The 911809-nt window shown below is 59.8% G+C and carries 793 protein-coding genes, 12 tRNA genes, 3 rRNA genes and 17 pseudogenes (2 of these 825 running past the window's edge); 450 read left to right on the top strand and 375 right to left on the bottom strand.

The annotated features are described in order from the left end of the window. The 3 genes from LRS06_RS11920 to LRS06_RS11910 all read right to left on the bottom strand — a co-directional run. Positions 1–270: the beginning of an ABC transporter permease gene (locus LRS06_RS11920; RefSeq protein WP_257871701.1), read on the bottom strand. It extends 786 nt beyond the left edge of the window; 270 of the gene's 1056 nt are visible here — the first part of the coding sequence; its start codon is at positions 268–270; the stop codon falls past the left edge of the window. A gap of 118 nt (positions 271–388) precedes the next feature. Then, entirely contained in the window at positions 389–1489 is a 1101-nt protein-coding gene (locus LRS06_RS11915; RefSeq protein WP_257871700.1) for a BT_3928 family protein, read from the bottom strand. Positions 1490–1778: 289 nt separating this feature from the next. Beyond that, on the bottom strand, positions 1779–2333 hold the full coding sequence (locus tag LRS06_RS11910) for a DUF1599 domain-containing protein (protein ID WP_257871699.1): 555 nt from the start codon (positions 2331–2333) through the stop codon (positions 1779–1781). A gap of 127 nt (positions 2334–2460) precedes the next feature. Between LRS06_RS11910 and folP the strand changes: the two genes are divergently transcribed. Continuing rightward, entirely contained in the window at positions 2461–3348 is an 888-nt protein-coding gene (folP, locus tag LRS06_RS11905; RefSeq protein ID WP_257871698.1) for a dihydropteroate synthase, read from the top strand. Then, positions 3345–4181: a diadenylate cyclase CdaA gene (gene cdaA, locus LRS06_RS11900; RefSeq protein WP_257871697.1), complete on the top strand. Its 837-nt coding sequence runs from the start codon at positions 3345–3347 to the stop codon at positions 4179–4181. Before folP ends, cdaA begins: the two co-directional genes overlap by 4 nt. Before the next feature lie 80 nt (positions 4182–4261). Here cdaA and kbl read toward each other — a convergent pair whose 3' ends face one another. After that, a complete protein-coding gene (kbl, locus tag LRS06_RS11895; protein WP_257871696.1) occupies positions 4262–5509 on the bottom strand; it encodes a glycine C-acetyltransferase in 1248 nt (415 codons plus the stop codon). 166 nt (positions 5510–5675) lie between these two features. On the opposite strand from kbl, the gene LRS06_RS11890 reads away from it, so the two are divergent. After that, positions 5676–6452 carry a DUF475 domain-containing protein gene (locus LRS06_RS11890; protein ID WP_257871695.1) on the top strand — a complete coding sequence of 259 codons (777 nt, stop codon included), beginning with the start codon at positions 5676–5678 and terminating at the stop codon, positions 6450–6452. A gap of 8 nt (positions 6453–6460) precedes the next feature. On the opposite strand, the gene LRS06_RS11885 is transcribed toward LRS06_RS11890, so the two are convergent. After that, complete coding sequence (locus tag LRS06_RS11885) at positions 6461–7600, bottom strand: patatin-like phospholipase family protein (protein WP_308239900.1); 1140 nt, start codon at positions 7598–7600, stop codon at positions 6461–6463. Between the two features lie 51 nt (positions 7601–7651). Here LRS06_RS11885 and LRS06_RS11880 point away from each other — a divergent pair, with 51 nt between their 5' ends. Next, positions 7652–8710, top strand: coding sequence for an NAD-dependent epimerase/dehydratase family protein (locus LRS06_RS11880; protein ID WP_257871694.1), 1059 nt, complete (start codon positions 7652–7654; stop codon positions 8708–8710). Between the two features lie 175 nt (positions 8711–8885). Beyond that, a complete protein-coding gene (locus LRS06_RS11875; RefSeq protein ID WP_257871693.1) occupies positions 8886–9617 on the top strand; it encodes a DUF3891 family protein in 732 nt (243 codons plus the stop codon). A gap of 82 nt (positions 9618–9699) precedes the next feature. On the opposite strand, the gene LRS06_RS11870 is transcribed toward LRS06_RS11875, so the two are convergent. After that, positions 9700–10518, bottom strand: coding sequence for a hypothetical protein (locus LRS06_RS11870; protein WP_257871692.1), 819 nt, complete (start codon positions 10516–10518; stop codon positions 9700–9702). 145 nt (positions 10519–10663) lie between these two features. Here LRS06_RS11870 and LRS06_RS11865 point away from each other — a divergent pair, with 145 nt between their 5' ends. Next, positions 10664–11632: a YihY/virulence factor BrkB family protein gene (locus tag LRS06_RS11865; RefSeq protein WP_257871691.1), complete on the top strand. Its 969-nt coding sequence runs from the start codon at positions 10664–10666 to the stop codon at positions 11630–11632. 180 nt (positions 11633–11812) lie between these two features. Next, a complete protein-coding gene (locus LRS06_RS11860) occupies positions 11813–13012 on the top strand; it encodes a hypothetical protein (RefSeq protein WP_257871690.1) in 1200 nt (399 codons plus the stop codon). A 74-nt stretch (positions 13013–13086) separates the two neighbouring features. Here LRS06_RS11860 and rlmN read toward each other — a convergent pair whose 3' ends face one another. From rlmN to LRS06_RS11845, 3 genes are all read right to left on the bottom strand, one after another. Continuing rightward, positions 13087–14157 (bottom strand): 23S rRNA (adenine(2503)-C(2))-methyltransferase RlmN, encoded by a 1071-nt coding sequence (gene rlmN, locus LRS06_RS11855; protein ID WP_257871689.1) that lies wholly within the window; start codon positions 14155–14157, stop codon positions 13087–13089. A gap of 172 nt (positions 14158–14329) precedes the next feature. Further along, positions 14330–14935: a hypothetical protein gene (locus LRS06_RS11850; protein ID WP_257871688.1), complete on the bottom strand. Its 606-nt coding sequence runs from the start codon at positions 14933–14935 to the stop codon at positions 14330–14332. 72 nt (positions 14936–15007) lie between these two features. Then, a complete protein-coding gene (locus tag LRS06_RS11845; protein ID WP_257871687.1) occupies positions 15008–15439 on the bottom strand; it encodes a thioesterase family protein in 432 nt (143 codons plus the stop codon). A 131-nt stretch (positions 15440–15570) separates the two neighbouring features. On the opposite strand from LRS06_RS11845, the gene mnmD reads away from it, so the two are divergent. The 5 genes from mnmD (at position 15571) to LRS06_RS11820 (ending at position 19558) form a co-directional block, all read left to right on the top strand. Further along, positions 15571–16248 carry a tRNA (5-methylaminomethyl-2-thiouridine)(34)-methyltransferase MnmD gene (gene mnmD, locus LRS06_RS11840; protein WP_257871686.1) on the top strand — a complete coding sequence of 226 codons (678 nt, stop codon included), beginning with the start codon at positions 15571–15573 and terminating at the stop codon, positions 16246–16248. A 177-nt stretch (positions 16249–16425) separates the two neighbouring features. Further along, complete coding sequence (locus LRS06_RS11835; RefSeq protein ID WP_257871685.1) at positions 16426–17100, top strand: hypothetical protein; 675 nt, start codon at positions 16426–16428, stop codon at positions 17098–17100. 168 nt (positions 17101–17268) lie between these two features. Next, positions 17269–18480, top strand: a complete 1212-nt coding sequence (locus LRS06_RS11830) for a DUF2157 domain-containing protein (RefSeq protein WP_257871684.1) — start codon at positions 17269–17271, stop codon at positions 18478–18480. A 6-nt stretch (positions 18481–18486) separates the two neighbouring features. Further along, on the top strand, positions 18487–19095 hold the full coding sequence (locus LRS06_RS11825; RefSeq protein WP_257871683.1) for a GDYXXLXY domain-containing protein: 609 nt from the start codon (positions 18487–18489) through the stop codon (positions 19093–19095). Continuing rightward, on the top strand, positions 19088–19558 hold the full coding sequence (locus LRS06_RS11820) for a hypothetical protein (RefSeq protein WP_257871682.1): 471 nt from the start codon (positions 19088–19090) through the stop codon (positions 19556–19558). Before LRS06_RS11825 ends, LRS06_RS11820 begins: the two co-directional genes overlap by 8 nt. Before the next feature lie 5 nt (positions 19559–19563). On the opposite strand, the gene LRS06_RS11815 is transcribed toward LRS06_RS11820, so the two are convergent. From LRS06_RS11815 to LRS06_RS11750, 14 genes are all read right to left on the bottom strand, one after another. Then, entirely contained in the window at positions 19564–20073 is a 510-nt protein-coding gene (locus LRS06_RS11815; protein WP_257871681.1) for a biopolymer transporter ExbD, read from the bottom strand. 75 nt (positions 20074–20148) lie between these two features. After that, positions 20149–20733, bottom strand: a complete 585-nt coding sequence (locus tag LRS06_RS11810; RefSeq protein WP_257871680.1) for a 5-formyltetrahydrofolate cyclo-ligase — start codon at positions 20731–20733, stop codon at positions 20149–20151. Further along, positions 20727–21677 carry a hypothetical protein gene (locus LRS06_RS11805; protein WP_257871679.1) on the bottom strand — a complete coding sequence of 317 codons (951 nt, stop codon included), beginning with the start codon at positions 21675–21677 and terminating at the stop codon, positions 20727–20729. Before LRS06_RS11805 ends, LRS06_RS11810 begins: the two co-directional genes overlap by 7 nt. A 103-nt stretch (positions 21678–21780) precedes the next feature. Beyond that, entirely contained in the window at positions 21781–22686 is a 906-nt protein-coding gene (locus tag LRS06_RS11800; RefSeq protein ID WP_257871678.1) for a carboxypeptidase-like regulatory domain-containing protein, read from the bottom strand. Positions 22687–22795: 109 nt separating this feature from the next. Then, positions 22796–24388: a bacillithiol biosynthesis cysteine-adding enzyme BshC gene (gene bshC / locus LRS06_RS11795; protein WP_257871677.1), complete on the bottom strand. Its 1593-nt coding sequence runs from the start codon at positions 24386–24388 to the stop codon at positions 22796–22798. Positions 24389–24603: 215 nt separating this feature from the next. Further along, the gene (gene rimO, locus LRS06_RS11790; protein WP_257871676.1) at positions 24604–25917 is read right to left on the bottom strand and encodes a 30S ribosomal protein S12 methylthiotransferase RimO; all 1314 of its coding nucleotides are present in this window, start codon (positions 25915–25917) and stop codon (positions 24604–24606) included. A gap of 165 nt (positions 25918–26082) precedes the next feature. Beyond that, the gene (locus tag LRS06_RS11785) at positions 26083–27234 is read right to left on the bottom strand and encodes an acyltransferase (RefSeq protein WP_257871675.1); all 1152 of its coding nucleotides are present in this window, start codon (positions 27232–27234) and stop codon (positions 26083–26085) included. Positions 27235–27377: 143 nt separating this feature from the next. Next, the gene (ftsY, locus tag LRS06_RS11780) at positions 27378–28355 is read right to left on the bottom strand and encodes a signal recognition particle-docking protein FtsY (RefSeq protein WP_257871674.1); all 978 of its coding nucleotides are present in this window, start codon (positions 28353–28355) and stop codon (positions 27378–27380) included. 42 nt (positions 28356–28397) lie between these two features. Then, entirely contained in the window at positions 28398–29234 is an 837-nt protein-coding gene (locus tag LRS06_RS11775) for a DMP19 family protein (protein WP_257871673.1), read from the bottom strand. A 185-nt stretch (positions 29235–29419) separates the two neighbouring features. Then, a complete protein-coding gene (locus tag LRS06_RS11770) occupies positions 29420–29581 on the bottom strand; it encodes a DUF4295 domain-containing protein (protein WP_149069607.1) in 162 nt (53 codons plus the stop codon). Positions 29582–29589: 8 nt separating this feature from the next. Next, positions 29590–29772, bottom strand: coding sequence for a 50S ribosomal protein L33 (rpmG, locus tag LRS06_RS11765; protein WP_019946888.1), 183 nt, complete (start codon positions 29770–29772; stop codon positions 29590–29592). A 198-nt stretch (positions 29773–29970) separates the two neighbouring features. Beyond that, entirely contained in the window at positions 29971–31680 is a 1710-nt protein-coding gene (locus LRS06_RS11760) for an aminopeptidase P family protein (RefSeq protein ID WP_257871672.1), read from the bottom strand. 205 nt (positions 31681–31885) lie between these two features. Then, the gene (rpmB, locus tag LRS06_RS11755) at positions 31886–32125 is read right to left on the bottom strand and encodes a 50S ribosomal protein L28 (RefSeq protein ID WP_044003635.1); all 240 of its coding nucleotides are present in this window, start codon (positions 32123–32125) and stop codon (positions 31886–31888) included. Positions 32126–32320: 195 nt separating this feature from the next. Beyond that, positions 32321–32485 (bottom strand): DUF5522 domain-containing protein, encoded by a 165-nt coding sequence (locus LRS06_RS11750; RefSeq protein WP_257871671.1) that lies wholly within the window; start codon positions 32483–32485, stop codon positions 32321–32323. 178 nt (positions 32486–32663) lie between these two features. Between LRS06_RS11750 and rocD the strand changes: the two genes are divergently transcribed. The 4 genes from rocD (at position 32664) to LRS06_RS11730 (ending at position 35582) form a co-directional block, all read left to right on the top strand. Continuing rightward, positions 32664–33908 carry an ornithine--oxo-acid transaminase gene (rocD, locus tag LRS06_RS11745; protein ID WP_257871670.1) on the top strand — a complete coding sequence of 415 codons (1245 nt, stop codon included), beginning with the start codon at positions 32664–32666 and terminating at the stop codon, positions 33906–33908. A gap of 227 nt (positions 33909–34135) precedes the next feature. Continuing rightward, positions 34136–34345 (top strand): hypothetical protein, encoded by a 210-nt coding sequence (locus tag LRS06_RS11740; protein ID WP_257871669.1) that lies wholly within the window; start codon positions 34136–34138, stop codon positions 34343–34345. 129 nt (positions 34346–34474) lie between these two features. Then, positions 34475–35023: a hypothetical protein gene (locus LRS06_RS11735; protein ID WP_257871668.1), complete on the top strand. Its 549-nt coding sequence runs from the start codon at positions 34475–34477 to the stop codon at positions 35021–35023. Between the two features lies 1 nt (position 35024). After that, positions 35025–35582, top strand: a complete 558-nt coding sequence (locus LRS06_RS11730) for a hypothetical protein (protein WP_257871667.1) — start codon at positions 35025–35027, stop codon at positions 35580–35582. A gap of 153 nt (positions 35583–35735) precedes the next feature. Here LRS06_RS11730 and LRS06_RS11725 read toward each other — a convergent pair whose 3' ends face one another. Further along, complete coding sequence (locus LRS06_RS11725) at positions 35736–36053, bottom strand: hypothetical protein (RefSeq protein WP_257871666.1); 318 nt, start codon at positions 36051–36053, stop codon at positions 35736–35738. Between the two features lie 291 nt (positions 36054–36344). Between LRS06_RS11725 and hemB the strand changes: the two genes are divergently transcribed. Beyond that, positions 36345–37337, top strand: a complete 993-nt coding sequence (gene hemB / locus LRS06_RS11720; protein WP_257871665.1) for a porphobilinogen synthase — start codon at positions 36345–36347, stop codon at positions 37335–37337. 255 nt (positions 37338–37592) lie between these two features. Here the strand turns inward: hemB and LRS06_RS11715 are convergent, their stop codons facing one another. Then, positions 37593–38042: a hypothetical protein gene (locus tag LRS06_RS11715; protein WP_257871664.1), complete on the bottom strand. Its 450-nt coding sequence runs from the start codon at positions 38040–38042 to the stop codon at positions 37593–37595. A 114-nt stretch (positions 38043–38156) separates the two neighbouring features. Continuing rightward, positions 38157–39551 (bottom strand): APC family permease, encoded by a 1395-nt coding sequence (locus LRS06_RS11710; RefSeq protein ID WP_257871663.1) that lies wholly within the window; start codon positions 39549–39551, stop codon positions 38157–38159. 169 nt (positions 39552–39720) lie between these two features. Here LRS06_RS11710 and LRS06_RS11705 point away from each other — a divergent pair, with 169 nt between their 5' ends. The 6 genes from LRS06_RS11705 (at position 39721) to LRS06_RS11680 (ending at position 44905) form a co-directional block, all read left to right on the top strand. Next, complete coding sequence (locus LRS06_RS11705) at positions 39721–40662, top strand: cation diffusion facilitator family transporter (protein WP_257871662.1); 942 nt, start codon at positions 39721–39723, stop codon at positions 40660–40662. Positions 40663–40771: 109 nt separating this feature from the next. Further along, positions 40772–41977: an amine oxidase gene (locus tag LRS06_RS11700; protein WP_257871661.1), complete on the top strand. Its 1206-nt coding sequence runs from the start codon at positions 40772–40774 to the stop codon at positions 41975–41977. An 11-nt stretch (positions 41978–41988) separates the two neighbouring features. Further along, the gene (locus LRS06_RS11695) at positions 41989–42714 is read left to right on the top strand and encodes a phospholipase D-like domain-containing protein (RefSeq protein ID WP_257871660.1); all 726 of its coding nucleotides are present in this window, start codon (positions 41989–41991) and stop codon (positions 42712–42714) included. Between the two features lie 50 nt (positions 42715–42764). Further along, the gene (locus LRS06_RS11690; protein WP_257871659.1) at positions 42765–43265 is read left to right on the top strand and encodes a methylated-DNA--[protein]-cysteine S-methyltransferase; all 501 of its coding nucleotides are present in this window, start codon (positions 42765–42767) and stop codon (positions 43263–43265) included. 101 nt (positions 43266–43366) lie between these two features. Beyond that, complete coding sequence (locus tag LRS06_RS11685) at positions 43367–44098, top strand: hypothetical protein (protein WP_257871658.1); 732 nt, start codon at positions 43367–43369, stop codon at positions 44096–44098. A gap of 75 nt (positions 44099–44173) precedes the next feature. Continuing rightward, the gene (locus tag LRS06_RS11680) at positions 44174–44905 is read left to right on the top strand and encodes a hypothetical protein (protein ID WP_257871657.1); all 732 of its coding nucleotides are present in this window, start codon (positions 44174–44176) and stop codon (positions 44903–44905) included. A gap of 77 nt (positions 44906–44982) precedes the next feature. On the opposite strand, the gene LRS06_RS11675 is transcribed toward LRS06_RS11680, so the two are convergent. Beyond that, positions 44983–47385, bottom strand: coding sequence for a M4 family metallopeptidase (locus LRS06_RS11675; protein WP_257871656.1), 2403 nt, complete (start codon positions 47383–47385; stop codon positions 44983–44985). Positions 47386–47663: 278 nt separating this feature from the next. On the opposite strand from LRS06_RS11675, the gene LRS06_RS11670 reads away from it, so the two are divergent. Then, positions 47664–48443: an SDR family oxidoreductase gene (locus LRS06_RS11670; RefSeq protein WP_257871655.1), complete on the top strand. Its 780-nt coding sequence runs from the start codon at positions 47664–47666 to the stop codon at positions 48441–48443. A gap of 204 nt (positions 48444–48647) precedes the next feature. Here LRS06_RS11670 and LRS06_RS11665 read toward each other — a convergent pair whose 3' ends face one another. Next, positions 48648–49526, bottom strand: a complete 879-nt coding sequence (locus LRS06_RS11665; RefSeq protein ID WP_257871654.1) for a RimK family alpha-L-glutamate ligase — start codon at positions 49524–49526, stop codon at positions 48648–48650. Positions 49527–49547: 21 nt separating this feature from the next. Continuing rightward, a complete protein-coding gene (locus tag LRS06_RS11660; protein ID WP_257871653.1) occupies positions 49548–50861 on the bottom strand; it encodes an amidohydrolase in 1314 nt (437 codons plus the stop codon). Between the two features lie 198 nt (positions 50862–51059). Between LRS06_RS11660 and LRS06_RS11655 the strand changes: the two genes are divergently transcribed. From LRS06_RS11655 to LRS06_RS11640, 4 genes are all read left to right on the top strand, one after another. Continuing rightward, the gene (locus LRS06_RS11655) at positions 51060–51809 is read left to right on the top strand and encodes a WG repeat-containing protein (RefSeq protein WP_257871652.1); all 750 of its coding nucleotides are present in this window, start codon (positions 51060–51062) and stop codon (positions 51807–51809) included. 84 nt (positions 51810–51893) lie between these two features. Then, positions 51894–52637 carry an energy transducer TonB gene (locus LRS06_RS11650; protein WP_257871651.1) on the top strand — a complete coding sequence of 248 codons (744 nt, stop codon included), beginning with the start codon at positions 51894–51896 and terminating at the stop codon, positions 52635–52637. Between the two features lie 65 nt (positions 52638–52702). Next, on the top strand, positions 52703–53428 hold the full coding sequence (locus tag LRS06_RS11645) for an energy transducer TonB (RefSeq protein ID WP_257871650.1): 726 nt from the start codon (positions 52703–52705) through the stop codon (positions 53426–53428). Positions 53429–53491: 63 nt separating this feature from the next. After that, positions 53492–55048 carry a hydroxymethylglutaryl-CoA reductase gene (locus LRS06_RS11640; protein WP_257871649.1) on the top strand — a complete coding sequence of 519 codons (1557 nt, stop codon included), beginning with the start codon at positions 53492–53494 and terminating at the stop codon, positions 55046–55048. A gap of 71 nt (positions 55049–55119) precedes the next feature. Here LRS06_RS11640 and LRS06_RS11635 read toward each other — a convergent pair whose 3' ends face one another. The 3 genes from LRS06_RS11635 to LRS06_RS11625 all read right to left on the bottom strand — a co-directional run bounded on the left by LRS06_RS11635 (position 55120) and on the right by LRS06_RS11625 (position 58801). Next, positions 55120–55659, bottom strand: coding sequence for a hypothetical protein (locus LRS06_RS11635; protein ID WP_257871648.1), 540 nt, complete (start codon positions 55657–55659; stop codon positions 55120–55122). Positions 55660–55733: 74 nt separating this feature from the next. Then, the gene (locus tag LRS06_RS11630; protein WP_257871647.1) at positions 55734–56942 is read right to left on the bottom strand and encodes a homogentisate 1,2-dioxygenase; all 1209 of its coding nucleotides are present in this window, start codon (positions 56940–56942) and stop codon (positions 55734–55736) included. A 167-nt stretch (positions 56943–57109) separates the two neighbouring features. Then, a complete protein-coding gene (locus LRS06_RS11625; RefSeq protein WP_257871646.1) occupies positions 57110–58801 on the bottom strand; it encodes a S41 family peptidase in 1692 nt (563 codons plus the stop codon). 362 nt (positions 58802–59163) lie between these two features. Between LRS06_RS11625 and ruvX the strand changes: the two genes are divergently transcribed. Then, positions 59164–59574 carry a Holliday junction resolvase RuvX gene (gene ruvX / locus LRS06_RS11620; protein ID WP_149069633.1) on the top strand — a complete coding sequence of 137 codons (411 nt, stop codon included), beginning with the start codon at positions 59164–59166 and terminating at the stop codon, positions 59572–59574. Further along, positions 59571–60170: a peptide deformylase gene (def, locus tag LRS06_RS11615; RefSeq protein WP_257871645.1), complete on the top strand. Its 600-nt coding sequence runs from the start codon at positions 59571–59573 to the stop codon at positions 60168–60170. Before ruvX ends, def begins: the two co-directional genes overlap by 4 nt. A gap of 82 nt (positions 60171–60252) precedes the next feature. Here the strand turns inward: def and LRS06_RS11610 are convergent, their stop codons facing one another. Further along, positions 60253–61368: a DUF5700 domain-containing putative Zn-dependent protease gene (locus LRS06_RS11610; protein WP_257871644.1), complete on the bottom strand. Its 1116-nt coding sequence runs from the start codon at positions 61366–61368 to the stop codon at positions 60253–60255. Between the two features lie 216 nt (positions 61369–61584). Here LRS06_RS11610 and LRS06_RS11605 point away from each other — a divergent pair, with 216 nt between their 5' ends. The 7 genes from LRS06_RS11605 (at position 61585) to LRS06_RS11575 (ending at position 68342) form a co-directional block, all read left to right on the top strand. Continuing rightward, positions 61585–62610 (top strand): sensor histidine kinase, encoded by a 1026-nt coding sequence (locus LRS06_RS11605; RefSeq protein ID WP_257871643.1) that lies wholly within the window; start codon positions 61585–61587, stop codon positions 62608–62610. A gap of 61 nt (positions 62611–62671) precedes the next feature. Next, positions 62672–63391, top strand: coding sequence for a LytTR family DNA-binding domain-containing protein (locus LRS06_RS11600; RefSeq protein WP_257871642.1), 720 nt, complete (start codon positions 62672–62674; stop codon positions 63389–63391). Positions 63392–63465: 74 nt separating this feature from the next. Beyond that, positions 63466–64440, top strand: a complete 975-nt coding sequence (locus LRS06_RS11595) for a zinc dependent phospholipase C family protein (RefSeq protein ID WP_257871641.1) — start codon at positions 63466–63468, stop codon at positions 64438–64440. 125 nt (positions 64441–64565) lie between these two features. Beyond that, a complete protein-coding gene (locus LRS06_RS11590) occupies positions 64566–64937 on the top strand; it encodes a DMT family protein (RefSeq protein ID WP_257871640.1) in 372 nt (123 codons plus the stop codon). 115 nt (positions 64938–65052) lie between these two features. Continuing rightward, positions 65053–65364: a CD225/dispanin family protein gene (locus LRS06_RS11585; RefSeq protein ID WP_257871639.1), complete on the top strand. Its 312-nt coding sequence runs from the start codon at positions 65053–65055 to the stop codon at positions 65362–65364. A gap of 13 nt (positions 65365–65377) precedes the next feature. Next, complete coding sequence (locus LRS06_RS11580; RefSeq protein ID WP_257871638.1) at positions 65378–65791, top strand: DUF2752 domain-containing protein; 414 nt, start codon at positions 65378–65380, stop codon at positions 65789–65791. Between the two features lie 214 nt (positions 65792–66005). Continuing rightward, a complete protein-coding gene (locus LRS06_RS11575) occupies positions 66006–68342 on the top strand; it encodes a patatin-like phospholipase family protein (RefSeq protein WP_257871637.1) in 2337 nt (778 codons plus the stop codon). 116 nt (positions 68343–68458) lie between these two features. On the opposite strand, the gene LRS06_RS11570 is transcribed toward LRS06_RS11575, so the two are convergent. The 6 genes from LRS06_RS11570 to LRS06_RS11545 form a co-directional block, all read right to left on the bottom strand. Beyond that, the gene (locus tag LRS06_RS11570) at positions 68459–69292 is read right to left on the bottom strand and encodes an MIP/aquaporin family protein (protein ID WP_257871636.1); all 834 of its coding nucleotides are present in this window, start codon (positions 69290–69292) and stop codon (positions 68459–68461) included. Positions 69293–69381: 89 nt separating this feature from the next. After that, positions 69382–70440 (bottom strand): alpha-1,6-glucosidase domain-containing protein, encoded by a 1059-nt coding sequence (locus tag LRS06_RS11565; protein WP_257871635.1) that lies wholly within the window; start codon positions 70438–70440, stop codon positions 69382–69384. After that, positions 70344–71390, bottom strand: coding sequence for an alpha-amylase family glycosyl hydrolase (locus LRS06_RS11560; RefSeq protein ID WP_257871634.1), 1047 nt, complete (start codon positions 71388–71390; stop codon positions 70344–70346). Before LRS06_RS11560 ends, LRS06_RS11565 begins: the two co-directional genes overlap by 97 nt. Positions 71391–71558: 168 nt before the next feature. Further along, on the bottom strand, positions 71559–72290 hold the full coding sequence (locus tag LRS06_RS11555) for an alpha/beta fold hydrolase (protein ID WP_257871633.1): 732 nt from the start codon (positions 72288–72290) through the stop codon (positions 71559–71561). 426 nt (positions 72291–72716) lie between these two features. Further along, positions 72717–74210 (bottom strand): pitrilysin family protein, encoded by a 1494-nt coding sequence (locus LRS06_RS11550; protein ID WP_257871632.1) that lies wholly within the window; start codon positions 74208–74210, stop codon positions 72717–72719. Positions 74211–74222: 12 nt separating this feature from the next. Further along, entirely contained in the window at positions 74223–75653 is a 1431-nt protein-coding gene (locus LRS06_RS11545) for a pitrilysin family protein (RefSeq protein WP_257871631.1), read from the bottom strand. 192 nt (positions 75654–75845) lie between these two features. Between LRS06_RS11545 and LRS06_RS11540 the strand changes: the two genes are divergently transcribed. After that, positions 75846–76565: a hypothetical protein gene (locus tag LRS06_RS11540; protein WP_257871630.1), complete on the top strand. Its 720-nt coding sequence runs from the start codon at positions 75846–75848 to the stop codon at positions 76563–76565. A 3-nt stretch (positions 76566–76568) separates the two neighbouring features. Here LRS06_RS11540 and LRS06_RS11535 read toward each other — a convergent pair whose 3' ends face one another. The 6 genes from LRS06_RS11535 to LRS06_RS11510 form a co-directional block, all read right to left on the bottom strand. Next, on the bottom strand, positions 76569–77903 hold the full coding sequence (locus LRS06_RS11535; protein WP_257871629.1) for a family 1 glycosylhydrolase: 1335 nt from the start codon (positions 77901–77903) through the stop codon (positions 76569–76571). Between the two features lie 14 nt (positions 77904–77917). Then, complete coding sequence (locus tag LRS06_RS11530) at positions 77918–79594, bottom strand: GMC family oxidoreductase (RefSeq protein ID WP_257871628.1); 1677 nt, start codon at positions 79592–79594, stop codon at positions 77918–77920. Positions 79595–79680: 86 nt separating this feature from the next. Beyond that, positions 79681–80280 carry a gluconate 2-dehydrogenase subunit 3 family protein gene (locus LRS06_RS11525; protein WP_257871627.1) on the bottom strand — a complete coding sequence of 200 codons (600 nt, stop codon included), beginning with the start codon at positions 80278–80280 and terminating at the stop codon, positions 79681–79683. 129 nt (positions 80281–80409) lie between these two features. Further along, on the bottom strand, positions 80410–81255 hold the full coding sequence (locus LRS06_RS11520) for an SDR family oxidoreductase (RefSeq protein WP_374679443.1): 846 nt from the start codon (positions 81253–81255) through the stop codon (positions 80410–80412). A gap of 462 nt (positions 81256–81717) precedes the next feature. Then, positions 81718–82848, bottom strand: coding sequence for an alkene reductase (locus tag LRS06_RS11515; RefSeq protein WP_257871625.1), 1131 nt, complete (start codon positions 82846–82848; stop codon positions 81718–81720). A 275-nt stretch (positions 82849–83123) separates the two neighbouring features. After that, a complete protein-coding gene (locus LRS06_RS11510; protein ID WP_257871624.1) occupies positions 83124–84002 on the bottom strand; it encodes a LexA family transcriptional regulator in 879 nt (292 codons plus the stop codon). A gap of 102 nt (positions 84003–84104) precedes the next feature. On the opposite strand from LRS06_RS11510, the gene LRS06_RS11505 reads away from it, so the two are divergent. From LRS06_RS11505 to LRS06_RS11470, 8 genes are all read left to right on the top strand, one after another. Further along, positions 84105–84368 carry a hypothetical protein gene (locus LRS06_RS11505; RefSeq protein WP_257871623.1) on the top strand — a complete coding sequence of 88 codons (264 nt, stop codon included), beginning with the start codon at positions 84105–84107 and terminating at the stop codon, positions 84366–84368. 2 nt (positions 84369–84370) lie between these two features. Continuing rightward, on the top strand, positions 84371–84658 hold the full coding sequence (locus LRS06_RS11500; protein WP_257871622.1) for a helix-turn-helix domain-containing protein: 288 nt from the start codon (positions 84371–84373) through the stop codon (positions 84656–84658). After that, positions 84655–85581 (top strand): DNA cytosine methyltransferase, encoded by a 927-nt coding sequence (locus LRS06_RS25545; protein ID WP_374679425.1) that lies wholly within the window; start codon positions 84655–84657, stop codon positions 85579–85581. Before LRS06_RS11500 ends, LRS06_RS25545 begins: the two co-directional genes overlap by 4 nt. A gap of 64 nt (positions 85582–85645) precedes the next feature. Continuing rightward, positions 85646–85957: a DNA-binding protein gene (locus LRS06_RS11490; RefSeq protein ID WP_257871620.1), complete on the top strand. Its 312-nt coding sequence runs from the start codon at positions 85646–85648 to the stop codon at positions 85955–85957. 9 nt (positions 85958–85966) lie between these two features. Beyond that, a complete protein-coding gene (locus tag LRS06_RS11485; RefSeq protein ID WP_257871619.1) occupies positions 85967–86548 on the top strand; it encodes a hypothetical protein in 582 nt (193 codons plus the stop codon). 12 nt (positions 86549–86560) lie between these two features. Continuing rightward, positions 86561–87187, top strand: coding sequence for a hypothetical protein (locus tag LRS06_RS11480; RefSeq protein WP_257871618.1), 627 nt, complete (start codon positions 86561–86563; stop codon positions 87185–87187). Between the two features lie 58 nt (positions 87188–87245). Next, positions 87246–87548: a hypothetical protein gene (locus LRS06_RS11475; protein WP_257871617.1), complete on the top strand. Its 303-nt coding sequence runs from the start codon at positions 87246–87248 to the stop codon at positions 87546–87548. Next, positions 87511–88272, top strand: a complete 762-nt coding sequence (locus tag LRS06_RS11470) for a hypothetical protein (RefSeq protein ID WP_257871616.1) — start codon at positions 87511–87513, stop codon at positions 88270–88272. Before LRS06_RS11475 ends, LRS06_RS11470 begins: the two co-directional genes overlap by 38 nt. A 99-nt stretch (positions 88273–88371) precedes the next feature. Here LRS06_RS11470 and LRS06_RS11465 read toward each other — a convergent pair whose 3' ends face one another. Further along, positions 88372–89460, bottom strand: coding sequence for a hypothetical protein (locus tag LRS06_RS11465; protein WP_257871615.1), 1089 nt, complete (start codon positions 89458–89460; stop codon positions 88372–88374). Positions 89461–89780: 320 nt separating this feature from the next. On the opposite strand from LRS06_RS11465, the gene LRS06_RS11460 reads away from it, so the two are divergent. Next, positions 89781–90509, top strand: a complete 729-nt coding sequence (locus LRS06_RS11460; protein ID WP_257871614.1) for a metallophosphoesterase — start codon at positions 89781–89783, stop codon at positions 90507–90509. Between the two features lie 26 nt (positions 90510–90535). Here the strand turns inward: LRS06_RS11460 and LRS06_RS11455 are convergent, their stop codons facing one another. Beyond that, entirely contained in the window at positions 90536–91504 is a 969-nt protein-coding gene (locus LRS06_RS11455; protein WP_257871613.1) for an HNH endonuclease, read from the bottom strand. Positions 91505–91574: 70 nt separating this feature from the next. Then, entirely contained in the window at positions 91575–92153 is a 579-nt protein-coding gene (locus LRS06_RS11450; RefSeq protein WP_257871612.1) for a hypothetical protein, read from the bottom strand. 541 nt (positions 92154–92694) lie between these two features. On the opposite strand from LRS06_RS11450, the gene LRS06_RS11445 reads away from it, so the two are divergent. The 3 genes from LRS06_RS11445 to LRS06_RS11435 are packed head-to-tail and all read left to right on the top strand — an operon-like array spanning position 92695 to position 95462. Further along, the gene (locus tag LRS06_RS11445) at positions 92695–93162 is read left to right on the top strand and encodes a LexA family transcriptional regulator (RefSeq protein ID WP_257871611.1); all 468 of its coding nucleotides are present in this window, start codon (positions 92695–92697) and stop codon (positions 93160–93162) included. A gap of 10 nt (positions 93163–93172) precedes the next feature. Then, positions 93173–94495, top strand: a complete 1323-nt coding sequence (locus LRS06_RS11440) for a Y-family DNA polymerase (protein WP_257871610.1) — start codon at positions 93173–93175, stop codon at positions 94493–94495. 46 nt (positions 94496–94541) lie between these two features. Beyond that, positions 94542–95462, top strand: a complete 921-nt coding sequence (locus LRS06_RS11435; protein ID WP_257871609.1) for a DNA/RNA non-specific endonuclease — start codon at positions 94542–94544, stop codon at positions 95460–95462. Between the two features lie 38 nt (positions 95463–95500). On the opposite strand, the gene LRS06_RS11430 is transcribed toward LRS06_RS11435, so the two are convergent. From LRS06_RS11430 to LRS06_RS11420, 3 genes are read right to left on the bottom strand one after another with little or no spacing between them, the layout of a single operon-like run. After that, entirely contained in the window at positions 95501–96163 is a 663-nt protein-coding gene (locus tag LRS06_RS11430; protein WP_257871608.1) for a hypothetical protein, read from the bottom strand. Between the two features lie 31 nt (positions 96164–96194). Further along, positions 96195–97073, bottom strand: coding sequence for a hypothetical protein (locus tag LRS06_RS11425; protein ID WP_257871607.1), 879 nt, complete (start codon positions 97071–97073; stop codon positions 96195–96197). A gap of 16 nt (positions 97074–97089) precedes the next feature. Beyond that, complete coding sequence (locus tag LRS06_RS11420; protein ID WP_257871606.1) at positions 97090–101829, bottom strand: hypothetical protein; 4740 nt, start codon at positions 101827–101829, stop codon at positions 97090–97092. A 275-nt stretch (positions 101830–102104) separates the two neighbouring features. Here LRS06_RS11420 and LRS06_RS11415 point away from each other — a divergent pair, with 275 nt between their 5' ends. From LRS06_RS11415 to LRS06_RS11370, 10 genes are all read left to right on the top strand, one after another. After that, on the top strand, positions 102105–105233 hold the full coding sequence (locus tag LRS06_RS11415) for a BPTD_3080 family restriction endonuclease (RefSeq protein ID WP_257871605.1): 3129 nt from the start codon (positions 102105–102107) through the stop codon (positions 105231–105233). A gap of 124 nt (positions 105234–105357) precedes the next feature. Further along, on the top strand, positions 105358–107943 hold the full coding sequence (locus LRS06_RS11410) for a site-specific DNA-methyltransferase (protein WP_257871604.1): 2586 nt from the start codon (positions 105358–105360) through the stop codon (positions 107941–107943). A gap of 18 nt (positions 107944–107961) precedes the next feature. Then, on the top strand, positions 107962–109485 hold the full coding sequence (locus LRS06_RS11405; RefSeq protein WP_257871603.1) for an ATP-binding protein: 1524 nt from the start codon (positions 107962–107964) through the stop codon (positions 109483–109485). Then, complete coding sequence (locus LRS06_RS11400) at positions 109486–110172, top strand: hypothetical protein (protein ID WP_257871602.1); 687 nt, start codon at positions 109486–109488, stop codon at positions 110170–110172. Positions 110173–110222: 50 nt separating this feature from the next. Then, positions 110223–112079: a DUF2075 domain-containing protein gene (locus tag LRS06_RS11395; RefSeq protein ID WP_257871601.1), complete on the top strand. Its 1857-nt coding sequence runs from the start codon at positions 110223–110225 to the stop codon at positions 112077–112079. A 14-nt stretch (positions 112080–112093) separates the two neighbouring features. Next, positions 112094–113989, top strand: coding sequence for a DUF2075 domain-containing protein (locus tag LRS06_RS11390; protein ID WP_257871600.1), 1896 nt, complete (start codon positions 112094–112096; stop codon positions 113987–113989). 43 nt (positions 113990–114032) lie between these two features. Continuing rightward, positions 114033–116315, top strand: a complete 2283-nt coding sequence (locus tag LRS06_RS11385; protein ID WP_257871599.1) for a DUF262 domain-containing protein — start codon at positions 114033–114035, stop codon at positions 116313–116315. 126 nt (positions 116316–116441) lie between these two features. Next, positions 116442–117356 (top strand): HNH endonuclease, encoded by a 915-nt coding sequence (locus LRS06_RS11380; RefSeq protein ID WP_257871598.1) that lies wholly within the window; start codon positions 116442–116444, stop codon positions 117354–117356. Between the two features lie 67 nt (positions 117357–117423). Continuing rightward, the gene (locus tag LRS06_RS11375; RefSeq protein WP_257871597.1) at positions 117424–119478 is read left to right on the top strand and encodes a tetratricopeptide repeat protein; all 2055 of its coding nucleotides are present in this window, start codon (positions 117424–117426) and stop codon (positions 119476–119478) included. Then, on the top strand, positions 119471–119773 hold the full coding sequence (locus LRS06_RS11370) for a nucleotide pyrophosphohydrolase (RefSeq protein ID WP_257871596.1): 303 nt from the start codon (positions 119471–119473) through the stop codon (positions 119771–119773). Before LRS06_RS11375 ends, LRS06_RS11370 begins: the two co-directional genes overlap by 8 nt. Positions 119774–119845: 72 nt before the next feature. Here the strand turns inward: LRS06_RS11370 and LRS06_RS11365 are convergent, their stop codons facing one another. Further along, positions 119846–121651, bottom strand: a complete 1806-nt coding sequence (locus LRS06_RS11365; protein ID WP_257871595.1) for an AAA family ATPase — start codon at positions 121649–121651, stop codon at positions 119846–119848. A gap of 694 nt (positions 121652–122345) precedes the next feature. On the opposite strand from LRS06_RS11365, the gene LRS06_RS11360 reads away from it, so the two are divergent. Together LRS06_RS11360 and LRS06_RS11355 are read left to right on the top strand one after the other, a co-directional pair. Continuing rightward, positions 122346–122894: a hypothetical protein gene (locus tag LRS06_RS11360; protein ID WP_257871594.1), complete on the top strand. Its 549-nt coding sequence runs from the start codon at positions 122346–122348 to the stop codon at positions 122892–122894. An 18-nt stretch (positions 122895–122912) separates the two neighbouring features. Beyond that, entirely contained in the window at positions 122913–123482 is a 570-nt protein-coding gene (locus LRS06_RS11355; RefSeq protein WP_257871593.1) for a hypothetical protein, read from the top strand. A gap of 81 nt (positions 123483–123563) precedes the next feature. On the opposite strand, the gene LRS06_RS11350 is transcribed toward LRS06_RS11355, so the two are convergent. From LRS06_RS11350 to LRS06_RS11335, 4 genes are all read right to left on the bottom strand, one after another. Then, positions 123564–123860, bottom strand: a complete 297-nt coding sequence (locus LRS06_RS11350; RefSeq protein WP_257871592.1) for a hypothetical protein — start codon at positions 123858–123860, stop codon at positions 123564–123566. Between the two features lie 173 nt (positions 123861–124033). Next, entirely contained in the window at positions 124034–124486 is a 453-nt protein-coding gene (locus tag LRS06_RS11345) for a hypothetical protein (RefSeq protein ID WP_257871591.1), read from the bottom strand. Continuing rightward, positions 124479–124976, bottom strand: coding sequence for a M15 family metallopeptidase (locus LRS06_RS11340; RefSeq protein ID WP_257871590.1), 498 nt, complete (start codon positions 124974–124976; stop codon positions 124479–124481). Before LRS06_RS11340 ends, LRS06_RS11345 begins: the two co-directional genes overlap by 8 nt. 949 nt (positions 124977–125925) lie before the next feature. Beyond that, positions 125926–126306, bottom strand: coding sequence for a DUF2493 domain-containing protein (locus LRS06_RS11335; RefSeq protein ID WP_257871589.1), 381 nt, complete (start codon positions 126304–126306; stop codon positions 125926–125928). A gap of 188 nt (positions 126307–126494) precedes the next feature. On the opposite strand from LRS06_RS11335, the gene LRS06_RS11330 reads away from it, so the two are divergent. The 9 genes from LRS06_RS11330 to LRS06_RS11290 all read left to right on the top strand — a co-directional run bounded on the left by LRS06_RS11330 (position 126495) and on the right by LRS06_RS11290 (position 130128). Next, positions 126495–126872, top strand: a complete 378-nt coding sequence (locus LRS06_RS11330) for a hypothetical protein (protein WP_257871588.1) — start codon at positions 126495–126497, stop codon at positions 126870–126872. 7 nt (positions 126873–126879) lie between these two features. Further along, positions 126880–127158 (top strand): hypothetical protein, encoded by a 279-nt coding sequence (locus tag LRS06_RS11325; protein ID WP_257871587.1) that lies wholly within the window; start codon positions 126880–126882, stop codon positions 127156–127158. A 15-nt stretch (positions 127159–127173) separates the two neighbouring features. Further along, complete coding sequence (locus LRS06_RS11320; RefSeq protein WP_257871586.1) at positions 127174–127482, top strand: hypothetical protein; 309 nt, start codon at positions 127174–127176, stop codon at positions 127480–127482. 2 nt (positions 127483–127484) lie between these two features. Then, a complete protein-coding gene (locus LRS06_RS11315; RefSeq protein WP_257871585.1) occupies positions 127485–127751 on the top strand; it encodes a hypothetical protein in 267 nt (88 codons plus the stop codon). A gap of 51 nt (positions 127752–127802) precedes the next feature. After that, positions 127803–128117 (top strand): hypothetical protein, encoded by a 315-nt coding sequence (locus LRS06_RS11310; protein ID WP_257871584.1) that lies wholly within the window; start codon positions 127803–127805, stop codon positions 128115–128117. A gap of 3 nt (positions 128118–128120) precedes the next feature. After that, the gene (locus LRS06_RS11305; protein ID WP_257871583.1) at positions 128121–128315 is read left to right on the top strand and encodes a hypothetical protein; all 195 of its coding nucleotides are present in this window, start codon (positions 128121–128123) and stop codon (positions 128313–128315) included. A 62-nt stretch (positions 128316–128377) separates the two neighbouring features. After that, the gene (locus LRS06_RS11300) at positions 128378–129073 is read left to right on the top strand and encodes a hypothetical protein (protein ID WP_257871582.1); all 696 of its coding nucleotides are present in this window, start codon (positions 128378–128380) and stop codon (positions 129071–129073) included. Between the two features lie 58 nt (positions 129074–129131). Next, entirely contained in the window at positions 129132–129377 is a 246-nt protein-coding gene (locus tag LRS06_RS11295; RefSeq protein WP_257871581.1) for a hypothetical protein, read from the top strand. 49 nt (positions 129378–129426) lie between these two features. Beyond that, positions 129427–130128 carry a PD-(D/E)XK nuclease-like domain-containing protein gene (locus LRS06_RS11290; protein WP_257871580.1) on the top strand — a complete coding sequence of 234 codons (702 nt, stop codon included), beginning with the start codon at positions 129427–129429 and terminating at the stop codon, positions 130126–130128. Positions 130129–130223: 95 nt separating this feature from the next. Here LRS06_RS11290 and LRS06_RS11285 read toward each other — a convergent pair whose 3' ends face one another. Next, positions 130224–130922 (bottom strand): vWA domain-containing protein, encoded by a 699-nt coding sequence (locus LRS06_RS11285; RefSeq protein WP_257871579.1) that lies wholly within the window; start codon positions 130920–130922, stop codon positions 130224–130226. 341 nt (positions 130923–131263) lie between these two features. Between LRS06_RS11285 and LRS06_RS11280 the strand changes: the two genes are divergently transcribed. The 3 genes from LRS06_RS11280 to LRS06_RS11270 all read left to right on the top strand — a co-directional run bounded on the left by LRS06_RS11280 (position 131264) and on the right by LRS06_RS11270 (position 134754). After that, positions 131264–132148, top strand: a complete 885-nt coding sequence (locus LRS06_RS11280; RefSeq protein ID WP_257871578.1) for an RNA ligase family protein — start codon at positions 131264–131266, stop codon at positions 132146–132148. 190 nt (positions 132149–132338) lie between these two features. Further along, positions 132339–132446, top strand: a tRNA-OTHER gene (locus LRS06_RS11275). Between the two features lie 73 nt (positions 132447–132519). After that, positions 132520–134754: a hypothetical protein gene (locus LRS06_RS11270; protein WP_257871577.1), complete on the top strand. Its 2235-nt coding sequence runs from the start codon at positions 132520–132522 to the stop codon at positions 134752–134754. 142 nt (positions 134755–134896) lie between these two features. On the opposite strand, the gene LRS06_RS11265 is transcribed toward LRS06_RS11270, so the two are convergent. Together LRS06_RS11265 and LRS06_RS11260 are read right to left on the bottom strand one after the other, a co-directional pair. Next, the gene (locus tag LRS06_RS11265; RefSeq protein ID WP_257871576.1) at positions 134897–135679 is read right to left on the bottom strand and encodes an HNH endonuclease; all 783 of its coding nucleotides are present in this window, start codon (positions 135677–135679) and stop codon (positions 134897–134899) included. A 38-nt stretch (positions 135680–135717) separates the two neighbouring features. Next, a complete protein-coding gene (locus LRS06_RS11260; RefSeq protein ID WP_257871575.1) occupies positions 135718–136692 on the bottom strand; it encodes a GIY-YIG nuclease family protein in 975 nt (324 codons plus the stop codon). A gap of 214 nt (positions 136693–136906) precedes the next feature. On the opposite strand from LRS06_RS11260, the gene LRS06_RS11255 reads away from it, so the two are divergent. Next, complete coding sequence (locus LRS06_RS11255; RefSeq protein ID WP_257871574.1) at positions 136907–137296, top strand: hypothetical protein; 390 nt, start codon at positions 136907–136909, stop codon at positions 137294–137296. Positions 137297–137732: 436 nt separating this feature from the next. Here the strand turns inward: LRS06_RS11255 and LRS06_RS11250 are convergent, their stop codons facing one another. From LRS06_RS11250 to mutS, 6 genes and pseudogenes are all read right to left on the bottom strand, one after another. Next, the gene (locus LRS06_RS11250) at positions 137733–138176 is read right to left on the bottom strand and encodes a hypothetical protein (RefSeq protein ID WP_257871573.1); all 444 of its coding nucleotides are present in this window, start codon (positions 138174–138176) and stop codon (positions 137733–137735) included. A 120-nt stretch (positions 138177–138296) separates the two neighbouring features. Then, entirely contained in the window at positions 138297–139037 is a 741-nt protein-coding gene (locus tag LRS06_RS11245) for a hypothetical protein (protein WP_257871572.1), read from the bottom strand. Positions 139038–139415: 378 nt separating this feature from the next. Further along, on the bottom strand, positions 139416–140726 hold the full coding sequence (locus LRS06_RS11240) for a site-specific integrase (protein ID WP_257871571.1): 1311 nt from the start codon (positions 140724–140726) through the stop codon (positions 139416–139418). 153 nt (positions 140727–140879) lie between these two features. Then, positions 140880–140962, bottom strand: a tRNA-Leu gene (locus LRS06_RS11235). Between the two features lie 58 nt (positions 140963–141020). Next, positions 141021–141096, bottom strand: a tRNA-Gly gene (locus LRS06_RS11230). 252 nt (positions 141097–141348) lie between these two features. Next, a pseudogene (mutS, locus tag LRS06_RS11225) lies at positions 141349–144055 on the bottom strand (DNA mismatch repair protein MutS). 223 nt (positions 144056–144278) lie between these two features. Here mutS and LRS06_RS11220 point away from each other — a divergent pair. Both LRS06_RS11220 and LRS06_RS11215 read left to right on the top strand, forming a co-directional pair. After that, the gene (locus tag LRS06_RS11220; RefSeq protein WP_257871570.1) at positions 144279–144833 is read left to right on the top strand and encodes an RNA methyltransferase; all 555 of its coding nucleotides are present in this window, start codon (positions 144279–144281) and stop codon (positions 144831–144833) included. Positions 144834–144920: 87 nt separating this feature from the next. Then, positions 144921–145763: a hypothetical protein gene (locus LRS06_RS11215; RefSeq protein ID WP_257871569.1), complete on the top strand. Its 843-nt coding sequence runs from the start codon at positions 144921–144923 to the stop codon at positions 145761–145763. Positions 145764–145843: 80 nt separating this feature from the next. Here the strand turns inward: LRS06_RS11215 and LRS06_RS11210 are convergent, their stop codons facing one another. Next, positions 145844–148345, bottom strand: coding sequence for a T9SS type A sorting domain-containing protein (locus tag LRS06_RS11210; protein ID WP_257871568.1), 2502 nt, complete (start codon positions 148343–148345; stop codon positions 145844–145846). A 205-nt stretch (positions 148346–148550) separates the two neighbouring features. Here LRS06_RS11210 and LRS06_RS11205 point away from each other — a divergent pair, with 205 nt between their 5' ends. Next, a complete protein-coding gene (locus LRS06_RS11205; protein WP_257871567.1) occupies positions 148551–151145 on the top strand; it encodes a M36 family metallopeptidase in 2595 nt (864 codons plus the stop codon). 66 nt (positions 151146–151211) lie between these two features. Next, a complete protein-coding gene (locus LRS06_RS11200) occupies positions 151212–152000 on the top strand; it encodes a J domain-containing protein (RefSeq protein WP_257871566.1) in 789 nt (262 codons plus the stop codon). A 57-nt stretch (positions 152001–152057) separates the two neighbouring features. Here LRS06_RS11200 and LRS06_RS11195 read toward each other — a convergent pair whose 3' ends face one another. Then, the gene (locus LRS06_RS11195) at positions 152058–152825 is read right to left on the bottom strand and encodes a TerC family protein (protein ID WP_257871565.1); all 768 of its coding nucleotides are present in this window, start codon (positions 152823–152825) and stop codon (positions 152058–152060) included. A gap of 111 nt (positions 152826–152936) precedes the next feature. After that, complete coding sequence (locus LRS06_RS11190) at positions 152937–153428, bottom strand: YajQ family cyclic di-GMP-binding protein (RefSeq protein WP_257871564.1); 492 nt, start codon at positions 153426–153428, stop codon at positions 152937–152939. A gap of 119 nt (positions 153429–153547) precedes the next feature. Between LRS06_RS11190 and LRS06_RS11185 the strand changes: the two genes are divergently transcribed. After that, the gene (locus LRS06_RS11185) at positions 153548–153985 is read left to right on the top strand and encodes a GNAT family N-acetyltransferase (RefSeq protein WP_257871563.1); all 438 of its coding nucleotides are present in this window, start codon (positions 153548–153550) and stop codon (positions 153983–153985) included. Here LRS06_RS11185 and LRS06_RS11180 read toward each other — a convergent pair. After that, positions 153982–154287, bottom strand: a complete 306-nt coding sequence (locus tag LRS06_RS11180; protein WP_257871562.1) for a DUF962 domain-containing protein — start codon at positions 154285–154287, stop codon at positions 153982–153984. The genes LRS06_RS11185 and LRS06_RS11180 overlap by 4 nt on opposite strands. 68 nt (positions 154288–154355) lie before the next feature. On the opposite strand from LRS06_RS11180, the gene LRS06_RS11175 reads away from it, so the two are divergent. Next, positions 154356–154820, top strand: a complete 465-nt coding sequence (locus tag LRS06_RS11175) for a PaaI family thioesterase (protein ID WP_257871561.1) — start codon at positions 154356–154358, stop codon at positions 154818–154820. 134 nt (positions 154821–154954) lie between these two features. On the opposite strand, the gene LRS06_RS11170 is transcribed toward LRS06_RS11175, so the two are convergent. From LRS06_RS11170 to LRS06_RS11160, 3 genes are all read right to left on the bottom strand, one after another. Continuing rightward, positions 154955–155947, bottom strand: a complete 993-nt coding sequence (locus LRS06_RS11170) for an NYN domain-containing protein (protein ID WP_308239899.1) — start codon at positions 155945–155947, stop codon at positions 154955–154957. A gap of 452 nt (positions 155948–156399) precedes the next feature. Then, entirely contained in the window at positions 156400–157140 is a 741-nt protein-coding gene (locus LRS06_RS11165; RefSeq protein WP_257871559.1) for a metal-dependent hydrolase, read from the bottom strand. A 49-nt stretch (positions 157141–157189) separates the two neighbouring features. Beyond that, entirely contained in the window at positions 157190–157390 is a 201-nt protein-coding gene (locus LRS06_RS11160) for a hypothetical protein (protein WP_257871558.1), read from the bottom strand. A gap of 208 nt (positions 157391–157598) precedes the next feature. Between LRS06_RS11160 and mfd the strand changes: the two genes are divergently transcribed. Next, positions 157599–161129 (top strand): transcription-repair coupling factor, encoded by a 3531-nt coding sequence (mfd, locus tag LRS06_RS11155; protein ID WP_257871557.1) that lies wholly within the window; start codon positions 157599–157601, stop codon positions 161127–161129. Positions 161130–161193: 64 nt separating this feature from the next. Here the strand turns inward: mfd and LRS06_RS25540 are convergent, their stop codons facing one another. Both LRS06_RS25540 and LRS06_RS11150 read right to left on the bottom strand, forming a co-directional pair. Continuing rightward, on the bottom strand, positions 161194–161409 hold the full coding sequence (locus tag LRS06_RS25540; RefSeq protein ID WP_374679424.1) for a DeoR family transcriptional regulator: 216 nt from the start codon (positions 161407–161409) through the stop codon (positions 161194–161196). 2 nt (positions 161410–161411) lie between these two features. Next, the gene (locus LRS06_RS11150) at positions 161412–162653 is read right to left on the bottom strand and encodes an RNA-binding domain-containing protein (protein WP_257871556.1); all 1242 of its coding nucleotides are present in this window, start codon (positions 162651–162653) and stop codon (positions 161412–161414) included. 67 nt (positions 162654–162720) lie between these two features. Between LRS06_RS11150 and LRS06_RS11145 the strand changes: the two are divergent. From LRS06_RS11145 to LRS06_RS11120, 6 genes and pseudogenes are all read left to right on the top strand, one after another. After that, a pseudogene (locus tag LRS06_RS11145) lies at positions 162721–163218 on the top strand (TRCF domain-containing protein); the annotation flags it as partial. A 3-nt stretch (positions 163219–163221) separates the two neighbouring features. After that, on the top strand, positions 163222–164466 hold the full coding sequence (locus tag LRS06_RS11140; protein ID WP_257871555.1) for a M50 family metallopeptidase: 1245 nt from the start codon (positions 163222–163224) through the stop codon (positions 164464–164466). Between the two features lie 5 nt (positions 164467–164471). Further along, positions 164472–164972 (top strand): hypothetical protein, encoded by a 501-nt coding sequence (locus LRS06_RS11135; protein ID WP_257871554.1) that lies wholly within the window; start codon positions 164472–164474, stop codon positions 164970–164972. A 698-nt stretch (positions 164973–165670) separates the two neighbouring features. Continuing rightward, positions 165671–166351, top strand: a complete 681-nt coding sequence (locus LRS06_RS11130; RefSeq protein WP_257871553.1) for a hypothetical protein — start codon at positions 165671–165673, stop codon at positions 166349–166351. Positions 166352–166610: 259 nt separating this feature from the next. Continuing rightward, a complete protein-coding gene (locus tag LRS06_RS11125; RefSeq protein WP_257871552.1) occupies positions 166611–166820 on the top strand; it encodes a GIY-YIG nuclease family protein in 210 nt (69 codons plus the stop codon). Between the two features lie 405 nt (positions 166821–167225). Further along, a complete protein-coding gene (locus tag LRS06_RS11120; protein WP_257871551.1) occupies positions 167226–168929 on the top strand; it encodes a tail fiber domain-containing protein in 1704 nt (567 codons plus the stop codon). On the opposite strand, the gene LRS06_RS11115 is transcribed toward LRS06_RS11120, so the two are convergent. Beyond that, the gene (locus LRS06_RS11115; RefSeq protein WP_257871550.1) at positions 168859–169689 is read right to left on the bottom strand and encodes an alpha/beta fold hydrolase; all 831 of its coding nucleotides are present in this window, start codon (positions 169687–169689) and stop codon (positions 168859–168861) included. The two genes, LRS06_RS11120 and LRS06_RS11115, sit on opposite strands and share 71 nt — an antisense overlap. Positions 169690–169812: 123 nt before the next feature. Then, entirely contained in the window at positions 169813–170715 is a 903-nt protein-coding gene (locus LRS06_RS11110) for an AraC family transcriptional regulator (RefSeq protein ID WP_257871549.1), read from the bottom strand. 267 nt (positions 170716–170982) lie between these two features. On the opposite strand from LRS06_RS11110, the gene LRS06_RS11105 reads away from it, so the two are divergent. Beyond that, a complete protein-coding gene (locus tag LRS06_RS11105) occupies positions 170983–171828 on the top strand; it encodes an NADP-dependent oxidoreductase (RefSeq protein WP_257871548.1) in 846 nt (281 codons plus the stop codon). 196 nt (positions 171829–172024) lie between these two features. Here the strand turns inward: LRS06_RS11105 and LRS06_RS11100 are convergent, their stop codons facing one another. Continuing rightward, positions 172025–172426 (bottom strand): DUF1801 domain-containing protein, encoded by a 402-nt coding sequence (locus LRS06_RS11100; protein ID WP_257871547.1) that lies wholly within the window; start codon positions 172424–172426, stop codon positions 172025–172027. 289 nt (positions 172427–172715) lie between these two features. On the opposite strand from LRS06_RS11100, the gene LRS06_RS11095 reads away from it, so the two are divergent. Further along, positions 172716–173282, top strand: a complete 567-nt coding sequence (locus LRS06_RS11095) for a hypothetical protein (RefSeq protein ID WP_257871546.1) — start codon at positions 172716–172718, stop codon at positions 173280–173282. Then, on the top strand, positions 173279–173905 hold the full coding sequence (locus tag LRS06_RS11090; protein ID WP_257871545.1) for an OmpA family protein: 627 nt from the start codon (positions 173279–173281) through the stop codon (positions 173903–173905). The genes LRS06_RS11095 and LRS06_RS11090 overlap by 4 nt, the downstream gene beginning before the upstream one ends. A 158-nt stretch (positions 173906–174063) precedes the next feature. On the opposite strand, the gene LRS06_RS11085 is transcribed toward LRS06_RS11090, so the two are convergent. Then, the gene (locus LRS06_RS11085; RefSeq protein WP_257871544.1) at positions 174064–174744 is read right to left on the bottom strand and encodes a GAF domain-containing protein; all 681 of its coding nucleotides are present in this window, start codon (positions 174742–174744) and stop codon (positions 174064–174066) included. A gap of 181 nt (positions 174745–174925) precedes the next feature. Between LRS06_RS11085 and LRS06_RS11080 the strand changes: the two genes are divergently transcribed. From LRS06_RS11080 to LRS06_RS11070, 3 genes are all read left to right on the top strand, one after another. Then, entirely contained in the window at positions 174926–176443 is a 1518-nt protein-coding gene (locus tag LRS06_RS11080) for a hypothetical protein (protein WP_257871543.1), read from the top strand. A gap of 75 nt (positions 176444–176518) precedes the next feature. Continuing rightward, entirely contained in the window at positions 176519–176713 is a 195-nt protein-coding gene (locus LRS06_RS11075; protein WP_257871542.1) for a hypothetical protein, read from the top strand. A 225-nt stretch (positions 176714–176938) separates the two neighbouring features. Next, a complete protein-coding gene (locus LRS06_RS11070) occupies positions 176939–177307 on the top strand; it encodes a hypothetical protein (protein ID WP_257871541.1) in 369 nt (122 codons plus the stop codon). An 88-nt stretch (positions 177308–177395) separates the two neighbouring features. Here LRS06_RS11070 and LRS06_RS11065 read toward each other — a convergent pair whose 3' ends face one another. Together LRS06_RS11065 and LRS06_RS11060 are read right to left on the bottom strand one after the other, a co-directional pair. Then, positions 177396–177668 carry a hypothetical protein gene (locus LRS06_RS11065; RefSeq protein ID WP_257871540.1) on the bottom strand — a complete coding sequence of 91 codons (273 nt, stop codon included), beginning with the start codon at positions 177666–177668 and terminating at the stop codon, positions 177396–177398. A 78-nt stretch (positions 177669–177746) separates the two neighbouring features. Continuing rightward, positions 177747–178823 (bottom strand): SDR family oxidoreductase, encoded by a 1077-nt coding sequence (locus LRS06_RS11060; protein WP_257871539.1) that lies wholly within the window; start codon positions 178821–178823, stop codon positions 177747–177749. 260 nt (positions 178824–179083) lie between these two features. Between LRS06_RS11060 and LRS06_RS11055 the strand changes: the two genes are divergently transcribed. Then, positions 179084–179584 carry a hypothetical protein gene (locus LRS06_RS11055; RefSeq protein ID WP_257871538.1) on the top strand — a complete coding sequence of 167 codons (501 nt, stop codon included), beginning with the start codon at positions 179084–179086 and terminating at the stop codon, positions 179582–179584. 24 nt (positions 179585–179608) lie between these two features. Further along, the gene (locus LRS06_RS11050; protein ID WP_257871537.1) at positions 179609–179815 is read left to right on the top strand and encodes a hypothetical protein; all 207 of its coding nucleotides are present in this window, start codon (positions 179609–179611) and stop codon (positions 179813–179815) included. A gap of 20 nt (positions 179816–179835) precedes the next feature. Here LRS06_RS11050 and LRS06_RS11045 read toward each other — a convergent pair whose 3' ends face one another. Continuing rightward, complete coding sequence (locus LRS06_RS11045) at positions 179836–181218, bottom strand: amidohydrolase (protein ID WP_257873405.1); 1383 nt, start codon at positions 181216–181218, stop codon at positions 179836–179838. A 341-nt stretch (positions 181219–181559) separates the two neighbouring features. Next, a complete protein-coding gene (locus LRS06_RS11040) occupies positions 181560–182540 on the bottom strand; it encodes a GlxA family transcriptional regulator (protein ID WP_257871536.1) in 981 nt (326 codons plus the stop codon). Positions 182541–182728: 188 nt separating this feature from the next. Here LRS06_RS11040 and LRS06_RS11035 point away from each other — a divergent pair, with 188 nt between their 5' ends. The 3 genes from LRS06_RS11035 to LRS06_RS11025 are packed head-to-tail and all read left to right on the top strand — an operon-like array spanning position 182729 to position 184140. Then, positions 182729–183148: a VOC family protein gene (locus LRS06_RS11035; RefSeq protein ID WP_257871535.1), complete on the top strand. Its 420-nt coding sequence runs from the start codon at positions 182729–182731 to the stop codon at positions 183146–183148. A 28-nt stretch (positions 183149–183176) separates the two neighbouring features. Next, positions 183177–183566 (top strand): DoxX family protein, encoded by a 390-nt coding sequence (locus LRS06_RS11030; protein ID WP_257871534.1) that lies wholly within the window; start codon positions 183177–183179, stop codon positions 183564–183566. A gap of 28 nt (positions 183567–183594) precedes the next feature. Continuing rightward, a complete protein-coding gene (locus tag LRS06_RS11025) occupies positions 183595–184140 on the top strand; it encodes a dihydrofolate reductase family protein (protein WP_257871533.1) in 546 nt (181 codons plus the stop codon). A 130-nt stretch (positions 184141–184270) separates the two neighbouring features. Here LRS06_RS11025 and LRS06_RS11020 read toward each other — a convergent pair whose 3' ends face one another. Continuing rightward, positions 184271–184981 carry a DsbA family oxidoreductase gene (locus LRS06_RS11020; RefSeq protein ID WP_257871532.1) on the bottom strand — a complete coding sequence of 237 codons (711 nt, stop codon included), beginning with the start codon at positions 184979–184981 and terminating at the stop codon, positions 184271–184273. Between the two features lie 148 nt (positions 184982–185129). Here LRS06_RS11020 and LRS06_RS11015 point away from each other — a divergent pair, with 148 nt between their 5' ends. From LRS06_RS11015 to LRS06_RS10990, 6 genes are all read left to right on the top strand, one after another. Continuing rightward, positions 185130–185684, top strand: a complete 555-nt coding sequence (locus LRS06_RS11015) for a hypothetical protein (RefSeq protein ID WP_257871531.1) — start codon at positions 185130–185132, stop codon at positions 185682–185684. A 12-nt stretch (positions 185685–185696) separates the two neighbouring features. Then, on the top strand, positions 185697–186182 hold the full coding sequence (locus LRS06_RS11010; RefSeq protein WP_257871530.1) for a YdeI/OmpD-associated family protein: 486 nt from the start codon (positions 185697–185699) through the stop codon (positions 186180–186182). Positions 186183–186269: 87 nt separating this feature from the next. After that, the gene (locus LRS06_RS11005) at positions 186270–186725 is read left to right on the top strand and encodes an META domain-containing protein (protein WP_257871529.1); all 456 of its coding nucleotides are present in this window, start codon (positions 186270–186272) and stop codon (positions 186723–186725) included. Positions 186726–186770: 45 nt separating this feature from the next. Continuing rightward, complete coding sequence (locus tag LRS06_RS11000) at positions 186771–187820, top strand: ferredoxin--NADP reductase (protein ID WP_257871528.1); 1050 nt, start codon at positions 186771–186773, stop codon at positions 187818–187820. A gap of 58 nt (positions 187821–187878) precedes the next feature. Further along, on the top strand, positions 187879–188535 hold the full coding sequence (msrA, locus tag LRS06_RS10995) for a peptide-methionine (S)-S-oxide reductase MsrA (protein WP_257871527.1): 657 nt from the start codon (positions 187879–187881) through the stop codon (positions 188533–188535). A 223-nt stretch (positions 188536–188758) separates the two neighbouring features. Beyond that, a complete protein-coding gene (locus LRS06_RS10990) occupies positions 188759–189244 on the top strand; it encodes an META domain-containing protein (protein ID WP_257871526.1) in 486 nt (161 codons plus the stop codon). A 76-nt stretch (positions 189245–189320) separates the two neighbouring features. Here the strand turns inward: LRS06_RS10990 and LRS06_RS10985 are convergent, their stop codons facing one another. Next, complete coding sequence (locus LRS06_RS10985; protein WP_257871525.1) at positions 189321–192239, bottom strand: hypothetical protein; 2919 nt, start codon at positions 192237–192239, stop codon at positions 189321–189323. 143 nt (positions 192240–192382) lie between these two features. Between LRS06_RS10985 and LRS06_RS10980 the strand changes: the two genes are divergently transcribed. Both LRS06_RS10980 and LRS06_RS10975 read left to right on the top strand, forming a co-directional pair. Beyond that, positions 192383–193540 carry a methionine aminotransferase gene (locus LRS06_RS10980; protein WP_257871524.1) on the top strand — a complete coding sequence of 386 codons (1158 nt, stop codon included), beginning with the start codon at positions 192383–192385 and terminating at the stop codon, positions 193538–193540. 292 nt (positions 193541–193832) lie between these two features. Next, positions 193833–194612 (top strand): amidohydrolase, encoded by a 780-nt coding sequence (locus LRS06_RS10975; RefSeq protein WP_257871523.1) that lies wholly within the window; start codon positions 193833–193835, stop codon positions 194610–194612. A 155-nt stretch (positions 194613–194767) separates the two neighbouring features. Here LRS06_RS10975 and LRS06_RS10970 read toward each other — a convergent pair whose 3' ends face one another. Continuing rightward, positions 194768–197026, bottom strand: coding sequence for a T9SS type A sorting domain-containing protein (locus LRS06_RS10970; RefSeq protein WP_257871522.1), 2259 nt, complete (start codon positions 197024–197026; stop codon positions 194768–194770). A gap of 61 nt (positions 197027–197087) precedes the next feature. On the opposite strand from LRS06_RS10970, the gene murF reads away from it, so the two are divergent. After that, positions 197088–198383: a UDP-N-acetylmuramoyl-tripeptide--D-alanyl-D-alanine ligase gene (gene murF / locus LRS06_RS10965; RefSeq protein ID WP_257871521.1), complete on the top strand. Its 1296-nt coding sequence runs from the start codon at positions 197088–197090 to the stop codon at positions 198381–198383. 201 nt (positions 198384–198584) lie between these two features. Here the strand turns inward: murF and rfbC are convergent, their stop codons facing one another. Next, on the bottom strand, positions 198585–199127 hold the full coding sequence (rfbC, locus tag LRS06_RS10960; RefSeq protein ID WP_257871520.1) for a dTDP-4-dehydrorhamnose 3,5-epimerase: 543 nt from the start codon (positions 199125–199127) through the stop codon (positions 198585–198587). Positions 199128–199169: 42 nt separating this feature from the next. Then, positions 199170–200288: a glycosyltransferase family 4 protein gene (locus LRS06_RS10955; RefSeq protein ID WP_257871519.1), complete on the bottom strand. Its 1119-nt coding sequence runs from the start codon at positions 200286–200288 to the stop codon at positions 199170–199172. Positions 200289–200395: 107 nt separating this feature from the next. Here LRS06_RS10955 and LRS06_RS10950 point away from each other — a divergent pair, with 107 nt between their 5' ends. The 4 genes and pseudogenes from LRS06_RS10950 to ppk1 all read left to right on the top strand — a co-directional run bounded on the left by LRS06_RS10950 (position 200396) and on the right by ppk1 (position 205081). After that, positions 200396–200755, top strand: a complete 360-nt coding sequence (locus LRS06_RS10950) for a cytochrome c (protein ID WP_257871518.1) — start codon at positions 200396–200398, stop codon at positions 200753–200755. A 129-nt stretch (positions 200756–200884) separates the two neighbouring features. After that, positions 200885–202224 (top strand): annotated as a pseudogene (gene hflX, locus LRS06_RS10945) (GTPase HflX). A 250-nt stretch (positions 202225–202474) separates the two neighbouring features. After that, positions 202475–202972, top strand: a complete 498-nt coding sequence (locus LRS06_RS10940; RefSeq protein WP_257871517.1) for a histidine phosphatase family protein — start codon at positions 202475–202477, stop codon at positions 202970–202972. Positions 202973–202996: 24 nt separating this feature from the next. Beyond that, positions 202997–205081, top strand: coding sequence for a polyphosphate kinase 1 (gene ppk1, locus LRS06_RS10935; protein ID WP_257871516.1), 2085 nt, complete (start codon positions 202997–202999; stop codon positions 205079–205081). A 145-nt stretch (positions 205082–205226) separates the two neighbouring features. On the opposite strand, the gene LRS06_RS10930 is transcribed toward ppk1, so the two are convergent. Both LRS06_RS10930 and LRS06_RS10925 read right to left on the bottom strand, forming a co-directional pair. Further along, positions 205227–206333 carry a DUF6268 family outer membrane beta-barrel protein gene (locus LRS06_RS10930; protein ID WP_257871515.1) on the bottom strand — a complete coding sequence of 369 codons (1107 nt, stop codon included), beginning with the start codon at positions 206331–206333 and terminating at the stop codon, positions 205227–205229. Positions 206334–206381: 48 nt separating this feature from the next. Continuing rightward, positions 206382–210266: a metallophosphoesterase gene (locus tag LRS06_RS10925; protein ID WP_257871514.1), complete on the bottom strand. Its 3885-nt coding sequence runs from the start codon at positions 210264–210266 to the stop codon at positions 206382–206384. Between the two features lie 248 nt (positions 210267–210514). On the opposite strand from LRS06_RS10925, the gene LRS06_RS10920 reads away from it, so the two are divergent. After that, a complete protein-coding gene (locus LRS06_RS10920) occupies positions 210515–211747 on the top strand; it encodes a Pycsar system effector family protein (RefSeq protein ID WP_257871513.1) in 1233 nt (410 codons plus the stop codon). Positions 211748–211852: 105 nt separating this feature from the next. On the opposite strand, the gene LRS06_RS10915 is transcribed toward LRS06_RS10920, so the two are convergent. Continuing rightward, positions 211853–213022, bottom strand: coding sequence for a DUF2652 domain-containing protein (locus LRS06_RS10915; protein ID WP_257871512.1), 1170 nt, complete (start codon positions 213020–213022; stop codon positions 211853–211855). A gap of 116 nt (positions 213023–213138) precedes the next feature. Between LRS06_RS10915 and LRS06_RS10910 the strand changes: the two genes are divergently transcribed. From LRS06_RS10910 to LRS06_RS10900, 3 genes and pseudogenes are all read left to right on the top strand, one after another. Further along, positions 213139–213210: transfer RNA gene (locus LRS06_RS10910), tRNA-Arg, on the top strand. A 69-nt stretch (positions 213211–213279) separates the two neighbouring features. Beyond that, complete coding sequence (locus LRS06_RS10905) at positions 213280–213921, top strand: response regulator transcription factor (RefSeq protein ID WP_257871511.1); 642 nt, start codon at positions 213280–213282, stop codon at positions 213919–213921. 494 nt (positions 213922–214415) lie between these two features. Beyond that, positions 214416–215902, top strand: a pseudogene (locus LRS06_RS10900) (nicotinate phosphoribosyltransferase). 121 nt (positions 215903–216023) lie between these two features. Here the strand turns inward: LRS06_RS10900 and LRS06_RS10895 are convergent. From LRS06_RS10895 to LRS06_RS10885, 3 genes are all read right to left on the bottom strand, one after another. Then, complete coding sequence (locus LRS06_RS10895) at positions 216024–217553, bottom strand: M56 family metallopeptidase (protein WP_257871510.1); 1530 nt, start codon at positions 217551–217553, stop codon at positions 216024–216026. Continuing rightward, positions 217550–217921 carry a BlaI/MecI/CopY family transcriptional regulator gene (locus LRS06_RS10890; protein ID WP_196956255.1) on the bottom strand — a complete coding sequence of 124 codons (372 nt, stop codon included), beginning with the start codon at positions 217919–217921 and terminating at the stop codon, positions 217550–217552. Before LRS06_RS10890 ends, LRS06_RS10895 begins: the two co-directional genes overlap by 4 nt. Positions 217922–218136: 215 nt before the next feature. Continuing rightward, positions 218137–219207 carry an NADH:flavin oxidoreductase/NADH oxidase gene (locus tag LRS06_RS10885; RefSeq protein WP_257871509.1) on the bottom strand — a complete coding sequence of 357 codons (1071 nt, stop codon included), beginning with the start codon at positions 219205–219207 and terminating at the stop codon, positions 218137–218139. Positions 219208–219340: 133 nt separating this feature from the next. Between LRS06_RS10885 and LRS06_RS10880 the strand changes: the two genes are divergently transcribed. Continuing rightward, on the top strand, positions 219341–220198 hold the full coding sequence (locus LRS06_RS10880; protein ID WP_257871508.1) for a pirin family protein: 858 nt from the start codon (positions 219341–219343) through the stop codon (positions 220196–220198). A gap of 19 nt (positions 220199–220217) precedes the next feature. Here the strand turns inward: LRS06_RS10880 and LRS06_RS10875 are convergent, their stop codons facing one another. After that, positions 220218–220724: a GNAT family N-acetyltransferase gene (locus tag LRS06_RS10875; protein ID WP_257871507.1), complete on the bottom strand. Its 507-nt coding sequence runs from the start codon at positions 220722–220724 to the stop codon at positions 220218–220220. Between the two features lie 18 nt (positions 220725–220742). Beyond that, a complete protein-coding gene (locus LRS06_RS10870) occupies positions 220743–221999 on the bottom strand; it encodes a TCR/Tet family MFS transporter (protein ID WP_257871506.1) in 1257 nt (418 codons plus the stop codon). Between the two features lie 301 nt (positions 222000–222300). On the opposite strand from LRS06_RS10870, the gene LRS06_RS10865 reads away from it, so the two are divergent. Continuing rightward, on the top strand, positions 222301–222723 hold the full coding sequence (locus LRS06_RS10865) for an Hsp20/alpha crystallin family protein (RefSeq protein WP_257871505.1): 423 nt from the start codon (positions 222301–222303) through the stop codon (positions 222721–222723). A 225-nt stretch (positions 222724–222948) separates the two neighbouring features. On the opposite strand, the gene LRS06_RS10860 is transcribed toward LRS06_RS10865, so the two are convergent. The 3 genes from LRS06_RS10860 to LRS06_RS10850 form a co-directional block, all read right to left on the bottom strand. Then, positions 222949–223272, bottom strand: a complete 324-nt coding sequence (locus LRS06_RS10860; RefSeq protein WP_257871504.1) for a hypothetical protein — start codon at positions 223270–223272, stop codon at positions 222949–222951. A 100-nt stretch (positions 223273–223372) separates the two neighbouring features. Continuing rightward, positions 223373–223744, bottom strand: a complete 372-nt coding sequence (locus LRS06_RS10855) for a hypothetical protein (protein ID WP_257871503.1) — start codon at positions 223742–223744, stop codon at positions 223373–223375. Positions 223745–223878: 134 nt separating this feature from the next. Beyond that, a complete protein-coding gene (locus LRS06_RS10850; RefSeq protein WP_196956263.1) occupies positions 223879–224151 on the bottom strand; it encodes a VF530 family DNA-binding protein in 273 nt (90 codons plus the stop codon). Between the two features lie 105 nt (positions 224152–224256). Here LRS06_RS10850 and LRS06_RS10845 point away from each other — a divergent pair, with 105 nt between their 5' ends. The 3 genes from LRS06_RS10845 to LRS06_RS10835 all read left to right on the top strand — a co-directional run bounded on the left by LRS06_RS10845 (position 224257) and on the right by LRS06_RS10835 (position 225779). Continuing rightward, the gene (locus LRS06_RS10845; RefSeq protein ID WP_257871502.1) at positions 224257–225099 is read left to right on the top strand and encodes a glycoside hydrolase family 25 protein; all 843 of its coding nucleotides are present in this window, start codon (positions 224257–224259) and stop codon (positions 225097–225099) included. 92 nt (positions 225100–225191) lie between these two features. Beyond that, positions 225192–225557 (top strand): septal ring lytic transglycosylase RlpA family protein, encoded by a 366-nt coding sequence (locus tag LRS06_RS10840; RefSeq protein ID WP_257871501.1) that lies wholly within the window; start codon positions 225192–225194, stop codon positions 225555–225557. A 15-nt stretch (positions 225558–225572) separates the two neighbouring features. Further along, positions 225573–225779, top strand: a complete 207-nt coding sequence (locus LRS06_RS10835; protein WP_257871500.1) for a hypothetical protein — start codon at positions 225573–225575, stop codon at positions 225777–225779. A 97-nt stretch (positions 225780–225876) separates the two neighbouring features. Here the strand turns inward: LRS06_RS10835 and LRS06_RS10830 are convergent, their stop codons facing one another. Next, complete coding sequence (locus LRS06_RS10830; protein ID WP_257871499.1) at positions 225877–226299, bottom strand: DUF6799 domain-containing protein; 423 nt, start codon at positions 226297–226299, stop codon at positions 225877–225879. A 181-nt stretch (positions 226300–226480) separates the two neighbouring features. Between LRS06_RS10830 and LRS06_RS10825 the strand changes: the two genes are divergently transcribed. Both LRS06_RS10825 and LRS06_RS10820 read left to right on the top strand, forming a co-directional pair. Continuing rightward, positions 226481–227404, top strand: coding sequence for a J domain-containing protein (locus LRS06_RS10825; protein ID WP_257871498.1), 924 nt, complete (start codon positions 226481–226483; stop codon positions 227402–227404). Positions 227405–227557: 153 nt separating this feature from the next. Then, entirely contained in the window at positions 227558–227881 is a 324-nt protein-coding gene (locus tag LRS06_RS10820) for a chaperone modulator CbpM (RefSeq protein ID WP_257871497.1), read from the top strand. A gap of 25 nt (positions 227882–227906) precedes the next feature. Here the strand turns inward: LRS06_RS10820 and LRS06_RS10815 are convergent, their stop codons facing one another. The 7 genes from LRS06_RS10815 to LRS06_RS10785 form a co-directional block, all read right to left on the bottom strand. Beyond that, a complete protein-coding gene (locus LRS06_RS10815; RefSeq protein ID WP_257871496.1) occupies positions 227907–228635 on the bottom strand; it encodes a ZIP family metal transporter in 729 nt (242 codons plus the stop codon). 182 nt (positions 228636–228817) lie between these two features. Beyond that, a complete protein-coding gene (locus tag LRS06_RS10810) occupies positions 228818–229564 on the bottom strand; it encodes a class I SAM-dependent methyltransferase (RefSeq protein WP_308239898.1) in 747 nt (248 codons plus the stop codon). A gap of 48 nt (positions 229565–229612) precedes the next feature. Next, positions 229613–229879 carry a heavy metal-binding domain-containing protein gene (locus LRS06_RS10805; protein WP_257871495.1) on the bottom strand — a complete coding sequence of 89 codons (267 nt, stop codon included), beginning with the start codon at positions 229877–229879 and terminating at the stop codon, positions 229613–229615. Positions 229880–229904: 25 nt separating this feature from the next. Next, positions 229905–230255 (bottom strand): hypothetical protein, encoded by a 351-nt coding sequence (locus LRS06_RS10800; protein WP_257871494.1) that lies wholly within the window; start codon positions 230253–230255, stop codon positions 229905–229907. A 122-nt stretch (positions 230256–230377) separates the two neighbouring features. Continuing rightward, entirely contained in the window at positions 230378–230998 is a 621-nt protein-coding gene (locus tag LRS06_RS10795) for a hypothetical protein (protein WP_257871493.1), read from the bottom strand. Positions 230999–231115: 117 nt separating this feature from the next. Further along, entirely contained in the window at positions 231116–231976 is an 861-nt protein-coding gene (gene nadC / locus LRS06_RS10790; RefSeq protein ID WP_257871492.1) for a carboxylating nicotinate-nucleotide diphosphorylase, read from the bottom strand. A 73-nt stretch (positions 231977–232049) separates the two neighbouring features. Continuing rightward, on the bottom strand, positions 232050–232451 hold the full coding sequence (locus LRS06_RS10785; protein ID WP_196956275.1) for a DUF4783 domain-containing protein: 402 nt from the start codon (positions 232449–232451) through the stop codon (positions 232050–232052). A gap of 138 nt (positions 232452–232589) precedes the next feature. On the opposite strand from LRS06_RS10785, the gene gpmI reads away from it, so the two are divergent. Both gpmI and LRS06_RS10775 read left to right on the top strand, forming a co-directional pair. After that, complete coding sequence (gpmI, locus tag LRS06_RS10780) at positions 232590–234137, top strand: 2,3-bisphosphoglycerate-independent phosphoglycerate mutase (RefSeq protein ID WP_257871491.1); 1548 nt, start codon at positions 232590–232592, stop codon at positions 234135–234137. Next, a complete protein-coding gene (locus tag LRS06_RS10775) occupies positions 234130–234696 on the top strand; it encodes a hypothetical protein (protein WP_257871490.1) in 567 nt (188 codons plus the stop codon). The genes gpmI and LRS06_RS10775 overlap by 8 nt, the downstream gene beginning before the upstream one ends. 8 nt (positions 234697–234704) lie before the next feature. Here LRS06_RS10775 and LRS06_RS10770 read toward each other — a convergent pair whose 3' ends face one another. The 4 genes from LRS06_RS10770 to prfA form a co-directional block, all read right to left on the bottom strand. Continuing rightward, the gene (locus LRS06_RS10770) at positions 234705–235286 is read right to left on the bottom strand and encodes a hypothetical protein (protein WP_257871489.1); all 582 of its coding nucleotides are present in this window, start codon (positions 235284–235286) and stop codon (positions 234705–234707) included. Between the two features lie 96 nt (positions 235287–235382). Then, positions 235383–235817, bottom strand: a complete 435-nt coding sequence (locus LRS06_RS10765; protein WP_257871488.1) for a secondary thiamine-phosphate synthase enzyme YjbQ — start codon at positions 235815–235817, stop codon at positions 235383–235385. Between the two features lie 5 nt (positions 235818–235822). Continuing rightward, positions 235823–237334, bottom strand: coding sequence for a right-handed parallel beta-helix repeat-containing protein (locus LRS06_RS10760; protein ID WP_257871487.1), 1512 nt, complete (start codon positions 237332–237334; stop codon positions 235823–235825). Between the two features lie 140 nt (positions 237335–237474). Continuing rightward, positions 237475–238545, bottom strand: coding sequence for a peptide chain release factor 1 (gene prfA / locus LRS06_RS10755; RefSeq protein WP_257871486.1), 1071 nt, complete (start codon positions 238543–238545; stop codon positions 237475–237477). A 556-nt stretch (positions 238546–239101) separates the two neighbouring features. Here prfA and thrA point away from each other — a divergent pair. The 8 genes and pseudogenes from thrA (at position 239102) to LRS06_RS10715 (ending at position 247465) form a co-directional block, all read left to right on the top strand. Continuing rightward, the gene (gene thrA / locus LRS06_RS10750; protein WP_257871485.1) at positions 239102–241561 is read left to right on the top strand and encodes a bifunctional aspartate kinase/homoserine dehydrogenase I; all 2460 of its coding nucleotides are present in this window, start codon (positions 239102–239104) and stop codon (positions 241559–241561) included. 159 nt (positions 241562–241720) lie between these two features. Next, a pseudogene (locus tag LRS06_RS10745) lies at positions 241721–242434 on the top strand (homoserine kinase); the annotation flags it as partial. Between the two features lie 91 nt (positions 242435–242525). Continuing rightward, complete coding sequence (locus LRS06_RS10740; protein ID WP_257873403.1) at positions 242526–242663, top strand: hypothetical protein; 138 nt, start codon at positions 242526–242528, stop codon at positions 242661–242663. Positions 242664–242853: 190 nt separating this feature from the next. Further along, positions 242854–244152 carry a threonine synthase gene (thrC, locus tag LRS06_RS10735; protein WP_257871484.1) on the top strand — a complete coding sequence of 433 codons (1299 nt, stop codon included), beginning with the start codon at positions 242854–242856 and terminating at the stop codon, positions 244150–244152. A 284-nt stretch (positions 244153–244436) separates the two neighbouring features. Next, the gene (locus LRS06_RS10730; protein ID WP_257871483.1) at positions 244437–245108 is read left to right on the top strand and encodes a DUF3365 domain-containing protein; all 672 of its coding nucleotides are present in this window, start codon (positions 244437–244439) and stop codon (positions 245106–245108) included. A 192-nt stretch (positions 245109–245300) separates the two neighbouring features. After that, on the top strand, positions 245301–245975 hold the full coding sequence (locus tag LRS06_RS10725; protein ID WP_257871482.1) for a phosphoribosylanthranilate isomerase: 675 nt from the start codon (positions 245301–245303) through the stop codon (positions 245973–245975). A gap of 217 nt (positions 245976–246192) precedes the next feature. Beyond that, a complete protein-coding gene (locus LRS06_RS10720; protein ID WP_257871481.1) occupies positions 246193–246336 on the top strand; it encodes an FAD-dependent oxidoreductase in 144 nt (47 codons plus the stop codon). After that, positions 246326–247465 (top strand): FAD-dependent oxidoreductase, encoded by a 1140-nt coding sequence (locus LRS06_RS10715; protein ID WP_257871480.1) that lies wholly within the window; start codon positions 246326–246328, stop codon positions 247463–247465. Before LRS06_RS10720 ends, LRS06_RS10715 begins: the two co-directional genes overlap by 11 nt. Before the next feature lie 66 nt (positions 247466–247531). Here LRS06_RS10715 and LRS06_RS10710 read toward each other — a convergent pair whose 3' ends face one another. From LRS06_RS10710 to LRS06_RS10695, 4 genes are all read right to left on the bottom strand, one after another. Next, positions 247532–248476, bottom strand: coding sequence for an HNH endonuclease (locus tag LRS06_RS10710; protein ID WP_257871479.1), 945 nt, complete (start codon positions 248474–248476; stop codon positions 247532–247534). A 100-nt stretch (positions 248477–248576) separates the two neighbouring features. Further along, positions 248577–248816, bottom strand: a complete 240-nt coding sequence (locus LRS06_RS10705; RefSeq protein WP_257871478.1) for a hypothetical protein — start codon at positions 248814–248816, stop codon at positions 248577–248579. A 14-nt stretch (positions 248817–248830) separates the two neighbouring features. Continuing rightward, on the bottom strand, positions 248831–249832 hold the full coding sequence (locus LRS06_RS10700; protein WP_257871477.1) for an SPFH domain-containing protein: 1002 nt from the start codon (positions 249830–249832) through the stop codon (positions 248831–248833). 2 nt (positions 249833–249834) lie between these two features. Continuing rightward, entirely contained in the window at positions 249835–251172 is a 1338-nt protein-coding gene (locus LRS06_RS10695; protein ID WP_257871476.1) for a transposase, read from the bottom strand. Positions 251173–251339: 167 nt separating this feature from the next. On the opposite strand from LRS06_RS10695, the gene LRS06_RS10690 reads away from it, so the two are divergent. Beyond that, complete coding sequence (locus LRS06_RS10690; RefSeq protein WP_257871475.1) at positions 251340–252014, top strand: hypothetical protein; 675 nt, start codon at positions 251340–251342, stop codon at positions 252012–252014. 117 nt (positions 252015–252131) lie between these two features. After that, the gene (locus tag LRS06_RS10685; RefSeq protein WP_257871474.1) at positions 252132–253754 is read left to right on the top strand and encodes a Na+/H+ antiporter; all 1623 of its coding nucleotides are present in this window, start codon (positions 252132–252134) and stop codon (positions 253752–253754) included. Positions 253755–253872: 118 nt separating this feature from the next. Here LRS06_RS10685 and LRS06_RS10680 read toward each other — a convergent pair whose 3' ends face one another. Next, entirely contained in the window at positions 253873–256920 is a 3048-nt protein-coding gene (locus LRS06_RS10680; RefSeq protein ID WP_257871473.1) for a pitrilysin family protein, read from the bottom strand. 295 nt (positions 256921–257215) lie between these two features. Between LRS06_RS10680 and LRS06_RS10675 the strand changes: the two genes are divergently transcribed. Continuing rightward, positions 257216–257635 carry a hypothetical protein gene (locus LRS06_RS10675; protein WP_257871472.1) on the top strand — a complete coding sequence of 140 codons (420 nt, stop codon included), beginning with the start codon at positions 257216–257218 and terminating at the stop codon, positions 257633–257635. A 76-nt stretch (positions 257636–257711) separates the two neighbouring features. Here LRS06_RS10675 and LRS06_RS10670 read toward each other — a convergent pair whose 3' ends face one another. The 7 genes from LRS06_RS10670 to LRS06_RS10640 all read right to left on the bottom strand — a co-directional run bounded on the left by LRS06_RS10670 (position 257712) and on the right by LRS06_RS10640 (position 269065). Next, entirely contained in the window at positions 257712–259334 is a 1623-nt protein-coding gene (locus LRS06_RS10670; RefSeq protein ID WP_257871471.1) for an MFS transporter, read from the bottom strand. A 52-nt stretch (positions 259335–259386) separates the two neighbouring features. Next, the gene (locus tag LRS06_RS10665) at positions 259387–261225 is read right to left on the bottom strand and encodes an alpha-amylase family glycosyl hydrolase (protein ID WP_257871470.1); all 1839 of its coding nucleotides are present in this window, start codon (positions 261223–261225) and stop codon (positions 259387–259389) included. A gap of 186 nt (positions 261226–261411) precedes the next feature. Continuing rightward, entirely contained in the window at positions 261412–262119 is a 708-nt protein-coding gene (locus LRS06_RS10660) for an SDR family oxidoreductase (protein WP_257871469.1), read from the bottom strand. A gap of 90 nt (positions 262120–262209) precedes the next feature. Beyond that, complete coding sequence (locus tag LRS06_RS10655; protein ID WP_257871468.1) at positions 262210–264513, bottom strand: glycoside hydrolase family 65 protein; 2304 nt, start codon at positions 264511–264513, stop codon at positions 262210–262212. Between the two features lie 207 nt (positions 264514–264720). Continuing rightward, positions 264721–265386, bottom strand: a complete 666-nt coding sequence (gene pgmB / locus LRS06_RS10650; RefSeq protein ID WP_257871467.1) for a beta-phosphoglucomutase — start codon at positions 265384–265386, stop codon at positions 264721–264723. An 83-nt stretch (positions 265387–265469) separates the two neighbouring features. Continuing rightward, on the bottom strand, positions 265470–267374 hold the full coding sequence (locus tag LRS06_RS10645) for a glycoside hydrolase family 13 protein (RefSeq protein WP_257871466.1): 1905 nt from the start codon (positions 267372–267374) through the stop codon (positions 265470–265472). A 263-nt stretch (positions 267375–267637) separates the two neighbouring features. Then, the gene (locus LRS06_RS10640) at positions 267638–269065 is read right to left on the bottom strand and encodes a hydrolase (protein WP_257871465.1); all 1428 of its coding nucleotides are present in this window, start codon (positions 269063–269065) and stop codon (positions 267638–267640) included. 265 nt (positions 269066–269330) lie between these two features. Between LRS06_RS10640 and glgP the strand changes: the two genes are divergently transcribed. Then, a complete protein-coding gene (gene glgP / locus LRS06_RS10635) occupies positions 269331–270980 on the top strand; it encodes an alpha-glucan family phosphorylase (RefSeq protein ID WP_257871464.1) in 1650 nt (549 codons plus the stop codon). A 215-nt stretch (positions 270981–271195) separates the two neighbouring features. On the opposite strand, the gene LRS06_RS10630 is transcribed toward glgP, so the two are convergent. The 3 genes from LRS06_RS10630 to LRS06_RS10620 all read right to left on the bottom strand — a co-directional run bounded on the left by LRS06_RS10630 (position 271196) and on the right by LRS06_RS10620 (position 275654). Next, positions 271196–272335: a PepSY domain-containing protein gene (locus LRS06_RS10630; protein WP_257871463.1), complete on the bottom strand. Its 1140-nt coding sequence runs from the start codon at positions 272333–272335 to the stop codon at positions 271196–271198. A 104-nt stretch (positions 272336–272439) separates the two neighbouring features. Next, positions 272440–274887: a TonB-dependent receptor gene (locus tag LRS06_RS10625; RefSeq protein WP_257871462.1), complete on the bottom strand. Its 2448-nt coding sequence runs from the start codon at positions 274885–274887 to the stop codon at positions 272440–272442. Positions 274888–275075: 188 nt separating this feature from the next. Beyond that, positions 275076–275654 (bottom strand): arylesterase, encoded by a 579-nt coding sequence (locus LRS06_RS10620; RefSeq protein WP_257871461.1) that lies wholly within the window; start codon positions 275652–275654, stop codon positions 275076–275078. Positions 275655–275842: 188 nt separating this feature from the next. Between LRS06_RS10620 and LRS06_RS10615 the strand changes: the two genes are divergently transcribed. Together LRS06_RS10615 and LRS06_RS10610 are read left to right on the top strand one after the other, a co-directional pair. Continuing rightward, the gene (locus LRS06_RS10615) at positions 275843–276160 is read left to right on the top strand and encodes a thioredoxin family protein (protein ID WP_257871460.1); all 318 of its coding nucleotides are present in this window, start codon (positions 275843–275845) and stop codon (positions 276158–276160) included. 7 nt (positions 276161–276167) lie between these two features. Next, positions 276168–276410 (top strand): hypothetical protein, encoded by a 243-nt coding sequence (locus tag LRS06_RS10610; protein ID WP_196957394.1) that lies wholly within the window; start codon positions 276168–276170, stop codon positions 276408–276410. Positions 276411–276506: 96 nt separating this feature from the next. Here the strand turns inward: LRS06_RS10610 and LRS06_RS10605 are convergent, their stop codons facing one another. The 3 genes from LRS06_RS10605 to crtD form a co-directional block, all read right to left on the bottom strand. After that, positions 276507–277121: a TetR/AcrR family transcriptional regulator gene (locus tag LRS06_RS10605; protein ID WP_257871459.1), complete on the bottom strand. Its 615-nt coding sequence runs from the start codon at positions 277119–277121 to the stop codon at positions 276507–276509. Positions 277122–277201: 80 nt separating this feature from the next. Beyond that, positions 277202–277891, bottom strand: a complete 690-nt coding sequence (locus LRS06_RS10600; protein ID WP_257871458.1) for a carotenoid biosynthesis protein — start codon at positions 277889–277891, stop codon at positions 277202–277204. A 6-nt stretch (positions 277892–277897) separates the two neighbouring features. Beyond that, positions 277898–279400, bottom strand: coding sequence for a 1-hydroxycarotenoid 3,4-desaturase CrtD (gene crtD / locus LRS06_RS10595; protein ID WP_257871457.1), 1503 nt, complete (start codon positions 279398–279400; stop codon positions 277898–277900). A gap of 181 nt (positions 279401–279581) precedes the next feature. On the opposite strand from crtD, the gene LRS06_RS10590 reads away from it, so the two are divergent. The 8 genes from LRS06_RS10590 to LRS06_RS10555 all read left to right on the top strand — a co-directional run bounded on the left by LRS06_RS10590 (position 279582) and on the right by LRS06_RS10555 (position 287523). Then, on the top strand, positions 279582–279836 hold the full coding sequence (locus LRS06_RS10590) for a hypothetical protein (RefSeq protein ID WP_257871456.1): 255 nt from the start codon (positions 279582–279584) through the stop codon (positions 279834–279836). Beyond that, the gene (locus LRS06_RS10585) at positions 279823–280710 is read left to right on the top strand and encodes a prohibitin family protein (RefSeq protein ID WP_257871455.1); all 888 of its coding nucleotides are present in this window, start codon (positions 279823–279825) and stop codon (positions 280708–280710) included. The genes LRS06_RS10590 and LRS06_RS10585 overlap by 14 nt, the downstream gene beginning before the upstream one ends. 470 nt (positions 280711–281180) lie before the next feature. Then, a complete protein-coding gene (locus tag LRS06_RS10580; protein WP_257871454.1) occupies positions 281181–283553 on the top strand; it encodes a ribonucleoside-diphosphate reductase subunit alpha in 2373 nt (790 codons plus the stop codon). 586 nt (positions 283554–284139) lie between these two features. Next, positions 284140–284727, top strand: coding sequence for a hypothetical protein (locus LRS06_RS10575; protein ID WP_257871453.1), 588 nt, complete (start codon positions 284140–284142; stop codon positions 284725–284727). Positions 284728–284913: 186 nt separating this feature from the next. Next, the gene (locus LRS06_RS10570) at positions 284914–285378 is read left to right on the top strand and encodes a hypothetical protein (protein WP_257871452.1); all 465 of its coding nucleotides are present in this window, start codon (positions 284914–284916) and stop codon (positions 285376–285378) included. Between the two features lie 243 nt (positions 285379–285621). Beyond that, the gene (locus LRS06_RS10565; protein WP_257871451.1) at positions 285622–285795 is read left to right on the top strand and encodes a hypothetical protein; all 174 of its coding nucleotides are present in this window, start codon (positions 285622–285624) and stop codon (positions 285793–285795) included. Between the two features lie 291 nt (positions 285796–286086). Beyond that, positions 286087–286785 carry a hypothetical protein gene (locus LRS06_RS10560; RefSeq protein WP_257871450.1) on the top strand — a complete coding sequence of 233 codons (699 nt, stop codon included), beginning with the start codon at positions 286087–286089 and terminating at the stop codon, positions 286783–286785. A gap of 177 nt (positions 286786–286962) precedes the next feature. Continuing rightward, positions 286963–287523, top strand: coding sequence for a hypothetical protein (locus LRS06_RS10555; protein WP_257871449.1), 561 nt, complete (start codon positions 286963–286965; stop codon positions 287521–287523). A gap of 68 nt (positions 287524–287591) precedes the next feature. Here LRS06_RS10555 and LRS06_RS10550 read toward each other — a convergent pair whose 3' ends face one another. Next, positions 287592–288017 carry a hypothetical protein gene (locus LRS06_RS10550; protein ID WP_257871448.1) on the bottom strand — a complete coding sequence of 142 codons (426 nt, stop codon included), beginning with the start codon at positions 288015–288017 and terminating at the stop codon, positions 287592–287594. A gap of 296 nt (positions 288018–288313) precedes the next feature. Next, the gene (locus LRS06_RS10545) at positions 288314–288724 is read right to left on the bottom strand and encodes an STAS/SEC14 domain-containing protein (RefSeq protein WP_257871447.1); all 411 of its coding nucleotides are present in this window, start codon (positions 288722–288724) and stop codon (positions 288314–288316) included. Positions 288725–289025: 301 nt separating this feature from the next. On the opposite strand from LRS06_RS10545, the gene LRS06_RS10540 reads away from it, so the two are divergent. Continuing rightward, on the top strand, positions 289026–289424 hold the full coding sequence (locus LRS06_RS10540) for a hypothetical protein (RefSeq protein WP_257871446.1): 399 nt from the start codon (positions 289026–289028) through the stop codon (positions 289422–289424). A 77-nt stretch (positions 289425–289501) separates the two neighbouring features. Here the strand turns inward: LRS06_RS10540 and LRS06_RS10535 are convergent, their stop codons facing one another. Next, positions 289502–289807 (bottom strand): hypothetical protein, encoded by a 306-nt coding sequence (locus LRS06_RS10535; protein WP_257871445.1) that lies wholly within the window; start codon positions 289805–289807, stop codon positions 289502–289504. Positions 289808–289978: 171 nt separating this feature from the next. Beyond that, positions 289979–291637: an MFS transporter gene (locus tag LRS06_RS10530; RefSeq protein ID WP_257871444.1), complete on the bottom strand. Its 1659-nt coding sequence runs from the start codon at positions 291635–291637 to the stop codon at positions 289979–289981. Positions 291638–291793: 156 nt separating this feature from the next. Between LRS06_RS10530 and LRS06_RS10525 the strand changes: the two genes are divergently transcribed. Both LRS06_RS10525 and LRS06_RS10520 read left to right on the top strand, forming a co-directional pair. After that, the gene (locus LRS06_RS10525; protein WP_257871443.1) at positions 291794–292153 is read left to right on the top strand and encodes a VOC family protein; all 360 of its coding nucleotides are present in this window, start codon (positions 291794–291796) and stop codon (positions 292151–292153) included. Positions 292154–292168: 15 nt separating this feature from the next. Next, positions 292169–292753 carry a DUF4269 domain-containing protein gene (locus tag LRS06_RS10520; RefSeq protein ID WP_257871442.1) on the top strand — a complete coding sequence of 195 codons (585 nt, stop codon included), beginning with the start codon at positions 292169–292171 and terminating at the stop codon, positions 292751–292753. Between the two features lie 14 nt (positions 292754–292767). Here LRS06_RS10520 and LRS06_RS10515 read toward each other — a convergent pair whose 3' ends face one another. Then, a complete protein-coding gene (locus tag LRS06_RS10515; protein WP_257871441.1) occupies positions 292768–293655 on the bottom strand; it encodes a hypothetical protein in 888 nt (295 codons plus the stop codon). A 159-nt stretch (positions 293656–293814) separates the two neighbouring features. Between LRS06_RS10515 and LRS06_RS10510 the strand changes: the two genes are divergently transcribed. Then, a complete protein-coding gene (locus tag LRS06_RS10510) occupies positions 293815–294786 on the top strand; it encodes a fasciclin domain-containing protein (RefSeq protein ID WP_257871440.1) in 972 nt (323 codons plus the stop codon). A 108-nt stretch (positions 294787–294894) separates the two neighbouring features. Then, positions 294895–296460 carry an alpha/beta hydrolase gene (locus tag LRS06_RS10505; protein WP_257871439.1) on the top strand — a complete coding sequence of 522 codons (1566 nt, stop codon included), beginning with the start codon at positions 294895–294897 and terminating at the stop codon, positions 296458–296460. 106 nt (positions 296461–296566) lie between these two features. Here the strand turns inward: LRS06_RS10505 and LRS06_RS10500 are convergent, their stop codons facing one another. Then, positions 296567–297529, bottom strand: a complete 963-nt coding sequence (locus tag LRS06_RS10500; RefSeq protein ID WP_257871438.1) for a ribonucleoside-diphosphate reductase small subunit — start codon at positions 297527–297529, stop codon at positions 296567–296569. A 428-nt stretch (positions 297530–297957) separates the two neighbouring features. Here LRS06_RS10500 and rplU point away from each other — a divergent pair, with 428 nt between their 5' ends. Both rplU and rpmA read left to right on the top strand, forming a co-directional pair. Then, positions 297958–298263, top strand: a complete 306-nt coding sequence (rplU, locus tag LRS06_RS10495; protein ID WP_196957421.1) for a 50S ribosomal protein L21 — start codon at positions 297958–297960, stop codon at positions 298261–298263. A gap of 105 nt (positions 298264–298368) precedes the next feature. Further along, positions 298369–298680: a 50S ribosomal protein L27 gene (gene rpmA / locus LRS06_RS10490; RefSeq protein ID WP_257871437.1), complete on the top strand. Its 312-nt coding sequence runs from the start codon at positions 298369–298371 to the stop codon at positions 298678–298680. 119 nt (positions 298681–298799) lie between these two features. Here the strand turns inward: rpmA and LRS06_RS10485 are convergent, their stop codons facing one another. From LRS06_RS10485 to hemW, 4 genes are all read right to left on the bottom strand, one after another. Next, positions 298800–299573: a cyclase family protein gene (locus LRS06_RS10485; RefSeq protein ID WP_257871436.1), complete on the bottom strand. Its 774-nt coding sequence runs from the start codon at positions 299571–299573 to the stop codon at positions 298800–298802. 50 nt (positions 299574–299623) lie between these two features. Then, the gene (locus tag LRS06_RS10480; protein WP_257871435.1) at positions 299624–300328 is read right to left on the bottom strand and encodes an alpha/beta hydrolase; all 705 of its coding nucleotides are present in this window, start codon (positions 300326–300328) and stop codon (positions 299624–299626) included. A 178-nt stretch (positions 300329–300506) separates the two neighbouring features. Further along, positions 300507–300983, bottom strand: coding sequence for a hypothetical protein (locus tag LRS06_RS10475; RefSeq protein WP_257871434.1), 477 nt, complete (start codon positions 300981–300983; stop codon positions 300507–300509). Between the two features lie 155 nt (positions 300984–301138). Further along, the gene (gene hemW, locus LRS06_RS10470; protein WP_257871433.1) at positions 301139–302278 is read right to left on the bottom strand and encodes a radical SAM family heme chaperone HemW; all 1140 of its coding nucleotides are present in this window, start codon (positions 302276–302278) and stop codon (positions 301139–301141) included. Positions 302279–302401: 123 nt separating this feature from the next. On the opposite strand from hemW, the gene LRS06_RS10465 reads away from it, so the two are divergent. Both LRS06_RS10465 and LRS06_RS10460 read left to right on the top strand, forming a co-directional pair. Continuing rightward, positions 302402–304270 (top strand): BamA/TamA family outer membrane protein, encoded by a 1869-nt coding sequence (locus tag LRS06_RS10465; protein WP_257871432.1) that lies wholly within the window; start codon positions 302402–302404, stop codon positions 304268–304270. 198 nt (positions 304271–304468) lie between these two features. Beyond that, a tRNA-Met gene (locus LRS06_RS10460) sits at positions 304469–304541 on the top strand. 68 nt (positions 304542–304609) lie between these two features. Here the strand turns inward: LRS06_RS10460 and LRS06_RS10455 are convergent. The 9 genes and pseudogenes from LRS06_RS10455 to LRS06_RS10415 all read right to left on the bottom strand — a co-directional run bounded on the left by LRS06_RS10455 (position 304610) and on the right by LRS06_RS10415 (position 327193). Beyond that, the gene (locus LRS06_RS10455) at positions 304610–305578 is read right to left on the bottom strand and encodes an NAD(P)/FAD-dependent oxidoreductase (protein ID WP_257871431.1); all 969 of its coding nucleotides are present in this window, start codon (positions 305576–305578) and stop codon (positions 304610–304612) included. A gap of 119 nt (positions 305579–305697) precedes the next feature. Beyond that, positions 305698–314715, bottom strand: a complete 9018-nt coding sequence (locus LRS06_RS10450) for a right-handed parallel beta-helix repeat-containing protein (RefSeq protein WP_257871430.1) — start codon at positions 314713–314715, stop codon at positions 305698–305700. 576 nt (positions 314716–315291) lie between these two features. After that, the gene (locus LRS06_RS10445) at positions 315292–320043 is read right to left on the bottom strand and encodes a T9SS type A sorting domain-containing protein (RefSeq protein WP_257871429.1); all 4752 of its coding nucleotides are present in this window, start codon (positions 320041–320043) and stop codon (positions 315292–315294) included. A gap of 578 nt (positions 320044–320621) precedes the next feature. Next, positions 320622–321597 (bottom strand): annotated as a pseudogene (locus LRS06_RS10440) (integrase core domain-containing protein). A 451-nt stretch (positions 321598–322048) separates the two neighbouring features. Continuing rightward, positions 322049–322160 (bottom strand): 5S ribosomal RNA (rrf, locus tag LRS06_RS10435). Positions 322161–322243: 83 nt separating this feature from the next. Then, a 23S ribosomal RNA gene (locus tag LRS06_RS10430) occupies positions 322244–325153 on the bottom strand. A gap of 197 nt (positions 325154–325350) precedes the next feature. Further along, positions 325351–325427 (bottom strand) — tRNA-Ala (locus tag LRS06_RS10425). A 39-nt stretch (positions 325428–325466) separates the two neighbouring features. Continuing rightward, positions 325467–325540: transfer RNA gene (locus tag LRS06_RS10420), tRNA-Ile, on the bottom strand. A 138-nt stretch (positions 325541–325678) separates the two neighbouring features. Then, positions 325679–327193: ribosomal RNA gene (locus tag LRS06_RS10415) — 16S ribosomal RNA — on the bottom strand. Together the 16S, 23S and 5S rRNA genes with 2 tRNA genes alongside form the textbook arrangement of a ribosomal RNA operon. A 729-nt stretch (positions 327194–327922) precedes the next feature. On the opposite strand from LRS06_RS10415, the gene LRS06_RS10410 reads away from it, so the two are divergent. Beyond that, positions 327923–328672 carry a hypothetical protein gene (locus tag LRS06_RS10410; RefSeq protein ID WP_257871428.1) on the top strand — a complete coding sequence of 250 codons (750 nt, stop codon included), beginning with the start codon at positions 327923–327925 and terminating at the stop codon, positions 328670–328672. A gap of 13 nt (positions 328673–328685) precedes the next feature. Here the strand turns inward: LRS06_RS10410 and LRS06_RS10405 are convergent, their stop codons facing one another. Further along, positions 328686–328832, bottom strand: coding sequence for a hypothetical protein (locus LRS06_RS10405; protein WP_257871427.1), 147 nt, complete (start codon positions 328830–328832; stop codon positions 328686–328688). Beyond that, positions 328829–329236, bottom strand: a complete 408-nt coding sequence (locus LRS06_RS10400) for a hypothetical protein (protein ID WP_257871426.1) — start codon at positions 329234–329236, stop codon at positions 328829–328831. Before LRS06_RS10400 ends, LRS06_RS10405 begins: the two co-directional genes overlap by 4 nt. Positions 329237–329795: 559 nt before the next feature. Here LRS06_RS10400 and LRS06_RS10395 point away from each other — a divergent pair. From LRS06_RS10395 to odhB, 3 genes and pseudogenes are all read left to right on the top strand, one after another. Beyond that, on the top strand, positions 329796–330842 hold the full coding sequence (locus LRS06_RS10395) for an SMP-30/gluconolactonase/LRE family protein (protein WP_257871425.1): 1047 nt from the start codon (positions 329796–329798) through the stop codon (positions 330840–330842). 204 nt (positions 330843–331046) lie between these two features. Continuing rightward, entirely contained in the window at positions 331047–333893 is a 2847-nt protein-coding gene (locus tag LRS06_RS10390; RefSeq protein WP_257871424.1) for a 2-oxoglutarate dehydrogenase E1 component, read from the top strand. A 58-nt stretch (positions 333894–333951) separates the two neighbouring features. After that, a pseudogene (odhB, locus tag LRS06_RS10385) lies at positions 333952–335668 on the top strand (2-oxoglutarate dehydrogenase complex dihydrolipoyllysine-residue succinyltransferase). 186 nt (positions 335669–335854) lie between these two features. On the opposite strand, the gene LRS06_RS10380 reads toward odhB, so the two are convergent. The 3 genes from LRS06_RS10380 to LRS06_RS10370 all read right to left on the bottom strand — a co-directional run bounded on the left by LRS06_RS10380 (position 335855) and on the right by LRS06_RS10370 (position 339672). After that, complete coding sequence (locus LRS06_RS10380) at positions 335855–336244, bottom strand: group III truncated hemoglobin (RefSeq protein ID WP_257871423.1); 390 nt, start codon at positions 336242–336244, stop codon at positions 335855–335857. A gap of 413 nt (positions 336245–336657) precedes the next feature. Continuing rightward, complete coding sequence (gene yedA / locus LRS06_RS10375) at positions 336658–337614, bottom strand: drug/metabolite exporter YedA (RefSeq protein WP_257871422.1); 957 nt, start codon at positions 337612–337614, stop codon at positions 336658–336660. Between the two features lie 84 nt (positions 337615–337698). Further along, positions 337699–339672, bottom strand: a complete 1974-nt coding sequence (locus LRS06_RS10370; RefSeq protein WP_257871421.1) for a sialate O-acetylesterase — start codon at positions 339670–339672, stop codon at positions 337699–337701. Between the two features lie 158 nt (positions 339673–339830). Here LRS06_RS10370 and LRS06_RS10365 point away from each other — a divergent pair, with 158 nt between their 5' ends. Next, positions 339831–341492, top strand: a complete 1662-nt coding sequence (locus LRS06_RS10365) for a M1 family metallopeptidase (RefSeq protein ID WP_257871420.1) — start codon at positions 339831–339833, stop codon at positions 341490–341492. A gap of 170 nt (positions 341493–341662) precedes the next feature. Next, a complete protein-coding gene (locus LRS06_RS10360; protein WP_257871419.1) occupies positions 341663–343075 on the top strand; it encodes a dienelactone hydrolase family protein in 1413 nt (470 codons plus the stop codon). A 255-nt stretch (positions 343076–343330) separates the two neighbouring features. Here LRS06_RS10360 and LRS06_RS10355 read toward each other — a convergent pair whose 3' ends face one another. Then, the gene (locus tag LRS06_RS10355; RefSeq protein ID WP_257871418.1) at positions 343331–343615 is read right to left on the bottom strand and encodes a GIY-YIG nuclease family protein; all 285 of its coding nucleotides are present in this window, start codon (positions 343613–343615) and stop codon (positions 343331–343333) included. A 185-nt stretch (positions 343616–343800) separates the two neighbouring features. Here LRS06_RS10355 and lpdA point away from each other — a divergent pair, with 185 nt between their 5' ends. Then, complete coding sequence (gene lpdA / locus LRS06_RS10350) at positions 343801–345207, top strand: dihydrolipoyl dehydrogenase (RefSeq protein WP_257873402.1); 1407 nt, start codon at positions 343801–343803, stop codon at positions 345205–345207. A gap of 223 nt (positions 345208–345430) precedes the next feature. Here the strand turns inward: lpdA and LRS06_RS10345 are convergent, their stop codons facing one another. The 3 genes from LRS06_RS10345 to LRS06_RS10335 all read right to left on the bottom strand — a co-directional run bounded on the left by LRS06_RS10345 (position 345431) and on the right by LRS06_RS10335 (position 349919). After that, positions 345431–346711: a hypothetical protein gene (locus LRS06_RS10345; RefSeq protein WP_257871417.1), complete on the bottom strand. Its 1281-nt coding sequence runs from the start codon at positions 346709–346711 to the stop codon at positions 345431–345433. 363 nt (positions 346712–347074) lie between these two features. Then, positions 347075–348775, bottom strand: coding sequence for a YgcG family protein (locus LRS06_RS10340; protein WP_257871416.1), 1701 nt, complete (start codon positions 348773–348775; stop codon positions 347075–347077). Between the two features lie 256 nt (positions 348776–349031). Beyond that, on the bottom strand, positions 349032–349919 hold the full coding sequence (locus LRS06_RS10335) for a hypothetical protein (protein WP_257871415.1): 888 nt from the start codon (positions 349917–349919) through the stop codon (positions 349032–349034). Between the two features lie 174 nt (positions 349920–350093). Between LRS06_RS10335 and LRS06_RS10330 the strand changes: the two genes are divergently transcribed. The 4 genes from LRS06_RS10330 to LRS06_RS10315 all read left to right on the top strand — a co-directional run bounded on the left by LRS06_RS10330 (position 350094) and on the right by LRS06_RS10315 (position 353367). After that, positions 350094–350492, top strand: a complete 399-nt coding sequence (locus LRS06_RS10330) for a hypothetical protein (RefSeq protein WP_257871414.1) — start codon at positions 350094–350096, stop codon at positions 350490–350492. Positions 350493–350533: 41 nt separating this feature from the next. Continuing rightward, complete coding sequence (locus LRS06_RS10325) at positions 350534–351121, top strand: YdeI family protein (protein ID WP_257871413.1); 588 nt, start codon at positions 350534–350536, stop codon at positions 351119–351121. Between the two features lie 308 nt (positions 351122–351429). Further along, positions 351430–352593 carry a signal peptidase I gene (gene lepB, locus LRS06_RS10320; protein ID WP_257871412.1) on the top strand — a complete coding sequence of 388 codons (1164 nt, stop codon included), beginning with the start codon at positions 351430–351432 and terminating at the stop codon, positions 352591–352593. A 72-nt stretch (positions 352594–352665) separates the two neighbouring features. Next, on the top strand, positions 352666–353367 hold the full coding sequence (locus LRS06_RS10315) for a formylglycine-generating enzyme family protein (protein WP_257871411.1): 702 nt from the start codon (positions 352666–352668) through the stop codon (positions 353365–353367). Between the two features lie 114 nt (positions 353368–353481). Here the strand turns inward: LRS06_RS10315 and LRS06_RS10310 are convergent, their stop codons facing one another. Beyond that, complete coding sequence (locus LRS06_RS10310; protein WP_257871410.1) at positions 353482–355140, bottom strand: hypothetical protein; 1659 nt, start codon at positions 355138–355140, stop codon at positions 353482–353484. 237 nt (positions 355141–355377) lie between these two features. Here LRS06_RS10310 and LRS06_RS10305 point away from each other — a divergent pair, with 237 nt between their 5' ends. Together LRS06_RS10305 and LRS06_RS10300 are read left to right on the top strand one after the other, a co-directional pair. After that, positions 355378–355785, top strand: coding sequence for a hypothetical protein (locus LRS06_RS10305; RefSeq protein WP_257871409.1), 408 nt, complete (start codon positions 355378–355380; stop codon positions 355783–355785). A gap of 135 nt (positions 355786–355920) precedes the next feature. Continuing rightward, positions 355921–356151 (top strand): hypothetical protein, encoded by a 231-nt coding sequence (locus tag LRS06_RS10300; RefSeq protein ID WP_257871408.1) that lies wholly within the window; start codon positions 355921–355923, stop codon positions 356149–356151. 88 nt (positions 356152–356239) lie between these two features. On the opposite strand, the gene LRS06_RS10295 is transcribed toward LRS06_RS10300, so the two are convergent. The 6 genes and pseudogenes from LRS06_RS10295 to LRS06_RS10275 all read right to left on the bottom strand — a co-directional run bounded on the left by LRS06_RS10295 (position 356240) and on the right by LRS06_RS10275 (position 360205). Next, complete coding sequence (locus LRS06_RS10295; RefSeq protein ID WP_257871407.1) at positions 356240–357226, bottom strand: DUF2156 domain-containing protein; 987 nt, start codon at positions 357224–357226, stop codon at positions 356240–356242. 136 nt (positions 357227–357362) lie between these two features. Further along, positions 357363–358229 (bottom strand): 23S rRNA (adenine(1618)-N(6))-methyltransferase RlmF, encoded by an 867-nt coding sequence (rlmF, locus tag LRS06_RS10290; protein ID WP_308239897.1) that lies wholly within the window; start codon positions 358227–358229, stop codon positions 357363–357365. Further along, positions 358220–358348 carry an RlmF-related methyltransferase gene (locus tag LRS06_RS25385; protein WP_308239896.1) on the bottom strand — a complete coding sequence of 43 codons (129 nt, stop codon included), beginning with the start codon at positions 358346–358348 and terminating at the stop codon, positions 358220–358222. Before LRS06_RS25385 ends, rlmF begins: the two co-directional genes overlap by 10 nt. A 194-nt stretch (positions 358349–358542) precedes the next feature. Further along, positions 358543–359000: pseudogene (locus LRS06_RS10285) on the bottom strand (cold-shock protein). A gap of 302 nt (positions 359001–359302) precedes the next feature. Then, positions 359303–359512, bottom strand: a complete 210-nt coding sequence (locus tag LRS06_RS10280) for a zinc ribbon domain-containing protein YjdM (RefSeq protein ID WP_257871406.1) — start codon at positions 359510–359512, stop codon at positions 359303–359305. An 84-nt stretch (positions 359513–359596) separates the two neighbouring features. Then, entirely contained in the window at positions 359597–360205 is a 609-nt protein-coding gene (locus tag LRS06_RS10275) for a pseudouridine synthase (RefSeq protein ID WP_257871405.1), read from the bottom strand. A 153-nt stretch (positions 360206–360358) separates the two neighbouring features. Between LRS06_RS10275 and LRS06_RS10270 the strand changes: the two are divergent. Together LRS06_RS10270 and LRS06_RS10265 are read left to right on the top strand one after the other, a co-directional pair. After that, positions 360359–360526: pseudogene (locus LRS06_RS10270) on the top strand (NAD(P)-dependent oxidoreductase); the annotation flags it as partial. Between the two features lie 311 nt (positions 360527–360837). Continuing rightward, positions 360838–361926, top strand: coding sequence for a M23 family metallopeptidase (locus LRS06_RS10265; protein WP_257871404.1), 1089 nt, complete (start codon positions 360838–360840; stop codon positions 361924–361926). A 75-nt stretch (positions 361927–362001) separates the two neighbouring features. On the opposite strand, the gene LRS06_RS10260 is transcribed toward LRS06_RS10265, so the two are convergent. The 6 genes from LRS06_RS10260 to LRS06_RS10235 all read right to left on the bottom strand — a co-directional run bounded on the left by LRS06_RS10260 (position 362002) and on the right by LRS06_RS10235 (position 368555). Further along, positions 362002–363327 carry a serine hydrolase gene (locus LRS06_RS10260; RefSeq protein WP_257871403.1) on the bottom strand — a complete coding sequence of 442 codons (1326 nt, stop codon included), beginning with the start codon at positions 363325–363327 and terminating at the stop codon, positions 362002–362004. A 33-nt stretch (positions 363328–363360) separates the two neighbouring features. Then, complete coding sequence (locus tag LRS06_RS10255) at positions 363361–364065, bottom strand: LytTR family DNA-binding domain-containing protein (RefSeq protein WP_257871402.1); 705 nt, start codon at positions 364063–364065, stop codon at positions 363361–363363. Between the two features lie 262 nt (positions 364066–364327). Next, complete coding sequence (locus LRS06_RS10250; RefSeq protein WP_257871401.1) at positions 364328–365437, bottom strand: bifunctional 3-deoxy-7-phosphoheptulonate synthase/chorismate mutase type II; 1110 nt, start codon at positions 365435–365437, stop codon at positions 364328–364330. A gap of 174 nt (positions 365438–365611) precedes the next feature. After that, a complete protein-coding gene (locus LRS06_RS10245; protein WP_257871400.1) occupies positions 365612–366457 on the bottom strand; it encodes a prephenate dehydrogenase in 846 nt (281 codons plus the stop codon). Continuing rightward, the gene (locus tag LRS06_RS10240) at positions 366454–367644 is read right to left on the bottom strand and encodes a pyridoxal phosphate-dependent aminotransferase (RefSeq protein ID WP_257871399.1); all 1191 of its coding nucleotides are present in this window, start codon (positions 367642–367644) and stop codon (positions 366454–366456) included. Before LRS06_RS10240 ends, LRS06_RS10245 begins: the two co-directional genes overlap by 4 nt. Positions 367645–367670: 26 nt before the next feature. Next, positions 367671–368555, bottom strand: a complete 885-nt coding sequence (locus LRS06_RS10235) for a prephenate dehydratase domain-containing protein (RefSeq protein ID WP_257871398.1) — start codon at positions 368553–368555, stop codon at positions 367671–367673. 590 nt (positions 368556–369145) lie between these two features. Here LRS06_RS10235 and LRS06_RS10230 point away from each other — a divergent pair. Then, on the top strand, positions 369146–370213 hold the full coding sequence (locus tag LRS06_RS10230) for a tetratricopeptide repeat protein (RefSeq protein WP_257871397.1): 1068 nt from the start codon (positions 369146–369148) through the stop codon (positions 370211–370213). A gap of 76 nt (positions 370214–370289) precedes the next feature. Here the strand turns inward: LRS06_RS10230 and LRS06_RS10225 are convergent, their stop codons facing one another. Beyond that, positions 370290–371897, bottom strand: a complete 1608-nt coding sequence (locus tag LRS06_RS10225; RefSeq protein WP_257871396.1) for a VWA domain-containing protein — start codon at positions 371895–371897, stop codon at positions 370290–370292. 422 nt (positions 371898–372319) lie between these two features. On the opposite strand from LRS06_RS10225, the gene LRS06_RS10220 reads away from it, so the two are divergent. Further along, positions 372320–373081, top strand: a complete 762-nt coding sequence (locus LRS06_RS10220; protein WP_257871395.1) for a porin family protein — start codon at positions 372320–372322, stop codon at positions 373079–373081. 501 nt (positions 373082–373582) lie between these two features. On the opposite strand, the gene LRS06_RS10215 is transcribed toward LRS06_RS10220, so the two are convergent. Further along, complete coding sequence (locus LRS06_RS10215; protein ID WP_257871394.1) at positions 373583–375523, bottom strand: von Willebrand factor type A domain-containing protein; 1941 nt, start codon at positions 375521–375523, stop codon at positions 373583–373585. A 190-nt stretch (positions 375524–375713) separates the two neighbouring features. Between LRS06_RS10215 and LRS06_RS10210 the strand changes: the two genes are divergently transcribed. Both LRS06_RS10210 and LRS06_RS10205 read left to right on the top strand, forming a co-directional pair. Next, positions 375714–376340, top strand: coding sequence for an RNA polymerase sigma factor (locus tag LRS06_RS10210; protein WP_257871393.1), 627 nt, complete (start codon positions 375714–375716; stop codon positions 376338–376340). Next, the gene (locus LRS06_RS10205) at positions 376327–377610 is read left to right on the top strand and encodes a TonB family protein (protein ID WP_257871392.1); all 1284 of its coding nucleotides are present in this window, start codon (positions 376327–376329) and stop codon (positions 377608–377610) included. The genes LRS06_RS10210 and LRS06_RS10205 overlap by 14 nt, the downstream gene beginning before the upstream one ends. An 83-nt stretch (positions 377611–377693) precedes the next feature. Here LRS06_RS10205 and LRS06_RS10200 read toward each other — a convergent pair whose 3' ends face one another. Beyond that, complete coding sequence (locus LRS06_RS10200) at positions 377694–377936, bottom strand: hypothetical protein (protein ID WP_257871391.1); 243 nt, start codon at positions 377934–377936, stop codon at positions 377694–377696. Positions 377937–378130: 194 nt separating this feature from the next. Here LRS06_RS10200 and fumC point away from each other — a divergent pair, with 194 nt between their 5' ends. From fumC to LRS06_RS10170, 6 genes are all read left to right on the top strand, one after another. Further along, complete coding sequence (gene fumC, locus LRS06_RS10195; RefSeq protein WP_257871390.1) at positions 378131–379537, top strand: class II fumarate hydratase; 1407 nt, start codon at positions 378131–378133, stop codon at positions 379535–379537. A gap of 105 nt (positions 379538–379642) precedes the next feature. After that, a complete protein-coding gene (locus LRS06_RS10190; protein WP_257871389.1) occupies positions 379643–380239 on the top strand; it encodes a GNAT family N-acetyltransferase in 597 nt (198 codons plus the stop codon). Then, entirely contained in the window at positions 380232–380630 is a 399-nt protein-coding gene (locus LRS06_RS10185) for a diacylglycerol kinase family protein (protein WP_257871388.1), read from the top strand. Before LRS06_RS10190 ends, LRS06_RS10185 begins: the two co-directional genes overlap by 8 nt. Positions 380631–380718: 88 nt before the next feature. Next, positions 380719–381189, top strand: a complete 471-nt coding sequence (locus LRS06_RS10180; RefSeq protein WP_257871387.1) for a hypothetical protein — start codon at positions 380719–380721, stop codon at positions 381187–381189. 103 nt (positions 381190–381292) lie between these two features. Next, positions 381293–381796, top strand: coding sequence for a DinB family protein (locus LRS06_RS10175; RefSeq protein ID WP_257871386.1), 504 nt, complete (start codon positions 381293–381295; stop codon positions 381794–381796). A gap of 105 nt (positions 381797–381901) precedes the next feature. Then, on the top strand, positions 381902–382510 hold the full coding sequence (locus LRS06_RS10170) for a thioredoxin family protein (protein ID WP_257871385.1): 609 nt from the start codon (positions 381902–381904) through the stop codon (positions 382508–382510). Between the two features lie 77 nt (positions 382511–382587). Here the strand turns inward: LRS06_RS10170 and LRS06_RS10165 are convergent, their stop codons facing one another. Together LRS06_RS10165 and LRS06_RS10160 are read right to left on the bottom strand one after the other, a co-directional pair. Next, complete coding sequence (locus tag LRS06_RS10165; RefSeq protein WP_257871384.1) at positions 382588–383382, bottom strand: DUF4382 domain-containing protein; 795 nt, start codon at positions 383380–383382, stop codon at positions 382588–382590. Between the two features lie 112 nt (positions 383383–383494). Beyond that, positions 383495–386542: an AsmA-like C-terminal region-containing protein gene (locus LRS06_RS10160; RefSeq protein WP_257871383.1), complete on the bottom strand. Its 3048-nt coding sequence runs from the start codon at positions 386540–386542 to the stop codon at positions 383495–383497. Positions 386543–386713: 171 nt separating this feature from the next. Here LRS06_RS10160 and LRS06_RS10155 point away from each other — a divergent pair, with 171 nt between their 5' ends. Further along, the gene (locus LRS06_RS10155; RefSeq protein WP_257871382.1) at positions 386714–387742 is read left to right on the top strand and encodes a PorP/SprF family type IX secretion system membrane protein; all 1029 of its coding nucleotides are present in this window, start codon (positions 386714–386716) and stop codon (positions 387740–387742) included. 205 nt (positions 387743–387947) lie between these two features. Then, positions 387948–389078: an SUMF1/EgtB/PvdO family nonheme iron enzyme gene (locus tag LRS06_RS10150; RefSeq protein ID WP_374679423.1), complete on the top strand. Its 1131-nt coding sequence runs from the start codon at positions 387948–387950 to the stop codon at positions 389076–389078. Between the two features lie 161 nt (positions 389079–389239). On the opposite strand, the gene LRS06_RS10145 is transcribed toward LRS06_RS10150, so the two are convergent. Next, complete coding sequence (locus tag LRS06_RS10145; protein WP_257871381.1) at positions 389240–389947, bottom strand: ComF family protein; 708 nt, start codon at positions 389945–389947, stop codon at positions 389240–389242. A gap of 175 nt (positions 389948–390122) precedes the next feature. Here LRS06_RS10145 and LRS06_RS10140 point away from each other — a divergent pair, with 175 nt between their 5' ends. The 17 genes from LRS06_RS10140 to LRS06_RS10060 all read left to right on the top strand — a co-directional run bounded on the left by LRS06_RS10140 (position 390123) and on the right by LRS06_RS10060 (position 406330). Beyond that, entirely contained in the window at positions 390123–390503 is a 381-nt protein-coding gene (locus tag LRS06_RS10140; protein ID WP_149070276.1) for a carboxymuconolactone decarboxylase family protein, read from the top strand. 3 nt (positions 390504–390506) lie between these two features. Next, positions 390507–390872: a hypothetical protein gene (locus tag LRS06_RS10135; RefSeq protein WP_196955574.1), complete on the top strand. Its 366-nt coding sequence runs from the start codon at positions 390507–390509 to the stop codon at positions 390870–390872. A gap of 97 nt (positions 390873–390969) precedes the next feature. Then, on the top strand, positions 390970–391746 hold the full coding sequence (locus LRS06_RS10130) for an exodeoxyribonuclease III (protein ID WP_257871380.1): 777 nt from the start codon (positions 390970–390972) through the stop codon (positions 391744–391746). Between the two features lie 133 nt (positions 391747–391879). Then, positions 391880–395296: a DUF4175 family protein gene (locus LRS06_RS10125; protein WP_257871379.1), complete on the top strand. Its 3417-nt coding sequence runs from the start codon at positions 391880–391882 to the stop codon at positions 395294–395296. Between the two features lie 42 nt (positions 395297–395338). Beyond that, positions 395339–395794: an ATP-binding protein gene (locus tag LRS06_RS10120; protein WP_196955571.1), complete on the top strand. Its 456-nt coding sequence runs from the start codon at positions 395339–395341 to the stop codon at positions 395792–395794. Beyond that, a complete protein-coding gene (gene ybeY, locus LRS06_RS10115) occupies positions 395791–396276 on the top strand; it encodes an rRNA maturation RNase YbeY (protein ID WP_257871378.1) in 486 nt (161 codons plus the stop codon). Before LRS06_RS10120 ends, ybeY begins: the two co-directional genes overlap by 4 nt. 153 nt (positions 396277–396429) lie before the next feature. Next, positions 396430–396747, top strand: coding sequence for a transposase (locus tag LRS06_RS10110; RefSeq protein ID WP_257869900.1), 318 nt, complete (start codon positions 396430–396432; stop codon positions 396745–396747). Next, the gene (locus tag LRS06_RS10105; protein WP_257869901.1) at positions 396744–397205 is read left to right on the top strand and encodes a transposase; all 462 of its coding nucleotides are present in this window, start codon (positions 396744–396746) and stop codon (positions 397203–397205) included. Before LRS06_RS10110 ends, LRS06_RS10105 begins: the two co-directional genes overlap by 4 nt. 81 nt (positions 397206–397286) lie before the next feature. Then, positions 397287–398015: a GNAT family N-acetyltransferase gene (locus LRS06_RS10100; protein ID WP_257871377.1), complete on the top strand. Its 729-nt coding sequence runs from the start codon at positions 397287–397289 to the stop codon at positions 398013–398015. 128 nt (positions 398016–398143) lie between these two features. Continuing rightward, positions 398144–398422 (top strand): hypothetical protein, encoded by a 279-nt coding sequence (locus LRS06_RS10095; protein ID WP_257871376.1) that lies wholly within the window; start codon positions 398144–398146, stop codon positions 398420–398422. A 60-nt stretch (positions 398423–398482) separates the two neighbouring features. Beyond that, positions 398483–400351, top strand: a complete 1869-nt coding sequence (mnmG, locus tag LRS06_RS10090) for a tRNA uridine-5-carboxymethylaminomethyl(34) synthesis enzyme MnmG (protein WP_257871375.1) — start codon at positions 398483–398485, stop codon at positions 400349–400351. Positions 400352–400633: 282 nt separating this feature from the next. Next, positions 400634–401593: a S41 family peptidase gene (locus LRS06_RS10085; protein WP_257871374.1), complete on the top strand. Its 960-nt coding sequence runs from the start codon at positions 400634–400636 to the stop codon at positions 401591–401593. A 263-nt stretch (positions 401594–401856) separates the two neighbouring features. Then, positions 401857–402609 carry a bifunctional 2-polyprenyl-6-hydroxyphenol methylase/3-demethylubiquinol 3-O-methyltransferase UbiG gene (locus LRS06_RS10080; protein WP_257871373.1) on the top strand — a complete coding sequence of 251 codons (753 nt, stop codon included), beginning with the start codon at positions 401857–401859 and terminating at the stop codon, positions 402607–402609. Further along, positions 402585–402770 (top strand): hypothetical protein, encoded by a 186-nt coding sequence (locus LRS06_RS10075; protein WP_257871372.1) that lies wholly within the window; start codon positions 402585–402587, stop codon positions 402768–402770. The genes LRS06_RS10080 and LRS06_RS10075 overlap by 25 nt, the downstream gene beginning before the upstream one ends. Before the next feature lie 121 nt (positions 402771–402891). Further along, entirely contained in the window at positions 402892–404505 is a 1614-nt protein-coding gene (locus tag LRS06_RS10070; RefSeq protein ID WP_257871371.1) for an Ig-like domain-containing protein, read from the top strand. A 726-nt stretch (positions 404506–405231) separates the two neighbouring features. Beyond that, entirely contained in the window at positions 405232–405723 is a 492-nt protein-coding gene (locus LRS06_RS10065) for a DUF4385 domain-containing protein (RefSeq protein ID WP_257871370.1), read from the top strand. Between the two features lie 133 nt (positions 405724–405856). Then, positions 405857–406330 (top strand): hypothetical protein, encoded by a 474-nt coding sequence (locus LRS06_RS10060; RefSeq protein ID WP_257871369.1) that lies wholly within the window; start codon positions 405857–405859, stop codon positions 406328–406330. A gap of 220 nt (positions 406331–406550) precedes the next feature. Here the strand turns inward: LRS06_RS10060 and LRS06_RS10055 are convergent, their stop codons facing one another. Continuing rightward, positions 406551–407951, bottom strand: coding sequence for an inorganic phosphate transporter (locus LRS06_RS10055; RefSeq protein WP_257871368.1), 1401 nt, complete (start codon positions 407949–407951; stop codon positions 406551–406553). Between the two features lie 303 nt (positions 407952–408254). On the opposite strand from LRS06_RS10055, the gene LRS06_RS10050 reads away from it, so the two are divergent. Beyond that, complete coding sequence (locus tag LRS06_RS10050; RefSeq protein WP_257871367.1) at positions 408255–409766, top strand: glycine--tRNA ligase; 1512 nt, start codon at positions 408255–408257, stop codon at positions 409764–409766. A gap of 75 nt (positions 409767–409841) precedes the next feature. On the opposite strand, the gene LRS06_RS10045 is transcribed toward LRS06_RS10050, so the two are convergent. Next, positions 409842–410240: a hypothetical protein gene (locus LRS06_RS10045; RefSeq protein WP_257871366.1), complete on the bottom strand. Its 399-nt coding sequence runs from the start codon at positions 410238–410240 to the stop codon at positions 409842–409844. Positions 410241–410474: 234 nt separating this feature from the next. On the opposite strand from LRS06_RS10045, the gene LRS06_RS10040 reads away from it, so the two are divergent. The 5 genes from LRS06_RS10040 to rnr all read left to right on the top strand — a co-directional run bounded on the left by LRS06_RS10040 (position 410475) and on the right by rnr (position 422637). Further along, positions 410475–412904: an RND family transporter gene (locus tag LRS06_RS10040; protein WP_257871365.1), complete on the top strand. Its 2430-nt coding sequence runs from the start codon at positions 410475–410477 to the stop codon at positions 412902–412904. Positions 412905–413057: 153 nt separating this feature from the next. Next, the gene (gene ileS, locus LRS06_RS10035; protein WP_257871364.1) at positions 413058–416525 is read left to right on the top strand and encodes an isoleucine--tRNA ligase; all 3468 of its coding nucleotides are present in this window, start codon (positions 413058–413060) and stop codon (positions 416523–416525) included. 263 nt (positions 416526–416788) lie between these two features. Then, complete coding sequence (locus tag LRS06_RS10030) at positions 416789–417445, top strand: lipoprotein signal peptidase (protein ID WP_257871363.1); 657 nt, start codon at positions 416789–416791, stop codon at positions 417443–417445. A gap of 187 nt (positions 417446–417632) precedes the next feature. Further along, a complete protein-coding gene (locus tag LRS06_RS10025; protein ID WP_257871362.1) occupies positions 417633–419636 on the top strand; it encodes an ABC transporter ATP-binding protein in 2004 nt (667 codons plus the stop codon). Positions 419637–420123: 487 nt separating this feature from the next. After that, entirely contained in the window at positions 420124–422637 is a 2514-nt protein-coding gene (rnr, locus tag LRS06_RS10020) for a ribonuclease R (RefSeq protein ID WP_257871361.1), read from the top strand. A gap of 163 nt (positions 422638–422800) precedes the next feature. Here rnr and LRS06_RS10015 read toward each other — a convergent pair whose 3' ends face one another. Next, entirely contained in the window at positions 422801–423292 is a 492-nt protein-coding gene (locus LRS06_RS10015) for an energy transducer TonB (protein WP_257871360.1), read from the bottom strand. 139 nt (positions 423293–423431) lie between these two features. On the opposite strand from LRS06_RS10015, the gene LRS06_RS10010 reads away from it, so the two are divergent. The 3 genes from LRS06_RS10010 (at position 423432) to LRS06_RS10000 (ending at position 425485) form a co-directional block, all read left to right on the top strand. Continuing rightward, on the top strand, positions 423432–424403 hold the full coding sequence (locus LRS06_RS10010; protein ID WP_257871359.1) for a polyprenyl synthetase family protein: 972 nt from the start codon (positions 423432–423434) through the stop codon (positions 424401–424403). Between the two features lie 42 nt (positions 424404–424445). Further along, the gene (locus tag LRS06_RS10005; protein WP_257871358.1) at positions 424446–425099 is read left to right on the top strand and encodes a rhomboid family intramembrane serine protease; all 654 of its coding nucleotides are present in this window, start codon (positions 424446–424448) and stop codon (positions 425097–425099) included. A 95-nt stretch (positions 425100–425194) separates the two neighbouring features. Continuing rightward, on the top strand, positions 425195–425485 hold the full coding sequence (locus LRS06_RS10000) for a PLDc N-terminal domain-containing protein (protein WP_257871357.1): 291 nt from the start codon (positions 425195–425197) through the stop codon (positions 425483–425485). A gap of 79 nt (positions 425486–425564) precedes the next feature. Here the strand turns inward: LRS06_RS10000 and LRS06_RS09995 are convergent, their stop codons facing one another. Next, positions 425565–426188, bottom strand: a complete 624-nt coding sequence (locus LRS06_RS09995; protein ID WP_257871356.1) for a DUF2939 domain-containing protein — start codon at positions 426186–426188, stop codon at positions 425565–425567. 99 nt (positions 426189–426287) lie between these two features. On the opposite strand from LRS06_RS09995, the gene LRS06_RS09990 reads away from it, so the two are divergent. From LRS06_RS09990 to LRS06_RS09980, 3 genes are all read left to right on the top strand, one after another. After that, the gene (locus tag LRS06_RS09990) at positions 426288–427121 is read left to right on the top strand and encodes a glycerophosphodiester phosphodiesterase family protein (RefSeq protein WP_257871355.1); all 834 of its coding nucleotides are present in this window, start codon (positions 426288–426290) and stop codon (positions 427119–427121) included. A 343-nt stretch (positions 427122–427464) separates the two neighbouring features. Then, entirely contained in the window at positions 427465–427863 is a 399-nt protein-coding gene (locus LRS06_RS09985; protein WP_257871354.1) for a helix-turn-helix domain-containing protein, read from the top strand. A gap of 176 nt (positions 427864–428039) precedes the next feature. After that, positions 428040–428612, top strand: a complete 573-nt coding sequence (locus LRS06_RS09980; RefSeq protein ID WP_257871353.1) for an acyl-CoA thioesterase — start codon at positions 428040–428042, stop codon at positions 428610–428612. 209 nt (positions 428613–428821) lie between these two features. Here the strand turns inward: LRS06_RS09980 and LRS06_RS09975 are convergent, their stop codons facing one another. Next, positions 428822–429145, bottom strand: coding sequence for a DUF721 domain-containing protein (locus tag LRS06_RS09975; protein WP_196955546.1), 324 nt, complete (start codon positions 429143–429145; stop codon positions 428822–428824). A 64-nt stretch (positions 429146–429209) separates the two neighbouring features. Further along, entirely contained in the window at positions 429210–430322 is a 1113-nt protein-coding gene (gene recF, locus LRS06_RS09970) for a DNA replication/repair protein RecF (protein WP_257871352.1), read from the bottom strand. Between the two features lie 67 nt (positions 430323–430389). Here recF and pdhA point away from each other — a divergent pair, with 67 nt between their 5' ends. From pdhA to LRS06_RS09885, 17 genes and pseudogenes are all read left to right on the top strand, one after another. Further along, on the top strand, positions 430390–431565 hold the full coding sequence (gene pdhA, locus LRS06_RS09965; RefSeq protein ID WP_257871351.1) for a pyruvate dehydrogenase (acetyl-transferring) E1 component subunit alpha: 1176 nt from the start codon (positions 430390–430392) through the stop codon (positions 431563–431565). Positions 431566–431619: 54 nt separating this feature from the next. Then, on the top strand, positions 431620–432396 hold the full coding sequence (locus LRS06_RS09960; RefSeq protein ID WP_257871350.1) for a tol-pal system YbgF family protein: 777 nt from the start codon (positions 431620–431622) through the stop codon (positions 432394–432396). Between the two features lie 141 nt (positions 432397–432537). Beyond that, the gene (gene ribH / locus LRS06_RS09955) at positions 432538–433014 is read left to right on the top strand and encodes a 6,7-dimethyl-8-ribityllumazine synthase (protein ID WP_257871349.1); all 477 of its coding nucleotides are present in this window, start codon (positions 432538–432540) and stop codon (positions 433012–433014) included. A gap of 209 nt (positions 433015–433223) precedes the next feature. Continuing rightward, positions 433224–433607, top strand: coding sequence for a TraR/DksA C4-type zinc finger protein (locus tag LRS06_RS09950; protein ID WP_196955541.1), 384 nt, complete (start codon positions 433224–433226; stop codon positions 433605–433607). Between the two features lie 167 nt (positions 433608–433774). Next, positions 433775–435574, top strand: coding sequence for a pseudouridine synthase (locus tag LRS06_RS09945; protein ID WP_257871348.1), 1800 nt, complete (start codon positions 433775–433777; stop codon positions 435572–435574). A 50-nt stretch (positions 435575–435624) separates the two neighbouring features. After that, positions 435625–436368, top strand: coding sequence for a type III pantothenate kinase (locus LRS06_RS09940; protein WP_257871347.1), 744 nt, complete (start codon positions 435625–435627; stop codon positions 436366–436368). After that, positions 436358–437683 (top strand): hypothetical protein, encoded by a 1326-nt coding sequence (locus LRS06_RS09935; protein WP_257871346.1) that lies wholly within the window; start codon positions 436358–436360, stop codon positions 437681–437683. Before LRS06_RS09940 ends, LRS06_RS09935 begins: the two co-directional genes overlap by 11 nt. 9 nt (positions 437684–437692) lie before the next feature. Further along, complete coding sequence (gene lptC / locus LRS06_RS09930) at positions 437693–438271, top strand: LPS export ABC transporter periplasmic protein LptC (RefSeq protein WP_257871345.1); 579 nt, start codon at positions 437693–437695, stop codon at positions 438269–438271. A gap of 51 nt (positions 438272–438322) precedes the next feature. Beyond that, positions 438323–438592, top strand: a complete 270-nt coding sequence (locus tag LRS06_RS09925) for a hypothetical protein (RefSeq protein WP_257871344.1) — start codon at positions 438323–438325, stop codon at positions 438590–438592. Positions 438593–438724: 132 nt separating this feature from the next. After that, positions 438725–440004 (top strand): annotated as a pseudogene (locus LRS06_RS25535) (peptidylprolyl isomerase); the annotation flags it as partial. A 129-nt stretch (positions 440005–440133) separates the two neighbouring features. Continuing rightward, positions 440134–440850 carry a peptidyl-prolyl cis-trans isomerase gene (locus tag LRS06_RS09915; protein WP_374679442.1) on the top strand — a complete coding sequence of 239 codons (717 nt, stop codon included), beginning with the start codon at positions 440134–440136 and terminating at the stop codon, positions 440848–440850. A 168-nt stretch (positions 440851–441018) separates the two neighbouring features. Continuing rightward, entirely contained in the window at positions 441019–442866 is a 1848-nt protein-coding gene (locus LRS06_RS09910) for a tetratricopeptide repeat protein (RefSeq protein ID WP_257871342.1), read from the top strand. 264 nt (positions 442867–443130) lie between these two features. Continuing rightward, a pseudogene (gene recJ, locus LRS06_RS09905) lies at positions 443131–444853 on the top strand (single-stranded-DNA-specific exonuclease RecJ). A 144-nt stretch (positions 444854–444997) separates the two neighbouring features. Beyond that, complete coding sequence (locus LRS06_RS09900; RefSeq protein WP_257871341.1) at positions 444998–446833, top strand: peptidase M61; 1836 nt, start codon at positions 444998–445000, stop codon at positions 446831–446833. Positions 446834–446938: 105 nt separating this feature from the next. After that, complete coding sequence (gene lptB, locus LRS06_RS09895) at positions 446939–447670, top strand: LPS export ABC transporter ATP-binding protein (protein WP_196955532.1); 732 nt, start codon at positions 446939–446941, stop codon at positions 447668–447670. Between the two features lie 120 nt (positions 447671–447790). Next, positions 447791–449314, top strand: coding sequence for a GH3 auxin-responsive promoter family protein (locus LRS06_RS09890; RefSeq protein ID WP_257871340.1), 1524 nt, complete (start codon positions 447791–447793; stop codon positions 449312–449314). A 34-nt stretch (positions 449315–449348) separates the two neighbouring features. Next, positions 449349–449894, top strand: a complete 546-nt coding sequence (locus LRS06_RS09885; RefSeq protein WP_257871339.1) for a toxin-antitoxin system YwqK family antitoxin — start codon at positions 449349–449351, stop codon at positions 449892–449894. Between the two features lie 388 nt (positions 449895–450282). On the opposite strand, the gene LRS06_RS09880 is transcribed toward LRS06_RS09885, so the two are convergent. The 6 genes from LRS06_RS09880 to LRS06_RS09855 form a co-directional block, all read right to left on the bottom strand. Continuing rightward, positions 450283–451065 (bottom strand): TIGR00266 family protein, encoded by a 783-nt coding sequence (locus LRS06_RS09880; RefSeq protein ID WP_257873401.1) that lies wholly within the window; start codon positions 451063–451065, stop codon positions 450283–450285. Between the two features lie 156 nt (positions 451066–451221). Then, positions 451222–451497: a hypothetical protein gene (locus LRS06_RS09875; RefSeq protein WP_257871338.1), complete on the bottom strand. Its 276-nt coding sequence runs from the start codon at positions 451495–451497 to the stop codon at positions 451222–451224. A 269-nt stretch (positions 451498–451766) separates the two neighbouring features. Further along, the gene (gltX, locus tag LRS06_RS09870) at positions 451767–453314 is read right to left on the bottom strand and encodes a glutamate--tRNA ligase (RefSeq protein WP_257871337.1); all 1548 of its coding nucleotides are present in this window, start codon (positions 453312–453314) and stop codon (positions 451767–451769) included. A gap of 132 nt (positions 453315–453446) precedes the next feature. Further along, positions 453447–453962, bottom strand: a complete 516-nt coding sequence (locus LRS06_RS09865) for a pentapeptide repeat-containing protein (RefSeq protein ID WP_257871336.1) — start codon at positions 453960–453962, stop codon at positions 453447–453449. Between the two features lie 94 nt (positions 453963–454056). Then, entirely contained in the window at positions 454057–454242 is a 186-nt protein-coding gene (locus LRS06_RS09860; protein WP_257871335.1) for a hypothetical protein, read from the bottom strand. A 109-nt stretch (positions 454243–454351) separates the two neighbouring features. Beyond that, positions 454352–454741: a RidA family protein gene (locus LRS06_RS09855; protein WP_257871334.1), complete on the bottom strand. Its 390-nt coding sequence runs from the start codon at positions 454739–454741 to the stop codon at positions 454352–454354. Positions 454742–454804: 63 nt separating this feature from the next. Between LRS06_RS09855 and LRS06_RS09850 the strand changes: the two genes are divergently transcribed. Continuing rightward, entirely contained in the window at positions 454805–455473 is a 669-nt protein-coding gene (locus tag LRS06_RS09850) for a 3-hydroxyacyl-CoA dehydrogenase family protein (protein ID WP_257871333.1), read from the top strand. Between the two features lie 70 nt (positions 455474–455543). Here LRS06_RS09850 and glmS read toward each other — a convergent pair whose 3' ends face one another. The 3 genes from glmS to LRS06_RS09835 form a co-directional block, all read right to left on the bottom strand. Beyond that, positions 455544–457379 (bottom strand): glutamine--fructose-6-phosphate transaminase (isomerizing), encoded by a 1836-nt coding sequence (gene glmS, locus LRS06_RS09845; protein ID WP_196955523.1) that lies wholly within the window; start codon positions 457377–457379, stop codon positions 455544–455546. A gap of 104 nt (positions 457380–457483) precedes the next feature. Continuing rightward, entirely contained in the window at positions 457484–459010 is a 1527-nt protein-coding gene (locus LRS06_RS09840) for a DUF4270 domain-containing protein (RefSeq protein ID WP_257871332.1), read from the bottom strand. Beyond that, positions 458994–459806, bottom strand: a complete 813-nt coding sequence (locus LRS06_RS09835) for a glycogen/starch synthase (RefSeq protein ID WP_196955521.1) — start codon at positions 459804–459806, stop codon at positions 458994–458996. The genes LRS06_RS09840 and LRS06_RS09835 overlap by 17 nt, the downstream gene beginning before the upstream one ends. A 128-nt stretch (positions 459807–459934) precedes the next feature. On the opposite strand from LRS06_RS09835, the gene panC reads away from it, so the two are divergent. The 7 genes from panC (at position 459935) to LRS06_RS09800 (ending at position 466140) form a co-directional block, all read left to right on the top strand. After that, on the top strand, positions 459935–460786 hold the full coding sequence (panC, locus tag LRS06_RS09830) for a pantoate--beta-alanine ligase (protein WP_257871331.1): 852 nt from the start codon (positions 459935–459937) through the stop codon (positions 460784–460786). A 114-nt stretch (positions 460787–460900) separates the two neighbouring features. Beyond that, positions 460901–461248, top strand: coding sequence for an aspartate 1-decarboxylase (gene panD / locus LRS06_RS09825; protein WP_257871330.1), 348 nt, complete (start codon positions 460901–460903; stop codon positions 461246–461248). Between the two features lie 122 nt (positions 461249–461370). Then, positions 461371–462405 (top strand): lysylphosphatidylglycerol synthase transmembrane domain-containing protein, encoded by a 1035-nt coding sequence (locus tag LRS06_RS09820; protein ID WP_257871329.1) that lies wholly within the window; start codon positions 461371–461373, stop codon positions 462403–462405. 68 nt (positions 462406–462473) lie between these two features. After that, the gene (gene rfaE2, locus LRS06_RS09815; RefSeq protein ID WP_257871328.1) at positions 462474–462956 is read left to right on the top strand and encodes a D-glycero-beta-D-manno-heptose 1-phosphate adenylyltransferase; all 483 of its coding nucleotides are present in this window, start codon (positions 462474–462476) and stop codon (positions 462954–462956) included. A gap of 60 nt (positions 462957–463016) precedes the next feature. Continuing rightward, positions 463017–463712 (top strand): zinc metallopeptidase, encoded by a 696-nt coding sequence (locus LRS06_RS09810; RefSeq protein WP_257871327.1) that lies wholly within the window; start codon positions 463017–463019, stop codon positions 463710–463712. A 205-nt stretch (positions 463713–463917) separates the two neighbouring features. Next, positions 463918–465057 carry an acyl-CoA dehydrogenase gene (locus tag LRS06_RS09805; protein ID WP_257871326.1) on the top strand — a complete coding sequence of 380 codons (1140 nt, stop codon included), beginning with the start codon at positions 463918–463920 and terminating at the stop codon, positions 465055–465057. Between the two features lie 156 nt (positions 465058–465213). Continuing rightward, positions 465214–466140: an AraC family transcriptional regulator gene (locus LRS06_RS09800; protein WP_257871325.1), complete on the top strand. Its 927-nt coding sequence runs from the start codon at positions 465214–465216 to the stop codon at positions 466138–466140. A gap of 150 nt (positions 466141–466290) precedes the next feature. Here LRS06_RS09800 and LRS06_RS09795 read toward each other — a convergent pair whose 3' ends face one another. Genes LRS06_RS09795 through LRS06_RS09785 form a run of 3 tightly spaced genes read right to left on the bottom strand, consistent with a single transcriptional unit; the run spans position 466291 to position 468169 of the window. Then, positions 466291–467052, bottom strand: coding sequence for a geranylgeranylglyceryl/heptaprenylglyceryl phosphate synthase (locus LRS06_RS09795; RefSeq protein WP_257871324.1), 762 nt, complete (start codon positions 467050–467052; stop codon positions 466291–466293). Further along, positions 467030–467782, bottom strand: coding sequence for a hypothetical protein (locus LRS06_RS09790; RefSeq protein ID WP_257871323.1), 753 nt, complete (start codon positions 467780–467782; stop codon positions 467030–467032). The genes LRS06_RS09795 and LRS06_RS09790 overlap by 23 nt, the downstream gene beginning before the upstream one ends. A 9-nt stretch (positions 467783–467791) precedes the next feature. Further along, positions 467792–468169: a phage holin family protein gene (locus LRS06_RS09785; protein WP_196955511.1), complete on the bottom strand. Its 378-nt coding sequence runs from the start codon at positions 468167–468169 to the stop codon at positions 467792–467794. A 156-nt stretch (positions 468170–468325) separates the two neighbouring features. On the opposite strand from LRS06_RS09785, the gene LRS06_RS09780 reads away from it, so the two are divergent. After that, positions 468326–469474, top strand: coding sequence for a DnaJ domain-containing protein (locus tag LRS06_RS09780; RefSeq protein WP_257871322.1), 1149 nt, complete (start codon positions 468326–468328; stop codon positions 469472–469474). Between the two features lie 8 nt (positions 469475–469482). On the opposite strand, the gene LRS06_RS09775 is transcribed toward LRS06_RS09780, so the two are convergent. The 3 genes from LRS06_RS09775 to LRS06_RS09765 all read right to left on the bottom strand — a co-directional run bounded on the left by LRS06_RS09775 (position 469483) and on the right by LRS06_RS09765 (position 472601). Then, the gene (locus LRS06_RS09775; RefSeq protein WP_257871321.1) at positions 469483–471039 is read right to left on the bottom strand and encodes an FAD-dependent oxidoreductase; all 1557 of its coding nucleotides are present in this window, start codon (positions 471037–471039) and stop codon (positions 469483–469485) included. 110 nt (positions 471040–471149) lie between these two features. Continuing rightward, complete coding sequence (locus LRS06_RS09770) at positions 471150–472262, bottom strand: acyl-CoA desaturase (protein ID WP_257871320.1); 1113 nt, start codon at positions 472260–472262, stop codon at positions 471150–471152. A gap of 266 nt (positions 472263–472528) precedes the next feature. Further along, a tRNA-Phe gene (locus LRS06_RS09765) sits at positions 472529–472601 on the bottom strand. A 166-nt stretch (positions 472602–472767) separates the two neighbouring features. On the opposite strand from LRS06_RS09765, the gene LRS06_RS09760 reads away from it, so the two are divergent. The 5 genes from LRS06_RS09760 (at position 472768) to LRS06_RS09740 (ending at position 479265) form a co-directional block, all read left to right on the top strand. Continuing rightward, positions 472768–474141, top strand: a complete 1374-nt coding sequence (locus tag LRS06_RS09760) for a (Fe-S)-binding protein (protein ID WP_257871319.1) — start codon at positions 472768–472770, stop codon at positions 474139–474141. A 161-nt stretch (positions 474142–474302) separates the two neighbouring features. Beyond that, entirely contained in the window at positions 474303–475157 is an 855-nt protein-coding gene (locus LRS06_RS09755) for a (Fe-S)-binding protein (RefSeq protein WP_185890103.1), read from the top strand. A 196-nt stretch (positions 475158–475353) separates the two neighbouring features. Beyond that, the gene (locus LRS06_RS09750; RefSeq protein ID WP_257871318.1) at positions 475354–475860 is read left to right on the top strand and encodes a hypothetical protein; all 507 of its coding nucleotides are present in this window, start codon (positions 475354–475356) and stop codon (positions 475858–475860) included. Positions 475861–475961: 101 nt separating this feature from the next. Continuing rightward, positions 475962–477905, top strand: a complete 1944-nt coding sequence (locus LRS06_RS09745; protein WP_257871317.1) for an OmpA family protein — start codon at positions 475962–475964, stop codon at positions 477903–477905. Positions 477906–478101: 196 nt separating this feature from the next. Then, on the top strand, positions 478102–479265 hold the full coding sequence (locus tag LRS06_RS09740) for a DUF4476 domain-containing protein (protein WP_257871316.1): 1164 nt from the start codon (positions 478102–478104) through the stop codon (positions 479263–479265). A gap of 70 nt (positions 479266–479335) precedes the next feature. Here the strand turns inward: LRS06_RS09740 and LRS06_RS09735 are convergent, their stop codons facing one another. Continuing rightward, the gene (locus tag LRS06_RS09735) at positions 479336–479803 is read right to left on the bottom strand and encodes a DUF4293 domain-containing protein (protein ID WP_257871315.1); all 468 of its coding nucleotides are present in this window, start codon (positions 479801–479803) and stop codon (positions 479336–479338) included. Positions 479804–479894: 91 nt separating this feature from the next. On the opposite strand from LRS06_RS09735, the gene LRS06_RS09730 reads away from it, so the two are divergent. The 4 genes from LRS06_RS09730 to LRS06_RS09715 all read left to right on the top strand — a co-directional run bounded on the left by LRS06_RS09730 (position 479895) and on the right by LRS06_RS09715 (position 484543). Next, positions 479895–481097 (top strand): acetyl-CoA C-acyltransferase, encoded by a 1203-nt coding sequence (locus tag LRS06_RS09730; RefSeq protein WP_257871314.1) that lies wholly within the window; start codon positions 479895–479897, stop codon positions 481095–481097. A 113-nt stretch (positions 481098–481210) separates the two neighbouring features. Further along, a complete protein-coding gene (gene truA, locus LRS06_RS09725; protein WP_257871313.1) occupies positions 481211–482002 on the top strand; it encodes a tRNA pseudouridine(38-40) synthase TruA in 792 nt (263 codons plus the stop codon). A gap of 224 nt (positions 482003–482226) precedes the next feature. Further along, positions 482227–483999: an ABC transporter ATP-binding protein gene (locus LRS06_RS09720; protein WP_257871312.1), complete on the top strand. Its 1773-nt coding sequence runs from the start codon at positions 482227–482229 to the stop codon at positions 483997–483999. A gap of 19 nt (positions 484000–484018) precedes the next feature. Beyond that, positions 484019–484543 (top strand): hypothetical protein, encoded by a 525-nt coding sequence (locus LRS06_RS09715; RefSeq protein ID WP_257871311.1) that lies wholly within the window; start codon positions 484019–484021, stop codon positions 484541–484543. Positions 484544–484609: 66 nt separating this feature from the next. On the opposite strand, the gene LRS06_RS09710 is transcribed toward LRS06_RS09715, so the two are convergent. The 3 genes from LRS06_RS09710 to LRS06_RS09700 all read right to left on the bottom strand — a co-directional run bounded on the left by LRS06_RS09710 (position 484610) and on the right by LRS06_RS09700 (position 485692). Beyond that, a complete protein-coding gene (locus LRS06_RS09710; protein WP_257871310.1) occupies positions 484610–485269 on the bottom strand; it encodes an outer membrane beta-barrel protein in 660 nt (219 codons plus the stop codon). A 186-nt stretch (positions 485270–485455) separates the two neighbouring features. Next, positions 485456–485529 (bottom strand) — tRNA-Pro (locus LRS06_RS09705). 89 nt (positions 485530–485618) lie between these two features. Next, positions 485619–485692: transfer RNA gene (locus LRS06_RS09700), tRNA-Pro, on the bottom strand. Positions 485693–485908: 216 nt separating this feature from the next. Between LRS06_RS09700 and LRS06_RS09695 the strand changes: the two genes are divergently transcribed. Both LRS06_RS09695 and LRS06_RS09690 read left to right on the top strand, forming a co-directional pair. Next, entirely contained in the window at positions 485909–486442 is a 534-nt protein-coding gene (locus LRS06_RS09695) for a T9SS type A sorting domain-containing protein (protein WP_257871309.1), read from the top strand. 79 nt (positions 486443–486521) lie between these two features. Continuing rightward, the gene (locus tag LRS06_RS09690) at positions 486522–487667 is read left to right on the top strand and encodes an FAD-binding oxidoreductase (RefSeq protein WP_257871308.1); all 1146 of its coding nucleotides are present in this window, start codon (positions 486522–486524) and stop codon (positions 487665–487667) included. 82 nt (positions 487668–487749) lie between these two features. Here LRS06_RS09690 and LRS06_RS09685 read toward each other — a convergent pair whose 3' ends face one another. Beyond that, positions 487750–489540 (bottom strand): ABC transporter ATP-binding protein, encoded by a 1791-nt coding sequence (locus LRS06_RS09685; protein WP_257871307.1) that lies wholly within the window; start codon positions 489538–489540, stop codon positions 487750–487752. Positions 489541–489849: 309 nt separating this feature from the next. Here LRS06_RS09685 and LRS06_RS09680 point away from each other — a divergent pair, with 309 nt between their 5' ends. The 8 genes from LRS06_RS09680 (at position 489850) to coaE (ending at position 496709) form a co-directional block, all read left to right on the top strand. Then, positions 489850–490941: a Glu/Leu/Phe/Val dehydrogenase dimerization domain-containing protein gene (locus LRS06_RS09680; RefSeq protein ID WP_257871306.1), complete on the top strand. Its 1092-nt coding sequence runs from the start codon at positions 489850–489852 to the stop codon at positions 490939–490941. A 117-nt stretch (positions 490942–491058) separates the two neighbouring features. Then, on the top strand, positions 491059–492243 hold the full coding sequence (gene nusB, locus LRS06_RS09675; RefSeq protein ID WP_257871305.1) for a transcription antitermination factor NusB: 1185 nt from the start codon (positions 491059–491061) through the stop codon (positions 492241–492243). Between the two features lie 130 nt (positions 492244–492373). After that, on the top strand, positions 492374–492688 hold the full coding sequence (locus LRS06_RS09670) for a YtxH domain-containing protein (RefSeq protein WP_196955492.1): 315 nt from the start codon (positions 492374–492376) through the stop codon (positions 492686–492688). Positions 492689–492808: 120 nt separating this feature from the next. Beyond that, a complete protein-coding gene (locus tag LRS06_RS09665; protein WP_257871304.1) occupies positions 492809–493813 on the top strand; it encodes an isocitrate/isopropylmalate dehydrogenase family protein in 1005 nt (334 codons plus the stop codon). 241 nt (positions 493814–494054) lie between these two features. Then, positions 494055–494582: a DUF1573 domain-containing protein gene (locus LRS06_RS09660; RefSeq protein ID WP_257871303.1), complete on the top strand. Its 528-nt coding sequence runs from the start codon at positions 494055–494057 to the stop codon at positions 494580–494582. A gap of 170 nt (positions 494583–494752) precedes the next feature. After that, on the top strand, positions 494753–495091 hold the full coding sequence (gene yajC, locus LRS06_RS09655; protein WP_257871302.1) for a preprotein translocase subunit YajC: 339 nt from the start codon (positions 494753–494755) through the stop codon (positions 495089–495091). Between the two features lie 21 nt (positions 495092–495112). Further along, complete coding sequence (locus LRS06_RS09650; RefSeq protein WP_257871301.1) at positions 495113–496090, top strand: hypothetical protein; 978 nt, start codon at positions 495113–495115, stop codon at positions 496088–496090. 10 nt (positions 496091–496100) lie between these two features. Then, complete coding sequence (gene coaE / locus LRS06_RS09645) at positions 496101–496709, top strand: dephospho-CoA kinase (protein ID WP_257871300.1); 609 nt, start codon at positions 496101–496103, stop codon at positions 496707–496709. Between the two features lie 64 nt (positions 496710–496773). On the opposite strand, the gene LRS06_RS09640 is transcribed toward coaE, so the two are convergent. The 3 genes from LRS06_RS09640 to LRS06_RS09630 form a co-directional block, all read right to left on the bottom strand. Beyond that, a complete protein-coding gene (locus LRS06_RS09640; RefSeq protein WP_257871299.1) occupies positions 496774–497946 on the bottom strand; it encodes a hypothetical protein in 1173 nt (390 codons plus the stop codon). 111 nt (positions 497947–498057) lie between these two features. Further along, complete coding sequence (locus LRS06_RS09635; protein ID WP_257871298.1) at positions 498058–498594, bottom strand: SgcJ/EcaC family oxidoreductase; 537 nt, start codon at positions 498592–498594, stop codon at positions 498058–498060. Between the two features lie 17 nt (positions 498595–498611). After that, entirely contained in the window at positions 498612–499211 is a 600-nt protein-coding gene (locus LRS06_RS09630; RefSeq protein WP_257871297.1) for a helix-turn-helix domain-containing protein, read from the bottom strand. A gap of 747 nt (positions 499212–499958) precedes the next feature. Between LRS06_RS09630 and LRS06_RS09625 the strand changes: the two genes are divergently transcribed. The 4 genes from LRS06_RS09625 to LRS06_RS09610 all read left to right on the top strand — a co-directional run bounded on the left by LRS06_RS09625 (position 499959) and on the right by LRS06_RS09610 (position 503775). Continuing rightward, complete coding sequence (locus tag LRS06_RS09625; RefSeq protein WP_257871296.1) at positions 499959–501203, top strand: site-specific integrase; 1245 nt, start codon at positions 499959–499961, stop codon at positions 501201–501203. A gap of 86 nt (positions 501204–501289) precedes the next feature. Beyond that, on the top strand, positions 501290–502204 hold the full coding sequence (locus LRS06_RS09620) for a hypothetical protein (RefSeq protein WP_257871295.1): 915 nt from the start codon (positions 501290–501292) through the stop codon (positions 502202–502204). Positions 502205–502266: 62 nt separating this feature from the next. Further along, positions 502267–502542, top strand: coding sequence for a helix-turn-helix domain-containing protein (locus tag LRS06_RS09615; protein WP_257871294.1), 276 nt, complete (start codon positions 502267–502269; stop codon positions 502540–502542). A gap of 312 nt (positions 502543–502854) precedes the next feature. Further along, a complete protein-coding gene (locus LRS06_RS09610; protein ID WP_257871293.1) occupies positions 502855–503775 on the top strand; it encodes a hypothetical protein in 921 nt (306 codons plus the stop codon). Between the two features lie 556 nt (positions 503776–504331). On the opposite strand, the gene LRS06_RS09605 is transcribed toward LRS06_RS09610, so the two are convergent. The 9 genes from LRS06_RS09605 to LRS06_RS09560 form a co-directional block, all read right to left on the bottom strand. Beyond that, positions 504332–505792 (bottom strand): class I SAM-dependent DNA methyltransferase, encoded by a 1461-nt coding sequence (locus LRS06_RS09605; RefSeq protein ID WP_257871292.1) that lies wholly within the window; start codon positions 505790–505792, stop codon positions 504332–504334. 120 nt (positions 505793–505912) lie between these two features. Beyond that, positions 505913–507565 (bottom strand): ATP-binding protein, encoded by a 1653-nt coding sequence (locus LRS06_RS09600; protein WP_257871291.1) that lies wholly within the window; start codon positions 507563–507565, stop codon positions 505913–505915. A gap of 13 nt (positions 507566–507578) precedes the next feature. After that, a complete protein-coding gene (locus LRS06_RS09595) occupies positions 507579–509141 on the bottom strand; it encodes a restriction endonuclease subunit S (RefSeq protein WP_257871290.1) in 1563 nt (520 codons plus the stop codon). Positions 509142–509158: 17 nt separating this feature from the next. Further along, positions 509159–512002, bottom strand: a complete 2844-nt coding sequence (locus tag LRS06_RS09590; RefSeq protein ID WP_257871289.1) for a DEAD/DEAH box helicase family protein — start codon at positions 512000–512002, stop codon at positions 509159–509161. 643 nt (positions 512003–512645) lie between these two features. Beyond that, positions 512646–512867, bottom strand: a complete 222-nt coding sequence (locus LRS06_RS25530; RefSeq protein WP_374679422.1) for a PID-CTERM protein-sorting domain-containing protein — start codon at positions 512865–512867, stop codon at positions 512646–512648. Positions 512868–512951: 84 nt separating this feature from the next. After that, positions 512952–515309 carry a T9SS type A sorting domain-containing protein gene (locus tag LRS06_RS09585; protein WP_257871288.1) on the bottom strand — a complete coding sequence of 786 codons (2358 nt, stop codon included), beginning with the start codon at positions 515307–515309 and terminating at the stop codon, positions 512952–512954. Then, entirely contained in the window at positions 515287–520527 is a 5241-nt protein-coding gene (locus LRS06_RS09570) for a PKD domain-containing protein (RefSeq protein ID WP_308239892.1), read from the bottom strand. The genes LRS06_RS09585 and LRS06_RS09570 overlap by 23 nt, the downstream gene beginning before the upstream one ends. Further along, positions 520496–521485, bottom strand: coding sequence for a hypothetical protein (locus LRS06_RS09565; protein ID WP_257871287.1), 990 nt, complete (start codon positions 521483–521485; stop codon positions 520496–520498). The genes LRS06_RS09570 and LRS06_RS09565 overlap by 32 nt, the downstream gene beginning before the upstream one ends. 495 nt (positions 521486–521980) lie before the next feature. Continuing rightward, positions 521981–522058, bottom strand: a tRNA-Val gene (locus LRS06_RS09560). A 404-nt stretch (positions 522059–522462) separates the two neighbouring features. Between LRS06_RS09560 and LRS06_RS25375 the strand changes: the two genes are divergently transcribed. Then, positions 522463–523371: a TerB family tellurite resistance protein gene (locus LRS06_RS25375; protein WP_308239891.1), complete on the top strand. Its 909-nt coding sequence runs from the start codon at positions 522463–522465 to the stop codon at positions 523369–523371. A gap of 80 nt (positions 523372–523451) precedes the next feature. Here LRS06_RS25375 and LRS06_RS09545 read toward each other — a convergent pair whose 3' ends face one another. Together LRS06_RS09545 and LRS06_RS09540 are read right to left on the bottom strand one after the other, a co-directional pair. Beyond that, on the bottom strand, positions 523452–524597 hold the full coding sequence (locus LRS06_RS09545; protein ID WP_257871286.1) for a mechanosensitive ion channel family protein: 1146 nt from the start codon (positions 524595–524597) through the stop codon (positions 523452–523454). 122 nt (positions 524598–524719) lie between these two features. Then, positions 524720–525946, bottom strand: a complete 1227-nt coding sequence (locus tag LRS06_RS09540) for a Glu/Leu/Phe/Val dehydrogenase dimerization domain-containing protein (protein WP_257871285.1) — start codon at positions 525944–525946, stop codon at positions 524720–524722. Between the two features lie 242 nt (positions 525947–526188). Here LRS06_RS09540 and LRS06_RS09535 point away from each other — a divergent pair, with 242 nt between their 5' ends. Next, positions 526189–526497 (top strand): helix-turn-helix transcriptional regulator, encoded by a 309-nt coding sequence (locus LRS06_RS09535; protein WP_196955482.1) that lies wholly within the window; start codon positions 526189–526191, stop codon positions 526495–526497. A 129-nt stretch (positions 526498–526626) separates the two neighbouring features. Here the strand turns inward: LRS06_RS09535 and hemA are convergent, their stop codons facing one another. After that, on the bottom strand, positions 526627–527904 hold the full coding sequence (hemA, locus tag LRS06_RS09530; RefSeq protein WP_257871284.1) for a glutamyl-tRNA reductase: 1278 nt from the start codon (positions 527902–527904) through the stop codon (positions 526627–526629). Positions 527905–528200: 296 nt separating this feature from the next. Between hemA and LRS06_RS09525 the strand changes: the two genes are divergently transcribed. Next, positions 528201–529385, top strand: coding sequence for a HAMP domain-containing sensor histidine kinase (locus LRS06_RS09525; RefSeq protein ID WP_308239890.1), 1185 nt, complete (start codon positions 528201–528203; stop codon positions 529383–529385). Positions 529386–529593: 208 nt separating this feature from the next. On the opposite strand, the gene LRS06_RS09520 is transcribed toward LRS06_RS09525, so the two are convergent. The 5 genes from LRS06_RS09520 to LRS06_RS09505 all read right to left on the bottom strand — a co-directional run bounded on the left by LRS06_RS09520 (position 529594) and on the right by LRS06_RS09505 (position 532964). Further along, complete coding sequence (locus LRS06_RS09520) at positions 529594–530679, bottom strand: lipocalin family protein (protein ID WP_257871283.1); 1086 nt, start codon at positions 530677–530679, stop codon at positions 529594–529596. 53 nt (positions 530680–530732) lie between these two features. Then, the gene (locus LRS06_RS09515) at positions 530733–531380 is read right to left on the bottom strand and encodes a carboxypeptidase-like regulatory domain-containing protein (protein WP_257871282.1); all 648 of its coding nucleotides are present in this window, start codon (positions 531378–531380) and stop codon (positions 530733–530735) included. An 81-nt stretch (positions 531381–531461) separates the two neighbouring features. After that, positions 531462–532178, bottom strand: a complete 717-nt coding sequence (locus LRS06_RS09510) for a carboxypeptidase-like regulatory domain-containing protein (RefSeq protein ID WP_257871281.1) — start codon at positions 532176–532178, stop codon at positions 531462–531464. Between the two features lie 7 nt (positions 532179–532185). Then, a complete protein-coding gene (locus LRS06_RS25525) occupies positions 532186–532548 on the bottom strand; it encodes a carboxypeptidase-like regulatory domain-containing protein (RefSeq protein WP_374679441.1) in 363 nt (120 codons plus the stop codon). An 8-nt stretch (positions 532549–532556) separates the two neighbouring features. Further along, on the bottom strand, positions 532557–532964 hold the full coding sequence (locus LRS06_RS09505) for a hypothetical protein (RefSeq protein WP_257871280.1): 408 nt from the start codon (positions 532962–532964) through the stop codon (positions 532557–532559). A gap of 187 nt (positions 532965–533151) precedes the next feature. Here LRS06_RS09505 and LRS06_RS09500 point away from each other — a divergent pair, with 187 nt between their 5' ends. The 5 genes from LRS06_RS09500 to LRS06_RS09480 all read left to right on the top strand — a co-directional run bounded on the left by LRS06_RS09500 (position 533152) and on the right by LRS06_RS09480 (position 541753). After that, positions 533152–534930, top strand: coding sequence for an amino acid permease (locus LRS06_RS09500; protein WP_374679421.1), 1779 nt, complete (start codon positions 533152–533154; stop codon positions 534928–534930). Positions 534931–535029: 99 nt separating this feature from the next. Then, positions 535030–535413 (top strand): DUF4011 domain-containing protein, encoded by a 384-nt coding sequence (locus LRS06_RS09495; RefSeq protein WP_257871279.1) that lies wholly within the window; start codon positions 535030–535032, stop codon positions 535411–535413. 37 nt (positions 535414–535450) lie between these two features. Next, positions 535451–539929 (top strand): DUF3320 domain-containing protein, encoded by a 4479-nt coding sequence (locus LRS06_RS09490; protein WP_257871278.1) that lies wholly within the window; start codon positions 535451–535453, stop codon positions 539927–539929. 211 nt (positions 539930–540140) lie between these two features. Next, a complete protein-coding gene (locus tag LRS06_RS09485; protein WP_257871277.1) occupies positions 540141–541133 on the top strand; it encodes a lipid A deacylase LpxR family protein in 993 nt (330 codons plus the stop codon). 47 nt (positions 541134–541180) lie between these two features. Beyond that, complete coding sequence (locus LRS06_RS09480) at positions 541181–541753, top strand: hypothetical protein (RefSeq protein WP_257871276.1); 573 nt, start codon at positions 541181–541183, stop codon at positions 541751–541753. Positions 541754–541760: 7 nt separating this feature from the next. On the opposite strand, the gene LRS06_RS09475 is transcribed toward LRS06_RS09480, so the two are convergent. Further along, positions 541761–542078, bottom strand: coding sequence for a DMT family transporter (locus LRS06_RS09475; protein ID WP_257871275.1), 318 nt, complete (start codon positions 542076–542078; stop codon positions 541761–541763). On the opposite strand from LRS06_RS09475, the gene LRS06_RS09470 reads away from it, so the two are divergent. Continuing rightward, complete coding sequence (locus LRS06_RS09470) at positions 542077–542319, top strand: hypothetical protein (protein ID WP_257871274.1); 243 nt, start codon at positions 542077–542079, stop codon at positions 542317–542319. The genes LRS06_RS09475 and LRS06_RS09470 overlap by 2 nt on opposite strands. Here LRS06_RS09470 and LRS06_RS09465 read toward each other — a convergent pair. Together LRS06_RS09465 and dusB are read right to left on the bottom strand one after the other, a co-directional pair. Beyond that, positions 542302–542580: pseudogene (locus LRS06_RS09465) on the bottom strand (EamA family transporter); the annotation flags it as partial. The gene LRS06_RS09470 and the pseudogene LRS06_RS09465 sit on opposite strands and share 18 nt — an antisense overlap. A gap of 311 nt (positions 542581–542891) precedes the next feature. Beyond that, entirely contained in the window at positions 542892–543881 is a 990-nt protein-coding gene (gene dusB / locus LRS06_RS09460) for a tRNA dihydrouridine synthase DusB (protein ID WP_257871273.1), read from the bottom strand. Positions 543882–544032: 151 nt separating this feature from the next. Between dusB and LRS06_RS09455 the strand changes: the two genes are divergently transcribed. From LRS06_RS09455 to LRS06_RS09440, 4 genes are all read left to right on the top strand, one after another. Continuing rightward, complete coding sequence (locus tag LRS06_RS09455; protein WP_257871272.1) at positions 544033–545079, top strand: CPBP family intramembrane glutamic endopeptidase; 1047 nt, start codon at positions 544033–544035, stop codon at positions 545077–545079. A 49-nt stretch (positions 545080–545128) separates the two neighbouring features. Continuing rightward, a complete protein-coding gene (locus LRS06_RS09450; RefSeq protein ID WP_257871271.1) occupies positions 545129–546079 on the top strand; it encodes a phosphatidate cytidylyltransferase in 951 nt (316 codons plus the stop codon). A 230-nt stretch (positions 546080–546309) separates the two neighbouring features. After that, positions 546310–547599: a Glu/Leu/Phe/Val dehydrogenase gene (locus tag LRS06_RS09445; protein ID WP_257871270.1), complete on the top strand. Its 1290-nt coding sequence runs from the start codon at positions 546310–546312 to the stop codon at positions 547597–547599. A 190-nt stretch (positions 547600–547789) separates the two neighbouring features. After that, the gene (locus LRS06_RS09440) at positions 547790–548470 is read left to right on the top strand and encodes a phosphatidylserine decarboxylase family protein (protein ID WP_257871269.1); all 681 of its coding nucleotides are present in this window, start codon (positions 547790–547792) and stop codon (positions 548468–548470) included. A gap of 272 nt (positions 548471–548742) precedes the next feature. Here the strand turns inward: LRS06_RS09440 and LRS06_RS09435 are convergent, their stop codons facing one another. The 5 genes from LRS06_RS09435 to ribD form a co-directional block, all read right to left on the bottom strand. Then, positions 548743–549930, bottom strand: a complete 1188-nt coding sequence (locus LRS06_RS09435) for a glutathionylspermidine synthase family protein (RefSeq protein WP_257871268.1) — start codon at positions 549928–549930, stop codon at positions 548743–548745. Then, entirely contained in the window at positions 549927–550418 is a 492-nt protein-coding gene (locus LRS06_RS09430; protein ID WP_257871267.1) for a hypothetical protein, read from the bottom strand. The genes LRS06_RS09435 and LRS06_RS09430 overlap by 4 nt, the downstream gene beginning before the upstream one ends. A 14-nt stretch (positions 550419–550432) precedes the next feature. After that, positions 550433–551116, bottom strand: coding sequence for a DUF1190 domain-containing protein (locus LRS06_RS09425; RefSeq protein WP_257871266.1), 684 nt, complete (start codon positions 551114–551116; stop codon positions 550433–550435). Positions 551117–551218: 102 nt separating this feature from the next. Continuing rightward, on the bottom strand, positions 551219–551701 hold the full coding sequence (locus tag LRS06_RS09420; protein WP_257871265.1) for a GAF domain-containing protein: 483 nt from the start codon (positions 551699–551701) through the stop codon (positions 551219–551221). A gap of 173 nt (positions 551702–551874) precedes the next feature. Then, entirely contained in the window at positions 551875–552915 is a 1041-nt protein-coding gene (gene ribD / locus LRS06_RS09415; protein ID WP_257871264.1) for a bifunctional diaminohydroxyphosphoribosylaminopyrimidine deaminase/5-amino-6-(5-phosphoribosylamino)uracil reductase RibD, read from the bottom strand. 69 nt (positions 552916–552984) lie between these two features. Here ribD and prmC point away from each other — a divergent pair, with 69 nt between their 5' ends. The 7 genes from prmC to rfbA all read left to right on the top strand — a co-directional run bounded on the left by prmC (position 552985) and on the right by rfbA (position 560287). Next, entirely contained in the window at positions 552985–553845 is an 861-nt protein-coding gene (gene prmC / locus LRS06_RS09410; protein ID WP_257871263.1) for a peptide chain release factor N(5)-glutamine methyltransferase, read from the top strand. Between the two features lie 149 nt (positions 553846–553994). Beyond that, the gene (locus tag LRS06_RS09405; RefSeq protein WP_257871262.1) at positions 553995–554588 is read left to right on the top strand and encodes an acyltransferase; all 594 of its coding nucleotides are present in this window, start codon (positions 553995–553997) and stop codon (positions 554586–554588) included. 56 nt (positions 554589–554644) lie between these two features. Then, positions 554645–555940 carry a nucleotide sugar dehydrogenase gene (locus LRS06_RS09400; protein ID WP_257871261.1) on the top strand — a complete coding sequence of 432 codons (1296 nt, stop codon included), beginning with the start codon at positions 554645–554647 and terminating at the stop codon, positions 555938–555940. 108 nt (positions 555941–556048) lie between these two features. Beyond that, positions 556049–557074, top strand: coding sequence for a UDP-glucose 4-epimerase GalE (gene galE, locus LRS06_RS09395; RefSeq protein ID WP_257871260.1), 1026 nt, complete (start codon positions 556049–556051; stop codon positions 557072–557074). Between the two features lie 82 nt (positions 557075–557156). After that, on the top strand, positions 557157–558209 hold the full coding sequence (gene rfbB / locus LRS06_RS09390) for a dTDP-glucose 4,6-dehydratase (protein ID WP_257871259.1): 1053 nt from the start codon (positions 557157–557159) through the stop codon (positions 558207–558209). Between the two features lie 99 nt (positions 558210–558308). Beyond that, entirely contained in the window at positions 558309–559316 is a 1008-nt protein-coding gene (locus LRS06_RS09385) for an SDR family oxidoreductase (protein WP_257871258.1), read from the top strand. Positions 559317–559408: 92 nt separating this feature from the next. Beyond that, on the top strand, positions 559409–560287 hold the full coding sequence (rfbA, locus tag LRS06_RS09380) for a glucose-1-phosphate thymidylyltransferase RfbA (protein WP_257871257.1): 879 nt from the start codon (positions 559409–559411) through the stop codon (positions 560285–560287). Positions 560288–560371: 84 nt separating this feature from the next. Here rfbA and chrA read toward each other — a convergent pair whose 3' ends face one another. Next, complete coding sequence (gene chrA, locus LRS06_RS09375; protein ID WP_257871256.1) at positions 560372–561592, bottom strand: chromate efflux transporter; 1221 nt, start codon at positions 561590–561592, stop codon at positions 560372–560374. A 139-nt stretch (positions 561593–561731) separates the two neighbouring features. Then, complete coding sequence (locus LRS06_RS09370) at positions 561732–562709, bottom strand: isopenicillin N synthase family oxygenase (protein ID WP_257871255.1); 978 nt, start codon at positions 562707–562709, stop codon at positions 561732–561734. A 144-nt stretch (positions 562710–562853) separates the two neighbouring features. Between LRS06_RS09370 and LRS06_RS09365 the strand changes: the two genes are divergently transcribed. Both LRS06_RS09365 and LRS06_RS09360 read left to right on the top strand, forming a co-directional pair. After that, the gene (locus tag LRS06_RS09365; protein ID WP_257871254.1) at positions 562854–563678 is read left to right on the top strand and encodes a hypothetical protein; all 825 of its coding nucleotides are present in this window, start codon (positions 562854–562856) and stop codon (positions 563676–563678) included. Positions 563679–563966: 288 nt separating this feature from the next. Beyond that, the gene (locus LRS06_RS09360; RefSeq protein ID WP_257871253.1) at positions 563967–566018 is read left to right on the top strand and encodes an OmpA family protein; all 2052 of its coding nucleotides are present in this window, start codon (positions 563967–563969) and stop codon (positions 566016–566018) included. 251 nt (positions 566019–566269) lie between these two features. Here the strand turns inward: LRS06_RS09360 and floA are convergent, their stop codons facing one another. Continuing rightward, a complete protein-coding gene (gene floA, locus LRS06_RS09355) occupies positions 566270–567271 on the bottom strand; it encodes a flotillin-like protein FloA (protein ID WP_196955453.1) in 1002 nt (333 codons plus the stop codon). Positions 567272–567359: 88 nt separating this feature from the next. Continuing rightward, positions 567360–567824, bottom strand: coding sequence for an NfeD family protein (locus LRS06_RS09350; RefSeq protein ID WP_257871252.1), 465 nt, complete (start codon positions 567822–567824; stop codon positions 567360–567362). A gap of 119 nt (positions 567825–567943) precedes the next feature. Here LRS06_RS09350 and LRS06_RS09345 point away from each other — a divergent pair, with 119 nt between their 5' ends. Beyond that, positions 567944–568540: a Crp/Fnr family transcriptional regulator gene (locus tag LRS06_RS09345; protein WP_257871251.1), complete on the top strand. Its 597-nt coding sequence runs from the start codon at positions 567944–567946 to the stop codon at positions 568538–568540. An 85-nt stretch (positions 568541–568625) separates the two neighbouring features. Beyond that, positions 568626–569207, top strand: a complete 582-nt coding sequence (locus tag LRS06_RS09340) for a DinB family protein (RefSeq protein WP_257871250.1) — start codon at positions 568626–568628, stop codon at positions 569205–569207. Positions 569208–569321: 114 nt separating this feature from the next. Here LRS06_RS09340 and proS read toward each other — a convergent pair whose 3' ends face one another. Then, the gene (gene proS / locus LRS06_RS09335; protein WP_196955449.1) at positions 569322–570797 is read right to left on the bottom strand and encodes a proline--tRNA ligase; all 1476 of its coding nucleotides are present in this window, start codon (positions 570795–570797) and stop codon (positions 569322–569324) included. A 196-nt stretch (positions 570798–570993) separates the two neighbouring features. Between proS and LRS06_RS09330 the strand changes: the two genes are divergently transcribed. Both LRS06_RS09330 and LRS06_RS09325 read left to right on the top strand, forming a co-directional pair. Then, positions 570994–572226, top strand: coding sequence for a hypothetical protein (locus LRS06_RS09330; RefSeq protein ID WP_257871249.1), 1233 nt, complete (start codon positions 570994–570996; stop codon positions 572224–572226). Between the two features lie 54 nt (positions 572227–572280). Continuing rightward, positions 572281–573804 (top strand): OmpP1/FadL family transporter, encoded by a 1524-nt coding sequence (locus LRS06_RS09325; RefSeq protein WP_257871248.1) that lies wholly within the window; start codon positions 572281–572283, stop codon positions 573802–573804. A gap of 85 nt (positions 573805–573889) precedes the next feature. Here LRS06_RS09325 and LRS06_RS09320 read toward each other — a convergent pair whose 3' ends face one another. Beyond that, positions 573890–574819, bottom strand: coding sequence for a hypothetical protein (locus LRS06_RS09320; protein WP_257871247.1), 930 nt, complete (start codon positions 574817–574819; stop codon positions 573890–573892). A 142-nt stretch (positions 574820–574961) separates the two neighbouring features. On the opposite strand from LRS06_RS09320, the gene LRS06_RS09315 reads away from it, so the two are divergent. Next, entirely contained in the window at positions 574962–577253 is a 2292-nt protein-coding gene (locus tag LRS06_RS09315; RefSeq protein ID WP_257871246.1) for a S9 family peptidase, read from the top strand. Positions 577254–577341: 88 nt separating this feature from the next. Then, positions 577342–578844, top strand: a complete 1503-nt coding sequence (locus LRS06_RS09310) for a glycosyltransferase family 39 protein (RefSeq protein WP_257871245.1) — start codon at positions 577342–577344, stop codon at positions 578842–578844. A gap of 8 nt (positions 578845–578852) precedes the next feature. On the opposite strand, the gene LRS06_RS09305 is transcribed toward LRS06_RS09310, so the two are convergent. Beyond that, entirely contained in the window at positions 578853–580295 is a 1443-nt protein-coding gene (locus LRS06_RS09305; protein ID WP_257871244.1) for an aldehyde dehydrogenase, read from the bottom strand. 106 nt (positions 580296–580401) lie between these two features. Between LRS06_RS09305 and LRS06_RS09300 the strand changes: the two genes are divergently transcribed. Continuing rightward, positions 580402–582153 (top strand): hypothetical protein, encoded by a 1752-nt coding sequence (locus LRS06_RS09300; RefSeq protein WP_257871243.1) that lies wholly within the window; start codon positions 580402–580404, stop codon positions 582151–582153. Positions 582154–582218: 65 nt separating this feature from the next. Here LRS06_RS09300 and LRS06_RS09295 read toward each other — a convergent pair whose 3' ends face one another. The 4 genes from LRS06_RS09295 to LRS06_RS09280 all read right to left on the bottom strand — a co-directional run bounded on the left by LRS06_RS09295 (position 582219) and on the right by LRS06_RS09280 (position 588033). Further along, complete coding sequence (locus LRS06_RS09295) at positions 582219–583190, bottom strand: glycosyltransferase family 2 protein (RefSeq protein WP_257871242.1); 972 nt, start codon at positions 583188–583190, stop codon at positions 582219–582221. Beyond that, positions 583190–586318 carry a class I SAM-dependent methyltransferase gene (locus tag LRS06_RS09290; RefSeq protein ID WP_257871241.1) on the bottom strand — a complete coding sequence of 1043 codons (3129 nt, stop codon included), beginning with the start codon at positions 586316–586318 and terminating at the stop codon, positions 583190–583192. The genes LRS06_RS09295 and LRS06_RS09290 overlap by 1 nt, the downstream gene beginning before the upstream one ends. A 31-nt stretch (positions 586319–586349) precedes the next feature. Beyond that, the gene (locus LRS06_RS09285) at positions 586350–587075 is read right to left on the bottom strand and encodes a glycosyltransferase family 2 protein (protein WP_257871240.1); all 726 of its coding nucleotides are present in this window, start codon (positions 587073–587075) and stop codon (positions 586350–586352) included. A 166-nt stretch (positions 587076–587241) separates the two neighbouring features. Then, a complete protein-coding gene (locus tag LRS06_RS09280; protein ID WP_257871239.1) occupies positions 587242–588033 on the bottom strand; it encodes an SDR family oxidoreductase in 792 nt (263 codons plus the stop codon). A 132-nt stretch (positions 588034–588165) separates the two neighbouring features. On the opposite strand from LRS06_RS09280, the gene LRS06_RS09275 reads away from it, so the two are divergent. The 9 genes from LRS06_RS09275 to LRS06_RS09235 all read left to right on the top strand — a co-directional run bounded on the left by LRS06_RS09275 (position 588166) and on the right by LRS06_RS09235 (position 596426). After that, positions 588166–588702: a 3-hydroxyanthranilate 3,4-dioxygenase gene (locus tag LRS06_RS09275; RefSeq protein ID WP_257871238.1), complete on the top strand. Its 537-nt coding sequence runs from the start codon at positions 588166–588168 to the stop codon at positions 588700–588702. 21 nt (positions 588703–588723) lie between these two features. Further along, positions 588724–589800, top strand: a complete 1077-nt coding sequence (locus LRS06_RS09270) for an amidohydrolase family protein (RefSeq protein ID WP_257871237.1) — start codon at positions 588724–588726, stop codon at positions 589798–589800. Positions 589801–589914: 114 nt separating this feature from the next. After that, positions 589915–590454: a hypothetical protein gene (locus tag LRS06_RS09265; protein ID WP_257871236.1), complete on the top strand. Its 540-nt coding sequence runs from the start codon at positions 589915–589917 to the stop codon at positions 590452–590454. 39 nt (positions 590455–590493) lie between these two features. Beyond that, positions 590494–591798 (top strand): hypothetical protein, encoded by a 1305-nt coding sequence (locus tag LRS06_RS09260; protein ID WP_257871235.1) that lies wholly within the window; start codon positions 590494–590496, stop codon positions 591796–591798. 132 nt (positions 591799–591930) lie between these two features. After that, positions 591931–592407, top strand: a complete 477-nt coding sequence (locus tag LRS06_RS09255; RefSeq protein ID WP_257871234.1) for a hypothetical protein — start codon at positions 591931–591933, stop codon at positions 592405–592407. Beyond that, complete coding sequence (locus LRS06_RS09250; protein ID WP_257871233.1) at positions 592391–593746, top strand: hypothetical protein; 1356 nt, start codon at positions 592391–592393, stop codon at positions 593744–593746. Before LRS06_RS09255 ends, LRS06_RS09250 begins: the two co-directional genes overlap by 17 nt. 42 nt (positions 593747–593788) lie before the next feature. Beyond that, entirely contained in the window at positions 593789–595072 is a 1284-nt protein-coding gene (gene kynU, locus LRS06_RS09245) for a kynureninase (RefSeq protein WP_257871232.1), read from the top strand. Between the two features lie 113 nt (positions 595073–595185). Then, on the top strand, positions 595186–595824 hold the full coding sequence (locus tag LRS06_RS09240; protein WP_257871231.1) for a hypothetical protein: 639 nt from the start codon (positions 595186–595188) through the stop codon (positions 595822–595824). A gap of 2 nt (positions 595825–595826) precedes the next feature. Continuing rightward, positions 595827–596426 carry an alpha-ketoglutarate-dependent dioxygenase AlkB gene (locus LRS06_RS09235; RefSeq protein WP_257871230.1) on the top strand — a complete coding sequence of 200 codons (600 nt, stop codon included), beginning with the start codon at positions 595827–595829 and terminating at the stop codon, positions 596424–596426. An 89-nt stretch (positions 596427–596515) separates the two neighbouring features. Here the strand turns inward: LRS06_RS09235 and LRS06_RS09230 are convergent, their stop codons facing one another. Beyond that, entirely contained in the window at positions 596516–599221 is a 2706-nt protein-coding gene (locus LRS06_RS09230) for a TonB-dependent receptor (protein ID WP_257871229.1), read from the bottom strand. Between the two features lie 394 nt (positions 599222–599615). On the opposite strand from LRS06_RS09230, the gene LRS06_RS09225 reads away from it, so the two are divergent. After that, positions 599616–600989, top strand: coding sequence for an NAD(P)/FAD-dependent oxidoreductase (locus LRS06_RS09225; RefSeq protein ID WP_257871228.1), 1374 nt, complete (start codon positions 599616–599618; stop codon positions 600987–600989). A 66-nt stretch (positions 600990–601055) separates the two neighbouring features. Here the strand turns inward: LRS06_RS09225 and LRS06_RS09220 are convergent, their stop codons facing one another. From LRS06_RS09220 to rpoN, 3 genes are all read right to left on the bottom strand, one after another. Continuing rightward, positions 601056–601454: a hypothetical protein gene (locus LRS06_RS09220; protein ID WP_257871227.1), complete on the bottom strand. Its 399-nt coding sequence runs from the start codon at positions 601452–601454 to the stop codon at positions 601056–601058. Positions 601455–601607: 153 nt separating this feature from the next. Then, on the bottom strand, positions 601608–602144 hold the full coding sequence (locus LRS06_RS09215) for a hypothetical protein (RefSeq protein WP_257871226.1): 537 nt from the start codon (positions 602142–602144) through the stop codon (positions 601608–601610). Positions 602145–602286: 142 nt separating this feature from the next. Continuing rightward, on the bottom strand, positions 602287–603867 hold the full coding sequence (rpoN, locus tag LRS06_RS09210) for an RNA polymerase factor sigma-54 (RefSeq protein ID WP_257871225.1): 1581 nt from the start codon (positions 603865–603867) through the stop codon (positions 602287–602289). Between the two features lie 253 nt (positions 603868–604120). Between rpoN and LRS06_RS09205 the strand changes: the two genes are divergently transcribed. Continuing rightward, positions 604121–605155, top strand: coding sequence for a hypothetical protein (locus LRS06_RS09205; RefSeq protein WP_257871224.1), 1035 nt, complete (start codon positions 604121–604123; stop codon positions 605153–605155). Positions 605156–605229: 74 nt separating this feature from the next. Then, entirely contained in the window at positions 605230–606633 is a 1404-nt protein-coding gene (gene asnS, locus LRS06_RS09200; protein WP_257871223.1) for an asparagine--tRNA ligase, read from the top strand. A 91-nt stretch (positions 606634–606724) separates the two neighbouring features. Here asnS and LRS06_RS09195 read toward each other — a convergent pair whose 3' ends face one another. From LRS06_RS09195 to LRS06_RS09180, 4 genes are all read right to left on the bottom strand, one after another. Beyond that, positions 606725–606976 carry a hypothetical protein gene (locus tag LRS06_RS09195; RefSeq protein ID WP_257871222.1) on the bottom strand — a complete coding sequence of 84 codons (252 nt, stop codon included), beginning with the start codon at positions 606974–606976 and terminating at the stop codon, positions 606725–606727. A gap of 55 nt (positions 606977–607031) precedes the next feature. Continuing rightward, positions 607032–607274 (bottom strand): hypothetical protein, encoded by a 243-nt coding sequence (locus LRS06_RS09190; protein ID WP_257871221.1) that lies wholly within the window; start codon positions 607272–607274, stop codon positions 607032–607034. Positions 607275–607499: 225 nt separating this feature from the next. Further along, the gene (locus LRS06_RS09185) at positions 607500–607940 is read right to left on the bottom strand and encodes a hypothetical protein (RefSeq protein ID WP_257871220.1); all 441 of its coding nucleotides are present in this window, start codon (positions 607938–607940) and stop codon (positions 607500–607502) included. A 209-nt stretch (positions 607941–608149) separates the two neighbouring features. Next, positions 608150–608959, bottom strand: coding sequence for a hypothetical protein (locus LRS06_RS09180; protein ID WP_257871219.1), 810 nt, complete (start codon positions 608957–608959; stop codon positions 608150–608152). A 272-nt stretch (positions 608960–609231) separates the two neighbouring features. Here LRS06_RS09180 and uvrA point away from each other — a divergent pair, with 272 nt between their 5' ends. Next, positions 609232–612354, top strand: a complete 3123-nt coding sequence (gene uvrA / locus LRS06_RS09175; protein ID WP_257871218.1) for an excinuclease ABC subunit UvrA — start codon at positions 609232–609234, stop codon at positions 612352–612354. A 78-nt stretch (positions 612355–612432) separates the two neighbouring features. Here the strand turns inward: uvrA and LRS06_RS09170 are convergent, their stop codons facing one another. Further along, a complete protein-coding gene (locus LRS06_RS09170; RefSeq protein ID WP_257871217.1) occupies positions 612433–613092 on the bottom strand; it encodes a DUF4142 domain-containing protein in 660 nt (219 codons plus the stop codon). Between the two features lie 48 nt (positions 613093–613140). Next, complete coding sequence (locus tag LRS06_RS09165) at positions 613141–613752, bottom strand: DUF4142 domain-containing protein (RefSeq protein WP_257871216.1); 612 nt, start codon at positions 613750–613752, stop codon at positions 613141–613143. A gap of 148 nt (positions 613753–613900) precedes the next feature. On the opposite strand from LRS06_RS09165, the gene LRS06_RS09160 reads away from it, so the two are divergent. Continuing rightward, complete coding sequence (locus LRS06_RS09160) at positions 613901–614746, top strand: hypothetical protein (RefSeq protein ID WP_257871215.1); 846 nt, start codon at positions 613901–613903, stop codon at positions 614744–614746. 98 nt (positions 614747–614844) lie between these two features. On the opposite strand, the gene LRS06_RS09155 is transcribed toward LRS06_RS09160, so the two are convergent. The 3 genes from LRS06_RS09155 to queA all read right to left on the bottom strand — a co-directional run bounded on the left by LRS06_RS09155 (position 614845) and on the right by queA (position 617634). After that, on the bottom strand, positions 614845–615645 hold the full coding sequence (locus LRS06_RS09155; RefSeq protein ID WP_257871214.1) for an enoyl-CoA hydratase-related protein: 801 nt from the start codon (positions 615643–615645) through the stop codon (positions 614845–614847). 54 nt (positions 615646–615699) lie between these two features. Further along, a complete protein-coding gene (locus LRS06_RS09150) occupies positions 615700–616422 on the bottom strand; it encodes a 2-C-methyl-D-erythritol 4-phosphate cytidylyltransferase (RefSeq protein ID WP_257871213.1) in 723 nt (240 codons plus the stop codon). Positions 616423–616584: 162 nt separating this feature from the next. Then, positions 616585–617634, bottom strand: a complete 1050-nt coding sequence (queA, locus tag LRS06_RS09145) for a tRNA preQ1(34) S-adenosylmethionine ribosyltransferase-isomerase QueA (RefSeq protein WP_196955409.1) — start codon at positions 617632–617634, stop codon at positions 616585–616587. 194 nt (positions 617635–617828) lie between these two features. On the opposite strand from queA, the gene LRS06_RS09140 reads away from it, so the two are divergent. The 4 genes from LRS06_RS09140 (at position 617829) to LRS06_RS09125 (ending at position 621713) form a co-directional block, all read left to right on the top strand. Further along, a complete protein-coding gene (locus tag LRS06_RS09140; RefSeq protein WP_257871212.1) occupies positions 617829–619091 on the top strand; it encodes an ABC transporter permease in 1263 nt (420 codons plus the stop codon). Positions 619092–619356: 265 nt separating this feature from the next. Beyond that, positions 619357–620220, top strand: a complete 864-nt coding sequence (locus LRS06_RS09135; RefSeq protein WP_196955407.1) for a TIGR00730 family Rossman fold protein — start codon at positions 619357–619359, stop codon at positions 620218–620220. A gap of 264 nt (positions 620221–620484) precedes the next feature. Then, a complete protein-coding gene (locus tag LRS06_RS09130) occupies positions 620485–620970 on the top strand; it encodes an FAD-dependent oxidoreductase (RefSeq protein WP_257871211.1) in 486 nt (161 codons plus the stop codon). Then, positions 620967–621713 carry a lycopene cyclase family protein gene (locus LRS06_RS09125; protein WP_257871210.1) on the top strand — a complete coding sequence of 249 codons (747 nt, stop codon included), beginning with the start codon at positions 620967–620969 and terminating at the stop codon, positions 621711–621713. Before LRS06_RS09130 ends, LRS06_RS09125 begins: the two co-directional genes overlap by 4 nt. A 47-nt stretch (positions 621714–621760) precedes the next feature. Here LRS06_RS09125 and LRS06_RS09120 read toward each other — a convergent pair whose 3' ends face one another. The 3 genes from LRS06_RS09120 to LRS06_RS09110 form a co-directional block, all read right to left on the bottom strand. Continuing rightward, positions 621761–622519, bottom strand: coding sequence for an ABC transporter ATP-binding protein (locus LRS06_RS09120; RefSeq protein ID WP_257871209.1), 759 nt, complete (start codon positions 622517–622519; stop codon positions 621761–621763). 81 nt (positions 622520–622600) lie between these two features. Then, entirely contained in the window at positions 622601–622822 is a 222-nt protein-coding gene (locus tag LRS06_RS09115; RefSeq protein ID WP_019948259.1) for a DUF2795 domain-containing protein, read from the bottom strand. A gap of 119 nt (positions 622823–622941) precedes the next feature. After that, a complete protein-coding gene (locus LRS06_RS09110; protein WP_257871208.1) occupies positions 622942–624261 on the bottom strand; it encodes a DUF349 domain-containing protein in 1320 nt (439 codons plus the stop codon). A 353-nt stretch (positions 624262–624614) separates the two neighbouring features. Between LRS06_RS09110 and ettA the strand changes: the two genes are divergently transcribed. Together ettA and LRS06_RS09100 are read left to right on the top strand one after the other, a co-directional pair. Then, positions 624615–626282: an energy-dependent translational throttle protein EttA gene (gene ettA, locus LRS06_RS09105; protein ID WP_257871207.1), complete on the top strand. Its 1668-nt coding sequence runs from the start codon at positions 624615–624617 to the stop codon at positions 626280–626282. An 84-nt stretch (positions 626283–626366) separates the two neighbouring features. After that, positions 626367–626579: a hypothetical protein gene (locus LRS06_RS09100; protein ID WP_257871206.1), complete on the top strand. Its 213-nt coding sequence runs from the start codon at positions 626367–626369 to the stop codon at positions 626577–626579. Positions 626580–626658: 79 nt separating this feature from the next. Here LRS06_RS09100 and LRS06_RS09095 read toward each other — a convergent pair whose 3' ends face one another. The 4 genes from LRS06_RS09095 to LRS06_RS09080 all read right to left on the bottom strand — a co-directional run bounded on the left by LRS06_RS09095 (position 626659) and on the right by LRS06_RS09080 (position 630806). Then, positions 626659–627564 carry a hypothetical protein gene (locus tag LRS06_RS09095; RefSeq protein ID WP_257871205.1) on the bottom strand — a complete coding sequence of 302 codons (906 nt, stop codon included), beginning with the start codon at positions 627562–627564 and terminating at the stop codon, positions 626659–626661. A 272-nt stretch (positions 627565–627836) separates the two neighbouring features. Then, the gene (locus tag LRS06_RS09090; protein WP_257871204.1) at positions 627837–628541 is read right to left on the bottom strand and encodes a DNA-binding domain-containing protein; all 705 of its coding nucleotides are present in this window, start codon (positions 628539–628541) and stop codon (positions 627837–627839) included. 252 nt (positions 628542–628793) lie between these two features. Then, the gene (locus LRS06_RS09085; protein ID WP_257871203.1) at positions 628794–629432 is read right to left on the bottom strand and encodes a response regulator transcription factor; all 639 of its coding nucleotides are present in this window, start codon (positions 629430–629432) and stop codon (positions 628794–628796) included. 450 nt (positions 629433–629882) lie between these two features. Next, positions 629883–630806, bottom strand: a complete 924-nt coding sequence (locus tag LRS06_RS09080) for an SMP-30/gluconolactonase/LRE family protein (protein ID WP_257871202.1) — start codon at positions 630804–630806, stop codon at positions 629883–629885. A gap of 444 nt (positions 630807–631250) precedes the next feature. On the opposite strand from LRS06_RS09080, the gene LRS06_RS09075 reads away from it, so the two are divergent. Both LRS06_RS09075 and LRS06_RS09070 read left to right on the top strand, forming a co-directional pair. Beyond that, positions 631251–631520, top strand: coding sequence for a carboxypeptidase-like regulatory domain-containing protein (locus LRS06_RS09075; RefSeq protein WP_257871201.1), 270 nt, complete (start codon positions 631251–631253; stop codon positions 631518–631520). Between the two features lie 397 nt (positions 631521–631917). Further along, positions 631918–633348: a CehA/McbA family metallohydrolase gene (locus LRS06_RS09070; RefSeq protein WP_257871200.1), complete on the top strand. Its 1431-nt coding sequence runs from the start codon at positions 631918–631920 to the stop codon at positions 633346–633348. Between the two features lie 220 nt (positions 633349–633568). Here the strand turns inward: LRS06_RS09070 and LRS06_RS09065 are convergent, their stop codons facing one another. The 4 genes from LRS06_RS09065 to LRS06_RS09050 all read right to left on the bottom strand — a co-directional run bounded on the left by LRS06_RS09065 (position 633569) and on the right by LRS06_RS09050 (position 636305). Further along, positions 633569–633793, bottom strand: coding sequence for a hypothetical protein (locus LRS06_RS09065; RefSeq protein WP_257871199.1), 225 nt, complete (start codon positions 633791–633793; stop codon positions 633569–633571). A 293-nt stretch (positions 633794–634086) separates the two neighbouring features. Continuing rightward, entirely contained in the window at positions 634087–634365 is a 279-nt protein-coding gene (locus tag LRS06_RS09060; protein ID WP_257871198.1) for a hypothetical protein, read from the bottom strand. A gap of 150 nt (positions 634366–634515) precedes the next feature. Next, entirely contained in the window at positions 634516–635667 is a 1152-nt protein-coding gene (locus tag LRS06_RS09055; protein ID WP_257871197.1) for a trypsin-like peptidase domain-containing protein, read from the bottom strand. A 50-nt stretch (positions 635668–635717) separates the two neighbouring features. After that, positions 635718–636305, bottom strand: coding sequence for an RNA polymerase sigma factor (locus LRS06_RS09050; RefSeq protein ID WP_257871196.1), 588 nt, complete (start codon positions 636303–636305; stop codon positions 635718–635720). A 137-nt stretch (positions 636306–636442) separates the two neighbouring features. Here LRS06_RS09050 and LRS06_RS09045 point away from each other — a divergent pair, with 137 nt between their 5' ends. Next, complete coding sequence (locus LRS06_RS09045) at positions 636443–636670, top strand: hypothetical protein (protein ID WP_257871195.1); 228 nt, start codon at positions 636443–636445, stop codon at positions 636668–636670. Between the two features lie 129 nt (positions 636671–636799). On the opposite strand, the gene LRS06_RS09040 is transcribed toward LRS06_RS09045, so the two are convergent. From LRS06_RS09040 to LRS06_RS09020, 5 genes are all read right to left on the bottom strand, one after another. Continuing rightward, positions 636800–638596, bottom strand: a complete 1797-nt coding sequence (locus tag LRS06_RS09040; RefSeq protein ID WP_257871194.1) for a hypothetical protein — start codon at positions 638594–638596, stop codon at positions 636800–636802. A gap of 8 nt (positions 638597–638604) precedes the next feature. After that, a complete protein-coding gene (locus LRS06_RS09035; RefSeq protein ID WP_257871193.1) occupies positions 638605–640839 on the bottom strand; it encodes a DUF4175 domain-containing protein in 2235 nt (744 codons plus the stop codon). Beyond that, on the bottom strand, positions 640836–642374 hold the full coding sequence (locus tag LRS06_RS09030; RefSeq protein WP_257871192.1) for a BatA domain-containing protein: 1539 nt from the start codon (positions 642372–642374) through the stop codon (positions 640836–640838). Before LRS06_RS09030 ends, LRS06_RS09035 begins: the two co-directional genes overlap by 4 nt. A 52-nt stretch (positions 642375–642426) precedes the next feature. After that, positions 642427–643302: a DUF58 domain-containing protein gene (locus tag LRS06_RS09025; protein WP_257871191.1), complete on the bottom strand. Its 876-nt coding sequence runs from the start codon at positions 643300–643302 to the stop codon at positions 642427–642429. 187 nt (positions 643303–643489) lie between these two features. Beyond that, the gene (locus LRS06_RS09020; RefSeq protein WP_257871190.1) at positions 643490–644467 is read right to left on the bottom strand and encodes a MoxR family ATPase; all 978 of its coding nucleotides are present in this window, start codon (positions 644465–644467) and stop codon (positions 643490–643492) included. Between the two features lie 172 nt (positions 644468–644639). Between LRS06_RS09020 and LRS06_RS09015 the strand changes: the two genes are divergently transcribed. Beyond that, positions 644640–645302, top strand: a complete 663-nt coding sequence (locus LRS06_RS09015; protein WP_257871189.1) for a hypothetical protein — start codon at positions 644640–644642, stop codon at positions 645300–645302. A 10-nt stretch (positions 645303–645312) separates the two neighbouring features. Here the strand turns inward: LRS06_RS09015 and LRS06_RS09010 are convergent, their stop codons facing one another. Continuing rightward, on the bottom strand, positions 645313–645939 hold the full coding sequence (locus LRS06_RS09010; RefSeq protein ID WP_257871188.1) for a DUF4159 domain-containing protein: 627 nt from the start codon (positions 645937–645939) through the stop codon (positions 645313–645315). A 202-nt stretch (positions 645940–646141) separates the two neighbouring features. On the opposite strand from LRS06_RS09010, the gene LRS06_RS09005 reads away from it, so the two are divergent. Beyond that, complete coding sequence (locus LRS06_RS09005) at positions 646142–646771, top strand: porin family protein (RefSeq protein WP_257871187.1); 630 nt, start codon at positions 646142–646144, stop codon at positions 646769–646771. 135 nt (positions 646772–646906) lie between these two features. Beyond that, positions 646907–647461, top strand: coding sequence for a DUF6252 family protein (locus tag LRS06_RS09000; RefSeq protein ID WP_257871186.1), 555 nt, complete (start codon positions 646907–646909; stop codon positions 647459–647461). Between the two features lie 329 nt (positions 647462–647790). Here LRS06_RS09000 and LRS06_RS08995 read toward each other — a convergent pair whose 3' ends face one another. The 3 genes from LRS06_RS08995 to LRS06_RS08985 form a co-directional block, all read right to left on the bottom strand. Then, the gene (locus LRS06_RS08995; RefSeq protein ID WP_257871185.1) at positions 647791–649116 is read right to left on the bottom strand and encodes a TldD/PmbA family protein; all 1326 of its coding nucleotides are present in this window, start codon (positions 649114–649116) and stop codon (positions 647791–647793) included. Positions 649117–649277: 161 nt separating this feature from the next. Beyond that, entirely contained in the window at positions 649278–649460 is a 183-nt protein-coding gene (locus tag LRS06_RS08990; protein WP_257871184.1) for a four helix bundle protein, read from the bottom strand. A 224-nt stretch (positions 649461–649684) separates the two neighbouring features. Further along, a complete protein-coding gene (locus LRS06_RS08985; protein WP_257871183.1) occupies positions 649685–651331 on the bottom strand; it encodes a TldD/PmbA family protein in 1647 nt (548 codons plus the stop codon). Between the two features lie 142 nt (positions 651332–651473). Here LRS06_RS08985 and LRS06_RS08980 point away from each other — a divergent pair, with 142 nt between their 5' ends. Then, positions 651474–651785 (top strand): GIY-YIG nuclease family protein, encoded by a 312-nt coding sequence (locus tag LRS06_RS08980; protein WP_374679420.1) that lies wholly within the window; start codon positions 651474–651476, stop codon positions 651783–651785. 81 nt (positions 651786–651866) lie between these two features. Here LRS06_RS08980 and LRS06_RS08975 read toward each other — a convergent pair whose 3' ends face one another. The 4 genes from LRS06_RS08975 to LRS06_RS08960 all read right to left on the bottom strand — a co-directional run bounded on the left by LRS06_RS08975 (position 651867) and on the right by LRS06_RS08960 (position 657305). Further along, positions 651867–653201 carry a TldD/PmbA family protein gene (locus tag LRS06_RS08975; RefSeq protein ID WP_257871182.1) on the bottom strand — a complete coding sequence of 445 codons (1335 nt, stop codon included), beginning with the start codon at positions 653199–653201 and terminating at the stop codon, positions 651867–651869. A 140-nt stretch (positions 653202–653341) separates the two neighbouring features. Beyond that, positions 653342–654988: a TldD/PmbA family protein gene (locus LRS06_RS08970; protein ID WP_257871181.1), complete on the bottom strand. Its 1647-nt coding sequence runs from the start codon at positions 654986–654988 to the stop codon at positions 653342–653344. Between the two features lie 109 nt (positions 654989–655097). Continuing rightward, a complete protein-coding gene (locus tag LRS06_RS08965) occupies positions 655098–656129 on the bottom strand; it encodes a hypothetical protein (protein WP_257871180.1) in 1032 nt (343 codons plus the stop codon). Between the two features lie 87 nt (positions 656130–656216). Beyond that, entirely contained in the window at positions 656217–657305 is a 1089-nt protein-coding gene (locus LRS06_RS08960; protein WP_257871179.1) for an McrB family protein, read from the bottom strand. Between the two features lie 26 nt (positions 657306–657331). Between LRS06_RS08960 and LRS06_RS08955 the strand changes: the two genes are divergently transcribed. Beyond that, on the top strand, positions 657332–657472 hold the full coding sequence (locus tag LRS06_RS08955; protein ID WP_257871178.1) for a hypothetical protein: 141 nt from the start codon (positions 657332–657334) through the stop codon (positions 657470–657472). A gap of 329 nt (positions 657473–657801) precedes the next feature. Further along, complete coding sequence (locus LRS06_RS08950) at positions 657802–660282, top strand: M1 family aminopeptidase (RefSeq protein WP_257871177.1); 2481 nt, start codon at positions 657802–657804, stop codon at positions 660280–660282. A gap of 75 nt (positions 660283–660357) precedes the next feature. Here the strand turns inward: LRS06_RS08950 and LRS06_RS08945 are convergent, their stop codons facing one another. The 3 genes from LRS06_RS08945 to LRS06_RS25370 form a co-directional block, all read right to left on the bottom strand. Beyond that, the gene (locus LRS06_RS08945) at positions 660358–660501 is read right to left on the bottom strand and encodes a hypothetical protein (protein ID WP_257871176.1); all 144 of its coding nucleotides are present in this window, start codon (positions 660499–660501) and stop codon (positions 660358–660360) included. A gap of 89 nt (positions 660502–660590) precedes the next feature. Next, entirely contained in the window at positions 660591–660785 is a 195-nt protein-coding gene (locus tag LRS06_RS08940; protein ID WP_257873397.1) for a helix-turn-helix domain-containing protein, read from the bottom strand. Then, entirely contained in the window at positions 660748–662691 is a 1944-nt protein-coding gene (locus LRS06_RS25370; RefSeq protein WP_308239889.1) for a sigma 54-interacting transcriptional regulator, read from the bottom strand. Before LRS06_RS25370 ends, LRS06_RS08940 begins: the two co-directional genes overlap by 38 nt. Before the next feature lie 236 nt (positions 662692–662927). On the opposite strand from LRS06_RS25370, the gene LRS06_RS08925 reads away from it, so the two are divergent. From LRS06_RS08925 to LRS06_RS08915, 3 genes are all read left to right on the top strand, one after another. Further along, positions 662928–664229: a TolC family protein gene (locus LRS06_RS08925; RefSeq protein WP_257871175.1), complete on the top strand. Its 1302-nt coding sequence runs from the start codon at positions 662928–662930 to the stop codon at positions 664227–664229. An 89-nt stretch (positions 664230–664318) separates the two neighbouring features. After that, complete coding sequence (locus LRS06_RS08920; protein WP_257871174.1) at positions 664319–664759, top strand: universal stress protein; 441 nt, start codon at positions 664319–664321, stop codon at positions 664757–664759. Between the two features lie 125 nt (positions 664760–664884). Beyond that, a complete protein-coding gene (locus LRS06_RS08915; RefSeq protein WP_257871173.1) occupies positions 664885–666000 on the top strand; it encodes an HlyD family secretion protein in 1116 nt (371 codons plus the stop codon). A 66-nt stretch (positions 666001–666066) separates the two neighbouring features. Here the strand turns inward: LRS06_RS08915 and LRS06_RS08910 are convergent, their stop codons facing one another. After that, positions 666067–666450 (bottom strand): four helix bundle protein, encoded by a 384-nt coding sequence (locus LRS06_RS08910; RefSeq protein WP_257871172.1) that lies wholly within the window; start codon positions 666448–666450, stop codon positions 666067–666069. A gap of 12 nt (positions 666451–666462) precedes the next feature. On the opposite strand from LRS06_RS08910, the gene LRS06_RS08905 reads away from it, so the two are divergent. Beyond that, a complete protein-coding gene (locus LRS06_RS08905) occupies positions 666463–668106 on the top strand; it encodes a DHA2 family efflux MFS transporter permease subunit (RefSeq protein ID WP_257871171.1) in 1644 nt (547 codons plus the stop codon). A gap of 79 nt (positions 668107–668185) precedes the next feature. Here LRS06_RS08905 and LRS06_RS08900 read toward each other — a convergent pair whose 3' ends face one another. Together LRS06_RS08900 and LRS06_RS08895 are read right to left on the bottom strand one after the other, a co-directional pair. Further along, the gene (locus tag LRS06_RS08900) at positions 668186–668503 is read right to left on the bottom strand and encodes a hypothetical protein (RefSeq protein WP_257871170.1); all 318 of its coding nucleotides are present in this window, start codon (positions 668501–668503) and stop codon (positions 668186–668188) included. 29 nt (positions 668504–668532) lie between these two features. Beyond that, the gene (locus tag LRS06_RS08895; protein WP_257871169.1) at positions 668533–668829 is read right to left on the bottom strand and encodes a hypothetical protein; all 297 of its coding nucleotides are present in this window, start codon (positions 668827–668829) and stop codon (positions 668533–668535) included. Positions 668830–669299: 470 nt separating this feature from the next. On the opposite strand from LRS06_RS08895, the gene LRS06_RS08890 reads away from it, so the two are divergent. Next, entirely contained in the window at positions 669300–669941 is a 642-nt protein-coding gene (locus tag LRS06_RS08890) for a hypothetical protein (RefSeq protein WP_257871168.1), read from the top strand. Between the two features lie 164 nt (positions 669942–670105). On the opposite strand, the gene LRS06_RS08885 is transcribed toward LRS06_RS08890, so the two are convergent. Next, positions 670106–672817, bottom strand: a complete 2712-nt coding sequence (locus LRS06_RS08885; protein ID WP_257871167.1) for a PAS domain S-box protein — start codon at positions 672815–672817, stop codon at positions 670106–670108. 84 nt (positions 672818–672901) lie between these two features. After that, complete coding sequence (locus LRS06_RS08880) at positions 672902–675940, bottom strand: CheR family methyltransferase (RefSeq protein WP_257871166.1); 3039 nt, start codon at positions 675938–675940, stop codon at positions 672902–672904. Between the two features lie 205 nt (positions 675941–676145). Here LRS06_RS08880 and LRS06_RS08875 point away from each other — a divergent pair, with 205 nt between their 5' ends. Next, positions 676146–677150: a chemotaxis protein CheB gene (locus tag LRS06_RS08875; RefSeq protein WP_257871165.1), complete on the top strand. Its 1005-nt coding sequence runs from the start codon at positions 676146–676148 to the stop codon at positions 677148–677150. A gap of 16 nt (positions 677151–677166) precedes the next feature. On the opposite strand, the gene LRS06_RS08870 is transcribed toward LRS06_RS08875, so the two are convergent. The 5 genes from LRS06_RS08870 to LRS06_RS08850 form a co-directional block, all read right to left on the bottom strand. Further along, positions 677167–677814 (bottom strand): response regulator transcription factor, encoded by a 648-nt coding sequence (locus LRS06_RS08870; protein ID WP_257871164.1) that lies wholly within the window; start codon positions 677812–677814, stop codon positions 677167–677169. A gap of 184 nt (positions 677815–677998) precedes the next feature. Continuing rightward, positions 677999–678994 (bottom strand): hypothetical protein, encoded by a 996-nt coding sequence (locus tag LRS06_RS08865; protein WP_257871163.1) that lies wholly within the window; start codon positions 678992–678994, stop codon positions 677999–678001. 287 nt (positions 678995–679281) lie between these two features. After that, a complete protein-coding gene (locus LRS06_RS08860) occupies positions 679282–679695 on the bottom strand; it encodes an energy transducer TonB (RefSeq protein ID WP_257871162.1) in 414 nt (137 codons plus the stop codon). Next, positions 679646–680731 (bottom strand): hypothetical protein, encoded by a 1086-nt coding sequence (locus LRS06_RS08855; protein WP_257871161.1) that lies wholly within the window; start codon positions 680729–680731, stop codon positions 679646–679648. Before LRS06_RS08855 ends, LRS06_RS08860 begins: the two co-directional genes overlap by 50 nt. Beyond that, positions 680688–681101, bottom strand: a complete 414-nt coding sequence (locus LRS06_RS08850; RefSeq protein ID WP_257871160.1) for a BlaI/MecI/CopY family transcriptional regulator — start codon at positions 681099–681101, stop codon at positions 680688–680690. Before LRS06_RS08850 ends, LRS06_RS08855 begins: the two co-directional genes overlap by 44 nt. 341 nt (positions 681102–681442) lie before the next feature. Between LRS06_RS08850 and LRS06_RS08845 the strand changes: the two genes are divergently transcribed. Continuing rightward, entirely contained in the window at positions 681443–682660 is a 1218-nt protein-coding gene (locus tag LRS06_RS08845) for a S9 family peptidase (RefSeq protein ID WP_257871159.1), read from the top strand. Positions 682661–682749: 89 nt separating this feature from the next. On the opposite strand, the gene LRS06_RS08840 is transcribed toward LRS06_RS08845, so the two are convergent. The 3 genes from LRS06_RS08840 to LRS06_RS08830 all read right to left on the bottom strand — a co-directional run bounded on the left by LRS06_RS08840 (position 682750) and on the right by LRS06_RS08830 (position 686676). Further along, positions 682750–683136 (bottom strand): hypothetical protein, encoded by a 387-nt coding sequence (locus LRS06_RS08840; protein WP_257871158.1) that lies wholly within the window; start codon positions 683134–683136, stop codon positions 682750–682752. A gap of 91 nt (positions 683137–683227) precedes the next feature. After that, the gene (locus tag LRS06_RS08835; protein WP_257871157.1) at positions 683228–685660 is read right to left on the bottom strand and encodes a penicillin acylase family protein; all 2433 of its coding nucleotides are present in this window, start codon (positions 685658–685660) and stop codon (positions 683228–683230) included. A gap of 206 nt (positions 685661–685866) precedes the next feature. Continuing rightward, complete coding sequence (locus LRS06_RS08830) at positions 685867–686676, bottom strand: septal ring lytic transglycosylase RlpA family protein (RefSeq protein ID WP_257871156.1); 810 nt, start codon at positions 686674–686676, stop codon at positions 685867–685869. Positions 686677–687028: 352 nt separating this feature from the next. Between LRS06_RS08830 and LRS06_RS08825 the strand changes: the two genes are divergently transcribed. Next, positions 687029–687937 carry a DUF72 domain-containing protein gene (locus LRS06_RS08825; RefSeq protein ID WP_257871155.1) on the top strand — a complete coding sequence of 303 codons (909 nt, stop codon included), beginning with the start codon at positions 687029–687031 and terminating at the stop codon, positions 687935–687937. Between the two features lie 90 nt (positions 687938–688027). Beyond that, positions 688028–690139 (top strand): matrixin family metalloprotease, encoded by a 2112-nt coding sequence (locus LRS06_RS08820; RefSeq protein ID WP_257871154.1) that lies wholly within the window; start codon positions 688028–688030, stop codon positions 690137–690139. Positions 690140–690142: 3 nt separating this feature from the next. On the opposite strand, the gene LRS06_RS08815 is transcribed toward LRS06_RS08820, so the two are convergent. Beyond that, complete coding sequence (locus LRS06_RS08815) at positions 690143–691090, bottom strand: 3-oxoacyl-ACP synthase III family protein (RefSeq protein ID WP_257871153.1); 948 nt, start codon at positions 691088–691090, stop codon at positions 690143–690145. A gap of 155 nt (positions 691091–691245) precedes the next feature. On the opposite strand from LRS06_RS08815, the gene LRS06_RS08810 reads away from it, so the two are divergent. Next, positions 691246–691809: a hypothetical protein gene (locus LRS06_RS08810; protein ID WP_257871152.1), complete on the top strand. Its 564-nt coding sequence runs from the start codon at positions 691246–691248 to the stop codon at positions 691807–691809. A 96-nt stretch (positions 691810–691905) separates the two neighbouring features. Here LRS06_RS08810 and LRS06_RS08805 read toward each other — a convergent pair whose 3' ends face one another. The 4 genes from LRS06_RS08805 to LRS06_RS08790 form a co-directional block, all read right to left on the bottom strand. Continuing rightward, positions 691906–692619, bottom strand: a complete 714-nt coding sequence (locus tag LRS06_RS08805) for a hypothetical protein (RefSeq protein WP_257871151.1) — start codon at positions 692617–692619, stop codon at positions 691906–691908. Beyond that, positions 692607–692957 carry a DUF3667 domain-containing protein gene (locus LRS06_RS08800; protein WP_257871150.1) on the bottom strand — a complete coding sequence of 117 codons (351 nt, stop codon included), beginning with the start codon at positions 692955–692957 and terminating at the stop codon, positions 692607–692609. The genes LRS06_RS08805 and LRS06_RS08800 overlap by 13 nt, the downstream gene beginning before the upstream one ends. Positions 692958–693097: 140 nt before the next feature. Next, a complete protein-coding gene (locus LRS06_RS08795) occupies positions 693098–693850 on the bottom strand; it encodes a head GIN domain-containing protein (RefSeq protein ID WP_257871149.1) in 753 nt (250 codons plus the stop codon). Between the two features lie 187 nt (positions 693851–694037). Next, positions 694038–696095: a M13 family metallopeptidase gene (locus LRS06_RS08790; protein ID WP_257871148.1), complete on the bottom strand. Its 2058-nt coding sequence runs from the start codon at positions 696093–696095 to the stop codon at positions 694038–694040. Between the two features lie 154 nt (positions 696096–696249). Here LRS06_RS08790 and arfB point away from each other — a divergent pair, with 154 nt between their 5' ends. Both arfB and LRS06_RS08780 read left to right on the top strand, forming a co-directional pair. After that, the gene (arfB, locus tag LRS06_RS08785; protein WP_257871147.1) at positions 696250–696657 is read left to right on the top strand and encodes an alternative ribosome rescue aminoacyl-tRNA hydrolase ArfB; all 408 of its coding nucleotides are present in this window, start codon (positions 696250–696252) and stop codon (positions 696655–696657) included. Positions 696658–696763: 106 nt separating this feature from the next. After that, a complete protein-coding gene (locus LRS06_RS08780; RefSeq protein WP_257871146.1) occupies positions 696764–697177 on the top strand; it encodes a hypothetical protein in 414 nt (137 codons plus the stop codon). 80 nt (positions 697178–697257) lie between these two features. Here the strand turns inward: LRS06_RS08780 and mgtE are convergent, their stop codons facing one another. Next, the gene (mgtE, locus tag LRS06_RS08775; protein ID WP_257871145.1) at positions 697258–698643 is read right to left on the bottom strand and encodes a magnesium transporter; all 1386 of its coding nucleotides are present in this window, start codon (positions 698641–698643) and stop codon (positions 697258–697260) included. 244 nt (positions 698644–698887) lie between these two features. Between mgtE and LRS06_RS08770 the strand changes: the two genes are divergently transcribed. The 4 genes from LRS06_RS08770 to LRS06_RS08755 all read left to right on the top strand — a co-directional run bounded on the left by LRS06_RS08770 (position 698888) and on the right by LRS06_RS08755 (position 703268). Beyond that, the gene (locus tag LRS06_RS08770) at positions 698888–699730 is read left to right on the top strand and encodes a cyanophycinase (protein WP_257871144.1); all 843 of its coding nucleotides are present in this window, start codon (positions 698888–698890) and stop codon (positions 699728–699730) included. 80 nt (positions 699731–699810) lie between these two features. Then, positions 699811–701076, top strand: coding sequence for an OmpP1/FadL family transporter (locus tag LRS06_RS08765; RefSeq protein WP_257871143.1), 1266 nt, complete (start codon positions 699811–699813; stop codon positions 701074–701076). 20 nt (positions 701077–701096) lie between these two features. Then, positions 701097–702536 (top strand): SGNH/GDSL hydrolase family protein, encoded by a 1440-nt coding sequence (locus LRS06_RS08760; protein WP_257871142.1) that lies wholly within the window; start codon positions 701097–701099, stop codon positions 702534–702536. Positions 702537–702788: 252 nt separating this feature from the next. Next, complete coding sequence (locus LRS06_RS08755; RefSeq protein ID WP_257871141.1) at positions 702789–703268, top strand: hypothetical protein; 480 nt, start codon at positions 702789–702791, stop codon at positions 703266–703268. A gap of 67 nt (positions 703269–703335) precedes the next feature. Here the strand turns inward: LRS06_RS08755 and LRS06_RS08750 are convergent, their stop codons facing one another. The 4 genes from LRS06_RS08750 to polA form a co-directional block, all read right to left on the bottom strand. Further along, positions 703336–704349, bottom strand: coding sequence for a YpdA family putative bacillithiol disulfide reductase (locus tag LRS06_RS08750; protein WP_257871140.1), 1014 nt, complete (start codon positions 704347–704349; stop codon positions 703336–703338). 42 nt (positions 704350–704391) lie between these two features. Then, positions 704392–704829, bottom strand: coding sequence for a hypothetical protein (locus LRS06_RS08745; RefSeq protein WP_257871139.1), 438 nt, complete (start codon positions 704827–704829; stop codon positions 704392–704394). Positions 704830–704968: 139 nt separating this feature from the next. Next, the gene (locus LRS06_RS08740) at positions 704969–705451 is read right to left on the bottom strand and encodes a DinB family protein (protein WP_257871138.1); all 483 of its coding nucleotides are present in this window, start codon (positions 705449–705451) and stop codon (positions 704969–704971) included. A gap of 15 nt (positions 705452–705466) precedes the next feature. After that, positions 705467–708349 carry a DNA polymerase I gene (gene polA, locus LRS06_RS08735; protein WP_257871137.1) on the bottom strand — a complete coding sequence of 961 codons (2883 nt, stop codon included), beginning with the start codon at positions 708347–708349 and terminating at the stop codon, positions 705467–705469. Positions 708350–708424: 75 nt separating this feature from the next. Between polA and LRS06_RS08730 the strand changes: the two genes are divergently transcribed. Then, positions 708425–709066 (top strand): DUF1684 domain-containing protein, encoded by a 642-nt coding sequence (locus tag LRS06_RS08730; protein WP_257871136.1) that lies wholly within the window; start codon positions 708425–708427, stop codon positions 709064–709066. A 78-nt stretch (positions 709067–709144) separates the two neighbouring features. Here LRS06_RS08730 and LRS06_RS08725 read toward each other — a convergent pair whose 3' ends face one another. The 4 genes from LRS06_RS08725 to LRS06_RS08715 all read right to left on the bottom strand — a co-directional run bounded on the left by LRS06_RS08725 (position 709145) and on the right by LRS06_RS08715 (position 715360). Continuing rightward, a complete protein-coding gene (locus LRS06_RS08725; RefSeq protein ID WP_257871135.1) occupies positions 709145–711559 on the bottom strand; it encodes an MG2 domain-containing protein in 2415 nt (804 codons plus the stop codon). 172 nt (positions 711560–711731) lie between these two features. Continuing rightward, complete coding sequence (locus tag LRS06_RS08720) at positions 711732–713729, bottom strand: TonB-dependent receptor domain-containing protein (RefSeq protein ID WP_308239888.1); 1998 nt, start codon at positions 713727–713729, stop codon at positions 711732–711734. A 28-nt stretch (positions 713730–713757) separates the two neighbouring features. Further along, the gene (locus LRS06_RS25365) at positions 713758–714501 is read right to left on the bottom strand and encodes a carboxypeptidase-like regulatory domain-containing protein (RefSeq protein WP_308239887.1); all 744 of its coding nucleotides are present in this window, start codon (positions 714499–714501) and stop codon (positions 713758–713760) included. A 55-nt stretch (positions 714502–714556) separates the two neighbouring features. Then, positions 714557–715360: a hypothetical protein gene (locus tag LRS06_RS08715; protein ID WP_257871134.1), complete on the bottom strand. Its 804-nt coding sequence runs from the start codon at positions 715358–715360 to the stop codon at positions 714557–714559. A gap of 347 nt (positions 715361–715707) precedes the next feature. On the opposite strand from LRS06_RS08715, the gene LRS06_RS08710 reads away from it, so the two are divergent. Continuing rightward, the gene (locus LRS06_RS08710; protein ID WP_257871133.1) at positions 715708–716304 is read left to right on the top strand and encodes an exonuclease domain-containing protein; all 597 of its coding nucleotides are present in this window, start codon (positions 715708–715710) and stop codon (positions 716302–716304) included. Between the two features lie 95 nt (positions 716305–716399). Here LRS06_RS08710 and LRS06_RS08705 read toward each other — a convergent pair whose 3' ends face one another. The 3 genes from LRS06_RS08705 to LRS06_RS08695 all read right to left on the bottom strand — a co-directional run bounded on the left by LRS06_RS08705 (position 716400) and on the right by LRS06_RS08695 (position 718366). Next, the gene (locus tag LRS06_RS08705) at positions 716400–717227 is read right to left on the bottom strand and encodes a YgcG family protein (protein ID WP_257871132.1); all 828 of its coding nucleotides are present in this window, start codon (positions 717225–717227) and stop codon (positions 716400–716402) included. After that, the gene (locus LRS06_RS08700; RefSeq protein WP_257871131.1) at positions 717224–717676 is read right to left on the bottom strand and encodes a TPM domain-containing protein; all 453 of its coding nucleotides are present in this window, start codon (positions 717674–717676) and stop codon (positions 717224–717226) included. The genes LRS06_RS08705 and LRS06_RS08700 overlap by 4 nt, the downstream gene beginning before the upstream one ends. Positions 717677–717787: 111 nt before the next feature. Continuing rightward, the gene (locus LRS06_RS08695; protein ID WP_257871130.1) at positions 717788–718366 is read right to left on the bottom strand and encodes a LemA family protein; all 579 of its coding nucleotides are present in this window, start codon (positions 718364–718366) and stop codon (positions 717788–717790) included. A 225-nt stretch (positions 718367–718591) separates the two neighbouring features. On the opposite strand from LRS06_RS08695, the gene LRS06_RS08690 reads away from it, so the two are divergent. From LRS06_RS08690 to LRS06_RS08615, 16 genes are all read left to right on the top strand, one after another. Next, positions 718592–719590, top strand: a complete 999-nt coding sequence (locus LRS06_RS08690; protein WP_257871129.1) for a sugar phosphate nucleotidyltransferase — start codon at positions 718592–718594, stop codon at positions 719588–719590. Positions 719591–719611: 21 nt separating this feature from the next. Beyond that, positions 719612–720253, top strand: a complete 642-nt coding sequence (locus LRS06_RS08685) for a DUF4272 domain-containing protein (protein ID WP_257871128.1) — start codon at positions 719612–719614, stop codon at positions 720251–720253. Positions 720254–720376: 123 nt separating this feature from the next. Then, positions 720377–721747 (top strand): hypothetical protein, encoded by a 1371-nt coding sequence (locus LRS06_RS08680; protein ID WP_257871127.1) that lies wholly within the window; start codon positions 720377–720379, stop codon positions 721745–721747. A 105-nt stretch (positions 721748–721852) separates the two neighbouring features. After that, positions 721853–722245, top strand: coding sequence for a hypothetical protein (locus LRS06_RS08675; RefSeq protein WP_149069572.1), 393 nt, complete (start codon positions 721853–721855; stop codon positions 722243–722245). A gap of 110 nt (positions 722246–722355) precedes the next feature. Further along, a complete protein-coding gene (locus LRS06_RS08670; RefSeq protein ID WP_257871126.1) occupies positions 722356–723603 on the top strand; it encodes a hypothetical protein in 1248 nt (415 codons plus the stop codon). Beyond that, positions 723590–723805, top strand: a complete 216-nt coding sequence (locus LRS06_RS08665) for a hypothetical protein (protein ID WP_257871125.1) — start codon at positions 723590–723592, stop codon at positions 723803–723805. Before LRS06_RS08670 ends, LRS06_RS08665 begins: the two co-directional genes overlap by 14 nt. A gap of 256 nt (positions 723806–724061) precedes the next feature. Next, complete coding sequence (locus LRS06_RS08660) at positions 724062–727529, top strand: hypothetical protein (RefSeq protein ID WP_257871124.1); 3468 nt, start codon at positions 724062–724064, stop codon at positions 727527–727529. A gap of 78 nt (positions 727530–727607) precedes the next feature. Then, entirely contained in the window at positions 727608–727928 is a 321-nt protein-coding gene (locus LRS06_RS08655) for a hypothetical protein (RefSeq protein WP_257871123.1), read from the top strand. Positions 727929–728042: 114 nt separating this feature from the next. Continuing rightward, entirely contained in the window at positions 728043–729554 is a 1512-nt protein-coding gene (locus LRS06_RS08650) for a hypothetical protein (protein WP_257871122.1), read from the top strand. A 19-nt stretch (positions 729555–729573) separates the two neighbouring features. After that, positions 729574–729975, top strand: coding sequence for a DUF6188 family protein (locus LRS06_RS08645; protein ID WP_257871121.1), 402 nt, complete (start codon positions 729574–729576; stop codon positions 729973–729975). A 56-nt stretch (positions 729976–730031) separates the two neighbouring features. Next, positions 730032–731492 carry a hypothetical protein gene (locus LRS06_RS08640; RefSeq protein WP_257871120.1) on the top strand — a complete coding sequence of 487 codons (1461 nt, stop codon included), beginning with the start codon at positions 730032–730034 and terminating at the stop codon, positions 731490–731492. A 149-nt stretch (positions 731493–731641) separates the two neighbouring features. Next, on the top strand, positions 731642–732139 hold the full coding sequence (locus LRS06_RS08635) for a hypothetical protein (protein ID WP_257871119.1): 498 nt from the start codon (positions 731642–731644) through the stop codon (positions 732137–732139). A gap of 17 nt (positions 732140–732156) precedes the next feature. Next, positions 732157–732849, top strand: a complete 693-nt coding sequence (locus LRS06_RS08630; RefSeq protein ID WP_257871118.1) for a hypothetical protein — start codon at positions 732157–732159, stop codon at positions 732847–732849. Between the two features lie 93 nt (positions 732850–732942). Continuing rightward, on the top strand, positions 732943–735147 hold the full coding sequence (locus LRS06_RS08625; protein ID WP_257871117.1) for a prolyl oligopeptidase family protein: 2205 nt from the start codon (positions 732943–732945) through the stop codon (positions 735145–735147). Positions 735148–735243: 96 nt separating this feature from the next. Then, positions 735244–735480, top strand: a complete 237-nt coding sequence (locus LRS06_RS08620) for a hypothetical protein (RefSeq protein ID WP_257871116.1) — start codon at positions 735244–735246, stop codon at positions 735478–735480. A gap of 144 nt (positions 735481–735624) precedes the next feature. Further along, on the top strand, positions 735625–736125 hold the full coding sequence (locus LRS06_RS08615) for a GNAT family N-acetyltransferase (RefSeq protein WP_257871115.1): 501 nt from the start codon (positions 735625–735627) through the stop codon (positions 736123–736125). Between the two features lie 103 nt (positions 736126–736228). On the opposite strand, the pseudogene LRS06_RS08610 reads toward LRS06_RS08615, so the two are convergent. The 4 genes and pseudogenes from LRS06_RS08610 to LRS06_RS08595 all read right to left on the bottom strand — a co-directional run bounded on the left by LRS06_RS08610 (position 736229) and on the right by LRS06_RS08595 (position 738972). Further along, positions 736229–736530, bottom strand: a pseudogene (locus LRS06_RS08610) (DUF4286 family protein). A 134-nt stretch (positions 736531–736664) separates the two neighbouring features. Further along, positions 736665–737120, bottom strand: a complete 456-nt coding sequence (locus LRS06_RS08605; RefSeq protein WP_196954213.1) for a DUF6526 family protein — start codon at positions 737118–737120, stop codon at positions 736665–736667. Between the two features lie 108 nt (positions 737121–737228). Then, positions 737229–737630, bottom strand: coding sequence for a hypothetical protein (locus tag LRS06_RS08600; protein ID WP_257871114.1), 402 nt, complete (start codon positions 737628–737630; stop codon positions 737229–737231). Positions 737631–737718: 88 nt separating this feature from the next. Then, positions 737719–738972, bottom strand: a complete 1254-nt coding sequence (locus LRS06_RS08595) for an MFS transporter (RefSeq protein ID WP_257871113.1) — start codon at positions 738970–738972, stop codon at positions 737719–737721. Between the two features lie 303 nt (positions 738973–739275). Here LRS06_RS08595 and LRS06_RS08590 point away from each other — a divergent pair, with 303 nt between their 5' ends. Further along, entirely contained in the window at positions 739276–739713 is a 438-nt protein-coding gene (locus tag LRS06_RS08590; RefSeq protein ID WP_257871112.1) for a hypothetical protein, read from the top strand. Positions 739714–739898: 185 nt separating this feature from the next. On the opposite strand, the gene LRS06_RS08585 is transcribed toward LRS06_RS08590, so the two are convergent. Both LRS06_RS08585 and LRS06_RS08580 read right to left on the bottom strand, forming a co-directional pair. Then, entirely contained in the window at positions 739899–742334 is a 2436-nt protein-coding gene (locus LRS06_RS08585; RefSeq protein ID WP_257871111.1) for a TonB-dependent receptor, read from the bottom strand. Between the two features lie 287 nt (positions 742335–742621). Continuing rightward, complete coding sequence (locus LRS06_RS08580) at positions 742622–742954, bottom strand: hypothetical protein (RefSeq protein ID WP_257871110.1); 333 nt, start codon at positions 742952–742954, stop codon at positions 742622–742624. A gap of 673 nt (positions 742955–743627) precedes the next feature. Here LRS06_RS08580 and LRS06_RS08575 point away from each other — a divergent pair. Next, a complete protein-coding gene (locus LRS06_RS08575; protein WP_257871109.1) occupies positions 743628–744128 on the top strand; it encodes a hypothetical protein in 501 nt (166 codons plus the stop codon). Here LRS06_RS08575 and LRS06_RS08570 read toward each other — a convergent pair. After that, the gene (locus LRS06_RS08570) at positions 744068–744352 is read right to left on the bottom strand and encodes a YidH family protein (RefSeq protein ID WP_257871108.1); all 285 of its coding nucleotides are present in this window, start codon (positions 744350–744352) and stop codon (positions 744068–744070) included. The two genes, LRS06_RS08575 and LRS06_RS08570, sit on opposite strands and share 61 nt — an antisense overlap. 239 nt (positions 744353–744591) lie before the next feature. On the opposite strand from LRS06_RS08570, the gene htpG reads away from it, so the two are divergent. Both htpG and LRS06_RS08560 read left to right on the top strand, forming a co-directional pair. Then, on the top strand, positions 744592–746424 hold the full coding sequence (gene htpG, locus LRS06_RS08565; protein ID WP_257871107.1) for a molecular chaperone HtpG: 1833 nt from the start codon (positions 744592–744594) through the stop codon (positions 746422–746424). Positions 746425–746583: 159 nt separating this feature from the next. Continuing rightward, complete coding sequence (locus LRS06_RS08560) at positions 746584–747540, top strand: toxin-antitoxin system YwqK family antitoxin (RefSeq protein WP_257871106.1); 957 nt, start codon at positions 746584–746586, stop codon at positions 747538–747540. Positions 747541–747619: 79 nt separating this feature from the next. On the opposite strand, the gene LRS06_RS08555 is transcribed toward LRS06_RS08560, so the two are convergent. Continuing rightward, positions 747620–747979, bottom strand: a complete 360-nt coding sequence (locus LRS06_RS08555; protein WP_257871105.1) for a YraN family protein — start codon at positions 747977–747979, stop codon at positions 747620–747622. A gap of 193 nt (positions 747980–748172) precedes the next feature. Between LRS06_RS08555 and lipB the strand changes: the two genes are divergently transcribed. The 11 genes from lipB to gldN all read left to right on the top strand — a co-directional run bounded on the left by lipB (position 748173) and on the right by gldN (position 758444). After that, positions 748173–748976, top strand: coding sequence for a lipoyl(octanoyl) transferase LipB (gene lipB / locus LRS06_RS08550; protein ID WP_257871104.1), 804 nt, complete (start codon positions 748173–748175; stop codon positions 748974–748976). A gap of 6 nt (positions 748977–748982) precedes the next feature. After that, on the top strand, positions 748983–749399 hold the full coding sequence (locus LRS06_RS08545) for a hypothetical protein (protein WP_257871103.1): 417 nt from the start codon (positions 748983–748985) through the stop codon (positions 749397–749399). A gap of 252 nt (positions 749400–749651) precedes the next feature. Continuing rightward, complete coding sequence (locus tag LRS06_RS08540; protein ID WP_257871102.1) at positions 749652–750524, top strand: MraY family glycosyltransferase; 873 nt, start codon at positions 749652–749654, stop codon at positions 750522–750524. A 19-nt stretch (positions 750525–750543) separates the two neighbouring features. After that, positions 750544–751695, top strand: a complete 1152-nt coding sequence (locus tag LRS06_RS08535) for a DUF4271 domain-containing protein (protein ID WP_257871101.1) — start codon at positions 750544–750546, stop codon at positions 751693–751695. Between the two features lie 99 nt (positions 751696–751794). After that, the gene (locus LRS06_RS08530) at positions 751795–752613 is read left to right on the top strand and encodes a uroporphyrinogen-III synthase (protein WP_257871100.1); all 819 of its coding nucleotides are present in this window, start codon (positions 751795–751797) and stop codon (positions 752611–752613) included. Between the two features lie 131 nt (positions 752614–752744). Next, positions 752745–753740 (top strand): type IX secretion system membrane protein PorP/SprF, encoded by a 996-nt coding sequence (locus LRS06_RS08525; RefSeq protein ID WP_257871099.1) that lies wholly within the window; start codon positions 752745–752747, stop codon positions 753738–753740. Between the two features lie 236 nt (positions 753741–753976). After that, positions 753977–754996, top strand: a complete 1020-nt coding sequence (locus LRS06_RS08520) for an SUMF1/EgtB/PvdO family nonheme iron enzyme (protein ID WP_196954229.1) — start codon at positions 753977–753979, stop codon at positions 754994–754996. A 98-nt stretch (positions 754997–755094) separates the two neighbouring features. Next, the gene (gldL, locus tag LRS06_RS08515) at positions 755095–755862 is read left to right on the top strand and encodes a gliding motility protein GldL (RefSeq protein WP_257871098.1); all 768 of its coding nucleotides are present in this window, start codon (positions 755095–755097) and stop codon (positions 755860–755862) included. Between the two features lie 57 nt (positions 755863–755919). Next, entirely contained in the window at positions 755920–757497 is a 1578-nt protein-coding gene (gene gldM, locus LRS06_RS08510; RefSeq protein ID WP_257871097.1) for a gliding motility protein GldM, read from the top strand. Positions 757498–757546: 49 nt separating this feature from the next. Next, positions 757547–757978 (top strand): hypothetical protein, encoded by a 432-nt coding sequence (locus LRS06_RS08505; RefSeq protein ID WP_257871096.1) that lies wholly within the window; start codon positions 757547–757549, stop codon positions 757976–757978. A gap of 91 nt (positions 757979–758069) precedes the next feature. Further along, positions 758070–758444: a gliding motility protein GldN gene (gene gldN / locus LRS06_RS08500; protein WP_257871095.1), complete on the top strand. Its 375-nt coding sequence runs from the start codon at positions 758070–758072 to the stop codon at positions 758442–758444. 104 nt (positions 758445–758548) lie between these two features. Here gldN and uvrC read toward each other — a convergent pair whose 3' ends face one another. The 3 genes from uvrC to LRS06_RS08485 all read right to left on the bottom strand — a co-directional run bounded on the left by uvrC (position 758549) and on the right by LRS06_RS08485 (position 765927). Then, entirely contained in the window at positions 758549–760360 is a 1812-nt protein-coding gene (gene uvrC / locus LRS06_RS08495) for an excinuclease ABC subunit UvrC (RefSeq protein WP_257871094.1), read from the bottom strand. 209 nt (positions 760361–760569) lie between these two features. After that, complete coding sequence (locus tag LRS06_RS08490) at positions 760570–762906, bottom strand: penicillin-binding protein 1A (RefSeq protein WP_257871093.1); 2337 nt, start codon at positions 762904–762906, stop codon at positions 760570–760572. A gap of 75 nt (positions 762907–762981) precedes the next feature. Further along, a complete protein-coding gene (locus tag LRS06_RS08485; RefSeq protein ID WP_257871092.1) occupies positions 762982–765927 on the bottom strand; it encodes a tetratricopeptide repeat protein in 2946 nt (981 codons plus the stop codon). 209 nt (positions 765928–766136) lie between these two features. Here LRS06_RS08485 and LRS06_RS08480 point away from each other — a divergent pair, with 209 nt between their 5' ends. The 8 genes from LRS06_RS08480 to atpG all read left to right on the top strand — a co-directional run bounded on the left by LRS06_RS08480 (position 766137) and on the right by atpG (position 772264). Then, positions 766137–766364, top strand: a complete 228-nt coding sequence (locus tag LRS06_RS08480) for an AtpZ/AtpI family protein (protein ID WP_257871091.1) — start codon at positions 766137–766139, stop codon at positions 766362–766364. Positions 766365–766568: 204 nt separating this feature from the next. Then, complete coding sequence (locus LRS06_RS08475) at positions 766569–766946, top strand: hypothetical protein (RefSeq protein WP_257871090.1); 378 nt, start codon at positions 766569–766571, stop codon at positions 766944–766946. Positions 766947–766979: 33 nt separating this feature from the next. Then, positions 766980–768059 carry a F0F1 ATP synthase subunit A gene (gene atpB, locus LRS06_RS08470; RefSeq protein WP_257871089.1) on the top strand — a complete coding sequence of 360 codons (1080 nt, stop codon included), beginning with the start codon at positions 766980–766982 and terminating at the stop codon, positions 768057–768059. Positions 768060–768121: 62 nt separating this feature from the next. Then, the gene (gene atpE, locus LRS06_RS08465; RefSeq protein ID WP_044511419.1) at positions 768122–768382 is read left to right on the top strand and encodes an ATP synthase F0 subunit C; all 261 of its coding nucleotides are present in this window, start codon (positions 768122–768124) and stop codon (positions 768380–768382) included. Positions 768383–768535: 153 nt separating this feature from the next. Next, complete coding sequence (locus LRS06_RS08460; RefSeq protein ID WP_196954239.1) at positions 768536–769027, top strand: F0F1 ATP synthase subunit B; 492 nt, start codon at positions 768536–768538, stop codon at positions 769025–769027. Positions 769028–769117: 90 nt separating this feature from the next. After that, entirely contained in the window at positions 769118–769678 is a 561-nt protein-coding gene (gene atpH / locus LRS06_RS08455) for an ATP synthase F1 subunit delta (RefSeq protein WP_257871088.1), read from the top strand. Positions 769679–769684: 6 nt separating this feature from the next. Continuing rightward, positions 769685–771268 carry a F0F1 ATP synthase subunit alpha gene (atpA, locus tag LRS06_RS08450; protein WP_257871087.1) on the top strand — a complete coding sequence of 528 codons (1584 nt, stop codon included), beginning with the start codon at positions 769685–769687 and terminating at the stop codon, positions 771266–771268. 105 nt (positions 771269–771373) lie between these two features. After that, positions 771374–772264, top strand: coding sequence for an ATP synthase F1 subunit gamma (atpG, locus tag LRS06_RS08445; protein ID WP_257871086.1), 891 nt, complete (start codon positions 771374–771376; stop codon positions 772262–772264). A 161-nt stretch (positions 772265–772425) separates the two neighbouring features. Here the strand turns inward: atpG and LRS06_RS08440 are convergent, their stop codons facing one another. Further along, positions 772426–773055, bottom strand: a complete 630-nt coding sequence (locus LRS06_RS08440) for a hypothetical protein (protein ID WP_257871085.1) — start codon at positions 773053–773055, stop codon at positions 772426–772428. 553 nt (positions 773056–773608) lie between these two features. Between LRS06_RS08440 and LRS06_RS08435 the strand changes: the two genes are divergently transcribed. From LRS06_RS08435 to LRS06_RS08420, 4 genes are all read left to right on the top strand, one after another. Beyond that, a complete protein-coding gene (locus LRS06_RS08435) occupies positions 773609–774754 on the top strand; it encodes a tetratricopeptide repeat protein (protein WP_257871084.1) in 1146 nt (381 codons plus the stop codon). Continuing rightward, entirely contained in the window at positions 774703–777036 is a 2334-nt protein-coding gene (locus LRS06_RS08430) for an ATP-binding protein (protein ID WP_257871083.1), read from the top strand. Before LRS06_RS08435 ends, LRS06_RS08430 begins: the two co-directional genes overlap by 52 nt. 317 nt (positions 777037–777353) lie before the next feature. Continuing rightward, positions 777354–780971 (top strand): FG-GAP-like repeat-containing protein, encoded by a 3618-nt coding sequence (locus LRS06_RS08425; protein ID WP_257871082.1) that lies wholly within the window; start codon positions 777354–777356, stop codon positions 780969–780971. After that, entirely contained in the window at positions 780968–783976 is a 3009-nt protein-coding gene (locus tag LRS06_RS08420) for an FG-GAP-like repeat-containing protein (RefSeq protein WP_257871081.1), read from the top strand. The genes LRS06_RS08425 and LRS06_RS08420 overlap by 4 nt, the downstream gene beginning before the upstream one ends. Positions 783977–784084: 108 nt before the next feature. Here the strand turns inward: LRS06_RS08420 and LRS06_RS08415 are convergent, their stop codons facing one another. Next, entirely contained in the window at positions 784085–784810 is a 726-nt protein-coding gene (locus LRS06_RS08415) for an HAD family phosphatase (protein WP_257871080.1), read from the bottom strand. Between the two features lie 132 nt (positions 784811–784942). On the opposite strand from LRS06_RS08415, the gene pafA reads away from it, so the two are divergent. From pafA to LRS06_RS08395, 4 genes are all read left to right on the top strand, one after another. Beyond that, a complete protein-coding gene (pafA, locus tag LRS06_RS08410) occupies positions 784943–786655 on the top strand; it encodes an alkaline phosphatase PafA (RefSeq protein ID WP_308239886.1) in 1713 nt (570 codons plus the stop codon). A gap of 135 nt (positions 786656–786790) precedes the next feature. Then, positions 786791–787369, top strand: coding sequence for an inorganic diphosphatase (locus LRS06_RS08405; protein WP_257871079.1), 579 nt, complete (start codon positions 786791–786793; stop codon positions 787367–787369). 113 nt (positions 787370–787482) lie between these two features. Then, complete coding sequence (locus LRS06_RS08400) at positions 787483–788166, top strand: DUF6766 family protein (protein WP_257871078.1); 684 nt, start codon at positions 787483–787485, stop codon at positions 788164–788166. 60 nt (positions 788167–788226) lie between these two features. Beyond that, positions 788227–789132, top strand: a complete 906-nt coding sequence (locus LRS06_RS08395) for a hypothetical protein (protein WP_257871077.1) — start codon at positions 788227–788229, stop codon at positions 789130–789132. Positions 789133–789140: 8 nt separating this feature from the next. On the opposite strand, the gene LRS06_RS08390 is transcribed toward LRS06_RS08395, so the two are convergent. Continuing rightward, positions 789141–790649, bottom strand: a complete 1509-nt coding sequence (locus LRS06_RS08390; protein WP_257871076.1) for an NAD(P)H-hydrate dehydratase — start codon at positions 790647–790649, stop codon at positions 789141–789143. 46 nt (positions 790650–790695) lie between these two features. On the opposite strand from LRS06_RS08390, the gene LRS06_RS08385 reads away from it, so the two are divergent. The 3 genes from LRS06_RS08385 (at position 790696) to sdaAA (ending at position 793268) form a co-directional block, all read left to right on the top strand. Continuing rightward, the gene (locus tag LRS06_RS08385) at positions 790696–791634 is read left to right on the top strand and encodes a M949_RS01915 family surface polysaccharide biosynthesis protein (protein ID WP_374679419.1); all 939 of its coding nucleotides are present in this window, start codon (positions 790696–790698) and stop codon (positions 791632–791634) included. Between the two features lie 63 nt (positions 791635–791697). Next, positions 791698–792165 (top strand): peptide-methionine (R)-S-oxide reductase MsrB, encoded by a 468-nt coding sequence (gene msrB, locus LRS06_RS08380; RefSeq protein ID WP_257871074.1) that lies wholly within the window; start codon positions 791698–791700, stop codon positions 792163–792165. Positions 792166–792362: 197 nt separating this feature from the next. Then, positions 792363–793268 carry an L-serine ammonia-lyase, iron-sulfur-dependent, subunit alpha gene (sdaAA, locus tag LRS06_RS08375; protein ID WP_257871073.1) on the top strand — a complete coding sequence of 302 codons (906 nt, stop codon included), beginning with the start codon at positions 792363–792365 and terminating at the stop codon, positions 793266–793268. Between the two features lie 14 nt (positions 793269–793282). On the opposite strand, the gene LRS06_RS08370 is transcribed toward sdaAA, so the two are convergent. Next, positions 793283–794329, bottom strand: a complete 1047-nt coding sequence (locus tag LRS06_RS08370; protein ID WP_257871072.1) for a hypothetical protein — start codon at positions 794327–794329, stop codon at positions 793283–793285. A gap of 119 nt (positions 794330–794448) precedes the next feature. Between LRS06_RS08370 and LRS06_RS08365 the strand changes: the two genes are divergently transcribed. Then, positions 794449–795192: a hypothetical protein gene (locus LRS06_RS08365; protein WP_257871071.1), complete on the top strand. Its 744-nt coding sequence runs from the start codon at positions 794449–794451 to the stop codon at positions 795190–795192. 7 nt (positions 795193–795199) lie between these two features. Here the strand turns inward: LRS06_RS08365 and LRS06_RS08360 are convergent, their stop codons facing one another. Continuing rightward, positions 795200–796582: a LutB/LldF family L-lactate oxidation iron-sulfur protein gene (locus tag LRS06_RS08360; protein WP_257871070.1), complete on the bottom strand. Its 1383-nt coding sequence runs from the start codon at positions 796580–796582 to the stop codon at positions 795200–795202. 44 nt (positions 796583–796626) lie between these two features. On the opposite strand from LRS06_RS08360, the gene LRS06_RS08355 reads away from it, so the two are divergent. Then, the gene (locus tag LRS06_RS08355; RefSeq protein WP_257871069.1) at positions 796627–797013 is read left to right on the top strand and encodes a hypothetical protein; all 387 of its coding nucleotides are present in this window, start codon (positions 796627–796629) and stop codon (positions 797011–797013) included. Between the two features lie 9 nt (positions 797014–797022). Here LRS06_RS08355 and LRS06_RS08350 read toward each other — a convergent pair whose 3' ends face one another. From LRS06_RS08350 to ispF, 4 genes are all read right to left on the bottom strand, one after another. Next, positions 797023–798222 (bottom strand): M28 family peptidase, encoded by a 1200-nt coding sequence (locus tag LRS06_RS08350; protein ID WP_308239885.1) that lies wholly within the window; start codon positions 798220–798222, stop codon positions 797023–797025. Next, entirely contained in the window at positions 798173–798682 is a 510-nt protein-coding gene (locus LRS06_RS25360) for a hypothetical protein (RefSeq protein ID WP_308239884.1), read from the bottom strand. Before LRS06_RS25360 ends, LRS06_RS08350 begins: the two co-directional genes overlap by 50 nt. Before the next feature lie 171 nt (positions 798683–798853). Further along, positions 798854–800539: a M28 family peptidase gene (locus LRS06_RS08345; protein ID WP_257871068.1), complete on the bottom strand. Its 1686-nt coding sequence runs from the start codon at positions 800537–800539 to the stop codon at positions 798854–798856. Between the two features lie 144 nt (positions 800540–800683). After that, the gene (gene ispF, locus LRS06_RS08340) at positions 800684–801163 is read right to left on the bottom strand and encodes a 2-C-methyl-D-erythritol 2,4-cyclodiphosphate synthase (protein ID WP_257871067.1); all 480 of its coding nucleotides are present in this window, start codon (positions 801161–801163) and stop codon (positions 800684–800686) included. A 302-nt stretch (positions 801164–801465) separates the two neighbouring features. On the opposite strand from ispF, the gene LRS06_RS08335 reads away from it, so the two are divergent. The 6 genes from LRS06_RS08335 to LRS06_RS08310 all read left to right on the top strand — a co-directional run bounded on the left by LRS06_RS08335 (position 801466) and on the right by LRS06_RS08310 (position 808877). Then, positions 801466–802080: a TetR/AcrR family transcriptional regulator gene (locus LRS06_RS08335; RefSeq protein WP_257871066.1), complete on the top strand. Its 615-nt coding sequence runs from the start codon at positions 801466–801468 to the stop codon at positions 802078–802080. 33 nt (positions 802081–802113) lie between these two features. Beyond that, complete coding sequence (locus tag LRS06_RS08330) at positions 802114–802560, top strand: hypothetical protein (RefSeq protein WP_257871065.1); 447 nt, start codon at positions 802114–802116, stop codon at positions 802558–802560. Next, entirely contained in the window at positions 802496–803776 is a 1281-nt protein-coding gene (locus LRS06_RS08325) for a TolC family protein (protein ID WP_257871064.1), read from the top strand. Before LRS06_RS08330 ends, LRS06_RS08325 begins: the two co-directional genes overlap by 65 nt. Positions 803777–804027: 251 nt before the next feature. Further along, positions 804028–804978 carry an efflux RND transporter periplasmic adaptor subunit gene (locus LRS06_RS08320; protein ID WP_257871063.1) on the top strand — a complete coding sequence of 317 codons (951 nt, stop codon included), beginning with the start codon at positions 804028–804030 and terminating at the stop codon, positions 804976–804978. A gap of 81 nt (positions 804979–805059) precedes the next feature. Beyond that, complete coding sequence (locus tag LRS06_RS08315; RefSeq protein WP_257871062.1) at positions 805060–808572, top strand: efflux RND transporter permease subunit; 3513 nt, start codon at positions 805060–805062, stop codon at positions 808570–808572. Positions 808573–808604: 32 nt separating this feature from the next. After that, positions 808605–808877: an acyl carrier protein gene (locus LRS06_RS08310; RefSeq protein ID WP_196954261.1), complete on the top strand. Its 273-nt coding sequence runs from the start codon at positions 808605–808607 to the stop codon at positions 808875–808877. Between the two features lie 392 nt (positions 808878–809269). Here the strand turns inward: LRS06_RS08310 and LRS06_RS08305 are convergent. Both LRS06_RS08305 and LRS06_RS08300 read right to left on the bottom strand, forming a co-directional pair. Beyond that, positions 809270–809440, bottom strand: a pseudogene (locus LRS06_RS08305) (YkvA family protein); the annotation flags it as partial. A gap of 334 nt (positions 809441–809774) precedes the next feature. Then, a complete protein-coding gene (locus tag LRS06_RS08300) occupies positions 809775–810383 on the bottom strand; it encodes a C40 family peptidase (protein ID WP_257871061.1) in 609 nt (202 codons plus the stop codon). 315 nt (positions 810384–810698) lie between these two features. On the opposite strand from LRS06_RS08300, the gene LRS06_RS08295 reads away from it, so the two are divergent. Together LRS06_RS08295 and LRS06_RS08290 are read left to right on the top strand one after the other, a co-directional pair. Next, entirely contained in the window at positions 810699–811061 is a 363-nt protein-coding gene (locus tag LRS06_RS08295; RefSeq protein WP_257871060.1) for a hypothetical protein, read from the top strand. 526 nt (positions 811062–811587) lie between these two features. Beyond that, complete coding sequence (locus LRS06_RS08290) at positions 811588–812079, top strand: hypothetical protein (RefSeq protein ID WP_257871059.1); 492 nt, start codon at positions 811588–811590, stop codon at positions 812077–812079. A 77-nt stretch (positions 812080–812156) separates the two neighbouring features. Here LRS06_RS08290 and LRS06_RS08285 read toward each other — a convergent pair. Next, positions 812157–812229: transfer RNA gene (locus LRS06_RS08285), tRNA-Thr, on the bottom strand. 136 nt (positions 812230–812365) lie between these two features. Between LRS06_RS08285 and LRS06_RS08280 the strand changes: the two genes are divergently transcribed. The 6 genes from LRS06_RS08280 (at position 812366) to LRS06_RS08255 (ending at position 818592) form a co-directional block, all read left to right on the top strand. Next, a complete protein-coding gene (locus LRS06_RS08280; RefSeq protein WP_257871058.1) occupies positions 812366–812833 on the top strand; it encodes a hypothetical protein in 468 nt (155 codons plus the stop codon). Positions 812834–812878: 45 nt separating this feature from the next. Then, positions 812879–813688 (top strand): hypothetical protein, encoded by an 810-nt coding sequence (locus LRS06_RS08275; protein WP_257871057.1) that lies wholly within the window; start codon positions 812879–812881, stop codon positions 813686–813688. A gap of 16 nt (positions 813689–813704) precedes the next feature. Further along, positions 813705–814463, top strand: a complete 759-nt coding sequence (locus LRS06_RS08270) for an FkbM family methyltransferase (protein ID WP_257871056.1) — start codon at positions 813705–813707, stop codon at positions 814461–814463. 12 nt (positions 814464–814475) lie between these two features. Further along, on the top strand, positions 814476–814748 hold the full coding sequence (locus LRS06_RS08265; RefSeq protein WP_257871055.1) for a DUF4834 family protein: 273 nt from the start codon (positions 814476–814478) through the stop codon (positions 814746–814748). Positions 814749–814963: 215 nt separating this feature from the next. Beyond that, positions 814964–817522, top strand: coding sequence for a YfhO family protein (locus LRS06_RS08260; RefSeq protein ID WP_257871054.1), 2559 nt, complete (start codon positions 814964–814966; stop codon positions 817520–817522). A gap of 119 nt (positions 817523–817641) precedes the next feature. Continuing rightward, positions 817642–818592 carry a pyridoxal-phosphate dependent enzyme gene (locus tag LRS06_RS08255; protein ID WP_308239883.1) on the top strand — a complete coding sequence of 317 codons (951 nt, stop codon included), beginning with the start codon at positions 817642–817644 and terminating at the stop codon, positions 818590–818592. Here LRS06_RS08255 and LRS06_RS08250 read toward each other — a convergent pair. Continuing rightward, entirely contained in the window at positions 818518–819744 is a 1227-nt protein-coding gene (locus LRS06_RS08250; RefSeq protein WP_257871053.1) for a hypothetical protein, read from the bottom strand. The genes LRS06_RS08255 and LRS06_RS08250 overlap by 75 nt on opposite strands. An 87-nt stretch (positions 819745–819831) precedes the next feature. Between LRS06_RS08250 and LRS06_RS08245 the strand changes: the two genes are divergently transcribed. Further along, a complete protein-coding gene (locus tag LRS06_RS08245) occupies positions 819832–820464 on the top strand; it encodes a DUF4230 domain-containing protein (RefSeq protein ID WP_257871052.1) in 633 nt (210 codons plus the stop codon). Between the two features lie 26 nt (positions 820465–820490). Continuing rightward, complete coding sequence (locus LRS06_RS08240) at positions 820491–821078, top strand: GNAT family N-acetyltransferase (RefSeq protein WP_257871051.1); 588 nt, start codon at positions 820491–820493, stop codon at positions 821076–821078. 288 nt (positions 821079–821366) lie between these two features. Here LRS06_RS08240 and LRS06_RS08235 read toward each other — a convergent pair whose 3' ends face one another. Then, positions 821367–821870, bottom strand: a complete 504-nt coding sequence (locus LRS06_RS08235; RefSeq protein WP_257871050.1) for a regulatory protein RecX — start codon at positions 821868–821870, stop codon at positions 821367–821369. 179 nt (positions 821871–822049) lie between these two features. Here LRS06_RS08235 and LRS06_RS08230 point away from each other — a divergent pair, with 179 nt between their 5' ends. Continuing rightward, positions 822050–824632 carry a DUF5686 and carboxypeptidase regulatory-like domain-containing protein gene (locus LRS06_RS08230; protein WP_257871049.1) on the top strand — a complete coding sequence of 861 codons (2583 nt, stop codon included), beginning with the start codon at positions 822050–822052 and terminating at the stop codon, positions 824630–824632. Positions 824633–824833: 201 nt separating this feature from the next. On the opposite strand, the gene LRS06_RS08225 is transcribed toward LRS06_RS08230, so the two are convergent. Continuing rightward, on the bottom strand, positions 824834–825709 hold the full coding sequence (locus tag LRS06_RS08225; protein ID WP_257871048.1) for an EamA family transporter: 876 nt from the start codon (positions 825707–825709) through the stop codon (positions 824834–824836). 103 nt (positions 825710–825812) lie between these two features. Between LRS06_RS08225 and LRS06_RS08220 the strand changes: the two genes are divergently transcribed. Next, positions 825813–828311: a bifunctional UDP-N-acetylmuramoyl-tripeptide:D-alanyl-D-alanine ligase/alanine racemase gene (locus LRS06_RS08220; RefSeq protein WP_257871047.1), complete on the top strand. Its 2499-nt coding sequence runs from the start codon at positions 825813–825815 to the stop codon at positions 828309–828311. Between the two features lie 186 nt (positions 828312–828497). Here the strand turns inward: LRS06_RS08220 and LRS06_RS08215 are convergent, their stop codons facing one another. Both LRS06_RS08215 and LRS06_RS08210 read right to left on the bottom strand, forming a co-directional pair. Next, complete coding sequence (locus LRS06_RS08215) at positions 828498–829397, bottom strand: carboxypeptidase-like regulatory domain-containing protein (protein ID WP_257871046.1); 900 nt, start codon at positions 829395–829397, stop codon at positions 828498–828500. Between the two features lie 185 nt (positions 829398–829582). Further along, entirely contained in the window at positions 829583–830485 is a 903-nt protein-coding gene (locus tag LRS06_RS08210) for a carboxypeptidase-like regulatory domain-containing protein (protein WP_257871045.1), read from the bottom strand. Between the two features lie 267 nt (positions 830486–830752). On the opposite strand from LRS06_RS08210, the pseudogene LRS06_RS08205 reads away from it, so the two are divergent. Continuing rightward, a pseudogene (locus tag LRS06_RS08205) lies at positions 830753–830890 on the top strand (ferrous iron transport protein A); the annotation flags it as partial. Positions 830891–830968: 78 nt separating this feature from the next. Further along, on the top strand, positions 830969–833152 hold the full coding sequence (gene feoB, locus LRS06_RS08200) for a ferrous iron transport protein B (RefSeq protein WP_257871044.1): 2184 nt from the start codon (positions 830969–830971) through the stop codon (positions 833150–833152). A gap of 129 nt (positions 833153–833281) precedes the next feature. Here feoB and LRS06_RS08195 read toward each other — a convergent pair whose 3' ends face one another. From LRS06_RS08195 to LRS06_RS08165, 7 genes are all read right to left on the bottom strand, one after another. After that, entirely contained in the window at positions 833282–833992 is a 711-nt protein-coding gene (locus LRS06_RS08195; protein WP_257871043.1) for an SAM-dependent methyltransferase, read from the bottom strand. 40 nt (positions 833993–834032) lie between these two features. Further along, entirely contained in the window at positions 834033–834812 is a 780-nt protein-coding gene (locus LRS06_RS08190; RefSeq protein ID WP_257871042.1) for an alpha/beta fold hydrolase, read from the bottom strand. Positions 834813–834845: 33 nt separating this feature from the next. Continuing rightward, positions 834846–836807, bottom strand: a complete 1962-nt coding sequence (locus tag LRS06_RS08185) for an ATP-binding protein (protein WP_257871041.1) — start codon at positions 836805–836807, stop codon at positions 834846–834848. After that, a complete protein-coding gene (locus tag LRS06_RS08180; RefSeq protein WP_257871040.1) occupies positions 836808–837401 on the bottom strand; it encodes a hypothetical protein in 594 nt (197 codons plus the stop codon). A gap of 3 nt (positions 837402–837404) precedes the next feature. Further along, complete coding sequence (selD, locus tag LRS06_RS08175) at positions 837405–838463, bottom strand: selenide, water dikinase SelD (RefSeq protein WP_257871039.1); 1059 nt, start codon at positions 838461–838463, stop codon at positions 837405–837407. Positions 838464–838502: 39 nt separating this feature from the next. Next, on the bottom strand, positions 838503–839549 hold the full coding sequence (gene mnmH / locus LRS06_RS08170) for a tRNA 2-selenouridine(34) synthase MnmH (RefSeq protein ID WP_257871038.1): 1047 nt from the start codon (positions 839547–839549) through the stop codon (positions 838503–838505). 105 nt (positions 839550–839654) lie between these two features. Beyond that, positions 839655–840371 carry a pyridoxine 5'-phosphate synthase gene (locus LRS06_RS08165; RefSeq protein WP_257871037.1) on the bottom strand — a complete coding sequence of 239 codons (717 nt, stop codon included), beginning with the start codon at positions 840369–840371 and terminating at the stop codon, positions 839655–839657. Positions 840372–840585: 214 nt separating this feature from the next. Between LRS06_RS08165 and LRS06_RS08160 the strand changes: the two genes are divergently transcribed. The 14 genes and pseudogenes from LRS06_RS08160 to LRS06_RS08095 all read left to right on the top strand — a co-directional run bounded on the left by LRS06_RS08160 (position 840586) and on the right by LRS06_RS08095 (position 854218). Continuing rightward, on the top strand, positions 840586–841050 hold the full coding sequence (locus LRS06_RS08160; RefSeq protein WP_257871036.1) for a GatB/YqeY domain-containing protein: 465 nt from the start codon (positions 840586–840588) through the stop codon (positions 841048–841050). A 142-nt stretch (positions 841051–841192) separates the two neighbouring features. Next, positions 841193–841714, top strand: a complete 522-nt coding sequence (locus tag LRS06_RS08155) for a CvpA family protein (protein ID WP_257871035.1) — start codon at positions 841193–841195, stop codon at positions 841712–841714. Positions 841715–841824: 110 nt separating this feature from the next. Beyond that, positions 841825–842456, top strand: a pseudogene (locus LRS06_RS25520) (aminodeoxychorismate/anthranilate synthase component II). After that, positions 842440–843222 carry an alpha/beta fold hydrolase gene (locus LRS06_RS08145; RefSeq protein WP_257871034.1) on the top strand — a complete coding sequence of 261 codons (783 nt, stop codon included), beginning with the start codon at positions 842440–842442 and terminating at the stop codon, positions 843220–843222. The pseudogene LRS06_RS25520 and the gene LRS06_RS08145 overlap by 17 nt, the downstream one beginning before the upstream one ends. A 100-nt stretch (positions 843223–843322) precedes the next feature. Then, positions 843323–844000, top strand: coding sequence for a CBS domain-containing protein (locus LRS06_RS08140; RefSeq protein ID WP_257871033.1), 678 nt, complete (start codon positions 843323–843325; stop codon positions 843998–844000). A gap of 11 nt (positions 844001–844011) precedes the next feature. Then, positions 844012–845439 carry a BamA/TamA family outer membrane protein gene (locus LRS06_RS08135; protein WP_257871032.1) on the top strand — a complete coding sequence of 476 codons (1428 nt, stop codon included), beginning with the start codon at positions 844012–844014 and terminating at the stop codon, positions 845437–845439. 26 nt (positions 845440–845465) lie between these two features. After that, on the top strand, positions 845466–846362 hold the full coding sequence (locus LRS06_RS08130) for an NAD kinase (RefSeq protein ID WP_257871031.1): 897 nt from the start codon (positions 845466–845468) through the stop codon (positions 846360–846362). Positions 846363–846490: 128 nt separating this feature from the next. Next, positions 846491–847411 carry a DUF6089 family protein gene (locus LRS06_RS08125; protein WP_257871030.1) on the top strand — a complete coding sequence of 307 codons (921 nt, stop codon included), beginning with the start codon at positions 846491–846493 and terminating at the stop codon, positions 847409–847411. A 39-nt stretch (positions 847412–847450) separates the two neighbouring features. Next, a complete protein-coding gene (locus LRS06_RS08120; protein WP_257871029.1) occupies positions 847451–848200 on the top strand; it encodes a DUF6089 family protein in 750 nt (249 codons plus the stop codon). A gap of 61 nt (positions 848201–848261) precedes the next feature. Continuing rightward, a complete protein-coding gene (locus LRS06_RS08115) occupies positions 848262–849008 on the top strand; it encodes an isoprenyl transferase (RefSeq protein ID WP_257871028.1) in 747 nt (248 codons plus the stop codon). Positions 849009–849018: 10 nt separating this feature from the next. Then, a complete protein-coding gene (gene bamA / locus LRS06_RS08110) occupies positions 849019–851613 on the top strand; it encodes an outer membrane protein assembly factor BamA (protein ID WP_257871027.1) in 2595 nt (864 codons plus the stop codon). Between the two features lie 36 nt (positions 851614–851649). Beyond that, the gene (locus LRS06_RS08105) at positions 851650–852333 is read left to right on the top strand and encodes an OmpH family outer membrane protein (RefSeq protein WP_257871026.1); all 684 of its coding nucleotides are present in this window, start codon (positions 851650–851652) and stop codon (positions 852331–852333) included. Between the two features lie 38 nt (positions 852334–852371). Further along, on the top strand, positions 852372–853019 hold the full coding sequence (locus LRS06_RS08100) for an OmpH family outer membrane protein (protein WP_257871025.1): 648 nt from the start codon (positions 852372–852374) through the stop codon (positions 853017–853019). 83 nt (positions 853020–853102) lie between these two features. Beyond that, complete coding sequence (locus LRS06_RS08095) at positions 853103–854218, top strand: RluA family pseudouridine synthase (protein ID WP_257871024.1); 1116 nt, start codon at positions 853103–853105, stop codon at positions 854216–854218. 33 nt (positions 854219–854251) lie between these two features. Here LRS06_RS08095 and LRS06_RS08090 read toward each other — a convergent pair whose 3' ends face one another. The 9 genes from LRS06_RS08090 to mazG all read right to left on the bottom strand — a co-directional run bounded on the left by LRS06_RS08090 (position 854252) and on the right by mazG (position 862310). Continuing rightward, positions 854252–855853, bottom strand: a complete 1602-nt coding sequence (locus LRS06_RS08090; protein ID WP_257871023.1) for a lipopolysaccharide assembly protein LapB — start codon at positions 855851–855853, stop codon at positions 854252–854254. A 51-nt stretch (positions 855854–855904) separates the two neighbouring features. After that, on the bottom strand, positions 855905–856870 hold the full coding sequence (locus LRS06_RS08085) for a PstS family phosphate ABC transporter substrate-binding protein (protein WP_257871022.1): 966 nt from the start codon (positions 856868–856870) through the stop codon (positions 855905–855907). Beyond that, positions 856860–857108 carry a hypothetical protein gene (locus LRS06_RS08080; RefSeq protein WP_257871021.1) on the bottom strand — a complete coding sequence of 83 codons (249 nt, stop codon included), beginning with the start codon at positions 857106–857108 and terminating at the stop codon, positions 856860–856862. The genes LRS06_RS08085 and LRS06_RS08080 overlap by 11 nt, the downstream gene beginning before the upstream one ends. Before the next feature lie 164 nt (positions 857109–857272). Further along, the gene (locus LRS06_RS08075) at positions 857273–858100 is read right to left on the bottom strand and encodes an energy transducer TonB (protein WP_257871020.1); all 828 of its coding nucleotides are present in this window, start codon (positions 858098–858100) and stop codon (positions 857273–857275) included. A gap of 218 nt (positions 858101–858318) precedes the next feature. Continuing rightward, positions 858319–859146: an energy transducer TonB gene (locus tag LRS06_RS08070; protein WP_257871019.1), complete on the bottom strand. Its 828-nt coding sequence runs from the start codon at positions 859144–859146 to the stop codon at positions 858319–858321. Then, positions 859143–859604: a biopolymer transporter ExbD gene (locus LRS06_RS08065; RefSeq protein ID WP_308239880.1), complete on the bottom strand. Its 462-nt coding sequence runs from the start codon at positions 859602–859604 to the stop codon at positions 859143–859145. Before LRS06_RS08065 ends, LRS06_RS08070 begins: the two co-directional genes overlap by 4 nt. A 68-nt stretch (positions 859605–859672) precedes the next feature. Continuing rightward, a complete protein-coding gene (locus LRS06_RS08060; RefSeq protein ID WP_257871017.1) occupies positions 859673–860296 on the bottom strand; it encodes a biopolymer transporter ExbD in 624 nt (207 codons plus the stop codon). A gap of 60 nt (positions 860297–860356) precedes the next feature. Continuing rightward, complete coding sequence (locus LRS06_RS08055; RefSeq protein WP_257871016.1) at positions 860357–861229, bottom strand: MotA/TolQ/ExbB proton channel family protein; 873 nt, start codon at positions 861227–861229, stop codon at positions 860357–860359. A 253-nt stretch (positions 861230–861482) separates the two neighbouring features. Further along, complete coding sequence (gene mazG, locus LRS06_RS08050) at positions 861483–862310, bottom strand: nucleoside triphosphate pyrophosphohydrolase (RefSeq protein WP_257871015.1); 828 nt, start codon at positions 862308–862310, stop codon at positions 861483–861485. A 167-nt stretch (positions 862311–862477) separates the two neighbouring features. Between mazG and glmM the strand changes: the two genes are divergently transcribed. After that, on the top strand, positions 862478–863866 hold the full coding sequence (glmM, locus tag LRS06_RS08045; RefSeq protein WP_257871014.1) for a phosphoglucosamine mutase: 1389 nt from the start codon (positions 862478–862480) through the stop codon (positions 863864–863866). Between the two features lie 132 nt (positions 863867–863998). Then, positions 863999–865147 (top strand): cysteine desulfurase family protein, encoded by a 1149-nt coding sequence (locus LRS06_RS08040; RefSeq protein WP_257871013.1) that lies wholly within the window; start codon positions 863999–864001, stop codon positions 865145–865147. A 57-nt stretch (positions 865148–865204) separates the two neighbouring features. On the opposite strand, the gene LRS06_RS08035 is transcribed toward LRS06_RS08040, so the two are convergent. Together LRS06_RS08035 and LRS06_RS08030 are read right to left on the bottom strand one after the other, a co-directional pair. Continuing rightward, positions 865205–866404, bottom strand: coding sequence for a hypothetical protein (locus LRS06_RS08035; RefSeq protein ID WP_257871012.1), 1200 nt, complete (start codon positions 866402–866404; stop codon positions 865205–865207). Continuing rightward, on the bottom strand, positions 866401–867390 hold the full coding sequence (locus LRS06_RS08030; protein WP_257871011.1) for a DUF2157 domain-containing protein: 990 nt from the start codon (positions 867388–867390) through the stop codon (positions 866401–866403). The genes LRS06_RS08035 and LRS06_RS08030 overlap by 4 nt, the downstream gene beginning before the upstream one ends. 174 nt (positions 867391–867564) lie before the next feature. On the opposite strand from LRS06_RS08030, the gene LRS06_RS08025 reads away from it, so the two are divergent. The 3 genes from LRS06_RS08025 (at position 867565) to LRS06_RS08015 (ending at position 870240) form a co-directional block, all read left to right on the top strand. Next, entirely contained in the window at positions 867565–868995 is a 1431-nt protein-coding gene (locus LRS06_RS08025; protein WP_257871010.1) for a radical SAM protein, read from the top strand. Between the two features lie 75 nt (positions 868996–869070). Next, a complete protein-coding gene (locus tag LRS06_RS08020; RefSeq protein WP_257871009.1) occupies positions 869071–869724 on the top strand; it encodes a hypothetical protein in 654 nt (217 codons plus the stop codon). A 33-nt stretch (positions 869725–869757) separates the two neighbouring features. Next, the gene (locus LRS06_RS08015; protein ID WP_257871008.1) at positions 869758–870240 is read left to right on the top strand and encodes a PRC-barrel domain-containing protein; all 483 of its coding nucleotides are present in this window, start codon (positions 869758–869760) and stop codon (positions 870238–870240) included. Between the two features lie 78 nt (positions 870241–870318). Here the strand turns inward: LRS06_RS08015 and hemH are convergent, their stop codons facing one another. Beyond that, the gene (hemH, locus tag LRS06_RS08010; protein WP_257871007.1) at positions 870319–871359 is read right to left on the bottom strand and encodes a ferrochelatase; all 1041 of its coding nucleotides are present in this window, start codon (positions 871357–871359) and stop codon (positions 870319–870321) included. Between the two features lie 212 nt (positions 871360–871571). Between hemH and era the strand changes: the two genes are divergently transcribed. The 3 genes from era (at position 871572) to LRS06_RS07995 (ending at position 874359) form a co-directional block, all read left to right on the top strand. Continuing rightward, positions 871572–872468 (top strand): GTPase Era, encoded by an 897-nt coding sequence (era, locus tag LRS06_RS08005; RefSeq protein WP_257871006.1) that lies wholly within the window; start codon positions 871572–871574, stop codon positions 872466–872468. A gap of 209 nt (positions 872469–872677) precedes the next feature. Then, positions 872678–874000, top strand: coding sequence for a ribosome biogenesis GTPase Der (gene der, locus LRS06_RS08000; RefSeq protein ID WP_196954318.1), 1323 nt, complete (start codon positions 872678–872680; stop codon positions 873998–874000). A 119-nt stretch (positions 874001–874119) separates the two neighbouring features. Further along, the gene (locus LRS06_RS07995; RefSeq protein ID WP_257871005.1) at positions 874120–874359 is read left to right on the top strand and encodes a hypothetical protein; all 240 of its coding nucleotides are present in this window, start codon (positions 874120–874122) and stop codon (positions 874357–874359) included. A gap of 228 nt (positions 874360–874587) precedes the next feature. On the opposite strand, the gene LRS06_RS07990 is transcribed toward LRS06_RS07995, so the two are convergent. Then, positions 874588–875154 carry a hypothetical protein gene (locus LRS06_RS07990; RefSeq protein WP_196954320.1) on the bottom strand — a complete coding sequence of 189 codons (567 nt, stop codon included), beginning with the start codon at positions 875152–875154 and terminating at the stop codon, positions 874588–874590. 454 nt (positions 875155–875608) lie between these two features. On the opposite strand from LRS06_RS07990, the gene LRS06_RS07985 reads away from it, so the two are divergent. After that, complete coding sequence (locus LRS06_RS07985) at positions 875609–876328, top strand: hypothetical protein (protein ID WP_257871004.1); 720 nt, start codon at positions 875609–875611, stop codon at positions 876326–876328. Positions 876329–876704: 376 nt separating this feature from the next. Here the strand turns inward: LRS06_RS07985 and LRS06_RS07980 are convergent, their stop codons facing one another. The 5 genes from LRS06_RS07980 to LRS06_RS07960 form a co-directional block, all read right to left on the bottom strand. Further along, positions 876705–877202: an outer membrane protein assembly factor BamE gene (locus LRS06_RS07980; protein WP_257871003.1), complete on the bottom strand. Its 498-nt coding sequence runs from the start codon at positions 877200–877202 to the stop codon at positions 876705–876707. 353 nt (positions 877203–877555) lie between these two features. Further along, on the bottom strand, positions 877556–878353 hold the full coding sequence (gene murQ, locus LRS06_RS07975) for an N-acetylmuramic acid 6-phosphate etherase (protein WP_257871002.1): 798 nt from the start codon (positions 878351–878353) through the stop codon (positions 877556–877558). A 247-nt stretch (positions 878354–878600) separates the two neighbouring features. After that, positions 878601–878852, bottom strand: a complete 252-nt coding sequence (locus LRS06_RS07970; protein WP_257873394.1) for a cytochrome b5 domain-containing protein — start codon at positions 878850–878852, stop codon at positions 878601–878603. A gap of 152 nt (positions 878853–879004) precedes the next feature. Continuing rightward, a complete protein-coding gene (locus LRS06_RS07965) occupies positions 879005–879517 on the bottom strand; it encodes a hypothetical protein (RefSeq protein ID WP_257871001.1) in 513 nt (170 codons plus the stop codon). A 13-nt stretch (positions 879518–879530) separates the two neighbouring features. Further along, positions 879531–880154 carry an arginase family protein gene (locus LRS06_RS07960; RefSeq protein WP_257871000.1) on the bottom strand — a complete coding sequence of 208 codons (624 nt, stop codon included), beginning with the start codon at positions 880152–880154 and terminating at the stop codon, positions 879531–879533. A 206-nt stretch (positions 880155–880360) separates the two neighbouring features. Here LRS06_RS07960 and LRS06_RS07955 point away from each other — a divergent pair, with 206 nt between their 5' ends. The 7 genes and pseudogenes from LRS06_RS07955 to LRS06_RS07925 all read left to right on the top strand — a co-directional run bounded on the left by LRS06_RS07955 (position 880361) and on the right by LRS06_RS07925 (position 888940). Further along, positions 880361–880852 carry an AMP-binding protein gene (locus LRS06_RS07955; RefSeq protein ID WP_257870999.1) on the top strand — a complete coding sequence of 164 codons (492 nt, stop codon included), beginning with the start codon at positions 880361–880363 and terminating at the stop codon, positions 880850–880852. Further along, entirely contained in the window at positions 880840–882141 is a 1302-nt protein-coding gene (locus tag LRS06_RS07950) for an AMP-dependent synthetase/ligase (RefSeq protein ID WP_308239927.1), read from the top strand. The genes LRS06_RS07955 and LRS06_RS07950 overlap by 13 nt, the downstream gene beginning before the upstream one ends. Before the next feature lie 127 nt (positions 882142–882268). Continuing rightward, positions 882269–882748, top strand: a complete 480-nt coding sequence (locus LRS06_RS07945) for a MarR family winged helix-turn-helix transcriptional regulator (protein WP_257870998.1) — start codon at positions 882269–882271, stop codon at positions 882746–882748. A 167-nt stretch (positions 882749–882915) separates the two neighbouring features. Next, a pseudogene (locus LRS06_RS07940) lies at positions 882916–885325 on the top strand (3-hydroxyacyl-CoA dehydrogenase NAD-binding domain-containing protein). A gap of 39 nt (positions 885326–885364) precedes the next feature. Beyond that, complete coding sequence (locus LRS06_RS07935) at positions 885365–885733, top strand: four helix bundle protein (RefSeq protein ID WP_257870997.1); 369 nt, start codon at positions 885365–885367, stop codon at positions 885731–885733. Positions 885734–885779: 46 nt separating this feature from the next. Further along, positions 885780–886958, top strand: a complete 1179-nt coding sequence (locus tag LRS06_RS07930; RefSeq protein WP_257870996.1) for an acetyl-CoA C-acyltransferase — start codon at positions 885780–885782, stop codon at positions 886956–886958. Positions 886959–887152: 194 nt separating this feature from the next. After that, entirely contained in the window at positions 887153–888940 is a 1788-nt protein-coding gene (locus LRS06_RS07925; RefSeq protein WP_257870995.1) for an acyl-CoA dehydrogenase family protein, read from the top strand. 143 nt (positions 888941–889083) lie between these two features. Here the strand turns inward: LRS06_RS07925 and LRS06_RS07920 are convergent, their stop codons facing one another. From LRS06_RS07920 to mutY, 5 genes are all read right to left on the bottom strand, one after another. Next, complete coding sequence (locus tag LRS06_RS07920) at positions 889084–890538, bottom strand: hypothetical protein (protein WP_257870994.1); 1455 nt, start codon at positions 890536–890538, stop codon at positions 889084–889086. 648 nt (positions 890539–891186) lie between these two features. Further along, positions 891187–893286 carry an ATP-dependent DNA helicase RecG gene (gene recG / locus LRS06_RS07915; protein ID WP_257870993.1) on the bottom strand — a complete coding sequence of 700 codons (2100 nt, stop codon included), beginning with the start codon at positions 893284–893286 and terminating at the stop codon, positions 891187–891189. A gap of 91 nt (positions 893287–893377) precedes the next feature. Continuing rightward, complete coding sequence (gldD, locus tag LRS06_RS07910) at positions 893378–893971, bottom strand: gliding motility lipoprotein GldD (protein ID WP_257870992.1); 594 nt, start codon at positions 893969–893971, stop codon at positions 893378–893380. Between the two features lie 110 nt (positions 893972–894081). Then, complete coding sequence (locus tag LRS06_RS07905; RefSeq protein ID WP_257870991.1) at positions 894082–894510, bottom strand: single-stranded DNA-binding protein; 429 nt, start codon at positions 894508–894510, stop codon at positions 894082–894084. Positions 894511–894611: 101 nt separating this feature from the next. Next, positions 894612–895691, bottom strand: coding sequence for an A/G-specific adenine glycosylase (gene mutY / locus LRS06_RS07900; RefSeq protein WP_257870990.1), 1080 nt, complete (start codon positions 895689–895691; stop codon positions 894612–894614). A 192-nt stretch (positions 895692–895883) separates the two neighbouring features. Here mutY and LRS06_RS07895 point away from each other — a divergent pair, with 192 nt between their 5' ends. From LRS06_RS07895 to LRS06_RS07885, 3 genes are all read left to right on the top strand, one after another. Continuing rightward, positions 895884–896189 (top strand): HU family DNA-binding protein, encoded by a 306-nt coding sequence (locus tag LRS06_RS07895; protein ID WP_196954337.1) that lies wholly within the window; start codon positions 895884–895886, stop codon positions 896187–896189. A gap of 75 nt (positions 896190–896264) precedes the next feature. Further along, complete coding sequence (locus tag LRS06_RS07890) at positions 896265–897152, top strand: tetratricopeptide repeat protein (protein WP_257870989.1); 888 nt, start codon at positions 896265–896267, stop codon at positions 897150–897152. A 332-nt stretch (positions 897153–897484) separates the two neighbouring features. Further along, entirely contained in the window at positions 897485–899089 is a 1605-nt protein-coding gene (locus tag LRS06_RS07885; RefSeq protein WP_257870988.1) for an Rne/Rng family ribonuclease, read from the top strand. Positions 899090–899265: 176 nt separating this feature from the next. Here the strand turns inward: LRS06_RS07885 and LRS06_RS07880 are convergent, their stop codons facing one another. Beyond that, complete coding sequence (locus LRS06_RS07880; RefSeq protein ID WP_257870987.1) at positions 899266–899943, bottom strand: porin family protein; 678 nt, start codon at positions 899941–899943, stop codon at positions 899266–899268. Positions 899944–900049: 106 nt separating this feature from the next. Here LRS06_RS07880 and LRS06_RS07875 point away from each other — a divergent pair, with 106 nt between their 5' ends. Both LRS06_RS07875 and LRS06_RS07870 read left to right on the top strand, forming a co-directional pair. Further along, a complete protein-coding gene (locus tag LRS06_RS07875) occupies positions 900050–901057 on the top strand; it encodes a gliding motility lipoprotein GldB (protein WP_257870986.1) in 1008 nt (335 codons plus the stop codon). A 71-nt stretch (positions 901058–901128) separates the two neighbouring features. Beyond that, positions 901129–902331, top strand: coding sequence for a glycosyltransferase family 4 protein (locus LRS06_RS07870; RefSeq protein WP_257870985.1), 1203 nt, complete (start codon positions 901129–901131; stop codon positions 902329–902331). Positions 902332–902389: 58 nt separating this feature from the next. Here the strand turns inward: LRS06_RS07870 and nth are convergent, their stop codons facing one another. From nth to LRS06_RS07850, 4 genes are all read right to left on the bottom strand, one after another. Next, positions 902390–903091, bottom strand: coding sequence for an endonuclease III (gene nth, locus LRS06_RS07865; RefSeq protein WP_257870984.1), 702 nt, complete (start codon positions 903089–903091; stop codon positions 902390–902392). 117 nt (positions 903092–903208) lie between these two features. Beyond that, positions 903209–903439, bottom strand: a complete 231-nt coding sequence (locus LRS06_RS07860) for a hypothetical protein (RefSeq protein WP_257870983.1) — start codon at positions 903437–903439, stop codon at positions 903209–903211. Next, a complete protein-coding gene (locus LRS06_RS07855) occupies positions 903378–904013 on the bottom strand; it encodes an RNA polymerase sigma factor (protein ID WP_257870982.1) in 636 nt (211 codons plus the stop codon). Before LRS06_RS07855 ends, LRS06_RS07860 begins: the two co-directional genes overlap by 62 nt. Positions 904014–904275: 262 nt before the next feature. Then, positions 904276–904833, bottom strand: a complete 558-nt coding sequence (locus LRS06_RS07850; RefSeq protein WP_257870981.1) for a DUF6799 domain-containing protein — start codon at positions 904831–904833, stop codon at positions 904276–904278. A 143-nt stretch (positions 904834–904976) separates the two neighbouring features. Between LRS06_RS07850 and LRS06_RS07845 the strand changes: the two genes are divergently transcribed. Together LRS06_RS07845 and LRS06_RS07840 are read left to right on the top strand one after the other, a co-directional pair. Continuing rightward, positions 904977–905780 (top strand): MFS transporter, encoded by an 804-nt coding sequence (locus LRS06_RS07845; protein WP_257870980.1) that lies wholly within the window; start codon positions 904977–904979, stop codon positions 905778–905780. Then, on the top strand, positions 905744–906277 hold the full coding sequence (locus LRS06_RS07840; protein ID WP_257870979.1) for an MFS transporter: 534 nt from the start codon (positions 905744–905746) through the stop codon (positions 906275–906277). The genes LRS06_RS07845 and LRS06_RS07840 overlap by 37 nt, the downstream gene beginning before the upstream one ends. Here LRS06_RS07840 and LRS06_RS07835 read toward each other — a convergent pair whose 3' ends face one another. Continuing rightward, a complete protein-coding gene (locus LRS06_RS07835) occupies positions 906278–906712 on the bottom strand; it encodes a copper resistance protein NlpE (RefSeq protein ID WP_257870978.1) in 435 nt (144 codons plus the stop codon). A 115-nt stretch (positions 906713–906827) separates the two neighbouring features. Here LRS06_RS07835 and LRS06_RS07830 point away from each other — a divergent pair, with 115 nt between their 5' ends. Continuing rightward, positions 906828–907409: an RNA polymerase sigma-70 factor gene (locus tag LRS06_RS07830; RefSeq protein ID WP_257870977.1), complete on the top strand. Its 582-nt coding sequence runs from the start codon at positions 906828–906830 to the stop codon at positions 907407–907409. Between the two features lie 97 nt (positions 907410–907506). On the opposite strand, the gene LRS06_RS07825 is transcribed toward LRS06_RS07830, so the two are convergent. Further along, positions 907507–908958: a T9SS type A sorting domain-containing protein gene (locus LRS06_RS07825; RefSeq protein WP_257870976.1), complete on the bottom strand. Its 1452-nt coding sequence runs from the start codon at positions 908956–908958 to the stop codon at positions 907507–907509. Positions 908959–909436: 478 nt separating this feature from the next. Between LRS06_RS07825 and LRS06_RS07820 the strand changes: the two genes are divergently transcribed. The 3 genes from LRS06_RS07820 to LRS06_RS07810 form a co-directional block, all read left to right on the top strand. Then, on the top strand, positions 909437–910162 hold the full coding sequence (locus LRS06_RS07820) for a head GIN domain-containing protein (protein ID WP_257870975.1): 726 nt from the start codon (positions 909437–909439) through the stop codon (positions 910160–910162). Positions 910163–910317: 155 nt separating this feature from the next. After that, complete coding sequence (locus LRS06_RS07815) at positions 910318–911394, top strand: FecR family protein (protein WP_257870974.1); 1077 nt, start codon at positions 910318–910320, stop codon at positions 911392–911394. A 70-nt stretch (positions 911395–911464) separates the two neighbouring features. After that, positions 911465–911809: the 5' portion of a hypothetical protein gene (locus LRS06_RS07810; protein WP_257870973.1), read on the top strand. It continues 1554 nt past the right edge of the window; only the first 345 of its 1899 coding nucleotides appear in the window; the start codon lies at positions 911465–911467; the stop codon falls past the right edge of the window.

Here is a 911809-nt window from a genome sequence, read left to right as displayed (position 1 = left end):
GCCGCCGTACTTGGCCACGCCCGCCGAGTCGCGCGGGTGCAGCCCCAGCGGCGACACGTCGTTGAGGTAGCCGGCCAGTTGCAGGGGTAGCGGCTGGTCGAGGCCCAGGTCGGCGGCAATGGCGGCGCGGGTAGCGGCATCGGAGCGTTGACCGGCCAGCAAGGCTACCGGGTCGCCGGGCAGCACGTTAAACAGGAAAAACACCGTGAGGGCCACGCCCACCAGCACCAGCGCCCCCTGCCACACCCGCCGAAAAAGAAATCCAATCATGGTTTCAAGATTGGGGACTTGGGGACTGAGGGACTTGGGGTCTTGGTTTGACGTTCAACGAAGCGTGCTTGTTAGAACAGAAACCAAGACCCTAAGTCCCCAAGACCCCAAGACCCTTTTACAACAACTCCTCTACTTTGGCGCGGCTGGGGATGTCGTGGTAGTGGAACTTGCCTTTCACCACGCCGTCCTTGAGCAGGATAAAGCCCGGGTTGGAGCGAATCATGGTTTTGAGCACGGTCGCGTCGGCGTAGTAGAACGGGGCGGCCAGGTTTACCTCGTGGCGGAAGGCATCGAACTCAGCCGGGCTGCTGCTGGTGACCACCAGAAATTCGGTTTTCTTGCGCGAGGAGTCTACCGACTGCACCAGCTGGTTGATGACGACGAACCGGTCCCGGTCGGCTTTATCGGTGTTCTGCACAATGAGCAGCAGCTTGTTGCCCTTCAGAATCTGCGGAGTGAAGTCGCCCTCGTCGTTCCACACCCGGAAATCCGTGATTTTGGGCGCGGCCTCCGGGTTCAGCGTCACCATCTGCTTGAACTTCCAGGTGGTATCGGTGGGGTACTCGGTAAACTCCTGGCTCTGGCCCCCGCGCTCCATGATGTACTTGTAGCGCAGCGGCGCCGAGGGCTTCATGAGCTTGCCGATGTCGTTGCCGACTTTATAGGGCAGGAAATCAAAGTATGGCAGGTGGCCCAGCGCGTACACGCCAATACCAATGGCTACCGACGCCGTCACGGTGATATAGACTACGCCCAGCGTGCCCTTGGCAAACACGCGCCGCAGGTGCTTCTGGTTGAAGAACACCACGGCCCACAGCACCAGCAGCAGCACATCCTTGCTGAACGACTGCCAGGGCGTGAGCTTGATGAAGTCGCCAAAGCAGCCGCAGTCGGTTACCTTGTTGAACGCGGCCGAGTAGAACGTCAGGAAAGTGAAGAACACCAGCAGCACCAGCAGCGTCCAGAGGGTTTTGCGCAGGTGCCAGCGCAGCAACAAAGCCACCCCCAGAATAACTTCCAGGGAGCTAAGCACGAGCGAAATCAAGCGGGCATGCGGCTTGAAGGCCAGGAAGAACTGCCCGAAATCCACCGCAAATACCTCGAAGTACTCTTCCAGCTTGATGGCCGTGCCCACGGGGTCGTTGAGCTTGATCAGCCCCGAAAAAATAAACAGCACCCCCAGCAGCAGCCAGCAAATGCGCGTGAGTTGTCTCATGGTTAAGATCTTGGGGTCTTAGGGTCTTGGGTTGGGCAGCAGCCCGATGCGCATACTACTCACACGCGGTATGTGTTCCAGGGCATCCCCAATAAAAGGCAAAATTTCCGGGGCAAAGTACGCCAAAACATCCACCAAGCCCATACTTCAGGAGCCTATACTCAGTGGAGAAGGAAACGCTGTAGGGTGCGGGGCTTACTCCGCACGACGTTGAAATATTCCTCCATCTATCGTTCAACGACGGGCGGGGGCAAGCCCCGCACCCTACACCAGCACAAAAACCAAGACCCTAAGACCCCAAGCCCCCAAGACCCATTTTTATCAAACAGAATACGGCGTAGTTGAGCATGTCGCGGTAATTGGCCTCCACCCCTTCCGACACACGCGTGCGGCCCTGCAAATCTTCAATCTGCTTGGTGCGGTGCAGCTTCATCAGGATGATGTCGGTAATGCTTTCGATGCGCATCTGGCGCCAGGCCTCGCCGTAGTCGTGGTTTTTGGCAAACAGCAGCTGGCGTGTGAGGTCTACCTCGTGGTCGTAGGCGGCCGTCACGTCGTTAGGGTCCAGCTCCAGGGGCGCGTCGGCGGGCAGGCGCAGCTGCATCAGCGCAATCAGGCAGTAGTTCACAATGGCCACGAACTCGCCTTCGATGCCTTCGTCGACCAGCTGGGTGCCTTTTTCCTGGATGGAGCGGATGCGCTGGGCCTTGATGTAGAGCTGGTCGGTGACGGAAGGCAGGCGCAGAATACGCCAGGCCGTGCCGTAGTCGTGCGTCTTGGCCAGAAACAGCGCGCGGCACTGGCTGATTACCTGGTCGTACTCGTGCTGGGTTTGGTTGTGCAAGATTTTCAGGCTAGATTTAAAAACTTCGGACCATTCCGGGCGTTGCCGGCGGCGTCGTTTCGGGCGAATACCTCACCTTTGCGGCAGGCCGCCTGCGCGGCGGCCCGGCTCACACTTTCGTGCTCTCATGACCCTCACAGCTGCGCAAGATACGTGCTTTTCGGCCAGGCAAACCCTGCGTTGCCCCCGCGGCCGCGTGCTCGATTTGCGCCGCCCCCAGGTGATGGGCATCCTCAACCTCACCCCCGACTCCTTCTACCAGGGTAGCCGCTTACAAGCCACCGACGAGCTGCTGCGCCGGGCCGAAACCATGCTGCAGGCCGGAGCCACCATTCTCGACCTGGGCGGCTACAGCACCCGCCCCGGTGCTCCCGAGGTACCCGAAGACGAGGAAAAGCGCCGCGTGCTGCCCGCCCTTCAGGCCGTGCGTGCGGCCTTTCCCGAGGCGTTTCTGTCTGTAGACACCTTCCGGGCCGGGGTAGCCACCGAGGCCGTAGCGCTGGGCGCCGACATTCTCAACGACATCAGCGCGGGCACCCTGGACGAGGAGCTGCTGGCGACGGCCGGCCGGCTGGGCGTGCCCTACGTGCTGATGCACCTGCGCGGCACCCCCCAAACCATGACCCAGCACACGCACTACGCCCACGACTTGGTGCTGGAGATAGTGCGCTTTTTCCGGGGCCGGCTGGCGGCGCTGCGGGCTGCCGGCGTAGTGGACGTGCTGCTGGACCCTGGCTTCGGCTTTGCCAAAACCCCGCAGCAAGGCTACGAGCTGCTGCGGCGCCTGCCCGAGCTACAGCTGCTGGGCCTTCCGCTGCTGGTGGGCGTCTCGCGCAAATCGATGGTGTACAAGCCCCTCGGCCTTACCCCCGATGCAGCCCTCACCGGTACTATTGCCGTCCATACCATGGCCCTGCTCAACGGCGCCCGGGTGCTACGCGTACACGACGTAGCCGAAGCCGTGCAGACCATACAGCTCGTGCGCAACTCCTACCCTGTTCCCGTTTCCCCATGATTGGCTCGTTTACCCTCGGCTTCCTGCGCATCGGCTGGCTGGACGTGGTAGACGTGCTGCTGGTGACGGTGCTCTTCTACCAGCTCTACAAGCTGCTCACGGGCAGCGTGGCCCTCAAGGTTTTTCTGGGGCTGATGTCCATCTACCTGCTGTACCTAGTGGTGCGGGCGGCGGGCATGGAGCTGCTTACTTCCATTCTAGGGCAGTTTATGAGCGTGGGCGTGCTGGCCAGCATTATCCTGTTTCAGCAGGAAATCCGGCGGTTTCTGCTCAATATCGGCAAGGCTACCACCTTTGAGCGGATGCGCATGTTTGCTTGGCGCCGCGACACCACGGCCGAGAAAATGAACATCACGCCTTTTGTGGAGGCCGCCAAAAGCCTGGCGGGCAAAAACACCGGCGCCCTCATTGCCTTCACCCAGGGCTCCGACCTGCAGTTCTTTGCCGACTCCGGCGACCTGATTGACGCCGCCATCAGCAAGCGGCTGCTGATGAGCATTTTCAATAAGACTTCGCCCCTGCACGACGGGGCCGTTATCATCACCCGCAACCGGCTACAGGCGGCCCGCTGCATTCTGCCCGTAAGCGAAAACCCCGATGTTCCGGCCTCTATGGGTCTGCGCCACCGCGCCGCCATCGGGCTGAGCGAGGTGACGGACGCCGTGGTGCTGGTGGTGAGCGAGGAAACCGGCCAGATTTCCTTGGTACGCGGCGGGGAAGTGTTCCGCAACCTGGCCCCCGCCGACCTGCGCGCCCGCCTCAACGAGTTCCTGTTCGATGGTGCCCCCCGCCCCGCCGCTCCCGCTTCCCCGGCTGCGGAGGTTGCCGCGTAGTAGTTCGGTAGTAGCAGCCATATAACCAGAAAGGCCCGTCAGTTTCCTGACGGGCCTTTCTGCTGGCTCCATAGAACCGCCTAGGGCGTGTTCGTTACTACCTGGCCGCCTTCCGGCTGCTGGGCGCTACGGTCTTTTAGGGTACCCAGCTCCCGGCCTACCTCGATAAATGCGGCAACAGCTTTTTCTAGGTGGGCGCGGGTGTGGGCGGCGGAAAGCTGCACCCGGATGCGGGCTTGGCCCTTCGGTACTACCGGGAAGTAGAAGCCCACCACGTAAATGCCTTTTTCGAGCATTTTGGCCGCAAACTCCTGGGCCAGCTTGGCGTCGTAGAGCATGACGGGCACGATAGGGTGCTCACCGGGCTTGATGTCGAAGCCGGCTTTGGTCATTTCCGCGCGGAAGTACTTGGTGTTTTCTTCGAGCTGGTCGCGAAGCTGGGTGCTTTCGGTAAGCAGTTCCAGCACGCGCAGGCTGGCGCCTACAATGGCGGGCGCGAGGGTGTTGCTGAACAGGTAAGGGCGGCTGCGCTGGCGCAGCATGTCGATGATTTCCTTGCGGCCGCTTGTGAAGCCGCCCATAGCCCCGCCCAGGGCCTTGCCCAGCGTGCCGGTGATGATGTCGACGCGGCCCATGGCGTTGTGGTACTCGTGGGTGCCGCGGCCGGTTTTGCCCAGGAAACCCATCGAGTGGCACTCGTCAATCATTACCAGGGCCTGGTACTTGTCGGCCAGGTCGCAGATTTTGTCGAGTTGGGCGATGGTGCCATCCATGGAAAACGAGCCGTCGGTGACGATGATGCGGTGGCGGGTGCCTTTGGCTTGGGCATCTTGGAGCTGGACTTCCAGGTCCTGCATGTCGTTGTGGGCGTAGCGGTAGCGCTGGGCCTTGCACAGGCGCACCCCGTCGATGATGGAGGCGTGGTTCAGCGCGTCACTGATAATAGCGTCCTGCTCGTTGAAAAGGGGCTCGAACACGCCCCCATTGGCGTCGAAGGCGGCGGCGTAGAGAATGGTGTCTTCGGTGCCCAGGAACTCGGCCAGCTTCTTTTCCAGCTCTTTGTGAATGTCCTGGGTGCCGCAGATAAAGCGCACCGACGACATGCCGTAGCCGTGGGTGTCAATGGCCTGCTTGGCGGCTTTTATCACCTCGGGGTGGGAACTCAGCCCCAGGTAGTTGTTGGCGCAGAAGTTCAGCACTTCCCCGGCTTCCTGGGTTTCGATTTCGGCGCCCTGGGGCGAGGTAATGATGCGCTCCTGCTTGTAGAGGCCGGCATCTTTGATTTCCTGGAGCTGCTGCTGGAGGTCGGGCTGGAGGGTGGTGTACATGCGGTAAGGAAGCGAATAAGTGAATGAGTGGGCGGCTCTGCGAAAGTACGCAGGGTTTCTGTACGGCATTGCGGCGGCGAAGTGTAGGTTTGCAGTTGGCCGGCTTGTCAGCCTTTCTGCAGCCTCATCCGTATCAAGCGTCCGCTTCTCCCTGCTGGCATTCTGCATGAACGTACACATCCAACAAATTCTGGACAACCCGCTGGCGGCGCTGGCCATTGTGGGCAACCTCATCATCATCGAAAGCCTGCTGAGCGTGGACAACGCGGCGGTGCTGGCCACCATGGTGGGCGACCTGCCCAAGGAGCAGCGCCAGAAAGCTTTGCGCTACGGCATTATCGGGGCCTACGTGTTCCGGGGGCTGTGCATTCTGTTTGCCTCGTTTCTGATTGAGTTCTGGTTTCTGAAGCCCCTCGGCGGCCTTTACCTGCTGTACCTGGCCTACGCCCAGTTCAAACCCAGAAACCACGGCGGCTCCGACGATGACCAGGGCCCCGACAAGCAGAAAAGCTGGGTGTACCGCCATACGCTGGGCTTGTTCGGGCAGTTCTGGGCCACGGTGGCCCTGATTGAGCTGATGGACCTGGCCTTTTCCATCGACAACGTGTTTGCCGTGGTGGCCTTCACCGACAACCTGATTCTCATCTGCCTGGGCGTGTTCATCGGGATTCTGGCCATGCGGCTGGTGGCCCAGGCCTTTGTGCTGCTCATGGCCAAGTACCCGTTTCTCGAAACCTCGGCGTTTCTGGTCATCGGCATTCTGGGGCTGAAGCTGATGCTCTCGTTGGTGGAGCATTACCAGCCCGATTCAGCCTTCAGCCGCTTCCTGGGTGGCCACGTCGCCGACGCGGGCCTGACCGTACTGACGGTGGCCATCTTCCTGATTCCGCTGCTCACCTCCTACTTTTTCAACGTACCCAAGCACCGCCGGTTTTCGCGGTAACTAGGTTGCTACCGTCTCACGGCGCCGGCCCGGTCGAAAAACGCTTGCACGCCCTGTCGGCCGCTGTCCATCAGCTCCTGCTTTTGCGGGGTGGATAGCCGCTTGATTTTGGGGTTGAAGCCGCGCGTGTCAATGCTGATGGTGCGAGGCCAGTCTTCGGGCCGGGGTGCGTTCAGGTTTTCAATGGCTACTGTGTACAGTGCCCCGATGTAGGAGCGAAAATCCTGCACCGCGTAGGGTGCCAACTGCTGCCGGCCGCCGGGGCGCGTGTCGTAGGCCACCTGCTCGGCGCGGTCGAGGCGCAGCCCCAGCGTTTCGGGATTGATGAACGTTGTGACATCTGTTGCCGTGACAACATTCTTTGTCACAACAGAACTTGTCACAGTCAGTAGCCCGGCCAGGGCGCCGGGGCGGTAGCGGGGGTGGTCAAACAAATCCAGCGGGTAGTTGGCCAGCAGTCCGCCATCTACCACCACTTCCACCGGCTGGTCTTTGGCAGGATGCTGCACTACGTGGCCGGCGGTGTCCAGCAGCACGGCCCGGAAGTACAGCGGAATGCTCATACTGATGCGCACGGCATCGGCTACGCGCATATCGGGGTGGGTTTCGTAGCTGAACGTCTGGCGGCACTGACGGGTGAGGTTGGTGCCGGTGGTGTACAGGTCGCGGTAGCGGGCCGGCTCCTGCTGGGCTAGGGCATGCAGCTCGGCCAGGGTGAGGTTGGGGCGCTGGGTTTTGCGGGCCACCAGCTCGGTGAGGTAGCGGGTCAGCTGGTCGCCGCGGTACCAGCCGTACTGCCGGATCAGGCGGGTGCTGCCCCCGAAAAACAACCCACGCCCGTCGTTCAGGCGCTGCACGGGCGTTTGGTTTACGACGTCGATGATTTCCTGGGGCGAGTAGCCTACCGCCAGCAAGGCCGCCTGAATGGCCCCGGCCGAGGTGCCGCCCACCCGCTGGATTCCGGCCAGTACGCCTTGGTTTTCCAGCTCCTGCAGCGCGCCCCCATAGGCAATGCCCCGAATACCGCCGCCCTCCATCACCAGGTTGCGGTACACCGGGCGGGCGGCAGACTCCGGGCTTTGCGCTGATGCGGGAGCCGGGAGCTGGAGCGCAAGCAGCAACACCAGAAACAAAGAGAGGTAGCGCATAAGCAGGTCGGGAAGCTACGGGAAGGAGCCGGTCCTTACCCGGATGGTTGTATGTGCCGTAGAAAGACGCAACCCACCCGCGTCCGTATCTTTGCCCTCCACCCATTCCCCTGTTACCTGCATGCCTACTTCTTCCTCCGCCCCCCACCCCCCGGCGACACTATTCTCGTTATCGGCGCGGGCGGGCAGCTCGGCCTGGAGCTCACCCAGGAGCTGCGCCAGCGCTACGGCGCTTCCCACGTGGTAGCCGCCGACGTGCGCGCCCCCAAAGACCTCGAAATTCAACAGGCCGGCCCATTTGAGCTGCTGGACGTGCTCGACAAAAACCGGCTGACGGAAGTTATCCAACAGTACAAGCCCAAGCAGGTGTACCACCTGGCCGCGCTGCTCTCGGCCACAGCCGAGAAGAACCCCAAGTTTGGCTGGCAGCTGAATATGGATGGCCTGTTTCACGTGCTCGACGCGGCCGTGGACCTGGGCGTGCAGCAGGTGTACTGGCCCAGCTCCATTGCCGTGTTCGGGCCCGATACGCCCCGCCAGAACACACCCCAGCTCACCATCATGAACCCCAACACGGTGTACGGCATCAGCAAGCTGGCCGGGGAGCAGTGGTGCGAGTGGTACTTCCGCAAGCACGGCCTGGATGTGCGCAGCCTGCGCTACCCCGGCCTTATCGGCTACAAGAGCCTGCCCGGCGGCGGCACCACCGACTACGCCGTGGACATCTACCACAAAGCCGTGGCCGGCGAGGCGTATGAGTGCTTCCTTTCCGAGGACACCTACCTGCCCATGATGTACATGCCCGACGCGCTGAAGGCCACCCTCGACCTGATGCACGCCCCCGCCGACAGCCTCACGGTGCGCAGCTCCTATAACCTGGGCGCCATGAGCTTCAGCCCCCGGGAAATTACGGCCAGCATTCAGCGCCACTTTCCCGATTTTCGGGTGACGTACCGCCCCGACCAGCGCCAGCAGATTGCCGACTCCTGGCCCGCCAGCATCGATGACACCCAGGCCCGCCATGACTGGAACTGGCTTCCCCAGTACGACCTCGACAAGATGACCGACGACATGCTGCTGCACCTGAAAGAAGCCGTGGTGCTGAAGTAGAATTGTCTGGTTTGTTACTGTGACGCCTCACCCATTCGGTGAGGCGTTTTTATTGCTACTGAACCCAAAACCTCTGCTTGACCGCCGCGTTCCTGGTATCACGTTATCAGGTAGGCTTATCCATGCCATAAGCTGCAGCGCGAAAACCAAGTCCCTAAGCCCCCAATTTCAGTCCATGATTGTGAACCACACGCCCGCCGGCTGGCAGATCATCTACCAGCAGGCCCACGCCCTGCTGGCGGCCCAGCTGCTGCACCAGTGGCCTGCCTTTCTGCCCTATGACCAGTGGGTGGGTTTGCTGGCCGCCGCCGCCCAGCACGACGATGAGCAGCAACAGTGGAATGGGCACTACGGCCTCACGTCCGCCGGCGCACCCGCCGACTTCACCATGAAGGAGTTTTCGCTGGAGCAGGCCACCCGGCTGATGCGTACCGCGCGCTTTCAGGGTCGGTGGCGCAGCCTGCTAACGAGCATGCACCTGAGCACCCTCTATGAAAGCCTGCGCGGCCAGAATCAGAAAACGGATGCCTTCCTGGACGAGCAGCTCACCCACCAAAAAACGTGGCGGCGGGAGTTGAAAATCCGCAAAGCCGAGGCGGAACGCGCCTACGCCCTGCTGCACTGGTGCGACCGGCTCAGCCTGATTTTGTGCCGCCACGAGCTGCCGGAAATGGGCCGGGCCCTGGAAATCTATACCGGCCCCGACGGTCACCGCCACGAGGTGCTGCGCCCGGCCGCCGATGGTCCGGTGATGGTGCAGCCCTGGCCCTTTCGTGAGGCCCGATTCACGGTGAGCGTAGAAGCCACCGTGCTGCGCCAGCTGCAGTTTGCCGACGATGCCGAGCTGGCCGCCGCTCTGCGCTCCGGCCCCATCGAAACCCTGCGCTGGGAGCTGCGGAAGCTGTAGTTGTCATTCCGAGCGCAGCGAGGAATCTGAGGAAACCGTCAGAGGGGCTTACCCAGATTCCTCGCTGTGTTCGGAATGACAACTACAGCTTTGCCACCGGCTTGGGGTTCTGCATGAGGCCGGCGGGTACTTGCTGGGTTACGGAAACGTGGCCCAGGGCGCGGCTGTCTTTGCCATCAGTGCGGTCGGTGGCCAGCAGGAGCTGGCCATAACGCTGGTAGCCGGCCCAGCGGCGGCGGAAAGCGGGCTGGGCATCGGTAGCTTTCGGAAAAAAGGCCCACTCCTCTACCAGGTTGGTTTTGGGGTTGATGAGCACTTCGTACTTGTTGTCGGGCGTCACGCCCACGTTCTTAAAGGTCATGTGCAGGACCTCGGCGAGGGTGCCGTCCATGAGCTTGCCCACGCCATGGTAAGTGAGCGTCACGCCGGAGTCCTTGAGCTTGAAGGGCATCAGCAGCCACCAGGAGTTATTTACCCAGATGGGGTACATATCGGCCAGCAGCTTCTGCCCCTCGGGCGTGGCCGAAACGTCCTGACCAGCGCGGTAGACCTTGCCCTGCCTGGTGCTGAGGTTGCAGAGGGCCACGAGGCTGTCCTTCTGCCAACGGAAGTTGCCGGTTTGTTTGTCCCAGAGCTGGTAGGAGCCATCCAGGAAGCCCCAGCCAAACAGGCGAGCCTGCTGCCAGGCGCGGTAGCCGCCCATGGCCTGCATTACCTTGTCGGCCAGGCGCAGGGCGCGCGGGTCGGAGCCTTTCTCGTCGAAGCCGGGAGCAGCCGGGTACGCGGCGGTATCCGGGGCGGTAGCAGTAGCCGCCGCGGTAGTTGCGGGCTGCTCGTTGGGGCCCGACTGGCAGGCACCCAGCCCGGCCAGCAGCAGAAAAGCAAAGAAAGAAGTGCGCATAAAAAACAGACCAGAGCGTGACACAAACCGGCGTCGTGCCGGCCCGGCATCATACGCAAATATGCCCAAACCGGCGCAGCCGCCCGAACGCCCGGCGCAATCTGCCCGTACTACCGCCAGCCTCACGATCTGATGTCTCTGCCTTATGGCCACACACTACCGCTTTTCCGATATCCTCAACATTCTCAAGACCACCGCCAGCGAGTTCATGGTGAACAACTCGTTCCGGCACGCGGCGGCCTTGTCGTACTACACCGTTTTCTCGCTGCCGCCCCTGCTACTCATCGTCATCACCATTGCCAGCTCCATCTACGGGGCCGAGGCCGTAACGGGCCAGGTGTACGGGCAGCTGCGCGGGTTCCTGGGCGCCGACTCGGCCAAGTTTCTGCAGGATTCTATTGCCGAGTTTACCAAGCAGCAGAAGGGCGGCCTGGCTACGGTCATCGGCATCGGCACGCTCATTTTCGCGGCTACTACCTTTTTCGTCACCCTGCAGGAAAGCATCAACGACATCTGGAACCTGCGCGTGAAGCCCCGCAACGGCATCTGGCAGTTTGTGCGCGACCGGCTTCTCTCCTTCGGTCTGATCTTGAGCGTAGCCCTGCTGCTGCTCATTTCCTTTGTCGTCAGCGCCGTGCTCAGCGCCTTCACCGGCAAGCTGCAGCAGTGGTTTCCCGAGGTCGGAGTGGTCGTCATCAAGCTGGTCGACTTCTTTTTGTCGCTGGGCGTCACCTCGCTGCTGTTTGCGCTTATCTACCGCTTCCTGCCCGATGCCGTTATCCGCTGGCGCGACGTGGGTATTGGCGCGGTCATCACGGCCTCGCTGTTCGTGCTGGGCAAGTTTCTGATTGCCTTCTACATTGCCCAAGCCGACCCCGGCTCGGCCTTCGGGGCGGCTGGCTCGGCAATCGTGCTGCTACTGTGGGTCAACTACTCGGCCCTCATCATCTTTTTCGGGGCGGAGTTCACCCAGGAGTTTGCCGACGCCTTTGGTCAGAAGGTACAGCCCAAGGCCCACGCCGTGCGCATAGAAACCCGTGAAGTGCCCGAGGGCGAAACCAAGGAAGAAATTACCACCGGCCGCCCCCGCTCCACCGGCCGCTGGAAAGCGTGAAAAGTCTAAAGAAGGCGCAAATTCGGGGCATAAGACAGGTTCCTGAATGCCGCAATCAGCGTTTTGCGGCGACCGGAGCCGACTTGCGGATACCCAGCTAAAGTCAGGATGTACATGATTATGTGATTTGCAGCGTGCAGCAGAATGGTAGGTTTGGGAAATCTTTACCTACTTTCTCCCATGCGCTACTTTTTCCTTCTGGTTTTCATCTGTGCCTGCCTCACCCAGGCCCGGGCTCAGCAGCCCGCGACACGCCTGCGGGTTATGAGTCCCGTCGTAGGCACCAGCATCGACAGCCAGGAAAAAGTCACCTACGAGCTGTTCCCGGAGTATTCGGCCAAGGAATTCAGCGAGGCCCGCTTCGAGCAGAGCTTAGCCCCCGACAGCGCCCTTATCCAGCGCATCACCCTTACCGACGGCCGCACGCTGCTCAGCCCCATATCCCCGCTGGACTTCGTGAATATGCGCCTGAAAATCGAGGAGAAGGCACGCCGCCTTAGCCCGACGGCCGGCCCGGCCCTTACCGACTCGGTGGGGCGCGTGTACCGCGTGGTGCTTCGCTCAGGCACCACCTTCGCTGGTACGCTGCGCGCCGTACGGCCGCAGGAACTGGAGTTCACCACCGATAAGCCGGGTGCCGTACTTATTGCCCGCAGCCAGATTGTGAGTATGCAGCTGGTGCCCGCCGTGGAGGCCATTGATGCCCAGCGCCACCCCGGCTGGGGCTACGTGGGCAATGGGACCCGCGTGTTCTTCGCGCCCACGGCCCGGGGCCTGCGCGCGGGCGAAGGCTACGCTCAGACGATTGACGTGCTGCTGCTGGGCGCCAACTACGGCATCACCGACAATTTCTCCTTTGGGGTATTGTTTTCGGCTTTGCCTGGAATAGGGCTTGGCAACCAGCTGTTTGCTATAACCCCAAAAATCAGCGTGCCTATCCAGCAGGATCTGCATGTAGGCGCAGGTGTGCTGTATATGCGGGTGCCCAATTTCGATTACAGCAATAGTACGAGCTACGGTGCCGGCATTGCCTATGGCCTGAGCACCTATGGCAGCGCCGACAACAATCTGACGCTGGGCCTGGGCTACGGCTTCTCGGGCGGCGGCAACGACCAGGGCTTTGGCAAGTCGCCGGTGGTGGTGCTGAGCGGGGCCACCCGCGTGAGCAAGCGCCTGTCGCTGATGTCGGAAAACTACCTGATTACATCCGGCAGTGGGGGGCTTGGCGGGCTGTACGGCGTGCGCCTGAACTGGCCCCGCACCACGCTTGGCATCGGCTCGTTCTACATAGCCCCGTTCGATAGCGAAGGAGCTTTCGGTTACCTCTACCCCGTGTACCTGGATTTGTCGTTGCGCTTCGGAAAAACGGCGCAGAAGTAGCCGACGCACTTCTCATCCCACAAAAAAGCCCGACTGAACTATATCAGTCGGGCTTTTTCCTGCCAATTGAAGCCTTAAGCAGCCACATCCGATTTTTGCTTCACGGCCAGCTGCCCGCAAGCGGCGTCGATGTCCTTGCCGCGGGAGCGGCGCACGTTGGTCTGTACGCCCCGGTCGGCCAGATACTTGTGGAAAGCCACCAGCTTGTCGTCGGCGGTATTCACGTAGCTGGCGTTTTCGATGGGGTTGTACTCGATGAGGTTCACTTTGCAGGGAATCCACTTCGAAATCTGGAAAAGCTCCTCCGCATCCTGCAGCGTGTCGTTAAAGCTCTCGAACACGATGTACTCGTAGGTTACCTTGCGGCCCGTGACCTGGTGGTAGTGCTGCAGCGCGTCCTTGAGCGAGGCCAGGGAGTTGGCCTCGTTGATGGGCATGATTTCGTTGCGCTTGGCGTCGTTGGGCGCGTGCAGGCTTAGCGCGAGGTTGGCTTTCACCCCATCATCGGCCAGCTTCTTGATCATCTTGGCTATGCCGGCGGTGCTCACGGTGATGCGGCGCGGGGCCATGTTCAGGCCGTCGGGCGCGGTGATGCGCTCAATGCTTTTCACCACGTTGGCGTAGTTGAGCAGCGGCTCGCCCATGCCCATGTACACAATGTTGGTGAGTGGGGTGCCGTATTGGGCCTCGCACTGCTCCCGAATGCGCACTACCTGGTCGTATATCTCAGCCGCGTCGAGGTTGCGCTTGCGCTCCATGTAGCCGGTGGCGCAGAACTTGCACGTGAGTGAGCAGCCTACCTGGGAGGAAATGCAGGCCGTCATACGCGTATCGTGCGGGATAAGCACGCCCTCCACGATGTTGCCGTCGTGCAGCCGAAATGCCGATTTGATGGTACCGTCGTTGGAGAGCTGGGAGTTCTGCACCTGTACGCCATTGATGACGAAGTGCCGGGCCAGCAGCTCCCGCGTAGCCAGGGAAATGTTGTTCATCTCCTCAAACGAGCCCGCCGTGTTTTTCCACAGCCACTCCAGCACCTGCTTGGCGCGGAAGGGCTTTTCGCCGTGCTCCACCATAAAGGCTTTGAGCTCGTCGGGGGTGAGTTTGCGAATGTCGCGCTTGGTCAGTACGGGCAGGTCAATCATGGGGGCAAAGATACGACGAAGTAAGAGGAAGCCCTACGTCGTCGGCGTAGAACGTTACCCAACTCCCTGACCCTGAAAAAAGTGCCCGAACCGCGGGTGAATAGGTAGTGCGGCCAAAAGTCTCTCAGGCTTGGCTCTTCATGATGCCCTTCCAGTACCGCCCCTCAACTACCTAGCAGCAGGTGTAGTACACCACCGCCCGGCCCTGCTTGGGCGAGAAGCCAATCATCTGCCCGTTTTCTTCGCCCAGGCTGTAGGCAAAGCGCGGCAGGCCGGTGGGCTGCACTTCGGCCCAGGCGGTGCGGATCAGCTGCTTGTCGGAGGCGTTGCGGGGCACCTCGGCCCGCACGGAAAAGGCTTCATCCCCGAAGAACTCGGCGGCCCGCTTGCGGATGTAGTGGGCCTGCTGGGCCGGCGTGGGCGACTCGCCGTACTTGCGGATGCCGTAGTCGATAAGGGCCGTGGCCGGAAATTTCTCGCTCCAGAGCGTGTCGCCGGCCACCGATACAATGGAAAACCGCGCGGCCGCCGTGAGGGCCGAGTCGCCCAGCAGCACCAGGCGGAACTGGTCAGGCTGCCCGGCGCTAGAGAAACGGTGCGTGGTGCGCACATCAACGAGTACGCCGGTCTGGGACTGGGGCGCGGCAGGTCCCTCCGGGGCTGGAGTGCCCGCCGTAGCTGGCGGCGTGGGCGTGGCGGGTGCGGTAGCCGTATCGGAAGAGGAAGGCGAGGAACAGGCCGCGGCCGTGAGCAGGGAGGCCAGCAAAAGAATGCGCATAAACGTCAGTATAGATGAAGTGCCTTGTACGCAAGCTCAGCCGCTGGGTGACGGCCGGGGCAGCCGGCTCTCTTACCCCTCACCACGCAGGCGCCGGGCGTAGTCGGCGGGCAGCGGGAGCAGCTTGCGGGTAGCATAGTCGAAGCACAGCATGCCGGTTTTGGCGCGGGCCACCTCTTTTCCATCCTGGTTGCGCACCCAGTATACCACGTCGAAGCCGTACTTGCTTATGTCGGTGGCGGCTAGCTGGATGTGCAGCGTGTCGCCGTAGAAGGCCTCGCCTTTGTACTCAATGGCCACGTCGGCCATGATGTGGCCGGTCTGAGTGGCGGGGTCGAATTCGGCGCGGCCCAGGTGGCGCAGCAGCTGTACGCGGGCTTCGTGCAGGATGCTGAGCAGGGCGTCGTTGCCGAGGTGGGCGCCGTAGTTGAGGTCGGTGATGCGCACGGGAATTTCCACCGTGAGCAGGAAGGTATCGGGCAGCGCTACTTTTACGCGGGGCATGGAAAGAGTTTCTAGTTGCTGGTTTATAGTTACTGGTTTTGGGTTGTTCGTGGCCGGAAGCCGAAATTGCCGCTAGTATTCAACCTTCCCTCCGAGCACCAGAAACCAGTAACAAGAAACCATAAACTTACATGGAAGTAGAAGTGCGCCGCACCGCCGATGGGTCGAGCACCTTGTACGTGCCCGCGCTGAATGAGCATTACCACAGCACCCATGGCGCCGTGCAGGAAGCCCAACACGTATACCTGGGGGCCGGCCTGGAACCGGTGCTGGCTGCCGCTACGGCGCCGGTGCGAGTACTCGAAATTGGGTTCGGCACCGGCCTCAACGCCCTGCTCACGCTGCAGCGCAGCCTTGCCGCGCCCGTCAGCATTGAGTACGACACGCTGGAGAAGTTTCCGCTGCCGCCGGCCGTTATCCAGGCGCTGGGCGTGGAGCGCTACATCCTGAACCCCGAGCTGCAGGAGCTGCACCAGCGCCTGCACACCACGCCCTGGAACGAGGCCGTGCCCCTGGCCACGCGCTTTCTGCTCCGGAAAACCGACCAGGCTCTTCAGGACACGGCCCTCGATCCTGCCCATTATGACGTCGTTTACTTCGATGCCTTTGCCCCCGACAAGCAGCCCGATATGTGGACGGATGCCGTGTTTGAGCAGCTCTACGCGGCCACGGCGCTGGGCGGCTGCCTGGTAAGCTACTGCGCCAAGGGCTCCTTCCGGCGCAGCCTGCGGGCGGCGGGCTGGGACACGGAGAAGATTCCCGGCCCGCCCGGCAAGCGCGAGATGACGCGGGCCTGGAAACGCGCTTAGCGAAGTTGCCCAGGCTGTGTATGGGTTAAGCGGAGTTTGTCGTTAAGAATAGAGCGAAGTGGCTACTGCGGCTGCCCAAACCTTACCGTTTCTATCAACTGCGCTATGTCACGCCTGGTATTCCTCTTTGCACTACTTATGGCCGCCGGCTGCAATAGTCAAAACCGTAACGTGACTATGCAGACGCATCACCAAACAACCATTGTTGATTCTGCGGCCCAGACCCGCTACTTCTATCCGTACTCGCGCGACGGCCGAGTCGGCTATTATCCGGTGTACTACATCGGGCCGCGGCAGGATACGCTGTATCTCGGCGCCTCCAAGATTTACGGCTATCAGTACGGGCAGAAGGATTACGACCGGGAGCGTAAACGATTCACCTGGGTTGACAGCCTGAGCATGAAGATAGTGGTAGACACGGCCTTTCACCTGACTTACGCTGAGCTCCACTACATCCACAATAAGCATAATCACAAGGATGTTATAAGCTACGTCAGTTACCATAAAGCCTTTCCGGTTTACGTCTACAATCTCACTGACTCCCTGATTTGGCTGGGAAAATTCAGTGAGCTAGGCTCGACGGTGCGTCAAGCCAAAGACAGCCAGGGAAAGTGGGTAGACATCGAGAAACCGATACGCTATTATTGTGGCACGGGCGCCCGCGAAATTGTGCTGGAGCCGCGCCAGTGTCTCGTGGCCAAGCTGCTGCGCTACAAAGGCAGCTACAAAACGGCTTGCCGCCTGCGGTATACCAACGCCCACCGGACGGTTTATTCCAACACCTTCACCGATTACATCGACCCTCGTCAACTCACCGACAAACTGGAGCTAGAAGATCTGGCGTTACGGTAGACCACTACTGCTTCAGAAGGTTCAGCTTGATGTAGCAGCGCCTACCTTGCGGCCCGCCGGCCGCGGTGCTCAGGGGTTGTTCCAGCATGAAACGCCACTATGCGTCTCTATATCGGTTTGCCTGCTCAGGCAGCGCTTTACCGGCTTTCTGCGTAGGTTGTGGCTGTTATGAGTCGTAAGCTACTGGAAACCGACGGGCAGGATTGGGTGGAGAAGGGCATCATCTCGCCGGAACAACATGCCCGGCTGTTGGCCCTCTACCCCGAGGACGCCCACGCCGTGGGGCTGCTCCCGCTGCTGGGCTCCCTGCTGGTTGGCCTCAGCGCCCTCTCCTTGGTGGCCGCCAACTGGCAAGGGCTGCCGGAGCTGGTGCGCCTGGGTTTGCTGCTGGGCTCCATGATGGCCGCCTACGCTGCCGGTGAGTACTTCTACCGGCGCGGCAACGACCAGCTGGGTCTGGGCCTGATGGCACTGGGGCTGATTCTCTTCGGGGCCGGCATTATTCTCACCAGCCAGCTCTACCAGCTTATCGGCTACGACCTCACGGGGCTGCTGGCCTGGGCCGTGGCCGGTATGGGCCTCACGTGGGTGTACCGCAGCCGGCTGCTATTTCTGCTCACGGCCATCATCAGCGGGGTGGTGCAGGGCTACAACACCGGGCAGTTGGGCGCCTTCAGCTACCTCACGGCTGCTTTCACGGCCCTGGGGCTGGGCTACTACTGGTGGCGCCGTCCCGATTCACTCACCGGAGCCGTACTGGCCTCAGGCCTGCTCTGGCAGGCAGCTTTGCTGATCAGCTACCTGCACATCAAGCTCACCTGGTTTTTCGTGCCCGCCATGCTTGTGTATGCCCTCGGCGACTGGCAGCCGCACCGGCCTGCGGCCCGGGCCGTGCAGGGCCCGCCCCTAGTGGCCGCCTTCCTGTTCACGCTGGGGCTGGCCTTGTTTGGCGAGGCCGACTCCTACACCGATGAGCTGCGCCCCCCGTTCCTAGCTTACTTGGCCGCTCTGGGCGCGGTACTGGCGTTGTCGCTCTGGGGCAAGGCGCGGCGCGGGCGCCTGAGCAGCACCACCGACTGGCTGCTGCTGCTGCCGGGGTTCTACTTTCGGGGCGGGCTGGCGCTGGCCGTGGCTACGCTGGTAGTGCTCTACGCCTACTCCGGAGCAGTGCTGGCTCGTGCCCAGCAGGAGCATAACCCCGACCGGGTAACGCTGGGCACCGTGCTGTTCGTCGTGACAACTGCCGTGGCTTACTTCAAGCTTACCTGGGGTTTCCTCGATAAGTCGTTGTTCTTCCTGGTGGGCGGGCTGCTGCTGCTAGGGCTGTGGTGGTACCTGCGCCGCACGGCCACCCGGGAAACCACACCGCCTTCTTCCTAACCTGCTATGAGCTCCTCGCTGCCTTCTGCGGCTCCGGCCGGCTTCCTGAACTCTCCTGACCTGCCTATGCCCGCGGCCTTGCCCGACCTGCCGGAGCCCAATCGGCGCCGGTGGCTGCCCTGGCTGGTACTGGCCCAGGTCCTGTTTGTGCTGGGCGTGGCGGCCTCGGGCTACGCTACCGGGGCCTGGGGCCGCACCATCTGGCTGCGCACCACCCCCGTAGACCCGCGCGACCTGCTCTACGGCGACTACGTAACCCTGGGCTACACCATCAGCCAGGTGCCGGGCCACCTGTGGCGCGGCGCGCAGCCAGCCCGGCGCAACCAGGCCGCTTACGTACTCCTGCAGCCCGGCCCCGATGGCACCTACTCGGCCGTGGGCATTTACCCCGACAAACCCGCTCCCACCCCCACCCAGGCCGTGCTGCGCGGCTCGGTGCAGCAGGTGTGGCGGCGCAGCCTCACGCTCCGCTACGGCCTGGAGCGCTACTACGTGCCCGAGGGCAGCGGCAAGAAGCTGGAGCGCCACCCGCGGCTGCGAGTGCAGGTGCGCATTGCGCCCTGGGGGCAGGCCCGCATCACGCAGGTAGTGCCTGATTCCGCTTCCCATGAATAGCACCCCGCCCCGGCTGCCCTGGTGGAGCGTGGCCTTGGCCGCGCTTACAGTATCCATTCTGCTTGTGGGCGCCCTGCTGGGCTTCGGGCAGCTGCTGCAGCCGGTGGTGGACGTGCAGATGCACAACACGTATTTCGTTTTCCCGCCTTATGGGCTGGTGCTGGCGGTTTTTGTGCCACTGGCGCTGCTGGCCGGGCTGGTGGTGCGGCTGAGCCGCCACTCCCTGGCGGGGCTCATACTGATGCTGGCACTGCACGTGGCAGGTATCAGCCTGTGTAGCTGGCTGCTGTTACGGATAGCGCAGTTCAATGCCGTAACTGTGAGCTGGCCGGCGCCGCAAGCAGCAGCTACTTGGATGCAGACGGAAATCATCCTAGTGCATGGGCTGCAAATGCTGCTCGTGGCCTCGGCGCTAGTGCTTGTTTACCGCCGCGGACGACGGGCGGGCCATCCTCCACGGTAGCGCGCCTACAGACCGTTGCGGGCCAGCAGGTCTTTATCGGCTTGGCTGATATCAACCATGGCATATTTCTGCTGCTCGGTGATATTCATTTCATCGAGTGCATCCACCATGTTCTGATACTTGGAGTCGGGCGTGGTTTTGATCAGGACCACAGTGTTACGGTTGCGCTGCCGCTGCTTGAACAGCACCTGCCGCAGTCCGTCGGCGCTGAAGCTGGTGGTCTGCAGCTCCGGGGTTGTATCAGCCCTGTTCAGGCCGAAGAAATAATGCACCTGGCTGTTTTTGCCCAGAATCAGCGTCAGCGCATTTTTATCACTCACATCGGTTGACGCTGGTCCTTTCACCGGCATCGTCAGCTGCATCACCGTGGGCTTGTTAAAGGTGGTGGTGAGCATGAAAAAGGTGAGCAGCAGAAAAGCCAGGTCCACCATCGGCGTCATATCGAGGCGGAAGGCGTGTTTTTTGGCGCGGGGTTTTCCGGCGCGGGCGGCGGGAGCAGCTTGGATTTCAGCCATGACGGTGAGTTGGTTAGTGTTTCTCCTCAACGGCTCAGGCTTGCGGCTTATTGTTTTTGCCAGGTTCCCGGCTTTTCACGAACCGTCTGCGAACCACCACACCCGCTCCGGCGTGAGGCAGGCGTGCAGGCGCACGTCGCCGGGCCAGGAGTCCTCAATGCGGGGCACCGGCGGCTCCGGACTCAGACCGAGACGAAGCACGTCGGGGCGGCACTGCTGCAGAAAACGGTCGTAGAAGCCTTTGCCGTAGCCCACGCGCTGCCCCTGCTCATCGAAAGCCAGCAGAGGAATGAGTACCGCGTCGAGGAGGGCAGGCTGCACCTCGGCCGCCCCCACGGGCTCGGGAATACCCCAGCGGTTGGTAGCTAGCGGAGTTTGCGGAGTGAGATGAAAGTGGCGGAGCGTCTGGCCGTCGGGCTGGACTACGGGCACTGCTACCTGCACGGTGGGCAGCTCCTGCCAGAGGCGGCGCAGCAGCGGCCAGGTGTCGGGCTCATGCTGGTGCGGAATGGGCAGAAACACGTGCAGCCACCGCCACTCCGCCACTGGCAGGTACCTAAACAGCTGCTCCGTAAGCAACTGGCTGCGGCGGGCCACCTCGGCCTCGGGCAAAGCGCGGCGGGCAGCCAAGGCAGCGCGGCGCAGGTCAGCTTTCAGCATGGGCGAGGCCGGGCTGCTGATAAGCGAAAGGCACGCATGGACACCTTGCTACCAGCCTCCACGCCAAAATATGCCCAGGGATAAGGAGGAAGACAGCCATTTAAGGCAACCAGTACGGCATTGCGCTTTTCTCTTTCGCCAATCAAATGGTATAAATACGCCAGATTGTTGTTGGCATAAATAGAAACTAACGTGTTGTTAACTGGCAACTGTGGTTGTGCCAACACCTCTTTGCTCATCTCACCGTAAGTAGTATACCAGCGTTCCAGCGCGGTAGCCTTTCCTTCTGTTTCTGCGTCGCTGTACATCTCCACCAGAAACATTAGCCATAAGGTGTGGCGTATTGCCCTCTCCTCCACCGACTTTATATACTCTACCAATTTATCTTCGCTACCTAACCATTTGGGTGAAGCCAGCTTGAACACGTGATGGTAAGCCCAAAACTTCTGCGTATCAATGGCAAGGCTCTGGTGGAAGGCTGTCATAGCGCGGTCAGGCTCGTTCAGGCCCATTTCCACCCGTACCAAACGGGCTCGAGCCTCGCACAGAAAGGCCGATGTGGAGAATGAGCCTCCCAACAGCAATCGGGCAAGCAATAAGTAGTGAGTGAAGCCTTCTATTTGCGACTTCGATAGGTTTTCGGCCCACTGGCCAGAGCGGGCCTGCCAAGCTTGGTAGAGGTACCATGCACCCAGCACTAACCGGGCAAACTCGCGGTTTTCCTGTCGGCCAAACGCTCGAATCTGCTGATTAAATTTAGCAGTTAGGCAGATACCGTCCAGCAGCCGGGAAAGCTCATCCGATTCCAGGCCCAACGCCAATTGCTCCACTTGGTCCCATTTTTCCATTTGCACCAAAGGAACCACATTCCGCGCCTCTAGCAGCCCGAAAGACAAGTCATTCGTAACAGACGAGGAAAACAGGGAGAAAATACGGGAGAGCATAAAGAAATAAAAGGTGTTACAAAGGCTGATACCAGCAACTATATTGGGCGTAATTGTGCAACACCGCCCGGATATTGGATATCAATGGCTTCTATCCCGCAAGTTAGTCCTGAACCGTGACGTAGAAACTGATACGGGGCTGCAGACCGGCCAGCACGGCTCCGACTGAAGCCCGCTCCCACTCGGCCTGGCTGGTGTCGCGCAGGTACAGGTCGTTGTTGGTGTAGCCAAGGCTGGCGGAAAAGGCCAGCTTGCTGCTCACGTTCTTGGCATCGGCGCCACCAATCCACTCCAGCGTCAGAAAGAAGTCTTCGTCGAGCACCAGCTGGTCCGGGGTCAGATCTACGGTGATAGGGCCCTTGGCCACGCTCGTCGTCACGATGATGTCGCGCTGCACCAGTTTTACATTGGAGGGCTTGCCGTTGGGGAGCAGGCGGTAGAGGTTCACCCGGAACATGAGGGAGCCCGCCCGGTTGTAGGCCACGTTGAAGTTGGCGTTGAGTACCTTGGTGGGCTTGTGCTTAAGGCTGATAACCGTCCCGATTTCGGCGCCGAGGTCGTGGGCTTCCAGGGTCAGGGTGGAGTTTTCGGAGTTGCCAGTGTTGCCCAGGGTTCGGGTGCGCTTGTAAAGTCCTTTCGCTTTCACCTGCACCCCGCGCAGGGTCACAGCCTCGGCCACCAGCCGCACGGTAGGGCGGGCCACCAGGTCGCGCAGTAGGATCCGCTGGGCCCGGTAGCCGATACTGGAAATGCGCACCGTATCAAGCAGATTGGCGGAGGTGTAGGTTAGCCGGAACACGCCGTTGTCGTCGGCCACCGTGCCAATACCTTTGCCGATGATACCCACGTTGGCGTAGGGCACACCCGCCGCCGAGCTGGCTTCCGTGACAGTACCCGAAAGAACCTGTGCCCGGGCGGTGGAAGCCAGCAGCAAGAGCAGAAACAGCAAGCTCAGGCGGAAGGGAAACGCAAAGGAAGGCACGCGGGGCGGAAAGGCAGCTGACTGCATAAAGAAGTAGCGGGTTGAAGAGAGTACCGGAAGTTTTTGCCTAGAGCCAATTGGCAGCTGGGTGGTTGCCCCGCCCCGGCAACAAAAATACCGCCGCGGGCCGCCCGTCCTACTCCTCTTCCAGCACCGTAAACTCCAAGGCCAGCGGGTCGAAGGCTTCCAGCAACTGGTTGATGAACCCGGGGTTATTGATGAGAATGTTGAGGACGTTGTCCTGGCGCTCCTGCAGGTGGCCGCCGGGCATGAGCTTGTCTTTAAGGACCGTGAGCTGACCGTAGGCGGTTTCGTGCTTGGCTTCGGCGGCCTTGCTCAGGCGCTTTTCCAGCCCGGCTACAATGCCCGTTACCTTCTGTTGCTCGGCGGCTACGGTACGCACCAGGGTGGGGTCGAGACGCTGGGCCAGGTCGCTTATCTGCCGGAAGGCGGCGGCCAGCTGCTCCTGCTGCTCCTGCAGACTCACTTCCTCCTGGCCCAGGCTGGCACCCACCTGCTTTTTCAGCTCGGGCAGCGGCCGGAAGATGTCGAGGGCCGTCAGGCCCAGCTTGCGCAGCTTGCCCGCGCTGGCCTTGCCAATGTACTGGGCCGAGTTGCGGGGCAGCAGAATAGGAAAGGGCACGCCGTTTTCCTCGAATACGCCTTTCAGCTGGAACCAGTACGCCACCTCGGCCCCGCCCCCAATGTAGCAAAGGTTGGGTAGCAGCAGTTCCTGGTACAAGGGCCGCAGCACTACGTTGGGGCTGAAAAACTCGGGGTGCTCCTGGGCCAGCGCCAGCAGTTCCTGTTGGGAGTGGCAGCGGCCGGTGTTGCGCACGGTTATCTGCACGCAGTCCTGGGCCGCGTCGTACTCCAGCCGCTCCCGCTTGCCGGCGTCGGTGAGGAAGAACAGGTTGAGGGGGCGCGAGTACACCTGGGGCTTGTAGCCAGCGGCTTCCAGCTGGGCGTTGGCCTGCTGCACCGCGCGGTTGGAAGCCTGCTCCTTGATTTCTTTTTCCAGCACTGGCACCAAGGCCTGTTTGAGCGCGGGCACGTCAGCATCGAGGCTCACCAGCCCCAGCTCCCCGAACAAAGCGTGGGTAAGGCGGCGGGTAGCCTCGCTTAGCGTCCCCGACTGCTCGTAGGCCTCGCGGAACGCGGCGGGCACGTCGGCAGGCAGCTGGTCGAGCAGCTCTTCGCGCAGACCCGTTAGGGGCAGGCGGCCTACCGGACCACCGGTTTCGGGGGCGTTCCACTCGTATTGCTTGCCAAACAGGCTGAAGTGGTTGATTTCGGCGAAGTCGTGGTCTTCGGTGGCCATCCAGTACACCGGCACAAAATCGTACTGCGGATAGTGGGCTTTGAGCTGGCGGGCCAGCTTCACGGCCGTCACAATTTTATAGATGAAGTACAGCGGCCCGGTGAGCAGGTTGAGCTGGTGCCCGGTGGTGATGGTGAACGTGGTGTCCTTTTCGAGCAGCGCGAGGTTGGCCTGCACAGCCGGGTGCACCTCGGGCAGGGTGGCGTACTGCTCCCGCAGCGCGGCTACCAGCCGTTGCCGGGCTTCGGGCGCATACGCGGTTTGCTTTTCCTCTAGCTGAGCGGCAAACGCTTCCAGCGTAGGAAAGCGGTGATAGAAGGGCGTGAGGGCTTCGTGACGGGCCAGGTAATCGGTGAGCAGCGGGGAAAACGCGCCGGTAGCGGCGTAGCTCAAAGTCGAAACAGACATACGGTAGGAAAGATATTCGGCTATAACCGGCCAGCCGCCACAAAGTAACTGGGTATTTTTAGTTGTCCGTTGTCCGTTGTCCGTTGCCAGCTACTAATCAGGCCATTAAAAGCAGAAGCTCCCGGCACTTGAAGCACCGGGAGCTACCATAAAAGTCGTTGAGCAATACTACCTCAACAAAACAGCCCGAAAACCGACAATGAATAACTACTACCCTATACCAGCTTGCCGTACAGGTCGAAGTCGGAAGCCTCAGTGATTTGCACCTGGGCAAAGTCGCCGAGGCGCACGTAGGTGCCTTTGGTGGCGGGTACCAGCACTTCGTTGTCTACCTCCGGCGAGTCAAACTGGGTGCGGCCCACGAAGTAGCCACTTTCCTTGCGGTCGAAGAGCACCTTATAGGTCTGGCCTACTTTCTCCTCGTTCAGCTCCATCGAAATGCCCTGCTGCAGCTCCATGATCTGGTCGGCGCGGTCCTGCTTCACGTCGGCCGGCACATCGTCGGGCAGGGAGAAGGAGTGCGTGTTGTCCTCGTGGGAGTACGTGAAGATGCCCAGCCGGTCGAAGCGGGTTTCTTCCACGAAGTTGTACAGGTCCTCAAAATCCTGCTGCGTCTCGCCGGGGTGGCCGGCAATAAGCGTAGTGCGCAGGGCAATGTTGGGCACGCGCTGACGGATGGTATCCACCAGCTCCACGGTGCGCCGCTTGCTGATGCCCCGGCGCATGGTTTTCAGCATGTTGTCGGAAATGTGCTGCAGGGGCATATCCAGGTACTTGCAGATGTTTTCCCGCTCATTCATCACGTCCAGCGCATCCATCGGAAACTGCGAGGGGTAGGCGTACTGCAGCCGGATCCAGTCGATGCCGTTCACATCGGATAAGTTGCGGAGCAGGTCGGCCAGCTTCCGCTCGCCGTAGTGCTGCAGGCCGTAGTAGGTCAGGTCCTGGGCAATCAGAATCAGCTCTTTGGTACCCATGCTGGCCAGGCGCTTGGCTTCCTTCACCAGATCTTCGATGGGCCTATCGACGTGCTTGCCGCGCATGAGCGGGATGGCGCAGAACGAGCAGGGCCGGTTGCAGCCCTCGGCAATCTTGAAGTAGGCGTAGTGCGCGGGCGTGGTCAGCAGCCGCTCGCCTACCAGCTCGTGCATGTAGTCGGCCTCCAGCTTCTTCATCAGCTGAGGCAGCTCCAGCGTACCAAAAAAGGCATCTACCTGCGGAATTTCCACCTCCAGGTCGTCTTTGTAGCGCTGTGACAGGCAGCCCGTCACGTAGAGCTTCTCCAGCTTACCGGCTTCTTTTTCGTCGGCGTAGCGCAGGATGGTGTCGATGCTTTCCTGCTTGGCGTTATCGATAAAGCCGCAGGTGTTGATGATGACGATGTTGGCGTCGCTCGTAGCGGCTTCGTGGGTAACGTCGAAGTTATTGGCGCGCAACTGTCCCATCAGCACCTCCGAGTCGACGAGGTTCTTGGAGCAGCCCAGGGTGATGACGTTGACTTTATTGGCCTGCTGGCTTCTTACTTTCATGCTGCGTGAGTTGGCGGGCGGCCGGACAATTTCTTAGAAGTGAGAAACTTGCCCGCCTGAGGCCCGCGGCGAATTGAGGACCGCAAAGGTACGAACCCGGCAACGCCTTTTCCTACTCCGAACGTTCCTTTCGCTATGCGCAGCCGGCGTAGCGCTCCTCAGGCTTTATAGTCCCCGCCCGCCTGTGAGCACGCTATAAACACCCGGCACCAAGCGCCGCAACGCTGCCCCCAACAGCACCGCCAGGGCCACAATGGCCAAAGGCAGCAGCAGGAACACCAGCAGGTTCTGGCTAGGCCAGGCGCGTAGGGCCGTCTCGGTGACGTAATTGGCCAGCGGCACGTGCAGCACATAAATCATAAAGGAGAAGCCTGTAAGCCAGTTAAACCAGCGCTGGCTCATAGCCACCCGCACCAGGCCGTCGGTGCCAAACCACATGACCAGCACGCCCAGGGCCTCCGCCGTTTTGTGCAGAAACAGCATCAGCAGAAAGGGCGGGTGCTCGAAGCAAAAGGCCAGCCAGGTTTTCAGGGCTAGCAGCCCCACCCACACCGCCGCAAACAGCCCCAGCCGAAACCAGCGCGGGGGCGCCAGCACATTGAACTCCGTTTTGCGAAGCCACACGCCCAGGGCAAAAAACACCAGCCCCGTGCCTTCAAAAAGGGGCGGGATGCCAAACTCAGTAAACCACAGCAGGCCCGCAACGGAGAAATAAACCCAGGGCCCGCGCTCCACCGCCGTGCGAATCCACGGGTAAGCCAGGTTGTACACCAGCAGACTCCGCAGAAACCACAGCTGAAAGGGCACCGGAAACAGCAGCCACCGCAGCAGCAGCTGGCCGGGGCTGTAGCCGCTCACCAAGGCATTATCGGGGCCAAAAATGCTTAGCCCGGCATTCAGCACCAGCTGCCGGGTAGCGGGATACTGTTCCAGCGCCCAGGTGAAGGCCAAGCCAAAAGCGCTCCACAGCAGATAGGGCACCAGCAGCGTACGCAGGCGTCGCCTTACCCGCTCTTTGTGTGGGGCCCTGGTATCGTGATAGGCGAACAGGTAGCCGGAAATGGCGAACAGGATAGGGATGCGGAAACGCAGCAGCCCATTGGCCAGAAAATATTGGAGCCACGAGCCCACCGTCAGCGGCTCGTCTACGGCCGTCCAGGGTTGCAGATAACGCGGGTGCAGGTTGTAAGCGTGCACGTATACCAGCAGCACCATGGCCACCAAGGACCAGAACCGGAGCTTCTGACTCAGGAATGAGGGCAAGCGGACAACAGACGTTTCGGAAGTAGTAGGCGGGAGCGTAGAGACAGGCTGCATACCCGACAGATAGCTTACGCAGGTTGAAGCGTTGCCTGTCTGCTCAATAATTTACCTCACCTTTCACCCCTTGGGTTAAACACAATGGGGCGCCTCCCCATTCAATATGCGGAGGCGCCATTGTGACCAATGATGTCGTGCTGCTACTTCTTGAACAGCGAGTTCACGAACGTGTGCCGGTCGAAAAGCTGCAGGTCGGTCATTTTTTCGCCCACTCCGATGTAGCGCACCGGCACCTGGAGCTGGTCGCTGATGCCGATAACCACGCCGCCCTTGGCCGTACCGTCGAGCTTGGTGATAGCCAGGGCTGTTACCTCGGTGGCTTTGGTGAACTCCTTGGCCTGCAGGAAAGCATTCTGGCCGGTGCTGCCATCGAGCACCAACAATACCTCGTGGGGCGCATCGGGAATCACCTTCTGCATCACGCGCTTGATCTTACTGAGCTCGTTCATCAGGTTCACCTTGTTGTGCAGGCGGCCGGCCGTGTCGATGATGACCACGTCGGCGCCCAGCTCTACGCCTTTTTGCACCGCATCGAAGGCTACGGCGGCCGGGTCGGTGTTCATGCCGTGCGAAATCACGGGCACGCCCACGCGCTGCCCCCAGATGATGAGCTGGTCTACGGCAGCGGCCCGGAAGGTATCGGCGGCACCCAGCACCACTTTCTTGCCGGCGCTGTGAAAGCGGTGAGCCAGCTTGCCGATAGTAGTGGTTTTGCCTACGCCATTCACGCCTACCACCATAATCACGAAAGGCTGCCCGGTATTGTCGGGGCGGTCGAGGATGGCGCGGGAGCCGGTAGCGCCGCTGTTGCGGTCTAGCAGCTCCACTATTTCCTCACGCAGGATGCGGTCCAGCTCCGAGGTGCTCACGTACTTGTCGCGGGCCACGCGCTTTTCGATGCGGTCGATGACCTTCACCGTGGTATCGATGCCCACATCGGCGTGCACGAGCAGGGTTTCGAGGTCGTCGAGCACGGCCTCGTCCACGGTGCTTTTGCCCACCACGGCCTTGCTAAGCTGGTCGAAGAAGTTGGTTTTGGTTTTCTGCAGGCCCTCATCAAGCGCCTGCTGTTGCTCCTTGCTTTCCTTGTCCTTCTTGAAAAAATCGAAAAGTCCCATAATTAGGGTCTTGGGGGCGTTGAATCCTGAAAGGGGTGTAGGCTAGTCGGTTAGGCTGGCAGTGATATCCAGCTCCGTAACCAGCCGACCCTTGGTATTGAGAAGGAAAGCTCGGCCATTTTCTTCAAACCAGTAGTGGTGGCCCTGATTGGTACTGATGTGGGTAGCCTGGACCTTACGGCCCTGGTAGCGTGCTCCATCAAACGCATTCACGCTCACCAGCTCCTGGCCAGCCTGCTTGCACAAGGCGCGGGACACTTTGTAATAGCGCGGCTCATTGGCTCGCGCCTGGGCTTCCCGGAAGGCAAAGTCAGGCAGGGCCGCTATCCGCCGGTCTACTTCCGCTTCCATTTGCGGAATGGTTAGCACGCGCAGGTTAGGCAGGCCTCGAAGCCAGCGGGCATTCAGGTCAACCAAATCTTCCTGCTCGGAAAGTTGGAAGAACTCATCCCCGATGCTGTTGAGTTCGTCACGCGTGTCGTTGTCGCCCCAATAGTCATCCTCCAGATATGCCTGCAGGCCGGCGGCTCCAAGCCCATCAATCAGCTGAGCCCCGCGCTCAAACAAAGCCAGATGTTGCCGGGCTTCCATGGATGCCAACCCCTCCCGAACAGTACGCACCATATCCGCGTCCCAGCCCGAGTTATAGACAAACTGCGAGAAGCCACCATTATTTACCTGAGCCAGGTAATAGTCCACGTAGTAGCTGCGCAGGGCATCGGGAGCCAACTCCTGATTGGTGAAGTAGCTGCTACGCAACGCATTCACAAACGTGATGTTGGAATACACCACTGCGTAGGCATCCGGGTTATCGAAGCTGTCCTTGGATACAATAACCGACGAGTCAACCGGCCCGGTGGAGGAGGGTACTGAAGTCACAAGTGGAAGTTTAGGAAAATAACGACAAGGTACTGCAACCAATTGGCAACAAAACGAAAAACAAGCCCCCTATCCGCTGGGCCGAAGACTACAATAGTCTGGCACTGGATGAGTGGCTTGTTTCCTGATGTCTTGTCTGGGTAGCCGGGGGCATATGCCCAGGCTGGGCCGACACAGAGCCCGAATTACTTAACGCCGGTGGCGAGGTAATCCTGCACTTTATCAACGGGCACCATTTCCTCGCGGAAAGTATAGGCACCAGTTTTCTCCGATTTCACGGCGCGAATCACCTTCGCCCAGTCTTTGCCGGTAGCCGTCTTCAGGGTTGCTACTACTTTCTTAGCCATTGCTCAGGTTACTTAATTTCCTTGTGAACGGTCATCTTCCGGAGCACGTTGTTGAATTTCTTCAATTCAATACGCTCAGGCGTGTTCTTACGGTTCTTGGTGGTGATGTAGCGCGAGGTGCCCGGCTGCCCCGAGTTCTTATGCTCAGTGCATTCAAGGATTACCTGCACCCGGTTGCCTTTCTTAGCCATCTCGACGGGGTTTTTGGATTAAGGACTGCAAAGGTAAGAGGCTTTTCGGAAATGTCAAACAGTTGATAGTTAAATGGCTGAATTGTTAGCGTATTAAATGGCTGAATGGTTATCTGGCTGAATGGCTGCATGCTTGAATGGCCGACTGGTTTTCTGGCTGAACGGCTCGTCAGCGTGAGCCGCGCGAATCCGGCCATATTAGCTTGTTGCGCCACTCGGAGAGGATGGCTTCGCCCGCAAGCCATTCAGCCAGATACTATTCAGGCTACAGCTTGGGCAGCTTGAAGTCGTCCAGCGCGCTTTTTTGGCCATCAGCTTCTCGATGTCCGCCACGGTGCGCGGCGCCTCGGCCGACATGTTTTCCCAGCCGGTAGGGGTAATCAGTATGTCGTCTTCGATGCGCACACCGATATTCCACCACTTCTGGTCGCAGGGGCTGCCCTCGGGGATATAAATACCGGGCTCCACGGTAATAACCTGGTTGGCCGCCAGCGGGCCGTACGTGCCCCGGTCGTGCACGTCGAGGCCCAGGTAGTGCGAGGTGCCGTGCGGGAAATAGCGACGGGCCTCTTCCGGCTTCTGAATAATGCCCAGCTTAATCAGGCCGTCGGCAATGACCTGCTCAGCTGCTTTGTGCGGAGCCCGGAACTCGGCCCCGGGCTTGCAGGCCTGAAAAGCGGCCTCCTGAGCTGCCAGCACCAGCTCGTAAATCTGCCGCTGGGCCGGGCTGAACTTGCCGGAAGGTGGCACCGTGCGCGTCACGTCGGCGGTGTAGCCGTGGTACTCGGCGCCGCAGTCCATCAGCAGCAGGTCGTTTTTCACCTGGGGCTTGTCGTTGGTGATGTAGTGCAGCACGCAGCCGTTGGCGCCGGCACCCACAATGCTGGGGTAGCCTTCAAACTCGGCACCATACTTCTTGTACACGTATTCGTGCAGGCCCTGAATTTCCATTTCGCCCATATCCGGGCGCACGGCTTTCATTACCTCCTGCTGGCCCACGGTGCTGATGCGAATAGCTTTCCGCAGGTGCTGGAGCTCCTCCGGAGTTTTGACCTGGCGCAGCACGTCCAGCGCGTCGTTGAGGGAGGCATTATCGTAGCGGCTGGCGGGGCGGGCGGCCAGGGCTTTTTCCCGCTCGGCATCGGTGGTGGCTTTCAGGTAGCTCTGCACGTAGGCATCCTGGGCCAGCGCGGGTATTTCCTTGCTCAGGTTTTCGAGGTAGCCTTTGATGTTGGCCGCGTTGCTCACGCCGTAGCGCTGCATGGTGCGGTACAGCTCCACCTGCTTGGGGTTGAAATCGGTGGGAATACCGGCCTGCTGCCGGAACGTGGCCACGAGGCTGAACAGGTCGGCGGGGTCGGTGGAGTCGTCGCGCACGTCGGCGGGCAGCTCCGTAAACAGCACCGTGCCGAAGTCGGCCCACCGGATGCCGGCAGCGGCAAAGGTCTTATTATCGGCCGTGTACTGCAGCTTGAGCTGCTCTTTGACCCCGGTGGCACCCAGGCGGCGGCCGGTCCACTGCTCGCGCTGGGGGTTGCGGGGCTGCACAAACAAGGCCTCGGTGATGCCCGCCTGTCCGCCTATCGTCTGCGGCTCTTTGAACAGTACCAGCATGGCCTCCGGCTCGTCGTAGCCGGTCAGGTAAAACAGGTCGGGACTCTGGTGGTACTGAAAGTCAACGTCGTTGGCGCGGTTGCGCACCGGCGCTGCAAACAGCACGGCCACCGACCGGGCCGGCATGGCCTGGCGCAGCAATTCGCGCCGCTGCTTATGAAAAGCCGGGTCCAGAAAATCGGCGGGACGGTCGGGGCCGGCGGCGCGCTGGGCGGAAGCTACCGGCGCCGCGGCAGCAAAAAGGCTGGCGGCCAGCAGCAGCCGCACCGACGTAGTGAGTAGAGAGTGAGCCATAGTGAGGGCAAGGACAACTAACGGCCCCCCGGCGTTGCGCGGAGGCGGGTTGCCCGGGCGTAAGATGGCAAAAAATACTCCCCGCCGGATGCGGCCGGTCACAACAACGCGAAGCACCCGCAGAGTAAATTCCTTTACCAGGAAAAACTCCGCGGGTGCTTCGCGCTTGCTTGACTTGCTTTATTTCTGCCGAAGGCAGAAGAAGCTAGTAAACGATGAAGCCCTGCTCTTTGGCTTTCTTCAGCACCGACATGATGCCGTTCTTGTTGATGGTGCGGATGGTGCTGGTAGCCACCTTCAGCGTCACCCAGGCGTCCTGCTCGGGGATGTAGAAACGCTTCTTCTGCAGGTTCGGGTAGAACTTGCGCTTGGTTTTGTTGTTGGCGTGCGAAACGTTGTTGCCTACGCGGGTACGCTTGCCGGTCAGATCACAAACTCGGGCCATGATATCTAGGAACTTGAAGGTGTCAATACTGGAAAAGGGACGCAAATATCGGCATATCTTCGACAGTAACAAACCCACGGGCTGAAAAATAGCAGGTTAGCCGTTGAAGTGACACGTGATGAGGTGACAAGTGACAGGTAAAAATCGACAGGCAACACCTTCTCAACGGCTTTTTTACGTGTTCCGTGTCACCTGTTACTTGTCACGTGTCACCTTCTTTCGCCACGGGCAGTGCCGGCAGCCGCTGCCGCAGCAGGAGCCGCGCCGCCGGTGGTACTGCTCGGTAAAGACCAGGTAGCCTTCGGGCGTGTAGTAAAAGTCGCCGGGCTGCAGGGGTTGGGGCTGGGGAGGCTGAGGCACGAAAGCAGAAGGGTTTAGGCAAAGATACGACGCGGCGCGGGCCGGCCTTTTTGCGTAGTTTTGACCTGTACCGAGTTTCCAGTTGCCTGTTCCCAGTTGTCAGTCGGTTATTTATTGATCTATACCTGGCAACGGGCAACTGGAAACTGAAAACTGACCACCCCAAACCCACCCAACAATGGAAGCTACCGCCACTACCGCCGCCCGCAGCCAGGAGCTGATGGCCCTCGAAGACCGTTATGGTGCCCACAACTACCACCCGCTGCCCGTGGTGCTCAGCCGGGGCGAAGGCGCGTTTCTGTGGGACGTGGAGGGCAAGCGCTACTACGATTTTCTCTCCGCCTACTCGGCCGTAAACCAGGGCCACTGCCACCCGCGCATCATCGGGGCCCTCACCGAGCAGGCCCAGAAGCTCACCCTCACGTCCCGCGCCTTCTTCAACGACCAGCTGGGCGCGGCCGAAAAGCAGCTGTGTGAGCTGTTCAACTACGACAAGGCCCTGCTGATGAACTCGGGCGCTGAAGCCGTAGAAACCGCCCTGAAGCTGGCCCGCAAGTGGGGCTACCAGGAAAAAGGCATTGCCCCCAACCAGGCGCGCATCATCGTGGCCGAGCACAACTTCCACGGGCGCACCACCGGCATCATCTCCTTCAGCACCGACCCCGACTCCACCGGCGGCTTCGGCCCCTATGTGCCCGGCTATCAGGTGGTGCCCTACGACGACCTAGCCGCGCTGGAAGAAGCCGTGCAGGACCCGCACGTGTGCGGCTTCCTGGTGGAGCCTATTCAGGGTGAGGCCGGCGTGATGGTGCCGTCGGATGGCTACCTGGCCAAAGCGGCCGCCATCTGCAAAGCCCACAACGTGCTGTTCATTGCCGATGAAATCCAGACTGGCCTGGGCCGCACCGGCGAGCTGCTGGCTGTTTGCTACGAAGGTGTGCACGCCGATATCCTCATCCTGGGCAAGGCCCTGAGCGGGGGTGTGCTGCCGGTGTCGGCAGTGCTGGCCCGCAACGAAATCATGCTTACCATCCAGCCCGGACAGCACGGCTCCACCTTCGGCGGCAACCCGCTGGCCTCGGTGGTGCTGCGCGCGGCCCTGGATGTGCTGCTGGACGAGAAGCTGACCGAAAATGCCCGCGCCCTGGGGGAAGTGTTCCGGGAGCGGATGCGCCGCGTGCAAGCCAAGCGCCCCGAAGTGGTGGAGCTGGTGCGCGGCAAGGGCCTGCTGAACGCCGTCATCATCAAGCCCCACGCCGACGGCCGCACGGCCTGGGACGTGTGCGTGACGCTGATGGAGCGCGGCCTGCTGGCCAAGCCCACCCACGGCGACATCATCCGCTTTGCCCCACCCCTGGTCATCACCGAGGAGCAGCTGCACGCCGCCTGCGACATTATCGAGGAAGTCATTCTGGCATTCTAAGGGTTCAGCTGTCAGTTCCCAGTTGCGTGTTGTCCGTGTTTGTATAAGAACTGCCTGACAGCACGCAACTGGAAATTAAATAACTGAGTAGTTTCCCGGGCTGGATATGGATTTAACTCAGGAAGTCAACTAGTTCACCGGGTAGCGGAACGGTTTGGACGAAAAGGGTAGTTAGACAGCCGCAAAGCTGCGTAGCTTTGTAAGGTCTTCACTGCTTTTCACTGGCTATGTCAACTCGTTACTCGCTGCTTTTGTGTGCCTCCATCCTGACGCTGGGCAGCTGCCAGAGCGCCAAAAACGCTTTTCAGCGGCCCTCAGGCCAGGCAGTGGCTAGTACTACGTCCGTGGTGATGATGCACGACTCGCAAGGACCCGAGCCTACCCGCGTGCTGCTTTCCCCTGAACCCGCTCCGGCCGCCAAGCAGCTCGACAAGTAGCGTTTTAACTCAATTTACTGAAGCGCGCCGCGTTGGACTTTTTCGGGTCCGGCGCGGCGCGCCGGCGTTCGGCCCAACGAGGCGCGGGCGGGTTGCGTACCTTGGCGCCGTACTCTTCTTCCGTATTCTATGCCTTGTACAGGTACTCGCCGGGTGTGGCAGCGCGCCGGTTTCTTTTTCCTGGCTGCGTGGCTGCTGATGGGCTGCCACAGCCAGCAGGCAGCTTTTTCGTTCAGGCCCGCACCTATACCTCTAGTAGCCGCGGCGCCTGCTGGTACGCCGGATAGCCAGCCGGCCGCGCCGCTGCTGGAAGCTTCCGTGGCGCCGGCGGCTGTGCCTACCGTACGGCATTCCTTGCCCGCCCGCCCGGCGTTGCCGCGCCGCGTGCTGGCCGCCCGGCCCGCTACTCCGGCCGTGCAGGCCGCTACCGCCACGGCCCGGCCGCAAAAAGCGCCGCACCCCAGGCTGGCACCCACCGACCGGGAACACGATACGCTGCATCTGGTGCTGGGCGGTTTGCTAGTTATCGGTGGGGTGCTGACGGGGCTGCTGCTCGGCGGCTGGCTGGGCTTGGGCGTAGGCGCGCTGATTGTGGTGCTGGGCTACTACTTCCTGGTGATGGGCATCGGGGGCAGCCACGCCTGGCAGGAAATCTTCCAGGAGTTCTTTAATATGTAGAATGGAAAAGCAGACGCTCTGGTGGGCATGGATAATTTTCGGGCTGTTGGCTGGTTGCCGGAGCGAGCGGGTGACGTTTCGGTTTCAACCTCGCTCTGAGGCAGTGGTAGCGTACAGTTCGTGCGATAAAAACACAAGTATTTTACAGCCGGCTGACAAAAGGAAGTTGCAAGTTGCCGTGCCCACTACTACTCCGCAACGGCTGGCAGCAACCGTGCACGTTACTTCAGCAGCGGCCAAGCGAAATCAGCGCCTGACGGTAGTTGCACGGCAGCGGCGGCAACTAACTCCTGCTTCACCGTCGCTGCTTCGAGAGACAAGGCTTAAAAAAACTCACAGTATTGCAGCAAGGCTGCAACGACCTCTTAAGAAGTTTGAATCCTCGTCTTTATTAGAACCTTCTACTTTATACATAGTGGGAGGTTTTACACTCGTGGTATTTCTAGTTGCAAAATTCCCACTAGTCTCTCTCATAGTACTGGGCACAATTGTACTGGTGGGCATTGGGTTTTTACTTTCATTCGCTTTAAGTTTTAAAGGCGACTGGCCTTACGGGTAACTCCTCACAAGCGCGGTTTTCCTCTTCTGTTGAGCATTATCTTAGAGTGACCCTAGCGCAAAACGCTGTATACAGCTGCAAAAAACAACAGAGGCCCCGCGCTGCCGAGTGGCAAGGCGGGGCCTCCGTGTTTATTTCTGATTATCAGTTGGCCTAGGAAGTAGGGCGGCCGGCGTGGGAGGTGCTGTCGTTGGGCTGGTTGTTGCGAAACTCCTTATCGGAGCTGTCGGCGCCCCGCTCGTCGGAGGGAGCAGCGTGGGAACCCTGGGGGCTATGGGTCTCCGGGTCGAACTTGCCTTTCTTGGCGCCGCCGCTGTGGCCTTCCCGGCTCGGCACGTTTTCGCCGCGGGTGTTGGTAGCGTCGCCGGCCACGGGGCCTTCGTGCGGGCCCGAGGGCTGGCCGCTTACGCCGGGTGCTTGCTTGCCGGTTTCGGCACTGTTGGGCGAGTTATCCGTTTTCTTATTTTCCATGGTTGTGGTAGGTTAGGTTGAGAGCCTATCCGAAACGACTGTTGCGGTAAGCTGCCCTATTGTACGGCCGGTACGTTCCGCGGGATAAGGCCCAGCTTAGGCGGGAACAGGAAAAGAAGCCGTATCTGCTGGCGCTGAGGTATAAAAACACTGTCAGGAATCTTGCCGTTGGCCTGCCGGGGTCGTAGGCAATGCTGCCGCTGCACTGCTCCCCGCTGGCAGTTATAACTCCCGCCCGCAACCTTACCTTCGCCTTGGTTGTTCTCTCCCGTCTTACCAATTGTAACGTCCATGCCGAATCTGCCAACGCACCGGCCCCGCCGCAACCGCAAGTCCGAGGTTATCCGGGATATGGTGCAGGAAACCCGCCTCACCACCCACGACTTTATTTACCCCGTTTTTCTGATTGAAGGCCAGAACCAGGAGCTGCCCATCCACTCCATGCCGGGCATCAGCCGCTTCACCGCCGACCGCCTCATCGATGAAATCGGGCGGTGCGTGGAGCTGGGCGTGAAGGCCTTTGCGCCGTTCCCGAGCATCAACGACGCGCTGAAGGACCGGCTGGCCCGCGAATCGGCCAACCCCGAGGGGCTGTACCTGAAGACCGTAGCCGACATCAAGCGCCAGTTCCCCGATGTGGTGCTGATGACCGACGTAGCCATGGACCCCTACTCTTCCGACGGGCACGACGGCGTGGTAGATGCCGAATCGGGCGAAATCTTGAACGATGCCACCCTGGAAGTGCTCGGCCAGATGGCCCTGGCCCAGGCCCGCGCCGGCGCCGACATCATCGGGCCCTCCGACATGATGGATGGGCGCGTAGCCTGGATCCGGGAAGTGCTGGACCAGAACGCCTTCTCCCACGTGAGCATCATGAGCTACACAGCCAAGTACGCCTCGGCGTTCTACGGTCCCTTCCGCGACGCCCTGGACTCGGCCCCCAAACGCGGCGACAAGAAAAGCTACCAGATGAACCCGGCCAACCGCCGCGAGGCCCTGCGCGAGCTGGCCCTCGACGAAGCCGAAGGCGCCGACATGGTGATGGTGAAGCCCGCCCTGAGCTACCTCGACGTGATTCACGACGTGAAAACACACACCAACCTACCCGTTACGGCCTACAACGTGTCGGGCGAGTATGCCATGGTGAAGGCCGCCGCCCAGAATGGCTGGCTCGACGGAGAGCGGACGATGATGGAAGTGCTGACCAGCATCAAGCGCGCCGGCGCCGACGCTATCCTGACGTACTTCGCCAAGGAAGCCGCCGCCGTGCTGCGGCGGGGGTAGGCATCTTAGATTCATAATACTTTGTACTGAAAACAGGTGGCCGGCACAAAGCAGGGTTCAGTCGTTTTCGATATAGGCACTATCCAGGCACTCCTTATCCACCCTAGCAGATGCTGCTGGGTTCATGCCTGGGTAAATCCAATTTTCTGGATAATTGAAAAAGCCCGTCGGCATTGCGTCGGCGGGCTTTTCGTCGTCCAATAGCAATAGGCACTAAGCCCCAGAATCGTCTAAAACATGTAGAATTCCTGCTTATCAGGAGTCTGCCGCTGCCCGAAGACGTCTGTGCCCAATTCGGTGGTTAAAACCTATGAGCAACCCAATGAGTGGAGCCACATAGACTGCATAATCGAGAAAGGCATTCCAAGACTGCAACTCTTCTATCTTCAGACATAAAAGCAGTACTGCAAGTCCAGCAATGAACCCGAATACTCCTTGCAAGAAGTGCTTCAAAAGTAAATTTTCTCTTTTATCCTCTTTGAGGTATTTGTAGCCAGTTGACAGAATACCTATGAGAAAGGCCACACCGCCAATGATTGTTGCAGCCAGACCGGACTCAACTAGCCCAACCTGCTTGCCAATAAGCACACTTAATAAACCAACGCATAGAGCCGTTGCAACCACTCCTGCAAATCCGTATGCCAAGGCAACAAGAGTTTCCTCAAATGCCAAAAGCAGTACATTGACCTTCTCCGATTTCGCCATGTTTTCTGAACCTATAGATAGGCCAATATACGCGAATGGCTGAGTCAAACACTAGTCGTTGCTAGCATCGGATTCAGTAGTCACTATACTTCATAACAGAAATGAAAGTGGCTGCTACTTTGCAAACGGCCACCGACCCAGCTTCCGGCTCCAGAGCAGGAACACCACGGTGCCCAGCCCCATCATGAGCACGGCCCCCAGCTGGAAGGGCAGCACCCGGCCCGGCAACCCGGCCCAGCCCAGCGAAATGCCATCCTGAATGCTGTAGAACATCCAGAGCCACACGGCCACGGCCACGACGACGGGCAGCGGGTAGAGCGGCATCCGAAACGGCAGGCCCGCGGTGCCCCGACGCCGGCGTAACAGCATCAGCCCCACGGCCTGACCCACAAACTGCACCAGGATGCGCATGGCCAGAATGGCGCTGATGACCTCGCCCAGCTTAAAGAGCAAGCTGAACACGAACCCCAGCCCGCCCAGCAGCAGCAGCGACACGTGCGGGAACTGCTTGGTGGGGTGGGTACGGGCGAAAACCGGCAGAAACTCCCCATCGGCGGCGGCGGCATAGGGAATGCGCGAGTAGCCCAGCAGCACGGCAAACAGGGAGGCAAATGCCACCCACAGCACCAGGGCCGTAGCGGCTTTAGCAGCCGCGGCGCCGTAGAGCTTCTCCACGAACGTACTCACGATGAACTCGGAGTGCCGGGCCTCCTGCCAGGGAATGACCGAGCCCACGCTCCAGTTGAGTAGCAGGTACAAAGCCATGATGCCCAGAATGCTCAGGAAGATGCTGCGCGGAATGAGCTTGTGCGGCTCCTTTACCTCGGCGCCCAGGTGGCACACGTTGTAGTAGCCCAGGTAGCTGTAGATGGTCTTGACCGCCGCTTGCCCCATAGCGGCGGAAAGCAGGATACCCGGCAAGGCTGAAAACCCGCCTTCGGGCAGCCAGGCCACCGCATGCTCGGCGTGGGTGACGCCCCCAAAGATCAGCCAACCCATGAGACCCAGCACGCCCACCCAGAGCATGACGCCCAGCTTGCCAATGGCCTCGATGCGGCGGTAGAGCAAGGCAATGAGCAGCAGTACCACTACCCCCGACACCAGCTTGGGCTGCCACCACTCCGTGAGCGGCACGAGGTAGCCGAAGTACTGCGCGAAGCCGATAGCGCCCGACGCCACCACCAGTGGGGCCTGAATCAGCGTTTGCCATACGTAGAGGAAGGATAGCAGCCGGCCCCAGGTATGCTCGCCATAAGCCAGCTTGAGGAAGCGGTAGGAGCCGCCAGCTTCGGGGTAGGCCGCGCCCAGCTCACTCCAGATCAGCCCATCCACCAAACTCAGACCCGCGCCCACCAGCCAGGCCAGCAGGAAGTTTGGCCCCATAAAACCCATCACCAGCGGCAGCGTGACAAATGGCCCGATGCCCACCATATCAATCATGTTGAGGGCGGTAGCTTGCAGCAAACCAAGGCGGCGGTGGAGGGGTGCAGAGGTAGCGGTTTGGTTCATAGGGCAGACGCCATACGGAAAAGAAAGCGGGACGAGAGGACGTGGGCGTAAAAGCCAGGGAAAGGTAAAAGGTTTGCATCCGGCGGCCTACCTCCTGGGGGAATACGTGCGCCCGCCTTCATCCTTTAGGAGTTGGCCCGCGTATCCTTCGGCTGACGTTATTTTCTCTATGGCAAACCCCAACTCCTCAAAATCCGCGCTCTACGGCGGTCTGGTGGCCAACATTGGCATTGCGCTCAGCAAGTTTGTAGCCGCCTATTTCACCCGCAGCTCGGCTATGCTCTCGGAAGGCATTCACTCCCTCGTGGATAGCGGCAACGCTATTCTGCTGCTCTACGGGGTAAGCCAGAGCCAGAAGCCCGCCGACGCCCGCCATCCTTTTGGCCGTTCCAAGGAGCTGTATTTCTGGGGCCTGATAGTGGCCGTGCTGATTTTTGCCATTGGCGGCGGCATGTCGTTCTACGAAGGCATAAAGCATATTGAGCACCCCGAGCCCCTCACCGACGCCCTCTGGAACTACGTGGTACTGGGCATTGCTATCGGCTTTGAGGGTTGGGCCTGCTGGCTGGCGGTGAAGGCCCTCATGCAGCAGAATACGCACGCTCAAGCCGGCTTCTGGACCATTCTGCGCCAAAGCAAGGACCCGGCGGTGTTTGCCTCCGTGCTCGAAAACCTGGCGGCGCTGCTCGGCCTGGCCATTGCCCTGCTGGGCGTGTATTTCGGCCATGCGTTCAACAATCCTTACCTCGATGGAGCCGCTTCTATTGCCATTGGCTTGCTGCTGATGCTGGTGGCGGTGTTTCTGGTGAGCCGCACCAAGGGCCTGCTGGTGGGCGAAGGCGTGGATGAGGAAACTCTGGCCGGGCTGCAGGAAATTGCCCGCAGTCAGCCCGAGGTAGAGCACATTTCGCCGCCCCTCACCATGTACCTGGGTCCGCAGGACGTGATGATGGCCCTGGATGTGGAGTTCCGCAACGAGCTGACGGCCGTGCAGGTAGAGCACGCCATCGACCGGCTACAGGACGCCATCAAAGCCAGGTATCCGTACGTGCGCCGCATTTTCGTGGAAGCCAAAGCAGTGTCGGCGCGGCAGCGGCAAAGCCAGCCGTAGCCCGGTCATGAACTCCGGCACCTTAACCTTAGGAGCCTTTTTGGGGTACACGTCAGCGGAAACCCGCGCCGGGCTGGGGCGGGTAGCATCATTCACCTAATCCGTGACTATGTCGGTTGCTACGCTTACTCACAACCCCTTTCGCTCGTTTTGGATGGCCGGCTACGAATGTACCGACCAGCAGAACTGCTTTGGCCACCGCGTCGATTTTCTGCCGCTGACGGGTCATTTGCAGCTTATCGAGCAGGATTACCAGGATCTGCAGTCGTTTGGCCTGGGCACCGTGCGCGAGGGAATCCGCTGGAGCCAGGTGGAGAAAACCCCCTACCAGTACGACTGGAGCACCGTGGCCGATATGCTGGCGGCCGGCCAGCGCAACGGCATTCAGCAGGTCTGGGACCTGTGCCACTTCGGCTACCCTGATGACCTGACGCCCCTGCACCCCATGTTTGCGCGGCGCTTCGCGGCTTTGTGCCGGGCCTTTGTGGCTTTCTACCGCAGCCTGCGGCCCGACGACGAGCTGATTGTGACACCCATCAACGAAGTGAGCTTTATGAGCTGGCTGGGCGGCGACGCCCGGGGCACCGTTCCCTACTGTGTGGGCCAGGGCTGGGAAGTGAAGTACGGGCTGATGCGTGCCTACATCGAAGGGGTGGTGGCCCTGCGCGAGGCCGACCCCACCGTGCGCATCATGACCACCGAGCCGCTCATCCATATTGTGCCGCCCCTGAACGCCAGCCGCGCCGAAAAGCAGCGGGCCAAGGAATTTACGGAACACCAGTTTCAGGCCGTGGATATGCTCTGCGGCCGCATGTGTCCCGAGCTGGGCGGTCGGCCTGAGTACCTGGATATTCTGGGCTTCAACTACTACTACAACAACCAGTGGGAAATTCACACCCACCACCGCCTCAACTGGGTGAATGAGCCCTACGACCCGCGCTGGAAGCCCATGAGTGCCCTGCTGCGGATGGCCTACAAGCGCTACCGCAAGCCCATTGTGCTCAGCGAAACCAGCCACCCCGGCATGGACCGCCCTTCCTGGATGCAGATGGTGGGCGAAGAGTGTGCCGAAGTTCTGCGCCAGGGCATTCCGCTCTGGGGCGTGTGCCTCTACCCCATCCTCGACCGGCCCGACTGGGACCACCTCGACCGGGACTGGCACCGTTCCGGCCTCTGGGATGCCGTGCTGCGCCCCGATGGGCCGCCCGTGCGGGTGCTGCACGAGCCCTACGCCGAGGCCCTACGCGACGCCCAGGCTTTGGTAGAGCCCCTGCTGGCTACCTCCACTGAAGCCTTCACCTTTTCGGCCCTGTAATCCGTCGTCGTATGGCTGACTCTTCCCACCCGTTGCTCGCGCTGTTCCGCCAGTCGTTTGCCGATAACACCCTGTCGCAGGAGGAAGCCAGCCGGCTGCGGGCCCAGCTGGCGGCCCACGGACAGCACGGCAATGCGCTGGACGAGCTGCGCCACCAGCTGTTTGCCGTAGTGCGGGAGCGGTTCAACACCCTGCCCGATAAAGCGGCCATCGACTGGCTGGAGGCGGCCGGCGCCCTGCTGATGCCCTCGGCCGGGGCGTCGGCGACGCACACCGAAGTGTATTTCAGCCCGCTGGACAACTGCGCCGATGCCATTCGGCGCTTCATCCAGCGGGCCGCGCACTCGCTTGATGTGTGCGTGTTTACCATTTCCGATGACCGGATTACGGATGCCCTGCTGGCCGCGCACCGCCGGGGCGTGCACCTGCGCCTGCTCACCGACAACGAGAAGCTCTACGACAAAGGCTCCGACATCCGCCAGCTGCACGCGGCCGGTATTCCCGTGCACGTCGATACCACGGACAACCACATGCACCATAAGTTTGCCGTAGCCGATGGCCGCTCCGTGCTGACGGGCAGCTACAACTGGACCCGTTCGGCCTCGCTCTACAACCACGAGAACCTGCTCATCGCCGACGACCCAAAGGTTATTCGCAGCTACCAGCTGGAGTTTGAGCGCCTCTGGGCCGAGCTGCCGCTGATGCCGCCCCTAGCAGGTAAAAACCTGGCAGAATAACCGCAAAAGCGCGAACTTCGGCCGGCTGCTTGCCTGTAGTGCGCTTTTATATGACGACTATTGCCTGTGCTTCGCTGGTTTCGCCGGCTGGCTTGCTGGAGCTGCGCGGCTCCGATGCGGGCCTGCGGGCCGTAGAGTTTGCGCGGCTGCCCGCCGAGCCGGCAGCTTCTACCCCACCCGGTGCGGTGCCCAGCTGCCTGAAACCGGCCTATGAGCAGCTGCGGGCCTACTTCGGCCGTGAGCTGCGCGACTTTCAGCTGACCTATGACCCAAGCCTGGGCACGGAGTTTCAGCGGCAGGTGTGGCAGCAGCTTACCTATATTCCCTACGGCCAGACGGTGTCGTACCTCACCGTGGCTCACCGGCTGGGCAACCCGCTGGCGGTGCGGGCCGTGGGCGCGGCCAACGGGCAGAATCCGCTGGCTATTGTAGTGCCCTGCCACCGTGTCATCGGGGCCAATGGTCGCCTGACGGGCTATGCCGGGGGCCTAGGGCGCAAAAAGTGGCTGCTGGACTTCGAGCAGCCGCCCCGCCAGACCACACTGTTTTAGGTTGTTGCAGTGCGCCGGTTTGCTCTTTTTTCAGGTAGTATATTTGTCGGAACACCCTGGGAGCTTGCAACCTCCCGGCCGGTTTCCTGACCTATATTCTCATGAAAAACTATTTGTTGGGCGGCATGCTGTTGCTGGCCGCTTTGCTGCCCCTCACGCCGGCCTCGGCCCAGAAAGTTAAGATCAAGCAAAAAGCCGGGGCTACCTCCCTGCCCGACGCTGCCCGGCGCATGCTGCCTTTGTACGGCGGCGTATCAGCTGCCGAAGCCGAACGGCTGGCGGGGCCGGCTGTGCTGGCCGATGCCACCCGCAGCTTCGCGTCGCGGGCCGAGGCCAGCCGCTTCTTCTCGGATAAGGGCTTTGAGTACCTGCAGGAAAACCAGCCCGACACGGCCATGTACCGCTTCAACCTGGCTTGGGCCCTGGACCCGCGCAACCCCGATGCATTCCGCGGGCAGGCCGTGGTACTCAGCCAGCGCGAGGCCGCGCCAACCGAAATTCTGCCACTTCTGCAGCAAGGCCTGGTCCTTGCGCCCGACAACGCCGCGCTGCTGGGCGACCTGGGCACGCTGCAGCTGCTGCAATACACCACCAGCAAAAAGAAGCGCGACCTGACCGATGCCGTCACCACGCTGGAGCGCGCCGTGCAGTTCCAGCCGGCTAATGCCAGTGCCTGGAGCCAGCTGGCCCGAGCCTACTACCTCCAGGAAAAATATCCTCAGGCCTGGGAAGCCGTGCATACCACCCAGAAGTACAACATGGCGCTGCTGGATTTCGGCTTAATCAGTGAGCTGCTCGCCAAGCAGCCCGACCCTCAGGGCAAGTTCAAATAAAAGCTCCAGGCCGGCGTTGCGCAACGACGAAGGCCCGGCCGGCGTATGCCGGGCCATTACCATGCGTTCCTGCCTGTGAATCTCCGTTTTCTTCTGGCCGCTTCGTTGGCCGCCGTTGTCTGCACCCCTTCCAGGGTTCAGGCTCAAAGCGCCTCGCGCGGTAAGCGCTACTACAGCCACCAGGCCCGGCCTTACTACCGGGGACCGGTACGGCTTACCTTCGGGGGCGGTATTTCCTACTATAACGGTGACCTGACCGGCTCCCTGGGCGAAAACTTTATCGGGCCGGCCATCAGCGTGGGTGCCCTCTACAAGCTGTATCCGGGCCTGCAGGTAGGCGGCGAGTTTACGTATTTCCAGGTGGGAGCCAAAGACCGGCTGGCCTCGCGCGGCCTCGCGTTTCGGGGGCGCAATGCTTCCCTTATTGCCCAGGGACGCCTGACGGTGCCCGGTCCCGGCGACTTTGCCGATGGCCCCGGTGGGCCGGCCACGCTTAAACCGTATCTGCGGTTTGGCGTGGGCGCCTTGCTGTACAGCCCTGAGTCGTACCACGGCACCGAGCGGCCCACCAACGACACGCAGTTTGACTCGCCGGAGCGCAACGACTACCCCGCCACGGCCCTGATTGCGCCGGTAGGACTGGGACTGACGGTGCGCGCGTCCCGCCGCGTGGGCATCACGGCCGAGGGCACCTACTTCTTCACTACCACCGACCACCTTGACGACGTGAGCCGACGGGCCAACCCCGACCGCAACGACGGCTACGGCCTGCTGGAGCTGAAAGTGGAGTATGCGCTCCTGCCCTAAGGGTATTCAGCAAATACACAAAAAGGCCCGTCGCGCAGTGCGACGGGCCTTTTTCAATGAGAAGCTAGCCTACTCGACTATTGCTTCACGAAGCGCGTGTGGAAGGTTTTCTGTCCGTCGCTTACCGACAGCATATACACCCCTTTAGCCAGGCCGCTTACGTTCAGCGTGCCGTTGTCGTTGTAGCGAGCACCGCCTACGGAAGCACCGCGCAGGTCAACCACCTTCACGCTGGCCACCTTGGCGCCACCGGGCAGGGAGATGCGCACTACATCGGAAGCCGGGTTAGGATACAGCTCCAGACCGCGGCTGTCTTCTTTGCCGATAATCTGATTGGCCGAAGAACCCGTGCTGGCAGCCGCAATGGCGGCACCGCCCGTGATGTTCACGGTGTAGTCTTCGGTTTCGCCGTAGCTGTAGCTGTTGCAGCTGGTCGTACCCGAGCCGTCGCTCATCACGATGCGCAGGCGGGCAGCGCCGGTCCTAGCCGTGAGGGGCACCGTAAACGTGCTGGTGAGCGTGGCGCTGCTGGCCGAGGAGCGCGAAGCTACCAACTCGCCGCTGTCCGTGAAGTCACCATCGCGGTTGTAGTCGATGTAGATTTTCCAGTACTCGGTGTAAGCCGTGGAGGTGTAGCCAGCGCTGTAGCTGATGGTCTGCGAAGAACCGGCGGCCAGGGACGTGCTGGTAGCGGTGCCGTTGTAGTAACCGGCATCCTTGCTGGAAGTACGGGCAATAGAGCCCAGGCCTACGTAGTCAATCCACTCATACGATACGTTGGTGCCTTTCGAAGCGCAATACGTAACGGTGGTGGGAGGAGGCGTGGTGCCCCCGCCATAGGCAGCGCCTACGCCTACTGCATACCAGGCGTTGGTTACGGCCTGCTCTTCGGCCGAGCCAGCCCCGTATAGGTCTTTGGCAGCCTGAATGGAGCCTGTGCGCGCGGCGGCGTAGTTGGAGGAGGAAGTCAGGTAAACGGTTTCGGTACGGTAGGCAATGCGGGCGGCTTTATCAATGCCAATGCCCGCTACGCTGAAGGCGCTGCCAATATCATTCGTGCCGCTGCCACCTACCGACAGACGGTAGAACCAATGGTTGAGTACGCCGGAGTTGTAGTGTACACCGCCGTTGTCGCCGCTGCCGCTGTACCAGTTCGTGCCCTTGTAGGTATCGGGCTGGCCTTCGGCGTTGGGGTTGCTCATGGAGCGCAGGGAAGGACGCTGCTTGTCGATGTCTTCGCCGATAAGCCAGGTGCTCTTCGTGGGGTCTTTGTAGTACTCCACGCAGGCGCCCCAGATATCGGAGAAGCCTTCGTTGAGGGCGCCCGACTCGTAGGAGTACGTCAGATTAGCCGAGTAGGTGCACACGGCGTGGCCGATTTCGTGGGCGGCCACGTCGAGCGAGGTCAGGGGCTGGAAGCGGCTAGCGCCATCACCGTATGTCATGCGGGTGCCGTCCCAGTACGCATTTTCGAAACCTACTCCGTCGCCGGGGGTGTCGTCGAAGTGCACGTAGCTTTTAATAGCCGCGCCAGCGTTGTTGTAGGAGTTGCGGGCGTGAATGTTCTTGAAGTAGTCGTACGTGCTCTGGGCACCGTAGTGGGCGTCGAGGGCAGCGTTGTCGAAGTTGGCGTTGTTGTACTCCGTCCAGCTGTTGTCAGCGTCGGTGAAATCAACGGCGGCGGTGTAGCTGCTGCCTTTTTTGCAGTTATAGGTCTGAATACCGCTGCCGCGCGTTACATCGCGCAGCCGGTACGTTCCGTTGTAGCTGTCGGTAGTGGCCGTTTCGGTGCCACTGTAGCGGGTAGCAAACGTGCCGGTAGCAGCGGCGTGCTTGATGATGTCGTTCTTGAACACGACGTCGCCGGAGCGGGCATCTACGTAGATGTAGGCCCGGCTAACGGGCGCTTGAGCGTAGATGTTGAACTTGTAGGCCAGCGTAGGCTTGCCGGCGGCAGCGCCTTTGCCCAGCTCGTTGCGCACAATCACCAGCTCGCCCTTCGGGGCAAAGCTCTGGTCTTCCTGCCACATGTACTTTTTGGCGCCTACAAAGGAAACGGCGCGGGCCAGGGCCTGGGCTTCGCTCAGGGCAGGCGTGGTGTTCACGCGTTCCATCCCGCGCTCCAGCCGGCCGTTGATCAGCTGTACTTCGCCCTGGCGGGCATGCAGCAGATAGTCGCCGTGTTCAACTTTGTAGCCTTTGTAGTACTGCTGGTACCGCTCGTTCACGAAGCCCAGCTCGTCCTTTTCGGTCTGGCGGCGTACCAGTGTCTCGTCCTTCAGCAGGCCCAGCTGCTCACGAAACATCCTGTCGGCTTCGGCGGCTTTGTAGCCTTTGCCTTCGGCGAAGCTGATCATTTCGGGCTGACCATCTGCCGAGGCAATACGCTGTTTTACTTGCACGCCATTCTGGGCTTGAGCTGGAGCGAACATGGCGCTGCCAAGCACCAGCAGTGCTACTGCCGGGTAATTCTTTTGCATAATGGGGTTGATTGGGGTGGTGTGAAAATGATTTCAGCCAAGTGCCTGAAGCGAGAGAGGGCGCTTTTAACAGATTGGCGACCCAAACTATCAATAATTGGAATAACTTGTATCTAAAGGTTAAAATTTTGTTAAAATTTTATTTATTCTCTCTCCTACTAGAAAGTTGATAATTGCTTTGATTCCGTGTTAAATCTGTATTTTGTTCTAAAACAAACGGACGTAAGCCTCGCTTTAATACAAATTTTTTCTTTTGATATTGCCTCACAAATTTTTCGATGATCAGTCCTATCAATTCGCGTTGGAGCCTTGCCGGTAAGCTCACCCTTGTTACCGGCGCCTCTAAAGGCATAGGGGCCGCAGTGGCGCAGGAACTGCTACAGTTGGGCGCTACCGTGCTGGCTGTAGCCCGGCAGCCCGAGGCCTTGCAGCAGCAGGTAGAGCACTGGCAGCAGCAGGGCCTGCCCGCTCACGCCATTGCCGCCGACGTCAGCCAGGCTGCGGGCCGGGCCACCGTGCTGGAAGCCACCGGAAAGCTTGGGCAGCAGCTGCACATTCTGGTCAATAATGTGGGCACCAACATCCGCAAGCCCACCACCGCGTATTCCCCGGCCGAATACCAGCAGCTGATGGCTACCAACCTGGAATCGGTGTTTGGGCTGTGCCAGGGCGCGCACCCGCTGCTGAAGGCCGCCAGAGGAGCCAGCATCGTAAATGTGGCCTCGGTGGCCGGGCTGACTGCCCTTCGCACCGGCTCCATCTACGGCATGACGAAAGCCGCTATGACCCAACTGGGCCGCAACCTGGCCGTGGAGTGGGCCGCCGACGGCATCCGGGTGAATACGGTGGCGCCATGGTACATCCGTACGCCCCTGGCCGAAACCGTACTACAAAACCCTGATTACCTGACCGAAGTAGTGGCCCGCACGCCCATGCGACGGATAGGTGAGCCGGAGGAAGTAAGCGCCGCCGTGGCATTTCTGTGTATGCCGGCGGCCAGCTACATCACGGGCCAGTGCCTGAGCGTGGATGGCGGCTTCTTGGTAAACGGGTTCTGAAAGATTGAACGGTTTTCCGGGTGCGGGGCGGTGTGCTGGTCATGGCGAGGAGGCATGCCATTTCGCGCATCAAGCGGTGTGCCTCCGTCCTGGGCAAATTAGAAGCCCCTGACGTTCACGCTGACGTCAGGGGCTTTGTGGTAGAAGGACGGGGCTGGTTTTGTTCAGGATAGATTGCTTCGCGCCGCTCGCCATGACAACCATTCAACCCTGCATCAGCGCCTGCTCGTAGCGGGGCCACGAGGCGGCGTCCGTTTCCAGATACAGGAAGGGCTCAATCAGCTCCAATTCCATCAACAGAAACTGCCCGTCTACTTCCACTCCATCCACGCGGGCGTAGAGGCAGCCGGGCGCGAACCGGCGCACGATGTCGTCGGCGACCGGGCGGATATGGGCGGGCGCGGGGTGCGGCTCGATGCCGCCGCCGAGGTAATGCTGCACCCGGAAGTCGCCCGCCTTGGGGGTTTTCAGCACGCAATGGCTGAACTGTCCACCCAGGTACACCAACGACCATTCGCCCTGCGTCTGAATCTGGGGCAGGAAAGGCTGAGCCAGAAAGTCCTCTTCGGCTAGCAGTTCCTGCAGGAAATCAGCCTGTGCCGTGGCCTCGGCAGCGGTAAGGGCAAAGGTGTTTTTGGCCCCTCCGCTCACCGCCGGCTTGATGATGAGCTGCCCGGGCTGGCCCAATGCCGCAAACAACGCGTCCACATGCAGCTTACTGCCCCGCGCCAGCCATTGCGAAGGCACTACGGGCACACCGGCTTCGGCCATTTCCAGCAGGTAACGCTTGTCGGCGTTCCAGCGCACCACGGAAATAGGATTCAGCAGCTGTACGCCCCAACTCTCCAAGCGCGTGAGCCAGGCGTAAAACTCGGCTATGCGGTCGAAATAGTCCCAGGGCGACTTAAGGACTACTGCTTCGTACTGCGCCCAGCGCACAGCCACATCCGACCAGATTTCGATGGTCACCTGATGGCCGCGGCTAGTTAAATAGTTTGCCAGCAGCGTGTCTTCATCCGCTACCGTATCGGCCGCGTATTGGGAGCTTAAGCGGCCTTCGTAGGAAACCAGGGCAATATTCACAGAGAAGAAAGGTAAGCGGCGCTAGTGTTTGGCCGACAGGTAATCGACGGCTAAGGTAGTGAGGGTACGCACACCTAGGGTGAGGCCGCTTTCATCAATGAAAAAGCCGGCCGTGTGGTGCGGAGCCGTGTCGGCGGCGTTTTTACCCTTGGGCATGCCTCCCACGAACACGAACAGGCCGGGCACTTTTTCCTGGAAGAAAGCAAAGTCTTCGGCCCCGGTCACGGCTTTTTGCAGCACCACCGGGCCCACGCCGGCTGCCCGGCGCAGGCTGGGCATCATCTGTGCCGTCAGGCGCGGGTCGTTGTAGGTTACGGGCGCGTAGTTCTCGATGCTCACTTCAGCGGTGGCCCCGCTGCTGGCAGCAATGCTGGTGGCGGTACGGCGCACGGCTTCCCAGATTTTCTGCTGCATTTCCTTGCTGAAGGTGCGGATGGTGCCCGTCAGCTCCACCTGCTCGGGAATGATGTTGTTGCGCACCCCGCCATGAATCATCCCTACCGTCAGCACGGCTGCATCCTCGGTGAGCTGGGTCTGGCGGCTGATGATGGTTTGCAGGCCCATCACAATCTGCGCGGCCGCTACGACCGGGTCTACGCTCAGCCAGGGGTAGGCCCCATGCGCCGACTTGCCCTTCACCACAATCTTAAACACGTCGGAAGCAGCCATTTCGCCCTCGGGACGGTACTTGAGCGTGCCCACTTCCGTCTGGGCGTTGATGTGCACCCCGAAGATGGCGTCTACTTTCGGATTTTCGAGCACGCCTTCCTTCACCATGAGGCGGGCCCCGCCTTCCTCTCCCGGCAGGGAGCCTTCCTCGGCCGGCTGGAAGATAAACTTCACGGTGCCGCGCAGGTCTTTGCGCAGGTCGGTGAGCACACGGGCGGCGCCCAGCAGCATGGCCACGTGGGTGTCGTGCCCGCAGGCGTGCATCACGCCCACTGCCTGGCCGTTGTAGGTGGCAGTGGCCTTGGAAGCGAAGGGCAGGCTGGTGTTTTCCGTCACGGGCAGGGCATCCATATCGGCGCGCAAAGCCACCACGGGGCCGGGCCGGCCGCCGCGCAGCAGCGCCACCACGCCGGTGCGGGCCACCCCGGTTTGTACTTCCAGGCCCAGGCGGCGCAGCTCGGCGGCCACCAGCGCGGCGGTGCGCGTTTCCTGGTTGCCCAGCTCGGGGTGCTCGTGCAGGTCGCGGCGCCAGGCTATTACCTGCTGCTCCTGTTGGGCGGCTAGCCGGGCAATGCGGGCATCCAGGGCCGTAGCCTTTTGGGCTACTACGCCGGGCGCACTGCCCAGCAATAAACTCAGCATCAGTAGTCCGACTCGGGTTTGCATAGCCTTTTCGGGAGAGAGTGAGGCAGGAAGGTACAAGGCAACACCCCTTCGGCCAAACCAGCCCGGCCCTCATTTCCCGCTTTCAGGCCTGAACTCTTCCGGGTTTGCGCGCCGTTTGTTCATAACTAGTATATTTAGAGGCACACGATACGGCTGACGGGTAATTCGCGCATGAAAAGGCAGTGGCAGTTTCTAGGAATGGGCATACTCGCGCTGGCGCTTACCGCCGCGCAGGACCTGGTGAGCGGCCGGCTGGTGCCCTTTCGGCGGGGCGACAAGTGGGGCTATGCCGACCACAGCCGCCGCGTGGTGCTGCCGCTGCAGTATGAGGAGGCCGGGCCGTTTGTGGAAGAAGTGGCCTGGGTGCGCCAGAACGGGCTGTATGGCTACATCGACGGCGGCGGCAACCCCATCACGCCCGTGCACTTCTCCAAAGCCGCCACGTTTTACAAAGGCCGCGCTACCGTCACGCTCCGGGGCGAAACCTTCGATATAGATGCTACCGGCAGCCGCCTGACTTCCCCGCCCGAGGCCGCGCCGGAGGAAGACTACCTTTCCCTGGGCGACGTGGTGCGGCGTCAGGGCAAGCTGGGTTTCCGCTTTACGGTGGGCTCGGCGGTGGTGCCGGCCGAGTACGACGAAATCCGGGAAGACTACCGCCAGCTGCTGTTTGTGCGGCAGGGCAACAAGTGGGGCGTGCTCAACCGCAAGGGCAAAATCACCCTCCCCCTGGAGCTGGACACCATCGTGGCTTCTCCACAAAACGACTTCCGCTTTCCCATTGCCCGGCAGCAGGGCCGCTACGGCTACCTCAACGCCGAGGGCCGCTGGCTGGTGGCGCCCAAATACCGCCTGGCCGAGCCCTTCATCGGCGACGTAGCCCGCGTGGAAACCCCCGACGGCCGCATGGGCTACATCGACAGCAGCGGCAAGGAGTTTTTCGAGTAAGCTCCGGCTTTCCTGCTACTTATATACTGCCCGGTTGCCGGTACGCGTTACCCTCCGGCAACCGGGCTTTTTAGTTATTCAACTATGCTGGAGTTACCTATTTTGAATGTACAGCTACGCGCCTGCTCCGAAGACTGGCAACAGATAACGCCTACCGCCCAGGGCCGACACTGCGTAGGCTACAACCGCGAGGTGGTCAACGTTACGAGTAGCACCCAAGTCGACCTACTAATGGCCCATACCGTCTCCCCCGATGGCCGCGTGTGTGGCCGGCTCCGGGCAGAGCAACTGGCCGCACCGCCGAAATTGCGCCTCCGATTGCGACAGTTTGTAGTTGCGTTGGTGCTGGTGTGCGCGTCAGGGCTGTCGGCGCGAGAAGCGGTGGGGCAGTTCCTGCCCCGCGCAGAACCGGCCATAACCGGAATTAGGACTATTAATGATGTTTCAGCGGCTGCGCTGAGTTTAAAAATTGCACCATCCGCTTCGCAGAGGCAGGCGAAACTGTTGGTTAGCTGCATTCTTGAGCCCATGCCATCGTTTCCAGGCGGGCAAGATTCTTTGGTGGCTTATCTGAGAAGGAATCTGCATTACTCCGCTTCTAATACAGCCGAAGGCACAGTATTCATTGGCTTCGTTATCACAAAAACCGGAAACCTCACGCAGGCCAAGGTGTTGAAAGGAGTCAGCCCTGCTCTGGACGGTGAAGCGCTGCGTGTGGTGCGGAAAATGCCCCGCTGGGTGCAGCCGCCACGGCCTACTCCGATAGAGGTAAGGTACACGCTGCCCATCACCTTCGCCTCAACTCAACAAGCTCCCGAAAAGCGTTAACATCTATGCTGGACCTACCTATTCTGAATGTTCATCTACGCGCTTGTCACGCAGACTGGCAGCAGATGACACCCACGGAACAGGGCCGCCACTGCTCCGTGTGCCAGCGCACGGTTATCGACTTCACCAATGCTACCCAAGCTGACTTAGATGCCGCCCGTGTCGCCGCACCCCATGGCCGCCTGTGCGGCCGGTTCCGGGCCGGGCAGTTGGCCGCACCACTGAAGCTACAGCCCCGACTGCGGCGGTTTCTAGTGGCGCTGGTATTAGTGTGCGGGATGGGACTCTCGGCGCGGGAAGCGGTAGCGCAGGTGAAGCCGGTGCTGCGGGATAATGCGGCTATGAATGCTACAATGGACGAGGTATGGCTAGCTCCGTTAGTCCAAGCGGATGAGCTAAGTCAGGCAGCGAATAAGCCAGCCGAGCAGGCGTTTCTGGGGTATGTAGAGCAAATGCCTGTCTTTAGAGGAGGACAGGAACGGCTGCTAGCAATTATCCGCCAGAACAACCAGTGGCCGGATGGTATTGATCAGGTAAAAGGCAAGGTGTTCATTACGTTCTCCATCAACGAACAAGGCCGCGTCGTTAAGCCGACAATAACCAAGGGCCTGCATCCTAAATTAGACGCTGAAGCGTTGCGGCTGGTGCAGCTGCTGGATGGAGAATGGTCGGCGGGCAGCCAGAACGGCCGGCCGGTTCCGGTGCAGTTTACTGTGCGCATCACTTTCGAACCCACGCCAGAAAACCCTGCACTCCCCGGAAAGAAATCAGCTAAACGCGCCCGACGGTAGCCTTCTACCCAAAACCTTTCTATTTTACCCGCCCTATCAGTCATCTAACCTCCGCGCCCGCCCATGACTTTCACGCCCAGCCCCATGCTGCTCAAGCTGCTCTATACCCGCGGCAGCCTCCACAACACCCCCGAAGGTGTGGCCTTCAGCATCAAGAACCGCCTCGATACGGTGCGCATCACCCGCATCGACCATGTGCAGATTGACGGCGTAAAGATTGGAGTAGAGCAGATTGCGCTGGACCTTGGCGAGGGCGACGTGCGGCCCGCCACCACCTTCAACGCCGACAGCACCGGCTACACGCTGCCGGTGGGCCAGGCTGCCACGTTCCATCTGGCTACCGAGCACCTCAAGGAAGGCATTCACACGGTGCGGGTGCAGTTTTCCGCCGACCCATTCGGCGACCTGAACGTGGAGGTCGAAGACGCCATTGCCCAGCAGCACGAAAACAAAACCCGCATTCCGCGCCAGGACCAAGACGACTACTCGGAGGCGGCCATTCAGGCCCGGCAGCGCTTCGCCGAGGAGTTTTCGGGCCAGGAGTTCAAGCACCTCAAGCATTACTCCTTCGACGCTCACGATTTGCAGGGCAACTGCGAGCATTTCACGGGCGTGGCCCAGATTCCGGTAGGACTGGCCGGCCCGCTGCGCGTAAACGGGGAGCACGCCCAGGGCGACTTCCTCATCCCCATGGCTACCACCGAGGGTACCCTGGTAGCCAGCTACAACCGTGGCATGCAGGTGCTCAACCTCTGCGGCGGCGTCAAGTGCACTGTGGTCGGCGACGCCATGCAGCGCGCCCCGGTGTTCGTGTTCGATGATGCCCGCGGCGCCCGGGACTTTGGTAAGTGGGTGGAGGAAGAAATCGACAAGATCCGGCCCGAGGCCGAAAGCACCTCCCGCATAGCCAAGCTCCAGTACATCGACACCTATCTGAGCAACAAGTTCGCCTACCTGCGCTTCAACTTCTCTACGGGCGACGCCGCCGGCCAGAACATGGTAGGCCGCGCCACGTTTGCCGCCTGCTCCTGGATTCTGGAAAACTACAAGGGCGCGCCCATCCGCCACTTCTACCTCGAATCAAACTTCGCCACCGACAAAAAAGCCTCGCAGATCAACGTAATGCGCACCCGGGGCAAGCGTGTGGTAGCTGAGGCTATAGTGAAGCGCGACGTGCTGCAGCAGCGCATGCGCGTGACGCCCGAGCAGCTAGCCTACCACGGGCAGGTAAGCAACGTGGGTGCATTTATTTCGGGTGCAAACAACAACGGCGCCCACTCCGCCAATGGCATCACGGCCATGTTCATTGCTACCGGCCAGGACGTGGCTAACGTGTCAGAGTCGTCGGCGGGCATTCTGTACTCCGAAATCACGCCCGAGGGCGACCTGTACATCAGCATCACCATTCCTTCGCTCATTGTGGCTACCCACGGCGGGGGCACGGGCCTGGCTACCCAAAACGAGTGCCTGCGCATGCTGGGCTGCGTGGGCCGGGGCACCGTCAACAAGTTCGCCGAAATAGTGGCCGGCGTGGTGCTGGCCGGGGAGCTCAGCTTGGGCTCCGCCATCAGCTCCTCCGATTGGGTGAGCAGCCACGAACAGTACGGCCGGAACCGCTAAGTCGGCTAAACGCAAAAGCCCCGCTTCACTCAGTATGAAGCGGGGCTTTTGCGTTTCCTGTACCTGTTAGGCTACAGCGGGTCAGCGGTTACCTTGAAGCGGCTTTCCTCCTTTACCGTGATTTCGCGGGTGGTAGCCTGGCGCACGGAGGCTTCGGTGTAGAGCGTATAGTTCGGGGCCTTGATGTACTTATCCAGCTTGGCGTTGGTCGACTTCAGCTCGATGGTCGTGACGCCGCGCGGTACGTCGTCCAGCTGTGCCATCACCACTTTGTCGTTCTGGTCGGTCCCGATGGAGATTTTGATGCTTTTCAGAAAGTCGAAGTTCTCGGTGTCCGGGTCGGTGATGGTGAGCGTGAGCTTGCTCAGCGTTACGTCCTTCACCAGGTCGGCTTTCGTGTTGTTGTTGCTGAAGGTTTCTGAGGCTTTGTTGGTTACAGGTACGGGCAACGTCAGCGTCACGGGCAGACCGCCGGCCAGCGGCGTAGCCGGAATCTTGAAGTCCTGCGTGTCGGAAATTTCGAACGTAAGCAGGTCGTTGATTTTGTCACAGCTGAATGTGACGAGGGCCAGCACCATCAGCAAGGCGGCCGAAAGGAAGGATTTCTTCATGAGGAAAGGCAGGTAAGGAGAAGCCAGTAAACGTGACTGCCACGGATTTGGTGCAGACAGCTCGGTAAAATCTCTTAATCCATCATATCGGCCGCGCGGGGCGCCTCGTGCACGAAGCCGGGGTTCCAGCTCATGGGGTACTTTTCGTCGAGGTAAGGCAAAGCCGTTTCGGTGAGGTAGAGCGGGCGGAAGGTGTCCACCATCACGGCCAGCTCGTGGGTTTCCTTTTTGCCGATGCTGGCTTCCACGGTGCCGGGGTGCGGGCCGTGGGGCAGGCCGCTGGGGTGCACCGTAAACGAGGCCAGGTCCACGCCCTTGCGCGACATGAAATTGCCGGCCACGTAGTACAGCACCTCGTCGGAGTCTACATTGGAGTGGTTGTAGGGCGCCGGAATGCTGAGCGGGTGGTAGTCGAACAAGCGCGGCACAAAGGAGCAGATGACGAAGTTGTGCGCTTCGAAATGCTGATGCACGGGTGGAGGCTGGTGGATGCGGCCCGTAATCGGCTCGAAGTCGTGGATGCTGGTAGCGTAAGGAAAGAAGTACCCGTCCCAGCCTACCACGTCGAAGGGCGAGTGGGCGTACACCAGCTCGTGCAGGAAGCCTTCCTTCTTCACCTTCACCACGTACTCGCCCGACTCGCGCGCCGTGTCCTGCACCAGCGCGTGGGGCGGCCGGATGTCCCGCTCGCAGTAGGGCGAGTGTTCCAGCAGCTGCCCGAAGTGGTTGCGGTAGCGGCGGCACGTTTCGATGGGGCTGAACGACTCGATAACGAGCAGGCGCACCGGGCCTTCCTCAAAATGAAACTGGTGAATGATGGTGCGCGGAATCACCACGTAGTCACCGGGCTCAAAGGCCACGATGCCCAGCTGGCTCCACAGCTCGCCCCGGCCCTCGTGCACGAAAATCACCTCATCGGCCAGCGCGTTTTTGTAGTAGTAGTCCATGCGCCGCTCCGTGGGGCTGCAGATGCTCAGCATCACATCGGCATTGCCGAGCATGGTCTGGCGGGCCTGCAGGTAGTCGCCGCCGGTGCTGGTCTGGGCCAGGGTACGCAGGTGGCTGGGCTGCAGGGCCCGGTCTTTCAGCAGCTTGGGGGCGTAGGGTTGCGGCTCGCCTACGCGCCGGATTTCGGTGGGCGCGTGCTGATGGTAGAGAAGCGACGAAACACCCGAAAAGCCCAGGGTACCGACCAGTTGCTCGTGGTAGAGGGTTCCATCGGGCTGGCGGAACTGGGTGTGGCGCTTGCGCGGAATCTGGCCAAGGCGGTGATAGTAAGGCATAGCGGGCGGGTGGGATGGGTGCAAAAATCAGTGCCTAAATATACGGGCCTGCCCGCATCCCGGCGGCCCTCACCGCTTGCTCCTCCAGGTCGACGCTGAATACCTCAGCAAAAAGCCTCATCCGCCGAACGCAGGATGAGGCTTCTGAAGCAAACAAAAAGCCGCCGCTAGTTTCCCGACAGATCCTGGGCCAGGAGGGCGCGGCCATCGGCTACGGCTTTCAGGGCCGCCTGCAGCTCGGCGTCGCGGCTATTGAGCACCTGGTAGTAGGCAGTTTTGCCGTAGGCGCTGCGGGCAATGTGGGCTTTCAGCTGGTTGCTCAGTAGCGGGGCGCACTGTCGCAGGGCTGTTTCGTCCAGCGCAATACCATCCTGCTCGGCCCGGTCGGCAAGCTCGGCCAGCTGCGCCGGGCTGATCTGAAACGACTCCTGAAATTGCTCGAAGCGGAGGGCCTCCAGCTCGGCCTTGTGGCTTTGAAAGAACTGCAGGGCGTACTCGCGCACCAGATTCTGGCTTTGCAGCCGGGCGTAGTACGGGGACAGCGTGGCCTGGTCACGGGCCACAAATACGTCGGGGGAAATGCCGCCGCCGCCGTACACCACGCGGCCGTGGGCAGTGCGGTAGCGCAGGGCGTCATCCACGTGGATGCTGTCGGCGTGCTGCAGCTCGCCCTGGCGCTGGCGGTTGCGCAGCTCCTGGGAGTAGGCCGCCGCGCCCTCGGCGTACGACTTCTGTATGCAGCGGCCCGAGGGCGTGTAGTAGCGCGCAATGGTCAGCCGCAGTTCCGAGCCGTCGTTGAGCACCACGGGCTGCTGCACCAGGCCTTTGCCAAAGGTGCGGCGGCCCACCAACAGAGCCCGGTCGTGGTCCTGTAGGGCACCGGCAACCACTTCGGCCGCCGAGGCGCTGCCTTCATCAATGAGCACCACCAGCTGGCCTTCCTCAAACTCGCCGTTCACCCGCGAAAACGTCTGGGTATCAAACTGGTCGTCCTTGCCCTCGGTGTACACCAGCTTGCGGGTACCAGCTATAAACTCGTCGGCGAGCTTGGTGGCCCGGTCAAGGTAGCCGCCGGGGTTGCCGCGCAGGTCCAGCACCAGCTTGGTCATGCCCTGGCGGTTCAGGTCGCCGAGGGCTTGCTTGAACTCGTCGTAGGTGCCGCTGGCAAAGCGGCTGATTTTGATGTAGCCGGTGGTTTCGCTCAGCAGGTACGCCGCTTCCACCGAGGTGTTGGGAATGCGCTGGCGGGGCACACTCAGCAGCAGCGGCTTGCTGCCCGGCCGTCGCAGCACCTGCAGCTGCACCCGGCTGCCGGCTGGGCCGCGCAGCTTGCCAAACATCTGCGTCATGGTAATGTGGCGCCCCGAAACCGGCTGGTTGTTGACGGCCAGGATACGGTCGCCGGGCTGCAGGCCGGCCTGCTCGGCGGGGCCGCCACCCAGGGGCGCTATTACCGTCACGGTGTCGCGAAACAGGTTGAACTCTACCCCGATACCGTCGTAGTCGCTCTGCAGAAAGGCGGCAGACTGCTCCCGCTCCCGGGCCGGAATAAAGGTGGAGTGCGGATCGAGGCGCTCCAGCATGCGCGCAATGGCGTAGTCCGACAGCGCCTCTACGTCCACGGAGTCCACGTACTCCTCGTCTACGTGGCTGAGCACCTCCTTGAAGCGCAGGTAGCCCCGGAGCGTGCCCTCAGGGTTCTGGCGGGAAGCCTGAAACCGCCCGGCCCCCAGCAGCACCCCACACACCAGCGTGGCACCCAGCAGCAGCGGCTGCCGCCACCGCCCGAAAGCAGCCGATGCCGGTTTTGCAGGCCCAGGAAAAACTACGTGAGTTAAACGAGTAAAAAGTCCTGCCATGTAAGCCGGGTGTGGGAAACGGATAAGACTCAAAGCTACTGAAACTTTTCCGGGATTTGACACTTATATACGCCTTTCTGTATTTGTCATTCAATTAATACTATTCCATATCCTTTTCGCGCAAACATCCTTACACATAACTGTTACCTTCAGCTGCTTAGCCTTATTTCCAAGTCAAAATTACTACTCAGTAAATTGCAACCAATATGACTATTCCTATCATTCAACATATAAAATCCGCCAGCCTGCTGGTCTGGCGCGGGCTCAGGGGCATTGGGCGCAGTTCGGGGGTGTATCGTATCTTTGAGCTGAATTTCCGGTGGTAATGCTGCCGCTTCTCCTTTCCTTCCGCCGTTTTGCCCATGGGCCGCATTCTTGCTATTGACTATGGCCACAAACGCGTAGGGTTGGCCGTAACGGACCCGCTGCAGATCATAGCCACGCCCCTGGAAACGGTGCATAGTCAGGATTTGCTGGCCTACGTAAAGGCCTACCACCAGCGCGAGCCGCTGGCGGCGCTGGTAGTGGGTATGCCCCGCACGCTCAGCAACGAGGCCACGGATGCCACCAGCGCGGCCGTGGGCCTGGTGCGCACGCTCCGCCGCGAATTGCCGGAAGTGCCCGTGCACGAAATCGACGAGCGGTTTACGTCCCGGATGGCCCACGCGGCCATGCTGGCAGGTGGCCTCTCCAAGAAAGACCGGCGCGACAAAGCCACCGTTGATAGGGTGTCGGCCACGCTCATTTTGCAATCTTTTCTGAATTCCCGATGATTTACCCTATTGTAGCCTTTGGCGACCCGGTACTGAAAGCCCGCGCCAAGGATATTCCCGCTGACTTTTCAGCTGAAGAGCTGAAAAAGCTCATTGGCGACATGTACGACACCATGTACTACGCCCACGGCGTAGGCCTGGCCGCCCCCCAGATTGGCCGGAGCGTGCGCCTGTTCGTTATCGACTCGGCCCCCATGGTGGATGACGAGGACGAGGAAACCGGCGAGCCACGGCCAGGGGCCGAAGCCGGCATCAAGCGCGCCTTCCTCAACCCGAAGATGGTAAACGAAACCGGCGAGGAATGGGGCTTTGAGGAAGGCTGCCTGAGCATTCCGGGCGTGCGCGAAATGGTGTACCGCCACCCCACCATTGTGCTGCGCTACGAGGATGAAAGCCGCCAGGTGCACGAGGAAACCTTCACGGGCATGACGGCCCGCGTGATTCAGCACGAGTACGACCACCTCGAAGGCGTGCTGTTCACCGACTACGTATCGGGGCTGAAAAAGCAGCTGCTGAAGGGCAAGCTCGCCCGCATCAGCAAAGGCGACGTGAAGGCCGACTACCGGATGAAGTTTGCCGGCCAGGGCGGGCGGTAGCTACTTATATATCCCCGCAAACAAGCCACGCCGGCCGCCAGGCACTACCTGATGGCCGGCGTGGCTTGTTTGCGGGGCTTCATTAATGAGCAGCCTCGGACGCATTTTTAGCTGACGCACGGGCCGCAGCCACGTAACGCTTCTCCAGCTGCTTCAGGTAGCGAACGGCCGCGGCGGAGAACTGCGGAGGATGCGTTTTGTCTTTTTGGGCGGCTTTCTGGTAGAGCTGAAAAAAAGCCATAGGGTTGTCGACGTTGGCCAGCATGGGGCGGACGTAGCCGTTGCGCTCAATGATGCGGGACATATAGAAGCCCGGCAGGTGGCCGGTGCTGCCTTTATAGAGGCGGCGGTAGTAGCTGATGGCCGGCAGCGGGCCAGTTGCCCGGGCACCAACCTGCAGAACCGAGTCCAGCTTGTGAATGACGCCCGGGGCGCCGGCGAGCAGCCATCGATGGATTTCAGCGGAGTCGGCCGGGGAAGCCAGCTGCGCTTTCTTGTCAATCAGATCGGCTACACCTTCGTTCAGGACCACGTTCAGGGCCCAGAGCAAGGCCTGATCGGACTCCGGCGCAAAGCTGAAGTCGAGGCCGGGGCGCAGCTGGTGGTGCATTTCGTGGGCTTCGAGAATACCGTTCTTGGGCTTGTTCCAGTCGACGGCCGACTTCAGGCTGAACACCAGCCCGGCCTGCTCGGAAATAGCGTCGTTGCCGATAGCCACGTAAGCCAGCTGCAGGTTCTGCACTGTAGTATGGGCGCGCTGAGGCAGGTATTCGTAGGCGTAGCGGTACATCAGGTCGAGGTAAGCCGGTTGGCGGGCAGTTTCCGTCAGATACTGGCGGTATTCCGGTTCCCGCTGCTTGTAGTCGTTCACCAGCACGTAGTACCATTTCTTGGCCGCCAGCTTGGCCTGGCGCAGGGAGTCGAGGCTGGGTCGGTACACCACCTCGATGGCCCGACGGTAGCTGTTCAGGTCAGCAAGGTTGCTGCCAAACACGCTTTTCACGTAGCGGTTGTTGGCGGGCACCGCCAGAAACGACTCCCACATGGCATCGGTGAGAGGCTGATCCTGCCGCAGGGCGTCCGTCATTTCCCAGTAGCGCAGGGCCGCGTCGATGTTCACGGTTTGAGCGGAGGCAGTCTGGGAGTGCGGACCCAGCAAAAGCAGCAAAGCGAGCAGCCAGAAGGTAAAGCGTTTCATACAGCCGGAGAGTAAGGGTTGCGAAAAGAATAAGCCAAAGGTGCGGGCCCGGGCCGGCGCCCGAAACTTTATTATAGCAACCAACTCAAACCTGATGTAAACCCGTGGGCCGGGCTACCGGCCAGGTTATCCGCCCAACGCGGGGGTTGGCATCGGCTACGGGGGCGCTGGCATAAAACCTGAGCAGATGCGGCCTCCGTGGCCTAGCTTTAAGCCATGAACCGCCAAACACTGCTTTTTCATCTGCTGGGCTGGGGGCTGCTTATCGCCTATGATGCCGTGGGCATCGTGAGCGGACACCCCGCCAACCTGGGGCCGCTGCTGTTGCTGCAGTTTACGTTCCGGCTCAGCATGATGAGCGTGTTTTACTACTGCTTTCTGCTGATATACCCGCGCTTTGTGCGCAAAAACCGGATTCCGCAGCTGCTGCTGGGCATTCTGCTGGCGCCCGTCGTTTTCACGACCACGCGCTATGCGCTGGAGCAGGTGCTGATGCCGCTGCTGTTTGGGTTCAGCAACTATACCGGCGAGGTACGCCTGCTGGCTTATCTGCGCGACAACCTGACCCAGGGCCTGCCCATGGTGATGGTGGCCGCGGCCGCCTGGGGCGTGAAGGACGCCTTTGAGCGCGAAAAGCAGCGTGAAACCCAACTCCTGCTGCAGGAAAAAACCCAGGCAGAGCTGGCCTTCCTGAAAACGCAGATCAACCCCCACTTTCTTTACAACACCCTCAACTACCTCTACGCCGAAGCCTACCTCGTCTCGGAGCCGCTGGCCGAGGCAGTGCTGCGCCTTTCCGACCTGATGCGCTACATGCTGCACGACAGCCCCGACGGCCATGCGGAGCTGCGCCGGGAAGTGGACTACCTGGAAAACTACCTGGCGCTGCACCGTCTCCGGTTCGAAAAGAAGTTTTATGTTGACTTCCGGCAGCAGGGCCTCATCAACGGGCAGCGGGTGCCTTCGCTGCTGCTGGTTCCCTTCGTCGAAAATGCCCTCAAGCACGGCATCGTGCACCTAGCCGAGTGCCCCGTCGAAATCGAGCTGAGCTTGCCTTCGCCCACCCAGCTGCGCTTTTCGGTGCGCAACCGCATCAGCCACCACCAGAAAGACAGTACCACCGGCATCGGGCTGACCAACGTGCGCCGGCGGCTGGAGCTGCTTTATCCCGGCCGTCACCAGCTGCACGTGCATACCGACGGCACCACGTACGCCACCGAGCTGCAGCTTACCCTGGCCTGAACCCACCCGAAAAGCAAACCTCAGCCGCCGGCCTCCCGGCATTATATCAGCTTCGCCCCCGATGATTCGTTGTATTGCCGTTGATGATGAAGCCTACGCGGGCCGCCTGCTGGCCGCCTACATCGAGAAAATTCCGTTTCTGACCTTGGCCGGGCTGACTACCAACCCCATCGAAGCGCTGCAGTGGGTGCAGGAAGGCCGGGCCGATCTGGTGTTTCTTGATATTCAGATGCCGGAGCTGACGGGCCTGCAGTTTCTAAAAATCTGCGGGCACCGCTGCAAGGTCATTCTCACCACGGCCTACCCCGAGTACGCGCTGGAAGGCTACGAGCACGATGTGGTGGACTACCTGCTGAAGCCCGTTTCCTTCGACCGGTTTTTGCGGGCCGTGCAGAAAGCCCAGGCTCTGCTGGCGCCGGCCACGCCAGCGCCGCCGGTCGCTTCCCCCGCGGCTCCCGCCCCGGCAGGCGGCTACCTGTTTGTGAAAGGCGACAGCAAAAACAAGTTCATGCGCGTCAGCCACGCCGATATTCTGTATGCCGAGGCGCTGGGCAACTACCTGGCCCTGCACACGGCCAACCAGCGACTGGTTACCTATCAAACCCTGAAGGAGCTGGCCGACCAGCTGCCCCAGCCCGCTTTTCTGCGCATTCATAAGTCGTACCTGGTGGCCGTGGATAAGATCAGTATGATTGATGGCAACATTTTGTATATCGGGCAGCAGGAGCTGCCCATCGGCGAAACGTACCGGGAAAGCCTTTACCGCCTGGTGCGGGAGTAGCGCTTAGAATCAGGCGTTTGGTCTTACCGAAAAGCCTGAGTATCTTTCTCCTGCTCGTATCTGACTATTCCTTTATGACCCGTGTAGCGGCTGCTTTTCTCGTCGTTGTCTTGACGCTCTGGCCCCAGCGGCCGCAGGCCTGGGGTTTTTTCGGGCACCGCACCATCAACCGGCTGGCCGTGTACACGCTGCCGCCCGAGCTGCTGGGCTTCTATAAGAGCAACATCGACTACCTCACCGAAAACGCCACCCGCCCCGACTCGCGCCGCTCCGTAGTACCCGAGGAGGCCCCGCGCCACTACATCGACCTGGACGTGTATGGCGACAGCGCCGCTTACAAGCTGCCACGCAACTACGCCGACGCCGTGGCCCGCTACAGCCTCGATACGCTCCAGCGCCACGGCATTGTGCCCTGGCACGTGGTGGTGATGAAAAATCGCCTGACCGAAGCCTTCCGCAGCCGCAACGCCGACCGGATTCTGAGCGTGTCGGCCGACCTGGGGCACTACGTGGCCGATGCCTGCGTGCCCCTGCACACCACCCATAACTACAACGGGCAGCTCACGGGGCAGCGCGGCATTCATGGGCTTTGGGAAAGCCGCCTGCCGGAGCTGCTGGCCTCGGGCTACGACTTTTTCACGGGTCCGGCCCCCTATATCGAACGGCCCACGGCTGCTATCTGGGCCACCGTCACGCGCTCCAGCAACGCCGTCGACTCTGTGCTGCGCTTTGAGAAGGAGCTGACGACCAAATTCCCGGACGACAAGAAATACACCTTTGAGCAGCGAGGCAATGCCACCGTGCGCACCTACTCCCGCGAGTTCAGCCGCGAGTACCACCAGCGCCTCAGCGGGCAGGTAGAGCGGCAGATGCGCCTGGCCGTGCGGCTGGTGGGCGCGTTCTGGTACACCGCCTGGGTGGATGCCGGCCAGCCCGACCTGCGCAACATGCCCCGCACCGTCTCGGCCGAGGAGCAGCAGCGCCTGGCCCGCGAAACCGAGCAGCTCCAGCAGGCTCCGGTTACCAACGCCCCCGGCCACGCGGACTAAAGCGGTGAAATAGTAAGCTGGTGAAATGGTGAGTTGACGTTCTAACTGCGCAATTTGCTTCAACAGGCGGGTTTAGCGCCAGTACAACATCCAAACTCACGATTTCACTCCTCACCATTCACCTTATGAAAGGCTTGCTTACGCTGGTGCTGCTCTCGGTTTCCAACCTGTTTATGACGTTTGCCTGGTATGGGCACCTGCAGTTTAAAAAGCTGCCGTGGTTCAGCAAGCTGGGGCTGGTGGGCATTGTACTGGTAAGCTGGGGCTTAGCCTTCTTCGAGTACGTGTTTCAGGTGCCGGCCAACCGCATCGGCTTCGAGGAAAATGGCGGCCCCTTCAGCCTGTTTCAGCTCAAAGTCATTCAGGAAGTGGTGTCCCTGACGGTGTTTACGCTGTGCGCGGTGTACGTCTTCAAAACCGAAAAGCTAGGCTGGAACCACCTGCTGGGCTTTGGGCTGCTGGTGGCCGCAGTGTATGTGATATTCCGGAAGTGGTGAGAACCAACTCAACTATTATCTGACCTTACGGCGGAAAAATACTGGTTTTGCATAGATAATTTCTATGTTTAACCCCGTCAATCAACCTTCTCCCTCTTTTTTCTATTCTCTTTGCATGGAGCAGACCTACAATTCCACCATGAATACTCCGCCCGCGGGCGGCCCGCCACCCAAAAACTGGCTGGTAGAATCTATCCTGGTCACCATCTTCTGCTGCCTTCCCTTCGGGATTGTAGGCATCATCAACGCCGCCAATGTAAACTCCAGCATAGCCCGGGGTGACTACGCCGGGGCACTGGACGCTTCCCAGAAAGCCGGCAAATGGACGAAAATCGGGTTTTTCGTTGGCCTGGGAGGCATTGTACTGTACATCCTTTTCATGTTCGTGTTCGGTGGCCTGGCTATGATGAACGCCGCCTCCCAATAATCCGCTTTTCAGCGTGCCATTAGTTTCCGTCAGCAGGGCCAGCGTACTGGGCCTCGGCATACTCGCCGGGCTTACGCTGGCCCTGTTGTATTTCCGCCTCGACCCGGCCCACTACCCTTTTCCCCGCTGCCCGATCAACTGGCTGACCGGCTGGCACTGCCCGGGCTGCGGCACGCAGCGGGCCTTGCACGCTTTGCTGCGCGGGCAGCTGGCGCGGGCCGCCGGCCTCAACCTGCTGGCCGTAGCGTGCGTGCCGCTGCTGCTGCTGGGTGGCCTGCTCGAAGTCGGGGCCTTTCTGCGGCCGCAAAACCGGCGTCTTTCCTGGCTTTACCAACCCTGGCTGGGCTGGACGGTAGTTGGCAGCACCCTGCTATTTACGGCCCTGCGAAACACGCCCACCACACTGGGAGTTTGGCTGGCGCCTTAGCGCCTGCACAAGGGCATAAAGACGCGCAGCCAACGCGAAACCAACATTTTGAGCTTACAGACAGGGACGGGTAAGCTCGTCTTTAAGTTCGCCCTGCCTCCTTCTGAGTCTCATCCGGACGTGCTGGTTGCGGCTGATACGGCTGACCTCTTCAACCTCTTGCAGGCGCTTGCGTAGGAAACGCGCTGCCCACCCCGGGCGGATTCCCTTTCCTATGCCACAAAAACTCTACTCCTGGCTGAGCGGCTTGCTCGTGCTGCTCAGCATTTCTACCACCCACGCGCAGAAAGTGGGCCTGGTGCTCAGCGGCGGCGGGGCCAAAGGGCTGGCCCACGTGGGCGTGCTGAAGGTGCTGGAGAAAAACCGCATCCCCATCGACTACATTGTGGGCACCAGCATGGGCGCTATTGTAGGCGCTATGTACGCTGCCGGCTACTCCCCCGACGAAATTGAGAAGATCGTGCTCAGCCAGGCGTTTCAGGACTGGGTGGCCAACCGCCCCCTCAACGGCAAGGTGTACAACTACTTTGAAACCGACGACAACCCCGCCGCCCTGCACCTGGGTCTGGCCATCGACAGCAAGTTCAAGACGCGCATCACGCCGCGCCTGATCAACGACGCCACCCTCAACTACCAGCTGGCCACCATGCTGGCTCCCGCCGGCGCCATCTCCGACTACGACTTCGACCGGCTGCTGGTGCCCTACCGGGCCGTGGCTTCCGAGGTATTCACGCGCAAGCGCGTGGTGCAACGCAGCGGGTCCCTGGCCGATGCCGTGCGCAACTCCATGGCTTTTCCACTGGCGTTCCGCCCCATCCGGCAGGCCGATGGCCGCTACCTTTTCGACGGGGCCGTGGTAGATAACTTTCCCACGGGCGTGATGAAGGAAGAGTTCAAGCCCGATATTATGATTGGGGTGAACGTGGGCGACGTGGCCTACAAGCAGTACCCCAAGGATAAGGATGACCAGCTGCTGACCGGCACGCTCGTTTTCCTGGGCTCCAACGTGGCCGATACGCTGTCGGTAGGGCCCAACGGTATCTTCATTCAGCCTGACTTGGAAGGCTACGGCGCCGGCGACTTCAACCGCGCCAAGAAGCTGGTGAACCTGGGCGAAACTGCTGCCGAGGCCAAGCTGGCGTTGATGCTGCGCCGCATTCCGCGCCGCGAGGATACGCTGGCTTTGCAGCAGCGCCGCCGGGCTTTCCAGGAGCGCGCGCCCCGCCCCGATTTCAAGCAGGTGAACGTGCAGGGCCTGCCCACAGAGCAGCAGGCCTTTGTGCGGCGCTTTTTCCGGCGCACCGGCACCAGCTACACGCCCTCTGATATCGAGGAAGGCTATTTCACGCTGGTAGACAACGACTTCTTCTCCAACGTGTACCCGCGGGTGATGTATGATAAGCAGAAGCAGGGATACGTACTGAGCGTGGATGCCCGCCAGGCCAACAACCTCACCGCCGACCTGGGCGTGCTGCTGTCTACGCGCTCCATGAGCAACTTTTACCTGGGCGGCTCCTTCCGCTACCTCAACCGCTACCTCTACACCGTGCAGGCCAACGCCACCGTGGGCCGTTTCTACAATGGGGTGCATGCGGCATTCCGCGTCAGTGTGCCGGGCCGGTTTCCGCTTTACATCCAGCCCCAGCTTACGTTCAACAACTTCAACTATCAGGACACCGGGGGCCTGCTGGGGACCAACACCGAAACCACCCAGATTCAGCAGCGCGACCTGATAACCAACGTGCAGATTGGCATCAGCCCCAACTACCGCAGCCGCTACATCCTCACGGCCGGGGCCTTTACCAACCGTGACCGATTTGCCAATACCGATTCGCTGAACAGCCAGGACAACCTCGACCAAAGTAGCCTCAGCGGTTTCACGGCAGCGCTGCGTTTCGAGCGCAACTCCCAGAACCGGCGCCAGTATGCTACCCTGGGCCGCCGCGTGGAGTTTGGCTTCCGGGCCGTGTCGGGGGTAGAGAACTACGACCCCGGCAGCACGGCCCTTGAGCTGGAGGGCCGCAAGAAAAACCACCAGTGGCTCCGGGCCAGCGCGTTTATCGAGCAGTTTTTCTCGCTGAATAAGGTTGACAGTGTAGGAGTGCGCACGAAATCCTGGGGCTTCACCACCGACTTAGTGGCTACTACGCAGGGAAGGTTTGCCACCTACCGTTCCTCGCTCACCGCCTCCCCCGCTTTCCTGCCCCTGCCCGACTCCCGCACCCTGTTCCTGGACCGCTACCGGGGCACAGCCTATGCTGCCGGCGGGCTGCACTACGTGCAGGCGCTGTTTGGGCCCGTGGAGTGGCGTACTTCCGTATACGCGCACGTGCTGGTGCGTCCCTGGGGCCGCGACCCCAACAACACTTTGCTCGCCAAACGCGAGAATACCGTTTCTCGGCCCTACCTCACGGCCATGACGGGGCTTACCTACCAGACGCCCGTAGGGCCGGCGTCGCTGCAGTTCATCACCTACGATGAGCGGGAGCACCGCTTCGGCGTGTTTGCCCACATCGGCTACGTGCTATTCCGCGACCGGTCTCTGGATTAGGTTGTTTCGGGTTGGTTGTTCGTTGTTTGCTGTTACCTTATTCAGTATGAAGCTGGCCGTCATTGCCATCTGAAAACGAACAACTGCAAACAAACAACGAACTATGGGCTACTCAACTACTCCGGCTGCTGCGTAGGATAGTGCGGTGGTTCCTCCCCCGCTGTGTGGGGCGAGGCGGGACCAGGGCCGCAGCCGGCCAGCACGGCGCATTCCAGGTCTTCACCGTGGTGCAGGTAACGAAACAGCACCGTAGCCAGCCACGTGGCCAGCGGCGGCGCCACCCAATACAGCCACAGCCCTTGGTAGCTACCGGCGGCCAGCGCCGTGCCCAGGGAGCGGGCCGGGTTCAGGCTCATGCCAGAATAGGGCGTTTCGAACACAATGTACACGGCCAGCAGCAGCCCCAGTACCACGCCCGTCCAGCGCTTCAGCCGGCCCGAATGCAGGGCCACAAGCAGCACTATCATCAGCAGAAAGGAAATACCAAACTCCGCCCAAAACGCTACCAAAGGCCCCTGTGGCCCCGGCTCAGTAACGGTGAAGTTTACGGCGGGGTGGGCATACCAGCGGCCCAGACTCCCGCGTAGCAGCTGTGCGGCTCCCACAGCTCCGGCCAGCTGGGCCAGCACGTACCATACGGCATCGGGGGTGCGCAGCTTGCCCAGCTGCCAGAACGCCAGCGTCACGGCGGGGTTGATATGGGCCCCGGACCGCTTGCCCCAGGGACTATACACGATGCTCACAATCACCAGCGCCATGCCCAGGCCCATCAGGGCGCGGCGTGCCACCGGCTGCATGGGCAGCCACGGCGCCAGCGGCGACGCGGGATGCTCCAGCAGCACCGTCAGCAAACCCGCGCATAGCACGAAGAAGGCCAATCCGGCTGCCTCAGCCAGGTAATAGGGCCAGTGACGACGAAAAGCAACGCGCAGATGGGCAGCAAATGGCATAAACACCTGATTCGGGAAAGCTGCCTTCTACAACGCGCCGCCGGATGGCCGGTTGCTACGGTTGAGCTACCTACCCGGCCCGAGAGCCGCTACGGCTGCACCAGAATCAGGGCTGAGGAAGCGGGCACTTCCACCGTTGCACTCACCCCGGCAACTTCCAGCGGCCGGATACCTTTGGGGTTGATTTCTTTGCCGGCCAGCACCACAGAGTACTTGCCACCGGGCACGGTCAGCGAAGCGGGCTGGCGGTTGCCATTGAAAAGCACCGTAATCGTGTTCCACTCGTCGCCGCCGGCGTGGTCTTTCAGGCGGTAGCCGATGGTATTGGCCGGCACGTTGGGCAAAAACTCCAGGTGCTCTTGAATGGCAGCCTGCGAAGGCAGACGAAAGGCTGGGTGGGCACGGCGCAGGGCAATCAGCTGGCGGTAGAACTCGAACACCCGCGCGTATTGAGCTTTGCGGCCCCAATCCAGTTGATTCACGGCGTCGGGCTGATTATAGGAGTTATGCGAGCCGCCCTTGGTGCGCAGAAACTCGTCGCCGATGGGCAAGAACGGCACGCCCTGCGACGTAAACACGATGACGTTGCTAAGCAAATCCATCTTCACGCGCTCTGCCTCCGGCACGCCGGGGTTGGCGGCGGCCAGCTTGTCCCAGAGCACCATATCGTCGTGGCAGGCCACGTAGTTGATGGTCTGAGCCGGGGAGTTGGCCCAGGGCGCTTTGGAGTAGTTCACCTTGGTATAGTCGAGCTGGGGGTGCTGAGTGGCGGCCACAATGCCGAACTTCACGCTTTCCTCCAGGCCCGGCTGGCCGCTGGCAAAGCCCGGCTCGGTCTGGCGGGCAAAGTGACCTTTCACACCGTCGCGCAGCTCATCGGAGAAGGCAGCTATGCGGTCCAGCTTGCCCACGTTGGCTTTCAGAGCCCGCTCGGCGTCGGGCACGGGCGAGCTGCCGGCCGTCCATCCTTCTCCGTACACAAAGATGGAGTGGTCGATTTCATCCAGGGCCACCCGTACGGACCGCATGGTGCGCAAATCCAGCACGCCCATCAGGTCAAACCGAAACCCATCCACGTGGTAGTGCCGCGCCCAGTACGCCACCGACTCCACGATGAGCTTGCGCACCATGGGCCGCTCGGAGGCCACTCGTTGCCGCAGGCCGCTGCGTCGGACAAAGAGCCATCGGCGCGGTGGCGGTAGTAGTAGCCGGGCACCAGCTGCTCGAAGGATGAGCGGGCGGCATCGGCGGTGTGGTTATACACCACGTCCAGCACCAGGCGCAGGCCGCGGCGGTGCAGCTTCTGCACCACTTGCTTCAGCTCCAGAATGCGGGCAACGGGGTCGGCGGGGTCGGAGGAGTACGAGCCTTCGGGCACGGTGTAGTGCAGCGGGTCGTAGCCCCAGTTAAAGCGGTTGGCCGCCAGCTGGCTTTCGTCGATGGAAGCAAAGTCGTTGGTGGGCAGCAGGTGCAGGTGGGTGATACCCAGCTCCGAAAGGTGGTCGAGGCCGGTTTTCACCCCTCCGGGCCCGGTGGTGCCCAGCTCCGCCAGCGCCAAGTATTTGCCCTTGTTGCGCAGGCCCGACTCCGGGTGCATGGATACGTCGCGCACGTGCATTTCCCCAATCACCACGTCGGTAGGCTGGCGCAGCTTGGGACGCAGGTCGTCTTCCCACTCGGCGGGGCTCACGGTGGCAGGGTCGAGCAGGGCGCCGCGCTGCCCGTTCAGGCCCACGGCGTGCACGTAGGGGTCGGGCACCTCGGCCAGCTGACGACCCTGAATGGTGGCCTGTACCACGTAGAAACGACCGGGCGGCTGCGCGGGCAGCGTGTACGTCCAGGTGCCGCCGGCCGCTTTCTGCATGGGGTACTCAGCCACCGGCGCGCCACCGGTGCCCTCGGCGTAGAGCTTGAGCTGGAGCTTTTCGGCGGTGGGTGCCCACACCCGCAGGCGGGCCTGCCCGCGTACGAAGGTCAAACCCAGGTCGGGGCCGTCGTAAGTGGGCAGAGCGGCGTAGGTATCGGTGGGCAGGGCGGTGCGGCAGGTGCTGAGCGACCCAAGCGTGAGCAGGGCCGCGCAGAAAAGTGGAAGCTTCATGGGAAAGGAAATAGGCTACGAAGTTCGACTTTTCCCGCTGCTATTTCACCTATATAGCTGGTCTTTCATGCACCTCGAATTAACGGACACTTACGTGGCTTGTGCCTTTAAACAACGCTGCCTGCGCGGGCCGATGAACTTCCTTGGCCGCGCTGCAGGGCTATATATTCACAGCCGAAGAGCAAAGCTGCGCAGCAGCTGGGCTATTTCCTGCGGGGCCTCATAAGGCAGCAGGTGACCCGCCCCGCCGATAATTTCCAGCGGCGTGCCTTCGGGCAGCAGCGGCAGGGTTTCGAGGCCGTGCACGGAGGGCGACATTACGGCGTCCTGGTCGCCGGCCAGGATGGTGCAGGCCACCGCTATAGCACACACCCGGTCAGTTAGGTTTTCCCGGCTGCCGTGCAGCAGCCACGCGTCCCAGGCAGCCCGGCTGCTGCGCAGGTTGTCGGCCACAATCTGCTGATGCCAGTGCCGGGGCAGCGCCCGGACGGTGATGCGGCGCAGAGTGCTTTCGGCCTCCGCCAGCTTGCCCCAGGCCCGCAGGCTGGCGGCGCGGTCTTCATCCGTCATGGGCTCGGGGGTGGGTGGCGAAGGGCTAAGCAACGCCACGCCGGCCAGCCCGGGAGGCTGCCGGGCCGCCAGTGCCAGCGCAATCTTGCCGCCCATGCTGTGGCCTACTAACACGTAGCGCGAAAGGCCGTGCTTCTGGATGAAGGCCGCTACCTCATCGGCGTAGGCATCCACGGAAAAGCCACCGGCCGACATGGGTGCTTCCCCAAAGCCACCGAGGTCGGGCGCCAGAAATGCGTAGTCAGGAGCCAGCAAATCGGCTACGGGTTGGAAGGCGCGGCCAGAACCGGCCCAGTAATGCAGGCCAACAAACGTAAGAGAATCAGGCATAGGAAGCTTGTACGCTCGGGAGTAAGCTTCGGGTACGCAAGCCGGACGCCCCCTCCCAGGCAGATATATCATTGCTTTGCCGTCGAAATGTCGTTGGCAGACATGCCTATTATCCTTGCCAGACATTTCGAATGACGTTGGCAGACATGGCGAATGTCGTTGGCAGACATGGCGCATGTCTTTACCAGACATTCTGCTGACAAAGACATGCTCTGCTTCTCGCGTGGGGAAGCGGGGCTGTTGACGGGGCAGAGTGCATGGCCGCTGGCGCGGCCGTCACCCGGGAGACTGACTTCTACCCGTCGGCGGGCAGACGCGCCAATTTTGCTGGCTAAGTCTGCCACCTGGGCTGGGGCACTTCGGGCTAAAAAACAAGCCCGCACTGATAGCTCAGTGCGGGCTTTTCTATTGACATCAACTAACCGGTTACAGCGCCTTCTTGCGGGAAGCCTGGAACTTCTTGATCTGCGGGTCGATGATTTTCTTATCACCTACCACCACAATGGTCATGGCCTCGGGACGCACGTACTTGCGGGCGGTTTCGCTCACTTGCTGGGGCGTCACGGCGTTGATGTTCTTCACCTGCTCGGTGAGGTAAGAATCGGGCAGGCCGTGCAGCTCCAGGGTGTTGAGCTGGCCGATGATGCCGCCGGGCGTGGAGTTGCGCAGCACAAACATGCCCGACTCGTAGTTCTGGATGCCTTTCAGCTCCTCGGTTGTGGGTGGAGTTTTCTGCAGGCGCTCAATCTCATACACGATTTCCTTGAGCGAGTTGCCGGTTTCCTGGGTGGTCACGTCGGCGTTCTGGCTCCAGTTGCCGGTGCGGTAGTGGGTTTCGAGGTAGCTGTAGGGCGAGTAGGTGTAGCCCTTGTCTTCCCGGATGTTGCGCGTGATGCGCGAGCCAAAGGAGCCGCCCAGCAGGGAGTTCATCACCCGCACCTTGGTATAGTCGGGATGCGAGGGGTCAACCACGGGCAGACCGATGACGATGGTCGACTGCGGGGCGTTGGGCCGGTCTAGGGTGGTGATGTCGGGACGGGTCTGGGACTTGGCAATTTCGATGTGCGGGGCCGGGCCTTTGGGCATGCTCACCCAGGCCTTGGTAATGGCCTCGCGCACGGCGGCGTTGTCGAACTTGCCGGCCACGAACACGGCCGTGCGCTGGGCGCCGTACTGCGTCTGGTAGAAGGTTTTCACCTGCGCCAGCGTGAGGGCGTCAATTTCGGCGTCGGAAGGAATGGGCCGGCCGTAGGGGTGGGTGCCGTAGAGGGCAGCCGTGAACTTTTGGCGGGCCTGGGTGCCGGGCTGGGCACGGGCCAGGGACATCTGACGCTTAAAGTCGGCTTTCACGCGGGCAAACTCGCTTTCCGGCAGCGTGGGGTGCAGCACCACATCGGCCAGCACCGCCGACAGCTCGGGGGCAAACTCACTCAGGCAGGAAGCATAAATCTGGGTCTGGTCCATGCCCACCGACACGCTTAGGTCGCCACCCATGCGGGCTACCTTGTCGGCCAGTTGCTGGGCCGAAAGCGTGGCGGTGCCTTCGCTGAGCAGCTTGCCCAGCAGATCAGCCACGCCTACCTGCCCGGCCTCCTCGTGCACGTTGCCGGCCTGAATGGCCACCATCATCGTCACTTTGGGCACCTGGCCGTAAGGCACCAGCTTCGCCTTCAGCCCATTGGAAAGCGTGAATTCTTCCTTGGCCGGCAGCGTGAAGTCGCGCGGGGTGCCACCGGCGGGCGGAGTTTCGCGGGGCGTGGTGGGTACTGCCGCAGCCGCGGGAGTTGCGGCAGCGGCCGGTTTGGCGGGAGCCGCGCCCGTGGTTTTGGTTTTCACCTTGACTTTCGTCTGGGCCAGGGCGGCCGGAGCGGCGGCCGAAGCCAGGGCCACGCAGAGCAGCCCGTTTACTAGGATTTTCATGGCGTGGTTAGGTTAGCTTTTGGCCAGCGGGTTGACGATGAGCAGGGTGCGGTTGGTAGGCCGCAGGTACTCCTGCACGGTGCGCTGCATGATGGCGGGCGTTACTTTGCGGAACTCCGCTTCCAGCTCGTTGATGCGGGCGGGGTTGTTGTCGAACAAGGCAAACGAGGCCAGCATATCGGCCCGGCCAAAGCCGGCAAGCTGGTCATATAGGTTGGAGCGCAGCTTCACTACGGCCAGGTCCAAGGTATTCTGGTCGATGCCGCCCTTGGCCAGGCGGTCAATTTCCTGGTCGAGCACGCTTACCACGGAGTCGGATTTCACGGTGTTGTCGTACACCAGGTCACCCATCCAAAGCATAGGACCGGAGTAGTTGAAGGCGTTGCCGAGGTAGTTGATGCCCCCGCTCACGTTGTCGGTGAGGCCGCGCTTCTGCACCATGGCCTGGTAGAGGCGCGAGTCCTTGCCCTGTAGCATAATCTGGTCGAGCAGGATGAGGGCGTAGTACTCCGGCGTGTTGCGGTCGGGCATGTGGTAGGCAAAGGCCAGGGCCGGCTTGGTGGCCAGCTTGTCGTCCTTGGTAAAGCGCTGCTCTTTTTCCTGGCGGGGCTCCGTGATGTCGGGCTTGGGTGGTTGGGTAGCGGCCGGAATGTTGGCGAAGTACTTCTCTATCCAGGCTTTGGCTTCGGTGGGCTCAAAGTCGCCCGTAATGGCCAGGGCCGCGTTGTTGGGCGCGTAGTAGGTTTTGAAGAAGGCCTGCGCGTCGGGCAGGGTAGCCGCGTCCAGGTCCTTCAGGTCGCCGTAGAAGTTGTGGGCGTTGTTCCAGTTTTTGTTGGCGTACTGGGGCATATCCAGCCACGGAAAGCCGCCGTAGGGCTGGTTGAGCACGTTCACCCGCACCTCGTTTTTCACTACGCCCTGCTGGTTGGTCAGGCTGGCCTGGTTGATGGCAAGGCCGCGCATCCGGTCGGCTTCGGCCCAGAGCATGGTTTCGAGCTTATGCGCGGGCACTATCTCGAAGTAGTTGGTGAAGTCGAAGCGGGTAGAGCCGTTGAGCGTGCCGCCGTTCTTCTGCACCAGCTGGATGAACTCCATCTTGCCCAGGTTCTGGGAACCCTGGAACATGAGGTGCTCAAACAAGTGCGCGTAGCCGGTCCGGTCGCGGGGCTCGTTGCGGAAGCCTACGTTATAGTAGGCCGCCACGGTAGCCGTGGGCGCGGTGTGGTCGGGCGAGAGGACTACCTTCAGGCCGTTGGGCAGGGTGTAGTACTCCACCGGAATCTGGAACGAAGATGCCGCCGGGGCCGCTGGAGCAGCGGCTGCTACCGGCGTTGGAGCGGGGGTGTTCACAACGGATGCGGCCTTGGGGCTGCACCCGCCGAGCACCGCCAGTAAGGCTGCCGTGCTCCATACCGACCCACGGTCGGATATGCGTGTTTTCATAGAAGAGAGGTTAGGATGAAGAGAACTGAAATGAGCCTTCAACCTACGCAATCTTCCTTGAATCAACAGCAATAGGCAGCAGGCGGCAGTACCAAATGCGTCAACCGGTACTATACGCCTCATAAAGCAGCCCGAGCCGTTGGCGTTGCGAAGGCGAAATACTACCTTGACGTATTGTTAGCCACTGTTCTTATGAATTTACTATACCATTGCCTAGCAGCGTTGCCCCTGGGCATCATCTTGCTCAGTGGGTGCAAAAAGGAGGATGTAGCCAGTCGATGCCAGACCGGCTGCACCACGGTGCAGGGCCGCTTCATGACCGGTAACGGGACCGAGCCACTACGCGGGCTACCTATCAAAGTGGTCTGGTTCAGGGATTATGGCTTTTTTGGCCGGACGGGCTTGCGCACCAAGGCCACCACTACCACCGACGCGGATGGCAACTACACGCTGCGCTACGCCCTGACGGAGGAAGAGCTGACAACGGGCTACCTGGACGCGGACATCGAAATCGTCAACCAGCCTGCTTACTACGGTATACAAGGCGCGCACGTGCCCACCGTGCAGCAGCGCGACACGCTACTGGTAGCGCCCACGTACTGGCTGCCCCGGCCCGCCAGTCTGGTGTGCAAGCTCCTCAACCCCGCCGATATGCAGACCAATGACCGAATCAGTCTCGATATTACCTTCAAGCCAGGGCCGGGACGGAATGGCTACGGCGGCACTGTTGCGGGCTTTGCCAGTCCGGCTATAACCGGTAGTAGCACCACCACTTCCTTTGACGTGCCCGCCGAGCAGCTGCTGCGAATCAAGGTGCTTCGGTACCGCAACTCCGACACGCCACTCACCGTCACGCGCGACTCGCTGTTGCTGGGTCGAAACGAGGAGCGCACCTACGAAGTGCGGTTTTAAGGCCTACTTCTCCACTTTAAGCGTCGCGGGCCGGGAAGTCAGCTCGAACATTTCGCCGTGGGGCACCATGGTTATCTGCCCAAACTCCCGGATCATCATTTTATAGCTCTCTCCTACCGGCCGGATTTTGCGGTCGAGGTCGTAAAGGCCGCAGGCATTCACGGAAAGGCGCTTCTCGGCCAGGCTGATGTCCCAGTCGAGCTGGTCCAGCAGGCTATACCACGTGAAGCCTACCACCGGCACACCGTCCTGGCGGATGCGCTGCACGTTCACCCACTGCTTCCAGAGCCAGCACTCGGCATCTTTGGCGTTGAAGGTGTTGGTTTCGGTGTGCATCACAGGCTTGCGGTACCGCTCGTAGTACTGGCGCGTCATAGTGTACCAGCCCAGCACGTCCTCGGCCGCGCACCAGTTGCCATCGGGCTTGATGATTCGCTCGTTGCGGCCGTAGTAGTCGTTGCCCATGATCTGGTAGCCGGGCGGCTCGCCAGCCATAAACCACTCCAGCTCGTCGCGCGTGAGGCCGTTATCCAGGCAGTAGAGCAGCACTTCCGAGTCGATAGTGTGGGCGTAGAGCAGGTCGAGGGAGAGAAACCGGAGCTTGTTCTGCAGCCGGATTTCGGGGCTTTGCACGGCGCGCATCTCGTGGATGTACTCTGCCGACTCACTTTGCACAATCACGCAGTCGGGCCGGTACTTGGCTATCTGCTGGTTGCCCATGATGCTGGCCGCCGTAATGTGCTTCATGGCCGTGATAAAGGCGCGGTCGTCCTTCAGCTGCTCATTCCAGATGCCGTCCTTGGCGGAGGCCCGGGCCGTCACGTAGATTTCGTTGACGGGCGTGTAGAACCGTACCCAGGGGTAGCGCCGGGCCACGGCCCCGCAGTATTCCGCAAAGTGCACGGGCAGCTCGGGGTTCTGGAAGTTGCCCACCCAGTCAGGCACGCCAAAGTGCATCAAATCCAGAATGGGTGTGATGCCCAGGCGCTTGATTTCGGCCATGGCCTTGTCGGCAAACTCCCAGTCGAACTGGCCGGGGGCTTTGTGGATGAGGTAGTACGGCAGGTTGTAGCGCAACACCTTCAGGCCCAGCTCCCGCACCAGCGCCAGGTCTTCCTGGTAGCGGTTGTAGTGGTCGGTTTCGGCCAGCAGGTCGCGCCGGATGGTGCCGTTGGCAATGGTGGGATACGAACACTCAATGCCGGTGGCAAACATGAAGTTACCGGGCAGGTTGGTGGGCAGGCCGGATCCGTCGTGGCCGGCAGCCCCGCCGTACTGGTCGCCCTGGTAGCTGCCGTCGCCGAAGTGTTTCTTGATATGCGTGAGAAAGGATTTCATACGTGAGCTGTTAGCTACCGCAGGCTGGCCAGAAACTTATCGGCGGTGCGCAGGCTGAGGGCCATGATGGTAAGGGCGGGGTTGACGCTGAGGGCGCTGGGAAACACGGAGTTGTCGCAGATGTAGAGGTTGGGCACGTCGAAGGCCCGGCCCTCGGGGTTTACTACCGCGTCGTCGCCGCTTAGGCCCATGCGCGCCGTGCCTATCACGTGGGCGTACCGCTCGAAAGCCCAGATGTCGCGGGCACCGGCGGCTTCCCAGATCTGGCGCATCAGCTTTTCGGCGTGGCGGTTCATGCGCTGCTCGTTTTCCTGGGCCGTGAAGTGCAGGCGGGGCTTGGGCAGCCCCCGCGCATCTTTCTCTTCGGCCAGCTCCAGGAAGTTCGCCGCGTGCGGCAGGCAGTCACCCAGAATGTTGATGCCGGCCATGTGGTTGTAGCTGCGCATGTAGTCGCGCAGGGCCTGGCCCCAGAGCTTGCGCTGGCGCACCATCTGGGTGGCAAAGGTCACGGGCATCACCCCAATGCTCTGCAACAGGTAGCCCCCCGCGAAATCGGCATTCTTGGGCCGGTGCGTGTCCTCGGAAATCAGCCCGCCCGGAATGCCTTTGTAGGGCCGGATGTCCTCCGGAAATGTACCCCACACCTGCATGCCCGGGTGAGCCATGAAGTTCTTGCCCACGTGGCCGCTGCTGAGGGCCAGCTCGTTGAGCATGAGCAAGCGGGGCGTTTCCACCGCTCCGGCGCACAAAAACAGGTGGCGGCAACGCTGGCGCACTGTCTGTCCATACTGCTCGTACACCACACCCGTCACCCGGCCTTGCTCGTCGCGCTCAATTTCCGTCACAAAGGCATCGGCCCTGATTTCGGCCCCGTAGCTTTCGGCCAAGGGCAGGAAGGTGACGTCCATGCTGGCTTTGGCCCCGCGGTTACAGCCGGCCTGGCAGAAGCCCCGGTTGGTGCAGGCCTCGCGCCACCCAATGCCCTCTTGGTAGTAGCGCGCCGACAGCGCCGCGTTGGCCGCCGGTGAGGTTTGAATCCCCAGTTGAGCACAGGCGCGCTGCATGAGCTGGGCTGCGCCGTTCAGGGGCAGCGGGGCCAGCGGGTAGCCTTTGCGGCGGCTCGGGTTCCAGGGGTAAGGCGTAGGCCCGCTGACCCCCAGAAAGTGCTCCAGCTCCTCGTAGTACGGCTCCAACTCTTCGATACCAAACGGCCAGTCGACGCCCTGGCCGAAGTCGCGGTGCAGGGTGAGGTCGTTGGCGTGGGCGCGGGGGGTGTAGGCGGTGTAGTGCAAAGTGGAGCCGCCCACGCCGGTGCCCGAGTTGTTTTTGCCGAACGCCACCGGGCTCTGGCCTGCCGACAGCCGCTCGTCGTTCCAGAACAGGAAGCTCTGGGCTTTTTCGTCGGTTGCGTAGTCGCGGGCCGGGTTGCGGCGGGGACCGGCTTCCAGGGCCACTACTTTCAGACCGGCCATAGCCAAGCGCGCCAGCAACGGTGCCCCGCCCGCACCGGTTCCAATCACCACGCAGTCAACCTCCTCCACGGGGTTGGGCAGAAGATCCGGTAGTTCCTGCTCGGTCGGGGCAGCGTCAAGGGCGGCACTTTCGGCCAAAAGGGCTTGCAGCAGCGGATCCTGGATTTCCGGTTTCACCGGGTTCAGCACACTTTCTTCCAGTACTTCTTCCTCGGGCATAAGGTGAGATGGTGAAACAGTGAGGTGGTGAAATGTGCTAAGCGGCAATGCGCAAATGGCGTAAGTCGAACATCAAACTCACCACTTCACAACTTCACCTCCGTAGGCTCCCGGTCTTCGGTTTCGTTGAGGCCTAGGCGCTGCCAGCCGGGCACATCGGCCATGCCCACGTAGCCGATTTCCTCCTGAGCCAGGGGATGAGCGTAGTAGATTTCGGTCAGCTCAGCCAGCAGGTCCTCAAAAAAGCGGCTTTGCGGAAGCTGCTGCCAATTCTCACCAGCGGCATTACCAGCCGCCAGCTGCTCCAGCACCGCATCTTGCCGGGCTTCATCCAAGGCAGTAAACACCTGCTGAAATTGCGCCTGCGCCGCCTGATTGATACCGCCCAGCCCCAGCCGGAAGGCTTCCCGGTCGGGGGGCATAGCATCGTAGCGCCAGCCGTCGGCGGTGCCAGCCAACAGGCGCTGGTCGATGGCAGGGGTCAGGGCAATGGGTGTTTCACGATCAGGCTGCGGGAAAATGCGGGCCGCCACAGCTTCCAACAAGGCATAGGTGGCAGGGTCAAAAAACTGGGGCTCGTAGCCAGCGGCCGAAACCAGCCGGGCTTCCAAGGCCGCACGGGTTGCCGGCGTTACGAGGTCGGTGGAGAGTAAAGCGCGAACGGTGCCTGCGGGGTACTGCGGCATAAGAGAAGAGTCAGCGTTAATGACGAGCTTCTACAGTACCACTACGCTGGTTCAAAAGTTATTATTCAAACAAAAGAAGTGCTTCTCCGAGTGGAGAAGCACTTCTTTTGGGGCGAGGCAGTAGCTCAACTACTGGTCGCTGCTCAGCTTGCCGCCCGTCACGTGCACGAGGGAGCCGGTCATGAACGAGCCATCCTGGGAAGCCAGCAGCACGTAGGCCGGGGCCAGCTCCTCGGGCTGACCGGGGCGGGCCAGGGCCACCTCGTAGCCAAACTTCTCGATTTCCTCCTGGGGCATGGTGCCGGGGATGTTGGGCGTCCAGACCGGGCCGGGCACCACGCAGTTCACCCGGATGCCCCGCTCACCCAGGTGCGTAGCCAGGCTTTTGGTGAAGGCGTGAATGGCCGACTTGGTGGCGGTGTAGTCGATGAGCAGCGGGTTGCCAGTCAGGCCCACAATGCTGCCGGTGTTGATGATGCAGTCATCCTTGGTGAAGTGCGGCACGGCGGCCTGCGCCATCCAGATGTAGCCTAGGATATTGGTATCGAAGGTGCGGCGAATCTGCTCTTCGGGAATGTCCTCGAACTTTTCCTGCGCCATCTGAAAGGCGGCGTTGTTGACGAGAATATTCAGCCCGCCCAGCTCGGCGCGGGTGCGGCGCACGGCCTGCCGGCACTGCTCCGGGTCGCGCACGTCCAGCTGCAGCAGCAGGCAGCGGCGCTGCTGGGCTTCTACCAGGCGCTTGGTTTCCTCGGCATCCGCCAGGTTTTCGTTGAAGAGCACGGCCACGTGGGCACCTTCCATAGCAAAAGCCACCGCCACGGCCCGGCCAATCCCAGAGTCGGCACCCGTGATAAGGGCGATTTTGTCCTGCAGCTTGCCGGCCGCGCGGTAAGTGCTGAAGTTCATGCCCGGCTGCAGCTTCATATCGGCTTGTTTGGCCGGGTAAGGCAGCTTCTGAGCATGCTGCTTCATGTCCTTGGCCGTCGGGCGCGTCACCGGCTTGGGAGCTTCCGCCGAAGCCTTGGCGGCTTTTTTAGCGGCGGGTGTAGCGGCCGATTTGGCCGGAGTGGACGACGCGGCCGAAGTCTTTTTTGCGGGTTTGTTGGCAGCCATTGGAGCGCAGTCAGAATGTGTAGCTCAACCATACGCAGAAACCGGGCGGGCAGTCGGGTGGGGAAAGGCAGAAAGCCCGCATTTTTTCAGGAGCGCATAGGCCTCGGCCCAAAGACAAACGCGGGGCGCTCCTACCCCTGCGCTTCTGAACCCCAGTCAAGCCTACGGCGAAACGACATAGGCTTGGCCGGGTGCGTAAAGAGAACTGCGGGCGCATAGTACCCCCGTACTCCTCAGTGGCTGGCAGCCAGTTATATCAGAAAAAGGCCCCTCCTGCCGGAGCAGAAAGGGCCTTTTGCCGTTGCTTGACCAGTGCAACAGCTAGTTGCTGTACACATCATTGGCCTGCGAGACTTTCGCCTCTGCCAACGAAGGATAGTCGATGTAGCCTTTGTCGCCGGGCACGTAGAAGGTGCTGTAATCGGGTGTGTTCAGGGCAGCTCCCTGCTGGAAGCGCTCCACCAGATCGGGGTTGGCAATGAAGGGCACCCCGAAGGCAATCAGGTCGGCCTCGTTGCCGGCCAGGGCTTCTTCGGCTGTTTCCTGGGTGTAGCCACCATTCAGGATAAAGGTGCCCTGAAAGATTTTGCGCAGGTGCGCCGCCACGGCAGGTACGCCCGGCGCGGCGGCCATTGGGTGACCGGGGCGGGCTTCCACCACGTGCAGATACGCCAGCTTGAAGCGGTTGAGCTGCTCAGTCACGTAGCTGAAAGTAGCTACCGGGTCGGAGTCCTTGATGCTGCTGCTGCCCTGAGGCGCGAAGCGGATGCCTACGCGGTCGGCCCCAAGCTCATCTACCACGGCCTGCACCACTTCCAGCACGAAACGGGCGCGGTTTGCTACGCTGCCGCCATACTCGTCGGTGCGCTGGTTGGCACCGTCCTGCAGAAACTGGTCGAGCAGATAGCCGTTGGCGCCGTGGATTTCCGCTCCATCGAAGCCGGCGCGCTTGGCATTGCGGGCCGCCTGGCGAAACTGGTCCACTACGCCCGCAATTTCATTTAGATCCAGCGCCCGGGGCGTGGGCACTTCCTCGAACCCCTGGCCAGTAAATGCTTTTGCGCCTTCGGGCTTGATGGCCGAAGGAGCCACCGGCAGCTCGCCACCGTGGAAAGCAGGGTGCGAAACGCGGCCCACGTGCCAGAGCTGAATAAAAATGCGCCCACCCGCCGCATGTACGGCGTCGGTTACTTTTTTCCAGGCCGCTACCTGGGCTTCGGTATGAATACCGGGCGTGTTGATGTAGCCCACACCCTGGGCAGATACCTGGGCCCCTTCCGTGATGATGAGGCCCGCAGTAGCGCGCTGCACGTAGTACTGCACCGTCGAGTCGGTAGGCACGTTTTCGGGGTTGGTCGCCCGGCTGCGCGTCATCGGGGCCATTACGAGGCGGTTGGGCAGCTCAATGGCACCGAGCTGGAAGGGCGTAAATAATTGGGTTGTCTGGGTCATGAGAAAAGTAGCGTGTAGCAAGCCGGAGCGTGCCAGCTTGTTGGTTGGAAAGTCAGTTGCCAGTAACCCGTGTAGCTACACGAATGTTTTCAGGTCAACCGCTTTCTTTTCACTACGACTTCTACCTCGGGTAGCCCCACCAACAAAAAAAGCCCTGTATTGCAGCAATACAGGGCTTTTTTTGTACCAGAGACGGTGACAGAACCTACAACTCAGAAGACTCAGTAACTATTTATTCATCAGTCGCTTGCGTGACACGCAGCAACTGTTCGTTTTCAATGGGGGGCGTCAGAGGGGGCGTCTTCCATCATAAACCGCTTCACCTCGCTCTTATCGTGCCCCAGCAGCTCAATTACTTCCCACAACCGTTCCGTCGTTACGTCGGGGGCGCTGGGAATAAAGCTTGACACGCAGCCCCGCACCCGCCACAGCTGTTGAATGTCGCGGGCTTCCAGTGGGTAGGGCTTGCGGTGCGGGTTGTCCGAGTACAACAGCACCTCCATATCGGGCGAGGTAATCTGCTGGCGGATGCGCTTGAGCATGACACTCTCGCTGGTTACCACTACATAGACCTCCCCCGGCTCCAGCAGCCGCCGGTCATCCACGAGGGACGTTACCACCACGTCGTGGTGATTAAAGATGGGAATCATGCTGTCCCCCGCCACCTCGAAGGCGCGGTACGACCCGTGTTCAAAGCCCGGTATTTTGTAGTGGCGCAGGTCGCGCAGGTACACGGCCTCGTTGTGCTGCAAGGAGTAGCCAGCTTGGGCATGCACCGGCACCAGAACTGTGGTTTCTTCTCCATCCTTGTCTACCGTTACCGTCAGCACCTGCAGACTGCTGCTCTGATGCGGCGCCGTAGCTTTCACGACAGGGGCGCTACCGCCTACTTCCATCGGGCCCCGACCCAGCATCAGCCAATCCGCTGAGACGTTCGGAAAGCAGGCAAAGATGTCAAACAGCGTTTCGAAAGAAGGCTTCACTTCGCCGCTGAGCGTCTTGTAGAGCTTGCTTGACTTCCCATAGCCCAGCTTCACGCTGGCCTCATACGTGGTCAGGTTGTGCTGCTTAAACAGCTCCTTGATACGACTACCTACTTCAGCATCCAGGGTGTTGGGCAAAGAATTATTGCCCTGTGGCTCAACTTGTTGCATTATTAGGCGTGTTTTGGTTTTCTTTTATGCGAAAAGCATAGTAATATGTGTACTGTTTTGTAGCAGGTACAAAACAAATATACATTCTTTTCGCATAATAACATGAAACAACCGCGTAATAACGGCAAAGCCTCCACCCTCCATGAACTGGTCCGGCAGTTAGGGGCCCGGACCACTATTGTGCAGAATACGCTGGAAAAGCTTACGCAGCAGGGACATAGCTTCACCCGTAGCACGCTGCATAGCGTCATTCGGCGTGGTTATGGTACTCCGGTAATTATTAATGCACTACTGGAGACTATCGAGCAGGAGAAAGCCGCGCAGCGCATCATCCAGCAGCGCATTGCCCAGCTAACCGAGCAGTAGCCATGCAGACCGTCGTACTCATTCCTGAGCCTGAGTGGAAGCAGATTCTGGGGCGTCTGGAGAAACTGGAAACGGCCGAGCAGCACCGCGCCAGCGCAGCAGAAGCTCCCCCGGATGAGGTGCTGCCAACTGAGCAGGCCGCTGCCTACATCGGCCTCTGCGCCGAGGCTCTGCGGCGGGCGCGCCGTCTGGGCCGCATTCCCGGTGTGCGCCTCAACGACAAGGACTGGGGCTTTCGTCGCTCTGCCCTTGATGCCTACCCGCGCCGCTACCACCGCCCGGCCGCATGAGCCGGCAGCTCACCCACGGGGCATTGTTCAACGGCATCGGCGGTTTTCCGCTGGCGGCCAGTCAGGCGGGTATTCTTACCACCTGGACAGTCGAAAAAGACCCGTTCTGCAACGCCGTCAGCCGCCGGCATTTTCCTCACGCCCATCAGTACCTCGACATTCACGATGTCTACGCCCCCACGCCAGTTGACATTATTTCCGGTGGCTACCCCTGCCAGCCCTACAGCGCCGCCGGGAAGCGCCGCGGCGCGACGGATGACCGTGCGCTCTGGCCGCAGATGCTCCGCCTTGTTGACGCATTGCGGCCCGGCTGGGTCCTTGGTGAAAATGTTGCTCACCACGTCCGCCTGGGCCTCGCCGCTGTGCTCACTGACCTGGAAGCTGCAGGTTATGAAGTCTGGCCGCTGCTTATTCCGGCTTGCGGTGTCGGTGCCCCGCACCAGCGGGAGCGAGTCTGGATTCTGGCCCACACCCACGACCGTGGACGCCGGGACCGGCCGCATCAACCGCAGCCCGTCACCGGGGGCGGCGGAACGTCCTACACTGGCGCTGCTGGTGAAGATGCTGCCCACGCCCATAGCCAACGATGCCCAGAATCCCCAGGCCTACCCCAGCCGCCTGAACCGCTTACGACCAAGCGCCTACCGGGGCCTGGCCGTGGCCCTGATGCGGGAGCAGCCGGTACCGGTTCCTGGCCTCTCACTCAACCCCCGCTTCGTGCTCGAGCTGATGGGGTTTCCTCCCAACTGGTGCGACCTGACGGAGGCACAGATGCAGCAGGTGCGCCAGCAGATGCGCCGGAGCCGAAAGGCTGGGCCCGCCACGCCATAAAAGCCGCCGGGAATGCGCTGGTACCTCAGATTCCTACCCGGTTCTTTCAGTTCATTGCCGACTACGAAGACGGCCTCTCCGCCGCGCCCTGACACTGCCTACCAACGGCCGGTCTGCCTGTTAATGGGGTATTGTTTCACCCTTTACCCTACTGTCATGCAAGCTGTTATCCTGGTTTCCGAGGCTGAGTGGAACGGCCTCCTCAACGAAGTTGCCCGTCTCCGCAAGGAGGTGAAAAAACTGAGCCCCCCGGCCGCCCCGCCCACCCCGCCCGACCGCATCCTCAACGTGCGCGAGGCGGCCCAGTACCTCCGGCTCAAGCCTGAGGGTGTCCGCAATGCCCGCCGCCAGGGCCGCCTGCAGGGCCTGCGCCTTAACGAAAAGGAGTGGGGGTTCCGCCTCTCGGAGCTTACCTGCTACCTCACCCGCTACAACCGCCGCCCGCTGGACGGCCCCTTACCCGACTAACCCTAGCCTATGACCACCCAGCTTGCCCCCATCGTCGGCCCCGACGCGCCGGCCACGCCGTCCGTCATCCGTATCCAGAAAGCCAAAGTCAAAAACCAGCAGCTCGTCTGCGAATTCACGGAGCAGCGCACCGACGAGGCCCCGCCCCGGGCCTTCACGCTCACCGCGCACGAGCTGGTTCACCCCGACCTGCTGCACGCCTTCAGCCGCCTAGTGCCACATCTATGTCTGCTGACTGAGCAGCTGACGGAAACACCCACCTACTGGCCCGAAGACCCGGCCGAAGCTTTGCCCTCTCACTTCGACCAATTCACCGTCACCGGCCTGAGTGTAGGTCAGGGCGGCGGCGGGGTGACGCTCATTGGCCAACGCATGCTCAGTGGCGGCAAGATTCTCAACCTCACCAGCCCCTACGTCGCCTACGACGATGAAACCAGCCAGGCATACAACTATGCGGGTCTGCTCGACACGGCCGTCCTTGACGCCTTAACTGAAGTGGAGGCGGCTCTCCGGGGCAAGTGCACCGAGTACCGGCAGCTTAATCTGTTCGATTCGCCCACCGCCGCGCCGCAGTCGGGAGTCGGCGCCTAACGCCGCCGGCCTGTGAATTACATCCGCCACACCCGTGCCATCCATGAGCAACTAAGCCGTCAGCCCGCCGCTACTCCCCACCATATCAGTCTCTACTGGGCTCTGTTCTACCAGTGGAACGCCAGCCATTTCTCCCCCGGCATCGACCTCCTCCACCAGACCATCATGCAGGCAGCCCACATTGGTAACGAGCGTACCTACCGCGCTGCGCTGCGCGACCTGGAAACCTGGGGCCTGCTCACCTACCAGCCCAGTACCTCCCGGCACCAGCCCAGCCGCTGTTTCCTGACGGACGCATCGGGGGCAGAAGTGCCCGAAGTAAACAGTCCTGCCAGAGGCGAACCTGCCCCCGGTAAAACCCGCACTACCACAGGCGAAAATGCCTCCGATACCACCCTGTTATCAGGGGCAAAAGTGGCCCCGGTAAAAGGCTCATCAGGTGCAGAAGTGCCCCCGGTACTCCTTATAGGGAATAAAACAGATTGTAGTAGTAAACATCTACATCAAAACAGCAGCGGCGGACCGAAAAAAAAGAGGAGCAGATTTGGCCGGACGAAGAGCTTTCAAGTGATGACGATTCATCAACTCCAACAAGCCATGCTAACGGCACAGGCGAAGCCCCCAAGACGCCGCGAATAAAGCGGGGTGCTGCGCAAAAAAGAAGGGGGTAGGCTCCAGTCACCCACGCCGTCCCGAGGTGCCATTCGCGGAATCTGAGTTAGCCAGCTACGACGATTTCGCCAACGCTTTTGCCGGCACCGACTACGCGCTGGCTGACTTACGCTACTACCACGCCCGCATCAGTGCCTGGCGGCAAAAGGGCCACCCGCCCCGCCGCCGCGACTGGCATGCCACCGCCATTCAATTCTTCCTCAACGATGCTCACGATAACCGCCTCAAACTGGCCCCCGGCGTCAGTGCCTACCAGCCCGGCGCTGCGTCCACCGACGCCGGAACACTCTTTGCTCGCACTGGCTACCGCTCCAAGTACGATTCGTGAGCTGGCCGGCACGCCCAACCCCGAGGCCCGCGCCCTGCTGGCCGAGCTGTCGGTAGGCCTCACGCCCCTCCAGGCTGCGCAGGCCCCCAAGCTGTTTCAGCTTCGCCGCCAGTTAGGGGAGGCCGTGCTGATCAAGCTGCTGGTCATCATCCTGCGGGCATTCCTGGACTCGCTGCGTGTCCCCGACAAGCCCGAGGCGGCTGACATCCTGGAGCTGGCCGATACACTCGCCTATACCTACACCCACGACAGCCTCAAAGACATCATCCTGGCCCTGAAGGAAGCCCGCACCCGTGGGAGCAAGTTCTATCAATCCCTTGACCCGTCCCGCATCTATGCGCTGCTGCAGGAGTATTTCAACCGCAAGGCCGAACGCCTCGAACAGCTGCACCTCGACCAGAAGGCCCAACAGGCCAGCAACCAGCAGCAGGAGCTGGCCCAACTGCAGCAGGCCGCTCCCCAGCTCACCCAGGGCCTGGCCCGCCGCATCCCCGTCGACCACCCCAACGCCGGGCACATTCGCCAGCGCCTCACCATCATCAGCCAGAAGGAAAAGCGTGGCCTCCTGACTCCAGAACAGGCCGAACAGCTGCGCGCCGAAACCACTGCCGCTACCCACCGAAACCCACGACCCGATTGGCAGCCTTCTGAGGTTGCTAGAACAGCCATTAGCCGCCGCCATCAGCAGACTTACCAACGATTTGTCGAGAGTAATAAGCTATAGAAAGTTGTTATGCTGATTGACTTCAATATAAATAAGTGCCACCCCAAGCAGACTACGAGTCCGCATGGGGGTGTCTAACTAATCATATTCGATACTCAGCTATTCCACTGCTTTGCTTGCCTCCACATCCTTCGTGAGCTTGCCGTTGAAAGACTTCCATTCACCCATAAGTTCTGTCGGCGCAGCATTGGCCATCGGCGCGGTCAACGTAAGGGTGAATGAGCCGTCCCATTTATCAGACCCGGGCTCATTAAGTATCAACTCGTATTTTACATTGCTGCCTTGCTCTGTAAATTCTTTGACAGACCCTGTCACAGGACGTTTGTTATTACCTGTCTTGTTCCAGCCAGTCAGTTTTCCTCCGATTGTTTCATCGACGTGTAGCACGAAAGGTTTATCCCCCAGTGTACCGATCCATGTACCTACGATATCCGCATTTTGCTCATTCGAAATAGGTGCTTCTTCGGAAGCAATAACTGCTTGCTCAGTTGTTGAGCTAGTTATTAGGTTCTGTTCAACACTATCGGAAGCGAGAGCAGGTTGTTTCTGTGTTGAAACTAATTGTCTTTGATCCTGCTGATAAGCGTCTATTCGAAATGTGTCGGTTTGTGCTACTGGCTGATCCTGCGATGCGTAGTAGCCGTCAGCAGATGTGGAGTCTGAACCCAAAGATTCAGCATGTGATTTGGGTGACAAAAAGTAAGTGATGCCGATCAGAACAACTGAACAGCACGTAGCTATTACCATTTTAGTCGGAGTGAACGGATTCTCAGCAGCATTATAGTCGATGGAACTTGTTCCACCGTGCATAAATGAGGTGAGGTCATTCTGAATAGCTTGCTCATCGTAGATAGTAAGGCCGCTTCCATCAGCTCCTGTCAGTCCCTTCCTTTTAATTGAGTAGTAGCGACGGCCAGCTTCGAGCGCTTGCACAGCATCGCCTGAAGCCAGATTATTCAGATAAACCTGAAGTGCTTTCAGTGATACTCCTAATTTTAGCAACACGTACACATAAGCTCCGACTCCAAAAAGGGTCAGTAATCCAAAAATTTGAAGCCCGCTTCCTTTACCATCCTTAAATACACCAAACGCCGCAGCAGCGAGTAAGCTTACAAGAAACAGAACCCAGAAATAGACTTTAAAAAATGAGAATACTGATTTGTTAGTAGCGTATTCGTTTTCAAGCATATTATTTTTGTTACAGCGTTGTATGATTATTTATGAAAGCAATATAGCCGAGTGCTCCTTTGCGAACCAAGATAGGTTATGAGCATAGACGTCAACCGATAGCGGTTTCGTGAACATTGCACCCATTTTCATGCAGTCAACAAGTTGATAATCAGATGTATTTAAGGCCAAAAGAGTGCACCAAAAGCAAAACCGCTATAGTTATAAGTGCATTCTAATTAGCTTATTAAAATAATTGCTTGTGATCCTAACCATAGTAAGTTAACGCATTTATGCAGCAGAAATAGCCAGGAAGCTTGCACCGCGTCTTACTTCAACTCATGCGCATCCTTATCGTCCCCGACTTGCACGGCCGCGCCAACTGGCACCAGTCGGTAACCGACTTCCTGACGGCCGCTACCCCGGCTGACCGGGTGGTATTCCTCGGCGACTACCTCGACAGCTTCACCGTCGCTGACCAGCCCATGCTCGACAACTTCATCGACGTGCTGCTGCTCCGCGAGCGGGAGCCCGAGCGGGTTGTTCTGCTGCTGGGCAACCATTGCTTCCCTTACCTGTTTTACCCCACTTTCCAGTGCTCCGGTTTCCGCCCCCAGTTGGCCCCGGCTCTGCACATCTTATTCAAAACGCACCAGGCCCTGTTCCAGGTGGCCTGGCAAATTGGGCCTTACTTATTCACCCACGCCGGCGTCTCCGATATGTGGATGGTGGCCAACCGGCTGGCCATTCGTCTGTTGCTGGGCCACCATGCCCGTCCCGACAACCTGGCCGACACGCTTAACCACCTGCTGGCGTCAGAGCAGGGCCGGCAGCTGCTCTGGCAGGTGTCCGGCTACAATGGTGGGCGCAACCGGGTAGACGGTCCCCTGTGGGTGCGCCCGGTACACCTGAGCCGGGGCCTGCTGCCCGGCCTGATCCAGGTAGTGGGCCACACGCCCCAACCGCACATCCACTCCGACATCAACGAAGCCACCCAAACTGGTTTCATCGTCGCCGACTGCCACGACCACAGCCCGGACGAGTTCCTGACGTTGCAGCTCCCACAGTAATCTGCTGGCCAGGGTCATTGCCCATCCTACCAAGTGGAGGCTTCCCGCTGTGCCACCAGATTCTCCACCTGCGGCCACCACTTCCGTACTTTCGGCAACTGCAGCTGCTTGCCATGAAACTGCTGCACGCCGTACGCATGCCCGCCCAGCTCCCCGAAGCCCTCCGCAATGCGCACCCGGTAGTCGGCGTCAATCCAGAACAGATGCCGGTCAAACGCGCGGTGCAGGTTTGGGCACAGCGCCAAGCCGTTGCCGATGGTGTCGTCGTGGCTCACCGACCAGGGCACGATGTGGCAGGCATCAAGCAGGGGCGCCGATCCGGTCGTACTCAGCAGCTGCAGACCCGACACGGCACAGGTTGAACTGTACGCCCGCAGCACCTCCCGCCCAAACACCGCACTACGCACCAGAACTTCTGTCTCGTCGGTCATGTCCACCTCCCGCCGGTATTCAGCAGCCGGCTCTTCCAGCATCTGCCGTCCCAGTTCGTCCAGCTTTTCCTGCCCGGCCTGGGGCCGGAAGTACTGCCGCGTCAGGGGAAAATAGCGTACCAGCAGCGCCTGCCGTATTTCTTCCCGTGCCAGCGGCTGCAGCACCAGCTCCCACAATGGTGCATCCAGGTAGGCATACGCCGTGACATCCCGCAAGTGTCCGAAGCTGCGTGGTGAACGCGCCGAGGTCAACACCAACTCCTGCCCCGGCCGGCTCTGCAGGTGCCAGAAGCCACTGCTTTGCAAGTGGAAAAAGGGCATGTGAAACGGGCAGGCCGAGTACTCCGGCCCTGGGCTCAACAGGTGGCAGAAAGCCTTGAAGGCAGCAATTAGCTCAGGCGTAATCCGGATTTGATTGTCACTGATGCTACCTTCTTCTATGCCTTCCAGCACAGCCAGCAGCAGCGCAGGCTTGTAGGGCGCCTCCAGCTTTATCCCCCCGATGTTGGAGGAAGCCAGCTTTAGCCGGGTCAGCTTATCCGTATAGCGCGTCAGATCAGTCACGGGTAGACAAGTTGGTTTGCCTTAAAAGTAAGGACGTCGGCCGCAATGCCGTTACCGCATTACCGCTCCGTTATTTCGCCCAGGCTCCGCACAGCGTGCTGACCACAAAATCCTGGGCAACCACGTAGTTCGTCCCCACCAGTAGCAAGACGTACGGCTCGGGCCGGGGTGCCAGGCGGCCACTGACTTGTGGGAACAGATAGGTTGCCACACCGTGCCGGGCGCACACACGGGCTGCAGCGTCAGCCGCAAATACGGGCACCGTGTCCAGCAACAGCCCCTGCCCACCCGCCAGATTGTGGGCCACAATGCGCCGCCACCACGGATGCCAGGAGCCCCGCACCCGGTCCTGCCATTCCCCGGCTAGGCCATTCAGTTCCTGCTTCAGCTCGACCAGCAATGCCCCCACGTCTGCCTGCATCGGCCGGGCGTTCATGTAGAGGCTGGTATGCGGGGCGTTGAACCCCCAAAGCAGTGGGTGTTCGGTATGGTAGGCCAGCTGCCCGCCCGTTCCACGTTTGAGTCCCCAGCTGTACTTGCCCACCAGATCTATCCGGTGCACCTCCGTCGCCGTTTCCAGCTCCAGAAAAGAAGTCTGCGTGTAGCGGATGCGGCCGGTTGAATACTGGGCCACGAATTGCAAGATCATACCGCCAAACTACACATACCCCTTCAAACGCCGCCCGCCAACTGCTGTTTCCAACTCCCACAGCATAGACTGCTAAATCTGCCGGAGCCTTCCAGGTCTCCTCGGCATCGCATCCCGCACACGCTATAGCTAGGCTTGAGCATCATCCGGCGGCTGTATCCCCTCCGGCATGAGTGCCAAGAACGGTAACATATTGCTTCTCACGGCAAACAGTGCTTTCAAAACATACCCCAAGGAATAGCCGGTTTCATCCGCAGGTCTTCGTTCATATAAGGGCATAATAATGCCTCTAACGATTCCTAAAGCTGGAAAGAAATACGTCATACAGCTTTTGCTATTTACTTTAGCATAATTTCTTGAGCATCTATTTTGAACGTTAAACTACCCTCCTTATGTGCATTATTCGCACAATAACACGTTTTTAATACTTATTATATTGTCTATTTTGCGTCATACACACTCACTTGCGCACATCATTATGCGAACAATCTACTAACTATTTTAGTATACTTGTCGCACCCAATCCGTTACCCTTGCCCCTATGACGTCCATCGAACTTATCGAAGTTGGCGCCCCCACCACCACGCTGTGGCTACCCTTGTTTGCCACCCTGGTGCCCGCTGGCTTCCCGTCGCCTGCCTCCGATGAGCTGGAGGAGCTGTTCGACCTCAACCGCATCCTGTTTCGTCACCCCGAAGCCACCTACCTCATCCGGGTAGCCGGCGAGAGCATGAAGAATGCAGAAATCCACGCCGGCGACCTGTTGGCTGTCGACAAGCACCTTGAAGCCGACCACAACCATATTGTGGTGGCCGTGGTAGATGGAGGTTGCACCGTGAAGCGCCTGGTTCGTCGCGGCACCAGTTGGTGGCTGCAGGCCGAAAACCCTGACTACCAGGACTACGAAATCACCGAGCCGGATAATCTGCGCATATGGGGCGTCGTCACCCATGTAGTCCATGAGCTGATACCTGGTAAACTCACGGCGCTGCTACGCAGCCGCGACTAAGGCAGGAGCCATGTACGGGTTAGTCGACGGCAATAATTTCTACGTCAGCTGCGAGCGGGTTTTTCAGCCCCGGCTCGAAGGCCGCCCCGTGGTGGTGCTCAGCAACAATGACGGGGCAGTAGTGAGCCGGTCGGCCGAGGCCAAGCAGCTCGGCATTCCCATGGGCGCACCCTTCTTCAAAGTGCGCGAGTTGTTGCGTCAACACCAGGGCCATGCCCTCAGCTCCAACTACGTCCTCTATGGCGACATGAGCCGCCGCGTCATGGCTCGCCTGGCTGACCATGTGCCCGCAGTGGAAGTGTACAGCATCGACGAGGCCTTCCTCGACTTGCACGGCCTCACCACCTACTGCGGCACGCTCGACGCCCGCGTCCACTCTATCCGTCGCGACGTGCTGGCCTGCACCGGCATTCCCACCTGCGTGGGCGTAGCGCCCACCAAAACGCTGGCCAAGGTCGCCAACCGCCTGGCCAAGAAACACCCCGAGCTCGGCGGCATCCTGCGCCTCGATACGCCCAGCCGGCGCGAGCGGGCGCTGCGCGCCCTGCCCGTTGCCGACGTCTGGGGCATCGGCTACCAGTATGCCGGCAAGCTCGCCACCCACGGCATCCGCACGGCCTGGGAGCTGAGCCAGGTATCCGAGGCCTGGGCCCGCAAGCACCTCGGTGGGGTGGTCGGCTGGCGGCTGGTGCAGGAGCTGCTGGGCCAGCCCTGCCACGGCCTGCTGCCCTCCGAAGATGGTACCCTCGCCCGACAAAGCATTAGCTGCTCCCGCTCCTTCGGCCAGCGCCTGGCCACCTTCGACGACCTGTGGGGCGCCGTTACCACCTACCTCAGCCGCGCCGCCGAGAAGCTGCGCGCCCAGGGCGACCAGGCCCACATCCTCACCATCTACATCAGCCAGGACCGCTACGATTCCCGCGTACAGCCGCCCTATACCCGCTCTGCTACGCTCACGCTGCCCGGCGGCCCCACCAGCAACACCCTCCAGCTGCTGGCTTATGCCCGCCGCTTACTGGAAAGGCTTTACGAGCCCGGCTGCCTCTACGCAAAAGCCGGCGTGGTGCTCGATGGGCTGGAGCCCCCCGGCCGTGGCCAGCAGTTGAGTTTGTTTACCCCGGCTGCCGAAGCGCTGGTGACCGCTCCCGACACTGGCCGCACCCAGCAGCTCATGCACACCCTCGACACGCTCAACCGCCGCTTCGGCCGCGGTACCGTGCGGCCAGCCGCTACCGTAGTAGCGGCTGGCCAGTCCGCCCCCTGGCAGGGTAAAGCGCAGCATAAAAGCCAGGCTTTCACTACCCGACTGGAGGATTTAATGCTGGTTGATTAGCTCCAGTAGTTGACATTACTACCTGAGCAGATACTATCTTTCAAATATGAAAGTCCTTCGCCTGCCTGCTGCCCTGCTTATCCTCAATCTTGTAGCTGCCTGCTCAACTACCCAGGACCCTGCCCCTACCACGCCCACCCAGCCGACCTCACCGCCCACTCCTACCACACCCACCCAGCCGACCACGCCTACCACGCCCACGCAGCCGCTTCCCGAGCACCTGACACTGGGCAACCCCAGCGGGGCTACCGTCGACATCAACCAGCCCACCAACTACCTGCTCAGCAAGTCGCAGTACGCCCTGAGCTACCACCGGGACCGGGGCATCCCCAACTGGGTGAGCTGGCACCTCGACGCCACCTGGCGCGGCTCTGCCGCCCGCCAGGACGATTTCCGGGCCGACAACACCCTGCCCGCCGGCTGGTACCAGGTGCAGGCCACCAGCTACTCCGGCTCTGGCTTCGACCGCGGCCACATGTGCCCTAGCGCCGACCGCACCAACACCGTAGCCGACAACTCGGCCACGTTCCTGATGACCAATATGGTCCCGCAGGCTCCGCGCAACAACCAGCAAACCTGGGCCAACCTGGAAGACTACACCCGCTCGTTCCTGGCCACCAACAATGAGGTCTACATCATCTGCGGCTCTTACGGCCGCGGCGGCACCGGCTCCAATGGCGGCGTCACCCAAACCCTCGATAACGGCCGCGTAACCGTTCCCAACCGTCTCTGGAAGGTCGTAGTCATCCTGCCCACCGGCACCGACGACGCCACCCGCGTTAGCACCAGCACCCGCGTCATCGCCATCGACACGCCCAACGAAAACACTATCAGTACAAATTGGGGCCAGTACCGCGTCAGTGTTGATGCCATCGAAGCCGCCACCGGCCTCGACCTGCTTTCCGCCGTTCCTTCAGCCGTGCAGCAGGTACTGGAAACTCAGGTAGATAATGGCCCCACTAATTAGGTCATTTAGAAAAAACGATCAGCTGTGGAGAATGGTCGTTAAGTAAGAGTTGCCTCGTTCTCCGGCCAACTCAGTACCCGCGGCTGGGCGTTGGCCCGCGAGTTGATGACAATGCTCACGTTATCCGCCAACCGGCCGTATCCCGGCCACAGCACATGGTCCCGGTTGAGAATCTGCAAGGCCCCATGGAAGAACTGCTCCAGAGAAGCCATGTTCTTCTTGTACTCTAACTTAGCTTCCGCCACGGCATTCAGCAGTGCCAGCTCAATTACCATACTGTCAAACCAGCCAACCGGGCATTTGTAGCCGATAGCCCAGCGGATGCTGGTGTCTTTCACCAGCCTCACCAGATCCTGTGGGTCTTTGCACACGTCACACGAGCTGATGATGACACCCTCCAATCGGTCCGTACGCCCCTGAATGGTCTTGCGCAGGTCTGCAAGTCGAACGTTGTTAAGCATCCGGCCGCTACCATGCGACCCTACATACAGCACCTGACGCGGTTCCCTGGCCAGACGCAGGTCATAGTCCAGCGCACTTCGCAAGCCGTCCAGGTCGTGAAAAGTGGAGTGATACACAGCCAGATGATCATGAATACGCTCCAGCCCCTCAAAGAAGGGCTGCACTGACAGCCGACGGGTGCCTTTTCTGGGCTCATCCCATGGATTTTCCAGTACCAGGAGGGCAATTTCTGCAGTCATTGCTATAATGAAATACTATCAAGCCAGCTCCTTATTCGCCTAGGAAAGCTATAACCAATCCGGCCAGCGCTGCCAGCAGCGTAACCAGCCCTATTACCTGCTGCCGTTTCAGCAGGCCCTGCTGCACCGCTACGGTCTGCTGCAACTCATCCACCTTCCGGCGAAGTTCGTGGTCCGGGGCGAGAGTAAGCTGCGCTTTCGGCTTCATCAGCGGTGCCAAAGCTTGCTGCAACTGGTTTTGCCACTCAGCCGGCATTCTGTGCTGCTGCGCGACCTGCTCCGAGAACTGTTGGCCCACTGTCTGCACTGCCTTCCGCAACTCCTCCAATTGCCGGCTCTGCCCGGGCCAGCCGGCCGACAAGGTCTCCAGCTGCAAAGAGACCTTGTGCTGCTGCTCCCGAATGGCGTGCGTATGCTGCTGTAGCTGCCCCAGCACCTGACCGTATTGCTGCGCCGCGCCAACGTCCTGAACCGTTTGCTGTCGCAGGCCCTCCAGCTCCTGCGACAGATGGTGCGCCACGCCCTGCATGAGCTGCTGCTCAACCTTCGTCAGCATCTGCGCCAGTTGCCCTTGGTGCTCTTCCAACCTGGCCAGTACACGTTGGTAGTGCTCCTCGTTTCCCTGGCTATTATGCGACTCCGCATGGCTTGCTACCAGCCGATCCACTACCTGCGTGGCCGTTTCGGAAGTCCGTGGTTGCGGCAGTCTGCTCACGTAGTCCGACAGCTGCCGGCTCAGCTGAGCCTGCCGTTCCACCACCTGCTCCGCGGCGGTAATGGCCTGCGTGGCGGCCGACTCCGACAGGGTCAGATGGCTCACGGCCGACTTAAGCCGCCGCAATTCCTGTCCCAGCTCTTCAAATACAGTTTCAGTAAAAGAGGAGTCGGTTAAAGGTTGTTCCTGTGACATAGTATGCGAATGACTGTTAAGAAGGGTAGCCCGCCAGAAACAGGCTGTTGAGGTGTTGCAGTTGCCGGAGCATCCGTTGTGCGGTGGCCTGCCGGTCATCTGGCGTGGGGTTGACTGAAGTTGATGTGTAGGCGGGAGGCACAGGCGCAGCATCTGCATCAACCTCTAATTCCCATGGCGCAAAATCACTATCCGGGTTGTAAGGGTGCTGCCGGGAAGGGCCCGCTGCAACAGCGGCATCAAACCGCTTCTGCCACCCCTCAAATGCCTGGGTATGGCCGCGCTGCCCCCGAATGTTGCGCACGTAGCCGAGATGACAGCGGAGCCGATGCGACACCAGCCCGGGTGCCAGCAGTGCCGACCGGATGCCGCCCACATTCTGCAGCAAGTCAGTCAGCCGCTCCAGGGCCTGCTCCTGATGTAGGAGAGGTGCCCGAAATATGTAAACGGCGCGATTAGAATGGGCAAACCGCGCAGCCCAGATGAACACCATATCATGCTCTTCGGCTTTAGCATGGAGCTCCATTTGTTGGGGCTGGTAAGCTAGTCCCATGGCCAACTCCTCCTCAGCCCAACTATTGGCTGTTTGCTTTATCAAAGCAGCTGGTTCATCCTCAGTACTGATGGTTGCTGCAACTGATGATCTTTGTCGCGGGGCTTTCTTTTCCGTTAGAATTACAGGATTTAATCCAGTGCCAGCGGTTAATTCCAGTAGATAACTACTGAATTCATCATGTAGCCCCTCATCCTCCCAGTAGCTTGCCGGGTTGTCAATGGTGCCTTGCTCTTTGCGCTTTCGCTGAAATACATACTGGTCTCTGGGCTGCTGATCAGTGGGATACTGATTCAGGGCGGCTTCAAGGCCCTGAATCCGGAGCAGTTCCAGCGTCTGGTCATCCACATGGGCTAGCACCGGACAGCCGGCATACGGCTCCCGCAGAAACTTATCGTTCCAGTTGTCCTCCGCGCCCGGATAGGCGCAGGGACGGGTGTGGGCTTTGTCGGCTAGCTCCACCTCCAACAGGCCCTCGCCGGGACAGTAGCAGTGTGCCAGACACACTCGGTACACGCTCACCCCATCCTGTTGTCTCACCAGCCGCCGCCGGCGCAGGTGTAAAGCACCCTTCATGTCCTGCTCGGTTTTTCCGGCCTGTTTCAGGTACGGTAGCCCCATACGCAGAAATTCCCGCTGCTCCGCCACGCGCAGCCGGCTATAGCCCCGCCGGAACGTGTAGTAGTTGAAGGTGCGCTGCTGGCTCTCCGGGGGCAGCGTCAGCCATAAGCGCACCTTCACCACGCCTGCGCAGCGGCTCAGGAACTCGCGTTCCAGCTCTTCCCAGGCCGGCAGCGCCACCACTTCCAGCGCGTGGTAGTCGCGCAGCAGGGTCAACATCTGGCCAGCCAGTTGCTGGTCTTCCTCCTGCCAGTATTGCTCTGACAGCCATTCCTCAACCTCTTCTGCGGTAGGCATCAACCATGATGTAGATTCTACGTTTTTGCCCAGCGAGCGGAGTCTGATAACCCCTTGCATCCGTTCCACTATTGTCCACCTCCCACCTTCACCCGGTGGCTCGATTGGGTAGCCATAGAGCCAGAGGGTCGCCTTTTGGAGATGGGTCAGTTTCGCGTCCAGGTAAGGCCCCACCGCTTGCAAAAGATCAGCGTGATGGGCTGCCGCCGGAAGCCAGACCTTCATTGCCGGAAACTGCTGCTCAAAATGGGCGGCCCGCAGGTTGCCCAAGCCTTGCCACCCCCGCACCACGGCCTCCGGAATAGCGTATGCTGTGGCAACGCGGCCGGCAAAGGATTCCGGCATGTTCCGCCCCACAAATTCCACCAGAACCGCCTGCTCAACTGCTGGGTGGTTTGCCACCAGCCCTGCGCCCCACCATCGCAGTTGCTCCATCTCATCCAGATGAGTAAAGACCCGCTCGGATATCAACAATCGGATACGAGCGCGCCCCAGATCTTCAACTGCGGAATACCGTGAGTTTGCCCATCCAACGTTTGGCGGCTGACACTGCTGCAAGATGCTTTGTAGCCAAGGCAGGATCAATGCGGGCTCATGCGCCAATTTTTCCGTTACTACTTCAGCAAACTTAACCAGAGAAGGCACCCGTAAGCTGGCATACTGCCCCCTAAGAATTCTTTGCTCACAAAGCAGACCTGCTACCACACCCAACAGCATCCTGCTTGCCGCTGGCAGGTAAGCCAATAGCTCGTTCAGTCGTTCACGGGCTACTTTCTCCACTATTGCCAGCCATGCCGGTTGTTCTTTCGCCGCCAAGGCCTGAGCAACAACCTCCCAACTTGGGGAAGCCTCCTTCAGGCCTTCCAGCCACCACCCCAATTGCTGCTCATCCGAAAGCCCAGCCAGTAACTTATCGCGCACATTCACAGCGCTAGTATCGTAACTGGTTCGGCTGCCCAGTGCCTTCAACATAGCTTTAGCCTGCTCATCTTTCCGATCAGCAGTAGCTAGTTCCGTCGTCAAGTACTGCTGTAACAGCTCCACCGGACACCTCTGAAAAAGCAGGGGCCAGTCGGTTTCGGGTACGTCCCGTACAATAGTACAGAGCCGCTCAACGGGCGGCGGCGGCAACAATTGCCGCTGCCAGTAGTCGTAATACTGAACCGGCTCTAGTTCGTTTACCAACAGATTGACCAGCCTGTTGTACCGGTACCTCATGCCAGGTTCTGTGGGGGCATGCTGCTTGGCTATTTCCAGGGCCAGTTCCATTGCCGACGACGTACCGGTTGGACGACCTGCCAGGTATTGATCGAACAATTCTGGTAAGGTGCTGGTCGTGGCGCGCGTGAACATTTCCCGCGCTTGATCTACTGATGCCTCAGCAAGTACGGATTGCAATATGGCGCTGCTGGGCTGTGCGCTGCCTCCCAGCACCCACAGTTCCACCTGTGCTGCCGCTGGCCAACTCGTTTCAATCAGGGCTAGCACCCGCTGCCGCAACGCTAGCAGGTGCGGCTGCACCATCCAGGCCTTTTGGGCCTGATATATCCAGGCTATGGGCTGCGTCTGCTCCACCCATTTCAGCAAGGGCCCTTCCAGTGCTGCCGCTCCAGCCGCGCTCAACTTCACCCATCCAGCCACCGGAGCAGGGTCTGCGCTGCCCAGAAAATACGGGAGCAGTATGTCATCTGCCGGCTCAGGCAACAAATCCGCTAGCCACCATTCCAGCTGCGTCGCCCCCGACAGATCGGTCACCTTCTGCTGCAGTGCCTGCAATGCCTCTTTTGCCCAGGCAGCGGGTAGCCCGCTGGTTGGCTTCTGTAGCTCCCAGGAGTAGTGTGGCGCCGGCGCAGATGCAGCCTTGTGCAAAACCTGCAGCACCTCCTTTATGGCATTACCCCGCTCGCCTTCCCACGGCCCTTGCCCACCGGCCTGCGCGAGGGCCGCAATAGCATCTGGCAGCCTGGCCAGACGTTGCAACACGGCCGGTACCGCCGCGGATACCTGATTAAATAGCTGCGTAGTGATGAGCTCTGTTGGTAGCCAAAACAACTTGTTTTGTTCCCAGGCCGTGTATAAGTCATCATCGTTCACATGGCCAATAAGGCACTCCCGTACCCACTTTTCCCCGGTTGCTTCGTCTACCATCGGCAGGAGGCCGCGTAGCGCCGTGAGTCGGGCAGTCCCCGGTATGGCAAGGAGCATTTCCTGACCAACCTGCTTCAGGCATTTATCCCGACGGCAGGCATCCACCAAACGGCGCAAAGGCTCCTGAGCCTTGGAGTCCGTCAGCGCCAAATCCAGCCGACGGCTCATTTCGGCAGTCAGCACGCTCTGCGCCGGCATCGGTACCAGCCCTTGCTCCCACCAGTGGACTCGCACTGTTTCCGGTAATGGTAGTAGGCCTAGTGCTGGAGGCTGCAGCATAGGTTCTGCTTGCACTAGATCAGGCGCTGCCTTCAGCAATTGGCTTATCAGCCGGTAATCCTGTAGCAGTGTCTCGGCCGAAAGTAGGGCCAGACGTTCCATCACGATATGCTTAAGCGTTGCTGCCGGCAGCTGGCGCAGCGCACTTAGTAATGGCGCCAGATCAGTTGCTTGGTCTAGCATCCCCAGCAATGTTGCTTCGTTCAAGCAGTGAGCATACCCATCCGCTGCCAGTCTTTGCCCTGCATCCGCCTGCATAGTTACCCGAAAGGGCACAGGCTCAGCAGCCAAAGCATCCCAGTGCAGCAACAGATCTTTCAAGTGCTTATAGTCCTCATCCGTCCTAACTTCCCCTAACTCTTCTAACAGCTTCAGCAACGCTGCTTTTTCCATTGCCACCTTCTTTTCATCGGCAAAAAGTGCTGCAGCCAATGCCTGCTGCTGTTCGCTGCCTTTTTGTATGATGGTGACATCTTTAGCCGTGGCCATTATGTTGCCCACAGCCTCATAGCGCACTAATAGTATGCTTCCCGGCACCACGTTATGTTGGGCTCGCAGCAGTGGGCTCAGCTCAATACCGGCTGCAAAGCGGCTAACGGCCACTCCCCAGCCCACGTAGCGGGCCGGGACCATTCGAGGTGGATGATGCGCTTTCAAATACCCTGGCGGTAGTTGCCTTACTGAGCGTACCGCCGAGGACTGACCGTCCTGTAGCTTTACGATGACAGCCTCTTTTACTTTAGGCCGCCAGCTCCCGGGTGATTTGACCTGTTTGTCAGTGAATGAATATTGCAGACCTGTATTCGTTCGGACCTGCCAACGTTCATCAGTATAGCTAATAATAATCCCAGTAAGCATAAAGTAAGACTCTAAAAAGAAAGTATGCTTGCGCTTACGCGGTAAGAACGAATGTTAAATTACCTATTAGCTATGCAATAGCCAATCTACTAGTTCGCACAACATAGTACAAATTTCCAATCGTCGCACTACATTCATGAAACAGACTTAATCCCCACGAAATTAGAAAGCATATAATGCAGGCTATATGAAAATTGTACAGTTTGTGCCTGTACTGGCTTGCCCTGTAGGGCCCGATCTGCTACCTTACTACCCCTTTTTCGCTATGCTTCCCTATGTCCGTCGAATCCTCCGCTACCCCACCCGCCGATAACCCCATCCTCAACAACCCCTACGACGAGCCCCGCAAAGCCTACCAGATGGCGCCCGACGGCAGCCTCGACTACAGCGTCATCAAGTCTGGCCGCCGCCCCTACTCCCCCGACGCCCAGGTGCTGCCCAAAAAGGTCGGCAAGCAGAAGGAGCTCTACGACGTCGCCGACCTGCCCGCCGTCCAGGACCACCTCATCAACCGTCTCCGCAAGGAAGTCGGCCAGTGGCGTGCCGACGGCTACCCCAACACCACTCGCGTCACCCGCGAGCTGCTTTTGTTCTGGTTCGAGAACAAGGAGCGCCTTGTTACCCAGCGCCTGTTCTTCGCCCAGCGTGAGGCCCTCGAAACGGCCGTCTGGCTCAACGAGGTAGCCCCCGCCCGCGCCGAGAACCGCGGCACCAGCATCCTGGCCGAGCTGGCTGCCGCCTGGCAGGTCAGCGACGATGCCGACTTCAACCTGCCCCGCCTGGCCTTCAAGATGGCCACCGGCACCGGCAAGACGGTCGTCATGGCCATGCTCACGCTCTACCACTACTTCAACCGCCAGGAGTACCGCCAGGACACCCGCTTCGCCGACTACTTCCTTTTCGTCACCCCCGGCGTCACCATCCGCGACCGGCTCGGGGTGCTCTACGTTGACACCCAGGCCCACACCGCCACCGACGCCAAGGACTACTACCGCCAGCGCGGCCTCGTGCCGCCCCACCTGCACCAGCGCCTCGCCGGCCTCAACGCCCGCCTCGTCCTCACCAACTACCACGCCTTTGAGCCCAAGCAGCTCCAGGGCAACAAGCGCAGCCCCTTCGACGGCAAAAAAGACCCCGTCACCGGCCTCAAGGTCGAAGCCAAGGAAGACTTCGGCCAGGTCATCCGCCGCCTGCTCGGCTCCTTCCGCGCCGGCAGCCGCCTGCTCGTGCTCAACGACGAAGCCCACCACTGCTACCTGCCCAAGGCCAAGAAAGCCGCCAAGGCGGAAGACGGCACCGACATCAAAGAGGAAAACGAGCGGGCTGCCGTCTGGTACCGCGGCCTCGTCGAAATCGGCCGCCGCTTCAAGCTTCAGCAGGTCTACGACCTGTCCGCCACGCCCTATTACCTCAGCGGCTCGGGCTACACACCCTACAGCCTCTTCAGCTGGGTCTGCTCCGACTTCGGCCTCATTGAGGCCATCGAGAGCGGCCTCGTCAAGATTCCCTACCTGCCCGAAGGCGACGACACCCAGGACCTGCAGGAAGCCAAGCTGCGCGACATCTACGCCCACGTCAAGCACGAGCTGCCCAAGCGCGGCTCCCGCACCCAGAAGCTGGAAGGCAAGCCCGAGCTGCCCACCCTGGTCAAAACGGCCCTCCACCAGTTCTACGAGCACTACGAAAAGGAATTCCACCGTCTCGGCGGCCTCTTCTCCACGCCCCCGGTGCTCATCCTGGTCTGCAACAACACCAACGTCTCCTCCGAGGTGTTCAAGTACATTGCCGGCTACGAAACCGCCACGGCCGACGGCGAGCCGCTCATCATGCCGGGCCAGTTCGAGCTGCTCACCAACTTCGACCGCCACACCCGCCTGCCCCGCCAGAAGCCGCCCACCCTCATCATCGACTCCAGCGCCCTCGACAACTCCGACCAGGTCGACGAGCAGTTTAAGCGCGTGTTCGGCCCCGAGATTGAGCGCTTCAAGCAGGACTACCGCATCATGCACCCCGGCCGCTCCGTCGAAAACCTCACCGACGGCGACCTGCTGCGCGAAGTAGTCAACACCGTCGGCAAAACCGGTTCCCTGGGCTCCCACGTCCGGTGCGTAGTCAGCGTGAGCATGCTCACCGAGGGCTGGGACGCCAACACCGTCACCCACATCATGGGCCTGCGTGCTTTCGGCTCCCAGCTGCTCTGCGAGCAGGTAGCCGGCCGCGCCCTGCGCCGCCAGTCCTACAACCTCGTCGGCTACGACAAGGAGGGCCAGCCCACCAAAGACAAGCGCCGCATCGTCGAATACAAGTTCCCGCCCGAGTACGCCCACATCATCGGCGTGCCGTTCAAGCTGTTCCGCAAAGGCGCCATCACGCCCCCCGAGCCGCCCAAGCCCCTCACCCAGGTGCACGCGCTGCCCGACCGCCGGGCCGAGCTGGAGATTCTCTTCCCCATGGTGGAGGGCTACCGCCTCGAAACCGGCGGCGACGTGCTGCGCGTTGACTTTTCGGCCGTCGAGCCCTTCATCATCGAGGGCCACAAGCTGCCCACCCGCACCCGCATGAGTTCGGCCTTCTCCGAGCACGAGCAGGAGCTCAACCTCGACAACGTCCGCCAGGTGCGCCTCCAGCAGCTCGAGTACTACTATGCCAAGCTGCTCCTCTCCGACAAGCTCGCCGATTCCAACAGCAAGCCCCGTACCTACTGGTTCGGCCCCGTGCGCCAGGCCGTCGGCGAGTGGCTCCGCACCCGCGTCAGCTACCTCGGCGGCGCCTTCCCCGGCATGATCTTCTTCTACGACGACAAGGCCGTCGTCGAGCACATCGGCCGCGGCATCTGGACCGAGCCCCGCTCCACCGACCAGATCCGCCCCGTCTTCTCCCACTATAACGACAAGGTGGGCACCACCTCCCGGGTGCGCGGCGCCACCAGCCGCGAAGTGTACCCCACCACCAAAAGCCACGTCAACTACGTGGTCATGGACAGCGAGTGGGAAGGCATTGCCGCCAAGGAGCTCGAACGACTGGAGGAGATGACCGAGGTGGAAGCCTACGTCAAAAACGACTTCCTGGGCTTCAGCATCCCCTACGTCAGCCAGGCCAAGGAACGCCGCTACTTCCCCGACTTCATCGTGCGCTGCCGCCTCTCCACCGGCCAGCGGGTCAACGTCGTCCTCGAAATCAGCGGCATGGCCGAAGCCAAAACCGACAAGCGCTGGTACGTCACCGAGCGCTGGCTCCCGGCCGTCAACAACGTCGCCCCCCAGCTCGGCCTCGACCCCTGGCACTTCCTCGAAATCGCCAACGACATCCGCAACATCCGCCCCCAGCTCCAGGCCTTCCTCCAGGACCTGGAAGTCCAGTACGCGGCCAACCCGGTCCCCGTCGTCGCCCAACCCGTCAGCTAATCCATTCCTCCCAGTTCACTATCACCATCCCCCCGTCCCAGCCTACGTCGCGGCTCCCAGCCGCGAGTCGTCAGGCTCCCCCTCACCCCCCGGAGAGGGGGCCGGGGGGGTGAGGCAACCTACCATGTCCGACAATCTATTCATCCGCTCCACCACCCACTCCGATACCCGCGCCCACATTCCCTCCCAGGAAGAAGCCGGCTACGAGAAGGGCAATGCCAAGGTCCAGCCCAACCAGCAGACCGACCTGCCCCTCAACCCCGTCACCACCCGGGGCCAGGACCCCGAGCTGTTCTGGCTCAACAAATATGGCAAGGACGGCCGCCAGGAGCGCCTCTCTATCGATATCCGCTCCCTCTACCGCCACGAGCACATCGTGCCCGAGAACCTCATCAAAGGGCTCTACCGCACCGCCGCGCCCGCCTCGGGCCAGCTCAGCCTCAACGACCTCTTCGGCAACGCCCTGGAACGCGACGAGCTCAACAAAACCAGCGAGTACTACCAGCATCCGCCCGATGGGTGGACCAACCGCCTCATCCAGGGCGACTCCGAGCTGGTCATGGCTTCCCTGCTGGAGCGGGAAGGCATGGCCGGTACCGTGCAGTGCGTCTACTTCGATCCGCCTTACGGTATCAAGTACGGTTCCAACTGGCAGATGCGGCTCAACAACCGGGATGTGAAGGATGGTCGAGACGAGTCCCTTAGTGGGGAACCTGAGCAGATCAAAGCCTTCCGCGATACATGGGAGCTAGGTATCCACAGCTACCTTACCTATCTCCGTGAGCGGCTGCTATTGGCCAAGGAGCTAATGACTGAGAGCGGGTCATGCTTTGTGCAGATTTCGGACGAGAACGTGCACCTCGTGCGCAATCTGATGGATGAGGTATTTGGTAGTGAGAATTTTGTAAGTGTAATTACTTTCAGGACTAAAATTCCTCTAGGTGTAAAATACCTTGCCAACACTCATGATTACATAGTGTGGTATGCTAAGAAGATAGATGTGATGAAATTTAACAAAATATATGTTGATAGGCAGTCTGGCGATGATAGTCAATTTCAAAATCTAGAACTAGCGGACGGGTCACGAAGGAAAATGACAGTAGAGGAAAAACTTGACGCTAAAAAAATACCTAAAGGAGCAAGAGCTTACAGACTAACAGATTTGGTTTCGGCAGGTCGAACAGAGAGCTGTGTCTTTGAATTTGAATTCAATGGGAAAAAGTTCTTTCCATCTAGTGGAAAAAGCTGGAAAACAAATCCTAAAGGCATAGAAGTTTTAATCAAGAAAAATAGAATACACGCTTCTGGAAAAGTTCCAGCATATATATTCTTTCATGACGATTATCCAGTTCAAGAATTATCAAACGTTTGGACAGACACACAGGGAGCATCAGATAAAAGGTATGTAGTCCAAACGACTGAAAAAGCTATACAAAGGTGTATAATAATGACTACCGAGCCAGGAGATTTGGTAATAGATCCAACATGTGGTTCGGGAACAACTGCGTATGTAGCTGAACAATGGGGGCGTCGTTGGGTCACAATAGACACTTCACGCATTGCTATAAATATTACAAAGGCTAGATTAATGACTGCTGTGCTCCCAGCTTATCGTCGAGCCAGTGAATCTGATATTAGGCATGGGTTTATTTATAAGTCAGTACCTCATGTTACGCTTGGTAGCATAGCAAATAATGAACCTTCTGACTCGATTACTCTTTACGACCAGCCCGAAATAGATAAGTCGAAAGTCCGCGTAGCTGGTCCCTTCACTGTTGAAACCCTCCAAGGTCTTGATCCAATAGCGCCAGCCGCGGCTAACACGGCCGCCGCCGCTACGGATTCCGAGGACCGGTTCGAGGAGCGCATCTACGACCACCTCCGCTCCGCCGGCATCAAGAACGGCGACGCCACCGAGCGGGCCGTCTTCCGCCGCGTCGAGGCCATTGCCTCCAGTGGCTACCTCCACGCTGAGGGCTTCTACGAGGCCGAAGGCGGCGAGAAGAAGGCCTACCTCCACATCGGTCCCAAGTTCGGTGCCGTCAGCCGCCAGGCCCTCAACGGCGCCATCAAGGAGTGCCGCCAGCGCGGTGATGCCGACTGGCTCGTCATCCTCGGCTTCCAGTTCGATACCGATGTCCAGGGTGGCCAGCAGTCCACCAGCATGGGCGCCTTCCGCGTCGACATCGTCCGCATGCACGACGACCTCATGCAGGCAGGCCTCATTAAAAACGATAAAAAAGCTGCCTCCTTCGTCACCATCGGTGAGCCCGACATTGCCCTCATCGACGCCACCGGCCATAAAGTCGCCAAGCCCCAGCCCGGCCAGGAAGTCCGCGTCGAAGTCCGCGGCATGGACCTCTACGACCCCATCCGCGACGAAGTAAAAGCCCGCAACATCAACGACATTGCCTACTGGATGGTCGACGACGACTATGACGGCTCTAACTTCGTCGTCCAGCAGGTCTTCTTCTGCGGCGGCGACCAGGACGAGTTCAGCAAATGGAAACGCGGCCTCTCCGACCTGGCCAAGCTCAGCACCAAAAAGAGGGCCGAGCACACCCTCCGCATCGAGCTGAACGAAGAAGCCTTCGACGAGCTCTACGGCTTCCAGTCCCGCCCTATCAAACTCACCCGTAAAGGCCAGCAAATCGCCGTCCGCGTCATCAGCCAGTTCGGCGAAGAATCCACGCAAGTGGTGAAGGTCTAAAAAAGAAAGGTTAGAATAATGACAAAGGCATTTAGGTTGGAATACATTCTGTTCAAAGACTCAGAAGAGTTTGAACGGCAATTTTATAATTTTTCTCTTGAAGAGAATATTCACTCAAAACAAGCTTACACAACAATAATCATTGGCTCGAACGGGACTGGAAAAAGTCGTTTATTGAGATCAATAGTAGATATATTTAACGATTTAAATAATATAAAGTATAACTCGAACTTACACACAAAGCTAATTGCAACATTTGCGTATGAAGTTCAATATCACATTGGAAATAATAAATATTTGATAAACTTTGATACATATAAACACGAAGTATTGATGAATGATGAATTTTATGATATTAGTAAAATAGAATTGCCTGATAGCTGCATTGCTGCTGCATATACTTTGCACGAAAAATTTATAATGAATAACGATGGCCCTAGTAGAATGAATAGATATAGCGAAAAATACAAACCTGATTTTTATAATTATTTAGGTATTAAGACCCAAAACAATTATGCGTTTTCATCGGCAAATATTAACAAAGCATTGGACCTAATTACTGAGGCTATTTCAGTAGAGGGCTTTAATAAGGATATAGAAAATGTGTTTAAATTTTTGAAATTCAACCCTGCCATTACAATAACATACGATGTAAGAAAACACAAGCAATTGTTTAGCGAATTTCAAACTGTAGAAAGCTTGAGAAACACGGAAAGAATAACAATGTCCCGATCTAGCTTTTCGTATAATGCGGTAAAAAATATAAGCATTATAAACGATGAAAGTATCTTACAAAGAATTGCTGACGCAATCAATGCAATTAGTAAATCATATAAAAATGACAGGAAGTTTTCCATAAACATTGCATTTACAGAGGAGTATGATAACAGTGAAATTGTGGGTGCATATAAACACATTTCACTTCTCAGGAAATATAATCTTATAAATTATGAAACGACATTTATTTATAAGATTGACAGGAATACCCTATTTAGCAAGAAGTTAGAATTAAAATCTTTGAGCTCTGGAGAGATTCATATTTTAACTTCACTATTATCATTAGCTTCTGCTGTTAAGGAAAATTCCTTAGTCCTTATTGATGAGCCAGAACTGAGTTTGCATCCAAATTGGCAAATTAAATACATGGATTTGATAAATAAAATATTTAAAAAATCAGGAGATTGTCATTTTATAATTGCAACTCATTCTCACTTTCTTGCTTCAGGTTTGACTCCTAATTCATCTGCAATTCTTTCGCTATCAATGGGCGACAATGAAAGAGTAAGACCCAAAATACTTCCGTCTGTCTACGGCTGGTCTGCTGAAAATATTCTTTATAACATATTCGGTGTTGCTACAACGAGAAACTACTACTTTGAAATGGACGTAAAGCAACTGTTATCACTGCTTGAAAATGAAAGCACAGATAGGGCACAAATCCATTTGCTGATTGAGAAGTTTGAGAGTTTCAAGCTGACATCGACTGACCCCCTTTTTGTGCTTATTGAAGAAGCCAAGGAATACATTTCAAGTTTGCAGTAGATGAAAATTATCAGATTTCGTCAATTAAAAAGGGCCATTCGGTTCACCAAAAGTGAGGAAGACTTTATTGCCCTCATTCCTAAAAATTATAATGACGCTTGGGATGGAAGCCTTGCTGATTTGAAAAAAAATGGAACATTAAAAAGAGGCGCAGTTGGAATACGTGACAATATCAAAAGCGCCATAAAAAAGAGACTTAAAACAATACAAGGCAATAACTGTATATATTGTGGCTTGCATTTTAAAATAGTAGGAACATCACAGCGAGAGCATATTGCAGATAAGGCTAATTATCCTGAGTTTGTATTTGAAAGGTATAATATAGCGCTTGCCTGCAGTTATTGCAATGGATTTGATAAGAAAGGCGTTATTAATACAATAAATAAACATGATTATGATTATAGCAAATGTGAATTCAATATTATTCATCCGTATTTCGATAACATTGATGACCATATTGATTTTCTATTCACTAATACTAAAGTTGTGATAAAGCCAAAGATAGACTCAATAACAAAAGCACAATCAATCAAAGCAGTCAATACCATATCGATGTTTGAACTCGCTGGCAGTGTACAATCTTTGCTTAGGGGTTCTTTATACAAAGCCAAAAAAATCAATTCAACTCTATCAAACTCGGCTCAACGTAGAGCAGAGTTGATAACATCTGGCAATCACATTTCTTGAAAGTGTGATAGTTTGTTTAGTGCTAACATGAACCAGATCAATTTCATCGTATGATTGTCTACCAAAAAACCAAATCTAAATTTCTGGAAGATGTACTCAATAACAACGTTGAAGAGGTCATCCAGGACTTGGTCCTGAAGAAGCTGGGCCGCAAAACCGGCCAACCCGAAATCAACTCCTGGCGCAACTCCATGATGTACATGGACAAAGTGCTCAGCGACGCCCAGATTCCCGACGACAGCGGCGTAAGCATTGAGTACCAGCTGCCCCACGCCGGCATGCGTATCGACTTCGTACTCACCGGCCAGGACGAGCACGGCACCGACAAGGCCATCATCATCGAGCTCAAGCAGTGGTCCGAGTCCACCGCCACCGACAAGGACGGCGTCGTCTCCACCCACTTGGGCAAAGGGCTGCAGGAAGTCAACCACCCGTCCTACCAGGCCTGGTCCTACGCCGCCTACCTCGACGGCTTCAACGAGACGGTTTACACCGACGGCATCAAGCTGCTGCCCTGCGCCTACCTCCACAACCACCCCGACAACGGCGTGCTCACCACCGGCCACTACGCCGACTACGTTGCCAAAGCCCCGCTCTTCCTCAAGAGTGACGCCCTGAAGCTGCGCGAGTTCATCCGCCAGCACGTCCGGCACGGCGATAAGTCGGGTATCATGTACCGCATCGACGGCGGCCGCATCCGTCCCTCCAAGCAGCTCGCCGATTCCCTCGCCTCCATGATGAAGGGCAACCAGGAGTTCATCCTCCTCGACGAGCAGAAGGTGGTCTACGAAACGGCCCGCAAGCTGGCCTCCAAGTCCCGCGACGAGAAAAAGCACGTGCTCATCGTCCACGGCGGCCCCGGTACCGGCAAAACCGTGGTGGCCATTAACCTGTTGGTCAACCTCACCAAGCAGGGCCTCGTGGCCAAGTACGTGAGCAAGAATTCGGCCCCCCGCGCCGTGTATAAAAGCCGGCTCACCGGCTCCATGCGCCGCACCGTGTTCGACTCCCTGTTCGTCGGCTCCGGCGTGTTCACCCAGACGCCCGAAAACACTTTCGACGCCCTCATCGTCGACGAAGCCCACCGCCTCAACGAGAAGTCCGGTCTGTTCAGCAACCTCGGCCTCAGCCAGCCCCTGGAAGTCATCCGCTCCAGCCGCTTCAGCGTGTTCTTCCTCGACGAGGACCAGCGCATCGCTGTCCAGGACGTGGGCAGCGAGGACGAAATCCGCAAGTGGGCCGACCAGGAAGGCGCCGAAGTCCACGTCCTCAACCTCGTCTCCCAGTTTCGCTGCAACGGCTCCGACGCCTACATGGCCTGGCTCGACAACGTGCTCGACATCCGTGAAACCGCCAACCCCACCCTCGACGCCACCGACTACGACTTCCAGGTCGTCGACACCCCCGATGAGCTGCAGCAGCTCATCTACGAAAAGAACCAGGAGCGCAACCGTGCCCGCATGGTGGCCGGCTACTGCTGGGACTGGGCCAGCAAGAAGGACGCCAAGGCCTTCGACTTCAACCTGAGTCCCACCTTCAAGCACAAGTGGAACCTGGCCGACGACGGCGGCCTCTGGATGATGAAGCCCGACTCCGTCACCGAAATCGGCTGCATCCACACCAGCCAGGGCCTCGAGCTGGACTACATCGGCGTCATCGTCGGCCCCGACCTGCTCGTGCGCGACGGCAAAGTCGTCACCAACGCCCTGGCCCGCGCCAGCGCCGACAAAACCGTCCAGAAAAAGAAGGAGCTGCTAAAATCGGAGGCAGGAAAGGCCCAGCTCGACCTCATCATCAAGAACACCTACCGCACCCTCATGACCCGCGCCATGAAGGGCTGCTACGTCTACTGCACCGACCCTGAAACCGCCGCCTACCTGCGCCACCGCATCAGCAACCCCGCTTAACCTCCCGGCTCCTCATGCGTCTCTACGCCGGCTCCTCCACCGACTTCATCACGGCCACCGCCCACAATGCCATTGTCGGCCAGCTCCAGTCGGCTTTCTTCGACTACTACCGCACCGAGCCCCAGCCCAACGAAGTCACTTCCTGGCACAACTCCCTGCGTAGCGTCAGCCAGGTATTCCAACAGGCTGGCCTGCTCGACCATGGCGTCCTGCTCGAGTACCAGCTCCCGCTAACCTCCAAGCGTCTCGACTGCCTCATCTGTGGCCACGATGCCGAGCAGCAAAAGCAGGCTGTAATCATCGAGCTAAAGCAGTGGTCCGAGGCCCAGCCTTCCGCCGGCCCCCACGAGGTAATTACCTGGCTTGGCGGCCAGCTCTCCGACGTGCTGCACCCCTCGGCCCAGGTCGGCCAGTACCGCCAATACCTCGCCGACGTCCACACGGCCTTCAACGCCACCGAGGAGGTCGAGGCCATCCAGCTGCACGCCTGCGCCTACCTGCACAACTACACTTTCACCGCTACCGACGCCCTGCTCGAGCCCAAGTTCACCGAGCTGGTCCAGGAAAGTCCCATCTACGGCCAGCAGCAGGCCGCTGAGCTGGGCGCCTACCTGCAGCAACGCCTTTCCGGGGGCAACGGCCAGCCCGTGCTGCAGCGCATCGACGCCGGCCGCTACCAGCCCAGCAAAAAGCTGCTCGAGCACGTTGGCGACATCATGCGCCGCAAAAGCCGCTACACCCTGCTCGACGACCAGCTCCTGGTCTACGACCGGGTGCTCACGGCCGTCTTAGTGGCCCAGCAGCACCACACCAAAACGGCCGTATTGGTCAAAGGTGGCCCCGGCACTGGCAAGTCAGTCATTGCGCTCCACCTGCTCCACGACTTGCTCCGCCGCGAGGTAAAGGCCCACTACGCCACTGGTTCCAAGGCCTTCACCGAGAACCTGCGCGACCAGTTTGGCTACCGCAGCAACAGCTTCTTCACCTACTTCAACGCCTACGGCCGCGCCACTCCCAACTCCCTCGACGTAGTCATCTGCGACGAGGCCCACCGCATCCGCAGCTCCAGCAACACGCGCTTCACCAAGACCGAGCACCAGAGCAATCTGCCCCAGGCCGAAGAACTGCTCCAGGTCGCCAAGGTCTCAGTCTTCTTTATCGACGATCATCAGCGCGTCCGCCCCGGCGAAATTGGTTCCTACGACACTCTCAAACAGGCGGCCCAACGCCTCGGCGTCACCATTGCCGAGTTCAGACTCGAAGCCCAATTTCGCTGCAGCGGCTCCGCTGGCTTCATCAACTGGCTCGACAACACGCTCGGTATCCAGCGCACCGCCAACGTCCTCTGGAACGCCCAGCAGGGCTACGACTTCCAGATTGTTGACTCCCCGATAGTGCTGGAAGAAATGCTGGAGCAGCAGCGTCAGCAAGGTCACACGGCCCGCACCGTAGCCGGCTTCTGCTGGCCCTGGTCCGATCCGCTGCCCGACGGTCAACTAGTCGACAACATCATCATCGAAACCGACCAGTTCAGCTACCACCGTCCCTGGAATGCTAAAGACAACGCCGGACGCCTGGCTCCCGGCGTCCCCAAGACTTCCCTCTGGGCCACCGCCCCCGGCGGCGTCAACCAGGTCGGCTGCATCTACACGGCCCAGGGCTTCGAATTCGACTACGTGGGCGTCATCGTCGGCCCCGACCTGCGCTACCGTCAGGCCCAGGGTGGCTGGGTAGCCAATCAAAGCGGTTCTTCCGATACCGCCATCAACAACCGCCGCATCTCCCCGGCCGAGGCCCTCGAGTACCTGCGCAACACCTACAAAGTCCTCATGACCCGCGGCATCCAGGGCTGCTACGTCTACTTCACTGATGAGGAGACCCGTAGCTTCTTCCAAAGCCGAATGGAGTAGGGTAAGCCCTGCTCCATTCTCTTATCTCAACCAATTCATTTTTGTGACCGATCTGTTTACCCAGCAGGATGTTGCCACCGTCCCGCTCACTGAGTACGTCTCCTGGTTTCTCGACCCCGCCAGTCTGCACTACAGCCAGGTACAGCTGCCACCCATCCAGCGCAACTCTGTCTGGAACATCGCGCAGGTTGAGCGGCTCTGGGATTCGCTGCTGCGGGGTTTCCCCATCGGCAGCCTGCTCTTGGCCCCCCGCGCCGCCGAGCAGGCTGCCCGTCCCCTAACCTCCGACCAGCAATCCACTGGCTCCGATGCTGGCTACTTTCTACTCGACGGCCAGCAACGTACCCGCACCCTGCTACTAGGCTTTCAGCCCAGCGCCACCAGTCGCCTCTGGGTCGACCTCGATCCTGCACTTCGCTTCGACAACGCCGACCACAACGACCGGAAGTTCCTGCTCCGTTTGCTCACAGGGCATCAGCCTTGGGGCACTCGCCGGCAAAATCCCAACGAAGGGTTTCACGAACAAGAGAAGCATGAGGCCCGCAAGCAACTTGGGGATACACGCCGTTATGATTACCTGATTTTTCCGGTTGAGCAGCCCGGCAAGACCATGGCCACTTCTTGGCCGTTGGATGCTAGAGCCCCTGTACCGCTCGATGAATTGATAAAACGCTGTGGCGGCTGGCAAGGGCCGTTTACTTATCCTACCTGGGAGCAGCTTCGCTCGCTCATCCCCGGGTGGTTCTCGGCGCCTGAAGCCGCTCCTGCTCATCTGGTCGACCTACTCAGCGCACTCGAAAATCTGCTTGCCCCCCAACCCAAATCCGGCCGGCCTCAGCGGAGTGTGCCTTTGCTGCTCCACCCCGAAACCATTACTGAGACTGCATCAACTGCGGCCGAGAACGAGCTTGCTCCCGACCCCATGGAAGTGCTGTTTCGTCGCGTGAATGCTGGTGGAACGGTACTGGAAGGCGATGAAATGACTTACTCCCTACTCAAGTCCAGTTGGGATCAGGCCTACGACTTGGTTTCGGAGGTTATCAACCACGATAAGGTCGGTTACCTATTTCCCGCCACCGGCGTCGTCATGGCGGCTACCCGCCTGGCGCGTCGGCAGCAGGGCCACTCATCCGACCTAACTCCATCGGTGTCTCAGTTCCGCCGCTGGCTGGGCCGCTCCGCCGCAGCCGGAGCCGGAGCCGACAGTGAGTTTCTGAGTGAAATGATAAGGCTGCTGAAGCCAGCTCATGGGCAGCAACAGGGAATCTTTACCCAAATTCTGGAGGAATTTTGTCAACTGTCGCTGTTCAATCCCGAAGCAGTACCTGTCGATGTCGGCATTCCGCGCAAGCTCTTGTTGGAACTCAATCCAGTGTTGTTGCATCCCGTCCTGAGTTGGATACACGATAATCTGGAGACTCCCACTCGACTTGAAGACAATCGGCTGCCCATACTTCGGTATCTGATGTATCTGCTTATCGTTCGGCCCGATGCGCAGAAATATGCTCGTCTTGCGGTCAAGGTGCTGTCCGAGCAGCCGGCGCAGTCCGATTTCCCTGATCAAGCCATCTATTGCGCTTGGTTGAAAAAAGCGGACGCCTGCGCCTTACCTGACCGCTCTCAACTGACCAACCAGCTGCCCGCTCACTTGGCCAATGGCTGGTTGAATTACCACGATGAATTGTTCGGACTATCCGAAGAACGGGATGGTCAGGCCGCCGACCCCTACCACTATTTCCGGTCGAAATTTTGGCATCGCCGCTACCTTCTACTCTGGTTTCAGCGCGCCTACCTTGACCGATGGTTCCAGGGGTATAATCCCATGCGCCAAGACGCTAATGATACGCCTTACGACTACGACCACATCGTGCCCTACTCCCATGCAGTGTGCTCCGGGCGTCGAACCTTGGAGTTGGAAGAATCGGGCGAAGGTGCTAAGCGGTTTACTCCACAACGATACCTGTATCTGAACTCCTTAGGCAATTACCGCGCTTGGCCCGCCTGGGCAAACCGTGCCGATAGCAACAAATGTCATACGCAGAAACTACGCTATAATACGCCGGAACCCTTGACCTGTGAGATGTCGCAGGAGCTGAAACTGACTTCCTCCACGGACTTCTTGTTGGCGTCTGCTATTCCACCGGTTGATGCGAACCTGTGGTTGAATGCTGGAGGCCGGCCCAGTCACTGGCCACTCGCCCGCCGGCAAGCGTGGATGCAGGCCGTAGAGCAGAGAGCCAACCGCCTCTACGATGACCTTTTTTCTACCTTGAATTTCGAAAGATGGTTTAGAGCTGCCTGCCAGCCTGCCGAACAAGCAGTTTGAATTTTTACAGGTCAAAAAACACAAACAGACCTAAGCGAACTTGGTCGCAAGCCCAATGGGCTTTGAGTTGATGCAAATAAGCTTGCTGACAAATAAGTTGTTACACCACCTAGACTGGTAGTTTGGATGAATGACTTCTCTCAAGTCGCTGATAAGTCCGCAAACTTCAGCAGCGCATACATCGCTGAACTAGGGGAGGACCTATACAGTCGCTGGGCCGAATTCGGAGCACGGGGATACCTCGACTTTAAAGCCATCAGCGGGTGCGACCAGCCCAACGCTGTAGATCGGCTGGCGCAGCGTTTTCTGTTACCAGGCAACGTCATCATCCCCTTTCACAGCAATACCGTGATGGGGGTAGGTATCGTGGCTGATAATCCCCACGAGATTCATAACTCTACTGAGTCTTTCCTACGGTTCAAGATCGAGTGGGTGGTGTTGGAGCAACTGTCTTTATCTGTCATGCCCCAATGCTTTCAATGGCCGTTTCGCTCGTTTTCGCTGTGGGGTAAATTGACGGAGTGGTACCTAGGCCAACACCCTGAGCTGCTAAGTGAGCTGCGCAGATTGTCAGATATCCTAGCGGAAGACATTTCGATGCCGTTATCCTTGTCCGCGCCTAGTAGTTACCAGTTGCCCTTGCCGGGGCGTAGTACTATCTGGGCGGAACATCCAAAGCTTTCAGGGCTGGATTCTACTGAATGGGAAACATACGTTGAAGATGGAACCGGCCGATTCGAGTATGGCCCCCGCTACGAACGCAACCGGAAGCTTCGCGGCAGGGCAGTGGAAATTCATGGTCTGACTTGTCGGGCCTGTGGCTTCAATTTTGAGCAGACTTACGGGGTATTGGGCCGAGGTTTTATCCACGTCCACCACTTGAAACCTATATCACAAACGGGCGGCCCGACCGAAGTGAATCCGCACACCGACATGGTGGTGCTATGCGCCAACTGCCACGCCATGGTGCATCGACAAGCGGGTGAGCTGCTCTCGGTGGAAAAGCTGCGAGAACTGATATCCGCTAACCGGCGCCCCTAGCCTGTGTAACTTTGTTCTTCCAACGCACAAAATTCTTTTCTTGACGCAAAGCAGTATCCCATAATTCATGACCATCCACCACCCCCTCAACGACTTCCTCTACAGCCTCTTCCCGGAAGCTCAGGCCTTTGGCCAGAACCCCGAGCAGCTCGTTGACCACCTGACCGACTTCTACACCTTTGGCCCCTACCGGCCCCGGGTTACCATCAAAGGCGACGTGGTGGAGGTGAAGATCGATACCAAAGCTATCCAGGCCCAGCAGGCCGAATACCAAAAGGTGCTGCACCTCTGTGAGGCTGGCCAGTTCAGGCAGGCTCTGCCGCGCCTGCAGCAGCTCATCGGGCAGAACCCAACCGTTTCCGAGTACCACCGCGTCCTGGGCCAGGTTCTGTCCGAGCTGGGTCAGCCCGACGATGCCCTCGACGCCCTCATCGACGCCCTGCGCTGGGACCCACGCAACGGCTACGCCCTCATCATGGCCGGCAACATCTACGCCCGCCAGAAGGAAGACCTCAAGTCGGCCAAGACCTTCTACGACCAGGCCCTGGCCCTCAACCCCCGCGACTTCATTGCCATCAATAACATCGGCGGCAACCTCATGCAGATGGGCCGGGCGCAGGAAGCAGAGCGGTACTTTGAAATTGCCCACGAAATAGAGCCCGACTACCCCAACACACTCTACGCCCTGGCCATGGTGCGCCAGCAGCGCCGCGACTACGAAGGTGCCTTCGAATTCGCCACCCGCGCCCTGCGCAACGCCCGTCCCGGCGACCCCATCCTGCGGGCCAGCTTGGCCCTGGCCACCGAAACGGCTACTAGGTACCTGCATAGCACGAACACCTTCTCCATTGCCAACGAGTACCAGCTACGGGTGCAGGAGCAGGCCGGCAAGGAGATCCACGTTGATGAGGACCCGCTCATCCCCACGGCCGCCAAGCTCGAAATAGCCGAGAACTACGGCCGCGCCTACCACCAGGTGAAGTTCAAGCCCGACTACCCGGCCGTCGAGCACCTGATCATGCACGAAATCGTCCACCTCGACTTCGTGCTCCAGGCCCGCGAGATTAATGTTAATCAGCTATTCACCACCTCGGGCAGGGGGAAAGAGAAATTCATCCGGGCCGCCGAGCCCCAGCTGAAAAAGCTGCAGAAGGCCGGTTTCAAGGAGCAGAACATTACCGGCTTTATCGACGGGCTGTTCGAGGGCATGATGCGCCAGATCTACAACCAGCCCATCGACCTGTTCATCGAGGACTTTCTCTACCAGGGGTACCCCGAGGCCCGGCCATTTCAGTTCCTGTCCCTGCTCAAGCTGTTGCAGGAATCCATCGAGGCCATCCGCAACAAGCAGGCCGCCGAGTACTCGCCCCCGGCCGTGCACAAGGCCAGCACCATTCTCAACCTGGTCATGGCCCTGCAGTTCCGCGACCTGTTCGGCTACAACGCCGTGCCCGACTTCAAGGCCCCCGCGCTGCAGGTGAAAGAGGCCGAGCGTCTCTGGGCCGAGTACCTGGAGTACCGCACCGACCGCCAGCCCGGCGAGGAGTACGAGCTGCTCCAGCACTGGGGCGAAGATCTGGGACTGGCGCCCTACTTCGAGCTGCAGGACGAGCAGACCCTGCGTCAGCAGCAGGCGGCCGTCCCCTCCAACGCCCGCCCCGAGGCTGCTCCCGCCCCAGCGCCCACCGACGAGCCCGCCGGCCAGGAGTCCCCCGAAGACCTGCTGGCCCGCATCGAGCGCGACCCGCTCAACCTCGAAGGTCCCGAACCTGCCGACGCTCACCAGGGCCGCATGTCCTTCGCCGACAGCCCCGCCGGCGGTATGGCCGTCATGTTCTACTGCCTCGACTGGCTGAAGCTGTTTGATGGCAAGTCTCACCAGCAGGTGCAGGATGTCACGTTCGAAATTGCCATGCTCGGCCGCTCCGGCCTCGACCCCAAAGACTCGTCTCAGAAGTACAGCTTGGCCTCCGTACCCGGCAAGAAATTCTCGGCTCTGCATCTGCTGGCTGGCATGTACACCGGCTTCCAGGAATTGGACCCCAGCCTCGACACCGGCCTTGACTTCGCCAGCGAGCTGGAAATGGCCCGCGCCATGCACAAGGGCAAATCCAATGAGTAATCCCATCGACGACCTGCTCCAGCAGCTGCGCCGGTTCCGCGACGAGCGGGACTGGGCGCAGTTCCACAACCCCAAGGATCTGGCCCTGGCCCTGAGCATCGAGGCCGCCGAGCTCAACGAGGTTTTCCTCTGGAAGAAGCCCGAAGACGCCGACCCCGCCCGGGTGCGCGAGGAGCTGGCCGATGTGTTGCTCTACGCTTTCCAGCTGGCCGACAAGTACAATTGGGACATCCCGGAGCTTATGCGGGAGAAGATAGCGCGCAACGCGGATAAGTATCCGGCAGCTAATCCCTGAGTTTTATCAGCCCGCCAGGGCCATCTTACTGCTCCCAAGCAATTGTAGGTCATACCCTAGGAAAGGTATCAATCAACTTTTGCGGCCGTTTACTGCGCCTTCAAAAAAGTCGTGGTATTTACGGTCGCCTACATTGATAATATTGAGTTGATGACGCGCCCTGGACAGCCCCGTGTAAACCAGTTGCCAGCTTAGCTCCGCTTTTGCCTTCTGAGGAGCGCCGGAATCTTCCAGGCCCTGCTCCTCCGACTTATCCAGCAGCAGGTATACCGTGTGCATCTCCCAGCCCTTAAAGCTGTGCACCGACGAGAACTTCATCAACCCGGTCTTCAGGTCAAATTTCCGGAGTTTGTACCCGCGTCTCAGATCCCGCAGTTGCATTCGGTAGTCGAATGGCTTTTCAGGAAGGTGTCGCTTGGCAATGACAGCATGCTCCTCCTCCGATTCAAACATTCGGGTGGTATTCTCCCCTTTCTGCGTTCGGAACAGATGCTCAATGACCCGGAGCTTTTCAATGGATGTGCTCAGAACTGCAATGTCATCCGGGCTGGTGTCGGTCGTGCTGATGTGGTTTCGGATGTGCTCGTATAAATCAGCCGCCGCCGCATCAGCCGGGAAATAGGAATAGGTTATCCCTCCTTTGTATTCATTGTATTCAAAACTGGTTTGCTCAGGTAGCACTTCTATGTCTCCCCCATCCTCTTCTTCGTCAGCCCGGTAAGCTGCCAAAAACTTGTTACACAGTTCGGAGATACTCGTTGACAGCCGATAGGACTTCCTCATCTCGTGCGGCCGTCCGGGTAAGGGAAATGTATTCGCTGACTTGCGCTCGTATATATCCTGGTTTACATCGAAAAACACAGCCAACTCCCCCGCCGGCTGCAGGAAATATTTCTTTAGGATAACCACCCACTCGCGTTGATAATCCTGGGCCTCATCTACAATGATAGTAGCGTACTTCGGCAGCCGATAAGCTATACGATCAAAGTAGGTCTCATCTTCCCATGCCCCAATCTGAGGTTTGGTGTGCATGAATTCGAGGGCCTGGTGCCTGAAGAAGTCGTGGTAGTGGGTGAGGTGGAAGTCACTGCGGATGAAGTTGGCCATGACACCCTCAATCTTACTGCGGATGTAGTGCTGGATAGTGATATTGAAGCACACAATCAACACCTCCGACTTATGACGCAGATTGGCATTCACCGCCTTGTGCGCCAGCGTAGAGGTCTTGCCTGAGCCCGCTACACCCTTCACGCGCTGGGGTCCTGGCTGGCTCACCATCAATTCCTTTTGCTTGGCATTCGGCGTGAATGGCTTACCTTCTTCCAACCGGTGTAGTGATGGTTTCAGATACCGTCTGATTTCCTGCAGGATGTGCACAATGAAAAAGGCCGTATCGTAGCGAATCTTGGTCGAGTGCAGCAGTTGGCCGAGCGTTTCACCCCGAAACAAGTCTTCGTACGCTACGACGCTGTAGTAACTGACATCTTTATACTGAGTACTTACTTCCTGAGTAGAAGCATCGACCAGACATACCCCATTGATGGCCTTGCTCAGCGAACGATCATGTGTCAGCTGATCTTTGGCAGTTGCGGTGAGCTTGATCAGCTCATACTTTTGGGTGGTGAACTTAACCTTTGGATTGGTTTTCTTTAAATATTCCGTCCGGTCAAACAGGTCGAAGATCAATACTCCGGCTTCGGGCCGGTAGAGCACCAACGACGGGCGCAACCCATTGAGGAAAGGCCTGAAAAACACCTCATATTCGTCCCCGATACTTGATTCCAGAAATTGCATGACGCGCAACTCCTCGGCGTTGGGCCGCAGTCGAAAGCAAGCCTCCGACGTCAGAAAAGCAATAGGAGGAAATATCTTAGCCATAACAGCAATTAGACAGATAGAAAGTAGGATATTAAGCAATATGCGCTAATTAAGCTACAATGTAGCCGCGTGCCCCAGAGAAGTTTGAACACGATGAAAAGGCAAAATAGCCACAACCATTGCCCATTACACTCGAACAGAAGTACAAAACACCTACTGTACACAACCTCTGCCGAATGTCAATGCCCCCTGTTGTTGACCTTTGTAAGACTTGGCCATACAGAGGTTTGGAAAACAGTGTAGCCAGCAGACGTGGTAGAAACGCTAAATTCCACATCCTGTATTAGAATCACAGCCGCCTAATAGTGCATTTAAGGGGACCCAATATGTTGCGCCTCGACTACCTGGGTTTGTCGTTCACGAAGCTACCTTAGTTACGCTAGTGACCTGCGCCTGAGTTCGCCAGCGTTTTATCAAGTGGCATTCATATTTATTTATTCCTCAATGCGTAGCCATCTTCATTAAGAAGCACTAAATTGTAACTACCCATACTTCCATAGAGGCATTCTACCACGTTAGATTCATGAAGAAATTCTTTGGCTTACTTCTGATCGTAGTTGCTATAATATCCATATTTCGCTACCCTAACCTTGGCCGAAATGTGGCAGAGACAGCGGGGGCTATGTTAGTGTTTGCCCTGCTTATTTTTTTGGATACCGATTAATGAAAAGCAAATCGGCTTAACAGATTAGCCATGAAAGGACAATTACTATTGCTTGCAGCTCTTTTGTCTGGAGCAGCCAACCCCTCTTTTGCCCAAACGGTGCAATCTTTTCCTAAGGACAAGTTCATGGTTGCTTGCGACTGTAAGCTGTATCCCGATCAGGTACACATGAAAATGGTGCGAGAGAGCGGAAGCAACGTGCCCGTTTCAGCCTATGTGTGCGCTGCCAACAAGGATAGTTACGAGCGGGGTTCTATCACCAACATCACCATTCAGGACAATTCAGCTAATTACAAATCCTATAAGTCTATGTCGCCGGCCCAGTCAGCGGCGCTATTTGAAGCGGGTTTGCTAAAGCAGTACTATAGCAACCTGCAGGCTAATGGCATACGCGCTGAATACACCACCTACCGGGGCGTTAAGGCAATTCGGTACTCGTTCAACATGATGGAAACCATGCCGGCCGAAGCCATTTTCTTCCTGAAGAACCGGAAAGCCTATTTACTCCAGGTAGCTTCGCGCACGGATGTAGCTTCTAAATTTCAAACCCTCGCCGGCACCTTCCACTTCCAGCAATAACCCTTATCCCACACGCATATGCTTGACAGTCTCATCGTCGGAGCCCTTAATGGATTGCTGACCCAGGGTGGCCTATCATTAGCTGATAAGTTCAAGAAGATGAAGCTCAAGGGTAAAGTTGAACAAGGTTCAGCCACCGATAACGAGCTATTCAAGTACAATGAGCTGCTCGGCAGCTCGTTGGCAGACTACGTAGAGAGTTCCAGATTGATGCACGCATTCCTGGTCAGGAACCCCAACCATCTGTTCCCCAACATTACACTAGGAGTCAACGGCATTGCCATGATCATTCAGCGGAAACAGCGCATCGCATTTCCCGACATGAAGCAATTGCCAGAATTTGATGAGGTACGACAGCATATTGGGAAGGCATATGAATTGGTACATACAACTCAAGACAGCTGGCTTAAAGGACTGAAGAACGCGGATGAGCTGTTTCTCCTGTATGTGTTCAAAGTGGCCCAGGCTTATTATTTCAAAGGCTTCATCGAACACCTTGATGGGAACACGCAGGAAGCAAAACAGCTGAAGTCGGAGGGAGTGAAACTCGACAAAAGAGTCCTGAAAATGTTACCCTACGGTAATTAATTCACTCCGACGAGCATCTGATAAGTAAAAACAGCCCCGACCAATCTACGTCGGGGCTGTTTGCTTTGCGCTTAATAGTTCTCACAGAGAAGCCGCGTCCCGGCGCTCCGCCAGGTCATGCACCTCGGCTGTCGTCCGCCCATCAGCCCGCACCGGCGGCGCGTCCGGCTCCACCGCCACCGACGACACGGCCGCCGCCACCGAGCCAGCCAGCATCAGGTAACCGCCCAGCGTCACTATGGCCGCCGGCAGCGCCACCGGCGCGGTAGCCAGTACACCACCCACCGCCGCCAGCGCGGCCCCGATGGTGCGTACTTTCCGAAAGAACCGGGGCGTGGGCAACGTCACCCGGTCTAGAACTGTGAGTTTCTTGTCCATATATTCTTGTGTTTGAGAAGGTTGAAACCATTGACCACTCTGCCAATTGTGCAACAGCCTGTTGCAAATAGCCACTGCCTGATGCTCCTGGAATTTTGCAGCAGGCTGCTGCAGCATTGACCGGCGCTGCCTCCCGCCAGTTGTGCAGCAACCTGCTGCACAACTGGCTCCTGCTATTCATCCGGCCCGTCGCGGCCCCGGGCCCACAACGCCCGGTCCACCCGCTCATTGCGGGCTTCCTGCCGCCGCGAGGCGTCCAGCAGCTGGTTCTGCCGTTCCACCATCACCGTCAGCAGCTTGTCCAGGGCATCCACTTTCTCGTTGAGGCGCAGCACCGCGTCGGCGCCTTCCTTACGCACCACGCCCAGCTCCCGCAGCACTTCCGAGCGGTGCTCCTGCAGCTTCAGCTCGTAGGCCTGTTGGTGCCTGGCCTCCCGCGCCACGGCTGCCGTATGGTAGCTGTCCACTTTCTCCGCCAGCACCGAGGTCTGCGTTTCCTGCTTGCGGCGGTGCTCTTTCAGCTCCTCCACGTCCCGCCAGTTCTTCACGAAGTACAGCAGCACGGCCACTCCGCCGCCCACCACCGACGTCACCACGCCCCAGTGGTCCAGCAGCGGACTAGCCACGTTTCTCACCTCCTTTCCGCTCCCTGGTCGGCACCTCGAAATGCGGCCGGTCCTTAAATGTCACCCAGTCACCGCCCCATACCACCCGCGCATCAGCGGCTTTCATCAGCCGCGCAAACTTGCTCAGCAATAGCCCCGACCAGGAAACCGACGCATCTGCCAGCAGAAAGGCTACATCCAGCGCCGGTGTCGGCGGCCCCAGGTTGTGGTTCGATTGCCCACCCCGCTTGTAAGTCACGATGACACCTGGCTTGCTACGCCCCTGCGCGTACAGCTGATTCTGTCGCTCCGGGCTCCGGTAGCACTCCGTAATAATAGGCCACCCGGCCAGCCGTAGCACCGGGTCCCCCAACCAGCGCGCCAACGCTTCCTTGTAGGCGGCGGCCAGACAGGGTACTGCCTGGGCCAGACGAGCGGCTTGTATTTTCTGCTGCGTGGCATTGAGCTGAGGAGCCAGCCGAACTGCTTTCCGCGAATGAACTGTCGTCATAAAGAGTGAATCTAATTGCCACACGATATTATATAAAAGTGCAACTATTTCCTAGCCACTACCACGTGCAGAATGCCGAATCAATTCGCTCATAATTGTACTTATCTGGGCGTGCCCCTCCGGGTCAGGCTGTCCAGGGCTCCGCTTCGCTGCGGTGCTGACGCACTGGCTCCTGCGTCGCCACCCTTACCATCCTTCACGCACTGCTCCTGAATTAACGGCCTCAACTGATCCAGGTCGTGCCACGCCCCCAGCCCAGGCCCTGAAAAACGGGCCCCGGCTGCCGGCTGCCGCCCCCAAGCAGGCCAGCAGGCCGCGCCCCCGAAAAAGCGCCGCCTGCTGGCCTGCTTCCCGCTCGTTCCACGCTCCGGCTCACTGCCATTATCACCCCACAAACCCTCCCCACTGGCAACCAGCCTCCGCTACCGTAGGCCTCCGCCCGGCCAGCCTCACTGCGCGCCCTGCGCCCACGCTGCGCGCCGTTCCATCGTCGCTTCGTGCCTGCGCTCCTCCTTCACTATGCTCCGCCGGGCTTCAGTTGCTTTGTTCAGCCCGCCTCCGTCCGCGCGCCTTCTGCTGATTCAGCTGTAACTGCCGACCGCCCCACGCTCCAGCCCGCTGCTCTCCCCTGGCCCACATCCTTCCCCCGGCAGCCGGCTTCCGCTACCAGCTGCCTCGCCCCGGTCGGCCTCCCGCTGGTCGCCCCACCTCCGCCTCCCCACGATTTGGTGCCTGCGGCGCTTGTCTGTTGGGGAGGCCCCCAAACCCCCGCCTCATGCTCCGCTCCGCTCTGCATTGCCTCGGCTACCGCAGCCCGAAAAAGGCTGCTACCGCCTCACAAGGAGCCCTTCGGGCGGGTCTATTGGGGCCCTCGGGCCGCCCCCAAGCCCCCGGCCGAGGCATCCAGGGGTGTTGTGGCGGCGGCCTCAGCGGGGTGGCCTGCCCCCGGCTACAGCCCCAGGCTGGTAGCCAGGGGCGGGGCGGCCAGCCACTCGCAGCGCCGGCCCAGGCGGGCGGCAGCTCTGGCGGCACTCAGCGTGCCCTTGCTCCGGCCGTCCCAGCACACCAGCACTAGGCTGGCCCGGCGCACTATTTCGGCATTGCGCACATGGGGGGCAGCGGGGCCGTGGGCGGCGTAGTCCGGGCGCAGCTCCAGCAGCGGCACCCCGTGGGCGCGGCACCATTTGGCCGCTAGGCTGTCCGCGCCGGCCGCGCCTCCACTCACCACCTGGTCCAGCTGCCCCAGGGCCCGCAGCTCAGTCAGCCGGGCCACCAGTGCGGGCAGGTGTGTCAGCCCCCGGCTGCCCACCACTGCTACTACTTTTTGCATATTTCCCATATATAAATATACGCAATTTTTTACCTCTTTTTATGCACAATAGTGAAAATATATACTATCTTAATGTGCACTATTGTAGAAATAATTCGTATATTTAGATAGTAGTTCGGGAGAGGCCCGGACGTTTCGCGCCCGCCAAAGGCCACGGCAGCGCACCACACGGCTAACATCTACAGCCCATGTTCACCGCTTTGCAGTTTTCGCAGCTTGTTGCTGCCGCCTGGTCAGGCCCTGCCGTTTGCCACTTTGCCACCATCAGCCACTACGTAGCCCCAGATGGCTACGCCGCCACCCGCTACAGCGCTTCTTACCACGTTGGGGCGGCCTGCCACCTCGGGGAGGGGCCGTGTCCATTTGAGGCCATTGCCCGCGCCGTGGACGCTTTTGCGGCCTCCCGGCCCATGCCCAGCCTGCTGGCCGCCGTGGCCGTGGCCCACGCCGCACAGGTGCTCAGCGCCGCCGCCAGCCAGTTGGCCGGGGCTCCGCTGCGCCGGCCCGGCTTTGCCGTTCGCTGCCGTCGTCATCGTGCCACCCAGCTGCTGCTGCGCCGTGCATAGCGCGGCCGTGCTTCTGCCAGCCGCCCCCGCAGCGGGGGCGGCCCCGGCGTCCGTGCTGGAAGTGCGCCGCCAACTGGCCCGCACGCAGTCGGTCATGTTTGATGCCCGCGCGGACCTGCACGCCATGCGCGACGAGTATCCCCGCCAGCCGGCCCGCTTCGCCCGCATCCGGGCCGCCATTGTACGCCTGCGGGAAGCCCGCGCCGCTTACAAGGCCGCCGCCGAAGCATTCCACGCCAGTCCGGCCGGTGAGCAGCTCCAGCGGCTTCGTGCCACCTACCGCTAATCCTTCCCCTACACTATGTCAGTCATCTACAGCCTAGCCCTAATCAAAGCCGCTAATCACAACCACGGCGGCTATTTCTTCAGCCCGGACAGCATGCGCTTTTTCCACTCCCGTGTGAGCGAGAAAGTCCATCAGGGCCCCGGCGGTATCTACTTCGTCACCTCGGAGCAGTTTGATGACTGCAGCCCCCGCCTCTACACCGTGCGCCGCTTCAATCCCACCAGCCGGGGCATTGATACCGCCGGCGAGTTCCAGGCGCACACCACCAGCCGGCAGGCCCACGCCGAGGCCGCCCAGCTGGCGGTACAGGTGCCCCAGCCGTGAGCATGGCATCCGCTCCGCAGGCAGGCCGTTGGTATGCGGCCTGCCTGTATGCCAGCGGCCCCGGCTGGGCCGTGGTGCGCGACGTGGCCCAACCGGGCGCCCCCGGCCTCTACCAGCAGCAGCCCGCCCCTGGCCGCTACGCCACGCAGGAAGCCGCCACAGCCGCCGCCACCCGCTTCAATGCTCCCCGCCTTAGGCCCGCCGACCACTATGGCCTGCTCCCCATGCCGGCCGATGACTACCATCCGCATCCGTGGGATCTGAAATAAGCTATTCACCGGCCCGCGCCGCCTAGGCGTGGGCCACTACTCTCCAGCATCATGCCCGCAACGACTACCCATTACCAGCCCCATCTGCTCGACCCCCACAGCGCCGACCCGCAGCCGGTCAGCCCCCGCAACGGTCACTGCTTCAAGCTGCCCGAACTATACGAGCTGCTCAACTGCCAGACGGTGGATGTGGTGCGCCTCTCAGATGACCTGATCCTCATAATCGACGGCGAGAGCAAGCTCCGCCAGCCCTGCTACCTCAACCTACTGGCCACCTACCTCTGGTATCAGTACCAGCCCGCCGCCCGTGGCCAGGACAGCATCGTCGGCCGCGTGATTCTGTGCCACGACCAGCAGTTTCGCTAGGCCATGAGCAAGCAGCTGGCCCCCGATTTCCGCGCCTACGTCTGCCGGCAGCCCGCCCCGTGGTGGCGCTGGGATTGGCAGACCCGCGTGCCGCATGTACCGCACCGCTCCAACCCGCACATGGGCGAAAGCCTGAGCCGCTTTCTGGCTATGCAGAGCGCCATCCGAAACGCTGCCTTCTGGCAACCCCAACTCTAATTCGGCGAAGGGCCCGGCCGCCGACTGGCCCATTTTTTTTCACCTCATACCCCACCTTTATTATGGCTACTGCCACCAAAACTCCTAAAGCCCCGGTTGTAGAAGCGCCTGCAGCCCCTGCCGTTTCCGAGGCTATGGCTCTTGCCGCCGCCCCGGCCTACCTCCTCGATAAAGTAGACGAGGCCACCGGCGAAGTCACCCAGGTGCCGCGCTTCCGCTACCTGCCCGGTCACCCCCGTCAGGTGCGTTTCGATGCCAAGGCTGGGCAGTTCAACATCAGCGGTATCACCCCACTGGGCAGCTCCCTGAGCTTCATCCCGCTGGCCTGGCGCGTGTTCCAGGACGATATTCTGAACATGGGCCGCAAGCTCTGGGCCGAACTGTTTTTTGCCGACGACAAAGGCGCTGTTTGTGCCGTTCTCTTTCACGGCTACAGCGTCGAAAACCTCTATCGGCTGATTGAGCCCCTGTTTTATGACGACCTCACGCTGGCTGACGTGGTAGTGAAAGTGCAGGCCGAGAAGAAGGAGACGACCAAGGACGGCAAAAAGGCCACCTACTACATTGCTCAGTTCAGCTACGAGCCCGCCGACCCGGCCGAGGTGGCCGCCCGGCGCGACTTCGCCCGCGACTTTGCCATCTGGCGTCAGGAAACCTGCACCAGCACCGCCGACCTGCGCATCAGCCACGGCTACACGGTGCCCGCCCCGGAACTGCCCGCCGAGGCTCTCGAATCAGAAACTCAACAAGCTGCCTGAGCCCACCGGCCCCCGCCCATGAGGGTAGGGGGCCACCCGGCCACTTACTGCCTGCCCTATGGCTTCCGCCCTTGAGATTCCGCAGCTGGTTGTGCCCCAGCCCGCCCGCGACGAAGCCGAAGCCGCCCAACTCGCCCGCCTGGCCCAACTCATCGAAGCTGTCAATCCCTTGCCTGACTTGCGCGGCCTGGCCCCAGCCGTGCGCGAACTGTTCCCGCTCCCGGCCTACAAAGTCGGTTGCGGCGGGGCCCACATCTGGCTGCACCGCGCCGGCGAAGAACAACGCTTGGCCCTCGTCTGCTGAAAGCCCGCCGCACCAGCCCGTCAACAGATACCCCAAGACCCTAAGACCTATGTTCCACAACGTCCAAACCTTCCCCCACCTGACCCAGGCCCAGCACCGCGAGTTGCCCCACGTCAGCAACACGGACCTTTCCAACCTCAAAGCCCAGGTACTCGGTCAGCTGCGCACTCCCAGCCCCGCCGCTCTGATCTACGGTACCGCTTTCCACGCCGCCACCCTGGAGCCCGCCACCTACGCCCGCACCGCCGACAAGTGCCCCTGGGAGCAGCTGGAGCAGTTGGCCCGCCTCGTGCGCCGCAACCGCTACTGCCGCGACCTGCTATATCGGGGCCAGGCCGAGCTGACCCACACCGCCGTGCACACCGCCACCAGTGTGCCGGTGAAGGTGCGCCCCGATCTGCTCGTGCGCAGCCCCGCAGGCCGCCGCCTCACGCTCATCGACTTCAAAACTACCAGCTGCCGCGACCTGTCTCACTTCCTGACCACTATCGAGCAGTACGACTACGACCGCCAGGCCGCTTTCTACCTCGATGCGCTGGGCGCCACCCGTTTCCTCATCATCGGCGTGCAAAAGAAGCCCCCGCACCAAGTATGGCGCGTGGAGCTGACTACCATTCCCAGCCTTATCGAGCAGGGCCGCAAAAAGTACACCCGTCTGTTGCGGGCGCATGCCGAGCAATACACCGCCCGTGAATGGTGTCCCCAAAGCAAGCTGCTCTGCCACCAGCCCTTGTCCGGCATTGCTGCCTGACGGGCTGATAAACAGAACCGCCCCTGTCGCATTCGCCTTTGTTAGGGGCAATGCGACAGGGGCGGTTAGCAATTCCTTTAATCTGTTGCTGCCGGTTACGTCCGGGGCTCATCGGCGGCAGGCGTGGGGCGGGCCGGCTCATCATCATCGAAGTAGTCCGCCTTAAACCGACCCGCTAGTAGCTCATCTTTCGACTTCAGGTTGTAGCTGCGGCGAGCCACCCGCTCCCGGGCAAACATTACCTCCATGGCGGCCTCGTTCTGGTTAAAGGAGAGCTTGTTGTCAATAGCCAGGGCCCCGGCGGCTTGCTCCACGTCGTGGTTGGCCCCAATGTAGGTGAACGTCCAGCCCTGGTCCTTAAGCTGCTCAATCAGCTGGCGGATAACTGGCCGGGTAAACTCCTTCGAGGCATTTTCTTCCCCGTCCGTGAGCACGGTTACCAACACCTGGTAGTCCGTCGCCCCGGTCGTAGTCAAGACATTGCGCAGCTTGGTTACGCTTTGGCCAATGGCATCGTGTAACGGGGTCATCGAGTCCGGGCGGTAGTCGGCCAGCGTAAGCGGGTGGAGTGCGCTGGCCTCCTGCAGAAACAGCTTCTCGCGGATGCCAGCCCCGTTAAACGTCGTCAGGTTCACCACCTGCTTTTTGTCGGGCAGCTCCCGGGCCAGCCCCTGCACCGACTGCACCAGTTCATTAAAGCCCCGGATGGTGGCCTCGCGCACGACTTCCATCGAGCCGCTTTCGTCCAGGATCAGCAAATTGTACACGGTAGATAAGGGCGTCTGTTGGGACATGCAAGCAGGGTTTAGGGTAAGAAAATACGACCATTTTACCAGGCCGCTACATGCTATAATTTACGCATTTATGGCCGCATAGCCTAGGGATTGAGTTGGTTGTGAGGTGTTATTTTGCGCTGATTATCAAGGGTATAAAAGTATGCTCGCAAAAAATAGGCCCCAGGTAGGAAGCGGCTTTTTCGGGCTGCATCCAATTGCCTGACGCAAAGCTTAAATACCCCTGCGCCAGTACGCCTTGACGCTCGCAGTCAATCAACTCCGCTGCCTCTTTGAGCGCCTACCGCACCAGCTGGCCGGTGTCTTTTTTCAGTAGCTTCACCCCGTTAATCCATACACCTATGCTACACTCCACCGAAAGCCACGCCCGCACTGCGGCGGCCCGCTCCCTGGCCCAGCTGAATACGCTTACCAAGTATCCTTCTATTCTCACGCTCCATGCCCTGGGCGACCGGGGCCGCCTCACCGCCGACTTCACTACCCCGGCCCTGTTCAGCCAGTCCCTGACCGCTACTGAGAAGATCGACGGCACCAGCGCCCGTCTGCTGGTCTTCGCCGATGGTTCGTACGTGGTCGGCTCCCGCGAAAACCTGCTTACCGTCAGCGGCGACCTGCTGTTTGACCCCGCCGTGGGCATCGTGGAAGGCTTGAGCCGCCTGGTTTTCCCGCACTACGCCAACGAGCAGGGCCACTTGCCCCGCCTGGCACACGGTGCCGCGGCTGGGCAGCCGGCGCCGCTGACGGTCCTATTCGGCGAGTTCTACGGGGGCAAGGTCACGGGCAATTCCAAACAGTACGGCCCACCCGACCAGGTCGGGTTTCGCGTCTTCGACGTGGCCGTGTTTACCGACGCCACCGTCCTAGCCACCCAGCTGCAGGCCGATGTGCGGGACCTGTCCACCTGGCGCGAGTACGAAACCCCGACCGGCATGCGCTACGGCCAGCCCTTCCTCGCCGAAACGGCGTTGGCCGCTTACCTGGACCAGGTAGGCTTGCCCGCCGTCCCTCCGCTGCCCACCTACACCGCTTCGGCCGCTGCGTCCACCCACGAGAGCGTGCTGGCCTGGTTGCGGGAGCATATTCCCCATACCCAGGCCGCCCTGCCGGGCCAGTCCGCGCTCGGCCGCGCCGAAGGGGCCATCCTGCGCTCCGCCGACCGCTCCACTATCGTCAAAGTCCGCTTCGAGGACTACGAGCGCACCCTCAACCAGCGCAGTAAAGCGTAGTTCGGGGCGCGGCCGTTCCGGCGGTGGAATATGCTGCAAAACACGCCTATCTTGCCGACCTATTCACCGAAACGGACACAGCCTAGAAAAAACCAGGTCAAGAGTTGCTTACTTCTCTTCCTGTCCCGAATCAGCAGCTCAATTACCTGGTTTTTTCCGGTGTTCCTTTCAAGTTGAATTAGGTCCTTCCGAAGCAGTAGCTCAGGGGTAGAGCATAAAACAGCCTTGGAATTACCTCTCCGGGTCAACCAATGCTTACTTCATCTTAGGGTCGCTGGTTCGAATCCAGCCTGCTTCACTATCCTCCTCAATCGCGGGCTGACAACCATAGGTTGGACCGTGCATCAATACCTATACTTCTTATCTGCCGCATGAACGAGTCATTAATCAAGGTGGGGCTGCGGCAGAAGGCAGTGTACGTACCCTCTTTTCCGGCAGAGTCTACTACGGCTGCCCCGGCAGCCGATACGGTTCTACTGGTAGCCAACCTGGCGAAGCTGGGGTATGCCACGGCCGAGCCCTTGCGGCAAGCCCTGGCGAATACGACGTCCGCGTTTCAGGCCCGGCTGCTAGCCGTACTGCGCGAGGTAACCGGCACGGAAAAGAACTGGACGCCTTTGGTGAAGGGCTGGGATAAACCCACGGGCGAAGGCCCCCTCGACCACTTGGTAACCTGGCTGACCAATGTGTTTCAAGGCAAGGGCACCCGCCTGCCCTGCGGCCACCTTATTCCGCCCAATACCTTCTCGCTGGAACGCTATAACGGCTGCCCCTTCTGCGGAACACCTTTCGAACAGGCCCCCATTGAACACACCGGGCAGGGAAGTAAGCTGAAAGAGCTGGGCTTGTGGACCGATATTGAGGTGGCCGGCTACCTGCGCGACCTGCTGGAGTCGAAAACAGCCCTCGATGCCACCCAGCAGGACAGCCTGCAACGCTTGTTGGCAGTCCTGCCCTTGCCGGCCGATGTGGTCATAGCCATGAAGGAAACCCGCCTGGCTGTCATCGACGCCTATGTCCAGCTGGGGCAGCCTGACAAAGCCCGGGCTTTCTTCACTTCGCCTACCGACATCCTGCGCTATCTGTGGTTCAAGAAAACCGGCTTTTTGCAGCTCGTTGAGCCCAAAACCATTATCCGCAAGCAGCAGCGCAACGGTGCCCACGTCTATGCCCCGCTCGACCGCAGCGCCCAGGCCAAAATGCAGGCCACGGCCGACCTGAAGCTCAAATACAGCCGTCCGGAAGCCGCCATGGTGGCCGACTGGCTTAATGCTTTACCCCAGACCCCGGCGCAGCTCTGCGAAATCATGCACCCCAAGCGGGGCATGTGGGTGCGCTTTATCCGGGCCCTGCGCCTGGCCGAGTACAGCAAGAAGGCCGGCCGCGCCAAGCTGCGCGAAACGCTGGACCTGTTCTACAACCAGACCTATGAGGTGTGGCAGGGCCGCGTCAATCATTTTCGACTGCGTGTGGATGCGCCCCAAACCTTTGCCCTGCTCCAGCAGCGGCCGGGGCTGTTCGCCCGGTCCCTGTTTGCCAACATGATTTGGTTTGGGGCCGAGCCCGCCGTCGCCGCATTTGCCGAAGTGATTGACCAGGTACCCGCCCGGCTGGTGTTCACTCTCAACATGTACGCCGACACCTACTTTATCAAGGATGGGAAGCGCGCGGTCAAACCGTTGGGCGGCGCCAGCAAGCAGATTCCCACCAATCATCTGCTCGACATGTACGACGAGCGTGAGCTGGAAGCCATGCAGGCGGCCGTTGCCAGCCTATGTCTGCTGGCCATGGAGCGACGGTTTGCCGCTCAGCCCACCACGCACCGCACCATCTACATCGACCCGGCCCTCTACAAAATTCCCGTCGCCATTGGCGACCGTAGCGAAACGGTGCAGGACCTGCCCGCGGCCCTGATGGGCACCCGCTTCCCCGTCGAGGGTGATTCCGTGCGCCTGTTTATGCAATGGGGTGTGGGCCTGCCCGCCCAGCACCTGGACATGGATTTGAGCTGTACGGTGTCGTACGTAGGTAGCACGGAAAGCTGCTCGTTCTCGCAGCTGGTCGCCACGGGCTGCAAGCACAGCGGCGACATCCAGTCTATTCCAAACCAGGTGGGTACGGCCGAATATATTGGGCTGGATCTGCCAGCCCTGCAGCAGGCGCAGGCCCAGTATGTCACTTTCACCTCCAACGCTTATAGCTACGGGGCCCTTTCGCCCAACCTGGTGGTGGGATGGATGAGCAGCCAGCACCCGATGCGTATCTCCAGCAGCGGCGTCGCCTACGACCCCTCCTGCGTGCAGCACCAGGTGCGGATAACCAAAAGCCTGTCCAAGGGCCTCGTTTTCGGGGTGCTGGATGTAGCCCAGCGCGAGATTGTGTGGTTGGAAATGTCGTTCCAGGGCCAGTTGGTGCAAAATCTCAACGTGCGCGGGGTGCAGACCTTGCTGCGAAAGCTGGAAAGCAAGTTGAGCATCGGCCAGCTGCTGGCAATCAAGGCCCGGGCCCAGAACCTGCAGATGGTGGAAACCGCCGAGGCGGATGAAGTGTACTCCACCACTTGGGCGATGAACACGGCGGCCGTCACCCAATTGCTGGTCGATTAAGCTGTCTGTGGAGGCAGGGCGGAGGAAGATTAGCATCAGGGCCCCGCTTGTCTCCCTGAGTAGCCACCGCCAGTAGTTTCGGAACGCAAGCTGCTGCGCGTGTGCGCGCAGCAGGAAATCCCCCGTGTGGCCAGTGGCGAGCCTACCCGCAAGCCCACTTCGATCGGTGCCAGTCCAGAAACGCCGGATCCGGCAGAAACCGCCGCCGCGCCGGCAGCCGCAACGCTTGACCATGGTACTGACCCAGCAAAGCCCCAGCCACCTGCGCGTCCGGCCGGTTGCTTGCCCGAACGGCCGGTGCCACCTCAATTACATAATCCTCGGGCCGAATCGTGAACAACCCCAACTCAAATGCCCGGTCGTGCAGAGCATTCAGTGCCAGTCCGTTCCGCGGGTTGAGGCGGTTGCCCTCATCCACCGCCCAAGGCCGAATGTGGCCCGCAACCAGCAGGGCCGGCTGCCGCAGCCCCGTTACGCAGCAGGTGTTGTCGTAGGCCGCTAGCACCGTGCGCCGGAAAAACTGCTGATTCACCCGCACCTGCACCAGCTGCTCCCGAACCCGGCCCACCGGCACCGGCGGCAGGGGTTCGTATTCGGCTGCCACGTCCTCCAGGGTCAGGTGCTGCGCTTCGGCCAGCCGCTGCTCGCTTTCCAGCGCCCGCCCCGCCCAGTCGGCGTAAAACTCCGCCCACACCTGCCGGTCCAGATGGCTGGCATTGCTCATGCCCGCCCGGTCCAGGCTGGGGTCGAGGCTGGCGAAGTTCACCAGCTTCAGCGCCACCGAGCTGGGCGTGCGCCCCAGCAGCCCAGCTAGCTGAATAATGGCTGGGTTGCCTTTGTGCAGCTGCCCGAACGGCAGCTTGCAGTACAGGTTGATGGCCAGCAGCAGTTCATCCCGGGTCCAGAGGCGTTGCCCTTGTTTCATACCTGCGAAACTACACGCTTCCCGTTTCCTGCCCAATGTCAGCCTAACACGTCCTGCACCAGATCAAAGCAATGGTAGGGTGCATAGATAGTCCCGCCCTTACGCATCAGCCGCAAGCTCATTTCTCGGATGCTGCGCCGAAATTCCGGCTCCTGCTGCAGCGCAAGCAGCAGATAGGACATGCTTTTAAAATCCACCCGATATTGATCCGCCCCAGCCGCCTGGTAAGCTGAAGGCACGATAGAATAGGCGTATGAACGCAGGAAACGGGCTTTCTCCGCAGGATCGGCACAAAAGCTACCTGTAACGACAGCAAAGACAAAAGGGTAGTTCGTTGACCTTTCAGTTCCAGCCACTAGCACTTCCATCCCATTCATGTTCAGGGCGAAGTACCGTGGGTACTTGCCCTTGTTCGTGGAGGGTAGGCAACTCAGCGCCCAGAACGACTGCTCAGTTTTCTTGAACGCGGGAATACCCTGGGTGATGTATGCCTGTAGCAACTCCTTTATCCCCTTGTAGGCGGGTAGCTGTTGTAGCTGCTGAGAGTTCTGTCGGTATCGGGCCCTCATCCGTTCCTCGACTGCCAAGCCCAGATCCACCCCCTCATTATCCAGGGGCATGCCATTGATCAGCCATGCTTCCTGGTCGGCCGCCGAGACCAGTAGATCTAGGTCGGTTTCGCCTATTACGTTGGTCACGAAGGTTTTATTGGTAAGCAGCAGCCCAGCCTGTTCACCTTGCCGGATAAGGCGCTGCTCGGTTTCATCCAGGTGCTGCTTCGCCACCGCCTGAAACCAATACCCCTCAATCGTGTCGTAGTTCTTGCGGTGCTGCGCAAAGCGCCGGACTGCGTCCACTGCCTGGCCAATATAAAAGGTGCCGTCCCTGAATTGCAGTAAATAGATGCCGCACCGCTTCCTGGATTTGGGAAACAGATCTGCAATGGAGACGCGCCCCGTGACCATAGTGCCTGCTGCGCTAAAGCCCAACGTTTCGATAATCTGGCTAGTCATGCAGGAAATATTCAATGAATAGGGCCGGTGGATAGACGGCTAAATATAGCCGCATAGTAAAAAGCCGCGGGTATAGCATTTCGCTAAGCATCCCTGCCCAATAAGTTGTTGGTAGCTCTATCTGCCACCGTTCTAGATGCTTAATATACAAACAGCTGAAAGTCAATCGTTATAACAGTCGGGAAATTCTGCCGTCCACTCAATCCGTTCTGCCATGATACCCGAAATAACCCTCACCTTCTCTGACGAGCAAAAGGCCCAGCTCGAGCAAGCCATTCAGCGCGAAATAGCGCACCAGGTAGCCACCATCCTCTCTCGCCTGCCTCTGCCTGAAGTCATGTTCACCTTCCCGCAAGCCGCCAAACTGCTGCAGCTATACGTGGGAACCGTGCGCGCCTACACCCAGCTTCCCCTCGGTCACCCCCGCCGCATGCGCTATATTGACTGCACCGGCAGCTCCCGCGGCCAGCGCATCACGGCGGCTGAACTGCTGGACTGGCAGCGGCGCAACCACGCCGATACTCTGCAGGAATCCGTTTTTATGAAAATAGCTGAGCGCCGTGCCCGGGCGGCCAGCCGTCGGCACCGGTCGACGACAGCTTAGCGCTGCTCCGTAATTCAACCCTGCGTACCGTCCTGGCAATCCGTGCCAACGCTCCCTCACGCTTCATCCATCCAACGGGCCCGATCTACCGGCACAGATGCCAGCGCGTGCCCGAACAGAGCCAACACCCAGTTGACTTCATCCAGATACAGCGTTGCCCTGCTCCAACTCTCGCACGAAACGTACCCCACCCGGCCTTGGCAGCCATATCCTGCTGCGTCAGACTTAGTGCCTTCCACCGCTGCTTCACAAATTGTGCAGTCAAATCAGCCATGGCTACAGGTAAACTGGGAGCAGGAGAGGCAGTGTATTTATACCCGAACGGGTGTATGTGTAGTAGATAGCTGGTTATATGCACCCGTACGGGTATAAAAAAGCCGACTGACCTCGAACTAAGGCCAGCCGGCTTATCACATTGGGCGGCAGTATACCGCTATTACTGGGCCTGGTCCAGACCCTCGTTCCCTTTCGGCACCGGGTCCAACACTATTTGCTGCCCCTGCGCCGCCACTATGGGTGGTGTAGCCACCAGTTCACCAAAAAGTGGATTAGCTGGCAGCGGCTGCCCGCCGTTACCGTTAGGAACCTGGTTGAAAATCACCAACTCTTCGCCCGGCGCGCTCTGCGCCAGATGGTCGAGCAGCACTTCCTGCCCGCTATTCGCGTGCAGCGCCTGCGTGAGCAGCGTATAGGTACTTACGTCCACGTTGTAGAGCTGATTCAGCTCGTTCATCTGGGTGGCCGCGTCCTCGGCGGCTCCGATAGCATCCGCCAGCTTCTGGGTGTAGCGCCTGGCTTTGGCGTCGGCTGAGGCCCGCAGCCGGATAACCCGCTTCATGCGGGTGCGAAACTGGCGCTGGTAGGGAGTGAGAGTTGCCATATTGTGGTAGGGAGATGTGAGTACTAAGACAAGGGCCGAAAAAAGCAGTGAGTAGCCAGTAGGAGCAGGGCACGTTGGAACGATACGCACTACTCAATACTAGCTACTCACGACTATCTGTTAGCCAATAGCCACCACGCTCAGTGCGTTGTAGGCATTGGCGTTGAGCGGGTAGAACTTGCCGTTCAACTGCTGGAAAAAGTCCACCCCCACCGCTACAATCAGTGACTCATCCGCGGCCGCGGCCCGCACCAGCTGCAGGCTTTCAGCCGGACGTACCGCGTTGCTCAGCGGCAGCTCCGCCGTGCTGGCTTCGGTGCTGGTGGCCGTGCCAGATTCGAAGTTGACGGCGCCCACGGCCGCCGTGATGCGGTAGTGCGTAGCCCCCTGTGGGGCTGCCACGTCGCGGGAAGGGTTCAGCTCCAGCAAGCTCACCGAGTGGTTACCGGTAGCCCGGTCCAGCTCTGTTTCGATGCCCCCGTAATAGGTGCCCGAGAAAGCGGAGCCTGCGTTGAAGTCGAAGCCCACCAGCGCGGAGAGGTTTTCCGGCAAAATCTGTCGGCCCCCACGGTCATTGTCCTCATCCAGGTTGAGGATTTCCTTCATCTTTTGCGCTAGGCGCGATACCATGAGCCGGTCAGATGCCAACGACACAACCCGGCGCAAGGAGTCGCGCACCAGTTTGCCGGCCTTAGCCGCCGTACTGAACTCTGAGGCATTTTCCCGCACGCGCTGCATAGAGGCGGAGGAGTTGAATTGGCTCTTGTTGGAGCCCTGTTTTTGGCGCACCGTGCCGTCCTTCGCGAAAACGACGCCGCCCACGGTGCCACTGATCTGGATTACGCCGGTCTGACGTGCCATAGTGGTAAGGGTAAGAGTGGAAAAATGGATTCGCGGCTGCTTTCACTACCGACCACTACCGGGTGCAGCCCCCCGGTAACGCCGCTCGATTTTTCTCTGTTGAAGCTTCTCAGGCTAATGATTGCCAATGCAAATAGCACATAAAGAAACTAATAGTTTCACAAATATGAGAAAATTATCTTTTAGTGATTAATCCTGTTAGTACGCAACCCAGATTTGACAGAATGTGGAGTCCGATTTGCTCTGGTAGCGGTAGGGTTCAGGTATGACTGAAGCATGGCTTAGGTATGAGACAGGTATGGCTGCCCTCATTTTGCCGCGTAAAAAGGCCCGCCGGAAAGGGCGGGCCTTGCAGTGAATCAGGATGAAAATAGCCAATCAGGCTGCCAACGGCTCTGCCGCGCAGATCTGTGTGGCTCTTGTTGCCCCACTATCAGCCGCCACGCTCTTTTTCTCCCAGATGCGCCGCATCGTCTGGTGCTGCAGCTCTTCCACTACCTTGGCATACACCAGCGTCGTTTGGATCTTGGCGTGCCCCATCACCTTTTGCAGCACCTCCACCGGCATCCCCCGCAACAGGCTCTGGGTGGCAAATGTGTGCCGGGCGGTATGGCTGGTCAGCAACTCATACCGCGGCACCGACTTTTTCAGCACTTCGCCCCCCACCACCGTCGTCACCACCACGTCATCCACGAGCCCGGCAGCTTTCCCGACGCGCTTCAGGTAGCGGTTCATCACCTGATTGGCCAGCACCGGCAGCAGCCGCACCCGCTCCGTATCCGCGTACCTGTCCAGAATGGCCCGCGCCGCCTCTGTCAGATAAATGCTGACCCCCGTGCGGGTCTTGGTCTGTACCAGCCGCAGGATGATGCCGCCGTCCCATTCGTGCAGGTTGCCGCGCTGCAGTGCTAGTACGTCTGAGTAGCGTAGCCCCGTGTAGCAGCAAAACAAGAGCACGTCCCGCACCCGCGTCAGGTATTCCGGCAGTTCCGCCGCCGCCAGGGCCGTGAGGTTGTCCGCCGTCAGCCACATCTTCAGTACGTCCGCGTGCCGCCCCTGCAGCTTGCGCAGTTCCACCGGCACTGGTATCCCGCGCTCCTCCCGGCACCATCGTAGAAACACCTTCAGCCCCCGCACGAACGAAGCCACCGTGTTCTGCGCCAGATTGCGCTGAAAGCGCAGGTAGCCCAGCACCCGGTCATGCGTCGCCAGATCATAGGTGGACGGATTCAGCATCTCACCCTTGTCCTGCTCGTAGGCGCACAGCCAGGAGCCCAGCATCCGGCGCTGCCGCAACGTGTGGTGTGCATAGCCCCGCGCCTGCAATGAAGCCCAGTGCTCCGCGAAAATCACCGATACGGAGAGAGGCTTCTCTTTCTGCTCCACAATTGCTTCCACCGGCCGCAAGGCAGCCTTCAGGCCTTCTATGGTAGGCGTCTCACCGGACGCCCGCAGCTTGCGCCACCAGGCCAGTGCATCGGTGGTCAGGCGAGCGAGATAAAGATTGGCTTCTTCCGCCAGCGGGTAAGCCGAGCGAAATTTCTGCTTGTCCGCGTTCCACTCCGTGGGCTTACACTTCTCGCCCGTGGCATATTTGAGCCGCAGACTGTTGAAGTAAGCAATGAAGTGTACCGGGCAGCGGCCGGCGCTGTCCTTCTTGTCTTTGCGAAGAATGAATTGCGTGTTCATCCGGAATAGGGGGCGTAAAAGGGGGCGTGACTCCCGTGGCACAGTCCATATTTCGCGTCGTAGAGTCCCATGTGGGCTAGACGCAAAAAACCCGGAAAACCCCTTCTGCGACGTGAGAAGGCATTTTCCGGGTCTTCCGGTTGTAAGCAATTGTACCAGAGACGGGACTCGAACCCGTACGTCCGTGAAGACAAGGGATTTTAAGTCCCTCGTGGCTACCATTACACCACTCTGGCCTGAACAGCGGCGCTGCACAAAAATAAAAAAGGACGCTGCGTGGGCAACGTCCTTTTTTGGAGCGGGAGACGAGGTTCGAACTCGCGACCTCGACCTTGGCAAGGTCGCGCTCTACCAACTGAGCTACTCTCGCTTGTTATCTAGGCGCCGTAGTGGCGTTTTGATGTGACAAAGGTACAACGCCTTTTCTTTCTGTCAAGCCCACGCCCCGAAAAAAGTACTGATTTCCCGTTGTGGCCGGCGTTTTTTGCTCATTTTCAGGGAGAAAATTTTTCATCCCCTTTAGCCTCCCATAGGCTGACAGCACCCAAGTGAGGCCGCAGAGCAGCAGCTGCTGGCTGCGCCACCGACCTTTTCGCAGCCAGCTACCCATACAGAGCACCGACTACTTTCCGCCGGCAGCCAGCTTTAGCTCGTTGAGCTTTAGCAAGGCCTCAATAGGGGTGAGCGTGTTCACATCCAGCTTCTGCAACAGCTCCCGTACGCGCTCCAGGGCCGGGTCGGCGGGCTCGAACATGCTGAGCTGCAAACTCGGGCGCGGGGCGTTGTGGACCGCCGCCGCGGGCTGGGCCTTGGGGCCGCGGTGAGTGGGCTCCGGGGCCGCGTGGCCGTTCAGCGGCACTACTTTGCCCGTGGGCTCATCATCCAGACCAGCCAGCACTTCGTCGAACTCCGTGGGCTCGTCGGTATCCAGGCCCGTAGAGGTGCGCTCCTGCTCCAGGTGGTGCATGATTTCGTTGGCGCGCAGCACCACGGAGGTAGGCATGCCGGCCATGCGGGCCACGTGAATGCCGAAGCTGTGCTCCGACCCCCCCTTCGCGCAGCTTGCGCAAAAACAGAATGCGGCCATCGGCTTCCTTCACGGCCACGTTGTAGTTGCGCACCCGCGGACAGTCGTCGGCCAGCTGGTTGAGCTCGTGGTAATGAGTGGCAAAAAGCGTTTTGGCGCGGGCCTTGGGCGAGTTGTGCAGGTGCTCCACAATAGCCCAGGCGATGCTGATGCCGTCGTAGGTGCTGGTGCCGCGCCCGATTTCGTCCATCAGCACCAGGCTGCGGTCGGAGAGGTTGTTGAGGATGCTGGCCGTTTCCGTCATTTCCACCATAAAGGTGCTTTCGCCCTTGCTCAGGTTGTCGGAGGCACCCACACGGGTGAATATTTTGTCGATAACCCCCACGTGAGCGGCGTCGGCAGGCACAAAGGAGCCGATCTGGGCCAGGAGCACAATCAGGGCCGTCTGACGTAGCAGGGCCGATTTGCCGGCCATGTTGGGGCCGGTAATCACCACAATCTGTTGGTCTTCCTGGTCCAGGCGGATGTCGTTGGGAATGTACTGCTCGCCGGGGGGCAGCTGGCGCTCAATCACGGGGTGGCGGCCGGCGGTGATGTCGAGAGTCGTGCTGTCGTCCACTACCGGCTTCACGTAGCGGTGCTGGCGGGCCGTAGCCGCAAAGGAGGCCAGGCAGTCGGCCACCCCGATGGCGCGGGCGTTCTGCTGAATCTGGGCCACGTACTCGGCCGCAAACAGCACCAGGTCGTTGTAGATGTTCTGCTCGATGACGAACAGGCGTTCCTCGGCGTGCAGAATTTTCTCCTCGTAGGTTTTAAGCTCCTCGGTGATGTAACGCTCGGCATTCACCAGCGTCTGCTTCCGAATCCAGGACGCGGGCACCTTGTCCTTGTGGGCATTCGTGACTTCCAGGTAGTAGCCGAACACTTTGTTGTAGGCCACTTTCAGCGACGAAATACCGGTTTCCTGCACGGCCCGCTGCTGGAGCTGAAACAGGTAGTCCTTGCCCGAAAACGCCATGGCCCGTAGCTCATCCAGCTCCTTGTCCACGCCGTCGTTGAGCACGCCGCCCTGGTTCGTAAGGATGGGGGCATCGGGCCGGATCTTGGCCTGGATTTCGTCGCGCAGGGCGGCGCAGGGGTTGAGCTGATCGGCCAGCTTCTGCAGAGCGCGGATGCCCGAAGCGGCCAGCTCCGCCCGAATGGGTCCGATGGCGTCGAGGGCGCGGGCCAGCTGCGTAAGCTCGCGCGGATTGATGCGGCGCACGGCTACCTTGGAAATAAGCCGCTCCAGGTCGCCGATCTGGCGCAGGTGCTGGAGCAGGTTTTCAAGCAGCTCGGGCGTCTGCAGCAGGGCTTCCACCGTATCAAGGCGGCGCTGAATCTGGGCGGGTTCCTTGAGAGGCAGTACTACCCACTTGCGCAGTAGGCGCGCGCCCATCGGCGTCACGGTCTGGTCGAGGATGTCGATGAGGGGTACGCCTCCGGGGTGCTGAGCCTGCACCAGCTCCAGGTTGCGCACCGTGAACCGGTCGAGCCATACGTACTTATCCTCCTCCAAGCGCCCGATGCTGCCGATGTGGCCCACGTCGGTGTGCTTGGTTTCGGCCAGGTAGTGCAGAATGCAGCCGGCGGCCGTGATGCCCTCACGCAGCCCGTCGATACCGAAGCCTTTAAGGGAGGTAGTGTTGAAGTGGCGCGTGAGCTGGTCGTGGCCGTAGTCGAAGCCGAACACCCACTCATCCAGCGCGAAATGGCAGAAGTCGGGGCCGAAGTTTTCCTCGAACTCGCGGCGGCTTTTCTTGCAGAAGAGTACCTCGGCGGGCTGGAAGTTCTGCAGCAGCTTGCCCAGGTAGTCGATGGTGCCCTGGGCCACCAGAAACTCACCGGTGCTGATATCCAGAAAGCTTATGCCGGCTTCCTGCTTGCCGAAATGCACGGCGCAGAGGTAGTTGTTGCTTTTGCGTTCCAGCACGTTGTCGTGCAGGCTCACCCCGGGCGTAACCAGTTCCGTAATCCCGCGCTTAACGAGGCCTTTAGCCAGCTTGGGGTCTTCGAGCTGGTCGCAGATGGCTACGCGCTGGCCGGCGCGCACCAGCTTGGGCAGGTAGTTGTCGAGGGCGTGGTGGGGAAAGCCGGCCAGCGGGGTTTCGGAGGCCGTGCCCGCGCCGCGCTTGGTGAGCGTGATATCGAGAATGCGCGAAGCCGTAACGGCATCCTCACCGAAGGTTTCGTAGAAGTCGCCCACCCGGAACAGCAGCACCGCGCCGGGGTGCGTCTGCTTGAGCTGATAGTATTGCTTCATCAGCGGCGTGTCGGACACGGGGGCGGGCCCCAGGGTGCCGTGCGTGCGGATGGGCTTTTTGTTGGGGTCGGCGGATTTGGTTTTCACTGGGAGCAGAAATACGGAAATGAGGGGCAGTACCGGCCCCGGCCTGTCATCGTGGGCGAAGAGAAAGACAACAGGCGAGGGCAGCCGCACAGGCCAAACAGCTGCCACCCGGCCCGGCGTTCCTACCTTTGCGGTCATGCGCAAACTCTCGATGGAGGAGCTGAACCGGCTGACGGTGGCAGACTTCAAAAATACGCGAAAATTCCCCCTCGCCCTAGTACTCGACAACGTGCGCAGCCTGCACAACGTGGGCGCAGCCTTCCGCACGGCCGACGCGTTTGCCATCGAAAAAATCTGGCTCTGCGGCATCACCGGCCGCCCGCCGCACCGTGAAATCACCAAAACGGCCCTGGGCTCTACCGACTCGGTGGTGTGGGAATACGCCCCCACCACGCTGGAGGCCCTGCAGCAGCTGAAGGCCGCCGGCTACGCGCTGGTGGCCGTGGAGCAAACCACCGGCAGCCAGCCCCTACCCGCGTTTGCGGTGGAGCCGGGCCGCCCCTATGCCCTGGTGATGGGCAACGAAGTATTCGGGGTGGAAGACGACGTGCTGGCTTTTTGCGACGCGGCGGTGGAGATTCCGCAGTTCGGCACCAAGCACAGCCTTAACGTGAGCGTAGCGGCCGGCGTGGTACTCTGGGATTTTATCAGCAAGATAAGCAAGATAAAAGAGAGGTTAGATGGAAATTAAATATAATTTTTTCGTTTTAAATTAAAATTATTAGGTTATAAAAAAATGCTTCCTGTTATTTGCTTAAACAAATAAACATAATTTTACATGAAAAAAGTCTTATTCCTCGCCCTTGTAATACCATTCCTAGACAGTTGCGACAGTCAAAAGGAAGTGGCTACCCCTGCAAAAGAAACCAAGGGCTCGAGTAAAGATCGTCTAATTGATGGCGAAGAACCGCTCTGCTCTATGTGTGTCGAGTATGCTGATTTTCACGTAATAGGGGGCAATCCTATCCCTCTTAAGCAAGGAAAGAAGGCTGATTTCACCTGGTGGAATAGTCATGACTTTGATGGTGACCAGCTCTCATTGCAAGGAAATAACATCAGGTATTATTTGGGAACCTCATACTCGGATTCTCCTGGTAGCACAGAGTATGCTGCTCTACAAATACCAAGAGAAATACCTGACGGAAACTATGTAGTGGATATAAGCAGTAAGACTAATCCAAGTATTGGAGCATCCGATTATATTACTGTAGCTGGCGCATATAGTATTGGATATTCTTCAGCAACTCTCTCTGAGACAACATACTCATCCACAACAAAAAAGTATACCTTCTTTAAATCTTTAACTGTCAATTGGGATAGAAGCCTAATTGCATCAAGAAACGTTACTATTTCAATAAGAAAGGAAAATGCTTCGGGGATAAGCCAAGGCTATTATATGAACAAAGGGAGTCTTCCCATACTTGATGGCAATGAGATACCTGATGCTATATATCTTTTTCCTAACAGCGGAAGTCAACAATTGTGGTTAGGTAATGATATGTATGGTAAAAGTTCCATAGACGGTTTTAGTGTAAGAACTGGTGACGTCATTTCAGTGATTATAACAAATCCTGTTGACGGGACTCGTATTTCACATAAGGTAAAGGTAACATCTCTATAAAAATAAACAGCAAGGGCTCTAAGCAGAACGGGCTGCTTCTCATATGAGAAGCAGCCCGTTCTGCTTAGAGCCCTTGCTGTTTATTTCTGCACCATCACGCGCTTGGTCAGCGCATCGGCACCGGTGCCCAGGCTTACCAGGTACAGGCCGTTGGCGAGGCCGCCCAGGTCGATGGTCTCGTGGAGCTGGCCGGGCGTTTCGCGCACGGCCTTGCGCAGCACTTCCTGGCCCAGCACGTTGCGCACCACTACCTGCAGGCCCGGGGTGGCTTTGGCCAGGCGGGCCTGCACCGTGAAGCGGCCGGAAGTGGGGTTCGGGAAGATACTGAAGCCTCCGGTTGCCTGGAGCTCGTCGGCCACGCCAGTCACGGCATCCTGAATGCGCACGTTATCGATGGCCCAGCCCCAGCCGTGAGCAGCCTGGTCGGCGAAGAGGCGGAAGCGCAGCTGCACCACATCGCCACCGGCAAACCTGTCGCGCAGGTTGAGGGTACGGCCCCGGAACAGTGAGGGAGTGCCTACTGCCGTAGAATTGTTATCGTCGTCCATTGCACTTAGGTACGTACTCAGCCACAGTTCATTGGCGCGGGCATCGTAGCCGTCGGCCAGCGGAATCCACGTGGTGCCCCCGTCCTTGCTGCCTTCCACTACCACGTAATCGAAAAACTCAGCGTCTCCGAAAACGGCATCTTCTTCGCCGGGCTCCACCAGCACAATCTCATCAAACTTCACCGTGGCCTCGGCGCGGCTTTCCCGCACCCGGATGGGCACCAGCAGCTGATAGATGTAGTTGCTCTCGTCGTTCTCATCGGTCCCGTCGGGATAAGGATGCGTAGAGTGAATAGCCGAGTTGCTGAAGCCCGTGGGCGTGGTAATGGAGAAGCCGTTGCCCACGAAATCCAGCGGGGCAGTGCTGTTCAGCTCGTTAACGTACGTTACCTGCGCCGCCTTCAGCGACACCACGTTCACCGTGTACAGACCGGTATCGGGGTTGGTGGTTTTGTTCTGGGCCGCCGATACATCCTGTACTACCACGCGGTAGGTGATAACGTCGCTATCCTTGATACCAGCTGGGTTAAGCAAGCCGGTGTAGGTATACTCGTCGGTTTTAGTGAGCGGAATAGGTGTTTGGGCTACTCCATTCACACTGTATTCCACCGTTACGCTGGCTACGCCCACGTTGTCGTCGGCCAGCACCACCAGCTGGAAGGGAAACTGGTTCAGGAACAAGAAGCCCGGCGCCTCGTGCACCACTTCGGGCGCGGTTACGTCGGCACCGACCTTAAAGGTGTACCGCTCCTGAGCCGTCACACCGGGAGCCGGCTTGCCGGGCGCATTGTAGGTACGGCTGGTTTCGTTGTCGCTGGCCGTGAGGTAGTAGCGCACGGTATGGCCCAGGCCCGGGTTGGGAATGGTGGCCGTGTACTCGTTGCCCTGGCCGGTGGCCGTGAGGTTCACCGTCACATCGGCCGCATTGTCGATGGAGTACACCAGCTTGGTGCTGCCAGCTTTCACTGTGCCGTCGCTTTCGATGGTAGCGCGTATCACGAAGTCCTGAGCCGTTTCGGTGTCGCGCAGGGGTGTGTGGCGGATAGCGGTGTTAAACCAGCCCATATCATCAAACATCCGCAGCATGATGGGGCCGGGAGCATGAATGGCTTCCGCCGCGCCAATCTGCGGCGTCATCAGGGAGTTCTGGTCGCCCTCTAGGTAAGTACCCTCGTCGAGGTGGGCAATGCTGGAACCCGGCTCGAAGGTGCGGGGCGCGTAGAGGGCCGGGCGGGTGTTATTATTCACCGCCACAGCGCGGGGGCTATTGAAGTACAGCCCTCGGACGCTGGTGATCTGGCTGCCCAGCGCCGTGGAGGGGTTTGGGAAGATGGCAGTATTGGTAAGGCGCTGGCCAGTGGCATTTTCCACGAACGTGTCGTAGACGACCGGCAGCCCGCTAAACCCCTGGCTACCCGTTGAGCCGGTTTTGTTCATTGCATCTACGAAGCCCAGGCCATGGCCCAGCTCGTGCAGCACTACCGACACCAGATCGTGCTTGCCGGCAGGGGTCTTGCCATCGGTACGCAGGTACCAGTTGAACGTGCTATTGAAGCTGGCTTCAATATCCGCCTCGGTTGGCCCGTTCAGTTCCTCTCCGGCAAGCTTTTCGGCCAGTGCAATAGGATACCAGACGTTTGCTTGCGGGGCGCCGCTCACATTCCGGTAAAAGGTGGATGGGCGAGCAGAGCCCAACACGCCGGAGCCCAGCCTGGTCCAGGTGGCACTGATGTGGATGGGCACCTCGCTTTTCAGCTGCGAGGCCCAGATGTCAACCGCAAACTGGAAAGCGGCTTTGGCATCAGCCGGGAAGCCATTGTAGGTGACGATGATGTTGGCCGCCGCCGGAGCCCGCTTTTTCAGGGCCTGGTCGCGCAGAAACTTTTCGGGGGGCGCAATATGGGTGAAGGCATTCTTGCTCGAAGCGTAGCACACGGTGGTACGCCCGGGCGCTGCCTGGGGCTTGATGGCCTGGGCATGGCTTAGCTGCACGCCACTCAGGGCCAGTGCAGCAAGTAGTATACGTTTTTTCATTTACTCAGCAACTAAAGACCATCAGATCTATGAAACGCACTTTCACTAGCTTCAAATGTACTGAACTTCGTTGGCACCCACCACACCGCCCCGCCAGAATCTGGTTGTTAACAAAGCCTGATACAAGCAGTTGCCAGAGGCTGATGCTTCTTTAAACTCTTGTATATTTACTTTTCTAACCTGTTGCCAACTTTCATTTGTTTCCGTGAAAACACTTTTTACCAGCCTTTGCGCAGCCACGCTTCTGGGCCTGGCAACCCCCGTAGCGCTGTACGCCCAAGCGCCGGCCGCCAAAGCCCAGCAGTACCTCACGGCGCATTATACTCAACTGGGCCTACAGCCCGCCGACGTGCAGGACCCGGCCGTGACGGATGCCTATACAGACGAAGCCACCGGCCTGACCCACGTGTACCTGCGTCAGCAGCACCAGGGCCTGCCGGTGCTGGGCACCGAAATGGGCCTGCATTTCGATGTGCAGGGCAACCTGCTAACCCGAACTGGCCGCTTCGTGGCCGACCTGGCCCATAAGGCTCCGACAGCCACGGCCAGTCTTTCGGGAATAGAAGCCACCCTGGCGGCAGCTCAAAATCTGCACCTTACCCCTGCGACCCTGAAGGCAGTTTCCACCGCTCAGAGCCGCTCGGCCCGCCTCACGCTCCGGGACGAAGCCTTGTCAAAGGAAGCTATTCCCGTGGCTCTGATGTACTCGCTCGGCGACGACAACCAGGTGCACCTGCTCTGGGAAGTAACCCTGCACCCGCCGCGCAGCAAGCAGCAGTGGCACATGCTGGTGGATGCCACTACGGGCCGCGTTGTACAGCAGCACGACCGGAACAAGCACGAGAAGCTGCTGCCGCCAGCCCCTTCCGCCATCGACCAGCTGGCTACCCCGCAGCCAACCCGCAGCAACCGTCCCAGCGCCGACAATGCCAGCTACACGGTATTTGCCATTCCCACCGAAGGGCCGTCGTTTGGAGGGCGCACAACCGTGCGTAACCCCGCTGATGTGCAAGCCTCGCCCTACGGCTGGCACGATACCAATGGCACCGCCGGAGCGGAGTTTACCACCACGCGGGGTAACAATGTGCAGGCGTACGTGCTCGATGCCAATAGCCGCCCGGCCTATTTCAGTGGTGGTACCAGTCTGGCATTCAACCCGGCTTACGACATGCAGAAGTCACTTGCCGATAACCGGGATGCGGCCGTGGTGAACCTGTTTTATATGAACAACATCATGCACGATGTTTTCTACCACTATGGGTTCCGGGAGGAAAGCGGCAACTTCCAGGTCAAAAACTACACGGGCAAAGGCCGAAGCAACGATGCCATCCGGGCAGTAGCGCAGGATCCGGAGGATGTTTACAATGCCTATTTCGTGCCCAGCGTAGATGGCACCTCCCCACAGATGCACATGTTCATGTGGCCGGCTCCCAACCCGACTACCATGAAGGTGACCAGCCCGGCTTCCATTGCCGATACGTACCCGGCTGCTACCAGCGCTATTGGTCCGGCCCTGCCGCCGACCACGCCCTTAACGGGCAAAGTAGTATTGGTAAACGATGGCAGCTCCACTCCTACGCTGGCCTGCAGCGGTATGCTCACCAATGCCAGCGCCGTGAAAGGCAACATTGCCCTGCTGGACCGCGGCGACTGTGAGTTTATTGAAAAGGTGCGGACGGCTCAGAATGCCGGTGCTATTGCCGTTATCGTTATCAACAACGTACCCGATGAGCTCATCACCATGAGCGGAGATGAGCAATTCGACGTTCCCAGCCTGAACATCACGCTGGCCGCCGGCGAGCTACTGAAGGCGCGCCTGAAAGCCGGTGAAACCGTTACGGTAGAGCTGCTCAGCCCGCCCAAAAAATACGTAGACCGGGACGGCTCCTTCGACAACGCTATTGTTTCTCATGAGTACACCCACGGCATCACCACCCGGCTTACCGGTGGCCCGTCTACCGCTGGTTGCCTGGAAAATGATGAGAACATGGGCGAGGGCTGGAGCGACTTTGTTGCCCTGTGGCTTACTACCCGCCCCGGCGACAAGGCCACTACCCCGCGGAGCGTAGGAACTTACGCGGTAGGGGAAGCTACCGATGGCGAGGGGATTCGCCTCAAGCTCTACACCACCGATATCACCGTCAACGACTATACCTATGCCATCATTGGCAAGCCCTACACTGAAACGCACGATATCGGCGAGGTGTGGGCCACGGTTCTGTGGGATTTGAACTGGGCCATGATTGAGCGCTACGGCTACGATGCCGACGTATACCGGGGCACCGGCGGCAACAACAAAGCCATGCAGCTGGTGATGGAAGCCCTGAAGCTCCAGCCCTGCAGCCCCGGCTTCCTGGATGGCCGCGACGCCATTCTGGCCGCCGACAAAGCCCTTTATAAATCGGCCAACGAGGACCTGATCTGGCGCGTGTTTGCCCGCCGCGGCATGGGTACCGATGCCGTACAGGGCAGCAGCAAGTCGGTGAAGGACAACAAGGCGGGCTTTGCGGTGCCAGCCGCACTGGCCACCAAAGCCACCCTGAGTGCCGCCTCGGTGGAAGTGTATCCCAACCCGGCCAATGACGTGCTCACGGTCCGGACGTTTGGCTTGAGTGCCGCCCCGGTGCAGGTAGAGGTGCTGTCGGTGGTAGGCTCCCTGCTGCGCACTGTTTCCGTTTCGGCGGCCCAGGCGCAGGTCGGCACTACCCTCGACCTGAGCCAGCTGGCCAATGGCGTGTATATGGTGCGCGTTACCACGCCTCAGGGCACACTCACCAAAAAGGTGATGGTGCGCCATTAATCTGTTCATTAGTATTTTCAAAAACCCGCCTGACTGACTGTCGGGCGGGTTTTTCTATGAATCAGTATGACAACGCATTACACTGTACTAGAGGTCGGGGAGCAGGCATCGGCAACTGAAATCCGGCGGGCCTACCTGCGGCTGGTGCAGCTTACCCACCCCGACCGTACCCCGGACCCCGCCGCCCATCAGCGCTATCTGGCCGTCAACGAAGCCTACGAAACGCTTTCGGACCCTGCTCGCCGGCAGCGCTACGATCTGACCTTACAGCGGGCCCGACAGCCAACAGTTGCGACTCCGCCTCCGGCTGCTGCTTCCGAGCCGCCGCCCAAGCGGGCTCCGCCCCCGGTAGCATTTGGGCGCCGGACCAGAATCCGCATTCGTCAGGCATTCGATTATAGTGCCTATGCCGGCCGTGCCCGGCGCTGGTGCCAGCTACTGCTGCTGCTACCGGGCCTTATCCTGGCCGATTACTTTCTGCTCCGCAGAGACGTGCAGGCAGCCTTCCTTTCGCTCGACGACCGCACCGCTCAGGAGTATGTCGAGCCGGGCAGCCACCTGGTAGGCACCTCCCACGGGCGCTTCATCACCCCGACCGACATTCCCCTCACCACTGCGTACCTGCAGCTGCGAATTTCACCGCTTTGCCGTTTTGTGTTTGCGGCGCGGCTGCCCGACGGCACGCCCGTGCCGGTACGCGGCGGGCCCAGCGTTCTGGTTTTTTTCAGCGGGCTGCTGGTGCTGCTGGCCGCTGCCGGCTGGGCCGTCCGCAGCCCGATGGCGTGCGTGAATCTGGCTATTATTGCTTCGATGGTAGCGCTGCTGGTAGTGTTGATGCTGCTCAAACACCTATAAAAAAGGCCCGCAACAACATGTTGCGGGCCTTTTCTTTGCTGAGTTTATTAGCTGCTGCTAGTCGAAGCGGGAGTCGCGCAGGTGCACGGGGTCAGCTTTCTTGCGCAGACGCATATTAAGAACTTCCACCATCAGGGAGAAGAACATAGCAAAGTAGATGTAGCCTTTCTCGATTTCCTTGTGGAAGGCTTCCATCACCAGCATCACCCCAATCATAATCAGGAACGAGAGGGCCAGCATCTTGATGGTGGGGTTGCGGTTCACGAAATCGGCCACAACGCCCGAGAAAACCAGCATTACGCCCATCGACAGCACCACGGCCAGCACCATGATCATCACGTTGTCGACCAAGCCCACGGCCGTCAGGATGGAATCGAAGCTGAATACGATGTCGATGAGCACAATCTGCACGATGATGCCGCCCATGGACTTGTAAACGGCGCCGCCGGCTTCATTTTCCTCCTCACCCTGCAGCTTGGTGTGGATTTCGGTGGTGCTTTTGGCAATCAGGAACAAGCCCCCAATCAGCAGGATAATATCCCGGCCCGTCACGCCAAAGTCGTGGTCGGCCCACGGCACGTCGAGGTGAAACAGCGGCGCCTTCAGCCCCACAATCCAGGAAATGCTCATCAGCAGCAGGATGCGGATAACCAGCGCCAACACCAGCCCGATGGTGCGCCCCCGCTTTTGCTGAGACGGGTCGAGGCGGTTGACGATGATGGAAATGAAGATGATATTGTCGATGCCGAGCACGATTTCCATGAACGTGAGCGTAAGCAGGCTCACCCAGGTTTGCGTCTCGGAAAAAACAGAAAGGTCGAACATGGTGTTTAATGTGCGAAAGTGGAAAATGTGCTGATGTGCTGATGAAGAGGAATGTGCCGCCATGCTGCTGCCAGAAAAAGCCTCAGCACATTTCCGCATTAGCGCATTGAATTAGCTCTTCATATTCACGAACTGCAGGGGCTGGCCTACCTCGGCACGGCGGACGGCGGCAATAGCGGCCTGCAGGTCGTCGATTTTCTTGGCCGTCACGCGCACCTGGTCGTCCTGCATCTGCGCTTCCACCTTCACCTTGGCATCCTTGATGGCCTTGATGATTTTACGCCCCACTTCCTTGTCGACCCCGGCGCGCACTTTCACGGTTTTCTTCACCAGCGCGCCGCTGGGCAGCTCCTCTTCCGAAAAGTCGAGCACGGTGCCATCAATGCCCTGCTTCACAATGCGCGTCAGCAGAATATGCTCCAGGGCCTGAATGCGCATGGAGTTTTCGGAGGAAAGCAGAATGGTGTTGGCCTTCTTATCCAGCTCGATGCCGCCTTTGGTGTCGCGCAGGTCGTAGCGGGTCTGGAGCTCTTTTTTGGCCGTGTTCACGGCATTTTCCAGGGTTTGCGGATCAACTTTGCTGACGATATCGAAGGAGGCCATGGGCAGAAACGGAGAAGGGAAAGAATATCTTGCGGCAGTGAAGCGCCAAAGGTAGGAGTTTGACCGCATGCGCGGCCGGGCTCCGGCGCGCTGTTCTCCCTTCAACGTGAAGTACCCCTATGCGCGTTACTACGCCCCAGCTTTCCACTGAGTGGGCCGCCTACTACCAGCTTCGCTACCTGGTGCTGCGCCAGCCCTGGCAGCAGCCCCCCGGCTCGGAGCGCGCCCCCGACGACGATGCGCCCGGCACCGTGCACGCCGTGGCGCTGGCCGATGACGGCTCGGTCATCGGCGTGGGCCGGCTGCACGCCGCTACGGCCACGCAGGCGCAGGTGCGCTTTATGGCCGTGCACCCGGCCTGGCAGGGAAAAGGCGTGGGCGGGGTGGTGTTGACGTATCTGGAAAAAGAAGCCCGGCAGCGGGGCCTGACGGAATGCGTGCTGCAGGCCCGGGCCGCGGCGGTGCCGTTCTATGAGCGCGCTGGCTACGTGGTGGTAGTGCCTTCGCACATGCTGTTCGGCAGCGTGCCGCACTTTCTCATGCGCAAGGAGCTTTAGAACCGCTCCCGCCCGCGCCACAGGTCGAAGTATAGCCTGAAGTCGCCGCGCAGGGAAAACCATGGGTGCTGGAAGGTGGCGGGCCGGTTGTGCTCCACAAAAAAGTGCCCGACCCAGGCCAGCCCGTAGGCCGCTGCCACGCCCCATAGCAGCAGGATGGGCTTTAGCAGCACCAGCGCCGCCACGGCACCCACCAGAAACAGCGACGTACCCACAAAGTGCAGCACGCGGGTGCCCCGCTGCTGGTGGTCACGCAGATAGCGCGGGTAAAACTCGGCGAAGGTGAGAGGCAGGGCGGACATGGCAGAAGTCTTTACCCAAAGAAGCCTAACTTTTCGGTCAAAGTCCAATCTTCTTGCTTCTGCCCTCCATGGAATCCCTGCCCGACGTGGCCACGCTGGTGGCCATCTACAACCAAATGAACCAGTATGGCCGCACCAACGGCATGACCCTGCACCTGCTCAGTCCCGGCCAGGTGGAATATACCATGACGGTGCTGCCCGAGCACCTGTCTTCGCCCGGCACCTGCCACGGCGGCGTGCTGGCTGGCCTGATGGATGCCGCCCTGGGCGCGGCGGCCCTTTCCCTGGCCTTCACGGAAGGTGAGCTGGTTTCTACCGTCGAGTTCAAAATCAATTACCTGCACCCCGTGCGGCTGCACGACCAGCTGGTGGGCCGCGCCCACGTAGTACACAGCGGCAAAAGCCTGGTAGTAACCGATGGCGACATCTTCTGCGCCACCCGGGAGGTGGTGGTTGCCCGCGGGCTGGGCACCTTCAACCGCTACCCCGCCACCAAGCGCGACTTCCACGACCTGCTTTTTCCCAGTGAGTGATTTGGTGAATAAGTGCGTCTGTTCAGCGCTTCACTTTCTCAACACCATTCACTCAATAAAAAAACGCCGGCTTGCCTGGTAAACAGGCAGCCAGCGTTTTTTCAGGGCCGAACTACAGAAAAGAGAGCAGAAACTTAGTAGCGCGAATCAGCCGACTCGTGCGTTTCTTCTTCGGAAGAATTCTCTTCCTCTTCGTCATCAAACTGCGGGGCTTCCACTTTGCGCACGTTGCGGGCACAGTCTTCGTCACGATGGTTGCGGCCTACCGTAAACTCCACCCAGTCGCCTTCGTGCAGGTCGTTGAAATCACCTTCCGCCATATCGGCGTAGCTGAAGAACAGGTTGTTGGGGGGCATCACCACGAAACCGAAGCCGTTCTTCAGGTTTTTGATGGTGCTGATGCCTACCGTACCTACCGGGCCAGCGGCCGTGGGGCCCGTGGGGCGCACCGGCTTGGTGGGCGTGTAGGGTGCCGGCTCGGGCGTGCTCACGAACATGTCCTCGATCAGCGGGTCGTTTTTGGCCAGACGCTCGTCGATTACTTCGTGCATGAGCACGGGGTAGGTGGCGTGGTCGAGCAGCTGCTGCGAGGGGCGCGTTACGCGACTTTCGCCTTTGAAATCGGTGTACTTGAAGTCCCAGCTCAGCAGCATCACGCGGGTACCCACGGTGTTGAGCTTCTTTACTAGCGGCAGGTAGTCCGAGTCGCCGGCGATGAGCACAATTACGTCGAAGCTCTTGTGCAGGGCCAGCTCCAGGGCTTCCAGCGACAGCCATACGTCAATCCCTTTTTCCTGCAGACGACCGTCGCGGGTTTTCAGGGCCATGTAGTGCGTGGTAACACCCAGGTTCATCAGGATGTCGTCCAGGAGCCGGTCATGGAACAGGCGGTCCTTGTCGCGGGCCTCCGTGGCGCTCAGGCGCCCCCGGAAGAAGTGGGCATCCGTAATCTGACAGAGGCGCACGTCGGTATCTTCGTCTTCAGCAACCTGATGGCGGATAAACTCGTGCAGCCCTTCCAGGCTGATACGGGCTTTCCGGTCGTGTTGGAAGTAGTAGTAATCACTGATCTTCAGGAAATAATTGCCGTCGTAGAAGACGCCTATCCGGATCAGTGGGCTATTCATCTGATTCATAAACAAGGAACGCGGGTTAGAGTGAGCGGAAAATGATCAACAAACAGGTGTGTGAGAAAGGGTTGGAGAGCAGAAGGGCGGTAGTTCGGAGCTTCCCGAAGAGGCAGGAGGCGGTCAAAGGTACGAAGGAAGCATAAAATACATAATATAAATTTAATATGATAACTAATTGACTATATGAGTAATTACCAAAAAGACTTTTCCTGTATAATCCTATTTCGATACGTTGAAGGGGGTTAATTGGAGTGGCCGGCTGCTGTTGTACTTGAAAGTGTAGGCCGTTAAGCAAAAGTAAATAACCCCGGTTTTATTCGCCCACCGTGTCCGACCTAGCCCGCACGTCACCCTCCCAACTAAAGACAAAGCAGCCACCCAACCAGTTGCATCCCGCCACCAGCACAAAGGTAGGTTTACTGACCCCAAGTCACCCAACAGCATTTTGGTTAAAAGCCCATTTTCCCGACTACCAGACCCAGCACCAACAACCCATACCCCGCGCAGATAGCCACCTCCAGAAAATTACCGCTTTTGGAGCCCGTCCGGATCAGCGGAATTTTCAGGCTAACGTTAAGAAGCGGCATAAAGTATTTCACGCCGGCCTTAGTGAGCGTATCGGCCAGCAGGTGCGAGAGGTAGCCGCCGCCCGCAAACAGCGCCACGCCGTGCCAGCCCAGGCTTTGGTTGGCCAGGTGCCCGATGTACGTCCAGAGCGCCGCCGCCCAGATGGTGTGCGTCCAGGTGCGGTGCGAGGTGTAGGGTGCCACCGCCACAAAGCAGCCCAGCATGCTCAGCCACACATACTCGGTGTAGAGGCCCGCCACTACCGTACACAGCCCGGTGAAGAGCAGCGCCAGCTTGCGCGTGGCGTCGCCCTGCATGGCCGCCCCAATCAGGCCAAACGCCAGGGCAGCCGTGAAGCCCATGCGCCGGTCGGGGCCGGGCGGCAGCAGAAAGTGCGTGTACGCCGCCAGCGCCGCGGCTACCAGCACAAATGCCCAGCGCACATAGTTCTGCGCAAAGCCCAGCCGTTTGCTGAGCCGGGAGCCAGGGTGGTCGAGGTCGGGTGCCAGGGACGAAAAGCCAGCCAGGGCAATACCCGCCGGGGAGAATGGCACGCCCGGCACTAGGCCCGCAATGGCCACGCCGGTTATCAGGCCAATGGCCAAATGAGAAGATCCGCGCACGAAGAATACCTAAGCAACCAGGGAAACCACGAAGGTACACTCCCGCCGGCTATGGTTGCGCCGCCGCGCCACGCAGGGTGCAGGCCGCCCAGGGTCGGGCGCTGCCGCGGGTATAGGGCCGGGGCTTTTGCACGTCGGCCAGGCAGCGCCGCTGGTAAACAGCCAGCCAGGCATGATGGGTCTGCTGGCGCATTTCCCAGGCGTTGATGTCGAATTCGGGGTCCTCGGCCGGGTTACGGGTGGGGTCCATGGGGTGTGGGAATTAAGGGGTAGGTAGGCAGAGCAGGCTATGTGGCACCTAATATAGGAATTTAGGAATAAGCTCCACCATATCCGCCACCCTTGGGCTTCGCGGAAACTTTCGGAGCTTGCCGGCGGTATTGTTGCTGCCCAGTGCCCGACCGGCTTTCCGCCCGGCCGGGCTTCTGTTATTTCCGTCTCCGCTAGCTTTTTGTGCTTTGAAGGTCTCCGATTTTCTGAAGTTATACGCCCTCGACTCCACTACCCTCACGGTGGGCGCCCGCCTGAACCCGGCCACGCGCAATACCCTGCGCGGGGCCGTCAAGGCCGAGGCCAGCGCCACCCGTCTGCACTTGCGCGGCCTCATCGGCTCCCAGGATGCCGTGCTGGCCGCCGCCCTGCACCAGGAGTTCCCCGATCAGCACCATCTGTTCATCCTCCACGACCGGGATGAGGCCGCTTACTTCCTGGCTGACCTCCAGCACCTGGTGCCCAACGAGGAGCCCCTGCTGTTCCCCACCTCCTACAAGCGCCCCTACTCCTTCGACGAGACGGAAAACGCCAACGTGCTGATGCGGGCCGAGGTACTCAACAAGCTCAATAGCCACCGCGGACCCAAAACCAGCGCCGAGCAGGCCTCCGAGGATGCCGAGGATGCCCTGCCCGAAGGCTCAGAAAAAAGCCAGAAGGGCAAGAAAATCAGCATCAAGGACACGGCCGGGGCGCTTATTGTCACTTACCCGGAGGCTTTGTTCGAGAAGGTTATCAACAAGAAAAGCCTGGTGGCCAACACCTTTCTGGTGAAGGTGGGCGACAAGCTGGACGTGAATTTCGTGAGTGAGATGCTGGCGGAGTACGACTTCGAGCGGAGCGACTTTGTGTACGAGGCCGGCCAATTTGCCGTGCGCGGGGGCATCGTGGACATCTTCTCCTACGCCAACGAGTTGCCCTACCGCATCGAGCTGTTCGGGGACGAGGTGGAAACCATTCGCACCTTCGACCCCGAAAGCCAGCTGTCGGTGGAGAAGCGCCAGCAGGTGAGCATCATCCCCAACGTGCAAACCAAGCTGCTCCAGGAAACCCGGGAGGCCTTCCTCGACTTCATTCCGCCCAACACCACCATCTGGGCCAAGGACGTGCGCCAGACCCTGGACGTGGTAGACGAGTACTTCGACAAGGCCGAGCACGGCTTCAAGGAGCTGCTGGCCGCTTCGGGCGGCACCCAGGTGGTGAGCAAGCCCGACGACCTGTTTGAGACGGGCAAGTCCCTGAAGAAGCTGCTCGACGGGTTTGCGGTGGTGGAGTTCGGCAAACGGTTTCACTACAAGGCCGGGGCCGAGGAGTTCCAGTTCAGCGCCAAGCCTCAGCCCAGCTTCGGCAAGGACTTCAACCGCATCGTCAAAAACCTGCACGACAACCAGAAGAAGGGCTACACCAACATCATGGCCGCCGAGCAGGTGCGCCAGGCCGACCGCCTCCGCACCATCTTCGACGAGCTGGACAACAACGTGCAGTTCCAGCACCTGCTGCTGGGCCTGCGCGAGGGGTTCATCGACGAGACGCTGAAGCTGGTCGTGTACACCGACCACCAGCTGTTTGAGCGCTACTACCGGGCCCAGGAAACCCGCAAGTTCTCCAAGAAAAAGGCCCTTACCCTCAAAGAACTGCGCACCCTCGTGCCTGGCGACTACGTGGTGCACCAGGACTACGGCATTGCCCGCTTTGCCGGCCTTACGCAGGTCGAAATCAACGACCGGCTCCAGGAAGCCATCCGGCTGGTGTACCGCGACGACGACGTGCTGACCGTGAGCATCCACGCCCTGCACAAGATTGCCAAGTACTCGGGGGCCGAGGGCGCCCCGCCCACCATGAGCAAGCTGGGCTCCCCGGAGTGGGAAAACAAGAAGAAGTCCGTCAAGAAAAAGGTCAAGGACATTGCGGCCGAGCTCATCCGGCTCTACGCCAAGCGCAAAACCGCGCCCGGCCACGCCTTCGCCCAGGACTCCTTTATGCAGGCCGAGCTGGAATCGAGCTTTATCTACGAGGACACCCCCGACCAGGCCAAGGCTACCGAGGACGTGAAGCGCGACATGGAAGTGCCCCACCCCATGGACCGCCTCGTGTGCGGCGACGTGGGCTTCGGCAAAACCGAAGTAGCCATCCGGGCCGCCTTCAAGGCCGTGGCCGATGGCAAGCAGGTAGCCATGCTGGTGCCCACCACCATCTTGGCCATGCAACACTACAAAACCTTCCGCGAGCGGCTCGGCAACCTGCCCGTGACGGTGGAGTACGTCAACCGCTTCAAGACCTCCAAGCAAATCAAGGAAACCCTGGGCCGGGTGGCCGACGGCAAAACCGACATCCTCATCGGCACCCACCGCCTCACCAACAAGGATGTGCAGTTCAAGGACCTGGGTTTGCTGGTGATTGACGAGGAGCAGAAGTTCGGGGTGAAAACCAAGGACAAGCTCAAGGAAATCAAGGTGAACGTGGACACGCTCACCCTCTCGGCTACGCCCATTCCGCGCACGTTGCACTTCTCATTGATGGGCGCCCGCGACCTATCGGTTATTGCCACGCCCCCGCCCAACCGCCAGCCGGTGCAGACGGAACTGCACGTATTCGATGAGCTGCTGATCCGCGACGCCATTTCGCGGGAGTTGAAGCGGGGCGGGCAGGTATTCTTCGTGCACAACCGCGTGAAGGACATCGAGGAGCAGGCCAGCCTGATTCTGCGCCTCGTGCCCGACGCCCGCGTGACCTACGTGCACGGCCAGATGGACGGCGACCTGCTGGAAAAGCGCATGATGAAGTTCGTGGACGGGGACTACGACGTGCTGGTGGCCACCACCCTCATCGAGTCGGGCCTCGATATTGCCAACGCCAACACCATCCTCATCAACCGCGCCCACATGCACGGCCTCTCCGACCTGCACCAGATGCGGGGCCGCGTGGGCCGCTCCAACAAAAAGGCCTACTGCTACCTGCTCACGCCCCCGGTGGCCGGCCTGCCCTCCGACGCCCGCAAGCGCCTGAGCACCCTCGAAGAATTCTCCGACCTGGGCGCGGGCTTCAACGTGGCCATGCGCGACCTCGACATCCGGGGCGCGGGCAACCTGCTCGGCGGCGAGCAGTCGGGCTTCATCAACGACCTGGGCTTCGAAACCTACCACCAGATCCTCGACGAAGCCGTGCAGGAGCTCAAGGAAACCGAGTTCCGCGACCTGTTCCTCGGCGACCCTACCCAGCGCCTGCAGGAAGCCGCCGGCACCGGCCGCCCCAAGGAGTGCAACATCGAAACCGACCTGCAAATCCTCATCCCTGACCACTACGTGACCAGCGTCTCGGAGCGCCTGCAGCTGTACAGCAAGCTCGATCGGGCCAAAAACCCCGAGGAGCTGCGCAAGGTGCTCACCGGCATGATAGACCGCTTCGGCCCCCTCCCCGCCGAGGTAGAGCAGCTCGCCGACATCGTGCGCCTGCGCTGGCAGGCCTGCCAGGTGGGCTTCGAGAAGCTCACCCTCAAGAAGAACCTGCTCAAAGGCTACATCCCGGCCACGGGCAACGAGGCCTACTTCCAGGGCGACACCTTCGGTAATATCCTCTCCTACGTGCAAACCCACACCCGCTCGGCCTCCATGAAGGAGCGCAAGGAACAGCTCATCCTCAGCATCGAAGACGTGAAGAACGTGCAAGCCGCCAAGCGCATCCTCAGTGAGTTAGGCAGTGAGGAGGCGGTGGGGATGTAACGCAGGGTCACGGGCGGACATGAAACGGACACGGGCGGACATCAGATGTCCGCCCGTGTCCGTTTCATGTCCCTACGTCCAGTTGTTCCCACGCTTCATGCAACTCATATGCATTACCGTTGAGCACGACTAACTCTTGCTCCCGCAGGATAGCCATGTCTCGCCGAATTGTTCTGGCGGTAACATTCACTAATGTGGCTAGTTGGGAGGATGTCTGCAAACCTCTTATCCTTAAAATCTCTAACTCAATAGCTAGTCTGCTTTGAACTGCAGAAGGCAAACCTAAGCCGGATAAAGCACTAGCAACTTCACGAGAAAAACAAAACCCAAAGGGTCACTGACTGTCGAAGTAGGGATTGGTATTATCGTTCTGAATACGTCTTCCTCAATAAACCCCGCTTGCTTGCCTGGTGCATACTCCCTTAACCCAATGGTGACGTTGCGAATACCAGATCCTAATTCATCTACCCGGCCCAGTTGCCCGAAAAAGTTGGCAATAGTAGGATTTTTCGGAAACGGAGCGAACTGCTCCGGATTGATAGGGCCATAATGGGTGGGCTTGTTCGCATTGCGTACTTCTACCCGGTCAGCATAGATAATAAAACTGGCGGGCGTAGGATTGATGTACTCCCGATGCACAATGAGGTTGCCAACTACCTCCCGGAAAATAAAATCTCGCAGGCTGCTGCGCAGGCCATTCTGCAGAAAGAACTTGTCCGGCAGATGACGAGTCGTGAAATTCATTAGCTGGTCGTAGGCATCGAGCAGATTTGTCCGAATATCCACCCGGTCATCATACCGGTCCATATCCTGCCGGCGCACTAGCGCATCAATCCGGTAATGGGGCAATACATTCTGGATTACCTCGTCCCGTCCCAGCAGTAAAGCCGCCGCCAGCGTGAATCCCTCTTGTCCAGTCTGATAGTCCCGTTTCCATAGTCCCGACTGCCGCATAAACTCCAGATCATCCAGCGCCAGCCACGGATGATTCGCGCGGTTGTTTCGGATAAGCGTACGGACCCGAGGCAACAATTCCGGCCTCAAATCTTCCATGCGCAGAAACTGATAAATCCGTCCTTCGGTGTAGAAGCTACTTTTGCGAACGTATAGTTGACTAATATCGGTGTCGCTTGTAACGCGAAAATCTCCTTCGTGGCCTCTATCAAACACCACGTTGTCGCACCGATGTACTTGTGAGCTTTGCGGCACATATACGTACAATAGTTGTTGGCCATCCAGAGATATTTCGGTTAGCTCCAACAGCATCGCCGGGTGCAGCTTGTTCGGGTTATTGCTGAGCGTGGTGAAGTCCCGTTTTAGTTGCTCCACCAAACCTGCAGCTACTCCTTGTACCTGTCCATCATCCCGCACGCCGAGTATGAGATAACCACCCTGGCGGTTCAGGAAGGCACAAACCGTTTCGAAAGCATCACGCGGTATGCCCTTGCGTGCCTGCTTAAACTCTACTGAAATACCTTCTCCCTGCGCAAGTATCTGTTGCAGTTCCTGTGCCGCTAACGCCATACGAAAGTCGAAACGATGAGACGCAAAGGTAACTGCCCACGCAGACTCATACACTCAGGCCTCGGAGCGCCTGCAGCTGTACAGCAAGCTCGATCGGGCCAAAAACCCCGAGGAGCTGCGCAAGGTGCTCACCGGCATGATAGACCGCTTCGGCCCCCTCCCCGCCGAGGTAGAGCAGCTCGCCGACATCGTGCGCCTGCGCTGGCAGGCCTGCCAGGTGGGCTTCGAGAAGCTCACCCTCAAGAAGAACCTGCTCAAAGGCTACATCCCGGCCACGGGCAACGAGGCCTACTTCCAGGGCGACACCTTCGGTAATATCCTCTCCTACGTGCAAACCCACACCCGCTCGGCCTCCATGAAGGAGCGCAAGGAACAGCTCATCCTCAGCATCGAAGACGTGAAGAACGTGCAAGCCGCCAAGCGTATTCTCAACAAGTTAGGGCGTGAGGAAACGTGGGGTTTAAATAGCAATTCCCCTTTAGATAGGCGCTGTTTCTTCGGGAATAGCGCCTATTTTTATTACCCCCAATTTATCCTTAAGCACTGTACTACCTTCGGTAATTAATTTATGCTCGACTTCTCAAAGCCTGATACGCCTGAATCTTCACTTACTCCTGAGCAACTGAAGCAAAAGAAGAGACGGCAAGGGATATTCAATCTAGCCTTTTTGCTGGGCCCGCTGCTGTGGCTAAAAGGCGCTGACTGGTTTACCAGCATCTCCTCCCAGGCCGAAGCCTTACACTTGCCCTGGCCTGTTTTGCTATTGTTTTGGCTGATTGCGCTTGTGCTTGCCAATTTCCTGGTCGTCATTATCCATGAGCTAGGCCATGTAGCAGGGGCACTATCAGCAGGCTTTACAGTAGTATCTTTTACCGCCGGCATTTTACATCTGGAGCGAAAGGCAACTGGCTGGCAAGCTCGCCTGCAGAGGCTTGTGGCTAAAGTGGGCGGTATGGTTCAGGTGTACACCACTCACTACGACCACTTACGCCGCCGGTATATGCTGGTAGTAGCCGCTGGTCCGGCAGCTAACCTGCTCAGTGGTAGCTTGGCCTTACTACTCTTAGCAGCTTTACCCGAGTCGTTTGGTAGCACCCCAGAGAATAGACTACCTGAGTATCTGTTCTCCACACTCCTTTCTATTTTCGGTTGGATATCCATCGTGCAAGGAGTCCTGGGGTTCGTGCCTGTGAGAACTACTACCGGCTATATTCAGGATAGCCTCATGCTGTCGCATATGCTCCGACGGGATAAAGCCATGTATCAGCAGCTGTTCCTGCTGCAGCTCTCGGGGTCATCTTACCAAGGCACTCGGCCGCGTCTGTGGAATACCGAATGGGTACAAGGCCTTCTAGCGCATAGCAGCGAAACCATCGGTGAGAATGTGCTGGACTGTTATGCCCATTCCTGGGCCTATATCTATTTCGATGATTGCCAGGACTTGGATAGCGCCCGGCGGCACCTGAATGAGGCGCTGGATCGGAAGCACCTTGCCTCAGCCGAGGTGCAACAGTATCTGTTCTGTGAAGCGGCTTACGTAGCGGCCCTGCGTACCCACGATGTAGAGCAGGCGCGTCATTGGCTGAACCGTGCCCAACAAGTGAAGCCTTTCACGGCGCAGGAGGGGCTTTTTGCCCAAGCAGCCGTGTTGTGGGCCGAAGGAAACACTCCCCAGGCAGAAGCCTTTCTTCAGGCTGCGCACAAGCAGCTGCAGGATGCTATAGATACAGGCTCAAAGCTTCAGTCAACAGACCGAATGCAGGAGCTACAATCACGCCTTCAGCAGACAACTTCCGCAACGGTATCAGCCTAGTGAATATGCCTATCCGCCTCAAACCCATCAACTGGCGCTTGCTGGCCCTGCACCTGCTGGGTATCCCGTTTCTGGTGCTGGGTGCGCGACAAGTAGCCACAATTCCCTATACAGAGATAATAGAGCTATATAGAATGGGAGGCATGAAGGCTATTTTCGATGCACCTCTTTCCCATCTAGCAGAAGAGATAAATGGATTGTTGGTGAGCCAGGTATATTCTTGGTTCTTAGCTATTTTGGCGAGCTGTGTTTTTTCAGCACTAGTGGTATGGCATAGGCGCGAAAGCAAGCTACTGCCCGTTGCGCTGTTTGGACTCGCCATACTCACTTCCTGGACGCACTACGACGAAAGCATGGCTGTCAAGAGGGGCTTAGCCTTTCTGCAGTGGCCATTTGAAGCGTGGCCGCTGGCTACTCGGCTGGGGATTGTAGGCTCAGCGTTACTGATGCTGGGATTTTTGCCATTTCTGTTCACGTGGCAGCGTCCGGTACAAGAGCGAAACTGATCTAAGTAACTCAGCCGCACCCGCGTCAAAGGCACTCCCACCCCATCTGGCGCGAGCTTGTAGCTCGTGCCCACAATGACGATGAGGTTGTACCTCATCTGCCGCCGGGCAGCAATTCGGCCTTGCGCTAGTCGTTCCAACAGGTGAGGCCAAGCCTAACGTCAAGTAAGGCACGAGCTACAAGCTCGCGCCAGGAGTGCAGCATGCTATACAATGCTCCCACCCCGCTTCTCCTGTAGCCTGAAGCTGCCGCAGCAACGCGGCCAAGCTCGTCGCACCCGTGACAGAGCCTGCCGCGCCTCCGCCACTCCCTTCCGCACCCGGTATAGCCAGTCGCGCCACTGATATGGCCTCTCGCATGGCCGACAAAGCGCCTCGCACGGCCGCCACTGCCTATCGCACGCCGGTCAGCGGCCATCGCACGGCCGCCACTGCCAATCGCACGCCAGTCAGCACCCATCGCAAGGCGGTCAGCGGCCATCGCACGACGGTCAGCACCTATCGCAGAGGCGCCACGGCCTGTCGCACGCTGGTCAGCGGCCATCGCATGAGCGACAGTGCCCTTCGCACGCCCGCCACCGGCCTTCGCAGCCCGGTCAGCGCCCGGCGCGGGGTAGCGCAACATATTTCCGCCGCCGCCTTCACAACCAGTTGTCTATATTCCTATATTCCCCTTACACTTTAACCCTCATCCTCTTATGACCGACAAGCAACGGGCCCGGCTGGCAATGCTGCAAGCCACCCTGGGCGTCCTCACCGACCACACCCCCCTCTACCTCACCAACAAGGCCCTCACCGCCGCCCGCCTTTCCCTGGCCGCGCTGGTCGCCGGCCTCGACCCCACCGCCGCCACCCAGCAGGCCGCCGGCGCCGCTCCCAAGCCCGGGGCCGTCAAGCAGAAAACCAAAGCCCGGCTGGCCAGCCTCACCGCCGAAACCGCCGCGGCCCTCCTCGCCTACGCCGACGAAATCCAGGACATCAGCCTCCACACCGACGCCGACTATACCGAAAAAGGCCTCCTGCGCGCCACCGACAACGACCTGCCGCGCATCGCCAAAAACATTCACACCCGCGCCAACGAGCTGCTCACGCCTCTCAAGGAGCAGGGCGTCACCCAGCAGGAGCTCACCGATCTGGCTGCCGCCCTGGCCGCCTTCAAGGCCGAGCAAGCCGCCCCCCGCGTCAGCACCGCCGATACCAAGGCCCAGAACGCCGCCCTGGCCGCCGATCTGCGCACGGCCACCGCCCTGCTGCGCAACCGCGTCGATAAGTACCTGGTGCGCTACCGGCGGCCCCAGCCCGGGTTTCACACCGCCTACCAGTCGGCCCGCCAGATCATCAACACCGCCGCCAGCAAGGAAAAGCCCACCCCTGCCTAGCCCCCGTGGCCCGGTTGCACAGCTGGGCAGTTGCGCAGTTCGGAAGATGCACAGTAAACAAAGCAACCACCGCAACCAAATACACCGTCATGCTGAGCGAAGCGCAGCGTAGTCGAAGCATCTCTACCGCTTCGTTGCATTGCTATATGATTAGCCAGAGGTAGAGATGCTTCGACTTCGCTGCGCTTCGCTCAGCATGACAAGAGGCTTAGGAGGGCGAGCCGCTCAGCATGACGTTCTAAATGTCTTCGTATCGTCTATGTACGTCTACATCCTGACCAACCCGACCCAAACCGTACTTTACATTGGCGTGACGAATGGCCTCAAGCGTCGCCTGTATGAGCACAGCCAGGGCCGCGGCGATGCAGGCAAGTTCACCGGGCGGTACCAATCGGATTTGCTGGTGTACTACGAGCAGTGCCCCGACGCAACGCAGGCCATTGCCCGGGAAAAGCAGTTGAAAGGCTGAACCCGACAAAAGAAAGACGCTCTGATTGCGGCGTTCAACCCCAGTTGGCAACCCATAGACCTGGAGACTTGGGAAGGCTGACCCCAACGAAGCGGTAGAGAGACTTCGACTCCGCAGACGCCAGATCAAGCATGACGTTCTGGAAAGCATTACGTCCTTTTTGCTGTCCAAAGAAGTAGCCCCCGCGTTTCCTTATTGCCTGTCGCCCCCTATCCTTTCGCACTATCTATTGCAGCAGCCGCGCCCGGCTTCCCACCAGGGAGGTCGGGCGTTGTGCTGCCCCTCGCACCGGTCCCGACAAACCAGGAATGGTCATCTACTGGTACTTTGCAGTTGTTTACTACCATATCCCGGCGGCATCCAGGCCCGGGCGCTAATTTGCCCCTCCACTGCCACCTTACTTCTATGAAACACGGCTACCTTTTCCTGACCGGCCTCTGTGCCCTGCTCGCCACCACTGCCCGGGCCCAAACCGGCGGGGTTCGCATCGGCACCGCCGGCACGCCCGATGCCAAAGCGGTGCTCGACCTCTCCGCCACCGACAAGGGCCTGCTCATTCCCCGCCTCGACTCGGTCCAGCGCGTCGGTATCACCTCCCCCACCGATGGGCTAATGGTATTCCAGACCGATGGCCGCACCGGCTTTTGGTACGCCATGAGCGGCAGCTGGAACTTCATCCCCAACAAAACCCGCTCGGGCGACAACCTCGGTAACCACGTCGCCACCCAAAACATTGTACTGAACGGTAAGCGCCTGGTGGGCGGCACGGCGGCCACGCCCGGCACCGTGGGCCTGAGCGTAGATGCCAACGGCCTGGCACGCCTGGGCAACGGCTACATCCGCCCTGTCAATAACTACAGCAACGGTATAGGCCTGCATATATCCAACGCCGATGCCGGCCTACTGATGCGCACGAGCATCGGCATGGGACCCCAGGATCCACCCTTCTCCGGACAGGGCGACCGGCTGATGTGGACCAGCTTCTACGGGGCCTTCCGCGCCGGGGGCGTCGGCGGGGACCAGTGGGACGGGGCGAATGCCGGCTTCTACTCCGCCGCCCTGGGATATGACAACGTTGCCGCTGGCTTCTATTCCTTCGCGGCAGGGTACGACAATGAGGTGCGCGGCCACTACAGCACGGCTCTGGGCCGCAGCAACGCCGTATCGTCGCTATCTGATGCCGGGCTGGTCTTTGGCCGCAGCTGCCGCGTCTCTGACAGCTACAGCGTGGCCGGGGGTTATTTCAACAAAGCCCAGGGCGAGTCGGCGGTGGCGCTGGGGCAGCGGTGCACCGCCAACGCCGACTACGCTATTGTCATGGGCCGCTACGCTTCAGCCGGCACCCGCAGCGGCACCTTCACCATTGCCGATGGCTCGATCAACGACTCGCTCAAAGCCTCGGTCAACAACCAGTTTTCGGCCCGCTACGCCGGGGGCTACCGCCTGTTTCCCAACAGCAACATGAGCTTGGGTGTATCCCTGGCCGCGAACGGCAATTCCTGGCAAATCACCTCCGACTCCACCAAAAAGGAGCTAGTGCGCCTGGCCGACGGCAACCGGTTTCTGGAGCAGATCAACCGGATGCGCCTGGGCTCGTGGAACTACAAGGAGCAGGACCCGCGCACCATGCGCCACTATGGCCCCATGGCCCAGGATTTCTACGCCGCCTTCGGCCACGACGCCCTCGGCACCATCGGCAACGACTCCACCATCAACCAGGCCGACTTCGACGGGGTGAACCTGATTGCCATCCAGGCCCTGTACCGGCAGGTACTGGAGTTAAAAGCCGACAACGCCCGCCTGCGCCAGCAGGGTGCAGCAGATGGGCCAGCAGCAGAACCTGCCGGCCCCGGCTACTACGGCAGCCCTGGAGGAGCGCCTGCGCCGCCTCGAAGCCCAGCTTGGCGCCCAGGCCCAGCGCTAGAGCCCGCTCTACAACCACCCCATCCTGACGCGGGCCACACCCGGCCCAAAACCACAACGCCCCCAACCAGGCGGCTGGGGGCGTCAATCGAAGCAGCCTACTTAGCCGCCAAAGCTACCCCGCCGCCGTACGGGCCGAAGGTACGTTTGCGGCCACTGCCTGCTTGCCCGTCACCGACAAAATAAGCTGCACGGTTTCGGCAGGCTGGTCCCAGTGGGGGAAGTGCCCGCACTGGTCAAACCAGTACAGCGTCGCATCCGGAAAGGCTTCCACCGCCCGCCCCGCCTGGCTGGGAAAGCACACCCTATCCTGCCGCCCCCACCCAATCACCAGCGGCTGACGCAGGCTGCCCGCGGGCAGGCCCTGCTGCCTGGGCCCGTACACTAGGTCGCGGAGCACTTCGTCGTACACGGAAGTGCGCGCAATGCTGCGCAGCTCCCGCAGCGCCCGGTGAGCCGGTACCGCCCAGGGCCGCACCGAGAACTGCGCCAGCAGCACCGTCCGCCCCAAGGTATAGCTGGTGATAGTAGGCAGCACGGGGTCCAGGGTGCGCAGCAGGCGTACCGAGGCCGCGCCAGAGTAGTAGAAGAAAGGCGTCTGCCAGCCCTCCCAGAAGCCCCCAGGGTCCAGCGACACCACCGCCCCCACCACCCCACGCCGGGCCAGCTCCAGCACCACCCGCGCCCCCATCGAGGAGCCCACGCAGTCGATGCCCTCCAGTTGCTCGTCACGCAACCAGTCCGCCACGGCATCAGTCAGGCCCAGAAAGGTATTGGTGCCCGGTAGTGCGGGCGTTTGCCCGTGCCCGGGCAGGTCTATAGCTACCACCTCGCGGTGCGCGGCCAGCTCATCGAGAATGGGCTCCCAGGAGTGCCAGGTACTCCCAATGCCATGAATGAGCAGCAGAGGCTTGCCGGTGCCGCGGCGGATATGATGCAGTTCCATACGTAGGATCAATGAAGGGTTCAGCAATGCCAGCCCCTGCGCGTGCTGTTTCGCCCGAGGCCAAGGCAGCACGCGCAGGGGCCGGGAACCTAGTACGCAGCCCACCGCCGAAAGGTCAAGCCCCTATGTACGCCAAGCCACGGTGCTGCAGGTGGGCGCGCCGGCCGTGAGCAAGTCGAAGGCTCCGCGCTGCTTGAAGGCCTGAATGGTGTAGCCGTGGTACTTCTTAAACAAACGCGAAAGGTGGCTGGCGTCGCTGAAGCCCAGCTCGTAGGCAATTTCCTTGACCGAGTTGCCCGAGTACAGCAGCCGCGCCTCCGCCACCTTCAACCGCGACTTCAGCACGTACTCCTGCAGCGACTCCCCCGCGTTGCGCCGGAAATACTCCCCAAAGTACGTGGCCGACACGTTGAACTCTTCGGCCAGCCGGGCCACGCGCAGCTGCTCGTTGTCGAAGAGGTGGTGCTGCACGTGGTTGAGCACCTGCTGAAAGCGCGGGGCCGCTGCGCTGCCTCCGGCCGCCATAAATGCTCCCTCAATGTTGCGGGCCAGGATGTTGAGAATCGTCACCAGGCAGCTCTGAATCATGCCCGCCGAGAACTTGTCGCGCCGGGCGTGCTCGTGGCGCACCAGTTGCAGCAAGTGTATCAGGTGCTCTTTGTCGCACCCAGAGCGGATGATGTCGCCCGGCACCCGGTTGTAGTTCACCAGGATGTAGGACATCTTCCGAAACCAATCCTCGAAGTCCACTTCCCCCGGCCGGCTCTTATCAAACACCTGGTTGGTGAAGCGCACGAACAAAAAGCGCGTGGGCGTGAGCACCTCAAAGGAATGGCAGTTGAGCGGGGGCAGCAGAAAGATGCTGTGCTGATGGTAGGGCACGTACTGGTAGTTGATGCACTGCCGTCCCTGCCCTTCTTCCACCAGCACCAGCTCGAAGAAGTTGTGCTTCTCCGGCCGCTTGCGCCACTCCGTCACGTCCTCTACCAGAATCTCAAACGGCGCGTGGGAAAGCTCTACTTGCATGATTCAGGGAAAAATAGGCCATCAACAGAGCAATAGTAGCAGAAGTAGCCCATTTTTTGATTAATGCTCCCCGTATATAGCGTTTCCATTCCGCATTATCCCCGAATCATACCACAGACCTAACCCATCCGGTCCCCACCTTTGCCGTGTTCTTCAACCACACCCTTTCTCCTATGAAAGCCTACATCCTCGCCGAGCCTACCGGCCCCCGCGCCCTGCAGCTAACCGACCTGCCCACGCCCATACCCGCCCCCCACCGAAGTACTGGTGCGCGTGCAGGCCTTGAGCGTCAACCCCGTCGATGCAAAGTCCACCGAGGGCAAGGGCATCTACGGCCGCATCAAAGACCAGCAGCCCCTCATCCTGGGCTGGGACGTAGCGGGCACCGTAGAAGCCGTGGGCGCCGAGGTAACCACCCTCCAGCTTGGCGACGAAGTGTTCGGCATGATCAACTTCCCCGGCCACGCCCGCGCCTACGCCGAGTACGTGGCTGCCCCCGCCACCCATCTGGTGCGCAAGCCCGCCACTACCAGCCCCGCCGATGCCGCTGCCGCTACTCTGGCTGCCCTCACCGCCTGGCAGGCCCTCGTCACGCAAGCCAACGTGCAGGCGGGGCAGCGCGTGCTGGTGCATGCCGCTGCGGGCGGGGTGGGCCACTACGCCGTGCAGCTAGCCAAGCACCTGGGCGCCTACGTCATCGGCACCGCCTCCGCCACCAAGCGCGACTTCGTGCTCAGCCTCGGCGCCGATGAGGTAATCGACTACCAGCAGCAGGCCTTTGAGCACGCCATAGCTCCGGTGGATGTTGTGCTTGACTCCGTAGCCGGCGAAACCCAGCTCCGCTCCCTCGACGTGCTCAAACCCGGCGGCACCCTGGTCAGCATCCTGGGCCTCACCCCCGACACTCCCGCACGCGCCGAGCAGCGCCAGGTGCAAGCCCGCGCTATGCTCGTGGACTCCAACGAGCCCGGCATGCAGCAAGTAGCCGACCTGCTCGCCAGCGGCGCGCTCCGCTCCCACGTCTCCCTCACGGTCCCCTTCGCCGAGCTGCCCCAGGCCCTGGACCAAATCCTCACCGGCCGGACCCAGGGCAAGGTGGTTGTCACGCTGTAAACTGCGGCTGCTGTCATAAAAAGTGCAGTCGGCAGTCTAAAAAACAAACTCGGTTCGTCCTGCTGAGCTTGTCGAAGCATCTCTACCGCTTCGTTGTAGTCGTAATCCAACGAAGCGGTAGAGATGCTTCGACAAGCTCAGCAGGACGTTCTAAAGGTGTAAATATCTCCTTGGCAGTTACTGTCCCCACAGCCTACTAGGCTGGCTCTACCCGCTCCAGCCAGGCCCGCACCACCTGTTGCAGCGTCGCCGCTTTGGCCTGGGCATCGGCCAGGTCACGGATGGGCACCAGGCGGCGGCCGTCGGCATAAGTTCCTTCCAGCAGCCCGGTCGGATCGGGAATGGTGGCGCCCGTGGGAAACACCAGCAGCGGGTGGCTCCGGTGCAGATTCAGCACCACGATGTCGCGCCGGTACTCCTTCGGGTCGAAGGGCGCCATCGGGCCGGTGTAGTAGAAGCTCGGCGAGTTCCACTTGATCTGCTCCCCCACGGCCGGGTCGGCGGCCAGCAGGGTTTGCCGCAAGCTCTCCACTACCGCCCGCAGCGGCGCATCAAGCTGGCGCAGAAATTCCTCAACGGTAGCGGCGGGTTTGGGCATAAGATACTGGAACTAAGCAGCCGGTAAAAGTACTCCCCTGCCTAACCTCCCGCAGGGGTTGCCACGACAATTCGCGGGCCCTTTGCGACACCCAAGAAACGAATTGTAAACCTATATGATACTGGTTTGGCAGCGCCGTGCGCAAAGGCACTCTACAGCTCGTTTCACCCGTGCAGCCGGGGTATTGGCTTTCCTCCTCTAAGCCCGGCCTGCCGCACCGTTATCAGCAGACACCTAACCTCCAACGCATTGACTGCGTACCGGTAGGCTCAACCATACGCCCTATTCCATGCAAAAGCATCTTGTAGTAGTCAGCGCCCTTGCTCTGAGTCTGGCCGCCTGCAGCCAGGAGAAAGCCACCGAAACCACCACCGCTCCGGTTGCCGCCGAGGCCCCCGCTGCTGCCCCTGCTGCCCCCGCCGCCGGCGTAGAGCGCGCCGAAACTGCTGCCCCCGCTGCCCCCGCCACGGCCGCCCTGGCCACCCAGCCTGGCCCCAAAGGCACTCAGGTAGCCCTCACCAAAGCGCGGGTCATCGGGGATATTCTCACCGTGGAACTTCAGGCCTCCCTGCCCGCCAACGCGGATTCCAACGTTGAAACCGTCCGGGCCGACATCGACCAGGTATCCTACATCGACGATGCCACCTCGCGCAAGTACAACGTGCTCAAAGACCAGTCAGGTCTGTACATGGCCCTGCCCCTAGACTACAGCAAGAAAAGTGTGGCCGCCGACGCCCGCAAGTCCGGTCCGGGCATCATGAGCTTCAGGTTTCCGGCCCCGCCCGCTACCAGCACCACCATCTCGCTGAGCTTGCCGGGCGTGGGTTCCTTCGACGGCGTCGCCATCCAACGATGAGCCGCCGCCTCCGCTTGGCCGGGCCGCTGCTGCTGGCCCTGCTCACTGCCGCCTGCTCCGATAAACAGCCAGCTGCCACTGCTGCCTCCGAAGCCGGCCAGCCCCTGACGGGCACTGCCGATGCTCCCTTTGGTGCCTCCCCTCCCACCACGGCCAGTCCCGCCGCCGCCCCCCGCCCCGACCAGGGCCAGAAGCTTACCGGCCAGGTCAGCGACTTGTCGGGCGCGGCCAGTGAGCTGGGCGGCCAGATGACCGATATGGGCCTGGTCATCAACTTCGATACCGACGTGCTCTTCGACTTCGACAAAGCCGACATCAAGCCCGGGGCCACGCCCACCCTGGAGAAACTGGCCGAAGTGGTCAAGCAGTACACCAAAAGTCGCGTCGTTATCAGCGGCTACACCGACGCTAAGGGCGACGACGCCTACAACCGCACCCTTTCCCAGCGCCGCGCCCAGGCCATTGCCGACTGGCTTACCCAGCACCAGGCAGGTGCCGCCGGGCAGTTTCAGGTGCAGGGCCTCGGCGAAGCCAACCCCGTAGCGCCCAACACCAAGCCCGACGGCTCCGACAACCCCGAAGGCCGCCAGCAAAACCGCCGGGTAGAGGTGGTCATTTCCTGAAGAACTTTAAAAACAGGCAGCCATTTACCTGAAGGTTTCAGAACGTGCGCTGACAACTTATACGCGCACGGTTCTTCGGCCAGCTGGCATTGGGTCACTACCCGCTAAGCTAGCTGGCCGCTTCAGCTCAGCCTGACCACCTTTTTCTTCTTATCTGATTATCTAGCTGAGAGCATTCCTCCTTTTAGCACCAGGGCTACTTCCTCTAGCCGCTTGGCAATAGGGTTTAGCAGCTCAGCGGGTACTGGCACGAGGCCTTCGCTACGGGCTTTGAGGTAGCGCACCACCGCCATCTGGTTGTGTAGCGTGTCCTCAGCCTCTTCGCGTAGCTGCTGCCACGCCTCGGTCTGGTGCCGGGTTAGCAGCTGGCGGCGAGCTTCCAGGGACAGCATCACCAGGTCGGCCAGCTGCGTGAGCAGGTCCTGCTCGGGCGCGGTCAGCTCGCGGGGCTCGTACCCGGCCAGGCACACCGTCCCAATCTTGAAGCCCCTGGGCGTACGCACCGGCACCCCGGCATAAAACCGGATGTGTCGCTCCTGAGCCGTAGCCGTGCCCTGCGCGGGCTCTACGGCCAGATCGGCGTACACCAGCACCGGCTCGTCGGCCACGATGGCGCGGGTACAGAGGGTTTGCTCCAGCGTCAGGGCCTCCTGAGCCGGCATGCCTACGCTGGCTTTGTGCCACACTTCCCGCTCGTGCACGAAGGCAATGCGCGCTACCGGCACGCTGAAGATGTAAGCCGCCAGCTCCACGAGGTTGTCGAACAGCTTTTCCTGCGCCGAATAAAGAATATCATACGACGCAAGCTCCGCCAGGCGGGCACGTTCATCGGTAGTCATAAGGCATACGTCACATATAGGCACGAAAGGCAGGAACCCAGGCAAGCTACGCATCGGCAGGCACATATGCAGTAGGCGGGGCGCAATAGAATTCCGCCCCAGGTTTTCACATCATCATGTGAAAAACCCTGACTGTCAGCCCACCTATCTTTGGCTGCCGGCTTCTCCGTGCCCGTTACCCATGAAACTGCTGCTGTTTTTCTGCTGCCTGCTGCCTTTGCTGGCCGGGGCCCAACCCCGCATCGGGTATGAGGTGCACTACGCCCCGCACCTGAGCACCGAAGGCCTGCGCGTGCAGGTGCAGGTGCGCACCCCACAGGCCGAGGACTCTACCTACTTCCACTTCGCCAACGAGGTGTGGGGCGAGCCGGACCTGCTGCGCTGCCTCGGTGGCTTCGCGGGCGAGGGCGCCGGCTACCGATTCCGGGTGGTGCCCGACAGCAACCGCGTGGTAGTGTACCACCCGCGCACCCGCACCGTGCGCTTTTCCTACCGCGTGAAGCAGGATGCCGCCGACTACACCCGCGACCAGGTAAACCGCCCCCGGGTGACGGACGCCTACTTTCACGTGCTGGGCGAGTCGCTGTTTATGGTGCCCGATTTTATTGCCAGCTCCCCGGTGGAGCCCCGCCTCACGGCTACCATTCGGTGGGTGGGCTTCCCGCCGGGCTACGTGCTGCACAATACGTTTGCCTCGCAAGTCACAGAGCAAACCTTTCGGGGCAAGCTATGGACGGAGTTCTACCGCTCCCTTTACGTGGGCGGCGACTACCGCCTGCACCAGTTTCGGTACCAGAACCGCCCGGTGTACGTGGCCCTGCGCGGGCAGTGGCACCACTACGACGAGCCGGGCTTTCTCCGTTCCCTGCAGCAGGCCCTTACTGCCCAGCGCGACTTTTGGCACGACGCCGGCCCCGCCCGCTACACCGTATTCATGAGCCCGACCATCACCACCGCCGACACCACCTGGCGCGGGCAGAGCATGCGGGGCGAGGGACTATACCAGGGCTTCAAGCTGCAATCGACCAACAACCCCTTCAACAGCTGGGACCTGCTGCGCTACATGTTCAACCACGAGATGCTGCACGACTGGATTGGCGGGCAGATCCGGGGTGCCCACGGGGAACTCAACAACTGGTTTACGGAGGGCTTCACGGATTACTACGCCTACAAAAACCGCCTCCGCAGCGGCGACCTGACCCTGGAAGCGTGGGTGAAGGCCTTTAATGAGGATGTTATTCAGCAGCTCTACAAAAACCCGGAGCGCAACCAGCCCAACTACCTCATCAAGGACAACTACTGGAAAAGCCGCGCCTTTGGCAAGCTGCCCTACCGGCGCGGGGCCCTGTTCGCCTTCTGGCTCGACAACCAAATTCTGAAACGCTCCGGCAACACCCGCTCCCTCGACGACCTGATGCGGGAGCTGCGCCAGGCCTGCCTGCCCCCCGGCCAGACTTTCACCGATGAGCGTTTCCTGGCTTTGGCCCAAGCCTATCTGCACGAGGACATCAGCTACGAGTTTCAGAAATACATCCTCCACGGCGCCGACATTCCCTGGACCACCCCCGAGCTGATCGAGGGCTTTTCGATGGACGCTACCCAGCCCATACCCGTGCTGAAAGCCGCCGGCCCCGCCTCCGCCCTGCGCGAGCGGTACCTGAACACCAAGGTCAGCACCAAACCCGTAGCCCGGCAGTAGCTTTTGGCCACCTAATCAGCTGAACCCCAGATTTGGTATAAGCGTATTTCCGGGCTCACCATCCCAGCTAATCTCATGAAGACGTCCTTTGTAATGGCGGTCATTTTCGCCTTGAGTTTAACCTCCTGCGGCGAGCATAAAACCGAAGACGCCGATACCACTACTACCACCTCGGATACGCCCGGTGCCGCTCCCATTGCCCCGGAAGATGCCTACGCCGGCGTAGACACCACCGCTGCCTCCGCTGCTGATACGGCCGCAGCCCAGTAAAACGAGGGCCGCCGCGCACAAGCCCGGCACCCGGACCGCAACTGCCGGCAAAGTTTCGGATAATGGCCGGCCCGCTACGTGAACTGGCCTTGGTTCTGCCGATTCAGCGCCGGATTACCGTAGAGAAGGCGCCGAAAACTCGACCTTATCCTTTTGGCGTTTCGGCCCGTTGCATAGGTCAGGGCTGTCGGTTGGCAGCCGTTTTCCCATGTAGCCTACTTCGTTATGCAACAGCCCATCTCCCGCCGTCAGCACGTCATTGCCGATTACTCCTTTGTAACTGCGGCCGCCGCCGCTCCTTCGGCCGCCGGCTTTGCGCAGGACGCTACTCCTACCACCCTTTCCTACGTTCTCAGCGGCACGGCCCTGGCCTCGAGCCTGCTTACCCGGGCCGAGTGGGGCGCCGTACGGGTAATGCCCTATAAGATGCATCTGGCGCTTGATGCCGTCAGCAGCCTCACCGCGTTGTCGGCTCCCTGGGTGTTTGGCTTTGCCCGCAACACCCGCGCCCGCAATGCCTTTCTGGCCATGGGCGTGTTTGGCCTGATAGCCACGGTACTTTCCCGCCCCGAGGAAATGCCTAAGTACCGCTGAGTACTACTTACATCCACAGAAAAGGCAGCCTGAAGAGGCTGCCTTTTCTGTAATGCTGCAGGTGCAAGAAGCTTTCCAGCTCTCAAGGTTACACGTGGGGCCGCCGGGCAATCCACTCGGCGGCTTCCCGCCCAACCAGCGCCCGGAAGGCGTCCATATCGGCGGGCTTTAGCTTCTCGCCCGACGACTTTTCGTAGGTTTCGCGGATTTTGTCGGCCAAGTGCTTGGTTTTTTTCGGGAGGTCTTTCTCCTGGATATTTTCCTCGTCCAGCACGCGGAAAAGTTCTTCTTTGGGAATGGGCGAAAGGCCGCCGGGCGCTACCCAGCCAGCAGCGGGGGCATTGTTGGAAGATGAAGCCATGATCTAGGTTGGTTACTGTAAACGGAACAATGCACTTCCTACGCAGGAAGAAAAGGGCTTGTTGACGCTCATACCGCATCATTTTCCTACGCACGAGCTTGCCAGGGCCCTTTCCTGACAATCAGTCAAGCTAATCTGAGCAGAAACCACTTCTTTACTTTTTTGCTGGCGCCGCTGGTGGTTTTCCTGCTTTATGCGCTGGCGCACCCCGTCATCCACACCCCGGCCTGAAGGCGTGGGCTCATACACCGCGCCTGTAGTAGCCGGGGCCGGAGGAGCGGTCTGAATCTGGTAGCGGTGCACAATGTTGGCCGATAACCGCTCCGTAAAGTGGGGAAACAGCCTGTGCGAGAAGAATGCCCCGCGGGCCTTCCAGCCTACCGGCAGCTCCTGCCGGGGCCGCACCGAAGCACGCACCATGGCATTAACCACTTTGGAAGGCGGGTCCATAGCGGCCATGCGCGGGGTGCCGCCGCTGTAATTGGCCGCGTGGCCCCAAAAAGGCGTGTCCACCGCCCAGGGCTCTATCGTCACCACCTCAATATGCTTGTATCCATTCAGGCGCAGCTCCTGGTTGAGGGCCTGGCCGAGGTTGCGGATGGCGCCCTTGGTAGCGGCATATACGGCATGGTAGGCCAGGGGCACCTCGCTTTCCACGGAGCCCAGGTTCATGAGCACGCCCCGGCCCTGCGTCTGAAACAGCTTTATAGCTATTTGGCTGCCATAAACGATGCCTTTGAGGTTGACGTCAATCAGCCGGGAGTAATCGGCATGGGGAATTTCCCAGAACCGGCCAATGCCGCCTACGCCTACGTCGTTTACCCAAACATCTACCTTCCCGTACTGCTTCACGGCGGCATCGGCCAGGCGCTGTACCTGTTCCGGCTGGCTGATATCGGTGGTTACGACCAGCGCCGAGCCGCCCGCAGCCCGCACCTGGGCGGCTACTTCTTCCAGTACTTCGGTACGGCGGGCCGCCAGTACCACGTTGGCTTTGCAGGCGCCCAGCTGCTCGGCCATGCCGCGGCCAAACCCGCTGGAGGCGCCAATGATTACGTAGGTCTTGCCCTGCACTTTTTGGCGGGTGGCCGAGCCAACCTTCGCGGTGCTACAGCCACTCAGCCCCAGCCCCAGCACAAGGAGTAGCAACAGCATGCGGGATCCTGACTTAGGGTAATCAGCCAGGAAACGTAACCTCGGAAACAGAGTAGCAGGCATAGGAGTAGAAACCAGGAGCAGGAGTCAGGTCGAAAAATCGTACGAGACAGTTTAACGCCTGGATATTGCCCAGTTTACTGTAAATGGCCTTTTCAATGGATTTTATGGGCTCACGCAGCCGATAAAGGCGAAAAAAATTTGGGGGTGAGGCTGCCGCCAGGAAAGCAGTGCGTGGCCCCGTTGCTACCTTGCCTGCTATGAAGCTCAACTGCGGTATTCTTTGTCTGCTGTCGGTGCTGGTGGCTTTTTCGGCTGCCTGCCAGTCCCCAATGGCTACCAAGCCCAAACACAACCTGGCGCTGAAGCAGGAGCTGGATCAGCTGGAAGCCGTAGATCAGCAGTATCGCCGGCTTTTCGGGGCCGGGCCGGGCATGGAAGCTAGGTTTGACTCGGTGGCTAAGGCGGCGGGCATTCCGCCGGAGCAGGTGGGCCCTTACCTCAGCCAGCGCATGGTGGCGCAGGATTCCATCAACATCCAGCGCGTGGGCCAGATCATCCAGCGGTATGGCTACCCCGGCAAAACGCTGGTGGGGGAGCCTACGAATGAGGTAGCGTTGCTCGTGATTCAGCACTCCACCCGCATTCCGCGCTACCTGAAGCTGGTTGAACAGGAGGCCGCGAAAGGCGAAGTACCGTTCTACCTCTACGCCCGCATGCTCGACCGGCACCTCATGTACCAGGACAAGGCCCAGATCTAAGGTACCCAGGGCTGCAGCTACAGCGTGCCCAGCCCCGCCACCGGCCAGCGCGAAACGGTGTCCTTCATCTGGCCCATCGAAGACGCGGCCCGCGTGAATGAGCGGCGCAAAAAAGCCGGCTTCGACTCTACGGTGGAAGAAAACTCCCTGCGCCTGGGTATTCCCTACAAGCCCCTGACGCTGGCCGAAGCCCTGCAGATCAAACAGGCCTCCCAAGCCGGTTCCCGCTAGCCTGGCGGCGCCCGTTTACCTTATTTCAGCACGCCGGCATCAAACACTACCTGCCCGCTTACCAGGGTGAGGACGCTGCTCGTCCTGGGCAGCTCAGGGGGCGCCACCGCAAAAATATCCTGCGACAGCACGGCTATATCCGCCAGCTGCCCCACGGCAAGGCGACCTTTGTCGGCCTCGGCAAATTCGGCGAAGGCCGAGCCGTAAGTATAGGCCTGCACCGCCTGCTCCCGCGTTATGGCTTCTGCCGGGTTGGCAGGCGCGAGGCTGGCCATCATGATATTCAGAAACGGGTTCAGCGGCCCGTCGGAGCCCAGCGCCAGCGGTACGCCCGCCGTCAGCAGGGAGCGGAGGGGCTGCATGGCCGTACCCCAGCGCTGCTGAAACAGCCGGGGCTCGGAGAAGTGTATAGGGTTTTGGACCACTACCACGCCCAGCTTGCTGGCCCGGGGCAGCAAATCGGCTACCACGCCGTCGCCGTGCTCGATGCGTACGCGCCGGGCAGGCCAGGCCGCGGCGGGCCCGTTGTTTTCCAGGGCCTGCAGCACCACGGCGGCACTTTGGTCGCCGGCGCAGTGCAAAAGCAGTTGCTGGCGCAGGTCCACCGACTCCTGTACCATGCGGGCTACCTCGGCTTCGCTGAAGTTGAGCTTGCCCTTCCAGCCGGGGCGGTCCTGGTAGGGCTGGCGCAGGGCCGCGCCCCGCTCGTAGGGCGTGCCATCGAGCACCCACTGATGCCGCTGGCCTTTACTTTCGGGTTGGCAGAGGAAAGTCAGCTGGCGGGCCTCGCTCAGGTCGCGCCCCTGAGGTGTGGTCACGGCAAAGGGAATAGCCCGCACCCGCACGGGCAGCCGGGCCTCATTGAGCAGGCGCGTAAACCGCTCGATAGGCATCGTCGACATAAGCTGCAGGGAGGTAATGCCGAAGTGCGCCGCCGCGCCACCCAACGCCCGCAGCTGCCGCACCACCGCCGAATCGGGCACCTGCGCAGCCAACTCCCGGTAGGGCTGCCACTGCGCATACTCCCAGAAGCGGCCGTTGAGCTGGCGCTTGGGGCCGGTTCGCTCGAAATAGCCTCCCAGCGGATCAGGCTGGTTTTCCTTTATTCCCAGCTTTTGCAAACCCAGAGAGTTGGCCACGTAGCCGTGCCCGTAGTGGGCATGCAGCAGCACCGGGTGCCGGGGGGCCAGCTGGTCGAGGGTGGCGCGGTTTACTTGCTCATTCAGCACCACGGTAGCGCCCACGGTTCCAAAAATCCAGGTACCGGCCGGGGCCTGCTGCACGGCGGCGCTAAGGGCCTGGGTGGCTTCCGGCCAGCTCGGCTCCAGGCTGGTGAAGGCCAGCGTGGTGCCGCGTGGCTCGGGGCTGAAGTGGTTGTGGGCATCGTTGAAGCCCGGCGTGATAGTGCGCCCCCCACGTCAATGCGGCGCGTGTGGGCGCCGGCCAGTCGGGTTATTTCGGCCGTAGTGCTCACCGCCACTATTCGCTCCCCGCGGATAGCCAGGGCTTCGGCAGTCGGGTGGGTGGCATCGGCCGTGAACACCCGGCCATTCAGCAGCACTACATCGGCGGGGGCTTGCGCCCAAGCGGTAGCAGCCCCCAGCCAGCCAACCCAAATCATCAGGCACTTTTTCATACGATGGACGCCTATAAGCCCGCCTAAATATCGGCGTTCATAAATATACTATAAAGCGAGTGGGTTTGAATATACCCGACTCGCAGGCGTCCTCGTCCTAACGGGCCGCTACCCCGCGGTCAGTGCCCGGCTGTACTTGGCGCGGTACTGCTTGGGCGAGAGGCCGGTGATGCGCCGGAAGGCCACCCGGAAGGCTTTGGGGTCGGAATAGCCTACGCGGTACATTACCTCGTTCACGTTGTCGCGCGAGGATTCCAGGCTGTTTTTGGCCGCTTCAATCTTCACCCGCTGAATATACTCGACCACGGAGTTGGTGGTGGCTTTCTTGAAGCGCCGCTCTAGGTTGCGGCGGCCCAGGGCCAGCATATCAGCCAGCTGCTCCACGGTTATCTTGTCCTGGTAGTTTTCCTCGATGTAGTCCTGGGCTTTGCGGATGGGCTCGTCGTCGTGCGCTTTCTGGCCATTGAACACGATAAATGCCGACTGGCTCACGCGCTCCATATCAATCTGAAACACCTTGGCGCAAAGCACGGCCATATCGTGGCCGGCGTACTTCTCAATCAGATACAGCACCAGGTTGAGGTAGGAAAACGCCCCACCACTGGAATACAGGCCCCGCTCATCGGTGATAAGCTTGTGCTCAATGAGCTCCACGGCCGGGAACATGCGGCGGAAATCCTGGGCGGCGGCCCAGTGGGTAGTGCACTGGCGGCCGTCGAGCAGGCCGGTAGCGGCCAGCAGAAACGCCCCCACGCACAGGCTGGCTACCTCGGCGCCTTGTTGGTACTGCCGCACAATCCAGGGCAGGAACGCGTGGTTGGCTTCCAGCGCCGCCCCCAGGTCGCCATCCATGGCCGGAATGATGACCAGGTCGGTGGTGGGCACATCGGCCAGCAAAAGCGGGGTAGCAATGGTGTAAAGCCCCCCGCACACGGGCGTTTCGGGTGTGAGCCCCACTAGCTGCATGGCAAACAGCGGCGGCTGGCCCAGCCGGGCCAGCAGGGCATTCACCTCCGAGAAAACCAGGCGCGGGCCCTCGATACTGCCCAGAATAGCGCCCTGCGGCACCAGGATGGATATACGTTTCATGGCAAAAAAGCTACGCGGAACAGATGTCGGAATCAACCCCAAATTAGTCGGCATTGCCCCGTTTCAGGGACGAGGCTCTTGCTAATTTTGTTGGCTTTCAAAGATTAAATGTAGCAAATATTACTACATTACTTAGCAAGCAGCGCATCTGATCTTTCTTTTCTTTCACCTCACAACCCTAAACTACTATGAACACGCCCCGCCTCACTCCTTACCTCACCTTCAATGGTAACTGCTGTCAGGCCATGACCTTCTATCAGCAGTGCCTGGGCGGTGAGCTGATGGTGCAGCCGTTTGAAGGTACGCCCGCCGCCGAGCACGTAGCGCCCGAAGCCCTGCAGAACGTGCTGCACTCCTCCCTGACCACGGCCGATATGGTACTAATGGCTTCCGACTCCGGTATGGGGCCCGTGTCCAAGGGCGACATGGTTTCGTTGTCCGTCAACTGCCAGAGCCTGGAGGAAATCCAGCGCCTGTTCGACCTGCTTTCCGTGGGTGGCGCCGTCACGATGCCGCTGCAAGACACGTTCTGGGGCGCCACATTCGGCATGTTCGCCGACCAATTCGGCATCGACTGGATGCTCAACTATGACAAGCCTCAGCAGTAAGCCTGCTCACTTCTAACGCACTTCTGCCATGAACAAGCTTAACCTGCTGTACTGGATTTTTACGGGGCTGCTGGCCCTGCTGATGACGCTGTCATCCGTGCCCAACGTGCTAAGCTCCCCGGAGTCGGTGGATTTTTTCCGGCACCTGGGCTACCCCGCCTACCTCGTGCCTTTTCTGGGCGTAGCCAAGCTGCTGGGGGTGCTGGCCATTCTGGTACCCGGCTTTCCACGCCTGCGGGAGTGGGCCTACGCCGGCTTTGTGTTTGATCTGACTGGGGCGCTATATTCCTTTATCTCCGTGGGCGACCCACCGGGCATGTGGTTTCCGCTTCTTATTGGCTTGGCTTTGATTGCGGCCTCGCACTACCTCAACCACCGCCGCCAGCAGGCCACCGCACCTGCACTCAGCGTGGCCTAGCGCTTTCTTTCCGCCTGAAAAAATACCGATGAGAAAAGTAGTGGTATCTGAATTTGTGTCGCTGGACGGGGTGATGGAAAAGCCGGAGCGGCTGATGCCCTTTTTCGGCGAAGAGCAGAAACGCTACAAGCTTGAGGAGCTGCTGAACGCCGACACGCTGCTGCTGGGCCGTGTGACCTACGAGGGCTTCGCCGCCGTGTGGCCCACGCAAACCGACGAGCAGGGCTTTGCCAGCCGGATGAACTGCTTGCCCAAATACGTGGCCTCCGGCACGCTACAAACCGCCAGCTGGCACAATACCACCATCATCGGGGGCAACTTGGTGGCGGAAGTACGGCGCCTGAAAGCGCAGCGCGGCGAGGATATTCTGGTATACGGCAGTGGCCAATTGGTGCAGGCACTGCTACGGCACCACCTCGTGGACGAATACCGGCTGATGACGTTTCCGATGATGCTGGGCGGCGGCAAGCGGTTTTTCCCGGAAGACGGCCTGCCCGCCACGCTGAAACTGGTGGACACCACGCTGTTTTCTACCGGCGCTATTCTGCTGGTCTACCATCCCGTTCAAAGCTAGGCTAACTCAGCAGCTATCAAAAAGCCCCGGCTGCAACGCGGCAGCCGGGGCTTCGGAGTGTAGGCTCGTAGTTGGTTGTTTTCAGGCTACTGATACGAACTACGCATGACAAACAACGAGCAAATCAAGCTTAGCAGGTACCGCTTTCCAGGTCGCAGGCAGCCCCGGCGGAGCCGGCCAGCTGCACGGGCTGCGGGCGGGCTTCTTCCCACACTTTCTGCAGAACCTCTTCAAACAGCTCGGCCGGCTGCGCGCCCGATACGGCGTACTTGTCGTCGAACACGAAGTAAGGCACCCCGCGCACGCCAATCTGGTGGGCCTGGTACTCGTCGTGGCGCACTTCGTCGGTAAAATCGTCGGAAGCCAGCAGGTGGGTTACCTCGGCGGCAGGCAGTTCCAGGTCGGCGCCCAGGCGGGTGAGCGTGGCCGGGTCATTTACATCCAGGCCTTCTTCGAGGTAGGCTTTGAACAGCCGCTCCTTGGCCGCATCCTGCTTGCTGTGCCGGGCCGCCAAGTGCACTAGGCGGTGCGCCCGCAGGGAGTTGGCGGGCACCAGTCGGTCGAAGTCGAAGGCCAGGCCTTCCTGGGCAGCCATCTGCGTCATGTTGGCGCTCATTTCGCGGGCCCAAGCTTCGGGCTTGCCGTATTTGGCGGCCAGGCGCACGTACTGGTTTACGCCCGGCTCGGGGTTGGCCTGCGGGTCCAGCTCGAAGCTGCGCCACTGCACGTCTATCTGGTCGGCGTGGGGAAAGCGGGCCAGGGCCGTTTCCAGGCGCCGCTTGCCGATGTAGCAAAAGGGGCATAGGATATCGGACCAGATTTCAACTTGTATCTTTTTCATGGCAGGAAAAGTCGGTTTTGGGATGCTGTATAAGCCAGCCGGCCGCCAAAAGGTTTCCCGCAAGCACCCGGGCGGCTGGTGGGCCGCGCCGGAATTATGCGTATTCTTACAGGCTGAGTCCAGTGTTCCTTTTTCTCTGCTTTCTTCGATGAAACGCCTTTTCCTGCCCGTGCTGGCGGCCGTAGTGCTGGCCGGCTGCAACCAAACCAGCCAGCCGGCCGAGCAGCCCGCAGCTACCACCACCGACCAGACTGCCCTGGATACCGCCGCGGCCGACGGCACGGCCACCGCGCCCGCCACCAAGGAGGCACCCCAGCTGAAAACCGCGCCCGGCCCCGAAGCCCTGACGGTGTCGTTGCGCTTCAAGCCCGTAGCCGGGGCCCTGCGCACGGAGGCGTTCCTGAAGCTGGTTGGCAAGGAAACCAAGGAAATCAACCTTGGCTCCTTTCCTGGCAAGCCCGACGTGGTAGACGCCGCCAAGGCCGAGCGCGCGGGCTACCCCCAGGGCTGGATAGTAGGCTTCCGCAGCTACGAGCCCGGCTCCGGCACCGGCGCCGACGTGGCCGTGCTGCCCGGCGACGACCTTTCGCACCTGCGCATCATGCAGCGCCGCATCGATGAGTCGGCCTCCGAGCCCTTCACGTTCCAGATTGCCCGCGAGCTGGCGTTGGCCGGCCCCAGCAAGCTCACGCCAGCCAAGTAGTTTCGGTTAAGGATGGCGGCAGTGCAGGTGTTTGAGGCGCGGCTGGAGCACGGCGGCCCCAGCTTTATGCCCACCCAGATTGTGGTAGTGCCTCCGCTGGTGCTGGCAGCGCTGGGCCAGCCCCTGCCCCGCCGGGTGGTGGGCACGCTCAACGGCTGCGCCATCCGGCGGGGGCTGCTGCCGCTGCCGGGTGGGGGCCGCTACCTCATGCTCAACAAAGACATGTGCCGGGAGGCCGGGGTGCAGGTAGGCCAGCTGGTTTCGCTTACGCTGGCCCCCGACCCCGAGCCGGACCGCGTGGACTTGCCTGAGGAGCTGGCCGAGGCGTTTGAGGCCTGGCCCGAAGCGTTAGCAGGCTTTCAGAAAATCAGCGGCAGCATGCAGCGGGCCATTGCCGGGCACGTAGCCACGGCCAAGCAGCCCGAAACCCGCGCCCGCCGGGCCGTAGAGTTTACCGAGCGGCTGGCCCGGGGTGCCCACCCGTTTCGTAAGCTGTAAAACGCAGAAAGGCTTGGCAGAGGCTGGCATGCAACTTTTCGAGCCGGGCAAGTATCCTAATCAGGCTTGATTTAACGCTGCTGTAGTATGCGCCTTACTTTTTATTCTGCCGCCCTGTGCCTGCTAGCCGCCAGCCTCCTGCCGGGCTGCATTCACCCGGTGGAAGATGAGCCCCGGCCCGCTGAGCCGCTCCTGCTGGATACCCGCTGGCAACTGACGATTCTGGGCACGACGCCCGTGAGCGAAATCCCCAACTTTTTTGCGAAGCCCGATCTTCAGCTTTCCGCCGGCACCGGGCGGCTGGCCGCCCACGCGTACTGCAACGGCATGGGTGGCACCTTCATCACCGCCGCCGGAAACCAGCTCAGCTTCGATCAGCTGACCGTTACGCTGGCTACGTGCGAGGATGATGCTACCGGCTTCGAGAACCGCTATTTTACCGCCCTGCGCGCCACCCGGCGCTACGTGGTGCTCGACAGTACCCTCCGCCTGTTCGACGACACCAACCCCGAGCCGGTAGCTTATTTCCGGGTGGGCCGGTAACGGCTGGTTTGAATCCTGCGCCCGGGCGCGTACGTTGCGAGTGCTATGGCTGAGCTGCTTTCTGCTGTTATTTCCCTGCGTATTGAGGCTATCCGGGATGAAGTGCCCGGGGTGAAAAGCTTTGTGCTGGCGCCCGTGGCTCCGGCCCCGCTGCCCTACCAAGCCGGGCAGTACCTCACCCTCCAGTTGCGGCGGTACGGCCGTGAGGTGCGCCGCTCCTACTCCATCAGCTCGGCCCCAGCCCTGGGCGAGCCGCTGACCATTACCGTCAAGCGCATCGATAACGGGCTGATTTCGCGGTGGCTGGTAGATGATGCCCGCCTCGGCGACCAGCTTCAGACCATTGGCGCGGCCGGATTCTTTACCTTGCCCGAGGAGCCGGACGCCTTCCGGCAACTGGTGCTGGTAGCGGCTGGCAGCGGCATCGCGCCCATTCTGGGGCTGCTGAAAACGGCGTTGCACACGCACCCCACTGCCCGCGTCCTGCTGGTGTACAGCAACCGCACGCCAAGCCGCACGTTGTTTCGGGAGGAGCTGCTGGCCCTGCAGGCTCGGTCTCCTCAGCGGCTGCACCTGGAGCTGCTTTATAGCGTGGACGCCAACCTGGAGCGGGCCCGTCTGCACAAGCCGCTGCTGGAAGACCTGGTGCGCCGCTTCAGCCCCGGCCCGCTGGCTGGCACGCGGGCCTACGTATGCGGCCCGCTCGACTTTATGCGCATGGCTACCTACGCCCTGCACGCGGCGGGGCTGCCGTTGGCCGATATCCGCCGGGAGTTGTTTACCCCCATTGCCGTACCTGCCACGCGCGTGCCGCCTGATACGGCTGCTTACCCGGTCAATATCCGCTGGCGCGGGCAGGAACACGTAGTGCTGGTGCAGTACCCGAGTACTATTCTACAGGCGGCCCGGCAGCAGGGGCTGGCGCTGCCCTACAGCTGCGAGGCCGGCCAGTGCGGCAACTGCGTGGCCCGCTGCACCGCTGGCCGCGTGTGGATGAGCCTGAACGAAGTCCTGACCGATAAGGAAACCGAGCGGAGCCTGGTGCTCACCTGTACCGGCTACCCTATCGACGGCCCCGTGCGTCTGGAATTGTGAAGGTGTGTTGTCTGGCTACGACCGAACTCCCGGGCGGCTGCGTATGTTGAGCATGCACATGAAAAAACTTCTATTTCTCCTGCTGGCCGTGCTGGGCACGGCCAGCTGCGAGGCCGCCCCCGGCAGCCAGCCCACCCAGGACGACCACCGCTTTGCCGAGCTGCCCAAGCCCCAGGCGGGCGAGGCGGTGGCCACGTTTGCCAGCGGCTGCTACTGGTGCGCCGAGCACGTGTTTGAAAGCCTGAAAGGGGTGCGTACCGTTATTTCGGGGCACTCGGGCGGCACTACGGTTTCGCCTACCTACGAGCAGGTAGGCCGGGGCGGCACCGGCCACGCCGAGGCCATTCAGGTGTATTACGACCCCAAAGTCATCAGCTTTGAAACCCTGCTGAAGGTGTTTTTCGTGCAGCACGACCCTACCACTCTCAACCGCCAGGGCCCTGATGCAGGCGAGGAGTACCGCTCCATTGCCTTCTACCGCACGCCCCAGGAAAAAGCGCAGATTGAGGCCGAGATAAAGCGGGTAAACGCCTCCAGGCGCTACTCCAGCCCCATCGTGACGCAGGTAGTGCCGTTCAAGGTCTTTTACCCAGCGGAGCGCTACCACCAGGATTACTTCGTGCACCACCCTGAAAACCCGTACATCCAGACGGTATCTACCCCGCGCTACCAGCACTTTGCCCGGGAGTTCCCGCAGCTGCTGCAAACCAAGTAGCCATATCCGCCGCAACCTGGGAGCCAGCCCCTGCCCGCTAACCGCCGGGTAGGGGCTGATTTTTTTGGATACATGACCATCTGCGTAGCTTATTGCGCCCTTCCGGCTTGTCCAACTATCGTTAAAGTTTCTGCGCTCATGCAACCTTTGGGCCCGGCAATAGGGTCTTATCCCAGCAGATTCATCGAATATTCCCGCAAGCTCAACTGCCCGCCTGCTTTTTATGACTACGCGCCACGCTATATTATTCAGTGGGTTAGCTGCCGGCTTACTGGCAGCCAGCATTGCGTATGCCCTGCCCACGTCTGCGGGCTCCCCGCCCTGGCTTTTGTGTTCCCTCGACGGCAAAAAGCTTCCAACAACTCACACCACCCGTCCTTCCGACGCCGGATTTTCCTCGGCGGCGGCTTGGTCGCTAAGTGCGCTGCCGCAGCCACTGGCGGGTAGCGGTACCTTTTCCTGCCCGCTGTCGTTGCGGGTGCGCTCCTGGGTGCACGTCATTGCCACCATGCTGCACTGCGATGATGCCACCGCGAAGTTTGAGCTGCGCTACCTGAACCTGCTCGGTCAGGTTTCCTACTACGAAACCAGCGGCCGCCGCCTTTACCTCTACGATGACGCGCACCAGCAGCCCCGTTTGGCTTTTGAGCTGCAGCCCAGCCACGCGCCGCTGGCCGCGTCGGTAGCCCCGGCCCCCCCTTCGCTTTAGGGTAGTTGCTGTTGTTTATTATTAGTCGTCCGTATTCTGACACCGACGAACAACTCCTAACAAACAACCTACAATATTAAAAGCCGATATCCAGCACCAGCGGCTGCACCAGCCACTCGCCCGAGCGCACGTTATAGATGGTGCGCACACCCAGCTCAAACGGGGTGCGCAGCCGCAGGGCATTGAACACGAACGACACGTCTGCGCCGATGGTGTGGTAGTTTTCCCGCACGATATCGAGGCGCCCATCGTCGGTGCGGGTAGGCAGGTCGCCTAGAGCAGCATCGTAGAATACGCCCCCCACAATGCGCTGCACGTACAGCCAGCGGCCCAGCGTCCAATCGGGGTCGGCCAGGGGCAGACGGTACTCGGCACTACCCGTCAGTAGCTGGGTGAAGTTGTAGTAGCTCTGCCCGCGCGGAAAGAATACGGCCCCGGAAAGGGGAAAAGCATCTACCTTCTGCCGCTGGAAGCCGGCCCGCACCCGCACCGAATGGTGGCGCCCGAGGCCCGGAAAATACCCGTTGCCCTGCGCCGCCAGCTGCCAGGTGGAAAGCCCGAGGCCAAATGGCGTAGTGCGGGCTGAGAGCAACAGCGTCTGGCCCCAGCGCGGCGCCACGTCCCGCTGGCTTTGCTTGAGCAGGCGGTAGTACGACAGGGACGTAGACAGCAGATGCAGGGAGTTGCGGCCCACTTGGTTCAGGGAACGGTAAGGCAAATCGTAACCCTGGCTTTGCTGGGCGGTGTAGTAAGCGCCTACCGTGAGGGCCTGCCGGAAGCGGTTGTGGGTGAGCTGCAGCGGCACCCGGCCGCCCACCGTCAGGCTGGTGTACTGCCACTGGTCGCGGCGCAGGCTGTCCAGCGTCTCATCTTGATCAATAAATAGCGCAGTACGGCGCTGGCCTCGTTCTAGAGTAGCATCGAGCACCGGAAAAAGGCCCTGGTAGCTGGCCGTGGCAAATACGCGGCCGGTGCGCTCCGTCTGATCGTAGCCCACGCCGGCCACCGTCTGCAAGGTACTCAGCACATCCTGCGTCCTGACGCCCAAGCTCAGCCCGCTACCCGAAGGCGACTGAATAAGTCCCCAACTGAACACGTTGAACAGGTGCGCGCCTGGGCGGTAGCGCCGCACGCTTAGCGGCTGGTCCGGGGCGGCTACCGAGGAGTCGCCGGGCAGTACGGGGCCTACCTGCCGGGCGCCGGCATCGGTGCGCACCACGGGCTCGATGTAGGCGGCTGGGTCGTGGCCGGGGGCAGCGGGCGTCCAGAGTGCGGGGTTCAGCGGCAGCTCGGCCACCCAGCTGCCGGTGCTCCGGAATACGTGAAACGCCAGGCGCTGCCCGTCTGGTGATACGGCCCCGTGGTAGGCCCCCAGGGAGTCGTGAGTGACTTGCAGGCGCTGGCCGGTGCCGGTATGCACGGCGTACACCTGGTCCTGGCCCGACTGCGGAGAGTTGAACAGCACGTAGTCTCCCCAGGGCTGGGGGTGGCTGATGTTGAGCGCCGCGGCCGGCAGCAGCTCCCTGCCCTGGCCCGTCGTCAGGGCAATTTCTTCCAACGCCTTGCCAGCGGGCTTGAGCGTAATTACCACAGCCCGGCGCTGGTCGGCGCTCCAACGAGGCTGCTGCAGCTGGTGGTTGTCGGGGTTGGGCAGCACCTGCAGCTCCTGGCCGGTGCGGGCATCCAGCACCACCAGCTCGGTGCGGTAGGTGGCATCGGTGCGCACGGCCAGCAGGCGCGTACCGTCCGGCGAAAGCGCGGCGGCGGTGTAGCGGCCCCGGGGGGTGAGGCGCGTAACTTTGCCGGAGGCCACATCCAGCACCCGCAGCTCGGAATACACGCGCTGCAGCCAGCGGGCATCGTAGCGGTACTCGGGCCAGCACACTTTACCGCCGCCTGCCGACAGCATTTCGGGCAGGTTGAGCAGGCCCGGCATGTGCAGCGGCTGCTCCCGGCCACTGCGGTGCAGCAACACCAGCTGGGCCGCGTCGCCGAGGCCGCTTTTCAGGGCTACCACGGTGCTGTCGTTGAGGTACTGCGGGTATTGGTACTGGGTGAAAACGCGGCGCTCCGGCTGGGTGGCAAAGTACGCGGGGGCCACACCGGCCGGCGCAGGCACCGCGGCCGCGGCCTGACGGCGCCAGGTGGAGTCCAGCTCGGCGAGGGTGCGGCGGTACAAGTCTTCTACCCGCAGGCCGGTGGTGCGGCGCAAGCTGCGGGAAAACGAAAACGGGTAAGCCGGAAACCGATAGTAGCGGTCCAGCACGGGCCCCCAGACGTCGGGTCCGTAGCGGCGCTTGGCGTAGGAAGTCAGAAAATAGCCCAGCACGTAGTGGTTGGGCACGTTGTCGCGGTAGGAGCCGGCCACCGCTTTGGCGTAGGTGTAGCGCCGCGCCGCCAGCAGGTTGGCCCGCAGGTCCACGTCGAAAGCCGGAATGCGGCCCCGGCCGCTGCGCGTGAGGATGGTTTCGGTGCCTACAGCGTCGCCCTCAGCAAACCAGTCGGGCACGCCGATGGTGGTGGTGCCCAGCCCGCCGTAGCCAAACAGCCAGTACGCCAGCCGCGACGCGCCCTGCCGGGGCTTTTCGTACTGCACCACGTGGCGGTACTCGTGGATGGCCAGCTGGTCGAGCCAGTCGATGGTGCCCGACAAGAACGGGTCCTGGGGCGGCGTGGTAAAGAACTCAGAGCGGCGCGGCAGCACCGTCACGAAGCCGTTGCCGATGGTATTCTGGGTTTGCAGCACCACCGTCACGGGCCGGGGCCGCACACCGAGCGAGGCACCCACCGGCTCGTACACCTGCTCCAGCCGCCGGGCCGTTCGCTGGGCGCGCTGCTCGAAGCCGGCCGGATACAGCACCCGGAAGTGAGCCGTGCGCACCTCAAACCACCGCAACGACGGCGGATTTTGATTGAGCACCGGAAACTGCTGAGCCACGGCCGGAGCCGCCACCAGCACACCACTAAGGAAAGCAAGCCAGAACCACACGCGCATAGCCGGCAAGGTAACGCGTTGGCCGCATTTTCGGCTATGCCAGCCCAAGGTTTTGACTTTGTAGCGCGGGCGTTTTCAGGACGCGCCGGGGTAAATTCTTCGGCGTAGATTACGCCCTCTATCCGACCTTCTTTCCAGCCTGCATGCCCACCCCTGCCCTTCTCTCCAAGCTGCCCGACGTAGGCACCAGCATTTTCTCCGTGATGTCGCAGCTGGCCCAGGAGCACGGCGCCATCAACTTGGCCCAGGGCTTCCCCGACTACGACCCGCCGCAGGAGCTGCTGGAGGCCCTGGCCCGGCACGCCACCACGCCCGGCCACCAGCAGTACGCGCCTATGCCCGGCCTACCCCGTCTGCGCGAGGCTATCAGCCATAAAACGGCCCTGCTCTACGGCGTGCCCGCCCCCGACCCAGCCACCGAAATTACCATCACGAGCGGGGCCACCGAGGCCCTGTACGCGGTGCTGGCAGCGGTAGTGCATCCGGGCGACGAAGTGCTGGTGCTGGAGCCCGCCTACGATTTGTACGGTCCTGCCATCCGGCTGCAGGGCGGGCGGCCCGTGTACGTGCCCCTGCGCCCCACCGATTTCCGGCCCGACTGGAACCAGGTAGCGGCCGCTCTCACGCCCCGCACCCGGCTCATCATGCTCAACACCCCGCACAACCCCAGCGGGGCGGTGCTCACGGCCGAGGACTGGAACACGCTGGCTTCCCTGCTCGAAAACACGGATACACTAGTGCTGTCGGATGAGGTGTATGAGCACATGGTATTTGATGGGCAGCCGCACCGCAGCGCCCTGCAACACCCACAGCTGGCCGAGCGGAGCTTCGTGCTGTCGTCGTTTGGCAAAACCTACCACGCTACCGGCTGGAAGGTGGGCTACTGCGTGGCCCCGCCTGCCCTCACGGCCGAGGTGCGGCGGGTACACCAGTTTCTCACATTTGCCGTGCACACACCCACCCAGCACGCCCTGGCCGATGTGCTTTCCCACGCCGACCACTTCCGGGAGCTGCCCGTCTTCTACCAGCAGAAGCGCGACCTGTTTGCCGGGCTGCTGACCGATACGGGCTTCGAGCTGCTGCCGGTGGCCGGCGCCTACTTTCAGCTGGCCCGCTACCGGCAGCTTTCGAGCTTGCCCGACGTGGAGTTTGCCTCTCGCCTCACCACCGAAACCGGGGTGGCGGTAGTGCCGGTGTCGGCCTTCTACCACGATGGGCACGACGACGGCCTGATACGATTCTGCTTCGCTAAACGCGACGAAACCCTGCAAGCAGCAGCCGAACGACTAAGCCAGTTGTGATTTGCCTGTTGCTGGTTGTTAGTTGCCTGTTGTTGGAGCAGTTTCATGGGCACTGCACAGCTCCACGTCCGGCTCCCCGGCTCCTTTTCGGAGAGGAAGCTGGGGCTTGGGTCGGCTACTGTCAACCGGAAACTGACAACAAGCAACTGCTTTGTTATCTTCTGAATCGCACGTACCTTAATCCAAAAATTCCGCACTTATCTCCTATTGCATTGCCTGCTGGCTTTTCAGGTCATCAGTAAGTTGCCCGCCCGTTTCCTCTCCATATTCGTCTCTGCTCAACCTCCCTACCGTGTCGGATTTAACCGTTTCTTTCGTGCAGGCTGCCCTGCAATGGCATCAGCCTGAGGCCAACCGCACCGAGCTTACCCGGCTGCTTAGCCAGCTGTCGTTTTCCTCGGACATTATCGTGCTGCCCGAAATGTTCAGCACGGGCTTCAGCATGGAAGCCGAGGCGCTGGCCGAGCCGGTGGAAGGCCCCAGCCTGGCCTGGTTGCGGGAGGTAGCTGCCCGACATGACTCGGTAGTAACGGGCAGCCTGATGGTGCGGGACGACGGACGCTTCTACAACCGCCTGTTCTGGGTGCGCCCCGACGGCACGTACAGCCACTACGACAAGCATCACCTGTTTACTTTCGCCCGGGAGCAGGACACCTACACGCCCGGCACCACCCTACTGCTGGAGGAGTGGCGTGGCTGGCGCATCCGGCCCCTCATCTGCTACGATCTGCGCTTCCCGGTATGGAGCCGCAACTCGGCCGAGCAACCCTATGACCTGCTGATTTACATGGCCAACTGGCCGGCCATTCGCCGCACCGCCTGGATGACGCTGCTCCGCGCCCGCGCCATAGAAAACCTGGCGTACACGCTCGGCGTCAACTGCGTGGGCATGGACATCCACGGCCAGCACTATGCCGGCGACTCGGCTCTGCTGGACATGAAGGGTGAGTATCTGGTGGAAGTCGGCAACCACGAAACCAGCATCACGCGCACTTTGCGCCGCAACGAGCTGGACGCCTACCGTCGGCGCTTCCCCGCCCTGCAGGACGCCGACCCCTTTACCCTGCGTTGAGTGAGGACTTGTTACCACTCCTCAAAGCTCCATAGACCGTCATGCTGAGCGAAGCCGAAGCATCTCCACTGCATTAATTTACAATGACTTTGGCGTAGAGATGCTTCGGCTTCGCTCAGCATGACGTCCTTTATAATCTCTCCCCCTCATAGCCCTCACCGCACTACCAGGCGGCGGGTGGCCAGCTGCCCATTGGCAGCTTCGGCGCGTACCACGTATACGCCCCGGGCCAGCCCCTGAAGCTGAAGCTGATGCACGCGCCGCAGATCCGCTACGGTGCGCACCACGCGCCCAGTCAGGTCCAGCACGGTCAGGCGGGTGGGCACAGGCGTTTCCACGGTGGCCTGATTGGTGGCGGGCACGGGGTACACCTGAAAGCTGAAGGTTGTTTTGGCTGGTCGCGTAGCTGTTTCCACGTCGCGGCGGAGGCGGAAGCTTTGCAGGCCGCCTTCTTCCAGCCCAATCAGCAGCTCCGGCTGCTGGTCGCCGGTGAGGTCGGCGGCGGCCAGGCCGAGGCGCAGGCTGGTGGAGCTACCCAGGCGGGCCGAGCCATACTGCCCGGTGAGAGGCTGGTAAAACAAATCCGTGCGCCCGGTGAAGGCGCCGGTCTGGGCGGCCACATCGGCGAAAAAGCGGACAGCACCCGAGTTGTCGGAAGTCAGCAAGTCCATCTTACCGTCGCCATCCAGATCGACCAGCAGCGGCTGCAGGTTCGTGGGCACATAGTCATCGGCGGTGCGCACCTGCCCAAAATCGTCCATCACTAATGTGAACTGTAGCTCGGCACCAGGCACCTGCCGGTAGTAGCGCAAGGCGCCGGCACCGCTGGTTTCGTTGGTACCCACCACCAGGTCGGGGTACTGGTCGCCGTCGAGGTCGGCGAAAGCAGGCGCGAGGCTGATGAGGTTACCAAGACCAGCCGCTTCCTTGAGCTGGGTGAGCTCGAAACGGGCGGGCTGGCCGGCCGCGGCCTGGTTAAGCAGATACCACAGGCGGAAGGCGCCGTTCAGCGAAGCCCCAAAGGCCAAATCCAAGGCGCCGTCTTTATTGAGGTCGGCAAAAGTCGGTTTCAGGTTGGTGAAGCCCTTGGCCGCCAGCCCAAGGTAGTCTTCCGAAACGCGCTTGAAGGCTGGTTGCTGCGCGCTGCCTTCGTTGCGGTAGTAGTGCAGGGCGGCGCGGTAGGTGCCGCCGGTGGACACGTCGCCGGCGCTGGCCACCAGCAAATCCAGCAGTCCGTTTCCGTCAATATCGGCCAGGGCGGGCGTAGCGGCCTCGCTCACGTCCACCATTTGCCCCTGCAGAAAATCGGGCTGGCGGTAGGTGAAAGCGGGCGCCGCACCCGTGCCGGTGTTGGCATAAAGCCACGTATTCTGGCGCAGGGCCACTTGGTCGGCATTGTTGATGAGCGTGGGCGCCACCAGCAAATCGGGGCGGCCATCGAAGGTCACATCGGCGAAGTAGGCACCGGGAAAGTTAGGCAGCAGCACGGGCGTAGTGCCCGCCGGGAACTGGGCGTTCTGGCCGGCGCTTTTCATCAAAGCCTGCGCGGGCGTGCCGTCGTTGTGGAGGCTTACCAACTCGGGGCACTGGTCGCGGCCCGTGAGCAGGTCCCGGTCACCGTCCCCGTCCAGGTCGAAAGAAGTCAGCATGAAGCCGCCGGTGTGCTGGGGCGCGGCGGCGCGGCAGCTGGCATCAAACACGAAGCTGGTGCAGGAAGAGAAGCAGGAGTTGAACCGGCCCCAGTAGTTGGTTTCGAGCCGGAAGCTGAGGCCGCCGCAGGCCGGGCTCACGTTGCGGTACCAGCTCACCGTGGAGGCCGACACGAAGTCCATCAGCAGCAAATCGAGCTTGCCGTCCCCGTCCACGTCATCAATGGAAGGTACGTCGTAGGCGCCGGCAAAGATGTTGCCGCTGTTGGTAGCCGAGTTGAAGAACTGCAGCTGGCTGCTGACCAGGGTGAATTTCAGCTGGCCCTGCGCATCCACGTCCTGGCGGTACACCCGAATATCCCCCCCATTGGCGTGGGTAAACAGGTCGGGGCGCCCGTCGCAGTCGTAGTCGCGCAACAGGGCCCAGTTGCGCATTTCAGTTGGAAACAGGGCCTCATACTGCGGGGCGTACTGCCAGCTATGCTGGCCGGCCGCGTCGGTTACGTTCAGGTAGGTGGTGGCCCGGTTGCTCATGCGGTCGAAGGCAAACAGGTCACTCCAGCCGTCCTGGTTGAGGTCGATGGAGGAGAACTGTGGGGCGTTGAAGCCGCCGGCCCAAGCCAGGGGCAGCGTCTCGGAGCCGTGTGCTACTTTTGCCAGCGGCTGGTACTCCAGGCCCCAGCTAACTGCCTGCTGCGCCTGCGCCCCGAGTGGGCCGGCGGCCAGCAGCCCGATAAGTAGTCCTAGTCTTACGCGTCGAATCATTCGGAAGGCGGTTTTAGCAGCCAACACCGCTGCCCCGCCGGAAGTTACACCCTTGCTTTTTATGGCCGCGCCTTCTGCTCTCTATTCCCGCTTCCTGGCTTGCTCCGGCGTCAGCACCGATTCGCGCCAACCCCAGAATGGCACCCTGTTCGTGGCCCTGAACGGCCCCAGCTTCCGGGGTCGCGACTTCGCCCCGCAGGCTCTAACCCAGGGGGCGCGGTTTGCAGTGGTAGACGATGCCGAGCTGGCCGCCCAGGACCCGGACCGCTACACCTACGCCCCCGATCCGCTGGTGGCTTTGCAGGAGCTGGCGCGGGAGCACCGCCGCCAGTTTACCGGCCCCATGCTGGCCGTGACGGGCTCCAACGGTAAAACTACTACCAAGGAGTTGCTGCACGCCGTGCTCAGCCGGCGCTACCGGGTGCAGTACACGCGCGGCAACCTCAACAACCACATTGGCGTGCCGCTCACGCTGCTCAGCATCCGGCCCCAGGAGCACGAGGTGGCCATTGTAGAAATGGGAGCCAATCACCAAGGCGAAATTGAGCTGCTCTGCGGCATTGCCGAGCCTACGCACGGCCTCATCACCAACATCGGCAAGGCCCACCTCGAAGGATTTGGGGGCACCGAGGGCGTGGCGCGGGGCAAAGGCGAGCTGTGGCACTACTTGGCTGCGCACGAAGGCACGGCCTTCGTAAACACCGCCGATGCGCAGGTGACGGAGCGCGCCCAGGTTGTGGCGCAGCAGATTACCTACCCCGGACCGGCCGACACCTATCCCGCCGAGCTGCTTAGTGCGGCGCCACACGTAGTGCTGCGCCTGTTTGACGGCACGCCGGTAGAGGCCCAGATAAACGGGGGCTATAACTTCCTGAACCTGGCCGCCGTCGCCGCCGTGGGCGCCCATTTCGGCGTATCGGCGGACGATATTGCCGCCGCGCTGGCCGGCTACGCCCCCACCAACAACCGCTCCCAGCTGGTGCGCACGGAGCACAACGAGCTGGTGCTGGATGCCTACAACGCCAACCCCAGCAGCATGGCGGCGGCCCTGGCCAGCTTTGCCAGCCGCCCCGGCGCTCTCAGCAGCAAAATGGTGATACTGGGTGACATGTTTGAGCTGGGCCCGGAAAGTGCGGCCGAGCACCACGCGCTGGGTGAGCAGCTGGCCAGCTACGGGTTTGGCTCGGTGGTGCTGTGTGGCGCCGAAATGGCCGCCGCCCGTCGCCCCGGCTTCCACCACTTCCCTACCAAAGCCGAAGCCGCCGCCTGGCTAACCCACAACACGCCTCAGGGTCAGCAAATCCTGGTGAAAGGCTCCCGCGGCATGGGCCTGGAAACGCTGGTGGAGCTGCTGTAACGGTGAGTTAGTGAGTTGTCATTGCGAGGACGCAGGACGAAGCAATCCGTCCTGCGCAATGCCCCAAGCCCTGAGACGTGACAAGCCCTTACTCATACGCGACGAGTAAGGGCTTTCTGGTAGAAGGACGCGTCTGATTTTGTACAGGACGGATTGCTTCGGCTCTGCCTCGCAATGACAGTTTCGTCTTGCAAAGACAGCTTAAAATGGGCTATCCAGATCTGCCAGCAGGGGAAGCACCTGGTCTTTGGCGGAGACAGTAGGGCTTTCTACGCCCCATTGGATGCCCAGCGCTGGGTCGTTCCAAAGCAGGCCGCCTTCGGCCTGGGGGGCGTAGTAGTTGGTGCACTTGTAGAGGAAGAGCGTGTTGTCTTCCAGGGCCGTGAAGCCGTGGGCGAAGCCGACGGGCACATACAGCATATTGTAGCGGGTGGCATCCAGCTCCACGGCCACGTGCTGCCCGTAGGTGGGCGAGTCGCGGCGAATGTCCACAATAACGTCGAGGGCGCGGCCAGCGGCTACGCGCACCAGCTTGGCCTGAGCGTGGGGCGGCTCCTGAAAGTGCAGGCCCCGCACCACACCCCGGTCGGAGCGCGACTGGTTGTCCTGCACCCACTCGCCCACAATGCCGGCCTCGCGCATGCGCTGCTCACTGAACGACTCGAAGAAGGCCCCGCGGGCGTCGCCGAACACGCGCGGCAGCACTTCGACCACGCCGGGAATATCAAAATACCGAAACTCCATACCAGCCAGTAAGAGAAAACTATAAAACAGAAAAGTTAAAAATCAGCGGCGCCGGCCTACTTCCTGCACCACGCGCAGGTACTTATCGAGCACAATCTGCTCGTCGAATTTCTCCACTGCCAGTTGGCGGCTGGCGCGGCCCATTTCGGCCAGCCCGGTTTCCGGGAGGCGCTGTACCTGCAGCATTTTTTCGGCCAGGTCGGGGCCGCTGCGCACCTGGCAAAGCAGGCCGTTTACGCCGTTTATTACGGTTTCGCGGCAGCCGGGCACGTCCGTCGTCACAATGGGTTTGCCCATGGCGGCAGCTTCCAGCAGGGTTTTGGGCGTGCCTTCGCGGTAGCTGGGCAGCACCACGCAGTCGGCCTGGGCAATGTGGGCAGCTACGTTGTCGGAAGTGCCGAGGTATTCTACGTGACCGGCCTGCAGCCACTGCTCAAACACGGCCCGCTTCACGCCCACGCCCCCGCTTTCATCAATACCGCCCAGCAGCTGAATCCGGGTGCCGGGCAAGGCTTCGCGCACCAGACGGGCAGCTTCAAAGTATTCTTCCACACCTTTTTCGTAGAGCACTCGCGCAATCATCAGGAAGGTGAAGGGCTGGTGGCGCTGGAAGGTGGTGGCGGGCTGAAAGGCAGTAGTGTCGATGCCGGAACCGGGCAGCAGGTCGGTAATGCTTTTCTGCACCAGGCCATGATCGAGAAACAGCTGCCGGTCGTCGTCGTTCTGGAAAAATACGCGCCGCGGAAACTTGAACGCGAAGCGGTACAACCCAAGGGCGACCTTGCTCACCAGATTTTTGACGATGAACACCGTGCCCAGGCCCGACACGTTGTTGACGCTGGGAATACCGGCCAGTTTGGCGGCCAGCGTGCCATAAATGTTGGGCTTGATGGTGTACTGCAGCACCACATCCGGCCGCTCGCGCCGGTAGATCTGGTAGAAGCGGCGCGTGAGTAGGGCGTCCTTGGCCGGGTTGGTGCCCTTGTTTTCCATCAGGACGGGCACGTAGCGGCAGCCCAGCTCGGTTTCCAGCCGCGCGGAGTAGGCATCGGGTGGCGCTATGGCCAGCACTTCGTGGCCGGCGGCCTGCAGAGCTTTCACCAGGCTGCGGCGGAAGTTCCAGATGTTCCAGGAGGTATTGATGACGATGGCGACGCGCATGCAGCAGAGAGAGTTCGAGGCGCAAAGGTAGGCGTTGCGGGCGGCTCGGCCGGCCTTGCGGCGTAGTTTCGGTTATTTTGCGCCGCGTTACGTTGTTTGCTGCCAATATGATGTCTTCTCCGCGTACTCTCCGCTCTTTTCTGCTCACTGGCCTGCTCGGCGCGGCTTTGCTGACGGCCTGCCAGGGCCAGGAGCCCGGCCGGCAGCCCGATGCCACGGTGGCTGCTGGCCAGGTGCTGGCGCCCGGCCAGGCTCTGTATGAGCAAAACTGCACGCCCTGCCACGGCTCCGACGGCAAGCGCGGCCTCAACGGCGCCCACGACCTCACCAAGAGCAACCTCAACCAGGCCGGCCGGGTGTACATGGTTACAAATGGCCTGGGCAACATGCCCGGCTTCAAAAACCAGCTCAGTTCCGAGCAGATTGAGTTGGTAGCCGCCTACTCGCTCACGCTGCAGCAGCCCTGATGAGGTAACCGTTTGCACGAGACAGGAGTAGATTGTCAGTTACCTGTTCTCTTACCTACCTCTTGGCTGTTTTCATCGTAAGAGGGCAGCCGCCCTAGCAGGCTTCTTTTCTTTTTTCCGCTTCTCGCCATGGCCAACAAACCCGCCTCCAAAGGCCGCCAACCCAACAACAGCACCCGCCACCCCGGCGCCGTGGACAGCGCCAAGGGCCGCGCCGGCCGTATTCTGGCCCAGGGCAACAAAGACGCTACCTACGAAACCGCGCAGCAGCAGGAAACGGCCGTGTTGGTGGCCGTGCCCGACAAGCGCCAGGCTGATGCCCTCACCCAGGAATACCTCGATGAGCTGGCCTTTCTCACCGAAACCGCCGGCGCCGTAGTAACGCGTCGCTTTGTGCAGCGCCTCGAAAAGCCCGATATCCGCACGTTTGTGGGAGAGGGCAAGCTCGAAGAAATCAAGGCCTACGTGCAGCACAGCGGCACGAGCATGGTCATTTTCGATGATGACCTCTCGCCCTCCCAGCTGCGCAACCTGGAAGCTGAGCTGCAGGTGAAAATCGTGGACCGCTCCCTGCTTATCATCGATATTTTCGCCAGCCGGGCCAAGTCGGCCACGGCCCGCACGCAGGTGGAACTGGCCCAGTACCAATACCTGCTGCCCCGCCTCACCGGCCTCTGGACTCACCTGGACAAGCAGCGGGGGGCGGTGTAAGCCAGCGCGGACCGGGTGAAACCGAAATCGAAACCGACCGCCGCGTAGTGCGGGAGCGAATTGACTTCCTGAAGGAACGCCTAAAGGAGCTGGACAAGCAAAGCCACACCCAGCGCAAGTCGCGCACGGGCATTATGCGGGTCGCGCTGGTTGGCTATACTAACGTGGGCAAAAGCACCATCATGAACCTGCTAAGCCGGGCCGACGTGTTTGCTGAAAACAAGCTCTTCGCCACCGTCGACTCCACGGTGCGCAAGGTAGTGCTGGAGAATACCCCTTTCCTGCTTTCCGATACCGTTGGGTTTATCCGCAAGCTGCCCACGCGCCTGATTGAGAGCTTTAAAAGCACCTTGGATGAAATCCGGGAGGCCGATCTGCTGGTGCACGTGGTAGACATTGCCCACCCCGCCTTCGAAGACCACATTGCGGTGGTGAACGACACGCTCAAGGACATTGGGGCGGCCGACAAGCCCATGTTGCTCGTCTTCAACAAGATTGACCAGTACGGTGCCGCCGCGGCCGACACACCCCAAGATTTCGAAGGCATGAACCCCGACGAAGACCATGTGCCCCGGCCCACCCTGGAGCAGCTGCAGGCTACCTACATGGCCAAGCTCCACGACCCAGTAATCTTCATTTCGGCCACGGAGCGCACCAACATCGACGAGTTGCGGGCGCTGCTGGTGCGGCATGTTTCGGCTTTGCATGCGCAGCGCTTCCCCAACCAGAGCGCCGAAGGCTGGGACGAAGCGCAATAGTTAACCTACCGTTGCGGGCCGAGCCGCGCTTTTTCCCGCTACGCTGTGGTGGAATCACCAATTAATTGCGTTCTTAGCGCCCCCGTTGTTGCAGCACGGGAATGCCCCCTCCCTATTCCACAGCTCACTCACCCAGAAAAGGCCCGCTCCGCAGCGGGCCTTTTTATTTACAGGTTAATCTTGAGCTGATACAGAACCATTTGCCAAGGTCGGCAGTAAAGAAGCGCGCTACGCTTTCCCGCCCCTGCTTATGAAGACCCTGTACCTGATGCGCCACGCCAAATCCAGCTGGAGCTTCGAAGACCTTTCCGACCACGACCGGCCCCTCAACGACCGGGGCCGCGACGATGCCCCCGCTATGGGCCGGGCCCTGGCCGGTCGCCAGATCAAGCTGGATTTGCTGGTGAGCAGTACCGCCGTGCGCGCCCTCAGCACGGCGGCGCTGGTAGCCAAGGAACTGCACTACCCGCACGAGCAGATCAAAGTAGAGGAGCGCATTTACCGCGCCGACCCGCTGGAGCTGCTGGCCGTGGTGCGCGAGCTACCCGACGAGGCCGACGCGGTGCTGCTCATCGGCCACAACAACACCATCACCGACTTTGCCAACCTGCTTTCGCCCAGCGCCATTCCCGAAATGCCCACGGCCGCGGTGGTGTGCCTGAAGTTCAACATTGAACGCTGGCAGGACCTGGACCGCACCAACGCCGAATACTACTTCTTCGACGCGCCCAAGCACCACCGAAGCTAACTGACCACCCTTTCCCCTTGCTTCATGAGTCATCAGCCTACCCCCACCTTGCCCCGGTTTCAGGACCGGGAGCTGAGCTGGCTTTCCTTCAACCACCGCGTGCTGCAGGAAGCGCAGTGCCCCCAGGTGCCTTTGCTGGAGCGGCTGAAGTTTCTGGCTATCTTTTCTTCCAACCTCGACGAGTACTTCAAGGTGCGGGTGGCCACCATTCGCCGCCTGCTCAAGCTCAAGAAGAAAACCCTGGCCAAGCTGGGCGAAGATCCGGCCCGGCAGCTCGACGACGTGCTACGTGAAGTGGGTCGCCAGCAGCAGGAATTCGGCGACACGTTCCGCAACCAGATTCTGCCCGAGCTGCACGCCCAGCACATTCACCTCATCAACGAGCACGACCTCACCGACGAGCAGCGCCAGTGGGTGCAGCAGTATTTCCGGGACCGGGTGCAGGATCTGCTTTCGCCCGTTATCCTGGACGACACTCTGCACCACCTGTTTCTGAAGGATCAGACCGTGTACCTCACCTTCTTCCTGACGCAGCCCTTGCAAAAGAAAAAAGGCGAGGAGGACGAGCGAGTGCTGGTGATGGAGCTGCCCACCAAGCGCCACGGCGGCCGCTTTGTGCGCCTGCCCGACCAGGGTGAGGAGCGCTACGTCATGTTCCTGGACGACGTGATTCGGTGCTGCGCTCAGGAGCTGTTTCCCCGGTTCGGGCGGGTGCAGGTGCACGCCATCAAGATTTCGCGGGATGCCGAGCTGGACATTCAGGAGGAGGTTTCAGGCAACTTGCTGGCCAAAATTAAGAGCAGCCTGCAGAAGCGCGAAACCGGCTACCCTGCCCGCCTGCTCTACGACCCGGCCATGCCCCGGGAGGTGCTACGCGCCGTGCAGCAGAAAACCAACATCGACAAAAGTGAACTGGTAGAAGGCAGCCGCTACCACAACTTCCGGGACTTTTTCGGATTCCCGGACCTAGGCTTGCCACAGCTCAAGTACCCGGATCAGCCCGCACTCAAGCATCCCACGTTGCTGCGTACCGGCTCCTTCCTGGATGCCATTGCCCGGCAGGACCACCTGCTGCACTTCCCCTACCAGAGCTACGATCTGGTACTGCGCCTGCTGCGCGAAGCCGCCCAGGATGCGGCCGTATCGGCCATCAGCATCACGCTGTACCGGGTAGCCGACAAAAGCGAAGTAGCCAAAGCCCTGCTGAAAGCCGTGAAAAACGGCAAGCAGGTGACGGTAGTGGTAGAGCTGAAAGCCCGCTTCGACGAGGAATCCAACATCAAGTGGGCCGAGAAGCTGCAGCGGGCCGGGGCCAACGTCATCTACGGCGTGCCGGAGCTGAAGGTGCACAGCAAGCTGGTGCTCATCACCCGCGTCGAAAACGACCGTTCGCGCCAGTACGCCATGCTCAGCACCGGTAACTTCAACGAGGTTACCAGCGAAATCTACGCCGACCACGCCCTGCTCACGGCCGACGAGCGGCTGACCCATGAGGTGGGACGCGTGTTTCGCTTTTTCCTGGACCGGGTGCCGCAAACCGGTTTCGAGCACCTGCTGGTGGCTCCGTTTGAGCTGCGCGAAAAGCTTATTGCCCTCATCGACGAAGAAATCCGCCAGGCTCAGGCCGGAAACGACGCCTACATCATTCTCAAGCTGAACGCCCTGCAGGACGAGAGCATGATTCAGCGTCTCTACGACGCCAGCCAGGCTGGCGTGCGGGTGGAGCTGCTGATTCGGGGAATTTCGTGCGCCGTGCCGCAGGTGCCCGGGCAGAGCGAAAACCTGCAGCAGCGCGGCCTTGTGGACCGCTACCTGGAGCATGCGCGGGTGTACGTGTTCGGGAACGGCGGCGAGGAGAAAGTGTACGTGGCCTCCGCCGACTGGATGGTGCGCAACCTCGACCGGCGCGTGGAAGTAGCCTTCCCACTCTACGACCCGGCGGTGCGCCAGGAAGTGCGCGACCTGCTGGATTTGCAGCGTCAGGACAACGTGAAGTCCCGCGACTTCCACAACCACTTTATCGGCCACGAGGATACCGACACGCCCCGCATACAGGCGCAAACGGCTACCTACGCCTACCTCAAAAAGCGCAGCACGCGCCGGCGGTAAGGCTACACTTACCTGGCCCGGTGCTATTTGATGTAAGCCAAGCCACCGGAACTCTGAACGCGCGGCAGCAAATTGCACGCATTTAAAAAGGCCCGAAGACTAGTTCTTCGGGCCTTTTTTGTTGCTTTTCCTTGAGGCAAACAGCTTATTTCTTTAGGGTCTTGTTCAGGAACTTGCGCGGGGGCACAATGAAAAGCTCCAGGCTGGCGTAGGGGGCACTGGCCAGTTTGGAGTCGATGATTTTGCGCCGGTCGTTGTTGCTGCGGTCGAAGGCATCGAAGGCGTAGTTGTAGCGGTAGCCACCTTCCACCCCAAACCAGAGGAAGTCGTAGATTTCCCGCTCCCAGCGCAGGCGGCCACGTACCTCGGTTTCGCGCAGCTCCAGGGTGCGCAGCTGCCGGCCCTCGTCGTTGGTGATTGGCTCACGCAGCTTGATGTTGTAGCTGAGGCCATCGACAGAGTAGCCGGCAAAAAGCAGGGACCGGTCGGAGAGGTTGCGGCGCACCGTCACGCGGGCCGGGAACAGGGCCTCCACGCCCCACTTGTCGTTGAAGGTGCGGTTGTAAAGCAGCGCCGGATAAATGCTCTGCCGCCCGAAGGTGTAGCCCAGCTGCAAACCCAGGCCCCAGGAAAACTGCGGGCTGCGCTTCCAGCCGTACACAAACTCCGAGGACACTTTCAAGTAGTCCTTGATGGCTAGCTCCGAGGACGTGTAGTCGCCGTTCAGCTCACCTTTCACCCGAAACAAGTACCAGTTCACGGTATTCACGGGGCGGATAACGGCCAGCTGGGCGCCTAGTACCTTCAGGCCCTTGTCTTCGATGTTCTGGTAGAGCTGGTAGTTGGCCGGGGGTGCAAACTGAAACTCCTCCCGCTCATAGTTGATGCCCATCACCACCTTCAGGTGCGGGCGGTTGAGAAACGGAATGTAGCCTTTAATGATGAGGCGGGCATTTTTGGTGGCCTCGCCCTTGTAGTCGGTCACGGTGCCCACCTTGCTGTCGGAGGCTACGTTGAAGCGCGGCATCCGCTCGTAGTGAAACACGAGGCCCTTGCTGGGCCCCATGCCCACCACCGAGGGCGTGGCAAACTCCTGGTCACGGCCCACCTGGTCGGCCGCCATGGTATCGGTGGCCGGCGGAGCGGGAGGCGGGTACACCTGCGCCACCGCCAGCGGCCCGGCCGTCAGCAGACCAGCCGTGAGGAGGGCAGAAAAGCGCGGGCGACTTCGCGTGGCAACTGTAAACTTCATGGCTGGCAAGCAAAATAACGAGGCCGGCCAAGTAGCCGGCCCCATGCGTTAGAAAAGGAAATCGAAGCCCACAAAGACGAGGTTTTCCTCGCCCACGGAGTAGGTAGCGTTGATGACGGCCTGCTTGAGCACATCCACCCACACGCCACCGCCCACCGCCGTGTGGAAGGCCTTTAGGCCGGTGCGCTCGTCCTGGGAGCTGTATACGCGGGCAGCGTCAGCCAGGCCCAGGATACCGAACTTACCGGGCACCAGGTAGGCATTGAAGGTAAATAGCTGCACGCGCACTTCCCCGTTGGCATACACCGAGGAGCGGCCGGCGAAGCGGGTACGGCGGTAGCCGCGCAGGTTGGTGGTGCCGCCCAGCGTGTTGGCCTGGTAGAAGCGGTAGTCGCCTAGGTTGCGGTTGGCCCCGATGCGGCCGGCCCAGGTAAGCTGGAAGGGGAAGTTGGGCGAGAGGTAGAAGCGCACTTCCGAGGCCAGGCGACCATACTGCAGCTTTTCACCGTTGAGCTGGCGGTTGTACTCAGCCGAGTTGTACCAGCGCAGGCCAATGCGCGGGTTCTTGGGCGAGGAGCTGGCATCGAGGTTCATGTACACCTTGCCGCCGAGGTAGCGGTTCACCTGGAAGTCGGAAGGCCGGATGCCGGAGGCAGCACCAATGTAGCCTGCGTCGATGCCGTTCTGAATCTGCTGACCCAGGTCTTCCTGGCTGATGCGCCACTGGTCGTACTGCGGACCAAAGCCGAACTTCAGGAAGCTGAATACGTCTTTTTCGAGCGTGGGCGCAAACGTGAAGCGCGAAAAGCGGATGCGGTAGGTTTCGTTAATGTCGCGGTTGGTGATGCGCTCATCGTCAGAATCCAAAAGCACATTCCGCGTGTCGTTGCCTTTGCCAAAGTAGTTATAGAGCAGCTGCGGGCCGTAGAGCTGGCTGGCAATATTCAGGTTCAGGTCGCCAATGACGTCGGTGAAGGTGCCGGTGTAGCGCACGTTGTAGGCCTTGCGGCTGGGCGCGTAGTTGGCGGCCAGCGTCTGCTCGGTGGCAAATGGCTCCCGCCGGAAGCCGTAGGTGCGGTAGGTGGCGCCGCCGCCCACAAACAGACCGTCGTCGATGTTGTAGCCGAAGTACAAAGCCGGGCCAAAGTAGGGCAGTTTGTAGTCCTTGCGGTCGGCGCGGCTGGGGTGGTCGTAGCGGCTCACCTCGGTGCCGGGCTCCAGGCGCAGGCGGGCTTCCCTGCCCACGTTGATGACGTTGCTGGTGTCGGCGTCGTAGATCTGGGTTTTGTGGCGCAGGCCGCCCACCCGGGAGTTGTCGGTGATGGAGTCGCGCTCAATGCCGCCGATGATGCGCACCACCGGCCCGCTTTTCGACTCCCCCGTAACGCGGTACACGTCGTTGCCGGCAAAGCCATAGATACGGATATCCTTGGTCACGTCGCCGTCGAAGGTCTTGTCAAACAGCTGCTTGCTCCGCTCCCCTTCCTTATTGATTTTGGTAACAACGACGCGGGTTTTGTTGCCGGGCAGGCGCTGCACCTCAAACTGCTCGCGCTTGTCAGAGCCTTTCACTTCCACAATTTTGTCGAGCACCTCGTAGTAGTCGGCGGCCAGCTGGGGCAGCAGGTCGCGGCGACTCTTGAGCTTGGCGGCAATTTCGGGGCCGTGCAGGCGGTAGATCTGGGGCGCCCAGTTGTCGCGCAGGGCCGAGTCGATGATGGCGTCAGTGAGGCTGGCTTTCATTTCCTGGGCAATCTTCACCCAGTCGTCCTTGCTTACCGAGCCCAGGAAGGTCCGGTCGTTGGCCAGGGCTGTGAGGTTAAGGCCTTTGTAGTCGGCGTAGTCCTTGCCGAAGTTCTGGAAGTTGCGGATGGCCCACTTGCGCGAAGCCAGGTACGGCAGAATCCCGTCGCCTTTGAAGAACGCCACGTCGCGGTCCTCGGGTACAGCCGTAAACTTCCGGTCGCCGTCCTTGTCCTTGCGCTCGGCCCAGCGCCACTGGTCTTCGTGCCGGTCCCAGTCGCCTATCCACATATCGAAGAGGCGGGAGCGGGCAAAGGCCTTTTCGTTGACGCGGTTGTCGTTGTCGTCACGCAGGCGCTCCAGCACTTTGTCGGTGCCTACCAGATTGGTGGCGTTGCCCAGGCTTTCCACGTTGCTTTGGTCGTCCTTGGCATCTTCCTCAATGGCGGCCGGAATGTCGGCAAAGCGGTCCACGTACGGCCCCAGGAGCGGGTCGCGGGGAATGTAGACGGGTGTGGGGTTGGTGTGCAGGATGCCGGCGGCCGTAGCCAGCGGCGGAATCACAAAGGAAGCATACGGGTGCTGGGCCGAAATCTGGTCCTGCAGAATGTCCTTGGCAGCCGTTTCGCGCAGGGCCTCAGGCAGCACGGCGGCGGGGTCTTTGTTGAGGCTGCGCAGGGTGTAGAGGCGGCCTTCTTCGTTGCGCACCTTCAGCGAAGCCGTTTGCTTACCCCCGCCGGTTTTGTAGGGCGTAAGGCCACCCCGTTCCGTGGCCAGGTCCAGTACCGGAAACTCCACGGGCGTGGCCCACTCCTCGCGGTAATGCTCCCCGAACAGGGTTTTATGGAAGCCGCCGCGCTTGCTGTAGCGCGGGTTCACGGCCAGGGTTTTGGTGCTGTCGGCAAAGGCCGGGCGGTTTACCTTGCCCGCACTGGCCAGGCTGTCGACCACGGCCGTTTGCTGGGCGTACATGGGCGTGCGGAACACTAGGCGGCCTTTTTCGCCCTTGTCTTCGGGCACGTAGTACTCTACCCACACCTCGCCGTTGTTGTAGTAGTTCACGCGGGCAAAGCCTTTTTCCTTGTCCGAGAACAGGGCGTCGCCCCCGTCGCCGGGCTTCACGTGCTGGGTTTTGCAGCCCGAGCCGCTCACGATATGGCTCAGGTTGCCTTCCTTATGGTACTGGATGTTGTGCTCGTGCCCGGCAGCGTACACCACGTTGGGGTACTTGGCGAATATGTCGAGCAGACCCTTCTTATACTGCTGATAGAGCGGGTGCGGAATATCCTGGCTGACCCCGCCATACTTGCGGGCGAAGGGGTAGATGCTGCCAATGACGGGCAGCGGAATAAAGGCATACTTATAAACGATGCTGAGCGGGAAGAAGTGGTCGGCCAGGGTGAAGTAGCCACCGTGGATACCGTCGGAGTACAGGGGGTGGTGGGCCACCACCATGATGTTCTTGCCCGCGTTGCGCCGAATCACATCTTCGAGCTGGGAGAAGAAGTCGGTTTCGTCTTCTACGCCGCAGCCGCTGTTGCTGCCATAGGGCCGCTCGTTGGTTTGCAGAAACCACTGCGAGTTGATGGCAATCATCACGATGTCGTCCTGCAGGCGCACCTCAAACGGGCCGGGACAGGCGTCGCGCGGAATGAAAAAGTCGCCGGTGTAGGCAAAGGCGGCCGAGTCCTTCTGCATGAAGTCCTCCACGAACTGCTGCTCGCGGTTCACCTGTTCCACGCTGCCTTTCAGGCCCTGCTTCCAGTCGTGGTTGCCGGGTATCATGTACTTCTCGCCGGTGTAGTTGCGCATGCTGTTGAGTTGCGCGATGATGCGCTTCTCCGACGTTTTGCGGTCCAGGGCCTTGGTTTCGGGCATCCCGTACTCGTAGATGTTGTCGCCCAGGAAGATGGTAGTGCTGCGTGAGCCGGCCTGCAGAATCTGGCGCCGCAGAAAGTTCAGCGACGGTTCGCCCACCGAGTCGAGGGCGGGGGCGCCCACGTCGCCAATCAGAAACACCGAGTAGCGGATGCGCGAGGTGTCGGGCGGGGTTTGCTGCTCCCAGTTTTTGGCCACGCCCCGGTAGTTGGGACGCGTAGGGTGCGGCGTTTGGGTTTTCTGAGCCCAGGCGGGCGCCGCGCTGCCCGCAAGCAGCAGGGCCAGACCCCAAAAGGCGGAAAATATCTTCATAGACAAAGGGTGATACGGCGGGCGGGAGCAACCCGGCGCGAAGGGAAGGCAACCAACGGGGCCTGTTCTGACAGGATACGGCCCCGGCAGCGCCTGCGTTGATGCTTGTGCGCTGCCGTACGCAAAGCAGCGCGGTACGGTTGGGCCATCGGGCTTACAACCCGCCTGCCTGATTCGCGTTGTAGGCGGAAAGAACAGCTCCGCAGTGGGCCGCCGCTGCCCGCTGTTTTCTCCCCGCCGCCTCACTCATGGAAGCACCCGATACTCTCCCCGTCAAAAAACCCAAGTCGGAAATCGTTAAGCAGGCCAAGGCCTACGTGGAAACGCTGTTCGAAGAAAAGCTCCCGAAACAACTGGTGTACCACTCGCCGCGCCACACGCGCACGGTAGCCAAAGAGGCTACGGCCCTGGGCGAGGCGGCGGGCCTGTCGGCCGAGGACACAGAGGTGCTACAGCTGGCCGCCTGGTTTCACGATACGGGCTACATTGAGGTGTACGAAGGCCACGAGTTCCGCAGCATGGAGCTGGCGGCCCAGTGGCTGCAGCAGCAGCAGTACCCCGCCGAGCGTATTGCGCTGGTGCAGGAGCTCATCAAAGCCACGCACCGCGACGAAACGCCTACCACCGAGCTGCAACAGCTCATGGTAGATGCCGACATGAGCAGCATGGGCCGGGAAGAGTTTTTCAGCAATGCCGAGCTGCTGCGCACCGAGTGGGAAGCCACCCAGGGCAAAACCTACTCCAACCCCGACTGGGCCGAGTACCAGCTGGATTTTCTGTCGTCGGCGCATTTCTATTCCGATGCAGGCAAGGAGCGGTACCGGGCGCAGTTCAAGGCCAACATCAAGGAGCAGCGCGAACGGCTCAAAAAGCTGGAGAAGAAGGCCAAGAAAAAAGAGGAAGAGCAGGTCGAGAACTTCGCCGAGGGCAAGCGGGGCGTGGAAACCATGTTCCGCTCTACCTACGGGCAGCACATCCAGCTCTCCGGCATGGCCGATCAGAAGGCCAACATGATGATCAGCCTGAACACGGTGATGTTGTCGGTTATCATTACATACCTGGGGGCCAAAACCTCCCAGGTGGGCCCGGCCTTCACCAAAAACCCCATTCTGGCCATACCCATGGGGCTGCTGGTAGCCACGGCCCTGGGCTCGGTGGTTACGGCCATCCTGTCGGCCCAGCCCGACGTGACCAGCTTTAAGTGGCTTCGCCGCTCCCCGCAGATTGCCACCAACCGCCGCGTGAACCTGCTGTTTTTCGGCAACTTCACCACCCTCTCGCTCGACAACTTCCAGTCGGGCATGCACGAGCTGATGCGCAACAAGGACCTGCTTTATACCAATATGATTACCGACATCTACTATCTGGGTGAGGTCCTCTCGCGCAAGTACCGGCTGCTGCGCATCAGCTACACCATCTTCATGGTTGGCCTGATCCTGACGGCTATTTCCTTCGGCATCGTGCTGCTGTACAAGATGTAAGCCTGAATAATTGAAGGACTGTCTTGTTGAGTAATTTCTCTGGTTGGATGCAGTAGGACTGGTCGCATCTCACTTGCCATGACAGCCATTCAACCAGAAAACCCCTCAGCCATTACTGCCCTTTCTCAATCGACGACAGAGGCCGGCCAGGGTGCGGGCCGAGGAACCCAGTAGCCGGTGCAGGCGCCGCAGCTGCCCAAAGCGCACCAGCCGGCTGGCGGCGGCCACATGCCCGTAGCGAAACTCCAGGGTGAGGAGGCAGGCGTGGTCGGATATTTCTTCCAGAAAAAAGAACAGCAAGGAGTTCGGGAACATGCGGAAGTGCGCAATCTTCTCCACGTATTCCAGCCGCTCGACTCCCACAAAGTGCTGTACCGCCTGAAAATCGACCTGCCCGCGGTTGAGGCCCACTTTGTAAGTGCTGCCCAGGCGGTTGCTTTTCGTTACGTCGTACTGCACGCCGTGGGCGCCCGTGAGCCAGTGCGGCCGCAGGCGCAGGTTGCTCACCACGCGCAGCGCGTACGCCGCCGCCACGGGCAGCACGCGCCGCACCTGCACGGCGTTGGAGCTGCCCTGGCCGCCTAAGTCGGCGCCCTGCACCAGCAGGCGGAGCGGGGTGAGGTGGGCGTAGCGGTACGGAATGTCGCCCAGGTAAGCGTAAGAACTCACGCCGGCCAGCAGGCGCGTCCAGGTAAAGGCCGCGCGCACGGCCGCTACCGACTGCGTGGCCAGGTACTGCTGGGAAAGCAGCACGTACTCATCGCCCACCACTTTGTTTTTCAGGAGCCGATGCACGATGATGACGTCGCGGCCCATGAGCTTGGTGTGCTCCCGAATGCGGGCCACGTGCACCGGCCCGTAATGCACAATCATTTTGAGCGTGAGGGCGTGCTCGCGCACCACGGCCGCCAGCTGCGAGTCGGTGTCGCGCTCAATCAGCCGCAGGTAGTTCTGAAAATCCAGAAACACCCGCCGACATTGCTGCACCAGCTCGGCAATGGAAGGCGGCGGCCCCAGCCGATAGAACAGGATGGCGTCGCCCTGGATTTCGTTGACCTGCATGTTCAGCAGGTTGGCTTCGATGAGAATTTCCAGCAGATCGGCAATGAGCCAAGGGCCCCGGTCGTTGCCGGATTCTTCGATAAAGCGCGTGAAGCCGCTGATATCGGGAATAAACAACAGGGCCGGCTGGGCTGCCGCTTCCGGAGCGTCGGCCTGGGCGTGGCGCTGGCCCGCTACTTTGCGGGCCGTCTGGAGTTCATCGAGCAGCCCCATACCAGTGGCAGCCGGCCGCAGCCGAAGAAAGAAATACGGCCCGGCACGATGGGCGGGCGGAGGCTGGTTTGGGTTCCATGGTTCTTTCCGGTTACTTTGCAGCAGCTGCGTTGTCTGGCCCCGTAGTTCAACGGATAGAATAGAAGTTTCCTAAACTTTTGATGTGGGTTCGATTCCCGCCGGGGCCACAATTTTATCGATATTATCCCCGTTATGCTATTTTTTACCACTTCAACGGCTGTTTCTATAGACCCTGCATGATACGAATCATTCTGACGGATGACCATACGTTGCTGCGCAACGGCCTGCGGGCCCTGCTGGCCCGGGTGGAAGAAGTGGAAGTAGTGGGGGAGGCTGCCAACGGGCAGGAATTACTGGATATGCTGAGCACTACCCCGGCCGATGTGGTGCTGATGGATGTGGGAATGCCCGTGCTCGATGGGCTGGCCACGCTGCCGTTTCTGCGCCAGCGTTTTCCGGAAGTGAAAGTGCTGGCCTTGTCGATGCTCGACCAGGAGGAGGACGTAAGCCAGATGCTGGCGGCCGGGGCCGTGGGCTACGCCCTTAAAACCGCCGACGCCGACGAGCTGGCCTACGCCATCCGCACGGTAGCGGCGGGCAAGCCCTTTCTGAGCTCCGCCATTGGCCTTGATGCCCTGGCTCGGCTGCGCGTCATGGCCCCGCGCAAACCTGCACCCTACCTTCCCGAGCTTTCGGCGCGCGAGCTGGAAATTCTCGAGCTTATTGGAGAGGGCCTGACCAGCGGGGAAATTGCCGATCAGCTGTTCACCAGCAAGCGCACCGTCGAAACCCACCGGCTGAACATTCTGGACAAGCTACAAGTGAAAAACACGGCGGCCCTCATCAAGTACGCCGTGCGCCAGGGCCTGATTGTGTAAGCCGCCGCCAGCCTGACGCTGACAAGCACAAAAAAGGCTGGCAGAAACTGCCAGCCCTTTTCGTTCCTTGTGCACATAAACCAAGTACCTAGGATGATGGGGTTAAGAATATGATACTTATAAAACGTCCGATACCTTTTACAGAGCAGTAGTTGAACCAGATGATACGCTTTTGACTGGCGTATTTGATACTGCATAGTTCCGCAAAAGGCGCCGTCATTTCGTCAGCATTCCTACGTATTCGCAGCAGGTATTTGTACGTATTTTTCTACTTACCCCTCCGATACCCGCCCCTACTAGGCTGCTGTAAGGCTACCAATGCACGGGGGCTCCAGGCTCATCCAGAAACCGGACGATAAAGCCTAATCAAACATAAATAGCTGTTATCAAGTATTTTGCAGCATTTTTAACAGGATATTACCGCTGATTGGTTCGCCCGCCCACCGACTTCCCGCCAGCTTTTGCGTAAGCTCGCACAGCCATTCCGCACGTCTATGAACTCAGCTCCCCTCTCCGGCCTCTATGCCTCCTCGCTCAGCCTTCTCACCGACCTGTACCAGGTAACCATGGCCTACGGCTACTGGAAGCAGGGCCTGCAGGACCGCGAAGCTGTGTTTCACCTGTACTTCCGCAAGGCGCCGTTCGGGGGGGCTATGCCGTGGCGGCCGGCCTGGCCTACGTCGTCGATTTTCTCTCTACCCTTCGTTTCTCAGATGATGACCTGGCCTACCTCGGCAGCCTGCAAAGCGCCAAGGGTGCCCCTATGTTCCCACAGGAATTTCTGACTTACCTGCGGGAGCTGAAGTTCACCTGCGACGTGGACGCCATTGCCGAGGGCACCGTGGTGTTCGGCAACGAGCCGCTGATTCGGGTGCAGGGGCCGCTGCTGCAGGCGCAGCTGGTAGAAACCGCCTTGCTTACCCTGGTCAATTTTCAGACGCTTATTGCCACCAAAGCCGCCCGCATCCGTGAGGCTGCCGGCCAGGACACCGTGCTGGAATTTGGGTTGCGCCGTGCCCAGGGCCCCGATGGAGGCCTGAGCGCCAGCCGCGCCGCCTATCTGGGCGGGGCCGATGCTACCTCCAACGTGCTGGCCGGACAGCGCTTCGGAATTCCGGTGAAAGGCACGCACGCCCACAGCTGGGTTATGGCTTTCGAAGATGAGCCCACTGCCTTTGCCGCCTACGCCGAGGCCTTCCCCGATGACTCGGTATTTCTGGTAGACACCTACGACACGCTGGAGGGCGTGCGCCACGCCATTAAAGTAGCCCGCGACATGCGTGCCAATGGCCACGAGCTGGGCGGCATCCGCCTCGACTCGGGCGACCTAGCCTACCTTAGCCGCGAAGCCCGGGCCTTGCTCAATGAAGCGGGTTTCGAGAACGTACGCATCGTGGCCAGCAATGACCTTGAGGAAAACCTCATTACCAGCCTCAAGCAGCAGGGCGCCCGCATCGACACCTGGGGCATCGGTACCCAGCTCGTGACGGCCTACGACCAGCCGGCCCTGGGAGGCGTGTACAAGCTGGCCGCCCTGCGCAAACCCGACGATTCCGGCTGGGACTTCACCATCAAGCTCTCCGAGCAGCTGGCCAAAACCAGTATTCCCGGCATTCTGCAGGTGCGACGCTACGAAACCGAGAAGGGCCAGCCCCGCGCCGACATGCTCTACAACGCCGCTGAGCCCCTCCCCGACCAGCTCACTCTCGTCGACCCGCTGGATGCTACCCGCCGCCGCCCCGTACGCCCCGACGCGCAGTACCGGGAGCTGCTGGCGCCCATTTTCCGGCGCGGCGAGCTGGTGCATCAACTGCCCACGCTGCCGGATAGCCGCGCCCACGCCCAGCGCGAGGTACAAAGCCTCGACCCCAGCATCCGCCGCTTCCTCAACCCGCACGTGTACCCCGTGGGACTGGAAGAGTCGCTCAACACCTTCCGCACGAACCTGATTCTGGCGAAGCGGCCGCAACGACCAGCCTAGGAGTAGGAGTTTGCCTTATAGCGAAGGCTGAGCAGCTTGCAGAGCAGAAAGCTCACAACATCAAAAGTCCCGCTACCGAAATGGCAGCGGGACTTTTGCCTTGAGTTAACCACAGAAATGGTTATTTGGTCGTGACGATGACGACGCCTTTGCTGCCTTTGGCTCCGTACTGCTTCTCGGCGTCGGCACCCTGCAGGATGCGCATCTCTTTAATGGTTGATTCCGGGATTTTCCGCAGCTCCGCTTCAGTGGTTTCCTGGCCATTCACCAGAATAAGCGCTTCTTTGAGGTCCACTTTCTGCTTCGGTGCCACGGCGGCTATGCGCTGGTTCAGCTCCCGCACGGCTGCGGAACCACTATTGGCCTTGGTGGTGATGACTACCACGCCATCCGTGGCTTTGTCGCCGAATAATGCACGGGCCGGCTCTCCCTTAAATACCTGTATATCCGCGAAATCCTTCGAGTTCAGCTTATCGGCCGCGCTTTTGGTGGTAGCTTTTCCATCCACGTAATACAGTGGCTCTACTTCTACCGCAGCCACTGGTTCGCCTTTCTCCGTGAACAGCACCTTTTCGGGGCGGCGGCCAATGGCAATTTCGGCCAAGTAGCGCAGGTTGGAGCCGTCCGCCGCCCGCACTTCCGATACGCCAATGAGCCGGTAGCCGGGGTACTGCTTCACAATATGGGCCAGCGCGGCCGGCGGCAGCGCACTGATGGTCGTGGGCGTCGTGACATCGGGGGCCGAGGACGCAGTTTTGGTAACGGGTGCAAGAATAGCCGAGGCCGTCTCGGGCGCGGAGAAGCTCAGCAGGCCCAGGGCCAGGGGCAGCACCAGCAGGTAGCGGGCCGCCTGCCGATGGGAAGATTTTTGGGCATTCATCATCTGGATACGGGTTTTAAGCGTGAGAAAAGAGAAAGGCGTTACCAGCGCCGGGCCCGGCGCCAGGGTGCTGAGCCGCACGAGGCTGTACTGGTACTGCTTGGCATCCACCTGCCCGGCCCGCAGCACGGCCTCGTCGGTGATGAACTCCAGGTTTTCCTGCATGGCCCGTAGCAGCAGCCAGGGGCCGGGCCCAAACCAACCCACAATCCGCAGCCCGTGGCCCAAGAGTACATCCAGCGTGTGCCACTGCCGCACGTGTATCTGCTCGTGCAGCAGTATGGCCGGCAGTTCCGCGGGACCGTGCTGGGTGGGGTTCAGGTAAATCGTTTGCCAAAAGGAAAATGGATTGACATCGGCGGCTACCTCCCGGAAGGGCACACCCGCCGCGGCCGCCGGCCGCGAGGCCCGGTGCACACCCGCCAGCGAGGCGCCCTGCAGCAACAGCCGTAGCGTAAGCAGCCCTACCCCGGCCCAATACCCTCCCAGCAGCCAGAACTCGTAATTCGGGCCGGCAGCAGGCGCGGCGGCTACTGCGTTGCCCGGCAGCGCCCAGACCGGAAAAACCACTTGCCGAAACACCGCCTGCTGTGGCAGCAGCACCGCCACGTCGAGCAGCGGATACACCATGGAGAAGCCGCCGGCAATCAGCAGATACGCCCGGTTAAGCTGGTGAAACGTGAGGCGGCGCAGCAGAGCGTAGTACAAACCCAGCAGCAGCAGCAAGGCCACATTGGCTTTGAGCAAATACAGCAGCAGGTCCGGTATCATTTCTGGGGCGGCTTCTGGCGCTCAATCAATTCAATGATTTCCTGCAGCTCCTGGGCGCTGATTTTCTGATCCTGCGCGAAAAAGGAAACCAGCTCCTTGTAGGAGTTCCTGAAATAGTCGCCCACGAAGGTGCCCAGGAACCGCTTGCGGTACTCTTCAGCCGGTATCAGGGGCGTGAAGCGGAAGGTATTGCCAAGCTTTTCGCCGCGCAGATACCCTTTGCGCTCCAGGTTGCGCACCGTGGAAGCCAGCGTGGTGTAGGGCGGCCGGGGCTCGGGGAGCTGCTCCAGCACCTCCTTGATGAAGCCGCCGTTCAGTTGCCAGAAAACCCGCATGGCGTCTTCTTCGGGTTGGGTAAGTCGTTCCATTATGTCTTTTACGATTATTTCGTAATACTACGAACAATTCGTAAAAACAGGTATAAACCTGCCAGATATTTTTGTGCTGACCAAGAAAAAGGCCCGCTGCAACCTGCAGCGGGCCTTTTCTTTCCGGGCGTATTACGCAAGTTTTGCCGAAGCGAGTCTATCGGCCTTTCATGCCCGGTAAACGTCCGGCATAAGCCGACGCGTTTCCCGGCTTTCTACCGCCGTGGCCTGGCTCGCAGGTACTGGTCGGGCCAAGCTACCTCGGCACCCAGCTCGTGGGCCGCGTGCAGCGGGAAGTACGGGTCGCGCAGCAACTCGCGGGCCAGCAGTACCAAGTCAGCCTGCCCGGTAGCAATGATGGTTTCGGCTTCGGCTGCCGAGGTAATAAGGCCCACGGCGCCGGTTGGCAGGCCGGTTTCGCGCCGGATGCGTTCGGCAAACTGAACCTGGTAGAGCGGGCCCACCGGAATAGCGGCCTGCGGTACGTTGCCGCCGGTGGAGCAGTCTATCAGATCCACGCCTTTGGTTTTAAGTTGGGCGGCCAGGGCTACGGAGTCCTCATCGGTCCAGCCACCGGGCGTCCAGTCGGTAGCGGAAATGCGCACTAGCAGCGGCAACTCCTCTGGCCACACGGCGCGGGTGGCCGCCACCACTTCCAGCAGCAGCCGGATGCGGTTATTAAAGGAGCCGCCGTAGTCATCGGTGCGCTGGTTGCTGAGCGGCGACAGAAACTCGTGCAGCAGGTAGCCGTGAGCCGCGTGCAGCTCAATCAGCTGGTATCCCGCCAACAGCGCCCGACCAGCGGCTGCCCGAAAATCGTCAATCAGCCACTGGATTTCGGCTAGGGAAAGTGCCTGGGGTGCGGGCTCATCGTCAGTGAAAGGCAAAGCGCTGGGCGCCACGGTCGTCCACCCCCCATTTTCCTCGGGCACCACGGCCCCACCCTGCCAGGGGCTGGCATGGCTGGCTTTGCGGCCGGCGTGGGCCAGCTGAATACCAGCTACGGCCCCCTGAGCTTTGATGAAATCGGTGATACGGCGCAGGAAGGGCACATGCTCATCCTGCCAGATCCCCAGGTCGGCGGGAGTGATGCGGCCTTCCGGCGCCACGGCCGTGGCTTCCTGAACGACCAGCCCGGCCCCGCCCACCGCCCGGCTGCCCAGATGCACCAGGTGCCAGTCGTTGGCGAAGCCGTCGGTAGCGCTGTACATGCACATGGGCGATACCGCAAGGCGGTTTTTCAGGGTAAGGCCGCGCAGGGTGAGCGGCGTAAATAAAGCAGCCATAAGAGGAAAAAGTCTACGGAGTGAAGTCCGTTTAAACCCTCGAAGGAGCCACCAGGTTTTACCGGCTGACTTAAAACCATCTGGCCCGGTAACGGGTATGCACAAAGCTGCCCCCTCAGGCTGGCTCCCTTGTATGCGCACGATCAAACAACTGCACCGCGCCCAGAGCGCGCCCATTGCCGACCTGGTAACGTACCGCGCCCTGCCTACGCGGGCCGTGGAGCACCTCGACCCCTTTCTGTTTCTGAATCATCATGGCCCGCAGGTGTACCGGCCCCAAAACCAGGGTTTACCGTTCGGGCCGCACCCGCACCGGGGCTTCGAGACGGTGACATTTATTCTGGAAGGCGACATCATGCACCAGGACAGCGGCGGGCACCAGAGCGTGATTGAAGCCGGCGGCATTCAGTGGATGACGGCGGGCCGGGGGTTAATTCACTCCGAAATTTCCTCCGACGCCTTCAAGAAAACCGGCGGGCCGCTGGAAATTCTGCAGCTGTGGGTGAACCTGCCCGCCAAAGACAAAATGGTGGAGCCGAAGTACCTCGGCCTGCAACGGGCGCAGATTCCGGCTGTTTTACTGGATGAAGGCCGGTTGCAGCTGCACGCTGTTTCGGGCAGCTGGAGCGGAACGGCGGGCGCCGTCAGCTCGCCCGCGGGCATCAGCCTGGCTACGGTGAATTTCCGGCAGGGCGGCAAGCTGGACCTATCCGTTCCCGCCGAGCACACCGTTTTCTTCTACGTTATTCGGGGGAAGCTGCGCGTGAACGGGCAGGAGGCCGAAGCCCGCCAGCTGGTGGAGTTCAACTACGACGGCGACGACCTGACCGTGGAGGCCCTGACGGATGACACGGTGCTGCTGCTGGGCCACGCCCGCCCGTTTGGGGAGCCGATTGTAGCCTACGGGCCCTTTGTGATGAACTCCGAAGTTGAAATCCGCCAGGCCTACGCCGATTACCAGGCCGGCAAGTTCGGTACCTGGCACGAGTAGCCGGCTGCCACAGGAGACGTTAGTCAAGCCGCTTTTCGTAGCAGAAAAAGCGCAGCCCCGGGCGAAACGCCAGCGTGATTTCGCCCGCAAACCGGTAGCCCAGCTTGGGGAACAGCCGCTGCGTGGCCTGATTTTCGGAGTTGGTATCTACGCGCAGGCTGCGAAGGCCGCGCTGGCGGGCCAGCTCCTCGGCTTGCCCCAGCAGCGCGGCTGCCATCCCCAGGCCCTGGGCGGCCGGGTCCACAGCCAGCCGGTGCGTGACGATGGCCGGCTCCGCCGCGTCCCAATCGGCCTGGGCATATTCAGGGTCCTGGTCGGTGGTGAGGGCCGCTATGGCTCTTACCTGACCGGCGTGTTCCGCCACCCACAACTGCTGCCGGCTGATATCCTCCCTGAATACGGCCTCGTTCGGGTAGGAAGCAGCCCACTGAAAGTTGCCGGCCGCGTGCATCAGCGGCACCACACGCTGCACCAGCTGTATAATGGCGGACAGATCGGCTTCGGTGGCTAAGCGAATAATGGGCATCCTGATGCTGGCAATAGGTTAGTGAATGGGCAGAACGTCGGGGCTGGCCTCGGACGTATCGGCGGGCTGGCGGTAGTGGGCCAGGGAGCGGAGCGAGAACAGCAGCCCGGCCAGCGCCAGCACCGAGCCCAGCACGAACGGCGCCCCCGGGAAGTGTACGGGCGCCGTGGGCCGGGTGAAGTACGCAAACAGGTTGGTCATTACCAGCGGGCCGATAATGGACGTGAGGCTGATGAGGCTGGTGAGGCCGCCCTGCAGCTCGCCCTGCTCGTTGGCTGGTACCTGGCTGGAAATGATGCCCTGCAGCGCCGGCCCCGTGATGCCACCCAGGCAGTAGGGCACCAAAAACAGGAACATCTGCCAGCCCTGCCCCGCCACCGCAAACAGTCCCAGCCCAATGGCATACAGCAGCAGCCCCAGGAACACGGCGTTGCGCTGACCCAGCCGCGGCAGCAGCACCCGAATAAGGCCGCCCTGCACCAGCGCCGTGAGCAGCCCTACGAAGCTAAGGGAGTAGCCCACCCAGTCCTCTGACCACTTAAATTTGAACATGGTGTAAAACGTCCACGTCGACTGCACGGAGTGGGCCCCGATGTACACCAGCACCAGCGTGACGACCAGCCCGGCTATTACGGGGTAGCGGCGTAGCTGCAGCAAGGAGCCGACGGGGTTGGCCCGCTTCCACTCAAAAGGCCGGCGGTTGGCTGCCGACAATGACTCGGGCAGCACGAAGTAGCCGTAGAGAAAGTTAAGCAAACTGAGGCCAGCCGCCACGATAAACGGCACCCGCGGCCCCCAGTGGCTGAACAGACCGCCCAGCGCCGGCCCCACAATAAACCCCAGCCCAAACGCGGCGCCGACCATGCCGAAGTTCTGGGCGCGCTTTTCGGGCGTGCTGATGTCGGCAATGTAGGCGGTGGCAGTGGTGAAGCTGGCTCCGGCCACGCCCGCAATCAGCCGGCCCAGAAACAGCCAGCCGATGCTGGGCGCCAGGGCCAGAAAAATGTAGTCGACACCCAGGCCCAGCAGGGAAAAGAGCAGCACGGGCCGCCGGCCGAATCGGTCGCTGAGGCCGCCCAGCACCGGCGAGCACAGAAACTGCATGGCCGCATAGGCAAACGTGAGCCAGCCCGCGTACTGCGAGGCCTGGCTAAGGCCGCCGCCTGTCAGCTCTTCAATAAGGCGGGGCAGCACCGGAATGATGATGCCCAGCCCGATAACATCGACCAGAATGGTAATGAAGATAAAGCTCAGCGCGGCTTGTCCTTTGGCCATAGCAGCAGGGTCGAAAATCAATGTATATACAACGGCCGGCGCAGTGCCTGCCAGGGCATGCGTTGCGCCAGCTTCGGCTATTCCGGTTAGCTGCGGAGAAGGCAGTCCGGGCAAAGGCACCCGCTTTGCGCAGGAATAACAGCAGGCTTTGCTGTGAAGGACAGCACAGTTACCCGCTGCATCTGCCAGTTGCGCACTTACTATTCAGATTAGCGCCATTCTGTCCGGACGACGGGGCTGGCCGTAGCTGCGTCACCGTCATTGTGGCTGGATTTCAGCCCGAAAGCTGTTGGTACATGGTTTGCATACTCCTTTTCGAATCAAGAAAGGAACCAACCCCATGAAGCTCATCAGCCAGGAATTTATTCGCAACCTTGTCCCGCAACTCGACCTCCTCAACACGCTGGGTGGGGGCATTGCGCAGGCCACGATGCGGATAGATAAGCGCGAGAAGGGCGTTGTTATCCGGGTAGCGGCCCCATCGGTGCAGCCCGATAATTTCCACGTTGTTCTCAACAATCAGCACCTCACTGTGTACAGCGAATACCGCCACGAGCCGGAAGCCCAGCTGGCGGCTCCCCTGTTCATCCGCTCCCTCGACCTGCCCGATACGCTGGACCTCACGCGCATCGACGCCGTGCACGAAGGCCGCGAGCTGCTCGTGCGCATTCCGTATAAGGACTCCACCAGCCACCCGCGCGAAATCAACATCCGCCACCGGTAACCCGCCGCGCTTCAGCGGCTTTCTATACCGCCGGCACCAACCGGCCCCTTGGTTTCATCAGCCACTGCCCCAGGCAGTGGCTTTTTCATGCCCGGGAGGTTCTATTGCCTGTTATCCGTTACCGGTTGTCAGGTTTTGTCATGCTGACCCCGACACTGCGGTAGAGATGCTTCGGCTTCGCTCAGCATGACGTTGTTTTATCAACAGGCAACTGGCAACTGAAACCTACCCGAACAACGGAATGAGCAGCACAAAGCCCGTGACCAGAGCCAGGTAAAACCAGCCCATAACCTGGCCGCGGTAGCGCCGGGGCAGGCGGTTGCTGAGCATCAGCATGGCCACGATGAGCAGCGTGAGGTGCAGCAGCAGAAAAACCACCGTTTTCACCCAGTTGCTGACGATGGTATTTTCGGGCTGCAGCTGGTCTGTTTCGCCCAGGCTGGCGGTCAGCAGGCGCAACAGGTAGTAGGCTCCGGTTTCGAACGCCAGAAACCCCAGCAACCCAAGTGCCAGCGCCCCCCAACCCGATTTTTCGGTAACATCTTTCATAGCAATACCCCAACGGCTCCGCGAAAGAACAAAAAAGCCAGCCGCTTTCCGCGACCAGCTTTTTGCTAGTGTCTAATAGTGCGAAGCTTAAAACGGGTTGTTATTTGAACTTGGGGTTGGCTTTGTACTGCAGCGTGAGGGAGGCCTTGCCATCGGCCGTGATGACGGCGTGGGTGGTGAAGGACAGGCTGCGCTCCTGCCAGGTAGCATCTTTGATGATGGTTTTGGCCGGCCGCTGCCCGGTAGGCACGGTGCCCTTCCACACGGCGGTTTCGTTGCCGGACGGGGCTTTAAGGTACTGGGTCTGCTGCATATCCACGCAGGCACTCAGGCCCGTCAGCTCGGCCGGTACGCACACGGCCTGGGTGCTCTTCTGAGCCAGCACCGCCGAGCTTTGGGCGGTGGCCAGATAGCCGAAGCTGCAGCAGGCAGCCGTAAGCAGCGCCCGGCGGGTCAGGAAAAAGTGGTTCATATCGAAGGAGGGGAAACGCACGGAAGAAAGCAGGACGGCCACCGGCTGAGCCCAACAACTTCTTAACCAAGAAGCAAGCCTCTGTACGCAGGCGGCGGCCCCACGTTATGGGCTCCGCGCTATATAGCGGGCCGCTATGGCCGAGGCTTTCCCAGCACCTCGGCCGTGCGGGCCTGCACGTATAGCGCCTCCACCTTGGCGCGGGCCCAGGGCGTACGCCGCAGAAAGGTGAGGCTGGATTTGACGCTGGGATTCACGGCAAAGCAGTTGATGCGGATGCGGCGGTCCAGTTCCTCCCAGCCGTAGTGCAGCACCAGATACTCCAGAATCTGCGCCAGCGTGATGCCGTGCAGCTCGCGGATAAGGTGCCCGTTCTCGTCGCGGGCGTCGGGGGTGGCAGAGGTCATAGCAGTAGCTTTTTCTGGCCCGAAAGTACGGTATTTGGCTTCGGCAACGGGCACTTTGGCGGGGCTGAGGGCACCAGAATCGGTGCTTCCTGCGTTACTTTGACTATGCAACCAGCCAGCCGCCGTCCTCATCGCCCAGTCGTGCGCCGCCGCTTTCCGCGGCCGGGGAAGTGGCTGCTTGGAGCTGCGGTGCTGCTTTTGCTGGGCGGGCTGGCGTTTTACTACGTGTATCAGCGGCAGCTGCACCGCTACATGCGGCGCACTTACGCCAGCTTTTTCAGCCACCGGCTCACGGGGCGGGAGCACACGCCCCTGCTCACGGGCTACACCGTGCATGGCATTGATGTATCGGCCTACCAGGGTTCTATCGACTGGCAAAAGGTGGCAAAGAATCAGGTGCGCTTTGCCTTCATCAAAGCCACGGAGGGTGTAACGCTACGCGACGCCCGCTTCGGGCGCAACCTGCGCGGGGCGCGCCGGGCCGGCATTTACTGTGGGGCCTACCACTACTTCCAGCCCAACTACGACGGCCGCCAGCAGGCCGAGCTATTCGTGCGAACGGCCAACCTGCAGCCCGGCGACCTGCCCCCGGTGCTGGACGTGGAGGCCCAGGAGTTTCATGATGTGGCCCAGATGCGGCGCGGCATTGCCACCTGGCTGCGGCTGGTGGAGCGGCACTACGGCGTGCGGCCCATTCTGTACTCCAACTACAGCTTTTACCAGCGCTACCTGGCCGGGCACTTCGATAAATACCCGCTTTGGCTGGCCCATTATGAGGTTCAGCAGCCCACCCTGGCCCGCGAAAAGTGGATTATCTGGCAGCACTCCGACGAATCCTACATTCCCGGCATTCGGGGCACGGTTGATTTCAACGTGCTGCAGGGCAACTTCCAGAACCTGCTGGCCCTACGCATTCCGCCGCGCCGGACCAGCGCTGCCACCAACTAACTTCTCAGTATTCAGTTGTGAGTTGATAAGTATGGGTTGCATATTCTTACCAGACTCACAACAGGCAACTGATAACGAACAACTGACCTTCTATGCGCCTTCTGATAATGGGTTTGCTGGCAAGCTTGCTAAGCAGCTGCGGCGGCTCGAAAGCCTTTACCCAAAGTGGGCAGGCCTCCTATTACGCCGACAAGTTTAATGGCCGCAAAACGGCCAGCGGCACCGTATACCGGGCCAGCAAGCGGACGGCCGCACACAATACGCTGCCCTTCGGCACGGTAGTGCGCGTGACCAACCCGCGCAACCACCGCTCCGTGAAAGTCACTATTACCGACCGGGGTCCGCACGCTAAAGGCCGTATTATTGACCTTTCGCGCAAAGCCGCTCGTAAAATCGGTATCGTAGACGCCGGTGTGGCCCCGGTGCAACTGAAAGTAGTGAAGGCCGCTCACCGCTAACGTTTTTCTACCCGCATGCGAATCCGCAAGAAAGTTCAGTGGAGCCCCTCTCCCACCGCCAGCCGGTTTGTGGCCCTCGGTGCCTTCGTGAAAGCTGCCGAAGCCCAGCAGTGGACGGAAGCCGAAATTCAGTTTGTAATGAACGAAGTGGTGGAAGCGGCAAACGATGCCGAGGCCCACGAGATTCTGCGCGACTATACTTTGGTCAGTCGGCAACCGTAATGTCTTGGTGTCCTATCATCGACTTTCAATAAAAAAGAGGAGGCCGTTGGCGTAACCCAGCAGCTTCCTCTTTTTTACTTTCGCTAAAAGCTTGCTCTTATCGGCCTTTTCGCTTGGACTTGAGCTTCATTTTGGTGTTTTCTTTTACCACGTTCATGAGGCTATCCTGCTCAGCCTGCATAGCTTTGGTGGTGAGGCGGCCGCTCAACGACAGCTCGTCGCCCTCCTTCATCATCACATGCGTGCTGTCGCGCAGAATCACGGTGCCATCGGACTTGATGGTCGTGCCGTTGACGAGCTTTTCGGGTTGCGCCACGGTGGAGGTAAGGCCATTGCGGGTCACCAGCACTTTCCCCTCTTTCACGGTAAAGCCTTCTTTCATTGTCACGCCCTTGGGGGCGGTGGCTTTGGCCTTGGGTGCCACCGTGCGGCGGGGCGGAAGTTTGGTCTGGGCCTGAGCGGAGGACCAGCAGCTGGCAGCCAGCAGCAACGTAGCCGTGGCAAGTACAATGCGCTTCATATCAGGGATGGTAAGGGTGGAAAACAACGTTGGAGGCAAGTAAATTACGTCTTTGGCGCGAAGACAAAAACTGGGCCAGTAGCGGGTGGGCAACCTCCGCGCGGGGCCCTGCGTTTGCCGGAATGAGGCTACTGGGGCCGCCCAGGTTTCATTCCTATCACTCTACGGCTCATTTTCTTACGTGGACTACAAAGACTACTACAAAGTGCTGGGCGTGGAAAAAAACGCCACCGCCGACCAGATCAAGAAGGCTTACCGCAAACTGGCCCGCCAGCATCACCCCGATGTGAACCCCAACAACCCGGAGGCCGAACAGCGCTTCAAGGAAGTGAACGAGGCCAACGAGGTACTCAGCGACCCGGAAAAGCGCCAGAAGTACGACCAGCTGGGCGCCGACTGGCAACGCTACCAGCAGGCCGGCAGCCGCGGAGGCGGCGGGGGCTTCGACTGGTCGCAGTACTCCCAATACGGGCAACCGGGCGGCGGTGGTTTCGGCGGCAACAGTCCTTTCGGCGACGAAGCCGATTTTTCGGACTTTTTCAGCTCTATTTTCGGCAATATGGGGGGTGGCCGTACAAGTGGCGGCCGCGCCGGAGCCGGGCAGGACTACCAAGCGGAGTTAGAGCTTTCCCTGGAAGAAGCCTACCACGGCGGGCCGCGCACGCTCATCGTCAACGGCAAAAACCTGCGCCTCACCATCCAGCCCGGCGTGGAAGACGGGCAAACCATCCGCCTGCGCGACCAGGGCGCCCCCGGCCGCAACGGAGGCCCCAGCGGCTCCCTCTTTATTACCTTCCGCCTGCGCCCCGATGCGCGCTATACCCGCTCCGGTGCCGACCTGACAATGGATGTGCCCGTGAGCATTTACACGGCGCTGCTGGGCGGCGAGCAGCAGGTCGATACGCTGGCAGGCCCGGTCAAAATAACCATCAAGCCCGAAACGCCCAATGGCACCCGCCTGCGCCTGCGCGGCAAAGGCTTCCCGGTGTACCGCCAGCCCGGCCAGTTTGGCGACCTGTACCTGCGCCTCACGCTCACGCTTCCTAGCAACCTCACCGACCAGGAAAAAGACCTGCTCCGTCAGCTTGCCGCCCTGCGGAAGTAGTGGCTTAAGGGTATTCTGGCTGAGTGGCTGGATGGTTTTCTGCCTGGCCCAGGCCGCAGCAGCGCTTCCAATAAGTCACTACTATACGTTGAAGAACAGCAGCTCCCCAACAACTATCAACCATTCAGCCATCAACCATAGAACCACTCCCCTATGGAAACTCATTTCATCACCATCACTTACCACGACTGCGCTTCGACGTACGGGTTGAGCGAGGCAGTTGTGCGCGAATTTGTGGATCTGGGGCTGTTGCGCATGGCCGAAGCGCCCAACACGCTCGAGGAAGAGCCCACCCACCTGGCCCGCCTCGCCCGCCTGCACCACGACCTGGGCCTGAGTTCCGAAAGCATAGACGTGGTGCTGCTAATGCGCCGACGGTTGCTGCAGCTGCAGCAGGAGCTGCGCCGCCAGCAGGCCCGCGCCGCTCAGTTGGAGCGTTTTCTACTCGGCGGTGCCCCCACGCTCGATATTGGCTAACGCTAAGCCTAGCCGCTAGCGTAGCCTACGCGACCAGCAGGGCCAGCGCGGTACCTGCAATGGTGGCTACCAGCTTGGGCCAGGGCAGCCGGTGCTCGGGGCTGGTTTCGAAGAGAATAGTGGTAGACACGTGCAGGAAGTTGCCGGCTACCAGGCCCAGCAGGGCCGCGTACCAGCCGCCCGTCAGCAGCTCATCCAGCACTACGTAGTTGCTTACCAGCACGCCCGCCGGCGAGGCCAGCGCGAACAGCACCAGAAACGGCAGTGCCCGCCGGAAGCTGCCCAGCCGCAACAGCAAGGTAGCCATCAGGGCAAAGGCCGCCGGAATGTGGTGGAGGGCCACCCCGGCCATAATCAGATAGTAATTTTGGCCAACCTCACCGGTAGCGGAGCCGGGCACCATAATGCTGCCTTCCAGAAACGAGTGCACCACCAGCGCGCCCAGTAGCAGAAACGGCACCCGCCCCACGTGGGAGGTGTGGTGGTGCATGTGTCCGTGCTCTACGCCCTGCGAAAAGACCTCCAGCACCAACTGCCCGAAAAAGCCCGCCAGCACGAAGTAGCCCACCCGGGGAGAGTCGGGTATCATCTGCAGTGCTTCTGGCAGCAGGTGCGTGATGGTAAGCGTAAACAGATACGCCCCGCTGAAGGCCAGCAGCGGCTTCATCCAGGTGGTGTGGGCCGTAGGCACGAAGCGCGTGAGCCAGCCGGCACCCAGCACGGCGGCAAACAGCACAAACAAGGCAATCCACATGGGGTGGGTAAGTAAGTGGTAAGTCAATAGCTGTCCGTTGCGTGCATGGGCATCCACTGCCCGGCCGGCAGCCGACAGCCCGTTCACGTTGGAACGACCATGTAAAATCCTGACAGCAGGCGAATAGCTATAAGCTCCGGCAAGCCACCGGGGTTTTGGCGCCCGGGCTATACCCCTCAAAGTCAGGCGTATTTTTTCAGGATGAAGATCATGCGCGGCGATGTGGCCTGCTCAAACGGCTCCAGCCGGTAGTTGCCCAGGACTTCAGCCAGCCGCAGCCCGGCCATAGCGAAATACTCCTCAAACGACTCCCGACTAAGCGCCCGCACCCGCTCTTGGTGGTGCTGATCCTGCCCCTGTCTGTCCGCAAAGCGAATGTCCTTCACGATGAAGCCACTGTCGAGGTGGCGGCTGATGCGGAAGGTGATGCCGTCCACCGTTTTTTCTTCGTAGGCCACCAGCTCCCGCACCGTACGCTCGGTGTTCAGAAAGTCGATGACGAGCTTGCCACCGGGGCGCAGGGCTTGAGTCGCCGAGCGGAGGGCCACCACATTTTCCGTTTCGTGCTGAAAGTAGCCAAAGCTCGTGAACAGATTGAAAATGAAATCGAAGGGGCCGTAGGGCAGCGGGTCGCGCATGTCGTGCACGTGAAAGTGCAGGCAGGTATGGGCAAACTGCCGGGCGTGCGCAATGCTCTTCGGCGAAAGGTCTACGCCCGTCACGTCGAGGCCCTGCTCGCTCAGGTAAATGGCGTGGCGGCCTTTGCCGCAGGCCAAGTCCAGCAGGCGGTAGGAGGGCTTGGGGTGCAGGTAAGCCAGCAGCTGATCAATAAAGCGCCGGGCCTCTTGCTCGTCCCGGTCACGGTAGAGCAGGTGGTAGTACGGCGAATCGAACCACGTGCTAAACCACTCCGGGCCGGGCTGCATCATGCGGGAAAATCACTGAAATCAACAAAGAACCAGCCTCATTGCGCTGGTTTACAGCGAATCGGGCGCGGCAGGAGCGGCTTTTACGGCCGGGTTCGGCTCCAGGTCCATGCCGCACACCGGGCACTTGCCGGGCTGTTGGCTGGCACTGCCCTCGCAGGCCATGGGGCAGAGGTAGGCCGCCGTTTGGGCGGTGGGCGCTTCGGTGGCTGCCGGGCTATCGGCGGTAGTGGCCGCCGGCTCGCTCTGGCAACCGGCCAAAGCAATAGCTGCGACCAGCCCGAGGCCAGCCGCAGCTTTCTTACTTACATGTAGCATCAACGAAGGAGCGTAGCGCCGAAAACTAGTGCTTGTCGCCGTCCTGCGTGAGGGCGGCATCCGGGTCTTCTTCCACGTTTTTCGTGGCTTCTACTTGCGCACCTTTGGCCGTGGTGGAGTGCTCGGCCGTGGGCTTGGCATCCTTGTCCAGGGCCTCGGCGTGTGAGCTGATGGGGCGCTCCACGATGCCGCCGTTATCGTGCTTTTTTTCTTCGGCGTGCTCTTCCAAGATGTCGAAGTTTTGGCTGGAGCGGGTGCCGGGGGCTACCATATCCAACGATACTTTCTGGCCGGGACGAAAGTCAGATGGTTCGCTGCTGCACGAGGCGAGGGCCAGGCCACCAGCCAGGCAGAAAAGCAGATGTTTTGCGTTCATAAGGGTAAGCAACAAAAGTCGTTTAGGCAAAGGTACGAGGCGCGGACGGCTCAGGGTTAAGACGGGCAAGCTATTAACCGGAAGCTCCTGGCTATTGGCTTGCGTAACCGGCTGCTTATCAGTTAGGCAGCGGCGGCGGGAGCGGCTTTAACTTCGGCCGGCAGCAGATTTTTGCGGCGCAGCATTGATTCAAACAGCTTCAGGTCGTTGGGCGAGTTGAAGATGCGCGTGGGCAGGTACAGAAACATAGGCACCTGGAACGTGCGGGCCACCCAGCCGCGCCAGCCGGTAGGCATTTCCACGTTTTCGGGCGTTTTCAGGTAGAGCTGGTAAGCGCCATCCTTGTAGTGCACGCGGTCAATCATTTCCCAGGGAATGTTCATACCCTGCTTGTCATTGAGCTTCATGAGCACGTGGCGCTGGTCGATTTCAAAGTTCACGCGCTCAAAGAGGGCTTTGCTTTGCTCGTGCTGGGCCAGGGCCTGCACCTGGGCCGAGCGCAGCACCACGAACAGCACCGTCACGAGTACGGCCGCGGCTACCAGCCACCACGAAAACACGAAGATGGCCGGCAGCAGCAGGACCACGAGCGGAATAAGGGCGTACCACCACTCGCGCTTCCACACTTCCGTGAGGGCCATGCGCACGTAGGTTTCGGAGCTGAGCTGGTTTTTCTTGGTGCGGATGGCGAGCGGCGAAGGGCCTTGCGCCTGCCGGAATCCACGTTGATTGGGTTGTTGCATTGGGTAAGGAATGTGCTAATGTGATGAATGTGCTAATGTGCTGATGGATGTGCTCAGAGCCAGTGAATTGTGCTGCCTGAGCACATGAGCACATTCCCTCACATTCTTCACATTAAACTAAAACGCTTTCAAACTCATGTCCAGGCTATCGGCCGAATGCGTGAGGGCACCCACGGAAATGTAGTCGACGCCGGTGGCGGCTACCTCGGCAATGGTTTGCTCGGTGATGCCGCCGCTGGCTTCGAGCGGAAACCGGTCGGCCACCAGGGCTACGGCTTCCTGCATCTGGGCCGGGCTCATGTTGTCGAGCATGATCCGGTCGATGCCGCCTACTTCCAGGGCCTGCTGAACTTCGGCCAGCGTACGGGTTTCCACCTCAATGGGCAGCTGGCGGCCTAGCTCGCGCAGGTACGTGTGGGTAGCTTCGATGGCCTGCCGGATACCGCCCGCGTAGTCCACGTGGTTGTCCTTTAGCATAATCATGTCGAAGAGGCCGTAGCGGTGGTTGGTACCGCCCCCGATGAGCACCGCCCACTTCTCGCACAGGCGGAAGTTGGGCGTGGTTTTGCGGGTATCGAGCAGGCGGGCGCGGGTGCCGGCCAGCTTCTGCTGCAGGTTTGCCGTGTAGGTGGCAATGCCGCTCATGCGCTGCATGCAGTTGAGCACCAGCCGCTCGGCCGTGAGGATGCTGCGCGCCGGCCCTTCTACCACAAAAGCGACGTCGCCGTGCTGCACGCGGGCTCCATCGTTCAGGCGCACTTCCACCTGCAGCGCCGCGTCCACCTCCGCGAAGATGAGCTGGGCCAGCTCTACGCCGGCCAGCACACCTTCGCCTTTTACCAGCAGATGCGCCCGGTTGCGGGCCGTAGCCGGAATAGCTGCCCGCGACGAATGGTCGCCGTCGCCGACGTCTTCGGCCAGGGCAGTGCGGATAAACGTGGTCAGAGCTTCGGGGGTGAGGTAGGAGGCGGTTTGCACGGTGCAAAAATAGAAAAGAAAAGGCCCCGACTTGCATCGGGGCCTGCGCAACTAAAAAGCCGACAGCGCTTTTTTATTCTTTCGTGAAGTCAATCGTGTCAATCAACTGCTTGCCCTGGGCGGGTTTTATCTTGATAAACACCCGGTACGTACCGCTTTTCCCCACATATTTGCCGATGGCGTACTGAATGCCGCCCTCCGAGGAACCCTGGTGAATGAACTCGAAGCTCGTGGGCGCGTTCTTGGCGAAGAAGTCTTTGAGCACGAACTCGGCCTGGGTGGCGCTGTAGCTTTGCTTGTCGCCATCGAAGCCCAGCTCTACGCTGGAGCCGAAGTGCTGCGCCACCCCACGCGAGGAACCGCTACGGATGGCCCCGCGCACGGCCCCGAAGGCGTCGCCCTGGGCCTGGGCGCCTACCACGGCGGCCAGCAACAGGCCAACCAGCAATAGCGTACGGAAAAAGGAAGTTTTCATATCTAACAGTGGAATGCCCGGCCGTAGGCCAAAATTATGCCAACCCCCTACAAGGAAGCAAATAATACCCGGCATTCTTCTTCACAGACAATACTAACAAAATCCCGGCGGTTCAGCACGTCCCACTATCTTTGCACCATGAATAAACAGGTACTGTTGGTAATTCTGGACGGGTGGGGCCTGGGCACTAACCCGGAAGTTTCGGCCATTGCAAAAGCACGCACGCCGTACGTTGATTCGTTGTTTCAGCGGTTTCCGCACAGTAAGCTCCAGGCCTCGGGCGAAGCAGTAGGCCTGCCGGATGGGCAGATGGGCAATTCCGAGGTGGGCCACATGAACATTGGAGCCGGCCGCGTGGTATACCAGGATCTGGTGCGCATCAACAAATCCATCCGGGAGCGGAAGCTGGGCTCCATGCCGGCTCTCACCAAAGCATTCGACTACGCTCGCACCAACGGTAAAAACGTGCACTACATCGGGCTGCTGTCGGATGGGGGCGTGCACTCCCATATAGAGCACCTGAAAGCCCTCTGCACCCTGGCCCACGACGCCGACGTGCACAACGTCTTTATCCACGCCTTCACCGACGGCCGCGACACCGACCCCAAGGGCGGCGTGAGCTACGTGAACGACCTGGAGCAGCACCTGCAGCGCGGGGCCAGCGGCAAAATTGCGTCCATTGTGGGGCGCTACTACGCCATGGACCGCGACAACCGCTGGGAGCGGGTAAAAGAAGCCTACGACTTGCTGGTGAACGGCAAGGGCACGCCTTCCCAGAACCTGATTCAGAGCATGCTCGACTCCTACAAGGCGGGCCTGACCGACGAATTCCTGAAGCCTATTGTGAAGGTGGGCGCCGATGGGCTGCCGCTGGCCACCATTCAGGAAGGCGACGTGGTGCTGTGCTTTAACTTCCGCACCGACCGGGGGCGCGAAATCACGCAGGCCCTCACCCAGCAGGATTTTCACGCCTTCAACATGCACCGGCTGAACCTGCACTACCTCACCATGACGAACTACGACGCCACATTTGTGGGCGTCACGCCGATTTTCGAGAAGGACAACCTCGACCAGACCCTGGGCGAAGTGCTGGCTGCCAACGGCAAAAAGCAGATTCGCATGGCTGAGACGGAAAAGTACCCGCACGTCACGTTCTTCTTCTCGGGTGGCCGTGAGGTAGAGTTTGCCGGCGAAACCCGCATCATGCGCGCCTCGCCCAAAGTGGCCACCTACGATCTGCAGCCTGAAATGAGTGCCTACGAGCTGCGCGACGCCCTGGTGCCAGAGCTGCAGGCCAGATCGGCCGACTTCATTGTGCTTAACTTCGCCAACCCCGACATGGTAGGCCACACCGGTGTGTTTGAGGCTGCCGTGAAGGCCGTGGAAACCGTGGACACCTGCACCCACGACGTAATTGAGGCCGCCCTGGCCAGCAACTACGCCTGCATCATCATTGCCGACCACGGTAACGCCGACATGATGGTGAACCCCGACGGCACACCCAACACGGCCCACACCACCAACCTGGTACCCTGCATCCTGGCCGACAACGACTACCGCGGCGCGCTGAACAATGGCAAGCTCGGCGACATCGCGCCCACGGTATTGCAGCTGATGGGCCTGCCGCAGCCGGAGGAAATGAGTGGCGTAAGCCTGCTCCAACCCCAAACCAGCCCGAATGCGTAAGACGTGGCTGCTGGGCTTGGCGTGGCTGGCCGCGGCGTGCAGCTCCGATACCGGAACTACGCCCGGCCAGCCCGCGCCCCGCTCCCGCTATTTTGCGCTGAACGCGTTTCTGGAAGACCAGGCCAAACAGCTCAACCAGCGGCAGCCCGGCGTTACCAAACAGGTGCGTCTGCGCACGGGCGGCGAGGAAACCACCCAGGTAAACCACTTGGACTGGAGCAAGGAGCTGCAGATTTTCCAGCAGGCCGATATCACCAAACCGGCGTTGCGCGGCGCGTATACCGTTGATTCTACCGTGGAAAACGGTCTGTTACGTCGCCGCTACCAGCGTCGGCCGGGCATTGAGCACCCAGTACGACAGCTCACCGTGTTGACCAGCGGCCCGCAGGTGGTAGCCGTGGAAGCCGTTATTACCCAGGACAACCCGCTGGTGTACTCTAGCAAAAAGCTGGAGCTGCACTGCCAGCAGGGCCAAGTGGCCAGCTACCGGGTAGATGGGGTGCAAAAGCTAGTCTTGTTCGACTCAGTACGGTACGCGGTGAGCAGCCGAGTGCAGTAGCTTCGTACTTAATCCACGTACGGCTCCACGTGTACCGCACTCAGGCGGCCCTGCTGGAACGTCACCGATACGTAGTTGGCCCGCTCGGTGTCCCCGATTCGGACCTTATCAATGGACTGGCGGCTGGCGCGGTGGGCCTTTTGCAGACGGCGCTTCAGGCGCTGGCCGTAGGCGGGCTGAAAGTTGGTAACGCTGGCATCCTGCAGCAGGTCTTTCTCCGGCGTGCGGTAAAACGCAAATACGTTTCCCTGGTGGCGCAGCACCACAATCGTATCGGTTTGCCCGGGCACGTGGCGGTTCTGGAAAGGCTTGCGGGCAGCTACGCGGGCCCCGGCTGCTACCAGTTGCTCCACCGTCAGCTCCTGCCCGAACGGGTCACCGGCCAGCGTATCGTTGGTGATGCGCAGGGTGCGGGTAGGCAGCGCCGTTGGGCCAGCATACACCTCCCGCCGGGCAACTGCTCGCTTGCTCCTGACTTCCTTGGCAACATCTTCCTCGGCCGGAGCTGCGCTGCACGCACTCAACAGCAACGCCGCGTAAAGGGCAGCGCTGAAAGCAGCTTTAGCAGACGAAAACAGAGCAGCAAACATGAGGCAAACCAGCAGATGGTTGTCTCTATACGCAAAACCGCTGCAGGCGGCCCACTGGAAACAAAGCATTTAGCCGCACCAGAGCCTTCAGCGGCGCTATGTCCGAGCTATTTCTCCCATCAAGGTAGCCACCAGCCAGCGGCGGCCGCCGTGGTTGCGGTGCTCCCCCAGGTAAATGCCCTGCCAGGTGCCTAGCGCCAACTCGCCCCGGCTGATGGGTACGCTCACGGCATGGCCCAACAGGCTGGCTTTGAGGTGGGCCGGCATATCATCGGGGCCTTCCTGGGTGTGCTGGAAGTACGGCGCGTTTTCGGGCACCACGCGGTTGAAGAAAGCCTCGAAGTCGTGACGCACGGTGGGGTCGGCGTTTTCGTTGATGCTCAGGCTGGCGGAGGTATGCTGGATAAAGAAGTGCGCGGTGCCCACCTGCAGCTGTTCCAGCTCGGGTAGCTCGGCCACCAGCAGATCGGTAATCAGATGAAAGCCCCGGCGCACGGCCGGCAGGCGCAGGCGTTTCTGAATGAACACCATCGGGCTTACGGGTTTTTCCGCTCGTAGGCCCCCAGGTCGGGCGTGGCCGGGTCACGGGTCAGGCGGAGCAGGTCGTATTCCAGGCCGGGCAGCGGCACGGCTTTGTTGCCGGCCGGGGAAAGCGTGTCGAGGCGGAAATCGAACTTATCGGCCGTGCTGTTCAGGTACGTTTTCCTGAACTTGGGGTCCTGATTAAGGACGTTGCCGCCGTTGCCGAAGCCGGGCTTGGTGGCGCTGCTGGCCGTTGCAGTGTACTCCTTGGTGCGCAGCAGGCTGTTCGTAACGCTGATATTGCCCAGGTACCGCTCGGCATTTTCGAAGTATAGCTCATCCTCGAACGAGCCCCACACAATGCTGTTGCGCACCGTTACCTCAGGGCTCACGCGGCGCGGCGGCGCCTTCACCGGCAGCTCATCGGAGAAAGTGAGCGAGGAAGTTTCGCGGCGATTGAACTGGGGCGTATAGTTGGCCACGGTGCAATAGTTAAGCACGTAGCGCCCGCCCTGGAAGCCCGCTACCGCAAACTCCCCGCAGTTGGTAAATAGAGAGTTGTTCACCGTCACGTCGCCGGAAAAGCTGAGGATGCCGCCGCCGAACGGGGCCGTGGTGCTGCCAAACTGCAAAGCCGCCGCCGAAATGTTCTTAATGATGCTGTTTTCGACCAGCACTGCCGGGCGCGGCGCCACGTTGTCGAGGTTCAGGACCACCAGCCCGAAAGCGGCGTTCTTGATTTCGGCGTAGCGCACTACGTTGTCGTGGCTGCTGGCGTCGAGCTGAATGCCGGCCCACTGGCCCGGAATGTCGTTGTAGAACGGCTCCAGACGGTCGGCCTGAAAGCGCACGAACCGTGGGTCGTCGGGCTTCATTTCGGCCGAAGGCTGCAAATCGGGGTTGATGCGCAGCTGCCCGCGCACTACCAGGGCCGCGCCGGCGTGGCTGTACACGCGCGTGCCGGTTTCAATGGTCAGGCGGCAGTTCTTGTCTACCAGCGCGTAGCCGTAGATGACGTGGGGCTTGTCGTTGCGCCACACCTCGTCGCACTTCAGGGTTTCTTCGGCGTGGAAGTAGGCGTTCTGCCCGTAGGCTACCAACTTTACCTGCTGCTCGTTGCCATTGGTAAGAAACTGCAGCTCGTCTTCCACCAGAAAGGGCTTGTCCTTGGCTACCTGGCCCAGCACGGCTTTCACCAGGATCTGCACGCTGTCTTTCCCCTTGATTTCCAATCCGTCTGCCGTTGGCTGGTCGTCGCCGTTGATGATGAGCGAGTAGGTGCCGGGGGCTTTGCCGGCCAGCCGCAGCTGCTCCACCCGCACGGCCCGGGCATTGCGGTTATACACCCACAGCCGCTTGGATACGGTGCCCACCTGCGTGAATACGGTGTCAAACAGCACCGTATCCGTCGAAAACTCCAGCTTGGCGTTGCGGTCCGTAGTCAGCAGATCCTCCTTGGGCTCACAGCCGGGCAGCAGCGTGGCCGCCGCCGAGAAAATCAGGAGAAGAGGCAGGAGAAAGCGCATAAAAGAAACCCGTATAAAAAACGTCATGCTGAGCGTAGCCGAAGCATCTTGCTAGTTTAGTAACTCATATTTACCACACTAGCGAGATGCTTCGGCTACGCTCAGCATGACCAACGTGCCGAAGCTAATAGTTAGTGCGACTAGCCTACACCTTCCTGCAGACGCTCGGCGCTTTCGGCCAGGCGCAGCTGCTCCACAAACTCGTCGATGTTGCCTTCCATCACGCTGGCCAGGTTGTACACCGTGAAGCCGATGCGGTGGTCGGTTACGCGGCCCTGGGGGTAGTTGTAGGTGCGGATTTTGTCGGACCGGTCGCCGCCGCCAATCATGCTCTTGCGCTGGGCGCCTTCAGCTTCGTTTTTCTTGGCCAGCTCAATCTCATAAATCCGCGAGCGAAGCACCTGTAGGGCCTTGTCGAAGTTTTTAAGCTGGGACTTCTGGTCCTGGCACTGGGCCACCAGGCCGGTGGGCAAGTGGGTGAGGCGCACGGCCGAGTACGTGGTGTTTACCGACTGCCCGCCGGGGCCCGACGACATAAACAGGTCCTTGCGCACGTCGTTCATGTCGATCTGCACGTCCAGCTCCTCGGCTTCCGGCATCACCACGATGGAGGCTACCGAAGTGTGGATGCGGCCCTGGGTTTCGGTGGCCGGCACACGCTGCACGCGGTGCACGCCCGACTCAAACTTGAGCTTGCCGTACACGTCCTCGCCCTTCACGGCCAGGATAATTTCCTTGTAGCCCCCGCTGGTGCCTTCGGTGGCGTCAATCAAGTCCATTTTCAGGCCGTTGCGCTCGGCGTAGCGCATGTACATGCGCTGCAGGTCGCCGGCGAAGATGGCGGCCTCGTCGCCCCCGGCCCCGGCCCGGATTTCCATGATGACGTCCTTGCTGTCGTTGGGGTCTTTGGGAATCAGCAGCTCCTTGATGTAGGTTTCCAGGCGTTCCTGCTCGGGGTAGAGCGTTTCCAGCTCGTCCTTGGCCATCTGGCGAAAGTCCTCGTCCTTTTCGGTGGAAATGACCTCCTTGGCGTTGTCGATGTTGGCCAGCACGTTCTGGTAGGCCTTGTACTCGGTCACGATTTTGCCCAGGTCCTTGTATTCTTTATTGAGGGCCTTGAAGCGCTTCATGTCGCTCATGGCGTCGGGCTGGGTGAGCTGCTCGCTCACGTCCTCAAAGCGCCGTTGAATGGCCTCCAGTTTATCTAGCATCTCTCTTCTGAAAATGTATTGGGAGTGCAAAGGTACGCAAACGCCGCCGACGATATATACTCCGAAAAACCTGAGCGCTAAGCCGCTGCCCGTTGCCCGATGTGGACCTTGCCAGCCAAAAAAATCTACTGTTGTCTTCTAGCCATAGTAATCCGGGCTGCGGGGTTGTTCCAGGCGGACGAACCCGGTTAGTTTGCCGAATAGCTGATAATCAGCTGAAACACCAAAAAAGCTATGCAGATAAAATCCGCTTCAGGCCACTAATTGACGCCAGAAACCAGGCGGTAGAAATCGTAGATAATTTTATACGAAAGCCTTTGCGGTGTAGAAAAGGTTTCTACTTTGCGGCCATCAACCCCGCATTCATGGCCCCGCTTCGTGCTATTCAGGCTTTCTTCCACGCACGGCCAATCTTCACGATTGGCACCGGGACAACTGTGATTACAACCCGCTAGCGGGCCGCGGAATCCTCTTTCACCCTTGATTCGCCGCCCGCCTCGCCGGTAAGCCCCGCCCCAGGAGCTGCCGCCGCGAAGCGGGTTTTTTCTTGTCCATTATGAAGCCAGAGGCTATGCAGGTTTTGAAATTCGGGGGCTCGTCGGTGGCGACGGCCGCCAACATCGGGCGGGTGCTGGACCTCGCCGAGGCCGCTGCCCGGCAGCAGCCCACGGTGGTAGTGGTATCGGCGCTGGGCGGCGTAACGGATGCCCTGATTGCGGCCGGCCGCCGCGCCGCCGCGGCCGATGCCGGCTACCGCGAGCAGCTGCAGGAGCTGGAGCAGCGCCACCTGGCCGTGGTGCGCGAACTGCTGCCCATCACGGGCCAAAGCGCCGTGCTCAGTGCCGTCAAAACCCACTGCAACGAGCTGGAAAGCATCTGCGACGGAATTTTTGCCCTGGGTGAGCTGTCCAACCGCAGCCTCGATAAGCTGGTGAGCTACGGGGAGCTGCTCTCCTCTAAGATAGTAGCGGCGGGCCTGGCAGCTCGGGGCGCGGCGCATCAGTGGCTCGACAGCCGGCAGCTTATCCGTACCGACACGAAATATGGCCACGCCACCGTGGACTTCGGTGCCACCAACGCCCGCATTCAGGCGGCCGTGCAGGAGGCCGGTGCGCCGCTGTATGTGGCGCCCGGCTTTGTGGCCTCAGCCCCCGATGGCAGCACCACCACCCTGGGCCGCGGCGGCTCCGACTATACCGCTGCCATTTTTGCCGGCGCACTGGACGCCACGCAGCTCGAAATCTGGACCGACGTGAGCGGCATGATGACAGCCGACCCGCGCCTGGTGCGCGCTGCCCGCACCATCCCGCGCATCTCCTACCAGGAGGCTATGGAACTCTCCCACTTCGGGGCCAAGGTGCTGTATCCGCCCACCATTCAGCCGGTGATGCGCTCGGGAATTCCGCTCTGGATCAAGAACACCTTCGCGCCCGAGGATGCGGGCACGCTGGTGGAAGTGGCCTCGCCGGCCAACCATGCCTTTGTGCGGGGCCTGTCGAGCATTGGGCCGGTGGCTTTGCTGCGGCTCGAAGGCAGCGGCATGGTGGGCATTCCGGGTTTTTCGCGGCGGCTGTTTGCGGCCCTGGCCCGGGAAGAAGTCAACGTTATTCTCATCACCCAAAGCTCCTCCGAGCACTCCATCTGCGTGGCCGTGAGTGCGCCCGAGGCGGCCCGTGCCCAGCAGGCAGCCAACGAGGAATTTGCCCCAGAAATCCAGGCCGGCCGCCTCGACCCGCTTGACCGGGAAGATGACTTGGCCATTGTGGCACTGGTGGGCGAGCAAATGAAAAACCACCCCGGCATCAGTGGGCGCATGTTTGGGGCGCTGGGCCAGAACGGGGTGAATATCCGGGCCATTGCCCAAGGCTCCTCGGAGAAGAACATTTCCACCGTAATTCGCCAGCAGGACGTGCGCAAGGCCATCAACGTGCTGCACGAAACCTTCTTTGAGGCCACCACGCGCCAAGTGAACGTGGTGGTGACGGGCGTGGGCAACGTGGGCCGCAAGCTGCTGGAGCAGCTCAGCCGGCAGCAAGCTTGGCTGCGCGAAAAGCTGCGCCTGAACCTGCGCGTAGTGGGTCTGGCTACCAGCAAGCAGTTTGTGCTCGACGAGGAAGGCATCGACCTCAGCAGCTGGCAGGCCGCCCTGGAAGCCGGGCAGCCGCTGGATCTGTCGAAGCTTACCGAGCAGTTGCTGGCCCTGAACCTGCGCAACACGGTGTTCGTGGACGTGACGGCCAGCGCCGACGTGGCCCAGGTGTACGCCGGGCTGCTGGCAAAAAGCGTGGCTGTGGTAGCCTGCAACAAGGTGGCAGCCTCCTCAGAGTACCAGAACTACGCCCGCCTGAAGTCCCTGGCCCAGGAGTTCAACACCCATTTCCTGTTTGAAACCAACGTGGGCGCGGGTTTGCCCATCATCGGCACCCTGGGCGACCTGCTGCGCAGCGGCGACGAGGTGCAGCGGATGCAGGCCGTGCTGTCAGGCACGCTCAACTTCGTGTTCAATAACTACGACGGCACGCGGCCCTTCGCTGAGGTAGTGCGCCAGGCCCAGGACGAAGGCTACACCGAGCCCGACCCGCGCCTCGACCTGACGGGCGTAGACGTGGCCCGCAAAATCCTGATTCTGGCCCGCGAGGCCGGCCACCCGCTGGAAATGAGCGACGTAGAAAATGAGTCTTTCCTGCCGGCTTCCTGCCTGGAAGGCGACGTGCCCGCGTTCTACGAGCAGCTGGCCGTGCACGAGCCCCACTTCCGGGGGCTGTACGACGCGGCGGCGGCCGAAGGCAAAAAGCTGCGTTTTGTAGCCAGCTTTGCCGATGGACAAGCCCGCGTGGGCCTCCAGGCAGTAGCGCCCAGCCACGATTTATACTCGCTCCAGGGCAAGGACAACGCCGTGCTTTTCTACACCAACCGCTACGTGGAGCAGCCCCTCGTCATCAAGGGTGCCGGCGCCGGTGCCGAAGTAACCGCTTCGGGCGTGTTTGCCGACGTACTACGGGCGGTGCAGAGCTAGAGCATGCTTGGGAATTGTCATGCTGAGCGAAGCCGAAGCATCTCTACCGCTTCGTTGAATTACTACCGCAACGAAGCGGTAGAGATGCTTCGGCTTCGCTCAGCATGACGAAAACGACATTTTTGTAAGCTCCCAAACACGCTGTTTCAGAGTTGCTATATGCCTTTCTCTCCTGATACCGTCTGCGTGCATGCTCCCGCCACTGTGGCCAACATGGTGTGCGGGTTCGATGTGCTGGGGTTTTCCCTGGCTGCCCCCAACGACGTGATGCACCTGCGCCTGCTGGAGGAGCCCGGCGTGGTCATCATCAACGAAGATGACTTCGGCTTGCCCACCGAGCCCACCCGCAACGTAGCGGGGGCCGCGCTGCTGGCTATGTTGCGGGCCGTACCGGAAGTGCCCGGCGTAGAAGTACGCATCCGCAAGGCCATCCGGCCGGGCAGTGGCATTGGCAGCAGCGCCGCCAGCGCGGCCGGGGCAGTGGTGGGCTTGAACCAGCTGTTGGGCAACCGGTTCAGCAAGCCGGAGCTGGTAGATTTTGCCATGTACGGGGAGGAAGTAGCTTCCGGCGTGCGCCACGCCGACAACATTGCGCCGGGCATCTACGGGGGCGTGACGCTGATCCGGGCCACCACGCCTACGCCCGACGTGGTACCGCTCGACGCCCCGCCGCTGTTCGTGACGGTAGTACACCCGCAGATTGAGGTGAAGACCTCCGACGCCCGCCAGATTCTCAAGCGGCAGGTGAGCCTGCAGGACGCCATCCGGCAGTGGGGCAACGTGGGCGGGCTGGTGGCCGGCCTGCTCAAGCACGACTACGCCCTTATCGGCCGCTCCCTCGAAGACGTGATTGTGGAGCCCGTGCGTAGCATCCTCATTCCGGGCTTCCGGGAAGTGAAAGACGGCGGCCGCGCCGTGGGGGCGCTGGGTGGGGGGTATTTCCGGCTCGGGCCCGTCTCTCTTTATGCTCAGCCAGGACGAAGCCACCGCCCGCGCCGTGGAAACTGTGATGCGCGAAACCTACCAGCGCCTGGGCTTGGAGCACCACGTCTACCTGACCACCATCAACCCACTGGGCTGCCAGGTGGTGGAGAATTCATGAACTCACTAATTCTTTCTCCTTCATCCTGAGCGGCACGCAGGACATTGTCACGGCAGAACAGCTCTGCGCAAACCTCTGTGTCTTCTGCGGGCTAAAGAAGGTGTCCGCCTGACATCGTTCAGTTGTCATAAGGTCCTTCGCGCTGCTCAGGATGAAGGAGAACAAACAAATAAAAACAACCTCAACCCGCATGCGCTACTACAGCCTCAACCGCCAGTCGGAAACCGTGGATTTCCGGGCGGCCACCATTGCCGGGCAGGCACCCGACGGCGGCCTGTACTTCCCCGAAACCATTCCGCGCTTCCCGGCCGGCTTCGTAGAGCAGCTTCCTAACCTGGAACCGGCCGAAGTAGCCTACATGGTGCTGGCTCCCTACGTAGGCGAGGCCATTCCGGAGGCGGAGCTGCGCCGCATCTGCGCCGAGACGGTGAACTTCCCGTTTCCGCTGGTGCCGGTGGCGGAGCGTATCAGCGCGCTGGAGCTATTCCATGGCCCTACGCTGGCATTCAAGGACGTGGGTGCCCGGTTTATGAGCCGCTGTCTGGGCTATTTTTCCCGCAATGAAACCCAGCCCGTAACGGTGCTGGTGGCTACTTCCGGCGACACGGGCGGGGCCGTAGCCAGCGGGTTTCTGGGGGTGCCGGGGGTGGAAGTCGTTATCCTTTACCCCTCGGGCCGCGTGAGCCCGGTGCAGGAGCAGCAGCTCACGGCCCTGGGCCAGAACGTAACGGCCCTGGAGGTGCGCGGCAACTTCGACGACTGCCAGCGCCTGGTGAAGCACGCCTTCCGCGACCAGGAGCTGATGAGCCAGCGCCGCTTCACCTCGGCCAATTCCATCAACGTGGCCCGCTGGCTGCCCCAGCAGGTGTACTACTGCTACGCGGTGGCCCAGGCGCTGGCCCAGACCAACGAGCCGCCCGTGGTGGCCGTACCGAGCGGCAACTTCGGCAACCTGTGTGCCGGCCTGCTGGCTTACGTGTCGGGGCTGCCGGTGGGGCACTTTGTGGCGGCCTGCAACGCCAACGCTGTAGTGCCGGCCTACCTCACCTCGGGCCAGTATGCGGCGCGGCCGGCCGTGGCTACGCTTTCCAACGCTATGGACGTGGGTGACCCCAGCAACTTCGGCCGTATTCTGGAAATGTTCCGCCACGAGTACCCAGCTATCCGGGAGTTGCTGAGCGGGTATTCGGTGACGGATCAGGAAACGACGGCCACCATCCGGCGGGTGCACCAGCAAACGGGCTACGTGCTCGACCCGCACGGGGCCGTGGCGTACTTTGCCCTGGAGCACTACCTGCGCCGCCACCCCGAAACCCACGGCCTGCTGCTGGAAACCGCCCACCCCGTCAAGTTTCCGGAAGCCGTGGAAGCAGCCACGGGCCAGACCGTGCCGGTGCCTGCCGAGTTGCAAAGCCTGATGCAGCAGCCCAAGCAAAGCATTCTGCTGGAACCTGAGTACGAGGCGCTGCGGGCATTTCTGGAAAGGTAGTTTCGTTTGTCATCCTGAGTGAAGCGAAGGAACTTCCTCTGCCTAAGTGATGAAGTCAAGGCTGCGGAGCAAATCTTGTTCTCCTGCAAGAGCCACTGGCATTTAATAAACTTTGCCGCTCATCAGAGGCAGTTCCTTCGCTTCACTCAGGATGACAGAAGGCAAGGCTGGTATGAGTTGTAAATGACCGCTAAAGCAAAGTAATAACCCTGCTTGTCGTCATTACCTTACCTTTGGGAAGACAGTCGGCCGCTTTCCGCCGCCGGCGCCTCACTTATCTGCCCATGCGTTTTATTTTCTGTGCGGCCCTGGCTATCAGCCTGCTTACGGGCTGCCGGCCCGACCAGATTGAGCACCTGCGCAACACCAAGGAGCTGGCCATTGAGGCCGAAAACTGGCAGGTGAAGCGCATTCTGCCCAAAGACCTGCTGCGCGCCACCCGCTGGGCTGGTGACTCGCTCACAAGCCATGCCGACCGGGAGCTGCGTCGCGTGCTGGCCGAAAAGCTGCAGGCGGGCGGCGTTGCGGCGGCCCTGCCCTACTGCCGCCCCGAAACCTACGCCTCCATCGATTCGCTGGCGCGGGTGCTGGAGGCCGCGCCGCGCCGCGTGAGCAGCCGCCCCCGCAACCCCGGCAACCGGGCTACCCTGTCCGCCGCTGAGCTCACTCCTGATACCCTGCGCACCGTGCGCCGCCCCTCGGCGGAAGTGTTTTTCTACCAGCGCCCCATTGTGCTCAGCGACGCCCAGTGCCTGCGCTGCCACGGCACCCCGGGCACTGATATAGCCGCCGCCGACTACGCCCTGCTCCAAAAGCAGTACCCCCAGGACCAGGCCACCGGCTACAAGCTGGGCCAGGTAATGGGCGCCTGGCAAGTGCAGTTTCGGCGGGCGGGTGTGGCTGAGTTCTACACCATGAAAACCCGCAAAATCATGAAGCGGCGCAAGCTGTTTTAGCGTGAGTGGGGAGTGAGCAAAAAGACCGTCATGCTTCATCTGGCGCCCGCGAAGTCGAAGCATCTCGCTAGTATGGTAAAATCATTTACCACTACAACATAAGCACGCAAGATGCCTCGGCTGCGCTCGGCATGACGTTCATATGTACCCTTCTGATATCTCCTTTCACCCCCGTCTCATCCAACCGCCCGCATGGCCCTGCCTACCTACCACCCGCGCATCAAAATCTGCTGTATCAGCACCCCGCAGGAGCTGGCGCTGGCCGTAGCCGCCGGGGCCGACGCGCTGGGGCTGGTGGCCCGCATGCCTTCCGGCCCCGGCATCCTGCCCGACGACCAGGTGCGCCGCCTGGCCGAGCTGACGCCGCCCGCGGTGGGTTCCTTTTTGCTTACCAGCGAAACCGATACCTCGGCCATCATTGCGCACCAGTGCCGCACGGGCACATCTACCTTGCAGATTGTAGACCGCCTCAGCACCGGCTCTTACCAGGATTTGCGCACTGCCCTGCCGGGCATTCAGCTGGTGCAGGTGATTCACGTGGTGGACGAGCGGGCCGAGGAGGAAGCGCACCGCGTAGCCCCGCACGTGAATGCCATTCTGCTGGACAGTGGCAACCCCGGCCTGGCCGTGAAAGAGCTGGGGGGCACCGGCCGCACCCACAACTGGGCTATTAGTCGCCGCATCCGCGACGGGCTAAATATGCCGGTGTTCCTGGCCGGTGGTCTCAACCCCGACAACGTGCAGGAGGCCCTGGCCACCGTGCGCCCCTTCGGCGTGGACGTGTGCAGTGGCATCCGCACCAACGGCCACCTCGACCCTGTCAAGCTTCGCCGCTTCGTACAAGCGGTGCGGTCGTTTGAAGGCTAGAAAACAATGACAAAGCTAAAACTCCCCTCCTTGATTTAAAGTAAGAGCCCCGAAGGGTGGGGTGGTAAATACTATCAGAACAATTACCAGGTCCAACGCTCTGGCTCTGGCCTGACCACCCCGGCCTGCGGCCACTACTCTAAGATAAGGAGGGGAACTGACCGGCTTGTGGCTATTGACGCCCAACCTTCCGCCGGGTTTCTCAGTTTGGGCAGGTATGACTGCTGCTTCCGAAAAACCCATCATCATTATTGGCGCCGGCATGGCAGGCCTTACTTGTGCCAACTACCTGCACCGCGCCGGCCGCCCCGTGCTGGTGCTGGAGGCCGCCGATGCCGTGGGGGGGCCGCGTGCGCACTGACGTAACACCCGAGGGATTCCGCCTCGACCGTGGCTTCCAGGTGCTGCTCACGCGCTACCCCGAGGTGCAGCGCCTGATGGATTATGGCGCCCTGAACCTGAAGCCCTTCCGGCAGGGCGCCATTATTCGCCTGCCCGATGGCGAACAGACTACCCTGCTAAACCCTTTGCGCCAGCCTGCGGCGGCTTTTACGGCCCTGGCCTCGGCAGTGGGTACGCTGCCCGATAAGCTGCGCATTGTAAGCCTGGCCCGGCACGTGACCCAGCATACCCCGCAGGAGCTGCTGAACCGGCCCGACCTCAACGCCACCGATACGCTGCGCTTCCTGCACCACTATGGCTGGAGCGAGCAGATGATTACCTCGTTTTTCCGGCCATTTTTCGGGGGCGTATTCCTGGACCGCGACCTGCGCACGGCAGCCAATTTCTTTGAGTTCGTGTTTCAGCAGTTTGCCGAGGGCGAGGCCGTGGTACCTGCTCTGGGAATGCAGCAGATTCCCGAGCAGCTGGCGGCCCGTCTGCCGGCCGGCACCGTGCGCCTGAACTCGCCCGTGGAAGCCATTGATGGCACCACCGTGCGCCTCTGGACCGACCAGACGCTGGAGGCTGCCGCTGTGGTAGTGGCCGTGGATGGGGAAGCCGCCCGCAAGCTGCTGCCCCGGCAGCCCGCCGCCGAAACCGGCTGGAACCAGACCACCTGCACCTATTTTGCCGCGCCCGCCGCGTTGCCCTCCCGCCACGACCGGCTGCTGCGCCTGAACGCCGCCCCCGACGCCCTGGCCCACAACGTAGCCTTTCCGGCCGAAGTAAGTGCCGACTATGCACCCACGGGCCAGCGGCTGGTATCGGTGAGCACGCATGGGCCGCACGGCCTGAGCGAGGCCGACCTCACGGCCCGGCTTCGCCCGGAGCTAACAGAGTGGTTTGGGCCCGACGCCACCCGCTGGCAGCATCTGCGCACCTACACGCTGCCGCAGGCCCTGCCCGCGTACCCGGCCGGCCAGCCCGCTCACCAGCCCCTGCGCCTTACCGACCACCTCTACCGCTGTGGCGACTACACCGCTTACCCCTCGCTGAACGCGGCCATGCAAACCGGCCGCGAGGTGGCGGAGCAGCTGTTAGCGAATTAATACCACCGAATGGTCTACTGGCTTTAACTGCTTAGGCCCCAAAGGCGGCACCTGCTGGCATCTTCTTTATCGAGCCACAAATTCCTCCCACCGGGGCCACCACTCCGGCCGCTCCGGCAGCCGCAGCTTCGCGCCCTCAAACTGCAGCAAGCCGTGCCCGGCGCCGCCCAGCTCCCGGAAGGACGAGGCGACCCGCACGCGGTAATCGTGGTCGATACGGAGGAGGTGGCGGTCGAAGGCGCGGTGCAGGGTGGGCGTGAGAGCCAGGCCGTTGCCGATGGTATCGTCGTGGCTCAAGGCCCAGGGCACGATGTGGCAGGCATCGAGCAAAGGCGCTAAGGCGCTGGTACCGGTGCTAATCAGCTGCAGGCCCGAAATGGCGCAGGTATAGTCGTACACGCGCAGCACTTCCCGCTTGAACACGGCACTGCGTACGGCCGCTTCTACTTCGTCGGCAAGGTTCAGGTGCGTTTGGTACACGGCGGCCGGCTCTTCCAGCATCTGGCGGCCCAGGTCTTGCAGGACCCTGGAACCGGCGCTGGGACGGTAGCGGAAGCGGGTTTGCGGAAAGTAGTGGTCCAGCAGGGCTTCGCGAAACAACTGGCGGTTAGCTGCATCCTGGAGCAGCAACCATAGGGGTAAGTCGAGGGCCGCGTAGGCTACCACCTGGCGCAAATGGCCCAGACTGCGCGGCGAGCCGGAAGCGGTGAGCTGTAGAGGCAGGCCCGCGTGGGTGCGCAGGTGCCAGAACGTCTCGCCCGTGAGGTGGTAGAACGGCAGGGCGAAGTTGTTGGCCTGAAACCGTCCGGAAACGCTCAGGTCGCGGCAGTTGCTCTGAAACGCGGCCAGCAGCTCCGGCGTGATAACAACCTGATTATCCTGCACCGCACCGTCTTCAATACCTTCGAGCATGGCCAGCAGCAGGGCTGGTTTATAGGGTGCTTCCTCCCCGCCCGAGCGGCTGGTGCGGAGCTTGCGGAAACGAAGAAGGTAGTGAGGCAGATCAGTCATGCGCAGACACAAGGTAAGCGCTGCTTTGATCTTGCCAACGGCCCGCTACTTCCATCTGCTGCCTGCGCTCTACCTGACTTGCCTACCCAATAGCCCGGCTTTACTGCCTGGGGTGGGCGCGGTTGCCCCGCTGCGCATCGTAGCCCGCGGCTGGGTCAGGAAAGAAGGCAAACCAGACAATGATCAGCACCAGAAGGGCGCCAGCCAGCACGCCCAGCGTGGCTCCGCTCCGCAGCAGCGTGTAGGAGCTGATCACTGAAACGCCCCAGATGCGCAGTACGCCCAGGGTAGCCAGGGCCAGGCAAAGCAGCACAATGGCCGCACCAATCAGCTTTTTCACGGGAAAAATCGGGGTTATAGCTGGTCGAGCCAGACTTTCTTTTTGGCGTCAAATTCGTCCTGGGTGATGATGCCCTCGGTGAGCAGCAGCTTAAGTTTCTGGAGCTGCTGCACCGGATCGGCGCCGGCCGGGGCGCTGGTGGCTTCCTGCTTTTCGGTGGCAAACACCCGGCCCAGCTCGGCCCCGGCCCCCAGCTGCAGGCCTGCCCCCGCCAGGCCGCTTTCGTTGCGGGCGGCATCGCGCAGGGCTTTCAGCTTTTCCAGCTCAGCATAGCCCAGGCCTCCGGCTGCAGCAGCCTGGGTGTCAGCCGTCACGTCGGAAATGCGGCCGATGCGCTGCTGGGTGGCTTTGTCGAACACGGTGCCGTTGATGCGGAAGTCCGTCAGCGCGCAGCCGAGGCGGGCAAACTCGGGAGCCAGCAGGTCGTGCAAAGCAGCCGACAGCGGCCCAAGTTGAGCGTCAATCTGCTGGTAGGAAAACTGCGCGCCGGCCAGCGTGGTAGCCAGCACCGGCGGAATCCGGCTTTGCAGCAGCGTCTTGGCCTGCTGCACGGTATAGTGGTTTTGCTGCCCGGCTATTCCGGCGAAGAACAGCGCGCCGTCGTCGAGGCGGAAAGAGAAAGTACCGTTGGCCCCCAGCTCCACCGGAATCTGGTACACCGGGTCAAGGTACTTAAGCGGCATAGCCGTACCCCAGCCCTGGCTCACGTTTTCGGCGCGACGGAAAAAGTACACCTTCACCTTATGCTCGCTCTCAAAGGCTGTGCGCAGCTTGGTGAGGGTGGTCAGGAAAGGCATATTCTCGGTATCCAGGTTGTAGATACCCTCAGTGGTGAGCACGTCGGCCACGCGGCCCTCGTACACCAGCAGGGCGCCCTGGCCGGGCCCGATGATAAGCTTGCTGGCGTTCTTGAGCTCATCGTGCTCCGAGGGAAATTTATGAATCAGTACGCCCGGCTCCGGGTTGGCCCACTGGATGACGGACGCCAGCTGGTTGCGAAAAAAGCTAAAAGCCATGATTACGGGAGTTCAGAGGGTTTGCTCAGCTGCCCGCTCAGGCTGATGGTATAGGTTTGGTCGCCGTCGTGCAGGGCAAAGCCGGCGGGGTAGCGGACGGCTTCTTCGGGACTGGCGCCCGCGGCCAGGGGCTGGGTGAAAATGATGGCACCCGTGCGGGCATTCAGACACTGGACCGATACCAGGGCACTGGGCGAGGCCGTGGGCTTAAACGCAATCAGCACGTACTCCTCATCCGAAGCCAGGTGCCGCGGCTCGAAGTACAGGCGGCCCGGGGTGAAGTCGGCGTAAGACAGGATACGGGCCTCCTTCAGCTCGTAGGGCGTGATAAGCCGCTTCACGTGGGGGTCGGCATCGGTGAAGATGCCCGAGCCGCCGTAGTCGTCGCTCCACTCGAAGTGGGGCAGGTCCCTGGCCCCGCCACCATTGTCGCGGTACTGGTACTTGATAAGCTGGATTTTGTCTTCGGGGTAGGTAGTGCTTTTGCGGCTGAAGATGAAGCCTGTCTTGATGGGGCTCTTCGGCCGGAGGGTATTGAAGCCGTGGCGGGCGTCGTAGAAGTCATCCTTGCTATAGACGGTCCGGATCAGCGGAAAGTACATCAGGTTGCGGCCGTCGTTGGTGAACAGGGTGAAGTAGTCGCCGTAGTCATCGTCGCCCCCTTCCACGGTGGCAATACCGCTGGCCAGCTCCTGCTGCCCCTGAAACAGCGCCTTGGTTACGTCCCGGATAGCGTAGGTGGCCTTATCCACCCGGAACACGGCCGTTTTGTTGGCCACGATGTACAGGTCGCCGTTGGAAAAGTGCTTGAGGTCGAAGTCGGGCGAAGACGTGCCGGGCGGAACCGGTAAGGCTACGCTCTTCAGCACCGCACCGGTAGTGGCGTCCACAAAGTTGGCGTAGCTGCTGTCGGGCGTTACGCGCTGGTAGCTGCGGGTACCTACCTGGAACAGCACCGGTTGTCGGGTAGGCGCTACATACAGGCGCGCCTCGCGGCTGCTGAAGGTGTACTTTTTGGTATCCTCCTCGTCGTCGGCGCCAGCTACCACCGAATAGTTGACCGTTACCGGCTGGGGCACATCGGCCCGAAACAGCTGTCGTACCCCCATTACCAGCAGCAGGGCTACCACGGCAATAATGCCTACCAGCACCCACGAGGGTGACTTGGGCGCGACCGGTGGCGGCGCGTGCTGGCGCACGGTGTAGTTCACGTTGATATCGTCGTTGTCGAGAAAGTATTCCGTGCTGCAGTTCTCGCACCGAAACACGTCGGGGCGCACGGCTACTTTTTGCGTGCTGCCGCACTTGGGGCACTCAATTGCTTTTATTGCTTTGGCCATATGTCAGGAGTGCGGAGCGGGACGCTGCCACCGGAGCAAGCCGGCTGGTAATAGTGTACGAGGCCTAAGCCCAACCGTTAGCAGATGGAAGCCCGGGAACTGCAATATCGTGCTTGGCAGACCTTGAGGGGTGGCATACCAGCCCCCAGCCCGTACTTTCGCAGGGTATGAGAGCCTTCGTGTTTGCGCTGCTGGCTGGCCTGGCTGCTTTTCCGGCTTATGCCCAGCGGCTCGCCCCCACCATTCCGGCTTCCGGCCGCACCGCAGCGGCTTTCGTTCCGGCCGGCTACGCCTTGCTGCCCGAGGGCCGCGCCACCGGCGACCTGAACCAGGACGGCCGCCCCGATGTGGCCCTGGTGCTGCGACCTTTAGCGGAAAACCGGCCTTACTACGATTCGGAAACCATGCCCGGACGAATCCTGCTGGTGTTGTTTGCGACGGCGCGGGGCTACATGCTGGCCGAGCAAGCCAACCAGGTAATGCTGTGCAAAAACTGTGGCGGCCAGTACGGCGACCCTTTCGCGGGCTTGACTATCCGAAAGGGCGTGCTTGTTGTAAACCACTACGGCGGCAGCAGCTGGCGCTGGGGCGTATCGAGCAAGTTTCGCTACCAGCAGCGAGGCTTTTACCTGATTGGCGAAACCACTACCCTCGGCCGCAGCTCCGGCGACTGCGAAAACGTGGCCGGTTCGCCCGGCGGTGAGTACCACGATATCAACTTTGTGACCGGGGCTTACGAGGTGCGCAAAATCTCGGAAACCTGCCAGGTACTCGTGCATCAGCGCGGAAAGCGGAAGCCCGCTCCGTTGCGCCGCCTGGCAAATTACACGCCCGAGACGTAGCCTGTGCCGGCGTTGAGCGTTCTACTACATGTCAATACCCCGTAGGCTTTCTACCGCCGAGCTACTACCTTCCGGCTTCGGGCTCCGGCCGCCCGACGCTGAAACGACTTCTTACCAATGCACGATACCGCGCTGCACGAAACGATACTGCTGGTGCTGGGTTTGCTGTTTGCCATGCTGCTGCTCGTGATGCTGAGCCAGAAGCTGCGCATCTCCTACCCCATCTTTCTGGTGCTGGCCGGGCTGGCACTCAGCTTTGTACCGGGGCTGCCCTCCATCACCATCAACCCCGACCTGATCTTCCTCATCTTTCTGCCGCCTTTGCTCTACCAGGCCGCCTGGGACACCTCCTGGCGGGACTTCTGGCGGTGGAAGCGGCCAATTGCCCTGCTGGCCTTCGGGCTGGTGTTTTTCACTTCCACCATCGTGGCCTACGTGACCCGGGCCATGATTCCGGGCTTCACGCTGGCGCTGGGGTTTCTGCTGGGCGGCATCATCTCCCCGCCCGATGCGGTGGCGGCCACCTCCGTGCTCAAGGGCATTAAGGTGCCGCGCCGGGTGACCAGCATTCTGGAGGGCGAAAGCCTCATCAACGATGCCAGCTCTCTGATTGTGTTCCGGTTTGCGCTGGCGGCCGTGGTGTCGGGCACGTTTGTGTGGCAGCAGGCAGCCACCTCGTTTCTGCTGGCCAGCGGCCTGGGCCTGGCCATCGGGCTGGCCGTGGGCTACGGCTTTTACCTCATTCACCGTTACCTGCCCACCACGCCCAGCATCAACACGCTGCTCACCTTTCTGGCGCCCTACGTGATGTATCTGCTGGCCGAGGCGTTCCACTTTTCGGGGGTGCTGGCCGTGGTGAGCGGGGGGCTGATGCTCTCCTACCACTCCCACCGCGTGTTCGATGCTGATACCCGCCTGCAGGCCAACAGCGTGTGGACGAGCGTAGGGTTTGCCCTCAACGGGCTGGTATTCATTCTCATTGGCTTGGAGCTGCCGGTGGCCGTGCATGGGCTGGGTTCCTACTCGCTCGGGCAGGCCATCAGCTATGGCCTCATCATCAGCGCCATCGTTATCCTGATTCGACTGCTGTGGATGTTTCCAGCGGCTTTTGTGCCGCGCTGGCTTTTTCGCAGCATCCGCACCCAAGAGCCCAGCCCCGGCTGGCAAGGCCCCGTCATTATTGGGTGGGCCGGCATGCGGGGCGTGGTGTCGCTGGCCTCGGCGCTGGCCGTGCCCCTGCTCCTGAGCAACGGGCAGGCATTTCCGCAGCGCAACCTGATTCTGTTCATCACCTTCGTGGTGATTCTGATTACGCTGGTGTTTCAGGGCCTCACGCTGCCAGCCATCATCCGCCTTACGGGCGTGGCCGAAATCGAGGACCGGATGCCCACCGACGAGCAGGAAGCCGGCATCCGGCTGCGGCTACGCCACGTGGCCCTGGCCCACCTGGCCCGGCACTACACCTCCGATATTCAGGCCAACGAAATGATAGCCGCCCTGCAGCAGCGCATGCAGGCCGAAGCCCAGCGCACCGGCAACCTGCTCGAAGCCCTCGACTACGACGACAACAAGCGCCAGGCCCTGCAGCGCTACCACCAGGTGCTGCTGGATGTGCTGCAGGTGCAGCGCGAGGAGCTGTTTGTGCTGCGGGCTGAGGATGTGTTTGAAGAGGAAATGCTCCGCCACCAGGAGGCCCAGCTGGACCTGGACGAAGCCAAGATCAGCCACATGCCGCATTAGATGCCCAAACGGCCCCGGCCAGGCTATAGCTTTTCCTCTCCCGGTTGCCCTCCACAAAAAAACCGCCCGGCTCCACTAGGGAACCGGGCGGTTTTTGCAGGTAGTCAGTCAAGCGCGGTTACTCGCCTTTCTCCTTTACTTTCTGGCTGTTCTCGTCGTTCTTTTCCTTGCGCTTTTTCTTGCCGTCTTCGCCTTTGGTTTTGCTTTTGGCTTTCTTAACGGTAGTAGCAGGGTCAGCAGCGGCGGGGGCGGCAGTTGGAGCAGCAGCTGGGGCCGGCGCGGCCGAAGCTACGGGGTTGCCTTCCAGGTCAAGCTCTACTACTTCATAGCCCAGCTCACTGAGGCCGGGGAAGGCTTTGGCCCGGTCGCCTACCACCACAATGTACATGTTGTCGGTGGGCAGGTACTTCTGGGCCAGGGCCTGCACGTCTTCCTTCTTCAGGTTGCGCAGGATGTCGCTCTGCTGCTGCACGTAGCCTTTATCGAGGTCGTACTCCACGATGCGGCCCAGGAACGCGGCTTTCTGACGGCCAGTCTCGTAGCGCAAGGCGTCGCTCTGGCCAATGGAAGCCTGCACGAACTGCAGTTCCTCATCGGAAATACCGTTGCGGTAGTTCTGCAGCTCCTTCATGAATTCCTTCACCGAAGCAGCGGTAGCATCGGCGCGCACCCCAGCCTGGGCTGTGAACGGTCCGGCGTACTTGCTGCCCCGGAAGCCCGAGCGGGCGCCGTAGGTGTAGCCTTTGTCTTCGCGCAGGTTCAGGTTGATGCGCGAGTTGAAGGCGCCACCAAGCAGGTAGTTGGCTAGGCCGGCGCGGTAGTATTCGCCGGTGGCATCGAAGGGCATGCCCAGGTAGCCAATGCGGATTTCTGACTGCGCGGCGCCGTCCTTGTTCACGAAGTAAACGCGGGTTTTCTCCGTGGGCATGGCGGCGGTAGCGGGAGCGGGCAGGGCCACGTCCTTCTTGGGCCAGGCTTGCAGGAACTTGAGCTTGGGCAGCAGCTGCGCCTCGGCCACATCACCTACTACCACCAGGTTGGAGATATTAGGCGCGTAGTTCTGCTGATAGAACTGCTTGACATCATCCAGCGTGAGGGTTTGTACAGAAGCGGTAGAGCCGATGGCCGGCACGCGCATAATGTCGCCGGAAGGGTAAATCAGCCGGGCAAACGTGTTGTTGGCAATGGCCACGGGCTGCACGTTCTGGCTGGCAATGTTTTCCAGGGTCTGCTTTTTCACCCGGGCAAAGTCCTGGGCGTCGAAGCGGGGGCGCAACAGGCTTTCTTCCAGCAGAGCCAGCGTAGCATCGAGGTTTTTGGTGAGCGACTCCACGTATATGGTCGTGTTGTCTTCGCCGGCTACCACGTCAATGGAGCTGCCCAGCTTTTCCAGCGCGGCGCTGAACTGCTCGGGCGTGTATTTCTGCGTGCCTTCGCTTAGCATAGCGGCGGTGAGGGCGGCGAGGCCGGCTTTACCGGGGGTCTGCTGGGCCAGGCGGTGGCCGCCGGGGATGGTGAGCTGCATCGTCACCTTCGGAATTTCGGCGTTGCGGGAACCGATTACCTTCAGGCCGTTGGGCATCGTCTGCTGCCAGAAGGCAGGCACCTGCACCACGGGGTTGGTGCCGGATTTGGGCTGCTGCTTGCGGTCGAAGGAGTCGGTAGCCTTCTTGTAGGTCAGGCCCGCGTACTCATCCTTGGGCATGGTGAAGCCCTCTTTGGACACGGTGTAGTTGTCGGCGCGGGCCACAAGGTTTTTACCACCTTTGGGCACCACACTCAGAATCACGGCTTTCTTGCCTTTGATGTACTGGTTGTACACGCGCAGCACATCGGCCTTGGTGAGGGCGCGCAGCTCCTTCAGGTCCTGGGTGATGCGGTTGGGCGAGCCGGTAAACGTCTGGGCCGAAGCCAGCTCCGACACCTTGCCGCTCACGCTGGCCAGCCCGTCGATGGTCTGGGCTTCGCGGGTGGCTTTAAAGCGCTGCAGGTCCTCGTCGGTTACGCCGCGTTTCTCAAACTCGGCCAACGACTTGCGCACCACCATTTCCAGGCTGTCGAGGCCTTTGCCGGGGAAGCCCACGGCCGTGAAGGTGAACTCGCCGGCCAGCTCGGCCGTAGGGTGACCCGCGTTGGCCTGAATGGCTTTCTGATTTTTTACCAGGTTTTTGTAGAGCAGGGAGTTGTTGCCGCCGCCCAGGATTTCGGCCAGCGCGTCGAGGGCCGGCTCATCGGGGTGGTAGCGAGGCACGGTAGGCAGCACCATGCGCAGCATGGGGAAGCGCACGTTGTCTTCGTAGCTTACGTAGCGGTCCTGGGTGAGCTTGGGCGCGGGCAGCTTCATGTTCTGCACGGCCGGCCCCCGGTTGATGGAGCCGAAGTACTTCTCGGCCAGCTTCACCACGTCGGCGGGCTTCACGTCGCCGCCCACCGTCAGGGTAGCGTTGTTGGGGCCGTACCAGCGCAGGAAGAAGTTCTTGAGGTCGTTTACGTCGGAGCGGTCCAGGTCTTCGAGGTAGCCGATGGTCATCCAGCTATAGGGATGCCCGTAGGGGTACAGGTTCTTCGACACCATCTCGCCGGCCAGGCCGTAAGGGCGGTTGTCATAGTTCTGGCCCCGCTCGTTTTTCACGGTGGAGCGCTGGTTTTCAAACTTGGGCTGCGTTACGGCGTCCAGCAGGAAGCCCATGCGGTCAGCTTCCAGCCAAAGGGCCGTCTCCAGCTGGTTGTTGGGCAGCGTCTCGAAATAGTTGGTCCGGTCGCGGTTGGTGGAGCCATTAAGCGTGCCCCCGGCGGCCGACACCAGCTTGAAGTGCTGCTCGTCGCCCACGTTGTCGGAGCCCTGGAACATCATGTGCTCGAAGAAGTGGGCAAAGCCCGACTTACCGATGGTTTCGCGGGCCGAGCCCACGTGGTAGGTCACGTCGACGTGCACAATGGGGTCGGAGTGGTCTTCGTGCACCACCAGCGTGAGGCCGTTGGGCAGCACGTACTTCTCGTAGGGAATCACCACCTCGCCGGGCTTGGCGGTTACTTTTTCAACCAGGCGCGTGCCGCCGGTGGCTTTGGTGGTAGTGGCTTTAGCAGCCGTTTTCTGCTGCGCCTGCGCGGCTGGCAGCGCCAGCACCACGCTCAGCCCCAGCAGGCCTAACTGTTTTAACTTCATAGGAAACAACGAGAGGAAAGAAAATGATGGGGTGAATGTAAGCAGAACAGACACACCGCGCGCGCCAAGGTTGGCTCCGCCCCGTGCATTCTCCTGGTTTTTCTGGAATTGGGCTGCCATTTTGCACTGAACTTGGTTATACAGCCGGGCTTTGTGGCAGAGTACACCGGGGCCGGGGCTTGGCTCTTCATCCCGAATACAGAATTTCAACTCTTTCTTTCTTGCCGGCCGGCGTAGCTCTCAGCCGGGCACACTCCTTGATAACGCGGCCCTGGCCCTTACGCCCCTTCCTTGCATGAGCAACCTTTCCACCGCGTACATGGACCTGGCTTACCGCCCCGACCTGCGCATACTGTTTCTGCGCTGGACGCGGCAAACCACTTCGCAGGAGCTGCGGGCAGCCTATGGTCAGGTGCTGGAGCTGGCCCGGCAGGAGCAGGCCGGCCGCTGGCTGATTGACCTGCGCCGCCGGGAGCTGGCCGACCCACCCGATTTTGCCTGGATTGTGCGCGAAGTGCGGGCCCAGCTGGCCCAGGATGTGGCCGAGGCGGGCAGGCGCATTGCCTACCTCGTCACGCCCAACAACGCCCCTACCATCCAGAGCCGTCTCACGGAGCTGGAGCTCACCACGCCCGCCGCCGTGCGCGAGGCGGTGGCGTTTCGCATCTTCACGGAGGAGCACATGGCCCTGGGGTGGCTGCAGGAAACCGAGTAAATCCTGGTTTCCAGCATGCAGAACGCCCCACCGGAGCAATTCCGGTGGGGCGTTCTATTGGGTTGGCAGTGTATTCTTAGGTACGTGGAATGACTACCGTGGGCGTGTCGTAGCCAGGGGCATCCGCAGGCTGCACCGCAGCCTGCGTACCACTGTCATCGTCCTGCACCCACAGCGTGAGCAAGCCGGCCAGGATCATGGAGCCGCCTCCCAGAGCTAGGGTATTGAGGGTGTTGCCGTGGAAGAAGTGCATGGTGCAGTACCCAAGAATGGTAGCAGCCACAATTTGGGGAATCACAATGAAGAAGTTAAACACGCCCATGTAGTACCCCATTTTATTGGCGGGCAGGGAGCCGGCCAGAATAGCATAGGGCATGGATAAGATGCTGGCCCAGGCCACGCCTACCATGGCCATGGAAACCATAATCAAGTCGGGGTTCTGAATAAACTTCAACGATAACAGCCCTACCCCACCCGTAAGCAGGCACAGCATATGCGTGCGGCGGCGGCTGGTGCGCATGGCAATCAGCGGAATAATGAAGGCAAAGATGGCCGCCACGCCGTTGCGCACCGACGAAGCCAGGCTCAGCCAGTCGGCGCCGTCGTTGTACTGCTGCTTTACCCGGTTCAGATCTGCTGCGTCGGCGCCCGTAGGCTTGGCGCTGTCGAGGTAGTAGTTGGCCAGGTTCAGGGTCAGGGTTTTGTCGCTGTTTCCAGCCTGAAACTGATTGATTTCATCAATGTCTTTCTGCAGCGAAGCCAGCGTTTTGCTCTTTTTCGCGTCTTTCTCCTGTTGCGCGGTCGTGCTGATGTAGGAGGTTATACGCTGATAGAGCGGCGTACTAACCCGCATATTGTAGATGTTGCTCGTGACGGCGTTGGTGGCATAAATCCACATAGAGAACAGCGCAAACCACGTAAAGAACTGCACCAGCGCCAACTGGCGCATGGCCACCGGCATGCGGAAGATGCCCATGAAGGATTCCTTCATGCCGTCCCAGATGCCAGCCTTGGCGTTTTCCTTGCGGAATTCCTCCATGTCTTCCGGGGGAAATTCCTTGGTGGTGAACACCGTGTACATTACCGCGGCCAGAAAGGCCAGCGCCCCCACGTAAAATGACCACTTCACCGAAGGCGGAATCTCTCCATTAGCCGCCGTATTGCTCAGGTGAAACCAGTTGGTGAACACCCAGGGCAGCAAGGCGGCAATAACCGAACCTACCCCGATAAAGAAGCTCTGCATGGCAAAGCCGCTCGTCCGCTGTTCGCTGGATAATTTGTCGCCCACGAAAGCCCGGAATGGCTCCATGGATATATTAATGCTGGCATCCAGAATCCAGAGCATGCCGCCAGCCATCCACAGCGCAGACGAGTTGGGCATGATGAATAGTGCCAGCGTAGCCAGAATAGCACCGATGAAGAAATACGGCCGCCGCCGCCCCCAGAATGGGTGCCAGGTGCGGTCGGAGAAATAGCCGATAATAGGCTGTACCAGCAAACCGGTAAGCGGAGCGGCAATCCACAGAATGGGAATATCGTCCTTGTTGGCGCCCAGCGTTTCAAAAATCCGGCTGACGTTGGAGTTTTGCAGCTCGAAGCCAAACTGGATACCGAGGAAGCCGAAGCTCATGTTCCAGATTTGCCAGAAGCTCAGCCGGGGTTTTTCGCGGGTGCTGGCGGGCACAACGGTAGTTGCCATTCGCGGAGGGAGTGGGAGTGAAAGGGGAAGTTCAGAGGAAGCTGATGGCCGGCTACTTGCGCGGCTGAATTTCGAAGACGAAGGCGCTGAGCGGGGGCAGCGTGAGCGAGAGGCTGTTCACGGCCGGGCTGCCGTTGAGCAGGTCGGCATAGGCGTATACGCGGTTGGGGTCAAGGCTCATGGCCTTCATAGCCTCCACCGGAATGCGGATGGTGGGATGCAGGGTTTTGTCGCGGGAGAAGTTTACCACGATGAGCAGCTTCTGCTTGTCGGTGTAGCGCAGGTAGCTGTACACCTGCTGCTGGTCGTACTCACGGCCCAGGTTGTTGGCGTCCTGCAGCTCGTAGAACTTGCCGCGCCGGATGGCGTCGGAAGAGCCGGCCAGGTTGAGCAGGCGGCTGTAGAACTCGCGAAGCTGCTGCTGGCCGCCGTCGAGCTTGCCCCCGTCGAACTTGCCGCCGTTCATCCAGCGCTGGTGGAAGGGCACGCCCCAATAGTCGAAGATGGTGGTGCGGCCGTCTTCGCCGGAGAAACCCTCGGTCCCGTGGGCCGGCTCGCCCACTTCCTGCCCGAAGTACACCATCACCGGCCCCGAGGCCAGCGTGGCCGACACCGTCATGGCCGGAATGGCCGCGCGCGGGTCGCCGGCAAAGTCCTTGGAGGCAATGCGCTGTTCGTCGTGGTTTTCGAGAAAGCGCAGCATATGGGAGCTAAAGCCCCGGCTTTCCTCGCGCCATACCTTGCTGATGTCCTCGGTGTTGCCTTCGCCCCGCATCAGGCGGCGCAGGCCGTCGTAGAGGCCTACCTTGTCGTAGAGGTAATCGAAGCGGCCCTGCTCGATGTAGGTTTTGTAGGCTTTGGGGTTGTAAATCTCGGCAATGAAGAGGATGTCGGGGTTCACCTTTTTCACCTCCGGAATGACGTAGGCCCAGAACTCCACTGGCACCATTTCGGCCATGTCGCAGCGGAAGGCGTCCACATCCTTCTTGGCCCAGAACACCAGGATGTCGCGCATTTTCACCCACGTATCTGGAATGGGCTCGAAGTGCAGCTGGCGGTGGTTCTGGTAGTCGACGCCGTAGTTGAGCTTCACCGTTTCAAACCAGTCGTCGATGCTGGGCTGGGCCGAAAACACGTCGTTGCCGGTGGCCTTGGCAGGCGTTTCCGAGAACCTGCCGTCTTCCTGCGGGCCCTTGCCGGCCCCCAGCGGGTTGTTGGTTTTCGGCACCGTCAGGTTCTGACCCGGCAGGTAGTAGAAGTTGTTGCCGGCCGCAAACGCCTTGCTTTTGTCGTCCCGCTCGCCCAGGTCCACCACGCCCGGGGGCTTAGCATCCGACTTATAGGTGCGGGCCACGTGATTCGGGATGAAGTCGATGATGACCTTCAGGCCGTTGGCGTGGGTACGCTTCACCAGCCCGTCGAACTCCAGCATCCGGTTTTTCACGTTCACCGCCAGGTCGGGGTTCACGTCGTAGTAGTCCTTGATGGCGTAGGGCGAGCCGGCGCGGCCTTTCACCACGTCGGCATCATCCAGCGGAATACCCTGCTTGGTGTAGTCCGTCATGGTGGCGTGCTCCAGCACCCCGGTGTACCACACGTGGGTGGCGCCCAGCTGCTTGATGGCCTGCAACGCCGTGCTGTTGATGTCGTTGAACTTGCCCACGCCATTCTCGCTGATGGTGCCGTAGGGCTTGTTGGTGGCCACCTTGTTGCCAAACAGGCGCGTCATCATCTGGTAGATGATGATCTTGTTGTCCTGCGGTACTTCGTCGGTGGTGTTGGGGTCAGAGGCGGAAACAGTAGACACAGTACGGGCCGGATCGGCCGGAGAAACAGATTGAAAAGAGGCCAAGGCCAGTAGAATACCGGCGGCCGGCAGAAACTTCTTCATAAGGTGGCCTAAGATAATCAGTTGTCAGGTGGGAGTTGCGAGTAAGAACGTCATTCCGAGCATGTGGCGCATCAAGCCAGTGACCGAGGAATCTCGCCAGGGTGGTAAAATCAATTACCACCACAACATCAGCACGCAAGATGCCTCGACTTCGCTCGGCATGAAATTCTTTCTAACAGCTAAATCCTACCATTCCTGCGTGAGCGGGTGCAGCATCAGCTCATCAACTACCACGTGGGGCGGGGCTTCCAGCACGTAGCGCACGGCCTGAGCCACGTCGGCGGGACGCAGGTGGGTGGCTTCGGCCTCCACGCTGCCGGGGCGGGAGTTGTTGAAGTAGGTATCGACCAGCCCCGGGTAAATGGTGCTGACTTTGACACCAAAGGGCCGTACTTCCTTGCGCAAAGAGCCCAGCAGGGCATCCTGAGCAAATTTGCTGGACCCGTAGGCCGTGCCGTGCTCAAAGGTACGGCGGGCCACATCGGAGGTGATGCCCACGATGTGGCCGCGCTTCTGGGCCTTGAAGTGGGGCACGGCGGCCTTGCAGAGCAGAAACGTGCCTTTCACGTTCACGTCGAACATCTGGTCCCAGTCGGCTGCTTCGATGTTTTCGAGCAGATTGAAGGAGCCCATGCCCGCGTTGCACACCAGCATATCGAGCCGACCGAAGTGCTGCAGCGCGGCATCCACGGCCTGGCGGGCATCGGCCTCACTGGTTACGTCGGCGGCCAGCGGCAGGATCTGGCCCGACTGGGCCACGTCGTCCAGCTCCTCGGCCTGGCGGGCCAGGGCCACCACACGCACCCCCTGCATGGCCAGCAGCAAGGTAATGGCCCGCCCGATTCCCCGGCTGGCCCCGGTCACAATAGCTACTTGGTCGGTCAGATCAGTCATGGCGTTGAGCGGTTAGCTGGTGGAAGTGAAGACGACGCGTACCTTTTTCAGCTGCTGACGGCCAACAGGTAACCGCCAGCCGCCGATACCCTAACTCACCAGCTCCGTCACGGAGTTCCGGCCTACTTCCACGGCTTCGTCGTTCACGAACACCGTCAGTGGCTTGTCGGACTGAATCTGCACGCCGTCGCGGCCCGCGTGCACCTTCACTACGGCGCCCCGGAAGCGGATGCGGAAGCTGAAGCCCGTCCACTTGGCCGGCAGCATGGGCCGGAAGTGAAGCTGCCCGTCGCGCACGCGCATGCCCCCAAAGCCCTGCACCACGGCCATCCAGGTGCCAGCCATGCTGGTGGTATGGCAGCCGTCCTCGGTGTCGTTGTTGTAGTCGTCGAGGTCGAGGCGGGCCGTACGCAGGTACATTTCGTAGGCCTTTTCCTCCAGGCCCAGGCGGGCGGCCAGCACGGCATGCACGCACGGCGAAAGCGACGACTCGTGCACCGTGCGCGGCTCGTAGAACTCGAAGTTGCGGCGGATGGTGTCGATGTCGAACTGGTCTTCGAGCAGGAACATGCCCTGAAGCACGTCGGCCTGCTTGATAAAGCAGGAGCGCAGAATCCGGTCCCAGCTCCATTTCTGGTTGAGGGGCCGCTCCGAGGCGGGCAGGTCCTTCACCAGAATCTGCTCCTTGTCCATGTAGCCTTCCTGCTGCAGCTTGATGCCGCGCTTGGGGTCTTCGGGCAGGAACATGTTGCCGATAATAGCGCGCCAGGTGCCAAACTCGCGGGCTTCATCCAATCCCAGCTCCATGTCCAGCACGGCATAGCGGGCCGGATTTTCGGCTTTGATTTTGGCCAGTACCTCCAGCGTATAGTTCAGCGTCCAGAGGGCAATGGTGCTGGTGTACCAGTTGTTGTTGATGTTGTTTTCGTACTCGTTGGGGCCGGTCACGCCCAGCATCACGTACTGGCCTTTCTCCTCGGAGAAGTTCACCCGCTGCGCCCAGAACCGCGAAATGGCCACCAGCACGTCCACGCCGTAGTCGGCCAGGTAGCTTTCGTCGCCGGTGTAGCGCACATAGTCGTAGATGGCGTGGGCAATGGCCCCGTTGCGGTGCACCTCCTCGAAGGTAATTTCCCACTCGTTGTGGCACTCCTCCCCGTTCATGGTCACCATCGGGTAGAGCGCGGCTCCGTCGGTAAAGCCCAGCTTCTGCGCGTTTTCAATGGCTTTACCCAGCTGCTTGTAGCGGTAAAGCAGCAGGTTGCGGCCCACCTGCGGGTCGGCGGTGGCCAGGTAGAAGGGCAGGCAGTACGCCTCGGTGTCCCAGTAGGTGCTGCCGCCGTATTTCTCGCCCGTGAAGCCTTTGGGGCCGATGTTCAGGCGCGGGTCTTCGCCGGTGTAGGTCTGGTTGAGTTGGAAGATGTTGAAGCGGATAGCCTGCTGAGCGGCTGCGTCGCCTTCGATGATGATGTCACTCTCGGCCCACTTGGCAGCCCAGGCCGCGGCCTGTTCCTCAGCCAGCTGGTCGAAGCCCTTGGCGCGGGCCTGCTGCACGGCGCGGCGGCACACGTCTTCTAGGATGGCGCGGTCGTGGTTTTCGGAGGAAATATTGGCCGCGAACTTGGTCAGTACGGTTTCCTCACCCTCCTGAATGCTGACGGTGAAGATGTGGGCCGTGTACTTCTCGCTCTCGATGGGAATGGTGCGGGGCGTAGCAGCCTGGCCAGCCTGGGTGAGCTGGAACGTCATGCCGGCGCACACGTCGAAGCCGGTTTTGCGGGTGCGGGCCGTCACGAAAGCACCCTGGCCTTCGATGCTGCGGCTTACCTCTTCCCAGAACTTCTCGTCGTAGTTGGCGTCCTGGTTTTTGACGTCGAAATCGATGTAGGGCGTGAGCGTAGCTTTACCCGAAAAGCCCAGCGGCGTAATAGCGTAGCGAATGGCGCCTACCTCGTCGTCCACAATGCTGCAGAAGCGCTTGGCCTCAATGCGCAGCTTGCGGCCTTCTTCCAGCACCACAGTGCAGGTGCGCAGCAGGTAACCCTCGCGCATGTTCAACTCGCGGCGGAAGTCTTCCACCGGCAGCTTGGCCAGGTCTATTTCCGTCCCGTCGATTTCCACCCCGATGCCAATCCAGTTGGCGGCGTTCAGCACCTTGGCAAAGTAATCGGGGTAGCCGTTTTTCCACCAGCCCACGCGGGTTTTATCGGGGTAGTACACGCCGGCCACGTAGCTGCCCTGCAGGGAGGGCCCGGAATACTGCTCCTCGAAGTTGGCGCGCTGACCCATACGGCCGTTGCCGAGGGAAAAAATGCTTTCCGATACTTTGTTGAGGTGCGGGTCGAAGCCTTCTTCGATGATCCGCCACTCATCAACTTTCAGGTAATCTTTCATTATAGCAAGGGGGAGTAAGGGGAGAGTTTTCTTTGGAGGAGTCAGGAGCTAGAAGCTACAAATTCCCCTCCTTATTCGAAGGAGGGGTGGCCGGAGGCCGGGGTGGTAAATCCGTCAGGACGATAACTAGATCTAACTTTTTAGCTCTAGCAAAACCACCCCGGCCTCCGGCCACCCCTCCTTGAAAATAAGGAGGGGAACTAACACTTAGCTCCCAGCTACGAATTCCTGCAGGCGGGCAACGGTCATATCGGCAAAGCCGGGAATCACGAAATCGGCTTCGGCTAAGATAGTTACATCCCCGACACCAATACAGCGCATGCCTCCATTGCGGGCGGCCTCAAGGCCGGCTACGGCATCCTCGAACACCACGCAGTCGGCGGGCGCTACGCCCAGGGCTTCGGCGCCTTTCAGGAACACTTCGGGGTCGGGCTTGGCGTTGGCCACGTCGGTACCGTCGATGATGGCATCGAAGAGCGGTAGCAGGTTTACCCGGTCGAGGATGAGGCGGGCATTCTTGGAGGCCGAGCCGAGGGCAGTTTTCAGGCCGGCGGCGCGGCACTCTTCCAGAAAGCGACGCACGCCCGGCAGCACGTCGGCCTCGGTCATGCGGTGCACGTCTTCCAGGTACGCTTCGTTTTTGCGCGTAGCCAGGGTCAGCTTCTCGTCTTCCGGCAACGTTTGCTGGCCGATTTCGAGAATAATTTCCAAGGACCGCATGCGGCTCACGCCCTTCAGCCGCTCGTTGTCGTGCTCCGTGAAATCGAAGCCGAGGCCGTGGGCCAGGGTTTTCCAGGCCTGGTAATGGAACTTGGCCGTATCCACAATCACCCCGTCGAGGTCGAAGATACAGGCGTGTATGGGCTGGTGCATTCGTTGTCGGTTGTTTGTTGTTCGTTGCTCATTGTCAGTGGGTTCGTTTCGAGCACTGACAACGAGCAACGAACAACTGATAACTACTTTTTCAGTTCTACCACCCAAGCGGTGCGGGCGGGGATTTTGAAGCTGCTGAGGCTGGAAAGGGTGGCGCCGGTGGTGATTTCGAGGCCCGAGCTAAAGCCGCCGGTACGCTCGGCGAAGCGGGTGCCATCCACAGTTTTCTCATCCTTGCTGCCGTTGAGCAGGATCATCACGGCCTCGCCCTGGTCGTTGTAGCGAAAGTAGGTGTACACGCCATCCTGGGGAATGAACTGCATGAGCTTGCCGGTAGCCAGCACCAAGTGGGTTTTGCGGTACTGGGCCAGCTTGCTCACGTAGTTGAAGGCCTCGCCGGCCTGGCCGGTGCGGCCGGCGGCCGTGAAGTAGCTTTGCTTGTCGGCGGGCCAGCCACCGGGAAAGTCTTCGCGCACTTTGCCGTCGGGGTTGGAGAAGTTCTTCATCAGCACCTCGGTACCATAGTAGAGCTGCGGAATGCCGCGGGAAGTGAGCAGCCAGGCAATGCCCATTTTGTAGCGGGCAAAGTCCTCCCCTATCACGGAGTAGAAGCGGCTCATGTCGTGGTTATCGAGGAAGGTCACGTTGCGGGTGGCATCCTCGTACATCCAGTCGCCCTGCAGGGCTTCGTAAAGCCGGTTCATGTTGCCATTGTCACCCCGCAGGGCGTCGTGAATGGCCCCCTGCGACTGGAAGTCAAACACCGATTCCAGGTTCGACTTAAATCCATCGACCGGCTGAAATACGTTGCGGGCAAAGAAGGCCTGCTGGGCCGTGCTGCCCACCCAGGCTTCGCCAAACTTGAACAGTTGGGGGAATTCCTCGTTGAGGGCCTGCCCCCACTGCATCAGGAATTTGGGGTCGGAGTACGGGTAGGTGTCGATGCGGTAGGCATCGAGTCCGGTGTACTCTACCCACCACAGGAAGTTCTGAATCAGGTACGTGGCCACCAGCGGGTTGCTCTGGTTCACGTCGGGCATGGTGGTATCAAACCAGCCTTTGTTGTACAGGTCCCGGTCGCGCTGGGAGCCGTAGGGGTCGTTGAGGGCCGAGGAATTGTAGTTGCTGCGCGTGAAGCCGGGCCACTGGTTAAACCAGTCCCGGGCGGGCTGGTCGAGGAACAGATAGTTCTTGGAACCCATGTGGTTGAGCACCACGTCGTGCACCACTTTCAGGCCGTTGCGGTGGGCATTGTCCACAAACTCCTTGTACTGTTCGGTGGTGCCGTAGCGGCGGTCCACGTTGTAGTAGTCGGTGAGGGCGTAGCCGTGGTAGCTGGCCTTGGGCATGTCGTTTTCCGTCACGGGCGTCATCCACACGGCAGTTGCACCCAGTTCTTTAAGGTAGTCGAAGTGGTTTTCGATGCCTTTCAGGTCGCCGCCGTGGCGGGCGTACATTGAGTCGCGGGCCACCTTGGGGGCACGCATGCCGGGGATGAAGTCGTTTTTCGGGTCGCCATTGGAGAAGCGGTCCGGCATCAGGAAGTAAATGAAATCCTGCTGCGTGAGGCCCTGCACTTTCTGCTTGTCGCCGGGCGTGGTACGGGCCCGCAACTCGTAGGCGTAGGTGGTTTTCTTCGCGCCCTTGAACTCCAGCTTGAGCTTGCCGGGCTTGGCCGTGGGGCTGATGGTGAGGTTGACGACCAGGTAGTTGGCGCTTTCCAGCTTCTGGAAGCCGTCGAGAGTCACGCCTTCATAGCTGGCCAGCTCCACCTGGCTGGCTGCAATGCCGGGACCGTGTACCAGCAGCTGCAGCTTAGGGTTCTTCATACCCACCCACCAGAACGTGGGGTCGATGCGGGTGATGGGAGCTACTTTGGCCGCCGGGGCTGCCTGCGGGGCCGGAGCCGGGCCGGGAGCTGCCGCCAGGGGTGCGGCGGCCAGCAAACCCAGGCACAAAGCCAGGGAAGTGAATCGAAAACGCGTCATGTAAGGGGAGTAGGTACGTGGGTGGTGCAGCAAGTTACCCGCTCCGCCGCCAGTATCCAAAATCCGCCGGGCATTTCCCAGAACCGCAAAAACGGCGAAATTTCGCTTCAAAGGGCTAAAACGGTCAAAATAAAACGCCCGCGCCACTTCTGAGGCGCGGGCGTTAGCCGGGGTTAAATCCTATTCGCTAAGAACTGCTCTTTCGCTGCGAAAGTGAGGGGTTACTTTCAGCGCCGCAGCGAATAGCTGGGTTCCAGACGCTCCTACATCTTAGCCAGCCACAAGGAGGCATTCAGGTGCAGGCGGGCGTGGCTTACGTTTTCGTTCCAGCCATCGTACACCGTGTTGCCGGGCGAGCCGGTGCCGTCGTCGGCCGGGGAAGAGTCGCCGATGATGACTACGCGGCCGGTACCGAAGGTACTGGAAGCGGCCATTACGCTGCTGTTGCCCTTGGCCACGCCCACGCGCCAGATCAGGCCCTGCACGGTGGAGTTGGCGGTCGGGTTCAGCGTCATGGTAGCACCGTTGTGAAAGGAAAGTTGCGACACGGTGCCCAGAGCGCCGTTCATAATGGGGTTGGTGCTGCTCACCAGGGCGTTGGAACTGTTTTCCACGATGTTATCGGAGTTTACCGCGAAGCCAAAAGGGTTGGCCTGCACCGAGTTGTTCTGCATCAGGTCGTTCCAGATTTCGGGGGAGTCCCAGCCGTCGTTGTTGCGGTCGGAGATGATGTGGTCGGAAATCATGAACAGGCCGCCCCCGTTCTGCACGTAGCGCAGGATGGCCGTTTTCTCAGCGGCGGTGAAGACCACGTTCGGCTCATCCACCACAAACACGTTGTACCTGCTCAAATCCTGGCTGTTGCTGGCGTCGCCGTAGGTGATGCGGCCCCCGGCGGGCAGCTGCTCCACCGTATGGCCGCGCTTTACCAGGGCCACGCCCCAGGCCGAAATAGCGCCCGTCCAGTAAGTTTCGGGGGTGGTGCTGGTAATGCCGCTCTGGGCCGGCGTAGGCAGGGCCGACGCCACCCCGCTGTTCACGTCCAGCACCCAGTCGGCATTGCCGGCCAGCTCCCCGTGCGAACCATCGAACAGAAACTTCTTGGCCGTGCCGGTGGGCGGCGTGGTACCCCCGCCGTATTGCTCAATAGTCACGTTATCAATATTGATGCGGTTGGTTCCGCCCGAGATTTTGCGAATCTGCAGGCGTACGGCGCCGCTCAGGTTCACCGTGAAGGAAGCCGTACTCAGGCTGGTGCTGCTGCTGGTGATAGTGCTGCCCACTTTGGCGTAGGAGGAGCTGCTGTTGCTGGAGGCCCACAGCTCCCAGGCAGAGCTGCCGTCGGTACCGTACACGGCGTGCTGCACCGTTACTACGCCCGCGCCGGACGGAGTGTTGAAGTTCATGCTCAGGGAGCCCACATTGCGCACCCGCACCGACTGCGTGCCCGTTTTATGGTCGGCGGTGGTGTTGCCGAGCAGGGCGTCGTTCAGCGTCCAGGAGCCCGAGCCGAGCGTAACGGAGCCGGTGGTGTAGGCGGTTTTGGTGCCGCTGTCGAAGGTTTCGGGGGAAGCCGGCGGCGCTGACGTTCTGCGAAGTGGCGGCCGCTGCCGGGGCCTGGGGCGCGGGGTCCTGAATGGACGTGCAGGCGAAGGCCACGCCGAGCAGGCTGGCCGTGAGCAAACGGGCAATGTGCATGAGAGAGAGGATTGGGGTGATGGAAGGAAGAGAGCAGGCAGAGCCGGTGGGGCGGAACCAGCTGATGCCATATGGCAATAGTATGGTATTGTTATAAAAAACCAAGGAAGCCACTGCAGCGTAGGCCTTTCCAGCGTACAGAAACGCCGCGTATCCCATCGAAATGCCGCTCACGATATAGCTTGTCCCCGGAATTTTGCACCTTCCCGGCTGCTTCGAGCTTTACGCTTTTCCTGCTTTTTTCCTTCTAACACTCTAATGGCTTTCACTTTCTCCTTCTACCAGCCTGCGGCCGAATACAGCACCGCCGCGGCTTACTTTTCCATGGAATTCGCGCTTGATCAGGCGCTGAAAACTTATTCAGGCGGCCTGGGCTTCTTGGCGGGCTCCCACATGCGCTCGGCCTACGAGCTGCGCCAGAATCTGGTGGGCATTGCCATTCTGTGGTCGGATGGCTACTACGACCAGACGCGCAACGAAGACCAGACCATGCGCGTGGACTACCGCCACAAGTCCTACTCCTTTCTGCAGGATACCGGGCTGGTGTTTCCCATCACCATTCACGGGGCGCAGGTGCACGTGAAAGCTATGTACCTGGCACCGGAGGTGTTTGGCACGGCGCCCATGTTCTTTCTTACCACTGATATTCCCGAAAACGACTACATCTCCCGCACCATCACCCACCACCTCTACGACCCCGATACGGCCGCCCGCGTGGCGCAGAGCATGGTACTGGGCATCGGGGGCGGCAAGCTGCTCGATTTGCTGAACCACCCGGTAGATGTGTACCACCTCAACGAGGGCCACGGTTTGCCCCTGGCGTTCTACCTCTACGAAAAGCACGGCCGCCAGCTGGCCGAGGTGCAGAAGCGGCTGGTGTTCACCACCCACACCCCCGAGCTGGCCGGCAACGAGGAACACCCCATGAAGCTGCTCGAGGAAATGACATTCTTCGGAGGTATTGCGGCCGATGAGGTGCGCCAGCTGGTGGGCGTGGAAAACGACCAGCTGAACTACACGCTGGCGGCCCTGCGCATGGCGCGCATTGCCAACGGCGTATCGAAGGTGCACGGCGTGGTAGCCAACCAGATGTGGGGCACCAACCCCGGCATCTGCCCCATCATCCACATCACCAACTCCCAGAACGGCACGTACTGGCGCGACGCCCAGCTGCACCAGGCCCTGGAAAGCAACGACGATGCGGCCCTGCGCCGGCGCAAGCTGGAGCTGAAAAAGCAGCTGTTCGACATCGTGGCCGACCAGACCGGCAACATCTTCGACCCCAATGTGCTGACTATCGTGTGGGCCCGGCGCTTTGCCGGCTACAAGCGCGCCGACCTTATTCTGCGTCACTTCCAGCGGTTTGTAAAGCTGGTGATGAATACCGAGCGGCCCGTGCAGATTATCTGGGCCGGCAAGCCTTACCCCAAAGACTACAGCGCCATTGGCACCTTCAATGACATCATTCAGAAAACCAAGCCGTTCAGGAACTGCGCCGTCCTCACGGGCTACGAGCTGGGCTTGTCGGCGGCCCTGAAAAAGGGCTCCGACATCTGGCTGAACACGCCCCGCTTCCCACGCGAAGCCTCCGGCACCAGCGGCATGACAGCGGCCATGAACGGCTGCATAAGCCTGAGCATTGCCGATGGCTGGATTCCGGAGTTTGTGCGCGAGGGCGAAAACGGCTTCCTGATTCCGCTGGCCAACATCCACGAGCCCGAGCCCGTGAAGGACGACTTGGAAGCCACCGGCATCCTGGACGTGCTGGAGCAGGAAATTCTGCCGCTGTACTACAACCAGCCCGACCGTTTCCTGGAAATTCAAAAAACCGCCATGCGCGAAGTAGAGCCCGAGTTTGAGTCGGGCCGCATGGCGCGGGAGTACTACGAGAAGATGTACAACGCGTAGCGTACTGCCTTCTAAACGGATGCGGCCCCAACCAGTCTGCTGGTTGGGGCCGCTTGTGTTTTAGTGCGTGTTTAGATTTCGTAGACTCCTTCTTTAGAACGTCATGCTGAGCTTGTCGAAGCATCTCTACTGCTTCGCCTGCATCATTCAACGAAGCGGTAGAGATGTTTCGACAAGCTCAGCATGACCCCAGAGCAAAATCCCAAACATGTGTTTTAAGCTGATACGAGCTTCCGGCTTTTCTTTTTCGTCTTGCTGCGGCGCCCCCACCACACAATGGTGCCCGTTACGGGCAGGCTGGCCGAAATGAGGCTGGCCAGGAATGCCACAATCTTGCCGCCTACGCCCAGCAACTGCCCGGTGTGCAGGTCGTAGTTCATGTCAGAGAACTTGGTGCCGGCGCTTTTGGCAGCGTGAAAACGCGTCTCCAGCAATTGGCCCGACACAGGGTGGAAGGCATATTCGTCGCGATGGTAATAGTGCAGGGCTTTCTGGTAGGTCCAGCAGTACGCGGACGTCTTGCCCGTGCCGGTGGGCCCAATAAGGACCATTTCGTTGGCGGGCGAAAGGCGGCGCACGTTGCGGTACACGATGTCGGAAAGGGGCTGAGTAGCAGCTGTTACGGTTTTCAAGGTATCAAGCTTGGTTTCCATCAGCTCCTGAGGAGCCGGCTTGCCCCCATCCACCACAAATACAATCGACTTGAGCATCCAAGGGAAGATCATGAACAAGCCGGACAAAGCCAGCACCAGCGCAATGCTGGCTACGTAGAAGCCCAACACGTTGTGCAGGTCGTAGTTGATACGCCGCCACCGGGCGCCCCACTTGATGGCAAAGCGCTGCTTGCGCTCCTGCTTGCGCTTGGGCCACCACAGCACCAGGCCCGACAGCAGCATCACCACAAAAATGGAAATGGAGCCGCCCACCACCCACTTGGCTACCGCCTCAGGCAGCAGCAGGTGCATGTGGATTTCCTGAATGATGGTAAAAAAGTGCGTGCGCAGGTCCATCCCGTGCAGCACCTGCCCGGTGTAGGGGTTCAGGTACACGAGCATTGGCGCCCCGGCTTTGTCGGTGAAGAACACCGTGGCCGAGCGGTCGGGCCCGAAGTACGTGGTCCAGCAGTCCTTGGCCGCCACGCCGGGGTGGCCGGCCAGCGCCGCGGCCTGCAGGCGCGAGGGCAGCACCGGCGCCGTCGCCTGCACGTCCACCTTACGCCAGGGCTCGGTCAGGTCCCGGATGTCGTCCTGAAACGTGAAGATGGCCCCGGTAATGCTCACGATAAATACCACCAGCCCGGACGCCAGCCCGAGCCAGAGGTGCAGCTTGCCAACGGCTTTCTTGAATGGGGTCATGGCTAGAGACAGGAAAAAGCTGTCATTCCAAGCAAAGCGAGGAATCTGGGGTTCCGGTTGACCAGTACGATTCCCCGCTTTGTTCGGAATGACAGTTTATAGCATTAAAACTTGTAGGCAATGCTGCCCACCACGCTGCGCAGCTTTTGCGCGTTCATGGTAGTGTAGCCCGTCCAGTATTGCTGGTCGGTAAGGTTGTCTACCTTGGCCGACAGGCGGTACTTGGGCTGGTCGTAGAAGATGCTGGCGTTGAGCAACGTGTAGCTCGGCAAGGTAAACACGTTGGTGCTCGTATTCAGCACGCGGTTTTCGCTGACGTAGTTTCCCCCGAAGCCCGCGCCCAGGCCGCGCAGCGCACCCTCGGGCTGACGGTAGCTTACCCACGCATTCGCCAGGTAGGGCGAAGAGGCTGTGTTGGGGCGGCGGCCGTTCACGTCTTCCGGCGAGTTCTCAAATTTCGAGTCGTTGTAGGAGAAGCCGCCGACTATGTTCAGACCGCTCACCGGATTGGCAATAACGCTGACTTCTACGCCCTTGCTGCGCTGGGTGGCATCCTGGGCATTGATGGCTTCAAACGTAGTAGGCGCGTAGCCCAGCAGCCGCAGCTGGTCCTGCACCCGAATGTTGTAGTAGCTCACCGTGGCGCTAAGGCGGCCGGCGGCGGCATCCAGCTTCACTCCACCCTCCCACTGGTTGGCGCGCTCCGGCCGGGCCAGCGGGCGGCTGCCGTCTTCGGCCAGGTAAATGCCCAGGTTGTTGAAGCTGTTCTGGTAGTTGGCAAATACGCTTACCCGGTCCTTCACCGGCTGATACACCACCCCGAATTTGGGCGACCAGGTGGTTTGCGTGTAGGCCGCCACGGGTGAGTAGTACAATCCGCCTTTGTTGTTGACGTGGTCTACGCGCAGGGCGGCCAGCACGCTCAGCTGCTCGGTCAGGTTCAGCACGTCCGACACGAAGGCGCTGTAGGTGTTGGACTTGGTGGTAACCAGGTAGCGGCCACCACCGCCGCGGGCGTACACGGCGTTCATGTTGGTTCCGTTGAACTGGTCCAGCACGGGCCGGGGCGAGGACAAGGCCACCGTATCGGCGTTGCCGCCTATGAAATTAATATCTGAGTCGATGCGCAGGAAATCCAGGCCCAGCACTACGCGGTTGCGCAGGCTGCCCACCTGAAAGTCGCCGTTGAACAGCTGCTGCGCTTCCCATAGCTGCCGCTGGCTGTTGTCCGTCGATTGGTCGGCCCGCACCAGGTAGTTGGCCGCTTCGGGCAGCTCGGGGTGGCGGAGGCGGAAGCCTGGGGTAGACGGCGTCAGGTAGAAGTACGCCGAGTTGCCATCCGAGTAGCTGTTGCTGCTGGTCAGGTAGGTGGTAGCCGTGAAGCTGGGCGAAATCTTGTAGCGTACCTGCCCAAACAGGTTGGTACTGCGCGAATTCTGAATCAGGCCCGGCCCCTGGTACGACTGGTGGTAATCAAACGGCGACTGGTCAGCCCGGTCGAAGCCCAGCGTAGCCGACGGGAAGTAGAAGAAGATAAACTGGTTGCCCGTGCCCCGGCCCTTGTAGATTTCCGCGTCGAGGTTGACGGTCAGCCGGTCCGAGGGGCGCCACTGCAGGCTGGGTGCCACGGCCAGATTCTTGTTGAAGCCCGTGTAGCCTTTATTCTGAAAGTTGTCTTCGTACGTGTACGCCGTGTTCAGGCGGAAGCCCAGCGTTTTGGGCTGATCGGCAGGGGTGTTTGGGTCCACCAGGTTCACGTCGGCACTCACGCGGTGGAAGCCGTAGGAACCGGCCGCTACGTTGATTTCGCCGCCGAAGGTTTCGGTAGGCTTTTTGGTGACGCGGTTCAGCAGGCCACCGTACGAGGTCAGTGCCGAGCCAAACAGCGTGGCCGACGGGCCTTTGATAACTTCCAGCTTTTCCAGGTTTACCGCGTCAATGTTGCCGGTCACGTTGCCGGCCACGCCGTTGCGCAGCTGGCTTTGCGTCACGAAGCCCCGCGCGGCGTAGAAGGCGCCGCCGTCGCCGCCGCGGCCGGTAGCGTCCCACATTTTCTGCAGGCCTGGGGCGTTGCGGGTGGCATCATCCACCGAAAACACCAGCTGCTCCGTCAGCAGCTCCTTGCCCACGGTGGCGTACACCTGCGGATTTTCCAGGTTATCGAGCGGCATCTTGTTCACGTCCACCGACTGCTTGCGGGTAAACTTGTTGGTGCGGTTGCCGCTCACTACTACTTCGCGCAGCTGCTGAGCACTCTCGGCCAGTACCACTTCGGGTACCCGGGTAGTTTCGCCGGCCCGTACTTCTACCGGCAGCCGCTTGGGCTCGTAGCCTACCAACGAAATCACCAACGTATAGCTGCCCGGCACCACGCTCCGCAGTACGTAAGCACCCTGGGCGTCGGTGGCGGTGCCGCGGGTGGTGCCTTCCAGTGCCACGTTTATTTGTTCGGCGGGCTGGGCATCGGCCGTGCGCACCGTACCCCGCAGGATGCCGTTGGTTTGAGCCAGCAGGGTGCCAGGCAGCAGCGCCGCCAGCAACAGGAGAAACAAAAGAGGAAGCTCCCGCTGGAGCGACGAAGGTTGACAGTGAAGGTGTGGTTCATGCTGATTGGCGCAAATTCCGGCCGGACAACTACCCGGCGTTTGTTTAGAAATAATCTAAACTGCGCCAAAAGTACTAGTCGAAACTACACGACACAACCTTATTTAGAAATTATCTTAATAAATAAAGAGGCTATCTAGTTGTTTAGCACACCCTCCAACACCGCCCACATATTGTCGGCCAGCAGCTTATGGCCAGCAGCGTTGGGGTGCACACCGTCGGGCAGGTTGAGGTGACGCTGACCCAGCACGCCCTGTAGCAGGAACGGCACGAACGGCAGGCTATTCTTCTCGGCCAGCGCCCGGAACAGTGCTTTAAACTCGGTGGCATATTGCCCGAACCGATGCCCGCCCAGCGGGCCCAGATCAAATGGAAACTCCAGGCCCACCAGCACGATGCGCGCCTGCGGGAATTTCTGCCGCACCTGGTTGATGATATCCTGCAGGTTCTGAACGGTTTCGCGTATGGGAATGCCGCGCAGGCCGTCGTTGGCGCCCAGAGCCAGCACAAACACCTCTACCTGGTGCCGGGCCAGCACGCTGGCTACGCGCTGGCGGCCGCCGGCGCTGGTTTCGCCGCTCACGCCGTAGTTGTAGGCTTTGTAGGGCAGGCCCAGGGCATCAATCCGGGTTTGGAGCAGGGCCGGGAAGGCCTCGGCGGCCCGCAGCTGATAGCCGGCTGTGAGCGAGTCGCCAAAGAAAATAAGGTCAGCCATAAGCGAAGTGCCCGGGGTTGACGGGCGTTTGGCAGCAAACGGCCAGCGGCGGGCGCAGGTTAGCAGCCGGGTGGTTTTCCGGGCAAGCGGCAACCATTTTGGCAAATACCGGGTTAAAGCGCGGCAGCCAGGTAAGAATCATTCTTCGCTGGCTGTATCTTTGCCCGCTCAACCTTCAGCTATTACCCATGCCCGTTACCAAAGCAACCGACGCGGATTTCCGCCAGCTGCTCGATTCGAACAAGAAAGTAGTAGTGAAATACTACGCCGACTGGTGCGGCAACTGCCGCCTGTTCTCGCCCAAATACAAACGCCTTTCGGACGCCGAGCAGAACCAGAGCATTGCCTTTCTGGACGTGAATGCCGAAACCAGCCCCGAGGCCCGCAAGCTGGCCGGTGTAAGCACGCTGCCCTTCTTCGCCATTTTCAAGGACGGAGAGCTGCTCGATACCGTATCGGCCAGCAAGGAAGAGGCCGTAGCCGACCTCATCAACCGCCTCAACTAAGTCGTCGATGAAGATTCCTGCCATCAAACACCTCGTGGAAACCCAGCCGCTGCAGGCGCTGGTAGCCGCCGAAGAAGCCATTCTGGAAGAGCAGACGCTCCCGTTTGCCGTGCCCGGCGAAGACGAAGGCGAGCAGCTCACGCACGTGCTGGCGGCCATTTTTATTCTGAACCACATGCAGGACCACCAGCTGGAGTTCAAGGAAGCCCTGCGCGAGTACACCAAGAAAGTACGCGTTTCCATCAGCTAACCCGCTGAGTAGGCTCCCTTACCGCACAACGCCCCGAACGCCGCTACTGGCAGTCGGGGCGTTGTGTTTTTAATAGGTCGGCTGAAAACGCGGGGTTTACAGCCGGGAAAAGTGCGCGGCAGCGGCCCGGATGCCTTCTTCCGTGCACAGGCCGCGCACGTAGTAGAGGTACACGCTGCGAAAAACCTCGGACAGGTTGTAGCGGCTTGGCGGAAACACCACGGGGTTGAGAATCAGGTTCAGCTGCTCCAGAATGATTTTGGTGACCAGCTCAATGTTGATGTCGCCCCGGAGCTCCTTTTGCAGAATTCCCTCGTTCAGCAGGCCATGAATCTGGGGGTAGGAATACGTGGTGAGATGGTCCATCAGCACCTCCCAGGTGGTCGGATGCTGCTCCTGAACCTCCACGTAATACGTGCCGGGTACCTTCTGCATCTCCCCGATACCATGCTGCAGGAGCATGAGAATGCGCTCCACCGGGCTGCTGGTTTGGGCAAACAAGGCGGCGTGTTCCTTTTTCTGGCGCTCCAGGTCGTAGCGGGCCACTTGCAGCACCAGGTCGTCCTTGTCGGCAAACATGCCCCGAAACGTGGCCGGGGAAATTTTCAGGTGCTGAATCAGGGCGTCCAGCGGCAGACCGCTGATGCCGTGCTGCAGAAACAGCTGCTGCGTTTCTTCCAGAATAGTTTGCTGCAGGGTAGAGGCAGGCATACGATACGACCTAAGAATGCAAATACAACCCGGCGCTAACCTTGCCGGGCCTGCAAGCTAGGCAATAGCCGCCCCGCAGGCTAGCTCAACAGGCCCAGTCCGAAAAAGAAAAGCAGCTGCACCAAGTACACAAACGGCACCAGCTCATTGCGTTTCAGAAACTGGCTGCGGATGAAGAATATCTGCAGGATAAAGGACACCGCCAGCCAGGCCTTGAAGTTCTGCAGGGGAATGACGTTGCCCATCCAGCTCCAGAAATCAAACTGCACGGCTACGGGCTCGATGCACACATCCATGCCCACCATCAGCACCGCGGCCACCACGGCCCGCAGGATATCGGGCAGGGGCAGGTAGCGGGCCAGCACTCCGGCCATGTACGTTAGCATCAGCCAGTTGAGCCCGATAACCAGCGGCACACCCAGCACCCCGAAGCCCAGCACGGGGCCATACACGTAGTTGCCGAAGATGATTTTATTCTGCACGCCCAGCACTTCCACCCCGAAGCCTACCAGCATCGTCATAAAGCAGAAAACGTAGAAGCTGACGGAGCGCTCCGCCTGAAACGCCAGAAGCAGCGCCGCCGTGAGCAGCAGGTTCAGGGGCACGAAGCGCAGGTAGAAGTCGGGGTCCTGCGAAAAGCCCAGCCCGATAAAGCCCGTGACGTGAAACAGCAGAATGATGCCCTGCGCTACGCGCAGGCGCTGGCGGCTGCCGGGCTGCGTGGTCGGGGGCGCCGCCGGGGGTTGGAGCGTAGAGTCGGTCGTAGGCATGCGGAATCAGGCAGATATAAGGTCGGCGACGATGGCGGCCGACAACAGGCACAACGGAATACCGCCGCCCGGATGGACGCTGCCTCCACAAAAGTACAAGCCAGGGAGTTTACGCGAAAAATTTGGATGCCGCAGAAAGGCCGCCAGCATATTATTGCTGGAGCTGCCGTACAGCGCCCCACCCACCGACGAGGTACGCCGGGCAATGCCCGGCGGGTCCCATACCTGCTCGGCCCGGATGTACGGGGCCATATCTACGCCCAACGCCCGGTGCAGGCGCTGCAGTACGGCGCGGCGCGTGTGCTCCACCAACGCCGGCCAGTCCTGGCCCTGGTCGTGGGGCACATTCACCATCACAAACCAGTTTTCGTGGCCGGTGGGAGCATCCGCAGTAGTTTTTTTGCTGGTGATGTTCACGTACACCGTCACGTCGTCGGCCACGGTTTTTTCCCGGAAGATGGCCTCGAACTCGCGGCGGTAGTCCTGGGAAAAGAAGATGTTGTGCACGCCCAGCTCGGCAAACTCCCGCCCAATGCCCCAGTAGAAAATCAGGGCGGAGGACGAGCGGGGCTGCTGCAAGGTTTTTTCGGGTGCGGGCTGTTGGGGCAGCAGGCGGCGGTAGGTGGGCACCACATCCATATTGCTTACCACCAATGGGAAATCGTACACGCCCCGCGAAGTGCGCACCCCCGAGACACGCCCGCCGGCCGTGAGGATTTCCTGCACCGGTTCCTGGTAGCGAAACTGCACGCCCAGCTCTTCAGCCAGCTTCACCAGACTGGCGGCAATGGCGTAGATGCCGCCCTCGGGATAATAGGCGCCCAGGCCGTGCTCCAGGTGCGGAATCAGGGAAAGCGTGGCGGGCGCCTGGTAGGGGTCCGAGCCGTTGTAGGTGGCAAACCGGTCGAAGAGCTGCACCAGGCGCGCGTCCTGCGGGAAAGCGGCGGAGTGGCGCTGGTGCATGGTACTGAGCAGACCCAGCTGGGGCAGCACGGCCATGGCCTTCAGCACCTCGGGGCGCAGGTACGTGCCGGCTTTGTGCAGGGAGTGGCGCAGAAACGTATCGGCGGTGCCCTCGTAGGCGCGGCCGCTTTGCCGGAGGAAGCTCAGTACGTCGGCGGCGGGCACACCCAGCTTCTGCTCGACTTCCTGCGCGAAGCGGGGCTCCTCGGCCCAGGCGGTGAGGCGGGTGCCATCGGCGAAGAAGTACTGCGTGATGGGGTCGAGCCGCTCGTAGCGAAAGTAGTCAGTGGGGGTGCGGCCGGCCAGCCGGAACAGCTCATCTACCAGCTGCGGCAGCGTGAACAGGGACGGCCCGCCGTCGAAGCGGTAGCCGCCGGGCAGCTCCAGCTGATGCATCTTCCCCCCAAACGACGCCTCGGCCTCAAACACCGTAACCGCATGCCCCTGGCAGGCCAGCCGCACAGCCGTGGCAATGCCGCCAATGCCGGCCCCGATAATGGCGGCGGGCGTTTTGACGGGGGCTGGGTGTGGCGAAGAGGGCGTCAAGAGAAAGGTAGAAAGAGCCTGAGGCGGCAGGCAGAAACCGGCCGCTGGTCAAAAGTACAACGCCCGGGCCGGCCATTTTCCTGTCGGCCCGGGTGGTCGGCGTTTTTGCCTTTCAGAAAACTGCCGGTGTGCGGTATAGTTCAGATATTGGGGCCGGCATCTGCTTTTTTGCTTCGTCTTCATGCCTGCGACACGTGTTTCCTACCGTTGGGCCTTGGGCTGGGTGCTGTTCTACGGCGGCCTGCTGCCCTACGCCCTGCCCCGCTGCCTCGACTGGATGAGCCGCCCCTCCAACTGGTGGCTGGGCTGCGGCGCGGCGGGCCTGCTGGTGCTACTGGGCGGTGTGGCCCTCTCGCTCTACCAGGCCGGGCACCGGCTTCTTCGCTCCGTTTCATCTTCCTCCTCTTTTTTCCCTCCTTCCGATGACACCACTTGACTCCCTGGCCAACCGCTCCTGGCGGAAGCCCCTTATTTTCCTGGGCTTGCTGCTCCTGGTCATCGTCGGTGGGTGCAGCCTTATCAAGGTAGAGCGCATTGATGCCGGCAACGTGGGCATCAAGGTGAACCTGGCCGGCACGGCGCGGGGCGTGGACGATATTACCTACGCCACGGGCTGGGTGTTCTACTCGCCCCTGAGCACGGCCGTGTACGAGTTTCCGGTGTACACCCAGCACAAGGAGTACGAAGAGTTTGAGGTCCAGAGCAAGGACGGCTCGGGCTTCGGGGTGGCACCCAGCCTCAACTACTTTGTGCAGTCCGACAAGGTTGACGACATCTTCCGCCAGTACCGCCGCCCGCTTACCGACATCGAAAACGGCTTTCTGAAAACGGCCGTGTACGAAGCCTACCGGGTGGCTACCAACCGCTACACCGCCGATTCGCTCATCAGCAACCGGGGCTCCTACGAGGCCCAGGTGAAGGCCAACCTCGTGCGCCAGCTCCAGGCCATGGGCTTCACGGTGCAGCAGATTACCACCAAGCTGGAGCCACCCGTCAGCCTCAAAGCCGCCATCGACGCTAAGAACACGGCCGTGCAGACCGGCCTGCAAACCGAAAACCGCATCCGTCAGGCTGAGGCGCAGGCCCGCATCAACATTGCCGAAGCCGAGGGCCGGGCCAAAGCCATCCGCATTGCCGCCGACGCCCAGGCCTACGCCAACCAGAAGCAGCAACAGTCGCTCACGCCGCTGCTGGTGCAGATGCGCTGGATTGAAGCCTGGGAAAAAGGCGGCAGCAGTGTACCCACCTACACCGGCGGCAGCGGCGGGCAGTTTCTGATGCAGATGCCCGCCCCGGGCGCGGCTAAGTAAGGTAGCGCAGCCCCGGCAGCACATCTAGGCTGTGTGGATAGTAAACGCGCAAGCGCTTAAGAACTATCTGAAACGTCATGCTGAGCGGAGCCGAAGCATCTCTACCGCTTCGTTGTAATGCCAAATAATTAGCCAGAGGTAGAGATGCTTCGGCTCCGCTCAGCATGACGTCATTTTTGCTTACTGCCTCTCACCTAGCCTACCAAATTCCCGGCACAACCACAACCCGATTTTGCCCCGGCGACGAACCTTTTTTACGCCATTTCGTCGCGGGCAAAATCGGCGAATTTGGGGCCACCAGGGCCATGTGGAAAACTTTCTGTTGGACTATAGCTTGAGGCATCTAACAAGGCTGGCTATATTCCGGTCAACATCGGCGCGGGCCCGGAACCCCGAGCGGGCTTGCTAGCCTGCTTAGCTGCCTCCGGGCCCGCGCCGCCGTATCCTTCACAACCTCACACACTTCGCCCATGCTGGTAATTAAGCGCGACGGTCGGCGCGAATCCGTCAAGTTCGATAAAGTCACGGCCCGCATCGAAAAGCTCTGTTACGGGCTCAACATGCTGTTCGTCTCCCCCATTGAAGTGGCCAAGAAGGTCATTGATGGCATTTACGACGGCGTGACGACCGTGGAGCTTGACAACCTGGCCGCCGAAACCGCCGCCTCGCTCACCACGCGTCACCCCGACTACGCTATCCTGGCCGCTCGCATTGCCGTGAGCAACCTGCACAAGGTGACCTCGAAGTCGTTTTCGAGCACCATGAAGCGCCTCTACACCTACGAGGACCCCAAGACCGGCGAAAACGCCTCCCTTATTGCCAAGGACGTGTGGGAAGTGGTGCATAAGCACGCCGCCCAGCTCGACTCGGCCATCATCTACGACCGGGACTACTCGTACGACTACTTCGGCTTCAAGACCCTGGAGCGGAGCTACCTGCTGCGCCTCGATGGCAAAGTGGTGGAGCGGCCCCAGCACATGCTCATGCGCGTGGCCATCGGCATTCACCGCGAAGACATCGATTCGGCCATCGAAACCTACGAGCTGATGTCGGAGCGGTGGTTTACGCACGCTACGCCTACCCTCTTCAACGCCGGCACGCCCAAGCCCCAGCTTTCCTCCTGCTTCCTGCTCACGATGAAGGACGACTCCATCGAGGGCATCTACGACACGCTCAAGAACTGCGCGCTGATTTCGCAGAGCGCCGGCGGCATCGGGCTGGCCGTGCACAATGTGCGCGCCACGGGCTCCTACATCAAGGGCACCAACGGCACCAGCAACGGCCTCACGCCCATGCTCAAGGTGTTCAACGACACGGCCCGCTACGTGGACCAGGGCGGCGGGAAGCGCAAAGGCGCCTTCGCCATTTACCTGGAGCCCTGGCACGCCGATATCTTCGACTTCCTGGACCTCAAGAAAAACCACGGCAAGGAGGAGATGCGCGCCCGCGACCTGTTCTACGCCCTCTGGACGCCCGACCTGTTTATGAAGCGCGTGGAAGCCAACGGCGACTGGACGCTGATGTGCCCCCACGAGTGCCCCGGCCTCGACACCACCTTCGGGGCGGAGTTCGAGAAGCTCTACCAGAAGTACGAGAAGGAAGGCCGTGGCCGCAAAACCATTAAGGCGCAGGAGCTGTGGTTTGCCATCCTGGAAAGCCAGACCGAGACCGGCACGCCCTACATGCTGTTCAAGGACGCCGCCAACAGCAAGAGCAACCAGCAGAACCTGGGCACCATCAAAAGCTCCAACCTCTGCACCGAGATTATGGAGTACACCGACGAGAACGAAATTGCCGTGTGCAACCTCGCCTCGCTGGCTTTGCCCCGCTTTGTGAAGGAAGAAAACGGCTCCCTGGTATTCGACCACCAGAAGCTGTACGACGTGACTTACCACGCCACGAAGAACCTGAACAAGGTAATCGACATCAACTACTACCCCGTGCCGGAGGCTGAGCGCAGCAACCGCCGCCACCGCCCCATCGGGCTGGGCGTGCAGGGCTTGGCCGATACCTTTATTGCCCTGCGCATGCCCTTCGAGAGCGACGAGGCAGCAGGCCTGAACAAGGACGTATTTGAAACCATCTACTTCGCGGCCATGACGGCCTCCAAGGATTTGGCCATCAAAGACGGGCACTACGAAACCTTCCCTGGCTCGCCCCTGAGCAAGGGCCAGTTCCAGTTCGACCTCTGGGGCGTGACGCCCAACTCGGGCCGCTGGGATTGGGAAAGCCTGCGCGCCGAGGTTATCAAGCATGGGGCCCGCAACTCCCTGTTGGTAGCGCCCATGCCTACGGCTTCCACGGCTCAGATTCTGGGCAACAACGAGTCGTTTGAGCCTTACACCTCCAACATCTACGTGCGGCGCGTGCTGAGCGGGGAGTTCATGGTGGTGAACAAGCACCTGCTGAAGGACCTGGTGAAGCTGGGCATCTGGAACGACCAGATGAAGCAGGCCATTATTGCCGCCAACGGCTCGGTGCAGGATATTCCCAGCATCCCGCAGCACATCAAAGACCTGTACAAGACGGTGTGGGAGATTTCGCAGCGCCGCATCATCGACATGTCGGCCGACCGCGGGGCGTTTATCTGCCAGAGCCAGAGCCTGAACCTGCACGTGCAGAACGTGAACTTCGGCAAGCTCACCAGCATGCACTTCCACTCCTGGAAGAAGGGCCTGAAAACCGGCATGTACTACCTGCGCACCAAAGCCGCCGCCGACGCCATCAAGTTCACGGTGCAGAAGCAAGCCGCCGAAACCCTGGAGCCCGTCTACACCGACCAGGCCGCCGCTATGGCCTGCTCCCTGGATAACCCGGATGCTTGCGAGGCCTGCGGGTCGTAATTGAAAGGGGATGACAAACGAAAGTTACCCGTCTGCTTATGAAAGCGGGCGGGTAACAATACAGGCCTTCTAGACACAAAATACCATTGCCTATGTAGAACTCTGGACCTTAGAATGTATTCGTCAACCGGATGGTTGGAGGCTACAGCCCATACTAAGGCCTTAAACGCAAAAAACGGAAGGCGGCAACCTTCCGTTTTTTAGCGAGGCTGTTTGCCTCACATACCCAACCGTAGTGGCACTATGAATTGGAGTACTTTTTTGCGCTACATGCGCCGAACTGCGACTTTTCTTTCTCGCCTCGCAACCATCGGCACAGCTGGTAAAAAGCTGTGGGATGCTGTAAGCTGGATGAAAACGTTTCTGTAAAGCGTTGAAAGAAGCAGGCTTCTAAATGAGTCTGAGGATCCTCGGCAACGGGCTACCCATTTGAGGGTGGCCCGTTTTCCTTTAAAACCTCAGTAAAAGTGAGAAAGTTTTCGCAAGTTTTCGCACTTTTTCTCAAGCCTTTTTAAAGGTTAATATGGAATCTGAGTATAAGTACACTTTGCCAAAACACCTACCATTCCGTTGATTACTAGCCGTTATGGCCATTTCAGAGGACATTTTAAGAGAAAATTACCGAAAGCTTTCGGATGCCAAGTTGCTGAGCATCGCCACCGATGATGCCGTAAAGCTCCGACCGGATGCTTTGGCGCTATTGAAAGCGGAACTACAAGCCCGAGGATTAGCTGAAGCAGCCCAATCCAGCATCGAAGCCCAGTTTAAGGTACTTGATGAAGCAGGCCTACATGCTTACTGCGCAATGATTCAGGAACAGCCATGTCCAATTTGCCAGTCTTCTAGTCAGCCGCTTAATGCTACTATTTCCTATCGAGTTGTGAGCTTTATAATCATGACTACTCGCAAGAAGGAGTTTGCCATAGCATGCCCACCTTGTCTGGACGCGCTTAATCGTCAGGCCACTATCTCATCAGCATTACTGGGATGGTGGGGTATTCCGTGGGGAATAATCCACACTATTCGGGCCCTCATTAAAAATAATGCAGCTTTTAAAAACAATCATTTGCCTCAACCGAATGACCTTCTCAAGGGCTTCGTAGCTGAGAATGTAGGGCGAATTGAAGCGGCTAAAGGCCGGCCTGATATGTTCCAACAATTACTCGGCATCTAACTTATAGTCATTAAGCAGCCCGTAATCTCATCTGGCGAGAGTTTAGCCCAGCGTAACTCGTGACCAGCCTTGACGTGGCGGTTATACCTCCACTGCCGCAGCAGCGGCAAGCCGGACCCGCACCGCCCGCAGTAGAGACGGAGCGAATTCTTTCTATTCCCCGCCTCTCCCGCAACCCCAGCAGCCATGGTTCCTGCCTCAGCCCCCAAGGCAGCGGCGGGAGCAGAGCTGAATCCGTCATCATCTTCATCTCCTGCTATGAGCACCGAGTGGCATTTCCCCTTTATGATTCTGGCGTCGCTGGTGGTCTTCTGGCTGATGGCTTGGGTGATTCTACCCCGGGAGGAGTTTCGGGCCCGGCAGCGCCAGATTGGGCTGCTGGCCCTGGTGGTCGTGGTATTCGGGATGCTGTTTGGGAAGTATGGGGCCACGTTGGGCCTGCCCTGGTGGGTGTATTACCCCATTCCCATGCTCATTACCGTGCTGCTGCCCCCGTTGGTCTGGCAGCTGGATAAGCGGCGCACGGCGGCCTACCTGGCGCTGAGCTTCTTGTCGGCACCCGTTATCCACGTGCTCTTTTCCTTCTTCCTCGGCTGGACGGAGTACATGCCGTTCTGGAAGATTCCTGCCCTCAGCAGCTACCTTGCGTAGCTCCTCTGCCTCTCCTGCACCTGCGGCAGCTATGTCACTTACCGAGCTATTTATCCACCAACCAGACCTGCTATGGGTGCCTTCAACACGCTGCACACGTCAATCCGGTGCCTCCAGTGCGGCCAAGTAACTCCTGCGCGCCTTCAGTTTAAGTTTGGCGACACATGGCAACTTGACTATAAACTAGGCGACACGCTGCTATGGGGTGGGAATGACAGAGGCATACCGGGCTTGCCTAGGGTCATGGTCTATGGAATATTAGAGGACGACGTGTGTCCGGCCTGCGGGGCGAAGCCCGCTGTTGAGGAATTCGATATCCATGTTGAAAATGATGTGCTGGTATCGGTAGCGCCTATGGTAAGTTATGAGCCTTACCTGCGCAGTGAGGCTGACGGGGGCGCATGGGCAGTGGTGTAGTATCGTTACAGCTGGTAGAGTAAGTAGTTTCCCCGCCTCTCCCGCACCGGCGGCAGCCCTGGTTTCCCGCGCCCCGGCTCTCCGACCATTGTCGGAGCGGTGGGGCGCATTTTCCCGGCCTTCCGACCATCGTCGGAAGCTTGGGGCGCAGTAAACCAGGGCTCCGACTATTGTCGGAAGACCGGGGCGCATTTTCCCGGCTCTCCGACAATGGTCGGAAAGCCGGGGGACTTGTTATTGCATAGGCGCTATTCTATATTCCGGTATCCAATTACTTAATCCCGTTGCGTTATGTCCATTACCCCCTTAGAGTCGGTGGCTACGGCCCCCGCGCCCCTTTCCAAACCCGTCCGCCGCGCCAAGCAGCTCCCCGCTGGGGCCCTGGCCCTGTCGACACTGGCGACTACCGCGGCCGGGGCCTGGCAGAGCGCCGAGCTGCCCGCCCTGCTCTGGCTCACCAAAGCCGATTTCGCGGCCCAGGCCACGGCCTTTGCCACCGCCTGCACCGCCGCCGATGCTGCTGCCGACACCCGCACCCCACAGGCCGCCCGCCTCAAAGCCCTCGATAAGCTCCTCGACCAAGGGCTGGGCTTCGTAAAAAACTACCTGGAGGAAGAATACGAGAATCCGAAGGCCTACTACCCCGAGTTCGGCATCGAGAAATTCAACAAAGGCTACCGCCTGCCCAAAGACCGCACCGAGCGGGCCGCGGCCCTCACCAAGCTGCTGGCGGCCCTCGTCAAGTATAAGTTCGATAAGAAGAAGTACGGCACCGCCTATTGGCAGCCCCTGGCTACCGAGTACGCCGCCCTGGTGAAAGCCAGCACCGATACCTCCGGGGCCCGCAGCGTGAAAGTAGACACCAAGGTGCAGGGGGAGGCCAAGCTGCGCAAAGCCCTGCGCGCCCTCATCCACCACCTCAAAGCCAACTACCCCGATTCCTTCGAAGCCAAGCTGCGCGAGTACGGCTTCCAGAAGGAAAGCTATTAACGAGCGGTACGTGTTTAGGAACGGTCATTCTCCATCTGGCGTCCGCGTAGTCGAAGCATCTCTACCGCTTCGTTGCAGTGGTATTCAGACAAAGCGGTAGAGATGCTTCGACTGCGCTCAGCATGACACGAATAATATGGCCCTCGCCCAAACCCAGGCGGCAGCGTACTTTGGGGAATGATACCCGCTAAGCACCCCGCGCAGCCCTCCCCTGCCCTGTTGGCGTTCTACAACGCTGTGCCCTCGGTGCTGTGGTCGGTGCTGAGTCTGGGGCCGCTGAGTTTCTTTTGCTACCAGTATGTGGCCCGGCCCTGGCTGTACGGGCTGCTGGCGCTCAGCTTGCTGGCGTATGCCGTACCCAAAGCGTGGTTTAGCTGGTGGCAGCTGAGCCGCGTACCCACTGCCTACCGGCGGCTGGGCGTGCCGCTGGTAAACCACCTGGCCCAGCATGGCGGCCTGGTAAACGGGCTGGTGCGGCGGCGCTACCCGCAGTACCGGCGGGTGCGGGGTCGGAGGTCGGCCGCCAGCCTGCGGGCCGAAAGCTACCACATGGAGCGGTTTCACATGGCGGCCGGGGTGTTTTTCCTGCTGATGAGCGGCTACGCCGCCGCGCAGGGCCGCTGGGGCTGGGCCGCACTGCTCGCCCTGCTCAATGTGGGCTACAACCTCTACCCCATCTGGCTGCAGCAGTACCTGCGCCTGCGCCTGGACCTGGGCAGCCGGGGTTTTCGGTGCTGAGGCAGGCAGGTCAGCGGGTTCGCGCCATTGGCTAGGCCGGCTCAAGCGGTGTGCCAGCCCACGGTCCGCTACTGCACCACCGAGGCCAGCATTTCTTTCGACGGGCGGGTTTTCACGGGGCGCACTACCAGCGGCAGGTTAGCCGTGGCAGGGGCCACCTGCACCGTATAGCGGTAGCAGTCCTCGCCCACACGCACGACCAGGGCGTAGCGCCCGGCAGCCAGGTTGCGGAAGTCGAATCGGTGCCCGTAGGCCGGCGCCGCATAGTTTTCTTTGAATAACAGCTGCCCGGTGCGCACGCTCACCACCTGCACCGAGCCGCGCTGTTGGGCCGGGTTCTGGATGCGCAGGCGCACGGTTTCGGCGGTGGGCGTTTCGAGGGTAACGGGGGTTGTCTGCTGCTGAGCCTGGGTGGAGTGCGGGAAGCACAGAGCCCCCAGGGCAAGTAGGTGGGGCAGGGCGTAGCGGGCGGCGGAAACGAAAAGCGTTTTCATAGCTAGGGCGGAAAGAGGGAAGTGGATGAAGGAAGGAAGCTCTGCGGGGCAGTACCAGTTGGTGTGCATTTCTGCACACATAGCCGGCCGGCCCCACCAGAAGAAGCCAAGCCACATGCCAAACCATCAAAGCACTCCGCCTCAAATACTTACGCCAAACCCCTAACTAATTCATCCATCATATTCTGTCCGCACCCGGGCGGTGCGTCCGGTTTCGTCTGGCCTGTAAGGGCAACAGCTAGTCCTAAGCCAGCAGTTGCCGGCTTAGGTGATGTGGTGACCGGGTACGTGAGCCGCTAGGGCGTCATTGGCTGCTGGAGCAGCCAGGCTATGGCGGCGCCTTCGGTTTCGAAGGAGCGGTAAACCAGCGGCAGGCCCTGCACCTGGGTGGTCACATAGGCCGTAGCCAGGCGCACCATCACATCGGTAGACACCAGCACGGCGCCGTGCCGGTAGCCCGCCTGCACGGCCTGTGGCAGCCAGTGCCGGGCCACCCAGGTTTGCTCCTGAGACGAGAAGGGCAGCATCTGGCGCTGATCAATGAAGATGCGACTCCAGCCGTGCCGTTGCAGGGCAGTCTGCATGTGCGTGAACAGGGCCTGCGCATCGTGGGGGCCGCGCGGGCGGCCGGTCCATACTACCCGCAGAAAGCCGGCCGGATCTTCCAGCAGCCGGCCGGCGGCATTTTCGAAATACAGCAGGGACAAAGGGCTTCTTGATAAGTGACGACGCTATAAGCCGCCGACCCGAACAAGTGTTTTGCCGGGGCCAGCGGGCGTACCAAGCCGGCGCATCGGCTGGAACCAAGCTGCCAGGGCTGCACAACCAACCCGCCCAGAGCTTCCGGCGCTAGTAACTAACTGAAAATTTGCGGCCTCACATCATTATGTCCATCAGCCCAGGCAACTGTTGGGAAGAGAAACGCCCTCTATAGAAGCAGAACCGGGCCAGGGCCTTCGGGTGCGGCCGGTTCTGCTCTAACCTCCAACCTTTTTTCTTCCTACCTCTATGAAAACGCTTCTGCAAACCTCCTCCCGTTTCGCCCTGCTGGCTGCCCTAATCGGCCTGGGCTTCTCTCATGCCGCCCAGGCGCAGGTAGTGGCCGCTTCGGCGCCCGCCTACGTCAGCAAGGTATCCGACAACGTGTACGTCCTCCGCATCAGCAACCCGGCTCAGCAGAAAGGCCAGGTACAGATTGTGCGCCTGCGCGACGGCGCCAAGCTGTACCAGCGCTTCAGCGCCGCGCCCTCGTTTGGCATGAAGCTGAATGTGCGCGACCTGGTAGGCGACCGGTACGAGTTTGTGGTAACGCTGGGCCAGAAAACCTACCGTTATCCGCTGAACCTGGCCCCGGAGGCCTATCAGCCCATTACGCCTGCCCTGGTTGCCTCAGCCCGGCCCAAGTAGCCGATACTGGCCATAACGCAATCAGCCGCAGACCCTATGCTGGATCTGCGGCTGATTGCGTTAGGAGGCGCGGCTTTTTAGGGCTGCGGTTTGGGGGGCATCTTCACGTCGGGCGCATCTACCCGAATGACGCCACGCCGAACCGGGGCTGCTTTCTGCTGGCGCTTGGCTTTCCGGCGGGCGGCCCAGCGCTTAAACAGGCCACGCTTGCGCTTTTTCTTGCTGCTGTTGCCTCGGTAGCGCTTGTAGTTGGGCCGGTGGATCTTAGGCGGACTAAGTACGGCCGCTTCGGCGGGGGCGCTGGCGGCCGGAGCCGCTGCTACGATGTCCGGGTCTACTACCATCAGCAGCGCCAACAGCAGCAAAAGCAAAAGTTTGGGCATAAGCCGGAAAGAATGGTGATGCAGCCCGGTACGCAGCCCGCATGCTACACGTTGTGTGGAAGACTTCACCGGCGGCAGGCGGGCTGCGGCCAGCCAAGCCGATGACCTGATTTTGCCCCGTGGCAGCAAATACAAGGCCGTATTTTACACTTTTCGTCGGTAGCCGCCGAACTACTGCTGGCCCTGCATGTTCTCAACGTTGGTGGCCACCTCAATATTGGCGGTTTTGGGGAAAGCCAGAAAGTGCGTGACGCGTGGCGGCTCGGGCCCAACGTGGAACTGGCGCACCTGCGCCCGCACCACGGCATCGTCGCGGGTGAAGCGCTGGTGCTGGCGTTCATGCTCGCCCCAGGTGGCCACGTAAAAGAACTCCGTAATACACTCGGGCCGGGTTAGATCGGTGAAGACCCCAGCCCGCATGGCGCCGTCGCGCAGGCGCAGACGGGTAAGCTGGGCCGCCGCCTGCCGGAAAGCGGGCTGGTCGGCCACGGCTACCTTATATTCCACCATCACCACCACCGGGCCATCATCGGGGTCGATATCGGCGTGGACGTTGGGCACGGGAAACGTGCCGGCAGGTGTGAAGTCGAGGTTTTCGGCGGGGCGCAGCGGAAAAGGCAAAGCCAGAACCATGCTTACCAGCATCCAGCCGGCCGCCCCCAGCAACGCCAGCGGCAGGCTTACCCGGTCGGCCAGCTCACCCCACACGATACTGCCCAGCGCCAGTCCCGCCTGAAACACCAGCATGTAGATGCTCACCACCCGGGCCTGCACCCACTTGGGCACGTGCAGCTGCACGGTGGTGCTGAAGCTCGTCATCACCATCAGCCAGGCAATGCCCGACAGCAGCATGAGCGGATACAGCCAGTACACCGACGGGATGAAGGCCAGCCCCAGGTTGGTGCCCACAAATACCAGCGTGCCCAGCAGCACCCGCTGGTTGAACGACAGCCGGTGGCCGGCGCGCCCCATCAGAAACGCCCCAGTGATGGCGCCCGCTCCCAGCCACGAGAGCAGCACCCCGTAGGAGCCCGAGCTGAGCATGAGCCGCCGCGCCGTAACCACCGAGAGCAGCGCCCACATGGCACTGGCCCCGAAGGAAAAGGCAAAGGTGCGCACCAGCACCGCATAGATGGCCGGCGAGTACTGCACATAGCGCAGGCCCGCGCGCAGGGCCCCGGTAAAGTTTTCGGCCGGGCCATTGGTGACGGTTTCGGCCCGCTTCCAGTTGTAGACCACCGCCCAGGTAGCCGCAAACGACAGCCCGTTGAGCAGAAACACGTAGCCCGGCGAGTAATAAGCAATGATGACTCCGCCAACAGCCGGCCCAATGGCCCGCGCAATGTTGTTGCTAACCCCGTTGAGCGTAATGGCGAAAGGCAGCACTGGCCGCGGCACCAACTCCGTAGTTACGGTTTGCCAGATGGGCGCATTCACCGCTGCCCCAATGCCGAGAATAAAGGTGAAGGCCAGCACGCCCAGTGCCGAAATTTCACCCAGCAGTGTGAGCGTACCCAGCAGCAGCGCCACGGCGCCCATAAAGCTTTGCGTAACCAGCAGCAGCTTGCGCCGGTCAATCAGGTCGCCGATGGCGCCGGCAGGCATACTCAGCAGAAACGAAGGCAGGCTGGTAGCCGTTTGCATCAGGGCGACCAGCAGGGCCGAGGTAGTGAGCGTGGTGACGAGCCAGACACCGGCCACGTTCTGCATCCAGGTGCCGATGTTCGATACCACGGAGGCAATCCAGATGGCCCGAAAAATGGCGTAGGTAAAGGGCGTGGTAAGGGAAAGTCGGGGCTCGGGGGAAGCGGCAGTAGCAGCAGCGGACATGGCAGCACGAAAAGAAAAACCGGCAGTGGGCGGAGTACCCCGGGCCGGCCTCCTGCCTACGGCGCGCGGCCGGCCCGGGGTTGCAAGCCGCTACGGATAGAACAACTCAGTTCTTAAATGCGCTATCTTGCCCGCCCATATCTTTCCCCGTTTTCTATGTTCCAAGGGCTGCGCACCGTGGTATACACCGCCGAAAACCTATCCGAAGCCGTGGCCTGGTACCGCTCCGTGCTGGGTGAGGAGCCCTACTTCAATGAGCCTTACTACGCCGGCTTCAACGTGGGCGGCTACGAGTTGGGGTTAGTGCCCGAGGGCGCTACCGGGCCCGGTGGGCAGGTGGCCTACTGGGGCGTGCCCGATGCCGAAGCCGCGTTTGCCCGCCTGCTGGCCCTGGGCGCTACCTCACACGAAGCGGTGCATGATGTGGGCGGCGGCATTCGGCTGGGCACGGTGCTCGACCCATTTGCCAATGTGCTGGGCATCATCCAGAACCCCCACTTCCAGTTACCCGCCTGAAACCCAAGCCAGCCAATGCGCAACTGGCACGACCTGGACTACCTGCGCGCCGGCACCGTGCGGCAGCAGCAAGCTTACACTGCCCTCCACAGCTCGGGCATCTGGCGCCTGCTCGCCGGCTTTACGCCGGTGCTGGCCGGCACCGTGCCGCTGGATGTGGACACGCCCGCCAGCGACCTGGACGTGCTGTGCGAAGTGCCGGCTACGGCTACGGAAGCGTTTCAGGCGCTGCTGCTGCAGCACTTCGGCGTCCAGCCAAGCTTTACACTCACGCAGCGGGTTATCAACGGGCTTGCTACCACTCTTTGCCGGTTTCAGCAGGATGGCTTTGCGATGGAAATCTTTGGGCAGGCCCGGCCGGTAGCAGCGCAGCAGGGCTTCCGGCACCTAGTAATAGAAGACCAGATACTGCGCCTGGGCGGCCCCGCGTGGCGGGCCGCGGTGCGCCAGCTCAAGCAGCAGGGACTGAAAACGGAACCCGCCTTTGCCCAGCTACTGAACCTGACCGGCAACCCCTACGACGCCTTACTGGAGTTGGAAACCTTGCCGGAACCGGAGCTCCAGGCCCTGATCACAGCCCGAACCCCGCACACCCATTAGCCGGAACCAGTAGGTTAAAAGTTGTAGGCAACGCCCGCCGACCCAGCCGTGGCCTTGCCAATGTTGCGGCCCGCCACGTAGGTGCTGGCGCCCAGCACTACCCCTATTCCCTTGGCTACAGGCCGGAATATGCTGCCCCCCAGGCGCACGTAATCGACGCGGGTGGCGGTGAAGTTGCCGTCGAAGCCCGGCTGCACAATGTCGGTGCCGGTGCTGGCCGACTTCTGGAAGGAGGCCCAGGCCTCGGCGTAGAACTTGATGCCGGCGTACCCGGCTTTGGTTTCGGCCACGAAGGCATTGGGCACCCGGCCGCTGCGCAGGCTGTAGCCTGCCTGCCCGGTCAGAAACACCCCACTGGGCGTTTTGATGTGCGCTACGCCCAGGGTAGTGAGCTTGGTGGCGCGGTTCCCAATGGCAATGATGTACTGCAGCCCGTCGGCTGATTTATAGTCGCTCAGCGGCGTGCTTACGCCCACCGAGCCCAGCAGATCCAGCTGGCTGCTGCCTATTTCCGTGGAGAAGCTCTTGAATTTCAGAAAGGCCGATAGGTCCTGAAAGCCCTGGCGCCGGTTTACGTAGCCCTGGTCCTTCAGCACATTATCGTCGGCCTGACCTTCGGATCGGATGTAGGGCAAACTCACCACCGCCTCAATCTTGTCCGTCAGGCCATAGTTGGCAAACAAACTGATGGACGACACATGGATTTTCTTGAAAATGGGCACGTCAACTCTTTCCGGCACCAGATACGCCGTAGTGTAGCGTTCCTGAGTGCCCGTTACGGCCACCGAGCCGTGGCCTTTGCCGGCCATAAAGCCGGTGATGATGCTTTGCGCCTGCGTACGCGGGGCAGCCGCCAGCAGGGCCAGGGCAGCCAGGCCGACAAAGGAGTAAGAGTGTTGCATGGAAGTGTGTAGAAAATCAGAGGCCGACGATGTACGCAGCCAGTTGAACAGCGGATTGTGTAGCTCAACAAATCCGCCCGTCCGGGACTTTCGTTTGTATGCCGCTGCTGCCTGGCCCGGCACGTCTGCTTCGCCTTCTTCTTTCTTACCTCCTATTGTATGGCTCACTTTTTACTCCGCCGGTTGGGCGGTCTGCTCTGTGGCGGTCTGCTGTTGCTGAGCTGCTCGTCGCCCGACACTGACCCCTCCATTGCCGCCCTGGCCGTAGCCAACCCCGACTTTCAGGTGCTGGAGGATGCTGCCGTGCGCGGGGGCGTGGTCGAGCTGCTGTCCAACAAAAACCCGGCCCCGCAGAGCAACGGGTATTTCACGGTATTCGCGCCTACCAATGCCGCCTTTGCCCGGCTGGGCCTGCGGCAGGCTTCCGATCTGCTGGCCCTGCAGCTGCCTTTCCTGCAAAGCACCCTCTACTACCACGTAGCCAACGGTAACCTGAACAGCAGCACCCTGCAGGCCGGAGCCTCGTCGAACTCGGCGCTGGGCGTGACGCGGCGCTACATCCAGCGTGGCAATGATTTGTACGTGAACGGCTCCCGAATCGTAGCCACGGATATTTTCACCGCCAACGGCACCGTGCACGCCGTAGACAAAGTGCTGCTGGCCACCGGGGCCGATATTGTGCAGTCAGCCATAGCCCTGAGCCAGAGCAAGGTGTTTGTGCAGCCCGAGCTGACGTACCTGGTAGAGGCCGTGCTGTACTGCGACCTGGCCAGCGCGCTTTCCGAAGGCAGCCCGGAGTACACCGTGTTTGCGCCCACTGATGCCGCCTTCCGGGAGCTGGGCGCCCTGCTGAACGTGCCGCTCAACAAGCCCGCCGACATCCGTAATCTGCCCAAAGATGTGGTAACGAAAGTACTGCTGAACCACGTGGTGCCCACAGCGCAGTTTACGCCGGAGCTGCCGGCCACGGCCACGGCCCTGAGCGGCAGCCAGCTCACGTTCGGCCCCTTCACGGACGGAGTGCTGACGGTCAGGGGCCCCGGCAACCAAACTGCCGCCAACATGGCTATTCCTGATGTGCAGTGCACCAACGGCGTGGTACACGTTATCGACCGGGTGCTGCTGCCGTAAGCCACCGAACCCGCCGGGCACAAGCAGTACTTTACGTAGGCAGGTTGTGAACCAGCCCGGCAGTGGCTACCTTACAGGTTGCTAGTACACCCTGCCTTTTTTGCCGGAATGAAATCCTTGTTTGCCTGCCTGTGCTGGGGCTGCCTGTTGAGCCTCCCGGCCCTGCAGTCGGCTTCGGCCCAAACTACACCTGCTGCCGTTTCTTCACCTGCCAAACGCCTGCCTCTGGAGGGCCAGTGGCAAGGCCCGCTGCCCGTGCCCGGCGGTAAGCTCGATGTGCGCATTGCCATTACGGAGCTGGCCAACAACGCCTACTTTGCCACGCTCGATGTGCCGCAGCAGCGCCTGAGCCGCGTGCCCATGGAAGTGCGGGTGCAGGGGGATACCGTTACGTTTTCCTCGGCGGAGGTGGGCTGCCGCTTTGTAAGCCGCCGCCAGCCCGAGGGCCCTAAGCTGGTAGGCCAGTGGGAGCAGCCGGGCTACAAAACGGCCCTCACGCTGCAGTACTCACCGCTACCGCCGCCTCCCAAAAACTTCAAGTTTCAGCCGCCCTACCGCATCGAGGAAGTTACCATCACGGTGCCGGCCGATGGAGTGCAGCTGAGCGGCACTCTTACTACACCCGCCGGGCAGGGACCTTTCCCGGCCGTGGTGCTGCTCTCGGACATGGGCCCGCAAAACCGCGACGCCGCTTTTGCCGACTACAATCTGTTCGGTAGCATTGCCGATTACTTGACACGCCACCGCGTGGCCGTGCTGCGCTTCGACGACCGGGGTGTGGGCCGCTCTACCGGCGACTCCCGCCTGATAACCACGCCGCTGCGGGTGCAGGATGCTCAGGCAGCCCTCAATTTCCTGCGGGCCCGCCCCCTGCTCGATGTAACCCGCCTGGGGCTGCTGGGCCATGGCGAAGGCGCCAACGTGGCCCTGCTGGCCGCTGCCCAGCCGCTGCCGCCGGCTTTTGTGGTGTCGTTGGCGGCAGCTGGTGTGCCGGGCCGCGAGCATCTGGCCTACCAGCAGGCTCTGGGTCGCGCCGATGGACAGCCCGATACCACGCAGGCCAATGAAATCCGCCGGCAGGAGCTGCAACTGCAGGATGTCCGGCGGCAGGCCGAAAAAATGCGCGCCTCCGGGGCCAACTCTGCCCAGGTGGAAACCTTTCTGGCCCAACAGCAGATGCGCCAGCGCAGCGCCCAGAAAAAGCTGATTGAAGCCAACCTGAAAAAGCAGCAGACCCTGATTGACGTGGTGCGCCAGACGCCCGACAACACCCAGGCCCGCGCTATTCTGGAAAATATGCTTCGGCAGTTCTACCCCACTATGGCAGCGGCCCAGGTACTGTCTACCGCTGAGTGGATGACCACTCCCTGGTACCGCTACTACCTCGATTTCAACCCGCTCCAGGGCTTGGCGGGCGTCCGTTGCCCGGTCCTGCTGCTCTACGGCAACGAGGATGTGCAAGTAAATCCCGTGGTTAACTTAGCACCGCTGGAAAAGAACCTGAAAGGCTCCATTAGCCTCACCGTAAAGCGCCTGGAAGGGCTCAACCACCAGTTTCAGCCGCCCATGGTCGATTGGCCCCTGGTGGGCGGTCAGTCGCAGCCCGTGTTTTCGCCGGTAGCCCTCGAAACCATTCACGACTGGATTCTGCCCACAACGCAGACAGCCAAGTGATGCCAGCTTCAGCTTAAAATAAAAAGCTCCTGACCGCAGTCAGGAGCTTTTTTGTTATCAGGATCAGTGGCCAAGCTACGGTCGAGTGCACAAGGCCTTACAGACCTTAAAAGTCCTCGTCGAGCGAGAAGGCGTTTTCGGTCCGCTCGCTCATCACGCCGGCTTTCTGGTACTCGGCCACGCGCTTCTCGAAGAAGTTGGTTTTGCCCTGCAGCGAAATCATTTCCATGAAGTCGAAGGGGTTGGAGGCGTTGTAGATCTTGCTGTAGCCTAAGCTCTGGAGCAGGCGGTCGGCCACAAACTCGATGTACTCGCTCATGCTCTTGGCATTCATCCCGATGAGGTTTACCGGCAGCGCGTCGGTCACAAACTCCTGCTCAATCTGCACCGCGTCGCGAATGATGGCGTGCACGCGGGCCTCCGGCAACTTGTTTTGCAGGTGCTGGTCATAGAGCAGGCAGGCGAAGTCGCAGTGCAGGCCCTCGTCGCGCGAAATCAGCTCGTTGGAGAACGTCAGGCCGGGCATCAGGCCACGCTTTTTCAGCCAGAAGATGGAGCAGAACGAGCCCGAGAAGAAGATTCCTTCCACGGCCGCAAAGGCAATAAGCCGCTCGGTGAAGTTTTCGGAGTTGATCCACTTAATGGCCCACTCGCCCTTTTTCTTCACGCACGGTACGGTTTCCAGCGCGTTGAACAGGCGGTCCTTTTCCTTGGGGTCTTTGATGTAGGTGTCAATCAGCAGGGAATAGGTTTCGGAGTGGATGTTTTCCATCATCACCTGAAAGCCGTAGAAGCAGCGCGCCTCGGCCATCTGCACTTCCTGCATGAAGTTCACGGCCAGGTTTTCGTTCACGATACCATCGGAGGCGGCGAAGAACGCCAGCACGTGCGAGATAAAGTGCCGCTCCCCATCGTTGAGGTTTTCCCAGTCTTTCTGGTCCTGGGAAAGGTCTATTTCCTCGGCCGTCCAGAAGGATGCTTCGGCCTTTTTGTACATCTGCCACACATCATTATGCTGGATGGGGAAGAGCACGAAACGGTTCGGGTTTTCGGTGAGCAGCGGTTCCATAGGCAAGCAAAACAGGAAGTAGAACGTAGAAAAATGACCCGCGCAGGTCGGGATGCCAACCCTGACCTGCGCGGGATTGTTTCGGGCAAAGGGCCCGGCGGGCACGAGGCGTCGAAAGCCAAAGATAAGCCGGTAGTTGGGGCGGGGCAGTGTTTTTTGTGTGTTAAATTTTGCGTATGCCTCTAAGCTGCTGCCTATTGCCGGGTGGCCGAAAAGGGGCCTGTTTGCTGAAAGTTGTCCACATTTTGAGTGTGGACAATGCAACTTATCCACAAAATTACTATTCGCGTACCTGCCGGCGCGTCCTTATCAGCGGTATCCGATGGGAGCCGGGAGCGGTGGGGTAATGATGATTAATGAGTTAGGTTTGGAAATGTGAAACCGTACTCGTACTTTTGCCTTCCATTTTCCAAACCGCGAAGACGCCGATGTACGCAATCGTCACCATAGCTGGCAAGCAGACCAAGGTCGAAGCCGATAAATTTGTTTACACCCATAAGCTGGCTGGCAACGTCGGCGACAAGGTAGAGTTGGGCAAGGCCCTGCTGACTGACAACAACGGCGAGCTGACCATCGGCGCGCCTTTGCTGGACGTAGCCGTAACCGGCACTATCCTGGCGCACGTGAAGGGCGACAAGGTGCTGGTGTTTCACAAGAAGCGCCGCAAAGGCCACCGCAAGCTGAACGGTCACCGTCAGCACTTCACCAAAGTAATGATTAACAGCATCGGCTAGTCCAGCGCTTGGTTGTTGGTGCCTGGTGGTTAGCTTTTTGGCTGGACCACGGGTGCTTACCATACAACCAAGCACCGAGAACTAGGCACTAAGCACTCAAATACCATGGCACACAAGAAAGGCGTCGGTAGCTCCAACAACGGCCGCGAATCGCATTCCAAGCGTCTCGGCGTGAAAATCTTCGGCGGGCAGGATATCATTGCCGGCAACATCATCGTGCGTCAGCGCGGCACCAAGCACCACCCAGGTCAGAACGTGGGTATCGGCAAGGACCACACGCTGTTCGCTATGATTGATGGCACCGTTCAGTTCCGCAAAGGCCGTAAAGACCGTTCGTTTGTATCGGTTGTACCGGTTGACGTAGACGCCGCAGAAGTACACACCTCGGCTACGGTTTCGGCCGAAGAAGGCAAGTAGTTTCTTTTCGACCCACCCAGCCTTTCCGGCTCACGCGGGTTCGATAGTTGACTTCAACTTGACAAGGGCGCTCCACACCGGAGCGCCCTTGCTGCGTTTGGCTTGGGTTTGTTCTGGAATCAGGCCGGCGTGAGGGCGTAGAGCACAGGCTTGCTGGGGCTGGCATCCAGCTCCAGGCTGATGACTTGCAGATTGAGCAGGTATAAGCCGTCGGCTACGGCATCGGGCACGAAGATGAGTTCGGTGATGGTAGCTTCCTGGCGCGTGGCGTGCGGGTATTGCCAGAAAGCATGGTGGGCCAGCAGGGCACCGCCGTCCTCCTCCCGGTCCACGCTGGGCAGATCAAGCAGCAGATGTTCGATGCCCTGATCGGCCAGCCAGTGCGCCAGGGCAGGCTCCAGGTAGGTGGGGTTGGTGCCCGAATACTGGCGGGTACGCTTGGCCTGGTGGTTGGGCAGGGTGCGCAGGATAAGGGCTTCGGGTTGCCCGGTCGTGGCCGATCCGCTAGGTAGCTCACGCTGCACATCGGCCAGCAGCACTACTAGGTCGCCGTTGGGCTGCGGGCGCGGCTCTACCGATACCAGCCGGGCCACGAACAGAAAGCAGCGCAGATGGTGGTTGAGCGTGGCAGTGGGGTCGGGGCTGATATGGCCATAGCACTCGGTGTGGGTGCCGTTGCCGTGGGGCGTGAGGTGTACGCGCTGGTAGTTGGTGCTGCCGCCCTGAGCCACGCTGCCCACGAAGGAGCCTACCCGAATAACATCGAACTGCACCGGCTCGGCCCAGAAGCAGTTCACCTGCTGCTCGCCCTGCGCCAGCGGCAGCGAAATATCCAGCGGCTGGCTGGGGTCGAAATGGTAGGCGCGGCCCTGATACGGATAGGTAGGAAGCATGTTCTTTCGTGAAGCGGTAACAGGGGTGACAAGGGACAGGTAACAAGCTGTCATGGCGAACCTGCTATCTGTCCCTTGTCACCTGTTACCGCTTCACGTGTCACCTGCTGTCCTTTCTCCACCAGCGTGTTCAGGATCCGGCTGATTTCGGGGGCGTGGGAAACAACCATGAAGTGGCCGCCGCCCCGAATCAGGTAATCGACGGGCGTGGGGCCGGGCGGGAACACCCGGTCGTGGGTGCCCAGGATCTGCAGGCTGTGGCCGCCGGTATCGGTGCTGTCCCAGCGCAGGAGCTGGTCGATGGCCCAGCGGGTGTACACGGGCTCCATATCCCGCAGAATCTGCTTGAAGAGGCGGTACTCCGGCCCGTTCCTCACTCCGAAATACCACTGGCCGGCCTGAGGAAACAGCTTCAGCCACTGCGGCGGGAACAGCTTGTACACCCCCGTCCGGCGAATCAGGCTGAGCAACGGCGGCAAACAGCCGGCATCGGGAATGCTGGATACGAGCACCACCCGCGCCAGCGGCCGGATCCGGCGCATTTCCAGCGCCACCACGCCCCCAAACGACACACCTACCAGAATGCACGGCTGGGTGGCGTCCACGCTTTCGGCCATGCGGGCTACATAGTGCGGCAGGGTTTCCCGGGGCGTGGGCGTAAGCCAGGGCAGCACCTGAGTTTCTCCGCGCAGCAGCGGCTGCAGGTTCTGAAATACCCGCTCATCGGCCCCCAAACCCGGCAGTAGATAGAACATGGCTAAATGGCTTTCTGATTTAGATGGCTTAAGGGTTAAAAATCAAGTTTTAAACTATTGACAATCAAATCAATATCGGCATCATTATCCCTTCAAATGCCGTTTCACTGTTTCACTAGCGGATAACTCAGCCAGGAAACCATTCAACAAGCTAACCATCCAACCATTCCCCTGTTCATCAGGGCTCGATGCGCAGGAATACGTCTTCCAGATAGAAGATATTGTGGGGCATAGAGGCTTCGTAGTCGGCATCCTCGTTATCATCTTCGGGTTCTTCGGGCTCGGCTTCCTCCCCATCATCCTCGAAAGGAGGCTCGGCCGGATACGTGCAGGACAGCTTCAGGGCCACGCCGTCGAGGTCGATGGGTGGCTTTTCTTCGCGGGTGTATTCCAGCAGGCAGGGCCATTCCGTCACGGTAGCCAGCGCCTCCGCTACTTCCTCCTGCAGGGCCTCGGCCCGGTCGCCGGCTAGGCGCAGCAGCAGGTCGAGCTGCTGGAACTGCAGGCCCAAATGAAAGAAGTGCAGCTCCTGATCGAAAAGTGTAGTGGCCCAAATAGTTACATCGTCGGTGTTATCGAACACTACGGCCGTCAGCTGCACGTGCTCCACGAAAAAATCCGCGTCATCAGCCAGGGCATCAATTAATCTTCTCATAAACCAGGGATTAAGATCCGGCAGCCGAACCGGTAACTGGCTTGGCTGCCCACCGTGCTGCCTTCCCCGTAGCACTACGGCCCGAAAGAAAAGGCAGGCATACAAAATAGAACTTCCGGCGCCGAAAACGCTATGTTCTGCCCGAAATAAGCGGATTATTTGGCGGCCTGAAACAGCTCCAGCGTGATGTGGTCGGCCAGCAGCTTGCCTTGGTCCGTGAGTGTCAGGAGATTATTCTGCAGGGTGGCCAGGCCATCGGTTTGCAGGCGCTGCAGGTAGGCGGCCCGCTCCGTGAGTAGATCCACGTGCAGGGCGTCGCGCAGGTAAGCCAGGTCGCAGCCGCGGGCGGTGCGCAGGCTGGTCATCAGGTACTCATTGGCGCGGTCGGTGGCCGAGAGCTGCTCCACGGTGGCCGGAACCTCGCCACGCTCCAGCACGGCCCGCACGTACTCGGGGTTGTTGGCCAGCGTGTACTGGCGCGAGTGGCCATCGAAGGAATGGGCGCTGGGGCCGATTCCCAGGTAAGGCACCCCGCGCCAGTAGGCCGAGTTGTGGCGCGACTCGCGGCCCGGCCGGCAGAAGTTCGACACCTCGTACTGCTCGTAGCCGTGGGCGCGCATCTGGGTTAACAGCAACTCGAACTGCTGCGCCACGAACTCATCGGGCGGGGCCCGGAACTTGCCTTTGGCCTGGCGGTGCCCGAATACGGTGCCCGGCTCGATGGTGAGGGCGTAGCAGGACAAGTGCGGGACTTCCAGCGCAAAAGCGGCGGCCATATCCTGCTCCCAGATGGCGTGGTCGGGCGCCGGAACGCCGTAAATCAGGTCGATACTGATGTTCTCGAAGCCGGCCTCCTGCGCCAGCCGCACCGCCGCGGCCGACTCCGTGGCCGAGTGGGCGCGGTTCATCAGACGCAGGTGGGGCTCATGAAAGCTCTGCAGCCCGATGCTAAGCCGGTTGATGGGTGAGGCCGCCAGCTCGCGCACTTTGGCGGGCGTAAAGTCGTCGGGGTTGGCTTCCAAGGTAATTTCCGCATCCGCCGCCACCCGAAAGTGCCGGTGAATTGCCTCAAACAGCTGATCCAGCTCGGCCGCCGTGAGCAGAGAAGGCGTGCCTCCTCCCAGATAGATGGTGTTGAGCGTTGGATTGCTGCCCAGGTAGCCCTGACGGAGCGCCAGCTCCTGCACCAGCGCATCTACCAGGCGACTTTTCAGGCTCATAGAGGTGCTGAAGTGAAAGTCGCAGTAGTGGCAGGCCTGCTTGCAGAAGGGAATGTGGAGGTAAAGACCGGACATGAATGATAAACCGCGTGCGCAGGAAAGCGGCTAGGCCGCGGGCACTAACCAGAAACAACGAAGGCGGACAAAGCATCCTACCTTCGGGAAATTAAACCTGCGCTCTTGCGTTTGTCTTCCCAAATGTACGCCCGCTTGCTTGCTTTCGGTCTGTGGTGCTGGCTGCTGTTAGGCGGCCCGGCGGGCGCGTGGGCCCAGATCAGCCCCGGCATGCCGGGCCAGCCCCCGCTGCAGAGCCCTCCGCTCCCCCCCGATTCGTCGGCCCGGCCCCGACCGACGCTGCCCGCCGTAGTCTCGCGGCCGTGGGTGCTGCGCCTGCAGACCGAAGCCGCCGATGCGCCGGCTCTCCGCCGCTACCGCCCGCGCACCGTGCTGCCCGACTCGTTGAGTGTGCTGCGCGAGGTGCGCAATCTGGTGCTGGCTCTGCAGAACGAAGCATACCTGCTGGCCTCCGCCGACCGCCTCACCTGGGAGAAAGATACCGTGCGGGTGCAGCTCTACGTGGGGGCACCCTTCCAGTGGGCTCGCCTGCACAACGGCAACCTTGGCGACGCCCTCCTCACGCGGGCCGGCTACCGGGAACGGCTGTTTTCGGGCCGCCCCTTTCTGCCCGCCGACTGGGCCCGCCTGCAGCAGCGTGTGCTGTCGGAAGCCGAAAACCAGGGCTACCCTTTTGCCACCGTGCGCCTAGACTCGGTGGTGCTCACGGACCGGCAGGTAAGCGGCCGGGTGGTGCTGGAGCGTGGCCCCGTGGTGTATTTCGATTCCCTGGAAATTGTGGGCGCTACCAAAACGCGCAAGGAGTTTTTGGCCCGCTACCTGCAGATTCTGCCCAACCAGCCCTACAGCCAGCAGCGGGTAGCCGCCGCTACCCGCCTTCTGCGCCAGCTGCCTTACCTGCGCGTGCGCGCCGAGCCCGAGGTGCGCTTTGCCCAGCATAAGGCCCGCGTATACCTGCTGCTGGAAGATCGGCCCGCCAACCAGTTCGACGCTATTGTGGGCATTCTGCCGAACACCGCCACCAACACGGGCCAGAAAAAGGTGCAGCTTACCGGCGACGTCACCATCAACCTGCGCAACATCCGGGGTGGCGGTAAGCAGCTGGGTTTGCAGTGGCGCAAGGTGGATGCGGCCTCCCAACTGCTCGATGCGCAGTATGTACACCCGGGCTTTTTCGGGACGCCGCTGGAAGTAAGCGGTTCCTTCAACCTCTACCGTCAGACGCAGCTTAACCCTTTCCAGACGCTGCGGCCCCGCCTGCAGGTTACGTATCCCACGCCCCGGGCCGGGCGGGTGGCGCTGTTTACGGAGTGGCGCAGCTCGCAACTGCTGTCCGACAGCACGTACAAGCTGCTTTCGGTACTGCCCTCCACCATCGATACGCGCTACGACTCCTACGGCCTCGACTATACCTGGAATGCGCTAGACGACCTGTATTTCCCGCGCCAAGGCATGCTGGCCGCCGCGCAGGCAGCGGTGGGCAATAAGCGCATCAGCAAAAACTCCGAGCTGAACGATACCCTCTATCAACGGGTGGCCCTGCGCACCACGCAGGTAACGCTGGGGCTGCGCCTGGAGCGTTATTTCCGGCTGGGACGCAATGGGGTGCTGCTTGCCCGCGTGCGAGGCGAAGCCCTGCTCAACCGCCGCCTGTTTCTGAACGACCTGTTCCGGCTGGGCGGCCTCAACACCTTGCGCGGCTTCAATGAGCTGAACTTCTATGCCAACCAGTATGCCGTGGGCACCGTGGAATTCCGGCAGTTTACGGGGCAGGATGCCTACGTATTTGTGTTTGCCGACCAGGCCTGGCTTCGGCAGGATATAGTGGCGCAGCCCTACTACGAAGATGCGCCTACCGGGCTTGGCGCGGGCCTGAGCTTCCGCACCGGTGCCGGCGTATTCCAGTTTGTGTACTCGCTGGGCCGCGCCGAACAGCAGAAGCTGGCGTTGAATGCCTCTAAAATCCACTTCGGCATCACCAATCGGTTTTAACGGTATCCTACTTGGGGTTCGTAAAGACAGCCATTACTACCACCTGTACTGTCGGTAGTGCGCAAGTACTAGCAAGAACAACGTGCGGAGCTAAAAATTTAAACCTGATAATCAGCGTGTAAAGTGCTTTGCAGGCTTATTTTAGTGGTTCAATAGCCCTTTATTGGAAAACCGCCGTACATTTGCAGAACCAAACAGTGCGGGGTGGAGCAGTTGGTAGCTCGTTGGGCTCATAACCCAAAGGTCACTGGTTCGAGTCCAGTCCCCGCTACCTACCTAAAAAGCCTGTAAGATTCGTCTTACAGGCTTTTTGTTTTTGGTCGAAGGGTGAATTCTGCTTTAGCCCCGGCAATCCTCGCGGGTAAGCGCCTCATTGAGGGCAATAGCGGCCAAGGAGCCCTCGGCAGCAGCAATAATGGCCTGTTGCGGAGCGGGTGTGGTGTCGCCGGCGGCGTAGATGCCTTTCTGGCTGGTCTGGCCCCGCTTATCCGTCCATACCGCCCCACTTTTCAAAATCCGGCAGTTGGTTTCCTGGGCCAGCAGACTCCGCTGGCGCTGTTCGGCGTGCAGAAATACCGCGTCGCGCTCCAGCGGCTCCCCGCTGGCAAACACGATATGCCGGAGCTGCCCGTCGCGTCGGCCTTCCAGCCGCACAATCTTTTCTTCGCGCACCGTAATGCCCAAGCGCCGGAGGCGCTGCCGTCCGTGCTCCGTAATGCCGGAAGGACCATCCGTGCACAGCACTACGTCGCGGCTCCAGCGGCTTACCAGCTGCACCAAGCCCCAGCCGGTTTTGCCCCGGCCATACACGGCCAGGCGCTGGCCCTGCACTTCCCAGCCGTGGCAGTACGGGCAGTGCAGCACGCCCCGGCCCCACAGCTCGCGCATCCCGTCGATGGGCGGCAGATCATCAGCCACACCGGTAGCCAGCAGCACCTTACGGGTCGTAGAAGTCAGCGGCGGGCCGCCCCGGTCGGGAGTCATCGTCAGGGTGAAGTATTGTTCCTCGGGTTCCCAGACGATGGCGGTTACCAACGCCTCCCGGAAGCTGACGGTAGGGTAAGCGGCTAGCTCCTCCCGGCCCAGGCGCAGCAGTTCAGCGGGCTTGGTACCGTCGCGGGTGAAAAAGCTATGTACGCCGGGCGAGGGCGCGTTGCGGGGCGGGCCGCTGCTGCACACCAGCACCCGGCGGCAGCAGCGGCCCAGGGTGAGGGCGGCGCTGAGGCCGGCACTGCCGCCACCTACAATCACGGCATCAAAGTCGGTGGCAGGAAGATGGCGGCGGCGGGTTGGGCGAATACGAGGCATAGATAGAAGAGCAAAGCAGGAATGTCTTAGCTACGCAAGCAGCCTGCTTTGGATATTGACGGGCATAAAAAAGGCTCTTCCCAAGTAGGAAGAGCCTTTTTGAAAAAGTGGGCGCGAGCTTAGTTACGCTTCACCAGCTTGAGGTTGTGAGTGGTGTTCTGGCCACGCACCAGCACCGTGTAGGTGCCTTCGGCGAGGTCACGCACTTCCAGCTTCGACTCCAGGCCGCCCTGTACCGACACCGTGCGAACGATGCGGCCAGCCATATCTACCAGCGTTACCTGGTAGCTGCCCTGCGGCAGGTTGCTCAGGTCCAGCGTCGACTGGGTGGTGGCGGGGTTGGGATAGAGCTGTACTGTGCCAGCTACAACCGGAGCCGAGAAGCGCACCGTGCGCGTTTCGCTGAGGCTGAACGTGCCATCCAGGTCTACCTGACGCAGGCGGTAGTAGACCAGACCGCTGTGCAGGCGGCCTACGCCTTTGTCGGTGAAGGCGTAATCGTGGGCCGTGGTAGTCGAACCATTACCTGCTTTCTGGCCGATGGCTGAGAACGTGCGGCCGTCGAAGCTGCGCTCTACCGTGAAGTAGGCGTTGTTCTTCTCCGACGCCGTGTGCCAGGCTAGCTGAGCATCCTGGGCTACGGCTTTGGCCGTGAACACCGTCAGCTCAACCGGCAGCGGACCAGCAGTCAGCATCAGGTTGCCCGAGAACTCCGAGGTACCATCGGCAACCGTAGTGGCCGTGGCCGTGATTTTAGCCTCCAGGGCCGTCAGCGCATTGCGCAGGGCCTCGGGCAGCGTGCTTAGGTCCAGCGAGAACTGGAACATGTTCTGGTTGGTTTCAGCACCTTGGTCCAGACCGTTCACCTGGCCGCTGTAGCTGGCCTGGCGTGTGTCTTTATCATCATTGCTGCCTTCTACAAAGCTGAATACGTAGGAGCCGCCTTCCCCGAAGTTTTCACCGCTTCCGGGGTTGGCCAGGTAGAGTTCTACCGTAGCGCCAGCCGATGCGTAGCCTTCGATTTTGAGGATGCCATTGTCGATAGTAGCCTGCTTGAATACCGGGAAGTTAGCCAGGTTGTTTGCCCCGGTGTCACCATCCTGATCATCGTTGATGCTTACGCCCGTGTTTGCTACACCGTCCGCAAGGTCAATGGACTGTTCCCCATTGCCAGCAAACTGGTTCTGCGAGAAGGTATTGGTAGTACCAGCCGTAGCCAGGATACCATCACCTACGTTGCCGGAGAAGGTGTTAAGCGAAACCAGGTTGCCAGCGCCAGCAGTCAGGATGGCTAGTCCAGCCCGTTGCGTGGTGGCTGTACCCGTACCGTTGCCTGATACCGTGTTGAGGCTAATCGTGTTGTTGGCAGGCTGCGTGTTGCCGGTTGCGCTGCTTACCAGCTGAATACCGTAGCCGGTGTTGCCGCTTACCGTGTTGCCGGTGAGCAAGGCTTGCGTAGCGCCCAGCAGCTCAATCCCAACGCCGTTGATGTTGGTGACTCCGCTGAGGGTACCCCCGTTGTTGAGCACCACGTTGTTGGTGATGGATACGTTCAGCGCTTCGTTGACCAGAATACCACCTTTCAGGTTGCCGTAGAGGGTGGTGTTGCTGATGCTGGCCCGGTCGCCGGTCGCCAGCACGTAGATACCCGAGCCGTTGACGCTGCTGGCATTGGTGAGGTTAGCGGCCGTACCGCGGGCCCCCGTAATGCCCAGGCCTTCGATGGTAACATCTGCGCCCCCGATTACCAGACCGGCAGCGTTGATGTTGGTCACGTTCAGGATTACTTCCGGGCCAGTCGTTACGCCTGCTACGGCAGCATTCGTGTCGCCGGTATAAGCCGTTTGCAGGCTACCACCAATCTTAGTGCGGGCACCTACGTTGGGCAGGTCACTCGTCAGGTTGATGACGAAGGTACCAGTAGCCGACAGCGCGGCGGCCGGAATCCGGAAGATAGCCGCTTCAATGCCGGGCATCTGGCCTTCCTGGTTCAGGTCATCATTGGTAGCACCATTAGTGTTGTTGTTGACCAGCGCATTGCTGTTCAGGATAAACTGACGGAGCGAGCCTTGGCCGGCATCGTTGGTGTTTACCACCACATCGAAGTTGAAGCCAAAGTCAACTGAGTTCAGCACTTGGCCAGCGCTTACCGTCACGGCGGCCAGTGACTGTACTACTCCAACCTGCGTCAGCGTCTGGCTGCCGGTGTTGGGCAAGGCATCAGCGGCAGCGGGCGTGGTGCCACCTACCTTCGTGCCGTCGCCATTCACGAACGTCTGCACTGCGAGCAGGCCGGCGGTGTTGCCCCCCTGGCGGCTGCTGGTTACGGTGCTGTTCACAACGCGCACCTGGTAAGACCCGGGCAGCAGGTTGCTGAAGTTGTAAGCGCCGGTCGAATTCGTAGTCGTCGACTGCACGAAGGTGCCGTCGGCCCGGTAGAGCTCTACCGTGGCGCCCGAGCGAACTGCTCCGCCGGAAGCCAGCAGGCTGCGGCCTTCGCCACCGCCATAGTTCACATCCTCAAACACAATACCGTTGAGCGTATTCGGTGCTTCCACCGGAATGCTGTAGGTAGCCGTGTTCGATACGCTGCCGTTGTTGTCGGTAGCCGTGTAGCTGAAGGTGGCCGTACCTACGAAGCCCGCCGCAGGGTCGAAGTACAGGTTGGCTGCCTGAGCCGGGGTGAGTACCAGACCCGAGAAGTTCGCATTCGTCAGCTCAGTGGTACCCACATACAGCACACCCTGGTTGTTGTTGGGCAAGCCGCTGAGTTTGTAGCTGCTGATGGTCCCATCGGCATCGGTAGCTACCAAGGGCAGAATAGCAGTGGCAGCAGCCGTGTTCACCATGTCGGGCGAGTTGGTCACGTTCTGAGCTACCGGGGCAGTGTTGGTCAGGGTAATGCTCACGCTCACCGTCGACTCGCCACCCTTCGCGTCTACCGTATTCACGGAAGCCGTGTAGGTGCCCGGAGTCACCGCGTTGTTGTTCACCGTGATGGTGCCCGTGGTCGGGTTCAGGGTCAGGAAGGCTGGCAGCGAGCTGCCAGCAGCCAGCGTGGCCGAGGTAATGGCGCCGTCGGCATCCGTTACAGTGGCTACTACTGAGCCGTCCGTCAGGCCACCCTGGGCGAAGATGTTGGGCGAAGAGTAAACGGCCTCCGTGTCATTTTCCCTTACCCGCACATTGTACACCACTGGGGTCGCCGCCAGAGCACCGTTGTTGTCGATGGCCGTGTAGTTGAAGGGGTCTACATCAGTGGTGTTATTGGCTACCGGGAAGTTACCAGCCGGGTCGTACTGCAGCGTAGCTGCCTGAGCCGGTGTCAGGCTCACGGGGTTGGAACCGCCCTGCAGGTTAGCGCTGGTAAAGTTCACATACGTGCCCGAGGTACCATTGGCGCCGGTGTTGTACGACAGTGTGCCGTGAGCTGGCAGGCTGGTCAGCAGGAAGGAGATGGTGCCATCAGCATCACTACCTATCAATGTTGGAATAAGCGTAGGACCGTTGGTGCTTGGAATAGCGGAAGCAGCCGGAATACCCGTAGCCGTAACTGTTGGAGCTACGTTGCCGAGGTTGATGGTATACGTGGCCGTGTTCGAAACACCACCCTGCACATCCGTCACGGTAAAGTTGAAAGCCACCGGGCCATTCACGCTGCCATTCGGGTCGAAACGCAGGTTCAGCGCCTGGTTGGCGGTAATCTGCAAATTGGGGAAGTTGGCCGTGTTGACTACTACGTCGGTCCCGTTCTCCCGCACGTACAGCGTGCCGGCCGCCGTAGGCAGGTTGCTGAGCGTGAACGTGGCCGTGGTTACACCGGCAGTGCCGTTATCGGCGTCGGTAGCTATCAGGTCGTTCAGGTTGGTAATCGGTGCACTGCTCAGCATCGTTGAGCTGCCATTGGATGCTACCGGTGCTACGTTGCCCAGCGTGATGGTATAGGTTGCGGGCGAGGCATCCGTTGCATTGTTGTTGTCGATGGCGGCTACGCTGAAGGTTACAACCCCGGTGTAGGTGCCGCTTGGATCAAACTCCAGAGTAGCAGCCTGTGCGCTCGTGAGCGTGATGTTGGCGCTGATGGGTGTGCGCGTACCGTTGAGCAGGTAAGACAGCGTGCCGCGGGTACCGATGTTTGCAATGTTAGTCAGCGAAAAATTCTCCACGGTGCCATCATCATCCGAGCCGGTCAGGGCCGGAATGGCTGTGGAAGCTGCTGCACTCGACATAGAGGCCGATTTAGAGGCCGTTTCGGGCGCTACGTTGCTCACGTTGATGGTGTAAGCGGCAGTAGTAGCTGAAACCAGCCCGTTGTTGTCAGTAGCCGTGAAGTTGAACACGTAGCTGCCGCTGCTGGTGCCGGTCGGGTCGAAGCGCAGGTTCTGCGCCTGAGCCAGCGTAAGCTCCAGGTTGGAGAAGTTTGCTGCCGTTACGGGCGTAGTACCTACGTAGAGCGTACCCAGCGTGAAGGCCGGCAGGTTCGAGAGCGTGTACTTGGCAATAGTACCATCGGCGTCATTTGCCGTGGGCACCGGAATAGCCGTTGATCCATTGCTGCTCGGCATCGTTGTCGAAGTGGCCGCTACCGTAGGAGCCTGGTTGGTAACCGGCACGGTGTAGGTAGCCGTGTTCGAGGTCAGGCCCTGAAGGTCGGTAACCCCGTACGTGAAGGTTGCATTCCCGCTAAAGGGAAGCGAAGGCGTAAAGCTGACGCTGTTGGCCTGGGCCGTGGTCAGGTTCAGCTGCGCGGAGCCACCCTGCAGGTTAGCGGCCGTAATGGGGGTTACGGTACCATTGAGCGTGTAGTAGAGCGTACCACTGGAAGGCAGGGAACGGATCTGGTACGTCAGATCGGTAGTTAAACCGTCGGGGTCAGTAGCCGAGAAGTCAACCAGATTGGTGCGCGCCGTGGAGGTGCTGGCAATGGCCGGCGAGTGCGTCACATTATTAGCCACCGGCGCCACATTGCTTAGAATAATGGTGTAGGTAGCCGGCGTAGCATCCTTTCCGCTGTTGTTGTCAATAGCAGCCACGTTGAAGGTGAGCGTGCCATTGCTAGTCCCGATGGGGTCGTACTGCAGAGTAGCGGCCTGGGCAGTCGTCAGCGTAATCGTGTTCACCCCAATGGTCGTGCGCGTGGTGCCCGTGCTGATGTAAGACAGCGTACCTGCACCGCGTACGGCCGACAGGTTGGTCAGCTCGAAGTTGTCAACCGTACCATCCGTATCGGTGCCGGTCAAGACCGGAATGGCCGTGGCATTAGCGCCGCTCGACATCGTAACTGACTTGTCCGCCGTTTCCGGCAGCACATTGCTCAGCTGAATCGTGAAGGTAGCCGGAGTCAGGTCAACAGCCCCTTGGTTATCAGTAGCCGTGTAAGTGAACGTCACATTGGTCAGGGTAGCGCCAGCCGCCGGGGTAAACCGGAGCGTTGCCGCCTGCTGAGCCGTCAGGTTCAGTGGAGAAGTACCACCGTAGAGGTTGGCCGCAAGTACTGCTGTTGGTGTGCCGGTTCCGTCTGCGTTAGGAGCATAGAACAGCGTGCCGCTGGTGGGCAGCGTCGAAATCTGGTAAGTGGCAATGAGCCCATCAGTATCCGTCGCCGACAGCGCCGACAACACAGCCTGAGTGCTACCACGTGGAATGGCAGGCGAGCTGGTTACGTTGGCAGCTACCGGCGCAAGGTTCACATCTACTACACCCGAGAATTCCGAGGTGCCATTTCCAGCACCCGTCAGGAAAGCCGTGGCGGTCAGCTCACTGCTGGTCGTCAGAGCTGCTGCCTGGGCGGCCGTCAGCGTTACCGTAAATTTGAAGCGGTTCTGCAGGGTCTCTGTACCCTGGTTGATGCCGTTGACTGTAGTACCAGTAGCTGTGGTACCATATGTGCCTGTAGTAGCGTCGCCGTCAGCAGTGCCTTCCTTTGCCGTGAACAGGTAGGACTGTCCTTCACCAAAGTTGGTACCGTCGCCATCTGATACAAAAAACTCTATAGTAGCGCCGGCTTTGGCAAAGCCGGTTACTTCCAAGGAGGTGCCGCTAAGCGTAGCTTTTTCGATTACCGGAAAGTTGATGAGGCCGTTAGCTCCACCATCACCGTCGCCGCTGTCGTTGAGCGTAACCGAGGCTCCTTGGTTGGTGTTGGCAGCACCGGCAATCTGCAGGTCAATGCCGATACCGGTATTGCTGTAAATGCTGTTTTCCGAAATCTTAGCCAGCGTAGCGGTAGGGCGTACCAGTACACCCGAGCCAGCATTGGCCGTAATTACGTTTTCGGTTATAGCCACGCCCGTACCATTCACCCGGATGCCGGGGTTCTGGGTTGCTCCGGTGCCGTTGCCCTGCACCGTATTGCCGCTGATAGCCGCAGTGCCCGTCGTAGCAGCATTGTCCAGATCAATACCGGCTCCCTGGTTGGCGGCAATCAGGTTGTTGCTGATTACTGCGCCATTGATGCCAACGTTGATACCGTTGCTGGTGCCACCCGCAATCCGACCATTGCCCCGGATTTCATTGTCCGTGATAACGAAAGCCGTGGCGCTCGACTGCAGGTCAATCCCGTCGGTCCGGTTATAGGCAATAATGTTGTTGGAGATGGTGCCGGTATACGCCGTGGTAGTGGTCGCATTCAGGAGCAGAATGCCATTGCCACCCACCGTAGCAGCAGGGCTGGTAAAAGTGGCCGAAGCCCCAATGATGTTACCAGTGATAAGCGTACCGGACGTGGCGTTGGTGCCGATCAGAATATTGGCGTCGGTAGCACCAGTAGTGCTGTTACCAAAACCGCGGATGATAATTCCCTTCACCGTTGTGTTGATGGCATTCAACTGCAGGCCGTAGTCACCCGTGTTGGCATCACCTACAATCTCAATGTTAGGGCGGTCTACTTTGCTCAGTGTTGCTGCTGCACCGCCGGTACCTACCGTCCCGCCTGCGCCCAGTTGGGCGGTATTGTTATCTACCTGCGTAGTGCCATCAATAGCGGTGTTCTTGTCCGTAATAGGAGGCAGCGAAGACGTTTGATTGATCGTAGCAACTGCACCGATGGTAGCCACCGGAATCATGAAGATGGACGTCTCCACGCCGGGGGTAAGGCCTTCCTGATACAGGTCGTTGCCGGTACTCAGATCAGTATTATCATTTAGCAGGGTGTTGCTGTTGGTGATGAACTGGCTGAGCGAACCTTGTCCCGAGGGGTTGGTATTAACGATAGTGCTGAAGTTGAAGCCGAAGTTGGCCTGAGTAGGTGTACCTACAGCAGCTGCCAGAACGAGCGTCGACTGTGAGCCAGTTGGTAGGCCGCCTGTGGTCCGGTTGCCCGGATCAACGCCGGCCGGGAAGTTGCCGCCTACTTTGCTGGCATTGGCGTATGTCTGCACAGGGAACGTAGTAGTGGCCGTAGAGCCACCATCCCGAGTACTTTTCACTGAAGTGTTTACAACCCGCACGGTGTAGTTCGTACCGTTGGTTAGACCACCAAACGAGTAAAAACCGTCGGCATCAGTAGTGGTAGAGGCAATGAAGGTTCCACCGGAGGCACTGTATAGCTCAACGCGCGCCCCACTTACACCTACCCCGCTACTGGCGGCCTGGGAGCGGCCGGCGCCCCCACCGTAGTTCACATCCTCGAATACTGTACCTGCGATACTAGCCGTAAAGTTTACCGGCGTTGGCGAAGGAGTATCTCCATTCGGCAGCAACGGCAGCGTCGTGCCATTGGTCGATTGGTCAGCTGCCAGCAGATCGATAGGCGGAATGTACGAGCCGGAAGTAGGATCCAGGCGGTAGCCCGGGTTGGCCACCGATGAACCGCTGGCAATAGCTGTATTTAGCTGGGCAGTGCTCGGCACAGGGCTTCCTCCCGTATAGCGTACGCGCACCGTGAAGGTGATGGTGATAGTGCGGCCCTGGTTCAGGGTCTGTCCCTGAGCCAGCAAGCCTGCGCGGGTAGTTGTTACCCCACCTGTGGTAGTAGTAGTGGTAGTACCATTGAAAGTATTGTTGAGCGTATAAGTGACGGATGGATCATCATCTGAAATGGCAAGATTCTGAATCTGCGAGGGGTTGGTGCCGGCTGTCGGCAAGTTGGCGGTGCCAAACGTAATGTTGGTCGCATTGTCGCCCGTAGCTGACCGAAACAGGAAGTCACTCACTTGAATGTTGGCAACGTTCACTCCTAGTTCCGTAGCCGTATTCTTCACCTTAATGGTATAAGGCACGGTGAATTCCGTTGTGCTCACCTGCGTAATGGCGCCTACACTCTTTACTACATCGAGCTTCTCTGATGGATAAATGCAGCTAGCCCCGTCGCTCTGGGTAGAGCGAGGGAGCGTAGTAATGAGCACGAAATCAGATGCTGTCTGGTTAGCATTGATATTAACCAGATAAAAGTTACCCGGGTCAGTCGTCGAACCGGTGGCCCCGTTAGAAGCGACCAGCAAAGTACCCGCCGCGTCGAAAAAGGCAGTACCTACTGGGTCATTAGTCGTTGGCGGGTTCGGATCTGATATATCTGCAACAGTTGCAGAGGTGCCAGCAGTATTAGGCACGATACGGAACAGGTCACCCTCTTGGAAGGTGCCATAGATTTCGTTATCCAGCGGGCTGATTGCCAGATCATAGAAGGTGTAGCTGGCACCTAGGCTTACTGTAGTAGCCCGGGGAGTGGGTGTCAGCGCGGTAATATTCTTTAAGTCAATACGGTACAAAGAGCTAGAACCAGCTTCCGTTGAGAAGTAGAAAATCCCATTCTGGTCAATGGCTCCCCCGGCATACCGTACTGCCGGAATGTTGGCAGTACCCGTCAGGCCCAACCTAACCAAGCCTAGGTCCTGCGCTCCGCCAGTCCCGATCTTGTACAGCCGCACGCTGGTGCCATCTGCATAGGTAAGGGCATACAGGTAGTTATCCTGCTGGTTGTAAGCCAAGGCATTTAGGTTTAGCCCCAGATCCTGCAGTTGTACTGTCGTGTACGGGCTTGTCGTCCGGTCTACCCGGAACAAGCGAGTGGTAGTACCTACCTGTCGGATTTGGTACAGTTTGCCGTCGCAGGGAATCTCTCCCCCTGGGGCCTGTGCCCAGGCTCCCAGCGGCACCAAGGCCAGCAGCAGGAGCCAGATTCGTAAGATTGCTTTCATGCAGTGAGTGATGGGTGAAGAATGCGGGTATGAAAATTCGAAGAGGCTACAACTCTCAACTGATGGTTACGTAGCGAATACAAAGGTAGCTTACTGCTTTATTAGACAGACTATTTTTCGATAAACCGTTGACTTCACACGATGGATAGTTGACCTGCCCGATGAGTGGAATCATAGTTAGTTACCAGAAAAATGCCCTAGAAAGACTGCGTGTCGATGTTCTGTAAGGCTTCACTCTATTTATAAGCTGGCTTCCAGCCAGCGCAGGTGCTTAGGCTATAAAAGCGCCTTGATACGCTAAAGCACGATGCATATTCCGCGCAAGAATATTTGCATTTAATAGATATCTACTATATATTAACAGGTTGTATTACTGCCAATTATGGCTGTACCGTCATCGGATATAGACAAGCACTTAGCTTAGTTACCAGGGCAGACGAAGACTCAGTTAATTAGAGGGCGAGGAAACAGGCTCAACTAATTGCTGGCTCATGCCGCATTTCCTGGATGAAGGTTATAGGCATAAAAAAAGGCTCTTCCTGTCTAGGAAGAGCCTTTTTTGTGTTGGTGAGCAGCTTAGTTTTTCTTCACCAGCTTCAGGTTCAGGTGCGTCTGATTTCCCCGGATCAGGACGGTATACGTCCCGGCCGGCATGCCCTGCAAGCCCAGGTCAGCCTGTGTGCCGCCTGCCACGGCCAGTGAGCGGAGCGTGCGACCGGTCATGTCCACTACCATTGCCTGATAAGCACCCGTGGGCAGATTGCGCAGATCGAGTGTAGTCGTCTGGGTAGTGCTGGGGTTCGGATAAAGCGTCACGCTGCCAGCCAGGCCCTGAGCACCCAAGCGGAGGGTTTGCACCTGCGAGCGGTGAAAGGTACCATCCGTATCCACTTGCTTGAGCCGGTAGTAAACGGAGCCGGCGTGCTGGCCCACGCCCCGATCGGTGTAGGAATAGCTATTGGCATTAAGGGTGCTGCCGTGGCCCGCTACCTGACCAAGGGCAGAGAAGTACTTCCCATCGTAGCTACGCTCTACCACAAAATGGTCATTGTTCTTTTCGGAGGCCGTGCGCCACTGCAGCTCAACATCCATGCCTACTGCCTTGGCCGTGAACGACGTTAGTTCTACTGGTAGCACAATGAAGGTACTGACCTTGTTTACGCCGGCCTCAGAGGTCCCGTAAGCGGGCAGGTAGGCGGTGGCAGTAATGTTGTCTCCCACCTGAATGTCGGCGGCCACGTTATCCAGCACCACATCAAATGTCCCGTTGGCTGCTGCCGTTAGCGTGCCAATGTAGGTCTGCGCTTCGCCGTGGGCCACGTTATCCGTGCCGTTAACAACGGTAGGTCCGTTCTGGTTGGCATCCACATTGTTGGCGCTATAGATTTCGATGGTGGCGCCCCCGAACAGCGACTGACCACTTGTCGAGCCTACATAGCCGGTTACCTGTAGCTTGCCGGCAGAGGTTTTGGCAATGTTGGTGATAACGGGGTAATCCATGCCCGCGTTGGGCTGGCCCGCGTACGTAGTCCCGTTCAGCGAGTTGATGAGGCCGTCGTTTGGCGTCACGCCATCCCCCTGCCCGTAGTCGGCTACCCCACCCACGTGGCGGTTCGCGGCGGTGAAGTCAATGCTGATAAGCCCCTTGGCGCCGGCGTCGGTGCGGCTACCATTGTCGTAGATGGCATTTTGCGAGATGCGCACCCTGGTTTGCCCGCGGTTGATAACGATACCGGAAGACTGGTTGCTGGTAATCAGGTTTTGCTCGATCAGGTCGCTGTTGGTGCTGGTCACCGTGGCGTTGCGGGCCAGGTAGTGAATGCCGGAGCCTTCCAGCCGGGAACTGCCACCCAGGCCCCCTTCACCGTTGTCGGCAATCGTATTGTCGCGCATGATGTTATCGCTTACACTGCCAATCTCAAACTGGATGCCGCTGCTATTCGACAGGCGGATCAGGTTTTCCGTGATAAGCAGAGGGCCAGCACCTGGAAAGGTACTTACGTCCCCAAAGCTCAGGGCATCCCCGCCGGCCGTAATGCGGCCATTCTCCACAAACTCATTTTGGGTAATGGTATAGCCGCTTCCCGGCAGGCCTCTGCCATTGGAGTACTTCAAGCCGGAGTTACCGGCATAGGCGATAATGCTGTTGCGCACCGTACCTGAGTTGTTCATCAGATACAGCGCGTCGGTGTTGGTAGGGTTGTTCGGGTTGGTGGGCGCCGCCAGCGTGAAGGCGTTAATACCAACCAGTAGGCCCTCGGCCAGGAAGCCATTTGTCGTGTTGCCGGTTGCTTCAATATTTCGGTCGCCGCCATGGATGGAGAAGCCGCGCAAGGTGTTGTTGCTGGCCGAAACCGTAAAGGTGGTAGCCCCAGCCAGGGTCTGCACAATCTCAATTTCCGGCCGCTCTACTTGTGCCAGCAGTTTTTCCTGCCGACCCACGGTGCCACCCGTGCCGATGAGGCCGGTATTGGAGTCGAGCAGGGTCGTTTGCGTGGTGCCATCCACGACCGTATTTGTGGTGCTAAGTGTAGGCAGCGCCGTGTCCACCGTAATAAGAGCCCGCCGGTCACCAGTAGTGGCCACATTGCCGACCGAATTTCGTAGTTGACTGGTCAGGCCGCTGCGCAGGCCAGGCCGGACGGTGCCGCCTGGAATCATGAAAATAGACGTTTCCTCACCAGCGGCGAAGTCCTGCCCCAGGGGCGTACCGTAGTTGTTGAACGGACGCTGGTCGAGATTGGTGTTAGCCAAGGCTACGGCGTTCGTCATAAACTGCCGCAACGAGCCATAACCGCTGTTGTTGTTGTTCACAATAACATCGAAGCTCAAGCCGAAGTCCACGCTGCTGGTAACACTGCCGCCTATTCCGGTCGTCAGCTGGTACTGCACCTGGGCATTGCTCAGGGCACTGAGGGCTAGGTTGGTTATGTTAGCATTCGCATCGGCCAGGGCGGGGTTATTGCCTCCTACCCGCTCCGTGGCCGTAGTACCGGCTCCTACATAGGTAGGTACTCCCAGCAAGCCCGTACCACCGCGCACGGAAGTAGTCGCGCTGTTGAGCACCATCCGCACGGTGTAGGAAGCGTTAGCTTCCAGGTTGGTGAAGCTGTATAATCCATTGATCGTAGCCCCGCTGACACCCACTGTCGAAGTCGTCGTGGCTTGGTCGAATACATACGATCCGCTACTGAGCCGGTATAGTTCTACCCGCACGCCTGCCCGGCCGATGCGGTCCGTAGCACCTGCGCCCGTCTGGGTCACGGCAAAGCCGGAGGCTGCTGCGCTGGCATTTGCCGTGGCGTAGTCTACCCCACTGCCGCCGCCATAGTTTACATCCTCAAACACCCGGCCGCTGAGCGTCACCGGCGCGGCCGAAACCGTAACGTTGTAAGCCACTGCCGCCGAGGTACTGGTGCCATCCGTGGCCGTATACGTCAGATTAAGGGTACCCGTATTGCCTGACCCGCTGGGCTCGAAGTAGAGCGTGTTTGCCTCCGTTGCGGTAAAGGTTTGCGGGCCCGTAAGAGCCGTAGTGCCCGTAGCTCCCCGGTAGAAAGTGCCGTAGCTGTTGGATGCAGGCAGGCTGATGGTGTAGCCAGTAACCGTACCATTGCCGTTCACATCGGTGGCCGAGAAAGCCTGCAGTTGCGTACGACCGGCATTGCTGAACAGCGTGCTGGTTTTAGCTGCCGCTACTGGGGCCTGATTAATGTTAATAGAATAGGTGGCATTGCCCGAGGTGGCAGCCGGGCTGCCGTTGTCGGTGGCCGTGTAGGTAAACGTAGTGACAGTGGCCGTCGCGTTTCCGGTAGCAGGCACGTAGTAAAGGGTGCCGTTGGCTGGCCGGTTCTGCACACTGCCAGCCGTCAGGGCAGAGCCGCCTGCAGCAACCGTGTAAAATCTGCCATTTGTGACGGCTGGCACGGTGAAGGTGTAGGTTGCTATAACATTGCCATCAGCATCCGTGGCCGAGAAGGCCGGCAGCAACTGCCGCGTACCATTGTTTACGACCGATGCCGTGACGGCAGCTGCGCTCGGCGCGCCGTTGCTGATGGTGAGGGTATATACTGCCGCAACGGAGGTCTGAGCTGGATTGCCATTATCCGTTGCAGTATAGTTGAAGGTAAAGGTGCCATTACCCGATCCATTCGGATCGAAGTACAGGGTGTTAGCCGACGTAAGCGCCTGGGTAGTGCCAGGCGTCAGGGCCGAGCCACCCGTGGCTGCCGTGTAGAAAGAGCCTAGCGTAGTAGTGGGCACCGTGAAGTTATAAGTAGCAATAGTACCAGCACCATCAGCGTCTGTAGCCGAGAAGGCGGTGAGTAGCGTACGTCCGGCGCTACTAGCCAGCGTACTGCTGGCGGCTGCTACTGTAGGGGCACTGTTCGTAAGACTTAAAACCAAGGTTGCCTGGTTGGAGGTCAGACCAGTGGCATCGGCTACTGTATAGGTAAGGGTGTTTATGTTGGTTCCTACCCGGTTGTTGGGGTTGCTGAAGGTAATAGTACCCGTGGTAGTGTTGGCCGTGTACACGATGCCCGTGCCAGCATCGGTGTAGGTGCTTTGAATACCGGCTACGCTTGGCTGCAAATCAACTTTCGAGTAGTCCAGAGGCTGATCTGGTAAGTCATTCGCGAGAATGTCGATGGCAGCCGTGGACTTATAGCTTACGCTGGCTGTGTTGTTGACAGCCGTGGGAGTGGTAGCGCAAAAGGTAATCTGCTGGATAGCAATAGCCTGCGCACTCGGGTTGGCAGAATTAGTAGCGTTGCCGTCGTATGTAAGGGTAAGCGTAGTAATGGGGCTGGCGTAGGTGGCCGTAACAATAGAGTTGAGTGCGGTGGCATTAGTGTTCACTCCCGTTGCCACGTTGGTATTCAGCGACACACTCGCTTGCCCTTGAGTAGTACCCGATTTAGCCAACGTAGGCGTAACGGCAGTACCGTTATTGGCTCCTGCGAAGGTAACCCGGTCAACAAAGCCACTGGTGTTGCCCGCATTCGCCCGGTCAATATCCGCCACGCTGATTCTGACGTTGGTAACCGGCCGGCTAAAGGTGAAGGTAATGGTCGAGATATTGGTCGAGGTATTGCTATAATCGGTATCCCAAGATAGCAAGTCCGAACCAAACGAATCATCCACGGCCAGGGAGGCGCTGCCATTGCCAGTGGCCAGCGCACCGGTGCTCACCGTTGTCCGCTCCGAAGTAACGGGCACGGCAGTAGCAGCCCGGTTCACCCAGTTGCCTGTGTAAGTAGCGGACGTAAAGTCCAGGTTGCTGGTATTGGTGCAGGTCGTCTGGGCACGAGCGTTTAGCCCCAGCATTAGCAAAAAGACCAGCGCAAATAGGCGCTGTACGCTATAAAAGCTGCCCTGCGGGTAGCCAGCCAGAAGTGCAGCAGGAGTATCACAGAGGGGTAGAGGATGTAAGCTTGTTTTCATGGAGAGCGAGAAATGATGGAAAGCAAAAAAGTGTGTACTGCAACTGGAGTAGAACTTTACTCGTAGGCTTCAGGATGTATTGAAGCGTCTATACAGATAGTGCCTAATGCAGATACCCTACTGCTACTCGCATACACTAGACCCGATTTTTGTTCTTAGAGCTAAGCCTGATGCTTTTCAGTAACTTCCATAAAGTGGCAGTTAGCTAGGATATATAATTCCTGCTTATTGAGAGAGGACGCACTAAGTCACTTGCAAGATAGTATTAATAGGTTAATTTTTAATAGATTACCTCTATAATATGGACAGCAATATGTGCTATCCCCATTACTGAACAGTTTACGTGGGGTAGTTTAAGTAAACTTACTGCGAGTTGAAGGTAGGGGACTCAAGCAAAGAATTGAGTAGGCGTCTGGCCTTTCAGAGCTTAGTAGGCACTGTAGCTTATAGTCGATAAAGTACTAGGTGTATAGTCCCAGCGTGAGGTGGTCGGGTTCTGAGTAAAGATAGTCGGGTTCTTTTGCCACTGGACACAGACGAATTCGGGCGGCGTCAGTCAGCGCAAGGTCTTTAAGCGTTTAGCGGGGTTGTATGCCAGCAAAAAAGCTTGTAAGTGTTGTTGAGTTCGTCAGCCGTCTGGTAATGATAGCGCTGTACGGTGGCTTCTTTGAGGATGCGGTTTAGGCGCTCGGCCTAACCGCTAGTCCACGGGTACTCCGGTTTGGTCAGGCGGTACTCCACGCCGAAGGCCCGGCTGATGCGGGCAAAACTGTTCCTGCCCGGAAACCACTGGTGGGGCTGCAAGGTGAACTGCACTCCGTTGTCGGTCAGTACAGTGTGAGCTTTGTAGGGCAGCTTTATCCAGCACCCGATGCAGAAAGTCCACCGCGACCATGCGCGTGGCCCGCGGGTATAACTCCGCAAACGTCACTTTGCTAGCGGAAGCCAATGACCACGAAAATGCGCATTAAGCATTTGGACGGTACTGGCGGCATTCTTCAGTGCGCACCTAAGCGAAATCGATGTGCAGGTAGGTGATGGGGCGTCCTCAAATTTCTTTTTCGTAGACTTTGCCCGTCTTCGTTCAGGGTAGGCGGCTGATACCGTGGCGTTAGAAAGTTGGAAACAGCAGTGCAACGCAGAGGGGGAAGGTGGGGAATCGTGGCCTGCAGCGCGTAGAGGCAGTCGTCCAGGGCCAGCAAGGTGTGCCAGCGAAAGGCCACAGCAATGGCCTCTTGTTCGGCCGTGAGGACCGTTGAGGCGGACCTAGAGCCCATCTGGCCGTCCTAGACCGCGGGGCGTTGGCGCCACTTGGCCACCGTTTTGGGATTGATATTGTAGCGGGTGGCTAAGCTTAGTAGGCTTTCCTGGCTGTGTTGGATAGCGCGTCGTACTACCGCCGCTCAAGCGGGCGCTGCCGTGGAGTACTTGTCCTATAAATGTGTGCGAAATTCCAGTCCGGAAAATACACCGTCACTACTTAGGGCCATACACCTAGGAAGTTGGTTACAGGTGTATACTATTGGTAGCAACGCTAAGGCAGACCCATTCTCACTTAACTAAGCACCAAAAGCGTTTCATGAGAATGGGTCTGCCTTAGCGTTGCTGATATGGTCGCGGCTTATTCAGTAATCAGAGACTTCAGATTTGAAGAGAGACTGCATTATCTAAACAAAACTCATCTCAGCACTTGGTTAATGCACGAGCATCGACCCAATACGTGCACTTGATGTAGGCAGCAACACACCATGATGTATTGATTTGGTAGCGAAGTGGGTCATGCAGGCCACAGATTATCCTCTCCTTGGCTTGCCCTAAACGCGACAGCGCCCCCGCATCGGCCTCCGGGTTGGGGAGGGGGTGACGCGGGGGCGCTGAGCAAAGATAGGGTTGGCGGCGACCGACTCTCCCACCGGTGAAGGCAGTACCATAGGCGCAACGGGGCTTAACGACTCTGTTCGGAATGGGAAGAGGTGAACACCCGTGCTAAAGCCACCATTCCTGGTGTGCAAGGCAGCACATGCCTTGCCAATATCGTTGACGCAGTGAACGGGTAAGAAAGCAGAAACGTAAGCTTCTTGACTACAGAAGCGTTCGAGTCATTAGTACACCTTGGCTGTGGTATTTCGACCTCTACACCTAGTGCCTATCAACGTGGTCATCTTCCACGACTCTTAATTATCGGATATCTCATCTTCAGGTGAGTTTCGCACTTAGATGCTTTCAGCGCTTATCTCATCCCAGCGTCGCTACCCGGCGCTGCAGCTGGCGCCACAACCGGTGCACGAGCGGCTGGTCCAACTCGGTCCTCTCGTACTAAAGTCAGGTCCTGTCAAATATCCAACGCCCACCACAGATAGGGACCGAACTGTCTCACGACGTTCTGAACCCAGCTCGCGTGCCACTTTAATCGGCGAACAGCCGAACCCTTGGGACCTTCTCCAGCCCCAGGACGTGACGAGCCGACATCGAGGTGCCAAACCTCCCCGTCGATATGAGCTCTTGGGGGAGATCAGCCTGTTATCCCCGGCGTACCTTTTATCCTTTGAGCGATGGCCCTTCCATGCGGAACCACCGGATCACTATATCCGTCTTTCGACCCTGCTCGGCTTGTAGGCCTCACAGTCAAGCCCGCTTCTGCTATTGCGCTCTGCGTACGGTTACCAAGCGTACTGAGCGGACCTTTGAAAGCCTCCGATACTTTTTTGGAGGCGACCACCCCAGTCAAACTACCCACCAGACACGGTCTCCGTTGCCGGATTAGGCGCCAAGCAACACAAGGGTGGTATTTCAACGTTGACTCCACGATACCTAGCGGCACCGCTTCACAGTCTCCCACCTATCCTACACATGTGTTACCCAGCGTCAATGTCAAGCTATAGTAAAGGTGCACGGGGTCTTTCCGTCCCGTGGCGGGTACTCGGCATCTTCACCGAGACTACAATTTCACCGAGCTCACGGCTGAGACAGCGCCCAGATCGTTACACCATTCGTGCAGGTCGGAACTTACCCGACAAGGAATTTCGCTACCTTAGGACCGTTATAGTTACGGCCGCCGTTTACCGGGGCTTCGATTCAAACCTTCGCCTTGCGACTAAGTTCCCCCTCTTAACCTTCCGGCACCGGGCAGGTGTCAGGCCTTATACGTCCGCTTGCGCGTTAGCAAAGCCATGTGTTTTTGTTAAACAGTCGCCTGGGCCTTTTCACTGCGGCTTCTCTACTTGCGCAGAGGAAGCGTCCCTTCTCCCGAAGTTACAGGACCATTTTGCCGAGTTCCTTGGCCGTGATTCACTCGAGCGCCTCAGGATACTCTCCTTGACTACCTGTGTCGGTTTGCGGTACGGGTTATCTAGCAGTAAACGCTTAGCAGGTTTTCTTGGCAGTCTGATTAGGTACACTATCCCCGTGGCCGAAGCCGTAGGGTACTATCACGTTTCAGCAAGATGGGCGTACTTAACTACCCTCCTTATACCTACACGCTTTAACGGGCACTTCCGTCCGCCCGCGGTACTTTCACTTCTGCGTCACTGCATCACTCCACTAGATAAGTGCTGGAATATCAACCAGCTGTCCATCGGGTCACGCCCTTCGGCTGCCCCTTAGGTCCCGACTAACCCTGCTCCGATTAGCGTTGAGCAGGAAACCTTAGTCTATCGGCGGGGGAGTTTCTCACTCCCCTTATCGTTACTCATGCCTACATTTGCTTTTCCAGCCGCTCCAGCACCCCTGACAGGATACCTTCACCGCTGCTGGAATGCTCCCCTACCACTCATACATCAGTATGAATCCATCGCTTCGGTACCGGACTTGATGCCCGCGTATTATCGATGCCCTGTCGCTCGACCAGTGAGCTGTTACGCACTCTTTAAATGCATGGCTGCTTCCAAGCCAACATCCTGGCTGTCAAGGCAACTGGACCTCCTTTGTTCAACTTAGTCCGAATTTAGGGACCTTAGCGGATGGTCTGGGTTCTTTCCCTCTCGGCCTGGGACCTTAGCACCCCAAGCCTCACTGCCGGCTATATTACGTGGCATTCGGAGTTCATCAGGATTCGGTAGGCTGTGACACCCCCTAGTCCTATTGGTAGCTCTACCTCCACGTAACTCTACGCCGACGCTGTACCTAAATACATTTCGGGGAGTACGAGCTATTTCTCAGTTTGATTGGCCTTTCACCCCTACCCTCAAGTCATCCAAATCCTTTTCAACGGAAACTGGTTCGGTCCTCCAGTTGGTGTTACCCAACCTTCAACCTGCTCAAGGGTAGATCACAAAGTTTCGCGTCTACCCCCTCTGACTCTGCGCCCTATTCAGACTCGCTTTCGCTGCGGCTCCGCGCTTCCAAGCGCTTAACCTTGCCAGAGAGGAGTAACTCGTAGGCTCATTATGCAAAAGGCACGCTATCAGGGCACTAAACCCCTCTAACTGCTTGTAAGCACACGGTTTCAGGTTCTTTTCACTCCGGTATTCCCGGTTCTTTTCACCTTTCCCTCACGGTACTAGTTCACTATCGGTCTCTCAGGAGTATGTAGCCTTAGCGGATGGTGCCGCTAGATTCAGACGGGGTTTCTCCGGCCCCGCCCTACTCAGGAATCCTCTACCGTGAATAATCAGTTCGCTTACCGGACTCTCACCGTCTCTGGTCGACTTTCCCACGTCGTTCAGCTAAGATTACTCAATCAGATGTTGAGGTCCTACAACCCCGGACTGGCCGTAACCAACCCGGTTTGGGCTCCTCCCCGTTCGCTCGCCACTACTGGGGGAATCATATGTTATTTTCTGTTCCTCCGGGTACTTAGATGTTTCAGTTCCCCGGGTTTGCCCTTGGTGACCAATGTCACGAAGTCTCTAGTCTTCAACTAAAGGGGTTGCCCCATTCGGAAATGCCAGGATCACCTTATATGTGCTAATCCCCTGGCCTTATCGCAGCTTATCACGTCCTTCATCGCCTCTGAGAGCCTAGGCATCCCCCGTGTGCCCTTGCTTACTTCTTGTAGCTCTCTATTGCTAGAGAGGGCTCGGGTGACTAACCGTAGGTTAATCACTCTTTGTTTTCTTTCTTACTCGTTACACTACGTCAAAGAACAGTTGATACCCTGTTGGTATCAATGCGGAAGGTAAAGGATGAGCTTCACACTCCTTAATACTATGTATTCTCACCAGATGCACCTCGTTAGGTAAGCATCGTTAATGGTGGAGAATAACGGATTCGAACCGTTGACCCCCTGCGTGCAAGGCAGGTGCTCTAGCCAGCTGAGCTAATCCCCCGTTCTGCTCTCGTCCAAACGGCAACCCCGCTGTGACCAGTGGGCCTGCCTGGACTCGAACCAGGGACCTCTACATTATCAGTGTAGCGCTCTAACCACCTGAGCTACAAGCCCGGGTCTTCGAGTGACACTGCCAGCGGTAGTGCCTCGAATCCGAATCAATATCTTGAACGAATGGATTGACAAATCTGGGTACAAAACCCTGTGTACTCTATAAGCGAACGTCCACGTCAACGAGTCGAACCGCTCCAGAAAGGAGGTGATCCAGCCGCACCTTCCGGTACGGCTACCTTGTTACGACTTAGCCCCAGTTACTTGTTCTACCCTAACTGGCTTCTGTGACGAGCACCAGCTTCAGGTCTACCAAACTTCCATGGCTTGACGGGCGGTGTGTACAAGGCCCGGGAACGTATTCACCGCGTCATTGCTGATACGCGATTACTAGTGATTCCAGCTTCACGGAGTCGAGTTGCAGACTCCGATCCGAACTGAGAACGGCTTTGTGAGATTGGCATCACTTCGCAGTGTAGCGACCCTCTGTACCGTCCATTGTAGCACGTGTGTAGCCCTAGGCGTAAGGGCCATGATGACCTGACGTCGTCCCCGCCTTCCTCACTGCTTGCGCAGGCAGTCTGTCTAGAGTCCCCGGCATGATCCGCTGGCAACTAAACATAGGGGTTGCGCTCGTTGCGGGACTTAACCCAACACCTCACGGCACGAGCTGACGACGGCCATGCAGCACCTTGCTTTGTGTCCCGAAGGAAAGGCTCATCTCTGAGCCGGTCACGCGCATTCTAGCCTAGGTAAGGTTCCTCGCGTATCATCGAATTAAACCACATGCTCCACCACTTGTGCGGGCCCCCGTCAATTCCTTTGAGTTTCACTCTTGCGAGCGTACTCCCCAGGTGGGATACTTACCGCTTTCGCTAAGCCAGCAACAGTGTATCGCTGCCAGCGAGTATCCATCGTTTACGGCGTGGACTACCAGGGTATCTAATCCTGTTCGCTCCCCACGCTTTCGTGCCTCAGTGTCAGTACCAGCCTAGTCAGCTGCCTACGCAATCGGGGTTCTAGAAGGTATCTATGCATTTCACCGCTACACCTTCTATTCCGCCAACCTCGTCTGGACTCAAGCCCGCCAGTATCCAGGGCAGTTCTCTTGTTGAGCAAGAGGCTTTCACCCCGGACTTAACGGGCCACCTACGCACCCTTTAAACCCAATAAATCCGGACAACGCTTGCACCCTCCGTATTACCGCGGCTGCTGGCACGGAGTTAGCCGGTGCTTATTCCTCAGGTACCGTCAGTTTAGGACGCATCCTCTTTTTCTTCCCTGAGAAAAGCCGTTTACAACCCAGAAGGCCTTCATCCGGCACGCGGCATGGCTGGGTCAGGCTCTCGCCCATTGCCCAATATTCCCTACTGCTGCCTCCCGTAGGAGTCTGGCCCGTATCTCAGTGCCAGTGTGGGGGATCACCCTCTCAGGTCCCCTAAGCATCGTCGCCTTGGTGGGCCGTTACCCCGCCAACTAGCTAATGCTACGCAACCCCATCCTTGACCAATAAATCTTTACCAATTGAGCGATGCCGCTCTGTTGGTTTATGCGGTATTAATCCGCCTTTCGGCGGGCTATCCCCCAGTCAAGGGCAGGTTGGTTACGCGTTACGCACCCGTGCGCCACTGACGGCATTGCTGCCGCCCGTTCGACTTGCATGTATTAGGCCTGCCGCTAGCGTTCATCCTGAGCCAGGATCAAACTCTCCATTGTATAAATTCCTACACCTGCTCGAAAGCAGGCTGATGTCAAGTGCTGATCCGACTCGTTATTTTGACGTGTCTGTTCGTTTGTTACGCTTGGTCTTGCTGCTCTCCCGGTTGCCCGGGAAAGCCTCACCCAAATTTGTCAATTCCAGTCATTCAAAGAACGTGTGCCCTTCCCATTTGGAAGAACCTGGTGGGCCAACCGGCCCGGGTACTGTGCCCCTTCCGATCGAAGCGGGCTGCAAAGGTAACAACCTTTTTGCTTTTAACAAGATTCCCGAAGAAAAAAGTTTTTTCTCGCTGGCTTCCTGCTCTTCCGCAACACCCCTTCCGGTTGAAGCGGGCTGCAAAGGTAACAACACCTAACCGCCTTTTGCAAGTCTGGCGCAAAAAAACTTCAGAATTTTCTAGACCCTGAGGTAGCTGGCTGGATGAAACAGCAGACAGTATCTTTGTAGTTCCGCTTATTACTGCATTCATGCCTCCTTCTGACCTTACATTATATGACCCGTTTGATGGGATGCGCTTTGGCACGAACTCATGCTTTCTGTGCGGAGCGCCAACCCAAGATCCGCAGGATACAGTGCCAGTGCTAGCGCCCTGGCTACTTGACCGATATCAGCTAAGCAAACGACAGATGCGACTGCTCGACCAAAGCGTGGTAGCGTATGACGACCTACGTATACCGTGCTGCCCGCAATGTCGCACCCAGGCAGTAGAGCCGTTAGAAGCTCATATGGCTGAGGTTGCAGATGGTGGCCTCACTGCTTGGCAGCAGCTGGATGGGCAACAGCTTTTCCTATGGTTGGGCAAGATGTTCTATGGTATTCTGCTCACAGAGCTGCTTACGGAACTTGACCCTCTTATAAAACCACAGTACCCGCTGTCGGAAAACGGGCAGATGCTGGGGAAGCTGCAGTCCTTTTATCAGGTGTTCCAGGCATTGAGGGTGCCTATTGTGTTCGAAGATTTCACCCCGGCTTCCGTTTTCATCCTAGAAGTTGACGCAGTCGAAGACACCATCCCATTTGAGTACGACGATGATCTGAGCACGATGATGTTCAGCATTAAGCTTGACAACGTGGTGCTGGTAGCCTGCCTGCTTGACAATGGCATCATCCGGCAGGCTATGCGGCGGGTGTATGAAGATGTGCAGGGCAAGGCGCTGCACCCGGTACAGGTAGCCGAGTTCAAGGCCCGCGTGTACTATGCCGCTTATCTGTTTAATGTAGTGCCCGACTACTACGTGCGGCCGGTGAAGCCTAGTGACCAGCACTTGGTGTACGATACCCTGATTGATGACGTAACCCGGGAAATCTTCAATCCCTGGGAAAACTCGGGCTATGCCCAGTCCTTGCAGGAAATGTGGAAGCGCTGGCGTCTGGAACTGCCGGAAATCATGCGTAATCCGGCGCAGCCTCTCAGCTTTCTATATGATGAGGAGGGAATGCCACGCACGATAGTCTCGTACCCGGAGCCAACCTAAGCAGCAGTTGGGTTTAGCCTTCGCTCCAGTCGGGTGCTGGGGCAGTTACTTTGGTGATGCGCACTTTTTCCCAGCGGCCAAAATCCAGATCGTCCATGCGGCCGCGGATTTCCCGCTCGTTCATAAGCAGGTCGATGCAATGGCGGTGGCGGCGGTTCATGGTGTCGTGCACCGTATAGACACCATCGAGCTGGGGGAAATACCACTGATGCGTACGGCGTCGCCATAATTCAGGGGGCCGCCCCAGCGCTGTAGTAAGTCGCGGGACAAGGCTATCCAGCGGGTTTTGCTGGAATGGTTTTGCGGAATGCGAGAATTATCGGCCGTTACGAACGGCTCGTCATCGGTTTGCTCTACCTCCGGGGTGTACACCGTAGCTGTGACGGTATAGTGCGGCAGGCGCTGGGGCAAACGAGCCAGGGAAGTGGACGGAACCGTGATTGGCCGAGGCTCTAGTGCCGGAGGAGCAACTACGGTGAATACAACCGGACGGGCCGGTACAGGAGGAATCGGGGGCGTCTGGGGAGAGAAAAGGAGGTTCAGCAGAAATAGGGCTATAGACATGACGGTTAAGCTGGTGGACTCCCGATTAAAGCCCGGGAGTATAAGCTTCGTCCAATTTGGCCGGACGCGGCATTTGAGAAACACCCTACAGCGTATGAAGGCAAAAGGTTACAAAGGGGTTACTTCACCCTGATGAAGTCATATAGATAAAAGGATAAATTCTAAAACCAGCCAATTTGCCACTAATATTCATCGCTATAAAGAGTCAGAGGAGTTCTAGTAGTTGTAGCTCGCTTTATTATCAGGCTGATTAAGAATAAAAAAGTACAATTCGATAGATATTCAATAATCGTTATTTTACACACTCATTAGCTGCAGGCAGCAACAGCAAACGACCTAAGAAGAACACAGCAGCAGACAGTGCGTAGGGAAGTAACTGGTTTCTTCTACCCAAAGCTTTTCCTGTTCTCTTAGCCATTCATTTATGAATTTCACCAACTCACTTTCCCGGTCACTGTGTCCTGCTAGCTTGTTCCTGATGCTGGCGGCGTGCTCATCCCCTTCCGCTTCGTCCTCCGAAAATGACAAGACAGCTCTAGCTGCTTCACCTGAAACGTCGGTGCCCGCTCCCGCTGACTCGCCGCTACAGATTGTGGCCAGGTTCCGGGAGCCGCAGATTGTGGGCGTAGCCGTGCTGCCTGATGGCCGCGTGTTCGGGGACTTTCCGCGCTGGGATAATAACCCCGTAAACCCGGTAGCCGAAATCAAGCCTGATGGTTCCGTGCAAGGCTACCCCGATGCCAATTGGTGTACCTGGAACGAGACTACCCGCAACGAGCCCCAGAAACACTGGATTTGCCCGCAGAGCGTGTACGCCGATAAAACCGGAATGCTCTGGGTGCTAGACCCGGCCTCACCCGGCCTGAAGGGCACCGTGCCCGGCGGCCCCAAGCTGGTTAAGATTGACCCCTCAACCAATAAGGTTGTGCAGAACATCAGCTTCCCTGAGAGCGTGGCTCCGCGCAAATCTTACCTGAATGACGTGCGCATCGACACCCAGAACAGCTACGCCTACATTACTGAGTCGGGTATCGGCAGCCTAGTGGTCGTCGACCTGAAATCGGGCAAAGCGCGGCGGTTGCTGGCTCTGCACCCCTCTACACAGGGCGACACCACGCTCAACATCAAAGCCGACGGGCAGGAACTGATTGATGCTACCGGCAAACGGGCCCGCTTCAATGCCGATGGTATTGCCCTGAGCCAGGATATGCAGTACCTCTACTGGAAGCCACTCACGAGCTACACGCTGTTTCGCATTAAGACGGCGGCCCTCCGCGACCCGGCCCTGTCGGACGCCCAGCTGGCCCAGCAGATAGAAGAATTAGGCAAGGTACCCGCCTGCGACGGAATGGAGATTGACGCGCAGAATAATCTGTACATGACTACCTTCGAAGACCACTCCATTAAGCGTCGCACGCCGGCGGGCAAAATTGAGGTGGTAGTACAGGATCCTCGCCTGGAGTGGCCGGATACGTTTGCTTTTTCTGCTGATGGCAGCACATTATACGTGACTAATTCCGCTATCCACAAAACGCCTACTTGGAACAAAGGCATCGGCAAACAAGACCAGCCTTATCACATTTTTAAGATGAGTTTGCGGAAATAACATAACCTTCTACCAGCCAAAAGCCGTTTCTACTTGAAGGGACGGCTTTTCATTTTATTTGATAGATTGGTCGTTGTTACTTGAATTCAGCCACCTGTACAAAGCAATGTTCTCATTATAAGACTTATTTGCGTATGCGCATATAAGTTTCAGCTTTGCTACTAAGCTGTTTACCTTTACGCCGACACCACCAGTTCCCACCGCATGGACGCATACTCTTATATCGCCAATGCTCATGGCGAATACCTTGACCAGCTTTATCAGGCTTATAAAGCCGATCCGCAATCGGTGGATGTAAGCTGGCAGAAATTCTTTGAAGGCTTCGACTTTGCCCAGCAGTATCCCGAGGGTGGTTTGCCTCAGGCTGATGGAGAGGGCGTGCTGTCTACAAATGCCAGCACCAACCAGGCAGGCACCATTCGAGCCGTTGATACCGTTTCGGCCGACAAGGAAACGCAAGTGCGTAACCTGATTCATGCCTACCGAAGCCGTGGCCACCTGGTAGCCCGCACCAACCCGGTACGCCCGCGCAAAGACCGTAAGGCCCGCCTGAGCATCACCGACTTCGGCCTGAGCGATGCTGACCTGGATACGACTTTTCGGAATGGAGAAGTGCTGGGGCTCGGTACCAGTGCCAAGTTGCGCGACATTGTGGCGGCGCTGGACAAGATCTATACCCGCACTATCGGCTTCGAGTACATGTATATCCGCGACCCGCGCGTACTCGACTGGTTCCGGGAGAAAGTAGAAAAGGACTCGCTCAGCTTCAACCCCGGCGTAGAATACAAAAAGCGTATTCTGAGCAAGCTGAATGAGGCAGTGGTGTTCGAAAACTTCCTGCACACCAAGTTTCTCGGGCAGAAGCGCTTCTCGCTGGAAGGCGGCGAAACCACTATTCCCGCCCTCGACGCCATCATCCGCAAAGGCGCCGAACTGGGCATGGAGGAAGTGATGATTGGTATGGCCCACCGTGGCCGCCTGAACGTGCTGGCCAACATCATGGGCAAAACCTACGAGCAGATCTTCTCGGAATTCGAGGGAACGGCCGTACCGGATCTGACCATGGGCGACGGCGACGTGAAGTACCACATGGGCTACAGCAGCCAAGTGGATGCCGGTGGCCGCTCCGTAAACCTGAAGCTGGCGCCCAACCCCTCCCACCTGGAGGCAGTGAACCCGGTAGTGGAAGGCTTCGTGCGGGCCAAGCTCGACCACGGCTACGCCAACGACTACAATAAAGTGCTGCCTATCCTGATTCATGGCGACGCGGCGGTAGCCGGACAGGGCATCGGGTACGAGGTAACGCAGATGTCGCAGCTGGAAGGCTACAAAACCGGCGGCACCCTGCACTTCGTCATCAACAATCAGGTAGGCTTTACTACCGATTTTGAAGACGCCCGCTCCTCCATCTACAGCACCGACCTGGCCAAGATCATTGACGCACCGGTGCTGCACGTGAACGGCGACGACCCCGAAGCCGTAGTGTTTGCCGTGCAGCTGGCTACCGAATACCGGCAGCAGTTCAACGCCGATATCTTTATTGATATGGTGTGCTACCGCCGCCACGGCCACAACGAGTCCGACGAGCCCAAATTCACCCAGCCCACGCTCTACAACCTCATCAGCAAGCACCAGAACCCGCGCGAGGTGTACAACGCGGCCCTGGTAGCCCGCGGCGACGTGGATGCCCAACTGGCTGCGCAGATGGACAAGGAGTTTCGCGACACGCTGCAGGCCCGCCTGGACATGGTGAAGCAGAAGCCGCTGCCCTATAACTACCAGGCCCTGGAAAATGAGTGGCGCAGCCTGCGCCGCAGCAAGCCCGAGGACTTCAACCAGTCGCCGCAAACCGGTATTAGTGAGGAAGTCGTAGCCAAAGTAGGCAAGGCCCTGACCACCCTGCCCGAAGGCTTCCGTCCCCTCAAGCAAATTGAAAAGCTGATGGAGGAGCGCAAGAAGATGTTCTTCGAAACGCGCGTGCTGAACTGGGCCGCCGGCGAGCTGCTGGCCTACGGCTCATTGCTGGCTGAAAAGCACATTGTGCGCCTGAGCGGGCAGGATGTGCAGCGCGGCACGTTCTCGCACCGCCACGCCGTCCTGCACGATGCCGAGACATCGGCACCCTACAACTCGCTCAACTACATCGAGGAAGGGCAGGAAAAGCTGAACATCTACAACTCGCTGCTGAGCGAATACGCGGTGCTGGGCTTTGAATTCGGTTATGCCATGGCAAACCCTACAGCCCTGGTAATCTGGGAAGCGCAGTTCGGTGACTTTGCTAACGGTGCCCAGACCATGATTGACCAGTTCATCGTGAGTTCGGAAAGCAAGTGGCAGCGGATGAACGGCCTCGTGATGCTGCTGCCCCACGGCTACGAAGGCCAGGGACCGGAGCACTCCAATGCCCGCCCCGAGCGGTTCCTGCAGCTGGCGGCCGAGAACAACATCATCGTGGCTAACATGACTACGCCGGCCAACTTCTTCCACGCTCTGCGCCGGCAGCTGACCTGGGAGTTCCGCAAGCCGCTGGTAGTTATGTCGCCGAAGTCGATGCTGCGCCACCCCCTGTGCGTGTCGCCGTTGGAGGAATTCACTTCTGGCTCCTTCCGTGAGGTGCTGGGCGACGTTTACGCCGAGGAAAAGAAAGTGAAGCGCGTGTTGCTGTGCTCGGGCAAGGTGTACTTCGATTTGCTGGAAGAACAGCAGAAATCGGAACGCAAAGACGCCGCCATTGTGCGCCTGGAGCAGCTGCACCCCTTCCCCAAGAAGCAGCTGGATGCTGAACTGGCCAAGTACCCAAAAGCCAAGGTGTACTGGGTTCAGGAAGAGCCCGAAAACATGGGCTACTGGAACTACCTGCTGCGCTTTATGCGCCGCGAGCTGGAAGACGTAGTGGCCCGCAAAGCCTCGGCTTCGCCCGCTACCGGCTACAACAAAGTGCACGTGAAAGAGCAGAAAGACCTGGTAGGGCGTGCTTTCGGAATTGCTACCGCCGAGGTAGATGCCGAGAACATCAAAGCCACGGCTGAAATGGCCAAGAAAACCGACTAGCCTGCCTGTAGCTGTTAGCAATAATATCCCACCGAAACCCTCTCAACTCTCCCGCCTTATGGGTCTGGAAATTAAAATCCCCGCCGTTGGTGAGTCCATCACCGAGGTTACCATTGCCAAGTGGCTTAAGCAGGACGGCGCCACGGTAAAGCGCGACGAAGTAATTGCTGAGCTGGAATCCGACAAAGCCACGTTTGAGCTGCCCGCTGAAGCCGATGGCGTGCTGAAAATCCGCGTAGCCGAAGGCGAAACTATTGGTATCGGAACCGTCATTGCGGATATCAACGGCGACGGTGCTTCTGCTGCGCCCGCTCCCGCTGCAGCTCCGGCGGCCAGTGCCACGCTGGCCACCCCGCAAAACAGCGCGACGGCGCCCGGCCAGCAGGAAGGCGGCGCCGCTGACCCCGTAACGCAGGGTGAGCAGAATCCCCAGGCCAGCAACCAAAGTGGCTACGGCGGCTCTCAGGCAGGCTCGGCCAACACCCCCCACGGCCGCAACGCCTGCGGCGGCGCCAGCTAGCAACGGAAGCAGCGCGGCCGTGGAAATGAAGATTCCGGCGGTGGGCGAGTCCATTACGGAGGTGACGGTAGCCAAGTGGCTCAAAGAAGACGGTGCCCAAGTGCAGCGCGACGAAATCATTGCCGAGCTGGAATCGGATAAGGCCACGTTTGAGCTGCCCGCTGAAGGTACCGGCACCCTGCGCCACGCTGCCAAGGAAGGCGAAACCATTGGTATCGGCGCCGTAATTGCCCGCATCGAAGGTGGTAGCGGGGCTCCGGCCGCGGCTTCAGCTCCGGCTGCCCCGGCGGCATCTGCAACTGCTCCCGCAGTGGCTAACAGCCCGCAACCCGCCGCCTCTAGCTCTTATGCTACGGGCACACCTTCGCCGGCGGCCGGCAAGATTCTCGGGGAAAAAGGCATCAGCCCGGCCGATGTGCAGGGCTCGGGTCGGGACGGACGCATCACCAAGGAAGATGCCCAGAATGCCCAGGCCAAACCGGCCCCGCAGGCGCCTCCCTCCGCTGCTCCTGCTGCCACTCCGGCCGCTGCCAGCCCACAACCGGAAACCGGCAACCGGGTGCAGCGCCGCGAGCGGATGAGCAATCTGCGCAAAACGGTTGCGCGCCGACTGGTGGCGGTAAAAAATGAGACGGCTATGCTCACCACCTTCAATGAGGTGAACATGCAGCCCATCATGGACCTGCGCAACAAGTTCAAGGACAAGTTCAAGGAGAAGCACAGCGTAGGCCTCGGCTTCATGTCGTTCTTCACCAAAGCTGTGTGCGTGGCCCTGAAAGAGTGGCCCGCTGTGAATGCCCAGATTGATGGCACTGACATCATCTACAACGACTTCTGCGACATCAGCATTGCCGTATCGGCCCCGAAAGGCTTGGTGGTGCCGGTTATCCGCAATGCCGAGGAGCTGTCGTTTGATGGCATTGAAAAGGAAATCCAGCGCCTCGCCGGCCTGGCCCGCGACAACAAGCTTACCATTGAGCAGATGACCGGCGGCACGTTCACCATCACCAATGGCGGCGTGTTCGGCTCGATGATGAGCACCCCTATCATCAATGCCCCGCAGTCGGCCATCCTGGGCATGCACAACATTGTGCAGCGTCCCATTGCCGAAAACGGCCAAGTGGTAATTCGTCCGATGATGTATCTGGCGCTGAGCTACGACCACCGCATCATCGACGGACGCGAGTCGGTATCGTTCCTGGTGCGCGTGAAGGAACTGCTCGAAGATCCTACCCGTCTGCTGCTGGGCGTATAGCCTAAAGCACAAAAGCAAAAGCCCTTTGCCGGATGCTCTTTCCGGCAAAGGGCTTTTTTTATGATGCCAAGGTCTGTTACTCATCAACCGACAGAAACAAAAAAACGCCCCGCATGACGGGGCGTTTTCTTTTCGGGGTGGTGGGGTTGGGTGGGAGCGGAAATGTACCTGGGTGGGTAAAAACGGTTAATCAACCGGCAGCTCGCGCAGACGGGAGGCGCTAAGCCGGGTGGCTAGTTGACGGGCCAGCTGTTTGGCCTCCTCGGCCTTGGAGCCGGAGAAACACTCCTCCACCGTGGAGGAAAACAGCTTCAGCCAATGATTGACGTGGTGGCCGCCCTGCGGAAGTACTACCTGCTCGGGCAGTGGCGCGCCCTCAATTTCCTTGCGGCCCAGCAGCGTAGTGCTCCAGTAGCGGTATTGCGAGGTCAGAAAATGCGGCCAGTAAATGCGGGAAGCAGCCCCGAAGCTAGGCCCCAGCAGCGTATCGTTGTTGGCCTTGTGGCACAGCGTGTCTACCAGCTTTTTGATGTCGCCTTCAGTCTGGATGTCGGGGAGGGTAGTAGACGTTTGCATAAGCACAGCGAAGAACGGGTGGATGCCAGAATACGTAGCGAATTTACGCAAGTTTCAGGTTATTCGCTATCAATGCTGGTATTTTTTTACGACAAGTTTTTACTATTCGCAATTCAGAGGCCTAGCATACGTTTGCGGGTTGCTACACAAGCACGTATGCTCTCATCCCTAGTATCTGTCTGCTTCTGAGCGGGCTTACCTGCTGGCTTGCTGAAAAGTAGAGCCGCTTACGGCACACGGATGTTATAGGTTATGCAAACCTATCCGCTCCATCAAACACCCTTTCTGTTGCTACCCTTTGCGGATGACGCCGCACACCGAAATCGGCAGCCCATCAACCTTAGGCTGGTTTATAGAAAGACCTGTCAGCGGCACAAGCGGGCTACCGAATCACAGAGTACACCCCGTCTAAGCTAGGTTTTAGAGGCTGCTGTTGCCGACGAAGATTCTGAAGTTGACGCTTTCGAACCTCGCCGTCCGCCAAGTACTACCAGCACGACGGCTACCACAATGAGAGCGGCCCCGCCAAGCATCTGGGCATTGAGCGTTTCGCCGGCAAAGGCCCACCCCAGCAGCACCGCTACTACCGGGTTCACGAAAGCATACGTGCCCGCCAGTGCGGGCTCCACGTGCCGCAGCAGCCAGATATAGGCGGTAAAAGCCACGATGCTCCCGAACGTAACCAGGTAAGCATAGGCCAGCCACGATTTGGTAGTAACGGCGGCTAAGCTAAAGCCAGCGGCCTCGCCGCGCAGTAAGCCCACTACTATCATCACTAGCCCGCCGCACAGCATCTGCATCCCACCCGACACGAATGGGGACGAAGCCGGCTGCTTTTTCTTGGAGTAAAGCGAGCCAATAGCCCACACCAATGCCGCCGTGAGCACGCACACGATGCCAATAGTTTCGTGGCCCGGAATAGCCACGTGGGCCACGCCCGGGGTGCGTGCCAACAGATACACGCCCACCATGCCAATTGCCAGCCCTATTGATACCCATAGCGTAGGCCGCGCTGAGACGCCGCTCAGCCAGCCCAGCAGCGCCAGAAACATGGGGACCGTGGCCACCAGCAGCGCCGCCAGCCCCGAGGGAATGTACTGCTCACCCACCGTCACGCCCCCGTTGCCGAACGCCAGCAGGCAGATGCCAATAAGAAGCGCCGTACCCCAGCCCCGCAGCGTGGGGGCCGGCTCCCCGCGCCAGCGCATAAACCCGTAGAGTAGCGCTCCGGCCAGCGTGTAGCGCGTGCCGGCCATCAGCAGAGGCGGAATGGAGTCGATGGCAAAGCGGATGCCCAGGTAGGTGGAGCCCCAGATGATATACAGAGCGGCAAACGCCAGCAGCAGAGAAGCGCGGGAAGGGCGAGGCATAGGGGAAAAGCAAAGTACAGGGCAAACCTACACCGGAAAACCCGGGCGGGTTGCGCCGGAATCTTGCGGAGTTTCACCCCAAGCTTACTTCCGCCCGGTGGTGAGGCCGGGCCAGTCGTCGGTGCGGAAGGGCGGAGCGGGCAAGCCTTCCTTGTTGTACAGATTAGGGAACGGATTGTTGCTCCAGGCGTAGCGCACGGCCACCGGCGCGGGCACCTGCGGGCTCGAGAGCACCAGCGTGTTGCCTTCCAGCCGGCCCTGGGCCCACACAAACTTGCGGTCGGCCCCGGCAATGGCGAAGCTTTTAAGCGTAGAACCACTGGCATCTTTCAGCTCCAGCCCGCCGCCAGTGTTTCTGAACGTGATGCGCACCTCCTGGCCCTGCACCTGCATCTTCTCAAACGTTGGGCCAGAGGCTACTACCTGCTTGTCCCCGTAGGCTACCTGCCGGGCGGCCAGCGCTAGGCGGCGGCCCACGTCCTGCTTGTTGCGGGGGTGAATATCGGCGGGGTTGCCGATGTCGATGGCCGTAGCCATGCCGGTGCGGGGTAGGCTGAGCGTGCGGGCCTGGGCCTCGCGCAGCTCGGCCCACTCGTAGTCGGCGGGCTGAGGCTGGTCGGGCATGTAGTTGGCCAGCTGCACAAACAGAAACGGAAAGTCGCCTCGGCCCCAGCGCATCCGCCAGTCCCGAATCAGCGCCGGAAACAGGGTGCGATACTGCTCGGCCCGGCTGGCGTTGCTTTCGCCCTGGTACCAGATGGCGCCTTTGATGGCATAGGGCAGCAACGGCGCAATCATGGCATTGTAAAGCACCGTGGGGCTGTTCTGGGCCCCGGCCGGAAACGGGTTGCGCGGGGTGGTTTGCCGGTCATACGCCACCTGGTATGCCCAGTTGCCGGCCAGCGGCACCGCGCGGCGGCTGGTGGTCAGGATCATGTCTTTGGCTTCGCCCCAGATGCCCCCGCCTCCGCCGTTGTCCACCACGCGCACCGTCAGCACGTTGCGGCCGGGCTTCACCAGGGCAGCCGGCACAGTGTAGCGGCGGGGCTCGTTGTAGCCGTTGGTGCGGCCAATGAAGGTCCCGTTGAACCAGGTCGAGTCGTTGTCGTCTATCTGAGCAAGGTTGAGCTGGGCGGGCTGGTTGGCTTCCTCGGCGGTGAGGGCTACTTCCTTGCGAAACCATATTACTCCATCAAAATTTTGCAGACCTGGAGTAGCTTCCCAAACGCCGGGCAGCGTCATGGTGGGCCAATTGGCCGCCGCGTAGTTCACGTCAAACCAAGCTTGGGCGCCGGGGCGGTGGCCTCTGTCCTGACCAGCCGGACTGCGGCGCCAGGCAGACATCTGGGCTTCAAAATCGGCTACCTGCCGGCTGATGTCGCGCGGGTTGCTGCGTAGCTTCTCCACGACCGGCGTAAACTCGGGCAGGGCTTTCAGCGCTTCGGCGCTAACCCAGGACTCGGCTGGCGTACCGCCCCACTCGGCCGTAATCAACCCGATGGGCACGTGGTAGCGCTGGTGCAGGTCGCGAGCGAAGAAGTAGGCCACCGCCGAGAAGCTGCCGGCCGTGGCCGGACTACAGACTTGCCAACCGGCCCCACCAAACTCGGCCTGGGGGCGCGAGGCTACCACGTTGGGCACGTCAATCAGCCGGATTTGCGGGAAGGTAGCAGCAGCAATTTCCTGGGGGCCTTTGTCGGCGTCTCGCAGGGCCCACTCCATGTTCGACTGCCCCGAGGCCAGCCACACGTCGCCCACCAGAATATCGGTCAGCTCCAGGGTGTTGCTGCCCTTAATAGTCATGGTGTAAGGACCGCCGGCGGGCATGGCAGGCAGCGTGAGCGTCCATTTGCCGGAGGCATCGGGCTGGGCAGCGTAGGTTTTGCCCTGGAACGTGAGGCTGACTTTCTCGCCCGGCGCGGCCCAGCCCCAGAGCGGTAGGCGGGCGTCGCGCTGCAGTACCATGTGGGAGCCCACCAGCCGGGGCAGACGAACGGTGGCCTGCGCGGCAGAGCTTACGACACCAAAACCAAGCAACAATAGCAGGAAGCGAATCATCGGAAACCAAGTTTCAGGCGCAAACAAACGCTTGCACAGCCAATAGTAAGCAGAAATAGCCCGAAATGCCGCTCAGTCAGCCGCGCAACGAGGCCCCGAAGCAGGCGTCTGTTACGGGCGCAGTATCTTGGCTGCTCGTCTTTCTCTTCGCTTCCTCTATGCTCCAACGTCTACTGCTGTTCACCGCGCTGTTGAGTTTAACCCAGGCGGCTACGGCCCAGTTGATGCAGCCCAAAACGGCCTTCACCCGCGCCGATTCTCTGCGCGGCCAGCTTACACCCCTGCGCACCTGCTACGACCTCAGCTACTACCACCTTGATGTGAAGCTGGACGTGGAAAAGCGCTTCCTGAGCGGCTCCAACCTGTTCCGGTTCACCGCTACTCAGGACTTCACCCGGCTACAGTTTGATTTGTTTGCTAACCTCTCGGTGGACAAGGTGGAGTACCAGGGCAAGACGGTGCCATTCACGCGGGAAGCCAATGCGGTGTTCGTGAGGTTCCCACAGCCCATCCGCCAAGGCACCCGCGACCAGTTCACGGTGTTTTATTCCGGCCAGCCTACCGTGGCCAAACTAGCCCCCTGGGACGGCGGGTTGGTGTTCAAGCAGGACACTACGGGCAAGCCCTGGGTGGCCTCGGCCTGCCAGGGTGTGGGCGCCAGCATCTGGTGGCCCACCAAAGACCACCAGGCCGACGAGGTAGACTCCATGCTCATCAGCGTTTCGGTGCCCAAGGGCCTGAAAGACGTGTCGAACGGCCGCCTGCGCAAAGTCACCAAGCTCAGGGGCGGCTACACGCGCTACGACTGGTTTGTCTCGAACCCCATCAACAACTACGACGTGGCCCTGAACGTGGGCGACTACCAGCACTTCAGCGGAGGCACCTACGCCGGGGAGAAGGGCCCGCTCACGCTCGACTACTGGGTGCTACCCGAAAATCTTGCTAAAGCCAGAAAGCAGTTTGCTGCCAACGTTCCGTCCATGCTCAAGGCGTTTGAGTACTGGTTCGGGCCGTATCCGTTTTATGAGGACGGCTACAAGCTGGTAGATGCGCCCCACCTGGGCATGGAGCACCAGAGTGCCGTGGCCTACGGCAACAAGTACCGCAACGGCTACCTGGGTCAGGACCGCTCCGATACGGGTCTGGGTCTGAAGTGGGACTACATCATCATCCACGAAAGCGGCCACGAGTGGTTCGGCAACAACATCACCACCAAGGATATTGCCGATATGTGGGTGCACGAGGGCTTCACTACCTACTCCGAGGCTATGTTTGTGGAAAGCACCGCCGGCCAGGCCGCCGCGGCCGACTACATCCACGGCTGCCGCAAGTGGATCCGCAACGACGAGCCTATCATCGGGCCGTACGGGGTGAACAAGGAAGGCTCCGGCGACATGTACCCCAAGGGGGCGGCTATGCTGCACATGCTGCGCCTTACGGTGAACGACGACGCCAAGTGGCGGCAGATCCTGCGCGGCCTGGGCCAGCAGTTCTACCACCAGACTGTGACGACGGAGCAGGTGGTAAGCTACATCAACCAGCAAAGCGGCCAGAACCTCACGCCCATCTTCAACCAGTACCTGCGCCACCCCAATGTGCCCACGCTGGAAGTGCGCTTCACGCCCGACGGCAAGCCGCTGGCCCGCTGGATTGCCGACGAGCCAGGTTTCGCCCTACCCGTGCGGGTGCGCACCCGGGGCGGGGAGTACCGCACCATCACGCCTACCCGCTCCTTTAAACCCCTGGATCTGCCGGGCCTGACCCGGGAAAATATAGAAGTGGATACCCACAACTACTACATCGGGGTGCTGGTGGAGTAGTGTATGAGGCGGCAGTAGGGCCGATGAGGTTGTATTATTGCCGCTTCATTCAAATTCCCCATGATAAGAACTGCGTTACTGCTCTTTTTTGTTTTTACTACCATGTTACCCAGGCGGGCTCCGGCTTCGCCGACCTCAAACCCGGCCCGCACACCGTTGGCTTCCGTGTGGTGCAGCAATACGATTACGCACGGGCCTATAAAGGCCGTACCGACGCCGTAACCGGGAAACCGACCACCGGCGAGCTGGCCCGGCCCATCCAAACCTTGGTGTGGTACCCGGCCCAGAAAGGCGGCACTGCCATCCGCTACGCCGATTACCTGCGCACGGAGGCCACCGACGAGAACTTCGTTCGGACCGATGCGGAAACCGCCGCTTTCTTAGCCGACAAGCTACAGTGGGCTGCCGCGCAGGTAGGCCAGAAGCAGGCGCAACAGCTCTTTGATCAGCGCATGTGGGCCGTGCGCAATGCTCCGGCGGCGGCTGGTAAGTTTCCGGTGGTGATTTATGCGGCTGGCGGCGGCGGCACTGCCCACGAAGCCGCCGACTTGTGCGAATACCTCGCCAGCCAGGGCTACGTGGTGCTGGCCAGCCGCAGCCTGGGTACGCGTACGAAGGACATGAACTTCGATGCCGAAGGGCTGGATACCCAGGCGCGGGATATCCAGTTCCTGCTTTCCTACGCCCATACCCTGCCCCAAGCCGATATGGCCCATGTGGCCGCCGCCGGCTGGAGCTGGGGTGGCCTGGCCAATGCGCTGGCGGCCACCCAGGACGCGCGCATTAGCGCCATCGTCAGCTTTGATGGTACCAAAGCCTGGGAGGATACCAAACCCGTGTCGCGCGTGCGCCTGACCCTACCGTGGCTGTACGTGCAGCGCCGCTCCGAATCGGTGCGCGAGCTTAGTGCCAAAGGAATGGAAACGACGGGAATCCTGCTGAATGAAGCCAAGTACGCGGACCTCTACCACGTGGTCATGAATCCAATGGAGCACAGCGACTTTTCCACCATCGGCCTGCGCTTTGCCGGAGCGGAGCACTTCACAGAGTATTCCCGCGCTGAGGTAGAAGCAGCCTACCACTGGACCTGCCGCTACACCCTCGAATTCCTCAATGCCAACCTGAAAGGCGACGCCACCGGCCGGCAGTTTCTGAGCCGCACACCTACGCAGAACGGTGTGCCAGCCCATATGGCCCGCCTCTACCACCTGCCCGCCCGGTCCGGCCCCGCGCCCACGCAGGCCGGCTTCGCGGCGGCCCTGGCCCGGGAAGGCTACGATAAAGCCCTGGAAATCTACCGCCGCCTGCAGCAGCAGGAGCCCACATTTGCGTTGTCGGAAGGGGCGCTGAATACCTGGGGCTACCAGCTTATGCGCGAGGCCCGCGACCTGCCCGCCGCCCGGGCCATCTTTGCCCTGGGCACGGAGCTCTACCCCAACGACGCCAACCTCTTCGACTCCCTGGGTGAAGCCGACGAGAACAGTAAGGACATCCAAGCAGCCATTACCCACTACCGCCGCTCCCTGGAGCTGAACCCCGCCAACCTCAACGCCCGCCAGCGCCTGCAGGCCCTCGGCGGCTAAGGAAAACGTGTCATGGTGAGGCGCAGGCGAAGCAATCCATCCGTTGCGAAGGTAGTCACGGCCCTTCCCCACAAATCCCTGCTTCTCTTTGTCATTGCGAGCAAAGCGAAGCAATCCGTCCTCTGCGCAGTACGACCTGATCTGTCACCAGCAAGCTCTTAATCGTTGCTCACGGTTAAGGGCTTTTCCCTTAAGGATGCGCAGCACATTTCAGAGGACGGATTGCTTCGGCTTCGCCTCGCAATGACAGGTTTTTCAGTCCAGCGTATCAAACAGGTCCTGCCACTCGGGGTTGAAGGCGTTTATCAAGTCCAGCTTCTTTTGTCGGGAACCGCCTTTGAGCTGCTTTTCTCGTTCGATGGCTGCGTTTACATCGGTGAACTGCTCCCAATACGTCAAATGATGCACGTTATACTTCCGGGTAAAGCCTGGGTGTAGTCCGGTTCTGTGTTCATAGATGCGGCGCGGCAAATCGTTGGTAATGCCAATGTATAGGACGGCGTGGTTAGCATTCGTCAGGATATAGACATAGTAGTGCATAGCTTGCTAAAATAAGGGTTTAAGGAAAAGCCGGCCATACGGCGCAGGTTTACGAATTGTCGCGCGCAGCCTCTTGGCAAGGACCGATTGTTCATTTCTCACATTCAACCACTTTTGCACATCAGCACATTACTAAGCCGTGCGTACCTTCGCCCCCGTTGATTCTCACCGAATTCACCCTTAGCATGAACCAATACGACGTTACCGTCATCGGCTCCGGGCCCGGCGGCTATGTGGCGGCTATCCGCTGCGCCCAGCTGGGCCTCAAAACCGCCCTCATCGAGAAGTACGACACCCTGGGCGGTACCTGCCTCAACGTGGGCTGCATTCCCAGCAAGGCCCTGCTCGATTCCACCGAGCACTACCACAACGCGGCGCACACCTTCAAGGAGCACGGCATTGAGCTGAGCGACCTGCAGATCAACATGAACCAGCTCATCGACCGCAAAAACGGGGTGGTGAAGGCCAATACCGACGGGATTCAGTTCCTGATGAAGAAAAACAAGATTGACGTCCTGCACGGCGTCGGCTCGTTTGTCGATAAAACCCACATCAGCATTGCGCCCACGGCCGGCGGGGAGGCCCAGCAGATTGAGACGAAGAACGTCATCATTGCTACCGGCTCCAAGCCCACCGTGCTGCCCTTCATCCAGCAGGACAAGCAGCGCATCATCACCAGCACCGAGGCCCTGAACATCCGCGAAGTGCCCAAGCACATGATTGTGATTGGCGGCGGCGTCATCGGGCTGGAAATGGCGTCGGTGTACGCCCGCCTCGGCGCGAAAGTGTCGGTGGTGGAGTTCATGGACTCCCTGATTCCGACCATGGACCGCGGCCTGGGCAAAGAGCTCAAGCGCATCCTGGGCAAAATCGGCATCGAGTTCTTCCTGAGTCACAAAGTAACCGGCGCTACCCGCGCGGGCGACACCGTGACTGTCACTGCTACCAACCCCAAGGGCGAGGAAGTGAAGTTTGAGGGCGACTACTGCCTGGTAGCCGTGGGCCGCGTGCCCTACACCGCGGGCCTGAACCTGGAAGCCGCTGGCGTGGAAATGGAGGAGCGCGGCCGCATCAAGGTAGACGAGCACCTGCAAACCTCGGTGCCTGGCATCTACGCCATTGGCGACGTGATTCGGGGGGCTATGCTGGCCCACAAGGCCGAGGAAGAAGGCGTGTTCGTGGCCGAAACTATTGTGGGCCAGAAGCCGCACATCAACTACCTGCTCATCCCCGGGGTGGTGTACACCTGGCCCGAAGTGGCTGGCGTAGGCTACACCGAAGAGCAGCTGAAGGAGCAGGGCAAGGCCTACAAAACCGGCTCGTTCCCGTTCCGTGCCTCGGGCCGCGCCCGCGCCTCCATGGACCTCGACGGCTTCGTGAAAGTGCTGGCCGACAAGGAAACCGACGAAATCCTGGGCGTGCACATGATCGGCCCGCGCATCGCCGACCTCATTGCCGAAGCCGTAACGGCCATGGAGTTCCGCGCCTCCGCCGAGGACGTAGCCCGCATGAGCCATGCCCACCCCACCTACGCCGAAGCCATGAAGGAAGCCTGCCTCGCCGCCACCGAGAACCGGGCGATTCACATGTAAGCCCAAAACGACTCAGCAATTCAAAAGAACGTCATGCTGAGCGAAGCCGAAGCATCTCTACCGCTCGTTGCCCAATCATAAAAAGCGGCTGAAACTCACGGGAGCTTCAGCCGCTTTTTACATTTCTATTGGTATTAATCGGGTGTGCCGAGGAGAATCGCGCTTAGCTGCCAGGTCAGGGACAAGGGGTGAGCACCATCGCAGCTATACAGAAACTTGAGTATTACTTCCCTAATCTATACCCTAATAAAAGCGAGTATCGCTCTATATTATTGCTGTACATCACTGCATTTAGTGAGCCGTTGCTTCTTTCATATCTAATTTCCCCGGATATTTTTTTCACTCCAGCGCCTACACCCAGAAGAAACCCTTGCTCATATTTTGAAGTAGGGAACAATGGCTTCTTGAACGTTTCTGTAGTGGAGTAAAACTTTTTAGTAGTAGTGGCTTCATTATTCTCTTTTATGGCATAACCATTTGAAATACCTGCACCTACAAAGCCATAGCCGCTCCCTAATTGGCGCGTATAACGAAGCATCGTATTTATCTTTAAATATGCATAGTTAAATTCAAATACGGTTTTTTCATAATTATCCGCGCTAGTAAAAACCTCGTTTTCGCCTTTGATTGAAAAGCTGGTAAACATCAATTCATTATAGGACGAAAAATTTGATAGGCTTCTGGGAAGAGCTATATTCCAGTAAGCCCCTCCTACGATGGATTTATTGAGAGCTAAATCAGAAGCACCATTAAGCGTCATTCCCTTGAAGTGCATCGTACCCGCAGAGGGGCCTACAAAAATACCCAGCTGATTTCGCGGCCTGTCACTGGAAGCGGTTTTAATACTTTCATTTGTACAAGCTGAATAAACACGAAAGGCTTTAATTAAGTCGCTCTGCTTATACTTAGTATTTTTTAAAGTCTTGGTAATTTCACTACAATCTTTTAGATATAATGATAGTTGATTTAGAAAAAAATTGTTCTCCTTAACTACCAAAGGCCTGCTGATGTCAGGTATGTTATTTCGTTCATCAATGGTTTTATACTGTTTGTATACGAGAAGCTCAAAAGATGGCCCCGACTTTATATAGAAAAAATCCCTGTCGCTCCCCACTTTGTAGTGATACAAGCTCTTATTGCCCGAAACTATATTCAGCAGAAACGTAGTATCCGCTTTGTACTGCGGAATGGATGAGTCATTAAGCTCTTGTAGTTTGTAGGGGGACGTCTCAATAGTTACAATCCCACTTTCATATAGCTCGCCACTGACTTTAAATGCGGCTATATCACTAGTGGTATAGACAGTGCTGGAGCCTGCAATTTCCTTTTTGAAAGAGACTTTCTTAGGATTCTGATACCACTTTCGGTAATCAATAAATCCTGCTATTGTATCCCCCTTAGGTGTGACAATAGTACCGGGTAAATAGTTTTCCTGGCCTTGAGCCAGATGTGAGAAGCAGCTTGTTAAGAGAAGCGCAACAAGTTTTGTGTAAACTGTCTTCATGCAAAATATGGTTGAAAAACAAATAAAACTTCCTAGCCATAAAATTTATGGAATGACCAGCTGAGCCACCTGAATAGATTCTACTTTTTCAATGAAATGTGCATCGATATAGCAAAAATATTTCAGCGTGCTTAGAGCAAATGTACGACGCTTCCTACGAGTTTCAACCCGATGCTATAGGCTTCAGGCTGTAACTCGTATATCAGTTGCGGAACCAATCTGATCAACCCAACAAAAAGCTAGTGCGTTTTTTGGGTTGATCAGATTGGCGTGTAGAGAAGCGTATTCGCGTCTTGTCGTCCGCGTCGCCTAGCGTTCAACAACTAGACGCAAGTAGGCGTCTCTGCACCGTTCGTGAAACGGCTATAATTCCAACCTGCCTTGCTCCGACTCTTGGTTACGAACTGAAGAAGGAGGAAACTTTCGGCTGTCATATTTCCGGGCAGCCTTATTGACTACTTGACGGTAACTATAACCACACTTTGCCGGGTCGGGAAGCACACCATTGGCCGCGAGAAGATGCATAGTGTCGTGCCTCTGCCTAAGTGTTATTAACAGTGCTACCAACTGCTGCCGGCGCCCCCCACCCCCGGAACTTCCTCCGCTGCTGCTACTGCTGGACGACGAAGATCCTCCGGAAAACGACGACCCCGACGACGAGCGGCTGGAAGAGGACAGCTGGGAGGTGGTGTACTTCTCCTTTTTGACGTGCTGGCAGAAGGCGCAGGTGTGTACGTGCCAGCCCCAGCCCCCGTGGGAAGTAGTGGCGGCCTGCACTTCCTCATCGGGCTGGGGCTCCAGGGTTCGGTGGTGGCACTTGGGGCAGGCTTCGGCGTCGGAGCCGAGGTTGGCGTAGTCGAGGGTGAGCTGGTGCCGGCAGGCCGGGCACTGCCACACGTCGTAGTCGATGGACTGAATGCGCTCCTCGGCGGCCTGGCCCGGCTGCAGGGCGGCATCGTCCTGGGCTTCGTCGAGGCGGTGCATGGGCGTGGCGCAGACGGGGCAGGCGTAGGCTTCGTCGCGCAGAGCGGCCAGGCGCTGCCGGTGCCGGGGCCAGTAGAACGCCATGCCCAGCGGAAACAGGAACCGCAGCCAGCCCAGGCCGTGGTGAGTTTCGCTCAGGAACTGGTAGCGGGCGTGGCGGCTTTTATCGGCGTAGTTCGCGGCTAATAGCCGGTTTACTTCCCGCAGGTAGCCATGCAGGTACAGCCCCGGCCAGGCATAGCACAGCCCGATGAGCAGCAGAGGCGGCACGGCCCAGTCCAGCACCACGGCCGCCAGCACCAGCCCCGCAATCAGCAGCACGCCCAGAAACAGCACCCAGTAGTTGGCCGCCGACTTTTTGATGCGGAAGCCCAGCACCAGCACACACACCACCATAAACACCAGCGCCGCCACCACAGCCACGCCTTCCAGCTCACTCCACGCATTGGGGTCGGGCTGATACTCTTCAATCAGGTGGGTAGCGTCATCCGTGAAAGCTTGGGCGGGCTCCCCGGCCAGAGCAGCCGCTGAGTCGGCGGGCTCCAGGCGGCCGGTGGCCAGCTGGCGCAGCAGGGCCGCCACACCGGCGCGCACGGCCGCGTCGTAGTTGCGGGTGCGCAGGTGAGGCAGCATGTAGCGCTGCTGAATGCGGAAGCAGATAACGTCGGGCAGGTCGGCTTCCAGCCCGTAGCCGGTTTCAAACTCCACCCGCCGCTGGTCCTCCACTACCAGCATCAGCAGGCCATTGTTTTTGGTTTTGTCCCCGATTTTCCAGCGGTTGAACAAGGCCGTGGCGGCGGTTTTCGGGACTTCCTCGCCAATGCTGTGGGTCAGTACTACGTCGATATGGGCCCGGCCGCTTTGGTCGAGGGGGCGCAGGATGGCGTTCAGGTCCTGCACCGTGCCAGGCTGCAGCAGGTGGTCGGGGTCACTCACGTAGCTTTCCCCCAGGGTTTTGGGGTCGGGAATAGCCGTGAGGTAGTTGTCCTGCGCGGCAGCGTTCTGGCTTATCGATGCGCACAATGCCAGCAGCGCCAGCGCCTTCAACAGGAAATTACGCAAAAGCAGAGCAGGTGCCATGGACCAGAAAGAGGGTTTGTCGGCTAAAGAAAGACATATCCCGGTTAAGCCCGAGCATTGGGCGCTGGTTGAGGTGTGCGACTGTTTCGTCCAGGATAGCAGGAACCGAGAAGTATATCAACCGTCATGCTGAGCGCAGCCGAAGCATCTCTACTGCTTCGTTGAACGATGCATGCAGACGAAGCGGTAGAGATGCTTCGACTGCGCTCAGCATGACGTTCAAGAGGCCTTACTAAATGCCTGCGCTGTGCCCGGCTTACTGCCGGCTGCCGCGCACGTAGGCGCTGAGCTGCTCGTCCAGGTCGCGCACCTGCAGCACCAGCTGCTTGCCGGCGTAGGGCTGGAGGGCGCGCAACTCCTGGGCTACCTGACGCTGCCAGGTTAGCAAGCGGGGGCGGTTGGCGTACACTTCCCGGTCGAACTGGTCCTGGCGGGCGTTGGCTTCGGCCATGAGCTGGCGGAAGATGGCGCGGTGACGACGAGTAAGGTCGGGGGTGGTAGTGGCCTGGACCTGGAGGCGCCGGGCGAGGTGGCGGGCGTAGAGTTCGGTAAGGTCGAAGTGCAGCTGCTCGTGGGCCAGCGTCTGGCCGGGCGTGCGCGAGGGGTGAAAAGAGGAGTGGCGGCAGTCGAAGTAGGTTTCGATGGTGAGGCGCGTAGTGCGCTGCCAGGGCTGACTGCTGCAGCGGTAGCGGATGCCGCTGTTGGTGGCCGCCTCGCAGTGCCCACCCCGGCTGGGCCCCTTGAAATCGGCGGGCATGAGACGACGGGCCGGGTGCCAGAGAATTTCCTGCTCGTAGGGCTGCAGGCTGGCCGTGCGGAAAGCGCGGGCCTGCAAGCCGTTTGCAGCCGGAATAGTGGGCTTTTCGAGGCGCAGCAGGTTGGCGCCCAGCTCGCGGGCCTGTTCGGTAGCCAGCCGGAGCAGGGCCGTCGAGTCGGAGCCGAACGCGAGCAGGGACGGGCGTACCTGGATGCAGGCCAGTTCCCAGGCGGAGGCTTCCACAGGCTCGGAGGCAGCCAGCACCAGCACCGTTTGAGTTGGGGTCCGATGAGCGGGCGGCAACAACTCAGGGCGCTGCACGGCTACCTGGGGCGCACAGCCGGCCAGCGTCAGGCCCAGTCCTATCCACGTACGCAGGCGCATCATCGGTAGTAAGATCAAGAGGTGGACGAGGGGGCGTTTTGCTAAAGTTAGGGGTTGTGAGTGGCTGGGCAACTGCTGCCAGAGGAATTTTTGGGTCGGCGGCGGTTGCCTTCAACTGATAGAATTCAGCTAATTTTAAGATACTAACAGGTTTCCTAATTCTAACTAAAATTCATCGTGGCCGCTCCGCTATTTTATGAGGTCGTATTCGAAGCAGGTCGCTTGCCAGCAATAGACAATCTGGTGAGTGACCTGGAGAGCATTTCGGGCTTGCCTATCAGTTTATCCAGCCGTCAGGGAGGCCTTGATACAACTGTATGGCATATTGCTGCCAAGCTAGGTTTCAGGCAGAGGAGGAGTTCTATGGATGTAGGGCTGTTTGTTAATGATCAATCCTACGTTATAACATCCAATATTTTCAGCGCCACGGATCCTTATTTAGTTGGAACACTACTATTTGCTTTGATAAGCCATGGGGGAGACTATGCCCGTCAACTTCCAAGCTGGGCAGGGAAGCTTTGGTGTGATATTGAGAAGACATGGCTACCTGAAACTCTCCCTTGCAGCAGACACTAACAGCTGCTAAACTTCATCTTAGCATCGTTCAACCACCTCCTATGCCCCGCACCGATACCTACGCCCAGGCCCAGCCCGCCAGTCGCGCCGAGTGGCGGCAATGGCTGGCCGAGCACCACGCCAGCAGCCCCGGCGTGTGGCTGGTGTATTGCAAAAAGCACAGCGGCCAGCCCAGCGTAACTTACCCCGAAGCGGTAGAAGAAGCCTTGTGCTTTGGCTGGATCGACTCGCACCCGCGCAAGCTCGACGCCGACCGGACGCAGCTGCTGTTCACGCCGCGCAAGCCCAAAAGTGGCTGGAGCAAAGTAAATAAGGAACGGCTGGTGCGGCTGGAAGAAACCGGGCAGCTGATGCCCGCCGGCATAGCCGCCATTGCCCGCGCCAGGCAAAACGGCGCCTGGGAAAGCCTAGACGCCGCCGAAGCCGGTACCGTGCCCGACGGCCTGGCCGAGGCCCTGGCGGCCAACGCCGACGCGGCCCGCCACTTCGCGGGCTTTTCGCCCACGGCCCGCAAAATGCTATTGATGTGGGTGCTGGGCGCCAAGCAGCCTGCTACCCGCGCCCGGCGCATAGCCGAAACCGTGCGCATGGCCGCCCTGAACAAGCGCGCCAACTTCGACCGGGAGTAACAAGTTGACTGAGGTAGCCTGCGCGTTTACTTGTGAGCCTATTCGGAAAATACAGAACGTCATGCTTCGGCTCCACGGACGACAGATGAAGCATGACATACCCTTTTTCACGCTAGGCGGCTTTTTGGAGAAGCCCCAAGCGGCTGGAGCCCCGGTGGCTTCAGCCGCTTTTTGTTTATAGCCAGGATACTATATGCCCGGCTGCCAGCGTTGAGAACCGGCTGCGTCCGGGCATTGGCTGGCGCGCCGCTGTTGCCGGGCGCATCGACGCCACCGCGCAACGTCTCCTCACCTTCACACCAACTTCTATGAGCCTCTTTAACTTCCGCCGTCGCGGCACTTCCGCCACGCCTTCCCTACCCAAAAGCCCCGCCCGCGAATGGCGCGATGCCGTGGTGTTTGCCGTGGTAGCGGCCACGCTCATCCGGTGGTCGGCGGTGGAGGCTTACCACATCCCCACGCCCAGCATGGAAAGCTCCCTGATGGTGGGCGACTACCTGTTTGTGAGCCGGCTGCACTACGGCCCCATCACGCCCCAAACGCCACTGCAGGTGCCGCTCACGCACCAAACCATCTGGGGAACGAAGCTGAAAAGCTACTCCGAGGCCATTCAGTTGCCGGCCTTTCGCCTGCCGGGGTTCAGCTCCGTGCAGCGCAACGACGTGGTGGTATTTCATGTGCCCCATGAGCAGGACCGGCCTGCCGATATGCGCACCCACCTCATCAAGCGCTGCGTGGCCATTGCGGGCGATACGCTGGAAATCCGCCGGGGCCAGGTGGTGCTGAATGGTACGGCCGCTCTACCCGCCGGCCGGATGCAGAACACGTATTTCCTGCAGGTTGACGCGCCCGACGATGCCATCCGCCAGGCCATGTACGAGCACGGCGTGGTCGATTACAACGAGCCGGACGGAATGCCCCGCGCCAGCATCAACCCGGAAACGGGTAAATCCGGCTTCCTGATCAGCTGTACGGCCGAGGTAGCCGAATACTTCCGGCGTCAGCCCTACGCTCAGGGCCTCACCGTCCCCACGTACGCAGTCAGCCTGTTTCCCGGCGTTGCCGACTTCCACAACCCCGCCGCTGCTTCCACCAATCAGCCGCCCACCTGGCAGCTGGATGACTACGGCCCGCTGGTGGTGCCCCGCAAAGGCCAGACGGTTGCCCTCACCCCGACCAATGCGGGTATGTACTACACCATCGTGGCCCAGTACGAGCACAATGAGGGCATCAGTTGGCAGAACGGCACGATCTACCAGCATGGCCGGCCGCTAACCAGCTACACCATCAAGCAGAACTACTACTTTATGATGGGCGACAACCGTCACAACTCCGAGGACTCGCGCTTCTGGGGCTTCGTGCCCGAAGACCATATCGTGGGCAAGGCGTTCTTCGTCTGGCTGTCCATCGACCCCTACGCCGACTTGCTCCACAAAATCCGCTGGGACCGGCTGTTCCGGCCTATTAGCTAGGGCCTACGGACAAGTACCGCGCGGGCTATACCTTGCAGCGCCTTAGCTGACCAGCAGCCTACCTTCTTTCCCATGCTCCCTTCCCCGGCCCTTGCTTCCGCTGTTGATACACTGCAGGCACAGTTAGTAGAAATTCCTGCTGGACAAATCCAACTGCGCGACGACCGGCTGAAGCGGCAGTGGCAGGTAGACGTCGGGCCGTTCTGGCTGGCGGCCTTTCCCATCACCCAGGCCCTGTATCGGGCCGTGACGGGGGAAGCGCCCAGTCGCTTCTTGGGAGAAGAGCACCCCGTGGAAATGGTTTCCTGGCACGAGGCCGTGACGTTCTGCAACCGCCTTTCCGAGGCGGCCGGCCTCACCTCGTGCTACCATTTCGGGCCGGAAGCCGAGGCCGTCCGGTTCGCCCCTCTGGCCCCTGGCTACCGGCTCCCAACGGAGGCCGAGTGGGAATATGCCTGCAAAGCCGGCACGCCCGGTACTCGCTACGGGGAGCTCGACAACATTGCCTGGTACAAAGGAAACTCAGGGCAGACCACCCAGCCCGTGGGCCAGAAGCTGCCCAACGCCTGGGGCCTCTACGACATGCTGGGCAACGTATGGGAATGGTGCTCGGATATTTACGACGAGGCCGTGTACGGCTCCTACCGCATCATGCGGGGTGGGGGCTGGTGCGACGAGCCCCGGGGCTGCCTGGCCACCAACCGCCGCCGCAGCCACCCCCGCAGCTTCCAGATAGATGACTTAGGCTTCCGGGTGGCCCGCAACGGTCACTAGCCCTGCTAGCAAAGCCGCCTCCTCGTATAAAAACCCCAAGCGACTTGGGCGTATCAGCCAGGAGCGCCAGTTACTCTGGTTGTTACGCGTTGCCTGCTTCCCCTACTTGGCTGCTCACGTCTTGCGCACCAGCTTGAATCCGTCCCGGGTTACCTGGTACAGCTGGCCCTGGATGGTAATGGTTTCGCCTTCCAGCAGCTTGCTCAGATCGAGCAAATCGGCTTCCATGGTGTGCAGGCTGAAGCCATGCTTGCGGGCCAGGGCCAGGTACCGGGGGTTGATGTAGTCGTGCACCCCGCACAGGATGATGCGCACGTGGGCGGTGGTGTTTTTGAGCAGTCGGGTATCGCGCGGGAAGGTGTGGTTGTCGGCAATGAGGATGAGGTCGGTGGAGTCGGAGGTGAGCTGCTGGGCGTGGAGCAGGGCCTCGGCGTCGTTTTCGGGCGCGTCGCCGCCCCCGCCGGCCTTCATGGCTTCCACCAGCTTGTTCTTGATGGCCTCGTAGCTGTCGGTTTTCACGGAGTAGAAGCCCCCGGTTTTGCCGATGTGCTTGGTTTTGTCGGGCTGGTCGTCGCCGTCGTTGAAGAACACGAAGGTTTTCTTGTCTTCGAGGACGCTCAGCTGCAGCCAGGCCAGCAGGTCGTAGGTGTAGGGAAACATGCTGCCGGTCACGTCCGTCACCACCACTTCCTTGCTCCACTCGGGGTGGCGCTGCATCACGCGGGCTACCACGTTGGCATCGGGCGGCAGCACCAGCTCGGGGGCCGTGGTGTCGGCCAGCAGCTCTCCGGCCGGGGTAATGCGGGCCTCACAATAGTTCCGCTTGCCCTTCTTTTTCAGAAACACGCGGTAGAGGCGAGCCACGGAGTCGGGCAGGGAAAAGTCGGTAATGGCCAGATCGGGGCGGCCCAGCAGCTGAAACGGCCCCAGTGGCAGCCGCACAGCGCCCTTCACCTCAAATGGAAACTGGCGCCGGTGAATGTAGAACCCCGAGGCAAACACCACGCTTTGGCGGATGGCTTCTTCCAGCTCTGCGGGGCACGTAAGCTTGCTGTTGGGCAGCACCCGCACCTGCCGGGTAGCACCGTGCTCATCCACCGACATTTCAAACCGGATGATCTGCCCGATGCGCTGGGGGCACCGGTACGTCCGGCGCAGGTGGCGGGCCATCTGGCGGGTGGAGGCCCGGGTAAAGGGTAGATTACACGCTACCTTCTTGCCTTGCTTTTTGCGGGCGGCTTTTTTCTTCGCCAGCTTTTTATCCAGCAGGCGCAGCTTGCGCGTGAGGCTGTCGAGGTCGGCGCGACTGGTAGCGGCAGTGGCGTGCCGGGCCACGTACACCACAAACCCATGGAAGAAAGGCTGGCACTCCGCGGGGCTGTTGCAGCCGGTTTGCTCCACCAGCGTCCAGGTAATGGACTCATCCTGAAGCAGACCCGGCAGGCCCGCCGCCAGGTTGCGGATGCGGCTCAGGTTGAGCTGGCGCTGGTCGAAGGTTGGGTTCAGGCGGAAGGCCGTGTACACCAGGTCTACGCGTACAATGTGCCGCTCCCGCAGGTGCAGGGCCTGCAAATCGGCCCCCGAAAAGGTGGAAGGCAGCCGGATGGCCTCCAGATCGGGCAGCGGCTGGTAGCGCGCCGTGCGGTAGGCATTGAGCTGTTCGTAGAAGGCGCTCAGCTCCGCTTCCGAAAGAGCGGTTTGCGCGTAGCCGGAGCCGGCCAGAAGCACGAAAAACAGGCTGCCAAACAGGGCACGAAGAAATACAGTAAGCATAACTCAGGATAAACACTACACCAGAGGCCAAAATACGGTTTTGCCCGGAAGAACGCCTACAGGGCCGGCAGAGGCCTGTTGCCGAAACGCAGCGGGAATGTCCGTTCGGGCTTCAATGCCGGGCAGCAGCTGATTTCGGTGCTGGCAAAAGGGGAAACCTTCCGGGGCCGGGCTCCGAATACGCTATGCTGCCGGTTGATGCCGACGGCGCCGTCGTTTCGCTATACCAGGTACGCTATGGGCAAGCACAAAAAGAAGCACTCGAAGAAAGACACTGTATCGGAGGACCTGTTCGAGGTAGCGGCTCTTTCCATCCGCAACTACCGGAAGGTAACCAATGAAATAGCCAAGCTCAGCACCGGCCAGAAGCTGGTAGGCGGCCTGGTATTGCTGGCCGCCGGCTACTTCTACCTGGATAAGACCAAGCAGGATGACGGTGTCAACTCGCTGCTGGCAGGCCTGAACCTGCCGTGGCAGCCCAAGCCCACCGCTAAAGCAACGCCCCCGCCGCCAACCGCCAAGCCCGCGCCGGCAACAGCTTCCGTGCCGGCCGAAGCACCCCGAAAAAGCCGTAAAGCCGCTAAAACAGGCAAAGCAGCGGGCGAATTCGGCAAGAAACCCGCCGCCAGCCCCGACGACCTGTAGCGGCCGGCATCACCCGCCTCGGTCGGATTTAATGTTAAGAATTGCGTTTGCGGCAACCTTGAGCCGGCGAATTGCGGATACCGGTATCATGCTTTTTTGTACTGCATCCGTCTCGTTCATTTACCTGCAATAGCCATGACCAAGAAGAAAAAAGCCAAAATCGGAAAAAAGAAGAAAACCATGTTTACCGGGGCCGTGAAGTCAATCAAGAAGCTCAGCACCACCCAGAAAGTGGTGGGCGGCTCCGCCCTCGTTGCGCTGGGCCTGGGTTACCTCGCAGCCCGACGCGGCAGCTTCGCTACAGCTCCCGACATAGACGCCAACACCGGCGAGACGCTGAGCTCCACCGAGGGCGCCAGCATTTAGGGCAAAGACCTACGTAAATCAGGGCCCGGCGGCCGAAGCATGTATAGCTTCGGCCGCCGGGCCCTGGCTGTGATAAGCTGCCTGCGCGCTACAGAATATGGTTGGCGCGCGCCAGCCGGGCCAGGGGCAGCAGCGGCAGGCGGTGCGGCGCTGCCAGATAACGGGGCATGTCGAAGCCCGCAAACTCGTGCTTGCTTTTTGACAGGTTGGTGAGTGGGTGGTAGCGGTCAATAAGGCGGAACGTTACGTCCCGGCAGTAGTCGTAGACCGAGGAGGCCGGCAGCAGCTGACTGCCGCTGGCAGGGCCGATGCACCCACCCAGCGACAGGTACTGGTAGCCTTCTGCCTGGAGCTGCCCGGCCAGCATAGCTACTACTGATAAGAATACGCCCCAGATTTTGGTGGGCAGCAGCCGGAACTGGTGCAGCTGGTAGCCCTTCAGCCCCCCATCCTGGTACCAAGGGTCGAGCACGCAAAAGCCCAGCGCCGTGCGTTCAGGCCCGGCCTGAATGACGAAAAAACGTACGTCGGGCTCATGCGTGAACTGGAGCAAGCGGGAGATAAAGCCAATTTCTTTCTGGGCTGGCGACAGGCGAATAAACTCCTGGTTGATGGCTTGCAGCTGCTCCCGTTCGGTGGCACTCAGCTCGGCCAAGTTGCGCTCCGCCAGGTTAAGCTGAGCCTTACCAGCCTTTTTCAGGGCTCCCCGCGTGGAGGCCGAAAATACCCGCGGACACGTCAGATCCAGGCAGCGCTCCGTACCAATGCGCACAAACCGCATGGGGTGCGCACTAGCCTGCGCCAGAGCCGCGGCGGCATCTTCACTCAAGTACCCGAATATACTTCGGGGATGCTGCTGCAGAAAGGCCCGCAGCAGAGCCGGTCGCTCAACGGGCCCGGCAATAGGGTCGCCGAGGACCACATTGCCGGCCAGCGTACGGCGGTAAGCCAGGAAGCCAGCCGGGTGGTCGAAGTACCGCAGGTTGGGTTGCAGCGCGGCGTAGGCATTGGGGTCAGAAGCACACCGGCGCAGGGTTTCGAAGCGGGAGACAGGAGCAGAAGCGGCAAGAATCATAGCAGGCTGCCGGCGCTTGGTGGCGGTGGCGCCCGGCAAAGCGAAAGGTACGCCACGCGCCACCTGCCCGTCAATCCCCTGATGATGTGAGCTGCAAGACGAAAAACCGATTTTGCTGCGCCGCTCAGTGCATGTTTTATACCTGCGGTGCTGGCTGAGCGCCCCAGCGCTTGGTGCGCCAGGCTTGCTGCTGCTCCGCGTCAAGGAACGTCCAGGCTACGAGGCGGCTGATTTTGTGGCCCTGGGTCATAGGAATGGTGCGCACGTCGGTGGCCTGCAGCTTCTTCAGCGACTTGTACAGGCCGGGCAGGGTTTCCTTTTTCGATACCAGGGTGGTAAACCAGAAGAAGTTATGACGGTTGAGGGCACTTTCCTCAGCCATGCGCCACAGAAACGTGGCCTCGCCGCCAGGGTACCACAGCTCCGACGACTGCCCCCCGAAGTTGGGAGTGGACGGAGCGGTTTTGGCCGTGCCCAGGTTGCGCTCCTTGCGCTGGCCGGCGGCCTCGGCCTCGGCCGGTGAGCCGTGGAAAGGCGGATTGCACAAAGTCAGGTCGAAGAACTCGTTGGGCTTCACCATTCCGCTGAAGATGTCGGTAGACTTGGGCTGGAGGCGTACTTCCACCGCACCCGCGAGGGAAGGGTTGCTAGCTGCAATCTGCCGGGCCATGCGCACGGCCGCCGGGTCCACATCGGAGCCCACAAACTTCCAGCCGTACTCCCGGTGCCCGATGATGGGATAGATGCAGTTGGCGCCCACGCCCACGTCCAGCACCCGTACCATACGGCCGGTGGGTACCACACCTTCGTTCACGCTGGCCAGCAGATCGGCCGTGTAGTGTACGTAGTCGGCGCGGCCCGGAATGGGCGGCGTGAGGTAGCCGGCCGGAATATCCCAGTTGGGCACGTTGTAAAACTGCTTGAGCAGGGCCTTGTTCAGGGCCTTCACCGCCGCAGGATTAGCAAAGTCGATGGTGGTGGTCTGGTACTGATTTATGGCCACAAAGGCGCCAGTTCCGGCATCACCTGACTGAGCCGGGCAAAATCGTACTGGCCCCGGTGGCGGTTGCGGGGGTGTAGGCCTTCTTTCTCGGCGGCGGGGTCGTGGGGCAATTGGCTCATGGGCAGGCAGAAAAGAAAACTGGCCTTCCGCCAAAGCGCCGGGCCGCCAGCAAAGCTAGTGAGAGTTGTATGGAGACAGCGCCAAGGCCGGCACCCCAACTAAGGAGGATACCCTGGCAAAAATGCCAAAACGCCTGCCGGTCCGCGCAGAGCACGGTACGGCAGGCGTCTTTATAGCAAATAACAGAACAGGCTTAGCTTTCCAGCTTCACGCGCACGGCAGCGGGGCCTTTCGGGCCCATTTCCACCTCAAACGAAACCTTATCATTTTCCTTGATCTGATTGATGAGGTTGTTGGCGTGCACGAAAATACTTTCCTGCGTTTGCTGGTCTTTGATGAAGCCGTATCCCTTGGAGTCATTGAAGAATGACACCACGCCCTTGCGGATAGGGTCTTCCGGGGCCATGTCTTCCTGCTTCATCACGTTGATGCGGATGTCCTCTACCTTGATTTCCTTTTTCTTCTTGGTAGGGTCCGGAGGCGTAGCGGTGATGTTGCCATCCTCATCTACATAGGCCAGCATATCTTCCAGGTTCTGCCCTTTTTTGGCGTTGGCCTGGCGCTCTTCTTTTTGTCAGCCTTATCGTTGCGCTTTTTCAGGCGCTTTTTTTCATTTTCCTTCTTGCCGAAGGTGGCTTGTGATCTGGCCATGTGGTGGTGTAGTCGTGATGATATCCGCTTAGACGAGCAAAGCCGGGAGAAAGGGGCACTAGATAATGAAAATATACACGCTTAATCTCCTGAAGGTTCACTCCGGGCTGCCAATATATTGGATAGAAGATAAAGCCGGCGTGGAGTCGGCGCGGAACCTTAGTCCGCGGCCGCCCTCGGTTGCTCAAACCATCGGCTAAGTGCCCGGGTGCTGAGCTACGGTAGTGCAAAGCTAATGCTTATTCCGGCAAGTACGCCCTGCCGCTGACCGGAGCCACCGGTGCTGGATGGCCAGCTGAGGGTTAGGCCTTCTTCACGAAAGCGGTTTTGAGCACCATCATCGAGCCCCCGGCCCGGCCTTCCACTTCCTCAGGGCTGTTGGTAAGGCGAATGTTCTTGACCACCGTACCGCGCTTGAGCACGGTGGAAGAGCCTTTCACTTTCAGGTCTTTGATGATGTGCACCGAGTCGCCGTCCTGCAGCAGGGCGCCGTTGCTGTCTTTTACGTCCATAAGATGGGGCGCCGGGAACAGGTTTTGTCGGCGCGGCGCGAATATCGGCAAACTTCCCCGGCCAGCTTCGGGCAGTGTTTTATATCAGCCCAGAGGGCCGAAGTCGGGTACCTCCCGCACTGCGCCGCCTGCCAGCCCGGACAGCGTGACCTCGCCAATGCGCACGCGCACCAGCCGCAGGGTAGGAAAACCCACGGCCGCCGTCATCTTGCGTACCTGCCGGTATTTGCCTTCCGTCACGGTGATGCTTACCCAGCTGGTGGGGCCGTGCCGCTCGTCGCGGATGCGGCGGGCGCGGGCCGGCAGGTCGGGCGCGGCGGGCAGGCGGTACACCTGGCAGGGGAGGGTGCGGTACTTGTCGCCGTGCAGCCCGATTTCCACGCCTTCCCGGAGCTGCGACAAGGCTTCGTCGGTTATCAGGCCATCTACCTGGGCGTAGTATTCCTTTTCCACGTGGCGGCTGCGCACCAGCTCGCTCAGCTTGCCATCAGTAGTGAGCAGCAGTAGTCCTTCGCTGGCCTCATCCAGGCGGCCGATGGCCATGGTACCCTCCGGAAAGTCGTACAGCTCGCCCAAAAAGTGCTTTTTACGGACCTCGCGGGGTGCCTCGCTCCGAAACTGGCTGAGGTAGCCGTAGGGCTTGTGCAGCAGAAAGTGGCGGTGAATGGGCGGCGCGGCGGCTGGATCAAGCATAAGCAACAGAGGGCGACCCGGCCAGGTAAATGCCGGGCGCGCAAATGAACGAGCAAGGTACGCAGGTCCACTGTGGCGCCGCCCCGGCTATAACCCCTGCAACGGGCAGAGCGTTAGGCAAAGCTCACCAAAACACGCCTTTAGCGGCTTGCTATGTCCGATAAACCAACGCTTTTTCCGCCCCAGCACCAGGACGAACAGCCAGGCCGGGAATCGAGCATGACCCCGCAGCCCGAGTTTATCCGCCCCGGCTACCAAGGCCCCAACAAGCTCCGGGGCAAAATTGCCCTTATCACGGGCGGCGACTCCGGCATCGGCCGGCCGTGGCCGTGCAGCTGGCTTCCAAGGGCATCCGCGTAAAATCCGTAGCGTCGGGCAGCCTTCGGAAGTAGCTCCAGCCTACGTGTTTCTGGCCTCGGAAGACGGCTTCTATTTTACCGGCCAAACGCTACACCCCAACGGCGGCAAGGCGGTCAATGCCTGATTGGTTTCCAGAAGGATATAAAGCAAAGCGCCGCGCAGGTTTCTGCAGGGGGCTTTTTTGTGGCCTGCCCAAGCCGGTCCATTACCTGCAGGCAACCCCAGGCCCTGGAGCAGCATCTGCCGGAAACATCTTCTCTTTTTTCCGCCCCATGCTGTTTCCCTACCTTTTGGCCCTGGCCGCTGCTATGACGGCCCCCGCCGACCAACCCCAACCCGTGACCGTAACCGTGGCGCCCACCCGCGTGCTGCTGGAAGAGCGGGCCGGCTCCCGCCTCAACTTCGACTTCCAGGTGCAGGCCGGCGCCGACTCGCTCTGGCTGCAGAAAGTGGAAGTATCGGTGTATGATAAGGCCGGGGCGCTGGTGGTGCGTAAGTTCGTCGACAACAATGGGTTCAGCCCCAGCGTGACCAGCCTCTCGCACCGGGTGTTTGCGCCGGGGCAGCCGGCATTGGTGTTCAACCCGTTCCACACGTTTCCGGCGGATGTGGACGTAACCCGGCTGCGCTACACCTTCGAGTTTCAGACCAGCAAACAGGCCGAGGTGACACAAACCCTAGAGGTACGGCCGGAACGCTACCAGCCCAAAGCGGCGCTAACCATTCCTCTCAAAGGGCGCCTGCTGATCTGGGACGGGCACGATGAGCACGCTCACCACCGCCGCCTCGACTTCCAGCACCCTGTAGCCAAGCAAGTGGGCATCCGCAGCAACTTCATGCGCTACGCCCACGATTTTGTGGTGGTGAACGAGGCCGGCGACAAGCATACCGGCGAGGGTAAAAAGAACACCGACTACTTCGGCTTCAACCAGCCCGTGCAGGCCCCGGCCGCGGGGCGAATAGTAGCTTCCTACGCCCAGCAGCCTGACAACGACAACGGCCAGGACTACTTCAACCCGCGTGATATGGTGGGCAAAGACCCGCTGCTGCTCTACGGCAACTACGTGGTTGTCGACCACGGGCAGGGCGAGTTCAGCTTGCTGGGCCACCTCCGGCAGGGTAGCGTGCAGGTGAAGGTGGGCGACCAGGTGCGCGCCGGCCAGGTACTCGCCCACGTGGGCTCCTCGGGCAGCTCGTACTTCCCGCACCTGCACTACGAGTTGCGCACCGGCCCTGACCTGAACGTGGAAGGACTGCCGGCCTACTTCCGCAAGTTCCGGCTGGTGCGCGGCAGCCAAAGCCGCGCCGTACCCCAGGGCGCCCTCGACAGTGGCGACATCGTGTTACAGGAAGCCAAATAGCGTTGGCCGGAAGCCAGTCGGCCCCGCCTGTGCGGGTTGCATAGGCGGGGCCGACGGAATGAAAATCTGGGGGCGCTATTCCCGGGTGAACAAACTCTGGCCACCGGCCTGGCGCAAAATAAACGTGTGTTTTTCGGCGTCAAAATCCATCTGCAGGCCGGCTTCGGGAAACACAAACTGCGTTTTGGACTTGGGGGTAAGCGGGAAGGCGCCCTGGCCGGTAGCCTGACCCATGAGGGTGTTGCCTTCCACCGTCACATTGATTTTCAGCGGCATCTGGGCGCTGGCGTAGGTGCCTACGTAGGGCTTCAGGTCGGCGGCCGTGAGCGTGACGGAGCTGAAGTCGGGCAGGCGGTAGGGCAGGTTGAAGTAGATGGACAGCACGCCCAGCAGCACGTCGTTGGTGGAGTAAGGAGTGTTGCCGGAATAGGCTACCGTCAGCTTTTCGGCCGGGAAGTGCATCAAGCCGGCGCGGAACCCATCAATGATGCCGAAGTGGCCGTAGCTCTTGCGGCCGTTGAAGGGCATCATCATCATGCCCAGGCCGTAGCCGTCCTGCACAGCCTGCATCTGCTGCAGGGTGGCGGGCTTCACGAGCTTGCCCGAGAACAGGCCTTCCATGAAGCGCGCCAGATCCTGGGAGTTGGACACCACGGCGCCGGCGCCGCCCGGAATGCTCATGTCGGTTTCGGGCTGCGTTTCCCAGCTGGTGCCGTTCCACTTGAAGGAGGCGGCCTCGTGCTTCTTGGCGTCGATGCGGCTGCCGTAATAGGTGTCTTTCAGCTTAAGCTTGTCGGCAATGCGCTTCTGCAGGGCCTGGGCATAGGGCTGCTTGGTGACTTTCTCGACGATATAGCCGAGCAGCACGTAGTTGGTGTTGCTGTACTCGTACTTGGCACCGGGCTCAAAATCGGGCGGGGCAGCGGCCATAATCGTCAGCAGCTCGGCCTGGGTTTTGGGCTGGGTCATGTACTGCAGGTAGGCTTCATCGGCAGTGAGGCTGTGCAGGCCGCTGCGGTGCATAAGCAGCTGCTGCACCGTGACTTTGGCGGCGTTGGGCATCTGCGGAAACCAAGTGGCAATGGGCGCGTCCAGCTTCAGCTTGCCTTCCTCTACCAGTTGCATCACCATCGTGGCCGTTATCAGCTTGCTTACTGAGCCCACCCGGTAGCGCGTGGCCGCCGTGGCTGGTGTAGTCGTGGGCTTAGTTTGCGCCAGCCCGGTGGTTCGGGAGTAGATTACCTGGCCGTTCTGCACCAGTGTGAGGCTGCCCATGGCTTTGTGATGCGCGTCGAGGGACGTGAGCAGGCTGTCGAGCTTGGGCTGGTTGAGCGTCTGGGCCAGGGTGGTGCCGGCCCATAGCAGCGGCAGCACCAGCAGAGAAAGAGTTTTGCGGAACATAGAACGGTGAGGGAGAGAAAAGATAGTGAGAAGCTATTTTCGGAAGTAAGCCAGCAGCTCGGCCCGGTAGGAGTTGCCGATGGGAATGAGCGTGTTGTCCTGGAGCAGCACGTTGTCGGGCTGCAGCATTTTGATGTGGGCCGCCGCCACAATAAAGGAGCGGTGCACCCGCAGGAAGGCCCCGCCCAGCACCTCCGTCATTTCCTTCATAGTCTGGTGGAGCAGGTAAGTTTTGGTGGCCGTCGTGATTTTCACGTAGTCCTTGCAGCCCTCCACGTATACCACGTCGCCGTGCGGCACCTTCAGCAAACCTTGGCGCTCTTTCACCAGCAGATATTTCCCGGTTTCGGCGTCGGTGGCTGGAGCGGACTGGGCAGCAGGCAGGCGCGCAATGGCTTTCATAAACCGCTCGTAGCTGAAGGGCTTGAGCAGGTAGTCGACCACATCCAGTTCGAAGCCTTCGTAGGCGTACTCGCGGTAGGCCGTGGTGAAAATGGTTTTAGGCGGCTGCTGCAGGCTTTTAAGAAAGTGCAGCCCCGTTACCAAAGGCATTTCGATGTCCAGAAACATCAGGTCTACGGGCTGCTGGGCCAGGTGCTCGTAGGCCTCCATGGCGTTGCGGCACTTGCCCGAGAGCGTGAGGCCGGGCGTCTGCCCGATAAACTGGCTGAGCACCTGGTGGGCCAGGGGCTCATCATCCACAATCAGGCAACGGATGGGTGCGGGCGTGGTGGTCATGGTTGAAAGGCAGAGTAGGCGGCCGGGTAAATGGTTGCAAGGTCGCCAGCCAGCGGCCGAATAATGAGAAAAGTATTTATCCTGCTTGGGCTGCCAGCTGCCGGCACAACTGCTTTTCCGTTGTCTGCCCTGCCAGGAGCAGCTCCACCAAGTATCCAGGCAGATACATAACAGACGTAAAAAGCCCCGGAACACCACGCATTGCATGGCATTTCGGGGCTTTTCTGTACAGATTATTACCGCTTGTCTTGAAGCCTGCCTTTTATTCCATCACCTTGTTCTGGTGGGTAATAGACTCCAGGTGCACGGCCGCCAGATACTGCTCCACAAACTCCGGCGTGAGGCCCACCGAGGCCCCCTGGCGCAGGCTGCGCTCCAGCACCTCGTTCCAGCGGCTAGTCTGCAGAATGGTGATGTCGTTTTCCTTTTTGTACTGTCCGATTTTCTCGGCAATGCCCATGCGGCGGCCCAACAGCTGAATAATCTCGGCGTCGAGCTGGTTGATCTGCTCACGGAAACCGGACAGGGCCGTCAGGAACTCGCGCTGGTCGGTGGTTTCGTGGCGCCACACCAGGTCCTCAATCAGCTGGCCCAGCACCTCGGGGGTAATCTGCTGCTTGGCGTCGCTCCAGGCGTTATCGGGGTCGATGTGGCTTTCAATCATGTTGCCATCGAAGCCCAGGTTGAGGGCCTGCTGCGCTACGCCGAACAGCGTGTCGCGGCGGCCGCAGATGTGGCTGGGGTCGCAGAGCAGGGGCATATCCGGGAAGCGGCGCTTCATTTCGATGGGCAGGTGCCACATTGGGGCGTTGCGGAAGTCGGTGTTGCCGTAGCTCGAGAAGCCCCGGTGAATGAGGCCCACCTGCTCCAGGCCGGCTTTCTGCAGGCGCTCCACGGCGCCCACCCACAGCTCCAGCTCGGGGTGAATGGGGTTTTTCACCAGCACCGGCACCTGCACCCCGCGTAGCACGTTGGCAATTTCCTGCACCGAAAACGGGTTGCCGGTGGTGCGGGCACCCACCCACAGGATGTCCACTCCGAAGGCGAGGCAGTCTTCCACGTGCTTGGCCGTGGCTACTTCCACCGCCACGGGCAGGCCCGTCAGCTCACTGGCTTTCTTGAGCCAGGGCAGGCCTTTGGTGCCCACGCCCTCGAAACCGCCGGGCTTGGTGCGGGGCTTCCAGATGCCGGCGCGCAACGCCTGTACCTTGCCGGTGGCCGCCAGGCGCTGGCAGGTTTCGATTACCTGCTCCTCGGTTTCGGCCGAGCACGGCCCTGAAATCAGGTAGGGCTTGTCGTTGGGCTGGCGGTTGAACAATGCCGACTGCATGGGTTCGGGCGTTTGCGGAGTTGCGGTTGTCTGAGCGTTCATATGATGGAGGGTTGAATGTCTGAAAGGGTTGATTTTTTGGTTTTGAACCGTTTAGAACGTCATTCCGAGCGTAGCCGAGAAATTTCGCTAGTGTAGTAAACTGACTACTGCCACAACATCAGCACGCGAGATGCTTCGGCTTCGCTCAGCATGACGGACGTTTTCTATTGCGCATCAGGGCAGAATCTTGCGGATGTGGTTGGCTTGCTCGATGGCGCGGTGCAGCCCGTCGAAATCCTCGCGGGCAATGAGGTTGCGCAGGTTCTGGAGCTGGTGGAGGTGTTCGTCAAGCACATCAAGCACGTTGAGGCGGTTTTGGCGGAAGATGGGCACCCACATGTCCGGGGAGCTTTTGGCCAGGCGCACCGTGGAGGCAAAGCCCCCGCTGGCCAGATCGAAAATGCGCTGCTCCTCTTTTTCTTTCTCCAGCACCGTGAGGGCCAGGGCGAAGGAGGTGATGTGCGAAATGTGCGAGACGTAAGCCGCGTGCAGGTCGTGGTCGGCCGCGTCCAGAAACAGCAGGTGCATCCCCAGACCCTGAAAAACCCGCTCCACGAGCTGCACGGCGTCGGCGTCGCTGTACTGGGCGTCGCAGACCACCAGGGTTTTGTCGGCAAACAGGTCAGGCACCGCCGCCTCGGGCCCCGAGTATTCGGTGCCGGCCATGGGGTGCACGGCCACAAAGCGGCTGCGGCGCGGGTGTTCCTGCAAATGAGCCAGCAGCGTGGCCTTGGTCGAGCCCACATCGATAACGACTTGCTGCTTTACCTCGTCCAGCACTTGGGGCACCACCGTGAGCATGGCATCCATGGGCACGGCTACCACCACCAGATCGGCGCGGCGCACGGCAGCGGCCAGGTCGGCAGTGGTTTCATCTACCAAGCCCAATTCCTGAGCTCGGCGGGCGTTATCGGTATTCTGGTCTACGCCGATGATGTGCGTGGCCAGCCCAAGCTGCCGCAGACTGAGCCCCAAAGAGCCTCCAATCAGTCCCAGCCCGATTATCGTAACGGTTTTCATCGGCTGAGTGTGGTTGCAGGTTGCCGCTGCTGCCACTGGGCAATGCGCTCCAGCGCCTGGCTCAGCACCTCTTCCGACTGGCACAAGCTCACGCGCACGTAGCCGTTGCCATTCGAGCCGAAGATGCCGCCCGGGGTGATAAATACGTGCGTTTCGCGCAGCACCTCATCACTCAGCGCGTAGCCATCGGCTACCGAAGCCGGCACGGCAGCCCACACGAACAGACCAGTTTGCTCAGGGTCGGGAGTGCAGTCCAGGGCCTGCAGTAGCTCCAGCACCAGGGCGCGACGGCGGCGGTACACGGCGTTCAGTTCAGCGTACCACTCGTCATCGAGGCGGAGGGCGGCCACGGCGGCTTGCTGCACCGGCAGAAACATGCCCGAGTCCATGTTACTCTTGAAGCGCAGCACTTCCTGCAGCCAGTCGGCGCGGCCGACCAGCATGCCCACGCGCCAGCCGGCCATGTTGTGGCTCTTGCTCAAGGAGTTCAGCTCCAAAGCTACTTCACGGGCACCGGGAACGGCCAGCAGGCTCGTGGGCTCGTCGTTGAGAATGAAGCTGTACGGATTATCGTGGACCAGCATGATCTGGTGCTTTCGGGCAAACGCCACCAGCCGCGACAGGAACGCCAAATCGGCGCGGGTGCCGGTGGGCATGTGGGGGTAATTCACCAGCATCATCTTCACGCCCGCCAGGTCCGACTGCGCCAGAGCCTCCAGGTCGGGCAGCCAACCGGCTTCGGCGGTGAGGTCGTACTCGCGCACGGTAGCCCCGCAAAGCTGAGCCACGGCCCGGTAGGTGGGGTAGCCAGGGTTTGGAATCAGCACCGTGTCGCCGGCCTCCAGAAACGTCATGCCCACGTGCATAATGCCCTCCTTCGAGCCCAGCAGCGGCAGTACTTCGGTGGCGGGATTGAGCAGCACCCCGTAGCTAGCCCCGTACCACTCGGCTATGGCCCCGCGCAGAGCGGGCGTGCCCTGGTAGCCCTGGTAGCCGTGGGCCGTGGGCAGCGTCGCCGAGCTGGTAAGGGCCGCCGTCACGCTGGGGTGCGGGGGCAAGTCGGGGGAGCCAATGCCGAGGTTGATGATGCTGGCGCCAGCCTGCTGCATGGCCGCCAGCTCGCGCAGCTTCTGCGAGAAGTAGTATTCGCCGGTGTGGCGGAGGCGGGAAGCGGGAGTCACGTTCATGGGTGGATAACCAATTCGGGCGGGTATTAGTAACAGGCGGCCGTGGGCTCGGCGGGTGCGGGCAGCAGCTCGTTCATTTCGCCGCGGTGGTAGATGCCCAGCACCTGCAAATCCTCGGTAAGTTCGGGCAGCTCGGCCAGCAGCTCGTGCAGATGGTACACGTTGTCGAACTCCACATCGATATGGAAGGAGTAGTGCCAGGGCTGCCCCGGCCGGGGACTCGACTGCAGCTTGGTGAGGTTGAGGCCGTGCCCGGCAATGCGCGTGAGCACCCGCGCCAGCGTGCCCGGGGCGTGGGCCGTGTGGAAGTACAGGGAAGCTTTATCGGCCTGGGGCAGGGCGGGAGCTTCGGTAGTGGCCGGGGCCAAGGCCAGGAAGCGGGTGTAGTTGCCGGGGTCGGCGTGGATATCGGGGGCCAGCAGCTCCAGCCCGAACAGGTGGGCGGCCTGCTCCCCGGCTACCGCCGCCACGCCCCACTGCAGCTCGTCGCGCACGCGCTGAGCACTGCGGCCGGTGTCGTCGGTTTCTACCAGGCGCCAGCTGTGCTGGTCGAGGAAGGGGCCGCACTGGCGCAGGGCCATGGGGTGGGAGTGGACTTCCTTGATGTCGGCCAGGGTCTGGCCCGGCAGCGCCAGCAGGTGCTGGCGGATAGGCAGGTAGATTTCGCCCGTCACGCGCACCGTGCCCTGCTGTAGCAACAGGTAATTGGGCAGGATGCTGCCAGCCAGCGTGTTTTCTATGGCCATCAGCCCGGCCGAGGCGCGCCCATCGGCCACGCGCTGCACCACTTCCTGAAAGGTGGCGCAGGGCTGCAGTGTGGGCTCGGCCCCAAAGTGCAGGCGGGCGGCCTGCTCGTGGAAGGAACCGGCGTAGCCCTGAATGGCAATGGCAGAAAGCGGGGTGGACGACATAGTGAGCAAGAAAAAAGGGCCTCCGTGGTGCGGGGCCCTGGTTGTTGAGAGTTGATGCGCTTGGTTCGTCATCAGCAACAGCGGGCCGGCTGCTTCCTAAAAAAGAAGCAGTAATAGCCGTAGAAACAGAAGCTGGTGGAAGAAGCGGGCATCAGTCAAAGTCAAAAAGAAAGCGCCTCCCGAGCTGGTCGAGAGGCGCTGAAGTTTCGGGGAGGAAAAGCTACAGAGGGGCCGCTCGACTACGCGTGGGCGTAGTAGAAATAAAAGCTAAAAAAGAAGCGGCTCGTGGGCTGAGGCATGAGGATCAGGTGCTTTGCAGGAGCAAGGTGGGCGCTGGCTTTCACAATTCCAAATGAGCAGGCAGGAAATCTTTCATTTCTCCGGGCTTGGTTTTTATCAGAAACCGACGTCCGTTCAATTTTTTAACGGTGCGCCGGGTCATTTTCTCCGGCTGCTTTCGAAGGCGCTGCATCGTTTTTCAAGGTAAACCCCTGCTTCAGATGGCTTATTCCATAGCAAGGCTACCCCCCGGCTAAACTCGGTTTCCCGCGGGCGCGGCGTATCTTCGGCAGCTTATTTGTCGGTTTCTGATGCGCTCCGGTTTTGTGTGCTTTCTGGTTTGGTGCGCCGCTTCGGCCGGGGCGTGGGCGCAAACTTCGCCTACCGAAGCCACTGTGCTCAAGCAGGCCGATGCCCTGCTGGCCTGGCGCAAGTACGAAGCCGCCTTCCAGCTTCTGCAGGTGTTCGACCCCTGGCACCGCCAGCCAGCCGTAGCCCTCCGTGCCGCCGATATTGCCCTGCGCTACCATACCCAGCAGCAGAATTTCCGGGCCTTTAATTTTAAAGACCTGACTCTCACGGAGTCGCTCGACTCCCTGCGCCGCCACGCGTCCGACTCGGTAAGCTACCAGTTTCCGGTAGGCCAGGTGCTCGATTCCCTGCACCGCCGCTTTCCGGCAAACTACAAAGTGGAAAAAGCCCTGGCCGACTATTACTTCGAGCTCCAGCAGTGCGCCTGCTCGGAGGAGGAGTTTTCGGAGGATGAGCTGTTTCAGCGCATGGTGAGCCACTACCGCGTGGCGCACGGCCACGGCTACGGCGACTACCTCTCCTACTACGCCCTGGGCTATGCCTTTATGCGCCTCGGCGACTTTCCGGCCAGTGCCGCGGCCTACGAGCGGTCCATTGCCCTGCGCAAGGACTACGCGCTGGCGCACTTCCAGCTGGCCTACGACTACCTGGAGCTGAAGCGCCTGCCCGAAGCCCGGGACCAGGTCCAACTGGCCGTGGCACTGTTTAAGCAGCCCCAGCTGCGTACCGATGCCGAGTTTCTGCTGGCCGAGCTGGAGCACCGCCTAGCTACTCCTCCCGCCGTAGTTGCCCCGCCCGCCGAATCCCAGACCGTAGCCCCCGACTCGGCTGTGCAGGCTGTTACTGCACTGAGGCCAGCCTCAGTACAGCTGCTGGTACCTGAGCTGCGCTTCCAGCCCGATTCGGTAGAGGCACTGGCGCCCCGGCTGCTCCAATTGGTCGATACAACGCAAGCACCAGCCCGCTTTCCGCAGATGCTGCCAGTGCAGCCGGCCCCGGTGGCACCCGCTCCGGCCGCGCCTCCAGCATCTGGGTTTCTTCTACAACCAGCCCGGGGGCGGGAATAGCGGAGGCGCGGCAGAAAGTTGTTGCCTCGAATAGAGCATGATCAGCTTACCAAAGGCAGGCAGCGGCTCTCCTTATCTACTGCTTGCCCGCTTGGCTTAAGGCCTCTGCCTGAGCTATCAACTCCCGAAACTCGGTCCGGGTGCCATCCGGGTCTGATTGGGTACTACTGCCGGCCAGGGCAGCGGTATTCTGCCAGGAGGCTGAGCCGCGGTAGGCTGACTGCCGCAGCAGCAGGCCAAACTGAGCGGCGGAGGCGGCCAGCCGCAGGTTGTCTGAGGCGTGCTCGATGGGCTCGGCAAACCGTACGCCGCGCACGGGCAGCGTGAGCAGCCGGCTAGGGCTGCCCTGTGGCTCCTGATAGCGCAGCTTCACCGTCAGGAGCTCATCAGTAGCGGTGTAGGCAACGGAGGCAGGTTGCTGGTAGCGCAGGGCATCGGTTGAGGAAGTGGGCGCGGGCCGGCTCCCGGCGGGTACTATTTCATACAGCGCCGTTACTTGCTGGCCGGAGCCCAGTTCCCCGGCATCTTTCTGGTCGTTGTTGAAGTCCTCGGCTGCCAGCAGGCGGTTTTCGTAGCCCAGGAGGCGGTATTGCTGCACCAGGGCCGGGTTGAACTCTACCTGAATTTTCACATCCTTGGCCAGCGTGAACAGGGTACCGCCGTACTGCTGTACCAACACCCGCTGGGCCTCACGCAGGTTGTCGAGGTAGGCGTAGTTGCCGTTGCCCTTATCGGCCAGTAGCTCCATCTTGCTATCCTGCAGATTGCCACGGCCAAATCCCAGCACCGATAAAAACACACCCGATTGGCGCTCCTGCGTGATAAGCCGCTCCATATCAGCGTCGCTTTGCTCGCCCACGTTGAAGTCGCCGTCCGTGGCCAGAATTACGCGGTTGTTGCCCCCAGACAGGAAATGCTGCCGGGCGATATTGTAGGCCAAGCGCAGGCCTTCGCCCCCGGCCGTAGAGCCTCCGGCTTCCAGCCCATCCAGCGCCGCCAGAATTTTCTCGGGCTCCGCGCCAGACGTAGGCGGCAGCACCAGTCCGGCAGCCCCGGCATACACTACAATAGACACGTGGTCCTGCGGACGCAGAGCGCCCTGTACCAGCGCCCGTACCGATTCCTTGAGCAAGGGCAGCTTGTCGGGCTCGTTCATGGAACCTGATACATCCAGGAGAAACACCAGGTTGGCGGGCGGTAGCTGCGCCGTAGGCACCTCGCGCCCCTGCACGCCTACCAGCACCAGCTGATGCGCCGGATTCCAGGGACACTGGGCTACTTCCGCGTTCAGAGAAGCCGGCCCCGCCGTGGGCTGCGGGTAGCGGTAGTGAAAGTAGTTGACGAGTTCTTCCAGCCGCACGGCGTCGGCGGGAGGTAGCTGCCGGTCCTGGGTGAGGAAGCGCCGCACGTTGGCGTAGGAAGCCGGGTCTACATCAATGGCAAAGGTACTAAGCGGGTTGCGCCGGGCTTCCAGAAAGGCATTTTCGTGCACGACGGCGTAATTATCGCGGGGGGCAGCGGGCCGCTCAATCGGCGGAGCCACTGCTTCGGAGTCCGGTTGCAGCTCCGTATAGGCGGGAGCAGCCGCAACTTGGTTCTGGTCTTCGGTAGAGTACTGCTGGGAGCAGGCGGGCAATAGCCACGCGCCAGCCAGCAACCCACACAGGGGCAGCAAGCGGTTCATAAGAGTAGCAGAAAGAAGTGGGTGAAACAGGAAAAGGCTTCACGTGGGTGTCTGCCCTGACCAAGCTCCTGCCTCACTCGCGACAGTGCAGGCAGGAGGGCCGACGGTGTTTCTCTTCGCGTTGAAAAACAAGCCGTTCCGGCAAACAAACGGACTTATCAAACGTCCGGCTTAGGTGAAGTACTTCGGTAGCGCTTCCGGTTTCTTTCATACCGCAGTGGCCGTTACGTAACCCAGTTTTCTCTAATTCTTTTGCGAGCTACCCCGCCGACGCCCCAGCCATAGCCGTTTTTTAGCCTGCAAAGGCCGTTTTTCATTTTTGGCACGGTTTTCCATTAGTACCTCTCCGAAGCCGGCCGGCTGCACGTGCACACGCAGCCCCGACGCTTTTCCACATACCGGAACTCCTAGATCTTACTGCCATGAACACGCGTCTTTTTGGCCGCCTGGCCGCTGCTTGCCTTTTTGTTGCTGCTTCCTTCACCGCCGCCGAGGCCCAGACCCGCACTGTGCAAACGCACCGCGTGGGCTATCCGGCTCCGGCCCGCTCTTCCTACTCACCCGCCAGTTCCAGCTCCGGCGTGAAATTCGGTATTAAGGCCGGCCTGAACGTGGCCGACTGGTCGGGAGACGCGGTGGAAAGTCTGCAAAACCTGGCCGACCTGAGCCAGGGAAGCGTGACCCGCGAAATGAAGCCCGGCTTCCACGCCGGGGTGTACGCCACGCTGCCTTTGGGCGACAAGTTCTCCATTGAGCCTGGCGTGCAGTACTCCGAGAAGGGCATGCGCCTGGCTGGTACGCTTCCCTTCGAACAGCTTGACTTTCTGAATGCCAAAGTAACGGCTACTGCCCGCATGGCTTACCTTGATATTCCGCTGATTGCCAAAGCCCATCTCACGCCTGGCCTGTACATCTATGCTGGTCCGCAGGCTTCTATCCTGCTCAGCAACAAGGCCCGTGTGGAAGCCAGCGCCCTGGGTTTCTCGGCCTACCAGCACGACTTCGACATCAAAAGCCAGTTCCGCCCCGTGGACTTTGCCGTAACCGGCGGCCTGGGCTACCAGTTCGACAGCGGCTTCGGCCTGAGTGCCGGCTACGACTATGGCCTGTCGTCCCTGGATAAGAACAACCGCTTCGACGCGCAGAACCGCGTAATTAAGGCGGCCGTGAATTTCTCCTTCTAACTCCCGGCCTCTCTCCCGCCAGTTCAGCAAAAAGCCCCGCTACAAACGTAGCGGGGCTTTTTACGTGCGGTTCCGGAGGCCGGCTTCTGCCTCTCCTGCATGGGCCGGCTGCGGGATAAACTGGATAGCTGAACTAATAATAACCAGAGAACTATAAGGCACTAAATGGATAATAACATAGGGCAGACCGGAACCACCGTTTCAAGTAAGGGGGCATCTGGCTGCAATCAGATGCGTTGAAACGGTGGCTATGCCGGTGAGTGAGTTGGTAGCCCGGTCTGCCCTGGTGCCAGCAGCGCCAAGCGCTGCCGGTCACCACATGTCGACGTAGAGAAGTTTACTGTCTGATGCCTCTTGACTCAACATCCAAGGCGTTGGTTTAGCATGGCAGAAACCTGCATGCAAAAGTCTGTGAGGTGAGGAAGGTATTTAGATAGATGCCGTCTCCCGAACTATTCCACACGGCTCCGAGCATTTTTTTAAATTATTTTTTCGATAGGCCTAACGGCTTCCGTAGTCGTTGGGCGTGGGCCGGATTCCTTCGGCCAGCTTGATGAGGCGCACCATTTCGGCGCGGTAGCCATCGGGGTCAAACGATTTGGCTTGCCAGGCCAGTTGCGCAGTAGCCTCCCAGGTAGCAGTGCCTCGGTAGTCGCTCTGCCGTAGCAGCATACCAAACTGCGCTACCGCGGCTGCAAACCGCAGATTTTCACTGGCCTGCCGGATTGGGCGGGCCTCGCCGGTCAGAGGGTGAGCCAGCAGCTTGCTGGTGAGGCCTTGTGGCTCTTTATAGCGCAGCTTCACGGTGAGCAGCTCGGCAGATGCCGCAGCCGGGGCTACAGGTGGGTTGGGCTGGTATTTCAAGGGGTCTACGGTGGCAGGAGCGCCAACGGGCACGATTTCGTAGAGGGCCGTTACGGTATGCCCGGAGCCTAGCTCCCCGGCGTCTTTGCGGTCGTTGTTGAAATCTTCGGCGGCCAGCAGGCGGTTTTCGTAGCCTACGAGGCGGTATTCGCGCACCCGGGCCGGATTGAACTCCACCTGCAGCTTTACGTCCTTGGCCAGCGTGAACAGGGTTCCACCAAACTGCTGCACCAGCACCCGGCGGGCCTCATCCAGGTTGTCGAGGTAGGCGTAGTTGCCGTTGCCCTTATCGGCCAGCAGCTCCATTTTTTTGTCCTGATAGTTGCCCTGGCCCACGCCCAGCACTGTCAGGAACACGCCGGTTTCGCGCTCTTCGGTAACGAGCCGCTCCATGGCGTCGTCGCTCTGCTCACCTACGTTGAAGTCCCCGTCGGTGCACAAAATCACGCGGTTGTTGCCTTCGCGGTTGAAGTTTTCCCGGGCTACGCGGTAAGCCAAGCGCAGGCCCGCGCCGCCGGCCGTAGAACCACCCGCTTCCAGCTGTTCAATGGCAGCTAGAACATCGGTCCGCTTGCTGCCGGCCGTAGGCGGCAACACCGTACCAGCCGCGCCGGCATAGACGACCAGGGCAACTTTATCCTGAGGACGCAGCTCCTTGGTGAGCAGCCGTAGCGCCTGCTTTACCAGGCCGAGCCGGTCTTCGCCCTGCATCGAGCCCGATACATCCACCAGAAAAACCAGGTTGGCGGGTGGCAGCTTTTCGGTGGCTACTTTGCGCGCCTGCAGCGCCACTTGCACCAGCTGATGCTCGTTGTTCCAGGGGCACTGGGCCTGCTCGGTGATGATGTGAAATGGCGCCGAGGTGCCGGGTGCCGGCTGTGGGTAGTCGTACTGAAAGTAGTTGAGCATTTCTTCTACCCGCACGGCGTCGCGGGGCGGGTACTGGCCCTGCTGCAGAAAGCGCCGCACGTTGCTGTAGCTGGCCGCGTCCACATCAATGCTGAACGTGCTCAGGGGCTCTTTGCCTACGGTCCGGAAGCCGTTTTCAGCAATGGCGGCGTAGGATTCGCCAGCCCCGGGCTCGGGAGCCGGCGCCAGGTAGCCGGCGACACTGTTGCTATAGGCTCTTGCCTTTCGGTCTTCTTTACTCTGCTGCACCGTGGCGGCTCCGCTTATTTGTACCCCGGCTGCTCTGCCTTGGATGCCGGTCACAACTACCTCGTTGAGCTGTTTGATGTCCGGCGAAAGAGCTACATCGACAACGGCTTTCCCTGTGAGCTTTACGTCTTTCGTCACGTAACCAACAAAACTGAAAGTCAGCGCCTTACTTTCTGCCGGAACCTGCAACGAGTAACGCCCATCCGATCCGGTACTCGTGCCAATAGTAGTTCCCTTTACTAATACGGTAACCCCTGGCAGGCCAACGGCCTTTTTCCCTGTGGCATCCGTGACGCGTCCCTGCACGGAATAAGTAGTCTGCGCTGAAGACGTGGAGCGCACCAACGGCTTCACCGACTGTGCCAGCGTGGGCACGGTGGCCAGCAGGCTGGCAATCAGTACTACATAACGGCATTTCATACGAACACGAGTTAGAGTGAATGGATATGCTTTTGATGCGGTACTTATTCGAATTGCACACGGCTGGCGCAAAATTTCCCGGCAGTGAAAAGCTCCGCACCAGAGGCGGCCCATTGATTTTTAAGCAACTGCTCCTTTTGGTCCCATAAAAACCGTAGCTTCGGAAAGATTCTGCCTGGCCCTCGTGTCTATGTTTTTTCGCCGCCGTTCCAAGTCGCCCACTGAGCTTTCCGATGAGGAACTGCTGCTGCGCTACCGCCAGCACGGCGACGTGCAGGACGTGGGCATGCTCTATGACCGGCACCTGACGGCGGTATTTGCCATCTGCCGCCGCTACCTGCGCCCCGACGAAGACGCCCAGGACGCCGTGATGCAGCTCTTCGAGCAGCTGGTAGAAAAGCTCCGACGCCACGAGGTAGACAACTTCACGGCCTGGCTGCACACCACTGCCCGCAACTACTGTCTGATGGTGCTGCGGGCCCGGCAGCGCACCAGCCCGGAGGGTGGTGGCCCGCTTATCTTGCATTTTCCTGACGCCACGGATATGGAATCGGCGGCCGGCCGGCATCTACCTCCTGATGACCCCGACGAAGCCGCCTCAACCGAAGCCCGCCTCCGCTACCTGGAGCACGCTCTTACCGAGCTGCCGGATGGGCAGCGCCAGTGCCTGGAAATGTTCTATTTACAGCAGAAATGCTACCGCGACATTGCCGACGCCACCGGTTATGATCTTAGCCTGGTGAAAAGCTACCTGCAAAACGGCAAACGCAACCTTAAACGCATGCTTGAATCTTACCCTACCGATGCCGCCTCGTAACCTCACGCTTGTGCCCCCGCCCGCCCCCGACCAGCACATGTCGGCAGAGCTGTTGCGCCAGTACGCTGCCGGTACGCTGGTGCCCGCCCAGCAGTATCATGTGGAGGCCCACACCAGTGAGTGTGCCCGCTGCGCCGAAGTGCTGGAAGGTTTGTCCGTCACCGATTACGCCACTACGGAGCGTGGCCTGGCTTCCGTGCGCAGTCGTTTGCACACGCGCCTGGCGGTGGATGCCGCCCGGCACTCGCACCGCTACGCCGCTTGGACTGGGGTAGCCGCTACGTTGCTGCTGCTGGTGGCAGCGGCCAGTGTCTTCTGGCTGAACTCCCGGCCTTTTATGGCTCGCCGTACCCCGGTAGCCAACACCGCGGCCGAAGTACCCATACTGGCTCCGCAAGCAGCTACCGCGGCAGCAGACAAGCCGGCTCCTTCTGCTACCCCGGCGGCCCCGGTTGCTTCCCCAGTGGCAGCGGCTCCGGCAGCAAGTGCAACTCCAAATGCTGGCCTGACAGCAGTATTTCCGCAGCCTCAGGTGGCTTACCAGAGCCGCGTTGTGCCTCCCCGCATGAGGGACGTCGGCCCAGCGCTGGCAGGCTCAGCTACTGCCCAGCACCCAGCTAATGCCATTTCCACCAACTCACTATCAACCAACCAACTTGCCTCTGCTACTACCACTACATCAACCCCTGTCATTACCTCCGATGCCGCTGAGCCAGCTGCCGAAGCTTATTCCGTGGCGGTAGCGGCTATGGAGCCCCGGCCCAGCGGCTCCCTGCTGGCTACGGCACTACCAGCCCCGCGAGTAGAAGGAGTCAAGCCGTCCGCTGTAGCTATGGCTGGCAGCGCCATCAAATCTACGGAAGTGGCTACGGCTGCTACAGCTACTAATAAAGCCGACAAGCTGCCGGCAACTGCTGCGGCAGCACCGGTAGCTGGGGGCCGCACCGCCATGCAGATGCCGCCTTCCCCGGACTTGGCCTCAGTGCCATTGGGTGGGCATGCGGCGTTTCGGCGCTACCTTAAAAAGGAGCTCAAGTTCCCGGAAGCCGACCGGGCCAAAGGTGTGGAGGGCGTGGTGAAGCTGCGCTTTGTAGTAGCCGCCGACGGCTCGTTGCAGGATATTAAAGTTGTTAGCCCGGTATCGGAAGAGTGCGACGCGGAAGCCATCCGGCTGCTCAAGGAAGGTCCAGCCTGGTACCCTGCTATTGTGCGCGGTAAGCGGGTGCCCACGGTTATGCGCGTGTCTGTCACCTTTAACCCCTTGGAGTAAATTCTGGTATAACCGCAAAGGCAAGGGCCACCGCAACTAACTGGGTAGCTGCGGTGGCCCTTTTACATGAACGGTAGTTATTGCTAGCCGCTGTAGCCACCGCCGCTTTCGGGGGCGGTAGCGCTGCCACCGGGTCCGTCGGGAGCAGGCAGTTCCGGCTCAGTTTTCAGCTTTACCTGGCTATAGTCGGGGGCACCGTTGCCGGCGGTGGGCACGGGAGGCGTATTTTCGGAGGAAGGAGCAGTGGTGGAGGCGCTTTGGTCCGTGGTGGGTGTGGCAGGCGAAGTGGAAAGGGCGTCGGACTCGTCTTCGAAGGTCTTTTTCATGATACAGGCAAAAGGTACAGGTGAGAAGCTTAACCCTGGGCTATACGCAGTCCCGTTGCCCGCAGCCATGAGCGGCACCGGCAGAATTTGGGGATTTCGGTAGCTGGCGTAGCGGGGTTGCGTACTTTTGCCCGGCAGCCCCGGCCGGGGCGCGTTTAGCCGTTACTTCCTCTTCTCATCCCTCGTTCAGAAGCATGACGCAGTTCCGCACCGAGAAAGACACCATGGGCACCGTGCAGGTGCCGGCCGACGCCTACTACGGCGCCCAGACCCAGCGCAGCATCGACAACTTCCAGATTGCCCAGGACATCAACCGGATGCCCAAGGAAATCATCCGCGCCTTTGCTTACCTCAAGAAAGCCGCTGCCCTCACCAACCGCGACGCCGGCGTGCTGCCCGCCGACAAGGCCGAGCTGATTGGCCGCGTGTGCGACGAAATCCTGGAAGGCAAGCTCGACAAGGAATTCCCGCTGGTGGTGTGGCAAACCGGCTCGGGCACGCAAAGCAACATGAACGTGAACGAGGTGGTAGCCTACCGTGGCCACGTGCTGCAGGGCGGCCTCCTCTCCGACGAGAAAAAAGCACTGGCCCCCAACGACGACGTGAACAAGAGCCAGAGCTCCAACGACACGTTCCCGACGGCCATGCACATTGCGGCCTACAAGATTCTGGTGGAAACCACCATCCCCGGCATCGAGAAGCTGCGCGACACGCTGAAAAGCAAGTCGGAGCAGTTCATGCACATCGTTAAAATCGGGCGCACGCACCTGATGGATGCTACCCCACTGACGGTAGGTCAGGAGTTCAGCGGCTACGTGTCGCAGCTCGACCACGGTTTGCGCGCCATCAAAAACACGCTGGCTCACCTTTCGGAGCTGGCCCTGGGCGGAACGGCCGTAGGCACCGGCATCAATACGCCTCCCGGCTACTCTGAGAACGTAGCCAGGCACATTGCCGAGTTGACGGGCCTGCCCTTCATCACGGCTGAAAACAAGTTTGAAGCCCTGGCCGCCCACGACGCCATTGTGGAAGCCCACGGCGCCCTGAAAACCGTGGCCGCTTCGCTGATGAAAATCGGCAACGACATTCGCCTGCTGGCGTCGGGCCCGCGCGCCGGCATCGGGGAGCTGCACATTCCTGACAATGAGCCCGGCTCCAGTATCATGCCCGGCAAGGTGAACCCGACCCAGTGCGAGGCCATGACGATGGTAGCGGCCCAGGTAATGGGCAACGACGTAGCCATCAATATCGGCGGCATGAACGGCCACTTTGAGCTAAACGTGTTCAAGCCCGTCATGATCTACAACTTCCTGCACTCGGCCCGTCTGATCGGCGACGTGTGCGTGTCGTTCAACGACAAGTGTGCTGTGGGCATCGAGCCACTGGAAGCCAACATCAAAAAGCACGTGGATAGCAGCCTGATGCTGGTGACGGCCCTAAACCCGCACATTGGCTACTACAAAGCTGCCGAAATTGCCCAGACGGCCCACAAAAACGGCTCTACCCTGAAGGAAACCGCCCTGCAACTGGGCTACCTCACCGAGGAGCAGTTCAATGAGTGGCTCAAGCCCGAGGACATGGTAGGCGAAATCAAGAAGTAGCCCGGCCTATAAGATTGCCTTACAACGCCGCTGCTCCTGGGCGGAACAGCGGCGTTTCGGTTTTTGGGGCATCTTTACGCGGCGTACTTCATTTGCCCTATCTGCATGGATTTCACCCGCGACATTCTGCTCGAAAACGACCGGGCTTTGCTGCGTCCGCTCGTGGCCGCCGACGTTGACTTGCTGCAGGAACCCGCCGCCGACCCAGAACTGTGGCGCTATACCCTTACCCGCGCCGACAGCCGACCAGAGCTGGATGCCTACGTGGCGGCCGCGCTGCAAGGCCTGGCGCAGGCGCGGCGCTACCCGTTCGTCATCATCGACAAGCAGACGGGCCGAGTGGCGGGCAGCACCAGCTACTACAACGTGGTAGCGGAGGAGCAGCGCCTGAGCATCGGCTACACTTGGATTGGCACTGATTTTCAGCGCACGGGCCTGAACCGGGCTGCCAAGCATCTGCTGCTGCGGCATGCCTTCGAGGAGCTGGGCTGCGAGCGGGTGGAGTTGGAAACCGACGCGCGCAACCACAAGTCGCAGAACGCTATGGGGCAAATGGGCGCCACCGAGGAAGGTACCTTGCGCAGCCACCGCCCCACGCAGGGCGGCATCCGGCGCGACACCATCATCTTCAGCATCATTCGGGCGGAGTGGGCGGCGCTGCGGCAAAGCATCTTCGGCGCTTTCGACACCAACCGTGGCTGAACCTCAACCCCGCCGTTTTCCGGCGCTGCTGCGGCAGCGGGCCGCCAGCTTTGGCTATGCCTTTCGGGGCGTGGCAGCGGCTTTGCGCACCGAGGTGCACCTGCGGCTGCATGCAGCGGCTACGCTGGTGGTATTGGGGCTGGGTTGGTATTTCGGCATTACGCCCGGGGAGTGGGCCGCCGTGGCCCTGAGCGTGGGCGCCGTGTGGTGTGCCGAGCTGATGAACACGGCCATTGAAGCGGTGGTGAACCTCGTTTCGCCCGAGTACCACCCGCTGGCCGGCCGGGCCAAGGACGTAGCCGCCGGGGCGGTGCTGGTGATGGCGCTGGCCGCGCTGACGGTGGGTTTGCTGGTGTTCGGGCCGCGGGTGTGGGCGTTGCTTGGCTGGTAGCCCGGCCAACCCCGCCTCCGGTTTGGCGTAAGCCGGGGAGTTACCGGCTCTTCACTACTTTCGCGGCCCTGCTTTGCCCTTTTGCCCTATGCGCCTGATTTTTTCCCTTGCCCCGCTGGCTGCCCTGCTCCTGGCCGGCGCCTGTGCCCGTCGGCCCGAAGTAAGTACGCCCGCCAACGACACCCCCCGGGAAGTGAAGTCGGAGGCTACCTCGTCGCCTTCCACGGTAAATCCTACCACCAGCCGGCCAGCTTCTTCCAACGTTGCGGTGTTTGATACCACTGCCCGGCCGGCCTGGCTGCAGAAGCGCATTGCAGAGCTGGGTGCCACTGAAAAGCCCCAGAACCCCAAGGCACGCATCATGAGCTACCGCCTCGACGGGCAGCTGGTGTACTACTTCAACGCGCCCTGCTGCGACCAGTACTCCACGCTCTACAGCGCCAAGGGAACAGTGCTTTGCCGCCCGGATGGAGGCTTCACCGGTCGGGGCGACGGCAAATGCCCCGATTTTGAGAAAAAGCGTACCGATGAGCGCCTCGTGTGGGAAGACCCCCGGTAGCGTTTGAAAATGTAGATGAAGCCATTTGGTGGCTGGGCCGGTTAAGCGGCTGTAGCACCTTCGCGCCGTCGTTTACTTGTCTTGCCCTGTTTAGTTTTTACCCATGAGTAACACCAACGAAAAGCTGGGGGCCTACAACGTGTGGGCCAACGAAACCCTGCTCCGCCACCTCGACGGCCTGGTTGCCGCCGGCGCTACCCTTCCGGCCAGCAGCCTGCGCCTGTTCAGCCACGTGCTCAATGCCCAGGCCATCTGGCTGGGCCGCCTCACGGCCACGCCCAGCCCCGTAAAAGTGTGGCAGGAGCACGATCTGGTGGGCCTGCACCACTGGCACGAGCAAACCTCGGCCCGTTTCCACGACTACGTGACGGCCGCCGATGAAACGGAGTTGAGCCGCCTGATTACGTACACCAACTCAGCCGGGGAGGGCTACACCAGCCAGGTAGCGGATATTTTCACCCACGTACCCGTACACGCCAACTACCACCGGGCCCAGGTAGCCCGCGACCTGCGCCTGCACGGACTGGAGCCCATCAATACCGACTTTATTACTTACTGCCGGGAGCTGTCGGCCAAAGCGGCGGCGGCCGACGTGCCCAGCCTGTAGGCGCTGGCACCTTGAAGCCCTTCCCGGCGCAAACATCTGCCGCCGGGAAGGGTTTTTCATGCTCAGCCCCTTATCCTTTCTGTCTTATTTCTTCTCTGCTGCCCTATGGCACTTCCAGTTCTTTCGGCCGAGCGTCTGCACACTGCCTACTCCTACGCGGCCTATCGCCAGCTTATCAATGAACTGCTCACGCAAGGACTCACCACCGGCCCGCAGCAGTCGGAGGCCCTCACGCACTACGCCCGACTGAACGTGCAGCGCATGGAGCGGATAGATAAGACCGTGCAGGTGCTGCCCGAGCTGCTGGTAGCCGTGCAGGAGTTGCCGCGACCCTACGTATGGCTGGTACTCACCGAGGGCTGGTGCGGCGACGCAGCGCAGATTGTCCCGACGCTGGAAGCCGTAGCCCAGGCCAGCCAGGGCCAGCTTACCGCCCGCTACCTGCTGCGCGACGAAAACCTCGACCTCATGGACCGCTACCTCACTAATGGCGGCCGGGCTATTCCCAAGCTCATCATGCTTGATGCCGTTACCCTGGAGGAAGTAGCCCAGTGGGGGCCAAGGCCCGTTCCCACACAGGCACTGTTTCTGGATTTGAAAGCCCAGGGCCTCTCGCACGAGGCTTATGCCGAGCAGGTGCATGCCTGGTATGCCAAAGACAAAACCCGCACCACCCAGGCGGAGCTGCTGGCGCTGGTACAAAAGCTGGGCTGAGCTTACTTTCTTAAAAAGAAGAAGGCCTCCCGTATTAGCGAGAGGCCTTTTTGATTGGCGAGGATAAGAGCTTATGATTACTGCGTAAGAGTGATGACACCTACACTGGTAACATCATCAGCCACTACTGAAACATTCTCTTTTTGAGTGTCCTTGTACGGAGCCGCGGCTTTAAACTCTAAACGGTATGTGCCAGCTTTAGCACCAAAAACCTGGAAACCGCCATTGGCATCGGTGTAAGTGTTGATGGTGTCTCCGTTGGCCACATCGGTACGAATGGCCATTACCTGGGGCTTGGCTGCCAGCGGCGTTACCGTGCCCTTGATGGAACCGGCTAAGGCAAACGGTACGGCCCGGATGACGGGCTTGAGGTTATACTCACCGTTGCCGCGGGCTACCACCGATTTGGCTACGTCAAAGTCCAGCACAAACGAGTAGGTTATCCCGGCTTTCAACTCCTCGTTCACGTTGATTTTCAGGCCGGAAGTCTGGCCGCTGGGCACTTTGAGGTCAACGGTAGTTCCATCTTTCAGCGTCAGCGTATTGTTCGGGCCCAGTACCAACCGAATCTGCTCGATATGACCTGCCGGAAACTTCTGCCCGGCAATGAAGGCGTAGTTGCCATTTACCAACGACAGCAGGTTGTATTTGCCGACCTCGGCATCCAGGTCCTGCCAGCCTTCCTCACCAGCAGCGTCAGTAGCGTTTACCTGTACTTTCTGCAAATCGATGTTTACGGCTTTGTAGTCGCCGGGGGCATCAATGAGCAGCACCTGAATGGCCGCCGAGTCATTGTCGGTTTCGTTGTCATCATTACAGCCTGCAAAGGCCAGGCTGGCCAGTGCTAAGGGCAGAACGCGAAGAAATTTCATATTAAAAAGGAAAGGAAACTAGTTAAAGAAAGGGGAAGAAGCCTGGTAGCAACTACCGTACCGGGCAGACAACAACGCGGCTTGGATGATTCCTGGTGTGCAGGATTCTGTCCTACTTCCTGGTGGTATCGGCGGGGGTGGGCTCGGTCGGCTTGGGCTTTTTGCCGAACAGGATGCCGTTAAGCTTGTCCTTGGCCTTGTCCTGGATTTTGGTCTGGGTTTCCTGCCGCTTCTTTTCCAGCTCCAGGCGGGCCTTATCAGTTAGCTCCTGCTGCTTGCGCAGGGCTTCCTTCTGCAGGCTGTCCTGGGCCACTTTAGCCTTGGACGCCAGCTTGAGCTTGGCGTCGTCTACCTTGCTTTGCACTACGCTCGTCACCAAGCTTTTCGCCAGGTCCTTGGCCTGGGTTTTGGCGCCGGCAGTGGTCAGCTTCACGTCGGGGTTTGAGAGGCTGCCGCCGATTTTCAGGCCCATGGTCACGCGCTCCGTGCCTTTGATGTCCTGCACGCCGGTGAGTTGGGTGAGCTTGGCATTGAGGGCGTTGCCGACTTTGCCGGTAGGCACGTCCAGCGCCATTACGTATTCCAGGCCGCCGTTCATGTTGCTGGAGCCCCCCACGGTAGTTTTGATCTGGCCCACGTTGAAGTCGAAGGGCTTCACGATGAAGTTGCCGTTCAGCATTTCGGCCGCCACGTCCTTGTTTTCCACCACGAACTTTTTCAGCTCATTCAGCTGGGTGAGGTTGCCGACTTTGTTGAGCACACCGGAGTTGCCCACGGCGGCCCGCACCACCTCAAACACGCCTTTGCCGGTGAGCGAGCTGTACACGGGCAGCATGTCCTGGCCCATTTCCCCGCTCACGTTGAAGTTGGTGGAGAAGATACCCTCCACCTGCGAGGCCAGGGGCACAAACTTCTTCACCGACTCAAATGCCCGGAAAGCATTCTGGAAGTTCAGGTTCTTAATGTTCAGTCCGAAGTTGAACTTGGGGTGCTGCAGGTCCTTGCTGCTGTAGGAGCCGTTGGTGGCAAAAGCCCCGCCCAGGGTGTTGAAGGTAAGGCCATCCATGCGGGCGGCCTCGTCGCGCACTACCACGGTGCCTTTCACGTCCTGGAGCTTGAGGTTGTCATACTGTACCTCGCCCACGTTGGAGTTCAAAGTCAGGTCGAAGAACTTGGGAATCTGTAGCACGCCCTGGGCTTCGGCGGGCGCGGCGGTTTTGGCCGTGGCAGTGGGCTTGGCCGTCACCTCGTCCACCATCCACTCGTTCACGTTGAAGCGCTTGGAGTTCACCGTGAGGTTGCCACGCAACGGCTGGCCGGGCGTAAACAGGTAGCCCATGTAGTTGCTGATGGTGCCCGAGGCCGCAATATCCGATGAGCCCACGAAGCCCTGCATGTCCTTCAGCACAATGTTGGCGTTGTTGAACGTAGCCGTAGCCTGGGTGACTTTCACGCCCTGGGGCAGGTCCGTGCTCTTGTAGGTCACGTTCTTGGCCTGCACCGTGCCCGAGGCCACAATGTTCTGGTAGCGGCCGGCTTCCACGTCGGCCATGTTGCCCTTGGCGGCTACGTTACCGTTCAGGCGGCCCGTCACGGTCATGCCTTCCAGGGGGAAGATCCTGGTGATTTTGGTCAGGTCGATAATGCCTTTCACGTCGGCGTCGAACACCGGCTTATCAAGGTTTTGGGCAGCCACGCGGCCTTCCAGCGGCTCCCCGTCCAGCAGCATCTTAAACTGCGGAATGTTGATGCGCGTGTCGTTTACCTGCCCGGTGGTGTTGGTCACGGTGCCGTTCATGGTCAGGTTTTCGATGGGGGCCGGGAACTGCTTGCTTTTCACGTAGCCGTTGGTGAGGCGCAGGGCGGCCTGGGTTACGGGCATCTGGGTTTTGGAGTAGGTGCCCTTGGCGGTGGCATCCACGGCCAGCAACCCGCGCAATATCAAATCCTGCACGGGGTATACCTTCATCATCTCGGCTAGGTCCACGTTGGCTTTCACGCGGCCATCCACCTTCATCGGCTCCAGCCCGTCAATCAGCACGTTGCCGTCAATGGGGTTTTTGCCAAGGTCCAGGTGAAACTGCTTTACGTTCACCTTCACGTTGTTGGTGAAGCCCGAGGGGTTATCCACCTGCATGTCTACGTTGATGTTGCGGGCTTGCTGGGGCAGCTGCGGGTACTTGAAGGTGCCGTTCTTCACCTGCAGGTTCACGCCGTAGCCGGGCATCTTCACCTCGTTCTGCACGCCCTTGAAGTAGCCGTCGAAGGCCACTTTGCCGGTGGCATTCAGGTCCTTGAACTGCTCGTTGTAGGCGCCCGGCACCAGACTCAGGATGTTCTTAAAGTCGGTTTCGAGGGCCTTGAAGGTGAGGTCGTAGGTGATATCGGTGTCGTTGGGCAGACCGATGGTGCCCTGGAAAGTGGCCGGAAAGTCGTTCAGCTGCACCTTGTTGTCTTTGAAGGTGAACAGCATCTTACCCAGGTCCATGGCCAGGGTCACGTCGCCGGTCAGCTTTTTGTTGGTCACGTACTCGGTACCGTCGTACTGCATGGAGAAGCTCTGGGCCGTGGTCTGGCTGACCATGTCGAACACGTTCTGCTCGAAGTCGCCGGAGCCGGTGTGGTCGATGCCGCGCAGCTGCATGGCAAACGGAATGGTCAGGTCCTCGTAGCGCAGCTTGCCCCCGTTGATTTCCCAGCCCTTAATGGCTACTCTCACCTGGCTGGTATCCTGTCCCTTGGCGGCTGCGGCTGAGTCGGAAAGAAAAATGTCCCAGTTGGCGCGGCCGCTTTTCAGCACCCGCAGGCTCAGGTCGGGCTGGTCGAGCTGGATGGTTTTGATCTTGATTTCGTCGCCCCGCACCACGCTCATCAGATCAAGGCCTGCCCGAAAGGAAGGCAGAAAGGCCAGCGTATCGCGCGAAAACGAATCCTGCCCAATGATACGCAGCCCGTCGATGGCCAGGGACAGATCGGGAAAGGAGCGGAGCAAGCTCAAACTCACATTGTCGGGATTATATTCCACCTTCGCGGCCACGCGCTGGGCCAGCTGCTTGTCGAGGGCCTGCTTTATTTTGTCTTTGAACAGAACCGGGGCCAGGGCCACCGCGGCCACCAGCACGACCAGAAAAATCAGAACTCCCAGAAGAAACTTCCGCATAACCGTAGAGAAGTAAAAGAAAACCGAAACGAACCAGACGCCCGCCGTGGTACGTAAGCTGGGCGGCTGACTTCGGTAAAGATGCCGGGATTTTCCCCATTTTCGAACCTTCGGCCGCCGGCCCACACACCAAACCCGCCCGTAATGCCGTTAGAGGGGCCCATGATGCCGATGCCAACCACTGCCCGCCTGCGCCTGTTTCTGGCTACGATGAGCTTATGGGTGGGAGGCGTTGCATCGGCCGGGGCGCAGGACCTGTATTTTTCGCAGCCCTACGCCACCCGCCTGCACCTAAACCCGGCTTTTACGGGCCTGCAGCACGACTACGGGGTTACGCTGGCTTACCGCGACCAGTTCCCTACGCTGGCGGGCTCGTTCCAAAGCTCCCACCTCGGCGCCGACTACCGCTTTCCCGGCCAGCGCGGGGCGGTAGGCGTGCTGCTCAACCTCGACCAGCTCGGCGCCATCGGCTACACCCGGCTGGAAGCCGCGGCTCTTTACGCCTACCATGGCCGCCTTACCGCCGATGTTTACCTGAGTGGCGGGGCTCAGGTGACTTACGGCAACCAGCGCATCAGCTACGGCAACCTCGTGTTTGGCGACCAGCTTTCCGACGAAGGCCTGAACACCGGCCCCACCGCCGAGGCTGTGCCCTTCGACCCGGTGCATTACCTGAGCATCGGCCTTGGTGGTTTGCTGTATACCCGGCAAGCCTGGCTGGGGCTAAGCTCCTACCACCTAAACCGCCCCGACCTGGGTGTGCAGGCGGCGGGGCCGTTGCCTACGCGCTTTACATTTACCGCCGGGGTAAAGCACTTTTTTTCAGAAACAACCGTTAAACAGCACTACCGCGAAGCCAGCCTCTCGCCCACGCTTGCCTACACCCGCCAGGGCGGCAGCCAGCGTGCCGAAGCCGGGCTTTACGGAACCGTTTCGCCGCTTACCGTGGGGTTGCTGTACCGGGGCATTCCGCTGCCTGGGGCACCGCAGCCTGCTGCGGTGCTCACGGCTATTGTGGGAGTACAGATGTCCGGGTTTCGCGTAGGTTACAGCTACGATATGGAGCTCGGGCACCGGAACCTGGGCGCGGGCGGCGCCCACGAAATTGTACTGACTCTGGAACAGGTGGATGTGCTGGCAGCGGCCCGCCGCCGAATTAGCCGGAAAAATTACCGGTCAGTTCCTTGCCCGTACTTTTGAGTTTTTGTATTATTGCACTCAAATTGCCTTCACTAACTCTTTTCTTCTCAGGTAATTTCGTCTAACGTATGAACCTCGCTAAATACCTCTGCTACGCTGCCTTGGGGTCCCTGGCGCTGGGAGCCTGCAAAAAGGTCCTCCTACCAGCACCAAGCCCGGCAAGTACAGCTCCACTACGGGGCTGGAATATAACACTGAGCAGGGCATGAAGGTCGCTGATTATCAAGGCATTCCTGAAGGCCCCGGTCTCGTTTTCATCGAAGGCGGCCGCACAGTGCTGGGCTCAGCCGAGGAAGATGTGGCCATGACGCGCGACAACGTGGAGCGCACGGTTACCATCGCCTCGTTCTATATGGACGAAGCCGAGGTGGCCAACATCCACTGGCTGGAGTATTTGCATTTTGTCCGCAAAGACTCGGCGGAGGAGTTCTATCAGTCGGCCTTGCCCGATACTACGGTGTGGGCGCGTGAGCTGTCGTTCAACGACCCGTATGTGGACTACTACCTGCGCTACCCCGGTTTCCGCTACTTCCCCGTGGTGGGTGTGAGCTGGCTGCAGGCCAACGACTATTGCACCTGGCGTACTGCCAAGGTGAATGAGAAGCTGGCTGGCGAAGGTGATATTGAAGATGGCGGCGGCAAAAAGAAAGGCGGCGGCCTCTTCGGCAAGAAGAAAAGTGCCGACGCTACGGCTGATGCTGCAGCAGGTGGTGCTGAAGGTACTGGTAAGTCGAAAATTGCCATCGAAAACGGCAACACGCTGCCCAACTACCGCCTGCCCACTGAGGCTGAGTGGGAGTACGCTGCTCAGGCCCTTATCGGCACCCAGGAAACCGGCAACGAAAACCAGGAAAACAAGCGTATCTATCCGTGGGATGGTCGCCAGGTGCGTAACCCCTACGGCAAGAAGATGGGCCAGTTTTTGGCTAACTTCAAGCGTGGCCGCGGTGACTACGCCGGTATTGCCGGCAGCCTCAACGACGGCGCCATGATTACCGAGTACGTATACGCCTACCCACCAAACGACTACGGCCTGTACAATATGTCGGGTAACGTAAACGAGTGGGTGCAGGACATCTACCGTCCGCTGTCCTTCCAGGATGAGGAAGATCTGAACCCCTTCCGTCGTAACGGCTTCCTCGACAAAGCTGAAGGCTACGACAAGAAAGGCTACCAGTCGCTGATCGATGACCACGTACGCGTGTTCAAAGGCGGTTCCTGGAAAGACGTAGCTTACTGGTTGTCGCCCGGCACGCGCCGCTTCATGGCCGAAGACTCGGCTACGGCCGCCATCGGATTCCGCTGCGCCATGATCAACGCCGGCTCGAACAAGTAAACCACGGATTCGCGCGGATTTTTCGGATTTCGCGGACGATTAAAGCTAAACAAGAAGGCCTCGTGAAAACGAGGCCTTCTTGTTTTTGTATGTGGTTTTGGTTGAGGACTGCCCCAGCTACAAAATCCGTGGAATCCGATAAATCCGCGCGAATCCGTGGTTTACCGGTCGGCACAGGCAATGGTGGCTATGCTGACGGCGCGGGCCCCGGCAGCCAACAGTACCAGCGCACACGCTTCGAGGGTAGCTCCGGTAGTCAGCACATCGTCTACCACCAGCACATGCTTGCCGGCCACTTCTGCCGGGTTGGCCACCGCGAATACTTCGGCTACGTTTTCCCAGCGCTGCACGCGGTTTTTGCGGGTTTGAGAAACGGTGTGCTCTATGCGCCGCAATGCCTCCGCCTGCCAGGGAAGCTGCAGAGTGTCGGCCAGGCCCTGGGCAAATGAATCGGTCTGGTTGTAACCGCGTTTGGCCAGCTTGCGCGGGTGTAGCGGCACCGGCGCAATCAGGTTCACGTCGTGGGTGAGCAGGCCATGCCGGGCCAGCTCGGCGCCGTACCAGCAACCCAGCACCCGGCCTATTTCGGGCTGGTTACGGTATTTGAGTTGGTGCAGTAGGTGCTGTACGCGGCCCCGGCGCAGAAAGCGCAGATAGCTCAAGGCATGCTGCACCGGCACTTTGCCCCAGAAACGCCGGGCCAAAGGGTTTTCTGCCTCGGGCAACAAGTGGTAATCAGTGAAGGGTAGCTGGGCGCGGCAGCTGGTGCAGATATGGTCTTCGCCCCGGGCCAGCAAATCGGAGCAGCCCAGGCACAGCTGCGGAAAAAGCAACGACACAAAATCGGCGACGAGCGAAGGCAGCGGCATAGCGGGTAGTGGATAGGGTAGTAGCTGGAAGATAGAGAATAAGCCGCCGAAAAGAAACTCCGGCGCGCTTTAGTCCCGCCTAAAACCACCTGTTGGCCAAAACTTCTGCCTAATTTTAGGTTTCTACTATTGCGGGCCACCGGGCCTATTTTCCTTTCGCTTTTTCTTTTTCGATATGTCCCTCGTTTCTGAGTTCAATGACTACCGCCAGCGCATGAATGAAAAAATCATGGCGGCGGACAACAAGGTTATCAAGCGTTTCTTCAACCTCGACACCAACACCTACCAGGAAGGTGCCCTCGACGTCCGCACCAAGGAAATGCTGGGCCTGGCCTGCTCCATGGTGTTGCGCTGCGACGACTGCATCAAGTACCACCTCGGCAAGTGCCACGAGGAAGGCATAAACGACACGGAGATTTACGAAGTATTTGCCATTGCCAACCTCATAGGCGGCAGCATCGTGATTCCGCACTTCCGGCGCGCCGTGGAGTACTGGGAAGCCCTCAAGGAAGAATCGGCCACGCCGGCGCCGCCCCACGCCGAGCACACTGCGTAGGTTATGCTGAACCCCGAGGAAACCGAAGCCCAGTTTGAGCAGCGCTGGTGGGAGTTGATGAACGACCTGCGCGAGCGGTTCGGCAAAAAGCCCGATCTGAATGCGCTGCTGCTGCTTATTGGCGTGCAGGAGCTGGGCCAGGGCGGCGGCCCCTTCACCAAGGAGCAGAAGCAGGACCTGATGCACATTGCCACCTGCCGCCTGTTCAGTCTTTCGGGCTACTACGAGCTGGAAAGCGTGGACGAAGACGGCTGGCCCCACTTCCGCCTGCTCAAGCCCGTGCCCTTTTCCACTCTCAAGGAGCAGGAGCGCATGCTCAAATGGCACATGCTGGAGTATTTCCAGGAAATGGACCGGCTGAATGGGTAAAGGGCTGGCTGGTTGTCTTGTTGGATAGGTGGCTCATCCATTCAACAAGACAACCAGCCACCTATTCAACAAGACAACCATTTAACAACCCCTCCAGTTGAAAATCATCAGCTATAACGTCAACGGGCTGCGGTCGGCGCTGAGCAAGGGCCTGCTGGACTGGCTCCGGGCCGAGGCGCCGGATGTGCTGTGCCTGCAGGAAATAAAGGCCGGCCGCGAGCCGCTGGACATGGGCGGACTGGAGGCGCTGGGCTACCACGTATACCAGCACCCGGCCCAGAAACCCGGCTACAGCGGCGTAGCCACCCTCACGCGCCAGCGGCCCCGCCACGTGGAAACAGGTTGCGGCACCGAATGCTACGACCTGGAAGGCCGCGTGCTGCGCCTGGATTTCGACGACTTTTCGGTGCTGAACGTGTACATGCCCTCCGGCACAAGCAGCCCCGAGCGGCAGGCCTTCAAAGTTGAGTGGCTGCACTTCTTCCGGCGGTACGTGCAGGCGCTGCAAGCCGCCGGCACCCCGCCGCTTGTCATTGGCGGTGACTTCAACTGCTGCCAGCGGGAGCTGGACCTGCACAATCCCAAAGCCAACCAAAATTCCCCCGGCTTCACCCCCGAAGAGCGGCAGTGGTTCCGGGAGTTTTTGGCCGATGGCTTCACCGACTCCTTTCGCCACATTCACGGCGACGCCCCCGGGCACTACTCCTGGTGGACATACCGGGCCGGCGCCCGGGCACGCAACGTGGGCTGGCGCCTCGACCACCTCCTGGTAGACAACACGTTGCAACCACGCGTGGCCGGAGCGGGTCTTTTAGCCGATGTGGTGCATTCGGACCATTGCCCGGCTTACGTTCAGCTGGCCCCGGCCAGTTAAGCACGGCGGTATGCGCCAGGGAATCTTTGCGGCCCATGTGCGGGTTCTGACGTAAGTTTAACGGGGCAACTTCGTTGGGTTGCTGCGGCTGTCGTCGGTTGTCCCAAAGGCTTCGATTTTTATTTCCCTTTCTATGCTGGTGGAAGAACCATCCCGGCTGACTACGGCTCCGGCCGCCCGCTCTTCGGCGCTGGCGCAGGTGCTCACGCAGCTGGAAGCTTTTAAGCGCAAGTTTTACCTGAGTTTGCTGGTGCGCGGCGGCCTCGTGGCCGGTGGCCTGCTGCTCACGCTGTTCGTGGTTCTCAACCTGCTCGAATACTTTCTGTACCTGCCCACCTGGGTGCGGGGCGGACTGCTGTTTGGGTTCCTGGGGCTGGGCGTGTATGCGTTTGTGCGCTGGATCTGGCAGCCGCTGGCCGCCCTCACCAACCTCCGCCGCCTGCTCTCCGATGAGCAAGCTGCCCAGCGCGTGGGTGAGCTTTTCCCGCAGGTACAGGACAAGCTTTTGAACGCGCTCCAGCTGCAAGGTCAGGCCCGCGAAAACGCCCTGATTGCGGCCAGCCTGGAGCAGCGCGCCGCCCAGTTCACGGGCCTCGAATTTGCCCAAGGCATCAACATTCCGGCTCAGACGCGGCCCCTGTGGAAGTATGTAGCGGTGCCCGCCGCCGTGGCCGGGGCCGTACTGCTGATTTATCCCAGCCTGTTTGTGCAGGGCACCGGCCGCATCCTCAACTACCGCCAGAAGTACGCGCCGCCCGCGCCGTTTCGGTTTGTGGTGGAAAATAAGTCGTTGCGAGCGTTCAAAGGGGAGGACTTCCGCCTGCAGGTGGCCGTGGAAGGCGAAGCGCTGCCCAACGACATTACCATTCAGTACGATGGCCACGAGCGGCATCTGACCAAGGAAGCCGGCAACAAGTATTCCTTCGACTTTCGGCAGCTGCGCCGTGACGTAGACTTCCAGCTTGCCGCCGCTGGCTTTTCCTCGGATAGCTACGCCCTGACGGTGCGCGAGCGGCCCGATCTGCGCGACTTCGCTTTGCACATCACCTACCCGGCCTACACCGGCAAAGCCGCCGAAACCATCCGCAACACCGGCAACGCTACCGTGCCCGAGGGCAGCACGCTCCGCTGGGAGTTCAGCACCGCCGCTACCGACGCGCTGGAGCTGCAGTTCCGTGCCCCCGACGAAACCGTGGCGGCCCAGGCCAGCGGCAGCCAGTTTCAGGCCACGCGGCGCATTCTGCGCACTCAGGCCTACGCCGTGCGTCTGCGCAACGCGGCCTCCCTCAACCGTGACCCCATCGAGTACCAGCTCACGGCCATTCCCGACCAGGTCCCCGACATCACGCTCGAAGCTTTTTCCGACACGGTTTCGCGGCAGTACCTGGCCCTGGGCGGCACCGTGCGCGACGACTACGGCCTTTCGCGCCTGCAGCTGCACTACCGCGTGCTGGGCGCCAAAGCCCGGCCCAACGCTGCCTACCAGACCCGCGCCATTGGGCTCCAGCACGGCGCGGCCCAGGTGTACGCCTACCAGTGGGATTTGCGCGGCCTGCGCCTGCAGCCCGGCGACCGACTGGAATACTTCCTGCAGGTTTGGGACAACGACGGCGTACACAGCCCGAAAAGCGCCCGCACCCGCGCCGTGGAGTTCCGGATGCCTTCCAAGCGCGAGCAGCAGGCCCAGCTGAACGCGCAGGCCTCGTCGGTGCAAAGCCAGTTGAGCAAGTCGCAGGAGCAAAGCAAGAAGCTGGAACGGGAGCTGGCCAAGGCCGAAGACAAGCTCAAAACCAAGCGCGAGCTGAACTTCCAGGACCGCAAGCAGCTGCAGGACATGCTGGAGCAAAAGCAGCAGTTCGACGAGCAGATGCAGGACGTGCGCCGCATGTTTGAGCAGCTCAACCAGCAGCAGGACCAGCTCGACCCCAAAAGCCAGGAGCTCAAGGAAAAAGCCCAGGAGCTGCAGAAGCTGATGGACTCCCTGCTCGACCCCGAAACCAAAAAGCTCTACGACCAGCTGCAGAAGCTGTTGGAGCAGAAGCAGGACCAGAACCAGCTGGAAATGCAGCAGCTCATGCAAAAGCTCGAAAACAAGGAAAACACCCTACAGAAAGAGCTGGAGCGCGCCCTCGAAATGTTCAAGCAGCTGCAGTTTGAGCAAAAGCAGGAAAACACCCTGAAACAGCTGGAACAGCTGGCCAAGGAAGAGCAGCAGCTGGCCGAGAAAACCGAGCAGAACGACAAGCAGAACCCCGAAAACAAAGCCAGCAACCAGGAGCAGAAAGCCAAAAATGAGCAGCTCAAGCAGGAGCAGCAGGAAAAGCAGCAGCAATTCGACCAGATTCAGCAGAACCTGAAGGACCTGCAGAAGATGGATGAGCAGCTCGACAACCAGAATGGGGCCGACGAAATGAAGGACCAGCAGCAGGAGGTAGACGAGCAGATGCAGCAAAGCCAGGAGCAGCTAAGCAAAAACCAGAACCAGAAAGCCAGCCAGAATCAAAAGCAGGCCGCGCAGAAAATGCAGCAGATGGCCCAGAAGATGCAGCAGCAGATGAGCGAGGAAGAATCAAACCAGCAGCAGGAAAACATTGACGACCTGCGCGACATCCTCGAAAACCTGCTCAAGCTCTCCTTCGACCAGGAAGGCCTGATGAAAGACTTCCGGCAGGTAGACCAGCAGGACCCGCGCTTCGTGCAGCTGGGCCAGCAGCAGCGCAAGCTCAAGGACGATGCCCGCGTAGTGCAGGACTCACTTTACGCCCTGGCTAAGCGCGTATTCCAGCTTCAGAGCTTTGTGACCCGCGAGGTAAGCGAGATGAACGGGCGCATGGATGAGTCGCTCACGCAACTGCAGCAGCGCAACGTGGGCCGCGCCACCGCCAGCCAGCAGCAGGCCATGACGAGTATGAACAACCTGGCCCTCATGCTCAACTCCGCTTTGCAGCAGATGCAGGAGCAGCAGCGCCAGGGCCAGCAGCAGGGTGGGGGCAAGCCCGGCCGCAAAAAGAAGAAGAAAGGTAGTCAGGCCGGTGAAGGCCAGCTGGGCAAGATGCAGCAGCAGCTCAACCAGCAGATTCAGCAGCTCCAGCAAAGCGGCAAGTCCGGGCGGGCTTTATCGGAGGAGCTGGCCAAGCTGGCCGCCCAGCAGCAGATGATGCGCGAAGCTCTAAAAGAGCTCGAGAAGATGCAGCAGGGCGGTAAACAGGGCAAAGGTGAGCAGGGCGGGGGTGGCCTCGGCGACGTCAAAAAAATGATGGAACAAACCGAGACGGAGCTCGTAAATAAGCGGCTAACGGAGCAAACGGTTATGCGTCAGCAGCAGATTCTGACCCGCCTGTTGGAGGCCGAGAAATCGGCCCGGGAGCGGGACCAGGATACGCAGCGCGAGGCAAAGGCCGCCGAAAACCGTCCGCCAGTTTTTCCACCGGCTTTCAACCGGTATCGTCAGCAGAAAAACCAGTCGACGGAAGCCCTCCGGTCGGTGCCGCCGTCCCTCACGCCGTACTACCAGCGCGAGGTCAGCGAATATTTTCAGAAAATGAAATAGCGTTCTGCTATTTTTACCGCCTTTGCCGCCTTTCCCTCTTTTATGAAACAGGTCAAGATTCAGATTCCTTCGCTCGTTGAGAACATTCGTGTAGTTGAAAGCTTCATCGACAACTCGAAGGATACGTTTCACATTGAAGACGACATCTACGGCAACATTATGGTGGCCGTCACGGAGGCGGTGAACAACGCCATCCGGCACGGTAACAAGTTCGACCGTGACAAAAACGTGCACCTCTCGCTGCAGGTAGATGCCAACCGGGTGAAGTTTGAAGTGGAAGACCAGGGACCTGGCTTCGACTATACCAACCTGATTGACCCGACCGCGCCCGAGAACCTCGAAAATCCCGGTGGTCGTGGCATCTTCCTCATCCGCCACCTCGCCGACGAGGTAGAGTTTTCCAAAGATGGTCGTAACGTGCAGCTCACGTTCTTCCTCACGCCCGAAGGCGCCGATTCGGCCACTGCTTCCGAAGCTTCTGACCACAACGCGGCATGAGCACCCTGCCCCCTACCGAGCACGACGAGCCCATTGACGGGTACTTTGAGCACGAGCGGCTCGGTATCGAATTTGTGGTGGAAGACGTAGATTTTGAGCTGGCCGACGCCGAGGAGCTAACTTCCTGGGTGGAGCGCATTGCCAAAGTCCACGAGCACGAAATCGTGCACCTTACCTACATTTTCTGCTCCGATGAGTACCTGCACAAGGTGAACATGGAGTACCTCGACCACGACACGTACACCGACGTCATCACCTTTGACAACGCCGACGACGCCGACATCATCGAGGGAGACATCTTTATTTCGGTGGAGCGAATCCGCGAAAATGCTCAACAGCACGGCGTCACATTCCGCGACGAGCTGCACCGCGTAATGATTCACGGCGTGCTGCACCTGCTCGGCTACGCCGATAAGGACTTGCTTAGCCAAACCGCCATGCGCAAAAAAGAAGACGACTGCCTTTCGCTGCGCACCTTTTAAGCCAAAGGCTTACGCCAGCCCGTTGAAACGCCTGCCTATTCGGTGGGCGTTTTCGTTGGTTTGCAATTATTAGAACGTCATGCTGAGCGGAGTCGAAGCATCTCTACCGCTTCGGCTGTAAGAAGCTGTTTAAGTTAGCGAGTAGCTTTGGGGATGCAGCAAAAGCGTTACAGTTCGGATCTAACGGAGCGTCAGTGGGCAAAGCTGGCGCCGTTGCTGGTGGTGCAGCGCACGAGCAAGTGGCCGTTGCGAGCGGTAGTAAACGGCATTTTCTACGTGCTCAAGAACGGCTGCGTGTGGCGCGACGTGCCGGCGGACTTTCCACCCTGGCCGACGGTGTACTACTATTTCACCAAGTGGACAGCGGATGGCAGCTGGCAACGGGTCAGTGCTTGTTTGACGATTGAGGCCCGGGAGCGGGCAAAAAAAATGCCCAGCCCACCGAGGCCATCCTCGACAGCCAAAGCGTGAAAAACACGGCCACCAGTACGCGTTGCGTGGGCTACGACGCGGGCAAATGCATCAAGGGCCGCAAGCGCTTTTTCCTGGTGGATACGCTGGGCAACCTGCTCGCCTGCTGCGTGGTCGCCGCCCACTGCCACGACGGCGCCAGCACGGCCCGCTTCTGGGACGCACTGGCGCTGGACAACGAACTACTTGACCGGCTGCAGATCGTGTTCGTGGACGGCGGCTTTGGCCGCTGCTTTCGCCAGCACCTGGCGGGCCGGGGTGTACTGGCGCAGGTACCCAAGGGCGTAGTGGCCGACAAAGGCCGTTTTTTTATCCACACCAAGCGCTGGGTGGTGGAGCGCAGCATTGCCTGGGCCGGCAACAACCGCCGCTTGGCCAAAGACTACGAACGGAAAACGCAGCATGCCAACGCCTGGCTCTACCTAGCCAACATCCGACGACTCACCAAGCTAACTTAAACAGCTTCTAAGATTGAGTTAGCCAGCGGTAGAGATGCTTCGGCAAGCTCAGCATGACAGTTTATCAAATTTCTCTCTATTATGTCCACCACGCCTCAGTCAATCCTTACTATTCCGGGTGAAGCGCTGGATTATTACCTGAGCCAGGGTTACTACCGGATGCAGCAGAACCTGTTTACCTGCCGGTTTCTGCCCATCGACGACCAATTGTACACTGTGCATTGGCTGCGGCTGGTACTGAGCAGGGTGAGCTACGGGCCCGCCCAGCGCCGGCTGCTGCGCCTCAACGAGCGGTTTGCGGTGGTGCTCCGGCCTTTTCGCCTTACCGAGGAATTGGAAGAATTGTACGCCCGCTACCGCGCCTCCATCACCTTCGACGCGCCCGAAACCATTGAGGCTTTTCTGCAGGCGGGCGCCGCCAACAACGCCTTCAGCACGGGTGTGGTGGAAATCCGGGACGGTCAGCAGCTGATTGCGGCTGGTATTTTCGACAGCGGAGCGCGCAGTATTGCGGGCATTATGAACTTCTACGACCCCGCCTACCGCAAATACAGCCTGGGAAAGTACCTCATGCTGCAGAAAATCAACCACGCTCTGCGCCAGCAAAAGGCCTACTACTACCCCGGCTATCTGGTGCACAACTACCCTAAGTTCGACTACAAGCTGTTTGCCTGCGAAGCCGCCACCGAAGTATACGACAGCCTGAGTGGCCGCTGGCTGCCATTTTCCTGGGCTACGGTAGCGGCGCAATCAGCTGATATACTGTCTGGTTTGCCGGAAGACGCCGTGGATGAGTACGAGGTGGAATAAGCCGGGTGCCACGCGAAAAAGCCGCTGAATGCGTATCTTTGCGCACGTTTTGAGGGGTTTAGCTTGGCTTCTTTGTAAAAGATGAAGCCTGTATCCTTCAAGTGTGGAGGATTTTCCACTTTGCCCTCATGCATGCAGCCGGCACATTTACAGTAGAAGATGCTTGGTATATTACCAGTCGCGGTTGTTGGGTGCTTGTCGGAGAAATCCAGGGGGAATTTGGTGTGGTCAGGCAGTTACTTTTTGCTACTGGAGTGTTACTTCCTATAAGCCAAATGTGCCCTGTCAATGTCAGCAATAAGAATCGAATTCATAAAACTGGCTTGATTACTTCCGCTCACTTTGCTTCCCGGCAGGAATTACTCCACCAGCAGATCATTGGGGCGACGGCGCAAGTGTTGGAATAATGCCCGCCGGGCACAATTTCTGCCGCTTGCCTGTTGCTCTCTTTCGAACAACTTTTGACCATGTTTCAGCAAGAAGAGTACGACGTTATTGTAGTAGGTGCCGGCCACGCCGGGTGTGAGGCCGCCGCGGCCGCCGCCAACATGGGCTCCAAGGTGCTACTCGTGACGATGAACATGAACACCATCGCGCAGATGTCGTGCAACCCGGCCATGGGCGGGGTGGCCAAAGGGCAGATTGTGCGCGAGGTGGACGCCCTGGGCGGGCAGTCGGGCATCATCACCGACAAAACCATGATTCAGTTTCGGATGCTGAACCGCTCGAAAGGCCCCGCCATGTGGAGCCCGCGGGCGCAGAGTGACCGGATGCGCTTTGCCGAGGAGTGGCGCATGACGCTGGAACAAACCCTGAACGTGGACTTCTGGCAGGAGGCCGTAACGGGCATCGTAGTGGAAAACGGCACGGCCGTGGGCGTGAAAACCCAGCTCGGCATCGAGTTCCGGGGCAAGTCGGTGGTGCTGACCAACGGCACTTTCCTCAACGGCCTTATCCACATCGGCGAAAAGCAGTTCGGGGGTGGCCGCGCCGCTGAAAAAGGCAGCACCGGCATCACGGAGCAACTGAAGGAGCTGGGCTTTGAGGCCGGCCGCATGAAAACCGGTACCCCGCCCCGCGTGGACGGCCGTAGCCTTGACTACTCCAAAATGGAGGAGCAGGCCGGCGACGAAATGCCCAGCAAATTCTCCTACCTCGACACGCCCGCGCTAACGAACCAGCGCCCTTGCTACATCACCTACACCAACGCCGAGGTCCACGAAATCCTGAAGGAGGGCTTCGAGAAGTCGCCGATGTTCCAGGGCCGCATCAAGGGCCTGGGGCCGCGCTACTGCCCGAGCGTGGAAGACAAAATCAACCGCTTCGCCGACAAGGACCGCCACCAGATTTTCGTGGAGCCCGAAGGTTGGTCTACGGTGGAAGTGTACGTGAATGGCTTCAGCTCGTCGTTGCCTGAAGACGTGCAGTACCGCGCCCTGCGCAAAATTGCCGGCTTCGAAAACGCTAAGATGTTCCGGCCCGGCTACGCCATTGAGTATGACTTCTTCCCGCCCACGCAGCTCAACCTCACGCTGGAAACCAAGCTGGTGCAGAACCTCTACTTCGCGGGCCAGATCAACGGCACCACGGGCTACGAGGAGGCCGCCTGCCAAGGGTTGATGGCCGGCATCAATGCCCACAACAAGGTGCACGGCAAGGAGCCCTTCGTGCTCAAGCGTAGCGAAGCCTACATCGGCGTGCTCATCGACGACCTCGTGAATAAAGGCACCGACGAGCCCTACCGCATGTTCACGAGCCGCGCCGAGCACCGCCTGCTGTTGCGCCAGGACAACGCCGACCTGCGCCTCACACCCTTGGGCTACGCGCTGGGTTTGGCTTCGGAAGAGCGGATGGCGCTGGTGCGGGAGAAGGAGGAGCAAACGGCTGCCGTAGCCAAGCTGCTGAAAACCCACGCCATAGAGCCCGCGGAAATCAACGGCTGGCTTGCGGAAATCGGTTCGGCTACCATTCATGAGAAAACGCGCGTGGTGAATTTGCTGCGCCGCCCCGGTGTGGATCTGCCGGCGCTGGCGCGGGTGCTGCCCGGCCTCACGCTGGCCCTGGCCCCGTACCGGCCGGATGCGCTGGAGCAGGCCGAAATCCTGGTGAAGTACGAGGCCTACCTGGAGAAGGAGCACCAGCAGGCCGCCCGCATGCAGGAGCTGGAAAACTTCACGATCCGCGGCCGCCTCGACTACCACGCCATGCCGGCCCTTTCGCATGAGGCCCGGGAGAAGCTGCTCAAGATTCAGCCCGAAACCTTGGGGCAGGCCTCGCGCATCAGCGGCGTCAGCCCAGCCGACGTTTCGGTGCTGATGGTGTACCTTGGGCGGTAGGGCTGTTATCCTGAGCAGTGCGAAGCATCTCGCGTGTTTACGTTGTAGTAATTTCGAAATCAAGTGCTTCGCTGGACTCAGGAAAACAGGATTTTGGTAACGGTGGGGAAGTGCAATAGTGCGGATCTTATCTGAGTTTCATCCCTTGACACGATCTTAGTTCTCGGACAATTCCAGGAAAAGGGGTGGTTTTCGGCTACCATCGTCTCGCTAGTAAAATGTAGTGTTTCTCTGGGATGAGCTTCGCCTGTTGGGCTTTGTTTTACCAATCACGCAAACCGGATGGCCAAGCTCTGCCTTTTATTCTTCCTCTTTACCGCTTGTCATGCCGAGCGCAGACCGCCTTCCCCCGCGGTGCAGAAATACCTGGAGGAGGTAGTCCGCATTATGCAAGCCAATTTTGTTAATCGGGCGGCCATAGACTGGGTAGTTTTCAGGCAGAAGGTGCTGGCTAAGGCAAGTGGCGCCAACACTATTGAGCAGGCCTATCCAGCGGTTGAATTTGCCATCGTGGCCCTGGGCGATAAGCACACACAGTTTTATTATGCGCACCCGGTGAAGGGCACCAAAATACCCCTCGCTAAGCTATTCTCACCATACCCCGATGAGCCGGTTCCTGAGGACATAGGCTACATCCGAATTCCTTGGGTTGTCGGTAGTCAGGAAAAGCTGGACGCGTATATAACCAACGTGCTAACCCAAATAAAGGAGCGGGATAAGCCAGAGTTAAAAGGCTGGATCGTGGATTTAAGAGGGAATATGGGCGGGAATATGTGGCCGATGCTTGTGGGGGTAGGACCGATTTTGGGAGAAGATACGCTCGGCTATTCTGTTGACGCGAATAATACCAAAACCGCGTGGCGATACGAAAAGGGCAAGGCATTGGCGAACGGTGACATAGAGGCCGAAACCGCCAATTACTACATGTTGAAGTCTGCCAACCCGGTAGTGGCCGTGCTGACCGATACCCTAACGGCTAGTTCGGGCGAGGCCGTTGCCATCGCCTTCAAAGCCCGAAAGCATACCCGAAGCTTTGGGGCGGCCACTTGCGGGGTGTCCACCGGCAGAGGCCGGTTTTATTTATCCGATGGGTCCGTTCTCCTACTGACAAACGTCGTATTCGCGGACCGCCGCCTGGTACGGTATGGCCACTCAATAGCCCCCGATGAGACGCTCAAGTCTACCGAAGTAGTGCCGCGAGCTATTCGGTGGATCAGAGAAGAATACAAAGCGACGAAATAAGTGGCCTGGCCATAGAAACTGTATTGTCATGCTTGATCTGGCGTCCGCTTGTCGAAGCATCTCTACCGCTTCGTTGAATTACCATTGCAACGGCAGCACACGAGATGCTCCGCTCTGCATGACGGTCTGCCATGTTTCGCCAGCGGCTGCAGTTTCTTCCGGATTCTGCGGCCGCTTTGGTTTCGTACCTTCGCCCTGCGGCTGGTTTCTCTGCGCAAGTCGGTCGTCGCCAGCAGCGAAATCAACATAATCAGCTAGAATCTGTGGTTTACGAACGACTTGATAAGTGCCCGGTGTGCGGGAAAGCGGAGTTTCGCAACAAGCTGGTCGTCGAGGATAAGTCGGTGAGCAAGGAAAGCTTTGCCATTCAGCAGTGCCTGGCGTGCTCCTTTCAGTTTACCAACCCCCGGCCCGACGCCGCGCACATTGGCCGCTACTATGAGTCGGAGGAGTACGTGTCGCACAACAGCGGGGCGGGCGGGCTTATCAACCAAGCTTACAAAGTTGCGCGCTTCTTCACCATGCGCCGCAAGGTGGCATTGCTGAATCATCGGGCTCCGCGCAAAGGCAAGCTGCTGGACTACGGCTGCGGCACCGGACACTTTCTGGCGGCGGCCAAAGGCAACGGCTGGCAGGTGGCCGGCTGGGAGCCCAACGCCCGCGCCCGCGAAGAAGCTACCCGGCGCGTGGGGCAGCCCATTGGCACCGAGAGCTTGGTGCAGTTTCAGGCCGGCTCGTTTGATGCCATTACGCTCTGGCATGTGCTCGAACACGTGCACGAGCTCAACGAGACGCTGGCCCAACTCATTCGCCTGCTCAAAACCGACGGCGTACTGCTGATTGCGGTGCCCAACGTGGAAAGCTTCGATGCCCAGCACTACCAGCAGGACTGGGCCGCGCTGGATGTGCCACGCCACCTCTACCATTTCAGCCCCAAAACCATGACGCAGCTGCTCAAAAGCACAAGCTCCAGCTGCTCGATACTTTGCCCATGCCGCTGGACGCGTACTACGTGAGCATGCTGAGCGAAAAAAACCGGGCCGAGCGGGGCGCCGGCATGCTGGCCGTGCTGCGCAATGGCTACCACTCCAACCAGTACGCCGCCCGGCACCAGCAGCAGTACAGCAGCCTGATTTACGTGGCCACCCGGCGCGATGCCGCCCCGGCCAGCCGCTAGGGCAGGAGGGAACCTGCCCGGCCTCGGGAGCAGAACTTACCGTGGGGCTGGCAGAAGCCGGCCCTGCGTACTTTTGGGCGGCGGTGGCCGTTTTCCGCTTTTCACGTTTGTAGTGCTGCTGATGTCTGCTCGTTTTGCGTTGCCGTTGCTTGTTCTTATGGGTGCTGCCGGGGGTGGCTGTGCTACCATTGCCACGCCCGAAGGCGGGGCCCGCGACACCGTAGCACCCAAGCTGGTAAGCAGCCTACCCGCCGACCGCGCCGTGAACGTGCGCAACCGCTCCGTGGTGCTGGAGTTTTCGGAGCCCGTGCAGGTGAAGGACCTCAGCAAGAACCTCCTGGTGGCGCCCCTACTCGCCGACGACAACAAGTACACCGTGCGGGAAGGCAAGAACACCGTTACGCTGGAGTTCGAAAAACCCTTTGAGCCGAACACCACCTATTCCTTCAACTTCCGCGACGCCATTACCGACATCACGGAAAACACCCCCGCCCGCGACGTGTCCGTGAGCTTCAGCACCGGCGCGGCCCTCGATTCAGGGGCGGTGCAGGGCCGCGTGGTGGATCTGCTTACGTCCCAGCCCTCGGCCGACGTATCGGTGGTGCTGTACCCCGAAGCGGATACGGCCAACGTGCGCCGCGGCCGGCCCTACTACCTTGCCCGCACCGATAAGGGTGGCCGCTATCAGCTGCGCAACCTGCGCGAAGGCCGTTACCGCCTGTTTGCCCTGGCCGATAAAAACCAAAGCAGCCGCTACGACGAAGGCGAGAAAATCGGCTACCTGCCCGAACCCATTACCATCAAGCCGGGCACCGACTCCGTGCAGCTCCAGCTCACGCGCCCCGATGCCCGCCGGGCCCTGGTGACGTCCCAGAAATCGGACCCGCTGCGCTTTGTGGTGGGCTACAACGAAGGCCTGCAAAGCGCGGTCATTAGCCTACTCGGTGCCGCTGCTACCTCGCCCAACGAAGCTCTGCAGCTTATCGACCGGGGCCGCTCAGTGGCTTTGTACAAATCAACTCAATTGCCGGAAGGCCGCTACCTGCTGGCTTCCACCGACAGCGCCGGCAATTCCGGTCGCGACACCCTGAACGTGAAGTTTACAGGCACCGCGCCCACCCGCCGGCCACCCGCGTGGCAGCTGGTGGGCAGCAGCAAGGAAGTGTACCGGCAGGGCCTGGTAGCTGTTCAGTTTACCGAGCCCCTGCGTCTGGTGCCTGATCAGCCCATTGGCGTGCTGGTGGAAGATTCCACCAAACGCCGCCCGCTGCGCCTGCCCGCCGACGCCACTCTCAGCCCCGACCGTACGCTGCTTACGGTGAAGCTGAACAGCAAAGCCAACAAATCCATCAGCCTGCAGCTCGACAGCACGGTGGTGACGGCCATATCCGGGCGCAGCCTGGGGCTGAAGCCGCTGCGGTTTACGCCCACCGACCAGTCGCCCTCGGGTACGCTGGCCGGGCGCGTACAAACCACGGCCAAGCGCTTTGAGCTACAGCTGCTCGACGACAAAAACCAGCTGGTGCGCACCCTCGACTCGCCCCGCACGTTCCGCTTCGACAACCTGGCACCCGGCACCTACCACATCCGCGTCTTCATCGATACCAACGCTGATGGCCGCTGGCAGGGGCCTGATCCTAACCTGCGCCAGCTGCCGGAGCCAGTCTTCAACCTCCAGCGCGAGTTTCAGGTGCGCGCCAACTGGGAGGAGGAAGATATTCAGGTGGCCTTCTAGCTGGGCTTCTTGCCAGCGTAGCCTTTGCCCTCGGCCTTTCCGGTCGGGGGCTTTTTGTTGTTGGCTGATTCAAAGGCCGCGGCCTATATAGATAACTATTTATAGGCTACTTATCCACAGCCAAAACCGCATTTCGGGCTTTCTTAAGCGGTTTTAGCTTCCAGGCTAAACGGTATTCCACAGGGTTATCCACCAGCGGCTGATGGGGCAGCTTTACCTGTGGATAATACCGGCGTAACCTGGGGATAATCCGTGGAGAAGTTGCGGAAAAGTTTTTTTGCAGGTGCGCCGCCGCTGACAGCTCGTTTTCCCGTCCGCTGCTTGGTGGATAAGGGTGGACAACTTCCCCCGCTTTCCGGCGCTGTCCACATCGTGGATTTATGTGAATTGTGGATTCGTGGATAAGCCTGTGGATTGTTGATTTCTTCGGTAGTTGTTTTACTTTCAGGCCCTTATAATCCACAATCGATGTGGATTAGGGGTGTATAACCCCGGCCTTGTCCACAAGTTTTCCGCGTGTGGACAACATCTGATTCTTATCCACTTATACACACCCCTAACGATGGGGGATTAAAAAAGAGATTTAAAAAAAGACTTTTAAAAAGTTATTAACTGAGTGGATAACTCGGGTCCGTTTTCAGTTTCCTGTTGCCAGGTAGCAGTTGCCCGTATTTCGAACAAGAACTGCCTGGAAACTGAAAACTGGCAACTGAAGTATAGCCGGGTATGCCGTTCAACTACGATCAGGATTTCAAGCACCTCAACCTGCGGGAGCAGCCCGAGCTGTACCGGGTAGGCAAGGGTGAGCAGGGCGTGCTGCTGGTAGAGCCCTATAAAAGCGAGATTCTGCCGCACTGGCGCTTTCGCACCCCGGAGGTAGCCCGGGAGTCGTCGGAGCAGATCTATGCGCTGTTTGAGGCGTACCTGCGGCAGGAGGATTTTGTGGGCGCCGATATGGCTCGCAAGTTTCTGCAGATGGGGTATACCCGCGCCCGGCGCTACGCCAACCACCGCGGCGGCAAGAAATACGACGGCCCCGTGCCGGACGATAAGAAAGGCCAGAGCGGGGCCCATGGCCGGGCGGAGCTGCCCCGTGCCCCCGAGGACCCCGAAAAGGCTGCCGCTGCGCGCATTTTCAAGCAGAAGTGGGACGAGGCCCGGCAGCACCCCGACTACGTGCGGCAGAAGTCCGCGTTTGAAGCCCGCTATGGGAAGTGAACCGGCATAGGTGGGTAATGGAAAGCAGGGAGGCGAAGTGCTTCCTACCACAAAACCCTATAACCCTCCTCTCATCCAGCCGTTCAACAATCAGCCTACCTTTGCGGGCACCAACCCTAATTCCACTTCGCAAATGAGCACTCCGAATAGCATCGAAGAAAACGAAATCGTCCTGGGCCAGGGCATGGGCCCACTCAAGTTCGGCGCCAGCCAGGACCAGGTGCGCACCCTGATGGGGGAGCCCGAGGAAATCGAAGAGTCGGAAGATGAGGACGAGTTTGAGCACCAGGCCTGGAACTACCTTGATGAGGGCTACTCCCTGTACTTCGACCGCGAAGACGACTACCGCCTGAGCTGTATCGAAACCGACCACCCTGGTATGCGCCTCTACGGCGAGTCCATTCATGGCCGCAGCGTGGAGCAGATTGAAGACCTGATGAGCCAGCACGGCCACACGGCCAGCGAGAAAGAAACCATGGAAACCGGTGAAGTTCGCCTTTCCTACGAAAAGGAAATGATTGACCTTTACTTTGATGAGGACGAGCTCCAATTCATCAACTTCGGGGTGTTTATCAACGACGACCTGGAAGTGCAATGGCCGGCGTAAACTGAGTTATCCACAAAATGCCCGGTTTTCGCTGTTGATAAGTGGATAAGTAATTCATAACCCGTTGGTTTCGCCCGGTTTTATGGAGGCTTTGCGCTAAGCATCGGGCAACGCCTCACATAATCCAAAAGTTATCCACTTCAAAGCTCAACCATAAAAAAAGCCACCCGGCCGGGTGGCTTTTTTGTGTATAACCAAGATTGGCTGAAAAGCAGACGCGCTAGATAAGCGCCCGGAAGAGCAGGAATAGACCACCCGAAAGGAACATGGTAACCGGCAGGGTGAGTACCCAGGCCATGGCTATGTTGCGCACCATCTGGGGGTTCAGGTTCTTGATGCCGCGGTTGGCCACCATGGAGCCCGCAATGGCCGACGACAGTACGTGCGTGGTAGAAGCCGGCAGATGCGCCCAGGTGGAAGCCCCAATCATGATGGCAGCTACAAGCTCCGAGGAAGCGCCCTGCGCGTACGTCAGGTGCTCTTTGCCGATACGCTCTCCGATGGTTTTTACAATGCGCTGCCAGCCTACCATGGTGCCCACGCCCAGCGACAACGACACCATCAACAGCACCCACCAGGGAGCATAGTCGGTGAAGGAGCGCATGTTGGCAATGGCGTCGTCGTAGGTTTTACGGTCGGCCGTGCTCAGGCTTACTTTTTCGCTGGCCATGATGTTCTTGGCGCGGCTGTAGGTGAGCAGGATGGCCTTACGGATCTGAAACCGCTCGGACTGCGGCAGCTTATTGACGTCGGTGCGGCCGGCAAAAATGCGGTCCAGCGCAGCGGTCTGCTGCTTTACCAGCACCAAGTCAGCCTTATCCTTGGCCGACAGCTCCTCGGGGTTGATTTTATTGACCACCATTTCCACCTGGGCCAGTGAGGCGCGCATGTCCAAGGGGTTTTTGGCGCTGTCGAGGGCAAAGAAGGTAGGCACGATGCCAATCAGAATCAGCATGACCAGGCCCACGCCTTTCTGCCCGTCGTTGGAGCCGTGGAAATAGCTTACCAGCGTGCAGGTAGCTACCAGAATCAGCCGGATCCAGAGGGGTGGGGGCTTGCGCTTGTGAGGCTCCTTGAAGATGGCCTTGTTGCGCACGAAGCGCTTGAGCACGAACATCAGCAGAATGGTGAGCGTGAAGCCAAACAGCGGGCCTACCAGCAGGGCAACGCCAGTTTCGGAGGCCTTGCTCCAGTTCACGGCTGCCCCACCCGATTCGGGTAGCAGCGAAAAGGCAATGCCCACGCCCAGGATGGAGCCGATAAGCGCGTGCGAGGACGAGGCCGGAATGCCATAGTACCAGGTGCCCACGTTCCAGATAATAGCCGCCAGAATGAGGGCGCCCACCATGGCAATGCCGTGGTAGATGTTCTGGTCCACGAGGCTTTCGACGGGCAGCAGGTACACGATGCCCATAGCCACGCCAATACCGCCCGTGAGTACCCCGATAAAATTCCAGAAGGCCGACCAGATAACGGCCACCCAGGGCCGCAGGGTATTGGTGTAAATGACCGTAGCCACGGCGTTGGCCGTGTCGTGGAAGCCATTTACGAATTCAAACGCGCAGGCCGCTACCAGACAAAGCAGCAGCAGCACCAGCACATGAGGCTCTAAGCCAAACATAAAAAGGAAGTTGGTGGGTAATCAGTTTTCGACAATCAAAGGTAGGTTGGGCAGGAAAGGGCGCAAGATTATGAAATTGTTACGCACTTGGACGGCGTAGCAAGTTGAGGCGCTAAACGCAGGAATATTCAACAAGTTGAGTTTCCTGAAGGCGCAAGCCCCGGAAGCACTACTTTTGCCTTTCATACAGTGCTTGGTGCCTGATGCGTAGTGCTTAGGAGGCAGTTTGCCGTAGAGGGCAATACCGCGTCGGCCCTGCGTCAGCCTCTAAGCACTGGGCCCTACGCACTATCAACTACAACCATGAGCAACCCCGCGCAAACTACCACCGAAGGCACGCTGGCCGAAATTGTGTCGCACGCCAAGGAATACGGCTTCGTGTTTCCTTCCTCGGAAATCTACGACGGCCTGGCCGCCGTGTACGACTACGGCCCCAACGGCGTGGAGCTGAAGAACAACCTCAAGCAGCTCTGGTGGAAGGCCATGACCCAGCTCAACCAGAACGTGGTGGGCATCGACGCGGCCATCTTCATGCACCCGCTTACCTGGAAAGCCTCCGGCCACGTCGATGGCTTCTCCGACCCGATGATTGACAACCTCGACAGCAAGAAGCGCTACCGCGCCGATCAGTTGATAGAAGAAAAAGCGGCCGAGTACGAGAAAAACAACGAGCTGGCCCGCGCCGAAACCTTGCTGGCCGAACTGGGCCGCCTGCTCACCATCGAAGACCTGGCCGGCGTAAAGCAGCTCATCATCGACGAGAAAATCCTGTGCCCCATCAGCAAGACCGGCAACTGGACCGACGTGCGCCAGTTCAACCTGATGTTCTCCACCCAGGTAGGGGCCGTAGCCGAAGATTCGAGCAAGATCTACCTGCGCCCCGAAACGGCGCAGGGTATCTTTGTCAACTTCCTGAACGTGCAGAAGTCGGCGCGGCAGCAGGTGCCGTTTGGTATTGCCCAGATCGGCAAGGCCTTCCGCAATGAGATTGTGGCCCGCCAGTTCATCTTCCGCATGCGGGAGTTCGAGCAGATGGAAATGCAGTTCTTCGTGCGCCCTGGCACCGAGGGCGAGTGGTACCAGCACTGGAAGGAAACGCGCCGCCGCTGGCACGAGGCCCTGGGGCTGCCCGCCGCCAAGCTCCGCTTTCACGACCACGACAAGCTGGCGCACTATGCCAAGGCCGCCGTGGACATCGAGTACGAGTTTCCCTTCGGCTTCAAGGAAATTGAGGGCATCCACTCCCGCTCCGACTTCGACCTGACCCAGCACCAGGCCTTGAGCCGCAAAAAGCAGAACTACTTCGACAACGACATCAACCCTGAAACCGGCAAGCCCTACGGCAACTACGTGCCCTTCGTGGTGGAAACTTCGGTGGGCGCCGACCGCCTGTTCCTGGCCACGCTCTGCCAGGCATTCCAGGAAGAAATTATCGTCGAAGGCGAAGGCGAGGAGCAAAAAACCAAAACCCGCAAGCTGCTGCGCCTGCATCCGGCCGTAGCCCCGGTGAAAGCCGCCATCTTCCCGCTGGTGAAGAAAGACGGCCTGCCCGAGAAAGCCAACGAAATCTACCAAGCCCTGCGCCACGACTTCCGCGTTATCGTGGAGGAGAAGGACGCCATCGGCAAGCGCTACACCCGCCAGGACCTCATCGGCACGCCCTTCTGTATTGCCGTTGACCACCAGACGCTGGAAGACAACACCGTGACGGTACGCCACCGCGACTCGCGTGAGCAAACCCGTATGCCCATCAGCGAGCTGCATGGCTACATCGGTCAGGCCGTGAGCTTCTCGCGCATTTTTGAGCAGCTGTAACCCCGCTGCAGTTAAAAAACAGCGAGGCCGCCGGAGCAATCTGGCGGCCTCGCTGTTTTTAGCGGTGAAAGAAGTTTAATTGTCGCTCAGCCAGGCAGAGGCCTCGTGGCGGGAAGTGAAGTAATTGAACTCCACATGCTCCGGCGGCATCAGCAGGCCCGCCGAGTAGTTGCCGATCTGGTGCTGATACTGGCCTTCCGACAGCACGGCGGCAATGAAGATAGGGCGCGTCAGCCCGGCCGGGATGTCGTTGATGAGCGGCGCCAGGATGTGCTCCTCCTCATCGGTAGGCGGGGCGTTGCGCTTGAGGTCGAGCAGCAGCTTGCCCACGTTCTGGCGCCGCATTTCCTGCAGGGCCCGCTGGTAGGCTAAGGCAAATGAGGTAGAAAGTCGGGTTGCATTGTAGCTGAGGTGTAGGGTTTCGGTGGCTGGATGGTAGGTGAGGGACGCATCCGGCGTTTGGTACAGAGTCATGGAGCAGAGAAGAGCAGTCAGAAATAAAAATAGTGCAACAAATAGCACAGTCAATATTCTGACGATTGGCCTTTTACGAAAAGAGACGCCTACAAAGTTGCCTATTTTTCGGGAATAATACCTCGTAGAAATACAACTAATTTATACCCTTGGGTGCCTGATCTGAAAACGGCTGAAAAGGTTGCACCGGCGGGCTTCCCGGCATTGCGTACCTTTGCTGCATTTGCGTAGTCTATGTGGAGAAACCTTGCCCTGTTCGTTATCAAGAACCGCCGCCTGCTGGTAGGGCTGCTGGCTGTCATTACGGTGTTTATGGCCTGGCAAGCCCGCAAAATCGAAATGACCTACGATTTTGCCCAGGTGGTGTCGCCCGACGACCCGGACATGGTGTACTTCCAGCAGTTCAAGCGGCAGTTCGGCGAAGATGGCAACGTGCTGGTGCTGGGCATGCAGGACAGCTCGGTGTACCGGCTCGGTAACTTCAACGAGCTGCGCCTGCTCACGGATACGCTCAGCAAGGTGCAGGGCGTGAACGGGGTGCTGGGCGTGACGCGCCTGCCTCGTCTGGAAAAGGACACTGCTACCCAGACGTTCCGGGCCGTGCCTATTTTCCGGCGCTTTCCCCGGACGCAGCCCGAGCTGGACTCCCTGATGCAGGTGGTAAATGCCCAGGAGTTCTACAAAGGCCAGCTGATTTCGCCCGCCACCGGGGCCACGCTCCTGGCCCTCACCATGGACCCCAAGTACCTGAACTCCTCGCGCCGCGAAGCCGTGATGCAGGAAATTCTGGCCCACGCCGAGCGGTTTCAGAAGAAAACGGGCATCAAGATGCACTACGCGGGCCTGCCTTACGTGCGGGCCACCATGACCACCAAAGTGGCCTCGGAAATGAAGCTGTTCGTGGGTCTCACCATCGTGATGATGGCCCTCACCCTGCTCATGTTCTTCCGCACATGGTCGGCGGTGGTGTTTCCACTGCTGATTGTGCTGATTGTGGTGGCGTGGTGCATTGGCTCGATGGTGCTGATGGGCTACAAAATCAACCTGCTCACGGGCCTGATTCCGAGTATTATCATCGTTATCGGCATTCCCAACTGCACCTACCTGCTTTCCCGCTACCACTACGACTACCGCAAATCCGGCAACCAGGTGCTGGCCATGACGCGGGTGGTGCGCAAAATCGGGCTGGTTACGCTCATGAACAACACGACCACGGCCATCGGCTTCGTGGTGTTCTGCTTTACCAACATTGCCATTCTGTTTCAGTTTGGCGCGGTAGCTACCCTCAACATCTTCGTGGCCTTTGCGGTGTCGTTTATTCTGATGCCGATTGTGTTTACCATCCTGCCCCCGCCCACGCCCAAGCAGCTGGAGCACCTGGAAGCCAAGCCGCTGATGAAGCTGCTGGAGTTCTTCGACTACCTGGTGCTGGAGCGTCGCCGCACGGTGTACCTGGCCGCCGTGGTCTTCGCGGCGCTGGCCGCCGTGGGCGTTACCAAGGTGAAATCGGTGTCGTACATGGTGGATGATCTGCCCAAGGATTCGTCGGTGAACTCCGACCTGAAGTTCTTCGAGCAGCACTTCAACGGCGTGATGCCCCTGGAGCTGGTGGTGGACACGGGCAAGCCCAAAGGCCTGCTCAAGCTCAAAAATCTGGAGCGCATCGACCGCCTGGAAAACTACCTGCGCACCCAGCCGGTGCTTACTTCGCCCGTCAGCGTGGTGACGTTTCTGAAGGCATCTACCCAGGCGTTCTATAACGGCGACCCGCAGTACTACCGCCTGCCCGACAACGACGAGAAAAACTACGTGTTCAGCTACCTGGCCCGCTCTCAGTCCACCAAAGGCAGTGAGGGCCAGTTGACCAGCAAGCTGCTGCGCTCCTTCACCGACAGCACCATGCAGAAGGCGCGCATCTCCCTGAAAATTGCCGATATCGGTTCAAACAACCTCGATACGCTGGTCAACAACCGCATCCGCCCCGAAATCGATAAGATCTTTAAGGGTACGGGCATGGATGTGAAGCTGACGGGAACCACCATACTGTTCACCAAAGGCAACGAATTCCTGATTGGCACGCTGAAATCGAGTTTGCTGCACGCGTTTCTGCTGGTGGGCGCCGTGGTGCTGATTTTGTTCCGCAGCGTCCGGGCGGTGTTCTTCACGCTGCTGCCCAATTTCTTTACGCTGCTGCTCACAGGCGGCCTGATGGGCTATTTCGGCATCCCGCTCAAGCCCAGCACGGCCCTCATTTTCAGCATTGCCCTGGGTATCGATGGCGACAACTCCATCCACCTGCTGGCCAAGTTCCGCCAGGAAATGGCCATAAACGGGCGCCGCGTGAAAGCCGCCATTACCACCACGCTTTCGGAGGCGGGCACCAGCATGATTTACACCAGCATTGTGCTGTTTCTGGGCTTTTCGGTGTTTGCCTTCTCCGAGTTTGGCGGCACCAAGGCCTTGGGTTTGCTCATGTCGGCCAGCCTGCTCATTACCAACTTCTCCAACCTGATTCTGCTGCCCTGCCTGCTCGTTACCTTCGAGCACGGCGCCGATGAGGAAACCATCGACCAGTCGAACATCCGCCACTACGACGACAATTACCACGAGGAAGACGACGACCTGGAACTGAACCTGGGTCGGATGCAAAAAGGAGCAGTGTAGGGACTCAGGGACTTGGGGACTTAGGGACTTGGAGTTGTTTTACCAGCACGTGCGTGTTGCATAAAAGCCCCTAATTCCTGATTCTCCAAGCCTGCTACTCTTTGCTTCAGAAAACCAAGTCCCTAAGTCCCTAAGTCCCCAAGTCCCTAAAAAATGAACTACCCCGAATACAAGCAGCCGCTCAACTACGGCCAGGTTGGCACCGATATCCTGGCGTGGTGGAAGCAGAACGGCATCTTTGAGAAAAGCGTGAGTTCCCGCGAAGGGCAGCCCACCTTCGTGTTTTATGAAGGCCCCCCGTCGGCCAACGGCGCGCCCGGCATCCACCACGTCATGGCCCGCACGGTGAAGGACATCTTCTGCCGCTACCAGACGTTGCTGGGCAAGCAGGTGAGCCGGAAAGGCGGCTGGGATACCCACGGCCTGCCCATCGAGCTGCAGGTGGAAAAGGAGCTGGGTATCACCAAGGAGGACATCGGCAAGAAAATCAGCATCGAGGAGTACAACCAGCGCTGCCGGGAAACGGTCATGCGCTTCAAGGCCCAGTGGGACGACCTCACCGAGAAAATGGGCTATTGGGTGGACCTCGACGACCCCTATATCACCTTCGAGCCCGAGTACATCGAAAGCTGCTGGGCCCTGCTCAAAAAGCTCTATGACAAGGGCCTGCTCTACAAAGGCTACACCATCCAGCCTTACTCGCCGGCAGCCGGAACCGGCCTATCCTCGCACGAACTCAACCAGCCCGGCACCTACCGCGACGTGAAGGACACGACCATCGTGGCCCAGTTCAAGGTGAAGCAGGATGAGAAGTCGGAAAAACTGTTTAATGGCCCAGCTTGGGAGGTTGAGAATACCGATATTTTCATCCTAGCTTGGACTACGACGCCTTGGACACTACCAGCTAACACTGGCTTGGCGGTAGGTAAGAATATTCCATATGTGCTCGTTCGCACTATCAACCCTTACACTAAGCAATACATCCGGGTTGTTTTAGCGAAAGCGAGGCTAAAGAGCTACTTCTCTGAATTCACTGAAAATGGCAAGCCTATTCTGCCAACGTACTCAGATTGGGGAAGCTTAGAAAGGCAGATTCCGTGGGAAATCGAAGCTGAATTCACCGGCTCCGACCTCGTTGGCATCAGCTACGAGCGGCTGTTTGGCCACGACAAGGGCTTTCCGGCCTTTGAAGGGGAGGAGCGCGCTTTCCGCGTTATCAGCGGCGACTTCGTGACCACCGAAGACGGTACCGGCATCGTGCACATTTCGCCCACATTTGGCGCCGATGACTTTCGCGTGGCCCAGCAGAATGACATTCCCGCGCTGCTGGTAACCGACGACCAGGGCAAAATCGGCCCCGTGGTGGACCGCACCGGCCGCTACGTGGCCCAGATGGGCGAATTCGGTGGCCGCTGGGTGAAAAACTACGACGGCCACGACCAGAGCGGGGCCGACTACAAAACCCTCGACGAAAGCATTGCCATCCGCATGAAAGGCGACGGCACGGCCTTCAAAGTGGAGAAGTACGAGCACACCTACCCCCACTGCTGGCGCACCGACAAGCCCGTGCTTTACTATCCGCTCGACTCCTGGTTTATCAAAACCACGGCGGTGAAGGACCGGCTTATCGAGCTCAACAAAACCATCAACTGGAAGCCCGACAGCACCGGCACCGGCCGCTTCGGCAACTGGCTGGAAAACCTGGTCGACTGGAACCTGAGCCGTTCGCGCTACTGGGGTACTCCCCTGCCCATCTGGCGCAGCCAGGACGGCTCCGAGGAAATCTGCATCGGCTCCATCGAGCAGCTCAGCGCCGAAATCGACAAGGCTGTAGCCGCCGAAATCATGACCCACAACCCCTACCGCAAGGTGAATGGCAGCTGGGTTATGGCTGACGGCAGCGCAGATGAGTCGACCAAAAAAATCGACCTGCACCGCCCTTACGTGGATGATATTTTCCTGGTGAGCCCCACCGGCCAGGCCATGTACCGCGAAACCGACCTCATCGACGTGTGGTTCGACAGCGGTGCCATGCCCTATGCCCAGTGGCACTACCCGCTGGAAAACGGCGAGAAGTTCAAACAGAATTTCCCCGCCGACTTCATTGCCGAAGGCGTGGACCAGACCCGCGGCTGGTTCTTCACCTTGCACGCCCTGGGCGTGATGCTGGAGGATTCGGTGGCCTTCAAAAACGTCATGGCCAACGGCCTGGTGCTGGACAAAAATGGCAACAAGATGAGCAAGCGCCTCGGCAACGCCGTGGATCCGTTTGCCACCATCAGCCAGTACGGCCCCGACGCCACGCGCTGGTACATGATTGCCAACGCCCAGCCCTGGGACAACCTCAAGTTTGACCTGGCCGGCATTACGGAAGTACAGCGCCGCTTCTTCGGCACGCTCTTCAACACCTACTCGTTCTACTCGCTCTACGCCAACCTCGACGGCTTCCAGGCCACCGAAACCGGCCGCGTACCCCACGCCGAGCTGAGTGAGCTGGACCGCTGGATCTTGTCGAAGCTTCAGTCCCTCATCCTCGAAGTGCGGGGCTACTACGACGGCTACGACCCCACCAAGGCCGCCCGCGCCATCCAAGATTTCGTGACCGATCAGCTTTCCAACTGGCACGTGCGCCTCTCGCGCCGCCGCTTCTGGAAGGGCGAACTGACCCAGGACAAGCGCGCTGCCTACGAAACGCTGCAGGAATGCCTCGTGACCGTGGCCCAGCTCATGGCTCCCATTGCGCCCTTCTTCGCCGAATGGCTCTACAAAAACATGACCGACGGCCTGCGCCAGGAAGGCAATGCCCAGCAGTGGACCGCCGAATCAGTGCACCTGACGTTGCTCGTGCAGGCCGACGAAGCCCGTATCGACAAGGCTCTGGAAGAGCGGATGGAACTGGCCCAGCGCATTTCTTCGCTCACGCACTCCCTGCGCAAGAAGTCGGTGCTGAAGGTGCGCCAGCCCCTGCAGCGCATTCTGGTGCCCGTTTTGAACGACACGACGCGGGAGCAGGTAGGCAAGGTCGAGGATTTGATCTGCGCCGAGGTGAACGTGAAGCATGTGGAGTTCCTCGACGATACCAGCGGTGTGCTGGTGAAGTCGGTGAAGCCCAACTTTAAGCGTCTGGGCCAGCAATACGGACCCAAGCTGAAGGTAGTAGGAGCCAGGATTCAGCAGATGACGGCCGAGGAAATCAGCACGCTCGAGAAGACCGGTCAGCTGGCCGTGGAAATCGAGGGTGAAACCTATACCCTGGCCCCTGACGACGTGGAAATCCGCACCGACGACCTGCCCGGCTGGCTCGTGGCCACCGACGGCCCGCTCACCGTGGCCCTCGACGTGACCCTGACCGAGGAGCTGCGCCAGGAAGGCGTAGCCCGCGAGCTGGTAAATCGTCTGCAGAACCTGCGCAAGGACAGCGGCCTGGAAGTGCAGGACAAAATCCGGGTGACGCTGCAGCAGCAGCCTGAGCTGGAAGCCGCGGTGGGTTCTTTTGGCGACTATATCCGGGAGGAAATTCAGGCTCTGGCGCTGGATTTCGCACCCGAAATCAGCGGCGGCTCGGTGCTCGAATTCGACGACTATTCGGTGGCCGTGCAGCTGCACGTGGCAACTGCCTGATACTAAGGTGCCAACCGCCGATTCTGAAATGGTGGTTGGCACACCGGCGCACAAAGCGTTTCGGGCCTTCTCGGAATCGGCTTAAAACGGCACAAAACACCCTTACAACCATATACCAACGGTGCGCAAGCCGGCCGATGCGCTCGGGCGGCGAAGTCCAAAAATCTTCGTCACTTTGTGCTGCGAGAGGGGTGAGGGACCCGTGCTGACACCATGTCAGGGCAGCGTCTCACTTCTCACGGCTAACCGCTCACTTCACAGAAATGAAATACTGGAAATATTACCTCGTGGCGCTGCTGGTCATCGTCATTGATCAGCTGTCGAAGTGGGCCGTGCACCGCTACATGCCCCTGGGTGTGGCCGGCGAAATTCCCGTGCTCGGCGACTGGTTTAAGCTGCACTACACCCTCAACCCGGGCATGGCCTTCGGGGTAGAATTACCGCCGCCCTACGGCAAAGTGCTGCTTACCAGCTTCCGGTTGGTGGCCGTGACGGGCATTGCCTACTACATCTACCGCCTCTGGAAGCAGCGGGCGCCGCAGGGTCTGCTGGTATGCGTGGCTATGATTCTGGGCGGCGCCCTAGGCAACGTCATCGACTCTATTTTCTACGGTATTCTCTACAACAATGCCCCTTTCAACGCGCCCACGCCCTGGTTTCACGGGCAGGTGATTGACATGCTGTACGTGGACATCTACGAAGGCTTTCTGCCCGCTTCCTGGCCTTTGGTAGGCGGTTCCCACGTGTCGCTCTGGCCGATCTTCAATATTGCCGACTCGGCTATCTTCGTGGGCGTAGCGCTGATTCTGCTGTTCCAGAGCCGTTTCTTCGTCCACCCCGACAACGTCCATCCCCTGGCTGCCGACGACGTAGCCGCCGCCCAGGCCCGCCGCGACGCCGAAGCCTCAAAAGTAAGGTAGATTCGTTTCGAGATTCATCAAAAGGCCCGCCGGAGTTATCCAGCGGGCCTTTTTGTATTTCTACGGCTGGCAATCGGTACTGCCTCTGCGCCCTCTGCGGAAGCTTCCGCGGCCTCTGCGGGCTAAACTTCCCATCATCATCCCAGGAAGCGCTCCGTATCTTTACCCATCTGCCCGTTTCCGCGCTATGTCTCAGCCCCTGCTTTCTGTCCGCACCCTCACCATCGACTTTCAGAGCCACCGCGGCAACACGCGGGCTGTGGCGGACATTTCCTTTGATCTGAACCGGGGCGAAACGCTGGCCATTGTAGGAGAATCGGGCTCGGGCAAGTCCGTGACGTCGCTGGCGCTGATGGGGCTGATTCCGCTGCCGCCCGGCCAGATTGTGAGCGGGGAGGCTTTGTTCCAAAGTGAGGCACTGGGCGAGGTGGACCTGCTAAAGCTGTCGGAAGAGCAGCTCCGCAAAGTGCGCGGCAACGATATCGGCATGATCTTTCAGGAGCCGATGACCTCCCTGAACCCGGTGTACACCTGCGGGCACCAGGTGGTGGAGGCCTTGCGCCTGCACACCCTGCTCACGGAAAAGGAGGCCAAAGCTCGCACCGTGGAGCTGTTCACGATGGCCCAGCTGCCGCGCCCCGAGAAAATCTTTACCAGCTACCCCCACGAAATCAGCGGTGGCCAGAAGCAGCGCGTGATGATTGCTATGGCTATGGCCTGCAAACCCGCCATCCTCATTGCCGACGAGCCCACCACCGCCCTCGACGTGACGGTGCAGGCCCGCATGCTCCGCCTTATCGACGATCTGCGCCGCCAGCACCACACCGCCGTCATCTTCATCACCCACGACCTGGGCGTGGTAGCTGAAATAGCCGACCGCATCCTCGTCATGTACCGGGGGCGCGTGGTGGAGCAGGGGCCCGTGCTCGACATCTTCACCAACCCGCAGCACCCGTACACCAAAGGCCTGCTGGCTTGCCGCCCAAAACTTTCCGTGGGCCGCAAAAAACTTCCCGTAGTAGCCGATTTCATGCAGGAAACGGCCGATGGTAGCTTCATCAGTACCGAAACCACGGTGGTGCAAGTAACTGAGGGCTACCTGGCTGATAAGTCAGCTATAGCCTCTCAAAACGGACCTGATACTACCAAAACGTTCCCCGTGGAACATTCTGTTTCACGCCCTGAAGTCCCAAATTTTGGCCTGGAAACGGCCCCCACGCTGGAGTCGGGCCAGTTGTTGCCACTACAGAACGGTCCAGTTGTCGGGTTAGAAACCCCGGTGTCAGCCAATGCTGCTGAAATAACCTCTGGTGCTAGTTTCAGCAAGGTATCGACCAACCAAGCCCCTCAGTTCCCAAGTGCCCAAGTCCCCCTGTTAAGCATCCAAAACCTCAACGTTCATTTCCCCATTCGCAAAGGCTTCTTCAACCGCAAGCCGGAGTTTGTGCGGGCCGTGGATGGGGTGAGCTTTGATATTTATCCGGGCGAAACGGTGGGGCTGGTGGGGGAGTCGGGTTGCGGCAAGACCACCCTGGGCCGCGCCATTCTGCGACTGGTGGAGCCTACTTCCGGTAGCATTCTGTTTGAAGGAACGAACCTGGCTAAGCTGCCGGCCGAGCAGCTGCGCCGCCGCCGTCGGGAGTTTCAGATGGTGTTTCAGGACCCGTATGCCGCCCTAAATCCCATGATGACCGTGGGCGAGGCCATTCTGGAGCCCATGCGTGTGCACGGCGTGGGTGGTAGCAAGCAGCAGCAGAAAGCCCGGGTGCTGGAGCTGCTGCGCACCGTGGGCCTGAAGGAGGAGCACTACCTGCGCTACCCGCACGAGTTCAGCGGGGGGCAGCGCCAACGCATCTGCATTGCCCGCGCCCTGGCTTTGCAGCCCAAGTGCATCATCTGCGACGAGTCCGTGTCGGCCCTCGACGTATCGGTGCAGGCCCAGGTGCTCAACCTGCTCAACGACCTCAAGCGCGAATTCGGCATTACCTACCTGTTTATCACCCACGACCTGTCGGTGGCCCGCTTTATGAGCGACCGGTTGCTGGTGATGCGCCAGGGGCAGATTGTGGAAAGCGGGCCCGCTGCCGAGGTCTACGCCAACCCCCGGCACGAGTACACCCGCCAGCTGCTGGCCGCCATTCCCAAAGACACCCCCGCCGACATCCGGGCCGCTGTGGCTAGCCGGGCGTAGGAGGGAAGAGCAGGGGAGTCTAGTACGTCATTGCGAGCATGTAGCGCATCAAGCCAGGGACCGAGGAATCTGGCGTGCTGATGTTATCATGCTATCGTCATGCTGAGCGGAGTCGAAGCATCTCTACCTCTGGCTAACTCAATCTTGCAGCCGAAGCGGGAGAGATGCTTCGACTCCGCTCAGCATGACGTTCTATTAACTTCTTGAATAACCCACGAAAAGATGCGGCACTTTTCCGCTGACAAGCGCGTTGACACCTCATACTAAACGGCAGCCCACCTACCGCGCTTTGGCCGCCTTAACGCAACGGTAACCGGCTATTTTTTGATCGGCAATAGTTATTGCCCGCTATATTCCGTAGTATCCCTCCAAAGCCCGTAACACGGCTTGCAAATTTCACCCCGGAAAGCATCCAATTCGGCCGCTTTCTATTTTACTTAACCCTGCCGCCTACGAAAAAGACACCCACTGGCGGCCCGTTTTCTACATGAAAGAAAAAGACGAATCCGCCGCCCCCCGCGCCTCCCGCGCGAAGGCAGCCCGTGGCGACCAAGCCACTAACCCCATTTCCAAAGACCTCGTGTTTCGCGTGTTCCGCGACAACCCCGGCAAAGTTTTATCCTACCGTCAGCTTTCCCGCCGCCTGGGGGTTACCACCAAGGAGCAGCGCGAAGACGTGTTTGCGCACCTGAAGAGCCTGAAGAAATCCGGCCAGCTTACCCTGCTGCAAAACGACGATTACCGCCTGACTGACCCTGATGCCGCCGTGGTTGCTACGGAGCCCTCCAGCGGCCGCAAAACCCGCAAAAACGACCGGGAGCCATTTGCCGCCGTCAACCGCGGTGGCCGGCCCGCCGAGCTGGTAGGGCAAGACCCCGTAGTACACCGCCGCCGCGAAGCCGGCTTCGACTTCCCGGATGCTGATGCACCCACCACCCCGCGCCGCGCTGGCCGCTCCGAAGGGGGCGACACCATCACTGGCACCGTGGCCCTGGCTACGGACAAGTACGCCTTCATCATCTCGGAGGAAAGTGAGCAGGACGTGCGCGTGTTTACCGACCGGCTGAAGTTTGCCATGCACGGCGACACCGTGCGCCTGCGCCTGCGCGGCTCCCGCGACGGCCGCCCCGTGGGCGACGTAGTGGAAGTCCTCAACCGGGTGCGCCCCGAGATTGTGGGGCGGCTCTACCTGAAAGGCGGTATTGGCTTCGTGAAGCCCGACAACCGCAAGCTCTACTTCGACGTGTTCGTGCCCTTCGAGAACCTGCACGGCGCCAACCACGGCGAGAAGGTGCTGGTGCGCATCACCGAGTTTCCGGAGCATGATGCCGGCCGCCAGCCCGTGGGCGAGGTGGCCCGCAGCTTCGGGCAGGCCGGCGAGAACGAAGCCGAAATCAACGCTATCATGGCGGAGTTTGGGCTGCCGTTTGAGTTTCCGGCCGAGGTGGAAGAAGAGTCGGAAAGCATTCCGCTGGAAATACCCGCCGGTGAGCTGGAGCGCCGCCGCGACTTCCGCCACATTACCACCTTCACCATCGACCCCGTCGATGCCAAGGACTTCGACGATGCGCTGTCGATTCAGAAGCTCGAAAACGGGCACTGGGAAATCGGGGTGCACATTGCCGACGTGACGCATTATGTGCGCCCCGGCATGGCTCTGGAAAAGGAAGCCCGCTACCGCGCTACCTCCGTGTACCTGGTAGACCGCGTGATTCCGATGCTGCCGGAGCGCCTCAGCAACGGCCTTTGCTCTCTGCGGCCCAACGAGGACAAGCTTACCTTCTCGGCCGTGTTTGAGCTGGACGAGAACGGTAAGCTCTACAACTCCTGGTTTGGCAAAACCATCATTCACTCCGACCGCCGCTTCGCCTACGAAGATGCCCAGGAGCGCATCGAAGGGCTGGAGGCTGACTACACGGCCGAAATCCAGCTGATGAACAGCATGGCCAAGAAGCTCTGCGCCCAGCGCTTCAAGCAGGGCGCCATCAGCTTCGAAACCCAGGAAGTGAAGTTCAAGCTCGACGAGAACGGCAAGCCGCTGGGCGTGTACGTGAAGGAGCGCAAGGACGCGCACAAGATGATTGAGGAGTTCATGCTGCTGGCCAACCGCAAGGTGGCCGAGTTCGTGTTCAAGCTCAAGAACCGCAAGCCGCGCTACACCATGGTGTACCGCGTGCACGACGCCCCCGACGAGGAGCGCCTGCAGAACTTTGCCCTCTTCGCCCAGAAGTTCGGCCACCAGCTCGACCTCTCCAACCCCAAAAAGCTGAGCACCGAGCTCAACGATTTGAGCAGCGAAGTGGTGGGCCGGCCCGAGCAGAACGTTATTCAGACGCTGGCTATCCGGACCATGGCCAAGGCCACGTATACCACCGACCCGCGCGGGCACTTCGGCCTAGCCTTCGAGCACTACTCGCACTTTACCTCGCCCATCCGTCGTTACCCCGACATGATGGCGCACCGCCTGCTGGAGCATTACCTGGAAGGCGGCAAGAATGTGGAGGTGGAGCCCATTGAGGAAGAGTGCAAGCACTCCTCGGAGCGCGAGAAGCTGGCCGCCAATGCCGAGCGCGCCAGCATCAAGTACAAGCAGGTGGAGTTTCTGCAGGACCGCGTGGGCGAGCAGTTCACCGGCGTGGTATCGGGCCTTACCGACTGGGGTTTGTACGTGGAAATCGAGGAAAACAAGTGCGAGGGTATGGTGCGCATTGCCGACATCCCCGGCGACTTCTACGAGCTGGACAAGGACAACTACCGTCTCGTAGGCCAGCATACCAAGCGCATCATCCAGTTCGGCGACGAGCTGCAGGTGGTGGTGAAAGCCGCCAACCTGCTCGACCGCACCATCGACTTCGAGCTGGTGGACAACCGCCCCGATTCGGTAAAACGCCGCGAGCAGGAGGAGCGCCAGAGCCGCCGCGGCTACCGCCCCGAGCGCAGCAGCAAAGGCGGCCGGCCCGGCGGTGGCAAGTCCGGCGGAGGCGGCAACCGCCGTCGGTAAGAAAAGCCTTGTCATTGCGAGCAAAGCGAAGCAATCCGTTCTGGGCAATGTGCTAAAATTTCTGAAGCGAAAAGCCCTTTTCCGTTGCGTTCGGAAAAGGGCTTTTCACATCTTAGGGCGTAAGACATTGCTCAGGACAGGTGCCCTGAGTGCACTCGCCCACTTATTTGAAATGTACCGGAGTGGTTAGAATCATATCGACTGCCTTGTTGTGGCGAGTACCAGGCCTGAACTTGGGCAGACGGGTTATGATTTCCACGGCTGCCGCATCATAAGCCGGGTTCAGTCCCTGGCCTGGTAACACGCTGGCCCCAGTCACTACACCTGACGACGATACCGTAAACTGCACCATAACCTCTCCGCGTTGCTTGGGACCAGGTGGGCGCTTTAGGTTCTTTTTAATGTAGTTGAACATGGCTTCCTGACCACCTGGGAAAATAGGCATCACCTCCAGAATATAATAATCACCCGTGGTGAGCACCGTCGAATCGGAGGGCGCGGGAGCTGCTGGGGGAGCCGGAACGGGGGGCTTGCGGGGCAAGGGGACTACTGGCTTCGGCTTGCTAGCTTCCCAGCGGTTATAAGACTCCTGGGCATAGGTGGTCTGAGCCGTGAATAGCAGCAGGCTGATACTGAAGAGTAGTCTGGTAAGCATAGCAGTAGGACATTAAGTGAGCATAACGAGCAAACGGACGCGGTAGTGTCTGAACCTGTACAGAACCCAGCTGTGGCTTGGTTCCAACTGCTTCGCTTGCGCCGCCGTACCTTGCCTCTCCGAACCTCGACCTTTTTCCGTGGACCTGTCTTACTTCACCGATAAACTTTCTGCCGGCCTCGCCGACCTGCGCTACGGCGACCAGCCCACCAGCCTCTACGAGCCCATCCGCTACATCATGGGCCTGGGTGGCAAGCGCATCCGACCCCTGCTCACGCTACTTGGCGCCCACCTCTTCACCGATGACCTGGGGCCTATAGTAAAGCCCGCGCTGGCTACTGAGGTCTTCCACAACTTCACCTTGCTCCACGACGACCTGATGGACCAGGCGCCCCTGCGCCGGGGGCAGGCTACCGTGCACGAGAGCTGGAACCCCAACGTGGCCATTCTGAGCGGCGACGTGATGCTGGTGCGGGCCTATGAGCTGCTGTTCGACATCCAACCCGAGCTGCTGGCTCACGTGCTGCGCCGCTTCTCGCAAACGGCCGCCGAGGTGTGCGAAGGCCAGCAGTGGGACATGAACTTCGAAACGGAAAGCGAGGTTAGCATAGCGCAGTACCTCGACATGATTCGCCTAAAGACGGCCGTGCTGCTGGGCTTTGCCCTGGAGCTGGGCGCTTTGCTGGGCGGTGCTTCCCGCGAGGATGCTGACCACCTGCGCCAGTTCGGGGTAGGCATCGGCCTAGCCTTCCAGCTGCGCGACGACCTGCTCGACGTGTACGGCGACGCGGCCACTTTCGGCAAGCGCGTGGGCGGTGACATTGTAAGTGATAAGAAGACCTATCTGCTGCTCACAGCCCAGGCCCAGGCCAGCGAAGCCCAGCGCGCCGTACTGGCCCACCACATCGGTCAGCCCGTGCCGGATGCCGATGCCAAAGTGCAGGCCGTGCGGGCCGTGTACGATGAGCTCGAAATACGCCCGCAGACGGAGCAACTCATCAATGACTACTTCCTGGACGCCTTGCAGCACCTGGAGCGCGTGACGGCCCCCGAAATGCGTAAAAAACCACTGCACCAACTGGCCTTGCAGCTACTAGAGCGGGAAAGCTAACCTAGCTACCTGCTTTAAGCGTCTTCCCCTTTTCCTTCCCTTATGCCCTTCCTCAATCCCGCGCTGATTCTGATTGCGCTAACTGCCGGCATTTCCATGTACGCGTGGTCGAACCGGAATTTGCTCGAGAGCTGGGTGTTCAACCCATACCTGGTAGAGCGCCGGCAGCAGTGGTACCGCTTCCTTACCTCCGGCTTCCTGCACGCTGACTTCGTGCACTTGTTTTTCAATCTGTGGGCGTTCTACTCCTTCAGCCCAGTGGTGCAGCAGGAGTATGCGGCCCGCTACGGCCTGGTGGGCGGCACAATGTGCTTTCTGCTGCTGTACCTGGGCGCCATCATCGTGTCGGATATTCCCACCTATCTGCGACACCGTCACGATCCTACTTACACTAGTCTGGGAGCTTCGGGCGGCGTTTCGGCGGTGGTATTTGCCAGCGTGTTGTTTTACCCCGTGGCGCTGGGTGGGGGCGGTATCTACATCTTTCCGCTGCCGGTTCCCATTCAGCCCTTCGTGTTTGGCATCCTGTACCTGGCGTATTCCTACTACATGGCGCGCCGGCAGGGGGATAATATCAACCACGATGCTCACTTCTACGGCGCCTTGTACGGAGCCGTGCTTTCGCTGCTGCTGGCGCCTGCTGCTGCGGGTGAGTTCTGGGATAAAGTGCGTACTTATTTAAGTAATTTATTGTAAATCAATAGTTTGTATAAAAAATATTGCATAATCTATATCCATTCCGGGCAGTGAGGCGTACAGAAGGGCATTCATCACCTTTTCTCTCTACTCCCATGAACAAAATCATTGCTTCTACCAGCCGTTTGGCTGCCGCTGCGCCGCTTTTCGCGCTGATGCTCCTTGTTTCATCTTGTGCCCGTTTCAATGCCAACGGCGGCCTGGCCACCTGGGGCTGGGTTCTCCTTATCTTGGATGTTCTGGCTTTGCTCGACGTGTTCCGTCAGCCCTGGACAATTGGCAAAAAGATTCTGTGGGCTGCCATTATCTTCTTCTTCCCCTTAGCTGGCCTGATCATCTACTGGCTGTTTGCCGGTCGTGGTAAATCCAATACGGGCGTGATCTAGCGCAACGTCATCACACAACAAAAAGCCCCACACTCTCAGAGTGTGGGGCTTTTTGTTGATAATAGTATCAGCTTACTTCTTACTTCCGTTTCAGCAACTGGTTTTTCTCCAGCCGAGCTACGTGCTTCAATATTTCCCCGGTGTTGGTGATTTCAGTGGCCTGCCAATATTCGCCCTGGTTGCGCATTTTCACTTCTACCACTACCGTTGTGTCGTAGCGCGGCTGGGTGAACTCCAGTCCTACCAGCGCCTGCTCGCCTTCTTCGCGGCTGTACTTGATGCCTTTGAACTGGCTGTCGGGGCTCACCACTTTACCGGCCAGCCCCAGAATGGATACGTTCACCGCCCGCTTGGGGGCTGCAGCAGCTGCGGCTTCCAGGGAGCCGGTTTCGATGTACCGCTCTACCTCGCGGCGAGCCGCCTGCGTTAGCTGGGGCTTAAGAAGGCGCAGCGCGCCCTTCATGGCCAGGCCACCCGGATTGAGCACGCCCAGCGCCGCGCCCTGAGTTGCTACCTGGTCCACCAGGCTGCCCGTCACGCTTTCTACATCCACATAGCGCCCAAAGGCGGCGGCATCGTGGTCGTGCGCGGCTTTAGCCGCCTGCATCAGCGAGTACTCGGGAGTGCCCGACATATGACGATAATAGAGGTAGCCGCCCAGAAGCAGGGCCAGCACTACAACGGCTAGAATAATCTTTTTCATGCGCCCAAGGTACAAAGGGGAGCAGAATAGCCGGCATTCGTATACTCTACAAAATGCGCTCCTGGCCGGCTGGTCAGCGCACTAAGGTTCACGTTTTCCATGTCTGATTCCGCCTACTATCCCGTTATTCATGGTCACCGTGGCTGCCGCGGCCTGCGGCCCGAAAACACGCTTTCGGCTTTTCGGTATGCCGTGCAGCTGGGAGTTGAGGTAATAGAGCTGGACGTGGTGGTGTCGGCCGACAACCGCGTGGTAGTCTCGCACGAGCCCTGGATGTCGGCCACTATTTGCCGCACGCCGGCTGGCTTGCCCATCAGCCCCGCCGAGCAGTACGCGCACAACCTGTACGCGCTGCCCTACGCCGAAATCCGCCGGTACGACTGCGGGCTTACCCGGCACCCTGCCTTCTTGGAGCAGCAGCCCGAACCAGCCTATAAGCCCCTGCTTAGCGAAGTAGTGCACAATCTCGATAGCCTGGCCGGCGAGCTGGGCCGCGCTCCGGTACGCTACAGCATCGAGCTAAAAAGCGACCCGGCAGCCGATGGCCTTTTCCAGCCATTGCCGGGTCGATTCCTGGAGCTGGTGCTACAGGAGCTACGGGCGTCTCAGGTCCTGCCCCGCACCACGCTGCTCTGCTTCGACAAGCGCATCCTGCAGCTCGCGCACCGGCAGTTGCCCATGCTGCCGCTCTGCCTGCTGGTAGAAGATGTGCAGCCGTTCAGCCAGCACCTGGAGCAGCTGGGATTTACACCCGCCGTGTATGGTCCGCAGCATCATCTGGTCACGCCTGAGCTGGCTGCCGAGCTGGCTGGCCTGGCGGTGCAGCTGGTACCGTGGACGGTAAATGACCCCGGGGATTTCAAGCGTCTGCTGGCCCTGCGTCCCGCCGGCATCACTACCGACTATCCCAATCGGTTTCTGCCAGCCCGCTAGGCGCTGGTGGCAACTTACTCTGCCAGTTCGTTGATAGTTACACACCCACTTTTCCTAATAGAGGATTGATGGCGCAGTAGTGCATTCTAATCCGCTACACCGTTGTGGTGCGTTAATCAGACAGGCTTCAATTGTTACATTAACACTGTCATTGTAATATAATTTCTGACGTGTTACAAAATTTGTATACGTGTATCATTGTAACACTTCTCTGTAAAGTGTATTTATTACATTCGTATGTATCATTATAGCGTGTATCATTTCGGGTAATTGTATCTGGTTTTTGTTTACGCAAAACACTTTGCTCATATTTACACTCTACATTAATCTTACACCGCCGACCATGCCGCATCAGGGCGAAATACTGCAGGAAGCCATCAAGAACAGCGGAATTTCGATTACGCGTATCGTGGACGAGCTGGGTATTACACGTCCAACGATATATCGTAAATTCAAAGAAGAGACACTTGATTACAATTTCGTTAAACGTATCGGCGAAATAATATCTCATGACTTTTCGCATGACTTTACAACTTTGCAACAAACTGTATTGCCCTTTACAGTTACAGCGCCTGTTACACATATTGGTGTTGCATCAGAACGTGTAACACCAGTGCGTAATAGTGTATCAGCCCCGGCCGATATAGACGCAACCAAGCAGCTAATGGCCCTGCAGCACAAGTACATTGCTCTGCTTGAGGCTTACAATGAGCTTCTTCTGAAAGTGTATGGTCCTAAGTGAACAAAAGTGTTCCACGTGAAACATTTTTGTCCGTAGCCAGTAGCGAAAATCAGGTTGCAAACGAGGTCATAAAAGTTACACAGAAGACCAAAGACCGGAAACTGGTCGATAGCCAAGCCAGACGGCCGCTTAATTTTTTACATAGTACACCTGCTTTCATAAACAGAATACGCCCTATGCCACCTCTAGACTACCAGCCCGTATCCTACTCCCGCGTAACCCTGACGGAGCTCATGATACCGGCTTACGCGAACTTCGGCGGGAAAATCCACGGTGGTATTTTGCTTTCCCTGATGGACAAAGTAGCCTACGCTGCGGCCTCCAAACATGCCGGCGCGTACTGCGTGACGGTAAGCGTGGATGGAGTAAATTTCCTCCAGCCGGTGGAAGTAGGGGAGCTGGTTTCGTTGCTGGCTTCCGTCAACTACGTTGGTCGCACCTCCCTGCTGGTGGGCATCAAGGTCATTGCCGAGGACGTGCGAAAAGGCTCAGTGAAGCACACCAACACGAGCTATTTTACTATGGTGGCTAAGGATGACTTGGGACGGCCTACTCCCGTGCCGGGGCTACTGCTGGAAAGCCCGGAAGATACCCGCCGCTTCATGGAGGCTATTAAGCGGCGTGAGGTGAAGGAGCAGTTCCGGGAAGAGTTTGATAATGCCCGCACCCGGCTGGATGCCGAGCAGCACTTGCACCTGCTCGACAACGAGCGGTGTCGGTTGGGCTATGAGCCTGTGCCAGGCGAGTAGGGGAGGAGTTGGAAATGTTGTCGACTTATTCTGAAGTAAGCGGGCCAGTCCATGGCCTTTCTCTTTTAAGCTCAAACGGCCAGCTAGCGTTGCTTGCCCCAGTCAGGAGTCAGGCTGGCTTGGAGAAAGTCGTGAGGCAAGAACAAGCCACAAAAAAGCCTGCCCCGATAGTGGGTCAGGCTAGCTGAATCAGACCAAACAAAAACAGGCTAGAGAAAGACAACCTCTTTGATAACCTCCGAGCCTACTTCGGCATTCAGGTTGGCCAGTACCTGGGTCTTGGCCATAAAGAGCTCGTGCTTGAGCGGGGCGGACGAGAGGCGAACGAAAAGCTTGCTGTTGCTCACATATACCTGCTGGGTTTTCATGGCTACGGCTTTGCCCATCACCCGCTCCCAACTAGCCACCACCGTTACCTCGTCCAGCTTGCCCTGAAGGCGGTAGGCCCGTAGCAAAGCGGTAATTCCATCCTTCAACGGCACAATGTCCGATTGACGGGAGTTTTCGGAGGAATAAGGTTTTTTGAACGCCATTTTGTATGTAACGCGCGAACCTGAACGGCTGGCAGCGGCCCCGCAAAGGTACGGCAGAGCCAAGCTAAAGCGGCTGCACCCGGCCCGATTCAACCCGAAACCGACGGATATCATCGGAAAGGGACGCCAGTACCCGGTCGGTGCGCTCCAGGTGCGTATCGGTAAGGAATATCTGGCCGAAGGTATGGTTGGCCACCAGCTGCATCAGGCGGGTGATGCGCTTCTCGTCGAGTCGGTCGAAAATGTCATCCAGCAAAAGCAGGGGCTTGTGCTGCTTGTGTAGAGCAATGACTTCGAACTGCGCCAGCTTGAGCGCAATAGCAAACGACTTCTGCTGACCCTGCGACCCGTAGCTTTTTACCGGCAACTCGTCCATCAGAAAGGTGAAGTCATCCTTGTGCGGACCTAAGGTTGTGCGCTGTAAGGTGAGGTCTTTGCGCTCCTGCAGGCGTAGCAGCTTCAGAAAGTCAGCGCCGGGCAGTTCACTCTTATACGTAAGCGTCACCTGCTCGCGGGCATCGGCCAGCTGCTCGTAGTGGCGCTGAAACACGGGCTCGAACTCGGTGAGGAACTCCTGCCGCCGCCGTACCAGCTGCTCGCCCAGCGGAGCCAGCTGCTCATCCAGCACCAGCAGGTAGTCCCGGTCGTAGCCGGCCTGGCGGTCGGCAGCCAGCTTGAGCAAAGAGTTGCGCTGCTTGAGGGCGTGAGTATAGCGGATAAGCGCTTCGAGGTACTCGTGGTCGAGCTGGGAGATAAGGCTGTCGAAGTACTTACGGCGCTCCTCGCTGCCCTGCCGGATAAGGTCGGTATCGTAGGGGGAGATGAGCACCACGGGGTAGCGCCCGATGTGGTCGGACACCCGCTCGTAAGCCTGCTTGTCGTGGGTGACGGCCTTCTTCTGACCCAGGCGCAGGCTACACTGAATGGTTTCGGGTTTGGCCTCGGCTGAGGCCTGGAAACGGCCCTTCACCACGAACAGCTCCTCGCCCTGCTTGATGCTTTGGGCGTCGGCTACCGTGAAGGCACTCTTAGTGAGTGAGAGGTAATGGATAGCATCCAGCAGGTTGGTCTTGCCGCTCCCATTGTCGCCCACAAAGCAATTGATGTGCGGGGAGAAGCTCAGATTGGCTTCTTCGTAGTTTTTGAAGAAGAGTAAGTGGAGGCTATCAAGTGTCATGTTTGGGTTCGGAATTGCAATCCTTTTACGTACTTTCGCATCCCAAACGCGAACAATCGAAAGCAAGATGGCGGAGACGAAAGTAAAGGCTACCCCGAAGGCTTCCAATTCGACGAAAAAATCGTCGACTCCCAAGGCCTCCTCTACAGGCAAGGCTGCACCCGAAACCGTGCAGCAGCCTGATCCGGTATTGCCGCCCGCCAACGGCGAGGCCCAGGCCGCTACCGACGCGCCTAAAGCAACGCCGACCTCTAATCCCGAATTTCCGAAGGAAACCTACCTGCGCTGGTACGAGCAAATGCAGCTTATGCGCAAGTTTGAGGAGAAGGCCGGCCAGCTCTACGGTCAGCAAAAAATCAAAGGCTTCTGCCACCTATACATTGGCCAGGAAGCCTGCGTAGCCGGCGCTGTGTCGGCCCTCACCAAGGACGACAAGTGGATTACTGCCTACCGCGACCACGCGCATCCTTTAGCGCTGGGCACCTCGCCTAATGCTATTATGGCTGAGCTCTATGCCAAGGCTACGGGCTGCTCCAAGGGCAAAGGCGGCTCCATGCACATCTTTGATAAGGGTGTTAACTTCATTGGCGGCCACGGTATCGTGGGAGCGCAGGTGCCCATGGGCGCCGGCATTGCCTTCACCGAGAAGTATAACAAGACCGGCAACCTGTGCATCTGCTACATGGGCGACGGGGCCGTGCGCCAGGGCGCCCTGCACGAGGCCTTCAACATGGCTATGCTGTGGAAGCTGCCCGTCATCTTCGTGGTAGAAAACAACGGCTACGCCATGGGCACCTCGGTGCAGCGTACCTCCAACGTGACGGAGCTCTACACCCTGGGTGAAAGCTACGACATGCCCTCGGAGCCGGTGAATGCCATGAACGTGGAAGACGTACACCACGCCGTAGCCCGGGCTGCTGAGCGCGCCCGCGCCGGTGAGGGCCCCACGTTCCTGGAGTTCAAAACATACCGCTACAAAGGCCACTCCATGAGTGACCCCGCCAAGTACCGCACCAAGGAAGAGCTGGAAGACTACCGCTCGCGCGACGCTATCGAATCTGTGCGCCATACCATCCTGACGAACAACATGGCCACGGAAGAAGATCTGGCGGCCATCGACGAGAAGATCAAGGTGCAGGTGCTGGAGTCGGTGGAGTTTGCCGAAAACTCGCCCTTCCCCACGGCCGACGAACTGTACAAAGATGTGTACGTGCAGCAGGATTACCCCTATATCCACGACTAACCCGCCAAGGCAGCTTCAACGCCGCCTAGCCTTCTTTTTCTGAATTTCACCCTGATGTCGAAGATTCCTTACACGCGAAACAGCCCGCTGAATCGCCCGCAGCAAACCCAGGTGCCCGCTGACCCCAATCAGCCGGCCCCGGAAACGTTCGTGCCCGAGCACCCTTTGCTGGAAGACCCGGATGCGCTGGCCGCCCGCCTCGCTGGTTCGGAGGATTTCGTGCGCCGCAACAAAAACCTGCTGCTCGGCTTGCTGACGGTGGTGGTGCTGGCGGTGGTAGGCGGCTTCGGCTGGTACATCTGGCAGGGCAAGCAGGACGAGAAGGCCCAGGCCGAGCTGTTCCAGGCCGTGAACTATTGGGAAGCTGACTCAGTAAACAAAGCCCTGAAAGGTGACGGTCAGTATCGGGGCCTCGAAGCCGTAGCCAACGACTACAGCGGCACCAAGGCGGGCAACCTGGCCAACTTCTACGCCGGCGCTGCTTCGCTGAAAGCCGGCAAATACCAGGAGGCCATTAACTACCTGGAAGACTTCAGCTCCGATGACCTGCTGCTGCAGGCCCGTGCCTACGCCCTGCTGGGTGACGCCAACCTGGAGCTCAACAAAATCAAGGAAGCCGCCGAGCTGTACGCCAAGGCCGCCGACTACAAGAGCAATGAGTACTTCACGCCCGGTTACCTGCTGAAGGAAGCCACGGCCCGCGAGCTGGCCAAAGACTACGAAGGCGCGCTGAAAGCCTACAACCGGATTCTGACGGACTACCCCACCGCCGCCGAAGCCACCGACGCCAAGCAGCTGAAAGGCCGCGCCGAAGGACTGGCCGGCAAGTAGCCGAAACCATAACCCAATAAAATAAAAAGGTGGCCCCACGGTCACCTTTTTGTTTAAACCAAAACCCAAGAAAGAACAGGAAACGTGGGCGAGTACCTTTGCGGCCGACCGCCCTGTGCTTTCTTCAACCTCAACCCGACTATGGCAACTGCCCTCAAGAACCTCAGCGACTATACTTCCGATCAGTTTGTTGATATCAGCGAAAAGAAATTCGGTCTGGTAGTGGCCGAGTGGAACCGCGCCATTACGGATACGCTGGCCCAAGGTGCCTACGAAACGCTGCTCAAGCACGGGGCCAAGGAAGAAAACGTGTTCCGCAACACCGTGCCCGGTAGCTTCGAGCTGACGCTGGGGGCGCAGCTGCTGGCCCAACACGAGGAAATCGACGCCGTTATCTGTCTCGGTGTGGTCATTAAGGGCGAAACCAAGCATGATGACTACATCTGTCATGCCGTAGCTCAGGGCCTTACTACGGTAGGTCTGAAGTTCAACAAGCCCGTCATCTTTGGGCTGGTGACTACCAATACCGAAGAGCAGGCCTGGGACCGGGCCGGTGGCAAGCACGGCAATAAGGGGGTGGAAGCCGCCGTGACGGCCATTCATATGCTAGGTTTCTGAGTCTTAGCTGCTCACGTAGTAAAATGCCTGTAGCGCAAATCAGGACAAAGCCGTAGCTTTGCGGCCGGAAACGACGTGTGCTACTTACCGTAGCAAGGTTGCAGATGAAATAGGAGCAGCAAACTAATTTTGTGAGCCTGCTGTTTCGCCCCAGCAACCCCGGTACGTGGTGCTTAGCTAAATACCTCCATATTCAATTCCCTGTTCCCATGAGTGAAGAAAACCTACGCTATTCCAGGGAAGATCTGGCCGAGTTTGCGGAAATCATCCAGGATAAGCTTACTGCTGCCCGCAAGGAAGTAGCGTTCATCAAAGAAACCCTGAGCCGCAAAAACGATTCGGGTACCGACAACACGGCATCTTCTTCGAAGGTGCTGGAAGATGGTGCTGATACGGCCGAGAAGGAAAGCCTCAACCAGTTGGCTTCGCGCCAGATGAAGTTTATCCAGCAGCTCGAAAACGCCCTGGTACGCATCAAGAACGGTACGTACGGCGTGTGCATCGGCACCGGCAAGCTCATTCCGAAGGAGCGCCTGCGCGCCGTGCCCCACACCCAGCATTCCATCGAAGCCAAGATGGCCCGCCGCGACTAAACGCCGCGCTGGCTCGCCAGTAACGCCCGGACCAGCAGCCGGCTCCCGCAGGGGCTGTTTGCTGGTCCGGGCACTGTTTTCTACCGGGCGTCGTTTTCCGCGCACCAATTTCGTATTTTCATCTTTTACCCACGTACCGTAGCGATACGGCACCTAAGCCTACCTGTATGGGCAAGAAACATTTCTCCGACGATACTCCAGGCCGCCGTGGCCGTGGCCCCCAGGGCCGCCCTACCGACAGTGGCCGTGCTGAAGGCCCACGCAAGTTTTCCGGCCCCGGCCACAGCCGCGACGAGCGTGCTGGTTCCGGTGCTCCCCGCTTTGGCGGCGGCAGCGAAGAAAACCGCCGTGGTTTCAACGCCGACCGTCCTTCTTTTGGACGCCCCAGCGGCGGCAGCTTCGATGGCCCGCGCAAATCGGGGAGCGGCGGTTTTGGCGGCCCCAAAAAGTTTGGTCAGTCGGGTGGGGGCTTTTCACCCCGAGGCGGTAGTAGCCGGCCCGGTGGCTACGGCCAGCCCCGCTTTGGCGGCGACGACCGGCGCGGTTTCCGGCCCGATCAGCGGCGGGATGACCGCCGGGATGAGCGTCCCCGCGAGGAGCGTCCGGTGCGGCCCTTCGAGCCCAAAGAAACCTGGGGTGGCCAACCCTATCGCCAGGAAGGAAAGGCTGCGGTGCCTCGTGGCTTGCCCGGCGAGCGGAACCGCAAGTTTATAAAGCAGGACCCACGTGGTCCGAAAGAATCAACCGACTTCCGGCCCACGCCGCCAGCACCCGAGCGTGAGCCCCGCCAGATCAGCGGGGAGCGGGAAGTGCGGCCCGCCCGGCAGTTCGACTACCGGGGCCGCCCCGAGAATCTGGATACTGACCGTCCGGAACGCCGTTCTGAGTCGGCGCCCCGCGAGGAAAGTGACCGGCGCCCCGGTGGCTATGGGCAGCGCGAGGCTGTGAACGACCGGGACCGGAAACCTGGTGGGTTTGGTGCCCGCCGCGAAACCGGCTTTGGTGGGGGAAGCTTCGGCGAGAAGCGCACCAGCCGCCCTGGCTCTTTTGGCGCCGACAAGCGGGAGGCGCGCCCGTACGGCGACCGTCCGGAGCGTACCATCAACAAGCGCACCGGCCGCGACGCGGATTCCAACCAGGCAGGCAAGCGCAAGTACGGTGAAGTGGCCGGCGAAGCCCCCGACTACAAAAACCTGAAGTACTACGAGGAAGACAAAAGCCGGGGTAACAAGCGCCGCCGCGACGAAGAGCCCGCCGAGGAGCTGACGCGTCTGAACCGCTACATTGCCAATGCGGGCATCTGCTCCCGCCGGGAGGCCGATTCGCTGATTGCGGCCGGTGAAATCCGGGTGAATGGCGAGGTGGTAACGGAAATGGGCTACAAAGTTCAGCCTTCCGACACGGTGCAGTACGGCAAAACCAACCTCAACCGGGAGAAGCTGGTGTACGTGCTGCTGAACAAGCCCAAGGACTTCATCACTACTACGGAAGACCCCGAAGGCCGCCGCACGGTGATGGAGCTGGTAGCCAATGCCTCGAAGGAGCGCATCTTCCCGGTAGGCCGCCTCGACCGCAACACCACGGGGCTGCTGCTGTTTACCAACGATGGGGAAGTGGCGCAGAAACTTTCGCACCCCTCACACAAAAACAAGAAAATCTACCAGGTTGAGCTGGACAAGCCGCTGACGGAGGAGCACCTGCGCCAGATTACGGAAGGCCTGCAGCTGGAAGACGGCAAAGCCGAAGTAGACGACGTGGCCGTAGTGGCCGGGAATCCGCATTTTGTGGGGGTAGAGCTGCACATTGGCCGCAACCGCATCGTGCGCCGCATCTTCGAGCACCTGGGCTACGATGTAGTAACGCTGGACCGCGTGCAGTACGCCGGCCTCACCAAAAAGGACCTGCCCCGGGGCAAATGGCGCTTCCTGAACGAGAAGGAAGTTATTCGTCTGAAATATTTCATGTAGCAGGCAACGCGGCCTGCCTAGGCCGGCTCCTGTAAAAAAGCAAGCGGCGCATGAGCTACCTCACCCTCGACATTGGCAATACCTCCAGCAAGCTGGGGTGCTTTGTTGATGGAGAGCTGGTAGAGCAGGCGGCGGGGCTTACACTGGAGCAGGTGCTGGCCACGGCCGCGCGGCTGCAACCGCGCCACACCATTGTGGCCACGGTGGCAGCCCAGCCGGTACAGGAGTGGGTAGCCAGGTTGCAGCCGCTTACGCAGGGCGTGGTAGTAGGGCTCGACCCGGCTGCCACGCCCGTGCCGTTGCAGAACGGTTACGCTACCCCGCACACCCTTGGCGCCGACCGGCTGGCCGCCGCCGTGGGGGCCGCTGGGTGCTTTCCTGGTCGCAACGTGCTCATTGTGGATGCTGGTACGGCCATTAAGTGTGACTTTGTGGAAGCAGGGCTTACGTTCCGGGGCGGCAGCATTGCACCGGGCTTGCGGCTGCGTTTCCAGGCCTTGCATACCTTTACCGGGCGCTTGCCGTTGCTGGCTGTGCCGTCCGATGTGCAAGCGCCCGTGCCGCTCACGGGCAACGATACGCCCAGCGCCATAGCAAGCGGGGTGCTCAACGGAGCGGCAGCCGAGGTGAACGGCCTCATAGCCGAGTACCGGGAGTTGTACCCGGAACTAGCCGTGGTGCTGACCGGGGGCGACGCGCCTTTCTTTGAACCGCGGCTGAAAGGCCACATCTTTGTAGTACCTGAGCTGATTCTGCTCGGGCTTCACCGAATTCTGGTGCATAATGTCAACTAAATCATTCGCCGGCTTATTGGGTCTGGCGCTATTGGGCGGTTTCGTTTCCTCCCGCACCTATGGTCAGGGTCTCGGCAACTCTCCTTATTCGCGCCTGGGCCTGGGTGACGCATCGGCTACGGCGGGCGGCATCCGGCAGCAGGGTATGGGGGGCGCTGGCCTGTCGGCGCCTGATGGGCAGCACATCAACGACCTGAACCCGGCGCTGCTGTACTACACCTCACGCACTACCTTCGAAATCGGGGTAACGGGGCAGTACAAGGAAATCAGCAACCAGCAGGCCTCGCAGAAAGACGGCAGTGCTAACCTCTCGTATCTGGCGCTGGCGTTACCTATTTCCAAGCGCATGGCTGTGTCCATCGGCTTGCGGCCCTATACGTCCGTTGATTATGCCAACCAGCTGACGGAACCCGTAGTGGGCGACGAAAGCCTGCGCTCCCTCAAAGAGTACGAAGGTCAGGGTGGCCTGACCCAAGTATACGCAGCCACGGGCATACGCGTAGCCAAGAACTTGTCGCTGGGTTTCACGGCTGGCTACACGTTCGGCAGCATCGACCACGACGCGAAGTCAACCTTGTACTCCGAAGAAACGGGGGTTGAAAATGCCTCCACTACGGTGGTACGGGACCACCTGTACTACTCCGATTTCACCTTCCGGGTGGGCGGGCACTACCGCGTGCCGCTCAACGACAAACTGAACCTGAATGCGGGTGGTACCTACGGCTTTTCCTCCAAGCTCGACGGCACCCACGACCAGGCCCTGGAGCGGCAGGACATTGAAGGCCGCGTCATCGAAACCAACGTGGTGCTGACGGGTCGGGAGGGCTACGCCAGGCTGCCATCCTCCGCGCAGTTTGGCCTTTCGCTCGACAACAACCGCAGCTGGTCGGTTTCGGTGGATGCCGCGCAAACGAAGTGGGGAGACTTTACCAACTTCAACACCTTCAATGCCACCAAGCTCGATAACACCTTCCGGGTGGCGAGTGGCGGTGAATGGACGCCCGACGCGGCCTCGGTGGACAGCTACTTCAAGCGCATAACCTACCGCCTTGGTGCGAGCGTGGAGCAGATGCCCTACCGCCCCGGCGGCCAGGTGCTCTATGACCGGGCGCTGAGCTGGGGCTTCACGCTACCCGTACCTACGGCCTCGCCGCTGGAGTCCGCGGGCGTGAACCTGTCGTTTGCCGTGGGCATGCGCGGCAACACCGACGCCAGCAGTGAGCTGCCCAACGGCAACATTCAGGAAAAATACGTGCGGGCGCAACTGGGCTTCTCGCTCAACAACCGCTGGTTTATCAAGCGTCGTCTTGAGTAGCAACGCGCTATGAGCAGTCGTACCACCTGGCGCCGCATAGGCCTGAGCCTAACCCTTATCGGGTTGGTAGCCGCGTGCGAAACCAAGCCGGCCGACCAAACACAGAAAACGGTTACCTACAAAGGTCCCCTTGCGGAAAGTACCAACGTGCTTATCCTGTTCAGCGACTCGGCCAAGCTGCAGATCAAGCTTACTGCTCCGTTGCAGCATCAGTTTGAAAACAGCGACATGGTGTTTCCGAAAAGCATGAAGGTTGTTTTCTACGGTGATAATGGCACGCGCGTCATCAACACGCTGGAGGGCGACTACGGCAAGTACGACAAGGCCCAGAACCTGTACATCGTGCGGGGCAATGTGAAGGTGCGCAACGACGAAAAGCACCAGCAGCTCAACACCGAGGAGCTGTTCTTCAATCAGCAGAAAGGCATGATCTACACGCCTAAGGAAACCGCCGTGCGGGTTGAAACCGACACCGAAGTGTGGACGGGCTACGGGCTGGAAGCCAACCAGGAATTTTCCTGGTACCATATCCTTAAGCCTACGGGCAGCTTTTTAATAGATAAAACAGAGGAGAAAAAGCAAAAATAGAGAATACAAACAAGCTGGTTACTTAATTAAATAACTGCAAATCATTTACTCATGCCTATCCGCTTCGACCGTTCGTTGGCCCGCACCGTACTGTTCTCGCTGGCCGTGTGCTCGTTCGTTATCGGCACGTACCAAACGCTGCTGCAGAACGACAAAAATGCCCTTCGCGACAATTACTGGCTGTTTATGACTTCCTTCAGCCTGCTGATGCTGTACCGCTACCTGGGCCGCAGCCAGGCCCCGGTGGAGCCCGCCAAACCTGTAGCCGCCCGCAAGCCGGGTCGGGGCAATACCAACCCCAAGCAAGCCAAACGCAAGTAGGTTCTGCTGACGCTTTTACTTCATCTGGCCCCCGTACCTTGCCGGTGCGGGGGCCAGTACTTTGAATGTCCGGGGGATTCTGGTTATTTTGCGCCTCTTTCCACTTTTCATACCGCGCTTTTTTTCAAATAAATGGCATTAATTAACACAATCCGGGAAAAATCGGGCTGGGCAGTCGGCACGGTTGCCATCGGGATGCTGCTCTTTATCATTGGTGGCGACCTTATCGGGGGCAACAACCGTCTGTTTGACGGAGACAAAACCGTGGTAGGTGAAGTGGCCGGCGAAAAAGTGGAGTACGACGAGTACCAGCGCGTACTGGAGGAAACCAAGCAGGCCTTCATCTCCCAGAACCAGCGCCAGCCCGACGAAAACACGATGGGCTACCTGCGCGAGCAGGCCTGGAACAAGATTCTCTACCGCATTGCCTTTCAGAAGGAGTTCGACAAGCTGGGCCTGAAGGTTTCAGACGATGAGTTGACCGACATGGTGCAGGGCAAGAACATTCACCCCAGCATCCGTCAGGCTTTCACCGACCCCAAGACCGGGCAGTTTGACCGCACCCGCGTGATTGAGTACCTGAAGAACCTCGACAAGCTGCCGCCCCAGGCGCAGGATGCGTGGTATTCCTTCGAAGCCAACCTGGGTCCCGACCGCCTCGGCAACAAGTACAACAACCTCATCAAGCTCTCAACCTACGTGACAACGGCGGAGGCCAAGCGCTACGCCGAGGACATCAACACCCGCGCCAACATCCGCTACCTGCTGGTGCCGTACTTCTCCATTTCGGACTCGGCCGTGAAGGTGAGCGACGCCCAGCTGCAAGCCTACCTCGACGCGCACAAAGACCAGTACAAGGTAGAGGAAGGCCGCAACATCGAGTACGTGACCATTCCGGTAACCGCCTCGGTGGAAGACAGCACAGCGGTGAAAACCACCATCAACCAGTTGGCCCAGCAGTTTACCTCGGCCCCGAACGACTCCCTGTTCGTAAAGCTGAATTCTGACCCCGAGTTTCCCTACAACGGCCGCTACCTCTCGCCGGCTGACCTGCCCGAGAAGCTGCGCCAGAACTTCCCCCTCACGGTGGGCAAAGTGTACGGCCCCTACGCCGAAAACGGGACCTACAGCCTGTTTAAGGTAACCGGTCAGAAAGCCGGCACCCAGCCCGCCGCCCGCGCCAGCCACATCCTCATCAAGCCCACGGCCGAAACGCCGGAAGCCAAAGCTGCGGCCAAAGTCAAAGCGCAGGACCTGCTCAACAAAATCAAAGGGGAGCTGACTTCGCCGCTATGGCTCGTCAGTTTGGCTCGGATGGTACCACCGCTACCGGCGGCGACCTGGGCTGGTTTACGCAGGGCCGCATGGTGCCCGAGTTCGAGAAGGCCGTATTTGGCGCTACCTCGGCCGGCCTGCTGCCCAACCTGGTTGAAACCTCCTTTGGCTACCACATCCTGAAAGTAACGGCCCCCAAAACGACCCAGACCTACCAGGTGGCCGCCGTGCAGAAAAGCATTGCCCCTTCCGAAAGCACCCGCGAAATGGCTTATGCCAAGGCGCAGGAGCTGAAAGGCAAAGCCACCGACCTAGAGTCGTTCCGCGCTGCCGTAGCCGCCGACAAGACGCTGCAGAAGCAGGAAGCCAAGGGCCTCGACAAAGGCGCCCAAGCCGTGAATACCCTGCAAGGTGCCCGCGAATTGGTGCGCTGGTCGTACTACAACAACGGCAAGAAAACCGAAGTGGGCGACGTTTCGGACGTGTTTGAAATCGGCGACCAGTACGTGCTGGCCGTGGTTACCGGCGCCCGCGAGAAAGGCGTTGCCGATGTGGCCAGCATCAAGCCCGAGCTGACCGCGCTGGTGCGCAACGAAGAGAAAGCCAAGCAGATTATGGCCAAGCTCCAAGGCAAAACCGGCACGCTGGAGCAGCTGGCCGCCGCTTACGGCAATGGTGCTCAGGTAAACCAGGCCCAGAACATTGCCATGGGCGCCGGCATGATTCCCGGCATCGGCAACGAGCCGGTGGCCGTGGGCAAAATTTTCGGCCTGAAGCCCGGCCAGAAGTCGGCCCCCATCCAGGGCGACCAGGGTGTGCTGGTGGTACAGCTCGAAAACATCAACAAGGAGCAAGCTGCCGTGGATGTGCAGGCCATTAAGCGCCAGCTGGTGCAGCAGCGCTCCTCCCGCCTCGACGGCGCCATCTACGAAGCCGTGAAGAAAGACGCCAGCGTAGAAGACAACCGCCCGCGCTTCTTCTAAGCCGCCGGTTGCCAGCGCAAGCTGAAAGGGCCGTACCTTGGGGTGCGGCCCTTTTTTGTGGTCTTCCGGTTGGCTGTTTCTGGTTTTTTCGCCGGTATGAAATGAATTAACCGAGTCGTAAGTTGTAGCCTGCGGCAGCCTTCGGTGGCAGCTTTTCGTCTGATAGATATGGGTATGAACGTTTGGAGCCGGCTCGGCCGGGTGGTAGGCAGCGTGGCGGTGGTGGCATTGCTGGGCGTGGCCCCGGCCCTGGCTCAGTCGGGGGCCGATGCCGAGGACCTGGCTCTGGCCCGGGAGTACGCCCGCAAAGGCGAGTTTGCCAAGGCCGAGCTGCTGTTCGGCCAACTGCCCGACGAGCTACAGTTCAACGGCACCGTGCTGCCCGAGTATCTGCGCACCATGCAGGAAATGCGCCATTTCAAGGAAGCCGAAAAGCTGGCCCGCAAAGCCCAGCGCCGCCGTCCTGAAGACCCCATCGTGGGCATACTGCTGGGCCGGGTGCTGGAAAGCAGCGGTGACAAGGCCGGCGCCGCCAAGCAGTACGAGCGGGTGGTTTCGGGCCTGAAGTCCGACCAGGTGCTGGCTGTAGCCGCCGACTTTCAGGAGCACCAGCAGCTCGACTGGGCCGAGAAAGTGTACCTGCGCGGCCGCGCCCTGGCCCGCAACGACATTGAGTATGCACCGCAGCTTATTCAGCTCTACACCCGCCAGCCCGGCACCGAGCGGCTGCTGGCTGAAACCCTGCGCCTGCTGCAGCAGGACGAGCGGCAGCTCCCCTTCGTGCGCAACATGCTTCAGAACAGCCTGCGCGAAGAAAAAGACTTCGATGCCCTGGAAAAACTCCTGCTGAACAGCGTGCAGCAGCACCCCGAGCAGGGCAGCTACAGTGAGCTGCTGCTGTGGCTGTACGTGCAGCGCAAGGACTTTACGGGTGCGCTGGTGCAGGCCCGCGCCCTCGACCGGCGCACCCGCAGCGAAGGCAGCCGCGTGTTGGACCTGGCCGCCATTGCCCTGCGCAACCACGACTATGAAAGCGCCATTGCGGGCTACGAGTACGTGGTGCGCGAGTACCGGGGCGGGCAGTTCTACGGCATCGCGCGCCAGCTGCTGCTCCAGGCCCGCGAGGAGCAGGTGCGCAACACCTTCCCGGTGGATGCGGCCAAAATCCGCACGCTGCTGGGTGAGTACCAGCAGCTGCTCACCGAGTTCGGGGCTACCTCGCCGTACCGGGCCGATATCCTGCGCAACATGGCCGAGCTGCACGCTTTTCAGCTGGGCGAGAAAGACAAGGCCATGACGCTGCTGCAGGAAGCCATCAGTCAGCCCCGCGCCAACCCCGAAACCGTAGACCGCGCCAAGCTGACCCTGGCCGACCTGTACCTGCTGCGTGCGGAGCCCTGGGAAGCCACGCTGCTGTACTCACAGGTGGAAAAGTCGCACAAGGATTCTCCGCTGGGCTACGATGCCAAGCTGCGCAACGCCCGCCTCAGCTACTTCGCCGGCGACTTCAAGCTGGCCCAAGGACACCTCGACATTCTGAAGGAAGCCACCAGCCGCGAAATTGCCAACGATGCCATGCAGCTCAGCCTGCTCATCACGGACAACACCGCTATGGACACGGCCGGCGTGGCTCTGCGCGACTACGCCGCCACCGAGCTGTTGGTATTCCAGAACAAGCTGCCGGAAGCCATGCGCGGCCTCGATGCCCTAGTGCTGAAATACCCCGGCCACGCCCTCCAGGATGAAGCCTGGTTTCTGAAAGCCCAGCTCCAGCGCCGCACCAGCGACTACGCCGGGGCCGTGCAAACCTTGGCCCGCATCACCGAAAACCCCAAGTACGACGTGCTCAGCGACGACGCCCTGTTTCTGGCCGCCAGCATTCAGGAAGAAAACCTCCAGGACCGCGAAAAAGCCCAGGAGCTCTACCAGCGCGTCATCACCAAATACCCCGGCAGCATCTACGTGGCCGAAGCCCGCAAGCGGTTTCGTAAGCTCCGCGGCGACGCGGTAAATTAATTCCTGTCATTCCGAGCGGAGCGAGGAATCTGGGTGCTTAGCGGCGCCTTCCTGCAGTAGTATCCCTCAGATTCCGAGCGGAGCGAGGAATGACAGCCCTCCTCTCGGGTAAAAGGCGTGAATATTCTGCCTGCCTGCAAGCCGCTGACTGCCAGCGTGAGATTACGCGTTCAGCCCGCACGAATGCAGGACGGGGCGTGCAAGGCTGGGCTTTTCTTCTTACTTTTGAAGATAGCGCCGCCTTCTGGTACGCTGCCCGCCCCTATGCAGAAACGATGGATTCGGAAGCCCGCGCCCGACCCCGAAAAGGTCCGGCAACTGGCCGACGCGTTGCGCGTCAACGAGGCCATTATTGCCCTGCTGTGCCAGCGGCAGGTGTGCTCCTTTGAAGAGGCCCGCGCTTATTTTCGCCCTTCACTGGACTCTCTGCCCGACCCGCTGCTGATGCGCGACATGGACCGGGCCGTGGAGCGCCTGCTGCAGGCCCTGCACACCGGCGAAAAGGTGCTGGTATTCGGCGACTACGACGTGGATGGCACCACTTCCGTGGCGGTGGTTTACTCCTACCTCTGCCAGTTCTTTGGCCCGGAGCGGGTAGAGTACTACATTCCGGACCGCTACAAGGAGGGCTACGGCATCTCAGAAACTGGTATCGAGTATGCCGCCGACCACGGCTTCGCCCTCATCATTGCCCTCGACTGCGGCGTGAAATCGGTGGAGATGGTGACTTACGCCACCCAGCGCGGCGTCGACTTCATCATCTGCGACCACCACTTGCCCGGCGACGAGCTGCCGGCGGCCGTAGCCGTGCTCGACCCCAAGCGCGCCGACTGCCCGTATCCGTTCAAGGAGCTGTCGGGCTGCGGCGTGGGCTTCAAGCTGATGCAGGCCCTGTGCCAGCATCTGGGCCAGGACGAGGCACCGCTTTATGAGCTGCTGGATCTGCTGGCCGTCAGCATTGCCGCTGACATCGTGCCCATCGGCGGCGAAAACCGCATTCTGGCCTACCACGGCCTGCGTTTGCTCAACGACGCCAACCACCCCCAGCGCCCCGGCCTCGACGCCCTGCGTGAACTGGCAGGCCTAACCGGCGCCCAGCTTAACATCAGCTCTCTGGTATTCGGGTTTTCACCGCGCATCAACGCGGCCGGCCGGATGGGCGATGCCAAGCGGGCCGTGGCCATGCTGCTGGCCGGCTCCAAGGAAGAAGCCATTGAAAAGGCTGGCGTGGTGGATAAAACCAACCAGGAGCGCCGCGGCTTCGATACGCGCATCACCAAGGAGGCCCTGGAAATGATTGAGGCCGATGCCGGCCTGCGTAACGCCCGGTCCACGGTGCTCTACAACGAAACCTGGCACAAGGGCGTCATCGGCATTGTGGCTTCGCGCTGCCTAGATAAGTACTACCGGCCTACCATCATCCTCACCCAGAGCAACGGCAAAGCTACCGGCTCGGCCCGCTCCGTCATTGGCTTCGATGTGCACCAGGCCATTCTGGAGTGCTCGGATCTGCTGGAGCAGTTTGGCGGCCACATGTACGCGGCCGGCCTCACGTTGCCCGTGGAGAACGTGCCGGAGTTCCAGCGCCGGTTCGAGGAAGTGGTGTCTTCGCGCATCACCGATGAGCAGATGATTCCGCCGGTGGAAATTGACGGGCAGTTGGAGCTGACGGACATTACGCCTAGCTTCTATAAGCTGCTGAGCCAGATGGAGCCCTTCGGCCCCGGTAACTCCAACCCGGTATTCGAGTCGCGTAGCGTGTATGCCCCTGCCCGATTCGGCCCGCATTGTGGGCAACTCCCACCTCAAAATCACCCTCACCCAGGACGGCCACCACACTGTGGACGCCATCGGGTTTGGGCTGGGTGAGTACCTGCCCGAAATTCTGCTGGGCCGGCCCTTCAGCGTGTGCTACACCGTGGAGCTGAACGAGTACCGGGGCGTGAAAACCCTGCAGCTGCGTCTGAAAGACATTCGCTGGGAGTAGCCGGGCGCCAGGGTTGCAGACTCGCTGGCTGAACCGGAGAAAAGAAAAAGCTTCGGCGGAGCCCGCCAATAGGGTAGGAGGTATAAGCAGATACTTGTATCTTGTTGGTTGGCTGCGTTTCGGAGTGGCCCGTTTTCTTGCCTTATGAAACCAGCTTACCTGCTGTTGGGCTTGCTGCCCTGCGCTACCGCCACGCTTGCCCAGAATTCTCCCGCCACGTACCGCGTCGCCGTGGACCTGCAGCAGGTACAGAACGACCGGGTGCGGGTGGTGGTGCGCCCGCCCGCCGTGCGCGAAAATCAGGCTACGTACGTGCTGCCCAGCGTGGTGCCCGGCTCCTATTCCAAGAAGGACTACGGCCGCTTCATCACCGATTTTCAGGCCTTCGACAGCCAGGGCAAAAAGCTGAAAACCATCCGCCAGGGCGACAACCTGTTTCTTATCGAAAAAGCCCGGCAGCTTGACCGGCTGGAGTACCTCGTAGACGACACCTGGGACTCCAAGGACAAGAACTTCGTGTTTCAGCCCGGGGGCACCAACATCGACGCGGGCCGCAACTTCGTACTCAACCACTACGGCCTCTACGGCTACCTGGAGGGCTACAAGATGCAGCCCTACGAGGTAACCATCAACAAGCCCGCCGAGCTGTACGGGGCTACGTCTCTGGGCAAGCAAAGCCCTACGGCTACCCAGGACGTGTTTCGGGCCGGCAGCTACGTGCAGCTGGCCGACGCCCCGGTGATGTACAGCCGCCCCGATACCACCAGCTTCACTACCGGCGGAGCGCGCATCAGCGTGTCGGTGTTTTCGGAAAACGGGGTGGTAAAGTCGGCGCAGGTGAGCGAGGCCATGCGGCCGATGGCAGAGGCGCTGGCTAAGTTCTTCGGGCGGATGCCGGTACCGCGCTACCACTTCATCATGTACTTCCCGGCCTTCAGCTCGCCCGTGGTAAACCCGGCAGGTGGGTTCGGGGCCATGGAGCACTCGTATTCGTCGGTGTACTTCCTGCCCGAAATTGCGGACGCCGTGCGCATCCGCTCCCTGGTGCGGGAGGTAGCCTCGCACGAATTTCTGCACATTCTCACCCCGCTCAACATCCACAGCCGCGAAATCGGGGAGTTTGACTTCCGCACGCCCAAGATGTCGCAGCATTTGTGGCTGTACGAGGGCGTCACGGAGTATTTCGCCCAACTGGTGCAGCTACAGGGCGGCCTCACCCAGGAAGACGATTTCCGCAAGGAAATCAAGCACAAGATTGAGGACATGCAGAAGTACCGTACCGTGTCCTTCACCGAGATGAGCCGCAACATCCTGGTGGACCCCTACAAGGACATGTATGAAAACGTGTACAAGAAGGGCGCCCTCATCGGTTTTCTGCTCGATATCCGCATTCAGGAGCTTACGCAGGGCCGCCTGAGTTTGCGCGACGTGCTCCTGCAGCTGGGCCAGAAGTACGGTCCCGAGCGGCCCTTCGAGGACGAGCAGCTGATTCCCGAAATCGTGCAGCTCACGCACCCGCAGTTGCAGCAGTTTTTCACCGACTACGTGCAGGGCAGCCAGCCACTGCCGCTCACTGAGTACCTGGCCAAGATAGGCTGGCGCTACGCCCCCAAGGCCAACGTGGTGGTAAAGGCCTTCGGCGAGCTGGGCTTCCGCTACGACCAGGACAAGCAAAGCTTCATTCTGGCCCAGACGCGCGCCGAGAACAACGTATTTAGCCTGCAGAACGACGACGTGATTCTGCAAGTGAACAGCACGCCCGTGACGATGGAAAATGCCGAGCTGCTGCTGCGCCCTCTTATCGAGCCGGCCACCGATACGCCCGTGCGCATCGTGTACCGGCGCGGCAGCACGCAGCAGCAGGTTGAGGCCTCCCCCCGCGACATGGAAGCCGAAGTAAAGCACCTGCTGGAGCCCCTGCCCACCCTCACGGAAGCCCAGCGCGCCCTCCACGACCAGCTTCTGCGTCCCCGGGCGTAAGGTTTCTGATTTATAGTTTCGAATGCTGCCGCTTGGCTACCCCGCTGCCTTGAGGCAGGTAACAAGAAACCATAAACGAGAAACAAGAAACTACCTTTGCGGCCTATGATTCTGAAAGCGGAACATCTGATCAAGAAGTACAAAGCCCGCACCGTGGTAAACGACATGAGCGTGACGGTGGGGCAGGGTGAAATCGTGGGGTTGCTGGGGCCAAACGGGGCCGGCAAAACCACCTGCTTCTATATGATTGTGGGTATGGTGAAGCCCAATTCGGGCCACATCTTCCTCGACGAGGAGGATATTACCACCATGCCCATGTTTCAGCGGGCCCGGCGCGGCGTGGGCTACCTGGCGCAGGAGGCTTCGGTGTTTCGGGATTTGAGCGTGGAGGAAAATATCCTGTCGGTGCTGGAAATGACGGATTTGCCGCGCCAGGCCCAGCTCGATAAAGTGGAGGAGCTGCTCCATGAGTTCAGCCTTACCCATGTGCGCAAAAACCTGGGCCGTGTGCTGAGCGGCGGAGAGCGACGCCGCACCGAAATTGCCCGCGCCCTGGCCGTGAACCCCAAGTTCGTGCTGCTGGATGAGCCCTTCGCCGGCGTCGACCCCATTGCCACCGAGGAAATCCAGGGCATCGTGGCCAAGCTCAAGCACAAAAACATCGGCATCCTCATCACCGACCACGACGTGAACTCCACGCTCAGCATCGTAGACCGGGCCTACCTGCTCTTCGAAGGCAAGCTGCTGAAAGCCGGCACCGCCGAGGAGCTGGCCGCCGACGAAACCGTGCGCCGCGTGTATCTGGGCAAGAATTTCGAGCTAAAGCGCAATATTTAGGTTCCTGAGGCCGCTGTGGTTAGCCTTGCTACCCGGCGCCTCGGCAGCCTGCCACCCCAACCACCCCGCCAAGTCTGCGTATGGCCTCGGGCACCTTATTCACCTGATTTGCGGGCGTAGATGATCAGCAACATTCTGACGTGGGCCGCACAGCGGCGCCTGGCCAGCATCGACCATTTCCGGCAGCACCCGCTGGCTGCGCAGCAGCAGGTGTTTGAGGGCTTGCTGCACACGGCCCGCGACACGGCCTGGGGCCGCCAGTATGGCTACGCCGAAGCCCCCAGCCGGCAGGAGTTTGCCCAACGCGTGCCCGTGAGCAGCTACGAGCAGCTATATCCGCACCTGGAGCGTATGCTGCAGGGCGAAGCCGATGTGCTCTGGCCCGGCACCACCATGTGGTTTGCCAAGAGCAGCGGCACCACCAACGCCCGCAGCAAGTACATTCCCGTGTCGCGCCAGAGTCTGCACGACTGCCACTACCGCGCCGGCCGCGACATGGTGGCTATGGCTACCAGCCTGTACCCCGAAGCCGATGTAATGGCCGGCAAAACGCTGTCGTTGGGCGGTACGCACACGGCCAACCCTTTCCGCCCCCACACCGATTCGCGGGTGGGCGACGTCTCGGCCGTGATTATGCAGAACCTGCCCGCCTGGGCCGAGTTTCTGCGCACGCCACCCCTGGAGCTGGCCCTGCTGGATGAGTGGGAGGAAAAGATTGAGCGCATTGCCCGGCACGTGCAGTACATCGACGTCACCACCCTGGCCGGCGTGCCCACCTGGATGATTGTGCTGCTCCGGCGCGTGGTGGAACTGGCCGGCGCCGCCAACATCACCGAAGTGTGGCCCAATCTGCGGCTGTTCCTGCACGGGGCCGTGGCCTTCGGGCCGTACCGGGAGCTGTTCCGGCAGCTGATTCCGAGCGGGCAGATGCGCTACCTCGAAATCTACAACGCCTCCGAAGGCTACTTCGCCTTTCAGGACCAGCCCGACTGCGAAGACATGCTGCTGCTGCTCGACCACGGCGTGTACTACGAGTTTATCCCGGCGGAGGAGTTTGAGGCGGAGCACCCGCGCACGGTGCTGCTGGAAGACGTGGAGCTGGGCCGCAACTACGCGCTGGTCATCAGCACCAACGCGGGCCTGTGGCGCTACAAAATCGGCGACACCGTACGCTTTACCTGCCTGGCCCCGTACCGCATCCGCATTTCGGGCCGCACCAAGCACTTCCTGAATGCCTTTGGGGAGGAAGTCGTGATTGAAAACGCGGATGCCGCTTTGGCCGCGGCATGTGCAGCTACCGGTGCTCTGGTGCGCGACTTCACGGCGGCGCCAATCTATTTCAGCTCCACCGACGGCGCTTCGCGTGGGGGCCACCAGTGGCTGGTGGAGTTTATGCAGGCTCCGGCCGATGAGCGGCAGTTTGCCCAGGTGCTCGATGAAACCCTCCGCCAGCTCAACTCCGACTATGACGCCAAGCGCTACCGCGACATTGCCCTGGTAGTGCCCATAGTTCAGGCTGTACCGGCTGGCACGTTTGAGCGTTGGCTGGCTCGCAAGGGCAAGCTGGGTGGCCAGCACAAAGTGCCGCGGCTAAGCAATTCCCGGGATATCATCGACGAAATACTTGATCAACTAAATAATTAGTTATAGCTTCGGGCATTACCTTCTCGATTTCAGGATGATTGCCCCGCTCCAAAGAGTTTCTGCTACCAGCAAGATTGCCGCCTGGCTTCTAAGCCTGCTGGCCGCAACAGCTGGCAGCTGCCGCACTGCCCAAACAGCATCGCCCAACCCCCCTGCAGCCAAGCTTAACCGCTTCGACTCCCGCAATGAGCGGCAGGGGCGGTGGCGCACTTACTACGATGAGGAAAATACGCAGCTGGCTACGGCCGGCCGCTACCGCCACGGGAAAATGGTGGGCCGCTGGCGTTATTACGGGCCGAAAAACAGCCTGGAGCGACAAGAGCAGCATTATTGGTGGCGCCCGGGCTTGCTATCCATTCAGGAATATCACGCCAACGGGAAGCTATCTAAGCAGGGCCGGGCGCGCATCGTTCGGGAAGCCGATATCGTGCACTTTTACTGGTTTGGTCCCTGGCTGGAGTATGCTCCTAGCGGCGAGGCCGTTTCGCGGGCCTGGTACGAAATGGGCCAGCTGCAGCGACGGGAGAAGTTTCCGGCAGCTTCCCAAGCAACTCTGCAGGCGGCACCAGGGCCACGGTAATAATAGCAGCAAGGGATTTTATTTTATAAAACATTCTATATTAGAGCTATGCTTCTGATCTAACCTCCCCACCCGTGTCCTCTATTGCTCCTAACTCGGAACCAGCGCCCCGGAAGCGACGGCGCTACATCAAAAAACGAAAGAAAAAAACCCCTGCCTGGGTGAAAAAAACGCTGCTAGGGTTTCTGGGCCTGCTGGTTCTGATAATGGTAGGCAGTCTTGTTTTTGTAGCAATGACGGCACCCAACGAGCCGCTGGATAAGCTTGCGGCCGCTAAATAGTCGCAGGCTTATCTCGTCTTAGCATTAACTTATGCCAACAGCCTCCAAGGCTACCTTGATACCAAGTGTCTGTCAGGGTAGCCGCTGGGGTAGACTTTGAGGGCGTATTATTGGTCCATGATACCACCGACGAGCTTGCCCAGTACGCCGCCGCTTTCCTTCTGGGCATTGCCGCCATTGGGGGCCAGCGCCTGAATCAACTTCTTCACAGGCATGGATTGAATCCAGACGCGGCCGGTACCGCGCAGGGTGGCCAGCAGCAGCCCCTCGCCCCCAAAGATCATGGATTTAAGGCCGCCGGCGCGGGCTACGCTGAAGTCGATGCCAGGCTCGAAGGCTACCACGCAGCCCGTATCTACGCGCAGCAGCTCGTTGTTGAGGTGCTTCTCAATGATAGTGCCGCCGGCGTGAATAAAGGCGCGGCCGTCGCCGGTAAGCTTTTGCAGAATAAACCCTTCGCCCCCGAAAAAGCCGGCCCCGAATTTCTGATTGAAGTGCAAGCTGATTTTGGTGCCCCGGGCCGCCGCCAGAAAGCCGTCCTTTTGCACGATGAGGCCCTGCGGCAGCGTGCGCAGGTCCAGCGGAATGATGGTGCCGGGGTAGGGGGCTGAAAACGCCACATGAGCCTTGCCGTAGCCGCCCCGGTGCGTGAAGTGCGTCATGAACAGCGACTCACCGGTAATCAGGCGGGTGCCTGCCGAAAACAGCTTGCCCATAAAACCCTGCTCGGGCTCCGAGCCGTCGCCCATCTTGGTTTCGAAGGCAATGGCTTCGCTCATGTACACCATGGCGCCGGCCTCGGCAATAACGGTTTCGTTGGGGTCCAGCTCTACTTCAAGGACCTGGATGTCGTGGCCGAGAATTTTGTAGTCGACGTCGTGAGAGTTCATCATAGCGAAAGAAAGGTAGGTGCCGCAGCAGTTTGAAGGCTCAAGTATAGCAAATGTGCCTGTAGGATGCTGCCTGCCCTAGGCTAAAACACAAGCGCCCGGCCGAGCAACAGGATTTGCTCAGCCGGGCGCTCCCAGCAGATTGATACGGCTGGCTTACTCAGTTTCTTCCGGAGCCGCAGCCCCAAGCACATCTTCTTCGGGGGCAGCACCTTTTTTGCGGGCCTCCTTGCTGGTGCGGCGCATGAAGTCCTCGTCCGATTCCTCGGGCTCCCGGGTGCCATCCTCAATCGGAAAATCGTCCTCTTCTTCGTCCTTCTCGCCAAACTGTCCGTCGCGGTTCACCAGCTTTTTGTCGCGCACGTGGCGGTTCAGAAAGTGGTTGATGTCCTCAATGGAGTAGTTGGAGGTGATTTCGCCGAGTGGGTTCACCTTGATTTCGAAGCCTTCCAGCTCCTTATGGACCCGGGCTTTTTTTTCGGGGTCGACTTTCTTTTTTTCGGGCTAACGGGTTTCTTGGCCATGTTGCAAGCGGCTAAAGGCTGAGCAGGTAAGACGCGCGGCCTGTCAGCGGCCAGCGTAGCAGACTCTAGTACGAAACCAGTGCCGGAGCGGTTGAAGTGGCCTGTGCTACCGTTTCATAAAAAAGCCCAGCCGACCTATCGACTGAGCTTTCTTCACGCTCTAGACCAGTAGTGCGCCTACGCGGGCAGTTGGCTGATGGCTTGCTGAATCCGCTCAGCGGTTTCCTGCGGGCCCAGAATGCTCATGATGTGCATCAGGTCGGGGCCGGCGGCGGCACCCGTTACGGCCACACGCAGGGCCTGCAGCACCTGGCCAATTTTGATGCCCTGGCGTTCCAGCACCTGCGTGAGCAGGGCCTTGATGCCGTCAGGCGTAGCGTCGGCAGTGCCAGGCAGCTCCCGGGCAAACTCGGCTAGAGCGCCAGCCACCTGGGGATTCCACTTTTTGCTGATTACCTGCTCGTCGTAGCTGGTGGGGCGTTGGAAAAACAGCTGCGCCTCGCGGGCCAGGTCCTCGGGGAAGGTGGCGCGCTCTTTTACAAGGGCCGCAATCTGCTCGGCCTTAGCGGCGTCCAGCTCCTGGCCCTGGGTGCGGAGGGCTTCTACCAGATACTGCGCCAGCTCGGCATCGGGCTTGGCCCGCAGGTACTGCTCGTTGTACCAGCGCACCTTGTTCTGGTCGAACCGGGCCGGCGACTTGCTCACGCGCTCAATGGAGAAGGCCTCTACCAGCTCGTCCATCGTGAACAGCTCCTGGGTAGAGCCAGGGTTCCAGCCCAGAAATGCCAGGAAGTTGATGAACGCGTCGGGGAGGTAGCCATCTTCGCGGTAGCCGCGGCTCACCGTTGGCTCACCGGTTTCGGCGTCTTTGCCGTGCCATTCCAATGGAAATACCGGGAAACCCAGCTTGTCGCCGTCGCGCTTGCTAAGCTTGCCAGTGCCGTCGGGCTTCAGCAGCAGGGGCAGGTGGGCAAACTGCGGCATGGTGCTTTCCCAGCCCAGGTAGCGGTACAGCAGCACGTGTAGCGGAGCCGAGGGCAGCCACTCTTCGCCCCTAATCACGTGAGTAATTTCCATCAGGTGGTCATCCACGATGTTGGCCAGGTGGTACGTAGGCATGCCATCCGACTTCATCAGCACCTTATCATCGATGCTGGACGAATGCACCACCACCCAGCCGCGAATCAGGTCGTTGAAGCGTACTTCTTCCTTGCGCGGTACTTTCAGGCGGATAACGTACGGCTCGCCGGCTTCCAGCAACTGCGCTACCTCTTCGGTGGGCAGCGTGAGGGAGTTGCGCATTTGGGTGCGCGTGATGCTGTTGTACTGCGGGTTAGGCACTTTGGCAGCCGTAAGGCGGGCGCGCATGGCATCCAGCTCCTCGGGCGTATCGAAGGCGTAGTAGGCGTAGCCGTTGTCGATCAGCTGCTGGGCGTACTGGCGGTACATGGGCTTCCGCTCGCTCTGGCGGTAGGGCGCGTGCGGGCCGGGTGTTTCGGTCCAGGGGCTTTCGTCAAGCTGGATGCCGCACCACTCCAGGCTCTGGCGGATGTAGTCCTCGGCGCCGGGCACGAAGCGGTTCTGGTCGGTGTCCTCGATGCGGAGCAGCATTTTGCCACCCAGCTTGCGGGCTAACAGGTAATTATAGAGCGCAGTGCGCACGCCGCCGATGTGCAGCGGCCCGGTGGGGCTGGGCGCAAACCGCACCCGTACTTCTCTTTCCATACAATACAGCTGATTCGCGCCCGGTACACGTGCCGAAACGCGCCGCAAAGGTACGATATCCAGTGAGTGAATCGGCGAACGGGTGAATGAGTGAGTTTTTGCTACGACTCATCCATTTGCTCATTCACCGATTCACTCAATTATCAACTCATACTGCGCGAGCAGGCCGGGCAGGCTGCTGAGCGCAAACCGAGCTTGTTTGACGTTGTTGATGGCCGGGTCGAGCCATACACCCTGTGCGGTGGTGAAGTCGGCGCCGGGCAGGCTGGTCTGGCTGAATACGGCCCGTTGCAATTGACAGTCCTGGAAGACGGCGCCCGTGAGGTCGCAACGGGTAAAATCAACTTCCTGCAGAGAGCAGCCCACAAAGCGCGTATTGGGCATCACCTTGCCCCAGAACGAGGCATAGTCGAGCTGGCACTGGTCAAAATGCACGTCGAAGAGCATGTCCCGGCACGCGGTGAACTGCAGCCCCAGGAGCTTGCAGCCCGCAAAGGCCACGTTTTGCAGGGCCGTATTGGCCAGCGTAGTGCCCGCCAGGTTGCAGTTCTCGAACAGACACTCGCTGAACCGCCGCCCCGATAGGTCAGCCTGGCTTAAATCGAAGCCAATGAAATGGTACTGCTCAAACTCCCGCTGGCCTACCACCCCGGGGGAAGTACCCGCGTCAGCACGTTTTCGGGCGGAAAATAATCGGGCTTGCGCAGGGGCTTGGTTGGCTTGCGGGCAGCGGGTCGGCGCATTAGTCGCGGTTTTTGAAGCTGAGCCATAGCACCAGGCCCAGCAGCGTGGCGCCGCCGCGAATAGCCCAGGCCGTGCTCGGGCCCCATTGTTCAATCCAGGTCAGAAACATGAATTTCAGGCCCAGAAATGGTAAAGCCAACGATACCAGCCCGATGATAAATAAACCGAGTCCAAGTTCTTTCATAGGGTGAAATTGTGAAAAGTGAAATTGTGAGAGAGAATATGGGTTAACGCACCCAGCTTCAGCTTAGTATGATGAAAACCACCATTTCACCTTTCAATAGTTCACCTTTTTACTCTGCCACAGCCACGCAGGAAATTTCCACCTGCACGTCTTTAGGTAGCCGGCTTACTTCTACGGTTTCGCGGGCGGGGGCGTAGTCGGCCTCAAAGTAGCTGCCGTAGATTTCATTGATGAGGCCGAAGTTGCCAAGGTCCTTCACGAAGATGCTGCACTTCACCACGTGGCGGAGCGTGAGGCCGGCCGCGTGCAGCACGGCTTGCAGGTTGCGCATCACCTGGTGCGTTTCCTGGGCGACGTCGCCGTTGCCCACGAGCTGGCCGGTGGTGGCGTCCAGCGCAATCTGGCCCGAAACGTACACGGTATTGCCCGCCTGAATGGCTTGGCTGTAGGGGCCGATGGGAGCAGGAGCGTCGGAGGAGAAGACGATGGTGTGCGACATAGAGCGGGAAGTTTTCGTGGAAGGGGAAAGCCTATCTTTGAGCTAAAGTAAGCTGAAAAATTCATGCACCTGTTCATTGTGGAGGGCCTGCACATGGCCGACGAGCTGCGCCGCAAGTTTGGCGAAACCCATACCTACGACTTCTGCCCCGCCGCGGCCGCCGACCTGCTCACGCGTCTCGGTGCCGCCGATGTGGCCTTTGATCTGCGCGACTGGCCCGAGCTGCACTACGAAAAGCCCCGGCAGCCGCTGTTCTACAATACCACGGCCCGCAGTTTGGCGCAGCTGTTCCACAACGAGGTGCCGCCGTTCGGCCCAGTCTTTGGCTTCTGCGGCCTGCCCACGCTCATCGATCGGAAGCTGCTTGAGGTAAGCTTGTTTAAGCCCGAAGATTCAACCAAGCTGGCAGAGGTATGCACCGCACTGGGCTCTGATTACCGGATAGTACAAGACCGTGTGGGACTGGTCACGCCGCGGGTCATCTGCATGATTATCAACGAAGCGTGCTACACCCTGCAGGAAGGCACCGCTTCAATCAAGGACATTGACTTAGGCATGAAGCTGGGTACCAACTACCCGCACGGCCCGTTTGCCTGGGCCAACACCATCGGCGTAAGCCGGGTGTACGAAACCCTGGAAAACCTGTACCTCGATACCCACGACGAGCGGTATAAAGTCTGCCCGCTGCTCAAAACCATGTATCTGCGCAATGAGTCCTTCGAGTTGGGCTGATCCGTAAGGCAACAAACGTAAAAAGCCGCCCCGTTCTCACAGGGCGGCTTTTTTATGAATTTGTTACGGGCTACTCTACCGTCACGGACTTGGCCAGGTTGCGGGGCTGGTCTACGTTGCAGCCGCGCATTACGGCAATGTGGTAGGAGAGTAGCTGCAGCGGCACCACCGATACCAGCGGCATCAGCACTTCGCTCGTCGCCGGCACTTCAATAGTGAATTCGGCCATGCTTGGGATGGTGGTGTCACCTTCCGTTACCACGGCAATGATGCGGCCTTTGCGGGCTTTCACTTCCTGAATGTTACTTACTACCTTTTCGTAGGAGCTGTCCTTGGTAGCAATAACCACCACGGGCATGTTCTCATCAATCAGGGCGATAGGGCCGTGCTTCATCTCCGCGGCCGGGTACCCCTCGGCGTGGATGTAGCTGATTTCTTTGAGCTTAAGGGCGCCTTCCAGGGCTACCGGGAAGTTGTAGCCGCGGCCCAGGTACAGGAAGTTCGGCACGTCCTTGAACGTCTCCGAAATGCGCTCAATCTGGTCGTTCAGCAGGAGCGCCTTTTCCACTTTCGCGGGGATGCTGCTCAGCTCTACCATCAGCTCACGCAGCTTCGAGTCGGTGAGGGTGCCGCGCTTGTGGCCCACAATCATGGCCAGCAGGGTAAGCACCGTTACCTGCGCGGTAAAGGCTTTGGTGGAAGCCACCCCGATTTCCGGGCCGGCGTGGGTGTACGCTCCGGCGTCGGTGGCGCGGGCAATGCTGCTGCCTACCACGTTGCAGATACCGAAGATGGTAGCGCCTCGGCTCTTGGCCAGCTCAATAGCCGCCAGGGTGTCGGCCGTTTCGCCGGACTGCGAAATGGCAATAACGATGTCGCGCTCCGTGATAATGGGGTTACGGTAGCGGAATTCCGAAGCGTATTCCACCTCTACCGGAATCCGGGCCAAGTCTTCCAGCAGGTATTCGGCTACCAGACCAGCGTGCCAGGAGGTGCCACAGGCCACGATGATGATGCGGTCGGCATTTACGAACTTACGCTCGTAGGCCCGTACACCGCCCATGTTCAGGTGGCCGGCTTCCAGCTCTAGGCGGCCACGCATGGAGTCGAGGATAGAGCGGGGCTGCTCGAAGATTTCCTTCAGCATGAAGTGCTCGTAGCCGCCTTTTTCAATGCGGTCCAGCTCCAGTTCCAGCGTCTGGATATAGGGTGTCTGCTTAACGTCTTCCCGCGAACGGATTTCCAGCTCACCGTTCTTGATAACCGCCAGCTCGTAATCATTTACATAGATTACCTCGTTGGTGTACTCAATGATGGGCGTAGCATCCGAAGCCAGGAAGAATTCGTCCTTGCCCACGCCAATCACCAGGGGCGAGCCTTTACGGGCGGCAATCAGCTGATTAGGGTTGTCTTTGCTGAGCACTACAATGGCGTAGGCGCCTACTACTTCGTGCAGAGCCAGGCGAACGGCTTCCTCCAGGGAGCAACCGTTCTGCTTCTGAATTTCCTCAATCAGGTTGACAAAAACCTCAGTATCGGTGTCCGAGTGGAACACGTGGCCCTGCTGCTGCAGGTGCTGCTTCAGCGCCGCGTAGTTTTCGATGATGCCATTGTGAATGATGGCAATGCGCTCCGAAGTGGAGTAATGCGGGTGAGCATTTACATCGTTAGGCTCGCCGTGGGTAGCCCAGCGGGTGTGGCCCATGCCAATGTTGGCGTGGGTATCTTTTTCGGCGATAAACGCTTCCAGATCCGCTACTTTCCCTTTCTTCTTGTAGACGCTCAACTGACCGTTAAGCAATGCTACACCTGCTGAGTCATAACCGCGGTACTCCAGGCGGCGCAAGCCTTTAATAATGATAGGGCAGGCTTCACGATGCCCGATGTATGCTACAATTCCGCACATGGCAGTTCGAAATGAAAATTGAAAACTGAAAAAAACGACTGGGGCCGGCCAGGCAAAAACCTTACCAGCCGACCAGCCGACAAAAATGCAACAAAAAAGTTTGCTTAAAGCCGCGAGTAGTATACGCGAAGCTTAATATTGTTAGCGTCCAGCACAGCCCGGTTGAGCGTCAGGTTATTGGCTATAGCTAAGGTTGTAGAAGCAGCATCTCCGTTGGTACGAGGCGTCACTAAATTGGAGAGCAGACGTGGCGAAGCCGTTAGGATAAATCCTTGGGGCTTCTCACCCAGGGTGTTATTCAGGTAAGCTTGAATGTAGCTCGTTAGCAGCACGCTATAGCCTTTGTTCGTAGAGCCGGAATCATAGAAGTCTACGGGAGCGGCGTTGCCGGAGGAGGTTGGGGAGAAGCCACTCGCCTGCACTACCCGGTCTACTTCCTGATTGTCGGTAATGCGCGTTAAAATTTGGTTGTTTTTATTGACTTCGTATAAGAAAGCCTGCAACGGGTACGCAAACTGAGCATTGGCGTAGGGCCTGGCTGGAATGATGAGCTCGGCCCGGTTAACCACAATGTTCTTCTGCTGGGCCAGCTCCGCCAGACCGCTCACGTAGAGCTTGGTAGCTATGCCTGTGCCTTCCTGCAGATACGTCAGGCCATTGGTATTGGCTGACGGTACAGAATCCTTGTCAGATACTAGCGTGGCCAGTGCACCATTAAGCTGCGTGGTAAGCTGCGTGAAATAACGGGGCGCGTTTGGATCCGGCTGGCCAGTGGCGCTGCTGCTGGAAGCATTGGCGTACCGGATGATGTACGTGCGTTTTATGGGCACATCTGGCTGCTTGGTTTTACCGGCCCGGTAGTAGACAATGGCCCGGGTGGCAGTGGTACGACCAAAACGCAGAATACTGCTCGCGTAGTTTGCATTAGGCTGCAAGGAAAAGCCCGGCAGTAAATTACTGAGCGCTGCCTGATTAAAGCCCGGGGTATTAAGAGCCGTAAACAGAGCCGTTGTAAAGGCAGTGCTTTGTCCGCTTTTTACCAGGGGTAGCCGAATGACGTTCAGAGGGCCTGCATCCACGACCTTGGTCGTCGTGTCCGTGGTAGAAGACGGGTTTACCCGCTGCCGGGCCATTTGCCGGCGGTTGGTTTTAACCGGTACATTGGTGGCCAGCGCTACATCAGTAGGCAAAGAGCTGGACGAGTTATACGTCGTGCGGCTGTCCAAGGGCGCGGCCAGCTTATACACATCAAAGCGGGGCGCCACGGTGGTTGGGCCATAGATCTGGTCGAACCCAAAGTACAGAACCACTGAGTCCAGCTGCGCCCCCGTAAACAGGGCCGGGATGGAGTCGTTGCTTACTTGCGCCTCAAAAAACGTGCGGGCCGTGATGGTCCCGAGCGTAGCATCCTGTAGGCGCCCCACGAGGTAATGGTTGCGACCGGTAGTAGGCAGCGAATCCTGCTGAACGGTGGAGGCCGTAACGGCCAGGTCTTTGAACTCGGTACTCAGCGGGGTGGAGCCCGGAAGCTCCAGTCCTACTGTATTCGGGTCTTCGCAGGCGGTGAGCAGCAGAGAAGCGGAAAAGAAAACGGCTGCCGCCCGCTGGAAGGACCTAGTTGGCCAATTCATTATACAGCGCGTAGTAAGAGGTAAGCAGGGTGTCATCGGCCGCTACCTGGCTGATGCACCGTTTCTGGGAGTACTCGTTGAACAGCGCGTTCAGGTTGTCGCTGAAATCCTCGTCCGATTTCACCACGGAGTCGGCGTACTGCATCCCGATTTTGATGAACCCGCCGAAGTCAGCCGATTTCAGCTGCTCCAGCATTTCATCATCGATGTCCAGCATTTTGGCCTTCTCAATGATGTCGCCTTCGAATTTATGGGCAAACTCGTTGTTGTAGATCGTGAAAATCGACTTGGCATCCTTAAAAATCGGATCCTTTTTGTAAGTCGTTTTCAGGTACATCGGAATCAGGCCCGTCATCCAGTCGTTGCAGTGAACGATGTCGGGGGCCCAGCCCAGCTTCTTCACCGTTTCGAGCACGCCCTTGCAGAAGAAGATGGCCCGCTCGTCGTTGTCGGCGTGGAACTGGTTGTTTTTATCGACGAGCACCGACTTGCGGTGGAAGTAATCCTCATTGTCGATGAAGTACACCTGCAGCTTCGCGTTCGGAATAGACGCCACCTTGATAATCAGTGGCTTTTCTTCCTCGCCCACGGCAATGTTGATACCCGAGAGGCGCACTACTTCGTGCAGGCGGTTCTTACGTTCGTTGATAATGCCAAAGCGTGGGACGAAAATCCGAATTTCCATGCCCATTTCCTGCATTCCCTGGGGCAGCATCCGCAGAAACTCCGCTACCTTGGTCGTCTGCAAAAACGGATTAATTTCCGTGGCAGCATAGAGTATTCTCAGCTTAGACATACAGCTTCCTGGGGTTTTTAATGGGAGGACACACTTTTGGATGCACAAAATTAAACAATTTTAGGCGAAAATTCAATGTAACCCGCCCGAGCGTTGCCATTGCAATGATGAAGCGGCCTTGTTTGTCTATGGAGATTCTGCAAACCGCAGCCGGGTTGCAAGACCGCACCGAATTGTGGCGGCGGGCCGGCTTGCGTATTGGGCTGGTGCCTACAATGGGTGCCCTGCACCAGGGGCACCTGCAGCTGGTGCGCGCCGCTGCTCAGCAAAACGATGTGGTGGTGGTCAGCCTGTTCGTGAACCCCACCCAGTTCAACAACCCCGAGGACTTCCGGCTGTATCCGCGCCTGCCCGAGGCCGATGCCCGTTTGCTGGCCGGCACAGGCTGCACGGCGCTGTTTGCGCCCTCGGTGGAGGAAATGTACCCGCAGCCTACGCTGCTGCGCTTTGATTTCGGGACCCTGGAGCGCGTGATGGAAGGCGCGCACCGGCCCGGGCACTTCAATGGCGTAGCTACGGTAGTAAGCAAGCTGTTTCATCTGAGCCGCCCGCACCGGGCCTATTTCGGGCAGAAGGATTTGCAGCAGGTAGCCGTGGTGCGCCAACTGGTACAGGACCTGAGCTTCAACCTGGAACTGGTGGTATTCCCGACGGTGCGCGAAAAAGACGGGCTGGCCATGTCCTCGCGCAACCGGCGCCTTTCCCTGGAAGCCCGGGCCGTGGCCCCGCACCTGTACCAGGCCCTCACGCTGGCCCGTACCCTCATCGAGCAGGAGCAGACGGTGGCCGAAGTGCAGCGGCAAACCACTGAGTTTCTGCAGCAGCAGCCGGCCATTGAGCTGGAGTACTTCGATATCAGCGACGCCCGCACGCTGCAGCCGCTGGCGACCGAGCAGCCTGCTGCCGGCCCGGTGGCGCTATGTCTGGCGGCCTGGCTGGGCGGCGTGCGGCTGATTGATAACGTGGTGGTAGAGCGGTAAGGCGGGGAATGAGTGAAGTAGGCATACCTCCTGCATGTCTACTTCACTCATTCAGTCACTTGCTCATTCACCAATCGTATCTTTGCGGCCGTTTTCTCATTCCACCCGGCTTCCATGCATATCGAAGTTCTCAAGTCGAAGATTCACCGCGTTAAAGTAACCCAGGCCGAGCTGCACTACGTGGGCAGCATCACCATTGATGAAGACCTGCTCGACGCCGCCAACATGGTGGAAAACGAGAAAGTGACCATCGTGAACGTGAACAACGGGGAGCGGTTCGAAACCTACACCATCAAGGGAGAGCGGGGCTCCGGCATGATTTGCCTAAATGGGCCCGCCGCCCGTCGCGTGGCCGTCGGCGACATCATCATCATCATTTCCTACGGCCTGGTTGATTTTGCCGAAGCCCGCCAGCACCAGCCTACCATCATCTTCCCCGACCAGCACAACCGCCTGGGGTAAGGCTGGAGTGGCTGGTTGCCTGATTAATAGCTATATGGCCGAATGGCTATAGGGTTAAATTGTCATTCGCAGGCCTTTGACGATTTAGCACTGTAGCCATTCAGCTATACATTCCCCTGTTCGTGAAGAAGCTTCTGAATATTCTTAAGTACGTGCTGCTGCTCGCCTTCTCGGCGGTGCTGATGCGCTACGCCGTGCGGGGGCAGGATCTGAGCCTGGTGGGCCGCTACATGCGTGAGGCCAACTACTTCTGGCTGGGCATTACCATGATGCTCTCGGCGCTGGGCTACTTCAGCCGGGCCTACCGCTGGAAAATGCAGCTCGATGCCACCAACGCCAAGCAAACCGCCACCTACTGGGATGTATACCACGCCATGATGGTGGGCTACCTGGCTAACATGGTGCTGCCGCGGATGGGCGAAGTTATCCGGTGCTCGGTGTTGCGGCGTACCAGCGGCGTACCCGTGCAGGTGGCGTTGGGTTCGGTCATCACGGAGCGCGTCATTGATGTGCTGGTGCTGCTGTGTTTGATCGGGGCCACCGTGCTGGTCGACTTTCGCCGCTTCCGGGAGTTTGTGCTGAGCTTGTTTTCAGATAAGTACGACTCCCTGGCCCGCAGCCAACAGACAATCTTGGTGGCCGGTGGCCTGCTGCTGCTCATCGGACTGATTACGCTGTATGTGCTCTACCGCAACCTCGAGCGGCTGCGGCAGCTGGCGTTGTTCAACAAGATGGAGCGGTTCGTGCGCGGCTTGCTCGATGGTGTTTTCAGCATCCGCAAGCTTGCGCACCCAGGGCTGTTTCTGCTGCACACGCTGTTTACCTGGCTGGTTTACTACCTCATGGATTACCTGGCCTTCTTTGCCTTCCCCGAAACGGCGCAGCTGGGCATGGCTGCAGGCTTGGGGGTGCTTACCTTCGGCGCTATTGGCATGGCCACGCCGGTGCAGGGCGGCATCGGGGCGTTTCACCTGATGGTGCAAAGCACGCTGCTGGTGTACGGCATCAGCAAGGAGGCGGGCATTGCGTACGCGCTGGTGGTGCACGGCTCCCAAACCCTGCTGGTAGTGCTTATGGGCGGCATCAGCTTTGTGGCCAGCATGGTTAAATCGGGGCGGACGGCGCAGCCGCTGGCGGCGGGTAACCAGCCCGGTTAGCCTCTCACGTACAACGTACTCACTCAACGACATTCCGTCAGACAGCTGGCGGCATCAGCTACGGGCTTATGTGGAGCAAAGACAAGATTGTGAGCCGCGCCGCGCTGCCGGCTGTGGTAGCCCAATGGAAAGCGGCGGGGCAACGCGTAGTTTTCACCAACGGCTGTTTCGACCTATTGCACCTGGGCCACGTCGACTACCTGGAAAAGGCCCGCCACCTCGGCGACCGGCTGGTCGTCGGCCTCAATACTGATGCTTCCGTAAGCTGCCTCAAGCCCGGCCGCCCCTTGCAGGACGAAATGTCACGGGCACGTATTCTGGCGTCGCTTTTGTTTGTGGATGCCGTGGTGCTGTTCGACGAGCAGACCCCGCTGCAGCTGATTGAAGCCGTGCTGCCCGACATCCTGGTGAAGGGCGACGACTACGCCATCAGTGGAATTGTGGGCCACGAAGTGGTGTTGCAGCATGGCGGGCAGGTGCTTACGGTGCCGCTGGTAGCGGGCTATAGCACCACGCGCATCGTCGAGCGAATCCGCCAGCTGGGCGACTAAGCCGGTAGCAAGTGGCTGCCGGTAGCATAGTCCCCGTTCACGCTTTTTCTTTCCTGAACCATGTACTCTACCGGTCCCATCTACCTGATACTCATCCTGGCCACGGTGGCTGGCATGATCATCCAGTGGCGCCTGCGCAGCAAATTCACCCAGTACTCACAGATTGGCCTGCAGTCGGGCCTCTCGGGCAAGCAGATTGCCGAGCTGATGCTGGCCGACCACGGCATTACCGATGTGCGCGTCATCAGCACCGAAGGCCGCCTTACCGACCACTACAATCCCGCCGATAAAACGGTAAACCTAAGCGAGGAGGTGTATGCTGCCCGCAGTGCCTCGGCCGCTGCAGTGGCGGCTCACGAGTGCGGACACGCCGTGCAGCACGCCACGGCTTACGCGGCGCTGCAGTTCCGCTCGGCTATGGTGCCGGCCCTCAGCGCGGTGTCCCGGTTTATGCCGCTGGTGCTGCTGGCCGGGGTGATACTGCTGCGCACCACGCCTATTCCGTTGGGCGTAGGCATCGTGCTGTTTTCGCTTACCACGCTTTTCTCCTTCGTCACGCTGCCGGTGGAGTTCGACGCCTCCAAGCGCGCCCTGGCCTGGATTGACAAGCGCGGTATCGTAACCCCACAGGAGCACACTATGGCTAAAGACGCGCTGTGGTGGGCCGCCATGACGTACGTGGTAGCCGCGCTCAGCTCCCTGGCCACGCTGCTCTACTACGTCAGCATATTCATGGGCAGCCGCGACCGGCGCTAATCTTTAGCGCAACTGGTTTGTTGCCACTATGGGCCGTCTGACCTCCCATACAGGGCGGGTGGCAAGCGTGGGTGGCCGAAATATTCGGCATGCTGCGTAATCTACGATTTCTAAGAAGTAATTTTGACAGCCGGTAGCCCTGCCACCACTCAGCTGTGGCTACCGGCCTGCTCTTTTCCCCAATTCCCACCCACGTACCTTTTACATGAATTTTCAGCTCACTGAAGAACAATTGGCTGTGCAGGCCGCAGCCCGCGACTTTGCTCAGAACGAACTATGGGCCGGCGTGATTGAGCGCGACGACCAGCAGAAATTTCCCACCGAGCAAGTCAAGAAAATGGGCGAGCTGGGATTCATGGGAATGATTGTAAGCCCCAAATACGGCGGCGGCGGCATGGATACTGTCAGCTACGTGCTGGCTATGGAAGAAATCTCCAAAGTCGATGCTTCCTGCTCCGTTATCATGTCGGTAAATAATACCTTGGTATGCTGGGGCCTGGAAAAATACGGCACCGAGGAGCAGAAGCAGAAATACCTGACCAAGCTGACCACCGGCGAAATGATTGGCGCCTTTGCGCTGTCGGAGCCCGAAGCTGGCTCCGATGCCACCAGCCAGCGTACCACCGCCGAGGATAAAGGCGACTATTACCTGCTGAACGGAACCAAAAACTGGATTACCAACGGCACCACCGCCTCAGTGTACCTGGTGATGGCCCAAACCAACCCCGAGCTTAAGCACCGCGGTATCAACGTGCTCATTGTGGAGAAAGGTATGGAGGGCTTCCAGACCGGTCCCAAGGAAAACAAGCTGGGTATCCGCGGCTCTGATACCTGCTCCCTCATGTTCAACGACGTGAAGGTGCCCAAGGAAAACCGAATCGGCGAAGATGGCTTCGGCTTCAAGTTCGCCATGCAGGCACTGGCTGGCGGCCGTATCGGCATAGCAGCGCAGGCTTTGGGTATTGCCTCGGGGGCCTACGAGTTGTCGGTGAAGTATGCCAAGGAGCGGAAGGCGTTTGGCGTGCCCATTTCCCAGCACCAGGCCATTCAGTTCAAGCTGGCCGATATGGCAACCAACATCGATGCTGCCCGTCTGCTCTGTCTGCAGGCTGCCCACGACAAGGATGCGCAACTCGACTATGCCAAATCAGGCGCTATGGCCAAGCTGTTCGCGTCCAAAACGGCTATGGACACCGCAGTAGAGGCCGTTCAGATCCACGGAGGCTATGGTTTTGTGAAGGATTACCACGTAGAGCGCATGATGCGCGACGCCAAAATTACCCAGATTTATGAGGGTACTTCCGAGATTCAGAAAATTGTAATCTCGCGGGAAATTCTGAAATAAGCCTCGAATTGCCTAAAAGTCAGATTCATTGCACTAAACCCAGCTATTTTTTTAGCTGGGTTTAGTTTTTGTGAATTTTTATATCTTGTTTTGTATTGTATACATTCAGGCTGTAACCGCCTGTTTCCCTACAAGCAACCCAACCAGTAGAGGTTTATGGAAGATTACAATAAAGTGATTGAGTCGCTCGGGGTCCGCTACATCAAAGCGAAGAACCTGGTACTACAGCAGCCTTTCACTGTGCGCAATTCATACGATGTTGGCAACAACCTGATCCTGCTGCACAAGGGCCGTCTTGCCTTCGGCGACGACGAGCAGCACAATGTGGAGGAAGGCGAAATGCTCTTCATTCCCGGGGGCCGTGCGACTAAAGTGACGTATGGTGACTCCGCTGGCAAGGTCATCACCAACGACGACCTGATCAGCAACAAGGATAAGTTCTTCCATTCCAACTCCGATCTGGACCTTATCGGTGATGCTGAGGAAAGCCACTCCTTTGTGAGCTTTGAGGCCAAGGTATTCGACTCAGTGAACTTCTTCGCCTCGCTTGACGTGCCGGCCTTCCTGATTACCGGCAACTCCAAGCTGGCCAATCTGGTTATTAAGGTAGTAGAGGAAAGCCTGCAGGAACTGCCTGGCCGGGAGCGGCTCATCACGATTTACACCGAGAATATTGTGGTGGAAATCGTGCGCTACATCCTGAAAAACAAGATGTTCGTGGAGCAGCTGGCTACCAACAGCACCTACTTCAAGGACCCGCGCCTCATCGACCTGTTCAACTACATCAAGGAGAACCTGGGCGGCGACCTGTCAAACAAGGTGCTATCAGGGGTAGCCAACGTGTCAGAAGACTATGTGGGCCAGTACTTCAAGATGCTTACCGGCATCAACCCGCAGGACTACATCGAGTACCAGCGCATGGAGCGCGCTGTATTCCTGCTGCGTACCACCAAAAAGAGCATCCGCGACATCGGCAAGGAAGTGGGCTATAAGGACACGGCGTACTTCTGCCGCCGCTTCAAGATGATGTTCGGCATTCCGGCCGGCAAGATGCGCCGCCGCGAGTCGGCCATGAACATCTAACGACGGAACCACGGATTCGCGCGGATTTTTCGGATTCCACGGATTTCGTGGACGGCGCAACTCCGCTTGGAGCAGAAAACAAAAGGGCTTGCCGGAAGGTAAGCCCTTTTTATCATCCACGAAATCCGAGGAATCCGACCAATCCGTGGTTCAGACGGCCACTTGATTGTAGGAATGTACTACCCGCGAAACCTCCGCCAGAAATCCAGGCTCTTTTTCAATCTGGTTGCCGACCACGATGACATCAGCGCCGGCCGCCAAAGCAGCCTGGGCTTTTTCGGTCGTGTTGATGCCACCCCCTACGATAATAGGCACTTCCACGGCCTGCCGTACGGCCTGAATCATAGCTGGAGATACGGGATACATGGCCCCGCTGCCGCCATCGAGGTACATCAGGCGCAGACCCAGCTGTTCGCCGGCCATGGCAGTACAGGCCGCAATGGCTGGCTTGTCGTAGGGCAGGGGCGTGGTGCCGCTGATATAGCTGGCGGTGGTCTGGCGGCCGGTATCTACCAGCATGTAGCCGGTAGGCAGAATCTGCAGGTTGCTGGCCCGCAATAGCGGCGCGGCAATAACGTGCTGGCCAATCAGGAACTCCGGGTTGCGACCCGAAATCAGGGAGAGCAGCAGAATACCGTCGGCGGGGCCCTCCAGGTGCAGGCTGTGGCTCGGGAAAAGCAGCACCGGCACCGTAGAGCGGGATTTTATCAATTGAATAAGGGTAGCCTGATGAGAATTCATCACCAGGCTACCCCCCACAAAAAAGTACTCAACGGAATGCTGCGCGGTTAGCTCCAGCAGGTGTTGGCAGCCAGCTTCGTCCAGGTTGTCCGGGTCGAGCAGGACAGCCAGCGACTTGCGGCCGTGCGCGCGGCGGGTGCTAAGCGTCTCATACAGGCTGTTGTGGCGCATTCGCGTCGTCGTGGTGATACGTAAAGTCGATATCCTGCGTCGTAGCCTCATTGGCAGGCGACGTTGCAAGGTCGGGATTTTTGTCCGATGGTAGATATTCCCCGATTTTTTTCGCCACGTAAGCCATCAGTACCGCCGAAATCTGTGCAATCAGCATCTTGCCGGTGTCCGACTGTAGAAACGAGTGGAATGCCTCGGCCACAATAGAGGAAGCTGCATCTGAGCCGGGGGCGGCTACGGGTGGCCGCCGCGTGGCCGGTGTGCTGGACGAGGCAAAGTTTACCGGCTGAAACGGGTCGGCATCGGTGTGGTAGACATCGGGGGCCAGGTGGGCGCGGTCATGGGTAGCGGCGTGGTAGCCGGCCTGCGCGCCCCGGTCGTTCTGATGATGGCCTACTCCAAAGCCCAGGTCATCGGCCACCGCTTCATCAACAGCTGAACGGCGCGCCGGGGCGGGGCGGGAAGAAGGGCTGGTGCGGTGCAGGTGCCGGGCGTATTCATCTTCCTCCTCGTCCTCATCGAGCGAGTATTTGGGCTTGGAACGCAGCGCTTTGGCAATCAGCCAGATGCTACCGGCCAAGCCTGCGCCAATGAGGGCGAACTTGCCCACGCGCTGACTTTGCTCCTTGATGTTTTCCACGTCGCCCAGCAGGGCACGCTCGTATTCCAGCTTCTGACGCTCCAGAAACTCTTTTTCGTCCTCGAACAGGGGATTGTGCAGATCAGCCATAGCAGCAGCTTACGCTTGACGTTTGTCGGATTTGTAGATGGTATTGCTGAGCGTTTTATCGGCCAGGCTCTGAAACAGCTTCTTATCTACTCCTACGATGAAGATAATGAGCAGCAACAGGTAGAAGCCCGCCACAATGCCAAAACCCCAGTACGAGCTGTCAAGAGCTTCATTGAGGGCCAGGCCGGCGAAAACACTTAGAAACACGAGAAACATGAGCCCGATAATGGCCATGGTAAGGCCGTGGGCTGTGCCTACGAAGGCTACTTTTACTTTTTCCTGAACCTCCAGCCGTACCAGGTCGATGCGGGTGTCGAGGTAGCCCATCAGGTTCCCCATCAGGCTGTCGTTGCGGGGCGTTTTGGATGCGTCGTCGTCGTAAGCCATGCGGCAGCGAGGAATTAGTAGAACATCAGATGACAGAAAACCAGCTCAACCATAAACAAGACGGTCGAACTGGAATGGAACTTCATACGGAAAACCCTGTTCAACGTCTAGGTTCGCCCGGAAAAATGGCGTACTTGTTGCCCCGAGTCCTGCCCCTTGAGCCAGAATCATTACCACGTACTTGGCGTGTCGCCCACAGCCACCCGGCTGGAAATCAAGCAAGCGTATAAGCAGCTGGCTTTGCGCTACCATCCCGACCGGCACCAGGGAGATACCCGCTACGAGGAGTTGTTCAAGCAAATCAGCATTGCCCACGGCATTCTGGCCGACCCCGCCCGCCGCGCAGCCTACGACCAGCAGTTGTGGCGCGAAGCCCAGCAAATAGAGCAGGCCCGCCGGCAGCAGCAGTTCCGGCAGCAGCATCAGCACATCTACGGGGCACCGCCACCCGCCGCCGGCCCCGTGCGCACCCGCCGGCCGGCTTCTTCGGCGGAGCGGCACTACCGGCCCATTCCGCGCCAGAAAACGCGCTTCACCCGCCGCGACTACCTGCTTACGTTTCTGTTTGTAGCGCTGCTGATAGCTTTCATGCTTTCCGTGAAGCTGACGATGGACCACGTAACCGCCCGGAGCAACTACGAAGACGGCCTGAAAGCCTACACGGAGCAGCAATGGAGCACGGCGCACAGTTACCTGTCGGCTGCTATTCACTTTAAGCCCAGCTACCCTGAAGCCCGCCACCGCCGGGGCGAAATCGAGCAGCTGGCTTACCACGACTACCAGGCCGCACTGGAAGACTACACGGTGGCGATACAGCAGGAGGAAATAGCTACGCCACGCCGCGCCCGGCTGTGGTGGCGCATGGGGCAATGCTACGCGGCCGTGGGGCAATCCGGCAAGGCGCTACGGAGCTTCAACCAGGCGCTGGCCGTCGACTCCACCCAAACCGGAGCCTGGCTTGACCGGGGCGAGTTGCGCTTGTTTGAGCAGCGGCAGTTTCGGCCGGCCATTCTGGATCTGACTACTGGCCTGCGCCAGCGCGAAGCCCAAGGTAAAAGCCCATCGGGCCGCTACCTCACGTACCGCGGGCTGGCCTGGTTTAAGCTGGGCGAGTTTCAGGCCGCCCGCGCCGATTACCAGCAGGTGCTGCTAAACCAGCCGCGCAACGGGCAGATTTACTTTCTGCTGGGCCGGCTGGCCGAGGCCCAGCAGAACCGCGCCGCCGCCTGCGAGTTCTTCGGGCGCGCCGCCCGCCTGGGCTACCTGTACGCGGAGGAAGCCCGACTGAAAACGCCTTGCCTGTAGACCGTGCCCTACTTCTCTATAGCACCCAAATCTGAATTGGCGGGGCCCATCAGCAGCTTGCCGTAGGCGTCGAAGCGGGAGCCGTGGCAGGGGCAGTCCCAACTGCTTTCCAGCCCGTTCCAGTGCACCACGCACCCCAAATGCGGGCAAATGGCCGAACATTCGTGGGTCTGGCCGGCCTTGTCTTTGTACACGGCTACTTTGGTGAGGCCGCGCCGCAGTACAGCGCCCGAGCCCACCGCAATTTCCTCAGAAGTAGCCACATCGCCGCCGGTGAGCAGTTCCGTGTATTCCGCCGCCACGTTCACATTCTCCCGCACGAATTCCTTGATAGACTCCGGCTTCAGCGTGATGCGGCCCGGGTCGTAGAGCTTTTCCCAGGGGTTGGGTTGCTCCAGAATCAGGTCCCGAATGAGCATAGCGCCCAAGGTGGAGTGCGTCATGCCGTGGCCCGAGTCACCGGTGATGATGTATACATTGTCGTTATCCAGCGGATTACGGCCGGCGTAGGCCAGGCCATCCGTAGGTTCCATCACCTGCCCCGACCAGCGAAAGTCGATGCTCGTGATTTGCGGGAAGTGCTTCCGCGTCCAGTCTTCGAGGCACTGCAGCCGCTCGGCGGGGTTGGCTTCCTGGCCGGTTTTGTGGTCCTCGCCGCCCACAATCAGCAGGTCGTCTCCCTGGTTGGGGTCTTCCTGCAAGCGGATATAGTGGTAGGGGTCGGCCGTGTCCCAATACAAAGCTGGCGTCATGGAGCCTTTGGGCATGCGGGCCGCCAGGGCGTACGTGCGGTAAGGAGCCTGCTTGGTGTGCATCACCACCCGGTCGTTGAAGGGCGTATTGGTAGCAACGACAATAGCCCCGGCGGTTACTTCCTGGCCGCCTGTTGTCGTCACGCGGGCCGAGCTACCGCCTTCCACCGCTTCTACGTGCGTGTGCGTAAAAATCTGCCCGCCCTGGGCCGTAATGGCATCTACGAGGCCGTGGAGGTATTGCAGAATATGGAACTGGCCTTGCTCGGGAAAGCGCAGGCAGGGGCCGGTATGGAAGCCGGGAGTGCCGGAGTCGCGCAGCTTTTTCACCGATTTCAGGCCGGCCCGGTGTGCTGCCTCCAGTTCCTCGTCCAGTTCCTGCTCCGTACCGTCGGCCGGCAAAAACAGGTAGCCGTTGAGGCGGGTAAAGCCACAGGCTATTTTTTCTGTCAGGACGATTTTCTCGATTTCGGCAATGGCCGCCGTATGGCTTTCGGCTGCCAGCCGGGCGCCTTCCTCTCCAAAGAGCTGCTCCAGCGTGGAGTACCGGTCGTCGAGGGCATTGGAAAGGTGGGCCGTGGTGCGCCCGGATTCGCCGCTGGCTATTTCGCCGTCTTCCAGCACTACCACCTTTTTGCCGGCCTTGCCCAGCAGATACGCGGTAGTCAGGCCTGCTATGCCTGCTCCCACTACCACTACATCGGCCGTGGTACTCTGGCGAAGCGGCTTAAAAGTTGGTAGCGGGTCGGCAGTCGGAAACCAGACGGATTGCGTGGTGCCGGACGAGCGGGCAGGAGTGAGGCGAGCAGCCATAGCGGACAGGAATAGGTTTCCTGTGCTTACGCCCGCCGGGAGGCATAGTTAACGTCGAGCTTACTTCTGCCTTATGATATCAGAATCAGATACCGCTTTCTGAAGTCAGCTTAAGCGTAGGCCCGCACTTTTTCCAGCGCATAGGCTTCCTTGCCCAGCTTGCGCAGCACGCGGTAGTGGGAGCGGAGGGCGGTGAAAAAGGTCCGGTTTTCCAGGTAAGGCAAGCCAAACTCGTGGGCCGTCTGCTTCACGATGCCCGAAATGGCCGGGTAGTGGATATGGCAGATTTTCGGGAACAGATGGTGCTCGATCTGCTGGTTGAGGCCGCCGCAGAGGAAATGCGCCAGCGGACTGGTAGTGGAGAAATTGGCCGTGGTGCGCATCTGGTGAGCGGCCCAGGCTTCGCGCATGTCGCCGGTTTCGTCGGGCACCGGAAACTCCGTGCCCTCTACCACGTGCGCCAGCTGGAATACCAGTCCCAGCACCAGACCTTCTACGAAGTGCATCAGCAGAAAGCCCAGCACGAACTGCCACCACGTAATATCGAGCACCACCAGCGGCAGCACAATGAAGAGCACGTAGTAAAGAGCTTTGTAAAAAAACAGGTTGAAATACTCCTGACGCGGGTGCTTTCGGTTGTCGTGCTGGCCGATCTTTTCCTTGAAGAACTTCAGGTAGTCCTTGCGCAAAACCCACGAGAGCGAGGCCAGCCCGTACAGGAAAAACGCGTAGAGGTGCTGGTAGCGTTGCACCCGGTTCACAGGCTCGTCCTCCGACAGCCGCACCAGGCCTGGGGCTACTTCAATGTCCTCGTCGTGACCCGGAATGTTGGTGTAGGTGTGGTGCACCACGTTGTGCGTGATGCTCCACATGTAAGGATTGGCCCCAATAAGGTTGAAGAGCAGGCTGAAAACTTTATTTACCCGCTTGTCGGCCGAGAAGGAGCCGTGAATGGCGTCGTGGCACACATTGAAGCCGATAAAGGCGCTGAACGCGCCCAACAGCCCCGCCAGCAGCGCCATACCACCCAGCCCGAATTGCCCGGAAATAAGCAGCGCATAAAAAACCACGAAGCTAGTCAGGTAGAACGCCGTTTTGGCCCACATAGCGCCGTTGGCGTGCTTGGAAAGGCTATTGGCCTGAAAATGAGCATCTACCCGCTGGCGTACCGTGGCGAAAAAAGCAGATTGGGTGGTGTTGGTGAATCGAACTTGCTGAGCCATGTGGAGAGTAAGGTGCAGTACAGCAGCGCAGGCCACTCATCCACAAAATTGCGAAGATGTCGTTGCCAAGTGGCAACATATAACTCTTCAACCGAAACCCGACAGGAATAGTACCCGGCCGGAAAAAGAATTTCCGGCGACATCCGGCAGGTTCACCCGTTTTGGACGGGCAGATCCACGAAAAAAAGCCGCGGAGACAGAATAGCCGGGTTTGTACGGAAGAAATAAAAAAGCCCTCTTTGCAGGCTGCAAAGAGGGCTTTCCGGTGGTAATGGTTGGAATCGAACCAACGACACCAGCATTTTCAGTGCTGTGCTCTACCAACTGAGCTACATTACCATCTTCCCGCAAAAGGCCCGTATGACCGTTGGGGAGCACAAAAGTAGCAAACCAATTTCAACCTGCAAGCCGTAGGGTAAAAAAATCTTTCCGGCCGGAAAAAGACAGGATTTATTATGCATACCGAGTATATTTCGGCCTAAACCCCAAACCTACCCATTTCTCCGTGCACTTTTCTATTCAAAACATCCTCTTCCTGCTGGTGGCGGTGGCGGGCTTCGGCCTGTTTGCCTGGCAAGCGCGGAAGATTCGGGCCAATATCCTCGTCGGGCGCGACCGGGACATGAGCGGCCACGTGAATGAGCGGCTGTGGAAAACCCTGCTGGTGGCCTTCGGGCAGCAGAAAATGTTCAAGCGCCTCACGCCGGCCATTCTGCACCTCATCGTGTATATTGGCTTTATCGTCATCAACATCGAAGTCATCGAGATATTGATTGACGGTATTTTCGGCACGCACCGGGTGCTGAGCTTCCTGGGGCCGCTGTACTCACTGCTCACCGGCACCAATGAGGTGTTAGGCGCGCTGGTGGTACTGGCCGTGGCGGCGTTGTGGTGGCGCCGTAATGTAAAAGGCGTACGTCGGTTTACCGGCCCGGAAATGCGCGCCTGGCCCCGGCTTGATGCCAACGTCATTCTCTACATCGAAGTGGTACTGATGGCGGCCTTGTTCCTGATGAATGCCGCCGACCTGAAGCTGCACGGCGCCAGCTTGCCCGGCGCTTTTCCCATCAGCCAGTTTCTCACGGGTCTGCTACCCGACAGCCCTACGGCCCTGCACGTGCTGGAGCGCGTGGGCTGGTGGGCGCACATCGTGGGCATTCTGCTATTTCTGAATTACCTGCCTTCGTCCAAGCACTTTCACATCATCATGGCCTTCCCGAACGTTTACTACTCCCGGCTGGTGCCGCAGGGGCAGTTCTCGAACGTGGACAGTATCACCCACGAGGTGAAGGCTATGATGGACCCCACCTACCAGGTGCCCGCCCCCGCCACGGAGCCCGATGGCTCCGCCGCCGCGCCTACTCCCTTCGGGGCTAAGGATGTGAACGACCTGGCCTGGACCAACCTGCTGAACGCCTACTCCTGCACCGAGTGTGGCCGCTGCACTTCAGTTTGCCCGGCCAACATCACCGGCAAGCTGCTTTCTCCGCGCAAAATCATCATGGACACGCGCGACAGGGTAGAGGAGAAGTACAACTCACCGCTGATTTTCAACCCCAACCTCTACGGCAAGGAAGCCAAGCACGACCCGCAGGAACAGCTGGACCGCGAAAACCACACCCTGCTGCGCGGCTACGTGACACCTGAGGAGCTCTGGGCCTGCACTACCTGCAACGCCTGCGTGGAAGCCTGCCCGGTGAACATTAACCCGCTGGAAAGCATTGTGGAAATGCGCCGCTTCCTGGTGCTGGAAGAGTCGGCCGCGCCCAACTCGCTCAACGTCATGTTCTCCAACATCGAAAATAACGGGGCGCCCTGGGCCTTCTCACCCTCGGACCGCTTCAACTGGGCCGACGACCTGTTCGTGGCGGAGAAGTAGTGAGTATTGGGTAATGAGTAGTGAGACATCTATGTTCTGATTGCTCTGCTTCACCCAAACCATTGCTGCTTCTCTTTTTCTCCTGTCTCAATACTCAATACCGACTACTCACTACTATAATGGCTGAATTAACTGCCAAGCGCCAAGTAAGTGTTCCGATGATGGCCGACCTGGCTGCCCGGGGCGAAACGCCGGAAATTCTGTTCTGGGTGGGCTGCGCCGGCGCCTTCGACGACCGTTACAAGCGCGTGACGCGGGCTTTCGTGCGCATTCTGGAGCACGTGGGCGTGAACTACGCGGTGCTGGGTATGGAAGAAAGCTGCACCGGCGACCCGGCCAAGCGCGCCGGCAACGAATTCCTGTTTCAGATGCAGGCCATGCAGAACATTACTACCCTCAATGGCTACGGCATCAAGAAGGTGGTAACGGCCTGCCCGCACTGCTTCAACACCATCAAGAACGAGTACCCCGCGCTGGGCGGCGAGTACGAGGTGATTCACCACAGTACTTTCCTGCAGCAGCTCATCAACGAGGGCAAGGTGAAGGCCGAGGGCGGGGAGTCGTTCAAGGGCCGCCGCATCACCTTTCACGACTCCTGCTACCTGGGCCGCGCCAACAACATCTACGAGGCACCCCGCGCCGTGCTGGAAGTGCTGGACGCCGACCTACTGGAAATGAAGCGCTGCAAAACCAATGGCCTCTGCTGCGGAGCCGGCGGCGCCCAGATGTGGAAAGAGCCCGAGCCCGGCAAAAAAGACATCAACGTGGAACGCGCCGAGGAAGCCCTGGCCACCCTGGACGGCGACGCCGATGTGCTGCTGAACCTGCAGGGCGTGGAAAGCACCGCCCCGGTGCTGCCCGCTGGCTCCAACCGCGGCGGCAGCGTCATTGCCGTAGCCTGCCCGTTCTGCATGACCATGATGGCCGACGGCGTGAAAAACAAAGAGCGGGAGTCGGACGTGCAGGTGTTCGACCTGGCCGAGCTGATTGCCTCCGCCGAAGGTCTGAATGCTTAATTATCAGTTGCGAGTTATGAGTTGCCAGTTGATAGAGCTTTGGCAACTCGCAACTCATAACAGCCAACCGAATAACAGCCCCGCGTCGGAACTTCCGGGCGGGGCTGTTTATTTGTAGTAAGATAGGTGTTTTGGCGGGCAGCTTACTGGCCGCTTATCTGTCACATCCGTTTCTCATCCGTAAAATCTGAAGTCCGTGTACGTTCCCTTCGACCAGTTGCCTGCTTCGGCGCGCGTGTGGATTTATCAGGCCAGCCGGCCCTTCACGGAGGCTGAAATAGTGGACATGCAGCCAGCCTTGCGGCAGTTCGCCCAGGAGTGGACCAGCCACGGCCGCACCCTGGCCGCCTCCGCCGAAGTCCTGCACCGGCAGTTTCTGGTTATCGGGCTGGACGAGGCCGTAGCCGATGCCAGTGGCTGTTCCATTGATGCCTCCGTGCGCTTTGTGCGCGAACTGGAAGAACTGCTGGACGTTCAGCTCCTGGATAAGGCCCGGCTGGCATTTCTGGTGGCCGGCGAAGTGCAGCTGCTGGACCGGCTGGCTCTGCGCGGCGCCGTGGCGGAGGGCCACCTGAAACCCGATACTCCCTACTTCAACAACACCGTGGCCACCTGCGCCGAGCTGCGCGAGCAGTGGCCCGCGCCGGCCCGCGCTACCTGGCTGGCCCGGTATTTCGCGGCGGCAGCAACCTCGCCAGCTTGAGCGCGGTACAATCCTGTCCAAACTGCTTATACTTGCTCGGCGGCGGCCAGCGTTACCTGCCTGAGCGGAAGCTTCAGCCCGACCTTTTTTCTTCTATTCCTATGCGGAAATTTCTAATCCTATGCGCAGCGGCCGGCACCACGGGGTGGCTGAGCGGCTGCAGCGCCTCGGACCAGCTCACCAAGGCCGACCGGCGTTTTGTGCGGGGCGAGTACGAGGAAGCCATTCCCCTGTACAAAGCCGACGTGAAAAAGGGCAAGCGCACCGCGTTTTCCAACTTCCGCATTGCGGAATCCTACCGCCTGTCCAACCGCATCGAGCAGGCCGAGGACTACTACAACTCGGCCATTGGCGGCGGGGTGAAATCCAATGACGCCAAGTTCTACTACGCCGAAGCCTTGAAAGCCAACGGCAAATACGAGGAAGCTACCACGCAGTTTGAAGCCTACGCCCAGAACGGAGCCAACGCCAAGCTGGTGCCCCGCGCCGAGCTGGAAGCCAAGAACACCAAACTGGTGCCCGAGCTGCTGGCTCAGCGCACCAACAACGAAGTGCAGGCCCTGGACTCGGTGAACTCGCCTTCTTCGGACTTTGGCGCTACTATCTTCCCTACCACCAAGGAGCTGGTGTTTGCCTCGGGCCGCGACGGCAAGAAGTACCTGGGCAACGGGGAAGGCTTCAACGACCTGTACGCCGTGACGCTGGCGGGCGAGCCGCAGCTGACCGGCGGCCGGTCCATCCGGCGCCTGGAGCCCGTTTTCAACACCGCCGACAAGCACGAGGCCAGCGCCACCTACTCGCCCGATGGCAAGACGATGGTGTTTGCCCGCTCCAACAACGGCACCAAGAAGCAGGCCAAGGAAGGCTACCAGAGCGTGGACTTGTTTGTGTCGTACTTCCGGGGAAATGAGTGGACGGAGCCGGTGCTGGCGCGGGGCCTCAACAGCAAAACCGCCGACGACTTCTCGCCCGCCTTCTCGCCCGACGGCCGCACGCTGTACTTTTCTTCCAGCCGCACCGGCGGCAGCGGGGGCAATGACCTTTATAAGACTACGCTGGAAGAAGGCAACCGCTTTTCCGCCCCCGAAAACCTGGGCGACAAAATCAACACGCCCGGCAACGAAAACTTTCCGGCAGTGGCCCCCGATGGTACGCTCTACTTCTCCTCTGATGGGCACCCCGGCCTGGGCCGGCTTGATATCTTCCGGGTAGAGAAGGGCGCGGTGAAAAACGTGGGCGCCCCCATCAATAGCACCGCCGACGACTTTGCGCCCTTCTTCACGGCCAAGGATGCGGGCGTGTTTTCCTCCAACCGCAGCGGCGGCAAGGGCTCCGATGACCTGTACCTGTTCCGCCGCAAGCCTCTTAAGCTGGTCACGCTCTTCGCCGACGGCACGCTGCTGGAAAAAGACTCCAAAACCGGCGAAACCAAGCCCCTGGCGGGCGAGGAGGTCGCGCTGCTGGGCCGCAACGGTCAGCGCTTGCAAACCACGCAGTCGGGTCCCGATGGCAAGTTCAGCTTCAAGCTGGATACGGCCAGCACCTATGCGCTGGTAGCCGACCGCACTGGCTACTTCACGGCCCGCCAGAGCCTGACCACCGTAGGCAAGGTGCCCACGCAGGATGAGCTGCCGGCCGCGCAGAACGACATCAAGCTGCCCGTGACACTCACCCTTGACAAGATTGTGGTGAACAAGGCCATTGTAGTCGAAAACATCTTCTACGACTACGACAAGTGGAACATCCGGCCCGATGCGGCTCTGGAGCTGGATAAGCTGGTGCAGACGCTGGTCGACAATCCCAAAATTACTATCGAGCTCAGCTCCCACACCGACTCCCGCGGCAAGGACGCTTACAACCTGAGCCTTTCGCAGAAGCGGGCGCAGTCGGCGGTGAACTACATTATCTCTAAGGGTATTGCTAAGAACCGCATTACGGCCAAAGGCTACGGCGAAACCCGGCCCGTGCTGAAAAATGCCCGCACCGAAGATGAGCACCAGCGCAACCGCCGCACCGAGTTTAAGGTGACGCGTATTTCGCAGTAACCTGCAGGATTTTTTCTTGAGCTGAAAACGGTCGATACGCTCTGTATCGGCCGTTTTTTATGAGCGTACCGGGAAGAACATGGGCGGAACAGGCGCGCGCTAACAGCCGGCCTAGTGAGAAAGTTCCGGGTTGGCATAATCCTTGGAAAAAGCTCCGGCAAGGGCCAGCTACATGGCCCGGCTTATCCGCTCTGCCATGAAAAAGGCCCTACTTCTCTGCTGCAGCTTCCTGCTATGGGCTGCGCAACTTCTCGCCGCCCCGGCCAACGTCAACTTTATTTCGGAGCGCGGGGTGCCCTTCAAGCTCATCTTTGATGGCAACCTGCTCACCCGCCGGGTGGCGCGGGAAGTGTACCTGGACCGGGTGCAGCCCGGCTCCCACTGGGCCGAGTTCCGGGTGCCGGCCGGTCGGGGCTACGTGAAGTATCGTACCCGCGTTTTTCTGGAAGCCGGCTACGAATCGAGCTACGTGCTGGTGACGCGCCAGGGCTACCCGCCCGTGTTGCGCAAAGCCTCGGCGGTGCCCATGCGGGGCCCATGGCGCCGTAACCCGCACTACAACGACTATCCCGGCCCCTACGGCAACCCCGACGCCGGCTACGACAGCCGCAACGACGACCGTGACGGCAGCTACGACAACCGCGACGACCGGCGCGATGACGACCGGCGCGATGATGACCGGCGCGACGACCGGGACGAGGACCGCCGCGACGACCGACGTCCTGACTACTCCGGCCGCTACCGCACTCTCATGAACGCCGCCGATGTGGATGCTCTGCTCCGCGTGCTGAAAACCAAGGCCTTCGACAAAGACAAGCTACCCATTGCCCAGGAAGCCCTGGCCCAGTCGGCCATCCGCACCCAGGAGCTGAAGCGCCTGCTGCGCGGCTTCGATTTTGAGAGTCAGCGCCTGGAAATGGCCAAGTACGCCTACGACCACGTGGCTGACCCCCAGAACTTCTACCAGGTGTATGAGCTGTTCAACTTCGACTCCAACGTGAAGGAGCTGCAGCAGTACAGCGCCCAGAGCCGCCCTGCCGACGACTACCGCAATAACTACCCCTCCGTGATGAAACCCCAGGAAGTAGAAGCCCTGGTGCGGGCTGCTGAGCGCAAGGCTTTCGATAAAGACAAGCTGGGCATTCTGCAGGATGGCTTATCCCGCGTTGCTCTGCGCACCGAGGACCTCAAGCGCCTGTTGCGGGTATTCAGCTTTGAAGACCAGCGGGTGGTGCTGGCCAAGTACGCCTACGGCCGGCTGATCGATCCGCAGAACTTCTACCAGGTATACGAGCTGTTCAGCTTTAGCTCAAACGTGAAGGAACTGCAGGAATACGTAAGCCAGCAGCCCCGCCGGTAGTTGACCACAAAACCTAAAAAAGAAAGGCCTCCCTGAACAAGGAAGCCTTTCTTTTTGTTTGGCTACTAAGCTACCGCAGCCGGTCCATGCTGCGCACCAGCTTCTCGTCGCGGCGGATAAAGCGGTTGGCCAGCACGTTGAGCAGCAGCGCCAGCGTGGGCAGGTAGAACCCTGCCTCGAAGGTGCCGGGTACTTTGATGTTGAGCAGCCGCTCCCCGATGCCGGAGTAGTAGAAACCCGCGCCGATGGTGCTCATGATGAGCAACAAGTTGAAGGTGCCGATCTGCTGCTGACGGAGGCGGTTGCGGAATTGAAATATTTCAAACACGGCCACGGCCGCCGCCGCTACGGCCAGCGCCGCAATGGGCCAGGTGCTGGTAGCCGGCCCCTGGCCTTTGGTGAAGGCTAATTGGGTGGCCGTCAGCACCACTTCGTTGCCCGTGAGTGGGTCGGTTTTCGACCAGATGGGCAGAAAAACGACGCTCAGCATGGCCAGCGCCAGCAACAGAAGGAATACGCTTTGAATTCTTTGTATCATCTTTGTGGGTTGATTGAATCGACAGGGTCCCGGCCGCGCCGGGGCCGGCAAAAGTAGCCAACAACCACCGGAAAAACCGCATTTACCTTCCATGCCCCAAGCCTATATTGTGGACGCCGTCCGCACGCCGATTGGCAAATTCGGCGGCGCCCTGAGCAGCGTCCGCCCCGACGACATGGCCGCGCACGTGCTGCGCGAGCTGCTGCGCCGCAACCCCTCCGTAGATAAAGCCGCCATTGAAGACGTAATTATGGGCGCCGCCAACCAGGCCGGCGAAGACAACCGCAACGTGGCCCGCATGGCCGCGCTGCTGGCCGGTCTGCCCTTGTCAGTGGGCGGCAACACCGTAAACCGCCTGTGCGCCTCGGGCCTGCAAAGCATCATCGACGCCGCCCGGGCCATCAAGGCCGGAGAAGGCGACGTGTACCTGGCCGGCGGTGCCGAAAGCATGACGCGCGCGCCTTTTGTGGTGGCCAAGTCGTCCACCGCCTTTGCCCGCGACTTCACCGCCCACGACACCACTCTGGGCTGGCGCTTCGTGAACCCCAAGCTCTCGAAGCTGCACCACCCCTTTGCCATGGGCGAAACGGCCGAGAACGTGGCCAAGCGCTATGGCATCACCCGCCAGGAGCAGGACCAGTTTGCCTTCGACTCGCAGCTGAAGTACCAGCGCGCCAACGAGAAAGGCCGATTCCGCCGCGAAATCGTGCCCGTGTTCATCCACCAGCCTAAAGGTGATGCCGCCCTGTTCGACACCGACGAGGCCCCGCGCTTGTCGTCGCTGGAAAAGCTGGCCACCATCAAGCCTGCCTTCCAGCCCGTAGATGGCACCGTGACGGCCGGCAACTCGGCCGGTATCAACGATGGTGCCGCCGCCGTGCTACTGGTGAACGAAGACGCGCTGGAGCGCTTCAAGCTGAAGCCGATGGCCCGCGTGGTTTCCTCGGCCGTGGCCGGCGTTGACCCCGCCTACATGGGCATCGGGCCGGTGCCAGCTATTCAGAAAGTGCTGCAGCGCGCCGGCCTCACCCTGGACGACATCGACCTGATTGAGCTCAACGAAGCCTTTGCCGTGCAGAGCATTGCCTGCATCCGCGACCTGGGCCTGGATATGACCAAGGTAAACGTGAACGGCGGCTCCATTGCCATCGGGCACCCGCTGGGCTGCTCCGGAGCGCGCATCACGGCCACGCTGGTACACGAGATGCAGCGCCGTGAGGGTGTGCGCTACGGACTGGCTGCTATGTGCGTAGGCGTAGGGCAGGGCGCCGCCGTGATTTACGAGAAGGTATAAGGCGACTTGCGGCCTTACGTCAGCCAACAGGAGGGTAGTGGGGCCGCCCGGTCCGGCTACCCTCTTTCTGTCTGCTATCAGCCATATAGCCTTCAACTCTCAACCATTTACTTGTGCGCTACTTTCTTCATCTGGCCTACGATGGTACCCAGTACCATGGCTGGCAGATTCAGCCGGGCATGAGCACCGTGCAGCAGGAGCTGGACCGGCGCCTCTCGCAGGTGCTGCGCCAGCCGGTATACTGCCTGGGCAGCGGCCGTACCGACTCGGGCGTGCACGCCAGCCACCAGGTGGCGCACTTCGATGCCGACTTGCCCGAGAGCCTTGATCTGCCCACGCTGCTCTACCGCCTCAACCGGGCACTGCCCCCGGATATCCGGGTTCAGGCCGTGCATCCGGTGCCCGCCACGGCCCACGCCCGCTTCGATGCTACGGCCCGTACCTACCAGTACCACGTGCGCCTCGTGCCCGACCCGTTCAGCCCCGCGCACACGCTGTACCTGGACCGCGCCCCCGACGTGGAGGCTATGAACGAAGCCGCCGCTCACCTCGTGGGTGCCCACGACTTCACCAGCTTTTCGAAGGTGAAAGGCAGCGAAAAGCACTACCGCTGCCACTGCTACGAAGCGGGCTGGCACCGCGTGCCGGGCGGGCTGGTGTTTCAGATCCGCGCCAACCGCTTTGTGCGGGGCATGGTGCGGCTGGTAGTGGGCACGCTGCTGGATGTGGGCCGGGGCAAGCTCACGCCGGCGCAGTATGGCGAAGTCCTGCACAGCCTGCAGCGCGTACACGCCAGCGGCGCAGCTGCTGCCCAGGGCCTGTTCCTGTGCCGGGTAGAATATCCCGCCGAGCTGGTAGCCGGCGTGGCCCTGCCCGTAGGTTTGCCGTACTTTGCGGCAGGGTGACAGGTGATGGGGTGACAGGTAATACGTAACAGGTTGTCATTGCGAGGCGTAGCCGAAGCAATCCGTCCTGGACAACGTGCTGAACATCTTTAACCCAGAAATCTTTTGACCACCACGGTGAAGGGTTTGTCACATCTTTGTGCTTTGTGCGTTGCCCAGGACGGATTGCTTCCCTTCGCTCGCAATGACAGCGTTTCACCTGTTACCTCATTACCTAGCACTACATGGAGCAAACCACTACGGCCACTAAAACCGGCAATATCTTCGACTGGCAGGTGCTGCGCCGGCTGATGACGTACGTGCGGCCCTACCAGCGCATCTTCTACTTCCTGATTTTTCTGACCATTGCCACCGCTGCCCTGGGCACGCTGCGTCCTTTCCTCATTCAGCGGATGGTGGACGTGAGCATTGAGCAGGGCGACATGGTGGGCGTAAACAAGATGTTCGGGCTGCTGATTGTGCTGCTGGTGGCCCACACCCTGGTAAGCTACCTGCAGACGTACTTCGGCGGGTGGCTGGGCCAGTACATCGTGCGCGACATTCGGGTGGACCTCTACCGCCATATTCTGGATCTGCGCCTTAAATTCTTCGACCGCACACCCATCGGTCAGCTCGTGACGCGCAACATCTCCGACGTGGAAACCCTGTCCGACGTGTTCAGCGAAGGGCTGGCGGCCATGATTGGCGACATTCTGCAGCTGGTGTTCATCATGGCCTTCATGTTCTACATCGACTGGCGCCTGACGTTGGTGAGCCTGTCCGTGATTCCGCCGCTGCTGTTCAGCACGTACGTGTTCAAGGAGAAGGTAAAGAAGTCGTTCCAGGAAGTGCGCACAGCCGTGGCCAGCCTCAACTCCTTTGTGCAGGAGCACCTGACGGGCATGAACGTGGTGCAGATCTTCAACAACGAGCAGCGCGAGTTTCGCAAGTTCGAGAAGATCAACCGGGAGCACACCCGCGCCAACATCCGCTCGGTACTCTACTACAGCATCTACTTCCCGGTGGCCGAAGTGCTGGCGGCGGTAGGGGTGGGGCTGCTGGTGTGGTACGCGGCCCAGGGCCAGATTGAGGGCACCATCTCCAAGGGCGCCCTCATTGCCTTCATCATGTACAACGCGCTGTTCTTCCGCCCTATCCGCCAGATTGCCGACCGGTTCAATACCCTGCAGCTGGGCTTGGTGAGCACGGAGCGCCTGCTCAAGCTGCTGGACAGCAAAGAGCTGATTGCCGACAACGGCACCTACACGCCCGCCACCCTGCGCGGCGACGTGGAGTTCGACCACGTGTGGTTTGCCTACAACGAGGAAGAGTGGGTGCTGCGCGATATCAACTTCCAGGCCCAGGCCGGCCAGACGGTGGCCTTCGTGGGCGCTACGGGTGCGGGCAAAACCAGTATTATCAATCTGCTGAGTCGCTTCTACGAAATAAACCAAGGCACCATCCGCATCGACGGGCACGACCTGCGCGAGTACGACCTCAAGCACCTGCGCCGCCACATCGGGGTGGTACTTCAGGATGTGTTTCTGTTCGCGGGCACGATTCGGGACAACATCACCCTGGGCAACGCCGACATCACCGACGAGCAGATCTGGCAGGCCGCCGACCTGGTCGGCGCCCGGCGCTTTATTGAGCGCCTGCCCGGCGACCTCAGCTACCAGGTGATGGAGCGCGGCGCTACCCTCTCGGTAGGCCAGCGCCAGCTTATTTCCTTCGTGCGCGCCATGGTTTACCAGCCCCGCATCATCATCCTGGACGAGGCCACTTCCTCGGTTGACTCCGAGACGGAAGAGCTGATTCAGCAGGCCATTGAAAAGCTGATGCAGGGCCGCACGTCCCTCGTCATTGCCCATCGCCTGAGCACGATTCAGAAAGCCGACCGCATCATCGTGCTCGACCGGGGCGAAATCAAGGAAAGCGGCACCCACGAGGAACTGCTCCGCCTGGGTGGCTACTACACGCAGCTCTACCAGATGCAGTACAAAGATGCGTTGGCCTAATCACCCCTAACTTTGCTGAATGACTCGTTGGCTTTTTCTGCTTTTCCTCGGCGTAGCAGCCGTGGCGGCTGGTATCTACGCGTACCTGGGCGGCTTCCGTACGCCTAAGGTAACGCTGATAACTACTTCGCAACCCATATATCTGGCCGGCCGCTACTTCCAGGGGCGCGCCGATAGCAAGGAGTTTGGGCCGCTGTTTCGGCAGGCTCAGCAACTGCAGGAAAGCGGCCAGCTGCGCGGCGACCTGGGCAACGTGTACTACAATGACCCCGAAGCCGCTGGCGACACGGTAAAAGCCTTCGTCGGCTTGATTGTGGCCGATACCACTACCCAAACCCTGCCCAGCGGCTACCGCTATAGCACCTTCAATGGCGGCCAGCGCGTGGTGCGGGCGCGGGTAGAAGCCAGCTATATGGTAGCCCCCGACCGGCTTTATTCCGGCATCAAGCACTTTGCGGAAGCTCAGAAGATTAAGCTGGGCAAGGTATACGTAGAGCGTTTCCCGGCGCAGGGGCCAGTAGAGGTGCTGGCTTTGGTGAAGTAGGCCATATACCGAAGCAAGAAGGCCCGCTGGAATACTTTCCAGCGGGCCTTCGCGTTGTAAATTGGCTTAACGGCCTAGATAGCAAGAAATGCCAATCTGGAGTTGACTAAGCCCAAGATTTAAGCCGAGAGAGTTGCTTTTTGACTTTCTGCGAACTTCAGTATTGGTATTATAATAATGTTCTTCTAAACTACTATGTGTATAGTATGCGCCGCCGATTGAGGCTTCTATCCCCACCTTCGGGCTAGGAAAATAGACGATACCTGGAGTGATATGGGTAGAGAAACTATTGCCTCTGTTACTGTTATTTATTCCCGTTGACTCATTTTCTTGCCATTCTCTAGTGTAGTTGACTCCAGTAGTGAGAGTTAACGCTACCGGATCAGCAATAAATTTATAATAACGTGCAAAAGGACCTGTACTAAAACTCTTAAAACGAATTTCACTCTTGCCATCTGGATAGTTAATTGTCGACTTACTAGCGTTAAAGCCAGTTGATATCCCCAGTAAAATGTTCTCTCTTATAAATACACCGCCCTGTGGATAGATACCAAATGATCGGGAAGACGTTGTAGTTTTAGGACTGCTAATTTGTTCTTCAGTATGCGAGTTATTTTGGAAGTAATTAATCCTTCCACCCACCATAATCGTTTTGACTGGGATTTGCGCATGGGTAGCTGTTAGCGAAAGGCTTACAATTGCCACGCTTAAGAAAAGTTTTTTCATAGCTCAGAAAGGGCGTGAAAGGTTAGACACCGCTCACGTTCCAACTATCCTGCCATTTTCTAGATGATGTTCTAGTTTTCGTCGAAAAAGTTCCAAAAACGGAAAATATCTTTTTCCAGAGTTTGAAAACGCAAACCGCCCGCTGAACCTGGTTCAGCGGGCGGTTTGGGCAAGAGAGTAGCAGTGTCGGGGTGGCAGGATTCGAACCTACGGCCTCGTCGTCCCGAACGACGCGCGCTACCGGGCTGCGCTACACCCCGCTAGGGAAAGCGGGCAGTTACTCTCTTCTTCTGCCGAAAAAAGCCTCCGGGTGGGGTTCCCAGAGGCTTTTCGGACAGTAATTCTTCGGTCGGAGTGGCAGGATTCGAACCTACGACCTCCAGCACCCCATGCTGGCGCGATACCAGGCTACGCTACACCCCGAGGAATTGAGTTGCAAATGTAAGCGGCTTTTCAGTAGAATCGCAACGTTTGGCGGTAGAAAATTCACCAAAGCTACCGGCTATATACACTCTGGGCTGAAAATCAGGTGGATGGCTTGGTGAAAAAAACAGCTTTCCTGGCGTGGTTTATGCAATGCAACTAGAGAAAATCGTATTTTTACCGTTGGCTTGTCCGCTTGCTTTTCCCAAGTTCCTTATGAAGCTTTTCTCCTCTCTTTTGGCTGTATTGCTGGTTTCTGCGAGTGCCCAGCTGGCTACGGCTCAAACCAAGCCCGCCGCTAAACCCGCCGCCAAGGCCCCCGCTGCTAAAGTTGCCGCCAAACCGGCGGTAGCCGGAGCCAAGCCTGCCGTAAAGCCTGCGGCCCCGAAACCGGCCGTTGCCGCCAAGCCCCTTGCTGCCGGGGCCAAGGCTGCGCCGGCCGAAGCCGCCCCCGAGCCGCCCGCGCTGATCAGTGATAAGCTGGCACCGGCCGCGCCCAATAGCACCACGCTGAAGGTACGCCTTGAAAATAACCCTATTACCAAGCGGATGCAGGTGCGCACCAACGCTAACGGCCCCACCCGCGTGGAAGTGAATGATGAGGCCGGCCGCCCCGTAGTAACGAGCGACCTGGTATCGGGCGACGACGTAGCCACCATCGACGTGAGCAACCTGCCCGCGGGCTACTACATCATCAAATGCACCTCCGGAGAGCGTACGGGCATGAAGCGCGTGATGCTGGGCAAATAGCCAACGGCAAGCTCTCGAAAACTTTAAAGCCCGCGAATTCCGGTTCGCGGGCTTTTTTTATGCTGATATCTTCGGGGCTATGATAGCAGGCCAAAACTTTTCCTTCTGGGAGCGGCAGACGTTTCTGGGGCACTACGACGTGGTGATTGTGGGCGGTGGTATTGTGGGGTTGTCGGCGGCCATCTACACCCGGCAGTTGCGGCCCACGGCCCGGGTGTGCGTGCTGGAGCGCGACCTGCTGCCCAACGGCGCCAGCACCAAAAATGCCGGGTTTGCCTGTTTCGGCAGCATCTCGGAACTGCTGGCTCAGGAGCAGAAAAATGGCACGGCCGCGCTGCTGCAGGTAGTGCAGGCCCGCTGGGAAGGCTTGGCGCGGCTGCGCAGCCTGCTCGGCGACGAGGTTATCGGGTATGAGGGCGTGGGCGGATTTGAGCTGTTTCGGCCCGAGGACAAAGACCTAGCCGAACGCAGCCTCAGCCACGTAGGCTACTACAACCAGCTACTGGCGCCCATCATTGGTACCAGGCAGATTTTCCGGGACGCCACCAGCCTTGTTGGGACTATGGGCCTGAACGGGGTAGAAACCATGCTGCAAAACACCGCCGAAGGCAGCCTGGATACCGGCCGGATGATGGAAGCTTTGTTGCGCCGGGCCTGGCAGGAAGGCGTGACAGTGCTGCACGGTTGCGCGGTTGAAGCCGTGAGCGGTGAGGCAACTGAAGTGCGGGTGCAAACCAACGCCGGACCCATTCGCGCCGGGCAGGTGCTGCTGGCTACCAACGCCTTCACCCGGCAGTTCTTCCCAAGTCTTGATGTAGCGCCCGGCCGCGGGCAGGTCCTGGTAACCGAGCCCATCAACAACCTGCAACTGCGCGGCACCTTTCACTACGATGAAGGCTACTATTATTTCCGGACGGTGGGCAACCGCGTACTGCTGGGTGGTGGCCGCAACCTCGATTTTGCCGCCGAAGTCACCACCGCACCCGGCCTGACCTCCCTTGTGCAGGAGCGGCTGGAGCAGCTGCTCCACCGCGTTATCCTGCCCGGCCAGCACCCCCGCATCGACTATCGTTGGAGCGGCGTCATGGCATTTGGTGAGGAGCTGGAGCCGATTATCAAGGAAGTCGAGCCCCACGTTTTCGTGGCCGCGCGCTGCAACGGAATGGGCTTGGCCATGGGAGCTGGCAGCGGCCACCGCGCTGCTTTGCTGATGTGCGGTTGCTAATGTGCGAATGTGGTTGAATGTGGGGAATGTGCTAATGATACGCCTTATTAGCACATTCCCCACATTCAACCACATTCGCACATTATAGAGGCGTTTCTTCGCTTTGCAGCTGCCGCTCGTAGAGGGCACGATAGAGGCCCTGCTCGTCTTGCATGAGCACCTCATGGGTGCCGTGCTGCACAATCTGGCCATCGTCGAGGACCAGGATTTCGTCGGCCAGCTTCACGGAGGAAACCCGGTGGGAGATGATGAGGCTGGTGCGGTTGTGCATGATGCGCTGCAGGCTGGCCAGAATGGCATTTTCGGTGTTCGTGTCCACCGCCGAAAGCGAATCGTCCAGAATCAGGATTTTGGGCTCCTTCACCAGGGCTCGGGCAATGCTCACGCGCTGCTTCTGGCCCCCGGAAAGCGTGATGCCCCGCTCGCCCACTTTGGTATCGTAGCCCTCGGGAAAGCGCAGGATGTTTTCGTGCACGTTGGCGTCCTTGGCGGCCTGCAGCATCCGGGCTTCGTCGGGCTGGTCGAGGCCGAAGTTGATGTTGTTGCGGATGGAGTCGGAAAACAGGAACACATCCTGGGGCACGTAGCCGATCTGCTCCCGCAACGAAGTCAGGGCAAAGTCGCGTACGTCGGCTTCGTCAATCCGGATGCTGCCCTCCGTCACGTCGAACAGGCGGCAGAGCAGCACGGCAATGGTGCTTTTGCCCGAGCCGGTGTTGCCGATGACGGCCAGCGTCTGGCCCGGCCGGATGCGGAACGACACATCTTTCAACGCCTGAATACCGGTGTCGGGATAGGTGAAGGAAACGTGGTCGAACACAATGTCACCCTGAATTTCCCGGGCCAGGTTCTGGCGCGACACGATGTCCGTGTGCTGGTGCAGAAACTCGTTGATGCGGGCCTGGGAAGCCTCCGCCCGCTGCACCAGCGACGAGGTCCAGCCCAGCGCCGTGACGGGCCAGGTGAGCAGGTTCACGTAAATCAGGAATTCGGCAATGCTGCCCGTGGTGATGGTGCCCCGGATAACTTCCTGGCCGCCTACCCACACGGTGATGATGGTGCTGAGGCCCACCAGAAACAAGATCAGCGGGAAAAACAGGGAGTTCACAAAGTTTAGACTCAGGGACTTCTGCTTGTAATCCTCGGAGGCCACCGCGAACTGCCGGTGCGAGTCCTCCTCCCGCACAAACGACTTCAGCACCCGAATACCCGAAAAGGCCTCCTGCACGAACGTCGTCATGCTGGCCAAAGAGCGTTGGATTTCGTCGGACTTCTTTTCAATCAGGTTGTTGACGTAGAAAATACTCACGCTCAGGACTGGCAGCGGCAGCAGCGTGTACAGCGTCAGCTTCACGTTCACCATCAGCATGAGCGGCACGATGAGCACGAACAGCACCACCAGCTGCAGAAAGTACATGATGGCCGGCCCGATGTACATGCGCACCCGGCCCACGTCCTCGGAAATGCGCGACATAAGGTCGCCGGTGCTGTGGCGGCGGTAGAACGCCAGCGGCAGGCTCTGGTAGTGCTGGTAGATTTCGTTTTTCTGGTCGTTTTCAACGAGGCGGCTCATCACAATGAGCGTCTGGCGCATGAAGAACAGGAAGATGCCGCGCAGCAGCGCCATGAGCACAATCAGCAGGCCGTAGAGCAGCACGTGGCGCCCAAACAGCTCGTACACAAAGCGCTGGGCCGGCGTGCCGGCGTACAAGTGGTACAGGTCGATGCCTTCGCCCACGAGGTCGAAGGCGTAGCGCACAATCTGGGCCGGGAAAATGGCCAGCAGCGTACTCAGCGCCACGAACAGCACCCCACCCAGGAAATGCCACTTGTAGCGAAACAGGTATTGGTTGGTAGAAGCTAGCGCGCGCACGACGGAGTAAGGTAAAGACAGAAAACCGCCGCGAGGCGTAACGGTTTGATAAAGGCCGGCAACGACCGGGACCGGAAAATGGGTTACTTTTGCACCCGAATTGGGACAGGGCCCAAACCAGCGCCAAAAGGGCGGACCGAAGCCGGGGAAAGACGTTCGTTACCCCGCCGTTTTCCGTACTACTGCTTTGGATGGTGCAACGTTCCGGCCCCGCCACTCGCCCGTTGTGCGGGCGGCGTCCCAAAGATAGTACCCACCGCTCCCACCACCCCCACATTTCCCACCCACCCTTTTATTTCTTCCCACCCCATGGTAGAAGTACAAACCCTGACCGATACGTCGGTCTTCGGCCAGATTGCCGAGCATCAGCATGAGCAAGTCGTGTTCTGCCACGACCAGGAAACGGGCCTGCGCGCCATCATTGGCATCCACAACACGGTGCTGGGCCCGGCCCTGGGCGGCACGCGCATGTGGCACTATGCTTCTGACGCCGAAGCCCTGAACGACGTGCTGCGCCTCTCGCGCGGCATGACCTACAAGGCCGCCATTTCGGGCCTGAACCTGGGCGGCGGCAAGGCCGTCATCATCGGCGACGCCAAAACGATGAAGACCGAAGGCCTGCTGCGCAAGTTTGGCCGCTTCGTGAAAAACCTGAACGGTAAGTACATCACCGCCGAGGATGTGAACATGACCACCAAGGACATGGAGTACATCCGGATGGAAACCAAGCACGTAGCCGGCCTGCCCGAAAGCATGGGCGGCAGCGGCGACCCGTCGCCGGTGACGGCCTACGGTACCTACATGGGCATGAAGGCCGCCGCCAAGAAACTATACGGCTCCGACTCTCTGGCCGGCAAGCGCATTGCCGTGCAGGGCGTGGGCCACGTGGGCACCTACCTGCTCGAATACCTGCAGAAAGAAGGTGCCAAGCTGGTGCTGACCGACTACTACGAAGACCGCGCCCTGGAAGCCGCCGCCCGCTTCGGCGCCCGCGCCGTGAGCCTCGACGAAATCTACGACCAGGAAGTTGACATCTACTCGCCCTGCGCCCTGGGCGCCACCATCAACGACGACACGATTGACCGGCTGAAGTGCCGCATCGTGGCCGGCTGCGCCAACAATCAGCTGAAGGACGAGGAAGTACATGGCCCCGGCCTGGTAGAGCGCGGCATCCTGTACGCCCCCGACTTCTTGATCAACGCTGGCGGCCTGATCAACGTGTACTCTGAGGTGATTGGCGGCAGCCGCCAGTCGGCCCTCACCCAAACCGAAAAAATATACGACTACACCCTGCAGGTTTTCCAGAAAGCCGAGCAGGAACAGTCGCACCCCCAACACGCTGCCATCCGGCAGGCCGAGGAGCGCATTGCCGCCCTCGGTAAGGTCAAATCAACCTATTAAAAAAGGGACTTAGGGTCTTGGGGACTTGGGGTCTTGGTTTTTTGTTCAGGAGTTTGAATGAAGCCGAACGACAACCAAGTCCCCAAGTCCCCAAGACCCTAAGACCCCCAACAACCCATGCTCAACCGTCGCACGCTCCGCATTAAGGTCATGCAGGCCCTGTACGCCTATCATCAGGCCGAGGGCTCGGATATGCTTTTGGCCATTGACCGCTTTGCGGATGACTTCGCGCCTGATCTGACTTCGCCCGAGCCCCAGGACCGCCGCGTGCTGCAGGGCCAGCGCAAGCTGGCCGAGGTGCAGTTCCGGGAGTGGTACAAAACAGGCGAGGAGCCCGAAGCCACCGACGACAAGGAGGTGAACGAGGCGGTGAGCGAGGCCATCAAGTTTTACCAGAAAAGCAAAGCCAAGGACGCCACCTTCTACGGCGGCCAGCTGGTGCACGCGGCCGAGAGCATCCACGACCAGTACATTCACCTGCTGAACGTGCCCTCGGCGCTGCTCCAGGTGTTTGAAGAAGAGAAAAGCCGGGAGTCGCGGCGCTATACGGCGCCTAAGGAAGCCCGCTTGGATACCACGCGCCTGGAAGAAAACCCCGTTTTTCAGAAGCTGGCCGACAACAAGCAGCTGCAGGACCTCACCATCCGCCGCCGCATGGACTGGAGCGGGCAGGAAGAAATGGAAGCCCTGCGTGAAGCCTGGCGCAACGAAATTCGGGCCGATGCCGAGGTGCACAGCTACCTGGCTTCCCCGGCCGGTGACTACGCCGCCGACCAGGAAATGCTGAAGTACCTCTTCAAGGAATACGTGTTCAAAGGCACTGCCATGCCCACCTTCCTGGAAGAAGACGACCTGAACTGGGAGGAAAACCGGCCCATCGTGAAAAGCCTGGTGCTGAAAACGGTGAAGATGCTGGACGAAGCCGCCACCGACGAGCTGGAGCTTATGTCGCTTTCGGCTAATTGGCAGGACGACAAGGAGTTCGCCGAAAGCCTCTATAAGCAGACGCTGGACGACGACGCTAAGTACGAAAAGCTCATTGCCGAATCGGTGCAGAACTGGGACGTGGAGCGCGTGGCCCTCATCGACAAGATTATCCTGAAGATGGCCCTGTGCGAAATGCATTTGTTCCGGGCTATTCCGGTGAAGGTGACCATCAACGAGTACATCGAAATCAGCAAGCTCTACAGCACACCCAAGAGCAAGCAGTTCGTGAACGGTATCCTGGATAAGCTGGCGCAGGATCTGACGGCCAGTGGCGCCATCCGTAAATCGGGCCGCGGGCTGCTGGACAACCAATAGCGGAATAGGGGAGAGTATGGTTCGTTTTCTATATTCACCCCCGATACTTCATCCGGCAGGTACCCAAACGCCGAGTTTTGCGTAGTACCACCTGTTCTCTTTCCCACCTCTGTACTCATCTTCCGCAACTATGGGTAGCAAAACCACTACCGGTCTTCTCTGCTTCGCTGGCGGCGCCCTCACCGGGGCCGTGCTCGGCATCTTGTACGCCCCCGAAAAAGGCCGCGAAACGCGCAGCTGGCTGAGCTATCAGCTGGAAAAATACCGCGAAACCCTGGCCGACCTTACCGAAAGCCTCGTGACCAGCCGCACCGATGTAGCGCCTTCCTCGGCCAAATCGGAAGGCCAGCGCGTGATTCGGGATGCCAAGGACAAGGCCGAGCAGCTGCTCGGCGACGTTGATCAGCTCATCAACCAAATCAACTCCCGGCGCTCCACACTGTAACCTGGAAATGTGTGGAATGTGAAAAATGTGCTGGAATGTGCCAGAGGGTGAAATATCCTTCTGGTAGCACATTCTCCACATTTTTCACATTTCGCACATTTCGCACATTTTCATACCAAGATGCATATCATCACCCTTATTCCTGGCGACGGCATTGGGCCGGAAATCACCAAAGCGGTAACGGACATTTTTGCGGCGGCGCAGGTACCCGTGCAGTGGGAAGAGCAGAACGCTGGCCAGACGACCTTCGACCAGTCGGGCGAGCTGATTCCGCAGGCATTGCTGACTTCGCTGGAGAAAAACCGCGTGGCCCTGAAAGGCCCCATCACTACGCCGGTAGGTAAGGGTTTTCGCAGCATCAACGTGACGCTGCGCCAGAAGTACGACCTGTACCAGAACGTGCGTCCCTCCAAAACCACGGATGGCATCGTGACGCGCTACGAGGGCATCGACCTGGTGCTGTTCCGCGAAAACACCGAGGGCCTGTATTCCGGCCTGGAAGTGTACGACGAGCGGCTGGGTATCGCCGACTCGTTTAACCGCATCACCAAGGAAGGCTCCCGCAAAATCTGCCGCGCGGCCTTTGCCTACGCTGCCAAGCACGGTCGCAAGAAGGTGACGCTGGCCCACAAAGCCAACATCCTGAAAATGGCTGGCACGCTGATGCTCAACGCCGGCAAAGAAGCCGCCAACGAGTTTCCGCACATCATCTTCGAGGATAAGATCATCGACAACATGTGCATGCAGCTGGTAAACAAGCCCGAGCAGTTTGACGTGGTGGTGACGACCAACCTGTTTGGCGACATTCTCTCCGACCTGTGCGCCGGGCTGGTAGGCGGTCTGGGCGTGGTAGCTGGTGCCAACATCGGCGACGACATGGCCATTTTTGAAGCCGTCCACGGCTCGGCCCCCGACATTGCCGGCCAGGGCAAAGCCAACCCCACCGCTCTGTTGCGCTCGGCTCTGATGATGCTGCACCACATTGGTGAGCATGAGCACGCCGACAAGCTGGAAAAAGCCCTGGAAATCACGCTGAAAGACAAAGAAAAATGCACTGGCGACCTGGGTGGCAAAGCCTCCACCAGCGAGTTTGCCCAGGCCATTATCGACAACCTCGGTAAGTAAGCGGTAGCGTAGTAGTTTGCTGTTGTCAGTTGTTTGTTGTCGGTAGTCAGCGTGCCTGTTAGGCAGCCTGCCTGCCGATAACAAGCAACTGACAACTCGTTTCTGGGTATTTGGTCAGCTACCTGTTTACGAGCGTCTGACAACTGACCCTAGGTAACTCGTTTTCGGCCCGCAAGCCGTACATTTGATTTCAAACCTGTTGGGCCGCGCATACCCGGCTCACTTTCACTTTGCTTGTTTTATGAAACGTACGCTGTTTTCTGCGCTGTTGCTGTCGGCTGGCCTGTTTGTGGGCGCCTGCAACCGCGACAAAGCTTCTGCCGATGGCACGGAAGGCATGAACGCCGCCGCTACTGCTGCCGCCGATGTGGCTAACCCCACCGTGGACAACCCCAACGCAACGGAGGAATCGGAGACGCCGAACCCCAATGCGCCGGTCATGACCTTCACCGAAACGGAGTTCGACTTTGGCGACATCAAGCCTGGCGCAGTGGTAAACCATACTTTCTCGTTCACCAACACCGGCAAGTCGCCGCTGCTGATCAGCAACGCGCAAGCCAGCTGCGGCTGCACCACGCCCAACTGGACCAAAGACCCCATTCAGCCTGGCGGGAAAGGCACCATCGAGGTGCAATTCAACAGCCAGGGCAAGTCGGGCGTGCAGCACAAGGAAATTTCCATCCAGGCTAATACCCAGCCCAGCGTCAACAAAATTGCCATCAAAACCAACATCCTGCCCGACGGCACGGCTGGCCCGGTACGGCAGTAGCAGTTTTGTAATGTGCTAATTAGTGGGAATGTGCTGAGGTGCTAATGTGGGGAGTGTTTTGAGCTGTTTTTCAACACATTCCCTCATTAGCACCTCAGCCCATTTCCACCTAGTACCTTTCCAACCCATTAGCACTTCAGCACATTCAACCACATTAGCACATTATTTTCATGTTCCTGACGCTTCTGTTGCAGGCCGCCCCGGCCGGTGAAAACTACACCTCCCTGCTGTTTCCGGTCGTTATCGGCCTGATTGTGTACTTCTTCATGATCCGGCCGCAGCAGCGCCGGGCCAGCGACGCCAAGAAATTCCGGGAAAGCATTGCCAAAGGCACCAACGTGGTAACCATTGGCGGTCTGCATGGCAAAGTAATAGATGTGACGCCCGAAACCGTGGTGCTGGAAGTGGAGCGGGGCATCCGCCTGCGCTTCGACCGCTCGGCCGTGGCCCGGCAGGCTGGTACGCCCGCTGCGCCGGCCGCTGCTGCCACCACGGAGCCTGCTGCCTAACCTCATCAAGCTCCGCCGGATGTGTCGCTGCTGAACGCCCGAAATATCGCCCGTTGGTTTATCAGCCCGTTTTCCGGGCAGGAGCGCAGCTATTGGCGGGCCATAACGGCGTGTTTTCTGGCGGCATCTACGTTCTGGCTGCTCAACGCCCTCAATAAAGTTTACACTACGCGCATCACCTACCCGCTGGAGTGGCGCTACGACGCCCGGCGCTACGTGCCCGTGCAGCCCCTGCCCCGTGAGGTAGCCGTGAACGTGACCGGCCGCGGCTGGAAGCTGCTGCGCCGCTCCCTGATGCTGGACGTGCGCCCCGCCGAGATTCAGCTGGAGCGGCTGCCCGGCACGCGCTACGTGGCCGGCCTGCAGATGCGCCCGGCGCTGCTGGCCGCTATGGAAGGCCTGCAGCTGAACTACGTGCTGACGGACACCATCTTCGTAGAGTTCGACCGGCTGGTGACGCGCCGTTTGCCGCTCATGCTCAGCCCTTCGGCTGATGGGGCGGCCCTACCCTTCGTCGCCCGCTTCCAGCCCGACAGCATCACGTTCCGGGGGCCTTCGCAGGTAATTGCCCGCCTGGCCAGCCCGTACTTGGTGCATTTGCCGCAGGCCCCGGCGGGTAGCAGCAGCGGCAGCATCCGGGTGCCCATTGGCGGGCCTAACCTGGTGAACACGGACGTGCAGAACGTGAAAGTGCGCTTGCAGCCCCGGCCGCTGGTGAGCCAGGTTATTTCGGTGATGCCGGCTTTGCACAACTTCCCCGTGGGCCAGCCTTACACCATCCGGCCCGTGATGCTAAGGGTGGAAGTGCAAAGCTTTGCCGAAGACACGGCCCACCTCGACCTCAAACAGGTGCGCGCCCTGCTCGACTTCGGCCAGCTCCACGTGGCCGACTCTACTTTGCAGCCGCTGCTGATGCCTACCCAGCCACCCGTGCGCGGGGCCCGCCTGCTCACGCCGCTGGTGCGCGTGTCATTGTCGCGGTATTCTCCCCGCCATTAACCTACCTCGTATGCTACGTATCGGAATCACGGGCGGTATAGGCTCGGGCAAAAGCGTGGTGTGCCGCGTGTTCCAGGTGCTGGGCGTGCCGGTCTACGACTCAGATGCCCGCGCCAAGTGGGTAATGGCCCACGATACGGCCCTGCGCCAGGAGCTGATAGGAGCCTTCGGCGCGGCCGTATTTGGGGCTGATGGGCAGCTGGACCGGCCTTATCTGGCGCGCTTGGCCTTCAACGACCCCGCTCAGCTGGCCCGTCTCAATGCGCTGGTGCACCCGCACGTGGGCCGCGACTTTGCCGAGTGGTCTGCTGCACAGGCACAGCTAGGCAAGCCCTACATTCTGAAAGAAGCCGCGCTGCTCTACGAATCAGGCGCCGACAAGCAGCTCGACCGAATTATAACGGTATTCGCGCCCGAGCCGGTGCGCCATGCCCGGGTGCTGCTGCGCGACCCGCATCGCACCGCCGACGACATTGTGAGCATCATGGGCAAGCAGATCAGCGAGGAGGAAAAGCTGCAGCGCGCCGATTTTATCATCCACAACGACGACGAGCATCTGGTACTACCACAGGTGCTGAAGCTGCATGAGGTAATTCTGAACGCTGAATTAGGAGTATAGCCTTGCGGCAACCATGGTTCTGGTAAATATAGCTTGCCCCTAATTCATAATTCAACATTCAGCATTACCGAATGATGGGGCACCGCTCGAAGAGGCGGTTTTCGTCGAACAGCTTGCGGTAGGTGACGTGGGTTTTGTAGATGCGCGCGCCGATAGAGCGCGTCACGGCCAGCATGCGCGGGTTGAAGTCGCCAATCCAGTTCATTTCAATGTCGGTATAACCCGCATCGATAAATGCCTGCTGAGCATGTACCAACATCGCCGATTCCACGCCCTGCCCCTGCCAGGCCGGCACCACCCCGAAGATAACACCAAACATCTTTTTGGGCTGACGCCGCTGGTAACGCCACCGCTCCCACACAAACTTCAGCTTGCCCCATACGTCGAGCCGCGGGCCCACGTGCTTGAAAATCTGGTTTAGCTCGGGCAAGCTCACGAAAAACGCCACGGGCTCATCTCGGTGGTACGCAAACCACACGATGCGCTCATCCACTACGGGCTTCATCTGCCGAACGAGGGCGCGGGCTTTTTCTAGGGGCATAGCCACCACGCCGGAGTGGTTGGCCCAGGCCAGGTTGTACACGTGGTGAAAGTCGCGGCTCATCTTCTCCAGGTCGCGCAGGTTGGCGTGGGCAAAGCGGAACTCCGGCTTTTCCTGGGCGTAGCGCTCCGCCGCCTTATGGAAGCTGGCGTGCAGGGGCTCCGAAACAGGCCGGTAACAGGTATACTGCTTGAAGTACACCTGAAACCCGTAGCTCTCAAACAACTGCTGGTAGTACGGCGGGTGGTAGAACATACCGTAGTTGGGCTCGGTAAAGCCCGCCACCAGCAAGCCCCAGAACCGGTCACGCTCACCAAAGTTGATAGGCCCATCCATGGCCTGCATGCCGCGGGCGGCCAGCCAGCTTTGCGCGGCCCCGAGTAACTCGTTGGCCGCCGCCTGGTCGTTCACGCACTCGAAGAAGCCCATGCCGCCCGTAGGTAGTGTGGGGTCGGTGTGGGCGGTGGCAGGGTTGATGAAGGCGGCTACCCGCCCAATGGGCTGCCCGGCAGCGTTGGTGAGCACCCACCGGACAACCTCGCCCTGGGCCAGATTGGGGTTGCGAGCCGGGTCGAAAGTGGCTTCCAGGTCGTCGTCCATGGGCCGGATCCAGGCCGGATGGTCGCGGTAGATCTGCCCGGGGAAGTCCCGGAAAAGGCGCTTTTGCTCGGCGGAAACAACTTCAATTAACGGCATCGGAAACGGCACGCAAGTGTACGGAAGGGGCAAGTTACGGCGCGGGCACGTACTTGCGACTTAGTCCAGCGGTAATGGTTGCGCCGACTAGGGCCAGCACTCAGCCTGGCCTCACCTCTTTCCTGCGGGGTCGTTGCCAGCTGCGGCAGCGTCAATCTCTGTGTTGTGGCCCGCCGTCAGCAGCCAGCGGCCTTGGCGCTTCACCAGCACGAGTGTCAGCAGGTCCTCGTTGTCGCCCATCTTGTTGGTGCCCCGGTTCACACCATCCGGGGGATAAAAGGCGCCTACTTTGCAGCGCAGGTTCACCAGGGCCACATCGGCCGTTATGGCCCGCACCACCGGCGGGCCGGGCGTGAAGGTGACGCCTGAAAAAATCTGGTCGAAAATGGCCTGGTGGGCTCCCTGCACCTGCGGCCGGCCCCGCCACCACATGCCCACAATATTCACCCAGCTTACATCGGGCGTGGTGTAGGCCGCCATATCCTCGAAGCGGTGATTGGAAAAATTCGTCGTCATCTGCTGCACTACTTTCTGAATGGCAGCTTCATCGGCAGCAGACAACCGAGGGCTGGTGGGTGGGGCTTGGGCAAGCAGTTGATGGGCGGCAAGCAGGCTCATGAGGGCGAGCAGCAGGATTCTCTTAAGCATGATAGTGGGGTGTAGGTTCAAGGCAAACCTACACCCGCTGAGCGCCCAACTGGTAGTAAAAACCCGACATCCTGCGCCTGCTGCTGAGCCACCTGATACGAGGCTTCCGCCGCCAGCAGCCGTGGGGGCGTGACGCCGGCAAAGGCCTGGAAGTCACGCATCAGGTGGCGGTAGTCAAAGTAGCCCGTACGAATGGCCACGGTCAGCCAATCGAGCTTAGGCAGCTGCTCCTTAAGGCGAAACGCCCGGTCGAAGCGCACAATGCGCGCGTAAAGCTTCGGTGACATGCCTACTCGCTCCCGAAAGCTGCGCTCGTACTGCCGGGGACTCAGACAAGCCAGGGAAGCCTGCTCATCCACCGTGAGCGGCTGCCCCGTCACCAACTCCGGCAGTAGCCTGTCGATGGGCCTGACCGGCCGCCGCAGGGCCCGCAGGCGCCGTAGCAGGTAAGTTTCTACCACGTTCAGCATGAAGCCATAGTCAGTGGCTTCCGTGAGTCGGGCATCAATCTCCGTGACTTCCGGCCCAAGCAGCATCCGGCTGTCCACCGAGAAATCAAACAGTTCCTGCACCGGCACATCCAGCAGTCGGTGCAGTCCGCCCGGCCAGAAGGCCACACACACGACCAAGCTGGTTGGCCGGAAACCGCAAATCTACCCGCGACACTTGCGGCCCGGACACAATGCTCCGGGGGGAGCGAATCTCCTGTTGCTGGCCGTAGTGGAACGTGCGCATCTCTTCGCGCGGATAAAAATACAGGCAGTGCTGAGGTGCCGGCGGCATCGGTTTCACCGTTGGGCCATTGGCCACGTCGTAGTGCGCGTGCAGCAGCATATAATGCTGTACGAAGGGCTGAAGGGGCAGCGCCGGTTGCTGGAAGCGTAAAACCATAAAAGCCGAATGAACGAGCTTGAATATAGGTTTTTGCTTGGAAAGCAGCTGATTAGAACGATTTCCGGGCTTCCGGTTGGGTAATCCTCTGGGAAATATTTGATAAACGGGCCGCAGATAATACCAAAGAGGATAAGACGGAAAATCTGCAAAAAGTAAAAGCCCCTTAGCAAGGCTGCTAAGGGGCTTTTACTATGGTGGGAGATACTGGGTTCGAACCAGTGACCCTCTGCTTGTAAGGCATCGGGTAGTGTGCTATTAGGCTTTTCCGTGGTTTATCAAAAGTGCTTTTAAAGTGCTTTAAAGAGGTTTTCATCTATTGCTGCTTACTGGCGCTATCGGTTGTTTTACTATATTTGTTTAAACCAGCGTTTAAACCGCTGCTGGTTTAAACACGATGGCAAAGACTACGGAACACAAAGAAGGCCGGGCTACGGTGAAGGTAGTCTACTACACGTATAAAACCCTGGCGGATGGCTCGCACCCTTTCATGGTGCGCATCACGAAAAAACCGTAAGCTGAAGTATCTGGCTACTGGTTTAAGCTTGCATCCGAAGTATTGGAACGAGGCGAAGCGAGAGGTACGCAAAAACTACCCTGAACCTGAGCGGGAAGAGCTGTTGACCAAGCTCCAGGAGTGGCAAACTAAATACGAGAAAGCGGCGAAGAGTTTGGCTGCCGATGATGAACAGCATGATGCTCCGGCGGTTGCTGCCAAGGCTATTGAAGGAAGGAAGGCCACCCGCCGCATTAAGCTGCTAGCTTACTGTACAGAGCTGAGCGATGCCATGAAGGCTGGCGGGCAAGTGGGCAATGCAACTATATACAGGGACTTAAGAAACCAGCTTGCAAAGTTCCTAGGCGAAGCTTACCCTGAGGCAGGGGGAGATGTTGCCTTCGATAAGGTGTCGGTTTCTTTCTGCAACAAATGGGAGGCGGCGTTGCGCGCAACTGGGGTGGAAGAAATTACCCTCTCGCAACGGTTTCGTACGTTACGGGCCGTTTTGAACAAGGCCATAGCGGCCGGTGTAGCGAAAACTGAGCACTACCCGTTCGCTCGCACGGTTGCTGAAAAGCACAAGTTTCAAGTAGGTAAGTTCAATGTCAGCACGGCAAAACGCGCCGTTTCCCGCGACGAGCTACGCATCTTAGAAGCCCTACAGCCGACCAACGAGCGGCAGCAACTAGCTAAGGATGTTTTTCTATTCTCCTTCTATGGAGGAGGTATCAACTTTGTCGACTTAGCGCAACTGCGATGGCGCGATTTAAGTGGAACCTCTGCTGGTACCGGCTATCCTGAACGCTTGCACTACGTCCGCCAGAAGACAGGGGGTAAATTCTCTTTGCGGTTACTAGCTCCGGCGGCTGCCATCGTAGCCGCTTACAGGCCCTTCACCTATGCTACGCCGGCTAGCTACGTGTTTCCTGTGCTAGATCCTTATAAACATATTAGCCCAACACAGATCAAGAACAGGCTACATAAGGTATTAGGTCAGGTTAACAAGGACCTGAAGGAATTAGGAGAGTTGGCGGGTATTGCAACGCCACTTACTACCTACGTAGCCCGTCATTCATTTGCGACTAGTTTAAAACAGAGCGGCGTGGCTACCGGAGTTATAAGTGAGGCTATGGGGCATAAGTCAGAAGCAGTAACAGCTATCTACTTGGGCTCATTTGCATCCGAAACTATTGATGCTGCATATGAGCAATTGCTCTAATTCCTAAAAAGCTACCTATTCACCTGTAAGCGGATAATATCGATGTCACCACCATCGATGCGTGAGGATAAGAAGAGCTTGTATCCATGAGGGAGAATCCTGGAGTTGCCGTGAAAGTAAGTAGAGCGCTAAAACTTGCGCGGAACAGGGCTATAATGGATGTGCTCCAGATAAAGCCGGGACCTTTTGAGCCCGGATGCCCCCAGGGAGAAGAGTTTGAGAAATATGTGCAAGCCAAATACAAAGAACACTTCAGCCAACAGGCATTCGACAAGCCTGAGAACGAAGGGCGCAGAGATGCCTTTTTGGAAGCAGTAGCGCTACAGGAGAAGCATCGTGGGGCATTTATCATATACCACCCACATCATGCTGCGACTTGGCAAGAGAAAATAGAAACCACTCCCCTGTACCGTATAGGTGAGAGGGTGGATAAGTCTATTTACCTGTTCACTTACGAGATGGAAAATCATTTCGGGGCAGTGTCTTTCAATACCCAGGATGTGCGCTATTTGGCGGGAATACTGCAGGAGCGGATATATGAGCTGAAGAAAGGCGAATCCTCAGACGAGGTAGAGGAAAAAATCAGCAGACTCAACGCAGGCATAGTCGAGCTTCGCGAGAGAGAACAACGCCTTAACGAGGCCCCGACAGACCATTCGAACACCTTGATAAGTCAAAAAGGCCAGGATACTGATAATCTCCGTGGATTGTCACTCAGACAAGTAGCGCTGCTATATATCTACCAGGAGAGGCCTAAGCTAGAAAGTTTAGTTACTGCACGACGTCTAGCGGAGCAAGCTGGCTTGAAAAGCGGCGCCCTTGTATTGAAGCATTACAGTAGACTTAAGACTATATCCGAAAGAATTCGTGTAGACGGACGCCAGACTAAACACCTGATAAATGATATCGAAACAGTTATTCCCTATCTCTCAGGTAATCAAAAAAAAGCTGCTGAGAATGAGGTATTTATTCTTCGTGGAAAAAAAGTGAACCTAGGTTAACCTACACTCACCGTATAGCGCAGCACCACCTTTGCTACCGTCAACTACAAACGACGATAGCCATGCATAATCCCTTTGAAACCATCAATGCCCGGTTAAACAACCTAGAGGCGTTGACCCTGGAAGCCCTGCAACATCTGCGCAGTGCTCATCCCACCGCTGCGGAAGTAGGCGGCATTGCCTTAGCCCAGGAAGTTACGCGACTAAGCAAGCCGCGCATTTATGCGCTGGTTTCCGCACGCGCTATTCCACACAGCAAACGAGGCAATAAACTGTACTTCAATCGGGCCGAGTTAGTCGCCTGGTTAGAAGAAGGTCGGCGCGCCATGGCCAGGTAGTACCACCAGCGGATAGCAATTGCTGCCTTCTGATCATTTCAAGGGAGCATCCCGCAAGCCGACTATTTAGCTCCCTTCGGTAGTGCTGGTCAGCCTAGGTATGGGCGAAACCAGCGGCTGTCCCACTTGAATACCCTGTGTCCTCGTGCAAACAGGCACGAGGGGCGCTTCAGAGCCTTCGTACGCTCTAAACCCATTTTTTCTTACTGGTCATCACATCCTCCCCTATCGGGAGCGCGCCTTCGTGTGCCTATACGGTTCAACCAGATGTGCGCTCTACTTAGTCGAATTGGGGGAATTTCCTTCTTCTGTATGATTGATGAAGTCTACCTATACTTTACCTTTTCCCCGGGTTCCACATGTGTTGACCAGTGGGTGCATGAACGCCCAGCTTTTCAGGAAGCTCTCATTAGGCGAACGGAGATGGGGGAGTCGCAATACCGGTACCGGGGCCTACAAATTGATTTATGGTGGCAGCAGGGCCGGGGCCGGGTAAAAGGCTCCTTGCATAGTTTTGCGCAAGGGCACAATTGCGGTCTTTTTACCTTCACGGAGGTGAAGGCCGCCTGTGAGCAGCTAGCAAATGATCTAGCGCTGCCAGCGGAGAGTTTGCAGGTGTACAAAATAGAAATAGGCGTCAACTTAAGAGTTCCAAGTTCTCCGGGACCGTTTCTGGAAAGCCTTCTTACGCACAAACACAAACGCTTCTGGCCTAAAGAACCACCCGACGATGCTCCCGGCCCGTTGCTCTTCTATGCGAAACATGCGGATTATAAAATCAAGCTATATGATAAAGCAGCCTATCATCGGAAAGTCATCCCCATTCTCAAGAATAGTGAGCTGCTGCGCTTTGAAGTGCGGTTTCATCGGATCAGAGCCCTGCTGCGGCCGCTGAAGCTAGCTCTGCTAACCCTGGCAGACCTAGCTGATCCCGAAGTACTCCTGCATTTCTGCAACATTCTCGCCTCTCATTGGAAGCTTTGCAAACGCCGGGAACCGAAGGACTTTACGGGCTTAACTTCCCGGCAATGTGACCTGCTTGTTGCTGGGGATGATTTAGACCTGACTGACTACCTCCGAAAGAGTAAATCAGTAGGTTGGAATGCCAAGAGGCTTTGTGAGCTAAAAAAGTTGCAAACAGGCTCGCAAAGCCGGCGGCCACCGCATCCTTTTGAAGCTGTATTTCAGCAGACCTTGTTATTGATACAGGAAATAGATGTGATGCCGTGTTAGCTCAAAAGTGGGTATGTTTTCCACTCATGTAATGAGATGGAAGCAGGGCTATAGGATACATGGTACACCCTAGTATGTAAGATATCACACACAGAACCCTTACCAGGCGAAGCCTTGATGAAAGAACAGGGAAATGCAGTGTGCTATAGTAGACTGAAGTATGGGCTGGGCGGCGCTCTAAGCTTATGTCTAAACGAAAGGTAGTGTGCTATCACACATAGCAGGCTTAGATTAATCTAACAGACATCTGCGCAAAACAGAATATAGTCCGGCCAATAGCTTTCTTATAGGCGTCTATATGTCGACCGGCTTTAAGCCGGTCCAGAACGTATCGACGGGCTTAAAACCGGTCCAGGACATATCAACCGGTTTTAAGCCCGTCCAGAATTTCTCGACCGGAAAAATTCCCTTCGACGTTTTCTCAAGCGGAAATTTTCCGGTCGAGAATTAAGCTAACATCCTGCTCAACTACATTCAAATACAAAAGGGCGGCTAAGTATACCTAACCGCCCTTGTTGAGCAAAGCATCTAATTCTGCCCCTAAGAAGTATTGGGCCTACTCCGCTTCCAATTCCTCCGCTATGGAGCTGAACTGGGATAGCGCGGCCTGCAGGTTTTCCAGGATTTCCTGGGCCAGCACATCGGGGGCGGGGAGGGAGGCGCTGTCTTCCAGGGTTTCGTCTTTGAGCCAGAAGATGTCCAGGTTCACCTTGTCGCGGGCCAGCAGCTCGTCGTAGGTGAAGGACTTGAACCGTTCGGTTTCGACCCGCTTGCTGATTTCGCCGGGCTGGCCGTAGCACTGCACGAAGTCGTCGAGGTGCTGACGGCTGAGGGGGTTGGTTTTGAGGGTGAAGTGCTGGTTGGTGCGCAGGTCGTACACCCAGAGCTTGCTGGTCCGGGCGGTTTCGCCGCCGGTTTTCTTGGTAAAGAACAGCACGTTGGCCTTCACGCCCTGGGCGTAAAAGATACCAGTGGGCAGGCGCAGCAGGGTGTGCACGTCGCAGTCCTTAAGCAGCTTGCGGCGGATGGTTTCGCCGGCCCCGCCCTCGAACAGCACGTTGTCGGGCAGCACCACGGCCCCGGTGCCGTTCACTTTGAGGATGGTGTAGATGTGCTGGAGGAAGTTGAGCTGCTTGTTGGAGGTGGTGGCCACGAAGTCGGTGCGCTCGTAGCTGAGGGCGTCCCGGGAGGTCTGGCCTTCCTCGCTCATCACCGTGATACTGCTCTTCTTGCCGAAGGGCGGGTTGGCCAGAATAATGTCGAACCGCTCGCCGGAGTCTGAGGCCAGAGAGTCCTGGTTGCGGACGGGGCTTTCGAGGCCGCCCACGCCGTGCAGGTACAGGTTCATGGCCGCCAGGCGCACTACGGAGTCCACGATGTCGAAGCCGTAGAAGGTGTCGTGGCGCAGGGCGCGCTTCTGGTCCCGGTCCATTTCACTCTCGTAGTGGTGCACGAGGTAGTCGCGGGCCACGAGCAGGAAGCCGGCGGTGCCGCAGGCGGGGTCGCAGATGGTTTGGCCGGGGCGGGGGGCTACCACATCCACCATGGCCTGAATGAGGGGGCGGGGGGTGAAGTACTGGCCCGCGCCGCCCTTTACGTCTTCGGCGTTTTTCTGGAGCAGGCCCTCGTAAATCTCGCCCTTCACGTCGAACGACATGCCCGACCAGTTTTCCTTGTCGATGAGGGCAATGAGGTGGCGCAGGCGGGCCGGGTTCTGAATCTTGTTCTGGGCCTTCTTGAAGATGACGCCCAGCATACCCTTCTCTTTGCCCAGGTCGGTGAGCAGGTGGCGGTACTGCACCTCCAGGGCGTCGCCTTCGAGGTTACGAAGGGAGGCCCAGTCCTTATCGGCCGGCACCGTAGGAGCGTTGGGGGAGCCGGCCTGCTCGTCGGCCATCTTGAGGAAAAGCAGGAAGGTGATTTGCTCGACGTAGTCGCCGTAGCCCACGCCGTCGTCGCGCAGCACGGTGGCGTAGTTCCAGACGCGCTGGACGAGTTGGGAAGCCTGGATGTTCATGAGATTATTTCTGATTGTTGAACATTGTTGAACATTGTTGAACATTGTTGAACATTGTTGAACATGAAAATTAGCTTTGACAGCTTGTTTAAGGGGATTATGTCAAGGGTTATTGACTAGTTATTTTTTTTTAGCCACCAGGGAATAGCGCCGGTTTCGATTTCCACCGCTGGGTTCAACGAGGTTGTCACGCGTCATTAGTAATAGTTGTCGGCGGAGCAAATGTGGCGCTAACTCCTCCCCTAAACGCTGGTGAATTTCTGCCAGCGAGCTGTTGGGATACGCACGCAGGTCTTCTTCCAGCAGCGCCCGGAGCCGGTGCGGCTCAATGGTTTTCAGGGTCGGTTTCACTTGGAGGTTGGCGGCGGCAAATACTTCCGGGTTGAGCACATAGTCGGTGCCCTTCTTCACGCCCTGCGTCTGCACAATTCCCCACTCCACCAACCGGCCCAACCAGGTGCGGGTGCGCTCTTCCTGGCGCAGCTGCAGGGCCTGGGTTAGCTCTGTCGCGCTCAGGCGTCGGCGCTGGGCTATCAGGCCAAGCACAATGATTTCTTTCTGCTGGAATGCGTAGTGGCCTGCCAGGTAGTCGAGCAGGCGCAGGGTGTCGGCGTCGGGCAGTTGTGATTTGACAGTAACGCGCAGCGAGGTGCCACTGTCATCAAGAACAGGAAGGGGCTTGGCTTCGCGGCTGAGCTGCTCGTAAATCAGGTCATAGCCGGAGCCTTCTCCTTCCATCAGGCCCGTGGCCTGGAACGTGGCCGTGAGGTGCGGATTGCGCCGCATCCGCTCGTGCAGAATGGTAGTGGGCGTCACCCCCAGCGGCAGCCCACCCGGGCTGGTAATTTCCAGCCGGTTGGGGTACACGCCCACAAATACATCAGTGGCGGTGGTGTAGAGGCGGTGGGCAAAGGCGTTGGCCAGCAGCTCGCGCAGTACCGCCTCGGGGTAGTGGCGCACCTGCCGGCGTGTGGCCCCGGCGGGTATTTCGTGGTAATAGCGTAGCTCTACGGCCTGGGCCAGCAGCTCATCGAGGAGCTGGGCGGGGTTGAGGCGGTGGTCGAGCCAGGTTTCCTTGCGCACCTTCTGCTCCTGCTCGTCATACACCACATACTGCACCATAAGGCCGTAGCTGAGGCGGGCGCGCTGCGCAGGGGTGCCCAGCCACAGCACCCCCAGGTGCGTGACCTGGCCGGCGGGCGTTACCAGGTGGTAGTACTCCAGCAGCTCGGCGTCGGATTTGGCTAGCACAAACGGACTGGCTTTGGCAGCTGTGCGCACCCGCTCCACGAAGAACCGCGTTTCCCGCGCCGATAAATCGGCCAGCCGCACGTCGGGAATCACTCGGATTTCCCATTGTAGCCCCGTTTTTTCGTACACGAGCCGGTGTAGGTCTTCGCCGGTTACGGGCTGGCATTGGTCGCTGAGGCGGGCGTAGGTGCGGCCATCGGAGGTGGTAGCTACCACGTGCAAAGAGGGCTGCACAGGCAGGCGCAGGTACTGCCCGCCGTTCGGCGCGGTCAGCAGCTCGGGGGCACCGAGGCTGACGTTTACGGCCCGGCTACTGAGCTTTTTCACTAGCTCATTTACCTCGCGCTGGCTTAGCTGCTGCCCGCGGGGCGGCTCCTCTTCCTTGTCTTCGATGCCCAGGAGCAGGCTTCCACCCTGGGCGTTGGCCAGGCACACGCAGGTTTTGGCGAGGTCGTTCAAATCGGGACTGGCCCCAAATGCCTTGCGGTAGCTTTTCTTCTCGTACACGTGTGTCTCGTCCATCGCAGCGGCCCGTTTACAAGTCTAAGGTCGTTTGTTCCGACTCCCTGGCCTTGCGCCCGCGCTTGGCTTTGGCGGCGGGCTGGGCGGCTGGCGTATCTTGCAGGCGGGCCAGCAACGCGGCGGCGGGCTCATCGGCGGCATGCTGGGGCACGAGCCGGCCGGTAAAGGCGCGGTGCAGAATGCTCTGGCGCAGCCGCTCGGCGCGGATTAGCTCGGCTTTTAGCGTGAGTTCTAGTTTATCGAGGACTGAGAGGCGACTTTCTACTTCTTGAATTATTTGCGCTTGTTCCTCCATGGAGGGAAGTGGGACAGCATATTCTTGAAGCTGACCCACTTCGATACTTTCGACTGTTGTACCACCTTTCATGCACGAAGTCCTGATGTCATTATTCAGGCACTGTACAACATATAGTAAGTAGTCGGTTAGTTCAGGAACAAAGGGGGTTAAAGCTTTAATATCCTGGTTTACAGTACCAGCAGTTTCAAGTATAGCAACAGGTAGAATCCGTCGTAAAATGCCGCTGCGCACCACAAACAATAATGAAGGAGCATCAATAAGCTTAGCGGTAGAACCTTCTATTGCTTCTTCTGTGATTTTGTCCTCAGAATCATTTAAACGCCAAGACTTCATATCCTTGGGTGATACCCAAAGTACATCACCATTTGTCCAGAATGATGGATTGCTTTTACTTGGAGTGCCACCACCTTTCCAAGATCCAAGTTGGCTGAACGTCGCCCGCACCCACCCCTGCGGCAACTCCGGCAGCTCCGAAGTATCAGGGGCGGCGGGCTCCTCGTATTTCTTTTTCCAGGTGTCGCCGAGCGGGAGCTGACCGCCGCGCTTGGCGAGCTGGGCGGCTTCCCACTGCGCCCGGCGCTCCGCGCGGATGCGCTGCAACAGGGCCGCACCTGATTCGGCGGGCTCGGAGTGGGCGGCGCGCCAGGCGCGGGTCAGCTCCCCCGTCACGGCCGCGTGCAGCACCGATTGGCGGTAGCGTTTCAGTTGGGCCTGGGTCTGGCGCAGGGTAGCCACGCCCGCATCCAAGCGGCTGAACAGCTCCTCCAGCTTTGCCACGATACGGCGCTGCTCGGGGAGGGGAGCCAGGGGAATGGATATTTTTTGAATTCTAAATAGTGCCAGCTTAGGCTGAGTAGTCGAAGCGGTGCTATCCTTAACTTGGTTTTGCCCTAGAGAGCTTTGGAAAAAGTAATGAACATAACTTGGCTCAGCACCTACTAGATTAGAAATTTTAGCTGCATTCTCAGTCAGATTTGCTCCATTTAGCTGAGGCGGAATTATACCTGTAAACCCGATACTGCCAGCAATTGATATATAAACGTCGTCTGCTGTAATAGTATATCTGCTGATCAGAGCCGCTGTTGATGGAGAGATATACTTTAAATCGGATTGATTAATTGAACCGTTATCAAAGTCCTTTACTCTTAGATAAGGGTGTGACGTTTTTTCAGAAACGTAGTCATGTCCAGCAGGGAGTCTTTTACCTCCTAAGACATCAGCTATTTTGCCAATTTCAACTTCAATCCAGCCTTTCGGCAATTCCTGATTTTCCTGCATTCTATTGATTCAGCCGATTACGCGGCGAGTACTTCGTTTAATTCTTTCACCACAGGGAGCAGCTCGTCGCCGAACAGGGCGCGGGCACGGCCGAAGCCGCCGTGGTCCTCGAAGGGGGCGTAGCCGAAATCCTCGGCTTCCACGGTGAGGGAGGTGGCAATGTGGTCCTTCATCATATCGAGCCACTGGCGCTGGGGCTCCGTGAACAGGCGGCCCGCCAGCTGCTGCTGGTGCAGCCACTGCTGGTAGCGCTGCTCCACGGTCAGGGCAAAGGGCTCCAGCACATCGGTGCGCTCCAGGGCAAACTGCACCAGGTTGATGAGGTTGGTAAGCAGGTTTTTGCTGCCGGTGCTGCTGGCACTGCTGCGCACCCGGGCCTTGTCGAGCCGCTCGTAGGCGTCCCAGAGGTGGGCGGGCGTCAGGTCGGGGCTTTCCAGCTTCAGGGCCTCGGCCAGGTCCCGGATTTGGCGATACGTCAGCTCGCGGCGGCGCCAGGGTTGGTTGTGCAGCACCTGCAAGGCCAGGATTTCGGCATTGTGCGCCTCAATAAAGGCGCGGAACTTGTCGACCTGCTGCTGGGCCAGCTTCGCGGCGGCTTGCTCGGGCGAGAACCGCTCCCCAAACTCCGACACCAGCACTTCGTCGGGGCTGAGGTGGTCGATGACGAGGTCTTTCTGGGCGTGGAGCTTTTCCAGGATGCTGCGCAGCTCGGGGCTGTCGAAGGGCGCAACGGCGGCCGTGGTGAGCTGCTCTTCGGCCTTACGGAAGTACTCGGGGGCGGGCTCCACCGGAATTTCCTCGCCTTCGGGCCCCAGGGTGAAGGTGGGCTCCCCGGCCGCGGCGGCCAGCTGGGTGGCTACCTCCTCCACCTTCACCGGGTCCACAGCATCGTAGAGGCGGCCGGCCAGCTCCTGCACGGTGGCGCCGTGGGCCTGCTGGCTGACCAGGGCCTGCTCGGCGGGCTTGAGCTGCTGGTGCAGGCGGGCCAGGCGCTTGGCCAGGCTGGCTAGGTGCTCGGGCTCGGTGTTGCCCAACGACACGGCCTTGAGCAGGTCCTTAAAGCTGAGGCCCTTGATCCGCTCGGTGGTGGCGGCATCCTTTTTCTCGGAATGCGTCACGCCCACGGCATCTACCAGTACGAAGTGGGTTTTGGCCGGGGCGTCCTCCGTCACGTTTTGCAGGTCCGTGGTGCTGATGATGCGGGTGCCGCGGCCCTTCATCTGGTCGAAGTACACGCGGCTGCGCACGTCGCGCATAAACAGCAGGCACTCCAGGGGCCGGATATCGGTGCCGGTCGAAATCATGTCGACCGTGACGGCCACGCGGGGTTCGAAAGAGTTGCGGAAGCGCTTGATGAGGTCGTCGGCCTTCTCGCCGGTGGTGCCGTAGGTTATCTTCTTGCAGAAGTCGTTGCCCTTGCCAAATTCCTCGCGCACGATGTCCACGATACGGTCGGCGTGGTCGTCGCTCTTGGCAAAAATCAAGGTTTTGGGCACGATGCTCCGGCCCGGGAACAGGCGGGTAAACAGCACGTCGCGAAACTCGCGGATGACGGTCCTGATCTGGTTCGGGTTCGTCACGGAGCGGTCGAGCTGGGTGGCGGCGTAGGGCAGGTCGTCGTCGAGGGCTTCCCAGCGCTTCTTGCGTGTGAGGCGCTCCACGTGCTGCACCGGCAGGCCCTTTTCCACTGTGGCCCCCTGCTGCGACACTACGGTGCTGAGCAGGTAGATATCCGAACCTACGTTCACGCCATCTACCACGGCCCGCTCGTGGCTGTATTCCATCACCAAGTTGCGGTTGAAAAAGCCGAAGGTCTGCTTGGCCGGCGTGGCCGTGAGGCCGATGAGGTGGGCGTCGAAGTACTCCAGCACCTGCTGCCAGACGTTGTAGATGGAGCGGTGGCACTCGTCAATCACCACGAAGTCGTAGGTCTCGGGCGGAATGGCCGGGTTATACGCCACTTCCTTGGGCCGCACCATGGCCAGGGCCGCAGCCGACTCGAAACTCGACTCTTCCTCGTTGCCGGCCTCAAACTCGGCCTCGCCCCGCAGCATGGAGTACAGGCGCTGAATGGTTGTGATGGTGACCTTACTGACCGAGTCGAGGCGGTTGGAGGTCAGGTTCTGGACGTTGTAGAGGTCGGTAAACTTGCGGCCATCGTCGGGCGTCACGTACTGCTGAAACTCGGTGAGCGTCTGCCGGCCCAGGTTGCCGCGGTCCACCAGAAACAGGATGCGCTTGGCCCCGGCAAACTTGATGAGGCGGTAAATGAACGACACGGCCGTAAACGTCTTGCCCGAGCCGGTGGCCATTTGAATCAGGGCCCGGGGCCGGTCGTGCTTAAACGACTCTTCCAGGTTGCGGATGGCTTCCACCTGGCAGTCGCGCAGGCCGGTGGTAGCCAGTACCGGCAGGCCCTGGAGGCGGTGGCGCAGAGTTGTATCGCCGTCGGCCAGCCAGGCGCGCAGGGTTTCGGGCCGGTGGAAGCTGAACACGTTGCGTGAGCGGGGCAAAGGGTCGCGCCAATCGCAGAAGCGCACCTCGTCGCCGTTGGCCTCGTAGCCGAAGGGCAGCTGGTCGGCGGCCCGCTGCACAAACTTGGTCGTGCTAGTCAGGTAGCGCACCGTCTGCTCGGCTACGGCCGTGAGGGAAGTGCCCTCGGGCTTTGCCTCGATAATGCCCACCAGCTTGCGGTCCACGAACAGAGCATAGTCGGCCGGGCCAGTGCTGGTCTGGAACTCCCGAATGGCGACGCCAGGGCCAGCGCTGAAGTTCTGCTTACCGCTGTCAAAGATGTGCCAGCCAGCAGCCTGGAGCTGGTCGTCAATAATCTGGCGGGCGCGTTGTTCGGGGGTAAGCATAGAGGCGTAGTAGGATAGGAGTGAATAGAAAAGAGCAATAGCTAAAGCACCCGGCAGAGTACTATCCGTACTTAGCAAATCTACCGAAGCTCCAGCGTTTTTCCTTCCTGTTGAGTAAACTATGGAAGGGCGTTTGCGAAAGTTGTTGCCCGTAGCTAAAGTGTTTAAAAAGCAACTTGTAAAAAACGCTGAAACCGCCCCCCTACTTAGTATTCCATAGCAATACTGCAGCCCAAAGAGCCATAGCTTAGAAGGATGCTTAGCAATAACATATTGCTATCGACCTACTATACTGTGTAATCGGCTAGAGTGCAGGTGGTTGCTTATGGATTCGGGGTTTTGTCTCCTAGCATGTGCTTGCTTTGCAGGTCGTTAAATAGGTGCTAACCAAAAATCCTGGTTAGCCTCAGGCGTCAAGTGATAGTTCAACTTGCTCGAGTACTTCCGAGAAGAGTAGCTGGTAGTATAAGCTCAACAATCGGCCCCTAACCTCTTGCACCACTAGGTATTGGCTACAACTTATAGCTGACTGTCCGAGGTCAAAATCAGTAAACATTCTCATTCTACTTGCACCAAAAAGCGAAGCCCCGTCAGAAGCTATCCGAAGGGGCTACAGGATGAAAACGATTCGTATCCGTTAGGCTCAAGAACGACGCTTGCGCAAGTTGTTCAGGCCATAGGCTACGCCCCCGGCCAGCAGCAACGATGCACCGCCATCAATAGGCACAGCTGTGGGCTCCGGATCAGGCTCAGGACCACCGTCTCCAGGGTCGCCCTGCGCGAAAAGCGGCGAAGAAAAACTAACAGCTAGTAGCAGGAAGGTACTGGCCAAGAAAGCGCGGAGGATAAAGTAGGGTGAGTTCATAAAAACGAAATGAGGAAGAAGCAGATCAAACGGCAGAAAGATTGGCCCAGCTTATTTTAAGCTGGGCCAATCGTTAAACTGAACCTAACGGTTGAGCACGATTTTGTGGGAAACCACTTGGTTCCCGGAAGTAATCCGCACCACATATACACCTATGGCAAGCTGTGAGCCATCAATTGAAATATGCTGCTGTACCCCGGTAGACGACACTGAGCGCGCAAGTACTCGCTGACCGAGGGCATTGAGTAACTCTAGATGCACGCGGCCCTGATACTGGTTGAGCTCTACCGTGAAGTGGCCAGTAGTAGGGTTCGGATAGATGTGTACCTGCTGAACCTTAGCTCCTGCTTTGGTAGGCGTAGGTACTAAAGCAGGATTGAAGTGCAGGAAGAAGCGACCCTCCGCCTCTGTTGAGGACGTGAAGGAGTAAGCGGGAGTATTGCGCAAATCCTGCCACACGTTCAGTTTGCGGTCCTCGAGCAACACTTGCGTGGTGCTGGCAAAGTTTACAATCCGGGCAGCGTCTAGTGTATGGACAGTAGCCGCCGTAGTCCGCACGCCTAATGGTACTACCAAGGACTGCTGCAACGGCCCCTGGCCATTAATGGACAAGAGCTTCTGCGCTGCTACGCTGTATAGGTTGGGGCTGCCATCCGTGTTCAGAACCTTATAGGCATCGAAGGCGGCATCAACCTCAGGCGTGGCTCCCTGCTCAAAGTACAGATACGTTGCATCCGTGCGCTGCTGCCCGTCGCGCAGGCTCAGCTCTAGCAAGGGTCGGCTTTCGCCTCCGCGGTGCAGGCCTGGGTTTTGGTAAGACGTCAGACGGCAGGCATCCATGAAGTTGAAAGTAACCGGCTGGGTGCCCTGCATGCGAACCAGGAAGCCCTGCATAGCAGGGATAATGTTGGCTCCCTTCGGCCCGACACCGTTTACGTAGCTCACATACGAACCGGCATATGCGGTGCTCGAACGGAAAGTGTAGATGGCATTGTACATACCAGTGGGAACCGGTACTAAATCCCAATCGATAGGTGCCGGGTAAGGGTTACCCAGCAGGTGCCAGCCCGAGTTGGCCAGTCCCCCATTGGTGAGAGTGTTAACAGGCACGGTTCCCGTGGTCAAGGTACCTTCCAGCGCGACTTTCTCCTGGGCGCTGATATTGACTGAATACCCTTTTCCTGATATTAAAGCATCGGTCAGAGCTGCCGGCGACTTCCAGCCCACAGTGAAGTCGGGGTATTTGGTCGTAATGCGCGTCTCGTCAAAGCCAAGCACCGTTGGGAAAATGGAGGCGGGCATATACGGGCGCGGCAGCTTGTTGTAGTCTGGATTCACCTTTGGCGTAAAGCCAGCTGTGGCCAGGTCGGATACCGTCGTACTCACTACCGGAGAAGAAAGGTGACGGTAGCCCACACCTGGGTTGGAGGGGCTTATATAGCGCTGCATGGCTGCTTTGCCTACTACCATGCCGCCAGCGTTGACCACCATAGCGGTGGTCTTGGCATCGGAGAGTAGCGTAAAGGGCTGGCTGTTGGTCACAATATTACCGCGTAGCGTGAGCAGGCGAGCTACCGTGGTAGCTCCCGTCAACTCGGCTCCAGCAGTTTCTACCGTCAGGTTCGAGAAAGGCGTAGTGGCGCTACCCCCGACTTTCTGGCGAGTCGAGCCTGTCAGACGCACTTCGGCTTTTTCCGTGCTGCTGAACGTACCATTGTTGATGAAGTCGCCTTTCAGTTCCAGCACCCCGTTATCCAGCACGGTGAGCTTGGCATTTTGGGCCAGCGTAACCTGCTTCACTGCCTGTAGCGAGCTGATGGCGGGCGAGTAGGGCGTACCAGCCGGAATTAGGACCGTGGTTGCAACCGTGGGTATCTGGTTGTTGCTCCAGTTGGAGGCGGTGGCCCAAGCCGTCGACGTCTGTCCCGTCCACGTTAGGCTAGCAGCTGTCACAGTTACGGAAACGGAGCTGCTAGCCGTACAGCTGCTGTTGGTGGCCGTGACAGTGTATTGCTGGATTCCTGTGGCTGTGGGTACTGCCGAAACGGAACTACCGCTGGTTTGCAACAGGCCCTGACCACTCCAGGTGTAGGTAGTCCCGCTTACTGGGCTAGCTACACTCAGCGTAGTGCTGCTGCCTAGCATCAGGGAAGTAGGAGAGGCCTGAGCAGTCACAGCCAGTGCCGGGTTTACCGTTACCGTCACCGTAGCGGTGCTGGTGCAGCCGCTGGCATTCCTACCGGTAACTATATAAGTTGTCGTGGCAGTGGGTGACGCCGTTACGGTAGCACCGCTGGTTGTGCTCAGCCCGGTAGCCGGCGACCAGCTATAGGTGCTGGCGCCCGTTGCTTTCAGGCTGGTGGAAGCGCCGACACAGATGCTGGGGGATGTTGCGCTGGCAGTTACTACCGGCACGGCATTAATAGTGGCCGTAGCACTCACCCGGCTGCTGGGGCATCCTTGCGTTGAAGCTGGCCTGCACATAGTAGGTAGTCGTAGCGCTCAGGGAAGGCGTAACGAAGCTTGCGTTGGTGCTTAGCACGGTGGTGCTGGAGGCCGTGGCGTACCAGGCGTAGGTACCGCTAGAGCCACTGGCTTTCAACGTAACCGTGCCGGTGCCACAACGCGAAGCACCCGTAGCAACCGGGGCACTGAGTACTGGATTAACCGTCACTTGCTGTGTCGCCGTGCCCTGACATCCGCTGGTATTGGTGTAGCGGTAGGTAATGGTGTGTATGCCTGGTCCTGCTGTGCTTGGCGAAAACTGATTGCCATTGACAATGCCTGTGCCGCTGAACGTGCCACCAGCAGGAGTGCCTGCCAGAGTTGCATTGCCTGCCGTAGCGCAATACGCGGTATTCAAGCCCGTAAAGCTGATGTTAGAGAGGGTTGTGACCGTTACTACCACCTCATCCGAAGCCTGCTGGCCATAGGCATCTTCTACCGTCACGCTGTAGGTGCCGGCCGAGGTGACGGTAATAGAAGCGGTAGTGGCACCGGTATTCCACTTATAAGATTTGAAGCCAGCGGCCGCTGTCAGTGTTTTGCTTTGGCCTTCGCACATCGTCACATCGGCACCCAGGTTCACCGTAGGTTCCGGAGCTAGTTGTACTGTTACGGCAGCCGAAGTGGCCTGGCACCCGTTTTTATCGGTTACCGTCACTGTGTAGGTGCCTGGCGTCGAAATCACCGCTTCCTGGTAGGGCTGCCCATCCGACCAGCGGTAGGACGTAAATCCATCATTGGCCTTCAGCGTCGTTTTCGAGCCTTTTACAATAGTGATGGTCCCGGTAGGCGTGGTAGTAACCACGGGGAGCGGATATACCGTCACCATGGTAGTACTGGTAGTGCTGCAGCCGGCGCTGCCAGTGGTCGTGAGCTCTACCTTATAAGTACCCGCTTTGGCATAGGTATGCGTGGGATGCTGCGCTGTGGAGGTTTGGCCATCCCCAAACTTCCAGCTGTAGCTCATTGTACCCGAGCCGATGGTGCTGGTATTGGTAAACGTGATACCCGAGCCGAAGCAGGAGTTGCTGGCCGTGAAGGCCGCCTGGGGCGTTTCGGTGACCGTTACAGCCTTGCTAATAGCGCTGTAGCAGCCCTCTTTGGAGTAAGCCCGCATTGTCACAGTGTAAGTACCTGACTTTGCATAGGCGTGGATGGGGCTTTTCACCGAGGCGGAGTCCCCATCCCCGAACAACCACTCGTACCGAGAAATGCTACCTGTGCTGATGCTGGCCGAACCAGAGAACTTTACAGGCTGGTTTGCGCAGTCCGTTACGTAGGTAAAGTTTACGCTTGGGCTCGGCTTCTTGTAGCGGTCAATGCGCAGCGTGTCGTTATTGATGTTGTCATCGTTGGCATCTACGAGCCAGATCTTGAAACTATACACCCCATCCGTGCCCAAATCCTGGGGCTGCTTGAAAGTGTAGGCAATATCATTGGCCGTGCTACCCGGAATGATATCTGTATAGATGGTGCCCTTGTTAACTTGGTAAGCCACCTTCAGGTTGAGTAGTGGTATATCCCCGTACTGAGCAATGTTCACCGTCACTGGCTCACTGCTGCCCAGGTTGCAGTCCAGCGTGGGACTTACCAGACGGGTAATACCGAAGTCTACCGTAAACTCATCACCGCCTACGTCGGGCGCAGAACCGTTGCGGAGTTCCCCATCGATATCCAGCGTAACACCTGATGAAGCAATGCCAGCCCCGTTAATAAAGCGCTGCAGAGGCCGTAGCTCCGTGTTCGACTTATAGAAGGGGTTAACGGCGCTGGAATTGGGGTCAATCTTCAACGTTTGCCGCCAGCTGCTCAGGCTGTTTTGCGTGGTTCCATTAGTGAAGCCAAGCTTGCCGGAGGCGGCGTAGTAGTTATTGTAGTCCCAGTCGTTGGTGCCGCTGAGGTTACTGCTCAGGTAGGCGGCGTAGCCGCTGCCGGTGTTGGCGAAGATGTTGTTTTTGACCGTTAGATTGCTGCCACTGGTCAACTCAAAGGCCCGGCCGTTAACAGCATCTGAACTGGTGATATGGACCGAGTTGAAGACAATGCGGTTATCAGAGCCCGCATTGGTGATGCCTTTGGCAAAACCTACTCCGCCAGCTTGAATAAAATTGTTGGCAGCTAGACAGTTGGAGCCATCCAGGTACAGACCGGTTGCGCCGGTCAGGTTGATAATTTTATTGCTGGTTATTTGTCCCGTACCACCGAAAGCCTGGAGGCCAACTCCTCCTGTTACATTTTCGATGAGATTGTGAGTCAGCGTGGAGTTGCCATTGCTGCCCAGGCTGGCCATAATGCCGCTTTGTACGTTGCGGATAGTGTCATTGGCAATACGCAGAACGCCAGTATTGGAACTGGCAGCATAAATGCCCATGTTAGCATATTCGATATGGTTGCTTTCTATCAATAGGTTACCGGTATTGCTTGTCGCAGATATACCTCTGGTAAACTGATTAGATAGCTGACCTGGTAGATTACCTATCTGGTTGCCCCGAACCTCTGTCTGCCCACTAGAGCTATTCATTAAAATGCCGTAGTAAGAATCTGATTGGCCCCCTGTGAGGCGAATCTGATTGCGCAACACTTGGACATCTGTACACGACGAGGAATAAAGGCCATAAACAGTCTGTACCGAACTGCTATTGCCAACAGCAATGCTGTTATCCGCCAAGAGGGCTGTTTGCCCATTTAGAGTAAGCAGTGCATAGGTGCTGGTACCGGTGGCGCCATGTACCTGTATCTTATTGCCGGTAACGGTCAGGTTGCGGAAGTATTGGATACGGATAGCCTGTATCCCTTCGTTATAATTGGTGAGTGCAAAAGCATTCTTCTCGAGGCGAATTTCCTGTACAGGAGCACTGGCACTGCCAGTAAAATCGAGTGGCCCTTGGATCCTACTGTGGGTAAAAGTCAGGTGATGCGCGCCGTTACTAGCCACTACGCACTTGGTGCCATTGCTGCGCTGCAGGCCTAGCTTACGGAAGCTGATATAGCTGGAGCCATCCACGGACAGGGTAAAATCATTGCCCGGATTGCTTACCTGATAATGCAGCGTGGCTTTAGTGCTGTCCCCGCTCTCGGATTCAAACACGATGGGGGCTGTGGCCGAGGCACCACTGACCTGGCCCAGCTTGACCTGCTCATTATACACGCCATTGCGCACGCGGAAAGTCACCCCGCAGGTCACCCCCGCATTGTTCAGCGCCGTTACCGCTTCCGTAAAAGTGGTGAAGTCTGGATTCGTCCCCCCTATCGTGTAGAGGCCACACAGGGGAGTTGCCAGATCCTTTATAGTGGCCGTGTCATTCAAAGCATTACAAGCCGGCTGACTATTGGGTGTAGTAGCCCACGCTTTAATAGAATAGAATCGGCCTGCTTGAAAACTGTAATTCCCAAGCGTTGTGGTCGTATTCTCTGCACCTGCTAACGAACCTGTCCACTTGTATGCAGGTTGTGCCACTCCATTTACTGACCAGTTGATTACCGCGGAATTAAGAGAGCTCTGGCTTTGATTCTGCAATTGCACACGAACAGCTTGACTACCTGGCGCAAGCGGATTGCTTAAACTAACAAAAGTATTTACACCTACATCGGGGCTACAGGGTGTGTATTCCTTAGCACCAATGTCAGCAGTGCTACCTCGTGTTGCGCCATCAATATCGGTCGTTACATTCGCTACCGTTGTTGCTGCGCCATTAAGCAGAATTTGATTGATGCTTAAATCTGTGCGTGAAGTGAAAAAAGGGTTTGTTGCTTTACTATGAGCCTCTTTTCCTATAATGGCCTTCCATGCAACCAAGTCTGCTTGCGTGGTTCCATTAGCGAAGCCAAGCTTGCCGGAGGCGGCGTAGTAGTTATTGTAGTCCCAGTCGTTGGTGCCGCTGAGGTTACTGCTCAGGTAGGCGGCGTAGCCGCTGCCGGTGTTGGCGAAGATGTTGTTTTTGACCGTTAGATTGCTGCCACTGGTCAACTCAAAGGCCCGGCCGTTAACAGCATCTGAACTGGTGATATGGACCGAGTTGAAGACAATGCGGTTATCAGAGCCCGCATTGGTGATGCCTTTGGCAAAACCTACTCCGCCAGCTTGAATAAAATTGTTGGCAGCTAGACAGTTGGAGCCATCCAGGTACAGACCGGTTGCGCCGGTCAGGTTGATAATTTTATTGCTGGTTATTTGTCCCGTACCACCGAAAGCCTGGAGGCCAACTCCTCCTGTTACATTTTCGATGAGATTGTGAGTCAGCGTGGAGTTGCCATTGCTGCCCAGGCTGGCCATAATGCCGCTTTGTACGTTGCGGATAGTGTCATTGGCAATACGCAGAACGCCAGTATTGGAACTGGCAGCATAAATGCCCATGTTAGCATATTCGATATGGTTGCTTTCTATCAATAGGTTACCGGTATTGCTTGTCGCAGATATACCTCTGGTAAACTGATTAGATAGCTGACCTGGTAGATTACCTATCTGGTTGCCCCGAACCTCTGTCTGCCCACTAGAGCTATTCATTAAAATGCCGTAGTAAGAATCTGATTGGCCCCCTGTGAGGCGAATCTGATTGCGCAACACTTGGACATCTGTACACGACGAGGAATAAAGGCCATAAACAGTCTGTACCGAACTGCTATTGCCAACAGCAATGCTGTTATCCGCCAAGAGGGCTGTTTGCCCATTTAGAGTAAGCAGTGCATAGGTGCTGGTACCGGTGGCGCCATGTACCTGTATCTTATTGCCGGTAACGGTCAGGTTGCGGAAGTATTGGATACGGATAGCCTGTATCCCTTCGTTATAATTGGTGAGTGCAAAAGCATTCTTCTCGAGGCGAATTTCCTGTACAGGAGCACTGGCACTGCCAGTAAAATCGAGTGGCCCTTGGATCCTACTGTGGGTAAAAGTCAGGTGATGCGCGCCGTTACTAGCCACTACGCACTTGGTGCCATTGCTGCGCTGCAGGCCTAGCTTACGGAAGCTGATATAGCTGGAGCCATCCACGGACAGGGTAAAATCATTGCCCGGATTGCTTACCTGATAATGCAGCGTGGCTTTAGTGCTGTCCCCGCTCTCGGATTCAAACACGATGGGGGCTGTGGCCGAGGCACCACTGACCTGGCCCAGCTTGACCTGCTCATTATACACGCCATTGCGCACGCGGAAAGTCACCCCGCAGGTCACCCCCGCATTGTTCAGCGCCGTTACCGCTTCCGTAAAAGCTGGTGAAGTCTGGATTCGTCCCCCCTATCGTGTAGAGGCCACATAAGCTGCTATATAATGTAACAGCCAGGGTGTCGTTCTGTCCATTAGGGTCGTTGAGGCCGTTGGGTTGGGTTTGCCAAACTTTCAAGCGTACCGGCTTACCCGTGGGGAAATTATAGCTGCCAATCTTGACATCATTAGCCGACATGCCCAATGCAAGATTCCCCGTCCAATTGTAGGCAGCCTGCACTACATTATTCACTGACCACCCAATAGTAGTCTTAGTCAGCGTATTCGCACCGAAGTTTGTTAGACGCACTTGAATAGGTTGCGCACCAGCCTTAAATGGCATGTTGGGTGCATCTAGAGCACTGATACCTGCATCGAGCGGCAGTGGAGCATAAATGCGAATGTTGTCAATAGCCCAGAAGTAGGAGTTATTACCTTCCCAGCGAAAACGAACCTTCGCAGCAGTGGCTCCTCTCACTAAGGATGATATATTGTAAACCTCACTTTGTGGATTGCCTGTGCTATCTGAATACGAAGCCACAAACTGCCAGATAAAGCCATTGTACACTTCTACCGTACCACTACCGCCTTTACCACCCGCAAAAAAGTGGTCGAAGTATAGAACGGTGTTTTGGCTTACCGAGGCATCGAAGAAGCGCGTCTCCAGTGTCGTGGTTTCCTTGCTTCCGTCCGAGGAGTAGTTCTCGCTGTCGAAAATCGCGAAGCTGCCGGAGAAAGGGTAGTTGATATTCCGACCTCCGGGGTTATCGAAGTGCCACTTATCGGTGGCAGGCCCGGAACCGGCACTGTTGAGCCAGCCGGTAGGCGGCGTAGTGCCCGAGGCGGAAGAAAAGTCTTCGTTCAGGATATAGGTCTGAGCAAAGGCGCGGCCTGTATCTCCCAGAATGAGAAACAAGCACAACAGCAAAGCACGGTGCCAGGACCGGGAAGCAGTAAATTGACCAACAAGGGAAGAATTAACCGCGCGTAGGGGTGTCACCATAGATAAAATGGCAGGTGGGATGGAACACAAGAAATGACAAGAGGGCAGAGTACTATCTAGCCAGCTACTAGAAAATAATTAGCTACTCACTAATAGTATACTAGTACACTAAGGTATAGAACAATGACTATACAAAGCACAGGCTTTTATCTGATTTAAACAACTTCCTAAAGTTATATCTAACAAGTCTTTTTAACGCCGCAAGAATTTATGCAGGTGCTCAACCTGCTACCGCGTATCAAGCAGTAGTCAATAGCTCGGCTTGCGGTACTGGACGTGCATCTTCAGCAATGTGCATCGCTGGCTTTGTCAATATCAAGTGGTGGCTGAGGATAGCTTGTTTAAACCAGCGTTTAAACCAAAAGCAAAACAGGCACTCAGCATTGCTGCTAAGTGCCTGTTTCTCAATGGTGGGAGATACTGGGTTCGAACCAGTGACCCTCTGCTTGTAAGGCAGATGCTCTGAACCAGCTGAGCTAATCTCCCATTTCCTTCCCGGCTACGTGCCGTTTGGGATTGCAAATATGGGAGGTGTTTTTGATTACACCAAACATCTGGTGGATTTGAGGCTATATTTTTTCTGTGTAAAAGGTCTTTAACGGGCCGATAAAGGCATAAATTATTCAAAATCAGAAACGTGTAGCGCGTAAATTTTTTCAAGAAAAATCTGCGTGGGCCTAGAGTAAAGAGAGGCCGATGTGGGGAGGGAAACAATTATGGGCTCCAAAACGCTGTAGCGCCGCGAGCAAATACACCGTAACTAGCGAAGCCTCTCGTGAACTAACAGAGCGGCCCGATAGGAATATGGCCGGATCCAAAGTCAACATTCCTGAGAGCGGGCCGTTAAGAACCCCGGAACTGTTTTTGTTTTCTCCCAAAACTCCCGCATCATGAATGATACCCAACTGCTCCAGCAGTATTCCGAACCCGAAAAAACAGCTTATCTAAGCGTTATTGCCAGCCTGGCCTCCGCCGACCGCGAAGCATCAGCCGCCGAAGTAGAGTTTTTGCAGCAGCTGGCCCAATCGGCTGGCCTGAGTAGCGGTGCTGCGCAGCAGGTTATTGCTGCCGCCCAGGACTCTACGAACGAAAGCGTGAAAAGCAACCTGGATGCCCTGCGCCAGAGCGACCTACGCTTCTCTCTGGTGACTGACCTCATCAGCTTTGCCCGTGCCGACGGGGCTTACTCCAATACGGAGGAAGAAATGGTCAACAAGATTTCAACCTACCTGGGCATCACACCCCAACAGACGCACGCTTTGGAGCAGGTAGTGGACCAGGCCGCACAGGTGCCGCACTCGGCTAGCGACCCGGCCAAGCAAAGCTTCCTGGGCGGTATCGGCGACAAGCTCGACAGCGTGGGCATTCCGAAAGGAGCGTTGATGGCCGGCCTGCTCGGCGTGGTAGCCCCTATGGTTATTTCCAAAGTGATGAGCGGCCGTGGCAGCCAGATGGGCGGCATGGGCGGTGGCCCGCTTGGTGGTAGCATGGGCGGCCTGATGGGCGGCGCTATGGGTGGCAGCTCGATGGGCGGTTTGCTCGGCGGCCTGCTCGGTGGTGGTCTGCTAAGTGGTGTGCTCGGCGGCGGTGGCTCGTCCAACACCGGCAGCTACGGCAACTACCCGCAACAGGGTACGCACACCGGTAGCGGTGGCCTGGGTTCTCTGGTATCTATCTTAGGTGGTCTGGGTGGCCGGCCCAACTCGGCGCCGCGCAGCGCCGGGGGCGGTGGCCTAGGCGGCCTGCTCGGTGGCAGCGGCATGGGTGGCCTGCTAGGCGGCCTGCTGGGTGGCCGCTAAGCAGGGATAATCATTACATAAAAAGCGCCTGCCCGTAGATACGGGCAGGCGCTTTTTATTGAACAGGAATGGTCTGCTTTCTACTCTGACCCAGCCGGGCTAGGATTGCCGCCCAGCCCACCAAGCGGACCGGACAGCTGCACCACGGTGGTACCCGCGTTGGCAAACGAGCCGCCGTGCTGCTCCACTGCGTGAATCAGCTCATAGTTCAAGGCTTCCTTGGCGTTCAGGTACTCATCGTAGCTGGTGGTGTTCACGAAGTACTGCACGGTTACTTCCTTGGCCGTGGGCGTGAGGGCCGCAAATTTCACCTCGGGCTCGTCCGTCACCAGCGGATGCGCTTTGATAACGGCGCGGGCGTCTTCCACAATGGCACGGAGCTGCTCGCTGGTGGTGAGTTGGCTAAGCGAAAGGGTGAATCCTACGCGCCGGGCCGTGCGCAGCGAAAGGTTGTCCAAAGGCTTGTCAATCATGCTTTTGTTGGGCACTGTTACGTAGCTTTTTTCGGCCGTGCGCAGGCGCGTGCTCCGGAAGCCGACCTTTTCCACTGTGCCCGTAATGCCGCCTACCATTACTAGGTCGCCCACGGCAAAGGGCCGGTCGAGGAAGATGGTAAAGGAGGCAATGAGGTTTTCGAGGCTTTCCTTGGCGGCAAACGCCACCGCCAGCCCGCCAATGCCCAGGCCTCCGATAAGGGCCGTGACGTTGACGCCAAACACCCGGCTCAGCATAATCAGAAACGTGAGCGTGAGCACCAGCACCTTCAGCAGGTCTTTGGCGAAGGGAATCAGCTGGTTGTTGAGCCGTGAGGGCGTAGCCTCGGCCCGGCGCTGAAATACCAGCACCAGAAAGTCAATCAGGCGCAGCCCGATCCAGCCGATGCCCATAAACACGGCCAGCTGAAACAGCCGGAACAGGGCCACCTGCGGCCACGGCTCGTTGCGCGTAAGCTCCGAGCTGCGCACGGGGTAGTCGAGCACCTGAAACGCGAAATAGGCCGTAATCAGGAAGATAACAATGGACAGCGGCTGAATAAGCAGGGCCTGAAACTGCTGCTCCGATACGCCTTCGGTGCGCTTGCGAATGGCCCGGAACACCAGCTTGGAGAGCAAGCGGGAAAGCAGGGTTTTGAAGATGTAGCCGAACAGCAGAATGCCCGCGCACCACAGGTAGGCCGCTAGGTCATTGCCGAGAAACCGAATCCGCAGAATTTCCTGGAAAGTCATGATTGGGGTCTTGGGGGCTTAGGGTCTTGGGGGCTTGGATTTTGGAAGATATTCCCGTCAGCAAACCGTTGTTTACCGGAACATCAACCAAGTCCCTAAGTCCCCAAGACTCCAAGTCCCTTCTATACTAATTGCCTAAAAGCCAGCTCGAAGGAAGTCATGGCCAAGCCGGTGCGCTGCTCGCCCTGCTGGCGGGTGCGGGCCAGGGCCGAGCGGATGATGCGGGAAGTGTCGCTGAAAATGGCTTCGTCGGTGATTTCCGCGTTGGTTTCCATGAGGTAGGCAAAAACCCGCGCCATGCCGCAGTTGGCAATGAAATCGGGAATGACCGACACGTGCTGGTCGGCGTACTCGCCGGTGGGGCCGAAGAAGATTTCCGGGTCCTGAAACGGTACGTTAGCCCCGCAGCTGATAACCTCCAGCCCGGCCGCAATCAGCTGTTCTACCTGGTGCTGGGCCACGAGGCGCGAGGAGGCCGCCGGAATAAAGATTTCGGCTCCGCTGCTCCAGATTTGCCGGTTGATGTCCTCAAACGAGAGCAGGTTGTCGGCCGTGAGGGCGTTGCCTTCGCGGCGCAGAAACAGCTCCCGGATTTCCTCGAATGAGAAACCCTCGGGCTTGAGCAGCCCCCCGGCCCGGTCGATGATGCCGGTGATGCGCACACCCTGCTGAGCCAGGTAATAGGCCGCCGCGGCGCCCACATTGCCCCAGCCCTGGATGATGGCGCGCTTGCCGGACAGCTCTCCGCCCCAGAGCTCGTAGTAATGGCGCACGGCCTCGGCCACACCGTAGCCCGTAATCAGGTCAGCCACGGTGTAGCGGCGGCGGCGGTCGGGGGTAAACTCCTCGTTCTCCACCACCTTGATGACACCCTGACGCAGCTGGCCCACTTTCTGAATCTTCTGGGGCTCAGTGGCGCGGTAATGGCCGTTTACCACGCCTTCCTGCGGGTGCCACAGGCCGTAGTCTTCCGTAATCGGAATCACGTCGTGGATTTCGTCCACATTAAGGTCGCCGCCGGTGCCGTAGTAGCTTTTCAGCAGCGGAATCACGGCCCGGTACCAGCGCTCCAGCACGCCCCGCTTGCGCGGGTCCTGGGGGTCGAAGTTGATGCCTGACTTGGCCCCGCCGATGGCCGGCCCGGACACGGTAAACTTCACCTCCATGGTCTTGGCCAGGCTTTCTACCTCGCGCTTATCCAGGCCTTTGCGCATGCGGGTGCCGCCGCCGGCTGCCCCGCCCCGCAGGGAGTTGATGACGACCCAGCCTTCGGCTTCGGTTTCGGCATCTTTCCATTCAAAAACGATTTCCGGACGCTTGTTTTCGAACTTGGCTAACAGGTCGCGCATGGGCAGAATAGGGGAGGGTGGGTGGAAAACGGGTTTCGGGCAAAGGTACGCACGCCCCGTTAAGCCTGCCAGATTTGGATATTTTAGCGCTATGGCGGTCTAATCAGCTCAGCCCGGCAACTCGGCTTCAGGAACATGCCCAAATCTTTTTCGGGCGCAGCTACGTTTGGGTGGAACTTTGGAGGTACTGTATAGCGTATTAGCCATACTCAACTCCCCCGCCGTTTTACACTCATTTTTGTATGAAACCATTGCTTTCTCGCGTCGAATCGAAGAAAGTAGATAAGGCTGCCGCGATGCTGAAGGTGCTGGCGCACCCCAAGCGTCTCGCCATCGTTGATCTGCTGGGTAAAGAAGACAAACTGACGGTCACGGAAATCTACCGCAACCTGGATTTGCCACAAGCTATTGCTTCTCAGCACCTCATCACGCTCAAAGACCGGGGCATCCTGTCTTCGTTCAAGGTCGGCACCAAGATCTACTACTCGCTTTCCATTCCCAAACTGCTGGACGTTATCGATTCGCTCGAAGAGTGCTGCGATACAATCTAAGGTGGTCACCAGCCTGCCACACTGCAGAATCGCCGCTTTCGAGCGGCTTTTTTGTGGCCTTAAGCCAAACGCCAGCGCCCCGCTATTTTTTACAATAGCGGGGCGCTGGCGTTAAAAGTAGAATGATAACTAAGCTGAAGCAGGCTGCTTTTCCAGGTCGAAGAGCTCCGACAGCACGTCAATGAGCTGCTCGGCGTCGTTGCGGCGGCACACGGCTTTGAGCTGCAGTACGCGCTGCTTGAGCACTTTCTGCATCAGGTTGCGGGTGATGTCGTCGAGGCGCTTGGCTTCCTCGGGCGAAAGTTTTTTCTGGTGGCGGTCCAGCTCTTCCTGGCGCAGCTGCTCCAGCCCGGCCTTCATCCGCTGAATGAGCGGTGACACCAGCATATCCTTGGCCCAGTCGGCGAGGCCGGCAATGCTTTCGGCAATGATGGCGCGCACATGCGGTACAGCGGCCAGGCGCTGCTCCAGGGCAGCCGAAGCCTTGCTCTGGATGGCGTCGATATTATACACCAGCACGCCGGGCACCTGCTCCACGTCGGAGGCAATGCTGCGCGGCACGGAAAGGTCGATGAAGAACTTGTAGCTGAGCACTTCCAGCCGCTCCACCATGTCGTGAGTGAAGAACGGCTCGTCGCGGGCGATGCTGCTGATAACTACGTCGGCGTCCTTCATGCCGGCTACCAGCTGCTCGAAGTCCAGCACCTTCAGACCACATTCCTGGGCCAGGGCGTCGGCTTTGGAGCGGGTGCGGTTGCAGATAGTCACGTTCTGAAACACCTTGCTGTCGCCGAGGTGGCGGCACACATCCGCCCCAATTTCGCCCAGGCCGACCACCAGTACGCGCGGGTTGGCCACGTCAGCGGTCAGCTCTTCCACCAGCTCCAGCGCGGCATAGGCCGTAGAAGCAGCCCCGTCGCGGAAGGAGGTTTCCTGCTGCACGCGCTTGTTGGTGAAGAATACCGTGTGCAGCAGGCGGTGCAGGAACGGTCCGGCCGCATCGGCATCGGCCGACCACTGGTAAGCCGTTTTCACCTGGTTGCTGATCTGCAGGTCGCCCACCACCTGAGCATCAAGGCCCATAGCTACCTCAAACAGGTGCTGCACAGCCTCTTCGTAGGTGTTCAGCAGGTCGAAGTACGGATAGTACTCCGTGATGTCGGTATCGGTGATGCCCTTGAGCTGGGCCAGTGCCTCGATGATGGCGGGACTATGGTCGCGGTCGGCGGCGTAGTACACCTCCGTGCGGTTGCAGGTGCTCAGCACGAGTAGGTCCGAAAGGCCTAGGTCGTGGTGCAGGATGTGCAGAAAGCGGCGGCAGGCCGTCTCGTCCAACGCAATAAGCTCGCGAATGGCGAGCGGCGTTTTTTTAAAGGAAAGACTAACGGCCTTGAACGGGTGGAGCATAGCGCGGACTAGTGCGTATGGTAGGCGGCAAAATTACGGTACAATTCAGTAGGATGCTAACAGCCATTTATAGTCCGGGGTTCGGTGGGGAGGGCAGATAGGCCGGAAAGGGTTGAAAAGGCCCCTGCTACCGGGAAAGGATGATAAAAATCATCTGCTTACCTACTCGGCATTCCATCATCATGGGATGCCTGGGCGTAGCAAAAAAGTCAAAAACCCGCCCGCGAAGCCCGTACTTTCGTACCCGTAACCCAAGCGCCCGGCCTCCGACCGGCCCACCTTTCCTTTGCCGCTCTGTGCCTTCTCTGCCTATCTACGACCAAAAGTCCCGCATCAAGCTCGTCATTGTGGGCGTGGCCCTGTTTATCGGGGCCATTACGGTGATATACACCAACCTGCTGGTGCAGCGCCTCTCGGAGCGGGAGCAGCAGCAGATTGACCTGTACGCCCGCACGCTGCGCTTCATGATCAGCTCGGAAGTGGACGACGCCAACACCAACTTCGTCTCCAACGAAATCATTGACGCCAACAAAACTATTCCCGTTGTCCTTACCGACGGGGACGGCAACCCGCTGGACGCCCGCAACCTCACCGTGCCGGCCGGGCTGTCGGAGGAAAAGCGCACGGCGTTTCTGCGGGCCGAAGTTGAGGAAATGAAGCAGCTGCACGCGCCCATTGTGGTGGAGCTGGGCGCCGGCCTGCGCAACTACATCTACTACCGCGACTCGGTGCTGCTGGGGCAGCTGCGCACTTACCCGCTGGTGCAGCTGGCCGTGATTACCTGCCTGGGTGTTATTGCCTACTTCGCCTTCAGCTACTCGCGCCGGGCCGAGCAGAACCGCGTGTGGGTGGGCCTGGCCAAGGAAACGGCCCACCAGCTGGGCACCCCGCTGTCGTCTCTGATGGCCTGGCAGAGCTACCTGGCCGAGAGTGAGCGGTTCCGGGACGAGCCGATTGTGGAAGAGCTGAGCAAGGACATCCGGCGGCTGCAGATTATTACGGAGCGGTTCAGCAACATCGGCTCGGTGCCGATTCTAAAGCCGGAAGACATTGCCGTTACCACCCGCAACGCCATTGAGTACCTGCAGAGCCGCTTGTCGCGCAAGGTGGTGTTCACCATTCAGGATGATCTGCCGCCCGGCACCACGGCCCAGCTGAACGTGCCGCTGTTCGACTGGGTGATTGAGAACATCTGCAAAAACGCCGTAGATGCCATGACCGGCCGCGGCAGCATCACGCTGCACCTGCGCCGCCCCGTGCGCAGCAAGCACCAGATTGCCATCGACATTACCGACACGGGCAAAGGCATTCCCAAAAGCAAGCTTGATCGGGTGTTTCTGCCGGGCTATACCACCAAAAAGAGGGGCTGGGGCCTGGGCCTAGCGTTGGCCAAGCGTATCATCGAGAACTACCACGAAGGCAAGCTCTTCGTGAAGCTGGAGCGAAGTAGGCCGCGGCACCACCTTCCGTCTGGTACTTAATGAGTAGCAATGACTTAGCGAGTTCGGTGTGTCATTGCGAGCAGCGCGAAGCAATCCGTCCCGGACAACGTGCTGAGCCCTGAAAGGTGAAAAGCCCCTGACGTTATGCGCTGGCGTCAAGGGCTGGCTGGTAAAAGAATATGTCTGGTGCTGAAAAGGACGGATTGCTTCGCTTTGCTCGCAATGACACGCCGAACTCACCATCTCACTATTTCACCACCTCACCACTTTCCTTCCCCCGGTTGGTGATTTCGACGTAGCTGTTGCCGGTGACGGGGCGGCCGTGGTGGGTGCCCGTGACGCGGCACATGCCTTCCCAGTAGCTCATGCCGATGCCCGCAAACAGCCTGAGCGTGAGCTCCTGATCGGCCATAACGGGGGTGATGGTGAGGTCGTAGCCCTGGCTGGGTACGCGCAGGCGCCACTTGCTGGGGTAGCGCCGCCGGGTGGTGGGGCTGGTCCAGTAGTCTAGGGTTTCGAGCTGGAAGTCGGAGCCGGCCAAGTGGGTGTTCTGTCCCTGCGGCCCGAAGTGGGAGCCGCCGTTCACGGCCTTGCCGGTTTTCTTGTCGAACAGGTGGTAGGCCATCAACTCTTCCCGGGGCTCGTCGAGCTGAAGGCTAAACCAATCCCAGCCAATGCCCTTGTTGGTGACGGAGTTGCAGTTCCACTGCCGGTCGTACCACAGCTCGCCCTCCACCTCGTGGACTTTGCCATCGACCTCAATCGTGCCGGTGGCCTGAAGGCGCGGGTAGCTGTAGTAGCCGGCCCGGGCCACGCTGCCGTAGTTTTCGTAGCCGGTGCCGCCGTGCAGCAGAATGGGCTTGCTGGGCACGGTGCTCAGGCTGATGGCCTGGCCGGGGTGCTGGGCCATGCGGGCCTGCAGCTGGTAGCGGCCTTCCTGCCCGGTTAGCGTCCATTGCTGGTTTTGCTTGGTCATGCTCAGGGCCAGGGGCAGGGTAGGGGCCAGCAGCGCGGGAAGCTTCTCTACTTTATAGTCGTAGCGGAACTGCTGGGTTTTGGGGTCGGTGAGGGCAAAGTTCACCATCTGCCAGTCCTGCTTGCCGGTGAGGTTGAAGTGGAAGAAAACGTACTCCACCCCGAAGGTTTCGCCGGTAGTCTTGTCGCGCAGGTGGCCGGTGAAATACCACCACTCCAGGGAGTTGCGCGCGTGTACGGCCTCTTCCTGCGGCAGCTGAGCCCGCTCCGTGAAAACGTCGTACTTGTTGGTGGGCTTAAGCACGCAGCCCGAGAGGGTGCCTAAAAACAGCAGGGAAGCCAGCAGCAGGTGTTTCATACTGCCGGAATAAGGCTTTTGTGGCGGGAAAGGTTTGGTGGGTAGGTTGGATTCTAGTGCAATGGGGGCTTCTGCGGTGACTCAGGCCGCATTAGCAAGCCTTTGACTCTTTCTCCATCAGGAATGCGGGCCAGACGTATGGCAAGCGAGTTAACAGCATCGCGGGTGTTTAGGAGCGTGTCTTGTGGCAAGTAGGTCAACTCGCTTCCTCTTATCCGTAGCTGCACGCGCCCATCCTGCACGGGTGCCCATTCCCGGAGCATAATGAAACTGAAATTGCCCTGCTCATCGGTCATAGCTCCGTACTCCGTGTCGCCAATAAGTACCCGAGCCCCGGCCACACCCTGATTCGTTGAGCCTTCCACCACGCGGCCCCGAATGATAATTTGGTTGTCGGGCACCTGGGCAGAAGCGTCGATCTGCTCAGTGCCAAGCTCGGTTTGGGCGTGGGGAGCAGCCGTTTGGCAGCCGGTGAGCAAGGGCTTGAAGCCTAGCACGGCTACTGCGGCAACCAGCCAGCGGCGCCAACGGGGCGGGGAAGTTGCTACTGGCTTGAACTGATGGGCCCGGAAGGAGCCACAGACGTTGGTAGTCTGGCTCTGAGCAAGCCACGCCACTACCTCCGCCTCCGTCATACGTGAGAAATCCACCACTTCGTGCTGGCAGCTTCCGCAGAAACGGCCGGCAGCAGTTGGCGTCATGGCAACCCAAGGTTGGCCGCAGGGCTGGGGAATGTTGATCGTATTCATAGAGTCAGTCGGGGAAGCAATGCATAATAGATTCTACCGGCGAAACAGGTTGCCAATGCGTTGCCACCACCTCATCGGGAAGGGAATAGACTCCCAGTTGCCTGTTACATTCTCCACTAACACAACTTGTATCTCCCCGTTTCGCGGAACAGCTACCTGTTGTGTCTCAAAGCCCACAAAAGAAAAAACCAGGTTGGTACCTGAAGCAGCTGCTTCCTTTTCTAGGAGCAACTGAAAGTACCCATCCGAATCGGTGCTGGTGTCTAGCTGCGTGCCTTGCAGCTGCACAGTCACGCCAGGCAAGCCCATTTTCTCATCCAGCACCCGGCCTCGTATCAGTACAGATGTATCTGAAATGCTGACTTGCCGGGTTTCTGAAGCGGTTGTATAGCTTATAGGTAGAGCTTGAGTAGGCTTCAGCTGCTGCCCCAGCTGCGAAACCGACGCCTGCGCCTGCGCGCTACCTGCTACAGCCTCGCCCAACCCCAGCGTCAATGCCGCCGCCGCCAGCCACTGCCGCCACGGCGTAGACGCCGCTGGCACTACCAACGGGCGGTTAAGTTGCTGGGATGTGAACCGGCCGCAACCGGTGGCGGGCTGCCGGTGTAGAAACGCCAGTAGCTCGGCGTCGGTCATGCGGGTGAAGTCGACCACGACTTTATTGCAGGCGGCGCAATGGCTGCCCTGGGTGGCGGGCGTCATGTCCGACCAAGACTCTCCGCAGGGTTTTGGAACGTTGATGGTAGGCATAGCTTATTTAAGTAAGGAACGTCTGCCGCAGAACTTCTAGTTTGATGCGAAATAGCTGATAGGCAGTTGGCCGGCTAACCGATTGAAGGAGCCCAATACCTCCAAGTATCATCCCTGTATAGCGAGACTTTAGCTTCATAACTGGCACATGCGCCTTCCCGGGTGCCAATCGAACGGGCCGTTCTGCGCTTTCGTAATCGGCCGAAGAAAATCGAAGCGTAGTCTTGCTCTTCTGCGTTTCTAAAGCGTCCACAATAATTGTAAATGAGCCATCAGCGGCCGTTTGGGCTCCCGCAGTATTGTCATCAAGCATCACAATTACACCGCTTATGCCCTGGCCCGTTTCCTGATCAACAACACGGCCATACAGCGTAGCCTTTACTTTTTTAAAGCTTTATCACTAGAATCCGAGGGACGAGACTTCCCATGAGCACCCTCCGGCTCCGGCTGCTGCCCCAGTTGCGAAACCGGCGCTTGTGCCTGCGCGCTGCTGGCTACCACCTCACTCAGCCCTAGCGCCAAAGCTGCGGCGGCCAGCCAGCGGCGCCACGGCGTGTGCGCCGCTGGAACCGCCAAGGGGCGGTTAAGCTGCTGCGAAGTGAACCGCCCGCAGCTGGTAGCGGGCTGCCGCTGCAGAAACGCCAGCAATTCTGCGTCGCTCATGCGGGTGAAATCAACCACGACTTTGCTGCAGGCGGCGCAGTAGCGGCCTTGGGCGGTGGGCGTCATGGCGGCCCAGCTTTCGTGGCAGGGCTGGGGAACGGAGAGGGTAGGGCGGGCCGGCATTGGTAGTAAGACTAGGTTGCTTTGTTGATGCGCCCGCCGGCCGGATTCCACACGGATACCCTATCATTTCCCCGGAAAAGCGGCTGCCTGCTCGCCGGTAGGGGCTGAATACCGCGCCCCGCCGCATTATTCTCTATCTTTTGGCCCTGAAATTCCCTTACCCTCTCTCCCAGCCCCTGCACCCACTTTGTCTACTCCGCTACCTCCCTCGCGTATCAGCGGTCTGTTCCGCCGCAAATCCCTGACGGATCTGCTCGTTAGCCCGCCGGCCGATACGGACCTGCACGGCACTCACCCTGGTCAGCATAGCCTGGCCCGCCACCTCACCGTGCGCGACCTGACCTCCCTGGGCATTGCCGCCGTTATCGGGGCCGGCATCTTCAGCACCATCGGCAACGCCTCCCACGACGGCGGTCCGGCCGTGTCTTTGCTGTTTGTCTTCACGGCCATTGCCTGTGCCTTCTCGGCGCTGTGCTACGCGCAGTTTGCGGCTACCATTCCGGTGTCGGGCTCGGCGTATACCTACGCCTATGCCTCCTTCGGGGAGCTGGCCGCCTGGATTATCGGCTGGGCCTTGATTATGGAATATGCCGTGGGCAACATCGTGGTGGCCATATCGTGGAGCGACTATTTCACCGGGCTGCTCTCGGGCATAGGCGTGCAGGTGCCCGTCTGGCTTACCATGGGCATGCAGAGTGCCCACAAGTACTACAACGAGGTATTGGCGTTGATGCAGGCCAACCAGCCGCTGCCCGCCGCTGAATCGGCGCAGATGGTGGGCTACCGCGCCTGGAGCACGGCCCCGGAGTTGCCCGGCGGTTTGCGCCTGGTAATTGACCTGCCCGCTGGCCTCATCACCCTGCTGATTACGGCCGTGGTGTACATCGGCATCAAGGAATCCAAAAACGCCTCCAACCTGCTGGTCCTGCTCAAGCTGATTGTGGTGGCTACCGTCATCGGCGTGGGCGTGTTCTACGTGAATCCGGCCAACTGGAGCCCATTTGCGCCCAACGGCGTGGGCGGGGTGCTCAAGGGTGTATCGGCAGTGTTCTTCGCCTACATCGGCTTCGATGCCATCAGCACCACGGCCGAGGAGTGCAAGAACCCGCAGCGCGACCTGCCCCGGGCCATGATTTACGCCCTCATCATCTGTACCGTGCTCTACGTCATCATCACGCTGGTACTCACGGGGATGGTAAGCTACACGGAGCTGGGCGTGGGCGACCCCCTGGCGTTTGTGTTTCAGAAAGTGGGCCTCAACTGGCTGGCCGGCGTGGTGGCCGTGAGTGCCATCTTCGCTATGGCCTCGGTGCTGCTGGTGTTCCAGATTGGTCAGCCCCGCATCTGGATGACGATGAGCCGGGACGGACTGCTACCGCCGGTATTTGCCAAGGTGCACCCGCGGTTTCACACGCCCTCGTTCAGCACCATCGTCACGGGCTTTTTCGTGGGCGTGCCGGCCATGCTGCTGAACATGGACCTAGTGATTGACCTGACCAGCATCGGTACCCTGTTTGCCTTTGCGCTGGTGTGCGGCGGCATCCTCGTCATCGACCCCTACGGCCGCTCCGATGCCCGCTTCAAGGTGCCCTACATCAACGGGCAGTTTCTGGTGCCGCTCATCATGCTCATCGGGCTGGGGCTGCTGTTCCTCTACAACCAGGCCGGCCTGCGCGAGTTTGGCAGCGCCGTGCGCGGCGACGGGGGCTACGAGGAGTTCCGCCACTACATTCCGATGCTGGTCTTCATTTTGTTCTGCCTCGGGCTGGCCTGGCTGTCGTTCCGCAAAAAGCTGAGCTTGCTGCCCACCCTAGGCTTGCTCACCAACCTCTACCTGATGACGCAGCTGGGCATCAACAACTGGCTGCTGTTCTTCGGCTGGCTGATTATCGGGCTGGCGTTGTACTTCAACTACGGCTTCAAGCACTCCAAGCTGGGCCTGAAAAACCGCCCGGCCGTTAGCTAGGCCCGGCCGCTCTGGTTACTTTTTCCAAACCCGTCAGCTGTTGCAGGTGGCGGGTTTGCTGCGTCTGGCGCTTGGTTCAATGCGTATTTATCCTGCTTTATGATGCCCGCTGATGCTACGCTTGCCGCTCGCCTCGAAGCCTCCCGCCAGGAACTGCTGGACCTGGGCCTGCGCAACCCGCTGCTCAACTTTCGTTCTTCCCCGGCGCGGGGCGTAACAGTGGTGCGGGAGCAGTCGGCGCAAGTGTTTGATAGGCTGGTGCGGCAGGGCAAAACCATGTACTTCGCCCCCGCGCCGGAGCCAGATAAACCTACGCTACTGGCCGCCCCGTTGCCCACCGAAACGGGAGTAGTCGCGTCCGAAGCCACCAATCCGGTAGCCGCCGACGGCGGAGCTGCGCAGCGCGAGCGAAGCAACTCCGCCTCGTCAGAACGACCGTCGTCAGGCTCCCCCCTCTCCACGGGAGAGGGGGGCGGGGGGTGAGGCCCTGCCCGACAACAAGCTGCAAACCGATGAGCCGGTGGCTAAGCTGGAAAGTCGGCTGCTCAACACCTACTACACGGCCCGCACCAGCTTGGAAGAAACCGGCGTGAACATCCTGTACCTGTCCCTGGGGCAGCTGAGCTGGTACGAAGCCGAAAGCAGCGCGGAGCCGCGCCAGGCTCCGCTGGTGCTGGTGACAGTGGTGCTGGAGCGCGGCGCAGTGGCCGAGCGGTTCAAGCTCACCTATTCCGGCGCCGAAGTAGAAGGAAACCTCAGTCTGCAGGCCCGACTCAAGGCTGATTTCGGCATTGTCCTGCCCTTGCCCGACTTCGATAACCAGCCGCTGCCGGAGTATTTCGCCGCGGTGCGCGCCGCCCTGGCCGGGCGCAGCCGCTGGACAGTGGAAGCTGATGCCATGGCGCTGGGTTTTTTTTCCTTCAGCAAGCTGCTGCTTTACCGCGACCTGGACCCATCCACGTGGCCCACCAATTCCGACGGTACATCTACGCTGTTGAAGCATCCGGCTATCCAGGCTTTGCTGGGCCAGGAAACCGGCTTCACCGATGCGCCGCCCAGCGTAGAGGAAGAGGCCTTTCTCGATACCGAAAGCACGGCCCACGAGCTGCATCAGGTCCTCGACGCCGACTCCTCGCAGCTGCTGGCTTTGCTGGCCGTGCAGGAAGGGCGCAACCTCGTCATTCAGGGGCCGCCGGGCACGGGCAAGTCGCAGACCATTGCCAACCTGCTGGCCGAGGCCATTGGGGCCGGCAAGAAAGTGCTGTTCGTGGCCGAGAAGATGGCCGCTCTGGAAGTAGTGAAGCGCCGCCTCGATGCCCTGGGCCTGGGCGCGGCCTGCCTGGAGCTGCACAGCCACAAAGCCAACAAGAAAGCTCTGCACGAAGAGCTGCGCCAGACGCTAAGCCTGGGCCGACCCACCGCGGCCACCAGCGTGGAAGACCAAATAACCCAACTGCCGCGCTACCGTCAGGCCCTCAACGACTACGCCCGGGCCGTAAATGCGCCCATCGGCCACAGCCGCCGTACGGCCCAGCAAGTAGCCGGTGAGCTGCTGCGCCTGGCCGAAGAGCGGGGCCCGGCGGAGCTGCCGCGCCTTGCCTTTGCTGGCCTCAGCCGCTGGACCGACGCCGACGCCTCCCACGCCGAAAACCTGGCCGCCCGCCTGCAGGCTACGCTCCGGAAAATCGGCATTCCCAAAACGCTGCTGTTCTGGGGCAGTGAGTTGACGTTGCTGCTGCCCGCTGAGCAGGCGGCCCTGCCGGCAAAGCTGACGGCGGCGCAAGCTGCCGTAGCAGAGCTTGAAAGAGGAGCCCAGGCGTTGGCCCAGCACCTGAGCTTGCCCGCGCCTAGTGGCCGGGCCGCGGCCGAAGCCCTGCTGCCCGCCGCCCGCCATGCCCATCTAGCCCCGCCCCTGGGCCGCACGGCGCTAACCAACCCGGCCTGGGGGCAGCAAGCCGCCCGCCTCCACGAAATCATGCAGGCCGGCGCGGCCTACGCTCACCTGCACCGCCAGCACGAGGCCACGTTGCTGCCCGAGGCCTGGGGGCAGCGGCTGCCGGAAGAGCGGGCTGCTCTGCTCAGCTATGGCCACAAGTGGTGGAAGTTTCTGAGCGGTGACTACCGCCGGGCCCGCAAGCGCCTGCAGAGCCTATGGCGCGGTCCACTGCCCGAGGAGCCGGAAACCATAGTGGCCGTAATTGACGCCGTGCACGAAGCCAGCCGCTACCGGCAAATTATCGAAGACGCGGCTCCGCTAGCTGGCCCGCTGTTTGGCCCCGCCTGGCTGGGGCTGCGCTCTGACTGGACGACCCTCACCCGGGTAGCCGACTACCTTTTGCTGACGCACCAGCGCATTGCCCGGCAGGAGTTGCCCGCCGCTCTGCTCTCTTACCTGGAGCGGGCCTCCGGCCAGGGCAACGGCTTCAACTTTGCCACCTTGCCAGCGGACGTAGGGTTGGGTTCCGAATCCAGCCTCGATAACATTGCCGGATTACTTGCGACCCTCGAAGCTGCATTGGCCCAGCACCGAACGGCCCTGCAGGCGGTAGTGGATAGCCTGCAGCTGAATGAGGCCCGCCGCTTCGGGCCGGAAGGGCGGCTGCAGTTTCAGCCCTTCGACACCCAGCAAACAACGCTGGCAGCCTGGGCTGCCAATGTGCCGGCGCTTCAGCTGATTACAGAGTGGAACAACGTGGCAGCCACCGTGCAGCAGGAGCAGCTACCGGAGCTGCTGTTGCTGGCCGAAAGCTGGCCGGAAGCCCCAGGCTACCTGGCTGCTGCCGTGCGCCAGACCTGGCTGGAGTTTCTGCAGCGCCAGGCCTACGAGCAGCACCCGGCTTTGCGGCAGTTTGAGCGGGCCGGGTATGAGGAAATAGCCGCCCGCTTCCGCCAAGCCGACCAAGACTCGCTCTACCACAACCGCATCCGGGCCATGCGCCAGCACTTTGAGGAGCTGCCTAACCCGCAGGCCGGGGGGCAGATGCTCGTTATCCGAAATGAGTTTGCCAAAAAGACCCGCCACAAGCCCCTGCGCCGCCTGATGGAGGAAGCCGGCCGGGCTGTGCAGGCCATCAAGCCGGTGTTTATGATGTCGCCGCTGTCGGTGGCCAGCTTCCTGCCGCCCGGCGCGGTGGAGTTTGACCTGGTGGTGTTCGATGAAGCCTCGCAGGTGAAGCCCGTGGATGCGCTGGGGGCCATTGCCCGGGGCAAAAAGCTGGTAGTGGTGGGCGACTCCAAGCAGCTGCCGCCCACGTCCTTCTTCGACTCGCTGACCGGCACCGGCGAGGCCGCCGATGAGGAAAACGTGACGGCCGACATCCAGAGCATTCTGGAGCTGTGCAAGGCCCGCCAGATGCCCGAGCGGATGCTGCGCTGGCACTACCGCAGCCGACACCAGTCCCTGATTGCGGCCTCCAATCACCTGTTCTACGAAAACAAGCTGGTGGTTTTCCCCAGCCCCGGCAACCAGGGCCAGCTGGGGCTGGTCTACCATCATCTGCCCGAAACCTACTACGAGCGGGGCACTACCCGCACCAACCCACTGGAGGCCCAAGCCGTGGCCGCCGCCGTGCTTCAACATGCCCGTACCACGCCTCGGCTTACATTAGGTGTGGTGGCCTTCAGCACGGTGCAGCGCCAGGCCATTCAGGACGCACTGGAAGTGCTGCGCCGCCAGCACCCCGAAACGGAAGATTTTTTCGCGGCGCACCGCCACGAGCCGTTCTTCATCAAGAACCTGGAAAACGTGCAGGGCGACGAGCGGGATGTTATCCTCATCAGCATCGGCTACGGGCGCACCAGGGAGGGGTATTTGTCGATGAGCTTTGGGCCACTGAACGGGGAAGGCGGGGAGCGGCGCCTCAACGTGCTCATCACCCGCGCCCGGCAGCGCTGCGAGGTTTTCACCAACCTCACCGCCGCCGACCTGGACCTGAGTCGGACCCGGGCCCAGGGAGTGAAAGACCTGAAAACCTTCCTCAGCTTTGCCCAGCACGGCCGCCTGAACCAGAACGAGGAAACCGGGCGCGCCATGGATTCGCCGTTTGAGGAGGCCGTGTACCGCGCCCTCACGGCTCGCGGCTACCAGCTTCGTCCCCAGATAGGGAGCCAGGGCTTCTACATCGACCTGGCCGTGGTGGACCCCGACCAGCCGGGGCAGTACGTGCTGGGCATTGAGTGCGACGGGGCCATGTACCACTCCGCCCGCTCGGCCCGCGACCGGGACCGGCTGCGTCAGGAGGTGCTCGAAGCCGTGGGCTGGCGCCTGCACCGCATCTGGAGCACCGACTGGTTTCGGAACCCGGCCCGGGAAACTGAGCGGGCCGTACAAGCCATTGAAGAAGCCCGCCGCCTGAACGCCCTGGATGAGCTCAACGAGCCGGACGAAGAATTACTGCCCGAGCCAGCCGGATTGGAGCGTGAGGAGCCGGCCGCGCCCGATGCCAACCCGACCGTGGTGCCCTATCAGGTGGCCCTGCTGCCCGATGCCATCCGGCAGCAGGAGCTGCACCAATATAGCCTGGGCCAGCTGGCTACGTGGCTGAGCCTGGTGGTGCAGGTGGAAAGCCCGGTGCATATTGAAGAGGCCACCCGGCGACTAGCCACTGCCAGCGGGGCCAGCCAGATGGGCGCCCGCATCCGCAAAGTGGGGCGCGAAGCAGCTTTGCTGGCGAAAAACCTGTGCCACCTACGTCAGGAAGGCGACTTCCTGTGGACGCCCACCATGCAGACGCCGCCCCTGCGCGACCGAAGTCAACTGCCCGCCATTTCCCGCAAGCTTTCCTTTGTGGCGCCCGAGGAGCTGGCCCTAGCCCTGCGCACGGTGGTGGAGCAAAGCTTTGCCTTGCCGCGCGAAGCGGTATTTCTGCCCGCCGTGCGCCTGCTGGGTTTCGCCCGCCTCAGCGAGGAAATGCGCCTGCAGCTGGAGCCCGCGCTGGCCGGGCTGCTAGATAGGGGTGAGCTGGTGGAAGTGAATGGCGTACTGAAGCCGGCCGGCTGATAGAAACATCCCCGCTGGCCGAGTAGGATTCCCACAACGGTCATTTCAGGGCGGAAGTGACCATATAGAATTCTCCAAGCAGGCGTTTTACTCCCGAAATAGTTAACGGGAAATTTTCTCTGAATCAAAAAGCCAAGTACTACTCAGGGCTGGCCAAGTTGTTGGAAACCAACAAACCCGGTAGGCTGCCCCTGTGCGTATGTAGTTCCTGATGCTATGTTTTCGACTTCGCTGGGCCGTGGTAAGTGGGATGCTGGGCTTGCTACCGATATGCGCTGCTGCCCAGGTTTCAACCGATTCTATTAGCCTTAGCCCCGACCGCCTCATTGGCTACACCTTCGCCAACGACGCCCACTTCCGCACCGACTACTACTTCACCCAGGGCATGACGGGCACTGTGGTGCACCCCGCCCTGGCCCGGCTGCCCACTCACCACCTACTGCGCCTGGGGCCGGCCAAGGGTACCGAGTATTTTGGCATGCGGGTGCACTACGACGGATTTACGCCGCTGCGTATTCAGGATGCCTTCATTCGGGTGGGTGACCGGCCGTACGCAGCCTACCTCTACGCCGATTTCTTTCGCATCCTCAACCAGCCAACCCGCTGCTTCCGCCTGACTACCGGGCTGCAGCTCGGCGTTATCGGGCCGGCGGCTGGGGCCAAAGGGTTTCAAACCAAGCTACACGAATGGCTGGGCGCCCCCACGCCCCGGGGCTGGGACTACCAGATCCAAAACGACCTGGTGCTGGGCTACACAGGTCGGCTCGAAGGACAGCTTGCTCACGTGGGTCGAGCCGTGGAGCTGATCGGTGGAGCCACGGTTAGCCTCAGCTCCCTGCGTACCTACGCCGCAGCCGATGCTCGCCTGCGCGTGGGGCTGCTTAATCCTTATTTCGCGAATCTGGGCGTGAGCAGCCGCCCGGGCCGCCGGGAACTGCGCCGCGTGCAGCTCTACACTGAGTTTTGCCTCGAAGGCCGCGCCATGGGCTACGATGCTACCCTGCAGGGCGGTCTGCTCCGCCGCGACAACCCCTACGAGTTGCCTGCTCAAGCTATCAGCCGCACGGTGGCCATGGGCACCGGCACCCTGGGCCTGGGCTACGCCGGCGTGCGGCTAGAAACCTCCGCCCGTTGGAGTTCCCCGGAGTTCGAGGGCGCCCGCTCGCATAAATGGACGCAGTTCAGTCTGCTGGTGGGGTTTTAATGCTTAGCGGACGACAGCTTAATTATGAATCAATCTTATCTTGTGTCATGGTAAAATATTTAATGTGCATAATAGGAATATGGATGCTAAGCTGTAGCACTAAGCCGCCGCAAAAGGGCATTATGTTCAATGTAGATGAGCAACTTACCGTTTGGCTCCCAGCCCGACCGCGTGAGATGAACGCACAGAAGGCGCTCAATGCTAGCAACTCTCCGAGTAAGAATGATCCTATGGCTCATACAGCCCAGGTTTTTCGGCTTGAAGACCATATTGCGGTATACATAATTATTCGCATCCCATTATTGGAAGCACCTCAACTGCCAGTCGCTTTTGCCGAGCGCGAAGCGCATTATGTGAGCCGTACTATTCCGCTGATGATGGATCAGGCCCATGGTGAGCTGATGTCACAAACTATTAACAATCAAAACGGCGTTGATGTAATTATTTTAAAATACAAGACCATTAATGCTGCCGGAGTCTCCATTATTAAATACAGTTATAATGTTACCGTAAGAAATATAGTTTATCAGCTGTATTTCATTCCTAAAGACCAGCAGGGTGACAGTAACCAGGAAGAAAAGACGCGGTTCTTTAATCCTACAATCCTCGCCAAGCGCTAATACCGCCTTACTTCGCCCGGTTGATGATGAATACGCTGAGCAGGATGATGCCCATACCCAGCAGGTGCCAGCCGTTGATGGTTTCCCCATCCAGCACACCCCAAGCCAGCGCCATGACGGGCACCAGGTAAGTGTTGGACGAAGCAAACAGGGCCGTAGACTGCTGAATGAGCTTGTTGAATAAGATCATAGCCACGGCGGTGCTCATGGTGGCCAGCAGGGCTATGTAGCCGAAGGCCGTCCAGGCGCCGGGCACGTGCTGAAGCTTGTACAGGAACTGAGTGCCCAGCAGCAGGTACAGCACCGCCGGGCCACCAATAAGCATGAGCAGCAAAGCCGTGACGGCCACCGCCGGAATGCCGTGGAAGCTGGTGCTTGATCATGTTGATGCTCACCCCGTAGCCCACCGTGGCCAGCACAATGTAGAGGCCGTACCAGGCATTGCCCTCGCCGGTGGGCGTGGCCGTGCCGCCGCTGCCGCCCAGGGCAATCAGCACAATAGTACCCAGCAGGCCCACTCCAATACCCGCCAGCCGAAGGCCGGTAATGCGCTGCCCAAAAAATAAAGCGCCCATCAGCAAGGTGAAAGCCACGGTGAGGGCATTGAGCACGCCGGCCAGGCCCGAGGCCATTTTGGTTTCGGCGTAGGCAAACAGGAAAGCGGGTAGCAGCGTGCCTATCACGCCGCTCAGTAGTAACCACTTAAAGCGGCTGCGCTCTACCTGCCGCACGTGCCGCAGGGCAAACGGTAGGAGGATAAGCGCGGCCACTGTCACGCGGGCCGCGCCCAGCTCCAATGCCGAAAACACCACCAGTCCCTTCTTCATGAGGATGAAGGAAGTGCTCCAGATGCCGGCCAGCAAAATCAGCAGCCCCCAGGCCGAGGCCGGCACGCGGTGCGGCGGGGGCGACGCTACGGGCGGGTTCTCAGGCGCAACGGAAACAGCTGGTGCGGGTGTATCTACAGGCATAGAGGTAGCAGAGACTATGGGAACGATGGGTGGAAGCAACAGATAAGAACGTCCTGCTGAGCGGAGTCGAAGCATCTCTACCGCTTTGTTACGGGGCTACTAAGTAGCCAGCGGTAGAGATGCTTCGACTCCGCTCAGCAGGACGGCCTGAAGTCAAAATGGGAGTGTTACCCCACCAGCACCGGTTCGGCGGCAATGATTTCGTCCATGATGGCGTGGATTTCCGTGGGGTCGTTGCTGTCCACCAGGCGGGTGCGCCACTGGCGGGCTCCTTCCAGACCGCGGAAATACTGGGCGTAGTGGCGGCGCATCTCAAACACCCCGGCCCGCGGGCCTTTCCACTCCAGGCTTTTGTCGAAATGAAAGCGGCAGGCCTGCACCCGCTCCTCCACGGTGGGCGGGGCCAGCAGCTCGCCGGTGGCGGCGTAGTGCTTCACCTCCCGGAAAATCCAGGGGTAACCAATGGAAGCGCGTCCGATCATGACCCCATCCACGCCGTAGCGGTTCTTGTACTCCACGGCTTTCTGGGGCGAGTCGATGTCGCCGTTGCCGAAGATGGGAATCCGGATGCGGGGGTTGTTTTTGATGGCCGCAATCAGCCGCCAGTCGGCCTCGCCCTTGTACATCTGCACGCGGGTGCGGCCATGCACCGTAAGAGCCTCAATGCCGATATCCTGCAGGCGCTCGGCTACTTCCTCCACGTTCTTGGTGGTGTCGTCCCAGCCGAGGCGGGTTTTCACCGTCACGGGCAGGTGGGTGGCTTTCACCACGGCCTCCGTCATCTGCACCATTTTGGGAATGTCGCGCAGCAGAGCCGCACCGGCTCCCCGGCAGGCTACCTGCTTCACGGGGCAGCCGTAGTTGATGTCGATGAGGTCGGGGCCGGCCTCGGTGCTGATACGGGCGCATTCACCCATAGTCTCCACATCGGAGCCGAACAGCTGAATGCCAATGGGCCGCTCATAGTCGAAAACGTCGAGCTTCTGGCGGCTTTTGGCCGCAGCCCGAATCAAGCCTTCCGAAGAAATGAATTCGGTGTACATCAAATCGGCGCCGCCCTGCTTGCACACGGCCCGGAATGGTGGGTCCGACACGTCCTCCATGGGGGCGAGCAAGAGCGGGAAATCGGGCAGGGCAATGTTGCGGATGTGTACCACGGCAGGCTATTCTAGTATTTTGCGCAAATTTACGACTATATCAGGGGCTTAAGGCTTTGGAGGCTTAGCGTCTTGGTTGACGTTCTTGCGTAAAGACGTTGCCCTGGCCTCCAAGCCCCCAGAATCTTAAGCCCCAAGACCCCGAACACATATGAAAGGTTTCGTATCCAGCCGGCTACACCCCTTGCTCGCCCTGCTGCTGCTGCTGGGGCTGATCATAGGAGCAGCCTGCCTGGCTTATTTTCTTATTGCGCTGGCTTGCGTTGCGTTTTTTGGGATTCGGAGTACGCAGGAGTTTGATGCCTTGCTCCGGAACCCGCACCTAAGCAACCACGGCTGGAGCGTGCTTATGTTGATGCAGGGTTTACTGCTGCTGATCGGGTTTGGGGGTGCGGCCCTGGGGCTGGCTTCAGCGCAGGGCGTGCCGTGGTCCGAGTACTTTGCCCCGCGCCGCCCGGTGCCGGGGTGGTGGCTGCTGCTGGCGGCTTTAGTCATTGTGGTCAGCCTGCCCGCTATGTCGGGGCTGATTGCGTGGAATGCCGACGCGCAGTTTCCAACCTTCATGCATGAGTTTGAGGTTTGGGCCCGTGAAAAGGAAACCCAGGCTCAGGACCTCACCCGGTACCTCACTCAGTTCACGTCCACGGGCCGCCTTCTGGTAGCGCTGTTGGTGGTAGCCGTGGTGCCAGCAATCAGCGAGGAGCTGGTGTTCAGGGGCGTGGTACAGAAGCAGCTCACGCGCCTGTTCGGCTCCTACCACGCGGGCGTCTGGCTTTCGGCTATCCTGTTCAGTGCCATTCACACACAGTTTTTTGGGTTTGTGCCGCGCATGGTGCTGGGTGCTGTCCTGGGCTACCTCTTCGCCTGGAGCGGCAATATTCTGGTGCCCATGGCCGCGCACTTTGCTCAGAACGCCGTGCAGATTCTGCTGCTCTACGCCCAGCAGCGCGGTGCCTTGGGGGCCTCTTTCGACCCCGATTCAACGGAGGCATTGCCCTGGCCCTGGATGCTGCTCTCGGCCATCCTCACGCTGGGGCTGCTGCGGCTGGCTTACCAGCAGTTTCGGGTGCCGGTGGTACCGGTAGTCAGCCACACGCTCACGGGCGCGGGCCTCGTCGTTGAGGGGAATGCGCCGCCTGCCGGGCATACGCTCACCGGCCACGGCATAGAGCCGGCGCCCGGCAGCCCGACCACGTAGACGGGTTTCGCCACTTTTTCTCTTTCCTGACTTCTCACGCTGCTGCCGCTTGCCCGACTCTCCCGCTCCCGCCCCTTCCTCTGCTTCCGAGAAAAAGCCCATGTCGAATCTGGCGCAGCGCCTGCTCTATGGGGTGCTGGGCGCCATCGTGCTGCTCTTCTGCATCTGGTACAGCGCCTGGACGTTCGCGCTGTTCTTTGCCCTGGTGCAGATGCGGATGCTCTGGGAGTTCTACCGCATGATGCGGGAAGCCGGGTATAAGCCGGCGGCTATGCTGGGAGGCGGATTGAGTATTTTAATATTCACTTCCATTTTCCTTGTCAGAGCGGGTGCCGTGGGTTTCGCTAATGTTAACTATGATTATGCAGTAGCTTCCGGTTGGCACACAATCATCCTTCCTTCTAATTTCATAGGTGCTCTTCTGAGTTTGCCATTGCTGCTCCTGCCTACTATCCTGATCCTACGGGAAATGTATGCTTGGCCGCGCGAGAACCAGCCGTTTTCGCCCTTTGCCAACGTGGGCGTGGCCTTGCTGGGTTTGCTGTACGTGAGTTTGCCCATGAGCTTGCTGAGCGTGCTGGCCTTTGATGAGCACGGCTACGACTACCGCCGCATCTTCGCGCTGCTGCTGCTGGTGTGGTCGTCGGACATCGGGGCGTACGCGGCGGGCAAAAACTTCGGCAAGCACAAGCTGGCGCCCAAGATTTCGCCCGGCAAAACCTGGGAAGGCGCCATCGGGGGCTTCCTGCTCACGCTGCTCACGGGCTGGGCACTGGGCTATTTGCTGCCCGAGCTGCCACTGGCCTACCGACTGGTGGTAGCCGGGGTGGTAGCCATCTTCGGCCCGCTCGGCGACCTGGCTGAGTCCATGCTCAAGCGCAGCGTGGGCGTGAAGGACTCCGGCCGCATTCTGCCCGGCCACGGCGGCCTGCTCGACCGGTTCGACGCCTTCCTATTTATCCTGCCGGTGCTGGCTTTGCTACAGTTGCTGCTGGGCTAGAGGAGCGGAAAGAATCCAGCCTTATAAGGCAGCCCACCCTAGCTGTGGCAACTCGTAAAGGCCACGCCACCCACAAATCCAGCCTACGCCACATCCTGGGCGCAGGCGGACGCGTATGGCATAAACTGCTACCTTTGGCGTCTTAAAAATTCGCGGTGTGCCAGGCAAATTTCCACCCTTGCCGTACGCCCGCCGTTTTCACCCACCTCCACCCTTTTTTCTTCACCCGTATGGCTACCACCACGGTGTACAAAGAACCCGCCCCCCGCGTCGATGCCGAAAACCCGCTGGAATCCATGATGTCGCGCTTCAACGTGGCCACGGAAATCCTGGGACTCGACGATGAAACCTACAACGTTCTTAAAGCGCCCGACAAGCAGGTTATCGTCCACATTCCTGTGACGATGGACAACGGCAAGGTGCGCGTATTTGAGGGCTACCGGGTGATTCACAATACCATTCTGGGACCTTCAAAAGGCGGCATCCGCTACGACAAGAACGTGCACCTGGATGAGGTGAAGGCCCTGGCGGCCTGGATGACTTGGAAGTGCGCCGTGGTTGACATTCCCTACGGTGGCGCCAAAGGTGGTATTATCTGCGACCCGACCACCATGAGCCCCGGCGAAATTGAGCGGCTTACGCGTGGCTACACGCTGGCGCTGAAGGACGTGTTCGGCCCGGACAAGGATATTCCGGCTCCGGATATGGGCACCGGCCCGCGCGAAATGGCGTGGCTGATGGACGAATTCTCTAAAACCGTAGGTGCTACCTCCCCGGCCGTCGTTACGGGCAAGCCTTTGGTAATGGGCGGCTCCCTGGGCCGCACCGAAGCCACCGGCCGCGGCGTAATGGTGTCGGCGCTGGCCGCCATGAAGAAGCTGGGCATGGACCCCAAGCAGGCTTCGGCCGCCGTGCAGGGCTTCGGCAACGTGGGCTCCTGGGCTGCCAAGCTATTGTGCGAGCAGGGCGTGAAAATCAAGGCGGTATCCGACGTGAGCGGGGCATATTGGAACGACAACGGTATCAACATCGACGAGGCTATTGCCTATAAGAATGCCCACAAAGGCCGCTTGGATGGCTACACCGGCGCCGTGCTGATGGAAAATGCCGACGACCTGCTGCTGGCTGATGTGGACGTGCTGGTGCCTGCTGCCGTGGAGGACGTCATCACCGAGCACAACGCACACGACATCAAGGCCCGTCTGATTGTGGAGGGCGCCAACGGCCCCACCTCGGCCTCGGCTGACCCCATCATCAACGAGAAAGGCATTATGGTGGTGCCCGATATCCTGGCCAACTCCGGCGGCGTAACGGTATCCTACTTTGAGTGGGTGCAGAACCGCCAGGGATTCAAGTGGACCGAGGAAATGGTAACGGAGCGCGCCGACCGCATCATGTCCGACGCTTTCGAGAAAGTGTACGCTACCAGCCAGAAGTATAAAATCCCGATGCGCATTGCGGCCTACGTGGTAGCCATCGACAAAGTAGCCCAGACCTACAAGTTCCGCGGCGGCTTCTAAGCCGGGCAGGAACTACGAGAATTTTCTCCCCGTATAGCCCGGGCCGCATGGCTCGGGCTATATTTGTACGCCGCCGAAGGCTAAATTCCCGTATGCACTACGGACGCCTGCTGTACCGGCCCTTACCCCGACTCCTGCCTTGACGACTGAGGCCGCGCCCCCAAGCGGCTTCAGCGCAACTCAACGCTCTATGAAGATCCACAAAGAAGGACGACGTATTCTGTTCTTTACGCTGCTGGCCTTACTGGCCGTGAACCTGCTGCTGTTCCGCTACAATGCGCAGAACGACGGCTTCAACAAGGTATTTGCGGGTATATCCGTCATCGTATTTCTGACGCTGCTGCAGTTTTTCCGCAGCCCGGCCCGGCGCCTGCTCACCCACGAAGACCACATTATTTCGCCGGTTGACGGCAAAGTAGTGGTGATTGAGGACGTGCACGAGCCGGAGTACTTCGACGATGTGCGCAAGCAGATCAGCATCTTCATGTCGCCCATCAACGTGCACATCACCCGCAACCCGGTTTCAGGCATTGTGCGCTACTTCAAGTACCACCCCGGCAACTATCTGGTGGCCTGGCACCCCAAAAGCAGCACCAAAAACGAGCGGACCACGGTAGTAGTGGAGTCGGAAGCCGGGCCTTTTGTGCTGTTCCGGCAGATTGCGGGCGCTATGGCGCGCCGCATTGTGTGGTACGTGAACGAGGGCGACGAAGTAAGCCAGGGCGAGGAGTTCGGCTTCATCAAGTTTGGCTCCCGCGTCGATATCTTCGTGCCTGTGGATACGGAGGTGAAAGTGCAGATCGGCGAAAAGGTGAAAGGCGGCCAGAGCATCATTGCCCAACTCAAAACCGACACTCCCAGCATTTTCTAAAGCCTGCTTTTTTCTTTACGACAACGGCCGCTCCTGCACAGGAGCGGCCGTTGCTTTTGGGTCTGGGGGACGGATGTGTTGCGGGTAGCTTCGGGTTATAGCTCCTCAAGCGTAGAAGGTATTCGACACAGCCAAGCGACGGAGGATGTCCCGCAACCAGATTTGCGAGCGGCTCGCAACTCTGGTTGCGGGCGGCTGACAACTGCCTTGTAAGCCGCCCGCAAGGCAGTTGTCGGCGGACCGTGAAGCAGTGCCTACGTGCCAGTTACTTTTCACCCCAGCAAATGGGGCACGAACTCGGAAAGGTTGGTGATAAAGCCCGCGTCGCGGCGGAAACCGAGCGCGCAGGCCTCGCCGGCCCAGAATACGCCCGCCTGGTAGCGGCGCTGCTGCGCGTCGCGGGGAAGATAGGCCCAGCGCTGATGCACTTGGGGCTGCTCGCCAAACTCCCCGTCGATGCTAGTACCGAGTTGGCCATTGGGCTGCACTTCCGTCACGTTCTGGCCTTCGCGGCCAAAGATTGGCTTGCTGACGGAGTGGCCCGCCAGCGGCTGCAGGGAAGCTTCCAGCAGCAAAGGGTGGTGCGGAAATACCTTCCAGAGCCAAGCCAGGATACCCTTGCTTTGGAACAGTAGGGAATACGCCGGGTTGGCAATGATAACGTCGCGCGAAAGAAGCAGGTGGGTCAGGTCGGCGGTCAGGTCGGGCTCTTCCTCAGCCAGAATTTCCCAGGGCACCAGCTTAAACAGAAAGCCGAACCGCTGCCACTGCTCCGGTCCCACCTGTGCCCACACGCCTCGGTCTTCACCCGCCACCGATACCTGCATAGCATCCACGGAACACACGTGCGCGGTAGCAAAACCGGCTGCCCGCGCCGCTTCGGCCAGGATGGCACAGTTGGTTTCGTCCTCGGCGCTGCCGGGCAGGTGCACCAGCAACAGGCTGGGGTCGAGGTCGGGGTTGAGCTGGCGCCATTCCTCCAGCTGGCTTTGCAGGCCCTCGAACAGGCCGTTGGCCTGCCTCTCCTCGTCGGCCTGACCGGCGGCTACCAGGCTGGCCCACTGCACCACGGCCGTTTCGGGCAGGCTGGTGGCCGTATCGGCGTTGAACTCCAGCAGCTTGATGCCGTCGGGCGTCTGGGCCAGATCGAAGCGGCCGTAGAGGTGCCAGTGCCGCTCGTCGTTCCAGGAGTGACGCACGGCAGTCCACAGGTTGGCCGGAATGGCCAGCAGCTGCAGCAGGTCGTCGGGGATAGGGTCGGGAATAGCCTGGGCCAGCATTTCGTAGAGCGTGTCGGCGGCCTGGAGCAGGGCTTCGGCTTCGGCCTCGGGCACCTGCACGGCTTCGCGGGCCACATAGGCGGCGCAAGCATCTTCCACGGCCCAGTCCCAGCCCAGTGCCCGCACGGCCGGCGTCACGTCACCGGAAAGGGAAATTAATTGAACGGTTGAGCTATTCATATGCCGTTTGACAGGGTAATATTCGAGTCAGAGGATAAACCGGCTACTATATTTCTAATCCGTTTATTCAATAAATCCTCCTGTTTTTCCTTGTCATAAAAGCTGTATTTGATGGTATCCATGAAAGAAAGGTCAAGCTTAAAAGGATACTCTTTGCCATCAGCGAATACCATATACTCCCGTATTCTGAACGCACATCCCCCAATCCGCACACACTTGAATTCGTTCAAAGGATAAATAATTGGCTTGCGGAACAACGCCTTAATGATGAAGCGGTTAGCTGTTGCATAAACTGTGCGCACAGGCCAAATCAACATAGGTAGATTGAATATGATCAGTGCTAGTATCCAGAGGATACTCAGTTCTTTGTGTTGTTCAAACCACAGAAATGGTAAAGCAAACAGCAGCATAAGGAAGCTGAAAAAAAGTGTAAAAGCATAACCGTACCGATAGTCAAGTGTAATACGTTTGGGCAGTAGACGTGCCATCGTTGCCAAGCTAACTACCCGCCAAACCCTCCGCTGCTTCGGGTGCCGAAGCCGCTGCTGCGGCTCATGCGCGGAGCCGAGCTGCGGAATGTGCCACTGCGGTAAGCCGAGCGCCGGAACGACGGGCTTTCCTGTACGCCGGCCGAGCGGGAGCTGCGGGCGCCCGTGAAGCCCCGGCCAAAAAAGCCCCGGCCTTCGTTTTCCCGCTCCCGGGTAATGCCCTGGCGCCAGCCCATATTGCGCTGCACCAGACCGGGGTTGGCATAATAGCCGGGATTGGGGTTGAGAAAGCGCCCGGCCATATACCCAATGCCACTCCACATCAGCACATCCATCATGCCCGTGCCAGCTACCCGGTTTTCGGGGTTTTGGCGGCTGTAGTCCTGCATCTGTTTTTGCAGAGCCGCGCCTTGCAGGGTATCCACCTTACCATCAAAGTGGTGGAGGATGGCGGCTACCTCTTCCTTGCCGGCCGGCTTTTCGGCCGTGATTTTCCAGTTGCCCGGCTGCACCTCGGTCATTTCCGTGATGACGCCCTGGCTGTAGGTTTCGCCGCTCCAGTCGCCGGTGGCGGTTTCCGTATCGGTGCGGTTATCGGAGGAGCAGGCGGGCAGCGCACCCAGGCCCAGGCTGGCGGCAGCGGCCATCAGCACCACGTTGCGACGCCAGTCGCCAAGAGAGTAAAACGGCTTTTTCATCGGGGAATTCGGTTGAGAGTTGTCAGTTGTTGGTTGCCCGTTGTGAGTTGTCAGACTGCGCTCAGCATGACGAGCAACAGGCAACCCACGACTGGCACCAGCCTAAAACCAGCGGGCTGCCAGCTGCATGAGCTGTTCCAAGGCCTGCTGGTCGTCCTGGTTGAAGTCGTTTAGCTGGTCGCTGTCTACGTCCAGCACGGCTACCACCTGCCCATCTTTCAGAACCGGCACCACAATTTCGGACTTCGACTCGGAACTGCAGGCAATGTGGCCGGGAAACTGTTCCACGTCGGGTACCAGCAGAGTGGCGGCCTGGGCCCAGCTGCTGCCGCACACGCCCTTGCCGTGCCGGATGCGGGTGCAGGCAATCGGCCCCTGGAACGGGCCCAGTACCAGCTCGTCGCCCTTCACCATATAAAAGCCCACCCAGAAAAAGCCAAAGGCCTGCCGTAGCGCCGCCACGGTATTGGCCAGGTTGGCTACCAGGTCCGGCTCGCCGGTGGTTAGGGCTTCAATCTGGGGCAGCAGCTGCCGGTATTGCTCGGCTTTAGTGAGCGTGGTATCGAGGTGCAGTTCTTCAGCCATGGTTTAGGTGATGAGGTTACAGGTAACAGGCAAGGGTAACAAAGAGATGTTACGGAACAAAGGTCAAGACTTGCGAGGTAAAAATGGGTAGAGAAGGTAGCGAGGCAGCGAAGTGGTTCCGGTCGGTCAGACATTCCCTGCGTCACCTGTTACGTGTCACCCAATCATCCGCATCAGCCTTTCCGATACACGAACACCTGATCTTCGCCCAGCGTGAACTGCTCCCGCAGGCCGGTGAGGCCCAGGTGCGGGGCCGCCACGCCGCCGCCCAGCAGCTTGGGGCTGCGAATGACCCTGATTTCGTCCCATAGCCCGTCCTTCAACAGGGAGTTAAGCACCGTCGGCCCGCCTTCCACCAGCACCGACTGCACCTGACGCTGGTGCAGGTTGGCCAGAATCTGCGGAAACAAGTCCTCGGCCTCCGACAGCGTAACGTAGCCCACGTTGTTGGTGGTAGCGCGGTGGCGGTACGTGTATACCACCGTGGGCTGGCTACCGTCGAGAAGGTTGTGCGTGGGCGGGAGGCTCAGGTTTTTGTCGATGACGAGGCGAATAGGGTCCTGGCCGGGCCATTCACGCACGTTCAGGCGGGGGTTGTCGTGCAGGGCCGTGCGCGTGCCTACCAATATGGCGTGCTCCTCGCCGCGCCACTGGTGAACGGCCACCCGCGCCAGCTCCCCACTGATGGGCACCGGCTGAAAATACGGACCCGCCAGGTAGCCGTCGGCGGTTTCGGCCCACTTCAGCACCACGTAAGGCCGCTGCTGCTCCTGATAAGTAAAGAAGCGCCGGTTCAGCCAGCGGCCTTCTGGCTCCAGTAGCCCCGTTTCTACGGATATACCCGCGTCGCGCAGCTTTTGCAGGCCCCGGCCGGCTACCAGCGGGTTGGGGTCGAGGTTGCATACCACCACTTCTGCTACGCGCTTTTCTATCAGCAGGTCGGCGCAGGGCGGGGTTTTGCCGAAGTGAGAGCAGGGTTCCAGCGTTACGTACACGCGGGCTTCGGGCAGCAGGTGCGGCTCCATAACCGAGGCTACGGCATTCACCTCGGCGTGAGGTCCGCCATACCGCCGGTGCCAGCCTTCCCCAATCACGCGGCCCTGGTGGGTGATAACGCAGCCAACCATGGGGTTGGGGCGCGTGTAGCCGGCGCCCAGGCGGGCCAGGTCCAGGGCCCGGCGCATCATCAGTTGGTCGAAATCGGAGAAAGGCATAGGCAGAGCGGAGGCAGATGGGTCGGTGAAGATACGCGGCCCCGGGGTTTCGGGCGCTACCTTTGCCTTATGCCCACGCTCCGCCAGCTCACCCTCGATCTTGCCGCCGCGCTGCAGGCCGTGTACCCGCCCGAGGAAGCCGCCGCCGTAGCCGGGCAGGTGCTGGAGCATCTGCTGCACCTCACCCCGTTGCAGCGCAGTATGCGGGCCCGGGAAGAAGTAGCCGAAGATGACCTGGCTGATTTGCCCCATGTGCGGGCCCGGCTGCTGCGCCACGAGCCGTTGCAGTACGTGCTGGGCGTAGCGCACTTTGCCGGCCTGGAGCTGGAAGTAACGCCCGCCACCCTCATCCCGCGCCCCGAAACGGAGGAGCTGGTAGCCCTGATTGTACATGAGCAGCGGGGCCGCGCCGGCTTGCGTATGCTGGATGTGGGCACCGGCTCCGGCTGCATTCCGCTGGCCCTGGCGCAGGCCCTGCCCGGCAGTCAGCTCACGGCCGTGGATGTTTCGGCCGAAGCTCTAGCCGTGGCCCGCCGCAATGCCCATAAGTACTCGGTAGCCATCAATTTTCAGTTGGTCGATATTCTGCAGGCTACGCCAGTGCTAAGCGGGCCGCTGGATGTAATCGTCAGCAACCCGCCGTACGTGCTGGAAAACGAGCGGCCGCTGATGCGCCCCAACGTGCTGGACTACGAGCCCGGCACCGCGCTGTTTGTGCCCAACCACGATCCGCTGCTGTTCTACCGCCGCATTGCCCAGCTTGGGCAAACGCTGCTGGCGGCCGGCGGTAATCTGTACTTTGAAATCAACGAGCAGTTTGCTCAGGAAACTCTGCAGTTGCTGCACCAGCTAGGCTACACCGGGGCCGCCGCTCAGCTGGATATCTTCGGCAAAGCCCGAATGGTGCGGGCTGCGTGGCCGGGCCGGTAACCTTAGTTAAGGGCGGTTTTGCCGGCTGTAAATGGTCCGCGCGGGGCGTTAGTAACCGGTAATGCGGAAACGCCCACCTGACGAGCTGCTTAAAGCGGCAAAACTCCTACCTTTGCCGGCTCAATTCCTGCTCACGGGTTTTACTTTGCATGGCTGACGCTTCCGGTTATTACGCGCACCCCACCGCCGTCCTCGACGAGGGCTGCCGGATTGGGGCCGGGTGCCGCATCTGGCATTTCACGCACGTAAGCACCGGGGCCGAGCTGGGCGAAGGCTGCAGCCTGGGCCAGAACGTGTTTGTGGCCGAAGGCGTGAAGCTGGGCCGCAACGTGAAGGTACAGAACAACGTGAGTTTGTACGCCGGCGTGGAGTGCCAGGACGACGTGTTCCTGGGGCCCTCGGTGGTGTTTACCAATGTCCTGAACCCCCGGGCCGCCGTGCCCCGCCGGGGTGCCGACCACTACCTGCCTACCCGTCTGGCTCAGGGCGTCAGCATCGGGGCCAACAGCACCATTGTGTGCGGGGTGAGCCTTGGGGAATATGCCTTTGTAGGGGCCGGCTCGGTGGTCACGAAGGATGTGGGGCCGTACACGCTGGTGTATGGCAACCCGGCCCGTCCGCGCGGCTGGCTAAGCCCCCACGGCCACCGGCTGGCCTTCGATGAAGCAGGCCGCGCCGCCTGCCCCGAAACGCACGAGCAGTACCAGTTAACCGACGGCCGGGTTTGCCGTATCAGCCCCTGACCGTAGGGGCTTTGCTTCCTGAAATTCAATAAACTCCAGCTTTTAACCAGTTACCCGTGTACGAGCAACTTCTTCAGAAACAGGCCAAAATAGCCGTTATCGGCCTTGGCTACGTGGGCCTGCCCATTGCCCTCGAATTCGCCCGCAAACTAAACGTGATTGGCTTTGATATAAATGCCAAGCGCGTGGAAATGATGCGTAACAACATCGACCCAAGCGGCGAGCTGGAAGCCAAGGATTTTGAGGGATGCTCAATTGAGTTTACGGACTCCCTGGACGTGCTTCGCGAAGCGCAGTTCTTCATCGTAGCCGTGCCTACGCCTATTGATGAGCATGCCCAGCCCGATCTGAAGCCGCTGCTGGGTGCTTCGGGCTCCGTGGGCAAAGTGCTGAAAAAAGGCGATTACGTGGTGTTCGAAAGCACTGTGTACCCGGGCTGCACCGAGGAAGACTGCATTCCGGTGATGGAGGAGCTTTCGGGCCTGAAATTCCCGGACGACTTCAAAGTTGGCTACTCGCCCGAGCGCATCAACCCAGGCGACAAGGAGCACACGCTCAGCAGCATCGTGAAGGTGGTATCGGGCTGCGACGCCGAGTCGCTGGAGGAAATTGCCAAGGTCTACGAGCTGGTGGTGAAAGCCGGCGTACACCGCGCCTCGTCCATCAAGGTAGCCGAAGCCGCCAAGATCATCGAAAACACACAGCGCGACGTGAACATCGCCCTGATGAACGAGCTGTCGATGATTTTCGACCGCATGAACATCAACACTTACGAAGTGCTGGAAGCGGCCGGTACCAAGTGGAACTTCCTCAAGTTTTCGCCCGGTCTGGTAGGTGGTCACTGCATCGGCGTAGACCCGTACTACCTCACCTACAAAGCCAAGGAGCTGGGCTACGATGCCAAGGTGATTCTGAGCGGCCGCACCACCAACGACAACATGGGGGCTTACATCGCGCGCAAAACCGTGCAGACGATGATCAAGCAGGGCAAGGATGTAGCCAAGAGCCGCGTGCTGGTGATGGGCGCTACCTTCAAGGAGAACGTGGAAGACATCCGCAACTCCAAGGTGGCCGACGTGATTCAGGAGCTGAAAAACTTCTCGGTGAATGTCGACATCATCGACCCCCACGCCGATAGCGACGAGTTGCACCACGAGTACGGCTTCCGCCTGACGCCGGAAAGCGAAATCCGCAACGACTACGACGGTATTGTGGTGGCCGTAAGCCACCAGCGCTATACGGAGCTGGACGAGGCCTACTTCAAGTCCATCACCAACCAGCCGGCCGTAGTGGTAGACATCAAAGGCCTGTTCCGCAACAAGATTCAGGACCTGGCTTACTGGAGCCTCTAAGGCGAAATAGTGAAGTGGTGAGTTTGAGGTTCTGATTGTATAGCTCCGCGCAAGTGGTGCTTGGCGAACCTCAAACTCACTATCTCACCATCTCACTACTAAATACAGATGGAGCGGACGAAAATACTGGTTACGGGCGGCGCGGGCTACATTGGCTCCCATGCCGTGGTAGAGCTCTATGAGGCTGGCTTTCAGCCGGTCATTGTCGATGACTTCAGCAACTCGCAGGAGTCGTCGGTGCGCGGCATTGAGGCCATTCTGGGCGTGCGCGTTGCCTGCCACCACATCGACTGCGGCGACGCCGAGGCGCTGCGGGCCGTGTTTGCGGAGGAAGGAAGCCTGCGCGGGGTTATTCACTTTGCCGCCTTCAAGGCCGTGGGCGAATCGGTACAGAAGCCGTTGGCCTACTACCAGAACAACGTAGGCTCCCTGCTGACGCTGCTCACGGTGATGCAGGAGTTTGGGGTGCCGCACCTGGTGTTTTCCTCGTCGTGCACCGTGTACGGCGTGCCCGACGTGCTGCCCGTAACGGAACTGACGCCCCGCAAGCCGGCCAACTCGCCCTACGGCAATACCAAGAAGATCTGCGAAGACATTATCACGGACGTGGTGCACGCGCCGGCCAGCACGGTACGGGCCATTCTGCTGCGCTACTTCAACCCCATCGGGGCCCATGCTTCGGCCAAGATCGGGGAGCTACCGCTGGGCGTACCCCAGAACCTGGTGCCCTTCGTAACGCAGACGGCGGCCGGCATCCGTGAAAAGCTCACCATCTACGGCAACACCTACGACACGCCCGACGGCACCAACGTCCGCGACTACGTGCACGTGGTGGATCTGGCCAAAGCACACGTAACCGCCGTGCAGCGCCTGCTCGATGGCACCGGCGAGGCCGTGGAAACCTTCAACGTGGGCACGGGCCGCGGCAACTCCGTGCTGGAGGTAGTGCAGGCATTTGAGCGGGCTACCGGTGTGAAGCTTAACTACGTCATTGGGCCGCCCCGCGCCGGCGACGTGCCCGCCATCTACGCCGACGTCACCAAATCGGTGCAGGAACTGGGCTTTCAGACCACTACCTCGCTCGAAGACTCCCTGGCCAGCGCCTGGAAATGGCAGCTGACGTTGAGTGAATGAGAGCCTGAGCGAATGAGTGAAGTCTTTTGCTCATTTGCTTGCTAGGCCCCTTCACTCATTCGCTCATTTACTTACTCACCGCATGAAAATCATCATCACCGGCGGGGCCGGCTTTATCGGGTCGCACGTGGTGCGCCTGTTCGTGACGAAGTATCCGGAGTACCAGATTCTGAACCTGGACGCCCTCACGTACGCCGGCAACCTCGAAAACCTGCGGGATATTGAGCATGCGCCCAACTACCGGCTGGTGAAGGGTGATATTACCGATCAGGCTTTCGTGGATGAGCTCTTTGCCCGCGAAGAGCCCGATGCTTTGATTCACCTGGCTGCCGAAAGCCACGTGGACCGCAGCATCACGGATCCGCTGGCCTTCGTGAAAACCAACGTGCTGGGTACGGTTCATCTGCTGAACGCGGCCAAAAACCTGTGGAAGCCCCTGGGCTACGAGGGCAAAACCTTCTACCACGTGAGCACCGACGAGGTGTACGGCTCCCTGGATTTCGGACCCGAGATGTTCACGGAGCAAACTGCCTACGACCCCCGCTCCCCTTACTCGGCCAGCAAGGCGTCGTCGGACCACTTTGTGCGGGCCTGGCACCACACCTACGGCCTGCCCATCAAGCTGAGCAACTGCTCCAACAACTATGGCCCCAACCACTTCCCCGAGAAGCTGATTCCGCTGGCCATTCACCGCATTCAGCACGGGCAGCCTATCCCAGTGTACGGCAAAGGCGAAAATGTGCGCGACTGGCTGTTTGTAAAAGACCACGCCACGGCCATCGACGCAGTGTTCCACAAAGGCAAAGTAGGCGACACTTACAACATCGGCGGGGTGAATGAGTGGGCGAACATTGAGCTCATTCACTTACTCTGCGACACGCTGGATGAGAAAACCGGCAAGCCCCAGGGCACCTCACGCCAGCTCATCAAGTTTGTGAAGGACCGCGCCGGCCACGACCTGCGCTACGCCATCGACTCCTCGAAGATCATGCAGGAGCTTGGCTGGAAGCCCTCCGTGACGTTTGAACAAGGCTTGGCGCAAACCGTAGACTGGTACCTGGAAAACCAGGAGTGGCTCGACCATGTGACCAGCGGCGCCTACCAGGAATACTACCAGAAGCAGTACCACAGCTAATGTACTGATAGAGTAATGTGCTGATGTGCTAAGTTTTAGCAAGGCAGCATCAACACATTAGCACATTCAAACACATTAGCACATTAGCACATTAATAAGATGTACGAAACTCCCTTTCACGACCAGCCAATCGATAATCTGGCTTTCTTGGTAACCGGCGGCGCTGGTTTCATTGGCTCCAACCTAGTGGAATACCTGTTGAAGTACGGGGCCAAGGAAGTGCGCGTGCTCGACAACTACTCCAACGGCTTCCGCAAGAACGTGCGGCTGTTTGAAGACAACCCGGCCCTGCGTGTGATTGAAGGCGACATCCGCGACCGGCAAACCTGCATCGACGCCTGCCAGGGCATCGACGTGGTGCTGCACCAGGCCGCGCTGGGCTCCGTGCCCCGCTCCATCAACGACCCGATTACGAGCAACGACGTGAACGTGGGCGGCTTTGTGAACATGCTGGTAGGCGCCAAAGAAGCCGGTGTGAAACGCTTTGTGTACGCCGCCTCTTCCTCCACCTACGGCGACCATAAGGCCCTGCCGAAAGTGGAGGACCGTATCGGCAAGCCATTGTCGCCCTACGCCGTAACGAAGTATGCCAACGAGCTGTACGCCGACGTGTTTGGCAAAACCTACGGCATGGAAATCATTGGGCTGCGCTACTTCAACATCTTCGGCCCGCGCCAGGACCCCAACGGTGCCTACGCTGCTGTGATTCCGCTCTTTATTGATGCCGTGCTGGAAGGCAAGCGCCCGCGCATGAACGGCGACGGGGGCCAGACGCGTGACTTCACCTTCGTGGAAAACTGCGTGCAGGCCAACATCAAGGCGGCTCTGACAACTAACCTTGAGGCCGTAAACCAGGTCTACAACGTGGCCGTGGCCGACCGCACGTCCCTCAACGACCTGTTCAACATTCTAAAAGAAGAAGCCGGCTCCGACATCACGCCCGAATACGGCCCCGACCGTGCCGGCGACATTCGCGACTCCCTGGCCGACATCAGCAAAGCCAACAACCTGCTCGGCTACGACCCGCAGGTACGCATCCGGGAAGGCCTGCAGAAGACGCTGGAATGGTTTAAAACCCACCAGGAGTTTATTGCGGAAAGGAATTAATTGTCAAATAACTGAATGGTTAAATGGCTGGTCGTTCAAAACCCTTGAGCGACCAGCCATTTAACCATTTTACGAGTTAACCATCCTCACCAATGAAAGGCATTATCCTCGCCGGCGGCTCCGGCACGCGCCTGCACCCGCTCACGCTGGCCGTCAGCAAGCAGCTCATGCCCGTGTACGACAAGCCGATGATTTATTATCCGCTGTCTATTCTGATGATGGCGGGTATCCGCGAAATTCTCATCATCACCACGCCCCACGACCAGGCCCAGTTTAAAAAGCTGCTGGGTGATGGGACCAGCCTGGGCTGCCGCTTCGAGTATGTGGTGCAGGAAGTGCCCAACGGCTTGGCGCAGGCCTTCGTGCTGGGGGCCGATTTCATTGGCGACGACAAAGTAGCCCTGGTGCTGGGCGACAATATCTTTCACGGCGAAGGCATGGAAGAGCTCCTCAAAGCCAACAACGACCCCAGCGGCGGCGTGGTGTACGCCTACCACGTGCACGACCCGGAGCGCTACGGCGTGGTGGAGTTCGATGAAAACAACAAGGCCCTCAGCATTGAAGAGAAGCCCGCCCAACCTAAGAGCAACTATGCCGTGCCCGGGCTGTACTTCTACGATAACGAAGTAGTGCAGATTGCCCGCGACCTGAAGCCCAGCCCGCGCGGGGAGTACGAAATTACCGACGTAAACCAGGAATATCTGCGCCGGGGCAAGCTGAAGGTAGGCATTCTGGGCCGCGGCACCGCCTGGCTGGACACCGGCACCTTCGAGAGCCTGATGCAGGCCGGCGAGTTTGTGCGGGTGCTGGAGCAGCGCCAGGGGCTGAAGGTAGGCTCCATTGAAGAAGTGGCTTACCGCCAGGGCTTTATTGATGCCGACCAGCTGCGCCGCATTGCCGAGCCCCTGCGCAAAAGCGGCTACGGCGACTACCTGCTCCACCTGCCCGACCATCAGTTGCGCAAAAGCTAATCTTCTGGCAGTTTCAGAACGCCTCGCCGGCTGTCTTTTCTTATCTGAAGAGGCAGCCGGCGAGGCGCTTTCGGGTACGGTTGGCTACAAAATCGCGCCGGCCAGCAGGGCTGCTAATACCATGAGGTAAGACGGTATCTTTTCCCACAGCAGTAGCAGAAAGGTAGCAGCTACCAGTGCCAGGTTGATGGGCGTGTCAGGCAGCGGGTGATAGAGCAGAAACGAGGCCGCCACCACCAGCCCCGCCGACACCGCGTTGATGCCTTCCAACGAGGCCTTCACCACGCGGTACTGCTTGAGCTGGTCCCAGAACCGAATTAGGAAGAAGATGAGCAGGGTGCCCGGCATGAAGATGCCGACGGCCCCAACCAGTGCCCCCAGTACCTGTCCGCCCACGCCATACTCACGCATAGCCAGCGCCCCAATGTAGGAGGCAAACGCGAAGTTGGGCCCCGGTAGCGCCTGTGTGAGACCGTAGCCCGACAGAAACTCCGGCCCCGACAAGTACTCTTTGAACTCCACAAACTCGGCGTAGAGCAGTGGCGCTAGTACCTGCCCGCCTCCGAATACGAGGGACCCGTTGCGGTAAAAGTTCTCGAACAGGCGCACCGGCAGTAGGCGCGTGTAGTGGCCCAGCAGAGCCGCACTCAGAAACACGCCCAGCCACAGGACGAAGTTGGACCACTCGATGTGCAGGGGCTCCTTGTGCTCGATGCGGGGCATCTTGCGGTAGCGGAAGGTCGTAACCAGCCCGCCGCCCAGCAGCAGCAGCGGCAGCACCCACGGCAGCTGGAAAAAGTACGCCACCAGCGCCGACGTCACGAGCAAGGCCACCGACGTTTTGGTGTGCACCACCTTCTCCGCAATTTTATAGGCAGAATACGCCACAAAGCCCACCGCCACGGGCTGCACAAACCGCACTAAGCGTGCTACCATGTCCTTATCGAGGTAGCTCATGGAAAGACCCGCCGCCGTCATCAGGCACACGGCCGGCAGCATCCAGATCAGCAGCGTGAGGTAAGCCAGGTTGGGGCCGCCCAGCCGGAAGCCAATGGCCGTAATAGTCTGGGTGGACGTAGGACCCGGCAGCACCTGGCACAAAGCCATCAGCTCCAGCAACTCGGCGGACGTGAGGTAGCGGCGTTTATCAACCAGCAGGCGCAGCATCATGGCCGTGTGCGCCTGCGGGCCGCCGAAAGCCGTGAAGCCCAGCTGTGCTACATCCCGCAGAAAGATGATGCCGCGCACCCGGCGGGTCCGTTTGCCACGGGCTGGAGGCGTAAGGATGCGTTCTTCCGTTTCCACAAATCAGAGCGGGCTGTCAGGAATGCATGAGCAGGGGAGGGCAACCTAGCAAAATAAAACCGGTTGAGGATAAAGTTCTGCCTTGTAGCAAACAGAAATTCATCCTCAACCGGTACAAAAATAGGGACCAGACGGCCGCCTACTTTTTCTTCAGGCCCAGCTCAATCAGGCGCTCATTCAGGAACTCGCCAGCGGTAATATCGGCTTCCTTTTTGGGGTTTTCGGCCGATACGCAGCTTTCCAGCGCCGCCAGGCTCATTTCGGAGCGCGGGTGCATAAAGAACGGAATGCTGTAGCGGGAGGTGTTCATCTTTTCCCGCGCCGGATTTACCACGCGGTGAATGGTGCTCTTGAGCACGCCGTTGGTCAGGCGCTGCAGCATGTCGCCCACGTTCACCACAATCTGGTCGGGCAGGGCCGTGATAGGAATCCACTTACCGTCGCGGCGCTTCACCTGCAGGCCGTCGGCGGAGGCACCCATCAGCAGCGTAATCAGGTTGATGTCACCATGCTCGGCGGCCCGCACAGCATCGGCGGGTACGGAGTCCGGATTCTCGATGGGGTAGTAATGGATGGGGCGCAGGATGCTGTTGCCATTGCGCACCTTGTCGTCGAAGTAGTTCTCGGGCAGGTGCAGGTACAGGGCAATGGCGCGCAGCACGTCTTTGCCGGCCGCCTCCAGCGTTTTGTATGTCACCAGTGAGGTGTCCTGGAAGCTGTTTACTTCCTGGGGCCAGATGTTGTCGGGGTATTCGGCCTTGATGGGGTCGTTCTGGTCGTCAACTTCCTGCCCCACGTGGTAGAACTCCTTCAGGTCGCCGGTGTTGCGGCCCTTGGCGTGCTCCTTGCCTTTGCTCACGTAGCCGCGCTGACCAGCCAGCTCTGGCTTTTCGTACTGCTGCTTCACGTCGTCGGGCAGGCTGAAGAAGGCCTTCACGTCGGTGTAGAGTTTGGTGGTCTGCTCGTCGGAGAGGCCATGGTTTTTGAGCGCCACGAAGCCAATGTTCTGGTAGGCTTCGCCCAGCTGCTGTACAAAGCGGGCTTTGCGCTCAGGGTCGCCGGAACGAAAGTCGGCGAGGTCGAGGGATGGAATTTCTTCCAGCAATTTTTCCTCCATAGTGAAAAATCAATATACTTTTGGGGCAAACCTTACGTATTGCGCAAGGTACTTAAAAAAAGCGCATCCTTAAACCGGCCGGTTGCCGGAAAAGTCCCTTTGTTCTCAACTACCTTTTTGCTTCATACCTCTCGACTTCCCCTTATGAAAGGACCTGCTTTACTACTTGCCGGCACGCTGCTACTGGGCCTTGGCGCCTGTGACTCGGCGCGCCGCCAGAGCGACAACAGCGCCGCCACGGCCGAACAGGTGAATACGCCTGTTGGGGAAAACATGGAAAAGAACGGCATCCGCCTGACGCCCTTCACCGACTCGCCGAAGTACCCTGAGGCCCAGATGCAGCTCAAGTCGCCGCTGGCGGGCTCTACGGTTCCCACTGGTGCCGTGGCCTTCGATTACGACCTGAGCAACTTTCAGCTCACCAAGATGACCGGTGGCATGCATGCCCACGAAATGGCCAACTCGGAGAAAGGTCAGCACATCCACAACATCGTGGACAACGAGCCCTACACGGCCCACTACACCACGGAGTTCACCAAGCCTATTGCCGACGGTCAGCACGTGATACTGTCGTTCCTGTCGCGCTCCTACCACGAGAGCCTCAAGCACCGCGGTGCCTACGACCTGCGCGTGGTGAGCGTGGGTAAGGTAACCCAGCCGCCGCTTCAGGTAGACCTAAAAGCGCCGCACCTGTTCTACAGCCGCCCCAAGGACACGTACTCGGGCAACGACGTGCAGAAGGTGATGCTGGATTTCTACCTGGTGAACACCACGTTGTCGCCGGAAGGCAACCACGTTCGGGCTACCATCAACGGTACCGAGTTCATGCTGCAGCAGTGGGCTCCTTATATGATGGAAGGCCTGCCAATGGGGCAGAATACCATCAAGCTGGAGCTGGTGGATGCCAGCGGTACCCTGATTCCCGGTCCGTTCAACTCCGTTACGCGCACGTTCACGCTGCAGCCCTAAGCCAGTTCGTTGGCTGAAAACGATGCCAGAGTCAGCTTCGACCCGGAAGTTGGTTCTGGCACTTTTTTTCTATAACTAGCTTACCTTTGGGTAGCGCCGGGTACTGAATAGAATAATTCGGATATGTAAATGGCGTAGGAAGAGGCCGGTAGGGTTAGCGGGGGAGAAATTCCGCCCCGCGCAACATCTGGCCGAGGCTCTACGTCTTGCAACATACAACCCCTGCTGCTGCTTTATCTTGCCAAGCGAAAAATTTCGTCCTTGGCCTTACCTTTTTCTGTTCCGTGTATGCGGCATCTGAAATACTCTTTGGCTTTTATAGCGGCGTGGGCTGTAGGCACGGCTTCGGTGCAGGCCCAGCATGCCGTGTGGGCCAACAAAATTGTGGACGTATCTTCGCAGAAAGCTGAGGGCAAAGAAGCATTTTCGCCGGAAAAGGTGCTGGGTGAGCCAGATGCCCTGCCCCTAGGCCAAATCAGCAACGAAGCCTGGATTCCAAAGAAAGAAGGCTCGGCGGAGTACATTGAAGTGAAGTTCGGCCGCTCCCTGATAGCCAGACAGGTGACGGTTATTGAAAACTTCAACCCTGGCTCCGTCATCAAGATCGAGCTGATTGATACCCGCGGCGGCAAGCACCAGGTGTACGAAAACCGCAACCCCGGCCCCATCCCGGAAGCCTTCCGTACGCTTACCGTTACGTTTGCGCCCAGCAACTACCGCACGATTGGGGTAGGCGTGACGATGAACACCAAGGCTGTGAACGGAGTAAACCAGATTGACGCCATCGGCATTGCCGACGTGGCCGAGCTGATGGTGAAGCAGGAGTTCAAGCAGGACCCCAAGGCCGTGGGCATCGACTCCAGCATGGTGAGCTTGGGGCCCAAGGTGAACTCCAAGTACGTGGATACGCACCCGGTGATTTCGCCCGATGGCCGCACGCTGTTCTTTGCCCGCCAGGACCACCCCCAGAACACCGGCGGCAGCAACGATGCCCAGGATGTATGGTATAGCACGCTCACTAAAACCACCGGGGATAAGAAAATCTGGAGCGAAGCCAAGAACATCAGCAGCCCCATCAATACTACCGGCCCCAACGGGCTAGCCTCGGTGTCATCAGACGGCAACGTGGCCCTGCTCATTAACGTGTACAACCCCGACGGCACGCTGAATCCCAAGGGCGCCAGCCTGACCAAGCGCACGAAAACCGGCTGGACCAAGCCCGAAAAAATTGACATCGAAGATTTTTACAACGATGACAATGAGCACGTAGACTATTACCTGGGTACCTCGGGCAAGGTGCTGCTAATGGCCGTAGACCGCAAGGATGGGCAGGGTGAGCAGGATATCTACGTGAGCTTTCTAAAGGCAGATGGCAAGTCCTGGACCCGCCCGCTGAACGTAGGCCCCACCATCAATACCAAGAAAGCTGAGTTTGCGCCCTTCCTGGCCGCCGACGGCAAAACCTTGTATTTCGCCTCCGAAGGCCGGGGCGGCTACGGCAAGAGCGACATTTTCTACAGCAAGCGCCTCGACAACTCCTGGACCAACTGGAGCACCCCGCGCAACATGGGCCCCAGCATCAATTCCTCGGACTTCGACGGCTACTTTACGCTGTCGGCGGCCGGCGACGAGGCATTTCTGGTGTCGTCGCGCAATGGCATTGACGGGTCGCGCGACATTTTCAGCATTGGCCTTACCCCGCAGTTCAAGCCTGAAGCCGTGACGCTGGTGCGCGGCAAGGTGCTGGATGCCGCCACTCAGAAGCCGATTTCCTCTGTCATTCACTACGAAAACCTGCTGACGGGCGAAGAACTGGGCGTGACGGAAACCAACCCCGTAGACGGCTCCTACACCATTGTGCTGCCCTCGGGCGTGCAGTATGGGTACCGCGCCGAGGCCCGCGACTACCTCTCCGAAAGCGCCAACCTGGACGTGACGGACCGCGAGAAGTACTCCGAAGTCACGCAGGATCTGTTTCTGGTGCCCTTCGCCGTTGGTCAGAAAATCAAGCTGAACAACATCTTCTTTGCGCAAAGCAAGTACTACCTGCGCGAAAATTCCTACCCCGAGCTGCAGCGCCTGATCAAAATTCTGAAGGCGTACCCAACGGTAGAAATTAAGCTGGAAGGCCACACCGACAACCAGGGCGACCCGGCGTTGAACCTCAAGCTCAGCCTGGACCGCGTAAACGAAGTGCGGAAATACCTGATATCCAAAGGTATCAACGGCTCCCGCATCACGGCGCAGGGCTACGGTGATACGCAGCCCATTGCCAGCAACGAGCAGGAGGAATCCCGCAAGCTCAACCGCCGTGTGGAGTTCACCGTGACGAAGAAGTAGGGTTTCTAATGTGCTAATGTGAGTTGAATGTGCTGATGTGCTAATGCCCTAGCAGTCATTGCGAGCGTAGCGAAGCAATCCGTCCTCTGAAACGTGCTTCCCGTTCTTCTACCAGAAAGCCCCTGACGTATGCATACGTCAGGGGCTTTTCACATTTCGGGGCCGGGTACGTTGTGCAGGACGGATGGCTTCGCTACGCTCGCAATGACACGTTTATAGGCTCACCATTTCATTATTTCACCACCTCGCCCTTAGCTGAGCCGCTGCTCGTCGCGGCCGGGCTTGGTGCTGCCGCTCTGACCGCCGGGGTTGGCAATGGAGTCGCGCATGTCGGTGTCAGCCTGTACGTTGCGCATTTTATAGTAGTCCATTACGCCTAAGTTGCCGCTGCGGAAGGCTTCGGCAATAGCGCGCGGAATCTCGGCTTCGGCCTGCACTACCAGAGCCTTGGCTTCCTGGGTTTTGGCGCGGTTTTCCTGCTCCACGGCTACGGCCATAGCACGGCGCTCCTCGGCTTTGGCTTCGGCCACTTTCAGGTCGGCGGTGGCTTGGTCGATCTGCAGCTTGGCCCCGATGTTTTCTCCTATATCGATGTCGGCAATGTCGATGGACAGAATTTCGAAGGCCGTACCGGCATCAAGGCCCTTGCTGAGCACCAGCTTGGAAATCTTATCGGGGTTTTCGAGCACCTCCTTGTGCGACTTCGACGAACCGATACTCGTCACGATACCTTCACCCACGCGGGCCAGAATCGTTTCTTCGCCGGCACCGCCTACCAGCTGCGTGATATTGGCGCGCACCGTAATGCGGGCTTTGGCAATCAGCTGAATGCCATCCTGCGCCACGGCCGCCACGTTGGGTGTGTTGATAACCTTCGGGTTAACGGACGTCGTGACGGCCTCGAATACGTCGCGGCCCGCCAGGTCGATGGCGGTGGCTTGCTTGAAAGTGAGCGGGATGTTGGCTTTGTCGGCCGAAATCAGCGCTTTAATGACGCTGGGAATATTGCCCCCGGCCAGGTAGTGCGTTTCCAGGTCGTTGGCCGTGAGCTCCAGCCCGGCTTTTGTGCTAGTAATCATGGAGTTGACAATAAGGGACGGCGGTACCTTGCGCACCCGCATAAAGGCCAGTTGGAACAAGCTCACGCGTACGCCCGAAAACAGCGCCGTAATCCAGAGGCTGATGGGGAAGAAATACAGCAGCACCAGCAGGGCCACGGCACCCACCGCCAGCGGAAAAAAGGGAAACTCCATGAAGAAGAAAATAAGGTGGTGATTTTCAGATGCCAGCAGGCGCCCGTCGGCAACTAACAACTAAAAAGGACAACTGCGGCCGTGCTGCTCAGGCCTGCTCTACTACAATGCGGTTCTGCTCGATGCCCAGCACCCGAACAGGCGTGCCGGCGGCCAGAAATTCGCCGCGCGTTACCACCTCGCGCCTTGCTTCGGCAAACAGCGCAGTGCCGGCCGGCCGAAGCGCCGACAGCGTACGGCCCACCGTGCCGGCCGGTACGTCGGGGCGGCGGATATCGTGCACGCTGGTATTGTTGACGCTGGTGAGGGCCATCTTATTGAGGTTGCGCGGCCGCAGCCCCACGTACACCAGCACGCCCACTACCACGGCCGAGCCCAGCAGCATGTAGTGGCCCAGTGGGGTGCCCAGGTCGCGGTAGCCTAGCCAGATGCCCGCAATCAGCAGCCCCAGCCCCACGAGGCCGACGATGGTAGTGCCCGGAATAAAAATAACTTCGGCGGCCACAAACAGCAAGCCGAACAGCAAAAGCAACGCAATGGTAAGCCAGTCCATAAGCAATGGGAAAGTAAGAGCTGAGAGCAGGGAAGATACGCAGAATAGCTGCGCAAAATGGGGCGGCTGCCGTAATTTGCCGGTGAGTCGCCGCAGTGGCCGCCTAACGTATTTCCCTGATGGCTGAGCCAGCTTTCCGTTCCACCGAATTGACCAGCCCGCAGCGCCTGCGCCAGCTGCTGCACCAGGTGCCGGGACTAACGGCCGCCGACGTTGATGCCCTCGTGGGTCGGTGGCAGCGCCCGGTGCACCTCCGCCGCGGCGACTTCCTCATCCAGCCCGGCCAAACCGACCACTACCTGTATTTTATAGACGAAGGCGTGCTGCGCATTTTTCTGCCTACCCAGCACGAGGAAATCTGCGTGGGCTTCGGCTACGCCAGCACGCTTATCTGCTCATTCCCGTCGTTTGTGGAAGGGCGCCCATCTTCCTACAGCATTCAAACGCTGAAAGCCAGCCGCCTGCTGGCCATTACCCGCGCCGATTTGCTGGAGCTGGTGGAACGCCGGCCCAATATCGGGCGGTTCTGGCGGGCCGAAATGGAGCGGGCCGTGGTAGGGCGCATCGAGCGGGAAATAGACTTGCTGCTGCCCGAGCCCCAGCGCCGCCTCGACCGGCTGCGGGCCCGCAGCCCGCACCTGTTTCAGCTGGTGCCGCGCAAGTACATTGCCTCCTACCTGCGCATGACGCCCGAAACCCTGAGCCGCCTGCGCTAAAATCTTGCGCGAAATCAAGATTTTGCAGCCGGGCAAGCCGGACTTTTGACGGGTTCAACTTTTTCAGCTCACGTCCTTTCTGGCTATGAAAACCCAACCCTTCCTGCAGCAGCTCCACAACCAGGTGCACGAGCTGCTTGCCGTCCTCAGCACCGAACTGGAGCCCCGCAACGGGCAGGCGCTACAGTTCAAGCCCAGTGCTACCAGCTGGAGCGTGCTGGAATGCCTGGAGCACCTGAACCGCTACAGCCGCTTCTATAACCCGGCGCTGCGCAAAGCCCTGGCAGCCGGGCACAAAGCAGGCACTGATGCGGAGGTAGGCTTCAGCTGGCTCGGGCGTAAGTCGTACGAAACGGTGCGGCCTGAGAACCGCAAGCTGCAGAAAACCCTCAGGCACATGAACCCCAGCCAGAGCGCCCTGAGCCGGGACGTACTGAAGGAGTTTCGGCAGCACCAGGAAACCCTGCTGGAACTACTGCGCCAAGCCGAAACGACCGACCTGAACCGCAAGGCCGTGCCCGTGGAGTTTTTTTGTGTGCTGAAGCTGCGGGTAGGCGAGGCGCTGCTGTTTGTGGTAGCCCACCAGCAGCGCCACGTGCAACAGGCCCAGCGCGTACTGCAGCAATACACTGCGCAACAGGAAACGGCTCCGCGCCTGGTAGTTTGAGGCTACGACCTTTCTTTTCAACTACGCCTAACGCTAAACGGCACTGCTTTCTGAAGAAAGCAGTGCCGTTTGTTTGACAGAGGAGCCGTCCACAAAATCCGCGGAATCCGTGGTTTAGTACGCCCGGGCAAAGTAGGCGCGCCGCACGCTGGGCTTGCCTGTCAGGATGCAGATGCCGTCTTCGTCGGGCTCGTTCAGGGCTAGGCAGCGGATGGTGGCCTTGGTTTCTTCCTTGATGCGCTCCTCGGTTTCGGAAGTCCCGTCGTAGTGCGCTACCACGAAGCCGCCTTTGCCATCGAGCACCTGCTTGAATTCCTCGTAGCTTTCCACGCGGGTAGTGTGCGTGTTGCGGAACTCCAGGGCCCGGCGGTAGATGTTGGCCTGAATATCCTGCAGCAGCTGGTCGATGCTGGCCACGATATCCGTGAGCGGCAGGTTCATTTTCTCCTTGGTGTCGCGGCGGGCCACTTCCACGGTGCCCGCGTCCAGGTCGCGCATACCCACGGCCAGGCGTACGGGCACGCCCTTCAGCTCCCACTCGGCAAACTTATAGCCGGGGCGCTCCGTGTCGCGGTCATCAATCTTCACCGAAATACCGCGGGCAATCAGGCCCATCTGAATAGGGCGGATGCGCTCCAGCAACTCGTCGAGTTGGCCGGTTTTATAAATGGGCACGATGACGACCTGAATAGGCGCCAGCTTGGGCGGCAGCACCAGGCCTTCGTCGTCGGAGTGAGCCATGACGAGGGCACCCATCAGGCGGGTACTCACGCCCCAGCTGGTGCCCCATACGTGCTCCAGGCTGCCTTCCTTGGTTTGAAACTGCACGTCAAACGCCTTGGCAAAGTTCTGCCCCAGAAAGTGGCTGGTGCCCGCCTGCAGTGCCTTACCATCCTGCATCATTCCCTCAATGCAGTAGGTTTCCACGGCACCGGCAAACCGCTCGTTCTCGGTTTTCACGCCTTTCACCACGGGCAGGGCCAGGTGCTCTTCGGCAAACTCAGCGTACACGTCCAGCATCTGGCGGGTTTCGGCCAGGGCTTCTTCGGCGGTAGCGTGGGCCGTGTGGCCTTCCTGCCACAGGAACTCGGCGGTGCGCAGAAACAGGCGGGTGCGCATTTCCCAGCGCACCACATTGGCCCACTGGTTGATGAGCAGGGGCAGGTCGCGGTAGCTCTGGATCCAGCCTTTATAGGTGCTCCAGATAATGGCCTCGGAAGTGGGGCGCACTACTAGTTCCTCTTCCAGCTTGGCGTTGGGGTCCACGCGCAGCTTGCCGGGCCGGTCGGGGTCAGTCTGCAGGCGGTAGTGCGTTACTACAGCGCATTCCTTGGCAAAGCCTTCGGCGTTTTTTTCCTCGGCCTCAAACAGGCTTTTGGGCACGAACAGCGGGAAATAGGCGTTCTGATGGCCGGTGCGCTTGAACATATCGTCCAGAGTGCGCTGCATTTTTTCCCAGATGGCGTAGCCGTAGGGCTTAATCACCATACAGCCGCGCACGGCCGAGTTTTCGGCCAGCCCGGCGCGCTTCACCAATTCATTGTACCATAGCGAGTAATCTTCGCTCCGCTTCGGCAGGCTTTTGCTCATGTTGGGCGTATCTTTGGGTAGAGTGAAAAAGTTCCCATATCTGGTACAAGATTTGAGAAGAGAAAAGGGCACCGTTTCGGGGCGAAATTACGTTATTATACCGGAGCAATGTGCGGTTGGCCAGTCTGCCCATGCAACGGTTACTTTCCGGCTGGCATCTTCTCCTTGACCCACTCACTTTTCGCGTAGGCAGACTATGAAAACGTACTTAACTTCCTGCTTGTCGGCCGTGGCCCTGCTTACGCTGGGTGGCTGCGCCAGCATCCCGGCCGTCACTTCCACGGAAACCGACGGCGTATACTATTCTTCCAAGGACCGCACCACGGAAAACCCGGCCTATGCAGCCGTGATGCAGAACCGGCAGCCGGAGGTAACGGACCAACAGTCGGCTACTACCGTGCCTAGCTCCTCGTCGGACGCGCAGTATAGCCAGGACGGCGGCTACTCTTCCGGGGGCACCACCGTCTATACCGACGACGCCTACTATGATGACTACGATTACGACTATGCCGCACGCATTCGCCGTTTTCATCAGCCCAGCTACTGGAGCTTCGCGCCCAGCTACTATTCCTACGCTTACACCAACTCCTGGGACCCGTGGGGCTATAACCCCTACGCTTACTCGCCCTGGGGCCCTTCATATGGCTATTACGGCTATAGCCCCTACGTCAGCATCAACATCGGTTACGGCTGGCCTTACCGCTCCTATGGGGGCTGGGGCGGCTACGGCTGGGGCTACCGCACTGGCTATTACAATGGCTACTATAACGGATATTATGACAGCCCCTACTACAGTGGTGGCAACTGGGGCGGTGGCACGCGCCGCAATGTGAATTACGGCCCGCGCCGGGACCGGAGCTCTGGTGTAACGGCTGGCACGGGCATTACCCGGGAGCGGTTCAATGGCGGCCGTACCTCTACCCCCGGGGGTGGACGTGGCAACCAGCCCACCACGCCTCCGGCTACGGGCGGCATAGTTGCTGGTGATAACACCACCCAACCAGCCTCGGGCCGGGGCCGCGCCACCGAAGGCACTGCTGACCCCCGAGGCCGTATGACGACTTCAACCCGGGGCAATGTGGCTGAAACGCCCCTTGACACGCGCAGCAGCGGCCGGGCCACAGAGGCAGTACCAGCTTCAACAGCTACAGAGCCCGTGGTGCGTACGGAGCAAACCCCTGCCCAGCAGCCTGATGTGCGTCCGCGGCGCCGGGTACTCGACGTGAGTGATGTAACCGGGGAAAGCCAGCCCCGGCGCCAACGGGAGCGTGACGTAACGCCGGCTACGCAGCCCACTCGTTCTGAGCAGCCTTCCCGCTCGTACGAGCGGCCCACGCGGTCTTATGAGCCCAGCAGTGCGCCTTCCCGCTCATCTTCACCGGCTCCGAGCAACAGTGGCGGTGGTGGCCGGGGCCGGGGACGTAACTAGCCCTACGTTGATGCTCAGCAGGCTCATACCCCGTACTCTCCCTTCTCTCTTCCTATGAAACAACGAAAATATTGGTTGAGCATGGCCCTGATGGGCCTTGCCAGCTACAGCTTTGCCCAAAATGAAACCGATGTGCTGCGCTATTCCCAGACGCAGCCTGCTGGCACCGCCCGCAGCCTGGGCATTGGGGGCGCCACCGTGTCTTTGGGCGCCGATTTAGGCAGCCTTTCCACGAACCCCGCTGGATTGGGCCTGTACCGGGGTTCCGAATTCACGTTTACTCCCGGCTTGGGCGTGGGCAACACGGATAGCCGGATAGATGGCGTTACTTCCTCCAACAACCGCAACAGCCTGCACGTAGCCAGCCTGGGAATGGTATTTGCCAACCGGCGCCCTGATTCGGAGGATAACCCGTGGCGGGGTGGCACCCTGGCATTTGGCCTCACGCGGGTAAATGATTTTAACGCCGCCTTCCGCTACCAGCATAAGCCAGCGCTTAATCAGGATTTACTTTCGTACCTGAACCGGAACCCAACCACGCAGCAGGAAACCGGGCTCGATGATCTGGCTTATCAGACGTTTCTGACAAATGAAGACGCACAGGGGTTATTTGTGCCGCAGGACTTTGAAAATGCTGGTCCGCTGACCCAGACAGAAACTGTGCTCAACACGGGCTCCCAAACTCAGTTCGATTTTGGCTATGGAGCCAGCTACCGTGACAAGCTGTACCTGGGTGGCGCCATTGGTATTCTTAGCACGCGCTTCAACTCCACAAAAACCTTTAACGCCACAGACCCATCACCCGCCACCCCGAACGAGCCCGGCACGGCTTTCAGTACAGTGGATTTCCGCGAGACGCTGAAAGTCCGAGGCACGGGCATTAATGCTCGTTTCGGGGCCATCTATCAGCCGGTTGATGCCGTGCGCATCGGTGCTTCCGTGCAGACGCCTACGTACATGCAGCTATCGGAAAACTTCACCTCCACGATGGATGTGAAGTTTGACCGGACTGTAACCGTAGACGGGCAGGACTACAACGAAGCCAGCGCAGGCTCGGAAGATGAATACGATTACGCGCTGGTTTCGCCGTTCCGAGCTTCGGGCGGGGCTACGATTGTTATTGGCAAGTTTGGTTTCCTGAGCGGTGACGTAGAGTACGTCAACTACGGGCAGGGGCGCCTTAGCAACACCAGTGCCAATGAAGGTACCGATGAAGCTACTGACTTTGGAATGGCAAATGATGCTGTACGAGCGGACTATAAGCAGGCGATAAACCTACGTGTCGGTGGCGAGGCCCGGCTGGATATTTTTAGGCTGCGCGCAGGTTTTGCACATTATGGCGACCCCAACCGGTTTAATAATGGTGAAAGAAGCCGGAACTACGTGACAGGCGGCTTGGGAATAAGGCAAAAGAGTTTCTTTCTGGATGCTGCCGGGGTGTATTATACAGGTGAGGAGTATTACAGCCCGTATAGATTTTATAATGCTGATGGTATTCAGGACAATAGTCTAACCCCAATAGTAAACCTAAAAAACAGCCGGTTTACTACCTCCATTACGGCCGGGTTCCTGTTTTAACACAAACTGTCTTCTATCTTAATAAACAGGCCCGCCGGACGTCCGGCGGGCCTGTTTTGGTATATGGATATGGACTTGGCAACAACTACCGATTCACCTTGACACGGACAATGGCGGCCGGGGCGGCAGTGGTGCCAAACAGCTCTTTCACGTGCAGCGCCCCGGTGCGACCCGTAGCCGTACGGAAAGCTATAACCCGGTCTTTGGCCAGCACCCCGGTATTGGGTACCACGGCAGCCGGCGATGCATCAAAGGAAGAGGTTATGAGGGCGCTGGTATTCAGGGCATCAAACTGAGCTGGCGTGAGAGCCGTAACCTTCAGGCTGGTAGCGTTGCGCGTTGTCCAGGCGTTGGCTCCCACAGCTTCGGCCGCAGCGGATACATTCTCATCGTTGGGCGCGGCTAGGGCTACCGTACCATTCGCCGCCGGAATCAGCACCAGATCGATGGAAGCTTGTAGGGTAGCGTCAGTTAGCAACGGATAAGCCGGAAACACAAGCCCGTCGCGGGCAGCCAGGGAACTGCGGCTGCTGGCACTGCGGGCTGCGTACAGCGGAACCTGATACGAGTGGAAGGTGCGGGCCGAGTCGGAGTTGTTGACCGTGAGCAGGTAGCGGCGGCTGTCTTTGTTGCCCTCGACATCTTCCACCTCAAACGTCCACCGCTCCCGCCCCGACTGCGTGCGGGCACTAAACCGGTGCAGATAGTAGAAAGTAGAGCCGGTAATGGCCTGATCCAGGTATACCAGATCCGGCGTGTTGGGGGTATCCTTCTTGGTCGCTAGGGGAGTGTAATCTACCTTAATGCGAAAGCGGCGCAGTTCAGGGCCTTTGCCGTCGCGGTTGTCGGCGAAAACGCGCGTTACCAGGGAGTCGCCGGGCGTGGTGAGCACCCGGTCGTTGGACGTGAGGCCAGTGGCCCCGATGAAGTTAAGGCGTGGACCCGAATCCGAATCCGAGCAAGCGCCCAGGGCGGTGCTCAGCAGCACTCCATACAAACTCAAACGACGTGGCATATAGCTGCAAAGGTGGCAGGAAGATGGCAAACGCGGCGGGAAAGTTGCAGAGGCCGCGCAACGGTACCTCCATAACCCGGGACTTTGCGCCGCGCCCCGTTACCTTTAACGGCTAAATACCACCGACATTTTACCTCCCCGCATGAATTTTCGCTTTCTCGGCCTGGCTCTGCTGCTTTCCGCGGCCAGCCCGGCCCTGCTGCCCGGGTTTATACCTGCAGCCGTAGCCCAGCAAAAACAAGCCATTACCCTCGAAGACATCTGGCAGAAAGGCACCTTCGCGGCCAAATCGGTGCCGGGCTTCAACTGGATGAAGGATGGCCGCTACTACTCCTCGCTCAGCCAGGGCAACCTGGTGCAGAACGACGTGACGACCGGCCAGCCCGTGCAGACGCTGGTGGCCGGACAAGATCTGAAGCTGCCCGGCCAAAGTCAGCCGCTGCCGGTAGATGGCTACAGCTTCAACGCCGATGAGCAGAAAATCCTGTTCAGCACCGATACCGAGCCGATTTACCGGCGCAGCAGCAAGTCGTACTTTTTCGTGTACGACCGCGCTACCAAGAAGCTCACACCCTTGAGCCAGACGCCGGGCAAGCAGCTGTACGCCACGTTTTCGCCGGATGGGCGGCGCGTGGCCTTTGTGCGCGCCAACAACCTCTACGTGACGGACCTGGCCACCATGCAGGAAACGGCCGTGACGACGGACGGAGCCGAAAACCGCATTATCAATGGCGGGGCCGACTGGGTGTACGAGGAAGAATTCGACATGTCGCAGGCCTTTAGCTGGTCGCCCGACTCGCGGCAGCTGGCCTATCTGCGCTTCGACGAAAGCCCGGTGCCGGAGTACAACATGCAGGTGTGGGGGCCGCTGTACCCGAAAGACTACCGCTTCAAATACCCCAAGGCCGGCGAGAAAAACTCCGTGGTGACGGCCGCCGTGTACGATGTGGCCGCCGCCCGCACCACAAAGCTGGACGTGGGCACCGAAACCGACCAGTATATTCCGCGGGTAAGCTGGACGGCGACGCCTAACCTGCTCAGCATCCGGCGCCTCAACCGCCTCCAGAACAAACTGGAAGTGCTGCACGCTGACGCGGCCACCGGCAAAACCCGCGTCGTCCTCACCGATACCGACCCGGCCTACGTGGAGCTGACCGACGATTTGCGCTACTTGGCCGGCGGCAAACAGTTTCTGTTCACGAGCGAAAAGGATGGCTACCGCCACCTGTACCTGTATGATATGCAAGGCAAGCTGGTGCGCCAGCTCACCAAAGGCAACTGGGAAATTACCGGCATTGAGGGCTTCGACGAGCAGAAAGGACTGGTATACTACTCCAGTACCGAAAACACGCTGCTGCTGCACGGCACCTACGCGCAAACCAACGGCGCCATGGGCCAGAACCGGCCGCTGGAGCGCCACCTGTTTCGCATCAACCTGAAGGGTAAAGAGAAAATCAAGCTGAGCGACGCCACCCGGGGCACTGACGTGGTGAACCTGAGCCCCGACTGCCGCTACTACCTTAACTACCACTCCGAAGCCGGCGACCCGCAGGTGGTGAGTTTGCGCACGGGTCAGGACGGCAAGCTGGTGAAAGTGCTGGAAGACAACGCCAAGCTGCGCCAGAAGCTCAGCGAGTACACCCTCAGCAAGCTGGAATTCACAAAGCTCGGCCTGAACGGCGGGCCAGACGGCGACCAGACCCTGCTGGCTTCCGTTCTTAAGCCCGCCAACTTCGACCCCAGTAAAAAGTACCCCGTGCTGATGTACGTGTACGGCGGCCCCGGCTCCCAGACGGTGAAGGACGACGCGGGTGGGGGTATAGCCTTCACCAACTACCTCTGGCACCAGCTGCTGGCCCAGCAGGGCTACATCATCGTGTCGGTAGATAACCGCGGCACCGGGGCCCGGGGCGCGGCCTTCAAGAAAAGCACCTACGCCAACCTGGGCAAGCTCGAAACCGAGGACCAGGCTGCCGCCGCCCGGATGCTGGCCCAAATGCCCTTCGTGGATAAAAGCCGCATTGGCATCTGGGGCTGGAGCTTCGGCGGGTACATGACGGCCCTGGCCCTCACCAAAAACGCCGACATTTTCAAGATGGGTATTTCGGTGGCGCCCGTCACCAACTGGCGCTACTATGACACGGTGTACACCGAGCGGTTTCTGAAAACTCCGCAGGACAACCCCCAGGGCTACGATGACAACTCCCCGGTGCAGCACGCCGACAAGCTGCGCGGCAAGCTGCTGCTGGTGCATGGCACCGGCGACGACAACGTGCACTTCCAGAACTCCACGGCCTTCGTGGATGCGCTGGTGAAAGCCAACAAGGACTTCCAGACGCTCTATTACCCCAACCGCAGCCACGGCATTTCGGGCGGCAACACGCGCCTGCACCTCTACCGGCAGATGACCAACTTCGTGCTGCAGAACCTGTAGAGCGCAACTGTCCTGGTCCGGCTTGATAACGCCCGGCGGTAGCTACCTTTGGCTGCCGCCGGGCGTTTTTGCGTGGGGCTTGTCCGTTATGTCGTTATCCTTTCTGGCTGCCCGCCCCGTGCCGCGCTGGTTCTGGCCCCTGCTGCTGGGGCTGAATTTTCTGCTGCACCTGCCGTTTTTCGCGCTGCCGCCCAATGCCAACCACAGCTGGCGGCAATGCAATACCATGGCCGTGGCCCGCAACTTCGCCGAGGAAAGCATGAACATCCTGCGGCCCCGCGTAGACCGGCGCGGCACCACCGATGGCGTGACAGGCATGCAGTTTCCGGCCTACGAGTGGACGGTAGCCGCCGCCTACCAAGCCCTGGGCTTCCACGAAAGTCTGCCCCGGCTCATCAACTGGCTGATTTTTGCGGCGGGCGTAGTGGCCTGCTTCGGGTTGGTGCGGGCGCTGAGCGGCTCGGCGGGGCTGGCAGCCGTGGCCGCGTGGGCGCTAGCCTGGAGCCCAGAGCTGTTTTACCACTCCATCAATGCCCTGCCCGATGTGCTGGCGCTGTCGGCGTCACTGGGCGGGCTGTATTTCTTTCTGTGCTGGTACCGGGGCAGCGGTGGCGCAACAGCCTATGGCGCGGCCCTGCTGCTGACCATGCTGGCGGGCCTCACCAAGCTGCAGTACCTGGCCATTGGGGCGCCCATTGCGATGCTGGTGCTGCGCGACCTGTGGCTGCGGCGCCTTACGGTACGCCGTAGTGCGTGGCTGGCGCTGTTTGCGGCCCTGACGGTGGGCGTGCCGCTGCTGTGGTACGCCTATGCCCTGCGCCTGATTCAGGAGTCGGGACTGGCCGATTTTGGGCTGGAGCTGCGCCCGGCCGAAAGCCTGGGGGCCGGCCTCAAAACCCTCCGCGACAACCTGATTTCGGACTTGCCGGAGCTGCTGGTAGGCTATAGTGGCGCCGTGCTGCTGGGGCTGGGAATAGTAGCGCTGGTGCGGGGCCACTACGCCCGGCGCTGGTGGTTTTGGCCGCTGCTGGCCTGGGCTGCGGTGCTACTGGCTTATCACCTCATTGAGCTACGACAAATGGATGTGCACCAGTACTATATGCTGCCCTACCTGCCGCTGCTGGCCTTGGCAGTAGCACTGGGTGCTGCCTGGCTAAGCCAACGCGGCCGCCGGGCCGTAGTGCTGCTGGCGGTGTTGCTGGTGGCTCAGCCGGTTATTGCCGCCTTCCGCATCATTCCGGCCCGCTGGATGAAAGGCGCCCGCGAAGTGCCCGCCGAGCTGTTTGACCCTGCCAGCCGCGCCGCCTTGTCCTCTGCCGTGCCCGATGCTGCGCTGTGCGTGGTAGGCCCCGATGTATCGGGCTGCAAATACTTCTACTTCCTGCACAAGAAAGGCTTCGGCTTCAGCGAAACGGCCGAGCTAACGGCGCCCGGCAGCACCTACCTGGCCGACTGCATCCGGCAGGGTGCCCGCTACCTCTACACCAGCGACTCTACTGTTATCAATAACCCCGCTGCCTTCCCATACCTGGGTCGGAAAATCCGACGCGTTGGCGAGTTCCGGGTGCTGGAATTGCGGGTGACTCAGTAAGCAGGCTTTTACAGCTTCACCGTAATGCTTTGCGGCTCAGTAAAGAAGCGCAGGGCTTCCAGGCCGCCTTCGCGGCCCACGCCGGAGTTCTTCATGCCGCCGAAGGGCGTGCGCAGGTCGCGGTGCAGCCAGGTGTTTATCCATACGATGCCGCTGTGCAGGGCATGCGCCACGCGGTGGGCCCGGTTCAGGTCGCGCGTCCAGATGGTGGCGGCCAGGCCGTACTCGGTGCCGTTGGCCCAGGCCAGCACCTGCTCTTCCGTATCGAAAGGCGTGAGCGTGACCACCGGGCCAAAGATTTCCTCCCGATTCACGCGGCAGTCGGGCGCCAGTCCTTCAAACACCGTAGGCTGCAGGAAGTAGCCCCCGGCGCAGCGGCCGGCCACCTGCACGCGTTGCCCGCCGGCCAGCAGCTTACCGCCTTCCTGGTGCGCCAGCTCGATGTAGCCGAGCACTTTCTGCAAATGGGCCTCGCTCACCAGCGCGCCCTGGCGGCTGCTTTGGTCCTGCGGGTCGCCCACCGTTAGCTCGGCCACGCCAGCCAGAAACTTCTGCCTGAACTGCTCATAGATGGGGCGCTCAACGAAGATGCGCGAGCCGCACAGGCAGATCTGTCCTTGGTTGGCGAAAGAGCTGCGCAAACTGGTGCGCACGGCCTCGGCCAAGTCGCAGTCGGCGAAGATGAGGTTGGGGTTTTTGCCGCCCAGTTCCAGGGAAAGTTTCTTGAACATCGGCGCGGCGGTACGGGCAATATGCTCCCCGGTTTTGGTGCCGCCCGTGAAGCTGATGGCCTTCACGCTCGGATGCTCCACCATAGCCTGGCCTACTACCGGCCCGGTACCGTGCACAATATTGAGCACCCCGGCCGGCAAGCCGGCTTCCAGGCACAGCTCACTCAGCAGAAAAGCCGTGTAGGGCGTAATTTCCGACGGCTTGGCCACTACGCAGCAGCCAGCGGCCAGGGCCGGCGCAATCTTCCAGGTGAACAGATAAAGCGGCAGGTTCCAGGGCGAAATGCAGGCCACTACCCCCAGCGGGTGGCGCACCGTGTAGTTGAGAGCCACGCCTTCCTGAAAGTGGGTTTCGGAGGCAAAATGCTGAGCCGCCGTGCCGAAAAACGCGAAGTTGCTGGCCGCTCGCGGAATATCCACGGTGCGGGCCAGACTCACGGGCTTGCCGTTGTCCTGACTTTCAGCCTGGGCCAGCGGCTCCAGGTCGCGCTCGATCAGCTCGGCAATACGCACCAGCAAACGGCCGCGCTCCTCGGCAGGCAGGCGCCGCCAGGCAGGCAAAGCCGCTTCGGCAGCCTGCACGGCCTGGGCTACGTCCAGGGCATCAGAAGCCGGAATCTGGCTGAATACCTGGCCGGTGGCGGGCTCGATATTAGGCAGGTACTGGCCGTTGATGGCGGGTACCAGCAGACCATTAATGTAATTCTGAAGCTGCACCATAAGGGTAAAAGAAAGCCCCAGCAAGGTAACGGCAGCTAACGGGAATAGCTACTTTTGCCGGGCGCAGCTGCAGGCAGGCTGCTCTCTGTGCTTTATTGATGCTATAATGAAAAAATGGCTGCGCGTGGCGCTCCTGCTGGCCGGCTACGGCCTGTTGTTCGTGCTATTTACCTGGCCCCTGGCGCAGCATTTCACTTCCTCCTTCCTGGCTTTGCCCCGGCACGACTCCTACCAGTTTTTCTGGAATGCCTGGCACTTCCGTGAAGCAGTGCAGAGCGGCCAGAACCCGTTTTTTACCAACTGGATCCTGTATCCGCAAGGATCCGGCCTGGTGATGCACGCCTATACGCCTATCCTGGGTGCCCTGAGCGTGGTGCTGGGCAACGATATGCTGGCCGTGAACACCGGGCTGCTGCTGAGCTATGCCTTATCGGGCACGGGTGCGTACCTGCTGGCGCGGGGCTGGGTGTGCAGCCCGCTGCTGTGCCTGCTGGCGGGGTTCATCTTCGCTTATTCACCCTACAAGCTCCAGCGCCTGCCCGAGCACTACAACCTGGTGCTCACGGCCACCGTGCCCTTCTACATCCTGCTGTTTCTGCGGGCCTTCGAGTTTCGGGAAGGCCGGTTTCTGCCGCTGGTGCGGAGCTGGATGGCCGTGGCCGGCTGTTTCGGGCTGGGCGTGCTCACCCTGCTGAGCGACTACTACGTGCTGTTCGGCCTGCTTTACTTCTCCCTGCTCTATGTAGCGTGGTTCTGGCTGCGCATCGGGCGCATCCGGTGGGGCACCTGGCGGCCGTGGGCCTGGCTGGCGGGCATTCTGGTTGTAAGCCACATTGCCATCCGACTGCTGCGCCTGGCAGGCATAAACGAAAACGGCGGCCTCTGGTGGGGTGGCGACGTGGTGTCCTACCTGATGCCGCCGCCCACCAGCCGATTCGTATACTGGGACTGGGCCGCCCGTCTGTATACTAATGCCAAGGTGTTCAACATGCCCGGCTCCCTCGAAAATACCGTGTTCATCGGCTACGCGCTGCCGCTGCTGGCTCTCGGGCTGTGGGCTTTGCGGCTGACAGGGAAGCGGCCAGCGTCGCGGCGGTTTCAGGAGGCCGGAGGCCGGCCGCTGGCCTGGGTGCTGATTGTTTTCCTCCTGTTTACGGTGCCAACCCTGCGCATCTACGGGCACGAGCGGCTGAACCTGCCCACCGCTTTCCTGCACTTTATTCCGTTTTTCAACAACATCCGCTGCCCTACCCGCTGGAGCATGATGATAGGCCTGCTGTTGCCAATTGTATCGCTCAGTGCTCTGGAAGCGGCCTGGCACCTGAGGCTGCGACCCGTGGTGCAAACCACACTCAGCTTGTTGCTGCTGGTCGTGGTGGGCATCGAGTTCTGGCCCAAGCCCTACCAGCGGGCGTCGCAGGCCAGCATTCCGGCGGTGTACCAGCAAGTGGCCAAGCTGCCGGGCACCTCGCTTATTCCGATTCCGCTGGGCATTCTCGACGGCTACCACCAAGTAGGTCACCTAGAGACGGAGCAGATGTTCTACCAAACGCTGCACCGCAAAAAGCTGCCCATCGGCTACCTCTCGCGGGTGCGGCCCGAGTTATTTGCCTCGATGAGGCAGGAGCCCGTGCTGCGCGCCATCCTATATCAGCAAACCAAACCCGACACGGTGCAGCCCGCACCGCCCACCGCCCCACAGGTGCAGGCATTTCTGAAAACCTACGACCCGGCGGCTTTCGTGGTAGGCCCCGCGTACCGCAACCAGCCGGTACACGCATTTCTGCGCCGTCTCCTGCAGCCCTACGGTTTCCGCGAGCACCTGGTAGATGGCTACGTGCTGCTGGCTGCCCCGTAATCAGTTGCCAGGTGCCAGTTGCCCGTTACCCGTTGTCAGTAGCCGGCGCTTATTTCTGGCAACTGTTAACGGGTAACTGATTCATTAATAGGGATATTGGTGTCGGAGATGATGTAGAGGGGGCGGCGGCGCACGTTGGCGCTCAGGCGGGCCAGGTACTCGCCAATCAGGCCAATGGCAATAAGCTGCACCCCGCCCAGAAACAGGATGCTCACCATCAGCGAAGCCCAGCCCGGCTGGTAGTCGCCGGTTACGAAGCGGGCGTAGAGCGTGTAGAGCATCACCAGAAAAGCCAGGCCCGATACCACGAAGCCGCTCACGGTAGCCACCTTCAGAGGCACGTCCGAAAAGCCCGTGATGCCGTCCAGGGCCAGCCGGATCATCTTGCGGTAGGTGTAGCCGGTTTCGCCCCCGGCCCGCTCGGCCCGGTCGTACTCGATGTAGGTTTGCCGGTAGCCAATCCAGGAAATCTGCCCCCGGATAAACTTGTTTTGCTCAGGCATCTGCTTGAGCGCCTCCACCACCTTGCGCGACACAATGCGGAAGTCGCCGGTATCTACGGGAATGGAAATGTTGGTGATGCTGGCCAGCAGGCGGTAAAACAGCTTGGCCGTAAACTTCTTGGCAGCGCTTTCGCCCTGGCGGGAACGGCGCTTGGCGTACACCACCTCGAAGCCCTGCAGCAGCTTCTGGTAGAGCTGCGGAATCAGCTCGGGCGGGTCCTGCAAATCGGCATCAATGATGGCTACGGCCTCGCCCAGCGACAAGTCCAGCCCGGCCGTCACGGCAATCTGGTGGCCGAAGTTGCGACTAAAATCGATGTAGCGCACATCGGACTCCCGGGCCGCCAGGTTCTGAATCAGCTCCAGGGACCGGTCGCGGGAGCCGTCGTTGATAAAGATGTACTCGCAGCGCAGCTGCATGGGGTCCAGCACCGAGCGCAGCCGCGCATACAGAGTCGGAATATTGGCTTCCTCGTTGTAGATGGGAATAATAACGGACAGATCCACGGCGCGAAAGGGTAGGTCAGGAAACATCAGGCAGGTTTGCGGGCCACGGCGAAGGTGCTTACGCCCAAGGGGAAGTTCAGGCGGCGCAGCCAGCGGTTTTCCGCCCTCAGCAGGCCAAAAAGGGCGCTGTTGGCGGGGCCGGTCAGCTGCTTCAGGTCGCCGGCGCCGGCGGCGGCCAGGCCGGTGGCCTGCGCCAGGCGCTGGAGCCGGCGCACCACGGCCGTGGGAAAGAACAGCAGGAAATTCCAGTACGAAGCCCGCTCTACCTGAAAGCCCGCACTGCCCAGCACCTGGCGCAGGTAAGAGAGCGTATAGCGCCGGAAATGGTGGTTTACTTCGTCGTGGCGGCTCCATAGAAACTGGTAGGCCGGCACAAACACGATGAGGTGGCCGCCGGGCCGCAGCACCCGCTGCCACTCGCGCAGGGCCTCGGCTTCGTCCTCAATATGCTCCAGCACATCGGAGGCTACCACTACATCAAAGGAATTGTCGGCGAAATCGAGGCGGGTGCCGTCCATCACCATCACTTGCTCGAAGCCCCGGGCCTGGGCTACGGCAATGGCATTATCGCTCACATCAATACCGGTAAGGTGCTGGTAGCCGGCCGCACGCAAGGCCAGCAGCAGCGGCCCGCCCGAGCAGCCGATTTCCAGAATATCGGCCGTGCGCGGCAGCCCGAGCCGCTGAATCTGCTCAAATACAATGTCGCGGCGGCCTGCAAACCACCAATGCTGCTCTTCCAGCTGATGATACCGGGCTTCGTAGGTAATATCCATAAGCGGCCTAAAGATACACGATTGGGCTGGTGCCCGCCTATGGCCGCGCGGCCAAAACCGCCTCCGACCCCAGCGGATAGTTATTGAGCACCAGTTGGCGCCGGGGGGCGTATCCCGGAAAAAGTACACGTCCGTGTCCAGCGGCCGGATCAGCAGGTCGTCGGCTACCAAGTCGCGGTTGTCGTAAATGACTTCCACCTGGGCCTGCGGGTCGCGCACCTGAATGTGGGCCGTAGCCCGCACCCAGTCGCCCACAATCTCGGTGCTGTGGCTGGTGTCGGTTATCTGGTGGTCGATCTGCTGGCCCTGGGCATCGTACTGCTTTACCTGCAGGTTGCCGAGGCCGTAGCCGGTGCGCGCATTCACCCACACCGATACCTCGTAGCGGCCCGTATCGGCAGCCGAAGCAGCCAGCGGGCCTTTATACAGCTGGGCAAAACCATTGTCGAGCGAGAAAGCGCCCGGCGACAGAAAAGCCCGCACCGAGGCTTTATCAGCAAATGATACCCGCACGACGGGCCGGGCCGTAGTGCGCAGCGTGCCGGCTGGGCCGGTCAGCAACGTGGGGCGGCGCCGGGCAAACAGCCGCTGCTGGCGGGCGTGCACGGTGGCCGCCAGGGAGTCGAGAGGCAGCTCGTAGAGCACAGCGTAGGCATCTTCGTAGAGCTTGCGCCCCCGGCTTACCAGCTGCTGCTCATTGTATTTCAGGGCATCGTGGCTGGTGATGAGCAGCACCGGCTTGCGCGAAGGCAGAGCTTGCACCAACGGCTTGTCTATGAAGTCGGTGCCCACCAGCTGCACCAGCCGCAGCGTCTGACCCACGGAAGCGCGGGCCATGTGGCTGGCTAGTAAGGGCAAGTGCAGGTTGAAAGACGCCTTTTCGCTTTCGAACTGGGCATTGGCGCTGTTGGCAAACGAGAGCTTATCGGTGCCGATGTTGAAGTAGGGCAGGGGCAGGATGGCCTGAAACTCCTCGGGCCGGCGTCCCACGCTCAGCAGTTTCTCGCGGTAGTTGCCAGCCTCGGCCACGAAGTCCGACACGCCGCGCATCTGCTGGATCTGCCGGCCTTTGGTGGAAATCTGCACCCCGGCTTCCAGCGCCCAGAACAGCAGCATCACGCCCAGAATAGCACGACCCACGCCGGCCGCCCCGCGCTGGGCCAGGTAGCGGTAAAGCTGGTAGCCAAAGTAGGCTACGTACAGCGAGAAGACGTAGTAGAACACCCAGGCAAACCGACCCAGGGAGCGAAACTGCTTGAGCGGCCCCAGGTGCTCCAGCAGCGCCGCGCCACCGGGCAGCCGGAACGGGAAAGCCATTGCCAGCAGCAGCAGCAGAATAGCCGCCCACAGCCCCGCCCTAAATGGTGCGGGCGCTACGGGCCGCAGCACCTGGCGCCAGCGCCCCAGGCCCAATACCCGCCCGGTGCGGATGAGCAGCAGCAGCGCTACCACGGTGGCCGTAAGGCCCACGTAGGCAAAGCCTTCCCAGACGGGCTCGGGCGTGTGCAGCACGGCCCGTAGCGCCTCCCGCAGCGGGCTGACGGTGGGCATAAATACCGTGAATGGGCTGGCCGTGTACACAAAGAAGCCATAGGGGTTTTCGGGCCGGTCGGTGAGCGGGTCCGTCAGCCAGAGCCAGCCCCGGAACAGCAGCAGCGGCAGCAGGGCCGTGGCTGCCCAGCGCAGGGCCGTGGGCCACACCGCTTGGCGCTGCCGCTCCTGTAGCACCCATACCAGCGTGTACGCCAGTAGAAACAGCGCGCCCACCAGCAGGAAGTAGGTGTGTAGCAGCCCGCCCAGCAAGCTCACCATGCCGTAGAGCACCGGCCACCGCCAGCGGCGCGGGGCCGCATGCATGCGCAGCAGTAGGTACCAGAGCAGGGGCACCAGCACCGTGTAGCCCATAGAGCCGTGCGAGTCCAGCCGCTCCAGCTGCGGGGCCAGAAACGCCACGCACAGCGCCACCGCCGCCGCGTAAAGCCGTGGCAGCCCCAGGCGCCGGCCAACGGCAAACAGTACCAGCGGCGTAAGCCAGAGCATGAGCAGCGTAAAGCTGTTCAGAATGCCCATCAGGTGGTTTACTACCGGCACTCCGTGGTGCTGCAGCCAGCTAAGCGGGTAAGCCAGCAAGGGCTGCATATCGGGGAAGTTGATATGCTCGCCGTGGGGGTAGTTCATGCCCGTGAAGTGCAGGCCGGTGTTGTACTTCACGTAGTACAGCACGATGTAGTAGGCCCGGATGGCGTCGCCGGCATTGCCAAAAAAATAGTCGTTGGGATGGCGCAGCACCCGCCCAAAGCTGAGAGCCAGCACCAGGGCACTGGCCAGCAGCAGTAGCGCCGCAATGCCTTTATCCGTCGAAAACAGCCGATTTTTCACGCGTTTACTCTTGTTCTGTCACTCGTCTGAATTATCTGCCCAGCAGCCCGTAGCGCGCAATGCAGTAGATGGCCCGAAACCCGTCGCGCCAGCCAATTTTTTTCCCCTCGGCGTAGGTGCGGCCATAGTAGCTGATGCCCACCTCGTAGATGCGCACGCCGGGGATGCGGGCCACTTTGGCCGTCACTTCGGGCTCGAAGCCGAAACGTTTCTCTTCCAGGTGCAGACTCTGAATAATGTCGCGGCGGAACAGCTTGTAGCAGGTCTCCATGTCGGTCAGGTTCAGGTCCGTGAACATGTTGGAGAGGAAGGTGAGGACCTTGTTGCCGATGCTGTGCCAGAAAAACAGGATGCGGTGCGGGTTGCCGCCCATAAAACGCGACCCAAACACTACATCAGCAAAGCCTTTGAGGATGGGCTTGAACAGCAGGTTGTATTCTTCGGGGTCGTACTCCAGGTCGGCGTCCTGAATGATAACGTAGTCGCCGGTGGCTTCGCGGATGCCGGTGTGCAGGGCCGCGCCTTTGCCCTGGTTCACGGCGTGGTGGAGCAGGCGCAGGTTCAGCTCGGGGTACTGCGCGGCGTAGGCAGTCAGCACCTCGGCCGAGGCATCGGTGGAGCAGTCGTTCACCAGAATAATTTCCTTCCGGATGCCGTTCACCAGCTCCAGCACCCGCAGCCGGTCCAGAATCTGATGCACGGTGGGTGCCTCATTGTACACCGGCACTACAATAGAAAGGGTATCGAACTTAACCAAAGGATTGGATGGCTGAATAGGTGTCGGACTGGGCGGGTGGTTCGATAGCTGAGCTCCGGAACGGCTAAATGGTTGCACTTCTGTATAGTAGAATGCTTTTCTGGCTGAGGCTCAAGCAAGCAAGTCAGACCAGCAATTTGCCTGCTCCATCAGCCCGCTATTCACCCTATAAGCTGCTGGTGCGGCCGCCATCCACCGGCACGTTGATGCCGTTGATGTAGGCGGCGGCAGGCGAAGCCAGGAAAGCTACGGCAGCGGCTACTTCGTCGGCCAGCCCGAAGCGGCCGGCCGGAATCAGGCGCAACATGCCGGCCTCTACCTGCTCGGTGGTCTGGCCGGTCTGGGCGGTTTTCTTTTCGATGAGGGACGTATGCCGCTGGGTGAGCGTGGCTCCGGGCAGCACGTTGTTTACCGTGATGCCGTGCGGACCCAGCTCATTGGCCAGGGTTTTGGCCCAGTTGCCCACGGCTCCGCGGATGGTGTTGCTCACGCCCAGGCCCGGGAGCGGCTGCTTTACGGAGGTGCTGATGATGTTGATGATGCGCCCGCGCCCGCGCTCCTGCATGGCCGGTACCACCGCCTGGGCCAGCAACTGGTTGCAAACCACGTGCTGCTCAAAGGCCGCCCGCAGCGCCTCCAACGGCGCTTCCAGCAAAGGGCCGCCGGCCGGACCGCCGGTATTATTTACCAGAATATCGAAGCCGGCCGGGTGAGCGGCCAAGTAGGCGGCCACGCGCTGCTGCACCTGCACGGGCTGGGCGTAGTCGGCCACGAGGTAGGAGTGGGCCTGGCCGGCCGGAGCAGGCAGGCTGGCGGCTACTTCGCGCAGGCGGACTTCGTTGCGGGCCAGCAGTACCACGGTAGCGCCGAGGCGGGCCAGCTCTTCGGCCACGGCCTGGCCGATGCCCTGGGTGCTGCCGCCCACCAGCGCGACTTGGGAACTAAGAGAAAGATTCACGGAAACATGGGTTAAGCAAGGCGAAAGGTAGAAACTTACGACCGTAGGCCGAAAATTGCCCTCGTAATTCCGACCTTAGGCCGGCCGACAGGTGCTCGGCTGCCGTTTGTTCTCGCCCAATTCTCGCCCGCTATGCCCGTTGCCCGCCCCTTCAACTTCCAGCAGTGGATAGATGAACACCGCCATTTGCTGAAGCCCCCGGTAGGCAACCAGCAGGTGTTCAAAGACAACAAGGATTTTATTGTGATGGTGGTGGGCGGCCCCAATGCCCGCAAAGACTACCACGTAGACGAAGGCGAGGAGCTGTTCCTGCAAATTGAGGGCGACATCGTGGTCAAGATTATCGAAGATGGCAAGCCGGTCGATATTGAAATCAAAGCCGGAAGCATGTTTCTGCTACCGGCTGGTGTGCCCCACTCGCCCCGCCGGCCGGCCGGTACGGTGGGGCTCGTGCTGGAGCGCTACCGCACCGCCGGCGAACTGGACGGCTTTCAGTGGTACTGCGAAAACTGCGGCAACAAGCTCTACGAGGAGTTTGCCGAAATCACCGACATCGTGGCCCAGCTGCCGCCCATCATGAACCGCTTCTGGCAGGACGAGCACAAGCGCACCTGCCAGGTGTGTGGCACCGTGATGGCGCCGCCCGCACCAGCAAAGACCGAGGAGTAGGGAATGAAGAACGGCTCTTCCATGAGTGCATCCGCTGACTCCTCATTCCTTACTCCTCATACCTCATTAGCGGTAGACATTCACACCCACATCCTGCCTGAGCGGTGGCCTGACCTGCGGGAGCGGTACGGCTACGGGGGCTTTGTGCGGCTGGAGCACCACAAGCCGTGCTGCGCCCGCATGATGCAGGACGACAAGTTCTTCCGTGAAATTCAGGACAACTGTTGGGACCCCCAGGTGCGGATGCGCGAGTACGACCAGTTTGGCGTGCAGGTGCAGGTGCTCAGCACGGTGCCCGTTATGTTCAGCTACTGGGCCAAGCCGCTGGATACGCTGGACCTGAGTTGCCTGCTCAACGACCATATTGCCGATGTGGTGAGCCGCTACCCCACGCGCTTTGTGGGCCTGGGCACGTTGCCCATGCAGGCGCCCGATCTGGCCGTGCGGGAGCTGGAGCGGTGCGTGAAGGAGCTGGGGCTGGCCGGCGTGCAGATTGGCTCCCACATCAACGACTGGAACCTCGACGCGCCCCAGCTGTTCGAGGTGTTTGCGGCGGCCGAGGAGCTGGGTGCCTGCGTGTTCGTGCATCCCTGGGACATGATGGGCCAGCAGAAGATGCCCAAGTACTGGCTGCCCTGGCTCGTGGGCATGCCCGCCGAAAGTACCCTGGCGCTCTGTTCATTGGTATTTGGCGGAGTGCTGGAGCGGCTGCCAAAGCTGCGCGTGGCGGTGGCCCACGGCGGCGGTACCTTTGCCAGTACCATCGGCCGCATCGAGCACGGCTGGCAGGTGCGCCCCGACCTCTGCGCTGTTGATAATCCGGTGAACCCGCGCGAGTACCTGGGCCGGTTCTGGGTCGACTCGCTGGTGCACGACCCGCTGATGCTGGACTACCTGGTGAAGACGCTGGGCGCCGACAAAATCACGCTGGGCACCGACTATCCGTTTCCGCTGGGCGAGCTGGAGCCCGGGCAGCTTATTCGCTCCATGCCTTTCTCCGACGATATCAAAGCCCGGATGCTGGGCCAGAACGCGCTGGACTGGCTGGGCTTGCCGGCCGCGCGGTTTGCGCCGGGGCTGCTGCACCATCACCACTGATCTGGTTGAAAGCTTCCCTGGATAGGAAGCTACGGCGCCGCGCGGTAGCTTGCGCCGCCGGTGCTGCCCATGTCTGGTAGGGAAGCTCGGCTTACTGCTCTTCTGAATATTGCTATGGCTACACTTTTCCGGCGTCAGCTACCAGCCGTTGTGGCCTTGCTGCTACTGGCTGGCTGCTCTACTCCGCCTCCCACGGCCTGCGTGCTGCTGGACACTGATTTCGAGCAGTTTGATGCCTGGGGCGTGCCGGCGCCTCCTTTTCTGACATCTGACCAGGCTCATTCCGGCCGCTTTTCCTACCGCATTCTGCCCGGCGCCGAGTACGGCGGCAGCTACCTCACGAAGCTGGATAAGTGTGCCACGTTGCCTCGCAAGCTGCGTGTAAGCGGCTGGGTGTACGCCCCCAGCGGCCGCATCCGTACCACGTCTATTGTGGTGCAGGTGGTATGCCACGGTCGCCGCCCCGACGTGTGGGAGGCCCTGGATGTGTCGGAGAAAGTAAAGCGCTACCAGGTGTGGGTGCCCGTGCAGAAGTACATTCGCCTGCCCGCCGACCTGGACCCTTCCGATGAAGTGAAGGTGTACGTGTGGCACCCCGACCTGACCGGCGAGGCCGCCTTCTTCGATGATATCAAGCTGGAAGGCTGGCAGTAGCGACTTTTTCACTTCTGTAGGCTCTTTACCTCTACGTCCGTGTCCGATTCTGCGGCCTTTTTTCCGGCTATCCTTTCCCGCTACCGCAGCGTGGCCGTGGTGGCGCTGCACGTGCTGCTGCTGGCGGCCTTCACCTCGGCCCTCTACGCGTTTGGCATCATCCGCTTTCTGCCTTCCCACGAAACGCTGCTGCGCTGGGACGTTATCTGGTACGAGCAGATCCGGCAGCACGGCTACACTTACTCGGCCACGGGCATGAGCAACGCCGCTTTCTTCCCGATGCTGCCCTACGTGTGGCGGTTTTCGGGGCTGGGGCTGCGGGGCATGGGTCTGCTGAATGCCGCTATGTTCCTGGGGGCTTCAACCTGGCTGGCGCACCAGCTGCGCCTGCCGGTCCGGCTGCAGCTGCTGCTGCTATCCACGCCCTTTCTGCTGTTTATGGTAGTGCCGTACACGGAGGCGCTGTTTTTTGTGTTCAGCACGCTGCTGGTGGTGGGGCTGCGGCGGCGCAAGCTGCTGTGGTGGGTGCTGGGGCTGCTGGGTTGTGGGCTCACCCGCTCGGCCAGCACTATGTTCACGCCGGCGCTGCTGTTTATGGTGGCTATGTGGGCCATGCAGCCCGGCCAACGCGGTACGGCCCTGCGCTGGGGTGCGGCGGGCCTGGGCGCGCTGCTGCTGTCCATAGGCCTGGTGGCGGCGGTGCAGTGGTACCAGACCGGGGAGCCGTTCGGGTTTATCCTCGCTCAAAAGCACTGGGGCCACACCATGAAGCGGCCGAACTTTCCCTTTACGGATCCTTCGGGTACCGATGTGCTGTGGCTGGATGCGCTGGCCCTGTGGCTGGGGCTGGCGGCCGCGGGCGTATGCACCTGGCTGACCTGGCGCTGGCTGCAGTGCTGGCGCACCGGCCGGGCCATGCCCCCGCTGCCGCCCGAGCTGATTTTTGCCCTGGGCTACTGCGTGGGCGTCACCCTGTTTATTCTGCTCTACCAGGGAGGCAGCCTCTGGAACATTGGCCGCTACATTTTTGCCACGCCTTTTCTGGTGGTGATACTCGCGCACTGGGTTGCGCAGCCCGCCTGGCCCTGGCGGCGCTACGCCCTGGTTGCGGCAGCTACTATGCTGCTCTGGCAGCTGTTCGGGGTATATTCGCTTAACTTCGACAGCTTTAGTACCGGGCAGGGGATATGGTACTTCGGCCTCACTACGCTGTACCTGCTGACGTACCTGGCCTGGCGGCAGCTGCGCTGGCAGCGCGAAGCTACTATGCTGCTTTACAGCTTCAACCTGCTGATGCTGCTGCACATGCTGGATGGCTGGCTGCAGTACTACGTGATTCAGTAAGGAAACTACTTTAGCAAACTACATCCAGACTACACAGCATGCAGCTTAGCAACGCTATATCTTCTTCCAAATACTATGACTGCTGAAACGAATGTGGTTTCCGGGCTAAGGCAGGCTGCTGGGTTAGGGCTAATGCTTCTACTGACACAGTGCAGCATGGTGCCGGGCACTATCATTATGCAGAATGACTTTGAGCAGGCCGGGCAGGCCAACCCGCGCCCGCCCGAAATCAGCGACGAGCTGGCGCACTCCGGCAATTTTTCCAGTAAGCTCACCAAGGAAATGGCCTATGGGCCCACTTGGGGTGCCAAATGGGAAGAGGCGCAACAGCCCCGCAAGCTCCGGGTGCAGGCTTGGGTCAACCTACCCAACCATCACCAGAAAACGGCTTTTGTAGTGGAAGTTGTGCGCAACGACACCACGCGCTACTGGAAGACGCTAAGCATTCATGCCGTAGTCAAACGCTTCCATCAGTGGGAGTTTGTGTGGAAAACCTTTGTGCTGCCCCACGACGTGGGCCCGGGTGATTATATCCGGGTGTATTTGTGGCAGGCTGGGGAGCGGCAAGTATTGTATCTGGACGATTTTACCATTGAAAAAGTATCCTGACGCCTTGGTGCCGCCCCCGGGTTTGCCGGCGCCGGCTAATCCCCCAGCTTGGTATAGGCGGTGGTACGCGGCCGGCCGCTGCAACCGCGTTTTTCTGCTGGCCTTTCATCTGTTGCTGCTGGTAAGCGTTTACACGGCACTGTATTGTTTTGGCCTCGTGCATCGCCTGCCCACCAGCCAGGGCCTGCTGAGCTGGGACTCCAACCTGTACCTGTCCATAGCTAAGGAGGGCTACGATGACCCAGGGGTGGGCAAAAATGCTTTCTTCCCGCTGTATCCGTATTTGTGGCGCTACCTGGGCGTAGGTCCCGTCGGCATTAGCCTGCTCCTGACGACCTGTACCATGGTGGGCGCGGCTATACTGGCGCGCACATTCCGGCTCACTGGCCGGCAGTTGTTGGTGGCGGTATCGTTGCCTGCTCTGGTGTTCACGCTGGTGCCCTATAGCGAAGGGCTTTTTTACGTGTGGGGTGCCCTGTTGCTGCGGGGGTTGCACCGGCGCAACCTGCCGCTTACGCTGGTGGGTATGCTGTTGTGCTGTCTGACGCGGGCCGCCACCACGCTCTTCCTGCCAGCCTACGTTTTTGCGGAGCTGCTGAGCTGGGACTCCACCGAGCGCCGGCGCTGGCTGAACCTACCGGCCGGCCTGCTGGTGATGGGTGCCGTCACGGCCACCATGATGCGGATCTTTTACATCAAGACGGGTGATGCGTTGGCTTTCTACCACGTACAGGCCAAATGGGAGCATATCTTTCGGGAGCCCATCTTTCCGCTGCAAAGCTCCGCCGGTATCGATATTCTGTGGCTGGATGCCGTGGCCTTGCTGGTTACGTGGCTGTCGGCGGTGGCGTGCGCGGTGCTGGGCAGCTGGTGGCTGCTGCACTTGCTGCGAGTAGTGCAGCGGCCGCTCCCGGTAATTTCCAAAGCCGTCTTGTTTTCCCTAGGGTACGCTACCGGCACCGGTTTCTACATTATGATGTATCAGGGCGGCGACCTGGCCAATATCAACCGCTATATGCTGGCCACGCCGTTTGCGGCCGTGCTGCTCTGGCAGATGTGGCAGCTGCAACCCGCAACCAAATGGCCCGTGGCAGCGGTGGTAGCGGGCTGCTTGGCGGTAGCATTGGCGCTGGGCTTCCCGTTTCGGCTGGAAAGTTTCCTTCCCTACCAGGCTGCCTGGTACTTTGGGCTGTATACGCTCTATGTATTGGCTTATTTGTTTATCAGTAAAGGCACCTCGCCCTGGTACCGCGAAATAGCCACGGGCCTTTACTTGGTGAACCTGGTGGTGATGGCGCATTTGCTGGATTTGTTTCTGGCCTTTATCTGGCTTGGCTGATCTGCCGACTCGCACCGCCGTCCTGCCTATCTTTACCCACCCATGACGTTTCCCTTCGAACCAACTCCTGAGTTTGCGGCCCGCCTCGACGAGCAGGACCCGCTGCGCCTTTTCCGGTCCCAGTTTCATATTCCGCTTGCGCCCGATGGGCAGGAAGCCGTGTACTTCTGCGGCAACTCCTTGGGCCTGCAGCCGCGGGCGGCCCGCGCCGCCGTGGAGCAGCAGTTTGCCTCCTGGGAAGAGCGGGCCGTAGAAGGCCACTTTCTGGGCGACGACCCCTGGATGCACTACCACCAAACCCTTACCGATGTGACGGCCCAGCTGGTAGGGGCCCGGCCGCTAGAAGTGGTGGTGATGAATAACCTTACGGTGAACCTGCACCTGCTGCTGCTGAGCTTCTATCGGCCCACGCCTACGCGCTACAAGGTGCTGATGGAAGGCGGCGCTTTCCCCTCCGACCAGTACGCGCTGGAAAGCCAGGTGAAGCTGCACGGCTTCCGGCCCGACGACGCCATTGTGGAGCTGATGCCGCGCCCCGGCGAGCATACCCTGCGCACCGAGGACATCGAAGCTACCATCCGGGAGCTGGGCGACTCGCTGGCCACCATCATCCTGGGCGGGGTGAACTACTACACCGGGCAGGCATTTGATATGGCTGCCATTACCCGGGCCGGCCACGCCGTGGGCGCTACGGTGGGCTTCGATCTGGCCCACGCCGCTGGTAACATTGAGCTGCACCTGCACGACTGGGACGTGGACTTTGCCTGCTGGTGCTCCTACAAATACCTGAACTCCGGCCCCGGCGGCACCAGCGGCGTGTTTGTGCACGAGCGGTTTGCCCACAGCCCCGAGCTGCCGCGCCTGGCCGGCTGGTGGGGCCACGACCCGGCCGAGCGGTTTCAGATGAAAAAAGGCTTCCGGCCCATGCCCGGGGCGGCCGGCTGGCAGCTGTCCAACGCCCAGATTTTTCCTTTGGCCATTCATCGGGCGGCTCTGGCCATTGTGGCCGAAGCGGGTGGGATGCCCGCGCTGCGCCGCAAAAGTGAGTTGCTTACCGGCTACCTGGAGTTTCTGCTGCGCCGCCTGAACCTGCCGGCTTCCCGCCTCGAAATCATTACCCCCACCGACCCCGCCCAGCGGGGCTGCCAGCTTTCCCTGCTGGTGCACGAGGGCGGCCGGGCGCTTTTTGAGCACCTGGCGGCGGCCGGCATTATTGCCGACTGGCGCGAGCCCAACGTGATTCGGCTGGCGCCGGTGCCGCTCTACAATTCTTTCCGGGATGTGCAGCGGGCCGGCGCCGTGCTGGCCGCCTGGGCCGAAGTATAAGATTCCGGGCAACTTTCACCGGGTGCCCGTGGTTTTACGTTGGTATATCCTGACCGCCGGAGGGCTTCCTCCATTTGAGCTAAAGTGCCATGTATGAAGAGTATGCGGAGAAGATGAGCCGCAAATCCCTGCCCGAGCTGTACCTGTACGTGCACAAGCGCGGGGAGTACCGCGAAGATGCCGTGCTGGCCGCCCTCGACGAGCTGGCCCGGCGCGGGGAACATCCGGCCGAAGCTGCGGCCATCCGCGCCGAGCTGCAGCCCATTGTGGAGCAGCAGCAGGAAGAGAAAAAGCAGCTGGCCGTCCGCGACGTGGAACCTACGGCTGCCACTGCTTATGTGCCCACTGAGGATACCGGCCCCGCGCTGTACACTCCGGGGACGATTGTGCTCTTTTCGATGCTGTTCTCCTTTCTGGCTGGCGGTATCCTGCTGGTCATGAATATGTTCCGTCTCAAGGAGCCCGGTAAGGCTATTCGGGTGGTAGTATTTATGGTAGCCTTTCTGGCTGCCCAGTACTATGGGCTGCTGTGGCTCAATGCAGAATATGGTCCGCAGATTCAGGTCGCTCAGGTTCAGATAGTTAGTGTTGTGGTGAACTTCATTGCGGTTCTCATATACTTGCTGTATTTCTGGCCACGCTATGTGGGTGCCCAGCCTTACGTCAGTCGGCGTTGGCTGCCAGCTTTGATAGTTTGCCTTGTACTGCTATATGCTCTGTTTAAAGTGTATATGGCGGGCATAGCTAAATAAAAGTGCCCCTGACGCTGCTTTCCCGGCCGCAGGCCGAAGTATGGCTGGACGAGAATTTTCTGCCGGCTGCTACGGCTTCTCGGCTGCTCGCGGAGCTGTTGGATACTGTGCCGTGGCGCCAGGAATCCATTACGCTTTTCGGGAAGCCCCGGCTCCAGCCCCGCCTTACCGCCTGGTACGGCGACGCCACCTCGCACTACCGCTACTCCGGCCTCACGCTGGTGCCCCTGCCCTGGACGCCTACGCTCCAGCAACTGCGCCGGCAGGTAGAAGCCGCCTGCAGCACCTCGTTCAACAGCGTCCTGCTGAACCTCTACCGCTCTGGCCAGGATAGCATGGGCTGGCACGCCGACGACGAGCCGGAGCTGGGGCCTCAGCCGGTTATAGCTTCCTTGAGCCTGGGCGCCACCCGTCGGTTCCGCCTCAAGCCCAAGCCCCGCGCGGGTATTGAGGCGGAACCAGTCTCACTGGATATTGCCTCGGGCAGCTTGTTGATCATGCGCGGCCCTACGCAGCAGCACTGGCTGCACGCCGTCCCCAAAACGGCTCTGCCCGTCGGCCCACGGCTCAACCTCACGTTCCGCCACATTGTGGCTGGCTGAGCAGGCAGAGCTATACGGTGGGTAGGAAAGAAAAAAGGCCTTCCCCGAACAGGGAAGGCCTTTTTATAGGTACTTTCTTTAACTGAAATCTACTTCAGGTTGAAGAGCAGACCCACATATGCCAGCCGGCCGATGTTGGGGCCGCCGTACACCTGCGTGTTGTTCTGGTCCAGCAGGTTCGAGCCGCCCACCTGCAGCGTGGTGTTGATTTTCGGCAGGTTGTAGCCCACGTAGGCATCAAGGCTGCTGTAGTCGTCGAGCTGACCCACGGCGAAGGGCATTTCATAGAGGTGGCCCTGAGCCCAGCGGTAGTTCACCGAGTAGTTGAAGTTGTTTACTGCCACGCCGTTTACTCCGATGTTGAACTTGTGCTTGGGCGTGTTGAAGAACGTCTGGAAGTCTGCGGGCAGCTCTTCATCGTCCAGCAGGTTGAGCGAGTAGTTGCCGGTCAGGTTGAAGGCCTTGGCGAAGTAGTACGTGAGGCCCAGCGCGGCGCCCTGGGTGTTTACTTCCTGGCTGGCGTTGGTCCAGGCCTGAATTACGCGGGTATTGGCCGTGGCGCCCTGGAATTGGGTAGGCGCACCGGCCTGGAGCTGCTGCGGAGTAGGCTGGCTACCGTCGCGGTTGCTGATAAAGCGGCGGGCCCCGATGAAGTCATTGTACTGGTTGCGGTAGTAGTTTACGTCGAGGTACAGCTTCTCAACCAGGATGCCTTTGTAGCCGACTTCTATCGAGTTCAGGCGCTCCAGCTTCAGCGGATCGATGTTCACGGCCGACAGGTCCGTGGTGCTGTAGCCCTGGAAGCCGTTATCCACGTTGCCCAGAATCAGTACCGGCCCTACGTCGAGGCGAATATACTGGTCGAGCTGAGTGGGTGAGCGGAAGGCGCGGCCGTAGGAAGCGCGGAAGTTGTGCTGCTTGCTTTCCCCGGCCGAGTACACCACCGAGGCCCGCGGCGACACGGCCGGGTCGAAGTTTTTGAACCCATCGACGCGCACGGCCACGGCCAGCTTCAGGCGTTCTTCCAGCAGCTTGTGCGTCAGCTGCGTGTAGCCGCCCAGCTCGTGGTTCTGAATCCGCTCCGTGTCGTCCGAGAACAGGTTGCCATTGGAGCCCAGGCGGAATTTCCGGTAAGCACCACCCACAATCAGGTCGGTCATATCACCGAACTTGAAGTTATACTGAGCGTTGCCTTCGTTCAGCAGGGAGCTGGGGCTGAGCAGTGCGCCCTTGCCGGGCGTTGCATCCTTGATGATCTGGTCGCGCAGCTCCTGAAAGCGTGGGCTATTGGGGTCAAGCTGCGTTGCATCAGCCTGGGCTTTGGCTATAGCCTGAGCCTGCTCGGGGCTGGCGCCGCCCGCCCGGGCCTGCTTGTAGGCACCATTGTAGGTACCGAAATACACGTCTGCGTTGCGCGTTGTGCTGCCTTCCGCTACCGGAGCCGTCTGAAGAAAGGAGCCCAGGAAGTTCAGGTCGTAGGTATCGGCACCGTAGTCCTGCACCGACTGCCCGCGCAGAAACCAGTTCGTGCCCCTGATTTCGCCGTGGTACTGATTGGTGCCAAAGTTCTTCAGCCGGTAGCGGCTGCTGCTCTGGTAGCTGGCATTGCCGCGGGCTACGCTGGCCCCAACCGTCATTTTGATGTTGTTCGTGAGCAGATACGAAATAGTGGGCTGCACCTTCAACGATTTAGCCTTGTCGTCACTGCCGACCAGGATTTTCTCATCGAAACCCGGCATGAACACGGTGCGGCCATACAATTCTTCGGATACGATATAGCTCTTGGTGGGGTCCGTGGGATTAATCCGGTTCTGAGACTGAGAGAAGGTGTTGCCCACGTCTCCGTACCGGTTCACGGCATCGTAGCCTAAGGGGGAAGAAGCGTCGTGCCCGGCATTGGTGGGCACCAGGGTAGCGCTGGTAGGCGCATAGTTGCTGGCCAGCCAGTCGTCGGCCGTCAGGTAGGAGCCTACCACTTTGAAGGCAAATTTCTCGCCCAGCTTTTTGGCGTAGCGCAGTTGTCCGTCGAGGTAGCTGCGCTGGCCGCCGCGCAGCCGCACGCTCAGGCCTTCCGTCGAAAAGGGGTCTTTCGAGTTCATCAGCAGCACGCCATTGAAGGCGTTGGCACCGTACAGGGCGGAAGCCGGTCCGTGGATGATTTCGATGCTTTCCAGGTCCAGCTCGGGCACCCCAAGCAAGTTGCCGGAGTTGACGTTCAGGCTGGGGCTTTGCGTATCGAAGTAGTCGGTAAGCTGAATCAGGCGCTCCGACTTGGCCGAGTTGAAGCCCCGGGTGCTGATGCTGTTCATCAGCAGGCTGCTGCTGTTCACGTCAATGCCTTTGTAGTGATTGAGGCCTGCCTGCAAATCAGCCGTGGGGATTCGCTCAATTTGCTGGCGGTTGAGCTTCTCAATGGTTACCGGCGCCTGCAGAATGCCTTCCTCCACGCGGGAGGCCGCTACTACCACTTCGTTGGTGAAGGCCACGGTGGGCTTCAGCGCCAGCTTCAGGCTGGCATCGGGGCTGGTCAGGGACACTTCCTGGGTTTCGTAGCCGATAAACGACACCGACAGCACCACTGGCCCGTCGCCGAAATCGGCCCGCAACTCAAACTTGCCGTCCCGGTCGGTGCTGGTGCCTACGAAGGTGCCCTTCAGGAAAACCGTAGCCCCGGGGAGCGGCTCGCCCACTTCGGTTTGTACTAAACCGGTAATAGCCGCTTCCTGCTGGGCCAGGGCCGACTGCGCCACACTGCAAAAGAGCAGCAGCAGCCAGAATGAATAAATTTTCCTCATACAGATATGTTGAAAGGGTGTGTGCAGAATTGGGCCCCAAAGATACGGGAATCTACCCTAACGGCCGCAGGTCGGCTAAGCCGCGCTTGTGGTTTTTGTTATATTTCGCCGTTTGCTCGGTGAACGGTATTCTCTGCCGGTTGTAGTGACTTCGGTCGTGTAGTCTTTGCTATTGGAACACCGCAGGCTATGTAGCCAGTAAAAAGGTCAGACAGGTAATGTGGGGCCGTGAGGCTGGTGGGGTGCTTGTAAAAGCAGAATTAAAATAGTGCTATCGGCTGAACGCGGCTCGTGCTCCTGGATGTGGCGGGTTCTTTGGTTCCGAACCAGGTTAGCGGCAACGGAACTTGCTCTCATTCGTCTTAGATTGCACGCCTGATTTTTACCCCGTTCTATGCCCACCCCAGCCACCGTTGCCACTCCCGAAACTTCACTCACCATTTTAGGCGGTGGCCTCGTAGGCTCACTGCTGGCTTTGTACCTGGCCCGGCGCGGCTTTCCCGTGCAGGTGCTGGAGCGCCGCCCCGACCCGCGCCGGGCGGGCCCCATCGAAGGCCGGTCCATCAACCTGGCGCTGTCGGATAGAGGGTGGCGGGCGCTGGAAGGCGTAGGCATTGCCGAAGAAATCCGGCAGGTGGGCATCCCCATGTATGGCCGCGTGATGCACGACCAGCAGGGCCAGCTTACTTCGCAGCCCTACGGCACCAAAGATCAGGCTATCTACTCCGTGTCGCGGGCGGGCCTCAACCGCACTTTGCTGGATCTGGTAGAGCAACAGCCCGGCGTGCAGGTGCGCTTCGAGCAGCAGTGCCTGAATGTGGACGTGCGCAACCACGTCTTGGAGCTGCGCGACGTACCCACCGACTCGGTGTATAAGCAAGCGTATAGCCGCCTGTTTGGGGCGGATGGCGCCTACTCGGCGGTGCGCGGTGCCCTGCAGAAAACCGACCGGTTCGACTACTCCCAAAGCTACCTGGAGTATGGCTATAAGGAGCTGAATATTGCGGCCGGGCCCGATGGCAGCTGGCAGCTGGAAAAGCACGCGCTGCACATCTGGCCGCGCGGCCAGTACATGATGATTGCGCTGCCCAACCTCGACGGCACGTTCACCTGCACGCTGTTTTTTCCTTACGAAGGCCCGCATTCCTTTGCCGCCCTGCAAACGCCCGCGCAGGTAGCGGCGTTTTTTCAGGAAGTATTTCCCGATGCGGCCCCGCTTATGCCGGAGCTTACCGAGGACTTCTTCCAGAACCCCACCGGCTCCCTCGTCACGGTACGGTGCTTTCCGTGGTCGTACCAGGACTCTGTCTTGCTGCTCGGCGACGCGGCCCACGCCATTGTACCCTTCTACGGGCAGGGTATGAATGCCGGCTTCGAAGACTGCACTATCCTAAACCAACTGCTGGGCGAGCAGGACCACGACTGGCTGGCTGTGTTCGACACCTTTGCGCGCCAGCGCAAGCCCAACACCGATGCCATGGCCGAAATGGCGGTGTACAACTTTGAGGAAATGCGCGACCGGGTGGCGGATCCGCGTTTTTTGCTTCAGAAGAAAATCGAAAGCAAAATCTCCGCTCAGTATCCCGACCAATGGGTGCCGCTTTATCCGCAGGTCACGTTCTCGCACACGCCCTACGCCGAGGCTTGGGCCGACGGGCAGCGCCAGGACCAGATTATGGCGCGCCTGATGCCCCACATCCACTCCGAAGCCGACTACGACCAACCCGAGGTGCAGGCGCTGGTAGCCCAGGAAATGGCGGCGCTGTAGCTCGCAAAAACGATGGCCCAGCCTGCGCGCAGCAGACCGGGCCTATGCTCGAAAGTAGAAAGAGAATCAGAAGCGCGGGGCGCTCAGCCGCACTACGGCCATGGGCTGCTGATCATCGAGCCAGAAATAGGTAGCCAGCTGACTTGGGCGCAGCACGCGTCCCAGGGAGGCAAGGTAGCGACGCTCGGCCCGGCGGGCGGCACCGGGCAGGCGGTGAGACGCCTGTTGTTTGCGGCGCAGGTGAGCGTAGGTGCAGCGTTCCAGCTGCCGGCTCTGCTCGGCACTCAGATCCAACGCATCGGTCAGGTAGTCCGTGAGCTGCCGGGCACGTTGGCGGGGCATTTCATGCGCCCCCGGGCCTCCCTGGCCCGCGGCTACACTTGGTACTGCGGCCTGGGCGCTGCCCACAAGCAGTAAGCTGCCCATCAGCAGGCCCGAAAAGCGAAGGGAACGGAGCGTAGACATAACAAAGGCGTGGAAACGTACAAGGAAATAGCCGTAGTCTACAAAGATAGACTTTTGTAGCTGGTATCAGCTTCTGCTCTTACCCTATTCCCTGTGGGTCAGCCTGTAAAGCGAGGAGTTGACCTGGGTTGTCGGTTCGGTTATCAGCGGAAACTACCGGCCCAGCAGTATCACGCCCAGCCCAGTGCCGAGCCCCAGCAGCAGGCCCGCCGCAACCTGCGCTTTGGTATGGGCCCGCAAAATCAGCCGCGCCCAGGCCACGGCCGCAGCCAGCACTAGGCCGGCGGACAAGCTTAGGTAAGTGGTCGGGAGAGCAGGCTGCTGCCCCCAAAGAACCAGCAGCATGGCCAGGGCGCCCCCCATGCCCACGCCGTGCGCGCTTATTTTCCACCAGAAGGTAATGATGAACGTGAGCGTCACGGCCAGGGCCATACCTGCGAGCAACAGCGCCAGCAACGAGTGCGCGCCAGCCAGCTGCGGCACCAAGTAAGCCGCGCCGCCAAAGCTGAGAGAAGCCAGCAGCAGGGGACCATAGCGCTGCCGCCGCTCCCCCAGTTGCAGCGAGCTGACGCGCCCGAACGCATACAGCACCGCAGTGCCCAGCGCCGGAACTCCAAACGTAAGACCGGCTACCAACGCAGCTACAAATGCAGGGCGCGCCAATGGCGCTACCGGCAGTCCGTACGCCAACCACAGGACCAGATAAGTAGGGACCAGCAGCGGGTGAAAAACGACGGACAGAAAATGAGGAATGGCAGACTTGGCCGACGCTTCCGATTGGCGGCTGCCAGCCTGCGTTTCGCCTGAAGGTATTTCCTCACTGTTCATTATCCTACAGCTCCTTCCGCAGGCGCGCCACCGGGATGTTGAGCTGCTCCCGGTATTTGGCTACGGTGCGGCGGGCAATGTTGTAGCCGCGGGCGTTCAGCATTTTTTCCAGCTTGTCGTCGGAGAGCGGGCGGGACTTGCTTTCGCCCTCAATAATTTCCTTGAGAATGTGCTTGACTTCCCGGCTCGAAGCATCCTCGCCCGAGTCGGTGGCAATGCCCTCGGAGAAGAAGTACTTGAGCGGGTAGATGCCAAACTCCGTCTGCACGGCTTTGGAGTTGGCCACCCGGCTCACCGTCGAAATATCCATCCCGATTTCCTGGGCAATATCCTTCAGGATCATGGGGCGCAGCTTGCTTTCGTCGCCTTCCACAAAGAAGTCATGTTGATAGCGCACTATCGAGTCCATGGTGCGCAGGAGTGTGTTCTGGCGCTGCCGGATAGCATCGATAAACCACTTGGCCGAGTCCAGCTTCTGCTTCACGAAGGTCACGGCTTCCTTCATCTTGGCGTCCTTTTTCGAGGCCTTATCGTAGGCCTGGAACATTTCCGTGTACGCCGGGGATACGCGCAACTCGGGCGCGTTGCGGGCGTTCAGGGTCAGGTTCAACTGGCCGTTGTCGTTGGTCAGAATGAAGTCGGGAATGATGTACTGCACCTTGCCCAGGCCCACCGGGCCGGTACCGCCGGGCTTGGGGTTGAGCTTCAAAATCAGGGCTATAGCATCCTTCAGCTCGTCGTCTTCCAGATCCAGCTTCTGCTGAATGCGGGAGTAGTGCTTTTTGGTGAACTCCTCAAACGTGTCGGTGATGATGCGCTCGGCGTGCTCCACATCGGGGTCGTCCTGGTGGCGGCGCTCCAGCTGCAGCTGCAGGCACTCCTGCAGGTCGCGGGCCCCAATGCCGGCCGGGTCGAAGCGCTGAATCACGCGCAGCACGGCTTCAATTTCGGGCACCGAGGCTTCCAGATTCTGCGAGAAAGCCAGGTCGTTGGCAATGGCCGACAGGTCGCGGCGGATGTACCCGTCGCCATCAATGGAGCCGATTAGCTGGCGGCCAATGGCTTCCTGTTTTTCATCAAGACTGGCAAAGCCCAGCTGATCGAGCAGGGAGTCGATAAGGGAGCCGCTCGTGTCGGCCAAGGGCATTTCCCGGTCATCTTCGTCCTCGCCGGGGCCGTCGCCCTGCATTTTGTAGCCCGCTATTTCGTCGTCGTTGAGGTAGTCGCTCAGGTCTAGGTCGTCGTTGTCGCTCTGGCGCTCATCGGGCTCGGAGGTTTCCGGTATGGGCAGCTCCACTTCGGGCTGCTCGTCGGCGGGCTCGTTGAAATCCTCATCCAGCGTGCTGTTGTCGCTGTCGAACTCGGCGTCGGGGTCGTTGTCCTCGTCGTCCGAGTCATCGTCGCGCTCCTGCTCCTCAAACTCCTCGTCCTGGTCGTCGCCTTCTTCCAGGGCTGGGTTTACTTCCAGCTCTTCCTTGATGCGCGCCTCCAGCTCCGCCGTCGGAATCTGCAGCAGCTTAATAAATTGAATCTGTTGGGGGGAGAGCTTCTGCTGGAGAAGCTGCTTCATGTCGAGTCGTTGCATACTCAGAAAACGCGTGCGCCCCGCCGGAAATAAACGAGGGAATTAAGCCAAATGTAGCCCTTTCTGTACTTGAGTTAACAGCAAAATGTTGGGGTATCTGCTGTCAGCTTTATCTTTCCGCCAAAGCGCATTGCTGGTAACGCCCGGGGTGACTTGTCATAGCCATATGCTCAAAAGGTTTCTGTTTCAAACGAATTGTAAAGGCTAGAAAGATATGTGGAGTGAACTATCGGCTTTACGTATCTGGGCAGTTTTGCCCAAAGCCGGTCTGCCCGATAAGCTGATACATGAGCCCGAAGTGGAGGATTTTCTGGCAGCAGCCAATGACTTGGAAGCACCCGAAGCTGCAGAAGCACTGGCTGCAGTAGCAGACCTATTACCAACGGCCCAGTTGGCCCAGGGAGCGGTGTTGGCCGTGTGTTGCGGGGCCCTGGTAGAAAAGCATAATCATGCGGAAATAGCTTTTTCGGCTGTGTGGGCCTATTTCCAGCACTTACAAGCGTTGCAGGCTGGCGGCCAGGCACCACCTCCGCAGGTGTGGCGGTTTGCCGTAATGGGCCTCATGGCCATGCTTTGCCGATCAGCCGTCAACCGGCAGCAACTGCAGGCTCAGCCGCACCTAGCTGCTTGGCTGACAGAGCATGATGACCTCTCCGATCATTTCTATTATCTATCGGGCATGTTGCAGGTCAGTGATGAGGCCAGCGTGTATGTGCTGTTTCCGCACTACGGAACGGGCATAGAAGTGAGTGTTAGTCAAGTTAATAATGTGTTTCACTTACTTACGTTGCTGCAACCGTTGGTAGTGCAACAACGCGAAGCGCTGGGGCTGCGCCTGTCTTATCCGCCCACGAATGAACAGCTGCTGCGCTACGCTCAGGGCGTCAGTGCTGAGTTGCCAGACGAGAACATAGATGTGGCTCGGTTTGAGTGGTTGAGCGCAGCCGCATACAAAGGCGGACCACTGGATAGTATGCAGATAGCTTGGGGTGAAGCCTTTGTGCGCGACATGCCCCGGGTGCAGGGCCGAGTGGTGCTGCTGGCCGCCGAACTGGTAGGGCCACCGCGCCGCAGCTGGGATATAGACTTCTTAGCCGTATTACACGATGCGCATCGGCCGCAGGTGCAGCTTCGGCAGCTACTGGCACCCGATACGGTAGCTGAGGTGTTGACCGCGCTACATCCGCCGGTGCCAGCCCTTGCCATGTCAGTATCAGCTTCCTCTATGCCTGCCTCCTCTGCCGGCCGTAGCTGGTGGCAGCGGCTGTTAGGGCGCTTGGCTGGCTGAAAGCTGGTTTCGCACCCTTGACAAAAGCTCTACCTTTGCAGCCAATTCTTTCTTTCGCAGAACATAACCTCCCGATGTCCGACCTCCGAAGAACCAGCGTGCAGGACCTGCTCCGCAGCACCGAGCTGGACCGCGAAGTGCTGGTGAAAGGCTGGGTACGCACCCGCCGCGGCAACAAGTACGTGCAGTTTATTGCCGTGAACGACGGCTCCGGCTTTAATTCCATCCAGGTGGTAGCCAACGCCGAGTTGTTCCCGGAAGAAAAGCTTAAAGCCGACGGCGTAGACAACGGGGCGGCTGTGGCCGTGCGCGGCAAGCTGGTAGCCAGCCAGGGCAAGGGCCAGGCGGTGGAAATACAGGCCGAGGAAATTACGGTGTATGGCACCGCCGACCAGGACGCCTACCCGCTGCAGAAGAAAGGCCACACGCTGGAATTCCTGCGGGGTATTGCCCACCTGCGCCCCCGCACCAACACGTTTGGGGCGGTGTTGCGCATCCGCCACGCCATGTCGTTTGCGGTGCATCAGTACTTCAACAGTCACGGCTACTTCTACATTCACACGCCCATCATCACCGGCTCCGATGCTGAGGGTGCCGGCCAGATGTTCCGCGTTACCACGCTTTCCGACACCAAGCCGCCTCTGAACGAGGCTGGTACGGTGGATTACAGCCAGGATTTCTTCGGAAAAGCCACCAACCTCACCGTGTCGGGCCAGCTTGAAGGCGAGGTGGCGGCTATGGCCTTGGGCAAGGTGTACACCTTCGGGCCCACGTTCCGGGCCGAAAACTCCAACACGGCCCGCCACCTGGCCGAGTTCTGGATGATTGAGCCCGAAGTGGCTTTCTTCGACCTGCAGGACAACATGGACCTGGCCGAGGATTTCCTCAAAAGCCTGGTGCGCTACGCCCTGGAGCACTGCCCTGACGACCTGCAGTTCCTCAACGACCAGTACGACAAGGAGCTGCTCAGCCGCCTGCGCTTCGTGGTCGACAACGACTTCCAGCGCCTCACTTACACCGAGGCGGTGGAAATCCTGAAATCGGCCAAGCAGAAGTTCGAGTTTCCGGTGGACTGGGGTACCGATCTGCAGTCGGAGCACGAGCGGTACCTGGTGGAGAAGCACTTCAAGAAGCCCGTTATCCTGACCAACTACCCCAAGGATATCAAGGCCTTCTACATGAAGCTGGACGAGGACGGCCGCACCGTACGCGCCATGGACGTGCTGTTCCCTGGCATTGGCGAAATCATCGGCGGCTCTCAGCGCGAAGACGACCTGCAGAAGCTGCAGCAGCGTATGCAGGAAATGCACGTGCCTGAGGAAGACCTCTGGTGGTACCTCGACACCCGCCGTTTCGGCTCGGCCCCGCACGCCGGCTTCGGCCTGGGCTTCGAGCGGCTCATCCTGTTCATCACCGGCATGGCCAACATCCGCGACGTTATTCCCTTCCCCCGTTTTCCAAAGAGCGCGGAGTTTTAAATCACGGATTTTGTGTACGTTTCACTTGACAAGAAAGGCAGCCTGCGGGCTGCCTTTCTTGTTTCTGATTCATTTAATCACTCAGCCAAAGCTAGCAGTAGTTCCGCAGCTCTTTGTCATCCACGGCTACCAGTGCATCGAGGCGCAGCTCGAAGCCATCCTGTAGGCGCATGTATTCTACTTTATCCTGAATGAACAGGTCCTGAATGATACCCTGGTAGGTGCTGGGCGGGGTGTCGGGCTCGGTGCGGTAGGTGAGGGTGCAGGGCTGGCCGGTGGTAGCGCGGGCTTCCAGCTCATCATAGAACGAGCAGCTGATGGGCGTGTAGGCAGGAGCAGGCATGGCAGAGAAAATAAAGAGTGGGAAGACCGCCAGCTCGGACTGGATAGCAGGCCGGCTAAGCTGCCAGACGCTGGCCGTTGACGGCTACCAGCCAGGCCAGCGGAAGTTCCTGGCCGGCTTCGAGCGACAAATACTCTCTGGCTTCGCGCTGAAGCAGCCCCGCTACTATTCCGTAAAAGCTAAACTCAGCCGACGTGCCCGGCACCCGGTACACCAATTGGTAGCCGCAGCCTACCCTTAGCTGAGGTGGTAAGGAAGAAGTCAGGGGCCGAAGCACAGGAGAGTAAGTTTCAGGCATATCAAATGAGTAACGGGCCTTCTTAACCGGAGGCCATCCGGCGCAGATACGAAATGCCTCCTATTCTAGTTCGTTGATTCAGATAGTATTGCCGAATAACAAGACGGTTATCGGCAATCCTTTCGCTGGCGTTATCAACTGCTCGGTCAAGACATGGCAAAAGCAAAAGCCAGCCGGCTGCAAGAAGCGACCAGCTGGCTTAGCCAATTTATGCATTCCCTACGGCTAATGCTTGTCTTTGCCGTGGCCTTTGCCATTCCCGTTTCCTTTGCCGTGTCCATTGCCTTTGCCAGGATGAACGCCATAGTACTTTTTGGCCTGTCCGGGAGGCATGGCTTTCGGATACTTAGCCCGGTGGTCCCGGATTAGTACCCAGGGTTGGGAGCCCCGATAGTCGATGACAACCGGATGAAAATTAGCCGGATTATAGCCGTTGAGCGACGTTACCCGCGTCCAGGCATTGTTGCGGTATACGATGTAGCGCTGCCCGCGCAGGTCATAATACCCCCCGATGTCGGGGATATAGTAGTACTGCGCGCCGGCCGGAGCTGCCGGCCCCCAGGAGGGAGAGTTGATATTGATGTTGATCTGCGCCTGCGCCGGAGCAGCACCGGCCAAAAACAGGGCGAACACGCCGGAAAAAGCCAGTTTTGGAAACAGTTTCATAAGATGGGGTGGTTAAGAAAGGAGAGAACGAGCGGACGTTTACAACAATAGCGCCAACTACAGATTTGGTTGGCTGCAGGCCAAGCCCTGAGTTGACATCGTCCTCAACGCAACATGTGGCAGTAGTGTTGATGAACGAAAGCGCCGCCTACAAAAAAGAGCCTCAGTATCTACCTGAGGCTCTTTCATGAATATTGCTAGCGCATGGCCTATTGCCCTCTGCTTCTTCCCCGTCCGCTCTGCGCGTTGCCAGGAGCCTGCTGCGGCTGGCTTCCCCGTCCGCCCGGTGCCGAGTAGCTGCCCCGGCCAGAATTGCTTTGCCCACTGGGCGCTGAGGACCCGCTGCGGCCGTTGCCGTTCTGACTGCTGCGGTCGGGCCGCTCGTAGCTGCCCCGGTCGTCGTTACGGCCGTCGGGGCGGTCATTGCCGCCCCGGTTATCGTAGCCTCCCTGGGAACTGCGGTTGTCGCTGCGGTTGCCGTAGGTTCCGCGGTTGTCGCGGTTGTCGCGGTTATCATTGCGGCTGTCGTATTGGTCCCGGTTGTTGTCGCGGGTATAGCCAGCCTGGTTTCCGGGGCGGTTAGCATAGTAGCCTGGGTTATAGCCGCGAGGGTAGGCTGCGTAGCCCTGACCAGGCCAGCGGGAACCGTAATACCGGCCCGGCTGCACGCCCCACCGGTCGCAGTAAGAGCGGTGGTCGCGCAGGTAGCCCCAGGGCTGACGGCCCACGTACTGCACCACCACAGGATGGAAGAAGCGCGGGTCGTAGGCGGCGTAGGCGCGCGGTAGATACGGCGAGCTAACCCAGGCACCATACACCGGGTCGAAGAACAGGTACTGCCCGGTGTACAGGTCGTAGTAGCCGTCGATTTCCGGAATGTAGTAGTACTGCACGTCCGGGCCTACGCTCGGTCCCCAGTACGGAGTGTTCACGTTGATCTGCACCTGCGCCTGCGCGGAGCCGCTGTGCAGCAGCAACCCAAGCACCAGAGCCAGACCCGATTTCAGCAGAGTTTTCATAGAAGAAGAGTCAAAAGAAAGACGCCATGCCTTAAGGCAAAAGCCGCACCATAATTCACGCGTTAGACGCACAGGCCGCTCAAGGTTTAACAGAACTTTGGGCGGGTCGGGACATTTCCCCCGGAGCCCGTGTTATAGCCCCTATGTGCCCCATTGGGTTTCCGGGGCTGGCCGGGGGATTGTTCGCCAATACGCTTGGCAAATAAGCTATTCGGGCTAGCCGCCGGGGCCCGATTTGCGTACCTTTGCAGACTTATCCGCTTCGCTGCCGCATGGCTAAAAAATCAACTGCTTCTTCCTCTGCTGCCGGCAAACCGGCAACTTCTAAAGCTCCCCGCGCACCCAAAGCAGCCAAGCCCGGCAAAGCGCCCGTAGCCGACGATGCCGCCCCGGCTGCGAAAGCCAGGAAGGCGCCGCACCCGACGGCTGCCGCCGTAGCCGACAATGCCACGGAGCACACCACTGCCGCCGTGCAGGCAGTGCCCCTGGCTGAGCAGGTAAACGAAGCAGTAGTGGAAAACCACGTGGTTACCCGTGGACAGCTGCTGGGCCCTGCCGACCTGGAAGCGCCCTATATTGAAGTGTACGGGGCTCGGGAGCACAACCTCAAAAACGTATCAGTACGGATTCCGCGCGGGCGGCTGGTGGTGTTTACCGGCATTTCGGGCTCGGGCAAGTCGTCGTTGGCTTTCGACACGATTTACGCGGAGGGCCAGCGCCGCTACATGGAAACGTTTTCGGCCTACGCCCGCTCCTTTATGGGCGGGCTGGAGCGGCCCGACGTGGACAAGATTGAGGGCCTGTCGCCGGTTATCAGCATCGAGCAGAAGACGACCTCGCGCAACCCCCGCTCCACGGTGGGCACCATCACCGAGATTTACGACTTCCTGCGCCTTCTCTACGCCCGCACCGCCGAGGCTTTCAGCTACGCAACGGGCCAGAAGATGATCCGGCAGAGCGACGACCAGATCATCAACTACATCCTGAAAGAGTACGACGGCCGCAAGCTGGTGGTGCTGGCGCCCGTGGTGAAGGGCCGAAAAGGCCATTACCGGGAGTTGTTTCAGCAGGTAGCCAAGCTGGGCTTCACCAAGGTGCGCGTGGATGGTGAGCTACTCGACATCACGCCCAAGATGCAGGTGGACCGCTACAAAATCCACGACATCGAAATCGTCATCGACCGGCTCGTGGTGAAGGAGGAAGACCGGTTCCGCCTTTCCGGCTCGGTGCAGAATGCGCTGACCCAAGGCAAAGGCACGATGCTGGTACTCGATGCGGATAAGAAGAAGGAAAACACCCAGTTCTTTTCCCGCTTCCTGATGGACCCGGCTACCGGTATTGCCTACGACGACCCGGCGCCCAATACGTTCAGCTTCAACTCGCCTTACGGCGCCTGCCCCACCTGCAACGGGCTGGGCGAAGTGCAGGAAATCACCGAAGACTCGGTGATGCCCGACAAGAAGCTGAGCATCAGCCGCGGCGGAATTGCGCCCCTGGGCGAGTACCGCGACATCTGGATTTTCCAGCAGTTGGGCCTCATCGTGAAGAAGCACAAGGCCAGTCTGAGCACGCCCATCGAAAAGCTGCCCCAGGAGCTGGTGGAGCGCCTGCTGCACGGCGTGCCCGAGCAGGAGGAAGAGGCCGACCCCAAAAAGGCCAACTACGTGGAGCCTTTCGAAGGCATTATTCCGTTCCTGCGCCGCCAGATGGAGTCTGACTCGGAGAATATCCGGGAGTGGATTCAGCAGTACACCCAGGCCCAGGAATGCCCCGAGTGCCACGGCTACCGCCTCAAAAAGGAAAGCCTGCACTTCAAAATTGCTGGCCACCACATTGGCGAGCTGTCGGTGATGGACCTCAGCGACCTGGCAGCTTGGTTTGAAGGCCTGGAAGCGCGCCTCTCCGACCGCCAGAACCTGATTGCGCGGGAGCTGCTGAAGGAAATCCGCAAGCGCATCGGCTTCCTGCTGGAGGTGGGCCTCGACTACCTGAATCTGCACCGCTCGGTGCGCACGCTCTCGGGCGGCGAAAGTCAGCGCATCCGCTTGGCTACGCAGATTGGCACCCAGCTCGTGGGCGTGCTCTACATCATGGACGAGCCCAGCATCGGCCTGCACCAGCGTGACAACGAGCGGCTCATCAAGGCCCTGCAGCACCTGCGCGACCTGGGCAACTCGGTGATTGTGGTGGAGCACGACAAGGACATGATCATGCATGCCGACCACGTGCTCGATATTGGCCCCGGCGCGGGCATCCACGGCGGACAGATTGTGGCCGCCGGTACACCCACCGAAATCTTCAGCAGCGGCTCCCTCACCTCCCAGTACCTGAGCGGGCAGAAGCACATTGAGCTGCGCAAGAAGAAGCGGGCCGGTGAAGGAAACGAGCTGGTGCTACGCGGAGCCAAAGGCCACAACCTCAAGAACGTGACGGCCAAATTTCCCCTGGGCAAGCTCATAGCCGTGACGGGCGTATCGGGTTCCGGCAAGTCCTCGCTCATTCACGATACGCTGTACCCCATCCTCAACCAGCACTTTTTCAACGCCAAGCGCGAGCCGCTACAGTACGACAAGCTTGAGGGACTGGAGTTTATCGATAAGGTGATTGAAGTGGACCAGTCGCCGATTGGGCGCACCCCGCGCTCTAACCCGGCCACATACACCGGCGTGTTCACCGAAATTCGCCAGCTGTTTTCGTCGTTGCCGGAGGCCAAAATCCGCGGGTACGGACCGGGCCGCTTCTCCTTCAACGTGAAGGGAGGGCGCTGCGAAACCTGCGAGGGTGCCGGTATGCGCACCATTGAAATGAACTTCCTGCCCGACGTGCACGTGCCCTGCGAAACCTGCAAAGGCCGCCGCTACAACCGCGAAACGCTGGAAGTGCGCTTCAAAGGAAAGTCTATTACCGACGTGCTGGATATGACCGTGGAAAAGGCCGTGGAGTTCTTCGAGTTTCAGCCCCGCATCCTGCGCAAGATTCAAACCCTGAACGAAGTAGGCCTGGGCTACCTCACCCTGGGGCAGCAAGCCACTACGCTTTCGGGCGGCGAGGCCCAGCGCGTGAAGCTGGCCACCGAGCTTAGCAAAAAGGACACCGGCAAGACCTTCTATATCCTCGATGAGCCCACCACCGGCCTGCATTTCGAGGATATCAACCATCTGGCCGTAGTACTGCACAAGCTCGCCGACAAGGGCAACACCGTCCTCATCATCGAGCACAACCTCGACCTCATCAAAGTAGCCGATTACCTGATTGACATCGGGCCGGAAGGCGGGGCGGGCGGCGGCACTATTGTAGCCCAGGGCACGCCGGAGCAGGTTGCCAAGTCGGGCAAGGGCCACACCAGCCGCTTCCTGGCTGAGGAGCTGCGCACCAGCAAGTACGCCGAAGCATAACGGCCCGGAACCCCATAAAAAAGCCGCCGGAAGTAGATTCCGGCGGCTTTTTTTATGGGGTTTATGTCAACCCACAGCTTACATAGCGTGCTGTTTCGACATATCCAGGTGGCTCTGCACAACGGGCGTTACTTTCTGGATGAAGCCCTTTAGGTCGGCGTCCTGCGTCATGCCGAGGTGAGCCTGCAGCGTGTTCAGCGTCTTCTGGTGGTCGGCTACCATCTGATCCATGAACTTCTTCTCGAAGTCCTTGCCCGAAAGCTTCCGCATATCGGCCGCAATGGCTTTGTGCTCCGCGTCCATGTCGGTGGGCAACACTACGTTTTTCTTCTGGGCAATGGGCTTCAGGTCGTTGGTCGATTTGGTGTGGTCCTGAATCATCTTGTTGGCGTGCTCTTTCACCATGCCCGTCACACCTTTTTCCAGGGCCAGTTTGCTGAGCTGAATTTCGTTCTGGTCGCTATGCGCAGCTGACTTCATGAACTCGGGGTCGGTGGAGTGCGGGGCGGTGGGACCAGCAGCTGGAGAGGCCGAATCGGCATCAGCGGTTACGGTAGGACCAGCATTGTTGTCAATCACAGTAGCATCGGCTTGAACGCCGCCTTCATCCGCGGCCTTGTCCATGTCGCTAACTGCTTCGCCAGCGGTGCCATCGGTACGCTTGTTGGCATCGCCGCAGCTCGTGTTCAGGGCCAGCAGCGCGGCCAGGGGCAGAATGGCAAACAGGTTCTTTTTCATGAGTGTTTGTGGTTGGCTTGGAGAGATTAGAAAAGGAGAAGAAAGAAATTAAGGAAGGTTCTCGGTTTGATCTTCGAGCTGTTTAATCTGGCTCAGGTGGTCAGAAAGCACGGGGTAGTACTTGGCCGCGAAACCCCGGATGTCGCCATCGTAAGCCTCTTCGCGCATGTCGTCGAAGGCATCTTCCTGCTTGTTGTGCATGTCCAGGAGCAGCTCCACGTACTGCTTGTCGAAGGCGCTGCCACTGGCCGCAGTGAGCTTCTGATATTGATCCTGCTGCTCGTTACCCAGGCCCGAGGGCACCGTAATGCTTTTCTGCTGCGCTACCACCTGCAGCCCCTGGCCGATGGCCGCGTGCTCTTTCAGCAGCCTGGCGGCGAAGTTGCGCACGGCAGGCAGGGTGGCTTTTTGCAGGGCCAGACGACTGGCTTCTGTCAGGAGCTGCCCGCCAGCCGCCGCATTCACCAGAAACTCGGCGTCGCGCTCCTGCTTGCTGGTTACGTCGGCTTCCCCAATGCGACGCTCATTCTCGAAGCGGGCTGCCGCTACCGGGTCCTGCTGCTCACTGTTGGACGAGCAGGCTGCCAGGGTAATGGACAGGGCAATTGCTGAAAACCAGAAAGGCAAGCAGTTGAATATCTTGGGAGAAGAAAAACGCATACCCCACTATACGCGCCGGAGAAGGTCTTGTTATTGTTGGGGTAAGCTCAGCCGCGTAGAAATATTCGGCGGCTTGAATTAAACTAACTTAAACGCTCCGCCTCCAATTAAGCGAAAACAGCTGTTCAACCCTCAACTCTTTTGCCTTATGAAACTGCCTACGCTTTGTCCATGGTATTTTTCTGCCCTCGTCGTGGGGGCTTTGCTGACTGCCGGCTGCGCCAAAGAAAGCGACCAAGCCACCCCCGAGAGCATTACGTCGGCGGAGGATCTGGGAGCGGCTGAGGAGGGCGGCGCCGATCTGCTAAACCTGCTGAATGCCAGTGCGCCCAACGATGTGGCTACCGCCAGCGGCACCGAAGCCGAGGCTGGCGACCTGCTTCGCGTGGCCGGGAACTGCTTCAGCCGCACTTATAACCCCGACACCCGCACCCTCACGCTGGACTTCGGCCCCACCAACTGCGCCGGGCCGAACGGCCGTTTGCGCCAGGGTAAAATTGTGGCCGTATTCAGTCAGCAGCTACGGCAGGTAGGCAGCACCATCACGGTTTCCCTGCTTGATTATTACGTGAATGATCGGCAGCACACCGGCACTCGTCTCTACACCAACTTAGGTCAGGGTTCCTGCTTCGTAGAGGTGCAGGATGCCAGCATCATTACCCCTGAAGGTACCCACAACTGGGCCTCCCAGCGCACCTATACCCGCACCGCTGGCTTCGGAACCCGCACCCTGCGCGACGACACGTACAGCGTGACGGGCTCGGCTACGGGTACTAACCGCAAAGGCGTCAGCTACACGGCTACCATCGAGCAGCCCCTCATCAAATCGTTTGCCGAAGGCTGCGCCCGGCATTTCATCTCCGGTACCGTCAGCATCACCAATAGCAAGGAGAAAAGTCTGCTGCTGAACTACGACCCCGCCGGCACCCAGGCCTGCGACAATATTGCTACCGTAACCATCAATGGCCGCACCCGCACCATCACGTTACACTAGCTGTGACCACAATTGATTTACGCAGCAGGTATTGTATCATAAAAGAAGGCTCCTGATTACAGGAGCCTTCTTTGCGTTTAACTTAAAAAGCGGCTGGCTTATCGGCCAGTGAAGCTAGGCTTGCGCTTTTCAGCAAATGCCTTCACGCCTTCCTGGTAGTCTTCCGATTCGCCGGCAATCTGCTGGCAGAGTGCTTCGTAGTCGAGCATTTCGTCCAGGGTGGAGGTGCCGGCTTTGTTGAGCATCTGCTTGATGAGGCCAATGGACTTGGTGGGGGCCGCGGCGTAGCGGGAGGCCAGACCATAAGCGGCTTCGTCGAGCTGCTCGGCGGGTACTACCTGGTTCACGAGGCCCAGGCGCAGCGCTTCGTCGGCGGGCACTTTGGAGCCCAGCGCGCACAGCTCAAAAGCCTTCAGGGAGCCTACCATACGCGGCAAAAAGTAGGAAGAACCCGAATCCGGCACCAGCCCGATATTGATGAACACCTCAATCAGCGAGGCCTCCACCGAGGCCACAATGGCGTCACAGGCCAGGGCCAGAGAGCAGCCCGCGCCGGCCGCTACGCCGTTGAGGCGGCAGATAATGGGCTTAGGCAGGGCGCGCATGGCCCGGATGATGGGGTTGTAGCGCTTGTGCAGGGAGTCGTAGAACGAGCGTTTTTCACCAGCGCTGGCACCTTTCAGATCCTGCCCCGAGCAGAAAGCCCGGCCGGCACCCGTCAGCACCACGGCCCGCACCCGCACGTCGCGGGCCACCTGTTTGAGGGCGTCCTGCAGCTCATAGCTCTGCGGGTCGTTGAAGGCATTGAAAACTTCCGGGCGGTTGAGAGTGATAGTGGCCACGCCGTCGGGGCGGACGTCGTAGAGCAGGCAGGTGTAGGTGGGCAGGGTTTCAGCCATGAGGAGGAGGGTGGTTATGCCCGGCAAAATACGCCGAATAGCTCAGACAGGAAGCTACGTTGTAGGTTGCTGGGCACGCAGAATGGCCTCGGCTACCAGCATATCTTCCGGCGTCGTGATTTTGAGGTTGCGGTAGTCGCCTTCCACCAGATGAATCGGGTGCAGGTCTTCCACCACGCTGGCATCGTCGGTGAAGGTGGTTAGCTCGGGCAATTGGTAGGCGCGCCGCAGCAGCTCCAGGCTGAAGCACTGCGGCGTTTGCACCAACCGCAGCCGGGCGCGGTTCAGCGCATAGGAGCCCTGCTGGTTGAGGCCCCGTACCGAGTCTTTGGGCACTACGGCCGCCACGGCCGCCCCGTGGTTGTAGGCAGCTTCAAACGTGGCCTCAATCACGCGGGTCGGTGTGAGCGGCCGAACCCCGTCGTGCACGGCTACCACGCCCGACGGCGCGGACAGGTGCGCCAGCCCGTTGCGCACGGAGGCCCAGCGCGTAGCCCCACCTGCCACCACCGCGTGCGGAATCTGCACTTGGTGCTGCCGACAAAGCTGCTCCCAGGTAGTGAACTGGTCGGGCGGAAGCACCAGCACCAACTCCTGCACGCGCAGCGCAGGCTCGGCAAAGCGCCGCAGGGTGTGCAGGAGCACCGGCTCGCCCAGCAGTTCCAGAAACTGCTTGGGCCGATCGGCGCCCATGCGCGTGCCGCTGCCGCCCGCTACGATGATGGCATATCGGGGGACTTGGGAATTTGGGAATTTGGGGACTTGGGTAGCGGCCACGACAAGGGAAAGGAAAAAAATCCGCGTAATAATAAGGCAATAAAAAACGCCGGATGCTCAAATGAAGAGCATCCGGCGCAACCAGAATTCGGGCAAGACATACACCCTAAGTCCCTAAGTCCCTAAGTCCCTAAGTCCCTAAGTCCCTAAGTCCCTAAGTCCCTACAGAATCAGCATAGCGTCGCCGTAGCTGAAGAAGCGGTATTTCTCCTTGATGGCCAGCTTGTAGGCTTCGCTCAGCAGGTCGTAACCCGCGAAGGCCGCCGACATCATCATGAGCGTGCTTTCCGGGGTATGGAAGTTGGTAAGCAGGCAGTTGGCAATCTTGAACTCATACGGAGGGAAGATAAACCGGTCGGTCCAGCCTTCGGTAGCTTTCAGGCGGGAGTTGGCCGATACCGACGATTCCATAGCGCGCATGGATGTGGTGCCGATGGCGCACACGCGTTTTTTGTTGTCCAGCGCCCGGTTCACAATCGTGGCCGTGGCGGCGGGCACCACAAAGTTTTCCGAGTCCATCTTGTGCTTGGTGAGGTCTTCCACGTCCACCGGGCGGAAAGTGCCCAGGCCCACGTGCAGCGTCACGGGCGTCATGTCCACGCCTTTGATTTCCAGGCGCTTCATTACCTCACGGGTGAAGTGCAGGCCTGCCGACGGTGCGGCTACGGCGCCAGTGTTCTTGGCGTAGATGGTCTGGTACCGCTCTTTGTCGGCAGCTTCCGTTTCGCGGGAAATGAACTCCTTCGGGATGGGCGTTTCGCCCAGGTCGTGCAGCGCCTTGTAGAATTCCTCGTCGGAACCGTCAAACAGGAACTTGATGGTGCGGCCGCGCGAAGTGGTGTTGTCAATTACCTCCGCTACCATGTCCGACTCGCCGAAGTACAGTTTGTTGCCCACCCGGATTTTGCGGGCCGGGTCTACCAGCACGTCCCACAGGTGAATTTCCTTGTTCAACTCGCGCAGCAGGAATACTTCAATCTGGGCGCCGGTTTTCTCCTTGTTGCCATAGAGGCGGGCCGGAAACACCTTCGTGTCATTCACTACCATCACGTCGCCATCCTCGAAATACTCAATGATGTCTTTGAAGACCCGATGCTCGATTTTGCCCGTGCTGCGGTGCAGCACCATGAGGCGCGATTCGTCGCGGTTTTTGGTAGGATGCTGAGCCACGAGGGCTTCAGGCAGGTCAAACTTGAACTCGGACAGTTTCATGGGCCAAAAGGGCAATAGGAGGGGAACCTAACGAAAATTTGAGGGTGCGAAAGTACACAAATTGGCTGGATTAATCGTTACTTTCCGCCCGAATACGGCGCCACTGGCCAGGATTCGCCCCGGAAGAATTATACTTTTCGGGCGCCTCCGCGGTTGCTTACCCGTTTCATCACGCCCGCACTGCTGCTTCTGCTATGAAAACCCTGCGCCTCACGTTCGAAAGTTTCCGGTTTGCTTGGCAGGCCCTGCGCGCCAATCTGCTGCGTACCGTCCTGTCCCTGCTGGGCGTTACGGTAGGCATCTTTGCTATCATTGCCGTGTTTGCGGTGGTTGACTCCCTGGAGGCCAACGTGCGCCAGAGCATGAGCTTTGTGGGCGACAAGGTGATTTACGTGCAGAAATGGCCCTGGTCCTTCGGCGGCGACTATCCGTGGTGGAAATATTTCAACCGTCCCAATCCGTCCATTCAGGAGTTCCGGGAGCTGCAGCGCATGCTTTCCCCGGAAAACAACCGGGGCGTGGCGGTTTTTGCGGCCCGGGGCGGCAATACCCTCAAAGCCGGCAACAACAGCGTGGAAAGCATTGCCGTGCAGGGCGTCACCATCGACTACCGCCTGATTTCGGATGTGCCGGTGCAGGAGGGGCGTTACTTCACGGCCCAGGAAATGGACGCGGCCCGCAACGTAGCTATTGTGGGCTACGAAATAGCGCATAACCTGTACCCTAACGGCTCGGCCCTGGGCCAAGAGTTTCGCACCCACGGCCAGAAGTTCAACATCATTGGCGTGATGCAGAAGGAAGGAAAGAAGCTGCTTGATACGCCCAGCAACGACACCAACTGCTTGGTTCCACTATCGGCCTTCACCAAGATGTTTGCCCTGAGCACCGGCAGCGGGGGCGGTGCCCAGGCCACCATCGGGATAAAGGGAGTAGACAGTGACCCGGGCATGCTCAACCTGGAGTCGGAGGTACAGGGGGCCATGCGCACCATCCGCGGCCTGAAGCCCCGGGAAGAAGACAGCTTTGCCCTGAACCGGCCCGAAATGCTGGCCAATGCCATTTCGCAGCTGTTTTCAATCATTGGCATTGCCGGGGCAGTTATTGGCTCGTTTGCCATTCTGGTGGGTGGTTTCGGTATTGCCAACATCATGTTCGTGTCGGTGAAGGAGCGCACCAATATCATCGGGATTCAAAAGTCCCTGGGCGCCAAGAATTACTTCATACTGTTTCAGTTTCTGTTCGAAGCCGTATTCCTGTGCCTGCTTGGTGGGGGCGCCGGCATCTTCTTGGTGTACCTTATTACGCTCATTCCGCAGGACGCCATGCCCATTTTCCTGTCGGCTGGCAACATAGCGCTGGGCCTTACCGTGTCGGTTGTGATTGGGGTGCTGGCCGGTATCATCCCGGCCGTAATGGCTGCCAACCTCGACCCGGTTATTGCCATTCGCAGCAAGTAGTGAAACGTGAAGTTGTGAAATGGTGAGTTTGACGTTCTGACCGCGCAGTTTGCGCAAGCGGCGCAATAAGAACATCAAACTCCACCATTTCACAACTTCACTATTTTATCTATCTTGCGGGTCGCTACTTTGAGTCGCCTTCCTTCCGTGGGCGGCTTTTTTTTGCTTTTTTCCTTCTTTGTTTACCTGGCAACGGCCATTCCCCACTGTCGCTCCGCGCCCCTGGCCGGCGGCTGTCGTTGCCCTATTTCCTGTTGTAGCTCCTATGGCGAAGCTCAAAAAAACCAGTAGAACCAAAGTCGCCGACCAGGTGATGAACGCCGGCAGCGGCCAGACGATTGTTCAGCCCAACGTCAACGACAACAAAGTCAAAACCATCAGTGATATCCGGGAGCAAACTCACGGCAAGCGTACCGTTCAGGTCGATGACGAACAGCGCATCCGCAAGGCTTTCGTAGACAAGGACTGGAACGAAATCAAGATTGCCGACTCCTGGCAGATCTTCAAGGTAATGGCCGAGTTCGTGGAAGGCTTCGAGAAGCTGACCAAGATTGGCCCTTGCGTGAGCATCTTCGGCTCGGCCCGCACCAAGCCCGAAAACCCGTACTACCAGATGGCTGAGGAAATTGCGGCCAAGCTGGTGCGCCACGGCTACGGCGTTATCACGGGCGGCGGCCCCGGCATTATGGAGGCCGGCAACAAAGGCGCCCACTCCGAGGGCGGCAAGTCGGTGGGACTCAACATTGAGCTGCCGTTCGAGCAGTTCAACAACATCTACATCGACCCCGACAAAATCATCAACTTCGACTACTTCTTCGTGCGCAAGGTGATGTTCATCAAGTACGCGCAGGGGTTTGTGGGCATGCCCGGCGGCTTCGGCACACTGGACGAGCTGTTTGAAGCCATCACGCTCATCCAGACCAAGAAAATCGGCCGCTTCCCCATCGTGCTGGTAGGCTCGGCGTACTGGAATGGCCTGTTCAAATGGATTGAGGAAGTGATGCTGCACGAGGAGCACAACATCTCGGCTGAGGACATGGAGCTGGTGCAGATTGTGGACGACGCCGAGGCGGCCGTAAAAATCATCGACGAATTCTACAGCCGCTACCTGCTCTCGCCAAACTTCTAATACGACGGAACCACGGATTCGCTCGGATTTATCGGATTGCACGGATTTCGTGGGCGACAAAACACGGATTCTAGCGGATTCGCTCGGATTTCGTGGACGTGTTCTGAGCCGTAAGGCTAATTGCTAATTACTGGTAGAAAAGCCGCTTCATCGGGAGCGGCTTTTTTGTTTATTGTAGCTTACAGCTCAGCTGTAGAATTGCCTGCTCATTGGTCACTGCGCTGTTCTCACGTAGCTTCGTCCCACGAACCGTCCCCGAAATCCGTGCAATCCGATAAATCCGCTAGAATCCGTGGTTCCGGCATCCGTGAGTATGACTACCTCATTGTGGGTGGCGGGGCGGCAGGCCTGAGTCTGGCGTACCATATCAGCCGGGAGCCCCGGCTGGCGGGCAAGCGGGTGCTGCTGCTGGAGCCTGAGGCCAAGGATCAGAACGACCGCACGTGGTCGTTTTGGACCAATGCGCCCATGCCCTTCGACGAGATTGTAGCCCACGAATGGCAGCAGCTGGCCTTCCGCAGCCCGGAGTTCGAGCAGGTGTTCCCGCTTTCGAACTACCGCTACAAGATGATCCGGGGGCTGGATTTCTACCGGTTCGTGCGGGCCGCGCTGGCCGACAACCCGCAGTTTACCTGGGTGCAAGCGAAGGTAAAGACTCTGGACAATGTTGCTCATAGGGCGCGGGCGCGTACCACTATGGGCGAGTTTCGCGCTCAGTACGCCTTCGACAGCCGCCCCCCAATCTGGTGAAGCTCAAGCAGCCCCAGCGGCACCGCTACCTGCTGCAGCACTTCGTGGGATGGGAAGTCGAAACCGCGCACGACGTGTTCGACCCGACTACGGTGGAGTTTATGGATTTCCGGGGTGAGCAGCACCAGGAAGCGCGCTTTATGTACGTGCTGCCGTTCAGTCCGCGCCGGGCACTAGTTGAGTACACGCTGTTTTCGCCCACCCCACTGGCTAAGGAAGAATACGAAGAAGCCATTCGGCGCTATCTGCACGACACGCTGGGTGTTACGAATTTTCGCATCGAAGCGGAGGAAGCTGGCGCCATTCCGATGACCGACCACCCGCTGCCAGCGCGGGCCGGAAGGCACATCATCAACCTGGGTACGCGGGCTGGTCGGGCCAAACCCAGCACCGGCTACGCTTTTCAGCGCATTCAGGCGCACTCAGCCCGTCTGGTGGCCGCTCTGGCTTCTACCGGCCACCCACCTAAGAACTCTACCGGCGACCAGTGGCAGTTCCCCCTGTTCGATTCCCTGCTGCTCGACATCATGCAGCGCCAAGGCGAAACCACCCGCGCCATCTTCGCCGAGCTATTCCGGCACAACCCCGTAGAGCGCATCTTCCGCTTCCTCGACGAGCGCACAACGCCCTGGGAGAATTTCCAGATCATGAACTCCGTGACGCCCTGGCCCTTCCTGCGCTCCATCTGGCACGTAGTACGCCGCCGGCCGGGAAAGCGGAGAAATAGTGAGATGGTGAAATAGTGAGTTGATGTTCTAATTGCGCCATCTGTGCGGTCAGAACATCCAACTCACCATTTCACCAGCTCACCGTGCGCGGCAAGGCTTGCTTCGCTTTCCAGGAAGGCGCGCTCGGTTTGCACGGCGGCGGCGGACAAGGGCTGCAGCTGCGGCTGCGGGCGCGAGAGATTAAGTAGGTAGCCAGGCTGGGTGGCTAGGTTGTCGAGGTCGTGGGTGATGCAAAAGATGGTTTTCTGCTGGCCAGCTACCCAGCCCCGGAGCAAATCGAATACGCGGCGGCGGTAGTACACGTCCAGCTGCTGGGTGGGCTCGTCGAGCAGGTACAGCGCTGCATCCTGCAAGCTCAGCTGGGCCAGCCACACCAGCTGCTGCTCGCCCCCCGAAAGCTGCGTGAAGTCGCGGCGAAGCAGATGGGCCGCGCCAACTTGAGCCAGGGAAGCTTCGGCCAGGGCGTAATCCTGCGCGGTGTAGCTGCCCAGGAAGCGGTGGTGGCAGTAGCGGCCCATGACTACCAGCTCCCGTACCTCTATCGGAAAGCTCACCACACTGCGCTGGGGCAAATGCGCCAACAGCCCTGCTGCGGCCGGGCGCCGGATGGTGCGCAGGTCGCGGCCCGCTACGTGTACGCGGCCCTGATAGGGTATCTGGCCGGTGAGGGCGCGGAACAAGGTGGTTTTGCCGCAGCCATTGTGCCCGATAATGGCTACGAAAGCCGGCTCCGGTACGCACACAAAAAGGTTGCGGAGCAGAACACGCTGTTCATACCCCGCAACCAGATTTTCAATCGTTAGAACTGAGAGCGTAGACATCAGAACCGAGAAGTGGATAAAAGCACCGTCGACCAGATCAAGCGGTCTAAGTTCTAAACTCTGAGTTCTGAGCTCTTATTTCTAGTATTCGTCTTCGTTGAACATGAAGTCCTCTTTAGTGGGGTAGTCAGGCCACACTTCCTCGATGTTCTCGTAGGGTTGGCCGTCGTCTTCCAGCGCCTGCAGGTTCTCTACTACCTCCATCGGGGCTCCCGAGCGGATAGAGTAGTCAATCAATTCGTCCTTGGTGGCGGGCCAGGGTGCATCTTCCAGGTATGAAGCCAGTTCCAGCGTCCAGTACATAGTCGTGTGTGCTACAAAAAAAGGGTTGGCAAAAGTAGAAGTTCGCAAGCAAATACCTAACGGAAGCTAGGGGTGCGTTAGCTTAACGACGACAACGTAAAATAACGTGCAAAGTTGGACTATGCAACCAGGCGTTGGCGCAACAGCTCAATTAACTCGGTCTTGGTGCGGATTTTCCGCTGAAACGTGCGGATCTTCCCTTGCAGCATTGTGCGGAAGGCGTCGTTGCCGGGGGCGTTGCTGAGTTTATCCAGGTTTTGCTCCAGCACTTCCTGCTCCTGCTTATCTGACTTAATAAAGTCGCGCAGGGCCTGGGCCCGTACGTTGTACTGCTCCTCGGGCGTGCTCACATCGAGGCCGCTGGCCTGGCGCTTGCGCACAAAGTGCTCCAGGGCGCTCAGCTCAAACACCTTGTCGCAGGCGGCCAGGAACTGCTCCCAAACCCGGTCCGACTCCTCACCGCGTACCGGACCCACTTGTTTCCAGGCGGCCTGCAGCTCCTTGGCTCGCGTCACGGCCTGGCCCATGGGCTGGTCGAGCAAAGCCGTGGCTTCGGCTACCAGGGCGCGCTTGCGGGCCAGGTTGTCCTCGGCCGAGCCGCTCACGCCGCCCCCGCTCACCGTCTCAGGGCGGCGGGTGTTGATGTGCACCTTCAGGCGCTCAAAGAAGTGGTTGTGGGCGGCCCGGAAGCGCGTCCACAGGTCGTTGGCCTGTTTGCGGGGCAGGGAGCCCTCCACGTCTTTCCACTCCTGCTGCAGCTGCTTGAGCTTGCGGGTGGTTTCCTCGAACTCGTTGGAGTTCTGCAGGGCCTCCGATTTGTGAATCAGCTCCTTGTACTTGTCGTACACGCGGTTCACCATGGCCTTCTTCTCGGCCTGGAACTGCTTGCGGGCCGTGAAGAATGAGTCGACGGCGGCCTGAAAACGGGTTTCCAGCTCCTCGGTCAGCTGCTTTTCCACCGGCCCGGTCTTGATCCAGACCTGGCGCAGCTCCTTTACTTTCTCGCTGGCCCCGGCCCAGTCCACGGTGTTTTTCAGCTCGCCGGCTTCCTGAATCAGGTTGATCTTGGTAGCCAGGTTTTTCTCCCGGTTGCGGTTCACGGTCACCTTCACCGCTTCTTCGGCTTCGGTGAGGCGGCGGTACAGGGCTTCGAAGTCGCCCAGGGCGTCGTAGCTGGCTACCTGATCTTTCAGGTGCTGGGCCTTCATCAGAAAGGAGCCTTTGTTTTCGGCTTCCTCAATCTTGCGCAGCAGGTCTTCCACCTTGCCGCGAAACAGTTCAAAGCGTTGGGCAAAGTAGACCAGCGAAGCGTCGGCCGACTCCTTTACCTGGCCTACGCGGCGGGCAGGCAGCTGCATGAAGGCACGCAGCCACACTTCCTCGCCTTCAACGTAACCGTAGCGATGCGCTTCGGCCAGCAGGTACTCTTGTGATTCCATAAAGGGAAATGAAATAGCGCGCGAGCGAATAGGTGGGTGTTTAAGTGTTCAGGTCAAAATGTACTACAAGTTTACGGGATGCTGCGCATATTCGGTAGGAAGCAAAGCCAGATAGCACCCTGGGAAAGCCGCCAGTCGCTGCCTACCTTTGAGTTTCCCGGCGGGCCGTAACTGGCCGCGGTGCGGGCGCCCTTCCCGCGGAGTACCGGTGTTAGCTACGGGCCCAACCGGCTGGCGGTTATACCGGCTGGCTGGAGTTGTCGGCGAAAACGGCTATTGCCAGGGAGAGTTTTTTGCTTACCATCGTTGCAACGGCCGGCTGCGCGGCCTGCGCTTTTCGCTTTCTTTCTTCTATGTCCGACCAGCCCACCATTATTTTCTCCATGGCCGGGGTCACCAAGGTGTACCCGCCCCAGAAACAGGTTCTCAAAAACATCTACCTCTCGTTTTTCTACGGCGCCAAGATTGGCGTGCTCGGTCTCAACGGCTCGGGCAAGTCGTCCCTGCTGAAGATTATTGCCGGCCAGGACAAGCAGATTCAGGGCGACGTGGTGTGGTCGCCGGGCTATACGGTGGGCTACCTGGAGCAGGAGCCCCAGCTCGATGCCACCAAAACGGTGCTGGAAGTAGTGCAGGAAGGCACCGCCGAAACCGTGGCTCTGCTCAAGGAGTTCGAGGAAATCAACGAAGCCTTCGGGGGCGAAGACCCCGACTTCGACAAGCTGCTGGAGCGCCAGGGTACCGTGCAGGAACGCCTCGACCAGCTCGACGCCTGGAACCTGGACTCCAAGCTGGAGCGTGCCATGGACGCCCTGCGCACCCCTGCGCCCGACGCCATCATCGGCAACCTCTCGGGCGGGGAAAAGCGCCGCGTGGCTTTGTGCCGCCTGTTGCTGCAGGAGCCCGACGTGCTGCTGCTCGACGAACCCACCAACCACCTCGACGCGGAAAGCGTGCTTTGGCTGGAGCAGCACCTCAAGCAGTACAAAGGCACCGTCATTGCCGTAACCCACGACCGGTACTTCCTCGACAACGTGGCCGGCTGGATTCTGGAGCTGGACCGGGGCGAGGGTATTCCGTGGAAGGGCAACTACTCCTCCTGGCTGGAGCAGAAGTCGAACCGCCTGGCCCAGGAAGAGAAAACCGAGAGCAAGCGCCAGAAAACCCTGCAGCGCGAGCTGGAATGGGTGCGCATGGCCCCCAAGGCGCGCCAGGCCAAGAGCAAGGCCCGCCTCGCCGGCTACGACAAGATGGTGACGGCCGATGCCAAGGAAAAGGAGCAGAAGCTGGAGCTGTTCATCCCTGACGGCCCGCGCCTGGGTGCCCAGGTGATTGAGGCCGAGGGCCTGACCAAGTCGTTCGGCAACCGGCTGCTGTTCGAGAACCTGTCGTTCGCGCTGCCCCAGGGTGGTATCGTGGGCATCATCGGCCCGAACGGCGCCGGCAAAACCACGCTGTTCCGCCTCATCACCGGGCAGCTGGAGCCCGACGCGGGCACCTTCGTGGTGGGCCCCACGGTGCAAACGGCCTACGTAGACCAGCAGCACGACACGCTGGAGCCCAACAAGTCGGTGTTTGAAACCATTTCGGGCGGCACCGAAACCATGCTGCTGGCCGGCCGCCAGGTGAACTCCCGCGCCTTCGTGAGCAACTTCAACTTCCGCGGCGGCGACCAGGAAAAGAAAGTCGGCTCGCTCTCGGGCGGGGAGCGGAACCGGGTACACCTAGCTACCACCCTCAAGCAGGGCGCCAACCTGCTCCTGCTCGACGAACCGACCAACGACCTGGACGTGAATGCCATCCGGGCCCTGGAAGATGCGCTGGAGAACTTTGCCGGCTGCGCCGTTATCATCAGCCACGACCGGTGGTTCCTCGACCGCCTGGCCACCCACATCCTGGCCTTCGAGGGCGACTCGCAGGTGGTCTGGTTCGAGGGCAACTTCTCCGACTACGAGGAAGCCAAGAAGAAGCGCCTAGGCGACGTGGAGCCCAAGCGCGTGCGGTACCGGAGCTTGGGGTAAAGTGACCCTTGCGTTACGAAAAGCGCCGCTGGAAGTATTTCCAGCGGCGTTTATGTTTTCCTAGTGTTACATAACCCGATAAGTATGCCTTCTCCCCTAGCCGAGCAACAGCGCATCGTGGCGAAGCTGCTGGGGCACTGCGAAGCCCTGGAGCAGCGCATCCAGGAAAGCCGCCGCCTGGCCGGGCCGGGTGGGGCGGTAGCGGCCGAAGCAATGGCTGCGGTGGTGGTACCGCCCGGGCGTAAGGCCACGAAGCGGGTGGTGGGTGTTGGGGACTTGTTTGCAGACTTAGGGTAAAAGACCAAGGGCACAAAGAAGCCCCAACCGCGTGGGGCGCGGCCGGGGCTTCTTTACTACAGAAGAGAGTTACGAAAAGCTATTGGGAGCCTCCTTTGACTTCGGTGCTTTCTGGGCTAAAGATGTTGAATCCGATGCCTGCTGCCAGCCATACCTTCTTATTGTCTTTCCATGTTTCGGAAGTTTGGCCTAAGTAGTCTCGGCCTGTTAGTATACCAAGCTGTAACCGTTCCCATTGGTACATAAATGCTAGTGAGAGTGAGATAGCAGCATGGTCGGCGCTTTCTGTCACTGTGCTATTATCGGGCGTAAGGGTAACGGAGGCAATGCCAACGCCCAATAGTAGAGAAACGGCATGGTCTGAACGTCTGTAAGGGTGGAAGCTGAAGCCGCCCAAGCCACTGAACGTAATGTCTTTGGTAAAATCGCCCATACGCGGCCGGTACTTAAATGGCATAACTAGGGCTCCTGCTGTTGGGTTAAGATAACTTACCAAAGCATCCGCACTCATAGCTAGTTGCTCGGCAGTTATAAGAAATAAGCGTTTTGTGCCTGTAAAGGCATTGTAATTAAAGCGAAAGTAGTTTTGGGTTTGCGTAAGATTTAGGTTTTTCTCCTGCAAGTCTTTGTCGGCAGGCTGAGGAGTGCCATCGGCATTGAGAAGATTATAGTCATTAGTTAACCTCAGCCCCTTCAATCTTAAGTTATCCTTCCCTTGAGAGTCTTTAGGAGACCATTCCCAAAATGAAATGATAAATGAGCCATCGGGTTGCTTTTTCGCAATCGAGAATTTTGCGCCTACCGGGATGATTATGCTGGGTGCAGCCAACGCAACGCCTTGATCATTACATTCCTGAAGAAGGGTGCTAGCTTTTAACCGGTATGATAAGGAAGTAGGTGTTGGGTCATCGGCTTTGCATGGAATGATTGCAAAACACATTGCGACGAGCAACAGAAGGCCGGAGAAGTACCTTGGAGTATTCATAGGAGCAAAAAGTAAAGCTGGGAATGAGTTCAGTGTTTTGGCTGGCGCTATCACCTAGCCTCCGCCGTCACATGGCGGGCTTAGCTTACTCCACTCGATAGTAGGCTACGCCGTCCTATCAGGGTATTGTGAGCATGTCGCCCAAGCTGCCGACCAAATGATGAGTTGAGAATGTCTCATGGGAGAGCGACATTACTACTCCCGGCCTAGGAGTCCACTACTCCTGCCGCAAGAGTCTACTACTCCCGGCCTAGGAGTGGCAATGGTTTTTATCAGGCTATGGTAAGCACCGCGTCCAGCGTAGCCGTTTTAAGTTGGGTACTGGCTTTGCCTTTGCTGCGCACCTCCAACCGGTAGCTGCCCGCCGTGAGCGTGGCCGGTACCACGAACAGCTGCTCCGAGGGTAGGTTCTTCTTCACTTTCGTCACCCGGACGGGGGCGCCGCCGGTACTTTTGACGAAGAACAGGCCCTGAGTCGCGTCGTCCAGGTCGTACTTGAGGTTGGCGCCGCGCAGGTGGGCCAGGTTGCCTTTGGTGAGGGTGGCGTTTACCGCGTCGGTGAGCAGGTCCTCCACGTTTTCGGGGCGGGGCTCACTCTGGCTCACGGCCCGCACCAGCGTGAAGCTCAGTTCGGTTTCAGCCTGGCGCAGGTAGGTGCCGGGGGTGAGGCGGATGTGGCCCCGGTGGCGCTGCGGGTCAAAGGTGTCGTTGGCGTCGGCCCACACCCCGGTCAGGGCCGGCCGCAGGATAAAAAAGTCCGTCACCACACTCTCGCCGCGCTGCACCCGGCGCAGGGCGGCGGTTTTCAGCTCCTCGTACATGGCCAGAAACTCGGCCTTGGTAACGGTGGAGCCGGGCCGCACAATGTCGTTGGCCAGGTCGTCGATGGAGGCGGTAGCGGAAATCTGCACCTGGGCCCGCAGGTCCTTGGGGTCGGTGGTCAGCTTGTTGTCAACGAGGGAATAGGAGATGTCCATAGCGGCAGCGTATCGGTTTAGGCAAAGCTGCCGGTTCTTAGGCCGCTGCGCATCAGTGCCAGCACTGAATTTAAGCGCATTAGCGCGTGAGTAGCAGGAACTTCCGGGAAGCATCGGCATACACCGCCTGGCGTAGGATGCGGGGCTTGCCCCCGCCCTTGGTTGAAGGAGGATAGCTGCAACGTGGCGCGCACGGCGGGCGGGGACAAGCCCCGCACCCTACCGCACTTTCTTTGCCGGCATATACACACCTCAGGGCGCTACCCAGCCCTGGCGCACGGCTTGCACGGCCAGCCCTACCAGGGTGCGGGCCCCGGCTTTCTGCAGCAGGGCCCGGCGGTGGCTTTCCACGGTACGCACGCTCAGGTTTAGCTGCTCGGCTATTTCCTGGTTGCTGAAGTCGGCCACCACCAGCCGCAGCACCTCCACCTCGCGGGGGCTGAAAGGCGTGGGCGGCAGGGTAGCAAGTGCGGTAGCCGCGCCGGGCACCGTGCCCCCGGCCGCCCCGCTCAGCAGGGCCGCAATGGTGGCCACGGCCGCCGCCGGGGGCGCGCTCTGGCGCAGCAGCGCATGGGCCCCGGCCTGCAACAGCTGCCGGCGCAGGAGGGGAGCCAGGTGCCGGCCCGTGAGCACCAGCAGCTGCTGGCTGCCGCGGATGGTGCGCAGCTGCCGGAGCAGCTGGGGCAGGCCCGGGCCGCTCAGGGTGCTATCGAGCACCACCAGCCCGTAGGCCTGCTGCCGCAGCAAAGGCAGCAGCTGCCCGGCATCGGGCGTGACGGTGCAGGCCAGGGCGGGCCAGTGGGTGTGGAGGGTAGCCAAAAGGCCCTGCCGATGCAGGGAGGGCGGGGCGGCTACCAGCACGGTAGCGGCCCCCATAACGGATAATTCCATGCAGACCAGGTGAGATAAGCACACGTAGGACAACGGCCGCCGGAAGGCAACCGGATTCTGCTGGCAATAGATGGTGTAATAGGAGAGGGCCGGCCGCAACAGTCAGCCCCAGAGCGCGGTAGCCCAATGTAAAGCTTTAGCGTCGCCCTGGCAATACCTGAATGCAGGTATATTGTAAAAAACAAGTATATATCCTCTGTTCCCGCCCAGAGGGCACAGTGCCACGGCATCCGGCTTATGCTGAAGCTGTTTAGAAAGTCGCCACAACTAACAAGAACGTCATGCTGAGCGCAGCCGAAGCATCTCTACCGCTCCGTCTGAATAGCAGCACAACGAAGCGGTAGAGATGCTTCGACAAGCGGACGCCAGATAGAGCATGACGTTCAATGGACTTTCCAAACAGGTTCGCTAACTCAATTCTTCATTCCTCATTCTCCCTCAGAACGGGCCTTACCACACCCCGTGCACACGCATGGGCAGCACGTATACCGCCTCCGAAGCCGTGATGAACAGGGTTTTGCGGTTCCGGCCGCCAAAGCACAGGTTGGCCGTCCAGGCGGCGGGCACGTCGATGTGCTGCAGCAGCTGGCCGGCAGGGCTGTACACCGTCACGCCCTGGCCGGTGAGGTACACGTTGCCCTCGTGGTCGATGGTCATACCATCGGAGCCCTGGGCCACAAACAGCTGCCGGTTGGTGAGGCGGCCGTCGGCGGCAATCTGGTAGCGGTAGGTTTTACCGGCCCCGATGTCGGCCACGTACAGCTGCCGACCGTCGGGCGTGCCCACGATGCCGTTGGGCTGCTGCAACTGGTCATCCACTACTACAGGCTGCGTCTGGCCTTTGGGCAGGAAGTACACCTTCTGGCCGCCCAGAGCCGGGTCGGGCGTCTGGCGCGACCAGTAGGGCCGCTGGTAGTAAGGATCGGTGAAGTAGATGCCCGCGCTGGTAGGGTGCACCCAGAGGTCGTTGGGGCCGTTGAGGCGGTGGCTTTGCACGTCCCGGAGCAGGACGGTTACTTTCCCGTCGGGGGCAATAGACCACAGCTGACTGAGCTCATCGGCGCAGGCCAGCAGGTTGCCCTGCCCGTCGAAGTACAACCCGTTGGCGCGGCCGGCCGGCTCCAGAAATACGCTGAGCTGGCCCTGGGTGTCGTACTTCCAGATGCGGTTGTTGGGCTGGTCGGTGAAGAACACGTTGCCGGCTTTGTCCACGGCGGGGCCTTCGGTGAAGCTAAACTGCCGTGCCACCAGCCGGGGCGTGGCGTCGTCGTCGGCCAGGCGACTGGCAGTCGGGCGGGCAGCGGGCGGCGCGGCCGTGGTGCAGGCCCAGAGGCTGAGAGCAAGCAGGACATGCGGTAGAGAAGGCAGCTTCATGCCAACCAAGGTAGGCAGCCCCGGAGCGCAGATCAACTTTGACGTTGCACCAACCATCAACCCGGGGTAGAGACGCCTACTTGCGTCTCCTCATTGAAAGGTACTCTCGAACCACTATCAATGCACTAGCGCGGCTGACGAGACGCAAGTAGGCGTCTCGTCAGCCGTTCCGCAGCCGGTTCAACCTGAGCTGCTTCCCGGAGCTGCGGGACAAAGCACCGGGAAAGCCGCTGCCAGCATTTTGGGCGCCGTTTAGGGGGCTGCCTCGAACTATTTGGCGGGCGAGCCTGTACTCACTGCGCCGGCCACGCGCTGCCCCGGCCCGGCCGGCGTTTCAACCCGGCGGGTTCTTGGTACAGTGTTTGCCAACACCGGCTGCCCAACTGGCTGTGCTGCATAGCCGTTGGGATATTTAGTGTAGCTTGCTTTCCTGTTTTCCTGCTTATGCACCGCGCTTCTACTCTCTTCCTTGGGCTTGGCCTGCTGCTGGCGCCCGGCATGCTTCTGGCGCAGCAATCAGCTCCCGAGCCTGTGGCGGCTTCTTCCCAGGCGGTGGGCTGTCCCATCGTCACGGGCACCGTTACCGATGAAGACAACAACCCCCTCACCGGAGCCACCGTGCAGGTGCCCGGCCTGATGGATGCCTTCATCACCAACTCTGAGGGGCACTACATGATCATGACCAAGGCGCCGCTGCAAAAAACACGCGGCTGAAAGTAAGCGCCGGCGGCTACGAAGCCCAGGAGCTGGTTCTGACCAGCTGTCAGCCGGGCAACGTGTCGCTGCGAGTCCTGCCCGGCACCCGCTTCAAGCGCGACGGCCGCATCAAAAAGACCACCTCTGCCGGTAAGATCTGGTAAGCGTCTTCCTACCGCATCAAAAAGCCTGACGGCCGCTGCGTTTATACACAGCGGCCGTCAGGCTTTTTGCATTAAACGCCTTCAGTCAGCTGCTTTCATGCGCTGGTTAGTAGCCGGGTTTTGCCTGGAAAAGCGGCGGAGAGTGGCTAATGAGGGCCTTGCGTGAGGGCGCAACTTTCGGGGAGGAATTGGACCAGAACCAGTAGCTTTGTACACTGCTCTTTGTCTCCGCTTGTACCTATTGCTTCTTCGTGAAAAAAACCTCTACTCTGTTGCTGGCAGCTTGCTGCTGGGCTGGTGTAGCGCGCGCGCAGGCGCCGCAAACGCTGAACTACTACTACGGCAACCTGCACGCGCACTCTGCCTACTCCGACGGCAACAAGGATGAAAGCAAAAACCACTTCCGTACGCCGGGCCAGAACTTCGGCTTTGCCTCCGCCTCCCAGCACTTCGACTTTCTGGGCATTTCGGAGCACAACCACGCCACGGCCGGTATGGCCCGCGCCAACTACGCCAAGGGCCTGCGCCAGGCCGACAGCGTAACCGTAGACGGCAAGTTTGTGGCGCTGTATGGCATGGAGTGGGGCACCATCTCCGGCGGCGGCCACCTGCTGGTATATGGCGTGGACCAGCTGCTGAACTGGGAAAGCGGCAACTATGACGTGTACGTACCCAAAAACGACTATCAGGCCCTGTTTCGGCAGATCAACAAGCGCCCCGGCGCTTTTGCCACCCTAGCTCACCCCAGCTCCGGCGACTACGGCAACCTGGCTGGCAGCGCCCCCTTCAGCGCCCGCGCCGACAGCGCCGTGGTGGGCACCGTGATGCGCTCCGGGCCGGCTATGTCCACCAACATCAGCTACCTCGACCCTTCCCGCAGCAGCTACGAGTCCACGTTTCAGAAGCTGCTGGCCAAGGGCTACCACGTTGGCATCTCCCTCGACCACGACAACCACTACACCACCTTCGGCCGCAACACGCCCGGCCGCCTGGTGGTGCTGGCGCCCGAGCTTACCAAAGCCAGCCTGCTGGAAGCCGTGCGCGCCCGCCACTTCTACGCCTCCGATGACTGGAACGCCGAAGTGCGCTTTCAACTGAATGAGCAGCCCATGGGCAACATCGTGGAAGGAGAGCAGGCTGCGGCTATCAGCGTCTCGGTAACTGATAGTGATAAGGAGGCGCTGAAGTCGCTCACGCTGCTGCGCGGTACCCCCGGCAGCGGGCAGCTGGCCACGGTAGTAGCCACAGCCCCCGGCCTGGGCAGCACGCTCAGCTACACCGAAACCACCGCGCAACCCGGCGAAACGGCTTACTACTATGCCGTTATCACCCAGGCCGACGGCGACCGGATAGTAACCTCGCCTATCTGGTACACGCGTATGCTCGCCACGGCCGGCCAGGCTCCGCAAACAGTAGCCGCTCAGCTGGATGTGTACCCGAACCCGGGAGTGGGACCGGTTTCCGTCTCGTATTTCCTGGCCACGCCGGCCGCCGTAACGCTGGAAGTGCTGGATGCAGTGGGCCGGCCGGTTTACCGTCTGGCTGACGATGAGCGCCAAAGCGCCGGCCCGCATACCCTGCAGCTAGGCACCGACGCGACTCCGCTGGAAAACGGCCTTTACATTGTGCGGCTGGTGCAAAACGGGGCCAGCAGCTACCGCCGCCTGCTTATTGCCCGCTAGTAGCTGAGCTTTCTGATACCGCTCCGCCCGGTTATAACTCATTGGGCAGGGTAAAATATTGAACAAGCGTCGCCCCGGCAGTAGTCTGCCCGGGTGACGCTTGTTTTGTTTGGGTACGACTGAATTGCCGGAATAGCGCTATGCCAGCTGCGTTTTTCCGCAACGAAGCAGGGCCGTTAGGCTTTTGCAGTCGGAAGTAACCGGATGATATACCTGTTAATCAGCCATTAACCGCCCACCGGCTGCGGCGTTGCGAGGCCCGGCGACGCTTGTTTTGCTTTTTGCGCTTGCTCCAGGAAGTAAACAGCTTGCCGGGACGCAGCTCAGTCCGAAGCTGGGCCAGCGGAATGGCTGTTTCGGGTGTGCCTACTGTTTCGCAGGATGCTTCTAACGGCAGCGATACGACAAACGCCCCGATGAGTAAAAACGCAGAAAAGTTTTTCATGGCACTTAAGTTATTTTAAGTAAAACTTTGTCTGTGCAATTGTAGAAATAATGTAAGTTAAGTCCAAGAAAGTGATACCACATGATTATGTGATAAGCTGATTTTATTCTGTAAATAATTGCCTATCACTATGATTATGTGTGGGTCATAGCACATGCCTTTTATCAATAGCGGAATGTGGGGCTGAAGTAGATATATACTTCTTGAGGCCAGCTCAAAGTTGACTGCTCATAAAACAAAGCAGCCGCCAGTCGACGAATCGACTGGCGGCTGGCTTTTGACTGTAGGGCAGGCTATTCTTTGGAATGCTCCTGATCGGAGTGCTCTTGAATAGCGTCGGCCGCACGCTTGGTCAACAATACAGCACCAATAGCCAGTACGGCAACGCCCAGAATTACCTGGGTCGACGAAAAGCGCTGGCTGGCTTTGCGCAGCAGCACGGCGCCGTGCTTCAGCAGGTCTTCTACGTGTTCGGTGTTTCCCTGGAAGACGTGGTAGGCACTCTCAAACGTGCGGGCAATGTCTTCGGGCAGAATTTTCTCGAGGTCTTCTTGGGTTAGTTCGGTGCTCATAGTGGCGTAGATTGAGGAAGGAGTACGGAAATACGGGTGTTGCAACGGCTGGTTGCGAGGCTGTGTACGAAGCAGCCTGCCGCTTGGCTGCCCCGGGCATAAAAAAGGCTTACCCGGGTGGATAAGCCTTTTCGCTACCGTAGAGCTTGCTTACTCGTAGACTTTCACCACAAACACGAAGTCCTGCAGCTTGCGCACCTGCTGGGCCCGCGTGCTGCCGATCAGTTGGCTGGTGCGTGGCACATTGGCCAAGGCTCCCGGCGCGGCGGCCGACAGCGAGTCGACGAGGCGCATGAGGTAGGAGGACTTGGTGGCAAAAGCCGCGCTCTGCACGTCCATCTGCCGCCCGCTGATTACGCCGATCAGGTTGCCCCGGTCGTCGAGCAGCGGGCCGCCGCTGTTGCCGGGGTTCACCGGAATGCTGATCTGGTAGAAGGCCGTGTCGCCTTCGAAGCCGGAGCGCGCACTCAGGGAGCCTTCCCCGAATACTACATCCTCACGGGGGTAGCCCAGGGTATAAACCCGCTCACCCAGGTCGGCCGAGCCCCGCTTGAAAGAGTAGGGCAGCCGGCCGAAACCCTTGAAGTCCTTGTCGTTGATGCGCAGAATGGCCAGGTCGTGGGCTACGTCGGAAAACACCGGCTCGGCGCGGTAGCGCTGCCGGTCGCGGCTTTCAATCAGCAGCGAGTCGGCTCCCTGAATGACGTGGTAGCTGGTAATGAGGTAGCCATCAGTGGTGAGGGCAAAGCCAGTGCCGCCAAACTTGCCGGGGTTGAGCTCCTCCGGGGTCTTCACCCCATCAATCTGGTTGAGGGTGCGGTTGATGGCGCGCTGGTTGCGCTTGATGCGGTCCATTTCGCGGCGCAGCACCGTGTAGCCGTAGGAGTTGGGCTTCTGCACGGCCCGCCACCACTCAATACCCAGTAGCGTGGCAAACACAGCCAGCACGGCCACGGAGGCCGCTACGGCAATAGTGGCGCGGTGGCCCCCCCAAAATTCGCGCAAACGACGCTCTACCGGCGAAATGTGCAGCGTAGGCATGGTGGGCACGCCGGTTTCCAGCGTTTCCTCCCGGGCAGCTTCCGCGTCAATTTCGGTCTGAAGGGCTGTCAGCTTGCCCCGTACCAGTCGGCGCTGCCCGTAGGCATGCAGGGCACCCGTGAGGGCGTCAAAGTCGGCGTAGCGGCGGGCCAGCACGGGGTCGGCGGCCAGCCGGTTGGCCAGCTCCGTCCGGGCAGGCTCGGGTAGCTCGCCGCGCTGGTAGGCTTCAAATAACTCGTAGTAGTCGGCTTCCGTTTTCATAGCTGCTAAGGCGGGTGGGTGAGGTCCGCCATCGGCGCGACCGGGCGGCGCTAGAACTGTTCTTCCTCCTGATAGTGGGTGAAAAACAGCTTTTTAAGCCGCACCAGGCACTTGTACTTTTGGTTTTTAGCGTTGTCGGCGTTGGTGTAGCCAAACTCGGCGGTGAGCTGCTGCATCGATTTGTCGAGCAGGTAGTATCCTTCCAAAAGCGAGCGGCACGGCTCTCCCAACTGGCTCAGCGCCTGCTCCATGAGGGCAAACTGCTGGTCGCGCTGCTCGGCCAGGGCCAAGTCGGCCTCGGCTCCGGTTTCGAGGTAGGGTTCGTGGTCGTCGAGGCGGCCGCCGTAGCGGCCTTTCTCAGCCAGACGCTTCAACCACAGGCGGCGGCACACGGCGTAGAGGTAAGTCTTGATCTGGCAGCTTAGTTCCAGGGAACCGTCGCGCACCTTCTCATAGAACACCATCACGCCCTCCTGGTACACATCCTTGGCCTCATCCTCGGTGCCGCTGTTCTGCTGCACTAGGTGAAGAACCATCGGAAGGTGCAGGCGGTAGAGTTGCGCCAGCGCCCGGTCGTCGCCGCGGCGGATGGCCGCCACGAACTCTTCATCGGTATAGGAAGGTTGACCCTTGCCCATTCGCTTTGCTTGTTAATACGTTGCGCCCGGTGGGGTAACCCGCGAAAAAAAGTTTTTTCTTTTCAGGGTTACCTTTCGCTACTGTAGGTATGAAGGGCGTTTTTCAGACTTTTTTACTTTTCCAAACCTACACCAAAATGAAGAATCTGCTGAAAGTTTCTGCTGTTGCCGTTCTGTTCGCTGCTAGCCTCGCTTCCTGCGAGCAGAAAACCACTGAGAACACCGAAACCACCAACGTAGAAGCTCCCGCTGCTACCGACACGACCGTGACCACGGAAACCACCACTGCTCCCGCCGACACCACGGCTGCTGCTCCGGCTACCACCACCGAGTCGACGACCACCACTACTGCTCCTGCTCAGTAGTCAGTCCTACCTCAGGTAGCTGCTTCGGCACCCTGAGGAAACAACCGCCCGGATTCCATTTGCTGGAGTCCGGGCGGTTTGCGTTTGGGGATGTACGGGTGGAGCCCTCTACTGTTGTGCTTCCAAATGCTAGAGCTTCTCCTCCAGCCACAAAAAGCCCGCCCCCAGCAGAAATAAGCCCAAAAACCAGCCCAAGGGCCAGTCCTCCGGTTTCTTCGCCGCTAATCCGGCAGCTGCCCAATTGGAGTGCGCGGCCACGTACTGCTGCCAGGCAAGCTGCACTGGGCCTTGCCATGCATCCGGCGGGTACACGTAAAATCGGTGCGCTGGCTGGCCGGGCATCTGGGCCTCGTGCCAGCCACTTTGCGCGGGCCAGAACCGGCCGATTTGCCACTCGGGCAGGGCGGCGTCCTGTTGCAGCGGTAGGGCTGTGGAACTACCGTCGGGCAGGGTTATCATCGGCGTATTCTTCAACGCCGCAGTTGTGGTCAGGCGCAGCGTGACGGGAGTGTGGGGGCGCGGGAAATCAGTGAGCAGCTGCCAGCGGGCGGTTGCGGGTTGCGGGCGCGCGGCAGCCGTGAGCAGGCGGCTCCAGTAGGCATCGTAGCTGCTTTGGGCGCCCTGCAGCAGCCAGCGGTAGGTATCGGTGGCAGTGGCTACGACTACCTGCCCGGTCCCAAACCGCTGGCTGGCCGCCACCACTTGCTGCCGACTGGCTGTAATCAGAACCTGGGTGCTGGCTGCCGGACGGAGTCGGGCCGCCAGCACCGCGCGCAATGGCTGGACCCTATCCGGCCACTGGAGAGGCTGCTCGGTTTTGCCAGTACTGGCTGGTGTGAGGCCGAAGCCCGCCCGGGCAGGCACCGCCGCGGGCAAAACGGCATTATCGGCCAGCACTACCAGGCCCACGCCGTCCTGCTGCGTCGCACGCCTCAGGGCTTGCTGCTCGGTCGCCGGTAGGCTGGTCAGGCTGCTGCCATCCACTATCACCACATCGTAGCGGCGCAGCACCGGGGGCGTGAGGGAGGATAGTTTATGTGGGGGTTGGTTGAGGAAATCCGTCTGGGCTATCTGCCGGCTGATGCCCGTGCGGGCCGCCACCGCGTGCTGGCGAGCGGCCAGCTGGTTTTTAAGGAATCGAAACTCAAAGGATGGGCTGGAGGTCAAAAGCAGCACGCGCAGCGGGCGGGTGGGTAGCACTTCTAACGGCACTGGCTCAGACGCTACAACCCGCCGGCCGATGCGGGCCTGCACCGTGTACACGGCTGCTCCGGCTGCCTTTGGCACGTAGCGCAACTGAAATGTACCAGCTGGTGCTAAGCGCACGGAGTCGCGGGGGGTACCGGCGGCGTGCAGCACCACCCAGGTAGCGGGCTGACCAGCTGGCGCGGCAAACCGGCCTGACACGTGCAGGATTTGGCCCAGCTCCCGGCGCGGCTCCCACTGCGCAGCCGTGAAACCGCTGGCGGCCGGTGGGGCATATAGCTGCAGGCGGCTGGTTTCTACGTCCATGAGTTCTTCAGCCGGCAAGCCTAGGCCCAGCACGTGCAGCCGGGCCGGGGCCGGATGCTGCTGTAGCCACGCCGCTACATTGTGCACGATGGGCGTATCGGCAAGAGCAGTAGAGCGGGAGTCGGAGAACAGGGCTGGGGTGCGTGCCATATGCAACCGGCGCTGCAGGGCCCGGAGGGAATCAAGCCGATAACCGGGCGTGAGCAGAATAGCCGCGCCGGGCTTTTGCTCCACTAATCGGGAAGGCGGATAAACCAGCCACCAAAGCCCCGCTACCGCCGCCCAGCCCGCCAGCACCCGCAGCAGGCGCCACCGACGACTGGTCCGCTGCCAGGCGGCCGCGGTGAGGAAAGCCGCCAGCAGCAGGCAGCCAAGCAGAAATAGCAGCGCAAAACCAGTGGGAAAGGTCATCATACAGCAGCTCAGCGCAACTCTTGCAAATACCGTTGAGTGAGACGGGTGGTGCCGGCGGGCCGGGTGGGGGCGGTATACGGCGCCGGTAGCAGCCGCGTGAAAGCGTGCTCCACCCCCGCCAGACAGGTGGTGCAACGCCGCTGCCCGGCTCGCAGCTCGGTCGTGAGCTGGCGAAGGTGGCGCAAGGCGGCCAGGTACGTGCCAGGCTGCCGTTGCGCCGCCAGCGCCAGCGCCTGACCACCGGCTTCGAGGGCCGCGGCATCGGTGGGGCGCACGGGGCGGCCGGTTTGCAGCTCGCTTACTACGCGCAGCGCGGCCCGCACTGCGGGCTGGGCTGGCGGTGCACTTTGCTGACTGCGGCGGGGCACCGTGGCGGCCCCTGCCAGGTCGCCGGTCAGGCGCAGGGTGGCTTCGGGCAGCGGCGGAGCTTCAAAACCCGATTTCTTCACGTACAAACGGGTTTGCTGCTGCACCTGCTTGAGCAGGCGCAGGGCCTTGTACTCGAAAGGCAGCGCCTCGCGGGGGCGGCCAGTACGCAGGCGAAGCTCGGCTTCCCACATCTGGCTGAGCACGATGCTGAGCTTGGCTTTCACGGCGGGCTCCAGGAAATCGGCTGTTTCGGCATCGTCGTGGCTGTGTACGTAGGCTTCCATCAGGGCAGCGGTTTCGGCGGTGTTGGCCGCTGCCGAGGCCGCGCCCGAGGGTGGGGCGTGCTGGTGTTCGTCGTGCCCGGGCTCTTCGCCGGCATGTTCGTCATGATCGGCTTCAGGTTCCGCACCGGCCCCAGCGTTTTCCCCGATTGATTCAGAAAACTCTTCACCCATGAACTTGCCATAGCGCAGGCGCAGGATTTTCTGGTCGTGGCCGATTTCGTTGCCGCGCGCCACGAACTGGTCAGTGGTAAGAGCCGCCTTTTCCGTCAGCAGCTTTTCGGTGTCGATGATGATCTGGCGCTGGCTACGGAAGTAGGCCGGCACCGTCGTCACGCCCAATGACACATCCATATTGGAATCGTCTATGGTCGTGTCTTCCCACTGCACCAGGTAGCTGTCGGAGCGGCTCATCTGTTGGTGCGTATCCCAGAGCTGCACGTAGAAGTACACCTCGTCGCCGTAGGTGAGGCCCAGCGCGGGCAAACGTAGCACGTGGCTCAGTGTGGCCCGCGTAGGCTGGCCTGGCAGCTGGCTGGTCAGATCCTGCACTACCTCTCGGAACTTCACGCCCTCGCCCTGACCCTGAGCTACCGTGGCTACCAGGCGGGCCCGCGCCAGACCGTAATCGTCGTGCACAGCTACGCGCACCGGCACTTGCGGGCGGGTGCCAAACTCAATCAGGGTATAGGGCTTAGGCGTCTGCACCTGCACGGTGGGGGCGCGGTCGGGTAGGGCTTCGATGGCATAATCATCGGAAACCTGCCCCGCGTAGCGCACCCGGTACAGCATAGATTGAGAAACGACCAACTCCACCGCATACGTGCCGCGCTGGCCCGCCACAGGCCGAAACCCCATGTGCCGCCGACCAATTTCGAGCTGCGGGGCGGGCTGCTTGGGTTCGTTCACGCGTATAAGCCACCGCACCCGGGAGCCCGCCGGACAACGGAAGGAAGGCTGCGCCGCCGTGAAACCAGGCTGCCGGGTATAAGCTGGCGGTGCAACCGTAATAGAAGTGGAAATAATGCGGGCGACGAGCGGCTTGCCCTTTTCAGCTACGGCGGGGAAATGCAGGGGCGCGGTGGCCGCAGTAGGAATGGTAGTGGCGCTTCGATGACTTATGGCCCAGGTGCCTGCCGCCACGGTTAGCAAACCCGCCGTAAGCCACAGCGGAGCCCGCCAGGAAACGGGTAGCAAAGGCCCCGGTTCGGCCAGCAGCTGGCGCAGAACCTCACTGGTGCGCTGCTGCTGCAGGTGTTCCAGGAACTGCAACTCAGTTGCCGGGCGAAGCAGCAGCCCCGTGCTGTCTTCCAGGGAAGGATATTGTCGGTCGAGCTGCCGGGCAAGTAAAGGCAGGTTGGGGCGGCTGAGCTGCCAAGCGTAGCCCACCAATAGCAGGAGTGCCAGCACCAAGCCACTCCAAACCAGCGCCGATGGCAACGCGGAAAAAGCCACGCCTGCCAGTCCCCCCATACCCATCAGCGGTAGCAACAAGGCCAGCAACTGCCGCCAAAAACGGCGCTGCCACACCGCCCGCAACAAGCGGGTGGGCGCAAGCTGCGCGGTTGCAGTATGCGTAGAGGATAGGCTCATGCTGTTGTTGCGGGGTTAGAAACCGTCGTCGGCCGCCGCGCCAGCAGCCGTTCCAGGCCGAACAACAAGCCCGCCAATGCTACCAGCCAGGGCCGTAAATCACGGAAATGCAGGTTTGCCGGGCGGAAGCCAGGGGCAGCAGCTCCGGAATCCGTCCGACTGATTTGCGACGGAGGCAGCACGCGCCGGTCGTAGCGGGCAGGCACCTCGGAGGCGGGCTGCAACAGTGGCAGCAGCAGCTCCGGCAGTTCCGGGGTAGAGCCCAGGGCGCTCCAGGCCGGGTGCAGGCGGGTGTAAAATTGATACTGTTTGCCCTGCCCCTGCGGTTGAGTTGTAAGTAGCGGCCTACCAAAGGCATCAGCCCACAACACCTGCGGGCGGGCGGCTGGCTTGGCAGTACTCAGGCGGCTAAGGCTTATCATCGGAACTTCAGCACCTAGCGTGAAACGGCTGTCAACTATCCGTCCCGCATTGGCAGGAAAAAGCCAGACCTGCATTCCTGAGCTCAGTTGCTGCGAAGTGGAAGCAGGCAGTGGGGCCGCACTTAGCCAAAAGAGAGCATTGAGTGGCTGACCAGTGGGTGGATTCTGACGGGACACAGTGAGTTGCAGGGGAGCCGCCAGTCCCAGCGCGGCCGCCCGCAAGGCCGCCCGCAGGTAGCGCGCGTCTTCGGCAAACGCCGCATCGGCCCGGATCCAGGCCCGGAAAGGACGCTGACGTACCAGCACGGTATCCGTAGCCGAAAGCAGCTGAGCACTATCCTGGCCTGCCTGATACTGCCACGAACCCAGGCCCGGCACGCGCACCTGCCCATCAGCCGGTACTGCCAGGCTCACCGGTCGAAACGTCACTTTGTCTTCCGTGCTGCGGCCGATTATCAGGCGTAGGCTGTCCAGGTGCGGTTGGTAAGCGGAGTGCAGCCACTGGCTGGAATCGGGGAGGGGCAGGAGGTGCCAGCGTACCTGGGCGGGCAGCAGCGGGCGGCGGCCCCGGAACTGAGCGAGGGAAGCGGAAGTAAACACGTGAATAGGGCGACCGGGAAATGAATCGGCGGCTTGCTGCATGCTGGCCCAGGCGTTTTCGGGCTGGCGCGGCGGGGCTGGCAGCACCGTCAGGCCAGAGTCGAGGCGCGCCCAGGCAGTAGGGAGAATAACTGGAAAGCCAGCACGCAGAGCACGGGTTTCGTAGCCGCTTCGGCGCAGGGAGTCGAGTGTTGGGCGCACGGCGGTCAGGGCCGAGGAAGCCAGCAGCTCCGGGCTGATAAACACCTGGCCACGCACGGGTGGGGCTGGCTGCTGCCAGCGCAGGCCCGCCACGGCCAGCGCCAGCAAGGCCAGCAGCGCCCCGCGCAGCAGAAACAAGAGCAGCTGCTCCGGCTTCAGGCTGCGGAGTCGTTGGTTGGCGCCAGCTTCCAGCCAGCGCAGGCTGCCCACCACCACCGTGCGCCCCGGCCGCCGGTTCCAGAGGTAGATAGCCAGGGGCACCAGCAAGCCCAGCAGCGCTACCAACCCAACCGGCGACGAAAAAGAAAGCATAGAAGCAAAAGAAGAAAGCAGACGAGGGATGCCAAATCAACAGAAAAGCTGCTTACAGCGTGGTCTGCCGCCGCTGCAGAAACACGCGCAGGGCCTTATCCAGCGGCTCGGCGGTATCCAGCAAATGGTAGTCGAAGCCCTGGCGGCGGGCCGCGGAGGCCGTTTCGCGCAGCCACGCCTGCTGGCGCCGGAGCCACCCCGTCCGCTGCTGATCAGCATTTAGTTGCACGGTGCGGCCGGTTTCCAGGTCCTCAAACGTGAGGGCCCCGCGGTAGGTGAAGCGCAGCTCGTTGCCGGCCAGCAGGTGCAGCAACAGTACTTCCGCGCCGGTAGCGCGCAGGCGGGAAAGCAGCTGCCGGATTTCGGCATCTTCCTCGTACAGGTCGCTCACGCACACCACCAGGCGGCGCTGGGCGCGGGCCGTGAGTGTGGTTAGCTCGGCAGCAACCGGAAAGCGGCCGGCGGCGGTGGTTTGCTCCAGCGTGTGAAACAGGCGCGGCAACTGACGGTCATCGGCGCTAGATGGCACGTGCTGTCGGCCGGAGGGGTGCAGCACCGTGAGGGCCACGGCGTCGCCCTGTTGGCGGGCCAGGTAAGCCAAAGCCGCCAGCAGCAGGCGGGCATAGTCGAGCTTGGTGAGGCCATTGTCGTCCCGGTGGTTCATGCTGGCGGTGGCATCCAGCAGCAAATGCACCGTGAGGCTGGCCTCTACCTCCGACTCGCGCAGGTAATACCGGTCGGAGCGGGCCGCCAGTCGCCAGTCAAGGCGGCGCAGGTCGTCGCCGGGCTGGTAGGGGCGGTACTGGCTGAACTCCAGCCCGGCGCCGCGCTGCCGGCTGTAGTGCTGCCCGTGCAGAAAGCCCTCCGCCGCCTGGCGGGCGGCCAGCGGCAGGTTGCGTAGCGCATGAAGGAGTTCAGGGGTCAGCATGAGTTCGTTTTTCGTTATTGGTTTTTTGTTTTTCGGTGAATACTAAGAGCGTGTTTGGGATTTCGCAAAAACGTCGTTTCCGTCATGCTTCGACAAGCTCAGCATGACAATTTCCAAACACACTGTAAGCAGGGACACTTTTTCTTTTCGAGCGAAAAACGAAAAACTAACCACCAAAAACTACCCCCTACACTGCTACCGCTTTCAGCAGGGCAGCCACGGCGTCATCGGGGGTGAGGTTGTCGGCTTCGGCGTTGAAGTTGAGCAGCACGCGGTGGCGGAGCACGGCGGGCGCCAGGGCGTGCAAGTCGTCGAGGGTAGCGGCGAAGCGGCCTTGCAGCAGGGCCCGGGCCTTGGCGCATAAAATCAGGGCCTGGCCGGCGCGGGGGCCGGCACCCCAGCGGCCGTAGTCCTGAATAAACTTCACCGTCGAAGTAGCCGGGCGTGTGGCCCGCACCAGCCGGTTCACAAAGCCCAGCAGCTCCGGGCTGATGCTCACCTGCCGCACCAGCTGCTGCAGCTGCCGCACATCCTCGCCACCCAGCACCGGCTGCACCTCGGCGCGCGCCGTGCCGGTGGTGCCACTCAGCACCGCCAGCTCTTCCTGCTCGGTGGGGTAGCCAATGTGGATGTAAAGCAGAAACCGGTCGAGCTGGGCCTCGGGCAGCGGATACGTGCCGCTTTGCTCGATGGGGTTCTGGGTGGCCAGTAAAAAAAACGGCTTCGGCAGCGCGTGCTCCTGACCGGCGTAGGTCACGTGGCCTTCCTGCATAGCCTCCAGCAGCGCCGCCTGCGTTTTGGGCGGCGTTCGGTTGATTTCGTCGGCCAGCACCAGACTGGCGAAGATGGGCCCGGGCTGGAAGGTGAAGGTACGGCGGCCGGTGCCGTGGTCTTCCTCCAGCACTTCGGTGCCCAGGATGTCGGTGGGCATCAGGTCCGGGGTGAACTGGATGCGGCGGAAGGGCAGGTCGGTGGCCTGGGCCAGGGTGCGCACCAGCAGGGTTTTGGCCAGGCCGGGCACGCCTTCCAGCAGGGCATGCCCCCCGGCCAGCAAGGCCACCAGCACTTCATCCAACACGGCCTGCTGGCCCACAATCACCTTGGCAATTTCCTGGCGGAGTACGGGCAGCTTAGCCAGCAGGCGGGTTACGTCTTGTTCGGTCACTGCAGTTGTAGGAAGTCAGAGAAAGTGAGGGGTGAAGGCGAGGCAAAGTCCGCGAAAAAAAGCAAAAGGATGCTTCCCGGGTAGTCATTATGCGGGATTTTTGCTTTGGCTAAAGTCTGATCTGGCCCGCGAATAGTTTGCTACGCGGAGGCCAATCTATCTACTTCGGGCCATGATACACAACCATTCCCGCCGTCTTAGCTCATCTCGCTGTGCCGCTTTCCTGTTTTTGCTGGGCGCTATGCTAAGCCCGCAGCGTACCCAGGCGCAGTCGGAGCTAGCGCCGGCCCCCGCTCCCAGGCCCGGTTTGCCCAATGCCGTGCGCTTCGATTTAGGTGGAATTCTCACCCGGAATGTCGCCTACAACGCCCTTAATTACGACACGCGCTTTCTGCTGCCGGTACTGGTGGGCTACGAGCGGCAGGTAGGCAAACGCACCAGCGGCAGCGCGGAATTCCTGATGAATGGCGGCTCCCCCGATACACGCCTGACGGGCCTGGCACTGCAGGGCCGCTACTACGCTTTTCAGGGCAAGCAAACGGGCTTGGCTGGTATCTACGTGGCACCCACCGTGAGCTACCGGGCCGTGCGCCAGACGCTCGGCTACATGGCCGACTATAAGTCCCGGCTGGGTGGGGCCGGAGTATTGGTGGGGGCCCAGTGCCCCATCGGGGCATCCGGCCGGCTGCTGCTGGATGTATCCGGGGGCGTTATGGCCTGGAAACGCTTGGATCAGCCAGCGGCCTCCGATAGAGAAACCTATGATACGGAAACGTTCTACGAAAGAAATAAAGCCGTATTCGATGGTCGGTTGAGCCTGGGCTACCGGTTCTAGGCTCGTTTACTTACGCCGTCAGCGCATACAGCAGAATATTGACGCCGAACTTGGTGTTATCTTCGGCCAGAAAGCGTTTGTTGCGGAAGTCGTAATCCCACTCGCAGCCGTAGTCCTTGTTGGAGTAGAGCACGCCCAGGCGGCCATTGAACTCGATGCCTTTCAGGTAGTCGTGCACCAGGTCGTCGCCCCAGCCGTTGAGCTCGAAGCCGGTGGGCGGCGGCCCTTCCGGGAACTTGAAAAACTGGGAGTAGAGGGCGTGGGTTTTGGGCAGCTTCTTCAGGGCTCCGGCCCCGAAGCACTGGCGCATCTGTTCCTCGAAGGAGCGCGCAAACAGCCCGTCGATGTCATGGTTGCAGTCGTCCACGAACACGAAGCCGCCGGCCCGCACGTACTGCTCGAAGTTCTTTTTTTCCTGGGCTGAAAACTGCACCAGCCGGTGGCCCGAGAGGTAGCAGAACGGGTAGTTGAACAGCTCCGGCGAATCCAGGGACACGACTTTCTCCCGCTGGTTCACGGGTACTTTGGTGTACTGAATAAGGGAATGCAGCAGGTTGGTGGGCATCCGCTCGTCCACGGCGTCCCAGTCGCCGGAGCGGTAGCGAAGGCGCACGAAGGTGAACGGGGTAGCGGGCATATAGGAAAAAGCGCGGTGCGGCAAAGACGCCAAAGCCCGGCGGAGGTGGCACGGCGGCGCGCAAAATGGCCCAAAAAATCGAGTCGGACCACACTGCCGCCCGGCTTCGCGGCGTTGAAGGCGGCAGCCCGGCCGCAGCCGGCCTGTTGACTCTGCCCTATCGGCCGCCTACCTTTACTTTTCTACTTTCTCTTTTTCAGCTATGAAAAAACTACTGTTTACGCTGCTGGGCGCCCTACTGGCTTGCAGCGCAGCCCAGGCGCAGATTGGTATCAAGGGCGGCGTCAACGCGGCCGTGCTCGACGGGCAGGATATCAACCAGAACACCAATTATCAGTTCTCCTACCACGCCGGGCTGTTCTACGTCTACAACGTGGTGGGGCCGCTTTCCATCCGGCCGGAGCTGCTGTACTCCGTGCAGGGTTCTGACTTCAAGAACGCACAGGAAGACTATGCCACCAAGCTGCAGTACGTGAACCTGCCCATCCTGCTCGACCTTAAGCTCAGCAAGCTGCACTTGCAGGCCGGCCCGCAGTTTGGGGTGTTGCTCACGGCCAAGCAGGCCGGTACGGCCTTCCTCGGGCTAGACCCAGCCAGCCAGCAGGCCACGTATGGCAGCGTCAGCAAAGACGTGAAAGAACAGTATAACAGCAAGGACTTCAGCCTCTGCGCCGGCCTGGAGCTTGAGCTGACAGCGGGCCTGCGCATCGGCGGCCGCTTCAACGCCGGCCTCACCGATATTGCCAACTACAAAGACGTGCGCAGCGCCAACGACCCCCAGCTCAAAAACCGCGTGATTCAGGCCTATGCCGCGTTTCAGCTGGGCAAGTAGGGACGTGTGGTACCTCATTAACAAGCAGCATTATCCCAGGCAAAAACTACTCTGGCTTAGTGATGCGTATACCTTCATGCGCTTTGCGGCCAGCTAGAATTTGCGTGTCTATTCCTGTAGTAAACGGTCAGTACGATGAAACAGCTTATCTATCTGGCCATCTGCGCAAGTGTATTGACAGCCGCTTGCAAGAAAGAAGAATTGGACGCCTTGCCCAAGGCTACGCAGGAAGGCAAGAATACCGCCGGTTGCCTGATTGATGGCCAGGCCTTTGTGGCGACTGGCTGGCCCAGCGGTGGCATTCTTGGCCCCAGTGCTATTCCGCCGCTCACTGGCGGGTTTGCGTTTGATACGCTGTTTTATGTGAAGCTCTACGGCCAATACAAAGGCGAAAACGCTACTGTTATGCTCTTTATTCGTGGGCGCAAGACGGGCACTTATTTACTGAATCGGCCAACTCTGTATTACCCGCAAGGTGACCCTCAATATATTTTCAATCATGCCACTTTTTCATTGAGTCATAGTATGGGTGAGGTGTATGTGACAGATACACATAATACTGGCAAAGTTGATCTTACTTACTTAACTAAGCCTGTTTCATCTGGTACGTTCGAATTCACGGCTGCCAGCACTCTTGATCCTCGGAAGACGATTACCATCACGCACGGCCGCTTTGACCGCAAGCAATAGCTGAGTTAGTGAGGGTAATGACGTGATGATTAGTGCAACGGTATTCGGCGATGGTATAAGATGGAGCATGGCGCCTTCTTTTATACCGGCTACCATATAAGCTAACCTGATAAGCAGCTCAACCACGACAAGAAAAAGCCGGTACCCGCTGCGGATACCGGCTGTTCTGCACTCGATTTTTTACGCCGCGTCGGAGAGGCTGCTAAAGATGAAGCTCCGAACCTTCAGCGCCGGGACTAGTAGAGCACTTGTCATTCCGAACGCAGTGAGGAATCTGGGGTTACCCACGCGGGGCTAACGCAGATTCCTCGCTTCGCTCGGAATGACAGCTACACCGCGTCCGACAAACTGGTAAAGGTGAAGTCCCGAATCTTCAGCGGGGGCACCAGGTTACCGCCGAGGCGCTGGGGTTTGCCCATGGCTTCAATGTTGTTGAGCATGATGATAGGCGACTCGTTGAAGCGGAAGTTCTTGATCGGGTGCTTGATCCTGCCGTTCTCGATGTAGAACGTACCGTCCCGCGTCAGGCCCGTCACGAGCAGGGTCTGCGGGTCCACGTCGCGGATGTACCAGAGGCGAGTGACCAGAATGCCTTTGGCCGTGCCCTTAATCAGCTCCTCCAGGCTCTGCGTGCCGCCTTCCATGATAAAGTTGCCGGAAAAGGCCGTAGCCTCGGCCTTGCTTTTCTCGGCCCAATAGCGGGAATAGTACAGGTTTTTCACCACGCCTTTCTCTATCCAGGGCATGCGCTTCACGGGCAGCCCTTCCCCATCGAACACGCTGCCGGGAACCTGCGCGTTGAGAGGGTCGGAGTAGATGGTCACGCGGGAGTCGAAGAGCTTTTCGCCTTTCTTGGTGCCGCCGCCTTTCTTGCTCAGGAACGAGCGGCCTTCGTCGGCCTCGCGGGCGTCGAGGGCGTAAACCAGGCGGTTGAGCAGGCCTTCATCCGATACCAGGGCGGCCGGCTCCAGAATCACGGTGTACTTGCCGGGCTCCAAGGCCTTGGTATTTACCGAGCCCGCGGCCTTATCGGCAGCGCGCTTGGTCAGGGCTTTGGCGTCGAAGGCATTTACGTCGGTGAAATCGGCCACGGCGTAGCCCGAGCCTTTACCGTCGGGGGTGCGCACCGTCACCGAAAAATCGACGTTTGTGCTTTGCTCGTAGGCTTCGAGGCCTTTGCTGTTGCGCAGGGCCGTAAAGCTGGCGCCGTCTTCCAGGAAGCCCGCGGCCGTGAGCTTGCGGGCCTCACACATGGTGATGCTGTCGGCGGCGGCCTGGGCGCGCACGTCGGGCGTGATGGCGGCCGTGCTGGCCGCGTAGGCTTTAGGCACCAGGTATTGCTGCGGGCCTAGCATGGCTACGTACTCGGGGTCTTCGGGGGCGAGGCGGGCAATTTCCTCAGCCCGCTGCACGCAACGCCGCAGCGTGGCATCGTCGAACTGGTTGCAGGTGGCCGTGCCGCTGCGCTTGCCAAACCGCGACTCCACGGCTAGCGACACGTTATCGGACTGGCCGGCGGTGCTTACCGTGTTGCGGGCGTAGCGGATGTTGCCGCTGGTGCGCCCGCGCAGGGTGGCGGCGCACTCATCGGCCTGCGAATAGCTCAGCACCTTTTTCAGGATGGCCTGGGCTTCGTCTTGGGAAAGTATGGGCATGTTATGTTAATGTGCTAATGAGGGGATGTGCTGATGTTCTAATGTGTTGGTAATGTGCTCATGTGACAGAATGTGCTGAGGTGCTAATAGTCGTTCTTTCATTAGCACCTCAGCACATTCTGTCACATGAGCACATTACCCGTTGGCTTTGCTGGTGCTGATTATGCGGGAAAGCAGCCGGCAGATATCCAGCAGCGGCTCAGCATCTCGGCTGGTGGATCAGGGTAGTTGGGTGCTTGCTGGCACAGGAGCAGCCAATATTCTGTTTCGCTGGCTTCTTTCGCTGCAACCTTGCATTTATGGATAAAGTCGGCACGGCTTTCCGCATGCTGGGCTTCCCGCACATTGGCTCCAATGGAGGTGCCGCTCCGCAGGAGCTGCTGCGCAGGAGCTGCTGCGCAATAACGTAGCGCCGGACTTTCTCCAACTCCTCCACGTAAGCCAATACTTGCAGCGAAAACGCAAAAGTTAGCTGCAAGACAGGATTGTTGCTGGAAGGGTTGGCCATAAAGGGAATGATTGAAGCATTAGCACGTCAGCACATTCTACCACATTAGCACATTGAAAATCAGATTTTCCGGGCGGTATTGATGACGTTCACGCCGTTGAAGCGGGTGGTGCTGGAGCCGTGGCTCACGGCCGATACCTGACCGGGCTGGCCTTTGCCGTCGAAGAACGTGCCCAGGAAGCGGTAGTCCGACTGGTCACAGATGGCCGCGCAGCTGCCCCAGAACTCCTGGGTGTTGGCCTGATAGGCAACGTCCTCAATCATGCCGGCAATTTTACCCTTCTCAATGGCGTAGAACACCTTGCCCCCGAACTGGAAGTTGTAGCGCTGCTGGTCGATGGAGTAGGAGCCTTCCCCCGCAATGTAGATGCCCTTGTCCACGTTCTTGATCATCTCGTCCACGCTTAGTTTGGCCGAGCCGGGGCGGAGGCTGATGTTGGGCATACGCTGAAACTGCACGCTGCTCCAGGAGTCGGCGTAGCAGCACCCGTCCGATTCCTGCTGACCCATGACGTGCGCCTGGTCCCGGATTTTCTGGTAGTTCACCAGCTTTCCGTCCTTGATGATGTCCCACTTCTTGGTTTTCACGCCCTCGTCGTCGTAGCCCACCGCGCCCAGCGTGCCGGGCTGCAGCTTGTCGGCCACAATGTTCACCAGCTTGGAGCCATAGGGCTGGCCTTTGGCTTTCCAGTCGAGCGTCGCGAAGGACGTGCCGGCGTAGTTGGCTTCGTAGCCCAGCACCCGGTCCAGCTCCGTAGGGTGCCCTACCGATTCGTGGATGGTCAGACCCAGGTGGCTGGGGTCGAGCACGAGGTCGTACTTGCCGGGTGTCACAGACTTAGCCGTGAGCTTTTCCTTGGCCTGCTTGGCAGCCAGGGCTGCGTCTTCCAGCATGTCGTAGCGCTGCTTGTAGCCGATAACGCCGGTTCCCTGCGGGCCCATTAGCTTGTCGCTGGCGCGAGGCGTGAGGTACTCGTAGCCCAGGCCCATGGGCGAGGCCATGGCGTCGCGGGAACGGAATTTGCCGGTGGCGCGGTCAATAACGGTAACGTTGAACGTGGGCCAGATGCGGTGCACATCCTGGTCGATGTAGGAGCCGTCGGTGCTGGCGAAGTACTTCTGCTCGTTCACCTGAAACAGGGCCGAGTTGACGTAGCTGGCGCCGTTGTCCAGGGCCTTGGCGTTGGCAGCCAGCAGCAGATCCACCTTTTCCTTCACCGGCACTTCGAAGGCGTTGCGCTCAATGGGCGTTTTCCAGCTCACCTCCCCGTAGCCTTTCTGCGCGGCCAGCTTCACCGGCTCCTTTTGCACGCGCTGGTTGGCCTTGGCAATGGCGACGGCGTTTTTGGCGGCCTGCACAATGCCGGCTTCCGTGACGAGGTTGGTGGAAGCAAAGCCCCAGGCCCCGTTCACCAACGCCCGCACGCCCACCCCGAAGCTCTCGGTGCTGGTAATGTTCTGCACCTGCTTTTCGCGGGTAAACACGTACTGGTTGAGGTAGCGCCCGATGCGCACGTCGGCGTAGGAAGCTCCCGCCGATTTAGCCGCGTTCAGGGCCGCATCGGCCAGGCGCTTTTTCAGGGCCGGGTCGATGGTTTCGAGCAGCTGCTCGGGGTCTACCAGCACCCCACCCATGCCGGGCAGGCTCGGTAAGAACAAAGCCCCGGTAGCTAAGCCCGTGATGCCAATAAAATCTCGTCTTTTCAAAGTGGTAGGGGATTAGGGAAGGAGAAAGTGTCATTCCGAACGCAGTGAGGAATCTGAGTTAGCCTTTTGTTGGTAAACCCAGATTCCTTACGGTGTTCGGAATGACAAAAACGCTATATTTTCAGTATATATCCTAGCAACTATGCAGATGCGCCATCATCAGTATTTTGTCTATCTGCTGACCAATCCTAAGCGCACGGTACTCTATACTGGCGTCACGAATGACCTGACGCGAAGACTGGATGAGCACATAGCCCAGGAAGGCCGCCCATTTACGTTTGCCGGCCGCTATTTCTGCAACCTGCTTATGCATTGGGAGGCCTTCCAAGATGTGCAGCAGGCTATAGCCCGCGAAAAAGAAATAAAAGGCTGGCGCCGGGAAAAGAAGGATGCGCTGATCAAGACACACAACCCCGAATGGCGCGACTTAACCACAGAAATAATGGAGGACTAAGTGTCATTCCGAACGCAGGGAGGAATCTGGGTTTACCGATGAGAGGCTAATCCAGATTCCTCCCTGCGTTCGGAATGACAACTATACCGCGTCGGAGAGGCTGGTGAAGGTGAAGTCCCGAATCTTCAACGGGGGCACCAGGTTGCCCGCCACGCGCTGGGGCTTACCCAGGGCCTCCAGGTTGTTAAGCATGATGATGGGCGACTCGTTGAAGCGGAAGTTCTTGATGGGGTGCTTGATCTTCCCGTTCTCGATGTAGAACGTCCCGTCCCGCGTCAGGCCCGTGTAGAGCAGGGTCTGCGGGTCCACGGGGCGGATGTACCAGAGGCGGGTAACCAGGATGCCTTTGGCCGTGCCCTTAATCATTTCCTCCAGGCTCTGCGTGCCGCCTTCCATGATGAAGCCGCCGGGCGGGGGCAGATCCGGAATGCCCTGCTTCTGGGCCCAGAAGCGCGAAGAGTACAGGTTCTTCACCACGCCTTTTTCCACCCAGGTGGTTTTCTGGCGGGGGCGTCCGTCGCCGGCAAAGGTGAGGTCCGCAATTTCGGGGTGTGTGGGGTCGGAGTAGATGGTGACCCGCTCGTCGAACAGCTTTTCGCCCTTCTTATTGCCGCCGCCTTTCTTGCTCAGGAAGGAGCGGCCTTCGTCAGCGGAGCGGGCATCCATGGCCCCCATCATGGCGCCCAGCAGCGAGGCGTCGGAGTTGGCAACCAGGGCGGCCGGCTCCAGAATCACGGTGTACTTGCCCGGCTCCAGGGCCTTAGCCTGCCGCGACATGGCCGCTTTATCGGCGGCCGTTTTGGCCAGGCGGGCGGCGTCGAACTTGCTGGCGTCGTTGTAGTCGGCGGTGGCGTAGCCGGAACCCGTGCCATCGGGCGTGCGCACCGTAATGCTGAAGGTGAGGTCGGTAGCCTGCTGGTAGGCCTCCAGCCCTTTGTTGTTGCGCTTGGCCACAAAGCCCGCCGAGTCTTCCAGAAAGGCGGCCGAGGACAGCTTGCGCTGCTCGCACAGTTGCAGGGTGGCCGCCATTTGCTGGGCGCGGAAATCGGGCGTGATGCCCGCCGTGCTTTGGGCAAACGACAGCGGCGACGCCAGGTATTGCTGGGGGCCCAGCAGGGGCACGTAGTCGGGGTTTTCGGGGGCGAGGCGGGCAATTTCCTCGGCCCGCTGCACGCAGCGCCGTAGGGTGGCGTCGTCGAATTCGTTGCAGGTAGCCACGCCGCTGCGCTTGCCAAACCGCGACTCCACGGCCAGGGAAACGTTGTCGAGGGCGCCGCTGGTGCTGATGGCGTTACGGGCCGAGCGCACGTTGCCGCCGGTGGTGCCGTTCAGCGTCACCTCGCACTCATCGGCGGTGCTGAAGCTGAGGACCTTCTTAAGAATATTCTGGGCTTCGTCCTTGGAGAGAATAGCCATTTTTGGAATGTGCTGATGTGGTAGAATGTGCTCCGCTTCGCTAATGTGCTAATTCTAATGTGCTCATGTGACAGAATGTGCTGAGGTGCTAATGAAAGAACAACTATTAGCACCTCAGCACATTCTGTCACATGAGCACATTAAATTTTCCGGGCGGTATTGATGACGTTCACGCCGTTGAAGCGGGTGGTGCTGGAGCCATGGCTCACGGCCGACACCTGGCTGGGCTGGCCCTTGCCGTCGAAGAACGAGCCGAACATGCGGTAATCCGACTGGTCGCAGATGGCCGCGCAGGAGTTCCAGAACTCTACCGTATTGGTTTGGTAGGCCACGTCTTCAACCATGCCGGCAATCTTGCCCTTCTCAATGGCGTAGAACACCGTACCGCCAAACTGAGAGTTGTAGCGCTGCTGGTCGATGGAGAACGAGCCGCGGCCGGCAATGTAGATGCCCTTGTCCACGTTCTTGATCATGTCGTCCACGCTCATCTTCTGCTTGCCGGGCTGCAGGCTGATGTTGGCCATGCGCTGGAACTGCACGTCCTGCCACGACTGCGCGTAGCAGCACCCATCAGAATGGTCCTGGCCCACCATGGCGGCCTGGTCGCGGATTTTCTGGTAGTCTACCAGCTGGCCTTCCTTGATGATGTCCCACTGGCCCGTTTTCACGCCTTCGTCGTCGTAGCCCACCGCGCCCAGAGAACCGGGCTGGGTTTTGTCGGCCACGATGTTCACGATTTTTGAGCCGTAGGGCTTGCCCTGCTTTTTCCACTCCAGCGTGGCGAAGGAAGTACCCGCGTAGTTGGCCTCGTAGCCCAGCACCCGGTCCAGCTCGGTGGCGTGGCCTATGCTTTCGTGGATGGTGAGACCCAGGTGGTTGGGGTCCAGCACGAGGTCGTACTTGCCGGGCGTTACGCTCTTGGCCGTGAGTTTTTCCTTGGTCTGCTTGGCGGCCAGGGCCGCGTCTTCCAGGATGTCGTAGCTGTTTTTATAACCCGTGAGGCCCGAGCCGGCGGGGCCGGCAATCTTGTCCTGGGCTTTCGGTACCATGTACTCGTAGCCCAGGCCCATGGGTGAGCTGAGCGCTTCCCGGGTGCGGAACTTGCCGCTGGCCCGGTCTACGGCCGTTACGCTGAACGTGGGCCAGATGCGGTGCACGTCCTGGTCGATGTACGAACCGTCGGTGCTGGCAAAGTACTTCTGCTCATTCACCTGAAACAAGGCCGAGTTCACGAAGGAAGCGCCATTTTCCAGCGCCCGGCCATTGGCCGACAGCAGCAGGTCCACCTTCTGGGCAATGGGCACCTCAAAGGCACTCTGCACGATGGGCGTTTTCCAGGTTACTTCCCCGTAGCCTTTCTGCGGGGCCAGCTTCACCTGCTCTTTTTGCACTTTGGCGTTGGCCTTGGCAATGGCTACGGCCAGCTGCGCGGCCTTGGCCAGGCCGGCTTCCGTCACGGTGTTGGTGGCCGCAAAGCCCCAGGTGCCGTTGGCAATGACGCGCACGCCGGCCCCGAAGCTTTCCCCGCTGGCAATATTCTGCACCTGCTTTTCGCGGGTAAAGATGCTTTGGTTGAGGTAGCGCCCGATGCGCACGTCGGCGTAGGAAGCGCCCGCCGATTTGGCCGCGTTCAGGGCCGAATCGGCCAGGCGTTTTTTTACGGCCGGGTCCACGGTTTCGAGCAGGCGTTCGGGGTGCACCAGGGTGCCGCCCAGGCTGGGCAAGCCGGGCAGGAACAGAGCCCCGGTCGCCAGACCGGTCAGCCCTACAAAGTCGCGTCGTTTCAAGCAGGTAAAAGTTTAAGGGGAGTAGGCCGAAGAAGGGGTGAATGTAAGAAAAGGACAAACGGAACCTCGGATAGATGCACCGCCATGGCCGCTAAAATTCGGGCCTAATCTACTGCACCAGCGCCAGCAGATCGGCGGCAATAGCGGGCCAAGGCTGGGCCAGGTTGATGGTGACGATGCGCACCGGGTGCCCGCCCAATGTGTAGCGCAGGTCTACTTCCTGCTCGGCGGCCGGGTACAGCAGTACGCCCTCCAACTGTTGGCCTGGTAGCGGCGTCTGGTTTTGGAGGTAGGCATAGAGCTGGTAGAGGTGAGGCGCAATCAGCCGCTGTCGATTGTGGCGGGTGCGCAGGGCCGCGGCGTAGTACTTGGTGTCAAGGATGATTTTGCGGTCGGGGGCTTCCAGGGAAGTGTCGGTAATCATGCTGGGCAGCAAATCCAGATCGGCTGCGTGCTCAGCGGCGGCCTGCCAGGCAATGGTTTCACTCTGCACTCGGTATCGGCGCTGCTCCAGCCGGTAGAAGTTGCGCACAAACTGCTCAAACAGCTTCGCCATTACCGCTTCGTCGCGCCGAAAGTCCCGGAAACGGGGGCGGCCACCAGCCGTGGGCTCCGGCAGCTGACTTAGGTGCAGCAGCTCGCAGATATTGAGCAGCAGGGCGCCCGTGCCCGTCGGCCGCTGCCGCCGGGCTAGCTGCAGCGTATCGTTGGTTAGCCGTAGTGGAGCAATATCAGCCGGGAACTGCCGCTGCACCCGGCGCAGCTCCTGGCGCAAGCCAGCGGACAGCTTGGTTGTGCGGCCCAACTCCCGCACCGTGCCCAGTAGCAGCCCGTGCAGGGGCGCATCGTAGCCCAGCTCATCGAAGCGGCAAACGGCGCGGCCCCGGGGCAGCAGGTTGCGCGTGAGGCTGGGCGCCAGCAGCACCCGCCCGCGCAGCTCCGGTAGCTCGGCTTCCCGCTGCCGGTACGCCGGCGGCAAACCCGCGCGCAGATACCGCCTAAGGTGCAGCAGCAGCAAATGCGCCAGCAGCTCCACCGGCCGCTCAAACGCCTGGCCTTCTGCCGTCAGCAGCTCATGGCGCTCCGGCAGCCGGTTCCAGGCGTAGCTCAACAGGTAGTACAGGTTCTGTATCGGGACCACGGATTCGCGCTGATTAGTCGGATTTCTCGGATTTTGGGGCCGGCGTTTTCCGGGACATTCAAGCAGGCCTTAACCTCTTGGGGCTGATTATGCCAGCAAGCGGCGCCGGGCGGCCGATGCTTTGGCGGGTTCATCGAGCCAATATTCCGTGAGCAATGGCGCAATTTCCTGTTCCAGAATCAGCCGGAGCCAGTCAGACTGTTCTTCCTGCTGTGTAGGCGGCTGGCAGAAGTAGCTGTGGCCGATGCGGAAGTCCGGGCCCAGGTCGGGGTCGTCGGCTATGGTTTGGTTGAGTTCCGTCAGGCGGCTGACTATCTGCTGGATGATTTCTGCTGCTACGCCTTGCCGGCCCAGAAACGCCTGAAACGCAGGCCCAAACTCCGGCTCCAACTCCACGAAGGCAAACCGCCGGCGCAGGGCATAGTCCAGGGGCGTGAGGGAGCGGTCGGCGGTGTTCATGGTGCCGATGACGTACAGGTTTTCGGGTACATAGAAGTGGGTACCGGCCGGAGCGTACGGCAAGGCTACGGCGTGGGCCGGTCCGCGCTTGTCGGCTTCCAGCAATAGCAGCAGCTCCCCGAAGATGCGGCTCACGTTGCCCCGGTTCAGCTCGTCAATCAGCAGGAAATAAGGCCGCGTGGGGTCCTGGGCGGCGCGGCGGCACAGCTGCACCAGCAGCCCATCAGTCAGCCGGAATTTGCCGCCCGCATCGGGCCGGAAGCCTTGCACGAAGTCCTCGTAGCTGTAGCTCGGGTGGAACTGAACCAGCTCGGTGCGGGCCGCATCCTGGGCGCCCAGCTCTAGCCAGGCCAGGCGCCGGGCGAGAAACGTTTTGCCGGTGCCAGGCGGGCCTTGCAGCAGCAGGTTCTTACGCCGCCGCAGCCCGGCCAGGGCCGCATCCAGCTTTTCGGGGCCGATGAATACTTCCTGCTCGGCTTGAGCCCGGTCGTATGCGGGGCCGGAACCATAGGTCGCTGTAGGCTCGGCGGCCGCAGTGGCCTTGGGAAGCCGGAGCGGCTGCCGGCTTGGGCGCCCAGTATAAAGGTCCGTAAGCTGCTCCTGCTCGGCCACGTCTCCGTCCAGGGGGAGTTGGCCAGCGTGGGCCGCTTGGTGGCAATAGTGAAGTCCAGCTTTTCGAGTAGGCGGTTGGTGGGCGCCCCGCTGCCGAGCGGCCACGTAGCCGCGGCATCGTCGGTGGCCAGTTGGTACGCCAGCTGGGCCACGGCCCGCGGCGGGTAGCGCCGACCCCGGTACACCAGATCGTAGACGGTGCTGGGCGTGAGGGGCTGGTCGTTGCGCTCCAGCTGCCGCAGGGCGCGCAGTACGTGCTGGCGGGTGAGTAGGAGAGGCGTGGCAGAAGAGGACATCAGCAGGAAAGTACGCGCAAAACACCACTGCGGCCAAATCCGGTGGCTGCCGCAGTAGTCCGAGCAGCCCAGTGCCTCTGACCACAGCCAGCTGCGCCCGCACCAGAGGGTGTAAAAAGAATATCTTGAACAACTTATTATTATTTGCATAGTACCTTGTATAACATATTAGTGTTTGATACATTTGCTTAGCTCTATTTTCTACGACTAGGCGGGCGGGAAGCAGCGCAGAGCAGTTTCCGGCCCGCAGGCATCACTTGCTGCCTTTCTGCTTTCTTTGCTTTCCTTTTTCCCACTTTCCCCTCATGAGAACAACCCTTACTGCCGTTGCCTGCTTTCTAAGCACGCTGGGCCTGGCCCAGGCCCCCGCTTCGGCTCCCGCCGCCCCCGAGTCGCCCTACCGCGCTTCGGCCACGAAGGTCAATGCCCTGGTGCACACCAAGCTGGACGTTGGTTTCGACTACGCAAAGCGCCACCTCAACGGCAAGGCCTGGCTGACGCTCAAGCCCTACGCCTACGCCACCGACTCCCTGCGGCTGGATGCCAAAGGAATGGACATCAAAACCGTAGCCCTAGTGAGCGGCGACCAGCAGCAGGCGCTGAAATACGACTACTCCGATAAGCAGAACCTGCGCATCAACCTGGGCAAAACGGTGGCACCGGGCACGGCTTACACCGTGTACATCGAGTACACGGCCAAGCCCGACGAGCTGAAAACCAAAGGCAGCGCGGCCATCAACGACGCCAAGGGCCTGTACTTTATCAACCCCGACAGCGCCGTGGCCGGCAAGCCCGTGCAGATCTGGACCCAGGGCGAGACGGAAGCTTCCTCGGTGTGGTTCCCCACCATCGACCGGCCCAACCAGAAAACCACGTCCGAAATCAGCATGACGGTACCCAGCAAGTACGTGACGCTGAGCAACGGGGCGCTGGTAAGCCAGAAACCCGCCGGCGCTGGCCTGCGCACCGACACCTGGAAGATGGACCTGCCCCACGCGCCCTACCTGTTTATGATGGCCGTGGGTGACTTCCGCATCACGAAGGACACCTGGCGCGGCAAAGACGTGACTTATTACCTGGAGCCCAAGTACGCGCCCTTCGCCAAGCAGATTTTCGGCAACACCACCGACATGCTGGAGTTTTTCTCGACTCGCCTGGGCGTGGAGTACCCCTGGAACAAGTACGCCCAGATTGTGGTGCGCGACTACGTGAGCGGGGCCATGGAAAACACTTCGGCCACCCTGCACGGAGACTTCCTGCAGAAAACTGACCGGCAGCTCATCGACCGGGAATACCAGACCGAGTCGGTTATTGCCCACGAGCTGTTTCACCAGTGGTTTGGCGACTACGTAACGGCTGAAAGCTGGAGCAACCTGACGGTGAACGAAAGCTTCGCCGACTTCTCCGAGGGCCTGTACGCCGAGCACAAGTACGGGGCCGATGCCGCCGACTCGCACAACCACCGCAACCTGCGCAACTACCTGCGCAGCCCCAAAGACGCCCAGAAGCACCTCGTGCGCTTCCACTACGACGACAAGGAGGACATGTTTGACCTGGTAAGCTACCAGAAGGGTGGGGCCATTCTGGACATGCTGCGTACCTACCTCGGCGACGACGTGTTCTTTGCGGGCCTGCAGAAGTACTTGCAGGACAATAAGTTTGGTAACGGTGAAGCCCACCAGCTGCGCCTGGCGCTGGAAGCCGTATCGGGCCAGGACCTGAACTGGTTTTTCAACCAATGGTACTTCAGCACGGGCCACCCCGTGGTGAGCATCGACTACAGCTGGGATGCGGCCAAGAAAGTGCAGTCCGTCACGCTCAAGCAAAACCAGCCCGGGCAGGTGTTTCAGCTGCCCATGGCCATTGATTACTGGGTAAACGGCAAGCCCCAGCGCCAGCGCGTGATGATGACCCAGGCCAGCCAGACCTTCACCATGCCCTTACCTGCTAAGCCCGACCTGGTGGATGTGGATGCCGAGAAAACCCTGGTGTGGCAGCAGACCGACAACAAGCCCCTGGCGGAGTTTGCGTACCAGTACGAGCACGCTCCGCTGTACGTAGCGCGCCGCGAGGCCCTGTTGGCCGCCGAGGCCAAGCAAACCACCGACGCCGCTGCCCGCAAGCTCCTGGTCTCCGGCCTCAACGACAAGTTCAACAACCTGCGAATGGTATCGGCCGAGCGCCTCAAGCTCGACAACAAGGAAGTAGCCAAGCTGGCGGCCCCAGCCCTGCGCAAGCGCCTGAGCGTGGAAAAAGACCCGGTAGCCACGGCTTCCCTGCTCACGGTGCTGGCCAAGCTCCAGGACAAGAAGGATGAAAAGCTGTTCACGCAGCAGCTCAAGGCCCAGTCGTACGGAGTGCAGGCCGCCGCGCTGAAAGGCCTGGGTGGCGTAAACACGAAAGCGGCCCTGGCTAAAGCCAAGGAGTTGGAAGCCAGCGACGAAGCCAGCATTAGCCAGGCGGTGGCCGGCGTGTATAGCCAGCACGGCGGCGACGCCCAGTGGAACTACGTGCGTACCCGCTTTGATGCCGCCAGTGAGCAGGAGCGGTTTGGCTACTTCGAAGGCATGGGCGCTATGCTCACCCGCCTCAGCGAGCCGAAAGCCTTTGCCGAAGACGTAGAGCGTCTCCGCGGCCTGGGCGTGAAATACAAGCAGTACGGCGCCGATGAGCCCATCATCGGGATGCTGCAGGCCGCCATCAAAGCCCAGGAAGGCAAGCCCAACGCCGCTACCAACAAGCCGGTAGCCGAAAAGGCCATTGCCGACATCCAGGCCGCGAAATAGACTAACCTGAAAGCAAACAGAATGGCCCCGTATTCCTTGGAATGCGGGGCCATTCTGTTTTTGAGCCCAGCGCGGTTACCGTTGTGGGTCGTGGGCCTTATCGGGCGTTACGGTCTTGCCTTTGCTAGTATTCTGGCCGGTATCGGGGCGCTGGTCCTCCTGCTTTTTGCGGGCCGGATCATCGTGCTGTGGAGTTTTGGGGACGTTGGTAGCGGGCATGGCTGTAGTCGGTTGGAGGTGAAACCATAACAGAATGTACGCAAGCCGATTGGCCACGTTCGGCCCGGCCCAAAAGATGCACACCTGGGCTACTCCACCGTATGCGCCCGCCGGATACCCAGCTTTTTCATGCGTGCTTCCAGCGTTTTGGCGTTGATGTCGAGCAGTAAAGCGGCTCCCTGCGGGCCACTCACGCGGCCACCCGTCTGGTGCAGGGCCGCCAGAATATGGTCGCGTTCCTGGTCTTTAAGGGTTTTGAGCGGGCCGGGCGCGGGCGCTAACACCGGGACCGGGCCAGCCGCCGTGGCCGAGAAGCCCGCAAACTCCAACGACGGGCCGGTGGAGGCAATAACGGCCCGCTCCACCACATGCTCCAGTTCCCGGATGTTGCCGGGCCAGGGGTAGCGCTGCAGGGCCTTCAGGTCGCGGGGGGCGGAGGGTGCGCACGGGGCGGCCCAATTTTTTGGTGAAGCGCTCCAGAAAGTGGCGCACCAGCGGCTCCACGTCCTCGGGCCGCTCGCGCAGGGCCGGCAAATGAATCGGAAACACGTCGAGGCGGTAGTAGAGGTCGGCGCGGAAGCGGCCAGCGGCTACCTCCTCTTCCAGCACGCGGTTGGTGGCCGCCAGCACCCGCACGTTGGTATGAATCACGCGCCGCCCGCCAATGCGCTCAAACTCCTTTTCCTGCAGCACCCGCAGCAGCTTGGCCTGCAGGTCCAGGGGCAGCTCCCCGATTTCGTCCAGGAAAATGGTGCCCCCATCGGCCAGCTCAAACTTGCCGATGCGCCGGTCGTGGGCGCCCGTAAACGCGCCTTTCTCGTGTCCGAAAAGCTCACTTTCAATCAGTTGCGCAGGCAGGGCCGCGCAGTTTATCTTCACCAAAGCCCGCTCCTTGCGCGGGGAGAAGTTGTGCAGGGCACGGGCCACCAGCTCCTTGCCGGTGCCGGTTTCGCCGGTAATAAGCACGGTGCTATCGGTAGGCGCTACCTGCTCTACGCGCCGAAACACCTGCTGCATGCTGGGGCTGCCGCCCACGAAGTCGCCGAAGCGGGCGGCGGCCGTGGTGTTGATTTCGTCGATGAGGTAGGTTCGCTCGCGCTCCAGCTGGGTGCGCAGGGCTTCAATCTGCTCGAAGGCCAGCACGTTCTGCATCGCCAGGCGAATCTGCGGCACCAGCGTCAGAATCAGCTCCAGCATTTCTGCCGTGAAGGCCAGGGGCTGATGGCTGGCCATGATAAGGGACGCCGTTTGCTCGTCGCCCAGGTCCAGAGGCGTGCAGAGCAAAGACTGGGTGCCGTGATTTTCCCGAATGTAGCGCAGCATGGTATAGCGCTCCGCCAAGGAGTCAAAATCGGCCCCTACGTATACGCCGGGCCGCATAAACAGCTCAACGGCATCCTGCTTGGCTTCCTCGAAGTCGGGCAGCTCGTCCCGGCGGTTTTCGTCGAGGGCGGCAAAGGTGCCATCGGTCTGCTTTACAAACTCGGCAAAGGCGCGGATAGGTGAGCCGGGCAGGTGCAGGCGCACCCCGAAAAAGTCGCAGGGCACCACTTGGTTGATTTCGGTGGCAATGGTGCGAAACAGCTCGCCCCGGTCTTTGATGCTGAGCAGGGCATTGTTGAGGGCCAGCTGCATCGTTTTTTCCTGCTCGCGGCGGGCAATGTCCTCGAAGGCCAGCGTGTTGGTAACGGCCACGGCTACCAGACTGCCGATTTTTTCGAGCAGGTCCTCGTCAGTAGGCGCAAACGCGGGCCGGCGCCGCGCCACCAACGACAGCAGGCCGATAAGGTGCCCGCTGGTGCGCAGCGGCACCACCACAAAGTAGCGCATGCCTTTATCGAGCAGGGCGTAAAACGGCTGGTACTCGGGGTAAGAGGTCAGCAGCTCTTCCAGGTCGTACTGGCGCAGGTGAGCATGGCGCACGAACTGCTCGATGGGCGTGCCTTCGATGGGGGCCCGGCTGGGCTTGGCACCCGCCGCCTGGTCGGGCAGCAGCAGCTCGCCGAGGTAGTCGCGCAGAAATACGCGGCGGTACTGGTGCTCGGCGTCGAAGGTGAGGATGGTAATAGCATCGAAGGGAAAAATCAGCCGCAGCTTTTCCGTGACCGTGCGAAAGAGTGTTTCCTTGTCCCGGGTGGTGGCAATGGCGTCGTTCAGATATAGCAGCAGCGAATCGTCCTGGTCAGGCATCTTGATTTTCCTTAAATAACAGGAGTTATAAATCGGGAATTTCTCAAATATAAGGAATAATAGCCATAACGTCGGGTGCTGATTTTGCAGTCAAATTAAAATATATACGCCTTTACCGCCTTATAAAGCAGGTTTTACAGAATTTTTTAATCTGTTTACCTGCCTGGCACGGGCTTGGGTACTAGGACACCGACCTTCATCAGTCCTTGTCTATGCTTTCTCGATCAACTCTTGCCGTGCCACTGCTGTCCCTGGGGCTGTTGAGCGGCAGCGCCGCCTACGCTCAGCAGGGTTCCGTGCTTTCGGACTCCCTGACGCTGGATGGCACCATCCGCTCGGTGCTGGATGCCAACCCGGCCATTACCACGCTGGAAGAAGAAGTAAACGCCGCTACCAGCCGCGTAACGCAAACCCGCGGCGGCTTTCTGCCCCAGGTTACCGGCACGGCCACCTATACCCGCATCGACCCGGTGGTCAAGCTGCAGTTGTCGCCCGATAGTCCCCCCTTCCAGTTTGCCCCCAACAACAACTACGATACGCACATCACCATTCAGTACGGCTTGCTGGACTTCGGTAAGAAGGATGCCACGTACAACCTGGCGGAAAGCCGCCGTGTGACGGCCGTTGACCAGATCAACGTGACGCGCCGCGACCTTGCTTACTCGGCCGTGCAGGTGTACTATAACATCCTGTTTGTGCGCGAAAGCATCAAGGTTCAGGACGAGCAGATTGCCTCGCTCCGGCAGCACCAGCGCGAGATGGAAAAGCGCGTGGAAGGCGGCGTAAGCACTAGGTTCGACGTGACGACCACGCAGGTGCGCATCACTCAGGCTCAGAACACCCGCATCGACCTCGAAAACCAGCTGCGCAACCAGCAAGTGCAGCTGGCCCGCTACCTGCACAAGCCCGAGTACAATGAGGTGCCGGTGCGCGGCACGTTCACCTACCAGCCCCAGCCGCTGGATGTGCAGGCTGCCCTGACGCGGGCCCTGGAAAACCGGCCCGAAGTAAAGCTGGCCCGTGATGCCGAGGCCACGGCCAGCGCCAACCTGCGGCTCATTGAGAAAAGCAACCTGCCGTTGCTGGGCGTGGGCGCGCAGCTGGGCGGCAAAAACGGCTACCAGCCCAACCTCGATAAGTTCCGGCCCAACTCCACCCTGGTGGCTCAGCTGTCGGTGCCAATTTACGACGGGGGCAAAAACAAAAACCAGCGGGTAGAGGCCCAGGCCAACATCCGCGGCTCCCAGGCCCGCATACTGGACACGCAGGAGCAGGTGCGCGCCGACGTGCACCAGGCGGCCAACAACCTGCAGTCGAGCTCCGCCCGCTACGATAACGCCGTCACGCAGATCAACCAGGCCACCGACGCCCTCACCCGCGCCAAAGCCCGCTACCGCTACGACGTAGGCACCAACCTCGACGTGCTGGATGCCGAAACCCAGCTGGCCCAGGCCCGCCTGGCGCGCCTGCAGGCCATCTACAACTACACCCTCGGCCAGTATCAGCTTAAGCGGGCCACCGGCGAGCAGATATGGTAGCGGTGCAGTTGTGAAAGGTGAAGTTGTGAAGCTCTCTTTTACAATTCTCTTATTTCACTTCTCACCACTTCACAATCTCACCTTTTCCCATGCACCTGTCCAATATTCTTTGTCCGCTGGATTTCTCGGTTGCGGCGGCGGCGGTAGTGGCTTATGCGGCCACGCTGGCCAGCGCTACCGGAGCCGAGCTGTGTTTGCTGCACGTGCAGGAGGCACAGCTGGCCCTCAGCGGCCATGAGCCGGGGCCGGTGCCCGATGCCGCCACGGAGCTGGCCCGCTACCAGCTGCTGGCCCAGCAAGCTGGCGCCGGCCGCGTAACTACCCAACTGCGCCAGGGCGATGCTGCCCGCGAAATTGTGCGGGTGGCGCAGACCAGCGGTAACGACCTTATCATCATTGGCTCCCACGGCCAGACGGGCCTCACCCGCTTTCTGATGGGCAACACCGCCGAGCATGTGGTACGCCACGCGCCCTGCGCCACGCTGCTCGTCAAGCCCCAGGGCACTGCCGCATTGCGGCAGTCGGCCTGACAGGTGAAATGGTAAGATGGTGAACTAGTGAGTGACGTTCCGGATACCTGGATGCTCTAGCTAATTCACTCCATCACCGTTCACCACTCACCATTTCACCATTTCACAAACTCACAACTTCACAGATGGCAACGCAAGAACCGGTGGTAGAACGCCAAATTTCGCAGCCTGGCGGCCCGGCCCAGCCCGCCGCTGAAACCGCTTACGACGAGCCCGCGGCCCGCTCCAAACGGCCTTTCCTTTTCATTGTGCTGGCGCTGGTGCTGCTGGTGGGCGGCTACTTCGGCTGGCAGCGCTACCAGTTTGGCCAGACGCACGAAGAAACCGACGACGCCCAGGTTGAAGGCGACGTGTACCCCGTGCTGCCCCGCGTAGCCGGTCCGGTGCTGGAAGTGAAAGTAGAAGACAACCAGGCCGTGAAAAAGGGCGACGTACTCGTGACGCTGGACCCGGCCGACTACCAGCAGCGCGTGAATGCGGCCCAGGCGGCGCTGGCCGCTGCCCAAGCCAACGTGGTAGCCGCCCGCGCCGCCGTGGGCACCGCCCAGGCCAACGTGCGCTCGGCCCAATCGTCTATTGGGGTGAGTGACGCCAACCGCTCCCGCCTCGAAAAAGATTTGAAACGCAGTGCCTTCCTGCGCAAGGAAGACATCATTCCGCAAAGTGAGTACGATGCCGTGCAGGCCAACCTGCGCGCCACCAGCGCCCAGCGCGCCACCGCCGCCGACCAGGTAGGCGTGGCCCGTCAGCAGGTAATTGCCGCCGAGCAGCAGGTAGCCGTGGCCCAGGCCGTGGTAAAGCAGCGCCAGGCCGACCTCGACAACGCCGAGTTGCAGCTTAGCTACACCACGCTCAAAGCGCCCGTAGATGGGGTAGTGAGTAAGAAGAACGTGCAGCCCGGCCAGGTAGTGGCTCCCGGCCAGCAGCTGATTGGGCTCGTAGCCAGCAACCGCACCTGGGTGGTGGCCAACTTCAAGGAAACCCAGCTCGAAAACATGAAAGTGGGCCAGCCGGTGGAAGTGGAAGTGGATGCCTACCCGAACGAGGAGTTCAGCGGCCACATCGAGAGCCTGTCGGCCGCTACGGGGGGCCGGTTTGCCTTGCTGCCCCCCGATAACGCCAGCGGCAACTTCGTGAAAGTAACCCAGCGCGTGCCCGTTAAGATTGCGCTGGATAAAGTAGACCCCGACCACCCCCTGCGCGCCGGCATGAGCGTGACGGCGACGGTAAAGGTGAAGTAGTGAAGTAGTGAAAGGTGAAATTGTAGACAAACAGAGGTCTGCTAGCAACAATCACAACTTCACCTTTCACAGTTTCGCCTTTGCTTTCTTTCGGATAGATGCCAGGATTGCAACAATTTCGCGGTACTCCTGCTCCAGGCCTTGCAGACGAGATTTGACTATGATGTCAGCATCGCCAAGCAGTTCCAGCCAGAACAGTGTTTCGTCGGCCTCCTCTACGCAGATGCACAGCTTGGCGTACCACTCAGCACCGGAGCGGCCGCGGCAGGCCGCCCGAAAGTTGGCCGCTACTGAGGTAGCGGCTCGTAGTAACTGCTTGCCGAGAACGTAAGCCTCTCCAGTTCGTGGCATTTGCTGAAACAATCGAATCACACGTAGCGCCGCCTGCTTGGTGCATGCCCGTAAGTCCTCGTTAAAAGAGACTTGGGTAGATGACAGCTCTTCGTCCATACATCACAACAGGTGAAGTCAGTAGCTGGCCAAGATAGAACTAGGCAGCGTGCTTTTCACAATTCACCTTTCACAACTTCACCTTTGGAAACCGGATTTACCAAGTGGATTATCGTCATCACGGTAGTCATGTGCTGCCTGCTGGAGCTGATTGATACCAGCATTGTGAACGTGGCCCTGACGCAGATGATGGGCAACCTCTCGGCCACCCAGCAGGAGGTGACCTGGGTAATTGCCTCCTACGGCATTGCCAACGTTATCGTGATTCCTATGACGGGCTTTCTGGCCGAGCAGTTTGGCCGCAAAAACTACTACCTCGTGTCGGTGATTATCTTCACGCTGGCCTCCGTAGCCTGCGGGCAGAGCACCAACATCTGGGAGCTGGTGGCCTTCCGCTTCGTGCAGGGCATCGGCGGCGGAGCCCTCATGGCTACGTCGCAGGCTATTCTCATCGATACTTTTCCGCCCAAGCAGCTGCCCCTGGGGCAGGCTTTGTTTGGCATGGGCGTCATCATCGGCCCCACCATCGGACCCACGCTGGGCGGCTACATCGTGGACAACTACGACTGGCCCTGGATTTTTTACGTGAACGTGCCCGTGGGCATCCTGGCCAGCATCTTCACCATCCTGTTTATCCGGGACCCGGAGCGCATCAAAAACGCCATTCCGCGGCCCCTGCGCGAAATCGACTGGGCCGGTATTTTCCTGCTGATTCTGGGCGTGGGCTCCCTGCAGCTGGTGCTGGAGCAGGGCGAGTCGGAAGACTGGTTTGAAAGCGCCTACATCAACAGCTTTACCGCGCTGGCCGTTATTGGCCTCGTGGGCTTTGTGTGGCGCGAGCTGACGGCCCGGCAGCCCATTGTGGATCTGCGGGTGCTGGGCAAAAGCCGCAACCTGGCCGTGGGCGCGGTGCTGTCGTTTGTACTGGGCTTCGGCATGTTTGCCTCGGTGTTCATCTTCCCCATCTTCACCCAGCGCATCCTGGGCTTCTCGGCGGCCCAGACCGGCTACATCCTGCTGCCCGGCGCCCTGGCTTCGGGCCTGATGATGCCCCTGATCGGGCGGATGCTGCAGGCCGGCGTGCCCCAGAAGTTCATGATTCCGGTGGGCTTCGGCATCTTCTTCGTCTTCACATTCTGGATGGCCCAGATTATTTCGCCTACTGCCGGCGAAGACGACTTCTTCTGGCCCCTGATGGTGCGCGGCCTGGGCATGGGCCTGATATTTCTGCCCATCACCACCATGAGCCTGGCCGGCCTGAAGGGCAAGGACGCGGGGCAGGCGGCCGGCCTCACAGGCATGATTCGCCAGCTCGGCGGCTCGTTTGGGGTGGCCATTGTGGGTACGTACCTGGAGCGCAGCATTGCCCAGAACCGCATCAGTCCGCTGGCGCACATTTCGCTCTACGATACCAACACGGTGCAGCGCATTCAGGCTTTCACGGCCAACTTCATGGCCCGCGGCTTCTCCTTCGAGCAGGCCCAGAAGCAGGCTTACGCTGCCCTGGAAGGCATTTTGATGAAGCAGGTGTCCATCATCACCTACTCCCAGGTGTTTACCATGATAGGGTTGTTTTTCGTGGTTTGCCTGCCACTGGTGCTGCTCATCAAGCGGGCCCGGCGCGGTGACGCCATCGACCTGAACGCGGTGCACTAATGTCGCCTGCGTGTAACAACAAAACCCCTTGCCACGGCCGTGGCAAGGGGTTTTGTTGTTGGGCCTGGTGATTTCCAGGTCATTCATCAATGGTCAGGAAAACGCTCTGCAGCTTAAGAACGTCTAGGCAGCGACGCAGGGTGGAGTCCGCGTTGCATAGCCAGATAGACGCGCCCGCCTGGCGTAGCACCAGCAGCTGGGATACGACGTGGCTGACACCCAGCGTACGCAGGCACTGCAGCGCGCCGCAGTCTACAACCAGCTGAGGCTGCACCACCGAGGGGTTTTTGCGCAGGGTACGGGCAACCTGCAGCGCATCCACCGTATCGAGGTCGATGGCAGAGAGGTATGCCGCTGCTACGTGGGCTGATGATCTTTGGGGGTAAAGGGAAGACATACTTGCACCGTAAGAGAGTAGAAAAAAGCTCAGGACAACTGCAGCCAGCATGCGTGACTAGGTAAGGCCTCGGGCGTAGCCCGTATTAAGGCCGTGCGCCCCGCTACCGCGCCGAGGTTATTGCGGTACTGCACGTAGTAGCTGGGATTAGAACCCAGAGCAGTACGGTCGAGAAATGGGCTGCAGGCATGGCGCGCAATGCATTCCCAGGTTTGGGCGCCTAGTTGTCGGTACACGTCGGCGTAGTAGCCGGGTGGCGTAGGAAAATCAAGTCGATGGCCGGCGGGCACCAGATACAGGGCCGGCGAAGCGGTGAAGGGTAACATACTTGCGAGCATGGCGTTTGGTACAGTAAACAGAGAGGGCGGCAGCGAAGCGAGCATAGGTGCTTCATTGTCAAAGAAAACGGTGCAACTGGCTGTTTGGCTCCCGGATAATCACGGGTTTGTACTGGGTAGAAATCGGTATTTCGCTAAAGTGAAAAGTCCCGGGTGGCAATGCCACACCTAGTGCACTATGGGTGGTGTGCCTGTGCCCAACTTGCGCACAGCTTGGCGCCTGCAGAAAACAACCAGCGGTAAAAAGACCGTCCTGCTACCGGCCCGGTGTTCGGACAGTGTCAGCGGGACCGAGGTGTTTGACCAGCGGGCGCCAGCAGTTACTGGAACAGCCGGGAGGTAGCCCCTATAAAACTGCGAGTAAAACCAAGGTCCCTTTTCCCCGGCATACCTGACGAAAGGCGTGCCGGGGAGAAGGGACCAAAAGGCAAGAAATAAGCCGGGTAGCCTAGTGAGTTGTGCTGCCGCTGGTGCTACCCGACGTGGTGCCGGTGCTGCTACCCGAGGTAGTACCGCTGGTAGTGCCAGTTCGGCGGCCCGAAGTGGTGCTGCCGGAGGTGGTTCCACGTTGGGTGCCCGTGGACTTTTTGCGGTTGGTACGCGTGCCGGAGGTAGTACCCGATGTGGTACCCGAAGTAGTACCGCTGGTTGTACGGCTCCCCGAAGTGGTAACGCCTGACGTACTGGCTCCTGAGGTACTTGCTCCTGAGGTAGTTGCCGTTCCCGATGTCATCGTGCCCGAGGTGGTGCCTGTTGTGGTGTTGCCGGAGGTAGTAGTGCCCGAGGTGGTGCCGGTAGTAGTTTGGCCGGCAGTGGTTCCTACCGTGGTGCCCCTGGTCGTGCCGGATGTGGTGCCGGATGTGGTGCCAGACGTGGTACCGGAGGTAGTACCAGCAGTAGTGCCGGAGGTAGTACCAGTAGTGGTAGTCTGGGCGAAGCTGGTGGTAGAAAGCAGGGCGCTAAAGAGCGCGGCGGTTAAGAAGACAGCAGTCTTTTTCATCGGAAAGAAAGGAGAGGTGGAGAAACTAAAAATGCCCCAGGCTAAGGCAGTGGTAGTGCCTGTCAGGGTCTTTTTACGCTCTCTTCTTGCTGCTGGCTAATTGATACACAGGAAATAAACCCGGATTTTTGCGGGAAAATCCGGAGAAAAACTACCTGAAAATACTTAGCGGGAAAGGCTGCCACCCTACCGAAGTGGGTTCGTGGCCTTCTCCTCTCAATCTAAAAGCGCACGACCCCAGTCCGCTAAGACAGTTCCAACCGCCTAGGGGGCCAGCGGCAGCTGAATGGTGACGGTGGTGCCCTTGCCGGGGTGGGTGCGCAGCGTGAACGTGCCGCCCAGCAGCTCTACCCGGGTGCAAATGCCGGGCAGCCCGATGCCCTTCGCCTTTTTCATCTGGCCTGCATCGAAGCCTACGCCGTCGTCTTCCACGCTCAGGTGCAGGTGGTCATCGGCGCGGGCTACCTGCACAAACACCTCGCGGGCGTGGGCGTGCTTCATCACGTTGCTGAGCAGCTCCTGCATAATGCGATACACCGCAATATCCAGCAGGGGCGGGAGCTTCTCCTCCAGGCCCGAGAAGTTCAGGTCCACGTCCAGGGTATTGGCCGGAATGCGCTTTACCAGCTCCCGCAGGGCCATTTTCAGGCCGAAGTCTTCCAGGATGCTGGGCGTAAGCTCGAAGGAGATGGTGCGCGTGGCCCGGATGGCTTCGCTCAGCAGCTTCTGGCTGGCCTGGCCCGGCTGGGAGGGAGGCAGGTTGTCGAGGTGCAGCTTGGTGGCGTACAGCAGCTGGCCCACGCCGTTGTGCAGGCCCTCAGCAATGCGCCGCCGCTCTTCTTCCTGGGTGGTGAGAATAGCCGACAGCACTTCCTGCTGCTGGCGCAGCTTCAGACGGTTGGTTTCGGCCAGCAGGGCGTTGCGCTCCGTCACGTCCCGGGCCAGCAGCAGCACGCCGGAAATAGCACCCAAAGTGCGCAGAGGCACAAAGTTGAGGTCGAAGTACATCAACTGAGGAGTAGCCTGCCAGTTGAGCTGCTGGGTGGCCTCGCCCGCGAGGGTGCGGTGCAGCAGCGCCAGAATCTGCGGGTCCCGGGCAAAGCCGGGCAGCACTTCGGCCAGCGGGCAGCCCAGGGCCTCTGCCTCGGAGCGGCCCAGCAGGGTGGCTATCTGGGCGTTCCAGGCCGTCACGCGCAAATCCAGGTCCACAGCGGCTACGGCATCTACGGTGTTGTTGAGCAGGTTCTGGGTGAATTCCTTTTCCTGCTGCAGCTGCCGACGGCTTTCTTCAGCCGCTGTAACGTCGATGGCAAAGACTACGCCTTGCTGCCGCTGCTCATCAAAGAAGCCGTAGTTCTGGAAATAGACCGGTGGCTCCGGCTGCTGGGTGGTGCCCGTGAAGGTGACCGGCTTGTGCTGGTCCAGTAGCCGCTGGGCCGGCTCCGTCAGCTGCGGATACAGGGCATAAATGTTTTGACCCACCAGCTCATTGTCCTGCAGCTGCAGCCGGCGCAGCCCGTTGCCCATCATTTCCAGGTACTCGCCACTGGGTGCCAGCCGAATCAGAACTACGGGCAAATGGGCCAGGATGTGCTCCAGCAGGCGGTTCTTGTATGTAAGCTCGGCCTGCTCCTCGTGGCCGGCCGTAATGTCGCGCACCAGTCCCACAAACCGTAGCGGGTTGCCCTGCTCGTCGTGCAGGAGCCTGCCCACCGCCGACACGTAGCGGATGCTGCCATCGGGCTGCACAATGCGGTGCTCCAAATCCAGCGGAATTTTCTTTTGCAACGCTTTTCCCAGCGCCTCCAGCACGCAGCGGCGGTCATCGGGGTGCAGCGCGTCCTGCAGCACGCGCAGCGGCGTTGGCTGGGAGGCGGGAGCAAGGCCGAAAATCTGTTGGGCACGAGCGTCACAATACAGCTCGCTAGTGGTGGAGTCGATGCTCCAGATACCAGTTCCCGATGCTTCCAGCGCCATATTGAGGCGCTCCTCACTGGCCCGCACGCGGGCCGTAGCTTGCTTTTCGGTCGTGATGTCGCGCCAGGCCGCGTGCACGATGGTGCCCTGCGCTTCGGGCACGGCCGTGAGCAGAATGTCTTCCCAAAACTCTTCGCCCGAGGCCCGGAGCCGGCACCACTCAAAGCGGCAGTAGCCCCGGCGCAGGGTTACCTCCCAGTAGTATTGGGCCAGCACGTCGGAGCGCTGCCCGGTGGGCTGCCGCTCCGGCGAGAAGGCCGCGCCCGACTGACCCAGCAGCTGCTCTTTGCTGGTAAGGCCCAGCAACTGCAGGGCGGCCGGGTTGCAGTCCACAAACCGGTTGTCGCGCATGAGCAGCATGCCATCCTGGTTTTGCTCGAACAGGATGCGGAAGCGCCGCTCGCTGAGTTCCAGGGCCTGCCGGGCCCGGTGCTGCTCCGTCACATCTGCCAGCGCCAGCCGGATGCTGGGGTGGCCGGCGCCGTCGGTGGCGGCTACGCCCTCCAGGCGGACGTAGATAGCCTGCCCGTCGTCGCGGCGCATTTCCAGCGTTATGGTCTGGCGGGTGTGCTGCTGCTGCACCTGGGCTAGAAAGTCCGCAAAGGCAACGCGGCCGGCCAGGGGCACAAATAAGGCAAGGCGCCGGCCTACGAGGCGCTGGCGCACGGAACCCAGCAGCTCGCAGGCCCGCAGGTTCAGCTGCTGCAGCGTACCATCGGGGGCTACGGTGCAGTAGCCAATGGGCGCAAACTCGTAGAGGTCGATGTAGCGGGCCCGGCTGGTTTCGGCTTCCGTCTGGGCCAGCAGCAGCTCCTCGTACTGCATTTCCAGCTCAATCTGGTGCACCTGCAGCTCCTGCACCAGGCGCTGCACGTCGTCGGGCATGTTGGGCGGCAGGCTCTGGGCCGAGAGCCGGCGCCGCTCGGCCCGCACGCGCAGCTCCTGCAGCGCGGGGTGCGCATCAAAACCGGCAAACAGCGGGCTATCAGGTTCGCTCATGGCAAAATGCGTTCAGAAGAAAAGCATACGCAAGGTCGTTCCACCAGATACGAGAAGAAGCAACCAAACGGCTGCGGCCGGCCCTTATCCGGCAAGCGGCTCCAGGTTTTCGATGCCCAGCAGCACCCGGCCCGTCGTCTGGCCCTGGTGCAGCAGCCGCCGCCCGTAGAGCGAGAGGCGGCACCTGGGCTGCCCCGGCAGGGCCACGTCCAGCTTCAGGTTGCTGAACTCGTAGGCGTCGGTGCCGGCATCGAGCAGGTGCTGCAGGCGCTCCAGCAGCGGGGGCTGGTTGAAGCCGCCCCCAGCCAGCTCCGCCAGTGGTTGCCCGGCCAGCTCATCGGCCTCAATGCCCACCAGGTGCGCAAACGAACGGTTGCTGAAGTACACGCGCAGGCTGCCGTCCAGGGCTACTACGGGCTCCAATACGGTTTCCTGCATGCTAGCCGCAAAGCGGGCATTGTCCTGGAGCTGGCTTTCCAGGTTTTTCAGGTCCGTCACGTCCGTGAAGGTGATGACGGCCCCGCTGATGTAGTTGTCGAGGGTGCGGTAGGGCAGAATGCGCATGGTGTACCACTCGCCGGCCACCGTCTGAATGTTGGTTTCGATGGTGATGAGCCGGTTTAGCACCTGCTGCACGTCCTGGGCTAGCTGCTCGTAGCGCAGGTTGGAGGCAAAATGGCTGAGCGGGCGCCCCACGTCGGTGGGCAGCAGGTTGACGATGCGCGCTACCGGCGGGGTAAACCGCTTGATGGTGCCGTCGTTGTCGAGGAAGATAATGGCAATTTCGGTGGAGTCCAGCAGGTTTTTCATGTCGTTGGCCGCCTGCGAGAGTTCCTCGGTTTTGGCCTGGTACTGCATGTTCAGGGTCATCAGCTCCTCGTTCAGGCTCTGCATCTCCTCCTTGTTGGTCATGGCCTCCTCGTTGGTGCTTTGCAGCTCCTCGTTGGCGCTCTGCAGCTCTTCGTTGGTGCTTTTGAGCTCTTCCAGGGAGCTTTCCATTTCCTCAATGGTGGTCTGGAGGCGGTGCTTGGTGTACTGCAACTCCTTTTCCATGGCACTTACCACGGCGTCGCGGCTTAGCTCGGAGCCGCTGGTGCTGCCCTTGGCCAGGCGCACCCGGCGCGGGGTAGGCTGGTCTTCAAACACCACCAGCAGCAGCCCCATCAGCTCCTCGGGCTCTTCCAGGTACTTCACCGTGAGGCGCAGCAGCTGCTGGCCGGCTTCGGTTTTCACCCGCACGTCGTCCACTTTCACGTCCTGGCGCGTTTGCAGGGCGCGGTGCACGGCCCCGCTGATTTCGTAGCTGAGCTCCTCGCGGGCCATGTCGAAGATGTTCATGCTGCCCAGGCCGGGCGCGGGCTCCAGGTACTTGCCGGTGCGCCCGTTCACGTACAGGATTTCGCCCTTGGAGTTGATAACTACGGCCGGGGGCGAGTAGGCGCCCAGCAGGACTTTTTGCACCAGGGAAGCAAAGGGGCCACCTTCGCGGCGGGTAGAAACAGCAGTGGCCATACTAGCGGAAGGGTGAGGAGCAGCGGTAGATTGACGGGAAAGGGCAAAGGGAAAGTTGAGCAGCCGGGGCAGAGAAGTGGCCGTTTCGGTGCGGCGCGAAATCTTCCACTTCACATCCAGAGGCTGAAACAGCTCCTGAAAGCTGGTTATATTCTCGCTCGGCCCCAGAAACAGCAGGCCGCCGGGGTTGAGGGCGTAGTGAAAAACCGGCAGCAGGTTTTTCTGCAGGTCGGAGCTCAGGTAAATCAGCAGGTTGCGGCAGCACAGCAGGTCCAGCTTGGTAAAGGGCGCGTCCTTGTTGATGTTGTGCAGGGCAAACACCACCGAGTCGCGCACTTCCTTGCGAATCTGGTAGTGGCCGTCGGTTTTGATGAAGAAGCGCTGCAGGCGCTCCGGGCTTACATCGGCCGTAATGTTCTCGGGGTAGAGGCCGGCCCGCGCAAACTCCACGCCCTCAACCGAAATATCGGTGGCAAACAGCTGAATCTTGAGGTAGCGCCCCGGGGCTACTTCCTCAATGCATTCCTGCAGCAGGATGGTGAGCGAGTAGGCTTCCTCGCCGGTAGAGCAGCCCGGGGCCCACACCCGCACGGTGCTGCTGGGCTCTTTCTGGGCCAGCAGGGGCCGCAGGTGCTGGCGCAGAATCTCGAAGGCCTCCGCGTCGCGAAAAAACTTGGTGACGCCAATCAGCAGCTCCCTAAACAGCTGCTCCACTTCGTGGGGGTTTTCCTGCAGGTAGCGCACGTAGTGCGTAAACTCCTTGATCTGGTGGGAGTTCATGCGCCGCTCAATGCGCCGGAATACCGTGTTGCGCTTGTAGTGGCTGAAGTCGTGGCCGGTTTGGGTACGGATGAGCACAAAGATTTTCTGCAGGGCGTGCGCCGGCTTGGAGTCCGATTCCTCGGCCTTTTCGCGCGCGGACCGGGTCAGCAGCGGGCGCTCCACGTACTCCAGCAGCTTGGCCGGCATCAGCTGCGGGGCCAGCACAAAGTCCACAAACTCGGTGGCCAGGGCCGCCCGGGGCAGCGCGTCGAAGGCGGCGGTAGCGGGGTCCTGCACCATCACCATCCCAAAGTTTTCCATCACCAGCTTCAAACCCACGCTGCCGTCGGAGCCCAGCCCCGAGAACAGGATGCACACGGCCCGCTCCCGGGCATCTTTGGCCAGGCTCTGCAGAAAGAAGTCGATGGGCATGCGGCGGCTGGGCGCCTGGGTGGGCTTCAGCAGATACAGGCTGCCGTGCAGGATGCTCAGGTCGCGGTCGGGCGGAATAACGTAGACGTGGTTGGGCCGTACTTTCTGACCATCGGCGGCCGCTTGCACGGGCAGGGGCGTGAAGCGCTGCAGCACCTCCGGCAGCTCACTTTCGCGGGAGGGCAGCAGGTGCGTCACCACCACATAGGCCATGCCGGAGCGGGGCGTGAGGTGCCGGAAAAACAGCTCCAGCGCTTCAATGCAACCGGCCGACCCTCCCAGCAGCACCACCGGAAATTTATCGGACTCGGCCGGGTAAGAGCGGGCCGGCCTGGCTGGCGCCGTTGGGGCCGTGGCAGTAGGGGAAGGCAGCGAAACACCGGGGTTTTCCGGCGCCGCAGGAGTATCTGGCAACATGGGGCAGGCAACGAAAGCAAAAGAGGGTGAAGCGCCGCCGAGTGTCGTAGCTGTCGAGCTGTGCCGGTTCACCACTCAAATCTACCCAAATACCGCGAGTGTTGCTTTGTAGACCTCTTTTTTGCCGGTACGACCACCGGGGCCGATATGCCCGTACACTACCATTGAGCCTCGGCTCTATTCTGGACCTCTACCCGCTACCCGCGTGCCTGCACCTTCTGTTCTCATCGTCATTGGTACCTCGGCAGGCGGAATGCCCGCGCTCATTCGGCTGGTAGCCCAGCTGCCGCCCACGCTGCCGGCCACCGTGCTGGTGGTGCAGCACCTGGCGCCCGATAGCACCGGTACGCCCCTCGTCAAGCGCCTCAGCCAGCACACGGGGCTGCGCTGCCAGCTGGCTGTGAACCAGACGCATATTGAAGCCGGTGCGCTGTACCTGGCCCCGCCCGACCGGCACCTGCTGGTGAAGGATGGCCACCTGCTGGTAACCAAAGGCCCCCGCGAAAACAATTATCGTCCCGCCGCCGATGCCCTGTTTCGCTCGGCTGCCGTAGCCTACGGGCCCAACGTGCTGGGCGTGGTGCTCACGGGCATGCTCCACGATGGTACCGCTGGCTTGGAGTTCATCAAGCGCTGCGGCGGCACCACCCTGGTGCAGGACCCGGCCGAGGCCGAATTCCCTAGTATGCCGGAAAGCGCCCTGCGCGCCGGCGTGGTCGACTACGTACTGCCGCTGACTGAGTTGAGTGCGGTGCTGCAGGACTTGGCCGGCAAGCCCCGCCCCGCTGCGGGGCCGGGCGCTATTCCTCCTGATTTGCTACTGGAAGCCTCTATTGCCGAACGCGTTGTGGGAACTACTGAAGAAGTAAACCAGCTGGGCCACCTGGCGCCCCTCACCTGCCCCGACTGCGGCGGCAACCTGTGGGAACTCAATGAGGGCTCCGTGCTACGCTACCGCTGCCATACAGGCCATGCCTTTACGGGGGAATCTTTGATGGAAAGCTCCCGGCACTCCTTGGAGGAAACCCTGTGGGTGGCTTTGCGCATGATGGAGGAGCGCAAAAACCTGCTCAGCAGCATGGCCAGCCGCGGCGAGGGGCTCTGGAGCGTGCAGCAGGAAGAGCGGCTTGAGGAAATCAAGGTGCACATCAACCGCCTGCGCGAGTTCCTGCTCAACGGGCAGGATAGCGGCCCGGCTCCCGCCTCCTGATGTACAGGACCGGCGACTAAAGCAGCCCCTGCAGCGCGGCGTACCGGATCAGCGAGGCCGTATTCTTCACCTGGGCCTTTTCGATGATGTTCTGGCGGTGCGTTTCGATGGTGCGGCGGCTGGTGAAAAGCTTGTCGGCAATTTCGTTCGTAGTCAGGCCCTCGGCCAGCAGCTTGAGCACTTCTATTTCCCGGCGCGAAAACCCGCCGGGCTTGGCCGCGGGGCTGGCCTCGGGCTCCGACACAAAGGCCAGGACCTTGTGCAACATAATAAACCCCAGCTCTGAGCACAGGAACTGCCGCCCTGCCGCCACCGAGCGGATGGCAAACGTAATTTCATCCTTGCCCGCATTCTTGAGCACGTAGCCCGTGGCGCCGGCTGCCATCATGTTGTGCACGTACTCGGGGTGGTCCAGCATAGAAAGCGCCAGCACCCGCGTTTCGGGGTACTGCTCGCGCACCAGCCGGGTAGCCGTAAGGCCATCCATTTCGGGCATGTTGATGTCCATGAGCACTACGTCGGTGGGCGTGGTAGCTAGCAGGTCCAGCAGCTCCCGGCCGTTGTTGGCCTCGCCCACTACCTCTACTCCGGGCTCCTTCACCAGCAGCGCGCGGATGCCTTCCCGGATAATGGCGTGGTCGTCGGTAAGCAAAACGCGAATCATAGCGAAGGCAGGAAAGAAAGGCGAAACGGTAGGACAATAACGGAGTTTCGGCCGCGAAGATGCAGTCTTTTCTTTAATGGTTCCCGGGCGCTTGGCTTAAGCTCCTCTATACGGCTACGGCCCCGCTAGTCCGAGAACTAGCGGGGCCGTTAACGTCCTGCCGGAAAATAGCAGGTATATTAATCTACTGATACTGAATGTACAGCGGCTTGGGGTTGAGCTCCGCCAGCACTTCCTTGGCCGTCATGATGTGGTGGGGCGCGGGGCGGGCATCATACTCGTAGAACAGCTTGAAGCCGGTGTACTGCACGGGCTGCTTTTCCACGTAGGCTTTGTAGGAGTCCTTCTTGAGCGTGGGGTTGCCCCAGCCGTCCATGTGCATCACTACCTGCACGCGCGGGTCCAGCTTGATGTTTTTGTAGTTGGTAACCATGCCCTGGGTGAAGCGGTGCACCGTCAGGATTTTTGGCGGGAGCTTGTTTTCGCTTACAATGCGGGCCAGGAAGTTGATGGCGTAGTTTACGTCCTTGGCGTCGTAGGTGCCGATTTTCTTGCCGGGGCGCACGCCTTTGGTTTCCATGGCAAACTCCGGGTCGATGCCCATGTGCACGATGGGGTCCTTGAGGTAGGGCTCCAGCTTATGTAGCTCATGCTCCAGGTTGCTCAGGCCCACCTGCACGTCCAGAAACACGATGCAGTTGTTGTCTTTGGCCCACTGAATGGTTTCGTCGATGGTGGCCTTGGAGTTCATCAGGCGGTACTTGCCGTCTTTGCCCGCGGCGGCCTGGGCCGTGATAGTTACGCTGTGCAAGGCCGGCTGCACCGGAATGCTCGGGTCAGCGTCCTGCCACTCCTTCTGCACTTTGCGGAACTTGGCCAGCATCTGCTCCTTGGGCTCGCGGCCCAGGATGCCCATGCCCTTCGCCCGAATGTTGCCGTAGAAAGCGACAATGCGCTTGCCCGGCAAGATGGCCCCGGGCAGCTGCCCACTGGCCTTCACAATAGAGTCGGCCTTAAGCGAGTCGCGGCGCATAGCCTGCTTTTTCAGGGCTATGGTATCCACTACCACGGGTTTTTGCGTGGTGCTATCGGCGTTTGCGGTGGCGGTTTCGCCTTCCTGGCGGGTGCCGCAGCCAGGTAGCGTAGTCAGAGAGAGGGCCAGGCCCAGAGAGGCAAGCACGGGCGCGGTAAGGCGCGAAGCAGTCCGGAAATAAGACACTGAGAAGAAACGGGTTGAAGGCGAATGGAGTCCCGAAGGTAGAAGCTTTTTCGGGGAAAAGTGCCACCCGCAGCTGCCGGAAGCTGGCTTACCTCAGACTTTAATCAGATTTTAACCGGATTCCGTTTCTACGCAAAACGGCCGCTCGGGCAGAGCAGGCGGCCGCTTTTATAGTCTCTCCCTGGCATGCTTTGACAGGTAAAAACGACTTGAGCACTCAACTCTCTGGAGCCAGCCCGTTGGTCGTTTCAGCAGCCCCGGAATCTTGAGTACAGCGCCCACCCGAGTTTCAACGGCTCAGAGTCTGCCAACGAAAACGTGATGGGAACGGTGTACATCACATCCACGGCCTTGCCGTCCTGCCGCCCCGGCTTCCATTTGCCCGGCAGACTGCGCACCGCGTTCAATGCTGCCTCATTCAGCGCCCAGGCGCCGGGCGTGGTGATGCGGGTGGTTTGCGGCTGGCCATTGCTGCCTGGGTATTGCACCGAGTGCTCAATGCCTTTGGTGACTTCAGCCGCCTGCACCGTGCCGTTGGCACCCACAATGAACCGCACGAACACCTTGCCTTCCAGCTTTTCAGCTACTGCCGAGGCCGGATATTTAACCAGCTTACCAATGTCGGCCAGCAGTTGCGCCTGACCGCCCTCGTATTCGGGCATCTGTTCGACGAAGAAGTAGGCGGGTGGTGGGGGGAGGTGGCGGAGCTAGTGCTTCGGGCGCGGCCATAGTAGGAGGGGGTGGCGGCGGAGGCATATCTTGTAGTTCCTGTTCGCAACCAAGGGCTAGCAGCAGCAGGGCGCTCAGCGGCAAAAGCAGCCACTGTTTCCAGCGGCGGCGGGGAGTGGTGGAAGCAAGCATACGAATGCGGGTAAGCGTGAGAGAATGAGTGAAAGAATGACTAAGGGGCAAGCTGGGGTGCAGCTGGCGCAAAGCCAGCCGGGCCAGCAGCGTGGCGTATGACTCGGAGCTGGCGGCCACCAGCGGGGCCGTGGTTTGCAAGGCGGCGGCATCGGCCAGAAACTCGTGCGTCAACTCCAGGGCGCGCGGGTAGCAGTGCGCCAGCGGACTGGGCCACAGCAGTGCACGGGCTGCTTCCAGCGCCAGCCGCTCGTAGGTATGGCCCTGGCGCACGTGGGCTGCCTCGTGGGCCAGCACGGCCTGGCTTTCAGCCGCGGAGAGGCCCGCCGTTTCATCCCAGAACACCCAGTGCCCAAATGAGCTGACCGGCCGCCGGCCGCCCGTATACACCAGCGTGTAGCCGGCGGCCGGCTCGCGGGGCCAGTGGTGGGTGGTGTGCCACAGCCGCCACAGCTGCCACCCCAGCCGGCCCAGCAGCAGCCCGGCCCCGGCGGCATACAGCCCGAGCAGCCACTGGCCTGCGGATAACAGGGCGGAAGCGGGCGTGGCCCCGGCCTGCACCGTCACGGCAGGAAGCCAGCTGCTGGTCAGCCAACGGCCGGAGCTTGCCTCGGCTGGCAGCCAGCTGCGCAGCAGTGGCCCGGCAAAGCCCAGCAGCACCGGCAGCAGCAGCGCCAGCCAGGGCGTGAGCAGCAGAAAGCGGCGGTTGAAGTGGAAAAACCGCTCCGGCCGCAGCACCGTGCGGTAAAACAGCCAGCCGGCCGTGAGCAGCACGGTGGTTTGCAGCAGCCAGCTAAGCGGGTCGGGCAGGCTCGTCGGGAGTAGGGTCGGGCTCATCGGTAGGGGCGTTTTGGGCGTGGCGGAGCAGTTCGTCGAGTTGGGCAGCGTCCAGATTTTCCTCCCTGGCAAAAAAGGATACCAACCGGGTGAAGGAGCCGTTGAAGTAGCCGCCTAGCAGCTTGCCCAGCGAAAAGCGGCGGTAGGCATCCTGCGCTACCAGCGCGTGGTAGCGGTGGGTGCGCCCGAAAGCCTCGTGGCCCACGTAGCCCTTCTGCTCCAGAATGCGGATGATGGTAGACACCGTGGTGTAGGCCGGGGTGGGCGCGGGCAGCTCCGGCAGCACGTCTTTCACAAAGGCCGGGCCCAGGCGCCACAGCACCTGCATCACCTGTTCCTCGGCGCGGGTTAGTTCGGGAAGGTTTTCCATAGAGTTCTGAATCAGTACCCTAATGTATAACTGTGTTTTTAGTTTAACAACTAATTTCATAGTTATTTTTGGGAAAGAGTCAGAAATTCATGGCGCCATTGTGCCTGGCGCATACGCAACGGCTTAGCCAATCATTTTCCTGCCACGTCATAGTGCCTGATATTCAGTCTAAGACCGTGTTTGGGAACTGTCAGGCTGCGACAAGCTCAGCATGACGGAAAAGCGTTTTTGTAAAATCCCAAACTCGCTCTAAATGATTGAAGGGTAAGAGTATGGCAGCGGGGAGCGTTTTTGGTGCCAGCACTGTTGTAGCTACATCCTTCACCTGAATCAGCGAGTACGTGCCTAGATCTTCCTCTCCTTTTCGTTTGCTGCGCCTGACGTGGGCGCTGTGGGCGGCCTTGCTTGTGCTGCCCGGCGCGGGCTGCAAGTCCGAGTCAGTCGCGCCAACAGCCACGCCGGAAGCTCCGGCTGCGCCCGGCTACCTGCTCACCAGTACCCTCATCGGTGAGTACACCAATAGCGCAGTGGCGGCCCGGGTGGCCGAAATTCCCTTCGTGGGCGCGCTGGCCAAGTATCCTATTAAAGTGTACCGGCTCACGTACCGCACCCTGGGCACCGATGGAAAGGAAGTAACGGCCTCGGGGGCGCTGCTGGTGCCTACTGTGGCCCAGGCGCTGCCGCTGCTTAGCTACCAGCACGGCACCATCTCGCCCGCCGACGAAAGCCGTGCGCCTTCCTACTACAGCTCCCGCAGCGAAATCTGGTCGGCGGTATCGGTGCTGGCTTCCAACGGCTACATTGTTTCGGCCCCCGACTACATTGGCTACGGCGCCTCCAAGGCGCTGGCGCACCCCTACGAGCACGCCGCCTCGCTGGCTTCCGCCTCGGCCGACATGCTGCGGGCCGCGCGCGAGTTCTGCGCCAAAGAGAAAGTTGCCCTCAACCAGAAAAACTTCCTGCTGGGCTACTCCGAAGGCGGGTTTGCCACGATGGCGCTGCACAAGCTGCTGGAAGAGAAATACGCCAGCGAGTTCACCGTAACGGCCAGCGCACCGGGCGCCGGTGCCTACCACAAAACGGCGTTTGCCCGCTACATTCTGCAGTCGAAGCAGCCGCTGGATTTTTTGAGCAGCTACGTGTGGGTGCTGGCTACTTATAACAAGGTATATGGCCTGAACCGCCCACTGACGGCCTATTTCAAAGAGCCCTACGCCACGCGCCTGCAGGCCAATCCATCGAGCGACGTGCCTCAGCTCCCCGAGCAGCTGTTCACTGCCCAGCTGCGCTCCGGCGTACTCAACGGCACGTACCAGCCCCTGCTGAGTGCCTTCCAGGCCAACGACATCTACGACTGGAAGCCCAAGGCCCCGCTGGCCCTCTTCCACGGCACCGCCGATGACTACGTACCTTACTTCAACTCCGAAGATGCCTACAAAGCCATGCAGGCCCGTGGTGCTAGCCAGGTAGAGCTGCGTCCCATTCAGGGTGGGAACCATTTCACCTCGGCCGCAACCTACACACTGGGAGCCTACGCCTTCATTTCGCAGTATTATTAAGGTATCACAGCCTTTAAGCGCTTAAATCAACAGCGGTCCGCCTCTTGTAAAGGTGGGCCGCTGTTGATTTAAGTTTTCTGAGACGGACTCTACCTTGCTGTCATTGATGCATCAGTGGTGGCGGGCTGAGGCGGGCGCGGCCGGAAAGCCTGCCGCAGCCACACGCCGGCCAGCGCGGCCAGGCCGCCCAGCAACCCGGCCAACACGGCGGCTACCAGCGCCAGCAGCCAGCCATTGCCGCCCAGCGGCAGCAAAGTGGCTATCCGCTGGCTAAGAATACTGCCGGTGTGTACCTGCCACCACGCGGCTGGGAGCAGCCAGCTCAGCCCCACACCCGAGAAGCCCGCCAGAAAAGCCCGCCCGCCCCTTTGGCCGCGCCAGAAGCTGAGCACAAACGCTACCGGGCCAACAACCCACCACGGCAATAGCAATTGCGCCACCAGGGCCCCCAGAAAAATCAGCAGAAACAGCATCATAGTTAGTTGTCAATTATCAGTTGGCCGCGGTCTTTTGCTAGTCGCTAGGTGTTGGTCGTCTCAGGACTGGCAACTCACAACTCGCAACTGTCTATTGTAGCGTCCAGGCGGCTTGCAGGCGGCGGTGCGTTTGATCGGGGGAGGTGAGGTACACCAGCTCGTCGAGCTGACCTACGCGCCAGGTGTCAATCATGTCGTCGTAGAAGCGGGAGCCGGGGTTGCCGGACTCGCCGCCGGGAAACACGCCGTAGGCCCGGGGCTGCGGCCCCAGCGCCACCACCATGCGCCACGAAGGGCCGTTGCGCTGGGAGGTAGCATTCACGATGCCCGCCCCGCCCCCGCAGTCGATATCCATACGGCCGAAGCCGGGCAGCTGGGCCAGGTGCAGAATGTCGGTGCTTTTCTGGTTGGCCCAGCGCCACTCCGGCCCCAGCGGCCCAAACTTGCGCGTGAGTGAGTCGGTGGCCCATTGCAACGACTTCTGTGCCAGCCCGGCCAGGGTTTCACGAGTGGGGGTGCGTTGGTCGTCAATCCAGCGGGCGTTGGGTTCGTTCAACAAGAGCGTGGTCGTCCGGTCGCGGGAGGGGTAGCGCATAGGCCGCTCGGGCGTCGAGCCGAACTCATCGTCCCAGATGCGCTTTACCAGGTTTGGGTACCACAGCTCAAATAGGCTAGGGCTAATGGCATTGGCGGCGTAGCGGTAGTTCCAGCGGCTGAGCTCTTCGTAGGCCCGGCGTTGCTCGGCGGGCAGCTGCTGGGGCTGCACCAGCTGCAACAGACGCGGCAGCACGGTGCGGGCATTCACGCCCAGGTCGTCGTTTTGCAGCAGGCGCAGGGAGTCGGGCGTCACCTGCGTCATGCGGGCTAGCCGCTCGTTGATGCGGTGGCCCCGGTCCCAGGGCGCAAAGTCCCACCCGATGTAATAGGGATACTCCGGCCCCGCCGAAAACTGGTTGGCCGACGACACGAAGCCGCGCTCCGGGTTTTTCACGTGGGGGTTATGAACCTGCGGAATCCAGCCGTGCCAGTCGTAGGCCGGGTCCGTACCATCGAGGACGAATTTGCCCTGGTTGCGCCATTTCAGCGGAAAGCGGCCGTTGGGCCAGATGGCAATATCCTGCTGGGCACTGGCGAAAATGAAGTTCTGGGCCGGCGAGGCGTATGTGCTCAACGCGGTGGTGTAGTCCTGGTAGTTCCGAGCCCGGTTGAGGCGATAGAACGTCAGCACTTCGTTGGCACCTTCGTGGGCTGTCCAGCGCAGAGCGTGGCGGATGGGCGTTTCGGCCAGAAAAGGCTTTTCGTCCTCATCATACACTACAGGGCCGTGGTGGGTGTAGAGTACCGTATCTACCCGATCGGGGCGGCCGCGCACGTGGAAGGTTTCCAGCTGCCGTCGCACCGGCTTCCAGCGCCCGTCGTGCCAGTACTCGCGCTTCGAGGCATCCCGAAACTTCAACTGGTACCAATCCAGCACGTCGGCTCCTACGTTGGTGACGCCCCAGGCTACCTGCTGGTTGAAGCCGATGATGATGGTGGGCGCGCCCGGAATGGTGACGCCGTACACGTTCACACCCGGCGCTACCAACTGCATCTGGTACCAGATGCTGGGCAGGTTGAGCTGCAGGTGCGGGTCGTTGGCGAGCATTGGGAATCCGGTAGTCGACTTCGCCCCGCTCACCGCAAAGTTGTTGGAGCCCAGCTCCGCGTCGGGCTCGTTTTGGGGCACTTTGCTGGATAGTGCAGCCTGAAACGCAGTGGGTACCTCGGGCACGGCCACCGGCGTAAAGTCGCGGGGGGCACCTACTGGCACAATGGGGTCTTCGCGCTGCGGATAATCGGGAAACAGGTCCTTCACCACCGCCGGCCCGTACTTAGCTAGGATGTTCGACATGCGCAGATCGTCGGAGCGGCCACTGAGGTCAAAAGCCATGAACTTGAGCAGCAGCGCCGATTTCAGCGGGGCCCAGGGCTCGGGCTTATAGTCCAGCAGCTTGTACTCGAAGGGCAGGGTGCGGGGCGTGAGCGACTGGATATAGGCATTCACCCCGTCAGAGTACGACTGCATCACCAGGCCAATAGTGGGGTCGGCCATCATCACTTTCAACGACTGCTCGGCGCCGTGCTTCAAACCCATGCGCCGGAAAAACCGGTCGGTTTCCAGGCGGCTGTCGCCCACAATCTCCGACAGCCGGCCGGCTGCTACGTGGGTCTGGAACTCCATCTGCCAGAGCCGGTCGCGGGCCGTGAGGTAACCCTGGGCGTAGTACAGGTCGTGGTCGTTTTGGGCGAATACGTGGGGCACGTGCCGGTCGTCGAAGCGCACCTGCACCGGCTGCTGCAGGCCGGGCAACGTCAGCGTTTGGGCAGCCGGGAAGTCGTCATTGGCCTCGCCGTTGCGCCAGAATCCCTGGTAGGGGCTTAAGAACTTGCCCATTGGGGGCACAGTGCCCTGTTGGGTATTGAGCACCCAGGTCAGGGCGCCCGTCAGAGCCAATAGCAGCAGCGCCCGGATGTAGAGTAGCATAGGCAGTAAGTGGGAAAAGCCCGCCCTGAACATCCGACAAAAAAACGCCCCGCGCAAACACTGCTCGCCCCTGCCAGTCCTGGTGAGGAGTTCGATGCGCTAAAACCTGCCCGTATTCTGGGCGTTGCCTGAAGCCGCGGGCAGAAAAAAGCCCGCCGAACGACCAAGGCGTCCGGCGGGCTTTCAAGTAACGAAGCGCAGGCTACTTATAAGTTCTCTTTCTGACGCACGAGTCCGGCAATGCCCCACTGCTGAAGACGCTTCTGCACAGTTTCGGCGGCGGCGCGGTCGGCGAGGCCTTCCACAATCACACGGTTCAGGGGCTTGCCTTCCTGCAGGTTGGTGGCTACGCGCACACTCAGCTTGTTGTCGAGGGCCAGAATCTTGCTTTGCACGGCCTGGGCGTTGCGCACGTCGCCGAAGGTACCGGCCTGTACAATAAAGGTGGGAGCCGGCTCGGCTACTTTCACCACGTCGGCGGCTTCAGTAGCACCCGGCTCAATTATGGTAACCAGACTGGTGATGGTAGAGTCGGCGGCCAGCGCAGCCAGGTCGGTAGGAGCATTAGTGGGGCCCAGGGGCGTATTCGGCGATACTACTTCGGCTATAACTGATACGGCCCCGTGCGTGACGATGCCCAGCGGGCGGGCCGCAATTTCGGACAAATCCAGAATGCGCTGGTGACGAAACGGGCCGCGGTCCGAAACGCGCACAACGACGGCTTTACCGGTTTGGGGATTGGTGACGCGCAACCGGGTCCCGAATGGCAGGGTTTTGTGGGCGCAGGTGTACTGGTTCCGGTCGAACCGCTCCCCGTTGCTGGTGCGGTGGCCCTGGTGTTCCCGGCCGTACCAGGAGGCGCGGCCTTTGAGCACGGTTTTGCGGGTAGCTTTCTTGGCCGGAACTTCTTCTGCGGTGCTGGTGCGGGCCCAGGCCCCGGTCGTCGGAGCTGAGAGTAGCACTAGAATCAGCGCTATCATCAAGGCCGAGACATCCATTCGGTAGACAAACTTCATAGGTGTTCGTTGCGTTGGTGAGCGGGACAAAACTACTGGCAGTGTGCAAAAGCTTTTGGCAACGCCCAAATCGACGGACCTGGCATAGGGTGGTTTTTTGTCCTTTTTATAGAATATTTGCACAAAATATATGTACTGTCGAGCAAATAAAATAGCGCTTTGGATTGGGTAGCGCGTTTTTTTGCATTATATAGGGGCCACTGGCCGGAGCACGTATAAATAAGATAATCCGACGGTTAAAAAATTTTGTCATTTGGCGGCTGGCTAGTTGAAACGGTTGGTTGCACAGGTCCGAAAAAATAGCTATGGGAGTAAGGGTAGCCGGCCGGCGGTTTTTGCCGTAAGTTGCCGCATGGATTTTGGCCGCCTCTCCGACCTGCGCTACGTTGATTTTCGCCTCCCGCCCGACCACCCCGGCACGGCTGCCGCCCTGGCCCGCGCGGGCACCCCACAACCGCCGGCCATCTTCGTAGGTTGCCCTATCTGGACCAATAAATCCTGGCTGGGCAACTACTTCCCGGCGGGTATCAAAGACGCCGAGTTTCTGAGCTACTATGCGCGGCAGTTCAACAGCATCGAGCTGAATACCACACACTACCGCATCCCCGATGCGCCCACCGTGCGCAAGTGGAAGGCCGCCGTGCCGGCGCATTTTCGGTTCTGCCCCAAACTGCCCCAGAGCATCAGCCACGAGCGGCAGCTCTACAACGCCGACGACCTGACGCTCACGTTCTGCCGGGCCATTGAGGAGCTGGGCCCCAACCTGGGAACGGCGTTTCTCCAGCTGCCGCCCACCTTCGGCCCCGAAAGCCTGCCCCGGCTGGAGCGCTACCTGCTCGATTTTCCTACGACCGTGCCCCTGGCAGTAGAGCTGCGCCACCCCGGCTGGTACACCGATGCCGGCCTGCGCGAAGCCGTGTTTGAGATGCTGGAAGCCCTGGGCAAAACGCTGGTACTAACGGATGTGGCCGGCCGCCGCGACGTGCTGCATATGCGGCTGACAACAGCTACAGCCCTGGTGCGCTTCAACGGCCACGGCCTGGTGCCAAGCGACTACCGCCGCGCCGACGACTGGGCCGCCCGCATAGCCGACTGGCTGGCCGCAGGGCTGCAAACCGTGTACTTCTTTGTGCACCAGAAAGATATTATGCACTCCCCGCTCTGGACGCAGCACTTCATGGCGCAGCTCACTGCCCGCACTGGCCTGGTACTGGAGCCGCCGCGCATCATTCCGCAGCCGGTACAAGGCAGCTTGTTTTAGCGGAAATAAATAGCCCGCACCCGGTGACTGGTCCGGGCTGTGCTGCGTATGGAAAACGAACCTGCCCGCCTCCGCCTTCCCTGACTGTGTATGCTCCGACGTTTCCTCTCGCGGCTGTCGGCCGCCGTATTATGTGCGCTTACCTGTCTGCCCCTGGCTCAGGCCCAGCCGACGCAGGTTGCTCCCGGTTTTTCGGAGGCGCATTGCCTGCTGCTTCCGCTTGACCCGGCCGTGCGTTCCGCTCAGGCCAGCCTCATTGTGGAAGGGGAAGTGCTGGACGCACTCGGGTTCTGGGATGCCCGCCACCGCCGCATTTACACCGCCCATCGGCTACGTATATATAAGGTATGGAAGGGGGCACCAGGGGCTACTATTACGGTGCTGACGGAAGGCGGTACGGTGGGCCTAAACCAGCAAGTTCTTACCAATACGCTGCGCCTTACGCCCGGCGAGCAAGGGGTATTCTTCCTGACCGCTTCGTTGCTGCCCGGTACTGGCGCATCCGGTAGCTGGATGGCCTACGGCAGTGAGCAGGGCGTTATTCGCTACAGCCTGGCCGAGGGAACGGCCACCGAAACTTTCCGGCAGTACGGCCGCATCAGCCCCGGTTTTTATGCGCAGGTGCAGGCCCAGGCAGGCACTGGTCGGGTGCGGGAGCAGCAGGCCAACGTAGTGCTAGCCAATTCGCTGAACCGGGTCGTTCGCCCGGCCCGGCAGGAACAGGCCGTAGTAGCCACGCTCAGCCCCCTGAGCATCACGGCGGGTACCGGCGCGGTGCTCACCATCAGCGGCAGTGGCTTTGGTGGCAGCCGGGGCAGCGGCTACGTCGCGTTCAAGAATGCCGACGACGGTGGCAAAACCGAAGTAAAGCCCCAGGATTCAGACTACGTGAGCTGGACCGATACGCAGATTCGGGTGAAGGTGCCTTCATTCAGCCTCGAAAAAAATACCGCCGGCAGCGGGCCGGTGAAAGTGGTGAGCAACACCCGGGAGGAAGCGGTAAGTACGGAAACGCTGACGGTGGTATATGCCGTGAGCACCGTGCAAGCCAGCACCAACGAAATCGTGCGGCCCAACCACATCAACGACAACGACCGGGGCGGCTATACTTTTCAGCCGGTAGCCAACTTTACCAGCCGAGCAGGGGCGGCCGACGCCTTTCGGCGCGCCCTCGCCACCTGGCGCTGCCAGACGGGCGTAAACTGGGAGCTAGGCGACCAGCGCACCGGCTCCGTCGCCGAAGATGATGAGGCCAATGGTCTGGGCTTCGACAACGAAAACCAGTTGCCGGCCCGCGTGCTGGGCCGCACCACCAGCTACTACGAAGGCTGCCGCCGCCCCAATGGCAGCGTGGTTTTCACCGTGAAGGAAATCGACATGGAGTTCGACGACGCACAGAGTTGGCAGTTCGGGCCAGCCGCGCCCACTGGCAGCCAGTTCGACTTCGAGTCGGTGGTGGTGCACGAGCTGGGCCACGCGCAGCAGCTTTCCCACCTTATTCTGCCGGGCGCCATCATGCACTACGCCATTGGGGCGCGACAGGTGAGCCGGGAGCTGAACCCCGCAAGTGAGGTGGCCGGTGGGCGCTTTGTGCTCCGCACCCGAAGCTTCCGCAGCCTCGGGTGCAGCGCCCAGCCTATGCTGCCCGCCCCGCTGGCAACGGTAACCCCCGAAACCATAGCGGCCGGCCAGGTGAACGTGGCCTGGACCACAACCGATGAGTGCTTTGTGCAGGAGTTTGTGGTGGAGCGCAGCGCCGATACCACCAACTGGATTGGGCTGGGCCGCGTGGCTTCCACGGGTGGCCCCGCCTACCAGCTGCTTGATGCGCAGGCACCCGGCGGGCTGGTGTACTACCGCATCGGGCTGGTGCGGCCTTCCGGCGAAACCGACTACACCGGCCCCCAACTGGTAACCGACGGCTCCGTGGCCGTAAATCAGCTGAAACTGTACCCGAATCCGGTGAGTGCTGGCACTACCCCGCAGGTCCAGATTCTGGCCGACAAGGGGGCTACGCTGGTGCTGCGGCTGTATGATGCGGCCGGGCGCAAACTAAGCGTGCAGGCCACGCTGCTGCAGGCGGGCTACAACGTGCTGCCGCTGCGGCTGCCGCCGGGCCTGCGCAGTGGCTGGTACCTGGTGCGCTGGGATGATCAGGCCGGGCACCGGGGCGCGGTGCCGCTGGTGTTGCTGGGGCCGTAGCGCCTAGCGCTCCAGCAGCATGGCGCCAAACGAGTAGCCACCCCCGAACACCGTAACCACCACCCGTTGACCGGGCGTCAGCTGGGGTAGGGTGTCGGCCAGGCCAATGGCGGCGCCGGCGCAGCCCGTGTTGCCGAGCCGCTCGATGTTGGACACGGCGCAGGCTTCGGGCAGCTCCAGATTTTGCAGCACATTGTTGGTGATGCGCTGGTTGGCCTGGTGCGGAATCAGGTAGTTGATATCGGGAATGGTAAGGCCGTTGCGCTCCACGATTTCCCGGGTAACGCGGGCCATGTATTGGCAGGCGTGCGTGAATACGTCGCGGCCGTGGGGCATAACCAGACCGCGCTCCACGGGTTTCAGCGTCACGCTGGTGGTGGCCTTGCCCATGGTAGCCGCGCCGCCGGTTTTCACGTCCACAATGCGCAGGTCGTTTTCGTGCAGGCGCTCCTTGGAAATAAGCAGCGTGGCGGCGCCGTCGCCCCAGAGGTGGCCGGCCATGGTATCTTCCTCGTTGTTGTAGGCCGTATTGTGCTCCGATACCACTACCAACGCCCGGGTGGCCTTGCCCATGGCGAAGTAGCCTTCCACGATTTCCACCGCGTTCAGCAGCGAGGAGCAAGCCGAGGAAATGCTCACCACCTGAATATCGGCCACGTCGATGGCGTGCTGCACGGCGTGGGCCAGCGTCACAATGGTGTCGTGGGGCGTGTAGGTGGCGCCTACGATGAGGTCTATCTGCTCGGCCGGGAAGGCAGGGGCTTCGGCCAGCGTGCGGCGGGTGGCCTCAATGGCCATGGTGTTGGTATTCTCGCCCGGCCCGGCTTTGCGCCTTTCGCGGATACCGGTGCGCTCCATAATCCACTCGTGCGACAGGCCGTTGAGCTGGGTAAAATGTTCGTTGGTAACTACCTGCGTGGGTAGATAATAGGCCAGATGGTGAAGATACACGGAAGAAAACGGGGAGGTGAGAAGCGGGCCGCAAGGTACGGGCTCTACCGAACATATTGGCTAAATCCAACAAGTGGCGCGTACTTTGCACGCGCCGCAGTCGTTCAACGGTACGCGGCCATTTGGGTTCCGTCTTTCCTCTGATAGTAGTTGTTATGAATTTGATTCGCTTGGTAGGCCGTCTGGGGGCCATTCTTGTCTTGGTTTGGCTGCTGGCCCCACAGGGGGCGCAGGCTCAGAAATACCGTACTGCCGGCGGCATCCGCTACAGCAGCGGCAGCCTGGGCCTCACGGTGCAGCAGAAAATCCTGGAAAAGGCTACTCTCGAAGGTATTGCCCTGGCCAGCAGCCGCGAGCTGTCGGCCACGGTGCTGGCCGAGCGGCACTTTCCGGTGTTGGGGCCCAGCCTCAACTACTACCTGGGCGCCGGCGGCCACCTAGGCACGCACAAAGACAACGGCGGCTTTGGCGGGTTCGACGGGATTATTGGGGTAGAGTATAAAGTGGCCTTCACGCGCCTGTTGCTCTCCGCCGATTTCAAGCCCAGCGTAGAGTTCGGGGGCGAAGACTGGGCGCGGTTCCCGGTGGGCTTCTCGCTGCGCTACGTCATCATCCAGGATAAGTCCAGCGGCCTGTTCGGCGTCTTCGGCTCCGACAAGGACAAGAAAAAGTCGAAGAGCAAAGACAAGAAGAAAGGCGGCGGCATCTTCGGGCTGTAAGGGAGATGTCGGTTGCCAGTTGTCAGGTTTAGCATAGGGATAGCGCGGCTGTATAGTTTCTGCCCACCTGACAACTATCAACAACCAACTGACGCCTTAGAAAACGGCTACGCCCAATAGAATCACGCCGACAACGCAGAACGTCAGGGTGAGAAAGTAGGTGAACCCCAGCAACAAGGATTTGGCCAGTGTTTTGCCCCAGCCCTGTTCGTAGAAGCTACGCAGCGCTACCAGGAAATATACTACCGGTACCACCCACAGCCACTCAGTAAGGCCTCCGAGGTAGGGTATAGCGCTTATGCCCAGCCAAAAGCAGAAGAACAGAAACAGAAAGCAGTGCAGATGAATCGTGAAAATCAGATGACTGATATAGCGTTTCTTACGCCGCACGTAGGCGCCTTTCAGTAGAAGTGCCGCCAGCGGCATCAGCAGGAACATCATCACCGACCCGGCCCGCAGCAACTGGTGAACCACGTCGCCTGTAGTGGCATCGCGCCAGCGGATGGCCCGCTTCACTATCAGTCGGCTCAGGGCGGAAGGCTCTGCGCCTTTGGTGCGAATAAAGGAATCCAACTGGGCTACACTGGGCTCTTCGGGCAGGGCATGAATCTCCTCTGCTCGCAGCTTCACACTGCCTATGTTCAAGCTGGCTCCGGTATTGGCCTGGCGATTGGCCACCGTATCCAGCTTTCGGAGCGCGGCAGCATCCTTCGGCGACAGAACAACGTGCTGGGCCTCCAACAGTGAGTCGATATTCTGCCGCCCCTGGCTCGCAGCCGCTACGCTGGCCTTTTCTGCTACCCCCAGCACCTTTTCCCTGGAGTGGCTGCTAAACAGGGAGAGAACAAAAAGAACACGAAGCTGATGAACACATACAGCCGGATGGGCGGCACGTAGCCGACGCGGTGGCCCTGCATAAAGCGGCGCGTGAGCTGGCCTGGCCGAAACAGCAGCAGCCCGGCCGTGCGGAACACCTTGCTGTCGAAGTGAAAAATGCCTTCCAGCGTTTCTTCCAGCACGTGCCCGAACGACACATTCAAATCGTGGTTCTGCTGCCCGCAGCTGGGGCAGAATTCGTTGGGCTGTTCGGGCTGGAAGGCGTGCCCGCAGTTTGCGCAGGCCGGAAGTTTAGTGCTGGAATGCGCCATGATGCGAAGAGCGGCCCGGCTGCGTAGCCGGTACCGGCCCGCAAGTAAGCAGATAGTGCCCACTCCCAAAAACTTCGGGCCGCTCCGCCCCCGGCGAAACGGCCCGAAAAAGGCTCTGCGTACAGCTAAATCAGCCTAGCTTAGCCACGGCGCACCGAGCCCGAGCCGGCAATGTGCGACGACACCTGTGCGCCGCCCTGGTACACAATGGAGCCGGAGCCGCTGATGCGGGCATCCAGCGTTTTGCTGGCGTACACGCGGCAGTTGCCCGAGCCGCTGATGCTGGCGCTGGTAGAGTTGGTGCGTAGGTCCTGGGCCTCAATGCGCCCCGAGCCGCTGATGGAAACGTCGTTGGTGTCGGCGCTGCCCGATACCAGAATCCGGCCCGAGCCCGAAATAGACGTCGTCAGGGCATCGGTTACCGCGTTTACCTGCAGGCGGCCCGAGCCGCTCATGCTCAGCTTGAGCTGGGTGGCTTTCACCGGCGTTTCGGTGCGGATGGAGCCCGAGCCGCTTACGCTCAGTAGTTTGACGGTCGTCATGGTCACGTAGATTTTAACCGGCTGCTTGAACTTGTAGTCATCGGTCCAGCGGAAGCCGCTTTTCTCGGGTCGCCGGATGCGCAGGCGGCCGTCTTTCACCGTGGTTTCCACCTGCTTGAGGTCTTCGGCGGCGGCATCAATTTCCACGCGCTGCTCACTGCCTTGGCGCACGATTACCTCGGCCGGCAAACCCAAGGACAATTCCTGAAAAGCATCCACCGCGCGTACGTCGCGCTGGACGGCCGTAGCCATTACGGACAACCCGGCCGGGGCTGCGGGAGCAGCAGGCCGAAACGAGGACAGAGTGCCCAGCAGGGTGAGCGGCAACAGTAGGAAAGTAGCGGTTTTCATAGCAAAGGAAAAAAGAGTGAATGCCGGTAAGATGATGCCCCAGCCCAAAGCGTTGCCTGAGCAGTCAAGGTTTTTTCGGCCGGGCTTCTCCCTTTCGGGAGGCCCGGTCAAACTCCGGTCATTGAATATACAAAAAGCCTTTCCGCTATGGCAGAAAGGCTTTTGAATTTTCACGAAGCAGACCGCACTACCAGATCTTTACCCGGGCGCTGTCGGGGCGCCAGAGCTTGTTGGTCTGGCGCACGTTGAAAGCCTCGTAGAACTCCGGCACGTCGGCGAAAGGGCCGTTGATGCGGTACTGCGCGGGCGAATGCACGTCGGTAAGGATGCTTTGGGCCAGCCGTTCGTCGCGCTGATGCACCTGCCAGCCCAGGGCGTAGCCCAGGAAATAGCGCTGGGTAGGGGTAAGGCCGCCAATTTTCTCGCCCTTCTTGTATTGCTCGGTTTTCTTGAAGGCGTCCAGCGCAATGACGATGCCGCCCAGGTCGGCAATGTTTTCGCCGGCCGTGGCTTTGCCGTTGATGTGCATGGAATCAAGCACGGTATAGCCGTTGAACTGGCGCACAATGCCGTTCACGCGCTGCTGAAACAGCTGCCGGTCCTTCTTGGTCCACCAGTTGCGCAGGTTGCCCTTCTCATCGTACTGGCTGCCTTCGTCGTCGAAGCCGTGGGTAAGCTCGTGGCCGATGGTGCTGGCGCCTGCGTAGCCGTAGATGATAGCGTCGTCGGCGTCGGCATCCTTCAGGCCGGGAATGGCGAAGATGGCGGCCGGCAGCACAATTTCGTTGTTGGAGGGATTGTAGTAGGCGTTGTAGGTCTGGGGCGTCATGCCCCACTCGGTGCGGTCTACGGGCTTACCCAGCTTGCTCAGCTCGTAGCGGTAGCGCCACTCGTTGGCGCGCATCACGTTCTGGGCGTAGGAGCTGCGGTCAACCTTCAGCGCCGAGTAATCCTTCCATTTGTCGGGGTAGCCCACTTTGCGGGTGATTTTGGTGAGCTTGCTCTGGGCTTTTTGCTTGGTGGAGTCGCTCATCCAGTCGAGCTGCTGAATATGCTCCCGGAACGCGGCCATGATGTTGGTCGTGAGCTTTTCGTACCGCTCTTTGGTGGCCGGTGGAAAATATTCCTTCACGAACAACTGGCCCAGTGCTTCTCCGAGGGCACTTTCCTCGGCATCGAGCACGCGTTTCCAGCGGGGGCGCTGCTCCTTGGCACCCTGCAGCACGGTGCCGTAGAAGCGGAAGTTTTCCTGATCGAACTGCTGGCTGAGGGTGGGAGCATAGGCGTGTGCCAGCTGCCACTGCAGGTAGGCCTGCCAGTCGGCCAGCGGGGCGGTGGAAAGCAGGCGGCCGGCTTCGCGGTAAAACTCCGGCTGGCCCACAATCACCGTATCTACCTTGCTCAGCTCCATCTGCGCCAGCCAGGGCTTCCAGCTGATGCCCGGCGTGAGCTTGTCGAGGCCAGCCACCGTCATCTTGTTGTAGTTGGCGTACGGGTCGCGCAGGGCTTCGAGCTTGCGGGAGGTGGCGGCCAGCTTGGTTTCCAGCTGCAGCACGCGCTGGGTATTCTGCTGGGCGGTAGCGGCATCTTGCCCCAGCAGCTGGAACATGCGCGCTACGTGCAGGCCGTACTCCTTGCGGATGTTACTGGTGCGGGCATCTTTGTTGAAGTAATAGTCGCGGTTGGGTAAGCCCAGGCCCGATTGCCAGAGCTGCAGCGCCATCTTTTCGCTGTTCTTGGCATCCTGGCCCACATAGAGGCCCAATAATGCATTTACACCCAGCGGCTGCAGGCGCGCAATGGCTGCCTGCACATCAGCCACCGACTGGATGGCAGCAATACGATCTAGCTCCGCCTTTAACGGTGCCACACCCTGTTTATCGATGGTGGCGCTGTCCATGCCAGTAGCCCAGAAGTCCCCGATTTTCTGCTGGGTGGTGCCGGGCGCGGCCTTGGCTTTGGCGGCTTCCTGGCTCAGGCTGCGCAGGCGGGCGTATACCTCGTTCTGCACTTCCTTGCCAATGCCCCAGCTGCTTTCGGAAGCCGGAATGGGGTGCTGCTTAAACCAGTTGCCGTTGGAGTAGGCGTAGAAGTCGTCGCCGGGGTGCACGGTGGTGTCCAGGTTGGCCTGGATAAGGTCGGGCTGGCCGGCGCCGGATTTGCCGCCGGGCTGGCAGCCGCTCAGGGCCACGACCAAGACCGGGGCCGCCAGCGCCCAGCGCCGCAGCGTAAAGGAGAAGTTCATAGCAAAAGAAAAGAACGTGAGAAAGAAAGCGAAGATAGGTGCGGAAGGTAGTGAAGGGTGAACTTTGCGCCCCGAAGGTTGCACAGGCAGCCGAAGGGAGCCAATCTGCGTATTGCCCCGGTTGTCGTTTTCCGCCTTCTTTCCCCTGCCTGCTATGCTGCCCGCTGCCGATGCCTTCCTGTCCGAGCTCCAGTTCCAAACCAGCCGCAGCAGCGGCCCGGGCGGGCAGAACGTCAACAAAGTAGAGTCGCGGGTGGAGCTGCGGTTTCACGTGCCCACGTCGCAGCTGCTTTCCGATGAGCAGAAGCAAGTACTGCTGCAGAAGCTGGCGTCCCGCCTCACGGCCGATGGCTCCCTGCTGGTAACCGCCCAGGAAGACCGTAGCCAGCTGCGCAACAAGGAAACTGCCCTGCGCAAATTCCACGAGCTGCTTGTGAAGGCGCTACACCGCCCCAAGGCCCGCCGCGCCACCAAGCCCAGCAAAGGCGCCGTGCGCCAGCGGCTGGAATCCAAGAAAAAGCACAGCCAGAAAAAGGCCGGCCGCGGCCGCGTAGACGAGTAGCCGCTGACCCCGGGCAAAGGGGGCATCAGCGGAAGCTCAACACAATCCGGCCAGCGTGCGTAACGGAATGTCCGTACCTTGGGAGACTGTCATTCCCGTTTTTAGCATGACTTCGACTTCTATCAACGATTATCTGACGCTGACGCACCGCCCGGATCTGGGCATCGTGACGGCCCGCTGGACGCGGCCGGCTACCTCCACCGAGCTGCGCGCCGGCTACCAGGAGCTGCTGCAGTACGCCAGCGGCTGTGAGGCCTGCCACCATTGGCTTATCGACTCGCGCCGCCGCACCCAGGTAGACGCCCGCGACGTGCATTGGCTGGCGGAAGTCTTCTACCCCACGCTGCGCCAGCACCTGAAAGCGCACGTGTACCTGGCCTTTCTGATAGCGCCCTACCAGCTCGACGATGTGCAGGACGAAACGCTGCCCCCGCTGCCCCACACCTACGGCGACAACTGCTCCATCAACCAGTTTGTGGACGAAGCCGAAGCCGTACAATGGCTGAGCGCTCAGAAGTAGTGAAATACCAATTGCTTTGAACGAAGATGGCCCGGCTGCAGCATGCAGCCGGGCCATCTTCGTTCAAACAGTGAAGTCCGTTACAGCAGCGTACCGCGCAGCACCAGCGTAGCTACCGAGAAGTAGATAATGAGTCCGGTCACGTCGACCAGGGTGGCCACGAAGGGTGCCGAGGCGGTGGCGGGGTCGAGGCCGAGGCGCTTGAGCAGCATGGGCAGCATAGCCCCGGCCAAAGCACCCCACAGCACGATGCCCAGCAGGGAAACGCCCACCGTCACGGCAATCAGCGGCCAGAAAGGCCCGAAGTAGCCGGGGTCGATGACCTTGGCCCACAGCACAATCCGCAAAGAGCCTACCACACCCAAGATAGCTCCCAATAGCGCCCCCGATACCAGCTCGCGCCGCATCACCAGCCACCAGTCGGAAAGTGAAAACTCGCCCAGGCTCATGGCCCGGATGATGAGCGAGGTAGCCTGGGAGCCCGCATTGCCGCCGGCCGAAATGATAAGCGGAATGAACAAACCCAGCACTGCCGCCCGCTGCAGGTCGTCCTCGAAGTGGTGCATGGCCGAAGTGGTCAGCATTTCCCCGATCAGCAGAATCACGAGCCAGCCGGCCCGCTTCTTCACCATGTCCAGCACCGGCGTATCGAGGTAGGGCTCGTCCAGGGCTTCGGAGCCGCCCAGCTTCTGGATGTCCTCGGTGTCTTCTTCCTCCCGGATGTCCAGGATGTCGTCGATGGTTACGATGCCGAACAGCACGCCCTCATTGTTGACCACGGGCAGGGCCACCCGGTCGTTGCGGCGGAACACCTCAATGGCTTCTTCCTGGTCCTGCATGGCTTTCAGGGACACGAAGCGCCGGTCCATAAGCTCACTCACGCGCTTCTGCGGGTCGGCCAGCAACATTTCCCGGATGCGGATGTCGTCGATGAGTACGCCGCGCGAGTCCGTCACGTAGAGCACGCTCAACGTTTCCGACTGCCCGCCGTGGCGGCGAATGTAGTCGAGCACCTGCTGCACCGTCCAGTTTTCCCGGATGGCAATGTAGTCGGGCGTCATCAGGCGGCCCACGGAGTACTCGGGGTAGCCCAGCAGCTCCAGCGTGACTTTGCGCTCCGGCTCCGACAGTGTCTGAATCAGCTCCCGTACCAGCTCGTCGGGCAGAAACTCCAGCAGGGCCGTGCGGTCGTCCGGCGACATCTCGTTGAGGATGTCGGTCATCTTCTCCTGCGCCAGGTTGGCAAGGAAGTGCTTCTGAATATCGAGGCTGAGGTACTCGAATACCTCCGTGGCCAGGCGCAGCGGCAGCAGCCGGAAAATAATCAGCTGCTCGCGCTCCTCTTCTTCCTCCAGCAGCGCCACCAGCTCGGCCGGTTCGAAGTGCTTGAGGACTTCCTTTAACTTGAAAAACTCGCCCTCCTGAATCAGGGACGTGATGGTTTCCGCGGTTGGTTGCTGAATCATCGGAACAGAGGGCGGTTATGCTTCGCTAGGCAAGCGGGTTGAAGTGAAAATCGGCGCGCAAAAATAGGAGAAATGCCGGCCTCTTCCGCACGCCCGGGCTATTTTTCCGCTGCGCAAATAGACTTTCTCCGCGAAGAAACCCCAATTTAGCGCCGCGGCAGCTACGGTTCAGCTTTCCAGCTCTTGTACGCGTCTCGGCCAGATCAAACCATATCTTCCTGCTGTTTCTGACGTACGTGCCCGCATGGTTGATTTCTCTCCTCTCGGAACGCTGGTGGCCCTGGGCGGCGGCGACGATGACGCCCTGCTCACGCTGCTCTGTCGCCTGCTGGCCGACCCCAATGCCGCTATCGAAATAGTGTCGGTGGCTTCGCAGGAGCCGCGCCGCACGGCCAAGGCCTACGAGCAAGCCTTCGGGGAACTGGGCTGCCCCGGTGCCCGGCACTTGTGCATTGATGCCCGCCGCCCCGCCGATACGCCCGCTACACTGCGCCGCCTGGCCCAGGCCCGGCTGGTATTCTTCACCGGCGGCGACCAGGAGCTGATTACCGAGTTTCTGCTCGGCACCGAGTTTCTGCGCCAGCTGCACCACCGCTACCTTACGGATGCGGCCTTCATCGTGGCCGGCACCAGCGCCGGGGCCGCCGCCCTGCCCGATAACATGCTGGTGGATGGCTACGGCTGGCGCGCTCTGCGCAAAGGCGGCATTCAGACGCGGTCCGGCCTGGCTTTGCGGCCCGGTTTGCTCATCGACCAGCACTTTGCCGAGCGGGGCCGCATGGGCCGCCTGCTGCACGCCGTGCTCACGTACCCCACCAGCCTCGGCATCGGCTTGTCGGAGGAAACCGGCGTGATTCTGCGCCATGGCTATCAGGCTGAGGTGTTTGGCGACGGCAGCGTGATGGTAGTAGATGGCCAGCACCTGCACCACGACAACCTCAGCGGCATCAGCCGCGGGGAGCCGGTAGCCGGGCAGGATTACCGCGTGCATCTGCTGGTGGCCGGCCAGGTGTTCGACTGCGCTGCGCGCCGGGTGCTGCCTGCCGCAGCCGGCGCATCCTCACGGCCCGCGGCTAAGCCCGAATAATACTCGGCTTGCCTACTAGTAGCTGAGTTTTTCTCCCTACATTTAGCTCCTCAACCTCACATTCTCACCCTTTTCTTCTTATGAAGCTAAAATCTCTACTCCTCGTGGGGGGCGCGCTGCTTTCGGGCACGGCTGCCTCGGCGGGTGGCTTCCAGGTTTCCCTGGCCGGCATCAAAAACAACGGCATGGGCGGCGTAGGGACGGGCCTGGCCCTAGATCAGGCCTCCATGTTCTACAACCCGGGCGCTTTGGCCATGGTGCGTGAGCGGGGCGTGCAGATTGGCGCCAACGCTACCTTCGCCCGCCAGGCCTTTCGGGCGGAGAATGGCACCGAAGACCGCACCCTGCGCAACTCGGTGGTGACGCCCTTTAGTTTGTTTGCGGGCTTTGGCCCGGCAGAAGGCAAGTGGAAAGCCGGCATTGCGGTGTACACGCCCTTCGGCAGCAAGCTGCAGTACGCCGATGGCTGGGAAGGCCGCTTCTCGCTCACGGATATCGACCTGAAATCCATCTTCGTGCAGCCTACCATCAGCTATGCCATCACCGAAAACCTAAGCGTAGGCGTGGGTGTGGCTGTGCTGGCCCTCGGCTCGGTAAACCTGCAGCGCGACGTGCCTACCACCAACGGCCAGGGCCAGAGCGGCCATGTGGAGCTGGATGGCAAAGCCGAAAACAAGGTTGGCTTCAACGCGGGTGTGTACTTCAAGCCCTCCGAAAAGCTGAGCGTAGGCGTTTCGTACCGCTCCAAGATTGACGCTACCGTGAAAGGCGGCGACGTGACGTTCAGCAACCTGCCGGAGGCCGCCAAGCCCAGCTTCCAGGCAACGGAGTTTGACGTGACCATTCCGCTGCCGGCTACGGCTTCTATCGGTATCGGCATCATGCCCACCGAAAAGCTGACCCTGGCCATCGACGTAAACCACGTGCAGTGGAGCAAGTACCGCGCCTTGAATTTCAAATTCAACAACAACGTAGGCGGGGCCGGCATTACCAGCTCTACCTCCAAGCGCTACTATCAGGATGCCCTCACGTTCCGTTTGGGCGGGCAGTACGCCCTCACGGAGGCCTTCACGGTTCGGGCCGGGGGCACCTACGATATGTCGCCGGTGAAGGATGGCTACGTGTCGCCGGAAACGCCGGATGCCAACCGCATTGGCGGTACGCTGGGCGTATCCTACAAGGCCGGTGAGCATTTCTCGGTGGATGTGTCGACGCAGTTCATCAGCATCATGAAGCGCACCCAGACGCAGGCTGAGCTGCAGGATAACGGCACGACCGACCGTGTGCCCGGAACTTACAAAACCAGCATTGTCATTCCTGGTATCGGATTCAACTACACTTTCTAAGCTTCCCACCTCTGATTCCAATGCGTACGTTTTTCAAAAACACACTGCCGGCCCTGGCCCTGCTCGGGTTGGTGCTGGGCGGGTGCCAGCCGGAGCTGGATGCCCCCAAAGCCGACGGTGGCTCGGCGGATTTTTCCAAGTACCTGGCAGTCGGCAACTCGCTGACGGCCGGCTTTGGGGACAATGGCCTGTACCTGGAAGGGCAGCAGAACTCGTATCCGGCTATTCTGGCGCAGCAATTCCAGAAAGCAGGTGGCGGCGAGTTCAAGCAGCCCTTGTTTGCGGCCAATGAGGCCAACGGCAGCGGCTACCTGAAAATCACGGGCTTTTCGAACGGCTCCCCCACGATTGGGGCTGAAACCGCTAACACGGCTATGACCCGGGGCACCGGTCTGGATGGCAAGACCATGCCGCTGACCCTGTACACGGGCACTGACAACCAGAACCTGGGGGTGCCCGGTATCCGCGTAGCTGATATCACCACCAACGGCTACGGCCTGAACAATCCGCTGGGCTTCAACCCTTACTTCGAGCGGCTGCTACCGGCCGGCGACCTTCGCAGCTACGTGCAATACGTGCAGGAGCGGGTAGGTACGGTGAAGCCGACGTTCTTCACCAACTGGCTGGGCAACAACGACGTGTTGGGCTTTGCCAGCTCCGGCGGCACGGCGGCTCCCCTCACGCCCGTAGAAGATTTCACGACCAAGTACAACCAGATGGTGGATGTGCTGACGGCCAACAACGCCAAAGGACTGGTAGCTACCATCCCGAACGTGACGACGGTGCCGCTGTTTACCACGGTGCCCACGGCGGCCGTTATTGCCCAGGTAAACGCTACGCCAATTCCGGCGGCGCTGGTGCCAACCGTTGTAGCCGCATTGGGCCTGCCCGCCGGCTCGGCGCTGCCCACCGGCACCCGCTTTGGCCTTTACATCCGGACCAGCAGTGCTACCGCACCAGTGCGTGAGGCTACGGCCAACGACCTGCTGCTGCTGCCCGCCCGCTCGGTTATCAACACGCCTTCGGCTACCAGCCCGTTCCCGAACGGTATCGGCCTGGTGATACCCGGCGCTCCGGCCCCAGTGGCCGCTGCCCTGGCTGGTTTCGCCAACCCCTTGCCTAACAATCTGGTGCTGGACTCGGGCGAAGCTACTGCGGTAGCAACGCGCACGGCCGAACTGAACACGGTAATCAAAGCCGCTGCTGAGCGCAAAGGGCTGGCCGTATTCGATGCCAATGCCTTCTTCAACACGGTAGCCCGCACCGGCATCGTAACCAACGGAGTAAACAACACGACCAGCTTCGTTACTGGCAACCTGTTTTCGCTGGACGGTGTGCACCCGACGCCCCGCGGCTACGCTATTGTCGCCAACGAGATGATCAAGGTCATCAACAGCAAGTATGGCTCCTCTATCCCGCAGGTTGACCCGAATGCCTACCGCGGCGTGAAGCTGCCCTAGAGGCACTCGTGCCCTAATCAAGCAAAGCCCTCTTCCTTAGTTGGAAGAGGGCTTTTTTGTGCCTGGGTAATTCGTTTACCGGATCATGTGAGGCGGCTGAGGAGGGTTGCGCCTGCTTTCTCCCTCAATGATGTGAGGCCACGCAGTTGGAAGCGCAGAAGGCAGGGTTCTACCTTTGCAATGTTCTGATAAACGCAAGATTATCAGAATAGAAGAAGTTAAAACTGCTCATACACAACCTCACTGCCCGCTATGAAAATGTTGCTGCGTACCCCACTTTTTGCCGTGCTGCTGACGGCCGGTTTGTTTGCTTCCTGCGAAAAAGAAAATGAAGCGGAGCCGGCCAAAACCAAAACCGAGCTGCTCGCCGAAAAAAACTGGAAGCTCACCGCCGAAACCGTGACGCCGGCCGTGCGCGCGGAGGATGGGGAGCTGATAACCGATGTGTATGCCTACCTGCAGGAGTGTGACCGGGACGATATTATGCGGTTCGAAAAAGCCGGGGCTTGCGTGCTGCAGGAAGGCCTAACCCAGTGCGGGGAAGGCCCGGAGCAGTTTGCCGGCACCTGGTCGTTCGAGGCCAACGAAACCATCCTGAAAACTAACCTGCAGACTCTGGGCTCCAGCAGCTTTAACGTGCTGGAACTGTCGGAGTCGGCCATGAAGATCAAGGGCATCCGTACAATTGAAGGGGTAGACCATACCTATACCTACACCTACGCTAAGCAGTAGCCGCCCCAAGTCGTTTCTGCAAACGAAAAAGCCTCTTCAGCTATTGGGGAGGCTTTTTTGACTCTACTTATAGCTGCACCGGCTGCAGCACTTCCGGTAGGGGAGGCGCGGCTTCGCCGGCCAGGCGGGCAGCAATAAGCTGGGCATGGTAGCGGCCGTTTTCGATAAACCAGCGGCTGGTATTGAGGCCGCCGCACACGGTGCCCGCCAGATACAGGCCTGGGCGGTTGGTTTCCAGGGTGTCGGCGTTGTGCGTGGGCGTCTGGGCTGCGTCGGACTGGCAAGTGATGCCCAGCGCGGTCAGGAACCGGAAGTCGGGGTGGTAGCCGGTGAGGGCGTATACGTGCTGGGCCGGCAAGGTGCGCGGACCATCGGGCGTGAGTACCTCTACCGTAGTAGGCGTGATACGCTGCACAGTGGTATTGAACAGGCAGCCGATGCGGCCCTCCTTGATGCGGTTGATCAGGTCGGGCCGGATCCAGTACTTCACCGACTCGCTGATTTCCGCCCCGCGCACTACCAGCACCGGCCGTGCACCGGCCCGCAGCAGCTGCAGCGCCGCCTTGGCCGAGGAATTTTTGGCCCCGATGACAACCACATCCTGGCCGGCGTGGGCGTAGGGCTCCTTGTAGTAGTGCGTCACGTGGGGCAGGTCTTCGCCGGGCACGCGCAGGTAGTTGGGCACGTCGTAAAACCCCGTAGCTACAATCACGAACCGGGCGCCAATGCGGCCTTTCTCCGTCACTACCTCATAGTTGCCCTGCTCACCATCCAGCCCCGTTACCCGCTCGTAGAGACGCAAGGTTAGCTTTTCGGCAAAGGCTACGCGCCGGTAGTAGTCGAGGGCATCTTCGCGCAGGGGTTTGTAGTGCAGCGTGGCCATGGGGTAGCCCCCGATTTCCAGCAGCTCAGGCGTGGAGAAAAACTCCATGTTGGTGGGGTAGCCGATCAGGGAATTCACCAGGGCACCTTTGTCCACCACGCATACCGTGAGGCCACGCCGCTGCACTTCCAGCGCGCAGGCCAGCCCCACGGGCCCGGCCCCTATTACAACCACATCAAAAGCGGAATCTGTCTTCATGCACTGTAATACCGGCCCCAGGGCTAGGAGTTTTTACCAGACTTACTTAGGACTGGAAAGGAATTGCTGCTTGCGTGACGACAGTGCACCCGTCGACCATAGGGCCCAACCCATGAGGACGGGCTGGAAAAACAGCCGTGCCAGCCGCTTCTCATCGGTATCGAGGCCGAAAGCGGAAATGTGGTGCGTGTACTGGTGAACGTTGCCGGGAAACACGGCCGCGTAGAAGGCCGCCAGCCCCAGGCCCATCCGCTGCCGGTTTCGGCCTTTCAGCAGCAGCAGGGCCAGCCCCAGCCCGATTTCCACTACCCCAGAGGCCAGCACCGTGGTGTCTTTATCCAGCGGCACAAAATCGGGCACCTGGGCTTGAAACTCCCGCCGCGCAAAGGTGAGGTGGCCGGTGCCGGCTGCTACCATAAAGGTTCCGAGCAGGCCGCGGGCTACGTTTTGCAGGGTGGTGGTATGGGGTTGAGGAGACATGAGGCTGCTGGTTGAGGTAAGTAGTATCCTGGGCTATACGGCCGCTTTGCTTAGGTAGATACCACTGCGGCTATTTACCAAGCCCAACCACTTATTCTGCCTGTGCCTCGCCAGCCGACTGCCAATAGGGGCTTTCCTGCTATTTCCAGGCGCCTATCAGCCGCCGGATCAGAATGATTTCGCCGGTATGATAAGCGGTGTGGTCGGCAATCAGCATGGCCTCACGCAGAATCGTCTGGCCGTCGCCGTGTGGAATGGGAGCCAGCAGCTCGGTAGCCGGAGCGTGCAGCAGGTTGATAAAGCGCTGCTGGTCAGCCTGAATCTGCTGGAGCGTCTGCTGCCAGGCAGCTTCATCGGCGGTGGCCGTCGGCGCCGGCCAGTAGCCCGTGGGCCAGTCCGGCGACGTATGCTCGCTGCCCAAGGAAAACTCCACAATATCCCACTGCGCAATGCGCACGTGCTCTACCAATTGCCAGATGGTGTACGGCACCCCGGCCACGTGCTGGTTCCACTGATCCGGAGTAAGGCCCGCGCAGGCTTCCTCGAACGTGGCGTGGGCGTTGCCCTTGGTGAGCAGGCTGATGAGTTCGGTAACTACGCCCTGTTTTGTGGTTTGATCCATGAGAGTATTGCCTTATCAGTGTGCCTGCAGCCAGTTGCGGCCGGTGCCCACCTCCACTTCCAGCGGCACGCCGTGGGGCAAGAGCAGGGCGTTAGACATCAGTTCCTTGATTTTGGGTGTGATGAACTCGACTTCCTCCTGCACCGCGTCGAACACCAGTTCGTCGTGCACCTGCAGAATCATTTTGGTGCCGAGCTTCTCCTGAATCAGCCACTCGTGGATGTTGATCATGGCCTTCTTGATGATGTCGGCGGCCGTGCCCTGGATGGGGGCGTTGATGGCGTTGCGCTCCGTGTAGCCGCGCAACGTAGCGTTGCGGGAGTTGATGTCGCGCAGGTAGCGGCGGCGGCCCAGCAGCGTGGTAGCGTATTCCAGTTCCCGCGCCTTATTGATGCTGTCGTCCATGAACTGCTTCACCGACGAAAACTCTTCGAAATACGTGTCGATGATTTCGGTAGCCTCCTTGCGCGAAATGCCGATGCGCTGGGCCAGCCCGAAAGCCGAAATGCCGTAGATAATGCCGAAATTGACGGTTTTGGCCTTACGCCGCATCTCGCTGTCTACCTCGCTCAGCGCTACTTTGAACACCTTGCTGGCCGTGCTGGTATGGATGTCAAGGCCCTGGCGGAAGGCTTCAATCATCGTTTTGTCGCCCGAGAAGTCGGCCATGATGCGCAGCTCCACCTGGGAGTAGTCGGCGGCCAGCAATACGTGCTGGTCGTCGCGGGGTACGAAGGCTTTGCGGATTTCGCGGCCCTTCTCAGTGCGGATGGGTATGTTCTGGAGATTGGGATTGGTGCTGCTCAGGCGGCCAGTGGCCGTCACGGCTTGGTTGAAGGATGTGTGCACCCGGCCATCGGCCACGCACACCAGCTGGGGGAGAGCCTCCACGTAGGTGCTGCGCAGCTTGGTGAGCTGACGGTATTCCAGAATGAGGGCGGCAATGGGGTTTTCGGCGGCCAACTGGCTCAGGATTTCCTCACCGGTGGCGTACTGGCCGGTTTTGGTTTTCTTGATCTTGCCCTTGCCGATATCCATTTTATCGAACAACACCTCGCCCAGCTGCTTGGGGGAGCCAATGTTGAACTCCTGGCCGGCTTCCGCAAAAATCTGCTTTTCGATGTCCACAATATAGCCCTGCAGTTCGGCTGAGTACTCGCCCATAGCCGAAGAGTCAATCTTCACGCCCTCGTACTCAATGTCGGCCAGCACCGGCACCAGCGGGTTTTCCACCTGGTTCAGCAGATCGAGCAGACCTACTTCCTTCAGCAACGGCTCAAACACGTGCTTGAGCTGCAGGGTCACGTCGGCATCCTCGCAGGCGTAGTCCGATACCTCGGCTGGGGGCAGATCAGCCATGGTTTTCTGGTTTTTGCCTTTGGGGCCGATGAGCTCCAGAATGCTGACGGGCGTGTAGTGCAGGTAGGTTTCGGCCAGCACGTCCATGTTGTGGCGCATGTCGGGCTCCAGCAGGTAGTGCGCCAGCATGGTATCAAACAGTGGTCCGCGCACCTGTACCTTATAGTGCTTGAGGATGGTGAGGTCGTACTTGATGTTTTGGCCGATTTTGATGATGTGCGTGGCCTCGAAGAATGGGCAGAATTCGTCTACTAGAGCCTGCGCAGCGGCGTGGTCATCCTGCGGAACGGGCACGTAGTAAGCCTCGCCGGGAAGCCAGCAAAAGGAAAGGCCCACCAGCCGGGCCGTCATGGTGTCCAGCCCAGTGGTTTCGGTGTCGAAGCTGACTTCGGTTTGCAGCAGCAGGAATTCCAGCAAAGACTTGCGCAGTTCCGGCGTGTCTATCAGGTGGTATTGGTGCGGCACATCCTGCAGCGTGCGGCGCGGACCGGCCGGGGCCCCGAAGGAGCCGGTTTCGCCTTCTTCGGCAGCTATGCCCACCGCCGCATCGGCCGACGAGCCGAACAGGCTGCCTTGGCCTTCGGCCACTTTGGGGCGGCGGGCACCGCGCGGGGTAGGGGCGGCACTCACGCCGGCCGGGCTGCCGCCCCCCAGTACGCGGGCGGCCAGCTGGCGGAACTCCAGCTCCTCGAACAGCTGGCGCAGCTCGTCTTCGTCGGGCTTGTCGAGCACCAGCTTGTCGGCCTCAAACTCAATGGGCACGTCGAGGTGAATGGTGGCCAGCTCCTTGCTCATGAGGCCCTGCTCGGCGAAGTTGCGCACGTTTTCCTGCTGCTTGCCCTTGAGCTCGTCCACGCTGGCAATCAGATTTTCTACGGAGCCATACTTCTGAATCAGCGTCTTGGCGGTTTTCTCGCCGATGCCCGGAATGCCGGGAATGTTGTCGGAGGCGTCGCCCTGCAGACCCAGAATGTCAATTACCTGCTCTACCCGCTCAATCTCGAAGCGCTGCAGCACGTGCTGCACGTCGAGCACCTCGGCGGCGTTGCCCATAAAGGCCGGCCGGTAGATTTTGATGCAGTCCGTTACCAGCTGGCAGTAGTCCTTGTCCGGCGTCATCATGAAGACCTCCCCGAAGCCCTGGGCCTCGGCTCGGCGGGCCAGCGTGCCAATCACGTCGTCGGCCTCGTAGCCTTCCACCATCAGAATGGGAATGTGGAAAGCCTTGATAATGCGCTTGATGTAGGGAATGGCCAGGCCGATGTCCTCGGGCATGGCCTGGCGCTGGGCCTTGTACTCGGCGTACTGCTCGTGGCGGAAGGTCTTTTTGGCCGCATCAAACGCCACCCCAATGTGCGTGGGCTTTTCCTTTTGCAGTACTTCTACCAGGGTGTTGGTGAAGCCCAGAATGGCTCCGGTATTGAGGCCCTTGGAGTTTACGCGCGGGTTCTTGCTGAAGGCAAAGTGGGCACGGTAAATCAGGGCAAAGGCGTCGAGCAGGAAAAGCTTGTGGGGCTGGTTGGCAGAGGCGTCAGTCATAGGAAGGCGAAGGTACGGAAGCGGCTCGGGGCAGGAAAAAGATAAGATACGTACGCGCCGCCCTATCTTTCATTTATGAAAGGGCATTATTTTATTCTTTTACTTGGGCTGGGTAGCGGGCTGCCGGCCGTAGCCCAGCAGGCTACAGCTAACTCACCACGTCCTGGTCCGGAAGAGCACGCCCGGCAGGTAGCCGCGTTTCAGCAGGAGCTGAACGCGGAGTACCGGGACTCTACCCGCAGCCCGCTGCCTCGCGAAGCCCGCATTGCTTTCCTCAGCCTGCCGTTTTTTCCTGCCAATTACGCGGCCTGCGTGGATGCACAGTTCGTCGCCGATTCACTGGGCGCGCCGTTTGTGATGCAAACCAGCACCGACCGCCGGCCCTTCTACCGCAAATACGGCGAGTTGCGTTTCCAGCTGAACGGAAAGCCGCAGAAGCTGACCGTATACCAGAGCCTGGACCTGCAGCGCAGCCCCGAGTACCGCGACTACCTGTTTGTGCCGTTTACTGACCGCACCAATGGCCATACCAGCTACGGAGGCGGCCGCTATATCGACCTGCGCCGGGCCCAGCTGCAGGGTGGCAGGCTGGTACTGGATTTCAACCGGGCCTATAACCCCTTTTGCGCCTACAGCAGCAAGTATTCCTGCCCGGTCCCGCCCGCCGAAAACCGGCTGCCCGTGGCTGTTGAAGCCGGCGTGATGAGCAGCCATTAACGCAGGTACGCCGCTTCCGGCTCAGCCGAATAAGCTGGCCTGGAAGCGGCGTGCCTGGGGTATAAGCGCCCGGAAGGCTTATAATGGCTGCTTCACATCCAGCACGTAGGTAGTGCTGCCAGCCACACCATTGTTAGTCAGCCCCTGCACCACTACCAGGTAGCGGCCCGTCTGGTCACCGGTATAAAACGTGGTACTGCTTCCCTGCGCAGTGGTTGAAATAGCCGGATTCCAGTAAAGAAGGTTGCGCAAATCGGGCAGGCGGCTTTGGCGGGCTAATGGGGTATCGTAGCGGGGCGCATAGAATTCCCGTTGCCCCTGCAGGCCGTCATATTGCTGTACCAGTACCCTGGGGTCGAGGGAAACCTTGGCCAGGTCGCCTTTATAGGTAATGAAGCTAACGATGCCATCGTAAATAGAGGAGCCGTGGAAGTAGCGGCTGTCCATCACCTCCAGCTGCTGAATGCTGAGCGGATCTATGGCCATAGCCTTGTTCATGTCAAATATGGGCACCCCATCCAGCAACACCAGCGGGTTTTGCGTGAGCAGGCCGCCATTCACCTTGTCTTTCACCAGCAGATGAAAGCCGTCTTTGCGGCGGCGTACATCTACGCCGGGCACGTATTCGCGCATTACCTCCTCCAGTACCTTAAACCGGGTGTATTTATCCAGCAGGTAGCGCTCATCGGGCTTGCCGTAAAAAGCCACGCTGTCGGCGGGGGGCAGGGTATACTGGCTGGCAAATTTGCCGGAGAAGGCCTGCTGAACCTGGTTCTGAAAATGCCGCTTGCTGTAGGCTGCTTCCAGCCGGGGCAGCCGGGGCAGCAAAGCCGCATCGGCCGCAGAATACTGCTGGGAGAATGGTGAAATGATTTCTACCTGACTGGTGCTATCCTGGTGCGGATCCGTCTGCACTACGATGTTTCTGGAGCCATAAAAACGGTTCAGTTCAAACAAAAAGCTGCCATCGGGTCCGCTCACGGCATTTTGCAGGCGCACAATGCGGCTCGGCGAGGACAAGTACGTGGTAATGCCTGCCGGGCCCTGCGAGCCTGGCTTGCTAAGGCGGCCCCGCACCAGCAGGCCGTTGAGCTCAGGCAAATGCTCGAACCGCGGGGGCGTAGAGGCCAGCACCTGCGACCAGCTGAATCGGCTCCAACCCTGCGTGAGCATAAGGTTATTGGTAGCCTCCGCCACTTCGGGGGTAGCGGCCGAGAAGTAGTAGGCGGGCTGCTCAACCGTGCCGCGTAAGTCGGCGGAAAGCCATAGGTAGCTGTTGATGTCGGGGGTAAGCGCGGTCGTGAGCGAATCCAGCCGGTACACGGCCATCGATAGGTTGGCCGGCAAAGTCCCGGAGCTGGTGCCCGTGGTTAGTTGTATGCTTGCTTTTTCCCTGGCAGCATAGGCTGTTTTATCGGGCCGGGCCGTGATAGTGAGCGTCTGCCGGGGCGGCTGGAAATACAGCCGCTCGCACACCGGCTGCTGGGCCTCATTGAACACGGTGAGGTGAGATACCCCGTCCAAAAGCCGGGATGGGTCGATGGTAAATACAGCCTGGCCGTTGACCAGCTGCTGCTGGGCGGCCACTGCTACCTGCTGCCGGGAATGCACCAGCAGGGCAACCCGTTCGGGTTGGGCATTGCCGGAGTTTACCGTCACGGTAAGAGCAGTAGCCGAGCTGTTTTCCACATGTAGCACGTAGCCCTGCTCATACACCCTGGGCAGCGGATACGTAACAGCAGGGCGTTTGTCGAGGCTGACTACGGCCGTGTAGGCTACCCCTGCTTTGGGCGTGAAGCGGAAGTTGCCCATGCCAAAGCGCAACGACTTAAACTGCGCCACCACCGCGCCCTGCGCCGTCAGGACCTTGCCCTCGACGGCGACACCGCGGCCTTTGTTGTCAGTGGCCTTGAACCCTACCGTGCTGGTCAGGCCCTGCACTAAGTTGCCCCCCTCCGGAAAAAACTGTAGATCATACCGGGCCGTATCGGGCCGGGTAAAGACGCCGGCTGAGGCAGCGGTGTTTACAATAGTTATAGGGCTGCGGAAATAGTATTCCGGCCCAAAGTTCTTCATCCAGCTGGTATAGGCCCGCACGGTGTAGGAGCCGGAAGGCATTGACGCCGGAATAGCAAAAGAGCCTTGCCCCTGCGCATCCCTGAGGCCTATCTTGGCTTGGAGTACCGAGCGTTTCTCTTTATCCAGCACTTCCACGTAGGCTACTTTGCTTAGCGACAACGGCCGGAGAGCAGTGCCCTCCACGGCATACACCTTAAACCACATGGTTTCGCCACTCAGGTACAAAGGCCGGTCGAGGTGCAGAAAGAGCTTCTCAGGCAAGGCGCCTTGCTGGTAGCGCACCAGCTTGCGCGTAAGGCCATTGAGGGAGTCGAGCTGGCTATACCCGGGCAGACTGGTGAGCCACAGCAGCAAAGCCAGCCGCCAGGCGTACCGGGGAAAAAAGCTGACGGGATTTGTCGTAAGAAGAGCCATCAAATAAGAACTTTCAAGAGAAACTGGTGCCGGTAACGGGTAGAGCCGGCCCCGCAGGCGGCGGGCTAAACGCTCGGCTGCAGGGTAACTACAGCCAAGCAGTACTCCAGGAGCTCAGGCCGATGAAGAGGTGCTTTTCCGCCCGGGCTGCCAGTTAAAGGTGCCGGCAGGATCAAAATTTGAAGTTGTAGGTAACGGTCGGAATCGGCTGGCCAAAAATAGAGAGCTTGTAGCCTTTAATCTGACCGTTCTGCGACTTGAAGTACACGGAGTAGGCGTTCTTCCGGCCCGTCACGTTGTACACGCCCACCGTCCAGGAGCCGTGCGCCGTCTTTTTCACCTTGTGGTTGCCCTCAATATTCAGCGCTACGTCGGCCCGGTAAAAGTCGGGTACGCGGTACGCATTGCGGTCTGAGTAATAGAGGCGGGGCACGTCGCCGATGTAGTACTTGGCCAGCGGCAGCGTGATGGGGCGGCCGGTGCTGTACGTCAGGTTCATGGAGGCACTCAGGCGGCGGTTGACGCGGTAGTTGCTAATCAGGGTAAAATCGTGGGGCTTATCAAAATTGCTGGGGTAGTAGCTGCCGCCATTGATCCGCTCGGCAGGGGTGCCGCCGTTTACCTGCACCAGTGAGCGGGAATAAGTGTAGCTGACCCAGCCGTTGATTTTGCCCGTCGTTTTCTTCACCATCACCTCTACGCCGTACGCTTTGCCCACCGCATTCACAATATCCGTTTCGATGTGGTGGTTCAGGATCAGCGTAGCGCCGCTCTTGAAGTCCACAAAGTCCCGGATTGACTTGTAGTAGGTTTCCACCGATGTTTCGATGGTATTGGACTTGAAGTTGTGGTAGTAGCCCACCGAGAACTGGTCGCCTACCTGCGGCCGGATGTTGCTGTCACTTAGTTTCCAGGTGTCGGCCGGCGATACGGAGGCCGTGTTCGTCAGTTGATGGATGTACTGACGGGTGCGGTTGTAGCTCACTTTTACCGACGTATTATCGGTGAGCGAGTAGCGCGCCGATACCCGGTATTCCGGGCCGTGGTACGTAGCCAGTACTTTGCGGGCCCCATAGCGTACGGTGTCGATAATGGATGCCTCCGAGCGCGACTCGCCCGGGGCGTACCGGTACACGTCGCGCGGGCCCAGCGCATTAAACAGGGAATACCGCAGGCCCAGCGCCACGGAAAAGCGGGGCGAGAGGTCGATGCGGTCCGAGGCGTAGAGGGCACTTTCCAGGGCCTGCTCCTGGGGCAGAATATCAGCCTTGACCAAGGAGGCGCTGCCTACGGGCGTCTGGCTGCCGGGGGAGATATTGTAGAGCAGCGTGCTGGTCCCAAATTCCACCGTATGCTTGGCGCTGGGGAAGTAGCTGAAGTCGGCCTGCAGATTGGTTTGCTTGATGCCGTAGCGCAGGCGGGCGGCATTCACCGGGTTTTCGTCGCTGGCTATGTTGTAGCTGTACTGGCTGTGGGCCCCGGTAAACACCCCGTAGATCTTGTTGCTGAAGTTGTGCTGCCACTTAAGGCTGGCATTGCGGTTTGTATACTGATAAGACGTGTCGCCGGCCAGGCGAAACTTGTCGGCGCTCAGGTAGCCCGTGGCGTACACCGAGTTCCGGTCATCCAGCTGATAGTTCAAGTGGGCACTCACATCGTAGAAGGAGGCCGAGCTTTGCCGGAGCTTAGGGTCATCCAGCAGCTTCAGAATCCAATTGGAGTAACTACTCCGGCCACTGACGATAAATGCCCCTTTATCCTTTACAATGGGGCCTTCGAACGTAACGCGGCTGGTAAGCGGGCCAATGCCGCCGGAGCCGCTGAACTTCTTCTTGTTGCCTTCGCGGGTTTTGATTTCCAGCACCGAGGACAGGCGGCCGCCATACTTGGCCGGAATGGCGCTTTTGTACAGCTCCACAGTTTGCAGAATGTCGGGGTTGAACGCCGAGAAAAAGCCAAACAGGTGGGACGGATTGTAGATGGTGGTGCCGTTGAACAAAATCAGGTTCTGGTCGGTGGAGCCGCCGCGCACGTTCAGGCCCGTGCTGCCTTCGCCTACCGACTTCACGCCGGGCAGCGTAAGGATAACCCGGAGAATGTCGGCCTCCCCGAAAGCCGTGGGCACCTGGCGGATGGTCTTAATGTCGAGCTTTTCCAGGCCCATCTGCATGCCCGACACGTTCTTGTCTTTTTCCGCCTCAATTACCAGCTTCCTTCAGCGTGGTAATGTCTTCCTCCACTTCCACCTCCAGCTTACCATTGCCCCGCAGCAGCACCTGCCGCCTCGTATTCTTGATGCCAATGCCCCGGATTTTGATGATGTGCCGGCCAACGGGCAGCGTGAGGGAGTAATAGCCGAACTGGTCGGTGCTGGTGCCGATAGAAGGCGACTCGATATACACGGTGGCCCCGATAACGGGCTCCCCCGATTTCGCTTCGCGGATATGACCGGCAATAGTAGCCTGGCTTTTCCCGGAGGTGCCGTTGCCTATTTCCAGTACCAGGTTTTCCGCATTGCCTGTGGCGCGCGCCTGGTCAGCCGCGGGTTCCGGCTCCTGGGCGTCGTCGGTGGCGGCCAGGCCGGTGGTATCGCCAAAAAAGCGGCTGGGCAGCGTGGCGGAAATAACTGTGCCCCGGGTGATAAACACCCGGTTCTCATCGTCGAAGGCGGCGCGGAGCCCGGTGTTCTTAAGGGCCTGCTCCAGTACTGCCTGGACAGGCTGATTCTTCACCTGCACGGTAACAACCAGGCTGTCGACGGCTGCCGGATCAAAGTAGAAGCGGGTTCCGGTCTGGGCTTCCAACTGACCGACAAACTGCTCAAACGGCGTTTGGGTAAAATTGCCACTGACTAATTTCTCAGACCCTGATTTCTGGCCAAAGCTACTGGTGCTAAGCAGAAAGAAAAACAAGCAAACAACCAGTTGGTAACACTGCTTCATAAAAGGCACTATAGGAAAACGGGTGCTTAACAAAAAAAGGGCGCCGATAAATCTTCTACACTAAACTGTTGTAGAAACGCACTACCTGTATGATATCGGACTCACGGGTGTTCTTGTTGAATTTTAATTTATTGTCCCGGATATATTTCTGAATTTCTTTGCTGCGGTCGGCCAAAAGGCGCGTAACGGATCCTTTGCTGCTTACGGAATAGAACACGCCCGACTTTTTTATAAAAAGCTTATTGGTTTCAACAAATTCCAGGTACTTCTGCCCCTGATTTACATGCTCCTGCATGCGCTTGGCGCGCTTGGCCAGCACCTGGAGCGTATTATCCTCTAAGACCTCATAAAATCCCGTTTGCACAACTTTTTGATTTGTGCTGTCGGTTTCTATGCGAATAAACCGATGCCCGGCAACTGAGAATTCGCGCAGCTTTTCGCTAACCAATCTAAAGCGCAGGGGGTTGGTAGGCTGCTGCAGAATAACCTGTTCGGAAAGAATATCATACACCAGCTGCAGGTCAGGAAAATAATGGTCGTTGTAGTGCACACTACCGGCCGCCTTTTCGGGAGAAAGAAAAAACTGATGCCCGATATTCTGCCGGTACCGCTTGGCAAAATCAACGTACTCCGGTCCGTTATATAACTGGGAGTTGATGGGAAAGGCCTGGGTGTACTCCTGCTGAAGCTGGCTTACGGATGCTGCAACAAGGGGAGTATGGTCGGGAGCAGGAGTCTGTGAAAAGGCTCGTTGCGCAAAAAGCAGCAGGCAAAGCACGGGGATACTCCGTCGGATAGACATGGGTGTGTTCATCAATAATTTATGGGCGAAATAACGAAAGCCGGTTCTGTTTCCCACCTCACTGCGTGAGGTATAGAGTGACTAATAGTAAGCAGGGTTGCATGCCTACAAATGGTGCAGGCTTTCTTTTCAGGGCGGCTCTTCACTTCCCTGCTTTGCTTTTGAGAGAATTCCTCTCATTGTTTGTGCCTGACCAGCTGTTTCTTATAGTGCCCTAAGAGGTAGCGTACTTTTGCCCGGGCAGCCCTCACCGGGGTGGTGAATGGCAATGTTTCGCCATACATTTAAATGGGAAGCCACACGTGGAAGAGCAACAAAAGATGCGGAGGCCAACAGTGCTGTAAGCCCGCGCTGCTTCGCGCCACCGCTTATCCCGGGTGCGCGCCTTCACGTAGAGGCTACGTATGCGCTACCTCTCCCTCGACCTCGAAACCTCCGGCAGCAACCCGCAGCGCCACCAGATACTGGAGCTGGCTGCCGTGGTGGAAGACACCAGGCAGCTGCGGCCGTTGGCAGAACTGCCCGCCTTCCGGCGCGTGGTGCGCCACCAAGAGTACGTAGGCACGGCCGGCGCCCTGGCCCTGAATGCCCGCCTGCTGGCAGAGCTGGCCCGTAAAGAGCCCAATCCGGAGCTATGCAAGCCCGCGGAGCTGCTACCCCAGCTGCGGGCGTTTCTGCTGGCGCACGGCTTCAAAACCGATAAGCACGACTGTGTGGCGGTAACAATGGCCGGCAAAAACATTGCGGTGTTCGACCTGGGGTTTCTGCGGGAACTGCCGGGCTATGGCACCCTGGTACGCGCCGAGCCCGCCATGCTCGACCCGGCGGCGTTCTACCTGAACTGGCGCAAGGACACCCGCCTGCCTACCATGCAAACGTGTAAGGCCCGGGCTGGCTTCGAGGACGACACCGTAGCCCACCAAGCCCTGGCCGATGCCTTGGACGTAGTGCAGCTGCTCCGGCCGTTTTATGAGTTGCCGGGATATAAAATGGTGAAATAGTGAGCTGGTGAAATGGTGAGTTTAATGTTCTGTTTTTGCCATTCGTGTGGCCAGAACGTCAAACCCACCATTTCATCAACTCACCGTTTCACCTTCTACCAGTCGCCGGAGGCGCCGCCGCCGCCAAAGGAGCCACCGCCGAAGCCACCGAAGCCTCCGCCGCCACCTCCACCGCCGCCGAAGCCGCCACCCCCAAAGCCACCGCCACCCAGGATGATAGGCGGAATAAATCCTCCCCCAAAACCCCGGTTACGGCGGCCACCAAAGCCGCCTCCGCCACCACCCCCGCCACGCATGCGGGAAATGAGGATGATAATCAGAATGCCGAGTATAACCCAAAACATCCAGCCAGAGCCGCTGCTGTCTTCGTAGTCGCCAGTGGCGCGGGGCTCAGCCTTGTACTCACCGCTGGCCAGCGCAATCAGGCGGGTAGTGGCCTCATCCAGGCCGGTATAGTACTGACCCGCCCGGAAATTGGGCACGATAACGTTGCTGATGACGCGCTTGGCCAGTGCATCGGGAATGGCACCCTCCAGGCCGTAGCCGGTTTGAATGGTGACTTTATGCTCCACGTTGCTGACCAGGATCAGCAGGCCGTTGTTTTTGCCCTTGCGACCCACGCCCCAGCTTTCACCCAGCCGCTGCGCGTAGTCGGCCACCTCATAGCCGTCCAGCGTCTGCACCGTAACGATGGCAATCTGCGAGGAGGTAGAGTCGTTGTAGGCCACCAGCTTCTGCTCCAGCCGGGCTTCTTCGTCGGGGCTGAGCAGGCCGGCAAGGTCGTTGACGAGGCGCGCGGGCGAAGGCCGTGGCGGCAGATTCTGGCCTACGGCTGCTGAAATAACCAGCAGCCACAGAGCCAGCAGCGGCAGGCACCACCCCGCTGGCTTCAGCCAGGAAAACCTAAGAGAGGATACGGTCATTTGCGTGGCGCGGAATCGCCAAACGAGATGGAGTCGTCGAGCTCGTTCTGGTCGGTAGTGGCATCGTAGGGAAAATACCGCTGCAGCTGCTCACCTACCAGCTGAATGCCTTTTTCCAGGCCCACCACAAACTTGTTGAGCCGGAAATGGTCAAGCACAATTTCCTTGGTGCTTTCCCAGAAGTCGTCGGGCACGGCGGCGTTGATGCCGGCATCGCCAATTACGGCAAACTGCCGCGAGTCCCAGGCTACATAGAACAGCACCCCGTTTCGCTGCGCGGTGTGCTGCATGTTGAGCTGGGCAAAAACCTGCGCGGCGCGGTCCAGTGGCTCGGGAGTAGGGCACTGGTTTTCCAGATGCACGCGAATTTCCCCGGAAGTGCGCACCTCAGCCTGCCGGATGGCGGCTATGAGCGAAGCTTCCTGCTGGGGCGTGAGCGGGTTGGTCATGGGTTAGGGTCTTGGGGACTTGGGGTCTTGGGGTCTTGGTTGATGTTTTTGAAAACAACGCCTCATTGAGCGTCAACCAAGACCTCAAGACACCAAGACCCTAACAACTAATTAAAACTGTACCGTGGGAGCTTTCTGAGCACTGGCATCGGCCTCAAAGTAGGGCTTCTCGGCGAAGCCGAACATGCCGGCAAAAAGGTTGTTGGGGAACGACTTGATGTAGCCGTTGTAGTCGTTGGTGACGGTGTTGAACTTCTGGCGCTCCACGTTGATGCGGTTTTCGGTGCCCTCAATCTGGGCCTGCAGCTCCTGGAAGTTGGCGTTGGCCTTCAGGTCAGGGTAGTTTTCCGAAACGGCCAGCAAACGACCCAGACCCGATGAAATCTGGCTTTGGGCTTCCTGGAATCTTTTGATGTTTTCGGGCGTCAGCTGGTCGGAGTTTACCTGCACGCTCGTGGCCTTGGCACGGGCTTCAATCACCTCCGTCAGCGTCGATTTCTCGAAGTTGGCGGCGCCTTTTACGGTATTTACCAGGTTCGGAATCAGGTCGGAGCGGCGCTGGTAGCTGTTCTGCACGTTGGCCCACTGGGCTTTCACGGCCTGATCTTTCTGCACCATGGAGTTGTAGCCGCAGGAAGTCTGGCTGAGCATAATCATCAGACCGGCAAAGTAGAGAAGGAAACGTTTCATAGAAGAAGTTGGAAAAAGGGAGTGAGGGAGAGAAAACAAGGGAAAACCGCTGAGCCCAGGGGGCGGTTATACGAGGCGGTACGGCGGAGCTTGGTCAACCAAACCTATGGAAGAAATCCTATATACACGTGCTGCCAGTACGAATTCGGGCGGCGGCGGTTGTATACAGGCTGGCTAAACCAATCGAATCTGTATTTTGCGAATCTATTCCTCGCCCATTTTAGTATGAAAGCAGTTATTCCCGTTGCTGGTATCGGCACCCGCCTGCGCCCCCACACGCACACCCAGCCCAAGTCGCTGGTGCCCGTGGCGGGCACCACCATCCTGGGCCACATCATCGACCGGCTCCAGGCCGCGGGCATCGAGGAGTTTGTGTTCATCATCGGCTACCTGGGTGAGAAAGTGGAGCGCTACGTGCGCCGCCAGTACCCGACGCTGCAGGCTACGTTTGTGGTGCAGGAGCCCCGTGAGGGCATCGGCCACGCCCTGTGGCTGGCCCGCGACACGTTCCGCCACGACGAGGGCGTGCTTATCCTGCTCGGCGATACTATCGTGGACATCGACCTGGCGCAGCTGCTGCGCACGCCCGGCACGGTGCTGGCCGTGAAGGAAGTGAAGACGCCCACCATGTTTGGACTGGTGGAAACCGGCGCCGGCGGCCGCGTAACCAAAGTGGTGGAAAAGCCCAAGATTCCGAAGTCGAACTACGCCATGGTGGGACTCTACAAGATTGCCAACCCGGAAGGCCTGGCCAAGGCCCTGGAGCAGATCATCGACGAAGACCAGCGTACCCACGGCGAGTTTCAACTGACTGATGCCCTCATGCGCATGATTCAGCAGGGGGAAACCATCACCACCACGCCGGTGGACAACTGGTTTGACTGCGGCCGCAAGGAAACCCTGCTCGAAGCCAACGCCCGTCTGCTCAACCGCCCCGAGTTTCTGGGCCGCCGCGAGTACCCCGAATTTCCGGATACCATCATCATTCCGCCCGTCAGCATTGGCCGTGACTGTCAGATTTCCAACGCCATCATTGGCCCCAACGTGGCCATCGGCGACCGGACCATCGTGCGCAACACTATCCTCAGTGACGCCATTATTGGCTCCTACTCGGAGCTGCGCTCCGCCGTGCTGCACGACTGCATCGTGGGCTCCGACGCTTCTTTCCGCGGGATGAACCACAGCCTCAACATCGGCGACAACACGGAAATTGATTACAGCTAACGGCTATTTAGTAGTGCAGGGATGAACGACGAATTCAAGTTTCAAGCGAAAGCGGAGTCGGAAGGAAAGGTCTTGGCGTTGGGCGGCCGCATCTGTGACTGGCTGCCGATCCTGGATACGCCGGCGGTGCGCTCAATAGAGGAAGTGAAAGGCCGCATGAGCGTGCTGAACGCGCTGATCAATATTTCCTTTCAGGCCCCGGTAGGCATTATCCGTGACTGGCTTGCCGAGCAGGATTTGCTCATATTTTTGTCAGAAGAAGAAGAGCTTCTGCTCCGCAAAAGCAACGAAGAACTCACGGAGCAGGAGCTGATTAACCTGCGCTGGAGCCTGGAAAGCCTGTGGGCGATGATGTGGGCCACCGAGATGACACCGGAACTAGTGCCCACCAACTGGTGTGGCGACGATATGGCCTCGATGCTGCCCAATCTGGAGGCGGGGGAGGACAATGCAAAAATGGCGCAGGTGCAGCAACTGCGGCCCACCGAGGAGCTGTACCGCATGCTGGACTACTATTATCGGCTCCACTGGTACTGTGTGGATGAGCGCCTGCACGGGCGCGAGGCGCTGGTATCCGAGAGCCTGGTGTATGAGCGGCGCAAAGCCCTGGAGTGGATTTTCAACCGGGCCCATGACTGGGACGACGTGGAAATGAGCACGTAGCGGCTGTGAAAGCGAGGGGCAACAACTAAATTTCTGCCCTACGCTTTGCCGGCGCACAACCTTCCGCCGGGCTTGTCAGTACGCGGGGTTGCGGCTTCGGCCGCCAACCTGTACTTTGGCCCGATGCGAAAACCCACTTTGCTTACCCTGCTGCCGGCCGTGGCAGCCACCCTGCTGCTGACTGGCTGCTACTCCCGGGAGGACATGAAATCGGAAGGGGGCGCGGCCACCACGCCTACCGAAGTGCCGCCCACCGAAGTGCCCGGGGCCGTAGCGCCCAGAAATACCGCTGCGCCCACCGAGGCTACCAATGCGCTGCTCACGCAGGTAAACGTGTTTCTGGAAGTGTCGGGGTCTATGGAAGGGTTTATGCCCAAGCCCGGTGGCGGGGCCGAGAATACCAGGTTTCAGCAGCACGTAGCCCAGTTTTTGTCGGACGTGAACCGCAGCCCGGCCGTCCAGCAGAAGCAGTTCTTCCGCATCAAGGAAAAGCCCTACCGCGACTCGTACCAGCAGCTTTCGGGCACGGTGCGCGGGGGCATTCAGGAGCCGGCCAAGAGCACGGATATTCCCTCGGTGCTCGATACGCTGGTGAGCCGCTACTACCAGCCCGGCGCCGTGAGCGTGCTGATTTCGGACTTTATTTATTCCCCGAAAAACGCCGGCGCTATTCCCTACATCAAAACCGATATTACCGACGCCCTCAACCGCGCCGGCCGCTCCGACCTGGCCGTGTCGGTCTACGGCTTCACCTCCGACTTCAAGGGAGCCTTTTACCCGGCCCTGAAAACCGCCGGGGCCAAGCGCGCCAACTGCTGCGACACCGATATTCCGTACTACTTCTGGGTGCTGGGCCCGGCCGATGCCGTGCGCCGCTTCGATGCCGCCGTGCTCAGCAAGCAGCCGGCCGAGCAGGCCCACTTCGGGGTCACGTATCCGGTGCCTACGTCTTCCTTGCTCAGTAAATTCCAGAACCAGGGCAGCTGGTACTACGGGGACGAGGGCGCCAGCAAGCGGGCCGCGGGCGCCTCTTACCACACCATTACGGTAGCCGAAGCCTCGGCCGCGCAGCCCGTGGAATTCGTGCTGGGCCTGGACCTTAAGGCGCTGCCGGCCCTGTACCAGGACGTGGCCTACCTCAAGCAAAACCTGCAGCTCATCGGTCAGGATACCGACGCCAAAATTGCGCAGGTGTTTGCGGCCACCGACCAGACCCGCGCCAGCAGCGGCCCCGAATCCGGCTACACCCACTTTGTGAAGGTGCGCCTCACGCGCCTGGGCAAAGCGGCCCGGCCCCTGCAAGTGGTGCTGAATGACCGACGGCCCGCCTGGGTAAATCAGTGGACCACCAAGAACGACAGCAACCCCAACCAGAGCGGCACCAAGACATTTGCGCTCAGCTCGTTGGTAGACGGGGTCCAGGCTGTAACGACCAGTGAGCAGGATGCCCGGCCCATCTTCCGCATCGACCTGACGTTGCAGCCGGCCCGGTAATTGCCCCGCTGCAACCTCGCTGCGTACACTATACGCGGCCGTTTGCCGTTTCATCCTCCCCGCGTACCTCTCTCCTAACTCATTTCCGCGTTTCCCTCAGCTTCTATGAAAGCACTGTTCCAGACCATCTACGAACTCATCGGCCAGCCCCAGCCGCCCGCCGATACGCCCGTGTACCGCGACGTTATCTTCCCCAACCTGGGGCTGCTGAACTGGGGCCTTTCCCTGGCGCTGGTGTTGCTGTTTTACCTGGGCATCAACCGCGCTATGGGCGTGGCAACCTTCAACAAAGGACGCCACTGGGGCATTTTCCTGGCGCTAAACGCGGTGCTGGCTTTCGTTATTACCCTCTGGCAGACCAGCGCCCAGCAGGCTACCCAGCACAGCTACATCTACTGGCTGGCTACCTGGAACGCGGTGCTGAGCATGCTCTGGTTTTTCCTGTTCTCCCTGCTGCTCAAGCGTACCTCCACCAACGCCAGCACAACTCCATTTTAATTTAGAAGTCAGAAATGAGAGCTTAGAACTGAGACTCGTTCGAATACTCAGAACGGCACTTTGGTACATCTCAGATCTAAGCTCTTATATCTAAGACCTTCCCTGCACTCATGGCTAAACTGTTTTTATTCGGCATCGGCGGCACGGGCTCCCGCGTGATTCGCTCCCTGACCATGCTGCTGGCCTCGGGCGTAGAGCTGCCCAACTGCGACCGGGTAGTGCCCATCATCATCGACCCCGACGCCCACAACGGCGACATGAACCGCACGGTGGCGTTGCTGCAAAGCTACCAGCAGGTGCACCGCCGCCTGGGCCAGCAGGAGGAAGGCTTCTTCAAAACCGACATCAGCACGCTGAGCAACATCTCGGCCGATGCCAACGGCGGGGTGAAAGACACCTTCATCTTCGACTTCGGCGGCATCAACCAGAGCTTCCGCCAGTACCTGCACTACGACCAGCTCTCCGTGGACTCCAAAGCCATGGTGGAGCTGCTTTTCACCCAGGACAACCTGGAAAGCCCGCTTACTATTGGCTTCCGCGGCTCGCCCAACGTAGGCTCCGTGGTACTGAACAAAGTGGTGGAAAGCCCGGAAATGCGGTTTTTCGCCGACAACTTCCAGGAAGGCGACCGGGTGTTTTTCGTGTCGAGCATCTTCGGGGGTACCGGCGCGGCCGGCTTCCCGCTGCTGCTCAAAAACCTGAAAGACCCCAACACCCGCCTCAGCAACGCCCGCTACCTGCGCGACGCCCTGACCGGTGCCGTGACGGTGATGCCGTATTTCGCGCTGCAGAGCGAGGAAAATCAGGTTATTGACTCCAACAACTTCCTGACCAAGACGAAGGCCGCGCTCAGCTACTACGAGCACAACCTGCCGGGCCTCGACGCGCTGTACTACCTGGCCGACACGCCCGACACGCCCTACGACAACCAGCCCGGCGGCACCCAGCAGAAAAATAAGGCCCATCTGATTGAGCTGCTGGCGGCCCTGAGCATCGTGGATTTCATGCAGTACTCCGATGCCGAACTGCGTAGCGGTGCGCCCCAGCTTCCACGAGTACGGCCTGGGTGGAGACTCAATGGAGGTGCAGTTTGGCCACTTGCCCGACGAAACCCGCGAGCTGGTAGCCAAGCACCTCACCCAGATGCTGTACTTCTCGCGCTACCACAAGCAGCACCTGCCCACCGACAAGGCGCCCTACCACGACAACCTGAAGCTGGACTATGCCCTGCGCAACGAGCCCATCTTCCGGGAGTTGAACAACCTGCTGCACAGCCCCGAGTTCGGCATAGACCAGTGGCTGCAGGAACTCTCCCAAAACCGCCGCGCCTTCCGCCCCTTCGACTTGAGCACGGATGATTTCAACGCCATGATTGCCGGCAAGCCCGTGGAAAAGAAGTGGAACGACTTCTTCAACAAAGGCCTCAGCCACAACTGGCTGCTCGATAACCTCAACAAAGCCGACAAGTCCATCAACGAGCCCGACAACTTCAAGAAGCTGCTGGCCCTGTTCTACGATGTAACCGACAAGGCCTTTGAGGAAAAGGTGAAAGTGGTGTAACCAGAACAAAAGCTCCCCTCCTCAGCTGAGGAGGGGACGCGGCAGCTTGCTGCCGCTGGGGTGGTTGGTCTCGTTGCTGATGTTGTTTGGTAATTATATACCACACTAGCGAAATTCCTCAGTCCCTAGCTTGATACGCCACATGCTCGGAATGACGGGATAAGCAAACAACGAAACAACGACTTTACCACCCCGCCCTTCGGGCACCCCTCCTTGAAAAAGGAGGGGACTCCGTTCAAATCAAAGCAAACTCAGAATGGCTAAAGTCCTTCGCCTGCACAATAACGGGTCCCAGCAAGTACAAGGCTGGCAGAAAACTGCCCCCGTCACCAGTACCGAAATCAACACCGTAACGGACCCTACGGGCGGCAAAGCCCGCAACCTGGCCATCAGCATTCCCACGCCGTTTGCGCGGATGCACCTGTTTGAAACGGCGTTTGATTTCCTGGCCCGCGAAGGGCAGCGTAACCCCGGCTCGGTGTACCACGAGTTGGTAACGCACTACTGGGACTTGCTGGAGCTGCTCTACAACTTCCACCTCTACTCCCAGGCCGGCCGCAAAATCACGCTACGCCGCTGGAACACGGAGGCCGAAATCCGGAAGATGCGCAGCGAGGAAGGCACCCGCCTGCTGGGCGAAACCCTGCAGCTGTTCTTCCAGGACCAGCGCTTCCAGGGTTTCTCCGACATGTACCTCATTTTCTATGAGTCGCCGGAGCTGGCGGGCGGACCTCGCCTGCTGGGGGGCACTTCGCCGCTTACCCTGCTGTTTACCGGCCCGGCCGTGAAGCCGCTGGACTTGGAGCGTCCGCAGGCCCGGGGGCATTATTTCGATGGGCAGACGGTACTGCTGGAGCAGCGCGACCCACAGTTTCAGGAGTTTGTGTACGAGCTGTTCCTGGCGTATCCGCAGCTGCGCGGCCGCGACTTTGCCGGCAGCGTGTACGCCGCCCTCGACCGCACCCGCATCAACCAGATGCAGATGCAGGGCGACCGGACGGCCCAGCAGTATCAGAGCCGCTTCCCGGCTTTGCCCGATGCGCAAGGCAACCTGGTAACCGTGAAGGGTGTGCCGTTGCCCGGCCGCGCCGATCAGTCAGCCGTGACCAGCTCCGACCTGTTCATTCAGCCCACGCGCGAAGCCGGTACCGGCCGCCCGCGCCCCTTGGTGCTACGCCCCAACCTCACTATGGCCGGGGCCAACTACCTCAACGGCCAACCCTGGGATGACCGCACGCCCGTGCCCTACCACGATGAGCTGGCGCTGGAAAGCCGCGTGCTGCCGGGCAAAGGCTTTAAATACCCCTATCTGACCGTTGGTGACTTCCTGGAAGACTCTCTGGTGGAGCTGCCTTACGAGCTCAATACCCAGCGTTACCACACCGGCAAAGTCACCTTCCAATACGGAGCTGATGGGCAGGGCCGGGCCCGGTTCCCGTACCTGCTGCCGCTGCGCCAAGCCTTCTTCGAGTACTTCACAGAGCATGAGCTGGCCGAGCTGCTCACCTTCACCATCGACCTGAACCATGTGCGCGTGCAACTGCGGGTGCCGGTGCAGGGTGGCCGCTTCATCACCTTTGAGCGCAGCTACTACACCAATCCGCAGAACCCGAAGGACGCGCAGGGCCGTGAAATTCTGGAAAAAGGCCGCATTGTGCGGGCCAACGTGGGCGTGGGCATCTTCCCGTTCTACGTGTTCCGTCAGCAGCCCGAGTACAACGACCTGTACAAGGTAATGCTGGTGGATGCCGACAACTCGCCTACCATGCTGCAGCGCCGCTACGAGCTGGCCTTCTTTGCCGGTGGGGAGCGGATAACCGACCAGGGCGCCGCCCGCCGCGCCACCCGCCAGGAGCGCACCACCAAGAGCGTAGCCAGTGCCGGCAGCACCTACTACGAAATCACCGGTACTCACTTCGACATTGCCGAGCTGACCTGCCCGCCCGCCGTGCTAGGCGCCGCCCCAGCTCGGGGCTTGGTAGTACCGCGCTGGCGTGAACTGGAGCGTGGTACCCGCCGCTTCACCTTCGCTGTCGACTTTGGCACCACCAACACCCACATTGCCTACGCCGACAGCCCCCGGGCGCACCCGCGTCCCTTCACCATTGGCGAAGCCGATGTGCAGGTGGAATGGCTGCACGCGCCGTTGCCCGATGCAGGGCAGTCGGCTACGCAACGCTACCGCTCAGGTGCCGGGCAGCTGCAGAGTGATGTGGCCACCCTGCAAACCCGCGAGTTTGTGCCCAGCTTTATCGGGGAAGGCGGCTCGGCCTATGAGTTTCCGATCCGGACGGCCGTGTGCGAAACGACCAGCTTCGCCAACGAGCCGGCCAAGGTGCTCAGCAACATCAACGTGGGCTTCAGCATCAACACCGAAACCCTGTCGGAGCTGCCCCAGAACCGCTTTGTGACCAACCTGAAGTGGTCGGCGGAGCTGGATCCGCAGGGCGTGTCGCGCATTGAGGCCTTCTTCAAGGAAATGCTGCTGCTGATGCGCCACAAGGCAGCCCTGCACGGCGGCATTTTAGAAGATACCCGCGTGGTGTGGTTTGCCCCGCTGAGCTTTGACGGGTTCCTGCGCAACCAGTTCCAGCAGGTCTGGGACGAGAAATTCCAGCAGGTCTTCAAGGTGCGCCGCTCCACCATCTGCCTCACCGAGTCGGTGGCGCCGTACTACTACCTCACGGCCACCAACCAGGTGGTGCCCAACCGCGACGAAAACGTCATCAACATCGACATTGGCGGCGGTACAACTGACTTGCTGGTGTTTGCCGAGCAGCACCCAGCCTTCAGCACCTCATTCCGCTTTGCCGGCGACGACTTGTGGGGCGACGGTTACGCCCGCGTGCAGGGCGCGCCCAAGCAGAACGGCTTGCTGCGCCTGGGCGTGGCTCACGCCGAAAGCCTGCCCGACTCGGAGCAAAACCAGGAGTACAAAGGCTACCTGAACGCAGCCCTGCGCAACGCCGACTTCGGCTCGGCCGATGTGACCTCCCTGCTGTTTAAGTATGATGATGCGCTCCGCTTCTCGCAGGCCTTGGGCCTGGGCAAAGGCCGACAACTGCGGGTACTGTTCTACCTGCACTACACCAGCATCATTTATCACACCGCTCAGCTGGTGCAGCACCTCGGCCTGAAAACGCCGCGCTACTTGTGCTTCTCCGGCAAAGGCAGTTTGTACCTGCGCCTGCTGGCCGGGGGCAGCAACCTCGGGGCTATTGAGAAGATTACGAAAGCCATCTTCCAGGCCGTAACCGGCACCGAAGCTCCTCACAACTTCCGCGTGATTCTGGCCGATAACCCCAAGGAAGCCACCACCAACGGCGGCGTGCTCTACGAAGACGGTGCCTCCACCGCCGACTACGACCGGATCAAGCCCGTGAAGTTCACCGGCGCGCCGGACTTGGGCGAAATCGGGCAGCGCCGCCTCAAGCTGGCCCAGGTAGATGCCGATCTGAAAACGCAGGTGCTCGATAACGTGCGCAGCTTCCTCACTTTGGTGCTGGAAGGCGACGAAGTAGCGCCCTACATGCGCGAAGTAGGTGTAGACGTGGACCGGCAGCGGGTGAAAGACATCCTGCTCCGCGAAATCGAGGACAGCCTGAGCCTAGGCCTGCACCAGTTCCAGCGCCTCCTGTCGGCCGACGAAACCCTACCGGAAACCCTGTTCTTCCTCCCGCTGAAACAAGCGCTGTACAACCTGAGCCGGGAGTTGCAAGCTTAGGCTTACGTGCTAAGTGAATGGATCTGCTGCTTTCCTGTAAGGTATAGGGGGTAACATGACGAATAACCTTAAAGTAGAATGAAGCTGGTTGAATTGATTTCTGGCATTGCTGAGGATAACGAGTTGAAATTCCTTTTAAAGCGAGAAGGGGTTGTTAGCGACTCAGAACATCTATCGGTATACATAACTCCAGATCTGAAAGCTGATTCGGAAGTGAAGATATTCGGCATTGAGCAGACAGAAGAAGCCGTTCACTACGTGTATAACGGTACTGAATTTATTCAGCTTTTTCCCTTGTCAACTGTGATAGAAGTAGTAGAAGGTGGGCTTGAAGCCAAGATTTTTACCCACAGGGAAATTGCTGATAGGCTGATCGAATATCAAATTAATGATGCGTAGAGGTTCGTCTAAAAGTCTGCTACATACTTCCTCAGAGTGGGAGGAAACCCGTGAGTAGACTTGCCTCTTCTGTTCCACCTCGCATTAGTCTGCTGTACTCACTACCCGAAACCTATGACTCTTTCCCGCCGCGCTGTTTCTCTTCTCTTCGGTCTACTACTTCTGGCAGCCAGCAGCCACGCTCAAACGGCCCTCGGGCAGCCTACGCTCGACGAGCAGAAAGTGCAGATCTGGTGCGCTACCATTAAGTTCGTATACGACGACACGGGCCGGCCCAACCTCAAAAACTCCCTGCGCTGCGGCGACGGCCTGAAGAACTTTGCCAGCAGCATCAAAGCCGACAGCCAGCGGGTGTACAGTGCGCTGTACCAGCCGCTGGAAGGTCGGGGCGTGATGTACAAAGGACTGAGTTCGGACAAGGCGCGGGTACAGAAGCTGGCCACGGAAATCATCAACCGGTTGAAGTCCTCACCGGCCCGGCGAGGCAATCCGGCCCGGATGCAGGCCGTAGAAGCCCTGGCAGCTCAGCTGAATGGCTACGTGCAGAACGGCACCCCGCCCACCGACGTAGCTGCTTCGGCCGCCGAAGCATCTCCCGATACCACGATGACGGAGGACACGGCTGCCCCGGTAAGTGAGGAGCTTATCTCAGACAATACGGTAACTGCCGCGCCCGCCCGCAGTGGGAGTGGGGAGAGCCTGATGAGCAAGTTCTTTGCCCCGTTGGCGCTGATTGTGTCGTTGCTGAGCCTGTTTCTGTACGTGCTCATGCGCCGCAGCCTCGATGGGTTTCAGAAGGAGCTGAGCAGCCGCATCGATAAGCGTCGGGAGGAAATTCAGGCCCTGCAAACCAGCCCCGGCACGGGTGGCGGGTCGGCTCCGGCCCGCCTCACGCCCGAGCTGCGCCAGCAGATTGAGCAGTTAGTACAGCAGCGCGTGGCTGAGGAACTGGGTAAGCGCCCGGTTGCTGCCCCGCCCGCCGCTATAGGGGCCCCGCGCCAGAACTCTGGGCAGAACGCCAACCAAAACCAGCGGCCGAACCCCGGCCAGGGCCAGCCGCAGCCCCGGCCGGTGGAGAAGCCCCGGTCGGCGCCGGCTCCCGCGCCAATGCCCAAGCCAGCGCCTGCCCCGGCAGCAGAAGTACCTGCACCAACTGCTACGCCTTTTGCGAACATCAGCGAGGCGCCTTCCGCCTACGAAGCACCAACCGCGCTAACGAACACGCCCGTAACCAACGATAGTGACGAGTTCGACAGCCTGGTGCCCCCGGTACAGCTGCCGACCCCGGAGCGCCCTGCCGCGCCTGGCCCGGCGTTGCGCTACGTGAAGGTGCCTGTGAACGGAGGCTTCAGCGAGTATGACCTGGCCGACCAGCCCCAGCACGACAGCATCTACCAGATCAGCCTCAACCCCCAGAACCCCGATACGGCCACGTTCCGCGTGAATCCTAACCCGGCCGTACACGCCTACGCCATCCAGAGCGCCCAGTATTCCCTGCGCGAGGCCTGCCGCTACCAGCAGCCCAGCGGCTCAGTGTCGCGCATCGTCACGGAGGAAGATGGCACGCTCCGCCGCGTAGGCAGCGCCTGGCAGATCGAGCAGAAGGCGGCTATCCGGTTCGAGTAGCCGCCCTAAGGCTTAATTTATGAAAGTAAGAGAGGTTGGTAAATACTACGAACTACCCATTATTGGTCTACAAATCAATGGTGTCCAGTTTGATGGTCTGCCACGGCTTATTTTCAATGATGCAGAGAAGAGCTACTTAGATATTCACGGTCCATTTGTGTTAACGCGTTACGGTCAGGAAAGCCAGCTTAAACCTAGAAGCAAAGAAGCTTGGTCCGTATGGTATGACCTGTTCCGAACAGAAATTAAGTCGGCCCTAGCAGATAGGAAGGGTAGCTTATTCCTGGTTTTTACAAATGGCTGGGAGCTTCGGGTGGAGGATGGCCCGTATGAAAACTGGCATTATACCAAACAGAATGTTCATAATGTCAGGGAGACGCTGACTATGCATGGTGGAGTAGGTCATACTACCATCTTCTGATATCAGCAGGATAGTCGGCTGCTATCTTACTTCGAGTTGTGTAGCTTCGTAGCACTATGCTGGAAATCATTCTCGAACTAGTCGTTGTACTGGTTGTAGTGGGCTTGCAGGTACGCGAGTTCCTGCAGACGCGCGCCCGCGCCCGACGACTAGAGCTGCTTTATCCTGAGCGGACGGCCCTGCGCGTGGAGCGCCGCCTCGTGACGCCCGACGGCCGCGACCTGCCGGACTACGCCGCCGACGCCCCCGCCGATGCTTATCTGGCTGACCTGCTGAAAGCCGAACCCGCCACTGAGGACTTTCGCGATATCCTGCTTGATACCAACGACTACCTGCGCCACAACAAAGGCGCAGCGGCTGACTTCGACATTCTGAAAGACATTTCGGAGCGCCGCTCCGAGGTGCTTGAAACTGACGCGCAGTCGGGTATGGCTACGCCGCTGTACCTGGGGCTGCTGGGCACATTTCTGGGCGTGATTCTGGGGCTGGTGGGCATTGCCCGCAACGGAGTATCGGACGAAGACGCCTTACGGCCTTTCCTTACCGGCGTGCTCATAGCCATGACGGGCTCCTTCGTGGGGCTGCTGCTCACGCTGCTAGGCCAGGGCCTAGTGCGCCGCGCCCGCCAGCGCGTAGATGAGCGCCAGAACCAGTACTACACCTTCCTGCAGGTGAAGCTGCTGCCGGTGCTGCACGCCGATATGGCCGGCTCGCTCACCAACCTTAAGTCGGTGCTCGATGCCTTCAACCAGCAGTTTGTGGGGCAGATTGAGCTGTTCAACCCCTTGATGCAGAAGGTGACGGAGAACATCCGGGTGCAGAGCGAGTTTCTGCAGCGCCTCGATACCATCGGCTACGATAAGATGGCGGCGGCCAATATTGCCGTATTTGAGAAGGTACGGGAGTCGGCGGAGTTGTTCGGCCAGTTTACGGGCTACCAGCAGAAGCTGAACCAAATGCTGGCCGAGGGCACCAACACGGCCCACAGCGTGGCCGGCATTCTGGACCGACTGCGCGGCTTTGAGCGGGGTATCAACGACCTGGGCCAGTACATCGGGCAGAACGACAACCTCATCCAGCACCAGCTCGACTTCTTCCAGCGCCACCAGACGGAAATGGACGCCCTGCGCAGCCGCACCGAGCAGTACTTCGACCAGGCCAGCCTCTCTCTTACCGACTTGATGCAGAAGCGCCTGCAGTATCATGAGCGCGACGCCCAGCAGGCCTACGAAAAGTGGGGCGAGTACTTCCAGCGCCTCAACCAGGACAACATATTCGAGCGGATTATGCGCCAGCTCGACCCATTGAAAGCACTGGAAACCAACCAGCAGGCCCTGAACCGCGACGTAACGGCCACCCAGCGCGAACTGCTCCGCAAAGTGGAGCTGGACTCCCAGATCCAGGCCAAGCTGCTGTCGGAACTTTCCAACCTGAATGCTGTGCTAGTGAAGGCAACTTCCAAAAACCGTTTCCAGCGGTTCATGGACAAGCTGTTCGGCGGGGTACGGCCACAGTAATACCGAAACACGTTCCCAAAGAACGCCATGCTGAGCGCAGCCGAAGCATCTCTACCGCTTCGTTGGAGTTGCATCACACCGGAACATGTTAGAACCTGCGGCTTCGCATACACCAGATGAAGCATGAAGGAGCATACTGGAATGAGCTCATGAACAAATTTTCCAAAAGCTGGTCGAACAGTATGGTGCTACTGTTACTATTAGCAGTGACTAGTCAAGCCTATGGGCAGCAGAATGATATAATCAGAATCAAAATTCCAGAGCAGTACAGCAGGCTTTTCAATGATGAACTTGTTAAGCGGCTGGTAATCCGCCCGGAGTTTAGGAAGAGTAAGTCTGTTTTCGCCGCTGATACAATTTTGAATACCCTGGAAGTGTGCGGCGGCAATGGAGTGTACTACTATGAGAGGAGCGCTAATGACCGTGCCTCTGCCAGTTACCGGGTTGTTACGAAGGTTGGGGACGAATTGCAGTATGTGCGAAACGGCACGAGCAAGGCGGGACATGAGCAGCTTCTTGCTGACTATTATGCCGGAACACTCAGCAGTGATAAATGCGTCACATATGACAGCACTACTTCACTACTAGCCCAAGTAATAAGGTTGGTCGAGCTCAACAATAGAAAGACACCAGTCAAGAAATTTTAAGAACCTCATTTCAGTCCATGAACAACTCCTCCAACCGCCAGTCCAACGACTTTTTCTGGCCCAGCTACGTGGACCTGATGACGTCGTTGTTTGTGGTGATGCTGGTGCTGTTCGTGTACAGCTTCAAGCTGTTCAAAGACCGCGAAAAGGAGCTGCAAACCGCTAACGGGGAGCTGAAAGCCAAAGCCATAGAGCTGGAGCAGATTCAGCGCATCCGCGAGTCGCTGCGGCGGTTGGAGGGGCGCTACTTCCGCTACGACGCCACCAATGAGCGCTACGAACTGAAGCTGGACGTGCAGTTCAAGGCCGGGCGTGATGAAATTCAGGAGCGCGACAAGCCGGCCCTGCTGGCCGCCGGGCGCCTGCTCCAGAAGCAGCTGCGCAGCCTCAGTGCCAGCTCCCGCGCCCAGAACGTGCGCTACCTGGTGATAGTGGAAGGCATGGCCGCCCGCTACCTCTTCAACGATGCCAGCAACCGCCGCGACGAGCAGTTTGCCTACCAGCTCAGCTACCGGCGCGCCCTCAATCTGCTCAACCTCTGGCGGCAGAATGGCCTGAACTTCAGTCAGGACCAAAGCATTGAGCTTATCATCGGGGGGAGCGGATTCTACGGCACCGGGCGCTACCCTTCCACGAAAGGGCAGGAAGAACGGAACAAACGCTTCCTGATTCAGGTAATCCCCAAAGTCGGGCGTATGCAGCGGCTGTAGCGGGGAGACGCCGGGCGCTTTAGCTTGCGGCTGTTACCTTGTAGCAATGCCTTTCCGCCCGGGTCGTTTCCGTCCTCTTTCCCACCGCTCGCCATGCCCACCCTTCTACGCTTACCGGCTTTGCTGATTTTTGGCGTGACTTCCCTGGCGGCCTGCACGGCTGCGGGCCCGGACGCCGCTTCAACCTCTTCCGCTGTGAATAATTCCCGCCACCACGCGGCTGCCTACCCCGCCGCCCGCAAAAGCAATCATACCGACGACTACCACGGCACACCCGTAACCGACCCCTACCACTGGCTGGAAGACCCCGACTCGCCCGAAACCAAAGCCTGGGTGACGGCCGAAAATAAGGTTACGTTTGATTATCTGGCCAGGATTCCGTTTCGGGACCAGATCCGGACGCGGCTTACGCAGATGTGGAACTACGAGCGGTACGGCGTGCCCCAGCGTGAGGGCGAATACCTTTACTACCAGAAAAACGACGGCCTCCAGAACCAGGCCGTCCTGTACGTTCAGAAAGTAGGGGAGGAGAAAGAGGCGGTGCTACTCGACCCCAACAAGTTCTCCGCCGACGGCACCACCGCCCTGGCCGGCACTTACTTCTCGCCCGACCACCGCTACCTGGCCTACGCTACCTCGGGCGGTGGTTCCGACTGGCAGAAGCTGCGCGTGCTGGATCTGCAAACCCGCCAGCCTCTGACCGATGAGCTGGAATGGGTGAAAGTATCGGGCGCGGCCTGGGCTGGCAACGGCTTTTACTACAGCCGCTACGATGCCCCCAAAGCCGGCGAAAGTCAGCTGGCAGGCAAAAATGAGTTTCATAAGGTCTACTACCACCAGCTGGGTGCCCCGCAAAGCGCCGATAAGCTGGTGTACGAAGACGCCAAAATGCCCCTGGGCTTCCGCTACGCCGGCACCACCGACGACGAGCGGTTCCTGATCATTTACCTCACCGATGGAAAGGCCGACGGTAACCGTTTGCTGGTGCGCGACCTGAACAACGCCAAGGAGGCCGGCCGCTTCCAGACCGTTGGCAGCACCTATGAGCACAACCATTCCGTGGTCGGGAACGTGGGGGGCAAGCTCCTGGTGCTTACCAACCACAAGGCTCCGCGCTACCGGCTGGTGCTGGTAGATCCTGCCAAGCCCCAGGAAAGCAACTGGCAGGACGTACTGCCCCAGACGGAAGATAAGCTGGAAGAAGTAGCGCAGGTTGGCGGCAAGCTCATAGCTACCTACCTGAAAGACGCCAGCAGCGCCGTGAAGGTGTACTCGGCGAAAGGCGAATTTGAGCGCGACGTGGAGCTGCCTGCCCTGGGTACGGCCAGCGGCTTCGGCGGCCGCCCCGATTCCCGGGAAGTGTACTACGCCTTTACTTCGTTCACTTATCCCACCACCATCTACCGCTACGACCTAACCAGCGGCCAAAGCACCGTGTTCCGCCAGCCCAAAGTAGCCGTAAACCCCGACGACTACGTGGTGCGCCAGGTGTTCTATACCAGCAAGGACAAGACGAAGATTCCGATGTTTATCGTGCACCGGAAAGGCCTGAAGCTGGACGGGCAGAACCCCACATACCTGTATGGCTACGGCGGCTTCAACGTGTCGCTCACGCCCTCGTTCAGCATTGCGCGTATGCTGTGGCTTGAAAACGGCGGGGTCCTGGCCATTCCCAACCTGCGTGGGGGCGGCGAGTACGGCGAGGCCTGGCACCAGGCCGGCATGACGCCCCGCAAGCAAAATGTGTTCGACGACTTCATTGCCGCCGCCGAGTACCTCGCTATCCAGAGCTATACCACGCCCGACAAGCTGGCCATTGCGGGCGGCTCCAACGGCGGCCTGCTGGTGGGCGCCACCATGACGCAGCGCCCCGATGTAGCCCGCGTGGCCTTTCCGGCGGTGGGCGTAATGGATATGCTGCGCTACCAGAAGTTCACCATCGGCTGGAACTGGGCCCCCGAGTACGGCACTTCCGAAAATTACCATCAGTTTCAGAACCTCTACAAGTTCTCGCCCCTGCACAACCTGCGGGCCGGCGTGGCCTATCCTGCCACGCTCATCACTACCGCCGACCACGACGACCGGGTGGTGCCCGCCCACTCCTTCAAGTTTGCGGCTACCCTGCAGGCCGTGTACGCCGGCACCGAGCCTCAGCTCATCCGCATCGACGTAAATGCCGGCCACGGCGCGGGCAAGAGCACCAAGCTGCTCATCGACGAGTGGGCCGATATCTGGTCGTTTGCGTTCTACAACATGGGCCTGAATCCCTACGGCAAGCAAGCCAAGCTGGTGAAGTAGCCTCGTTTAGCCCGGTACACGTATAGGCGTTTCCGGGCAGCGTGTGTATCTTGCGGCCCCAAACCCCGAACGGCCCTGCCTTTTTTAGTTATATCCATGAAAAAAATGCTCTTGCTCGGTCTGCTGGCCGGCGCTTCCCTGACGCTCACGGTGTCGTCGTGCAGCAACCCCGACTACAAGAAGGATGAGGACCTCACGGTAAAGCCCCTGCCGCCGCTGCCCGCCGAGGTTTCCGGTCAGGATTCGGCCACTGCTGCTGCTGCCGCTGCCAAGCAGGAAATCAACGCCGTAAACGCCACGGAGGCCATCAAGAAAATGCAGCCGCAGATGTAGGCTTTGCCTGCTGTCGGCAATCAATGATGAGCAATGGCCCCGGAGGCTGTTGCTCATTTATTTTACAGGTAATTGCTCCAGCGCCTTACTTAGTTTGGAGCCGGCTTGCCATTTCATTCCTCCCCCTTTACTCAGCACTGACGTATGATCATCCGCCGCGGCACCGAAGCCGACTTACCCCGCGTCCACGAGCTCATTGTTGAGCTGGCTGTGTTTGAGCGCGCTCCGCAGGAAGTCACCAATACCCTGGAGGATATGCGCCGCGACGGATTCGGCCCGCAGCCCATTTTCAGCTTCTTCGTGGCCGAAACGCCGGAGCAGGGAATTCTGGGCATTGCGCTGTACTACACAGCATATTCCACCTGGAAAGGCCGGATGCTCTACCTCGAAGACCTGGTAGTGACGGAAGCAGCCCGGGGCACCGGCATCGGCAAGCTGCTGTTTGATGCCGTGGTAGCCGAAGCCCGCCGCAGCGGGGCGCACCGGCTGAAATGGCAGGTGCTCGAATGGAACGAGCCCGCCATCGGCTTCTACAAGAAAATAGGCGCCAACCTCGACCCCGAGTGGCATAACGGCAATATGACATCCGAACAGCTGGCGGCCTACGCCTGCCACCCGGAAGTAGAAGCCGCCGTGCAGGGCTAGCCATATGGTACCCCTTAAGTAACAGGTTGCCACAATACTGCCCGATAACAGAAGAGCCGCCTCTTTAGAGGCGGCTCTTCAAGCTTAAAGGCATAACGCGAAGCTAGTCCACAATTTCCAGCATGGTGCGGAAAGAGGCAAACCGGCCGCCAAAATGCTTCTCGATTTCCTGCCGCAGTGCCGGGGCTGCTACGTCCTGGTACTCTTCCAGCTGCGCTAGGCTTACGCAGTAATACTGAGCCGCGTAGGTGATGCCGCCATCTTCCTCATTGAGGAGACGGCAGAGCTGGCTTTTCAAAAAAAGCCGGTAGCCATTACCTCAGGCAGATGCGTGTCGCGCATGTAGGCAACCCACTGCTCTTCAATTTCCGGGTCGAGGCTGGTGGTGACGTTGTAAAGAATCATCGGGAAAGTCAGCGAAGCAAGTGAATACGGCCAAAGATGTGGGAAAGGCAAGCGGCCTTTCTTGCCCACAGCTTAGGCTAGCAACACAAAGTTCAGACAAAAAGTCCAGGCTACGGCCGCCACATGGCAGGTTTTCACACCCTCATCTTGTCGGGTACCACATGATCGATACGCTCCTGGATAGCGGCGGGGGAGAGTTTCTCACGGATGGCAGCCTGAAGCAGCCCGGGTAGCTCGGCATCGGAGGCATAGCGCAGGGCAGCTATCTGCTTGAAGGTGAGCTGCTGCTCGAAGGGCTGAAAACTGTCGCGGGTGATTTCAAAGTAGCGCTGACGCATTTCCAGCCGGATAATGCGGTCCTGCAAGGTGAGGGCGTAGTGCTGGCGCATCATGATGAGCATGCCCAGCACAATTACAGCCCCGGCGGCCACGCAAAACCACAGGCGGGCGTTGTTATCATCGGTGCCGGCTATGGCCGCGTAGCGCCGCCCGGCATAAAAGGCCATGACCAGTGCCGCCGGCAGCAGAATAAAGTGGTGCGGCACGTACCAGCGCACGGTAGGGCGGTTGGTGGGAGAAGAAGAAGGCATGGGTTGTGGCGGTAAAGAGCACTACTTGGTATCTGGCACACATACGCCGTGTGCCGGGGCGGAGCTACGCGGCGGGTTGGTCACGTAATACTCCATTAACTGAACGCGTTAGGCGCGGGCCGCCTTCTTGGCTTCTTTGGCCCGCTGCTTTTCTTCCTTCATCAATACTTTGGCGGCCTTTTCGCGCTGGCGGTCGGCCTTGGCTACTTCCTGCTGACGGCGCAATTCCAGCTTCTGGTCTTTCAACTGCTGCTTTTGCTCCTTCATGGCGCGCTTCTGGTCGTTGAGTTGCGCTTTCGAATCGTTTACGGCTGTGCGGGAAGCGGCCGATTCACGCTTTTGCGTATCCAGGGCACCTCGGGCGGCGGAGGCCCGGTCCTGTTGCTGCTGAAGCGTGAGCTGGGTTGAGTCAGTTACCGCAGGCGTGGTTTGGGCGTGGGCAACGGCAACACTGCACCAGGCAGCTGCCAGAAGCGCGACAAATAATTTCATGGCTACGGTCGAGTTCATAGGAGAATTCGCCTTTAGGTACGGCGCCCACCCCGCAGAGTTGGGATTAGCACTTTATACCGCAAGGCGTCTTTGCCCGGCGGCCCGGCTAAGCTTCGTCCTGCTCTACGTAGTCGAGGTCTTTGCCGAAGCTTTCGGGTAGGCTGCTCACGGCCCAGAAGGCAATCAGCAAAGAGCCCGCGCCCAGCAACGCCGCGCTGCCGATCAGCCCCAGCGGACCCCGCAACGCCTGAAACAGCGGCACCAGCAGCACCACCGAGCCGCGGGCAAAGTTGGGTGCCGTGGTAGCTACCGTGGCCCGCAGGTTGGTGCCGAACTGCTCGGCCGCCACCGTCACGAACAGCGCCCAGAAGCCCACCGAAATGCCCAGCACAAAGCACACCGCGTAAAATACCGTGGGCGAGGCCCTATGCACCGCAAACAGGTACACGCCCACCATCACGCCGCAAAACACCAGAAACAGCTGCAGCGCCCGGTTGCGGCTGCGCAGCACCTGGCTGAGGGTGCCGCTGGCAAAGTCCCCGAACACCAGCCCGAAGTAGCACCAGAACACGCCCAGCCCGGCTGTGACGGGGCCGGTAATACCCATTTCCGTGCTGAATTCCGGGGCCAGCGTAATCAGGATGCCGACCACAAACCACAGCGGCACCCCGATGAGCAGGCACTTGGCATAGCGGGCCAGCCGGCGGCGGTTGGTGAACAGCGTCAGAAAGTTACCGCGCTCCACGTCACTTTTCTTGGTTTGCTCGAACATACCCGACTCGTACACGCCGACCCGCAAGGCTAGCAGCGCTAAGCCGAGCCCGCCGCCCACGATGTAGGCATTACGCCAGCCAAACCGAGCCCCCACCCAATAGGCCAGCATGGCCCCCGATACGCCCACGGTGGCCACAATCATGGTGCCGTAGCCGCGCTTTTCCTTGGGCAGCGTTTCGGCCACCAGCGTGATGCCCGCGCCCAGCTCCCCGGCCAGGCCGATGCCGGCAATCAGCCGCAGCCAGGCGTACTGGTCAATGGTCTGCACGAAGCCGTTGGCCAAATTAGCCAGTGAGTAGAGCAGGATGGAGCCGAACAGCACCGACAGCCGCCCGCGCTTATCCCCCAGAATGCCCCACAGCACCCCGCCCAGCAGCATGCCGCCCATCTGCATATTGATGAGGTACAGGCCCTGGTTGGTTACCGCGTCTTTGGCCGTAATGCCCAGCTCGTTCAGGCTATCCACCCGCACAATGCTGAACAGAATCAGGTCGTAGATATCCACAAAATAGCCCAGCGAGGCTACAATGACGATGGCCGAAAACAGGCCGGTAGTTTTGGGAGAAGCGGAGGCAGAGGCAGGCATGCGGGCAGGAAAGAAGTAAGGCCCCGCAGATTACGAAGATTTACTTGCTCCGCAACTCATAAGTATTTGCAGAAATACGCCTTAATGATTTCTTCCGATTTGGCTCAGCTAATGGCAAACCCGCAACATCGTACGGCACGGCTCCGGCCCTTTATAATAAAGCCATACTCTTCCCTGGTGATGAAGGGCTGTATGTGCAACGTATTCATTGCAGTAGGCTCAGAAGATAAGTAAAGCGTGTCAGTATATTGTCGGTAGAATTTTGAAGCCTCGGTCTGTTTATCCTGTTTATCTGCTTTCTGTATGGGCTTTCTTTCTAAACTGTTCAAATCAAAGCCCGATAAAGTATACCATACATCTATAGGGAGTTTTACCTTGGTCTACAGCAAAAAGGAAAAAAACATCTGGTCCAGCGCTTCTGGTAAGTTTTGTCGCTCTGTTGGTGGAACCAATACGGAGCCAGATCCTGCCCAATTAGAATTTCTTTCAACTATTGATGAACGGATTGAATCATTAAGCACCAGCATTACTGAACGTTTCAATGAATTATTTTTAGAAGCGGGACTGGATATAACCATATCAAACTGGCAGGATAGGTTCGCTATAGGTGGTGTGGACATTCATAATGTCTCCCCAGACAACACCGACTGGATTATCAGTTTCGATGATCAAGAAGAGGATGTGACCTATAATCTGTTTGTGGAGGGCACTGAAGCACTCGATTTCTCCATTGATTCTTGACCGAATTGCACTTGCAACAAAGTTTAAGCAGTTGCTAGTGTGCGCTTTTCTGAGTTTTAGTGCCGTCCCACAAGACGCGTCACCTGGATACCATACATACAGCTACCCCCAAATGGAGGCTGCTGTATGTATGAAAACTTGTTTTTTCTTCCCCGAAAAACAAGCTCCAACGATTCAGGGGCGGGCTACTTAAACGCCAGCGGCACCACGAGCTTCGCGCTTAGCGTGCGGCCCATGTTATACACCCCGGTGCGGCTGGTAGCGTTGTTTACCGCCGCGTACTTCAGGCGGCTCAGGTGGTTCTGGTAGGCCACGTCGAACAGGTTGTTGGCGGCCAGATACAGCGAAAACAGCGTGCGGCCTTTGGCGGAGGCTACCTCGGTGCCCACGCCCAAGTTCACCAGGGTGTAGCCGGGCGTGCGGGTTTCGGTATCGAAGGCCGAGAACACGCGGTTCTGGGCGAAGTTGTGCTCCACCGTGCCCCGGGCATACAGGTTGCGCAGCGCCGAGCGGCCCACCTGCCGGAAATTCACCCGCAGCTCCGACTGAAACCTGTCGGCGGGAGTGAAGGGCAGGTAGCGCTGTCCGGCTGGCTGATCTAGCTGCACCGCCCGCACCATCGAAAACGAGTTTTCGAAGTGCAGCCAGTCGAGCGGGTGGGGGTGTAGGTCCAGACTTACTTCACCCCCGGCCAGGCGCGCGTCACCCTGCCCGTAGCGAAACACCCGGTCGCCATCCGCCGAAAGGGAGTCGGTACCGTCCTGAGAAGCTAGTCGGCGCGGGAAGATGTAGTTGCTGATGCGGTTGCGGAACACGTCGGCCGTAAAGCTCACGTGGTCGGCCGTGAAACTCAGGCCCCCATCCAACTGGAAACTGGTTTCCGGCTTCAGGTCCGGCTCCCCGATTTCGTAGCGGGTGGTGCCCTCGTGGATGCCGTTGGAGCCCAGCTCGGCAATGTTGGGGGCCCGGAAGCCCCGGGCCGCGTTGGCTTTCAGCAGCCACTTCTCGCTCAGGTTGTAGGCGCCGCCCACGCTGCCGCTCACGTTTCGGAAACTGCTTTGGAAGCCCGCAAACTTTTCCTCACCTTGGCCCGCAGGTACCGGCTGCTCTTCCTCATCCAGAAACAGCGCGTCGGCCGTAATGCGCCGTACGTCGTAGCGCAGGCCGCCGCTGAGGTCGAGCTTCCCAATGCTCTTTTTGGTGACGCCGAACACGCCGCCATCCAGCAGACGGTAAGCCGGAATCAGGAACTCCACGCCCTTGTTCTGGTTTTCCTGCTGCATGCCGCTCAAGCCCAGCGTGGTGTGCCAGCCGTTTTTCTCGGGCAAAAACCAGCGCAGGGCGTAGTCCACGGTGCGCAGCTGAAAAAATAATGACTTCTCGTAGTAGTCCTCGGGGTTGCCAAACTCCCGGCGCAGGTTCTGCTGCCAGCCCACGTTGAGCGTCAGGCGGTACTGACCCAGGATGAAGTTGTTGTCGGTGCCGATGCGCAGGTGGTTGATTTGCTGGCGGGGCACGTCGAGGTCATAGCCGGAAAAGCCGCTGCCATCCACTATCTGCGTTTCGCCCAGGCTGGTCACCCGCGTAAACCGGCCCGAAGTGGAGTCCCGCTCGCCCTCAATCAGACCCAGGATCTGGTTGAAAGAACTGAAGGTGAGGTGCGTGTAGCCCCAGCTTTTGTTCAGGCCCACGTAGCCGCTGCCGTCCAGCTCCCGGAACCCCGAGTTGTACACCCGGCCGTCGTACTTGTTTCGGTAATCGGTGGCCACCTTGCCCGAGCCGCGCACCTGCCAGTTCAGGCCACCCAGGTTGCCCGCGTTCCAGAGCGAGTAGCCCTGCTGGTAGTTGTTGGTCTGGTAGTTGGCCGTCACGGAGCCCAGAATCCGGCCCTCCTCTACCGGGTCGGGCGCCAGAAAGTTGATGACGCCGGCCAGCCCGTCGGAGCCATACAGCAAGGAGCCGGGGCCCTTAATCACCTCGGCCCGGTCGATGCTGAACTCGTCGATTTCGATGCCGTGCTCGTCGCCCCACTGCTGACCTTCCTGCTTGGCCCCGTTGTTCAGGGTGATGACGCGGTTGGCTCCCAAGCCCCGGATAACCGGCTTGCTGATGGCCGCGCCGGTGGTAATCTGGTTGAGGCCGGGCGTGTGAGCCAGGGCGTCCACGGCGTTGGTGGCGGCCGTCTGGCGCAGGCGCGTCTGGTCTACCACGCTGGTGGGCACCGGTGAGCGGCGCATTTCCGTGCTGGCCGATACCCCCGTCACAATCACCTGTCCGATTTCGGTTTCAGCCGGGGTGAGGGCTACATCGAGGGCAGTGCCGGCACTGGTGTCTACGGTGCGCACCACGGGAGTGTAGCCCACAAAGCGCACCTGCATCAAAAAGCGGCCCTGCGGCAAGCTGGCAAACCGGAATGTGCCATCAGCCCCCGTGGCAGTGGCTTGTTTTACATCCGGGAAAATTACGGTAGCACCCGGCAGTGGTTCGCCGGTAGCAGCATCAGTTACCCGGCCGGTAACGGGGACCACCGTGCGGGTAGCCCGGGCCGGCAGGCTCGGCCGCGGGGCGTTTTGGGCTTGGATTACGCTATTGCCGGCCAGCAGCAATAGGCTCGCAGCCATAAAAGTTGATTTCATGCTAAAAAATGTGCGCACTGAGTTAGGCAGCAGTAGCCGTGCACTCAGCGCCAAGAAGTAAGAGAAGCTGCCGGAGAAGCCCAGATGCCAACTTCAATTTCCGCTCAGCCTGTAACAGATGCAGTGTACAGACTGCTGTATCCGGTGAAGGAAAGCAGAGAGGCCGGAACCGAGCTGACGGGCAATGGAGCCGCAGGCGAAAGCGCCCGATTGGCCAGTGCGAAGTGGAACGCGGCGGCATATGGCGCGCTCCGGGGCTATACAGTATGGTATTATGCCCGGGCCGGCGGGCCCCGCAGGTACGCGGTAGGTACCGTAGCTGCCCGGCCCACAGAAGCTACAGCCTCCGTAGCAGGCGCTACATATTGGTAAAAGGGTACGGGCAGCTCCAGCGGCGGCGCCAGCTGAAACGGAACGTGGTGAAACTGGTCGACGGGACAGTGCTGGTGCTTGGGGCTGACCAGCTTTTTGCCCGGTTGCGCCGAAGCTGTTTCCTCCGTGGTGTGTTCGTGCGCGTGCAGCTGCAGCACCCACGCCTCCGGCAGCAGCACCCGCAAAAAGCAGAGCAGCAGCCAGCCAGCCAGCAGGGAACGACGCAACGCCATAGCAGGAAAATCAGCGGAGCCGAAACAGAAGCCCGGTGCAAGATACTGGTTTCCGAAGCACAACACCCGCCGCTACGCCTGGTAGTAGTAACGAATTTTCAGGTATTCACTTTGATAACGAATTGACAACCAGTGAAAAATATTGCCTTAATGTTCGCGCTTCACCTTTGTGCATCCTCTCATCACAAAGCATCTTCTCAATGAAACACTTGGCTTTCCGTTTCCTGCTTGCCCTCACGAATACGCTGCGGACCCCTGGCCGCGCTACGGCTCAGCATCCACTCTTTATTTAGGTTTAGGCAGGCAATTCAGGCATGGTTCGGGGGAGTCGGTCGAGGCTGAGGTGTGAATGCCTGCGGGGGCCAAGCGGTATACATGCCCGTGAAATCAAGCAGTTTCACGAACGGTGTAGAGACGCCTACTTGCGTCTCGTCGTTGAACAATAGGCGACGCAGACCACAAGACGCGAGTACGCGTCTCTACACGCCAGATATATCATTCAAGAAACCGCTATAAAGCAAATCAACGTAGCCTTGGAGTGCGTTAAATGACGTTTAGGATCTATGTATAATAAAATATAAACATTCAATAGGTAAGCAATAAAAACGGGTAAGTATATGGCTTAGTGTGGTTATTGTGCTTTTTTTGTAGCCAAGCCAATAGACTGCCTCCTGTGATATGTTATATTGAGAATTGTGTTCGGGTGCACTACAATGCCGAAGCGCAGCTGCTCCACTACGGGTGGTGCGGGGATACCATTACGACCGATGGATTGCGCCCGGCGCTGGAGGCCATTGCCGTGCTGGCTCAACAGCTCCGGATCCGGCAGTGCCTGCTCGATATAAGCACGCTGCCGGCTATCAGCATCGAAGACCAGTTCTGGCTGCTGCATACGTGGCTGCCCAAAGTGTGCGTGCCCACGGTAGAGTGCGTGGCCCTGATTGTGGGGAGCCGCCAGTATAATCTGATGGTGATTGAAAATATCCTGCAGGCTGGCCGCCGTTTTATTCACTTCGAGGTGCAGCTTTTTTTCGAGCTGGAAGCGGCCTTCGACTGGCTGGTGGGTGGCCGGGAAGAAGCCGCTCAGCGCCTGCTGGACGAGTGGCACAGGCCTCAGTCGGTGTACGACGACGTGGAGGCTCTGCTCGTTAATGCGCTGCCTTTGTGCCGGTAGCGGCGCCAGCCCAGCAGCACTACGGCCAGGCCGGCCGGAACCAGCGCCACTCCGGCCCACACAAAGAGGTTCTGCCGGAAAAACTGAATAAGCGAGAAACCGGCAATAACCAGGGCCATACCCGTACGCACATACGCCAGCAGCGTCCGCTCGTTGGCCATCTGGGTTCGTTCCAGGGCCAGCAAGTCGCGCAGTTCACGAATTCGGGTGGAAGAGCCAGCCATGCTGATTTAGTAGACGATAGCCTGTAATGTTGACGGATGATGCCGGTATGTACGCAACGGAAATTGCTTCGGTTGGCGTGAGCAGTAGGGAGTGAGGGCCCGGAGTTGCTGTCAATCTGGCAGCGTAAAGCCCGACTGGAATGGGTTTTGACTAGCGGCGCTACGGCCGCCAGCGGGGTAACCGCCGGGCGGCGCAGAGTTTTGTGTTTTTACCTCCGTCTAGTTTTTACCAACCCGCCATGCAAGAGAAAGGCAGCATCTCGATTCATACCGAGAACATCTTTCCTATCATCAAGAAATTCCTATACTCCGACCACGAAATCTTCCTGCGCGAGCTGGTAAGCAATGCCGTGGACGCCACCCAAAAGCTGAAAAGCCTGGGCCAGCTGGGCGAGTTCAAAGGGGAGCTGGGCGACCTGAAGGTGAAGGTGAGCGTAGACAAGGAAGCCCGTACCATCACCATTTCCGACCGCGGCCTGGGCATGACGGCCGAGGAAATCAAGAAGTACATCAACCAGATTGCCTTCTCCGGGGCTACCGAGTTTGTGGAGAAGTACAAGGAAAAGGATGCGGCTGCCAAAGACCAGATTATCGGTCAGTTTGGCTTGGGCTTCTATTCCGCCTTTATGGTAGCCCGCGAAGTTGAAATCTTCTCGAAGAGCTACAAGGAAGAAACCGAAGGAGCCCATTGGGTATGCGACGGCAGCACCGAGTTCAGCCTGGAAACCACCGAGAAGGCCGACCGCGGCACCGACGTGGTACTGCACGTGGCCGAAGATTCCGACGAGTTTCTGGAAGCTGCGCGTCTGAAAGGTATTCTGAACAAGTACTGCAAGTTCCTGCCCATCGAAATCGAGTTCGAGGGTGAAGTCATCAACCAGACGGCCCCCATCTGGACCAAGCAGCCCTCGGAGCTGACGGATGAAGACTACACCAAGTTCTATCAGGAGCTGTACCCGTTCTCGGAGCCGCCGCTGTTCTGGATTCACCTCAACGTCGATTATCCCTTCAACCTGACGGGCATTCTGTACTTCCCGAAGGTGAAGGACGAGCTGCAGTTCCAGCGTAACAAAATCCAGCTCTACTCGCGCCAGGTGTTCATTACCGACGAGGTGAAGGACGTGGTGCCCGAGTTCCTGATGCTGCTGCACGGCGTGATTGACTCGCCGGATATTCCGCTGAACGTGTCGCGTAGCTTCCTGCAGGCCGACGCGGCGGTGCGCAAAATCAACACCTACATCACCAAGAAAGTAGCCGACAAGCTGTCCGAGCTTTACCGCAAGGACCGCACGGGCTACGAGCAAAAATGGTCCGACATCGGGCTGTTCGTGAAGTACGGCATGCTGTCGGATGAGAAGTTCTACGACAAGGCCAAGGACTTTGCGCTGGTGCAGAACGTGGGGGGCAAGTTCTTCACCCTGCCCGAGTACCAGGAGTTTGTGCAGGCCAACCAGAAAGACAAGAGCGAGCAGACTGTAGTGCTCTACACCACTGATGCCGAAGCCCAGCACGGCTTCGTGCAGGCCGCCCAGGACCGCGGCTACGATGTGCTGAAGCTCGACGGCCCGCTCGATTCGCACTTCATTGGCCAGCTGGAGCAGAAACTGGAGAAAACGACCTTCAAGCGCGTGGATGCCGACACTATCGGCAAGCTCATCGAGAAGGAGGAAAGCACTGAGAGCGTACTCAGCGACGACGACAAAACCAAGCTGCAGGAGCTCTATAAGGCGGCCATCAGCAACGAGCAGATGCATGTGCAGGTAGAGGCGCTGTCGCCCCAGGACGCGCCGGTTATCATCACCCTGCCCGAGTTTATGCGCCGCATGAAGGATATGCAGCGCGCCGGTGGCGGAGGTGGTATGCAGATGTTCGGCTCGCTGCCCGACTCCTACACCGTGAGCGTGAATGCCAACCACCCCATTTCCCAGCGTGTGCTGAACGCCGAGGGCGAAGCCGGCAGCAAGCTGGCCCGCCAGGCCTACGACCTTGCGCTTCTGGCCCAGGGCATGCTGAAAGGCGAAGCCCTCACCGCCTTTGTGAAGCGTAGCGCCGATTTGCTGGCCGCGGAGTAGCGGTAAGAAAGTGAAATGGTGAGCTGGAGGTTCCGCTGGCGCAGTTTGCGCGGGTAGAACCTCCAGCTCACCATTTCACTTTCTCACCATTTCATCGCAGGGCACTATATGTCGGTATATTTACGTTTTATCGTCCGCTAGCTACTTCACTTTTCGCCGATGCGCCTGTTTCGTTTGCTGTACGTAGGGTTGGGGCTGATGCTGGGCCTGGGAGCCTGCTCGCCTCAGCTGGTATCGTTCAATAGTAAACCGGAAGCCTCTGCCATCCAGAACCGTCTGTCCGACACGCTCACTACCGCCCGCGACACGGTGGGCTCACCTTCCCTGGTGGCCAAGCGCGTGACCCTGACCAAGGAGCAGGAGAAGCAGGCCAAGGAAAGCGAAAAAACGGCCCAGCGGAAAACCAAAAAGAAAAAGAAGAACATCTTCCTCGGAGAGCGAATCAAGCGCGGCTACACGAAGTCGGGGCCAAAGGGCAAAAACCAGGTGATTGAGGTTTTTTATTACCTGAAAACCTTCCAGCAGCCCAACGCCTACGCCCCGGCCCGCTACTACTTCAACCCCCGCAAAAAGAAGATTTTCAAAGCCACCACCGAGCTTGATCCGGCCGTTGATAAAGTGCTGCACGGTCCTTACAAGAAGATGCAGGGCGGCAAAGTGGTAGAAACGGGCTACTACGCCGTGGGCACACGCCACCTGCGCTGGGAGCGGTTCAACAAGGACAACATCCTGCTCAGCAAAGTCCACTACGAAATGGGCTTCCCACGCGACGCCGCCATTACCTACTATGATGGGGAGCAGAAGTTGATTAAGGAGGTCATTCCATACCTGAACGGCAAGCTGGAAGGTGACTACGTGCGCTACCTCGACAACGGGCAGCGCGACTGGGACGGGCAGTTTGAGAACGGCAAGAAAGTAGGGGAGTGGACGAAGTACTGGGGCTTCCGCAACCGCCGCCACTACGTGTACCAGTACGGTGAAACCGGCTATGACCCCGAGGTAGCCACGCCTGAGCTGATAAAGGAATACAACCGCAACGCCGTGCTGATCTTCGAGAAAGATAAGCTCGACAACCGCGGCAAGCCCGACAACTCCCGCCCCGGCGCCCGGAATTAGGGCGTCAGTAGCTTTCTGCTTTAAAGGCTGAATGGCTGCCCGTCATGCATCAGTTGCGGCAGGACCATAACTTGTTCATTCAATAAAATGCATCCTCGAAGTGCTCGATGTGGAAACCATGCGCGGTGCGGGTAAGGGCCAGGATGTCGAACCGGATGTCGCTGGGCCAGTTGAGCTCCTCCTGTACTTGCTCGGCCGCCAGCCGAAACAGCTGCTGCTTGCGCGCCGTGACGAAGGTTTCGGGGTAGCCGTATTGCGTGCCGGAGCGGGCTTTTACCTCCACAAACACTAGCAGCTCCTGCCCGCGCTGCACAATCAGGTCTACCTCGGCGCGGCGGTAGCGGTAGCCCCGGTGCACCACCGTATAGCCCTGCTGCTGCAGAAAATCGGCGGCTGCTTCCTCGCCGGCCGCCCCGAGTTGGTGAGCCGCGTTGCTCATGCCGGCAAGCGCGTAAGCCAGGAATCCATAGCGTGCAAAACAGATTGGAGCTAAATCTAGTACCTTTGCGGAGAATTTAGCCCCGGCGGAACAAGCCCGGCCGTTGCCAAAGTGTCTGATCAGCCGTTGTTTCGGCTGGTGGCCTTACCCGCGTCCGTCTTGCCTGCTGAAGGGCCCGCCCTACGCTCCCCGCATGAATTCTCTGCTTTCTACCTGCGTAACAACCCCTCCGGCAGCCGCCCCCGAGGCCCCCGTTGCGGCGGGGATCCGGCAGCCCGGGCAAAACAGGGTGGTGCAGGTAGAGCGGTTGGGCACAGTAGCGTACCAAACTGCCTGGGATTACCAGGAAGAGCTGTTGGCGGCTACGCTGGCCCTGAAAACCCGCAACCGCGCGGCCGCTGAAGCCGGCGATTCTCCGGTGCTCACGCCCAACCATCTGCTGCTGTGCCAGCACCCGCCGGTATATACGCTGGGCAAAAGCGGCAAGCCCGAGCACCTGTTGCTGGATGAAAATGCCCTGACAGCGCACGGGGCCACCTTCCACCGCATCAACCGCGGCGGCGACATTACCTTTCATGGCCCCGGCCAGCTGGTGGGCTACCCCATCCTGGACCTCGACAACTTCTTCACCGACATTCACCGCTACCTGCGTGTGCTGGAGGAAGCTGTCATCCGTACGCTGGCCGAGTATGGCCTGTCAGCCGGGCGCATTGCGGGCCTTACCGGGGTGTGGCTTGATTTCGAGGAAGGTGCCCCCAACCCGCGCAAAATCTGCGCAATGGGCGTGAAGTGCAGCCGCTGGGTAACCATGCACGGCTTTGCCCTCAACGTCAATACCGACCTCACGTACTTCGGCTACATCGTGCCCTGCGGCATCACCGACAAGGCCGTAACGTCTATGCAGCGCGAGTTGGGCCGCGAAATATCCGTAACGGAAGTAGAAAACCGCCTGCTCCCGCATCTGGCCACGTTGCTGAATGCCGAATATGCTGTTTGATTTGCTATGAAAGAGGACATTCAGTTTGACCCGGTAGAAGGTGTAGCCATGGCTGTGGTACCCGATGAAGCGGCTGCTACCGAGGATGGGCAGCCCGGCTGGCTGGTGTATCTGCTCAACTACAACGACTTCCCGCTACAAAACGTCATTGTGAACTCCAACGGCTACGGAACCCAGCCCAACGGCGAGGCCGTGCGCACCTCCACATTGCGCCACGTGTTGCTGGAAGTGCCCGCCCACAGCGCCGCACCCATCGAGCCCATCGACCCCGGGCTGTTTCACCTCAACAACCAGTATTGGGTGAGTTACTACCGCGGTACGCAGATCTTCGATAAGAAATACATCTTCGTACCCGACTCCATTGTGCCAGCCAACCTCATCCATATAGCCCTGCTCAACCAGGAAGGTATTCTGCACCACTAAAAGAAAGAACAAGACAGTACATCCTCTATTGCTGTCATTGGCGTAAATGCTTCTCTTTGAGCTCTGATTTATGAATCCACTCGGTATTTCTCTGGGCCTCTCTTTTCTCTGGGCGTTTTTGGTGGCATTGTTCGCGGTGCCGTCCATCATTTATATCGCCCACCTGAAGAATATGCTCGATACCCCCAACGTGCGCACTGTGCACGAGTCCCTGACGCCGCGCCTGGGGGAGTGGCCGTGTTTGCCGGGTTTATGTCGGCGCTTACCATCTTCGCCAACCTCGAACATGGGGTGCAGCAGCTGCTGGCTGGCTGTATCATCCTGTTTTTTGTGGGCCTCAAGGATGACCTGGTCAGCATTTCGGTTTCCAAAAAATTTGTGGGCCAGCTGCTTGCTACCGGTGTGGTCATGATTATGGCCGACATCCGCCTGACCAGCTTCCAGGGTATTCTGGGCATTCATGAGCTGCCCATCGGCATCAGCTACGCCTTCACTTTCTTCGTGATTGTGGGCATCACCAACGCCATCAACCTCATTGATGGTCTCGACGGACTGGCAGGTAGTATTGTGCTCATCATCGTCAGCACGTTCGGGTATTACTTCTACCGCTACGGTGGTGCCACCTACGGGAACTATGCTTTCGTGTCTATCTGCGTGATTGGGGGTATGCTGGGCTTTCTGCGCTACAACTTCCACCGGGCCACCATTTTCATGGGTGACACTGGCTCCTTGGTCTGCGGCTTTATCGTGTCGTTTCTCACCATTCAGTTCATTGAGATGCGTCAGCCGTTTCCCACTTCGGCGCCATCAGTGGCCGTGGGCGTGCTGTTCGTGCCGCTGTTTGATACCATCCGCGTGTTTATTGTGCGCATGATGGCGGGCCGCTCGCCTTTCTCCCCCGATAAAAACCACATTCACCACCGCATCTTGGCCATGGGCTTCCAGCAGATCAGCACCGTTATGCTGCTTGCCCTGCTGAACTTAGTGGTTATTCTGTTCGTCATCAACTTTGCCTACTTGGGCAATACCTGGCTGATTGGTGGACTGGTAGTTTTTTCGCTGGGGTTGAGCATATTTCTGGGCGTGTACCAGAGCAGAAGTGCCCGGCAGCGGGTGGCTTCCTAAGCTGATTCCTCTTTTCCGTATGAACTGGCGGCAACTCGCACTGCTGGTAGGCTGGCTTCTGCTGGCAGCAATGCCGGGACGTGCGGCCGAATACCGCCCATTGCCGCCCCCGCCCCCCGTCGGCCTCTCAGCCGACTGGCTGATTTACAAGCCGGGCCAGAACCGGCTGACGCTGTATTTGGCGGGCTACCATCAACCCAGCCGCGCCTATTATCAATGGGTTAGCCTGCAGCCCGGTCAGCCCACGGTTATTTCTTTTACCGCGCTTCAGAACCTTAGCCTTTTTCTCGACAACCAGCTTGTTTTCACTGCACCCGAGGCGGGTTCCTATACGCTGGATCTGGCGCGCTTTGTCCCCGCTACGGGCCTCACAGCGAAGCACCTGCTGTGCGTCTGGCATCCTACTACGCCGCCCGCCTACGCGTCGTTTGTGGATGTGGAACCCGTGCCTGTAGCTCGGAGCAAGCACGCGGTGGCCCCCTTACTGCCGCAGGAGCGAGTGCTGGGCTACCACAATGCCTACGTGTGCTTTCTGCTGTTGCTGGGGCTGCTCTACGGGGGCGTGCGCGTTACGTACCGGCCGGGCTTTAGTCGGATTTATGAGCTCCGAAGCTTTCTGAACAATTCCGCCGACCAGGATTTTCTGATCAAGCCTACTGCTACCTGGCTCAACTTGCTGCTGTTGGTAGTATTCTCCCTGTCGTTTGCCCTGCTACTGGTGGCTGTGCATACCAGCCTGCAGAACGTCCTCATTTTGCGCCAACTGTTCAATGTGCCGGAGTCGGCCATTGTGTTGCGGGTGTTGCTATATACTGGGTTGGTACTGGCATTCGTGCTGTTGAAATACCCATACATTTCCTTCATGGGCTACATTTTCGACGTGCTGCCGTTGGTTACGGTGCAGTACCGCGAGTTTGTGCGCACCATTCTGCTGATCGGGCTGGCTCTTCCCTTCGTTGTCATCATCTACCTCACCCTTAATACGGCCGCGCCGGCTGTGGTTCTGTGGCTTTCCAATGGGGTGATTACCTTTCTGTTAGTGGCCACAGTAGTCCGCATTGCCCTCACCCTGCATCGTAAGTCGTCGGTACTGAATCTACATTTGTTTTCGTACCTTTGCGCCACGGAAGTTATACCCCTCGTTATTCTACTAAAGCTGATTGTTTTCTAGCATTTAAACTGCTTTCCCGTCTTTCCGGCAAGGTGCCACCCAGACTTTTCGCTTCTTTCTCATTCTCCTTATTGCCTAGTTTTACCTTTTTTTCTTACCATGGCCGACAGCAAAGAGCAACCGGGAACTGGCCGCCACGCGAAGCGCATCGCGAGCATACTGGTCACCCAGCCCAAGCCGACAGGAGACGTATCACCCTATTTTGCCATTGCGGAGAAATACGGCATTAAAGTAGATTTTCGGGAATTCATCCAGGTTGATCCGGTTCCCTATAAGGATTTTCGTAAAGAGAAAGTCAATATTCAGGAGCATACGGCCGTTATCTTCACCAGCCGCAATGCCGTCGACCATTTCTTCCGCATCTGTCAGGAGGCAAAGATTGAGATGCCGGCGGAAATGAAATACTTCTGTATTTCGGAGCAGACGGCCAATTACCTGCAGAAGTACATTGTACTGCGCAAGCGTAAGCTCTTCGTGGGTCAGCGCACGGCTGCCGATTTGTTTGATGTCATCAAGAAGCACAAGGGCGAGAAATTCCTGTATCCGTGCTCGGATATCCGCAAGGATGATATTCCGGAGTTCATGCGGGCCAATGGCTTCAAATTCACCGAAGCCGTTATCTACCGCACCGTCGCCAGCGACCTGTCGGACCTCTCGGATGTGAAGTATGACTGCATTGCTTTCTTCAGCCCGTCGGGTATCAGCTCCCTGTTTATCAACTTTCCCGACTTCACGCAGAATGGAACGCGCATCGCGGCGTTTGGCCCCACCACGGCCAAAGCCGTCATTGATGCCGGCCTGGAGCTTGACATCCAGGCACCGCACCCAAATGCGCCTTCCATGACCGGGGCTATAGAGCAGTATATCCTGCTGCACAGCGGTGCCCAGGCAAATGCAAAAGCCAAGGCAAATAAATAGACTAACTATCCGCGTTTTCCGTTGAAGAGTGGGCCAGCTGCCCTGAGCCAGTGTAATGACCTTTTTCGTTACATTTGGTAGAGCAGCCCTGTCCCACTTTTCACGTAATACGGTCCTATTCGAACACAACTATGAGGGTTCCAGTACTGATTGGTACATTGGCCTGTCTGGCAACTGGCTCGGCGCTGGCTCAGCAGCAGCCCCAGTTTACGCACTATGGCTTTAATGGTATATACCTGAACCCTGCCTACGCGGGCGTGAAAGGATATGGGGAAATTACTACTATAGGCCGCTACCAATATTTGGGATATCAGGCTACTTTGCCGGAAGATGCGGGTGGCTCCCCACAAACCTATCTGTTGTCGGCCTCAGTGCCCGTAAAGTTCCTGCATGGCGGGCTAGGAGCAGTTTTATATCGTGACCGTATTGCGGAAACCAAAATAACCACGGCTAACGTTTCTTACGCCTACCATATAACCATAGGGGAAGGAAAGCTGGGAATCGGTGTCCAGGGAATCTACACCCATCTTGGAAAAGGCACATACCGGCCTGCCGAAGAGGGAGACCCGGCTGTGCCCAATGAAAGCGCCGATAGAAAGTTTGATCTGGGTACCGGGGTGTGGTACGAGTCTGAAAAGCTCTATGCCGGGCTAAGCGTAAACAACCTGCTTCGGTCGAAGTACCAGTTCCAGAATGTTGATGGCAATACGGCCTCGTCCGTAACGGGCGAGAACCATGCATATCTCACGCTGGGATATAATATTGAAGCTACACCTTCCGTTGTGGTAACACCCAGTGCTTTAGTGAAGATGGTATTGCCGGGTAAAGTAGGGGATGGGGGCAAGTTTTCGCAAAAAAGTACTTCGTTCGAACTAGGCGGGCGTGCTACGCTTGACGACAAGTATTGGGCAGGGCTTGGATATCGTTTTCAGGAGTCGTTCCAGGGAATGCTGGGAGCGAGTTTCACTAAAGACAATGCTCTGCGAGTGGGGTACGCTTTTGATTTTATTGCATTTAATCAAGAAGCGCGTGCGTTTAGCTCACATGAGATTATGCTCTCTTACCGCCTGCCACGCCCTGTCAGTATCTCTCGCCCGGCCATTCGCACTCCACGTTACAGTTTCTAGGCTTCAAGCGTGATTCGGCCTTTTCTGCCGTTGAATGAAGGTAAAACAAGCAGTCGGTTTAAGTTTTCGAAGAACCTTGACCCCCTTCATTTTAACCCGTATAAACCGGTATTCGCGGCTAGCTACGTGAAGTTGAACGAAATACTTGCGTACAAGAGTTGAACACATTAAATTTGCCTGCTGCAAAAATTGTAATCTTTGGGTATCGCGCCTCACAAGTCTTTCGCTTCCGGACTATGAACAAGCTTTTCTTATTTCCTCTCGTTGCTGCTTCGGCCCTGTTGTTGGGAAGCTGTGGTTTTGGCAAAGGGCCGCAGGGTGACCTGATTGGCTCCGAAGACCGCCCGGAATTCAACCCGCAGGAAGTGCCTTTTGGCATGGTGCCCTGCCCCGGCGGCACGTTCCACATGGGTCAGACTGACCAGGATATTTCGGCCTCCATGGTAAACATGAACAAGCAGGTAACCATTGCCGGCTTCTACATGGATGAGACGGAAATCACCAACAATGAGTACCGTCAGTTCATGGACGCCATCCGGCAGGACTCGATTGACGTGCTCGGCGAAGAATACGTGATGACGGAACTGTACCCCGACTCCACTGTTTGGGTGCGTGACTTCACGTATCACATGGGCGACCCGCTGATGGAGTACTACTACACGCACCCTGCTTTCGACGATTACCCGGTGGTGGGCGTCGACTGGTTTGCGGCCAAGTATTTCTGCAACTGGCGCACCAAAAACAAAAACGCTTCGAACGAAGAACTGGGCCTGGCTCCCACGCCTAACTTCCGCCTGCCCTCCGAGGCTGAGTGGGAGTACGCCGCCCGTGGCGGCCGCGACCTGGCTACGTATCCCTGGGGTGGCCCATACCTGCGCAACCAGAACGGCTGTATGCTAGCTAACTTCAAGCCCGGCCGTGGCGACTATGCCTCGGATGGTGCTGCTTATACTTCCGCAGTAGGCTCGTACTTCCCGAATGATTTCGGCCTCTATGATATGTCGGGTAACGTGTCCGAATGGTGCGACGACGCCTACATGGAAGCCTCGGTACCCGTGGTGTGGGACTTGAACCCAACCAACCCCGATGACAACGAACCCCGCAAAGTAGTACGCGGCGGCTCTTGGAAAGACATTGCTTACTTCCTCGAAACCGGTACACGTAACTTCGAATATCAGGATTCGGCCCGTTCGTACATTGGCTTCCGGACGGCAATGATTCAGATTGGTATGGGTACCAACACCTCTTTGAACTAAGTCCGCTTTACTCTCTTAGTGTTTTCAACAACTCCAATTTCACCAACAACACAAGTACAATGGCACAAAAAGGCGGCAGTTTCCTGTATGACGTATTAATGCCGAAGATCTACGGTCTGGGTGCAGCAGTAGTAATCGTAGGCGCATTGTTTAAAATTCAGCACTGGGATTACGCTGACGTAATGCTCATCGTGGGTTTGGGCACGGAAGCCCTCATCTTTGCCCTTAGCGCTTTCCAGCCCCAGCATAAAGACCCCGACTGGTCGCTGGTATACCCGGAGTTGAGCGAAGGCTATGACCCCTCTACCGGCAACGCTAGCTTTGCGGCGGAATCGAACAGCAAAGGCCTGACCCGCAAGCTGGACGATATGCTGAAAGACGCCAACGTAACGCCCGAAGCTATTTCCTCGCTGGGTGCCGGCCTGAACCGCTTGAGCACTACCACGCAGCAGCTTTCTTCGCTGGGTGAGGCTACCAACGTAACGGACGAATACACGGCTAAAGTGCGCACCGCTGCTCAGTCGCTGGAGCGCATCAACGTGGCTTACTCGAATACGGTAGATGCTATTTCGGCTATGTCGAATGCTACCTCGGATGCCAAGGAGTATCACCTGCAGGTGCAGAACGTAACCAAGAACCTGGGCGCGCTGAATGCGGTGTACGAAATGGAACTGCAGGATGCCAACACGCACCTCAAGTCCATGAACAAGTTCTACGGTACGCTGAGCCAGGCTATGGAGAACCTGACCGAAGCCGGCAAAGAAACCGAGCAGTTCAAGCAGGAAGTAACGAGCCTGACGTCCAACCTGACCTCGCTCAACCGCGTGTACGGCAACATGCTGAACGCCATGCGGGCTACCAGCTAAGCCGGAAGGCTAGCAGGAGGTTAGTGTCAGTTTCACAGATAAGAATAGAAAGAAACGATGGCGGGTGCTAAAGAGACACCGCGGCAGAAGATGATAGGCATGATGTACCTGGTACTGACTGCCCTTCTGGCGCTACAAGTAAACTCTGCGATTCTGCTCAAATTCAAGTTTTTGGATGATAGCCTGATCGGAGTAAACGATAAAACTACGCAAGCTAACCAGGGTGCCGTGAAAGGCATCGAGGCAGCAGTAGCCAAAAACCGCAATCAGGCCCGTGACCTTGCCATCCTGAAGCAAGGGCAGGAAGTGCGCGACCGGACGGCTAAAATGGTAGCATATCTGCGTGATATCCGGGAGAAGCTGCTGGCAGCTACTCAGGAGAAAGGCAAAGCTGAGATGAACATGAGTGGCGAAGATAAAGTCGCCATGACGATGCTGGGTGGCAAGAAAGATGGCGCGGCTTATCCCCTGAAAACTGTGCTGAATGACTACTCTACCTACATCAAGCAGTTCGTGCCAACTGCCGGCCCGCTTGCTCTGGATGCAAAAGACGACAAAGCGGTAACGGAAAAAGACCAGAAAAATAAGGACTTCGCCGAGCTCAACTTCGAGAATACACCAGTAGTAGCCGCTTTGGCGGTTCTTTCCCAAAAGGAAACCGAAGTGCTGAAGTATGAGGCCGACGCTCTGAGCCAGCTGGGTCAGAAAGTAGGTGCACAAACTATCGTTTTCGATAAAGTTGGGGCTTTTGCCAGCGCTGAGTCAAACACGGTAGCTGCCGGTACCAAGTACAAAGCAGAGTTGTTCCTGACGGCTTCGGCTTCGTCTTTGCGCCCAAGTATGACGTTGAATGGTTCGCCTCTGCAGGTTAGCCCTGATGGAAAAGGCAAGGTAGAATTCACGGCTCGCCCCGGCAACTTCGATGCTTCTGGTAGCGCTAAAGCCTCTTGGAAAGGCACCATCCGTTTCAACCAGAATGGCCGTGATACGACCTTCAACGTAACGGTACCTTATACCGTCACCAAACCCGTGATGCAGATCCAGTCGGCTTCGGTGCAGGCGCTGTACTTTAAGTGCGGCAACAAGCTGAATGTATCGGTTCCTGCTTTGGGTGCCCAGTATAAGCCTGGTTTCTCTGCTTCGGGTGCTTCAGTAATTCCCGGCTCGAAAACGGGTGACGTGACCCTGGTACCTAACGCCCGTGAGGTAACGCTCAGCGTAAGCAGCGGTGGCAATGCCATTGGTTCGCAGACGTTCCAGGTACGCCCCATTCCTAAGCCCGACATCAAGTGTTTTGTAGGCGGCCGTGAAGCCAACGAAAAACAAGGAACGCCCATTGTAGCCGTTCGGAACATGAATATGCGCGCAGTGCCGGATGCCGGCTTTGCTACGTTCCTGCCCGAAGATGCCCGGTACCGGGTATCCCGCTACGAAGTGACGCTGGTGCGTGGTCGTCGTCCGGCCATGGGCACGCGTACCATCAGTGGTCCTGACGCCAACCTGACGGACGTAGTAAACGCCGCTCAGTCGGGTGACCGTCTCTACATTGAAGTAAAAGAAGTACAGCGCAAAAACTTCCAGGATAACACTGAGAATGTTAATGTTGCCAAGAGCTTCAATATTCCCTTGCTGTAAGCGTTGTTAGCATTGTCTTTGTACTAACAGCTTTTTCACTTACTCCGGTATGAACAAATTCCTTTCCTTCGCCGCTCTGGCGGCCAGCCTGACGCTGTCGGTAGCAGCATCGGCTCAGGAACAAGCCACTACCGCGAGCAGCAACGGCTCGTACCGCCCGATTCCTAACTCGGACATTATGTTCCGGAAGACGATCTGGCGTATGATTGACCTGCGCGAAAAGCAAAACAAGCCGATGTTCTCATCGGGGCGGGAAATAAGCCAGGTTATTCTGGATGCGGTTCGGCGTGGTGAGCTGCAGGCATACAAGGATGATTCGCTGGCCCGCACGCTGACCCGTGAGGAAGCTGGCTGCCAACAGTTCCTACACCGATCAGACCAGCGTTTCATTGAGCGACGAAGAGCGCGCTGCCGGCCTGGATGCTGGCGACAGCTGGGACACTCCGGCGCCTGCTGCCCGCAACAGCCGCAACGGGCGTAACGCCCGGGCTGCAACGCCTCCCAAGCCGGTTGTTCCCCCAAGCAACGCTTACCGGGCAAAAGACCTGTATCAGATCGAACTGAAGGAGGATATGATTTTTGACAAGAAACGGTCAAGAATGTATCATGACATCAAAACGCTGACGCTGTTCGTGCCCGCTGGTGCTCCCGGCAATGAGAAGCCTTATGACGTTGCCATCGGTACCTTCAAGTACAGCGACCTGGTGCGCATGTTCCGCAACAATCCGGACAAAGCCATCTGGTTTAACCCGCAAAACGATGCCCAGCACAAAAACCTGGCTGACGCATTTGAGCTCTGGCTGTTTAACTCCTACATCGTGAAGGTATCCAACCCCAACAACGCGCGTCTTTCCGACGTGTATGGTGGGGAGCGGGAAGGCATTCTGGCCTCGCAGCAAGCTGCTACCGACCTCATCGAGTACGAGTACAACCTGTGGTCCTTTTAATAGCAGACTAATTATAGTTGGCTATACCACTAAAAAGCCCCGGACAGCTGTCCGGGGCTTTTTGTTTTAAGTCATATCCCAAGCTGACAAAGCAGCTGTAACGGTCAAGCCGTAGCGTCAGGCTGACTGAAGTAATCAAGCAGAATGCGGGCTTTGGCTTTGCCTACTTCGGTTATCAGCTCAGCTTCTGACAGCTCCTTGATTTTCTTCACTGACTTGAATTTGGTGAGCAGCTTATCAGCCGTAACGGGCCCGAGGCCTTTGACGTCGGTAAGCTCGGTTTTGAGCGTGGCGGCGTCGCGGCGGGAGCGGTGGAAGGTGATGCCGAACCGGTGGGCTTCGTCGCGCATCCGCTGAATCAGGCGTAGCGTTTCGCTTTTCTTGTCGATATAGAGCGGCAGCGGGTCGTTCGGGACGTAGATTTCCTCCAGCCGCTTGGCAATGCCGATGATAGGAATCTGGCCCCACAGGCCCAGGTCTTTTAGGGCTTTGACGCCCATACTCAGTTGCCCTTTGCCACCGTCTACAATCACCAATTGCGGCAGACTAGTCCCTTCATCGAGCAAGCGACGGTAGCGGCGCGTCACTATTTCGTACATCGAGTCGAAGTCGTTGGGGCCTACCACAGTTTTGATATGGAAGTGGCGGTAGTCCTTTTTGCTGGGCTTGGCGTTGCGGAAACACACCATAGCTGCCACCGGATTATCGCCCTGGAAGTTGGAGTTGTCGAAGCATTCGATGTGCTTGGGAAGCTCGGTAAGGCGCAAATCCTTCTTCATGGTTTCCATGATGCGCACCTCGTTCAGATCCTTGCTTCGGTCGTTCATGCTTTCCTTTTCCTTACGCAGGTAGAGCACGTTCTTGATGCTCAACTCCATGAGCTTGCGCTTGTCGCCAATCTGGGGCTGTGCGATGCTGACGCCGGGCAGGGGCAGGCTGGGAATCGGCACGTTGGTCAGGATTTCCTTTGACTCGCTTTCAAACTCCTCACGCATCTGCATAATCAGCGAGGCCAGGATTTCCCCATCGGGCTCGTCCAGCTTCTTCTGCACTTCGAGCGACTGGGTGAGGATAATGCTGCCATTCATCACCTTGAGGTAGTTGATAAACGCCGACTTCTCATTGGCCGCAATGCTGAAAACGTCGATGTTGGACAAGGCCGGATTGACAATAGTGCTTTTCGACTGAAACTCGTCGAGCCGGTCGAGCTTCTGCTTGAACTGGTGGGCCAGCTCATACTGCTGCTCCTGGGCGGCCAGCGTCATCTTCTCGCGGAAGTACTGCTTGGGCAGGCGCAGGTCGCCGTTCAGGATTTGCTTGATCTGCTGGATGTACTGGTTGTAGGTTTCCTCGTCCTGAAGTCCTTCGCAGGGGCCCTTACAGTTGCCCAGGTGGTACTCCAAGCACACCTTGAACTTGCCGGCTTCAATGTTCTGCGGCGACAGGTTGTAGGTGCAGGTGCGCAGCGGATATAGGGCCCGGATCAGCTCCAGCAGCAGGTTCATGCCCGTCACGTTGGCATAAGGCCCGTAGTAGCGGCCCTGGCCGGGTACCTTGTTACGGGTCGGAATCAGGCGCGGAAACCGCTCGTTGGTAAGCAGCAGGTACGGATACGTCTTGCCATCCTTGAGCAGGATGTTGTACTTGGGCTGATGCTGCTTGATGAGGTTGTTTTCGAGCAGAAAGGCATCCGACTCGGAGTCCACGATGGTAAACTCGATGCGGCGGATGTTCTTCACCAGTTGCTGGGTTTTCTTGTTGTGGTCCTGCTTGGTGAAGTAGCTGCTCACCCGCTTGCGCAGGTCAATGGCCTTGCCCACGTAGATAATCGTGTCCTCCTCACCGAAGTACTTGTAGACGCCGGGGCGGTGAGGAAGCTGGCGGATTTGGTCTTGCAGCTCAGGGTTGGCAGCCATAGAAACACAAATTTGGCAATGGTACGACAAGCTTTCGGGAGGAATCAGCCACCGTACGCAGTAGGTAAAAAGGGTACGTAACCCAGTAAGGGGCAGGTTCAGAACCGGCCGTAATTCCGGAATGCTACAACAAAAAGCGAGGCCGGGAAGTCCCGGCCTCGCAAAGGCAATTTGCCAAAATCCGCTGAAATCAGCGCGGGTCTGTGGTCCTAGATGTCTTCGTCGTCCAGGTCTCCGAGGTCTACCTGGTTGAGTTTCTGCTCGTAGGGAATCGTGTCGCGCTGGCCGCCGTAGTAGCGGGAGCAGTCGATTTCGATGCTGAGCGGCTGCTGAGGTATCGGGAAGTCCTTGGTGCTGATGCCGATTTCCTTGTTGTTCTTGTACACCTGCTTCATGAAGATGCCATAGATAGGCAGCGCCAGGCGGGAACCCTGCCCGTAGGCCCCCGTGCGGAAGTGAATGCTTCGGTCTTCGCCGCCCACCCACATACCACATACCAGGTCGGGGGTGAGGCCCATGAACCAGGCGTCGGAGTAGTTGGACGTAGTGCCGGTTTTAGCCGCTATCTGGTACGGGAAGTTGAAGCCGCCGCGCAGGATAATGGACGTGCCGCCTTTCTCCTCCACCGCGCCCCGCATCATGTAGGTCATCAGGTAAGCCGTTTCCTCGCTGAGCGCCTCCTTGGTCTGGGGCACGAATTCGCGCAGCACGTTGCCGTTCTTGTCCTCAATGCGCATCACCATCATCGGGGCCGTCCACACGCCGTGGTTGGCAAACGTGCCGTAGGCGCCGGTCAGCTCGTAGATGCTCACATCAGAGGAGCCGAAGCCTACGGCTGGTACGGCTTCGATGGGGGAGGTGATACCGAGGCGCTTGGCGTAGGCTACCACGGTTTCGGGCCCCAGCTTTTGCACCAGCCAGGCCGTGATGGAGTTCATGGAGCGGGCCAGCGCCTGCCGCATCGTGAAGGTGCGGCCCGAGAAGCTGCCCTCAAAGTTGCGGGGCGTGTAAGGCGGCCGGCCGGCCACGGCCGGAAACGTGGTAGCTACGTCGGGGCGCTGGTAGCACGGGGAGTAGCCCTGGTCAATGGCGGCGGTGTACACGAAGGGCTTGAACGTGGAGCCGGGCTGGCGCTTACCCTGCTTTACGTGGTCGTACTTGAAGTACTTGTAGTTGGTGCCGCCTACCCAGGCCTTGATTTGCCCGTTGAGCGGGTTCATAGCCATAAAGCCCGCGTGCAGGAAGCGCTTGTAGTACGCCAGCGAATCGAGCGGCGACATGGTCACTTCCTTTTCGCCCTGCCAGGTAAACACCTTCATCTTGTACTTCTTGTTGAGGTAGTACTTGATGGAATCGGGCTGGCCTTCGTAACGGATGGCCAGGGACTTGTACCGTTCGGTGCGCTTGATGGCCGTGTTCAGGAAGCCGGGAATGACTTTGCCGTTCTCGTCGCGCCAGGGGAGCTGGCCTTTCCAGTGCGTGTCAAACCACCGCTGCTGCAGCTTCATGTGGTCGGCAATGGCAGTTTCGGCGTACTTCTGCATCCGCGAGTCAATCGTGGTGTAGATTTTCAGGCCGTCGGCGTACAGGTCGTGGTCGGTTTCCCGGGCCCAGTCGCGCAGCATCTTGCTTACCTCCACCCGGAAGTAGGGCGCAATGCCTTCGTTCTGATTTTCCACGTTGTAGCGCAGCACAATCGGCTTCACGGTGTCGGCCTGCAGGGCCTGGGCATCCATGTAGCCATACTTGTGCATCTGGCGGAGCACCCAGTTGCGGCGCATCTTGCTGCGCTGCGGGTTGAACTTGGGGCTGAAGCGGCTGGGCGCGTTCAGCACGCCCACCAGGGTGGCTGCCTCGGGGCGCGTCAGCTCCTTGGGCTTCTTGCCGAAAAACGTTTTGGCCGCTGTGCTGATGCCGAAAGCGTTGGAGCCATAGTCCGTCACATTCAGGTACATGCGCATGATTTCGCGCTTGGTGTAGCTGCGTTCCAGCCGGATGGCCAGAATCCACTCCTTGGTTTTGGTGATGAGCATCCGCACGCCCGGCACGTCGTTCAGGCCCCCGTCGCTCAGGTCCTCGCGGGTGTGGAACAGCACTTTGGCCAGCTGCTGGGTGAGCGTAGAGCCGCCACCACCACTGCCGCCCGTAAGCAGGCCCGCCGCTACCCGGCCGGTGGCCTTGGGGTCGATGCCGGAGTGCTCCTCAAAGCGGGCGTCCTCGGTGGCAATCAGCGCATCCACTAGGTGCTGGGGCAGGTCTTCGTACTCCACCGGGGTGCGGTTCTCGCGAAAGTACTTGCCCATCAGTACATTGTCGGAAGAATATACCTCCGAGGCCAGTTCGCTCTTAGGGTTTTCAAGCGTTTTCAGGTTGGGCATCCGCCCAAACAAATTCAGGAAGTTGGCGCTGACGGCCCAGATGTAAAACAGAAACGCCAGCAGGCCAATACCGAACAGCGTCCACAGCGTACGAATAAAGGCCGCGAAACGCCCGGAGCGGGCCGGCTTGCGCAAGCCCGACGGTTTTCGGGCAGCAGAATATGCCATTGGATAAAGAAGTAAGTCAACCAGCGCAACTGGCCGGAAAGCCGGCTCAGCGAATGAGGTAGCGCGCCCGCAAAGTTACGGACGATATGCTTGCTGGTAGAACTGCTCGTATTCGGCCACGTTCTGGCGTTGGAGCAGCACCGGCAGGTTCTCAATACCTACAACCAGGGTTTGGTAACCCACACCCCGCAGCCGGCCCAGCGGACTCTGCGGGCCGCGCAGCTTCAGGGCATAGCTCTGCGCTACTTTGGCCCCGGCCAACGACTGCACCACCACCGCCACCAGCGAGTCGCCGAGGGGTTGCTGCTGCACCTGCAGGTTGCTGGCCCGGAAGTAGCGGCCGTGGTAGGTGGCCAGCTGAGCGGGCAGCGTCGCCAGCAGGGGGGCGTCTTTGGCTACTACCAGCACCACCGCGTGGTTGGCGCTCAGATTGGTGGCGTAGGGCGCGGCCGGAGCAGCAGGAGCCAGATCGGGGCCGCCGGGTGTGGCGGTAGCGGGGGCCGGTACGGTAGGAGCGGGCTCGGCCGGCGTGGCTACTGTGGGCGAGGCAGCGGCCGGATTTTTATCCGGAGCCGGAGCAGGCGTCGTTTGGGCAGCAGCAGCCGGCGCGGTAGATGCTGCAGCCGGGGCCGCGGGCTTGGGTACCACTACCGGCGACTCATTGGCACCGTAAAAAATGCGCATGCGGTTGTCTACCTCGCCGGGGCGGAAGTACGATACGCGGGGCTTTTCGGTGGAGGCCAGGGCCCCGGGCAGGCTGCCTTGCTCGTACCGGTCGAAGGTGGCCAGCAAGGTTTGGGCGTCGGTATTCAGGGCGCTGTTGGGGTAGTCCTTGACGAACTTCGCCACTTGCGCCTTGGTGGTAGCCGGTGACTGGGTGCGTAAGGCCAGCAGCACGCCCAGGTAAGCTATTCGGTCGTTGTAGTCACTTTCGGGATAAAGCTTGCGGGTGCGCTCCAGCACCTTGGCCGTTTTCTTGAACTCCTGCTTTTTATACAAGGCAAACGCCGAATCCAGCTGCACGCTCACGCCCGCGTTGGCCACCGACATGCGCCGCAGAAACTCGGGGTCGGCCACCAGCCGGGCATAGGAGGAAGTGGGGTACTCCTGCCGCAGGCGCTGGGCGTACTGCTCGGCCTTGGCATCACCGGCGGCTTGGTACTGCAGAAACAGGCTGTAGTACACTTCCGGCGTGTGCTTGCCGCCCGGGAAGCGCGCCAACAGCTTTTCGTAGGTTTCGGCGGCGCGGGCAGGCTCCCGCAGCTGCTGTCCGTAGATGCCGCCCAACGAAAATAGTGCTTCTTCCGTCAGTTGGTTGGATGCCTCCAGCTGCTCGGAGCTCAGCGGAATGCTCTGCCGGTACTGGGCTACCAGCGTGGCAACCTGCTGGGCTGGGCTGAGGGCTGCCGCGGCGGCGCTTTCGGCATTTACCTGAGTAGCGTCGTTACCGGCCAGCGAAACCGGGACGTTACCCCCGCGGGCCGCTGCCGGAGAGGCGCTGGCTACGCTGGTTACGCGCCAGTTGTCCTGCAACGGCCGGTCGCCCCAGCGGCGCACAAACTCCGAGCGCGCCGTGCTGAGCGAGGTTGGGTTGTCGAAGTACCATTGGGCGCCCGTATTGGAGTTGGCGAAAGCAAACGGGTCGATGTCGGGGTTGCCGGAGCGTACGTTGCTTATGCCGGTGCCCGTCTGGCGCCGGTCGTCCCGCTCGCGCTGGGCAGCCAGGCGCTTTTCCTCGGCGGCTTTGGCGGCCAGCTCGGCCTCAGCGTAGGCCGTAAGGCGCACCCGAAGCGCGGCCGTATCCAACCGGGCCAGGGCCTGTAGGCTGTCCTGCGTTTCCACAATAGTCAGCTGCTTGGCGAAGTCCTGCAGAATGGTGCTCCGCTCCGCTATGGCCGCGTACTGTGGCGACTCGCGCGACAGGTTCTGCACCGTGCTATCGTAGTAGGCAGCGGCGGCGCGGTATTTCTGCAGGTTTTCGTAGTTGATGCGGCCGGCCAGTAAATAGGTGTACGACTTCTGGGCCTGGTTGCCGCCCCCGACGCGGGCCGATTTTTCCAGCAGCTTCAGGGCCTCGGGGTAGCGCTGCTGGCGGTATTCCAGCCGGGCCATTTCGTAGTAGATCTTGTCGCCGTACTCCTTGTTTTTGGTATCCTTCAGGAGCTTGGCAAAATACTTATCCAGCCGGGCGCGGTCATTTTGATTAAGGTCCGATACCTGGCCCAGCATCAGCTTGCTGTAAAAGTCCAGCTCGTAGGGAGGGTTGCGCTTCAGAATCTGATTGAGCTGGGCGTAGGCCTTCTTATCGTCGCCCTGCTCCTGGTAAAGCTGGGCTAGCACGTAGCGCGTGCGCGACTGTTCATTTTTGGGCGTGATGTAGGGCAGTGCCTTCTCCAGGTTCTCAATAGCCAGCATAGGGTTGTCGGTCCGCAGGTGGTACTCGGCGCGGGTCATGAACAGGGCGCGGGCGTTTCGCTCGGTGCCCTGTTCCTTGTCCAGAATATCGGAGACGGCCGAGGCGCTTTCGTACTCTTTCAGCACCAGAAACGTGCGCATCAGCCAGATCAGGGCTTCGTGGCGGGCGTGCGGGTCTTTGCTAGTGGTGTTAACATACTTGAAGGTCTTCACGGCGTCTTCCAGCTCACGCTTGTAGTAGCGCGCCTTGCCCACCAAGATGTAGCTGTCGTCGGTCCAGTCGGAGCCGGGGTGATATTGAATAGGAATCGAAGTCTTCTTGATAATGTCCTCCATATCCCCGGCCAGCTTCACGGCCGTCAGCGAGTCGATGGTAGGGAAGAGGGGCAGCACGCGGTTGTAGTCGTTGAGGCGGCCTTTGTCGAGGTCGGCCTCAACGGTGCGCATCTTTTCCCGCGCCAGGAAGTAGGCATTGTCGCGGGCCACAACGTTCTGGTAAGCACGGCCAACAGGGCCCCGCTCGGAGGCGCAACCAGCCAGGCCAGCGGCCAGCACCAACGCCACCAGCGGCCAGAAAAGAAGACGGGAAAGCAGAGTTCGGGTCAAAACAGCAGAATAATCGGATGCCGAAGCAATAAAGCAGTAACGGGCCAAACGACCGGATTTGTTCAGTCGTCTACCTGCTCCGGGCTACAACGTCGCACATTGGGTAAAAGTACGCTTTTTCCCGACCCACTTTGGATGAAACCGGCAGGCATGCCTCCGCCGCCCAAAATCCGTACTTTCGGCTGTCCGTCACTTTTCCTTGGTTTGCTATGTCTGAGTCACCCACGCCGCAGGATTCCCGCTCAACCGGTAGCACCTTTGGCAAGTTTGCCGGCGCCGGTATGCAGATGCTGGCCATCATCGGCCTAAGCACCTGGCTGGGCGTGTGGCTCGACGGGCGCTACAACAGCAGCCCCTGGGCTACAGTGGGCCTAAGCTTGCTGGGCATCTTCGTTGCCCTATATCAGGTTATTCGGGCAGTATCGGAGAAGAGTTAATGTGCTGCGCTTCGCTAATGTGGTTGAATGTGCTAATATGGAGAATGTGTCTCGCATCAGCACATTCTCCATATTAGCACATTTAACCACATTCTCCACATTAGCGAAGCGCAGCACATTAACCCACAGTATTAACCCTTACCTTTGCCGGCCCATCATTCTCCGCTATAGGCCTTGCTTCGCTTTCTTCGCAACTTGCTACTGTTGGGCTTGCTCTTATACGGGAGCCTGTACCTGCTAAACGCCCGCTACGGCGAAGCAGCGGTGCATCCGCTGGCCGGCTACATTCTGGGCTATTTTGCCTTGCTCACGGGCATCATCTACTGGACGACGGCCCGGATGGTGAAAGCCAACCCCGAGAACTTCATGGCTGCCTACTTCGGCTCCATGGTGCTGCGCATGTTTTTGAGCATCGGCATCGTGCTGGTATACCTATATAGAGGGGGTGCGCACGAAGGATGGGGTACCTACACGTTCCTGGGGGCCTTCTTTCTTGGGTATTTTATCTTTACAGGGTTTGAAGTCTGGAGCGTTCTGACTAACTTGCGCCCGTTTTCAAAACCGGGTGAACCTGCCGTTTAGGTCCCCGCTCCGCCCCACCCTAAGGTCTTCTGAATGAAGCGCTTACTGATAGCCCTCTTCTGTGTTCTTTCTTTCCCTGTTTTTGCTCAAGAGCAAACGGCTTCCGTCCATGAGGCCAACAAAGAAGAGGAGGCCTTCAACGCCGGCGAGCTGATCCTGCACCACGTAGGCGACTCCCACGAGTGGCATTTCTTCGGTGAAGAAGGTGAAGGTCCTCATTTCACCCTGCCTTTGCCCGTTATGGCTTACCAGCCCGGCAAAGGTCTGTCGGTTTTCTCCTCGCACCACCTCTACCCCGAGGGTACCGTGCACGAAGGTCTCAAGCTGGAGCACGAAACCCTCGAAGCCGTAGATGGCAGCAAGGTCTATGACCTGTCCATCACCAAGAACGTAGCTTCGCTGCTGCTGAGTGTGGTGCTGCTGATTGCGGTATTCTTCACAGTGGCCGGCGGCTACCGCAAAAACCACGGCCACGCGCCCAAGGGTGTGCAGTCCTTCTTCGAGCCCATCATCATCTTTGTGCGCGACGAAGTAGCCAAGAAAGCCATTGGCCCGAAGTACGAGCGGTACCTGCCGTACCTGCTCACCATCTTCTTCTTTATCTGGTTCAACAACCTGCTGGGCTTGCTGCCCGGCGCGGCCAACCTCACCGGCAACCTGGCCGTGACGTTCCTGTTCGCCTTCCTCACCCTGCTCATCACCACATTCAGCTCCAATAAGTACTACTGGTCGCACATTTTCTGGACGCCCGGTGTTCCGCTGTGGCTGCGTCCGATTATGATTCCGGTGGAGCTCATCGGCGTGATTTCGAAGCCTTTCTCTCTGATGGTTCGACTGTTTGCCAACGTTACGGCCGGTCACATCATCATCCTGAGCTTCATTGCCCTGATCTTCATTTTCAACACCATTGGTATTGCGCCGCTGTCAATTGCCTTTGGCCTGTTTATCAACGTGCTGGAGCTGCTGGTAGCCATTCTGCAGGCCTACATCTTCACACTGCTCACGGCCATGTACATCGGTGGAGCCGTGGAAGAGCACCACGACCACGACTACGGCATCGGCGGTGACGATGCCGACGCACCGCTGCCCGTTGCGGGTGGCCACGCGCACTAAGCTCCAAATTCCCCCTTTTTTTCTGCGTTTTTTCTTCACACATTCCTCAAACTCTTTGTCTTATGCTGCTCTCTCTGTTGCTGCAGGTTGTTAATGCTGTTGGTCTGGCTGTAATGGGTGCCGGTATCGGTGCCGGTCTGGCTATTCTGGGTGCTGGTCTGGGTATCGGCCGCATCGGTGGCTCGGCCATGGAAGCCATCGGCCGTCAGCCGGAGGCCTCCGGCAAAATCCAGACGGCTATGCTGATCGTAGCTGCTCTGGTGGAAGGTGCTGCTCTGTTCGCAGTAGTAGTCTGCCTGCTGATTGCCCTGAAGCTTCAGTAGAGAATCTGCCAGACCCGATTCGCCGGCTGGGCTCGTCTGTAGCCCGGCCGGTGCATCGGGTTTGCGGTTTCTTTGGGTTGAAGTGGTCAGATGAAGCCTGGGCCCCGCGCCCAGTCGTCTGCCTTCATTATTCACCGATTTAGCTGAGCCCTGATGCTTACCAACCCTAGTATTGGCCTGCTGTTCTGGCAGCTGGTCATTTTCCTGATTCTTCTCTTCCTGCTCACCAAGTTCGCCTGGAAGCCCATCCTCAGCTCGCTGCGCGAGCGGGAAAGCTCCATCGAAGGCGCGCTGCGCATGGCCGACCAGGCCAAGCTGGAAATGCAGGAGCTGAAAGCCGGCAACGAAAAGCTGCTGGCCGAAGCCCGCATGGAGCGCGACCGTATTCTGAAGGAAGCCACCACGGTATCCAACCAGCTCATTGAGCAGGCCAAAACCAAGGCTACTGAAGAAGGCAACCGCATGATTGTGCAGGCCCGCGAAGCCATTCAGAACGAGAAAAATGCCGCTCTGGCCGAGGTGAAAAACACCGCTGCCAAGCTGTCCATCGATATTGCAGAGCGCATCCTGCGCCGCGAGCTGGCCGACCAGCCCGCTCAGCAGCAGCTCGTGGACTCGTACCTGAAGGAAGTAAAATTGAATTAGTAGTGAGTATTAAGTATTGAGTAGTGAGGTTCGGTCAGCCGAATAACACCTGTCTCAATACTCACTACCAACTACTCAATACTAAAATCAATGTCTGAACAACGAGTTGCTTCCCGCTACGCCAAGTCCCTGCTGGATCTGGCTGAGGAGCGCGGGACGCTGGCACAGGTGAAAGAGGATATGGACTTGTTCAGCAAGACGCTGGACGAGAACCGCGACCTGCGCCTGCTGCTGCGCAACCCCATCGTGAACCACGATAAAAAGCTCGCCATCCTGCGCGCGGTGTTCGGGGGCAAGGTGTCGGACCTCACGGAGAAGTTCTTCACCATCGTCACCCAGAAAAACCGCGAAAGCGCACTGGAATTCATTGGCTCCGAGTTTCGGACCCAGTTCAACCAGCTGCGCGGCGTACAAACGGCCGAAGTAACCACGGCTACCCCACTGGATGCGCCCACGCGCCTACAGGTAGTACAGCTGGTGCGCGAGCAAACCGGCCTCCAGCAGGTCACCCTCACCGAGAAGGTAGATGCCTCACTCATCGGCGGCTTTGTGCTGCGCGTGGGCGACCAGCAGATTGACGACTCGGTACGTCACCGCCTGCGCAAGCTGCGCAGCGAATTCTCGAAGAACCCCTACCAATCCCAACTATAATCCACCATGGCAGAAGTACGTCCGGATGAAGTATCCGCCATTCTGCGGGAGCAGCTGTCCAACTTCAAAACCGCCGCCGAGCTCGAAGAGGTTGGTACGGTACTGCAGGTTGGCGACGGTGTAGCCCGCATCTACGGCCTGGGCAATGCCCAGTCGGGGGAATTGCTCGAATTTGAAAATGGCCTGCAGGCCCTGGTGCTCAACCTGGAAGAAGACAACGTAGGTGCCGTAATGCTCGGCGACTACAGCGAAATCCGGGAAGGCGCTACGGTGCGCCGCACCAATAAAATTGCCTCTATCAACGTTGGCGAGGGTATTGTCGGCCGCGTGGTGAACACGCTGGGCCAGCCCATTGACGGCCGCGGCCCCATCCAGGGCGAAACCTACGACATGCCCCTGGAGCGTAAGGCTCCCGGTGTAATCTACCGCCAGCCGGTAACCGAGCCCATGCAAACGGGTATCAAGGCTATTGACGCCATGATTCCAATTGGGCGCGGTCAGCGCGAGCTGATCATCGGCGACCGTCAGACGGGTAAGTCGGCGGTAGCTATTGACACCATCCTGAACCAGCGCGAGTTCTTCGAGCGCGGGGAGCCTGTTTTCTGCATCTACGTAGCCGTAGGGCAGAAAGCTTCCACCGTAGCTCAGGTAGTAAACTCCCTGCAGCGCGGTGGTGCCATGGACTACACGGTAGTGGTTTCGGCTTCGGCTTCGGATCCGGCTCCTATGCAGTTCTTTGCGCCCTTCACCGGCGCCGCCATCGGTGAGTTCTTCCGCGACACCGGCCGTCCGGCCCTCGTGGTGTACGACGATTTGTCGAAGCAGGCGGTGGCCTACCGCGAGGTGTCGCTGCTGCTACGCCGTCCTCCCGGACGCGAAGCTTATCCGGGTGACGTGTTTTACCTGCACAGCCGCCTATTGGAGCGCGCCGCGAAGATCAACGCTTCCGACGTAATTGCCCGCGATATGAACGACCTGCCCGAGAGCATCAAGCACCTCGTGAAAGGCGGCGGTTCGCTCACGGCTCTGCCGCTAATCGAAACCCAGGCAGGTGACGTTTCGGCTTACATCCCAACCAACGTAATTTCGATTACGGATGGGCAGATCTTCCTCGAAACCAACCTGTTCAACTCGGGTATCCGGCCGGCTATCAACGTAGGTATTTCGGTATCGCGCGTGGGTGGTAACGCCCAGATCAAGTCGATGAAGAAAGTGGCGGGTACGCTGAAGCTTGACCAGGCTCAGTTCCGCGAGCTGGAAGCCTTCGCCAAGTTCGGCTCCGACCTCGATGCCTCGACCAAGCTCACCATTGAGCGTGGCCGTCGCAACCTCGAAATCCTGAAGCAGCCCCAGTTCTCGCCCCAGAAGGTAGAAGATCAGGTGGCCGTGATTTACGCCGCAACCAACGGTCTGCTCGACCAGGTGCCCGTAAACAAGGTGCGTGAGTTCGAGAAGGAGTTCGTGCAGGTGATGAACACGCGTCACCCCGACGTACTGAAGTCCCTGAAAGCCGGCAAGCTGGATGACACCATCACCAACGCCATCCGTCAGGTAGCCAAAGACCTGTCGGCGGTGTACGCCACTAAGTAATTAACAATTAAGAATTAGTAATTAAGAATTGAGCGTTGCCATCCGGCCGGCCTTCGCCCGGCGGCAATTCTTAATTCTTAATTACTAATTACTAATTCCCAACGAATGGCTAGCTTAAAAGAAGTTCGGAACCGCATCGTATCGGTGCAGAGCACGCAGCAAATCACCAAAGCCATGAAAATGGTGGCGGCGGCCAAGCTGCGGCGGGCTCAGGACAACATCCTGCGCATGCGCCCTTACGCTCAGCGGCTCAACAGCATTCTGAGCAACCTTACCGGCCTCACGGGTGGCGAGGTAGTGAGCGAGTACGCCGTACAGCGCGAGGTGCGCCGCGTGCTGGTCATTGCCATTACCTCCGACCGGGGCTTGGCTGGTGCCTTCAACAGCAACATCTTCAAAGGCGTGAATCAGCTGCTGCGCGAGCGGTATGCTGCCCAAGCTACCGTCGGCACCGTAACCTTCATGGCCATCGGTAAGAAGGCCCACGACTATTTCGCTAAGCGCGGTCCGTTGCTGGGCAACTATCAGCACGTGTTCGGCAAGCTGTCGTTTGATACCGTGCGCGAAGCTGCTGAGGCCGCTATGGAAGGTTTCCGCACCGGCCAGTTCGACGAGGTAGTGATGGTGTACAACGAGTTTCGCAACGTAGCCACGCAGATCGTGCGCGCCGAGCAGCTGCTGCCTCTGGTTCCCGCCGAGCCCATTGCCGCTGCCACAGCCACCTCGAACGTAGACTACATCTTCGAGCCCTCGAAGGAGGAAATTGTGCAGACCCTGATTCCACAGTCCCTGAAGGTGCAGCTCTACAAGGCCGTGCTGGAAAGCAACGCCTCCGAGCACGGCGCCCGCATGACGGCTATGGACAAGGCAACCGACAACGCCGGCGAGCTGCTAAAGTCACTCAAGCTCACCTACAACCGTACCCGTCAGGCCGCTATTACCACCGAGATTCTCGAAATCGTGGGTGGTGCCGAGGCCCTGGCTGCCAGTCGCTAAAGAAGGTATACAAACAGAACTCAAACGGCCCGTTTCCTTCAGAGAAAACGGGCCGTTTGCTGTTGCAATAGGTATATAAAACAAGAAGGCTTACGCAGCAAGCGCAGCCCGATGGGCAGTAGCTTCGGCAAGGGCCTGCTCCAATTTGGGTACCTGCACCGCTAGTCGGCAGGCAATAAGGCTGCCAGTGCAGCCACCTCGGCCCGCAGCCCGGCTACACGGGCCGCCAGCAAATGGCGCGCAGCGGCGGCCCCAGCCGGGTCGGGGTCGGCCTGGGCCAGATCGGTAGCCAACTCGCCCAGCCAGCGGGCATAGTGGGCCGCTTCCATGGGTTCGGTGGGCGGAGCGGCTGCTTGCAATTGCGCTATGCCGCGGCGCCGCCGGGCCAGGGCGTTGGCACTAGCCTGTACCCGCGCAAGTTGCTGCCCATACGTGAGCAACCGCAACTGGCAGTCGCGCAGGCGGCGGCCTAGCAGCTCGGGTGCGGGCACCGGGGCTTCGGGTTGCTCGCTCCCAAGTACCTCGGGGAGCGGTAGTGGCCGGTAGGGGTCGTAGAGCAGCGGCTCGGGTGCCTCCGTCGGACCCTGGCCCAGGGGAGGGGGCAGCAGGTGGCTTAGCAGCAGCAGGCGCGGAGCCAGCGCCGGGGGCAGCCCCTTGCGCCCGGCTTCCAGGTGCGATACGAATCCGATGGACACGTTCATATACCGGGCCAGCTGGCGCGTTGAAAAGCCGAAATGGGCCCGCACGGCAGCCGTAAGGCTATTGAGCAGAGAAGCAGGTAAATGAGACATAGCAACAGAACAGGTGTCTTATTCCCAACGGTTGTGTTAGGTAGAAGGATGCTAAATATTAGGACTAACTTCTACCTATTAAGGTAGGAGATAGTCCTAAATTGATAATCACTTCTACCTATGTGGGGTAAATATATTTTTAAAATTAACCAAAGCTTCTACCTGGGTGCAGGTCTGCCTGGATTGTCTTAGGACCTTGCCAGGCTGTTGTAAACTGCTGTGTTAGTATAGCTCAATCCATGAAAGTTGTTACCCTGAACACCGGTATTGAGCCGATAGCTTAATAGACGCTCCTTGACTATACCGCCGCCCCAGTCTGGAGTGACGGCTTTTTGTTGGCCGGCCGGGCCAACAGCCAGGGCAAATTTCTGCCAAATGGCACAGCGGCGGAAGTTTGGCAGGCATTTGCCCCCTGCCTAGCCGGCCGGCTGCCGACCTTTATACCGATAATCGACGCCATCGGCTTTGAGCTAGGCTGCCTGGGCATCCGCGCTGGGCTACCGTAGGCCAGGCGCGCGGTGCCCCCGCTTTCTTTCATCTCTCTTCTGATCATTTGCTGCTGCTCTGCTGCCTGTTTCTTGCCTGTTGCCGCCAAGCTGGCCGGGCCTGGGGCCAGTTCTGGCTAGCGGGCCTGCTGCTGGCCGTCCCGGTGCCCGGTCCGGCCCAAACTGGCGGGCGTCCGCTGCCTCACGCCCTGACGCCGTTGTTACCGCCTCAGGCTGCTAGAGGGGCGGCCGACGTGGCCCGCCAGCGAATCGACCACGCCCATCGGCCCACCGACTCGCTGGGCCGGCTGCTGGTCTACGTGCGCCGGGCGCAGGCTTTCCGGACAGGGCACCGCCCCGACTCGGCCGCCCACTACCTGGGGCGGGCCTGGAAGCTGGTCAGCGCCCGGCAAGGGCAGCAACAGCCGGTCGTGGTAATAAAGCTGGCCGACGACCTAGCCGGGCTGCACTACGCCCGGGGCAGCTACGATAGCACGCTCTACTATTACCAGCAGGCAGCCCGGCAGTTTCGGGCTGCGGGCCTCGACAGCACCGTGGGGCCCGCCCCCGCTACTGCCCCAACCGCCGGCTCGCGCTGGCCCGAAGGGGCCCCGCTGCCCGGCATTCTGGCCAATGCCGGCTCGGCCTGCCGCGCCCTGGGCCGCCTGCCCCTGGCCCTGCACTACTACGGGCGGGCCCGGAACCTTTTCCGGCAGCAGGGCAACCTGAGCGGTATTGGCTGGACCCAGTGCCTGCTGGGCGAAACCTACGCCGCCCAGGGCCTCTACCCCCAGGCCGAGCAAGCCTACGAGCAGGCCATAGCTACCTACCGCCGCTACGGGCAGCAGCCTGCCAACCAGGGCCCGGCCGGCGGGGCCCTGGCCGATGTGCTGGTGAGCTACTACCTGCCTCTGCTGCTGGAGGGCCACAGCCGCCGGCCGGCCGCCTACGCCAGCACCCTGGCCGCCGAGGCTGACTCCCTGCTGCAAATGTCCTTGCTGCCCGCTGAGCTGCGCACCTACCCCAACATCGCCCTGCTGCTCACGCGCCTGAACCTGGTGCCCGCGCAAGTGGCGCTGCAAGCCGGAGCGCCCGCGGCGGCGGCCCCTGGCTGGGCCGCGCCCGCGCCTGGCTGCCCTACGGGGCTTCGGCCGACACAACAATGGCCGGCTGGCCGGGCCGCGACCTTCCCTACGCCGAGGCGCGGGCCCTGACGCTGGGCCTGACCGCCTGGCAGCAGCACCGCGCCCGCCCTGATCGTGCCCGCCGCCTGCTAGCCGAAGCCGTGGCACTGCTCACCCAAAACCCCGGCTCCGCCCCCCAGGGCAAGCCCCGCCAAGACCTGGCGGGCTTTGCCCTGGCCATGCGCGAGCCAGCTCCCGCCCTGGCGTTGCTGCGGCCGCTGCAGCAACGCTACCAGCAGTCGGGCAGCTTGTTGCCTCTGAGCCAGGTCACCGAGCTACTTGCCCAGACGCATGCCCAGGCCGGCCGCTACGACAGCGCCTATTACTATGCCCGCCGCACCCAGGACCTCACCGACACGCTGCGCCAGGCTCAGCAGTTTGCGGCCCTGGCCGCGACGGAAGGCCGGTTCCGCACCCGCGAGCAGGCCGCCCAGATTGCCAACCTCACCGAGCGCGAGGGGCAGCAGACGCGCCTGGTACGCTTGGCCGGCGTCGGCGCTGCGCTGCTGGCGTTGCTGGCACTGGCCATCTGGCTGGCGTTGCGCACCACCCGCCGCCTCAACGGGCGGCTGGCGGCCCAAACGGGCCAGCTGCAGGCCCAGGCCGAGCGCCTGGGCGAACTGGACGTAGCCAAAAACCAGTTCTTTGCCAATGCCAGCCATGAGCTACGCACCCCGCTCACGCTGGTGCTGGCCCCACTCGAAACTCTGCTCGACAACCCCAACCAGAAGCTGCCGGTCGCCGTGCGCGCGCCCGTGGCGCTGGCCCACCGGCAGGCCCGCCGCCTGAGCGAGCTGATTGACCGCATTCTGGATTTGACCAAGCTGCAGGCCGGCCGCCTCACCCTGCAGGCCACGCCTACGGCCGTAGCGCCGCTGCTGCGCCGGGTGGTGGGCCAGTTTGCGCCCCTGGCTGCTGCCCGCGGCCTAGCCCTGCACGGAGCCGAACCCCTGCCCGAGGGGCTGCACCTGCTGCTGGATGCCGACAAGGTGGAGCAGATTCTGACTAACCTGCTCAGTAATGCCTTGAACCACACGCCCCTTGGCGGAACAGTAGCGGTGGAGGCCGCCTTGCCCGCCCCCGATGGCTACTACGCCCTGACCGTGCGCGACACCGGGCCCGGCATTGCGGCGGCCGAGCACGAGCGGGTATTCGAGCGGTTCTATCAAAGTCCGCAGAAGCAGGCGCAGGGCGGTACCGGCCTGGGCCTGGCCCTGAGTCGGGAGCTGGCCGAGCTGCTGGGCGGCACGCTCACGCTAACCAGCACCCCGGGGCAGGGGGCCACCTTCACGTTGCGCTTCCCGGCCACGGAAGCAGGCAGCAGGAGGGAAGAGGTGGTAGTAAATACTGAAGAGAGAAGAGTGACCCCAGGCGAAGTGGGTGCCGGACTGACTTCCCAGCCGGTGCCTCCCACGCCTGCAATCGACAACCTGCCAGCTCCTGCCTCTGCCCTCCTGCTTCATACATCCCGGCCCCGCGTGCTGGTAGTGGAGGATGAGCCCGATTTGCGCGCCTACCTGAGCGAACTGTTAAGCCCAGCCTACGAGGTACTCACCGCCGCCGATGGGCAGGAGGCGTTGGAGCTGCTCAGCCGCGAAGCACCTGTGGACCTGATTACCACCGACGCCATGATGCCGCGCCTGAGCGGCACCGAGCTGCTGACCCGCCTCAAGACTGACCCCGCCCGGGCCGGCCTGCCGGTGCTCATGCTCACGGCCCGCGCCGATGCAGTTCACCGCCTGGACGCCCTCACCGTGGGCGTGGACGACTACCTGACCAAGCCCTTCGCTCCGGCCGAACTGCTGGCCCGCGTGCAGACGCTGCTGCTCCGCCACGCTGTGCGCCGCCAGTTTGCCGCCTTGCCCCAGGAGGGGCCGGATGAGATTGCCATTCCCCCCGCTGCCGATACTCCCGCAGCGCTGCCCGCCGCAACAGGCGCATCAACCGGGGCCGCTGCCACCGAAGCTCCGGCCCCGCCGGCTGGCGCGGGCGAGCAGCTGGCGCAGTGGCAGGCGCAGGTGGTGGGGCACTTGTCGGCGGAGCAGTTTGGCCCGCCTGAGCTGGCCCTCTTGCTGAACGTGAGCGAGCGGACGCTCTACCGCCGGCTGGGCGAGTGGGCCGGCCTTACGCCGGCGGCCTGGCTGCGCGAGCAGCGCCTGCACCAAGCCCGTCAGCTGCTCGAAGCCGGCGACTTCGGCACGGTGGCGGCGGTGGCCGAGGCGGTGGGCTTTGCCTCGGCCAAGTACTTCAGCAACCTGTACGCCGAGCGGTTTGGCCGGCGCCCCAGCGACTACCGCGCGCCCCGTAAGTAGCCGCAGGCCGGGTAGCAGGGGCAGCAGAACAGAGCCGAAAAGGGCACTGGCCTGCCAAAATGCACTGACAAAGGCCAGAAGCAGACGATTGGCAGGCCAGTGCCCTTGCTGCGGGAACTGGGTGTCTAGTTTTGATGATTGGTGGTGCTGACCGTTTTGCGCGGTGGAGCATACTGGAGTTTCCCACTGAAGCGGCTCAGCCCGCCGGAGGCTGTTTCCGCCCCCGCTCCCCGCCGTCGCTGCTCCTCTGCCGGAGTAGCGGCCTATCCCAAGCCCGGTGCCGTCGCGCAGCGCTGCCCCAATCCTCTCCGTCTTGTATGAAGCAATTTCTCCGCCTCACCTCTTGCCTTCGCCGTGGGTACGGCCCCACGCTGACCGTGCTGCTGCTGGCCCTGCTGCCCCTGCTGGTCCACGCCGGTACGCCGGTGCTCACCTTCCAGGCTACGGAGCCCGGCTCGGCCGGCACGAACGTGATGGCCTTCGTGGACCAGGTCGAAATCGTGAACGCCAGCTCTGGGGTCGTGATGGCCAGCGCCGTGCCCAACGCCAGCTTCGAGACTTTCACGGCTCCGCTCCAGTTCACCAACTACGGCCCCAACCCCGCCGGCGCGAGCTGGACGTTTGACAACCGCAGCGGCATTGGCCGCGTGGGCGGCGACCTGACCCCGCCGCCCACCGCCAGCGGCAGCTACGTGGGCTATGTGCAAACTGCGGACGGGGTAGCCGGCGCCTTCCGCCAGACCGTGCCCAACCTGGTGCCGGGCCTGTACCGGGTGCGGCTGCGGGTGGCCCAGCGCAACATCGCCCTGGCCAACCAGGGCGTAAGGGTGCTGGTGGATGGCGTGGCCCTGGGCACGGTGGTGCCGGCCAACAATGGGGCCTTTGCGATATACAACAGCGCCACCTTCATGGTGGCCCGGCCCAGCACCAGCCGCACGTTCTTCGGCGGGGCCAACCTGACCACCGACGGCAGCACGGCGCTGGACGTGGGCTTTATGTCGGCCCCGGCCGTGACGGACGTGGACGGCGACGGGCTGCTCGACCTGCTGGTGGGCGAATACGACAGTGGCTACGTGTTGCGCTACGAGCAAACCACGGCCGGCGGGCTCGTCTTTTCCGGGGGCCTGCCCCTCACCACCAACGGCAGTACCGCCTTGAGCGCGGGCACCTTTCCCCGGCCCACTGTGACCGACGTGGATGGTGACGGCTTGCTCGACCTGCTGGTGGGCAACTTCAGCGGCAACGTGTTGCGCTACGAGCAAACCGCGGCCGGGGGACCCATCTTTGCCGGCGGGGCGGCCCTGACCACCAATGGCACCACTGCCTTGGGGGTGAGTGGGGGGAAAGCCGCGCCGACGGTAACCGACGTAGATGGCAACGGCTTGCTCGACCTGCTGGTGGGCAACGGCAACGGCAACGTGTTCCGCTACGAGCAAACCGCGGCCGAGGGCCTCGTCTTTGCCGGCGGAGCGGCCCTGACTACCAATGGCAGCACCGCCCTGAATGCCGGCAGCAATGTGTCCGTCACCGTGACGGACGTGGACGGCAACGGGCAGCTCGACCTGCTTATCGGCAACGATTACGGTGAGATAAAGTCCTTTGAGCAGACGGCGGTGAACGGCCTGCTGTTTGCCGCCGCCAGTGTGCTGGTAACGGCCGGCAGCAGCCCACTCAATGGAAACGACTACACCACCCCGGTGGTGACCGACGTGGACGGCGACGGCCTGCTCGACCTGCTGACGGGCAACAACCGCGGCACCGTGCGGCGCTTCGAGCAGGCCGACCCGCCCATTGCCCTGGCCCTCACGCCTCGGGCCGTGGCCGAGAATGGGGCCAGCGGCACGGTGGTCGGTACCTTCAGCACCACCGACAATACCAGCGGCGACACCTTCACGTATACGCTGGTGAGCGGCGACGGCAGCGCCGACAACGCCCGCTTCACCATCGGCACGGGGGCCAATGCAGGCAAGCTGGTGACCAACGCCGGGTTTGACTTTGAAACCAGGAGCAGCTACTCCGTGCGGGTACGCAGCACCGACGCCACGGGGCTTTTTACGGAGCAATTCTTCACTATCATCATTACGGATGCGGTAGAGGCTCCGACTCTGACCGGTGTTGAGCCGGGCAGCGGGCCGCTGGGCACCACCATTACCATCACGGGCACCAACCTGACCGGGCTGACCAGCGTGCTGGTGGGCGAGGTGCCGGCCTTGTTCACAGTGACCAGCAATACCAGCGCCACGGCCACCGTGCCGCGCCAGGCCACCAGCCAGCGGGTGCGAGTGAGCAACGCCGCCGGCACCGCCTTAAGCGCCACGGCCTTCACCGTGACGCGGCCCAGCGCCAGCGGCGTGTTTCCCGGCGGGGCGGCCCTCACCACCAACGGTACCACCCTGGTGCAGCCGAACGCCTTCTCGGCCCCGGCCGTGACGGACGTGGACCAGGATGGCTTGCTCGACCTGCTGGTGGGCAACCAAAATGGCAGCGTGTGGCGCTACGAGCAAACCACGGCCAACGGCGACCAGTTTGCCTCAGCAGGTGCGCTGACTGACGGCACCAGCCCGCTGAACGTCGCCGGCTACGCCATCGTGGCCGTGACGGACGTGGACGGCGACGGACTGCTTGACCTGCTGGTGAGCAATGCCTTTGGCGACGTGCTGCGCTACGAGCAAACCGCGACCAACGGCGGTAACTTCGCCGGTCAGGGCAGCCTGACTACCAACGGCACCACTCCCCTGAACGTGGGCAACTACGCAAACCTGGCCGTGACGGACGCGGACGGAGACGGCCTGATTGACCTGCTGGTGAGCAACAACGCCGGCAACATTCAGCGCTACGAGCAGGCGGCGGCCAATAGCAGCAGCTTCGGGGCCGTCGCGGCCCTGACCGATGCCGGCGGTACGCCTCTGGCCCTGGGCAACATCGGCCTGAGTGTGACTGACCTGGACAGCGACGGCCTGCTCGATATGCTGGTGGGGCGCACCTCCGGCCGGGTGACCCGCTACGAGCAGACGGCCCCGGCTGCCAACAGTTTCACCTCCCTGAACGACCTGACCACCAACGGCACCACTGTCATTGACGCGGGTGACTATACCAAGCCCGCCGTGACGGACATCGACGGTGACGGCCTGCTCGACCTGCTGCTGGGCAGCCTGAGCGGCACGGTACTGCGCTACGAGCAAAGCGACCCGCCCACGGCTCTGGCCCTCTCGCCCCAGGCCGTGGCCGAGAATGCCGCCAGCGGTACCGTGGTGGGCACCTTTAGTACTACCGATGCCACGCCTGGTGACATCTTTACTTACACCCTGGTAACGGGGACTGGCAGCGACGACAACGCCACCTTTGCCATCGGCACGGGAGCCAACGCGGGCCAGCTGCTCACGGCCGCCGTGTTTGACTTTGAAACCCGGAGCAGCTACAGCATCCGGGTCCGCACCACCGATGCCACCGGCCTTGCGTTTGAGCAGGTCTTCGCTATCAGCATCACCGACGTGGCAGACCCGCCCGTGCTCACCAGCTTCGCGCCGCTGAGCGGGCCGCTGGGCACCACCATCACCCTCACGGGCCGGAACCTGACCGGCCTGACCAGCGTGCTGGTGGGCGAGGTGCCGGCCCGGTTCACGGTGACCAGCAGCACCAGCGCCACGGTTATCGTGCCGCGCCAGGCCACCAGCCAGAAAGTGCGCATCAGCCGCACGAGCGGGCTGGCCCTCAACCAGGGCACGGCGCTGAGCAGCCTGGCCTTCCAGGTGGCGCGGCCCAGCACCAGCTACGAATTTCCGGGCGGTGCCGCTCTCACCACCAATGGCACCACCCCGCTGATAATTGGAAGAACGCCCACCCCGCAATTTGGGAACAATGCGGCCCCGGCAGTGACGGACCTGGACAACGACGGCCTGCTCGATATACTGGGGGGGATGACGATGGTAACGTGACGCGCTTCGAGCAGACCACGCTTAACGGCGACATCTTTGCCCGGCAGGGCTACCTGACGACCGACGGCACTACCAGGCTGAACGTGGATATTCTTGCGGCCCCGGCGGTGACGGACCTGGACGGCGACGGCCTGCTCGATATGCTGGTGGGCAACGGCTATGGCGACGTGGTACGCTTCGAGCAAACGATGGTCAACGGCAGCGTATTCGCCCCGCAGAGCCTGAGCACCATTAGCTTGTCTGCCCTGGCAAGGCTGGCGGTGACGGACGTGGACGGCGACGGCCTGCTAGACCTGGTCACGGGCGACATAGACGGCAACGTGCGGCGCTTCGAGCAAACGGCAATCAACAGCAGCGTATTCACCTCGCTGGACGACCTGACCACTAACGGCACGACGGCAATCGTCACGGGCAATAGCGCCGCACCAGCGGTGACGGACATAGACGGCGACGGCCTGCTCGACCTGCTGGTGGGCAACTCCGGCAGGCTGCGAGCCTACGAGCAAACGGTGGCCCAAGGCACCGTATTTGCCCCGCCGCCCCCGCCGCAGGACTTCTTGACAACCGGCAACGTCGTCGTCGACGAAGGCGAAGAATTCGAAGAATACGTGCAGGCTGGCTTCGCCGCTCCGGTCGTGACGGACGTGGACGGCGACGGCCTGCTCGACATCCTGGTGGGTAACTCTCAAGGCAACGTGCAGCGCTACGAGCAGCGGGCCCCGCCGCTCTTCATCCTCGACATTGCGCCCGCCACGGCCGGAGCCGGCACCACAGTGGTCCTGACGGGCACGAACCTGACGGGCACCACGGCCGTGACCGTGAATGGCGTGGCCGCCACCGCCGTCACGGTTATCGACGACGGCCACGTTAGCTTCACGGTGCCGGCCGGGGCCTCGACCGCCCAAACCGTGACCGTGACCACGCCGGCCGGCACCAGCCCGGCGTACACCCGGTTTGAGGTGCAGCTGCAAGTGGTCAGCACCAGCCCGGCCGTCAATGCCATCAGCGCGCCCACGGCCAATTCGGCTCTGGCCATCACCTTCACCGAGCCGGTGACGGCGGCCAGCATCACGCCCTCGGCCACGACGGCCATCCGCGTGTTCTCGGCCCAGGTGGGCGGGCGCAAGGCGGGTACGCTCAGCCTTAGTGGTGCTACTGTAAGCTACGTCAGCACCTTGAGCGGCGGCCGGGCCAACTTCCAGCCCGGCGAGACGGTGAGCGTGACCGTGCCGGCCGTCGTGCAAACAGCGAGTGGCCTGCAGCTACCCAAGCAGGTGTACCAGTTTACGGCGGCCACGGGCGGGGCGGGGCGCGGCAAGTTCGCGGCCCCGGCCACTAACCCCGAAGTAGCCGTGGGCCAGCTGCCCTACAGCCTGGCGGTAGGCGACGTGGATGGCGACGGCGACCTGGATATGCTCGTGGCTAACAACATCGACAACACCGTGAGCATACGCCTCAACGACGGCAGCGGCAGCTACGCCGCCCCGGCCACCAACCCCGAAGTAGCCGTGGGGGGCAACAATCCCGTCGTGGCAGTGGGCGATGTGGACGGCGACGGCGACCTGGATATGCTCGTGGCCAACAGCTTCGGCGGCGGGCGGGTGAGCGTGAACCTCAACAACGGCAGTGGCAGCTTCGCGGGCGGCTCTGATTTTTATGTAGGCAATAACCCCCAGGACCTAACGGTGGGCGACGTGGACGGCGACGGCGACCTGGATGTGCTCACGGCCAACTATTCCAACGGCAGCATTGGCAGCGGCACCGTAAGCGTGCGCCTGAACGACGGCACGGGCACCTTCACCGCCCTGACCCTCAACCCCGCCGTGGGCCGCGGCCCTAGTACCGTGACGGTGGGCGACGTGGACGGCGACGGTGACCTCGACCTGCTCACGGCCAACTTCGTGGACAACACGGTGAGCGTGCGCCTGAACGACGGTGCGGGCAATTTCACGCCACCCGCCACCAACCCCGAAGTAGCCGTGGGCAGCGGCGCCGGCAGCGTGGCCCTGGGCGACGTGGACGGCGACGGCGACCTGGATCTGGTGGTCACCAACGTCAGCGACGACAACGTGAGCGTGCGCCTGAACGACGGCACGGGCAACTTCACGCCCCCCGCCACGAACCCCGAAGTAGCCGTGGGCGATAGTCCCTATACCGTGGCCCTGGGCGACGTGGACGGCGACGGTGACCTGGACCTGGTGGTCTCCAACAAGGCCGGCAGTACCTATACTAACGCCCTCAGATACGGCACGGTGAGTGTGCGCCTCAACAACGGCACGGGCAGCTTCAGCGCCCCCGCCACCACCCCCGAACCCAGCGTGGGCACCGCCACCGCTGAGTTCGGCCCCGGCCCCTCCGGCCTGGTCCTGCGCGACGTGGATGGTGACGGCGACCTGGACCTGCTCACCGCCAACTCTGGCAGCAACAACGTGAGCGTGCGCCTGAACCAGGATGTGCCGCTGCCGGTGGAGCTGACGGAGTTTACGGCCACGGTGGCCGGTCCGGCCCTCGTGCGCCTGGCCTGGGCCACGGCCACGGAGCAAAACAGCCAGAACTTCGAGGTAGAGCGCAGCGCGGATGGCCGCACGTTCACGCGCATTGGCACAGTGCCTGCCGCCGGCACCAGCACCAGCCCGCGCAGCTACGAGCTACTCGATGCGGTGCTTCCCAGCGACGCAGCCCGGCTCTATTACCGCCTGAAGCAAGTGGACACGGACGGTACGTTTGCCTACTCGCCCGTGCGCACAGTGACGTTCCCCCATTCACTCACTCCCGCTTTCACTCCTTCCCTCAGTGTGTTCCCCAATCCCACCCAGGGCTCGGCCACACTGACGGGGGCAGCGCCCGGCACGGCCGTGACGGTGCTGGACGCGCTGGGCCGACCGGTGCTTTCGGCTACGGCCGATGGGGCGGGTAGGGCGGTGCTGGCCTTGCCGGCCGGACTGCCGGCGGGCGTGTACGTGGTGCGCAGCGGTGCCCGCACGGTCAAGCTGGTGCGGGAGTAAAGCACCGCCGCATGTACCGGCCAAAGTACCTGTCTTGAACAAAAAAGCCGCCGGCCCAGTAAGGGCGGCGGCTTTTTTGTGGTGGGTGGGCGAAATGGTAGTAGGCCGCTACAGCTGCATGTACTGGCGCTGGGCCAGCACCTTATCGGGGTGGGGAGTGGTGGGATTGGCCTCCAGCAGCTCCAGTACCTGCTCGGGTGTGAGTTCCGTGAAGTCCTTAATGACGGTGAGGGGGGCCTGGAACTGGCCGGGCTTGAGCGTAGTACTCACACCGATGCAGCGCATACGGGCCCGGTAAGCGGCCTGCTCGCCCAGGAGGGCATCCTCGAAGACCACGCACTGCTCGGGTGGCACCCCCAGCTTGCGGGCCGCTACGGCAAAGGTGTCGGCGTGGGGCTTGCCGTTGGGCACATCGGCTTTGCCCACAATCACATCGAAATAGGAACGCAGGTGCAGATGGTCGAGGATGTAGCCGATGGTTTCGGGGGCGGAGCCAGTACCCAGGGCTATGCGGAAGCCGGCAGCGCGGGCAGCCTGCAGGAAGGCCGTGAGGCCGGGCAGCTCATGGCGGTGGCGCCAGTAGAGGGTGCGGTAGAGAAACTCCCGCTGGGAGGCGTACTCCTCCAGCTGCTTTTTGGGCACGGGATGGCGGAATACGGTTTGCAGGATGTTGGTGGCCGGCATGCCGTTGAGGCGGGCCAGCAGGCGACGGGCGTTGGTAGTGAGGCCATGCTCGCGGAACAGCAGCTGAAAAGCGCGGGCCTGGTAGCGGGTGTTGTCGATGAGCACGCCATCCATGTCGAAAATGAGGGCGTAGGGAGCAGAGTCGGCCATGAGCAGGAGGGGAGAGGGATGCCACTTACCGGGGCTGCCAGGCCTGCCGCAGCGGGCCACGCCCCGCGGGCTGTACGCGCGGTCCGCCAATTTGGCTGCCCGGGGTGCAACTCCGGCCCCGGGCCAGTATCTTTGCCCCTGCCCGTAGCCGCCGCTGTTTGCCTGGCGGCCGGGCTGTTCACCCTGTTGTCTGCTGATTTGAAAAAGCATTTGTGTTTGCTGCTGCTGGCGGCGCTGGCGTTGCCCGGGCTAGCGCAGAAAAAGACGGCTCCGCTCGACCGGCCCCGGCTCGTGGTTGGCATCGTGGTAGATCAGATGCGCTACGACTACCTGTACCGCTACTGGGAAAAGTATGGCAACGGGGGCTTTAAGCGCCTGCTCAGCCAGGGCTTCAGCTACGAGAATACCCACTACAACTACGTGCCCACCTACACCGGGCCGGGCCACGCCAGCATCTACACGGGCACCACTCCCTCGGTCCACGGTATTGTGGGCAATAACTGGTGGGTGCGCGAAGAAGGCAGGAACACCTACGTGACGGAAGATAAGAGCGTGAAAGCCGTAGGCGGATCAGCGGCGGCCGGGCAGATGTCGCCCAAAAACATGCTTGCCACCACCATCACCGACGAGCTGCGCCTGGCTACTAATTTCCAGAGCAAGGTGATTGGGGTCTGCATCAAAGACCGGGGCTCCATCCTGCCGGCCGGGCACGCGGCCAACGCCGCCTACTGGTACGACAATGCCAATGGCTCTTTCATCACCAGTACCTTCTACCAGAATACGCTGCCGGGCTGGGTGGTTCAGTTCAACAACCGCCAGCTCACGGACCAGTATCTGTCCAAGCCCTGGGAAACGCTGCTGCCCATAGGCCAGTACACGGAAAGCACCGCCGACGACATGGCCTGGGAAACGCCGCTGAAAGGCGAAGACAAGCCCGTGTTTCCGCATAATCTGCCCGCGCTGAAAGCCAAAAACCCTGAGCTGATTCGCTACACGCCCTTCGGCAATACTCTCACCCTGGACTTTGCCCAGGCGGCCATCCAGGCCGAGCAGCTCGGGCAGCGCGGCCCGACCGACTTCCTGGCCCTCAGCTTTTCCTCCACCGACTACGTGGGGCACTACTTCGGCCCCAACTCCATCGAGGCGGAGGACATGTACCTGCGCCTCGACCAGGATCTGGAGCGCCTGCTCAACTACCTCGATGCCAACGTGGGCAAGGGAAAATCACTGGTGTTCCTCTCAGCCGACCACGGTGCGGCTCACGCTCCCGACTTCCTGGTGGAGCATGGGGTGCCCGCCGGCAATGTGGGCTCCCGTCTCATGCGCGACTCTCTGCAGCACGAGCTGGTGCGCCGCCACGGCGCGGGCCAGTGGGTGCTCAGCTTCGAAAACCAGCAGGTGTACCTGAACCGGCCGCTGCTGGCCCAGAAGAAGCTGGACGTAACCGCCTTTCAGCGGGAGGTAGCCAATGTAATGCTGCAGTTTGCGGGCGTCACGCGCGCCATCACGGCCGAAGACCTGGAAAAGTCGCACTGGGAAAGCGGGATGCTCATGTACCTGGAAAACGGCTTCTTCCCCAAGCGCAGCGGCGACGTGCTGGTGGTGCTGGCCCCGGGCTGGCTCGAATCCTACACCTATCCGGTGAACCGCGGTACCACGCACGGCTCCTCCGGCAACTACGATACGCACGTGCCGCTACTTTTCTGGGGCTGGCACGTAAAGCACGGCGAGTCCAGCCGCGCGGCCCAGATTACCGATATTGCGCCTACCCTAGCCCGGTGGCTGCACATCCAGGAACCCAACGGCTGTACCGGCCAGCCTCTGCCCGAAGTACTGGGTTGGTAGCCGGCTTTTTCTCGGAAGTCGTTTTCGGTTTTTCGGAGGCAGACGATGCGTCTTTCTGATGAAATTCGGCAGCGAACAACGAACCAGGCAACCAACAAACAACGAAAAATCAATACCTAACCCCGAATCATCAGAATGGCCCACTTTAACCCCTGGCACGACGTAGCGCGCGGCGAAGACGCCCCCCACGTAGTAAATGGCATCATTGAAATTCCGAAAGGCTCGAAAGGCAAGTATGAGCTCGACAAGGAAAGCGGCCTGCTCAAGCTGGACCGCGTGCTGTTCTCGGCTGTGCATTACCCCGCCGCCTACGGCTTTATTCCGCGCACTTACTGCGACGACAACGACCCGCTCGATATCCTGGTGCTGTGCTCCGTGGACATCGTGCCCATGTGCCTGGTAGAAGCCAAGGTGATTGGGGTGATGCAGATGATTGACGGCGACGAGGAAGACGACAAAATCATTGCCGTAGCTGCCCACGACATTTCCGTGAACCACTACAACGACCTCGACGACCTGCCCCCGCACACCCTGCGCGAAATGCAGCGCTTCTTTGAGGATTATAAAGCCTTGGAGCACAAACAAGTAACGGTGGAGCGCTTTATGGGACGTGAGGAAGCCTACCGGATTGTGGAAAAAAGCATTGCGCTCTACAACGAAACCTTTGGGCACACCACGCAGGATGCCGCACAGTCGGCCGGCGTGGAGCTGTAGGTCGCTGCCAATGCAAAGCGTCCCCGTCTGGCCTGGTGCCGGGCGGGGACGTTTTGCGTTGGCAGAAGGAAGCTCCGCCGTACCCTTTACCGATGGGCTACGTACGGGCTGATATGCCCTCGAAACCACCCAAAAGTTCCGTTCTGCGGTTTCTGTATGAGAACAGCCTGCTGCTGGTAGGCACCGTGCTGGTCCTGGCCACGCTGGTAGGGCAGGCGCTTACTGGCTGGCACGAATACAACGACGAGCTGGCGCAGCTGCAGCTGCCGGCCCTTTCCCTCGGGCAGTATCTGGGCTCAGGGCACTTCCTGGAAGCTACATTTGAGAACTGGGAAAGCGAGTTCCTGCAGATGGGTCTCTACGTGCTGCTCACCATCTGGCTGCGGCAGAAGGGTTCCTCGGAGTCGAAAAAGCTCTATGAAGAGCAAGAAGTGGACCGGGAGCCTAACCCGTATCAGGAAGATGCGCCCGGCCCGGTGAAGCGCGGGGGCTGGCAGCTGGCCTTGTATAAGCATTCCCTCACGCTGGCCTTTCTGCTGCTTTTCTTTGCCTCCGTATGGCTGCACGCCAAGGGTGGCACGGAGGTCTACAACATCGAGCAGCAGCACGAAGGGAAGCCCATTATCACGATCTGGCAGTATCTGGGCACCAGCCGGTTCTGGTTTGAGTCGTTTCAGAACTGGCAGAGCGAGTTCCTGTCCATCGTTTCCATTGTGGGCCTGTCCATCTTCCTGCGGCAGAAAGGCTCGCCCCAGTCCAAGCCCGTAGATACCAGCCATACCGAAACCGGTCAGTGAGCCGGCCGCCTGCGTATCTTCGCCTCCTGACGGGCCTTCTTAGCTGCGCCCCCGGTGGGTATGGATTCAGCCGACACTTCTTTTCCGCCTGCGGCTTCCGCGCCGGCCTGGCTGCCTGCGGCCATCAGGCCCGCCGTAGATGCACTGCTTTACAGCAGCGTGCTGGTGGCGGCAGCGGCGGCCAGCCTTACCGCGTCTACCTATCTGTTCTGGCAGCGGCCATTGCCGCCGCGCCTGGGGCTGTTTGTTTTCGCGGCCACGCTGTTCCTGTATAATCTCGACAGCATCCTGCCCTACAAGTATGCCCAGCCAACGCTGCTCTCGGCGCGCAAACGCTGGATGCTGGCCCACCGACGGGTTTTACTGGCTTTGGCTTTGTTGAGCCTGGCCTGCGCCGGTTGGTTGTTTGTGGTCGAGCTGAGTTGGCATCTGCTCGCGTTTCTGGGGCATCTGGCGGCCGTGTCGGTGTTCTATTCTTTGCCGATAGTGCACTGGCGGCAGCGGTGGCACAGCCTGCGGGAGGTGCCCTTGCTCAAAGGCTTTCTGATTGCCTACGTGTGGGCCGCGGTGAGCGTGTGGCTGCCGGCCCTGCACCTGGGCAAGCTGCTGGCCGATCCGGTGGTGCTGGTGTTGTTTGGGCGGTGCTTCCTGTTCATCCTGGCCCTCACCTTCGTATTCGATATCCGCGACTACACCAAGGACCACCTGAGCGGCACACGCACTTTTCCCGGCGTATTTGGCATCCGGGCGGCGCAGGGACTGGCCTTGCTGACCTTGCTGGGAGCGGCGTTGCTGGTTCCCCCGGGCCTGGCCGGCGCGCCGCTCGGCGTATTCACGCTGCCGCTGGTGCTGGCCGCGCTGGTCGTCATTTTTGCCCGCGAAACCCGCTCCGACTATTACTACGCCCTGCTGGCCGACGCCGTGATGCTGGGGCCGTGGCTGACTGCCTGCTGGCTGCTGGGGTGAGACAGACTTCAGAAACCGCTGGGCGTTACCAGCTCCTGCAAGGCCGGCCCCAGGTGCGTCACGATGTCGCCGGCGGCCAGGCCCATTTCGCCCAACTGCTGCGCGGCTAGGTCGCCGGCGCGGCCGTGGGCATACACGCCCAGCAGGCAGGCATCCAGCGCCGATAGTTTCTGGGCCCGTAGCGCCGTGAGCAGGCCCGTCAGCACGTCGCCGCTGCCACCGGTGGCCATGCCTGCGTTGCCGGTGGTGTTGAAGTACAAGTTACCAGTAGGAGTGCCTACGCAGGTGTGGGCGCCCTTCAGCACCACGTAGCACTGATGCCGGTGGCAAAACGCGCGCAGCAGCTCCAGGCAGTGGTAGTCGTGGTGGGCAGGCTGGGTGAGGCGCTCAAACTCCTTGGGGTGGGGCGTGAGGATAGCATCAGGCGGCAGCAGATCCAGCAGCGGGCGGTGGGCTCCCAGCAGGTTCAGCGCATCGGCATCCAGCACCAGCGGCACGGTGGCCTCGCGCAGCAGCTTTTCCAGCGTGGCGCGGGTGTCGTCATGCTGCCCCAAACCTGGACCGATGCCTACGGCAGAGTACGGCGCCAGTTCGGGCAAAGAGGCCACGTGCTCTTGCCCGATGTGCGGGAGGGCCATAGCCTCCGGCACCGCTGTTTGCACGATATCGTAGCCGATTGTAGGCACGCCTAAACTGAGCAACCCCACGCCACCGTGCAGGCAGGCCCGGGCGGCCAGCACCGCCGCACCCACCTTACCGTAGCTGCCCGCCAGCAGCAGCGCGTGCCCATAGGTGCCCTTGTGTCCGAACTTTTGCCGCACCGGCAGGCGGTTTGTCAACAGTTTTAAGTCGATAGTGTGGTTATCCACAGGGGTATTGTGGATAACCCCGGCATCCAGGCCAATCGGCAGCACTTCCCAGATGCCCACAAACTCCGCGTTCTGCGGCAAAAAGAAAGCAAGCTTGGGCAGCTCAAAGCTGACGGTGTACCGCGCCCGCACCACCACGCTGTCGGCGGGCTGGGGCGCGTCGGTCAGCAGGCCCGAGGGCATATCCACGGCCACGATGGAGGCAGCGGAGCTGTTGAGGTGTTGCACTACTGCGGCAGCATCATCACTCAGCGGCCGGCTCAGGCCCGTCCCGAACAGGGCGTCTACCACCACCGCCGAAGCCGGCAGATCCGGCAGGCTGCGGGTGTTCAGCTCCGCGCATGGAACTTCCGGGGGCAGGCGGTGGCGGTTAGCGGTGAAGTCGGCAGAGTGGCGGGCGGGCGGCAGCAGCCACACGCGCACCGGCTGGCCGGCCTGGTGCAGCAAGCGCGCCGCCGCTAGTCCGTCGCCGCCGTTGTTGCCGGGTCCGCAGAAGATGTTTACTTCCCGCCCGACGCTCAACCGGTTCAGCAGCCACTCGGTGAAAGCAGCGGCGGCCCGTTCCATCAAGTCCACAGACGTAATGCCCTCGGCCTGGATGGTTGCCTGGTCGAGGGCGCGGGTTTGGGCAGCGGAAAGGATTTTCATGGTAATGGGCCGTATGTCTTTATGGAAATAGTTGGTTCTTGGAGCTATGATACCTAAACCAATACGATTTGGAAGTCTAGTGCTACTGTTGCTGGTAGCGGCCTGCGAGCAGGCACCGAAACAAGCTGCCAGCTCTTCACCATCAACCCCTTCAAAGCCAGCCACCGAAGTGTGGCAGCCGGCTCCGCTGCCATCGGCTCCCAAGGCTGATACGGCGGAAAACGTGGAAGAGCCCCTACCGATGGAGCCCTCCCGGGCGGCCCGGCAAGCCGCGTGGCCCGGGGTAGCTTCACTGCCCGATACGGTGCTGCCAGTGGGTATCCGTCAGCCGGGGCAGGTGCTGGAAATGAAGCGGTGGCGCGACGCTACCGGCCAGCAGCTGCTGATTGTGACCCGCACCCCGCCCAAAGACGATTATAAACCGGGTGACCGGAGCCTTGAGGGCGACATTCTGGAAGACGGCGACATTCGCCTGTATGCTGCTACGGCGTGGCTGCATATCCGGCAGTACCGCCGCGTGGGCGAATCCTGGCAGGAAGTCTGGCGCATGCAGGATGTTATGGATAAATGCTCTTGGGATAGGTGGATAGGCACCTTGCCCAACTCAACTTCCATCACCGACCTTGACAAGGACGGACTGACAGAAACCACCGTGGTGTATATGATAAGCTGCCGCAGCGACGTCAGTCCATCCGCGCTGAAGCTGATTATGCGGGAAGGGCCACGCAAATATGCGCTACGCGGCCAAACTGTCGTGCAGTATGATTCCATTCCGGTTGGCCAGCGCGCCCCCGACAACCCTTGCTGTCTAGATAGCATTAATCCGCGGGATTTAGCCGCTCCTAACGGGTACGAACTGTATGCTGGCCGGTACGAAACAGAAAAAGACTTTGCATCGGCACCCACTTCCTTTTTGAAGTTTGCCCGGCAAGAATGGCGCTATTGGCGCGTACGGGACGACTTTACGCTCCAACTTCAGCCATAGCGTAAACTTGCCTGCCCGTTTCGCGTTTTTCAGAAGACTTTCAACCGAACATTTCCTTTTGATATGCAAACCTGGAACGACGTTATCCGGCTGGCCAACCACGGCAGCCCGGCTCCCGATAAGCGCGTAGAAAAAACCAACGAAGAGTGGCGCCAGCTGCTCACGCCCCAGCAGTACCACGTCACGCGGGAGCACGGCACCGAGCGGGCTTTCACCGGCGAGTACTGCGAAGCCCACGAAGCCGGCCTCTACGCCTGCGCGTGCTGTGGCACCCCGCTCTACGACTCGCGCACCAAGTTCGAGTCGGGCACCGGATGGCCCAGCTTCACCCAGCCCGTCAAGGACAATGCCCTGCGATACAAGAAAGACACCAGCTACGGCATGACGCGGGTGGAAGTGCTCTGCAACGCCTGCGATGCCCACCAGGGACACGTATTCCCCGACGGCCCGCCGCCCTCCGGCCTACGCCTGTGCATCAATTCAGCCAGCGTCAAGCTGGTGAGTGAACCGCAAACGGCAGCTGCGCAGTAGCCTATGGCGTATTAAGTAAAGCCGCCGCTGGCCTCAGGCCGGGGGCGGCTTTTTGCTGACTGGGAGCAGACCGGAATTTCTGCCGACTTTCGCACCCCACCCACCTGTAGCAGTTATCCGTTTCAGTAACCAGTAGCCAACCAACAGCTGGCGACTGAGAAACTAAAACCAGGCAACTGATAATCCCACCCCCACCCATGTCACTTCTTTTCACTGATTTTGCCTCCTGGCAGGCGCACTGCGCCAGCACCGGGGAGCTGCTTTACCAGCCCGTGCTGGCTTACGAAATAGAGCAGAAAGGTCGTACCGAAGACCAGATCTGGCCGGGCCTGCAGCGGGCCTACGACGTGATGCGCGAGGCCGTACACACCGGCCTCACCGGCGACATGACGTCCCGCTCCGGCATGATCAACAACGGCGCGAAGAAGATTGCGGCTTCGCCCGTTACGGTGCTTTCCCCCGAGTTCAAAAACCTCATTGTACGGGCACTGGGAGCCAAGGAAGTGAATTCGTGCATGGGTCGGGTAGTGGCAGCGCCCACGGCCGGGGCCTCGGGTATTTTGCCGGGCGTGCTCGTTACGCTGCAGGATCTACATAAGCTGGACGACCGCAAGATTCTGGAGGGCCTGCTGGTGGCGGCGGGCATTGCCCTCATCATCGAGCAGAATGCCTCTCTGGCCGGGGCCGTAGGCGGCTGTCAGGCCGAAACGGGCTCGGCGGCGGCTATGGGCGCGGGCGCCATTGTGTACTGCCTGGGCGGATCGGTGGAGCATGTGTTTGCCGCCGTGGCCATTACTATCCAGTGTATGCTAGGGCTGGTGTGCGACCCAGTGGCGGGCTTGGTAGAAGTTCCCTGCGTGGTGCGCAACGCCTCCGCGGCGGCCATTGCCTTCAGCTCCGCTCAGATTGCCATTGCCGGCGTTGACCCGGTAATTCCCGTGGATCAGTGCGTGGCCGCGCTGGGCGAAGTAGGACAGAGCATGGAAACCCGCTACAAGGAAACAGCTCTGGGCGGCTTGGCTAATACTACCCGGGGGCGCGAAATCGAGAAGATGGTGCTGGTACAGGACGTGAACATTCTGCCCGACGAGGAAAGCGCCTAACCTCTGCCCGGCAGTTACAGCGCTTTTATCTCCGGCGTCATTGTGAGCTGGCCCAGATAGCGGATGGCGTGGCGGTAGCGGCTGCGCAGTTCCTGGTAGGTGTGCCAACTGGCGGCTTCGTTGGCGTGCAGCGGAATACCGGCCTTTCGCAGCTGCTGGCAGGCGTCGCGGAAATCCTGGCTGGTAGGTTCTTCGATAGTAGACTCAGGAACTACGGCTGGGTTGGCGTTGGCACCCTCAAAGTAGCGGAAGATGCGGTTGACGCTGATGCAGCCGGCTTTAAAGCACAACTCCCCGTGCGGGTTCCGGGGTACATCGACAGCGCTGAGCAGCAGCGCCGCGGCGTCCAGCACAATATCGGCGGCCATTACCCAGGAGCGGCCGGGCTGGGGTGAGCGGAAAAATGCCAGGATGCCAATGGAGGTGTGCGTTTCCTCCAGCTCCATAAACCAGGCTTCCCATTGGTCCCACTGCACGCCGTCGTCGGCCAGGGAACCGGTGCGGTGCAGCCACTCCAGCAGCGTGACGGGCGAGGCCGGTGCACCCGCCCGCAGCTCCAGCCGCGCCACCACCAGCTCCCGCCGCGAAAACGCCTGGTACATGGTGGGTAGGTACGAAATCAGCAGCGTAACCAGCAGCAGCCCCAGCCCGGCCTCTGAGTACGACATGGCGTTGGCCAGGAAATGGTCGCTGGGTTCTTCCGAGCCCAGCGTAAACAAGGAGCTGTTGCTGATGCGGAAGCAGCGGTCCAGGTCGCCTTCGCCCAAGGCCCAGAAGATGGCCGTGTAGCCCATGCCCACCAGCACCAGCCACAACCCCGGTAGCGCCACCAAAGCTACCGGTGCGTAGAGCGACATCACCCGGTCGCGGGCGCCGTAGGTGGTGCGCAGCCGCGCCAGCCCGCTGAACACGTAGCGGATGCTGCGAAAAAGCCAGTTCGTAATCAGCACCGACTCGTTGCGGGGCAGCACAAAGGAGCGGATAGCACCCAGCAACGTCATAAGCACCAGCACTGCCCCGGCCCCGAAGGCCAACACATGTAGCAATAAGTCCCAGGGCATCAGCTAAGCAGGTAAGGCCAGTATACGGGGCGGTTGTACGGCTCAAAGCTTTTACAGTTGAGCTGAAGCTTCTGGTCTGATTTTCGCGCAGACCTAAGAGTAACCAACTGCTTTGCTGTATGAAATTCTCTACGCCTTTCTCTGGTGCTGTTACCGCCGTGCTATTATTTCTTGCGAGCTGCTCGGCCAGCCGCGTGGCCATGCAGGTTCCCGATGCCCTGCAGGCCACCACGCCGCTACCGGTTACGGGCAAGCAGGGGTTTCGCTATAGTTATCAGTTCGGCGAGTTCAGCACAGCCTCCGTGCACAAAGGCTGGCGTAGCACGATCAATCATTCCTTGGGCAAATCGGTAGGAGTTGATGCCACCCGCGTCCGGCAGAAGTCGTCGTTTGTGATGCAGCCCGTACAGGGAACCACCTGGCAGGCGCAGTCGGCCTACTTCATGAGCGACAACGACCTGGGCATCTCTACCGGCCCCAACTCCCGCACCAGCGTCACGCTGAAAAGCGACGAGGTGTTCCGCAGCAGCATTGTCGCCCTCAACCAGCCGGTGTGGCAACTGGTGGTTGAAAACCACCTGGGACTGGGTCGTGGGCTTCAGCTGCCCGCCGGCTCATTTACCAACGGCGACTCAGTATTCACGGTGCGGCCCATTGCCCACCTCATGCGCCGCGACGGCCAGCCCATGCGCTTTCCCACCGGCACTCCCATCGGCTACGAGTTTGTGCGGGCCAATGGCTCGGTGGTGGCCGCCGTGGAGCTGCTGGGGCGCGGCCGGGTGTGGCTGAACCCCACGCTGCAGCCCGAAACCAAAGGCCCGGTGGTAGCCGCCGTTACGGCCCTGCTCATGCACCAGCGGTAAGCACCGCTTACTTCTTAGGCCGGGCTTTCCAGAGCTGGCGGAATGATTTGGGCGCTATCTGCAGGGCGTCGCGGCGCTTGCTCCAGCCTACTTCGCCCAGCAGGCGGCTGAGTACCCAGTTTTTGCCGGCGGCCGGGGCGGCGTCCCAGGCCCAGCGGTGTTTCATGCCATACAGCCAGAAGCCCACGGCCCGGCGCTCTTCCTTATCGGTGAAGCCGGCCTGCACGGCCTGCTGGCGGTTGCGCAGCAGCAGGTTGTGCAGGTTGATTTTTACGGGGCACACCGAGGTGCAGGCCCCGCACAAGCTGCTGGCAAAGCTCAGGTGCTTGTTTTCCTCCATGCCCGCCAGGTGGGGCGAAATCACCGAGCCAATGGGCCCTGAGTAAGTGGTTTCGTAGGTGTGCCCGCCGATGTTCTTGTACACCGGGCACACATTCAGGCAGGCCCCGCAGCGGATGCAGTGCAGTGCCTCGCGCTTGTTGGGCTGGGCCAGCAGGGTGGTGCGGCCGTTGTCGAGCAGTATCACGTACATTTCGTCGGGGCCGTCTTTTTCCAGGGGCTGGCGCGGGCCGGTGTAGACCGTGTTGTACACCGTGAGCTGCTGGCCGGTGCCGCTGGTGCTGAGCAGGGGCCAGAACAAATCCAGGTCCGCCAGCTTGGGAATCAGCTTTTCGATGCCCACAATGGCAATGTGCGTTTTGGGAAAAGTAGCCGACAGGCGGGCATTGCCTTCGTTTTCCGTTACGGCCACGCCACCCACGTCGGCAATGAGGAAGTTGCCCCCGGTAATGCCCACCTCGGCCGTGGTGTACTTCTGGCGCAGCAGGCGGCGGGCCGTGAGCACCAGCTCCTGGGCGTCGTCGGTGGGCTTGATGCCGAGGTGCTTCACGAAGATAGCGGCAATGTCCTGCTTGCTCAGGTGCATGGCCGGCGTCACGATGTGGTAGGGCCGCTCCCCGTTCAGCTGCACGATGTACTCGCCCAGGTCGGTTTCGATGGACTCGATGCCGTTCTTTTCCAGGAAAGAATTCAGGTGGATTTCCTCCGTAGTCATGCTCTTGGCCTTCACTACCGTGCGGGCGTGCTTGCGGGCCATGATCTTCCCGATTTCGTGGAGGGCATCTTCCGCATTCTGCGCCCAAATCACGCGCCCGCCCCGCTCGGTGAAGTTGCGCTCAAACTCGAGCAGGTACTCATCGAGGTGGTTGATGACTTTGGCCTTGAGGTAGGAGGCCCGCTCCCGCGCCAGCTCGTGGTCCTGGTACCAGCCCAGGCCCGTCTGCACGGCCGCGTTGTACTTGCCAATGTTGAAGCGAATCTTGCGCCGGTGCTCCAGGTCAAAGGCCTTGGCTTCGCTGTCGCGCTGAAATTGACTAGGTTTGGTAAGCATTTTCTCAGATTACGGGCGCGTTTCCGCCACCTCATTTTACGCCTGTGGCCTTCTCCCACATTCCCGACCCCTTGCCGCCCGAAGGCTTTCCGCTGCCCGTCGATGAAATTCAGGGAAGCTTTCTGACCTGGGGTTTCCTGCCGGGTAATTCGCGTAACGACATAAACCCGCGTTTGGTGCTCTACCCCGATCGGCTGGAAATAAAGGTAGTAACGGCCAGCACGTACGAATATACGGCCATCAAACGGGTTGATTACCGGCCCGCCGGCTGGCTGCGGCAGGAGCGCGTGGCCATCTACTTCAACTCAGCCAACCAAGCCAGCTACAGCTTTATCCCATCTTCGGCGGCCATCAGGCGGGCCTTCCTGCAGTTTTGCCAGCAGCGCGGCTGGGAGTTGTCGGAAGCCGCGCTGCTGGCCCTGAGCCAGTAACCGATTGCGCTACGGCTTGTTGGAATCGACGACGATGCGCTGGTCGCGGTTGACCAGCTCCCAGGCGGTATAGAATACCAGCTGGGCCCGCTTCTGCAGCTTCTCGAACTCAATCTTCTCCACGTCGTCGGTGGGCTGGTGGTAGTCGGCGTGGTCGCCGGTGGTGTAGAAGATGACCGGGATTTTGTGCTTGGCGAAGTTGTAGTGGTCGGAGCGGTAGTACACCCGCTCGGGGTCTTTGGGGTCGTTGTAGTGGTAGTCGAGCTCCAGCTTGGTGTACTTGGCATTAGTGGCTTCGCTGATGGCGTGCAGCTCGGAGGAAAGCTTGTCGGAGCCCACCAGGTCAACGTAGTCGGGCTTGCCCTCATGCTGCTTGTCGGTGCGGCCAATCATGTCCATGTTCAGGTCGGCAATGGTTTGCGCCAGCGGGTACACCGGATGGTCGGTGTAGTATTCGGAGCCAAACAGGCCTTGTTCCTCACCCGTCACCGTCAAAAACAAAATGCTGCGGCGTGGGCCGTGGCCCTCGGCTTTGGCTTTAGTGAAGGCCTCGGCCAACTCCAGCACGCCTACCGTGCCCGAGCCGTCATCGTCGGCACCGTTGTACACCACGCCGTTCTTGATGCCCAGGTGGTCGTAGTGCGAGGATATCACCAGCACTTCCTCTTTCTTGTCGGAGCCTTCCAGAAAGCCCAGCACGTTTTCAGTGGCAAAGGTTTCCTGCTTGCGGGCCGCTTTAATGGTGAAAGCTGCAGGCTTGAAGGGGGAGGCTGACGGCTGGCGGGCAGCGGCCGTGGCGTCGCGGTAAGAAGCCAGCTTTTCGGCGGAGGTGTGCAGCAGCGCCTGCCCCAGCGCCGGCGACACAAAGAAGTAGCTGGTACGGGGCGCAGGAGCCTCCTGGCTCAGCATATTCATGCGGGCTTGCTCCACGTAAGGCAGCACGAAGTTCCGGTTCTTGCGGTAGTCGGCCGTATCGAGGTTCACGAAAAAAATGCTGCGGGCACCTTTCTGGGTGGCCAGCGCCACCTTGCTGCGGGTACTGGGCACAAAGGCCTTGCCGCCCGCCGCCACGGCCGGCAGCCCCGATTTGCCATCCTTCATCGGCTCCCCGGTCAGGATGATAAGGTCCTTGCCTTTCACGTCGCCCAAAGCGGCGTAGTCAGAGTAGCCCTCCTGCTCGATGCCGTAGCCCGCAAACACTGGCTGCACGGTGGTTTCCTGCAGGAACGGCGACGAAGCTGGTGGAGTAGAAGTCGCGCTTCCAAACGAAGGGCTGCTTGCCTACCAGGAGCGTAGGCGTGCCATTCCAGCGGGTGCGCTCCAGGGTAAAGTGCTGCAGGTAGGTATTGGCAAAGCCCTGCATCGGCCCCGTGAGGCCCAGCTCTTTGAAGCGGTTGCTGAGGTAGTCGGCGGCCATTTTCTGCCCTTTCTCACCGGTTTCGCGGCCCTCGTAGGCGTCGGAGGCCAGCACAGTAAGGTGGCGGCGCAGATCGGCTGCGTCAATGGCTTGGGCGTACTGCACGGCCCAGTCGGTGGGCGGGGCGTCAGATGCCGCCGGCTGCTCGCCTTTGGACTTCACTTTCACTTTGATTTTGCCTTGGCCAGCGGCCGGCAGCGCCGCCGGGCCAGCCAGGGCCAGCACCAGCGCGTAACGGTACAGGTTTTTCATAGAGAAGTTCTTAGTGCTTTGTGCGTAGTGCCTCGTGCTTAGAAAGCAGCTACGCAAGTATGAGTCTCTACCTCGTTCGGCTGCGCACGCAAACGGCGGCCGCAGGAGCGGGCCGCCGTTTGGTTACTCTTGCCATACGAAGCACCAGGCACTACGCACGAAGCACGGAAGTTACGGTTTGTTGGAATCGACGACGGGGCGGTTTTCGCGGTTAGCAATATCCCAGGCCAGATAGTACACCAGCTGGGCGCGCTTTTCCATCTTGGCAAACTCGATTTTGTCTACCTCATCCTTGGGTCCGTGGTAGTCGTCGTGCACCCCGTTGAAGAAGAAAGCTACCGGGATTTTGTGCTTGGCGAAGTTGTAGTGGTCGGAGCGGTAGTAGAAGCGGTTCGGGTCCTGCGGGTCGTTGAACTGAAAGTCCAGGTCCATCTGCACGTACTGCTTGTTGGCGTTTTCTAGGGCCGCGTGCAGCTCCGAGGAAAGCTTGTCGGAACCGATAACGTACACGTAGTCGCCCTTGCCCTCGTGGCCCTTGTCGGTGCGACCCACCATGTCAATGTTGAGGTCCGTCACCGTCTGAGCCAGCGGGAAGATAGGGTGGTCGGTGTAGTACTCCGAGCCCAACAGGCCCTTTTCCTCACCCGTCACCGTCAGGAACAAGATGCTGCGGCGCGGACCGTGGCCTTCGGCTTTGGCTTTAGTAAAGGCCTCGGCCAGCTCCAGCACCGACACCGTGCCCGAGCCGTCATCGTCGGCCCCGTTGTGTACCTCGCCATCGATGATGCCAATGTGGTCGTAGTGGGCCGAAACCACCAGGATTTCGTCTTTTTTATCCGAGCCTTCCAGGAAGCCCAGCACGTTTTCGGTGGTGAAGGGCTGCTGGTCTTTGGGCGCCATGATGGTGAACTTCGCCGGCTTGAAGGTTGATTTCAGCGGCTTGCCCCCGGCGGCGGTAGCATCGGTGTACTTGGTTACGCCAGCGGCCGTGGTGCCCAGCAGCTTGTAGCCCACCGCCGGCGACACGAAGAACGTGGCCACGCGGTCCGAGGGCTTATCGGCGAAGGTGATGGTGGGCTTTTTCAGGTAAGGACCGAAGCGGGCGGCCGTTTTCTGAAAGTTGTCGTTGGGGTTGAAGCTCACGAAGAACACGCTCCGAGCGCCTTTCTGGGTGGCCACGGTAGCTTTGCCGCGGTAGTCCATGCCCCATTTGCTGGGCTGGCCGTCCTTGCCCAGCAGCGGCTTGCCGTCTTTCATCGGCTCCCCGGTCATAATGATGAGGTCCTTGCCTTTCACGTCGCCCAGGGCGGCGTAGTCGGAGTAGCCCTCCTGCTCGATGCCGTAGCCCGCAAACACCGGCTGTACCACCGTGGCCTGCTGGAAGGGCGAGGAGCCGTAGCCGTAGAAATCCTGCAGCCAGGCAAAGCTCTGGCTGCCCACTTTCAGGGTAGCGCCGTCTTTCCAGCTGGAGCGCAGCATGGTGAACTGCTGCAGGTAGGGGTTGTCGGAGCCCTGCACGGCCCCCGTCAGGCCCAGCTCCTTGAAGCGGTTGCTGATGTAGTCGGCAGCCATTTTCTGGCCTTTCTCGCCGGTTTCGCGGCCCTCGTAGGCATCGGAGGCCAGCACGGTGAGGTGCTGGCGCAGGTCGGCCTGGGTGATGGTCTGGCCGTACTGGCGGGCCCAGTCGGCAGGAGCAGCGGCAGCGGGAGCTGCGACCGGCTCGGTAGTGGCGGCCGGCTGTTCGGTTTTGACTTTGCGCTTTACCTTGATTTTGCGCTTGTTTTCCGGCTGCTGGCCCACGGCAGCCGTGGTGCAGGCCCCGGCCAGCAGCAGCGCGCCTAGGAAGGGTAGTTTCATGTGAGAGGGGGTGAGGCGTTTTTTGTTAGATGGGTTTTTCGTTGAATGGTTGCACGAGTGAAGGGCCGGATGGTTTTCTGGCTGGATGGTTTGAGGCGCTAAATGCTCGCCATGACAAACTCAGTCATTTAGCCGTTCAACCATTCAACCCTGCACAATGAGCACCGAGGCGTAGGCGGCTACGCCTTCGCGGCGGCCTACGAAGCCCAGCTTTTCAGTGGTCGTGGCTTTGATGCTGATGTCATCGGCTTCGATGCCCATAACCTCGGCCAGCACGCGTTGCATTTCGGGAATGTGCGGGTTGACCTTGGGCGCTTCCAGGCAGATGGTGGAGTCGATGTTGCTGATGGTGTAGCCCCGCTCGCGCAGCAGGCGCATCACTTCGGCCAGCAGCCGCTTGGAGTCGATGCCCTTGTACTGTGGGTCGGTATCAGGGAAGTGGAAGCCGATGTCGCGCAGGTTGGCCGCGCCCAGCAGCGCGTCGCAGATAACGTGGATGAGCACGTCGGCATCGGAGTGGCCGAGGGCGCCGTGGGTGTGCGGTACCTGGATGCCGCCGAGCCAGAAGGGCAGGCCTTCGCGCAGCTGATGCACGTCGTAGCCGAAGCCGGTGCGGATTTTCATAGAAAGCAAGGCAAGAATGTAGGCTGCCAAGGTACAACGGCTGGCGCTTTTTCGCGGCCGGGCGACCAGGCTGGCCGCCCGGAACGGCCCCGTAAAAAAATATATAGGGCCGGTAAAGTAAACCTACGGCCTGTCCGTCTGTAGTACCAGGGCAGCTTTCGCAGCTGAAAAAACTCAGCCGGTCCGGGCCCCAACGAACTACCACTTTCCCGGATCAGACACCGGCCGGAGAAAATAAAATAGAAAAAATGTTATGGAAACTTTGGATTCATTTGAAGTTTCCGCAGTACCTTTGAGCCGCAATGGAAATCAAGGACCGGATTATCGTCGGGGCGGTGGAGCTGTTTATGCGGAAAGGCATCCGCAGCGTGTCGATGGACGACATAGCTACTACCCTGGGCATGTCGAAGAAAACCCTCTACAAGTGGTTTGAAAACAAGGACCAGATTGTGCTGGCCGTGATGCAGCAGCGCCTCAACCGCGAGGAGGATGACTGCGAAACGGCTTTTGCCCAGGGCTCGAACGCGCTGGAAGCCATGTTCAGCCTGATCCAGTGGCACCGGGACATGCTCACCAACATTCACCCCAGCATTTTTCATGATCTGCAGAAATACTACCCCCAGGCCTGGGCCCTGTTCGATGAGCACAAAAACACCTTCATCCTGGCCAAAGTAGCCGCCAACATTCGCCGCGGCATGGAAGAGGGCCTGTACCGCCCCGATCTGGACGTGGAAGTGCTGTCGCGCCTGCACCTGGCCGAAATCGAGCTGATGTTCAACAACGCCGTGTTTCCAACCCGGCAATTCGACATCCAGCGCGTGAACTCCGTGATAGTAGAGCACTTTCTCACGGGTATTTCCACGCTCAAAGGCCACAAAGTCATCAATGAATACCGTCAGGTGACGGAAACTGAATAACGTTTTCCGCGCTCTTTTCTTACCAATCACACTATGAAAAACGCTTTGCGTGCCGCGCTGCTACTTGCGGTACTGGGCTTTCTGAGTCTGCACAAGCTGCTGGCGCAAGCCCCCACCGCCGTTTCCGACAGGCCGCTGGACCTGAGCCTACAGCAGGCCATCGACTACGCCATCAAAAACAAATCCTCGTTGCTGGCCACGCGCCTAAACGAGCAGACTGCCCGGGCCAAGGTAGGCGAAATCAAGTCGGCCGGTTTGCCGCAGGTGAACGTGGCTGCCAACGTGGCCGACAACTTCAAGCTGCAGAAAAGCCTGGTTGACTTTGGGGCACTGGGGGGGTGGCGGCAGCGCTACTACGCTCACGGCCAAGGATATTGCGGCCGCAGAAAACGGCCAGACGGTAAACCTGGGCACCGTGGCGCTGCCTTCGGAGCCAGTTCCGCCGCAGGCGTTTGCCTTTGGCTTGCAATGGGCCGGTAACACCAGCGCTTCGGTGTCGCAGCTGCTGTTCGACGGCTCTTACCTGATTGGTCTGAAAGCCGCCAAAGTATACGAGCAGCTGGCCCAAAAGCAAACCCAGCAAGCAGAAATCGACGTGGTAGAGCAGGTCAGCAAGGCCTACTACAGCACGTTGGTAGCCCGCGCGCGGCTTGGCCTGCTGGCCCGCAACGTGCAGCGCCTCGATACGGTGCTGTACCAGACCAATGAAACCTTTAAAGCCGGTTTTGCCGAGAAGCTGGACGTGCAGCGCCTGCAGGTGCAGCGCAACAACCTGCTGGTAGAGCAGCAGAAAGCCCAGCGCCTCACCGAGCTGAGCGTGGCGCTGCTGAAGTTTCAGATGGGACTACCCCAAAACCAGGGTGTGCAGCTCACCGACTCGCTGGGCGCCGCCGTGGTGGACGCCGGTGAATTGCGGCAGCGCCTCGGGGTGGCCAATACGGCCACGGGTGGCGGGGTAACGGGCCTGGGCGGCGTGCCCACCGGCACGGCGCCAACCGGCACCACCGATGCCCAGCGGCAGCAGGACCAGCAAACGGCCCTCAGCGGGGCCCGCACCGGCCAACTGGCCGCCGCCTTTAACTATAACAACCGGATTGAGTTCAGCACCCTGGAAACCCAGCAGGCTCTGGCTGGACTGGACCTGGCCAACCGCCGCGCCGGCGCTTACCCGCGCTTGCTGGCTACGGCCGCCTACGGTTTTTCGGGCTCGGCCAAGAACCCCGGCGACCTGTTTGCTTTCCGTGGACCCGATTCCCGGTCTGCCAATGGCTTCCCCAACCAGAACTGGTTTGGCTTCGGCAATGTGGGGCTGAGCTTGCAGGTTCCCGTGTTTGATGGCTTCCGCCGCAAGTACCAGGTGCAGCAGGCCCGCATTCAGCAGCAGAGCATTGAGAAAGGCTTTGAAACCCTGCGCCAGAGCATAGACCTGCAGGACGCGCAGAGCCGCACCACCCTCATCAATGCCCTGGACGTGCTGGACAACCAGCGCGCCAACCTGGACCTGGCTGCCGACGTGGCCCGCGTCTCGCGCATCAAGTTTCAGGAAGGCGTAGGCTCGAACCTGGAAGTGGTGACGGCTGAAACCTCGCTGCGTGAGGCCCAGACCAACTACTACGCCGCCATTTACGATGTGCTGGTAGCCAAAGTGGACCGCGACAAAGCTACCGGCGAGCTGTACAGCCGCACCCGCAACTAAGGCGCCTCTTTCCAACTCTTTCTTTCGCAACTCCCGACTGTCGTCATGTATACTCCTTCCACGTCCCTTCGTCTCTTCACTTTCGGCCTGCTGGCTGTAGGTAGCTTGCAGCTGACCAGCTGCGGCGGGGAAAAGGACCCCAAAGCCGAGCTGGAAAAGCTCAAAAAGAACAGGCCGCCAACGCCGCCAAAATTGCCGAGCTGGAAGCCAAAGCCGGTCCGGCAGAAGGCGCTACCCTGGCCGCCACGCCCGTGTCGGTGATTAGCGTGCAGCCCGAAAGCTTCACCAGCTACGTGGAAGTGCAGGGCCGCGCCGACTTCGACGAAAACGCCAACGTGTCGCCCCGCGTGCCGGGCGTGCTCACCAGCATCCGCGTGCAGCGCGGCGACCGGGTAAGCAAGGGTCAGGTTATTGCCACCCAGGACGCGGCCGTGCTCGAATCGGGCATTGCCGAGCTGCGCACCCGCCTGGAACTGGCCAAAACGGTGTTTGAAAAGCAGGACCGCCTCTGGAAACAGCAGATCGGCACCGAAATACAGTACCTGCAGGCCAAAAACAACTACGACGCTCTGCGTCGTAGCTTAGCCACGCAGCAGCAGCAGCGGGCTATGTACAACGTGGTAGCCCCATTCGGCGGCACCGTGGATGAAGTTCCGGCCAAAGTAGGGGAGATGGGCAACCCCGGCGTGCCGGTGGTGCGCCTGCTCAGCGGCGGCGGCGGCAAGCTTATTGCCGACGTATCGGAAAACTACGCCAACAAGATCAAAGCCGGCGACAAAGCCCTGGTGACCCTTTCTGACCTGGGAGCTACGGATATTCCGTCTACCGTGCGCACCGTGAGCCGCATCATCAACCCGGCCAGCCGCACCTTCACTATTGAGCTGCGGGTGAATGGCCCGGTAGCCCAGCAGCTGCGGCCCAACATGGTAGCCACCGTGCGCATCCAGAACTACAATAAGAACAGCACCACGGTGTTGCCGGTTGATCTGGTGCAGCGCGACGAGGAGAACAGCTACGTGTTTGTGGTAGCCGATAAAGGCGGCAAGAAAGTGGCCGCCAAGCGTGTGGTGCAAACCGGCGCCACCTACAACGGCCGTACGGAAATTACCGGCGGCCTGAGTGCCAATGACCAGGTGATTTCCGCTGGTTATCAAAATCTTAATGAAGGTCAGCCGGTGGCTCCTGCCGGCTCGGCCGGATAAGCCGGGACCAGCGCCAGCTGAAGCCGCTGCGGCCTCAGCTGGCGCTGCCTGATTCTTCTCACATCCTAGCTTCTCACAGCCATGCAGGATATCGAAAAAGAGTTTGGACCCACCAGTTGGTCCATCAACAACAAGACCAGTATTTATATCATCACGCTGATTCTGTGCGTGATGGGTATATTCGCTTACATCAAGCTGGGCAAGGAGAAATTCCCGGACATCGTGATTCCGCGCATCATCGTGGCCACGGTGTACCCCGGCACCTCGCCCACCGACATCGAGAACCTGGTAACGCGCCAGCTTGAGAAAGAAATCAAGTCGGTGAACGGGGTGAAGAAAATCAACTCCACCTCCAATCAGGACTATTGCATCGTGGACGTGGAGTTCAACTCCGGCGTGGACGTGCAGTACGCCAAGCAGCTCATCAAGGACGCCGTGGACAAGGCTAGCAACGAGCTGCCCAACGACCTGCCCACTCCGCCCACCGTGCAGGAAGTAAACCTCTCGGAGCTGCCCATCATGCAGATCAACCTGGCCGGCAACCTGCCGGCGGCCCAGCTCAAGAAGCTGGCCGACGACTTCCAGGACAAGATTGAAGCCCTGCCCGAAATTACCCGCGTCGACATCATCGGGGCGCTGGAGCAGCAGGTGAACGTGGACGTAGACCTCTACAAGCTCCGCGCTGCCCGTCTGGGCTTCACCGACATAGAAGGGGCCATTGCCCGGGAGAACATTACCATCTCGGGCGGCTCGGTGGATGTGGGCGACCAGAAGCGCGCCGTGCGCGTGGCCGGTCAGTACGTCAACGCTGCCGACATTGCCAACATCCAGATCAAAAACCTAAGCGGCTCAGCTGTGCGCCTCGGCGACATTGCTACCGTGGAGGACGCCTTCAAGGACCGCGAATCGTACGCCCGCCTCGATGGCAAGCCCTCGATTACGCTGAACGTGATTAAGCGTCAGGGGGAAAACCTCATCGACGCCTCCGACAAGATCAAGACCCTGGTGGACGACTCGAAGAAGAGCCTGTCGAGCGACCTGCGCATTACCATCACCGGCGACACCTCGAACGACACCCGCGTAACGCTCCACGACCTGATCAACACCATCGTCATCGGCTTTATCCTGGTAACGGTGATTCTGATGTTCTTCATGGGCACCACCAATGCGCTGTTCGTGGGTCTTTCGGTGCCGATTTCGATGTTCCTGGCTTTCGTGATGCTGCCCATGTTTGGCTTTGCGCTGAACATGATTGTGCTCTTCGCCTTCCTGCTGGCGCTGGGTATTGTGGTAGACGACGCCATCGTAGTGATTGAAAACACCCACCGCCTACTGCACGAGCACCCCAAGCTGACGACGGCCCAGGCCGCCAAGTATGCTGCTGGTGAGGTATTCGTGCCGGTACTGGCCGGTACGCTGACCACGGTAGCACCCTTCGTGCCGCTGATGTTCTGGCCCGGCATTGTGGGTAGCTTTATGTTCTACCTGCCCGTCACGCTGATTCTCACGCTGATGTCCTCGCTCGTCGTGGCCTTCATCATGAACCCGGTGTTTGCCGTGTCGTTCATGGAGCGCGAAGACCACCATGCCGAGCACAGCAAGCCCCGCGTGACGCGCAACCTGCTGATATGGACGGCCGCCCTGGTTGGACTTGGTGTGTTGTTTAATCTGGTGGGCATTGGTGGCCACACCAGCGCGGCCGAAGGCGCCGCGGCCCTGGCAGCCGGCACCGAAACGCCCGGCTTCTTCAAGGAGCACGGTCACTTCATCGGCAACCTGCTGCTGACTGTGGCGGCTCTGATCTGGCTGAACATGTTCGTGTTCAACAAGGGCATTGCCTGGTTCCAGACCAAGGCGCTGCCGCGCTTTATGGATGGCTACGCCAGCCTGGTGCGCTGGGCCATCGGCCACCCGGTTATCGTTATGGTTGGGGTAGTACTCGTGTTCTTCGCTTCGTTTGTAGCGGTGGGCATGCGCAGCCCCAAGGTGGACTTCTTCCCGAAAGGCGACCCGAAGTTCGTGTACACCTACCTGAAGATGCCCGTAGGCACCCGCGTAGAGGTTACCGACTCGGTGGCCCGCATCTTGGAGCGCCGCATCTACAGCGTCATCGGCCAGAAAAACCCGGACGTGGAATCGGTCATCACCAACGTGGCCATTGGGGCCGGCGACCCGGGCGAGGCTACGGCTTCGGGCGTGTCGCAGTCGCACCTGGCTAAGGTGGCCGTGGCCTTCAAGGAAATGAGCGAGCGGACCGGCCCCGAAACCCGCACCTACATGGACAAGATCCGCGAGGCAGTGAAGGGAATTCCCGGCACTGAAATCTCAGTGGACCAGGAGTCGAGCGGCCCGCCCACGGGCAAGGAAATTGCCATTGAGGTAGCCGGCGACGACTACCCGAAACTGGCTGCGCTGTCGAAGGACATCATCCGCTACGTCAACTCCAAGAACATCGGCGGTATCGAGCAGCTGCGCTCCAACCTGGAGGACCGCAACCCGGAAATTGCCGTGAACATCGACCGCACCCGCGCCAACCGCGAGGGCATCAGCACGGCGCAGATTGGTATGGAGGTGCGCACGGCCATCTACGGCTACGAGGCCAGCAAATTCAAGACCTCCGACGACGAGTACCCCATTCAGGTGCGCTACGCCAAGCCCTACCGCGAAGACGTAAATGCCATTCTGAACTCGCCGCTGACTTTCCGGGACGCCACCGGCCAGATGCGCCAGGTGCCCATCAGTTCCGTGGCTGACGTGAAATACAGCACGACCTACGGCGGCATCAAGCGCAAGGACGTGAAGCGCGTCATCACCATTTCCTCGAACGTGCTGAGTGGCTTCACTGGCCCCGACGTGGTGCGCAACATCGAAACGGCCCTGAAAGCTTACCCGACGCCTGCTGGCTACACCATTAAGATGGGTGGTGCGCAGGAAGACCAGAAGGAAACCTCCGACTTCCTGCCCCTGGCTGGTATCGGTGCCCTGGCCCTCATCTTCCTGATTCTGGTGGTGCAGTTCAACTCGTTCAGCAAGCCGGTCATCATTCTCTCCGAAGTGCTGTTTTCCGTGGCTGGCGTGTTCTGGGGTCTGGCCATTACGGGCATGAATATCAGCATCGTGATGACGGGCGTGGGTATCATTGCCCTGGCCGGTATCGTGGTGAAGAACGGCATCCTGCTGGTCGAATTCACCGATATCCTCCGCTCCCAGGGTATGCCCCTGCGGGAGGCCATTGTGCTGGCCGGCCGTACCCGCCTGAACCCGGTAATCCTGACGGCTACAGCCGCCACGCTGGGCCTTATTCCCCTGGCCATTGGCCTGAACGTGGACTTCTATGAGATGTTCGCCGCTTTCGAGCCCAACTTCTTTATCGGTGGTGAGTCGGTAACGTTCTGGGGTCCCCTGGCCTGGACCATTATTTTCGGGCTGGTGTTTGCAACCTTGATTACCCTAGTTGTAGTCCCGGTTATGTATCTGCTCAGCGAAACGCTGAAAGGAAAAATATCCGGTCATCCCACAGACGGCCCGGCGGCTTCGGCGGTCGGTGCCGAGGAAGTGCAGGCGGCCAACCCGCCCGTTTTTGCTGAATACTGATCTTTTCTCCTTACCTGAACGTCGTTTCCCCCATGATTGCCTCGACGACTCTGGCCCAACCGGCCATCACGCAGCAAGTGTTGCGTATCATCAGCAAGCGCAAGCACATTCGCCAGTCGCGTCTGCGTATTTCCAGTAATCTGAGCCGCGAGCTGGGCTTCGATACCGTGGATGTAGTAGACATCATTCTGGAGCTGGAGCGTAGCTTCCACATTACCATCCCCGATGAGGTGCCCCTGAGCACCGTGGGCGACTTTGTGGACTACGTGGCTTCGCACACGCCCCAGGCGCAGGTAGCTGCCTAAGCAAGCCCAAACAAAAAGGCCCGAACCAATTTGGTTCGGGCCTTTTTGCTTGACATGACGTGTCTGAATTAGCGGATGTTGCCGCCCGTATCGCCCGAGGGCGTCTGCGAGTCGTGACTGGGTACGCGCGTTCCGTCGGTGGTGTTGGCGGCTACGTCGGGGTGGAGCGTGGACGACTCGGCGCTGGGCACCGGGGGCGAAGAAGGCAGATCGGTAATGCCGGCTTTTTTGGCCGACTCCTCGGCGGGCTCAAATGTAGCGGCCGTAGATTCAGCCTGCTGCTTGGCCGTGTGCCCGGTGGCGCTGAGCTGGCTATCGACTACTACAGCGCGGCTGCTTTCCCAGGCCTCAAACTTGTCCATCTCATCGGCCAGGGTAGAGGAGAACCAGGCTACCAGCGCTACGTCATCAAGCAAACCCAGCACCGGTATAAAGTCCGGAATCAGGTCGATGGGGCTCAGGAAGTACAGCACCACTGCTACCGCCGCTACAATAGTAGGAGTGGGCAGGCCCGTGTACTCGCCCGACACCGATGCCTTAATCAGGCGGAACAGCCGCTGCATACTTTCCCAGGCCTCGTGGGCCATGGTGCCCACGTCTTTCTTTTCGCTGGCTTTCTGGTAAGCATCATTCAGCAGCTGCTTTATACGCAGAGGCTTGCGCACGTACTCTTCGGCTGAGTGCAGGGCGCGCTTGAAAAAGGGCGAGGAACTGATCTGGTCGCCGCTGGGAGCTTGATTTGCCATAGTTAGGAGGAAAGTAAGGGGAGACAAAGTACGGGGCGTAGGGTGGCCCGAGCTACTATACTACGGAGCGCGAAAATAGTTGGCTGCCTGAAACGCAACAGCCCCGGCCGTGAAAACGACCGGGGCTGTTCTGCTAAAAAGACTGCGGTACTTAGTTGCGGGCCACGCGGCCGGCCGCGTAAAAATTGCGGTGGTAGTAGGCCTGGTTCAGGGAGCTTACCATCACGCCGCCGTTGGTGGCTGAGTGGGCAAACTTGCCGCTGGTGAGGTAAATACCTACGTGGTAAATGGGCTGGCCCGGACCACGACGAAAGAATACCAGGTCGCCGGTCTGCATTTCGTCCTTGGCTACGCGCTGCACCTTCTCGAACATGGAGCGGGAACTGCGCTGCAGCGTGATGCCGTACACCTCTTTGAATACGCGGGTAACGAAGCCCGAGCAGTCGGTGCCGCGCTTGGTGTTGCTGCCGAAGCGGTAGGGAGTACCAAGCCAGTCGGTGACGGTGCGGAGCAGGTCTTTGTCTTCGGTGTATTCCAGCTTCACGCCCAGCGCATGAGCATACTGGCTGTACTGAAGCGAGTCGCGGTAGGAGGCGCGGTCGTTGGCGCTGCCTTCGGGGTCACTCGAAAGGAAATCGGGGAGGAGGGAGGCTTCGGCGGCTATGGGAGCACCGGAAACCAAAGGAGCAGGAGCTTGCTCGAAGAAGAAAGATAGAGCCAGAGAGGCAGCGGCGAGGCAATACAGAATTCTGTTTTTCATTGTCCGTCGTAGGGTGGCAGAATCAATTAAAGGGTCGGCCCCAACCAGGGACCTTAGCGTACTTCGTGTTACTCGATACTCAGAGCGGCAGCCGCAGAAAAGAAGATGAAGACATCCGAAACCAGCGAAAATCGGTGAAGACTTTACCTGGCCCGTTGAGTAAAGCTAACCTCAAAAAAAGTCGGCATCCAAATTTTCGGCCCGCATTCACCTTAAATACTTTATTAAGTGCAGGTAAAAAGGTAAATATTCATGGCCGGCCTTGCAACCGCCTAGGAGTACGACCCGTATATTCCGGCCGCTTTTCCGCTGCTTATGAACCCGCCCCGCATCGTCGAGAACTCGCCCCTCGCCCGCATTGCCCGCATGGTGCTCAAGTCGTCGAGCGTAGCCATGGTTCTGGGTAACAGCATCCATCTGAGCGGGGTGAAGCGGGCCGAGTTTCTGCGTGACCCGTATTGGGTGGCCCACGAAATGTGCCATATCCGACAGTATCGGGAACACGGCTACTTCGGCTTCCTACGTAAGTACCTGCTGGAGTCGATGCGCGTGGGGTACTATGCCAACTGCTTTGAGGCCGAAGCCCGCCAGGCTGGCCGCGACGAAGCCCACCTCTACGCCAACGGCCTGCCGCTTCCTGACCCCGCTACGATGCACCGCGGTGCCGGCCCGGCCTAGTGGACGCGGGGCTTGCTTCCGCCACAGCGTTGCTTCAGCTTTTTGCATGAAAGCGAGGCTGAGGCTGAGGTGATGGGGATTGAAGCCGGATTTTCATTATGCGCAACTGGTATTGGGCAGCCGGGGATTTCCTTGCTAGCAGCACCGGCTACCGGAGCTTTGCGGCCTTAGTAGCAGAGTATGAGTGTATAAAACCCGGATATTTTTGAAACCTAGCGCGGCTGCTTTACGAATAGTACCTCAGAAGCTGCCTCACTAGCAGCATATTCTTTCTCCCATCTAACCACCCTCCCTAGTCATGGAAAATAAGCAAAATCAGCCTTCGTCGGGTAATTCGGTTTCTAATAAAGCTTCGCAGTCTGCTTCTGATTCTTCCTTCTCGCAGCAGAATGCTGAGTCGGTTTCCGGTGCTGCCAGCCAGCCTCAGAAAGATAAGCAAGCGTCACAGTCGGCCGTATCAGCTAAGAACACGACGTCGCAGCAGCCCAGCGGCCGTACGCTGAGCAGTGATTCGCCCTCGTCAGCCATGGATACTTCTTCTTCGGAAAACAAATCGTCACTGACGGACAGCATCAGCACCCTGCGCGACACGGTGGAAGACCGTTTCACCCAAGGCAAGTCGGGAGTGCAGTCCTGGATCAGCGAAACCGACTGGCGTGAAACCGTAAACCAACTGCCCCAGTCGGTGAAAGACCTGGGCACGAAAGCCGTTGACCAGTTCAACAAGCTGACGACCACGCAAAAAATGGTAGGTGGCGCTCTGCTGCTGGGCGGCCTGGGCTACCTCGCTTCGCGCTCCACGCCAAAATCAAAAGACTCGGACTGGAGCAGCGCCAAGGCTCGTCGCAACGACTACCGCTCGGGCAATATCCCGCGCGCAGAAAGCTCGTACCGCTCCTCAGAATGGGATAAGCGCACGACTTCGTCGCCTTCCGCTTCGTCAACTTCCTATAACCAGGATCAGGATTCACGTCGGCAGGACCGGGGTCCTATCGGCCACGTAAACCTCGACAGCTAAGCCAGAAACATGCTGGGACAACCCGCATAAATTGAAAAGCCCCCGCATCAGTAAGTTGATGCGGGGGCTTTTTTGTGAGCCTGTTATTGGACTCGAACCAACGACCTGCTCATTACGAATGAGCTGCTCTACCAACTGAGCTAAACAGGCATTTCCCAAAGCCCGATTGGCTTTGTGGGGCAGCAAAGATAAACACCCCCATCGAAACCACGCAAGCAGCCACGTATTTTTTTCCGGTTCTGAGACGGGGAGCAACAAGCGTTTTCAACTCTTCATTTTTACGCGTATGCAAAAGTCTTCATCATTGTCGCCCGTACTGCGGGCTTTGGGCAGCGGCCTCACCGGCGCCGTTGTACTCAATCTGATTCATGAAACGGTGCGCCGGGTGCGCCCCGAAGACGCACCACGGATGGACATTCTGGGAGAACGGGGGCTTCGGAAAATGCTGCGGTCGGCGGGGGCGCCACAGCCTGATGCCAAAGCAGCCTACGGCCTTACCCTGGCCGGCGACATCCTCAGCAATGGGCTATACTACAGCCTGGTGGGCAGTGGCCGTGGGGCCTGGTGGCGTGGAGCCGCGTTGGGCCTGGCGGCCGGGGTAGGTGGCGTGAAGCTTCCCGGGCCGCTTGGCCTGGGCAACGGACCCAGCAACCGAACCCCTCAAACCAAGGCTATGACGGTGGCCTGGTACCTCATAGGTGGCCTGGTAGCCGCCGCTACGGCCAAAGCCCTGCAGCCCCGGCACGAGCGGTAGCGGATAACAATTTCTGATCTTACTCATGTACTACCCGCTTAGCCTATGAAAACCCGTCGGCTCTGTTTTCTGTTCGCTTTGCTCCTATTATTGCCGGGCATGGCGCACGCTGATGCCTTAGATGGAGCTATGCTCATGCTGGAAATCATGGCGGGGCTATATGGGTTAGCTGGCTTGGCTATAGTGGTAATTGTGTTGGCATACCGATGGAGCCAATACACCTGGTTGCGCTGGGTAAGTTGGGTACTAACCGGCGTAGCCGTGCTGCTGGGGCTGTGGTGGCAACGTGTATTTGGCCACTCCTCTGCCGCCATATCGTTTCTTATTGTTAATCCTTTTCTGGGATTTTGTCTGCCGCTGGCTTTGTGGCTGAATGCCGTCTGGTACGCCCGACGGGCTTATGCTGACTGGCCCCGGGCGTTAGGCATAGCAGTGGGAGTATTAGGCCTAAGCATGATATTGGGTCAAACCCTGAGCTTAGGGATGATGGGAGCAGGAATGGTAGGCGCTGCTGGTATGGGCATCTATGCCGTACTAGGCTGGATACTGCGCACTGTTCTGCTCTTGGTAGGTTGGTGGATTGTGCTGAAGCAGGTGCAAAAGTATGAGCCCTTAGTATGGGCTGGGTGGCCTCAGATATTCTTCGGGGCCGCAGTATATACAGGAGTAGTACTAGCCTATTCTCTGTTATCGATGTGGCTACAGATTTCTGCTTATCCAGAATCCGGCAACATTGCCCTAAAGTGGCTAACCAGCGCGCTGCCGACCATAGTCGGGCAAAGCCTGCTAAGTGGAGGAATAGGAATACTGATGCTGTGGGGAGAGCAACGCATTCGGGCTGGGTCAATGCCGTAGTGTACCTTTGCTGCCCATGAAGGCATTGCGCAAACTATTGGTCAATACCCTGGGCTTTGAGCGGTACATCCGGCTGGTGAGTCGCGTGTATTTGCGGCTGGTAGGCGCGGGCTGGGGAAAGACCAAATACCCGGAGCTGTTTTTTCTGCGGCAGCTGGTAAAGCCCGGCGACGTGTGCCTGGACATCGGGGCCAATCTGGGCTACTACTCTGTGATGCTCTCGAAGCTGACCGGGCCTACGGGCCGGGTGCTGGCAGTAGAGCCCATTCCCGCCTTTCAGGAAATCTGGCGCGACAACGTGCGGCTGAGCGGACACGCCAACCTCACCCTGCTGCCCTACGCGCTGGGCGGCGAAAACACCACCGTGCAGATGGGCACGCCCGAGCGGGACGGCCTGCTGCACCACGGCATGACCAAAATAGCCGCCAGCAACCCCCAGGAACGCTACGTGCGCACCTATGAAGTGCCCATGCGTGTGCCCGACGAACTGCTGGCCGATCTGCCCCGCCTCGACTTCGTGAAGTGCGACGTGGAAGGTTTTGAGTACGAAGTTTTCCGGCACATGCAGCATATGCTGCGGCGTCACCAGCCCGTTATTCAAACCGAACTGAACGGCCTCGAAAACCGCCGCCAGGTGGTAGCCTTGCTGGCCGGGCTGGGCTATAAACCATTTGTGCTGTCGGCGCGTTGGGAGTTGGAGCCGTGCCTGCCCGAGCAACTCGACAGCGCCGCCACGGCCGACTTTTACTTTCAACCCGCCAGCTTTGTTGGTTAGCGTATTTGCCTGATGCCAAAATTCCTGCTTGCTCTCTTCATTATTGCCCTCCTTGTGCGGTTCGTGCTACCGGTAGTACTGCGGTGGGTGCTGGGCCGCGTCGTCAAAAAACAGATGAAGAACTTTGGCCAGCAGTTTGGCGGTGCCGCCCCTTTCGAGCAGCCCCCCACGCCGCCCCGGCCCACCTCCGGCAACGTGCACGTCGACTACGTGCCGCCCAAGCCCAAGCGCCAGCCGCGCAACTTCAAGGGCGGCGAATACGTGGAGTTTGAGGAGTTGAAATAAAAGCTTTGCGAGGTTCTTAAAGGCCTTCAAACCTGATTAAGCCCTTTCACCTATTGGTAGGTGGGAGGGTTTTTTGTGGGCCAGCTGGCTCCGACATAGCACCCAAAACCGCACGACCGGGTTCCGGGAAATGAAATAATCGGGCTACCTTCGGGCTGCTTTGGCGGGCGTAGCGCCCGCCGGGTCTGTACTATATCAGCTTCTTTTCACGCCGAATGACAACCGTTTCCTCCGGTCCCGCGCCCCTGTGGCAGCGGGTGCTGCCGCACCTGCTGGCCGTCCTGTTTTTCCTGGTGCTGGCCGCCGTGTATTTCTCCCCCATCCTCTTCGACGGGAAAACCCTGGCCCAGCACGACATTGTGCAGTTCAACGGTGGGGCTCACGAGGCCGCTCAGTACCGGGAGGTAATGGGGAAAGAAGCCCTCTGGACAAACTCCATGTTCTCGGGCATGCCTACCTACCTGATCAGCACCCACTTTCCAGGGGACTTATCGGGCTACCTGCACAAGATTTTCACGCTGAACCTGCCGGCCGTGGTGGCCAACCTGTTTTTGGCCCTGCTTTGCGGCTACCTGCTTTTCGTAGCGTTGGGCGTGCGGCCGCTACTGGCCGTGGTAGGCGCGGTAGCGCTGGGCTTCACCAGCTACAACCTCATCATTCTCTCGGCCGGGCACAACACCAAGTCTCTGGCGCTGGCTTACGCCCCGCTGGTTCTGGCCGGGCTGCTGGTGGCGCTGCGCCGCAATATGTGGCTGGGCGCGGCCCTGTTTGCGCTGGGCCTGACCATGAATCTGCGCTCCAACCACTTGCAGATTACTTACTATCTGCTGCTGATGGTGCTGATCTTTGGGGTGATAGAGCTGGTGGCTGCCGTGCGCGAAAACCGTCTGCCGGCCCTGTTGAGTCGGGTAGCCGTGCTGGCCCTGGCGGCCGGGCTGGCCGTGGGCGTGAGCTTCGGCCGCCTCTACACCACGCTAGAATACGGCAAGTACAGTATCCGGGGCCGCTCGGAGCTGACGACGCCCGCCCCCACCGCGCCGGGTCAGCCGGCCGCGGCTACTGAGGAAAACGTGGGTTCCGGCCTCGACCGGGACTACGCCTTCCAGTGGAGCTACGGCGTGGGCGAAACCATTACGCTGCTTGTTCCCAACTACTACGGCGGTGCCTCCCAGGGCGCCCTGAGCGAGAATTCGGCCACCGGGCAGGCACTGGCCCAGCTGGGCGTACCGCCCGCCCAGCTGCAGGACGTACTGCGGCAGCTGCCCCTTTACTGGGGCGACCAGCCCATTACCAGCGGTCCGGTGTACCTGGGCGCGGGCGTGCTGCTGCTGTTTGTGCTGGGCTTGTTTGTGGCCGACCGGCGCACCCGCTGGTGGCTGCTGACGGCTACCCTGCTGTCCATCGTGCTGGCCTGGGGCAAGAACTTCGAGACGTTCAACAACCTCATTTTCGACTACTTCCCCGGCTACAACAAGTTTCGCTCGGTGAGCATGGCCCTGGTGATTGCGCAGCTGGCGGTGCCGCTGCTGGCCATTTTGGCTTTGGCCCGCGTGCTGCGCCCGCAAACGGTGGTAGCGGCCGCACCGAATACACATCCGGCGCTGGCCGCCGTGCCCGTAGCTGCGCCTGAAACTGCCATCCTCAAGCGCAACCTGCTCTACGCCGTGGGCATTACCGCCGGGCTGTGCTTGCTGGCCTACCTGGTAGGCCTGGGCGCCGACTTTGCTTCGCCCATCGACAGCGCACTGCAGCAGCAGGGCTTCCCGCTCGATGCCATCCGGCAGGACCGCGCCTCCCTCATGCACAAGGACGTGTTCCGTTCCTTGCTATTTATTCTGCTGACGGGGGCCGTGCTGTGGTTTTACTTGCAGCGCAAGCTCACGGCTACGCTGGCGGCGGCGCTGGTGGGTGTGCTTACGCTGGTAGACCTGTGGGGCGTGGATAAGCGCTACCTCAACGACGACAACTTCCAGCGCGAAACCGTGGCCCAGCAGTTTGTGCCCACGGCCGCCGACCAACAGATTCTTCAGGACAAGGGCCTAAGCTACCGGGTGTACAACACGGCCAACCCCTTCAACGAAGCCAATACCTCCTACTTCCACAAGAGCATTGGCGGCTACCACGGCGCCAAGCTGCGCCGCTACCAGGATTTGATTGAGCGCCAGCTGGCCCAGGGCAACCCCGGCGTGCTGAACATGCTGAACACCCGCTACGTGATTGTGCCCAGCCAGCAGGCCCAGGGCGGCGTGCAGGTACAGCGCAACCCCGGCGCGCTGGGTAATGCCTGGTTTATAAGCGAAATCCAGAAAGTGCAGACGCCCGACGAGGAAATCAAGGCGCTGACGGGCCTGAACCCGGCCACAGCGGCGGTAGTGGATGCCGCGAAGTTTCCGCTCAGCAAAACCAATTATATCACCGTCGGCTCCACCATTTCTCTGGCGGAATACTCGCCCGATAAGCTCGTGTACAAAGCCAACGCCGTGCAGGACGGCTTTGTGGTCTTCTCGGAAATCTATTATAAGGACGGCTGGAATGCCTTTATCGATGGCAAGCCCGCACCCTACGTGCGGGCCAACTATGTGCTGCGCGCCATGCCGGTGCCGGCCGGCCAGCACACCATTGAGTTCCGCTTCGAGCCAACGTCGTACTCCGTCGGCAATACGGTTTCGCTCGTAGCCTCCATTCTGCTGATTCTGGCCCTGCTTGGCACGGTGGTGTACGCGTTGCGCCGCCGGCCGGAAACAGTGGTAGGGCAGGAACAGCTGGTAGCTTAGCGCTACCGGCTGGTGGCGTTGGCCCAGGCTGATGCCACCTTCCCCGAGCTGAACCCATCGGCCCCTTGTCTGCTTGCACCATAGCGGCCGATAAGGGGCCGTAGTGTTTCTCCCTTGTTATGCTGATGCCTCCTGCTGCGCCCTTGCTGCTCCAGCCCCTGGACGAACCGGCGGCGGCCGCTCGCGGCATCCGCCTGCTGCTGCTCCGCGACGACCTGACGCACCCGGAGCTGCCCGGCAACAAGTGGCGCAAGCTCAAGTACAACCTGCAGGCTGCCCGGGAGCAGGGGCACAATACCCTCCTGACCTTCGGGGGCGCGTACTCCAACCATATTGCGGCCGTGGCCGCCGCCGGGCGCCTTACCGGCCTGCAAACCATCGGCATCATCCGGGGAGAAGAGCTGGCGCACCGGCCGCTTAATACAACTTTGGCTCGTGCCCAGGCCGATGGAATGCAGCTGCGCTTCGTGAGCCGGGAAGCCTACCAGCGTCGCCATGAGCCGGCTTGGATAACTGAGTTGCAGCATGACTTCGGCCCGGCCTACGTATTGCCCGAGGGGGGCTCCAATGCGCTGGCCTTGCCGGGCTGCGCCGAGCTGCTCACCGAGCTGCGCACGCACACGTCCTTCGACTACGTGGCCGTGGCCTGCGGCACGGGTGGTACGCTGGCCGGGCTGATAACCGGGCTGCTGCCGCCCGAAACAGCTGTGGGCATAGCCGCTCTGCGTGAAGGGGAGCTGCTGCGGGCAGAGGTGCAGCGGTTGCTTGGAACTGAATCAACCTCGTCAAACTGGGCCCTGCACTCCGGGTTTCACCACGGCGGCTACGCCCGCTTTTCGGCCGAGCTGCTCGACTTCATCCGGCAGTTTCAGGCGCGGCATGGGGTGCTGCTTGACCCCATCTATACCGGCAAGCTGCTGTGGGGCGTGTTGCAACTGCTGGAACAGGACTATTTCCGGCCGGGCAGCACCGTAGCAGTCGTACATACAGGAGGCTTACAGGGCTGGGCGGGTTTCCGACAGCGTTTCGGGAACCGCAGCGCGTGGTGGCCCACCGAGGCAGCCGGGTAACCGCTCGGCCACACCCAGAGCCGCCAGCGCGAAGATGGCGGGTAGCATAGGCACCAGAAAGCGGACGTCCCAGTCCTCAATCGTGAGCATTACCACCAAAGCCTGCAAGCCAATGAGAGCCACAAGAAAAAAGCGCACGATACCCGGAAACCCGGCAGCCCGACTGCCGCGCCACGCCAGCCAGTAGCAGGGGTAAAGCACGGCCACCGCCGCCACAATATGAACGCGGGAGTAGTAAGGCTTGAGGCCGCTGAACAAGGCAAAGGCCTTCAGCAAAGCCAGCTGAGCGAAGTAAGCCGGATTGTGCAGGATGAAATATGCCAGCCGCAGAACCGGACCCAGATCGGCGGGGGGCAGCTGCAGCGGCTGCCGGGGCTGCACCGTCCAGCCGGGGTAGAGGTAGATGATTTCGCCGCGCAGGTAGGTTTCTATCAGCGTGAACGTAAGCAGGAGCTTGTTGAGCACCACCCAGAGCAGGGGCATAGCTGCTACTACCGCCACCACGACCACCCCGCGCTGCCGGGGGCCGAGCCGGGGCCACAGCTGCCAGCCTGCTGCCCCGGCCAGCGCCAGCGGTACCAGAAAGCCATTGGGCCGCAACAGAGCCGTAGCCAGGGCCAGCACCAGCAAACGGATTATTCCCCAACGGCCTGAGGCAAACGTGAGGGCCCAGAAGCAAAGCAGAATGCCACTCGTGAACAGGGACTCCGTGAGTATATAGGCGTTCAGGTTCTGCGCATCAGGCCAGAGCAGCAGGGCCGTAGCGCCGGCGGCCACCGGGCGTCGGCCCGTGAGCTGAAGCAGCGCCCGATGAAACGCCCGGGCAGCCAGGCCCGCTACCACCATCTGGCCCAGCACCATGCCCCATAAGCCCGCGCCTGCCTTCAGCCACAGACTGCAATACACTGGATAACCCACGTAACGCAGGTTGTGGTCGTGCTCGAAATACCACTGCTCCGCAATCTGCTGGGCGTAGAGCAGGTAGCGCCGGCTGTCGGTCACGGTGCGGGGGCCCCCGTGCTTCCATAGCAGCAGTAGCTGCACCAGCAGCCACAGGGCCCCCAGCAGCCAGCCGTGGTAGCGCGCCAGCCAGCGCCGCTGGCCGGCCGACACGCGCAACAAGCCAGGAAAGGGGAGAGCGGGCAGGGGCATAGACTCCGGCAAAATACGTAAACCCCGGCCACCTTCTCAGCCAAAACCGCGCAGCTTGCGTAGGTTCAGCAACCTATTCTGCTCTGTATGCCCCTTGCCCGTCTTCTGCGCCGCCTGTTGCCCCTGGCTTTTCTGGTGGCACTGGGCTGGTTTCTCTGGAAAAAAGTACAGCCTATGCTGGCTGATTTCGACCCGCTCCGCTCCGAGCCCCGCGTGACTGTGACGCACAACACGGTGCTGCAGAAAGTGGAGAGCCTGGGGCGGCTGGAGTTGGTGCGCTACCACTTCAAAGATGTGGTGGAGTACAAGAAAAGCACGTACCGCTTCTTGCCCGATGCCAAAGTGGCCCTCATCGTGGCCGGCGACGCTGTCGGCTGCCTCGACCTGCGCAAGGTGCGCCCTCAGGATGTAGTTTTCGAAGGCGACTCGGTGGTGCGCGTGGCCCTGCCCCCGGCCGAGCTCTGCACCTGGCAGATTGACCACAAGAACAGCAAGGTTTACAGCGTCGAGAACGGTTTTTTTCAGGATGCCGCGCTGGTGGATGCCGGCTATAAGTACGCCGAGCAGAACGTACGCCGCGCCGCCCTGCAGTCAGGTATCCTGGCCCAGACCAACCAGAACGCCGAGCTGATTCTACGGCCCATGCTCGAAACCATGACCGGCCGCCGCGTAGTACTTACGCGCCAGCTGGCGGCTCCGGTCCGGCCCCGGTTGCAATAGCGCCCGGCTGGTTGTATGCTTGCGGCATGACTGCTGCTCCTACGTTCCTGCCTGGCCTCACCCAGCTGCCCACGCTCACCACCCGCCGGCTGCGGCTGTGCTGGCTCACCCCGGCCGATGTGCCGGCCTTGTTTACCATTTTCTCTGACCCTGCCGTGATGCGCTACTGGAGCCGGGAGGCGTTTACGAGCCCCACCGAAGCCGCTGAGCTGCAAACCCAGATCGAAACCTTGTTTCGGGAGCGGAGCCTGTTCCAGTGGGGCCTCACCCGCCTCACCGACGACGAGGTGATTGGCACCGCCACCCTGTATGGCCTTCACACCCAACACCGGCACGCGGGCGTGGGCTATGCCTTGGGCTCAGCGCACTGGGGGCAGGGTTATGCTTCCGAAGCCCTGGCCGCCCTGCTGGAATTTGCCTTTACAGAGCTCAGTCTGCACCGCCTCGAAGCCGACGTGGACCCGCGCAACACGGCTTCCCGCCGATGCCTCGAAAAGCAGGGCTTCCGGGAAGAAGGCCTCCAGCGCGAGCGGTATTTTCTTTACAATGAATGGCAGGATGCCCAACTCTTCGGCCTGCTTCGCTCCAAGTACCAGACTAGCTTGCCGGGGTAAAGTAAGTACCGTTCGTGTATTCATACTTGTCACGAAACAGTAGGGCGTGGGGCTTGCCCCCGCCCGTCACTCGCGCCGTTCGGAAATACTAGGGTAATGATGGGCAGGGCAAGCCCTGAACCTTACTACCTAGAGGTTACAACGGCAAGTAATCGGGCTGGCACAGGCAGTAAGCAGCGTTTTGCTTTATCGTAGGCAACATTTGTGCTTGTTAAGCGGAAAAACAAGGCCTATTTCGGCGCATAATAAGGCTTGTTTTTCCTCGCAATAAGTGCAAGTGCGGTAAGCTTAATCTTCTTCCTCGTCTTCGGATGGCTTGCCCAGGTCTTCCAGGGCCATGCGGATGAGGTCCTGCTCGTAGCCTTTCAGGGTGAGGAACTGGGTAAGCTTCTGGCGGCGCTTGGCCGGGTGACGCTCCTTTTCCTGAGCGTCCTTCTTTTCCAGGAGGGTGGTCAGGTTCTGGTAGTACTCGTCGCCGTCGATTTCCTTCATACCGGCTTTGATGCAGTAGTCGGATATACCTTTCTGCTTCAGCTCCTGCTGAATGCGGCGGCGGCCCCACTTCTTCTGCCGGTATTTGCCCCGCACAAAGCTCTTGGCGTAGCGCTCCTCGTCCAGCAGCTTTTCCCGGCTGAGGCGGATGATGATTTCACCGGCTTCGTCCTCATCGAGCCCGTAGCTGCGCAGCTTTTCGGCCACTTCCCGCTGGTTGCGTTCCTGATAGGTGCAGAAAGAAGCTATTTTCTGCAGGGCTTCGGCAGGCGTGTAGGTTTTGGTAGGGCGTTGTTGCATAGCTAGGTAAAAGCGCCGCAGGTGCAGCCCAGTGCCAAGGTAACGGCTGGGCGCGGCAAGTGGTTCGGTAGCGGCTGGCAACCCGCGGGCCAGTCTTTGTATCTATCTTCACCGAAACTACGACTGAACCCGACTTTGTGATGTGGCGTGCTGGATTACTGCAATTACTATTGGTGTGGATGACTTTTGCGGCGCATGCCGGCGTGGTGCGCGGGCGGGTAAGCGGCCCCGATAAAGCGCCGCTGGCCTTTGCCAATGTGGCCGTGCGCGGCACCACCCAAAGCACCGCCACCAACGAGCAGGGCCAGTACCAGTTTCGCCTGGAGGCGGGCTCCTACGAACTGGTGTTCCAATATGTGGGCTTCCGGCCGCAGTTTACCACCGTGCGCGTAGCCGGCGGCGACACGGCCACCACCCTCGACGTGACGCTGCTGCCCGAAAGCTACCAGCTCAAGGAAGTGCTGGTGCGCGCCAAGGACCGCGACCCGGCCTACGCCCTGGTACAGCACGCCATTGAGTGGCGCCGCTACCACCGCGCCGAGGTAGCCGGCTTCAGCGCCCGCACCTACCTCAAAGGACTGGTGCGCCTGCTCGATGTGCCGGCCAAGATCCTGGGCATCATCAAAACTGACCCCAGCCTGAAGCCGGGCGTTATTTACTTGTCGGAATCGGTATCAGAGCTGACGTTCCGGCAACCCAACGTGGTGCGGGAGCGAATGATTGCCTCCCGGGTGAGCGGCAACAGCCGGGGTTTCAGCTTCAACCGGGCCTCGGGCCGCAGCTTCAATTTCTACGACAATCTGCTGCAGTCGGGGTTTTCGGAGCGGGGCTTTGTGTCGCCCATTGCCCAGAACGCCATGCTGTTCTACCGCTACGAGCTGGTGGGCACCACCGAGCAGAACGGCCGCCAGATCCATAAAATCAAAGTGAGCCCGCGCCACCGCAACGACCCGGCCTTTTCGGGCTACATCTACCTCAACGACGGCGACTGGCACCTGCACAGCCTTGATCTGAGTCTGGGCCAGAACGCCGGTATCGAGTACGTGGAGTCCATCCGCATTGAGCAGCAGTTTATGCCTGCCCCCAGCCGCCCTGACGTGTGGGTGCTGCAGTCGCAGAAGCTGAGTATGACCGGGCAGGGCATGGGCTTTAAAGGCAGCGGCTCCTTCAATGCCGTGTTCAGCAACTACCGCGTGCAGGCCATCTACCCAGCCCGGCCCACCGAGAAGGCAGAAGCCGTGGCCGCCGCCAAACCCGATGCCCCGATAACCCGCGAAACCGTGGCCGAGGTGAAAAAGCAGCGGCCCAGCCTGCCCAATCTCAAGCGCCGGGTGCGGGAGCAAGTGAAAGCGGTGGAGGCTCAGCCCGAAGCCGTGGCCGGGGTGGAGCCCCTGGGCAAAGGCGAAGTCCTGCGCATCGAGAAGGGAGCAAATGAGCGGGACTCCACATTCTGGAACGAGGTGCGGCCTATTCCGCTTACGGCTGAGGAGCGCAAGGACTACCACGTGAAGGACAGCGCCGAGGTCATCAAACGTTCCCGGCCCTACCAGGACTCCCTGGACCGCAAGCGCAACCAACTAAGTCCGGCGCAGGTGCTGCTCACAGGGTACAACTACTCCAACTCGTTCCGCCGCCGCACCATCTACGTTTCTTCCATCTTCAACGGGCTGCTTTACAACACGGTGGAAGGCGTGACGCTGAACCTGGAGGCTACCTATACCCAGCGCTATGAAGACCGGCGCAGCTACTCGCTCACGCCGGCTTTGCGCTATGGGTTTGGGGCTCGTCTGTTCAGCCCCAGCCTGGCCGGGGGCTACACGTTCCGGCCGCTGTCATTCACGCGGGTGGGCTTTATGGTGGGCCGCACCATCGAGGACTTCGACCCCGCCACCCAGCTCACGCCCTTCATCAACACCAGCTACACGCTGCTGCGCAACCGCAACTACGCCAAGTACTACCAGCGCGACGGGGGAGAAATCAACTTCCGGCACGAGTTGGTAAATGGCCTGATGCTGCGCACCGCCCTGGGCTACGCCGACCGCCGTGAGCTGCAAAACCACAGCAACAAAGTAGTCATCGACGTGCCCGGCCGCGCCTTCACGCCCAACGTGCCCGTGAACGAAGAGCTGCCCGATCCTTCATTTGGCCGCAACCAGTCGCTCACCGCCTTCGCGGAGCTGACTTGGCAGCCCGGCCAGGAGTACATGACCCGGCCCGATGGCAAGTTCAACATGGGCTCGAAATACCCCAGGCTGCGTGCGGCCTGGCGGCAGGGCATAAGCGGCGTGCTGGGCTCCGACGTGCGCTACACCCGCCTGGAGGCCGGCGTGCGCAAGGACCTGGAGCTGGGCCTCCTGGGCCAAATGCACCTCGATGGTACCGTGGGCGGCTTCTTGGGCAACCCGCGCCTGTCGTTTATGGACTACCGCCACTTTTCGGGCAACCTCACCGGATTTGCCGCCAACTTCGACCAGTTTCAGCTGCTGGACTACTACCGCTTCAGCACCCGGCAGCGCTACCTGGAAGCCCACGTCAACCACCACTTCAACGGGTTTTTCCTCAATAAAATCCCGCTGCTGCGCCGCCTTAAGTGGCAGGAAGTAGCTTCTTTCAACTACCTCAGCACGCCCGCCGTGGGCCACTACGTAGAGCTGGGTGCCGGTATCGAGCACATCTTCAAGGTATTCCGGGTAGATGTGTACACCGGCCTGCGTTCCGGCCAGCAGCTTAGCACCGGCATCCGCGTCGGGGCAGGGTTTTAAGGGTTTCTGGTTGTTAGTTGTCAGATGTATGAATGGGTGTCTAGTGCTATAGCGGTTTCGTGAACGGTGTAGAGACGCGTACTTGCGTCTCGTCGTCTGCGCCGCATACTGTTCAACAAGTAGACGCAAGTATGCGTCTCTACACAGCCGCTACATCGTTCGTGAATCGGCTATAACAACGGACAACGGTTAGCAACACAGCTAACGCCGCGGCAGGTTATAGAGCACTACCGAGGCCAGAATGACGGTGTAGGCTACGGCTTGGGTGAGGGTAGCGGCCTCGTGGAAATACAGGAAGGCCAGCACAAAGCTCACCAGCGGGTTCACATACATAAGGATGCCTACTGTGCCCGAGGGCAGCGCGCTGAGGGCGTAAAGATTGAGAAACAGCGGAATGATGGTGAAGCACACGCTCAGCACCACCGTCATGCGCAGCAGGTAAGCATCGTGCAGGCCTTGTGGGAGGCTGGCGCCCAGCAGGCCCGCCAATGGCACCAGGATAATGGCTGCCAGCACCAGCTGCAGCATCAGCAGAATCAGCTTGTCGTAGTCGCGCAGCAGGCGCTGGGAAATCAGGTAAAAGGCGTAGGTGAGGGCTACTACCACACTGAGGCCCAAGGAGCGGAAGTCGCCCATACCCAGCAGGGTGCAGCTGCCCGCGCTCAGGCTGATGGCCAGCCACTGCCCGCGGTGCAGTTGCTCGTGCAGCACCGCAAACCCCAGCAGTGCCGTGAGAATAGGGCAGATGAGGTAAGCAAACGAGCCTGCCTGCACGCTCACCTGGTTGATGGTGTAAATAAACAAGAGCCAGTTGCCCACCAGCAGCAGGCCCCCGACCACAGCCAGGGCCAGCACGCGCCGCCGCTCCGGGCGCGAAGCCTGCCGTAACTGTGCTACCAGCCCGCGCACGGCGGCCCGCCGCAAAAGCAGGTTCACAACCAGTAGCAGCCCGAGCGACACCAGCACCCGAAATAATAGAATCTGCCCGCTGGGGTAAGAAGCCAGGGCTTTCAGCGGAATCGGGAAAAAGCCCCAGATAAGAAACGCCAGCAGTGCGGCGGAATGATGACGAGACAACGGGGAAGGGGTGGGGTGGAAGCGGGAAAGAAGCCAAAGGTACCGCAACGGTTTCGATGCGCCGGTGCCGACTGTACCGCGCACCTCGTCGTACCTTTGCCGGATGCTGCTATTCTCTGATTTGCCGGCCCTGGTGGACGGCACGTTGCTTCAGGCTCCGGCCGCCCCGGCGGCTTCGGTGCAGTACCTGCTGCTCGACAGTCGGCGGGTGGGCGTGGCGGCCGGGTCGTTGTTTTTTGCTATTCGCGGGGTGCAGCACAACGGCCACCGCTACCTGCCGGAGCTCTACCAGCGTGGCGTGCGGCAGTTTGTGGTGGATAGCGCCCGGGAAATTCCCGGCGGCGTAGCCGCTTTCCCCGAGGCCGGCTTCGTGCTGGTAACCGACAGTCTGCTGGCTTTGCAGGCGGTGGCGGCCCACCACCGGGCCCAGTTCCGTCTGCCGGTGTTCGGCATCACGGGCTCCAACGGCAAAACCATTGTGAAAGAGTGGCTGGCTCAGCTGCTGAGCCCGGATGAGCTGCTGTGCAAAAGTCCGCGCTCCTACAACTCGCAGGTGGGTGTGCCCCTGAGCGTGTGGGAGCTGAACCGTACGCACACACTGGGTATTTTCGAGGCCGGTATTTCGGAGCAGGGCGAAATGGTCCGGCTGGCGGCCGTAATTCAGCCCACGCTGGGGGTATTCACCAATCTGGGCACCGCCCACGACGCCGGTTTCAGCTCGCCCGCCGAGAAAGTAGCCGAAAAGATGCAGCTGTTCCGGGAGGTGGATACGCTGTTCTACTGCCGCGACCACGCCCTGATTCACGCCGCGGCCCAGCAACAGCTTGGAGCCAGTCGCACCTTCAGCTGGAGCCGGCAGCACCCGCACGACGCCCACGTGGCCGTAACGGTGCTGGAAGCCAGCGCCGACCGCACCGTGGTGCGCGTGGCCCAGCGCCGTCCGCTGCCGCAGGAGCACACGTTCACGGTGCCTTTTGCCGACGAGCCTTCCCTCGAAAATGCCCTGCATTGCCTCACAGTGCTATTGTGGCGGCAGGTGGCGCCCGCCGAAATTCAGCGCCGCCTCGATAGGCTGCACCCGGTGGCCATGCGGCTGGAAATGAAGCAGGCCCTCAACGACTGCTACATCCTCGACGATACCTACAACAATGACCTGGCTGGCCTCAGCCTCGCCCTCGATGCGCTGGTGCGCCAGCCCCGGCGTGGTCGCCGCACGCTTATTTTGTCTGATGTGCTGGAATCCGGCCTCGCGGGGGCGGAGCTGTACGCCCGGGTAGCAGCCCAGCTGGTCACCCACGGCGTGGAGCGGCTCTTGGCCATCGGCCCCGATATCAGCGCCCACCAGAGTTTGTTTGCCGGTTTCGCTGCCGAGTTTTACGCCGACACGGAGGCTTTCCTGGCCAGCTTCCGGCCCGACGCATTCCGGCACGAAACCATTCTGGTGAAGGGCGCCCGGCGGTTTGGGTTCGAGCGGATTGTGGCCGCATTTCAGCAGAAAATCCACGGCACGGTGCTGGAGGTGAACTTGGACGCGCTGGTGCACAATCTCAACTTCTACCGCAGCCGCCTGCAGCCGGGCACCAAGCTCATGGTGATGGTGAAGGCATTTGCCTACGGCAGCGGTTCCTATGAAGTAGCCAACCTGCTGCAGTTTCACCGCGCCGATTACCTGGCCGTGGCCTACGCCGACGAAGGCGTGGAGCTGCGCCAGCAGGGCATCAGCCTGCCTTTGATGGTGATGAACCCCTCGCCCGACTCGTTGCAGAAGTTGCGCCAGTGCCACCTGGAACCCGAAATATTCTCCTTCGAAATGCTGCGGGAGTACGTGCGGGCCGCCCGGGAGCACCCGCTGCCGCCCATTCACCTCAAGCTCGACACCGGCATGCGCCGCCTGGGCTTCGCCGAAGAAGATATGGACGAGCTGTGTGCCGTGCTGCAGGCCCAGGTTGGCAATGTGCGCGTGGCCAGCCTGCTCACGCACCTAGCCGGCGCCGATGAAGCCCAGCACAACAGCTTTTCGCGCCAGCAACTGGCCGCCTTTGGCCGCATGGCCCCGCGCCTGGAGGCGGCACTGGGCTACCCGGTACTGAAGCACGCGCTCAACTCTGCCGGCATCATCCGCTTCCCCGATAGTCATTTCGACATGGTGCGGCTGGGTATTGGGCTGTATGGGGTGGAGGCTACCGGCCAGCAGCAAGATGCCCTGCACCCGGTTAGTACGCTGCGCACCACCGTGTCGCAGGTGAAAACCCTGGCCCCGGGCCAGACCGTGGGCTACGGCCGACGTGGTCAGGCTACGGAGTACGAGCGGCGCATTGCTACCCTGGCCATTGGCTACGCCGACGGCTACGACCGGCGCTTCGGCAACGGGGGAGGCGAAGTGGTTATTCGCGGACAGCGTGCGCCCATCGTGGGCAACGTGTGCATGGATATGTGCATGGCCGACGTTACGGGAATTGCGGGCGTGCAAGCCGGCGACGTAGCCGAGGTGTTCGGCCCCGGCATCACGCTTTCGGAGCTGGCCGCGCGCATCGGCACCATTCCCTACGAGTTGCTCACCAACGTCAGCGCCCGGGTAAAGCGCGTGTTTGTGGCGGAGTGAGTTTAGTGCCTCGTGCCTTGTGCTTAAGTAATGCGTCAGCAGGCAAAATATAAGAAAAGAGAAAAAGAAAGGCCCCGCAACAACCATTGCGGGGCCTTATCATACACTCTAAGCTCTAAGCTCTAAGCTCTAAGCTCTAAGCTCTAAGCTCTAAGCTCTAAGCTCTAAGCTCTAAGCTCTAAGCTCTCAGTCCTTATACATATCCACCGAGGCCTTGATCATGGCGTTGTAGCGCTGGCCGTTGTTGGCAAGGGTGATGAGCGTCCAGCCCCGGCCGATGGTGTAATTCCAGGTACGGCTTTCCTTGAACTCGAATGTGGGGCGCAGAATCTGGCCGTAGGGCGTGTAGGAGTCCATGAAGTTGGTGGTGTAGAACTTGTCGCCGCTCACAATCCACTCCATAGCTACGTAGAAGCCATCCTCGGGTGCCACGATGTTGTAAGCACCCAGGTCAATCGTAAACCACTGGCCGCCGCCGGGCGCCGACACCACCACGTTTTCCGTCAGCAGGTCGGTGTTGGGCGAGCTGTAGTTGCCATCGGCCCGGTAGATGCGCACGCGGAAAGGCTCCCGGGGGAAGCCACTTTCACTCAGGAAAAACGAGACCGAGCGAATCATGCCCAGCTTTTTGCTTTTGTCGTTCTTCACCCAGAAGGCATACTGGCTGCCGGGCATGCCCTGAATCATCCCGTCGCCGGGCGTATTGTTGCGGGCACCCATTTCCAGCTCCTTCACTTTGCTGGCCGAGATGTTGACGTTGCCCAGCAGAATGGGCAGCTTAGGAACCTCAATGATGAGCTCATCCATTTTGCTGCCTTTGCGCACCAGCAAAGCCGTGCGCTTGTAGCCCAGGGCCATAATGATGAGGGAGTCGGTGGCGTTTTTGTCCGGCATGGGCAGCTGGAAAAAGCCGTACTCGTTGGTGAGGGCGCCGGCCTGCTCTTCTTTCAGGCCAATGGAGGCAAAGGAAATGGGCTCCTTGGTTTTCTGGTCTACCACCCGGCCCGAAATGCGGTTGGCCTGCGCAAAGCTCAGGGCCGGAAGCAGAAGAAACAGTGCAAATAGAAAAAGTACGCGTTGCGGCATGGTTCAGGGTTTACTGCCCAAAAATACAATGAGTTCCTCCAACTTCTAAGCGTTGCGGACGAGTGGTGGCAATTTTGACAGGCCAGCATTGGCCGGGCAACTGGCCCAGCCGGAAAGCCAAAGCCGCCACCTTACCAGAAAAAGCTGGGAAGGCGGCGGCTTTAGCAGGTAAGCAAGCCCGGCATTTATTTGATCATGTCTACCTCCGCCTTGATCATGGCGTTGTAGTACTTGCCGTTGTTCACAAGCGTAATCAGGCTCCAGCCCTTGCCGATGCTATAGTTCCAGGTGCGGCTTTCCTTGAACTCGAACGTGGGGCGCATGATCTGGCCGTAAGGTGTGTAGTTGTCGGCAAAATTGGTGGTGTAGAACTTGTCGCCGCTCACAACCCACTCCATAGCCACGAAGAAGCCTTCCTCGGGGGCCGGTATGTTGTAGTTGATCAAATCGATGGTATACCACTGGCCGCCGCCGGGAGCCGATACCACTACGTTTTCCGTCAGCAGGTCGGTGTTGGGCGAGTTATAGTCGCCGTCGGCCTTGTATAGGCGCACGCGGAACGGCTCCCGCGGGAAGCCGTGCTCCCCAATGTAGAACGACACCGAGCGAATATTGCCCAGCTTCTTGCCTTTGTCGTTTTTCACGAAGAAAGCGTACTGGCTGCCCGGCTGCCCTTGGATCATCCCGTCGCCTGGGTCGCTGGAGCGGGAGCCGAGGCCTAGTTCTTTGACCTTGCCACCTTCAATTTTTACTTCGCCCAATTGAATCACGCGCTTTACCACCTCGATGGAGATGTCCTCCATCTTGGTGCCGCGCTTAACGGGCACCGTCTTGCGGAAGTAGCCCAGCGCAATAACCACGAGCGAGTCCGACTCGTTTTTCTCGGGCATAGCAATCTGGAAGAAGCCATACTCGTTGGTGAGTACCCCGGTCTGCTCTTCCTTCATCCCAATGGATGAAAATGGAATCGGCTCCTTGGTTTTGGAGTCCACGATGCGGCCGGTGATGCGGTTCTCTGTGCCCTGGGCCGAGGCCAGCAGGGGCAAGAACAGGAAAAAGGCTAATACGGAAAGTAGACGTTGTTGCATATGTGGTCGATTGTATGTCAAAAATACAACAAAACCCCTAAGTGTAAAGCCATTATCTATGATTGTTTATAAACAACAATTCCATTTCGGAAAAGTACCACCATAGCTTGCGTGCTCTACCGGGGAAGGAGGTAAAGATATTATCGGCTTGGCCGAAACCCAAATGGGGCGTACCTTTGTTTAAAGTAAGTCTAAATAGATAAACCGCCTGTGTCTACCCGTTCCACCCCCGCCCCGCCTACTTCCCGCAGCGTCAAAGACCTTGGCATGGGCGAAGCCGGGACGATCTGCTGCCTCAACGACCCGGAAATGGCGTTGAAGCTGCTGGAGATGGGGTGCATTCCGGGCACGCGCATTCGCCTCAACAGCCGGGCTCCGCTGGGCTGCCCCATCACCGTGATGGTGGGCGACGGCGAAGACTACACGCTGTCGTTGCGGGTAAACGAGGCGGCCACCATAATGCTGAAGGAGTAGCCATTGCGTATGGCCAGTGCAGATACGATTACCGGCCGGGCCGGAGCCGCCACTTCGGCCGCCAGGCTGGAGGCCGTGGCGGATCGGCAGCCGGGTGCCCTCACGCGCATTGCGCTGATCGGCAACCCCAACTCCGGCAAATCGTCGTTGTTCAACCAGCTGACGGGGCTAAACCAGAAGGTAGGCAACTTTCCCGGCGTGACGGTGGACCGCAAAACCGGCATAGCCCAGCTTACGCCCGGCTTGCGCGCCGAAATCATCGACCTGCCCGGCACCTATTCGCTCTATCCCAAGAGCTTGGACGAGAAGGTAATAACCGACCTGCTCTACGACAAAACCTCCCAGCAGTACCCCGACTTCGTCATCATCACGGCCGACGCCAGCAACCTGCGGCGCAACCTGCTGCTGTTCACGCAGCTGGCCGACCTGGGCCTGCCCGCCGTGCTGGCTTTGAACATGATGGACGTAGCCGAGCAGCACGGGGTAAAGATTGACATTCAGGCCCTTCAGCAGGAGCTGGGCGTGCCCGTGATACCCATGAATGCCCGCAAAGGCATTGGCATTGCGGCCCTCAAGATTGTGATGGCGCAGCAGCTAGATGCGCCCGCCGTGTGGTTCTATGAGCCCGACGAAGCCCTGTTGCCCATGATCCGGCAGATCCGCTACTACTTCAACCTGCACAACGACTACCTGGCCCTGCACTACGCGCACCAGTACCGGCAAATCAGCTTTTTGTCGGCCGATGATAAAGCGTACATCGGGGAGCTGGTGCAGCAGTACGGGTTTGAGGCCACGCCGCGGCAGGCCCAGGAAACTATCGACCGGTACGCCCGCATCAACGACATCCTGCTCGATACCGTGTCGGTGACGCGCACGGAGCGCAAGGAGCCCTACAGCAACCGCCTCGACCGGGTACTCACGCACCGGGTGTGGGGCTACCTTATTTTCTTTGGGGTGCTGTTTCTCATGTTTCAGGCCGTGTTTGCCTGGGCCAGCTACCCTATGGATCTGATTGACCGGGGCATTGCCTTCATCAACAGCCTCATTCAAACCAACTTCGACGGCCCGCTCATCAACCTGCTCACGGAGGGCGTGCTGGCCGGGCTGGGCGGGGTACTCATGTTTGTGCCCCAGATTGCCCTGCTGTTTGCCTTTATTGCCGTGCTCGAGGAAACGGGCTACATGGCCCGCGTCACGTTCATGATGGACAAGATCATGCGCAAGTTCGGGCTGAACGGCAAGAGCGTGGTGCCGCTGATTTCGGGGGTGGCCTGCGCCGTGCCGGCCATCATGAGTGCCCGCACCATCGAAAACTGGAAGGACCGAATCATCACCATCTTCGTCACGCCGCTCATGTCGTGCTCGGCGCGCATCCCCATCTACACCGTGCTGATTGGCCTGGTGGTGCCCGATGAGCCGGTGCTGGGTATCTTCAACCTGCGCGGCATTGCCTTGATGGGGCTGTACCTGCTGGGCTTCTTCGCGGCTATTTTCTCGGCACTGGCCATGAAGCTGCTGCTTAAAACCAAGGAGCGGAGCTACTTCATCATGGAGTTTCCGGTGTACCGGTGGCCGCGCTGGAAAAACGTGGGTATCACCATCGTAGAGAAAGTCAAAACCTTCATGTTTCAGGCCGGGAAGGTGATTGTGGCCATTTCGGTGATGCTGTGGGTGCTGGCTTCCTTCGGGCCGGGCCAAACCCTGGAAAAGGCCGAAGCGCAGGTGCGGCAGCAGGCCGCCGCCCAGGGCCGCCCCGCCGCCGAAACCGACATGCAGGTGGCCGCCATCCGCCTCGAAAACTCCTACGCCGGCGTGTTCGGCCGGGCGCTGGAGCCCGCCATCCGGCCCCTGGGCTTCGACTGGAAAATCGGTATTGCGCTGCTGACTTCGTTTGCGGCCCGGGAGGTCTTTGTGGGCACCATTTCCACCATCTACAGCGTGGGCCAGGACGCCGACATGCGTACTGTGCAGCAGAAGCTGGCTTTGGCCAAGGACGTAGACGGTCAGCCATTTTTCACCACGGCCCGCTCGGCTTCCCTGCTGGTATTCTACGTGTTTGCCATGCAGTGCATGAGCACCCTGGCCACCACCTACCGCGAAACTAAAGGCTGGAAATGGCCCATGCTCCAGATGGTGTACATGACCGGGCTGGCCTATTTTTCAGCCCTGCTGGTGTACCAGTTGCTGAAGTAGAGTGGGGATTGGTAGGGGCGGGGCTTGCCCCCGCCCGCACGTTTGCGCCGTCTCAACGATTCTATTCAACGACGGGCAGGGACAAGCTCCGCGCCCTACTTCTTGGCGGCCGCTGCCGCCACCTCACCATCAAATCCCCACCAGAAACACTGCCGGCTGCTTGTGCAGATCGGGCGGGCCGGCTTTTTTCCAATTGGTGACCGTATCTGTGCGGATGTACTCGTTGGGTGCGGTAAGGTTGGCGGCTACACACAGGCGGGTGCTGCCGTGGAGCAGGCTGAGCAGATCCTCCAGCAGCTGCATGTTGCGGTAGGGGGTTTCAATGAACAGCTGCGTCTGGTGCTGAGCCTGTGCCGTTTTTTCCAGCTGCTTGATGGCCGCGCCGCGCCGGCCCCGCTCAATGGGCAGGTAGCCGTGGAAAGTAAAGCTCTGTCCGTTCATGCCCGAGGCCATCAGCGCCAGTAGCAGCGACGACGGCCCCACCAGCGGCACCACCCGAATGCCCAGCTGGTGTGCGGCTTTGGCCAGCTCCGCGCCGGGGTCGGCAATGCCGGGGCAGCCCGCTTCCGAAATCACGCCCGCGTCCTGGCCGGCCAGTACCAGCTTCAGGCTCGCCTGGATCTGGCTGGGCGGGCTGTCTTTGTCGATGACGGTGATGCGCAACTCCTCAATCACCTGCTCGGGGGCCGCCTGCTTGATAAAGCGCCGGGCCGTGCGGGCATTTTCCACCAGAAAATACCGCAGCTGCGCCAGCTGGGCCGGCACCTGGGCGGGCAGTACCTGCCCCATCGTATCGTCGGCCAGGGTGGTGGGAATGAGGTAGAGCGTTCCGGCGGGCATAGGAAGTCAGCTAGGCAAGAAAAATAATAGGACTGCCGGCTTACTGCGCAGCAAAGGCCTGCACCAGGGCAAAGACCTCCTCGGGCTTTTCGGCGTGCACCCAGTGGCCGGCATCCACCACCGTTTCCACCTGCGAGTTGGGAAACAGGGCCGGAATAGCGTAGAGCTTGTCCTCGGTGGAAATGTAGTCCGACTTACCCCCGCGGATGAAAAGGGCGGGTTTCAGGAAAGGGTCGGGGTCAGTTATTTCTTCGCCGATGGCCGCCATTTGGGCGGTGAGGGCCTGTAGGTTCTGACGCCAGGCAAAGGAGTTGTCTTCGCGGCGGTAGAGGTTTTTGAGCAGAAACTGCCGCACCCCCGGCTGCGGAATGTGGAGGGCCAGGGCATCGTCGGCCTGCTGACGGCTCTGGATGGCAGACAGGTCAACGGCATTCAGGCCGGCCAGAATATCATCCTGGTGGCGCATATCGGAAAGGCGCGGGGCAATGTCCACCACAATCAGCCGGCCCAGTCGCTCGGGGTAATCCAGGGCAAAGCGCATAGCTACCTTGCCGCCCATGCTGTGGCCCATCAGAGTGGTATCGGCCGGCAGGCTTAGTTGGTCGAACAAGGCCAGCACATCCTGGCTCATGAGCGAGTAAGAGTGCTCGGGCGCGTGCGGGGAGCGGCCGTGGTTGCGCAAATCCACCACGATGACGCGAAACTGCTCGGCCCAGCGGCGGGCCAGCGTTTGCCAGTTGTCGAGGGTGCCAAACAGGCCGTGCAGAATCACCAGGGGGCGCCCGGCGCCCAGTTCGCGGTAGTGGAGGGGCAAGATCATAGTACCCGCAAAGATGCAGCCTCAGCGCCGAAGTTACGCCGCCGGCAGCCGCACCTGCACCGTAGTGCCCGTACCGGGCACGCTCACCAAGCGCAGCGTGCCCCGCAGGCGGGTGATAAATGCCCGGCACAACGCAAGGCCCAGGCCCGTGCCGGTGCGGTCGGCGGCCGGGGGCTGCGGCAGGCTCGAAGGCGTCAGAATCTGCTCTACCTGCGTGGCCGTCATGCCCGTGCCGGTGTCGTGCACCTGAAATATTACCCGGTCGGCTTCGGGCCGGGCGCTGAGCGTGACGCTTCCTCCGGCCGGGGTAAACTTCAGCGCGTTGCCCGTGAGGTTGCGTAGTATGGTGCGCAGCATGTTGCGGTCGGCATGCGTGTAAAGGTGGGCCGGCAGGGGCTCCACAGTCAGCGTGAGGTGGCGGGCGTGGGCCAGGGTGGCATAAATAGCCGCACACTCCTGCAGCAGCTCCCCAGCTTCCAACGGTTCCAGCTGGGGCTGCAACTCCCCACTCTGCATCACGGCCCAGTGCAGCAGGTTGTCCAGCAAATGATTGAGGCCGCCGGCCGACTGGCGCACCAGCGCGGGCAGGCTGCGCAGACCCTCCTGGTTGTTTTCGCGGTGATAAAACTCAATCAGCTCGGCCACTCCCGCAAAGGCCGTAACAGGGCCGCGCAGGTCGTGGGCCACGATGGTATAGAGGCGGTCTTTGGCGGCGGCCAGCCGGGCCACCTGCAGGTTGGCCTCACGTAGAGCCAGGTGGTTGCGCACCAGGGCCTGACGGCTGCGGCGCAGCTGCCAGTACAGCAGGCCCGCCCCCAGCAGCGCCAGCGTCAACACCCCCAGAAACAGTAGCAGCAGTTGGTTGCGGGTAGTTTGATGCCGGGTGTGCTGGGTTAGCTGCTGGATCTGCTGCTCGTTGTCGCGCAGGGTGTAGCGGCTTTCCCAAGCGGCCAGGGTAGTCAGCTGGCGGCGCTCATTGAGGCTGTCATTCAAATCCTGGTAAAGCATCCTCCACTGATAGGCGGTAGCGTACTGACCCTGGGCGGCGTAGATTTCAGCCAGTAAATCATAGGCGCTGAGTACCCGTTCCCGGTCGTGCCGGCTCTGAGCCAGCCGCAGGGCCCGTTGGGCTTCAGTAAGCGCCTGCCGGAGGCTGCTCTGCTGAAAGTGCAGGCTGGAAAGTTCCAACAACCCCGCCGCCTCGTGGCCAGGGCGCTGATATTGGTGCGCCAACGCAATGGAAGCCGACAACTCCTGCAACGCCGTGCCAGGCTGCTGCTGCTCCACGGCCAGCAGCCCCAGGTTCAGGTGGTACTTGATGGCGGGTTCCATATCGTGCAGCGGTTTGGCCAGCTGCACGGCTTGCTCTCCCAACTGCCGGGCGCGGTCGGGCTGGTGGGTTTCAAATAGCAGGTCGCTGGAATTACTGAGCACTTGCACCCTGGTTCTGGGCTGCACGCCGGGCTCAGGCAGCAGCTGCAGGGCCCGCCGAAAGTTGCGCCACGCACTTATCGTGTCGTTGCGGTAGTAGTGCAGGGCGCCCAGGTGGCTGTAGGTGGAGGCTATGCCATCGGGGTTTTTGGCTTCGCGCGCCAGGTAGAGGGCCTGGTCGTACAGCTGACGGGCGGTAAGGTAATCGGCCACCGCCACGTAGCAGCGCCCCAGCCGGTTCAGTGCCCGCACCTCAGCGGCAGGCTGCGCCAGCTGCCGGGCCAGCCGCAGACCCCGCTGCCCGTAGTGAATAGCCCGGTTGATATCATACGGCTCCCAAGCTGCGCACAGGGAGTCCAGCACCTGCAGCCGGCTGCTGGGGGTGAGAGGCCGGAGCAGCCGGGCTTCCAGCCGCGCCGCTTCCGTAGGCTGCGCGTAGCCCGCATTGGCTTGCAGCACGAAGAAAGCCAGCACCCAGCCGACATTCCGCAGAAGTGAAACCGGCCGCCGCGAATATCCAGAAGCTGAGAAAAGCACGATAAAGGCCGAAAAAGAGAAAATCAACTATAGTATACACCACCAGCGGCGAATTTCCTGCAAGTGGGTGTTGCGTAGGAACTCGGCTACGGGTGTCAGGTTGGTGAGCAGGGAAGTAAGCGTGAGGGTAGTTCCGTGGCGCAGGTGCAGCCGCAGGAAACTGTACTGGCTCCAGAAAAAGCGCCGGGAGCGGCAGCGCACCCACTCCACACGCACTATATCCTGGCGGCTAAAGGGCACCAACTGGTCATTTTCGTATATCTCCAGCAGGTTTTTCTTGGGCTCGAAGCGGAGAGTAGTAGCTTGGTTGTGCAGGTAGTACTGTACGTGTAGTACTAGGGCCGGCCCCGAAAACGCCAATATTAGGGCGGTCAGCGCCCCCGTCAGCAGCCATTCGTAAGCTGAAAGCGGGGCCGCCAGCCCGGCCGACCAAAGCAGGGGCAACCCTACGGCCAGGGTGAGCAAAGGCCAGAACAGCAGCTGTACCTGCCGGGCCCCCGACACGCGGTACACCGGCTGGCGGCGGCTGAAGAGGCCCGTCACGAAGCGCACAGCCAGCAGGGCGCCCACCAGCAACGCCCCTAGTTCCAGCAGTTGCCGCAGCAAGGGAAACAGCTTCATGCGCTAGCGCACCAGAATCCACGGCTCCCCGGGCTGGTGTGCCCGTAGCCTTCCGAAGCTTTCCAGCGTTAGCCCGTACTGCGCAAACACGGCCTGCACGGCTTCGCGGCCGGCTGGTTCCACGCACACCAGCAGGCCACCGGACGTCTGCGGGTCGCAGAGCCAGTGGCGCTGCTCATCCGTCAACTCCCCGATTTTGTGGCCGTAGGAGTCCCAGTTACGCACGGTGCCACCCGGAATGGCTTGCTGCTGCCGGTACACTTCCGCTTCGGGCAGGAGCGGCACTTTGCTGAAGTCAACTTCGGCGGTGAGGTGGCTGCCCTCGCACACTTCCGACAAGTGCCCCAGCAGCCCAAAGCCGGTTACGTCCGTCATGGCGCGCACGGCGGGCAGCGGGCCCAGGTCGGTGCCAATCTTGTTGAGGTGCATCATACTGCGCGGGGCAATCTGCTCGTGCTCGGGCTGGAGCAGGCCGCGCTTCTGCGCCGTGGTGAGCATGCCCACGCCCAGCGGCTTGGTGAGGTATAGCTCGCAGCCGGCCGTGGCCGTGTCGTTGCGCTTGAGGTTACTGATGTCGAGCAACCCTGTCACGGCCAGCCCGAAAATCGGCTCGGGTGAGTCGATGCTGTGGCCGCCGGCCAGCGGGATACCGGCCTCGGCGCAGATGCTGCGGCTGCCTTCAATGACGCGGCGGGCCACCTCGGGCGCCAGCTTATCAATAGGCCAGCCCAGCACGGCAATAGCCAGCACGGGCCGTCCGCCCATGGCATACACGTCGGAAATGGCGTTGGCCGAGGCAATGCGGCCGAAATCATACGCATCATCCACGATAGGCATGAAGAAGTCGGTAGTGGAAATCAGCGCCTGCCCTCCGCCGATATCGTACACGGCGGCATCGTCGCGGGAGCTGTTGCCTACCAGCAGCTTATCGTCGTGGGGCTGCGGGATGCTGGTATGCAGAATCTGGTCGAGGACCTTGGGCGCGATTTTACAGCCGCAGCCCGCGCCGTGGCTGTACTGGGTGAGGCGGACGGTTTCGGCGGTGGTTTCGGGAGAGTTCATAAGCAGAAAGCAACAGAAGGGTGGTAGAGAAGCCGGCCTTTAGCGGGCCTGGGCTGCGGGCTGCGGAGCCGGGAAGTTGGCTTGTACGGCCCTGAATACCAGCTCCGCATTCTCGGACGGGTCGCAGGTGGTGGAGGGCACACGCAGGAAGGTGCGTCCGCCCAGGCTGTGGGTGTAGGTTTTGTCGTAGTAGTCGAGCACGAGGCTGACCATCTTTTCCATGTCGTCTTCGGCAATGGCCGCCAGGGCTTCTTTGGTGGCCAGCCCGCCCAGCCGCTTGCGGATGCGTAGGATAGAAGAGGCCAAGGCGCCGGCATCCTGGCGGCCGTATTCCCCGGCCAGCTTGCGCACGCGCACTTCCCGCGGGATTTCGAGCAGCACCAGCGGAGCCTGCTGCATCTGCGCAAACAATTGGGTGGGCAAATGCACGCTGCCAATGGTGCGGCTTTCATCCTCCACCCACACGGGCGCGTCGTCCGGCAGCTGAGCCAGCTGCCAGGCCAGATCATTCTCAAACTGCTCCTGCGTAGGCTGGGCGGGCTGCCCGATGGAGCCAAACGCCGAGCCTTTGTGACTGGCCAGTCCTTCCAGATCCAGGACCGGCTGCTGTAACTGGGTTAGTGCGTGCAGTACGTCGGTTTTGCCGGAGCCCGTGAGGCCGCCCAACACTAGCAGCTGGCGCGGGCGCTCAAACTCCGCCAGCGCGAAGTGGCGGTAGTCTTTGTAGCCTTTGTCGAGCAGCTGCACCTGCAGACCGCCCAGTTCCAGCAGCCACTGCACCGCCCCGCTGCGCATACCCCCGCGCCAGCAGTGCAGGCGCACCTGCTTGCCGGGAGCCAGCTTGTGGGCCTGCTGCACCATGCGGCTCATCTTGGGCCCAAACATATCCAGGCCCAGCAGCACGGCCCGGTCTTGGCTGATTTGCTTGTAAGTAGTGCCGATGCGGGCGCGCTCCTCATCCGAAAACAGCGGAAAGCTCACCGCGCCCGGAATGTGCCCCTGGGCGTACTCCTGCGGCGCCCGCACGTCCAGAATAGGTGCATCGGCCGGGCCCTGCAGAAAATCTTTGATGGACAGACGAGGCATGTTTTTCAATTAGTAATTGAGAATTAATAATTAGTAATGCAAGGGGCTGCACACTTGGGCATTGCCCCGGTTACTCCCTGATTCTTCATTACTAATTGTTAATTACTAACTCTTCAACTGGCGGCGGTAGAGCTGGATGGTGTTTTCGAGGCCCAGGTACAGCGCGTCGCACACCAGGGCGTGGCCAATGCTGACCTCGGCCAGGCCGGGCAGCTGCTGGTGCAGGAAGGCAAGGTTGTCGAGGTCGAGGTCGTGGCCGGCATTCACGCCCAGGCCCAGCTCGTGGGCCAGTGCCGCGGCAGCGCGGTAGGGAGCTACGGCGGCTTCGCGGTTGGCGGCGTAGCCGCTGGCGTAGGCTTCGGTGTACAGCTCAATACGGTCGGTGCCAGTGCCCAGGGCAGCTTTTACCATGGCCAGGTCGGGGTCGAGGAAAATACTCACGCGGCAGCCCAGGCTTTTCAGCTCCTGCACCACCCCCAGCAGATACACTTGGTGCGTGATGGTGTCCCAGCCGGCGTTGGAGGTAATGGCGTCGGGGGCATCGGGCACCAGCGTCACCTGTTCGGGGCGCACTTCGCGCACGAGGTTCAGGAAGTTGGGTGTGGGGTTGCCCTCGATGTTGAACTCGGTGGTGACAATGGCCTTCAGGTCGCGCACGTCCTGGTAGCGGATGTGGCGCTCATCGGGGCGGGGGTGCACCGTAATGCCCTGGGCGCCGAACCGCTCACAGTCGCGGGCAGTTTGCAGCAGGTCGGGGCGGTTATGGCCGCGGGCATTCCGCAGCGTGGCTATTTTATTTATGTTTACGCTAAGCTTGGTCATATCCAAAAGGCAAGAAAGGCGGCTACGTGGTCAAAGATACGTGCCTCCGGGGAGCGGGGGTATTTCCGGCTTATTTGTTCCGGCTGCTTCGTGGCTGGTGAGGGCAAAGTCGCGCCGGAGCCCGGACCGTAGAACCGGCGTGGGCTCCGGCGCGACTTTGCCACCCGAATGCGGAATAACCCGTAATCTTGTATTTCCTTCTACTTTCTATTCCATGGCCCTGAAAGAAACCATCGACGCCGATATCAAGCAGGCTATGCTGGCCAAAGACAAAGTTCGTCTGACCACCCTGCGCAGCATCAAGTCCCAGATTCTACTGGCGGAAACGGCCGAAGGCCAGCACGGCGCCTCCCTCTCGCCCGATGCCGAAATCAAGCTGCTCACCAAGCAGGCCAAGCAGCGCCGCGAAGCCGCCGATACCTACAACAAGCAGTTCCGCTCCGATCTGGAGGAAATTGAGCTGGCCGAGCTGGCTATCATCGAAGAGTACCTGCCCCAGCAGCTGTCAGAAGCTGATCTGGTGGAGAAGCTGGTGGCCATCATCCAGCGCGTAGGCGCCACCGGCCCCTCCGACCTGGGCAAGGTGATGGGCGTAGCCGCCCGCGAGCTGTCCGGCCAGGCCGATGGCCGCATTATTTCGCAGGTAGTCAACAACCTGCTCAACAACACGAATCTATAATGTGCTAATGTGGGGAATGTACTGCGCTTCGCTCATGTGCTACTGGCAGTTCCACTGCCGGCAGTTGGCGTGTGAGAGAAGCGCAGCACATTCCCCACATTAGCACATTCTTCATATCAGCACCTTCCCCCACATTACCAACGTGTCCGCCCTCGATATCCTGCTGCTGATTCCGCTGGGCGTGGGAGCCGTGAAAGGCTTCCGGCGCGGGCTGGTGCTGGAAGTGGCCTCGCTGCTGGCATTTGTGCTGGGGGCCGTGGGCGGGCTACTGCTGCTGCAGGATGCTATTCCGCTGGTGAGGCACTATGTGGGGGAAGCCTTTGGAATGCTGCCGCTAGTGACGTTTCTGCTGGTTTTCGCGCTCATTCTCTGGGGGGTGCACCTGCTGGGTTCATTCGTGAAGACGGCCGTACACCTGACGCCTCTCGGCGTGCTCGACAACGTGCTGGGCGGGGCGGCCGGGGTGCTGAAATGGGTGCTGGGCCTGAGCTTGCTGCTGCACGGCGTGGGCCTCACGGGGCTGACGCTGCTCTCCCCGCAGCTCGTGGCCGACTCGGAAGTGCTGCCGCTGGTGCGCGAGGCTACCCCGCTGGCCCTGCAGGTAGTAGGCCTAGTACTGCCCTTCGCCACCGACCTGCTCGATAAGCTGCGCGGCGTGTTTTAAAGGGGTTTCGGGTTGAATAGCTGAGGGGTTGAGTTGTTAAATGGCTGCCTTGTAGTTTTTAACTCAGCCATTCAACCCGAAACCTATGCAGCCATTAAGCCACAGAAGACATGCGCTTATTACTGCTCGATAACTTCGACTCCTTCACCTTCAACCTGCTGGACTATCTGCGCCAGCTCGGGGCCGAGGTGCAGGTGGCGCGCAACGATGTGGCGCTGGACGTACTGCGGCAAGCATCTTTTGACGGTATCATGTTGTCGCCGGGGCCGGGGGCGCCAGCCGCCGCCGGTACCATGCCCGAGGTCATCCGGCAGTATCATCAGCAACTGCCCATGCTAGGCGTGTGCCTGGGCCACCAAGCACTGGGCGAGTTTTTCGGGGGCAAGTAGGGCGGGCGGCCCGGCCCATGCACGGCAAAGTGGCGGATATTATACTGACGGACACGCCGGACCCGTTATGGACCGGGCTGCCGCCCCGGTTTGCCGTCACCCGCTACCACTCGTTGGTTTTGCAGGAGTTACCCGAAATTCTGATTCCTCTGGCGTACTCCGCCGATGCCTCAGAAGAGCTGATGGCTTTCCGGCACCGCACGCTGCCGCTCTACGGGGTACAGTTTCACCCCGAGGCGCTGCTGACGGCCCACGGCCTGGCCCTGCTGGGCAATTGGGTCAAGTATTGTATCATTGCAAAGGAGCGGCCCCGCCCCGGCTCCAGCTTTTCCGCCCATGGAATTACAGATTAAGGAACATAACGGCTATCAGTATATCGATGAAGGCAACGGCGAGGTGCTGCTGCTGCTGCATGGGCTATTCGGGGCCCTCAGCAACTGGCAGGACGTGGTAGCCACCTTCCGCGAGCAGTACCGCGTGGTGATTCCGCTGTTGCCCATCTACGAAATGCCCCTGCTCAGTGCCGACGTGCCCGGGCTCGTGAAGTTTGTGGAGCGATTTGTAGCCGCCGTAGCCGTGCCCGGTCCCTACACGCTGCTTGGCAACTCCCTAGGCGGCCACATTGCGCTGGTATACACGCTGCGCAACCCCAGGCAGGTAAGCCGGCTGGTGCTCACCGGCAGCAGCGGCCTCTTCGAAGACTCCATGGGCGGCTCTTTCCCCAAGCGCGGCAACTACGACTTCGTGCAGGAGCGCGTGGCCTATACCTTCTACGACCCGGCCGTGGCTACCAAGGAGCTGGTGGATGAAGTGTTCAGCATCACCAATTCCAACGCCAAGTGCCTACGCATTATCAACATTGCGCGCTCGGCCCAGCGCCACAACATGGGCAAGGACCTGAGCAAGATAAAGGTACCCACGCTGCTGATCTGGGGGCTGAATGACACCATCACGCCGCCGCCGGTGGCGCACGAGTTCAACCGTCTGCTGCCCAAATCGGAACTGCACTTTCTCGACCACTGCGGCCACGCGCCCATGATGGAGCGGCCCGCTGCCTTCAACGCCCGACTGCGGCAATTTCTGCAGCGCACGGCCACGCAGCCGGTATCGGCGACCTGAGCGGGTTACTTTCTGCCTGCTTCGCGAACAAAGAAACGGGCGTAGCGTTTGTGTCTCGACTGCCGGGCCATTAACTTCCGCTTCTCAGTACCTAATGCCGATGTCGACGATGATAGCCGCAGACATGATTAATCAGATGATTCCGCCGCTCAAGGTGTCGGACTCGGCCAGCAAAGCAGCCAAGTGGCTGGAGGAATTCCACGTAGATCAACTGCCCGTGCTGGAAAACCGCCAGTACCGCGGCCTCATTACGGAAGCCGACGTGCTGGACATGGACCAGGCCGACCGGCTGCTGTCGTCCATCGACTTCGGCTTTGCCGATGTACACGTGCAGCGCGACCAGCATTTTTACAGCATCATCGAGCAGGCCGTGCAAAACAAAGTGCAGTTGGTACCGGTGCTCGATGATCAGCATGAGTACCTGGGCGTAGTAACGGTGGGCGACACGCTGGCAGCGTTTGGGCAGATGCCTATTGCTCTGGGCCAGGGTGGCATTCTGGTGCTGTCGATGGATGAGCGGGACTATTCCCTTTCGCAGATCAGCCGCTACGTGGAGGAAAACAACGCCAAAATCCTCAGTGCCCACGTAGCGCAGGACGATGCCAACGCCTTCAAAATCCGCCTCACGCTGAAAGTAAATACGCCCAGCCTGACGCGCATTGCCGCCACGCTGGAGCGGTTTGGCTACCTTATCACTGCTCAGTTCAGTGGAGCCGGCGAGCTGGGTGAAAACGAGCAGGAGCGCTATGATGCCCTGCTGAAGTACCTGAGTCTGTAAGCGCGGCGCTGGTGATAGGAAGTATTCTGGCGGCTGGCCTGCTGGCTGCCGCCGGCCCGCGTACCCTCCCCGATACTGCACGGGCCACGCCCCCCGATAGTGTGATGCGGGCACAGTGCCCGGGCTATACCCGCCTGCGGGTGGCCTCCATTGTATTTGCGGGCAATGCCATTACCAAAGACCGGATTCTGCGCGCCGAGCTGGATTTCCGCGAAGGCGACACGCTGACCATTGAAAACCTGGCTAGGCGCCTCGAAGCCAACCGGCGCCGCCTCTTCAACCTCCAGCTTTTTCATACGGTAGGCGTGCAGACGGTTTGCCGCGACGGCGCCCTGACGGTGCTGTTTGGGGTGCAGGAACGCTGGTATACCTTTCCCGTACCCATCTTTTCCCTGGCCGACCGCAACATCCGCTCCTGGCTTGACCGCAACGACCGGTGGCGTCGCGTAGACTACGGTGTGCACCTCGTGCGCTACAACTTCCGGGGGCGCAACGAGCTGTTGCGCGGCAACCTGCAGCTGGGCTTCAATCAGAAATACGAGGTCTTCTTTGAAAACCCCGGCGCCCGCTACCGACCAGGACTAGCGCTGGGCGCCTCCCTCACCCGCAGCCGTGCCCTCGACTACCAGACCCGCAACGACCGGCTGCTGACGTACCGCGCAGCCGCAGGGTTTGCCATTCGCCGCGAGTACGTAACGGCGGGCCTGCGCTGGCGCAACACTGTGCAGCGGCGCACGGCCCTGGACCTGGCCGCCTACCGTGAGTGGATAGCCGACTCCGTGCGCCTTGGCAACCCCGACTTCTTCCGGCAGGGCACCACCCGCCATTATCTGGACCTGCGCCTTACGCGCACCTTCAACCAGCGCAACACGTTTGCTTACCCACTTACCGGGCGCTACCTGCAGCTGGCCGTGGCGCAGCGGGTGTATGTGAACTCCAACAGCCCGGCCTTCACCACGCTCTTTGTGCAGGCGGCCCGGTATTGGACCCTGCCGCGCAAGCTGTATTATAGTCTTGGATTAACCACTCAGGCCCGCCTTGCTGGCAAAGCCCTGCCCTACGCCGATACCCGCGCCCTGGGCTACACCACGCTGGTTCGGGGCTATGACCGGTACGTAATCGACGGAAATCATTACGCGGTAGTGCAGCAGGGGCTGTCTTATCCGCTGCTGGCTACGCGCCGGGTAGAAGTGGGCGTTACCGATAACCCAAAGTTCAGCTCGCTGCCGCTGGCCATATATTTAAATACCTTTGTCGATGCCGGCTACGTGGCCGCCCGCCAAGTACCGGCTGATAACCGATTTCCTAATCATCTGCTGGCCTCCGCCGGCCTTGGAGTACATTTGGTCACATACTACGACCGGGTTCTGACGCTAGAGTATACCCGTACGGTTACGGGCGGCGCGGGCTTCTACGTGCGTACCGAGTTTCCCATCTGAGTTGGTTGTGATATTACCATTCTGTTATGAAAATAGCCATTCTCGGTAAGCCTTTCGACGAAAATGTAGCGCCCGCCATTCAGGGACTGTTCGATGATCTGCTGGCGCGGGGGGCGGAGCTGTTTGTGGTAGAATCGTTCTGGGTGTATCTGCAGACGCATTTGAACGTGCCGGCAAACATCCGCACATTCCGGCGCGGCGACTCGCTGCGGGGCATGCAGTTCGTGCTCAGCATCGGCGGCGACGGCACACTGCTGGATACCGTTACCTACGTAGGTAGCCTGCAGATTCCGATTCTGGGCATTCATACCGGCCGGCTAGGGTTTCTGGCCACCGTCACCCCCGACCGGATTCCGCAGGCCATTGACGCCCTGTTCAAAGGTCATTTCGTGCTGGACGAGCGCAGCCTAATTCGCGTCGATACAGATCCGGATGTGTTTGGCGATATTACGTTCGGCCTCAATGAGTTTTCCATTCTGAAGCGGGATACGTCGTCCATGATTGTGGTTCACACCTACATTGATGGCGAATATTTAAACTCTTACTGGGCCGATGGGTTGATTGTGTCTACGCCCACGGGCTCTACGGGGTATTCATTGAGTTGTGGGGGCCCGGTAATGCTGCCGCAAACCAACAATTTCATCATTTCCCCGGTGTGCCCGCACAACCTAAACGTACGTCCGCTCGTTGTATCCGACCGAAGCGTGATATCATTTGAAATTGAAGGAAGAAGCAACAACTTCCTGCTTTCCCTGGATTCCCGCTCCGTCACGGTCGATTCCACTATCCAGATAGCGGTTCGACGTGAAAATTTCACGGCTCGTTTAGTTCGTCTAAACCATGTGAATTTCCTTAGTACGTTGCGCAGCAAGCTCAATTGGGGCCTGGACCGACGCAACCCCGAGGGAATTTTATTAGGGTAAAACCAGGCTTTTTCGGGAACTTGTTTTTATAATTGCCTGCAAACCGTACTTTTGTAACCAAGTGTAGCCGCGCCCATACGGGTCAAGGCCTCTTTCAGAACCTCGATATTTCCTAACTTCGCCCGATTATGAAGAAACTTTTTCCCCTCACCCTGGCACTTGTACTAGCCTTGGCGCTGGTTGCCACCGAGGCGAGTGCGCAGCGTTTCACGAAACGGAAGATGTACAACTCGGTAGGTGTATCGCTCAACGCCATGAACTACTTTGGCGACGTTGTGCCAAAAACGAACATTGCTAGTCTGCGGCTGGGTGCTACCCGCCCGAACATTGGCTTTACGTTCACCCGCCGCTTTGCTCCCCGTCTTTCCGGTCGTGCTTCTCTTTCCTATGGCCGTGTTACTGGTGACGATGCCAAAGCAGCCGACGATAAAGACAGCCAAGCCAAGTTCCGTTACACCCGGAACATGAACTTCCGCAACGATATTTTCGAATTTGCGGCAGTGGGTGTTTTCGACTTGTTGGAAAACCGCAATAACTACATTCGCCGTCCCGACTTCGTGCCGTACGTTTTTGCCGGTGTAGCGGTGTTCCGTCACAATCCTAAGGGTTTGGTGGGCGACAACACGCTTGGCCTGACTAAGGGTGACTACGTTGCGCTGCAGCCTCTACACACTGAGGGACAGGGAAGTGCTGGCTACGAATCACCGTACAAGCGTACCTCTATTTCCATTCCCTTCGGTGGTGGTATCCGCTATAAGCTGGACCGCCACTTCGATCTAGGCTTCGAAATCGGCTGGCGCAAGACCTTTACTGACTACATTGATGATGTAGGCGGTAACTATGTGCGCAGCAAAGACGACCTGACCAGTGCTGGTGGCAAGTACTTTGGCTACGAAATCACGCGCGAAGGAGTGCCTGGCACCTTCACAGAAGCCAACCAGATGGACGAAATTCGGGGTAATGACAATGAAAAGGACTGGTACATCGTTACGGGTTTGACGTTGAACTACATTCTTTCGCCCCGCGTAAAGAGCCCCAAATTCCGATAGCCAACACCTGGCTGTCATATTTCACCCACAGCCAGTCTGATGACGCAGGATTCCTTCTTCAAAACACTCCTTATTTGCGCTCTGCAAGTAGGGAGTGTTTTTTTTGCCCTCACGGCACACGCGCAGAACACCAGTGAATTAGGCATCGGGCTCGGGGCCCTGAGCTATAAAGGCGAACTGGCTCCGGAATACCGCATTGCCAACAACCGCCCCGCGTTATCGGCCTTTTATCGCAAGGATGTTTCCAAAGCAGTGACTCTGCGCGGAAATATTATGGCGGGCCTATTGCGGGCGGATGACCGACAGGTGCAAGGGCTGAACGGTAATACGATGCCGCTAAACCAGTACCGGAGTGCCAATGTAAAAGGCAGCCTCTATGAGTTAGGCGGGATACTGGAATACAACTTCTTCGATTATTATAGTAAGCAGGTAAAAACACGCTTTACGCCATTTGCCTTTATTGGCGTGGCAGGCTTTCTGGCACCTGTACGCACGCAGTTTACCGGTTCTTATACGTCGTCGGAGCAGAAAAACACGTTGATTGGCTTGGCAGTACCCATGGGCATAGGCCTCAAGCTGGGCTTGTCGACGCACTGGAACCTGGGCGCAGAGATTGGGGCCCGCAAAGCATTTAGCGACCAACTGGATAATGTAAGCCGGCAAAGCGACTTGGTAGCCAACCGGCACGACCAGGACTGGTATTATTATGGGGGCTTAAGTATTTCCTATACCTTCTATAAAATCCGTTGCCCGGAAGTATCCAAGGGAGAAGGTAAAGCAGGGCGCTAGGCAGGCAGGTGCAATGCAACCATTTGCGTAACTTGCAGGCTCCTTACGCAAACAAGTACGCATGGCCGCCCCGGCTGAATTAGATCCTTCCCGTATTCCTGCGCACGTTGCCGTCATTATGGACGGTAATGGCCGCTGGGCCAAGCAAAAAGGCGGACTGCGCATTTTTGGCCATCAAAACGCCATTAAAGCGGTGCGTGAAACCGTTGAAACGGCTGCTGAGCTAGGTGTACAGTACCTGACGCTCTATGCCTTTTCCACAGAAAACTGGGCCAGGCCGGCGCATGAGGTAATGGCCCTGATGCAACTGCTGGTGCATACCATCCGCCAGGAAACAGCTACCCTGCTTAAGAACGATATCCGGCTGCAGGCCATTGGCGACACGGCAAGCTTACCCGCATCATGCCAGCGGGAACTGGCTGAAGCTATTGACCTGACCAAGCAGGGCAGCCGCATGACGCTGATATTAGCTCTAAGCTACAGTGGGCGCTGGGACCTAACGCAGGCCGCTCGCCGCCTAAGCGAGGCAGTAGCCGCGGGCACCGTGCAGCCAGCGGAGGTAACGGAAAAGACCATATCAGCTTATTTATCCACCGCCGGAATACCCGACCCGGAGCTACTGATTCGGACCAGCGGAGAGCAGCGTATCAGCAATTTTCTGCTGTGGCAGCTGGCCTACACCGAGCTTTATATTACCGATCTGCTGTGGCCGGACTTTAGACGTCAACACTTTCAGGAGGCTATCCGCGTGTATCAGCAGCGGGAGCGTCGATTTGGCAAAACCAGTGAGCAGCTCAACGTTTCGTAAGTTTTTGGGAATGAAATTTTTGATTAACCGCATTGGCGCGCTTCTGGCGACACTGCTTTTGATAGGCGGCACCTGGGGTTCTGCACACGCCCAGAAGGCCGGTGCAGCCGGGGAGCCGGAACACTATCAGGTGGGCGGTATCACGTTTACGGGCACCCGCTACCTCGACCCCAATACCCTCGTTGGTATTACGGGACTGAAAGTCGGTGACCCCATCAATATTCCGGGTGAAGAGTTGGGTAAGGCTATTCGGCGGCTCTGGGACCAGGGTATAGTAGGAGATGTCAACGTTTCCATAGACCGCACCGAAGGCTCCCGCATCTTTCTCACCTTCGACGTGAAGGAGCGGCCGCGCCTGTCGAACTTTATCTTCACCGGCATTGGTAAAACCCAGTCGGACGACCTGAAAAACAAGATCAAGCTGATCCGGGGCAAAGTGGTGACGGATGCGCTGCTCAGCAACACGCGGGAGCAGGTGCGCAAGTTCTTCACGAACAAAGGCTTCCTGAACGCCAAAGTAACCGTTACGCAGCAGCCCGACTCGACGCTGCCCAACAGCGCGGTGCTGGTGTTCAACGTAAACCGGGGCGAGAAAGTCCATATCACCGATATTGACTTCGTCGGTAACTCGGCCGTGAAGGACGGGAAGCTCAAGTCCCAGATGAAAAAGACCAAGGAAAAGAAACCCTATAAGTTTCTGAACGCCGGTAAATTTCAGCGCAAGGAGTTTGAGGAAGACAAGGAAAAGGTCATCGAATACTATAATGCGCAGGGCTACCGCGACGCCGTTATTGTATCCGATTCGCTGATTTCGGTACCGCAGACCCGCAGCTACCTCTGGCTGGGAACCGAAAACGGAAAATTCGGCATTCACCGCACCACGCAGCAGGATATCGATAAGCTCACGCTGCATATCCGGGTTGATGAAGGCACCAAATACTACTTCCGTAACATCACCTGGTCGGGCAACTACCTGTACGACAACCGCACGCTGGCTTCTATCCTTGGCATCAAGGAAGGGAGCGTGTACAGCAAGGAAACGCTGGACAAACGCCTGAACTACAACCCGACCGGCCAGGATATTACCTCGCTCTACATGAACGATGGGTACCTGTTCTTCCAGATCGAGCCCATTGAGACGAAAGTTGAAGGCGACTCGATTGACATTGAGATGCGCCTGACGGAAGGCGTGCAGGCCCGCATCAAAGACATCAACATTGCCGGCAATACCAAAACCAGCGACCATGTAATCCGCCGGGAACTGCGGACGCTGCCGGGCGAGAAATTCAACCGCGAACTACTCATCCGCTCCCAGCGCGAGCTGGCCTCCCTGGGCTATTTCGACCCTGAGAAAGTAGGCATCAACCCCGTGCCCAACCAGGCCGATGGCACGGTGGACATCAACTACACCGTAGAGGAAAAGCCTTCCGACCAGATTACGCTTTCGGGCGGCTGGGGCGGCTACGCGGGCTTCATTGGCACCGTGGGTTTAGTATTCAATAACTTTTCGCTGCGCAAGGCCGGCAACTTCAGCAACTGGCGCCCAGTGCCTGCCGGCGACGGTCAGCGCCTGGCCCTGAACGTGCAGGCCAACGGTATCCAGTACCAGGCTTACTCCTTCTCCTTTACGGAGCCGTGGCTGGGTGGCCGCAAGCGCAACTCGCTTACGGTGAGCCTCAACAAAAGCATTCAGCGCGTAGGCACCAACTTCGACGTGAAAAACGGAAGCTCTATCAAGGTGAACAGTGCTTCGGTGAGCCTTGGCCGCTACCTGCGCTGGCCCGATGACTATTTCTCCCTGAGCAACTCCCTGTCGGTAAGCCAGTACAAGCTGAATAACTACACCTACCTGCAGGGTTTCGGCAACAACGGCACGGGCAACGCCAACAACATCACCTTCAATACCACGCTTTCCCGCAACAGCACCGACAACCCGACCTATACGCGCCGGGGCTCGGCTCTGGCGCTCAGCGTGAACCTGACGCCTCCCTACTCGGTGTTCAAAGGCTCACACCCCAGCGTAAATGAATGGGTTGAGTTTCATAAATGGATGTTCGACGCCTCTTGGTTTACGCCAATCGTGGGCAAGCTGGTGCTGAATACCCGCGCCCACTTTGGCTTCATCGGCTCTTATAACAGCAGCCGCCAAATTGGGCCATTCGAGCGGTTCAAGCTTGGTGGCTCGGGCCTGGCGTCCGGTGGGCAGGCCAACTTCCTGGTGGGTACCGAATATGTAGGTTTGCGCGGCTACGATGATCCTACTGATGGCAATGCCATTCAGGACCCCAACGGAACCGGCGGGGTAGCCTACAATAAGTATGTGATGGAGCTGCGCTACCCGGTTTCGCTCAACCCGGCCGCTACGGTATATGTGCTGAGCTTTGCCGAAGCCGGCAACTCCTTCGACCAGTACTCCAAATACAACCCATACAAGCTCTACCGTTCGGTAGGGGTAGGGGCTCGTATTTTCATGTCGGCATTTGGTTTGCTAGGCTTCGATTATGGCTATGGTTTCGATGCGGTGGACCGCTACAACACGTCCTCCTCGCAGGGAAAACAGGAAAAAGGCCACTTCCACTTCATCATTGGTCAGCAGATCCGCTAGCCGAAGCTGCTTGGCCAACCAGCACTTTCTACCGCTATGAAAAAACTTCTGAGCTTGCTGCCGTTGCTGTTGCTGCTGGCGGCGCCCACCGCGTGGGCGCAGAAATTCGGGTATATCGACTCGGAGTTTATTATGGGTAAAATGCCGGCCTACGGGGCGGCCCAGCAGGAGTTGAACACCCTCTCGCAGAACTGGCAGAAGGACATCGAGTCCATGCGCAAGGACCTCGACAAGATGTACCGCACCTACCAGGCTGAAGAGGTCCTGCTAACGGACCCAATGAAAAAGAAGCGGCAGGATGAGATTCTGCAGAAGGAGCAGGATATCAAAACCTACCAGAACAAGATCTTCGGCTACGAAGGCCAGCTGTTCAAAAAGCGCCAGGAACTCACCAAGCCCGTGCAGGATCAGGTGTTTGAGGCCGTGGAGAAAGTAGCCAAGAAAAAGCAGCTGGCTATAGTATTCGACAAATCGGGCGACCTGACGATGCTCTACACCAACCCGACGCACGACTACACGGAATTTGTCCTGGAGGAATTGGGTTTAGGGTCAGAGGATCGGAATCAGCCTGCACAAAAAGGCGCGGTGCGCACCGTAGCCACGCCTGCTACTCCGGCTACCGACGAGCCTAACGCCGACGAAGCGGGTACCCGCGCCACGGCTCCGGCCAAGAAAACGACTACCAAGCCGGCACCACGCTCAACCGGCCGAAAAAATTAACTTTGCATTCTAACTCTCAGACCTTTCTCTTTTACCGAATGAGTTCATTTCCCAAATTCCGCCTGTTGCTGGCCGCGGCCGCTCTCACGCTCACTACGGCTACGGCCACGCTGGCCCAGACGGCTCCCCAGAAAATCGGCTATACCAACGTAGACTACGTGCTGAGCCAGATGCCCGAAAGCAAGCAGATAGAGTCGCAGCTGAAGGACTACAGCACCCAGCTGGAAAACCAGCTCAAGGCCAAATACCAGGAATACCAGACCAAAGGCGAGGCATATCAAAAAGGGGCTGCTACTATGTCAGATGTAGTGAAGGCCGATAAAGAAAAGGAGCTGCAAAACCTGCAGCAGTCTATTCAGGAGTTTCAGCGTAACGCAGAAACTTCCGTTCAGCAAAAGCAGCAGACCCTGCTGAAGCCGGTGCTGGATAAACTGCAGAAGAACATTGATGCCGTTGCCGAAGAAAATGGCTACGCCTACGTGCTGAACTCGGACGCTGGCTACGGCACCACGCCTATTCTGCTGCATGGCCCCAAGGATGGCGACATCTCGGAGCTGGTGCTGAAGAAAATGGGCATTACGCCCGGCGCCGCGGCCGCTGCCAAACCTGCTACTACGGCTCCGGCTACTACGCCTGCACCTGCCGCCGCTACCAGCACCAAAACCAAGACGAAAACCAAGAAGTAAGCTTACAGCCTCCGGGCTTTAGCTGACAAGAAAGCCGGAACCGTGTTCCGGCTTTCTTCTTTTACCTGTAGCCACTTTGCCCTATGTTGCCGGACGACGACCTACTTCCCGATGACCTGCTGCTGCCCGATGATGAGCAGGACCCCGGCGACGAGCTATACGAGCATCACCGCATTCAGGCCGATAAGCGCCAGGAGTTGCTGCGGCTCGATAAATTTCTCATGAATCGCCTGCCCAACGCGTCCCGGACCAAAATCCAGAACGCTATCCGGGTCGAGGCCGTGCAGGTGAACGAGCGGCCCGTGAAGTCCAACTACCGCGTAAAGCCCGGCGACGTTATCACCATTACGCTGCCCGAGCCGCCGCGCGAAGGGAAAGTAGTGCCCGAGCCCATGGAGCTGGATATCCGCTATGAGGACGACTCGCTGCTGCTGGTAAACAAGCCGGCGGGCCTGGTGGTACATCCGGCTTATGGCAACTGGCAGGGCACGCTGGTGAATGGGCTGGCGTATCATTTCCAGCACCTGCCCACCGGCCGCAACGGCGAAATCCGGCCCGGCCTTGTGCATCGCATCGACAAGGATACGTCGGGCCTGCTGGTCATCGGCAAGACGGAGTGGGGCATGACGCACTTGTCCCAACAGTTTTTTCACCACACCATCGAGCGGACGTACCTGGCCTTGGTGTGGGGCATCCCTAAGGAACCGCAAGGCACCATTACAGGGCACATAGGGCGCAGCCTGAAGGACCGCAAGGTGCAGGCGGTATACCCGGGCGGCGAGTACGGCAAGCCTGCCGTAACGCACTATAAAGTGCTGAAGGAGTTCCGGCACGTAGCGCTGGTGCAGTGTAATCTGGAAACCGGCCGTACCCACCAGATCCGGGCCCACATGAAGCACATAGGCCATCCGCTTTTTTCGGATGCTACCTATGGCGGCGACAAGGTGCTGTATGGTCAGCGTACGGGCGCCTACAAGAGCTTTGTGGAGGATGCCTTTGCCGTGATGCCCCGTCAGGCCCTGCACGCAAAGTCCCTGGGCTTCGTTCACCCTACTACCGGGGCTGATATGCAGTTTGAGGTAGAGCTACCCGCCGATTTCGAGGCGGTGCTGCAGAAGCTGGGAATCCTACACTGCACAGCCGTAGCCTGCAATATCATTTGGTTTACCAAACCACACAAAAAAGGCCGCCACTCGTGAGAGTAGCGGCCTTTTTTACAAGCTTCAAGCAAATTACTTGCGTTTCACCGGGGCCTTAGCCGGTGCTTTGCGCGTAATTTCATTGATGGCGGTAGTCACCTGACCATCGGCTGGATCCAGGGTTTTGGCGGCCTGCCAGTAAGGTAGCGAAGCGGCCTTATCACCTTTCTGATAGTAGTAGTAGCCCAGGTACTTGTTGGCTTCTACCATACCGTCTTTGTACTTGGCAGGGTCAGTAGCCAACTCCAGGTACTTCTCGTAGTAGGGCTTGGCCGAGCCCTGCTTGGAATCGGGGTCAAGGTTAGCGTTGGCACGGGCCCGCATCAGGTAGCCGGGAATGTAATCAGGCTTAGCCGTGGTGATGACGCCGTAGAGGCTGTCGGCTTGGGTGTACTGCTTGTTGAACTCGTAAGCGCGGGCCAGATACACTTTGTTGGTCAAAGCATCGGGGTTCTTCTTGGCAATGATGCTATACATCTGGATGGCTTTCGGATAGTTCTTGGATGCCAGGTAAGCCTGCGCCAAGTCATTCTGAAGCTCTTCTGCTTTGGCAGGATCGTTCTTGATGGCCTTTTCGATGGTGGCAATACCTTCCTGCGTACGGCCGGCTTTGGCCAGCATCTTGCCGTAGTACACGTAGTCCTCGGTGATAAGCTTCTCAGCCGGTACCAGCTTCATGTAGGCATCCATAGCCGCCAGCGCCTCTTCGTTTTTACCCGTTTCGTAGAGCGAGTACGCCTGCAGGCGGTTCATCGTCACGTTCTTCGGGTCACGCTGCAGAATGGTTTGTACTTCCGTCAGCGCTTCGGGGTACTTTTTCGTCAGGAACAGGAACGAAGCGTACTTAGCCTGCGTGCTGGGCGTGTTTTCCGCCATGTCGCGGTACTTCTGGAAAGTGCTCAGGGCATCGTCGTACTTTCCTACGAAGTAGTACATTTCGCCCAGGTCACGGTAAGCAGGAGCAAAGTTGGGGTCCAGAATAGTGGCTTTCTGGAAGGCGTCACGGGCGCCGTTGTAGTTGCGCGAACGGACGTTCAGCTGGCCTTTGCGGTAGTAAGCCGTTACGTTGTTCGGGTCGGCCAGAATAGCGCGCTCGTAGTTGTTCATGGCTTCACCGCCGCCATTCTCCTGCTTCAAATAGATGTCGCCCAGCAGGTTCATGATGCGCGGGTCATCCTTCTTGTTCAGCTTGTTGGCCAGGGTCAGGTATTCTACCGCCTTACCATTGTCTTTGGTTGGCGACTCGGCGTAGGCCTGACCAATCTGCGTGAGTACTTCCTTGTCTTTCGACTTGGTGGCTTTTACGGCCTGCTCGAACTGAATCTGGGCTTCGGCATTTTTGCCTTGAGCCAGGTAAGCCCGACCGGAGGCTATCTGCGCCTGCGCTCCTTTGGAGGCAGTAGCTGACTGCGTGAAAAAATAGGCCGCCGAATCCGGCTTTTCCATCATCTGGTACAGGCGACCCAGCTCGAACGCCGACTCGGGAGTCTGACCTTGACCCAGCTGGCGCCGGGCGTCGCTGTATCGCTCCAGCTCAATGGCTTTTTGAGCGCCAGCTACATTCTGCGCCACGGCAGCCGTGGTGCTGACGGACAAAGCAACGAGGAGGGAGAGCTTCCAGGGCTTGAACTTCATGTGCGAAAAATTAAATGAAAGCGTAAGAAAAAAAGTGAATAGGGAGCAAAGCTAGTTGGGTTTCGTCGTCACGATGCGAGTCTGACCGACGGCCGGCATCAAACCGGATTTGAGGATGATGAGCTGCCCCTTGGTTCCGGCTACGAAGGATGCAAAACCGGTGCCAAGTCCTGCCCGCGCCTCCCGGCTGATGACGTACACATTGCGCCGAAGCGGGTAGGTCTTCAGCGCCAGATAGGCCTGATAGGGCTGCACGTAATCCTCGGTGCTCTTGGGGGCTGCGGCTGTACTGATGCCAGCTACCCGCACGCGGCGCAAAAAGCTCTGTACGGAGGCATCGTCCCGGTCGCTGATCCAGTTGACGCCAATGACCCCAATGGCATTGGTGTGGGTAGCAACGTAATCCAGCAACGCTGGGTTCGATTTTGAGGCAAATGCCTTCTTGGTCAGCTCAGCCCCATGCGTCACGGAGTCGCGCACGTAACGGCTGGTGCTGGAGTTGTTTGAGTCGAACACCACGGTAATATCCCCCAGCTTGCTGCTGCGGCTTATCTGCTGCCACTGCGTAGCCTTGCCCGTGAAAATATCACGCAGCTGACTCATGGTCAGCAGCGAATCGGCGTTTGCCGGATTTACGATAATAGCCAGGGCATCAATGGCTACGTGCGTGGTGCGGGGAAAGAGCTTCAGGCGCTCAAAATGCGTTTTCTCTTCGGTCGTCAACTCCCGGGATATAATGGCTACGCGCACCTTATTGTTGAGCAGCGCTTCCATAGCGTCGGACTCGGGCACGTATTGCGGCTGAATCTTGGCGTACTGATACAATTGCTGAAACGTATCGACGTGCGACTTCACAATGGGCTCGAAGGTAGCATCTACCGCTACTTTCAACACGCCGCTGGTAGGGGTATCGTCGATGTTTTCTGCGGTAGGCGGCCCACCGCTGTTGCAGCTGGTGGCCAGTATACCCGCCAGCAAAAATGCACCCAGCTGCAGGGAAAAAAGGTTATTCTTCATCGTTTTTGCCGGTTATGCTGCGGTAGTTGCGAACAAATCTAATAATTCCGTAGAGGACAAACACGGCTCCCAGCAGACGGCGGGGCGTGGCGGGCAAGGAGAAAATAGAAACCGGTACGAGCAGCAGGTAAAAGCCCAGTGCAGTATACACAATGGCCATTACAAGCACGAAATAGCGTGTCAGACGCTGCGGGCTTTTTTGGCCCAGTCGTTCGCGGGCGGGGCGTCGGTCGAGCATGCAGGAGAAAATGAAGGTCAGGAAAAGCTTAAACGCATAAAGGTAGCCAGATTGTTGGGGCGTATTATTCAGCGCAGTTAGTTTGGCCCCAAAGGCGCGCAAACGCCCTTCGCTGCCTAGTTACCTAGGTCAGCGAAGGGCGCCCGGAAATCTACGGCAGAGGCTTATTGAAACTGAAAGGTAATAGGGAGCGTGAACCGAACGGGTACGGCACGGCCGCCCTGCTGGCCCGGTACCCAATGCGGCATGCTCTTAATCACCCGCTGGGCTTCTTCTTCGGTGCCGTAGCCTAAGCCTTTGAGTACCTCCACGTCCATTATCTCGCCGTTGGTGCCTACCGTAAAGGAAACATACACCCGTCCCGAAATCTGGTTCCGCAGCGCTGGACCCGGATAGTGCAGATTCTTGCGAAAATATTCCCCCAGCGCTTTATCTCCCCCGGCAAACGCTGGCATTACCTCCGCCGTCAGGAAAGGCTTGGGTGGTGCTACGGCTACTACCGTTGTTTTTCCCGAGTCGGAGCCAGTGCTGGTAACGGTACCATTTCCTGGTATAGCCACTGGTCCCACCAGCGTACCATCTGGCAACTCTGAGTAGCTATTAGTTGTGGGGGTTACTGGTTTAATATCCGGTTGAGTCACCAACTCGTCTGGTTTCACGGTTGGTACTATTTCATCCGGCGGCCGCACTACAGGTGGTGCCACAGCAGCCTGGCTTTGTGCTTTCGGTTTCATCAGCTCCGCTACATCAATAAGCTTAATGCCTTCATCAGGAATTGTTAGAGGTGGAGAAACCAATACTGGCTCAGGCCAGAAATAGCGTACCAAAAGTGGTGTGGCTACCAATAACAGAAACAATGCGGTGGCAATACCCACGGCGGCTTGCAGGTGGCGGCGATAAAGCTGCCGGAGGACGAAAGCCCCGTAGGCTTTGTTGCGCCCTTCGAACACGATGTCGTCGAGGGAGGCGGTAAGCAGGTTGAGCGTGGTCATAGGTGGTATAGGTTAAAGGTGAACGATGGTACACGGTGCGTAGTATTCAAGCCAACCTTCTCACTCACAGAACCCTGCCTGGCTTTCATCTGCTTAACGCCCCGGCTGAAAAAGCTAGTATATGCCGTACTGTATTTTTTAGTGAATATTTTTCGGGCACGAAAAAACCCGAACCAAGCCGGAGCCTGATTCGGGTTTTAGGGGCCGAAGCCGAACGTTTACTTGATGGCGAAAGTCACCGGAACGGTAAATGACACGCTTACGGCGCGGCCGTTCTGTTTGCCCGGAGCGAAGCGCGGCAGCGTCTTAATTACGCGAACAGCTTCTTCGTCGGTGCCACCGCCCAGGGGCTTCGTAACCTTTACGTCAGTTACGCTACCATCGGGGCCTACGGTGAAGTTTACGAATACCTTGCCTTCGATTTGGTTGCGCAGGGCAAGGGCGGGATAGCGGATGTTTTTACCAATGTATTGCAGCAGGGCTTCCTGGCCGCCGGGGAATACCGGCATCTGCTCTACGTAGGTATATACCTTCTGCTCCACCACTTCCTCTACTACCTTGTCGCCGGTGCCTTCGAGGCCCGTCAGGTCGTTAGGGTTGTCCGTGTTGCCTTTCACCGTTACGGCGGCCACTACCTTTTCTTCCAGTTCCTTCTGATCCGGAATTTCTTCCACTTTGCGCACTTCCTCGTCCTTTTTCACGACGGGCGGAGTGAACTTAATAGTGGAGAGCTTGGGCGGCGGTGGTGGCGGCGCCTCGGGTGGCGGCGGTGGGGGTGGGGGTTTGGTTTCGTCCAGTGGAGGAGCATCCATCAGAACGTTCTCCTTGAGCATCTTGTCGTCCTCTACCACGTCGTTGCTACCAAACATGCGCGCCAGAAGCGGGAATGTCACGAGCAAGGCGAAAAGAGCAACGGCAATGATCAAGGCCCGCGTCACGTGCTTGTTGTACAAGCGCCGCAACACATACGCCCCGTAGGCCTTGTTCCGGCCTTCGAACACGATGTCGTTGAGGCTAGCGTGTGCTAGCTGCGCGTTATCCATCATAAGCCGGAGGTTGCAATAAGTTCAGTGTCGACTTTCGAAATGGGCACCAGCGCGTACTTTTTCTGGTCGGTGATGTTCATTTCATCCAGGATGTCCACCATGTTTTTATAGTTGGACTTGTCATCCGGCTTGATCAGAACCACCGTTTTGGGGTTCTGGCGCTGCCGCTGGAGTAGCACTTTACGAATGCCGTTCGCATCATAGCTCGAAAGCTTCAGCTCCGGCTTGGTCGTGGCATCGGCCAGACCTTCGTAGTAGTACACCTTGTTGTTCTCACCCATCAGGATAGTGAAGGCATCCGAGGCTTTCAGCTCCGACTGCTCTTCCTTGTTTTTCTCCTTCACGGGCATTGTCACCTGCATCACATTCGGCTTATTGAACGTGGTGGTGAGCATAAAGAAGGTCAGAAGCAAAAAGGCCAAGTCCACCATCGGTGTCATGTCGATTTTGGTCGACATTTTTTTGGCCCGCTTCTTTCCTCCTTTACCGGAGTCGGCTTGTTGTTGTATTTCTGCCATGGCTGCGCTTAGCGGCTCACTACCGGCTTGTTCTCCAAGTCGGTGATGAGGTTGAAACGGTTGATGTTCTTGTTCTGCAACAGCTGGATAACTCTTCTTACCGTGGCCACATCGGCGTCGTTATCGCCTTTGATGGCAATAAAGGTGGGCTTCTTCACCGCGTCCATGTTGGCTTGGCGGGCGGTCATTACCCAGTCGATGAGCTGCACTGTATCAGCTTCGGAAAGCAGACCAGGCTGCTTTACCTCTTTGCGCTGCTCCGTGCTCATATCGAGCAAAGAGCCAAGCTGCTGAACCGGTACGCCAAAGCTGTTGAGGCCACCAAAGGCGCGCTTCTGCTTTTCAGTGAACGAAACGCCGTACTTGGCGCCCATCCGGTCGAGAAGCAAAGCCCGGGCTTTGTCGCTTTCCAGCCCGAAGAACACGCGCTTATCCTTGTCGATAAGCAGGCGGATAACGTTGCTTTCCGGCAGCTTGATTTCCGAGGTAGAGGAGGGAGTATCCACTATCACCACTTCCTCGGGGGCAAACTTGGTGGTGAGCATGAAGAACGTCACCAGCAGGAAGGCCAGGTCCACCATCGGGGTCATATCCAGCGAAGGGGACGTTCTATGGGGCTTAACTTTAGGCATTTCTTGCGTGGTTTTATTCAGACAACGATACGTACACTGGCTTTATTGCGTAACCGCAGATTAAGCCGTGTAAGTTTCTTTTTCGCCGTGCTGAGCCGCGAAGGTCTGAATAATGCTGAAGCCGGCTTCGTCGATGCTGTAAGTCAGCTCGTCAATCTTGCTGGTGAAGTAGTTGTAGGCAATGATGGCAATGGCCGAGCCGGCAATACCGATAGCCGTGTTGATCAGTGCTTCCGAAATACCTTCAGCCAGAGCTACGGCGTCGGGGTTACCGGCTTGAGCCAGTGCCGAGAAGGCCTTGATCATACCGAATACCGTACCCAGCAGACCTACCAGCGTCGATACCGAAGCAATGGTGGAGAGGATAACGAGGTTCTTTTCCAGCATCGGCAGCTCCAGCGTCGTCGATTCCTCGATTTCCTTCTGGATAGCCAGGATCTTCTGGTCTTTGTCGAGACCACGCTCGCGCGACATTTCCTGGTACTTCAGCAGGCCCGACTTAACTACGGCGGCTACTGAGCCTTTCTGCTGGTCGCAAACGGCAATAGCACCGGAGATATCATTGGCATTCAGCTTCTGGCGGATCGAGCGCACGAAGCTTTCGATGCTCTTGGAGCCTTTAGCTTTGCTGATGGTGAGGAAGCGCTCAATCGAGAACGTAATTACCAACAGGAAAAGCGTCATCAGGAAAGGTACGATAATGCCTCCTTTGTAGATGGTACCCAGGTAGTTGCCTGGCAGAGCAGCATTCTCGTTGTTACCACCCTGGAAGTTAGCGCCATTACCCAACACGAAGAAGAAGATCAGGAGGCTAACAATAAAAGCCAGTGGAATCACGATGGCGGCAAACGCGGAACCGCCTTTTGCTTCACCCTTGGGTGCAGCAGGAGCGGCAGGCCGCACGTTCTTGTTCATGGCATTCTTTTGTTCCATTGTTCCGGAAAATTAGGAGGTTGGTTGGTGAAAGATGAAGTTGTGGGTGAAAACTGTGACGAAAGGCTTTAAGACGGAAACGCCCCGCTCACCCGCACCATTGCCGTACTAAAGGCAAGCAAGTGGGTCTGCTCGTGCGCGGGGCCAGTTCCGAAAGTTAGACTCTCTCTGGCAAACCTAAACAAAACCCTTCGCGCTGCCAAATCCAAAATGCGTTTAAAGGCTTTCATGCAGGGCAGGTCTTAAAAAAACGCTATTCCGGGGAGCCGGCGGGTGGAAGCTGCTTGGCTTGGTTCCAATACACATCCATCTGCGCCAGCGTTAAGTCCCGCAGCTGGTATCCGTCGCGCGCAGAGGCAGTTTCGAGGTGTTGAAAGCGGTGAATAAACTTACGGTTGGTGCGTTCCAGGGCTTCTTCAGGATTGATTCCGGCGTGGCGGGCAAAGTTGATAAGCGAGAATAATAAGTCGCCAAACTCGGCGGCGGCCCGCTCCTGCCGGCCTTCGGAAGGCACAACATCGGCAAACTCATTCCCGAACTCCTGCAATTCTTCCTGCACCTTTTCCCATACCTGCTCCGGCTTTTCCCAATCGAACCCCGCGCCACGGGCTTTCTCCTGAATCCGCATGGCTTTGATAAGCGCAGGCAACGAGGCAGGTACGCCACCAAGCACCGAGGAGTTGCCTTTTTCCTGGAGTTTGAGCTGTTCCCAGTTGCGTTTTACGTCTTCTTCGCTGTCGGCCTGCACATTGCCGTAGATGTGCGGGTGCCGGAAAATGAGCTTTTCGCACTGCGCATTCAGCACGTCGGCAATATCGAAGGCTCCCTGCTCACTGGCAATCTTGGCGTAGAAAGTCAGGTGCAGCATCACGTCGCCCAGCTCCTTTTGCAGGTCGGGCAAGTTGCCGCGGATGATGGCGTCGCTGAGCTCGTAGGTTTCCTCAATGGTGAGGTGGCGCAGGCTTTCCAGGGTTTGCTTTCGGTCCCAAGGGCACTCGGCACGAAGGCGGTCCAGCACATCAAGCAGGCGGCTAAAAGCCTCCAGCTGGGCGGGGCGGCGGGCAGCAGGGGTGTATTCCATTAGTTCAAATATACAACGGCCGCCGGCTTCAACTGTATCTACATCAAATAGCGGGGAAGTACACACCCCAGCTGGTTGGTGGGGTGGAATAGCGAAACCCGGGGTAGTTGCCTACTTTTGCCCCGCATTTAGTTGACTTTTCAACGCTTCACTTTCTGACTGGCACTGTGGCACTGATCAAATCTATTTCGGGCATCCGGGGAACCATTGGGGGCGCGGCCGGCGACGGCCTCACGCCGATTGATGTAGTAAAGTACGCGGCCGCCTTTGGTACCTGGGTGCTGAACACCACCCAAAACAATACCATCGTTATTGGCCGCGACGCGCGTATTTCGGGCGAAATGGTCAGCCGCCTGGTGTCGGCCACGCTGCAAGGGCTGGGCATCGATATCATTGACCTGGGCCTCAGCACCACGCCTACCGTGGAAATGGCCGTGCCGGCCAAGAAAGCGGGCGGTGGTATCATCCTCACGGCCTCGCACAACCCCAAGCAGTGGAATGCCCTGAAGCTCCTGAATCAGAAGGGGGAGTTTATTTCCGACAAAGACGGCCAGCAGGTACTGGCTCTGGGCGACTCTGAGTCGTTTGACTTTGCGCCCGTAACCAAGCTGGGCAAATACGCCACCGACGACACCTTCCTGCAGGAGCACATCAACGCTATCCTGACGCTGCCCCTGGTAGATAAAGCGGCCATCAAAGCCAAAAACTTCCGGGTGGTAGTGGATGCAGTGAATTCCTCGGGAGGCTTTGCCGTGCCGATGCTGCTGGAGCAGCTCGGCGTGGAGGTCATCGAAAAGCTGTTCTGCGAGCCTACCGGCGACTTTGCCCACAACCCCGAGCCCCTGCCCGAGAACCTGCGCGATATTGCCCGAGTGCTGGAAAAAGGCTCTTTCGACCTCGGTATTGTGGTGGACCCGGACGTGGACCGCTTGGCCCTGGTGAATGAGGATGGCTCCATGTTCGGGGAAGAATACACCTTGGTGGCCGTGGCCGACTACGTGCTGCAGCAGAATGGCGGCGGCAACACGGTGAGCAACCTCAGCAGCACCCGCGCCCTGCGCGACGTGACGGAAAAGCACGGTGGCCAGTACGCCGCCGCCGCCGTGGGCGAGGTGAACGTGGTAAACAAGATGAAGGAAACCAACGCCGTTATCGGTGGGGAAGGCAACGGCGGTATCATTTACCCCGAGCTGCACTACGGCCGCGACTCCCTGGTAGGCATTGCCCTGTTTCTGAGTCATCTGGCCAAAACCGGCCTGACCATGACGCAGCTTCGAGCCTCGTACCCGAACTACTTTATCTCGAAAAACAAGATTGAGCTGACGCCGGAAATCAATACCGACGAGGTGCTGGTGCAGATGCAGGCGCGCTACGCCAAGCAGCCCGTCAACACGATTGATGGCGTAAAAATCGAGTTTGACAAGGAGTGGGTACACCTGCGCAAATCCAACACCGAACCTATCATCCGCATCTACGCCGAGTCGACCTCGAACGCCACGGCAGACTATCTGGCCAACAAAATCATCGGCGACATCAAGGAGATCATCAGCAAATAACTTCTTGTTTCAGTAAGTGCTGGCCTTTGCGAAGAGGCTATAAACGTACAGGATTTCGGCTACCCGGCCGGAATCCTGTATTTTTGTGGCGTCAGACTTTCAGTCTCTGTTGAATAAGCTGTTGCCCTGCTCATGAACGTGTATTTCGATAACGCCGCCACCACGCCGCTGGACCCCGAAGTGCTGGATGCTATGCTGCCCTTCCTGCAAAACCACTTCGGCAACCCCAGCAGTATCCATGGCCACGGCCGACAGGTGCGCGCCGCCATCGAAAATGCCCGCAAGACCATTGCGCACCTTATCAATGCCGCGCCGGCCGAAATCGTGTTTACCTCCTGCGGCACGGAAGCCGATAACTACGCCGCCTTTGGCAGTGTGCGTACCCTCGGCCTCAAGCACGGCATCACCTCCAAGCTGGAGCACCACGCCGTGCTGCACACCATGCAGGCCCTGGAAAAGTGCGGCGACCTGAAGCTGAGCTACCTGCGCCATGACGCGCAGGGCTGCCTCGACCTGGAGCACTTGGACGAGCTGCTGGCCGCGCACCCGCGCACGTATGTGAGCCTGATGCACGCCAACAACGAAATTGGCAACCTCAACGATATTGCCGCTATCGGCGACATCTGTGCCCGGCACAATGCGGTATTTCATACCGATACGGTGCAGACGATGGGTCACTACCGCCACGATGTGCAGCAGTTGAAGGCACATTTTCTGGTAGGCTCGGCCCACAAGTTTCATGGCCCGAAAGGGGTGGGCTTCCTGTACCGCCGCTCGGGCCTGCTGGTAGATGCCCTGATTCATGGCGGCTCGCAGGAACGCAACCAGCGCGCTGGCACCGAGAATGTGTATGGTATTATCGGCTTGGCCAAGGCGCTGGAAATTGCTTACCGCGACATGGCCGCGCACCAAAGCCACATTCAGGGCCTGAAAGACCGGTTTATCGAGAAACTCCGCGCTGAAGTGGACGGGGTGGAGTTCAACGGCACCTCGGCCGATGCGGCTCACAGCCTGTACACGGTGCTGAGCGTGAGTTTGCCGCCCTCGGAGATGAATGAGATGCTGCTCTTCAACCTGGACATCAACAAGGTGTCGGTGTCGGGTGGCTCGGCGTGTACCAGCGGCGCCAATGCCGGCTCGCACGTGCTCAATGCCCTCAACGCCGACCCTGACCGGGGCACCATCCGTTTTTCCATGAGCAAGTACAACACGGAAGAGGAAGTGGATTACGCCGTGGCCCAACTGGCGCGCATGTACCGCAAAGAGCCGCTAAGCATTTAACCAGTCAGCAGTAGACGGTGGCCGTGACAGGGCTTTAGCAAACTCGCCCTTTGGCGGCTAATAGGTGCTCTCGGCCCCGCCGCCGCCGAACTGGCCCCCGCCAAACTCCAAGCCCGGCTGCGGCGCCTGCGGTACAACGGCCGTTTCGGCCACCACCAACGACTCCAGATTGAAGTGAGGCGGCTGCTCGTCATCCGGCAGGGAGGTAAGCCCGTGCCGGGCCGGCCGCAGGTAGCGTGCGGCCCAGGCGGCTACGGCCAGCAGCACCGCCCCGGCCAGTACGGCGGCTATTTCGGGTGGCAGCAGTGACCGGTAGTACCGCAACGTAGCCACCGAGCAGGCCGCCGTCAGTAACCCCGTCAGCAGCCAGATCCGGCTGGGGCGCCGCAAGCCGATTACAATATAATACAGCGGAATACCTGCCGTCAGAGCATAAAAGACCGGGGCCAACGGAATTTGGGTTGAGGTGAAGGCACCGCTGAGCATAGCGTTGGCTTCCCGTACCACGTAATAGTTGCCGGCCGCATAAAACGTGAGCAGCACCAAAACCTCCAGCAGCGTCAGACAAGGCTGGTAATACAGGTAATCAGGGCGCTTATGCAGCTGGCGCACGAGCCAATAAGCTCCCACGGCCGCCAGCATGAGCACAAATGGCAGCAGCGCCTGGCCATACGGAACCTGCAGCGCAGCATTGACGACCAGCAGCAGCAGCAGCAGGTAAGTAGCGGCGGCCACCAGCCTATCGGCGTAGCGAATGGTGGCTACGAGAAAAACGACGAACAGCGGCCCCAGTACCATTTGCAGATACGGGTTGCCCAAGGATTCGTAGTCCCGGCTGGCTAGGGGAATTACGTCGTAGATTACACCGGTGAAAAGAACAGTAACCCAGCCCAGGCAGCAGTACAGGAGCGCGTTGTCGGCGCCGGCGTGGTAGATGCGGGACCCCCGGATGCTCATTTCCAGCACGGCCAGCCCCCCGGCAGCACACAGAAAGGCCAGCACTTTCAGGAAGGAAGACGACACGACGTCGGAGAGGATCAGCGCCAGAAAGCCCGCGGCTCCGGCAGCTCCTATGCAGGTAAACAAAAACAGGCCGATGCGCAGAAACAGCCCGGGCCGGTAGAACTCCAGCGGGTAGCGGGCCCGGATAGCCTGGTGCTGCGCGGCGGTAAGCAAGCCGCGGCGGTGCCAGCGGGTGGCGGCTTGCTGCATGGCTTCCTGGTAAGCCCAGGCAGGGTTGTAGGCTTTCAGGCTCATGCTAGGCGAAGAAATTTCTTGGCGTTGACGAAGAAAAGAATAACAGCCACCGCCGAACCCATGAAATAGAACAAGCCCAGCATAATAGCAGCTTCCCCGTCGTTGAAATCAAGCAGATGGAAAAACAGGTAGGTGACGGTGATATAGCCATACACGGCGCCCATCAGCAGGAAAAGGTAGGAACGACGGAGCCGGGCATACCACACCAGGCCGGCGCTCAGGGCCAGAATCAGGAGCACCAACAGCGCGTTGGGCAGGAAGCTGGACAAGTAAAAATCAAATAAGGAAACGGTAGCGGCCAGCAGGGCCAGGTTTGCTCCCAGGGAAATATAGGTGAAGGCAAAGTGCCGCTTTCGATCCGCAAAATCGGAGTAGAACCCCACGCCGGCCAGCAGCAGCCCGAGCAGCACTGCCGCCCCACCCAGCCGCGACGACAGAAAGCTGTTCTCGGTGAAGGCCGAAAGCGGGGCAATGCTCACGCCCACCCAGGACGCCAGCGCTGTGAGGCCCATAGCCAGCACCCCCCGGTGGTCGAAACCATAAGCCAGGGCCAGAAACAGCGCGGCCGGGAGAATGGTAACCAGCCCGTAGCGGCTCCCGAAGAAGTTGTACTGCACCTGCAGATACGTTTCCAGGGCCAGAAACAGCAGGCAGCCCAGCAGCAGAATATAGTCCGGCACGAAGCTAACGGGCCGGGCTTGCCCCCAGGTAAAGGGCTGCCGGTGGCGGGTCGCATACCCAAAGCTGGCTGCCATCAGCAGCACCATGCTCCCGATGATGACGCCGTGCCCGATTTCACTTAAGTGCTGATACAGCAGTACGCCCAATCCACCGGTGAGCAGGGTGATGCCCAGGTACAGCGCAGCGCGCAACTCGTAGTGCAGGGAAAAGGGGCGCGTCCGCTCATCTTCCCGAATAGCTGCTGCCTGAGCTGCAGGTAGCAGCTCGGCATTTTGTAAATCAGTCAGAAGTTGATCAGGTATCATGTAAAGTAATAAGCTGGCCCACGAAGGTATCTGCGATAAACATAGCACTTCTTAGATGAGCAGCCAGATATCAGATACGAAACCTTTGCAATGCTCTTGTCTTGTAAAGTACTTTGAATTGCAAAGTTTATTCTGATTCTTTGTGTTGTTCTCTTCTCTGACACCGAGGCTGCTATGCACGTCAAATTCATTCTGCCGGCTCTTACCGAGGCCACCAATCCGTACTGGCGGCCCATCAAATACTCGCTGTTTCCGCCGCTGGGCCTGGCTACACTGGCGGCCTTCCTGCCGCCCGACTGGACCGCCGAGCTGCAGGACGAACACGTGGAAGAGCTCCGGCTGCACGATGCGCCCGACCTAGTCATCATCCAGGTGTACATCACCAACGCCTTCCGGGCTTATGCCCTGGCCGATTGGTACCGTAGCCAAGGAAGCTATGTATGCCTGGGAGGCCTGCACGTAACCAGCCTGCCTGAGGAGGCCGCCCCGCACGCCGACAGCATTTTTCTGGGCCCCGGGGAAGATATTTTTCCAAAGTTCCTGCGCGACTGGCAGCAGCGGCAGGCCCGATCCCGCTACGTAGCGCCCAGCCGCCGCACCCTGGCCGGTACACCACCCATCCGGCGCGACCTGATCCGGCGGGAACTGTATCTGGTGCCCAACTCCATCGTCGTCACGCGCGGCTGCCCTCACCATTGCGACTTCTGCTACAAAGATGCCTTCTTCGAGGGGGGCACCACCTTCTACACGCAGCCTATTGACGACGCCCTGGCTGAAATAGACCGGCTGCCCGGCCGGCACCTCTACTTTCTCGATGACCACCTGCTGGGCCACCAGCGCTTTGCCGCTGCCCTGTTTGATGGCATGCAGGGAATGGGCCGTCTGTTTCAGGGTGCCGCTACCGTCGATAGTATTCTGCGCGACAATGGCTTGCTGGAAAAAGCGGCAGCGGCCGGGCTGCGCAGCTTGTTTGTAGGATTTGAAACCCTGAGCCCGGCCAACCTGCGGGCCAGCAACAAGCACCAGAACCTGGGCCGCGACTATGCCCTGGCCATCCGCCGCCTGCACGATCTGGGCATCATGATCAATGGCAGCTTCGTGTTTGGCCTGGATGATGACGGGCCCGACGTGTTTAAGCGCACCGTTGACTGGGCCGTGCAGCAGGGCATCACCACGGCCACCTTTCACATTGCCACGCCTTATCCCGGTACCGCCTATTACCAGCACATCGAGGCCGAAGGACGCTTGCTGCACCAGCGCTGGAACGAGTACGATACCCGCACAGTAGTACACCAGCCCGGCCCCCACCTGACGGCGACGCAGCTGAAAGAAGGCTATGACTGGGCGTATCGGGAATTTTACTCCTGGGCCAACATCACCCGGGCCAGCCTCGCGCACGACAAGCTTAAGCACCAGCTCAAGCATTTTGCCTATGCCGGCGGCTGGAAGTGCTTTGAGCCCCTCTGGAACTTTATGATCAAAACCCGGCAGCTGCATTCCATGCGGCCGTTGCTGGAAGCAATTCTTGCTAGGGTGCAGGGGGCGCGGGCCATTCCGCAGCCCGCGCCCGCCGACTTTATCCCGCTGCCCGTGCTACCGGGGTAGGCCTCTTCAGCAAAAGGGACGTATCGTATTTCTCCTATAATGCGTATGGACAGCCCAAACCCTGCTCTCGCTGCTATGGCCGACATCAATATTCAACGCAAAAAGTCTTCTCCCAGTCCCTGGCTGCTGATTCTGCTCGTGCTGGCCGTGGTGGCGGCGGCCGCTTACTTTCTGCTCCGGCACGACACCACCTCTACCACGCCACCCCCGGTCGCTACTGCCGCCAACCCGGCCCCCGACAGCACCACGGGCGCCGAAACCGGCCCCCGTCCCGATAACAATGCGGCTGTGGCCGATATGAGCACCCCCACGGAGGCTGCGGCAACACCGGATGAATTAGCCACTTTCGCTGCTGCTGATGCCGCTACGCCCGACTACGGCCGGCGCGGCCTGCAACAGTTGAGTGCCGTACTCAGCAGCCTTGCCGACCGGGGCGACCTGCGCGACCCGGCCATCAGCACCCGCCGCGACGATCTGACCAGCGCTACCAGCCGGCTTGATGAAACCGGCTCCAGTCTGCGGCCCGGCTACGTAGCTGCCACGGCCCTCATGCAGGCCATGCAGCAAAAAGCTTATCCTGAGTTGGAGACGGAAATCAACCAGTTGACGACTGAGGCCGATGCGCTGACCGGTCGGGCTGCCACACCTCAGGATCAGCAGGCGCTGAAGGCGTATCTGACCCACGCAGCCCGCGTAGTGCAGGCCCTCAATCAACCCCCGGCGCGCTAAGCCGCCGCCATATTCCTTTCGATTGTTTTGCCCATGGAACCCGTTACCGACCCGATTCCCTCTGCCCAGGGTATGCACCTGCGCCGCCTGCGCGACCTGACGGAGTTTGAAGTAGCCGATGGCAACCCCGATGTACGCGGCTGGGCCGTGCGCGGGGCCGACGGCCGCCAGTTTGGCCAGGTGTACGAGCTGATTGTGGATGCCGAGGCCCTGAAAGTTCGCTACCTGGATGTAGAGCTGGATGAAAGCCTGCACATCAACGAGCGGGACCGGCATATTCTGCTGCCCATTGGCGTGGCCGCGCTGGATGAGGATGGCGACAATGTGTTCGTGCCCTCGCTCACGGCCCAGTCGGTGCTGGACTACCCGCCGTACGTCGAAATCCAGATTACCCGCGAGTACGAGCAGGCCATGCTGCGGGCCCTGAATCTGCAGCTGCCCGAGGGAGAGCAGAGTTTTTACAACCAGCCCGGCTACGACGACAGCCAGTTCTACCAGCGCCGCCGGCTGAGTTGAGTGCTTTCTGTCTGAAACACGCAGGCCCGCTTCCAGATTACCGGAGGCGGGCCTACATACTTTATGGTGGAGAAGACGCTAATTACGCCGAATCATATCGGCCACGGCATCTACCCATTGCGGGTGCGAGTTGAGCGAAGGCACCAACTGCCAGTGTTTGCCGCCGGCCTGCTCAAACATTTCCTTGAACTCTTCACCTACCTCAATGGTCGTTTCCAGGCAGTCGGCCACGAAAGCCGGGGAGAAGGCCAGCACGTTGTGAATGCCTTTGCCAGGCAGCTCCTTCAGCACCTCGTCGGTGTATGGCTGCAGCCACGGGTCACGCAGGCGGCTTTGCAGGCGGCTCTGGAACGTGGTGGTGTACTGTTCCGGAGTTAGGCCTAGAGCCTTTCCCAGTTGCCGCGACGTTTCAAAGCACTGCGCCCGGTAGCAGTAGCGGTTGTTTTTGTTGTAGCTGGCGCAGCAGCTGCCCAGCTTACAGTAGCCTTTGTGGCTGCCCTTCAGCACGTGCCGCTCGGGAATGCCGTGGTAGCTGAAGACAACATGGTCGTAGGCGTGCTTTGCCATTTCGACCTTGCCCAGCGTAGCAAAGGTTTCGATGAAGCCCGGCTCCTCCACGAAGTTGCTGATGAAGGAGATGCTGGGCACAATCCACCAGTCTTTCACGATGTCCATCACCTTTTCCTGCACCGAGCCCGTGCTGGCCGCCGCGTACTGCGGAAACAGCGGCAGCACGATAATCCGCTCTACGGCCGCGTCGCGCAGCTCTTCCAGCGCACTTTCAATGCTCGGGTTCTGGTAGCGCATCCCGAAGGCCACGAGGTAGTCTTTGCCCAGCTGCTCCTGCACCAGCTTCTGCAGATCGAGGCCGTGGTAGAGCAGGGGAGAGCCGCGGTCCGTCCAGAGCTGCTGGTAGATCTTGGCCGATTTGGGCGCCCGCAGTGGCACTACTAACCCCCGGAACAGCGGGTAGCGGATGGCGGCCGGCATGTCAATCACCCGGGCATCGGTCAGGAATTCGTTGAGGTAGCGGCGTACGTCCGGGGTGCTGGGGGAGTCGGGCGTGCCCAGGTTCACGAGGAGTACACCGATGCGGCCTTTGGAAGCGGATGAGGGCATTTTATGCAGCTGTTAGCGGTTAGCCTGTAGCCGCCGGCCTTTCGCAAGGATGGCCGCTGCCAGGCTACGGGCTACTAAGTGAGAACTGTGCGTTAAACCAAAAAGAAAGCTGTTTGGCTCGGTTTCCGCTGCAAAAAAAGCTAATATCTAACTGCCGACAGCTAACCGCTCAGAATAACCGTACCTTTGCAGGCCAATTTTCAGACACTGAAGTGAATACCGAACCAAAACCGCACCGCGCTGGCTTCGTGAGCATTATCGGCAAGCCCAACGTGGGCAAGTCGACGCTGATGAATGCCCTCATGGGCGAGCGGCTCAGCATCGTAACTAGTAAAGCCCAGACCACGCGCCACCGCATTCTGGGCATCCTCAACGGCGACGACTTCCAGCTGGTGTACTCCGATACGCCCGGCATCATCCAGCCCAAGTACGAGTTGCACAACGCCATGATGTCGTTTGTGTACTCCTCCCTCGAAGACGCCGACGTGATTCTGTTCGTGACGGACATCTACGAAAAGCACGACGAGGAGCCGGTCGTGGAGCGCCTGCGCAAAATGGTGGATACGCCCATTCTGCTGCTGGTAAACAAGATCGACCAGGCCGACCAGGCCAGCGTGGAGGAGAAAGTAGCCTACTGGCAGGAGCACCTGCCCAACGCGGCGCGGGTGCTGCCCATTTCGGCCCTGGAGAAATTCGGGACGGGTGAGCTGCTGGACCTGGTGCTGGGTTACTTACCCATTCACCCGGCCTACTACCCCAAGGATGAGCTGACGGACAAGCCAGAGCGCTTCTTTGCGGCCGAGATGATCCGGGAAAAAATCTTCAAGCTCTACAAGAAGGAAGTGCCTTATAGCTGTGAGGTCGAAATTGAGGAGTTCAAGGAAGAGGAAGACATCATCCGCATGCGCTCCATCATTTACGTGGAGCGCCCCAGTCAGAAAGGCATCATCATCGGCCAGCAAGGCGTGGCCCTCAAAAAAGTAGGCACCTGGGCCCGGGAGGAAATGGAGAAGTTTTTCCAGAAAAAAGTGTTCCTGGAAATCCACGTCAAAGTCAACGAAAACTGGCGCACCGACCCTAAAGCCTTGAGCCGGTTCGGCTATCAGTAAATCATCCTAGCACGTCATGCTGAGCGAAGTCGAAGCATCTCGCTAGTGTGATAATTACTTTTTGATTACTACCACAACATAAGCACGCGAGATGCTTCGGCTTCGCTCAGCATGACGTTCTAGAAGAAGCAACACCACCGACCTCACACTCACTTAACTACTCCGGGCACTGCCGAAACTGGTCGGGCCGGCGGCTGGAGTCAGACAACATGAAAAATACCATTGCCATTGTGGGCCGCCCGAATGTGGGCAAGTCCACGCTGTTCAACCGCCTAGTGGGCCAGCGCAAAGCCATTATGGACAACGAGTCGGGCGTGACGCGCGACCGGCACTACGGCTACGGCGACTGGACCGGCAAGTACTTCACCGTGATTGATACGGGTGGCTACGTGCACAACTCCGAGGACATCTTCGAGGGCGAAATCAACAAGCAGGTAAAGCTGGCCATTGAAGAAGCAGATGTGGTGCTCTTTATGGTGGATGTAGACTCCGGCCTGCACCACCTCGACGAGGAGTTTGCCAACGTGCTGCGCCGCTACCAGGGCAAAAAGCCCATGTACCTGGTAGCCAACAAGGCCGATACCAACGTGCGGGCCCACGCCGCCGGCGAGTTCTACGCCCTCGGCATCGGCGACGGGGAAATTTTCCCCATCAGCTCTCAGAGCGGTTCCGGCACCGGCGACCTGCTCGACGCCGTGGTAAGTCACTTCCCCGAAGAAGGCATCGAAGAGCCCGACGCCGGCGTGCCCAAAATTGCCATTGTGGGCCGCCCCAACGTGGGCAAATCATCGTTCGTGAATCTGCTGCTGGGCACCGAGCGCAGCATTGTCACGGACATTGCCGGCACCACCCGCGACTCTATTCAGGCCCGCTACAATGCCTTCGGCCAGGAGTTTATTCTGGTAGATACGGCCGGGCTGCGCCGCAAAACCAAGGTACACGAAGACATCGAGTTCTATTCCGTGCTACGCTCCCTGCGGGCGCTGGAGGAGTCGGATGTGTGTATCGTGATGCTAGACGCTACCCGCGGTATTGAGGCCCAGGACATGAACATCATCGGCCTAGCCGATAAGAACCGCAAGGGCATCGTGATTCTGGTGAACAAGTGGGACCTGATCGAAAACAAGGAAACCAATACGGCCAAGGAGTTCGAGGAGAAAATCCGCGAGAAGATTGCGCCCATCAGCTACCCGCCCATCATCTTCGTGTCGGTGCTCAACAAGCAGCGCGTGCACAAGGCCATCGAAACCGCCGTGCAGGTGTACGAGAGCAAGCGCCGCAAAATCCCGACTTCGGAGCTGAACGAGGTGATGCTGAAGGAAATCGAGAAGTACCCGCCGCCTATCCAGAAAGGCAAGCTGGTGCGCATCAAGTACGCTACGCAGCTGCCCACCCACAACCCGGTGTTTGCCTTCTTCTGCAACCTGCCGCAGTACGTGAAGGAAAGCTACGCCCGCTACCTCGAAAACCGCCTCCGCGAGCATTTCGACTTTACGGGCGTGCCCATCGGTATCGTGTTCCGAAAAAAATAATCGTACTGTCGGGTTACCTTCCGGGGGGAGGGTATAAAGCCCCGTAGCTCACCAGAACTTCCCGTGGAACGCCGGTGACGCTACGTTTCTTTCGACATCCATTTTACCCAACCCCCACAATGAAAAAGGTTCTGTTCCTCGCCCTGGCTGCTGCTTCGTTCACCTTCGCTTCTTGCGACAGCAAAACCGAAAACAACCAGGAAGCTGCTGCTGAGCAAGTAGAAGAAAATGCTGAAGCCAAGGCTGACGCTATGGAAGATGCCGGTGCTTCGGACGCCGCTGCTGACTCGGTAGAAGCCAATGGCGAAGCCAAGGCTGACGCTATGGAAAACGCTGCTGACGCAACCGACGCTAAGTAGTTTGCTGCGCCTCTCGGCGCAACAAAAAAGGCCGCCTCTGCAAAGAGGCGGCCTTTTTTGTTGCGGTAAATCCTCAAAGCCGGGCGCCGGCCCAGCCGCCGGAGCAAACCACGGCGGGGCTGCGTAGCGTGAGCGAAGCAGCCCCGATCCGTCAGAACGAAATCGTGAGGCTCCCCCTCTCCACGATGTCGCGCATCAAGCGAGGGAAGGGGGCCGGGGGGTGAGGCCCTATCCCAGCCGGCGGCGCAGCAACCCATCCACCACCTCAAACAGCTTGCGCGGGGCGTAGGTGCGCCACGGCAGCTCGTCGAGCTGGCCGCCAAAGTTCACGTAGTTGTCGATGTTGAACTGGTGCATTTCGCGCACCACGTGCTCCTGGAAGTTGACGCCTGCAATCCAGCCGTCCTCCACGTCCTCAAACCACTCCTCGTAGTAAGAGTCGTCGGAGCCGTGGAAGTTGAACACGTTTTCGCCGATGAGCACGAATTTGCGGATGCCTTCGTGCGTCATCAAATCAATGATGTTGCGCTTGAGGTGCATGATGTCGTTTTCGATGGCGTCGTTCCACTCCCCGATAAACTCGATGACGGCCGTGCCCAGGTCGTAATCCACAAACAGGATTTTCAGGTACAGCGTCTCCGATTCGAGGCTGTCCCACTGCGGGTGGATGTAGTAGCCGTAGATGGTATTGGTGAAGGTTTCCAGGCTGTTTTCGGCCTCAAACAGCGGGGAGCGGGGGTCTTCGGTGGCGGAGTACTGGTCAATCCAGGCGTAGTGCGGCTCAATGGTATGCACGGCAGATGCGGGTGTGGTGGTACGGACAGATTCAACAACTCGGGGCGGAAAAAGCTCCCGTAGGCATACGCGGATTCTGACGTGGCGGCTAGCGGGGCCGGCAGGTTGCGGGGGCAATGATTAGGGCAAGCCAAGTGGTGTCCTCGCCTTCGCCGTCGCCCTATCGGGCTTCGCCGGTATCCTGGCAGGCTTCGCCGTTGTTCCAACAAGCTTCGCCATCATGCCAGCAGGCTTCGCCGTCGTTCTGGTATACTTCGCTGTCGTCTGAGTAGGCTTCGCCGTCGTCCCGGAAAGCGCCGCTGCCGCTCCGGGAACCTCGCTACCGTGGCAGCTGGCGTTGGCGTAGCCTCCAAATGGGGTGCGGGGCAGGAAATGGGTGCACTGGAAGCGGTATTGGGTTAGTCTGAAAATTCAGGTAGTTTACTGACGATATTCACTTTAACTACCTGATAGTATGCCTGAAAACCCCGCCGATTTTGATTTCCGCCACGAAGAGCTGATGCCCCTGGCCAAGCTGCTGCGCGAGCAGTACACCCGCGACAAAGCCGACTTCGTGGACCTGTTACCTGATGAATACACCGACGCTTTCCTGACCGAGTACGACCGGCGCCTGGCCGCCGCCAACAAGCTCGTGAGCCAGCTGGTGCGCCAGGGGCAGGCTGCCGTCATCGGTCAGCGCCTGAAAGAGAAGGGCGAGGCCCTGCCCGCGCTGCTTAACCGCCTCGAAGCCCGCGCCCGCCGCGCCACCGGCCTCACCGTGCCCCTGAAGAAGCTCGGCCTGAAGGAAGCCCGCGCCGCCTACGCCAGCAACGACCTAGAAAACCTGGCTACTGCCCTCAAGGACCTGCTCCAGAACCTAACCGACAACGCCACCGCCTTGGCCGCCAAGGGCCACACCGCCGCCGAAACCACCAAGATCCGCCAACTGCACACCGCCCTGATGGCCGACAGCGCCGCCCAGGACGCTACCCAAACCAGCAACCAGCGCGTTACGGCCGCCAACATCACGGTGCTCAACCAGCTCTATGCCCTCATGCGGGAGCTCATGCAGGATGGCAAAAGCCTTTACCGGGGCACCGATAAGGCCAAGCTCAAAGGCTACACCCTCCGCCAGCTCCTCAAGCGCGTCCGGCAGCAGCGGCAGGAGCAGGAGGAAGGGGAGAGCGAGGGGTAGCAGGCAATAATCTGCAAGAAAAACGGGCACCCAGTTGGGTGCCCATTTCTGTATATATTCGTTGCAAACCACTCCGCGAAGGGTGTATGGCAGTTTCCTGGATGGTGTAGAGACGCATACTTGCGTCTCATCGTACGCGCCGCGTGACGTTCAACCAAGAGGTGCGAATAGGTATCTGTACCTAACCGCTACAACGGTTGTGGATCTGCTACAGATAAGCACGATATAACGTTTCGGGGCTTGGCGTTCGGGCGGGTTTCGGAGCACAAAGCTGTCAGCCAGCACTGAACTTGAATAGAAGCACAATGCTCCAAGTTTGCACGTCACACCGCCTGACGCAAAACCCGTGTTATAGGCTGCGCTTTCTGTTTGTCAATTATGTTTCATGTTGTTTAACCTTTACTACTTTACCAGCTTTAAATTCAATGTCAAGTACATCTGGGTCAATGTTCGCAAATCCTGGTCTAAAACCTAAATAGTAATTCCAATAGTCGCTTTCGTCTGTGTTACCTTCATCACCGAGTAATTGTCGTACTTCTGATTTTGTCTTGCCGATTAGCATTTTACTGTCTATGATGTCCTCTGATAGTTCGTAACGCTTTTCCTTGTCGGTAAACCATTTTTGTTTGTTAAAGTCATGAGTTGGATGGTAGCTCATACTAAAAAACCAAAGTATAATAAGCCCAACATAAATTAGTGGTGTCGCTACAATTGTCGCTGTCCAAGTAGCAATTTTTCTGGTCTTGTCAATTTTTATAAACTTTTTTAGTATCCAACGCCAAATAAAAAATGTCGGAATACCAAAGATGATTAAAATGAAATAGACTTCAATGCTCACTCCAAAAAGTGTCGGTATGTAAAGTAGTGCCGTCATTTTTAGTATAGCCGCTAACATTTGTTTGCCTGAAGGTTAACGTATCAACCGGTTTCGTGAAGCGGTGCTAAGTACGCGAAAAACCTTCGGGAAGCAGGTCAGATACGGGCTGCTTCCCGAAGGCAATGAATCAAAGCTTCAGCATATACATAGAGCCTCCCGAGACAAGTAAGCTACATGCACTTAAGTAGTCAGTCAGAAGTAGGCGTATTCGGCTGGTTGTCATGCTGAGCGAAGTCGAAGCATCTCTACCGCTTCGTTAGAGAGCCTTCAACGAAGCGGTAGAGATGCTTCGACTTCGCTCAGCATGACAACTGTTTTGCTTCGGGCGACTTTCTAGATAGGTTCTAAGCCTACCGCCCCGCCTCAATAGCGGCCCGCACGGAGCCGTGCTGCTGCAGGAGCGCCGCCGCTTCGGGCTGGGGGATGCCCAGCTCGTCCATGATCATCTTTTCGCCGCGGTCTACGAGCTTGTGGTTGGAGAGCTGCATGTCCACCATCTTGTTGCCCTTCACGCGGCCCAGCCGAATCATGGTGGCGGTGGTGAGCATGTTGAGCACCAGCTTCTGGGCGGTACCGGCCTTCAGGCGGGTGCTGCCCGTCACGAACTCGGGGCCGGTTACCACTTCCACGGGGTAGTCGGCGGCGGCGGCCACGGCGGAGGCTGCATTGCACACAATGCAGCCGGTGGCAATGCCACGGAGGCGGGCCTGCTCCAGGCCCCCAATAACGTAGGGCGTGCGGCCCGAGGCAGCAATGCCCACCAGCATATCGTCGGCCGTGATGTGGTGGGCCTGCAAGTCCAGCCAGGCCTGCTGCGGGTCGTCCTCGGCGTTTTCCACAGCCTGGCGGATGGCGGTGTCGCCGCCGGCAATGAGGCCCACTACTAGGCCGGCCGGCACGCCGAACGTAGGCGGACACTCAGAGGCATCCAGAATGCCCAGCCGCCCGCTCGTGCCCGCCCCGATGTAGAACAACCGCCCCCCGCGCTGCAACCGGGCCACCGTGGCTTCTACCAGCGCCTCAATCTGAGGCAGGGCCTGGGCCACCACGTGCGGCACCGTCTGGTCGACGCTGTTGATGCCGGCCAGCAGCTCGCGGGTAGAAAGGGTTTCGAGGTCGTGGAAGTTGGAAGGGCTTTCGGTGGTCACGGGAGGTGAAAGGTGAAGTGGTGAAAGGTGAAGTGGTGAAGCGCTGTCATTGCGAGGAGGCACGACGAAGCAATCCGTCCTGGACAATGTGCTACGCCCTCAGATGTGACAAGTCCCTGTTATACGCACAAACGTCAGGGGCTTTCTGGTAGAAGAAAGTGCCCGGTTTTGCCCAGGACGGATTGCTTCGACACTGGCTTGATACGCCACCTGCTCGCAATGACAGCGTTTTCTTGCCAGGGCATGTTCACTTCAACCGGCCAATCACCTTGAAGTTGTCGAACACATGGGCGGTGTGCGGGGCGTCTTTGTCCAACTCCCGGGTGAGGTCCTGGCCGGCCCAATGCTCGTAGTGGTTGCCGCGCCGCCACAGGCGGGAGCGGGTCACGTCGTAAATCTGCCCCTGGTACGCCACCCAGATTTCGTCGCGGTCCTGACCGTTGCGCAGTGCAAGCTGGGCGCGGGTATAAGTTTCTAGTTGCTGGTTGCTGGTTGCCAGTTCAGGCAGGCCCGCCGAAGGCAAGAAAATTGCCCCAGTGGCGTCTGCGTCTGCAGTAGTGGCAAGCTTTTCCGCTTCCGCAGAAGACTCATCAGGTGAAACAGGCTTTGGCATATCCGTCAACTAGAAACTAAAAACCAGAAACCAGCAACTTACCCTAAAAGAGCCTGCGTGAGAATCCAGCGGTTGGGCAGGTCGCCCTGGGAGGCGTGCAGGTAGTCCTGGTAGCTGCAGGGCACAATGCGCTTCACGGAGCTGTCGGCCATGCTTTCCACTTCCAGCCACCACTTTTCGGTGCGGCGGGCTTTGTAGAACACCAGCTTAGCCGGCGTGCCCGGCAGCCCAATAGCGTAGCGCATAAAGCGGCGGCTCTGAAAGTCGGTTTCGCCCAGACGGTGGTAGAAGCCTTCGATGAAATACCAGAGCATGGTAGCGGCGGCAAACGCGGCCAGGCCATGCTCGTCGCGGCATGGGCGGTATCCGTAGAGGCCGAAGGAACTGAGCTGGTCGTTGTGGCCGGCGTACCAGCATAGCTGCGACGCTTCCTCGCCCGTGAGGCCGTAGGGGCTGGCGGGGTAGTAGCCGGGGAAATCGGGCCAGCGCAGGGCCGAGAGGTCGAAGCTGAGCATGTCGGCCTGGCGGATGAGGGGCTCGGCCTGGCGCACATCAGTGTGTACTTCACCCAGGCGCAGCGTTTCGAAGCTGGAGCTTTTCCAGAGTGCCCAGCACGCCCGGTGGCACCAGGTACTGCTGGTGCCCGATCTGGCTGAAGCAGAACAGAAAGTTCGGCTCGTGCATCAGAATGCGGCGCAGGTGCGTGTCTTCGGCCGTGGCGCCGTCGTGCTCGGCCATGTCCACGCGGGCATCAATGGTGACGTGGCTGACGGGGCGCTCCAGGGTTTCGTAGGCCAGAAACTGCCCGTAGTCGAGGTCCTGGGAGCCGCCCAGCAGCAGCGGAATGGTCTTGTTTTCCAGCAGGGCCGCCACAATCTCGCGCAGCCGCAGGTAGGTATCTTCCAGGGTAAGGCCGGGCCGCAGGTTGCCCAGGTCTACCAGCCGGATGGGGCCGGTGCCTTTCTGCAGCTGGTAAAACCGTTCCCGCACCGCGTTGGCACCGTGGGCAGCCGGCGCGCCGGCCGCGCTGCCCCGCCACTCGTCCAGCCCAATCAGGGCCAGATCGGCCGTGCGCCAGTCGGGAAACGTATCCACAAAGCGCGAGGCGTAGGCCCCCAGCGTGGTAGGAGCCGGCGGAGAAGCCAGCGGGTCTTCGGGCAATGGATCAAAAAAGATAGCGAGATTCATCGGACGCAGACGGAGCGGACTCCCACAAAGCTACGCAAAACCCGGCCACGCCCCTAGCCGCTCCGTAGAGCATTCTTGCGGCATAAGCTGGACAACCGGCAAAAAAGTAGTTATTTAAGCTGCGGTTTGTGCTGGGCGCAAGTTCTTCGCCCGCCGGCCCGCCATTCCGCGTCTTTGCATCTTCCCACCAGTGCCTTTCTCTCTTCATGGACATTCGCCGTACCTTCGACATCCTGCCCCACCTGCAGCAGAAGTACAATAAGCCCGACTGCTTCGCCGCCAAAATCGACGGCAAATACGTTCCCGTCAGCACCGATACGGTGGTGGAAAAGGTCAACCAGACCAGCCTGGGTTTGCGCAGTCTCGGCATCGGCAAAGACGACAAGGTGGCTATTATCTCCATGAACCGTCCCGAGTGGATGTTCGCCGACTTCGGTATTGCGCAGTTGGGGGCCACCAGCGTACCTATGTACCCTAGCATCACGGTCGAGGACTACAAGTATATCTTCACTGATGCCGGCGTGAAGGCCGTGTTCGTGTCGGACAAGAAGCTGCTCGACAAAGTGCGCGAAGCCACCCAGGGCCTGAACATCCCCCCGGAAAACGTCTTCACCTTCGATAAGATAGAAGGCGCCCGGCACTTCGATGAGCTGCTGGAGCTGGGCAAAAAGGCAACCCCGCCGACCTGGAGCCCCTGAAAGCCGCCGTACAGCCCGACGACCTGCTTACCCTCATTTACACCTCGGGTACCACCGGTCAGCCCAAAGGGGTGATGCTTACGCACAACAACCTGCTCAGCAACTGTCGCAACTCTCAGCCCTTCGTGCCCGTCACCAAGGACGATAAAGCTCTGAGCTTCCTGCCACTCTGCCACATCTTCGAGCGGATGGTCACGCACCTCTACCTCATCAACGGCGTGAGTATTTACTACGCCGAGAGCATGGAAACCATTGCCGACAACCTGCGCGAAGTGAAGCCCGAAATCTTCACGACCGTGCCCCGTCTGCTGGAAAAGGTCTACGATAAGATTGTAGCGAAGGGCCACGAGCAAACCGGCGTGAAGAAAAGCCTGTTCTTCTGGGCCCTGGACCTGGGGTTGAAATACGACAACCAGAAGGACAATGGCTTCCTGTACAACACGCAGCTCAAACTCGCCAACAAGCTTATTTTCAGCAAATGGCGTGAGGCCTTGGGCGGAAACCTGCGCTGCATCGTGAGTGGGGGCGGCGCTTTGCAGCCGCGTCTGGCCCGCGTATTCTGGGCCGGCGGCATTCGGGTGATGGAAGGCTACGGCCTGACCGAAACTTCGCCGGTAATTGCCGTGGGTGGCTACGAGCCCGAAAACAACATGATTGGCACCGTGGGGCCCATCATCAACAACACTGAAGTGAAGATTGCCAAAGACGGTGAAATTCTCACCAAGTCGGAGTCGGTGATGAAAGGCTACTACAACAAGCCCGAGCTGACGGCCAAGGAGTTTGACGAGGAAGGCTGGTTCCACACCGGCGACATCGGCGAAATCGTGGACGGCAAGTTCCTGAAAATTACCGACCGCAAAAAGGAAATGTTCAAGACCTCGGGCGGCAAGTACATTGCCCCGCAGGTAATTGAAGGTAAGCTGAAAGAGTCCCCGCTGGTAGAGCAGGCTATGGTCGTCGGCGACGGGCAGAAATTTCCTTCTGCGCTGGTTATTCCCTCATTTGATGACCTCAAAGGCTGGTGTAAGCGCAACGGTGTAGACTACAACTGCTCCAACCAGGACCTCGTGAAAAACGAGAAGGTAGTGCAGATGTACGAGGACCTCGTGCAGAAATACAACAGCGGCTTCGCCCAGTGGGAGCAGGTAAAGAAAATTGCGTTGCTGCCCCAACTCTGGACCGTGGAAACCGGCGAGATGACGCCCACTATGAAAGTGAAGCGCAAGGTCATCACCGAAAATAACAAGGACATCATCGAAAACCTGTATAATCAGAACGGCCAGCGCTAAATCCAGAGCGGCCCTGTAGCCAGCGCTACGGGGCCGCTTCGATGGGAATGCCAAAACTTTTTTCGGGAAACTTAGTATGCAAGCATAACATATTTTCGTATGTTTACCGGACTTGCCTTTCCATCCTATGACCCCCGAAGAAACCGTCGATTATAACATCAAAGTTGCCTGGCACGCCATTTCGCGCATGTACAATACGCAGGCTGCCAAGCACGACATCACCACCAGCATTGGTTTCGTGCTGCTGAACATCGACCAGGAAAACGGGACGCCAGCCACCAAAATAGCCCCGTTGCTGGGCCTCGAAACCCGCTCCCTGACCCGCATCCTGCGCAGCATGGAGGAAAAAGGCCTGATCTATAAGCAAGCCGATGCCCAGGACAAACGCTCGGTGCGCATCTTCCTGACCGAGGAAGGCCTGCGCGGCAAGGAAATTTCCCGCCAGACGGTGCGCCACTTCAACCTGAAGGTGCGCGAGAAAATCCCGCAGAATGAGCTGAACGTGTTCTTCAAAGTTGTCGGGCAGATTACCGGCATGATTGAAAGCAAAGCCCTCTACGACGACTTCACGCTGAAGCCCCTGCGCTCCGAATCTTCCGCCGCCTAGCGGCGTCAGTTTCGGGGTGGCGCTAGGCTGCCCGCAAACCTTTGCAGTGCCTTCATGCTTCCATAAAGTAGGCATGACGAATAGTTTAACCGAAAGCCGACAGCCGCCGAAGCTGTCGACCGACAACCAACTAACTCATTTCTCACCCACCTCATTCCTCTCCAAGAATGAATCGTACCATCAAAAAAGTAGCTGTATTAGGCTCCGGGGTGATGGGCTCGCGCATTGCGTGCCACTTCGCCAACATCGGAGTGCAGGTGCTGCTGCTCGACATCGCGCCCAAGGAGCTGCTGCCCGCCGAAGAAGCCAAAGGTCTGAAGCTGGACAATCCGGCGGTGAAAAACCGCATCGTGAACAGCTCGTTGCAGGCAGCCGTAGCGGCTAACCCCTCACCGCTGTACCGCAAGGCCGACGCCAGCCGCATCAAAACCGGCAACTTCGACGACAACCTTAAGGATATTGCCGGCTGCGACTGGACGATTGAGGTAGTGGTAGAGCGCCTCGATATCAAAAAGAGCCTGTTTGAGCGCGTGGAACAGTTCCGCAAGCCCGGCACGCTCATCACCTCGAACACCAGCGGCATCCCGATTCACATGATGACGGAAGGCCGCTCCGACGACTTCAAAAAGCATTTCTGCGGCACCCACTTCTTCAACCCGCCGCGCTACCTCAAGCTGCTCGAAATCATCCCGACCCCGGACACGGACCAGTCGGTGGTAGATTTCCTGATGCACTACGGCGACCTGTACCTGGGCAAAACCACCGTGCTGGCCAAAGACACGCCTGCTTTCATTGCCAACCGCGTGGGCGTTTTCGCCATCATGGACGTGGTGCAGGTGATGAGCCAGCTCGGCCTCACGGTGGAGGAAGTAGACAAGCTCACTGGTCCGGTTATCGGCCACGCCAAGTCGGCCACGTTCCGGACTTCCGACGTGGTAGGTCTGGATACGATGATCAACGTGGCCAACGGTCTGGCCCAGAATCTGCCAAACGATGAAGCCAAAGCGGTATTCCAGCTGCCGGACTTCATCAAGAAAATGGCCGAAAACAAGTGGCTGGGCGACAAAACCGGCCAGGGCTTCTACAAAAAGGTGAAAGGCGAAGGCGGCAAGTCGGAAATTCAGGCCCTTGACCTGAATACGCTGGAGTACAAGCCCGGCGCCAAGGTGAAGTTTGCCACGTTGGAAGCTACCAAGCCCATTGAGAAGCTAGCAGACCGCTTCAAAGTGCTGGCTGCCGGCAAAGACAAGGCCGGGGACTTCTACCGCAAAACCTTCGCGGGCCTGTTTGCCTATGTGAGCAACCGGATTCCGGAAATAACCGACTCGCTCTACAAGATTGACGATGCCCTGCGCGCCGGCTTTGGCTGGGACATGGGCCCGTTCGAAACCTGGGATGCCCTGGGCGTGCAGAAAGGTCTGGAGCTGGCGCAGGCCGAAGGCAAAACCGTTGCTCCCTGGGTGGAGGAAATGCTGGCTGCCGGCAACGCTGCCTTCTATAAGGTGAGCGAGCAGGGCGTAAAGCAGTTCTATGACATCGAGTCGAAGAGCTACAAGGCCATTCCGGGCGTTGAGAACTTCATTATTCTCGACAACCTGCGCGCCACGGGCAAAGTGCTGTGGAAAAACGCCGGGGCCTCGGTGCTCGATATGGGCGACGGGATTCTGAACGTGGAGTTCCACTCGAAGATGAACGCGCTGGGTTCCGACGTTATCCAGGGTTTGCTGAAGGGCGTGGAGCTGGCCGAAAAGGACTTCCGCGGTCTGGTAGTCGGCAACGACGCGCCTAACTTCTCGGCCGGGGCCAACCTGGGCCTGGTGTACATGTTCGCACTGGATCAGGAATACGACGAGCTGAACCTGATGATTGCCCAGTTCCAGCAAGCCATGATGCGGATGCGCTACAGCAGCATTCCGGTGGTAGGCGCTCCTCACGGCCTGGCCCTGGGCGGCGGCTGCGAGCTGAACCTGCACTGCGACCGGGTGGTAGCAGCCGCTGAAACCTATATGGGCCTCGTGGAATTCGGCGTGGGCCTGATTCCGGGTGGCGGCGGCTCCAAGGAAATGACGTTGCGCACGGCCGCCAAGTACGAGGAAGGCGAGCCGGAGTACAACCTGCTCCGCAACACCTTCATGACCATTTCCATGGCCAAGGTATCCACTTCGGCCCACGAAGCTTTCGACTTGGGCTTCCTGCGCCGCGGCGACGAAGCTGGTGGTGAATTCCAACCGTGTGCTGGCGCAGGCCAAAGCTGCGGCCATTGAGCTGGCCGAAGATGGCTATACTATGCCCGTGCAGAAAACTAACATCAAAGTACACGGCAAAGGCGCGCTTGGTATGTTCATGACGGGCGTACATGCCATGAAAGAAGGCCGCTACATCTCCGACCACGACGTGAAGATTGCCAACAAGCTGGCCTACATCATGTGCGGCGGCGACCTGAGCAGCCCCACCGAAGTATCGGAGCAGTACTTGCTGGACCTGGAGCGCGAAGCCTTCCTCTCCCTCACCGGCGAACGGAAAACGCTGGAGCGGATTCAGTCTATTCTTACCACGGGCAAACCGCTTCGTAATTAGAACTGAGAATTGAGAGCTTAGAACTTAGAGTTGTTCTGTATGATAAGTCGGCATCGGTTTCGGGATTTAAAAATCTGGCAGAAGGCGATGCTGATTACCAAGCTCACTTACCAATGCTGCGCCACGTTTCCGCCCGACGAACGGTTTGGGCTAACGTCGCAGATGCGTCGGGCAGCTGTTTCTATTCCTTCCAACATTGCTGAAGGAGCAGGACGCGGCTCGGCGAAGGATTTCAGTCAGTTTCTCTCAATTGTCACCGGTTCGGCTTACGAGTTAGAGACGCAGTTTCTACTAGCCGCCGATTTTGGCTACCTGGATGAAATTCGACTGAAAGCTGCAGTAAGTGAGTTAGTGGAACTACAAAAGATGCTCTACGGCTTTCAAAAAAGTCTTCAACCTGAGAACTAACCAATAGAGTCTAAGCTCTAAGTTCTCACCTCTAACTTCTAAAATCATGAACGCATATATCGTAGCTGGTTACCGCACGGCCGTTGGTAAGGCCAACCGTGGTGGTTTTCGCTTCACCCGCCCCGATGACCTCGCCGCCGACGTCATCAAGCACCTGGTAGCCTCGGTGCCTGCTCTCGACCCCACCCGCATCGACGACGTGATTGTGGGCAATGCTGTGCCGGAAGCCGAACAGGGCCTGCAAATGGGCCGCCTGATTTCGCTGCTGGCGCTGCCCATGAACGTGTCGGGCCTTATCGTGAACCGCTATTGCGGCTCCGGCGTAGAAACCATTGCCATGGCCGCTGGCAAAATTGCCGCCGGTATGGCCGACTGCATCGTGGCTGGCGGTACCGAGAGCATGAGCCTGGTGCCCACCGTGGGCTGGAAAACCGTGCCTAACTACAAGCTGGCCCAGCAGCACCCCGACTACTACCTCGGCATGGGCCTCACCGCCGAAGCTGTAGCTCAGGACTACAAAATCAGCCGCGAAGAGCAGGATCAGTTCTCCTATAACTCGCACCAGAAGGCCATTAAGGCTATTCAGGAAGGCAAGTTCAAGGAGCAGATTGTACCCGTAACGGTGGAGGAAACCTACCTCGACCAGGCCAACGGCAAAAAGAAAACCCGCTCCTTTGTGGTAGATACTGACGAAGGCCCCCGTGCTGATACCTCAGTAGAAGCCCTGGCCCGCCTGAAGCCGGTATTTGCTGCCAATGGTTCCGTTACGGCCGGCAACTCTTCCCAGACTTCCGACGGGGCGGCTTTCGTCATCGTCATGTCGGAGCGCATGGTGAAGGAGCTGAACCTGGAGCCTATTGCTCGCATGGTCACCTACGCCACTGAAGGCATCGACCCGCGCATCATGGGCATGGGCCCCATCAAGGCCGTACCAAAGGCCCTGAAGCAGGCTGGCATGAAGCTCCAGGATATCGACCTGTTCGAGCTAAACGAAGCCTTTGCTTCCCAGTCAATTGCGGTAGTGCGCGAGCTGGGCATTGATGAAAGCAAGCTTAACGTGAACGGCGGCGCCATTGCCCTTGGTCACCCACTGGGCTGCTCCGGCGCCAAGCTTAGCATTCAGCTTTTCCATGAGCTGCGCGCCCGGGGCCAGAAGTACGGCATGGTAACCGCCTGCGTAGGTGGCGGCCAAGGCGTAGCCGGCATCTACGAGCTGCTTAAATAAGGCATTTCCAGAAAAGAAAACCTCGATCCATTCGAGGTTTTCTTTTCTGGAAGTAGTCGGCAAGCATAACAAATTTTTGTATCTTTCGGTACGACAAAACAACAGGGCTTGCTTGCCGGTAAATAGTAGGTAAGCCGAGTAGTTTTCTTCTTTTTGACTTCATTATTTCCCACTCAATTTCACCTCACCCGGTCATGGAAGTAACCAATCAACTTGTGAAAGGCGGCGAGTTTATCATCAAGGAAACCGACGCCCAGGACGTATTCACGCCCGCCGATTTTTCGGAGGAGCAGAACATGATGCACCAGACCGCTCTGGACTTCGTGGATAAAGAAGTGATGCCCCTGCTGGACCGCCTTGATAACCACGAGGAAGGCCTCATGCGTGGCCTGATGGAAAAGGCCGGCGAGCTGGGTTTGTTTGGCGTGAGCATCCCGGAGCAGTACGGCGGGCTGGATATGGACTTCCCGACCTCACTGCGTGTGACGGAGGGTGTGGGTGGCGGGCACTCGTTCCCGGTAGCTTTTGCGGCCCACACGGGCATTGCCATGCTGCCTATTCTGTACTTCGGCAACGAGGAGCAGAAAGGCAAGTACTTGCCCGGCCTTACCAACGGCCAGCTGATGGGTGCTTACTGCCTCACCGAACCCGGATCCGGCTCCGACGCCCTGGGCGCCAAGACCAAAGCTATGCCCACCGAAGACGGCGAGCATTACGTGCTCAACGGCCAGAAAATGTGGATTACGAACGGCGGCTTCGCCGACGTGTTCATCGTGTTTGCCCAAGTGGATGGTGACAAGTTCACCGGCTTCATCGTGGAGAAAAACACGCCCGGCCTGAGCCTCGGCAACGAGGAGCACAAGATGGGCATCAAGGGCTCCTCCACGCGCCAGGTGTTCCTGTCCGACGTGAAAGTGCCGAAGTCGGCAGTGCTGGGCGAGATTGGCAAGGGCCACCTCATTGCCTTCAACATCCTGAACATAGGCCGTATCAAGCTGGCTGCCGCTTGCCTGGGTGCTACTAAGATGGCTGCCACGCTGAGCGTGAAGTACGCCAACGAGCGGGTGCAGTTCAAGCTACCCATCAGCAAGTTTGGCGCTATCAAATACAAGCTGGCCCAGCAGGCCGTGCGCATCTACGCCGTGGAATCGGCTATTTACCGCGCCGGCATGGACATCTTCCGCATGGAGCAGGAACTGCTCAGCAAAGGCCAGAGCCACAACGAAGCCCTGCTGGGAGCCGCCCGCGAGTTTGCCGTGGAGTGCGCCATCCTGAAAGTAGAAGGCTCGGAAGTGCTCGACTACGTGGTGGATGAAGGCGTGCAGATTTACGGGGGCTACGGCTTCTCGGCCGATTACCCAATGGACCGTGCTTACCGGGATTCGCGCATCAACCGCATCTTCGAAGGCACCAACGAAATCAACCGCATGCTGGCCGTCGACATGATCCTGAAGAAGGCTATGAAGGGCGAACTGGACCTGATGGGCCCGGCCCAGGCGGTACAGCAGGAGCTGATGGCCATTCCGGACTTCAACCTGGAAGAAGAAACTGGATTGTTTGCCGCCGAAAAGAAAACCATTGCCAAGCTGAAGAAGGCTATCCTGATGGTAGCCGGTACGGCCGTGCAGAAGTACATGAGTTCCCTGGCTAAAGAGCAGGAAGTACTGATGAACATTGCCGACATGGCCATCAAGGTGTACACCGCCGAAAGCACCCTGCTGCGCGTGGAGAAGGAAGCTGCCGCTAAAGGCGAGGAAGCCGTTTCAACGCAGATTGACATTGCCCGCGTGTACCTCTACGATACTGTAGATCAGGTAAACAAGTTCGGCAAAGACGCCATTGGCACCATGACTGAGGGCGACGAGCAGCGCCTGCTGGCTATGGGCCTGAAGCGCTTCACCAAAGCCGACCTCTACAACGCCAAGGAAGCCCGCCGGCGCATTGCCGACAAGCTGATTGCCGCCAATGAGTACGTGTACTAACCCACGGATTCTTTCGGATTCCACGTATTATGCAGCCGATTAGCTGACCAACAAAAAAGCCTCGCAGTGTGCGAGGCTTTTTTGTTGGTCAATAGCTGTAAAGCACTGATTGCTCCAGTCACAAAATCCGTAGAATCTGTGGTTTACTTTACTACAATCTTATTCAGCATCAGCGCGGCGCTTTTCTTGTTGGGGCGGCTTACCCCGATGATAGTTTTGGCATCGAGCCAAGTGGTAAAGTCCTTCACGTAAGCCAGGCTTTGGTCGGAAGCCACGTTGAGTCCAAGCTTCTTGGGCTCCGTAACCACTCCAGTGCGGGCATTCACGCGGCGTAGGTATAGATCCGACTTGTTCTTGAGCTTCTCCTGCGTAACAATCTGCAGCTCATTTCCGAAAACAGCCACGCGGTAGCCAATGCCGGCGAAACCCTCGGCGGGTGACGCAACTTGGTCCTTGGCGATGATGCTGTGCCAGGTGGGCGTCTGGAACTGGTTGTAGCCAAACAGGTGCAACTCACGGGCGTGGGTGGGGGAGTTGTCGCCGCCTTCTTCGTACTTCTTCTCGGCCATTACCACCAGGGCACTATCGGGGGTGAAGACGATGTCCGACAGGTACACGTCCTCGAGGCGCTTGGCGCTGGTTTGGCTGGCCTTGTTTACCTCAGCTAGGTATTCGGGCGTGAAGCGGAACTCAGGGGCGAACTTTAGGTCGCCGCCCTGGGTGGGGTCGAACTTGATGAGCTTAAGGCTGTAGTACTGGCCGGTTTCGCGTTCCGTGCAAATAGCCGCGCCAAAGATGACGCCGTTTGGCTGCATCGTGAACTTGGTATCGAACACGTTGACCACCTTGCCACCGAACGTACCACCAACGGCCACGGCCATCACCTGCACATCGTTGGAGTCGAGGCGGTAGCGGCGCACGGCTACTTTTTTCATTCCATCGCTCACCAGCGTTATGTACTGGGTGCCGTCGTTGGCCACGTGCACGGCGGGCGAAAAGAAGTCCCCGAGGTCATGGAAATCGTAAGTGCGGTCCTTGATTTTGGCAAGCTGCTGATCGTAGAGCGTCGCGCTGATAGCGCGGATCTGCACCCCGCGGGTGAGGTAGCGGAAAGCCAGCAGGCGTTTGCCATCGGGCGAAATGGCTATGCCGGGGCGCCGGTCGCGGGGGGCGGCATCCATAAGCTTTTTAGCGGCCCCTTTCTGGCCGGTGCTCAACTCTATGGGTGTTACAGCCAGGTACTGAGCGGCATCATCTTTATGATGAACGACCACCAAGGCTTGTGTGGCGCTGGCAGCAAATGTTTCAATGCTTTCGCCCGCCGCTATGGGAATAGTAGCCGTCCACACCTTTTTTAGCTCTATATCATACCGCTCAACGGTGTACTCCGCAGCTGACTTATGTCCCAGCACTACAAAGTCAGTGGTGCCGGGTATGGACAGCGTTTTGCGCGGAACCCGCTGGTTGTATCGGTCGTCGGTTTGCTCGGGCACGTAGCTGAATGCCGCCTTCTTTACACTCTGGGCAAGTGCAGGCGCTGTTTGCAGAAGTCCCGCCAAGCTCAGCGCGGCTCCAATATATTTTAAGATAAAATGCACGAGAGAAGAGAGTTATCTGAAAGGAAGAAAAAAAAAGAAAAAAGTCCTGTCCAAAGGTATCAACTCTGGCTTTACTACCGTAAAGGACCCGGCTTAGCATAGTAAGCTGTGATTTGCAGAAAAAAAGTTCATGCTTTCTTAACTCGAAACTGAACGCCTTTCTCCTGCTAATTCGCTTACTTTGCCTCAGATTCTTGCCCGGTTTTGTATAATTGCCATAATCATGTAGATAAAATCTACTTTTTATTGCGTAAGTTGTATAAACCAACCCGCGCTTTACTACCAGCCAAAGCACCAACTTACTAAGGAGTCAATGAGTATTGGCTCAATTTTTGCACAAATGCCGCCGCACACCTGTGGCCTGTTACTATGAAGTTTTTACTCAAGACCTTTCTTCTTTTCGTACTTATCATTGCCGGCCGCTTCGTCCGAACCTCGGAGCAGCCTGTAGCTACTGCCCGTAAGGCTCAGCCGGTCGTTAAGGCATTGCCTTTTTTGGTACAGCACGTAAGTACGCATCCTCATGGCATCCGACAGGTACCGGGGGCAGCTCCTATAGTAACCACCTCGGCCGTAATGAGCATCGAGTAAACCCAGTAAGCGGATAATTATTCCGCTTTTTTTATGCCTACTCCGCTATATAGGTATCTAGCTGATGCGGCTCCAGTTGACAGCCGTAGCCGGCAGACTTTCAATATGGCGCCGGATGGGCTGGTTGTCTGGTTTCGCTAATTCGGGGTCTTCGAGCAGGAGCTGTTGCGCTGCGGCCCGGCTTTCCGTCAGGATACGGCCGTCCTTGGCTAAGTCGGCAATGAGCAGATCCAGCACGCCGCTCTGCTGAGTGCCCATCAGGTCGCCGGGGCCCCGTAGCTTCAGGTCGATATCGGCAATTTCAAAACCGTTGTTGGTGCGCACCATCGTTTCGATGCGGGTACGGGAGTCTTTGCTGAGCTTGTAGCCGCTCATCAGAATGCAGTAGCTCTGCTCGGCACCCCGGCCCACGCGGCCGCGCAACTGGTGCAACTGCGAGAGGCCGAACCGCTCGGTGCTTTCAATCACCATTACCGACGCATTGGGCACGTTCACCCCTACTTCGATAACGGTAGTAGCGACCATAATCTGGGTTTTGCGCTCAATGAAGCGCTGCATCTCGGCATCCTTTTCGCCGGACGTCATACGGCCATGCACGATGCTGATCTGGAAATCCGGGAAAGCGCGGGCAATGCTTTCGTACCCATCCATGAGGTCCTTGTAATCGGCCATGGCTTCGCTTTCCTCGATGAGCGGGTACACGATGTAGACCTGGCGGCCCAGGTTGATCTGGTCGCGCAGAAACTGAAACACTTTTAGGCGGTTGGAATCGAAGCGGTGTACCGTGACGATGGGCTTGCGGCCCGCCGGCAGCTCGTCAATGACAGATACATCCAGGTCACCATACAGCGTCATGGCCAGGGTGCGTGGGATAGGCGTGGCCGTCATTACCAGCACGTGCGGAATGACGTGCGGGTTTTTCTGCCAGAGCTTGGAGCGCTGTGCCACCCCGAAGCGGTGCTGCTCGTCCATGATGGTAAGACCAAGGTTGCGGAACTGCACCACATCTTCGAGCAGGGCATGCGTGCCCACCAACATGTGCATCTCGCCCGAGCGCAGTTGCTCGTGCAACACGCGCCGCGCGGCCGTACGGGTGGAGCCTGTGAGCAGGCCAATCTTCAATCCCAGCAGGTCGGCATACTGCTTCAGGCCCACATAGTGCTGATCGGCCAGAATTTCGGTGGGTGCCATCAGGCAGCTTTGAGCCCCGTTGTCGGCGGCCATGAGCATGCTGATGAAGGCCACAATGGTTTTGCCCGACCCTACGTCGCCCTGGAGCAGGCGGTTCATTTGCTTGCCCGAGCAGAAGTCCTTGTAGATATCGTGAATAACGCGCTTCTGAGCCCCGGTGAGGTCGAAGGGCATCACGTTTTTGTAGAAGTGTACCAGGGAAGGCACTTCCCGAAAAATCTGCCCGGCCAGCTCTACCTTTCGCTGGTCGCGCTGGCGCAACAGCTTAAGCTGCACGTAGAACAACTCCTCAAACTTCAGCCGGAAGCGCGCGGCCTGCAGCAACTCGGTGCTCTGCGGAAAGTGAATCTGCTGGAGCGCCGTGGCCTTGTCCATCAGGCCGTACTGCCGGATCAGGTCGGTCGACAGGGTTTCATTTACCTGCGGCAGCGCAATCTTCAGCAAGTCGGCCACCATGCGGGCAATGGCCTTGCTATCGACGCGGTGGTAGTTCTTGAGCTTCTCGGTGGTATTGTAGACGGGCTGCAGAAAGCTCTGGCCGGGCTTCTGCTCGGTTACTTCCTCCAACTCAGGGTGAGCCATCTGCGGCCGCCCATTGAACATGGTGGGCTTGCCGAAGACAATGTACTCCTGGTGGTTCTTGATGATTTTCTCCAGGTAGTTTACGCCCTTAAACCACACGACTTCCAGCTCCCCGCTGGCATCGGCTATTTTGGCTACCATGCGCTTCTTGGGGCCTTCGCCCACCACTTCACGGTTGCGCAAAATGCCTTTTATCTGCACGTAGGGCAGGTCGTCGTGCAGATCGCAGATGTTATAGAACTGCGTGCGGTCGAGGTAGCGGAAAGGGTAGCGCTGGATCAGGTCACCGTACGTGAACAACCCCAGCTCTTTTTGCAGCAGCTGGGCCCGTTGCAGGCCCACTCCGCGCAGATATTCAATCTTGGTCTGAAAGAAAGTACTCAAGGAGTAAATGGTTGAATGGCCAGATGGCTGAATGGTCGGCTGCGGAGAAGTCTGATCAGCAATCAACTATTCAGCCATTCAACAATTTGACCTATTTATATTTCAGCGTATTCAGCAGCCGCACGATGTCCGTCTTCACGTAGTCGATGACCGGGGCGAGGGAGTCGTTGGCGGTGGCGGTGCGGAAGTACAGCGCCCCGCGGAAGAAGTGCCGGGTGCTGTCGGTGGTGTAGAACTGAAACTGGCTGGGGACTTCACCGCTCAGCTCAAACACCGAAACCCGCATGCCGCTGGGCGTTGTCAGCACGGTTTCATCAATGGCCGACGCTTTGATTTCGTGCTTGCTGGTAAGCTTGCGGGCGTCCTCCAGCATCTTGTTGTAGAGCTTGGGGTTTTGCTGCACGTTGGTGTAGGTAATCTGCACGTTGGCTCGCAACGAGGGATAGTACACGTTTATCCAGTGCGGTTGCGCCAGGTAGGAGGAGTCCCTCAGGATTTTAGCGTAGCGCGAGTACTCAAACGTATACGGGCGGCCCGGTGCCAACTGCTGGTAGCGGTGCGGCGGCAGGTCGATGCGGTTGTAGCCCTTGGGCTTGGGCGTGTACTCGGGCGCCGACGAGCAGCCAGCCAGCATCAGCGTGAGACCGGCAACCAATACAGCCCGGAAAAAGGAGAAAAGAGACATTCAGAAACGCATTTACCTACCAAAGGTAACCACTGCCGGGCACTGTACCCTATAACGCAAAAAGCCCCGGCTACGTGCCAGGGCTCTATCAGGAAGAAAGAGGGAAAACGTTAGAACGGCAGCTGGTCCAGCTCCGGCTCCTGTCGGAAAGTGACAGGAGCCGCGGCAGCCGCCTGCTCGGGGGCTGCCGGGCCGTCGGAGCCGGAAGGACGCCCGCCGAGCATGGTAATTTCATCGGCCACAATTTCGGTGATGTAGCGGGTCTGGTTGTCCTTGTCTTGGTACTGTCGGGTGCGCAGCTTGCCCTCAATATATACCTGGTGGCCTTTCTTGAGGTATTTCTCCGCCATTTCAGCCAGTCCGCGCCAGGCCGTGATGTTGTGCCACTCGGTGCGCTCTACGCGGTTGCCTTGCTTGTCTTTATAATGGTCGTTGGTAGCCAGCGTGAAGTGGGCTACGCTGGCGCCGCCTTCCAGGTGACGTACTTCCGGGTCTTTGCCCAGGTTGCCAATCAGGATTACTTTGTTGATGCCTGCCATGGTCTGATCTGTAGAAAGTTAAGAGAGTAAATTCAGGAATGCTTTCTGATATTAAAGATACTATAGTAAAAATAAAATACCAAATTTTTTAGCTTAAAATATCAGCTAAAAAAATTAGTAATAAGTACTGGCTTGGGCAGACTTTCCACTTCGGCCAGTGTGAACGGCTGCAACCCCGATGCTGCCAGGTGCTCGGCGGCCAGCGGCGCCTGCAGCCACAACGGATGGAAGCGCGCTTCGAGCTTCTGGTGGCTTAGCACATGGCGAAAAGTAGCACTGGGCTCCTCCACGTGGTTGGTAGCCAACTGGCCGCCCAACTGCGCTACGTGCGCCACCACTGCCGCAGGCGCTACCTCCAGTGAGTCGGTTTCCAGCAGGGCGAAATCGTACAAGCCCTGCCAGATGTCTTTGCCGGTACGCTTGCGCATGTACACGGTATCGTTGTAACGCAATACCAGGTAGTGAAAGTGGCGCGTGCGGGTTGCTTTGGCCTTACTTTTCACGGGCAGCTCGTGCACCATACCGTGCTGAAACGCAAAGCACTGGCTTTGCAGTGGGCAGAACAGGCAGTCGGGCTTGGCAGGCGTGCATTGCAGGGCCCCGAATTCCATCACGGCCTGGTTGAACTCGGCGGGGTGCTCGGCCGGAATGAGCGTATCGGCCAGCTGCTGGAAAATCTTGCGGCTGGCGGGAGCGGCAATGTCGGCCGTGATGCCGAACACCCGTGCCAGCACCCGGTATACGTTCCCATCCAGCACAGCCACGGGCTCGTCGTAGGCAAAGGAGGCAATGGCGGCAGCCGTGTACTGGCCCACGCCGCGCAGCTGCAGCAGTCCGGCGTAGGAGCCCGGAAAACGGCCGCCATAGTCCTGCACCACCTGCCGGGCTGTGTGGTGCATGTTACGGGCCCGGGAGTAGTAGCCCAGGCCCTGCCAGTGGCGCAGTACCTCATCCTCGGGCGCGGCGGCCAGATCGTGCACGGTAGGGTAGGCACTGATGAAATCGAGGTAGTAAGGGAGGCCCTGCTTAACCCGGGTTTGCTGCAGAATTACCTCCGACAGCCAGATGGCGTACGGGTCGCGGGTATGGCGCCAGGGCAGGTCCCGGCGGTGGCGTGGGTACCACCCCAACAGGGCGTTAGCAAAAAAGGACGAAGCCGGTAGAGAAGTGGATACAGACAAGAAGTTGAAGCAGAAAGGGTTGTCAGGAAAGCAGATGCCCGAATGGTTTAGGCGAAAACGTTTGTAAAACAAAAAAAGGGGACTACCTTTGTGGCCCCAATTCGTAAGCGAACCGCCTATCGGGCAAAGGCTTACGTTTGGCACCGGGGAATCATACCCCACTTTTTTTCACCCCATAGTACACTTACCAGCGTGACTAAAGCAGAAGTAATTGCCGAAATTGCCGACAAGACCGGCATCGAGAAAGCAGACGTTTCGGCTACCGTAGAGGCTTTCTTCAAAGTCGTGAAGGATTCGATGGCCGAAGGCAACAACATTTACGTGCGCGGCTTCGGCTCTTTCGTGAACAAAAAACGCGCGAAGAAAGTGGCCCGCAACATCTCGAAAAACACGTCGATTATCATCGACGAGCACTTCATCCCCAGCTTCAAGCCGTCGAAAACCTTCATCGGCAAGATCAAAAACAGCAAGAAGATCAAAGAACTGGCTCAGGCCTAAGTTCGTTTCTTCGTAACATTGTGGCAGCGCCGCTGGGTTTTCCTTGAAAGCCGGGCGGCCTGCTTTTTTCTCCGAATGACCCGTACTTCCTCGCATCAGCTTCTTCTGGTTCTCGTCGCGCTGGCGGTTGTGGGTGCCCTGTTTGCCCTGCCTAAAGGCATTGTGAAGCCCAAGGAAGGCAAAGGCGAACTGGCCCAGACAGCAGCCCGCACGGCCAACCGTGACCAGGGAGCTGCGGCGCCTTCCACAGCCTCCGTAGAAGGGGCGGCGCCTGCGGGCGTATCCGCCGAAAAGCCGCACATGAGTGCTACGCCAGCCCAGCAGAAAGAGCTGAGCCAGCTGCGCACCCGCTACACCGCCGCCGATGCCAGCACTAAGCTGCAACTGGCGGGGCAATTGGCGGCCAAGTACGCGGCGGTTACCAAGTTCGATAGCGCGGGCTACTACTACGAGCAAGTAGCCGTAGCCCGGCCCGGCGAGCAGGCGTGGAAAAAGGCAGCCGATCAGTACTTCGAAGCGTTCAGCTTTGCCGCTACTGAGGAGCGGGCCAAAACGCTCAGCGCCAAAGCCCGGGAACTGTACGAGCGGGTGCTGAAAAACAACCCCGACAACCTGGACGCCAAAACCAACCTGGGAATGGCGTACATGGCCAGTGAAAACCCCGTACAAGGCGTAGTGCTCCTGCGCGAGGTGCTGGCTACCGACCCCCGCAACGAAAAGGCGCTCTACAACCTGGGCGTGCTGTCGTTGCAGAGCAACCAGGCTGAAAAGGCCGTGGAGCGTTTCCGGGAACTGGTGAAATACCACCCCGAAAACGAAAGCGGCCAGTTCTACCTCGGGGTTTCCCTGGCGCAGACGGAGAACCGGGCCGAGGCGCGCAAGGTCTTCACCCAACTAAAACAAAACAGTACCGATCCGGCCTTGTCGGCATCGGTCGATCAGGAATTGCAGAAGCTGCAATAATCATTTCTTCAACCTAACCCTTTTAACCCATGCCCTGCGGTAAAAAAGAAAGCGTCATAAGATTGCTACCCACAAACGCAAGAAGCGTCTGCGCAAGAATCGTCACAAGAAGAAGTAAGCCTTTCGGGGTTTGCTGGCGAATGTAGCCGCTACCGGCGGCCGACCAAGCATTCGTCTATCTCTCATTTAGTATCCCCGAGAGTGGCTGATTCTGCGCTTTCCCCGTGGCCTGGAAGGGAAGCTGGTGCTCTGATGCACCGGCTTCCCTTTACGGGTTTCCGGGTTGCCGACTTCGCCACAAACTTGTGGGTGCTTCCTAACCGCTTAATCCATTGAGTAACGAATTAATCATTAATTCTACTCAGGACGGAGAACGGATTGCCCTGCTACAGGACAAGCGGCTCATCGAATATCATTTCGACCGCAACGACACCAACTACTCGGTTGGTGACATCTTCCTGGGCACGGTCAAGAAAGTTATGCCCGGTCTGAACGCCGCGTTCATTGACATCGGGTATCAAAAAGACGCCTTTCTGCACTACGGCGACCTAGGGGAGAATTTTCCCTCGCTCAACAAGTGGGTGAAAGGCGTGCATTCGCAGAAAATTGCCGTTGGGCCACTCAAAACCTTTCAGTTTGACGGGCAGCTCGACAAGGTTGGCAAGATTGCCGACACCCTGAAGAAGAGCCAGCAGCTGCTGGTTCAGATCATCAAGGAACCGATTTCAACCAAGGGCCCGCGCCTGTCCACGGATATTTCCATGGCTGGCCGCTACCTCGTGCTGGTTCCTTTTTCCAATACCATCAGCGTCTCGAAGAAAATCGTGAGCCGCACGGAGCGGGAGCGTCTCAAGCGCCTCATAGCCTCCATCAAGCCCGACAACTTTGGCGTCATCATCCGTACCGTGGCCGAAGGGCGGGAAGTGGCGGAGCTCGACAAAGACATGCAAAGCATGGTGGACAACTGGAATCAGTTGTTTCAGACGCTGCGCAAAGCCAAGCCCAACGATAAAGTGTTGGGCGAGCTAGGCCGTAGTAGCTCCATGCTGCGCGACATGCTGAACGAGAGCTTCGACTCCATCATCGTGGATTCGCCCCCGATGTACGAGGAGATGCGCAGCTACCTGCAGAAAATTGCCCCCGATAAAGTGGGCCTGCTCAAGCTCCATAGCGGTAAAGTGAAGGTGTTTGAGCACCATGGCATCGAGAAGCAACTCAAGTCGCTGTTTGGCAAAACTGTAACGGTGCCCGGCGGCGGCTACCTCGTGATTGAGCACACTGAAGCCCTGCACGTGGTAGACGTAAACTCGGGCAATAAAAGCAACCAGGAAGGCGACCAGGAAGCCACGGCTTTGATGGTCAACATGCTGGCAGCCAAAGAAATAGCCCGACAGCTGCGTCTGCGCGACATGGGCGGTATCATCGTAGTCGATTTCATTGATATGAAGTCGGCTGAGAGCCGCAAAAAGGTGGAGGATGTGGTGAAGGACGTGATGAAGCACGACAAGGCGCGCTTCACCGTGCTGCCCATCACCAAGTTCGGGCTGCTGCAAATCACGCGGCAGCGCGTGCGACCCGCCGAAAACATCGTGACCGGCGAGGTGTGCCCCACCTGCGGCGGCACGGGCAAGATTTCGGCCTCCATCCTGGTGACGGATGAAATCGACAACAGCATTGAAGACCTGCTGGTAACCCAAAACCAGTCGGGCGTCACGCTGAACGTGCATCCGTTCCTGCATGCCTACTACACCAAAGGTTTGGTGAGCCGCCAGATGAAGTGGTACCTGAAGTACTACAAATGGGTGAAAGTGATGAAAGACACTTCCCTCGGCATTACCGAATACCGCATCGAGGACGAGTACGGCGAGGAAATCGAGCTACACTCGGCAGCCGCGGCCATGAGCCGCCTGCAGGACCGCGAAGCTGGAAATCATTGATTAATTGAATTGACGGCCGTTTTCTGCGAAACCCCGCCTGACAAGTAGAAGAAACGCCCGCGCTGCTCAAAGCAACGCGGGCGTTTTCCGTTAAATGGTTTTCTGGTGGAATGAATACCTGTCTTGGTAACTGGTTAATGGCTTAGCCATTTAGCCACTAACTCATTCAGCCTTCGCTAGAATTTCATGCCCAGGTCCAGGACGAACTCACTGTTTTTGATAACGACGTTGCTGAAGCTCCGCTCGTCCTCAAAGTAGTTGTCGATGTTGGGCAGACCGCGCTGATAGCGTAGGCCGGCAAATACCTTGGTGCTTTGGCCAACCTGGTATTCGGTGCCGAAGCCCGCCAGCACACCGGCGTCGGGAATCAGCAGAAATTTGTTGCTCTTGAAGGTTTTGCCGGAACCGGGGTCGGTGAATTCCTTTTCACCATCAATACGGGTGCCGATGTTGGCGCCTAAATAGCCGCCCAGCTGGAAATACAGCTTGGTATCGGTGGCAATATCGTTGGTGAACAGCTTGATGGTAAGCGGCACCTGCAGGTATTGCGCGCCGATTTTCAGCTCTTGCTGAAGAGTGGCTTGAGTATTAGGATCTTTGTCTGTGTACGTGAGCTTGCCGCCTTTGCCTACCAGGTCGATGCCGGTGCTGAAGGCATAGTTTTCGCCAAAGAAATAATCGACCACAAGGCCGCCCCCAAGGCTGACTTTCGACTTGCCCTCGAATTTGTTGGCCGAGCCATCAGCGCGCAGGGAGGTAACAGCGGGCGAAAGGCGCAGGCCGATTTCCACCTGAGCCGAAGCCGCCGAGGCCGAAACGCCCACGGCCAGTAGTGCTAGAAAGAGTTTTTTCATAAAGCAGCGAAGAAATGAAGGGTCAGATACTAGCGCCTACGTTGAGGCGTTCGGTTTTGGCTAATTTCGCCTCAAAGATAGAAACGTGAACTTTAAACGAATTTGTATGCGGGCAGTATTCCAAATGGCGCTGAGCGTAGGGCTGCTGGCGGGCCTGGCCAGCTGCGGCCGCGACAAACAAACCTGCGAGCAGAACCCTGAAGTAGCCCGCGTGGCTGCCCCGGTGCATCTGGAAAGCCTGATTAAGCCCTTCTTTCAAATAAAGAACCCGGCCGATGCGCAGCAGTTCCTGCAGGCGCACCCCGGCTTTGCCAACCATTTTCTGCAGCGTCGGCAGTTTCCTTCGGATAATGTATTGGCCCAGCGCCTCACGCAGCTGGCCACCAATGCGGGCCTGCAGAAGCTGGGCCGCGAAACCGAAGCGGCTTTCCAGGACACGGCCGCCCTGCGCCGGCAGCTGCACCAGGCGTTTCAGCACGTACGCTACGAGTTTCCGGATTTCCGGGTGCCGCCAGTGAATCTGTTTGTGAGTGGCCTGAGCCAGGACGTGTTCGTGAACGACAGCCTGCTGGTGCTGGGGCTGGATTTCTTTGTAGGCCCCAAGGCGAGCTACCGGCCCAACGTGCCCGAATACATTCTGCGCCGCTACACCCCGGCGCACCTGCTGCCTACCGTGATGTTGGCCGTATCAACCAAGTACAACCAGCGCCCGCGCACCAACCCCACGATGCTAAGCGAGATGGTACAGTTTGGCAAGGCCCTGTACTTCGCCGAAAAAATGCTGCCCTGCACTCCCGATTCATTGCTGATTGGCTATACCGGCCGGGAGTTGGAAGGCCTGGAGTACAACGAAGGCAAAGTGTGGGGCCATTTCATCGAGAAGAACCTGCTGTACAACACTACGCCATTTGTTATTCAGAAATACGTGGGCGAGCGGCCCAATACGCCCGAAATCGACCGCATTGCGCCGGGGCGGGTAGGCACGTGGCTGGGCTGGCAGATTGTGCGCAAGTACATGGCTGAGCACCCCAACGTGACGCTGCGCCAGCTGATGGCCGAGCAGGATGCCCAGCGCATTCTAACCCAGTCGAAATACCGTCCCCGCAAGAAGTAGCTTCTGAAATGATGAGGGCTGGATTGGATAGGCATAGCGAAGAGAAACACCTAATTCAGAAGTAATCTGCTGTGCATATTGCCGTCTTCAGCCAGTACCATACCAACCCCGACTGCCCAGCTACCAGCCGGCACTATGCCCTACTGGAGCATATTGCACGCACGCACCGCGTCACGCTAATTACCACCAGCACCTGGGAGCGGCAACGGCTGACGCACGAGTTTCCGTGGCTGCCGGCCGGGGTGGAGATGCGCGCCGCCGCCGTGCCCTATGAGAACCGGATGGGAGTAGCGCGGCGCATCGTGTCGTTTGGGCAATATGCAGCTTACGCCGTGCGCGAGGGCCTGCGAATAGAGAGGCCCGACGTTATCTGGGGCATCAGCACGCCACTCACGGCTGCCTGGGCAGCGGCACAGGTGGCGTGGCTGCGGCGGGTACCGTGGGTGTTTGAGGTGCAGGATTTGTGGCCTTCCTTTCCTATTGCCATGGGCGCCGTACCGAGCAAGCTGGCGCAGCGTGGGCTGTATGCGCTGGAAAAAAGCCTGTATCAGTCGGCGCGGCACGTGCTGCCGTTGTCGCCGGATATGACGCGCTACGTGGAGCAGGTCGGTATTGCGCCGGAAAAGATTACAACCGTGCTCAACGGAACCGATCTGAACCTGGCAGCTCGCGCCACCGAAGAAGCTGTACGGGCCCTTCGGGCGCAACATGGACTAACCGGCCGGCGCGTGCTCCTCTACGCTGGTACGTTTGGGCGCGCCAACGATATTCCCACCCTGCTGGAAGCCGCCGAGCGGCTATTTGCCCAGGATGCTAGCATGTGTTGGCTGTTCATGGGACACGGCTACCACGAGCCGCTGGTGCGGGAAGCGGCGGAACGGTGCCCGGGCATCCGGCTCGTGGCTCCACAGCCCCGCCACGCGGTGTTTGCCTGGTTTAAACTGGCTGAGGTGTCAGTGGCGTCATTTCTGGCGCTGCCGGTGCTGGATGCTAACTCCCCGGCCAAGTTTTACGACAGCCTTGCGGTCGGTACGCCCGTCATCGTCACGAACGACGGCTGGACGCGGGAACTGGCGGAAAAGGAACAGGTTGGCTGGTACGTACCCGCCTCGGAGCCGGTACAGATGACGCAACAACTACAAATGCTGCTGAATAATCCGCAGCAGCTCCGGGCAGCGGGCCAGCGCGGTCTGCAGGTAGCCATACAGCACTTTGACCGGCAACGCATAGCCACAACGGTGCAGGCAGTACTGGAGAAGGCGAGTTGCTTATAAACTTGCTAGTGCTGGTTTTATACTAAAATAAACTTATCGGCTTGCTAAACCCTTGTTTTCAGGCCTGAGGAGGCATTTTCGGTGCTGATGGCAAGCTCGGCAAATTTTCCAGCAAAGGCGCTACCTGCCGGGCATAGTAAGCGCATATAGAAGTAAGCGGGCACACGGCACACTTAGGAGTGCGCGCCACGCAAATGTAGCGGCCGTGCAGAATCAGCCAATGATGTGCCTTGGGGATAAGCTCTGTTGGAATATAGCGCACGAGTTCTTTCTCTACAGCCAGCGGAGTAGTAGCGCTTTTGCTCACGAGCCCCAGCCGGTGCGAAACCCGGAACACGTGCGTATCCACGGCCATAGCCGGCTGGTTGTAAATCACCGACATCACCACGTTGGCTGTCTTGCGGCCCACGCCGGGTAGACGCTGCAGATCGTCCAGGTTGCTGGGCACTTCGGAGTTGAACTCCTCAACCAGCAGCCGACCTAGTCCCGCTAGGTGCTTGGCTTTGTTGTTGGGATACGATACACTCCGAATCAGCGGAAAAATGTCGTCGGCGGTGGCGGCAGCCAGGTGAGCGGGCGTGGGGAATTGCCGGAAAAGCTCCGGGGTTATCTGATTCACGCGCTTGTCGGTGCACTGGGCGCTCAGGACTACGGCTACAATCAGCTCGTAGGGACTGCCGTACTGCAGCTCCGTTTCGGGCTCGGGAAAGTGGGTAGTGAAGTATTCCAGAAAACGCTGGAAACGCTCGGCTTTACGCATAACGCAACGGGGCAACGGGAGCCCGCAAGTTCGGCCAAAAAAACGGCATCTAATACCAGCATACCCCGGCGGCAGCCAAGAAGTATACAGATACCAGATGCCGAAAAGAAGTATAGCCTAGCCGGCCTTCAAAAACGTGCGCGAGTACTGCAGGATAGCCTGCGTGGTATCAGGGCGCGGGTTCTGCCGCAGCGAGTTGAGGGCGCGCTGAGCCAACAGCAAGTCGGCACATTTGGCAGCCAGGTCGGCGTCGTGCACCAGGGCCTGCTCGATTTCGCTTTGTTCGTCAGCCGGCAATTCGTTGTACACGTACCGGAGGAGCTTCTCGTGGGTAAAGGTTTTGATCATAGAGTTCGGGTTGCGCGGACATCATTTTCCGCAGGTTGATCAGCGCGTAGCGCATCCGGCCCAGCGCCGTGTTGATGCTCACCCCCGTCGCGTCGGCAATTTCCTGGAAGCTCATCTCGCCGTAATGGCGCATAATGAGTACTTCCTTTTGCGCGGGCGGCAGGTCTTGTATTAACTCCCGCAGGCGGGCATAGGTTTCTTCGCGGGTGAAAGCAGCCTCCGAGCCCTCTTCCGCCAAAGAAAGCGAGTTGAAGGCGTGGCTGGACGTATCCAGGCTTTGCAGAGGGCTACGCTTTTCCTTGCGGAAGAAATCAATGGCCAAGTTGTGGGCAATACGGCAGATCCACGACGAGAACTTGCCTTCCTCGTTGTAGCGGCCGCTTTTCATGGTGTGAATAGCCTTGATGAAGGTATCCTGCAGCAAATCATCAGCCACGTCGGTGTCCCGCACGATCAGCATGATGGTGGTGAATACACGGCTTTTGTGCCGGGCCAGCAAGAGGGCAAAGGCATCTTCTTGTCCGTTGATATAGAGCGAAATCAACGCGGAGTCGCTCGGCTGCATGGTTTCCATAAAGGCTACGGGTAAGGGAACGTAGAGCTTTAGGCCATATTGCGCAGCTAGGGGAGAAGAAGGGGTATAAAATTCGGGGATTAAAGCAACCTCCTGACCAAATGTAGAAAACCGGCTGACCAAACACAATACCGGCTGGGCCCAAAAGGCAAACTTTTTTCACGCCTTCTTCACGAAGTCCGACAACCGGGCGTTAAGCAGGGCTGGGCAGTCCACAACGCAGCCACACACCCGGCGCAAAAACGTGCCGCCGGATTCAGAATCAAGGTTTCTGACGGGCTTCCAGCGCGCTGAGCTCGGCGTTGATGCGGGTAGCTTCCTCCGATACCGGTACGGCCTGAGCGGTACGCTCCGCCAGCTTTTCCGTGAGTTGCTGCATCAGCGCGGCCTTACGTTCCAGGCGGGCCAGAGCCTTGGCAGCATCGGCAGACACGGCATTGGGCATAGCTACCGTCGTGCCTTTGTAGCCGGTCACCATTTCATCCAACTGCTGAATGGCGTCGGCCGTCAGCATATCGTCGCTCAGGCCCACAATATCACCCTGCATATTGATGGCGCGGCCATTGGGGAGCTGCTGAGTGCCATTTTTACCCACGATGCGGCCATCGGGGTGCACGGTGGTGCCATTGGTGAGCTTAAGAGGGGCGGTAAGGCGGGTGATTTTGCCGCTCTGGATGCGCATCATGGTGCCCTGGCGGCGGAAGGCTCCATCCTTCAGAGCCGTTTTCACGCCAGCCTTGGCGGGCGCGGTGGTTTGAGCATGTGCGGGCGTAGCGCCCAGAGCTGTCAGAAACAGGGCAATGTAGAGGAAGCGTGACATAGAAACCAGACGGTAGGAGGTGGGCAATGAAACCGGGGTGCCAGCCTACTACGCAATTGCGGCCAAGAAGTCGATTTGCCATTCTCGAGCTGGTGAGGCCATGGGGCAGGCCCTACCTTTGCAGCTTATGCCTGCCTTGCCCTATGCCCGAATCTGCCGCTGCCCGCCCGGGCCACGACCCTTACGCTGCGCTTCGCCTGCCGGAGTTTCGGCGGTTTATCAGTGCCCGCGCGCTGTTCGTTATTGCCACCCGCATCCAGGGACTGGTCGTGAGCTGGCAGTTGTTCAAGCTTACCGGTGACCCTTGGAAGCTGGGGCTGATTGGCCTGACGGAAGCTATTCCGAGCATTGCCGTTTCCCTGTACGCCGGCCACCTGGCCGATTCCGTCAGGCGCAAGAACATTATTATGTCGGCAGTGGCGGTGCTGCTGCTATGTGCCGGGGCGCTGGCGCTGCTGGCCTCACCCTACGGCCTGGAGCTGCTAAAAGACGTCCGACTTGGCACACTGCCTATTTACGCCGTCATCTTCGTGAGTGGCATTGCGCGGGGTTTTCTGGGTCCGGCCTTGTTTTCGTTTATGCCGCAGCTGCTGCCCGACCGTGAAAAGCTGGCCAACGCCATTACCTGGAACAGCACCACCTGGCAAGGATCCTCGGTGCTGGGGCCGGTAATTGGGGGCTACCTTATTGCGCACCTGGGCGTAGCCAGCGCCTACACAGTATCTACCGTGCTGCTTATGCTGACGCTTTTGATGTTCGGCAGTATTGCGTCGCGGCCCTTGCCGGTGCAGGTTGGCGCCCGGCTCGATTTCCGCGAGAGTATTCTCACGGGCCTGCAGTTTATTTTTTCCAATCAGCTGGTGTTGGCGGCGCTTTCCCTGGATTTGTTTGCCGTGCTGTTTGGGGGGCGGTGGCGCTGCTGCCAGTTTTCGCCGAAGATATTCTGAAGGTGGGAGCCGCCGGCCTGGGTCACCTGGAGGCTGCGCCGGCAGTGGGCTCGGTGCTGATGGCCGTGCTGCTAACTTATTTTCCACTGCGCCGCCACGCGGGCCGCAAGCTGCTGTGGGCCGTGGGGGGCTTTGGGCTGGCTACCATCTGCTTTGCGCTGTCGCGCAACTTCTGGCTTTCCCTGGTGCTGCTGTTCCTCACCGGCGTGTTCGACTCCGTATCGGTGATTGTGCGCTCCACGCTGCTGCACACGTTCACGCCGGAGCATATGAAAGGGCGCGTGTCGGCCGTCAACAACATCTTCATCGGCTCCAGCAACGAAATCGGGGCCTTTGAGTCGGGCGCTATGGCCAAGTGGCTGGGCACGGCGGCCTCGGTGGTCTTCGGGGGCTCGATGACGATACTGGTGGTAATGGTGACGGCCTGGCGCGCCAACAAGCTGCGTGAGCTGGACATGACGCCCACCAAACCCGCTGAGCCTGCTCCGGCCGCCTGATTACTGCCGTTCCAGCGAATAGTCGAGGTTGGCATCCCGGATGGGCTTGCCGCTGCCATCCAGCAACAAAAGCTGGCTGCTCGTTTCTACCAGGTAGCTACGGCCGGGGTGGGCGCCGCTGGGTGGCAGCGTGAGTACCTGCCCGCGCAGGCGCCAGTTGCCGCGCTGCTCGGTTGGCTCGGGCTGCTTGTCGAGGTAGGTTTCCCGCAGCACGTAGGTGCTATCGGCATTCAGCTGCAGGTTGGTGAGGATGCCGCGGCAGTCGGCGCAGGGAATGGTATCGGCGTAGGTGCCGGCCAGGCTCTGGGCCACGGGCGGTGCCTCTTTTTCGGCGGCCGGATTTTGGGGACCGGTACCGTACGGGTTTTCACGACCCTGGCAGGCGGCAAACAGCAACAGCGCCGCTACGGCGGCAGAGGTAGAGGAGCGAGGCATAAGCAGAAAGCGGTAAGATGCCCGCTATACGACAGACGCCGCGCGGAAGGTCAAAATCCGGCTTCAGAAACGCGCCGAAACCTGTAGCTTTAGGCCGCGATTCGCCTTCATACGCATGGCTGCAGCCCTTTCTTCCGACGTGCTTGAAACCCGGTTGGCGCACCTGCGCAGTACCGACCAGCCCGCGTTTATGGAAGTGCTGTTCCGGGAGTTTTACCGGCCCCTGGGGCAGGTGATTCAGCGCGTGGTGCAGGACCGGGAGGCCACGGAGGATTTGTTGCAGGATGTATTTGCCCGCGTCTGGCAAAGCCGGGAAACGCTTGTCATTACTACTACTTACCGGGCCTACCTCTACCGGGCTGCCCTGAATGCGGCTTTGCGCTACGTGGAGCGGGGCAAGCGGCAGGTAGCCTGGGACGAAGCCACCGGCACGATAGAACCCCTCGGGCAGAGCGCCGACGAGGAGCTGCACCACCAGGAAGCAGCAGAGTCGGTAGAAGCGGCGCTGGCTGCCCTGCCGCCGCAGTGCCGGGCCGTGTTTATGCTGAGTCGCTACGAGGAAATGACCTACCAGCAGATAGCCGACGCACTGGAAATTTCGCCGAAAACCGTAGAAAATCAGATGGGCAAAGCCCTACGGGTGCTGCGTCAGCAGCTAAGCGGCGTTCTGCGTAACCTATACAGCTGGCTGTTTTAGCCGTAACCAACAAAGGCCCGTTGAGGCCGGTTAGTTAGCTGAGAACTTCAACCAACAACCGGACCCCAACGGGCCTTGCGGGCTTATTAAGGGAGGGTTATTCCCGGATAAGCTTCAGGACTTCCTGCTGTGGCCCCTGCTGCACGCGCAGCAGATAGAGGCCCTGCGACCATTGCTGGGCTTCCGGCAACGCCACTTCGTTGCTGCCTTTGCCCAGCGTTACTTTCCGCGACACCAGCACGCGGCCCACGGCATCGGTGACGAGCAGCGTGGCAGGGCTGGCCTGCGACGTACGGACTACCACGCCCACGCCCGCATTCTGGAAGGGGTTGGGATACGCCTGCACTGCGAAAAAGACCTGTAAAGGCACGTTGATGGTCCGCACCGGCGCCAGGTGCTCCACCCCGTTGTTGTCTACCTGCCGCAGCCGGTAGTAAACCAGCTCCGTGGCGTAGCGAGCTACGTTCACGTCCTTGAACCGGTAATCCTGGCGTTGTACGGTGGTACCGTGCCCGGCTACCTGCCCGATGCGCCGGAATGTGGTGCCATCCACGGAGGATTCCACTACGAAGTGCGCGTTGTCCTTTTCAGTGGCGGTGGTCCAGTGCAGCAGGCCATTTTCGCCCTGACGCTCGGCCGTGAAGCTCAGCAGCTCCACCGGCAACGGGTTGGCCAGGTTGCTGACGGTGAAAAAGCCCAGCGCGTTGGAGCTGCCGCTGATGCTGCGGCTGCTGGCGTTGGTGGGGGCGCCCAGTGCCACCCATGGGCCCGCAGCGGCCGGGCCGCGCCAGATCTGGGCCTGCGAGAAATCCGTCAGACCGTTATCATTATCCGCAAGCCAGCTGAGCTGCACCTGCACGGGCGTGGTCGGCGCGATGCCTGCTTCTACCCGCCACAGCTGGTCGATGCCCTTGTTGCTGCCCAGCTGGCCGTAGCTCACGCCGGCGGTTTGCAGGCCGGCCGTGCGCGTGGCGGCCACCGTGCCCAGCGCGTTGGTACCAGGATTGAGGCTGAAGCCGTGCCCGAAATCAGTGGCGCTGCCGCCAGCCAGGCTGCTGCGCTCAATCCGCAGATTGCCCTGCACGTACTGTTTGGTGCCTTCGCCGCTTAGCACGGCGCCATTGGGCAGGGTGATGGTAACGGCCACGGGCGTTTGCACCATGCCCTTGGTGAGCGTAAGCGAATCGGTGATAGTGGTATTGGCGAGAAACTTCAGGTGGTTGCTGCCGTCGGGGCCGGAGTTGCTCACGCGCACGCGGGCCAGAGTGGCGCCGGTGGCATCCAGCTCCTGTGGTGCGCTGCCTGCAAATACCAGCTGCCCGCCCGATGTAAGGCTGCCGGCATTGGTAAGGTTGCCCCCTATCACGAGCCGCCCGTTGTTGGTAAGCGTGCTGCTTGCCTTGTTGGTTACAGCTTCCGAAACGTAGACCGTGGCCCCGGCTTCGATGGTGATGACGGCGCCATCATTGGTAAGGCCCTGGGCCCCGGCGGCAAGAGGGGTCAGCCCCAGCAACGTGGCTGTCATTCGTTGGGCAAGTAGCGTTTTCATCGATAGAGGCAGGAAAGAGCGGTGCGAAAAAAGGGTAAATGGCAGAAACACAAACGAAAAGCAGCTGCTGCCCGGCATAAAGATACAACGCGGGGTAGCTTCCTTGTACTCGCATAAGCATGCTGGGTACCCGCAGCCCACTACGGCCAGGCCTGGGTACGGCGGCCATTCGCAGCCAAGGACTTATCAAACGAATATAGAGAATAGACTGCTATTCCTTGCCCATGATAGATGCCAACGACCGGGTTTGGGTGGTGAGCGGGTGCTTTCGGACCGTGGCTGCGCCTTCGCTTATGAGGGCATGAACGTACCGGAAGCGGGTGCGACGGCGCGAAATGCCCAGCGCATTGGGGCGTCAGCTGAGTTGCTAAAAGAATCTTTTTTGAAAAATATTTCCGGCCGCGTAGGGGTAGGAGCCGGGTTGCGGGTCTTAGAAGAGAAACCAATCTTCTGTTCTCTTCAACCCCCTTTTTCTGCTATGAAAACGTTCCTGCTCTCCGCTCTGCTGCCGCTGACCGTTCTGCTGGCCAGCTGCCACAACGACATCATGGGCCCTACCGTGCGCGGTAGCGGCCCCATGACGTCGGAAAACCGTTCTGTCCGGGACTTCACGGAGCTTGAGCTTCCCATCGATGCGGAGGTGTACCTCACCCAGGGCCTCACGCAGGAAGTGCGCGTAGAAGCGCAGCGCAACATTCTTGACGTGCTGGAAACCGATGTAGAGGGCAACCGGCTGCATATTGACTTCGGCCGCACCACGGTGCGCAAGCACGACCGGATTCGCGTTTACCTGACCACTCCTACGCTCAGCCGGGTTACTCTGGCGGGGTCCGGGCGTATTGAAAGCACCAACACCTGGCTGCTGCCCCGTCTTGAGGTAACCATTAGTGGCTCGGGAAGTACCGACCTGGCTTGTGAGCAGGCTACTGCTTTGGCTACTACGATTTCGGGCTCCGGGCGAGCTAACTGGCGGGGCAACGCCGCCCGCCACGAAATCAGCCTCAGCGGCTCCGGGCAGGTAAACAGCTACGACCTCGATACGGATGCCGTTGATGTGGATCTGGTTGGCTCGGGCCGGGTACGAGTAAGTGCTGCCGAAAAGCTGGATGTACGCATCAGCGGAAGCGGCAACGTGTACTACAGAGGGCAACCCAGTATCAATACCCAGATATCGGGCTCGGGCCGGGTGCTGAGCGACAACTAGCGTCCGGCCGCCCTGACCGCCTGGGTTGAAAGAGGGGGCAGGGCGACACTTTCCGGGACCGGACATGGTGGGCACCAGTCGGAAAATCCCGAATTTGGCCGGCCAGTCGGTTCCTGTGCTACCAGCCATTGGCTGACTCTTCGTTTCTTCGCGCTATGTCTGCCCCCGTACCTGCGTCTGATGCTCCCTGGGAGCTGCTTGCCAAGCAGCTGGCGGGCGAGGCGACGCCGGCTGAGCAGGCCGAGCTACAGGCCTGGGTGCAGGCCCAGCCCGAGGGGCAGCAGTGGCTGCGGGAGGCTACCCGGGCCTGGGAACAGGCTACCCCACCGGCCCCGCTCTTCACGGAGGCCAGCGTAGAAGCAGCCTGGCAACGCTTTCGAACGCGGGAAAACATTCCGGCCGCAAAAACCGAAGCTGCGCCCCGGCCCGAAGCCCGCATAGTGCCGATGTGGGCCTCGCAAGGCTGGCTGCGCGTAGCGGCGGCCATTCTGTTGCTGCTGGGCGCCGTAGGCGTGTGGCGCTTCACCCGCTCCGGGGCTCCGGCCAACCTCCCGATGGTAGCCGTGGAGGCCGGCAGCGCGGTGCGCGTGGTAGGCTTGCCGGATGGGAGCAAGGTATGGCTGAACCGCCAATCCACCCTGCACTACGCAGCCGGTTTCAAGGCCGGGCCGCGGGAAGTACAGCTGACGGGAGAAGCTTTCTTCGATGTTACGAAAAACCCGCAGCGGCCCTTCACCGTGCTGAGTTCAACCTCTCGCACCCAGGTGTTGGGCACTTCGTTTAACGTGCGGGCCTATCCGGGGGAGGACTCCGTGGAGGTTTCCGTTGTAACGGGTAAGGTGGCCTTCGGGCCCCGGGCTGCGCCTGCCGATACCGTACTGCTGCTGCCCGGCCGGCGGGGCGTAGTTCAGGGTAAACAGCCCCAGCGGGCCCGCCGCACGCTTACCGCCGACTCCAACTTCCGGGCCTGGCAGCAGCAGGAACTGAGCTTCGACAATGCACCGGTAGCGCACGTCTTGCGCACCCTCGAAACCACTTTCCACACGCGGGTAACGGTGTCCGATTCTACGCTGCTTGCCTGCCGCTTCAAAGGCTCATTTCCGGCGCCTACGCCCATCCAGGTACTGCGGGTGCTGAGCCTGGCCCTAAGTGCTGAACTCTCCACCAAGCCCGACGGTAGCTACGTGCTCCGTGGGGCCGGCTGCTCCGCGGCGGGGGCTCCGCGTCCGTAAACAAGGCCTGCATCTTTACTTTCCGGCTCTATACCGGCGCTCCGTACTTTTGCTGGGCTATCCGGTTTGTATGCGGCATCTGTTCCTGTTTCTGCTTTGTTGGCTGCCTCTGCTGACCTGGGCCCAGATGCCCCCGGTGCTCCAGCGGCCGGTGCCTGTTACGGCCGACAATCAGCCCTTAAGCGTGGTGTTGCGCGAGTTGAGCCGGCAGGCGCACGTATCGTTCAGCTATAGCAGTACCGTCGTGCCGCTGCAAACGCGCGTCACGATTCCGCCGGGCCCGCCGCGGCCCCTTTACTATACCCTCGATGCCTTTTGCCGGCCGTTGCGACTCTCCTACGCCGTGGTGGAAGGCCAGATAGTGCTCTGGCGCACCAACGACCGGCCCCCGGCGGGACTTTTGGCGGGGGCGGGC

Origin of the sequence: Hymenobacter sp. J193 (assembly GCF_024700075.1) — a bacterium.
Taxonomy (GTDB): Bacteria; Bacteroidota; Bacteroidia; order Cytophagales; family Hymenobacteraceae; genus Hymenobacter.
Note: the sequence above shows the minus strand (reverse complement) of the source record. Positions and strands in the feature narration are given on the sequence as shown.

Excerpts from the sequence above, each read along its gene's own strand:
- LRS06_RS11915 (WP_257871700.1), bottom strand. The coding sequence starts at position 1,489 with ATGAGACAACTCACGCGCATTTGCTGGCTGCTGCTGGGGGTGCTGTTT.
- folP (WP_257871698.1), top strand. The coding sequence starts at position 2,461 with ATGACCCTCACAGCTGCGCAAGATACGTGCTTTTCGGCCAGGCAAACC.
- cdaA (WP_257871697.1), top strand. The coding sequence starts at position 3,345 with ATGATTGGCTCGTTTACCCTCGGCTTCCTGCGCATCGGCTGGCTGGAC.
- kbl (WP_257871696.1), bottom strand. The coding sequence starts at position 5,509 with ATGTACACCACCCTCCAGCCCGACCTCCAGCAGCAGCTCCAGGAAATC.
- LRS06_RS11890 (WP_257871695.1), top strand. The coding sequence starts at position 5,676 with ATGAACGTACACATCCAACAAATTCTGGACAACCCGCTGGCGGCGCTG.
- LRS06_RS11885 (WP_308239900.1), bottom strand. The coding sequence starts at position 7,600 with ATGCGCTACCTCTCTTTGTTTCTGGTGTTGCTGCTTGCGCTCCAGCTC.
- LRS06_RS11880 (WP_257871694.1), top strand. The coding sequence starts at position 7,652 with ATGTGCCGTAGAAAGACGCAACCCACCCGCGTCCGTATCTTTGCCCTC.
- LRS06_RS11875 (WP_257871693.1), top strand. The coding sequence starts at position 8,886 with ATGATTGTGAACCACACGCCCGCCGGCTGGCAGATCATCTACCAGCAG.
- LRS06_RS11870 (WP_257871692.1), bottom strand. The coding sequence starts at position 10,518 with ATGCGCACTTCTTTCTTTGCTTTTCTGCTGCTGGCCGGGCTGGGTGCC.
- LRS06_RS11865 (WP_257871691.1), top strand. The coding sequence starts at position 10,664 with ATGGCCACACACTACCGCTTTTCCGATATCCTCAACATTCTCAAGACC.
- LRS06_RS11860 (WP_257871690.1), top strand. The coding sequence starts at position 11,813 with ATGCGCTACTTTTTCCTTCTGGTTTTCATCTGTGCCTGCCTCACCCAG.
- rlmN (WP_257871689.1), bottom strand. The coding sequence starts at position 14,157 with ATGATTGACCTGCCCGTACTGACCAAGCGCGACATTCGCAAACTCACC.
- LRS06_RS11850 (WP_257871688.1), bottom strand. The coding sequence starts at position 14,935 with ATGCGCATTCTTTTGCTGGCCTCCCTGCTCACGGCCGCGGCCTGTTCC.
- LRS06_RS11845 (WP_257871687.1), bottom strand. The coding sequence starts at position 15,439 with ATGCCCCGCGTAAAAGTAGCGCTGCCCGATACCTTCCTGCTCACGGTG.
- mnmD (WP_257871686.1), top strand. The coding sequence starts at position 15,571 with ATGGAAGTAGAAGTGCGCCGCACCGCCGATGGGTCGAGCACCTTGTAC.
- LRS06_RS11835 (WP_257871685.1), top strand. The coding sequence starts at position 16,426 with ATGCAGACGCATCACCAAACAACCATTGTTGATTCTGCGGCCCAGACC.
- LRS06_RS11830 (WP_257871684.1), top strand. The coding sequence starts at position 17,269 with ATGAGTCGTAAGCTACTGGAAACCGACGGGCAGGATTGGGTGGAGAAG.
- LRS06_RS11825 (WP_257871683.1), top strand. The coding sequence starts at position 18,487 with ATGAGCTCCTCGCTGCCTTCTGCGGCTCCGGCCGGCTTCCTGAACTCT.
- LRS06_RS11820 (WP_257871682.1), top strand. The coding sequence starts at position 19,088 with ATGAATAGCACCCCGCCCCGGCTGCCCTGGTGGAGCGTGGCCTTGGCC.
- LRS06_RS11815 (WP_257871681.1), bottom strand. The coding sequence starts at position 20,073 with ATGGCTGAAATCCAAGCTGCTCCCGCCGCCCGCGCCGGAAAACCCCGC.
- LRS06_RS11810 (WP_257871680.1), bottom strand. The coding sequence starts at position 20,733 with ATGCTGAAAGCTGACCTGCGCCGCGCTGCCTTGGCTGCCCGCCGCGCT.
- LRS06_RS11805 (WP_257871679.1), bottom strand. The coding sequence starts at position 21,677 with ATGCTCTCCCGTATTTTCTCCCTGTTTTCCTCGTCTGTTACGAATGAC.
- LRS06_RS11800 (WP_257871678.1), bottom strand. The coding sequence starts at position 22,686 with ATGCAGTCAGCTGCCTTTCCGCCCCGCGTGCCTTCCTTTGCGTTTCCC.
- bshC (WP_257871677.1), bottom strand. The coding sequence starts at position 24,388 with ATGTCTGTTTCGACTTTGAGCTACGCCGCTACCGGCGCGTTTTCCCCG.
- rimO (WP_257871676.1), bottom strand. The coding sequence starts at position 25,917 with ATGAAAGTAAGAAGCCAGCAGGCCAATAAAGTCAACGTCATCACCCTG.
- LRS06_RS11785 (WP_257871675.1), bottom strand. The coding sequence starts at position 27,234 with ATGCAGCCTGTCTCTACGCTCCCGCCTACTACTTCCGAAACGTCTGTT.
- ftsY (WP_257871674.1), bottom strand. The coding sequence starts at position 28,355 with ATGGGACTTTTCGATTTTTTCAAGAAGGACAAGGAAAGCAAGGAGCAA.
- LRS06_RS11770 (WP_149069607.1), bottom strand. The coding sequence starts at position 29,581 with ATGGCTAAGAAAGTAGTAGCAACCCTGAAGACGGCTACCGGCAAAGAC.
- rpmG (WP_019946888.1), bottom strand. The coding sequence starts at position 29,772 with ATGGCTAAGAAAGGCAACCGGGTGCAGGTAATCCTTGAATGCACTGAG.
- LRS06_RS11760 (WP_257871672.1), bottom strand. The coding sequence starts at position 31,680 with ATGGCTCACTCTCTACTCACTACGTCGGTGCGGCTGCTGCTGGCCGCC.
- rpmB (WP_044003635.1), bottom strand. The coding sequence starts at position 32,125 with ATGGCCCGAGTTTGTGATCTGACCGGCAAGCGTACCCGCGTAGGCAAC.
- rocD (WP_257871670.1), top strand. The coding sequence starts at position 32,664 with ATGGAAGCTACCGCCACTACCGCCGCCCGCAGCCAGGAGCTGATGGCC.
- LRS06_RS11740 (WP_257871669.1), top strand. The coding sequence starts at position 34,136 with ATGTCAACTCGTTACTCGCTGCTTTTGTGTGCCTCCATCCTGACGCTG.
- LRS06_RS11735 (WP_257871668.1), top strand. The coding sequence starts at position 34,475 with ATGCCTTGTACAGGTACTCGCCGGGTGTGGCAGCGCGCCGGTTTCTTT.
- LRS06_RS11730 (WP_257871667.1), top strand. The coding sequence starts at position 35,025 with ATGGAAAAGCAGACGCTCTGGTGGGCATGGATAATTTTCGGGCTGTTG.
- LRS06_RS11725 (WP_257871666.1), bottom strand. The coding sequence starts at position 36,053 with ATGGAAAATAAGAAAACGGATAACTCGCCCAACAGTGCCGAAACCGGC.
- hemB (WP_257871665.1), top strand. The coding sequence starts at position 36,345 with ATGCCGAATCTGCCAACGCACCGGCCCCGCCGCAACCGCAAGTCCGAG.
- LRS06_RS11715 (WP_257871664.1), bottom strand. The coding sequence starts at position 38,042 with ATGGCGAAATCGGAGAAGGTCAATGTACTGCTTTTGGCATTTGAGGAA.
- LRS06_RS11710 (WP_257871663.1), bottom strand. The coding sequence starts at position 39,551 with ATGAACCAAACCGCTACCTCTGCACCCCTCCACCGCCGCCTTGGTTTG.
- LRS06_RS11705 (WP_257871662.1), top strand. The coding sequence starts at position 39,721 with ATGGCAAACCCCAACTCCTCAAAATCCGCGCTCTACGGCGGTCTGGTG.
- LRS06_RS11700 (WP_257871661.1), top strand. The coding sequence starts at position 40,772 with ATGTCGGTTGCTACGCTTACTCACAACCCCTTTCGCTCGTTTTGGATG.
- LRS06_RS11695 (WP_257871660.1), top strand. The coding sequence starts at position 41,989 with ATGGCTGACTCTTCCCACCCGTTGCTCGCGCTGTTCCGCCAGTCGTTT.
- LRS06_RS11690 (WP_257871659.1), top strand. The coding sequence starts at position 42,765 with ATGACGACTATTGCCTGTGCTTCGCTGGTTTCGCCGGCTGGCTTGCTG.
- LRS06_RS11685 (WP_257871658.1), top strand. The coding sequence starts at position 43,367 with ATGAAAAACTATTTGTTGGGCGGCATGCTGTTGCTGGCCGCTTTGCTG.
- LRS06_RS11675 (WP_257871656.1), bottom strand. The coding sequence starts at position 47,385 with ATGCAAAAGAATTACCCGGCAGTAGCACTGCTGGTGCTTGGCAGCGCC.
- LRS06_RS11670 (WP_257871655.1), top strand. The coding sequence starts at position 47,664 with ATGATCAGTCCTATCAATTCGCGTTGGAGCCTTGCCGGTAAGCTCACC.
- LRS06_RS11660 (WP_257871653.1), bottom strand. The coding sequence starts at position 50,861 with ATGCAAACCCGAGTCGGACTACTGATGCTGAGTTTATTGCTGGGCAGT.
- LRS06_RS11655 (WP_257871652.1), top strand. The coding sequence starts at position 51,060 with ATGGGCATACTCGCGCTGGCGCTTACCGCCGCGCAGGACCTGGTGAGC.
- LRS06_RS11650 (WP_257871651.1), top strand. The coding sequence starts at position 51,894 with ATGCTGGAGTTACCTATTTTGAATGTACAGCTACGCGCCTGCTCCGAA.
- LRS06_RS11645 (WP_257871650.1), top strand. The coding sequence starts at position 52,703 with ATGACACCCACGGAACAGGGCCGCCACTGCTCCGTGTGCCAGCGCACG.
- LRS06_RS11640 (WP_257871649.1), top strand. The coding sequence starts at position 53,492 with ATGACTTTCACGCCCAGCCCCATGCTGCTCAAGCTGCTCTATACCCGC.
- LRS06_RS11635 (WP_257871648.1), bottom strand. The coding sequence starts at position 55,659 with ATGAAGAAATCCTTCCTTTCGGCCGCCTTGCTGATGGTGCTGGCCCTC.
- LRS06_RS11630 (WP_257871647.1), bottom strand. The coding sequence starts at position 56,942 with ATGCCTTACTATCACCGCCTTGGCCAGATTCCGCGCAAGCGCCACACC.
- LRS06_RS11625 (WP_257871646.1), bottom strand. The coding sequence starts at position 58,801 with ATGGCAGGACTTTTTACTCGTTTAACTCACGTAGTTTTTCCTGGGCCT.
- ruvX (WP_149069633.1), top strand. The coding sequence starts at position 59,164 with ATGGGCCGCATTCTTGCTATTGACTATGGCCACAAACGCGTAGGGTTG.
- def (WP_257871645.1), top strand. The coding sequence starts at position 59,571 with ATGATTTACCCTATTGTAGCCTTTGGCGACCCGGTACTGAAAGCCCGC.
- LRS06_RS11610 (WP_257871644.1), bottom strand. The coding sequence starts at position 61,368 with ATGAAACGCTTTACCTTCTGGCTGCTCGCTTTGCTGCTTTTGCTGGGT.
- LRS06_RS11605 (WP_257871643.1), top strand. The coding sequence starts at position 61,585 with ATGAACCGCCAAACACTGCTTTTTCATCTGCTGGGCTGGGGGCTGCTT.
- LRS06_RS11600 (WP_257871642.1), top strand. The coding sequence starts at position 62,672 with ATGATTCGTTGTATTGCCGTTGATGATGAAGCCTACGCGGGCCGCCTG.
- LRS06_RS11595 (WP_257871641.1), top strand. The coding sequence starts at position 63,466 with ATGACCCGTGTAGCGGCTGCTTTTCTCGTCGTTGTCTTGACGCTCTGG.
- LRS06_RS11590 (WP_257871640.1), top strand. The coding sequence starts at position 64,566 with ATGAAAGGCTTGCTTACGCTGGTGCTGCTCTCGGTTTCCAACCTGTTT.
- LRS06_RS11585 (WP_257871639.1), top strand. The coding sequence starts at position 65,053 with ATGGAGCAGACCTACAATTCCACCATGAATACTCCGCCCGCGGGCGGC.
- LRS06_RS11575 (WP_257871637.1), top strand. The coding sequence starts at position 66,006 with ATGCCACAAAAACTCTACTCCTGGCTGAGCGGCTTGCTCGTGCTGCTC.
- LRS06_RS11570 (WP_257871636.1), bottom strand. The coding sequence starts at position 69,292 with ATGCCATTTGCTGCCCATCTGCGCGTTGCTTTTCGTCGTCACTGGCCC.
- LRS06_RS11560 (WP_257871634.1), bottom strand. The coding sequence starts at position 71,390 with ATGAAGCTTCCACTTTTCTGCGCGGCCCTGCTCACGCTTGGGTCGCTC.
- LRS06_RS11555 (WP_257871633.1), bottom strand. The coding sequence starts at position 72,290 with ATGCCTGATTCTCTTACGTTTGTTGGCCTGCATTACTGGGCCGGTTCT.
- LRS06_RS11550 (WP_257871632.1), bottom strand. The coding sequence starts at position 74,210 with ATGAAAATCCTAGTAAACGGGCTGCTCTGCGTGGCCCTGGCTTCGGCC.
- LRS06_RS11545 (WP_257871631.1), bottom strand. The coding sequence starts at position 75,653 with ATGAAAACACGCATATCCGACCGTGGGTCGGTATGGAGCACGGCAGCC.
- LRS06_RS11540 (WP_257871630.1), top strand. The coding sequence starts at position 75,846 with ATGAATTTACTATACCATTGCCTAGCAGCGTTGCCCCTGGGCATCATC.
- LRS06_RS11535 (WP_257871629.1), bottom strand. The coding sequence starts at position 77,903 with ATGAAATCCTTTCTCACGCATATCAAGAAACACTTCGGCGACGGCAGC.
- LRS06_RS11530 (WP_257871628.1), bottom strand. The coding sequence starts at position 79,594 with ATGCCCGAGGAAGAAGTACTGGAAGAAAGTGTGCTGAACCCGGTGAAA.
- LRS06_RS11525 (WP_257871627.1), bottom strand. The coding sequence starts at position 80,280 with ATGCCGCAGTACCCCGCAGGCACCGTTCGCGCTTTACTCTCCACCGAC.
- LRS06_RS11520 (WP_374679443.1), bottom strand. The coding sequence starts at position 81,255 with ATGAAGCAGCATGCTCAGAAGCTGCCTTACCCGGCCAAACAAGCCGAT.
- LRS06_RS11515 (WP_257871625.1), bottom strand. The coding sequence starts at position 82,848 with ATGACCCAGACAACCCAATTATTTACGCCCTTCCAGCTCGGTGCCATT.
- LRS06_RS11510 (WP_257871624.1), bottom strand. The coding sequence starts at position 84,002 with ATGCAACAAGTTGAGCCACAGGGCAATAATTCTTTGCCCAACACCCTG.
- LRS06_RS11505 (WP_257871623.1), top strand. The coding sequence starts at position 84,105 with ATGAAACAACCGCGTAATAACGGCAAAGCCTCCACCCTCCATGAACTG.
- LRS06_RS11500 (WP_257871622.1), top strand. The coding sequence starts at position 84,371 with ATGCAGACCGTCGTACTCATTCCTGAGCCTGAGTGGAAGCAGATTCTG.
- LRS06_RS25545 (WP_374679425.1), top strand. The coding sequence starts at position 84,655 with ATGAGCCGGCAGCTCACCCACGGGGCATTGTTCAACGGCATCGGCGGT.
- LRS06_RS11490 (WP_257871620.1), top strand. The coding sequence starts at position 85,646 with ATGCAAGCTGTTATCCTGGTTTCCGAGGCTGAGTGGAACGGCCTCCTC.
- LRS06_RS11485 (WP_257871619.1), top strand. The coding sequence starts at position 85,967 with ATGACCACCCAGCTTGCCCCCATCGTCGGCCCCGACGCGCCGGCCACG.
- LRS06_RS11465 (WP_257871615.1), bottom strand. The coding sequence starts at position 89,460 with ATGCTTGAAAACGAATACGCTACTAACAAATCAGTATTCTCATTTTTT.
- LRS06_RS11460 (WP_257871614.1), top strand. The coding sequence starts at position 89,781 with ATGCGCATCCTTATCGTCCCCGACTTGCACGGCCGCGCCAACTGGCAC.
- LRS06_RS11450 (WP_257871612.1), bottom strand. The coding sequence starts at position 92,153 with ATGATCTTGCAATTCGTGGCCCAGTATTCAACCGGCCGCATCCGCTAC.
- LRS06_RS11445 (WP_257871611.1), top strand. The coding sequence starts at position 92,695 with ATGACGTCCATCGAACTTATCGAAGTTGGCGCCCCCACCACCACGCTG.
- LRS06_RS11440 (WP_257871610.1), top strand. The coding sequence starts at position 93,173 with ATGTACGGGTTAGTCGACGGCAATAATTTCTACGTCAGCTGCGAGCGG.
- LRS06_RS11435 (WP_257871609.1), top strand. The coding sequence starts at position 94,542 with ATGAAAGTCCTTCGCCTGCCTGCTGCCCTGCTTATCCTCAATCTTGTA.
- LRS06_RS11430 (WP_257871608.1), bottom strand. The coding sequence starts at position 96,163 with ATGACTGCAGAAATTGCCCTCCTGGTACTGGAAAATCCATGGGATGAG.
- LRS06_RS11425 (WP_257871607.1), bottom strand. The coding sequence starts at position 97,073 with ATGTCACAGGAACAACCTTTAACCGACTCCTCTTTTACTGAAACTGTA.
- LRS06_RS11420 (WP_257871606.1), bottom strand. The coding sequence starts at position 101,829 with ATGCTTACTGGGATTATTATTAGCTATACTGATGAACGTTGGCAGGTC.
- LRS06_RS11415 (WP_257871605.1), top strand. The coding sequence starts at position 102,105 with ATGTCCGTCGAATCCTCCGCTACCCCACCCGCCGATAACCCCATCCTC.
- LRS06_RS11410 (WP_257871604.1), top strand. The coding sequence starts at position 105,358 with ATGTCCGACAATCTATTCATCCGCTCCACCACCCACTCCGATACCCGC.
- LRS06_RS11405 (WP_257871603.1), top strand. The coding sequence starts at position 107,962 with ATGACAAAGGCATTTAGGTTGGAATACATTCTGTTCAAAGACTCAGAA.
- LRS06_RS11400 (WP_257871602.1), top strand. The coding sequence starts at position 109,486 with ATGAAAATTATCAGATTTCGTCAATTAAAAAGGGCCATTCGGTTCACC.
- LRS06_RS11395 (WP_257871601.1), top strand. The coding sequence starts at position 110,223 with ATGATTGTCTACCAAAAAACCAAATCTAAATTTCTGGAAGATGTACTC.
- LRS06_RS11390 (WP_257871600.1), top strand. The coding sequence starts at position 112,094 with ATGCGTCTCTACGCCGGCTCCTCCACCGACTTCATCACGGCCACCGCC.
- LRS06_RS11380 (WP_257871598.1), top strand. The coding sequence starts at position 116,442 with ATGAATGACTTCTCTCAAGTCGCTGATAAGTCCGCAAACTTCAGCAGC.
- LRS06_RS11375 (WP_257871597.1), top strand. The coding sequence starts at position 117,424 with ATGACCATCCACCACCCCCTCAACGACTTCCTCTACAGCCTCTTCCCG.
- LRS06_RS11370 (WP_257871596.1), top strand. The coding sequence starts at position 119,471 with ATGAGTAATCCCATCGACGACCTGCTCCAGCAGCTGCGCCGGTTCCGC.
- LRS06_RS11365 (WP_257871595.1), bottom strand. The coding sequence starts at position 121,651 with ATGGCTAAGATATTTCCTCCTATTGCTTTTCTGACGTCGGAGGCTTGC.
- LRS06_RS11360 (WP_257871594.1), top strand. The coding sequence starts at position 122,346 with ATGAAAGGACAATTACTATTGCTTGCAGCTCTTTTGTCTGGAGCAGCC.
- LRS06_RS11355 (WP_257871593.1), top strand. The coding sequence starts at position 122,913 with ATGCTTGACAGTCTCATCGTCGGAGCCCTTAATGGATTGCTGACCCAG.
- LRS06_RS11350 (WP_257871592.1), bottom strand. The coding sequence starts at position 123,860 with ATGGACAAGAAACTCACAGTTCTAGACCGGGTGACGTTGCCCACGCCC.
- LRS06_RS11340 (WP_257871590.1), bottom strand. The coding sequence starts at position 124,976 with ATGACGACAGTTCATTCGCGGAAAGCAGTTCGGCTGGCTCCTCAGCTC.
- LRS06_RS11335 (WP_257871589.1), bottom strand. The coding sequence starts at position 126,306 with ATGCAAAAAGTAGTAGCAGTGGTGGGCAGCCGGGGGCTGACACACCTG.
- LRS06_RS11330 (WP_257871588.1), top strand. The coding sequence starts at position 126,495 with ATGTTCACCGCTTTGCAGTTTTCGCAGCTTGTTGCTGCCGCCTGGTCA.
- LRS06_RS11320 (WP_257871586.1), top strand. The coding sequence starts at position 127,174 with ATGTCAGTCATCTACAGCCTAGCCCTAATCAAAGCCGCTAATCACAAC.
- LRS06_RS11315 (WP_257871585.1), top strand. The coding sequence starts at position 127,485 with ATGGCATCCGCTCCGCAGGCAGGCCGTTGGTATGCGGCCTGCCTGTAT.
- LRS06_RS11310 (WP_257871584.1), top strand. The coding sequence starts at position 127,803 with ATGCCCGCAACGACTACCCATTACCAGCCCCATCTGCTCGACCCCCAC.
- LRS06_RS11305 (WP_257871583.1), top strand. The coding sequence starts at position 128,121 with ATGAGCAAGCAGCTGGCCCCCGATTTCCGCGCCTACGTCTGCCGGCAG.
- LRS06_RS11300 (WP_257871582.1), top strand. The coding sequence starts at position 128,378 with ATGGCTACTGCCACCAAAACTCCTAAAGCCCCGGTTGTAGAAGCGCCT.
- LRS06_RS11295 (WP_257871581.1), top strand. The coding sequence starts at position 129,132 with ATGGCTTCCGCCCTTGAGATTCCGCAGCTGGTTGTGCCCCAGCCCGCC.
- LRS06_RS11290 (WP_257871580.1), top strand. The coding sequence starts at position 129,427 with ATGTTCCACAACGTCCAAACCTTCCCCCACCTGACCCAGGCCCAGCAC.
- LRS06_RS11285 (WP_257871579.1), bottom strand. The coding sequence starts at position 130,922 with ATGTCCCAACAGACGCCCTTATCTACCGTGTACAATTTGCTGATCCTG.
- LRS06_RS11280 (WP_257871578.1), top strand. The coding sequence starts at position 131,264 with ATGCTACACTCCACCGAAAGCCACGCCCGCACTGCGGCGGCCCGCTCC.
- LRS06_RS11270 (WP_257871577.1), top strand. The coding sequence starts at position 132,520 with ATGAACGAGTCATTAATCAAGGTGGGGCTGCGGCAGAAGGCAGTGTAC.
- LRS06_RS11265 (WP_257871576.1), bottom strand. The coding sequence starts at position 135,679 with ATGAAACAAGGGCAACGCCTCTGGACCCGGGATGAACTGCTGCTGGCC.
- LRS06_RS11260 (WP_257871575.1), bottom strand. The coding sequence starts at position 136,692 with ATGACTAGCCAGATTATCGAAACGTTGGGCTTTAGCGCAGCAGGCACT.
- LRS06_RS11255 (WP_257871574.1), top strand. The coding sequence starts at position 136,907 with ATGATACCCGAAATAACCCTCACCTTCTCTGACGAGCAAAAGGCCCAG.
- LRS06_RS11250 (WP_257871573.1), bottom strand. The coding sequence starts at position 138,176 with ATGGCAACTCTCACTCCCTACCAGCGCCAGTTTCGCACCCGCATGAAG.
- LRS06_RS11245 (WP_257871572.1), bottom strand. The coding sequence starts at position 139,037 with ATGGCACGTCAGACCGGCGTAATCCAGATCAGTGGCACCGTGGGCGGC.
- LRS06_RS11240 (WP_257871571.1), bottom strand. The coding sequence starts at position 140,726 with ATGAACACGCAATTCATTCTTCGCAAAGACAAGAAGGACAGCGCCGGC.
- LRS06_RS11220 (WP_257871570.1), top strand. The coding sequence starts at position 144,279 with ATGCGCAAACTCTCGATGGAGGAGCTGAACCGGCTGACGGTGGCAGAC.
- LRS06_RS11215 (WP_257871569.1), top strand. The coding sequence starts at position 144,921 with ATGAAAAAAGTCTTATTCCTCGCCCTTGTAATACCATTCCTAGACAGT.
- LRS06_RS11210 (WP_257871568.1), bottom strand. The coding sequence starts at position 148,345 with ATGAAAAAACGTATACTACTTGCTGCACTGGCCCTGAGTGGCGTGCAG.
- LRS06_RS11200 (WP_257871566.1), top strand. The coding sequence starts at position 151,212 with ATGACAACGCATTACACTGTACTAGAGGTCGGGGAGCAGGCATCGGCA.
- LRS06_RS11195 (WP_257871565.1), bottom strand. The coding sequence starts at position 152,825 with ATGTTCGACCTTTCTGTTTTTTCCGAGACGCAAACCTGGGTGAGCCTG.
- LRS06_RS11190 (WP_257871564.1), bottom strand. The coding sequence starts at position 153,428 with ATGGCCTCCTTCGATATCGTCAGCAAAGTTGATCCGCAAACCCTGGAA.
- LRS06_RS11185 (WP_257871563.1), top strand. The coding sequence starts at position 153,548 with ATGCGCGTTACTACGCCCCAGCTTTCCACTGAGTGGGCCGCCTACTAC.
- LRS06_RS11180 (WP_257871562.1), bottom strand. The coding sequence starts at position 154,287 with ATGTCCGCCCTGCCTCTCACCTTCGCCGAGTTTTACCCGCGCTATCTG.
- LRS06_RS11175 (WP_257871561.1), top strand. The coding sequence starts at position 154,356 with ATGGAATCCCTGCCCGACGTGGCCACGCTGGTGGCCATCTACAACCAA.
- LRS06_RS11170 (WP_308239899.1), bottom strand. The coding sequence starts at position 155,947 with ATGAATAGCCCACTGATCCGGATAGGCGTCTTCTACGACGGCAATTAT.
- LRS06_RS11160 (WP_257871558.1), bottom strand. The coding sequence starts at position 157,390 with ATGGACCCCACCCGTAACCCGGCCGAGGACCCCGAATTCGACATCAAC.
- LRS06_RS11150 (WP_257871556.1), bottom strand. The coding sequence starts at position 162,653 with ATGGCGTTAGCGGCACAGGAACTGCAACAGATACTTGCGCAGGGAGAA.
- LRS06_RS11140 (WP_257871555.1), top strand. The coding sequence starts at position 163,222 with ATGCTCGACTTCTCAAAGCCTGATACGCCTGAATCTTCACTTACTCCT.
- LRS06_RS11135 (WP_257871554.1), top strand. The coding sequence starts at position 164,472 with ATGCCTATCCGCCTCAAACCCATCAACTGGCGCTTGCTGGCCCTGCAC.
- LRS06_RS11130 (WP_257871553.1), top strand. The coding sequence starts at position 165,671 with ATGACCGACAAGCAACGGGCCCGGCTGGCAATGCTGCAAGCCACCCTG.
- LRS06_RS11125 (WP_257871552.1), top strand. The coding sequence starts at position 166,611 with ATGTACGTCTACATCCTGACCAACCCGACCCAAACCGTACTTTACATT.
- LRS06_RS11120 (WP_257871551.1), top strand. The coding sequence starts at position 167,226 with ATGAAACACGGCTACCTTTTCCTGACCGGCCTCTGTGCCCTGCTCGCC.
- LRS06_RS11115 (WP_257871550.1), bottom strand. The coding sequence starts at position 169,689 with ATGGAACTGCATCATATCCGCCGCGGCACCGGCAAGCCTCTGCTGCTC.
- LRS06_RS11110 (WP_257871549.1), bottom strand. The coding sequence starts at position 170,715 with ATGCAAGTAGAGCTTTCCCACGCGCCGTTTGAGATTCTGGTAGAGGAC.
- LRS06_RS11100 (WP_257871547.1), bottom strand. The coding sequence starts at position 172,426 with ATGCCCAAACCCGCCGCTACCGTTGAGGAATTTCTGCGCCAGCTTGAT.
- LRS06_RS11095 (WP_257871546.1), top strand. The coding sequence starts at position 172,716 with ATGCAAAAGCATCTTGTAGTAGTCAGCGCCCTTGCTCTGAGTCTGGCC.
- LRS06_RS11090 (WP_257871545.1), top strand. The coding sequence starts at position 173,279 with ATGAGCCGCCGCCTCCGCTTGGCCGGGCCGCTGCTGCTGGCCCTGCTC.
- LRS06_RS11085 (WP_257871544.1), bottom strand. The coding sequence starts at position 174,744 with ATGACTACCGATGAACGTGCCCGCCTGGCGGAGCTTGCGTCGTATGAT.
- LRS06_RS11080 (WP_257871543.1), top strand. The coding sequence starts at position 174,926 with ATGAAACTGCTGCTGTTTTTCTGCTGCCTGCTGCCTTTGCTGGCCGGG.
- LRS06_RS11075 (WP_257871542.1), top strand. The coding sequence starts at position 176,519 with ATGAAGACGTCCTTTGTAATGGCGGTCATTTTCGCCTTGAGTTTAACC.
- LRS06_RS11070 (WP_257871541.1), top strand. The coding sequence starts at position 176,939 with ATGCAACAGCCCATCTCCCGCCGTCAGCACGTCATTGCCGATTACTCC.
- LRS06_RS11065 (WP_257871540.1), bottom strand. The coding sequence starts at position 177,668 with ATGGCTTCATCTTCCAACAATGCCCCCGCTGCTGGCTGGGTAGCGCCC.
- LRS06_RS11060 (WP_257871539.1), bottom strand. The coding sequence starts at position 178,823 with ATGCTGTTGCTACTCCTTGTGCTGGGGCTGGGGCTGAGTGGCTGTAGC.
- LRS06_RS11055 (WP_257871538.1), top strand. The coding sequence starts at position 179,084 with ATGAAGCTCAACTGCGGTATTCTTTGTCTGCTGTCGGTGCTGGTGGCT.
- LRS06_RS11040 (WP_257871536.1), bottom strand. The coding sequence starts at position 182,540 with ATGAAACGTATATCCATCCTGGTGCCGCAGGGCGCTATTCTGGGCAGT.
- LRS06_RS11035 (WP_257871535.1), top strand. The coding sequence starts at position 182,729 with ATGAACACGCCCCGCCTCACTCCTTACCTCACCTTCAATGGTAACTGC.
- LRS06_RS11030 (WP_257871534.1), top strand. The coding sequence starts at position 183,177 with ATGAACAAGCTTAACCTGCTGTACTGGATTTTTACGGGGCTGCTGGCC.
- LRS06_RS11025 (WP_257871533.1), top strand. The coding sequence starts at position 183,595 with ATGAGAAAAGTAGTGGTATCTGAATTTGTGTCGCTGGACGGGGTGATG.
- LRS06_RS11020 (WP_257871532.1), bottom strand. The coding sequence starts at position 184,981 with ATGAAAAAGATACAAGTTGAAATCTGGTCCGATATCCTATGCCCCTTT.
- LRS06_RS11015 (WP_257871531.1), top strand. The coding sequence starts at position 185,130 with ATGAAACGCCTTTTCCTGCCCGTGCTGGCGGCCGTAGTGCTGGCCGGC.
- LRS06_RS11010 (WP_257871530.1), top strand. The coding sequence starts at position 185,697 with ATGGCGGCAGTGCAGGTGTTTGAGGCGCGGCTGGAGCACGGCGGCCCC.
- LRS06_RS11005 (WP_257871529.1), top strand. The coding sequence starts at position 186,270 with ATGCGCCTTACTTTTTATTCTGCCGCCCTGTGCCTGCTAGCCGCCAGC.
- LRS06_RS11000 (WP_257871528.1), top strand. The coding sequence starts at position 186,771 with ATGGCTGAGCTGCTTTCTGCTGTTATTTCCCTGCGTATTGAGGCTATC.
- msrA (WP_257871527.1), top strand. The coding sequence starts at position 187,879 with ATGAAAAAACTTCTATTTCTCCTGCTGGCCGTGCTGGGCACGGCCAGC.
- LRS06_RS10990 (WP_257871526.1), top strand. The coding sequence starts at position 188,759 with ATGACTACGCGCCACGCTATATTATTCAGTGGGTTAGCTGCCGGCTTA.
- LRS06_RS10985 (WP_257871525.1), bottom strand. The coding sequence starts at position 192,239 with ATGCGCGTGTGGTTCTGGCTTGCTTTCCTTAGTGGTGTGCTGGTGGCG.
- LRS06_RS10980 (WP_257871524.1), top strand. The coding sequence starts at position 192,383 with ATGCCCACCCCTGCCCTTCTCTCCAAGCTGCCCGACGTAGGCACCAGC.
- LRS06_RS10970 (WP_257871522.1), bottom strand. The coding sequence starts at position 197,026 with ATGATTCGACGCGTAAGACTAGGACTACTTATCGGGCTGCTGGCCGCC.
- murF (WP_257871521.1), top strand. The coding sequence starts at position 197,088 with ATGGCCGCGCCTTCTGCTCTCTATTCCCGCTTCCTGGCTTGCTCCGGC.
- rfbC (WP_257871520.1), bottom strand. The coding sequence starts at position 199,127 with ATGGAGTTTCGGTATTTTGATATTCCCGGCGTGGTCGAAGTGCTGCCG.
- LRS06_RS10955 (WP_257871519.1), bottom strand. The coding sequence starts at position 200,288 with ATGCGCGTCGCCATCGTCATCAATACCTCCTGGAACATCTGGAACTTC.
- LRS06_RS10950 (WP_257871518.1), top strand. The coding sequence starts at position 200,396 with ATGATGTCTTCTCCGCGTACTCTCCGCTCTTTTCTGCTCACTGGCCTG.
- LRS06_RS10940 (WP_257871517.1), top strand. The coding sequence starts at position 202,475 with ATGAAGACCCTGTACCTGATGCGCCACGCCAAATCCAGCTGGAGCTTC.
- ppk1 (WP_257871516.1), top strand. The coding sequence starts at position 202,997 with ATGAGTCATCAGCCTACCCCCACCTTGCCCCGGTTTCAGGACCGGGAG.
- LRS06_RS10930 (WP_257871515.1), bottom strand. The coding sequence starts at position 206,333 with ATGAAGTTTACAGTTGCCACGCGAAGTCGCCCGCGCTTTTCTGCCCTC.
- LRS06_RS10925 (WP_257871514.1), bottom strand. The coding sequence starts at position 210,266 with ATGAAGATATTTTCCGCCTTTTGGGGTCTGGCCCTGCTGCTTGCGGGC.
- LRS06_RS10920 (WP_257871513.1), top strand. The coding sequence starts at position 210,515 with ATGGAAGCACCCGATACTCTCCCCGTCAAAAAACCCAAGTCGGAAATC.
- LRS06_RS10915 (WP_257871512.1), bottom strand. The coding sequence starts at position 213,022 with ATGGGGCTGCTCGATGAACTCCAGACGGCCCGCAAAGTAGCGGGCCAG.
- LRS06_RS10905 (WP_257871511.1), top strand. The coding sequence starts at position 213,280 with ATGATACGAATCATTCTGACGGATGACCATACGTTGCTGCGCAACGGC.
- LRS06_RS10895 (WP_257871510.1), bottom strand. The coding sequence starts at position 217,553 with ATGATACCGGACCTGCTGCTGTATTTGCTCAAAGCCAATGTGGCCTTG.
- LRS06_RS10890 (WP_196956255.1), bottom strand. The coding sequence starts at position 217,921 with ATGGAACGACTTACCCAACCCGAAGAAGACGCCATGCGGGTTTTCTGG.
- LRS06_RS10885 (WP_257871509.1), bottom strand. The coding sequence starts at position 219,207 with ATGGCTGCTTTATTTACGCCGCTCACCCTGCGCGGCCTTACCCTGAAA.
- LRS06_RS10880 (WP_257871508.1), top strand. The coding sequence starts at position 219,341 with ATGCGCACGATCAAACAACTGCACCGCGCCCAGAGCGCGCCCATTGCC.
- LRS06_RS10875 (WP_257871507.1), bottom strand. The coding sequence starts at position 220,724 with ATGCCCATTATTCGCTTAGCCACCGAAGCCGATCTGTCCGCCATTATA.
- LRS06_RS10870 (WP_257871506.1), bottom strand. The coding sequence starts at position 221,999 with ATGGCCAAAGGACAAGCCGCGCTGAGCTTTATCTTCATTACCATTCTG.
- LRS06_RS10860 (WP_257871504.1), bottom strand. The coding sequence starts at position 223,272 with ATGAAAGATGTTACCGAAAAATCGGGTTGGGGGGCGCTGGCACTTGGG.
- LRS06_RS10855 (WP_257871503.1), bottom strand. The coding sequence starts at position 223,744 with ATGAACCACTTTTTCCTGACCCGCCGGGCGCTGCTTACGGCTGCCTGC.
- LRS06_RS10850 (WP_196956263.1), bottom strand. The coding sequence starts at position 224,151 with ATGACCTCTGCCACCCCCGACGCCCGCGACGAGAACGGGCACCTTATC.
- LRS06_RS10845 (WP_257871502.1), top strand. The coding sequence starts at position 224,257 with ATGCAACCAGCCAGCCGCCGTCCTCATCGCCCAGTCGTGCGCCGCCGC.
- LRS06_RS10840 (WP_257871501.1), top strand. The coding sequence starts at position 225,192 with ATGCGCCTTCTGATAATGGGTTTGCTGGCAAGCTTGCTAAGCAGCTGC.
- LRS06_RS10835 (WP_257871500.1), top strand. The coding sequence starts at position 225,573 with ATGCGAATCCGCAAGAAAGTTCAGTGGAGCCCCTCTCCCACCGCCAGC.
- LRS06_RS10830 (WP_257871499.1), bottom strand. The coding sequence starts at position 226,299 with ATGAAGCGCATTGTACTTGCCACGGCTACGTTGCTGCTGGCTGCCAGC.
- LRS06_RS10820 (WP_257871497.1), top strand. The coding sequence starts at position 227,558 with ATGGAAACTCATTTCATCACCATCACTTACCACGACTGCGCTTCGACG.
- LRS06_RS10815 (WP_257871496.1), bottom strand. The coding sequence starts at position 228,635 with ATGTGGATTGCCTTGTTTGTGCTGTTTGCCGCCGTGCTGGGTGCCGGC.
- LRS06_RS10810 (WP_308239898.1), bottom strand. The coding sequence starts at position 229,564 with ATGATGCAGCCCGGCCCGGAGTGGTTTAGCACGTGGTTCGATTCGCCG.
- LRS06_RS10805 (WP_257871495.1), bottom strand. The coding sequence starts at position 229,879 with ATGCTACATGTAAGTAAGAAAGCTGCGGCTGGCCTCGGGCTGGTCGCA.
- LRS06_RS10800 (WP_257871494.1), bottom strand. The coding sequence starts at position 230,255 with ATGAACGCAAAACATCTGCTTTTCTGCCTGGCTGGTGGCCTGGCCCTC.
- LRS06_RS10795 (WP_257871493.1), bottom strand. The coding sequence starts at position 230,998 with ATGCAACAACCCAATCAACGTGGATTCCGGCAGGCGCAAGGCCCTTCG.
- LRS06_RS10785 (WP_196956275.1), bottom strand. The coding sequence starts at position 232,451 with ATGAAAACTTCCTTTTTCCGTACGCTATTGCTGGTTGGCCTGTTGCTG.
- gpmI (WP_257871491.1), top strand. The coding sequence starts at position 232,590 with ATGAATAAACAGGTACTGTTGGTAATTCTGGACGGGTGGGGCCTGGGC.
- LRS06_RS10775 (WP_257871490.1), top strand. The coding sequence starts at position 234,130 with ATGCGTAAGACGTGGCTGCTGGGCTTGGCGTGGCTGGCCGCGGCGTGC.
- LRS06_RS10770 (WP_257871489.1), bottom strand. The coding sequence starts at position 235,286 with ATGTTTGCTGCTCTGTTTTCGTCTGCTAAAGCTGCTTTCAGCGCTGCC.
- LRS06_RS10765 (WP_257871488.1), bottom strand. The coding sequence starts at position 235,817 with ATGGTGTTCATTCAGAAACGCCTGCGCCTGCCGGCCGTGCGCCGGGGC.
- LRS06_RS10760 (WP_257871487.1), bottom strand. The coding sequence starts at position 237,334 with ATGCGCTTTCTCCTGCCTCTTCTCCTGATTTTCTCGGCGGCGGCCACG.
- prfA (WP_257871486.1), bottom strand. The coding sequence starts at position 238,545 with ATGCTAGATAAACTGGAGGCCATTCAACGGCGCTTTGAGGACGTGAGC.
- thrA (WP_257871485.1), top strand. The coding sequence starts at position 239,102 with ATGAAGCCAGAGGCTATGCAGGTTTTGAAATTCGGGGGCTCGTCGGTG.
- LRS06_RS10740 (WP_257873403.1), top strand. The coding sequence starts at position 242,526 with ATGCTCAGCCAGGACGAAGCCACCGCCCGCGCCGTGGAAACTGTGATG.
- thrC (WP_257871484.1), top strand. The coding sequence starts at position 242,854 with ATGCGCTACTACAGCCTCAACCGCCAGTCGGAAACCGTGGATTTCCGG.
- LRS06_RS10730 (WP_257871483.1), top strand. The coding sequence starts at position 244,437 with ATGCGTTTTATTTTCTGTGCGGCCCTGGCTATCAGCCTGCTTACGGGC.
- LRS06_RS10725 (WP_257871482.1), top strand. The coding sequence starts at position 245,301 with ATGGCCCTGCCTACCTACCACCCGCGCATCAAAATCTGCTGTATCAGC.
- LRS06_RS10720 (WP_257871481.1), top strand. The coding sequence starts at position 246,193 with ATGACTGCTGCTTCCGAAAAACCCATCATCATTATTGGCGCCGGCATG.
- LRS06_RS10710 (WP_257871479.1), bottom strand. The coding sequence starts at position 248,476 with ATGACTGATCTGCCTCACTACCTTCTTCGTTTCCGCAAGCTCCGCACC.
- LRS06_RS10700 (WP_257871477.1), bottom strand. The coding sequence starts at position 249,832 with ATGGCTTTTAGCTTTTTTCGCAACCAGCTGGCGTCCGTCATCCAGTGG.
- LRS06_RS10695 (WP_257871476.1), bottom strand. The coding sequence starts at position 251,172 with ATGGCCAAAGCAATAAAAGCAATTGAGTGCCCCAAGTGCGGCAGCACG.
- LRS06_RS10690 (WP_257871475.1), top strand. The coding sequence starts at position 251,340 with ATGAGAGCCTTCGTGTTTGCGCTGCTGGCTGGCCTGGCTGCTTTTCCG.
- LRS06_RS10685 (WP_257871474.1), top strand. The coding sequence starts at position 252,132 with ATGCACGATACCGCGCTGCACGAAACGATACTGCTGGTGCTGGGTTTG.
- LRS06_RS10680 (WP_257871473.1), bottom strand. The coding sequence starts at position 256,920 with ATGAAGTTAAAACAGTTAGGCCTGCTGGGGCTGAGCGTGGTGCTGGCG.
- LRS06_RS10675 (WP_257871472.1), top strand. The coding sequence starts at position 257,216 with ATGAGCAACCTTTCCACCGCGTACATGGACCTGGCTTACCGCCCCGAC.
- LRS06_RS10670 (WP_257871471.1), bottom strand. The coding sequence starts at position 259,334 with ATGGCAACTACCGTTGTGCCCGCCAGCACCCGCGAAAAACCCCGGCTG.
- LRS06_RS10665 (WP_257871470.1), bottom strand. The coding sequence starts at position 261,225 with ATGAAGAAGTTTCTGCCGGCCGCCGGTATTCTACTGGCCTTGGCCTCT.
- LRS06_RS10660 (WP_257871469.1), bottom strand. The coding sequence starts at position 262,119 with ATGACTGATCTGACCGACCAAGTAGCTATTGTGACCGGGGCCAGCCGG.
- LRS06_RS10655 (WP_257871468.1), bottom strand. The coding sequence starts at position 264,513 with ATGAAAGATTACCTGAAAGTTGATGAGTGGCGGATCATCGAAGAAGGC.
- pgmB (WP_257871467.1), bottom strand. The coding sequence starts at position 265,386 with ATGCACCAGCCCATACACGCCTGTATCTTCGACCTCGACGGGGTGATT.
- LRS06_RS10645 (WP_257871466.1), bottom strand. The coding sequence starts at position 267,374 with ATGACGCGTTTTCGATTCACTTCCCTGGCTTTGTGCCTGGGTTTGCTG.
- glgP (WP_257871464.1), top strand. The coding sequence starts at position 269,331 with ATGGCTTTCACTTTCTCCTTCTACCAGCCTGCGGCCGAATACAGCACC.
- LRS06_RS10630 (WP_257871463.1), bottom strand. The coding sequence starts at position 272,335 with ATGACCCCATTCAAGAAAGCCGTTGGCAAGCTGCACCTCTGGCTCGGG.
- LRS06_RS10620 (WP_257871461.1), bottom strand. The coding sequence starts at position 275,654 with ATGGCTGACCTTATTTTCTTTGGCGACTCGCTCACAGCCGGCTATCAG.
- LRS06_RS10615 (WP_257871460.1), top strand. The coding sequence starts at position 275,843 with ATGCCCGTTACCAAAGCAACCGACGCGGATTTCCGCCAGCTGCTCGAT.
- LRS06_RS10610 (WP_196957394.1), top strand. The coding sequence starts at position 276,168 with ATGAAGATTCCTGCCATCAAACACCTCGTGGAAACCCAGCCGCTGCAG.
- LRS06_RS10605 (WP_257871459.1), bottom strand. The coding sequence starts at position 277,121 with ATGCCTGCCTCTACCCTGCAGCAAACTATTCTGGAAGAAACGCAGCAG.
- LRS06_RS10600 (WP_257871458.1), bottom strand. The coding sequence starts at position 277,891 with ATGCCTACGACCGACTCTACGCTCCAACCCCCGGCGGCGCCCCCGACC.
- LRS06_RS10590 (WP_257871456.1), top strand. The coding sequence starts at position 279,582 with ATGCCTGCGACACGTGTTTCCTACCGTTGGGCCTTGGGCTGGGTGCTG.
- LRS06_RS10585 (WP_257871455.1), top strand. The coding sequence starts at position 279,823 with ATGACACCACTTGACTCCCTGGCCAACCGCTCCTGGCGGAAGCCCCTT.
- LRS06_RS10580 (WP_257871454.1), top strand. The coding sequence starts at position 281,181 with ATGCTGGTAATTAAGCGCGACGGTCGGCGCGAATCCGTCAAGTTCGAT.
- LRS06_RS10575 (WP_257871453.1), top strand. The coding sequence starts at position 284,140 with ATGGCCATTTCAGAGGACATTTTAAGAGAAAATTACCGAAAGCTTTCG.
- LRS06_RS10570 (WP_257871452.1), top strand. The coding sequence starts at position 284,914 with ATGGTTCCTGCCTCAGCCCCCAAGGCAGCGGCGGGAGCAGAGCTGAAT.
- LRS06_RS10565 (WP_257871451.1), top strand. The coding sequence starts at position 285,622 with ATGGTCTATGGAATATTAGAGGACGACGTGTGTCCGGCCTGCGGGGCG.
- LRS06_RS10560 (WP_257871450.1), top strand. The coding sequence starts at position 286,087 with ATGTCCATTACCCCCTTAGAGTCGGTGGCTACGGCCCCCGCGCCCCTT.
- LRS06_RS10555 (WP_257871449.1), top strand. The coding sequence starts at position 286,963 with ATGATACCCGCTAAGCACCCCGCGCAGCCCTCCCCTGCCCTGTTGGCG.
- LRS06_RS10550 (WP_257871448.1), bottom strand. The coding sequence starts at position 288,017 with ATGAAAACGCTTTTCGTTTCCGCCGCCCGCTACGCCCTGCCCCACCTA.
- LRS06_RS10540 (WP_257871446.1), top strand. The coding sequence starts at position 289,026 with ATGAAAACGCTTCTGCAAACCTCCTCCCGTTTCGCCCTGCTGGCTGCC.
- LRS06_RS10535 (WP_257871445.1), bottom strand. The coding sequence starts at position 289,807 with ATGCCCAAACTTTTGCTTTTGCTGCTGTTGGCGCTGCTGATGGTAGTA.
- LRS06_RS10530 (WP_257871444.1), bottom strand. The coding sequence starts at position 291,637 with ATGTCCGCTGCTGCTACTGCCGCTTCCCCCGAGCCCCGACTTTCCCTT.
- LRS06_RS10525 (WP_257871443.1), top strand. The coding sequence starts at position 291,794 with ATGTTCCAAGGGCTGCGCACCGTGGTATACACCGCCGAAAACCTATCC.
- LRS06_RS10520 (WP_257871442.1), top strand. The coding sequence starts at position 292,169 with ATGCGCAACTGGCACGACCTGGACTACCTGCGCGCCGGCACCGTGCGG.
- LRS06_RS10515 (WP_257871441.1), bottom strand. The coding sequence starts at position 293,655 with ATGCAACACTCTTACTCCTTTGTCGGCCTGGCTGCCCTGGCCCTGCTG.
- LRS06_RS10510 (WP_257871440.1), top strand. The coding sequence starts at position 293,815 with ATGGCTCACTTTTTACTCCGCCGGTTGGGCGGTCTGCTCTGTGGCGGT.
- LRS06_RS10505 (WP_257871439.1), top strand. The coding sequence starts at position 294,895 with ATGAAATCCTTGTTTGCCTGCCTGTGCTGGGGCTGCCTGTTGAGCCTC.
- LRS06_RS10500 (WP_257871438.1), bottom strand. The coding sequence starts at position 297,529 with ATGGAACCGCTGCTCACCGAAAACCCGAACCGTTTCGTGCTCTTCCCC.
- rplU (WP_196957421.1), top strand. The coding sequence starts at position 297,958 with ATGTACGCAATCGTCACCATAGCTGGCAAGCAGACCAAGGTCGAAGCC.
- rpmA (WP_257871437.1), top strand. The coding sequence starts at position 298,369 with ATGGCACACAAGAAAGGCGTCGGTAGCTCCAACAACGGCCGCGAATCG.
- LRS06_RS10485 (WP_257871436.1), bottom strand. The coding sequence starts at position 299,573 with ATGCTTCCTACCTATCCGTATCAGGGCCGCGCCTACCATTTCGACCCC.
- LRS06_RS10480 (WP_257871435.1), bottom strand. The coding sequence starts at position 300,328 with ATGTTCTATCTACTGCCGGGTTTGGGGGCCGATGAGCGGGTATTTCAG.
- LRS06_RS10475 (WP_257871434.1), bottom strand. The coding sequence starts at position 300,983 with ATGAGAAGATTAATTGATGCCCTGGCTGATGACGCGGATTTTTTCGTG.
- hemW (WP_257871433.1), bottom strand. The coding sequence starts at position 302,278 with ATGTCCGGTCTTTACCTCCACATTCCCTTCTGCAAGCAGGCCTGCCAC.
- LRS06_RS10465 (WP_257871432.1), top strand. The coding sequence starts at position 302,402 with ATGTACGCCCGCTTGCTTGCTTTCGGTCTGTGGTGCTGGCTGCTGTTA.
- LRS06_RS10455 (WP_257871431.1), bottom strand. The coding sequence starts at position 305,578 with ATGCCTCGTATTCGCCCAACCCGCCGCCGCCATCTTCCTGCCACCGAC.
- LRS06_RS10450 (WP_257871430.1), bottom strand. The coding sequence starts at position 314,715 with ATGAAAGCAATCTTACGAATCTGGCTCCTGCTGCTGGCCTTGGTGCCG.
- LRS06_RS10445 (WP_257871429.1), bottom strand. The coding sequence starts at position 320,043 with ATGCTGGGGCTAAACGCTCGTGCCCAGACGACCTGCACCAATACCAGC.
- LRS06_RS10410 (WP_257871428.1), top strand. The coding sequence starts at position 327,923 with ATGGCTGAGGTTGCAGATGGTGGCCTCACTGCTTGGCAGCAGCTGGAT.
- LRS06_RS10405 (WP_257871427.1), bottom strand. The coding sequence starts at position 328,832 with ATGAACCGCCGCCACCGCCATTGCATCGACCTGCTTATGAACGAGCGG.
- LRS06_RS10400 (WP_257871426.1), bottom strand. The coding sequence starts at position 329,236 with ATGTCTATAGCCCTATTTCTGCTGAACCTCCTTTTCTCTCCCCAGACG.
- LRS06_RS10390 (WP_257871424.1), top strand. The coding sequence starts at position 331,047 with ATGGACGCATACTCTTATATCGCCAATGCTCATGGCGAATACCTTGAC.
- LRS06_RS10380 (WP_257871423.1), bottom strand. The coding sequence starts at position 336,244 with ATGCAAACGTCTACTACCCTCCCCGACATCCAGACTGAAGGCGACATC.
- yedA (WP_257871422.1), bottom strand. The coding sequence starts at position 337,614 with ATGCCTCGCCCTTCCCGCGCTTCTCTGCTGCTGGCGTTTGCCGCTCTG.
- LRS06_RS10370 (WP_257871421.1), bottom strand. The coding sequence starts at position 339,672 with ATGATTCGCTTCCTGCTATTGTTGCTTGGTTTTGGTGTCGTAAGCTCT.
- LRS06_RS10365 (WP_257871420.1), top strand. The coding sequence starts at position 339,831 with ATGCTCCAACGTCTACTGCTGTTCACCGCGCTGTTGAGTTTAACCCAG.
- LRS06_RS10355 (WP_257871418.1), bottom strand. The coding sequence starts at position 343,615 with ATGCACTACTATGTCTATATCCTGACGAATGCTAACCACGCCGTCCTA.
- lpdA (WP_257873402.1), top strand. The coding sequence starts at position 343,801 with ATGAACCAATACGACGTTACCGTCATCGGCTCCGGGCCCGGCGGCTAT.
- LRS06_RS10345 (WP_257871417.1), bottom strand. The coding sequence starts at position 346,711 with ATGAAGACAGTTTACACAAAACTTGTTGCGCTTCTCTTAACAAGCTGC.
- LRS06_RS10340 (WP_257871416.1), bottom strand. The coding sequence starts at position 348,775 with ATGGCACCTGCTCTGCTTTTGCGTAATTTCCTGTTGAAGGCGCTGGCG.
- LRS06_RS10335 (WP_257871415.1), bottom strand. The coding sequence starts at position 349,919 with ATGATGCGCCTGCGTACGTGGATAGGACTGGGCCTGACGCTGGCCGGC.
- LRS06_RS10325 (WP_257871413.1), top strand. The coding sequence starts at position 350,534 with ATGCCCCGCACCGATACCTACGCCCAGGCCCAGCCCGCCAGTCGCGCC.
- lepB (WP_257871412.1), top strand. The coding sequence starts at position 351,430 with ATGAGCCTCTTTAACTTCCGCCGTCGCGGCACTTCCGCCACGCCTTCC.
- LRS06_RS10315 (WP_257871411.1), top strand. The coding sequence starts at position 352,666 with ATGCTCCCTTCCCCGGCCCTTGCTTCCGCTGTTGATACACTGCAGGCA.
- LRS06_RS10310 (WP_257871410.1), bottom strand. The coding sequence starts at position 355,140 with ATGCTTACTGTATTTCTTCGTGCCCTGTTTGGCAGCCTGTTTTTCGTG.
- LRS06_RS10305 (WP_257871409.1), top strand. The coding sequence starts at position 355,378 with ATGGGCAAGCACAAAAAGAAGCACTCGAAGAAAGACACTGTATCGGAG.
- LRS06_RS10300 (WP_257871408.1), top strand. The coding sequence starts at position 355,921 with ATGACCAAGAAGAAAAAAGCCAAAATCGGAAAAAAGAAGAAAACCATG.
- LRS06_RS10295 (WP_257871407.1), bottom strand. The coding sequence starts at position 357,226 with ATGATTCTTGCCGCTTCTGCTCCTGTCTCCCGCTTCGAAACCCTGCGC.
- LRS06_RS25385 (WP_308239896.1), bottom strand. The coding sequence starts at position 358,348 with ATGAGCCAATTGCCCCACGACCCCGCCGCCGAGAAAGAAGGCCTACAC.
- LRS06_RS10280 (WP_257871406.1), bottom strand. The coding sequence starts at position 359,512 with ATGGACGTAAAAGACAGCAACGGCGCCCTGCTGCAGGACGGCGACTCG.
- LRS06_RS10275 (WP_257871405.1), bottom strand. The coding sequence starts at position 360,205 with ATGCTTGATCCAGCCGCCGCGCCGCCCATTCACCGCCACTTTCTGCTG.
- LRS06_RS10265 (WP_257871404.1), top strand. The coding sequence starts at position 360,838 with ATGCTGTTTCCCTACCTTTTGGCCCTGGCCGCTGCTATGACGGCCCCC.
- LRS06_RS10260 (WP_257871403.1), bottom strand. The coding sequence starts at position 363,327 with ATGTTCCGCAAAACTCTTTCTCTGCTGGTGCTGCCGCTGCTATGGGCC.
- LRS06_RS10255 (WP_257871402.1), bottom strand. The coding sequence starts at position 364,065 with ATGACCACCACGCCCGCACCCATCCGTTGCCTGATTGTGGATGATGAG.
- LRS06_RS10250 (WP_257871401.1), bottom strand. The coding sequence starts at position 365,437 with ATGAACGCTCAGACAACCGCAACTCCGCAAACGCCCGAACCCATGCAG.
- LRS06_RS10245 (WP_257871400.1), bottom strand. The coding sequence starts at position 366,457 with ATGAAAACCGTTACGATAATCGGGCTGGGACTGATTGGAGGCTCTTTG.
- LRS06_RS10240 (WP_257871399.1), bottom strand. The coding sequence starts at position 367,644 with ATGAACGTGACTCCCGCTTCCCGCCTCCGCCACACCGGCGAATACTAC.
- LRS06_RS10235 (WP_257871398.1), bottom strand. The coding sequence starts at position 368,555 with ATGTCGTCCACCCCGCTTTCTGCCATTGCCATTCAGGGCTACGCCGGT.
- LRS06_RS10230 (WP_257871397.1), top strand. The coding sequence starts at position 369,146 with ATGCGCTCCGGTTTTGTGTGCTTTCTGGTTTGGTGCGCCGCTTCGGCC.
- LRS06_RS10225 (WP_257871396.1), bottom strand. The coding sequence starts at position 371,897 with ATGAACCGCTTGCTGCCCCTGTGTGGGTTGCTGGCTGGCGCGTGGCTA.
- LRS06_RS10220 (WP_257871395.1), top strand. The coding sequence starts at position 372,320 with ATGAACACGCGTCTTTTTGGCCGCCTGGCCGCTGCTTGCCTTTTTGTT.
- LRS06_RS10215 (WP_257871394.1), bottom strand. The coding sequence starts at position 375,523 with ATGAAATGCCGTTATGTAGTACTGATTGCCAGCCTGCTGGCCACCGTG.
- LRS06_RS10210 (WP_257871393.1), top strand. The coding sequence starts at position 375,714 with ATGTTTTTTCGCCGCCGTTCCAAGTCGCCCACTGAGCTTTCCGATGAG.
- LRS06_RS10205 (WP_257871392.1), top strand. The coding sequence starts at position 376,327 with ATGCCGCCTCGTAACCTCACGCTTGTGCCCCCGCCCGCCCCCGACCAG.
- LRS06_RS10200 (WP_257871391.1), bottom strand. The coding sequence starts at position 377,936 with ATGAAAAAGACCTTCGAAGACGAGTCCGACGCCCTTTCCACTTCGCCT.
- fumC (WP_257871390.1), top strand. The coding sequence starts at position 378,131 with ATGACGCAGTTCCGCACCGAGAAAGACACCATGGGCACCGTGCAGGTG.
- LRS06_RS10190 (WP_257871389.1), top strand. The coding sequence starts at position 379,643 with ATGGATTTCACCCGCGACATTCTGCTCGAAAACGACCGGGCTTTGCTG.
- LRS06_RS10180 (WP_257871387.1), top strand. The coding sequence starts at position 380,719 with ATGCGCCTGATTTTTTCCCTTGCCCCGCTGGCTGCCCTGCTCCTGGCC.
- LRS06_RS10175 (WP_257871386.1), top strand. The coding sequence starts at position 381,293 with ATGAGTAACACCAACGAAAAGCTGGGGGCCTACAACGTGTGGGCCAAC.
- LRS06_RS10170 (WP_257871385.1), top strand. The coding sequence starts at position 381,902 with ATGGCACTTCCAGTTCTTTCGGCCGAGCGTCTGCACACTGCCTACTCC.
- LRS06_RS10165 (WP_257871384.1), bottom strand. The coding sequence starts at position 383,382 with ATGAAATTTCTTCGCGTTCTGCCCTTAGCACTGGCCAGCCTGGCCTTT.
- LRS06_RS10160 (WP_257871383.1), bottom strand. The coding sequence starts at position 386,542 with ATGCGGAAGTTTCTTCTGGGAGTTCTGATTTTTCTGGTCGTGCTGGTG.
- LRS06_RS10155 (WP_257871382.1), top strand. The coding sequence starts at position 386,714 with ATGCCAACCACTGCCCGCCTGCGCCTGTTTCTGGCTACGATGAGCTTA.
- LRS06_RS10150 (WP_374679423.1), top strand. The coding sequence starts at position 387,948 with ATGAAGGTCGCTGATTATCAAGGCATTCCTGAAGGCCCCGGTCTCGTT.
- LRS06_RS10145 (WP_257871381.1), bottom strand. The coding sequence starts at position 389,947 with ATGCCGCTGCCTTCGCTCGTCGCCGATTTTGTGTCGTTGCTTTTTCCG.
- LRS06_RS10140 (WP_149070276.1), top strand. The coding sequence starts at position 390,123 with ATGTCCCTCGTTTCTGAGTTCAATGACTACCGCCAGCGCATGAATGAA.
- LRS06_RS10135 (WP_196955574.1), top strand. The coding sequence starts at position 390,507 with ATGCTGAACCCCGAGGAAACCGAAGCCCAGTTTGAGCAGCGCTGGTGG.
- LRS06_RS10125 (WP_257871379.1), top strand. The coding sequence starts at position 391,880 with ATGCTGGTGGAAGAACCATCCCGGCTGACTACGGCTCCGGCCGCCCGC.
- LRS06_RS10120 (WP_196955571.1), top strand. The coding sequence starts at position 395,339 with ATGAAACAGGTCAAGATTCAGATTCCTTCGCTCGTTGAGAACATTCGT.
- ybeY (WP_257871378.1), top strand. The coding sequence starts at position 395,791 with ATGAGCACCCTGCCCCCTACCGAGCACGACGAGCCCATTGACGGGTAC.
- LRS06_RS10110 (WP_257869900.1), top strand. The coding sequence starts at position 396,430 with ATGCAGCAAAAGCGTTACAGTTCGGATCTAACGGAGCGTCAGTGGGCA.
- LRS06_RS10100 (WP_257871377.1), top strand. The coding sequence starts at position 397,287 with ATGTCCACCACGCCTCAGTCAATCCTTACTATTCCGGGTGAAGCGCTG.
- LRS06_RS10095 (WP_257871376.1), top strand. The coding sequence starts at position 398,144 with ATGCATGCAGCCGGCACATTTACAGTAGAAGATGCTTGGTATATTACC.
- mnmG (WP_257871375.1), top strand. The coding sequence starts at position 398,483 with ATGTTTCAGCAAGAAGAGTACGACGTTATTGTAGTAGGTGCCGGCCAC.
- LRS06_RS10085 (WP_257871374.1), top strand. The coding sequence starts at position 400,634 with ATGGCCAAGCTCTGCCTTTTATTCTTCCTCTTTACCGCTTGTCATGCC.
- LRS06_RS10075 (WP_257871372.1), top strand. The coding sequence starts at position 402,585 with ATGCCGCTGGACGCGTACTACGTGAGCATGCTGAGCGAAAAAAACCGG.
- LRS06_RS10070 (WP_257871371.1), top strand. The coding sequence starts at position 402,892 with ATGTCTGCTCGTTTTGCGTTGCCGTTGCTTGTTCTTATGGGTGCTGCC.
- LRS06_RS10065 (WP_257871370.1), top strand. The coding sequence starts at position 405,232 with ATGCCGTTCAACTACGATCAGGATTTCAAGCACCTCAACCTGCGGGAG.
- LRS06_RS10060 (WP_257871369.1), top strand. The coding sequence starts at position 405,857 with ATGAGCACTCCGAATAGCATCGAAGAAAACGAAATCGTCCTGGGCCAG.
- LRS06_RS10055 (WP_257871368.1), bottom strand. The coding sequence starts at position 407,951 with ATGTTTGGCTTAGAGCCTCATGTGCTGGTGCTGCTGCTGCTTTGTCTG.
- LRS06_RS10050 (WP_257871367.1), top strand. The coding sequence starts at position 408,255 with ATGAGCAACCCCGCGCAAACTACCACCGAAGGCACGCTGGCCGAAATT.
- LRS06_RS10045 (WP_257871366.1), bottom strand. The coding sequence starts at position 410,240 with ATGACTCTGTACCAAACGCCGGATGCGTCCCTCACCTACCATCCAGCC.
- LRS06_RS10040 (WP_257871365.1), top strand. The coding sequence starts at position 410,475 with ATGTGGAGAAACCTTGCCCTGTTCGTTATCAAGAACCGCCGCCTGCTG.
- ileS (WP_257871364.1), top strand. The coding sequence starts at position 413,058 with ATGAACTACCCCGAATACAAGCAGCCGCTCAACTACGGCCAGGTTGGC.
- LRS06_RS10030 (WP_257871363.1), top strand. The coding sequence starts at position 416,789 with ATGAAATACTGGAAATATTACCTCGTGGCGCTGCTGGTCATCGTCATT.
- LRS06_RS10025 (WP_257871362.1), top strand. The coding sequence starts at position 417,633 with ATGTCTCAGCCCCTGCTTTCTGTCCGCACCCTCACCATCGACTTTCAG.
- rnr (WP_257871361.1), top strand. The coding sequence starts at position 420,124 with ATGAAAGAAAAAGACGAATCCGCCGCCCCCCGCGCCTCCCGCGCGAAG.
- LRS06_RS10015 (WP_257871360.1), bottom strand. The coding sequence starts at position 423,292 with ATGCTTACCAGACTACTCTTCAGTATCAGCCTGCTGCTATTCACGGCT.
- LRS06_RS10005 (WP_257871358.1), top strand. The coding sequence starts at position 424,446 with ATGCCCTTCCTCAATCCCGCGCTGATTCTGATTGCGCTAACTGCCGGC.
- LRS06_RS10000 (WP_257871357.1), top strand. The coding sequence starts at position 425,195 with ATGAACAAAATCATTGCTTCTACCAGCCGTTTGGCTGCCGCTGCGCCG.
- LRS06_RS09995 (WP_257871356.1), bottom strand. The coding sequence starts at position 426,188 with ATGAAAAAGATTATTCTAGCCGTTGTAGTGCTGGCCCTGCTTCTGGGC.
- LRS06_RS09990 (WP_257871355.1), top strand. The coding sequence starts at position 426,288 with ATGTCTGATTCCGCCTACTATCCCGTTATTCATGGTCACCGTGGCTGC.
- LRS06_RS09985 (WP_257871354.1), top strand. The coding sequence starts at position 427,465 with ATGCCGCATCAGGGCGAAATACTGCAGGAAGCCATCAAGAACAGCGGA.
- LRS06_RS09980 (WP_257871353.1), top strand. The coding sequence starts at position 428,040 with ATGCCACCTCTAGACTACCAGCCCGTATCCTACTCCCGCGTAACCCTG.
- LRS06_RS09975 (WP_196955546.1), bottom strand. The coding sequence starts at position 429,145 with ATGGCGTTCAAAAAACCTTATTCCTCCGAAAACTCCCGTCAATCGGAC.
- recF (WP_257871352.1), bottom strand. The coding sequence starts at position 430,322 with ATGACACTTGATAGCCTCCACTTACTCTTCTTCAAAAACTACGAAGAA.
- pdhA (WP_257871351.1), top strand. The coding sequence starts at position 430,390 with ATGGCGGAGACGAAAGTAAAGGCTACCCCGAAGGCTTCCAATTCGACG.
- LRS06_RS09960 (WP_257871350.1), top strand. The coding sequence starts at position 431,620 with ATGTCGAAGATTCCTTACACGCGAAACAGCCCGCTGAATCGCCCGCAG.
- ribH (WP_257871349.1), top strand. The coding sequence starts at position 432,538 with ATGGCAACTGCCCTCAAGAACCTCAGCGACTATACTTCCGATCAGTTT.
- LRS06_RS09950 (WP_196955541.1), top strand. The coding sequence starts at position 433,224 with ATGAGTGAAGAAAACCTACGCTATTCCAGGGAAGATCTGGCCGAGTTT.
- LRS06_RS09945 (WP_257871348.1), top strand. The coding sequence starts at position 433,775 with ATGGGCAAGAAACATTTCTCCGACGATACTCCAGGCCGCCGTGGCCGT.
- LRS06_RS09940 (WP_257871347.1), top strand. The coding sequence starts at position 435,625 with ATGAGCTACCTCACCCTCGACATTGGCAATACCTCCAGCAAGCTGGGG.
- LRS06_RS09935 (WP_257871346.1), top strand. The coding sequence starts at position 436,358 with ATGTCAACTAAATCATTCGCCGGCTTATTGGGTCTGGCGCTATTGGGC.
- lptC (WP_257871345.1), top strand. The coding sequence starts at position 437,693 with ATGAGCAGTCGTACCACCTGGCGCCGCATAGGCCTGAGCCTAACCCTT.
- LRS06_RS09925 (WP_257871344.1), top strand. The coding sequence starts at position 438,323 with ATGCCTATCCGCTTCGACCGTTCGTTGGCCCGCACCGTACTGTTCTCG.
- LRS06_RS09915 (WP_374679442.1), top strand. The coding sequence starts at position 440,134 with ATGGCTTATGCCAAGGCGCAGGAGCTGAAAGGCAAAGCCACCGACCTA.
- LRS06_RS09910 (WP_257871342.1), top strand. The coding sequence starts at position 441,019 with ATGGGTATGAACGTTTGGAGCCGGCTCGGCCGGGTGGTAGGCAGCGTG.
- LRS06_RS09900 (WP_257871341.1), top strand. The coding sequence starts at position 444,998 with ATGAAACCAGCTTACCTGCTGTTGGGCTTGCTGCCCTGCGCTACCGCC.
- lptB (WP_196955532.1), top strand. The coding sequence starts at position 446,939 with ATGATTCTGAAAGCGGAACATCTGATCAAGAAGTACAAAGCCCGCACC.
- LRS06_RS09890 (WP_257871340.1), top strand. The coding sequence starts at position 447,791 with ATGATCAGCAACATTCTGACGTGGGCCGCACAGCGGCGCCTGGCCAGC.
- LRS06_RS09885 (WP_257871339.1), top strand. The coding sequence starts at position 449,349 with ATGATTGCCCCGCTCCAAAGAGTTTCTGCTACCAGCAAGATTGCCGCC.
- LRS06_RS09880 (WP_257873401.1), bottom strand. The coding sequence starts at position 451,065 with ATGAACTCTCACGACGTCGACTACAAAATTCTCGGCCACGACATCCAG.
- gltX (WP_257871337.1), bottom strand. The coding sequence starts at position 453,314 with ATGGAAAGAGAAGTACGGGTGCGGTTTGCGCCCAGCCCCACCGGGCCG.
- LRS06_RS09860 (WP_257871335.1), bottom strand. The coding sequence starts at position 454,242 with ATGAAAGAACTTGGACTCGGTTTATTTATCATCGGGCTGGTATCGTTG.
- LRS06_RS09855 (WP_257871334.1), bottom strand. The coding sequence starts at position 454,741 with ATGTCGCACACCATCGTCTTCTCCTCCGACGCTCCTGCTCCCATCGGC.
- LRS06_RS09850 (WP_257871333.1), top strand. The coding sequence starts at position 454,805 with ATGCACCTGTTCATTGTGGAGGGCCTGCACATGGCCGACGAGCTGCGC.
- glmS (WP_196955523.1), bottom strand. The coding sequence starts at position 457,379 with ATGTGCGGAATTGTAGCATACATCGGGCATCGTGAAGCCTGCCCTATC.
- LRS06_RS09840 (WP_257871332.1), bottom strand. The coding sequence starts at position 459,010 with ATGAATTGGCCAACTAGGTCCTTCCAGCGGGCGGCAGCCGTTTTCTTT.
- LRS06_RS09835 (WP_196955521.1), bottom strand. The coding sequence starts at position 459,806 with ATGTCTAAGCTGAGAATACTCTATGCTGCCACGGAAATTAATCCGTTT.
- panC (WP_257871331.1), top strand. The coding sequence starts at position 459,935 with ATGGAGATTCTGCAAACCGCAGCCGGGTTGCAAGACCGCACCGAATTG.
- panD (WP_257871330.1), top strand. The coding sequence starts at position 460,901 with ATGCATATCGAAGTTCTCAAGTCGAAGATTCACCGCGTTAAAGTAACC.
- rfaE2 (WP_257871328.1), top strand. The coding sequence starts at position 462,474 with ATGTGGAGCAAAGACAAGATTGTGAGCCGCGCCGCGCTGCCGGCTGTG.
- LRS06_RS09810 (WP_257871327.1), top strand. The coding sequence starts at position 463,017 with ATGTACTCTACCGGTCCCATCTACCTGATACTCATCCTGGCCACGGTG.
- LRS06_RS09805 (WP_257871326.1), top strand. The coding sequence starts at position 463,918 with ATGAATTTTCAGCTCACTGAAGAACAATTGGCTGTGCAGGCCGCAGCC.
- LRS06_RS09800 (WP_257871325.1), top strand. The coding sequence starts at position 465,214 with ATGGAAGATTACAATAAAGTGATTGAGTCGCTCGGGGTCCGCTACATC.
- LRS06_RS09795 (WP_257871324.1), bottom strand. The coding sequence starts at position 467,052 with ATGCGCCACAACAGCCTGTATGAGACGCTTAGCACCCGCCGCGCGCAC.
- LRS06_RS09790 (WP_257871323.1), bottom strand. The coding sequence starts at position 467,782 with ATGGCTGATCTGCACAATCCCCTGTTCGAGGACGAAAAAGAGTTTCTG.
- LRS06_RS09785 (WP_196955511.1), bottom strand. The coding sequence starts at position 468,169 with ATGGCTTACGACGACGACGCATCCAAAACGCCCCGCAACGACAGCCTG.
- LRS06_RS09775 (WP_257871321.1), bottom strand. The coding sequence starts at position 471,039 with ATGGCTGCTCGCCTCACTCCTGCCCGCTCGTCCGGCACCACGCAATCC.
- LRS06_RS09770 (WP_257871320.1), bottom strand. The coding sequence starts at position 472,262 with ATGGCTCAGCAAGTTCGATTCACCAACACCACCCAATCTGCTTTTTTC.
- LRS06_RS09755 (WP_185890103.1), top strand. The coding sequence starts at position 474,303 with ATGGCCGACCTGGCTGCCCGGGGCGAAACGCCGGAAATTCTGTTCTGG.
- LRS06_RS09745 (WP_257871317.1), top strand. The coding sequence starts at position 475,962 with ATGCGGAAATTTCTAATCCTATGCGCAGCGGCCGGCACCACGGGGTGG.
- LRS06_RS09740 (WP_257871316.1), top strand. The coding sequence starts at position 478,102 with ATGAAAAAGGCCCTACTTCTCTGCTGCAGCTTCCTGCTATGGGCTGCG.
- LRS06_RS09735 (WP_257871315.1), bottom strand. The coding sequence starts at position 479,803 with ATGATACAAAGAATTCAAAGCGTATTCCTTCTGTTGCTGGCGCTGGCC.
- LRS06_RS09730 (WP_257871314.1), top strand. The coding sequence starts at position 479,895 with ATGCCCCAAGCCTATATTGTGGACGCCGTCCGCACGCCGATTGGCAAA.
- LRS06_RS09720 (WP_257871312.1), top strand. The coding sequence starts at position 482,227 with ATGGAGCAAACCACTACGGCCACTAAAACCGGCAATATCTTCGACTGG.
- LRS06_RS09715 (WP_257871311.1), top strand. The coding sequence starts at position 484,019 with ATGACTCGTTGGCTTTTTCTGCTTTTCCTCGGCGTAGCAGCCGTGGCG.
- LRS06_RS09710 (WP_257871310.1), bottom strand. The coding sequence starts at position 485,269 with ATGAAAAAACTTTTCTTAAGCGTGGCAATTGTAAGCCTTTCGCTAACA.
- LRS06_RS09695 (WP_257871309.1), top strand. The coding sequence starts at position 485,909 with ATGAAGCTTTTCTCCTCTCTTTTGGCTGTATTGCTGGTTTCTGCGAGT.
- LRS06_RS09690 (WP_257871308.1), top strand. The coding sequence starts at position 486,522 with ATGATAGCAGGCCAAAACTTTTCCTTCTGGGAGCGGCAGACGTTTCTG.
- LRS06_RS09680 (WP_257871306.1), top strand. The coding sequence starts at position 489,850 with ATGGTAGAAGTACAAACCCTGACCGATACGTCGGTCTTCGGCCAGATT.
- nusB (WP_257871305.1), top strand. The coding sequence starts at position 491,059 with ATGCTCAACCGTCGCACGCTCCGCATTAAGGTCATGCAGGCCCTGTAC.
- LRS06_RS09670 (WP_196955492.1), top strand. The coding sequence starts at position 492,374 with ATGGGTAGCAAAACCACTACCGGTCTTCTCTGCTTCGCTGGCGGCGCC.
- LRS06_RS09665 (WP_257871304.1), top strand. The coding sequence starts at position 492,809 with ATGCATATCATCACCCTTATTCCTGGCGACGGCATTGGGCCGGAAATC.
- LRS06_RS09660 (WP_257871303.1), top strand. The coding sequence starts at position 494,055 with ATGAAACGTACGCTGTTTTCTGCGCTGTTGCTGTCGGCTGGCCTGTTT.
- yajC (WP_257871302.1), top strand. The coding sequence starts at position 494,753 with ATGTTCCTGACGCTTCTGTTGCAGGCCGCCCCGGCCGGTGAAAACTAC.
- coaE (WP_257871300.1), top strand. The coding sequence starts at position 496,101 with ATGCTACGTATCGGAATCACGGGCGGTATAGGCTCGGGCAAAAGCGTG.
- LRS06_RS09640 (WP_257871299.1), bottom strand. The coding sequence starts at position 497,946 with ATGCCGTTAATTGAAGTTGTTTCCGCCGAGCAAAAGCGCCTTTTCCGG.
- LRS06_RS09635 (WP_257871298.1), bottom strand. The coding sequence starts at position 498,594 with ATGCTTAAGAGAATCCTGCTGCTCGCCCTCATGAGCCTGCTTGCCGCC.
- LRS06_RS09625 (WP_257871296.1), top strand. The coding sequence starts at position 499,959 with ATGGCTCGCACCCTTTCATGGTGCGCATCACGAAAAAACCGTAAGCTG.
- LRS06_RS09620 (WP_257871295.1), top strand. The coding sequence starts at position 501,290 with ATGAGGGAGAATCCTGGAGTTGCCGTGAAAGTAAGTAGAGCGCTAAAA.
- LRS06_RS09615 (WP_257871294.1), top strand. The coding sequence starts at position 502,267 with ATGCATAATCCCTTTGAAACCATCAATGCCCGGTTAAACAACCTAGAG.
- LRS06_RS09610 (WP_257871293.1), top strand. The coding sequence starts at position 502,855 with ATGATTGATGAAGTCTACCTATACTTTACCTTTTCCCCGGGTTCCACA.
- LRS06_RS09605 (WP_257871292.1), bottom strand. The coding sequence starts at position 505,792 with ATGAACATCCAGGCTTCCCAACTCGTCCAGCGCGTCTGGAACTACGCC.
- LRS06_RS09600 (WP_257871291.1), bottom strand. The coding sequence starts at position 507,565 with ATGGACGAGACACACGTGTACGAGAAGAAAAGCTACCGCAAGGCATTT.
- LRS06_RS09595 (WP_257871290.1), bottom strand. The coding sequence starts at position 509,141 with ATGCAGGAAAATCAGGAATTGCCGAAAGGCTGGATTGAAGTTGAAATT.
- LRS06_RS09590 (WP_257871289.1), bottom strand. The coding sequence starts at position 512,002 with ATGCTTACCCCCGAACAACGCGCCCGCCAGATTATTGACGACCAGCTC.
- LRS06_RS25530 (WP_374679422.1), bottom strand. The coding sequence starts at position 512,867 with ATGAACTCACCCTACTTTATCCTCCGCGCTTTCTTGGCCAGTACCTTC.
- LRS06_RS25375 (WP_308239891.1), top strand. The coding sequence starts at position 522,463 with ATGAATGATACCCAACTGCTCCAGCAGTATTCCGAACCCGAAAAAACA.
- LRS06_RS09545 (WP_257871286.1), bottom strand. The coding sequence starts at position 524,597 with ATGACTTTCCAGGAAATTCTGCGGATTCGGTTTCTCGGCAATGACCTA.
- LRS06_RS09540 (WP_257871285.1), bottom strand. The coding sequence starts at position 525,946 with ATGCGCGACCTGTTAGCCAAGTTCGAAAACAAGCGTCCGGAAATCGTT.
- LRS06_RS09535 (WP_196955482.1), top strand. The coding sequence starts at position 526,189 with ATGAAACCATTGCTTTCTCGCGTCGAATCGAAGAAAGTAGATAAGGCT.
- hemA (WP_257871284.1), bottom strand. The coding sequence starts at position 527,904 with ATGCTCCACCCGTTCAAGGCCGTTAGTCTTTCCTTTAAAAAAACGCCG.
- LRS06_RS09520 (WP_257871283.1), bottom strand. The coding sequence starts at position 530,679 with ATGAAACACCTGCTGCTGGCTTCCCTGCTGTTTTTAGGCACCCTCTCG.
- LRS06_RS09515 (WP_257871282.1), bottom strand. The coding sequence starts at position 531,380 with ATGACGCCAACTGCTGCCGGCCGTTTCTGCGGAAGCTGCCAGCACGAA.
- LRS06_RS09510 (WP_257871281.1), bottom strand. The coding sequence starts at position 532,178 with ATGCCTACCATCAACGTTCCAAAACCCTGCGGAGAGTCTTGGTCGGAC.
- LRS06_RS09505 (WP_257871280.1), bottom strand. The coding sequence starts at position 532,964 with ATGCCGGCCCGCCCTACCCTCTCCGTTCCCCAGCCCTGCCACGAAAGC.
- LRS06_RS09495 (WP_257871279.1), top strand. The coding sequence starts at position 535,030 with ATGATGCCCGCTGATGCTACGCTTGCCGCTCGCCTCGAAGCCTCCCGC.
- LRS06_RS09485 (WP_257871277.1), top strand. The coding sequence starts at position 540,141 with ATGCTATGTTTTCGACTTCGCTGGGCCGTGGTAAGTGGGATGCTGGGC.
- LRS06_RS09480 (WP_257871276.1), top strand. The coding sequence starts at position 541,181 with ATGGTAAAATATTTAATGTGCATAATAGGAATATGGATGCTAAGCTGT.
- LRS06_RS09470 (WP_257871274.1), top strand. The coding sequence starts at position 542,077 with ATGAGCAGCAAAGCCGTGACGGCCACCGCCGGAATGCCGTGGAAGCTG.
- LRS06_RS09475 (WP_257871275.1), bottom strand. The coding sequence starts at position 542,078 with ATGCTTATTGGTGGCCCGGCGGTGCTGTACCTGCTGCTGGGCACTCAG.
- LRS06_RS09455 (WP_257871272.1), top strand. The coding sequence starts at position 544,033 with ATGAAAGGTTTCGTATCCAGCCGGCTACACCCCTTGCTCGCCCTGCTG.
- LRS06_RS09445 (WP_257871270.1), top strand. The coding sequence starts at position 546,310 with ATGGCTACCACCACGGTGTACAAAGAACCCGCCCCCCGCGTCGATGCC.
- LRS06_RS09440 (WP_257871269.1), top strand. The coding sequence starts at position 547,790 with ATGAAGATCCACAAAGAAGGACGACGTATTCTGTTCTTTACGCTGCTG.
- LRS06_RS09435 (WP_257871268.1), bottom strand. The coding sequence starts at position 549,930 with ATGAATAGCTCAACCGTTCAATTAATTTCCCTTTCCGGTGACGTGACG.
- LRS06_RS09430 (WP_257871267.1), bottom strand. The coding sequence starts at position 550,418 with ATGGCACGTCTACTGCCCAAACGTATTACACTTGACTATCGGTACGGT.
- LRS06_RS09425 (WP_257871266.1), bottom strand. The coding sequence starts at position 551,116 with ATGAAAAAGCCGTTTTACTCTCTTGGCGACTGGCGTCGCAACGTGGTG.
- LRS06_RS09420 (WP_257871265.1), bottom strand. The coding sequence starts at position 551,701 with ATGGCTGAAGAACTGCACCTCGATACCACGCTCACTAAAGCCGAGCAA.
- ribD (WP_257871264.1), bottom strand. The coding sequence starts at position 552,915 with ATGCCTTTCTCCGATTTCGACCAACTGATGATGCGCCGGGCCCTGGAC.
- prmC (WP_257871263.1), top strand. The coding sequence starts at position 552,985 with ATGCCCACGCTCCGCCAGCTCACCCTCGATCTTGCCGCCGCGCTGCAG.
- LRS06_RS09405 (WP_257871262.1), top strand. The coding sequence starts at position 553,995 with ATGGCTGACGCTTCCGGTTATTACGCGCACCCCACCGCCGTCCTCGAC.
- galE (WP_257871260.1), top strand. The coding sequence starts at position 556,049 with ATGGAGCGGACGAAAATACTGGTTACGGGCGGCGCGGGCTACATTGGC.
- rfbB (WP_257871259.1), top strand. The coding sequence starts at position 557,157 with ATGAAAATCATCATCACCGGCGGGGCCGGCTTTATCGGGTCGCACGTG.
- LRS06_RS09385 (WP_257871258.1), top strand. The coding sequence starts at position 558,309 with ATGTACGAAACTCCCTTTCACGACCAGCCAATCGATAATCTGGCTTTC.
- rfbA (WP_257871257.1), top strand. The coding sequence starts at position 559,409 with ATGAAAGGCATTATCCTCGCCGGCGGCTCCGGCACGCGCCTGCACCCG.
- LRS06_RS09370 (WP_257871255.1), bottom strand. The coding sequence starts at position 562,709 with ATGGAGGAAAAATTGCTGGAAGAAATTCCATCCCTCGACCTCGCCGAC.
- LRS06_RS09365 (WP_257871254.1), top strand. The coding sequence starts at position 562,854 with ATGAAAGGACCTGCTTTACTACTTGCCGGCACGCTGCTACTGGGCCTT.
- LRS06_RS09360 (WP_257871253.1), top strand. The coding sequence starts at position 563,967 with ATGCGGCATCTGAAATACTCTTTGGCTTTTATAGCGGCGTGGGCTGTA.
- floA (WP_196955453.1), bottom strand. The coding sequence starts at position 567,271 with ATGGAGTTTCCCTTTTTTCCGCTGGCGGTGGGTGCCGTGGCCCTGCTG.
- LRS06_RS09350 (WP_257871252.1), bottom strand. The coding sequence starts at position 567,824 with ATGGACTGGCTTACCATTGCGTTGCTTTTGCTGTTCGGCTTGCTGTTT.
- LRS06_RS09345 (WP_257871251.1), top strand. The coding sequence starts at position 567,944 with ATGGCTGAGCCAGCTTTCCGTTCCACCGAATTGACCAGCCCGCAGCGC.
- LRS06_RS09340 (WP_257871250.1), top strand. The coding sequence starts at position 568,626 with ATGAAAACCCAACCCTTCCTGCAGCAGCTCCACAACCAGGTGCACGAG.
- proS (WP_196955449.1), bottom strand. The coding sequence starts at position 570,797 with ATGAGCAAAAGCCTGCCGAAGCGGAGCGAAGATTACTCGCTATGGTAC.
- LRS06_RS09330 (WP_257871249.1), top strand. The coding sequence starts at position 570,994 with ATGAAAACGTACTTAACTTCCTGCTTGTCGGCCGTGGCCCTGCTTACG.
- LRS06_RS09325 (WP_257871248.1), top strand. The coding sequence starts at position 572,281 with ATGAAACAACGAAAATATTGGTTGAGCATGGCCCTGATGGGCCTTGCC.
- LRS06_RS09320 (WP_257871247.1), bottom strand. The coding sequence starts at position 574,819 with ATGCCACGTCGTTTGAGTTTGTATGGAGTGCTGCTGAGCACCGCCCTG.
- LRS06_RS09315 (WP_257871246.1), top strand. The coding sequence starts at position 574,962 with ATGAATTTTCGCTTTCTCGGCCTGGCTCTGCTGCTTTCCGCGGCCAGC.
- LRS06_RS09310 (WP_257871245.1), top strand. The coding sequence starts at position 577,342 with ATGTCGTTATCCTTTCTGGCTGCCCGCCCCGTGCCGCGCTGGTTCTGG.
- LRS06_RS09305 (WP_257871244.1), bottom strand. The coding sequence starts at position 580,295 with ATGGTGCAGCTTCAGAATTACATTAATGGTCTGCTGGTACCCGCCATC.
- LRS06_RS09300 (WP_257871243.1), top strand. The coding sequence starts at position 580,402 with ATGAAAAAATGGCTGCGCGTGGCGCTCCTGCTGGCCGGCTACGGCCTG.
- LRS06_RS09295 (WP_257871242.1), bottom strand. The coding sequence starts at position 583,190 with ATGTTTCCTGACCTACCCTTTCGCGCCGTGGATCTGTCCGTTATTATT.
- LRS06_RS09275 (WP_257871238.1), top strand. The coding sequence starts at position 588,166 with ATGCCCGTTGCCCGCCCCTTCAACTTCCAGCAGTGGATAGATGAACAC.
- LRS06_RS09270 (WP_257871237.1), top strand. The coding sequence starts at position 588,724 with ATGAGTGCATCCGCTGACTCCTCATTCCTTACTCCTCATACCTCATTA.
- LRS06_RS09265 (WP_257871236.1), top strand. The coding sequence starts at position 589,915 with ATGGCTACACTTTTCCGGCGTCAGCTACCAGCCGTTGTGGCCTTGCTG.
- LRS06_RS09255 (WP_257871234.1), top strand. The coding sequence starts at position 591,931 with ATGCTTCTACTGACACAGTGCAGCATGGTGCCGGGCACTATCATTATG.
- kynU (WP_257871232.1), top strand. The coding sequence starts at position 593,789 with ATGACGTTTCCCTTCGAACCAACTCCTGAGTTTGCGGCCCGCCTCGAC.
- LRS06_RS09240 (WP_257871231.1), top strand. The coding sequence starts at position 595,186 with ATGAGCCGCAAATCCCTGCCCGAGCTGTACCTGTACGTGCACAAGCGC.
- LRS06_RS09230 (WP_257871229.1), bottom strand. The coding sequence starts at position 599,221 with ATGAGGAAAATTTATTCATTCTGGCTGCTGCTGCTCTTTTGCAGTGTG.
- LRS06_RS09225 (WP_257871228.1), top strand. The coding sequence starts at position 599,616 with ATGCCCACCCCAGCCACCGTTGCCACTCCCGAAACTTCACTCACCATT.
- LRS06_RS09220 (WP_257871227.1), bottom strand. The coding sequence starts at position 601,454 with ATGTCTACGCTCCGTTCCCTTCGCTTTTCGGGCCTGCTGATGGGCAGC.
- rpoN (WP_257871225.1), bottom strand. The coding sequence starts at position 603,867 with ATGCAACGACTCGACATGAAGCAGCTTCTCCAGCAGAAGCTCTCCCCC.
- asnS (WP_257871223.1), top strand. The coding sequence starts at position 605,230 with ATGTCCGACCTCCGAAGAACCAGCGTGCAGGACCTGCTCCGCAGCACC.
- LRS06_RS09195 (WP_257871222.1), bottom strand. The coding sequence starts at position 606,976 with ATGCCTGCTCCTGCCTACACGCCCATCAGCTGCTCGTTCTATGATGAG.
- LRS06_RS09190 (WP_257871221.1), bottom strand. The coding sequence starts at position 607,274 with ATGCCTGAAACTTACTCTCCTGTGCTTCGGCCCCTGACTTCTTCCTTA.
- LRS06_RS09185 (WP_257871220.1), bottom strand. The coding sequence starts at position 607,940 with ATGAAACTGTTTCCAAAACTGGCTTTTTCCGGCGTGTTCGCCCTGTTT.
- LRS06_RS09180 (WP_257871219.1), bottom strand. The coding sequence starts at position 608,959 with ATGAAAACTCTGCTGAAATCGGGTCTGGCTCTGGTGCTTGGGTTGCTG.
- uvrA (WP_257871218.1), top strand. The coding sequence starts at position 609,232 with ATGGCTAAAAAATCAACTGCTTCTTCCTCTGCTGCCGGCAAACCGGCA.
- LRS06_RS09170 (WP_257871217.1), bottom strand. The coding sequence starts at position 613,092 with ATGAAAAAGAACCTGTTTGCCATTCTGCCCCTGGCCGCGCTGCTGGCC.
- LRS06_RS09165 (WP_257871216.1), bottom strand. The coding sequence starts at position 613,752 with ATGCGTTTTTCTTCTCCCAAGATATTCAACTGCTTGCCTTTCTGGTTT.
- LRS06_RS09160 (WP_257871215.1), top strand. The coding sequence starts at position 613,901 with ATGAAACTGCCTACGCTTTGTCCATGGTATTTTTCTGCCCTCGTCGTG.
- LRS06_RS09155 (WP_257871214.1), bottom strand. The coding sequence starts at position 615,645 with ATGGCTGAAACCCTGCCCACCTACACCTGCCTGCTCTACGACGTCCGC.
- queA (WP_196955409.1), bottom strand. The coding sequence starts at position 617,634 with ATGAAACTGTCCGAGTTCAAGTTTGACCTGCCTGAAGCCCTCGTGGCT.
- LRS06_RS09140 (WP_257871212.1), top strand. The coding sequence starts at position 617,829 with ATGAAAACCCTGCGCCTCACGTTCGAAAGTTTCCGGTTTGCTTGGCAG.
- LRS06_RS09135 (WP_196955407.1), top strand. The coding sequence starts at position 619,357 with ATGGCGAAGCTCAAAAAAACCAGTAGAACCAAAGTCGCCGACCAGGTG.
- LRS06_RS09120 (WP_257871209.1), bottom strand. The coding sequence starts at position 622,519 with ATGTCTACGCTCTCAGTTCTAACGATTGAAAATCTGGTTGCGGGGTAT.
- LRS06_RS09115 (WP_019948259.1), bottom strand. The coding sequence starts at position 622,822 with ATGTACTGGACGCTGGAACTGGCTTCATACCTGGAAGATGCACCCTGG.
- LRS06_RS09110 (WP_257871208.1), bottom strand. The coding sequence starts at position 624,261 with ATGGAATCACAAGAGTACCTGCTGGCCGAAGCGCATCGCTACGGTTAC.
- ettA (WP_257871207.1), top strand. The coding sequence starts at position 624,615 with ATGTCCGACCAGCCCACCATTATTTTCTCCATGGCCGGGGTCACCAAG.
- LRS06_RS09100 (WP_257871206.1), top strand. The coding sequence starts at position 626,367 with ATGCCTTCTCCCCTAGCCGAGCAACAGCGCATCGTGGCGAAGCTGCTG.
- LRS06_RS09095 (WP_257871205.1), bottom strand. The coding sequence starts at position 627,564 with ATGAATACTCCAAGGTACTTCTCCGGCCTTCTGTTGCTCGTCGCAATG.
- LRS06_RS09090 (WP_257871204.1), bottom strand. The coding sequence starts at position 628,541 with ATGGACATCTCCTATTCCCTCGTTGACAACAAGCTGACCACCGACCCC.
- LRS06_RS09085 (WP_257871203.1), bottom strand. The coding sequence starts at position 629,432 with ATGGAATTATCCGTTATGGGGGCCGCTACCGTGCTGGTAGCCGCCCCG.
- LRS06_RS09080 (WP_257871202.1), bottom strand. The coding sequence starts at position 630,806 with ATGAAGCTGCCTTCTCTACCGCATGTCCTGCTTGCTCTCAGCCTCTGG.
- LRS06_RS09075 (WP_257871201.1), top strand. The coding sequence starts at position 631,251 with ATGCACCGCGCTTCTACTCTCTTCCTTGGGCTTGGCCTGCTGCTGGCG.
- LRS06_RS09065 (WP_257871199.1), bottom strand. The coding sequence starts at position 633,793 with ATGAAAAACTTTTCTGCGTTTTTACTCATCGGGGCGTTTGTCGTATCG.
- LRS06_RS09060 (WP_257871198.1), bottom strand. The coding sequence starts at position 634,365 with ATGAGCACCGAACTAACCCAAGAAGACCTCGAGAAAATTCTGCCCGAA.
- LRS06_RS09055 (WP_257871197.1), bottom strand. The coding sequence starts at position 635,667 with ATGAAAACGGAAGCCGACTACTACGAGTTATTTGAAGCCTACCAGCGC.
- LRS06_RS09050 (WP_257871196.1), bottom strand. The coding sequence starts at position 636,305 with ATGGGCAAGGGTCAACCTTCCTATACCGATGAAGAGTTCGTGGCGGCC.
- LRS06_RS09045 (WP_257871195.1), top strand. The coding sequence starts at position 636,443 with ATGAAGAATCTGCTGAAAGTTTCTGCTGTTGCCGTTCTGTTCGCTGCT.
- LRS06_RS09040 (WP_257871194.1), bottom strand. The coding sequence starts at position 638,596 with ATGATGACCTTTCCCACTGGTTTTGCGCTGCTATTTCTGCTTGGCTGC.
- LRS06_RS09035 (WP_257871193.1), bottom strand. The coding sequence starts at position 640,839 with ATGAGCCTATCCTCTACGCATACTGCAACCGCGCAGCTTGCGCCCACC.
- LRS06_RS09030 (WP_257871192.1), bottom strand. The coding sequence starts at position 642,374 with ATGCTTTCTTTTTCGTCGCCGGTTGGGTTGGTAGCGCTGCTGGGCTTG.
- LRS06_RS09025 (WP_257871191.1), bottom strand. The coding sequence starts at position 643,302 with ATGCTGACCCCTGAACTCCTTCATGCGCTACGCAACCTGCCGCTGGCC.
- LRS06_RS09015 (WP_257871189.1), top strand. The coding sequence starts at position 644,640 with ATGATACACAACCATTCCCGCCGTCTTAGCTCATCTCGCTGTGCCGCT.
- LRS06_RS09010 (WP_257871188.1), bottom strand. The coding sequence starts at position 645,939 with ATGCCCGCTACCCCGTTCACCTTCGTGCGCCTTCGCTACCGCTCCGGC.
- LRS06_RS09005 (WP_257871187.1), top strand. The coding sequence starts at position 646,142 with ATGAAAAAACTACTGTTTACGCTGCTGGGCGCCCTACTGGCTTGCAGC.
- LRS06_RS09000 (WP_257871186.1), top strand. The coding sequence starts at position 646,907 with ATGAAACAGCTTATCTATCTGGCCATCTGCGCAAGTGTATTGACAGCC.
- LRS06_RS08995 (WP_257871185.1), bottom strand. The coding sequence starts at position 649,116 with ATGCCCATACTTTCCCAAGACGAAGCCCAGGCCATCCTGAAAAAGGTG.
- LRS06_RS08980 (WP_374679420.1), top strand. The coding sequence starts at position 651,474 with ATGCAGATGCGCCATCATCAGTATTTTGTCTATCTGCTGACCAATCCT.
- LRS06_RS08975 (WP_257871182.1), bottom strand. The coding sequence starts at position 653,201 with ATGGCTATTCTCTCCAAGGACGAAGCCCAGAATATTCTTAAGAAGGTC.
- LRS06_RS08950 (WP_257871177.1), top strand. The coding sequence starts at position 657,802 with ATGAGAACAACCCTTACTGCCGTTGCCTGCTTTCTAAGCACGCTGGGC.
- LRS06_RS08945 (WP_257871176.1), bottom strand. The coding sequence starts at position 660,501 with ATGCCCGCTACCAACGTCCCCAAAACTCCACAGCACGATGATCCGGCC.
- LRS06_RS25370 (WP_308239889.1), bottom strand. The coding sequence starts at position 662,691 with ATGCCTGACCAGGACGATTCGCTGCTGCTATATCTGAACGACGCCATT.
- LRS06_RS08920 (WP_257871174.1), top strand. The coding sequence starts at position 664,319 with ATGCACCTGTCCAATATTCTTTGTCCGCTGGATTTCTCGGTTGCGGCG.
- LRS06_RS08915 (WP_257871173.1), top strand. The coding sequence starts at position 664,885 with ATGGCAACGCAAGAACCGGTGGTAGAACGCCAAATTTCGCAGCCTGGC.
- LRS06_RS08910 (WP_257871172.1), bottom strand. The coding sequence starts at position 666,450 with ATGGACGAAGAGCTGTCATCTACCCAAGTCTCTTTTAACGAGGACTTA.
- LRS06_RS08900 (WP_257871170.1), bottom strand. The coding sequence starts at position 668,503 with ATGTCTTCCCTTTACCCCCAAAGATCATCAGCCCACGTAGCAGCGGCA.
- LRS06_RS08895 (WP_257871169.1), bottom strand. The coding sequence starts at position 668,829 with ATGTTACCCTTCACCGCTTCGCCGGCCCTGTATCTGGTGCCCGCCGGC.
- LRS06_RS08885 (WP_257871167.1), bottom strand. The coding sequence starts at position 672,817 with ATGAGCGAACCTGATAGCCCGCTGTTTGCCGGTTTTGATGCGCACCCC.
- LRS06_RS08880 (WP_257871166.1), bottom strand. The coding sequence starts at position 675,940 with ATGTTGCCAGATACTCCTGCGGCGCCGGAAAACCCCGGTGTTTCGCTG.
- LRS06_RS08870 (WP_257871164.1), bottom strand. The coding sequence starts at position 677,814 with ATGATTCGCGTTTTGCTTACCGACGACCACGCCATTATCCGGGAAGGC.
- LRS06_RS08860 (WP_257871162.1), bottom strand. The coding sequence starts at position 679,695 with ATGCCCGAATACGAGGGCGGTCAGGCGCAACTGCTGGCCGACATTGGT.
- LRS06_RS08855 (WP_257871161.1), bottom strand. The coding sequence starts at position 680,731 with ATGAGCCCGACCCTACTCCCGACGAGCCTGCCCGACCCGCTTAGCTGG.
- LRS06_RS08850 (WP_257871160.1), bottom strand. The coding sequence starts at position 681,101 with ATGGAAAACCTTCCCGAACTAACCCGCGCCGAGGAACAGGTGATGCAG.
- LRS06_RS08840 (WP_257871158.1), bottom strand. The coding sequence starts at position 683,136 with ATGATGCTGTTTCTGCTGATTTTTCTGGGGGCCCTGGTGGCGCAATTG.
- LRS06_RS08835 (WP_257871157.1), bottom strand. The coding sequence starts at position 685,660 with ATGCTACTCTACATCCGGGCGCTGCTGCTATTGGCTCTGACGGGCGCC.
- LRS06_RS08830 (WP_257871156.1), bottom strand. The coding sequence starts at position 686,676 with ATGAAGTTTGTCTACCGAATGGATGTCTCGGCCTTGATGATAGCGCTG.
- LRS06_RS08825 (WP_257871155.1), top strand. The coding sequence starts at position 687,029 with ATGGATTTTGGCCGCCTCTCCGACCTGCGCTACGTTGATTTTCGCCTC.
- LRS06_RS08820 (WP_257871154.1), top strand. The coding sequence starts at position 688,028 with ATGCTCCGACGTTTCCTCTCGCGGCTGTCGGCCGCCGTATTATGTGCG.
- LRS06_RS08810 (WP_257871152.1), top strand. The coding sequence starts at position 691,246 with ATGAATTTGATTCGCTTGGTAGGCCGTCTGGGGGCCATTCTTGTCTTG.
- LRS06_RS08800 (WP_257871150.1), bottom strand. The coding sequence starts at position 692,957 with ATGGCGCATTCCAGCACTAAACTTCCGGCCTGCGCAAACTGCGGGCAC.
- LRS06_RS08795 (WP_257871149.1), bottom strand. The coding sequence starts at position 693,850 with ATGAAAACCGCTACTTTCCTACTGTTGCCGCTCACCCTGCTGGGCACT.
- LRS06_RS08790 (WP_257871148.1), bottom strand. The coding sequence starts at position 696,095 with ATGAACTTCTCCTTTACGCTGCGGCGCTGGGCGCTGGCGGCCCCGGTC.
- arfB (WP_257871147.1), top strand. The coding sequence starts at position 696,250 with ATGCTGCCCGCTGCCGATGCCTTCCTGTCCGAGCTCCAGTTCCAAACC.
- LRS06_RS08780 (WP_257871146.1), top strand. The coding sequence starts at position 696,764 with ATGACTTCGACTTCTATCAACGATTATCTGACGCTGACGCACCGCCCG.
- mgtE (WP_257871145.1), bottom strand. The coding sequence starts at position 698,643 with ATGATTCAGCAACCAACCGCGGAAACCATCACGTCCCTGATTCAGGAG.
- LRS06_RS08770 (WP_257871144.1), top strand. The coding sequence starts at position 698,888 with ATGGTTGATTTCTCTCCTCTCGGAACGCTGGTGGCCCTGGGCGGCGGC.
- LRS06_RS08765 (WP_257871143.1), top strand. The coding sequence starts at position 699,811 with ATGAAGCTAAAATCTCTACTCCTCGTGGGGGGCGCGCTGCTTTCGGGC.
- LRS06_RS08760 (WP_257871142.1), top strand. The coding sequence starts at position 701,097 with ATGCGTACGTTTTTCAAAAACACACTGCCGGCCCTGGCCCTGCTCGGG.
- LRS06_RS08755 (WP_257871141.1), top strand. The coding sequence starts at position 702,789 with ATGAAAATGTTGCTGCGTACCCCACTTTTTGCCGTGCTGCTGACGGCC.
- LRS06_RS08750 (WP_257871140.1), bottom strand. The coding sequence starts at position 704,349 with ATGAAGACAGATTCCGCTTTTGATGTGGTTGTAATAGGGGCCGGGCCC.
- LRS06_RS08745 (WP_257871139.1), bottom strand. The coding sequence starts at position 704,829 with ATGTCTCCTCAACCCCATACCACCACCCTGCAAAACGTAGCCCGCGGC.
- LRS06_RS08740 (WP_257871138.1), bottom strand. The coding sequence starts at position 705,451 with ATGGATCAAACCACAAAACAGGGCGTAGTTACCGAACTCATCAGCCTG.
- polA (WP_257871137.1), bottom strand. The coding sequence starts at position 708,349 with ATGACTGACGCCTCTGCCAACCAGCCCCACAAGCTTTTCCTGCTCGAC.
- LRS06_RS08730 (WP_257871136.1), top strand. The coding sequence starts at position 708,425 with ATGAAAGGGCATTATTTTATTCTTTTACTTGGGCTGGGTAGCGGGCTG.
- LRS06_RS08725 (WP_257871135.1), bottom strand. The coding sequence starts at position 711,559 with ATGGCTCTTCTTACGACAAATCCCGTCAGCTTTTTTCCCCGGTACGCC.
- LRS06_RS08720 (WP_308239888.1), bottom strand. The coding sequence starts at position 713,729 with ATGCAGATGGGCCTGGAAAAGCTCGACATTAAGACCATCCGCCAGGTG.
- LRS06_RS25365 (WP_308239887.1), bottom strand. The coding sequence starts at position 714,501 with ATGAAGCAGTGTTACCAACTGGTTGTTTGCTTGTTTTTCTTTCTGCTT.
- LRS06_RS08710 (WP_257871133.1), top strand. The coding sequence starts at position 715,708 with ATGCGCTACCTCTCCCTCGACCTCGAAACCTCCGGCAGCAACCCGCAG.
- LRS06_RS08705 (WP_257871132.1), bottom strand. The coding sequence starts at position 717,227 with ATGACCGTATCCTCTCTTAGGTTTTCCTGGCTGAAGCCAGCGGGGTGG.
- LRS06_RS08700 (WP_257871131.1), bottom strand. The coding sequence starts at position 717,676 with ATGACCAACCCGCTCACGCCCCAGCAGGAAGCTTCGCTCATAGCCGCC.
- LRS06_RS08695 (WP_257871130.1), bottom strand. The coding sequence starts at position 718,366 with ATGAAACGTTTCCTTCTCTACTTTGCCGGTCTGATGATTATGCTCAGC.
- LRS06_RS08690 (WP_257871129.1), top strand. The coding sequence starts at position 718,592 with ATGAAAGCAGTTATTCCCGTTGCTGGTATCGGCACCCGCCTGCGCCCC.
- LRS06_RS08685 (WP_257871128.1), top strand. The coding sequence starts at position 719,612 with ATGAACGACGAATTCAAGTTTCAAGCGAAAGCGGAGTCGGAAGGAAAG.
- LRS06_RS08680 (WP_257871127.1), top strand. The coding sequence starts at position 720,377 with ATGCGAAAACCCACTTTGCTTACCCTGCTGCCGGCCGTGGCAGCCACC.
- LRS06_RS08675 (WP_149069572.1), top strand. The coding sequence starts at position 721,853 with ATGAAAGCACTGTTCCAGACCATCTACGAACTCATCGGCCAGCCCCAG.
- LRS06_RS08670 (WP_257871126.1), top strand. The coding sequence starts at position 722,356 with ATGGCTAAACTGTTTTTATTCGGCATCGGCGGCACGGGCTCCCGCGTG.
- LRS06_RS08660 (WP_257871124.1), top strand. The coding sequence starts at position 724,062 with ATGGCTAAAGTCCTTCGCCTGCACAATAACGGGTCCCAGCAAGTACAA.
- LRS06_RS08655 (WP_257871123.1), top strand. The coding sequence starts at position 727,608 with ATGAAGCTGGTTGAATTGATTTCTGGCATTGCTGAGGATAACGAGTTG.
- LRS06_RS08650 (WP_257871122.1), top strand. The coding sequence starts at position 728,043 with ATGACTCTTTCCCGCCGCGCTGTTTCTCTTCTCTTCGGTCTACTACTT.
- LRS06_RS08645 (WP_257871121.1), top strand. The coding sequence starts at position 729,574 with ATGAAAGTAAGAGAGGTTGGTAAATACTACGAACTACCCATTATTGGT.
- LRS06_RS08640 (WP_257871120.1), top strand. The coding sequence starts at position 730,032 with ATGCTGGAAATCATTCTCGAACTAGTCGTTGTACTGGTTGTAGTGGGC.
- LRS06_RS08635 (WP_257871119.1), top strand. The coding sequence starts at position 731,642 with ATGAACAAATTTTCCAAAAGCTGGTCGAACAGTATGGTGCTACTGTTA.
- LRS06_RS08630 (WP_257871118.1), top strand. The coding sequence starts at position 732,157 with ATGAACAACTCCTCCAACCGCCAGTCCAACGACTTTTTCTGGCCCAGC.
- LRS06_RS08625 (WP_257871117.1), top strand. The coding sequence starts at position 732,943 with ATGCCCACCCTTCTACGCTTACCGGCTTTGCTGATTTTTGGCGTGACT.
- LRS06_RS08620 (WP_257871116.1), top strand. The coding sequence starts at position 735,244 with ATGAAAAAAATGCTCTTGCTCGGTCTGCTGGCCGGCGCTTCCCTGACG.
- LRS06_RS08615 (WP_257871115.1), top strand. The coding sequence starts at position 735,625 with ATGATCATCCGCCGCGGCACCGAAGCCGACTTACCCCGCGTCCACGAG.
- LRS06_RS08605 (WP_196954213.1), bottom strand. The coding sequence starts at position 737,120 with ATGCCTTCTTCTTCTCCCACCAACCGCCCTACCGTGCGCTGGTACGTG.
- LRS06_RS08600 (WP_257871114.1), bottom strand. The coding sequence starts at position 737,630 with ATGAACTCGACCGTAGCCATGAAATTATTTGTCGCGCTTCTGGCAGCT.
- LRS06_RS08595 (WP_257871113.1), bottom strand. The coding sequence starts at position 738,972 with ATGCCTGCCTCTGCCTCCGCTTCTCCCAAAACTACCGGCCTGTTTTCG.
- LRS06_RS08590 (WP_257871112.1), top strand. The coding sequence starts at position 739,276 with ATGGGCTTTCTTTCTAAACTGTTCAAATCAAAGCCCGATAAAGTATAC.
- LRS06_RS08585 (WP_257871111.1), bottom strand. The coding sequence starts at position 742,334 with ATGGCTGCGAGCCTATTGCTGCTGGCCGGCAATAGCGTAATCCAAGCC.
- LRS06_RS08580 (WP_257871110.1), bottom strand. The coding sequence starts at position 742,954 with ATGGCGTTGCGTCGTTCCCTGCTGGCTGGCTGGCTGCTGCTCTGCTTT.
- LRS06_RS08570 (WP_257871108.1), bottom strand. The coding sequence starts at position 744,352 with ATGGCTGGCTCTTCCACCCGAATTCGTGAACTGCGCGACTTGCTGGCC.
- htpG (WP_257871107.1), top strand. The coding sequence starts at position 744,592 with ATGCAAGAGAAAGGCAGCATCTCGATTCATACCGAGAACATCTTTCCT.
- LRS06_RS08560 (WP_257871106.1), top strand. The coding sequence starts at position 746,584 with ATGCGCCTGTTTCGTTTGCTGTACGTAGGGTTGGGGCTGATGCTGGGC.
- LRS06_RS08555 (WP_257871105.1), bottom strand. The coding sequence starts at position 747,979 with ATGAGCAACGCGGCTCACCAACTCGGGGCGGCCGGCGAGGAAGCAGCC.
- lipB (WP_257871104.1), top strand. The coding sequence starts at position 748,173 with ATGAATTCTCTGCTTTCTACCTGCGTAACAACCCCTCCGGCAGCCGCC.
- LRS06_RS08545 (WP_257871103.1), top strand. The coding sequence starts at position 748,983 with ATGAAAGAGGACATTCAGTTTGACCCGGTAGAAGGTGTAGCCATGGCT.
- LRS06_RS08540 (WP_257871102.1), top strand. The coding sequence starts at position 749,652 with ATGTCGGCGCTTACCATCTTCGCCAACCTCGAACATGGGGTGCAGCAG.
- LRS06_RS08535 (WP_257871101.1), top strand. The coding sequence starts at position 750,544 with ATGAACTGGCGGCAACTCGCACTGCTGGTAGGCTGGCTTCTGCTGGCA.
- LRS06_RS08530 (WP_257871100.1), top strand. The coding sequence starts at position 751,795 with ATGGCCGACAGCAAAGAGCAACCGGGAACTGGCCGCCACGCGAAGCGC.
- LRS06_RS08525 (WP_257871099.1), top strand. The coding sequence starts at position 752,745 with ATGAGGGTTCCAGTACTGATTGGTACATTGGCCTGTCTGGCAACTGGC.
- LRS06_RS08520 (WP_196954229.1), top strand. The coding sequence starts at position 753,977 with ATGAACAAGCTTTTCTTATTTCCTCTCGTTGCTGCTTCGGCCCTGTTG.
- gldL (WP_257871098.1), top strand. The coding sequence starts at position 755,095 with ATGCCGAAGATCTACGGTCTGGGTGCAGCAGTAGTAATCGTAGGCGCA.
- gldM (WP_257871097.1), top strand. The coding sequence starts at position 755,920 with ATGGCGGGTGCTAAAGAGACACCGCGGCAGAAGATGATAGGCATGATG.
- LRS06_RS08505 (WP_257871096.1), top strand. The coding sequence starts at position 757,547 with ATGAACAAATTCCTTTCCTTCGCCGCTCTGGCGGCCAGCCTGACGCTG.
- gldN (WP_257871095.1), top strand. The coding sequence starts at position 758,070 with ATGATTTTTGACAAGAAACGGTCAAGAATGTATCATGACATCAAAACG.
- uvrC (WP_257871094.1), bottom strand. The coding sequence starts at position 760,360 with ATGGCTGCCAACCCTGAGCTGCAAGACCAAATCCGCCAGCTTCCTCAC.
- LRS06_RS08490 (WP_257871093.1), bottom strand. The coding sequence starts at position 762,906 with ATGGCATATTCTGCTGCCCGAAAACCGTCGGGCTTGCGCAAGCCGGCC.
- LRS06_RS08480 (WP_257871091.1), top strand. The coding sequence starts at position 766,137 with ATGTCTGAGTCACCCACGCCGCAGGATTCCCGCTCAACCGGTAGCACC.
- atpB (WP_257871089.1), top strand. The coding sequence starts at position 766,980 with ATGAAGCGCTTACTGATAGCCCTCTTCTGTGTTCTTTCTTTCCCTGTT.
- atpE (WP_044511419.1), top strand. The coding sequence starts at position 768,122 with ATGCTGCTCTCTCTGTTGCTGCAGGTTGTTAATGCTGTTGGTCTGGCT.
- LRS06_RS08460 (WP_196954239.1), top strand. The coding sequence starts at position 768,536 with ATGCTTACCAACCCTAGTATTGGCCTGCTGTTCTGGCAGCTGGTCATT.
- atpH (WP_257871088.1), top strand. The coding sequence starts at position 769,118 with ATGTCTGAACAACGAGTTGCTTCCCGCTACGCCAAGTCCCTGCTGGAT.
- atpA (WP_257871087.1), top strand. The coding sequence starts at position 769,685 with ATGGCAGAAGTACGTCCGGATGAAGTATCCGCCATTCTGCGGGAGCAG.
- atpG (WP_257871086.1), top strand. The coding sequence starts at position 771,374 with ATGGCTAGCTTAAAAGAAGTTCGGAACCGCATCGTATCGGTGCAGAGC.
- LRS06_RS08440 (WP_257871085.1), bottom strand. The coding sequence starts at position 773,055 with ATGTCTCATTTACCTGCTTCTCTGCTCAATAGCCTTACGGCTGCCGTG.
- LRS06_RS08430 (WP_257871083.1), top strand. The coding sequence starts at position 774,703 with ATGGCCGGCTGGCCGGGCCGCGACCTTCCCTACGCCGAGGCGCGGGCC.
- LRS06_RS08425 (WP_257871082.1), top strand. The coding sequence starts at position 777,354 with ATGAAGCAATTTCTCCGCCTCACCTCTTGCCTTCGCCGTGGGTACGGC.
- LRS06_RS08415 (WP_257871080.1), bottom strand. The coding sequence starts at position 784,810 with ATGGCCGACTCTGCTCCCTACGCCCTCATTTTCGACATGGATGGCGTG.
- LRS06_RS08405 (WP_257871079.1), top strand. The coding sequence starts at position 786,791 with ATGGCCCACTTTAACCCCTGGCACGACGTAGCGCGCGGCGAAGACGCC.
- LRS06_RS08400 (WP_257871078.1), top strand. The coding sequence starts at position 787,483 with ATGCCCTCGAAACCACCCAAAAGTTCCGTTCTGCGGTTTCTGTATGAG.
- LRS06_RS08395 (WP_257871077.1), top strand. The coding sequence starts at position 788,227 with ATGGATTCAGCCGACACTTCTTTTCCGCCTGCGGCTTCCGCGCCGGCC.
- LRS06_RS08390 (WP_257871076.1), bottom strand. The coding sequence starts at position 790,649 with ATGAAAATCCTTTCCGCTGCCCAAACCCGCGCCCTCGACCAGGCAACC.
- LRS06_RS08385 (WP_374679419.1), top strand. The coding sequence starts at position 790,696 with ATGATACCTAAACCAATACGATTTGGAAGTCTAGTGCTACTGTTGCTG.
- msrB (WP_257871074.1), top strand. The coding sequence starts at position 791,698 with ATGCAAACCTGGAACGACGTTATCCGGCTGGCCAACCACGGCAGCCCG.
- sdaAA (WP_257871073.1), top strand. The coding sequence starts at position 792,363 with ATGTCACTTCTTTTCACTGATTTTGCCTCCTGGCAGGCGCACTGCGCC.
- LRS06_RS08370 (WP_257871072.1), bottom strand. The coding sequence starts at position 794,329 with ATGCCCTGGGACTTATTGCTACATGTGTTGGCCTTCGGGGCCGGGGCA.
- LRS06_RS08365 (WP_257871071.1), top strand. The coding sequence starts at position 794,449 with ATGAAATTCTCTACGCCTTTCTCTGGTGCTGTTACCGCCGTGCTATTA.
- LRS06_RS08360 (WP_257871070.1), bottom strand. The coding sequence starts at position 796,582 with ATGCTTACCAAACCTAGTCAATTTCAGCGCGACAGCGAAGCCAAGGCC.
- LRS06_RS25360 (WP_308239884.1), bottom strand. The coding sequence starts at position 798,682 with ATGAAAAACCTGTACCGTTACGCGCTGGTGCTGGCCCTGGCTGGCCCG.
- LRS06_RS08345 (WP_257871068.1), bottom strand. The coding sequence starts at position 800,539 with ATGAAACTACCCTTCCTAGGCGCGCTGCTGCTGGCCGGGGCCTGCACC.
- ispF (WP_257871067.1), bottom strand. The coding sequence starts at position 801,163 with ATGAAAATCCGCACCGGCTTCGGCTACGACGTGCATCAGCTGCGCGAA.
- LRS06_RS08335 (WP_257871066.1), top strand. The coding sequence starts at position 801,466 with ATGGAAATCAAGGACCGGATTATCGTCGGGGCGGTGGAGCTGTTTATG.
- LRS06_RS08330 (WP_257871065.1), top strand. The coding sequence starts at position 802,114 with ATGAAAAACGCTTTGCGTGCCGCGCTGCTACTTGCGGTACTGGGCTTT.
- LRS06_RS08315 (WP_257871062.1), top strand. The coding sequence starts at position 805,060 with ATGCAGGATATCGAAAAAGAGTTTGGACCCACCAGTTGGTCCATCAAC.
- LRS06_RS08310 (WP_196954261.1), top strand. The coding sequence starts at position 808,605 with ATGATTGCCTCGACGACTCTGGCCCAACCGGCCATCACGCAGCAAGTG.
- LRS06_RS08300 (WP_257871061.1), bottom strand. The coding sequence starts at position 810,383 with ATGAAAAACAGAATTCTGTATTGCCTCGCCGCTGCCTCTCTGGCTCTA.
- LRS06_RS08295 (WP_257871060.1), top strand. The coding sequence starts at position 810,699 with ATGAACCCGCCCCGCATCGTCGAGAACTCGCCCCTCGCCCGCATTGCC.
- LRS06_RS08290 (WP_257871059.1), top strand. The coding sequence starts at position 811,588 with ATGGATACTTCTTCTTCGGAAAACAAATCGTCACTGACGGACAGCATC.
- LRS06_RS08280 (WP_257871058.1), top strand. The coding sequence starts at position 812,366 with ATGCAAAAGTCTTCATCATTGTCGCCCGTACTGCGGGCTTTGGGCAGC.
- LRS06_RS08275 (WP_257871057.1), top strand. The coding sequence starts at position 812,879 with ATGAAAACCCGTCGGCTCTGTTTTCTGTTCGCTTTGCTCCTATTATTG.
- LRS06_RS08270 (WP_257871056.1), top strand. The coding sequence starts at position 813,705 with ATGAAGGCATTGCGCAAACTATTGGTCAATACCCTGGGCTTTGAGCGG.
- LRS06_RS08265 (WP_257871055.1), top strand. The coding sequence starts at position 814,476 with ATGCCAAAATTCCTGCTTGCTCTCTTCATTATTGCCCTCCTTGTGCGG.
- LRS06_RS08260 (WP_257871054.1), top strand. The coding sequence starts at position 814,964 with ATGACAACCGTTTCCTCCGGTCCCGCGCCCCTGTGGCAGCGGGTGCTG.
- LRS06_RS08255 (WP_308239883.1), top strand. The coding sequence starts at position 817,642 with ATGCTGATGCCTCCTGCTGCGCCCTTGCTGCTCCAGCCCCTGGACGAA.
- LRS06_RS08250 (WP_257871053.1), bottom strand. The coding sequence starts at position 819,744 with ATGCCCCTGCCCGCTCTCCCCTTTCCTGGCTTGTTGCGCGTGTCGGCC.
- LRS06_RS08245 (WP_257871052.1), top strand. The coding sequence starts at position 819,832 with ATGCCCCTTGCCCGTCTTCTGCGCCGCCTGTTGCCCCTGGCTTTTCTG.
- LRS06_RS08240 (WP_257871051.1), top strand. The coding sequence starts at position 820,491 with ATGACTGCTGCTCCTACGTTCCTGCCTGGCCTCACCCAGCTGCCCACG.
- LRS06_RS08235 (WP_257871050.1), bottom strand. The coding sequence starts at position 821,870 with ATGCAACAACGCCCTACCAAAACCTACACGCCTGCCGAAGCCCTGCAG.
- LRS06_RS08230 (WP_257871049.1), top strand. The coding sequence starts at position 822,050 with ATGACTTTTGCGGCGCATGCCGGCGTGGTGCGCGGGCGGGTAAGCGGC.
- LRS06_RS08220 (WP_257871047.1), top strand. The coding sequence starts at position 825,813 with ATGCTGCTATTCTCTGATTTGCCGGCCCTGGTGGACGGCACGTTGCTT.
- LRS06_RS08215 (WP_257871046.1), bottom strand. The coding sequence starts at position 829,397 with ATGCCGCAACGCGTACTTTTTCTATTTGCACTGTTTCTTCTGCTTCCG.
- LRS06_RS08210 (WP_257871045.1), bottom strand. The coding sequence starts at position 830,485 with ATGCAACAACGTCTACTTTCCGTATTAGCCTTTTTCCTGTTCTTGCCC.
- feoB (WP_257871044.1), top strand. The coding sequence starts at position 830,969 with ATGGCCAGTGCAGATACGATTACCGGCCGGGCCGGAGCCGCCACTTCG.
- LRS06_RS08195 (WP_257871043.1), bottom strand. The coding sequence starts at position 833,992 with ATGCCCGCCGGAACGCTCTACCTCATTCCCACCACCCTGGCCGACGAT.
- LRS06_RS08190 (WP_257871042.1), bottom strand. The coding sequence starts at position 834,812 with ATGATCTTGCCCCTCCACTACCGCGAACTGGGCGCCGGGCGCCCCCTG.
- LRS06_RS08180 (WP_257871040.1), bottom strand. The coding sequence starts at position 837,401 with ATGAAGCTGTTTCCCTTGCTGCGGCAACTGCTGGAACTAGGGGCGTTG.
- selD (WP_257871039.1), bottom strand. The coding sequence starts at position 838,463 with ATGAACTCTCCCGAAACCACCGCCGAAACCGTCCGCCTCACCCAGTAC.
- mnmH (WP_257871038.1), bottom strand. The coding sequence starts at position 839,549 with ATGCCTCGTCTGTCCATCAAAGATTTTCTGCAGGGCCCGGCCGATGCA.
- LRS06_RS08165 (WP_257871037.1), bottom strand. The coding sequence starts at position 840,371 with ATGACCAAGCTTAGCGTAAACATAAATAAAATAGCCACGCTGCGGAAT.
- LRS06_RS08160 (WP_257871036.1), top strand. The coding sequence starts at position 840,586 with ATGGCCCTGAAAGAAACCATCGACGCCGATATCAAGCAGGCTATGCTG.
- LRS06_RS08145 (WP_257871034.1), top strand. The coding sequence starts at position 842,440 with ATGGAATTACAGATTAAGGAACATAACGGCTATCAGTATATCGATGAA.
- LRS06_RS08140 (WP_257871033.1), top strand. The coding sequence starts at position 843,323 with ATGTCGACGATGATAGCCGCAGACATGATTAATCAGATGATTCCGCCG.
- LRS06_RS08130 (WP_257871031.1), top strand. The coding sequence starts at position 845,466 with ATGAAAATAGCCATTCTCGGTAAGCCTTTCGACGAAAATGTAGCGCCC.
- LRS06_RS08125 (WP_257871030.1), top strand. The coding sequence starts at position 846,491 with ATGAAGAAACTTTTTCCCCTCACCCTGGCACTTGTACTAGCCTTGGCG.
- LRS06_RS08120 (WP_257871029.1), top strand. The coding sequence starts at position 847,451 with ATGACGCAGGATTCCTTCTTCAAAACACTCCTTATTTGCGCTCTGCAA.
- LRS06_RS08115 (WP_257871028.1), top strand. The coding sequence starts at position 848,262 with ATGGCCGCCCCGGCTGAATTAGATCCTTCCCGTATTCCTGCGCACGTT.
- bamA (WP_257871027.1), top strand. The coding sequence starts at position 849,019 with ATGAAATTTTTGATTAACCGCATTGGCGCGCTTCTGGCGACACTGCTT.
- LRS06_RS08105 (WP_257871026.1), top strand. The coding sequence starts at position 851,650 with ATGAAAAAACTTCTGAGCTTGCTGCCGTTGCTGTTGCTGCTGGCGGCG.
- LRS06_RS08100 (WP_257871025.1), top strand. The coding sequence starts at position 852,372 with ATGAGTTCATTTCCCAAATTCCGCCTGTTGCTGGCCGCGGCCGCTCTC.
- LRS06_RS08095 (WP_257871024.1), top strand. The coding sequence starts at position 853,103 with ATGTTGCCGGACGACGACCTACTTCCCGATGACCTGCTGCTGCCCGAT.
- LRS06_RS08090 (WP_257871023.1), bottom strand. The coding sequence starts at position 855,853 with ATGAAGTTCAAGCCCTGGAAGCTCTCCCTCCTCGTTGCTTTGTCCGTC.
- LRS06_RS08085 (WP_257871022.1), bottom strand. The coding sequence starts at position 856,870 with ATGAAGAATAACCTTTTTTCCCTGCAGCTGGGTGCATTTTTGCTGGCG.
- LRS06_RS08080 (WP_257871021.1), bottom strand. The coding sequence starts at position 857,108 with ATGCTCGACCGACGCCCCGCCCGCGAACGACTGGGCCAAAAAAGCCCG.
- LRS06_RS08075 (WP_257871020.1), bottom strand. The coding sequence starts at position 858,100 with ATGACCACGCTCAACCTGCTTACCGCCTCCCTCGACGACATCGTGTTC.
- LRS06_RS08070 (WP_257871019.1), bottom strand. The coding sequence starts at position 859,146 with ATGATGGATAACGCGCAGCTAGCACACGCTAGCCTCAACGACATCGTG.
- LRS06_RS08065 (WP_308239880.1), bottom strand. The coding sequence starts at position 859,604 with ATGTCGACCAAAATCGACATGACACCGATGGTGGACTTGGCCTTTTTG.
- LRS06_RS08060 (WP_257871017.1), bottom strand. The coding sequence starts at position 860,296 with ATGCCTAAAGTTAAGCCCCATAGAACGTCCCCTTCGCTGGATATGACC.
- LRS06_RS08055 (WP_257871016.1), bottom strand. The coding sequence starts at position 861,229 with ATGGAACAAAAGAATGCCATGAACAAGAACGTGCGGCCTGCCGCTCCT.
- mazG (WP_257871015.1), bottom strand. The coding sequence starts at position 862,310 with ATGGAATACACCCCTGCTGCCCGCCGCCCCGCCCAGCTGGAGGCTTTT.
- LRS06_RS08040 (WP_257871013.1), top strand. The coding sequence starts at position 863,999 with ATGAACGTGTATTTCGATAACGCCGCCACCACGCCGCTGGACCCCGAA.
- LRS06_RS08035 (WP_257871012.1), bottom strand. The coding sequence starts at position 866,404 with ATGAGCCTGAAAGCCTACAACCCTGCCTGGGCTTACCAGGAAGCCATG.
- LRS06_RS08030 (WP_257871011.1), bottom strand. The coding sequence starts at position 867,390 with ATGATACCTGATCAACTTCTGACTGATTTACAAAATGCCGAGCTGCTA.
- LRS06_RS08025 (WP_257871010.1), top strand. The coding sequence starts at position 867,565 with ATGCACGTCAAATTCATTCTGCCGGCTCTTACCGAGGCCACCAATCCG.
- LRS06_RS08020 (WP_257871009.1), top strand. The coding sequence starts at position 869,071 with ATGGCCGACATCAATATTCAACGCAAAAAGTCTTCTCCCAGTCCCTGG.
- LRS06_RS08015 (WP_257871008.1), top strand. The coding sequence starts at position 869,758 with ATGGAACCCGTTACCGACCCGATTCCCTCTGCCCAGGGTATGCACCTG.
- hemH (WP_257871007.1), bottom strand. The coding sequence starts at position 871,359 with ATGCCCTCATCCGCTTCCAAAGGCCGCATCGGTGTACTCCTCGTGAAC.
- der (WP_196954318.1), top strand. The coding sequence starts at position 872,678 with ATGAAAAATACCATTGCCATTGTGGGCCGCCCGAATGTGGGCAAGTCC.
- LRS06_RS07995 (WP_257871005.1), top strand. The coding sequence starts at position 874,120 with ATGAAAAAGGTTCTGTTCCTCGCCCTGGCTGCTGCTTCGTTCACCTTC.
- LRS06_RS07985 (WP_257871004.1), top strand. The coding sequence starts at position 875,609 with ATGCCTGAAAACCCCGCCGATTTTGATTTCCGCCACGAAGAGCTGATG.
- LRS06_RS07980 (WP_257871003.1), bottom strand. The coding sequence starts at position 877,202 with ATGACGGCACTACTTTACATACCGACACTTTTTGGAGTGAGCATTGAA.
- LRS06_RS07960 (WP_257871000.1), bottom strand. The coding sequence starts at position 880,154 with ATGAATCTCGCTATCTTTTTTGATCCATTGCCCGAAGACCCGCTGGCT.
- LRS06_RS07955 (WP_257870999.1), top strand. The coding sequence starts at position 880,361 with ATGGACATTCGCCGTACCTTCGACATCCTGCCCCACCTGCAGCAGAAG.
- LRS06_RS07945 (WP_257870998.1), top strand. The coding sequence starts at position 882,269 with ATGACCCCCGAAGAAACCGTCGATTATAACATCAAAGTTGCCTGGCAC.
- LRS06_RS07935 (WP_257870997.1), top strand. The coding sequence starts at position 885,365 with ATGATAAGTCGGCATCGGTTTCGGGATTTAAAAATCTGGCAGAAGGCG.
- LRS06_RS07930 (WP_257870996.1), top strand. The coding sequence starts at position 885,780 with ATGAACGCATATATCGTAGCTGGTTACCGCACGGCCGTTGGTAAGGCC.
- LRS06_RS07925 (WP_257870995.1), top strand. The coding sequence starts at position 887,153 with ATGGAAGTAACCAATCAACTTGTGAAAGGCGGCGAGTTTATCATCAAG.
- gldD (WP_257870992.1), bottom strand. The coding sequence starts at position 893,971 with ATGTCTCTTTTCTCCTTTTTCCGGGCTGTATTGGTTGCCGGTCTCACG.
- LRS06_RS07905 (WP_257870991.1), bottom strand. The coding sequence starts at position 894,510 with ATGGCAGGCATCAACAAAGTAATCCTGATTGGCAACCTGGGCAAAGAC.
- LRS06_RS07890 (WP_257870989.1), top strand. The coding sequence starts at position 896,265 with ATGACCCGTACTTCCTCGCATCAGCTTCTTCTGGTTCTCGTCGCGCTG.
- LRS06_RS07880 (WP_257870987.1), bottom strand. The coding sequence starts at position 899,943 with ATGAAAAAACTCTTTCTAGCACTACTGGCCGTGGGCGTTTCGGCCTCG.
- LRS06_RS07875 (WP_257870986.1), top strand. The coding sequence starts at position 900,050 with ATGCGGGCAGTATTCCAAATGGCGCTGAGCGTAGGGCTGCTGGCGGGC.
- nth (WP_257870984.1), bottom strand. The coding sequence starts at position 903,091 with ATGCGTAAAGCCGAGCGTTTCCAGCGTTTTCTGGAATACTTCACTACC.
- LRS06_RS07860 (WP_257870983.1), bottom strand. The coding sequence starts at position 903,439 with ATGATCAAAACCTTTACCCACGAGAAGCTCCTCCGGTACGTGTACAAC.
- LRS06_RS07855 (WP_257870982.1), bottom strand. The coding sequence starts at position 904,013 with ATGGAAACCATGCAGCCGAGCGACTCCGCGTTGATTTCGCTCTATATC.
- LRS06_RS07850 (WP_257870981.1), bottom strand. The coding sequence starts at position 904,833 with ATGTCACGCTTCCTCTACATTGCCCTGTTTCTGACAGCTCTGGGCGCT.
- LRS06_RS07845 (WP_257870980.1), top strand. The coding sequence starts at position 904,977 with ATGCCCGAATCTGCCGCTGCCCGCCCGGGCCACGACCCTTACGCTGCG.
- LRS06_RS07835 (WP_257870978.1), bottom strand. The coding sequence starts at position 906,712 with ATGCCTCGCTCCTCTACCTCTGCCGCCGTAGCGGCGCTGTTGCTGTTT.
- LRS06_RS07830 (WP_257870977.1), top strand. The coding sequence starts at position 906,828 with ATGGCTGCAGCCCTTTCTTCCGACGTGCTTGAAACCCGGTTGGCGCAC.
- LRS06_RS07825 (WP_257870976.1), bottom strand. The coding sequence starts at position 908,958 with ATGAAAACGCTACTTGCCCAACGAATGACAGCCACGTTGCTGGGGCTG.
- LRS06_RS07820 (WP_257870975.1), top strand. The coding sequence starts at position 909,437 with ATGAAAACGTTCCTGCTCTCCGCTCTGCTGCCGCTGACCGTTCTGCTG.
- LRS06_RS07815 (WP_257870974.1), top strand. The coding sequence starts at position 910,318 with ATGTCTGCCCCCGTACCTGCGTCTGATGCTCCCTGGGAGCTGCTTGCC.